Origin of the sequence: Bacillus sp. NP157 (assembly GCA_018889975.1) — a bacterium.
Classification (GTDB): domain Bacteria; phylum Pseudomonadota; class Gammaproteobacteria; order Xanthomonadales; family Rhodanobacteraceae; genus Luteibacter.
Window position 1 is genome coordinate 3,092,181 of the sequence record CP076546.1, and the last position, 915,783, is coordinate 4,007,963.

Here is a 915,783-nt window from a genome sequence, read left to right on the forward strand (position 1 = left end):
AGGGCGAGAGCCGGGTGTCGACCTGGATCATGGGCATCGCCTACCGCTGCGGCCTGAAATCGCTGCGCCAGCACGGCAGCGAGCCGGTCGACGAAGACAGCGTGCCGGAAGACCGGATGCCGTCGCACGACCCTGGCGACGACCGCGAACTGCGCGACTGGCTGGGCCGCGGGATGGAACGCCTCTCGGCCGACCAGCGCGTGGTGGTCGAGCTGGTCTACGGCATCGGCCATTCGCTCGACGACGTCGCCGCGATCATGCAGTGCCCGGTAGGCACGGTGAAAGCACGCCTGTTCCACGCGCGGGTGAAACTGCGCAACGTACTATCGGGCCTGGCCGGCGAAACGGCCCCGTCCAAGGAGAACCTGACATGACCCGCCCGACCCCAGCCGGCAGGGATTGTGCCCGCGCCTGGGAAGCGATGCCCTGGATCCTCCAGGCCAGCGCTAGCCACGAACAGGAAGCCTGGCTCGAAGGCCACCTTGCCACCTGCGACGACTGTCGCATCGAATTCGAACAGCAACGCCGGCTGATGCAGGCCATGCGCCTGCCCGCCGAAACGAAGCTCGACCCGGAGCACGGGCTGCAGCGCCTGTTCGGCCGCCTCGACGTGGACGACCCGCAGGTCGAACCCGCGCCGCGCGCGGCTGGCGGCGGCTGGCTGCTGCGCACGCTCGCCGCGGCCGTGGTCCTGCAGGCCGTTGGCCTGGGTGCACTCGGCCTGCGCCTGTGGTCGGAAGAGCCCGCCGCCGGTGCCTATCGCACGCTGAGCGATGCTGCACCGGCCGTGCCGCACGGCGCCATCCACGTCGTGCCCGACAAGGGCCTGAGCATGTCGGCGTGGAACAGCGTGCTGCAGGCCCAGCACCTGCGCGTGGTCGGCGGCCCGAATGGCGTCGGCGCCTATACGGTGCTGCCCGACGATACGGCGGGTGATGCGAAGCAGGCCGCGGATCGCCTGCGCAGCACGCCCGGCATCCGCTTCGCGGAGCCGGTCGCCGGGACGCCATGACCGTTCGCGCACTCCTGCTGGCCACGGCGCTGGGCGGCCTCGCGGCCTGCGCCGGCACGTCGCCCGGCACCACCGCGACGGGCACGACCACGGCCGTCGCAGCCACGGCCAGCCCGGCGGCGAGCATGGACAGCTCGCGCGACATCGTCCTGGCCGTCGCCAATCCGCTGGAGCCGGCAGCGACCCATGCCGGTTCCAGCCTGCTCGGCTATGCCCCCGCGCCGAACTACAGCGCCGGGCAGCGTGCACGCTCGCTGCTTGCCACGTTGCAGAAACAGTACGGCTGGAACGAAGTGGGTGGCTGGCCGATCCGGGCGCTGGGGGTGTACTGCATCGTGTTGCGTCCGGCACCGGGCGTCGATCGCGATGCGCTGGTCGCCACCCTGTCGCGCGACCAGCGCGTCGAACTGGCCCAGCCGCTGCAGGAATACGCAGTGTATTCGTCGCAGGACGAAACGCATTACAACGATCCGTACACCGACTTGCAGCGTGGTTTCGTCGAAACCCATGCCGCGCTCGCGCACACCATGAGCCAGGGCGAAGGCGTGCACGTCGCCGTCGTGGATACCGGCGTCGATACCGCGCACCCGGACCTGAAAGGCCACCTGGGTGACACCCGCGACGAAGTGGCGAACCGCGATGCCGCGTTCGAGCGTGACCAGCACGGCACCGAGGTCGCCGGCATCATCGCCGCGGTCGGCAACAACCATGAAGGCATGGTCGGGATCGCACCGAAGGCATCGGTCAGTGTGTACAAGGCATGCTGGTATGCCGACGGCAAGAACGGCGCACGCTGCAATTCGTTCACCCTGGCCAAGGCGCTCGCCGCGGTGAACGACACCGATGCACGCATCGTCAACCTGAGCCTGGGTGGCCCCGCCGACCCACTGCTTGGTCGCCTGCTCGCCCAGTTGCTATCCCAGGGCCGGATCGTCATCGCCGCATTGCCCCCCGACGGCAATGCGGGTGGCTTCCCGGACAGCGCGCCCGGGGTGATCGTGGTGCGGACCAGCGCCAGCAGCCCGGCACCGCCCGGCGTGGTCAGCGCACCCGGCAACGACATCCTCACCACCCAGCCCGGTGGCGGCTATGACTTCAGCTCGGGCTCGTCGATGGCCTCCGCGCACGTCAGCGGCATCGTCGCCCTGCTCCTGTCGGTCGCCCCGGGCCTCGACGCCCGCTCTGTCCACGACATCCTGCTGCGTACGAGCGGCACGACAGGCGGATTGGTACAGGTGGATGCGGCGGCCGCCGTGAATGCGGTGCCGAAGAAGGACATCGCCAAGCGTTGAGGCTTGCTGGTCGATAGCAGCATCCTGAAATACCTGGCTACCTGCGCGTCCCGTGGCAGAGCTCTCACGCCGGACGGAAGATCGAATTTTTCAGAATCCTTCCATATACGGGCACCCCGGGCGTAGGGAACGATGGGCTACCTTAGCAACTGACCACGGCCCAATGAAGTATCTCTTGCCTGTCGCCATCTGCCTCATGGCGGTGTCAATGCAGGTCAACGCATCTGAGTCGATCAAGGTATCGCTCCATCATCCAACGGCGCCGGGAGCGCCCGGTACGTTGAAGGTCGAGGTCGAATTTACGAATGTGGGCGACGAGCCAGCCTATATCTACAGGCCCGAATCTCCGTTCGGCAGAAACGACGACACCCCATCCTCGGACTTCCTGCAGGTGTTCGACTCCTCGGGAAACGCCCGAAGGTATATCGGCTCGCGTGATCACTGGGGGCGCCCCGAGCCCTCCCACTTCCTTCCGGTCGCCCCCGGAGAATCGATCCGCAAGGAAGTCGACATTGCCCACGCATATGACTTCGGATCGGGTGGAATGTTCACCGTTCGATACGCAACGATCTACCGCGGCGGGAGGAAAGCGACCGCAGCCCACGCAACCGCATCGCCCCATGAGACGGAGATGCTTAGCTCGGATGACCTGGTCGTCTTTGCATATCCACCGCGTCAGCAAGCGAGGCAGCAACATACAACTGACCTCCAATGCACCGCCGAACAAAGCGAAACGATCGACAAGGCCGTGGCCAAGGCTAAGAGCAGGGCTTTCGCCGCCGGACAAATCCAGAACGCGATGTACATAAGCAAAGGATCGATTGACGACCCGTGGTACGAGTACCGTCCGAATAAGCGCTTTGATCGATGGTTCGGAAAGCCTCAAGCCGCAGACCCCCTACCGCATGAAACGGGCTGGTACGACAGCCTGAACTACCTGGCCATCAGGGGTGTTGATGCAACGTACGGCCGATTGTTTGATATCACCTATTTTGATCCCTTGAAGAAAGCATGCGGCTGCCCTGGTCGGCCGCCTGAAGCCGTGGCAGCAGCTGAGGACCACAACCTATATGCAATGACGTTCTGTCCGCGATTCTTCACGCTGCCCGAGGACGATCCTGTATCGTCACGCACGGGAACTGTCGTCCATGAAATGAGCCATTTTTACGACCACGTTTCCCCTGGTCTTTCCGACTTCGGTTACGGAAAAGCATGCGCCCAGGACCTCGCCTTGCAGGATAGGGCCACTGCCGTCAAAAACGCAGACAACGTCGAATTCTTTGTCATGGACACGACTCCATACGATGAAGTCGACGCAACGATAGATGCGATGGGCTCGCACACGGTCCTGCCACCGAGTTGCCAGTTGCCAGGCCTGCCCTGAAGTTACGGGGCCAGACTTACGGTAAAATGTGGCTCATGCGCATCGGCCCCCACACCATTGCGCCTTCCGTGGTCCTCGCGCCCATGGCCGGCGTCACCGACAAGCCCTTCCGACTCCTCTGCAAGCGCATGGGGGCCGGTCTCGCCGTGTCTGAGATGACAACCGCCGACCCGCGCCTGTGGAACACCCGCAAGTCGCTGCGGCGGATGGACCACGACGGCGAACCCGAGCCGGTCAGCGTGCAGATCGCCGGCTACGACCCGGGCATGCTCGCCGAGGCCGCGCGTTACAACGCGGACAACGGCGCGCAGATCGTCGACATCAACATGGGGTGCCCGGCGAAGAAGGTCTGCAACGTGTGGTCGGGCTCGGCCCTGCTGCAGGACGAACCGCTGGTCGCGCGCATCCTCGATGCCGTGGTCAAGGCGGTGGACATCCCGGTGACGCTGAAGATCCGCACGGGCTGGGACCGCGATAACCGTAACGCGCTCACCATCGCGCGCATCGCCGAGGACGCCGGCATCGCCGCGCTGGCCGTGCACGGGCGCACGCGTGCCGACAAATACGAAGGCGATGCGGAATACGCGACCATCGCCGCAGTGAAGGCTAGCGTGTCGATCCCGGTGTTGGCCAACGGCGACATCACCACGCCCGACAAGGCACGCCAAGTGCTCGCCGCCACCGGTGCCGACGCGGTGATGGTCGGCCGTGGCGCGCAGGGCCGTCCGTGGATCTTCCGCGAGATCGCCCATCACCTGGCAACCGGCGGCTACCTGGCCGAGCCCACGCCCGCCGAAGTGCGCGACATCCTGGTCGGCCATCTCGAGCACCTGTACGCGTTCTATGGCGAGGTCATGGGCGTGCGCATCGCGCGCAAGCACCTGGGCTGGTACGCGAAGGATCGCCCGGAAAACGCGGCGTTTCGCCATGTCGTCAACCGCGCCGAAGATGCTGTTACGCAGCTTCGGCTCACGCGGGATTATTTCGATGCGCTGGCTGCGGGTACGCCGCTGGCCGCCTGATCCTACGTTTATGTAGGAGCGCGCCTGCGCGCGATGGCCTTTTGCGGAACGGTGATCCCAGATAGGGTCACGGGAAGATGTCGCGCGCAGGCGCGCTCCTACAGGGAATCGAGGAAGGTGGCGGAGGGGACGAAGAACAGGCAGCCGGTGACGGCCTTGCTGAAATCGAGCAGGCGGTCGTAGTTCCCGACCGGGTCGCCGATGAACATGTTTTCCAGCATCCGCTCGATCCGCGCCGGCGCTTTCGCGTAACCGATGAAGTAGGTACCGAATTCGCCCTTGCCGACCTCGCCGAATGGCATGTTGTCGCGCACGATCTGCAGTTGCTCGCCGTTCTCTTCGATGTTGGTGAGCACGTTGTGCGAGTACGGCGCTTTCTCGCTGTCGCGCAGTTCCACGTCGGATAGCTTGCGGCGGCCGATGATCTGCTCCTGGCGTTCGACCGGCAGGGCGTTCCACGCCTTCAGGTCATGCAGGTATTTTTGCACCACGACGTAGCTGCCGCCCTTGAACGCAGGGTCCTCGTCGCCGACCAGCGTAGCCGCCTCGGCGACCCGGTCCACGGGATTCTCGGTGCCATCGACGAATCCCAGCAGGTCGCGCTCGTCGAAATACTTGAAGCCATGCACCTCGTCGGCCGTGCTGACGTAGGCACCGATCCGCGACATCACCACGCTGGCCAGTTCGAAGCACAGGTCCATGTGCGTCGCCCGGATGTGGAAGAGGATATCGCCCGGTGTCGACGGCGCATGGTGCGCGCCGGTCAGTTCGCGGAACGGATGGAGCCCCGCAGGTCGCGGCGCGCCGAACAGGCGATCCCACGCCGACGCGCCGAAGCCCATGACGCAGGAGAGTTGCCGCTGCGGATGGCGAAAGCCGATCCCGCGCAGCAGCGAGGACATGTCCGCGCAGAGGTCCTTCACCTCGCCCACCACCCGGTCGTCGTCGCCCAGCGTGACGACCAGGAAGATCGCCGCATGGGTGAGTTTGGCGGTAACAGGCTGCGGCAAGATATCGGTGGCCACGGCAGGATCCTTCAGGCGACGCCGGCGGGGTGCCGGACTTTCCGTCGAGGATACTGCCGGACCGGGGCGGCGTGCTTTCGCGCGCAGGCGCGCTCCTACATGGGCTGGCCGTCAGGCGTTCTTTAGCGTGGCGTCGAGCTTGCTGCGGTCCAGTTCCTTCTCCCACGCGCAGACCACGATGGCGGCCACGCCGTTGCCGACCAGGTTGGTCATGGCGAGGCCGGTGCCGAGGAAGCGGTGGATGCCGAGGATCAGGACCATGCCGGCCACGGGAACCACGGGGACGACGCTGAGGGTGGAGGCGAGCATGACCAGGGCGGCACCGGCGACGCCGGAGGCACCCTTCGAGGTCAGCATGCCGACGATGGCCACGGTGATCTGCTGCTCGATGCTCAGGTCGATGTTCAGCGCCTGGGCGATGAACAGGATCGACATGGTCAGGTAGATGTTGGTGCCGTCGAGGTTGAACGAGTAACCGGTGGGCACGACCAGGCCGACCGTCTCCTTCGGGCAACCCAGTTGCTCCATCTTGCGCATCAGCGGGGCGAGCACGACTTCCGACGAACTGGTGCCGAGCACGATCAACAGCTCGTCCTTGATGTACGCGCAGAAGCGCAGGATGCTGAAGCCGCACAGCCGGCCGACGATGCCGAGTATCAACACCACGAAGATGATGCAGACCAGGTAGAAGCTGCCGATCAGCTCCATCAGCGGCACCAGGGCCACGACGCCATACTTGCCGATGGTGAAGGCGATGGCGCCGAACGCACCGATCGACGACACCGCAGTGATGTAGTGCACGATCTTGAAGAACACCTGCGCACCGGCTTCGACCACGTCATAGACCGGCTTGCCACGCTCGCCGATGGCCGCGAGCGCGCAACCGAACAGCACCGAGATCAGCAGGATCGACAGCACGTCGCCCTTCGCGAACGCGTTGACGAAGGTGGTCGGGATGATCGAGAGCAGGAAGTCGATCGACTCGATGTTGTGGCCCTGGGCCACGAACGAGGCAACTTCGTTGGCCTTCAGCGTCGACGGGTCGACGTTGAAGCCACTGCCCGGATGGAAGATATGCCCGGCGACGAGGCCGAAGAACAGCGCCACGGTCGAGATGACCTCGAAATACAGCAGCGCCTTTCCGCCGACCCGGCCCACCTTGCGCATGTCGCGCATGCCGGCGATGCCGGTGACCACCGTGCAGAAGATGATCGGGCCGATCACCATCCGGATCAGCGCGATGAACGCATCGCCGAACGGCTTCATCGCCACTGCGTAGCGCGGCGACAGGTAGCCCAGGATGACGCCGAGGATCACCGCCACCAGCACCTGCACGTAGAGCTGGCGATAGAAGGGCTTGCGCGGGCGCGCTGGCGGAAGGGTGGCGGTGTTCTCGGGCATGGTCAGGCTCTTCAGGCGAAGTCGTACAGGCGCGCGGGGTTGTCGACGAGCAGGCGGTGGCGCAGGGCCTCGTCCGGGCAGAACCGGAACATCAGGTCCACCAGGCCGCCGTCGTTCGGCATGTCCTTGGAGATATTCGGGTGCGGGAAGTCCGTCCCCCACAGCACCCGGTCGGGCGCTGCTTCGATCAGCGCCTGCGCGAACGGGATCGCATCGTCGAACGGGCGCTTGCCGACCGAGACGCGCTCGGCACCGCAGACTTTCACCCACGCCAGCGGATTGTCGCGCATCAGCGCCAGCAGCAGGCGGAACGGTTCCTGTTCCACGCCCTTGGCGGCCTGGACGCGACCCATGTGGTCGATGACGAAGGGCACGCGGATCTTCGCCAGCGTGTCCTGCAGCTCCACGATGTCTTCAGCGTCCAGGTGCAGCACCACGTGCCAGCCCATCTCGGCGACGCGGTCGAGCACGCGCCAGAACACCTGCATGTCCGGACGGCCGCCCAGGTGCTGGACGAAGTTGAAGCGCACGGCACGCACGCCGCCCTGGTTGAGCTCGTCCAGCCCGGCATCGTCGATGCCGTCGTCCACGATGGCGACACCGCGATAGCGGCCCTTGCCGCGGGCGATGGCGTCGAGCATCGCGGTGTTGTCGGTGCCGTGGCAGCTGGCCTGGACGATGACGCCGCGATCGAAGCCGAGGAAATCATGCAGCGCGACGAGATGCTCGTACGGCGCGTCCGGCGGGGTGTAGCTGCGGTCCGGCGCGTACGGGAACACGCTGGCCGGGCCGAAGACGTGGCAGTGTGCATCGCAGGCGTTGGTCGGCATGGCCTGCAGCGGCTTGGTGGGGTTCGGATCCGGCGGCAGGCAGCTCTTGAGCGGGTTATTCATTCGGCAGGTCGTCCACATAGCGCAGGCCGGCTTCTGCCAGGCGCGGGCGCATATCGTAAATATCCAGGCCAAGCTCGCCCGCGGCGAGGCGTTCGCGCTTGGATTCTTCGTTGAGGGTGCGCTTGCGCGACGCGGCGATGGCGCTGTCCACGCTGGCGTGCGGCACGACGACCACGCCGTCGTCGTCGGCCACGATGGCATCGCCCGGCCTGACCAGCTGGCCGCCGATCACCACCGGGACGTTCACCGAACCCAGGGTCGCCTTGACCGTGCCGCGCGCGTGCACGGCGCGCGACCACACGGGGAAGCCCATGCGGCGCAGCTCCGCGCTGTCGCGCACGCCGGCATCGATGACCAGGCCGACCACGCCACGCGACACCAGCGACGTGGCCAGCAGGTCGCCGAACATGCCGTCGGTGTTCTCGGTGGTGCAGGCGACGACGAGGATGTCGCCCGGCTTGCACTGCTCGACGGCGACGTGGAGCATCCAGTTGTCGCCCGGCTGGGCCAGCACGGTAACCGCCGAACCGGCGATCGACACGTCTTGCTGGATCGCGCGGATCGGCGGCTGGAACAGGCCGACCCTGCCCTGCGCCTCGTGCACGGTCGCCACGCCCATCGACGAGAGCGAATCGGCCTGTTCGGCGCTGATCGAGGGACGGTTGCGAACCACGACGCCGATCATGCCAGCGTTCCCTGGGTCACGTGCGGGAAGACCCGCTGAAAGGCCTCGGCGTACTTGATCTTAAAGTCCGAGTTACGCGATGCCTGCGCGCCACGCTGCAGGCCGACGCGGGTGTAGTACTCCCACAGGTGTTCCTGCGCGGCCATGGTTTCGAACGCGGCCTGCTTTTTCTCCCACACCGAGCTGATGTCGAGGAACAGTTCCGGCTTCCACTCGCACTGTTCCGGCTGGTGCGGTTCGAACAGGAACACCGGTGGCGCGCCGATCACCGGCACCGAGGGCTCATGGCCATGGGCCTGCGCGACCACGCGGGCTTCCTGCGCGACGTGCGTAGCCAGCGGGTGGTCGAAGTTATACGGATCTTTCAGCGAATGGCTGAGCACGAACGACGGACGCAGCTCGCGATAGACCCTGGCGAGGTGGAAGACGACGTCGAGGTCGGCGCGCATCGGGTAGTCGCCGATGTCGAGGAATTCGACGCTAGCACCGAGGATGCCCGCGGCCGCCTCGGCCTCGCGGCGGCGGTCGGTCTTCACCTTGTCCATGGTCATGCCGGGCTGGCGCCACAGCTTGGCCGATTCGCCACGTTCGCCGAACGACAGGCAGACGATGTGGACCTTCCAGCCCTTCTCGGCGTGCAGGGCGATGGCACCGCCGGCGCGCCAGACGAAGTCGGCGGAGTGGGCGCTGACGATCAGCGCGGTCTTGTTCTCGGTCATCGGGAAATCTCCGTGGGTAGGGATCAGGCGGCGGGGCCGGCCCAGATAGAAGGGGACACCGGCACGCTGCCGCGCATCAGCAGGCGGGCGGTCCGCAGCAACGCGGCGCGGACGACGCGGCCCTCGACAAGGCCGAGCTCCACGCTGAATTCGCCGCTGGGGTGTTCGATCGACAGCGTGCGGGTGTCGCCCTCGCCCGGGTCGGCAAGGTCGTGGGCGACGGTGCCGGGCATCACGGCCGCCGTGGCGACGGTGACGGCACCGAGCACGCCGATCGACGTGTGGCAGTCGTGCGGAATGAAGGTACGCGTGCCGAGGGCGCCGCCCTGGCGTGGGCGAGAGACCAGGGTGATCTTCGGCACCGGCTTGCCGGAAACGTCGCCGAGGTTCATCAGCGGACCGGCCTTGAGTCGCAGCGCCTCGATGCGCGCCTTGAGCGCCGAGTCGGCGTCCAGCGCCTCGGGGCGCTCGTCGCCCGATACGCCGAGGTCGGCGGCGGCGATCAGCATCACCGGCATGCCGTTGTCGATCAGCGTCACGGCGACGCCATCGATGGTGTCGCGCAGGTTGCCCGTGGGCAGCAGCGCGCCGCACAGCGCGCCCTCCGTGTCGAGGAAGCCGCAGGGCACCGGCGCGGCGGGGCGCGGCACGCCGTCGATGCGCGCGTCGCCGTCGTACAGCGGCTTGCGTCCCGGCGTCTGCACGGTGATCTCGGCGACGACGCCGGTGTTGACCGTGCGCACGCGGCGGGTGGTGGTGCCTTCGTCGGCCTCGATCAGCCCCGCTTCGATGGCGGCGGGCAGCGCGGCGGCGAGCATGTTGCCGCAGTTCGGCGTCGTGTCGACCTTCGCTTCGGCGATGCCGACCTGGCCGAACAGGAAGTCGAGGTCGGCGGCACCGTCGCTGGGCACGGAAAGCACGCCGGCCTTGCTGGTCAACGGCTTCGCCCCGCCGAGGCCGTCGATCTGGCGCTCATCCGGCGAGCCCATGGCGGCCAGGATCACGGCATCGCGGGTCGCCACGTCGTCGGGCAGGTCGCGGGCCAGGAAAAACGGGCCCTTCGAGGTGCCGCCACGCATGTACCAGCAGGGGATTTCGTACGACATTGGTGTTTGGCATCACGGCAGGAGCGTCCACCACGATGGTCCTCACCCCTGCCCGCCCGAACAACGCCCTGTGCCGCTTATCTGCTATGCACGAATTGCATGCCACGGCTTACGGCATGCAGATGTTGCATCGCACAACTCACCGGTTGGGATTGAGCCGCCCTTCGCCGATCAGCTCCTCGACCAGCTCCAGCGCCTTTTCCGTGATGGCGCTGGTCGGCCGCTGGGTGGGCGTGGCCACGACGAGCCGGGTGGTGATGTTCGGCATGACAATCGGCGACGCCTGCAGTTTCGACTCGCCGCGGCGCGAATGCAGGGCGTTGCGCGAGAGCACGCCATAACCGACACCGCGTTCGACCAGGTCAAGCAACGAGCGCACCGAATCGATCTCCAGGCGGATATCCAGCGCCACGCCGTAGCGCGCGGCATCGGCCTCGATCAGCTGGCGCACGGAGTGCAACGGCGACGGGATGATCAGCGGGTATTGCCCCAGCGTGCCGAGCGGCACCGTTTCGGGCAGCACGCGCCCATCGCGGGTATCGCCGATGAGGTAGAGCTCTTCCGAATGCACGTGGCGGAAACGCATGTTGGCGTTCACCGCGGGGTTGTACAGCAAGGCGCAGTCGAGCCGGCCCAGTTGCAGCCATTCGAGCAGGCTGGCGCTGAGCGCTTCGACCACGCTGATTTGCGCGTTGGGATAACGCTCGCGGAAACGCATCACCAGTTCGACGGTGAGCGCCGAACCGACGCTAGGCGGCAGGCCGATGGCGAGCTTGCCGCCGTACATGCCGCGCGCCTGGCCCAGCGACAGCCTGGCAACTTCGACCTGGCGCAGGATGCCGCGGCCGTGTTCGACCAGCTCGCGCCCGGCATCGGTGGGGACGACGCCGCGCCCGTTGCGTTCCAGCAGGTGCGTGCCCAGTTCGATCTCGAGCTGGCGTACCTGTCGGCTGAGCAGGGATTGGGAGACGTCGAGCGTCGCCGCGGCGCGGGTGAGGCTGCCGAATTCGACGATGCGGATGAAGCTTTGCAGGTGTTTCAGGTCCAAGGTCACGGCGCGCGGTTGCCTGGGGTCGCTGGAGTATGGGGCTTTTGGGTGGGGATGGGCGTTGGAACCGTTGGAAGCGTTGGGGGGCGTTGACGGGATGGGAGAGCGGTCGCGCGCGGGCGCGCTCCTACTGGGGGTGGGGCATCGTTATTGGCTGCCGGGGCCGCCCATGTTCACCATCACGCGCAGGCCGATGACGATGGCGTTGGCGGGTACGCGGCGCACGCCGACGGTGTTGCCGAGTACGTCGGGATGGACGATGTACTGCAGGTTGGGCACGAGGCTGACCACCGGGAACAGCTTGTAGCTGTAGTTAAGCTCGGTCATCAGTTCGTCGCGCTTGAAGTGGCCGTCGCCCTTGTTCTTCGTGATCAGGTCGTCTTCGTAGCCGACCGCCTTCCTGCTGAAGCGGAACCACGTGGCCTGCAGGCCAAGCGAGTCGGTGGGACGGGCGCGCGACAGGCCGGTCCAGAGGAAGCCGGAGGTCGCCTGCAGCGTGTAGTTTTCCGCGTTATCCATCGGACCCGTCGCCGAGGCGAACACCGCGAGGTTGCGGGTGTTGCTGTTCGGATCGGGCTTCCACACCACCTTGTCGGCAAGCACGTAGAGGCCGTAGCGACCACCGTCGTAGCTGCGCGCCGTGCCGCCGGAGAGGCCGCGATGCAGGCCCTTCGTGTTGAGCTCCGGATCGGTGAAGGGCGCGGAGTTGTACCAGCCGCCGATCTTCAGGTGCTTCGGATACGGGTCGGTGGCGAAGCTGGTTTCATAGCCGACTTCCACGGGGATCATCACGCCGGTGGAGTCGTTGAGGCCGAAATTCAGGCCGTTGTTGTTGCGACGCTCCGGGTTGATCTCGAAGGCGCCGATCGACACGTAGCGCGCATCCGGCTGGTATTTCACGCGCGCGCCCCAGTTCACGTACGGGAAGCCGCTGAAACCACCGGAGGTGTTGGTGAGCTGGTAAGGACAGTCCGGTGCGCTGACGAAGCGGCAACCGTAGGTCGAGCGGGCGAACTGCCACGTGGCGTTGAGCCGTCCGGCCAGCACGTTGATGTGGCTGTCGTTGAACTGCTGCTCCCAGGTGAGCTGGGCCAGTTCCCACTGCCGCTTCGGATACCAGTAGCCCTGGATCTTCTGCAGCACGCCGATGTCGTCGGCCGCGACGCTGTGGCCGTAATAGCGCGAGAAGGTGATGTGGATCTTGCCGCCTTCGATGCCGGCGAGCTTGCCCATGTCCAGGTCGGCGCCACCGACGGCACCGCCGCCGTTGGTCGCGCCGAGGCGCTCGCCGCCGCGCACGCTGGCCGCCCAGTCATTGGCCCACACGAAGCGCAGCGAAATGCCGTCATCGCGCAACTTGTCCACCGGGCCACCATCGTCCTTCGGCTTCGCCGGCGTGGTCTGGCGCGGCTCCTGTGCATCGGGCGTGGTCTGCGCAAAGACTGCGCTCGTGGCGAAGGCGGCAAGGAGGCCGATAAGACAGGTGCAGCGTAGCGTCATGAACAGGGTCCCCGGGGCCGATGTCATATCGGCGAAAGCGGGGGCGATGCTGGCCGCCACCGGGGTATCGAACAATGGGATGGGGCGCTTTTCAGGTATGCGGTTTATGCATGTCTTGGGTTACGCCATGCGTTTTGTGCATTGCAGCATGCAGCGGACGGCGGCCATACTTAGACGATCTGGGGGACCGTGGATCGGGGCTATCGCGCGCGGGCGCGCTCCTACAGGGCGGTGGCGAGGTCGGGGGGCGGGGTGTCGAAGGCCTGGCGGATGTCGTCGGGGAGGCCTTGCGTGCCGTAGCGCAGCACGTAGCTTTCCAGGGTCTTCACGAAGCGTTCGTCAAACGACCAGCGGCCGTGCGAGCCCTGCAGGCCGTGCTGGTAGACCTGCGCCAGCAACAAGGCGGACTCGCCGCGATAGCCGAGGGAGAGGAAGGCCGCCGAGGCGCGCGCGGCCTCGACCATCGGCGCACGGGCGAACCCGGCGCCGGGTGCTTCGACCAGCAGGCCGCCATCGCCGCAGCCGAGCTTGAGGGTCAGCGCTTCGCGCAGGCGCGCATCGAAATCGTCGCCCTTGTAGCGGCAGCGATCGCTCCACCAGGTCCAGTAGTGGATCGTGTCGCCAAGTGCATGCAGGGCTTCGGCGACCAGGCCGGGGCCGCCCTGCACCGGCGCGTCGGACAGGACGAACGCGACGCTCTCGCCCGCGGCGAGGCGTACATGGGTCGCGGCCACCTCGGCGCCGGTGCCCAGCGGGCGCGAGCAGGCGAGGTGCCAGCCGTCTTCCGCACGGGCCTCGGTCTTGCCGGCCTGCGACAGGTTGGCCGCGCAAGCCACGCGGAACGACGCTTCGCCTTCCGTGCAGCTGATGATCCGGATGAACCGGCCAGCAGCGACCGCCTCGGGCTGGCCCGGGCGGCCTTCGGCCACGGCCATGAAGTCCGCCACGCGCAACTCGGCGCCGTCGGCCTGGCCGACCGTCTCCAGCACATTGGTGCCGGGCACGTAGGCCGCGGTCCACGCCACGTCACCGTCCATGTGCAGGCTCAGCAAGGGGCGCTCGGGATGCGACGGGCGCAGCATGCCCACGTCGCGATCCAGGGCGAGCACATCGAGCGCCGCGTCGGCACCGACCCGGCCAAAACCGCGCATGTCGCCGATCGGAAGGCCGCGCGAAGGCTGGCCATCGCCGTCGACGGCCGCAAGCTGGTGCTGGTGCATAAGGTCTTCCTGGCGCCTGGGGAGGGACGCCGAGCGGCGCGGAGGTTGGGGCAGCGGACGGCAAATCGACGTGAATCTTTTGTTCCGCGAGCGTAGGGCTGTTCATTCCGTTTACGTTGCGAGGGCTAGAATGCGAACCACTCTCCGAAAGGTCTTGCGAAGCACGCCATGAGCGACGAGAAAGTCCCCGGCATCGACGAGTACGACAGCCCGGCAGGCGGCTGGGGCGCCCTGGGCGCCGTGGCCCGCGCGCTCAGCGGCCAGATGGCGATCGCGCGCGAATCCATCGCGCTGCACCGGGTGAACCAACCCAAGGGTTTCGACTGCCCCGGCTGCGCCTGGCCGGATCCCAAGGAAACCTCGTCGTTCGAGTTCTGCGAGAACGGCGCCAAGGCGGTGTCGTGGGAAGCAACCGCGAAGCGGGTACGCCCCGAGTTCTTCGCAAAAAATACGGTCGCCGACCTGTGGAAGCTGAGCGACTATGCGCTCGAGGGCCTGGGCCGCATCACCCATCCGATGGCCTACGACGCCGCGAGCGACACGTTCCAGCCCGTGTCCTGGGAGGATGCGTTCACGCGGATCGGCGCCGCCTTGCGCGCCCTGCCCGACCCGGACATGGCCGAGTTCTACACCTCGGGGAGGGCCTCGAACGAAGCGGCCTTCCTATACCAGCTGTTCGTCCGCGAATACGGCACCAACAACTTCCCCGACTGCTCCAACATGTGCCACGAAGCCACCAGCGTGGGCCTGCCCAAGTCGCTGGGCTCGGGAAAGGGCACCGTGCTGCTGGAAGATTTCGATCATTGCGATGCGATCTTCTGCATCGGCCACAACCCTGGCACCAACCATCCGCGCATGCTCTCCACCCTGCGCGAAGCGTCGCTGCGCGGCGTGCCCATCGTGGTGATGAACCCGATGCCCGAACGCGGCCTGGAGCGCTTCACCTCGCCCCAGCACCCCACCGAAATGCTCACGGGCAAGTCGGTGCGGATCGCTTCCACCTATTACAAGGTGAAGATCGGTGGCGACGTCGCCGTGCTCAAGGGGATGATGAAGTACCTCGTGGCACAGGACGTGCTGGCGCGCGACGCCGGCCAGCCCGCAGTGATCGACCATGACTTCATCGCGGCGAACACGCTCGGCTTCGACGCGCTCGTGGACGATGTCGTGAACACATCGTGGGACGACATCGAGCGCAAAAGCGGGCTCAGCCGCGAAGAAGTCGAGCACGCGGCTTCGATCTACGCGAAGGCGAAGGCGGTCATCGTCTGCTACGGCATGGGCATCACCCAGCACCAGCACGGCACCGAGAACGTCCAGCAGATCGCCAACCTGCTGCTCATGCGCGGCAATATCGGCCGCCAGGGTGCGGGCATCTGCCCGCTGCGCGGCCATAGCAACGTCCAGGGCGATCGCACGGTAGGCATCACCGAAAAGCCCAACGACGAGCTCAACGAAGGCATCCGCCGCACCTACGGTTTCGAGCCGCCCGTGGCGCATGGACATGACGCCGTGGCCGCCCTGCTCGCCATCCGCGACGGACGTTCCAAAGCGATGGTCGCGCTCGGCGGCAACCTCGCCGTCGCGATGCCCGATACGGAGGAGACGTTCGCCGCGATGCGCAAGCTTGACCTTGCCGTGCACGTCGCGACCAAGCTCAACCGCTCGCACCTGCTGCTGGCGAAGGAGTCGTTCATCCTGCCCTGCCTCGGCCGCACCGAACTCGACGAGCAGGCCACCGGCGTGCAGTCGGTGACGGTGGAAGATTCGATGTCGATGGTGCATGCCTCCACCGGCACGCTGAAGCCGGCGTCGGAGCACCTGCGCTCCGAGCCGTGGATCGTGGCGGGCATCGCCCGCGCGACGTTGCCTGCGTCGAAGGTGGATTGGGAGCGGCTGGTCGGCGATTACGACCTGATCCGCAACGACATCGAGAGCGTGTTCCCGATTTTCTTCGACTTCAACGAGCGCCTCGCCGTGCCGGGTGGTTTTCGCCTTCGCGTGGCGGCCAGCGAGCGCGACTGGGCGACACCGGAAAAGCGGGCGCACTTCCTCCTCGCACGTGGCCTCGACGAAGACGACGCGGTCGAGCACGACGGACTGATGCTCACCACGATCCGGTCGCACGACCAGTACAACACCACCATCTATGGCCTCAATGATCGCTACCGTGGCGTCACCGGCCGTCGCGATGTCGTCTTCATGCATGCCAGAGACCTGGCGGCGCGCGGCCTGAAGCACGGCGACCGGATCGACATCCTCGCCACCGGGCGCAACATCGCCGATGGTCGCCATCGCGCCGTGCGTGGCTTCACCGCGATCGCCTACGACATCGCCGAAGGCTCGGTGGCGATGTACTACCCGGAAGGCAACGCGCTCATCTCGCTGGAAAACCACGACAGCAAGTCGGGGACGCCGACCTACAAGTCCGTGCCCGTGCGCATCGTCGCCAGCACGCAGCCGGGCACCAAACCGAAACGGAAGGCGGTCCATGCAGCCTGAACGCACGACGCCGACGGGCACCGCGACACGCCCGGTCACCCGCTACGAGCGGGGCCAGGCGACACAGGACGACGATCGCCTCGCCGAAGAGGTGCCGGTCGCCATCCACTTCGATGGCGCGCCGTTCGCGGTGATGATGGCCTCGCCGGTCGACCTGGAGGATTTCGCCCGCGGCTTCGCGCTGACCGAAGGCAAGGTCGGCGATGTGCGCGACATCGCCGGGATCGAGGTCAACGAGGTGCTCGAAGGCATCACGGTGGATGTCGCCATCGCCCCCGGTGCCGCCCTGCCCGCCCGCGTCGACACCGGGCCGCCCGCCACGCGCGAGCTTCCCGGACGCAGCGGCTGTGGCATCTGCGGCACGCGCGAACTGGAAGACGTGATCCGGCGGCCGCGGCCCGTGGCCGCCGGGCCGACCGTCGCGCCGGACGCGATCGAACGCGCGCTGGAGGCCTTGCGCGCCGAGCAGCCGATCAATGCGTTCACCGGCTCGGTGCATGCGGCGGCATGGGCGCGCGCCGACGGTTCGCTCATGGTCGTACGCGAGGACGTCGGTCGGCACAACGCCCTGGACAAGCTCATCGGCGCGATGACCCGGCGCGGGATCGATCCACGCGAAGGCTTCGCGGTGATTACCAGCCGGGCGAGCTACGAGATGGTGACCAAGGCCGCCGTGGCCGGCATCACCATCGTGGTCGCCATCTCGGCACCGACCGCACTGGCCGTGCACCTTGCGGCGGATTGCGGCGTCACCCTCGCCGGCTTCGCCCGGCCCGGCCGGTTCAACCTCTACAGCCGGCCCGAACGCATCCAGGCCCTCTAGGCCGGCGGCTCAACGGCGCCGGCGCAGGCTGTCCTTGACGTCGACGTCGAACAGCACCGTGGTCGCCACGGCGTCGTGGCCGGGGATGTCGAAGACCAGGCCGTCCTTGCTGGGCAGGCGGGCCTTCAGCGCGACCAGGTCCGCACGTGGGACGGCGAGGCGCCATTCGTGGGCGTTGCCTTCGAGCGAGCCGCCGGCCGCATCGGTCGCGTCGATTGCGTAGCGCATGATGAAGGCGCGACCGAAGGCGGTGGAGCCGAGCAGGGCCACGTTGTCGAGCAGCTCGGCCAGCTCGTCTTCGTCGATCCGGACCCGCACCGTGTCGTTTTCCAGTTGCACCCTCATGGGTTCGCCTCGCGCCATTCGTCGGGAGTGTTGCAGTTCGCCAGCGTACGCGTATCGGCGCCGTCGAGCGAGAGCGTGGCGACGCCGACGCGGCCTTGCAGCGCCGACACGGAACAGGCCCGCCCACCCTGCTCGACCAGGTCGGCCAGCGCGGCGCGGGTCGCGGTGTCGAGGGTGAGGCGCATCGGCAACGGATGGCCGGCCCAGCGCGTGGCGTGCATCCGTCGTTCGGCGCACAACGGGGCCAGCAGCACGCTGTCCAGGCGCGGCATGTCGACGGGGACGATCAGCAGTTCGCCATCGTCCAGGCCGGCTGCCACGCTCGCGATGCCGCCCACCGGCCCCTTCCCGGGCCAGCGGTCGGCCACGCCGCCGTGGCGTTCCCCGCTGACGACGATGTCGCTGGCACCCGCCGCGATGAGCACCGCGCGCGTACGTTCCAGCAGGGTACGCCCGTCGATGCGGAGCAGTGCCTTGTCTTCGCCCATCCGCGAAGACAATCCGCCGGCGAGGATCACGCCGATCATGCGGCCGCGGCCGGATCGAGCGGCCACGCATCGACGACATCGCCGAAGGTGCCGTCCGCCGTCAGCCATGCGTTGGCTTCGGCGAAGGGAAGGATCTTGTAGGCCGCCTGGTTCGGATGCGCACGCGCGACCTGGTAACCCGATGCATCGATCTCGAGCGTGCCGAGCGCGAAATGCTGGAGCCCCGGCCGAACGTCGTGGCCTGTTGCCATCCGCACGCGGGTGGGCGTTTCCGGCCCGAGGCCGGCCATCGCACGCAGCACCGGCGCGACGAAAAAGCGCTGGCCGACGGCGACGGCGATGGGATTGCCGGGAAGAGCGAGGACGAGGGGGCCCGGGTCGAAGCGTGCAGCGAGGATCGGCTTGCCGGGACGTATGGCGACCTTGTGGAAGAGTTCGCGCGCCTTGCGCGACGCGAGAGCGCTGGGGACGAAATCGAAGCGCCCCGCGGAGACGGCGCCGGTGGTGACGATGAGGTCCGCGCCGCCCGCGCACGCGCGGTCCAGCGCGTCGAGGAAGCCGTTGCCGACATCGGGGACGCGTTCGCGCAGCACGAGTTCGATGCCCCACGCGGCGAGGCTTGCCTCGAGGAAGGGCCCATTGGAGTCATGGATGCCCGCTTCGGGGAGCGTGCCGCTGCCATGCAATTCGCTACCGGTGTTGATGATGGCGACGCGTGGCCGGCGGATGACGGCGACCTCGTCGATGCCGAGCGCGGCGAGCAACATGACCGCCGCGGCGTCGATGCGCCGCCCGGCCTTCAGTACCGCGCCGCCCGCTGCAACGTCGCTGCCGGCGCGACGGATGTTCTGTCCGCGCCGTTCGTCGTGGAGCAGCGTGACGATGTCGCCATCGCGCTGGCAGCGTTCGACCGCGACGACGGTGTCGAAGCCATCCGGCACCAGGGCGCCGGTGGCGATTTCGCAGGCGTGCGTTGCGGGATAGTCCTTCGTGCCGTCGCCTGCGGCTTGCATGCCGGTGACGGTGAACGTGGTTCCCCTGGCGATGTCGCCCGTGCCGTTGCGGAGGGCGAAGCCGTCCATCGCGGCGTTGTCGAAGGTCGGCAGGGCAAGCGGGCTGGCGATATCGGTGGCGAGGATGCGCTGGCGTGCCTCGGCGAGGGCCACCCGCTCGGTGTCGAGCGGATGGGTTTCCTCCAGGAGTAGGGACAGGGCTTCGGGGTAGGTGAGCATGGGGGGAGCGTACCTTGTGGGGGCGTCGCCTGCGTGGGGCGCGTGCAGGCGGCGCCGTCACAGGGGGTATGTGCGCCTGCGCGGGTGGGGACATCGCGCGCAGGCGCGCTCCTACAAGGGCGGGACGGGGTTACGCGGTTTTGCGGGCTTCCTGGACGCTGGCGGGGCGGTAGGCCTGGAACGCGACCGTGGCAGACGCGCGGCCCTGGCTGAGGCTGCGCAGTGCCGTGCTGTACCCGTCGAGCTGGGCGAGCGGCACGTCGGCTTCGATCTCGGTGCGTTCCTGCGCATCCGTCAGGTTCACGATCTGGCCGCCACGGCGCTGCAGGTCGCCCAGCAGGTCGCCCACCGCCGAACCCGGCGCGGTGACCGAGACCCGCATCACCGGCTCGAGCAACACGGTACCCGTTGCTTCCAGCGCCGCCCGTACCGCCATCTGCGCGGCACGATGGAACGCGGCTTCGTTGGAATCCACGGCGTGCGCCTGGCCGTCGAGCACGAGCACTTCCGTACCCACCACCGGGTAGCCGCGCGGGCCTTCCAGCAAGGCCTGCTCGGCACCCTTCTGCACCGCAGCCTGGAACTGCTTCGGGATCACGCCACCGGTCGTGCGGTCCGCGTAGCGATTCGCATCGCCCTCGACCGGCGACACCGACAACACCACGCGTGCGTACTGGCCGCTACCACCGGTCTGCTTGGCCACCTTGCCTTCGATCGGGCCCGACGGCTTCGCCGGCGTTTCCTGGTAGGCCACGCGCGGCGAACCGGTGCGTACCTGCACGCCCCACTCGCGACGCAGCCGCTCCACCATCACGTCCAGGTGCAGCTCGCCCATGCCCCAGACCAGTGTCTCGCCGGTTTCCGGGTCGGTGCTGACGCGGAAGGACGGATCCTCCTGCGCCAGGCGCGCCAGCCCGTTGCCGAGCTTGAGCAGGTCGGCCGAACGCTCGGGCGAAAGCCGCCACGACAACACCGCGGGCTGGGCCTGGATGGCTTCCAGGCGCAACTCATGGTGGGGCGCGGCCAGCGTTTCGCCGGTGGCGACGTCCTTCCAGCCCGCGATTGCGACGATGTCGCCCGCCTCCGCCGATTCGACGGCTTCCGTATCGTCGGCACGCACGACCGCGAGGCGGCCGACGCGCTGGGTGCGATCGGTGCCGCTACGCCACACCGCGTCGCCCACGTGCAGGCGGCCCGAGTAGACGCGCAGGAACGCGAGCGGACCATGCGACTGGTTCACCACCTTGAAGACGAGCGCGGCCAGCGGCGCATCCGCATCCGGCGCCACCTGCACGTCGCCGTGCTCGGTGTGCGCGACGACGGACGGACGATCGAGCGGCGACGGCAGGTACGCCACGAACGCGTCGAGCAGCGGCTCGATGCCGACGTTGCGGAACGCCGAGCCCGGCAACACCGGCTGGCCAAGGCCGGCCAGCGTGCCACGGCGCAGCGCCGCGGTGAGCGCGGCGGCGTCCACGGGCTGTTCCGCCAGCCACAGTTCGGCCAGCGCCTCATCCTTGTCGGCGACGGCGGCGACCAGTTCGGCACGGGCATTCGCGTATTGCGCCTGCTCGTCGGCCGTCCACGGCGTGATCGCCGGCGTCCCGCTGTCGTCGAAGCGCCAGGTGCGCTCGGCCACGAGGTCGACCAGGCCCACGATGTGTTCGTCTTCCACGACGGGCAACGCCACGACCCACGGGTTCGCGCCGAGCTTCTCGCGCATCTGCACGAGCGTCGCGTCGAAGTCCGCGCCGGGACGATCCATCTTGTTGACGAAGGCCATCAGCGGCACGCCATGCCAGCGCGCCTGGCGCCAGACGGTTTCCGATTGCGGCTGCACGCCGGCGACGCCGGAGAACACCACGACCGCACCATCGAGCACGCGCAGCGAGCGCTCTACTTCGATCGCAAAGTCGATGTGTCCGGGCGTATCGATCAGGGTCAGCCGATGCGGCAGGCCACCTTCGGGCGTCCAGCTCGCGCGCACGGCGGCGGCGCCGATCGTGATGCCACGCTCGCGCTCCAGTTCCATGTGGTCGGTCGTCGTCGCACCGTCGTGCACCTCACCGGTGCGATGGATCGTGCCGGTCTTGTACAGCAGGCGCTCGGTCAGCGTGGTCTTGCCAGCGTCGACGTGCGCGATGATGCCGAGGTTGCGCCAACGGCCGACGGGGATGGTGGTTTCGCGGGTACTCATGGTTGAACAGTTCCATTCAGGGCGCCAGGGGCTCGATGCGTCTTCGAGCGAGGCATTCCCCGAGGCTTTCCCGTCGCCCCTGGCGTGGAAGGGACGGGTCAGGATCGGGGATCGCGGCAGTTCTTCATGGCACGGTGCTCCGGCTAAGGGCTTGGTAAAAAGGGGAGTCAGGAAAATCGAGGCAAAAAAAAGCACCCTTGCGGGTGCTTTTGGTATTGCTGCGAGGCCCGGCGCCTTACGGCGTATGGCCTGCCATGGCGCGCGCGCACCCGCGACGCGCCCATGGGGCGATCGTTTGCAGGTGGATCAATGCGTGCTTGCAGGCAGACATGGCGGGTTGCTCTCTGGATTGGGGGCGGATCCTACGCCTGGCCCCGACAGCGGACAAGTGCGTGGCACCCAACGTAAGGCCACCCCGCCCCCTTTCAACCCCCACCCCCGCCATGCCAACTACATCCCCCCTCCACGACGTTTCAGCGATGATGGTGATTTCCCCCACGGAGTTCCCCATGCACTACGTGAAGCTCGGCAAGACCGGCCTCGAGATCTCCCCGGTCATCCTCGGCTGCATGACCTACGGCGTCCCCGAACGTGGCAACCATGCGTGGACGCTGGACGAAGCGCAGAGCCGCCCATTCATTCGCAAGGCGCTGGACCTGGGCATCAACACCTTCGACACGGCGAACGCGTATTCCGACGGCACGTCGGAGGAAATCGTCGGCCGCGCGCTGAAGGATTTCGCGCGGCGCGACGAGGTCGTCATCGCCACCAAGACCTTCTTCCGCTGGCACAAGGGTCCGAACGGTGGCGGCCTGTCGCGCAAGGCCATCTTCCACTCCGTCGACGATTCGCTGGCCCGCCTCGGCACCGACTACATCGACCTGCTGCAGATCCATCGTTTCGACGAGACCACTTTGATCGAGGAAACGCTGGAAGCGCTGCACGACGTGGTCAAGTCAGGCAAGGCACGCTACATCGGCGCGTCGTCAATGCACGCATGGCAGTTCGCCAAGATGATCTACACGTCGCGCGCCCACGGCTGGACGGAGTTCGCCAGCATGCAAGACCACTACAACCTCATCCAGCGCGAGGAAGAGCGCGAGATGATCCCGTTCTGCCAGGACCAGGGCATCGCCGTGATTCCGTGGAGCCCACTGGCCCGCGGCCGCCTCACGCGTGACTGGGAAGAAAGCAGCGCCCGGCAGGAGAAGGACGTCTTCGGCGGCACGCTGTACAACGCGACGGAAGACGCCGATCGTGCGGTGGTGGCCGCGGTGAAGACGATCGCCGAAGCGCGTGGCGTGCCACGCGCCCAGGTCGCCCTGGCGTGGGTCGCGCAGCGACCGGGCATCACGGCACCCATCGTCGGCGCCTCCAAGCCCCACCACCTCGACGACGCCGTGGCCGCGCTCGCACTGAAGCTCTCCGACGAGGAAATGAAGGCGCTGGAACAGGCCTACACGCCGCGAGCGGCGGCTGGCTTCGACTGAGCCGCGCGGGCTGGATCGCCGGGAACGGACGATCCACGCCTTGACAGTGTGCATATGCACGTCCATAGTCGCTCCATGGCTACCCGAAACGACCTCTGTAACTGCGCCGCGGCCCGACGGGCCGCGCGCGCACTGACGCGGTCCTACGAACGCCACCTGGCCCCGGCCGGGCTGACCAGCTCTCAATTCTCGATCCTCGTCGTCATCGAGGACCTGCCCGGGCTGGGCATGCGCGAACTCGCCGACGAGCTGGTGATGGATCGCACGAGCCTTGTGCGCGCGCTGCAGCCGTTGCAGCGCGATGGCCTCGTCGCGGTGGCGGTGTCGCCGCACGATGCCCGGCAGAAGGTCTACGTACTCACCCCCGCCGGCCACGCGAAAGCCGCCGAGGCCAGCCCGCTCTGGCAAGAGGCACAGCGCGAATTCACCCGCCGCTTCGGCGGGGAGGCCGCCGCCACCGAGGCACGCGAGGCCTTCGAGAAAATGAGCCGTTTCGAGTAAGCGTTTTTTGACTGCGTATGTGCATACGCACACCACTAAAGGAACCGAAGCCATGAACCACAAGCATCCCGGCACTGCCCTCGTCACCGGTGCCTCCAGCGGCATCGGCGCCGTCTACGCCGATCGCCTCGCCCGGCGTGGCTTCGACCTGGTGCTGGTCGCGCGCAGCCACGACAAACTCGATGCACTCGCCAGGCACCTGTCCGCCACGACGGGGCGCACGGTACGCGTGGTGACGGCCGACCTCACGGTCGATGCGGATCTCGCCCGGGTCGAGCAGGTGATTGCCGAGACACCGAACCTCACCCTGCTCGTCAACAACGCAGGTGTCGGTTCGACCGCGCCGATGCTCGACGCTGACCTCGGCAAGATGACCGACATGATCACGCTCAATGTCACGGCCCCCACCCGCCTCGCTTACACCGCCGTGCCGGGGTTCGTCGCGCGCGGCGGTGGCGCCGTGATCAACATCGCGTCGATCGTTGCCATCGCGCCCGAGCTGCTCAACGGTGTCTATGGCGGCAGCAAGGCCTTCGTGCTCGCGCTCACCCAGTCGATGCACCACGAGCTGGCCGACAAGGGCATCAAGGTCCAGGCCGTGCTTCCCGGGGCGACCGAGACCGACTTCTGGCCCGTCGCCGGCATCTCATCGTCGCAGCTCCCGGCCGAGTGGCTGATGAGCGCCGAAGACATGGTCGATGCATCGCTCGCCGGTTTCGACGCGGGTGAACTGGTGACGTTGCCCGCCGTCGAAGACAAAACGCTGGTCGACAACCTTGAGCAGGCGCGACGCGCGTTGTTCGGCGAAATGTCGAAGTCCGCGCCGGCATCCCGCTACGGTGTCAAAGCGGTCGCCTGACCCAGGCGTTGGTCGCAGCGATGGCGCGGCGACTCAGGCTCGCCGCGCCATCGCCTGTTCGATCAGGTCGGCCGCTCGCGGCGCACCGTCTTCAGCGACAATGGCAGCCGCCGCATCCCGTGCGCGCTCCCTGCATGCCACGTTGGGAAGTAGCGCGCGCAAATGCTCCGCGGCGCGTGCGGTGGTGTAGTGGCTCGCGCCAAGCACATCGCCGACGCCGAGGCGCACGATGCGCGCCGCGTTATCCGGCTGGTCGAATCCGTGCGGTACGACCAGCTGCGGATGCCCCGCACGCAATGCTTCCTGGGTCGTGCCGATGCCGCCGTGGTGGATGACCGCCGCCGCACGCGCGAACAGCGCACCGTGCGGGGCGTAGTCGGCGAGGAACACATCGTCGCCGGCCAGTGCAAGCTGATCACGCAATACCGCCGAGCCGGTCAGCAGCACGGCGCGCTGGCCAAGCTGGCGCGCTGCCTCGGCGCTGGCTCGCAGAAAACCCGCCCCGGCATGCACCGCCGCCGAGCCCAGCGTGAAGACCAGCGGCGCGGGGCCGGCATCCAGCCACGCACTGAGTGTGTCGTCGAGCGCGTCGTCGAACGGAAGGTAGCGGCAGGGACCGGTCAGCGTGGCCTGGGCAGGTGCGTCGGGCGGGAGCGGGCCGAACAGGCGTGTGTACATCGCCAGCGCCCCATCGCGGCCATGCTGCCCGCGATGGAACGGGTCGCCGGCCGCGGCGACGGGTGGCAGGCCAAGCTCCTGCCGGAACGCGCGCACGCGTGCCGTCCACGGCCGGGTGACGGCTTCCACCAGGCGAACCAGCCAACGCGCGCGTGCCGGCGACCGGCGCAACGCGGCGTCGACGAAAGCCACGCCCGTCGCCGGGGGATCGAACGGCGAGAGGAACACCGAGGGCGAGAAGATGGCCGACAGCCATGCCAGCGGCAGCGTCTCGCCCAGCACCTGGCCGGCGAACGCGAGCGTCGTGGTCACGATCGCATCCGCGTCTTCGCACACGGGGCGCAGCGCCGCGTAGCTCGCCGCGATATCCGCCGCAGCCAGGTCGCGCACCACGAAGCGCGGCCCCCGCCACGGGTGGAAGGCGCGCGCGGCGAAGGCCGCCTTGTCCTCGGGCTCGGCGATGCCACTGGCCAGCACGAAGGCGAGGCCGGCGTCGCGTACCGCGTCGCGGTGGATCGCATGCGCGCCCACGGTCACCCGGTGGCCACGGGCGGCCAGTTCGCGACCCACCGCCAGCAAGGGGAACAGGTCACCCTGCGAACCCACGGTCGCGAACACGATGTGCCGTCCAGCCATGCGTAGCCTCCAATCCCGGGACGCCCATGGTGGCGCATTTGACTTCGGACGTCCGGACGGCTAATTTCGCCGACGCCAACGGTCTTTATCTCTTTATTCGAATATAGAGATAAAGCTAAGAGGGAAGCCGGTGCGAATCCGGCGCTGCCCCGCAGCGGTATGTGGAGACGACGTCCGTCAGACGCACTGGGCCAGGCCGGCCCGGGAAGCGACGGCGAAGGCGGCATGCGCAGGCGTGCCACATCCACGAGCCCGAAGACCTGCCGCCAGCCTGGGCGCATGCATCGTCATGGATGCGCGTGCCCTGCCGACCTGGCCTGCCGCCTTTCCGGTGGCGTGCCGGTTCGCCCGCGGGGGCGAAGGTCGACGGCCAGCCCGCATGACACGCCCTCGCGCCGCCCCTTCGCGGCGTGGCCGGCGTGCCCGCGTGCGCCGCCCTTCCCTCCTCTTTTTTCCTAAAGAGGAATCGATCCATGCCACACGTTACCTACCTCGGTTTTCCCCGCATCGGCCGCCGCCGCGAACTCAAGCGCCTGCTCGAGGCGCACTGGAAAGGCGAAGCTACCGCCGCCGACCTGCAGGCGACCGCAGCCACCCTGCGCCAGCGCCATTGGCGACTGGCCCGCGACGCGGGCGCCGACAGCGTCCCCGTGAATGACTTCTCGCTCTACGACCACGTGCTCGACGCCGCGGTAGCCGTGGACGCGCTGCCCGACCGCTATCGCGCGCTGCAAGGGCGCGATCCACTGGCCGCCTATTTCGCGATGGCGCGTGGACACCAGGACAAGGACTTCGACCTGCGTGCGCTGGAGATGACCAAGTGGTTCGACACGAACTACCACTACATCGTCCCCGAGCTCCACGCCGGCCAGGCCTTCCATCCGAGGCCCGATAAAGCCGTCGGCGAATATCGCGAAGCGGTGGCCGCCGGGCACGATGCGCGCCCTGTCCTGCTCGGGCCGGTGACGTTCCTCCTGCTGTCGAAAACCGTCGATGGCAGCGACCCGCTCGCTCTGCTCGAAGCGCTGTTGCCGGCATGGCTCGGCGTGGTCGACGCCCTCGTCGCCGCGGGTGCCACCTGGATCCAGGTCGACGAGCCGGCGCTGGTGCTCGACCTGTCCGACGCGGCGCGCGACGCCTTCCGCCGCGCGTACGCCGTGCTTGCGCAACGCTCGGCGGCAAAGGTCATCCTCGCGACCTATTTCGGCGCGCTCGGCGCCAACCTCGACCTCGCAGCCGCGCTGCCGGTGGCCGGCCTGCACGTCGACCTCGCCCGCGCGCCGGAGCAGCTGGACGCCGTCGCCGCCGCGCTGCCCGTGGATCGCGTGTTGTCGGCCGGCCTGCTCGACGGTCGCAACGTGTGGCTCAGCGATCCGTCGGTGATGGCCCCGCGTCTCGAGCGCCTGCGCGAACGAATCGCCGACGGCCGCCTGTGGCTGGCACCCTCCTGCTCCCTGCTGCACGTGCCGATCGACGCCACCGAGGAGAAACAGCTGCCTGGCGACACCGGCCACTGGCTGTCGTTCGCGAAGCAGAAGATCGAAGAGCTGCGCCGCTATGCCGACGCGGCGCTCGGCTCGACGGCCGCCGCGGATGCGCTGGCGCGACAGCGCGACATCGTCGCGGCGCGCCACACGGCACCCACCGTGGTTCGTGCCGACGTGCGCGCCCGCGTCCGTGCGCTCACCCCGCAGTCCAGCCAGCGGCGTTCCGGCTTCGCCCACCGCGCCGCCGTCCAGCAGGAACGCTTCGGCCTGCCGCCGCTTCCTACAACCACGATCGGCTCGTTCCCGCAGACCAGCGACCTGCGCCTCGCTCGGGCGGCGTTCAAGTCGGGCAAGCTCGACGCCGGGGCGTACCACGGCCTGCTCGAGGATGAAGTGCGTCGCGCGGTGCGCTTCCAGGAGGATGCCGGCCTGGACGTGCTCGTCCACGGCGAGCCCGAGCGCAACGACATGGTCGAATACTTCGGCGAGCAACTGGACGGCTACGCGTTCACGAAGAACGGCTGGGTGCAAAGCTACGGATCGCGCTGCGTCAAGCCGCCGATCATCTACGGCGACGTCGCCCGCCCGGCACCGATGACCGTCGGCTGGTCGTCGTTCGCCCAGTCGCTCACGTCGCGCCCGATGAAGGGGATGCTGACCGGTCCGGTGACGATGCTGCAGTGGTCCTTCGTACGCGACGACCTGCCGCGCGCCGACGTCTGCCGACAGCTGGCGCTTGCCCTGCGCGACGAAGTGCATGACCTGGAGCGCGCCGGCATCGGCATCGTCCAGATCGACGAACCCGCGCTTCGCGAAGGCTTGCCGCTGCGTCGCGCCGACTGGAAGGCCTACCTCGCGTGGGCGGTCGAGGCCTTCCGGATCACCGCCGGCGGCACCAGCGATGCCACCCAGGTGCACACCCACATGTGCTATTCGGAGTTCAACGACATCATCGAGGCGGTCGCCGCCATGGACGCCGACGTCATCTCCATCGAAACCAGCCGCTCGCGGATGGAACTGCTGGATGCCTTCACCCGCTTCCGCTATCCCAACGGGATCGGCCCGGGCGTCTACGACATCCACTCCCCCCGGGTGCCGGCGGAGGCCGAAATGGCCGACCTGCTCGCCCGGGCCCTGCAGGTCCTCGCCCCCGGGCAGCTGTGGGTCAACCCCGATTGCGGGCTGAAGACCCGCGGCTGGAAGGAGGTAGGCGAAGCCCTGCGCGGCATGGTGGCCGTGGCCCGCCAGGCCCGCGAACGCCTGTAGGAGCGCGCTCGCGCGCGATTGGGGTGCCCAGGTGGCCCCAATCGCGCGCAGGCGCGGCCCAACAAGGGGACGGCCGGATAATCCCGGGCTGAACATCCATGCAATCGTCACCCCCGGGGGGTACCCTTGGCGCTGCAATCCGTCGCAGGGCCGTGTATCATGGCGCGCCCTTTTATCTCTTTATCCGTAAAGAAGGATATATCCCCTCGATGAGCAGCTATCTCTTCACCTCCGAGTCGGTCTCCGAAGGCCATCCGGACAAAATCGCCGACCAGATCTCCGACGCCGTCCTCGATGCCATCCTGGCTCAGGATCCCCGTGCGCGCGTGGCCTGCGAAACGCTGGTGAAGACCGGCGTGGCCATCGTCGCGGGTGAAATCACCACCAGCGCCTGGATCGACCTCGAGGCGCTCACCCGCAAGGTCATCCTCGACATCGGCTACGACTCCTCGGAAGTCGGCTTCGACGGCGAGACCTGCGGCGTCCTGAACCTGATCGGCAAGCAGTCGCCGGACATCAACCAGGGCGTGGACCGCAAGAAGCCCGAAGAACAGGGCGCCGGCGACCAGGGCCTGATGTTCGGTTACGCCACCAACGAAACCACCGAGTTCATGCCGGCGGCGATCCACTACGCCCATCGCCTGGTCGAGCAGCAGACCAAGGTCCGCAAGAAGAAGAACTCGCCGCTGCCGTGGCTGCGTCCGGACGCGAAGAGCCAGGTCACCCTGCGCTACAACGAAGCCGGCGAAGCCATCGCGATCGACGCCGTGGTGCTCTCCACCCAGCACGATCCGGGCGTGAAGCAGAAGGACCTGGTCGAAGGCGTGCGCGAGCTGATCCTCAAGCCCGTGCTGCCGGCCAAGCTCCTGCACAAGGACACCAAGTTCCACATCAACCCGACCGGCAAGTTCGTCATCGGTGGCCCGGTGGGCGACTGCGGCCTCACCGGCCGCAAGATCATCGTCGACACCTACGGCGGCTGGGCTCGCCACGGTGGTGGTGCGTTCTCGGGCAAGGATCCGTCCAAGGTCGACCGTTCGGCTGCCTACGCCGCACGCTACGTCGCCAAGAACATCGTCGCGGCCGGCCTCGCCGACCGTTGCGAAATCCAGGTCAGCTACGCCATCGGCGTGGCCGAGCCGACCTCGATCTCGGTCACCACCTTCGGCACCGGCAAGATCCCCGACGAGAAGATCGAGAAGCTGATCCGCAAGCATTTCGACCTGCGCCCGTACGGCATCATCCAGATGCTCGACCTGGTGCACCCGATGTACCAGCCGACCGCGTCGAACGGCCACTTCGGCCGCAAGCCGTACGAGATCACCGACAAGAACGGCAACACGTTCACGGCGTTCTCGTGGGAAAAGACCGACAAGGCCGAGATCCTGCGCGACGCCGCCGGTCTGGGCGCCAAGGTTTCCCGCAAGTAAGCGGAACGCTTCAGGTCATACCGGAACGGGCGCCCCAGGGCGCCCGTTTTTTTTGCCTCGCGATGGCCGGCCGCTGGCGACGGGTCATGCGAACGGCAACGCCACCAGCGTGGTACCTGCTTACCCGCGAGGGTCACGGCGACTTCATGGCCGGGGTGAGACACCTTGGCATCGTTAAAGGAGAAGCCCCATGTCGAACGCCCTGCCCCGCATCCTCGCCACTGCCTTCCTGGCCGCCGCCATGCCCATGGCCGCCTTCGCCCAGCACACGGACTCGAAGGGCGGCACGCCCACCGACGCGGGCTTCGTGTCGAACGCCAGTGGCGCCGGGCTCGCCGAGATCGAAGCGTCGAAGCTCGCCGCGACCAACGCCGGCTCGGACAAGGTGAAGACCTTCGCGCAGAAGATCATCGCCGACCACACCAAGGCAGGCGATGAACTGAAGACGCTCGCCGCAGGCGATCGCGGTTATGCAACCGCCGACTCCCCGCCGCCGGCGGACCAGAAGGACATCGACGCGCTGAAGACGCTCACCGGCGCGGCCTTCGACAAGGAATACGCGAAGGTGATGGTCGCCGACCACGAGAAGGCCGTCGCGATTTTCGAGGTGGAAGTCGAGAAGGGTTCGAACAAGGACCTGCAGGCCTTCGCGAAGAAGACCCTACCGACCCTGAAGGATCACCTGAAGATGGCCCGCGCGCTCCCCACCAAATAACCAACCCTGTAGGAGCGCGCCTGCGCGCGATGTAGGAGCGGCAATGTAGTGGTCAAGTCCTCGTGGACCACGCCGTAGGCGTTTTATGCCGCCAGCCACTCGAAGGTGGCTGGCGGCACGTCGTTTAGCCGCGAGTGCGGCCGCTGCTGGTCGTAATAGATCAGGAAGCTGGAGAAGTCCTTCGTGGCCTCGTCGAACGTCGCGTAGCCACTGGTCGGCATCCATTCGTGTTTCAGGGTGTGGAAGAAGCGTTCGACGACAGCGTTATCCCAGCAGTTTCCGCGGCGACTCATGCTCTGCCGGATGGATCGCCGGGCGAGGAAGTCGACGAATCGTTGCGCGCTGTACTGGCAGCCCTGGTCGGAGTGGAACAGCAGTGGCCCCTGCGGTTGCCGGTGCGCCAGTGCCAGCTCCAGAGCCTGCTCGGCCAGGTAGGCATCGGCCATCGAGCCGGTTGCCCAGCCCACGATGCGCCGGGAAAACAGGTCCATCACGATGGCGATATACAGCCATCGCCGCCCCACCCGAACCTGCGTGATGTCACCGGCCCAGGCCACATCCGGCGCGGCAGGATCAAACTCGCGATTGAGGTCGTTGTCGGCCACGATGGCTGGCTTGGTCGCTCGTCGATAGTGGGCGTACGGGCGGCGCCGACGCTTCAGGCCCAGCTGTTTGATCAGGGTCCGGGCCCTGTAGCGACCAACGTCATGGCCCTGATTACGCAAGCTCGCCGACAGCCGGCGCGACCCCAGGCTGCATCGCCCCTGCTCGTGTAACGTCCGCGCAGCCTTGGCTAGCACCGGCCCGATCGTCCGCTCGCGTCGCTCGCGCCGCCCGGCGTAGTAGCTGCTGCGGGACACGCCCGCCACCGCGCAAGCCCGCCTTACCGGGATCGTGCCCCTCGCCGCATCTACCGCTTGCGTGACCAGCCAGGCGGCGGATTTTGGAGAAGGGCATCGAATTTTTTTAGGAATTCGACCTCGCCCTCCAACTGGGCAACGCGTTTGCGAAGCGCGGCCATTTCCTTGTCCTGCTCGGCCTTGCCAGGCGGATGGCTCCGACGCTCGCGCTCGGCAGCCACCCAGCGCCTAAGCGCAGTGGGACCCAGCCCAAACATCTTGCACACAGCCAACACCGGCTGCCCCTGGTCCACCACCAGGCGTACGGCTTCCTTCTGCACAGAAGGGTCTACAACTCGATATCCCATGGATCACCTCGGTAGAAAGTTTGCTCCTACCTCGTGGTCCATGGGAATTAGGCCACTACACAACTATCCTCCCGAACCGCGATCCTCAGCCGTTGCGGTTCGAGCCCGAGAGCACGTCGACCCACACGGCTAGCACGAGGATGACGCCCTTGATGATCATCTGCCAGGAGTTGTCGACGTCCATCAGCTGCATGCCGCTGTCGAGGCTGGCCATCACGAGGGCACCGATGAGGGCGCCGTAGACCGTGCCCGAGCCGCCGCGCATGGAGGTCCCGCCGATGAAGCAGGCCGAGATGGCGTCCAGCTCGCCGCCGGTGCCGGCCGAGGGCGAACCCGAGCCGGTGCGCGCGACGGTGATGATGCCGGCGAACGCGCACATCAGGCCCATCAGGGCAAACACCACCAGCTTGACCCGGGCCACGTTCACGCCGGAGAGGCGCGTGGCTTCCATGTTGCCGCCCACCGCGTAGATGTGGCGGCCGAACACCGTCTGCGTCGAGACGTAGGTGAACACCGCCAGCAGGCCGAGCAGGATCATCACCGGGATGGGGATGCCGTTGGCGTCGTTGAGCATGCGCACGAAGCCGAAGATGAAGGCGCCGATGGCGACCAGCTTCGCGACGTCGATCCACAGTGCACCCTGCTGCAGGCCCAGCTTGCCGCGCCGCACGCGACGGCGCGCGGTGAGCGCGACCATGGCGAGGAAGATCACGCCGCCGATCCACACCGACACGCTCGGCGGCACGAAGCCCTGGCCCAGCGCGATGAGGTTGTCCGGCGCCGGCGCGATCGTGGAACTGCCGGTGATGTAAAGCACGATGCCGCGGAAGGCGAGCATGCCGCCCAGGCCGACGATGAACGACGGCACGCGCATCTTGGTGACGACGTAGCCGTTGAACGCGCCGATGGCCAGGCCGAGCAGGAGCACGGCGCCGATGGCCGGCCACGTACCCCAGCCCTGGTTCACCGTGAGGATGGCGACGACGCCACCGAGCAGGCCGAGCTGTGAGCCGATCGACAGGTCGATCTCGCCCGCGATGATGATGAACACCATGCCGCAGGCCAGCATGCCGGTGATCGCCATCTGGCGGAACAGGTTCGAGAGGTTGCCCGGCGTGATGAAGGCCTGGTCGGTCTTCACGTGGAAGAACACCCAGATCAGCGCGACCGCGATGAGCAGCGCAAGGATCTTGTAGCGGACGAACAGTTGCTGGATTTGCTGGGCCTGCATGGAGAAGCCTTCCTATGACGCGTCAATGGTTCGGGTGGATCAGGCCGCGTGGGCGGGCCCTTCGGCGGCATGTGAGATCGCCGCGGCGAGCACCTGCTCCTGGGTCAGGCCAACGTTCTTGAAGTCGCCGCGCAACTTGCCTTCGCCGACGACGAGGACGCGGTCGCTGACGCCCAGCACTTCAGGCATCTCGGACGAGACCATGATGATGGCCACGCCCTTCGCCGCCAGTTCGAACATCAGCTTGTAGATGTCGTACTTGGAGCCGACGTCGACGCCACGGGTGGGCTCGTCGAGGATCAGCACCTTGGGACCCGGCAGCAGCATCTTGGTCAGCACGGCCTTTTGCTGGTTGCCGCCGGAAAGACCGACGATGGCCAGCTCCGGGCTTGCCGTCTTCACGCGCAGGCGCTTGATCTCGGCATCGACGACCTGGAGTTCGGCCTGGCGGTCGATCTGGCCGGCGTGGGCGTAGTGCGAGAGCGTGGCGAGCGTGATGTTGTCGCCGACGCCGAGCAACGGGACGATGCCCTGGCGCTTGCGATCCTCCGGCACGAGCGACAGCCCGGCCTTGATCGCCTGCTCGGGCGACTTGATCCTGATCGGCTTGCCTTCGAGCACCAGCTCGGCTTCCGAACGGCCTGGGTAGGCGCCAAAGATCGCCGAGACCAGCTCGGTACGGCCCGCGCCCACCAGGCCGGCGATGCCGAGGATCTCGCCGCGACGCACCGCGAACGAAATGTCGTCGACGCGCTTGCGGTTCGGGTTCGCGAGGTCCCAGCAGGTGACATGGTTCGCCTCGAAGATCACCTCGCCGATCTCGTGCTCGACCTTCGGGAACAGGTTCTCGATGTCGCGACCGACCATGGCGGTGATGATCGAATGCGTCGTCATCTCGCTCATCGGCTTGGTGACGATGTGCTTGCCGTCGCGGATCACGGTGACCGTGTCGCAGACGCGCGCGACTTCCTCGAGCTTGTGCGAGATGTAGACGCAGGCGACCCCGTCGCGCTTCAGGTCTTCGATGATCGACAGCAGGGTATCGGTCTCGGACGAGGTCAGCGAGGACGACGGTTCGTCGAGGATCAGCAGGCGGGCATTCTTCACCAGCGCCTTGGCGATCTCGAACAGCTGCTGGTAGCCACCGCCGTAGTTCATCACCGGCGCCGCGACGTTGACGTCCTTCAGCTTGAGCCGCGCCAGCAGGGCCTCGGCTTTCGCATACATGGCGTCGTAATCCATCACGCCGCCGAACTTGCGGATCTCGTTACCGAGGAAGATGTTCTCCGCGACGGAGAGCTGCGGCACCAGCATCAGTTCCTGGTGGATGATGACGATGCCCGCGTTTTCACTGTCACGCACGGAGTAAGCCTTGAGCGGCTTGTCGTCGAACAGGATCTCGCCTTCCCAGGTTCCATACGGGTAGACGCCGGACAGCACCTTCATCAGCGTGGACTTGCCCGCACCGTTTTCGCCGCACAGGCCGACGCACTCGCCCGGCCGTACGGCCAGGTTGATGCCATTGAGCGCGCGCACGCCGGAGAATTCCTTGACGATGTCGCGCATCTCGAACAGGTATTCGCTCACCTTCAAACCTTCCTCGACCTGGATACCGGCCATCAACGTGTAGGAGCGCGCCTGCGCGCGATGGGTGCTGCGCGGGGTATCCACCCATCCATCCGTCCATCCACCCATCCATCCATCAAGTGACTTTCGGATATCGAGCGATGGATGGATATCGAGCGATGGGTGGATATCCCACCATCGTTGGATATCCCACGCAGCCCCCATCGCGCGCAGGCGCGCTCCTACAACATCAGTTGCTTAGTTGCCGACCTGGGCCTGCGTGTAGAAGCCGTCCTTCACCACCAGGTCCACGTTCTGCCTGGTCAGCAGCGTCGGGGTCAGCAGGATGGTGTCGACCTTCTTCGAACCGTTGTCCATCTGCGAGGTGAACTTCGGCGTCTCGCCCTTGGCGAACTGCACGGCCAGGTCGGCGGCGTCGGTGGCGATGGTCTTGATCGGCTTGTACACCGTCATCGCCTGCGTGCCGGCCTTGATCCGCTTCACCGCGGCCAGGTCGGCGTCCTGGCCGGACACGGCGACCTTGCCGGCCAGCTTCTGGCCGTTCAGCGCGGCGATGGCGCCACCCGCGGTGCCATCGTTGGAAGCGACGATACCCTGGATGTTGTTCTTGTTCGCGGTCAGCGCGTTCTCGATGATCGACTGCGCCTTGGCGGCCAGCCACTCGTCGGTCCACTGCTGGCCAACGATCTTGATCGCGCCGCTCTTCACCAGCGGATCGAGCACGACCATCTGGCCCTGGCGCAGGATCTTGGCGTTGTTATCGGTCGGCGCGCCGCCGAGCAGGAAGAAGTTGCCCTTGCCGCCGGTGGCATCCACCACGCCCTTGGCCTGCATCTCGCCGACCTTCTCGTTATCGAACGAGATGTAGGCATCGACGTCGGCATTGAGGATCAGGCGATCGTAGGAAATCACCTTGATGCCGGCCTTCTTCGCTTCGGCCACAACGGTGGTCAGCGTCTTCGCGTTGAACGGCACGATGACGATGACGTCGACCTTGCGCGCGATGAGGTTTTCGATCTGCTGGATCTGCTTCTGCTCGTTCGCATCGGCGGACTGCACCGACACGGTGCCGCCCTTCGCTTCCACGGCGGCCTTGAAGTAGTCGCGGTCGCGGGTCCAGCGCTCGACGCGCAGATCGTCGATGGAGAAGCCGATGACCGGCTTGTCCTTGCTTGCGTGGGCCTGCGGGGCAAAGACGCCCGCGGCCACCATCGATACGGCCAGCAACGTGTGTAGGGCCTTCTGCTTCATGCTGTTCTCCATCGTTATGGACTCGCCCCTTCAGGACGGGCGGTAATCGTCGCCGCGTGCGGCGTCGGCATAGAGCGGTTTGAGTTGCTCGTAGGAGCGGCGGAACAAAGGGTGGCGCGTTTGCAGGAAATAAGCATGACGCGCTGCATCGGGCTCGCGGACCGCGGTCACCGCGGGCATCGGGCAGACCTCGTCGAGCGAGGCACCGGGCTGCACGGCAAGGCGGCCGAGCCGGGCCGCGCCCAGCGCCGGACCCACCTCCCCGCCAGCGCGCAGGATCAGCCGCTTGCCGAGGATGTCGGCGAGCATCTGCGTCCAGTAGGCACTGCGCGAGCCGCCGCCGATCACCGTGATCTCATCGGCGACCACGCCCGTGCCCTCGACTGCGAGCAAGCCATCCAGCAGGCCCAGGCCCACGCCTTCCAGCGTGGCATTGGCGAGGGCCGCGCGATCGGTGTCGGGGCCCAGCTGCGTGAACGAGCCGCGGGCGTGGGCATCGTTGTGTGGCGTGCGCTCGCCGGTGAGGTAAGGCAGGAACAGCGGACCGTGCTTCTTCAGCCCCGCCTGCTCCGCGTCGGCCAGCAAGGCGGCCACGTCGGCATAGCCGGTGAGGCGCGCCGTGAAATCCAGGCAGCTTGCCGCATTGAGCATCACCGACATGAGGTGCCAGGTATCCGGCAACGCATGGCAGAAGCTATGGACGGCGGTTTCCGGGCTGGCCTTGAAGCCATCGGACACCGCGAAGTAAACCCCCGAGGTACCCAGGGACAGCATGGCCTGGCCGTTGTGGACGATGCCGACGCCGACGGCGCCCGCGGCGTTGTCGCCACCACCGGCGGCCACCGGCACGCTGTCCATGCCCCAGCGCTCGGCGAGCTCCTTGCGCAGCCGACCCGCCGACTGGCTGCCTTCGCGGACCTCGGGCATGTGCGAACGATCCAGCCCCGTGGCGGCAAGCATGGCGTCGCTCCACTGGCGCTTGCGCACGTCCAGCCAGAGCGTGCCCGCCGCATCGGAGGCGTCCGTCAGGTACTCGCCGGTGAGTTTCAGGCGCAGGTAATCCTTCGGCAGCAACACCCGCGCCACCTTCGCGAAGACCTCGGGCTCGTGCCGGCGGACCCACGCCAGCTTGGGCGCGGTGAAGCCCGGCATGGCAAGGTTGCCGGTGATCTCGCGGAAACCCGGGACCTTTTCCAGTTCCGCGCACTCGACGTCCGAACGACCGTCGTTCCAGAGGATGGCCGGGCGAAGGACCGTGTCGGATGCATCCAGCAGGGTGGCGCCGTGCATCTGGCCGGAAAGCCCGATCGCCGCCACGCGGCGGGCATCCACGCCCTTGAGCACGTCGCCCACCGCCGCTTCGGTCGCGGCCCACCATGCCGCGGGATCCTGCTCGGACCAGCGCGGGTGCGGATGCGACACCTGCAGCGGGCTCGACGCGCTGGCGCGTACGTCGCCCGCATCGTCGATGAGCACGGCCTTGACCGAGGACGTGCCCAGGTCGATGCCGAGGTAAAGATGCGCCGGTGCGTCCATGTCGGGTCTCATATCACCCATAGATATAGCGGTTGACGATGTTCTCCAGCAACTCCTGGTGGCCAGAAGCATGCTTCGGGTGCAGGTCGCGGGCGAGCGCTTCGTCGGATAGCGAAGCGAGCGTGAAGCCACCGTTGAGGATCTTCGCACCCAGCTCGGCATCCCAGCCCGCGTAGCGCTTTGCTTTCAGCTCGGCCAGGGTGTCTTTCTCGATCATCTTCACAGCCCGCTCAAGGCCAAGCGCCAGGGTGTCGATGGCACCGATGTGGCCATGGAACAGGTCTTCGGCGGCGTGGCTCTGGCGACGCACCTTGGTGTCGAAGTTGAAGCCGCCCGTGGTGAAACCACCAGCCTTGAGGACCTCGTAGGTGACCAGGGTCATTTCCTCGACACTGTTCGGGAACTGGTCGGTGTCCCAGCCGTTCTGCGGATCGCCGCGGTTGGCATCGATCGAGCCGAACAGGCCCAGGGCGATCGACGTCGCCACTTCGTGCTGGAACGAGTGACCTGCCAGCGTCGCGTGGTTGGCTTCGAGGTTGGTCTTCACTTCGTGCTCGAGGCCGAAGTCCTTGAGGAAGCCGTAGACCGTAGCGCTGTCGTAGTCGTACTGGTGCTTGGTCGGCTCCTGCGGCTTCGGCTCGATCAGGATCGTGCCCTTGAAGCCCAGCTTGTGCTTGTGCTCCACCACCATCTGGAAGAAGCGGCCGAGCTGCGCGCGCTCACGCTTGAGGTCCGTATTGAGCAGGGTTTCGTAGCCTTCGCGACCGCCCCAGAGCACGTAGTTCTCGCCGCCGAGGCGATGCGTGGCTTCCATCGCATGGCGCACCTGGGTAGCCGCATACGCAAACACTTCCGGCTGCGGATTCGTCGCGGCACCGGCGGCGTAGCGCGGATTGCTGAAGACGTTGGCGGTACCCCAGAGCAGCTTCACGCCGGTCTCGGCCTGCTTCTTCTCGAGCACGTCGACCATCGCCGCGAAGTTTTCGCGGTACTCGGCGAGGCTGTTGCCCTCGGGCGCCACGTCGGTGTCGTGGAAGGTGTAGAACGGCGTGCCAAGGCGGGTGAAGAAATCGAACGCCGCATCGGCTTTTTCGCGGGCCTTGCCCATCGGATCGCCGGCGCTTTGCCACGGACGGTCGAAGGTGCCGGCGCCGAACACGTCCGAACCCGGCCAGACAAACGTATGCCAGTAGCAGACGGCCAGGCGCAGATGCTCGGCCATGGTCTTGCCCAGCAGCTTGCGCCCGGCGTCGTAATGGTGGAACGCGAGCGGGTTGTCCGAGCCGGGGCCTTCGAAGACGACCCTGGGGATGGCCGAAAAGTACGACATAACGATTCCTTGACGATCGAGGGGACGAATCCCATCGATGCTCGTGATGCGCGGCCACAAGCGCAATTGCGATTTCCCGCGCGGCTTCCTGCGTTTTTCCTGCCGCGACGCGTCATGGCCTGTAAGCGCGTTCCCTGCTAGTTTTGTCGACCATGGCACCGCATCGCATCGCACTGCTGTTCAACGCCAACAAGGTCTATGACCGCCAGGTCATCGCAGGCATTGGGCATTACCTCAACAGCACCCGCGTCGAGTGGGATCTCTTCCTTGAAGAAGATTTCCGCAGCCGGATGCGCGATATCCATCAATTCAAGGGTGATGGCGTCATCGCGGACTTCGACGACCCGGAAGCCGCGTCCGCGCTGCACGAGCTGCATATCCCGGTGGTCGCCGTCGGCAGCTCCTACCACGACCCAAAGGCCTACCCCAGCGGCGTGCCATACATCGCCACCGATAACGATCGACTGGTCCGCCTTGCCTACGACCACCTGATCGAACAGGGCCTGTCGCGCTTCGCCTTCTACAGCATCCCACCGGCGCCAGGCAGCCGCTGGGCGCAGGAGCGCGAGCACGCGTTCCGCCAGATCGTCACGGCGGAGAACGTCGAGGGCCTCGTTTACGAGGGCTCGCCGACCAGCGCAGGCGGCTGGGGCGAGGCCGTCGAACACCTGGTGGAATGGCTGGGCGGTCTGCCCAAGCCGATCGGTGTCATCGCCGTGACCGACGCACGGGCGCGCCAGCTGCTGCAGGCCTGCGTGATCGGCGGGATCGCGGTGCCCGAACAGGTCGCGATCGTCGGCATCGACAACGATCCCATGGCGCAGTTGCTCAACCGCATTCCGTTGACCTCGGTGATCCAGGGTGCCGAAGAAATGGGTCGCACCGCGGCGCACGTGCTGCACCAGATGCTGCGCGGCATGGACTGCTCGACCACCCGCGTCGTGGTGCCCCCGGTGGGCATCAACGTGCAGGTATCCAGTCGCTTCCAGCCCATGCGCAGCCCGCACGTGATGCGCGCCAGCCACTACATCCGGCAATACGGCCTGCTCGGGATCAAGACCGAACAGGTCGCCGACTATGTCGGGGTTTCGCGCACGGTGCTGGAAGAACACTTCAAGCGCGAGCTGAAGCAGACCGTCCACCAGGCGATCCTGAAATACAAGCTCGACACGGCCTGCGACCTGATCGTCAACGGCGACACCACGCTGGCCGACATTGCCATCCGCTGCGGCTTCACCTCGCTGCAGTACATGTATGCGGTGTTCCGTCGCGAATACGACTGCACGCCGCGCCAATACCTTGAAACCCATCGAAAGGCCGCCGCGACCTGATCGCTGCCGGCACGGACCGCTTGCCCCCATGCCCATTTCCGAACCCACCGCCTGGGGCGCCCTGCCCGACGGACGCCCCCTGCATCGCTGGACCCTGCGCAACGCGCGTGGCGCGCAGGTCGACATCAGTGACCTGGGCGGCACCCTGCTCGCCTGGCAGGCCCCGGATCGCCAGGGCCGGCTCGGCGAGGTGCTGCTCGGCCACGCCGAGGCCAGCCAATATCTCGCCTCGGACGCCTTCATGGGTGGGATCGTCGGCCGCTGGGCGAACCGCATCCGCGACGGTCGCTTCCAGCTCGACGGAATCGACTACAAAGTCGACCGTAACGACGGCCCGAACCACCTGCATGGTGGCCATGACGGGTTCCATCGCCAGCGATGGGACGTCGAGGCGGAGGGGGAAACGCTGGTGCTCCGGCTGGTGTCCCCAGAGGGCGACGGCGGCTTCCCCGGCGAGGTGAGCGTCGAGCTTCGTGCGAGCCTCGGCGACGACGGCACGCTGGACCTGCAGTACGAGGCCGGCACGGATGCGCCGACCCCGCTCAATCTCACCGCCCACCCGTATTTCAACCTGAACGACCGCCGCGCGGATATCCGCGACCACCTGATCCGGATCGACGCGGACGCGTTCCTCGCCACCGACGCCGGGGCGATTCCGCAGGGCCGCCAGCCGGTCGCGGGCACGGCGTTCGATTTCCGCGAACCGGCCCCGATCGGCTCCCGCCTGCACTGGCCCGACCCGCAATTGCAGATGGCGGGGGGATTCGACCACTGCTACATCCCGCGCGCCGCGCCGGGCCAGGACCTGCGCGCGGTAGCGGTGGTGACGGAGCCCTCCAGCGGCCGCCGTCTCACGGTGGAGACGGACCGGCCAGGCCTCCAGTTCTACAGCGGCCAGAAACTGGCCGGCCAGCCGAACCGGTGCGGCGGCGTCTACGCGGCGTTCGCGGGCTTCGCCCTGGAGGCCCAGGCCTTCCCCGACCAGGTCAATGGCCCGGCCGCCAGCGAGGTGATCCTGCGGCCCGGCGAGGTCTATCGGCAGCGAACCCGCTACCGCATCGACGTCGCCTGACCCGCCCCGGGCGGGTTAAACTGGGCGGATGTCCCTAATCCAGATCCTCGGCCTCGACTTCAGTGTCGGCGGCCCCCTGTTGCTTGAACAGGTCGACCTCTCCCTCGACCTGGGTGAGCGCGTGTGCATTGTCGGCCGCAACGGCGCCGGCAAGTCCACCCTGATGAAGCTGATCGCCGGGGAGCTCAAGCCCGACGACGGCGAGATCCGCCTGCAGGGTGGTACCCGCGTGGCGCGGCTCACCCAGGAGGTGCCGCAAGACACCTCGGGCAGCGTATTCGACGTGGTCGCCGATGGCCTCGGCGAGCTCGGCCACCTGCTGGCCCGCTACCACCACCTGCTCGAAGAAGGCGACATGGACGCGCTCGGCGACGTCCAGTCCGAGATCGAAGCACACAACGCGTGGGACCTCGACACCCGCGTGCAGAACGTGATCGAGCGCCTCGAGCTGCCCGAGCATGCGGATTTCGCCGACCTCTCCGGCGGCATGAAGCGTCGCGTGCTGCTCGGCCAGGCGCTGGTCCGCGATCCGAACCTGCTGCTGCTCGACGAGCCGACCAACCACCTCGACATCGAAGCGATCGCCTGGCTCGAAGGCTTCCTGAAGAATTTCAGCGGCGCCATCGTGTTCATCACGCATGACCGTAGCTTCCTGCGCTCGCTTGCCACGCGCATCGTCGAGATCGATCGCGGTTCGGTCAGCAGCTGGCCGGGCGACTACGACAATTACCTGCGCCGCCGCGAAGAACGCCTGCACGCCGAAGCGCAGGCCAATGCGCACTTCGATCGCCGGCTGGCCCAGGAAGAAGTCTGGATCCGCCAGGGCATCAAGGCGCGCCGCACCCGCAACGAAGGCCGCGTACGCGCGCTGAAGGCGATGCGCAACGAGCGCCAGGAGCGTCGCGAGAAGTCCGGCAACGCGAAGATGACCATGGCCAACGCGCAGGCGTCCGGCCGCAAGGTGATCGACGCGAAGAACGTCACCCAGGCCTACGACGGCCGCACGCTGATCCGCGACTTCTCCGGCACCATCATGCGCGGCGACCGCGTCGGCATCATGGGTCCGAACGGCGCGGGCAAGTCCACGCTGCTGAAGATCCTGCTCGGCCAGCTGGCGCCGCAGGAAGGCACCGTGGTGCTCGGCACCGGGCTGGAAGTGGCTTACTTCGACCAGCATCGCATCGCGCTCGACGACCGCATGAACGCGCTGGACAACGTTGCCGAAGGCCGCGAGTACATCGAGCTCAACGGCCAGCGCAAGCACATCATCGGCTACCTGCAGGACTTCCTGTTCTCGCCGGAACGCGCACGCGCGCCGATCACCCGGCTGTCGGGCGGCGAGCGCAACCGCCTGCTGCTGGCAAAGCTGTTCGCGCAGCCGTCCAACCTGCTGGTGATGGACGAACCGACCAATGACCTCGACGTGGAAACGCTCGAGTTGCTCGAAGAGCTGCTTGGCGACTACACCGGCACGTTGCTGCTGGTCTCGCATGACCGTGACTTCATCGACAACGTGGTGACCAGCACCCTGGTGCTCGAAGGCGATGGCGAGATCGGCGAATACATCGGCGGCTACAGCGACTGGCTGCGCCAGAAGCCGATCGTGGCCGCGGCGAAGGCGGCGGCGAAGGCCGTCGCTGCACCGGCGCCTGCGCCCGCCCCGGCACCGGCCGTTGCGAAGAAGAAACTCTCGTTCAAGGAACAGCGCGAGCTCGACCTCCTGCCCGCGAAGCTCGAGCAGCTGGAAGCCGACATCGCCCGGCGCACCGAAGCGATGAACGACCCGAAGTACTTCCAGCAGGACGCGGCGACCATCTCGCGGGCCAACGACGAGCTGGCCCGGGTGCAGGCCGAGCTGGAAGCCGCGTTTGCCCGCTGGGAAGAGCTGGAAGGGTAAGCGCCACCGTTAGCCGGTGTTCTGCAGGCCCTGGGAGACGCCGTTCACGCAGGCAACCAGGGCATTGAGCAGGGCGTCGTCCTTGCCACCGGTGGCGCGCCAGCGCTTCAACAGGTCGACCTGGAGCAGGCTCATCGGGTCGACGTAGGGGTTGCGCAGGCGGATGGAGTTGGCGAGGCGCGGTTCGCGCTGGAGCAGCTCGCTCGCGCCCTTCAGCTTGAGCACCCAGCCCACCGTGCGCTCGAACTCTTCGCGCACCTTGGGGAAGAAGCGCTCGTGCAGCGGCCCGGCGAGCTCCGAGAAGGCCTCGGCGATGTCGATGTCGGCCTTGGCCAGCACCATTTCCACGTCGTCGAGCATGGTCGCGAAGAACGCCCATTCCTGGGCCATCCGGGCGAGGGTTTCCTCGCCGTGCTCGCGAGCGACCACGTCCAGCGCGCTGCCCAATCCATACCAGCCGGTGAGCACGGCGCGGCACTGCGTCCAGGAGAACACCCACGGGATCGCGCGCAGGTCTTCGACGCCCTTCATGCTGCGCCGGCGTGCCGGGCGCGAGCCGAGGGTCATGCGCTCGATGACGTCGATCGGCGTGGCGCCACGGAAATAATCCACGAAGCCATCCATGTCGACGAAGGCGCGGTAGGCCTTGCGGCTTTCGTCGGACAGCCGGGCCATGACGTCCTTCCAGCCCGACTCGCGCACTTCAGCGACGCGCGGCCGCAGCGATGCGCGCATGACCGCGCCGAGGGTCTGTTCGAGGTTGCGCACCGCGAGCGCGCGGATGCCGTACTTGCGGTGGATCACCTCACCCTGCTCGGTCACGCGCAATACGCCGGCGACCGAACCACGCGGCGACGCCATCAGCGCGGGCGTGATCCGCGAACCGCCACGGCTTGCCGAGCCACCGCGGCCATGGAAGAAGGCGATGCGGATGCCGGCTTTCGCCGCGACCTCCAGCAGTTCGACCTGGGCGCGCTGCAGGCTCCACTTCGAGGCCACCGTGCCGCCATCCTTGCCACTGTCGGAATAGCCGAGCATCACCCACTGGCGATCGCCACGCGCCTTCAGGTGCGCGCGGTAGACGGGGTCATCGATCAGGGCCTGCAGGGTTGCCGGGCCGCCCTTCAGGTCGTCGATGGTCTCGAACAGCGGCGCTACGTCGAGCGGCACGCGCCCCTCTTCCAGCAAGCCACCGCGGCGCGCGAGCGCCAGCACGGCAAGCACGTCGGCGGCGGTCTCGGCCATGCTGATGATGTAGAGCCCGGTTGCCTGGTGGCCGTAACGCTTGCGTGCGTCGGCCAGCGTCGCGAACACCTCGCGCAACGAGGTCGCTGCCTCGTTCGCGTCGCCGGCGACGAAGCTGCGTTCGCCCGCGGCGTAGGGACGCAGCGTCTTCGCACGCGCGTCGGCTTCGCGATCGGCCCAGCCACTGTCGTCCAGCAGGGCACCCAGTGCTTCGTCGTGCACGCGGGCATCCTGGCGCACGTCCAGCCGCGCGAGGTGGAAGCCGAACGTGCGGGCGCGCCAGAGCAGGCGACCCACGGCATACGCACCAGCGTGCTGCCCGCCGTTTTCCAGCAGGCTCTTCTCGACCAGCGCGATGTCGTCGACGAACTCGTCGGCCGACGCGTAGCCGTCGCCATCTTCCGCGAGCGTCGCCTCGAGGCGGGCCGCGACGAAGGCGAGGAACGAGCGGTATGGCATGTCGGCATGGCGCGGGCGGATCCGCGCCGCCGCTTCCGGCAGGCGGTCGCGATAGTGTTCGAGCCGGCGTTCGAGCTTGTCGTTGAGCTCGACCCGGTCGATGGTCTGGCTAAGCAGCCGACCGAGTTCGCCCAGCCCCTCGATGTAACGCTCGAGCACCAGCGACCGCTGTGCGGAAAGCGTGGCCGCGATGGTCTGCGCATTGACGTTGGGATTGCCGTCCATGTCGCCGCCGACCCAGGTAGCGAAGCGCAGCAGGCGTGGAATCGCCACGCCTTCGCCGTAATGCTCGACGATGGCCTGTTCCAGCGCTTCGTAAAGTGCCGGCAACACGCGGTAGATCGGCCGGGACACGTAGAAGCCGACGTGGTCGAACTCGTCCGACACGCTGGGCCGCACGGGCGAGGCTTCGGCGGTCTGCCAGCCAGCGGACAACGCCATCAGGATGCGCGCATCGTCGTCGCGCAATTCCTGCGGCGTCCGCGTCGGATCGAACTCGTCGACGAGGGCACGGACGATTTCCTGTTCCTTCTCGAGCAGCGAGCGGCGTACGGCCTCCGTCGGATGCGCGGTAAAGACCGGCTCGACATCCAGCTTGCCGAGCAACGCGCCCAGCTCCTCGCGCGTCACGCCTTCCGCCTTCAACTGGCCCAGCACCGCGGCCAGCGACTCCGGCTGCGCGCCCTTGCCCTCGCGCTGGTAATCGCGGCGACGACGGATCCGATGCACCCGCTCGGCGGTGTTCACCGCCTGGAAGTACGTCGCGAACGCGCGGGCCAGCGCCTCCGCGTCGGCCGCATCCAGCCCCGTGAGGCTCTCGGCGAGCGCATCCACCGCGGCCCCGCTACGGCGCCGATGGATCGCCGTGGTGCGCACCTGCTCCACCCGCTCGAAAAAGGCCTGTCCGCCCTGCTCGGCCAGCATCTGGCCCACCAGGGCACCAAGCCGCCGGACGTCCTCGCGCAGGGGGCCGTCGTGGGGAAGGAATTCGGGATCGCGCGTGGGTTGCATGAGGTCGCTCGCGTGCAGTGAGACTTCGAAGATAGCGAAAAAGGGTGAAGGAGCGGAGATGGGGGATGGGAAACGGGGGCGCGAGGGCCGACGATCGCCTGAGGTACGACCGCCGCTGTACTGGCGTTAACGCATCCGTGGGCTACCGGCGCCGTCAGTCGCTCGCCGGATAATCGCCCCCACTTCCCGCCTCCCGCCCCCATTCATCGCCCCATCGCAATTCCGCGATATAATCCCCGACTGTTCCGCCCGCCGAGGGGCGCTGCGACCGTAGGGGCTCCCCCGATGGCCAGGCTCGGCGCGGCTTCCCGCACAACGGCGCCCCCGTAACCATCCGGAGCTACGCCACCATGAACGCCGTCACCAAAGACACCGCGACGCAGGACTTCAAGGTCCGCGACATCTCCCTCGCCGCCCTCGGCCGCCGCCGCATCCGCATGGCGGAAGAAGAAATGCCGGGCCTGATGCAGATCCGCGCCCGTTATTCGAAGGAAAAGCCGCTCAAGGGCGTGCGCCTTTCCGGCTCGCTGCATGTCACCAAGGAAACCGCCGTGCTCGCCGAGACCCTGCGCGAGCTGGGTGCCTCGGTGCGTTGGGCGTCCTGCAACATCTTCTCCACCCAGGACGACGTGGCCGCGGCGCTTGCCGCTGGCGACCTGCCGGTGTTCGCCTGGAAGGGCGAGTCGCTGGAAGAGTACTGGGACTGCACGCTCGACATGCTGACCCATCCGGGTGAACTCGGCCCGCAGCTGATCGTGGACGACGGTGGCGACGCCACCCTGTTCATCCACAAGGGCGTGGAGCTCGAAGACGGCAGCGACTGGGTTAATACCCCGAGCGGCAACCACGAAGAGCAGGTCATCAAGGACCTGGTCAAGAAGACCGCCGCCGCGCGCCCGGGCTGGTTCAAGAAGATCGCCGCCGAATGGAGGGGCGTGTCGGAAGAGACCACCACCGGCGTCCATCGCCTGTACCAGCTCGCCGAAGCCGGCAAGCTGCTGGTCCCGGCCATCAACGTCAACGACTCGGTCACCAAGTCGAAGTTCGACAACCTCTACGGCTGCCGCGAATCGCTCGCCGACGGCATCAAGCGCGCGACCGACCTGATGGTCGCGGGCAAGGTCGCCGTCGTCTGCGGTTATGGCGACGTGGGCAAGGGCTGCGCGCATTCGCTGAAGGGCTTCGGTGCCCGCGTGATCGTCACGGAAATCGATCCGATCAACGCCCTGCAGGCGGCGATGGAAGGCTTCCAGGTCACCACGATCGAAGACACACTCGGCCTCGGCGACATCTATGTGACCACCACGGGCAACAAGGACATCATCACGCTGGAACACATGGCGAAGATGAAGAACAACGCCCTGGTCTGCAACATCGGCCACTTCGACAACGAGATCCAGATGGACCGCCTGAACGGCGCGAAGGATGTCACCCGCGAGAACATCAAGCCGCAGGTCGATCGCTACACCTTCGCCACCGGCAACAGCATCTACATGCTGGCCGAAGGCCGCCTGGTCAATCTCGGCTGCGCCCATGGCCATCCGAGCTTCGTCATGTCGAACAGCTTCTCGAACCAGACCCTCGCCCAGCTCGACCTGTGGGCGAACAAGGACAAGTACGAGAACACGGTGTACCGCCTGCCGAAGAAGCTCGACGAAGAAGTCGCCCGCCTGCACCTCGAGCAGATCGGCGTGAAGCTGACCGTGCTCACCAAGGACCAGGCCGACTACATCGGCGTGCCGGTGGAAGGCCCGTACAAGCCGGATCATTACCGCTACTAAGCAGCGGCTTCGCTGACTGTGTAGGTCGCGCGCAGGCGCGCTCCTACAGGGAACCAAGGCGCCACCCTCACGGGTGGCGCTTTTTTTATGGCGCCTTGTTAGCCTGGGATGCACCAGGCTCGCGACGACTCAGGGTCATCGTGTCGACGCCCTGCACTTCGGTGGAGTTGATGTTGAATTGCGAGAGGACGTTGACGCCCAGCAGCAGTGCGCAATCCCGGCATGCGAGTGCCTTCACGTTCTCAAGATCGAAAGCACCGACGTGCAGATGCTCGATGACCACTTCGCGGGCGACGGTGCTGTGTCCATCGGCCAGGCGGATGGTTACCTGGCCGCGGGTCACGCGGTAAGGCACCTTGGAATCGGCGAGGAAAATGTCGTCCACGGCCGTGGTCGTTGCGCCGGTGTCGACGACGAAGGCTTCGGTCGGACCTTTCCCGGCCTGCACCGGTGCGTAGTACGTGTTGTCCAGCTTCACGAGGCGGAGCTGTACAAGCTCGCCCTGCGTCGCCGCGCCGTCGTCGGGTAGCGATTCGATGGCGACGCGCTGGCCGGTGAAGTACGCATCGTGCCCGAGCGCATCCAGGTGCTGGTCGAATTCGGTGAGCAGGGCCAGCGCTTCGTGGCGACGATGCTGCCGAACCAGGAGCTTGGCGAGATTGCCGCGCACGTCGACCAGCGATGGCACGAGCTTCAGCGTCTTGTACGACCAGTCGATCGCTTCGTCGGTGCGGCCGACCTTTGCCAGGCTGTCCGCGTAGCCAGCGAACACATCGTAGGTGCCCACGCCATCGGCGAGCACCTGTTGGTACACCGCGATGGCCTCCTTGTCCTTGCCTTCCTGGTTGAGCACGAACGCCAGCGTTCCAAGCCCCTTGTCGTCGGTCGGGCGCAGTTTCACGTAGGCCTGCACCGCAGCTTCGGCGCACGGAAGGTCGGCTTTCCGCGCACAGTCGATGTACCGCTGCATGAGTTCGGGCGCCGTGGTCGGCAACGGCGCGCTCGTGGCGACCGTCGTCTCGCCGCCTTCCTTCGAACACGCGCACGCCAGCGCGACCGCGAGGCACAGTGCCCCGGCACGGATCTTCGTCAACACCACATTGCCCCCTGTCCCTTGTATGCCGGCCGCCGCGTGGCGCCTGGCGGGCCCTGTCTGGCCCGCGCACAGGATGCTACGGGGCGGGGCTTACTTCAACGTCAGCGCACGCTGGTAAGCGTCGACTGTTCGAAGTCGATCGGCTTGCCGTCTTCGCCACACAGGTGGCCGGCGAGGTCGGCGCGCAGCACCTGGTCGCCGAAGCGGACTTCAACGCGCGCGGGGTCGACGCAGCGGCTCTTGTCGAAGACCTCCCCCGACACCCAGCGCAGGGAAGCCTGCGCGCTGGCACCGGGTTCCAGCCGCACCGGCACGACGGCCGGGCCAGGATGCATGCCGACCGGCGCCTTGCGTGCCGCCGGCAGCACCGCGCCCTGGGCGTCCTTCAACGACACCATCGGCAGGCCGGGCACGGTGCACGCTTTGCCGGCCTTGTTCGTCACGACCAGATAGCTGCCGCCGTGGGACATGCCGTCTAGGTCGCCATCGCGCCCGTCCGTGGCCAGCGACAACATCCCGGCGGTACAGGGCGCGACGACAGGGGTGAATACGGGCATCGGAAGCTCCAGGGGAAACGGTCGGTGACGACTCATTTTGCAGGGTGATGCTGAACGAGACGGCGTGGCGCCGACGGCCTCTCGCACCATGAATAGCCATCTTTCCATCTGGATGGAAAGATATATACTCGGCACATCGCTCTACGGTGTCGACCCATGCCCGCCATCAGCTTCGAATTCTTCCCGCCCAAGACCGACGAACAGCGCGACCAGCTGGACAAGGCGGTCGACCGGCTGAAAAACCATGCGCCCGACTACGTCTCGGTGACCTTCGGTGCCGGCGGTTCGACCCTGAGCTACACCGGCGACACGGTGAAGCGGCTGCGCAGCCAGCACGGCCTGTCGGTGGCGCCCCACCTGTCCTGCATGGGCGGCACCCGGGCCGAGATCCGCGCCCTGCTCGACGAGTACAAGGAGCGCGGCTGCCGCCGCATCGTCGCGCTGCGCGGCGACCTGCCCTCGGGCATGGCCACGCCGGGCGACTTTCGCTACGCCGCGGAACTGGTCGGCTTCATCCGCGAGCACAGCGGCGACCATTTCCACATCGAGGTGGCGGCCTATCCGGAAACGCATCCCCAGGCCGACAACGCCCTGGTCGACCTGCGCCACTTCAAGGCGAAGTGCGACGCCGGCGCGAACGGCGCCATCACCCAGTACTTCTTCAACTCGGACGCGTATTTCCGCTTCGTGGACGACGTCAGCCGGCTCGGCGTGAACATCCCGATCGTTCCGGGAATCATGCCCATCGCCAACTTCAGCCAGTTGCGCCGGTTTTCAGAGCAATGCGGTGCCGAAATACCGCGCTGGATCGTCAAGCGGATGCAGGCGCATGGCGACGACGCCGCGGCCGTCCGCGACCTCGGGGCCGACGTGGTGGCCGAGCTTTGCCGGCGCCTGCTCGACGGCGGCGCGCCTGGCCTGCATTTCTATACGATCAACAGGGCCCGGGCGACCACGGCCGTGCTCGAACGGCTTGGGTGACGGCAAACGTGCTCGCCGTCATGGCGTAATCCCCGGCGGTCGCGGATGATGGCGCCTTATGCCCCCAGCCGCCCTTCCCGTGATCCGTGCCGTCTTCCTGCTCATCCTGTTGCTCGCGACCCTTCCGGTCGCCGCGCAGACGACGATCCACCGCTGCATCGGCAAGGACGGCCGGCCGGTCTTTTCCGACCAGCCGTGCAATCTCGTCGGGGCCACGTCGGTGATGCCGCCCGCCCCGGCCAGCTCCAGCGCGGCCGCGCCGGGCGCCTCGCCCAGCACGGGCCTGCTCTGCGCCAAGGACATGGCGACCCTGCGCATCGCGGTGGCCACCGCCTTCACCACCCGCGACGCGAACCGCATCGGCGGGCTCACCCTCTGGACCGGCTACGGCAGCGGGGGTGCGGTGGAGAACATTCGCACGCTCGAGGGCGTGGTCAGGCAAACCCTGCTCTCCCTGGAAGGCGACGAAACGGACGGGATCGACGCGGTCACCCGACCGACCGGAGATGGCTCGACCCGGCACGTGCACTTCGGCGTGGTGAAGGACTCGGGCTGCCTGTGGTTGCGGCCGCCGACGTAAGGCGCATGGCCGCGGGCCTGGGATGGCGCGGCGCGCCATGTGGCGGGCAGGCTTAGCCGTTATGATGAGCGGTCCCCTCCGGAGCGCTCCCATGTCGCAGAACTACCCCGAATGGATCTGGCAGAACGGCCAGGTGAAGGCCTGGCGCGATGCCACGGCACATGTCATGTCGCATGCCCTGCATTACGGCTCGTCCGTTTTCGAAGGCATCCGCAGCTATGAGACGCCGGATGGCGCCGCGATCTTCCGCCTGACCGATCATCTCAAGCGCCTGTACCTGTCCGCAAAGATTTACGACATGGTGCTGCCGTACACGATCGACGAGCTGGCCGACGCCTGCCGCACCGTGATCAGTAAAAACGAGCAGAGCGCCGCTTACCTGCGCCCGGTCGCCTATCGTGGCCTCGGCGGCTTCGGTCTCTCGGCCGAGACACCGATCGACGTGGCCGTGGCCAGCTGGCCGATGGGTCCGTACCTCGGGCCCGAGGCGCTGGAAAACGGCATCGACGCCTGCGTGTCGAGCTGGCAGCGGTTCGCCCCGAATACGATCCCGGCCGGTGCGAAGGCCGGCGGTAACTACCTTTCCGGCCAGCTGATCGCGCGTGAAGCGCGCCGTCTCGGCTTCGGCGAGGGCATTGCGCTGGCCTCCACCGGCCTGCTCAGCGAAGGCGCGGGCGAGAACCTGTTCCTCGTTTTCGATGGCGCCCTGCATACCACCCCGGCGAGCGCGTCCATCCTCACCGGCATCACCCGCCATACCCTGATCACGCTGGCGCGCGAGGAAGGCATCGAGGTCATCGAACGCGACCTGCCGCGCGAGTACCTATACCTCGCCGACGAGATCCTGATGTGCGGCACTGCCGCCGAGGTCACCCCGATCCGCTCGGTCGACAGCAAGCAGGTCGGCACCGGCAAGGCCGGCCCGATCACCCGTCGCCTGCAGGACCTGTACTTCGGCCTGTTCAGCGGCAAGACGCAGGATCGCTGGGGCTGGCTCGAGCCGGTCTAAGCCATACGCATAAGCGGTAAGGCCAGCCCGGGCCCTGTTGCACGCCCGGGCTGGCGCGCTACGATGCGTCCGCGCAGGCGAATGGATCGCCCGCGCATTCCTACAGGGGGAAGCAACCAATGATTCGCAAGCACTTCGCCGCCACCGCGGCGTTGGCGATCGCGTTCACGCTCGCCGGCTGCGCGCCGGTCCATCGCGTCGATCGCGCCACCAGCGACAAGGCCAAGGTCTTCGTACCGCTCACCGACAAGGCGGTCGTCTACATCTACCGCAACACCATCCTCGGCGCTGCCATTAGCCTCGGCATCGACGTGGACCAGACCACCGTCGGCTCCACCGGCCCGGACAGCTTCTTCAAACTGGCCCTCGCGCCGGGCAAGCACACCATCACCTCGCGCGGCGAGAACACCGCCACGCTCGACATCGACGTGAAGGCCGGCCAGCGCTATTACGTGTGGCAGGACGTGAAGATCGGTTTCTTCATCGCGCGCACCGGGCTGCACCAGGTGAGCGACGCCGAAGGCGAGAAGGAAGTTCGTTCGCTCAAACTGCTGCGCACGGACGTTGCTGCGTTCCGCATGCCGGAAGACAACGCGGGTGATGCGCACACGCCCGTGCCGGCGCCTGCCGCTGATTCGATCGCGGCCGTGCCGGCGGCACCGACCGCTGCCGTGGCTGCCGCTGCCACGCCTGCGCCCGCGGACGACGCGACAGCCGCGCCTGCCGCCACTGCCGTGCCGGCGACGTCTGCTGCGACGGCAGCGGAGCCGACGCTTGCACCTGCACCGGGCGGGATCGCCGCGCTGGACGATCGCGTCAGCAAGCCAATGTTCGTCGCGGCGCAGGACATCGCCTCGAAGCACCAGTGCGAGCGGCTGCTGCATGTGCGTAGCGTCGGCGGCACGGATGCACGCTTCTACAGCGCCTGCCCGGGTACCAGCACGCCGATCGAGATTGCGTGCCATGGTGCGGCGTGTAGCGAGGCTGCGCCGAAGGGGTGATGGGGAGGAGTGTAGGAGCGACCCTGGTCGCGACCGCCAAGAGCCGTCGCGACCAGGGTCGCTCCTACAAAACGGGTTCTGGTGGGTTACTGGCAGAAGCCGTTGGGGTAGGCGGGGGACTTGTAGGCGTAGAGCCAGCTGGTCTTGCCGCCGTCGTTGGCAACGTTCCAGCCGTTGCCGATCGAACCGATGGCCTGGTTGAGCAGCTGAGAGCGCTGTAGCACCGGCGTGGTGAAGTATTTATCGGCATCCGCTTCAACGCGGAACGACAGTTCCGCCAGCGTGGGCGTGGCCGCACCGTCCACGTACCACAGGGTCAGCGCGAACTCCGCCTGCGACTGGCCGAGGTCGGACACCGGGCCGTCGTATTCCTGCTGGGTGACCGTCACGCCGGCAACCTTCGACAGCGAGGAGCTGTTGATGGCCGACAACGCGGACGCACCCGGGAACTGTTTGGCCAGGTCGGCGACCGTGGCCGGCGTCGTCATCGCGTCCTGCTTGGTCGAGTGCGCGAGCACCAGTCCGCCCGGCGTCACGTCGGTTTCCAGCTTCGTATCCTTGTTCTTCCCGGCGCCCGAGACATCGGTCCAGTAAGACAGCTCTTCGTCCGGATGGCGGAACTTGAACTGGATGTCGTTATGGTCGCCCGTGCGCGTGCGCACCGAATAGCCACGGCTCATCAGCTGGCAGGTATGTGGCGTATCGATGTAGGTGAGCGTGTCGCGATCGCCCGCGCTGAAGCTGCCGGTGACGGTCTTGTCGAAGCCGAGCACGGAAAGGCGTGCCGAAAGGTTCTGCAGCAAGGTCGCGGCGGCGCTCGACGGATTCGACGCGAAGCGCGACGGATCGATCAAAGCCTTGTATTCCTTGCTATCCACGTAGGCGGGGGAATTGGCGTGGACGGTAGCCGTGCCCAGCAGCAGCGCGGCGGCGATCAGCGGTGACAGCGTACGTTTCATCATGCGCGGGACCCTTTCAATGGTGGGGAGCGGTGCTGGAACGCATGCCCGGCAAGGTCAGCCGGTACACGAGGATGCGGTTGTCGTTGTCGATCGGCGAATCACACGCCTGGCCTTCCATCACGCAGTGCTTCGCGATGAAGTCGTTGTCGTTGCCCACGAGCAGGAACCAGTCATCCGGATGCGCCGGGTCGAGCACCGGCAGCAGGTCCATCGCTTCCCACTTCTCGGAGAGCTGGGCGAGCCCGGCGTGCCCCGCTTCGAGCGACAGTCCGGCCCGGGCGAGGTCGGCAGGATCGAGCAGGTTTACCAGCGGCTTCCACGTCGCCGGATGGATCGTGTCGCGCAACGCACCGCCCTGCCCCACGACCGATTCGGTACCGGTTTCGTACGGCGTGCCGGCGAGGTTGGTCGCGCCCTGCGTATCGACCACCACGATGCTCTTGAACACGATGGGCTTGCCACCGTCCGCACCCCAGCCGCTGCCGTCGCGGGTCAGCATCAGGAAGCGATGGTTATCGAGCACGCGGATTTCGCTTTGCGCCGCCGTGCGGTTCGGCGCGCCACCGGCACCGCGATCGTCATAGACCGGCAAGGTGACCACGTAGTGGCCGATGGGCCTGGCGGGCGTCCTGTCGTGCGAGACGTCATAGACGAACACGCGCGTGTTGGCGCGGGACGATCCCTCCGTGCCCGCCGAGTCCTGCAATACGGCGCTCTGCAACATCACGAACAGGCGCGTGCCATCCGGCGACAGGGCCATGCCTTCGACGCCCTGGTTGTTGCGACGGCCACTCACCGGCGGCTTCAAAGAGGTGAAATACGGCTTGCCGTCGGTGCCTACCGGACGTGCAGCCTTCGGCGGCACGAGGATGCCGACCAGCTTGCCCTTCGCATCGAAGCGATAGACGTTGGCGGCGTATTCGTCACCGATGTAGAAGCCACCGCCAGGGATGAACTGCAGCGATTCGGCGTCCAGCGAGATCTTGCCTGCGCCGATGCCGCTGGCCGGCGACGGCAGCACGACACCGTGCTGGTTGAGCGTGCCCGCCGCCGGCTCGGCGCCCGTGAACGGCTTGCCGGCGAAATCCTTCAGCTCGATCCCACCATCCGGCACCAGCCCAACCCGCGCGACCGCATCCTGCGAAACCGTCATCGAAAACCGAATCCGATTCACCCGCCCCGCATAATCGAAGAACACATTGTGCTCCGGATCGTTACGGCCACGATCCGGCAACGTCCACAACACGCCGGTATACGTGTCGCCTTCGCGCTTCCACGAGCCCGGCTCGATCGCCAATGACGAGAACGACCCCAAGGTGTCGCCGAGGAAATCAATCGTCCCTGCCGGCAACACGCCGGCGGCGACGAGGCCCTGGTCGACATACGTCGTACCACCCACCACGACGCTGCGCGGCAACGGCGTGGTGGCGATGTCGGGCTGGCGCACCTCGAGGGACTGCGCCGCGGCGCTCCCTGCCAGGCACGTCGCGATGAGTCCCCCGAGCAGCGCGCGCATCAGAAGCGGACGTCGAGGTTGGCGAAGTACTGGCGCGGCGCCGACGCATGGAATACGTAGATCGTGCCGGTCGGATCGCTCGGTGCGAACACGCTGGAATCGAAGTTGCTGGCGTAGCGCTTGTCGCCCAGGTTGGTGACGTTGACCGACAGGCGGATATCCCTGGCGAACCAGGCCGGACCGAAGTCGTAACCGCCGCTCACGTCCCACAGGGTGAAGCCGCCGAAGCCGCGATCGTTGGTGTAGGTGTAGTAGCGCTTGCCGGTGTACTTGCCGCGCAGCGAGGCGAACCACGGGCCCTGGTTCCAGTCGATCTGCGTCGCGAACATCTTGGTCGGCGTGTCGGTCTGGATCTTACCCTTGGTGTGCTGGACCACGCCGGCCTGGGTGTAGTCGCTGGCATAGGTCGAGCGGTTGTAGGAGGCCGAGTTGAACCAGCGCACGCTGTCCACCGGCGTCCAGACGAAGGTCAGTTCCACGCCATGGCTGTCGACGCCGCCGACGTTGTAGAAGCGGTTACCGCAGTTCGGGCCCACCGGGCTGCGCGAGTCGCAGGGGTTGTACTGCAGCAGGCGATTGTCGAAGCGCACGGTGTAGGCAGCCGCGGACGCGGCGATCGAACCGGTCTCGATGCGATAGCCGGCTTCCAGACTGCGCGACTTCTCGGGCTTGAGCGAACCCTGCGAGTCCCACGTCGCCTGGCTGACGGCCTGCGGACCAAGCTTGAAGCCACCCTGGAACATCGCGATGTTCTTGGAGAAGCTGGCGAATACCTCCTGTGTATCGTCGAGCTTGTAGCGCACGCCGGCCTGCGGCAGCAAGGCCTTGCTGGCACTGAGCTTGCCGGTCGCGAACTGGTTGTTCGAGTTTGCCGGGATCGGCTTCACCGCATCGCCCGGAAGCGCGGTCGCGTCCGACGTCACGTGGGGGCTCTTCACGCCCACGTCGACGGTGAGGCGCTCATCCAGGAAGTGCATCGTGTCCTGCAGGAAAGCCTGGCGCGTGTTCCACACCGTGCGCTGGTCGAACACGCCAAGGTCGGGCGTGGCGTCGATCGGCGCGCTTAGGTCGCGCGGGCCGGTCACGTAGCTGCTGTAGCGCGATGCGGACGAGATGTTGTGCTCGTACCAGACGCCGCCTTCGATGTGCTGGTTGGCGATGTCCCACCCGGCCGACAGCAACGCGCCGCTACGGTTGATGGTGTACAGAGTGTTGCGGAAGATAATCGGCAGCTGCTGTGGCGTACCCGGGTACGAGTAGGTGCCGCTGTTCCAGTTGTGGCCTTCGCCCGCGTCTTCGTGGTGGTAGGCCATCGCGTGGATGGTCACCGTGTCGCTAGGGAAGAAATCGCCGGCGAGATAGTAGAGGTCATCGTTACGCAGGATCTGGCCGGCGGTGAACGCGCCATCCGCGTCGGTGTCGGCACCGCTGCGGTCGCAACGCGCCGCGTTGAAGGTCGCCGCGTTGCAGTAGGCCTTGCCGATCGCCTTGTTCCAGTCCGGGGCCGAGCCGCCCCAGTCCCAACCAAGGCCGCGCGCCATCTCGCTCTTCGACAGGTAGAAATAGTCGGCCTGCGAGGTGCGCGAGGTGTCGGCGAAGCCGGTGATGCGAGCCCAGTCGAAGTCCCACACGGCCTTGCCGTTGAACTGCTTGGTGGTGGACTTGTTGTACGCCGACTGGTGGTTCCACAGGTCGGATTCGGTGCGTGCGCCCGAGAGGTACATCGAGAAGCCGTTGTACTCGCCCGTATCGAAGCGGGCGAAGGTGCGCCGGTTCTGGTCGCTGCCGAAGGTCTGCACCACGCGGCCACCCATTTTTTTCAACGGGTCGCCCGAGCTGTAGGCAATCGTACCGCCGAGGTTGCTGGTGGACGGCGTACCGAGGTTGCCGATGCCTTCGGAGAGTTCCGCGCCCGCGAAGTTTTCCGAGATCAGCGCGCGATTGATCGAAAGGCCGTTGTAGTTGTTGTAAGCGCTGTCGCCGAGCGGCATGCCGTCGAGCGTGTAGCCAAGGCGCGTGCCGCTGAAGCCGCGCAGGCTCAGCGTCATGGACTGTTCGTTCGAACCCAGTGCATCGACCGACTGTGCGTTCACGCCAGGCAGCGTGTTGAGCACTTTTTGCAGGCTGGTGCCGGGCGGCAGCGACTTCTGGTCCTGCGGACGCGAGCGCTGCACCTGGCGCGATTCGCCGGTGCCGATCACGGAAACCGCGTCGAGATCCTGCGCTTTTTCACGCTTGCCTGCGGCCGTCGTGCTGGTCGTATCGGTGGCGGTGGTATCGGGTTCGGCCGCCACGGCGACGGAAGACAGGGCCATGGCGAGCGCCACGGCCAGGACAGTCTGCTTGAACAAGGGCCTGCATCCTTTCATCGCAGGCGCGTCGCGGCCAGCCTCCCCTGAGGCGACCCATCACGCGCCGTAAGAACTCGCGATGATCGGACGTCTGAATGAAATCTTGATGACAGGTGAGACGCGACGGGGATTTCGGTCGCGCGCAGGCGCGCTCCTACATCGCCGTTATCGGAAATCGATGGTGGAAATGGCGCCGGCCATTTCCGGACGCGGCCGCAGCGACACGTCCCATCCGTACAGTTCGCACAGGCGGCGCACGATCGCCAGGCCCAGGCCTGCACCGCCGCCTGTCGCGCTTTCCCCGCGGATGCCACGCTGGAACAGCTTCTCGGCGTCTTCCGGCTTGATGCCCGGGCCGGTGTCGATCACGTCGATGCGACCATCCAACACGCGCACGGTGACCATGCCTTCCATCGTGTACTTGATGGCATTGCCGATCAGGTTGGTGAGTGCCACCGACAGCACCGACGCGGGTGCATTGACCGTCACCGAGCCATCCGAGATCAACTCGATGTCGATCGGCTTGCCGCCCATCTGCGGACGCTGGCTCTCGATCACGTCGCTGGCGACCCTGGCGACGTCGGTCACCTCGCCGCGCGTGGGACCACGACGTTCCGCACGCGACAGCAGCAACAGCGCTTCGATCAGCTCGGTCGCCTGGCGCGACGCGCGCTCGATGCGCTTGAGTCGCTCACGCAGCTTGTCGGTGAGGTCGGGCGACCCTTGCAGCAATTCGGTCGTGCTCGCGATCACCGCCAACGGCGTGCGCAGCTCGTGGCTGACGTCGGAGTTGAATTCGCGATCGCGCTCGACCACGGCGGTGAGGCGCGTGGCGTACTCGTCGAGCGCAACGGCCAGCTCGCCGATTTCGTCGTCGGCGAAGTGTGGCGCCAGCGCTTCGGCCTTGCCGGCACGACGGAAATCGCGCAGGCGGCGGGCCAGGTCGGTCACCGGACGCAGTACGCGCGACGACAGCCACACACCCAGCACCAGCGACAGCAGGCCAAACAGGAACACGGCCGCGATCACGCTGGTCAGCAGCTGGCGCTTGCCAAGCTCGTCGCGCGATACATCGAACTGCAGGAAGCTGATGATGCCGTCCTGCCGCCGCACCGCCACCTTGTAATGGTGGCGCTTGCCGTCCTTGTCGTCTTCGAAGATGTCATGGACGCCCGTGTCCAGGTTCTGCCAGGACAACGGGGCCTTGTAGATCGTGCGGTCGCTGAGCGTCGCGCCCTTGAGGATCTCGAACGAGATCGGCTGGTTGTTGCGCACCTTCTGGTTGAGCGAATCCACCTCGTCCTGCAAGGCCGAGTTGATCAGTTGCTCTTCGACGCGCGTGCGGATGTTGAGCGCGGCGAATGCGAAAAGCGCACTCAGGCCGAACCCAAACAGCGTGAACGTGACGACCAGGCGGAAGCGGAGCTTACGTCGGGACCGCATCCGGATCGACCATGCGATATCCGATGCCGTGGCGCGTATGGATCAACGGCTTCTCGAAGGGTTTGTCGATGGCGGCGCGCAGGCCATGGATATGCACGCGCAGCGAATCGGAATCCGGCAGTTCTTCGCCCCACACGCGCTGTTCGAGGTCCTGCCGCGTCACCACGGACGGGCTGGCCTCCATCAGCGCCTGGAGCAGTTTCAGGCCGATCGGGTTGAGCTGGATCGACTTGCCCTCGCGGGTGACGGTCAGCGTATCCAGGTTGTAGGTCAGGCCATCGACCTTGAGCACGCGGCTCTGCGGGCCCTTGCCACGGCGCGCCAGCACTTCGAGGCGGGCGGCCAGTTCCTGCAGGGCGAACGGCTTGGTCATGTAGTCGTCCGCGCCGGACTCGAAGCCGGTGAGCTTGTGCTCCAGCGAGTCGCGGGCGGTGAGCATGAGCACCGGGGTCTGCTTGTGGGCCTCGTGGCGCAGCTTCTTTGCCACGTCGAGCCCGTCCATCCCCGGCAGGGTGAGGTCGAGCACGATCACGTCGAAATCGTGGACGACGGCCAGGTGCAGGCCAGTGACACCGTCACCGGCGAAATCGACTACGTGGCCACGGTCTTCGAGGTAGTCCCCGATGTTGGTGGCGATGTCGGTGTTGTCTTCGATGACCAGGACGCGCATGCGGCACTCCGTTGTGCTGTCGCAAGAGTATTGCGACCGCAAGCTTAACGGGGAATTCGTGAAGCGGACAGCAGCAAAAGAGAGGCCCGGGCGGAAAGCCGCCCGGGCCGAAAGAACTACTGCCCCGATACCGTCACTCCGGCTGGCGGAATCACAGTGGGTTCTTTATAGGGGGTCGGCGTTTAAATCGCTGTTAACCCCTTGGGGGACCGGGGCCGGCGGACCTTGGGCGTGGCCGGGCGGGCGGCCAGGCGAGCCTCGCAGTGGGCGATGATCGCCCCGGCGACGTCCACCCCGGTGCTGCCCTCGATGCCTTCCAGGCCCGGTGAGGCGTTCACTTCCAGCAGCAAGGGGCCGCGCGACGAGCGCAGCAGGTCCACGCCGGCGACCTCCAGGCCCAGGGCGGAGGCGGCCTCGATGGCCACCCGGCGCTCCTCGTCGGACAGCTCGACCGAGGCGGCCAAGCCACCGCGGTGGAGGTTGGCGCGGAATTCGCCCGGCGCGGACGAACGCTGCATGGCGGCCACCACTTCGTTGCCGACCACGAAGCAGCGCAGGTCGCTGCCGTTGGCTTCGCGGATGAATTCCTGGACCAGGAAGTTGGCGTACAGGCCGCGGAACGCCTCGATGACGCTCTGCGAGGCGGAGCGCTTTTCGGCCAGCACCACGCCGGCGCCCTGGGTCCCCTCGTTCAGCTTGATGATGTGCGGCGGATCGCCAAGCATCGCCAGCAGGTCGGAGGTGTCGTCCGGGTTATCGCCGAAGGCCGTCACCGGCATGCCGATGCCGCGGGCCGCCAGCAACTGCAGGCTGCGCAGCTTGTCGCGGGCGCGCAGCACGGCATCGGAGGGATTTGGCGTCATCACGCCCATCAGTTCCAGCTGGCGCAGCACGGCCGTGCCGTAGAAGGTGCTCGAGGCACCGATGCGCGGGATGACGCAATCCAGCGGGCCCAACGGCTTGCCCTTGAAGTGGATGGCGAACGCGTGCGGGCCGATGCTCATGTAGCAGCGCAGCGGATCGAGCACCTTGACGGTGTGCTTGCGCTTGCGCGCGGCCTCGACCAGGCGCTGGGTGGAATACAGCCGCGCGTTGCGCGACAGGATGGCAATCTTCATTGGGGTTCCCGGACGGCGCGGCGCGGCGTCTGCGAGTAGGAAAGCGAGGGGTCGACGCTAAACCGGCCAAGAAGCGCGGTGCGGCCGAGAAGAAGCGGAAAGAGCATGTGCCGGCGATCGGTCAGGTTCACCTCGGCCATGAAACGCTGGCCGGCGAGCTCGATCTCCGCCTCGATGAACCAGCGCTGGGTCGTGTGCCCGCCGGAGTCGGTCACCGACCGGCGCCCCACGGCGCGCGCTTCGCACGGCGCGGAGACGCCACCACGGCGCGTCGTGCGCACCTGGAAACGCAGCCACGTGCCGTCGGCGCGTTCGTCGACCTCCAGCCATTCGACATGCAGCGACGACGAGCGCGCGCCCGTATCGAGTTTTGCCTTGAGGACGGGAACGCCGAGCGACGGAAGGGCAAGCCGTTCGCGCCAGCCGAGGGTGATGACGTCAGTCATGGGTCTGGAGCGACAGGTGGGTTTACGAACGGCATGGCCGTTGGGGAACCGGCCGGGTAGGAAGAAAGCATGCCCAAGGCCGGGGGCCGAAGCAACTGGAGCATGCCTACCCCGTCACCCGCATGAACGGGTCGTGAAAATCAGCGCTGGAAGAAGGCTCGCTTCGTCACCAGCAGATAGATGGCGCAGCCCACGCCAACCAGGGAAACCGCGCCGACGTAGTGTGCCGGGCCCATGCCCCCGGCGGTCCTGGCAAGGAACCCGACCAGGAGCGGTGTCGCCGCCCCACAGATGGCGTAGGCGATGTTGTAGGACAGCGAGATGCCGGAGAAGCGGATCGCCGGCGGGAAGGCCGCGACCAGGATCGCCGGGATCACGCCCGTCACGCCGGCAAACAGCCCGGCCAACGGGTACAGCGACATCAGGTGCGCGCCGCCGGCCTGCAGGTCGAAGTACAGCACGTACGTCGTCACCGCCAGGCCGATCGAACCGATCAACAGGGCCAGGCCACGGCCAACCTTGTCCACCAGCAAGCCACCGAAGAAACAGCCGAAGCACAGCGCCAGCGCGGCGAGGCTGCCGCCGGTGAAGGCACGCGACTGTTCGATTTTGAACGCGGTTTGCATCAGCGTCGGGGTCATGAGGATGTCGACCACGATGGCGGCGGTCAGCACCCACGTCACCAGCATCGAGAGGATCGTGCCGGCCTTGTGGTCACGCAGCACCACCCACGCGGGAAGCTCGCTGGAAAGCTCCTTCCGCTCGCGCATCCGTGCGAACACGGGCGTTTCGCTTAGCCAGCGGCGCACGTACACCGCGAAAAAGCCGAAGATGCCACCGAGGATGAAGGCGATGCGCCAGCCGTAGGCCAGCATGTCGGCGTCGCCAAGGTGCGCGCTGAGCCCAGCGGCGACGAGCGAACCGATGAGGATGCCGGCGGTGAGTCCCGAAGTGAGGCTCGCGCAGGCAAGCCCGACGCGCCGGGTCGGCACGTGCTCGGCGACGAACACCCACGCGCCGGGGATTTCACCGCCGATGGCCAGGCCCTGCACCACGCGGAACAACGTCAGCAGGATCGGGGCGAACACGCCGATGCTCGCGTAGGTCGGCAGCAGGCCGATCAGCAGCGTGGGCACCGCCATGAGGAAGACGCTGAGCGTAAACATGCGCTTGCGCCCGACCCGGTCGCCGAAGTGGGCCATCACGATGCCACCCAGCGGGCGGGCGAGGTAAGCCACCGCGAACAGCCCGAAGCCCTGCAGCTGCGCGAGGAAGTCCGATGCGCCAGCGGGGAAGAAAAGATGGCCGATGGTCTTCGCGAAGTAGACGAAGATCACGAAATCATAGAATTCCAGGGCGCCGCCAAGGGCTGCGAGGACCAGCGTTTTAGCGTCGCTACGCCCCAGCGGGCGATGGTCGACGAGTTCGGTTTCGAGGGTTGCGCTCATGGATGGGAATGAAAGACCTGCATGGGATCGATCGGCAATGCGACCAAAGTTTTAGTGTTCGGACGTCCAGACGGCCTTGCGTCGAATATACCTGCCATGGCTAGAATTGGGTCAAGTCGTGAATGGAACCACTGATGCATCCTTGTTGTCGCCTGTTTGCCATGGTGTCGTTCGCGGCGCTCGCCTCCCCCGCCCTGCATGCCACCGACTTTACGCTTGCAGACGGCGAGGTCAAAGGAACGCTGAAAACCCGCGTGGTCGCCGGCACCGGCGTGCGCCTGAACGATCCGTCGAAACACCTGGTGGGCAAGGGTTTTCGTTCCGACGGCAAGCCCAAGGGCGGCGATGGCGCCGACACGGCCGACGACGGCAACCTGAACTACGGCAAGGGCGATGTCTACTCGAGCCTGTTCAAGGTCGTCAGCTCGGTCGACCTGCAGTACAGGAACTTCGGGATCGCGGCCAGCGCCCGCACCTGGTACGACAACACGCTGGAAAACAAGGATGTACCACAAGGCAGTGGCGCCAGTGCCTTCGCCGCCAACCAGCCGCTCGACGACCACGGGCTGTCGAAGTCCAATCACTTTTCCGGTTTCATGTGGCTCAATGCCTATGCGTACGGCCACTTCGCCATGGGCGACGACAGCGCGCTGGACCTGCGCGTGGGCAAGCAGACGGTGAAGTGGGGCGAAGGCCTGTTCATGCAGGGCATCAACCAGGTCAATCCCACCGACTACACCACGCTGCACCGGCCCGGCACCGATCCGCTCACCGAGGCCCAGCTACCCGTCGAAATGCTTTGGGGCAAGGTCACGTTCAACGAACACTGGAGCGCCGAAGCGTTCTGGCAATGGAAGTGGCGTCCTTCCGAGCTCGATCCCTGCGGCACGTTCTTCTCCGGCACCGACCTGGGCATCGACCCGGGCTGCGGCGGCATCGAGAGCAATGCGTACTACCCGATCAATGCCTACAGCCCCGGCGCCGGCCAGTGGCTGAGCGACGGTTACCAGTACTCGGTGGGCGGCGTCCTGCCACGCTACGACAGCATCAAGGGCAAGAACAGCGGCCAGTACGGCGCCACGCTGCGGTACACGTTCGACCGTCCCGCGACGTACCTCGCGGCGTACTACCTGCGCTACAACTCGCGCAACCCGATCCTCGACGCCACCACCATCGATCCGGCACTGCAGGACAACAGCCTGGTGCCGATCCTCGTGGCGGCGGGTGCGCCGCTCAGCGATGCGCAGCTGTCGGCGCGCCTGTCGTCGATCCACGTTCTTTGGGAATACCCGAACGACATCCGCCTGTGGGGCATCTCCGGCAGCACCATGCTGGGCGGATGGAAGGTCGGCGGCGAACTGAGCTACACCCAGGACCTGCCCGTCCAGATCAATACGGCGGACATGTTCGCGGCCTTGACCCGCAGCGGCGGACCGATCGGCGTGCGCAACACGCTGATCGCACCCGGTGGCGTGCTCTACGGTTTCGATCGCTACGACCGCACCCAGCTCCTGCTGAATACCACGCACGCGTTCAAGGACGTGCTCGGTGCGCAAACGGCGACGCTGGCGGCCGAGGCGGTGTACAGCCATACCGACCTGCCCAGCCTGGGTGACGTGCGCTACGGCCGCGGCTTCCACTGGGGCTTCTCCACGGAGCTCAACGGCGGCGGCTGCCCCGCGGTGCAGAACCCGGCGGGGTGCCGCAATGGCGGCTTCTACACCCGTTCCGCATGGGGCTGGCGCGCCAAGGGAGCCCTTGCCTACAACGTCGGCCGCTGGACGCTCAGCCCGTCGCTCGGCCTGGGCCAGGACGTGCACGGCTACTCCGTCGACGGCCAGCTGGTCGGCGGTCGCAAGCAGGCCACCGCCGGCTTCAACGCCACCCTGGACAAGACCTGGTTCGCCAACCTCACCTACACCAACTACCTCGGCCACCAGACCTACGACAACCTCGCCGACCACGACTTCGCAACGCTTTCGTTCGGGGCGAATTTCTAGGCGATCCCGACGGACGTGCCGACGTCAACGCCTGGATGGTGCGCGGCTCGACACGTCGCTGCGGTTCAAGAACCAGACCGCGCCGATCGCCAGTGCGGCGCACACCAGTCGCAAGATATTGCTGGCAAGGCTCCAGCCGTCGGCTTCCTCGAAGACGCCCCACGCGAGATTGAGCGAGACGTGGAACACCAGTCCGCACCAGATCGTGTAGCGGTTAAATGCGTCCAACACAGCGAAGACGACGGCGCCGAGGAACGTCATGCCGAAGACCATGACGGCCTGGTCGCTACCCTGCTCGTGCATCGACAGCCAGTGGATCCAGCCGAAGGCGATGGCCTGGACCAGGCATGCGATCCAGGCGGGCCAGCCGAGGCCGAGCCTCGGGAAGACGAAGCCGAATCCGCGATAGACGAACTCTTCGGCGAAGGGAAACAGCAGCGCGGTGAAGAGCAGCGCCTGCACATCGATGTCTTTCGCCACGCTGCCGGTCAGCGCACTGCACAGCCAGAACGGCAGCGTGCATGCCGCCACGGCCAGCGGCGCCTTCCACCCGGGCGAAGCCACGCCGAGCAGGCGCAGCGCCGTCCCCGAACCACGCTTGCGAACCAGCAGGAACGCCAGCAAGGCGACCCCGATGGCCAGCAGGTTATCCATGCTGGACCCGCCGAACGCGGGTAGCGGAAGCCCCGGGATATGCACCCCGATGTCATCGGCCAGCCCGCGAACGCAAAGGGCAACGAACAGCGCGGCGGTGACAGTGAGTGCGGGTAGCGCATCCCTACGCAGTGCGTGCATCAGGGATCCAGCAATTCGGCCACCGAACCCAGGATCTCGGCGGGGCGGAACGGGTAGCGTTCGACCTCTTCCCGCGTGGCGATGCCGCTCAGCACCAGCACCGTATGCAGGCCGGCTTCGATGCCCGCGACGACGTCGGTATCCATGCGGTCGCCGATCATCGCCGTGTTGTGCGAGTGCGCGCCCAGCTTGTTCATCGCCGAGCGGAACATCATCGGGTTGGGCTTGCCCACCACGTAGGGCTCGCGTCCCGTGCACTTGCTGATCAGGGCCGCCACGGCGCCGGTGGCCGGCAGCGGGCCTTCCGCGCTGGGGCTGGTGGCGTCGGGGTTGGTGCAGATGAAGCGCGCGCCGTTGCCGATCAGGCGGATGGCCTTGGTGATGGCCGCAAAAGAATACGTACGGGTTTCGCCCAGCACCACGTAGTCGGGCGCGGTGTCGGTCATGATGAAGCCCGCCTCGTGCATGGCCGTGGTCAGGCCCGCCTCGCCCATGACGAAGGCCGACCCACCAGGGGACTGGTCCTTCAGGAAGGACGCGGTCGCCAGCGCGGAGGTCCAGAGCTGCTCTTCCGGCACCTCGAGGCCCGAGGTGCGCAGGCGGGCGCTAAGGTCGCGCGGGGTGAAGATCGAGTTGTTCGTCAGCACGAGGAACGGCTTGCCCTGATCGCGCCACTGGCGGATCAGCTCGGGAGCGCCCGGCAATGCCTTGTTCTCGTGGACGAGCACGCCGTCCATGTCGGTGAGCCAGCATTCGATGTCAGTACGATCGACCACGGTCGCTCCTTGGGGAATAGATAGGCCAGGCGACCAAGCATAGCGCCATCGCCGTGCAGGGCATGGGCCTGGTGCGCCTTTTCCACGCGAAACGATGGCTGGTGTGGTAAACGTGGCGCACGCGGAGCATGAGGTATCCGCCGGGATGGCCCGCTCGACGTGGGTCGAGCAGGGGTGTCATGGCAGAGGTCGCTTCACGCCAGTCCGTTCGCCTGATCCGCACGGCTGGCATCATCGTGGGTATCGCCCTGGGGCTGGTGCTGGCCGCGGCGCTGGTACATGACCACACCCGCCGGACGGCGGCATCGCGCAGCCAGGGCCACGCCCTGGCCAGCGGCGCACAGCGCCTGCTCACTGCCCGCCTGCGCAACCTGCAGCGCGCGCTGCAGGGCGTCGCAAGGGATGTGGCGGACATCGATCGCAGTGCGCCCGATCAAGCCGCGGCGATGATCGCGCAGAACATCGCCGGCGTCAGCGCGCGCCAGGGCGAGCTCACCGACCTGATGCTGGTCGATGCCCAGGGTCACGCCCTGACCGCCGGCACGCCCGACCCGCATATCGCCGCGTGGGCGACCACCCACGCCAGCGACCAGACCCCCATGGCCATCGGCCCGATCGCGCGGGGAAGCGACGGCCGCTGGGCCACGCCGCTGGCCGTGCCGGTCCCCTCAGGCGGGTGGGTCTTCGCCCGGCTTCGCCAGTCCGAATTCCAGGACGTCGTGGACCATGTGGACGCGGGCCGCCACGGTGTCACCGCGATCACCGACCGCTACGGCGTGATCGTCGCTCGCACCGGCGGCGCCGAAGGCGTGGTCGGCAAGCCGCTGGCGATCCTGTTCGCCCCGGCGGCGCCCGATTCGGACGTCGGCATGAGCAAGCTAGACGGCGTGCTCCGGCTGGTCGCCTCGGCCTCATGGGACGAGTTCCCCTTTGGCGTCGGCGTGGGCATCGCGACCCGCGACTACATGGGGCCCTGGTACAACCTGTTCGGCATCTGCGTCACCGTGCTCGTGCTGTATTGGGCGGGGTTTGGCTTCCTCTACCGCCGGGTGGTCCGCGCCGAGGCCGCGGAGCGACGCCACGTCGCCGACCTCACCGACGCCACGGAGCGCTGGCGCCAGGCCCAGCAACTCGGGCACACCGGCACCTGGCGCGCTTACGCGCGACGCAACCGGCTGGTCTGGGACGCGCAGGTCGAAGCCATGCTCGGCCTCTCGGCTCGCGGCGATGGCGTCGACGACACCACGTTCTACCGGCACATCCACCGCGAAGACGTCGACCGCGCCCGCGAGGCCTTCGTCCGCGCATGGCGCAACGGCGAAACGCTCAACCTCGATTTCCGCTGGCGGCATCCCGACGGCAAGGAGCGCTGGATCTCCACCACCGGCGCCATCGTCGAAAGCAACGGCGAGAAGGCCATGACCGGCACCGTGGTCGATGCCACCGACCGCATCGAGACGCATCGCCAACTGGCCGAGGCCGAACAACGATTCCGCCTGATGTTCGAGCGCACACCCCTGCCCTCCTGGGTGTTCGACACCGAGAGCCTGGAGTTCCTGGAAGTGAACGCGGCGGCGGTGCGCAACTACGGCTACTCGCGCGCGGAGTTCCTGCGCATGGCCGTCATCGACATCCGCCCCGAATCCGAGGTCGCCCCTTTGCAGGCGGCATTGGCGACGCACGACACCGCGATGATGATGGGCCGCACCTGGATCCATCGCCGCCGCGACGGCAGCCTCATCGACGTGCGCATCCACACCACCACGCTGGAATTCATGGGCCACCATGCGCGACTGGTGCTGGCCGAAGACGTGACCGAACGCAGCCGGGTCGAGCGCGACCTGGCCTGGCGTGCGACGCACGACATGCTCACCGGCCTGGCCAACACCGAGGCACTGAGTGACTTCCTCGACCGCCGCTTCGGTACCCGGCGCTGGTACGAAGTGATCTACGTGCACCTGCGCGGACTGGACCTGATCGCCGATACCTACGGCCTGGAAGCGGGTCGCACGGTACTCCAGCAGATCGGTCGCCGCTTCGAGAAGCTGGGCACCGACTTCGGCATGGCCGCGCATCGCCCCAGCGAGCGCTTCCTGCTCGCGATCATGCATCCCGAAAAACGCGACGAGGCCGTCGCCGCGCTCACGGCGGCGGTGGGTGAGCCGGTCCTGCTCGATGGCACCTGGCATGCGCTCGACGCGGAAATCGGCGTCGCAACGCATCCGGCCGACGGCGGGAGTGCCGAACAGATCATCGCCAGCGCCTCGATGGCCGCGCACTTCCACGGTGAAAGCACCAGCCAGCTGCGCCCGTTCAACGCGTCCATGGCCGAGCGTTCCATCGAGCGTCTGCGGATGGCCTCGCGCATCCGCCAGGCGATCGAACAGAACGAATTCATGCTGCATTTCCAGCCGATCGTCGACACGAAGACGGGCAAGGTCGAGAAACTCGAGGCGCTGCTGCGCTGGCCGATCGCCGCCGACGCATTCGTTGCTCCCGAGGACTTCATCCCGCTGACCGAAGAGACCGGCCTGATCGTGGACATCGGCCAATGGGTGTTCGAAGAGGCCGCGCGCACCCACGTCGCGCTCGCTCGCGCGGGCCACGAGAGCCTGCCGATCGCGGTCAACGTGTCGGCCGTGCAGTTCCATCGCACCGACGTGGCGGCCGAGTTGGGCAACGCGATCCGCCGTTTCGGCCTGCCACCGGGTGCGCTCGCCATCGAGCTGACCGAGAGCAGCCTGATGGCCAATCGCCGCTCCGCCATGGCCGCGATGCATCGACTGAGCGCGCTTGGCACGCACGTATCGCTCGACGACTTCGGCACGGGCTTCTCGAGCATGTCCTACCTGCGCGACCTGCCGATCGATGCGTTGAAGATCGATCGCGTGTTCGTCAGCGACGTCTGCACCAACGAGCGTTCCGCATCGATATGTCGCGCGATCATCACGCTGGCGCACACGCTGGGCATGGTCGTGGTGGCCGAAGGCGTGGAGACCGCCGCGCAATTCGGCTGGTTGACCGGTGCAGGATGCGACTTCGTCCAGGGCTACCAGATCGCCCGGCCGATGGGCTTCGACGACCTGCTGGTGTTCCTGCACCCGTCCGACACCGGCGACGTGCACGCGCACTGAGCCTTGCCCGGTCAGGCCATCACCCGGTTGCGGCCCGCGCGCTTGGCGCGATAGAGCGCAACATCGGCATCGGCCAGCAGCCGTTCCAGCCGATGGCCGCTGGCCAGCGTCGAAGCCATGCCGACGCTGGCCGAATAGCGAACGAGTTGGCCATCCATGGCCAGGGGCGTGGCATCGACGGCGGCGCGAACGCGATGCGCGATCAGCAGGGCCTGTTCGGGCAGGCACCCGGGCAGCAGCACGCCGAACTCTTCGCCGCCCAACCGGCCGAAGACGTCTTCCGTGCGCAACTCCACCTGTATGGCCGCCACGGCACGTTGCAGGACCGCGTCGCCGACCGCGTGGCCGAAGGTGTCGTTCAGACGCTTGAAGTGGTCCAGGTCGAGCAACAGCACGCTGGCTGGCAGCTTCTGCCGTTCCAGCGCATCGACGACGGCGCTGGCCCGCTCCATGAAATGCTGGTGGTTGAAGATACCGGTGAGGCCGTCGTGATACGACAGGTGGCGGTAGCGCTTCTGCGAACGGCGCACGCGCAGGAGCCAGGCGACGACCGATAGCAGGATGACCCCGAGCAGGGCCATGTAGAGGCGACTGCTTTCCACGGCGTTGTTGGCCAGGGCCTGCTCGAGCTCAAGGGTCGCCTTCTGCCGACCGAGCTTGTCGGCCTGCAGGCCCTGTAGCAACAGGCGCTGTTGCACCGCCTCGTAAGCCAGCGTACGCGCGGCCTCGTCGTCGAGGTAGGCACGATCCTGCGCCTCGAACAGCTGGTAATACTTCAGCGCGGCATCGGCATGCCCCGCGCGCTTCTCTACGTGGTAGAGCACTTCGTAGGCATCGCGCAGGAACCGATCCATGGCACCCGCATCGAACATGGCAACGACGGCCAGCGCCTGCCTGCGCGCCTCGCCGTCGTTGTGCAGGGCTTCTTGGCATTGCGCCCGCACCGCACCCAGCGAGATGCGTGCCGCGAAGTAGCCCGTCGCCTCGATCGACGGAGCGATCTGGTCCAGCAAGGCCAGGGACCTGGTTGGCTGCTGCTCTTCGAACAGCAGCGTGCTGCGGATCAACTGCACCATGTTATGCAGCACGGTGTCGGCGGGGCCGCTGCAGGCATCGATCGCGTGCAGGAGGCCGGGGCTGTCGGAGCGCAATGTCTTCGTGCTGTACAGCGCGGCCATTTCCAGCGCCTGCGGGCGGCAATGCGTCTCGCCCGGCGGCACCTCGGTAATCATCCGTGCGTACTGCACGGCAAGCTCCGGATGGTCGGCGAAATTCAGCGTCTGCGAGAGATTCGACAACAGGGAATAGCGCGCCTTGACGTCGTGCAGGAGCGGCAGGCCAGCGGCCGCGCGATTGGCCAGCGCGAACGCATCCTGGTAACGCCGCGTAATGGAATAGTTGGAGAGCAGCATGCCGGTGGCCCTTGCCGCCAGGACCGGATCACCGGCGTGCTCGATGATGTCGTGCAAGGTCTTCTCAGCTTCGGGGTACTTGCCTTCGAACTGGGCTTCCCATGCGTCCATGTAACGCATGCGCCAGCGCTGGCTCGTGCTCAGCAAGGACTCCGACGCGTGGATTTCCTTCAGTAATCCGAGGAACGTCGCGTGGTCGGCAAGACAGGCGGCCTCGGCCCGGGTGATCAGGGTATCCATGCCCTCGGCCGGCCAAGCTATCGACGACATGGGGACGAGGCACAGAAGCGCCACGCAGGCCAGGCCAAGCCAACGGCGAACGAACGACCTCACGCGCCGACGAGCCCGTCGCCCTGCAGGTCGGCAACGACCCGGTTGCGCCCGCCCCGCTTCGCCCGATAGAGCGCCGCATCGGCGTCTCGACGCAGTCGCTGCACGCCGTGGCCCGAGATCCGCGTGCTCGCCATGCCCACGCTGGTGGAGTAATGCACCGTGTGGCCGTCGACTTCGACCGGCGAGGCCTCGATCGCGGCACGCACGCAATTGGCAACCACGAGGCCATGCTCGGGTGAGCAGTTGGCGATCAGGACACCGAATTCTTCGCCACCCAGGCGGCCGAACATGTCGCCCTGGCGCAGCTGCTGCCTGCACGTGGCGACGGCACGCCGCAATACCGCGTCGCCGACCGCGTGGCCATGCGTGTCGTTCACCACCTTGAAGTGATCCAGATCCAGCAGGATGAGGCAGGCATGCTGCCCACGCTTCTCCAGCAGGTGCAGGACACGCTCGGCTTCGGTCATGAAGTGCTGGTGGTTGAAGATCCCGGTGAGGCCATCGTGGTGCGACAGCTGCTTGAAGCGCAGCTGCGAGCGCTTGATCCGATAGAGCCAGAACGCGATCGAGGCGATGATCACGACAAGCAGCACGATGTAGAGGCGGCTGGTCTCCACGGCCTTCACGCTCAGCGCCTTCTCCAGCTGCAACACGGAGTTCTGCCGGGCGAGTTTGTCGGTCTCGAGCTTCTGCAGCAGCGTGCGCTGCTGCACGGCCTCGTAGGCCATCGTGCGCGCACTGACATCGCTCAGGTAGCCACGATCCTGGTTGACGTATTCCTGGTAGTACGCGAGCGCCGCCGTCGTGTTGCCCGCGCGCTTTTCGACTTCGTAAAGCACCTGGTAGACGCCGCTGAGGAGCAGGTCGACATCGCCCTTCTGGAACATCGCGCGGGCCTGCAGCGCGAGTTGCCTGGCTTCGTTGTCGCGCCCGAGCGCGGCGAGGGCCTGCGCACGCTGGAATCGCCACGAAATCAGCGCCGGATAATAGGCCACGCGCTCCACCGAGGCGCCCAGGCTATCGAGCAGGCGCAGCGCTTCGGCCGGCTTTTTCTCTTCGATGAGCAGCGTGGTGCGATTCAACATCAATGCGTTGATCAGCACCGGCATGTTCGCGGCCGTGCATGCCTGGATGGCGCGATCGAGTTCGGGGCTGTTCGAGTGCAGCTCTTTGGCGACGTAGCGAATCGCCATTTCGGTATTCAATGGCCGGCACAGGGAAGTACCCGCGGGAGCCTCGTCGACCATCATCCGCGCGTACTGGATGGCGATTTCCGGATGGCCACCCAGGTTGAGCGTCTGCGCCAGGTTCGACAGCAGCGTCGTGCGCGCGTCTGGATCCTGCACTTCGGGCAGCGAGTCGACGGCGACGTTGGCCAGCGAGAACGCTTCGTCGTAACGGCGATTGATCGCCAGGTTCGACAGCAGCAATCCCCTGGCCTTCGCCACCAGGCCCATGTGCCCGGAGTGCTTGATGATGTCGCGAAGGCCGACCTCGGCATTGACGTAGTCGCCGCCGAACTGGGCCTGCCATGCATCGAGCCAACGCAGGCGCCAGTGTTGTGGCGGGGTGAGGCTGCCGCCGTCGGCGTGCACCTGCGCCAGCATCTGCACGAAGCGAGCATGATCCGATGCGCGGATCGCTTCGGCCTTGTCCAGGAACGCATCGAGGTTTTCGATGCGCCCGGGCTCGGCATGCACCGACGCGCACGCGACCATGGCCCAGGCGAGCCAACGACGTGCGTGCCGGCGCAGCCAGGCCATGGCGTCCCCGTCAGTGCAGCTTGGAGCCAGCCGGACCGACCTTGCCATCTTCCCTGGCCGGCTCGCCTTCTTCGTCTTCCTCTTCCTCGCGGAACGGTTCCTGCGAGTACTGCGGCTGCTGCTGCACGAGGATGGTGAGTTCCTGGGCCAGGATGTCGCGGTCGCGCAGGGCGGCGGCCTGGGCAAGGACGTCCGAAGCACCGGCTTCGGTCAGCTTGCGTGCGAGTTCATTCGGCGGGAGGCGGCGCAGGGACGCATCGCGGCCCACGGCTTCCAGCAAGTCGATCGCGTCGGACATTGGTTTTCCCCCTGTGGGCGCTGGCGGCTGTCCGCCAGTGAGCGCCGGGCCCGATTATGTCACGGCAACGTGACGGACTTCGCCATCTGGTCGAGGGCGTCCAGCTGGGCCCTCACGACCGGATCCGGGCGGGCGACCCGGGCCGGGGGATCACGACGGTTTCTTCCGCGGTCATGGCCACGCCGGGCAGGTCGCGCAGGGCAACGCGGTCGATCCGCGGGGCCTGGATCGGCAGCGTGGCGCAGCGATAGATGATGATCTCGTGGTCGAGGGGGTAGTCCCGGGCCAGTCGGTCGACCAGCACCTGCTTGTAGGCCGGGCCGGTGGTAAACCGCTTCAGGGTCAGGTCGCCGACCAGCCCCACCTGCCACAGCACGAGGTAGCCCGCCGTATCGAGCACCCGCTCGTAAAAAAGCATCTGGCTCGCCTCGAAGTGCTGGCAGCCGTGCTGGCCCGGATCGATGCCCAGGTCGGCGTAGAGGCAGTCCTCGGCCGAGATGCCCGGCTCCATGTGGGCCTGGAAGCCCTCGGCCCGCGCCGTCTCCACGACCTTATGCGGCGACCAGGCGAAGATGCCCGGATGCCCGTAGAACACGGCGCATACCCGGCGGCCGGCGCGCACCTCGGCCATGATCACCTCGACCCACTCGCGGTAGGTCTTCATCCGCGATTTTCCTTCCGCGTAGTGCGATTGCAGGCTGCGGACGTCCGGATTCATCCGCTGCAGCCACTGCTCCACCACGTTGTCCGAGAGCCCGGCGAACACCACGTCGGCCTGCTCGATGTGGCTACGCGACAGGGGCGTCAGGTGGGAACCGAGGGTCATGCCCATGCCGACGACGGCGAGGCTCCCGGTCGGGGTGTCGTTGTGTGTCGCTGGGGTCTGGGTCATGGCTCGGCGCTTGGCGGTGGAAGGATAGAGCGTTGAGGGTTGCGAGTTTCGGGTTGAGAGTAGGGGTAGGAGGGGTCTCGTGCACGGTGCGGTCGATACATCTCGTCTCGCCTCGCTCGTTTGCCTTCGGCTTGTAACCCGAAACTCTTAACTCTCGACTCGCTACGCTCCTGCTCCACCGGAGCCCGGCCGATAGGCCCTGCCTCTCGCCGTCATCGTTTCAATCAATTTCTGCAATATCCGGTAGCCTCCTATAGTCCATTGAGTTGCGGTAGTCAGGGGCGTCGATCTTCATCCACGCCTCCCAGCCAACCAGAGGAGAAGTGCGAATGTCGAACGAATCGAAATGTCCTTTCAACCATGCCGCGGGTGGTGGCCAGACCAACAGGGATTGGTGGCCCAACCGGCTACGGGTCGACCTGCTCAACCAGCACTCGTCGCGGTCCAATCCGCTGGAAAAGGACTTCGATTACGCCGAAGCCTTCAACAAGCTCGACTACAACGCGCTGAAGAAAGACCTCGAAGCGCTGATGACCGATTCGCAGCCCTGGTGGCCGGCGGACTTCGGCCACTACGGCGGCCTGTTCATCCGCATGGCCTGGCATAGCGCCGGCACCTACCGCATCGGCGATGGCCGTGGCGGCGGTGGCCGCGGCCAGCAACGCTTCGCCCCGCTCAACAGCTGGCCCGACAACGTCAGCCTGGACAAGGCCCGCCGCCTGCTCTGGCCGATCAAGCAGAAATACGGCAACGCCATCTCCTGGGCCGACCTGCTGATCCTCACCGGCAATGTCGCCCTGGAAAGCATGGGCTTCAAGACCTTCGGCTTCGCCGGTGGCCGCGAAGACACCTGGGAACCCGACCAGGACGTGTACTGGGGTACCGAGACCGAATGGCTGGGCGGCGATAACCGCTACGGCAAGGTCACCCCGAAGGACGACGGCGTGCTCGTCGCCGACCCGCACCTGCATGGCAAGGAAGAAGACCGCACGGAAGGTGGCCGGATCCTCGAGAACCCGCTGGCTGCCGTGCAGATGGGCCTGATCTACGTGAACCCGGAAGGCCCCGAGGGCAACCCGGACCCGATCGCCGCCGCCCATGACATCCGCGAGACCTTCGCGCGCATGGCCATGAACGACGAAGAGACCGTCGCCCTTATCGCCGGTGGACACAGCTTCGGCAAGACCCATGGCGCGGGCGATGCGAAGAACGTGCAGGCCGAACCCGAAGCGGGCTACCTCGAGCAACAGGGCTTCGGCTGGAACAACGAATTGCGCAGCGGCGTCGGCGCCGATGCGATCACTTCCGGCCTGGAAGTGACCTGGACGCAGACCCCGACGAAGTGGAGCAACCTGTTCTTCGAGAACCTGTTCGGCCACGAGTGGGAGCTGACCAAGAGCCCGGCGGGCGCGAACCAGTGGGTAGCGAAGGACGCCGAGGCCGACGTGCCGCACGCGTTCGACAAGGACAAGAAGCAGCGTCCTGCGATGCTGACGACCGACCTTTCGCTGCGCATGGATCCGGCCTACGAGAAGATCTCGCGCCGTTTCCTCGAAAACCCCGACCAGTTCGCCGACGCCTTCGCTCGTGCATGGTTCAAGCTGACCCATCGCGACATGGGCCCGCGTGCGCGCTACCTCGGCCCGGAAGTACCCGCCGAGGTGCTGATCTGGCAGGACCCGCTGCCCGAGGCCGGGCATGGCCCGGTCGGCGATACCGACATCAAGGCATTGAAGGAGAAAGTGCTCGCGTCCGGGCTCTCGGTAGCCGAGCTGGTTTCCACCGCATGGGCGTCCGCATCCACGTTCCGTGGCGGCGACAAGCGCGGCGGAGCCAACGGTGCCCGCATCCGGCTGGCACCGCAGAAGGACTGGCGCGCGAACAACCCCGCCCAGCTGAAGAAGGTGCTCGACACCCTCGAAGGCATCCGTGGCGAGTTCAAGGGTGGCAAGGGCATCTCGCTGGCCGACCTCATCGTGCTGGCGGGCAGCGCCGCGGTGGAGAAAGCGGCGAAGGATGCCGGCCATGAGGTGAGCGTGCCGTTCGCGGCCGGCCGCACCGACGCGACGCAGGAACAGACCGACGTCGAGTCGTTCGAAGCCATGGAACCGATGGCCGACGGCTTCCGCAACTACGTGCGCGGTCGGTTCAATGTCCCGGCCGAGCACCTGCTGATCGACAAGGCACAACTGTTGACCCTCACCGCGCCGGAGATGACCGCCCTGGTCGGTGGCCTGCGCGTGCTGGGCGCCAACTTCGACGGCAGCAAGACCGGTGTCCTCACCGAGCGTCCTGGCAAGCTCACCAACGACTTCTTCCGCCACCTGCTCGACATGGGCACGGAGTGGAAGCCGACGTCGCCGGCGCGCGAGTCGTTCGAGGGCGTGGCACGTGGTGGCGGCAGCGCACGCTGGACGGCCAGCCGGGTCGACCTCGTGTTCGGCTCGAACTCGGTGCTGCGCGCACTCGCCGAGGTGTATGCCCAGGACGACGCGGAGAAGAAGTTCGTGCATGACTTCGTCGCCGCCTGGACCAAGGTGATGAACCTCGATCGCTACGACCTCAAGACAAGGTAAGCTGCACGGCCGGACGCCGCCCCGTCAGCCACGGGGCGGCGTTCTTTTAAGGGTGGGTTTGTGACGCGCGGCACAATGTCGACGCGTAATCGGCAAGGCATCGGCGAAACCGCGACGACGTCGCAGGAACGCGAGGTTTTCCGCGCCGTAACATGGCACCCTTGGGAAACACTCGGACCAAAGGCTGGGGAGAAGGCGTGAACGGAAGCACGGCTCATGGGAAGGATTGGGGAAAGTTCTTCGCGATCGCGGGGGCTTATGCGGCGTGCTACGAGCTGGCGCGGCACGTATCGTTTTCGCACTGGATGCTCACTGCGGGCCTGCGCCTCGCCTGCCTCCTGCTCGTTCCCCGGCGCTACTGGCCTGCCCTGCTCCTGGGTGAGACCCTGCCGGTCGTGGAGAGCGCCCTGCTCGACGGCCCCCGGTTCGGCATGGCCTGGGCCATCGCCGCCGCCATACCGATGATCGCGCTATGGATGCCCTTCGTACGCTGGCTGCGCCGCGGCTGGCCGATACGTGACGACGCCGGCACCCTGGACATGCGCGTACTACTCAAGGCAGCGCTGGGCTGCGCGGTGATCACCGCCGTGGCGACCACGCTCGAACTGATGATGGCCCTGTATGCCAATCCCGGCACATGGCCAGAGATCTCGCTCTACACCTATTTCTGGGCCTACCTGCTCGGCGCCTACCTCGGTGCGCTGACACTGACGCCGAGCATCCTTGCCCTGCAGGAACGCTTCGCACGCCAGGGTCACTTCACCTGGACGGCCGTCGCACGCAGCCGCCTGTTCCGCGACGTGGCAGGCTGGGCGATCCCCACCTGCGCCGCCCTGGCCTGGCTGGCCATGGGCAGCGATGTCGCCTGGGTTAGCCAGGCATCGCGCCTGGGCATGCTCGTGCCGGTGCTCGCGCTGGCATGGCGCCATGGCTGGCATGGCAGCGCCATCGGCGGCATGTTCGCCAGCGTGGCGCTGGCCGTGACGAGCACGGTCTTGCTCGATGGCGCCATGGTCCGCACCCAGGTCGTGCTGGCACTGGTTATCTCGGCCACCCTGCTGGTCGGCACCCGCGTTGCGCGGCGCACCGACCAGCCAGCCGTCATCCTCCGGACAAACCGGTAAGCCTTCCTATCGGGACCTGTACCGACCCTGCGGGCTTACGGGCCCTTGACGCTGCACTCCGCCGGGTTGCGGCAATCCACGGGCACGCTCGACAGACGTGACGTACCGTCCGCATGCGGTGCAGCAAACGCCGGACCAAAGCCAAGCGAGAGTGCGATGACGGCGAATGCGACGGCGGAACGGACGAGGCTGCGCATGGGAAAACTCCGGACATGGGTTAGGAGTCTTTAGCGTAGCGCCGCCGCTTACCCAAAAGAGTACGTTGTCGGCCGCTCAGGATGAGCGGAATCGGCAGGCACCAGCCTTAATCGGCGGGTGCGCTGCAGAAAACGTTTGCGGCAGGTGCCTTCGGCGCCGGGCGTCCCTCAGAAGAACCTGTAGTTGAACGACACCGTCCAGGTCGCACCGGGTGCGTAGTAGAGGTCGCTCGCGTCGTCGAGGACGTAGTACTTGCGGTTGAGCAGGTTGTCGCCGTTGAACTGCACCGATGCGCGGTCGTTGATCGCGTAGCGTGCCATCGCGTTCACCAGCGTTTGCGAGGACTGGTACAGGCGGACCACGCCGTAACCGTTGTCGATGTCGGCCTTGGACGGGCCCTGCCAGTTCACGCCACCGCCGACGGTCAGGCCGCTCCATGCACCCGGCAGGGTGTAGGTGGTGAAGACGCGCACCAGCGTACGCGGCAGCGATGGACGGAGCGCACCGCCATCCGGTGATTTCACGTTGAAGTGCGACCAGCCCAGGGTCCCGTTCCAGTTCGCCGACAGGGAACCCGACGCCTCGAACTCGTAGCCGCGCGAGGTGGTGCCGTCGACCGAGCGGTAGGCCTGGGTGATGCCATCGGGGAGGTACACGCCGGGCAACGCGTCGGCCACGTGGTCCTGCTTCGTCTCGAAGAACACCAGCGAGGTGTTCAGGGCGCCATCGAAGTGGCGACCCTTGATGCCCACTTCCCGACTGGTGCCGAGCACGGGCTCGAGGTAGCTGCCATCTTCCTTGCGATTGTTTTGCGGATCGAAGATCTGCGTGTAGCTCGCGAAGGCAGAATAATGCGGAGTGATGTCGTAGATCAGGCCGGCGTACGGAATCGTCTTGCTCGCGGTCTCGTGGTAGATGCCGGCGGTGCTGTCGTTGGTGTCGTTCTTCCAGCGCGTGTAGCGAGCGCCGACGACGAGCTTCAACGGATCGGCCAGTTGCAATCGCGCGGCGGCGTACGCACCGCTCTGCTCGGTGCGGGCAATCGAGACACGATCGGCCGTCGAGGCAAAATCCGGATAGGGGTAGTTACCCGTCCACTGCAGGAAGTTACCGATGTCGGGCAGGTCTTCGCCGTGCGGGTACTCGAAGTAGTCGGTGCGGTAGTGCGAGTCGGTAAGACCCACCACCAGCTCGTGCTCGCGACCGAACGCCTGGAACGGTCCCGACGCATACAGGTCGAGGTTGTTCTGGCTACCGCGCTGGAAGCTCTTGTACGCGTAAGGGACCAGGCCTTCGCCCGTCTCGCGGTCGGGCGCACCGTAGACGTAGAACAGCGCCGAATCCGCATCCGTCTTGCGGTGGCTGGCCATTGCGTGCAGTTGCCAGCCATTGTCGAAGCTGTGCCTGAGGTCGGCGAATGCGGTCTGCGTGGTGTTGTTCCAGTGCGTCCAGTCAGCGGCGGAGGAGAAGCCACGCGGCCACTTGATGATTCCACCGTCCTGGTACAACACCGGATACGAGCCCCAGGTGACGCCCGTGGGCCGGGTCTTCTGCCAGTCGTAGCCCACGCTTAGCGTCGTGTCGTCATCGAGGTCGGCATCGATCACGCCGTACGCGACATTCTTCTGGTTGTGGTAACGGTCGATATACGAATCGCCGTCTTCGTGCGCGGCGACGAAGCGTCCACGCACGCTACCCGAGGCATTCAGCGGTGCCTGCGCATCGACCGTCTCGCGCTGGGTGTTCCACGAGCCGTAGCTCACCGACACGTCGGCTTCCGCCGTGCGGCTGTCGGCATGCTTGCGCACGAAGTTGATGTTGGCGGACGGGCTGCCCGCGCCACTGAGCAGGCCGGTGGCGCCGCGGATGACTTCGATCCGCTCGTAGATCGACGGATCCAGCGACGAATCGGCCGAGCTCACGTTGAGGCTCGAGGCGATCGGCACGCCGTCGTACGACATGTTCTCGATCTGGAAACCGCGCGACCAGAACACCACGCGCTCGGAGTCGTATGCCGTCGACGACACACCCGTGGTGTTGTCGAGCACGGCACGCAGGCTGGTGAGGTCCTGGTCCTTGATGCGCTGGTCGGTGATCACGCTGATCGACTGCGGCGTGTCCTGCAGGGTCAGCGGCAGGCGCGTCGTCGACGTGGACTGGTCGGTCGTATAGGTCGACACGGCCTGTCCCTGGACCTTCACCGCGTCCAGCGTCGTGGCCTTCTTCGGCTTGTTTTCGCTGTCTTCCGCGTTGCTGGCGGACTGGGCGTTGGCCATGGCCGGCAGTGCGGCGGCGAGGGCAAGGCAGAGAAGCGAAAGGCGCGGACGCCCGTGCATACGATGAGTCATGCTGGAAAACCCCAAGGCAAGAGAAAGCCGGGGGCGCCCCGTGGAGGCGCCCGAATCGGTGTTACGACTGGGGCTTGCCTGGGGGCTGGCTCATCGTTTGGACGGCCATCTTAACACGCTGAGAACATCCTGAGACAGCACTGATGTTCCTTCGCGAGCGCGGGACGTGCAGGAACCTAGCTTCGGATGGATGCGGCACCGAGGAATGCAACGGGTTCAGAACCGGATGCCGTGACGAAGCACGAGTTGGAAGACCGCCAGGGTCAACGCAAGCAAAACAGCGGGAAAGTACCAGCGTGCGCCACCCGGCCGAGCCTCGAGGGGCGCGGAGGCGCGCGGCGAGATGCCGAGCACGAACCAACCTGCGCCGACCAGGTTCACGATCGCTGGAATCATCACGACCTCGATCAGGTCGCGCGGCTCGCGGAAGGGAATGCTGATGATCACGCAGGCGACGGCGGAGACAAGCATGGCGTAGGCGAGCCTGCGGCTACCGTAGGCTTCCGTCTGCGCCAGGCCCGCCGGCGCGAAGCGCGCCAGCAGGATGCCTGCGCATCGCATGGCGATGATCGCCGCCGCCAGGACGAGCGCCTTCAGGGGAACGCCGGCGCCAAGGAAAGCCAGTGCACGCCCGACATCGTTGCCCGGGATGATCGCGCCGATCGCGCATTGGGACAACGACTGGAACAACCCCTGGAACGCCATCCAGAACAGGAACAGTTGCCATCCCCGCGCAAGGCGGCGATGGACCGACAGCCACGCAAGGCAGGCGATGCCGCTGGCCAGCGTCGCGAGTGCACCCGTGCCCTGCAGCAGTTCGGCGATGCGTGCCTCGCCCGACCAGTCGTGGTTGTTGTGATAGAGCACCGGCGACAGGCCCGGCGTCAGCGCCTTGGGAATGAAGAGCCACAGCTCCTGCCAGAAGAAGGTCAGGTTGAAGGCGAACGCACACCACAGCGTCGAGGCAAGCCCAGGCAACGACGAAGCCGCCGTGACGCCGCGATCGAGCCTCACCAGGCCGACGATGAGTGGCACCACGCCGATGGCGGCCACGAGAAGGAGGAGCTGGTTCATCGCCGCATCCCACGTCAAAGCGTGGGCGGATTCTGCCACGGCTGTTACCCTCCCGGGGTCCCGACGTGGGATGCCCAGGGTGCCTCGACCAGGATGTCACTTCTCAACCTTTTCAAGAAGAAATCGCCTGCCCTGCTTACCGTGCGGGTGAACGACACCGACGTCTGCACGATCACGGAGGGCGAACTGCCCTGCGAGAAGACGCCGTCGGTACAGGTCGCCCCAGGCTCATCGGTGTCCTTCATTGACGAGGAGGGCACGGTCCACCGACACGACCTGGGCCAGGCCAGCGGATGGATGCATCTGTCAATACGCGTGCATGAAAGCAAGGCATGCCAGGCCGATGGCGTGGTCAGCGACTCGCCGATGTTCGATCGTGAAGCCGTGACGCGCGGCGAAGCCACGGGAATCCGCTTCCAGCCGTTCTTCCTGCCGGGTGCGCCGATGTCCAATGCGGACATGGCGGGCAAGGGTCTGTTCGGACGCGGCATGCATTTCAGCGGCAGCGTTACGCCGGGCTACATCCTGCTGTCGTGTGAATGCGATGCCTGCCACCGGAGCTTCCTGATTCGCTCGTACCACGCAGGCTTCAGCAACCTTGGCTACTTCTACTCGGCTTCGGGACGCTTCACGCTGACCGTGGGCACGATGGTGCCGGGCAGCCCCGCGCCGCTGGCCGCGCCGGAAGCCGATGCGCTGGCGGCGCTGGAACGCGCCCTGCCCGCGGCCCCGGACGGCTCGCGTTTCGGTTACCTCAATCCCTTCCGCTGTCCGCACTGCCGCGCGCCGTACATCGACTTCGCGGCCCATCCCGGCCTGCGCGAGCAGGAGTACTACGGCAACTATTTCGACGGCAGCGAACTGTTGCGCTACGAAGCACCGACCGAGCCCGCGGCCTGACCGCCGGGAGCATGGTTTCAGCAAAATCTAAGGCGCTTCCGTTCTATAACGGCGTGGCACGAGCCTTAAGAATGGCCTCGGATCATCCCGAGGAAGCCTGCCATGAGCGACACCCAAGACCCCGTTCCCGCTGACCCGTCCCACGACGCCCGTCGGCGCAACTTCGTCGTCAACGCCGGTGTCCTGGCCGCGGGCTCGCTCCTGCTCGGTGGCAATGCGTTTGCCGCCCCTGCCCCGGCACGCGATCCCGCGCCTGCTGGAAACAACCCCTCTTCGTCCCATAAGGAAGGCAACATGTCCCGTATCACCGTAAGCGACGGCACCGAGATCTATTACAAGGACTGGGGTACCGGCCAGCCCATCGTCTTCCACCACGGCTGGCCGCTGTCGTCGGACGACTGGGATGCGCAGATGACGTTCTTCCTGCTGCACGGTTACCGCGTGATCGCGCACGACCGTCGTGGCCACGGTCGCTCCACGCAGACCTCCAGGGGCAACGACATGGACACGTACGTGGCCGATGCCGCCGCCCTGTACGAACACCTCAACCTGAAGAACGCCGTGCACATCGGCCACTCGACCGGTGGCGGTGAAGTCGCGCGCTACGTCGCCAAGTACGGCAAGGCACACAATGTCGCGAAGGCAGTGCTGGTGAGCGCGGTGCCGCCGATCATGCTGAAGACGGCAGCCAATCCGGGTGGCCTGGACATCTCGGTGTTCGACGGTTTCCGCAAGGCACTGGCCGACAACCGCGCCCAGTTCTATCGCGAGGTTCCGATTCCTTTTTATGGCTTCAACCGCCCGGGCGTGAAGACGCTGGACGGCGTAGTGGACAACTGGTGGCGCCAGGGCATGATCGGCGGCGCGGTGAACCACTACGAAGGCATCAAGGCTTTCTCGGAAACCGACTTCACCGAAGACCTCAAGAAGATCGAGGTGCCGACCCTGGTGCTGCATGGCGACGATGACCAGATCGTGCCGTACAAGGACGCTGGCGTGCTGTCGGCCAAGCTGATCAAGGGCGCCGAGCTGAAGATCTATCCGGGGTACCCGCATGGCATGTTGACGACGCATGCGGACGTGATCAATCCGGACCTGCTGGCCTTCGTGAAGAAGTAACCGGGCGGGGTCAGGTGATGATGGAGCGGCTGGCATTTCCTTTTGGGGTGCTGGCCGCTTTGTTATCCGGGCAATGGCCGTGCGCCACGGCAAATCGCGGCAGGGGATGGCGCCACTCACCCACCCGGGGGAGGGAAACGCATCGCAGACCGTGATCTCCTAGGGGATTATGATCGTCCCCCACGGTTGGTCCGCGAACGTCGCTGGGCAGGCCCGATCCCCAAGACCACGCCTGGCGCACCTGCATGACCACGATGCCTTTCCTCGACTGGGACCTCCGCGCCGCACGCCGGGGCAATCTCGACGGCACCCTTCTGCTCGGCACGACCGAGCCTTACGACTACCACTTGCCGTCCTGCCCGCTCATCACCGGTCGCAAGTCGGCCTACATGACCTTCGCCTCGGAGGCCCTTGCCAGGGCGGCGGGACTGAAGCCATGCCGCACGTGCAAGCCGCATCGCTTCCACGCCGCGCGCGGCGACGGCCTCGCGGTGTTCGAGGCTTTGGGCGAACTGCTCGACAAGGATCCGGCGAAAATCTGGTCGGCCGCCGCGCTCGCCGAACACGCCGGGATTCCTGACGAGGCACTTGCCGTCATCCTGGGCGACCATGCGCACGCTACCGCGGACGAATGGCTGCTGCGCAAGCGCGTCGAATTCGCGGCACGCCAGCTACTCACGGAGAAGGTCGGCACCACCGAAGCGGGCTATGCCGCCGGATTCCTCGGCGGGAAGGCATTTGAGCAAGCCTTCGCCATGCTGATGGGCATGTCGCCGGACAGCTACCGGCGCCTCGGCGAGCAGCCCGCTTTCGAGATCCAGCTCCCCGCGCGCTACCGCAAGGACCTGGTGCTGTCGTACCAGGGCCGCGATCCGGAAGGGCTTGCCGAACGCAGCGATGCGTCGCGGGTCTGGAAGGCGCTCGATACGCCCGATGGCCCGGTCGTCGTCACCATCGAGTTCGTTCGCCGGGTGGCGCGGGTGTCGATCACGGCGCGCAAGGCGCTCAGCCGGGCTAGCTACGCGGGCCTGCATCGCGACGTGTTGAAGATCCTCGGGCTGCGCCACGAAATCCGCGAGTTCGAGGCGGCACATCCCGACTTCATCGCGCCGCACCGTGGCCTGCGCATCCCGCTCATCCCCCGTGTGTTCGACGCCCTGAGCTGGGCCATCATTGGCCAGCAGATCAATCTGTCCTTCGCGGGCAGCCTGCGCCGCGAACTGATCCTGCTCGTGGGCGAGCGCGTCGGCGACATGATCGTGCACCCGACACCTGCCGCGGTCGCCAATCTCGATCCAGCGGACCTGACCACCCGGCGTTTCTCGCGCGCCAAGACGAAGTACCTGATCGAGACGGCGCGCACGATCGTCAACGGCGACCTTGCCGTCGAAGCGCTACCCGAAGGCTCGGCCGTGCAGGCCGAGGCGAAACTCACGGCGCTGAACGGCATCGGCACATGGACGGCGCGCTATGTGATGATGCGAACCGGCTTTGCCGATGCAGCGCCCGTCGGGGACTCGGGGATCGCGACGGCCCTCGAGCGGCTCTATCAGTTGGACGGGCGGCCCGACACGATCGCCACGGCGCGCCTCATGGCCGCGTTCGCCCCCTGGCGCAGCCTGGCCAGCATGCATCTGTGGGCGTCGCTCTGAGCGATCGCTAGCGGCGCGGGATGCGTGCCGTGCGGAAGGTGAGGTTGTAGCGATAGGGGCCCGTGAGCGGGTCATTGCCCGCGACCACCGGCGCCACGCCGTGGCGGTTCATCCGTGACGGGCCGCCCCACACGGCCACGTCACCGTGCACCACGGGGACATCGAGCACGGGCATGTCGCGGCCCTGTCCACCGAAGCGAAAGATCGCGGGCAAGCCCAGCGAGACAGACACTACTGGCTGTCGGTCACCGGTATCGTCGCGATCCTGGTGCATCTGCAGGCCGGCGCCCACGGCATAGCGATTGACGATACACACCGCGGGATCGAAGCCGTCGTAGCCTGCTGCGGCGGCTGCCATGGTGGCAACGTCGCGGAACGCTGTCGGCATCGGTGGCCATGGATGCCCGGTATCCGGATCCACCCTGCTATAGCGATAGGCGCGACCCGCGTTGATCCAGCCGACCGGCCCGCAGTTGGTCATCTCGATCGCCATGGGTTTGCCATTGGGCATCACCAGGTGCCGTAGCGGAGACACGGCGGTGACCATGGCGATGCCCCCGACCAGATCCCGTGCGAGCGAAAGCGCGAACGCGCGCAACATCACCGCCCCCGGGCCGAGTTCGATGACACCCTCGATGCTCATCCGTCGCTATCCAACAATCGCACCTCGTGATTCGCCGACGATGGATTATCGCCAATGCACGCCAGTTCGGGGCGCAGCAGGGCGACCGGCAGGTCGGCGTATGCCGCGTAGCGCGCCGCGCCGTATTGTTATGTTATAACGCCTTGAGGCACGTTCTTCTCGAACAACCATTCCACCCGGAACCCCTTCATGCGCTCCGCATCCACCGCATTCGGCGCTTGCGCCGCCCTCTTCGTCGCGGCCACCGTGAGCGTCGCCGCACCACGCGCGCCCGTATCCACGACGACGCCCCAGCGCTTCGCATGGGTCGAGAGCGTTCCCGAGGGCACGCAGTACGGGCTGCCGGATACCGCGCGCACGGCGCCGACCTGGCTGGACATGGTGCGCGGCGCGACCGACCACATCGACATTGCCGCGTTCTACGTCAGCAACCCGCCGAACGGCGCGCTGTCACCCGTCGTCGATGCGCTGGTCGAACGCGCGCGCAAGGGCGTCAAGGTCAACCTGCTCGTCGACAGCAGCTTCATGCATGAGAGCAAGCCTGCGCTCGATGCCCTGGCCAACCTCCCGGGCATCACGATCAGGCAGCTACCCGTGAAGGACATCACCGGCGGCGTGCTCCACGTGAAGTTCATGGAGATCGACGGCCGCGATGTGTTCGTCGGTAGCCAGAACTGGGACTGGCGTGCCATCCAGCATATCCACGAAGTGGGCGTGCGCCTGACCGATGCGCGCATCGGGGCGACGTTCCAGGCCGAGTTCGACCACCTCTGGCAGCTCGCCGACAAGCCTGGCGATGCACGCATGGCGTCGCCGCGCGTGCCGGCACCTTCGTTCGAGCCCGTGACCGAACTGGCGCCTGTCGTGATCAATGGACCCGACGGCCCCAGCACGGTGTTCCCGGCATTCAGCCCTGCCGCCATGCAACCGACCTGGCTGACGCCGGAAGCATCGACGCTGACCCGACTACTGGACCAGGCGCGCACCGCCATCCGCATCCAGGTGATGACGCTGTCGGCCTTCAAGGATTTCGGGCCGAAGGGTTACTGGCCCGTGCTGGATACCGCCATGCGCGACGCCGCCGCACGCGGCGTGTCCGTGCACATCATCGTCGCCGACTGGGCGTTGCGTAGCCAGGACCTCGCTTACCTGCAGAGCCTCGCTGCCGTGCCTGGTATCGAGGTGCGTTATTCGACCGTGCCACCCGCCGCGTCCGGGCCGATCCCCTATGCGCGGGTCGACCATGCGAAATTCGCCGTGGTGGACGAGGACGCAGGCTTCGTCGGCACCGGCAACTGGAGCTGGAGCTACTTCGAAAGCGCGGTGGACGCATCGCTGTTCATCCACGGCCCGCTGGCCCGTCCGCTCGGAAAGATGTTCGATGCGAGTTGGAATGGGCCCTATGTGAAACCACTTAAGGACTTCGTCCCCAAGCCGTAACCTTGCCCCATGGCTTCTCGAATCATCGTTCCAGGTACCCCCGACCTGTTCGACACGCCGGCGGCGCCCGAAGGGTTCCGCTACCTGCCCGACGTGCTGGGCAAGGCGGAGGAGCGGGACATCGTGCGCCGTTTCGAACAGTTGGCGCTGCAGCCCTACGAATTCCGCGGGTTCCCCGCCAACCGGCGCATCTTCACCTTCGGCCCCGGCTATCTGTTCGCCGGGCAGAAGGCACGCCCGGATTCGACCGTCCCCGCGTACCTGCACCCACTGATGGAGCTGGCGGCGCGCATCAGCGGCAAGCCGGCCAGTGCCTTCGCCCAGCTGATGGTGACCGAATACGCTCCCGGCGCGGGGATCGGCTGGCATCTGGATCGACCCAACTACGAAGACATCGCCTCCGTGTCATTCCTTGCGCCATGCGCGCTTCGACTTCGACGAAAGACGGCGCAAGGCTGGGATCGCCTCAGCATCCCGATCGAACCACGCTCGATCTACCTCCTGCAAGGTGACGCCCGCACCGCGTGGCAACACAGCATCGCGCCAATGGATGCACTGCGTTACTCGGTCACGTTGCGTACGTTACGGACTGCTGCCGGAACGACGGCAAGAACCGGATAGTAAGCGAGGGCTCCGGACCGCTAAAAAGTGCGTCCACGAACCAAGGAGCCTGACCATGCACGTCGTCGCCCATCCGTCGATCCTGTACTGCGGAACACCTGTCGCCATTCTCTCCACGCTCAACGAAGACGGAACCGCTAACCTCGCCCCGATGTCGTCGGTGTTCTGGATCGGCTATCGCTGCTTCATGGGCCTGCAAGGCATCTCGAAGACACCGGAGAACCTTCGGCGTACGCGGGAAGTCGTCATCAACCTGCCTTCGCCCGACCAGGTAGCCGCGGTGGATCGACTCGCACGCACCACCGGCACCTACCCCGTCCCAGACGACAAGATCGGCCGCGGCTACCGCCATGAAAAGGACAAGTTCGGCATCTCCGGCTTGACCCCGGTGGCATCCGAAACGGTGCGGCCGCCACGTGTCCATGAGTGCCCGATTCAGATGGAAGCCGTACTCGAACACGTGCACGACTACGACCAGGACGGTCCGCTTGCCGGCTACATCGATATCCTCGAAGTGCGGATCACCCGGGTCCACGTCGACGAATCGATCCTGATGGATGGCCACGCCCATCGCATCGATCCGGACAAGTGGCGCCCCTTGATTATGAGCTTCCAGGAATTCTATGGGCTCGGCCCGAAGCTGCATCCGTCACGTCTCGGCGAAATCGCCGAGCACCTTTACCGGACGCCGGACTTCGAACGTGCCGCCGAGAACATCGCATTGGAAGCGATATGATCCACGCAGGCTGGCACGCCGTTCCCTTCCCTGTGATGCCCCCTCGCCGACGCGTTGCGCGCGGCGTATGGCGCAGGAAACTACGGGATCGCTGCCGGGTCGGCAAGCGGGAAGCGTGACCGTGCCGCTGGATTTTGCCCGCCGCCGGCGGCAAGCTCGGCGGGCTGGCCAGCTCCGCGGCCGCAAGACAGGCGAGACAGGGCGTGGCGAACGTGAAACCCGGGCACGATGGCGAAGGGCGTCCCATGCGGCTGGTGCTGCTGGACGACGACGAGATGCTGCGCGACCGGATCCTCGCCCCCAAGCTGCGCCAGTACGGGTTCGAGGTCGACACCGTGGGCAGCGCCGGCGAACTGCAGGCGCTGGTCGCCCACGGTGCGCCGGATATCTTCCTGCTCGACATCGGCCTGCCGGATGGCGAAGGGTTCGACGTCGCGCGCTCGTTGCGCGCACGCCTTCCGCGTGCGGGCATCATCATGCTGACCGGCCGCGCGGACAACGTCGACCGCGTGCGCGGCCTGTTCGAAGGCGCCGACGCCTACCTGACCAAGCCGGTGGAAATCGACGTCCTCGTGGCCACACTGCATAGCCTCGCCCGGCGCCTCGGCGCCTCGGCCGCGCCCGCGCCACACGGCCGCTGGTCGCTCAGCCACGACGAGTGGTTCCTCATCTCGCCGGCGGGTGGCCGGGTGATGCTGAGCAAGGGCGAGCGCCGCCTGCTCGACGTGATGCTACCGCGCGCCAACGAGGTGGTGTCTCGCAACACGCTCATCGCCGCGCTAGCCGACGATGTCCATGCGTTCGACCCACACCGGCTGGACTCCATGGTCCATCGGCTACGCCGCAAAGTGCTGGCCGCCCTGGGCGAGCCCCTGCCACTGAATGCCGTCCACGGCACCGGCTACGTCCTGGACACCTGACACATCGGCTTCCGCTTCGGCCACCGGCAACAGCAGCCGGATCGTGGTCCCACGACCCGGCGCGCTTTCCACGAGGGTTTCGCCACCGGCTTGCATCACCAGGTCGTGCACGACGCTCAGCCCCAGCCCGGTGCCCTGCCCCATCGGCTTGGTCGTGAAGAACGGTTCGAAGACCTGGCTACGCGTGGCGTCGTCCATGCCGGTGCCCGTGTCGCGCACCGACAACGCCAGCCCTCCCGGACCATCGTCCAGCGTGATGGTGCAGACGCCGCCCGTGGGCATCGCATCGCGCGCGTTGGTCACCAGGTTGATGATCGCCATCTCGAACTGGCTTCGATCAAAACGGATCCGGCGCGGCCCGACCAGTAGCACGAGATGCAGCTCGCAATGGGGCGGTAGCGATTGCTGCGCAAGCGGCAGCACTTCGCGCAAGGCCACCGCCACGTCGAACTGCTCGGCGAGCGTCACGTCGTTGCGACTGAAATTCAGCAATTGCCGGCACACCGCCATGCCGCGACGCGCCGCCAGTTCAATGCCGTCCAGCGCATCGGCCACGGCACGCGTGTCCTCGTCCTGCGGCTCGTCTTCCGCAGGCAGGCGGTCGCGCTCGGTGGAAAACCCAAGGATGATGTCGAAGACGTTGTTGACGTCGTGGGCGACGCCACTGGCAAGCTTGCCCACGGCATCCATCTTCTGCGCATGCAGCAGTTGCTGTTGCGTGCGCTCGCGCTCCGCGATCTCCAGCGCCAGCTCGTGTCGCCGCCGGTCGACCTCCAGCAGGCTTTCACGCAGCGCGTAGATGCTTCGGTCGACGATCAACGCGATCAGCAGGTAACTGGTCAGCGCGCGCATGGGCAGCAGGTTGTACAGCGCGACCACGGCATCAGGCAGGTGGGCCGCGCCGGAGGCCTTGAGCGGATCCACGCTCATCACGAGGATCGCCGCTTCCGCGGCGAAGGTAAGCCACAACGCCTTGCGCCCGAGCATCAGGCCGCTCAACGCCAGGATCATCATCAGCGTGAGATTGCCATCGGTAGCGTGGTAGCCGAATGCGGCATAGGCCACGGCGCCCGATGCCAGCATCGTGGCCACGAACTGGCCCACGGACAGCGGGAACCGACCCACCCTGATCAGATAAAAACCGAGCCACGCCGACAGCGTCATCGCCAGGTCGGTGCCCACGTCGATGGCCAGCGCCGCGGGCGCACCGATCCGCGCCCGCGCGTAGAAGTGTTCCTGCAGGTACGACCAGTGCAGTCCGAACAGGTAGGCCTTCGTCGCGGGAATGCGCAGGCCTTCGAAGACCAGCAGCAACTGCATGAAGGTCGCATTGCGCCGATCCACCGGATCGTCGATCGGTGTGTTGGCGAGCCAATGGCGCACACGCAAGGACATGTTCATGGCAGTGAGAACTCGGTGAGAACTCGGCCACTTGAGCGTGTGTGACTTTGCGACGGATGTAAAGCTATCGTCGAGCGTCCGCATGAACCTGCATCACGCGGACACGTGCCGAAGGGGCAGCTTGTTACGAGCTGGGCACAAGAACTTACGAGGCTAAACGGGCTCTTTCCTTCGGGGGTTTTATGTCAGCAAATACGTTCAGGCCCTGGCTTGTCGGAGGCGCGCTGTTGCTCGCCGCCGGCACCGCTTGCGATGCAAGCGCCGCCACGGCGTCCACCACGGTAGGTAGCACCTCCACGACACCGCTGATCACCAGGGCGGTCGACAAGAGCCAGATGACGACCATCCCCGGCAGCGTACCGGCAAGGGTCCGCAGCAGCGCCGACGCCGGGCCGATGGCCACGACCGAGGTCATCCCGTCGATGACCCTTGTCCTCAAGCGCAGCCCGGACCAGCAGAAGCGCTTCGACGCGTACCTCGCGTCGCTCGACAATGCCTCGTCACCGAACTACCACCACTGGCTGACCGCCCGCCAGGTCGGCGAGCAGTTCGGCCCGAACCAGAAAGACATCGCGGCCGTGAAGTCCTGGCTCGGTAGCCAGGGCCTCGGCGTGAAGAACGTTTCCGCGGACGGCATGCTGATTCGCTTCACCGGTTCGGTGTCCGCCGTGCAACAGGCGTTCGGCACGTCGATGCACCACTACGTGGCGGCCGACGGCAAGAAGCACTTCGCCAACAGCGCCGAACAGAAGCTGCCGACCGCGCTCGTGCCGGTGGTCCGCGGCGTGGCCTCGATGACCGACTTCTTCCCGCAGCCGCAGGTGAAGAATGCGCAGCCGGTCAAGCGCAACAAGCAAGGCCAGTGGGTGACCGCCGGCGCGCCCTCGTCCGACTTCAACTTCGTCTACCAGGGTGACGTGCAGTACGACGTCGTCCCGGCCGACTTCGGCACGATCTACGACGTCGCCCCGCTGTGGAACCAGAAGACGCCGGTACGCGGTGCCGGGCAGACCGTCGCCGTGCTCGAGCGCACGGATGTGCTGGACGCGGATATCGCCACGTTCCGCCACACCTTCCTTCCGGCGAACGCGGCGGGTGTCTTCACCCAGGTCCATCCCGCGGCCTTTGCTGGGGACACCAGCTGTGGCGATCCGGGCACGAACGCCGACGAAGGCGAAGCGGCGCTCGACGCCGAATGGGCTGGTGCGGCCGCACCGGATGCGAACGTCACGCTGGCCTCCTGTGCGGATACCGGCGCGGACTTCGGGGCCTTCCTCGCCGCACAGAACCTGCTCGAGCAGGATGCCCCGCCGCCGATCATGAGCCTCAGCTACGGCGAGTGCGAGGCAGTCAGCGCCGCCATCGGCGACGTCGACGAAGCCGCGGCCCTGTGGTCGACGGCCGCTGCCGAAGGCGTCTCGGTGTTCGTCTCCACGGGCGACGCGGGCTCGGCCGGTTGCGACCAGAACCAGGCCGCCGCCAGCTTCGGCATCGCCGTGAACGGGCTGGGCAGCACGCCGTACAACATCGCGGTGGGCGGCACCGACTTCGACGACTTCAAGAAGACGCAGAAGTACTGGCTCGCCGGCAACGGTGCGCTGGGTGCCAGCGCGATCGGTTACATCCCGGAGCAGACCTGGAACGATTCGTGCGCCAGCGCCCAGCTGGACAAGGTGTTGGGCATCGCCAACCCGAACAACGCATGCAACGCCGCCGCGGGGCAAAACTTCCTCAACACCGCCGGTGGTAGTGGCGGCCCTAGCTACGTCTGGTCGCAGCCGACCTGGCAGCAGGGCATCGCGGGCATGGACCAGAACGTCACGCGTGCATTGCCCGACGTGTCGCTGTTCGCCGCGAACGGCCTGTATGGCCATGCGCTGATCTTCTGCATGTCCGATAGCAGCGAAGGCGGCGTGCCGTGTAACTACCTCGATCCGACCGACTCGCTGTTCAACAGCGCGGGTGGCACGTCGTTCGCCGCGCCCGCCATGGCCGGTGTGCAGGCCCTCGTCGACCAGGCCAGCGCCGCTCGACTGGGCAATGTCGGCCCGACCCTGTATGGGCTGGCCCGCGCGCAATACGGCACGGTCGCTTCGCCCGCCGCAGGTTGCAAGGCGAAGGACACCACCTGCGTGTTCCACGACGTCGCTACCGGTGACATCGACGTGCCCTGCTACGCGGGCACGGGCGATTGCTTCGTCAAGAAAGGCCAGCAGTATGGCGTCGTCAGCGATGGCGGCCGTGCCTCGCTGGTTACCGCATGGAAGGCCGCCAAGGGCTATGACTACGCCACCGGCCTGGGTTCGATCGACGTGGCCAACCTCGCCAATGCGATCGCGGCGAAGCAGGCCCGCGAAGCGACCATCCCGCGCACATGGGATCTCGCCGGCTTCGACGACAGCGGCAATCCGGGCGTGGGCCTGAACTCGATCCTCGACGGCAAGAGCACCTTGCTGCTGGTCGGTCCGAAGACGGGCAACGCGACGCTGGTGCGGATGAACGGCAGCACCGTGCTCGACAGCGACACGTGGACGCCGGTGCAGCAGGGCGACCAGATCGCGGACGGCTTCCAGCCGGGCGACCAGGTGAAGGCCATTCCGTTCGATATCTTCGACGGCGCGCTGACCAACCAGACGATCATGGAAAGCGACAACCCGACCACCCACACGATGAACCTCGCGGTCTACAGCTACGGTTGGGAGAACTTCCGCTTCCCGTATGCGGCTGGCTGGAGCATGGTCGGTGCGGGCCTGGTGGATGCCACGGCAAAGTCGAAGCAGGTGTGGTTCAACGCCAGCGCCAGCTCGCTGTCGTTCTGGACGATCGGCTGCACGGGCACGCTAAAGTTCGGTCGCTTCGACACGATGGACTGCGAGCAGTCCGTGGCGAGCACAGTCGCCGCACCGGCCGGCTTCACGCCGAGCCTCGCCGACCTCAACGGTGACGGCATCCTCGACATCGTCTGGACCGGCCCGAAGAACGCGGTGAAGTTCTGGATCAACGACGGCAAGGGCGGCTTCGCCAAGAGCGACGGCACCAATGCACCGGCCGGCTTCACCCTGGTGGGCGTCGGCGAGATCGCCGGTAGCGGCAAGACCGACCTGATCTGGTCGAACGCGAGCACCGGCAAGCTGCGCTGGTGGGAAATGAACGGCACGACGATCGCCAGCCAGCAGACGATGGATGCGCCGTCGGGCTACAGCGTCGCCACCATCGAAGACTTCGACGGCGACGGCCTGGCAGACCTGTTCTGGACCAACGCGAAGGGCAAGGCGATCCTCTGGCTCGGCGTCGGCGACGGCTTCGTCTCGCAGCAGGTCGCCGATGGCGAAGGCATCGCCTACGTCATCCCCGCTGGCTACAGCGTGCAGATGAATCGCGTGCAGGGCGTAGTGAATGCGGCAGCGGCAACGCAAGTGGCTGCGACGAACCACTGATTCGGGTTAGTGCACGACGAAGGGGCGGACGGGTAACCGTTCGCCCTTTCTTTTATGGGAGGCATCTTCAACGACAAGCGTCAAACGGCCCGGCGATAGTCGACCAGATCGGGATTGTCCTTGACGAACATGGCCTCGAGCGCTGACCACCCCTGGGTGTGATACAGGTGGTACTCGTCGTCCAGGATCGGAATGAGCCAGGCGAACACCACGTCCCCCGATTCCTCGGTGGTCGCTACCGCGAACTCAGTCGGGAAGTACACGGGTATCGCGACGTACAGTGCCTTGGGCTGGCATCCCTCGAACATCGGCCCGCGCGGCCCGATGACCTCGCCACGTAGGTAAGCCTGCTCCCGCTCGATCGCCTCCATGCCGACCTGCTGCAGAAGGCTAATCACGTTGAACGGGATCGCATCTTCGGGAACGACAAGGATGAGCTCGTGCCGAATGTGTTTGTGGCCCCTTTCCGGGCCACTGGGAAGCTGGAACCGGCTCAGGCCCAGGGTAGAAAAAGTGACGGTGCCTGCGTGAGGTCCGCCCTTGGTTCTAACGACCTGGAAGGGCCGTTCCGTTCCGTCGGAGCCGACCTTCCATCCATCGACGATTTCGCCGGCGAACGCCTCCAAGTGCTCAAATACAGTGGTCATGGTCCGATCCCTGGAATTCGCCTTCCACTTTATCCGCTTGCCGCATGCACTGCCAACGGCAGCGCATGCGGCTTTCATCCGCGTCAGAACTTCTTCTCAACCCCCAGCAGGATCGACTGATTGTCCTTACTCGTGTTGTCCAGGTAGTTCTGGTACTCCATCCGCAGCAGCCAGCCCTTCAGGGTCTGCAGTGCGACACCGACGCCCAGCATGGTGTGGTTGCGCGACTGGTCCATCAGGGTGGCCTGGTAGAGCGGGCCGCTGAGCGTGTCCGCGTAACGCATGGTCGCGCGGCTTGAGCCCTGCATGTCGTGGCCAAATTCAGCCCGCAGCTGCGGCGACCAGGTGCCGTAGTCGCGCTTGGCCGTCCACTGCACCAGAAGGCCCAGCGTACCGGTGGCGGTTTTTACCGTCTGGCCCCGATAGGCCAGCGCATACACGTCGTCACCCGACTCGGTATAGCCCTCCAGCTGCGCGCGAGCCACGTCCAGTCGACCGTACGGCGTCAGCAACATGCCCTGGGCCTGGTGCTGGTAACCCACCGACAGCGAGCCGAACCATTGCTTGCCGTCGCGGTTGCCGTGCACGGTGTTGCCGTTGTCGGTCACGTAGCGTCGCGCATCGTAATCCAGCCACTGGTAACCCAGCAGGCCATCGACGTACACCGAGTCCGCCGGGTGGTAGCTGCCATACAGCACGGCGTTGTACGCATCCACCGAACTGCGGCTGTCGTGCTGGCCCACGTCCGAACGATCGTGCCCATAGCCGACGCCGAGACCCGCGGCAAAGTTGCTGCCGAATGCCCTGTCGATGCCCATGCTCACGCCCGAGGTCGTGAAGTCGATACCGTTATCGCTGGAACCCGCCTGCATCTTGCCGAAGTTGATCGCACCGCCGGTCCACACGGAGACGTCGCCCGGCAAACTGCCTCCCGCCGGCGTGCCTTGTGCCGCCGGTGCAGGGCTCGCATCGGGCTGGACCAGGAATCGCGCGTTGCCGGTCGCATCGGTGCGGCCCAGCTCGTTCAGACCGCTCAAGCCACCGGGGCCATTCATGCCGTTGAGCTGGCGGGTGTTGCTAGCCGACGCGACGGTCAGCCCGTTGCTGAACCCGCTGGCCCCACCGCCGCTGTGGAGGGTTTCCAGGCGGCGCTGGAAGTTGCTGATCTGGCCGGTCGCCATGCGCCGCGCCGCTTCCGCCTGGGCATCGAGCACGCCGAGCACTTCCGGATCCTTCGACGGATCGCTGCGCGGCGTCACGACGATCGTGACCGTGCCGGGCGCGGATTCCGCATACGCATTGCTGAGCGTAAACATCACCTGCGCCGAACCGCCGAACGCCGGGGCCGCGGTGAACGAGAGCAGATACCCGTCCGCACTGGGCTGGATGCTGGCCGCACCCGCATTGGCCGGCGAGACCGAAACCAGCTTCGCGCCCGTGAAGGGGCCGCCGTGGGCGAGTGCCGTCAGGTTCACCTGCACGCTGCTGCCAGCGACCACGGTACCGGTGAGCGCCGGCGCCACGGGCAACGGGTTGACCGTCAGCGTGACGTGCGCGGGTTGCGACGCACCGAACGCGTTGCTCACGGTGTAGTCGAAGCCGAGCGTGCCCGATGCATCGGCGGACGCCGTGTAGACGATGTCCGTGCCCTGCACCACGGCCGTGCCCGACGTGGGCGGCGTCACCACCGCCGCAGCGGTGAACGGCCCGTTGGTCGCGTTGGCCGCGGCATGGATCGTCACCGCCTTGCCAGCCAGCAACGTGGCCGCCTGGGCGCTGACGGTGGGTACGGCGCCCGGCGTCACCGTGATCGTCGCGGTCGCGGGCGCCGACGTGCCGCCCGGCCCCGTCGCCGTGTACTGGAACGTGTCGGTGCCGAAGTAATCGTGCGCCGGGGTGTAGACGATGTTGAGGCCGTTCACCGCGGCATTGCCGTGGGCGGGTGCCTGGCTGACCGTCGCCGACGTCACCGGGCCGCCCTGGCTCGTCATCGGCACGGTGACGGAACCGTTGGCCGGCACGGATGCCGTGCTGTTGACGATCACGGGCGTGGCCTGGTCCACGGCCACCGTATAGGCCTGGCTGGCCTGGAAGCCGTTGCGGTCCGTGGCCGTGATGGTCACCGGGAACGACCCCGCGGCCGTCGGCGTGCCGGAAACCGCGCCCGCCGGACTCAGCGTGAGGCCGGCCGGCAGCGAACCGGCGATGATGGCATAGGTGTACGGCGCCGTGCCGCCCGATGCCGCCAGGGTCGTCGACGGATACGCCGTGGCTACCTTGCCCTGCGGCAAGGTGCCCGGCGCGATTGCGATGCCCGGCGCGTTCACCACGAGCTGGTAGTTCTTGTCCGCTGTCTGCGCAGCGGCATCGGTGACACGCAGCGTGACGTTATAGGTGCCAGCCGCCACGGGCGTGCCCGACAGCGTGCCCGACGGACTGAACGTGACACCCGGGGGCAAGACGCCACCGGTCATCGCAAACGCGTAGGGCGCCGCGCCGCCATTCGCCACGATGGTGACCGAATACGCCACGCCACCGGTCGCCGTCGGCAGCGGATTCGGCGTCGCGAACGACACCGCACCACCCGGCACCACGATGTTGAATGACTGGGAGACCTGCGCCGCCGGATGGAATGCGCCATTGCCGGCCTGGTCGGCGTGGATGGTGCACGCGCCCGGCGCCAGCGTGGTCAGCAAGCCACCCGAGGTGATCGTGCACACGTTGGTGGTGGCCGAGGTAAAGCTTACCGGCAAGCCCGACGACGCCGTCGCCGTCAACGTCGGCGACGTGCCGAAGTTCTGGTTGCCCGGGTTGGTGAAGGTGATCGTTTGATTGCCTTCCGGCGTCACGGCGTTGGAGGCCGCCGAGGCGGATCCGGTCCCACTGCCGTTGGTGGCGGTCACCGTGAAGATGTAGGCCGTGCCGTTGGTCAGGCCGGTGACCGTGACCGGGCTGCCCGACCCCGTTCCGGTGAGACCACCAGGGCTGGATGTAACGGTGTATTGCGTGATCGCCGAGCCGCCGGTCGTTGCCGGGGCGGTGAAGCTGACCGTGGCTTGCTGGTCACCTGCCGTGGCCGAACCGATCGTTGGAGCACCGGGCGCGATCGCGGCGACAGTGAAGCTCTGCTGCACCTGGGGCGCCGGGCCGAACGCCGCGTTGCCTGCCTGGTTGGCATCCACGGTACAGGTGCCGGCACTCACGAACGTCAGCGCACCGCCAGATGTAACCGTGCACACGCCGGTGCTTTCCGACGAGAACGCCACCGGCAGGCCCGACGATGCGGTGGCCGTCAGGGTCGGCGTCGTTCCATAGTTCTGCGTGCCAGGGTTGGTGAACGTGATCGTTTGCCCGGCGCTCGGCGTCACGGCGTTCGAATCGGCCGAACTGCTTCCGAAGCCAGCGCTGTTACGCGCCCTGACAGTGAAGGTGTAAGCCGTGCCGTTGGTGAGCCCGGTGATCGTGGCCGGACTCGTGGTTGCGGTCGCGGTCAGGCCACCCGGACTCGAGGTCACTTCGTACTGCGTGATCGTTGCACCGCCCGCCGAGGCGGGTGCAGAGAAGGACACCGACGCTTGCTGGTTGCCCGCGGTCGCCGTGCCGATGGTCGGAGCACCCGGCACCACGGCATTCACCGTGAAGGTCTGTTGCACCTGCGTCGCCGCGGCGAAGGTCGCGTTGCCGGGCTGGTTGGCGTCGATGCTGCAGGAGCCTGCGCTGACGAAGGTGAGCGCGCCACCGGTGGTGATTGTGCAGATGCCCGTCGTTTCGGAGCTGAATACCACGGACAGCCCCGACGACGACGATGCGGTCAGGGTCGGTGCCGTGCCGTAATTCTGCGCACCAGGATTGTTGAAGGTGATGCTCTGCGTCGCTTGCGTGCCGACGCTGTTGGAGGCCGCCGACTCGGGGCTGTCGCCCTGCGCATTGGTCGCCCTCACCGTGAAGGTATAGGGCGTGCCGGCGATCAGGCCGGTCACGGTCAGCGGGCTTGCGGAGCCGGTGGCGGTCAGCCCACCCGGCGTCGAGGTGGCCGTATAGCTCGTGATGGGCGACCCGCCGTTGTCGCTCGGCGCGGTAAACGTCACGGCCGCGGCATTGCTGCCTGATGCACCGGCCGTAGCTGCGCCGATCGTCGGCGCCAGCGGTTTGGTCGCGGCAACCGTCAGCGTGTAGGGCCGGGCGCCCGTGAATCCGCCATTGTCGGTGGCGGTCACCGTGAAGTTGAACGTGCCGCTCGCCGTCGGCGTACCCGACAGCGTGCCGTTATTTGCGAGTGTCAGGCCGGATGGCAAGGCGCCCGTATTGGTGAAGGTGTACGGCGCCGTGCCGCCGGATGCGGTGAAGGTGGTGCTGTAAGCGCTGCGCACCGTCGCGTTCGGCACGGAGGGAGGTGCGACCGTGATGGTCGGCCCGCTCACCGTGACGGTATAGGACCGGGTCTGCATGTACGGACCCGTGCCGGTCGAGGAATCGGTCGCGCGGATGGTGAAGGCGAAGGTGCCGGGTGTCGTCGGCGTGCCGCTGAGGACGCCGCCGCTCGAGAGGGTGACACCCAGGGGCAAGGTGCCGGTCAAGCTGAAGGTATACGGGGCCGTGCCGCCGGAGGCCGTCACCGCGGCCGAATACGCTGAGCCGACGGTGCCCCCAGGCAACGTGGTCGGAACAATGGCGAGGGTCGGTGCGGCGACGGTCAGCGTGAAGGTGTGCGGGGCGGACGCAAACGGTCCCGTACCCGTCGAGCTATCCGTGGCTTTAGCCTGGAAGCTGAAGGTGCCGCCCGCCGTGGGCGTGCCAGTGAGCGAGCCGCTCGGTGCGAGTGTGACACCGGCGGGCAACGCACCGCCAGTCACGGTGTAGGTGTAAGGCGCCGCGCCACCGGATGCACCCGCGACGCTGCCGTTGTACGGCGCACCCACGGTGGCATTGGCCGGGTTCGCGGGCGCGTAGGTGATCGTCGGGGGACTGACCGTGACGGTGACCGTGGCTGGGCTCGAGGTGCCTGCGCCGTTCGTCGCGGTGTAGGTGAAGACATCCGTTCCAGCATACCCGGTGACGGGCGTGTAGGTGATCGCGGTGCCACTGGCCGTCGCCGTGCCATGCGCTGCCGCCGTGGCGACGGCCACCGAGGTGGGCGAGCCGGTCGTGTTGAGGGTGATCGGGTTGGCCGAGCTGTTGTAGGGCACCGTGGCGGACACGGGGCCGGCTGTCGGGGCGCCCCCGCCGGTGATGGTGACCCGGAACGTGATGGGCGTGCTGTTGTCGTCCTGGACCACGAAGGTATCGACGGTGCCCGCGCCGCCGGTGTTGCGATAGATCAGCAGCGGGTCTTGCGAGTAGTCGAGCGTGCCGTGCGCCGGCGGCTGGTCAGGCGGCGAGACGAAGCCGAAATCCGAGCACGAGAAGGTCGCCGTGCCGCCCGGTGCGATGGTCGCGGTTTGTGGCGACGTGCACGCGGCCGACGCGGCTTGCGCAACGCCAAGGAACAACAGGCACACCACTGCGAATCGCAGCCAGAACCCACCCAAGCCGCGCAGCAACCGCCGGCGATCGTCCACACTCGTTTCCATCGTCGTTCCCTGGAAGCCGACCGGCCGCAAACCGCCCGCACGCGAAAAGCATGCGAGCGCGAAGGCGCTACCGTGAAAGCCCTGTTCCCCTAGCCATGGCGCGCGGCGAAGCCTGCGCCCGACGAATCCGTTGCGCTTTCCGCAATCGACCAATCCGTCCCCGGCGCTATTGAATCAGCAAACTTTCGGTTGCGCAGCAGGAAGGCTTAAGTCTTGCCGGAAGCGCGCATCATCGTCGCTGTGCAAGCGAAGCGTTCTCCGACACAGTGCGACGCACCCTCAGGGAGGTCCACGCAATGACTGACGTTTACCTCGGCCAGATCATGATGGCCGGATTCGGATTCGCGCAGCGCTACTTCGCCCAATGCAACGGGCAGATCCTGCCCATCAGTCAGAACACTGCGCTGTTTTCACTGCTTGGCGTGCAATACGGTGGCAATGGCAGCGTCACCTTTGGGCTGCCCGACCTGCGTGGCCGCGTTCCCGTGGGCGCCGGCGCGTCGCAGGACCAGGCATGGCAACCGGCGGCCTATGCACAGGGCGCATTGGCGGGCACGGAGACAGTCACCCTCACGACCTCGGAAATGCCCGCGCATGGCCACCAGGTAAGCGCGACCACCGCCGCCGGCGCAGGCCGTAGCCCGTCGAACCAGATCTACGCATCCACGACAGGCCAGGAGGCGTTGTACGCCTCGCCCGGTGCGCAGGTGGTGCTCAACCCGGCATGCGTGAGCCCAGCGGGTGGCTCGCAACCGCATGAAAACATGCAGCCCTACCTGGCGATCAATTTCGTCATCGCCCTGAACGGCATCTACCCCTCGCGCGGCTGAATCCCCGGACCGGATTAGGAGTTTCGACGATGAGTGATCAATACGTCGGGGAAATGCGCCTGTTCGCGTTTTCGCGCATCCCGAATGGCTGGCTGGCCTGCAACGGCGCCCTCCTGGCCATCAATCAATACGAAGTGCTTTATGCCCTGATCGGCACGACGTACGGCGGTGACGGCGTCACCACCTTCGCGGTCCCGGACCTGCGCGGTCGAGTGCCGATGCACCAGGGCCAGGGCAATGGCTTGTCGCCCCACCCGATCGGCATGGTCTCGGGCACGGAATCGGTCACGCTGTTGACCAGTCAGTTGCCCATGCACACCCATCCGCTGACGGTGACCTCCGCGAATGCCACGCAGTTTTCCCCCGCTGGGGTCCAGCTGGGTGCGTTGGGATCGGATACGACTTATGCCACCGACGCGACCGGAGCAGGCACGTTCCCCATGGCGCCGTTGATGGTCCAGCCCGCGGGTAGCAACCAACCCCACGACAACATGATGCCCACGCTGGTTGCCTCGATGTGCATCGCATATGTCGGTGTCTATCCCAGCCAGGGCTGATTCCCGCACCGTGGATTCCGCGAGTGCCTCTCATACAAGGTGTGCAGCATGACGACCCCCTACCTCGGTGAAATCCAGCTGTTCGGCTTCAACTATGCGCCCCAGGGTTGGGCGCAATGCGAGGGACAGACCTTACCGCTTTCCCAGTTCTCGGCGCTCTACACGCTGCTTGGCGTGCAATACGGCGGAAATGGCACCAGCAACTTCATGCTACCGAACTTCAGCAATCGCACGCCGGCCTCGCAAGGACGGGGGCCAGGGCTGACACCACGGTCGGTAGGCGACACCGTCGGCGAGAACAGCGTGACGTTGCTGGCGACCGAGATGCCGGCACACGGGCATGGCGTGCTTATCTATAACCAGAGTGACAACAGCAAGCGCACAGGCACGCCCGTGAACGGGGCTTACCTGTCGAACCCGCATAGCTCGAGCACCAAACCGTATGCGCCGCTGCCGGGCAATACCCTGCTCGCGCCGCAGACGCTGGGCGTCTCAGGTGGGAACCAGCCGCATGAAAACCGGCAGCCGTTCCTCGCGCTGAATTTCTGCATTGCGCTCGAAGGCGTCTATCCCAGCTTCGGGTGACACGCATGGTCGCCCTCGCATTCGCTCCGATGACGAGGGCGATCGCCAGTGCGCCGCCGGGTTGGGCCGCGCAGCGCCTGGCGTTGCGTCCGGCCGTGACGTCCGACATGCCGTTCCTGCGGCGCCTCTACGCACAGACCCGTGCCGTGGAGCTGGCTGGCGTGCCGTGGCCTGCGGCCATGCGCGAACAGTTCCTCGATGACCAGTTCGCGCTGCAGCACCGCCATTACACCCAGCAGTTCGGCAGCGCCGAGTTCCTGATCGTGGAAGCCGAGGGTGAGCCGATCGGTCGGCTCTATCTCGACCATGCGTCGGACGCTTGCCATGTCATCGACATCAGCATCGAACAGGCGTGGCAAGGCAAAGGGCTGGGTACGGCCTTGCTTGGACAGGTCCAGCACGATGCGGGCAGCGCCTCGCGTGCGGTCACCCTCAACGTAAACCGGCATAACCCACGGGCGCGTCGTTTGTACGAAGCGCTCGGTTTCGTCACCGTGGCCGATGAAGGCGTCTACACCAGCATGCGCTGGCCTGCGCCTAGTTGAAGACCGCCTGGTAGAGGAACCCGTCTTTGTCCCGCGCGACTGGCACGAGGAATATGCCGAATTCCGCCATGCGTTCGCTGCCCATGGCATAGGTGCGCTGCGGGAACAGCACCGGCGATGCATTGCGGAACAGGAGCGAGAACGGCTCCCTCATCAGCCCTGGCATCGGGCGATGCTGCAGCGGACGGGCTTCCACGAGCACGAACGGAACGCGCGCCTGGTCGATGTCGACGTAGAACGTCTCGTTCATCTGGCCGGCGAAGTGATCGAGTCGAAGCAGATGCATGCTATGCCTCCGTGGCGTTGCGACGAGCATGCCTAAATCGCATCCGGCGATGCAACTGCTTTTTTTCTCGTCGGGTGCGCTCGACGAAAGCTGCTGAACGACGACGACTAACGGTCGCGCGTCGCGCCCGGTGCCTGGCGGTTGTCGTTCACGGCGAAGGCGCCGGCCTCAGCCTTCCGTTCCAGGTCGCACGTGGCGTGTCGAATGTAATCGTCATGGCGCGCTCGGTTGTAGCGGGCGTTACCCGAAGGTCGCGACTCATCACACCGTCGCAAAATCGGCCGCCATTCATCGATGGACCGAAGCGATAGAACAGCGTGTCGCCATCCGCCCTTAGGAAGCGGGCCGTGACGTCGCACGAGAATGGCTCGTCGAAGTGCGCCCGGACTGACGTGGAAGCAAAGGACAGGCGCATTACAACGTCGCTATTGGCCTGCTGAATGAGGCCTTGCCACATGCCCTGGGGTTGCGCCGGCGAGTCGGCAGCGGCGCCTGTCACAGGAAGAAAGCCGATCAGCGCGGCGCAATATCCGTACACGGCCAGTCTCGAAAACATCGCGGGTCTCCCGACGGAAAGGGTTGTCGGGACGCTATCAGAGGCACGCGTGTCGGCTAGCTGCAAACTCGGCAAGGTGCACGGCAGGCTTGAACGCATCACGGCCTGGCGCGGCGATTCTTGACAAAGGCAAGCAGCACCCAAACCTGGGCGATCACACCAAAGAAGATGGCAAGACGAAAATAGGACACGGTCAGCGGGCTGTATATCAGCTCAATGATCCCGCTCATGCCGAGCGCCCAAAGCAACCCGAGCATTTCCCTAAGCAGTATTCGCTTCAACATGACGTCCTCACCCTGACGGCAAGCGGTGCATTGCATCTTTCAAGTCTAGCCGCAGCATGCCATCGAAGTGGCCAGGGCAACGCAGCGTTGCTAACACAGGTCACGCTGAGTCAGCAAGATGACATCGGCTCTTCCCTGATGCATGCGCCTACTCGTCCGGGATGAAGAATCCCGTGGTGGAATGGTCGGTATCGACTTCGATGTCGGAAACATAGAAGCCGTCGGGCCACCCTGCGAAACGATGTCGACTCTTCACGACCTCTATCGCGTCCCTGGCTTTCTTCTCGGAGGAAAACACGCCAATGAAAACGGTGTCCGTGATGTATTCGTCGAGCTCGCGGAACCATTCCAACTGATAGACGATCATAGCCGGATCCTGTTGCGATCGATTTCGTTGCCCGCTGCCGCCTTAGGCCAGTACGCCTGACTCAATCTTCGTCCTCGTCGGCTTGCTTGCCATCGTCGCCTTCGTCATAGATCTCATCGACCTCCAACTCCCAAATCACAAATGCCGTCGGGAAGTCGCAGAAGCCTGGAAGCGGCGCCGAACGTGCAATGGCTGCCTCCGCATTCGCGCGCGTGGAGTACCACCCGATAAACCAGGTGCTGAAGACGTCGTCATGGAGAAGCCTTCGATGCTTCACCAGATAGAGAACCTTCATGCGAATACTCCAGGTATATGTCCAACGCGGTCGTTGACGGCTAATCGCAAACGTCTGGTAGTCGCAATTTTGCTCCGGAGTGAACCTCATGCATCTTCTTGTCATGACCGTATTGGTAACACGACACTCCATACACCTGGATCACGTTGCCGTTCGATTTATCAATCTGAAGGAACGCCGCTACTCGACTCCCTCCCACCCACTCGTCCCATAACAGGTCCATGCTATAGAAATCCGGTGATAGCTCGCCTTCCAGCTCAGGCTCAAGGTGCGATCGTAGAAACACGGTTTGTGTTAGCTCTTTCGCTTTCGCTCTCGCCTCGTCTACCGAAATCCCTTTGGCTCGGTTGGCTGCGCTGGCGTTCGCAAATCCGCAAGCCATCACCAACAGCATCTTCATAGCGGTGAAACGAGATTTCATTGCCATCCCTCCCGAATGACCTACTGCACCCCGCTGATCGCTCTAGTCACTTCCGGCTGGAACTTTGGATCCGGTGTTGCCGGTTGCTCTAAGGCATGGATGCGCTTCTTGAATTCGTCCTGCGATCGCGCGCAGGCGCGCTCCTGCAAGGGTTCCCTTCACTACCTACGGCTCAGATAAGAACATCTGCGCCAACACACTCCGCACCTAACTCCGAGACTTCCGCGTCATTCAGGACGAGTAGGTGCCTGTCGTCATCGAGGCGGATGAATCTGTCTTCCTGCAGGCCGGCCACACTTCGCAGGCATTTCGCCTGTTGCGCGTTCAAGACATTGATCGGATACACCCCGCGGATCTTGTCACGATGGAAGGCGCGGTTGTCTCGAAGCTTGCGCGTTCTCTCGAAGAAGAATCGACCGAGTTCTTTCGCGGGCATCTGTTCGTAGTGCGTCCCGTAGACGCGCCGCGATCGCCCTGAGCTGCGCAAAGATCTTGCGCGTATCGGCTCCCCTGGGCCGGTCGTAGCTAACCAGGTGCCGGGCCGCTATCACGTCGTCCATGTGACCTTGTCTTGCAAGGAGGGCCGCTAGCGCGATGATCGCGCGACGTGGAGCGGGTGAAGGGAATCGAACCCTCGTCAGTAGCTTGGGAAGCTACAGCTCTACCATTGAGCTACACCCGCATCGCCCCGGGATGTTAAACGACAAGGCTCCCGGGGGAAAGGTGGCGACATCCTGAACAGCCCTGAGACCCTGCATTTCCCCGGTCGGGCTCCGGCGCATAATCGGGTCGGGGAATGCCCAGAGGACCGCCGCCATGCGCTTGCTCGCCGTATCGATCACTGCCCTGTTGGTGTTTGGCGCCAGCCAGGCGTCGGCACAGTCGCGGACGGTGTCCACGGCCAATATGCCGAAGCCTGGAGTGAGCTACATCTCAGGCCCCTCGGTCCCCGAACGCCGCGAGACGGTCAGCACCGGCACCCTGCCCACCCCGGCACGGCTCTATGTCCGCGGCCAGCTGGTGACCGGTTCCTACCAGTCCACCACCGAAGTCGGTGGATCCACGTATGGCGACGGCGGCTACGTCGACGGCGGCTATTCGAGCAACAACGGCTACTACGGCGGCTATTACGGCGGCTACCCGGGGAATGGCTACCCGGGTAACGGCTACCCAGGCAACGGTTACCCCGGCCACGGCGGCTACCCCGGTGGCGGCCGCCCCGGCAATGGCCACGACCACGACCACGGCCGTCCCGGCGACAACCGCCAGGACAACACGGTCACCGTTGGCGTGAAGCCCCGCCCTTCCGACGGCAAGCCCGGTTACAACGTCGCCCCGGTCCGCGACGACAACCACCGCGACGGCCGCGGCAACAACAACGGCTGGAACGGCAACGGCAACGGCTGGAATAACAACGCCGGCTGGAACAACGGCCCGCAGCCCACGATCAACGAACCGCCGCCGCGCCCCTACACCCCCGGCAGCGGCCAGACTTTCGGCCCGCAGATGATCCCGGTCAACGGCTCGCGCGTCGCGCCGGGCAGCGGCGGCCCACCGCCGGTCCGCGGGCGCTGAAGCAAAGCCGCCCACCCGCTAGAATGGGCCGCTTTGACCCGACCGACTGACCATGGCCCACGACGACGACACGCAGGGCGAAGGCCCCTTCCAGCGCCGCATCCGTAGCTTCGTGCTGCGCGAAGGCCGGATGACCCCGGCCCAGCAGCGCGCCTTCGACGACCACTGGGCACGCTTCGGCCTGGATTACACCGGCGGCACCCGCGACCTCCCGGCCACCTTCGGTCGCGAAGCCCCGCGCGTGCTCGAGATCGGTTTCGGCAATGGCGAGGCCCTGGCCTGGGCGTCCGAGCACGACCTCGCCCGCGACTACGTCGGCGTGGAAGTCCACGGCCCGGGCGTCGGCCGCCTGATGAACGCGCTGGCCGCCCGCGACGCCAGCAACGTGCGCCTGTACAAGCACGACGCGGTGGAAGTCCTCGAAAACGAGATCGCCCCGGGCAGCCTGTCCGAAGTGCGCATCTGGTTCCCGGACCCCTGGCACAAGAAGCGCCACAACAAGCGCCGCCTCGTCCAGCCGGCTTTCATCGCTCTGCTCGCGTCACGCATGGCGCCGGGCGGCCTGCTCCACCTCGCCACCGACTGGGAGGCCTATGCCGAGCACATGCGCGAGGTGATGGAAGCCGCGCCGGGCTGGCAGAATCGCGTGGGCCCGGGCGCCACCGCCGAGCGTCCGGAGTGGCGCATCGAAACCCATTTCGAACGCCGCGGCATGCGTCTTGGCCATGGCGTCTGGGATTTCCTCTACGAATGGCACGGTTCGACAAGCCCTTGATGGATTAAGGCCCATAGTGGGTCTTCGCGTCCCTCACGGAGCCCCGCATGTCTATTTCCACCCTGGCCGACCTGTTCGCCGAGACCCTCGAAGAAGCCGGTGTCCGCCGCATCTATGGCGTGGTGGGCGACAGCCTCAACGCCATCACCGAATCCCTGCGCGAGCGCAACCGCATCGACTGGGTGCATGTTCGCCACGAAGAAGCCGCGGCCTTCGCCGCCGGCGGTGAAGCCCAGGTCACCGGGGAACTCGCGGTCTGCGCGGGTAGCTGCGGCCCTGGCAACCTGCACCTGATCAACGGCCTTTTCGACTGCCATCGCACCCGCACGCCGGTGCTGGCGATCGCCGCGCACATCCCCAGCGCCGAGATCGGCAGCGGCTACTTCCAGGAAACCCATCCGACCGAACTGTTCCGCGAATGCAGCGTGTTCTGCGAGATGGTCTCGGACCCGGCGCAGATGCCCCGCGTGCTCGACTCGGCGATCCGTGCCGCGGTGGGCCAGCGTGGCGTGGCCGTGGTGGTGATTCCCGGCGACGTGGCGATGAAGAAGGCCGTGGTGAAGAAGGTCACGCCGAAGGCCGGCCTGCTTCCGCCCGCGCCCAAGGTGGTCCCGGCCGAGCGTGAGCTCGATGCCCTGGCGGCCCTGCTCAACGCCGGCAAGCGCGTCACCCTGCTTTGCGGCCGCGGCACCGCCGGTGCCCACGACGAGTTGCTGGCCCTCGCCGAGGCGCTGAAGTCGCCGATCGTGCATGCACTCGGCGGCAAGGAATTCGTGGAGTACGACAACCCCTACGACGTGGGCATGACCGGCCTCATCGGCTTCAGCTCCGGCTACCACGCCATGGAAGACTGCGACACGCTGTTGATGCTCGGCACGGACTTCCCCTATCGGCAGTTCTACCCGGAAGACGCGAAGATCGCCCAGGTCGACATCCGTCCCGGCAACATCGGCCGGCGCTGCCAGGTCGACCTCGGCGTGGTCGGCGACGTCGGCGAAACGCTGCGCGCCCTGCTGCCGCGGATCGAGCCGAAGCGGGTTCGTGGCCACCTCGACCGCTGCCTGGCCCACTACGCGCGGACCCGCGAAGACCTCGACGAACTCGCCGCCATCCGTGCCGGCCACGAGCTGATCCATCCGCAGCAGGTCACCCACCTGGTTAGCGAGCTGGCCGAAGAGGATGCGGTGTTCACCTGCGACGTCGGCACGCCGACGATCTGGGCGGCCCGCTACCTCAGGATGAATGGCAAGCGCCGGTTGGTCGGCTCCTTCGTCCACGGCTCGATGGCCAACGCCATGCCCCAGGCCATCGGCATCCAGGCCGCGTATCCCGATCGCCAGGTGATCTCGCTCTCCGGCGACGGCGGCTTCGCCATGCTGATGGGCGACTTCATCACACTGGCCCAGGAGAAGCTGCCGGTGAAGATCATCGTGCTCAACAACGGCACGCTGGGCTTCGTCGAGATGGAAATGAAGGCCGCGGGCCTGCAGGAAACCGGCGTGGAGCTGCAGAACCCGGATTTCGCCGCCATGGCCAATGCCATGGGCATCCACGGCCGCCGGGTGGCGCGTGCCTCCGACCTGCCGGCCGCGATCGCCGAGGTGCTCTCGCACGAAGGGCCGGCCCTGCTCGATGTCGTCAGCAACCGCCTGGAACTGTCGATCCCGCCGAAGATCAGCGGGGAACAGGTCAAGGGCTTCAGCCTCTATGCGCTGAAGGCGGTGATGAGCGGGCGTGGCGACAGCATCGTCGACCTAGCGGTGTCCAACCTCAGCCGCTGACCACCCCAGCCATGTACCTGTCTTCAGCCCGGAGCCACCCCTAGCGCGTATACTTCTGCGCCATCGACAGCAGCCTGGCGAAGCGATGCCACCGCATGCCCCCATCGACCGGAACGGGACTGCCGGCTAGTGGCACTTACACTCACGCCTGAAATGATCCTCGTGCTGGGCCTGGTGGGCTTCACCATGCTCATGCTCGTGCTGGAGTGGATCCGCGCCGACATGGTGGCGCTGCTGGTGGTGGTCACCATCGGCCTCACCGGGCTGATCCCCGGTGAGCAGGTGTTCAACGGCTTCGCCGGTAACGCCGTCATCGCGATCATCGCGATCATGATCATGGGCGCCGGCCTCGACCGCGCCGGCGTGCTCAACCTCACCGCCTCGTTCGTGATGCGCATGGCGCGTGGCGTGGAGTCGCGGCTAGGCGTGGTGGTCAACAGCGTCACCAGCCTGTTCAGCGCCGTGATCCCCAGCCAGGCCCTGGCCGCGCTGATGATCCCGGTCACCTCACGCCTGTCCGCGCGCACGGGCGTGCCGATGTCGCGGCTGCTGCTGCCGATGGCGTTCTGCATCCTGACGGCGACCAACACCACGCTGATCGCCAACTCGCCGCTGATCGTCCTCAACGACCTGATCGCCAGCGCCAACAGCAACCTGCCCCCCGGCGCGCACACCATCCCGAAGTTCGGCCTGTTCAGCGTCACGCCCGTGGGCCTGGTGCTGGCCGGCCTCGGCGTGGCCTTCTTCTGGCTGTTCTCGCGCAAGCTGCTGCCCGAGCGCGAAGACGAGCGGCTGAAGGTGACCCCGGGCCGAACCGAGAGCTACTTCGCCGACACCTATGGCATCGCCGGCGAAACGGCCGAGCTCACCGTCACCGCCGAGAGCCCGCTGGTGGGCATGAGCATCGGCGAGGTGGAACAGCTGCACGGCGCCCCGCTGATCCTCGCCATCAAGAATGGCAACGAAAGCCGTGTGGCCCCGCCGTCGGACCAGATGATCTGGGTGGGTACGGTGCTCGGCGTGCTGGCCCCGAAGGACGCGATCAACGCCTTCGCCAATAACCAGCTGTGCCGCGTGTCGATGCGCATGCGCCAGCTCGGCGAGCAGTTCAACACCACCCGTGCCGGTATTTCCGAGGCGGTGATCCCGCCCAGCTCGCGCTTCATCAAGCAGACCGTGGGTGAGCTGCGCCTGCGCAAGCGTTTCGGCATCTCCGTGCTGGCGGTGAACCGCGGCGACGAGGTCTACCGCGAAGACGTGCGTGCGGTGAGCCTGCGCGCCGGCGATACCCTGGTGCTGCACAGCAAGTGGCGCGACCTGATGCTGGCCGAGGAAGACCGCGACTTCGTCGTGGTCACCGACGTGCCGAAGGAAGAGCAGCGTCCCGGCAAGATCTGGCAGGCCGTCGGCTTCTTCGTGCTGGCCAAGTGCCTGGCCCTGTTCACCCACCTCGACCTGTCGGTGGCGATGATGACCGGCGCCGTGGGCATGCTGCTCACCGGCGTGCTGAACATGGACGAGGCGTACAAGGCGATCAACTGGAAGACCATCTTCGTCACCGCCTGCCTGATTCCGCTGGGATGGTCGATGGATTCCACCGGCACCGCGAGCTGGATCGCGCAGGAAGTCCTGGCCGTGCTCGGCCACGCCCCGCAGTGGACCCTGCAGCTGTCGATCGCCGTGCTGACCCTGATCTTTTCGCAGGTGATGTCGAACGTGGGCGCCACCGTGATGATGGTGCCGATCGCGATCAGCGTGGCCGTGTCCACGGGTGGCAACCCGTCCGCCTACGCGCTGATCGTGGCGGTATCGTCGTCGAACACCTTCCTGCTGCCGTCGGGCCACCCGGCCCTGATGATGGTCGCCGGCCCCGGTGGCTACCGGGCGAAGGACTTCCTGCGGGTAGGCCTGCCGCTGACCGTCCTGGTGCTGGTGGTGACGCTGGTCTGCGTCAACCTCATGTACCGCTGACGGTCGTGTGTAGGAGCGCGCCTGCGCGCGATGGGGGTTGCCGCGATTCCATCGCGCGCAGGCGCGCTCCTACACGCACATCCACACGCACACAGAAATATCTCAGGCGAGCTGGACGGTGCCGTTGCTGACTGTGACGGGCACGGCGCGCAGGCGGTCGCCCTTGCAGGGGCCGGTCTGGCAGTGGCCGTCGCCGGCGGTGAAGGTGGCGCCGTGGGCGGCGCAGATGATCAGGCCGTTGCGGACGAGGAAGCGGCCGGGCGCGTAGTCGAGCCGCCGGCCCGCATGCGGGCACACGTTATAGAAGGCACTGACCGCCTCGCCGTCGCGATAGACCAGCAGGGATTCGGCTTCGCCGGCCACCAGGGCTTCGACTTCGATGGCATTGCCGTCGGGGATGTCTTCGAGGAGACAGAGGGGGGCGCTATCGGGGTTGGTCGTCATGGCACTTGTCTGGGGGGAGGGGATGCCCCAAGGTAAAGAGGCTCGCACGCATGTCATTGTGCCATACGGATTTTTAACCAATGCGCTTCGTCTTCCCGCCCATCCGCCGTTCACGCAACCCGCTCGCCCGCGCCCTGTCGCTCGTGGCCGGCCTGGCCGTGCTCGGGGTATTGCTGGTCTTCGGCGTGGTCGTGCTTGGCGTGCTGGTGGCCGGTGGCCTGGTCTTCCTGGCAGTCCGCCAGTGGAAGCTGGCCCGTGGTCGCACGGCGGGTGCCACGGGGCCTGTCGGCGCGGCGCCGCAGACGGCTGCGCGCGCCAAGGAGCCGGACGTGCTCGAAGGCGAATTCGTGGTCATCAGCCGCCAGGGCCGTCCCGTCCACCATTGATCGCCTGTGGGCGCGGGATCGCAAGACGCGGATATCTCTCGCGCTGCCCTCCGCTTACGCTGGTCTCCCATGAAGGAGGCCACCATGAACCGTCCCGCCCTCGCCATGCCGAATCCGACCGACGATGCCCTGGAACGCGTGCGTCTTGCCCTCGAGCAGGACGATGCCAGCGCGGACCTGGCTAGCCTGGCCGCGCTCGCCGGATTGAGCCCGACCCACCTGCAGCGGATCTTCCGCAAGCGCTATGGCGTGAGCCCCGCCGAGTACGCACGCTCGCGGCGCTTCGGCCAGCTCCGCCAGGCCCTGCGCGACGGCGCGGCGGTGACCGATGCCGTCTACGACTCCGGGTTCGGCTCAGGCAGCCGCGTCTACGAAGAGAGCGACCGCCGCCTCGGCATGACCCCGGCGAGCTATCGCGCGGGTGGCGCCGGCGCTTCGATCCGCTACACCACCACCTCGACGCCGCTGGGCCAGCTGCTGGTCGCGACGACGGCGCGCGGTATCTGTTCGGTGACCCTGGGTGCCGACGACGCCGGGCTTCAAACGCGCCTGGCCGACGAATTCCCGCTCGCCACGCGCGAACGCGTCGACGAGGGCCGCGAGGAATGGCTCGATGCGGTGATCGCGCGGGTCGCCCACGAACTGGGCTGGAGCGACCGCGATGCGCCGGCCATGCCGCCGCTCGATGTGGCCGCCACGGCCTTCCAGTGGCGGGTGTGGGACGCGCTGATCCGCATCCCGCGCGGGGAAACGCTGAGCTACGGCGAGCTTGCCGCGAAGATCGGCGTGCCCAAGGCCGCGCGTGCCATCGGCCGCGCCTGCGGCAGCAACAAGCTCGCCTTGCTGGTGCCCTGCCACCGCATCATCCGCGAAGACGGCAGCCTCGGCGGCTGGCGTTGGGGCATGGAGATCAAGCGCCAGCTGCTGGCCAGCGAGCGCGCCATGAGCGCCGCTCAAGGCTGACCCGCGAAGCTTTCGCTACCGCGCCGCGCGCGTCGGCGATATCGTGCAAGACCTGCGCCGTCGCTGGCGGCGCGCTCCACGCACTGGCTCTTCCCCACCATGACCGACACCGCCTGCCCCGCCACCCCCATGCCTGTCCCGAACGAATCGCGCTGGTTGGTCCCGCTTTCGCTGTTTGCGCTGTACGTGATCTGGGGTTCCACCTACCTCGGCATCCGCTATGCGCTGGTGAGCTATCCGCCGTTCCTGCTGGCGGCGCTGCGCTTCGCCATCGCCGGAGTGTTGCTGATGGCGGTGCTCTGCGTCCGCGGCGCCACCCTGCCCACGGCACGCCAGTGGCGCAACGCGGCCATCGTCGGCACGCTGCTGCTGGCCGGTGGCAACGGCCTGGTCTGTTTCGCCGAACAGTCGGTGAGCTCGGGCATCGCCGCCGTGGCGGTGGCAAGCATGCCACTGTTCGCGGCGCTGTTCGGCGGCATGTACGGCGAGTGGCCGTCGCGCGGTGAGTCGGCCGGGCTCGTTCTCGGCTTCATCGGCGTGGTGGTGCTGAACCTGGGGGCGGGCCTGTCCGGCGCACCGCTGGGTGCCATCGCGCTGATCGTCGCGGCGATGTGCTGGGCGTTCGGCTCCGTGTGGTCCAAGCGCCAGGACATGCCGAAGGGGCCGATGAACACGGCCGCGCAGATGCTCTGTGCGAGCGTCTCGCTGGCCATCCTCGCGTTGCTGCACGGCGAGCGCTTCCCCGCGCATCCCGTCGCATCGGCGACCGCCGCGCTGGCCTACCTCGTGGTGTTCGGCTCGCTGATCGCCTTCAGCGCCTACCTCTATGTCCTGAAGACCGTGCGCCCGGCGCTGGCGACCAGCTACGCCTACGTGAACCCGCCGGTGGCGGTGCTGTTCGGCGTCGCCCTGGCCGGCGAGCACGTCGGCCCGTTCGACCTCGCCGGCATGGCGATCATCCTGGTCGGCGTGGGCATCATCACCATGATGCGCACGCGCAAGGCCTGAGCCACGGCGTGATCCGTGTCACGTGCGCGGCACGCCGGCTGATTTTTCAGATTAATCGGATGGGCCCCGCGCCGCGGGCGATCTAGGCTGCGCTCCCGCTTTTGCAGGAGACCGCCCTGGACGCCCGTGCCCCTCGTTCGCCCGCGCGGCGACGCCATCCCTGTAGCGCGCGCCTCGCCATGCTGCTGTGCCTCGGCATCGCGGCGCTGGCCTGCTGCCAGCCCTATCGCGCCGACGATACCGCCTGCTTCGCGCCGGCGGCCACGACGGCCGCCGACGATCCCTGCCCGCTGCCTACAGCTCGCGCAACGCCGTGGTGACCGGCACCCGCGCCGCGCGCAACGCGGGGAACAGGCCGCCGATGAAGCCGATCGCGAGCGCCCACTTCAGCCCGGTCCAGAGCAACTCGCCACTGACCTGGAAGCGGAATACCACCTGGCTGAAGTTCGCCCCCAGCGTCGAGGCACTGTAGTTGTGGAAGATGAGCCAGACGATGCCGGCCCCTATCACGCCGCCGAGCAGTGCGAGCAACATCGTCTCCAGCAACACCGACACCACCACCGGCAGGCCACGGAAGCCGATCGCGCGCAATGTCGCGATCTCGCGGGCGCGGGCCTGGATCGCCGCGAACATCGTGTTCAACGCACCGAACACCGCACCGATCGCCATGATGATGCCGACCGTGATGCCGACGATGCGCAGCGTCTTGGTCAGCGCTTCGGACTGCTTGCTGAAGTAGGCCTGCGTGGTGCTCACGTCCACCTTCAGGCGCGGATCGGCGGCGAGGTTCGCCTTGAACGCATCGAACGCTTTCGGCGAATCGAGCAGGACCGTCACCGACTGCACGCTGCTGCCACGCCGATAGGCCGAGGCCACGCTCTGGGTATCGCCCCACAGCTCGGAATCCAGCGCATCGTTCGACGCGAAGGTGCCGACCACCGTCCAGGTCTGTCCGGCGAGCCGGATCGTCTTGCCGACGTCAAGGCCAGCGAACTGGCCCTTCGCGCCCTTGCCGACGATCAGCTCGCGCAGGCCCGGCTTGAACCTGCGACCTTCGACGATCTTCACCTGGTCGCGCAGCGCCCAGACGTCGTCGCTGACCCCGCGGATGGGTACGTTGGCGTCGCTGTTCGGATCGCCCTTCACCGGCAGGTTGGCGACGACGACGATCTCGCCGGACGCGATCGGCCGGCCCTCGGGGCCCTTCTTCACGCCCGGTGCCTGCATGACCACATTCGCGCTGTCGCGACCGAGGATCGAGTTGAGCTCGGCCTGCGAGCCGCCGCGCAAGACGATCGCGGTGCGGTCACTGCCGGTGGCACGCAGGGTAGTCGCAAAGCCTTCGCTCATCGCCAGCATGGCGACGAGAACACCGACCACGCCGGCGATGCCGACGACCACGACCGACGACGAACCGAGCCGCTGGCCAAGCGTGGACAGCCCGACGCGGGTGACCTGCCAGGTCTGGCGGCCGCGGCGCGTCGTCGCCATCCACACGGCGAGAAGCACACCCAGCAGCACCACGCCCTGCCAGGGCACGGCGGTCCACGCCATGAGGAACACGACGACGATGGCGAGCATCATCAGGCCGAAGAGGAACTTCTTGAAGGTTTTCATGGGAGTTCCTCAGCGCCCGGCGAGCGCATCGACGATATTGAGGCGCATGGCTCGCATCGCGGGCAACGCGCCGACGATGGCGCCGATGACCAGCATCAGCGCCGCGCCCAGGATCCAGGTCTGCATGCCGACCGGCGGCAGGTTCAACATGCCGCCACTGCCCTTGGCAACGATCGGCACGATGATGCCGGCGAGGCCGAGGCCGAGGATGCCGCCAATCAGCAGTAGCAGTACGCTTTCGGCCAGCACCATGCACAGCACGCTGCGGCTGCTGAAGCCGATGGTCTTGAGCACGGCCAGCTCGCTGGTGCGTTCACGCACCGCCTGCGCCATGGTGTTGCCGGTGAGCAGGATCAGCGTAAAGAACACCGCACCCATGATCGCGCTGACGATCAGGCCAATGTCGCCAATCTGTTTCACGAACGAGGCATTGAACGCCTGCTCGGTCTGCGTCTTGGTTTCATGGTCGGAGTTGGCCGAGATCGCATCGACGGCCTTCGCCACGCGGTCGGCATCGTTCTGCGAGTTGAGCCGGAGCACGTACCAGCCCACCGTGGTGCCGATGCTCTGGAACGCATTGGCGTCTTCGAAATATTTGTGGTGGAAGAAGAACTGCTGGTCCGTGCCGTTCGCCGCACCGGGGGCCGCGGTGTAGATGCCGACGATGTCGAACGGCCAGGTCTTGTCGCCGTTGCGCTGCGGGAAGATGGTCGATTGCAGTGGCACCTTGTCGCCGACCTTCCAGCCGTAGCGCCTGGCCAGCGCCGCGCCGACCACCGCACCCGTGCGTGTGTTCGCGAACGCCTTGCGTTGCTCGGGCGACAGCTGGATCTCGTGGTAGATGTCGAGGAAGTTGTCGCTGACGGCGAAGCTCAACACGAAGTTCTTCGGGTCCTGGTAGATGCCGCCAAACCAGTTCGAATAGCCCACGTCGCGCACGCCGGGCACCGCCTTCATCTGTACCGCGAGGCTGGCGGGCAACGACTGGATGATCGAATAACGCGAGGTCGTCAGCAGGCGGTCGACGCCGATCACGCTACCGCCCGAGTTGAAGGCGCTGCGCGTGGCATCGAGCATGCCGAACAACAGGAAGGCTGCGAGGATGGAGACCAGCGTGAAGAACGTGCGCGTCTTGCGCCGGAACAACGCGGCCCAGATCAGATGGAAGTATTTCATGGCGGCGTCCCCGGGCTCAGGCCGCGGCCTGCTCGACGAGGGTGCCCTTGTCGAGATGCAGCGTGTGGTTGGCGTATTCGGCGGCCTTCGGGTCATGCGTCACCATGACGATGGTCTTGCCGTGTTCGCGATTGAGTTCGCGCAGCAGGCCGAGGATGTCTTCGGCCGACTGGCGATCGAGGTCACCGGTGGGCTCGTCGCACACCAGCAGGGTGGGATCGGAAACGATCGCGCGGGCAATCGCCACGCGCTGTTGCTGCCCGCCGGACAGTTCGGCCGGTTTGTGCGTTGCGCGGTCGGCCAGGCCAACCAGTTGCAGGGCGATGGCGGCGTTCTGCGCGCGCTGCTTGCCCGACAGTTTGGTCAGCAACAGCGGCAGCTCGACGTTGCGCTGCGCGCTGAGCATGGGCATCAGGTTGTAGAACTGGAAAACGAAGCCCACGTGCGCGGCGCGCCAGCGGGCCAGTGCGCCGGCACCGAGCGTATCGATGCGTTCGCCGGCCACCGTGAGGCTGCCGCTGGTCGGTGAATCGAGTCCGCCGATCAGGTTGAGCAAGGTGGTCTTGCCCGAGCCCGACGGGCCCATCAGGGCGAGGAAGTCGCCCTCTTCAATCTTCAGGTCCACGCCGTGCAGCACTTCGACCTTCTGCCGGCCGCGCTCGTACACCTTGGAAAGGTCCTGGATGTCGATCAGGGTTGCCATGCGGGTATCTCCGTGCGTTGGTCAGGGCGTGGGCTGGGTGACGCGGACGGCGGCGCCGTCGGCGAGGGTGTCGGGCGGGGTGGTGACGACGCTGTCTCCGGCGGCGAGGCCCTGGGTCACCAGGCGCAGGTCGCCATTGCTCGCGGCAGCCGCGGTGATGGCGTGGCGATGGGCCTTGTCGTCGGCGACCACGAAGGCGACCTCGTGGCCGTCGCGCTGGACGATGGCGTTGGCCGGGACCATCACGCCCTTCGGCGGTTCGTTGCGTGTTTCCACGCGATGTTCGAGGAACGACACGCGCACGCCCATGTCGGGAACGATGCGGCCATCCTTGTTTTCGAGGGCGACGCGCACCTTCACCGTGGCCTTGCCGCGGTCGGCGGCCGGCACGATCGCGATGACGTGCGCGGGAATGCGCCAGTCGGGATAGGCGTCCAGCACGGCTTCGGCGGCCATCGCCGGCTGCACGCGGCCGATGTAGGCCTCGTTGACGTCGACGTCGATCTCCAGCGAATCCATGTCGACGATGGTGCCGACGCCCGTGCGAGTGAAGCCGCCGCCCGCGGACAGCGGCGAAACGATTTCGCCAACCTGTGCGGCCTTGTCGGTTATCACGCCGTCGAACGGCGCGCGGACCACGGTGTAATCGAGGTTGACCTGGGCGACGCCGACCTGCGAATCGGCCGCCTGGGCCTGCCGGCGTGCCGTGTTGAGCTGGGCCCGGTAGGTATTGGCCTGGGTGCGGGTCTGCTCGGCGATCTGCCTGGATACCAGTCCGCGGCCGACCAGCGCTTCCTGGCGGGTGGCATCGCGCAGGGCCTGGTCGAGCTGGGCCTCGCTCTGGGCGACGGCGGCGTGCGCGGCGGCGGCGCTGGCCTGGGTCGACTGCAGCCCGGCCCGCAAGGCGCTGTCTTCAAGCCGGGCCAGCACCTGGCCCTTCTTTACCCGGTCGCCTTCTTCGATCAGCACCTCGGTGAGGCTGCCGGTGATCTGCGCCGAGACCGTGGCCTGGCGGCGTGCGGTGACGTAGCCGGTGGCCTGCAGCACGGCGCCGGCGTCCCCGGCGGAGGCCGGTGCCACCGCGGTTGCCACCTGCACCTCGATGGGGCGGCGGGCGAACAGCGCCCACGCCCCCACGCCGATGGCGAGCAACACGGCGACGATGCCGGCGATGGCAGCGACGCGGCCCCACGGCGGGCCGCGGCCCGGCGCTTCCTTGTGCGATTTGTCGATCTTCAGCTGCTTAAGCAGCTCGGCATTGGCGTTCATGGCCCCTCGCATCCCCATGCGTTGTTCAACCAGGATCATGCGAACCTGGCAGGCGCCGCGCCATTCCGCGCCATCAGCCATCGGCCGTGACAGGTGTCACCTGCTAGGCTTGGCCGCATGAATACCGTCATCCCCTCGCCGGCCCAGCCGAGCCTCCCCGTCGTCGGCCAGTCGGGCCGATTCCCCGTCCGCCGCATCTTCTGCATCGGCCGCAACTACGCTGACCACGCCAAAGAAATGGGCGCCAGCGTGGACAAGGCGAACCCGATGTTCTTCACCAAGCCCGCCGATGCCGTCGTCACCGATGGCGCCGACGTGCCCTACCCCTCCGCCACCAGCGACCTGCACCACGAAGTGGAAATGGTCGTCGCGCTCGGCGCGGGTGGCACCGACCTGTCGCCCGCCGAGGCGGCGAAGCTGGTCTGGGGCTACGGCGTGGGGCTCGACCTGACCCGCCGCGACCTGCAGGCACAGGCCAAGGCCAAGGGTGCGCCGTGGGACGTGGCCAAGGGCTTCGACCATTCGGCCCCGGTGTCGGCGCTGGTGCCGGCCAGCGAGGCCACGCCCGGCGCGGCCACCCGCATCACCCTCGAAGTCAACGGCCAGGTACGCCAGCAGGCGACGCTGGGCGAGATGGTGCTCGACGTGGGCGAGATCCTCGCGGCACTATCCACCCTGTTCGAGCTGAAAGCAGGCGACCTCGTGTTCACGGGTACGCCCGCCGGTGTTTCAGCTTTGCAACGCGGGGACCGGTTCCACGCCACGCTGGAAGGCATCGCGGCATTCGAAGGCCGCGTAGTGTGAATTCGCGCGATCCTTACATAAGGATCGTTAGGTTCGGACGTCCGACACGAAGCAACGAGGAGTCTATTCGATGAGCATGGTCGAAGAATTCAAGAAATTTGCCCTGCGTGGCAACGTGATCGACCTGGCCGTGGGTGTGGTCATCGGCGCGGCCTTTGGCAAGATCGTTACCTCACTGGTCGACAACATCATCATGCCGCCCATCGGCATGCTGATCGGCGGCATCGATTTCTCCGACTGGAAGTGGGTGTTGAAGCCGGCGGACGCCGCGACGAAGACGGCCGAAGTGGCCATCCAGTACGGCGTCTTCATCAACGTGCTCATCCAGTTCGTCATCATCGCCTTCGCGATCTTCCTCGTGGTCAAGGCGATCAACCGGGTCACCCGCCACGAAGACAAGCCGGCCGCCACCCCGGCCGACGTGGTGCTCCTGCAGGAGATCCGCGACCTGCTCAAGCAGCAGAACCACACGCCCTGATCCAGGCAAAAAAATGGCCGCCGGAGGGGAATATCCGGCGGCCTATCTGGGGAGATCTGGCGCCCGGGAGGTGAGCCTCACGGCTCGGGCGCCTTATTGTTGGTATGTGGATACGTTGCTACGCGTGACGCCGGGTATCAGAAGTCGTAGGTGATACCGAAGCGGACGTAACGCGGGGTGCTGTAGTACGTGACGCGACCGTAGTTCGTGTTCGGTGCCGCGGTGGTGCCGTACAGGACGTAGCTTGCGGTCGCCTTCGACTCGTTCAGTACGTTGTAGACCATCACGTTGAACGCAAGTTTCTGGTCGGCCCACATCGGGCGGTATTCACCCGACAGCGAGATGATGTGCTGCCACGGCTGGCGACCGGCGGCACCCGGAGGCGACGGCTGGCCTGCGCAGTAGTGGTAGTAGCTGCCGTAACCGACCGGATTGGTTTCGTCCGAGCCGTAGTAACCCAGGCAGGTCTTCGGCGTGCCCGACATCAGCAGGATGTTGCCCGAGAGCATCCATTCCTTCGCCACCTGCCAGGAACCGTAAGCCTTGAGCTGGTGCTTGCGATCGTTCGAGAGCAGGCCGTTGGAGTACTCCATCAGCTTGCCGTAGTCCCAGTCCACCGTCGCCGAAACGTCGGTCTGGCCGATGTCCGAACGCACCTGGCCTTCGGTGTTGCCGTAGCTCTTCGAGTACAGGTAGTCGATCTTGCCGGTCCAGGTGCCGTCGAACGGATGCTCGAGGTAGGTTTCCAGCGAGTAGTAGCTGCGCTTGGCCTTCGGCATGCCGAAGTCGACCGCCGAGACGTTGACGCTGTCGTAGCCACCGCTGCCATCCGGGATGCGATACGTGTTGGTGCGGCCCGGGTTGGACAGGTAGCAGCCGTTCATGTTGCTTTCGTCGACGGTGTAGCCGAGCGATGCCGCCTTGTCGGCGATCGTGTCGAGGTCGCAGATGTCGTCGAGGATGTTACGCAGCTTGCGCACCTGGCCCTTCATGCCCCAGACCCAGTCGCTGTTGATCTGGTGATCGAAGCCGAGCTGGTACTCGTCCTGGTATTCGGACTTGATGTTGCTCGCGGCCACCGTCTTCGCATCCGGCGACTGGCCGTACTCGTTGTTGGCGGACACGGCGCCGCCGGTCGACGAGGCGAGCTGGGTGAGGCCGGTCGGGTAACCGTTCGAGTCGATGCCCGTGTAGGTGTAGTACTCGTTGGTGTACAGCGAACCCGCGGCGGCACGCAGCGCCACCGAGGCCGGCATGGCGAGATAGTAACGGCCCGCGTTGGCGTAGACCTTGAGCGACGAATCGCCGTTGACGTCCCACGCGGCGCCGAGGCGCGGCGCCCACTGCGGCTTGGTCAGGCGCAGGAACGCTTCACCGCTGGGGTTGTAGTTGGTGAACTGGTCGTTGCGGATACCGATCTTCAGCAGTAGGCGATCGTCGACCTGCCAGCTGTCTTCGAGGTACTGGGCGCGCTGCTTCACGCGCACCGACGCGGCGGTGCTGTAGAGGTACTTCGACACGTAGTAGCCGGTCTCGCCGCCGGCACCGGTATTCGGCGCGGCCACGAAGGGGGCGTCGCTGATGTTGGTGTCCGGCGTGCCGTAACCATACTGCCAGGCCACCGCGTCTTCGCCGTCGTCGACGTCGTGCGAGTCGAGGTTATCGATACCGCCAGTGATCGTGTGGTCACCCAGCTTCCACGACAGGTCCAGGCGCAGGTTGCGCGTGGTCGCCGAGTGGTCCGGGTTGGCGATGGTGAGCGCCGACTGGCCATTGTTGATCTGCCCGCCACCGGTCACGTCCGGGTTCTCGAGTTCCGGATGCAGGATGTACGTGACCGACGGGTCGTAGCCCGGGGTCTCGCTGTAGTACGTCATCTTCTGCTTGCCGTACATCGCCGTCAGCGTGATGTCGTCGGTGATGTAGCTGGTGTACTTGGCGATGTAGACGCGGGCGTCGTTCTTGGTCGACGTGTCCTGGCTATTCAACGCACCGGTCTGGGCGGTGTCGTAGTCATAGTCGTAGTAGTTGCCCTTGTACTGCGTCTTGCTGCCGGCACCGGTCAGTTCGAGGATGTTGGTGTCGTTGATGTTCCAGTCGATCTTCGCGTACCACTTCGGATCGTGGTACTCGTACTTGTCGTTCAGCGAGGTGGTCACCGGCTGCACGGAGTTGGACGACTGCTTTTCCTGCTCCACCGCGGCGAAGAAGAACAGCTTGTCCTTGATCAGCGGGCCGCCGACGTAGGCGCTCTCGGTGGCCGACCACGAGTCGTTCTGCGAGTTGCGGCGATAGATCTGGCCGTCCTTCGAACCGGTGGTGTAATACGTGTTCGGGCTGTCACCGCGGGCGAACGCCGGCTGCCACAGCACCTGGGCGCCGAAGTGCCACTCGTTGGTGCCGCGCTTGCCGCTCTGGCTGATCACGCCGCCGTCGGAACGACCGTAGGCCGCTCCGTAACCGCCGCTCAGGATTTCCTGCTGGTCGATCGCGCCGTACGGCAGGGTGATGCCGCCGAAACCGCTCAGCGGGTCGGTGGTGTTGAAGCCGTTGAGGTAGTAAGCGTTCTCGGTCACCGACGAACCGCCGATCGAGACCAGCGAGTTGCTGTTGGTGGTGCCGCTGAAGCCGGCGTAGCCCGGGACGACGCCCGGTGCGAGCAGCGCGATGGCTTCGGCACTGCGTGCCAGCGGCAGCTTGGCGAGCTGTTCGGAAGTGATGACGGTGCGCGAGTCGACGCTGGAGACGTCCACCGGCGGCAGCGTGTTGGCCGAGACGGTAACCGAGCCCAGGCTGGTGGCTTCACCGGCAGCGGCAGCAGCGGCGAACGACACTTCGGTACCCGAGCCGACACGCAGGCTGACGTTTTCGCGGGCATCGAGCGCCTTGCCACCCTGCATCAGGCTGACCGAGTACGAGCCCAGCGGCAGTGCGCCGATCGTGTAGCGGCCGTCGTTGCCGACGGTAACCTCGCGGACCACGCCGGTGGCGCTGCGGGCAACGACGGTCTCGCCCTCGGCGACGGGCGCCTGGCCGAAGATGCTACCTGTGGTGGACTGCGCGAGCGCGGCACCGGCCCCGAGGGCCAGGGCGAGCGCGAGACTGATCCGGCTCAGCCGGACCATGGGCGAAGGATTCTTGGACACTACGGGACTCCCCAAAGATGAAATGAATGACCTTCCCGGGACGGACGCCTGGCATGCGCCATCCCCACCGCATCCCTGGAAGGTTCGCGTGTGCCGTCCTCGGAGGACGGCTACCGCAAAATCAATGTAGTGTTAAATCCGCGTGGCCACGTGGCGTGAAAATCCACCATCGCTCGGCGATTCCTTGGCCGCATGGACGTCCAAACGCGACGAGGTACGCCACGCGCGCGGCGACATGCCGAACGCCTCGCGGAAACTGCGGCCGAAATGCGTCATGTCGCCGAAGCCCCATGCCTGCGCGATATGCGCGATGCTGCGGTATCGCAACGCCGGATCCGCAAGTTCTCGCCGGCAACGCGCCAGGCGCTCCGTACGAACCCAGCGCATCAGCGTCATCTCTTCGTCGGCGAACAGTTCGAAGAGATAACTTGCTGACAGGCCCACGCCCCTTGCGATCACCTCGGCGCACAGGCCCGGATCCGCAAGATGTTCGCGCACGTAGCGACGCACCTGGTCTTTGTGGTGTTGGCGCAGTTGCGAGGGCGGCGGCGTGGGATCGTCCACCGACGAGGCGGCCACCGCAAGGACATGCGGTATCGCATCGACCAGGCGATCGGCCATCGGCTCGGTCAGTTCCTCGGCGCGCTCGAACAGGTCACGGTAGAGGCCGCGGAGGAAGCCGACTTCGGTGAGGTGGCCATGCAGGCCCACCGCGGCAACCTGTTCCAGCCGCGGCAGCGCATCACGCAGCACGGCCAGGGGCAGGTAGGCCACCTGGACCAGCGAGCGACCGGTTTCGACACGGAACGGCCGGGAGAGGTCGACCAGGCAGAAGTCCCCGGGACGGATCAGCGAGCGTCGCCCGTGTTGTTCGACACTGCTCTCGCCTTCCAGTTGCAGGACCAGCAGTGCCGCGTGGCGGTGATGCCGTGCCAGGTGGTCGCTGCTCAGCACGTGCGGCTGGTGGCTGAAGGTGCCGATGCGCAGGCGGTCGCCCGCATAGCCGTCGAGCAGGACGCTCATGCCGGGCTGGCGCGTGGCCGCATGGCCGAACTCACCCCAGAAGCGCTGGGCGGCGGCGAGCGGCTCGCGCACGCGGGGCAGCACCGGGGTCGGGGTCGAGAGGTAGGACATCGCCGTGGCTCCCATGCTCATGGCCCCGCCACGATGTTGTCGAAGTCATCGTCGTCGTCTTCGTCGCCCGGGGGCGGCGGAGGCGGCGGCCCGTGGCGCGGCCGCGGCGGCGGGGTGAAGCCCTTGTCGGCCATGCACTGGGCCATCATTTCGGGCGGCACGGGATCATCCTGTTCGCGGCCGTATTCCACCCAGCAGTCGTCCAGGGCCGCTTCCACCCGCGGATCGTGCGGTGGCGGACGGGGCGGGTCGCGATCCTGCGCCTGCACGGCGGCGGCAAGTGCCAGCCCGAAGGCGAGCCATGCGGTGAACCAGCGGGACGAAAACAACATGGGGCGCAGCCTGCAGTGAAACGGTAGGCTGCAGGCTATCGGCCGCGCGTCACCCGCCGTTGTCGCCGTGTGTCCGCTTTGTGTCGCCCCGGTGTCGCCGTGGACACGCGCGATCCGCGATTTTTTGCTATCAAACGCCCATGGCCATGGACCCTAACGCCCTTATCCTCGTCGTCGACGACGACCCCGACCTGCGCGAACTGATCGCCGGCTTCCTTGGTGGCCACGGCTATCGCGTGCAGGCGGCCGAGAACGTCGCCCAGATGGACCTCGCGATCGCGCGTGAACGGCCCGACCTGGTCGTGCTCGACGTCATGATGCCGGGCGAGGACGGCCTCTCGGCCGCGCGCCGGCTCACGGCCGACAAGGGGCCGCCGGTGATCATCCTCAGCGCCCTCGGCGGCGATACGGACCGGATCATCGGCCTGGAAGTGGGCGCGGACGACTACCTGGCCAAGCCGTGCAACCCACGCGAGCTGCTCGCCCGCGTGCGCGCGGTCCTGCGCCGCACCGTCGGCGCCGAATCAAGCGCGGTCGACGAGGTCCGCCCGTATACGTTCGCCGGATGGCGCCTCGACATCGCCCGTCGGGACCTGCGCGATCCCACCGGCATCTTCATCAACCTGTCCGACGGCGAGTTCGCCCTGCTGCGTGGCTTCGTCGACCACCCGCAGCGGATCCTCAGCCGCGACCAGTTGCTGGACCTGGTCCATGGTGGCCGCACCGAGGTGTTCGACCGCGCCATCGACACGCAGATCAGCCGCCTGCGGCGTAAGCTCAACGATCGCGCGGCGATGGAGATGATCCGCACCGTGCGCAACGAAGGCTACATGCTCGTGCCCAAGGTCAGCCGCCTGTGATGCCGATGCCGCGCCTGTCGATCTTCGCCCGCAGCTTCCTGATGGTGGTCTGCGCCCTGCTGGTCGCGGAGGCGATCGGCTTCCTCGTGTTCACGCTGAAGCCGCCCCGGCCCACCGCGTCTGCCGGGCTGTTCGACATCGTCGCGGTGCTGCGCCCGGACCTGCAGTCGTTTGGCCATCCGTTCGAAGACGGCGCGCCGCCGGGCCCGGGCATGCATGGCGGTTTCATGCCGCCACGCGCACCCGACCTTGAACTGACCACGCGCGCGGAAGCACCGAAGGCGCCGGCCACGTACGACGTCATGGCCTCGCAGCACCTGGCCGGGCGCCTGGCCGAGATGCTCGCCACGGACGCCACCCGGCTACGCGTGTTCGTCACGATCGATAGCCATGGCCCCATGGCCGGCCCGATGCGTGCGGCGGTCGGCGCCGGCTCGGTGATCGGCTATCGCGCCGACGACGGCCAGTGGCACGTCGCCACCGTGCCCGAGACACCGTTCGCCGACACCGTCATCGCGCGGCTGTCGTGGATGCTCGGCATCGGCGTGCTGGTCATGCTGCCGCTCGCCATCCTGTTCGCACGGACCCTGTCGGCACCGATCCAGCGCTTCGCCGAAGCCGCGCAACGGCTGGGCACCGACACCGGCGCACCGCCGGTGCCACGCGAAGGCCCGCGCGAGGTACGCCAGGCCGTGGATGCGTTCAACGCCATGCAGGCCCGGCTCAACCGGATGATGCAGGAACGCACCAACATGATCGCGGCCATCGCGCATGACCTGCGTACGCCGCTGACCCGACTCACCTTCCGCCTCGACGGCTTGCCCGAACCGCTCGGCAGCAAGGTCGATGCCGACATCGTCGAGATGAAGACGATGATCTCGGCGGCGCTGGATTTCATCCGCGATCGCGCCTCGGGCCCGCATCGGCAACCGCTGGATTTCCGCCTGTTGGTGGAAAGCGTGGCCGACGACCTGGTCGACATCGGCAACGATGTCTCCCTGCAGGGCGGCGATGCCGTGACCGTCGATGGCGATCCGGTCGCGCTGCGCCGGGCCGTGATCAACCTTGTCGAGAACGGCCTGAAATACGGCGATCGCGTGCGCATGCGCCTGCGCTTCCACGGCGAGGCCTGCGTGCTCGAGATCGACGACGACGGCCCGGGCATCCCCGAGGCCATGCAACGGCAGGTGTTCGAGCCGTTCTTCCGGCTGGAGGCGTCGCGCAACCGCGACACCGGCGGCATCGGCCTGGGCCTCGCAAGCGTGCAGGCGATCCTCTCCGAGCACGGTGGCCAGGTGCAGCTGCGCAATCGCCGCGAAGGCGGCCTGCGTGCGTCGGTCACCTTGCCGGCGCGTCGCCATGCATGACTTCCGACCTACGCGCCGGGCCGGGGCGTCGGGTCCATAATCGGGGTTTCCGTCCCCGGGGGTCCCCATGCGTCCTGTGTACCGTTTCCACGCGCTTGCCGCGTGCATCGCCCTTGCCTGCTCCGCCCACGCCGCCGACAAGGCCACCACGATCCCGGCGAAAGCCGTCGATGCCGCGACCGCGTTGCGCGACAAGGCGATGGCCGACGACACCGGCTATGCCTTCGTCTCCGCCCTCACCACCGAAGTCGGCCCGCGCCTGGCGGGTAGCGCCGCCGACAAGCGCGGCGTCGAGTGGACCGTGGCGAAGTTCAAGGCGATGGGCTTCGACAAGGTCTATACCGAGAAGGTGAGCTACCCGCTGTGGGAGCGCCGCAGCGAGCATGCCGCCATCGTGGCGCCGTTCCCGCAGCCGCTGCTGGTCACCGCGCTGGGCTACTCGGCCGGCACGCCCGCCGGCGGCCTCACCGCCGAGGTCGTCGGCTTCGACACCCTGGACGCGCTGAAGGCTGCCAGTCCGGACAGCGTGAAGGGCAAGATCGTCTACGTCAGCACGCACATGACCCAGCAGAAGGATGGCCACGACTACGGCATGGGTTCGGCGACCCGCACGCGTGGTCCGGTCCTCGCGGCGAAGATGGGCGCCGCCGCCTTCCTGCTGCGCTCGGCCGGCACGGATCCGCACAGCCGCACGCCGCATACCGGCGTCACCGGGTTTACCGATCCGAAGGATGCGATTCCAGCCGCGGCCCTGTCGCTGCCGGATGCCGACCAGCTCGAGCGCGTGCTGAAGGAAGGCAAGCCGGTCACGCTGAAGCTCGACCTCGACGTGGGCTTCAAGGGCACCTACGAAGGCGCGAACGTCATCGCCGAAGTGACCGGCCGGAAGAAGCCGAACGAGGTTGTCGCCATCGGCGGACACCTGGATTCGTGGGACCTGGGCACGGGCGCGATCGACGACGGCGCGGGCGTGGCGATTGCCGCCGCCGCGGCGAAGCTGATCAAGGACATGCCGCAGCGTCCCGACCGCACCATCCGCGTCATCGCCTTCGCCAACGAAGAGATGGGCCTGTGGGGCGGCCGTGCGTACGCCGAGGCCCACGCCAGGGACGTATCGAAGTTCCAGCTGGGCACCGAGTCTGACTTCGGCGCAGGCCGGATCTGGCGGATGACGGCGTCGGTGAAGCCGTCGGCACGCGGTGCCATCGAGCAGATCGCGAAGGTGATCGAGCCGATCGGCGTCGCCTACGACCCGGAAAAGCCCGGCGGCGGCGGTTCCGACCTCTCGCAGATGCATGGCAAGGGCATGGCCGCGCTGTCGCTGACCCAGGATGGCACCGACTACTTCGACTACCACCACAACGCCAACGACACGCTGGACAAGATCGATCCGCGGGCGCTGGCGCAGAACGTGGCTGTGTATGCGACGTTCGCGTACCTCGCCGCACAGGCCGACGGCAACTTCGGTTCGGCGCCGGATGCGTTCAAGAACGACGGCGCGCACGACTGAGGGAACGGGCGATCGCGCGCAGGCGCGCTCCTACACGATCGCGGGGTCTGCGACCTGCTTTGGTGCGACGCGCTCCTGCAGGCGGTTCATGTAGAGGTAGATCACTGGCGTGAGGTAGAGCGTCAGGATCTGCGAGACCACGAGGCCTCCGACCACGGCGAGGCCGAGTGGTCGGCGGGTCTCCGCGCCGGCGCCGATGCCGAGCGCGATCGGCAAAGTGCCGGCGAATGCCGCCATCGTCGTCATCATGATCGGGCGGAAACGCACGCGGCAGGCTTCGAAGATCGCGTCGAACGGGGTCACCGTGCCATCGCGCTGATGCTCAAGCGCGAAGTCGATCATCATGATCGCGTTCTTCTTCACGATGCCGACCAGCATCACGATGCCGACGAACGCGAACAGGTCCAGCGAGGCGTGGAAGATCACCAGCGTGAGCAACGCGCCCACCGCCGCCGCCGGCAAGCCGGAGAGGATCGTCAGCGGATGGATGAAGCTCTCATAGAGGATGCCCAGCACCAGGTAGATCACGAACACGGCCAGCAGCAACAGCAGGCCCATGCCCTTGATCGAATCCTGGAACGCCTGTGCCGTGCCCTGCACACTGCCGCTCAAGGTCGCCGGCAACTTCAGCTCGGTCGTCGCCCGATCGATGCTGGCGACCGCGTCGCTTAGCGAAACACCCGGGGCGAGGTTGAACGACACCGTCACGGCCGGCAGCTGGCCCTGGTGGTTCACCGTCAGCACTTGCGGCTTGCGTTCGAAGCGCGCCACGGTGCTCAACGGCACCAGCTTGCCGGTGTCCGAGGTGACATAGAGTTTGGACAGCACGGCGGGATCGTCCTGCAGGCTGCGATCCACTTGCAGGATCACCCAGTACTGCGTCGCCGATGCGTAGATGGTCGAGATCTGGTTTTCGCCGAACGCGGTGCCAAGCGCCGTCTGCACCTGGTCCATGGTCAGGCCCATCGGCGCCAGCTTGTCGCGGTTGACCTGCACGACCATCGACGGACTGTTGAGATCGAGGTCGGTGGTGACGTCCTGGAAGCCGGGCAGCTTCTGGAAGGCCGTGACCAGCTTGCCGGACCAGTCGTACAACGCCTGCAGGTCGGTCGACTGCACCGTGTACTGGTACTGCGCCTTCGACTGGCGACCGCCGACCTGGATCGCCGGCGGGTTCTGGATGTAGGTGCGGATGCCCGGCACCTGGGCGAACTTGCGCCGCAGCGACTGGATGATTTCATCCGGCGTGGTGTGGTTGCGCTCCGACGGCGCACGCAGCGTCAGCAGGATCGAACCCGAGTTGATCGTCGCGCGCGCACCGCCGGCACCGACGCTGGACATGTAACCGCCGATGCTCGGATCCTTGCCGGCGATCTCGGCGAGTGCCTGCTGGCGTGCCGACATCGCCGCGAACGAGATATCGGTCGGCCCTTCGGTGGTGACGCGCAGCTGGCCGCTGTCACCGGCCGGGATGAAGTCCTTCGGCGTGATGGCGAAGAGCAGGCCCGTCGCGCCCAGGCTGAGCGCGAACACCACCAGCACGACGCGTGGATGGCGCATGCACCACCCCAGCGTACTCGTGTAACCGTTGGTGACCGCGCTGAAACCCTTGTCGAACCACACGACGATGAAGCTGCGCTTCTCGTGGTCGTGCGCCTTGACGAAGCGGCTGCACAGCATCGGCGTGAGCGTGATCGAGACGAAACCGGAGATCAGGATCGACACGCTGATGACCACGGCGAATTCGTGGAACAGCCGGCCGACGATGCCACCCATGAACATCACCGGGATGAACACGGCGACCAGCGAAAGCGTCATCGAGAAGATGGTGAAGCCGATCTCGTTCGCGCCCTTCACCGCCGCGTCGAAGGGCCGTTCACCCAGTTCGATGTGGCGCATGATGTTCTCGAGCATCACGATCGCATCGTCGACGACGAAGCCCACCGCGAGGGTCAGCGCCAGCAACGAGAGGTTATCCAGGCTGTAGCCGAGCGCGAACATGGCGCCGAAGGTGCCGAGCACCGAGATCGGCAGGGCCACGGCCGGGATCAGCGTCGCCGAGGCATTGCCGAGGAACAGGTAGATCACCAGCACCACGAGGATGCCGGCGAGCACGAGGGTGAACTGCACATCGTGGACCGAATCGCGGATCGACACCGAACGGTCGTACATCACGTCCAGCTTCACCGACGGCGGCAGCGTCGCTTCAAACCCCGGCAGCAGCGTGAGGATGCGATCGACGGTCTCGACAGTGTTCGCGCCCGGCTGCCGCTGGATCGCCAGGGTGATCGCGCGCTTGCCGTTGAACCAGCTCGCCTTCTGGTCGTCCTGGACGCTGTCGCGAGGCGTCGCGATATCCGATAGCCGGATCGGTGCGCCGTTGCGATAGGCCAGTACCACCTGATTGTAGTCGGCGGCGCGCATCAGCTGGCCGTCCGAACGGATCGACAACAGCTGGCGGCTGCCGTTGAGCGAGCCGGTCGCCTTATTGACGTTCGCGGCGGCGATCGCACTGGCCATCTGGTCCACGCCGATGCCCGTCGCCGCGAGGCGGTCCGGGTTCACGGCGATCCGCACGGCGTACTTCTGCGAGCCGTAGACGTTGACCTGGGCCACGCCCTCGACCATCGACAGGCGCTGGGCCAGTTCGGTCTCGGCGTAATCGTCCACGGTCGACAGCGGCAGCGTCGCCGACTGCATGGTGAGGAACAGGATCGGTGCGTCCGCCGGATTCACCTTGCGATAGGTCGGCGGCGTGGGCATGTCCTGCGGCAACTGGCGCTGCGCGGCAGAGATGGCGGCCTGTACGTCCTGCGCGGCGCCGTCGATGCTGCGGTCGAGGGCGAAGGTGACGGTGATCGTCGTCGAGCCCAGCGAACTGGACGAGGTGAGCGAGTCGATGCCGGCGATGGTCGACAGCTGCGCTTCCAGCGGTGTCGCCACCGAGGAGGCCATGGTTTCCGGCGAGGCGCCCGGCAGGCTCGCGCTGATGTTGATCGTAGGGAAGTCGACGTTGGGCAGCTCGTTGACCGGCAGCTTCGGGTACGCCGCGAGGCCGAAGATCACCAGCGCCGCCATCAGCAGCGTGGTCATCACCGGGCGGCGAATGCACAGCTCAGGCAGGTTCACGCCGCGCCCTCCTCAGCCCTTGTCGACGCGCACGCGCGCGCCGTCGACAAGCAGCATCTGGCCTTCGGTGACGACGCGTTCGCCTTCGGCAAGGCCCTTGTCGATCACCACGCGCGCGGCGGTGCTCGCGCCGGTGGTGACGCTGCGCTGTTCCACGGTGTGGTCGGCCTTGACCACGAACACGAAGGTGCCCGAGGTGGAGCTCTGCAAGGCGATGACCGGGACGCTTACCGCGTCGACCAGCCGCGTGGTAGGGAGGGTGACCTCGGCGAACTGCCCGGCCGTGAGCCGGCCATCGGCGTTGGCGAAACGCCCCTTCAGTACGATGGTGCCGGTGGTGACATCCACCGCGTTGTCGACGAATTCCAGCTCGCCGTTCAACGGGCCGCCCGTATCGCCGGGGATCTTCGCCTCGACCGGCAACGCGCCACGACGCTGGCTGGCGCGCACGGCCGACAGGCTGTCCTCGGGGATCGCAAAGGCCACGCGGATCGGATCGACCTCGTTGAGCACCACGATGTCGGTGGTGTCCGCGGTCAGCGTCGCGCCCGGGTACGCCAGCGGCGCGCCGGTGATGCCGTCGAACGGGGCGCTGATGGTGGTGAAGTCCAGCTGCACCTGGGCGGCACGCGCCGCGGCGCGATCGCTTTCCAGCGCCGCGCGGGCCACGCCGAGGTTGGCTTTGTACAGGTCGAAGTCGGCCCGGCTGACGAAGCCCTTGCCGAGCATGTTCTGGTAACGCGACAGGTCGGCCTCGGCCTTGGTCAGCTGCGCCTGGTCGCTGGCGACCTTGCCCTGGGCTTCGTCCAGTGCCGCCTTCAGCGGGCGCGGATCGACGCGCGCGAGCAGGTCGCCCTTCTTCACGTGCGCGCCGGGGGTGAACGCCAGCATTTCGAGCTGGCCGTTCACGCGGGAACGGATGTTCACGGTCGAATAGGCCTCGGCGCGGCCGATGATCTTCAACGAGAGATCGATCTCGCCGCGCGTCGCGACGGCGGTGGTCACCGGCGTGCCCGCGGCCGCCGCAGCGCCCTTCGCGGGTTTTTCGGCGTCCTTTCCATCGGCGGCGTGGCGCCAGATGCCGACGGCGAGCACGGCGACGGCCAACAGGCCGGCGATGAGGAGAAGTTTCTTCCCTGGGGAACGTTGCATGGCTACTCCGGCCGAAACCGTGGGGTTCGGTCGCCGCGCCGGGGGCTGCGCGGACATGGGTTCAGTCGAGACATCCGTGTAGTAAACGCAGACCCCGCGACTGCGTTGACACCGGTTCAGCCTTCTTCGGCGGGCTCGTCCAGCGCCTGGAGGTTGTCCTTGATCCGTTCCAGCACGACGAGCATCTTCTCGAGGTCGTCGAAAGCGATGCCCTGGGTCGAGTCGCGGCGCAGGCCGCGCGAGATATCTTCCATGTCGTCGATGACACTACGCGCCTGTTCGGTGTCGTGCAGGCGCCATGCGCGGCGGTCCTTCGGATCCGGACGGCGCTCGACGAAGCCGGCGGCCTGCAGGCGGTCGATGACGCGGCCCACGGCGATCGGCTCCATGTCGAGTTGCTCAGCCAGTTCGTTCTGGCGCATGCCAGGCCGGCGATGCAGCCACTTCAGGGCGCGCCACTGGGCGCGGGTGAGCCCGAACTTCACCGCACGACGGTCAAAATGCTTCCGGAAAAGCAGGGTGACGTCGTTGAGGAGGTATCCGAACGAGATATCTTCGACTTTGGGCTGGTCGGCCATGGTGGCTTGCTGGTCGGCACTTTTGCGTTGGTGCGGGCATCGTATCGGGCTGTCCCACCCCTCACAAGCGAGGATGCAACATGCCCCTGGAAGTGATCGAGGCTGACCTGACGACCCTGGCCCTGGACGCCGTGGTGAACGCGGCCGCGGAACCGCTGCTCGGCGGTGGCGGCGTGGATGGCGCGATCCACCGCGCGGCGGGCCCGGCCCTGCTCGCGGCCTGCCGTGCGCTTCCCGAAGTACGCCCCGGCGTGCGTTGTCCCACCGGCGAAGCCCGTCTGACGCCGGGCTTTGCACTGCCTGCGCGCTACGTGATCCACACGGTCGGACCGGTGTGGCATGGCGGCAGCCGGGGCGAGCCCGCGCTACTCGCCGCCTGCTATCGCAACAGCATCGCGCTGGCCCGCGCGCAGCACCTGTCCAGCATCGCCTTTCCTGCCATTAGCGCGGGCGTTTACGGCTATCCGCCTGCACTGGCGGCGGCCGTCGCGGTGCAGGCGCTACGCGACGAGGCGTGGCTCCCAGCCCGCGTTGTCCTCTGCGCCTTCAGCGCCGGGATGGCCGCGCACTACGAGGCCGCCCTGCAGCGTTAGCGTGGATAGAGCGGTGGCAGGCCCGGGCCGGCGCCCTCGGCATCCGTGGCTAGCCACTCGAAGCCGTCGGCGAAGACGCCGCGCAGGTCGGGCTTCGCCGACGCACCGTTGGCGAAGCGCGCGCGCTGCAGGGCGGCGATGGCGTCCCGCTGGCGGCCCGGCCTGAGTGCCAGCGCGAGCTCGCCCAGGCTGCGCACCCCCGGCCGCTGTGCGCGTGCCCAATCGAGCAGGGCGCGGCCGCTCGCGACGAGGTCGTCGCCCGCGGCCACCCTGAGGAATTGCTCACGCGCGGGCGCCGAGCGGGGCGTCCCCCCAGGCGTCGATGGCGCGACGGCGGCTTGCCCACGGCGCCGGCGCGCCCAACCGAACCAGGCGAGGAGGGTGAGGATCCAGAGGACGCCCAGGCCGGCGGCGATGGCGCGCCACGGGCCTGCGTCCACCCCGGCGGACGGCATGGACGCAGGCGCGGCGGCCGACGTGGGCGTGGTCGAAGCTGTCTGCGTCGTCGCGCCGCTGCCCGGTGCGACGACGATGTCGCGCGCAGGCAAGGTAGCGACCTCCGCCTTGTCGGTCACCACGTTCCACCAGTGCAGCGTGGTCTCCGGGATATGCAGCGTGCCGGGACGCGAGGGCACCACGGCGAACGCCTGCTCGCGGCGGCCGACGATCCATGGACCGCTAAGGCGATCACCCTTCACCGGTTTATCCGGATAGACGTCCGCGCCGTCGATCTTCGGCATCGACAGCGCGGGCAACGCGTCGAACGACAGGCCGGTGGCTTCGAGGTGCATCGTGAGGGTCAGGGCGCGACCGACGGTGGCCTTGCCATCCGCTGGAACGCCTTCCAACCAGAGCTTCAGTCCGTGTGCCGGCAGCCACGTGTCGTTGCCGACGGCGGCCGGCCTGTCGCGCACCTCCAGGCGAAGCGTCTGCGCGGTGGCACTCAACGGCTGGCCATCTGCGTAGACCAGCTGCCCCTGCGCGTAGAACGAGTTCACGTCGGTCGGGTCGATGCCCAGGCCCTGGAACAGAGGCGGATGGATTTCAATGACGCCGGCTTGCTGTGGCACGACCGCGTAATGGCGCTCGGTGACGTGCACGACGTGGCCGTTGCGCGTCACGTCGTAGCGCGCTTCCTGGCCGACCATCACCATGTCGGCACCATCGGCGACGGGGTGCGGCAGCGAGCCGTCGGAAAGCCCCAGGGTAAGGTAAAGGCGCAGGGTGTAATCGAACTGCTGCCCGACATAGCCCTGCGCGCGATCAAGGGTGGCCTCGAGCATGGCGGGACGATCGCCCGCATCCGCCGCGACCGTCGACGCCGGATCCGCTGCCGACGTAGCGGGATCGGCATGGGTGGGATCCTGTTGTGCGACCGCTGCGCTGGCCTGCGCGTGCGATGACAGCGAGACAATGAACAGGATCGGGGCAAGCCAGGGTCGGCGCATCGTCATTCCTCCGGGATCGCGCCCTGGCGGCGCTGGTATTCCAACATGAACTTCCGGCGCAGGAGCGCGCCCGGATCATCGGGTACGCGCATGATCTGCCGTCGTGTCGCGGGCGAAAGCTTTCCCATGCCGTCTTCGACGGGAACATTGCCCAGGTCGTGAGCGTCCTCGTTCGTCGGCCTGCCCTGGCTGGACGCGCCGCCGAGGGCGCTGTCCATCTTCTGCTTCAGCGCCTGCTGGGCCTTCGCCGCATCGTCGCGCTGCGCTTCGGTCTTTGCGTCCGCATTGCCCTTGGGCGCCTCGCCCTTGCCTTGGTCCTTGCCTGCCTCCTTGCCGCTATCGTTGCCCTTGCCTTCGCCCGATTCACCCGACTTACCCTGCGCGTCCTGGCCCGACTGGCCCGACTGGCCTTGCGCACCCTGGTTGCCCTGCTGGCCTTTCTGCTGATCGTCCTGCTTGCCCTGGCCACCCTGCCCGCCCTGGTCCTTGCCGGGCTGCTGATCGCCTTGCTTACCGTCCTGCTGGCCCTTGGCGCCGTCGTCGTCTTTCTTGTCCTGTTTCTGCCGCTGGGCCATGAAGGCCTGCACCGCGGCGCGATTGGCTGCCGCATCGGCATTGCCCGGATTGGCCTTCAGCGCGCGATCGTACGCGGCGATCGCGTCTTCGTAGCGCTGCTGCTTCGCCAGCGCGTTGCCGAGGTTGTACTGGCTGTCGCTGTCGGCGTGGGTGGTGAGTGCCGCCTCCGCTGCCGCGTAGTCGCCCGCGCGATACGCCGCGGCACCGCGTAGCCGCTGGTCCCGTGCCAGGGCCTGCGCCGCCTTCGCATTGCCGTGCGCAAGCGCGTCGGCGGCCTGCTGGTCGCGCGTGCGGAACGCATCGACGGCGCTGGCCGCATGCGCGGGCCCGACCGGCAGGATCGCCAGCGCCAGCAGCAACAACCAGCCACGGCGAAAACCCAGGCCGACCAGCGGCAGCAACGGCAGCAGTAGCCACGCGCCCATGTCTTGCCATTGGCTGGATGTCGCCACGTCGTCGGCGCGCGCTTCGCCGCGTGCGTGCAGCCCTGCCGTCAGCGCAGCGACATCCGAGCCATCGTCCGCGGCCACTGCAAAAGCCCCGCCACCGGCCGATGCCAGTGCGCCGAGCGATGCGTCGTTGCGCTGGGCCATGACGATCGCGCCCTGGTCGTCCTTGACGAAGCCACCTTCGCCTTCGGTGATCGGGCCGCCGCGCAATGTGCCGATGCCGAGCACGGACACATGGATACCGCTCGCCGCGACGCGCCGGGCCACGGCCTGCGAAGCTGCATCCGCGCGATCGGTCACCACGACGATCGAACCGCCGCCGACGTTGGCGTGCCTGATCAGTGCCGCGGCCTGCTCGATCGCCTTGCCGGGTGAATCGCCCTGCACGGGCATGGCATCGGGTGCGAGTGCGGACAACAGGTCATCGACGCTGTGAGCGTCGGTGGTCAGCGGCGTCACGGTGAACGCCTCGCCCGTGTACGCCACCAGCCCGTTCAGGCCGTCGGCGTTGGCCGCGAACAACGCGCGCACCTTGTAGCGCGCACGTGCCAGGCGATCGGGCGCAACGTCGCGCGCGAGCATGTGCGGCGACATCGAGATCGCGACCACCTGTGCCGCGCGGCGTGCAAACAGCGGTTCGGTACTGCGATTCCACGCCGGGCCTGCCAGCGCGAGCACGGCCAGCGTCGCCGCCAAAGCCACGCTCCACGCCGCCGAACGCGATGCGCGCGGCTGGCCGTCGAGCAGGTAAGGCAACAATCCGGGATCGGCCAGGCGCGCGAGCACGCGGACTTCGGGCGCATGCCGGGCGACGGCCCAGGCCAGCGGCGCCACGCCCAGCAGCAGCCACAGCCAATAGGGATGCAGGAAGCGGAAGCTTTCGAGCAAGGTACTCATGGCTTTGCCCGTGCGGGGAGCACGCGAGGTGCGAGGCCGATGCCGAGCAGAAGCAGTGCCGCGACCAGCGGCCAGCGGAACAACTCGATGCGCGGGCGCAGGTCGTTGCCCTGCCGCGGCACGGGCTCGAGTTCGTCGATCTTGCGGTAGGCCTCGGCCAGCGAACCGGTGTCGTTGGCGCGGAAGAACTGCCCGCCGGTTTGCCGGGCGATGTCGGTCAGCATCGCCACGTCGAGCTCCGCCGACGGGTTCACCACGTGCGAACCGAAGAGATCCCGCACGAGGTATGCAGTGGCGCCGACACCGATGGTGTAAATACGCACGCCCGATTCCCTGGCCGCGCGCGCCGCATCGCGCGGCACGATCGAGCCTGCGTTATTCACGCCATCGGTCAGCAGCACCAGCACGCGGGCCTGCTCTGGCATGCCGGCGAGGCGCTTCACCGCCACGGCGATCGCGTCACCGATGGCGGTCTCGCTGCCGGGCAGGCCGACGACGGCATCGTGCAACTGCGCACGCACGGCCTGCAGGTCGAAGGTCAGCGGGGTGACCAGGAAGGCTTGCGTACCGAACAGCACGAGGCCCACCTCGTCGCCGGCGCGGCGGTCGATGAAGTCGCCCGCGATCGCCTCGACCGCGGTGAAACGGGTGACGCTGCGTCCGGCCAGCACCATGTCGTCGGTATTCATGCTTTCTGACAGGTCGACCGCGAGCATGGTCGCTCGCCCGCTACGCTTCTGCGGCTCCGGTGGGCCGAGCGTCTGCGGGCGCGCCGCGGCACCGACGAGGCAGACCCACGCGAGCGTGAGCAGTGCCGTTGCCGCGAACGAGCTGCGATTCATCGCGGCCGGCGTCAGCACGATGCCAGGTTGCGGCAGGTCCATCGCCTGTGCCGGGCGTACCGGGCGCAACATGCGACGGAGTAGCCACGGCAGCGGGAGCGCGAGGAACAACCACGGCCATGCGAAGTCAGGCAGGTTCATGCAGCCTCTCCCCGCCCCAACCGGTGGCGGCGCGCGAGCACGTCACGAACCCAGCCTTCGACATCGGCACCCACGACGGGCACATCGAGCACCGCGCCGGGCCGGTACATCGCATCGCCCAGCATCACCAGGCGCGATACATCGCGGCCCGGCGCCATCGACGCGAGTGCTGCGTGCCACTGGGCGGAAGAAAGCGTCACGCTGCGCGGATCGCGCGAACGCGCCACGCGACGCAACAACTGGTGCGCACTCGCGGCAAACGCGGCGGCGTCGCCATCCGCGGCGTGGCGCGTGCGCGCCGCATCGAGGTCGGCGAGCACGGCCTCGACATACCGGCGCTGGCGTGTGCGATGGCGCCACCAGAGGATGGCGCCGACGATCGCGACGGCGAACAGCGCGAGCAGGACCCACCAGCCGAACGCCAGCGGCCACCACGATACCTGTGGCACGTGGACGTTACGCAGCTCGGGACTCTTCGGCGGCATCAGCGCGACCTCCCGGTGCCGAGCAGGTCGACGATGGCATCGAGCGGATCAGCCGCCGTGTCGATCGCGCGATGATGCAGGCCGAGCTGGCCGACCAGCGTGGCCAGTCGCTGCCGCCCCTCGCCGAGCGATCGCGCGAACTCCGCGCGCTGGCGATCGCCGTGCAGGGCGATGTCGTAATGCACGCCAAGATGCGCGAACGGATACCGGCCGGCCGGCGGCTCGGCAAGTTCCAGTGGATCGGCCACGGTAAGCACCCGCACCTCGGCCTTGCCGACCAGTCCGAGCATGCGCGCGCGTGCCGCCGGATCGACGGCGAATCCATCGCTGACCAGCAAGACCCGTGACGCACCGTGCATCAGCCGGCCCGCACGCTGGAGTGCGCCTGAGAGTGTTTCATCGGCTTCCGCCGGCAAGGCGTCCCACGCGGCGAGCGCGCCGCAGACGGCCAAGGCGCCACGCGGCCCGGCCTGCGGACGCACGAGCTGGCGCTGGCCGCCGAATGCCAGCACGCCGACCCGATCGCCGCTGCGCATCGCGTACCAGGCCGCCATTGCCGCGGCCCGCGCGGCCTGGACGGACTTGAAGCGAACGCGGGTGCCGAAGCGCATGCTGGCGTTGGTGTCGAGCAGCACGAGCAGCCGCCCTTCCCGCTCCTCTTCGAAGAGCTTGGTATGCGCGACGCCGCTGCGTGCGGTGAGGCGCCAGTCCATGCGGCGCACGTCGTCCCCAGCCTGGTAGACGCGCGATTCCGCGTAGTCCATGCCGCGTCCGTGCAGGCGACCGGGACGCTGTCCGCTACGCGGCGCCCGCGAGACCGCGCCGGGTGCCCGCGCATGCATGACGTGCGAGCGCAGGGCCAGGAGTTCCGGCAGCGTGACGTGGACGCGCGGGTCCGCAGCGGAGGGCACGACGCTCACGGCAGCGGCACGAGGTCCAGCAGGCGGTCGATGATGGCGTCGGCGCGGACGCCTTCCGCCTCGGCTTCGTAGCTGGGCAGGACGCGATGGCGAAGCACTTCATGGGCCACCGCATGCACGTCTTCGGGCAGCACGTAGTCGCGGCCGGCAAGCCAGGCGTGGGCGCGAGAGCAGCGGTCCAGCGCGATCGTGGCACGTGGGCTGGCGCCCCAGGCGATCCAGCGCGCCAGCTCGGGACCATAACGCCCCGCATCGCGCGTGGCGACGACCAGCTGGGTGATGTAGAGCTCCAGCGGCGCGGCCATGTGCACGTCCAGCACGGCGTCGCGCGCAGCGAACACGTCCGCCGGGCGCAGGACATGGGCCGGCGGCGGCGCCGGGTGCATTGATTCGCGGGCCTGCTCGCGAGCCAGCCGGAGGATGGCCAGCTCGGCGTCGGCATCGGGGTAGCCGATGGTCACGTGCATCAGGAAGCGGTCGAGCTGGGCTTCGGGCAGCGCGAAGGTGCCCTCCTGTTCGATCGGGTTCTGCGTCGCCATCACCATGAACAGATCGGGCAGCGGCCACGTGCGGCGTCCGATGGTGATCTGTCGCTCGGCCATCGCCTCGAGCAGCGCCGACTGCACCTTGGCGGGCGCGCGGTTGATCTCGTCCGCCAGGACGATGTTATGGAACAGCGGGCCGCGCTCGAACTCGAAGGTGCCGGTTTGAGGACGGAATATGTCCGTACCGGTCAGGTCGGCCGGCAGCAGGTCAGGGGTGAACTGGATGCGGTGGAAGTCGGCTTCGACCCGGGTCGCCAACGCCTTGATCGCCGTGGTCTTGGCCAGGCCCGGCGCACCCTCCACCAGCAGGTGGCCATCGGCAAGCAGCGCCACCAGGAGGCATTCCACCAGGTGCGGCTGGCCAATGATGCCGCGGGACAGCTCTTCGCGGAGCCTGACGAAGGCCTCCTGGAGCGGCGTCGCGACGACGGTCGGCGTATCAGGCATGGGGGTGGCTCATGAAACGGGGACAGGCCCGATAAGACCACAAAGCACGCCGGAAGTTTAAAAAAAAGGCGGCCCGAAGGCCGCCTTTTCCAATCATGACCCGCAGACCCGCTTACTGCAGCGTATCGCTCAGGATGCGCGGCGTGACAAAGATCAGCAGCTCGGCCTTGTCGTTCTGCCGCGACGTATTGCGGAACAGGACGCCGATGCCCGGGATGTCGCCAAGGCCCGGCACCTTGCTCACGGTATTGGCCTTGGTGATCTCGTAGATGCCACCCAGGACGACCGTCTGGCCGTTGTCGACCAGCACCGACGTGTTGATCTCACGCGTGTCGATCGACGGGACGAAGCCACCACCCGGCGACGGCGTGTTGCCGGCGAGGGCGTCCTTCTTCACGTTGATCTTCAGGTAGACGCGGCTGTCGGCGGTGATCGTCGGGGTGACGCGCAGCTCGAGCACGGCGTCCTTGAACTGGACGGTCGCGTTCGATGCACCACCACCCGAGCTCGAGGCCTGGTAGGTGACGTAGCCGATTTCCGTACCCTGCTTGATGACGGCTTCCTGCTGGTTGGCCGTGATCACGCGCGGGCTCGAGATGACTTCGCTGCGGCCTTCGGTCTGCGCCGCGGAGAGCTCCAGGTCGACCAGGTAGTTCGAACCGAGGATCGCCAGGCCGAGACTACCGGCCGGGTTGGAAACCGGCAGGTTGACGTTGTAACCACCCGGGTAAGTGATCGTGTTCGTCGTGTTCGCGCCATGGTTTGTATTCCAGACCTGGGTCGCGAGGCCGGCCGTGCCCTGGTTCGGCGCGGTGCCGCTGCTCAGGTCGGGCGTGGTGCCGATGACCTGGCCGCTCGAATTGGTCTGGGTAGCCTGCACGCCCCAACGGACGCCGAGGGCGCGGGTGAACGTATCGGTCGCCACGACGATGCGCGACTCGATCAGCACCTGCTGCACCGGGCGATCGAGGGTGCCGATCAGCTCGCGCAGGTCACGGATCTTGTCCGGCGTGTCGTTGATCAGCAGCGTGTTGGTGCGCTCGTCGAACGACACGCTGCCGCGCGCGGAAAGGAAGCCGCGGGTCGAGTTACCAGAGCTGGAACCGCCGCTGGACAGGCTGCCCTGGGTCAGCAGCTTGGCGATGTCTTCGGCCTTGCCGTAGCTGATCGGAATGTAGTCAGCCACCAGCTCCGCGTTGTCTTCGGCTTTCTGGCGTGCGTCGGCAAGGCTCTGCTCGTAGGTCGCCAGCTCAGCCTGCGGCGCGATCCAGATCACGTTGCCGTTGCGGCGCTTGTCCAGGCCCTTGGCGCGCAGGATCACGTCGAGCGCCTGATCCCACGGCGTGTTGACGAGCCGCAGGGTGACGCTGCCACCGACACTGTCGGAAGCGACCAGGTTGAGCTTGGCTTCGTCAGCGATGAGCTGCAGGGCCGAGCGGACCGGGATGTCCTGGAAATTGAAGGTGAGGCGCGAACCCGAGTAGACCGGGTCCTGGCCCTTCGCGGCCTTGGCGTTGGCCGGCGAGGCCTTCTTGGCAGCGACTTCGACGACGTATTCGGTGCCGCTCTGGTAAGCCGACACGTCCACGTCGCCCTTGGTGCGGATTTCCATCCGCGTACCACCCGGCACGGCGCTGGACTGGACCGACTGCACCGGCGTGGCGAAGTCGAGGACGTCGAGGCGCTGGGCGAGCTTCGGCGGCAGGCTGGCCCCGGTGAGGCTGACCACGACGCGGTCGTTCTCGCGGTGCATCTCCGGCGTGGCCGATTCGCTGCCGAGGGTGACGATGACCCGGCCTTCGCCGTTCTGGCCGCGACGGAAGTCGATGTTCGACAGCGGCGTGCCAGCGCTCGACGGCAGTGCCTTGGTCGGGTCGGAGGCGATCGCCGTGGTCGTGGTCGCACCGGTCGGGCCGTTGTTCACGGTCACGATGAGGTTGTTGCCGTCGACACGGGTCTTGTAGGCCGAGTCGCGGAACAGCTCGACGGTGACGCGGGTACGCCCCCCCGCCGACACCACCGATACGCCCGAGGTCGAACCCTTGCCCACGTCGAGGTGGCGCGAGGAGAACTCGTTGGTCGTGTCAGGCAGGTCGATGGCGATGCGTGGCGGATTCGAGGTCGTGAAGACCTTGGGATCCGGCGCGGCGCCCGAGAAGGCCAGGGTCAGCTCGACGCGGCCGCCAGGCTGCGCGTCATAGCTGACGTTCTTCAGCGCGGTCGCTGCGGCGGCCGTGCCGGCGAACCCGCCGGCCACGGCCAGCGCGACGCCGAGGATCCAGCGCCGCGTGCGATGACTCGCGCTACCCGGCAGATGAGTGGAATTGGTCGTCATGTGCTTCATCCCCGAGTTCTTATTTGTCGCCGACCGCGATGCTTGCCGGACGCTCCATCCAGCCGCCGGTGCCATTGGGCACCAGTTCGACCAGATCGATGCGGTCTTCCCCCACGGCCGTGATGCGGCCGTACGACTGCCCCATGTACTCATTGCGATGCACCCGATGGATGACCCCGCCAGGGTCCTTCACGAGTGCCTCAAGGCTGGCACCTGCACCGACCGTGCCAACCATCTTCAGGGTATCCAGGGAGAACATTTCCAGCGGTTCCTTGGCCCGGTTTTCATCCGGTCGCGGGCCGCTGGTCGACGTGTTGTCCATTTCTGCCGTGCTCGGGCTGAAAGGGTCACGCGCGCTCTGGTCCTGGTAAGCGAACGTTTCAAAGGTGCGGATCACCGGCAACGGCGGGATCGGTTCGCCCTTCTTGTGCTTTTCGGCGTCGACCCACTCGCGCAGGTCGGACTGGCCGCGCGTGCAGCCGGCCAGCGCCACGAGGGCGAGGCTGGCCGCGGCGAGGCGGTAACGGATGTGCCGCTGGCTGATCACTGGGCACCCCCTGCATTGGTGGCCGGCTGCTGCTGGGCCGCCGCCTCATCGTCTTCGAGGTAGCGATAGGTCTTCACGGTGCCCTGCAGCACGAGCTGGCCACTGCCGGTACCGTTCTTGTCCGCTTCCCTCGGCTTCAGGGAAACGTCGTGGAGCGTCAGGATCACGACGCGCGGCAGCGAGGCCACGCCACTGATGAACGTACCGAACTGATGGTAGGTGCCCACCATGCGCAGCGTGATCGGCTTCTCGGCGTAGAAGTCCTTGGGCGTTTCCGGACCCGGCTGGAACAGGTCGGACTCCAGGCCCGCGGCGAGCGCGGTCTGTGAGATATCGACGAGCAGTTCGGGCATCTCGGTCTTGCTGGGCAGCTGGCGGAGCAACTGGCGCAACATGTCCTGCATCTCTGCCAACTGCTGCTCGAGCGCTTCCAGATTGGCCGACTTGGCCTGCTTCTGGGAGAACTCGACCTTCAGCGAGTCTTCCTTCGACTCGGAGGTAGCCAGGTCATCCTGCTGGGAGCTGATCTCGAAGTACCAGCCGCCCGCGACGACGATGACGAAGAGCAGGCCGGTGAAGAACATCTTGACCGACTTCGGCCAGCCGCCGACGTTGTTGCGGTCGAGGTTGCGCAGATCGTCAAGGAAGCTCATGGCTTGGCTCCTGCCGGGGCGGAGGCGGCGGTGGCCGGCTTCGCCGCAGTCATGGCAGGCGCGGCCGGCTGCGCGGTGCCCGCCGGGGCGCCGGTCACGGCGGTGGCGGCCTGGGCGAGCGGAGCCGGGACGGCGGCAGGCGCGGCCGGGGCGGCAGCGGTCGACGACGACGGCGGCGCATCGGTGGGCGTATTCAGCTTCACGTCGAGGCCAAACGCGTACGGCATGCGGGTGTTGTCGTGCGTGTTTTCCGTCTTGCGCAGGTCGGCGTGGCCCATCCAGGGTGACGCTTCGATGTTGCGCATGTAATCGGCCACGCTGGAATTCGACTGGGCCACGCCATCCAGCGACATCGAGTCGCCGGACTGCTTCATGGACGCCAGGCGGGCGCTACCCGGGATGGTCTTCACCAGTTCGTCGAACAGGTGGACCATCTGCGAGCGGTTGGCCTGCAGCTGTTCGATGATCTGCTTGCGCTGGAGCAGGCCCGCGCGAACCTTTTCCAGGTCCTTGATCTTGGCGATACGATCGTCGAGCTGCTTGATCTCGCCCTGCAGGTAGGTGTTGCGCTCGTTCTGGTTATCGATGCGCGCACCCATCCAGTACGACCAGCCGATGAGCACGACCAGGGCCGCCGCGAAGGCGACGCCCAGCTGCATGTAGAACTCGCGTTCGCGCTGCTTGCGGCGCTCGGCACGCCAGGGAAGTAGGTTGATCCGTGCCATCAGTCGAAGCTCCGCAGGGCCAGGCCGACGGCAATCATCAGCGCGGGCGCATCCTGGGCCAGGGTCTGGGCCTGGACCTTGCTGGACAGGGCCATGCGCGCCAGCGGGTTGGCCACGACGCAGGGGACGCCGAGCTGCTGCTCAAGGATGTCGGTGATGCCATCGATCGAGGCGCAACCGCCGGCGAGGACCACCTGGTCGACGCGGCTGTACTCGCTGCCGGCGAAGAAGAACTGGAGCAGGCGGCTGACCTGCTGGACCAGCGATTCCTTGAACGGCTCCAGGGCTTCCATCTCGTAGGACTCGGGCAGGCCACCCTTGCGCTTGGCCCGGCCAGCTTCCTCGTAGGACAGCCCGTACCGGCGCATGATTTCGTCGGTGAGCTGCTTGCCCCCGAAGACCTGCTCGCGGCTGTAGATGGTGCGCTGGTTCTTCAGCACCGCCAGGGTGGTCATCGTGGCGCCGATGTCGACCACCGCCACCAGCGCATCGCGCGAGACGGCCAGCTGGTCGGCCACCATGGCGAACGCGTTCTCCATGGCGAAGGCCTCGACGTCGACCACCTTGGCGGTCAGGCCGCCCAGGTCCAGCGCGGCGATGCGCATGTCGACGTTCTCGGTCCGCGAGGCCGCGAGGAGCACGTTGCTCATCTCGGGATTGTCGCGGACGGGGCCCAGGACCTCGAAATCGAGGCTAACTTCCTCGATCGGGTAGGGAATGTACTGGTTGGCCTCGACCTGGATCTGCCCCTCGAGATCGTCCTCGGAGAGGTCGGCCGACATGGGAATGATCCGGGTGATGACCGCCGACCCCGCGACGGCCGCGGCGGCGTGTTTCGCCTTCGCGCCAGAGCGGGCCAGGGCGCGGCGAATGGCTTCGCCCACCGCCTCGACCTCGACGATGTTCTTTTCCACGACGGCGTTGGGCGGCAACGGCTCCACGGCATAGTGCTCGACGCGATAGCGTCCGCCTGCCTCACTGAGCTGTAACAGCTTTACCGCGGTCGAACTGATGTCGACACCGATCAACGGCGCCGCTTTGGGTGTAAAGAGCCCCACGATGTCCCCCTTCCCCGCGCCTTGTCGGAATTGGTCTTCGGCGCGAAGGCATTAGATCGAAAACTTAACGGATAAGCAACGGCCCGCCAAAGTCCTTATCGGCACTAATTCACAAACCCTGACGATGGGTTAGCGAAAGCCCTTCAGACCGGGTCGAACCTGCCTGCCCCCTCCCCGGGGGTGGCGAGGCTCTATACTCCGCCACGACCTAGACGGCGGTGACCCCTCCCCCTCCATGCGAATCCTCAAGCGTCTGTTGCGTTACGCGCTGTACCTGACCCTCGCCGGCATCCTCTTTGTCGTCGGCGCCGTGGGCGTCGCCTACTGGCTGCTGGCCCCGCGCCTGCCCTCGGTGGCGGTCCTGCGCGACTATCACATGCAGGTCCCCCTACGTGTACTGAGCTCGGACGGCCGCCTCGTCGCATCGTTCGGCGAAACCCGACGGATCCCCGTCCGCATCGCCGACGTGCCGGCACGCCTCAAGAATGCTGTTCTATCGGCAGAAGATGGCGATTTCTATAGCCACCCCGGCGTCGACTGGCACGGTATCGCGCGCGCAGGCATCCACGTGATCGTTTCCGGCGGCGACAAGGGGCCCGGCGGCTCCACCATCACGCAGCAGGTGGCGCGCAACTTCTTCCTCAGCCCGGAAAAGCTGTATTCGCGCAAACTGACGGAAATGTTCATCGCCCTGCGGATGGAGAACGAGCTCAGCAAGGACCAGATCCTCGAGCTGTATCTCAACAAGATGTTCCTTGGCCATCGCGCGTACGGTGTCGCCGCGGCGGCTTCGTACTATTACGGCAAGACGCTCGACCAGCTCACGGTGGCCCAGGCGGCCACGATCGCATCGACGTTCCAGCTGCCGTCGGTGGTCAACCCGCTGAACAACCCCAAGCGGATGATCGCCCGGCGTGACTGGGTGCTCGGCCAGATGCTGTCGAATCGCTTCATCACGCAGGCGGAATACGACGCCGCGATCAAGGAACCGAACGACGCGTTCCCGCACGAACAACAGATCGAAGTCGACGCGCCCTACCTCGCCGAAATGGTCCGCCAGCAGGTGCTGGAGAAGCTCGGTAACGATGCGCTGACCGAAGGCTACGTGGTGCACACCACGGTGCCGAGCGACAGCCAGGCCGCCGCCAACGACGCGCTTCGTGGCCGCCTCTCTGCCTATGACCGCCGCCACGGCTACCGCGGCCCGGAAGGCCACGAGGAACTGCCGGCCGCCGCCGGTCCCGAAGATTTCGATCGCATTCTCGCCGGCTACACGCCGGTGGCGGGCATGATGCCTGCCATCGTCACGGCAACGGGTGCGAAGGAGGCCACGGTGTACCTCTCCGCGAAGGAGTCGGCGACGCTGAGCCTGGAGTCGATCACCTGGGCGCGCCCCTATGTCAACGAGGGGCGCGCGGGTGCCGCGCCGACGCGTGTCGATACGGTGCTCAAGCGTGGCGACGTCGTTCGGCTGATCCGCAGCGAGAAGGACGACATCTCCGAGGATGCGAAGGCATCCGACACCGCGGCGACCACCACCGAAGCCAAGCCGGAATCGAACAAGGGCCCATGGCGCCTCACCCAGATCCCGGCCGTGCAGGCCGCGCTGGTCTCGATCGATCCGGAAGACGGTGCCGTGCGCGCCCTGGTCGGCGGCTTCAGCTTCGCCCGTTCGAAGTTCAATCGCGCCGTGATGGCCGCGCGCCAGCCGGGCTCGAGCTTCAAGCCCTACCTCTACTCGGCGGCATTCGAGCGCGGCTTCACGCCGGCGTCGATCGTCAACGATGCCCCCGTCGCGTTCCCGGACCCGAGCCGTCCCGACGGCGTCTGGACGCCGGCCAACGACGACAACAAGTTCAGCGGCCCGATGCGCCTGCGCGAAGCGCTCGTGCAGTCGAAGAACCTGGTGTCGGTGCGCCTGCTCGATGCGATCGGCGTGCGCTTCGTCCGCGATTACGCAACGCGCTTCGGCTTCACCCCCGATGCATTGCCGCAGAACCTGTCGCTGGCACTGGGCACGGCCTCGGTGTCGCCGATGAGCATGGCGCGCGGCTATGCCGTCTTCGCCAACGGCGGCTACCTGGTCACCCCGTACTTCATCTCGCGCATCGACGATCGCGACGGCAACCCGGTGTACCTGGCCAATCCGGAACGCGCCTGCGCCGATTGCCAGGAGCGGATGCTCAACCCGACCCCGCCCGGCCCGCCGACGCAGCCAAGCACGGCATTGATCCCGGCCAAGCCGGCGGCGGCGAGCAGTGCTGGCGCCGCGGGCACCGGCGATGCCGTCCTGCCTGCCGACGCGCATGACAATGCCTCCCAGGCACCGAAGCTCGCGCCGCACGTCATCGATGTCCGCAACGACTACCTCGTGACCTCGCTGATGCAGGACGTGGTCAAGCGCGGTACCGGTTCGGCGGCGCGCGCGCTGGGTCGAGACGACATCGCAGGCAAGACCGGCTCGACCAACGACCACCGCGATGCCTGGTTCGTCGGCTTCAATGGCGACGTATCGACGGCCGTGTGGGTCGGCTTCGACGATTTCAGCTCGCTGGGTCGCGGCGAATTCGGCGCGAAGGCCGCCCTGCCGATCTGGATGGACTACATGGGCGCCGTCCTCAAGGACAAGCCCTCGCATACGCTGGCCATGCCGCCCGGTATCGCCACCGTGCAGATCGATCCGGGCTCCGGCCTGCCCTCACCGGGCGGCATGAACGAGATCATGAAGGTGGAGGACGTCGACCGCCTCCGCGAACAGGCGCAGCAGAAGCAGCAGGAGGAGCAGCAGGACCACGCCTACGACATCTTCTGACGCGCGGCACGGCATGCGCCGTGCGTCCATTGGCAACCTTTCACACCGGACGGGGGTGAGTCATGGCACGAGGCGAACACCACAGGATCCATGCCCAGGACAGGACGCAGCGTAACCGCGTCCTGGTCGCCCAGGAGGCGGCCCGCCTGATGAGCGAACACGGGATCCGCGACTTCCACCACGCGAAGCTCAAGGCCGCGGAGCGGCTCGGCATCGTCGACACCCAGGCGTTGCCACGCAACCAGGAAATCGAGGACGCGCTGCGCGAACACCAGCGAATCTTCCACGGCGACACGCAGCCGCACGTGCTGCGCGCGCGGCGCGAAGCCGCCATCGAGGCGATGCGGTTCCTGCGTGCCTTCGATTCGCGCCTGGTCGGCGCGGTGCTGGAAGGCACCGCCGACGAACATTCCGCCGTGTGCCTGCACGTCTACTGCGACGACCCGGAAGCACCCGTGCTGTTCCTGCAGGAACAGGGCATTCCCCTGGAAACGCAGACACGCCGGCTGCGCTGGCCGGGTGCCGAGCAGAGCGAACATACCGTGCTGCTGTTCGGTGCCGACGGCATCCCGTTCGACATCACGGTGCTACCGCTGGATGCGCTTCGCCAGGCACCGCTTGACCGCGTGGACGAACGGCCGATGCGCCGGGCGACCCGCGCGATGGTGCAGGAGTTGCTGGCCGAAGAAGACATCGCCACCTTCAACGGCTAACCCCGTGTAGGAGCGCGCCTGCGCGCGATTGGATTGCCTGCAACGCCCACCGCACACGCGCCACACATCCACGGAAACAAAAAAAAGCCCGCTTCCGCGGGCTTTTTTTCTTAGCGCTTGTCGCTCGGTGTGTAATCGCGAACGTCGGAGCCGGTGTAGATCTGGCGCGGGCGGCCGATGCGCGACCCCGGGGTTTCGTGCTGCTCGATCCAGTGCGAGATCCAGCCGGAGGTGCGCGCGATGGCGAACATCACGGTGAACATCTCGGTCGGGATGCCCAGGGCCTTGTAGATGATGCCCGAGTAGAAGTCGACGTTCGGGTAGAGCTTGCGCTCCACGAAGTAGTCGTCCTTCAGCGCGGCTTCTTCAAGCTTCATGGCCACTTCGAGCAGCGGGTCGTTCACGCCGAGCTCGTTGAGCACGTTGTGGCACGCCTCGCGGATGATCTTGGCGCGCGGGTCGAAGTTCTTGTACACGCGGTGGCCGAAGCCCATGAGACGGAACGAATCGTTCTTGTCCTTCGCGCGCTTGACGGCGCTCTCCACCTTGTCGGCGGTGCCGATCTCTTCAAGCTGCAGCAGCACGGCTTCGTTCGCGCCACCGTGGGCCGGGCCCCAGAGCGCGGTGATGCCGGCGGCCACGGACGCATACGGGTTGGCACCGGTGGAGCCCACCAGGCGAACCGTCGACGTCGAGGCGTTCTGCTCGTGGTCGGCGTGCAGGATGAACAGCAGGTCGAGCGCCTTCGCGACGACCGGGTTCACGTGGTACGCCTCGCTCGGCACTTCGAACATGGTGTGCAGGAAGCGGGTGACGTACTCGAGGTTGTTGCGCGGGTAGCGGTTCGGCCAGCCAATGGAGTGGCGATAGATGGCCGAAGCGATGGTCGGCATCTTCGCGATGAGGCGGATGGCGGCCAGCTGGCGGTGCTCCGGGTTCTCGACGTTGAGATCGTCGTGGTAGAACGCCGACAGCGACGCCACCGAGGCGGCCAGCATGGCCATCGGATGCGCGTTGTGGTGGAAGCCCTTCAGGAAGTCCTTCAGGTTCTCATGCATCATCGAGTGATGCGTGATGTCGTTCGAGAACTTCTCGAACTGCGGCTTGGACGGCAGCTCGCCGTTGAGCAGCAGGTAGGAGGTTTCGAGGAAGGTGGACTTCTCGGCCAGCTGCTCGATCGGGTAGCCGCGATAAAGCAAAACGCCCTTGTCGCCGTCGATGTAGGTGATCGCGCTCTTCGTGCTGGCGGTGCTGCCGTAGCCCGGGTCGTACGTGAAGTAACCGGTGTCCTTGTACAGCGTGCCGATATCGACGCACTCGGCGCCGAGCGTGCCGCCGATGACCGGCAGTTCGCTCACGGGCTTGTTGGATTCATCGACCAATTTGACGGTTTTGGCGTCGGACACGGCGAGCTCCTCTTTCACTCTGTTCGGACACGTCGACCCACTGGGGGAGCGACGCTGGGGATGTGGATGAAACGACGGCCTGGGGAAGCCACCGTACCGGCCGCACGCGGCGACCGAAGTTCCCCATTATCGCACATCGCCCAGTCAAACGTCCGTTCGACGAAGGTGGAAAACGCGCACGCAAAAAGACACGGGGCAAGCCATGGGCTCGCCCCGTGTCCTTCTATCCTCGCGAAACGCCACCCCGCAGGCGGCGCGCGGATGCCTTGCTAAGGCTCACTTCTTGCCGTAGCGCTGGCGGAACTTGTCGACGCGGCCGCCCACGTCCAGCGACTTCTGCTTACCCGTGTAGAACGGGTGCGAGTGGCTGGAGATATCGAGCTTGATGACCGGGTACTCGTTGCCGTCTTCCCACTTGACCGTTTCCTTCGAGGACATGGTCGAACGGGTCAGGAACGAAAAATCGGAGGAGAGGTCCTGGAAGACCACCGACTGGTACTTCGGATGAATGTTTTCTTTCATGGTCGTGACTTCTTGAATAGCGGGGTGAAAAGAGCGGCATTGTAACGACGGACTCGCCACTGGTCAACGAGCGACCAGCCACGCGCGCACAGGGGCCCATCGCGCGCAGGCGCGCTCCTACGGGGTGGCGCCGAGGGCGCCGGCGATCAGGACATCGAACCGGCCCTGGTCGACCTCGAGGACGACCCGGGCGTTGGCCTTGCCGCCCAGGCGGCGGTGCCAGTCGACCACGGTGGCGCCGCGGGTCAGGCGGCCGTCGAGCTCGATGGCCACGTGGCGGGTTTCCGCGCGGGTGACCATGCCCGGGTCGAGCGCCACGGCCATGGCCAGGGCGTCGGCGGCGATGAACCCGGTGCGCTCATGCTCCGCATTGAAGCGGCGGGCGGTGCCGAAAACGTCGTGGAAGAAGCTCGCACGCTTGTCGCCACGGGCGATCCAGCCCTCGTAGACATCGTCCGGGAAGGCGTGGCGGACCGTCGCCTCCCAGTCGACCAGGTCGAACATCTCGAACGCCTCGAAGACGACATGCGCCGCTTCCGGGTCGAAGCCGATGTTGAATTCGGCAGGAACCTTGCCGGTGTTGCCGTGGCCGGTGACCGCGCCGCCCATGACGACCAGCCGCTTCACCCGCGCCGGGAAGCCCGGGTCGAGGCGCACGGCCAGCGCGAGGTTGGTCAGGGGCCCGAGGGCGACCAGGGTCAGCTCGCCCGGACGCTCCTGGGTGAGCCGGATCAGCGCCAGCGCGGCATGTTCGGCCGAAGCCGCATGCGCCGGCTCCGGGAAGCCCACGTCGCCAAAGCCGTCTTCACCATGGACGAAAGCCGCATCCTCTTCGGGTGCCCGCACCAGCGGCGACGGGCAGCCCGCGAACACAGGGGTGCTGGCGCCGACCAGGTCGACCAGCGTGCGGGCGTTGCGCACCGTGTGTTTCAGCCCGACGTTACCCGCGGCGACGGTCAGCGCGACGACGTCGGTATGCGCGTGGGCCATCAGGATGGCGAGGGCGTCGTCTACGCCGGGGTCGGTGTCGATCAGGAGCGGCAATCGTGTCATCTTGCGCATCGTTCCGTGGACGGTCGGACAGCATAGCGCCGCCGCGCGCGTTCAGACAGCCTTGGCGTCCGCCGCGGCCCGCTCAGAAAAATCGAAGCCCAGTTCCGTCGTCACCCGCTCCACCGCCGCGCACAGGGCATCCAGTGCCGCGGTACGCGCGGCCACCCGGGGACGCAGGTCCAGCGTGCAGGTCAATCCCATCTGCAAGAGATCGGCATGGGCGACGTGCAGGGTGTCGGCCTGGGCCTGGGTGAACAACCCGGCCACGCGCAATTCGTCGATCAGCACGCCGCTGGCGGTGGTGGCGAGGATCGCCGGATGCCCGGCGGCGTGCGCCAGCACCATGCCCTGCAGGGCGAATTCGATGTCGATCAGCCCGCCGCGACCCTGCTTGAGATCCACCTGGGCCGCATCGGAACGGTCGCGCTCGGCACGCCAGCGCGCACGCATGGCGCCGACCTCGGCCAACACCCGCGCCTTGTCGCGCGGCGTGGCCAGGATGTCCCTGCGCACCGCGTCGAGCATGGCGCCGACCGCGGCGTCGCCGGCCACGAAGCGGGCGCGTTGCAGGGCCTGGTGTTCCCAGGTCCACGCGCGATCGCGCTGATAAGCCTCGAACGCGTCCACGCTGGCGACCAGCAAGCCCTTGGAGCCATCCGGACGCAGGCGGGTATCCACGTCGTACAACATGCCGGCATGGGTCTGCGCACCCAGCCAGTGCATCACCCGCTGGGCCATCCGCTGGTACCAGCGCGTCCCGTCGACCGGGCGCGCACCGTCGCTCATCGCGTTCGCGCGGCGGCCGTCGTAGACGAACACCAGGTCGAGATCGGAGGCGAAGCCAAGCTCCTCGCCGCCGAGACTGCCGTAGCCGAGCACGGCGAAACCCAGGCCGTCGCCGGGCAGGCGCCCGTGCTGCGTCGTCATCTCGCGCACGGCCAGCGCCAACACGGCCGCCACCACCGCTTCGGCGAGGCCAGCCAGCCGGCGTGCCGTCGCCGGCGCATCGGCACGCCCGTCACTGAAGGCAAGCCCGAGGCGAAACGCGATGCTCGAGCGGAATTCGTTGATCCGTTCGAGCTCCCGCTCCGCATCGCGCTCGTCCAGCGTACCCAGGGTGCGAGCCATGTCCGCGGCGATTTCCGCACGTTTCAGCGGCAATTGATCGATGCGCGGGTCCAGCACGTCGTCGAGCAACAGCGGCTGCGCGATCACGCGCTCGGCGAGGAACGCGCTCTCGGCGAACACGCTGGCGACGCGGCGACGCGCACTGGGCTGTTCATCGAGCAAGGCCAGGTACGACGAACGCCGCGCGACGGCCTGGACCAGCCGGATCATCCGCAGCAGGCTGGCAACCGGCGATGCACTCGCACGCGCTGCCGCGATGAGTTGCGGCATCAGGCGTTCCAGCCGCTCACCCGATCGCGCGGACATCGAACGCACCGACCCCGCGCGCGGCAGCTTGCCCAGCTCGTCGGCCACCGCGGCGCCCGGCACGAAGCCCGACGCCTCCATCGTTTCCGCGGTCAGCGTTTCATGCCGCGCGGCCTGCCACAGTTCGACGTCCGCGGCCGGCATGGCGGCGGTCGGACCGGCTTCCGGCACCAGCACGGCGGCGAACTCCGACGACACCGCGGCGCGATGGGTGGCAAGCACGTCGGCCAGCTCGTCCCACGACGCGTGGCCAAGGCCAAGCGCCAGCCGCTCGCGCGACAGGGCGTCCTCGGGGATGTCGTGGGTCTGTGCGTCGCGCAACATCTGCACGCGATTCTCCAGCCGACGCAGGAACACATAGGCTTCGCGCAACAGTTTCGCCCGCGCCTTCGGGATGTAGCCGCGCGACTCGCACGCACGCAGCGCTGGCAACAGCCCGCGCACGCGCAGGGCCGGATCGCGGCCGCCGCGGATCATCTGGGTCAGCTGCACCACGAACTCGATCTCGCGGATACCGCCCGGACCGAGCTTGAGGTTACCGGCCAGGTCCTTGCGCGCGACCTCGGCATCGATCAGCGACTTCATTTCGCGCAGCCCGGCGAACGCGGTGTAGTCGAGGTAACGGCGATAGACGAACGGGCGCAGCATGTCCTGCAATTCCCGACCCGCCGTGCGATCGCCCGCCACCGGGCGCGCCTTGATCCACGCGTAACGTTCCCAGTCGCGGCCTTCGCGCTGGTAGTACTGCTCCATCGCCGCGAACGGCAGGGCCAGCCGGCCGGCGTTGCCGAACGGACGCAGGCGCAGGTCCACGCGGGCACAGATGCCGTCCACCGTCGGCTCGGCCAGCAGGCGCACCAGCTGGCGTCCTTCGCGCACGAAGTATTCGCCGTTATCCAGCGGTCGCGCGCCATCGGTGTCGCCGCCGGACGAATAGGCGAGCACCAGGTCGATGTCGGAGGAGAAATTCAGTTCGTTGCCGCCGAGCTTGCCGAAGCCCAGCACCACCATCCGCTGCTCCTTGCCGGCCGCATCGCGCGGCACGCCGTGGCGGGCACGCAGGGCGTTCTCCGCCCAGCGCAGGGCGAGCGCCAGCAGGGTTTCGTAAAGCACGCTGGTGGACGACAGGGTTTCGTCGATGTCGTCCAGGCCGTTGACGTCGCGGAAGACGATGCGCACCGCCTCCGCATGGCGGAACCTGCGCAGCACGGCGAGGCATCGCTCTTCGTCCGCCGGCAGGTCGAGCGTCGCACCGCGCGTCGATGCGTCGGTGTTGGCCCGCAACCGCTCCAGCCCCGCCGGTGCCAGCAGCTCGGGCTGGCGCCGCAGGATGTCGTAGGCGAAGTCGGAGGCGAGCAAGGTGCGCCTGACGCGCTCGGCCACCCCCGCATCGTCGTGCAGGGGAATGCGTGCCGCGCGGCAGGCGGCCATCACGTCGGCGTAACGCTGGTCGATCAGCGCACGCAGTTCGGCGCTCTCGCGCGGGGCAACGGAAGAATCGTTCATGAGGCAGTCATTGTGCCTGAGCGGACCGCAATGGCGCTGCGACGCCGTTAGCGGGTTTTTTCGGCAGAACCATACGAAAAATCGTGTAGGAACACGGGCTTCCCTCTGACAACCGGTTCATGTCCGCCACGTTACAGTTTCCGTCCCCTCACGACAGGGGCGTGACACGAGGGATTTTATGAAAGGTAATTCAACGGGTTGGCGCGACGCCTTCGGCCGGATCACCCTTGTGGTGTGCCTGGCGCTGGCCTTCGTCCTCTACACCGGTTTCCTTGACGGCAACCCCGGCGTGGCTACGTCGCAGTGGGCCGATCGTCCGTGGCACCTGTTCGCCAATGCGATCCCCGGCCTGCTCGGCGCCACCTTGCTGATGGTGCTTACGCGTCGGCCGATCCTGTCGTTCGCGCTGGCCTTCCTCGCCCAGGGCATCGTCCTGGCAGTCAGCGCGATCAAGATGAAGAATCTCGGCTCGCCGCTCCTGCCGGCCGATTTCCGCATGGTGGGCCAGCTGAAGAACGGCGGGCTCCACCTGCTGGGCGGTTACCTGCCCGCCACGCCGTGGCCCTACCTGGCGATCCTTGCCACGATCGCCGTCGTGGTCGTGCTCGCACGCCTCGAACGCCCGCTGTTCGCTCGCCGCACCCATGGCCTGCGTCTTGTCAGCGGCGTGGCCCTGCTCTGCCTCATGGGTACGTTGTTCGCCGGCTTCCCGGCCTGGTCGCACGTGTACGACAAGGAGCGTCTGGGCATGCAGCCGTGGTCGGCCGCCTCGAACGCCGGCTACAACGGCGTGGTCACCACCTTGATGCAGTTTCGCCTGCAAGACGCGGGCAAGAAGCAGAAGGCCGACCCGGCGGCGGCGCAACAGTTCATCGCCGCGACCGACGCGGGCCTGCGCCAACACATGGCGGAAGCGGCCGCCAACGGTCGCCAGACGCCCGATATCGTCATCATCCAGAGTGAGTCGTTCTTCGACCCCAGCGTGATCCGCGGGATGGAGCACGAAGACCTCGCGCCGAACCTGCATCGCCTGGCCGAACATGCCAGCAGCGGCCAGTTGCACGTGCCGACCTTCGGCGGCGGCACCATCCGCACCGAATTCGAAGTGCTGACCGGCCTGTCGCTGCGCTATTTCCCGAACATGCAGTTCCCGTACCTGCAAATGCAGGCCGGCGTGATGCCGGGCATGGTCCGCACGCTGCGCTCGCATGGCTACGAAACCATCGCCGTGCACGGCAACGATGCAGGCTTCTGGAACCGCACCGCCGCGTTCAAGTCGATCGGCTTCGACCGCTTCGTCTCGCAACCGGATTTCCCCAAGGACTTCCGTCGCGACGGCGAATACATGGCCGACAGCGCGATGACCGACGAGATCATGGGCCAGCTCAAGGATGCCGGCCCGCCGCGCCTCGTGTTCGCCATCAGCATGGAAGCGCACGGCCCGTACGACAAGACGGTGAACATCGACACGAAGGAACGCGACGCGATCCCCGTGCCCGGTGGCATCAGCGACGATGCGAAGCTGCAGCTGCGCAACTACATCTACCACATGCGCCACGCCGACGCGGAGCTTGGCCGCCTGGCCGGGCTGCTGCGCCAGCGCGAACGCCCGACCCTGCTGCTGTTCTACGGCGACCACCTGCCGGCGCTGATCGAAACCTATGACAAGGCCGGCTTCGCCAACGGCGCGAACATGCTGTCGCAGACCGTGCCTTACATCCTGATCGATGCGCACGGCGATGGCCCCGCGCCAAAGAAGGAAGACCTCGCCGCCTGGATGCTGCCGGGCCGCGTGCTCGAAACGGCAGGCATCCATGACGATCCGTACTTCGCGCTGACCCAGGTCATCGGTCCGCGCCTCGCCGCGCTCACCCACGCGCCGGATGCACCGGAAGCCGCCGAAGACAATGCGGAGAAGTACACCGATGCATCGATGGGCAACGTCGCCCTGCTGCGGATGAAGCGCAAGCTGGATCCGTTGGTGGCGCAGTTCGCCGTGCCGGATCCGGGCCTCGTCGCGCGCCAGAACGGCGCTACCGAGGAAGATGCCGCCGCGGGCGCCGGCCAGTAACGGAATGCGCGTCACAAAACCCGTCGCGACACACCGCTAGCCTGCACCTTCGTCATGCGAATGGCGAAGGTGCAGGGGTAGCAACGGCCAGCAGGCCGGTGCTTCACGGACGACATCCTTCCTTACGCAGGAGTCGTACGCATGAAGAGGTTTGCACGAACGGGCATCATTGCGACGCTTTTCCTCCTCGCTTCCGCGGCCTTCGCCACGGACTCGCCACAGGCACGGCAGGCCACGCCGACGGAGCGCCAGCTCACGCGGGTCGCCACCCTCCCAAACGGCCTCAAACCCTCGGGCATACCCGACGATTACGTCGTGACACCCAACGGTTATTTCTCTCCCGACTGCGTCGCGACGGTGCACGCGGGCGACCAGTTGCAGAAGGGCGGATTGATCCGCCGAGCAAGCGGCACGACGGAGAAGGCGCCGGCGTGCACCAAGCCGAACTTCACGTTGAATGGTGACCGCATCGAGCCCAACGGCAAGCTGACCGCACGCGCGGCCAGCACGCCACCGCCGGAACAGACCGGCTGGGTCGAAGCCGCCAACTACACCAGCGGCACGCCGATCGGCCGCATCGTCGCGACGTGGACGGTGCCGAGCGCGCCGACGACGCAGGATGACCAGACGATTTATTTCTTCCCCGGCCTCGAGCAACTGCCGGACGTGCAATCGATCCTGCAACCCGTGCTTGGCTGGAACGGCTACGGCGACAAGGCGTGGACGCTGGCCAGCTGGAACTGCTGCGTCGACGGCACGACGTTCCACAGCGATCCGGTGCCGGCGAACGCGGGCGACAACGTCGTCGGCGATACCTACTCCACCTGCGCTGCAGGCGTGGCTTGCGATACGTGGAAGATCGACTCGCGCAACACCACCACCGGACAGACCAGCTCACTCACCACCAATCCGTACGCCGACCTGACCTGGGTCTTCGGTGGCGTGCTCGAGGTCTACAACGTCAGCACCTGCGGCGAGTACCCGGGCGGCCCCACCACTTTCCACGACATCGAGGTCTACGACCGCAACAACAACCGCGTGGCGAGCCCGCCGTGGCAGGGTAGCGACACCTCGTCGATCAACCCGCAATGCAACTACGGGCAAAACACGACCGCGAGCTCGGCCACCCTTTCCTATTAAAGGCACGCCGAAGGCACAAAAAAAAGCCCCGCTTGTGCGGGGCTTTTCCGTATAGCGAAGCGCCTGGAAGGCAGGGACTTAGAAGTCCATGCCGCCCATGCCGCCCATGCCACCCGGGGCACCGTGGCCAGCGCCGTCATCCTTCTTCGGCAGCTCGGTAACGGCTGCTTCGGTGGTGATGATCGAGCCGGCGACCGAGGCAGCGAACTGCAGGGCCGAACGGGTCACCTTGGTCGGGTCCAGGATGCCGAAGGCGATCATGTCGCCGAATTCGCCATTGGCGGCGTTGTAACCGAAGTTACCGCTGCCTTCCTTCACCTTGTTCACGATGACCGACGCTTCTTCACCGGCGTTGGTGACGATGGCGCGCAGCGGGGCTTCCAGCGTGCGACGGGTGATCGCGATGCCGAGGTCCTGGTCCGGGTTCTTGCCCTTCAGGCCGTCGAGGGCCTTCAGTGCACGGATCAGGGCGACGCCGCCGCCCGGGACCACGCCTTCTTCGACGGCTGCACGGGTAGCGTGCAGGGCGTCTTCGACGCGGGCCTTCTTTTCCTTCATCTCGACTTCGGTCGCAGCGCCGACCTTGATGACGGCAACGCCGCCGGCAAGCTTGGCAACGCGCTCCTGCAGCTTCTCGCGGTCGTAGTCCGAAGAGGTCTCTTCGATCTGCGCCTTGATCTGGCCGATGCGCGACTGGATGCGCTCGGCTTCGCCGGCGCCGTCGATGATCGTGGTGTTTTCCTTGGTGATCACGACGCGCTTGGCGCGGCCGAGGTCATTGATGGTCGCCTTGTCGAGCTGCAGGCCCACTTCCTCGGAGATCACGACGCCATTGGTGAGGATGGCGATGTCTTCCAGGATGGCCTTGCGACGATCGCCGAAGCCCGGCGCCTTGACGGCGGCGACCTTGACGATGCCACGGATGGTGTTGACGACGAGGGTCGCCAGGGCTTCGCCCTCGACTTCCTCGGCAACGATCAGCAGCGGCTTGGCAGCCTTCGCGACCGCCTCGAGCACCGGCAGGAGCTCGCGCACGTTCGAGATCTTCTTGTCGTGGATCAGGATGAACGGGTCGTCCAGTTCAACCTGCTGCGACTGCTGGTTGTTGATGAAGTACGGCGACAGGTAGCCGCGGTCGAACTGCATGCCTTCGACGACGTCGAGCTCGTTCTCGAGGCCCGAACCTTCTTCGACCGTGATCACGCCTTCCTTGCCGACCTTGCTCATGGCGGTGGCGATGATGTCGCCGATGTCCGCGTCCGAGTTGGCCGAGATGGTGCCGACCTGGGCAATCGCCTTGTCGTCAGCCGTCGGGTTGGAGAGGCTCTTCAGCTCGGCGACGGCGGCCACGACGGCCTGGTCGATACCGCGCTTGAGGTCCATCGGGTTGATGCCGGCGGCAACGGCCTTGAGGCCTTCCTGGATGAATGCCTGGGCGAGGACGGTCGCCGTCGTGGTGCCGTCACCGGCCACGTCGGAGGTCTTCGAGGCGGCTTCCTTCACGATCTGGGCGCCGATGTTCTCGTACTTGTCGGCGAGTTCGATTTCCTTCGCGACCGACACGCCGTCCTTGGTGACGGTGGGGGCGCCGAAGCTCTTCTCGAGCACGACATTGCGGCCCTTCGGGCCCAGGGTGACCTTGACGGCATTGGCGAGGGTGTTGACACCCTTCAGCATGCGGGCACGTACGTCTTCGCCGAAGCGGACTTCTTTGGCAGCCATGGAAATTCCTTAAGAAAAAAGCGTTGAGGGTTTCGAGTTGGGAGTAGCGGGTGAAAGCAGGAGCGGGGCTGGGGCGGGATCGGCGCGCTGTTACTCGCTACTCGATACCCTCAACCCGTTGCGCTCTTAGCCTTCCAGGATCGCCACGATGTCGTCTTCCTTCATGAAGACCAGCTCTTCGCCGTCGATCTTGATTTCCTGGCCGGCGTACTTGCCGAACAGGACGACGTCGCCTTCCTTCACGCCCATGGCGCGGACGGTGCCGTTGGCCAGGGTCAGGCCGGTGCCGGCGGCGATGACCTTGCCGCGGGTGGGCTTCTCGGTGGCGCTGTCCGGAATGACGATGCCACCGGCGGAGACGCGCTCTTCTTCGAGGCGCTTGACGATGACGCGATCGTGCAACGGCTTCAGCTTGCTCATGGCAACTCCAGGCATGTGGTTGATAGGTAAAGAAAATGGTTCACGCCGTTAGCACTTGGCCAGGGTGAGTGCCAGAATTCTAGCCAAAGCGCCCCTCGGATCGAAAGGGCTTTGGATGGCCGAGACATGGCGGCGTTACCCGGGGGTTCAAGGGGCGGCGAGGTAATTGCCGTGTCGGCGGGCACCCCGGCGAAGCGTCGGCAACGCCGATGCAAGCCATTCGGCACTCACCCGGTCATAATCATCGACGCCCTTTGCGGTTCGTCGCCGCACCGATCCATGGAGTCACCATGCCGTCGTTCTCCCGCATGCTGCGGAACCTGGCCGTCCTGGCCACGCTCAGCCTGTTCGCCCTGCCCGCCCTGGCCCAGGACGAAGACAACCTGTTGCCGGTGACCGAGGCCTTCCACCTCACCACCGACGCCAGCCAGCCCGGCATGGTGAAGCTGCACTGGCGCATCGCGCCGGACTATTACCTCTATCGCGGCCGGATCAAGATCAAGGCGGCCGACGCCAACGCGGTGAAGCTGGGCGAGCCCAAGCTGCCCGACGGCATCAAGAAGCACGATGAATACCTTGGCGACGTGGAGATCTACCACGGCGACATCGAGGCGACCCTGCCGTACACGCTGGCCGACGCGGGCAACAAGACCCTCGCGCTGGACGTCCAGTACCAGGGCTGCCACGAGGTCGAGCCGAAGATCTGCTATCCACCGAACACCGAGCACCTGAAGCTCACCGTTGGCGCGGCGTCGACGATCCCGAGCGGCCCGGCCCCGGGCGCGGACGCGGGCGCACCGGCAGCGAAGGCCAGTGGCGCCGCCCTGCTCGGCGCCCCGGCGGCCACGCCCGGCACCGATGCCCAGGCCCTGCCCGCCGACCAGGCCTTCCGCTTCGAAGCGCTGGCAAAGGATGGCAAGAGCCTGCTCCTGCGCTGGACGATGCCGAAGGATTACTACCTCTACCGCGACAAGACCGAGATCAAGGTGACCTCGCCCAGCGGGGTCAGCGCGGGCGAGCCCGACTGGCCGAGCGGCATCGCCCACCACGACGAGCACTTCGGCGACACCATCGTCTATTTCGACCAGGTGGAAGTCCCCGTGCCGCTGGCCGGGGCGGACGCCTCGAAGAAGGTGGAGCTGGATGTCGCCTACCAGGGCTGCCTCGAGAACGGCATCTGCTATCCGGTGATGACCCGCCACCTGAGCGCCGACCTCGCCTCGGGCGCCGTCACGGTCGGCAGCGCGTCGAACGCCGCGGCTGGCGCTGGCGCGCCGGCGGCAGCCAATGGCGGCACGGCAGCGGCCGAAGTCGCCCCGACCCCGCCCCCGGCCGACCTGATGCCGGGCGGCGAAGCGAAAGTCGGCTTCATCGCGGCCATCGGCCTGGCCCTGCTCGGCGGCCTGATCCTTAACCTGATGCCCTGCGTGCTGCCGGTGCTGTCGCTGAAGGCGATCACCGTGCTGGAAAGCGGCGAAAGCCCGGCCGCGGCCCGCCGCCATGCGCTTTGGTACACGGCGGGCGTCATGCTGGCCTTCATCGCCCTGGGCCTGGTGGTCGTTGGGATCCGTGCGGCTGGCCACGGCCTGCAGTGGGGCGCCCAGTTCCAGCAGCCGGTGATCGTCGGCGCGCTGGTCTACGTCATGCTCGGCATCGGCCTGTCGATGTCCGGGGTGTTCGAGATCGGCGGCTCGCTCGGCAACGTGGGCAGCGACCTTGCCTCGCGCTCGGGCCCCATGGGCGACTTCTTCACCGGCGTGCTCGCCGTGGTCGTGGCCAGCCCCTGCACCGCGCCGTTCATGGGTTCGGCGATCGCCTTCGCGTTCGCCGCGCCGGTCTGGGTCGCCTTCCTTATCTTCGTCGCGCTTGGCCTCGGCCTGGCCCTGCCGTTCCTGTTGATGGGCTTCGTGCCTGCCGTGGCGCGCATGCTGCCGCGGCCGGGTCGCTGGATGGAAACGCTGAAGCAGGCGCTGGCCTTCCCGATGTACCTCACTGCGGTGTGGCTGCTGTGGGTGCTGGCCAAGCAGCGCGGTGCGGACGCCGCGGCACTGGTCCTCGGCGGCGGCGTGCTGCTGGCCATGGCCCTGTGGTGGTATGGACGCAGCCGCGGCGCGCGCCTTTCGTGGGTCTTCACCGCCGTGCTCGCGGTGGGCGCGGTCGCCGCGTTGTGGACCGTGCACGGCCTGCCGGCGGTGTCGGCCAATGCGGTCGCTACCGACGGGTCCGTGCCTTACTCCCCGCAGAAGCTCGCCGAACTGCGCGCGGCCGGCACCCCCGTGCTGGTCGACATGACCGCCGACTGGTGCATCACCTGCAAGGCGAACGAACGCGCCGTGCTCGACACCGACGCGTTCCGCGACCTGCTCAAGCGCACCGGCACCGTGTACATGAAGGGCGACTGGACCGACGTCAACACCACCATCGCCGCCTACCTTGAGCAGTACCACTCGGTGGGCGTGCCGCTCTACGTGGTGTATCCGAAGGGCGGCGGCGACGGCCACAAGCTGTCGACCGTGCTGACCCAGGACAACGTCCGCCAGGCCCTCGAGACGGCCGCGGGCACGTGAACCGGGGCCCCACCTTCTGGATCGTGGTGCTGGCCGTAGCGGCCGCGTCGCTGGGCCTGTGGGTGGAGCACCGGCGCCAGCACCCGACCGAGGTGGACGGCGTGGCTATCGCTTCGGTGGGCGACCTGGCGCCCGCGGCGACCTGGCTGAGCATCGACGGCAAGCCGCGGCCCCTTAAGGACTGGCGCGGCAAGCGCGTGCTGGTCAACTTCTGGGCCACCTGGTGCGGGCCCTGCCAGCGCGAGATGCCGATGCTGAGCGCCTACGCCCGGGCGCATCCGGGCGTGACGATCATCGGCGTGGCCGAGGACACGGCACCGGCCGTGCGTGCCCGGCTCGCCGCCGGGCCGCTAGCCTACCCGGTGGCGCTGGCCGCCAGCGACGGCCCGGGCGGCTCGCTGGCGTTCGGCAATACCCTGCGCGCGCTGCCATATAGCGTCCTGATCGGCGGCGATGGGCGTATCCTGCGGCGCAAGATGGGCACGTTCAGCGAGCAGGAGCTCGCCGAATGGCTCGCGCCCTGAGTCTTTAGGATCTTTATGGAAAGCATGCCCTCGCACGACGAGGCGATCGACGCGACCCGGCTGTGGCTGGAACGCGCCGTGATCGGCCTGAACCTCTGCCCGTTCGCCAAGGCGGTGCACAAGAAAGACCAGGTCCGCTACGTGGTCAGCGACGCCACCCAGCCGCTGCAACTGCTCGAAGACCTCAACCGCGAGTTGGCGTTCCTCCGCGATACCAGCCCGGACAGCGTGGACACGACCCTGTTGATCCATCCGGGCGTGCTGGAGGATTTCGAGGATTTCAACGAGTTCCTCGAGGTGGCCGACGCCGCCGTGGGCGACCTCGACCTCGAGGGCGAGATCCAGGTAGCCAGCTTCCACCCCGATTTCCAGTTCGACGGCACGGCGCCGGGCGACATCACCAATTACACGAACCGCTCGCCGTTCCCGACGCTGCACCTGCTGCGCGAGGCCAGCATCGACCGGGCGGTGGCCGCCTTCCCCGACGCCTCGAAGATCTTCGAGGCCAACATGGAAACGCTGGACAAGCTCGGCCTCGACGGCTGGCAAAAACTGTTCGCCTGACCCGGGACCCCGCCGCCGCGCCGGGGGTGGGACCATACGGCGGCGTCTGGAAAGTCGTGAACTACGGCGAACTGCGCCGATCTCCACCGAACTGGACATGGGCCCACGACAGGCGCACACTGCGCGGCGTTCCGGCTTTCCGGACCTCAGGCACAGGTGAACAGTGGCCAGGATCCTCGTCCTGCACGGACCCAACCTCAATCTCCTCGGCGTTCGCGAGCCGGCGGTTTATGGACGCGAGACCCTCGCCGACATCAACGCCACGCTGCAGGCCCGGGCCCAGGCGGCCGGGCATGACCTCAGCTGGTTCCAGTCCAACGCCGAGCACGAGCTGATCGCCCGGATCCACCAGGCGCGCGACGAAGGCGTCGCGTGGATCCTGTTCAACCCGGCGGCGTTCACCCACACCTCGGTCGCCCTGCGCGATGCGCTGGCCGGCGTGGCCATCCCGTTCGTCGAAGTGCACCTGTCCAACCCGCACGCCCGCGAGCCGTTCCGCCACCACTCGTATCTGTCGGACATCGCCTCGGGCGTGATCTGCGGCTTCGGTGGCGACAGCTACCGGCTGGCGCTGGAAGCCGTCCTGCTTCGCGTCGCCGTCCCGGCGGCCTGATTCCCTTTTCGCGGCGCGTCGCGCGCCCGTCCCACCACCAGAAGGTTTGTCCCATGGACCTGCGCAAGATCAAGAAGCTCATCGACCTGCTCGAGGAATCGAACCTCGCCGAGCTGGAAATCAAGGAAGGCGAAGAAGTGGTTCGCCTGTCCCGCGTGCCGAAGGGTGGCGTCGCCGTCGCCCAGCCGATGTACGCCGCCCCGGCTCCCGTCGCCGCCCCGGCCCCGGTGGCCGCCGCTGCACCGGCCGCGCCCGCCGTCGTCGAATCCGGCCTGCCGGCTGGCCACGTGGTGAAGGCGCCGATGGTCGGCACCTTCTACGCCGCTTCCACACCGGGGGCTCCGGCCTTCGCCACCGTTGGCCAGCAGGTCAAGGCCGGCGAGACACTGGGCATCATCGAAGCGATGAAGATGTTCAACCAGATCGAATCCGATATCGCGGGCACGGTCGTCGCCATCCTGGTCGAAAACGGCCAGCCGGTGGAATTCGACGAACCGATGTTCGTCGTCGCCTGAGGCCCTCGCCATGCTCGAGAAGGTCGTCATTGCCAATCGCGGTGAAATCGCGCTGCGGGTGCTGCGCGCGTGCCACGCGCTCGGCATCAAGACGGTCGCGGTGCACTCCACCGTCGATCGCAACCTCAAGCACGTCGGCCTGGCCGACGAATCGGTGTGCATCGGTCCGGGTCCCTCGGTCGACAGCTACCTCAACATCCCGCGCATCATCGCCGCCGCCGAGATCACCGACGCCGGCGCGATCCATCCGGGGTACGGCTTCCTCTCGGAGAACGCGAACTTCGCCGAACAGGTGGAGCAGTCGGGCTTCGTATTCATCGGCCCCACCGCCGACGTGATCCGCCTGATGGGCGACAAGGTCGAAGCCATCCGCGCCATGAAGGCGGCGGGCGTGCCGTGCGTGCCCGGCTCGGGCGGCCCGCTCGGCGACGACGTGGATGAAAACATCCGCATCGCACGCGAGATCGGCTACCCGGTGATCATCAAGGCCGCCGGTGGCGGCGGTGGCCGCGGCATGCGCGTCGTGCGCACCGAAGCCCACCTCGCCAACTCCATCGTGATGACCAAGCAGGAAGCGAAGGCCGCTTTCAGCAACGATCAGGTCTACATGGAGAAGTTCCTGGAGAATCCGCGCCACGTGGAAATCCAGGTGCTCGCCGACGGCCAGGGCAACGCCATCCACCTGGGCGAGCGCGACTGCTCGATGCAGCGTCGCCACCAGAAGGTGGTTGAGGAAGCGCCGGCGCCGGGCATCACCCCGGAAATGCGCGCGGAGATCGGCAAGGTCTGCGTCGATGCCTGCCTGCGCATCGGCTACCGCGGCGCGGGTACGTTCGAGTTCCTGTTCGAGAACGGCCGCTTCTACTTCATCGAGATGAACACCCGTATCCAGGTGGAACATCCGGTGACGGAACTGGTGACCGGCATCGACCTGGTCCGCGAGCAGTTGCTGATCGCCGGCGGCGAGAAGCTGTCCATCCGCCAGGAAGACATCGTGCTCAATGGCCATGCCATCGAGTGCCGCGTCAACGCCGAGGATCCGGACACCTTCATGCCGAGCCCCGGCACGGTGAAGCGCTTCGAGGCCCCGGGTGGCCCGGGCGTGCGCGTCGACACGCACCTGTACGACGGCTACCGCATCCCGCCGAACTACGACTCGATGATCGGCAAGATCATCGTGCACGGCCCGGACCGTGCCACCGCCATCGCACGCATGCGCATGGCGCTGAACGAGACGGTGATCGAAGGCGTGAAGTGCAACATCCCGCTACAGCAGCGGATCATGGCCGACGTCGGCTTCCAGCAGGGTGGGCAGAACATCCACTACCTGGAAAAGCGGATGGCGGAGCAGAAAGAAAAAGAAGCACCGCACGCCGAGTAAGAAAAAATCCCGCCAGATGGCGGGATTTTTTTGTCACGCGCGCTTCCTGCGGCCGCTGATCCGCACCCAGTCCTCGAGCTGGCGCACCTCAAGCTCTTCGAACCACTCGGCATAACGCACCAGCAACTCCTCGTGCTGCCCGAACAGGATGCCCGACAGCGCGAACTGCGCGCCCGGTTTCACCGCCGCGGCGAAGGTCGGCGCAAGTTCGCCGAGCGGCCCGGCGAGGATGTTCGCGACGAGCACGTCGGCCAGCTCCACCGGCGCTTCGCCCGGCAGGTAAACCTCCAGCGCATCGTTGACGCCATTGCGTTCGGCGTTGTCATGCGAGGCGATCAGCGCCTGCGGGTCGTTGTCGATGCCGACGGCACGCGCCGCGCCGCACTTCAGCGCAGCGATGGCGAGGATGCCGGAGCCGCAGCCGTAGTCGAGCACCATCTGGCCGGCCATCTGCTGGCCGTCGAGCCACTCCAGGCACATCGCCGTGGTCGGGTGGGTGCCGGTACCGAAGGCCAGGCCCGGATCGAGGCGCACGACGACGATGCCACCGTCTTCCGGCGGGTCGATGTTCCACGGGTAGACCCACAGCCGGCGGCCGAACGGCATCGGCTTGAACTGGTCCATCCACGCACGCTCCCAGTCCTGGTCTTCCACTTCGCGCCAGGCGATCTGCGCCGGCTCGATGAAGGGCAGGTCGTCGGCGATGGCGGCGGTCAGGCCACGACGGTCGGCCTCGATGTCAAACAGCGCGTTCAGGACGATCTGGTTCCACAGCGGGAGCTCGCCCACGCCGGGCTCGAAGATGGCCTCTTCGTCGGGCGTCTCCGCGTCGGCGTCCTGCAGGGTGATGGACAGCGCGCCCAGGTCTTCGAGCGCGGCTTCGACGCGTGGCTGTTCGGCGGCGCGGATCGTCAGGGATAGTTCGAGCCAGGGCATGGGCGGTCCATGGGGGAAGCGTGGGAGCGACGATTCTAGCGGGCGCGCACGTTATGATCGAACGATGTACACCCAGTGCCCAGACTGCCTCACCGTCTACAAGCTCGAAGCGGAGCTGTTGGTCCCGGCGTGCGGCTGCCTGCGCTGCAGCCATTGCGACGCGGTCTTCAACGCGCTTGGCACGCTTGCCGCCCACCTGCCGCCCGAGCCGTTCACGCGCCTGCCCGAGCATGCGCTGGACCGCGACCCGCCCGTCGCCGACGTCGCGGTGTTCCGCCCACGCTCGCCGGCGGCTGGGCCGGACCCGGCCGTCGAGCCTGTCGACGAAGCCGACGCAGCGATGCCGGCGCCCGACGATTTCTCCCAGCTGACCTTCACGCCGAAATTCGCGCGCACGAAGAAACAGCGCTCGTGGCGCACGGCCGGCTGGATCACGGTCTGCCTCGTGCTGCTCCTTGGCCTCGGCGCACAGCTGGCCTGGGCGAAGCGCGACACGCTGGTGGGCGACCCGACCTTCGGACCGATCCTTTCGACCACGTGCAACGTGATCGGCTGCCAGCTGCCGCTGGTCGCCGCGCCTGCACAACTGCGCCTGCTCGCACGCGATGTCGAGCAGCACCCGTCCGTTCAGGACGGCCTGCTGATCACCGCCAGCGTGCACAACGATGCGTCCTTCGCGCAGCCGTATCCGGTCGTCACCATCGTGCTCTCCGATGCCGACGGCCAGCGCCTGGCGATGCGTCGATTCCAGCCGGAAGACTACGTCGGCGACGCCAGCCTGCGCGCCCACGGCCTGGCCGGCGGCGCGACCACGGCGATGGTGTTCGAGGTGCAAGACCCGGGCCAGCGGGCGGTCGCTTTCGCATTCAGCTTCGAGTGACCATTCGAAAAAATTTCTTTTTGCAAGCCTGCACTTCCACCCCGTGGGCGAGTACACTCGGTTCCCTTCGCGACTCCCGGCCAGCCTTGCGCGGCGTCCGTGTCGCACCTGCGAGCATTTCGAACAAGAACCCACCGGGACAGGCGTTCCGGTGTGCGAGAGGGACATGCCTTGAACGCTGTGAGACTTACTGCCGCCGAGGCCGCCAACGAAACCTCCATGCAGAGTGCTCTCAGCGAATGCGTCAGCCGTACCGTGCGCCGCTATCTCGCGGACATTGGTGACACCGAAGGCGGTGAAGGCCTGCATGCCCTGGTGATCCGCGAGGTCGAAGGCCCCCTGTTGCGTGAAGTGCTCGCGTTCCACGACGGCAACCAGAGCCGCGCCGCCGCGGCCCTCGGCATCAACCGTGCCACCCTGCGCAAAAAGCTGGCTGCCCACGGTATTTCTTGAGCAATCCGGCCGCCCGGCGTTTGGGCGGCTATAATGGCGCGCTTTCCCCTGCCGGAAAGTGCCCATGCCCTCCCCCGACCTCGTCCCCGTCCGCCGTGCGCTCGTCAGCGTCTCTGACAAGCAGGGCCTGACCGACCTCGCCCGCCGCCTCGTCGCGGCCAACGTCGAGATCCTTTCCACGGGTGGCTCGGCCAAAGCGCTGCGCGACGCCGGCATCCCCGTTCGCGACGTGGGCGACCTGACCGGGTTCCCGGAAATCATGGACGGTCGCGTGAAGACGCTGCACCCGAAGGTGCATGGCGGCCTGCTCGGCCGACGCGGTACCGACGACGCGGTGATGGCCGAACACGGCATCGTTCCGATCGACCTGCTCGTGCTGAACCTGTATCCCTTCGAGCGTACCGTCGCGAATCCGTCGTGCTCGCTGGAAGACGCCATCGAGAACATCGACATCGGTGGCCCGGCCATGCTCCGCGCCGCGGCGAAGAACTGGAACGACGTCGGCGTGCTGACCGACCCGTCGCAGTACGACGGCGCGCTCGGCGAGATCGAAGGCAACGGTGGCCTGTCCCGCGCCACCCGTTTCCAGCTGTCGGTCGCCGCGTTCAACCGCGTGTCGAACTACGACGCCGCGATCAGCGATTACCTCTCCGCTGTCACGCTGGACGAGACCCACACCGCCGTCGCCGGACACGCCGAATTCCCGGCGCAGTCGAACGGCCGCTTCGTGAAGGTGATGGACCTGCGCTACGGCGAAAACCCGCACCAGGCCGGCGCGTTCTACCGCGACCTCTATCCGGCCGAAGGCACGCTGGCCACGTTCCGCCAGCTGCAGGGCAAGGAACTGTCGTTCAACAACATCGCCGACGCCGATGCCGCGTGGGAATGCGTGCGCCAGTTCGACGCGCCGGCCTGCGTCATCGTCAAGCATGCCAACCCGTGCGGCGTGGCGGTGGCGGCCGATCCGCTCGCGGCGTACGAACTCGCCTATGCCACCGACCCGACCTCGGCCTTCGGCGGCATCATCGCGTTCAACCGCCCGCTGGATGCGGAAACGGCGAAGGTGATCCTCAAGCGCCAGTTCGTCGAAGTGCTGATCGCCCCCGTCGTCGAAGCCGGCGCCGTCGACGAAGCCACGAAGAAGGCCAACGTGCGCGTGCTGGAGATCCCGCTGGGCGACGGTCGCAACACCCACGACATCAAGCGCGTCGGCTCGGGCCTGCTCGTGCAGACCGCCGACCATCGCCAGGTCACGCGCGACGAACTGAAGGTGGTCAGCAAGGTGCAGCCGACGGCGACCCAGCTCGACGACCTGCTGTTCGCCTGGCGCGTCGCCAAGATGGTGAAGTCGAACGCGATCGTCTACGCGAAGGACCAGCGCACCATCGGCGTCGGTGCCGGCCAGATGAGTCGCGTGGTCAGCGCGAAGATCGCTGGCCTGAAGGCCGAGGAAGCCGGCCTGGTCGTACCGGGCAGCGTGATGGCCTCCGACGCGTTCTTCCCGTTCCGCGACGGCATCGACGCTGCCGCCGCCGCCGGCATCGCCGCCGTGATCCAGCCGGGTGGTTCGATGCGCGACAGCGAAGTGATCGCCGCCGCCGACGAACACGGCATGGCGATGGTGTTTACGGGCGTCCGCCATTTCCGGCATTGATCGGCATGCGGTGCGGCGTCTCGCGCCGCACCGCGTATCGCCGTGCCAGCACCGCGCAGGTCATCAGCTGGATCTGGTGGAAGAGCATGATCGGCAGCACGATCAGGCCCAGCGGATGGCCGGCGAACAGCACCTTGGCCATCGGCACGCCGGAGGCGAGGCTCTTCTTCGAGCCGCAGAACACGATGGTGATTTCGTCTTCGGTCTCGAAGCCCAGCGCGCGGGCGCCGTAGCGCGTCGCCAGCAACGCCAGCGCCAGCAGCACGATGTTCACCACCACCAGGCCACCCAGCACCGGCAACGGTAGCTGGTGCCACAGGCCTTGCAACACAGCGGCGCTGAAGGCGGTGTACACCACCAGCAGGATCGAGCCGCGGTCGACGAAGGTGAGCATCGTCGCGTGTTTGCGCACCCAGCCACCGATCCAGCGTTGCGCCACCTGCCCGGCCACGAACGGGATGAAAAGCTGCACGACGATCGCGCCGATCGCATGCCACGACATCGCGCCCTGCCCCGACCCCGCGATCATCAGGCCGACCAGCAGCGGCGTGATGAAGATGCCGAGCAGGCTCGATGCCGACGCAGAGACGATCGCGGCGGGCACGTTGCCGCGCGCGATCGAGGTGAATGCGATCGACGACTGCACCGTGGACGGCAGGGTGCACAGGAACAGGATGCCGAGGTAGAGATCGGGCGACACCAGCGGCGACAGCACCGGCTTCAGCAACAGGCCGAGCAGCGGGAACAGCACGAACGTGCTGGCGAGCACGGTCAGGTGCAGGCGCCAGTTGGTCATGCCCGCGACCACCGCCTCACGCGAGAGCTTCGCGCCGTGCAGGAAGAACAGCAGCGCGATGGCGATGTCGGTCAGCACCTCGAAGCCCTGGGCGGCGATGCCGCGGCATGGCAGGAAGCTGGCCAGCAGGACGGTGGCGATCAGCGAAAGGGTGAAGCCGTCGGGGAGGAAGCGGCGCATGGCGGTCGGCCGGGAATAAGGATGACGCCTATTGCACCGCGCGGGCTTTGATAAGGCAATTCGTTTTATCTTATCCAGTGATACGATAAATGCATGAATGTGTCGATGCGCCAGCTCCGTGCCTTCCTCGCCGTGGCGGGCCACCGGCATTTCCGCCGCGCCGCCGAGGCCCTGCACCTGACCCAGCCCGCGGTAAGCCGGCTGATCGCCGACCTGGAAGGCGAACTCGACGTGCGCCTGTTCGACCGCAGTACGCGCGAAGTCGTCCCGACCGAGGCCGGCCGTTACCTCGAGCAGGCCCTGGGCCGGGTCCTCGACGAACTGGATGGCGTGCTCGCCCACGCGCGTACCCAGGCCGATCCGCTACGCGGACGCGTGCGCATCGCCGCCGTGCCGACGCTGTCCGCCGGGCTGGTCCCGCTGGCCATCGCACGCTGCGCGGCCGACCACCCGGCGCTCGAGATCATCCTGCGCGACCAGAGCCAGGCCCAGGTGCTGGATGCCGTGCGCGGTGGCGAAGTGGATTTTGGCCTGACCGTGGAACCGGCCACCCGCGAGGAATTCGACGCCGAAACGATCCTGCGCGACCCCTTCCGCGTGGTCTGTCGCGAGGACCACCCGTTCGCGCGGCGCAAGGCGGTCGCGTGGGCCGGGCTAGGCACGGAGCCGCTGGTGCTGCTGGACCACGCCTCCGGCAGCCGTCGCCTGATCGATGCCGCGCTGTCCACTCACGGCGTCGCCGCCCAGGTCGCGATCGAGGTCGGCCACCCGCACACGGCCTTCCGCATGGTCGAGGCCGGTCTCGGCGTTACGGTCACCCCCGCCCTGTCGCTCGACGCGCTCCGCCCGGGCCTCGTTGCCTGTCGGCTGACGCCCGAGGTGCATCGCGAAGTGACCCTGCTGCGGCGCCGGGCCCGTTCGCTGTCACCGCCCGCGCAGACGGCGTGGGACGTGGTCCGCGACATGGCGCTCACGCTGGCTTGAACGCACGACCGCGATGCTCGGTCGCTTAACGGCAGGAGATGTCCATGAGTTACCAGCTGTTCTACTGGAGCGGTATCCAGGGTCGCGGCGAGTTCGTCCGGCTCGCCCTGGAAGAGGCGAACGCCGACTATGTCGACGTGGCCCGCACGGACGGCGACGAGGCGATGACGGCCTGGCTCGACGGCGGCCACGAAGGCGCGCTGCCCTATGCGCCGCCCTTCCTGAAAAGCGGGCGGCTGGTCATCGCCCAGGTCGCCAACATCCTGCAATACCTCGGCCCGCGCCACGGCCTCGTCCCGGAAAGCGAGTCCAAACGGCTCTACGCGAACCAGCTGCAGCTCACGATCACCGACCTCGTCGCCGAGGCGCACGACGTGCACCATCCGGTCGGCGCCGGCCTGTATTACGAAGACCAGAAAGAGGAAGCACGGCGCCGCGCGAAGGAATTCCGCGAGTCGCGCATCCCCAAGTTCCTGCATTACTTCGAAAAGGCCCTGGAGCGCGGCGGCGGCGACCACCCGTTGCGCGAGTTCAGCTACGTCGACCTGTCGCTGTTCCAGGTGATGTCCGGCCTGGGCTACGCGTTCCCGAAGGCGATGGCCCGGCAAAAGCTACCGCTGCTGCGCGAGCTGGCCCGCCGGGTGGGCGAGCGGCCGAATATCGCGGCCTATGTCGCGTCCGATCGCCGGGTGCCACACAGCGAGGACGGCATCTTCCGCCATTACGCCGAGCTGGACGGGTAAGCCCGCCCAGCCGGCGCCAGGCAGGTTCAGTCGGAGCCGGCCGGCTTCGGCGCCGCGCCCCACTCGTACACCTTGTAATAGACCGGGCTGACGTTGATCGTGCCCGAGTCGCGGACCAGCTTGCCGTCGTTGTTGGCCATGACCTGGTAGGGAACGCCATTCTTCGGCGTCACGCGGATCATGGTGAGGCGGCCGGCCGTGCGGTATTCCTCAACGGTGTCCGTACCCTCGGTGTGCACGGTGACCTCGGGGGCCGGATTGCCACGGCCGTCCACGCTGCCGTCGTCGCGCATCGCCGGCAGGTTCGCCGCCGAGACCTTGCTGCCCTGCGCATCCGAGGTGGCCGGGGTGGAGCGGGTGTCCTGGGCCTGGTCGTACGGCACCGGGCGCTCGACCGTCTTCTGCCCCGAGCGGTCCGGCTCGCCCTCTTTCACGCCCGGGTCGTTCAGGCCCGGCGGCGGCAAGGCCTTCAGCTTCGTCGGGTCCGGGGTGGTCTGTGCGGCGGCCGGCAGGGCCAGGCCAAGGGCCAACGCGGCGACAAGGGCGTGCATGCGGTTCATGGGGGAATCTCCGTGCGGGGTGACGAGGATAGCAAGGCGGGCGCCCCACGCCACGTGAACGAACACCCCGCGCCAGCCCATGCGAGAATCCACGGATGCCTACGCTCACGCTTATCGACGGGTCTTCGTACCTGTATCGCGCGTTCCACGCGCTGCCGCCCCTGACCAACGCGCACGGCGAACCGACCGGCGCGCTGTTCGGTATCGTCAACATGCTGCGCACCACGATGAAGGCCGGCTCCGACTACGTCGCCTTCGTCTGCGATGCGCCAGGGCGCACGTTCCGCGACGACCTGTACCCCGAGTACAAGGCCAACCGCCCGTCCATGCCGGACGACCTGCGCGCACAGGTCGAGCCCATGATGAAGATCGTCGGCGCCCTGGGCTTCCCGATCCTCTGCGTTCCCGGCGTGGAAGCCGACGACGTCATCGGCACCCTGGCCCGCCAGGCCAGCGCCGCCGGCATCCATACGGTGATTTCCACGGGCGACAAGGATTTCGCGCAGCTGGTGGGCACGGACATCATCCTGATCAACACGATGACCAACACCACGCTGGATATCGAAGGTGTCATCGGCAAGTTCGGCGTGCGCCCCGGGCAGATCGTGGATTACCTCACCCTGGTCGGCGACTCGATCGACAACGTGCCAGGCGTGGAAAAGTGCGGCCCGAAGACGGCCGCGAAGTGGCTGGCCGAGTACCCCGACCTCGATGCGCTGATCGCCAACGCGGCGAAGATCGGCGGCAAGATCGGCGAGAACCTGCGCGCGGCCATTCCGCGCCTGCCGCTGTCGCGCGAGCTGGTCACCATCCGTGTCGACGTGCCGCTCGACCAGGCGCCGACCGACCTGGCCATGCGTCCCCGCGATGTCGAGGCACTGCGCGAGCTGTATGCGCGCTATGACTTCAAGGCCGCACTGAAGGAACTCGAAGCCGGTGGCGATTCGTTCGCCGCGGCGGCCGCCTCCGCCACGGCGGCGCCTGCGCCCGCGCCTGCACCAGTGGTCGCCACCGACGTCTACAGCGGGCCGGGCGAATACGAACTGGTGACCACGGAAGACCGCCTGGCGGCGTGGCTGGAAAAGCTCGAGACGGCGCCGCTCATCGCCTTCGATACCGAAACCACCAGCATCGACGCGATGCGCGCCGAAGTGGTGGGCGTCTCCCTCGCCGTCGAGCCCGGCAAGGCCTGCTACATCCCGGTGGGCCACGATTACCCGGGCGCGCCCGCGCAGCTGTCGCGCGAGCACGTGCTCGGCGCGCTGAAGCCCATCCTCGAAGATGCGACGCGCCCGAAGGTGGGCCAGCACGGCAAGTACGACATCAACGTGCTGTCGCACTACGGCATCGAGGTGCGCGGCCTCGCGCACGACACCATGCTGGAGTCGTACATCCTCAATGCCACCGCCACGCGCCACGACATGGATTCGCTGGCGCAGCGCTACCTCGGCTACACCACGGTGAAGTACGAGGAAATCTGCGGCAAGGGCGCGAAACAGATTTCTTTCTCGCAGGTGGATATCGATACGGCGGGCAAGTACGCGGCCGAAGATGCGGACATCACCCTGCGCCTGCACCACGCGCTGTGGCCGCGCCTGGAAGCCGAGCCGTCGCTGCGTTCGGTGTATCTCGAGATCGAGATCCCGGTGGTTCCGGTGCTGGCCAGCATGGAACGCACCGGCGTGCTCATCGACGCCAACGAGCTGCGCATGCAGAGCCAGCAACTCGGCAAGCGCATGGTCGAGCTCCAGCAGAAGGCGTATGCGGCGGCGGGCCACGAGTTCAACCTGGATTCGCCCAAGCAACTGCAGGCCGTGCTGTTCGACGAACTCGGCCTCCCGGCCAAGGTGAAGACTCCCACGGGCCAGCCCTCGACGAACGAAGAAGCACTCGAAGCGCTGGCCGACTCGCACGAGCTGCCGCGGCTGATCCTCGATTACCGTGGACTGGCCAAGCTGCGCTCCACCTACACGGACAAGCTGGCCGGCATCGTGAACCCGCGCACCGGGCGCGTGCACACCAGCTACCACCAGGGTGCCGTGGCCACGGGCCGCATCAGTTCATCCGACCCGAACCTGCAGAACATCCCGGTGCGCACCGAAGAAGGCCGGCGCATTCGCCAGGCCTTCGTGGCACCGCCGGGCTGGCGCATCGTCGCGGCCGACTACTCGCAGATCGAGCTGCGGATCATGGCCCACCTGTCCGGTGACGAGGGCCTGGTGCGTGCCTTCGCCGAAGGCGGCGACGTGCATCGGGCGACGGCCGCCGAAGTGTTCGGCGTGGCGCCCGATGACGTGACGACCAACCAGCGCCGCGCAGCGAAGGCCATCAACTTCGGCCTGATGTACGGCATGAGCGCCTTCGGCCTGGCGCGCCAGCTGGGCGTCGACCGCGGGGAGGCCTCCGACTACATGGCGCGCTATTTCTCGCGCTTCGCCGGCGTCCGGGCCTTCATGGACGCGACGCGTGAGCAGGCGCACCAGCGCGGCTACGTGGAGACGCTGTTTGGTCGCCGCCTGTACCTGGAGAACCTGACATCGCGCAACCAGGCCCTGCGTGCGGGCGCCGAGCGCGCGGCGATCAACGCCCCGATGCAGGGCACGGCCGCCGACATCATCAAGCGCGCCATGATCAGCGTCGCCGCCTGGATCGCCCCGCGTGACGACGTGCGCCTGCTCATGCAGGTCCACGATGAACTCGTCCTCGAAGTACGCGAAGACGCCGTGGACGCCGTGAAGGCCGGCATCGAGGCGCATATGAGCGGCGCCGCCACCCTCAGCGTGCCGCTGCAGGTGTCGGTTGGCGTCGGCGCGAACTGGGACGAGGCTCACTGAGTGGCGATTTGGCCGTCTAAATCGTAAACATTTCGTTGGAACCTGCTTTTCAGGCCGCTTCAAGCCATTGATTTCCATGGCCATGAACGCGGCCTGACTTTTTTCTGCGTTTCGTTGCAACTTCCGCCGCTATCGGACGTCTATATCTGTGGACGCACGCAACGGCGTCCTCATCGGTGGGCCCCACCTCCCTGGGGCCACCTCGCGGATGGCAGGTCTTCCCCTGGGCCAGCCATCCCACCCCGCCCCGGCAGCTCCCCTGGCTGCCGGGGTTTTTTTTGTGCCGAATCAGGGGTCCAGCCGCACCCAGCGCTTATCCACCTTCGCGCACACATGCTCGCCACCGCCCGGGCACACGCTGAGCCGGCCCGCCGCCTGCGCCGCATTGATCTGGCGAACCCAACGCGTCTCCGCCAGGCTACGCTGCGCCTCCCATATTGCGTATCCCGCCGTGCCGACGACGGCGATGGAGCCGATCGCCGACGCGATGAAGGCCTTCCACGCGAACGCCGACTGCAGCCGCCCGCCCGACACCATCCGCGATTCCAACCGGGCAGCAGCGTTCTCCAGGCGGATTTCGGAGGCACGGACCACTTCGCCGAAGCGCTGGATGGCACTCGCCGTTCCGCCATCGAGGGCTTCATTCGCAGCCGCTCGGAGCTCGGCTGAGATCCTGGCCGAGGCTGACAGCGCTTGTTGTGCCTGGTGGCCCATCGTCTGGCTTGCCTTTAGCGTCTCCCGCGCCACCGTATCCAGCCTCCGCTCGATCCGATCCGTCACCGCCGCCAGCTTCACCGCCAGCGACTTCACATCGTGCTCGTCCATGGTTTTCTCACTCCCTTACATCGACATGCTCATGACCGGGGCCTGCTGTTGCGCTTGCTGCTGCGCCTGCTCCATCGACTGCTGCAGCGCCAGCTCCTGCTGACGGTTGAAATCGCGGCCCGACTCAAGGAAGTCCTGCCCTTCGGTGGATTGCAGATAGTCTTGCGCAACCTCATTCATGCTTTTGTCGTCGTTCGCCGCGGTGGCCGCGTAGAGACGCTCGAACGGGTCGTCATGACTCACTGCCGCCTCGCGTTGAAACGAACCGAAGGGTGCCTGGGACCATTCACGCGCGGGCGGATCGCGCGTCACTTCGTTATTGAGGTCGCTTCCCGGCACAGGGTCCGGAATGGTGCGGAAGTCATTCGGAGCGAGGATCGGCAGATAGCTCAGCTTGCCATCGACGCCATGCTGTTCGAGATGACCAAGATGCCCGTGCGTACGCTGGATGCCGGCGTGATTCAACGCGGCCCATGTGTAGTCGACGCAGTTATTGCGGATGTCCTTGTACATGAGGTCGAAGCCGTAGCGGCTCGGGTCTTCGCCGAATGCATTGAGCTTTTCGTACTGGTCCCTCGATATCTCCATCGTTCGTTCGTACATCGGGTCCACGTACTGATTCGCATCGTCTTTCTGCGGCTCACCCATTCCGTAGACACTGCCATGTTCAATCGGGGCGAAACCCCAGCTGTGCCGGTCAACGCCGTTACTCGTCTCGTAGTACACGTGACCTGGAACCGAGCGACCGACATGGTCGACGCCGTCAGGACCTCTAGCATGGATCCGCGTACCAGGCGCAGCGGCGAAAAGAGTAACGGTATATCGACTGCCATCCATGTCTTTACCTTATTTGAAATGGTTGTATTCACGCTCAACCGTGAGCCACGAGACGATCGGCTCGAAGATCGGCGTATCGCCGATCGTTTCAACAACAAAGCGGTAATTTCCGTGCCTTGGGGCATTGAAATGGACCACTTCCATGTAAGCGATATCGCCTCGCACGCTATGCATATCGACGTTAACGACGTTCGCCTGTCGCGCCGTGATTACTCGCGCAATCTCGTCGTCGCAGTAGTGACCCGCACGTGGAATCTCTTCTTCTTGACCTGACGGATGCACGAACACCAGCCGCACTCTCAGGAACAGATGCTCTCTCTGCGGTCGACTCCAAAAGTTCATAAGTGGATCGTCCACGCCTGGCCGCTTGTACTTAAACGCGAGCATGTAGCTGTAGCCCAGGTCGGCCGTGGGCGGCACCGTAAAGGGAACGCTCAGCACATTCCCTCTTCGCGCCACGGAGAATGGCGCGCTCGCAAATGGCGGCACCGGCTTGTCGGCGCAACTCGCCGTCGCGATGCACAGGGCCATCATGGCCAACACCTTCACCCGCATTCCGTTCTCCGTGGTCGAAGCGCGGAGCATGCGGGTCCTTGCGGGCGATGTAAACATCCAACCTGTTGCTTTTTTATACCAATTAAGACGGTTCTCATGAGAATCTCCCCCATTCCGCAGGCTGTTGCGGCGTGACTTGACACCGGTGTCAGTCCGTTACACCCTGATGACGAATCCGGTGCGGGGGCACCTGGATGGGGTGATTCACCCTTGGGGTTAAAGCGGTGGGGACAACGGGGATGCTTTTTCTCGCGGGCGATATTGGCGGCACGAATGGCCACGTTGCGCTTGTGCGCGCGGCCGACGATCGGCCGGGCCACATCGAAACGCTGGCTTACCGCGTCTATCAGTGCGCGGCCTTCCCGTCGCTTGCCGATTTGCTCAGGACCTTCATCGACGACGAGGTGCGTGTCCCGGTATCGCACTGCGTGCTCGCGTGCGCCGGACAGGTGATGGGCGACGAAGTCGCCAACGACAATCTCGCCTGGCCGATCCTGCCCGACACGCTGCGCGCCACGCTTGGCCTGGCCGACGTCGCGGTCCTCAATGATTTCGAAGCTCTGGCTTACGCCATCGAGGGACCGCTCGCGGCGAGTGGCCGGCACCTGTGTGGCCCGTCCGTGCGCGGGCCGGGGCCGTCCCTGGTCGTCGGCCCCGGTACGGGGCTGGGCGCGGCCGTGTATGTGCCGCACGCCGCAGGCGGCATCGTGCTGACGACGGAAGCCGGGCAGATGGACTTCGCGCCCCACTCCGTGCGCGAACGCGAGGTGCTCGCGTGGCTGGCGCCGGACGGCGGCTACGTCCCCGTTGAACACATCGTCTCCGGCCCAGGCTTGCTGACTGCTTATGAAGCACTGTGCGCGCTGGATGGCGTGGCGCCGGCACTGACGACGCCGAAGGCCGTGACGGCAGCCGCCGCGACACGAGGCAACCGCCAGGCGGTAGACGCCGTGGCGCTGTTCTGCGAGGCGCTGGGCAGCTTCACCGGCAACCTGGCCATGACCTACCTGCCCACCGGCGGCGTCTTCCTCGCCGGCGGCTTCCTCTCCTCGATCTTCGACATGCTCAGGCAGAGCGCCTTCGAAGATCGCTTCCTGCACGGTCGCAGCGTCCGCGGCATGCTGGCCGAGGTGCCGGTGTGGGTGACCGAGCACGGCTGCCACGGCGTACAGGGTGCGGCACGCTGGTACCTGTACCACCGCACGACGGCCAGCGCGGCCACGCCTGAGGGCGCTGCCGCATGACGCCGCGTCCGCCCCGCATGCTGGTCCGCACGCTGCTCGTGGCAGGCATTGCTGCTGCCACGGGCATAGGCGCGTCCGTCGCGGTCGCGGCGGACGCGACACCGGCGGCGTGGTCGTTGTTGCCTGCACCGGTCGTGGCAAAGCCCACGGGCGCCGGCGCGGTCGACATCGCTGCGGGCGCCACCGTCGCCCTGCGCGGCACACCGACGCCGGCGCTGAAAGCCGTCATCGACAACTTCATGCAACGCGTCGACCGTGTGCGCGGGATCCCGCTGCGCATGGCCGCCAGCGGCACCGGCGAGGCGGAGATCACCTTTGATATCCGTTCCGACGCGGCCGTCGAGGGCGACGAAGGCTATGCCATCACGATCGACAAGGGCGGCATCGTCATCACCGCGCGCACCGTCAGTGGCGCCTTCAATGGCAGCGTGACGGCATGGCAGCTGCTCACTCCCGCCGGATGGACGCGCGGCGCCGTGGCCCAGGTGCCTTACGGCACCATCGAAGACCACCCGCGGTTCGCATGGCGTGCGCTGTTGCTTGATTCGAGCCGGCATTACCAGAGCGCCGACGAGATCAAACAAGTCATCGACTGGATGTCGCTCGACAAGCTCAACGTCCTGGTCTGGCATATCACCGACGACCAGGGCTGGCGCCTGCCGGTACCGAAGTACCCGGACCTGACCACCACGGGCGCATGTCGCGAGGCCGTCGGCAACGACAGCGAGGTCTCGGGCGGGCGTGACAAGCCTTACTGCAAGGCCTATACGGCGACGGAAATTGCCGACATCGTCCGCTACGCGGCCGAACGCAACGTGGACATCGTCCCGGAGATCGACCTTCCCGGGCACTCGCAGGCCGCCATCGCCGCCTATCCGTGGCTGGGCGTGACGGGCAAGCGTCCACCCGTATGGACCGACTGGGGCGTGAGCCCGTGGCTGCTCAATCCGAACGAAAAGAGCCTGCGTTTCGTCACCGACGTGATGGACGAGGTGATGCGCCTGTTCCCGTCGCGCTACGTCTCCATCGGCGGCGACGAAGCGGACAAGCAGCAGTGGAACGCCTCGCCCGAGGTCAACGCGCAGATGAAGGCGTTGAAGCTCGCCAACATGGACGAGCTCCAGGCCTGGTTCATGCAACAGGTCGCCACCTATCTGGTCGACCACAAGCGCACGCCCGTCGGCTGGGATGACGAAGTGGCGGCGGGCGTGACGCTGCCGCGCGCGCAGGTGGTGATGTCATGGCACGGCGACCACAACGAACGCGTCGCCCTTGCCGCCCTGCGCCAGGGCCACGACGTCGTCATGACGCCGCAGGAAACCCTGTACTTCGACCACCTGCAGTCCACGCATGCGGACGAATGGGCGGGGCCGCCGCCCGCCGTGACGCTGCGCGACGCTTACGACACGAAGGTCATCCCCCGGGGGCGACCGCGGCCGAAGCGAAGCACGTCATCGGCGTGCAGGCTGGCCTGTGGGCCGAGCAGTTGCTGACGTTCGCCAACCACCAGCACGCGACCTTCCCGCGCACGGCCGCCCTGGCCGAGCTGGGCTGGTCGGCGCCGGCTACCCACGACTGGAACGGGTTCCTGGCACGCCTTCCTGCCGAGCTGGCGCGCTACCGCGCCGTGGGCATCGTCCCTGCGGATACCGCCTTCGCGCCGTCGTTCGACGTGTCGCGGGCAGCCAGCGGCAGCTTCCGTGTCGCGCTGGCCAACCAGGTCAAGAGCGGCCGGATGCGCTACACCACCGACGGCAGCGCGCCCGGCGCCCAGTCCACGCTGTACACCCAGCCATTCACGCAACCCGCGGGCACGACCGTCCGGGTGGCGACGTTCGCCGCCGACGGCACCCTGCTGGCCGCCGCGCGATCGCAGGTGCTTGACGACGCCACGCTGCTGAGCCGCGACGGCGGCGCGCTGCAAAGTTGTTCGGGCGAGCCACCCTCGCGACTGCAGGGTGCGAAGCCGGCGCAGGGTGCCAGCCCCGTTTACGCGGTCGAGATCGGCAATGCCTGCTGGAAGTGGCCGAACGCGAATGTGCAGGGCGCCACGCACGTCACCGTGACGGCGGAACGGCTGCCCTGGCGCTACGGCGACGAGGCTCGCGGTGCGGTCGTCCGTGATCGCCACGGCGCCGCCGAAGCCATCGAGATTCACGCGAATGATTGCGAGGGGCCGCGGCTTGCCACGGTTCCGCTGGGCCCTGCCACGCCGTCGGGCGGGCAAGTCCGTCGCGAGGCCAGCCTCGCCTCGCCGGTGCCCGCGAATGCACACGCACTCTGCATCTTTGTCACGGGCGACCCACGCGAGGGGCAGTGGGCGCTGGGGCAGATCGCTTTCCAAAAGTAGGGCGCCGCGCAAGGGCACGACAGGCTCCCGGGTTCCGACAGGCAACAGTCACGAGGTCACGGCTCATGTCCACAGCACTTCGCAAGCATCCCTTGTCGTTCGCCATCGCGGTGACCCTGCTGGCTGTCGTTTCGGCACCGGCCGGCGCGTCGACCTTCTTCGACGTGCAGCAGGACGGCCAGCCCGCCGCCCGGGCCACGACCACGCAAGCCACGCCGCCCGCGGCGCCTGCGCAACAGGACGATGGCCAGGCCACCGACGGCACCACGAAGAAGAACGCCGTCGACCTTTCCGGCGTCACCGTGACCGGTGTACGCGCTTCGCAGATGAAAGCCATCGACGTGAAGCGCGACGCCGACAAGATCCAGGACAGCATCACGGCCGAGAACATCGGCGCCCTGCCCGACACGACGATCACCGACTCGCTCCAGCGCATCACCGGCGTGCAGATCAACCGCGACGCGGGCGTAGGCACCTCGGTGGACGTACGCGGCCTGCCGCAGGTCGGCACCATGTTGAACGGCGAGGTATTCATCACCGCCGACCAGATCGACTCGCAGCAACCGGACTTCAGCATGCTGCCGTCCACGCTGTTCCACGGCGCGGATGTCGTCAAATCGGCCACCGCCGACGAAACGGACGCGGGCATCAGCGGCGCGATCGACCTGCATACCTACCGGCCCTGGGACCTGCCCTCCGGCTTCACGTACAGCTACTCGGCCAATGGCGAGCGCGGCTCGACGACCAAGCACACCGGCCCCGAGGCCAACGGCCTGTTCTCGTACAACGACAACGGGCGCTGGGGCTTCCTGCTTTCCGGTGATTATTCCGATACCCGGCGGATGAACTCCACCGAGGGCCTGGACCAGTACGGCGTGGTGCTCAATGGCGAGAACGCCGCCAGCGCTGGCGGGTACAACGGCTTCCTTACTCCATGGAATGGCGCACCGATCCCCTCGCAGATCGTCCAGAACGCGGACGGCAGCGTCGACGTGAACGGCGATGGCAAGTCCAACGGTGTGTTCATGGGCAGCCAGAACTTCGGCATCAACCAGATCATCACCGAGCGCAAGCGCAAGTCGGGCAATGCGTCGTTCCAGTTCGACATCGGCAATGGTTTCAGCCTCACCAGCGACTACTTCTACTCGCAGCAGCACGAGTTCGACCGGAACGTCGGCGTCCAGTTCAACTCGACCAACTGGCAGGGTGCCACCTACGTGCCCCTGCAATCGCAGGACACGGGCAAGCCGGCGCTGGGCTCGTACGGCACGCCCGAGCCGGGCTGGGAAGGCTCGAACATCTACACCACGCAGGTCTACCAGAAGTGGCCGGGCGACGTGGAGTCGTACTCGCAGATGATCCGCAAGTTCTCCCAGGCCAAGAACCTCAACCTGCAGCTGGACTACGACGACGGCGGCCCGTTCACCGCATCGGTGCGCGGCATCCACGACACGGCATCGCAGTCGCTGCAGGAAACCGACGTCAATATTTCCGACTCGGACGGCGCGCTGTGGCCCAACGTGCTGGCCGACGGCGTGCCCGATGACGCCGTGCCACCAGGCACCTTCGTCTACCCGGCTGAGCTGGGCGGCAACCGCGTGTTCAACCCGACGGGCATCCCGCAGAACACGATTCCCATCACCGCCGACTTCCGGGGCCGCTACCTGAAGATCGGCACGCCGGCCGAGCTGGCGGCTGCCTTCGCGGACCCCAACGCATGGACGTTCAAGACGCTTGAATCCTCCGGCAACTACGACCGCAAGGTCGCCCTCAACGCCCTGCGCTTCGATGGCAAGTTCGATTTCAGCGACGGGTTCAAGCTGAAGTTCGGCGTGCGTAACAGCATCCGCACGGCAGACAACAAGGGCTACACGTTTGAAACCCCGGTCTATGCGGGCATGGGCGCCTCCGACCCGGGTGGCTGCCTGGTGCGGTATGTCGGCGCCGACGTGGTGTTGAACAGCGGCTCCTGTACGGCCGGCAATGAGCAGGGCTACTTCCGCGCGGGCCCCTTGTCGGCCATCTCGATGCCGAACACGGCAGCGCCGCTGGCGGACAACTTCAAGGCCTATAACAACCTGCTCGGTTCCGGCATCAATTTCTGGGCGATCGACCCCAATGCGATGAAGAACCCCGAGGACTACTGGAAGTCCCTGTACCCCGATACGGTCTCCGTGGGCGAGCCCGGTACCACCTGGGGCGTGCGGCTGAAGGAACTCACGGGATACCTGCAGGGCGATTTCAACGGCACCATCGGCGACATGCCCTACAGCGGCAACATCGGCGTGCGCCTGATCCGCAGCCACCTCGACGTCACCCAGCACCTCAGCGGCGACCCGGGTGCGTACGGCGACGAGCCGGAGGATGTGGGCACCGAGGTCACGAAGCGGCGCTACCAGGACATCCTGCCTTCGGCGAACTTCGCCCTGGACGTGACCGACACCGTGAAGGTTCGCCTCGCGTACTCGAAGAACATGATGCCGCTGGACCTGAGTACCTGGGCGGGTGGCCTGCAGCTGAACTATTCGCTCTCGGAGACGCCCGACGGCCCGATCTTCCGTGTCTCCAACGGCACGTCCTCGGGTAACCCGAACCTGGATCCGTGGCGCTCGACCAACTTCGGCGCGTCGGCCGAGTGGTACATCAACCCGTCGAGCATGGTCAGCCTCGCGCTGTTCCGCATCAACGTGGATAGCTTCATCAAGAACGGCAGCGTGACCAACTGCACCCTGCCCGACGAAGACGGCGTGGTCCGCGATCATTGCATCGTCATCACCCAGCCGGTCCAGGGCACGGGCAATAGCATCAAGGGTGCGGAATTCGACTACCGCCAGGGCTTCACCTTCCTGCCGGGCATCCTGTCGAAGACCGGCATGGAGGTGAATGCCACCTACGCGCCGAGCAATTCCGGTGAGAAGGACCTGGCGGGCAAGAAGATCCCGTTCCAGGACAACTCCACGAAGTCGGGCAACTTCATCCTCTGGTACCAGGATGACCGCTTCCAGGCCCGCGTGGCGTACAACTACCGTTCGCGTCGCGCGGTGATGGACAGCGTCGGCGGCATCACCGGCCTGGAAATGTACGAGGCCCCGCAGAAGTACATCGATGCCTCGGTCTCGTACAAGTTCGCCAAGCAGCTGGAAGTGTTCCTCAACGCCACCAACCTGACCAACGAGTACCAGAAGTACTACCTGGTGTTCCCGAACCAGCCCGGGCACTCGACCTTCTCCGAGCGCATGTTTATGTTCGGTATTCGTGGCCAGTGGTAGGGGAACCCATGCGCGAGCGTAACTTCCATCGATCCATCGGGGTGTTCTCCGGCACCGCCATCAACATGACCCAGATGTGCGGCATCGGGCCCTTCATCACCATCCCGCTGATGGTGGCGGCGATGGGTGGCCCCCAGGCCATCGTCGGGTGGATCGTGGGCGCGCTGCTGGCGATGGCCGACGGGCTGGTCTGGGCTGAGCTCGGTGCGGCGATGCCGGGCTCCGGCGGTACCTATGTATACCTGCGCGAAGCGTTCCAGAAACGTACCGGCAAGCTGATGCCGTTCCTGTTCATCTGGACGATGCTGCTTGCCATCCCCCTGCTGATGTCCACCGGCATCATCGGCATGGTGGAGTACCTGCAGTTCTTCTTCCCGGCGATGGGCTGGTGGACGACCCACCTGGTGGGCATCGCGGCGACGGGGCTGGTCACCTGGCTGCTCTATCGCCGCATCGAGTCGGTCCGCCTGATCACGGTGGCCCTGTGGGTGATCATGCTGGTCTCGATCATCGGCGTGGCGGCCGCCGGCTTTTCGCACTTCGACGCCCACCTCGCGTTCGACTTCCCGCCGGATGCCTTCGGGCCACGCTTCTTCGGCGGCCTGGGCGCGGGCCTCATCATCGGCGTGTACGACTACCTCGGCTACAACACCACGGCGTACATCGGCGACGAGCTGCGCGATCCGGGGCACACCATGCCCCGCTCCATCATCATCTCGATCATGGCGATGATGGTGATCTACCTGCTGCTCAACATCAGCGTGCTGGGCGTGGCGCCCTGGCAGGAGATCGCCGGCTCCAAATCCATCGCCTCCCTGGTGGTCGAGCGCAGCTGGGGCCACACGGCGGCCGCCGTGATGACCACGCTCATCATCATCACCGCGCTGGCTTCCGTGTTCACCGGCCTGCTCGGGGGTTCGCGCGTGCCGTTCGAAGCGGCGCGGGACAAGGTCTTCCTCTCGGCGTTCGGCCGCCTGCACGCGAAGGATGGCTTCCCGCATGTCGCCCTGCTCACGATGGGCGTCGTCACCGCCATCGGTACGTTCTTCGACCTGACCGAAGTCATCAACATGCTGCTGACGGCGACCATCCTGGTGCAGTCGCTTGCCCAGGTGGTCGCGCTGATCGTGCTGCGCCGGCGCGAGCCCGACCTCGACCGGCCGTACCGTCAATGGCTGTACCCGGTGCCGTGCATCATCGCGCTGGTGGGCTGGGTCTACGTCTACGTCTCTGCGTCCACCTTGTCCCTGCTGCTGTCGGGCGCGTGGATCCTCGCGGGCCTGGTGGTGTTCGTGCTCTGGGCACGGGTTAACGCGGCGTGGCCGTTCGCACCCCTTGAATCGCACCCTTCCGCTGTCCGGGAATCGTAACGCCATGCAGATCACAACCCGGTCCGCCCTGGTGGCGGCTATCGCGGTGAGCCTCGCCAGCAGCCCGATGGCGATGGCCGGCACCACCTATACCGATACGCGCGTGGCGGCCGATGCCGCGACGGTGACGCCCATCGCCCGCTGGCAGATCCAGGACACGGCAAAGGCCCACGAGGCCGGCGCCGCGATATCCGCGACCGGTTTCGCCACGAAGGAGTGGATCCCCGCCACCGGCCGCGCCACCGTGATGGCCGGCCTGCTTGAGAACGGTGTGCTCGAGAAGGGTGTGTTCAAGGGCGATGTGTTCTACAGCGACAACCTGCGTGCCGTGCAGGTGCCCGATGCCAGCGGCAACCTCTTCGTGACGCCGTGGTGGTATCGCGCGGGGTTCTCGCTGGCGAAGGCGCCGGCATCGCGGCATACGCTGCTGCGCACGCACGGCATCATCGCCAGTGCCGATGTCTGGGTGAACGGGCAACAGGTGGCCGACCACGCCGACATCGCCGGTGCGTACCCGGTGAGGGACATCGATGTAACCCGCCAGGTCCACGCCGGTGCCAATGCCGTGGCGTTGAAGATCCATCCCGGCGATCCGCGGATGAGCCTGTCGATCGGCTGGGTCGACTGGAACCCCACGCCGCCGGACAACAACATGGGGCCCTGGCGCGGCGTCGACATCATCCAGACCGGGCCGGTGGCGCTGAGCGCCCCGCACGTGCTCACCACCCTCTCCGACGATCTGAAGCAGGCGACGCTGGCGGTCAAGGTCACCGCGACGAACCTGGATACGGTGGCGCGTGACGCGACGCTCGCGGGCACCGTGGCCGGCAAGCCGCTGCAGGCGACGGTCCATCTCGCTCCCGGCGAGGCGAAAGTGGTGTCGTTCGCGTCGGGCGACGCACCGGCCGCCACGCTGGAAAATCCCAAGGTCTGGTGGCCCATCGCCATGGGTGACCACCCGCTCTACGACATGGCAGTGACCGCCACCGTCGATGGCGAACTCTCCGACCGCGCCGCCACCTCGTTCGGCGTACGCCGGGTCGAGTCGAAGCTGACCCCGAAGGGCTATCGCCAGTTCATCGTCAACGGCAAACCGTTGCTCATTCGCGGTGGCGGCTGGGCGCCGGACATGTTCCTGCGCGACGACCCCGCGCGGATGGAGGCCGAGTTCCGCTACGTGGTGAACCTGGGCCTCAATACCATCCGCAGCGAAGGCAAGCTGGAGAACGACCGCTTCTACGACCTCGCCGACCGCAACGGCATCCTCGTGCTGGCCGGCTGGGAGTGTTGCGACAAGTGGGAAGCGGCGGCCAAGACCGGCGGCCAGCCGTGGAACGATGCGGACATGCGCGTGGCGCAGGCATCGATGGCCAGCGAGGCACGCCTGCTGCGCAACCATCCCTCGGTGATCGGCTTCTTCATCGGCAGCGACCATGCGCCGCCGCCGGCGCTTTCGAAGATGTACACCGACACCCTGCGCGCCGAGGAATGGTCCTTGCCGATCATCTCGGCCGCCGTGCCCGAAGGAACACCCGAGGCGGGCCCGTCCGGCATGAAGATGGCAGGTCCCTACGACTGGATCCCGCCGTCGTACTGGTACGCGGACAAGCTGGGTGGGGCGTTCGGCTTCGACTCGGAAGTCAGCGCAGGCGCGGTGATCCCCCGGCTTGAGGATGTCCAGCGCATGCTGTCGCCGCAGGAGCAGGAAGCGCTGTGGAAGTACCCGGAGACGCGGCAGTTCCACGCCTCGGCGGACTGGTCGACCTTCGCCGTGCTCACGCCCTTCGACACGGCCCTGGCCCGCCGCTACGGCGCACCCACCGGCCTTGCCGACTACGTGGCCAAGGCCCAGCTGGACAACTACGACAACGTGCGCGCGCAGTTCGAAGCCTTCAATGCCCACATGGACTCGACGAATCCATCCACCGGCGTCATCTACTGGATGCTCAACAACGCGTGGCCGTCGCTGCACTGGCACCTCTACGACTACTACCTGAACCCGGCCGGCGCGTACTACGGCGCCATGAAGGCGAACGAGCCGCTGCACATCCAGTACGCCTACGATTCGCGCGCGATCATGGTCGTGAACCACACGCTGCAGGCGCAGCACGCGCTACAGGCTACGGTGAAGGTCCGCAACCTCGATGGCAGCGTCCGTTTCCAGAAGCAGGTACCGGGCATCGACCTGGCCGGCAACCATACGCAGTCGGTGCTCGACCTGCCCACGATCGCGAACCTTTCCACCGTGTACTTCATCGAGCTGGAGCTCGCGACGGCCGACGGCAAGACGGCAAGCCGCAACGTGTACTGGCTCTCCACGCGCCCCGACGAGCTCGACTGGGCAAAGTCGAACTGGTACCTCACGCCGCTGACGCAGTACGGCGACTTTACGGCACTGGCCTCCCTGCCGAAGGCGACCCGCGAGGTCCACGTCGCCACTGCGCGCGATGGCGATGACGAAGTCACGACGGTCACGCTTTCCGTGCCCGCATCGTCCCCGGCCGCTGCCGTGCAGGAACACCTCTCGATCCTTCGCGGGGCGAAGGGCGAGCTTGCGCTGCCCGTGAGGTGGTCTGACAATGACGTCACGCTGTGGCCCGGTGAATCCATCGTGCTGACCGCACGCTATCCGGCACGCGGCAACGCCGGCACCTTGGTGCAGGTCGAAGGCTGGAACGCTCCGGCAGCGCAGTTCACGGCGGGTGGTACCCAGGGAACGAAGCATTGAAGAGGTCGTCATGTCGCGCGTGACCATTAACGATGTGGCCCGTGCCTCCGATACGTCGAAGAAGACCGTCTCCCGCGTGCTCAACCAGGAGCCGGGTGTGCGCAAGGAAGTGCGCGAGCGGGTGATGGCGGCCGTCGCCGAACTCAACTACCGGCCACTCGCCTCGGCGCGCAGCCTCGCTTCCAATCGCTCCTTCATGATCGGGCTGCTGTACGACAACCTGTCGCCCAGCTATGTCATGGAAGTACAGGCCGGCGTGCAGGAAGCCTGCGAGGCGCACCAGTACAGCATGATGGTGCAGCCGCTGGACTCCACCGCGCCGGATTTCATGGAGCGCGTCGAGGGCATCCTGTGGCGGCACCGCCCCGATGGCCTGATCCTCACGCCACCGATCACCGACCACCCGGCCCTGCTCGCCCACCTGCGCGCGGCCGGGCTGCCGTTCGCGTCCATCGCACCGCGCAAGCCCAAGGGCATCGCCGGCGTGATCCTGCGCGAACGCGAGGCCGCGGCGGCAATGGTCGCCCACCTCGTCGCACTGGGGCACCGGCGCATCGCCCATATCATCGGCGACCCGAAGCATGGCGCGGGTGTGTGGCGCCTCGCCGGCTTCCGCGACGGCCTCAAGCGCGCGGGGCTGGACGAACGCGCCGATTACATGGTCCAGGGCCGGTTTTCGTTCGAATCCGGGGTGCATGCCGCCCGCCAGTTGCTGGGACTGAAGGAGCGGCCCACGGCCATCTTCGCCGCCGATGACGACATGGCGGTGGGTGCCATCTGGGCCGCGGCGGAAGCCGGTGTCTCGGTGCCCGGCGACGTCTCCATCTGCGGCTTCGACGACACGACCATCGCCACGCAGGTATGGCCTATGCTGACCACCGTGCACCAGCCAGTCCGCGACATGGGCAAGCGCGCCACCGAGGAGCTCCTCCTGGGACTCCAGGGCAAGGGCGAGCCGCGCATGGTCGAAGTCGAGTACCAGATGCGCCTGCGCGCATCGACGGCGCCCGCGCGCTGATTCGTGGCCCCATCACCGTCCCAAGGAAGCCCTGCATGACCGCGACGCCCGATGCCCTCCCGACCCAGCGCCGGTTCCACTTCATCTCCGGGCTGCCGCGCGCGGGCACCACGTTGCTGGCCGCCATCCTCAACCAGAATCCGCGCTTCCGCGCCGGCATGACCAGCCCCGTCGCGGACATCATGGGCGTGGTGATAGCCGAGGCCAGCAGCCGCAACGACTTCGCGTTCGATGTCTCGGACGAGCAGCGCGTGGCACTGCTGCGCGGCCTGGTGGAAAACTTCTATTCCGTCGATGCCCGCCCCGAGGCGATCTTCGACATGAGCCGCCTTTGGTGCAGCCGCATGGGCCTGCTCAACACGCTGTTCCCTGGCGTGAAGGTGGTCGCGTGCGTGCGCCAGCTGGCCTGGGTGCTCGACAGCATGGAGCGGCTGGTGCTCAGGCAGCCGGTGAGCGTCAGCAAGGTGTTCCGCTACGACACCAATACCACGGTGTATTCGCGCGTGGAGGCACTGACCGATCCGCGCGGCATGGTCGGCTTTGCCTATCAGGCGGTGAAAGAAGCCTTCTACGGCGAGCACGCCCGTGACCACCTCCTACTGCTCACCTACGAAAACCTGGTACGCGAGCCCGAGGCGGCGCTGCGTGCGGTCTATGCGTTCCTGGGCGAACCCTGGTTCGACCACGACTTCGACAACATCGAGTACAGTGCGGACGAGTTCGACGCGCGCGTCGGCATGCCCGGCCTGCATTCGGTGCGTGCCCGCGTGGAGGCCGTGGAGCGCACGCCGGTCCTGCCGCGCGAGGTTTTCGGGCGGTTTGCCAACGAGGCGTTCTGGGCCGACCCGAAGAACAATATTCACGGGGTCACCATCGTCTGACGCCCGTCGCGGCCCTTACGTTCTTCTCACATTCGTCAACGCATGCTCCTGCCACCGATCCATACAGGGGTATACACATGCGCGCAGGTCTCATCGTTGTTGGCATCATCCTGATTGGCCTGGGTATCTGGGTGGTCATGGGTAACGGCAGTTACCAGAAGACCGATACGGTCGCCTCGCTGGGCCCCGCCAAGATCGAAGCAACCCACGACAAGTCGATTCCGCAGTGGGCTGGCATCGCCGGCATCGTGATCGGCGGCATCGTCGCCGTCGCCGGCATCGCCCGCAAGCGCTAAGCCGCTTGCCCAGGGGCCGCCCGGCCGGTCCGGGCGGCCCTCCTCCGGTACAATGGGGGATGGACGTATCCCATCTTCTCGACGGCCTGAACGACGCACAGCGCGAGGCCGTCAGTGCCCCACCCGGGCACTACCTGATCCTCGCGGGCGCCGGCTCCGGCAAGACCCGCGTCCTCACCAATCGCATCGGCTGGCTCAACCAGGTGGAGCGGGTTCCGCCGTGGGCGATCCTGGCGGTGACGTTCACCAACAAGGCGGCCGGCGAGATGCGTTCGCGCGTCGACGGGATCATCCCGGGCGGCACGCAGGGGCTCACGGTCGGCACCTTCCACGGCATCGCCCACCGGCTGCTGCGCCGCCACTGGCGTGAAGCAGGCCTGGTCGAGGGCTTCCAGATTCTCGATTCGGACGACCAGCAACGGCTGATCAAGCGGATCATCGCCGGCATGGGCCTGGACGAGGCGCGCTACCCGCCACGCCAGGCCGCCTGGCAGATCAACAACTGGAAGGACGAGGGCAAGCGCCCGGATGGCATCGAGCACCGCGACCACCCGGTGACCAGGACCTGGGTCGAGGTCTACAAGGCCTATGAACAGCAGTGCCAGCGTGCCGGCCTCGTCGACTTCGCCGAGCTGCTGCTGCGCGCCCACGAGTTGTGGCTGAAGGATCCGCAGGTGCTCAAGCACTACCAGGATCGCTGGCGCTTCCTGCTGATCGATGAATTCCAGGACACCAACACCCTGCAGTACGCGTGGATCCGCGTGCTCGCCGGCAGCACGGGCCAGGTGTTCGTGGTCGGCGACGACGACCAGGCCATCTACGGCTGGCGTGGCGCGAAGGTGGAGAACGTGCAGCAGTTCCTGCGCGACTTCCCCGGCGCGAAAACCATCCGGCTGGAACAGAACTACCGCTCGACCTCGACGATCCTGAAGGCGGCGAACGCCGTCATCGCGCGCAACGGTGGCCGCCTCGGCAAGCAGTTGTGGACCGACGGCGACGAAGGCGACCGGATCGCGCTGTACGCCGCGTACAACGAGCAGGACGAAGCGCGCTTCGTCATCGAACGCATCCGCGAGCACATCGCCGAACATGGCAACGCGCGTGACTGCGCGATCCTCTATCGTTCCAACGCCCAGTCGCGCAACTTCGAAGAACAGCTGATCCAGCGCGACCTGCCCTATCGCGTCTACGGCGGCCTGCGCTTCTTCGAGCGCGCCGAGATCAAGGATGCGCTGGCCTATCTCCGGCTGGCTTCGAACCGCCACGACGACGCGGCCTTCGAGCGCGCCGTGAATACGCCTCCGCGTGGCATCGGCGACCGCACGCTGGATGAACTGCGTCGCCGCGCGCGCCTGGACGGCAGTTCGATGTGGGAGTCCGCATTGAACGAGGTGGCCACCGGCGGCCTCGCCGGCCGCGCCAAGAACGCCATCCGCGCGTTCCTCAGCCTGATCGACGAGATGCACCGCACCTTCCGCGGCGGCGACACGGTCAACGACGAGGCCAGCACCGGCCTCGACCTGGCCGAGCAGATCGAGCATGCCATCGTCCACACCGGCCTGCGCGACTTCTACGAGAACGACAAGCGTGGCAACGGCGAAGCGCGGGTGGAGAACCTCGACGAGTTGGTCAACGTGGCCAGCCGTTTCGAGATGACCCCGGAAGACACCGACGCCGGGCTCAACGAGTTGTCGGCCTTCCTCTCGCACGCGGCGCTGGAAGCCGGCGAAGGCCAGGGCGAAGCATGGGACGACTGCGTCCAGCTGATGACCCTGCATTCGGCGAAGGGCCTGGAATTCCCGGTGGTGTTCCTCGTCGGCATGGAGGAAGGCCTGTTCCCGAGCCAGCGCTCCACCGAGGAGGACAACCGCCTGGAGGAAGAACGCCGGCTGGCCTACGTCGGCATCACCCGTGCCCGCGAAAAGCTGTTCGTGTCGCATGCCGAGTCGCGACGCATGCACGGCACCGAGATGCTGGCGCGGCCCTCGCGCTTCCTCGGCGAGATCCCGCCGGAATTGCTCGATGAACTGCGCCCCCGCGTGCAGGTCTCGCGCCCGGCCTACGCGGATCGATTCGGCGGCGGCAGCTCGCTGGAAGAGCCGATGCCGGTGAAGCTTGGCCAGCGCGTGACCCACCCGAAGTTCGGCGAGGGCACCATCGTCAGCGCCGAGGGTGCCGGGGCGCACATGCGGGTGCAGGTGAACTTCCAGGATGAAGGTTCGAAGTGGCTGGTTTACGCTTACGCTAACCTGACGGCGGTCTAGGCATGGGGCATGCCGGTTGAAGGGGCGCCGCGGGAATTCGGGTCGCGCACGGGTGCGCTCCTACAGTGGGCGCGGCGGCTGCCGCTAAACAAGGGATCGTGCGCCGCGTGGCGCACCGAGGGATAGCAGGGATTTTATGATCGTCGGTATCGATCTGGGCACGACCAACAGCCTGATCGCCGTCTGGAAGGACGGCGGCGCACAGCTCATTCCCAATGCATTGGGGAATGTCCTCACGCCGTCCTGCGTCGGCATCGACAAAGACGGACAGGTGCTGGTGGGCGAGGCGGCGCGCGAGCGCCTGCAAACCCATCCGCAGCAGACCGCCGCGCTGTTCAAGCGCTACATGGGCAGCCCGCGCACGGTGCGCCTGGGCGACCGCGACTACCGGCCGGAAGAACTGTCGGCGCTGGTGTTGCGTTCGCTGAAAGCCGACGCCGAGGCGTGGCTGGGCCACCCGGTGACCGAAGCGGTCATCACCGTGCCGGCGTACTTCTCCGATGCCCAGCGCAAGGCGACCCGCGTCGCCGGCCAGCTGGCCGGCCTGAAGGTCGAGCGCCTGCTCAACGAACCCACCGCCGCGGCACTGGCCTACGGCCTGCACGAAAAGCACGGCGAAACCCAGTTCCTCGTCTTCGACCTTGGCGGCGGCACGTTCGACGTCTCGATCCTGGAGATGTTCGAAGGGGTGATGGAGGTGCGCGCCAGCGCCGGCGATAACATGCTCGGCGGCGAAGACTTCGCCACGCTGCTGGCCGACGAGGTCTTCGCCAACGGCATCCCCGAAGCGGCACGTGCCGACCCGATCTTCATGCAGCGGCTTGCCGCGCGTGCCGAGACCGCGAAGCGTGAACTCGGTGCCAGCGGCAAGGCCACCCTGGAGGCGACCTGGAAGCAGCATGCGGCGAGCGTCGAACTGAACGCCGAGAGCTTCGAAAAGCTCGCCCAGCCCTTGCTCAACCGCCTGTGGCGCCCGATCGAACGTGCCCTGCGCGACGCGCGCATCCGCGCCGCCGATCTCGACAACGTGGTGCTCGCCGGTGGCGCGACGCGCATGCCGATGATCCGCGCGCTGGCTACGCGGATGTTCGGGCGCTTCCCGGCCGTCGGCCTCAACCCCGACGAAGTGGTCGCGCTGGGCGCTGCCGTGCAGGCCGGCCTGAAGATGAAGGACCAGGCGCTCAACGAAACCGTCATGACCGACGTGTGCCCGTACACGCTGGGCACCGAGGTCGCGCGCCGGCTGGATAACGGCAACCATGCGGAAGGTTTCTATGCGCCGATCATCCAGCGCAACACCGTGGTGCCGGTGAGCCGGGTCGAGCGCTTCACCCCGGTGTCGGCCAACCAGACGCAGATCCGCATCGGCGTCTACCAGGGCGAATCGCGCATGGTCCGCGACAACATTCCGCTCGGCGAGGTCGTCGTGCCCCTGCCCAAGGGCAGCGGCCATGCCGAGGGCGTCGATGTGCGTTTCACCTACGACGTGAACGGCCTGCTCGAAGTCGAAGTGACAGTGGTGGCCACCAACGAAACCCGCCGTCTGGTGATCGAGGGTGGCGACGCGCACATGTCCCCCGAGGAGGTCGCGCAGCGGCTCGCGGCGCTGTCCACGCTGAAGATCCATCCGCGCGACACGCTGGAAAATCGCACCCTGCTGGCGCGCGCCGAGCGGCTGTACGAACAACTGCTCGGCGACGCCCGCGATCGCGTGGGCCAGTTCATCCTGCAGTTCGAGCAGACGCTGGCCAGCCAGGATCAAAGGCAGATCGCCCGCGAGGCGGTGCTTTTCCGCGAGGCCCTGCAGCACGTCGAAGCCGACAACCGCTTCGCGCCCGATCCGGTGGAATGACATGGCGTACTGGTTCCTGCGTGAGCTTGGCCTGGATGCCAGCGCCGACGAACGCGGCGTAAAGCGCGCCTACGCGCTGCGCCTCAAGGCCAGCGATCCCGCCGCCGATCCGGACGGTTTCGCGCGCTTGCGCAGCGCGTTTGAAGCGGCGCGCAGCTGGGCCGAGCGCAAGGCCGAGCATGAGGCTGCGTCCGTGCAGGGAACGGAGGATGTGCACGATGAGCAGGACATCGCGGCCACCGTGGACGCCATCCACGCGGAAGTGCCCGCCGTTGACGTCAACGAGCACGCCGTCCGCGCCAGCCGCGTGGAAGGTAACGACATCGCGGTGGATCGCGTAGACGCCACCGGCGACGAAGCGCCTGCCGCAGCGCCTCCCATGGCACGCGGACCGTCCGCCGGGCAGGTTGCCTACGACACGCTCCGTCGTTTCGCGCAGGCGGTCGACACGCAGCGCGACACGGCGGTGGCGGACCTGCTCACGGCGACGACCGCCGAGCTGCGCCAGCAACATGTCGACGCCCTGGCGGTGTTCGAAGCGATGCTGATCGATGCCATCGCGGAACAGCAGCTGGCGCGTCGCCCGCACCTGGTAAACGCTGCCGCCGAGCAGTTTGCCTGGGGCGATGCGGACGTCCATGGTCGCGGTACGGAACGCGACGCCTGGATCGATCGCGTGCTTGCCTCGCGCGCGAACTGGCTTCGCTTCCCGGAGAAGCGGCGCAAGCAGCTGCTCGGCCTCTGCGAAGCCGCGACGAAGGAGAGCCCCGCGTTCACCTCGAAGCATGTCGAAGCATGGCCCCGGATCGCCGCCGTGCAGCCCTACGTGGGTGAATTCCTGCGCCTGCACGTCGCCGATGCCGTGCTGCATGCTTGGAAAGAGGCATTCAACGCGCTACCGGCGAAGCAGCGCGGCATCGCGCGCCGATCCGCCTGGGATCCGACCGAGCCCAGCGTGCCGAAATGGCGCCGCGCCCTCGGCTACGTGGGCGGACGCTGGTGGTGGTGGTTCATCGGCGGGAAGATCCTGTTGCTTATCGCGCACGCGCTGCGCGGCTCGCCCTGAGCGTGGCCACGCCCTCGTTCTTCGACCAGCTTGGCTTGCCGGCGCACGCCGACGAGGTGATGGTCCGTCGCGCCTACGCGTCCCTGCTGCGCGGCATCGATCCGGAAACGGACCCCGCCGCCTTCGAGCGCCTGCGAACGGCGTACGAAGAAGCACGGGCGTGGCTGTTCGAGCATCCGGCGGATGCTGCGCCGGATGTCCCGCGCGAGCCCGCCGTCGCCGCGGCGACGTCCTCGTCGCCGGCGGAGTTCGCCGTGGGCGCGGTCGAGACGGTTGTCACACCCCCGGAAAACATACTGCCGGCCGATACCGGTGGTGATCCCGCCGACGTCGTCCCGCGTCCCGAGGACATCGCCGACGACCTGGCGCGTCGCTTCCAGGCCGACGTCGCCGCGCAGCCGGCCAGTGCCGTGCACGGCCTGCTCGACACCGCCCTCGCGTCCCTGCGCATGCGCTACGTGGATGCGCCGGGCCAGCTCGAAGACCGCATCGTCGAGCAGCTGATGGCGTGCAGCATCCGCCACCGTCCCGAGGTGTTCGATGCCGCCGCGATCCTGTTCCACTGGCATGAAATCGGCCACCTGCGACGCAGCGATCCGCGCCAGCTCTGGATCGATCGGGTGCTGGGCCAGCGCGAAACCTGGCGCAGCTTCGAGCCGCGCTGGCAGGCGAAATGGCTCGAGCTGCTACGGCGTTCGGAAGCCGGCGTGGATGACTGGCTGGCGCGCCGCTGGCCCGACGTCGAGCGGCTGCAGCGCAACCTGCCGGACTGGATCACGCTGCATGCCACGCCGCGCAGGCTGGCGGCATGGCGCGACGCCTACGCCGCGCTGCCTGGACCGGTGCGTGAGGAGTCGCGCGCACGCGCCATGCCGGCGGCGTCGATGCTGATGCGCACGTCGAAGCCCGTGCCGTGGTATCGGACGCGCTGGCGCTTCCGTATCGCCTCGTGGGCGTTCGCCGCGATCGGCATCGCCGTGCTCGCCCAGCGTTACGGTCCCGACCTGTCCTCCGTGCCGTCGCTGACGGACACGATGACGCCCGTGGAATGCGCCGCGCTATACGACCGGCTCGACCAGCCCGGTGCGTTCGACCACGTGGCCCTGACCGAGATGGGCTACCTGAAAGACCGGGCCCATCGCTGCGTGGCGCAGGGCCTCTGGCATCCGTCCAGCCACTTGCGACAACGCTAGGCGATCACGGCGAAAGCCGCGGCACGCCGTGCTGATCGCGCTCTTCGATCGCCGTCACCCGCGTGTCGATCCGGCCACTGCGATTCTCGGGCAGGGGTTCGGTAGCCTCCCCGCGCGCCAGCGCGAACGCATTGCGATAGCAGCGCTGGGCCAGCTCGGGCAGGTTCTCGCCAAGATAGACGTCGCCCAGGGCCTCCCACGCCGCCGCGCTCGGCTCGATCGCCAGCGCCCGCTCGAGGTACGGCTTCGCCTTGCCCCACAGGTGCGCACGGACACACATCCGGCCCACGGCGGTGAGCAACGCGGGATCGTTCGGGTGCGTATCGATCCACGCCTCGGCACGGCGCAACCGCTGGTCGAGGTCTTCCGCACCCAGCGAGCCGTACGTGGCGACCAGCTGCGGCGACCACTCCCGACGCAGCGCCGATTCGATCTCGTCCATCGCGGCCATGCCCTGGCCATAACGCATGGCCTGGCGTGCGTAGGCATCGATCACGCCGGGAAGGCGGCGCTGGCCCTTCGGCAACTGCGACCACAGCGCGGTGAGCGACGCACCATCCGGCGCGGCGAGCACGCTGGCGGCGACGATGCGCGACTCCAGTTCGTTGAACGCAGCGGCACCCAGTTCGCCCGACTTGCGCAGCGGCTCCAACGCACGCATGGCGTTGCGCGGGTCACCCGCCGCCAGCGAGGCTTCCGCGTATTCGCTCCAGCCGGCCGGGGTCAGCGCGTTGCTGCTGGCTTCCGGGGCAAGCAATGCCGCCGCATCCACCGCCCGACCGGTACGCCGCATCAGCCGTGCACGCATCACGCGTGCGGCCCGCGGAGTTTCCTGCGCAGCGAGGTCGAGCGTTTCGATGGCGCGGGTGGATTCGCCGTGGCGCTCGGCGGCTTCGGCCGCGGCGAGCAAGGCCGGTCCACGCACGGACGGGTAGCGCGCGGCACGATTCAGGTCACGCTCGGCTTCACCGTGGCGCCCTTCGATCAGGGCGACCAGGCCGTCGGCAAGGCGACGGCGGCTGAGCCGACGGTGACGCCGGTTCATGGCGCCGAACGGCCAGCGAATCAGCGCGACGAGGAAGGCGATGGCGGCCCATGCCACCAGCAGCAACACGATGGCGGTGACCAGGGTCATCTGCAGCGTGGTGCCACGGATATGCACAAGCACGTAGCCCGGATCGTCCGCGACCCAATGCCACGCGAATGCGGCGATCACCGCGACAAGGATAAGGCCGACTACCCAGCGCCACGGCTTCATGGCGTGGCCTTCGCGGCGGTCGACGCCGTGGCGGGCGCGGCGGCGGGCGTCGTGCCGGCGGCCGACGCAGGCGTCGCTGCAGGGGCAGCGCTCTTCAACGCATGCACCGAGCGCAGGCTACGCAGCTCTTCCAGTGCGGCGCCGAGCTTCGGTTCGGTGCCGCTGGCCTGACTGGCCAGTAGCGCGGCGATGCGCTGCCGCGCGGTCTGCACCGACGGCGCCTGGCCGTTGAAGTGTGCAACGAGGGTGGCGTCGACACGCTTGAGCGCGGCGTTGCGGCTACGGTCGTCGTACGCAAGCACGGCGGCTTCCGCGTGGGCGACGTCCAGCGCCGCCAGTTCGCGCGCCAGGCGATCGTCGGCGAGGCCCAGCGGCGTGCCTTCGTCGTGGCTGATCCGGACGATGCTACCCAGCGCATTCGTGGTCCGCTGCCAGAAGGTGCGCTCTTCATCCGCGCCGGCCTGGGTGTCGAGGTCCTTCAGCGGCAGCGTCGGAAGCTGCGCACGAAGGTCGGCGAGCACGTTGAGATCGTTCGCGCGAGCCTTGGGCTGCACGGCCTGCAAGGCCTCGCGCTCGGCGGCGAGGTTCTGCCGCACCGGCGCGAAGGCGGCATCGTTCACCGCGGCCAGGCTCTGGTCGGCCAGCTCGTAGGCCGAGAGCGCACCGCTGGCGTCGCCGAACAGGGCGAAACGTTCGCGCGCCATGCGCAGCAGCGATTCGGCCTCGTCGAGCAACATCGCATCGTGGCCACCGAGGCTGCGCTCGGAAAGGTTGGCGACGGCATCTTCGAGATTCTTCGTGCGCTCGGCCATGCCGAGCACTTCCTCGCGGGCCGAGCGGTTCACGCCATCGGCGTCGCTGAGGCGACGGCGCAGGTTGGCGTTGTCGTCGCGAAGGCCATCCACCGCCGACTGCAAGGTGTCGACCTGGCCCTTGAGGCCGTTGGCCGCGCCAAGGTCGGCGCGCATGGTCCAGACCGTCCATGCGGTGTAGCCGGCGGCACCTGCCGCGGCCAGCGATAGCAGGATGGCCAGCGCCAGGGCGCCACCACCACGCCGGGGCGCGGGGTCGGGAGCCCTGCGCGGGCTGGCGGTCGAGGGCGCGGCGGCCGGGGCCGGCGTGGCCGGGCTCGTATCGGTCGGAGGGGTCTCGGTCGTCATGCAGGGCATGCTAGCAGGCCATACGCGAACGAACGGAGTAGATCGCTCAACCGCGGGTGAACGAGACCTCGGAGGCGGCGGCGAGCAGGTCGGTCGGCAAGGCGGACCGCGCCACCACCACCCGCTCGAAGCCCATCCCCATCGCCACGGCGCGCAGGCGCTCGCTGCTGACCACCGCCACGGCCTGCACCAGCCGCCGCCAGGCGGGCGCGATCAAGGCGCGGTGTAGGTGGTCCAGCGCCTCGGCGCTGGACAGCAACACCGCCGAGCGTCGGGTGAGTTTGAGCAAGGGATCAATATGTCGCCGGTCGATCCGCGGCGCCACCCGATGGTAGACATGCACCTCGTCGAGCAGGGCACCGCGCGCGGCCAGTTGCTCGCGCAGCACGCCGCGCCCACCCGGGGCACCCACCAGCGCAACGCGCTTGCCGGCAAGTTCGGCCAGTTCGGGCATGCCGAGCACGCCTTCGCTGTCCTGCGAGGACTCCGGGAAAAGCACGTTGGCCACGTCGGCGGTCTTCAGCGCGCGCGCCGTGCCGCGTCCGACGGCGATCACCGTGGCCCGCGTGGCCAGCGGCAACACATCGGCGGCGAAGCGCACGGCGGCCGGGCTGGTGAACACGAGCACGTCGCCGTCCAGCGCGCGGCGCAACGCGGCATCCACGGCACTGGCGTCTTCGGTGGCCCGCAGCGACAGCCCGGGCACGCTGACCGGGATCCCGCCGAGCTTGCGCACGCGGCGGGCGAGTGGGCCCGCCGTTCCGGCGGGGCGGGTAATGACGACGGTCACGTTGCGTAGCGGTTGTGAACGACTCACGGGAGCATCCTGCTGTAGACACCCGAGGATAGGAAGGATGAACGCTTGCCACCAATGCCGAAGGTTGGGGCACGCCGTACGGGTGCGAACGGATGGGGGCGTTCCGTAGACTCGGCGGTCCATGAACGATCACACCCACGACATCGCCGCACTCGAGCGCTTTATCCTCGACGGCATCCCCCTGGCCCGTGCCATGGATATCCACATCGTGTCGCACGATGGGCACCGGCTGGTGATGACGGCGCCCCTGCCGCCCAACATCAACGACAAGGGCTGCGCGTTCGGCGGCAGCCTGGTCACGCTGATGACGCTGGCCTGCTGGGCACTGGTCGAAGCCTCGCTGCGCCAGCGCGGGTACGACTGCGACCTGTTCGTCGCCGATTCCACCGTGCGCTACCTGGATCCGGTCTGGGGCGACCTGCGCGCCGAGGCCAGCATGGCGCCGGACAGCGACTGGGAGCCGTTCTTCGCGACCCTGGCCGCGCGTGGCCGGGCCCGCGCCGACCTTGCCTGCGTGATCCCGGGCACCGACGCAAAGCCCGCCGCCACGCTGGTCGCGCGCTTCGTGGCCAAACGCCGGGCATAATGCCGGCCGACGCCATCCTGGAAGCCACCATGCGCCGTTTCGTCCTGCCCGCCCTCGTGCTCGCTTCGGCCGCTGCCCTTTCCGGCTGCGCCGCCGACATCCGCAACGACTCGCTCAACCGCACCCTGATGGCCTATGCCTCGGCGATCCGCTGGGGCGATTACGGCACCGCGCAATCGTTCGTGGACAAGGACTACGCCGAGGCCCACCCGGTCAGCTCGGTCGAGCAGAGCCGGCTGGCCCAGCTCCGCGTCACCGGGTACGACGACGGTGCCGGCCCGCGCCCCGATGGCGACGACGAGGTGGTGCAGACCGTGCAGATCACCGTGGTGAATATCAACACGCAGGCGGAGCGCGGCCTGGTCGACCACCAGCGCTGGCACTACGACAAGCAAAAGAACCACTGGGTGCTGATGACCGGCCTGCCGGATTTCTCGCCGCACTGATCCCTATATAATCGCGGGTTTACCCCCCAAGGGACGAGCAAGCACCCGATGAACGACGTACTCCACAAGCTCCCCGAGTTCGCGAGCAACCACCTCGCGCTGGTCGCCCTGTTCGTGGCCATCCTCGTGGCGCTGCTTGCCACGGAAGTCACCCGCCTCTTCCAGAAGTGGACGAGCCTGACCCCGGCCGCCCTTACCCAGCTGATCAACCGCGACACGCCGCTGATCATCGACCTGTCGGCGAGCGCGGACTTCGAGAAGGCCCACGTGCCGGGCGCGAAGAACGTGGCGATGAGCCAGTTCGATCCGGAAACCCAGAAGGACCTCTCGCGGGCGAAGGACCTGCCGGTGGTGCTGGTCGACAAGGACGGGCGCAACCTGTCCAAGGCGGCGGGCCGGCTGATCAAGGCGGGCTTCACCCGCGTCTATGTGCTGGATGGTGGCACCGCCAGCTGGCAGAACGCCCAGTTGCCGACGGCCAAGGGCAAGAAGTAAGCCGGCCAGGGCCGGGCTAGAGGCCGTGGATGCCGGCCCGGTTGCGCAGGATCGATGCCAGCACGTCCGGCGCCACGTCGAACGAATCGTAGAACAGCCGGTCTTCCGGCAGTCCGGCATCCAGGAAGAGCTCACGGCCGGCCGCGATCATCGCGGGCGGCCCGCTCATGTAGAGGTCGTAACCTGACAGCACCGGGTGGTCGGCCAGCAGGGCCTCGTGCACGAGGCCCTCGCGCAGCCCCGCCTCGCGGGCGGCGTCGGGATCCGAGAGCACCGGCGTGAAGGTAATCGTCGACGACTGCGCCGCCCAGCCACGGGCCAGCTCGGCCAGGTAGAGGTCGTCCGCGTTGCGCACGCCCCAGTACAGGTGCATCGGACGGCGCGTGCCCAGCGCGATGAAGTGCTCGACCACGGCCTTCACCGGGGCGAACCCGGTGCCACCGGCCATGAACAGCATCGGCCGCTCGGAATCCTCGCGCGGCACGAAGGTGCCCAGCGGCGCCTCGATCGACAGCCGGTCGCCCACCTTCAGCGACTCGTACACCCAGGATGTAAAACCACCGCCCGGCACGTGGCGCACGTGCAGTTCGACCAGGCCATGGTCGCGCGGGCCGCTGGCGATCGAGAACGGCCGGTGCTTGCCGTCGGGTAGCACCACGTCCAGGTATTGCCCCGGCAGCCAGCGCAGCGTGTCGCCATCGAGCGGCCGCAGCCACAGGCCGACTACGTCGGGCGCCAGCATGCGTCGTTCGGCTACCTCGGTTTCGACCCGGCGGTGCGGGATATCCTCGACCGACGCGATCTCGCGGGCCTGGATGGCGATGTCGCCGCAGGGCACGGCCTGGCACATCAGGATGCCGTGGTGCTCGCGCGCCGAGGCCGACAGGCCCACGGGCGGGTTGTAGGGGTATTCGCAGGTGCCCGCCACCAGGGTGGCCTTGCAGCTGCCACACACGCCGCCCCGGCACGAGTACGGCAGGGCGATGCCCGCGCGCTGGGCGGCTTCAAGGACGGTTTCGCCGTCAGCGGCATCGAACTGCTTGCCGGAGGCGCTCAAGGTTACGGTAGGCACGAGCCCATTGTAGGACAATGACGGCTTTCCCATGGGACGAAACCGACGATGGCCATCTGGAAGCACCCTATCGACCTCGACCGCATCAACGGCTGGAGCCGGAACACGATGATGGAGACGCTCGATATCCGCTTCACGGAGGCCGGCGACGACTGGCTGCGCGGCACCATGCCGGTCGACCACCGCACCCAGCAGCCGTTCGGCCTGCTCCACGGCGGCGCCTCGGTGGTGCTGGCGGAAACCCTCGGCAGCTCGGCCGCCTTGCTCACGCTCGACGTGGAGAAGGAGATCGCGGTCGGCCTGGACATCAACGCCAACCATATCCGCGGCGTGCGCGGTGGCCTGGTCACCGGAACGGCCCGGGCGATCCACCTGGGTCGCACCACCCAGGTGTGGGAAATCCGCATCGAAGACGAGGGCGGCAAGCTGGCCTGCCTGTCGCGCCTGACCATGGCGGTGATCCCCTCGCCGGGCGGTGCACCGGGGAACCTGCGCACGTGAGCCACGCGGCGCCGTACGAAGCCCTCTCTCCCGATGTCGTGCTCGGCGCCGTGGACGCCACGGGCGCATGGAGCGACGGCCGCCTGCTGACCCTGAACAGCTACGAGAACCGCGTGTTCCAGGTCGGCCTCGAGGATGGCGGCTTCGTCGTGGCGAAGTTCTACCGTCCGGGTCGCTGGTCGGATGCCGCCATCGAAGAAGAGCACGCGTTCGCGCTGGAACTGGCCGCGGCGGAAATCCCGATGGTGGCGCCGCTCGCGTTCGACGGCCAAACCCTGCTGCGCCACGCCGGCTTTCGCTACGCGGTGTACCCGCGCCGTGGCGGCCGCGCACCGTCGCTGGAATCGGCCGACCAGCTGGCCTGGCTGGGCCGCCTGCTCGGGCGCATGCATGCGCTGGGTGCCCGCGAGCCGTTCCACCACCGGGCCACGCTGGACCGCGCGACCATGATCGACGGCCCAGCGCGCGCCGCGCTCGGCTCGGACCTGCTGCCGGCCCATCTCTTCGATGCCTATCGCGGCGCGGTGATGCGCGTCGACGATGCGGTGTCGAATCGTTTCGAAGCCGTCGGGCCGGTACGGCGGCTGCGCCTGCACGGTGACTGCCATCCGGGCAACGTGCTGTGGACCGACGATGGCCCCCACTTCGTCGACCTCGACGACGCACGCATGGGCCCGGCGGTGCAGGACCTTTGGATGCTTGCCTCGGACGACGTCCTGCTCGATGCGCTGCTGGAAGGCTACGGCCAGTTCCGCGATTTCGACCCGGCCGAGCTGGCGCTCATCCCCGCGCTGCGGGCGATGCGCCAGGTGCACTACGCCGGCTGGATCGCCGAGCGCTGGCACGACCCGGCTTTCCCTGCCGCGTTCCCGTTCGCCGCCGAAGGGCGCTGGTGGGAGCAACACATCGCCGACCTGCACGAAGCCGCCGAAGCACTCTGAACCACCGTTCCGGCAAGCGCCGCCGCGCATCGCCATAATTGCCCGTCCGCCTTACCTGGGTTCCCGCATGCATTCGTTTTTCACCCGCGTCATCGCCGTGTTCGAAATCGCCGGTGGCCTCTATGGCCTGGTCCGCCAGCTGGAACACCTGTTCGGCTCGCGCATGGCCGGCCTCGACGCGGTGGTGACCGTGCTCGGTGCGTTGCTGTTCGGCTTCATCCTCGTCGCCGGCGTGCTGCTCGCCGCCAACGATGCCCGCGGCACCCAGATGTCGGTGTGGGCCCAGTTCCTGCAGGCCCCGCTGGTGGCCACTTCGTTCTTCAGCTACGCGCTTTCCTCGGGCGCCTACGCCAACGTCTCCATGACGATCCAGCGCTCGCCGCGCCTCGGCTTCGACTGGGCCATCGCCGAACACGGCTGGCTGCTCGCCCTTGGCGGTCCGTCCTCGCCACACATCGGCATCAACGTGCTGGCGCTGGTGGCGTGGGCGATCCTGCGCTTCGGGCGGTGACGATCGCCCCACCCCCTTCCAGTATCATGCCGGGATGAACACCGCCTCCCTCCCCCAGATCCACCTCAAATCCGACCGCGTCCCGGGCCATCCGTGGGTCTGGTCGGCCCAGATCGTCAAGCCGGCGGAGCGCATCCCGCCCGGTAGCGTGGTGGACGTGCTGGATGCGAAGGGGCGCTTCGTGGGCCGTGGTTTCTGGAATGGGCATGCGCGCGTCGCCTTGCGCCTGCTGACCACCTCGCCGGACGAGGCCATCGACGAGGGCTGGATCGCCGAGCGGCTGGATCGCGCCGTGGCGCTGCGTCGCGAGCTGCTCCGCCTGGACGAGGTGAGCGACGCGTGGCGCGTGGTCCATAGCGAAGGCGATGGCCTCTCCGGCCTGGTCGTGGATCGCTATGCGAACCACCTCGTCGTCGAGTATTTCGCCGCTGGCATGTGGCGCTTCCGCGATGCCATCCACGCGCAGCTGGAAAAGCACTTCCCGGGCGCCTCGCTGTACTGGTTCGCCGAACAGCACGTGCAGCGCCAGGAATCCTTCGACGTGCGCTCGAACGACGCGCCGGCCGCGGTCGACGTGCACGAGCACGGGCTGGCCTTCCATGCCGCGCCCGGCCTCGGCCACAAGACCGGCTTCTTCGCCGACCAGCGCGACAATCGCCGCCGCTTCGCCGGGCTGGCCCGTGGCCGCCGGGTGCTCGACCTGTGCTGCAACGCCGGCGGTTTCGCCGTGCATGCGATGAAGGCCGGTGCGCTGTCGGCGACCGGCGTCGATGCCGATGCGGCCATCCTCGAAGTCGCCCGCGAGAACGCACGGCTGAACGACGTGGAAGCAACCTTCGAGCAGGGCGATGTGTTCGAGTGGCTGCGCGCCGCGATCGCCCGTGGCGAGACCTGGGACGCCGTGGTGCTCGATCCGCCCAAGCTCACCCGCGACCGCAACCAGGTGGTCAACGCGCTGAAGAAGTACTTCGCGATGAACCGCACGGCGATGGACGTGATCGCACCGGGCGGCATCCTGCTCACCTGTTCCTGCACCGGCCTGGTCGGCGAGGACGATTTCCTCGAGATGATCCGTCGCGTGGCGCTCAACGCCGGCCGCGACATCCAGATCCTCCACGTCGATGGCGCGGGCGCGGATCACCCGGTGGCGAGCAACGTCCCCGAGAACCGTTACCTGAAAGCGGCGTTCTGCCGGGTAGGCTGACGGCACGTTCACCGTGCCTTGATCGCGGGGCAGCCCACACTTCCGGGCATGTCCCGCAAACCGCCCACCGAAGCCCTCGAGCTTGCCAGCGAAGAACGCGCCCACGCGAAGGCGGCCGGGCTGGTCTACGTGTGCGACACCGATAGCGGGATCACCCGCTGCAAGCGCGGGCGCCACTTCAGCTACCTCGGCAGCGACGGAAAAACCGTTGCCGACGAAGACGTGCTGGCGCGGATCCGCGCCCTGGCGATTCCGCCCGCCTATACCCAGGTATGGATCTGCGCCAACCCGCGCGGCCACCTGCAGGCGACCGGCCGCGATGCGCGGGCGCGCAAGCAGTACCGCTACCACGCGCGCTGGCGCAGCGAACGCGACCGCGGCAAGTTCACCCGCATCCTGGAGTTCGGCGCTGCCTTGCCCGCGTTGCGCCGGCGTCTGCGCAAGGACCTCGCCCTGCCCGGCCTGCCGCGCGACAAGGTGCTGGCGCTGGTGGTGAGCCTGCTGGAAGAAACCATGATCCGCGTCGGCAACGACACCTATGCGCGGCAGAACAACTCGTTTGGCCTGACCACGCTGCGATCTCGCCACGTCGCCGTCCGCCGCGGCCGGATCGAATTCCATTTCCGCGGCAAGAGCGGCCAGTGGCGCGACGTCGACCTCGACGATCGCCGCCTGGTGAAAGCCGTGCGCCGCGTCCAGGAATTGCCCGGCCAGCGCCTGTTCCAGTACCTGGACGACGACGGCCATCGCCAGCCGGTGGACTCGGGCATGGTCAACGACTACCTGCGCGAGGTCACCGGTGGCGAATTCACCGCGAAGGATTTCCGCACCTGGGGCGGCACCGTGCATGCGGTCGCCGTGCTCGCCGGGACGGCCATGCCCGAGGAAGGCGGCGAGCGGGCGGTCAAGGCCGCGCTGGCCCAGGCGGTGAAAGACGTGGCCGCCGTGCTCGGGAATACGCCGGCGGTCTGCCGCGCGTCGTACATCCACCCGGAGGTGTTCGCGGGCTGGAGCGACGGCGAACTGCACAGGCGCGTGCCCGACGCGAGCCTGCGCCATCCGCGAAAATTGGAAACGTTGACCCTGGCTTTCCTGCGCAAACGTTTGCGTGCGACGAAGCGCTCCCCTTGACTCATATGGACGGCTATAGTGCGCGTACGGGGTTCGCGTTCGGGCTTGCAGGGGTGTGCGTAACGATGTGGCGGTGGAGTGTGATTCCCGTAGGCGTGGCCGTGTTCGTGGCCTGGCTTGCCGTGGCCGATCGTGCGGTGGCTGGCGACGCCGTGCCGCCGCTGGTTGGGGTCGATGCGCAGACGCATCGCGGCGTGGTCGACGACACCTGGATCATCGCGCCGAAGAAGCTGAGCGACGCCACCCTGGCGGCGGTGAAGAACTATGCCGACGAAGGCGACATCGCGGCGGGCGTATCGCTGCGCTACGCAATCGACGACGCCCAGTGGATCGTCGCGGACGTGTTCATCTACCCCGCCGGCCAGGGCGAAGAGCCGAAGATGCTCGCGCAGGCGGTGCAGGATTTCCGCGAGTCGGTGGCCTTCGCCGAGCGCCAGGAAATCTACCGGAACGTCTGGTGGGGCGATGAAACCCCCTACGTAGCGAAGCTTCCCGGTGGGCGCCGCCAGTCGGGCCGCTTCCTGCCGATCGTTTTCGACGCCCAGCACGACATGCTCACCTCCCGCACGTACCTGTTCTACCGGAAGATGTATTTCGTGAAGGTGCGGCTGACCACGACGGTGGACGCGGTCGATTCGCTGTCCGAGGATGCCGACACGTTCATCGCCAGCCTGCTCGACGGGATCGACATCGTCAGCGTCGGCGGCTGCGGCCGCACGTTCGACGTCGCGACACTGGAGCCGGGTCAGTCGCCGCCACCCGAGCTGGCCGACGGCGTCAGCGCCGACGGTTTCCGGGTGGCGCTGAAAGCGAGCAAGGCCGGCACGCCCGCGTACGGCGCACAGACGACGAAGACGATGGCGCTCGCGCTGAAACGACAGGTCGCCGGTGGCTGCACCACCCTGCAGTACAACCCACCGCTGGAAGACGACAACCGCACGGTGCTGCACCTGCAGTTCGGTGCGGACGACTGGGGCTCCGGCGCACGGCCGTGACATCCATAGCGGCCGGGGCGCGTCCCACGCCCCGGCCGCTGCCGGACAAACACCGGCGGCACGCCCTTGTCCCTGGGTGCGCCGCGCGGGCTGCGACGACACGCGAATGATGAAGTCCCGGGCCGCCGGTGGCTATGGAAGATTTCTGAAAATTCGCAGGAATTACGGCCGCGTCAGGAAGTCGGCCATGACCAGCCTCACCTTGTGGCCGTCCGCCATGCCGAGCACCACGCTGTCGCCCGTCCGCGCACGCTGGAACCGGTTGCGCAGGCCCCAGTTGCCCAGCTTCGCGGCAGGCACGCCGTCCACGCTGAGGATGGCATCGCCGACGCGCACGCCCGCCCTGGACGCGGGACCGTCCTGGAGCACCGCCACCACGGCGAATCGATCCGGCTGGCCCGGCTTGCGCGCCGCGCGCATCCCGGGGTCGTTCGCCTGCACGGGCGACGGCAGCGCGCGTGGCGCGAGATACATCGCCCCGCGCTGGTAGTCGAAGCCCACGAGGAAGTGTGAGAGCACATCCTGGCCGATGTTGCCTGCTTCGGAGACGTTCGCCGTGGCACCCGCGTTGGGCGGGGTGAGCTGCGCGACGGGGCCGGCCACGGACACCATGCCGATGTCGAGCTGGCGGCTGCGCGAGAGGCGCGATGCGAAGGCGCCGCCGACACCGCCACCATCGAGCACCGCCACGCCGTTGCGATAACGGTCGACCAGCCCCTGCCTCGTTGCCCATTGCGGGAACAGCAACAGATAGCCGCTGTTTCCCGTATCGATGCCGAACGCACCTTGCCTGCCGTCCAGGGCGCCATCGACCACCGGCATGTCGAAGGTGAATTGCAGGGGCACCGACGATCCCTTGCCTGCCGGTGGCGTCGCCCCCGGGCCGAACGGCGCGAGAGTCAGTTCCCCGCGGTCGTAGTCGAACGTGGCCGCGAAGCGTTCGAACACTTCCAGCCCGAGGATGCCTGCCACGGGCGCGCGCTCGCCACGGTCGGAGAAGCCGGCGCCGAAGGGCATGACCAGGAAGGTCTGGTCGCGAATGTCCGCCTCGCCAAGCGACAGCGACTTCACCTTCGCATAGGTGATGCTCATGGAGCCCGGGCCCGAGCCGGTGCTGACGCCCTTGCCCTGCCCCACGATACCGAGCGCCTTCGCCGTGGCCTCGGTGAGGATGGCGTGGCCGCCGGTGTCCAGGATGAAGGGCATCGGTTTCGAGCCGTTGATCGATGCCTGCACCAGCAGTGCGCCGCCCTCCAGGAACATCGGTACGTGGGCGGCGGTCGCGCCGTCGCGCATCGCCACGTCGCCGGGCAACGGCGCCGGACGCGCGGTCGTCGGCGACGTCGCGGTGTCGTAGCCGCTGACGCGGACCGTCTCGCGGCTGTCTTCCGTGCCGCTGTCGGTCTTCGCCACCGCATCCATCCGGAACGGCAACGCCACGCCGCCGACGTCGCGGTAGTCCGCGTAATCGCGAGTCACCGTGAGGAACGACCAGCGCCAGCTCGCACGGACGAGGTTGCCGCTGGTCTGGTCGAACCACAGGGTGACCTCGCGGCCACCGGGCGGCGTGGCCACGGTGCGGCGCAGGTCCATGCCACGCTCGCGCGTCACCACCGTGGGTCCCAGGGCCGCGCCGTCGGCGTCCATCCAGCCGAAGCGCTGCAGCCACGCCTCGGTGACGGCGACGGCTTTCGCCTCTGCCGAGTCGTACGGATGCACGCCACCGGAGATGTCCTGGTGCCAGCGGCCGCCGCCGTCGGCGCCATCGGAATACGACCGCGCGGGATGGCTGACGTCGATGCGCCATGTGCCTGCCGGGCCATCGACGCTTTCACGCCACTGGCTGTCGAGGCCTTCGCTGGAAAGGGTGCCGGTCGCGTGGAAGCGCGCTGGCGGCACGTGCTCGTCGGCCAGCGCGACCAGGGTGCCGCTACACAGGACGAAACCCAAGAACAGTCGGTGCATCGGCGTGCGCTCCCACGTGGGTCCCCTGGCCCGATTGTAGGGCGGGCTTCGCCCTAAGGCGCGTGGCCTGCCTCGGGGGCCAGCGGATTCACCTGCTGCCATGCCCGCCAGCCGATCACCGCCAGCACGACGAAGCCGGCGTACAACACGGCCGTGATCGGCAGCGCCTTGTAGACGTATTCGCCCACGTAGATCACGTCCACCGCGATCCACAGCGGCCACGCCGCGGCATGCCTGCGCGCCTGCCACCATTGCGCGACCAGGCTGAAGGCGGTCAGCGCGGCATCGAGCCATGGCAGCGAGGCATCGGTCCAGCGATGCATGGCGTAACCGAGCGCCAGGGCGGCGGCCGTGCCGATGGCGAGGTGCCAGGTGGCGCTGCGCGCATCCAGCGACGCGACGCGCACATGGCCGGTGGCATCCAGGTTGCGCGACCAGCGCTGCCATCCGTAGAGGATGAGCAGGGCGAAGACGACCTGCAGCAGCGTGTCCGAGTACAGCTTCGCGTCGACGAAGACCCACGCGTAGGCGACCACGGAGACCAGGCCCACGGGCCAGCACCACGGACTGCGCCGCGCCGTCAGCCAGACGGCCGCGGCACTGACCACGGCGGCGGCGAGTTCGAACAGGGAGAAGTCAAAGGTCATAGGTCATCGACAGGCGGGCCAGCCGCGGCATGCCGGGGAACAGGTAGCTGTCGCCGCCCGAGGTGCCCGTGTCGCGCCAGTAGAAGTGGTTGAACACATTATCCACGCTCAGCCGCCATGTCATCGCATGGCCGCCCAGCGTGGTGGCCAGGCGCAGCCCCGCGTCGAACACGTGATAGGCCGGTACGCGGGTCGCACCGTCCGGCGTGGCGACGTTGCTGCTCGCGTAACGCCAGCCACCCAACACGGCGAGGCGCGGCGCGAACGGGAGCGTGTAATCGGCATACACGGCCGTGCGATAGCGCGGCACGTTGACCACCTGGTGGTCTTCGTAGCTGGGCGTGCCGGTGTTTTCGGCGCGCGCGCGGATCACGTTGGCGCTGGCGGTGAGGCGCAGGTTATCGCTGACCTGGCCGGCGAGGTTGAGCTCGACGCCGGTGTGCACTTCCTGGCCACGCTGGACGAAGGTGAAGCCTTCGGCGCTGTCGTCGGGCTGGGCGTACTGGTACGGCTGGCGAATGCGGTAGACCGCGGCCTGCAGGTCGAGCGCGTCGTTCACGGCGTACTTCACGCCGGCCTCGGCCTGGCGGGAGTGCAGCGGCGGCAGGTTGGTGCCGCCGTTGGCGGTCCAGTACGGCGCTTCACGCCCCAGCGAAATGCCTTCGCCGTAGCTCACGTACGTCGTCAGCGCCGTGGCCGGCTGCCACAGCACGGCGGCCTGCGGCAGGGTCTTGGTCATCCGCGTGTCGCGCTCCAGCGCGCCGCTGTCGTCATACGCACGCTCGTCGAGCTTCACCAGGCGGGCACCCGCCAGCACCTGCCAGGTGTCCGAGAGATGCACGCGATCGATCGCGAACAGCGTGCGCTGCCAGCTGGTCAGGCGGCGCACTTCGGGGCCCGGTTCGTTGGGCGAGGGCGCGAACACCGGCACCACCGGGTCGCCGATGTTGGCCGTGCCGACGTAATCGTAGACATCCGCACGCTGGTCGACCGTGCGGCGGAAGGCGGAGGCGCCGACGTTGAGTTCGTGGTCGATCGTGCCCGTGCTGAAGGCACCGGTGAGCGACGCGCGCACTTCGTCGTTCTGCCGCGTGTCGTCGGGGCTGCGATAGTCGTAGACGTCGTAGTCGCCGTTCGGTGCGAAGAAATAGCCGGGCGTCGCGCCGCTCGCGCACGAGGCGGCGTAGAAGCATCCGTAGGCAAAGGCGACGTTGTCGTCGATCACCGTATGGCTGTGCCCCGCCGACACCTGCGCGTTCCACTGGTCGCTGAAGCGATAGTTGAAGCGCAGCGACGTGTTGCTGGAATCGATGCCGACGGGGCGCTGCCACGGCTGGTAGCCGAGCAGGCGCGTCCGGCTGGCATGCTCGGGGATCACCGTGCCGCCCAGCAGCTGGTAGCCGGACACCGAGCGGCCACCGCTGGTCTGGTAGTCCGTATCCAGCAGCAGCGTGGCGTTCTCCGTGACCTTCCAGTCCGCCGCGATGGAGAGGAAGGTACGGCGGCTGTCGGTATGTTCGACGGCGCCATGCGTTTCTTCATGGGCCGCGTTGACGCGCATGCCGAAGGTCGGCGTGAACCACGTGCCGAGGTCGACCGCTTCGTAGGCCGAGCCATGCGAGTCCGTGCCCAGGGTCACGGTGTGGACCTCGGCGGCGCGCTTGCTCACATAGTTGACCAGCCCACCGGGCTCGACGACGCCGGCCTCCAGCCCGCCGAGGCCCTTGAGCACTTCCACGCGCTGCTTGCCTTCCAGCGCCAGCAACTGTTCGGCCGACATGATCATGCCGTTGAAGCGGAAGCCGGTGGCGAGGTCCAGCGGGAAGCCGCGGATCGAGACGTCCTGGTAGTAACCCGCCGGCGCGTAGTTGTCGTTGATCGCCGCGTCGCCGCGGACCAGTTCGCTGAGCGAGCGTGGCTGGCGGTCGTCGATCTGCGCGCGGGTGATCACCGTGATCGCCGCGGGCGTATCGTGCAGCGGTGCGCTGCCGAAGCTGCCGAAGGTGTCCAGCTGCGTATCGGCGGCGCGATAGCCGTCCGTCGTGCTGGCGTGCACGTCGATGGAAGGCAGCGTGCGTGCCTGCTGGGGCGCGTCGTCGGTGGCGTGCGCCACGCCGGCGAACGACAGGATCAGGGCAAGGGCGATCGGGGTACGGGTCGGGGTCATCGTCGTCTTCATTGGCATGCGGACGAAGCGACGGCGCGGCCACGCGCCGCCTTTCCCAGGCGGACTCCATGGCTCTGCAAGCTCCCTACGCCGGTCCTAACCGGGTCAGGTTCCAAGGGACTCTCTCAGCCTGGCAAACGCCAGGCACCCCCGCTTCAAGCGTCTATTGAAGCACGAAATCGCGCCCTGCGTCGCGGATCGCGTCGAGCAGGCGCTGGCCGGGGGCGCTGGCGAACCAGGCGGCATGGCCGTGGAGGAAGGTGTGCCAGGCCACCCCGGCATGGTCGCGACGGCCGGTGACGCCTTCGAAATACTCCACCTCGGACAGGGCGAAATCCACGTGGACCAGCGGCAGCACGGCAGCGAGCGCGGCGAGGTCGGCGGAGGTGAACGGACTCACCGAGTGATAACCCGCCAGCATGGCGACGGCGAGGTCGTCGCGACCGATGTCGCCGCGTTCGATCTCCAGCCACGCGATCGCGTTGCGTTCGATGGCGGTCGCCACGTCGAACAGGGCGAAGGTCGACGCACTGAGGCCCATGTCGAGCACGTCGGTGATCGTTGCATCGTCACCCTCGCCACTCCAGCACAGGTTCGAGACGTGCCAGTCGCCGTGCGTCCACAGGCGCGGCTGCGCGGCCACGGCGTCGCATGCCGCGGCATGCCAGGGCGCCATCGTCGCGCGCAACTCGTCGCGCCAGTCGCGCGTGGCGAGGAAGCGTGCGAGCGCGGGACGTTCGCCGAGCTGGGCTTCGAGCGCGCACACCGGGTCGTTCGCCTCCAGCAGGTCGGCGCGTGCGACCAGGATATGCGTGCTGCGTTGCGGCGCCTCGTAGCCACGCGACGCAAGGTGCACGCGTGCGAGCATCGCGCCAGCCGTGCGGGCCTGGGCGACACTGCCTACGGGCGACCAGGAATAGGCGTCGCGATAGATGTCGCGGCCACGCGCGGGCGTGTGCACCTCGAAGGTCCAGTCGCCCATCGCGATGGCCGTCGCGCCATTGATGTCCGCGTGGAGCGCAGGAACGGGAAGGCCCTGCGTGCGCAGGTGCGTCGCGAAGCGATGCTCTTCCGCTAGCGTTTTTGCCGTGCGGACGCTGGCGTGGTGGCGCTTGATGAAAAACCTGCCGCCTTCGACATCGACGAGCGCGGCGGCCGAGAGCGGACGCGGCGAGCGCCATGCGATCGCTTTCAGCATGCCGGCGGCTGGGATGCGTTCCAGCAACGAGGCGACTTCCGCCTCGGCCAGCGGCGGCCAGTCCGGTGGAAGTTCGTCCCCCGCAAGGCCGTGGGTCAGGTGGGCGGTGTGGGTCATGCCCCTAGTGTAGCGGGCGCGGTCAACCGCCCTGGAGGGAGAGCACGATCCCGTCGTCGACCCAGCTGCGCAGGAGCGCACCGGCCTGGCGGGCGGCGGTATCGGGCTCGTGCAGGCGGGTCAGGGCTTCGCACAGCTCACCGAAGCTGGCGCCGGCCAGGGCGAGGTCGAGGCACGCGCATTCGGGCGCCAGCATGCTGGTGAAGCGCGGCGAGTAGTCGCGACGCCAGACGCGTACGCCGGCGTCCACGTCGAAAACCTCCGAGGCCGGCGGCATCGATTCACTGGCCAGCGCGTGCCAGATCGCCGTCGCATTGCTGCGCGTCCAGCGGAACTTGAGCGTGGGCACGAAGCGGAACTCGGTCGCGTCCCAATCCACCGAGACGAGATCGTTCACGCTGATCGGCTCGGCATCGGCGCCGGAGAACGCCCGCCGCAGGTGCCAGTCCAGCCATGCCAGCTCGGCGATCTCGATGTCTTCGGGGTAGTGCTTGTCCAGCCAATCGATGAAGGATTCGCCGTAGGCATCGAGCGTCCACGACGCGGGCGGTGTCGATGCGACGTACGACTCGGCCATCTCGTCGAACTGGCCGTCGCCGATCCACAGCCGGGTCTTCGCGTAGGTGTCGCGCAGCGAGGCGACCAGCTGCGAGCGATAGTTGTTGGTGTAGATGGCCATGCCGCGGCCGTCCAGGCCATCCACGGCCGGGGCTCCGCGTAGCACGGAAGCGAACTGGGATTGCATGTCGCGCAGGTTCATGCAGCCTCCTGGTGTGTCGCGGCCACGATGGCACGGGCCTGCCCCAGTTCGGCGAGCAGTTCGGCCAGTGGCGGGATATGGTCATCGCGTTCGATCATCACCGCGACATCGCCGAGCCGTTCGGCGAAGCGCGCAAACAGTGCCCAGACCGGGTCCGGCACGGGCGCGTCATGCGTATCGATGAGCATGTCGCGGCCCTGGCTGTGCCCGGCGAGATGCACCTGGCGCACGCGGTCGAGGGGAAGCCGCTCCAGCCATGTGGCAGGATCGAGCCCGTGGTTCGTGGCGCTGACGAAGATATTGTTCACGTCGAGCAGAAGGTAACACCCGGTTCGTCTACAAAGCGCGTCCATGAACGCCGCCTCGCCATACGGGCTGTCGGCAAAGGCGATGTAGGTCGACGGGTTCTCCAGCACGAGCGGCCGGCCGAGGACGTCCTGCGCGGCGAGCACGTTGGCGGCCACGACATCCAGGGCTTCTTCGGTGTACGGCAACGGCAACAGGTCGTGTGACTGGAAGCCGCCCGTGGCGGTCCAGCAGAGATGGTCGGAGACCCACAGGGGATCCACGCGGTCGGCGAGGCGACGCAGCCGGCGCAGGTAGTCGAGGTCCACGCCGTCGGTCGTGCCGATGTTCATCGACACGCCGTGCAGCGCCACCGGATAGCGCTCACGCACGCGCGCCAGGATGTCCAGCGGGCGGCCGCCGTCCACCATGAAGTTTTCCGAGATCACTTCGACGAAGTCGACCGGCTGCGCGGCCGAGGTGAAATCCGCGTAGTGGGGCACGCGCAGGCCCAGCCCAAAACCCCGGAATGTCGGCAACGTGGCCAGGTTCATCGTGACGCTCCGCCAAGTCGTGCCCGGCCGCCTCTGCGCGGCCGGGCGATGCCATCAGTGTCGCTTAGTTTGCCGGCGGCGTGGTGCTGCCGCCCTGGGCCTTGCACTCGGCGACGGACACGGCCTTGAAGCCCTGGCCCTTGCAGTCGTTCTGGCCCTTGCAGGCGTGGTTGCCCGACTTACAGTCCGACGTGCCCTTGCAGCTGTTGATGCCGAAGCAATGCACGGTCTTGCCGGCAGCCTGCTCGGCGGCCTGGGCAGGGGCCGTGATGGCGGCGGCGGAAACGGCGAACAGGGCGGCAGCGGCGGCGATGCTGTGGGTTGCGGTGTTCATGGTGATTCTCCGTGGCGATGGGGGTATGCCGGATCGGCATCAGGTCATTCGTGCTGCGGGTCGTACCGGTTACAGATACGTAGGCCAGGCATCAACGGATGCGCAGGGCGTGGTCGAGCGACAGCCTGCCACCACCGCGGGCGACGAGATAGAGCAGGATCGCTGCCCAGGACAGGTGCGTGGGCCATGCGTCCGGGTAGACGAAGATCTCGATGATCGTGGTCATGCCCAGCAGCACGGTCGCCGACAGGCGCGTGGCCAGGCCAAGCACCAGCAACATGGGCACGAAGGTCTCGGTGTAGGCCGCCATGTGCGCGGCGATGTCCGGCGGCACCAGCGGCAACCGGTACTCATCCTGGAAGAGCTGGTAGGTGCTGTCGGTGAGGGTCAGGAAACCCGTGACCTTGGTCCGGCCGGACTGGAAGAAGATCGCAGCGATGGAGAAGCGCGCAAGCAGGGCGAGGAGGTCGTGGCCGATCCATCCGTCGAGGCGGTCGGCGAATGCGTTCCAGCGTGTGCGAAGACGCGGGCCATCGGTGCGGGCAACGGTGGTAGACATGGGTAGGTGTCCTTTCGGCAGTGCGAGTCAGGCAAGGGCAAGGGCACCGGCGCGCAGGACGCCGGCGAGCATACGGTCGAGTTCGGCTTCGGGGCAGGCATCGCCGGCCTGCTGCGTCGCATCCGCCAGCGATGCGCCGGCCGTGCACGCCGCAAGGAAGATCGTCGTAGCACGATCGACGACGAGGACGTCGACATGGAGGCGTGGGCGAACCACCAGGACGCTTTGCGCTTTCCATGCGATCACGCCCGGTGCGATGCCATCGCGGCTCGGCCGCCAGATGTCGCCGGCCGGGTGCGCCGAATCAAGCCAGCGTGCAGAGGGATGCACGCGCCAGGCGAGACGCCCTTCCCATGCATCGAGGAACCGCGCGGCATCGAGCGGCTCGGCATCCGCCGCATCGTGGCTTTCGCTCCACGCGCGGTCGATCCGCGCGACGTCGGCGAGGTAAGGCAACGCATCGGCCGTTTCGATGCCTGCAAGGAATTCGGGAAAGACATCGCCGTACCGGGCCATGCGCGCATCGCGAGGCGGATGCGCCGTGGCATACGCCGCCGCGGCCGCGCGGAACCAAGCCTCGCCGACCAGGCAGGCAACGGCGGGGAAGTTCGCCGCGAGCGTGTCGATGCAACCACGCAGCACAGTGTTTCGATAGACGAGGAACGCCGGGCCGGGAGCGGCGACATCGTCGAACAACGCATCGCCGAAGGCATCCTGGAAGCGACTCAGGCCGTGCATGCGGCCACCTCGTCGAGCATCGCCTGGGCCCGCGCGCGTTCGGCGTGCAGGACCTCGAACGCGGGCACCGCGCCGTCGCGTTCGATCAGTGTCGGCCGCGGCCCCGTCCGTGCCAGGACGTAGGCGTAGAGGTTCCAGGCGTCGGCACCCACCGGTTGGTCGTGCGAGTCGATGAGCAGGCCGCTGTCGTCGACCGAATGACCGGCGAGGTGGATCTCGTGTACCGCATGCAGCGGCAAGGCATCGATCCACTCGTGCGCATCCATGCCAAGGTTACGTGCGCTGACGTGGACATTGTTGACGTCGAGCAGGAGTCCGCAACCGCTGCGCTTGACGAGTTCACCGATGAAATCGCCTTCGCTGTACGTGCTCCCGTCGATCGGCATGTAGTGGCTGGGGTTCTCCACGGCGATGGCACGCCCGAGCGCGTCCTGCGTCCGGCCCACGTTGTCGGCCACGCGCTGCAGGGCTTCATGCGTGCGCGGGAAAGGCAGCAGGTCGGGCAGGTAGCGGCCGCCGCGGGTCGACCACGCGAGGTGCTCGGAAACGAGCACGGGTTCGACCCGGTCGACCATGTCGCGCAGGCGCTGGAGTTGGCGCGGATCCGGCGGGGCGTCCGCGGCCAGGGACAGCGACACCCCATGCAGCGACAGCGGATAGGCCGCGGCGAGCGCATCCAGCAGCGCCAGTCGCGGACCGCCGTCGACCATGTAGTTCTCCGGATGGATCTCCAGCCACAGGCCGGGCCAGCGCCGGTCCAGCACGGCATCGGCGTGCTGGGGCTTGAAGCCGAGGCCGGCGCTGGATGCGTGCATGGTGGCTCAGCCGACCTTGGTCAGCGTGCCGTGGCCGTTCGGCGTGGCGATGGTCGTGCAGGTACCGGTCGGCACGTTCTTCCACGCGTTTTTCTGGAAGTCGGCCTTGGCGGTGCCCGCACAGGTGGTGCCCGGGCCGGCCGCGCAATCGTTCTGGCCAGCCTTCGCTACGCCCCAGCATTTCTCGACGGCGGGCTTCTTCGCGTCCTTCGCGCCATCGGCGTGGGCGACGTTGCCGACCAGGGCAACCACGGCAAGGGCGATCGATGCGGCGTGACGGTTCATGGCGTTTCCTCGGGGTGCGGGCGGTTGCCCGGTTCAGGGGGGAGTTCGCGGTGGCGCCCGGCGTGGTTACAGTGGAAAAAGATTCCGATCGCCTGTAACCATTCGCCTCGCGCGAGCGAACTACCGTCCATGCCACCGTCCGACGTCGAACCCCAGCTCCGCTCTCGCTTCGTCGCGGGGCTCGGTGGGGATGCCCAGGCTTACCGCCAGTTCCTCGAAGAGCTGGCGGGGTACCTGCGTGGATGGCTGCGGCGGCGCCTTCCGCGCGCGCAGGCGGACGTGGAGGACATCCTCCAGGAGACCCTGCTCGCCGTGCACAACGCCCGGCACACGTATCGCGAAGACCAGCCGCTGACCGCCTGGGTGCATGCGATCGCCCGCTACAAGCTGATGGATTTCTTCCGCGCCCACGCCCGCCGGGAGGCCCTGCACGATCCGATCGACGAACGCGACGTCTTCGTTGCCTCCGACGTCGAGCCCGCCGATGCGCGCCGCGACGTCGGCCGCCTGCTCGAAGCCTTGCCCGACCGGCACCGATTGCCGATCGTGTTCGTGAAGCTGCAGGGGCTGTCCGTCGCCGAGGCCGCGCTGCGCTGTGGCATCTCCGAGTCCGCCGTGAAGGTCGGCGTCCATCGTGGCCTGAAGGCGCTCGCCGCCAGCATCCGGGGTGCCTCATGAAAACCGACGACCTGATTGCCCTGCTCGCTACCGAAACGCCGGCCGTCGATCGCAACGCGCCGCGGCGCCGGTTCGCCCTGGCGGCCCTGGTCGGGCTGGCCGGCGCGTTGTTGCTGATGGCGGTGACGCTGGGCCTGCGCCCGGATCTCGCCGTGGCAGCACGCACGGCGATGTTCTGGCTGCGCCTGGCCTATCCCCTGGCCATCGCCAGCGCCGCCCTCGCCGTCGTGCTGCGCCTGTCGCGGCCCGGCGCAGCGGTCGGCGTGCGCTGGGCCGCGCTGGGCGTGCCCCCGCTGGTCGCCTTCGCCGCGTTGGCGGTCGCCCTGGCTGGCGCCCCGGAAGGTGCCCGCATGGCGCTGTGGCTGGGCAGCACGTGGAAGGTGTGCCCGGTGCTGATCGCCATCCTCTCTACCCCGGCCGCCATCGCGATGTTCTGGGCCGTGCGTGGCATGGCGCCGGTGCGGCCCCGGCTCGCCGGCGCCGCGACCGGCCTGTTCGCGGGTGCGACGGCCACGGCGGCCTACTGCCTGCACTGCCCTGAAATGGCCCCGCCGTTCTGGGCGTTCTGGTACCTGCTGGGCATGCTGGTGCCGGCGGCGATCGGCGCCCTGGCGGGTCGCAAATTCCTGCGCTGGTAGTCGACGAACGACCCGAACGCTATTTCGGCAAATGTTCGTGAGCGCTATGTATTCCGACGTGCCCCTGCCGCTATATCATTCAGCACGAAAGCGTCAGCTGTAACGGGCCTCGCCAGGCCCCGGCCACGCTTCATCGGAACAGCCGCGACGGCGGCATTGAGGGGCGCAAGGTGCGTAGAGCCATTCGGGATCCGCTGGCGTGGGGCCGCTACATCGCGGTCGCGGGCGCGTATGCCGCCTGCTACGAGCTCACCCGCAATGTGTCGTTCTCGCACTGGATGCTGCCCGCGGGCCTGCGCCTGGCCTGCCTGCTGCTCGTCCCGCGCCGGTACTGGATCGCGCTGGCCGTGGGCGAAGCCCTGCCGATCGCCGAGATGGCCGCCCTGCACGCGCAGGCGTTCGGCGTCCTCTGGGCTTGCGTAGTCTCCATCCCGCCCATCGCGCTGTGCATGCCAGCGATGGCCTGGCTGCACAGGCGTTACCAGCTGCTCCGGGACGATGGCCAGCTCAACATGGGCTTCATCCTCACGGCCACCCTGGTCTGCGCAGCGATAAACACGACCGCGAACGCCGCTGCCCTGGCGACGGTACAGATGGGCGACGGTTCCGGCGCACCCGCCGTGACCTTGCCGATCCTGCTGGCCTGGGTGCTGGGTGCCTACCTGGGCGCGTTGACGCTTACCCCCCTGATCCTGGCCGTTCGCGAACGCATCGCCGCGCTTCCGGGCGGCGTGGCGACATGGCACGCCTTCCGGCAGAGCGACCTCGTGCGCGATGCGCTGATGTTCGCCGTGCCCTGCCTTGCCCTGCTCCTGCTGGTCGCCAACGGCGCGGGCGACGACGATGGCTTGCTGACCTGGGTCCGCCTCGGCATGGCGATCCCGGTGGTTGCGCTGACCCTCCGGCATGGCTGGCATGGCGCCGCCATGGGCGGGATGCTGGCCAGCGTGGCGCAGGCGAGCACGTCGCTGCATCTGCAGGATCCGGCCATGATCCGCGCGCAGGCCGTGCTGGCTTTCGCCGCGTCGACGGCGCTGATCTTCGGCGTTCGCATCGCACGGCGCATGGCCGCTGCACGGGCCACCGCGTTGCGGATCGGCGGGGCGGCTCCCGCCCCCGCACCTCGCCGCTGAGGCGGCGCATCGCCGGGCCACGCAGGCCCGGCGATATCAAGCACGCGGATTACGGGCCGCGCGACGAGCACTCCACCGGGTTCTTGCACTCGGCATTGACCGCCATCACGCGCATCGTGCCGTTGGGCTGCGGGGCGACGAACACCTGGGTGCTGGAATCCTTGTAGACCGTCTCACCGGTCGTGCTGGCCGGCGCGGCCATGGGCTCGTCCGGGGTGGCCACGTTGCTGGCGTCGACGCCCACCGGTGTACCGAGCAGGCTGGTCGGCGTCCTGGCGATGGCGGCGCGCACGGTGCCATTGGCATCGTTCACCTGGATGTAGCGCATGCTGCCGCGGGTGAAGACATACACGTGGTAGTTCGGGCTGCTGCTGACGTCGGTGGCATTCGGCCACGCCTGGCCGAGGCCACTGAGGGCGGTCTGCGCGTGGGCGGCGCCCATGCCCAGGGCGGCGACGGACAGCGAAACGACGAGCGTACGGAACGAGAAAGACATGGTGGAATCCCCATAGGTTATGTGCCGGCCTGCCGCCCCATGCGGCAGGTACCGGCTGATCGACGGTTGGGGGATTGCCACGGGCAACACCCCATGGTCGATTTCGTGACTTTCCCGCAACGGCATGAGCATAGCGGGCCACCGTGCCGATTCCGCGCAGCGATGGGGGTGCGGCGGTTCAGGGCGCCAGCGGCTCCGCCCGCTGGTGGTGCAGGCGGTAGGCCCAGCGCACCAGCAGGGCGGCGACGCCCACGTCCACCAGCACTTCGCTGGGCCAGACATCGCCGTAGAAAAAGCCGTCCACGTTCGCGAGCATGCCGTAGATGCCTATGCTGTTGACGCATGCACCGGCGCCGATCGCCGCACAGCACAGGCGCGCCGGACGGGAAAGGAGGCGGTCGGTCAGCAGCCAACCGGCCATCGCGGTAGCGACGCTGGTGGCGACCAGGTCGATGGAGAGCAGGCTGAAGATCACTTGCCACCTCCCGTCACCCGTTCGATCACCCGCTCCGCGACACCCTCGCCGTGCCGGTCGAGCAGGCGCTGGGCGATAACGGTGACTTTCAGTCCGAAACAGCCGACCAGGAACGCCACGCCGGCCTGGACTTCCGCGGCCGCTTCCGGAAGGAAGTAGCGCTGGAAGGCCGGCGCCAGGAACACGGCGACCAGTGTGCCGCAGATGACCTGGACGACGGCGCGGCTGCGTGAGCCGCTGCTGTTCAATGCGACGGGCATGAGCGCGCCGCCGACGGCAGCGAGCAGCAACCAGAATCGTGCAAGCAGGATGGAGTCCATGGCACGCCCTCCTCATGGCTCGGCAATGACGGTGAGGATCCCGGTCCAGGGATGAGCGGCGCGGGCGAACACCAGGCGCACGCCGTCGCCTTCATCGGAAAGCCGTAGCTCGCCGGGATAGAGCGAGTCGCAGTAGCGTCCACCATTCGACGAAGGGCCGAAGCGAAATCGTGCTGCCTCGTTCTCTTCGCCGAGAAGCTGTGCCGGGATCCGGCAGTTATGCGGCTCGCCGAAATGGATGTCGAGCCGGTCGCCCTTGCGCACGAGCGTCGCACGCACGAGGCCTGTGTCCGATCGGACGACGCCCCGCCATTCGCCGACACCGGCGACGCCCGCGGCGCGTGAAACAGGCAGGGCCATGGTGGCCACGACAAACAGCGCCGTGGCCGTTAGCGACGTCAACTTTCCATGTGACATGACTGACTCCTTTCAGGGGTGGGGATCGTTCCCCGGGGAACCGACGGCGACGCCGTCGATGAAAAGCCGCGATTGCCAGCCTTCCGCGGCAAGGCATGTCAACCGGACATGCTGCAACGGGCTACGCAGCAGCCGCGCAAACCAGTGCCGGCCCGGCATCACTTCCAGCACGCCCGCGCGGGTCCCGTGCAGTCGCCCGTCGAACTCCAGGCTGAGGCTGGCGTTTGCGGAACGCGCCATCGCCTCGACGCGCGCACGCAGCCTGTCGAGCGACACCGCCTGCGTGGCCACGTCAGTCCACCATCCAGGCTGGCTTGCGCGGAAAGCCGATGTGGTAGCAGATCCACTGCAGGACGACCTGGTGCTCGCCCACCTGGAGGATCTTGAAGCTCTTCTCCATCGCCAGCACGTGGCCCTTGGGCGATTCGTTGAGGCAACGGTTGATCAACTCACGCGCTTCCTCGATGTGTGCCTCGGAAGCCATCTGGGAAGGGTTATTGCTACCAAGCACGACCCGCTTGATGAAGCGGACATCGGTAAGGTCGAACATCTGGCGCTCCTTGGAAAGTCGTGGCGCCCACGGCGCCACGACCGGTCATGCACGGATCAGGGAACCGCGACGGCAGGCTTCGTCTTCGGAACGCAAGCGGTCTGCAGGATGTCCATCACGCTCGCCAGGCCTTCCGGCATGCCCTCGTCGCGCGCCTGCACCGACACGTGGTACTTCGCGGAATTGTCCGATGTGCGGGTGTTCTCCTTGTGCGTCGCCACGGAGCCGGAGACATTCACCTTGGCCGAAAAGAAGCCCCAGCCGAACGATGCGGTGGCATCGTAGTTCGTGGTGTTGTCGACCTTGCTCACTTCGGTCGCCGACGACTTCACCTCCATGTCGAACGTGATGTCCACGCTGTTCACCGAGAGCGTCGGGATCTTCACGATGGAAAGCAGGGGCACTTCCATCTCGACTTCTTCTTCGAACGGGCCATTCGGATCGGGGTTCGCGATCGGCCGCTTGAACTTGAACACCGAGGTGCGCGTTTCGCCCACGGCACCGCTGGCATCGGGCATGAAGCCCACGACCTTGATGAAGTCCGAGGTCGCCTGGGCCAGTCGCACCTGGGCTTCGCTGGCGGCCTGCAGTGGCGCGCCGATGAGATCGCCCATGGGCAAGCCGCGGAACTGATCGGACATCTGGATGATCGACATGTGTCATTCCTTGTGTATCGATGTGGCGCCCGTGCTTCGTGCACGGTGCGGTTCGGCCAGGCGGAGGGAGGGGTTAATCGTCCGGCCGGAACGTCTGGAAGACCCCCTGGGTCATCGCGAGATGGTTGACGAGGCGCGCCGTGCCCTCGCTCGGTTCGACGCCTTCCACGCGAAGCACCACCCGCACGGCACCGGCGCGATCCGCGCTGCGTCGCGAGGCCGTGTCCAGGCCGACGGAGCGCTTCGGCTTGCGTGGAAGGAAACGCCAGCGTGATTCGCCCAGGTCGCCGGCCGGCGCCTCGGCGTCCTGTCGGTCGACCAGGCTGCCCAGGTCGGCATCGAAGCTGATTTCGACGTCCTTGATGCGCAACGAAGCGGTCGGGACCAGCGGAAGCAACGGGGCGCGGTAAAGGTCTTCATCGCCGGCCTCCGCGCCAGCCTTCATCGAGGGCATGCGAATCACCACGCTTTTCGGCCGGTTGTCTTCGTCGAAGTAGTCGCCGAGGTGGGCTACCTGGGCTTGTTCGATGCGACCCTGGGCTTCCACCACGGCACTCGCCATGGCTTCGATCAGGCCCTCGAGGGGAGCGGCGCTGGTCATGGTGCGCGCTGTTCGGCGTGGCGTGGGTCGTGGTGTGTGTGCATGGTCGTGGTCCTTTGTAAAGCGCGTTCGTGGCGTGGGGATAGATTGCGGGTTGGCGCCCAGGGTGGGTATCGGGGGAAAGCTGAGATGGGCATGGTGTTGGGGCGGATTTGTGGTCGGCATTCCGATGGGGTGATATCGGTCGCGCGCGGGCGCGCTCCTACAGGAGGGCGAGGGAGATCAGGCCGGTGCGCAGGGCGTAGCGGGTGAGGTCGGCGATGCCTTCGAGGCCGAGCTTTGCCTGCAGGTGTTCGCGATGCGTGCCGACGGTCTTCATGCTGATGTGCAGGCGCCCGGCGATCTGCCGTGTCGACAGCCCTTCGGCATAGAGCTGGGCGACCTCTTTCTCGCGTGGCGTAAGCAGGGCATGGGGATCGTCGTTCCGGCAGAACGCGTCGACCAGCACATGCGCGAGCTCAGGGCTGACGTGGTACCGCGACGACAGCACGCTATCGATACCTTCGATGAGGTGGGCGAAAGTGCAACGCTTGAGCACGTAGCCGTGCGCGCCCGCATCGAATGCCGCACGCACGCAGGGACTATCGCCAGTCTCGGACAGGCACAGCATGCGCGTGGCGGGGCAGCGCGAGGCCACGCGCCGCGCAGCCTCGATGCCATTGAGCCCGGGCATGTATTCGTTGAAGACAAGCAGATCGGGCTTGCGGTCCACGCACAGCCGCAGGCAATCCCGGCCATCGCCCGTCGTGCCAACAACATCGAAACGGGCCTGCGCCTGCAGCAGCGCCGCGAGCCCCTCGCGCAACAGCTCTTGCTCTTCCGCCAGCACGATGCGGACGGATGCGTGGCGTCGCTGTGACAGAATGCGCTCCGCCTGGTGGCCAGCAACATGGTTCCCTTGCATGTACCCACTCCTGTTTGGTCAGGAGCGCAGACTTGGCGCGAGAACAATCTCACGTCCTTCCGGGAATCTTACGGACCGCCTTTCTTCTGCAACCTCAATTAGTTGCAAATCCCGGCACCGATCGCTGGCCGAATGCAGAGCCCCGCCGCACCTTCTCCGTTTCTCATTGGCGAGTGGACCATCCATCCGAAGCGCCGGGTGATCGAGCGCCATGGCGAAGTGCGCGTGCTCGAGCCGCGGCACGCTGACGTGCTGTGCTACCTGGCCGCGCGCCCGGGCGACGTCGTCAGCGCGACCGACCTGCTCGACGCGTGCTGGCAAGGTGGCTTCTTCGGCGACAACCCCGTGCACAAGGCGGTGGCGATGCTGCGTCGGGCGCTGGACGACGATGCGCGCGCGCCGCGCTACATCGCCACGGTACGCAAGCGTGGGTATCGCCTGGTCACGCCGGTCAGGCCGCAGCGCTCGCTCGAAGACCGGTTGGTACGCGCCGTGCGCCGCTGGGGCCGCCATCCCGCGTTCCAGCGGCGCATGCGGGCATTGGGTCCGCGCGACGACCGTGGCTGGCAGGTCCTCACCAGCGTCCTGCTGCGTGTCGCCGCCTCGCTGGTCCATGAAGGCACCCTGCCCCATGCCCTGGTCACCGTCGACGCGGCACGCGGTTGGCTGGCGACGCGCACGCACGATTCGCCACCACGCCCTTAACCCCGGCGCTGCTGCCACCCATCCCAGAACGGCGGCTCACCGACCTGCTCGCCGAGGAATTGCAGGAAGGCCTGGGTCTTGCGTGAGCGCTGCCGGTTCGCCGGATACACCGCATGGATACCGAGCGCCGCGGGTTCCAGCGCCCATCCATAGGCCTCCAGCAAGGGCACCAGTTCGCCGCGCTCGAGGTAGCGGCTGGCGAGCCACGTGGGGAAACAGACGATGCCCTTGCCGCCGCGCGCCATCTCCAGCAGGTATTCGATGTAATTGCTGCGGACATTGCCGTCGACATCCGCCACGGCATACGCGTCGTGCCCGCTGCGGTAGTGCCATTTCTGCGGGCCATACGGTGCCTGGTAGACCAGGCAGTTGTGCGTGGCCAGCTCATCCGGCGTACGCGGCGTGCCATGCCTTGCGAGGTACGACGGCGCCGCGCACAGGACGAAGTGCTGCACGGCAAGCAGGCGCGCCAGCATGCGTGAGTCATTCAGTTCGCCGATGCGAATCGACACGTCGATGCCGGCCTCGACAGGATCGGAGAAGGTATCGGTCAGCCACAGGTCAAGCTCGACACCGGGATGGCGTTCCTGGAAACGCATGAGGATGGGTGCGAGGTGCCGGCGTGCGAATGCAGGGGGCGCACTGACTTTCAGCCGGCCGCGCGGCTCGTCTTCTTCCGCGATGTGCTCGCCGGCCTGGTCGATCTGTTCGATCGCCTCGCGCACGGATTCGTAATAGCGCTGGCCGGCGTCGGTCAGGCGCACGGCGCGCGAGTGGCGGGTAAACAGCGCCTGGCCGAGCGCGTGCTCGAGCGCCGCGATGTGGCGTGACGCAGACGATGGCAGCAGGTTCAGCTCGGCCGCGGCCTGCGAAAAGCTGCCGTGCGTGGCGACGCGCACGAACAGGCGCAGGGCGAGGAGGTTGACGTGCTTGTACATGGCGTTGGCGGACCCGGGCAGCTTGCTCGCGTGGCAAGGTTACTTTGTCGAAATAACAATTGTATGCCTGACATGGCAAGCGTAGATTGTCGTTCCAGCAAAGCAGACGGGCCCATAGCCGTCAAAACGGCATAAGGTCGCACCCAGGCCTTCCCGGCCCGCCCTCCCCCACGCGGGACCCGGCACGACGCTGACACCCGCCTCCTTTGCCTGCCAACCGGCAAGCACCGCTCCCCCCGGCCACCCCGCGTGTGCCGGACGGTGGCGCGTGCGCCGCAGAACGCCAGGTGAGGTTTATGCAGATCCGTTCGACATCCAGCCACCGAACACGTCGCCGTCGGTCCGCGCTGTGGAGCGCGGGCGTGTTCATGGCCGTGGCCACGCTGGGCGGCAAGGCCGTCGCGGACGACGCCGATGTACAGCGGGACGACTGGACCAGCGTGCGCAGCCGCTGGGAACGGCATGGCGTGAGCGTGCGCGGCGACTACGTCTCGGAAACGTTTCGCGTCGCCAGCGGCGGCCTGCGCCAGGGCACGCGCTACGCGCAGCAGCTGCGTGCGGGCGTCGACATCGACATGCACAAGGCCGCGGGCTGGGAGCAGGGCACCTTCCACGTCACCCTGAACGACCGTGCCGGGCGCGGCGCGACGACGGACCTGGCCGGCAACCGCATGCCGATCCAGGAGGTCTACAGCAGCCAGTTCCTGAAACTGACCGAGCTCAGCTACGACCAGGACATCGCCAGCCACCATGCGAACGTGAAGCTCGGGCTGTGGGCCATGGGCAACGACTTCGGCGGCTTGCCGATCCTGTGCGAGCTGGTCAACGCGGCCTTCTGCGCGCACCCGTTGGCCATGTCCTCGGGCAGCGGCTGGGGCAACTATCCGAATGCGCGACTCGGCGTCCGCGTGAACTGGCACCTCGCACCCACGGCCGACCTGCGCATCGGCGCCTTCCAGGTCAACCCGGCTTACAGCAGCGAAGACCATGGGTTCTCGCTGCATCCGCGCGGCACCACCGGCGCCATGTTCCCCGTCGAGCTCGACCTGCATGCGCGCGATCCCAACGCGGCCCGCGCCAGCGAACTGAAGCTCGGCGCGTATTACGACAACAGCCATGTCGACCGCCAGGGCGATGCCGGCCACCAGGCCAGTGGCCGCTACGGCTACTACGCCCTGGGCACGCAACGCGTCTACCAGTCGCGATCGGATCCGCGCCGCGGCCTCGTGCTCGCCGGCGAAGTGATGAAGACCGATCCGCGCACGGCGCAGATGAGCGGCTGGTACTCCGTCGATGCGATCTGGCAAGGCACGTTCGCATCGCGCGCGCAGGACACCATCGCGGTCGGTTACGTACGCGCCGTCATCAATCCGTCGATCACGCGCGCGTGGCGCGACAGCCGCACCGACAGCGTGCACGACGCGTTCCTCGACACGCTACCCGATGCGGAAAGCGTGGTCGAGCTGAGCTACGGCTGGCGCGTGAACCACGCATTCCTTGTTCGCCCCGACGTGCAATACGTCATGGATCCCGGCGCGTTCTCGCAGCGGCGCACGAAAAACGTACTTGCCTTCGGCTTGCAGCTGAAGGCAACGCTTTAAACCAGAGGTAGAGACGATGAGCAAGAACAACGGCGCGGCCGCGCTTCCGGCATGGCTCGCACGGATCCTCGGCGTGGTGATCGTCGCGATGGGCGCAGGCCTGCTGTGGGGCGGCGTGATGCTGGTGCGCCTCGGCGGCAGCGCGTACTTCATCGCCATGGGCATCGCGCTCGTCGCCTCGGGCGCGCTGCTGTTCGCCCTGCGCCCGCTGGGCGTGAAGGTCTACGCCGCGGCGCTCGCGGCCACCGTGGCCTGGGCGCTGCATGACGTTGGCCTCGACTACTGGGGACTGATATCGCGACTGCTGACGTTCGCAGGCGTCGGCGTCCTGGTGGGCGCGCTTTACCCCGCGCTCAAGCGTGGCCGTGGCGGTTCGCCGAGCCGGCGCGCACCGCTGGCCACGATCCTTCTCGCGGTCGCCGTCGCCGGCGCGATGGGCTCGATGTTCGTGCGCCACGGCGTCACGCTGGACCCGTCGCAGGTACCCGCGACGGCGACCACGCCCGTCGCAGGCGTACCCGACTGGACGGCGTGGGCCGGCACGCCCGCGGGCACGCATTACAGCGCACACACGGCGATCACCCGCGACAACGTGAAGGACCTGCAGCTGGCCTGGACCTTCCGCACCGGCGACCTGCCCAGGAGCAATGGCTTCGGCGCCGAAGACCAGGACACGCCGCTGCAAGTGGGCGACAGTGTGTTCGTCTGCACGCCGCATAACGAGGTGTTCGCGCTCGACGCCGACACCGGCAGGAAGCGCTGGAGCTTCGATCCGAAAGCCGTCGCGCCGAACTGGCAGCGTTGCCGCGGCCTCGGTTACCACGCCGATGGCGACGTCGCCGCCGCGCCTGCCGACACCGGCGCCGCCGCCGACTGTCGCCGCCGCATCATCGAAACCACCATCGACGCACGGCTGATCGCGCTCGACGCTGCCACTGGCCAGCGCTGCGACGGCTTTGGCGACCACGGCGAAGTGAACCTGCGCGAAGGCCTCGGCCTGGTGAAGCCGGGCTTCTACACGATCACCTCGGCACCGCTGGTCGCCGGCGACCTCGTCATCGTCGGCGGTCGCGTCGCCGACAACATCGAGACCGATGAGCCCACCGGTGTCATCCGCGCCTTCGACGTTCACACGGGCAAGCTGGCGTGGGCATGGAACCCCGGCGACGAAGACGCGAAGGCAGCCCCGCATCCGGATGGCACCTACACGCGTGCCACGCCGAACGTCTGGACGGCCATGGCCTACGACCCGAAGCTCAACCTGGTGTACCTGCCCACCGGCAACACCACGCCGGACCAGTGGGGCGGTGAACGCACCCCGGCCGACGACAAGTACAGCTCATCCGTCGTGGCGCTCGACGCGTCGACCGGCAAGGTGCGCTGGCATTTCCAGACCACCCACCACGACCTGTGGGATTACGACCTCCCCGCGCAGCCTGCGCTGTACGACGTGCCCGACGGCAAGGGCGGCACGCTGCCCGCGCTGGTTCAGGTCACCAAGCAGGGCCAGATCTTCATGCTCAACCGCGAGACCGGCCAGCCGATCGCCGACGTCGTGGAAAAACCGGTAGCCCCGTGGCATGCGAAGGGCGAACGCTATTCGCCGACCCAGCCGTTCTCCGTCGGCATGCCGACCATCGGCACGCAGCACCTCACCGAGTCGGACATGTGGGGCGCGACGCCGTTCGACCAGCTGTTCTGCCGGATCCAGTTCAAGCGCATGCGTTACCAGGGACCGTTCACGGCGCCGGGTGAAGACGTGTCGCTGCAGTGGCCCGGCTCGCTCGGCGGCATGAACTGGGGCGGCGTATCGATCGACGAAGCGAACGGCCTGATGTTCGTCAACGACATGCGCATCGGCCTGTGGACCCGGTTGATCCCGCGCGATGCCGTGAAGGGCAGCGGCGGCGGCGTCGAGATGGGCCTGGCGTCCATGTTCGGCACGCCGTACTGGTCCGACCGCAACCGCTTCATGTCGCCCGCCGGCATTCCGTGCCAGGCGCCGCCGTTCGGCACGATGACCGCCATCAACCTCGCCACCCGCAAGATCGCCTGGCAGGTGCCGGTGGGCACGGTGCGCGACACCGGCCCGATGGGCGTGAAGCTGCACCTGCCGATGCCGATTGGCATGCCGACGCTCGGCGCATCGCTGGCCACGCGCTCCGGCCTCGTGTTCTTCGCCGGCACGCAGGATTACTACCTGCGCGCGTTCGACGAATCCACCGGCAAGGAAATCTGGAAGGCGCGCCTGCCCGTCGGCAGCCAGGGCGGCCCGATGAGCTACGTGTCGCCGAAGACCGGTCGCCAGTACGTGGTCCTCACCGTCGGCGGTGCCCGGCAGTCGCCGGACCGTGGCGATTACGTCATGGCCTGGAGGCTGCCGGACTGAGGCCGGGATTCACCATGTGTATTCGGCAACGGCCGGCTGGGTAGTAGAAATTCGCAGAGAAATTGCGACCCGGAACGTGGCATGCTCTGCGAACACGACGGACCTCATCCATCTAAGGAACGCAGGGGCGTGAACGGAGGCTCGACCAAGCACTGGGCGACCCACGCAACCTACTGGCAACGGTGGGGGCGGCACCTTGCGGTCGCGGCGGCCTACGGCGCGACCTACGAGCTGGCCCGGTACGTCTCGTTCCCGCAATGGATGCTCACCGCCGGCCTTCGCCTGGCCGCCCTGCTCCTGCTTCCCGTCCGTTACTGGCCTGCGCTGGCACTCGGCGAAGCCCTGCCGCTGCTCGAGTCGGCCGCGATCCACGAGCCTGACCTCGGCCTGCCCTGGGCGGTCTCGGCATCGGTGCCGATGGTCGTGCTGTGGATGGCGCTGCTCAAGCCTTTGACCAGGCGCTGGTCGCTCCACGACGAGCGCGGCCAGGTCCGGATGCCGCTGATCCTCGGCGCTGCGCTGGGCTCGGCCTTCATCACCTCGGCGGCGACTTTGCTGACGGCCTTCTCGGCCATCCTCAACACCCCGACCGGCGCGTGGCCGGATCCGAGTACCGGCCCCGCCGGTTACTTCCTTGCTTACACCCTGGGTGCCTTCCTTGGTGCCCTGACCCTGACACCCGTCGTGCTGGCGATGCACGAGCGCTTCCGCGCCCTGGGTGGCAAGCCGCTTTCCTGGCGCGTGATCTGGCGTAGCCCCCTGCTCCGCGACCTGCTCGGCTGGGCCCTTCCCGCCGCCGCTGCACTGACCCTTATCGCGGTCACGACGCACGACGACGGCGTGCGCCAGGCTGCACGCCTGTTCCTGATCGCGCCTACACTTGGCCTGGCCTGGCGGCACGGCTGGCACGGCACCGCCGTCGGCGGCATGGCCGCGAGCATCGCCCTGGCCCTCACCGCTTCCGGGCTGCTGGTCGATCCGGCCACGCTGCAGGCCCAGTCGATCCTGGCCCTGGCGGTTTCCGGCGCCCTGCTCACGCGCGCAAAGGCACGCACCATGGCCACGCCGGCCACCGCACGGGTTCCTCGTCACTGACCAGGACCCGGGCGAGGGCGATCGTCGCCCCCGCCCGATGTGTGCCCCTGGCTCCTAGCGAGCCTTCACCGAGCAGATCAGCGGGTTGCACGGCTCGACGACGACTTTCTGCACGCCAGCCTGCTGGTGTGCCGTCGGCACGGTGGCGGAAGCGGCGGCCGAAGCAACGACGAGGGCGAGGACGAGGGCGGCACGATTGACGATACGCATGGCGGAACTCCTGACGGTTGGTGGAGTCGCCAGCGTATCCGAGCCGCGCAAGGAAACGCCTGTGCTTTCGGCAGAAGCCGATAGGCACGTTTCCGGCATTTTCGGTAATCGCTTACTGCGGCATAGGGACTGCGTCGATCGTGACCGCTGCCGCCTTTATCGCCTGAAAATCGACGTGGCTGGAGGGAACGAACTCCAACCGAAGCGTTGTGTTGTCCAACCACACGACCTTCACTGGCCCATTGATGACCTCTGCCATCTGGCTGTGCGAGAGGTCGAGAATGTCGTCACCCTCGTCGTCATCTCGCTGACTCAGCTTCACCCGCGTAGACAGCGCCGCGTTGCCGGGGCCACTCTGTTGAATGGTCTGAGCGTTGACCCGGTAGTGTCCGTCTGGCGCCTTGACGTGAGCCTCCCACACCACCGCCCGGTCGTCGCCACAACCGACCATGGCCGAACATGTCGCCATGACGAGTAGAAAGATGAGGTGTCTCGACATTTGAATCATCCTCCGACGATTCGGCGATCAGGATGGGCGAGACACGCGGCGCTAAGGCGTCGCATGATCCGGCGTGTTGGCAGCTGCTTTCGCTGCTCGATAGGTGTCCCCAGCGTGACCTAAGGGTGCGGAGTTGCCGCACCGATCCACCACATCCTCCATAGGCTTGTGATGGACGAACAGGATGTGAGGCACGCCGACCGTCATCGGATACTCGGCCGTCGTGGGCGAGTAGAGCCAGAAGCTCTTGGAGGCAGTTCCATGTATGGCCTCGTCCACATGGACCACGTAGATCGTATAGGCATACCCGCTCGTCCAGCTCGGAACCTTGTGCGCCTCCGTAGCCGTGCCCACGACCACCATCGAGCTGGAGCGCAGTTCTTGCTCAACTGACGGTTTGACGCCCGGACATACCTCCGCGGATGCGGTGCCCCCAAGGAACAAGATCGCCCCTATAACGCCCGCAAGGAACGGCCAGTGTCGATGCGTCATGGCATGGTCCTCGACAAATTTGCCCCTGCGTGCCCGGCATCCTTCGCGTCACCGTTGGCAGGGTGAGACGAGCGTGCGGCAGGCTCGGGACTGTTCGACACCAACTTTTTTACCGTGCGGTAAACCTTGCCGCGCTCTTCCATGGGCCCTGAGTTGCCGCAACTGCTGACGTAGTTGTTATCGGGGAGTGTTTCAACAAAGAGCAGATTCGGTACCCCTAAATCCATCGGGTAGCGTGCCGTTGTGTTTTCCGAATAGAGCCAGAAGGTATCGACCTTGGGGCCCTTCAGGACCTCACTGACATGGATGACATAGATGGTGAAGATGTAGCCCTCGGGATCGTCCGGATCCGGCACCACATGCTCCTCCGTGGCCGTGCCGACCACGATCATCTGGCTATCCTTCAGCTCGGACCGGACGCTGGGGTGACCGTCCATACAGGCGGCTTTCGCTGATGACATGGAAGCGAGCATCAAGCCAGCCACGCCGAAAAATATGAACCGCTTCGACTTGATCACTGAAGGCCCTCCAGACACTTCCAGTTATCGGGAATGGATATCTTCACACGAACGACCCCGGGGTCACGCTGCCGTCCCGGCCCTAGCGGTCGTGCCCTCATCCATTCATTGCGCAGGAATATCCCCACATGACCCGCTGGATTGTCGGACCCGGACTCTTCCTCATGGCCTTCACGGCCGCGCGCGGCCAAGACGCGTCCGCCGCCGATACGCCGTTGCAGCCGAGCTACTACACCTGCGTCAAAGCCGCCCGCGGCGTGACGCTGGCGCTAAACAACTGCATCGGCAATGAGCACGATTACCAGGACAAGCGGTTGAACTCCGCGTATCAACGCCTGCGCAAGAGTGTGGGCCCTGCCCAGCGTATGGCACTGCGCGACGAAGAACGTGCGTGGATAGCGGCGCGCGACAAGACCTGCGTTCCCGACGTCGGTGGCGGGACAGTCAGTCTGCTGGATAGCAACCAATGCCGACTCGACCAGACGGCGGCCCGCGCTGCGGTCCTGGAGGGTCGTCTCAAGTAATCCCCCTCATTCCCCACGAGCACCACAGGAGTGGATCCCACTTCAGCTCCTGACGCACAAAGAAAAAGGGCCCTGATTTCTCAGGGCCCTTTCCGGTTTGGCTGGGAGACTAGGATTCGAACCTAGATAAACGGAGTCAGAGTCCGTTGTCCTACCGTTAGACGATCTCCCAATAACCTGGGAATCGACGCGCTCTGACCGTGAACCGTCGATTTTTGAAACGTAAACCCGAAAGGGTTTAGCGCTTCGAGAACTGCGTTGCGCGGCGAGCCTTGTGGAGACCGACCTTCTTACGCTCGACTTCGCGGGCGTCGCGGGTCATGAAACCAGCCTTGCGCAGCGGCGACTTCAGCGCTTCGTCGTATTCGACGAGGGCGCGGGCGATGCCGAGGCGGATGGCGCCGGCCTGGCCGGTGATACCACCGCCAGCAACCGTGACCATGATATCAAACTTCTCGCTGTTCTCGGTCAGCTCAAGCGGCTGACGGACGATCATGCGCGAGGTTTCGCGGCCGAAGAAGATGTCGAGCGGCTTGCCGTTGACGACGATGCCACCGGTGCCCTTACGAAGGAACACGCGGGCGGACGAGGTCTTGCGACGACCGGTACCGTAATTCTGCTGGGTAGCCATGGCGATTCCTTAGATATCCAGCTGCTGCGGCTGCTGGGCAGTGTGCGGGTGCTCGGCACCGCCGTACACCTTGAGCTTGCGGTACATGGCGCGACCCAGCGGGTTCTTCGGCAGCATGCCCTTGACGGCGATCTCGATCACGCGCTCCGGGTGCGACGCGAGCAGGTCCTTCAGACTGGTGGTCTTCAGGTTGCCGACGTAGCCGGTGAAGCGGTGGTACATCTTGTCGTCCAGCTTCGCACCGGTGACAGCCACCTTCTCAGCGTTGATCACGACGATGTAATCGCCGGTGTCGACGTGCGGGGTGAACTCGGGCTTATGCTTGCCGCGGAGACGGCGGGCGACTTCGGTCGACAGACGACCGAGCGTCTTGTTCGTGGCATCAATCACGAACCAATCGCGCTTGACGGTCTCCGGCTTGGCGCTGAACGTTTTCATTTCGAAAATACCTGGTTTGCCGCCCGGCAAAGGGACGGAACACGGAATCGGTGAAAGCAAAGACGCGAGAGAATATCGATTTATCCTGCATCGCGCAAGCCCACCTGACAGGTGAGCTTCGGGCCGACAATCATAGCAGAATGACGCCGTCTTTACACAAGCCCTGCCAGTGACAGGCGCGCGCTGCGCGACAAGCGGCCGCAGTGCATGCGCCCCGTCGAGGGGGTCCGGCATTGTAACGTGTATGGGTCCCCCTCTTCAAAGGAGCCGCCTGTGTCCATCCGCACCCTCACCCCCCTCGACCGCCTGCTGGCGGGCGTGGAACGCGCCATGGAGGCCGTTGCCGGGTCGCCCGAGGCCCTGCGCCGGTCACCCGGCGATGCCGTCGCCGATGCCCCGATGGACGAGGCCGAGCGCCGCCACGCGGCCGGCCTGATGCGGATCAACCACGTGGGCGAGGTCTGCGCGCAGGCGCTCTACGTGGGCCAGGCGGCCCTCGCCCGCACCGACGAGACCCGCCAGCACCTGCTCCACGCGGCCCAGGAAGAAACCGACCACCTGGCCTGGTGCGCCGAGCGCCTGAAGCAACTGGATAGCCGCCCCAGCCTGCTCAACCCCCTGTGGTACGCCGGCAGCTACGCCATCGGCGTGGTCGCGGCCGCCGTGGGCGATCCGATCAGCCTGGGTTTCGTGGTCGAGACCGAGCGCCAGGTGGAGGTCCACCTTGCCGAGCACCTGGAGCGACTCCCGGCCCAGGACGACCGCTCGCGCGCCATCCTTCGCCAGATGCAGGAAGACGAGATCCGCCACGCCGACGCCGCACAAGCGCGCGGCGGCATCGACCTGCCCTTCCCCATCCCGCGCCTGATGCATGCCGCGTCGGCGGTGATGAAGGCCGTCGCTTATCGGTTCTGACGCAAGCCCGATCGCCTGGCCAAAAAAAACCCCGCTTTCGCGGGGCTTTTCGTCACATCAGGTTGCGGCCGTGGAAGAGCTCTTCGATCTCGCGGCGGAGCAGCGATTCGATGCGCTGGCGCTCCTTGAACGACAGATCGTCGGCCTGGGCCTCGAACAGATACGTGTCGAGGTCGAAGTCCTTGATGTGCATCTTCGTGTGGAAGATGTTTTCCTGGTAGACGTTCACGTCGAACATTTCGTACTTCTGGCGGATGTGCTTGGCCAGGTAGTCCTGCACGGAATTGATCTTGTGGTCGATGAAGTGCTTCTTGCCCTTCACGTCGCGGGTGAAACCGCGCACGCGGTAATCGGCGATGACAATGTCGGACTCGAAGCTGTCGATCAGGTAGTTCAGGGCCTTCAGCGGCGAGATCACGCCGCAGGTCGCCACGTCGATATCGGCGCGGAAGGTCGCGATGCCGTTGTGCGGATGCGTTTCCGGATACGTGTGGACGGTGATGTGGCTCTTGTCCATGTGCGCGACGACGGCACCGGAAATGGTGTCGCGGCCGAGCTTCTCGACCACCGGCTCCTCGGAAATGAGGATGGTGACCGACGCGCCCTGCGGGTCATAGTCCTGGCGCGCGATGTTCAGGATGTTCGCGCCGATGATCTCGGCCACGTCCGTCAGGATCTGGGTCAGGCGGTCAGCGTCGTACTGTTCATCGATGTATTCGATGTAGTTCTGGCGCTGCTGCTCCGAGACGGCGTAGCAGATGTCATAGATGTTGAAGCTCAGCGCCTTGGTGAGGTTATTGAAACCCTGGAGGCGAAGGCGGGGAAGCGGTTTGACCACAGCGACTCTCCGAGGCCGGTTGACGGCCAGCAGCAGACACGGGTTAGCAGCAAGGGTCCCCGCAACAAAAGATTGAGTTGGATTACAGCCAGACGACCAGTCTGCCTCTCGTTTATGTACGGCCTGAGACAAGGGGCCCGCACCGAGGGGGTAAAATTATGGGGCAAAGTGGCGAGGATTTGAACAACTTGGGGCAGATCGTCATTTATGGTGGATTTTGCCCGCCGTTTGTCTGCAATAATCCGCCGGGGACATGGCAAGTCGGCGACGCCTGACGGAAAACCGTCGGAAGGCTGCTGAAGGGGACGCCATGCCATTGAGGCTCAACGGAATCTGCAGTGGCTCAACTCAAATATCTGTTGCAACAGGCGTTCGAACGGTCGCAGGCTCCGCTGAGCTTCGCGCCGGATCCCACCGCCATGGGCCGTTTCCTGGACGCATGCCACCGTCGCCGGTATCCCGGCAAGACGGCGATCATCCGCCCCGGCGATCCGGCGAACACCCTCTACTACGTGGTCGAAGGCTCGCTTGCCGTCTGCACGGAAGACGAAGAGGGCCGTGAGCTGATCCTTGCCTACATCAACCGTGGCCAGTTCATCGGGGAAATGGGGCTATTCGTCGAGCAGGCACAGCGCGAATCGCTGGTCCGCACGCGCACGGCCGTGGAAATGGCCGAAATCAGCTACGAGCGCCTGTTCCAGCTGCTGGAAGGCCCGCTCGCCGCGGAATGCCCCAAGTTGTTGTTTGCCATAGGGTCGCAACTGACCCATCGACTCCTGCGCACCTCGCGCCAGGTCAGCCGCATGGCCTTCATGGACGTCACCAACCGGGTTTCGCGCACCCTCCTGGACCTGTGCCAGGAGCCGGACGCCATGACCCACCCCGATGGCACGCAGATCCGCATCTCCCGGCAGGAAGTCAGCCGGATCGTGGGCTGCTCGCGAGAAATGGTCGGCCGCGTGCTCAAGCAGCTCGAGGAAGAGCGCATGATCGACGTCGCCGGCAAGACGATCGTCGTCCGCGGCACCCGCTGACGACGACGACGCGGCCCAACGGGGCCGCTCAGGGGCCTTCGAAGACCATGTAAACGTCCGCCCGCTCGTAATGCGAGCCCGGGCGGATCGCGGGTTGGCGCCGGAAGCCGGCCCGCTCATACATGCCCAGCGCCCGGCCGAGGCGGCTGTTCGATTCCAGGAACAGATGCTTGCCCCCGCGCTCGCGCCAGGCGCCGATCGCCGCGTCGAGCAGCTTCCGGCCCGCGCCAAGCCCGCGGAAATTCTCGTCCACGCCCATCTTCGACAGCTCGTAGGTACCGTCGCCCTCGTGCAGCAAGGCACAGGTGCCGATGATCTCGCCCGCGTACGACGCAAAGAAAATCGCCCCGCCGGGGGCAATCACATGGCCCTCGGGGTCGGCGAACAGGGCGCGATCCACGTCTTCCACGCGGAAATGCCGTTCGAGCCACTGCTGGTTCAAGCGACGGAAATGGTCGGCATGCGCCGCCTCCCAGGGCACGACCTCGACGCCGGCGCGGTCCAGCGCGGCGCGTTGCCCCAGCACGGCGTCGACCAGCGGACGCGAGGCCAGGGCCTGTTCGCAACCGTCGATGGCATCGAGCAGGTCGAGCATGCGCGGCCCCAGCGACTCGGCCATGCCACGACGCAAGGCCAGCCACACCGGGCCCAGCGCACCCAGGGCGCGCTCACCCGCATCGGTAAGCGCGAGCACGCTGCGGCGGCCGTCGGCCGGGTCGCGCTGGCGCACCACCATGCCGGCATCGACCAGCCGATCGGCCAGCTGGCTCACCGCCGAATGGGTCTGGCCGATCGCCGAGGCCACCTCGGTCACCGTGGTCGGGCCGACGTCGCGCAGGAAGCGCAGCACGGGGAACCAGCGTGATTCGATACCCGCCCCGCTCGCCCGGTAGACCTCGTCGACCGCCTGGTAGAAATAGTCGCTCAGGGCCTTGAGGCGGCTGCCAATGGCCAGCTCGCGCAGGGAAGACAGGTACATCGTGTATCCAGTCGGTGGGGGGCGGGGAAACCTCAGGTTACCTCAGTACCACCCCAGCACCTCAAGCTTCTCGCCCAGGGGCTTGCGCATCTTCTTCAGCGTGCGCGCACTGGGGTTGACCAGCTTCGCCGCATCGGCCGCCTTGAGCATGGCCAGGTCGGACGTGGAGTCGCCATAGGCCACGGCCCACGGCCGTGCGATGCCCGCACGCTCCACCGTCCGCACTTTCACGCCTTCGACGTTATGGCGGACGAAGTGCACGCCGAACAGCCCACCGCGGACTTCCGAGGCGAGCAGCTCGGCACCGGTGAGGCCCACCTCGTCGAGGATCGCCTGGACCAGGGTGCCATCGTTGCCGGTCACGATCAGGACACGGTCGCCCGCCTCGATGTGCCGGCGCAGGGTGGCCACGCCGTCGCGCACGAAGACACCCGGCCGGCGCGCATACGTGCGCCCGAAGGCCGTGACCAAGCGCCTGTAGTTGGCTTCCGTCCGGCCGAAGGTGACGACACGAAGGAAGACCCGCCCAAGGATCCGGGTGCCGGCCATGGAGCGCAGCATGAACGGAATGAACGGCAGGTACGGGAGCGCGAGCAGCAGGCGCCAGCGGCCGAAGCCGGCCAGGCGTTCGCGGTAATACAGCTCCAGTGTCTGGTGGCGCACGATCACGCCATCGAAATCGAACAACGCGACGCGCCGTGCGTCGACGGCGGTATCGGTCACCGCCGCCTCGTTCCCCTGTGCCATGCGCTACTCAGTGCCGTTGGTGCGGGGCATGCACCCCGAACAGTTTCTGCAGCTCGGCACCGGGGTCGGCCGCGCGCATGAACGCTTCGCCGACCAGGAAGGTGTGGATGCCCTTTTCGCGCAGGGTGCGCACGTCTTCCGGCGTGTGGATGCCGGATTCGGCCACGATGGCGGTGTCCGGGCCCACCCGGTCCTTCAGCTTCAGCGAGGTGCCGAGCGAGGTCTCGAAGGTGCGCAGGTTGCGGTTGTTCACGCCGATCAGCGGGGCGGGCATGCCCAGCGCGACTTCCAGCTCGTCTTCGTTGTGCACTTCCACCAGCACGTCGAGGTCGAGCTCGGCGGCCAGCATCGACAGCTCGGTAAGGCGGCCTTCGTCGTAGACCATGTCACCGTCGCTGCCCTTGGAGCCGAAGGCGGACACGATCAGCAGGATGCAGTCGGCACCGATCACGCGCGCTTCGTACACCTGGTATTCGTCGATGATGAAATCCTTGCGCAGGATCGGCAGGTTGCATGCCTCGCGCGCCTGGCGGAGGTAGTCCTCGTGGCCCTGGAAGAAATCGGCATCGGTGAGCACGGACAGGCAGGTGGCGCCGCCGGCCTCATAGCTGCGGGCGATCTGCGCCGGATCGAAATCGGCACGGATCAGCCCCTTGCTGGGACTGGCCTTCTTCACCTCGGCGATCACCGCGGGCTTGCCTTCGTAAAGGCGCGCGTCGATGGCAGCGACGAAGCCACGGGTTTCCTCGAGGTCGGCCACCTGTGCGGCGAGGTCGTCCATCGAGTGCTTGCGGCTGCGCTCGGCGATCTCTTCCAGCTTGCGGTCGAGGATGCGGTGGAGGATGTCGGGCATCGCTATCGTTCCTAGGGTAAGGCCGGGGTGGGGAATAACCCGACGATATCAGGCACCGAGCCGCTGCGTCGCGGCCACGAAGGCGTCCAATTTTACACGAGCGGCGCCGCTTGCAATGGTCGACCGGGCCAGGTCGATGCCGGCCTGGATGCTCGGCGCCACGTCGGCAGTGTAAAGGGCCGCGCCGGCGTTGAGGCAGACGATGTCGTGCGGCACGCCGGGCACGCCGGAGATCGCATCGAGCAACATGGCCCGGGACTCGTCGGCATTTTCGACCCGCAGGTTGCGGCTGGAGGCCATCGCCAGGCCGAAATCCTCCGGTTCCACCGAGTATTCGCTGACCTTGCCGTCACGCAGCTCGCCGACCAGCGTGGCCGCGCCAAGGGAGATTTCGTCCATGCCGTCCCGGCCCCAGACCACCAGGGCATGCTTCGCCCCGAGGGCCTGCAGGGCACGCACCTGGATACCGACGAGGTCCGGATGGAACACGCCCATGAGGATGTTCTGCGCGCCCGCGGGATTGGTCAGCGGGCCGAGGATGTTGAAGATGGTGCGCACGCCCATCTCGCGACGCACCGGCGCCACGACCTTCATCGCGGGATGGTGGTTCGGCGCGAACATGAAACCGATATCCACCTCTTCCATGCACACGGCCACCTGGGCCGGCAGCAGTTCGATGCGCGCACCGAGCGCCTCGAGCACGTCCGCACTGCCGGACTTGGACGACACGCTGCGACCGCCGTGCTTCGCCACGCGCGCACCGGCGGCGGCGGCGACGAACATGGAGGCCGTGGAAATGTTGAACGACGACGCGCCGTCACCGCCGGTGCCGACGATGTCGATGAAATGCGGATGTGGCTGCACATCGACCTTCGCCGACAGGTCGCGCATCACGCGGGCCGCGCCGGTGATCTCGCCCACCGTTTCCTTCTTCACGCGCAGGCCGGTGAGGATCGCCGCCGTCATCAGCGGGCTGACATCGCCACGCATGATCTGGTGCATCAGCTCGATCATCTCGTCGTGGAAGATCTCGCGGTGTTCGATGGTGCGCTGTAGCGCCTCGGATGCGGTAATCGGCATGGAACGTCCCAAGGCGGTGGATCAGGCAGCGAGCGGCAGCGGCATGCCGAGGAAGTTACGCAGCAGGTCGTGGCCGTGCTGGGTAAGGATCGATTCGGGGTGGAACTGCACGCCTTCGATATCCAGCGTGCGGTGGCGCAGGCCCATGATCTCGTCGATCGAGCCGTCCTCGCGTTCGGTCCATGCGGTGACTTCGAGGCAATCCGGCACCGAACCCTTTTCCACCACCAGCGAGTGGTAGCGCGTGGCTTCGAACGGGTTGGGCAAGCCGGCGAAGACACCCTTGCCCAGGTGTTTCACCGGAGAGGTCTTGCCGTGCATGATTTCGCGGGCCCGGATCACCTTGCCGCCGAAGACCTGGCCGATGGCCTGGTGGCCGAGGCAGACGCCGAAGATCGGCAACTCGCCGGCCAGCTCCCTGAGGATGTCGATCGACACGCCCGAGTCGTCGGGCGTGCCCGGCCCCGGCGAAATCATGATCCGCGACGGCTTCAGCGCGCGGATATCGGCGACGGTCAGCGCATCGTTGCGCACCACCTTGACCTCCTGCCCCAGCTCGCCCAGGTACTGGACGAGGTTGAAGGTGAACGAGTCATAGTTGTCGATCATCAGGAGCATGGCGTGGCCTGCCGGGTCGAACGGGGGTCGGGGTCGACCATTCTAGCTCACATCGCCATGAGCCCCGATCCGTACGATGAGCCGACGATCCCAAGGACGAACCCATGCGCAACCTCGACTTCAGCTCCTGGCAGGGCCTCCTGTCGACCCTGGTCGGCCTGGCGATCATCACCCTCATCGGCGTGGGCATCCGCCTGCTGGCGATGCAGACGGTGCAGCAGCGGCGCGAGCGGGCCAACCGGCAGATCAACGAGCGGCTGCGCACGCTGATCGCCGCCTACAAGACGCTGGGCGGGTCGTTCACCGGCAACCTCGCGGTCGATCCGACCCACCTGCGGGAACTGCGCGACCGCGTCGCCAGCGATCCGGCCGCGGCACTCGCACTGCCCGCGGCGGCAGGCAACGACCGGGCACGCCGGATCCGCGATGCCGTGGAAGCCGCGTTGTCGGACATCGTGTTGCTGGGCACGGAGCGCCAGGTGGAACTCGCCGCGCGCGCGGCGAACGAGCTGGTCGCCGGCCGGCCGATCCACACCGACGAGCTGGTGATCTCCCTGCGCGACTTCATCCGCGAAGTGCTCGACCTGGATCCGATCCCGGCCAGCGTGCCGATTCCGAAGCAGGGACCGGCACGCACGGCAGGCCAGGGCGGCAAGGGCGGCGGTTCTGGCGAAGGCGGCGGCAAGGGCGGTGGTGGCGGTGGCGGCGGTGGGGGTGGGGGTGGGGGCGGCGGCGGCATGGGCGGCGGTATGGCCGCGGGCGCCGGTGCAGGGCTCGGCATCGGCCACGGCCTGTCGGCCGACGATGACGACGCCGCGCACCGGTGACGCCGGCTGGCGCCACCGGTGCGCCGGTGGCTTGGATCAGCCGATCTTTGCGAGCAGCTCGGCGGTCGTGGTGGTCTCGCCCAGGCGCGGGAAGATTCGGGTGACGCTGTTGTGGTGGGCGTCGGCGCTGAGGTCGGTCATCGCATCGGTGACGAGCACGACGTTGTAGCCAAGCTCACTCGCGTAGCGCGCGGTGGATTCCACGCCGATGCTGGTGGCGATGCCGAGGATCACCACCTGCTCGACGCCCTTGCCGCGGAGGTGCGCGTCGAGGTCGGTGGTCTGGAACGCGCCCCAGCGCTTCTTCGTGACGAGATGATCCGACGACGCCTGCTCGAGTTCCGGCACGATCGCCTTGAAGTCCGGGCCCTGCGGGATCTGCGGCACGCCCGTGTCGGTACGGCCCGGGGCGCCGGCATCGACATTGACGAGCACGACCGGACGGTTGCTCTTGCGGAACGCACGGGCGACCGACGCGGAACGTTCCACGATCGGGCCCGCGGCTTCGGCGACCGGGAGGCTGACGATGCCCTGCTGCAGGTCGATGACGATCAGCGCGGCATTCGCGTCGAGTTGGGTAAGTGCCATGGTGAGGCTCCTTCAGGGGTGGGGTTGGGAGAGGTTTTCCGCCCGCGGCAGCGTGCGGTCGAACAGGGTGGCGACGAACAGGAGCACGGCGAGGCCCGCCATCACATAGGCCAGCATGTGCAGTCCGTGGTCGGTGGGGCGATGGCCGTACGACACGCCGATGACCGCCGTGGCGGCGATGGCACCGATATAGGTCGCCGTGCGTTGCAGGCCGGAGGCGGCGCCCATCTGTTCGGCCGGTGCCTGGACGAACACGGCCGCCTGCGTCGTGACCGAGACCAGGCCCTGCGGCACGCCGAACAACGCGACGGCGGCGGCCATCACCCACAACGGCGACGATGCATCGATGAAGGCCACGGCGACGCAGCCCACGATCGCGCAGCCGAAGCCCAACAGGAAGGGTCCGCGCAGGCCGCGGGTGCGCGCACCCAGGATCGACGAGGCGCCGGCAAGCACGGACAGCGGCACCGTGGCGAGCCCCGCCTGCGCGGCGGAGTAGCCACCGGCGCTCTCCACCCACTGCGCGAAGCCGTAGAAGATGCAGTAGACGAAGGTGAACGCGAGCGCGGCGCGCAGGTAGGTCACGCTGAGTGGCACGTGGTTCGCCAGCATGCGCAGGTCGATGAACGGGTTGCTCCGGCGCAACGAGTGCCATGCAAGCACACCACCGAGCACGGCGGCGATCGGCAAGGCAAGCCAGCGCGGATGGTCCACGTCGAGCAGGAACACCATCAGCGCGAGCAGCGCACCCGAGAACAGGACGATGCCGGGTAGGTCCAGCTCACGCCACAGCGAGCGGCGCTCGCGCCGCGGTGGATCGGCGGGCACCCATGCCAGCACGAGCACCAGGGTCAGCAGCGCCAGCGGGATGTTTACCGTGAAGATCGCATGCCAACCGAAGGCACCGGTCAATACGCCGCCGAGCACCGGGCCGACGGCGGCGGTGGCCACGCCCATCAGCGAGAGCACGCCCATCGCGGTGCGCGGGGGTGGGCTGCCGGTCGCGTCGGCGCGTTCGCGAAACAGGCGCATGGCCGATGGATACGCACCGGACGTGCCGATGCCAAGCAGGACGCGCACGCCCACCAGCCAGCCCAGCGAAGGCGCGACGCGTCCCGCGAATCCCGCGATCATCACCAGCACCAGCGAGACGATGTACACACGCCGGGCACCCACGAGGTCGGCCACGCGGCCAAGCGTTGGTTGCGCGACCGCGCAGCACAGATAAAGCGCCGCAATCAGCCAGCCGGTCTGCGCGACCGACGCGTGGAACGCCGTCGCGAGCGGCACCAGCGCCGTCGCGATCATCGTGGAATTGATCGGGTTAAGGCACGACCCCAGCGCCAGCGGCACGATGAATCGGAAGCCGAACGGCTTCGCGCCGCCGGCCTGCGTACCCGCCTGGATGCTCACGCCGGATCCTGCGTACTCGTTTCCGCGAGGTTGCGGATCACCCGCGCCGCGACCGCGAGGTCATCCCGGTCGTGCGGAGAAAGCCGTGCGATGGCCTCGGTCAGCCATGCATGTTTCGCCTCGCGCGTGCGCCGCCGCGCGTCCTTGCCTTCCGTCGTCAGGGCGAACAGGAACTGGCGGCCATCGGTCGGATGCGGCTCGCGTGCCACCAGGCCATCCTGTTCCATCGTCGCCAGCGTGACGCCCATCGACTGCGGTTTCACCGCTTCGGCGCGGGCGAGGTCGGCCGTCGACGTCGGGCCACCCATTTCCAGTCGTGCAAGCACCGCAGCCTGCGACCAGGTCAGGCCAAGGTTGTTCGACTCGGCACGCACGCGGCGCACCAGCAGGCCACAGGCCGTGAGCAGGTCACTGGCGGCGATATCGACGGGGGACGGCGGTTTCTTGGGCATGCGGACACGCTACGCCGCCCTTGCCGTATTAGCAAGCTAAACTTCCAAGTTTGCCTTCGCAATTTCATGCGATGACCACGATGCGAGTCCTCGGACAGGTCCAACCCACGCGGCGGTGGGCGGGGTCCTGACATGCGTTACGCTCTCGCCACCACGGAAGGAGACGCCATGAAGCTCCATCATCTGCCGTTCGTCGCACTGGCGTTGTATGCCAGCCTCGTCCATGCCGACGGACGCGCGCTTCAGGCGATACCGCTCAGCGCGTACACCCGCGCGCACTGGCTCGTCGACATCGATCACGGCCGCCGTCTCAATGTGTTCTGCATGGGCAGCGGCTCGCCGACCGTTATCTTCGAAGCCGGTGGTGGCGATGACAGTGCCAGCTTCCGCTCGGTGCAGCCCGCCGTGGCGGCCACGACGCGGACTTGCACGTACGACCGCGCCGGCATCGGCTTCAGCGATCCGTCGAACCGGCCGGCCACCGCGATGAACGTCGTCGCCGACCTTCATCGGCTGGTCCAGGCCATCAGCCCGCACGGCGCCGTCGTCCTCGTCGGTCACTCCGACGGCGGCCTGTATGTGCCGCTGTATGCATCGACGTATCCCAGGGACGTTGCCGGCATCGTCCTGATCGACCCATTCACCGTGGGCGCGGACAAGATGGCCGCCGCACTGCTGTCACCGGTGCAGCGCAAGGCCTGGTACGCATCGGATGACCGTGACGTGGAAAACGCGAGGCATTGCCTCGAGGAAGCGCGGGCGGGCCGGCTGACGCAGCCTTCCGCGAAGGACGAAGCGTCCTGCCTGGACAGCCCACCGAGTCCCGATGCCGGAAGACACGCGGTACTGAACGCCCAGCTTGCCCGTCCCACGGAGCAGGAAGCCCTGCTGACAGCGATGCTCGACACATACCCGACGAAGGAGCACGGCATGTCGGGCGGCGAGCTTGCGCTCCAGCAAGCGAATCCGGGCTTTGGTGACATGCCCCTGATCGTGCTCTCCGCTGGCTTGAGCGAACAGACCGCCTTACCCGGCCCCGTCCAGGCAAAGATCTCGGCGGCGTGGAAACAGAGCAACGACGAACTCGCCGCGCGCACCACGCGCGGCAGCGACGTCCTTGTTCCCGATAGCCACCACTACATCCAGAACGAACATCCCACGGCCGTCATCGATGCGATACGCGATGTGGTCTCACAGGCGAGAGCGGTCAAGTCAACGCCACCCAGCTAGATCGTAGCCGGGCATGCTAGCTTTGCGCCCAGTTTCCCTCGCCAGACCAGGATGCCCCATGCGTGGATGCGCGGCTCATGACGCGGTAGTGCTCGCCGCCGATGGCAGCGGCTCGCTCCCGTTCCCGAAACAGCGGCTGACCATCGCCGGCGAGACGCTCCTGCAGCGCACCGTCCGGTTGGCCAAGGCCACGGGGCCGACGCGGCTGCTGGTCGTGCTGGGGGCACATGCCGACGAGCTCGCGCCACTGGTCACCGGGACCACGATCCTGTTCAACCCGACCTGGGAAGAGGGCCTGGCATCGTCGCTGCGTCGCGCCGCCGCTGCGCTCGCTGGACGCACGTATCCGGTGCTGCTCACCGTCGTCGACCAGCCGTGCCTCACCCAGGAACACCTCGAAAAGCTCTTCGTTGCCTACGACGGCAGTTGCGATGTCGTTTCCGCGTTCGGCGACGACGTGGGACCGCCCGCGCTACTGCGCCCGACGACGCTGGCCAGCGCGTCCGAGCTTGCCGCGAATGCTCCGCTACGCCGGCTGTGGCTCGGCGCGCACCCGGCGGCCGTGCGCCGCGACGCCCTCGGCCGGAAGCTCGATACGCCGCGCGACGTCGAAGACGCGGTGGCGGCAGGGCTGCTGGACGGCTGAGTTAGCCATATCGGCGCGGCGATCGCAGATGCTTGCGAAGTGCCGGCGAGGTGGGCCATAAACAGGCACCCACGCCTGCCAAGGACTTCAGGATGAAAACGCTCCCCGCGCTCGCCCTTGCTGCAACACTCGCCATCGCCGCGCCGATCCACGCCGCACCGAAATCGCCGGCCACCGCGCCGCTGGCGACCCCGTTCGGCGAATGGTCGCTCGACACCTCGCGCCTGCCCATCCCGCCGGAGGCCCGGCCGAAACACGTCACCATCATTTTCAAGGACGCCGGGGCCAACCGCGTCACGACCGACGTCGACATCGTCTACAGCGACGGCAAGGAAGTGCATTCGATCAACACGACGCCCGTCGACGGCACGCCGACCGCCATCACGGGTAGCCCTGAAGCGGACCTCGCGTCACTCGGCCGACCCGAGGCCAACGTGATCGTGATGGTGCTGGCGATGGGCGGCCAGCCCGGATCCACCCGCATCTTCACGGCGCTTGCCGACGGCAAGACGATGACCGAAACGGTCGCGGCGTACGACAAGGACAACCGCCCCGCCCTGCGCACGCGTTACTTCACCCGCGTGCACTGACCGGCGCGGTCAGACCCGGTCCCAGTACGGCGGACTGCCGATGCGTTCAAGCAGGTAGTCCGTCACTACCCGCACTTTCTTCGAGCGCGACCGGTTCTCCGGCGACACCAGGTGGATGGCGGGAGGCTCAGCCTCCACCGAGGCTTCCCACGCGGGCAACAACTTCACCAGCTTCCCCTTGCGGAAACTCGACGACTGGAACAGCCATGTAGGGAACAGCACGACGCCTAGCGACGCCTCGGCAGCGGCCACCAGGGCCTCGGCGTTGTTGCTCTGGAAGCTGCCGCTCACACTGAATCCCTCGTACGCCGCGTCGGGCGACGAGCGGAAATACCAACGTTGCGCACCTCGATGCCCGCGATACACGAGGCAGTTATGCCGGGCGAGGTCGGCCGGCGCGGCCGGCGCGCCGTGGCGATCGAGGTATCGCTGGCTCGCACAGACCAGGTAGTGCTGCGCCCCCACCGTTCTCGCGACGAGCCCGGAATCTTCCAGCCGCCCCACCCTCACCGTGATGTCCGAGCCCTCCTGCACGGGATCGGTGAACGCATCGGTCAGGGTGAGCTGCACGCCGAGGCCGGGGAACGCCTCCTGCAAGCCGACGAGGATCGGCGCGATATGCAGGCGGCCCAGGGCCACCGGGGCATTGACCCGGACGAGGCCCTTCGGCGGCGCATCCCTGTCCGCCGCCTGCTCGCCCGCCATGTCCAGCAGGTCGAGCGCCTCGCGCACCGTCAGGTAATAGCGCTGGCCGGCCTCGGTCAGGCGCACGGCCCGCGTATGCCGGTACAGCAACTGCTGCCCCACCTCTTTCTCCAGAGCGGCGATGTGCCGCGACACCGAGGACGCCGGGACGCGGAAGTGCCGCGCCGTCGCGATGAAGCTACCGCTGGCGGCGACCATGGCGAAGTAGCGTAAGGCATTGAGCTGCATTGAGTTGCTCCAGAAGCAACGATGTATTCCAGATTGGACCGATTGTTCGCCGGATCGCAGCACTCTACCTTCCCCGATCCCGCATCGGAACGTCTCCCATGAAACACGCCTGGCTCATCCCCCTGATCGTCGCCGCCGGCATGGGGTTATCGATCGAAGCAGGGCTGCTCGGTCCGCTCGGTGAAGAGATCGGCCACGGATGGGCCGTCCTCGGCATCTTCGGCCTGGGTTCGCTCCTGCTGACGTTCGGCCTGGTGTTCGGCCGCCCACGGCTCGCCCTGATGTTTTCGCAACCACGCTGGTTGCTCACCGGCGGCATCCTCGGCCCGGTTTACGTCGCGGCCCTGACCATCGCCACGCCCTTCGTCGGTGTCGGGCTGACGATGGTCGGCATCCTGTTCGGGCAGGTGGCGGCCAGCCTCGTCATCGACCACTTCGGCTGGCTCGGCAGTGCCCGGCGGGAGGTCGACGGCTACCGCGCGTCCGCCCTCGTCGCCATCCTCGCCGCCCTCTGGCTCATCCACTAAGGAGCACGCCATGCTCATCCTCATGATCGTCCTCGTCGTCGTCAGTGGTGCCGTGTTGTGCGCGCAGTCGGCGATCAACGGCCGCCTCGGCGCCCAGGTCGGCGTACTCGAAAGCGCATGGCTGACCTTCACCGTCGGCACGCTCGTCAGCTTCCTCTACGGTTTCCTGTTCGAGCAGCAACACGCGCTCACCTTGTTCAGCGCGCCCCGCTGGCAGGTCATCGGCGCTTTCTTCGGCGTGGTCTACATGCTGGTCATCGTGTTCGCGATGCCGCGCGTGGGAACGGCCGCCGCGACGGTGTCGGTGATCAGCGGCCAGCTCCTGATGAGCTTGCTGATCGACCACTTCGGCTGGCTGGAAAATCCGGTTCGCCCGCTGGACGCTGCGCGCTATGCCGCCATGGCCCTGCTCGCCGTGGCCCTCGCCCTGATCTACCGCAGCAATGCACGCCAGGCCGCCGCGGGCACGGCGGCATCGTCCCCACGCGCCAGCGAAGCGCATACTTAAGGGTATCCCCGTCCCCAAGGATCACCCGCATGCCCTCCCTCGGCGCCATCACGTTCCTCGTCCACGACTACGACGAAGCCATCGCCTTCTTCACCCAGGCGCTGCGCTTCGAACTGATCGAGGACAGCCCGCAGGGCGACGGCAAGCGCTGGGTGACGGTCGCGCCGCGTGGCTCGCAAGGTACGCGGCTGTTGCTGGCGCGCGCCGTCGACGATGCGCAGCGTGCGCATGTCGGCAAGCAGGGCGGCGGCCGTGTCTTCCTATTCCTCGAAACCGACGACTTCGCCGGCGACCATGCACACATGCTGGCCAACGGCGTGCACTTTCGCGAACAGCCGCGCCACGAGCCCTACGGTTCCGTCGTGGTCTTCGACGACCTGTACGGCAATGGCTGGGACCTGATCCAACCCAAACGCTGAGGACCTCGCCATGAACGAACGTATCCGTGTCGCCGTCCTCGACGACTACCAGCACGTCGCGCGCACCAGCGCGGACTGGGGTCCTCTGGATGCCATCGCCGATGTCAGCGTGTTCCACGACCACGTGGCGGACGAAGCCGCGCTCGCACGCAGGCTGTCGCCTTACGACGTCGTCTGCGTGATGCGCGAGCGCACGCCGATGACGGCAACGCTGCTTGCCGCGTTGCCACGCCTGAAGCTCATCGCGTCGACCGGCCGTGCGAACGCGTCGATCGACCTGGACGCCGCCGCCAGCCACGGCGTCGACGTCGTCCATACCAACTACGCGTCCACGCCGACCATCGAGTTCACCTGGGCGGCGATCCTGGGGCTGGTACGCAACCTCGCCAACGAAACCGCGTCGGTCCGTGCCGGGGGCTGGCAGGTGGGCATCGGCAGCGAGCTGTCGGGCAAGACCCTGGGCCTGCTCGGCCTGGGCCGGATCGGCACGGCGGTGGCGAAAATCGGCCAGGCCTTCGGCATGCAGGTCATCGCGTGGAGCCAGAACCTGACGACGGAGGCGGCGGCGGCCGTCGGCGTGGAACGCGTGGAGAAACTCGCGTTGTTCCAGCGTGCCGACGTGCTCAGCATCCACACGCGGCTGAGCGAGCGCACGCTGGGCATCGTCGGCGTGGACGAGCTGGCGGTGATGAAGCCGACGGCGCGCCTTGTCAACACGTCGCGCGGCCCCATCGTCGATGAAGCCGCGCTGGTCGACGCGCTCGTGCATGGGCGCCTCGCCGGTGCGGCGGTCGACGTGTTCGATCCCGAGCCGCTCGCCGCCGACCATCCGTTCCGCCGGCTGCCCAACGTGCTGTCGACGCCGCATATCGGCTATGTCAGCGAGGAAATGTATCGCGTGTTCTACGGCGACTCGGTGCGCAACATCGTCGAGTGGATCGGCAAGCTCAGAACATGACGACTTTCTTGCCGTCCTCGTCGTCGTCCTTGTCGTCCTTGCTGTCCTTGGGCTTGATCGTCATCAATTCCAGCGGCTTGCCCTCCGCCGTACGCACCTTCCAGGCCATCTGAAGATCGGCAAGCTCGTTCAGGCGCGGACAGATACCGTTGGCGCGCGCCTCGAGGTCTTTCGAGCGCTTGTTCATTTCGCGATTGATCGAGGTATCCAGCGCGTTCGCGCGGGCGGTCAGCGCGGCCACCTGGGTGGAGTCGCCGGACAGCGCCGCGGAGACGGCGCTGGACGTCACCGAACCGACCAGCTCGCCCACGGAATCGGACACCGAGCCCGCGACGGTCTCGGTCATGCGATCGGAAGACCAGTGGCCCGCGCCGACGCCTTCGTCGATCTCGCGCAGGGCCTGGGCCTGCTTGCGCTTCAGCTTGGCCAGCATGGCGTCGCGCTGGCCAGGCTCGGCGAAGGTCATCGTGACCGTGGTCATGGCGTCGAAGCCCATCTGCACGCCGGCCCGCGACACGGCGGCGACTTCGGGAAGCAGCTTGCGCACCCCTTCCTCGTAGCGGCGCAGGGAAGCGGCGTCGGCCGGCGAGACGGCGACGTCGCGGCCGTCCACCTTCAGGGCGCCATCGTGCAGGAAGACCTTCGACGGCGTGCCGTTGGTGCGGTGGAAGGCGAGGCCTGCCGCGGTGACGTCGACGTCGTAGGGCGTGGAGTAATCGTGGTTGCAGCTGTCCGTGCTGAAGCGGAAGTTTTCCGCGAGGGCAGATCCCGCGCTGAGCGCGAGGGCGGCGGCAAGGCCGGCGGCGGCATACGGATGGCGCATGGTGCATCTCCCCAGGTGGTCACCCGCTCTGATGCGGCTGGCATGCACATGGTTTAAGCCCCTGGGGGCGGGAAATCATGGGCGGTTGGTCACCCCATGACTTCCGGCAGGGTCAGTTGGCCATGCCGCGCTCGCGCGCGTATTCCGACAGGCGGCTGTCATGGTCGATGCCCAGCTTGCGCATCGCGTCGCGTTTTTGCCGGCTGACCGTCTTGACGCTGCGGCTGAGCCGTTCGGCGATCTGGGTGATCGACATCCCACCGACATACAGGCGAACCACCTCGATCTCCCGCGCCGAGAGCCTTACGTCTTCTACCGGCCCCTGCACCGCGCTCTGTTCGAACTGCTGGCGGATGGTGTCGCTGACGAAGCTCCTGCCGGCCGCGGCCAAACGCACCGCCACGGCCACTTCGCGCAGCGGTGCCCGCTTGTCGCAGAGGCATGCCGCGCCGCGCGTGCGCATCGCCTGCAACACGCCCGTGTTGTTCACCATGGTCAGCACCACGATGGGCAGGCGCGGATAGCGTCGGCGAATCGTGTCGAGCAACAGCAGGCCGTCGCCGTGCCGACCGCCGGGCATGGAGAAGTCGGTGACGATGACATCGCAGGGCCGCGACGCGAGCTGGTCGAGCAACTGGTCACCATTGGCTGCTTCGCCGACGACGATGATGTCGCTTGTTTCCAGCGCAGCGCGCATGCCCATCAGCACCACGGGATGATCGTCGGCAATGATCGTTCTAAGAAGCATGTATGCGGCCGCCCTCCGTGTGCCTGTGCCTCGACGAGCGCGGAGAGTAGCGCAATGTCTTCGTGCCGGGTGGAAACATGCCAGGAATGCGTTGCGCTGTGCTTTTGCGCTACGAAACGCCTCAAAAATCGCGCGGCATTTTCAGACTAGTCTGATGTACGCACGTATCCGCATCGGCCACGCTACATCGTGTAACAACGGAGCATGGCCATGGCCGAACAGCGTTTCATCGATTACCACATCGCGTGGACGGACGACGTCTGGGCTGTTTATCGCGACGACCTGCAGATGGCGACGCGACGCGATGCCGCCGATGCGATCGCGCTGGCGAATTTCTTCGCGGACCGCGAGGCGCTCTTGCGCCGGGCACGCGTGCGCGTGTCGGCTGACAAACATCTGCATAGGGCATTGCGGGAACTGCGCCTGGCAGCGTGACGGATCACGGTGACTACGGCGGTGGCGTGCGACGCACGGCGCGGTCAACGGCCGGTCGCACCGCCGAGGTTGGTCATGTCCAGGTGCAGCAGGCGCAGGCGGGCGATGTGCCGGCCGAGCACGGCACGGTCGGAAGACGACGCCTCCAGGCGAAGGAACGCGTCCAGCAGGCGGCGCTCCATCTGTTCGAGCGTGCGGATGTAGGTAACGTCCGGGTCGCTCGAAAGCTTCACCGACGCCTCCATCATCGTACGTCGGACGCCGGCCATGGGGCCACTGGCGGTGGCGGGCTTGCCGCCCGTCGCTTCGACGGCGCCTTGCAGGTCGCCGGCAATGGAGGCGAGCGAATCGGCGGATTCGTTGAGGATGGCCTTCAGGCCAGGCTCCCGGACCCCCTTGGCGGCCTGTTCATACAGGTCGCGATCCGCAATGACGCGGCGGATGAGGCCATTCACGACACGGATCGAGCTGCGTTCCATGGGGGAAACGTTAGCGCCGCCGGACTTAGCCGGCCCTAAACGGCGCGGGCGCCAGTTATCCGCGGGTCATCCACCGGCCTCGAGAAGTTGTAGGGGCCTGCCGGAAGCGTCTCGGAGCCCCGACTGCAATTCGCCCAGCTGGCGGACCTGCGGACACAGGGCCTGGACCCGGGGTTTGAGCGCGGCGGTGACCTTGGCGGCCACGCGGGCCTGGGCGCCCGTGGATACCGACGACACCCGGTCACGCAGGTCGGCCGCGCCTTGCAGGTCGCCGCTCATGGCCAGCTGCATGGCCTCACTGCCCACGTCCTGGGTCAACAGCGGCATGATGTCCTGGACGATTTCCTGGGCGTATTCGCGCATGGCGTCTTCCTGCCAGTCTTTCGTGCTCTGGCTGGCGGCGATGCGGCGCTTGATGTCGGCGACGCGGGCATTCAGCACCCGATCCAGTTCGCCGCTGGCCGCCGCGCCCGGGGCCGCCGTCGCCGCCTCCTCGCGCACGGCGCGGGCCGCGATATCCACGCCGTCGCTGGCGATGGCCTTGACCTTGGGCAGCAGGGTGCGGACGTTGCCTTCGAACAGCGCGACGCGGTCCTGCTCATCGGGGCGGAGCGAGACGGCACGCCCGTCGGTGCTGAGGCTGCCGTCGTGCATGCGGACATTGCGCGGCGCCACGTCGGCGCGGTCGAAGGTAAGCGCATCCGGCCGGACCGTAAGGTCGTAAGAGCTGGCTAACTGGCAGGTGGTGCCCAGGTCCTGGGCGGCCGCACCGCCTGCGAAACAGGCGGTGAGCACAAGGGCAAGCAGGCGAGCGCTCATGGAGTGTCCGTGTCGAAAGACCCTCGATAGCGCCGCGTGGGCGAATGCTTGCTGAACCGCTTACAAGGCGAGCGCGCCGAACTGCTCGCGGACACGCGGCCTGCCGAGGATCCAGGCCAGCCAGGCGAGCACCGGCACGGACACCGCCTTGAGCACGACGCCAACCAGCAGGATGTTGCGGTGCTTGATGCCGGCCATCAGCAGGTCCGGCGGCAGCCCGGCCTGGCCGAGCACCACGCCGAGTTGCTGCCACTGGCCGAATGCGATCCAGGCCGTCCATGCCGCCCAGAGGGCGAGCGGCACGGCGATGACACGCATGGCCTGGCGAGCGCGATCGCGCCAGCGCAGGGTGGCGAGGGCGATCGCCATGGTGGCGAAAGCCGCCACGGCGTAGCCGATCGACCACGCCAGCGCGACGCCCGGCCGGGCGTCCGCGGCGGCCGCGTCGGTCATCGCGAACAGGGCCTGGCCGATGATGACCGAGGCATAGCCGTTGATGACGAAGCCCATGGCGGCCAGCAACATCACCAGCCAGACGACGATGCGCCACGCCGCGAAAGGCCGGGCGTGGACAGGGTTCTTGCGCGCTTCGAACACGCTCAGGCGCCCTTATCCTTCAGCGTCGCCAGGTCGGACAGCACCTGGCCGGAGTTCTTTTCCGGATCGACGTCCTTGTAGATCTTGACGATCTTGCCGTTCGGATCGATCAGGAAGGTCTCGCGACGGGCGTACTTCATGCCCATCTTGTTGTTGAGCACGTCGTACTTCGTGGCGACGGCGCCGTCGGCATCGGACAGCAGCGGGAACGGCACGTGGTACTTCTCGGCGAATTCGCTATGCGACTTCACGTCGTCGAGGCTGACGCCCAGCACGAAGGCACCGGCCTTGTGCAGCTTGGCGATGTCGTCGCGGAAGGTGCAGACCTCGGTGGTGCAACCCGCGGTGAAGTCCTTCGGATAGAAGTAGACGACCAGCCACTGGCCCTTGTGGGTGTCCAGCGTGTGCCACTCGCCCTTCTGGTCCTGCAGGCGGAAATCGGGCGCCTTGTCGCCGACGGCGGGCGCGGCGGCCCAGGCCGAGGCCGTGACCAGGCAAAGGGCGATGAGAGAGAGGAGACGACGCATGGGGACAACCTCTTGGGTGGGATCGCGTGAGTGTACTCGCGGCCACGCAAAGGTTGCGCGCTTTGAGAGGACGCCTGCCCGTGTTGGCATGCGTTGGCCCTGGTCGCGCGCAGGCGCGCTCCTACAGAAGCCGTGCGCAAAAAAAGGGCGCCCCTTGGGGACGCCCTTTAAAGCCACACCCATGCAGGCCTTACTTGCCGAGGCGCTCGATCTCGAAGTTGCTCAGGTCGACGCCGAGGTTGAAGCCGCGGCCGGTGCCGGTGACGGCCAGGGACACTTCGCCCTTGGTCATCGCGGCGCTTTCGGCGCTCTTCACGACGCCAGCGTTGGCACCACCGCTCGCGTACGAGCCGTAGATCTCGCTGATGCCCTTGACGTTGGTGAACTCACCCTTGCCGCCTTCGATGCTGAACTTGCCGGCGGTGAGGCCGCCACCGCGGACGTGGATGATGACCTCGGCGCTCTGGCCGTTGTCGCAGCGCACGTGGCCGCGGCCGTCGGCCTTCTTGTAGATCGCCGCCCAGCCCGTGGTGCTGAAGGTCATGTGGCACTTGGTTGCCGCTTCTGCCGCCTGGGCCGGCTGGGCTGCGAAAGCCCCGGCCGCGGAAAGGGCGAGGACAGCCAGACCGGTAATGCGCTTGATCATGTGGGTTCTCCGTGTGTGAGGTGGCAGGGACTGCGGTGGGAGGATTCTCTACTCACGAATGTGAAGAAACCCGGAGGCCCCTCCGGCCTGTTCAGCCATGAAACGGTTTGGTGGAATCCGCGTGAATCCACTCGCCGCAGACGCGGCGCGGGCCTACCATCATCCCAGGCACTTCAACCGGGGAATCCACCATGCCCAAGCACATCCTGGTCGGTTACGACGGGTCCGAGACCGCCCGCCGGGCCTTCCTTTTCGCCGTCGAACTGGCTTCCTGCGCCAGGGCGAAGATTTCGGTCGTCTCGGTCTACCAGCTCGAAAACGGCGCCGATACGGCGGGCCTGGTCATGGCCGACAACGGCGGCGGCGACCGGCTGGCCGGCCTCCGGCAGGAACTGGCCGGGCTCGCCCCTGCGCCTGGCGTCGACGTCGACGTGCAACTGGTCCATGGCAGCCCGGGCGACGCCCTGCTGTCCCATGTCGCCCGGCAGGGGGCGGACCACATCGTGATCGGCCATACCGAACGCGGCGCCCTGGCTCGCTGGCTGGTCGGATCCACCTCCACGGACGTCCTGGCCAAGGCGCGGGTCCCGGTCACCGTGGTCCGCTGAACGGGCGGCGGCAAACCACCAATAGCCACGCTGCCGTGGCTTTGTCACAATTCGGTCAGACGCCCCCAAGAGGGCGACCCGGTTAAGCGATCGAGGAACACCAGCAGTGAGCTACGTTGCCACCTTGCCATGGACGCTCGAGTCATTGGACTTTTCGCAGATCGACGTCGCGAAAGTCCGGGAAAACGAAGATCTTTTCTTTCTTCTTTGCAGCTCTTCCTTCGTCGAAAGCGGTTCGGACCTGTACACGCACAACCTCGTCGACCATTTCGCGGGCGACGACGAACTGCAGGGCTGGTTGCGTGACCACTGGGAACACGAAGAGCTGCAGCACGGCCGTGCGCTGGCCGCCTACGTGCGCCATGTGTGGCCGGAGTTCGACTGGGACGCGGGCTTCAAGGCGTTCTTCGCGCACTACGGATCGGTCTGCACGTCCGAAGAACTCGAGCCCAACCGGGGCCTCGAACTCGCCGCGCGTTGCGTCGTCGAAACGGGCACCGCCAGCCTCTATCGCGCGTTGAACGACGTCACCGACGAGCCCGTGCTGCGAGACCTGACCAATCGCATCAAGGGCGACGAAGTGCGGCACTACAAGCACTTCTACCAGGCCTTCCGCCTGTATCGGGTGCGCGACCGGATCGGCCGGATCAGCACGCTGCGCACGATGCTCAAGCGCCTGAGCGAGATCAAGAGCGAAGACAGCGACATCGCGCTGCGCCATGTCTTCAACACGCGCTACCCGGAAAAGGCACGCGACGACGCGGAATTCCGCCGCGTCACGACCAAGGCCGAGGGCATGCTCAAGCGGCACATCCCCGTGGAAATGACGGTCAAGATGCTGCTCCGGCCGCTCGACCTGCCGCCGCGCGTCAACAACTTCCTGGAAAAGCCGCTCGCACGCATTACCGAGAAGCTATTCCTGCATTGACCAAAACGCATCGCCCCCGCACGTTCCTACGCCCCTCACCCCCCTTGTAGGAGCGCGCCCGCGCGCGATGCTTTTTTTCCCCGGGCCCGATACTTTCCCCCGAGCCCGGCGCTTTTGTTACTTTTTCTTCTTAGGCACATCCTGCCACTTGGAACCATCAAACCCACCCGTATCGAACGTCAGCGTCGTCTCCCCGCGCGACACGGTAACCACGTCGATCGTCAGGCGCTTGGTCCCGGCCAGGTCTTTCAGGAACTGCGCATCGTTGCGGAACAGCAGCGCCGGTTCGCCCGTCGGCGGACGGAACGCCTTGATCACCTTCGCCTTGCCGTCGAACGTTGCTTTCAGCGAGCAGTCGCCCTTGCAGACGAAGCCCTTGCCGGCCACCGCGTAGAGGAAAACGCTCTGGCCCCAGTCGCTGTGCCGGCGCAGGATCAGGCGCACCTGCTCCTCGCCCGTGGGATGCGAGGACTGGATGGTGGCGGTGCTCTGCGTGCCGCCCTGCATGGGCGAGACCTGGTAGAGCCATAGCGACGCGAGCCGATTCTTCTCCGTCGTCGCCTTGTAGTTCTGTTCCAGCGGGTCGAGGGTCTTCTTCACCTCGGCGGCGGCCGGCGAATCCGGGTACTTGTCGACGATCTCGTGGCCGATCTGCACGGCCGGGCCGTCGTTATGCAGCTTCAGCAGCTGCTGGTAGATCTCCAGCTTCTTGGCCGCATCGGCATTGGCATCGTTCGCGGCGGCCTGGGGCTGCTGGTCGGGTGCCTGGCCCTGCTGCTGCGAGCAGGCCGTGGCGAGGGCGGAGAGGGCAACGAGGGCGGCGATACGGCGCATGATTTTGCGAATCCCGGCGATGAAGGCCGTAGCTTGGCGCGCGGACGCGGCGGCTGGCAAGGCGCGCTGCGAAACGGGCGTAAAATCGGCGTACGCCCCAAGGACACCCCATGTCGCCGACGTCCCCCGAAGCATCGCTGTTTCGCTATCCCGCCTTCCTGCAGTTCTGGTTCGCGAAAAACGCGTCCAGCTTCGGCTTCCAGATGATGTCCGTGGCCGTTGGCTGGCAGATCTATTCGATCACCGGACGCGCCTTCGACCTGGGCCTCATCGGCCTGGTCCAGTTCATCCCGTCGGTCCTGCTCGCGCTGCCCGCGGGCCACGTCGCCGACCAGTTCGACCGCCGCCGCATCGTGCGCGTGTGCCAGGCCATCGAATGGGTGGCCATCGCCCTGCTCGCCGGCTTCACCTTCGCCGGCCACATCAACGAAGTCGGGATCCTGTCCCTGGTCTTCGTCATCGGCGTGGGCAAGGCGTTCGAGTTCCCGGCGATGCAGTCGATGCTTCCCGCGCTGGTGCCCCTGTCGATCCTGCCGCGGGCCACGGCAGCCAGCGCGGCGGCAGGCCAGGCGGCGATGATCGCCGGCCCCGCCCTCGGTGGCCTGCTCTACGTCGCGGGTCCGGCGACGGTGTACGGGGTGTCCGCCGTGCTCTATCTCGGCGCCTTCGTGTTCATGTCGCGCCTGCGCTACGACCATGCGCCGCCGCGGCGCGAGCCCGCCACGCTGAAATCGTTGTTCGCCGGCGTGCACTTCATCCGCGCGCGCCCGGCCGTGCTCGGCGTCATCTCGCTCGACCTGTTCGCGGTGCTGCTTGGCGGCGCCACCGCACTGCTGCCGATCTTCGCCAAGGACATCCTGCACACGGGTCCGTGGGGCCTGGGCCTGCTGCGCGCCGCGCCGGCCGTGGGCGCCCTGCTGATGTCGATCTGGCTGTCGTCGCACAGCCTGAAGCGACGGGTCGGCCCGATCATGTTCGCGTCGGTGGGCGGCTTTGGCGTCGCCACGCTGGTATTCGCGCTGTCCACGTCGTTGTGGCTGTCGATGGGGGCGCTATTCGCACTGGGTGCCTTCGACATGGTCAGCATGGTGATCCGCGGCGCGCTGGTCCAGCTGGAGACACCGGACGACATGCGTGGCCGGGTCAGCGCGGTCAACGCGATCTTCATCAACACGTCCAACCAGCTTGGTGAATTCGAGTCGGGCCTGCTCGCCGCGGCACTGGGCGCGGTGAACGCCACGCTGATCGGCGGCATTGGCACGCTGGTGGTGGTCGGGCTGTGGACGTGGTGGTTCCCCTCCCTGCGCCGGCGCCAGGCCCTGGTCGAGGAACCCGAGCCCGTGGAAGGCGCTACCGGTACGATCTGACGCCCCGGCGAAAATCGTGCTATTAGTTGGACGTCTATACCGCCAAGGGGATCTCCACCATGAAGCGCCTGCTCGCCGCCACGCTCCTCGTCGCCGCCCTGCCCGCCTGGGCCGCGCACGAAGGCCCCGCCAGCCTCGATGCCGCGCTCGCCCAGGGCAAGCGCGAGCACAAGCCGGTACTGGTCGATTTCCAGGCGGTCTGGTGTTACTCCTGCTACTTCATGGCCAGCCACGTGCTCAACGGCAAGGAGTGGGACGACCTCAGCAAGAAGGTCGTGTTCTACGAAGCCGATGCGGACAAGCCCGCCGACCAGGCGTACATGAAGAAGTGGACAGTGCACTTCCTGCCAACCTACGTGGCCATCGGCCCGGACGGCGAAGAGCTTGGCCGCATCCTCGCCGAACGTCCGCGCGAGACGTTCTATCCCGAGATCAACGGCATCCTTTCCGGCGATGCGAAGCTTTCCAAGCTGAAGGCGGATGCCGCGAAGGGGTCCATGGCGTCGGTGGCCGAGGTGCTGGACACGTATAACGCCCGCTATGCGGGCACGGAAGGCATGGCCTGGTTCGATACGCTGCCATCCATGGTCCGCAACGTATCGGACAAGGACAAGCGCGTTGCGTTCGCGAAGCAGCGACTGCTGCTTTTGCAGGCGAAGGACAAGAAGGACAACGCAGGGATCACCGATGCGGCCACGAAGTTGCTCGCCGGCGATCTCGGTTGCGATCGCCCGTACGTACTCGACGACCTGCTCGGCGCAACCGAAGCGCAGGCCGCGGACGCACGCGCGGCCACGCTGAAGCCGCAGAAGGCGGCGTACGACCAGTTCCTCGCAAGCCAGGTCTTCACCGCCACGCCGACGTGCGCCGACCAGCGCAGTGCCGTGCTGGCCGGCGCCGATCTCGATGCGGGGCTGCAGGACACCGCGGGCGAACAGGCCGTGCTGCGCCAGGGCATCGAGTCCAGCCGGTCGAAGCTGCATGGGGACCTGAAGAGCGACCGTAACGCGGCCGATAACCTGCGTGTGTACCTTGTGCGTGCGAAAGCGGGGGACGAGCTCGACACGCTGGAGAAGCAGCTGATCGCTGCGTATCCCGATGACTACGTTTACAACTATCGCTACGGCCGCCGCCTGGTGGAATCGGGCAAGGCCGCCGATGGCCTGCCGTACCTAGAAGCGGCTGCGAAGAAGGCGTATGGCGCGAATACGATCTCGGTCGCGACGTATCGGGTCAAGGCATTGCGTGCGCTGAAGCGCGACGACGAAGCGAAGAAGCTGGTGTCACAGGTGGTAGCCGCGCAGGGCAAGGCCTTCCCGGAACAGGCGAAGAAGCTGCAGGACACGCTGAATTCGTGAAGCGTAACGCTCATGTAGGAGCGCGCCTGCGCGCGATGAATGGTGATCGTATAAATTGATGGGATCGCACCATCCCAATCGCGCGCAGGCGCGCTCCTACAAGATCATGGGCTAGGTTTGCGAGGTGCCGTAGGCCACGCTGTCGAGGTGTTCCACTCGCGCGATGGTGTCGAGCGTCACGGTGGCGGACCACTCGGGCCGCTCGTTGTCGATCAGCTTCACCACGCCGTTGGCCCCCTCGACGCCATCCGCGTCGACGAAGGACTGCACGCCAGGCACCACGGCGACGATTCCAACGATAGTCGACCCATCGCGCAGGTGGATGCGTACCTTCGCGTTGTCGCGCAGCTCGCCGATCAAGGCCTGCAGGCGCTGGATGGAACCCTGGTCGGTATGTACGGTGTCGGCTTCGCGGGCCATGGGTGTTCTCCTGTGAAGGTCTGGCCCCGACGCTACTCCCGCCGCGTCGATGGAATGTCGACGTTGTGCACTGGTACCCTGCGCGCTCCCTCGCCGTCGAGCACGCCATGATCGTTGTCCATCACCTGAACAACTCCCGCTCGCAGCGCGTGCTCTGGCTGCTCGAGGAACTGGGCCTGCCCTACGAGATCGTCCGCTACGAGCGCGATCCGAAGACGATGCTGGCGCCGAAGGCCCTGCGTGAGGTCCACCCGCTGGGCAAATCGCCGGTGCTCGTGGACGACGGGATGACCGTGGCGGAATCCGGTGCGATCGTCGAGTACCTCGTTGGCCGCTACGGCCAGGGGCGGCTCAAGCCGCCGGCAGACAGCCCGGATAGCCTGCGCTACACCTACTTCCTGCATTACGCGGAAGGCTCGGCCATGCCGCCCCTCCTGCTCAAGCTGGTCTTCACCCGGATGGAGACCGCCCCGGTGCCGTTCTTCGCCAAGCCGGTCGCCCGCCTGCTGGCCAAGGGTGGGCAGAAGGCGTTCATCGACCCCCAGATCAAGACACACCTCGACTACCTCGAAGGCGAAATCGGCAAGACCGGCTGGTTCGCCGGCGACGACTTCACCGCCGCCGATATCCAGATGAGCTTCCCGATGGAGGCTGCCTCCGCCCGGGGCGGACTCGACGGCACCTATCCGAAGCTGCTGGCGTGGCTTGGGAAGATCCATGCGCGCCCGGCTTACCAGGCCGCACTGGCGCGAGGCGGCGAGTACGCCTTCGCATCCGCTCGATAACGCTGAATCGTTGCTCACCGGGGGCTGGCCTGTTTACACCGCGATCACAGGCCCGCCCGCACAGTCGTTTCCCACGAGCACACGTAGAGGAAGCCATCCGATGAGCAGGAACCGCGAATTCGCGCGTCAGGTCGAGAGCGCCGTCAACGGTGTATCGGGTCGCGTCCGTCACTATGGTGACGAGGCTGTTGACTCGGGCCGCGACCTACTGGAGCGCACCCGTCGCGTCACCAACAAGTTCGCCAGCAAGAGCAATGGCAAGAAGGTCCGTTACATGGCCGAAGACCTGGCCGATGAAGCGACCTACCAGTACCGCCGCCTGCGCAAGCAGGTGCGCCGCAATCCCACGCTTACGATCGGCATCGCCGCCGCGGCTATCGGCACTTTCTTGCTGATCCGCCACGCGCTGCGCGACGACGATTAAGCCTGTCGCTAGGGACAGGAAAGGCCGGGAGCGATCCCGGCCTTTTTTTATGCCTTTTTTTTGGTCGCGCGCAGGCGCGCTCCTACAGGGTTGTTACAGCGGTACGGACGATGGGGGGTTGTCGGCCGGATGCTGCTCGACGATCTTGTCGACGCGCCAGCGTACGCGCGAGGCATCCGCCGGCGGGTCCTTCACCTCGATTTCGGTGACCTTGACCAGGTATTCGTTGCCGGCCCTCCACTCGAAGTTATCGACCGGCGCATAGTTCAGCTGCCACGGCTGGTTCGGCTGCTCGCGGTACTGCAGGCATTCGCCCTTCATGGCGCCCATGCTGCAGGGCACCTTCTGGGCGGCGATATAGACCAGCTTCTCGCGGGAGCCGTGCTGGTCGCCGGTGCTCGCGCAGGAGGCGAGCGCAAAGGCGGCGAGGGGAATGAGGGCGAAGCGCATGGCGGTGTGTCCCTGGAACGATTGCCCACAGGAATACCAGCAAAGCGTTTGCGAGACCATGCACGGGATGTGACGCCGCAAAAAAAGGGGCGCCGAGGCGCCCCTTTTTTCGTCAAACCGTCATCGGTGTCAAACCGTCATCGGGTTCGGCTTGTCCACGTCCAGCTTGTATTCCTTGATGGCGCGGCTGACGTCCTTCGCGTTGACCTTGCCGTCCTTTGCGAGGGCGGCGAGCGCGGCGTGGGCGATCCAGTAGCGATCCACTTCGAAATGGCTGCGCAGGTGTGCGCGGGTATCGCTGCGGCCGTAGCCGTCGGTACCCAGCACCGTGTAACGCATGCCGTCCGGCATGAACGCGCGCACCTGGTCGGCGAACTCACGCACGTAGTCGGTCGCGGCAACCGCCGGGCCCTGGCGATCGCCGAGCAGGCCGGTGATGTACGGCACGCGCTGCGGCGATTCCGGATGCAGGCGGTTCCAGCGCTCGGCATCGAAGCCTTCGCGACGGACTTCCGAGAAGCTCGGCACCGACCAGATATCGGCGCTGACGCCGAAATCCTTCTCGAGCAGTTCGGCGGCGGCAATCACTTCGCGCAGGATCGTGCCCGAGCCAAGCAGCTGCACGCGCGGCTCGTTCTTCTTCGCCTTGCCCGCGTCCTTGAACAGGTACATGCCCTTGATGATGCCTTCCTCGCTGCCCTTCGGCATGTCGGGGTGGGCGTAGTTCTCGTTCATCACGGTGATGTAGTAGTAGACGTCTTCCTGCTCCTGCATCATGCGGCGCGTGCCATCCTGCATGATCACGGCCAGCTCGTAGGAGAAGGTCGGGTCGTAGGACACCACGTTCGGGATCGCGCCGGAAAGCAGGTGCGAGTGGCCGTCTTCGTGCTGCAGGCCTTCACCGTTGAGCGTCGTGCGGCCCGAGGTGCCGCCGATGAGGAAGCCGCGTGCGCGCATGTCGCCCGCCGCCCAGCACAGGTCACCGATGCGCTGGAAGCCGAACATCGAGTAGTAGATGAAGAACGGCAGCATCGGCACGTTGCTGATGCTGTAGCTCGTCGCGGCCGCCAGCCAGGCGCTCATGCCACCGGCTTCGCTGATGCCTTCCTGCAGGACCTGGCCCTTCTGGTCTTCGCGGTAGTACAGCAGCTGGTCGGCGTCCTGCGGGCGATACTTCTGGCCGAACGGCGCGTAGATGCCGATCTGGCGGAACATGCCCTCCATGCCGAAGGTGCGGGCTTCGTCGGCGACGATCGGCACCAGGCGCGGGCCAAGCTCCTTGTCGCGCAGCATGAGGTTCATGCCACGGACCAGGGCCATCGTGGTCGAGATCTCGCGATCGCCGGTGCCCTTGGTGATCTGCTCGAAGGCGTCCAGCGACGGCGCCTTGAACGACTGGTCCGACTTGCGACGACGCTGCGGCAGCGAACCGCCGAGCGCGCGGCGACGCTCGAGCATGTACTGCACTTCCTCCGAGTCCTTGCCCGGGTGGTAGTACGGCACTTCGTCGAGCTTGTCGTCGGGGATGGGGATGTTGAAACGATCGCGGAAGGCGCGGATCGCGTCGGTATCCATCTTCTTCTGGTTGTGCGCCGGGTTCTGCGATTCACCCGCGGTGCCCATGCCGTAGCCCTTCACCGTCTTGGCGAGGACGACGGTCGGCATGCCCTTGGTGTTCACGGCCGCGTGGTAGGCCGCGTAGACCTTGTGCGGATCGTGGCCACCACGGTTCAGGCGCCAGATGTCGTCGTCGGACATATTGGCGACCAGCGCTGCGGTTTCCGGGTACTTGCCGAAGAACTTCTCGCGCGTGTACGCGCCGCCGAAGGCCTTGCATGCCTGGTATTCGCCGTCGACGGTTTCCATCATCAGCTGGCGCAGCTTGCCCGAGGTGTCGCGGGCGAGGAGCGGATCCCAGTAGCTGCCCCATGCCACCTTGATGGCATTCCAGCCGGCGCCACGGAACACGCCTTCCAGTTCCTGGATGATCTTGCCGTTACCGCGCACCGGGCCGTCGAGGCGCTGCAGGTTGCAGTTGATGACGAAGATCAGGTTGTCCAGGCCTTCGCGGCCGGCCAGCGAGATCGCGCCGAGCGATTCCGGCTCGTCCGATTCACCGTCGCCCATGAAGCACCAGATCTTCCGATCGGACTTCGGGATCAGGCCACGGTGCTCGAGGTACTTCCAGAACTGTGCCTGGTAGATGGCCTGGATCGGGCCGAGGCCCATCGAGACCGTCGGCACCTGCCAGTAGTCCGGCATCAGCCACGGATGCGGGTACGACGACAGGCCGCGGCCCTTGCCTTCGACTTCCATGCGGAAGAGGTCGAGCTGCTCTTCGCTGATCCGGCCTTCGAGGAAGGAACGGGCGTAGACGCCTGGCGCGGAATGGCCCTGGTGGAACACCAGGTCGCCCGGGTGCTCCGCGCTGGGTGCGCGCCAGAAGTGGTTGAAGCCCACGTCGTACAGCGTGGCCGACGAGGCGAAGCTGGAGATGTGGCCGCCGAGGTCGCCCGGCTTGCGGTTGGCGCGGACCACGGTGGCCAGCGCGTTCCAGCGGATCAGCGAGCGGATGCGCCACTCGATGGCGGCATCGCCAGGGCTACGCGCTTCCATGTGCGGCGGGATGGTGTTGACGTATTCCGTGGTCGGGTCGAACGGCAGGTAGCCGCCCGCGCGACGGGTGGAGTCGACCATCTTCTCCAGGAGGTAATGGGCGCGCTCCGTGCCATCGTGGTTGATGACAGCGTTAAGCGACTCGACCCATTCCCGGGTTTCGGTGGGGTCGAGGTCCTGGTTCAGCACATCGTCGATCTGGTCCATGGAAGCTCCGGCTGCGCCCTTGGCGCGCACATGGGGACTTAAAGAGCCGCTAGGGTGCGGGAAAACCTGTTGATAATAACGCATCGATCCGGCATACGTGGCCGTATGGCCCACCTGAATCGATCAAAATCCGCATAACTGCCTTGTAGGAGCGCGCCTGCGCGCGATGGGGATGGCGATGATCCCGCCCCGCGCCCAAACGCCCCCAAACGCACTCCCACAACATTTACAAAGACTTACGCCTGCCGCCCCTTCACCCCCGCGCGGATCTGCGCCTCGACGCAGGCCACCGAGGTCATGTTCACCACCCGGCGGACCGTGGCCTGCGGGGTGAGGATGTGGGCCGGCTTGGCTACGCCCATCAGGATCGGGCCGATGACCACGCCATCGCACAGCACGCGGACCATGTTGTAGGCCGTGTTGGCGGCGTCCAGGTTCGGGAACACGAACACGTTGGCCTTACCTTCCAGGCGCGAGTTCGGGAAGATCCGCTCGCGCAGCTCGGGGGTGAGGGCCACGTCGGCCTGCATCTCGCCTTCGACTTCCAGCTTGGGCACCCGGTCGCGGATGAGCTTGAGTGCTTCGCGCATCTTCCGCGAGTTGCGCGTTTCGCGGCTGCCGAAATTGGAATTGGACAGCAGGGCGATCTTTGGCTGGATGCCGAACAGCTTCAGGCGCAGCGACGCCTGCAGGGTCGCCTCGGCGATCTGCTCCGCCGTCGGGTCTTCCTGCACGTAGGTGTCGAGGAAGAAGAAGGTGCCCTTCTCCGTCGCCACGGCGGCCATGGCCGAGGCCTCGCACACGCTGTCGTCCAGGCCGATGATGTCGCGGATGTAATCCAGCTTGCTCTGGTAGGTGCCGACCAGGCCGCAGATCATGGCGTCGGCTTCGCCCCGCTCCACCATCAGCGCAGCGATCACCGTCGGGCGGGAACGCACCACGGCCTTGGCCGATGCCGGCGTGACGCCGCGGCGCTCCATGATCGAGTGGTAGAGCTTCCAGTAGTCTTCGAAGCGCGGATCGGAGTGGATGTTGCACATCTCGAAATCCACGCCCGGCTTCAGGCGCAGGCCGGCTCGCGCGATGCGCTTCTCGATCACATCCGGGCGGCCGACCAGGATCGGACGGGCCAGGCCCTCATCGACCACGGTCTGCACGGCGCGCAGCACGGTTTCTTCTTCGCCCTCGGCGTAGACCACGCGCTTGGGGTCGGCCTTCGCGCGATCGAACACCGGCTTCATCAGCAGGCCGGTACGGAACACGAAGCTGGTGAGCTTCTCGACGTAGGCCGGGAAATCCTCGATCGGACGCTCGGCGACACCGGAATCCATCGCCGCCTGGGCAATCGCCGGCGGCAGCTGGATCAGCAGGCGCGGGTCGAACGGCTGCGGGATGAGGTATTCGGGACCGAAGCTCGGCGGCTTGCCACCGTAGGCACGCGCGCTCACGTCGGAGGCCTCGCGACGCGCCAGTTCGGCGATGGCCTTCACGCAGGCCACCTTCATCTGCTCGTTGATCACCGACGCGCCGACATCCAGCGCGCCACGGAACAGGTACGGGAAGCACAACGCGTTGTTGACCTGGTTCGGGTAATCCGAACGGCCGGTCGCCATGATGCAATCCGGGCGCACGGCCTTGGCGTCTTCCGGCAGGATTTCCGGGTTCGGGTTGGCCAGCGCGAAGATGATCGGGCGATCGGCCATCGTGGCGACCATCTCCGGCTTCAGGATGCCGCCGGCGGACAGGCCCAGGAAGATGTCCGCGCCTTCCACGATCTCGGCCAGCGTGCGCTTGTCGGTGTCGCGCGCATAGCGCTGCTTGTCCGGGTCGAGGTCGGTGCGGCCGCTGTGCAACACGCCGTCGCGGTCGAACGCGAGGATGTTCTCCCGCTTCAGGCCCAGGGTCACCAGCATGTCGACGCACGAGATGCCGGCCGCGCCCATGCCGGTGGTCGCGAGCTTCACGTCTTCGATCTTCTTGCCGGTGACCAGCAAGGCGTTGATGACCGCCGCACCGACGATGATCGCCGTGCCGTGCTGGTCGTCATGGAACACCGGGATCTTCATCCGCTCGCGCAGCTTGCGCTCCACGACGAAGCATTCCGGCGCCTTGATGTCTTCGAGGTTGATGCCGCCGAAGGTGGGTTCGAGGCTGGCGATAATGTCGACCAGCTTGTCGGGATCGGTCTCGTTGATCTCGATGTCGAACACGTCGATGCCGGCGAACTTCTGGAACAGCACGCCCTTGCCTTCCATCACCGGCTTGCTGGCCAGCGCGCCGATGTTGCCGAGGCCAAGCACCGCCGTGCCGTTGGTGATCACGGCCACCAGGTTCGAGCGCGCGGTCAGCTCGGCCGCTTCACGCGGGTCGGCGACGATCGCATCGCAGGCCGCCGCGACGCCCGGCGAATACGCCAGCGACAGGTCGCGCTGGGTCAGCAGCGAAGTGGTCGGCGTGACCTTGATCTTGCCCGGGCGGGGAAGGCGGTGGTATTCGAGGGCGGCTTGCCTCAGTTCCTCGGAGATGGCCATGGGATCCTGTGGGACGTAGCGGGTAATGAGGGAGGCGCGCCCGTCGCGGGCTGCGCGGCAAGCCCCGATGTTAACACCGCGCCGGGCCCGGCCTTGGCGGGCTGTGTGTCGCTTTGCGACAAGCTGTGATACCCGACGCTTACGCATCACCGCGGTGCATACCTGCATTGCACGACCGTGCGGCTGCGTACGCTGCCTCTTCCCTGGTCCATCGAGAGGCATGCATGCGTTTTCCTGCTACGTTGACGCTGGCCGTCACTGGTTTTATTACTGCTTCCCCCGTGCATTCGGCCGAGCTCGCCGACGCGCACGCAGCACTGGCGGCATCGACGGCGGACGGCCGTGGCGAGACCTCCGTGACCCTCCCTTTACGCGGCGGTGCAGCATCCACCTTCCGCATGGTCGATTCCGGCGTACTCCCCCGCGCCCTGGTGCGGCGCCATCCCTCGATGCGCAGTTATCGTGGCGAGGATGCGCAGGGTCGGACGGCGCGGCTGGACTACGCAGGCAACGTCGGCCGGCTCAGCGTGTCCGGCGATGACGACGACACGCGGCCGTGGGAGCACGTCGAGACACTGCCGTCGCTACCCATGGATTTGCTCCCCACGAACCCGCGGGCGTCGCAAGCGGCAGCCGGGCTGCATGGACCCGCGCCGGATGGACGTGGCGGCGGCTCTCCCACGTCGATCGCCCAAACGCCTTTCGGAGGCGACCTGGGCAAGGCGGGCGCCAGCCATGGCAACGTGCGCTACGACTTCCGCCTGGCCCTCGCGGCCGACAGCCGTTTCGTCGCCGCCAACGGCGGTACGGTGGCCTCAGCGCTGGGCGCCGCGGCACACATGGTCAATCGTGCCAACGAGCGGATGGAAAACGACCTGGGCGTCCATCTCGTGCTCGCGGCGCAGAGCGACCGACTCATGATGGCCAGCGCCGCAAGCGATCCGCTGCGCCACGGCGAGCCACGTACGGCCGCCGCCATGCTTATCCAGCGTCGCCTTGCCGCCAGCTCGTACGACATCGGCCATGCCTTGCTCGGCTTGAATGGCGGCGAAACCGCGACCGGCACGTCATGCAGCGATGCGCGCGACGCGGACTACCTCGCCACCCACAAGGCCGCTGCGTGGAGCGGCGGCGAGGATGACGACGCCGCGCTCGAAGCCTTCATCCTCGTGCTCGGCAACCAGCTCGGCGCACCGTTTCGCAAGCCGCGTTGTCCATCGTGCCATGCGTTCGATGGCGCGAGCATCGAGCGCGTGCGCGTGTCACTCGGCTCGCGTGGTGGCCGCTGTGCGCGCAAGCACGTCAGCGACGCGACGGCGGCATGGATCGACCCGGAATCGTTGGCGGAGCCGATCGTCATCCCGGCCCACACGCCGTTCTGGCTGGATGCGACGATCGAGCCGACCATGCCTGGCCGCCGGCTGAGCTTCGCGTGGGATGAGCTCGGGGAATCGCCACGGTCCGAGCGCGTTGCTCCGTCGAGGCGATCGCGCCGCGAGTTCGTCGACGACCTGCCCGACGCAGCTGGCAGCAGGTATTTTCGCCTTACCGTGCGTGACCAAGGCGGCCTGACCGCTACTGTGGCGAGCGAAGACACGCGTGTGCAGGTGGTGGACACCGGCGGCGCTTTCGCCCTGCACCCCACGGCGGATGCACGGCGCGGCGAGGCGCTGGATGTCCGCTGGGATGTCGCAGGCACGACCACCAGGCCGATCTCCTGCCATTTCCTCGACCTGGGCTTGTCGATCGATGATGGCGCAAGCTGGACGACGCTCGCCCGCGACGTACCGAACAGCGGCAGCGCGGCGATCAACCTGCCGCCGGACGCTGCCACCGACAAGGCACGCCTGCGCATCGCCTGTGACTGGCGGCCGTTCTTCGCGGTATCGCCGAAGCCCTTCCGGATCCTTTGATCCGGTTGCCGGCTACAGGCCGAGCGAGATCTCTTCGGCCTGCACGCCCGCCATGTGGATGTGGTTGACGAACAGCGAAAAAGCCAGTTTTCCGGCCAGTCCGTGCACGTGCTGCATCCACGGCGGGAGATAGCGCGGCGAGGCGATGTCACCGCTCGCGAAATGCGCCTCCAGCGTCATCACGTCGTGCAGCGCCAGCTTGCCGGCGAACAGGTTGCGCAGCAGGTCGAGGCGGCGCTGGCGCAGCGCCCAGCGGAAGAACGTATGCACGGCCAGCAGGCCGGTGAGGTACACGTTGTCTTTCGCGAACGCCGAGCCACCCGTCAGGGGCACGCCGCGGAACACCCGTTGGGCGGAATGGAAACTGTCGGGGACGGACTGGCCGCAGACCCGGAAATAGCGAAACACCTCGACGAAATCTGCCCCGTTCATGGCCATGTCGATGGCCAGGATGCGCAGGCTGATCCGCTTCAGGCGGGGAATATCGATCGCGCCGGACATCAGCTCGGCGAATACCGCGAGGCCTTCCTGGGTCGCCGTCACGCGAGGCGAAGTGCGCGCCAGCGACGCGAGCACGGGCTGCTCGCGTCCGTTCAACGCGGTCAGCGAGTGCACGAAGGCTTCGTGTGCGAGCAGCTGGTGGCGATCGTATTCGGTGAAACGCGCGCCGCCGCGCAGGCGGATCCGGGTCGCGCCGGCCGCGGCCTTGGCCGTCAGTTCCGGATCGACCTCGACGGCGATGGTCCCGGGCGCGAAGAAGGCATCCAGCTTCGCCGTCATGTCCTGGCGCAGCTGCTCGGCCGTGATGTTGCCGGCGGCATCTTCGGTCTCGAGGTCCGCGCCGAGCTCGTCGGCGAGGTTGACGAAATAGGCCGCCGCGTCGAGGTTGCTGCGATTGCTGCCGGGGATCGCGTCGCCGGGCCGGCCGTAGAGCAGCACGGACGCCTCCGTGACCCCATCGGTGCCCGCGGCGTCGAGCATCTGCGTGGCGATGCGCCAGGACTCGGCCGTCCGCCGCAGGTAATCGGCGATCGGGGTGTCCTCGCAGGCCTCGGCTTCGATCGCCTCCAGCTCGCGGCGCGTCTCACCGAGTTCTGGACGCTGGTAGCGGATCTCCGGGATCGACAGCCGGCCCGCACTGAATTCCTCGATCAGCCGCTCTTCGACGGAGGCCGGCCAGGACACCGTGGGCAGGATCCGGACGTTGCGCACCGCCAGCAGGAGACGCTGGTCCAGCTCAGCGTAGCGGCGCATCTCGGGGGAAAGCGGGGCGGTATCAGCCTTGGCGTGCATGGGCCGGAGTATAGGCATCAACGCGACGAGATGTACTTCTCGCGGCGAATGTGTTGCACGGCCAGGCCGTGTTCCTTGAGCGCCGAAAACGCCGCATCGACCATGTTCGGGTTACCGCACAGATAGGCGATGTCCTGGTCGGCGGTCGGCTCCAGCTCGGCGAGCATCTCCTGCACATAGCCCAGCCGGTCGTGCGGACGCGGGTTCGGACGGGCGCCGCGGCTAAAGCAGGCGTGGAAATCGAACCCCTCGTGCTTGCGGGCGAAGGCTTCGAATTCCTCGCCATAAAGGAGCTCGGTCTCGTTGCGGGCGCCGTAGAGCAGAACGAAACGGCAGCCGCGCGAGGCGATCAGGGCTTCGATCTGGGGCAGCATGGCCCGGTACGGGGTCACCCCGGTGCCGGTGGCGATCAGGATGTAGCGGGTGTTCTGGTCGCCATCCATCAGGCAGAAACGGCCGTACGGGCCGCTGGCATGGATCACGCCACCGGCCTCCAGGCCGCTCAGCAGCTGGGTCGCGGCCCCGCCTTCGACGTAGGAAACGGCGATCTCGACCTGCTGGACCGGGCCGGAGCCATCGCCCACGGTACCGACCGAGTAGCTGCGCTTGGTCGCCTTGCCGTCGTCGTAGTGGAAGTGGACCTGGAGGAACTGGCCCGGGACGAACGCCAGGGGCTGGCCGTCCACCCGCTCGAATGCCAGGTGCCGCACCGCGGGGGCGAGCATGAAGCTGTCGGCGAGGCGGAGCTGGAATTGTTCGGCCATGGAAAGTCTCTGTTGACGCCAGGGAACATGGTCGCCCGGCAAAGCCCGGTATAATAGGCGGCTTGTCATCCCGGCGCAGCCCATGACCACTCCTGCCTTACACGTCAAAGATTTACGCAAGACCTACGGCAACGGCGTCGAGGCCCTGAAAGGGGTTTCGCTGACCGTCCAGCCGGGGGACTTCTTCGCCCTGCTCGGCCCGAACGGTGCCGGCAAGTCCACCCTGATCGGCATCCTGTCCTCGCTGGTCAACGCCAGCTCGGGCGATGCCGAGGTGTTCGGCGTATCGATCCACAAGCGGCGCAGCGATGCGATGCGCCTGATCGGCCTGGTCCCCCAGGAGATCAACTTCAACCAGTTCGAGAAGCCGTTCGACATCTGCGTGAACCAGGCCGGCTTCTACGGCATCGGTCGCGCCGAAGCGGCGGTGCGCGCCGAGAAATACCTGCGCGAGCTGCGCCTGTGGGAGAAAGCCCACGAGCAGGCCCGCACCCTGTCGGGCGGCATGAAGCGGCGCCTGATGATCGCCCGCGCCATGATGAACGAGCCGAAGCTGCTGATCCTCGACGAGCCCACCGCGGGCGTCGACATCGAGATCCGCCGTTCGATGTGGCAGTTCGTCAGCGGCATCAACGCCGCGGGCACCACCGTGATCCTCACCACGCATTACCTCGAGGAAGCGGAGCAGCTCTGCCGCAACATCGCCATCATCGACCAGGGCCGCATCGTCAAGAACACCACGATGAAGAGCCTGCTGTCGACGCTGGACGTGGAAACCTTCGTGCTCGACGTGAACCGCAGCGGCGGCGACCTGCCTTCCCTGCCCGGCGTCACCCTGCGCGTGGTCGACGACCACACGCTGGAAGCCGAGATGTCGCGCGCGCACGACCTGAACTCGTTGTTCGCCGCGCTTTCCGCGCACGGCATCACCGTCACGTCGATGCGCAACAAAGCCAACCGCCTTGAGGAACTGTTCGTCCGCCTGGTCGAGCACGGCCGGGAGAACGCCGCATGAGCAACCATCTCATCGCCCTGGGCACGATCGTCCGTCGCGAGATCGTGCGCATCATGCGCATCTGGACGCAGACGCTGATCCCGCCGGCCATCACGATGACGCTCTACTTCGTCATCTTCGGCAAGCTGATCGGCAGCCGCATCGGCACCATGCATGGCTTCACCTACATGCAGTACATCGTGCCGGGCCTGGTCATGATGTCGATCATCACCAACAGCTACGGCAACATCTCCTCGTCCTTCTTCGGTGCCAAGTTCGGCCGTTTCGTCGAAGAGATGCTGGTGTCGCCGATGCCGAACTGGGTGATCCTGCTCGGCTACGTCACCGGCGCGGTGACCCGCGGCCTGGTCGTCGGCATCCTGGTGCTGATCATCGCGCTGTTCTTCACCGACCTGCACGTGGCGCATCCGCTGACGACGTTCTTCTCGGTCCTGCTCGGCGCGACCGTGTTCTCGCTGGCCGGCTTCGTCAACGCGGTGTACGCCAAGAAGTTCGACGACATCGCCCTGGTGCCGACCTTCGTGCTCACCCCGCTGACCTACCTCGGCGGCGTGTTCTATTCGGTCGACCTGCTCAGCGAGCCGTGGCACAGCATTTCGCTGGTCAACCCGATCCTGTACATGGTCAACGCGTTCCGCTTCGGCGTGCTCGGCGTCAGCGACGTGCCGATCGTCACCGCGTTTGCCGTGATGCTGGTCTTCGTCGTCGGCCTTGCGGCCGTGGCCCTTCGCCTGCTCTCGCGCGGCGTCGGCCTTCGCTCCTAAGCCGATGCGCGTCAACAAGTACATTGCCGAGTCCGGCCTGTGCTCGCGCCGCGAAGCGGACGAGTTGCTGCAGGCCGGCCGGGTCATGATCAACGATGAAGTCGTCGGCATGGGCGCCAAGGCGCTCGACGGCGACGTGGTGAAGGTCGATGGCGATGTCGTCGTCGCCCGCACCGTCGCGCCCGAGTCGACCAAGAACCGCGGCGTGTATATCGCGCTGAACAAGCCGGTCGGGATCACCTGCACGACGGACACCACGGTCGAAGGCAACATCGTCGACTTCGTCGACCACCAGCAACGGATCTTCCCGATCGGGCGGCTGGACAAGGATTCGGAAGGCCTGATCCTGCTGACCAGCAACGGCGACATCGTCAACGAGATCCTCCGTTCGGAGAACAACCACGAGAAGGAATACCTCGTGGGCGTGAACAAGGCGGTCACCGATGAGTTTCTCGCCGGGATGGCCAGGGGCGTGCGCATCCATGGCCAGATGACCCGGCCGTGCAAGGTGCGCCGGATCGCGAAGTTCGGCTTCGCCATCATCCTCACCCAGGGGCTGAATCGCCAGATCCGCCTGATGGCTGCCGAGTTCGGCTATCGCGTCACCCAGCTGCGCCGCGTACGCATCATCAACGTGAAGCTGGGCCACCTCAAGGTGGGCCAGTGGCGCAACCTGACGGAAGCCGAGTTGAAGGGCTTGTTGCCCGGGCGGACACGCTGGTAACGCCGTGCCGGTGGCGCTGCGATCCCTGCAATCCTTGCGATCGCGGCATCTGACGACAACTACGTAGGCAGTCGCCTACGTCACGCATCGGCTGAACGCCGGTCGCTGTGGGGCATCGCCTGATCCTTCGCCGCGACGCGTTCGGGGAAACTCAGTGACACCTGGTTGCCAGGTTCACCTCCAAAGGAGTTTCCCCCGACATGATGTCACTGCGTACCTGCGCGATGCTCGCGTGCCTCGCTCCGCTACCCGTCACAGCGGCCATCGCGCCGTCCATCCAAACGGATGTCTATCGCGAACTGTTGAAGTATCGCGTCGACGGCCCGCACGACGACCGGGTTACCTTTTCCGACGCCGCCCTCGGCACGCCGGCATTGCTACGCATGCTCCTGGTCGATGCCCGTTCGCCCTACAGCGAGCTGGTGGCGATGCCCGACATGCTCAACGAGCTCTGGTGGGAAGATTTCAGTTCTCGCATAGCCCCCGGCCAGCCACCGGGTTCCGTGCTCGAGGCCCTTCAGTGGCAGCTTGGGCTTACCAAGGCTCGGCCGGGACGCGAGGTCGATGTCTCCCGCGTGGATGCCGCCGCCTTTCGGGGCGTTGAAGCAGCCGCCGGTGCGATCAAGGCAGGCATCCCCTACGACGTCTTCATGAAAGCGTGGGATATGAATCCGTCGGGCGTGACGCTCGCGGCCCATGATGCCGTCGCCCTTCAGTTGCTCCGCGAACAGATGGCCCGCACCCCGCGATCCATGTGGCCCGCGCTGGGAATCGAGTCGTCGGTACTGGACCGCTACATGGCGGCTCGTAGTGGCGACGACATATCGCATGACGATGCCGAGTATCTCGTCGGCATCGTCACGATGGCCCTGCGCAGCAGGGACCCTGGCACCGGCACGGACGGAAAGCCCCGGCTCCCGGCCGCCTACCGGATCGCGCGCACGGCAGCGGCATACAAGGATATCAGGGGATATTTTCGCGGCAGCCCGCTCTGCGTAAACCACGACCCCAATGACGACCTTCCAAGGGACGCCAGTGCCTACGACGACAACAGCCCGCTGTGTTTCGTCGGAGCGACCGATCGCGCGGTGCTCGCCTGGTACCGCTCGGAATGGCGGCTGGAGCGACAGAGGATACCAATCCATGAAAATGCCCATCCAACATGGCACCGCGCCATGCTGATCTTCGGCCTCGCCATGCCGCTCATGGACATCGCCGCACTCGTTGAATTCTCGGAGGCATCGGTCGCCGGCGACATGGCCGAGACGTCCGGGCTCGAAGACGCCGAAGCCGAGGCAGCCGACGCGCGGGCCAGCTCGCTCAGCTGCGGAGTGCGAAGCGCATGAACGCATTGAACCTGGCCACGACCACCGCGCTCGCCCTCGCCTGCCTGTCCCCGTCGACCCGTGCTGCTCCCGGCGACGACCAGGTTGTGCCCTACGAAATCAAGCTCATGAAAGGCGCTGGCAACGTCGCTGTCTTCCTCGCCCACGATGCGGAGGTCCATGTAGAAGCACTGAGGAAGGGCGTTGCCGTGACGCAGGCGACGACGTCGTACGCGAACACCCCCGTACCCGTCAGGGGTAACCATAACTTCCGGAAGCAGCTGGCTGCCAAGGCCAGGGGTGCAACCCTCGCGCGGCTCGACTACCGCTCGGCCGCGACCGGCGAAACGATCAGGGTCCATGCACGCAGTGGCGCGTCGATTGAGCGAACGATCCAGCAAGTGGCAGGAAGGAGAAGCCAGGGTGCGACCAGTGGCTCCGAATCCGAGGCCGGCGCCCAGATCAGTCCCGCCGAGGCGCTCGCCGACGCCAGGGATGTGCAGTTTTATCCGCCGTCGGACATTCGAGCGACCAACATGCGACAGCGTGACAACTGGGTCGTCGAGCCTTCGGCTGAAACCGAGGGTCCTCGAAAGGGTGAGATCATCCATGGCACCGATGCGGAACTCAAGGCACTCCGGCAGCTTGAGTTTGAGTTTGAGAAAAACCCCGGGCTCAGCGTGGCGGGAGGCGAGGTCACGGGCTATGTCAGCAAGACGGTCTGCCATTCCTGTGACGCCGCCTTCAAGGCATTCGCCAGGAAATACAAGGTCAGCGGGACAATCTACTATCTCGATGAGACGAGCGTGAAGGACTCCGCTACGTTGGCCGACACCGTTGGCGACGACATCACCGCGGCGAGCCGGGCGTCGTCCGCTGTGCTCAGCCGGATACGTAAAGACCTTGGCTGGCAGCGTCTGGTCGAAAGCGAGGTGGATCCCGACGCGGCTTCGTGGTCCGGCCCCTACGACGTGGAGCGCCTTGCCGCCGCGGAAGCGGGCGAGCTCACGGCCAGCGAGCGCTGCCTTTCCGATTGACGGCTTCGTACGATCACCCGACAGGAACCCCCGATGCGAAAGCCATCACCCCGAGCGATGCTATTGCTTTGCCTCACTGCCTCGCCCGGGGCAATGGCTTCGTCGATCCTTGGGCAAATGCAGGCTGAGCGGATCGCTCAGCTCGGCATCGAGCAAGCCACGGACCATGACGACGCGTGGTTCGCGCAACAGCTTCTCGTGCAACCCGCCTCTCCCTACAGCGATGTGGTGCGTACACCGTCGCTCATGAACGAACTCTGGTGGCGCGAAGTCGTCGACGCCAGCGCAGCCGACGACGACCAGGTGCTCGATGCACTTCGCCGCGAACTGGGCATGACACGCGCGAGGCCAGGCGTCGATGTCATGCCGGCGGGCGGATTTCGCGATCCGTTCGTCGCAGCCAATGCAACGAAGGCGGGGCTGGAGCCGGATGTTTTCTGGCATGTGCTGGACCTGTTCGGCTACGAGCACGCGCCTCGCTTCGCAAGCCACGCTGTCGGACTACAGATCCTGCGCGAACAGATCGGTTCGACGCCGCCAGCTCGCCGCGCCGCCGTAGGGGTGTTCGACGACGTCGCGTCCCGGGTCATGCGGGCGAGGCACCCGGACGAGTTGTCGACGCATGATCTGCGCTACCTCGACACGATCGTCCAGCACCGGCTGCTGCATCCGTCGGCCAACGCCGGTCTGCCGATCGCCTGGCGGATCGCACGCGCGGCTGCCGCCTTTCGCGATGCGCAGGGCTATGTCACGTCACCGCCATGTCGACCGGATGGCACGGCGCATCCCCAGAACGCCGGGGGCGGAGCACCCGGCGATGCACGCATACCCTGCTTCGTCGCAGCGCATGACCGTGCCGTGCACCGTTGGTACGTCGATGACATGCGTCGCACGCCGCTTCGGCCCGAGCCGCGGCACGATGGGCTCGCACGGTTGGGCCTGCTGGTCGGCGCGCTCATGCCCCTGCTCGACATGCTGGCCATGGCGGAAATCGTCGAGGCGGCCGTTGCCGACGACATGGTGTCTGCCGATGCGCTGTCCAGCTCCGACGCCGAGGCCTTGTCCGAACGCGCCAGCCGCCTGGCCTGCCCCGCAATGGAATAACCATGATCATGAGCGTACGTTCAATCCCACCCGTCGTAGCCATCGCCGTCGCGTACGCCTTGCCTGGCTACGCCGCCGCCGGCAGCGTCACCACAACCCGTGCGGATCTCGACGAAGGCAACCTCGTCGCGCTGCTCGAAGCCAGCAGCCAGCGCCATGTCGATGCCATGCGCAGTATCATCGTCGCGAGGTATCCCGGGGACTATCGGGCGCGGCGTTGGGAGCTCGTCGAGAGCCATATGCGCAGCACGCCCATCGCACGGCTGGAGTACACCTACACGTCGAATGGGATCTCCCACGTGCGCACGTACCACGCGATGGCCGGCGAGCCCCTGGGCCGTGTCGCCGTGCGCGCGTTCGCCGGACCGACGCCACCAGGAACGCCGAGCACGCCATCGTCGCCGGAGCTGGCAACGTCGGCGTCCGAGGCGGAAGAAGACGCCGCCGGTAGCCAGGCGGCGGTAAGCGACGAGGCACTCGCCGCGGCGGAAACCGCAGACGAACCCTTCTACGTCGCGTCGGACGCGACCGACGTCCGTGCGCCTTTTCGCATGGGCGGTCGCTCGATCATGAAGCCCTACTGGCACGATGGCCGTTATCATGCCCTGGATGCCGAACAGAAGGCGTTGCGCGCGTTGGAGGACGACATCCTCGGCGGCGTCGTGCCACGCAGCGGCACGGTACGCGGGATGCTCAGCGGCGTTGTCTGCCACACCTGCCGCTGGTCCATCGGGACCTTCGCCGACGCCTACGACCTCGACATCCAGCTTACCGAAATGTCTCCCACCATCCCGTCGGCGCTCAAGAAGGAGCTGATCGCCTCTGGCCGGGCACGCCTCAGGGGACTCAAGCTCATCGACGCGGGCACGGAACGGCCGATGGTGGCCTTCGATGCATTGGCCGGTGCACGCGCCGCACAAGTCCGTGACAATATCAGCCCCGCCGCCATGGAACGTACGGCAAGCGGCAAGCCATGGCCACAGCGTTCGTTTCGACTGGGTCAACCGCGGCCACGGCGGATCACCGAAGCATCGGCAAGCCCGTCGGAAGGCTCCGACCGTACGTCGTCACCCGAGCGCGAACCGCCGGATTGCTGAGCGTGGAATCGCTCAGGTGCCGCGCGGCTTTGCCCGGTGGGTCGCCGTCGCCGTCCACGGATCGTCCGGCCAGGGATGCCGTGGATAGCGACCCTTCAATTCCTTCTTCACTTCGGGATACGTGCGATCCCAGAACCCGGCGAGGTCCTGGGTCACCTGGATCGGTCGGCCCGCAGGCGACAGCAGGTGCAACATCACCGGGACGCGCCCATCGCCTACCCGCGGGGTGTCGGCCAGGCCAAACAGCTCCTGCAGCTTCACCGCCAACACCGGCGGCGCGCCGGGCTCGTCGTCGCGTGCGCCGTACTCCAGCCGCCGCGTCATGCCGCTCGGCACGACCAGCTCCTCGGGCGCGTGCGCATCGAGCGCACGCCGCTGCTCATAGTCGAACATCGAGGCCAGGGCTTCGGACAATTCGGCAGGCTGCAGCGCATCGAGCCGCCGCTTGCCGGAGAGGAACGGCGACAGCCACGTGTCGAGCGTGCGCGCGAGCGCGTCATCGCTGACATCGGGCAAGCCGAGCTCGGGACGCCACGCGCGCAAGGCACCCATGCGGGCGCGCAGTCGCCGGGCGTTGTCCGTCCAGGGAAGTGCAGGGATGCCGCGGGAACGAATCGCCGCCAGCAACGCCGGCAACGCATCGTCGCCGCTGACCGGTACGGACTTGCGCGAGACCACCAGGGCATCGAAGCGACGCTCCTCGAAGGCCTCTGCGATCTGCCGCGCATCGTCCCAACGCAGTACGCGCGTCGTGGTGAAGCGCTCGGCGTGCTCGCGCTCGAGGGTGTCCGGATCGAGTGGCGCGGCCGCGAACACGAGGCTATCGCGCGCATCCAGGCGAAGGTCGACGATCAATAACCACGGTTCGCCATGCAGTGCGCTCTGCTCGTGCAGGCGCGCGCCGCGGCCATTGGCCAGTTGGTAGCGCAGCGGCTGCGTATCGTCACGGCGCGCCACGCGATCGGGGAACGCATGCGCAAGCAGGTCGCCGACGGCATGCGAGTCGGGGACGCCGCTTGCCGCCGTCCTGGCGTCCATCCGTCGACGCCAGCCCGCGGCAGCCTTGTCGATCGCCGCAAGTGCACCCGCGTCCGCGGAACCGATCCGGGCGCCACGGCCGCGGCCGTCACGCCAGAGGTGCAAGGCATGCAACCGCTGGCGGAAGTCGTCGTTACGCGCCGCTTCGCCGCGCAGTGGGGAGCGTGCTTCAGCAAGTGCCAGCAGGTCGGCCACCAGCGCGCGTTGCTCGGGGCGTGCTCGCATCGCGGCCGCCGCCAGCCGCGCCGCGGCCCCCAGCGCAAGCATCTTCCGGCCGAGGCCGGTGATCGCCGACGCGCTATCCAGTGCACCGAGCCGGCGCAGAAGGTCGCGGGCCTGGCTCATCGCCCCGGCCGGCGGCGGATCCAGCCAGGGCAGGGATTCGCTGCCCCAGCCGGCGAGTTCCAGCGCAAGGCCGGACAGTTCGGCCTGCTCGATCTCCGCGCTGCGCGACGGCTCGAGGCGACGGCTCTGCGGCCACAGGCGATAGGCGCGCCCCTCGGCGACGCGCCCAGCGCGGCCCGCGCGCTGGTCGGCCGACGCCTGCGAGATGAGCACGGTCTCCAGCCGGGTGAAGCCCGAGGGCGGATCGAACCGCGGCTCGCGCGCCTGGCCGCTGTCGACCACCGCGCGAATGCCCGGCAGGGTCACGCTCGATTCGGCGACGTTGGTGGCAAGGACGACGCGCCGCGTGCCCGCGTCCGCCGGCGCGAGCGCCAGCTGCTGCTCCGCGAGCGACAGCTCGCCGTGCAGCGCAACGACTTCGACATCGCCCTCAAGGCGCTCCAGCATCGTCCGCACGCGTTCGATCTCGCGACGCCCGGGCAGGAACGCGAGCACGTCGCCGTCGTTCTCGCGCAGGGCCTGCTGCACGGTCCGCGCCATGTGCTGCTCGACCGTTTCCTGCGTCCGCGCCGGCGGGTGCACGATGTCGACCGGGAAGCTGCGTCCCGGACTGCTCAGGCGCGGGGCGTCCAGCCAGCGAGCGATGCGTTCGCCGTCCAGCGTCGCGGACATCACCACGAGGCGCAGGTCGGGTCGCAGGCTCGCCTGTACGTCGAGCGCAAGCGCCGCGCCGAGGTCGCCGGCCAGGTGCCGCTCATGGAATTCGTCGAACAGGATCGCGCCGACGCCATCCAGTGAGGGATCGTCCTGGATCAGCCGACTGAGGATGCCTTCGGTGACCACTTCGATCCGCGTCCGCGGCCCGATCCGCGACTCGAAGCGGATGCGATAGCCGACCGTGCCGCCGACCTCTTCGGCCAGCTGCGCCGCCATGAACGTTGCGGCGGCCCGTGCCGCGACGCGGCGCGGTTCCAGCATCAGGATGCGCTGGCCGGCGAGCCAGGGCGCATCGAGCAGGGCGAGGGGGACCTGGGTCGTCTTGCCCGCGCCGGGCGGCGCTTCCAGCACGAGGCGCGGCCGCTCCGCGAGCGAGGCGAGGATGTCGGGCAGCAGCGGGGTGATAGGGAAGACGGGAGTCATGCGCTGCGTATGGTACGCAGGATCGCGCTCGCCCGCCTCCCGACGCGCGGATCACTCGACGGCCGGCTTCGGCGTGAACGGCTCCAGCGAGCGGAAACGTCGACGGTAGTCGTCAGCGACGCGACGTGCGTCGCCCGCGCTGCCGATCACCCTCGGCGTGATCAGCACGAGGGTTTCGGTGCGCTGGTTGTTATCCCAGCGATTGCCGAACAGCTTGCCGAAGACGGGGATGCGCGACAGGCCAGGCACGCCACTGCGGCCGTGCGCGCCGATCTCACGAATCAGGCCGCCGAGCAGCACCGTCTGACCACTCTGCACGGCCACTTCGGTTTTCAGCTTGCGCTTCTCGATCGGTGCGTTACCCGACGCATTGGCCGCTTCGCCCACCTTGCTCACTTCCTGCTCCACGTCCAGGTAGACCAGGCCACCGGGGTTCACCCGAGGACGCACCTTCAGCATGACGCCCGTTTTCTTGTAGGCGACCTGGCCTACCTCGCTGCTCGCACCGACCTGCGTGTTCACGTAGGTCTGCGTGACCGGCACTTCATCGCCGACGACGATCTCCGCGCGACGGTTGTTCACCACGACCAGCGAAGGCGCCGACAACGTGCGTGCATGGGTGTCTTCCTCCAGCGCACGCACGATCGCCTGCAGGTCCTTGTTGACGAAGGAGTAGAAGAACGTGTCGGCACCGCCACGGGTGATCGGCAGCCGGCCCAGGCCCCATCCCTGGCGGTTGCCGGGCTGCGCCGGCTTGCCGCTTCCGCCGCTGCCTGCGAGTCCCTCGAGGTACCACTGCACGCCGAACCGGAAGTTATCCTGCAAGGCGACCTCGAGGATTCGCGTTTCGATCTGCACCTGCAGTGGCACGGCATCGAGCCGTTCGATGGCCGCGCGGATCGCCACCCACTGCGACGGACGCGCGTGGACCAGCACCTGGTTGTTCGCATCCACCGCGGTGACCCGCAGGGCATGCTCGCCGCCGCTGCTGACGCTGCCGCTGCCGGCTGGCGACGTGGCCGGCTGGTAGAACGCGGGATCGCGCTCGCCGTCGAACACCTCGGTCTCGTCGCCAGCGGACGGGCCGGCTCCCGACTCGTACGTTGCGCTGGCCAGGCCCGGGACGACCTCACCCGCGTGATCGGCGCCGCCCACGAAACCGCCGTATATCTGGCCGATGTGCCGGGCGACGTCCGCCGCGGGAAGATTGCGTACGTCGTACACGTACAGGCGCGGCTCGTTGCCGCCGCCACGATCGATCCGGTCGATCCATTCGCCAACGCGATCCACGATCTCGCCGCGCGTTGCAATTGCGACGATCGCGTTGCTTCGCTCGATCGGCAGGAAGCGAACCATCCCCGCGCCCGGTGACCGCGCTTTTTCGCCGAACACCGACTCGAGGCCTTGCAACAATTCCTTCGTGCTCGCGTGTTTGAGCGGGAAGACGCCGACCGACATGCCACCGACCCAGTCGACATCGAAGGTGTCGATGCTTGCCGCGTAGTTGTCCAGTTCCTCCGGCGTGCCAGCCAACACCAGCAGGTTGCGGACAGGGTCGACCAGTAGCAGGCCATCGGGAGTGACGAACGGCGTGAGCAGCTTCTCCATCTCGTTGGCGGCGACGAAGCGCAGCGGGAACAATCGCGCCGCGTGGCCCGAGCGGGGTGCCGATGCGGCGAGCCGCGGCACCAGCGCGCCGGCGACCGCCTGCCGTCGCGGCACGACGTCGTAGCGACCGTGTCGATGGACCAGCGCGTTACCCGTCCACGACAGCAATGTCTCGAGGATCGGCAATGCCTCGTCGCGGGATACGGGGCGCGCCGTCGAGAACGACACCGTGCCGCCGACGCCGGGCATGATCGCGTAATTCACATCCAGCACGTCGGCAAGGATGGCGCGCACCACGGCTTCCACCGGCTGGTCTTCGAAGTTGAACGTCAATGCACCCTCACCCGCCGCCCCAGGTCGTGGTGTTGCCAGCGCGCGCGGCGTGACGGCCGGGCGCGTCGTCGACGGTGGCCGCGACTTCAATGGATCGCCAGCGCCGTGCGTGATCGACGCTGCTACGCGATCCGCCGGGCCGGCGCTCGCATCCGCAGGCAGTGGCAGTGGCAGCGGTAGCGGCACGGGCCGGGCCAGGTCGGCCAGCGCTTCCCGCTCGAGATTACCCGCGAGGCGGGACGACTGCGTGGCGCAGCCCGTGGCAAGGCTGGCCATCAGGATGGCCATGCCTGTCTTGTATCGTTGCATCGATGTGTCCTCTGTCCTTGAGGGGCGCGTGCGCGCCGGTGACTCGTATCCTGCTGTCGTTACTGCACGTCCTGCTGTCGCTGCTGTTGCTGCTGTTCGAGGCGACGCTTCTGCACCGCGGCCTTCAAGGCTTCGATCCGCGCACGCTGCAGGTCGGCATCGTCCTGTCGCGGCGGCGCGTTACGCGCGCCATCCGCCTGCGGTCGTGGCAGGTTGGGGCCGGTCATGCCGCCACCCGGCTGCTGGATGACGCGGACGCCATCGTCGGCACTGGCCTGCGGCGGTCGTGGCGGCTGCCCACCCTGCGGCGGCTGGCCCGGGGTGCCAGGCTTCTGGTTCGCCAGCGGATCGGGCGCCGCCACTTTCAGCGTGAGCTCGCGCCGCTGTCCGCCGTTCTCGAACATGGCGCTGCGCGGCGTCAGCGAGGCGAGCGTCCAGTGGCCTTCCTGCATGGAAGCGCCCTCCTTCACCCGCACCGTCGTGTTCTTGCCGGTGTCGCGCAGCAAGGCCATGTGCAGGCCCGGCGTCATGATGATGCCGGTAAGCTCGAGGTCGCCGATGTTGCTCGACGAATCATCGCCGTCACTTGTCGCGACCGGCTTTCGGTCGGCCATGAACAGCGGGCGCTGCCAGACTTCCGTGAAATCTCCGAGCGGCTTCGATGCCGGCATCGCGGCCGCGCGTATCGGTGGCAACGGCTCCGGCGCGACCGGTTCATCCCAGTGCACGCCGCGGCCGACGCCAAGCGCGAAGGCGCCGGTCGCGAACGCCAGGGCGAGGGCGACGCCGGCAAGGATGGGGGTGAGGCGACGCTGGCCCGCGGCGTTCATGTCGCCGCCTTGGCCGCACGCGCGGCGTGGATGTATCCCGAAACGGTGAACTGGATCTCCAGCGGCGCATTGCCGCCGTTACGCGCGGCGACCGGATTGCGGTAGATGCTGAAGTCCTCGATGAAGAGATACGGCGCTTCTTCCTCGATGTCGTGCAACACGGCGGCCATGGGCTGCACCTGGCAACGCAGGCTGATGTTCACCGTCACCTTGCGGTACGGGTCGCCGGTCTTTTCCTGGCTTGGGACGGGCATCTTCTGCACCACGTCGCAGGAACCGTCTTCCTTGTGCGCGGCGGCCACGTCGACGATGCGCTGCATGAGGCCGGCGGCAGCGGCATTGGTGTCGTCGCCGGCGAGGAAGGCGTCGCTGCGGGTCTGGCCCTGCTCGAGTTGGGCGAGCCGCTTTTCCAGCTGCGGGCGCTCGGCGATGGCCGCGGCGTAGCGGCGCTGCGTATCGCGCAGGTCGTCCATTTCATCCGCCATCGCCAGCTGCGGCGCGACGAACCACCAGTGGATGAGTACGAAGTAGGCGATGACCACCGCGACGACAAGCAGCAGGATCGCGGCGATGCGCGACTCGGCGGGTTTCATCTTGCTGAAGGCGATCACGGCGCGTCTCCCGCACTGGATGCACCGCTGGCCGGCTTGACCGGCGTGGCCGGCTTCGCGGGCGCCGATGCCTTGGGTACAACGACCTTGGCCTGCATGTAGAAGCGCTCCTTGCCCGACGTCGGATCCGCCTGGATCGTGCCCTGGAAGCTGGGCTCGGTCAGTGTCTTCGCACCCTTGAGTGCGTCGATCAGCCGGGCGGCCTGTGGGCTCTGGCCCTGGAAGCCGATCTGCCCCGAGGCGTTCAGCGTGAAACGTTCCAGCCATGTGTCGTCGGCGAGCCGCGCACTGAGTTCCTGTAGCACGGGGAGGATGGCCGGTGATTCGATCTTGCGGCGAGCCAGGAAGCCGGACGCCCCGGCGCTTTCGGTCAGGCGCTGGCGCAACGCGCCGACGCGATGGGCATCGTCCTGCATGGCGTCCACTTCCGCGCGCATGGCCTCCAGCGCCGTCGAGCGGTTGTGCAGCCACGCGCCCATCGCGGCCAGGGCGAGCGCCACGATGGCCACGGTCAGCGCGAGGTTCAGCCGGCGCCTCCGGTCGACGCGACGCGGCACGCGCTGCGGCGGCAGGAGGTTGACCCCGGCCAGGGCGGCGCCTTCCGCGACGTCGACACGATCGGGCGTGAGGCCGAGGCTGGCGAGCTCATCGAGCAGCGGGTCGAGCATGGCGCGCGGCGTCGCGGCGAGTTCGGCGACGAACCGCCCTTCACCGGCGGGCTCGCCAAGGTCGCGCACGCCAAAGTGCACGTCGTCGGCGCGGAACGGGGTCTGCCGGTCGAGATCGAAACCGACCACCTGGCGCAGGTTGTCGCGCGCGGCCACGGGCATGACCAGGCGTCGGCGTAGCACCTGGGCAACGGGCAGGACCAGCGCGACGCGACGATCCGCCGGGTCCGCTTCGGCGAGCGCGCGGGTGAACGCACCGGTGCGATGGTCCAGTGCATCGACGTCGCTCGCGCTGGCCAGCGGAAGCGTTTCGCCCGACCGGCGAAGCACCCACGCATCGGGCCGGCGTTCGACGATGAACCAGCGCTGCCCACCGGCAAACGCGTAGCGCAGGCGCGGTGGCACGAGGGCGGCGAGTTCGCCGCCCCACCAGCGCAGGAAACCCGGCAGCGCGCTGCCGCGCCAGGCGCGGCGCAAGCGGTCGAGCTGAAGCTGGGAGGCGTCCTGCACGGCGGTCATTCAGTGTCTCCTTCGCGCCAACGCAAGATTGCGTAGGGCTGGCTGCCAGATCTTATCCCACGAAGTCGGATCGTCGATGTAAGGGAACTCCTCGTTCCATCGTCAAGGATCGCCTCGGCGTGGATCGTATGGGTGACCCCGTTGCCACCGCCCAACGCGGTGCCACCACCCTGGGCGCGCGCCGCCAGGATCGCTGCCGCGCCCGCGCTGTCCAGCCCGGGGATGGCGGCGAGCGCCAGCGGCTGCGCGTGTTCGGTATTCGGCCGTTCGCGGCCCGACCAGATGGTGATCGCGGGGGCAATCGTGGTCCACAGCCGGGTGTCCATGCCGAGCACCATGCGCGCTTCCTCGACCGTCGCGAACGGACCGTTGCGCGGGCCGTAGTCCAGGCCGGCCGCTTCGTATTGCGGCCGCTTGGCACCGTTCACCAGCGCGGCATCGCCGGGGCGACGCCAGTCCTGCACGGCGGCCGACAGCTTCGCCGCCAGATCGTCTTCCGCGCCGGCCGCCTTGAACAGGCCGGTCAGGACGTCGGCCGACGCGGCATTGAGGTCCACCTTGCCGTCCTCGTCGACGATGGTGATGTTGACCTTCGCCTTGTCGAATTCGAAGGTGTACAGACGCCCGTCGGCGACCCAGCGCGCCTGTGGATCGGCGGTCTGCAAGCCCTCGATGGCACGCATCACGCCGGCCTCGGCCGCATAGTGCGCCTGGGTCTGCGCGAACTGGTAACGCGCCTGCAGGCCCTCGGTCCGCGCCAGCGCGGCGAATCCACCCAGCATGATCGCCAGCAGGGTGCAGCCCCACAACACGATCAACAGCGCGATGCCGCGCTGGCTGCGCCGGCGGATCACTGCAACACCTGCCCGCGCATGCCACGCATCGGCGAGAACCCGTTGCGCGACGCCGACGGATCGATCCGCAGCGGCGCCACCAGGGTCGGGAACACCGTATTGCCGTCGACCTCCACGGCAAGCCGCACCAGCGAGGGCGTCCGCCGTGCGTCGGGCCACGCGTCCTGCCAGTCCGTCGCCTTGTTCTGGTCATCCATGCCGCGATAACTGAAGCTGGCCTTGCGGATGCCGCGCAGCAGCACCTGCGGTTCGCCGAGTGGCTTCGGCTCGCTGCCGTCGGGCGGCAGCATGAACAGGCTCGCTTCCAGCCGGTAACCTTCGCGCCCGTCACGTACGATGGCCACGGTCTGCAACTGGGGACCCATGTGCGACAGGTAGCCGGGCATCGGCGCCACGAAGCTGACTTTTTCCGCGCTGCCCTGGAACACGATCGGGTCGCCGTCGTCGGTTTCGCCGAAGGGGATGACCAGGGCCTGGGCCAGCTCGCTGCGCAGGTAGCCCTGTGCGGAACGTACCTCGTCCATCCGCTCGATGGCCCGGTCGCCACTGCGCACGATGCGACCCGCCGTGCTGATGCCGGAATACACGCCGAGCAATACGATGGTGAGCAGCGCGAGCGCCGCCAACACTTCCATCAGGCTGAAGCCGCGTGCGTGCCTCATGGCGGCGCGCCCTGGCCGCCGGCCAGCCGCAGCGTGGCGAAACGGGCGTGCCGTTCGTGGTCGGCGTCGCCCCACAGCACGTCGAGGTCGAGCCGGTACATCCGGCTACCACCATTCGGATCCGGCGCGGCACCATCCAGGTAGGGCGACACGTTCAGGCGCCATCGATAGGTGTCGTCGAATCGCCCTTCCGAACTGCCTTCCTGCACGGGGTCCACGATGAACGCGCTATCGAGCAGGCTGCGCGCACGCAGGGCTGCCTGGGTCCGCTCGTTCGCACGCGCGGTCAGGCTCATCGCGCTGCCCGCCACCTGCATCAACGCCGCGAACGCGATGGCAAGCACGGCGATGGCCGCGATGACTTCGAGCAGGCTGAAGCCGCCCGCATGGCCACGGCGTGGCAGGCGCGCATGCTTCATTTCGGCACCACGATGCTCACGCCGCCGGTCAGCCAGCCGACGTTGACGTGCCACTCGCGCTGGTCACGCTTCAACGTGATCCGACCACCGGTGGAGCTACCGTCGGGAAAGAAGCGGATGCGCCCCGTCGTGGCGTTGGCCTGGTCCTCGCGCGCACTGGTGATCGACACCCGCATGTCGCGCGGCAGGCGCACGTCGGGCTTGCCCGGCACGCGGTAGGTGGCGGTGGCGATGTTCACTTCCAGCGCTTCGCTTTCGCCTTTGACGATCGCTTGCGTACGCGTATAGCGCAGCGCCGCGGCGAGCTCGCCGCTCGCCGCATTGACCCGCGCGCTCGCAAGCCCCTGGGTGACGGGAATCGACACGGCCACTGCGGCCAGGCCGATCAGCACGATCACGGCAAGCATCTCGAATAGCGTGAAGCCGCGCGCGCGCATGGCGTCGATTCCGTCCTGCCTGGGTTACTGCCAGTTGCCGTAATCGGCCGAGTAGCCGTCGCCACCGGCCTTGCCGTCCTGGCCGTAGAACACCAAATCGTACTGGCCGTGCTCGCCCGGGAAGCGGTAGCCGAACGGGTGGCCCCAGGGATCCTTCAGGTCCGACGGCTTCGCGTACGGTCCCTGCCAGTTCTGCGCGTCGGCCGGCTTGGTCACCAGCGCATCCAGCGATGCCGGCGGCGAACCGTTGTCGAGCGAATAGTTGTCGATCTTCTGGGTCAGCGTGGTGACCTGGGCCTTGCCCGCGCCGTATTTGCCCTTGTCGACGTTCTTGCCGACCTGGGTGACGACGATGGCACCGATGATGCCGATCAGCACGATCACCGCGAGCATTTCCAGCAGCGTGAAGCCGCGGACGTGGCTGTGTCGGAGGGTACGGGTCGAGCGCATGGCAAAGCTCCTGTAAAGCGGGTCGGTCAGTTGATGTTGCTGGTGAGGCTGAGCAGTGGCAGGAGGATCGCGGCCATGATGAAGGCCACGAGCACGGTCATGACGATGGTGAGGGTCGGCACCAGCGCGGCCAGCAGGCGATCGATGGCGCGTTTTGCTTCGATATCGAACGTATCGGCGACCTTGAGCAACATGGTGTCGAGCGCGCCGGCCTCCTCGCCCACCTGGATCATCTGCAGCGCCAGGCGGGGAAAGCGTTCGGTCTGGGCCAGTGCGCTGCCCAGGCCGCTGCCGCCCTTCACCCGTTCGGCCGCCTGTTCCAGCGCGAGGTCCAGGGCGCGATTGCCGGTGACCTGGCGTGCGATCGACAGCGCCGCCAGCAGCGGTACGCCGTTTTTCAACAACGTGCCCAGGGTGCGCGCGATGCGTGCGGTTTCCACCTTGAGCAGCAAGGGGCCGGCCACGCGCATCACCAGCAGGCGCGCATGGAAACGTAGCCTGGCCTCGGGATCGCCAAGGCGGATGCGTAGCAGCACGACGCCGACCACCAGGGCCAGGCCGATCGCCCACCACCAGTCGCCGATCACCGTGCCGAGGGCGAGCACCACCTTGGTGATCAGCGGGATCGGCACCTGCATGTCGGCGAAGATCGGCACGAACTGCGGCACGACGTAGGCCAGCAGCAGGACCAGCGACCCCAGCACGCCGACCATCAGGAAGGCGGGATAGATCAGCGCATTGATGATGCTGCCGCGAAGTGCTTGCGCGCGTTCGAGGTAATCGGCCAGGCGGCGCAGCGTTTCATCGAGTGAACCACCGGCTTCGCCGGCACGGACCAGGCTCACGTAAAGGCGCGGGAACACGCCGTTTTCTTCGTCGAGCGCGGATGACAGGGTGGTGCCGCCGCGCACGCGATCGCGGATGCGTTCGACCATGCGCTTCGCGCGTTCGCCTTCGGGAAGGTCGAGCAGGATCCCCAGCGCGCGGTCGAGCGGCTGGCCCGCACCGAGCAGCGTCGCCAGCTGGTGGGTGAACTGCGCCAGCTGGTCGCCGGTGAGGGGTCCCTTGCGGAACAGCCCGGACAGGCCACTGCCGGGTGCATCACCCTCCGCAGCGGCCGCTTCCAGTGGCGTATGGCCCTGGTCCTGCAGGCGAGCGACGACGTCTTCGACGGAGCTGGCTTCCATGCGGCCGGCGAGGACTTCGCCTGCGGCGCTGATGGCTCGGTAACGAAACTGGCTCATGGGCGCGTAATCACGATTCCTGCGTCACGCGCAGGACTTCCTCGATGGTGGTGATGCCCGCCACGGCCTTGGCCAGGCCATCTTCGTACATGGTGCGCATGCCTTCGGCGCGAGCCTGGCGTTCGATTTCACCGGCATCGGCACGTTGCATCACCAGCCGACGGATGGGATCGCTCATCACCAGGAATTCCATGATGGCCCGGCGACCGCGATAGCCCGTGGGGTTGACGGCGCTGGTGCCTGGCTTCCACAGCCGGATCGGCCGTTCGTCGGTGTATTTGTGCAGCTGGAACTGTTCGATGACTTCGGGCATCGCCTCGTACGACGTCGCCGTGGCCGGATCGAGCCGGCGCACCAGGCGCTGCGCGAGGATGCCGTTGACGGTCGAGCCCAGCAGGTAGTCCTCCACGCCCATGTCGAGCATGCGGGTCACGCCGCCCGCCGCGCTGTTGGTATGCAGCGTGGACAACACCAGGTGGCCGGTAAGCGCGGACTGGATCGCGATGCGGCAGGTTTCCAGGTCGCGCATTTCGCCGATCATGATGACGTCCGGATCCTGGCGGACGATGGAACGCAGGGCGCCGGCGAAGTCGAGGCCGATCTGCGGTTTCACCTGGATCTGGTTGATGCCTTCGATCTGGTATTCGACCGGGTCTTCGACGGTGATGATCTTCACGTCCGGCGTGTTGACCTGCGACAGCGCCGTGTACAGCGTGGTGGTCTTGCCGGAACCGGTCGGGCCGGTCACCAGCAGGATGCCGTGCGGACGATCGAGCACCTCGACGAAACGGTCGCGGAAATGATCGGTGAAGCCCAGCGACGCGAAATCGAACACGACCGACTCGCGGTCGAGGATACGCATCACCACCGACTCGCCGAAGCTGGTCGGCACGGTGGACACACGCAGGTCCAGCTCCTTGCCCTGCACGCGCAACTGGATGCGGCCATCCTGCGGCAGGCGGCGCTCGGCGATGTTCAGGCGGGCCATGATCTTCACGCGCGAGATCACGGCGGCGGTGGAACTGGACGGCGGGGCTTCCACTTCGTGGAGCACGCCGTCGATGCGGTAGCGCACCTTCAGTCGGTTTTCGAACGGCTCGATATGCACGTCGGAGGCGCGCTGCTCGACCGCGCGCTGCAGGATCAGGTTGACCAGGCGGATGACCGGCGCCTCGGACGCCAGGTCGCGCAGGTGCTCGACGTCGTCTTCCGCGGCGGCGCTGCCATCGAGGCTCTCGACGATGCTACCCATCGCCGAACGGCCCTGGCCGTAATAACGTTCGATCAGGTCGTCGATTTCCGAGCGCAGGCCGACGCGCAGCTGCACCTCGCGGCCGGTGGCCAGGCGCACCGCCTGCAGGGGATAGGGATCGGCGGGATCGGCGACCAGCAGGGCGACGCCATCGTCGCCCTCGCGCACGGGTACCACGTGATATTGCTTGAGAAAGCGCGCAGACAACTCGACGTCGACCGGCGGCATCTCGGGCGCGTCCTTGGCGGCCAGCAGTGGCAGGCCCAGCAGGGCGGCCCATGCGTCGGCGAGGTCGCGTTCGGAAACCAGGCCGAGACGGGCCATCAGGGCCGTCAGGGTGCCCTCGGGCGTCTCATCGTGCAGGCGACGCGCCCGGACGAGGTCGGCATCCTTCAGGCGGCCGTGCGCGACAAGGTGCGCGCAGACCTGGGTCTCACCCGGTTCGCCGGTCAGCATGTCCTTATGCTCGGTCATCGCAGACATGCTTTCTCATGCTCCGTTCGTTGACGTTTCGATGCCCCCGTTCCTGGGGCCATGGGCCGCTATTGGTAGCACAGACCACGCGTCCGCGGCGACCACGCCACGCGCATCCTGCGACGCGCTGCAACAAAGCAAAGGCCGGCGTCGCCGCCGGCCTTGCCTCGATCGGACGACCCCGTGTAGGCGGTCGCCTAGCTGATTACCAGCCGATACCTACGCCAACACCGCCGGAAGTCTCACCTCCGCTGACGGCGGCACCGAAGGTCAGGGCAGCCCGCGGGGAAATCGACCGCGAGTAACCGACCGACAGTGCGCCCTGCCCCTTGTAGCCACCCGCACCGACGCCGAGCTTGTTGTCGCCGCTGACGGACTGGGCGCTGAACGCCATCTGCGACATCGCCGCACCCATGGCGCCGACCTTGTTCAGGCGGTCGTTGAGGTTTTCGAAGCGATGGTCGACCTGGCGCTTGTAGTCATCGAAGGCACCGCCGCTGACCACGTCGCCAAACTTCTGGTCCGTGTAAGCCTTGGCGCTGTTCAGGGTGGTTGCATCGCCCTGGTCGGCATAAGACTTCGCGGTGGTCAGGGCCTGGTCGACCTGGCTCACGTTCGCGGCATCGGTCGGCGAGGTGCCGGCCGCCACGTTGGTGATCCGGCGCTCGTTGCCGGCCGAGCCGATCGACACCGTGCCGGCCTGGTCGGCGACCGAGTTCGCACCCAGGGCGACACTGCCCTGCGCCGCGGCGGTCACCGTTGCACCGGTACCGACCGCTGTGCTGTCGGCGGCGTCGATGTGAGCGCCGGTGCCGATCGCCAGGTCGGTCGGGTCCTTCGCGTGGCTGCTGGCGCCGATCGCCGTGCCGTTGCCGGTGCCGCGCGGGACGCCCGTCGAGGTATCCACGGTGGTCTGCAACGAGTCGACCCGGGTGTTCAGCGCCGAGATCGCCCCGTCGAGGGCGCCGACGGCGCCACCGACGTTGTTATAGGACGAGCCCTGCACGCTGTACGACGGCCCGACGAAGCCGTTGACGCCCATCGTCGCGCCGCCGCCGAGCGCCATCGCCAGGCTGTTGCCCATGGCATTACTGCCGGCCGAGAGCGAATTGGTCACCATGCTGTTCAACTGGCTCAGGTTCACCGCGTCGTTGGCCTGGGTGCCGTCGGCCACGTTGGTGACCTGGCGCATGTTGCCCGCCGAGCCCACCGAGACCGTGTTGGCGCGGGTCGCGGTCGAGCCGCTGCCCAGTGCCACCGAGTTCACCGCGGTGGCACGCGCGCTGTCGCCGATGGCCGTGGCGCTGGCGGCGGCCGCATTCGCGGATGCACCCAGGGCCGTGCCGGATTCCTTGCTCGCGGTCGAGAAGGCACCGATCGCCGTGGACAGGTCGCCGCTGGCGGTGGCGTTCGAACCGACGGCCGTGCCGTTTGCCTTGTTGGCGAGCGAATGGGCACCGACGGCGATCGTGTTGTCGCCATGCGTCTCGGCGTAGTCACCCACCGCCACGCTGCTGGCGCCGGCGGCCCACGTATTGATGCCGAGGGCTGTCGCATTCTCGGCAGGGGCATACGCGAAGTAGCCCACGGCCGTGCTGCCGACACCGGCCGCGGCGGTCATGCCGCCGAGCGCGGTGGCGAAGTCCTCGGTTGCCTGGGCACCGGCACCGAGTGCGGCGGCGCTGTCGCCGGTCGCACCGGTGTAGACCAGGCCGAAGTCACCGAGGTTGGCCGGGCCACCGACGGCCACGGCGCCGCTGCGCGTGGCCGCGGCACCCATGCCGATGGCCGTCGCGTTCTCGCCCGAGGCGCTTGCCACCGCGCCGAGGGCGGTGGCCTGGGCGCCGGATGCACTGGCACCCACGCCATACGCCGACGAGGCGAAGCCTTCGGCGCTGGCGCTGGCGCCAACGGCCGTGGCCGCCGTGCCGGCGCTGGTGGCACCGAGGTCGACCGGGTTGCCCTGCGCATCGCCGATCAGCGGCGTACCGTCTTCGTCCACGGCCACGCCACCGACGGCGACGCTGGCCGCGCCGTTCGCACTGGCGCTGGCACCGAAGGCCGAGCTGTTCTGGCCGCTGGCGAACGCACCATTACCGACGGCCGTGGCATTGACGCCATAGGCCGATGCAACCGTACCCAGGGCCGTCGCCCCATCGGCCAGCGCGGCCGCGCCGGAACCCGCGGCGGTGGCGAAGTTGCCGGCCGCCGTGGCGTCGTCGCTGCCGTCACCTGCACCGTTGGCCTTGAAGTAATGGCCGGCATCGCTGGTGGAGGACGCGATGGCATCGAGCTGGGCCTTGTTCACCGCATCGGTGGCCTGCGTACCGGCCGCGACGTTGGTGACCTGGCGCTCCGCGCCCGTGGCCCCGACGGAGACAGTGTTGGCGCGCGAAGCGACGGAGCCCGAGCCGAGTGCGACTGCATTGGCTGCACTGGAGGTTGCGCCGGCACCCAGGGCCGTCGAGTTGGCAGCGCTCGCCACCGAGCTCACGCCCAGGGCGGTCGCGTTGTTGCCGGCGGCCGCCGCGTTGTAGCCCACGGCGGTCGACAGGGTGCCACCCGCGAGGCTGTACGAACCCAATGCCGTCGAACCCGGGCCAACCGCGTCGGAGAGGAAACCGGCCGCCAGCGACTGCTCGCCTTCGGCGAAGGCCGCCGTGCCGAGTGCGGTCGACAGGTCGCCCGTGGCCTGCGCGCTGGCGCCCACCGCGGTGGCAGCGAGGCCGGACGCCGTGGTCACGCCAACGCTATCGCCGCTGGCGTTGGTCACCAGCGGGTTGCCGTCTTCGTCGACAGCCTCCCCGCCGATCGCCGTGGCGCTGTTTGCCGTGGCCTGCGAACCGCTGCCGTAGGCCGCGCTGTTCACGCCCGAAGCGAACGACGACGAACCCGTCGCCGTGGCGTTGGCGCCGGTGGCGAACGATCCCGAACCGAACGCGCTGGCGCCCTCGGCACCGGCGAATGCACCCGAGCCGGATGCCGTGGCGAAGTTACCCACCGCCGTCGCGTCGTCGCTGCCGTCGCCGGCACCGTTAGCCTTGAAGTAATGGCCGGCGTCGCTGGTGGCGGACGCGATGGCATCGAGCTGGCCCTTGTTCACCGCATCGGTAGCCTGCGTGCCCGCCGCCACGTTGGTGACCTGGCGTTCCGCGCCGGCACTGCCCACCGAGACGGTGTTGGTGCGCGTGCTGACCGAGTTGGCTCCGAGCGCGACCGAATTCGCCGCGTTGGCCGTGGCACCGACACCGAGCGCCACCGAGTTGCTGGCGTTCGCGGTGGCCGAGTAACCGGCGGCGAGCGACAGCGTGCCCGGCGCGTAGCTGTAGGAACCAAGTGCCGTGGAACCGGCACCCGATGCTTCGGAAAGGAAGCCAACTGCAAGGGCCTGCTCGCCTTCGGCGAACGCCGCCGTGCCCACCGCCGTGGACAGGTCGCCCGTGGCCTGCGCGCTGGAACCGAGCGCCGTGGCCGCCAGGCCGGAAGCCGTGGCCGGACCGACGCCGTCACCGCTGGCAAGGGTCACCAGCGGCGCGCCATCTTCGTCCACCGCCTGGCCACCGATCGCCGTGGCGCTGGCGCCGGATGCCTGCGAACCGCTGCCGTAGGCGGCGCTGTTGATGCCCGAAGCGAACGACGACGAACCTGTCGCCGTCGAATTCACGCCTGTGGCAAACGAACCCGAACCGAAGGCGCTGGCGCCATCGGCACCGGCGAACGCACCCGAACCCGACGCCGTGGCGAAGTTACCCACCGCCGTCGCGTCGTCGCTGCCGTCGCTCGCGCCCGTGGCCTTGAAGTAATGCGCGGCATCGCTGGTGCTCGCCGACACGGCGTCGAGCTGGTTCTTGTTCACCGCATCGGTACCTTCGGTTCCGGCGGCGACGTTGGTGACCTGGCGTTCGGACCCGACATCGCCGACGGAGACGACGTTATCGCGTTCCGCGTTCGAGCCCTGGCCAAGCGCGACGGAGTTGCTGCCGAACACCGTGGTGTTCGCGCCGATCGCCGTGCTGTTGTCGCCGACGGCCCATGCGTTTGCACCGATCGCCACGGCATTGGGCACTTCCAGGCCGAACAAGGCGAAGCCCGTCTCGGCGTAATTACCGATCGCGATGCTGCCTTCGCCTGCGGCGCTCGCGCCGCCACCGAGTGCGACCGCGCCATTGCTGTAGGCCGTCGCACCGCCGCCCGCGGCGAGCGAGAGATCACCCGCGGCATACGACTGGGCACCGAGCGCCACCGCGTACTGGCCGTCGGCCTCGGAAAGGAAACCGCTCGACAGCGACTGCTCGCCCTGCGCGAACGCGGCCGTGCCGACCGCCGTGGCGAACTGCCCCGAGGCCTGTGCGCTCGAACCCAGCGCGGTGGCGGCGAGGCCCGAGGCCGTCGCCGGTCCGACCGCTTCGCCGGTTGCGTTGTAGGTGATCAGCGGGTCGCCGTTCTCGTCCACGGCCTGTCCACCGATCGCCGTCGCGCTGTTGGCCGTGGCCTGTGCGCCACCGCCGTACGCGGCGCTGTTCTTGCCCTGGGCCGTCGAGCCGTAGCCACTGGCCGTGGCGCTATCGCCCTGGGCGAAGGCACCCGCGCCCAGCGACGATGCACCGACACCGTTGGCGCTGGCGCCGTTGCCGATCGCCGTCGCGTAGTCGCTGTCGGCGACGCTGCTGGCACCGAAGCTCGATGCGCCCGCGCCGTCCGCGATGCTGCTGTAGCCATTGGCCGTGGCGTCGTCACCGAATGCCGCGCTGGCTGCACCGGTCGCCGTCGACCGCGCGCCGGAAGCCTCGCTGTTGGCGCCCACGGCCGTGCTGTCCGCCGTGGCGGCATTGGCCAGTGCGCCGACCGCCGTGGCGTTGCTGTCGCCGGCGTAGCTGTTGCCACCCACCGCCGTGGCGTTGTCGCCGTTGGTGGTGGAGACCGCACCTACGGCCGTGGAAAATTCGCCTACGGCAATCGCCTCGGCACCGAGTGCGCTCGCACCGAGCGACTGCGCGGCCGCGGCTTCACCGAGTGCCGTCGCCGAATCGGCCGCGGCATAGCTGTTCCAGCCCACCGCCGTCGCGTAATCGGCGACCGCCCAGGCGCCCGCACCCAGTGCCGTCGAGGCATAGCCGGTGGCCTGCGCCGTGAAGATGCCGAACGCACTGCCGCCAACGGCGACGCTTTCGTCACCCTCGGCCGTCGCGCTCTCGCCGACCGCGACGCTGCTCACGCCACTGGCCGTGCTCTGTGTACCCACGGCCGTGGAGTAATCGCCGAGCGCATTGGCGACCGCACCGAGCGCGGTCGACTGCGAGCCGCTGGCATAGGCGCCCACGCCGAACGACGACGCGGCGAAACCGCCCGCCTGCGCGCTCGCGCCCACCGCGGTGCCACCGACATCGGCGCTCGTCGCACCGACCTCGACGGAGACGCCGCCGTTGGTGATCAGCGGATTGCCATCCGCATCCACCGCCACGCCGCCGACGGCGACGCTACCCGGACCGTTGGCCTGGGCCTGTGCGCCATAGGCGGCACTGTTCTGACCGGTGGCGACCGCGCCGTAGCCCGTCGCGGTGGAGTTGCCGCCCGAGGCGAATGCGCCGCTACCGAAGGCGCTGTCGCCCGTGCTACCGGCAAACGCGCCGGAACCGGCGGCCGTGGCGTAGTTACCGATGGCCATGGCGTCGTCGCTGCCGTCTTTCAGGCCATTGGCCTTGAAGTAATGCTGTGCGTCGGCCGTCGCATCGGACAGCGCATCGAGCTGGCGCTTGTTCACGGCGTCCGTCGCCTGCGTGCCATCGGCGACGTTGACGACCTGGCGCTCGGCACCGTTGCGACCCACCGAGACGGTGTCCGCGCGGTTGGCGATCGAATTCGCACCGAGCGCGACGCTGTTGTTGGCCACGGCGCGTGCGCCCGTGCCGATCGCCGAGCTGGACACGTTCGCTGCGTTGGCGCCCTGGCCGAACGCGACGCTATCGTCGCCCGCGGCACGCGAGCCCTGGCCGAACGCCGAAGAGAAGTCACCCGCGGAGCGCGCGTCCTGGCCGACCGCCGTGCTGTAAAGCCCGCGCGAGCGGGCGCCATCGCCGAGGGCGACGCTGAAATCACCCATCGCGCGTGCATCCGGCCCGCAGGCAAACGCCTGGGTACCATTCGCCACCGGCGCGAGGCCGCTGGCCATGCTGCAAACCGAGCCTGCCTCGGCCGAAGGGCTGGCAAGCGCAAGCGCTGCGCCCGCCACCAGCGGCAGGGCGGCCATCGCGGCACGGAGGCGTCGGGAGGCGCCACCCTTGCCGTTCGCGCTTGCATGCTCCGAGGCAACCACCAGGATGCCGAGCGACTTGTTCCAGACCTTGCTGTAAATCGTGTTCACGTAAACGTCTCCCCGTAGGTACCGCGAATGCGGACATGGAACGGGCGCGCGATGCGCTGCCTCGATGCCTGCCCGATGAATCCCCCAAAGCGAACCCGGGCCGCGCGAGGCGGCCCGGGCTGTTTCCCCTTACTGCGTGTAAACCGCCTGCACCGTGACGCCCGAATAGGCCTTCACGCCGGTGACCTGGAGGTACCAGGTGCCGGTAGCCGGGGTGGCCTTGGTGTAGACCTCGGCGTTGCCCGTGCGGTTGGCGACGGCGGTGAACGCGGTCGCGCCCGGTGCCTGCACCGCGATCGACACGTCACCCGAACCACCCGCGGTGCGGAACGTGAGCGTCTTGGCGCCGGCCGGAACCGACAACGCATACACCCGCGTGCTGCCTGCGGCGCCGGCCTGGTTGGCGAGGCCAACGTTGTTGCCCAGGGCGATGGCGTCCGGGATGGCTGCGTGCCACGCCGTGTACTGCGCCTGCGTCTGCGCGTCGTTGAAGCACGCGTTGAGGCTGGTCAGCTGGGTCGGGGTGATCAGGCCGGAGTTACCGAGCGTGGTCGCGTAGGCACGGATCGCCGTGCGGTAGGCAGCCAGCGTGGCGGCGTCGCCCGCGATGATCTTCGCGTTGGAGACCACGTTGGCACCGACGATCACGCCACCCGGAACGACGGTGGCGATGCCGGTGTCGCAGGTGAGCAGCTTCTGCGTGCCCGAAGCGAGCAGCCAGCCTTCATCCTTGAACAGCGCCGGGGTCAGGTCCACGTCGATCTGGCCCATCAGGTCCTGGTTGATCGCGTATTCCATGATCGCGTTCGGGGTGAGGCGGGTGTCGTAATGCGAGAACGACGAGCCCTGCGCCAGCACGGTCGGTGCATAGAGCTGCACGTTGCCCTGTGCATCGGCACCGGCCAGGCCCGTGCCCTTGCCCACGGCACCGGTCAGGCCGGCGAGGTTGGCCTTGAGCTTGTTGCCATCGACCTGGCTCACGGCGATCGTCGGGATGTTGATCGTCGTGGTCGGCGTACCACCCGGGGTGATCGCGCCTGCCTGGTTGTTGGCAACGAGCACCGCCTTGGCGCCCGCGGTCTGTGCAGCGGCCACCTTGTCGGTGAAGTTGCAGGTACCACGGTCGATCAGGGCGATCTTGCCGGCGATGGCCGAGGCATTGGTGATCGCGGAGCAGGCATCGGCCGGAGCCGCCTGGACCACGGCACCGCTGAAGTTCGATGCCGTGGCGAGCGGACCGAAGGCACCCTGCGAGTAGGTGTAGTCGCCGACGGCGGCGGCCGGGGCCGACACGTGGAAGACATCCGGCTGGCCGAGGGCGAGCGGCGCTTCCGCCTTCACGGTGGGGCCGGTGAAGACGAGGTTGCCGTCATCCAGCGCGGCCGTGACGCGCTCGGCGTTGGTCAGGTCGTACCACTTCTTCTGCTTCGTGTCGTTGTAGACGAAGCTCGAATAGATGTCGGGACGCGCCACGCCATCGCTGCCCACGTACGGCGAGCCGGTGGTCAGGCTGTTGAAGCCCGAGAAGCCCAGGCCGTGGGCCATTTCGTGCAGCACCACGTTGAGGAAGTTGATCGAACCGGCCGGCGTATTGCCGTCCAGGCCGTAGTACCACTTCGACCCCTCGAGGCAGCCGGTGGAACCCAGCGCACCGTTGAACTGGCTCTGGATGTCGGCTTCGCCCGGTGCGCCGTCTTCACCGCTGAGGGCGTCGAACAGGGCCGAGTGATACCAGGTGTTGCGGACGGCGCGTGCCGGCAGCGTGCTGGTGTTGTCGAAGTAGAAGATGTACGTCGTGCCCGACGAGCCGAGCACGCCCGAGGTGGCGTCGCAGGACAGCTTTTCGAACGTGGCGTTATTGGTGATGGTGACGTCGCTCTGCAGCACGGCACCCCAGACATCGGCGGCGAACTGGAACACGTTCAACGCCTGCTTGCCGACCGTGGTGCCGGGGTTGCCGCCCACCGGCGTCGCCGGCGTGGGGTCGTCGAGGCCCTTGCCGGTGCCCACGTCCTGGTTGACGATCTTGATCTCGGCCGCGCTGGCGCCCATCGCGCAGAACAGGCCAGCCGCGGCGAGCGCGGTGAACAGCATGTTGCGGCGGATCATTTCACCACCTCCGGCGCCTTCGGCGCAGCCTGTACGCCGTGGTCGTCGTGATGCACGTTGAGGCTGCCATCCGGCATGCGTTCGGCGACGACGCTGCTCATCAGTTCCTGCGGCACGCGGACGGCCTGGGCACGCACGCCATTACCCAGCGAGACGGTGCGGAAGGTGCTGCGCGCGTCGGCTGCCGTGCGCGGCTGTGCGCCCATCAGCGAAGCCTTGCTGCCATCGACCGCAAACGCCCGGGCCAGCGCCGAACGCTCTTCGGCGGTCGGCTCGCGCAGGCGGCCGGTGGACGGGTCGATCGCAACCTGCACGCCCTGGACCATGACGGTCTGCGGCGGGGCGGCCGTCGGTGCATCGGCGGCGTGTACGGCCCCCGCGAGGGCGAAGACGCCCGTTAGCACCAGGCCCGCGGCCTGTGCCAGTGTTCGTGAATACATTGCCCTTACCTCCCTAAAACGGCGGCGGGGACCCCTCCCCGTACGCCACGCCAGCGAAGACCCCCTCGCTGGCGGCTAACGAAAAGCCATCGGTGCGCCCCCTGGCGCTGGCTTTCCAGAACCTGCCGGCACGTGGCCGGCAGGCAGTCATGCGTTATGGCGAAACGAAACGGGCGAGCACGCTGACGTTGGCGTAGCTCGCCGGGCTGGTCACCGTGAGGTACCAGGTGCCGGCGGCCGGACGTGCAACGGTGACCGTCTCGTTGTTGGTGCCTTTCTTCGCCGACACCGTCTCGGTGCCGGCCGTGCCGTTCTTCACCGCAATGGATACGTCGCCGGTGCCGCCGGACGTGGTGAAGACCAGCGTGCGTGCACCGGCCGGGACGTCGATCGCGTAGACCTTCGCCGAGCCGTCGCCGGACTGGCCGGTCGCCGCCACGCCGTTGGCGAGCGTCGTCGTGCCATCGCCCGGCGTGCCACCGTCGTCGTTGCCCAGTGCCTTGTTCACCGCGGCGTAGGCGTCGACGATGCCGGCACCGATCACCTTGTCCGGCGAGGACGGGAACGGATGCGCCGTCGAGGTAAGCAGTGTCTTGATGGCGGCAGGCGTCGGCGTCGGCAGGTTGGCTGCCTTCACCGCGGAAAGGATCAGCGCCACCGTGCCGGTGACGTGCGGCGTGGCCTGCGAGGTGCCGGCCATGCCGCCGTACGACGGCGTGGTCGGCTCGTGCGTGCCGGCATTGATCGCCGACCACGAGAAGCCTGCGTCGACGGTCGTCGTCGCGCTGCCTGCGTCGTTGGGATAGATGCCGCCGCCCGGCGCCGAAAGGGCCACCTTCGTGCCGTAGTTCGAGTAGTAGGCGCGCTTGCCGGTGATGCCGTTGGAGGCCACGGTGATGACCCCCGGGCAGCTCGACGGCGTGTAGTTCGCCGCATCGCCATTCGAGTTGCCGGCGGCAACCACGACGGTCGTGCCACGCGCGATCGCCGCGGTGATGGCGTCGGCGGTCACGGCGTCGTCGGCGCAGGAACCCGAGCCACCGAGGCTCATGTTGATGACCTGCGCCGGATGCGTGTTGTCGGGGACGCCGTCGACGTGGCCGCCGGATGCCCAGGTGATGCCATCGGCGATGTCGGACGTGTAGCCACCGCAATGGCCGAGCACGCGCACCGGGAGCAGCTTCGCGTTGTAGGCGATGCCTGCCATGCCGGTCGTGTTGTTGGTCAGCTCGGCGATGTTTCCCGACACGTGCGTGCCATGCCAGCTGGAATCTTCCTGGCGATCGCCCTGCGACGGATCGATGCAGCCGCCGTTGGCGACGAGGTACTTGGCCTCGGTGGTCCAGTCGCCGGTATCCCAGCCGCCGGCTGCGCGGTCATCGGTCGCGCGACCGGAGACGAAACCATCCGAGATGAAATCGTAACCAGCGTCAGCGAGCGAGAGGTCGATGTCCGGATGGCTGGTGATGCCCGTGTCGAGCACGGCCACGGTGATGCCGGTGCCGTCGGCCAGGTTCCACGCGTTGGCGACGTTGCTGCCGCCCTTGTTCGCGTAGCTGCTGGTGTCGCTGCCGATCTTCTCCGCGGTGCCATCCGGTGCGCGGAAGTGCCACTGGTAGCGCGCGTAGTACGCGTCGTTGACGACCACCGGCGAGACCGCGGCCGCGGGCGTCGCGGGAATGTCACGAACCGCCTGCATCATCACGTCCGCTTCGACGTGCGCGACCGCGGGGTTGGCTGCGATCTGGCGGATCAGTGCATCGGCTTCCGTGCGCGACAGCTTGCGCGTGGTGCGCACGAGGTCGGCGCCGGTGCCCAGCTTGCGGCCGTAGATCGCGACCGGCGCGGCGGCCTTGCCGGCGCGCAGGGAACTGGTGGTGTTGGCGGCGCCTGCCAGCGCGGCACTGACGGCCTGCGTGGCGGCGGCATGGTTGCTGCGTTCCGTGCTGCCGTCACGATATTTGACGATGAAGCGGTCGTAGGTGCCGGAAGCACGCAAGGTGCCTACAGTGAACGTCGCCTTGGGTGCCATGGCGCCCGCTGCGAAAATGCCCGGCGTAAAGCCGAGGACCAGCGAGGCGACGAACGCACTCGCAGTGATGCGATTTCCCATCTGCACTACCCCTTGCCCGTGGTACTGCTGAGGCGGCCGGTTGCCGGCTGCCATCCCTTTCTGACACCTGTGACAGGCGTCCCCTGCGCGAAAAGCGTGAGATCCTTCTGAACTGCCTCCGTGGCGGCGTGGAATCGACGATTCGTGATGCCCGTCACACGAACCTAGCAGCATGAAAATACGAACGTCAATAATTCGACGCATGAAACTGTGTCAGCCAAACGGACTAGCCCAATTTCTTGCGGCAAACTGCGTTCGGACGGCCATACATGTTTTAATTCATGGCTTTGCGTGGCGATAACGCATCACCCATCGCCGCTTCCAATTATTTCAATGCGAAAGAAATCATGGACTTGATCGACATCGGTGCGAACCTCACGCACGAATCTTTTCGAACTGACTTCGATGACGTGATGGCCCGTGCGCAGGCGCATGGCGTGGGTCGAATGATCGTCACCGGGGCCTCGCGCGAAGGCAGCGAGCACGCACTGGCGCTTGCCCAGGCAAGCAACGGGCGGCTTTTTGCCACGGCTGGCGTGCATCCCCACCATGCCGTCGACTACGACGATGCCACCGACGCGCTATTGCGTCGCCTCGCGGCCGAGCCCGAGGTGCGTGCCGTGGGCGAGACTGGGCTCGACTACAACAGAAATTACTCACCCCGCGACGTCCAGCGCGTCGTCTTCGAGCGCCAGCTGGCGATTGCCGCCGAGTTCGGCATGCCGCTGTTTTTGCACCAACGCGATGCACACCACGACTTCGTTGCGCTATTACGGCGCTATCGCGACCGCGTACCGGCCGCCGTCGTCCACTGCTTCACCGACACGAGCGAGGCCCTGCGCGACTACCTCGACCTGGATTGCCATATCGGCATCACCGGATGGATCTGCGACGAACGCCGCGGTGCGCACCTGCGTGAACTGGTGAAACTGATCCCGGCGAACCGCTTGATGCTCGAGACCGATGCCCCGTACCTGCTCCCGCGCACGCTGCGGCCGATGCCGAAAGATCGCCGCAACGAGCCGATGTACCTGGCGCACATCCGCGACGAAGTGGCGAAAGACCGTGGCGAAACGCGCGACGCGGTCACCGAGGCATCGACGCGCACCGCCGAAGCCTTCTTCGGCCTAACCCCCGTGTAGGAGCGCACCTGTGCGCGACAGCTTTTTTGCAGAGTCATAGCCTGGGAGCGATGGTTTTTCGCGAAACCATCGCGCGCAGGCGCGCTCCTACAAAAGCGGCATCGTGTCAGCCCGAGTGCAGCCCGGTCAACGCAGCCTCGGCCAGGTCGAGCTCGCGCACCAGCGTGCGCAGGGTCTCGTCGTTGATGCTGTGGTCGCGGCGCATGTCGTACAGCTGCCTGCGCTCGGCGCGTAACGCGGCAAGCCGCATCACCCTCTCCGTGCCCGCTTCCGCGCGCGCCTTCTCGGGGATGTCGCCTTCCTCGCCCGCGGCCTCCATGCGCTGCTGGTAATCGGACATCACCCGAGCGGCCACGCGCGAGGCGAGCGCGATGGCGTCGGCATCGCCGCCGTCCTCCACCTTCTGCTGCTCGGCGGCGATGCCACGCAATGCAGCTTCCGCCGCCAGCGCACGCGCCATGCGCTCTTCGCGCACGCGTGGATCCTCACCGGGCAGCTTCAGCCCCTTGACCGACAGCGGCAGGCCCACCGAGCCAAGCAACAACGTGCAGAGGATCACGCCGGTGGCCAGGAAAATCATCAGGTCACGGACCGGAAACGGTACGTCGGCGGATTTCATCAGCGGCAGCGAGAGCACACCCGCCATGGTGATGGCACCGCGCACGCCGGCCAGCGCCGTCGTCCACATCAGGCGCGTGCCGACCTTCGGTCGTTGCTTGCCATGGGCCAGCGCCCGCATCAGCACGAAGCGCAGCGACACCCACACCCAGATGAAGCGCAGGATGACCAGCGCCAGCGTGATGGCGACGATGTAGCCGGCGAGATACCACATCTCGCCGCCACCCGCCTGCGCAAGATCCAGCTTCGCGCCATCCACGATGCCGGGCAGCTGCATGCCGAGCAGCAGGAAGATCAGGCCGTTGAACACGAACTCGATCATCGACCACACCGCGCTGTTCTGCATGCGCGTGGCGACATAGCCACCCTTGAGCACGTCGGTGTAGTTCATCATCATGCCGGCGACGACGGCGGCAAGGATGCCCGACACCTCGAAGTGCTCGGCGAGCAGGTAGGCGGCGAACGGCAGCAACAGCAGCAACGCGACCTGGCTGGCCGGATCGACTTCGCCACTCCAGCGCACGAGGCGACGGCGGAACATCCCGAAGACATACGCCACCAGCGCGCCGGCCGCGACGCCACCCAGCGCCATGACGGCAAACTGCCCGGAGGCCCGCGCAAGCGAGAACGTCCCGGTCAATTCCGCCGCCACGGCGAACTGCAGCGCGACGAGGCCGGACGCATCGTTCAACAAGGCTTCGCCCGAAAGGATATGCATCAGGCGAGGCGGCATCCGCGTCCCACCCGTCACCGCGGAGGTCGCCACCGCATCGGTCGGCGACAACACGGCCGCGAGGGCGAAGGCGACCGCCAGCGGCACGGTCGGGATCATCCAGTGCACGAAGTAACCGACGCCGACGATGGTGAAGAACACCAGGCCCACGGCCAGCGCGAGGATCGGTCCGCGCATCAGGAACAGTTCGCGCTTGGGAATGCGCCAGCCGTCGGCAAACAGTAAGGGCGGAATGAACAACAGGAAGAACAGGTCGGGGTCGAATTCGACATGCACGCCGAACGGACGTGCGAGCAAGGCGCCCAGCACGATCTGTACGACAGGCAGTGGAAGGCGCACGGGAAGGAGGCGGACGACGGCGCCGGAAAGCGACACGACGAGCAGGAGGACGAGGATAGTGATGACGATGGACATAGGGTCGAACGCTACCGAGCGAGGGGGTCGAAGGGCAAGCCGAAAGCCCGGTGAAAGCGTGTTTTCTTGCGTCTTTTTCGTAAGTTCCTGCGTAGGATTTATTCCTATTGTTCCCTTACGGGACGGGGGTTTACGTTGTTTTTACGCGCCGGTTTCCGGTGCTGTCGACAGCGCGCCCCAGGGGATCCAAAAAAGGGCCGCCGCGGCTTTAACGGCAAAACCATCTGTCGTCTCTTTGGGGAATCCAACATGCCAGCCAAGCTCAGGTTTGTACTCCCTTCCAAAGGCGTGCGTGTCAGCCCGCCTTGACCGCGTGATGCCGTCAGCCCGCCAGAAGGCAGGCGGCACCGCGTAATCGTGTCCTTTCGATCAGCCCGCCGCACTCGCGGCGAACATCCACGTGCCGCGTGGATGCGGGCCCGTTCGTTCCGCCATTTGTCACAAGCGTCCTTTAGGAGGGTAGGTCAAATGCAGTCCGTCTCACGCAACGCGGCCCCGCCGCGCCGCAAGCTCACCCTGGCCGTGGCGTTCGCCGTCGCGGCTGCCGCCAGCGGTAGCGCGTTCGCCCAGAGCAACGCCACCGGCTCCATCTTCGGTTCCGCCAATCCCGGCGACGTCATCCACATCGAGAACACCGACACCGGCCTGCGCCGTGACATCACGGTGGACAGCAACGGCCGTTACCGCGCCAACTCGCTGCCCATTGGTACGTACAACGTGACGCTGATGCACGACGGCACGGCGGTCGATACGCACAAGGCCGTCCAGACCCAGATCAGCCAGGGTACCGACGTGTCGTTCGCCGCCACGGCGACCGCCGCGAACGCCACCGATCTCGGCAGCGTCCAGGTCACCGCCAACAGCCTGCCTAGCATCGACGTCAGCTCGGTCGACTCACGCACCGTGCTCAGCTCCGACCAGCTGTCCAAGCTGCCGATCGCCCGCACCTCGATCAGCTCCATCGCACTGCTGGCCCCGGGTACCACCTCGGCCGTCCGCGGCTACGGCAACGCGCTGTCCTTCGGCGGCTCCTCCGCGTCGGAAAACGCTTACTACATCAACGGCTTCCAGGTCACCAACCCGCTCACGGGCGTCAGCTCGCGCCAGCTCCCGTACGACGCGATCGACCAGGAACAGGTGCTGATCGGCGGCTACGGCGCGGAATATGGCCGCTCCACGGGTGGCGTCATCAACGTGGTGACCAAGCGCGGTTCGAACGAATGGAAGGGTGACGTCCAGGTCCTGTGGTCGCCGGATGCGCTCGCCCAGGCGCCGCGCAATATCTACCTGCGCAACGGAACCCTGTTCGAGCGCGGCAATCCTTATGCCCAGCGTGACCCCGAGAACCTGCAGTACTCGGCTTCGATCGGCGGTGCGCTGATCAAGGACAAGCTGTTCATCTTCGGCGCCGCCGACTGGATTCGTCAGACCGGTAATTACACCGGCCCGAACACGGTCAGCGATGACGAGCACGACACCGCCAAGACCAAGCGCTGGTTGACCAAGATCGACTGGAACATCACCGACAACAATATCCTCGAGCTGACCGGCATCGGCGATAGCGAAACCACCGATGCATCGATCTTCGGCTACAACTACCAGACCGGCCGTGGCGCGTATCTCGGCCACCAGTACACGAAGAACTACAACGGCACCCAGACCAACGCCACCCCCGGCGGCGATACCTATATCGCCCACTACACCGGTTACATCACCGACGACCTGACGGTCAATGCGATGTACGGTCGTGCCCATTCGGACCACGAGCAGGATGTGAACGGCGCCTCCGGCGTCTCCTGCCCGTCGATCACCGATAACCGCGTGGAGTTCTCCAACAACCGCCAGACCGGTTGTACCGTCGGCGCCACCACCACCCTGCTCCCGGGCGCGAAAGACAGCACGAAGGGCTGGAGCGCGAACATCGAATACCGCCTGGGTGACCACGACCTTCGCGCCGGTGTCGATAACTACGTGCTGCGCGCTACCTCGGGCGCCATCCCGGTGGGCGGCACCACGTATACGTACGAAGACGTGGGCAACGGCGATGTCATCCGCCAGCGCCTGATCAACCTCGGCCTCGACCCGGGCCTGTACAACCCGGCGAATTTCCCGAACGGTTACTACGTCAACTCGTCGGCCCTGACCACCGGTACGTCGGCACGCACGAACCAGCGTTCGCAGTTCGCGGAAGACAACTGGCAGATCAGCGATCGCTGGCATTCGTACATCGGCCTGCGTAACGAGCAGTTCTCGAACTACAACGGCGTCGGCGAAGCCTATGCCCGCTCGCGCCACCAGCTCGATCCGCGCCTGGGCGTGTCGTGGGACGTGTACGGCGACAGCTCGCTGAAGGTGTACGCCAACGCGGGCCGCTACCACCTCGGCCTGCCCACCTCGGTGGCTATCCGCGGTGCGGGCCCGTCGAGCTATCCGTCGCAGTTCCTCGGCTTCACCGGCATCGATCCCGCCACCGGTGTTCCCACCGGCCTGATCGAAGGTACGGCGTCCGGCACGTACTACCTCAACGGTGCGAACGGCGTGCCGCCGGATGCGAAGACCGTGTCGGCGAAGCAGCTGCACTCGTACTACCAGGACGAGTACATCCTCGGCTTCGACAAGCAGTTGCAGGACAACTGGGTGGTCGGCGCGAAGGCCATGTACCGCAAGCTGCGCAGCCTGATCGACGATACCTGCGATCCGGCGCCGATCCAGGCCTGGGGCGATGCGAACGGCCTGAGCGACGAAGTGAAGGCCGGCATCGGCCGAAGCACGGGCTGCTGGTTGTTCAACCCGGGCCGCGCTAACACCATCGTGCTGTCGCCGGCCGATGGCCAGTACCTCGACGTGCCGCTCAGCGCCAAGGACATGGGCTTCCCGAAGCCGAAGCGTGCGTACTATATGCTCGACCTGTACGCCGAACACCAGTTCAGCGACAAGTGGTACGGCAAGATCGACTACACGTATTCGCGTAGCTTCGGTAACTCGGAAGGCCAGCTCGATTCGAACATCGTCCAGGCCGACGTGTCGACCACTGAAAGCTGGGATTTCCCGGCGATCATGGAAAACACCAATGGCGACCTGCCGAACGACCACAAGCACCAGCTTCGCGTCTACGGTACGTATGCACCGACGGACGAGTGGCAGTTCTCCACCGTCACCCGCATCACCTCGGGCGCACCGGTCAGCTGCCTTGGCACGCGTCCGCTGTCGGCGGGTGGCGATCCGTACGGCTACGGCAACAACTACTTCTGGTGCAACGGCGAGCCTGCCCAGCGTGGCAGCTTCGGCCGCACGCCCTGGACGTACACGCTGGACATGAGCGCCGCCTGGAAGCCGCTGTTCGCCGACCACAAACTGTCGTTCACGGTCGACGTGTTCAACCTGCTGGGCAAGCAGGAAGTCACCCAGTACTACGAAACCGGCGAGCTCGCATCCGGCCTGGCCAACCCGCAGTACAAGCGTGCCCGCTCGTTCCAGGACCCGCGTTACGTTCGCCTTGGCGCGCGTTACGACTTCACCCTCTGATGTTGCTTAGCGCATAACAAAAACAGCTGCATTTCCCCGGATCTTGGCCGCTCTCTTGGAAGGGAGCGGCCATTTTTTTGCCCGTCTTTCGGCGCGCTTTCGTTCATAAAGCCTGTTTTTGTACGTAAAATTGCTGTGTAGCAGCCTGCGAATGATGAAACTTGTTTTATGTTCGCCCGCACCATTCACGCAAGTTTTTACTTCCGTTTTTGCACCTTTCTCCCAACGGCGCGCGCTCGCGCCGACAGGGCATCGCGTTGAACCTTGCGAATGCGCGATGCGCAAGCCATCCAAATCCCTACGTTCATGAATCAGGCATTGAGTGCGCCCTGCGCACGGCATAGGTTTCGCCTGCTTGTTGCAGTTTCGTTAATGCGACGGCGGCGAATCGATTTGGAGGAGTCGACGCCATAAGGGGCCCGGATAGCCACCCACCACTCCGGCCGCTCGCCTTGCCATGGCGTGCGGCGCGGTTTGCACCATTTGGCCATTGGCCGGGGAGATTTGATGGAAACGCGTCACACCTACAGGCAAGCCACTCGTCGCGCGCTCGCGCTCGCCGTGGCGATCGGACTCGGCGTCGCCAGCACGGCCACGCTCGCACAGAGCACCGCAGGCAGCATCTTCGGTACCGCCCAGCCGGGCAGCACGATCACCGCAACCAACAGCGGCAGCGGCGTCAGCCGTTCGGCAACGGTCGGCAACGACGGTCGCTTCAACATCGTCTCGCTGCCGCCGGGTAGCTATAAGGTCACCACCAGCGGTGGCGCGGCATCGACCACGCGCGACGTGCAGGTCGTGGCCGGCCAGGGCTTCAACGTGAACCTGACCGCGCCGGCCGGCAGTGCGACGGCGGCGAACGCCGAAGACCTCGGCGCCGTGTCGGTCAGCGCGAATGCGCTGCCGCCGATCGACGTCGCTTCGGCACAGACCAGCACCGTGATGACTGCGGAGCAGATCAAGCAGCTGCCGCTGGCACGCAACCAGACCGCCGTGGCCCTGCTCGCACCGGGTGCGACGAAGGGTGACAGCGCGTTCGGCAACCTTGCCTCGTTCGGTGGCGCGTCGGTGGCTGAAAACAGCTACTACGTGAACGGCTTCAACGTCACCAACTTCTTCCAGAGCCTGACCTACTCGCAGGTTCCGTTCGAAGCGATCGACTCGGAAGACATCCAGGACGGTGGCTACGGCGCCGAGTACGGCAACTCGACCGGCGGCGTGATCTCGGTCAATACCAAGCGCGGCACGAACACCTGGCAGGGTGGCATCGACTTCACCTGGAACCCGTACCAGCTGCAGGCCAACCAGCCGAACATTTACCTGAAGAACGGTTCGCTGCTGCAGAACAACCGTCACAACAGCAACTACGTGGTCGGTAACAACGGCTCCGGTAACGCGACCGACTTCGGCCAGCGCTGGAACGCCTGGCTGGGCGGCCCGCTGATCAAGGACAAGCTGTTCATGTTCGCCCTGGTCGGCGGCACGCGCACGGCTGACGAGCATTACGGCGACACCACGGGTGGCGGCAACTACAACAAGACCACCATCAAGGATCCGCGTTACCTGGTGAAGCTGGACTGGAACATCAACGAGAGCAACATCCTCGAGTACACCGGCTTCAGCGATACCACCACGCAGCAGCAGAGCGTCTACGGCTACGAGTACGACGATAACGGCCAGCCGCATCGCGACGACTACCTGGGCCAGGTCTACAACAAGGGTGGTGGCATGACCAACATCCTGAAGTACACCAACTACATCACCGACGACCTGACCCTGACCGGCCAGTTCGGCAAGAGCACCAACAAGCGCGTCAGCACGGCCACGGCCGCCAACGGCATCGTCGAGACGTACGACGGCAACATCTTCGACGCCGCCAACTCGCCGGGTTGCCCGTCGATCACCGACTCGCGCACCCCGGTCAACAACGGTGCCGCCGGTTACCCGCACTGCTCGTTCGCCGGTTCGCTGAACACGCCGAACGGTGAAGACAAGCGCGAAGCAGGCCGCATCGACCTCGAGTACCACATCGGCGACCACGAAATTAAGGGTGGCTGGGCACGCGACCACTTCCAGACCGATACCGGCACTGCCTATGAAGGCGGTGCGCTGTACACCTACAGCTCGATCCCGGCGTCGATCCTGGGCCATGATCCGGGCCTCGATCCGGCCGACAGCGTCGTCCGCCAGACGATCTTCGCCACCGGCGCCAAGGTCGGCATCACGCAGAAGTCCTACTACCTGCAGGACAACTGGCACATCACCGACAACTTCATGGCGCGCCTGGGCGTTCGCAACGATGCGTTCGAGAACACGAACAGCCTCGGCCAGACGTACGTGAAGCAGGTGCACAGCTGGCAGCCGCGCCTCGGCTTCTCGTGGGATGTCCACGGTGATTCCACGCTGAAGATCTACGGCAGCGCCGGCGACTACTCGCTGCCGCTGGATGGCAACGTGGCCCTGCGTGGTGCATCGGCTTCGCTGTACCAGCTCAAGTACTTCAGCTACACGGGCGTGGATCCGCTTACCGGCGCCCCGCTGGGCCTGGGGCCGCTCACCGACGCCTACGCCAACGCCTTCCCGGCACGCACGGGCACGACCTATGCGAACGGCGAAGCGGGCGTGGTGCCGAACCCGACCGCCGTGGCGACCCAGGACCTCAAGCCGTTCAAGCAGCGTGAGTTCATCCTCGGTGCGCAGCAGCAGGTCGAGGACTGGACCCTCGGCGTGAAGGCGGTCTACCGTCGCATCCTCACCGGCATCGATGACTCGTGCGACTTCCGTCCGATCGCCAAGGCCGCGAATGCGCAGTACGGCCTGAACCTCGATACCACCAGCCTGACCCCGGAAGCGTCGAACGTGCCGGGCTGCTACATCTTCAACCCGGGTAGCGCGGTGACCCTGCGTACGCCGGTGGATGCCACGAACACGCTGTACAACATCCACCTCACCGGTGACGACGTCGGCGAGCCGAAGTACAAGCGCGCGTATGAAGCCCTGCAGCTGACGGCCGAGCGTAACTTCGACAACACCTGGTACCTGAAGACGTCGTACGTGTGGTCGCACCTGCGCGGCAACTCGGAAGGCGGCGTGGATTCGAGCAACGGCCAGGCCGATACCGGCACGACCGAACTGTTCGACTATCCGGAAATCATGGCTGGTTCGAATGGCTACCTGCCGAACGATCGCAAGCACACGTTCAAGGTCTACGGTGCGTGGCAGATCACCGACCAGTGGCTGGTGGGCGCGAATGGCGTGTTCCAGACCGGTCGTCCGGAGAACTGCTATGGCCTGAACCCGATCGATGCCGTGGTTAACGGTGGTTACGGCTCGGGTGCGTACCTGTACTGCGATGGCATGATCGTGAAGCGTGGTTCGGTGGGTCGTACGCCGTCGTACTGGAACATCGACCTGAATGCGTCGTACAAGCCGGTCTGGGCGCGTGGCGTGACGCTTTCGGCTAGCGTGTTCAACGTGTTCAACAAGCAGCACACGACGACGATCAACGAAGTGGGCGAAGACCCGAACGGCGCGCCGCTGACCGATAGCACGTACAAGGTTCCGACGAGCTTCCAGTCTCCGCGTTACGTGCAGGTTTCTGCCGAGTATGACTTCTCGCTCTGATTGATCCATCACAAGAAGACAAGGCGCGCGGGACTCCCTCCCGCGCCGCTTTGCAAATCTCCCCCAGATCGCCGCTCGCTCCCACGGGCGGCTTTTTTTATGCGGTTGCCGCGTCGCGACCATGCCTGACGGCCTCCGGCCGAACCTCGGCCCTGTAGGAGCGCGCCTGCGCGCGATGGCCTCCCGCGCGGCGCTCATGCGTGGTCGCAGGACAGCCCTCGGTGCCTACCCTCGCTGCTCAGACAGGTCCTCCGCGCTCGACAGGGTTGGCCGCAGCCGCGGCCCATGTATTTGATTAGCCTTCGGCTGCTCGCTTGTGCGGAACTCGCCTCGAGGGTAGGCACCGAGGGCTCTCTTCAGCATTGCCGCGAGCTGGGTGGGACAGCCGGGTACGCGGCGGCGCTTTTGTAGATACTCTCTTCCCGGTCAACCCTGCCTAAGGTGCTCTGGGCTAAAAAGCTTGGTGACGTCGAAGTTTTCGTTGTCGCGCAGGCAAGCCCAGAGCCCGGTGAGGTATTTGCGCATGACTGCCGCGAGGGCCTGGCGCTTGGCCTTTCCGCGACGAAGCAGCTGTTCGTAGAAGGCTTTGACCAAGGGGTCGTAGCGCACGGCAACCAGCGCAGGCATGTACATGCCTGCGCGCAGGTAGGTGTTTCCGCCCTTGCTTAGCCGCGGCCGTCCGTGGACGCTCGTGCCCGATTGGGTGTGACAAACGTCCAGGCCCGCATGGCGGCTGACCTGCGGCGCTTTCATAGTGCTGGGAAGCATGGCCAGTTCAGCGAGTACCGCCATCGCCGAGACCTCGGCGATGCCCGGGGCTGCGGTCATGTGGCGAAGCTGGGCTTGGCGCACCGGATCGGTGTCGATCTGCTGGCGCATCGCACCGCGCAGGCGTTCGATGCGCCGATCGAGGGTGGCGACGGCCTCGGTTTCGTCCTCGAGCAGCAGCACATGCGTGCCCTTCTTGGCAGTCAGGGCGTGCAGGCGGTTCTTCGCGCGGACCCGCTCCCCCAACAGCCGGTTCACCTGCCGTCCCAGGTCCCGCAGGGCCAGGTCCGCCTGCTCCGGTGCGATCCAGCGTGCCGGCTTGAGCGCCTCGCCATACTCGGCAAGCAACCCCGCATCGATCGTGTCGGTCTTGGTGCCCTTGAGCTTGAGCTGGGCGAACCGCTTGGCACTGCGCGGGTTGATGACCGAGACCGGCAATCCAGCCCGATCCAGCGCGATGGCCAGGTCCAGGTGATAGATCCCGGTCGCTTCCATCACCACCCAGGAAGGCCGTAAATCCAGAAGCTTCCTGGCCAGCCGTGCATGTCCTGCCGGGGTTTGCTCGAACTTCCCCAGCGCAACACCCTTGCCGTTGTCATACGAGGCCACGGCGCAGTCGCGCGCGCTGACGTCCAATCCGATCGACATGACCATCCCTTACATCCTCCGCGAGTTAGCGTGAGAATGGATCCGGCTCCCCGACCCCGCATTTTTTGCCCCTGCAACCTTGTATGCGAAGTCCCTCGCGGGCTTCTGGATACTCTCCGCAGTTGGCAATGGGGCGGGGGGCCACTCTACAGGCGAAGTCAGGAACATCCTGCTTCAAGGAGCGCGCGGCCTCCCCGGAATCCTTCGCACACCCCCCGGATGGGAGGCACCGCCAAGATACAAGGAGCGCGCCTGCGCGCGAACCAGAAACATGGCGGCGCAGCCGCAACATGCGTGCACCCTCACCACGAGACCTCAAACGTTTCGCGCGCAAACGGCGCTTTGTTCCAACGCAGGACCGATAGACCTCACGCAGCCCTACGCCTCGCCGCGATCCCCGGCCCCACGACGAACACGCCGATTCCCATCAGGATCAGTGCCGCGCCGATCCACACGACCGATGGAAACGTTTCGCCAAAAACCAGCCGTGCGGTTGCCATGCCTGATACGGGGACCAGTAGCGACAGCGGTGCGACGGAGGCTGCGGGGTAGGTTTTCATCAGGTAGTTCCAGACCGCATAGCCGTAGACGGTCGTGATGTATGCCTGGAACAGGACGGATCCCATGGCGGGCCAGGTGATCGTCGTTGGCAGTGCTTCGAAGCCGGAGGGCCCTCGGGCGACGAGGGTGAGCACGACAAGTGCCGGCGTGGCGAAGGCGCTGGTCCACACGATGAAGGCGAGCATGTCGGCGGGGCGGTAGCGTTTGACGATGAGGTTGCACAGGCTCCAGTTGAGCGCGGCGAGCAGGACCAGTGCTGTGCCGGTGGTGGGTGCGTTGCCGGGTGCCGCGTGGATCACGATGACGAGGCCGGCGATGCCGAGCAGCATGCCGATCAGTTGGGGTGCCCGGATGGCTTCGCGGAAGACGAGCGCACTGAACACGACGGTGAGGAAGGCGGTGAACTGGAGCACCAGCGAGGACAGGCCGGGCGACATGCCGAGGGACATGGCGATGTTGACGGTGCCCCACAGTCCGGCGCCGAACAGCACGCCGTAGAGCGCCAGCGCGAGGATGGGTACTTCGCGGGGGCGGCGGAGGAAGCAGGCCAGGGGCAAGGCGGTGAAGGCGAAGCGCAGCGTCGTCAGCACGAAGGGATCGAGTGCGCGCAGGCCGAGTTCGATCACCGAGAAGTTACTGCCCCAGATGAGCGTCACGAGGACGCCCAGCATCAGGTGAACAGGCCGCATGCAAACTCCCTGCGCGTGGAAAGGCACCAGCGTAAGCGTTGCAGGGTGTGCGGCCAATCGGAACTTTCTGAAAAACCGGCTGGCCGGCTCAGGCGAACCGGCGCGATACCCCGACGTACAGGAGGTGGCCCAGGCCCGTGGTGGCGACCAGCACGGCCACCGCGGCGGCATTCATTTCCTGCCAGCCCGCGATCTGCACGATGGCGAAGCCGATCGCCACGAGCACCAGCACGCTGCCCCAGCGGAGCGAGGACTGCCGGCGCTGGTTGATCTCGGTGTCGAACCACTGGCGTTGCAGGTCACCGGTGAGGCCTGCCTGGATCATCTTGTGGCGGAAGCGGGCGTCGATGATCCATTTGATCGGCAGGACGATCGCGGCGAAGAAGGCGATGGCGGTAAAGTCGATATCCATGGGGCGGGCTCCGGGAGATGGGCTGGTCTTGGATTCATGGATACGGTGGGTGGCGATCCGGTTGCAGTGCAACCGTCCGGCGCCGGGCCGTATCCCTATTCCCATGGACGATGCCGTGACATGACCGAGGACCGCGCGCTGGTGGATGCCGTGCTGGCCAATGAGCCGGGGGCGTTCGCGCGCCTCGTGCGGGCGTACCAGGGCCTGTGCTGGCACATCGTCCAGCGCATGGTCCGCCAGCCCGAGGATGCGGCCGAGCTTTGCCAGGAAGTGTTCCTGCGCGTGCACCAGACCCTGCATCAGTTCCGCCATGAAAGTCCGCTGCGTGCATGGATCGGTCGCGTGGCCTATCACGTGGCCCTGCGCCACCTCGAACGCAAGCGGATCCCGATCGCCGACCTGGGCGAGGACGAAGACGGCGCGTCGCCGCTGGACAACCTGGGCGACGGCAGCGACCTGGAGGGCGATATCGGCCAGGCGCAGCTGGACACCCTGCTGCACGCGGCCATCGACAGGCTGCCACCGACACAACGTACCGTGCTGACGCTTTACCACCTGGATGAACTGTCCGTCGCCGAGATCGCCGTGGTCACCGGCATGGCGACGGGTACGATCAAGAGCCACCTGTTCCGCGCGCGGTTGCGCCTGCGCGGAGCACTGGCCCCGCCCATGGGAGTCACGCCATGAAAGACATCGATTTTCGCAACGACCCCGCCGCCGAGCGCGAGTGGCAGGCCCAGGAGCGCGGCGAAGGCCGCTACGCCGCCGTGCTGCGCGCCGCGGGCACCGACGTGGGGCCGACGCTGCCGGCGGGGTTCGCCGGGCGCGTCGCCGACGTCGCTGAGGCCCGCCGGCGTGCCGCCGGGCAGCCGGCGCGGCTCGAGGCCTGGCTGATCGGCGTGTTGCTGGCCATCCTGCTGGCCAGCGCCGTGCCGCTGGTGTTCACCAACGAGCACGCGCTGGAGACCCTGCGCCAGCCCTGGCTGCTGGGCCTGGCCGGCTGCCTGGCGCTGAGCCAGGCGCTGGCCCTGCTCAGGCCTCTTCGGACTCGAAGCGAAGATGCTTGACGCTGCGGCCGTGGCGGCGCACCAGCTTGAGCGCCTCGACGCCGACCTTGATGTGCTTCTCGACGAAGTTGGCGGTCACCGTGGCATCGCTGGCTTCGGTCTTCACACCCTCGGGGATCATCGGCTGGTCGGAGACCAGTAGCAGCGCGCCACAGGGGATGTGGTTGGCGAAGCCGGCCGCGAAGATCGTGGCGGTTTCCATGTCGATTGCCATGCTGCGGGTCTTTCTGAGGTATTCCTTAAAGGCCTCGTCGTGCTCCCAGACGCGGCGGTTGGTGGTGTACACCGTGCCCGTCCAGTAGTCGTGGCCCAGGTCGCGGACCATGGTCGACACCGCGCGCTGCAACTGGAAGGCAGGCAAGGCCGGCACTTCCGGCGGCATGTAGTCGTTGGACGTGCCTTCGCCGCGGATGGCGGCGATTGGCAGGATCAGGTCGCCGATCGCGTTCTTCCGCTTCAGGCCGCCGCACTTGCCGAGGAACAGCGCCGCCTTCGGCTGGATGACGCTGAGCAGGTCCATCACCGTCGCGGCATTGGGGCTGCCCATGCCGAAGTTGATGAGGGTGATGCCGTCGGCCGTGGCATTGGGCATGGGCCGGTCGCGGCCGTGCACTTCCACGCCGTTTTCCTCGGCGAAGCGCTCGACGTAATGGCCGAAGTTGGTGAGCAGGATGTGCTCGCCAAAGCCGTCCAGTGGCGTGCCCGTGTAGCGCGGCAGCCAGTTGGAGGTGATCTCGTTCTTGGTTTTCATGGGGAGCCCGGTGCGCGTGCGCCGACGGCAAAGGTGGCCCCGTGGGGGCCATGGCCGGCGCGGTTACCGGCGACGCCACGCCGGCAAGATGCCAAATTCATCGCCGCGAGTGTAGCATCCGGCGCAGCGGAGTGAGTGGAGCGCAGTGGGCGCGCCGGGCGCCGCAGGGTCCGTCCGGGCCCACAGGAATGGGGGTAGGACCGATGCGGATCGGTGTAGCGATTGATGCGGCCGTCGACGTGCCGCAGGACTTCGTGGAACGCAATGGCATCGCGGTGATGCCGATCGCGATCCGGGTCGATGGGCAGAAGTTCAAGGACGACCGCGACCCGTCCGAAATCCTGCGCTTCCGCGAGCAGAAGCTCGGCAGCCGCAGCCACTCGGCCGAAACCGAGCCGAGCAGCGTGGAAGACGTGCAGAACCTCTTCCTGGACCGGATGGTGAAGGAGTTCGACTGCGTCGTCTGCCTCACGATCATGGCCACGCGCAGCCCGATCCACGACAACGTGATCAAGGCCAGCTTCGCCATCCTGAAGAACTACCGGCCGATCCGTGAAGCCGCTGGCATCACCGGGCCGTTCCTGATGCGCGTGGTGGATACCCGCAACATCTTCGCTGGCGCGGCGCCCGCCGTGGCCGAAGCCGTGCGCATGATCCAGGCCGGCAAGTCGCCCGCCGAAGTGCGCGAACGCGCCGCGCACATCGCCGATTGCTCGTACGGCTACATGCTGCCGCGCGACCTGAACTACCTGCGCTCGCGCGCCCGCAGCAAGGGCGACCGCAGCGTCAGCTTCCTCAGTTCCATGCTGGGTACGGCGCTGGACATCAAGCCGATCCTGCGTGCACACCGCGGCGAGACCGGCCCGGTCGGCAAGGTGCGCGGCTTCGAACACGGTGCGCAGGTGCTGTTCGAATACGCCTCCAAGCGCGTGCAGGCCGGCCTGCTCGTGCCGTCGCTGTCGCTGAGCTACGGCGGCGAGCTCGACGAGATGCGCAACCTGCCCGGCTATACCGGCCTGGTCCGCATCTGCGGCGATGCCGGTGTCGAGATCCTCGAATGCCCGATGAGCATCACCGGCATGGTCAACGTCGGCGAAGGCGCCATGACCCTCGGCTTCGCCTCTGAAGAGCACGTCGTCGAGTTCTGACGTGCCCACCCCCCGCCCCCACCCTTCTCCTGTAGGAGCGCGCCCGCGCGCGAAAGCATCCCCCTCAGCGCCCGAGCGCCCGAAAAGCCTGCCAATCCTGCTAGCCATAACCCTCCCAGCCATCCTCGCACTCACCCCGCTCCACGCCACCACAGTCTACAAATGCGTGGTTAACGGCCAGCCGACTTACCAGCAGACCCCCTGCGCGAAGCAGCAAAAGCAGGAAGTGATCCAGCTGGTCGATTCCGCGCCGGCCGACGGCCGTGTCGCCCCGATGCCGTCGGCGCCACCCAGGGACGATGACAACGCTGCGGACGCCCCCGAGCCCACCCGCCCGGCGCCGCCCATACCCATGCTGTACCTGTGCACCCGCGCCACCGACGGGGCGACCTACACCAGCAGCAACGGCCACCCCGAGCCCTACACCGCACCGTTCGGCGTGCTCGGCGTCGCGAACAACCCGCTCGCCTCGACCTACGGCAGCCCGAACGCCGCCGTCTCGTCGTTCCCCGAACTGAATCGCGGCAAGGGCAACGCGGCGGCGGTCGCCACCAGCAACTACGTCTGGGTACAGGACCAGTGCCGGGCCATGTCGCCGGCGGAAACCTGCCAGGCCCTGCGCGGCGAGTCCGACGCCAACCAGAAAGCCATCCGCAATGCGTTCAAGAGCGAACGCGCGCCGCTCGATGCTAAGGATGCGGCGTTGCGGGGGCAGCTGCAGGGATGTGGCTAGCATCGAGCTGCGGTAGCGATGCCGAGAACGACGGCACGGCGTAGATGTAGTCGTAACCCTGCCACTGGTCCGGCCTGGAAGCGTCCACGGCCAGGAGTTTGCCGGGTTCGAGCGATGCGACGCCATGCAACGGGTGCACGCCGCACGGCCCGAGGCACGCCCATGTCGTGCCGTCGTGCGCCGGGGCGACCATGATGTGCCGCATGGTGTCGGCGACATAGGCGCCCGACGGCTTCACGTCCGCGCCCATGTGCTGCGACTTCTGGGCGTGAGCACTTCCCGTATAGGCGATCACCAGCCCCCTGGCGACCAGCGGCGCAAGATCTTCGCCCATGTACTGGTCCCGCTTGTCCTGCGAGGCAGGAAGGTCATTCGTCGCACGGTCGAGCAACCAGGCGATCGTCAGCTTCCCGGCTTTCTCCTGGCCATCGAGCCAGCCGATCAACCCAGCCATCGCTTTCGACGCACGGCCATCGGGCTGGGACCATCCCGGCCAGTGCAGGTCACGTGCAGGTGACAGCTGCTCAAGCGCGACCGTCGGATGCATGCCCTTTGCGATGTCATGTTCAACCACGCATCGCACGAACGCAGGCGTTTCGTTCGTGCCGTGCATTTCGCCGATGTACACGCTGCCCATCTTCGCGATGGCGTCGAGCGTCTTCGGATCGGGGCAGGCCGCGGCGTGTGCCGCATGGGCGCCGAGGCTGGCGAGCAGGAACAGAACCCATCGTGTTGCGCGCATGACGATCCTTATCATCGTTGGCCAGGGTGGATCAGAAACCGTAACGGAGGAACCCGCCGTCCACGCCGACGATTTCGCCGGTGACGTAGCTCGATGCTGGCAGGCAGAGGAAGGCCACGGCGCCAGCGACTTCCTCGGGTTCGCCGATGCGGCCCATCGGCGTGTGGTCGAGCACCTCGTCGAGGTATTCGGAATCGGCCAGGGCCGAGTCCGTGCGCTGGGTGCGGATGTACCACGGTGCGACGGCGTTGACGCGGATGCCGTCTTCGCCCCATTCGCAGGCGAGGTTGCGGGTGAGCTGGTGGATCGCGGCCTTGGTCATGCCGTAGGGCGAACCGGTACGTACATGGCGGATGCCGGACACCGAGCCGACGTTCACGATCGCCGCGTGCGTGTGCTCGACAAGGTGCGGGTACGCGAGGCGGCACATCTCGTAGGCCGAGAACACATTGAGTTCGAAGATGCCGTGGTATTCCGCCGCCGTGTATTCCAGCGTCGGCTTGACGATGTTGCCGCCGACGTTGTTGACCAGGATCGAAAGGTCGACGTCGAGGTCGGTGATCCAGTCGAACACGGCGAGCCGATCCTCGTGATCGGTGAGGTCGGCAGCCATCGCCAGGATCTCTACGTCCGGGCATTCCTCGGCAAGCTCTTCGCAGGCTTCGTCGAGGGCGTCCTCGTCGCGGGCGACCATCAGGATGTCGGCGCCGAGGGCGGCGAGCTCACGGGCGCAGGCGTAGCCGATGCCTTTGCTCGCGCCCGTGACGAGGGCGGTGCGGCCATCGAGGCGCCATGCAGCGAGGCGGGGGTGCAGGGATTCGTTCATGGGTGGATCGTAGCGCGGCCCGCATGTGGCTGGGTATGCTCGGTAGATGGATGCTTCGACGCCCCTACTTTCGATCGACCGTGCCACCGTGGTGCGCGAGGGGCGCACGCTGCTCGACCGGCTCACCCTCGACATCGCCGCGGGCCAGCACACCGCCATCCTCGGGCCGAACGGCTCGGGCAAGTCCACCTTGGTGAAGCTGGTCGAACGACGGTTGTATCCCCTGGTGCACGACGACGGCACGCCGGTGGTGCGCGTCTTCGGGCGTGACCGCTGGAGTGTCAGCGAGCTGCGATCATTGCTTGGCGTGGTGTCGTCGGACCTGCGCCGGGAATTCGAGGCTACGCACGAACGCGCCATCGATACGGTGCTCTCGGGCTTCTTCGCATCGATGACGCTCGGTCTGGACCACGTGGTCGACGCGGGGATGCGCGAGCGGGCCACGCAGGCCCTGGAGCGCGTGGGTGCGGCGCACCTGTCCGAACGCGACGTCTCGACCCTTTCCACCGGCGAAGCACGCCGCGTGCTGATCGCTCGCGCATTGGTCCATCGCCCGCGTGCGCTGTTGCTCGATGAGCCCTGTGCGGGCCTGGATCCGGGCACCCGGCGGCGTTTCCTCGACCTGCTCCGGCAGTTGGCCCGGGAGGGCACGACGCTGCTGCTGGTGACCCATCACGTGGAGGAGATCGTGCCGGAAATCGGCCACGTGGTGATGCTGCGCGACGGGCGCTTGCATGCCGAAGGGCCCAAGGAACGACTGCTCGCGGATGGTGAGCTTAGTGTGCTGTTTGGGTGGGATATCGAGGTGGCGCGGCACGAGGGTTTTTTTGGGGTGCGGACGCTGTAGGGTGGTCGCGGGCACGGGCGGGGTCGCGGGCATGGTCGCGCACGGGTGCGCTCCTACAGGGGGCGGGCTAGACTCGGGGTGTCCTGGGGAGAACGTCGCATGATCCGCCTTGCCTTGCCGCTTGCCTTGCTTGCCCTTTGCGTTGGCTGCTCGAAGCCGCCGCAGCCTGCCGAACCGCCGGCGCCGCAGGCCCGCGCCGCCACGCCGTGGGACGACATGGAGGCGCAGAAAAAGAAGGCGCAGGACGTGCAGAAGGTCGTGGACAAGCAGGCCGCCGACCAGCGCAAGGCGATCGAGGCCCAGGAGCAGTAGGCGCGAGTTACGTCAGCGAGGCGAGCAGAAGCAGTAGGCGTAGATGTGCGGCTTGCCGGCTTCGGCGCCGCGGAACAGCGCGAACTCGGGCGCGAGCTTCGGCAACGCGGCCACCCACGACGGCATCTGCATGCCCCAGGACATCGCCACGCGTGCCTCGGGGCTGTCGCCGACGCTGGTGAGGAAGCGCTCGAAGGCGCCCATCGGCTTCTCCGCGTAGCGCACGTGGTAGTCGCTGCCCAGCTTCGCTTCCTGCGCGGCGTCGCGGATGGCGTCGTCGAGGTTGCCGAGCTTGTCGACGAGGCCACGCTGCATAGCCTGTTCGCCCGTCCACACCCGACCCTGCGCGATGCTGTCGATGGCGGCGAAATCCTTGCCGCGCGCCTTGGCGACGTTGCCGACGAAGTCGCGGTAACCCTTGTCGATGATGCTCTGGATCAGCACCCCGACCTTCGGGTCGAGCGGACGAGTCATGTCGAAGGCGCCGGCCAGCGGGCCGGTGCCTACGCCGTCGCTTTTCACGCCGATCTTCGACAGCGTATCCGGCACGCTGAAGAACATGCCGAAGATGCCGATCGAACCGGTGATGGTGTTCGGCTCGGCATAGATCCGGTTGGCATTCATGGAGATCCAGTAGCCGCCGCTGGCGGCCACGTCACCCATCGAAACGACCACCGGAATACCTGCTTCGCGAGTCAGCTCCACTTCGCGCCGGATCTGCTCCGCCGCGAACACTTCGCCGCCCGGCGAGTTCACGCGCAGGACGAGGGCGCGCGTGCGCTGGTCCTGGCGGACCGACCGGATGAGTGCGGCGGTGGAATCCCCGCCAATGGTGCCCTGTGCCTGCTTGCCGCCAGTGATCTCGCCTTCGGCGACGACCACGGTCACGCCGGGCGAGGTCTGCAACATGTCGACCGTGTTGAGGCCGCGGTCGGCGAGGTAGCCACCCATTTCCACATGGCGGAAACCGACGTCCTTGCGCCCGGCCGGGACGCCCTGCTTGCGCAGCATCTCGACCAGCTGTTCGTCGGTGGCGATACCGTCGACAAGCTTTTCGTCCACGGCGAGCTGGGCGAGGCTGCCCTTCGCGTCACGCACGCGCTCGGCCAGGCCGTCGACATCCGCGCGCAGCGCATCCGGCTGCAGATGGCGCATCTTCGCCACTTCATCGATCCACGTCGTCCACAGGCCGCCCAGCCAGTAGGCATCGGCTTCCTTCGACTCGGGGGAGGCATGGTCGAGGATGAACGGCTCGGCCGCGCTCTTGAACTGGCCGACACGGAACAGGTGCACCTGCACGCCGAGCTTGTCGAGCAGGTCCTTGTAGAACAGACGGTAGTTGGCCAGGCCGGTGGCCATGACGCCGCCCTGCGGGTCGATGTAGATCTTGTCGGCATGGGCGGCCAGGTAGTACTGGCCCTGCTCCATGCTCACGCCCCAGGCGACCACCGGCTTGCCCGCCGCACGGAAGCGGTCCAGCGCGGAACCGACTTCGCGCAACGCGGCGAAGCCGCCAGCCTGCAGCTTGTCGGTGCGCAGGACGATGCGGCTGATCCGGCTGTCTTTCGCGGCACTGTCGATGGCGCGGACCAGGTCACGCACCTGGACCTGCTTCGTGCCGTCGCCCGACGTCCGCGAGATGGCGCGCGACAGCGGATCGGCGCTGTACTGCTCCACCAGCGCGCCGTCCGGCGCAAGGACCAGCACCGTGTGGTCGTCGACCTGGCTGGAGCGCTTGCCGACGAACACCAGCAGGAAGAACACCGCCAGCACGCCGAAGAACAGCACGTTGAGAATCACCAGCCGCGTGATGTTCAGGCCACGGCCAAGCCCGCGCAGGAACCGGCCGAAGCCGTTACGGCGGGGTGGCGGCACCGGCGGCACCGGCGACGGGCGTCCGGGCAGGGGCGGCGGCGTGCTGTTCAGGGGGTCCGACATCGCGGTTTTTCCTTCCTAGTTGGGCGCAGCGTAGCGCGTCGGCCCGTTGGCATCACGTGTGGAAAGGCACGGGCTCGTCGCCCGCGTCGACCGGCCAGGTGGGCCGGCCGCTGCTACGCCAGAAACGTCCGAAAAGGAGCACGGCGGCCATGCTCAGGCCAGCCACCAGGCCCATCCACATGCCGCGCGCGCCGAGCCCGTGCGGGAAGGCGAGATACCAGCCCACCGGCATGCCCACGCCCCAGTACGCCAACATGGTCAGGCCCATCGGCACGCGGGTGTCCTTCAGGCCGCGCAGGGCACCGTTGGAGGCGACCTGGATACCGTCGGCGAACTGGAAGACGCCGGCCAGCAACATCAGCTGCGCCGCCATGGTGATGACGCCCACGTCGTTGGTGTAGAGCCGGGCGATCGACGTCGGCAGCAGGATCATGATGCCGGACGAGATCAACTGGGTGACCAGCACCAGGCCCAGTCCCGACATCCCCGCGTAGCGCACGCCGATGGCGTCGCGACGGCCCGCCGCGTTGCCGACCCGCACCGTGATCGCCATCGACACGCCCAGCGGCACCATGAAGGCGACCTGTGCGACGTTGAGCGCCACGTGGTGTGCCGCGGACACCGTCTCGCCGAGGCGGCCGATCAGCAACGCCACGGCGACGAACAGGCCCGCTTCCATCAGCAGGGTGATCGCCATGGGCACGCCGACGTGGAGCAACTGGCGGATCTTTTCCCAGTCCGGCGGCGCCATCCGCGAACGCAGGTTGAGATCACGGTAATTGCGGTGGTGGAGCACGTAGGTGGCGAAGCCGATCAGCTCCAGCCACAGCACGGTGCCGGTGGCGATGCCGCTGCCACGCGCGCCCATCACCGGGAAGCCGAGCTTGCCGTACATAAGCACGTAGCCCAGCGGGGCGAGGATGACCGTACCGGCGAGGCTGAAGTACAGCGACGGGCGCGGCATTGATAGCCCCTCGGACAACCCGCGCACGGTGAAATACAGGGTCAACGCGGGCGCGGCGAAGGCGATGGCATGGAGGAAGGCCTCCACGTCCGGGCGCATCGAGGGCACCACGTCGAACAGCACCATCAGCGGCGAGGCGTTCCACACCGCCACGCCAAGCAGCACGCCGAGCACCAGGGCGATGTACAACGCCTGGTGGAACACCGCGCCGATCTCGCCGCGACGGTTCGCGCCGTCCAGCTGGGCGACGGTCGGCGGGACGGCCATCATCGTGCCGATGCCGGTGACGATGGCCAGCACCCAGATATTGACCCCGGTGACCACCGAGGCCTGCGTGTGCGCGCCCTGATGCCCAGCCAGCACCGCGTCGACCACGTTCGGGCCAACGGAAGAAAGTTGCGCTGCGACGATCGGCAGGGCCAGCCGGGTGGTGGCGCCGATCTCGCGACGCGCGCGGGCGCGGTCGATAGCCATCGGGAAAAGTGCGTTGGGGGGCCGCCCATTGTAACCGGGCCCATGCCATCATCCGCAGCCGGGAAGGGGAAAACACAGGGGAGCCCAGCGGATGAACGAAGTCACGCCGTCGCCCGGCTTGCTATGCGCCAATTGCACGGTGCCACTGCAGGGCGAGTTCTGCCATGGATGCGGCCAGTCGATCCACAGCGTCCTGCGGCCCATGTCGCACATGCTCGAGGATGCCGGCGACATCTTTTTCCATATGGACGAACGCATCGTCCATACCGTCCCGCCGCTTTACACCCGGCCCGGCTTCCTCACGCTGGAGTATTTCTCCGGCCGCCGGGTGCGCTATATCGCTCCGTTCCGGCTCATGTTCGTCTTCTGCCTGCTGTGCTTCTTCTTCATGCACCTGGCCCTGAGCGGGCTGAAGCTGGGCAAGCATGCGGGCGAGGGTGATTCCATTTCGGCGTTCGCCGAGGCGAAGACCGCGGACGACGTCCATGAGCTTTACGACGACCAGACCCGTGAGCTGGTCGCCCTGGAGAAAGATCCCAAGCTGAACTCGGTGGCGCGCACCGGGCTGCAGGCGACGCGCACCCTGGTCCGCGAATCGGCCAACCGGCGGCTGGCGGAGCTGCAGTCCGCCCCTATCCCGGCCGTGACCACCGATCCGGACAAGGACGACGACGGCTACGGGCATACCAGCGTGCTGTCGGGGTTCGACAAGATCGACATCCGATGGCTGCCGGACGCCGTGAATGCCCGGCTGACGGCCGGGTTGCAGCGGCTGAAACTCAACGTGATGCAGTCGCTGAATGGCGGCCCGCAACAGGAAGAGGCGACCCACCGGATCATCGAAGGCGTATTCGGCGTGCTCCCGCAGACCATGTTCATCATGATCCCGGTGTTCGCCCTGGTGCTGAAGGTGTTCTACCTTTTCCGCCGCCGGCTCTACATGGAGCACCTGATCGTGGCCCTGCAAAGCCACGCCTTCCTGTTCCTGTCGCTGATGCTGCTGACCCTGCTCGGCTTCGCCAAGGGCTTCGTCACGCCCTACCTGGGGTTCGCGGGCGGCCTGATCGGCCTGGTCTCGTTCGCGATGTGGATCTGGATACCGGTTTACCTGCTGCTAATGCAGAAGCGGGTCTACGCCCAGGGATGGGGGATGACTATCCTTAAGTATTGGTTGATAGGCAGCATCTATTTCTGGCTGCTGATGGCCGCCCTCTTCATCGCCGTCGTCATCGGCAGTTCCCACTAAGATTTTTTCCTACCCGGCAGGGGGTTGTACACAGGCGGCGGGATCCCTTCGCCTTTGTCAAGGATTTGCAGAGGTCAAGTGAACACTCCCGGCGATGCATTTATAACTTGTTGATTTAATGCTATATTTCAGCTTGGTTAAAATGTGTTCAAGATAAGACGCGCGGCCTAGCAGGGCGCCTGGAAGGCCTCCATCCGAAGCTCATCCACAGACTTATCCACAGCGCTTGTGGATAACATGGAAAGCTCCCGGCGGACGGGCACTTAGCCCGGATTCCTCTTTCGGGGGATGCCATTGCAGTCCAACCCCATGTGGCCGTGGTCAATCATTGACCAGCAAAATCGCTCGACCCCGTTAAACTAGGCCTCGCATGACCGCCGTCCTCCGCGTCGCCCTGCCAGTTCCCCTGCTCACCCTGTTCGACTACCTGCCGCCCACGGTGGGTGTCGCGGGTGCGGGATCGCGCGTGCGCGTGCCCTTCGGCCGGGGTGAGATGGTCGGCATCGTGATCGACCCGGCCGCCGAACCGGCGGTGGGGGCCAAACGCCTTAAGAGGGTCAGCGAGGTCCTCGACGAGACGCCGCTGCTCGACGCCGAGCTGCTGGCCACGCTGGCCTGGGCGGCCGATTACTGGGCGGGTGCGCCCGGCGAAGCGGTCGCCAACGCCCTGCCACTGGCGCTGCGCGAACCACGCCCCCTGCCGCCCACGGGTCGCGAGGTCTGGGGACTGACCGCGCAGGGCCAGAGCGCCAGGGACGCGCGTAGCCGCAAGGGTGGTTCGGCAGCCCTGCTCGAGGCGCTGCATGCCGGGCCACGGGCCGCGGATGAGCTGGCCGAGGCGCTGCCGGACTGGCGCGCCGCGGCGCGCCGCCTGGTCGACGCCGGGCTGGTCGAGAAGCTGGAGCTGCGCGACGCCGTGCTGCCCGCCCCGTCGGCGCCCGGCCCCGCCCTCAGTGAAGAGCAGTCCCAGGCCGTGGCGGCGGTGATCGAGGGCTTCGGTGGCTTCCAGCCGTACCTGCTGGATGGTGTCACCGGCAGCGGCAAGACCGAGGTCTACCTCGCCCTGATCGAACGGGCGCTGGCCGAGGGCAAGCAGACCCTCCTGCTCGTCCCCGAGATCGGCCTGGCCCCGCAGACGGTGCGCCGGCTACGCGAGCGGCTGGGCGTCACCATCGAGGTGCTGCACTCCAACCTCGCCGAGGGCGATCGTGCGCGGGCGTGGCTTCGTGCCCGAGAGGGGACGGCCAAGGTCGTCATCGGCACGCGTTCGGCCGTGTTCACCCCGCTGCCGTCGGCGGGCCTGATCATCGTCGACGAGGAGCACGATCCTTCTTATAAGCAGCAGGAGGGTTTCCGCTACCACGCGCGCGACCTGGCCCTGGTCCGGGCCCGCGCGCATGGCGTGCCCGTGGTGCTGGGTTCGGCCACGCCGTCGCTGGAAAGCCTCGCCAACGTGGAGGCCGGCCGTTACAAACGCCTCGTCTTGCGGGCGCGGCCTGGCGCGTCGCAGCCCACCCGGGTGCAGATCGTCGACATGCGCGCCCAGCGCCTCGACCACGGCCTATCGCCCACACTGGTGCATGCCGTGGCGGCCTGCGTCGGCCGCGGCGAGCAGGCGCTGGTGTTCCGCAACCGGCGTGGCTACGCCCCCGTGCTGCTCTGCCATGACTGTGGCTGGCACGCGGACTGCCCACGCTGCGAACGGCCGATGACCCTGCACGCCGGACGGCGCCGGCTGATCTGCCACCACTGCGAGAACACCGAGGCCCAGCCCACCGCCTGCCCCGCCTGCGGCTCGGCCAACCTGAGCCCGCAAGGCCAGGGCACCGAGCGACTGGAAGAAGCACTGACCGAACGCTTCCCCGACGTGCCGGTGGTGCGCATCGATCGCGAGACCACGCGTCGGCGCGACGCGTTCGGCGAGATCCTCGACGGGCTGCGCGAGGACAAGCCGGCGATCCTCGTCGGCACGCAGATGCTCGCCAAGGGCCACGACCTGCCCAACCTCACCCTGGTCGCTATCGTCGGCGTGGACGAGGGCCTGCACAGCGTCGATTTCCGCGCGAGCGAGCGGCTGGCCCAGCTCGTCGTCCAGGTGGCCGGGCGCGCGGGCCGTGCCAGCCGTCCTGGCAGCGTCCTGCTGCAGACTCACCATCCGGACCACCCGATGCTGCACGCGTTGCTCCGCGGCGGCTACGCGGCCGTGGCGAGCGAGCTGCTGGCCGAACGTCGCCTGCTCGAACTGCCGCCGTTTTCGCACCAGGTGCTGCTGCGCGCGGATGCGCACGGCCGCGCCGACGTGGACGCCTTCCTGCACGAAGCGCACGTGGCGATCGGCGACCCGGGCGACCTGCGCCTCGCTGGGCCGATGCCCGCGCCAATGCCACTGCGTGCCGGACGCCATCGCGGCCAGCTGGTGGTGGAAGCCGCGTCGCGCGCCCGCCTGCATGCGTTCCTGCGGCCCTGGCAGCACGTCCTGGGCACCCTGCCATCGGCCCGCAAGGTCCGCTGGTCTCTTGATGTGGACCCCATCGACCTATATTGAACAAGCAACCCGATACCATCGGATGCTATCCCCCGTCGCCGCCATGGCGCGACAATCCCTTTCCCCACAGGTAACGGAAGCTGCAAACGTGACCAGCCAACTCGAACAACTGCGCAAAGTAACCAAGGTCGTCGCCGACACCGGCGACATGTCGGCCATGAAGACCTTCAAGCCGGAGGACGCGACCACCAACCCGTCCCTGCTGCTGAAGGCCGCTGGCATCCCCGAGTACTCCCAGTACATCGACGAGGCCGTGCAGTGGGCCAAGGGCCAGAGCAACGACCGCGCCCAACAGCTCATCGACGCGGGTGACCGCCTGGCCGTGCTGGTCGGCCGCGAAATCCTGAAGATCGTCCCGGGCTTCGTCTCCACCGAGGTGGACGCACGCCTGTCGTTCGACGAAGAAGCCTCCATCGCCAAGGCCAAGCGCCTGCTCGGCATGTACAAGGAGCTGGGCGTCGACCCGAAGCGTGTGCTGATCAAGCTCGCCTCGACGTGGGAAGGCATCAAGGCCGCGGAAAAGCTGCAGAAGGAAGGCATCAACTGCAACATGACGCTGCTCTTCAGCTTCGAACAGGCCGTGGCCTGCGCCGAAGCCGGTGCATTCCTGATCTCGCCGTTCGTCGGTCGCATCTTTGACTGGTACGTCAAGAACACGGATACCAAGACGTATGCGCCGGCCGAAGACCCGGGCGTGAAGTCGGTCCAGCGCATCTACAAGTACTACAAGGACCACGGCTACAAGACCATCGTGATGGGCGCCAGCTTCCGCAACATCGGCCAGATCCAGGCCCTTGCCGGTTGCGATCGCTTAACCATCTCGCCCGACCTGCTGAAGGCCCTGGACGAGACCGATGCCGACCTGCCGCTGGCCCTGAAGGACACCGGCAAGAAGGACGATGCACCGTCCAGCAAGATGTCCGAAGCCCAGTTCCGCTGGGGCCACAACGAAGACGCGATGGCCACGGACAAGCTCGCCGAAGGCATCCGCAACTTCGCCAAGGACCAGCGCAAGCTTGAAGAGCTGCTCGGCGCGAAGCTGTAAGCCACGTCGTACACACCCCCTTGTAGGAGCGCGCCTGCGCGCGAAAACGGTTTGCCGCATGGCTATGGTTTTTCGCATGGCCATGGTTTATCCGACGGCCATGGTTTTTCGCACGGCCATGGTTTTTCGTGCGGCCAATCGCGCGCAGGCGCGCTCCTACACGGTTCTTGTCAGCGTTTCAGCTTGAGGGCCAGCACGCGCCTGATCGCGTCGCCGTATGGCGGTCGCAGCATCGCGGTGACATCGAAACGCGACTGCCGGTAGACACCGCGTGCATGGCTGAACGTCCGAAAGCCGTCGAAGCCGTGATACCCCCCCATCCCTGACGGTCCGATGCCGCCAAACGGCAGGTTGTCCTGGGTGAGATGCACGACGGTGTCGTTGATCGTGACGCCGCCAGCCACCGTCTTTTCGAGCACGCGCTCCTGCGCGGCGCGGTCGTTGCCGAAGTAGTACAGGGCCAGCGGCCGCGCACCTGCGTTGACGTAATCGATCGCATCGTCGAGACGGCCATAGGAGACGATCGGCAGGATCGGTCCGAAGATCTCCTCGCGCAGGACAGCCATGTCCCTGCTGCCACCGAGCACGACGGTCGGCGGCATGTCCCGGCGCCCGGCTTCGCCACCCGACGCAACCAGTGGGCGCACCGTCGCGCCTTTCTCGCGCGCATCGCGCAGGTAGCCGTCGAGGCGATCCTTGTGCCGGTCATTGACGATCGACGTGTAGTCGGCGTTGCCACGCGCCGTGGGGAACATCGCGCCGACATGCCGTGCGAGTGCGTCGACGAAGGCATCGACCGCATCGGCCGGCACCAGTGCATAGTCGGGGGCGACGCAGACCTGGCCGGCGTTGAGCGTCTTGCCGAACAGCAGCCGTTTTGCCGCCAGGTCGAGATCGGCGTCGCGACCGACGATGGCCGGTGACTTCCCGCCGAGCTCCAGGGTCAACGGCACGAGGTGTTCCGCCGCGGCGCGCATCACGTGCTTCGCCACCGAGGTGGCGCCGGTGAACAGGAGATGGTCGAAGGGCAGCCTCGAGAATGCTTCGGCCACGGACTGGTCGCCGGTGACCACCGCGACCTCGCTGGGGTCGAATGCCTTCGCGACCATCGCCTGCATCAGCGCCGACGAGCGCGGGGTGAATTCCGAGGGCTTGATCATCGCCCGGTTCCCCGCGGCGAGGATGCCGGCGAGCGGGGCGAAGGTGAGGTTGAACGGGAAGTTCCACGGGGCGATGACGCCGACCACGCCCTTGGGCTGGTAATCCACCCAGGCGCGCGCGCCAAGCCATGCAAGGGGTGCCGGCGACACGCCGCGACGGTCGCGGCGCATCCAGCGGCGGACATGCCGCTTCGCATGTTTCAGCGCATCGATCGACGAGACCACGTCGCTGATCAGCGTGCCTTCGCGCGAACGGTGGCCGAAGTCGTCGCTCAGCGCACCGGCGATGTCGTCCGCGTGGTCGACGAGCAGGCCGATGGCACGGTCGAGGCGATCGATGCGGATCGCCGCGGCCGGGGTGCCGTCACGGCGCTGGGCGGATTGCTGGGTCGCGAGGATGTCGTCCATCGGCCGATCATAGGCGACAACCCCGCGCTCCGCGCGAAGCCACGATCAGCTTTGCGCGGGCGCCTGCCAGCCGCCGCCGAGGGCGCGGATCAGTGCCACGCTGGCTCGGAGCTGGCGGGTCTCCAGGTCGATGACGCTGCGGCGCGCATCGAGGGCGGAGGTCTGCGCCTGGACGACGTCGAGGTAGCCCACCGCGCCTTCGCGATAGCGGTTGAGCGACAGGTCGACGGAACGCTGTGCCGCGTCGGCCGCCGCACGCTGGTCGGTCAGTGCCGAACCGAGGTCACGCAGCAGGGTGAGGTTGTCTTCCACCTGGGCGAACGCATTCAGCACCACGTCGCGGTATTTCGCACCCGCCTCGTCGGTCGCCGCCTTCGCCGATTCGACCGCGGCCTTGCGCCGGCCACCGTCGAACACATTCAGCAGCACGGTCGGGCCGATCGCCCAGAACCGGTTCGGTGCGGACGCGATCCCGCCCCACTGGTCGCTCTGCCAGCCACCCTGCCCGTCCAGCGTGATCTGCGGGAAGAAGGCGGAGCGGGCGACGCCGACCCGTGCATTGGCAGCCGCGGTGCGCCGCTCCGCCGCGGCGACGTCGGGGCGACGTTGCAGCAGGGCCGACGGCACCTCGAGCGGAATGGTCGGCACCTTCATGGCGTCGTCCTTCGTCTCGAGGGTGAAGCTCGATGCACTGTCACCGACCAGCACGGCGATGGCGTGCAACACGACGGCACGCTGTGCCTGCGCCTGGGTCAGCTGCGATTTCGCGTTCGAGACCTGGGTCTGCGCACGCGCCACGTCCAGCCCCGAGGCGATGCCGCCTTCGTGGCGCGACTGGGTGAGCTGCAGGGCCTTCGAGAAGGCATCGATGCTTTCGCTCAGCACCTTGATCTGCCGATCCTGCCCGTTGAGCTGCAGGTAGCTGTCGGCGAGCTGCGCCTGCAGGCTCAGCTGGGCCTGTGCGAGGTCGCCCTGCGCCGCGGCCTGCTCGGCGGTACCGGCGGTGACGGTGTCACGCACGCGTCCCCACAGGTCCACTTCGTAGTCGAGCTGGCCACCGATGGTGTACGAGTTGTAGTACGCCGGCGAAGTTGCGCCACGCAGCGGCTTCGTATCCGACTCGCGGTTACGCGCCGCGTTGGCGTTGAGGCCAAACGTCGGGAACAGTCCGGCGCGCACCTGCTTGGTGAAGGCTTCCGCCTCCTGGTAGTGCGCGTACGCAGCCGCCAGCGTGGCGTTGTTCTTCAGCAGCCGGCCTTGCAGGTCGTCCAGGCGCGGATCGCTGTACAGCGTCCACCACGAAGCACGGTCGAGATGGTCGGCGGGCTTCGCTTCCACCCACGGCGAATCGGTGTTCGCGAACTGCGGTGCCACCGGCACCTCGGGTGCCTTGTACGTCGGCGCCAACGAGCATGCCGCGAGGCCCATCGAGAGCACGAGACCCGCGATGAATCGCAAGGAATCAGGCCTTGCCATGATCGGCGCCTTCCTTCTTCGGCGTGCTCACGCGCACGGTGTCGCCGGTGGCCAGGCCATCGGGCGGGCTTTCGATCAGGCGGTCGCCTTCGGCGACACCGGAAGCAAGCTGCACCGTCTTGCCGAAGTCCTGCGCGATGGTGACGTCGCGGAAGGTGACCTTGTTCTGCGCGTCGACCACCGCGATGCGCAGGCCATTGCCGTCGTAGACCAGCGCACTGGCCGGGACGCGGAACAGCGCTGCATTCGCAGGAAGATCGAAGGTCACGCTGGCGTAGCCACCGGGCAGGAGCTTGCCATCTTCGTTGTCGACGGCAACCTGGACGAGGGTCGTGCCGCTGGCAGCGTTGATCGCCGACGAGGTCGATTCGACCTTGCCCTCGAACGTCTTGCCCGGGTATTCCGGCACCGAAAGCTTCACCGTCGCACCCTGCTTGATCGAGGGCGCGTAGTTCTGCGGCACGTTCACGTACATGCGCAGCTTGTGCGTGTCGGAGACGACGAACAGTTCCTGGCCGCCGCCGCCGGCGTTGATCAACGCGCCGGTGTCGGTCTCGCGGGCAGTGACCACGCCATCGAACGGAGCGACGAGCTTCGCGAAGCCCTTGGTGGCCTGGATCCGTTCGAGGTTCGCCTGCGCCGCCTGGGCGAGCGCACGCTTGGCATCGTAGTCACCGGTCTTCTCGTCGACTTCCTGCTTGGAAACCGAGTCCGAGTCGCGCATCGACTGCCAGCGCTTCGACGTGGTCTGGGCGAGCGCTTCGTTGGCACGGGCGCTGGCCAGGTCGGCCTTCGCCTGCAACAGCTGCTGGTCGAGGTCGGGCGTCTCGATCTCGCCGAGGATGTCGCCCGCCTTCACCTTCTGCCCGATGTCGTACTTCCACGACTTCAGGTAACCGCTGGTGCGTGCGTAGATCGGTGCACGCGCATAGGCCTGCAGGCGGCCAGGCAGGTTGAGGTCACCACCGCCCTGCCCGCCTTCCGGCTTGACCAGGGTGACGGTCGGGGTGGCCTGCTCGTCCGTCCAGTCGCGCAGCTTGCGCGAATCGTTGGCGCGCGTGGCCACGCCGGCCACGACGATGGCGAGCACGACGATGGCGGCGATGATGCCGGCGACGCGGAGGCGGCGCGGCGAGGGAGTGTTCAAGGTATCAGGCGACATGGACGGGCTCTCCGGAAGCGTTCGCCGGGGTGTGGGACGAATGGCCGCGACGGCCGTGGATCATGCTGAAAACCACCGGCACGAACAGCAGCGTGGCCGTGGTGGCGAAAATGAGGCCGCCGATGACGGCGCGACCGAGCGGTGCGTTCTGCTCGCCGCCTTCACCCATGCCCAGGGCCATCGGCAGCATGCCGATGATCATGGCCAGCGCGGTCATCAGGACCGGGCGGAAGCGGACGAAGCCACCTTCCGACGCGGCCAGGAAGGCGTCACCCGTGTCGGCGAGGCGCTCGCGGCAGAAGCTGACCACCAGGATGGAGTTCGCCGTAGCGACGCCCATGCACATGATCGCGCCGGTGAGCGCAGGCACCGAGAGCGTGGTGTGCGTCGCGAACAGGATCCAGATGATGCCGGCGATCGCCGCCGGCAACGCGGTCACGATCACGAACGGATCGGCCCACGACTGGAAGTTCACCACGATGAGCAGGTAGATCAGCACGATGGCACCGACGAGGCCGAGGATCAGGCCGGTGAAGGCGCTGTTCATCGTCTGCACCTGGCCAAGCAGGGCGGTGCTCGATGCCTTCGGCAGTTCCTTCTGGTGCGCGTCGAGGATCTTCTGGATATCGCCCGCCACCGCGCCAAGGTCACGATCCTGCGTAGTGGCGAAGATCTCCACCATCGACTGGATGTTGTACTGGCTGGCCACCGTGCTGCTGGTGGTGCGCGTAAACGAGGCCAGGCCGCCGAGGATCTGCGCGCCGGACGAACCGGTGCTTGGGCTGATCGGCACGTTGGCCAGGTCCGGCAGCGTGTCGATCGCGTACTGCGGCGTCTGCATCACGATCGGGTAAGACACGCCGTTCTGCGGGTTGAGCCAGAACGTCGGCGCGATCTGGCTGGAACCGGCCAGGTTCACGCCGAGGCTGTTGGTAACGTCACGCTCGGTGATGCCGACCTGCTGCGCACGGCTGCGATCCACGTCCACGTTGAAGGTGGGGCTGGCCGCCGACTGCTGGATGCGTGCATCGACCACGCCCGGCACGCGGCGGATGTCGCGCAGCAGCGTATTGGCGTACTTGAAGTTCGCGGCGACGTTCGGGCCACGGATCTGCAGGTCGATCGGCGCAGGCGAACCGAAGTTCAGGATCTGGCTGATGATGTCCGCCGGCGGGAACGAGAAGGTCGCGGTCGGGAACAGGCGCGGCAGTTTCTCGCGCAGTTCGCGCACGTAGTCGGCCGTCGGCTTGTGGTCTTCCTTCAGCGAAATCTGCAGGTCGCCGTCGGCCGAGCTCACCGTGCCGGTGTTGTTGTAGGTGTTGTTGATGCCCGAGGACGACAGGCCGATGTTGTCCACCACCGTGCCGAGCTCATCGGCCGGGATGATCCGGCGGACCTCCTTCGTCACCGCAGCGAACAGGTTCGCCGACTCTTCCACGCGGGTGCCGACCGGTGCACGCACGTGCATCAGGATCTGGCCCGAATCGACCGACGGGAAGAAGTTGCGGCCAAGCATCGGCACCAGCAGGAACGACAACAGCACGAAGGCCATGAAGCCGATGGTGAACACCTTGCTGTGATGCAAGGCCATCTCCAGCAGGCCGTGGTAGCCAGTGCGCAGGGCCTCGAAGCGCTTCTCGAAACCGCGCTGGAAACGGACCAGCGGGTTACGCGACACCTTGCCGTGCTCGCCGTGCGGATCGTCGACCGAGTGCGGGTGCAGCAGGTACTTCGCCATCGTCGGCACCAGCGTGCGCGAGAGGATGAACGAGCAAATCATCGCGAACATCACCGATTCGGCCATGGGCACGAACAGGAAGCGTGCTACGCCGTTGAGGAAGAACATCGGCACGAACACGATGCAGATGCACAGCAGCGAGACGAAGGCCGGCGTCACGATCTGCGCGGCGCCATCCAGGATCGCGGTCTCCACGTCCTTGCCGTGCTCGAGGTGCCAGTTGATGTTCTCGATGGTCACCGTGGCGTCGTCCACCAGGATGCCGACCGCGAGGGCCAGGCCGCCCAGCGTCATGATGTTGAGCGTTTCGCCGAACGCCGACAGCATCGCGATGGCGCCAAGGATCGCCAGCGGGATGGACGTGGCGATGATGACGGTCGAGCGCCAGCTGCCGAGGAACAGCAGGATCATCAGGCTGGTCAGCGCCGCGGCGATCACGCCTTCGCGGGCCACGCCGGAGATCGCGCCGCTGACGAACAGCGACTGGTCGCCGATCGGGCTGATCTTGAGGTTCGGCGGCAGGGCGTCCTTCATGGCGCCGACGCGATCCTTGATGCCCTGGATGATCGCGAGCGTCGAGGCGGAGCCGTTCTTCAGCACGGTCATCAGCACCGAACGGTTGCCGTCCACGTGCACGATGTTGGTCTGCGGCGGTGAACCGTCGCGGACGTGGGCCACGTCGCGGATGAACACCGTGGCACCGTTGACGACCTTCACCGGCAGGTTGCCCAGCTCGTCGACCACCGAAGGCGAGTTGTTGAGCTGCAACGTGTACTCGAAGTCGCCGATCTTCTGCGTACCGACCGGCGTGATCAGGTTCTGCGCCGCCAGTGCGTTGGCCACGTCCTGCGCGGACAGGCCTCGCGCCTGCAAGGCACCCGGGTCGATATCGATCTGCACCTGGCGCGTCTTGCCGCCGAACGGGTACGGGATCGCCGCGCCAGCCACCGAGGTCAGCTGCGGACGGATGATATTCAGGCCAAGGTCGGCGAGGTTCTGTTCGGTGAGGCCATCACCGGACAGCGCCAGCTGGATGATCGGCACCGTCGACGCGTTGTAGTTCAGGATCAGCGGCGGCGTGGTGCCGGCAGGCAACTGCTTCAGCAGCGTCTGCGCCACGGCCGTGACCTGCGCGTTGGCGGTGCGGATGTCGACGGTCGGCTGGAAGAAGATCTTCACGATGCCGAAGCCGGAGATCGAGTTCGCCTCGATGTGCTCCACGTCGTTCACCGTCGTGGTGAGCACGCGCTCGAACGGCGACGACACGCGGCCCACCATCTGGTCGGGCGGGAGGCCGGTGTACTGCCACACCACCGCGATCACGGGGATCTTGATGTCGGGAAAGATGTCGGTCGGCGTACGCATCGCCGATAGCGGACCCACGATCAGGATCAACAGGGCGAGGACGACGAAGGTATACGGCCGCGAGAGAGCGATCCGGACGATGCCAATCATGTGGGACGGTTTCCGAGCGCGAATGTTGCGTCGCGGCGAATTTTGCGCCCGCCCGTATCCCCGGCGTAGTTAAGATTTATTTATGCGTGGTTTAAACGCCCACGCCCGGACGGCTAGGCGGCCGGGCAATTCACCGAGAATACGGCGCCACGCTCGTTGCCGCCCACCGCGAGCGAGTAGCCGTGCAGGCGCACGATGGCGCTGACGATGGCCAGGCCGAGGCCGCAGCCGGGCTTGGTCCGCGTCTCATCGCCGCGGTAGAAGCGACGAAACACCGCATCGCGTTCGCCCACGGGGATGCCAGGGCCGGTGTCAGCGATGTCCACGCGCGCATCGCCGGTGGGATCGGTCAGCGCCACCATGCGGATGGCGCCCCCGTCCGGGGTGAACTTGATGGCGTTGCCGACGAGGTTGGCGAACGCCTCGAACATCAGTTGCGGGTCACCGCGCAGGGCCGGCAGGTTGCCGATGTCGAGTTCGAAAACCTGGCGACGGTCCTCCGCCAGCGGCGCGTAGAACTCATGGACGTCCTTCAGCACATGGCCGAGGTCCATGTCCTCGAAGCAGGCGCTGCGCTGGCGATCTTCCAGCTCGGACACGCGCAGCAGCGCGCGGAAGCGGGCCAGCACGGTATCGATCTCAGCCACGGCCGCTTCGAGCTGGTCGCCCTCCGGGCGCCCCTCGAACTGCTGCTGCACGCGATACAGCCGGGTACGCATGCGGGTCAGCGGCGTGCGCAGGTCATGCGCGATGTTGTCGGTGACGCCCTTCACTTCGCCGAGCAGGCGCTCGACCTCGTTCAGCGAGCTGTTCACCGTGCCGGCGAGCAGGTCCACCTCGTCGCCGGCGCCACTCACCGGCAGGCGCACGCTGAGGTCGCCTTCGCGGATCGGCTCCATCGCCTGCTGGATCTGGCGCACGCGGCGGGCCGGGCGACGCGCGATGAGGATGCCGCCGAGCAGGCCGGGCAGCAGGGTGAGCGAAAGGCCCCACAGGGCTCCACGACGGATGATGGCGCCGAGGCCGTCGATCGTCGCGCTTTCCTTCACTACGACCAGGCGCTCGCCGTTCGGCAGCGTGCTGGACAGGCCACGCGCACGCCGTCCGGATTCGCCGGGGCGGTCGTCGACCTGGGCGGTGACCGCGCGGACCACGCCGTCTTCTTCCAGGCCCACGGGGATCTTCGCGACGTTACCGGCGAGGCGCTTGCCGCTGGCGTCGAACAGGCCGGCCGCCATGAAGCCGGTGGCATCGATGGCGCTGGCCGCATCCACCGTGTCGGTGAGGCGACGCGGCTCGGTGCGCTCCAGGTAATGGATGCGCGCGGCGAGCATGCCGTCGACGACATTGGTGAGGTAGCGCGACGACTCCCACTGCACGACGCCGAGCAGCACCACGCACCAGATGGCGAACAGCGCCCCGTAAATGAGGATCAGGCGCGCGGTGGCGGAGCGCCAGGCGTCAGTCAGCGGGCGCAAGGACATACCCCGAGCCGCGCACCGTACGGATGAGCGGCACCTGGCCGGCGCCGTCGATCTTGCGACGGAGGCGGCCGATATGGACGTCGATCACGTTGGTACCGGGATCGAAATGGAAGCCCCACACGTGCTCGAAGATCATTTGCCGGGTGACGACCTGGCCCGCGTTGCGCATCAGGAACTCGAGCAGGCGGAACTCAGTGGGGAGCAGCGTGAGCGGCTGGCCGTTGCGCAGCGCGTTGTGCCGGACCAGGTCCAGTTCGAGGTCCTCGACGCGCAGGCGCGTTTCATGCGCCGTCGGGCGCCGCCGGCGCAGCAGGACCTCGGCGCGCGCGGCCAGTTCGTCGGGCGAGAAGGGCTTGGTGAGGTAGTCGTCGCCGCCGGCACGCAAGCCGCGGACGCGTTCGTCGACGTCCGACAGGGCGCTGATCATCAGCACCGGTGTCTCGATCGCGCGCTTGCGCAGCTCGGAAACCACGTCGATGCCGTCCATGCCGGGCAGCATGCGGTCGAGGGTGATGATGTCGTAGCCGTCTTCCAGGGCACGGGCGAGGCCGTCGCGGCCGTTGGCGACCCAGTCGGCGTGGAGGCCGTGCGCGCCCAGCTCCGCGACGATGTCGCGTGCGGTGACTTCATCATCTTCGATGACGAGGGCCCTGGGCATCCTTCTCTACTCCACGTGGCGGGCAACGGAAAACGGCCCCGCGAGGGGCCGTTCCGGATCTTACGCCGTTCGCCAGCCTCAGGCGGCGATGGCGACGCGCATCTTCTTCATGGCATTCGCCTCGATCTGGCGGATGCGTTCGGCCGACACGCCGTACTCGTCCGCAAGGTCCTGCAGGGTGGCCTTGTTGTCTTCGGCCAGCCAGCGGCGCTGGATGATGTCGCGCGAACGATCGTCGAGCTTCGACAGGGCACTGCCCAGGGCGCTCATCTGATTGTTCGAGGCGTCTTCTTCCGCCAGGTTCTCGTACGGATCCGCACCGTCGTCGACCAGGAAGGCGGCCGGTGCCGGCTTCTCGTCTTCGTCGGCGTCGGCCGGGGCTTCGAAGCCCACGTCACGACCCGAAAGGCGCGATTCCATCTCACGGACCGTGGCTTCCGGCACGCCCAGGTCGTTCGCGACCACGCGAACTTCCTCGGCGTTCATCCAGCCCAGGCGCTTCTTGCTCTTGCGCAGGTTGAAGAACAGCTTGCGCTGGGCCTTGGTGGTGGCGACCTTCACGATGCGCCAGTTGCGCAGGATGAACTCGTGCATTTCGGCACGGATCCAGTGCACGGCGAAGCTGACAAGGCGCACGCCCTGGTCCGGATCGAAGCGCTTCACGGCCTTCATCAGGCCGATGTTGCCTTCCTGGATCAGGTCGGAGAGCTGCAGGCCGTAGCCGTTGTAGCCGCGGGCGACATGCACCACGAAGCGAAGGTGGGACATCACCAGCTGCTTGGCGGCGTCGAGGTCGGCGTCGTCGTGGAAGCGCCGCGCAAGCGTCTGCTCCTCGTCAAGGCTGAGCACCGGGATGCGATGGACGGCCGCGATGTAGGAATCCAGACTGCCAACGACGCTCGGTAGCCCGTAGTTACGGGTGGCGAGGGCTTGGGACATGTGTGGAACCTCCTGAAAGGTATCGGTGCAGGTTAGCAGTCCCGGTATGAGAGTGCTAACCCTTGCCAGGGTTCAATCTTCTTAGCTGTACTCAATGGTACAGAAATACCCCCGGGATGTCCAGCGGACTCCCGACGGTATTCAGGAGGCAGACGGCTGAGCGGAGGGCCCGGCAGCCTTGGACGGGCGTAGGTGCCCGTTCGTAAAGAGAAATGGTGCCTGAGAAAGTCGATCTCAAGTGCAACGCGAGCGTAGGCACCGACCGTAGTCAGAGCCTACCCGGCGCCATGGCCCCGGCCCACGCGCGCCTCAGCGGTGACCGACAGCGGCCATGCGGCAGCCCCGCCTAGTCTTCCCAGCATGTCTTTCCATTACGCCCCGCTCCCCGGCACGGTCCTGATTTGCCGCTTCCCGCCGCCGGGAGCGGTTCCCTCGGGCGAGATGGCCAAAACCCGCCCAGTGATCGTGGTGAGCCGAAGGCTGAGAGGCAGGCCGGGCCTGGTGAATATCGTCCCGATCAGCATGACTGCGCCGCTGCGCGAAGACCGCTGGCACGTTCGCATACCCGCCGAGGCGCTGCCTGCAGGATGGCGCGACCGTCCCGGTGAACGTTGGGCGAAGTGCGACATGGCGACCGTGGTAAGTCTCGAGCGGCTGTCGCAGGCTCGCGTACCTACGCACCGCAACGGCATGCAAACACCGCTGTCGCGCATCAGTGAGGAAACGCTCAGGGAAATCCGCAAGGCGTTGGCTTACGTCTTCCATATTTCCCCGGTATTAGAAGGAGTTCTTGCGTACCCGGAGGCAACGCAGTAGCTTCCAACGTGTCCGTCGACGGCAACGTCGATTTGAAGACCTCGATGCGCGATCCATGGTGGCACTCGAGGCGGGCCGGAATACGATGACAAGTGATCCGGTTGCTAACTAGCCCGCGTGCTTCGGCCGCGGGCTTTTGTCTTTTCGGGTCCGGTCGCGCGCAGGCGCGCTCCTTGTATCTTGGCGGTGCCTCCCATCCGGGGGGTGTGCGAAGGATTCCGGGGAGGCCGCGCGCTCCTTGAAGCAGGATGTTCCTGACTTCGCCTGTAGAGTGGCCCCCCGCCCCATTGCCAACTGCGGAGAGTATCCAGAAGCCCGCGAGGGACTTCGCATACAAGGTTGCAGGGGCAAAAAATGCGGGGTCGGGGAGCCGGATCCATTCTCACGCTAACTCGCGGAGGATGTAAGGGATGGTCATGTCGATCGGATTGGACGTCAGCGCGCGCGACTGCGCCGTGGCCTCGTATGACAACGGCAAGGGTGTTGCGCTGGGGAAGTTCGAGCAAACCCCGGCAGGACATGCACGGCTGGCCAGGAAGCTTCTGGATTTACGGCCTTCCTGGGTGGTGATGGAAGCGACCGGGATCTATCACCTGGACCTGGCCATCGCGCTGGATCGGGCTGGATTGCCGGTCTCGGTCATCAACCCGCGCAGTGCCAAGCGGTTCGCCCAGCTCAAGCTCAAGGGCACCAAGACCGACACGATCGATGCGGGGTTGCTTGCCGAGTATGGCGAGGCGCTCAAGCCGGCACGCTGGATCGCACCGGAGCAGGCGGACCTGGCCCTGCGGGACCTGGGACGGCAGGTGAACCGGCTGTTGGGGGAGCGGGTCCGCGCGAAGAACCGCCTGCACGCCCTGACTGCCAAGAAGGGCACGCATGTGCTGCTGCTCGAGGACGAAACCGAGGCCGTCGCCACCCTCGATCGGCGCATCGAACGCCTGCGCGGTGCGATGCGCCAGCAGATCGACACCGATCCGGTGCGCCAAGCCCAGCTTCGCCACATGACCGCAGCCCCGGGCATCGCCGAGGTCTCGGCGATGGCGGTACTCGCTGAACTGGCCATGCTTCCCAGCACTATGAAAGCGCCGCAGGTCAGCCGCCATGCGGGCCTGGACGTTTGTCACACCCAATCGGGCACGAGCGTCCACGGACGGCCGCGGCTAAGCAAGGGCGGAAACACCTACCTGCGCGCAGGCATGTACATGCCTGCGCTGGTTGCCGTGCGCTACGACCCCTTGGTCAAAGCCTTCTACGAACAGCTGCTTCGTCGCGGAAAGGCCAAGCGCCAGGCCCTCGCGGCAGTCATGCGCAAATACCTCACCGGGCTCTGGGCTTGCCTGCGCGACAACGAAAACTTCGACGTCACCAAGCTTTTTAGCCCAGAGCACCTTAGGCAGGGTTGACCGGGAAGAGAGTATCTACAGAGTGGCGCGGGGCGGGAGGGACCAGTCGATGGCGGGTTCGCCGCGGGCTTCGAGGTAGGCGTTGGCCTTGGCGAAGTGGCCGCAGCCCATGAAGCCGCGATGCGCGGACAGCGGTGAGGGGTGCACGCTGCGCAGGATGCAGTGGCGCTTGCCGTCGATCAGCTGGCCCTTCTTCTGCGCGTGGCTGCCCCAGAGCATGAAGACCAGGCCTTCGCGCTCGCGGTTGAGAACATCGATCGCCGCGTCGGTGAAGCCTTCCCAGCCACGGCCCTGGTGCGAGGCCGCCTGCCCGGCTTCCACGGTAAGCACCGCGTTGAGCAGCAGCACGCCACGATCGGCCCAGGGCGTGAGGCAGCCGTGGTCGGGACGCGGGATGCCGAGGCTGGCCTCGATTTCCTTGAACATGTTCTGCAGGGACGGCGGCACGCGTACGCCCGGCTGCACGGAGAAGCTCAAGCCATGCGCCTGGCCCGGACCGTGGTAAGGATCCTGCCCCAGGATCACGACGCGCACCTTGTCGAATGGCGTGTGCGCGAACGCGTTGAAGATCTCAGGCCCCGGCGGGTAGATTTCCTTGCCCTGGGCTTTCTCGTTGCGCAGGAATTCGGAGAGCGCGAGCATCTCCGGACGATCGAGGTAATCGCCGATCCGCACCTTCCACGACGCCTCGAGCCGCACGCGATCGTTCAAGCGTCGACCTTCGTGCGCAGGTGCAAGGCCACGCGCAGCTGGAACAGCAGCTTCGTGATCAGCAACTTTTCTTCCACGGGTTTCTCGACGAGGTCGTTCGCACCGGCGCGCAGCAACGCGGCCTGGTTCGCGGGATTCTCGTCGCCCGTCATGATCAGCGTAGGCAGCCTGCCCTTGCCGTAGCCGAATTCGTTGCGGATGCGCTCGACGAGGTCGCCGCCGGTCAGCTCGCCCTTCAGGCTCACGTCGGTCAACACTATGTCGGCACCGACCTGGCCGCGGGCGTGGGCCGCGCGCAGGAATTCGATCGCATCCTCGGCACTGATCACGTGATGCACGGTGAGGCCGTACTTCTCCATCATGCGGCGCGTGGCGAGCGCGACGACGCGGCTGTCTTCGACGTAAAGCACCTCGCCCTCCGCGCCGCCCTCGGGCCGCACGTAGCCGCGGATGAACTCGGCCAGCGCCTCGAAGCCCAGCGACTTGTCGAAATAGTCGGTGACGAACTCACCGAGTTCACGACGGTGCAGGCGCTGTTCGACATCGCCGGATACGACCACGATGGGCATGTAGATCTGCGGCGCGGACTCGCGCACGAAGCGCGCGAATTCCAGGCCATCCATGTCGGGCAGGCGAAGGGCCACGGTGACGAAATCGAACACGCCACGCTGCAGCTCGGCCTGCGCTTCGCTACCCGTGCCCACCGCGACGATCTCCACGCCGGGAACCTCCGCGGCGACGACACGCGAAATCAGCGAGCGCACGACCCGGGAGCCGTCCACGAGGAGGATGCGCGGCGTGGCGCCTGCGACACCGGAACCGATATGCGAAGCCACCCCCGCGCCCTCCCCTCAGGCCGCCGACGCGCGGCGGATCTGCCGGGCGCTGACCAGCCGTGCCCCGAGCCAGCCGAGCAAGGCCGACGCAAGGGGCACCGAAAGCAGCAGCCACGCAGGCAAGCCACCGAACTGCACGCTGCCGTCGTAGGCCGCCGCCAACCGACCGACCGGGCCGGCCATCGACAGCTCGATCGCCACGGCGAGCACCACCGCGAGGATCCCGGCGAACAGGCCGAGCCAGATGCCGGCATAAAGATAGGGGCGGCGCACGAACGGCCGGCTCGCGCCGATCAGCAGCAGGACGCCGATCTCCTCGGCACGGCTCTGGATATCGACGCGAATCGTGTTGCCGACGACCAGCAGCGCGGCGATGCCAAGCAGCAAGGCCAGGACGCTGGTGGCACGCGCACCCACGCCGACCACGGCATCCAGGCGCTGGCGCCATGCGCCGGTCTCCTGGACCATGTCCACGCCGGGCAAGGCCTTCATCGACTCGACGAGACGGTCGACCTCGGGCGCGGTGAGGTTGCCCTTCGGCTGCACGGTGAGCACGTAGGGCAGCGGATTGTCGTCGAGCGACTGCAGCGCGCCGGAGAAGCCCTGCACTTCCGCCAGCTCGGCGAGGCCATCCTTCGGCGTGCGCACGGTGATGTCCTGCACCTCGGGGCGCCCGCGCAACGCGGAGGCGGCCGTCTCGGCCATGGCCGCGTTCTGGCCAGGCTTCATGAAGGCACTGATCGTCTGGTTGCGGCCCAGCGCATCGCCCATGCGCTCGACGTTACCCAGCAGCAGGTAGAAGGCGAGCGGCAAGGCCAGCGCCACGCCCATCACCGCGACCGTCATCAGCGTGGCCAGCGGGCGCGCGGCCAGCCGGCGCCAGCTGATCGACAGGCTCCACGCGTGGTGCTCGCGCCAGGCGCCGATGTGGCGCGGCGCGGTGCGGCGGGTCTTTTCCGGCTCGACCGGCCGGCGCGGTTCGCGGACGGTGTTCATACCACCTCCGTCGCGGGCACGTCGGCAACCAGCTTGCCGTGATCGAGGACAACGACGCGTTTCTTCATGCGCTTGATCAGCATCAGGTCGTGGCTGGCGACAAGGACGGCGGTGCCGACGGCCTGGAATTCGGCGAACAGGCCCATGATCTCCATGGCCAGCTGCGGATCGAGGTTGCCGGTGGGCTCGTCCGCGATGAGCACCGCGGGCTTGGCGACGATGGCGCGGGCGATGCCCACGCGCTGCTGTTCGCCGGTCGACAGGGTGCCGGGCAACTGCTTCTCATAGCTGAGCAAGCCGACCTTTTCCAGCGCGGCACGCACGCGGCGGGCCCGCTCGGTGGCCGTGACGCCGGCAATCACCAGCGGCAGCTCGACGTTGCCGAAAACGCTGCGATCCAGCAGCAGGCGATGGTCCTGGAAGACCATGCCCAGCTTGCGGCGGATGCGCGGGATGTCCGACGGACGGACGGTGTTGAGCTTCTGGCCGTCGAGCGTCACGACGCCATTGGTCGGCCGCTCGATCATGGCCAACAACTTGAGCAGGGTGCTCTTGCCGGCGCCGGAGTGTCCGGTGACGAAGGCCATTTCGCCCGCGTCGACCTGGAAGGAGACATCCGTCAGGGCCTGGTGGTCGCCCTCGTACCGTTTGCTCACCAGATCGAAACCGATCACCGCGTTACCCGTTGGCCCGTGAAGCCTAGAGGATAAGGTATGCGGCCCCGCTTTTGGCTGGCCTGTGTCGCGCTTCCGACGCGCCCCCTGCAGGAGCGCGCCAGCGCGCGACCCAGCCAGGCCTCAACGCCCGCTAAAAAGCCGCCCCAACCGACGGAAGAACCCGTCCTTCGGCTTGGAAGGGGTCGCGGCGACGGGCGCCGGCGAACCGGCCGGACGCGCCGCGGCCACGTGGCGCGACGGACGGCGGTTGCCGGTGCCGGTGCCGGTGCCCTCGGCAGCCGCGCGCGGCGCCGCCGAGCTGGCGTTGTCCTGGATAGCCACCGGTGCCGTGCCGTCGGCCGCACCCTCGCGGGCGCCACGGCCACGGCCGCCACGACGGCGACGGCGCTTCTTCGTCGCCGATTCGGCAGCCATCGCCTCGGCCGCCGCCGGCAGCTCGGCGACGGTCTCGGCCACGACGACCGTCTTCACCGGGACCTCGGTCGAGACCGCGTCCGGCTTCTCGGTGCGCGGACGACGCTCACCCGAGCGCTCGCCGGAACGCGACCGCTCGCCGGAGCGCTCCCCCGAACGGGAGCGAGAGCCAGGACCACCCGAACGCGAACCGCCGCGACCACCCTTCTCCGGCGGCGCGCCGCGGGTCGGGATATGGCCACCGGTGTCGTTCGGATCGTCCACTTCATCCTGCACGCCGTCGGCACGCGGGCGCGGAGCCGGCATCACCAGCATGCGCGCGTCGATCGACGCCGCCGGGATCTTCTGGTTGATGTAGGTCTCGATGTCCGGCAGGCCCATGGCGTACAGGTCGCAGGCGAAGCTGATCGCGTCGCCCTCGGCGCCCAGGCGCGCGGTGCGGCCGATGCGGTGCACGTAGTCTTCCGCGTCCTGCGGCAGGTCGTAGTTGAAGACGTGGCTGACGGCCGGGATGTGCAGGCCGCGCGCGGCGACGTCGGTCGCCACCAGCAGGTCGATCTGGCCCTCCTGGAAGCGCTGCAGCAGCTTCTGGCGCTTCACCTGCGGCACGTCGCCGGAGATGGCGCCGACCCGGAAGTTGTGGCGCTTCAGGCGATCGGTGATGCGCTCGGCCGCGGCCTTGGTGTTCACGAAGATGATGCTGCGCTCGGCCTTGCTCTCTTCCAGCAGGTTGAGCAGCAGAGGCATCTTCTCTTCCTTGGACGGGAAGTAGACGACCTGGCGGACGCGGTCGGCCGTGACGTTCTCGGTCTCGACCACGAGCTTCTCGGCTTCGTGCATGTGCTCGTAGGCCAGCTCGAGCACGCGATGGCTCAGGGTGGCCGAGAACAGCAGCACCTGGCGCTTCTCGCGCGACGGCAGGCGGCGGAAGATGAAGCGGACGTCCTTGATGAAGCCAAGGTCGAACATGCGGTCGGCTTCGTCGATGACCATGACTTCGACGCTGCCGAAGCCGAACACGTCCTGCTTGTAGTAGTCGAGCAGGCGGCCGGGGGTGGCGATGATGATGTCGCAACCGTCACGCAGCTGCTGGCGCTGCTTGTCGTAGTCGACGCCGCCATAGATCAGGGCGCTACGCAGGCCGGTGGCCTTGCCGATGGTCTGGAAATCCTTCTCGATCTGGATCGCCAGCTCGCGGGTGGGCGCGATGATCAGCGCGCGCGGATCGGAATCCTTGCGGCTGGGGTCGGCCGGGTTCTTCAGCAGGCGGTCCATCAGGGCCACGAGGAAGGCGAAGGTCTTGCCGGTGCCGGTCTGGGCCTGGCCGGCGACGTCGCGCCCGGTCAGGGCGACCGGCAGGGTCAGCGCCTGGATCGGCGTGCAGCGGGTGATGCCGGCCGTGGCAAGGCCCTGGTGCAGCAGCGGATGGAGGTCGAGGTTTTCGTAGAAGACGTCGGTTAGTACGGTCTGGGACATGGATGGGCCTGGAAGCTTGCGCCGCGGATACGCGGCGCCGTCCCTGCGGCAAGGAATGCACCACGGGACGGGTGGTTGATCCGGCCGGCGCCACGGGAGGGTCGGGGGCCGCCGGATGTCAGCCCGGTGGCATGTCGACGCGCCCGGCGCACGGTGGCCGGAGGCGGAGGGCCGGACCGACGGTTCCCGCTGGCATAGCTGAACCGGCTGCGTGAACCGGTTTACCTATGTCAACGGAAACCATCCGTCGGCACCTTGAATCGCTTGAATCGCGCCCCTAGTTGGGTTGGAATGAGGGCCAACGGCTGCAATGGCCAAGACCTTCGGTTCCGGTTGGACCCGCGACATGGGGCTCCTAAGTGTAGCCGATGCCAGCGTCACGGTCGTCAACCCCCTTCAACCCCTCATTCTGGAGACCACGGTGAGCGACAAGATCACCCATACCAGCGACGCTGCCTTTTCCAAGGACGTCCTCGAATCCGACACCCCCGTCCTGCTCGACTTCTGGGCGGAATGGTGCGGCCCATGCAAGGCGATCGCCCCGTCGCTTGACCAGCTCGCCACTGAGTACGGCGACAAGATCAAGATCGTGAAGATCAACATCGACGACAACCAGCAGACCCCGCGCCAGTTCGGCGTGCGCGGCATCCCCACCCTGATGGTGTTCAAGGACGGCAAGGTTGCCGCCACCCAGATCGGTGCCGTGAGCAAGGGCCAGCTGGCCCAGATGATCGATAAGGCCATCTAAGGCCCGTTCCATCCTCGAGCCACCGCGTGGGGCGCTTTACCTTGCGCCTCACGCGATGCTAGGCTCTAGGCGTTCGCCCCGGGACACCCCGCTGTCCCCCATGCCGCGAACCCTCTCCCTTTTTTCTTCCAACGGCGCCCCGTGAGGTTTGCCCGTGTCCGATATCGAAACGAAAGATTCCAACGACGCCAAGGGCGCCGGCGACCAGCCTGCGACCGAGCCGCGTCCGCGTTCGCGCCGCAAGGCGCCCGCCGCCGGTGCCCCCGCGGTCGAGTCCAGCGCCCCGGCGCCGGCTCCTGCGCCGGCCCCCGCGCCGTCGCCCGCTCCCACTCCTGCTCCAGCCCCACAGGCCGAGATGCAGCTCAACAACAACCCGCCGCCATCCGCCGAGGCCCGCCAGCCGCAGGAGGCCCGCGAAGGTGGGCAGCCGTCGCAGGGCCAGGCCCCGCAGGGCGGCGGCCAGGGCAACAACCCGCAGGGCGGTGGCAACGGTGACCGTCGCGAGCGCGAAGGCCGTGGCCGTCGCCGCCGCAATGACCGTAACGACCGCAACGACCGTGGCCCGCAGCGCCCGGGTGGCGGCGGCAACAACGGCAACGGCGGCGGCAATGGTGGTGGCAACTACCAGCAGCGCAATAACAACAATGGTTACCCGGTCGACGACGACGAGAATGCCGATGCCGGCAGCAACGATCGCCTGATCAACCTGACCGAGCTCAAGCGCAAGAACTCGATCCAGCTCCTGGAGTTCGCCGAGTCGCTGGGCGTCCGCGAGGGCGTCGCCCGCCAGCGCAAGCAGGACGTGGTCTTCAACATCCTCAAGGCACATGCCCGCTCCGGCGGCGGCATCTGGGCCGAGGGCGTGCTGGAAATCCTGCAGGACGGCTTCGGCTTCCTCCGCTCGGCGGACGAGTCCTACCTCGCCGGCCCGGACGACATCTACGTGTCGCCCAGCCAGATCCGCCGCTTCAACCTGCGCACCGGCGACTACATCACCGGACGCGTGCGCCACCCGAAGGAAGGCGAGCGTTACTTCGCCATGCTCAAGGTGGACGACATCAACGGCGATCCGCCGGAGGCGTCGAAGAACAAGCTGCTGTTCGAAAACCTTACGCCGCTGTTCCCGCGCAAGGCTTTCAAGCTCGAGCGTGGCAACGGGTCCACCGAGGACATCACCGGTCGCATCCTCGACCTGGTGGCGCCGATCGGCCGTGGCCAGCGCGGCCTCATCGTCTCCCAGCCCAAGTCGGGTAAGACGATGATGCTGCAGAACATCGCCCAGGCCATCCAGTACAACCACCCCGACGTCCACCTGATCATGCTGCTGATCGACGAGCGTCCGGAAGAAGTGACTGAAATCGCCCGCACGGTCCGCGCCGAGGTCATCAGCTCGACGTTCGACGAGCCGGCCGTGCGCCACGTGCAGGTCGCCGAGATGGTGATCGAGCGCGCCAAGCGCCTGGTCGAGCACAAGCGCGACGTGGTGATCCTGCTCGACTCGATCACCCGCCTCGCCCGTGCCTACAACACCGTGGTGCCCAGCTCCGGCAAGGTCCTCACCGGTGGTGTCGACGCCAACGCCCTGCAGCGCCCGAAGCGCTTCTTCGGTGCGGCGCGCAACGTCGAGGAAGGCGGCAGCCTGACCATCATCGCCACGGCGCTGACGGACACCGGCTCCAAGATGGACGAGGTGATCTACGAGGAGTTCAAGGGCACCGGCAACATGGAAGTGCACCTGTCCCGCCGCATCTCGGAGAAGCGCGTCTACCCGGCCATCGACATCAATCGTTCCGGCACCCGCCGCGAAGACCTGCTGATCGACCCGGACATGCTCGCCAAGATCTGGATCCTGCGCAAACTGCTCCACCCGATGGATGAACTGGCCGCGATGGAGTTCATGCTCGACAAGATGAAGAACACCAAGTCGAACGACGAGTTCTTCAACTCGATGAAGCGCTAAGCGGAGCCTCGGCGGCTCTGCCACGCCATCGACAGCCTTTAGCGGCACCTGCTTGAACTTTCGATCAGGTGCCGCTACTGTGCCGATCAAGTGGACTGGGAGAACCCGGTCGGCGTCATGGCCTCGGTGAGATCACCGGGGCTTTTCGCTTTCTGGAGCCGGAAAAACCTTGTGGCCCCAGCCCTCAAAGTCGACGCCGACCTTCTGGCGACCTCCTTTACAGAAGAACTTTCGTCGAAGGACGTCGAACGCCCGGTTCTGGCGCATAGGATGCAACGTTGCCAGGCCGATGGGCCTCGCTACAAGATCCGCCAACTGTAGCCCCCGACGAATTCGTCTTCTTGTCAGCGAACGTGATGACAAACGGAAGCTGCCTTCCCCATCGATTCGCGCCGGCGCAAATGCGACGAAACTCAAGCTCGAGGTCGCGGTCCTCTTTCTTTCCCCGACACTCGACAACAACGTGAGTGGACAGTCCCTCTTGCCGTTTCTCCTGAAGGAACTCGGCAAGTGTCTCGAGGCAGAACCCAAGGGCGATATGGTACGGATTGCCTCCCAGGAGCTCTGGCTGTTCCAATCTCGCTTTATCGATCACACAGCTAATGAGGATGAAGTTGCTTTCCTCGATGATGCCAGTGAGCTCAGTGACGAAGCCCTCTTTCTGTTTGCGATCTGCGAAGCGGAAGCTGCCCTTCTCCTTCCTGATTTCGTTCTCGTGCAAAACCAGGATGTCGTGGCCGAAGTGCCGGAACTTCAGGCGCTCTATGGCCGGGACGACGCGCTCCGCATAGTGCCCCTTGTGGAAAACGCAAAACGCCAGAACGAAGACGGGATAATTGGGATCCACCGTCTCAAGGCCATGATCGCCGCTTTCATCAACGTAGACGATGAAGTTGCTGAACTTTGCCGGTCCCGGTGCCTGCTTCATCGGCGTCTCCATCGCCCCGCCTATCGGCTGTTCCATGGGCTGCACGTACTGCTCGCCCGAATCGTCGGGCGCGTTGCCCTCAAGCCATGCATTCCGTGGTGTCATCATCCCTCGCATGTCCTCTGGTAACGCCATCATCCGGGTGCCGATGAAAGTATAAAGAGGATCAAGGACGAGCCCAGAGGTTAGCTCCCGTAATGCCACCTCCCCAGCCGCCAACACGACCTGATACCCTCCGCCGCGGGCATGGCACCTTTTCCCGGGCGGCATGCGCCCCCATCTGGGGCAGCTAACGGCCCCGCCGAATCATTGCCAAGGAAGTTCCGTGTCCATTCCCAGCGCCGCCAAGAGCACGCCCATCGGTGATCGCGATGACCTCGTCGCCTACCTCGCCGAGGGCGAAAAGCCGCGGGAACGCTGGCGGATCGGCACCGAGCACGAGAAGTTCGGCTTCTACACCGATGACCTCACCCCGCCGCCGTTCACCGGTGAGCGTCCGGGTATCCGCGCCATCCTCGAAGGCCTTGCCGGGCGCTATGGCTGGGACATCGCCCGCGAAGGCGAAACGCCAGTGGCCCTCACCAAGGGCATGGCCAACATCACGCTGGAGCCGGCCGGCCAGCTGGAGCTCTCCGGTGCGCCACTGGAATCGATCCACCAGACCTGCGACGAAGTCAGCACCCACCTGCAGGAAGTGCGCTCGGTGGCTGACGAATTTGGCATCGGCTTCCTCGGCATGGGCTTCCAGCCGAAGTGGCGCCGTGACCAGATGCCGTGGATGCCGAAGGGTCGCTACAAGATCATGCGCGAGTACATGCCCAAGGTCGGCTCGCTCGGCCTGGACATGATGACGCGCACCTGCACCGTGCAGGTGAACCTCGACTACGCGACCGAAGCCGACATGGTGAAGAAATTCCGTGTCGCGCTGGCCCTGCAGCCGATCGCCACCGCGCTGTTCGCCAACTCGCCGTTCACCGAAGGCAAGCCGAACGGCTTCAAGTCGTTCCGTTCGCAGGTGTGGACCGACACCGATGCGGACCGCACGGGCATGCTCGACTTCGTCTTCGAAGAGGGCTTTGGCTACGAGCGTTACGTCGACTACATCCTCGGCGTGCCGATGTACTTCAGCTATCGCGACAGCAAGTACATCGACCTGTCCGGCCAGGACTTCCGCAGGTTCATGCGCGGCGAGCTCGCTGCGCTGCCGGGCGTGAAGCCCACCATGAAGGACTGGGCCGACCATCTCACCACCGCCTTCCCGGAAGTGCGCCTGAAGCAGTACCTGGAAATGCGCGGCGCGGACGCCAGCCCGTGGAACCAGCTCTGCGCACTGCCGGCGTTCTGGGTCGGCCTGCTGTACGACGACGTGGCGCTGGATGCGGCGTGGGACCTGGTGAAGGATTTCAGCAAGGCCGAGCGCCACGCATTGCGCGACGGCGTGCCGAAGCACGCGCTGGACCTCGAGTTCCGCAACCACACCGTGCGCGAACTGTCGCTCGAGGCGCTCAAGATCGCGGACCACGGATTGAAGCGTCGCAACGTGCGCGGCACGCGTGGCGCCGACGAGTCGATCTACCTGGAGCCGCTGCTGGAGATCGCATTGTCGGGCAAGACCCAGGCCGATACGAAGCTGGAGCAGTTCCACGGCAAGTGGAACGGCAGCGTCGATCCCGTGTTCACGGAATACGCCTACTAAAGCCCCCCCACCCCCCTGTAGGAGCGCGCCTGCGCGCGACAATCCCTAGGGCGAGACTCCCAACAGGCAAAAAAAAACCTCCCCATCACCGGGGAGGTTTTTTTATCAGTGCCTGTTCGCCGAAGCGATCAGAACTGGTACTTGGCCGACAGGCTGAGCAGGTTGCCCTTGTCGTCGTTCTCGCCGACGAGGGTGTCACCGGTCGCGCTGGCGACGCCGTTCATGTGCGCCTTGTTCACGAAGATGTGGGCGTAGCCGGCGTTGATCTCGAACTTGTCCGACACCTTGTAGCCCATGCCGAAGGCAAGCCACTTGCGGGTCGAATCCGGCACGCGCGGGGAGCGGGTGTCGGCGTAGGTCGGGGTCGTGTCGATCGCGATACCGCCACGCACGGTCAGCTTGTCGTTGACGTAGTACTCGCCACCGACCGATGCGAACCAGGTGTTACGCCACTCATAAGCTTCCGAGGTCGGCGGCTGGTTCGGGTTGGCGTAGGTCACCGTGAGGTTCTTGAACGAATCCCACTTGGTCCACGACAGGTCCATGCCCAGGCCGAACTTCTCTTCCTGGTGCCAGTAGCTCGCGGTGGCCACGGCCGGCGTTTCGAAACCGGCGTTGCCGTCGGTGTGCGTGAACGGCGGCTGGCCCTGGAACAGGCTGGAGATGGCCGGGTTTGACAGCAGCGCGCTGACGTTGGCCGGCACGGTGAAGTTACCAGTGCCTTCCAGGTGGTGCTTGATCGAGCTGCGGTAGTTCAGCGCGAAGCGATCCTGCGCGGTGAGCTTCCACAGGGCGCCCAGCTGCCAGCCGTAGGCCCAGTCGTCGCCCTTGATCTTGGCGACGCCGTCGGTGCCGGCCGGCACCAGCGCGTTGATCGTGCGGATGAAGGTCGGGGCAGCGGCGGCCGGGATCGCGCCAGCGGCGACGCCCTGCTGCAGCACGCCGAGGGCGGCGCTGTTGTAGTTGATGGCGCTGGTCAGCTCGGCGGTCGTCTTCTGCGCGATGAAGCTGGCGCCGAGGGCGAAGTCGTCGGTGACGTCGAACGAGGCCGACAGCGTGGCGTCATACGAGCGGAAATCGGACTTGATGGCGTTGTAGCGGCCCTTCCAGTCGGAGTCGTATTCGGTCTTGAAGCCGAACGGCGCGGTCAGGCCGAGGCCGATGTGCACGCGGTCGCTGACCTTGGTCGCGAAGTACAGGGCCGGGACCGGGATGGTGGTGCCGGCGTCGCCGCCGTTGCCACCCGAGATCGGACGACCCTGGGCATCCGTGGAGGTGCCATGGAACTTGGTGCTGAAGTTGATGCCGGTGACGTCGGCCTGGAAGGTGTTGCCTTCCAGCATCGACATGGCGGCCGGGTTGTTCACGATCACCGAGGCATCGTCACCCGCGGCAGCCGAGCCGGCGAAAGCGCGGCCGAGTGCCTTGGCGCTGTTTTCCTTCAGCTGGAACGCACTGGCGTGCGCGGCCTGCGGAGCCACGATCGCGCCAGCAATGGCCAGCGAGAGGGCCGCGAAGGCCAGCGGGCGGGTTTGGAATTTCATCTGCATGCGGAGCGGCTCCTGCTTATTGTTCTGACGAGGTCTTGCGAGGCGGAAAACGTAAAAGTTAGCCGTTTTCATACGCGCGTTTAACATTCTGGGGTGGAACTCTGGCCGACTTGACGAAGATTTTGCAAGTGCAGGTGCAACAAACCTGAAACAGCCCACAAAATTGCGCCTGCGGGACGGCGGTGGATTTGCTAGATTGGACAGCCGAGCCGCCGCGAGACCTGCCGTCATGCACTGCTTCGTCTACGCCAGCCTGCGCAAGCCCGATACCTACGTCTGGCTCGCCCAACGGGACGCCTTCGACCGGCTTCCCGAACCGCTCGTGCTCCTCCTGGGCGAGCTCCGCTTCGTGCTTGAGGTGCAGCTCACGGCGAACCGCAAGCTGCCGCAGGAGGACACCGAGAAAGTCCTCGCGAACCTCAACGAACTGGGGTGGCACCTGCAGGCGCCTTCGAACGAGACGCTGAGCGTCTGCAACCAGCCGAACCACCACCAGGAAATCGACCCCGACACGATCCTCGTCCGGGCCTGACCTGGCCGGGACCGTGCATGCGCGGGATGTGCATCCGGGGTTAACGCCGCGTTACCGCGCAGGGCGGAAACGCTCCGTATACTCCTGCGCATGGCCAATCCCAAACGTCGACGACCGCCGCTGATCAAGGCGCTGCCCTGGTTCCTGCCCGCCCTTGCCGCTGTTGCGTGCGCCGGCCTTAGCGCCTCGCCCCTCGCGCTTATTCCGCTCCTGCTGGCCAACGCCCTGGCCATGGCCGCGGTGTGCCACGCCATCGGCTTCGACCCGGAGTCGAGCTACCTGCGCACGGCCCTGCGCCGTGGCTCGTCGTACGTGGTGATGTTCACGGCGTATACGTTCGTGGTGTTCGTGCTGGTGGCGTGGCCCCTGCTGAAGCTGACCCAGGCACCGAGCCTGGGCGCCGCGCTGTTGCTGGCCGCGACCCTGGTCGTCGCACTGGGCGCGCTGTGGCGCGTCTGGCCGGCGTTCGGCCTGGTCTACCTCTGGGACGATGCCTACCCGGAAGAAAGCGGCAACGGCTCCTGGATATTCACCGCCGTCGCCCGGTCGATCAGTTTTGGTCGCCACCTGTCGGCCGAAGAACGCTTCTTCACCCATTTCGTGCCGGCCGCGCTTGGCCTGCTCGTACTGGCGTTCTGCGCGGTCGCCCTGTCGGGCCTGTATGGCGTGTTCCCGGCCGAGATGCGCATCGCAGCGCTCGCCGTCTACGGTGTCGTCCTGCTGCCAGCCTGCTCGTTGCTGATCGCCAACCGCACCCTGCGCGCCCTGCTGTGCGACCGTCGCGGCCATATCCGCACCGCTCGCGCCGACACCCGGCGCGAACCCGCGGTCGTCTCCGATGCCCACGTGGTGCCTGCGCCGACGCCGATTCCCGAACTCTCCACCGAAGAGCGCCAGCCGGAGATCCGCGACGGCGCCTTGCTGGCGGCCATCCGCGCGGGTGACGTCGCGCGGGCCGTCGCCCTGGTCGAAGCGGGTGCGAACCCGAATACCGAGGCCGAGGCGGGCGATCGCGACCAGCGCCCGGTGCTGACCCTTGCCGCGTTGAGCCCGGATACCCGGCTGCTGCGCGCGCTGATTGCACGCGGCGCCCAGGTCGACCGCCCCCACCACGGCGTCACGGCCCTGCTCGCCGCCTCGCGGGATAGCTGGCATGGCCGTCCGGATGCGGTGATGACCCTGCTGGCCAATGGCGCCAGCGCGGCGATGACCGATGCCGAAGGCAACACGGCCCTGCACGGTGCCGTGCTCAGCGCCGAGCCCACCGTCGCCGCGATGCTGCTGGATGCCGGCGCGACGGTCGACGCGGTGAACGCGGCCGGCGAAACACCGCTGGCCATCGCGTGCCGCGCCGCCAACTGGGCGCTGGCGCGCTTCCTCCTCGAACACGGCGCCAAGCCGGCGCCGGTGGGGGCCGAGCCTGCCCTGGTCGCGGCCGCCAGCATCCCGGACGACGATACCGAGGGCGTGAAGGTCCTGCTCCGCCACAAGGCACCCGTGAACGGCGCCGACGAGCGCGGCCGCACGGCCCTGCTCGCGGCCGCCGCCGAAGGCCACGAGCAGATCGCGCGCGTCCTGCTGCAAGCGCATGCGAACCCGAACCTCGCCGATCGGCACGGCACCACGGCGTTGATGGAAGCCGCCCGCTCGGGCGCGACCGGCATCGTACAGCTGCTTGCCGAAGGCAACGCCGACGCCAAGCCGCGTGACAGCCATGGGCGCGACGCGCTTACGCTGGCCAGTCAGTCGCCACGCGCCCAGCCGGCGACGGTGCGCGCACTGCTCGCCATGGGGGCGCAGCCGAAGGAAGCCGGTGCGGACGGACGCAGCGCGCTGGATCACGCCGCTGCCGGTGGCCGCTGGGATTTCGTTGCGCTGCTCGATCCGGAAACACCGTTGCCGACCTCGTTGAGCGAGTCGGTGCTGCCCGAGGCGGGCGCCGATTCCCCGCTGCACCTGCATGATGCGCTGCGCTTCGGCCACTGGGCCGTCGCATCGACCTTTTCAGCCCGGGTGCGCCAGTGGCCGACCAGCGAACTGGCGTCGCTGTACGTCGACCTCGCCGGCCCCGGCTTCGACGCCGCGCGAGCGTGGCTGTTCGACCACGGCCTCCCCGCGGAAGCGCGGCTCGCGGCGCCCGCCGACGAAGCCGACACCGCCCTGGGCCGCCGCCTTTTCGACACCCTGCTGCCGCAGCTGCCGCAATCGGCCGACGCCGTGCTGCAACTCATGCGCGCAGGCGCGTCGCCGGCCGGTGCGGGCCTGCTCGGACAGGCCATCTGCCGTCTGGACGGCAACGACGAGCGCGTCGCCCTCGCGATGCTGGAGGCCGGTGCCGACCCGTTCGGCGCCGATGTCCGCGGGCGCACGCCGGTGCACATGGCCGCTGCCAGCGGTGCCGCGCGACTGCTGGGCGCCCTGCTGGCACGCGGCGTCGATCCCAACGCGCGCGATGCCGGCGGTCGCACGCCGCTGCATGCCGCGCTGGAACACGACGGCGACGCCCTGCCGCTGGTCCGCCTGCTCGTCGCGCACGGCGCGGATCCGGAAGCCGCGGACGTCAACGGCGAGACGCCTTATGGCCTGGGCATCGGCCATGGCGGCGTCGAGCGCTGGTTGAGCTGGCCGCAGTGGCCGCTGCCGCTGCGACCGCTGCGCGCATCCGACCTCCCCTCCGCCGCCTCCGCCGGTGACGCGGCCGCCGTCGACCGCTTGCTCGAGCTTGGCTTCAACGTCGACACGCGCGACGCCCAGGGCGCGACCGCGCTCCTCCGTGCCGCGGGCGCGGGCCAGGCCGAGATGGTCGAGCACCTGATCAACGCCGGCGCCGATCCGGCCGCCAGCGCCACGTCCGGGGTCACCCCAATGGCCGCCGCGGTGAACGCCCGCCGCGACGCGGTCGTGGAACGCCTGCTCGCCCGTGGCGTGGCCGTCGACCAGCGCCTCCCCGGTGACACCACGGCGTTGATGATCGCTGCCGCGCTTGGTTATCCCGAGATCGTCGAACGCCTGCTTGGTGCCGGCGCCGATGCAAGCGCCGAGGATGCGCATGGCCACACGCCGCTGCATGCCGCCGCGCAGTACTGCTTCGGCAGCAGCGACAGCCTGCGCGCACGCCGCCTGCTCGACAGCCTGATCGGCAAGGGCGCCGACGTGAACAAGGCGGACAAGGACGGCGCCACGCCATTGCTGCTGTTGCTCGGTTCGCACATGCGCCCGGGCAGCCAGGCCGATGCGACCCATCTCGGCGCGCTGGTCCCCGTGCTGCTCGACGCCGGCGCGAAGATGGATCACGCGGACCATCGCGGGGTGAGCGCACTGCACGCCTGCGCGATGCATGCGCTGCTGCCGCCTGCGCGCGTGTTGCTCAGCCGCGGCATGAACCGGCAGGCGGCCGATGCGTTCGGCCGCACCGCGGGCGACGTCGCACGGCACCTCGGCTACGTCGACATCGCGCACGAACTGGGCGTCCGCGCCCAGGCGATCCCGAGCGTGCGTCAGACCTTGCGCCAGCCAGCCCAGCCGGACTAAACGCTACTTTTCCTCGGCGCGCTCGCGCTCTTCGGTCGCGTCGGCTTCGAACAGCTTCTGCAGGTCGTCGAGCGCGTCCTTCGCGCTCTGCACGAGGGCGGCATCGTCGTCATACACCAGGTACTGCGAGCGCAGTACCTGCTCGTCCAGCTTGCGGAAGCGCGCGATCCGCGCCTCGACGACTTCCGGCGCCATGTCCAGCGCCTCGAGCACGTGCCGGGTCATCATCAGGCTGGAATAGAACGTCTCGCGCACGGGGTCTTCCACGCCGATGTCCATCAGCCGGAACACGTGCTGGCGGTTACGCGCGCGGGCGACGATCTTCAGGTGCGGGAACTGCCGGCGTACCAGGCGCGCCGTGCGCAGGTTCGCTTCCGGATCGTCCGTGGCCAGCACGAACACCTGCGCCTTGTCGGCCTGTGCCGCGCGCAGCATTTCCGGACGACCCGGGTCGCCGAAGAACAACGACGTGCCGCCGAAGCGACGCGAGGTTTCCACCTGCTCCACCGAGCTTTCCAGGGCGACGAACTGGATGCCCTGCGCGCGAAGCACGCGAGCCACGATCTGACCCATGCGGCCAAAGCCCGCGATGATCACCCGCGGCGCGTCGGTCTCGATCTGGTCGAATTCGCGCACCGGCTTCTTCACCTGCTCGTGGACGAGGCGCGCGGCGAGCAGGACCAGCAACGGGGTCAACGCCATCGACAGGGAGATGGTCATCACCATCAGGTTGCGCTGCGAGTCGGTGATGATGTGTTGCTGCTGGGCCAGGTTGAGCACCACGAAGGCGAATTCACCGCCGCTGGCGAGCACCGCGGCAAGCCGTATCGAATCCGCGCGACTGAGCGTGCCCACGAAGCGCCCCAGCGGCACGATCAGTGCGGCCTTCACCGCCAGCAGGAGCGCGATCAGGCCGAGCACCACGAGCGGCTGCGCCACGAGCAGGCGCAGGTCGACCGACATGCCCACGCTGATGAAGAACAGGCCAAGCAGCAAACCCTTGAACGGTTCGATGTTGGATTCGAGTTCGTGCCGGTATTCCGAGTCGGCGAGCAGGAGGCCGGCCAGGAACGCGCCCAGCGTGCTGGAAATGCCGGCCAGTTCCATCAGCCATGCGGTGCCCATCACCACGAGCAAGGCGGTGGCGGTCGACACTTCCGCGCTCTTCGCACGCGCCACGAAACGGAAGACGTGGCGCAGCACCAGCCGGCCACCGATGATCACGCCGAGGATCGCGCCGACGACGCGGGCCACGCTCATCAGGTCCGGTGCGTGCGCATCGCGCGCCAGCGCACCGCCAAGCAGCGGCACCGCCGCGATCAGCGGGATCGCGGCGAGGTCCTGGAACAGCAGGATGGCGAAGGCCTGGCGCCCGTACGCCGAGCCGGCTTCCTTGCGTTCGGCGAGGATCTGCAAGCCGAAGGCCGTGGACGACAGGGCAAGGCTGCCACCGACGATGACGGCGGCCTTCCAGGTCAGCCCGAACAGGTAGTAGCCCATGGCGCCCAGCGCCAGTGCGCAGGCGACCACTTGCAGGCTGCCGCTGCCGAAGACCGCGCGCCGCATCACCCACAGGCGCGATGGCGACAATTCGAGGCCGATGACGAAGAGCATCAGCACCACGCCGAAATCGGAGATGGTGGCGACGCCCTCGGTGTCGTTGACCAGGCCGAGCAGCGACGGGCCGATGACCACGCCCGCCAGCAGGAAGCCGAGCACCGCGCCAAGGCGGAAGCGCTTCGTCAGGGGGACGGCGATGACCGTCGCCAGCAGGAAGACGACAGCCGTCTCGAGAAAGTGATGTCCGTCCATCCTGCAACTCCCGGCAAACCAGCCGGGATTATGTCACGCGCCCGCTTGCGCGGTTTGCACGAATCGCCTGTGCGTCAGCCCTTGAGCCAGCGCGCGACGTCCAGTGCGAAGTAGGTGAGGATCGCGTCGGCGCCGGCGCGCTTCATCGCCACGAGCGACTCCAGCACAACGGCCTTCTCGTCCAGCCAGCCATTCTGCGCGGCGGCCTTGATCATCGCGTACTCGCCGCTGACCTGGTAGACGAAGGTCGGCGCGCCGAAGGTCTCTTTCACCCGGCGGACGATGTCGAGGTAGGGCAGGCCCGGCTTCACCATCACCACGTCGGCGCCTTCGGCCAGGTCCAGCTCGACTTCGCGCAGGGCTTCGTCGCTGTTGCCAACGTCCATCTGGTAGGTGTGCTTGTTGCCTTTGCCAAGGTTGGCCGCCGAGCCCACCGCGTCGCGGAACGGGCCATAGAAGCTGGACGCGTACTTCGCCGAGTAGGCGAGGATGCGCGTGTGGATATGGCCTTCGGCTTCCAGCGCGTCGCGAATGGCACCGATGCGGCCGTCCATCATGTCCGACGGGGCGATGAAGTCCATGCCGGCGTCGGCCTGGGCGAGCGACATCTTGATGAGGGCTTCGACGGTGGGCTCGTTCATCACGTAGCCCTCGTCGTCGATCAGGCCGTCCTGGCCGTGCGTGGTGTACGGATCGAGCGCCACGTCGCCGATCAGCCCCAGCTCGGGGAACTGCTTCTTCAGCGCACGGGTGGCACGCTGGAACAGGGCATCGGGATTCCAGGCCTCGCGGGCGTCTTCGGTCTTCACCGACGTGCCCACCGAAGGGAACAGCGCCAGCGCCGGGATACCGAGTGCGACGCATTCGCCACCGAGCTTCAGCAGTTCGTCGATCGACAGGCGCTCCACGCCCGGCATCGAGGGCACCGGCTCACGCACGCCTTCGCCATCGACGACGAAGGCGACCATGATCAGGTCGGCGGCGGTGAGCACCGTTTCGCGCATGAGTGCGCGGGAGAAGGCGTCGCGACGCATGCGGCGCATGCGAACGGCAGGAAAGGTCATGGGACGTGCCTGTGCGGATGGCGATCCCGCCATTTTACGCCCCGGCCGGGCCGCGGCGGGGCGTCAGGTCGTCGCAGCCCGCCGGGCCGGGCCCGGGCGTGGGTCAGGCCGCATCGATGCCGAACGAGCGGCCCAGCGGAATCCCATAGATTTCCGAGAGTAAGGCCGTGTCGAGGGCCTCGGCGGGTGGCCCGTGGCGGAGCAGCGCACCCGCCGCCAGGACGGCCACTTCGTCGGCATAGCGCGCGGCCAGGTTGAGGTCGTGCAAGACCGCGACCACGCCGAAGCCTGCCTCGGCGCAGGCCCGCGCCCGGCGCAGGATGAAATGCTGGTGGGCGATGTCGAGGCCAGCCTCGGGCTCGTCCAGCAACAGCCACGCACCCGTGCGGCCGCCGTCCCAGACCTGGGCCAGCACGCGGGCCAGCTGGACGCGCTGCTGTTCACCGCCGGACAGCGCCGTGTAGCGACGGTCGCGCAACGTCCATGCATGCGCCGCGCGCAGCGCGGCGGCGACAATCGCGTCATCGCGGTCGCCACCCCCGGGATGCGGGCTACGGCCGAGCAGGACCACTTCGCGCGCGGTGAAACCGAAACCCAGGTCGACCCGCTGCGAGAGCATCGCGCGACGCCGGGCGAGTGCACGGGGGTCCCACGCTGGCAAGGGCATGCCATCGAGTTCGGCGTGGCCAGCCACCGGCGCGACCCGGCCGGCCAGGCAACCGAGCAGCGTGCTTTTGCCGGCCCCGTTCGGGCCTACCAACACCAGTAGCCGGCCGCGGGTGGCGGTCAGCGACACATCGCGCAGGATGGCACGCCCTTGCCGAACCACGGAGATATCCGCGGCACGAAGCTGTCCGTCCATGGCCGCGCTCACGATGCCTGCTCCCCAATCCGCCGGCTCAACAGCAACCAGAGGAAGAAGGGCCCACCCACCAGTGCCGTCAGCACGCCGATGGGCAGCTCGCCCGGCGCGACGACGGTCCTGGCCAGTGCATCCGCCGCCACCAAAAGGATCGCACCGCCCAGCGCGGACGCAGGCAGGAGGAAGCGATGGTCGGGGCCGAAACCCATGCGCAGCACGTGCGGCACCACCAGCCCGACGAAACCGATCACCCCGGTGAACGCCACCGATGCGCCGACGGAGAGCGCGACGAGGCCGACCAGCAGCGGCTGCAGGCGCTCGGGGCGAAAGCCGAGCAGCGCCGCTTCGCCATCGCCCAGCAGCAACGCATTCAACGCCGCCGCGGCGCGTGGCAGGCACAGCAGCGGAAGCATGATCCACGGCGCGACGATCGCCAGCCGCGACCAGCTCGCGCCGCCCAGGCTGCCGAGCGACCAGAAGGTCAGGTCGCGCAACTGGTTTTCGTTGGCGAGGTAAGTCATCAGGCCCACGCCGGCCATGGCGATGGCGTTGATCGCGACGCCGGCGAGCAGCAGGCTGGCAACGCCGGGGCGACGACGGCCGATCAGGAAGACCAGGGTCGTCGCCACGAGGCCGCCGACGAACGCGCAAAGCGCCACCCGCCACGAGCCGGACTGGCCGCCGAGGACGATCGCCGCGACGGCACCAACGGCCGCCCCCGCCGACACGCCGATGAGCCCCGGATCCGCCAGCGGATTGCGGAACAGCCCCTGCATCGTCGTGCCGCCAGCCGCCAGCGCCGATCCGACCATCACGGCGAGCAGCAGGCGAGGCAGGCGCAGGGAGAGCACCACGTTGTCGTCGCCGCGCAGGGCGTCGCCGGATAGCCAGCGCCACAGGGCACCGGCGATATCGGCGGACGTGATCGCCATGGCTCCGCGGGTCAGGCTCCACGTGGCCGTGGCGAGCAGCAGCAACGCCAGCGCGCCGAGCATCGCCCGGCGCCCGGCGCGTCGCCGCGTCAGCGGCGCGGCGACGCTGTTCACGGACGTGACCAGCTGGCTTGCAACGCCGCGGCTTTTTCGGCCGTGCGCGGGCCGAAGCCGAGCAGCGCCTGGCCTTCGACGAAGTAGATCCGCTTCGCCTTGCCCGCGGGCGTGTCGGCCACGCCCGGCATCTTCAGCACGCCGTCGATCCCACCCACCGCGTCCTCGCGCTCTTTCATCAGGAGGATGGCGTCCGGCTTCATGGCGACCAGTGCCTCGGGCGACACCGCCTTGTAGCCCGGCACGCCGGCGGCCACGTTGATGCCACCGGCCAGGGCGATCGCGCGATCGGCGGCGGTGTCGTTCCCCGCCGCCATCGGACTGCCCTCGCCCGTCGACATCAGGAACACCGCACGCGGATGCGTCGGCATCACCGCCACGGCCTTTGCCAGCGCGGCGAAACGGCTTGCCACGTCGTCGGCCAGCTTGCTGGCTTCGTTTGCATGGCCAGTGAGTTCGCCGATGCGACGGATCTTCACTTCGATGTCCGCCGGCGAGCGCGAGACCGGCAAGGTTTCGATCCGCACGCCGGCACTCCGGATCTGCTCGATCGCGGTGGCCGGCCCGGCATCGTGCGTCGCCAGGATCAGGTCCGGCCGGAGTGCCAGCACGCCTTCCGCACTGAGCTGGCGGACATAGCCGACGTCGGGCAGCGCGTGCGCCGCGTCGGGGTACGTGCTGGTGCTGTCGACGCCGGCGAGCTGTGCCTGCGCATGGATGGCATAGATCGTCTCGGTGACGTCGCCGCCGAGCGACACGATGCGCGTCGCCGCGTGCGACAGGCCCGACGACGCGACCAGCGCCAGCGCGAGAACCACGTGCCGCGCCGTCATGCCGCCATCCCCACCGTGGAAAGCAACGCACGCCAGTCGTCACGCTCGGGGATCCCCGGCTTGCGCTTGCCGAAGAGCTGCACGATCTGGGTCCCATCCGCGGCATAGAGCTCGAGCGACGTGACCATGCCTTCGGGCACGGGCTTGCGCACGATCCAGCTGCTCGCGATGGCATCCGTGCGCAGGTGCAGGTTGAAGCCGGGATCCATCACGTTGATCCACGGGCCCGCCATGACCACCTTTTCCACGGGCCCGGTGTGGATCTGCACGACACCGGGTGAGCCGACGAACACCATCAGTGGCTCGCCACCCGCGGCCGCGCCTTCGAGCACCGTGCGGATCGCGTCGTCGTTCACCCGCGTGGCGAACTCGTCGCCGACGAGGCGCAGTGCCTGGGTCCGGGTGACATCGTGCTTCTTCAGCATCGCGAAGAAGTCATGCGGGTCACGCAGGGCACGCCAGTGATCGCGTAGCGAGGCGAGGTCCACGGCGGCGTCGGCGAGGCGCTCGGGCAACGGCTCGTCGACGGGGGCGATGTCGATCAGCGGCGACTGCACGGCCGCGGTGTAACGATGCAGCAGCGCACGCCATCCCGCGCGGTCGGTGTCGTCGGTGGCATACACCTTGTGCACCGCCTTGCCGTCGCCGTCGAAGAACTGCAGGCTTTCCAGCTCGCGGCCGCGCGAGCTTTCGCGCACGGCGAAGCCATATCGCCAGTGCTTCAGGAACAGGCGCAGGTCGATGTCTTCGGCCAGGACGATGCCCATCGCCCCGCCGATGTCGATCTGGTCGTACTGTCCCTTCTTCTCGTGCACGCAGTATTCGTTGCGGGTCAGTGCCATCACGCGGCCGAGCGAAGGCAGGTCGCGGATCAGCCGGGGCAACTCGCCTTCCAGCCGGGTTACGCCGTCACCCACGCGGCTGGCGACAAGGGCGCCCTCGCTGACGCCAAGCCGCTGGGCGGCGTCGCGGGCACGCAGGCCCGGTTCGCTCTCGCGCAGCTGTCGATAGCCGTTTAGCAGCGCAGGGATGTCGATGCGCGGCGCAGTAGCGGTTTGCATGTCCTGCATGGCGTCTTCTCCGTCAGAAGGTGTAGCGGGCCGAGACCACGAGTGCGCGGCCGGGCATGGTCAGGCGTTCGATCTGCGCGTTGCGTGCCTGGGTGTCGTCGACACCGCCGCCCGTGGCGACGTTGGCCAGCACGCCCCCGTGCAGCGAACCCCAGTCCCAGTACTTGCGATCGGCGATGTTGGTCACGCCGGCCATCAGCTCGAGTGGCTGCCACGGCTTCCAGTGGGCATACAGGTCGAGCGTGGCGTAGCCCGGCGCGCGGAACGCGGTGTCGTCGTCCAGCCGCGACTTGCGCTGCACGCCCTTGCCGATCAACTCGGCACCCCAGGTCTTCGCGTCGTAGGCCACGCCGAGCGTCGCCGTCAGCGGATCGACGCTGTCGAGCGGCGACCAGCCACCCTCGTAGGTCGTCTTGTCGCCACGCGACGCGGCCAGGTTGCCTTCGATGCGCCAGCCCTGCAGCGATGCATCGAGCGCGCCGAGCATGAGCCCGCCCGAGGCTTCCACGCCTTTGATCGTCGCCTTCGGGAAGTTCACCGCCTGCATCACGATCAGCAGGTTCTGGTTGATCGCCCACTGCGGCCATTCGCTGCGAGGCAGGGTGAAGCCGCCATAGATGAAGTTGCGGTAGCGGTTGTAGTACGCGCTGGCGCTGAAGTAACCGAGCTCGCCATTGCCGCGCACGCCGATCTCGATGCCCTTGCTGGTTTCGGGCTTGAGGTTCGGATTCGGCACGATGCCATACAGGCGTGCCGTACCCCAGGCGACGGCCAGCTCGTTGTACAGCGGCGGACGAAAACCCTGGCTGTAATTGCCGAACAGTTCGACGTTGTCGGTCACCGACCAGGTGACGCCGAGCTTGGGCGAGAAGCGATTCTTCTTCACGTCATCGAGCCCCTCCTGCACGAACGAACTCTGGTAGTAGGGATCGTCCTGGTCCGGCTTGAACGCGTAGTGGTCCCAGCGCACGCCGGGCGTGACGCGGAGGCGGCCGTCGAGGAAGGCGAACTCGTCCTGCGCGAACACCGCATATCGGTCCGTGTCGTTGCGCGGGAAGAAACGCAGCGGGTAGTTCTCGGGCATGTACGGCGAGCTGCTCGACGTCACCCCCGTGGCGAGGTTGGTGCCCTGCCCGCCCAGCTGGCCGGTGGGCGTGGTGCGCGAGGCTTCGATGCCATAGGCGATGTGCTGCTGCATGCCGCCGGCGTCGATCGTCTTGCCGAAGACCAGGTGGCCGCCATAGACGCGTTCCTGCAGGTCGCTGAGGTAGAGGCGGTCGTACGTCGCGGCGCGCGACGGTACGTTGGCCAGCGTGCGCGTCTGCGACTCGGTCTCGGACTTCTGCCAGTACACGTCCCATGCGAGCGAGTCGGCGATTCCCATGTCGATGGTCGGGAAGCGCTGGCCGACGGAGACACGCTGGCGGGTGGCGCGGTCGTTGGCGTTGTCGGTGAGCAGGCGCGTCGTGCCGGCCTGGCCGACGGCGCTGAGTACGTTGGTGTCGACGTTGTTGCGATAGAAGTCGGCGGTGACCCGGTCTTCGCGACCGCTGTCGGCCACGTGCACGTATTTCGCCAGGAGGCTCGTGGTGTCCTGGGTCAGCGGGTCCGGTCGCGTACGGGTGTAGTCCTGCGTCGCGACGTCGCCCTTGTTGCCGAGGTCGTGGCCTTCGATGTGGTTGGCTACGATCACCAGCCCGTTGTCCGGGCGGCCGCCAGCCAGCGTAAGCGACGTGCCCAGCGAACGGTCCGCGCTGTCGTAGCGCTCGCGCACCGAGACGTACGTGTCCTTGCCGTCCTTCAGGTAATCGGCCGGGTCCTTCGTGGTGTAGCGCACGGTGCCACCGAGCGAGTCGGACGGGTTCAGCGCGGAGGCGGGGCCGCGGGTGATTTCCACCGCCTTGAGCGTGTCCGGATCGACGAAGCTGCGACCGGCGCGCATGCCGGTGGTCGAGAAGCCGAACGAACTCGACGCCGGGACGCCGTCGGTCAGGATCGACACGCGGTTACCGTCGAGACCACGGATGGTGTAGCTGTCCAGGCCCCAGCGGCCGGCGGTGCCCACCACCGACACGCCCGGCTCGTATTTCACGAGGTCGCGGATGTTGGCGACGAGGTGGCGATCCATCTTCTGGCGGTCGATGACGGTGACCGTGGCCGGCGCGTCGAAGCGTAGCGACGAGCCGATCGCCGTGACCGTGATGCGCGGCAACTCGTCCGCCGTGGTGGCGGCGATGGGTGCGGCGGGCGCGTCGGCGGCCTGTACGGCATGGCCACAGAGCAGCGCCGCACCGACGGCGGCGGTGAGGAGGTTCTTCCTGGAGTGGAACACGTGGATCGTCCTTCGCTAGGGATGCAGCGCGCATGGCGCTGCATATCGGGAGCTTGCGAAGGAGGACGTGCCTCCGGGCTGGCGGCCGGGGTTATCGGGGAGTGGTTCGCCGCCTCTTCACGGGCGGTCAGCGCATAGCTTATTGCGAATGGATCGCATTCGCAATATTAGAGAAATCTCAACCGGCGCGGGCCCGCGCTGCCCGTCAGGCGTCGATGCGGGCCGTGCTCTCGGGGTCGAAGAAGTGCAGGCGTTCGGCATGGAAGCCGAGGCCGACATCCGTGCCGGGCTGGATCGTCGAGTGCGGGGGAACGCGCGAAACGAGTTCTTCGCCGGCGTGGCGCATGTTGAGGAACACTTCGTTGCCCACCGGCTCGACCACTTCCACGTGCGCGCGCAGGCGCTCGTCGATGCCCGCATGGTCGGCGACGGTGAGCAGGTCTTCCGGACGCAGGCCGACCACCAGTGGCTTGTCGATGTAAGCGGCAAGCCCGGGGCTGTCGACGCCGAGCGTGATGCTGCCTTCCTGCATGACCAGCCGCAGTCCGTCTTCGCGACGCAGCGTGCCGTGGAACAGGTTCATCGCCGGGCTACCGAGGAAGCCCGCGACGAACAGGTTGGCCGGCTTGTTGTACAGGTTCATCGGCGTGTCGAGCTGCTGCACGACGCCACCGTTGAGCACGACGATGCGCTGGCCGAGCGTCATCGCTTCGATCTGGTCGTGGGTGACGTACACCATCGTCGCGCCGACGCGGCGATGGATCCGCGCGATTTCCACGCGGGTCGACAGGCGCAGCTTCGCATCGAGGTTGGACAGCGGTTCGTCGAGCAGGAACACCGACGGATCGCGGACCAGCGCACGCCCCAACGCCACGCGCTGGCGCTGGCCACCGGAAAGCGCCGCGGGGCGGTGGTCGAGGCGCTCGTCCAGGCCGAGCATGTCGGAGGCCGTGGCGACGCGCTTGTCGATCTCGGCCTTGTCCACGCCGCGCAGGCGCAGGCCGAAGCCCAGGTTCTCGCGCACCGTCATGTGCGGATAGAGCGCGTAGTTCTGGAACACCATGGCGATGTCGCGATCCTTCGGCGCGACGTCGTTGACCACCCGGTCGCCGATCCGCATCGTGCCGCCGGAAATCGACTCCAGCCCCGCGATCATGCGCAGCAGCGTGGTCTTGCCGCAGCCGGAGGGCCCGACCAGCACCAGCAGTTCGCCGTCGGCGATCTCGAAGCTGGCTTCGTTCAGGGCCACATGGCCGTTGGGGTAAACCTTGCGCACCTTGTCGAGGGTGACCGCTGCCATCATGACTCTCCAATAGAAGCCCGGGCGGGCAGGCGAAGGCGTGCCATCGACCCGGACGATGGGGTATTCTGCCGACGTAATCGTTTACGTCAAAGTGTCGGACCCACGGCCCCCATTCAGGACTCCCCGGCTGTGTCAACGGAGTGAAGAGCAAACCGTCACTAGACGACAGCCCCCGCAAGAGGCAACCTTGCGGGCTTCCGTGACACGACAGGCTTCCCCATCATGGCTAACGTTAGCGCCGCGGCGCCGACCCTGCTCGCCGACCTCGGCGGCACGAACGTGCGGTTTGGCATCGCCCATCCGGAACAAGGGCAGCCCCTCGTCCAGGAAAGCATCCGGCGTTACCACGTGAAGGACTATGCCTCGCTGGCCGACGCCGCGAAGCAGTATTTCAAGGAAACCGGGCACGAAGCCCAGCGCGCCATCATCGCCGCGGCCGGCCGCATCGATAACGGCGAGACGGTCAAGGTCACCAACAACCCCTGGGCCATCTCGGCCAAGAAGCTCGCTGCCGACCTCGACCTCGAGTGGGTCCACCTGGTCAACGACTTCGCCGCCCAGTCCATGGCCGTGATGCTGATGAGCGCGGACAAGGTCGTCGACAAGGACGGCAACACCGAACTCACGCCGGTCGGCAAGGTCGCCGTGCCGCGCATCGGCGGAAAGGACGAGCAGACCTTCGTGGTCGTCGGTCCGGGCACCGGCCTCGGCGTCGGCGGCCTGCTGATCCGTGGCGACAAGGTCAGCGTGCTGCAGACCGAGGGCGGCCACGCCGGCTTCGCGGCCCATAGCGCCGAGGACATCGAGATCCTCAAGGTGCTCAACCTGCGCTACGGCCGTGTCTCCAACGAGCGCCTGATCAGCGGCGGCGGCCTGGTCAACCTGTACGACGCCATCTGCGAGATCTCCGGCCAGAAGCCGGACGAGGGCATCACCCCGGAAGTGGTGACCCAGCGTGCGCTGGATGGCTCCTGCCCGATGTGCCAGCGTGCCGTGGAAACCTTCGCCGGCATCTTCGGCAGCGTCGCCGGCGACCTCGTGCTGACGCTCGGTGCGTGGGACGGTGTTTACCTCACCGGCGGCATGACGCCGATCCTGCTGCCTTGGATCCAGAAGCACTTCCGCGAGCGCTTCGAAGCGAAGGGTCGTTTCCGCGACACGATGGAAAACGTGCCCACCCAGGCGATCATGAATCCCGAGCCGGGCCTGATCGGCGGCGCCGCGCTGGCGATCGTCGAGGCGGGTGGGTCGCCGCTGCGGCGGTAAGCGGTAGGCCTGCGGGGCGTCAATCGCGCGCAGGCGCGCTCCTACACGGTCGCGACACCCGTTGCGCGCTCCTACACGGTTGCGACACCCGCTGTAGGAGCGCGCCTGCGCGCGAGGCTCTTACGCCGAAGGCGCCAGCAACGCATCCAGGTCGCTCTCGTCGAATGACAGCCGCTCACGACTGCCACCGCCCTCGAGCACCGCATCGGCCAGCGCCGCCTTGCGCAACTTCAGCTCTTCGATACGCTCTTCCACCGTGCCCGCGGTGATCAACCGGTAAACGAACACCGGCTTGTCCTGCCCGATGCGATGCGCGCGATCGCTCGCCTGCGCCTCGGCGGCGGGGTTCCACCACGGGTCGTAATGGATGACGGTGTCGGCCGAGGTGAGGTTGAGGCCCACGCCACCCGCTTTCAGCGAGAGCAGGAACAGCGGCACTTCGCCATCCTGGAAACGCTGCACGGGCTCGGCGCGATCGCGGGTTTCGCCGGTGAGCGTGACGTAACTCAGGCGGCGGCGATCGAGCTCGTTGGCGATGAGCTTCAGCATCTCGGTGAACTGGCTGAACAACAACACGCGACGGCCTTCGGCCAATAGCGCGGGCAGCATGTCCATCAGCAGTTCGAACTTCGCCGACTCACGCACGCCACGCGCGGCCTCGAGTTTCACGAGGCGCGGATCGCAGCAGACCTGGCGCAGTTTCAACAGGGCGTCGAGCACCACGATGCCGCTGTGCGCGATGCCACGCTGTGCGATGACCTCGCGCAGTTCTTCGGCCAGCGAAAGCCGCAGGCTTTCGTAGAGATCGCGCTGGCGCGGCTCCATTACGACGCGTCGCGTGATCTCGGTCTTCGCGGGCAGCTCGGAGGCCACCTGTGCCTTCGTGCGGCGCAGGATGAAGGGGGCGATGCGCCGGTTGAGGCGCTCCTGCACGCTCACGTCCTGGTGCTTCTCGATGGGTGCGCGGTAGTGGCGACGGAACGCGCCCTCGTCGCCAAGCAGACCAGGCACCGCCAGGTCGATCTGCGACCACAACTCACCCAGGTGGTTTTCCAGCGGCGTGCCGGTGAGGCACAGGCAGCGCGGGATCTTCAACGCGAGCAGCGCCCGGCGTGCCTGCGTGCGCGGGTTTTTCACCTGCTGCGCTTCGTCCAGCACTACTAGCGAGAACGGCTGCTTCTTCAACGCCTCGACGTCGCGCGGCAACAGCGCGTACGTCGTCAGGATGACGTCGTTCGCGGCCATCCGGGTAAACGTCTCGGCGCGTTGCGGGCCGTGCAGCGCCAGCAGGCGCAGGCTCGGGGCGAAGCGCGCCACTTCGGAGGCCCAGTTCGGCACCAGGCTGGTCGGCACGACGACGAGCGCCGGCGCCTCGAGCTGGCCGGTCTCCTTCAGCGCCAGCAGGTGGGTGATCAGCTGCAGGGTCTTGCCCAGGCCCATGTCGTCGGCAAGCACGCCACCGGTGCCCGCTTCGGCCAGCGCGTTCATCCAGCGCAGGCCATCGCGCTGGTAACCACGCAGCTCGGCGTTCAGGCCCTCGGGCACGGCATCGCTGGCGCGCTCGGCGGCCTCGCGCAGGCGGCGGGTGAAGCCACGCAGGCGCTCGGGTGCCTCGAACGAACCGCCACTGGGCAGGGCCTGGGCGAGCTCTTCAAGGCGGCCCGCCTGCACGCGCGGCAGGTGCAACTGCTGGCGCGGCTTTTCCAGGTATTCGGCGAGCGGCGCGAGCAGGTCGCGCAGCTCTTTCAGGCGCACGGGCACGCGGCGGCGATCATCGACCGGGGCGTACCACACCGAATCTTCCGCTTCGCCCGGCGCGGGGCTGAGGCTCAGCTGGTGCTCGGCAAGCGCCTGGGCGACGGCAGGCAGCAGGTTCACCCGGCGGCCTTCCACCTCGATGCCGATCTCCAGGTCGAAGGCGCGGTCGGCATCGTCTTCGCGAGCCTGTCCGTACCAGTGCACGGGGCCCTCGAGCACTTCGAACGGGAAGCTGGGCGCGTACTCGAGCGCGAAGCCATCGGCTTCCAGCCTCGGTCGCAGCGCCAGCCAACGGGCCGGCGTATTCACCTCGAGCGCACCCGCATAGCCCTTGCCCGGGAAGAGCCAGGCATCTTCCGGCAGGGTGTCGGCCATGTCCCAGGGCAGGCCCTCGGTGTCCACCGCCGGGTTCAGGCCCACGGTCTCCAGGCTTTCCATGCTGGCCAGCTCTTCCGCGCGGCGACGCGCGATCTCGAGCAGCACGCCATTGCGAATGCGCCGGACCAGCGGCTCGCCGCCGCGCCCCGGAAGGCGCTCGCCGGCGTAGTCGAAGGACAGCCGGCCATAGGCCAGCGGCGGCGTGCCGGCGGCCAGGCGAGCGTGCCGGGTGAGCGCGTGCAGGGTCAGGATCGGGCGCGGGGATACCTCTGCGCGGCGCATCTCGCCAAAGACCTGCGGCGGCGGAACGCGGGGGCCCATGGCGGTGTCGCCCAGCCCCGCCACGAACACCGCGGTGCTCTCGGGCGGCAGCGTGGGCAGGTCGAGCCATGCGCTTTCGCCCTCGTCGCCTTCCAGCACGCCGACCTCGGCATGCTCGGCATCGAGGAACCAGAGCGAGCCCACGCGGAACAGCCGCTGGCTGGTGGCGACGTCGGGCAAAAGCTTCTGGCTTCCGTCTTTCTCAAGGCCCCAACGCCAGCGCAACGGCCGTGCCTCGCCCTGCGACAGGCGCAGGCCCGCGACGCCACCGAAGAAGCACGGCGCGGTGGCAAGGACGTCGGCCAGCAACTGGTCGCCGAGGGGCCCGGCAAAACGGGCGTAGCTGCGGCTCTTGCGCAAGGTCTGGGGCAAGCCCAGCACCGTCGCGGCAAGACGTTTCTCATCGACGCTCAGCGTGATGTCGGGCAGGTGACGGGCATCGAGGGGCAGCGGGCGCGTGTACCGGCCGTCCTCGCCCAGGGTGAGCAGGACCGGCGCCACGTCCAGCCGGGCGGCCGGTTCGTGGGCGTCGTTGATACCTTCCAGGAAAAAGCCCAGCACGGAGCGTTCCGCGACCGGCTTGGGCGCAACCCCGCCCAATGCCCGCTGCCATGCGACGGGAATGTCCCCCGCCGGGTCCGCTCGCCTGCGCTTGTCGTCCGGCTGATGCATCCGTATCGGTCCCGCCTGCGCGACCAAAACACGAAGCTTAGCAAAGGCCGCGTGGACTGCCCGTAGGACTTTTTACCCGGGACCGGCCCGGTTCAGCGAAGCGGGAGGTGGGCCGGCGCCGTCAGCCGCGCCGGCCGGCGAACAGGTCGACCGGGTATTCCGCCTTCTGCTCCCGGCCCATCAGGGTCCGGACGCCCTCTTCGGGGGTGACCTCGCCGTGCAACACGGCGCGGACAGCCGCGGAAATCGGCAGGTCCAGGCCGTGGAAGCCCGCCAGGCGCGCGACTTCGTCTGCCGTGACCACGCTTTCCACCACCTGGCCGATCTGCCGCACCGCCTCTTCCAGTGGAATCCCACGACCCAGGGCGAGCCCCAGCCGGCGATTACGCGACAGGTCGCCCGTGCAGGTCAGCACCAGGTCGCCCAGGCCGGCGAGGCCCATCAGGGTCTCGGCGCGTGCGCCCAGGGCGACGCCCAGGCGGAGCATCTCGTTCATGCCACGGGTGATCAGGCCGGCGCGGGCATTGAGGCCCAGCTCCATGCCATCGGCCACGCCGGTCGCCACGGCCAGCACGTTCTTCATCGCCCCGCCCAGCTCGGCGCCGAGGATGTCGTTACCGGTGTAGGCGCGGAAGTTCGGCGCGTGCAGCAGGACTGCCAGCTCCTTGCCGAACGCTTCGTCGGTCGCATGCACGGTGACGGCGCTGGGCAGGCCGGCGGTGACCTCGCGGGCGAACGACGGCCCGGTGACCACGGCCGCGGGACGGCCCGGGAGCTTCTGGTTGACCAGCTCGTGCAGGAACCGGCCAGTACCGGTCTCGAAGCCCTTGGTCGCCCAGGAAATCCGGGCGCCGGGGTCGAGCATCGGCACGATTTCGTCCAGCACCGACGCGAACGCGTGGCTGGGGACGACGATCAGGACGATGCCGGCACCGCGGACGGCGGCGGCCAGGTCGGCCTCGTAGGCCAGCTCGGGCGGCAGGTCCAGGTCGGGCAGGTAGCGCAGGTTGCGCCGGGCCGCGGCCATCTCGGCCAGGGCCACGGCGTCACGACCCCACAGGCGCGTGGGGACGTCGTTACGCGCCAGCAGGGCCGCCAGCGCGGTGCCCCAGGACCCGGCGCCGAGGACGGCGACGGTGGGTCGGGAGGGAGCGGTCACGATTTAGCTGTTGAGCGTGTGGGCACCGACGCCTTCGACCTGCTGGCGCTGCTGTTCGGCGTACAGGGCGTCGAAGTTGATCGGCTGCAGCAGGAACGGCGGGAAACCACCCTCCTGGATCATCGCCGAGACCATCTGGCGGCCGTAGGGGAACAGCAGGTTCGGGCAGTAGGAGCCGAGGATGCCGTCGCGGTCTTCGTCGGTGAAGCCGGCGATGCCGAAAATGCCGGCCTGGTGCACTTCGGCCAGGTAAGCCGTGCGGTCGCCCAGGGCGCAGGTCAGGGTCAGCGACAGGACCACTTCGAACTGGTCGTTGCCCAGGTCGACGGCCTTGTGGCCGAGGTTGAGCTGGACCTGCGGCTGCGCCTCGGTCTCGCCCATTTCCTGGAAGATCTGCGGCGCATTGGGCGCCTCGAACGAAGCGTCCTTGACGTAGATCTTCTGCAGCACGAGCTGCGGCTGGCCGGCCTGGCCGTTGGCGTTAAAGTCTGCCATGGGTCTGTTCCTCGGAAATGGGGCGTCGTGGTTGGGGAGCCGCGCCAGGGGCGCGAAAGCCGGGATTGTTTCACACAACCCACCCGGCCGCACATACCGGCTTGCGTGAAGGTGTAGGAATCTGGGAGAATGCCCGGCTTCCTTATGCCATCCCGCTTTGTCGGGCAGGTCCGTCATGCGATGCGGGCTTCGAAGTGGCGGAAGCGCTCCATTTCCAGCCATCGCTTGGCGTCCCCTACGAAGGGGTAGCCGCTGGGCCGTTGCCGTCCTGGCCAAAGGACGGTCAAAACGAATCTAAAGGAGGCCCACATGGCCCGTAGATGCCAAGTCACCAATAAGGGTGTGCAGACCGGTAACAACGTCTCGCACGCGAACAACAAGACCCGTCGCCGCTGGTTGCCGAACCTGCATGAGCGTCGCTTCTGGGTCGCCAGCGAGAACCGTTGGGTCAAGCTGCGCGTTTCGAACCATGCCCTGCGCACCATCGACAAGAACGGCATCGAAGCCGTGCTGGCCGACCTCCGTGCCCGTGGCGAGAAGATCTAAGGAGTCCGACTATGGCTGGCAAGCGCGACAAGATTCGCCTGATCTCCTCTGCGGGTACCGGGCACTTCTACACCACGGACAAGAACAAGAAGAACACGCCGGAAAAGATGGAGATCAAGAAGTACGATCCCGTCGTCCGTAAGCACGTGATCTACAAGGAAGGCAAGATCAAATAATTGATCTTCGAAAAACCCGCCGGAAGGCGGGTTTTTTTCTCCCGGATACGCGACGGATGCCTTCAGGATGAAACCCTACAGAACAGCCCTGGCGGCGACCTCGCTCGCCGCCGCCTCGATGCTGGCCCACGGCCAGCCCGCGCACCCGCGGTCGATCTGCGACATCGCCGATGCCGATGCGAATGGTGCCCTGACAATCCGGGCACACGTGACGCCGACCATGCACGCCGGCCTGCAGCTCACCGACACAAAGTGTCCGGGAAAGCTTCTCGAGCTGCGGGACAAGGCAGGCGATCCGGCGCAAAAGGACGCGCTGTCCAGGGCCTTCGCGGCGCGCCTTTACGAGCGCCCCTACGCGCTGGTCATCTCGGGACAGGTGCAAACCCTCGATGGACGCCGGGTATTCGTCGCCACCGGGATGGCCTACGAAGCGGGCAACCCATAAAAAAACGCTGCCGGATGGCAGCGTTTCTTCAATCGCAGCGCGGGACGATCACGCCCCGACGGCGGAGTATCCCTTCAGGCGCTGCGCGAACTGCTGCAACGAACGGATGCCGCTTTCTTCGGCTTCGCGGATCCACTGCTGCAAGGCGGTCAGGGCCTTGTCGGCGCCACGCTCTTCCATCAAGGCCACGAGGCGGGCGCGGAAATCGCAGACCGTCTGCAGGGCCGGGCGATTCGCCAGCGCGGCATGCATGCGCTCGCGGGCATCATTGTCGAGCCAGCGGCCACCGTCAGCCAGCGAACGACGCAGGCGGCGCGGGATGGCCTTCATGCGATCGCCCGCCGAACCCATCTCTTCGCGCATGGTCGGCAGGATCACGTTGCGGTAGTAATCCGTCGTCGCCTGGAAGCGCAGGGTCAGCACGCCCTTCAGCGTCTCGGCATCCGGCAGGTGCACGTTCGGGCGGATGTTCAGCGTCGGCGCGACGCGCAACACCTTGGCGAGGCGAACCGCACGCAGGGTGCAGATCGCGGCCCAGCCGATATCGAACTCCCACTTGCGCAGCGCGAACTTCGCCGAGCTGGGGAAGGCGTGGTGGTTGTTGTGCAGCTCTTCACCGCCGATCCAGAAGCCCCACGGCGAGATGTTCGTGGCCGTGTCGCTGCTCTCGAAATTGCGGTAGCCCCACCAGTGGCCGATGCCGTTGACGAAGCCGGCGGCCCAGAACGGAATCCAGAGCATCTGGATCGCCCACAGGGCCATGCCCACCACGCCGAACAGCGAGACATTGATGATGGCCATCAGCACGGGGCCCCAGTACGGGTGCTTGCCGAACAGGCGGCGCTCGAAGAAGTCGTCCGGGGTACCGCGACCGTACTTCTCCATGTCGGCCTTGTTGTAGCTGGCCTCACGGTAGAGCGACACGCCGTCGAGGAAGACCTTCCTGATGCCGAAGACCTGCGGGCTGTGCGGATCTTCCTCGGTCTCGACCTTGGCGTGGTGCTTGCGATGGATCGCGACCCACTCCTTCACGACCATGCCGGTGGTGAGCCAGCCCCAGAAGCGGAAGAAGCCATTGAGCGTCCAATGGAAATCGACGCCGCGGTGGGTGGCGCTACGGTGGTAGTACAGCGTCACCGTGAAGATGGTGAGCTGGGTGACCACGAGCATATAGACCACCATCTCGCCCCACGAAGCGCGGGTGAGGCCGTTGGCCAGGAAGTCGAGCACCGTGTCGAACATCGAGTCGTTACCACCGGGGTAGTGAAGGGAATATACAGGTGTGCAGTCTATATCCGGGATGCCATACCCACCAGCATGGAGTCCGGCAAATTGTGAAGCCCATGGTTGTGGGCCACGTGCCCCTTTCCGCACAATCGCCGGATGAAGACCCCTTACCCCGTTCAGCGATGTGAAATGCGCCGTGCACGATGCCCGCAGGTTCCTGCGCATTGCGCGCCATTCGGCGACATAACCGCATGATCAGGACCGCGTTGCTGAACGTTAAGGGGATTTCCCGACGCCGCGCAGGCCGTCCCGCTGTCACGGACGTCTCTTTTTCCCTGAACCGTGGTGAAGTCCTCGGCCTGCTCGGCGTCAATGGGGCGGGCAAATCCACCACCTTGCAGATGCTCGCGGGCGCCCTGCGTACCGATGCCGGCACGATCTCGCTGGATGGCCAGGACTTCGTGGCGCAACCCGGGATCGCCCGGGGGCTGGTCGGATGGCTGCCCGAGAGCGCACCGCACTGGCCGGAACTCTCGGTCGAGGAACACCTGAAGGCCTTCGCGACGCTTCGTGGGATGTCGCGCGCCGCGGCCCGCGACGCGGCAAGCCGCATCATCGAGCGCCTGCAGCTGGGCGACCTGCGTCGCCGTCTCGCCGGCGTGCTGTCCCAGGGCCAGCGGCAACGGCTTGGCCTGGCCTGCGCACTGGTCCACGAGCCGGCGCTCGTGATCCTCGACGAACCCGCCAACGCGCTGGATCCGGTCCAGGTCGGCGAACTGCGCAAACTGATTCGCGAGCGCGCGGCGGCTGGCAGCGCCGTGATCCTGTCCACCCATGTGCTGGCCGAAGTGGTGGCCGTGTGCGATCGCGTGGCCATCCTGCACGAGGGGCGCCTGCGTCACGACGCCCCGCTGGGTGGCGACGGCGGCAAGGCACTGGATGCCAGCTTCTTCGCGATCGCCACGGGAGCGAGCGCATGAGCCTGGCCGCCATGACCCGTCTCGAACTGCGCCGGCTCGCGGTGCGCCCGCTCGCCTGGGCACTGGCCGCCCTGACCATTGCGTGGCTGGCCTGGACCTTCGTCCTCGGCCTGGGCCAGTTCGTCGGCTTGCAGGTAAAACTCGCCGCCTCGGCCGACGCGCCGGGCTTCACCGACTTCGTCGCGATCCCCCTGCTCGCCGAACTGGTCAAGCTCTCATTCCTTGTCGTGCCGCTGATGACCATGTCGCTGCTGGCCGGCGAACGTCGCACCGGCACCCTATCGCTGCTGGCGTCCACCGGCCTGCCGGCGTGGCGCATCGTGCTGGGCAAATACCTGGCCGTGCTCGCGTGGCTCGGCCTGTGGCTGCTGGCGACCCTGGCCATGCCGCTCATCGTCGGCGGCAGCAGTACGGCGGACTGGGGCAAGCTGGCCGCCGCGACGCTGGGCACCGCATTGATGCTGGCGACGCTGGCCGCGATCGGCCTGGCCTGCTCCGCCGCGACGGCGTTCCCGGCGATCGCCGCTGCGATGGCACTGATCATCACCCTCGCCCTGTGGACCATCGATCGCGGCGCACAGGCCGCCGGCGTCAGTGGCGGCTTCCTCGAATGGCTGACCATGGCCACGCACCTGCAGAACCTGTTGCGCGGGCTGGTCACCTCGGAAGACGTCATCTGGTTCGTCCTCGCCATCGCGCTTGCCCTGGCCCTTGCCATCCGCCGCCTCGGCGGCGAACGGGAGCGCCAGTGATGCGCCGCCTCGACCGCTGGTTCATCGTCATTGGGCTGTTCGTGGCCGCAGGCTGCATCGGCTTCCTCAGCTCCCGCCACGTGTGGACATCCGACTGGACAAGCGGCGCCCGCGCGAGCCTCGCGCCGGAAAGCGTGGCCGTGCTGGCGAAGCTGCCGGGCAAGGTCGACGTCGTCGGCCATCTGTCACCGACGGGCCCGCTGCGCGAGCAGACGGCCGCGATCATCGAGCGCTACAGCCGCGAAAAGAGCGACCTGAAACTGTCCTTCGTCGACCCCGACAAAGACCCGGCGGCATCACGCCAGCTCGGCATCAGTGGCGCGGGCGCCCTCCTGCTTCGCTACCGGGGCCGCGAAGAGCGCGTCGAAAGCCCGATCAACGAGCGCAATCTTTCCAATGCGCTTGAACGACTGGCGCGTGGCGGCGAGCGCGTCGTCGCCTTCGTCACCGGCGACGGCGAACGCCAGGCCGATGGCATCGCCAACGCGGACTACGGCGTATTCATGCGGCAGATGGAACGCCGCGGCATGCGCGCGGTGCCGCTGAATTTCAGCCAGACCCAGGGCGTACCCGAGCACACCGACCTCGTGGTGCTGGCCAGCCCCGTGGCTGGACTGCCCGCGGCGGCCGTCGCCGCACTGGTCGACTACGTGCACGGCGGTGGCAACCTGCTGTGGCTTACCGAGCCTGGCAACAACGACCTGGGCACCGGTGCGCTCGCCGACGTGCTCGGCGTACGCGTCCTGCCTGGCGTACTCGTCGACGGCCAGGGCAGCACGCTCAGCGTGCAGGACCCGCGCATCGTCGTGGTGGCCGACTACCCGTTCCACGCCATTACCCGCGGCTTCCGCGATACGACGCTGTTCCCGCAGGCCTCGGCGCTGGCCCAGGTTTCCGACCACGACTGGGCCGTGGTGCCGTTCCTGCGCTCCGGCGAACGTAGCTGGACCGCCTTTGGTGGCATCGACAACGACAAGCCGTCGACCATCGCATTCCATCCCGAGGCGGGCGAGCTGAAGGGCCCGCTCGACTTCGGCTTCGCGCTGAACCGGTTGTCGCCCAGCCCGGCGAAGGCCGAGCAACGCGCAGTGGTGATCGGCGATGGCGACTTCCTGTCGAACACCTACGTCGGCAACGGTGGCAACCGCGCGCTCGGTGAGCGGATCTTCAACTGGCTGCTGGGCGACGACGTGCTGGTCAACCTGCCTGCGCGCGGCGCACCCGATCGGGTGATCGCACTGTCGCAGGACGGCCTCAGCGCGCTGACCTTCGGTTTCCTCATCGCGCTGCCCGCCCTGCTGCTCGCGACGGGCGGCTTCATCGCCTGGCGCCGCCGGAGGCGCTGAGCATGCGCGCGCGGCTCATCGGCATCGTCGTCGTGCTCGCGCTGGTCGGTGCGGTCGCTTGGCAGATCTTTGCCGACCAGGCCGACGCGCAGGCGCATACGCTCACCGCGCTCGATCCGGCCGCGGTCAGCCGCGTCGCCATCGACATGAAAGGGCTGCCCCCGCAGCAGTTCCAGCGCCAGGGCGACGGCTGGAGCGGCAACGACCAGGGCCGCCCGGCCGAACTCGCGCAACTGGCGGCGACGCCGGTGGCCGAATGGAAGCCCGCCCGCGATTTCGATCTCGCGAAGCTGGGCCTGTCGCCACCCATCGCCGTCCTCACCCTGGACAACGTCCGCATCGAATACGGCGACATGGCCGCGCTGGGCCGGCAGCGCTACGCACGCGTCGGCGACCGCATCGCCTTCATCCCCGCCGAAGCCCTGCCCCGCGCGCCCCGCACCCAATCCCTGCCCACCCAGCTAAAACCCACCTCCGCCTCCCCCCTGTAGGAGCGCGCCCGCGCGCGACCGAGACACCAAATCCCTCCACCCATCGCTGCCAACCAACCCCACCCCGGCTTGCCCCAGCCCACCCAACCCCCACATTTACCCCATGCCCGAACTCCCCGAAGTCGAAACCACCCGCCGTGGCATCGCCCCGCACATCGAAGGGCGTCGCATCACGGGCGTGGTGCTGCGCCGGCCCGACCTGCGCTGGCCGATTCCGCCGGAAGTGCAGGCACTGCTACCGGGCCAGGTCGTCGAAAGCGTCGACCGGCGGGCGAAATACCTGCTGCTGAACACCAGCGTCGGCACCGCGCTGCTGCACCTGGGCATGTCGGGAATGCTGCGCGTGCTGCCGTCGGACACGCCGATCGCGACGCACGACCATGTCGACATCGCGTTCGAAAACGACCGCGTGCTGCGCTTCACCGATCCGCGCCGCTTCGGCGCGCTGCTCTGGCAGATGCCCGGTGAAACCCACGAACTGCTCAAGGGCATCGGCCCGGAACCGCTGACCGACGCGTTCGACGGCGAGCGCCTGTTCCAGCTTTCGCGCGGGCGATCCGCAGCGGTGAAGACCTTCATCATGGACAACGCGGTGGTGGTCGGCGTCGGCAACATCTACGCCAGCGAGGCGCTGTTCGCCGCTGGCATCGACCCGCGACGGGCGGCCGGCAAGGTATCGCGCGAACGCTACGTACGGCTCGCGCAGGAGATCAAGCGGATCCTCGCCTACGCGATTACCCGCGGTGGCACGACCCTGCGTGACTTCCTCGCGCCCGACGGTGCGCCGGGGTATTTCTTCCAGGAGTTGTCGGCCTATGGCCGCGCGGGCGAACCGTGCAAGGTGTGCGGTACGCCGATCCGCGTGGTCACGCTGGGACAGCGGGCATCCTTCTGGTGCCCGCACTGCCAGCGCTGAGGGACGTCAGTCCGCCCAGCGCATCGCCGCGTGGGAATTGTTGAAGCGCGGATCGCTCTCGTCGCCGGCGAGCGATACGGCCAGGCCATTGGTGAGGCCATCGACATCGATCACCTGCCCGTCGACGAAGTGCGAACCGAGCGCACCGAGTTCGACGAACTGTTCCGCCAGCGCACCCATGCGGTCGATCTCGCGATCGGGCACGTTGGTGATGCTGACATCCGGGCGGCCGAACTTGCGCATGCCGCGCGTGCGGATCCACGAGCGACCCTTGGTCTCTTCCGGGCTGCACAGGATCAGCACGTGGTGGCGCGGCGGCGCACCGCCGGCCACAAGGTAGTGATCGCGCCAGCTGGCGGCGTCGAAGAGGGTGAGGATCTGCGGATCCACCACCACCTTGCCGCCGACATCGGTGAGGCCGGCGACCACGGCCAGCGTGTCGCGCAGGTAGTCGAGCTTCTCGCGGTCCGGGAAACGGCCGCGGATCACCATCACGTGCGGGGCGTCCTTCGCCGCCTTGAACGCTTCGGGGTTGTCTTCCTGCAGCAGCTCACCCAGCGCACCGGTCAGCGGGTAGCCCTCCCAGCGCGCCAGCACGGCGTTCTGCATGCTCTGCATCTCGACGCCATCGGGCAGGCCGGGGCTGCCGTACTTCGCGGCGGGAATGGCGACATCCGTGGGGAAGCTACCGAAGACGAAGAACAGCAGCACGCCCTGCTCGTCGCTGGGCTGCCAGTAGGGGCGCGGCCATTCGGCGGCAGGGGTCGTCGTATTGATCACGCGTCGTGTCCTTCGGTGGGTTCGCTTTCGCCAAGGGGCAGCACCGGCTGTTGCAGCTCGATGCGGCCGTCGCCCGCGGTGATCGTCTTGAACTCCGCGCGGCTCACCGAGACATAGCGGTCGTTGCCGCCGATCTCAACCTGCGGGCCCTGGGTCACGGCCCGGCCGTGTTCATCCACGCGGACCACCATGGTGGCCTTCTTGCCCGAATGGCAGATCGTCTTGATTTCGTCGAGGTTGTCGGCCCAGGCCAACAGGTAACGGCTGCCCTCGAACAATTCGCCGCGGAAATCGGTGCGCAGCCCATAGGCCAACACGGGAATGCCCAGGCGGTCGACCACGTCGGTGAGCTGCCAGACCTGGTTCTTCGTCATGAACTGGGCCTCGTCGACCAGCACGCAATGCAGCGGCCCGCGCGATGCGATGTCGCGCTCGACGATGCCAAAGATGTCTTCGTCGCCCGCGAAACGCATGGCCCGCGCCTGCAAGCCGATCCGCGACGCCACCACGCCCTCGCCATAGCGATTGTCCAGCGCCGGCGTGAGGATCAGCGTCCGCATGCCGCGCTCATGGTAGTTGTGGGCGCTCTGCAGCAGGGTCGTGGTCTTGCCGGCGTTCATCGCCGAATAGTAGAAATACAGCTTGGCCATGCGGGTTTCCGGTTGCGACCGGGCATTTTAGCGAATCCGGGCAGGGCCGGGTGGGGCCCGGGCGACCCCGTCGCCCGCCCGCGCCGCACCCGCCAGCCCAGCCTGCTACCATCGCCCCCTTCGTTCGCCCGCCCTTCCCGGCCGATCCCGATGCTGAATCCGCAACAACACGCGGCTGTCGAGTACTGCGACGGCCCCCTCCTCGTGCTCGCTGGCGCCGGCTCCGGCAAGACCCGCGTCATCACCGAGAAAATCTCGCACCTCATCTCGCACCGGCACCTCGCCGCCGAGAAGATCGCCGCCATCACCTTCACCAACAAGGCGGCGAAGGAGATGCGTGAGCGCGTGGGCAAGCTGATCTCGGACGAGTCGGCGCGGGCGCTCACGGTGTGCACGTTCCATGCGCTGGGCCTGAAGTTCCTGCAGATCGAGCACGAGCGCGCGCAGCTGCGCCGTGGCTTCTCCGTGCTGGATGCCGACGATAGCGCCAACATGATCAAGGAGCTCTCGCCCAAGGGCGTGAAGCCCGACGTCATCCAGGGCATTCGCAACCTCGTGGGCAAGGCGAAGAACGCTGGCCTCACCCCCGACGAAGCCATGGCGGCGGCGCGCACGGCGCGCGAGATGGAAGCGGCGACGATCTACCACCTCTACCAGCAGCGGCTGGCCGCCTTCAACGCGGTGGATTTCGACGACCTCATCCGCCTGCCGCTGACGATCCTGGAAGCCGACGACGACGCGCGTGCGATCTGGCAGGAGCGCCTGCGCTACTTGCTGGTGGACGAATACCAGGACACCAACGACGCGCAGTATCGCTTGCTCAAAGCCATCGCCGGGCCCAAGGCCCGGTTTACCTGCGTCGGCGACGACGACCAGAGCATCTACGCGTGGCGTGGCGCGAATCCCGAGAACATCGACCAGCTCGGCCGCGACTATCCGCACCTGCGCGTTATCAAGCTCGAACAGAACTACCGCTGCGCGAAGCGGATCCTGCGCGCGGCGAACAAGCTCATCGCCAACAACCCGCACGTGCACGAGAAGAAGCTGTGGAGCGACCACGTGGAAGGTCCGCCGATCCGCGTCATCGAGTGCAAGGACAGCGACCACGAGGCCGAAAAGATCGCGGGCATCGCGGCGAGCCTGCATGAGAAATACAAGGACAAGGGCTGCCGCTGGGATGATTTCTGCATCCTCTACCGCGGCAACTTCCAGGCCCGCCCGATCGAAAAGGCGCTACGCCTGGCGCGCGTGCCGTACCACCTGAGTGGCGCCCTGTCCTTCCTGGACCGCGCGGAAGTGAAGGACATCCTCAGCTACCTGCGCCTGCTGACCAACCCCACCGACGACGCGGCGTTCCTGCGCATCGTCAACGTACCCCGGCGCGAGATCGGCAGCACGTCGCTGGAGAAGCTCGGCGAGATGGCCCAGCAGCGCAACGCCTCGTTGCTGGATGCCGCGCGCAGCGACAGCGCGCTGAAGAACATCTCCGCGCGCCCTGCTTCCGCACTGGCCAGCTTCGCGCGTCTCATGGATGAACTGCGCAGCCACGCCGTGCATGAAAGCGCGGCCGACCTGGTCTCCACCGTGGTGGAGAAGACCGGTTACGGCGCGCACATCGCCGCCACGACCACCGACGAGGCCCTGCGCGAACGTCGCCTGGCCAACCTGCGGGAGTTGATCGACTGGTTTCGTGCCATGGGCCGCGACGGGGGCCGCACTGGTGACATTGCCCAGCAGCTGGCCTTGCTCAGCCATGCCGATCGTGACGATCCGGGCAATGCGCTGCGGATGATGACCCTGCATTCCGCGAAGGGGCTGGAATTCCGTTTTGTGTTCATCGTCGGCTGCGAAGACGGCACGCTGCCGCACGAGGGCGCGATCGACGAGGGTCGCCTCGACGAGGAGCGCCGGCTGATGTACGTGGGGATCACCCGCGCCAAGGAAATGCTGACGATGTCGTTCTCGGCGAAGTCGCGCAAATACGGCGAGATCCTCAATAACGACCCGAGCCGCTTCCTCGACGAACTGCCGCAGGACGACCTGCACTGGGCCGGGCAGAATCCCGAGGCGGATGCCGAGGTGAAGAAGGAAACCGCCGAGTCGCACATGGCGCGGATCCGCGCCATGCTCGCCGGCCAGGGCTAGGCGCTAGACCAGCCGCTCGGCCTCGAGTTCGCTCTTCAGGTAGGCATAGTAGATTGGGCCGGCCACCAGGCCGGCGATGCCGAACGCCGCTTCGAAAACCAGCATCGCGGTCAGCAGTTCCCAGGTGCGCGCACGGATCTGTCCACCGACGATCCGCGCATTGAGGAAGTACTCGAGCTTGTGCACCACGATCAGGAAGCCCAGCGCCGCCACGCCTACCCAGAGGCCGACGGACAGCGCGGCGATGGTCACCAGCGTGTTCGAGATCAGGTTGCCGACGACGGGAAGCAGGCCGACCAGGAAGGTCAACACCACCAGGGTCTTCGCCAGCGGCACGTGGATGCCGCACAAGGGCAGCGCCACGAGCAGGAACGCCGCGGCCAGCGTGGTGTTGATCGCGGAGATCTTCAGCTGGGCGAAGATGATGTTGTGGAAGGCCTCGGCCAGGCGCGAGGCACGGACCGACAGCTCGAATGCGAGCGGGCGGCTGGGCCGGCCACCGCTGCCGTGCGACACCGCCACGATGGCACCGAGCACCAGGCCGATGAGGATGTGGGCGAACACGCGTGCCGCGGTGGTGCCGACCAGTTGCAGGTCACCCGCGTGCTCGTGTGCCCAGCCCATGCCCTGCGAACGGAAGTCGGCGAAGCTGTCGGGCAGGTGCGTGGTGATCCACGCCGGGAGCTGCTCGTGCGCCTTGGTCAGCAACGGCAACAGCTTGTCGTCCCACAGCGCCTGCGGGTCGCCGAGGTCATGCCGGTAGAACTCCAGGGTGGCGACGACCAGCAGCACGATCGCCCCCACCACGACGACGGTCACCACGCCCACGGCGATAAGCCTTGCCCGCTCGCCGGGAATGGCGCGGCGGATGAACGGGGTCATGCCCTCCACCACCTCGTAGACCAGCAGGCCGGCCAGCAGGGCCGATACGAGGTGAAGCATCAGCACGCCCCAGAGGGCGAGCGCGGCGAGCACGTAGCTGGCAAGGCGGACGGCGCGCGCACTGAACGGCGTGCTGACCATGGCGGAGCTCCTGAAGGCGTGGGCGGATTCCAGCAGCCGGGCGATGAACGCTAGATCAAGCGCTCGGCTTCCAGTTCAGCCTTGACGTAGGCGTAGAAGATGGGGGCCGCCACGAGGCCGGGCAAGCCGAAGGCCGCTTCGAACACCAGCATCGCCACCAGCAGCTCCCAGGCCCGGGCACGGATCTGGCCGCCGACGATGCGGGCGTTGAGGAAGTATTCGAGCTTGTGGATCAGGATCAGGAAGGCCAGCGCACCCAGGCCGACGTAGAGGCCAACCGACAGGCCGACGATGGTGATCGCCGTGTTCGACAGCAGGTTGCCGATCACCGGCAGCAGGCCGACGATGAAGGTGATCACGATCAGGGTCTTGGTCAGCGGCAGGTGCTGGCCGAACAGCGGCAGCACCACCAGCAGGAAGATCGCGGTGAAGAACGTGTTGACCAGCGAGATCTTGATCTGGGCGAAGACGATGTTGTGGAAGGCGTCGGCAAGGCGCGCGCAACGCAGGCCAAGCTCCGATGCGAACGGGCCGATCTGGTGGGTCGGGCGGGCCCGGCTGAGCGCGACGAACGCGCCGAGGATGAGCCCGAGGACGATGTGCACGAGCACGCGCGCCGCTTCCTTGCCAGCCAACTGCAGGCCCACCGCATGCGTGCGGATCCAGTCGAGCGCGGTGATGCGCAGCGAGTCGACGCTGTCGGGCAACATCCCGACGATGGTGGGCGGCAACTGCTGGCGAGCACGCTCGACCATGGGCATCAGCTTGTTCTGCCAAAGATCGGTCGGGTTGCCGATCTCGTTGCGGAAGAAGCTCACCGCGCCCAGGATCAGCAGCGTCAACAGGCCGACCACGACGACGCCGACCAGCGCGACGGCGAGGATCCGCGCACGCTCGCCCGAGATGCGGCGGCCCATGAGCGGTGCGACCGAGACCACGACTTCGTAGACCAATAGCCCGGCGAGCAGGGCTGGCAGCAAACGAAGGAGCATCACCAGCAACAGGGCAGCGCCCGCGAGGATGTAGCTGGCAATGCGCACCGCGCGGGTCCGGTTTTCTGCGTCCATGGACGGGCTCGTCGTGGGTGAGGCCGCAGTCTGTCAGTACACGGGGTAGAAGTGCCATAGGCGTGCCGCCGTCGTCACCCTGTCGTAAACTGCGGCCACAATCGCCGGCCCTCGGGCACAGGCGCCCGATATTCCAGGGGAATCCATGATCAAGTTCGCTCCGGCAGCCCTCGCGGCCGCCCTCGTCCTCGCCGGCTGCGCGTCGGCCCCGAAGGCCCCGGTGGCTTCGGCACCCGTCGCCACGACCGCCGCGACCGCGGCTGCCGCACCGGCCAGCGGCCCGGCTGCCGACGACAACCTGAATGCCGTGCTCTGGTCGCAGACGTCCAACGAGCACGACTTCATCTACATCCAGGCCTATCGCGACGCGCAGGAGAAACTTCTCAAGGCGAAGGCTGACCCCACGTGGGACGCGCTGGCGAAGGACGACCGCGCCGCGCACGCATCGCTGAAGGGCCTCAAGCCCGCCGTGGTGCTCGATGTGGACGAGACCGCGCTGGACAACTCGCCCTACCAGGCGCGCCTGATCCGCTCGGGTGGTGAATTCAACGAGGCCGACTGGGCCGCGTGGTGCCAGGAAGGGATCGCCAAGGCGATGCCGGGCGCCGTCGAATTCACGAAGTTCGCCGCCGAGCACGGCATCGCGGTGATCTACGTCTCCAACCGCGCGAAGGACCTCAACGACGTCACGCTGGAAAACCTGCGCAAGGCCGGCTTCCCGGTCGCCGGCAAGGAAAGCTTCCTCGGCCTGGGAACATTCGTCGAAGGCTGCGAGCAGGCGGGCAGCGAGAAAGGCTGCCGTCGCCAGCTGATCGCGGGCAAATACCGCGTGCTGATGCAGTTCGGCGACCAGATCGGCGATTTCGCCAACGTCTACGGCAACACCGCCGAGGGTCGCGCCAAGGCCATGGCGCCCTACACCGCGTGGATCGGCGAGCGCTGGTTCGTCCTGCCGAACGCCACTTACGGCAGCTGGGAACCCGCGCTGTTCGATAACGACTACACTCTGCCGCGCGAGGAACGCCGCCAGAAGAAGATCGACGCGCTGCGTACCAAGTAAAAACATACACTTAGGCATGGTTTTGTGACGTATTGCTTTAGCAATGTCGTCCAACTATCATTGCCTCGCCGAAACCCGCGGTGCCGAAAGCAAAGCGGGCAAGGCCATTTCCCTTACCGGCTTCGGGCCGGATAACCCCGTGAGACGGTTCGTCTCCGGGGTTTTTCTTTATCCAGCGCCCTGATACATGGGCCGCTACCCCTTGCCCACCAACGGCCGCCCCCGTACGCTCCCCTCCCCAGTTGCGCCCGGATGACGTCCATGCCCCGCATTCCATCCAAGGCCTGCCTGCTCTTCCTCGGCATCGCATTGCTCGCTGGCTGCAACCGGCACAAGGAAGTCACGGGTACGCCCGGCGGCGGTTCGCCCGAAGACGCGACGCGCGATTCGCTTGAGCTGATCCACCAGGGCAAGTTCGACCTGTTCTGGCAGCACGCGCTGCCACCGGCGGACTTCGCGGCGCTGAAGGCCGACTGGCCGAAGCGCAACGCGGCGGAGGAGCCGATCAACGACGACGACCGGGCAAAGTTCGCCAACGGCGTGAAACGCCTGACCGAGCCCGACGCCGAGAAAAAACTGTTCGTCGACCTGCGCCCCACGCTCGTCCGCTTCGATCGCGATTACAAAGACCAGATGCCGTTGATCTCGGGCATGGCCCAGTCGATGGCGCTGACGGCGATCGAGCAGTCGAAAGACCTGAGCATCCCGCAAAAGCGGCAATTGCGTGAGGCGGTCAACGTCATCGCGCCCTGGACGCAAACCGTCGCCTGGGGCGACCAGGACAAGGCGCGGCGCGCCGTGGCCATCGTGGTCGACAGCGCACGCAACGCCCACCTGTCGACGCCCGAGGCCATGCACACGATGGACTTCAACCAGTCCATGGCGTCGTATACGGCGATGTGGGACGGCCTGAAGAAGCTGCTCGACGTCTACGGCCTGTCGCTGGACAAGACCTTCGACTCGATCAGCATCGACACCCTGGAAAACACCGGCGGCACGGCGCACGTCAAGATCACCTACACGATCCTGGACAAGCCGATCCAGACCGACGCGACGCTGGTGATGCTCGATGGGCGCTGGTACGACAGCGACCTGCTGCAAAGCGTGCGCAACCAGCACGTCAAGCTCAATCCACCGCCCCCGGCGAGCAGCGCGCCTGCGCCCGCCGCGAGCAATGCCGCACCGCCGCATGACCCCGTCGCGCCCGTCGCAGCCGCCAAGACCCGCTAACGCCGTACAATCCCACGATGTCCGATATCCCGATGAGTGCGGATCCGCACGTCCACGTCGCCCGCTCCCCCTGGTGGTTCAAGCTGCTGGGGCGCGTGCTCGAGCCCTGGGTGCGCATCAAGCGCGAACCCGCGGAGCCCGCCACGTTGCTGAAAAGCGGCGCCGCGGTCTGCTACGCCATTGAACGTAACGGCACCTCCGATGCCCTGATCCTCGAGCGCGCCTGCCGCGAGGCTGGCCTGCCCAGCCCGATGCAGCTGCTGGACCTGCCCGGGCGCCGGCGCCGCTCGGTGTTTTCGCTGAGCCGCCGCCATGGCTGGCTGTTCGGGCGTACCGATTCGCGTGGACCCAAGGAGCCGATCGGCCAGCTCATCCGTGCGCTGGAAGACGACCCGGAGCGCGACATCCAGGTCATCCCCGTGTCGATCTATGTCGGCCGCGCGCCGAACCGCGAAACCGGCTGGTTCAGCGTGCTATTCGCGGAAAACTGGATCGTCGTCGGTCGCTTCCGGCGCATGCTGGCACTGCTGCTCAACGGCCGTGACACGGTCGTGCACTTCTCCGAGCCGGTGTCGCTGCGCAAGGTGCTGTCCGACTCGCAAGGCCTGGCCAGCGAGCGCCTCACGCGCAAGATCGCACGCGTGCTGCGAACCCATTTCCATCGCATCCGCGCCGCCGTGATCGGCCCCGACCTGTCGCACCGTCGCACGGTGGTGGACTCGGTGCTCAACGCGCAGCCCGTGCGCGATGCGATCGCCGCCACGGCGAAGAAGGAAAACCTCTCGCAGGGCAAGGCGGAGCGTCGCGCCCGCGACTTCGCCCTGGAGATCTCGGCGGACTATTCGCACCCTGTCGTGCGCTCGACTTCGTTCCTGCTCTCCAACTTCTGGAACAAGCTGTACGACGGCATCGCGATGCACCACTTCGACAAGGCACGCGCCGCGGCGCCGGGCCACGAAGTGATCTATGTGCCATGCCACCGCAGCCATACCGACTACTTGCTGCTGAGCTACCAGCTGCATCATTCGGGCGTGGTGCCGCCGCACATCGCTGCGGGCGTCAACCTCAACCTGCCCGTGGTCGGGCCGATCCTGCGGCGTGGCGGCGCGTTTTTCCTGCGGCGCAGCTTCAAGGGCAATGCGCTGTATTCGGTGGTGTTCAACGAATACCTCGCGCAGCTGGTCGATCGCGGCGTGCCGCTGGAATACTTCATCGAAGGCGGTCGCTCGCGTACCGGCCGCCTGCTCGCGCCGCGTGCCGGCATGCTGGTGATGACCGTGCGCGCCTTCCTGCGCGCGCCGCGTCGCCCGGTGCTGTTCCAGCCCGTGTACATCGGCTACGAGAAGCTGATGGAAGGCAACTCCTATGTCGGCGAGCTGTCCGGCAAGCCGAAGGAGAAGGAATCGCTGATCGGCCTCATCCGCGGCCTTAAGGTCCTGCGCCAGCGCTACGGCCACGTCACGTTGAACTTCGGCGAGCCGATCGCGCTGACGCCGATGCTTGACGAAGTCGCGCCCAGCTGGCGCGAGACGACGACCGATGCCGACGTCAAGCCCGAGTGGCTGAACGGCATGGTCGACGACCTGGCCGAGAAGATCCAGGTCAATATCAACCGCGCCGCGGACGTCAATCCGATCAACCTGCTGGCACTCGCGCTGTTGGCGACGCCCAAGCATGCGATGGCCGAGAACGACCTGCTCGCACAGCTCGAGCTCACCAAGGCGATGTTCCACGAGCTGCCCTATTCCGACCGGGTGACCATCACCGCGATGAATCCGCAGGGCATCGTCGCCTATGGCGAGCAGATGGGCTGGATTCGCCGCGTGCGCCATCCGCTGGGCGACGTCCTCGTCACCGAGGGCGAGCAGGCGGTGCTGCTGTCCTACTTCCGCAACAACGTGCTGCACCTGAATGCGGCGGCGGCGTGGGTCGCGGCCTGCTTCCTCAACAACCGGCGGATGTCGCGCTCGTCGGTCATGCGCCTGGGCAAGATCATCTACCCGTTCATCCAGGGCGAGCTGTTCCTTGCCTGGGACGACGATGGGTTCGCACGCCAGGTGCAGGAGACCATCGAGTTCTTCGTGCGCCGCGGCATCCTCGAATCCTCGTCGGAAGGTCGTGTGCTGGAGCGTGGCCCGGGACAGGACGACGGCGCCTACCAGCTGCGCGTCATCGCCCGGAGCATGTTGCAGGCGTTCGAGCGTTATTACATCGCCATCGCGGCGCTGGTGAAGAACGGTCCGCACACGATGTCGTCGGGCGAGCTGGAGACAGCGTGCACCCTGACTGCGCAGCGGCTGGGCATGCTCAACGAACTGTCGGCGCCGGAGTTCTTCGACAAGGCGCTGTTCCGCGGCTTCATCCAGAAACTGCGCGAAGCGAAGGTCGTCTGGACCGACGAGAACGGCAAGCTGGATTTCAGCGATGCGCTGGAAGACATGGTGCGCGATGCCCGCGTCATCCTCGCCCGCGAGGTGCGTCACTCGATCCTGAAGATCACGCCGGGTGGCGACAACGAACGCGATCTCGATGCGCGTCCGCCCAGCGACCCGGGCGAGACTACCGCCGAATCACTGCATGACCGCCACGTGGCGAACGAGAAGCACCGCCACCACGACGAACACCAAGGTAACTGAGCGCCATGGAAAACAAGACCACCCATTTCGGCTTCCGCGACGTGCCCGTCGGTGACAAGCAGAAGCTCGTCGGCGAAGTGTTCACCTCGGTGGCACGCAATTACGACCTCATGAACGACCTGATGTCGTTCGGCGTGCACCGCCTGTGGAAACGCCACTTCGTGGCCGTCAGCGGCGTGCGCCGTGGCGATCGCGTGCTCGACCTCGCCGGTGGCACCGGCGATATCGCCGCCCTGCTCAAGCCCGTGGTAGGCGAGGAAGGCGAGGTGGTGGTCGGCGACATCAACGCCGCGATGCTCGGCGTCGGCCGTGACCGCCTCACCGATCGCGGCCTGGTGGCCGGCCTGCGCTGGGCGCAGATGAATGCCGAGGCCCTGCCGTTCCCCGACAACAGCTTCGATGCCGTCACCATCGCGTTCGGCCTGCGCAATGTTACCGACAAGGACAAGGCGCTGGCCGACATGCAGCGCATCCTCAAGCCGGGTGGCCGCCTGCTGGTGCTTGAGTTCTCGAAGGTGCAGAGCCCGCTGCTGTCGAAGCTGTACGACGTGCATTCGTTCAAGATCCTGCCGCGCCTGGGCAAGCTGTTCGCCAATGATGGCGACAGCTACCGCTACCTGGCCGAATCGATCCGCAAGCATCCCGACCAGGGCACGCTCAAGGACATGATGCTGGCCGCTGGCTTTGGGCACGTCGAGGTGCGCAACCTTACCAATGGCATTGTCGCCATCCATCGCGGCTACAAGCTTTAAGTTTCCTCGGACATCGATGTAGGCCTGGGCTTACCCATAGTCAGGCCGACATCCCCATCCGGGCGGGGAAAAGCCGGGCATACCCCATCTGCGCTTGTCCGTACCTTGGCGGCTCCTCAACCGCCAAAGGATGGCCACTTGGATATGCTCCCGCCGCAGGCACCGCCTGCCCATGTTTCCACACAGGAAGCTGCCGCCGTCGCGGCACTTCGCCGCCTCACCGATGCACAGGGTTGGCTGCTCGCCCAGCGCGAGGCCATGCCGCTGCCTCCCGACACGCCCCTCGCCGGAGGCGAAGCCGGTTACCTTGCCGCCTTCGATGCCAGCATGTCGGCGCCGGTCAGCACGGCCCCCGGCAGCGCGCCACTCCCGCTGGGCGAGGCCGTGGCGCGCACGCTTGCTAACGTGATGAGCGACGAAGCCACGCTGCGCGGCCTCGATCGCACGCTCGATGCCGAGGCAGTCCGAGCCATCCGTGCCTGGCTCGCACAACCATCGGCTGACACCGGCGCCGCGCGAGCATCGTGGATCCATTTCGGTGCGACCCGCTACGCCGGTGCGATCATGCTTGAGTTCGTGGCGCAACCCGGGACCTGCTGGCTCTTCATGCCCGATGCCGGCTGGGAATCCTTCGAGTCGCGCGATCGCCTGCATGCGGTACTCGCCGCACGCTTCCGCGAGCGCCTCGCCCAGGTCGATACGCTCCCCGGCATGGCCGACGAGGCGATGCGCCGCGCGGTCGAAACGGGCACGGTGGGCACCGTGCCGGCCAGCGGTGACGTCCTGGGCACCATGGCGGCGGATATCGTCCGCGTGCAGCGCGACAAGGCCGCAGCCGCCTGGCAGCACTACAACGCGGGTTTGCTTTCCTCCAGGGGGCTGGCCGATGCGCTGAACGCCGCCCGGGCGTTGCAGCACGTGCTCGATATCGACCAGATCCTCGCCCGTCGCGAGCGGCTGCTGTTCGCCGCTGCCCAGCAGGAACGGATGGCACGGGTACCACAGGCGGTCGCACAGGCCTGGCAGGATGCCTTCCAGGGCTACCGCTCCGCCATGCAGCGCGCCGAACACGCCGTGCTGGAGGGTAACGAACCGATCCCGCCATCGCTCGGCGACTACGCCCGTAGCCAGTTGCGCTCGCGCCTGCGGGCCGCGAGCCTGGCCGAGGAGCCCGACGATATCGAGGTGGAGGTTCGCGAGACGCTTCCACCCTCGTCGGTGCTGGCTTATGTGATGCGCCTTGCAGCGCCCACCGAAAGCCAGCACATGGGTCTGCTGCAGGCAGCGTATGGCAATGTGCAGGATATCGTCGGGGTGCGGCGCAAGGATGGCTCGCCACTGTCGGGCACGCTCAGCGCAGGTGCCGTCACCGCCATGGTTCGCGGGATCGATCTTTACGAGCAATACCCCGCCTATCTGCATGCACGCACCCATGGCGGCCTGCCGTACGACATCGCCCGGAATGCCCTGCGTTTCGCTGCCGCCGATGCACGGACTGCCTACTACATCGCCGGCGAGCCGCCTTCGTACATCGACGATCGCGAGCAACGTGGTTACCACATGGTGGACGCCGTGGTCGCCTCGCCTTCGCCCACGGGTCGCCGGCTCGTCGGTGGCCACGCCATCGTGGCGCACCAGCTCACGTATCGCGATGCGGTGCTGGCCGACGTGGTCGTGTTTGGCGTAGCCGATCCGCGTTCGGCACCGCGCATCGTCGCCTGGACGCCTGGCGCACCCGATGGCAAGGAGCTGCGCGAGTTCGAAAGCCGTGCGCAGATGGCGTCGGATTTCCTGCATGCGCCGCAGTTCGAGCGGTACCTGCTGGAACGCCTGCCGCTGGATATCGCCGTGACCGACGGCCACGGCGCGCCACGCTTCGATACCAGCGGAACACGGCTATCCAGCTGGGTGTTCGGCCAGGGTGGCACGCAGGGCACGCGCACCGAAGAGCCGTTCGGCGAGCGCGTAGTCACCGGCGACGTCTTCACCACGCTTGGAGAGACATCCACCTACCAGCTCGCCCGCGACGCACGCTGGCTCACCCGCTCCACCGCCGCGGCCGATCGCGAGCGCGCGGTAGCCCTGGCTCGCTCGGTGCTGGGCACGCTCCAGCCGGCCGGCGGCGTGGCCGAAGAACTCGCCACGGATATCGTACAAGCCGTACCACGCATGCTCGGCAATGCCTGGCGCTTCTACGACGCGGTGAAGGCAGGCGACGACACCGAAGCCTTCCTCGCCTTCGTCGATGGCTACAAGGCGTTCCTCGCGATCGCACCCGTGCCGCGCGGCGCATCGCCGGTCAGCCAGGCCTGGGTTCGCGCCACGCGCGGTCCCTCGCGGCTGGTCGCAGCGGGCGTGCCGCTGCGCCCTGCCGATACGCTGTTCGAGCAGCGCTTCGCGGCGCGCGGCGTGCGTGCGAGCCAGGCTTCCCGCGTCGAAGAAGGTATCCACCTCATCGACGGCAAGCGATACATCGAGCAGGGCGGCCAGTTCTATCGCGTGCACTACGATGAAGCCATCGCGGGTTGGCGGCTGCTTCGCGAGGGCGCGCTCGACAGCACGTTCACCGGGCCTGCCATCGATCGCCTGCCTGGGGGAACATGGGGTTACCGGCAAGACGTCGGCCTGCTGGGGGGCAGCGGGCGTGGGCGTAGCCGTGGGCGTGGCCGCGGCCTCCGGCCGGAAATTCGCCCTGCGCCGGAAGCGCACGCGACCGTCACGACGACGAGCCGCCAGCCGCCTGGCGCTCCACCCGAGCTCATCAGCGTGCTGCAAGATCCGCTCAGCATCCATCCCGATGTAACGGCGCTTTCCTCAGGGCAATTGGACACACTCTGGTACGAACTCCGCGTGCGCACTCCCGACGACGCCGAAGCCGTGCTTCGAGCAATGGCGAACCGGGACCCGGCGGCTGCCGCGACGATTTCCTCCGCCAACCGGGCCCACTGGCATGACTCGGTCCGCGTTGCCCGTTCGCGCCCCGCCATTCCCGTCTCCACGGGCGCCCCGGGCCTGCCGGTCGACCTCTCCGTGCCACGCATGGAAGGGATGGAACGACTGCGTCCGGAACAGTGGCCCGCGGAGCTCTGGTACTACTCGGATAACTTCGACCCCGCGTTACCGGTGCACCCTTACCTGGATATTGGCCAGCAGCGCCTGGCCGCACAGATCACGGGCGTGCCGCTCATCACCTTCGCCCCGAACACGCCCGTGGAGCTTGCGCACCCGGCGTGGCGCGGCGCCGTGGCGCGAAGCGTCCAGCTCAACCATCGGCTCACCAACGTTCGCATCGACATGCACCGCCTGCGCGCTCGCCTGACCGCAGCCGGCCGCCCGGCGTTCGATCTCTACCGGATCGTCGGCGGCGATGGCAGTGCCATGGTGCTTCGCCCCGCGGTCACCGTGCTCGATCCCCTCGGGTCACGCGCGGTGCCGCTGGGGCCAGGCGATTTCACCCTGAACCTGCCCACTGCCCCGTGAGGGGGGCGCCAGGGAGTGCCACCACGGCACCCCCTGGCGCCGCGGCGGCATGCTGCCCCTCTAAAAGCAGCGTAAGCGCAACCCTACGAACGCCTACGGCCGTTGCTGACGTCGCATGGCGACATGATCGGCTTATTGTCATGGGGCGCCGCCCGTATCTTGTCCAGACCATCAACCACACGGACAAGAGACGCATATGGAAATGCAACCGCCGCAGGCGCCGCCTGCGTACGTTGATACGCAAGGACCCCAGGCTACGGCCATCGCCACCCGCCTGCGCGCCGTCGAAACCTGGCTCAACGCGCAACAACAGCAACAGCCGCTGCCCGTGATCGCGCCGGGTGACGCCGCACGCGATACCTTCCTGGCCGCGCTGGAAGCCTTCTGGCAGCAGCCCGTTCCCACAGCCCCTGGCGCCGACTTCCGACCGCGCATCGCGGTACTCGCACGCCACCTTGCCGCCATCCTTCGCGACGACGCACTGTTGCGCCAACAGCAAGGCACGCTCGCCGACGATGCCGCCCGGCTCGCTGCCCAGGTGGCCCGCAGCGCAGACGCGCCCCTGCCCACCGGCATTCGCGTGCGTGAACTGTTGCTGGGCGACAGCGTGCTCGCTGGCGCCCTGGTCGCCGAGGGGCCCGGCGGCCCGCTGGCCTTCCTGCCAGAGCGCGGGTGGCGGCAGTACACCTCCATGGATCACCTGCACGCCGACACCGAGGATTGGCTGCGCCATGTGCTGGCCCTGCGCGCCACGCTTCCTGGTGCACGCGACAGCGCGGTGGAACAGGCGGTCACCGAAGAAACCATGATCGCGTCGCGCGACATCGGCGTCGAAGGCACGTTCACGACACTGGCGCAGGGCCTGGTCGCCATGCAACGCCAGCAGGTCATCGATGCCTGGAGCGATCCTTCCCACGGCACCACGCCGGTGTCGATCGGCGATGCCGTCTCGGCAGCGCTCGACCTACACGCCAAACTGGGCCTGCCCTACCAGCAGCAGGATCGCGATGCCCTGCACGGCCATGCCCAGCAAGAGGCAAGGCTTGCAAAGGTACCGCGCGACGTGGCCGAGGCGTGGCGCGTGGCCGCCAACGAATTCCGCATGACGCTCGACCAGGGCATCACCGACGTGGGTTCGCAGGGCACGCCTGATCTCCCTGCCGTTCCGGACGACAGCCGCTCGCCCGAATCCGTAAGCCGCTATCGCGATGAACTGATCGCGCTGCTCGACCCTGCTGGCGATGCAAAACCGCGACGCGATGCCTCCGCGCGACTGAGGCGCGCGCAACCGCGCTTGAACGCCGTCGACGCGCGCCTGTCCAACTACATCAGCGACGAGCCGGCGGCGTTTATCAGCGACCACGCCGAGCGCGGATACCGCTGGCTCGAGGCGGTGGTCGACAGCCCCGAGGCCGCCCATCGTCGCAAGGTCGAGGGCCACGATATCGTCGCGCGCCAGCTCACATACCGTGGCGCCGTGGTCGGCGACGTGCTCGTCGTCGGTGCGCGTGACCGCCGCAGCGTGCCGCGCGTGGTGTTCTATACACCGGGCGCACCGGATGGACGCTTCGTGCGTGAATTCGACGATGCCGCGCATGCGGCACGCGAGTTCCTCTACAACCCGCGCTTCGAGAGTTACCTGCTCGATCGCCTGCCGGCATCGCTCGCCACGGCCGATGCGAACGGCGGCATGCATTTCGAGATACCCGAAGGTACACGCAAGCTGGCGTGGATCCTGGGCCAGCCGGGGAGGCAAGGCCAGACACCCACCGCAGAGCCTTTCGACGAGCGCGATGTCACCGGCGATGTGTTCGCGGTCCTGCACGATACCGATATCTCGCGCATGGTGAAGGATATGAGCGACCTCGAGGACTCGCTGCGCGCGAACCGCGACGCGCCGTTGTGGCAAGGCGTGGCACGCGTGCGCGACGCACTGACACCCGGAAACGTCCTCGTGCGTGAAACCATCGCAGGGGCTGATCGCGGATTGCGCGCGATGTGGCGCCTGGGCGATTCGATCCGCGCAGGCGACTACAGCCAGGCGGCTATCGACGGTGCCGAGGCGTATACCGGCTTGCTCAATCTCATGCCTGTCGCCCAGGGCGCCAGCCGGCCCGCATCTTTTGCCCGGATGTTCCTGGGAGGCGCGACACGGGTGTCGCCGGCATCCGCGACCACGACTAACGCGCGGCTTTTCGACAATCGCTATGCCGCCACAGGCGTCGATCTGGCAAACGCACGCATCGATGCGCGCGGCCTGCATCGCGTCAACGGGCGGGCCTTTATCCGGCAGGAAGACCGGGTGTGGGAAGTGCGTTTCGATTCGGCAAACGACACCTGGCGGCTGGTACGCCAGGGCGCCGCTGACGCCCAGTGGAGTGGCCCGGCCATTCAGTGGCGCGGTGAGGCGTGGCGACTGCGCAGGGATGTCGGCTTGCGTGGCGGCTGGAACGAAGCGAACCGCCTGCCTCCCGAGGGCCCAGGCACCCATGTGATCAGGTCATCGGATATGCCCGACGCCTTCACGATGAACCAGCGCCTCGAATTCCGGCGCACCCTGCGTGAACGCCTGGGCGCGTTGGGAGCGGAGGAGCTCCTGTTCGATGTTGCCTCGGCGGGCGGTGTCCGCCCCGTGGGCGCCGCCCGCGCCCAGGCGTGGCGCGACGCCCTCGCCGCCGGGGCGCGTGCGCCGCTTGTCGGGCCGCCCGTCGCGCCCGCCTATCGGCTTGTCCTGGAGTCACCCTGGCGCGAGGTGCCACTACACGAATGGCCGGATTCGGTCTGGTACTACGGGCCGGGATGGTCAGGCCCCTCGCTGGAAAACGGCCACACCCTTTTCGCGCCGGTAGTCCGCGCGCGGGGCGCAGGGGCAAGGGGCGTGGTCACCACCAGCGTGGATCCCGCGGTGTATGCCAGCCGGGGCGGCAGGGTACCCACCCACGGGGCCATCGAGATCCACCTGGACACGCTTCGCGGACAGCGCCAGCCGAATGGCTACGCCCGCTTCCGGCTCTTCGTGAACAACGGGCGCGGCACGCCCAGCTACATCCTGCGTCCTAACGCCGCCGACCCAGGCGTCGCCATGGTCCTTCGAGGCAACGAATTCACCGTCATCCGCTAGACCGGCCCGGGTGGCAGGGGGACGCCCCTGCCACCCGGTGGCATACTTCAGCTTTCCCCCCCACGGAAACGCTCCATGCGCCTGCTCAGCTTCGCGGCCCTCACGGTGGCCTTCCCTGTCGTGGCCTTTGCCGCCGACCCGCATTCCTACGCCCAGCCCGACGTGGTCAAGGTCACCCACCTCGATCTCGACCTGAAGGTGGATTTCGCCAAGCGCGAACTGGCGGGCAACGCCCTGCTCAAGCTCGACTGGAAAGCCGGCAAGGCCGGCGACCTGGTGCTCGATACGCGCGACCTGAAGATCGCCAGCGTCGACGCCGTCGATGCGTCGGGCAAGGCCTCGCCGCTGAAGTTCAACCTGGCCGCGCGCGACAAGGAACTGGGTTCGAAGCTCACCATCAAGGCCCCGGCCCACCCGGGCAGCGTGCGCATCACCTACACGACGGTGCCCGAAGCCTCCGGCCTGCAGTGGCTCACCCCGGAACAGACCGCGGACAAGAAGCAGCCCTTCATGTTCTCGCAGTCCGAGTCGATCCACGCGCGCTCGTGGGTGCCGTTGCAGGATTCGCCCGCCATCCGCTTCACCTACGATGCGCACGTCACCGCGCCGAAGGACGTACGCGTGGTGATGAGCGCGATCAACGACGCGAAGCATCCGCTGGATGGCGATTTCAGGTTCGACCAGCCGCACCCCATCCCGTCGTACCTGCTCGCGATCGCCGCGGGCGACATCGCCGTGAAGGAAACCGGTCCGCGCAGCGCCGTGTACGCCGAACCCAGCGTGGTCGGCAAGGCCGCGCATGAGTTCGAAGACACCGAGAAGCTGATCGCCACCACCGAGAAGCTCTACGGCCCGTACGCCTGGGGTCGTTACGACATCCTCGTGCTACCGCCGTCGTTCCCGTTCGGTGGGATGGAAAACCCGAACATGACGTTCGCGACGCCGACCGTGCTGGTCGGCGACAAGAGCCTGGTCTCGCTCGTCTCCCATGAGCTGGCCCATTCGTGGTCGGGCAACCTCGTCACCAGCGCCGCATGGCGCGACATCTGGCTGAACGAAGGTTTCACTACCTACGTCCAGGGCCGCATCACCGAGGCCGTGTACGGAAAGTCGCAGGCCGACGAAGAGGCCCTGCTCTCCGCCCGCGAGCTGGAGAAGACGATCGGCGAGATGCCGGCCAACACGCAGAAGCTGACGCCGGATCCGCGCGGCGTCGGTGCCGATGACTCGCTGTCGTCGGTCGCCTACGACAAGGGTTCGTGGTTCCTGCGCACGCTGGAACAGCGTTTCGGTCGCGATACGTTCGATGCCTACCTGAAGGGTTACTTCGCCCACTTCGCATTCCAGAGCATCGACACCGACACGATGTTCGCTTACCTCAAGGCCAACCTGCTCGATAAGTACCCGGGCAAGATGAGCGAAGCGGAAGCGCGCGCGTGGATCTGGCAGCCAGGCATCCCGAAGGATGCGCCGCTGCCCACGTCCGCACGTTTCGACAGCATCGACCAGCAGCGCACGGATTTCCTTGCCGGCAAGCTCGATGCCGCAACGCTGGATGCGAAGGGCTGGAACACGCAGGAGTGGATGTACTTCCTGGACCGCATGCCGGACGTGCCGCCGCTCGACAAGATGAAGGCGCTCGATGCCGCGTGGCACCTCACGGGCACGCCCAATGCCGAGATCGGCATGCGCTGGTATGCGCACGCGATCGCCGCCGGCGACAAGGACGTGTGGACCGCGGCCGCCGAGCACATGACCCGCATCGGCCGGCTCTATCTCACCACGCCGGTGTACAAGGCCTTCGCACGCACGCCGGAAGGCCTCGCGTTCGCGAAGAAGACCTACGCCACGGCGAAGGCCGGTTATCACCCGATGACCCAGCAGGCTGTCGAAGGCATCCTGGCCGGCAAGTCGAAGAAGAAGTGACATGGCTGCCAAGACCCCTGCTCCCGTGAAGCCGTCCGACAGCCGCCCGCTCTGGCAGCGGCTGCTGCTTCGCCGGCTGAAATTCCTGATCGTCGTCGTCCTCGTCCTGGGTGGCAGCGCAGGCATCGTCTACCTGTTCGCGCCGCAGCTGCTGGTCAAGGCCGACGCGGCACGCATGGCGATGCAGGCACACGTCGACAAGCGAACGGTCGTCGTGGGCGACACCACCTGGTCGTATTACGAAGGCGGCCAGGGGCCGACGATCGTGTTGCTGCACGGCTTCGACGCGAACAAGGAAACCTGGCTGGAGATGGCCAAGGGCCTGACCGACCACTTCCACGTCGTGATCCCGGACCTGCCGGGCTGGGGTGAGTCGTCACGCAACGACACGGCCGACTACGGCATCCCCGCGCAGGCTAATCGCCTGGAGGACTTTGCGAAGGCAGCAGGCCTGCAGCACTTCCTGCTGGTCGGCCATTCGATGGGCGGTGCCATCGCCGGCGTCTATGCCGGCGATCACCCCGAGCGCGTCGCTGCGCTCGCACTGGTGGACTCGCTGGGCCTGACGTTCAAGGACAACGACTTCACCCGCGATGTCAAGGCGGGCAAGAACCCGTTCGTCGTCAGCGATCGCGCCAGCCTCGAAGCCTTGATGGCACGCATCTTCGTCACCCCGCCGCGCTTGCCCGGCCGGGTCGAGGACGCACTGGTCAATCGCCACGAGAAGGATCGTGCGTTCATCGAGCGGACCTTCGCCGAGCTGAAGCAGCCCGAACAGGCGTTCGCACTCGATCCGGTGATCGGCAAGCTATCGATGCCGGTGCTTGGCCTGTGGTGCCACGGTGACAAGATCATCGATGTGTCGGCCCTGGACACGCTGCGTGCGGGCCTGAAGAGCAGCCCGTCGATCGGTGCGACCGTGCTGAACGGTTGCAACCACATGCCGATGCTCGAGAAGCCGGACGAAACCGCGCGGATCATCACGGGCTTCGCGCTGGCGCACTGAATGCGGTGCACCGCTCCCGCCGCTGGCGATGAAGGAAATCGCCTACAGCGGGAGCGGTAGTTTCCCGTCACGACTCGGCCTGCCGACCGACAGACGGCGCGGGTGACCATCGATACGGTAGGCGATCCTCTACAGCAGCAAGGATCGCCGATGGATTTCACCCCCGATACATCCACGTCCAGCGTGGCCCTGTCCGACGAACAGCGTGCGGCCGATGCGATGGCACGCGTCATCGCGCTGGAACGATGGCTCTTCGATCAGAACGAGGCCATGCCCGACGTGCCCGGCACGTTCTCCTCAGATTCGCCAGGGCAGATCATCGCGGGCGTGGATGCGTTCTGGGATGATCCCGCCGCAGGTCGGCGAGGTGAGCTGAGCCGCCGCCTGTCATCCGCCATGACGGACCTGGCCGAGTTACAGGTCATCGATGGCACGCTCGACGGTGCGTCCGCACGACTTGCCCGGCGGGTCACGACCCTGGGTGCGCTCGCCGCGCCGGCGGAGCTGCGGGAAGTGCTGATCAACGGCACGGTGTATGGCGGCGCACTTCTCATCGTGGATCCTGCCGCGCCCTCCCTCGTCGTGTCGTTCCTTCCCACCCGCGGCTGGGACGGCCATACGAGCCTCGACGACGCCCACGCGGCAATCGAGCGCGAAGCACGCCGCCAGTTCGCCGCGTCGCCCGCGGCGCGTCTCCTCGGCCGCATCGACCAGACCGCCACATCGCGCACCATCGCGGGCGTCCCGTTCGTAGCACTGGTGGAACGGTTCATCGCGATGCAACGCGATCAACTGATCGATGCCGGCATCGCCTTCTCGCTTGCCCCGTCCCATCCGGCCGCCACGCAGCTCCTTGCGGACGACCTGCACGATATCCTGGATCTTGACAACCTCATCGATATCGATGCCATCCTCAGGGTCCGCGAAGGCCGATTGCAGAAGCAAGCCAGCGATGAGCGGCTGGCGTCCGTCTCCGCATCGCTCGCCAATGCATGGCGGCGCACGCGAGCCGAGTGGCATGGCGCCACCGTCGTCGCTGCCCAGCGGCTGGCCGAAGCGGATGCGCAGGCCGTTCCCGAACTTGTCCCCTACACCCTGCAGGCACTCGGCAAGGCCTTGGGTGCGATCGGCGTGGTCGAGGAACCCGAATCCATCACGCTTACCCTCGACCGTACCAACAATCCCATCGCGTGGACCGAGTCGCTGGGCTCCGCCACCGCCGGGCCGCCCCAGGTGCATACGACCCTTCTCGAAGCGGCACTGCGCAACGTGCCGCTGCTCGACGGCGGCCGGCTGAGCGCTTCAGGTTCCGACGGCACTTCCATCCCCGCGCTGGACGATTCGACGATCCGCGGGATGCTTACCGCACTGGATGTCCCTACGCGCTACACGGCGTTGCTCACGCAATCTATGCGTGATGGCCGCCAAGCGCCGCTGCGCCGACAGGCTGCCGCCATGGTGCAGGCGGCCCACATGCGCCATGCGTTGCTGGAGTCCCGCGTGGCTTCGGGGCTTACCGAGATCGCCGCCCGCTGGGTCGATGTCGTACTGGATGAAGCAACAGGCGTGGCGCCACGACGGGGCCATCGCGGCGATATCGTAGCGCGCGAGGTCACCTACCTTGGCGTGGCCGTGCGCGATGTCGTCGCATTCGCCCCACGCTCGTCACGCCGCGCCCGAGGTGAGCCATGGTCCGTTTTCCACACACCCGATGCACCCGACAACGTGTCATATCGCGCCTTTTCCAGTCAGGAAGAGGCGGAACGGCTCTTCCTTCGTGCGCCGGCGTTCCGTGAGTACCTCCTCGACAGACTGCCCGCCGAGTTCGCCGAGCCGATCGGCGACCATGGCACGCGGCAGTTCAAGGCAAACCGCGGTGCGCACTTCATTTTCAATTCGGGATATCCGCAGGGGCAGACCGTCACCGACGGGCCATTCGTCTTGCGGGACATCACCGGCCCGCTGTTCGATGTGCTGTTCGATACGGGGCTCGCGCAATCGCTTCGCGATGTAGCAACGCTGACGCGTAACGCCGTCGATGCGAGCATCTCGTTGCGTATCGACTTGTGGCGAAGCAGCCCTGTTCAGACGCTTCCCGCGGCCATCGTCGGTAGCGCAGCCACGGCCCCGTTCCGGATCCTTCCACCGGCGGTTCGCGCCTATGACGCGGCGCGGATCGGTGACTACGCACAGGCGCTGGTCGACCTGACAGAAAGTTACGTGGCCGCACTGGGGGCTCACCCGGCCGGTGTATCGGTGCGCAAGGGCGCCGTGCATCTTGTCCGCTACCGCGCGGGTAATGGAAAACTTGTAGAGCGGATACTTGATCGACCCCATCGGCGTTTCGGCGCCACCGCGGTGGCGGAGGCCGGCAAATCAAGAGGCGCAGCAGACAGGCATGGCCTCTATCGCATCGACGGCGAGCAGTTCGCGGTGATTGATGGTGCTTTTTATCGTGCTCACTACGACACGCGCAGCCAGGTTACCCGTATCAACACACGTCCCCTTGAGGGCAAGGCCGCAGGCAGGGCCATCCGGTTGGTTGACGGCTTCTGGCGGGCCGCACGTCCCTCGTCGCGACACCTCGCCGGCAGTAGCTCGGCCCATGCAAGTGCATCGGGCGTCTATTCGGACTTTGCACGACGCATGGAAGAGGCGTTTCCAGAGGTGGCCCAGCGTGAGCGCGTGTGCCGTGCGATGTACCTGGATCGCTGGCGTATTCCAGGGCGCCGCCTGATTTCCACGGCGGAGCGCGAGCGTTTCCAAACCACCCTTGCTCAGTTCGAGGCATCGATTCGCACACCGCTTGGCGTGACGGAGCCCCTTTCGCACCGCCTCAAGAAAGTTCCGAACCCGGAGATTCCCGAACGCCTTTACTTCTATCAGCCGCTTCCCATCGGCCAGAGTGAGTTCCTGCGAACCTCATCCGACGATGGCACGGCGTGGGGCGCGCTCGATGTGTTCGAACAGGCAGACAGTGTTTTTGGCGTGCGCCTTACGTCGGTGGAACCCACCCGACCGGTGCATGCGATCGCCGCGGGTATCGGCATCACGCCGGTCGACCGTTCATCGCTTTTCGCCGTGGAACTTCGTCCTCGGGACATCATGGCGGCAAGCGCCTCGCGCAACGCACCGCTCGAACTGCTTTCCGTCGCAGGAAGCCAGGGCACGAAATATATCCTGCGCACAGCCCGGCGGCGCCCGATCATCCTCGAGCCCCGGCAGTTCGAACTCATCGATTTCCTGCCGGCGGCGCGCCGTGACTAGTCGGCCACGTCAGCGATCAGCCGGTCCAGCTGCGCTTTCAACGCGCTGCCATGCGAACGCAACCACGTGCGCTGTTCCTTGTGTTCCGGGAGGATGCCCTCCACCCAGTTCCAGAATCGCGGCGAATGGTTGCGCACTTTCAGGTGGCACAGCTCGTGCACCAACACGTAGCGCAATGCTGCGGGCGGCGCGAGTGCGAGCGCGAGATCGAGATTGATGCGATCTCGCGTATCCAGGCTGCCCCACAGGCTCTTCAACGGGCGGATGCGCAATGCGGTAGGCGCCGCATTGATCTGCGGGATGTAACCCGGCAGCCAACGCGACACGTCGCGGCGGATCTGCGCCTCGAAGAACGTCGCCAGCAAACCGCGTGCGACAAGCAACGCGCGGTGGTGCGGGCCCGGGATGACGAGGGTGATGCTGCCCTCGTCGTGCTGCACGCGGGGATAGGGCCCTTCCGCCCAGTACAGGGTGGTTTCCTCGCCACGGAAGGGAAACGTGGTGGGCACGCCGACGCGCAACGCGGGCAGCGGCTCGGCATCGAGGTGGAACTCGTCGAGCTTCTGTTCCAGCCAATCGGCGTGATGGCGCAGGAACGCGGTCATCTGCGCGACGTGCGTACCGTTGGGATACGTGAGGCGCGCGCCCTTCGGCGTCACCGTCAGGCGCAGGCGACGCGCACGGGGATGAGCCGACTTGAGCACGCGGATGGTGCCCCCGGTCGGGGTCGACAGTTCCAGCCAGTCGCCTTCTTCTGATGCCATGTCGCGAGTCTCTTATCGATCCCGACGAACATCCCATCCCGCGGTATCACGTGATGCGACCGGCCCGGATCATTCCGGGCGAGGAAGCTTGAACCATTCTTCGAGCTTGCCCAGCAGGCGCTCGTATTCCAGGGCCATCAGGGTGAACGTGGCATCCATCTCGGCAGCCGCACTTTCGTGGCTGTCAGCCTGTTCATCCAGGACGACGTCCGTGAACTTGATTTTACGCAGGATGAGGTCTTCGCCTAGTACGAAAGAAATGCGGTCGTCGAAGACCAAACCAAGCTGGAAGACCTGCTTTCCGGTGCGCAGGTGCTCACGAATCTCATCGGTGTCGAGATCTTGGCGGCGGCAACGGGCGATGGCGCCCGACGCGGTAGCCGGATCGCGCAGCTCGCACTCGTCGCCCAGCGCCAGGCCGCCGGGAAGTTCGCCCGTGGCGACCCAGTGGGTCATGAGGATCCGCGGCGACTCTTCCGGCGCGAGCGGCACCGCCGGGAAGCTGCCCAGCGCCTCACGGACCTGGCTCAGCGTGTTCTCAGCCGATTTGCGACTGGACGTATCGAGGATGAACCAGCCGTTCTTCTTGTCGGCGTAGGCGCGCATCTTCGAGCTGCGCACGAAGGCGCGCGGCACCAGCTCGTTGAGCACGTCGTCCTTGATCTTCTTGCGCTCGCGCCCGCCGACCTTGCGGCCCTCTTCCTCGGCGATCTTCTGCACGCGATTGGCCACTTCGTCGTTGATCACGGAGGACGGCAGGAGCTTATCTTCGCTACCGACGGTGACCATCGCGTTGCGGGCCACCACGTGGGTCAGCGCTTCTTCGTTACGCCCCAGCGGCGAGACAAAGCCGCGCGCCGACAGCTCCATCGGCCCAACCGGGCGCAGGCGGTGTTCGGGAAGCACGTCGTCCAGGCGATCCAGGTCGGTCGCGACGGTGTCGGAGAAGCGGAACAGCGTCAGGTTACGAAAGAACATGTATCGATGATTCTCTTGCGAAGGGATAGCCATGGCGGGCGCGATGCGCCCACCGGCGAAAGGATCGTGGCGTGGCTCAGACGACCCGGGCGATGGCGTCGGCCACCCGGTCGATGTTCGCGTCGTTGAGCGCGGCGACGCAGATGCGGCCGGTGCCCACGGCGTAGATGCCGAACTCCTCGCGCAGGCGATCGACCTGTGCGCTGCCCAGGCCCGAGTACGAGAACATGCCGCGCTGGCGTTCGATGAAGCCGAAGTCGCCGGCCTTCGCCAGGCGCTCCACCAGGCCACGGCGCATCGCGCGGATGCGCTCGCGCATCTCGCCCAGCTCGGCCTCCCACGTGGCGCGCAGGTCGGCGTGGTTCAGCACCGCCGACACCACGGCCGCGCCGTGCGTGGGCGGATTGGAGTAGTTGGTGCGGATGACGCGCTTGAGCTGCGACTGCACGCGCACGGCTTCGTCGTGCGAGCCGGTGACGATCGACAGTGCGCCGACGCGTTCGCCGTAAAGCGAGAACGACTTCGAGAACGAACTGGCGATGAAGAACGGCAGGCCGGCGTCGGCGAACAGGCGCACGGCCACCGCATCCGCTTCGATGCCGTCACCGAAGCCCTGGTAGGCGATGTCGAGGAACGGCACGAGGCCATGCGCGCGCACGGCGTCGATCACGCGCGCCCAGTCGGCGTCGGTGAGATCCACGCCCGTGGGGTTGTGGCAGCACGCATGCAGCACGACCACGGCGCCCTTGGGCAGCTTCGCCAGGCCGCCGAGCATGCCCTCGACGTCCACGCCATGCGAGGCCGCGTCGTAGTACGGATATTCCACGACGTTGAAGCCCGCGCCTTCGAACAGCGCCCGGTGGTTTTCCCAGCTCGGGTTGCTGATGGCGACCGGCACGTCCGGATTGAGGCGCTTGAGGAAGTCGGCACCGACCTTCAGCGCACCGGTGCCGCCCAGTGCCTGCGCGGTGACGACGCGGCGCTCGGCCAGCAGCGGCGACCCTTCGCCGAACAGCAGCTTCTGCACCGCGCTGTCGTACAGCGCGATGCCGTCGATCGGCAGGTAACCACGCGGCAGCTGCGCTTCGACGCGCACCTTCTCGGCTTCGCGAACCGCGCGCAGCAGGGGCACGTGGCCCTTCGCGTCGTAATACACGCCGACGCCGAGGTTGACCTTGTCGGTACGGGTATCGGCACCGAACGCTTCGTTCAGGCCGAGGATCGGATCGCGCGGGGCGAGTTCGACAGCAGAAAACAGGGACATGGTCGGAAGGCCTTGAAGCGGTGAAGGGAAAGTTTTAATCGTTGTCGTCGGCGGTGTCGCTACCGCCAAGCCAGGCATGCGTGTCGGCGCGCGCCGCGCCTTCGCGAGCGCCAAGGCCCGCGAAGTCGACCAGGCTGCGATCCATCAGCTGGGTCGGCGCGATGTTGCCAAGCGCACGGAACATCGTTTCGCTGCGGCCTGGATGGGACTTTTCCCAGTCCTCCAGCATGCGCTTGACCACCTTGCGCTGCATGTTCTCCTGCGAGCCGCACAGGTTGCAGGGGATGATCGGGAACGCCCGTGCGTCGGCATACGCGGCGATGTCGTCTTCGCGGCAATAGGCCAGCGGACGAATAACGACGTGCTTGCCGTCGTCGGACTGCAGCTTCGGCGGCATCGCCTTCAGGCTGCCCTGGTAGAACATGTTCAGGAAGAACGTGCCGAGGATGTCGTCGCGGTGATGACCCAGCGCGATCTTCGTCACCCCGTTGTTCGCGGCCCACTGGTATAGCGCGCCGCGACGCATCCGCGAGCACAGACTGCACATCGTCTTGCCCTGCGGGATGACCCGGGTGACGACGCTGTAGGTGTCCTGCTCGATGATGTGGAACGGGACGCTGCGCTCGGTGAGGTATTCCGGAAGGATGTGCGCGGGGAAATCCGGCTGCTTCTGGTCGAGGTTCACCGCGATCAGCTCGAAGCGAACCGGCGCCTTCGCCTGCAGCGACAACAGCACGTCCAGCATCGTGTACGAGTCCTTGCCCCCGGACAGGCAGACCATCACCTTGTCGCCGTCTTCGATCATGCCGAAATCCGCGATGGCCTGGCCCACCTGGCGGCGCAGGCGCTTGGCCAGCTTGCCGGCTTCGTAGGTGTGCTTACGGGTGGCGTCGGGATGGGCGGACATGCGGCGAGGGACTTCGGAGGGGGCGAGCTGCCTATTGTAGCTGCTGCGGCGCGACACGCCGGGGGGTAAACTTGCGGCTTCCCCCAGCCGCCGGCCGCCGCCATGCAGGTTCAGGATCCGACCCAGCTGTCCCAACGCCTCGCGGAGCTCAAGGTGGAGCACCGCGACCTCGATGACGCCATCGAGCACCTGGCCAAGGCCATCAGCCGGGACGAACTCCAGCTCACCCGCCTGAAGAAGCGTAAGTTGCTGCTGAAGGACACGATTTCCCGGATCGAAAGCCGCCTGATCCCCGACCTGGACGCCTGAAGGAGCCCGACCGATGGCCGATCGCCTCGAAAATGCCTGGGTCACCCTGGAACCCATGGCCCTGGACCACGTTCCCGAACTGGAGCAGGCCGCGGCCGATGGCAACCTCTGGGACCTTTGGTTCACCACCGTCCCGGCACCCGGCCAGATGACCGCCTACGTCGAGAAGGCCCTGCGCGGCCAGGTCGAGGGCCGCATGACGCCTTACGTGGTTCGCGAGAACGGCACGGGCGCGATCGCCGGCACCACCCGCTACTACGACATCACGCCCGACCCCTACCGCGTCGCCATTGGTTACACCTGGTACGCGAAGCGCTGGCAGCGCAGTCACCTGAATTCGGCGTGCAAGCACCTGCTGCTGGATAACGCGTTCGAAAACCTGGGCGTGGTCGCCGTGGAGTTCCACACGGATGCCTACAACCAGGATTCGCAGAAGGCCATCGAGCGGCTGGGCGCGAAACGCGAAGGCGTGCTCCGCGCCCACAAGCGCCGCGAGGACGGTTCCCTGCGCGACACCGTCTGCTACAGCATCCTCGCCACCGAATGGCCCGACGTGGACAAGTGGCTCCAGCTACGGCTGAAGCGGCTTACTGCCTGACGGAAGGCCGCACCACCAGCGTCGCCGTCATGCCCGCCGCGAGCACCACGCCCTGCGGCAGGTGATCGGCGTCGATGCGCACGCGCACCGGCACGCGCTGGGCAAGGCGCACCCAGTTGAAGGTCGGGTTCACGTCGGCGAGCAGGTCGCTGCCGGTCGGGTTGTCCGCGTCGGTGATGCCGCGGGCGATGCTCTCCACGTGGCCGTGCAACTGCGCGCCGCCCGCCATCAGGCGGATATCCACCGGGTCGCCGACGCGCAGGCCGGGGAGCTTGGTCTCTTCGAAGTAGCCGTACACCCAGTACGAGTGGCTGTCGATCAGCGCCAGCCGCGCGCTGCCTGCGCTGGCGTAGTCGCCTACGCGCACGTCGAGGTTGGTGACGAAGCCATCGACCGGGGCACGCACCTCGGTGCGATCGAGGTTTAGCTGCGCTGCGGCCACTTCCACTTCGGCCTGCGCGACCGCGGCGAGGGTCTGCTCCTGCGCCGCGGAGGCCTGCTTCGTGCTGGCCTGCGCCGCCTGCCAGCCCGCCTTGGCCGCATTGGCCGCCGCCAGGGCATTCGCCTTGTCCTCGGCCGAGATCACGTTGTTGATCAACTTCTGCCGGCGTTCGGACTGCGCTTCGTACATCTCGAAGTTCGAACGGCTCTGCTGGGCACTGGCCGAGGCGGCATTGATGTTCGCGCCCGACGCCCGCGCGGCAGCCTGCGCCGCATGCAGGTTGGCCTGGGCCTGGTTCACCGCGTTGACGTAACGCGCCTTGTCGACGACGAAGAGCAGGTCGCCCTTCTTCACCGTCTGGTTGTCGATGACACGCACGTCCGTGACGATGCCGGCGACGTCGGGCGCGATGCGTACGATCTCCGCGCGCACGCGGCCGTCGCGGGTCCAGGGCGAATACATGTAGTGCTTCCACAACGCATGGCCGACGAACGCCGCGACCACGACGATGGCGGCGGTGATGGCGAAGCGGATCACGGTGGTGAGTTTCATGGCAGGGTCACTCAGATAAGGAACAACGCAAACGCGCCGAAGACACAGACGAACACGCCGAGGCGGAACAGCGGCGGGTGCCAGACCAGGCGATAGAGGCCGAAACGGCCGGCCAGCCAGTCGAGCAGCCAGAGCGCCGCCAGCGCCAGGACGAAGAGGACGAGCAGCCCGGGAACCAGGGCGTCGCCGAGTGCGATCTCACGGGGCATGGACGATCTCCTTGGCCAGGGGGGCGGAGGGCATGTACGCGGCGAGGACGGACTCGCCATCCAGCAGCGCCATGCGGACGAGGTGGAGGTGTTCGAGCAGGTGCGCGTACCCGTCGTGTTCGCCGACGCCAGCGATCGCCGTCGCGACGGCATCGCGCGCCAGCAGGTAACCCGCCGGGTCGGGCTTCTCGTAGAAACGGGCCAGCGTGTGCAGCGCGGCATCGAGGTACGGACGCAGCGTGGACGGCACCTCGCGGCGCGCCACGTCGTGACGCAGTTCGATCAGCGCACGGCCGGTTTCGTGGACGGCCAGCGCCCACGCGATCAACGCGCGTGAATCCGCGCTGCCCGGCTGGGTCTGCGCCACCACCTGGCTGACCAGGTCGTGGTTGACGCTCTCGAAGCGGTGCCGCAGGCCGGGCAACGGTGCCTCGGCCGCAAGGGCGACCTGGCCGCGCAGGCGTGCCAGCTGGCGCCGGCGCAGCCAGGCGCTGCCGATCGCCGGCGGGATGACCACGAACGACACCGCGGCGGCACCGAGCCCGACCACCTGCGCGATCGCATCGTTGATGAAGTGCGCGGGGTCGTACACCTGCACGTTCTTCAGCGACAGGATGTAGGCCAGGCCCATCGACCAGCCCAGCCCGAACGAGCCGAGCGTCCGGCTCATCATCATCACCAGCCCGACCGCGAGGAACGGCGCGATCCCGGCGATGAGCAGCGCATACCCGTCCATCTGGGTGAGCACGAAGAACTCACAGACGAACCCGGCGACCATGCCGGCGAGGTAACCCAGCATCACGATCCATGTCACCCGGGTCGGATTCGGCGCCGTCGCGAACAGGCCGGCGAAGATCGTCGCCAGCAGCATCGCGCTGGAGCCCATCGGCCACGCGCTATAGATCCAGAACAAGCCAAGCACGAGCATCGTCAGTGTGGTGCGGAACGTGGCGAGGCCGGCGCCGAGCCAGTCGTTGCCACGGTCGAAGCGCACGCGCTCGGCCGTACCGCCGATGACCCGCGGCGCCTGCAGGGATGCGGCGGCATCGACATAGGCATGCAACTCGTCGACGAAGCGCATCAACAGGGCGGCACCAGTGTCGAAGTCGCGGAGGTCCTGCGGATCGGCCAGGGTGGCGCGCAGCGTGCCAAGGTTGTTGCGCATGGCATCGCGTGCTGCCGAGAGGCGCGGCAACAGGGTACGCGCGCCGCTACCGGCTTCGATCGGCACGTGCAGCGCCTCGCCGATCGGCGCGTACAGGCGAACCAGCGTGCTCGCCGCCAGCTCGCGCTTTGCGCGATTCAGCCGGTTCACCAGGTGGTGTAGCGACTGGAAGCTGGTGGAGGCGGCCATGAAGCGCTGGTTGAACAGGCGCAGGTGGTTGCTGCGCGCACGCGCCTCGGCATCCTCGAAGATCACCGAGCTGCGCAGGTCTTCCAGCGTCACGGCGTCGCGGACGAAGCGCAGGTGTGCGGTTTCCATCGCCTCGCGCGGGATCGAACCCTGGGTCGCGCCACGGACGAAGTCGATGAAGTGCGCGAACTGCTCGCGCGCCGAGCGCCGCAGCACGTCGCGCATGCGGCTGGGAAAAACGACGTCGTTGACCACGCCGCTGACCAGGAGGCCGAGCAGCACTTCCGAAAGGCGTGCGACGGCGGAATCGAACACGCCGGGCGGGTTGTCGATCACCGGGATGGCGACGATGGCGGCGGTGTAGCCACCCAGCACGAAGGCGTACGACTTGAAGTTGCGATACAGCGTGGCACCGCCAGCGCAGATGCCGATCCACAACGACAGCGCCAGCAGGAACAGGTCGCGCTCCTGCGGGAACGCCGCGACGATGCCGATTGCCATCGTGGCGCCACCGACCGTGCCGATGGCGCGGTAGAAGCTTTTCGCAAGCACCATGCCCGACTGTCGGTTGGCCACGATGATCGTGGTGAGCATCGCGGTCGACGGTGCCGGCAGGTCGAAGCGCATCGCCAGCCAGCCGGCGAGGAAGAACGCGACCAGCGTCTTCACGACGAACAGCCAGATGGCCGCTTCCTCGCGCAGGGTCTCGACCACGACGTGGCGTGTGTCGGGAGTGGCAACGGTGGCGTTGACGGCAGGCATGGTGGTCTCGCTCAGCCTTCGAACCCGGCCAGCATCTTCTTCAGCAGAGCCTCGAGGAGAGCCTGCTCCGTCGGATTGAGGTTACTTGTCTGCCGGTGCAGAAGCGTGACGATATCCGGCAGGAAACTCTCGATCAGGGCGAGGCCCGCCGGCGTCAGGGTCAGCTCGATCTTCCGACGGTCGTCCTCGCTCGCGGCGCGGGCGATGTAGCCCATGTCGCAGAGGCGGGTGGACAGGCGCGTGACATTGGCCAGCTTCTCGCCCGCCGCGTCGGCGAGCTGGGTCGGGTTGAGGGCGTTGTCCGGGGCGCCGTACAACATCATCAGGATGTTGTATTCGGGATGGTTCAGCCCGTAGGGCTTCATCACCGCATTGGCTTCGTCGTGCACCTCTTTGTAGAGGTGCTTGACCAGGCGCACCAGCACCGCCGGCTCGCGAGGGAACGCCGGGTACTTCTGGATCGTGACGTCCAGGCGGGCTTCGGTGGGGGCGAAATCACTCATGGGGCAGGGCCAGTAGCTGGTTACCCCATAAGTATATAGTTCAGTTGTGTATATTCAATAGACGGATATTATCTTTTCACAAGATTAGCGGGACAGGGGCTGCCTCAGACGATGCCGCCGTTGGCGCGCAACACCTGGCCGTTGATCCACGCACCGTCCGGACCGGCCAGGAAGGCCACGGCCGCGGCGATATCCTCCGGGGTGCCGAGGCGTTCGAGCGGGGCCAGCTTTGCGAGCTTGTCGACCAACTCGTCGGACTTGCCGTTGAGGAACAGGTCGGTGGCGGTCGGGCCGGGGGCGATGGCGTTCACCGTGATGTTGCGGCCGCGCAGCTCGCGCGCCAGCACCATCGTCGTGGCCTCGATGGCGGCCTTGGTCGCGGCGTAAGGTGCGTAGCCCGGTTGCAGGAGGCCGACTACGCTGGAGGAGAAATTGACGATGCTGCCGCCGTCGCGCAGGCGCTTCGCCGCCTCACGCATGGTGTTGTAGCTGCCCTTCACGTTCACCGCGAACAGGCGGTCGAAGTCTTCGTCGGTAAGGTCCGCAACGTTGGCCAGCGCCATGACGCCCGCGTTGTTCACCAGCACGTCGACGCCGCCGTAGACCTCGACAGCCTGGTCGAACAGGCGCCGGGCCTCCGCGGGCTTCGACACGTCGGCCTGCGCCGAGATGGCCTTGCCGCCCGCCGCGACGATGGCGTTGACCACCTCTTCGGCCGCCCTGGCGCTTCCCGCATAGTTGATCACCACGGTGAAGCCATCCTTCGCCAGGCGCTTTGCCACGGCGGCGCCGATACCCCGCGAGGCACCCGTGACGATCGCAACCTTGCTGATGTGCTTGTTCATCTCGTTTCTCCGGAACCGGCAGGATGGCCGGACAGGGACAGGATGGACGTTCTTGGCGTGCGGATAATCCCGCTAGAATGGCCTTCACTATTCGTCCCAGTGGAACAACACGATGTCTATGGACCGTTTCGACACGATGCGGCTCTTCGTGCGGATCGTGGAGCGCCGCAGCTTCACGGCCGCCGCGGCCGACCTCGACCTGCCACGCTCCACGGTGACCCAGGCGATCAAGCGGCTCGAAACCCGGCTTGGCGTACGCCTGCTCCAGCGCACCACGCGCTCGGTCACGCCGACGCTCGATGGCGAGGCCTACCACCGGCGGTGTGTCGCCATCCTCGCGGACATCGAAGATGCGGAAGCCGCGTTCACCGATGCGCGACCGACCGGCCTGCTGCGCGTGGACATGCATGGCATCCTGGCGCGCACCTTTGTGTTGCCCGCCCTGCCCGACTTCCTCGCCCGCTACCCGGGGCTGCGGGTGCACATCGGCGAAGGGGATCGCTGGGTGGACCTGGTGCGCGAAGGGGTCGACTGCGTGCTGCGAGCAGGTGACCTGTCGGACAGCAGCATGGCCGGGCGGCGGATCGCGATGCTGCGCGAGGTGACCCTGGCCAGCCCCGCTTACCTGGAGCGCCACGGCGTGCCGCGCACGCCCGACGACCTCGACGGCCACCAGGCCATCGGGTTCTTTTCCACCGCAACCGGCGGCACGCTGCCGCTGGAGTTCATCGAAGACGGGAAGGTTCGCACGGTGGCACTGCCGTCGGTCGTCACCGTCACCGGTGCGGACACGAACAAGGCGCTCGCGCTGATGGGCCTGGGGCTGATCCAGGTGCCGTACTACAACGTGGTGGCCGACCTGGCCGAGGGACGGCTGGTCGAAGTATTGCCCGGCTATCCGCCGACGGAGACCCCGGTGTCGTTGCTGTATCCGCACAACCGGCAGCTCTCGCCGCGGGTGCGCGTCTTCATCGACTGGGTGGCGAGCACCTTCGCCGCGCATGCGGGCGAAGGCGTGCGCATGCTTTGAATCAGTTCTTCAACGGCACGGTTTCGAAGCCACCCTGCGGCGCGCTGTTGGACGGCGGCGGAGGCGGCGGGTTGTTGCCCTGCGGGCCGACGACGCGACCGCCACAGGTGTAGGCACCCCAGTCCTGCGAACCGTCGCGCGGCTCGCCCAGCGGCTTGACCGTATCCGCGCCCAGCTTGGCCGCTTCGTTGCGTGCGAGTACTTCGAGTTCGTCGCGCACCTTCAGGTCGCTGCGGTCGACCGGGCCGACCCGGCTGGTGACCGAGACGCTGACCTTGCCCTGGTCCTTGCAGCTGCCGACATCGCCGTTCCAGGCGGTGCGCACGTTGCGCGCCCGGTCGTCGAGCTTGATGCCCCAGTCACAGGCGGAGAGCGCGAGCGTGGCGAGGGGGATGAGGAGGAACAGGGCTTTACGCATGGATGGCTCCGGAGATGACGCGTTCGGTGGCAATGCTAGCCCGACAAAGGCGAAGGCGCGATGAGAATCCTCACCGCGCCTTCGCGATCAGTCACTTTGCAGCCGGTTTCGCCACGGTGTGTGCGGCCTTTGCGGGCGACTTCACCGGCGACTTCGCCGGGTTGCCATCCGCATCCACCACCTCGACCACGCCCAGGTTGAGGGCACGCACCGGCGCTTCGATCTTGCGCAGGTCGCCCACGATCACCCAGGTGATCGCATCGGGCTTCATCACCTGCGAGATCGCGGCTTCGGCACCCTTCTGGTTGACCGCTTCGATGCGCGGCTTGAGCGTCTGCACGTAGTCGTCCGGGCGGTTGTAGATGACGATGCCGTTCATCGCACCGAGCACCGCGCCGGTGGTCTCGAAGCTGCCCGGGAGGGCACGCACGCGCTGCGCACGGATCTTCTCGACTTCTTCGTCGGTCAACGGCTTCGCGCCGATGACGTCGCGCGACTCCTTGAGGATCTCCGCAGCGGACTCGGCCGTCTTGTCGGTCTGCACCGACGCGTACATGAGCACGGGACGCTGGCCCTGGGCATCGGTGAGGATGCTGTGCGCACCGTAGGCCCAACGCTTGTCCTCGCGCAGGTTCATGTTGAGGCGCGAGGTGAAGCTGCCGCCGAAGGCACCGTTGGCGATGCCGAGGTCGATCGCGTCCTTTGCCTTGGTCGACGGCGCCAGCAGGCCGGCAAGGACCAGCGACTGCGGAGCATCCGGACGGTCGATCAGGAACACGCGCGGCTTCGGCTGGGCGGCAACCTCACCGATGTTCTTCTTCGGGATGGCGGACGACGGTGCCGTCCAGTCGCCGAAGACGGCATCCAGCTGGGGCAGGATCTGCGCCAGCGTGGTGTCGCCAGCGACCAGGATCCGGACGTTGTCCGGGCGCAGGTAGTCGTGCTGGAACGTTGAGAGGTCCGCCGCGGTGAGCGAGGCGATGCCTTCTTCCGAACCGCTGCCGGTGAACGGAATGCCGTAGGCGTGGTGCTTGCCATACAGCAGCGGCGGCATGGAGCGCAGCGCCAGGCCGTCGGAGTCGGTCTTCTCCTGCGCGATGCCGGCGATCCACTGCCCACGGATGCGCTCGATGTCTTCCGACTTGAAGGCGGGATTCCGCGCGATGTCGGCGAACAGTTCTAGCGACGGACGAAGCTCGCTGTTCAGGGCGTTGAGGCCGACGCTGCAGGTATCCAGCGAGCAGCTCGAACCGATGATCGCGCCCAGCCGTTCCTTGCGTTCGGCCACGGCCACCGAGTCCAGCGACTTCGTGCTTTCGTCGAGCAGCTGTGCGGTGAACGCCGCGGTGCCGAGCTTGCGGCCCTGGTCGGCGGCGTAGCCCGCATCGAACAGCAGTTGCACCTGGGTGACCGGCACGGTGTGGCGCTCGGCCAGCACCACTTCGATGCCGTTCTTGAGCTTGCCGCGCTGCAGGTTCGGGAACGACAGGTTCGGGAACGTCGACACGGTGGGTACGCCACCGCTGCGATCGATGCCCGCCTTGGCCACCGTATAGGTCTTCGCCGCCGGCATGACGGCCGTCGGACGGCCCGGTGCATCCGACAGGCTGCTGACGGCCTTGTCTTCGGCGGCGGGATCGAAGCCCTTCGGCGCCGGCAGCACGGTCAGCGTGTAGCTGCCCTTGCCGAGCCAGTTCTTCGAGGCACCGAGGACCGACGCGACCGTCGCGGCCTGCGCACGCGAAAGGTCTTTCTTGTAGGCCTCCGGATCGTTCCGGTAGACCTGGCCTTCGGCGAGGATGACCGCCTTGCCACCGAAGCCACCGACCTTCTCCAGCCCGCGCACGAAGCCGGCACGGTTGACCACCTTGGCACGGGCCAGTTCGTCGTCGGTCGGCCCCTTGGCGAGGAATTCGTTCCACACGTCGGCCACGGCGGCCTCGACCTTCGCGGGGTCGACGCCCTTCTTCACGTCCACCGACAGCTGCACCTGGCTGGACAAGGCGAACGGCGAGATGCCGACGCTGACGTCATCGGCCAGGTTGTCCTTGTAGACGAGGCGCTGGTAGAGGCGGGACGTCTTGCCGCCACCAAGCACCGTGGTGGCGAGGTCGAGGTTGATCGCGTCGTCGGTGCCCAGCTGCGGGGCGATCCACGTGCGCACGATGCGGGTCTGCGCGACCTGGTCGTGCTGGATGCCCCGGGTGGATTTCTCCAGCGGCGTGATCCACGCCTGCTGGCGCGGCACCGGCGGGCCGGCAGGGATGTCGCCGAAGTACTTCTCGGCCTTTTCCTTCGCCTGCGCCTCGGTGATGTCACCGGCCAGCACCAGCGTGGTGTTGGCGGCGCCGTAGTAATCGTGGAACCACTGCTTCACGTCGCCGAGCGAGGCAGCGTCGAGGTCGACCATCGAGCCGACCGTTTCGTGGTGATAGGGGTGGTTGGCGGGATAGGTGTTGAGCAGCACGTTCTCGTCCACGCGGCCATAGGGGCGATTCTCGCCCTGGCGCTTTTCGTTCTGGACGACACCGCGCTGGGTATCCAGCTCCTTCTGGCCGATGGCACCGAGGAGATGGCCCATGCGATCGGATTCCATCCACAGGGCCATGTCGACCGCGGTGGTCGGCACGGTCTCGAAGTAGTTGGTGCGATCGAACCAGGTCGTGCCGTTCAGATCCGTGGCGCCAGCCACTTCGAACGGTTTGAAATACGTGCCCTGGTGGTTCTCGGAGCCCGAGAACATCAGGTGCTCGAACAGATGGGCGAAGCCGGTCTTGCCCTTCGGCTCGTCGGCCGAACCGACGTGGTACCAGATGCTGACCGCGACCACGGGGGCCTTGTGGTCTTCGTGCACGACCACGGTCAGGCCATTCGGCAGCTGGAAGCGCTTGTAAGGGATGTCGGGGATGCCGTCGGCGGAGGGAGTAGCCGCTGAGGCGGCACCGGCGACGGACATCAGCCCTGCGGCCAGCAGGGCGAGGCGTTTCTTCATGCACGGCTCCTGGGGCCCTCATGGCCCGTTGATCCCCCGAGGCTATCCGGTGCGAACCTTCCGACGCAATCGGCGGCACGTCATGGCCGCGGACGGTGTCCGCTTACCGGGTGCCGGTGTCCGCGGACAGGGGCACAAGAAAGCACCTACCTGACAAATCTCATACGAATCAGCTGATTGGCGCCTCTGAAAAGATGGCACGGCGTTTGCGTTACTAAGCGTGCCCCGGGGACATCGCCCCGACCCAACGCCCTATCAAGAGAACGCCATGAAATACGAACTGCCGATCCTCGCCAGCCTGCTCGCCACCACGATGGTCATCTGCGTCCTTGCCCTCGGCGGCATGGTCTGACCCCGGCCCCTTCTTCAAGGAACCCTGCCATGAACCACGAACTTTTGATGCTCCGTAGCCTGCTCGTCGCCTCGCTGCTGGTGTGCGGTCTCATCCTCGGCAACATGCTGACCTACCAGGGCAACCCGGTGCAGCTGGCCAGCAAGGGCACGGTCGGTGCCGTCGCCAACCGCTGCGCCCTGCCCCCGGATGGCATCGTTTGCCCGCGCGCGGCGGCATAATGGGGGCATGCCCCACGTCATCCTGTTCCGACCCGAGATTCCGCCCAACACGGGCAATGTGATTCGCCTCTGCGCCAACACGGGCGCGACGCTGCACCTGGTACGTCCGTTGGGCTTCGAGCTGGACGACACGCGCCTGCGCCGCGCAGGGCTGGACTACCACGAGTTCGCCCCGGTCGCCGTCCACGACGACCTCGACGCCTGCCTCGCCGCCATTGGCCACCCCCGGGTATTCGCCTTCTCCACCCGCGGCAAGCACCTGCACACCGACGTGGCGTACGCCGAGGGCGATGCCCTGCTGTTTGGCTGCGAAACCGCCGGCCTGCCCGACGATGTCCTCGATGCGATTCCGGAAGCCCAGCGCATCCGACTGCCCATGCGCCCGGGCAATCGCAGCCTGAACCTGTCCAACGCGGTCGCGGTGGCCGTGTTTGAAACCTGGCGCCAGGCGGGCTTCGACGGCGCGGGCTGACCGCGACAACACGGATAGGTCGCCACGGGAGCCACGGGCTACAATCGCTGCATGACTCCCGAGCGCTCCCCGGCCGACGCTGGCCCGAACCGTTTCCTGCCCCGTCCCCTTCGCGTCCTCGCCGGACGCGCCATGGAAGCCGCGCTCAATCGCGCCGTGGACCTGGATCCGGATACCCGCACGCGACTGGACGTGCTCGATGGCCGCAGCGTGCAGGTGCACCTGAGCGGACCCGAGCTGGCCCTGCGCATCCGCGTGGAAAAAGGCCGGTTGCGCGTCGGGCCGCCGGAAGATGGCGGCAGCCTGCGCGTCACCGCGTCGCCCGGCAGCCTGCTGGCCATGGCGCTGCGCCGTGACGACGACGGCGTGGCCCCCGGCAAGGTGGACATCGCCGGCGATGCCGAACTTGCCCGCCGGCTGGAACGGCTCGCCCGCCAGTACGCACCCGATGTCGAAGAGGCCTTCGCGAAAACCTTTGGCGACACGCTGGGCGTGGCGCTGGCGAAGGCACTGCGCGAAGGCCTCGCGCATGCCCGGGAAACCGGCAAGCACCTCGTCGAGGACGGCGCGGACTGGCTGCGCGACGAAGGCCGCGTGGCCGTGGCACCGGGCGAAGTCGATGCCTTCCTCGATGGCGTGGACACGGTGCGCGAGCGCACCGAACGACTGGAGGCGCGCATCGCCCGCCTGCAGCGCTCGCTGAAGGGGACCGGCGCATGACGCCGCTGCGCCTTGCCCCGCGCCTGCTGCGCGTCGCTGCCGTCCTCCTCAGATACCAGCTCGACGACCTCGTCGATGGCGCCCACCTGTTCCGTCCGCTGAAGCTGGTCCGCCCGTTCTTTCCCAAGCCGACCGCCGACGTGCGCAACCTGCCGCGCGGTGCCCGGCTGCGCCTCGCGCTGACCGACCTTGGCCCGATCTTCGTCAAGGCGGGCCAGGTGCTATCCACCCGCCGCGACCTGGTGCCTGCGGACGTCGCCGATGAACTGGCCCTGCTGCAGGACCAGGTGCCGCCGTTCCCGGGCGCGGAAGCACGTGCCATCGTCGAGCGCGAGCTGAAGGGTCCGGTCGCGTCGCTGTATGCACGGTTCGACGAAACGCCGCTCGCCTCCGCATCGATCGCGCAGGTGCATGCCGCAACCCTGCACGATGGCCGCGAGGTGGTGGTCAAGGTGCTGCGTCCCGGCATCGACAAGCGCATCGCCCGTGACGTCGACCTGCTGCGCTCGCTGGGCGAGCTGGCCCAGCGCTGGCATCCCAACGCCGACAAGATCCGTCCGCTCGAGGTCGTGGCGGAAGTGGAGAAGATGCTCGACAACGAGCTGGACCTGCAACGCGAAGGCGCCAGCGCGAGCCTGCTGCGGCGCAATTTCGCCAGCGGCATCGACCTCTACGTGCCCGAAGTGCACTGGGATTTCAGCACCGAGCGCGTGTTGACCCTGGAGCGCGTGCGTGGCGTCAGCGCCGACGACATCGTCGCCATCGACCTTGCCGGGCTGGATCGCAAGCGCCTCGCCGAGAAGGGCGTGCGCCTGTTCTACGAACAGGTGTTCCGCGACAACTTCTTCCACGCCGACGCCCACCCCGGCAACATCTGGGTCGATACCTCGCGCGTGGACGAGCCGCGTTTCATCGCACTCGATTTCGGCATCATGGGATCGCTGCCGGAGGCCGACCAGTACTGGCTTGCCGAGAACTTCATCGCCCTGTTCGAGCGCGACTATGCACGCATCGCGCAGCTGCATGTCGCCGCGGGCTGGATGCCGTCGACCGTCCGGCTGGACGAACTCGAAGCCGCGGTGCGCACCGTCTGCGAACCCTACTTCACCCGGCCGCTGGCGCAGATCTCAATCGCCGAGCTGGTCGTGAAGCTGTTCCAGACCGCGCGCCGTTTCGAGCTCACCTTGCAGCCGCAGCTGATCCTCCTGCAGAAGACCCTGCTGAACATCGAAGGCGTCGGCCGCATGCTCGACCCGGAGATCGACATCTGGGCCGTCGCGCATCCCGTCCTGCGCCGGATCCTGCGCGAGCGTTACAGCCTGCGCTCGACCCTGCGCGACGTACGCCGACGCCTGCCCGAGTGGATCCATACCGCACCGCGCGTGCCGGAAATGGTCCGCGACGCGCTACGCCAGGTGGCCAGCGGCGAACGCCGCGAGATTGCCGATCCGGTGGCGCTGGCGATGGCCCGCGACGACGCGCGGCGCACCCGGCGCTTGCTGGCTTGCGGCATGCTGGGTTCGTCGCTGCTGATCTGCGCCGTGCTCGTGGGCACGCTCGCGCCGCGCGGCATGTGGCCGGCCATCGTCGCGGGCGTGGCAGGCGTGCTGGCCTTCGCGACTGGCTGGCCGCGCCGCAACGCCTGAGGTCGCCGTGCTCGAGATTCTTTACCAGGACGACGACCTCGTCGCCGTCAACAAGCCTGCGAACCTTGCCGTCCACCGATCGAAGTTCGTCGGGCCCGACGATGCGTTCCTGATCGACCTGCTGCGCGAGCAGGTCGAAGGCCGGTTGCACCTGGCCCACCGGCTGGACCGTGCGACTTCCGGCGTCCTGCTCGTTGCCCGGTCGCCCGAGATCGCCGGCCAGATGGGCGAGCAATTCATGTCGCGCACGGTCAGCAAGCGCTATCTCGCCATCGTTCGCGGCTGGCCGGAACCGGCCGAAGGCACCATCGACTATCCCCTGCCGGGCTCTCGCGAGACCGGCCCGCGCAAGGACGCGACGACCGACTACCGTCGACTGGCCACCATCGAGGTGGACATCCCGCTCGGTCGCTACGACAAGCAGCGCTACGCGCTCGTGGTCGCCGAACCGCGCACCGGCCGCTTCCGCCAGATCCGCAAGCATTTCGCCCACGTCCACCATCCAATCGTCGGCGACAGCCAGCACGGCCGGGGCGACCATAACCGGCTGTACAAGCAGCATTTCAGCTCGCATCGCTTGCTGTTGCACGCACAGCGGCTGAGTTTCGTGCATCCCCGCTCTGGCGAACCGCTCGCTATCTCGGCCCCGATCGATGACACGATGACACGGCTGGTCGAACGGTTCGGCTGGAACTCAGCGCTGGAAGCCGAAGGGCTGACACTGCCGGGTTAACTGGCGACCAGGCGGCCGGGGCTTTCCCGCAACGATTGCATTGCGTCATGACCGCCAGCGCGACGCTGGTAGAATCGCCAGCGTCATGCTCATCGTCACCCCGACCATCGCCATTGCCGAATCCGAACTCATCGAGCGCTTCACGCGTGCCGATGGCCCGGGCGGTCAGCACGTCAATCGCACCGAGAGTGCGGTTGAATTGCGCTTCGATGTCGCCAGTTCGCCATCGTTGCCCGACGACGTGCGCGAACGGTTGCTGGCGCGGAGCGACAGCCGCCTGACCGGTGCCGGCGTCCTCGTCATCCAGGCCCGCCGGTTCCGCGACCAGGCGCGCAATCGCGACGATGCCCGCGAGCGGCTTGCCGAGATCATCCTCGCCGCGACCCGCGTGCCGAAGAAGCGCGTGGCGACCAAGCCGACGCGCGCTTCCAAGGAGCGGCGCCTGACGGGCAAGTCCCAGCGCAGCGACACCAAGCGGTCGCGGTCGCGCGACTGGAGCCGCGAATGAGCGGTGTGCCGGTGGAGATGGCGCCGAATGTCCCGCGTTTACCCGAAACCTGGTTCCGTCGACTGTGCCGATGGGCGATCAAGCGGACAGGGTGGCGCATCGTGGGCGACATGCCCAACGAGAAGAAGCTCATCCTGATCGGCGCACCCCACTCGTCGAACTGGGATGGTGTGTATGGGCTGCTCATGCTGCAGGCCATCCGCCTCGACCTCGGCGTGATGATCAAGCGCGAAGCCTTCGATGGCCCATTCGGCCCCATCGTCCGCTTGCTGCGGCTGATCCCGATCGACCGCAAGGCAGCCACCAACATCGTCGACCAGATGGTCCAGCGCTTCGCCGACAGCGACAAGCTATGGCTGGGCATCACCCCTGAAGGCACGCGCAAGCCCGTCAAGCAGTGGAAGTCCGGCTTCCTGCGCATCGCACGCGCAGCCAACGTGCCGATCCAGACGGTCTTCATCGACTACCCGACGAAGACCTTCACGCTGGGACCCATCGTGCGCGCGACAGACGACCCTGACGCAGACCTGGTCCGCATCCGCGCAATGTTCGTCGGCTATCACGGCAAGCATCACGACGCTTAGCCGTTGCTGCTAGCCGCCCGAGATCCGGAATCGCGCACGGTAAGCGATCGGGATAGCCGTGGTGTTCTCGACAACCAGGCGGTATCGGCCGGGCCCGAGCTGCGGTACATGCAACGAAATGCCCTGGGCCACCGTGACCCAGTCGTTGGCGACAGCGCGCTGCAAGACCAGGCGACCAGCCGACGTTGCCCCTGTCAGCAGGCCCGTACAGCCGGCACTCCACTCACTCAATGCCGCAGAGGTCCCGCTGACGAGCCTCCCGCTCATGTGTCGCTCGGGAAACGTTGTGAAACATTTCCTTGGTGATGCGATCTGTGGCGTAGCTGATACGCACACGAATGCAGCGGAAAGAACCAGGGCAGTGACACAGAGCAGTCGCGATCGCATATCTGTCTCCTTCGGTTGTGGAGAACCGACACTAGACACTCTTCATCGACGAACTGCCGTGCCTTACACACCACAAGCGCGCGACCTACAGCAACTGTGGATTTCGCCTTCATCCGATGCGTCGCGGGTCTCCGATAGTTCTCGTCACAGGAGGCGACATGAACATCGTGGTCACGAATCCAGCAACACCTGTCATGCAACTGGACCAGTTTGGTTCAGGCTCGACTACCAAAGACCTTGTGCGTCGCGCCGCTGACGGCATGTCGAACGAAACGATCGATGCGCTTGGTCGACTCGATCTGAGCAACGTCAGGCCCAGCCAACTCCGCGGGATCGTTGTCCGGCTGAAGGAGGAAGGGAAAATGACCGAAGACATGGCATCGGTCATCTTGCTCGAGCGCAGCCGCGGGACCGACAAGTTGTCCAGTGATACGCCGTTCAACCTCGTTGATCGGCTGGACCGTCTTCATCGCATCGTGCAGTCGCTATCGCCAACGGATCCAGCATTCAGTTTTCGAAGCGTGTATGAGGAAACGCTCTACTGCGCACGCGGCATGCAAAGACTTGCAAGCGTCCTGAAGACCGGGGAACTCTTTCATGTCATCGCCTGACCATCACCGCTCGGAATGCCCCGACTCGTCGTAATCGCGATGGGTCAGCAGGCCCGGCCGGATGAGGTCGATGAAGGCGCGTGCTTCCGGCGTGAGGAACTTGCCTTTGCGCATGACCACGCCATAACTGCGCTGCGGGAAGAACTGGCGCAGGTTACGGATCGCGAGGCGGTCGCGGTCCGCGTCGGTGATGCAGATGCCCGTGACGATGGAGATGCCCAGGCCCATGGCCACGTACTGCTTGATGACGTCCCAGCCACCGACTTCGATCGCCACGGTGTACGGCACGTGCCGCTGCTGGAAGACCATGTCGACCAGCTTGTAGGTGGTAAGGCGCTTGGGCGGAAGGATCAGCCCATAGGGTGCGATGTCCTCGAGGCGGATGTCGGCCTTCGCCGCGAGCGGATGATCCGGCGGCATGATCAGCATCGGATCGTAGTGGTAGACCGGCGCCCAGGCGATGTCATGCGGAACGTCGATCATCGAGCCCACCGCGATGTCGACCTCGTCGCTGCGAAGCAATGCAATGCCGTCGCGGTTGGTCACGTTCGACAGCGCGAGGTGCACGTGAGGGAACCGTTCCCGATAGGTCCTGACCAGTTCGGGCAGCAGGTACTGGATCGTCGACGAGCCGGCCGCGATCGTGAGCCGTCCCGCCTCGGCCCCTTGCACCTTCGAGCGGAACTCCCGATCCAGCCCCTCCAGTCCTTCGACCAGCGGGCGGGCCAGTTCATAAAGCACCTCACCCGCATCGGTGAGGGTGATCCGTCGGCGGGTGCGTTCGACCAGCGACACGCCCATCTCACGCTCGAGCGCCTGGAGCTGCAGGCTCACGGACGGCTGGGACAGGAAGAGCGCCTCGGCCGCACGGCTCAGGGTCCCGAGCCGCACGATGTACACGAAGGCCCGCAGCTGCTTTAGGCGATTACCCTTGTAGTAGTACCGGCCGACGGCGTCTTCCCCAGCCTTCACCACGGCACCGGGCGCGGATACACGCCGTCTTGGCGGCTTGGCCGGCGCTTTTCCGACGGGATTCAGCTTGCGAGGCATGAAGTATCCACAGTAGAAACGGAAGCTTACGGGCTACATTAACAATCTTAATGCGTTTGATTGAAACATATGCTTTGTCAACTAATGTAGCGGGCGCGTAGCTTGAACTCCAGACCCCGAGCTGGAGGCAACACCCATGGCAGTCCCCAAAAGCGTGATGGACCCCCTCGGCGGCGTCCGCCTGCACGACGCCGACGGCCGCTTCGATGACGTCCTGACGCCACAGGCTCTGGCCTTCGTCGCCGACCTGCATCGTCGCTTCGACGGTCGCCGGCTTGCCCTGCTCGCCGAGCGTTCGGCACGGCAACTGCGCTACGACGCCGGCGAGCTGCCGGACTTCCGCAACGACACCCTGGCGATCCGCCACGGCGACTGGCGGGTCGCCGAAATCCCCACCGCCCTGCAGGACCGTCGCGTGGAGATCACCGGCCCGGTCGAACGCAAGATGATCATCAACGCCCTGAACTCCGGCGCGAAGGTGTTCATGGCCGACTTCGAGGATTCGAGCGCCCCCACCTGGGCCAACCAGGTCGACGGCCAGCGCAACCTGCGCGACGCCGTGGCGGGAACGATCGATTTCACCAGCGCGGAAGGCAAGCACTACGCGCTCTCGCCGTCGCCCGCCGTCCTCGTGGTCCGTCCGCGCGGCTGGCACCTGCCCGAGCGCCATGTCGAAGTTGACGGCAGCGTGCTTGCCGGCGCCCTGTTCGACTTCGGCCTGTTTGCGTTCCACAACGCCGCCTCGCTGCACGAGCGCGATCGCGGCCCCTACTTCTACCTGCCCAAGCTGCAGTCGATGGAAGAAGCCGCCCTGTGGGACGACGTGATGGCCCATGCCGAGAACTCACTTGGCCTGCCAGCCGGCTGCATGAAAGCAACGGTGTTGATCGAAACCCTGCCAGCCGTCTTCCAGATGGACGAGATCCTGCACGCGCTTCGTTCGCGCGTCGTCGGCCTCAACTGCGGGCGCTGGGATTACATCTTCTCGTACCTGAAGACGTTTCGCGCCCATCCCGACCGGCTGCTACCCGAGCGCGGCCAGGTGGTGATGACGGTGCCCTTCCTGAAGGCGTATTCGGAGCTGCTCATCCGCACCTGCCATCGCCGCGGCGCATTCGCCATGGGTGGCATGGCCGCGCAGATCCCGATTCGTGGCGACGACGCCGCCAACGATGCCGCCATGGCCAAGGTCCGCGCCGACAAGCTGCGCGAAGTTACCGCCGGCCACGATGGCACCTGGGTGGCCCACCCCGCGCTCGTACCCGTGGCCCAGGCCATCTTCGACGCGCACATGCCGACACCGAACCAACTGCATGTGAAGCGAAACGACGTCGTCGCATCGCGCAACGCACTGATCGCACCGGCCATGGGCACGGTGACCCGCCCGGGCTTCGACAACAACGTGGAAGTCTGCCTGCGCTACACCGCGGCATGGCTGGACGGCCAGGGTTGCGTACCGATCCACCACCTGATGGAAGACGCCGCCACCGCCGAGATCGCACGCGCCCAGCTCTGGCAATGGCTGCACCACGGGCCGATCGAGTTCAGCGACCACGCACAGGTCAACTTCGCGCTGTTCGATCACGCCCTGGCGGCGCATACCCATCGCCTGCGCGAGTCGACGCTGCCGGGTGCGGCTCGCGCCGACGAGGCAGCCGCCTTGATCAGCGCCCTCACCCATGCCGACACGTTGCGCGACTTCCTCACCCTGCCCGCCTACGAACACCTCGCCTGATCCTGGCCATCCAAGGAGCCTTTCGATGAAGACGCATACCGCTGAACAGATCACGCTGGACTGGAAGAACAACGACCGCTGGAACAGCGTCGAGCGTCCGTACACCGCCGAGGACGTCGTGCGCCTGCGCGGCACGGTGCAGGTGGAATACACGCTCGCGCGCCGCGGTGCCGAACGCCTGTGGCGTTCGATCCACGACCGCCCCTACGTCAATGCGCTGGGCGCGCTGACCGGCAACCAGGCCATGCAGCAGGTGAAGGCCGGCTTGCAGGCGATTTACCTGTCTGGCTGGCAGGTCGCCGCCGATGCGAACACCGCCGGCACCATGTACCCGGACCAGTCGCTGTACCCGGTCGACTCCGTGCCCAACGTGGTGCGCAAGATCAACAAGACGCTGCTGCGCGCGGACCAGATCCATCACGCCGAGGGCAAGGATGGCCTGGACTGGCTGGTGCCGATCGTCGCGGACGCGGAAGCCGGTTTCGGCGGCGTGCTGAACGCCTATGAGCTGATGATGCACATGATCGAATCCGGCGCCGCCGGCGTGCATTTCGAAGACCAGCTGGCCAGCGCGAAGAAGTGCGGCCACATGGGCGGCAAGGTGCTCGTGCCGACCCAGGAAGCGGTGCAGAAGCTGGTCGCCGCCCGTCTCGCCGCTGACGTCGCCGGCGTGCCCACGCTGATCGTTGCCCGCACCGATGCCATGGGCGCGGGCCTGGTCACCTCGGACATCGACGACAACGACAAGCCGTTCCTTACCGGCCAGCGCACGGTGGAAGGCTTCTACGAAACCGAACAGGGCATCGACCAGGCGATCAGCCGCGGCCTCGCCTATGCGCCCTACGCCGACCTGATCTGGTGCGAGACCTCGACGCCGAGCATGGACGAGGCACGCCGTTTCGCCGAAGCCATCCACGCGAAGTTCCCGGGCAAGAAGCTGGCCTACAACTGCTCGCCCAGCTTCAACTGGAAGAAGAACCTCGATGAGAAAACCATCGCCAGCTTCCAGGACGACCTCGGCAAGCTGGGCTACGCCTTCCAGTTCATCACCCTTGCCGGCTTCCATGCGTTGAACTACTCGATGTTCCAGCTCGCCCGCGGTTATCGCGACCACCAGATGGAAGCCTACGTGGCGCTCCAGGAGGCCGAGTTCGCCGCGGAGAAGGACGGCTACACCGCCGCCAAGCACCAGCGCGAAGTCGGCACCGGCTACTTCGACAAGGTGAACCAGGTGATCGCCGGCTCGCTCAGCTCGCTGTCGGCGCTGTCGGGCTCCACGGAAGAAAGCCAGTTCCATCCCGCGTCGGCGGCGTAACCCGCGAACGAGGAGTCATCGCGCTGGCGGCACCAGCGCGATGACGTTCCAGCCCGGTCGCGGCTCCAGCGGCCGCAGACCGGTCGCGATCCGCAGGTCGCCGCGTTCGTCAACGCCGAACAGAGGCACGGTGCGCGAACCATACTGTTCGATGAAGTGCGGCCAGTCGAAGGTTTCGCTCAGGCGTGTCGTCTTGATCCGCCATCCTTCGCCCAGGAGATCGTCGAAGCGCGCGTGGGTCATGTCCTCGGTGAACAATGCCGGCGCAAGGAGGCTGCCTGCGAGGGAGACGCGGCCCTTGGCTTCTTCCGGTGCGAGGTTGCGCAAACGGTAGACCTTGTCGCGTCCGAACTCTTCGCGATAGTGCACGCTCACCAGCGAATTCAGCTCGCGATGGGTCGACATCGCCAGCAAGTGGCCGATGCCGGCGAGATCCAGGTCGCGATCGGCTGCCTGCGATGCGGGATTGCCGAAGAACGTCGCCAGGCCGGCCATGCGTGCACGACGGATACCGTGCCAGTCATCGTCGGCGACGACGACGCGCAGGCCTTCGACGGCGTGCAGCGCCTGCGCGACATCCAGCGCCACCGTGTTTGCACCGTAGATCAGCACGCCACGCGGTTCGGGATCGGCGACGCGCAGCCAGCGGGCGAGCGGCCGCGCCGTCGCGCTCTGGAACACGACGGTGCCGATGATCATCAGGAACACCAGCGGCACGAGCTTGTCGGCGCCCACCACGCCGACTTTTTCCAGGCGGATGGCGAACAGCGCCGAGACGGAAGCGGCGACGATGCCGCGCGGTGCCACCCACGCGACCAGTGCGCGCTCGCGCCAGCTCAGCCCGCTACCCAGGCTCGACAGCAACACCGAGAGCGGACGCACGACAAGCTGGGCCACGCCGAAGATCGCAAGGCCAGCCAGCAGCGCGCCGTCGGGGAGCGGCCAGTCGAGGCGTGCCGCGAGCAGGATGAACAGCGTCGACACCAGCAACGTGGTGAGGTGTTCCTTGAAATCCATGATGTCGTCGATGTGCACGTCGCGCATGTTGCCCAGCGCGATGCCCATGATCGTCACGGCCAGCAGGCCCGACTCGTGCGCGATGGCGTTCGACAGGCTGAAGCTCATCAGCACCGCGGCGAGCGTACCGAAGTTCTGCAGGTATTCCGGGATCCAGTGGCGACGCAACAGGTTGCCGTGGATGAAAGCGGCGACCGCACCCACCGCCGCGCCACACGCCACCGTGCCGAGGAACACGCTGAGCGAATGGCCTTCGCGATGCGAGGCGATGGCCTCGTAGACGAGCACGGCGAACAGCGCACCGATGGGATCGATGACGATGCCTTCCCAGCGCAGCACGTTGGCGATGCGCGCGTTGGGGCGGACCGTCCGCAGCATGGGTGCGATCACGGTCGGCCCGGTGACGCAGGTCAGGGCGCCGAACAGGAAGGAAAGCTCCCAGCTGAGGCCGCCGATGTAGTGGCCCGCCACCGCGAGCAACAGCAACGCCAGCACGGCGCCATAGGTGACCAGGCCGCGGACGGCATGACCGATGCCCTTCAACTCGTGGAAGCGCAGGGTGAGGCTGCCTTCGAACAGGATGACCGCCACGGCCAGCGACACGACCGGGAACAGCAGGTCGCCCATGACCTTGTCCGGCCGCAACAGGCCGGTCACCGGCCCGGCCAGGATGCCGGCCAGCAGGAGGAAGAGGATCGCTGGCAGGCGTACCCGCCACGCCACCCACTGGCAGAGGAACCCGATGCCAAGCATCAGGGTCAGCAGCATTCCGAGTTCGATGCCCATGTAAGCCCTTGTCCAAAAAAAGAATCGGCCTGCACCGAAACGGTGGGCCGACTAAAGGAAGAGCCTAACGAAGGGGATGTGAATTAAAAGGCCGGGTCCCGGTGCTGACGCGGGGGAGGGAGGGGTAGCCAGCACCGGGACGGGGCGGGCGGCCATTAGCGAACCGCCTGGTACAGAATTCTCCGCTCCCGCCACCCCATTTGTCAACTGGGGAGTACATGAAATAAGTATTAACTCTTACGAGGGGTGTTGGGCGTCGCCGATACTCGGCATGGACGCATGTTGTAACCATGGAATGCCCGAACGGCGGAGTCGCGCATGCCAGAGCTTTCCAGTGAACTCGTTGCCTTACTTCAATACCTGGCACCCGGGTTCCTGGTCGCGTGGATTTATCACGGCATCACTGCGCACTCGCGACCGTCGCACTTCGAGCGCGTCGTACAAGCGCTGCTCTATACGGTGATCGTGCAGGCCGTGGTTTCTGGTGAGCGACAAGCCGCATTCGCCCTGGGTCGCCTGGTCACGCTGGGGAGCTGGTCACAAACATCGGACATGGTCGCTGGACTGGCCACCGCGGTACTAGCCGGCTTGATATTTGGTGCCGCCTCGAACCGCGACATGCCGCACGCCGTGCTGCGACGATTCGGACTCACGACACAGACTGCCCACCCCGACGAGTGGGCGTGGGTCTTCTCCAGGAATCCACGATTCGTTACGCTTTATCTTTGTGATGGGACGATCATCTTCGGATGGCCTTCCATATGGCCATCTGACGCAACACATGGCCATTTTTTCGTGACTGGTGCCGTGTGGCGATCGAATCCAGACACCAGTGAATCCGTAGAAACTGAGGGAATCCTCATCAATGTCTCCGACGTGAAGTACGTCGAGTTTCTCTAACGGGAGTAGTTGCGTGAAGAAAGAAAAAGATCCGCTTGCACCTTTGCCTTTCGGCCCTAGGGTTAACTACAACCCACCACCCGACTTTCCGCCGCCCGCCTGGGCGCGTCCGTTTATGTTGCGCTTCTTGAAGGAGCGACCAAGCCCTGACCTGCGGCAAGAGCCAGAGAAATAGCTGCGCCATTCCGCCGGCTTGTGGATATCCGTCGCCGACCTGTCCTCGCGCCGAGCCGCCTACGCCGCCACAGCGTCACTTCGACGCGCACCTCAGGGTTTCAGACCTTCCAGAAACCTAAGCATCAGCTGCGCGATCTCATCCACCTTCTCATCCAGTGCGAAGTGACCAGCGTTCAGCTGGTGGATTTCCGCCGCGGGGATGTCACGTTTGAACGCATCGCCGCCGACGGCGATGAACGAGGGATCGTATCGCCCCCAGACGACGAGCGTAGGCGGCGTGTGTTTGCGGAAATACGCCTGCCACGTCGGATATGAAGCGACATTGGTTCGATAGTCGTAAAGCAGGGCGCGCTGGATGTCGCTCTCCCCGGGGCGATTGAGGAAAGCGAACTCATCGACCCAGGTGTCGGGGTTATAGCGCTCGGGATGCGGGCTTCCGGCGACGTGGCGCTGGTGCGTGCCTTCGAACGAGGTGAACGCTTCGAACACCTCGGGATGCGCCTTGGGATCCTCCCAGTATTTCGCGATGTTGACCCACTTCGCGCCGAGGCCTTCCTTGTAGGCATTGGCGTTCTGCAACACCAGGCCGCGAACGCGCTCGGGATGTTTCGCCGCGATGCGAAAACCGATCGGACCACCATAGTCCTGCAGGTACATCACGTAGCGCCCGATGCCCAGCTTCTCGAGCAGGGCATCGGTCGTTTCGGCGAGGTGGTCGAACGTGTAGGTGTATTGCGATGGCGTCGGGGCATCGCTGTTGCCGAAGCCGGGATAGTCCGGCGCGATGAGGTGGTATTTCGGCGCCAGCAAGGGGAGCAGCGTATCGAACATCCGCGACGACGACGGAAAGCCGTGCAACAGCACGATCGTCGGCGCGTCCCGCGGGCCGGCCTCGCGGTAGAACACGCCGACACCATCGACATCGACGCGGTGGTAGGTGATGGAGCTGGAGCTGGATGGCAACGCGGGCGGCACGGCGGCAGCCGCGGGCTCGGCGACCATGGCGAGGGCGAGGAACAGGGAAAGCATCATCGCGAGACTCCACGAGCAGGCAGGCCAAGAGCGTGCGCCCGGAACGCTGCCCTTTCCATCCCTTGATGGTGGGACCCCGGCGTCGCGCGCCAGGCGACACCGGCCGGGTCAGCCGACGGCAGCCTCGCTGGCGTGGGCGGCCGCATCGGCGTCGTAGCGACTGCGCGCAGCGTCCACCTCAGCCAGGTGCTGGTGCATCCACATATAGAGATCCTTGAACGGCTTATGCAGCGAGCGGCCGAGGTCGGTGAGCGCGTATTCGACGCCGATCGGCGCGGCCGGAACGATCCGGCGGGTGAGCAGGCCATTGCGCTCGAGGCGGCGCAGGCACTGGGTCAACGCCTTCTGCGTGACCCCTTCCAGCAGCCGGCGGATGGCATTGAAGCGCAGGGGGCCGCGGTGCAGGACGGTGAGCACCATCATCGACCACTTATCGGCGACCTGCTCGAAAAGCACGCGGCTGGGGCAGCCGGCGGAAAAGCGGTCGGGGGTGCAAATAGGGGCGCAGGTGGTTTCCATGGGGATACCTGAGGGCGTTCAAGTGCCTTATTGACGCCAAGTATATCCTGTATACCATCGGACGCATCCCTTATCGGTTGCGATCTTTCTCATGACCCAAGCCAACGTCGACACCCTGTTCCGCCCGTTCACGATCAAGGGCGTGACCCTGCCCAACCGCATCGTGATGGCGCCGATGACCCGTCTGTTCGCCCCGAACGGCGTCCCCGGCGAGGCAAACGCCGCCTATTACCGCCGCCGCGCGGCCGCTGGCGTGGGCCTGATCCTGTCCGAAGGCACGGTGATCGACCGCCCGTCGTCGCGCAACGAAGTCAACATTCCCTCGTTCTTCGGCGACGCCGCCCTGGCCGGCTGGCGCCACGTCATCGACGAAGTGCACGCAGCGGGTGGCCGCATGGGCCCGCAGATCTGGCACACCGGCGGCACGCGCGGCCGCTATGGATGGGTTCCGCCCAAGCCGGCCGAGAGCCCGTCCGGATTCAACGGCCCGGACGACGCCCATGGCGTGGCCATGACCGACGAGGACATCGCCGACACGATCGCCGCCTTCGCCAGTGCCGCGGCGAGCGCGAAGGCCCTCGGTTTCGACGTCGTCGAACTGCACGGTGCCCATGGCTACCTGATCGACCAGTTCTTCTGGAACGGCTCCAACCAGCGTGATGACCGTTTTGGCGGTGCGACGCTCGCGCAGCGCTCTCGCTTCGCCGCCGACGTCATCGCCGCCGCCCGCCAGGCGATCGGGCCAGGCATGCCGCTCATCCTGCGCGTCAGCCAGTGGAAGCAGCAGGACTACAAGACCCGCCTCGCCCACACCCCGGCCGAGATGGAAGCATGGCTCGCACCGCTCGTGGCTGCGGGCGTCGATATCCTGCACTGCTCGCAGCGCCGTTTCTGGGAACCGGAATTCCCCGGGATCGACGGTGAGGAAGGCCTGAACTTCGCCGGCTGGGCGAAGAAGATCACCGGTGCCGCGACCATCTCGGTCGGTTCGGTGGGCCTGTCCGGTGAATTCCTCGCATCCTTCGGTGGCGAGAGCTCGGCGCCCGAAGGCCTCGATCGTCTCGTGCAGCGCCTGGATCGCAACGAGTTCGACCTCATCGCCGTCGGCCGCGCCTTGCTCGGCGACCCGGAGTGGGTGACGAAGGTGCGCAACGGCGACACGCACAACCTCAAGGCGTTCAACCCGGCGTCGATGGCTGAGCTGGTCTGACCTGACGCCTCGACGTGAAGCTCGCTCGACGTCGTTCCGTTCCTACCGCCAACGCCGAAGAAGGTCTTCAAAGATGGTGGATGCATGCGACGACGGCGTTCCGGTTGCGCCATCGAGACGGAAGTCGGGGCTCGCCGGAACTTCGTAAGGATCACTGATGCCTGTGAACTCCTTGACGATGCCTGCTCGCGCCTGGGCATAGAGGCCTTTGGTGTCTCGCTGCTCACACACGTCGAGGCTCGTGCTGACGTGTACCTCGACGAAGTCGCCATATGCCTCGACCAGCCGGCGCGCTTCCGCGCGATCGTCCGCATAGGGCGCAATCGGGGCGCAGATCACCACGCCACCATGGCGGACCACTTCGGCGGCGACGAAGGCAATGCGTCGAACGTTGGCGGATCGGTGTTCCCTCGAAAAGCCAAGTCCGGCGGAAAGCGTCCGCCGGACTTCGTCGCCATCCAGCATCGTGACCTGCCGCCCGGTCGCTTCCAGGATGTGAGCCATGAGCGCCTGGGCGATCGCGGACTTCCCCGCGCCCGACAGCCCCGTGAAAAAGATGGCGGACCCTCGCTTCGCGCCAGCCGGGAAACGCTCACGCAGGACGGTTTCCACTTCGGGAAACGTGAACCAGGCGGGGATGGACGTCCCTGCGCGAAGGTGCTGCCGGAGTTCAGTGCCCGACACATCAGCCGCATCCTCACCGTCGGCCAGCTGGTCGCTCGGTACGAACTGTCGGCGAGCCTTCGAGAACACCATCGGCGGGAACGCCATGATCGTTATGCCCAATTCGCCCTTGTGTTCCTCCAGCAAATCCTGGGCCTGGCACGGCCCGTAGTACGGTCGTCCGGATCGATCACGACCGGGACCTGCGTGGTCGCGCCCAACGATGAAATGACTGACGCCATGGTTCTTGCGTATCAGCGCGTGCCACATCGCTTCGCGAGGCCCAGCCATGCGCATCGCCAGGGGCAGGACGCTGAGCTTTACCTGCCCTTCTGCGTAGTGAGGAAGGAGCGCTCGATAGCAGCGTACCCGGGTGTGCGCGTCGACGTCGCCTTCCTTGGTACGCCCCACCACAGGGTGCAATAGCAGGCGTGCGTCGATGGATTCGCAAGCCCGTCGCGTGAGTTCGAAATGTGCGCGATGAATGGGATTCCGTGTCTGGAACCCGACAATGCGGTCCCAACCATGCTGGATGAACCAGTGGCGAAGCTGACGAGGCGTCGATCTCAAGTCAAGGAAGTCGGCGTGTGCCGGCTCCCGTAAGCCACGCAGCGGTCCGCCCAGATAAACGGCGCCGCGAGCGAACAGTTCTTCGACACCTGGATGATTTCGGTCAGTGGTACCAAAGACGTGGTGCGCTTCGGCATGCTTGTCTGGGCGGTATATATCGTCCAGCCGCAACTCAGCCAAGGGAGTGCCCTGGCTATCCGTAAGCACGATCACCTGCCCGATCGATAGGCCCGCCGCGGTCGCTTCGGACACATCCAGCACGATGGGCATGGGCCAAAGCAGCCCATTGCCAAGACGCAGGTCGTGGACGACTCGATGGTAGTCGTCTGACGCCATGAATCCCGTCAGCGGGGAAAACGCGCCATTGAGCAAGAGTTCCAGATCACACAGATGACGATGATCCAGGGTAATCCTGGGGCTTCGGTCATCCGGACGTTCATCGAAGAGGCTGGCTGGCGATGTCGAATAGAGATCGGTCAGGACACCCCCGTGCGGCGTTACGAGAGCCGAGGTGCGGGCCGACGGCAGGGTCTCAATGGACATGTAGCTTTGACTCCAGGCTTCTAAGACTGGTGATTCACGTCATGGCGGGACGTGACGCTGGCCAAAGATACAACGTCTCATGGGTAGGTTCCGCACCGTCGGCGCGTCAGAACCGACGGTAATGCATCGCTTCCGCGAGGTGATGCTGTTCGACGCAACCGCTGCCGCCTTCGAGATCCGCGATGGTGCGGGCGACGCGAAGAATACGGTGGTAAGCACGTGCCGAGGCACCGAGCTTGTCCAGCGTGCCTTCGAGCCATTCACGCTCGGCCTGGGGTAGCGCGCAGTCGCGTTCGAGGTTGACGACGCTGAGTTCCGCGTTGGGCTGGCCGGCGCGCAACAAGGCTTTGCCACGCGCGGCGATGACACGCTGGCGCACGGTGGCGCTGTCGTCGTCGTTGGGGCCGCGTGTCGTGCCGAGGTCGGCGATGGCGACGCGCGGCACCTCCACGCAGAGGTCGATGCGATCGAGCAGCGGGCCGGAGATCTTCGAGCGATAGCGTGCGACCTGGTCCGGCGTGCAGCGGCACTCGTGCAGGGGGTCGCCGGCATACCCGCACGGGCACGGGTTCATCGCCGCGACCAGCTGGAACTCGGCCGGGAACGTGGACTGGCGCAGGGCGCGCGAGATAACGATCTGCCCGGATTCGAGCGGCTCGCGCAGCACTTCGAGGACGTGTCGGCTGAACTCGGGAAGCTCGTCGAGGAACAGGATGCCGTTATGGGCGAGCGAGATTTCGCCGGGACGCGGCGAGGAACCGCCGCCAACCAGCGCCGGCCCGGAGGCGGTGTGGTGGGGTGCGCGGAACGGCCGGCGGCGCCAGCTTTCCGGATCGATCGCTTCGCCGGCGAGTGAGCGGATCGCGCAGCTCTCCAGCGCTTCGGATTCGGTCATCGCCGGCAGGATGCCCGGCAGGCGTTCCGCGAGCATCGTCTTGCCGGTGCCGGGAGGGCCAATCAGCAGCAGGTGATGGCGGCCGGCGGCGGCGATCTCCATGGCCCGACGCGCCAGGTACTGGCCACGCACGTCGCGCATGTCCGGCCCACTGGTCGCCTGTTCGTCGAAGACCGGGTTGCTCGCACTGGCCAGGTCGGCATGGCCACCCAGCCAGGCGCACACTTCGGCGAGGCTGTCGGCAAGGAGGATGTCGCCCTCCCCCACCAGCGCCGCTTCGGCGGCGTTGCCGCGCGGCACGACGATCCGACGGCCGCAACGGCGCGCGCGGATCAGCGCGGGAAGGATGCCGGGAACGGGACGCAGCTCGCCGGAAAGCGCCAGCTCACCCAGGAATTCGCAATCGTCGAGGCGTTCGCGTGGCACCTGCGACCCCGCGGCGAGGATGCCCAGGGCAATGGCGAGGTCGAAACGGCCACCATCCTTGGGCAGCTCCGCGGGCGCCAGGTTCACCGTGACGCGGCGGTTGGGGTATTCGAAGGCGGTGTTCTGGATCGCGACGCGGACACGGTCACGCGCTTCGCGCACCGCCGAGTCCGGCAGGCCGACGATGGATGTGGAAGGCAGGCCACCGGAGAGGTGGACCTCGACGACGACCTGGGGCGCGGCGACACCTTCCTGCGCGCGCGAAAGGGTGACGGCGAGGCTCATGGCAGTCGGAATCGTAACTGCTTACGGAATTTGGGTGGTAGCGACCAGGGTCGATCCATGGTGGATCCGGCTCGCATGACGCACTCCTTTGCGTAGGCCTGGGGAAAATAACCGCCCCCGACCGCTCTCGGGGTGAGGGTGACGGATCGGGGGCGGTCCCGGGACCTGACGGCCGTCCTTGGTTACTGGCCGTTAGGCGTGGCGCCAGCCTCAAGGCTGGCGACCCGCTTTTCCAAACTTTCGAGCCTTTCGCGGGTCCGTGCGAGTACCTGGCTCTGAACGTCGAATTCCTCTCGCGTTACGAGATCGAGGCGGCGTAATCCTTGCGCCAGGATATCTTTGAAGTTGGCGTGCATATCCTCACGCGCTTGCGCCAACCCTGGCGGAACCAACGATGCCAACCGCTCTGCGAGTTGGTCGATACCCTGCATGTCCATCTTGCGACCCCGACGTCGTGGAATAAATTCTAAGTGATGAGAATGTAGGCGCTATCAGCGAACACCCCTACGTAGTGTAGGGTTTTTCCTACAAAGCACCCAGGAAGCGGCGACGCAGGCCTATGGCACAATGGCCGTCCGCGCGCCGCAGCCGGTGCGCCCCAAGGAGTTCTTACATGAAGCTGGTGGTCGCCATCATCAAGCCGTTCAAACTCGACGATGTCCGCGAGGCCCTCGCCGATGTAGGCGTCCAGGGCGTGACGGTGACGGAAGTGAAGGGCTTCGGCCGGCAGAAGGGCCACACCGAGCTCTACCGTGGGGCCGAGTACGTGGTCGACTTCCTGCCCAAGATCAAGCTGGAAGTGGCCGTGGCCGACGACCAGCTGGAGCGCGTGGTCGAGGTCATCCAGCAGGCCGCCCGCACGGGCAAGATCGGCGACGGCAAGATCTTCGTCACCCCGCTCGAGCAGGTGGTCCGGATCCGCACCGGCGAACTGGACAACGACGCGCTCTGACCCGCCTCAGGCCGCCTGGGCCAGCGCGGCCCGCTTGAAGCGGCGGTGGTGGACCAGGATGCCCGCGTAGTAGGCCAGGTAATAACCCAGGGTCAGGCCGACGACGGCCATCGTGAGCGGGCTGTCGCCGGGGCCCGGGCCATGGGCCGGCGCGGTGCCCGCATGCATGGCGCCACCCAGGATGATGAAGCGGTAGGCCATGCGCCCAACCAGCAAGGCCGTCAGGGCGGCGCCCAGCCAGGGGTTGGGGAAATAGCAGTCCGCGTTGTCCGTGCCCAGCTCGAACCGGGTTAGCTTCAGCCCCAGCATCGCCAGGGCGCCGCCTGCCACCAGGCCCGCCAGCGCGCCCTCGGCGAGGTTGATGCTGACGAAGCCGATCGTCATCAGGAGGCACGCCACCAGGGCAAAGATCCCGACGCGGATCGCCATCTTGCGCGTATGGATCGGCTGCCGGCCAAAGTTGCGCCGGACGCGCCGGTACACGATGAAGATCATCAGGCCGGCCATGGCGACCGGGACAAGGGCGGACGTGGACTGGGCGGCGGCCTGGGCAAGCATCATCGGTCTCGCGTGATTGGGTGTGGGCTTACCTTACGACCCCTGGCGCGCTCGCGGCAGGGACGGGAGCCATCCCGATCGGGTGACGACTGTCACGGCAGACCGGGATGGCGCCGGGCGGGCCGGTCAGGGCTTCGCCTTGCCCTGGTTGGCGACGGCCGCCATCTTGGCGGCGATTTCGGCTTCGTCACCCAGGTAGTAGTGCTTCACCGGGTTGAGCTCGGCGTCGAACTCATACACCAGCGGGATGCCGTTGGGGATGTTCAGTTCGGCGATGTCGTCGTCGGAGATGTTGTCGAAGTACTTCACCAGCGCGCGCATCGAGTTGCCGTGGGCGGCCATGAGCACGTTGTTGCCCGCCTTGATCGCCGGCGCCAGCACGTCGTGCCAGTACGGCAACACGCGGGCCACGGTGTCCTTCAGGCACTCGGTGAGCGGGACATCGGCGATGCCTTCGTAGCGTGCGTCGTCGGCGAAGGACATCTCGCCCGGCTTGAGGGCCGGTGGCGGGGTGTCGTAGCTGCGGCGCCAGATCTTGACCTGGTCTTCGCCGTATTTGGCCGCCGTCTCGGACTTGTTCAGGCCGGTCAGGGCGCCGTAATGGCGTTCGTTGAGGCGCCAGTCGGTCACCACGGGGATCCACATCAGGTCCATCGCATCCTGCACGTGCCACAGGGTGCGCACGGCGCGCTTGAGGTACGAGGTATGGGCCAGGTTGAAGCTGAAGCCGGCGTCCTTGAGCAGGCGGCCGGCCTCGCGGGCCTCGGCCACGCCCTGCTCGGTCAGGTCGACATCGGCCCAGCCGCTGAAGCGGTTTTCGAGGTTCCAGGCCGACTGGCCGTGGCGGATCATCACGAGCTTGTACATGGCATCCAACGATGGGAGGGGGAAAATCCGATGGTGGAACGGTGGCCGGGGGCCGTCAACACCGCACCCCTGCCGCAAGTCACGCTAAACCTTGCGCCGGCATGGCGCATCCTACGAACCCAGACCACTCGCGGAGCCACCCACCATGCGCCTTACCCTGATCTCGGCCCTGATTGCCCTCGCGTTTGCCGGCGCCAGCGTTGCCGCCGACGATGTCCATAAGGTCAACGGCACGGCGAGCGTCGAAGCCGGCCAGCACGCCGGTGACGTGAGCACCGTCAACGGCTCGGTCCGCGTCGGCGACAAGGCCACCGTCGAGAAGGCCAGCACCGTGAACGGTTCGGTCGAACTCGGCGACGGCGCCACCGCCACCCAGGTGCACACCGTGAACGGTGGCGTGAACCTCGGCGAGCGTGCCCAGGTGACCGGCGAGCTCGAGAACGTCAACGGCCGGGTGAAGCTCGAAAAGGGCGCCGACGTCAAAGGCCACCTGACCAACGTCAATGGCGACATCACCCTGGAGCAGGCGCACGTCGGCGGCGGCATCGAAACGGTCAACGCCAACATCACCGTGGGCGAAGGCTCGAAGGTGGAAGGCGGCATCCTGGTGAAGAAGCCGAAGATGGGCTGGAATTCCAGCGACAGCCGTCCGCCGACCATCGTCATCGGGCCGCATGCCGTGGTGACGGGCACGATGACCTTTGAGCGCGAAGTGCAGCTTTACGTGAGCGATTCGGCCACGGTGGGGAAGATCGAGGGGGCTACTGCCAAGAAGTTCAGTGGTAGTGCGCCTTAAGGTTGGTGGGAGCGTTCCTAAGGTGCTGGGAGCGTTCCTTGAGGTTGGTGGGAGCGCTTCGCATGGATGGTTCTTTCGCGCGCATGCGCGCTCCTACGGGAGCCAGTCGCGGGGTTTGAGGTATTCGGCGAGGCGGGCCTCGGCGCTTTCGGGCGCCGGGGTGTAGGCATATTCGAAGCGCACGCGCGGCGGCAGGCTCATCAGGATCGATTCGGTGCGACCGCCGGACTGCAGGCCGAACAGCGTGCCGCGGTCGTAGACCAGGTTGAATTCGACGTAACGCCCGCGTCGATACAGCTGGAATTCCGTTTCGCGCTCGCCGTACGGGGTGTCCTTGCGCCGCTCGACGATCGGCAGGAAGGCATCGAGGAAGCCCTGCCCCACGTCGCGGGTGAAGTCCATGCAGCGATCGAAACCGCCTTCGTTCATGTCGTCGTAGAACAGCCCACCCACGCCGCGCGTCTCGCCACGGTGCTTCAGGTAGAAGTACTCGTCGCACCACTTCTTGTAGCGATCGTAGACGTCCTCGCCATACGGGGCGCACAGGTCGCGCGCGACGCCATGCCAGTGCCGCACGTCTTCGTCGAAGGGGTAGTACGGCGTGAGGTCGAAGCCGCCGCCGAACCACCAGACCGGTTCCGCGCCATCGCGCGACGCTTCGAAATAGCGCACGTTCGCGTGCGTGGTGGGGATGTACGGGTTGCGCGGATGGATCACCAGCGACACGCCGGTGGCGATGAAGCTGCCGCCGACGAGGTCAGGCCGATGCGCGGTGGCGCTTGGCGGCAGCGGCGAGCCGGCCACCCGTGAAAAGTTGACCCCCGCCTGCTCGAACAGCTTGCCATCGCGTAGTACGCGCGTGCGTCCGCCACCACCAGCCGGCCGCGTCCACGCATCCTCCACGAAGGTCGCGCCGCCATCGGCCTGCTCGAGGGCCTGGCAGATGCGGTCCTGTAGCCCGCGCAGGAAGGATTCGGCGATGTCGGCTTGTTCGGACATGATGGCGCGTGGCCTCGATGGGAATGCCGCAAGCTTAGCAAGGCGTCGCCTGGCGGTTGCTGTGGCAGGCGGCCGCGCATGGCTGATGCGGCTCAGGCGATCCGCGCCAGCACCCGCTGGTTGCCGGTGAGCGCGGCCCAGCGCATGCCGGTGTCGATCCACATGAGGTAACCGGCCTCCAGGGCCATGCGCTTGACGTAGCGCGGCGTGAGCGTGAACACCGGCTCGGCCGCCACCGGCGTCGCCTCGAACGCCAGCCGACGCGCGAGGTACAGGCAGCGCGCCAGGTGATAACGATTGGTGACTAGCCCGACCGTCGGCAGCGTGCCGGCACGACGCAGGATCTCGCGAGCGTGGCGCAGGTTCTCCAGCGAGTCGACCGACTGTTGTTCCAGCAGCAGCGGCACGCCGGCGGGCCAGCCCGCTGCTACCAGCCAGCGTTGCCCGGCCTCCGCCTCGCTGATCTCGCCACCGCCGCTGAGGCCACCGAGCACCAGTACGCGCTCGGCCAGGCCGTCGCTCGCGTTCGCCTGTGCACAGGCCAGTCGTTCGATGAAGTCGTGCTCCGGCTCGCCCCTGACGAGGCGCCGCCCGAATACCAGCAAGGTCTGGCGGGCATCTATCCTGGGCAGGCTGCGCCGTGCGATATGCCAGACGCGAACGAGGTGGGCCACGTAGAGAAGCCCGGCGCTGGCGATGAGCAGCAGCAGCGTGACCGCGGCGGCCTGCAGGATGTCGCGGTCGCCGAGGTAACGCCAGACGCCGCGGTGCATGGATTTGGGCAAACCGGTCATGGCCGGGCAAGTCTTGCGGATGCGGCGATGGCATGCAATCGGCTGAATCACGGTGTTGCGTTCACGCGACGATGGGCCTCAAAAAGGATAGGCTCGCGGCATGCCTCATCCCATGCCTCCCCTAGCCATAAGCGCGTTCACGGCCACCTCGGCCCTGGGTCGCGGCCTCGAAGCCCACGCCCGCGCGATCGCTGCCTCCGAAGGCGGCCTGACGCCCAACGCGTTCTCCAGCGAACCGCTGCCGTGCTGGATCGGACGCGTGTCCGGCGTGGAAGACGAACCGCTCGAGCGCGAACACGCGCAGTGGGAATGCCGGAACAATCGGCTGGCGTGGCTGGCGTTGCGCCAGGACGGATTCATCGACGCCGTGCGCAGCGCGCGCGAACGCTATGGCGCCGCCCGCGTGGCGGTCCTGCTCGGCACGTCGACCGCCAGCATCGGCGCCACCGAAGAGGGTTACCGCCGGCTGGACCACGGTGTGATGCCGGCCGACCTGCATCGTCCGGCCATCCATACCCCGCACTCGCTGGCCGGCTTCGTCGCCAGCGTCTTCGACCTGGAAGGCCCCTGCCTCACCGTCGCCACCGCCTGTTCGTCCAGCGCGAAGGTGTTCGCCAACGCCGAGCGGATGATCCGCCTGGGCCTGGTCGATGCGGCGATCGTCGGTGGCGTGGATTCCCTCTGCGACAGCGTGCTGTTCGGCTTCAACTCGCTCGAGCTGGTCTCGGCCGAACCGTGCCGCCCGTTCGATGCGGATCGTGCCGGCATTTCCATCGGCGAAGCCGCCGGCTTCGCCCTGCTCGAACGGGTGACCGAAGGCAGTGCCACGCCGCTGTTCATCGGCTATGGCGAAGCCAGCGACGCCCACCACATGTCCACGCCCCATCCGGAAGGCCTCGGCGCCGAGCTTGCCCTGCGCGATGCGCTGGAACGCGCCGGCATCGAAGCGCGTGACGTCGACTACATCAACCTGCACGGCACGGCCAGCCAGAAGAACGACGAAGTGGAAGCCGCGCTGGTCGCGCGGAGCTTCCCGCAAACCACCCGCGCGAGTTCGACCAAGGGTTTCACCGGCCACACGCTGGGCGCCGCCGGGATCCTCGAAGCCGTGCTGACCCTGCTTGCGATGCGCGACGGCGTGGTCCCCGCGAATCTCGGTGCGACGACGCCCGATCCGCTATGTGGGCCGCAGATGGCCTGGCAGGCCGAGCGCGGCACGCTGCGCATCGCGTTGAGTAATTCCTTCGGCTTCGGCGGCAACAACGCCTGCCTGGCGTTCGCACGACAAGGGGTGCCGGCATGAGCGCGGCGCTTACCGTGTGGGTCAAGGGCATCGGCGCTTGGGCGCCGGGCGCATCGACGTGGCAGGCTTTTCGCGAAATCGCTGCCGGTGACGCTTCGCCCGGTGCCGCCGAGCGACCGGTGGCCGACGTGCTGCCTGCGAACGAACGTCGCCGCGCACCGGAAAGCGTGCTGCTGGCTGCCGCGGCGGCCGGGCAAGCCGTGTCGATGAGTGGGCTGGATGCCGCCACCCTGCCCTGCGTGTTCGCATCGGCGCATGGCGACCAGGTCATCACGGACTACATGTGCTCGACGCTGGCCACCGCGCCGGCCGAACTCTCGCCGACCAAATTCCATAACTCGGTGCACAACGCGCCGGCCGGCTACTGGACCATCGCCACGCATTGCCACGCGGCATCGAGCGCGGTGTCCGGCGGCGAGGAAACCTTCGGCGCGGGCTTGTTCGAGGCGGCGTCCCAGGCCGTCGCCGACGACCGTCCGGTCTTGCTCGCCAGCTACGACATCGCCGGTACCGGCCCGATCGGCGGCATGACCAGCACGCGCGGGCCGTTCGCCGTGGCGCTCGTCCTCTCACCCCACGCCGACGGCGCGTCGATCCGCCTCGATATCTCGCCCGAGCCGGGCAACAGCGGCCACGAGCCCAGCGGCGATGCGTGGCTGGACGACCTGGCCACCAGCAACCCGTCCGCACGCGCGGTACCGCTGCTGCGCGCGCTCGCCGCGGCACGGCCCGCCGCCTTGCGCGTCGCGGCCGCACAAGGCCTGGACCTGCACATCGACCTGTCGATCGCGCCATGACCCACGACGGCAACCGCTACTGCGTCCTCATCCCCTGCCTCAACGAGGCGCAGGCGATCAGGACCGTGGTCAGTGGCGCGTTGCAACTCGGCATGCCCGTGATCGTCGTCGACGACGGCTCGGACGACCGCACGCCGGAGATCGTCGGCGAGCTTCCCGTCACCCTGCTGCGCCACGCCGGGCGTCGCGGCAAGGGCGAGGCGTTGCGCACCGGCTTCCGCGAAGCGATGCGGCAAGGCTACGACGGCGTATTCACCATGGATGGCGACGGACAGCACCTGGCCGGCGACATCCCCGCCATGCTCGATGCGGTGACGACCTATCCCGGCGCCATCGTGATCGGCGCGCGACTGCTCGAGCGTGAACAGCAACCGCCCGGCCGCCGGCGCGCGAATGCGGTGGCCGACTGGGGCATCTCCTGGGCCTGCGGCCGGCCGATCGCCGATACCCAGAGTGGCCAGCGCTTCTATCCGCGCGCCGCACTGGAACTGGTCGACCTGCCCGCGGAGAATTTCGTGTTCGAGGCCGCTGTGTTGATCACGGCCTGCCGCGAGCGCGGCATCGGCGTCGTCTCGGTGCCGATCGCATCGCGTTACCAGGGTGATTTCCGCATCAGCCACTTCAGCCCGGTGCGCGATGTCACCCGGATCACCACCTATACGATCGGACGCCTGCTGCACTACGGGCACATCGTCGACAGTTACCGGCGCTCGCGCGCCACGCCGACGATCATCGGCGAACAACCCATGGGCACGACCGCAACGCACTGAGCGAGGCAACGGATGGAAGGGACGAAGCACACGATGCATGACGCGGTGATCCTCGGCGGGGGCCTTGCCGGCCTGACCCTGGCCATGCAGTTGAAGGGGGAATACCCCGACATGGACATCGTGGTGCTCGAACGGCAGGCGCGCCCGCTGCCGGAAGCCGCCTTCAAGGTCGGCGAGTCGACGGTGGAGATCGCCGCGCACTATCTCGCCGATACGCTTGGCTTGCGTGACCACCTGGAAGCCGAGCAGATCCGCAAGTTCGGTTTCCGCTTCTTCTTCTCCGATGGCCGCGACGACCTGGCCGACGTCACCGAACTCGGTGTCAGTGCCGTGCTGCCGACACCGAGTTACCAGATCGATCGCGGAATCCTCGAAAACTTCCTCGGCGACGAGGCGCGCCGGCGCGGCATCGATTTCCGCGAAGGCGCCACCGTGCGTGGCTTCGACATCGGCAGCGGCGACGATCCCCATCGCGTGCGCTTCAGCCACGACGGCAGCGACGGCGAGTTGCAGTCGCGCTGGTTGCTCGACGCCAGTGGCCGTGCCGGGCTGGTGCGCCGCAAGCTCGACCTTACCCGTGACAACGGCCACCACGCGAACGCCGTGTGGTTCCGCATCGACGAGCGCCTCGCCATCGACGGCTGGTGTGACGACGCGGAGTGGAAAGATCGCTGCCACCCGCCGGAGCGCTGGCGTTCGACCAACCACCTGGTAGGCCCGGGTTATTGGGTCTGGCTGATCCCGTTGTCGTCGGGTGCGCACTCGGTCGGCATCGTCGCCGACGCGACCATGCATCCGCTCGAATCGATGAAGAGCTTCGACCTCGCGCTCGAGTGGCTGTGGAAGCACCAGCCGGTGGTCGCCCGCCAGGTGGAGGCACGCAAGGACAAGCTGCTCGACTTCGCCTTCTTCCGGCACTTTTCCTACGGTTGCTCGCGGATGTTCTCGTCGGATCGCTGGGCACTCACCGGCGAGGCAGGAGCGTTCCTCGACCCGTTCTATTCACCGGGCAGCGACTTCATCGCGATCACCAATACGTACATCACCCAGCTGGTCGGGATCGACCGTCGCGGCGAGCACCTGGCACCGCACGCGCGACTGTTCGAGCGCCTGTTCTTCTCCTTCTATGACGGCACGCTGCGCATGTACCGCGGGCAGTACAACCTGTTCGGCGATCCGGAAGTCCTGCCGATCAAGGTGATCTGGGATTACGCGTATTACTGGGGCGTGTTGTGCCAGCTAGTTTTCCAGAAACGCCTCGCCGATGCACCGTTCATCGCACGGATGGGCCCGGAGCTGCTTGCGGGCGCCGAGCTGAATACGCAGATGCAGGCATTCTTCCAGCGCTGGCACGCCGTATCGGAAAAGCGCAATCGCAAGATGATGCTCGACCAGCGTGACCTGACCTGGTTCGCCGACATGAACCGGACGCTGCACGACGCGCTGGACGACGAAACGCTGGCCACGCGCCTGCGCGACAACGTGCAGATGATGCGCCTGCTCGCCGCCGGCATCGTCGAGCGCGCGGCGGCCGACCAGCCGTCGCTGCTGGAGGGCGCGGAAGGCCTGGTCGACGTGGAAGGCGTGCGCACGCGGCTGTTCGCCCGCGTCGCCTGAGCGCGCGAAGCCGAAGCTAGGGTTGCGCCGCCGGGTGGATGACCGCGGCGCGCCCCGAGGCGATCTCGCGCCCGGCGTGCTCGATCCGGAAGGTGTACTGGGCGCCGCTGTCGTCGGCGAGCAGGCATTCAGCGAAGACGTCGAGCGGGCCATCGAGGTCGTCGATACGATCCACGGCCAGCTTCAGGCCACGCAGGCTCACCAGCATGCCTGGGCGAGGCTCGGTGGCACCGTTGGCCTTCGCCCGCAGCGCGCCGTGCACGGCCGTGGCCTGTGCGCCGTATTCGGCCAGGTGCACGGCATGCAACCCGTGCGCGCCGCGCAGGGGATGATCCGCCGCGCGGTGGCCGTTGCTGGTCGCATGGATCGTCTGGTCGTCGAACGAAGCCACGCTGTCGAGCAGGCACATGTCGCCCGCGTGCGGCACGAGGTCGATGAAGTCGGCGCGGGGAATCATGCGTGGCCGCTCATGCGTCGACATGCTGGCTGGGCAACGGCTCGGCGGGCACGGCGGCATGCACGCCATCGGCCTCCTGCCAGAAGTCGTAGAAGTTGAACCAGTTGAAGGGATAGAGGCGGCAGTAATGCTCGATGCGCGCCGCGTAGTGGCCGATCACTTCATCCAGCGCTTCCGCGCGGCGGCCGCGTGGGATGTCGATGCCGTCGGAGAACGCCTCGAAGATCAGCTTGTAGCGATTGCCGCCCAGGTAGATGCCGAAGCACAGCACGACCGGGATCTTCAGCGCCGAGGCCAGCAGCCAGGGACCAACCGGGAACGAAGCCGGCGTGCCGATGAAGGGCACGCTGCGCGCCGCCTCCAGCCGGTGCCCACGGTCGGCGAGCAAGGCGACCATCGCGCCATCCGCCGCACCTTCGGCCATCGCCAGCGCGACGGACGCGCCACCGCGCGACGCGTCGATCACGGCCGCGCCGACGTCCGGTGCCAGTGCTTCAAGCAGGGTCGTCAGTGCCGGGGTCTTCTGTTTATCGAGGACCACGCGCAGCGGCACGTCGGGGCGACGCTGGCCGAGCGCACGCAAGGCCTCGAAGCTGCCCTGGTGCGAGCCGAGCAGGAGCACGCCCTGGCGCACGTTGATCCAGCGATCGAGCGCGGGCAGTCCTTCCACTTCGACTCGGAAATCGCGCTCGCCGCGGGCAAGGAAGAACATGCGGTCGAGCAAGGTCGCCGCGAACATGTAGATATGGTGGAACACATCGCGCTGGGTCACGGCGCGGTCGAGCACGCGGGCGAGGTAGAGCCGCGACACGGCGCGTTCGACCGGACGGCGCAGGAAGAAATACAGGGCGATGGGCCACAACAGCACGCGCGCCACGCGGCGGCCGAGGCCGAGGCCGATGGTGCGAATCAGCCAGATGGCGAAGAAGCCGCCGCCTTCCCGTTGCTGCCAGTGGCTCATGCGCTGCCCTCCAGGGTGCCACGCAGCAGGATGTCGTCGCCGCGACGCACGATCAGTCGATAGCGACGCTCACCGGCCTCCGAAAGTTCGAGGCTGGCGTCCTGTCCAGGCAGCAACGGCGCGACGAACTTGGCGTCGATCACCTGGCGCAACCCGGCCGCGCGCCAGGCGCGCAATGCCAGTGCCGCCTGCTCGAGGATAAGCACGCCCGCCACGATCGGCCGACCGGGGAAATGCCCGGCAAAGCTCGGGTGATCCGCCGCGAAGCGGAAGCGATGGACGTGGCTGGCGGTCGTTTCGGTCATCGTCGTATGTCGGGTTTGCCCGGAAGCAAACCACGGCAAGGGTCAGTGCGACCTGAACGAAAGATCAGGCGGCCGCGCGGTGCTGTTCGATGTGCTCGGACAGGGTGCGCAGGCTGGTGAAAATGGTGCGGTTGTCGGGGTTGTCCGACTTCAGCTGGAAGCCATAGCGCTTGGACACCGCAAGGGCGATCTCGAGCGCGTCGATGGAATCCAGGCCCAGGTCGCCGCCGAACAGCGGGGCTTCCGGGTCGATCTCGGCCGGCTTCACCGTCTCCAGGTTCAGGCTGGTGACGATCAGTTCTGCCAGTTCTTTTTGTGCTTCGGTCTGCGTTGCCATGGTGCCTTCGTGTCCCCGGATAGTGCCTGCCTCCCCCCGGAATGGCAGCGGCGGCGGAGTGTAACACACGTGTTTTCAGTGCCCTGCGAGCCTACGTTCAGCGACGTGAAGGCGCGGCCACGACGCTGCGCCGACGCCCCCACGATATGATTGGGCCCAGCGTCTCCACGGAAGTTCCGATGCGTCCAGTCAGTGAAATGCGCGAGCCGTCGCCGCGCACGGCCCGCCCCGCCCCGAAGGTGGTTTATCTCAACGCCACGGGCGATCGCCTGCCGCCGGGTACGCTGGCCGCGTTCGGCTTCGGCGCGCGTGCCGTTGCCGTGGACGACCCACGCTGGCTGCGCGTGGCGCTGGAACCGCTGGGCGATGCCTGCGTGGAAACCTGGACCGTAGACGCCGATGTCGAGCACGGTGCGGACGGCGACCTGCGCTGGTCGCGCGGTGGCGGCTGGCTGTATGCGGCCGTCGAATGCCACGAGGACGACCACGGCGGGCCCGAAGCCGCCGCGGCGCATGCCTACCGGCGCCTGTCGGCACTGGTCGCCGCTTCGCCGGAAAGCCACGTCCAGCGCATCTGGAATTACCTGGGCGCGATCAATGCGGGTGCCGGCGACGACGAGCGCTACAAACAGTTCTGCACCGGCCGGATCGACGGCATGGGCGATGCGTTCGCGCAGGGCTTCCCGGCCGCCTCGGCGATCGGCCACCACGCGTCGCAGGGCCTCCTGCAGGTCTACCTGCTGGCCACCGACCGGCCCGGCACCCGGGTGGAAAATCCGCGCCAGGTCAGTGCGTGGCGCTATCCCCGCCAGTACGGCCGCACGCCGCCGAGCTTCGCGCGCGGCACGCTGCTTCCGGCGGACGACGTCCTGGCGATCTCGGGGACGGCTGCCGTGGTCGGGCATGCCTCTGCGCATGCAGGCGACGTGGTGGCGCAGCTGGACGAGACGCGGCGCAACCTGGATGCGTTACTGGCGAGCGGCGGGCTGCCGCCCGGCTTCGATGGGCAGGCGTCGCTGAAGGCTTACGTGCGCCATCCGGACGATGCGGCTGCCATGCGGGCGTTTGCCGAAGCGCATTGGCCGGCGGCACCGTTGCTGATGCTGCACGGGGATATCTGCCGGGAGGAGCTGCTGGTGGAGATCGATGGGTGGCGGTATCGGTGATGGGGGCGCCGGTCGTGTGACGGCGCCGCATGAGTTGGTCGCGCGCGGGCGCGCTCCTACAATTTGGTGGGGCGGTGCCAGCCTTCGAGGGTGGCCTGGCGGGCGCGAGCCAGCGTGAGCTTGTCGGCCGGGGCATCGCGTGTGACCACCGAGCCTGCGCCGATCGTGGCGCCCTTGCCCAGCGTTACCGGTGCCACCAGCGAGCTGTTCGAGCCGACGAATACGCCGTCTTCGATGGTGGTGCGGCTCTTGTTCACGCCGTCGTAGTTGCAGGTGATGGTGCCGGCGCCGATGTTGACCTTGCTGCCGATCACGGTGTCGCCGAGATAGCTCAGGTGATTGGCCTTGGAGCCCGCCGCGATCACGGCGTTCTTGGTTTCCACGAAGTTGCCGATGTGCACGCCCTCGGCGAGGTCGGTGCCCGGGCGTAGCCGAGCGAACGGACCGATGGTGCACGGACCGTGGGTCACCACGCCGTCGAGATCGCAATGGGCGAGCACGACCGTGCCCGCGGCCAGCTTCGCGTTGCGGATGCGGGTGAACGGCCCGATCCGTACGTCGTCGCCGAATTGCACGTCGCCTTCGAGGATCACGTTGACGTCGATCTCCACGTCGCGGCCGGCGATGACCTTGCCGCGCACGTCGATGCGCGACGGGTCGGCAAGGCGGACGCCCGCCACGGCAAGCTCGCGCGCCATGCGCTCGCGGTACATGGCCTCAAGCCCAGCGAGCTGCCACGGATCGTTGGCGCCCGAGGCTTCGACCGGGTCGCAATCCACGCATGCCGCCGGCGTGCCTTCGGCCGCGGCCATCTCGAAGACGTCGGTCAGGTAGTACTCGCCCTGCGCGTTGTCGTTGCCGAGCCGTTGCGTCCAGGCGAGCAGGCGCGCGGCGTCGCCAGCGACGATGCCGGTGTTGACGATATCGATGGCGCGTTGTGCCGCGCTGGCGTCCTTTTCCTCGACGATCTGGCGAACCTTGCCGTTGGCGTCGAGCACGACGCGGCCGTAGCCGGCCGGGTTGGCCAGGCGCGTGGCGAGCATCGCCAGGCCTTCGTCGCCAGCCACCATGGCGGCCAGCGTTTCGCTGCGGATAAGCGGCACGTCGCCGTACAGCACGAGCACGCGGCCCTCCAGCTGGCCCTTGGCCTGCAACGCTTCGAGTGCCGTGCGCACGGCGTGGCCGGTGCCGAGGCGCTCGCGCTGCTCGATCCAGCCCAGCGACGCATCGCTGGCGAAGGCGTGCCGGACCTGGTCGCCGTTGTGACCGTAGACCACGTGCACGCCGGCCGGCCCGAGGGCACGCGCGGCATCGATCACGTGGGTGAGCAGGGGGCGGCCGGCCAGCGGCATCAGGACCTTGGCCGAGGCGGATTTCATCCGCTTGCCCTCGCCAGCGGCGAGGATCAGGACGTGCAACGGGTGGGACATGGGCTTACCTGCCGAATTACCAGGGGCGCACTGTCGCGCGTTTGGGGCCGTCGTGCCAAGTCTGACCTCTGGACTAACCGTCCTTGCCAGCCGCCTTGTCGTCGTCCGGCCGCGGCACGAGGTGCTCGAGATTGGGCTTGTAGGCCTGCACGAACGCGTTGCGCAGGATGCCGATGATCGCCTCGCCCATCGAGGTGCTCTTGTCGTCGATCGTGCCGGAGATGGGCACGCGCGTCGCGAACTGGTCCTTCGACTGGTTCTTGAACACCTTCGCCACGCCTTCGGCGACGGCCTCGTAAGCCAGCTTCAGCGGACCCTTCTTGTCCTGCTCGACGTCCTGCTTCCAGCTGAAGATCTTCAAGCCATGGAACAGCGGCTTGGCGTAACCGTTGAGCTTGCGATCCTTGGCCTGCAACTCCATCACGAAGTCGCCTTCGCCACCGGCGAAATCCAGGCCGGAATAGGCACGGACGAGGTCGTTCGCACGGACCAGTTGGATGTTCTTCACGGTGAGCTCGTAGCTGAAATCACCGGCCTTCTCGAGCGGGTCAAACTCGGCCTTCGTCTGCAGCGGTGCATCGCCGAGGATATGCGCGGTGGCCTGCATGTGCGCCACGCGCGAGCCGCCGACGCGCTGCACGTTGGTGAGGTTGGTCACCGTGCCGTTCACGTCGGTCATCTTCAGGTCCACCCTTGGGCTGGACACGAAGTTGTGGAAGGTGACCGTGCCGTTCATGACGTTCAGCTCATCGATCTGGGTCGGCACGATCGCGCGCAGCTGTGCGCGCCAGTCGACGCCTTTGCCGGTCTGCGTATCGCCCTCGCCGCGGCCATCGACGAAGTTCAGCACCGGTTGGTAGAAATCGACCTTGCCACGCAGGTGGCCGCGGCTCAGCGCGCCCCAGCTCAGCGAGATGTCGGTGCGCGCCGCGTCGAACAGGGGCACCGGCACCTTGCCGTCAACCTTGGTGATGCGCAGGTTGTCGAGCGAGTACGAGCTGCGCCACAGGTGGACATCGATGTCTTCGATATGGCCCGAGTAGCTGCCCATGTGCGCCAGCCGCGCATTGAGCTGGTTGAGAACGATGAAGGGCAACGCGATGCGCAGCGCCACCAGGACGACCACGAGGGCGAGGAGGATCCAGAGACTGCGTCGGTAACGTACGTGCATAACCGGCAGTCTGCCGTTGGCGAAGTCTTCGCAGGATGAAGACAAGGCACAAAAAACCCCGCCGGTGGCGGGGTTTCCATGGGATTGGCCCCGCGAGGGCCAACCCGCGACAGGCGCCCCTGCGGGCGCCGGGTGTCGCTTAGTGCTTCAGCGTCTTGCGCATGCGCTCGAGCGCCTGCAGCTGGGCCAGGGCCTCGGCCAGCTTGGCCTGGGCCTCCGCCACGTCGAGCTGCTCGCCACGGTTGGCCAGTGCGGCCTCGGCTTCTTCCTTCGCCTTCAGGGCCGCGGCCTCGTCCAGGTCGGCCGCGCGGGCGGCCGTGTCGGCGAGGATCGTGACGACCTGCGGCTGCACTTCGAGGATGCCGCCCGAGACGTAGAACTGCTGGCGGTCGCCGTTGGTGCCAACGACGTCCACATGGCCCGGCTTCAGGCGAGTGATCAGCGGAGCATGACGCGGCGCGATGCCCAGCTCGCCAAGCTCACCGGTGGCGACCACGAGCGTGGCTTCGCCGGAGAAGATCTCGGCTTCGGCGCTGACGATGTCGACGCGGATGGTGTGGGGCATGGGAGGGATCCGTCTGCTTTTAAGAGTGGAGCGTTAAGAGTTCAGGGTTGAGAGTAGCGAGTGAGGGCTGGAGCCCGGGCGAAGCGTTGTTGCGTGCTTTTACCCTGAACCCTCAACTCGATACCCGCTACGCTCTTGAAGGCTTAGGCGGCCTTCTTCGCACCCATGTCCTCGCCCTTCTTGATGGCTTCGTCGATGCTGCCGACCATGTAGAACGCCTGCTCCGGCAGGTGGTCGAGGTCGCCATCGAGGATCATCTTGAAGCCGCGGATGGTTTCCTTCAGCGGGACGTACTTGCCCGGCGAGCCGGTGAACACTTCGGCGACGTGGAACGGCTGCGAGAAGAAGCGCTCGATCTTGCGGGCGCGCGACACCGAAGCCTTGTCTTCCGGGGACAGCTCGTCCATGCCGAGGATGGCGATGATGTCCTTCAGCTCCTTGTAGCGCTGCAGGGTGCCCTGCACGCGACGGGCGATGTCGTAGTGTTCCTGGCCGATCACCGACGCGTCGAGCTGGCGGCTGCTGGAAGCCAGCGGGTCCACGGCCGGGTAGATACCCAGCGAGGCGATGTCGCGGCTCAGGGTCACGGTGGCGTCGAGATGCGCGAAGGTGGTGGCCGGCGACGGATCGGTAAGGTCATCCGCGGGCACGTACACGGCCTGGATCGAGGTGATCGAACCGGTCTTGGTCGAGGTGATGCGTTCCTGCAGGACGCCCATTTCCTCGGCCAGCGTCGGCTGGTAGCCCACGGCCGACGGCATGCGGCCGAGCAGTGCGGACACTTCGGTACCGGCCAGCGTGTAGCGGTAGATGTTGTCGACGAAGAGCAGCACGTCCTTGCCCTTGCCCGACTCGTCCTTCTCGTCGCGGAAGTATTCGGCCATGGTCAGGCCGGTCAGCGCGACGCGCAGGCGGTTGCCCGGCGGCTCGTTCATCTGGCCGTAGACCATCGCGACCTTATCGAGGACGTTGGAGTCCTTCATCTCGTGATAGAAGTCGTTGCCTTCGCGGGTGCGCTCACCGACGCCTGCGAACACGGAAAGACCCGAGTGCGCCTTGGCGATGTTGTTGATGAGCTCCATCATGTTGACCGTCTTGCCGACGCCGGCGCCGCCGAACAGGCCGACCTTGCCGCCCTTGGCGAACGGGCACATCAGGTCGATGACCTTGATGCCGGTTTCCAGCAGTTCGTTCGCGGCAGCCTGCTCGTCGTACGACGGGGCTTCGCGGTGGATGACCCACTGTTCCTTCTCGCCGATCGGGCCGGCTTCGTCGATCGGGTTGCCGAGCACGTCCATGATGCGGCCGAGCGTGGCCGAACCGACCGGCACCTTGATGCCTTCGCCGGTGTTGCGGGCGATCAGGTTGCGGCGCAGGCCGTCGGTCGAGCCGAGCGCGATGGTGCGCACGATGCCGTCACCGAGCTGCTGCTGCACTTCGAGGGTGATCTCGGTGCCGTCGATCTTCAGTGCGTCGTAAATCTCTGGCACCTGGTCGCGCGGGAATTCGACGTCGACGACCGCGCCGATGATCTGAACAACTTTGCCCTGGCTCATGGAATGCTCCGGATGAATCTAAAGTAAGGTTCTGTTCGGGCGCCGCATGCTGCGTCGCCATCGCGTGTAGCTGTGTCGTCAGACGGCGGCGGCGCCGCCAACGATCTCCGAGATTTCCTGGGTGATCGCGGCCTGGCGAGCCTTGTTGTAGATCAGCGTCAGTTCGCCGATGACCTTGTTCGCGTTGTCCGACGCGGCCTTCATGGCGACCATGCGCGCGGCATGCTCGCTGGCCAGGTTTTCCAGCGCGGACTGGTACACCACCGACTCGATGTAACGCGTCATCAGGTGCTCGAGCACCGTGCGCGCATCGGGTTCGTAGATGTAGTCCCAGTCGTGGGTCTGCTCGACCTTGACGCCTTCGGCCGTCGAGCCTTCGGCGTTTTCCAGTTCCTTCGCCACCAGCGTCAACGGGAGCAACGCTTCGATCGTCGGCTTCTGCACGATCGTGTTCACGAAGTTGTTGTAGACCAGGAAAACGCGGTCGAGCTTGTTGTCGGCGTAGGCGTCGAGAACGACCTTGATGACGCCGACGAGGTCTTCCAGCTTCGGCTTCTCACCGAGGTGCGTCGCGCTGCCGATCAGGTTCACGCCCTTGATGCGGCGGAAGAACTGCACGGCCTTCTGGCCGACGGCAACGACATCGATCTGCGCGCCCTTGTCCTGCCACTCGCGGATGCTGGTCAGCGTGCGACGGAACAGGTTCGAGTTCAGGCCGCCCGCGAGGCCGCGGTCGGTCGACACCACGATGAACCCGACGCGCGCGACGTTCTCGCGCTCGGTCAGGAACGGATGCGTGAAGTCGGTGCTGGCCTGGGCGACGTGGGCGATGACCTTGCGCATCAGGCGCGCATACGGACGCGACGCCTTCATCAGGTCCTGCGCCTTGCGGATCTTCGACGCCGAGACCATTTCGAGCGCACGCGTCACCTTGCGCATGTTCTGCGTGCTCTTGATCTTGGTTTTGATTTCGCGGCCGCTAGCCATGGCTTACTCGTCTAAGTGGTGCGGGAGGCGCAAGCGCCTCCGGTTAAGAGTCAAGAGTTGAGAGTTCAGGGGAAAAGCAGGAGCGGCGCTTTCGCACTCGCCCTTACTCGCCACTCTTAACTCCCTACTCTCAACGCTCCATCCTTCTTACCAGCTACCGGTCTTCTTGAACTCGTCGGTGCCCGCCTTGAAGGTGGCCTCGATGTCCTTGTCCCAGTCGCCGGTCTCGTCGATCTTCGCCATCAGCTCGCCATTGTTCTGGCGGAAGAAAGCGTGCAGGCCCTTCTCGAACGGCAGCACCTTGTTGATCGGCAGGTCGTCGAGGTAGCCCTTCTCGGCGGCGAACACGGACAGGCCGAGTTCGGCGATCGACAGCGGGGTGTACTGCGGCTGCTTCATCAGCTCGGTCACGCGCTGGCCGCGGTCCAGCTGGGCGCGGGTAGCGGCGTCGAGGTCCGAAGCGAACTGCGCGAACGCAGCCAGCTCGCGGTACTGGGCGAGGGCGAGCTTCACGCCACCGGACAGCTTCTTGATGATCTTGGTCTGGGCGGCGCCACCGACGCGCGACACCGAGATACCGGCGTTCACCGGCGGACGGATGCCCGCGTTGAAGAGGTCGGTTTCCAGGAAGATCTGGCCGTCGGTGATCGAAATCACGTTGGTCGGGACGAAGGCCGAAACGTCACCCGCCTGGGTTTCGATGATGGGCAGCGCGGTCAGCGAACCGGTCTTGCCCTTCACTTCGCCGTTGGTCATCTTTTCGACGTACTCGGCGCTGACGCGCGATGCACGCTCGAGCAGGCGCGAGTGCAGGTAGAACACGTCGCCCGGGTAGGCTTCGCGACCCGGCGGGCGCTTGAGCAGCAGCGAGATCTGGCGGTAGGCGACGGCCTGCTTGGAGAGGTCGTCGTACACGATCAGCGCGTCTTCGCCGCGGTCACGGAAGTATTCGCCCATGGCGCAGCCGGAGTACGGCGCGACGTACTGCAGGGCAGCCGCTTCGGAAGCCGACGCCACGACGACAATGGTGTTGGCCAGCGCGCCGTTCTCTTCGAGCTTGCGCACCACGTTCGCGATCGAGCTGCGCTTCTGGCCGATGGCCACGTAGATGCACTTAATGCCGGAATGCTTCTGGTTGATGATCGCGTCGATCGCCACGGCGGTCTTGCCGGTCTGGCGGTCGCCGATGATCAGCTCGCGCTGGCCACGGCCGATCGGGATCATCGAGTCGATGGACTTGTAGCCCGTCTGCATCGGCTGGTCGACCGACTGGCGCCAGATCACGCCCGGCGCGACCTTTTCGATCGGCGAGGTGCCGGCGGCGTCGATCGGGCCCTTGCCGTCGATCGGGTTGCCCAGCGCGTCCACGACGCGGCCGAGCAGGCCCGGGCCGACCGGCACTTCGAGGATGCGGCCGGTGGTCTTGGCGGTGTCGCCTTCGCGCAGGTGCTGGTATTCACCGAGCACCACGGCGCCGACCGAGTCGCGCTCGAGGTTCAGCGCGAGGGCATAGGTGTCGTTCGGCAGTTCGATCATTTCGCCCTGCATCACGTCGGCCAGGCCGTGGATGCGCACGATGCCGTCGGACACGCTGATGATCGTGCCTTCGTTGCGTGCCTCGGCACCGAGCTTGAACTGCTCGATGCGGGACTTGATCAGCTCGCTGATCTCGGACGGATTCAGAGTGGTGCTGGACATGGTCGGTTCCTTGGGTTGCGCCGCTCTCACGGCACCCGGTGGTATGAGAAGCTCGTAATCAGTGCGTCAGCACGCTGGCCAGCCGCTGCAGGCGGCCGCGCGCCGAACCGTCGATGACCTGCTCGCCCGTGTCGATGACGACACCACCGAGTAACGCCGCGTCGACGTGCGTTTCCAGTTCGATCTCGCGCTTGAAGCGGCGCTTCAGCGAAGCGCGCAGCACTTCGGCCTGGGCGGTGTCGAGATCCAGCGCGCTCGTGACCTTGACCTTCAGGGTCGACTCCGACTCCAGCTTGTACTGGTCGTAGAGCGTGGCGATTTCCGGAAGCAGGCCCATGCGGCCGTTTTCCGCCAGCTCCTCGAGGAAGCGTGCGAACGGCGCATCGGCAGGCATGCCCTGCGGAAGATGGATCGCGACGAGCTGCTTCGGCAGCACGCGCGGGTCGGAACCGAGGCCGGCGACCTGCGGGTCGACAGCCACGGCACCGGCGAAATTCAGCGCCGCCGACCAGTCGGCGAGCGCACCGGACGCGTGCGCTACCTCGAAGGCAGCGCGCGCGTACGGTCGGGCGAGGGTGAGCGCCTGTGCCATGGTCAGATCTCGGCAGCGAGCTGGTCGAGCAGCGCCTTGTGGGCCGCCGGATCGATTTCACGCTGGACGATCTTCTCTGCACCCTGGATAGCGAGCGCACCCACCTGCTCACGCAGCTGTTCGCGTGCACGCTGTGCCATCGACGCGATCTCCTCCTGGGCCTGGGCCTTCAGACGGTTGATTTCGTCGGTAGCTTCGACGCGAGCCTTCTCGATGATGGCGTTGGCCTGGGCCTGTGCCTTGTCGATGATCTCGGTCGACTGCAGGCGAGCCTGCTTGATCTCGGCCGCGACCTTGACGTCGGCGTCCTTGAGCTCGGCGCGCGCACGCTCAGCCGCGGCCAAACCCTCTGCCACCTTCTTCTGGCGCTCTTCGATGGCACCGTTGAGCTGGGGCCAGATGAACTTGGTGGTGAACCAGACCAGGATCGCAAAAGAGATCATCTGGCCCAGGAAGGTCATGTTGATTTCCATGATCTCTCCGAAAGACTCCGAACGCTTGTGTACTGACAATCGCCGTGACGTAGGCCGTCACGGCGACAAGACCAACGAACGGCTTCTTAGCCGCCGACCGCAGTGCGGACGACGTTGACCAGCGGGTTCGAGAACGCGAAGAGCAGCGCCACGGCGAGGCCGATGATGAACGCCGCGTCGATCAGGCCGGCGAGCAGGAACATGCGGCCCTGCAGCAGCGGGACGAGTTCCGGCTGGCGGGCGGCCGACTCGAGGAACTTCGAACCCATCAGGGCGATACCGAGGCAGGCGCCAAGCGCGCCAAGACCGATGATGACGCCGATGGCGATGGCGGTCATGCCCTGCACGTGGGCGAGAAGCGAGGCGAGTTCCATGGTGTTCTCCTGGATAACGGATAGCTAAAGGTTGAAAAAAGATGAAACGAAAAAGGGTGGAACGTCGGTGCGGTGAGTTAGTGGTGTTCCCGCGCCGTGGCGATGTAGACGATCGTCAGCATCATGAAGATGAACGCCTGCAGGGCGATGATCAGGATGTGGAAGATCGCCCAGGCCGTGTTGAACACGACGCCAGGCACGAAGCTGATCCAGCTCACCATCAGACCGGCAATCAGCATGAACACCAGTTCGCCGCCGTACATGTTGCCGAACAGTCGCATGGCGAGCGACACGGGCTTCGACAGGGTTTCGACGACGTTGAGAAGAAGGTTCGGGATCACCAGGATCGCCTTGGCGACCGGGCTCTCCGCGTGGAACGGGGCCGTCAGCAGTTCCTTGCCGAAGCCGAAGCCGCCCTTGGCCTTGATGCCGTGGCCGATGACGATGAACAGCACGGCGACCGACAGGCCGACGGTGGTGTTGATGTCGGCGGTGGGGACCTGGCGACCAAAGGTGTGGTGGGCCGCTTCCGGACCGGCAACGTGGGTCACGATCCAGCTGAACAGGTCGACCGGCAGGAGATCCATCGCATTCATGAGGAACACCCACATGAAGATCGACAGTGCCAGCGGCGTCACCGTGCGGCGGTCACCGTGGAAGGTGTCCTTCACCTGGGTGTCGACGAACTCGATGATGATTTCGACGAACGCCTGGCCCTTCGACGGCACGCCCGACGTCGCCTTGCGGGCGAACAGCCAGAACCACAGGCAGAAGATCACGCCAAGGCCGAAGGCGATGACGATCGAGTCAGCACGCAGGTTCCAGAACCAGAAATGATCGGCGCTGAAATTCACCGTCATGTGGTTCAGGTGGTGCTGGATGTATTCGGTCAGACCGCCCTGCGGTTCGCTAGCCATGCCTCAACCCTTGAATCTGAATGCAAATACGTTAACCACGTAAGCCGCCACGAGGCCGACCAATGTCGGCAAGGGTGGCAGCTTCCACTGAACCAGGATGAGCAGCAGTCCACCAATGAGGATGATCCAGCGAAGGATCATGCCCACGAGGAACCGCATGAACGTTGCCCCTGCCCCGCCCAGCGCGCTGAACGCTCGCGCAGCAAGCAGCGCGGTGGCGAGAGCGACGATCAGGGCACCCGTGAAAGCGGCCAGTCCAGCGGCACGCCCCTGCAGGCAAAAAGCGAGTCCCGCGACCACGGCCACCGCCAGCTGCGTGAAGACCACGCGCATAGCTAGGTGACGACCGGCTGCAAGACTATTGAGCAACGCGAGGCTCCCGTGGTTTCGCTCGAAGGCGGCACCAGCTGGTTCAACGGGCCACGGTTTAATCTGGAAAAGTATACCAGTGGGTCAAAGGACCGGACAAGCGACGAAAGTGCATAACCGACCGCCGGCGCGACGATCCGTCGCGTCGTTGGCGTCGAGCGGCGATGGATCAGGCCCTGGCGGGCTGGCCCACCAGTGCACCCAGCGATGTAGCCGTCTGCACGGCCACACCCACGATGTCGCCCGCGGCCGTTGCGGCCCGCTCGGCACCTTCCCGCTGGAGTTCGCCGCCACGCGCGAGCACCGCGCGCATGGCATCGGCATCCTGCACGAGCATCGCGTCGGCCATCAGGCCGGACGCCGCGCGGGCATGGCCCTCTAGCGCCTGCAGGTGCAGGTCCGCGACGCGCTCCATGCCACGCCAGGCTACGGCTTGCGCGGCGGTCGCCTGTTCGACGAACCGGGTCAGATCGGCGTAAGCGTTTACGTGGGGCATCGGGAACCGTCGGGGAAACGGGAAGGTGCCGGAGTGTAGTCCCGCCTGCTGCAGGGCAGCAACCACAATTTGTTGCGTAGACAGGTTTTGTCTTGCCGAATAGGCGCCTGCGTCAGTCAGGCGAAGCCCGCAAGCGGTGATCAACCGACGTATTCGGCGCCCGAGGTGCAGGTCTCATGCACCACGACCTTGCACAGCAAGGGCACTTCGGCCCGAAGGTTCTCGAAAATCCAGCGCGCGAGGTTCTCGCTCGTGGGGTTTTCGAGGCCGGGGATGTCATTGAGGTAGTTATGGTCGAGCCGCTCGTACAGCGGCTTGAAGCGCGCCTTCAGGTCGCCAAAGTCCATCACCCAGCCGAATACGGGGTCGATCGGACCCTCCACGTGGAGCTCGACATGGAAGGAGTGGCCGTGCAGGCGCGAGCACTTATGGCCCTCCGGCACGTTCGGCAGGCGGTGGGCCGCCTCGATGTTGAAACGTTTGAAGATGCGCATGGAGAATCGTCTGAAGGGTTGGCTGCCGCCTAGTGTAGCGGAGGGCCGGAACCTGACCGGGCGCAAGGAACCTTCACGACGCGGGTCACGCTTTGCCGTATCCGCGGCCGCGGTTCATGGACATTTCATCGCGCAACGGTTGCAGTGGTAACTACACCGGCGGGGCACGGGGGCCCGCCCACATCCTGTATTGGTTCACTTCAAGGAGGCATCCATGTGCCTTGGCCGTGAGTCCATCGACCAGCCGCAGCCCTGCGTCCTGGCCGAGGGAGTGTTTTCTGCATTGCCCTGGCCCTGCGTGGTCTGGCGCGACGACGGCGGCCGGGCCGTCATGGTCAATGCCGCGTTCCAGCGTGAGTTCGGCGTAGGCCGCGGACGGGTCGGACCCGCGTGGCTTGCCGCCCACCTGGTGGAAACCGACCAGCCCGATGAATTCCTCTTCGTGGACCGGCACGCCCGCACCCGGCGTTATCGGGTGACCCGGGAAAGCCTGGACGTGGCATCCGTGAGCTTCCAGGCCGTTTTCCTGATGCCCCTGGGCGAGGAAGCGGTCGCAACGACTGCGCCCAGCCCCGCCACCTGCCTGCCTCCGGGGGTGACCCTGACCCCGCGCGAATCGCAGGTCCTCGACGGCATCATGCTTGGCAAGCTCAACAAGATCATCGCCAGCGAGCTGCGGATCAGCCCGAAGACAGTAGAGCTGCACCGCTCGAACCTCATGGCCAAACTGCGAGTGCATAACGTCGTCGAACTGGCGCGCGTGGTGCTCGATACGCCACCCGACATCGCCCTGGCTCAGCCGTCTCGCGTCGCCTCGTAAGGCTCGCCGGCGGCAGCACCCAGGGGCAGCGGATAGGACAAGAAAAAAGCCGCCCCGTGACCGGAGCGGCTTTTTCTTCGTTCGATGGTGGCTAGAGGCGGGCTCGAACCGCCGACCTCAGCATTATGAGTGCCGCGCTCTGACCAGCTGAGCTACCTAGCCATGGAACCTGGTCTTCCGCGGGCTTGGCCGCGAAGGCCGGGCAGTTTAAACGGCACCGGGCTGGCGATCAAGTGGCGCCTTGTAGCGACTTCTCGCGCTGTGGTTGAATCGGGCTAACGCGAAAGGTTCGCGGAGGGCGAATGATCGACGCAGATGGCTATCGACCAAACGTGGGGATTGTCCTCCTCAACGGCGACGGCCGCCTGTTCTGGGCGCGCCGGGTGAATCGTGACGGCTGGCAGTTCCCTCAGGGCGGCATGCGCAGCGATGAAACCCCGCTGGAAGCGATGTACCGCGAGCTGGAGGAAGAAACCGGCCTGCATGCGGAACACGTGGAAGTGCTGGCCGAAACCCGCGGCTGGCTGCGCTATCGCCTGCCGAACCGGTTCGTCCGCCACCACCAGCGTCCCACCTGCATCGGCCAGAAGCAGGTCTGGTTCCTGCTGCGACTCACCGGAGGCGAAGACGCTCTTCGCCTCGACGCCTGTGAAAAGCCGGAGTTCGACCTCTGGCGCTGGGTGGATTTCTGGTACCCGGCCAACCACGTGGTGAACTTCAAGCGCCAGGTCTACGAGCGGGCCCTGCGCCAGTTCGCGCCGATGGTCGAAACGCTCTGCCGGGTCGAGGTGGGCACCTGCCCGCAACAGGCTGAACTGCTCCGCCTGGCCCGCGAGGCCGCAGGCCAGGGCTGAGCCTGAACGACTTTCACATTTGTGCTGTTGACAATCGTTCGCATTCGCGTTCGAATTCGCACCCATGTACATCTGCATGTGCAATGCCGTCACCGACCACGCCATCCGCCGCCTTGCGGCCGAGGGCGTCGACTCGTTTGCCGAGCTGCAGTCCCGCACGGGCTGCTCGGACTGCTGCGGCGCTTGCGAGCCCGAGGCGCGGGCTTGCCTGAGGGAAGCGGTGGATGCGACGGCGAATGCCTCGCGGCCGGCGATTCTTACGTTCTTGCCGGCTTCGGCTTGACGGGGGTTTGCTGGGCACACGCCGGCGGGCGGGCTTAGCGCAGACGCAAACCGTCTTCATTCTCGTTACGTCATGCCGCTTTGCAGCGACGTATAGTCGTGCCCTGAATCCCAGGGAGACGCCACATGAAGGGCGACGCGAAAGTCATCGAATTCCTCAACAAGGTCCTCTACAACGAGCTGGCCGCCATCAATCAGTACTTCCTGCATTACAGGATGTTCAAGGATTGGGGTTACAACGAGCTGGCCAAGCACGAGTACGAGGAATCGATCGAGGAGATGAAGCACGCGGACAAGCTCATCGAGCGGATCCTGTTCCTCGATGGCCTGCCGAACCTGCAGCACCTGGGCAAGCTGCGCATCGGCGAAAACGTTGTCGAAGCCCTGCAGGGCGACCTCGACCTCGAGATGATCGCCACGAAGGACCTGCGCGAAGCCATCGCCTATAGCGAAGGCATCCATGACTTCGTCAGTCGCGACCTGTTCAAGTTCATCCTCGGCCAGGAAGAAGAGCATATCGACTGGCTGGAAACCCAGTTCAGCCTGATCTCGGACATCGGCGCCGAGCGCTACATGCTCAGCAAGGTCGGATCGCTCGACAAGCACTGATCCCTCCGAAGGCCGCCGCAAGGCGGCCTTCTCCGTTCCGTGGCCCGGTTCCTTGACGCTTTTGAACCGCAGGGGCTATACCATCGCCCTTTCACGCTTTCTGCACGGACCCGACCATGGCGCCACGCCACCCGCCACGCTTCGTCGTGCGCACGCACGACGCAGTCCGCGAGCGGCGCCAGAAGGTGCTGCTCGGCGCCGGCTGGTTGGCCAGCATCCTGCTCGCGGCCTTGCTGGGCTGGGCTTTCGCGCCTCGCCACGCCGCGAAGGCGGCCCCCGCGGTGGCGGGCACGGCGGCCGAAGCGGACGGCTCGGAAGACCTTCGCCAGCAGGTGGCGAATCTCCAGCGCGCCGGCCAGGTCGCCGACGTGGCGGCGAAAGAACTCAAAAAGAACCTCGCCGAACGGGATGAGGAAATCAGCGGCCTGCGCACCGACCTCGCGTTTTACGGACGCCTCGTTGGTAGCAACGGCCAGCGTGACGGGCTGAAGATCCAGGGAGCCCGGGTTACCAGCGTGGCGGGGTCGCCCAACGCGTGGAACCTCGTGGTCACCCTCACCCAGAACGCCCGCCGCGGTGACCTGGTGAAGGGCTCGCTGACCGTCTCGGTCGAAGGGATCCAGGGCAACAAGGTGGCGACCCTCGAGGGCGCCGGCCTTGGCCAGGCCACGACCCATGGCGGCCTTCCGTTCGCGTTCAAATACTTCCAGCAGATCCAGGGCAGCTTCATCGTGCCCGCCGGCTTCAAACCGACCCGCCTGCGCTTCAGCGCCGGCGCCGACGGCGGAGATGCCGCCACCGCGACGGTCGCATGGACCGACGCCATCCGAAACGACGAGGTCAGCGATGTTCAGCAGCAACCGTAAGAACCAGGGCCCCGCCGTCGGCACGGCCGCCACCAGCCTGATCGCCCGCGGCGTGACCTTGCGCGGCGACGTGCACTTCTCCGGCGCCCTCCATCTGGACGGGACCGTCGAAGGCTCGATCCACGCCGATCCGTCCAGCGATGGTGTTCTCACCATCAGCGAGACCGGCCGCGTAGTCGGCCGCATCGAGGTGCCGCACGCCGTGATCAATGGCGGCGTCACCGGCGACATCGACGTGGCCGAACGCCTTGAGCTGGCGTCCCTGGCGCGGATCGACGGCGACGTGCACTACCAGGTGCTGGAGATGGCGGCGGGCGCCCAGGTCAACGGCAAGATGATCCATCGGGCCCCGGTCACGGTGCGGCAGCTGGCCCAGGCGGCGATCGAGGCAGCGCCCGCGCTCTCCTAAAGGCTTGACCTGACACGGATCGGCGCCATTATGGTGGCTATGAACAACCCATTCCCCATGGCTCCGACCGGCGCACCGGACTACCGGTCGGCCGGTACGCCGCTGAACTTCACCGAGGCCGCGGCCCGCAAGGTCCACGAGCTGATCGAAGAAGAAGGCAATCCCGGCCTGAAGCTGCGCGTGTACATCAGCGGCGGCGGCTGCTCGGGCTTCCAGTACGGCTTCACCTTCGACGAAGACCAGGCCGAGGATGACCTCGCCGTGTCGCGCGAGGGCGTCACCCTGCTGGTCGATCCGCTTTCGCTGCAATACCTGACCGGCGCCGAGATCGATTACGCCGAGTCGTTCAGCGGCTCGCAGTTCGTCATCCGCAACCCCAACGCGAAGACGACCTGCGGTTGCGGTTCGTCCTTCAGCGCCTGACCGGCCCGGCCGCGTGAGCGTCGAGCAGGAGCGCGACAAAGCCGCGGCGACCCGCGCCCGGGAAAATGTCTTCGCCGGGATCGACATCGACCGCATGGCGGAGCGGCGCGAAGACCGGCTCTGGATCGAAGAGACCGAGCGCGCGGCCAGCACGCAATTCCTCGTGCTCGACACCGAAGGCCAGGCCTTCGTCACCGCCGACGCCGACGCGCCGCACTGGATGACTCCGGCGATGCGCAGCGAGCGCTTCGGCGACGTAGTGTCGACCTTCCTCGGCCTGTCCGCGGGCAAGGCGTGGTTTGCGCTGGTCCTCGATGAAGCCCACGGCGAGCTGTTCAGCGCGCTGACCGGTGCGCGCCGGATGTCCCTGCGCGAAGCCGGCCTGCTGTTCGATGCGTTCGAGGCGGGTCTGTTCGCCTATGCCAAGGGCGTGACCCACTGGCAGCGGCAGACGCGTTTCTGCACGCTATGCGGCTCGCCCACCGTGGTGGTCGCCGCCGGCCATCGCGTGCAGTGCACGAATCCCGATGGCGCACACCTGCACTTTCCACGGACCGACGCCGCGATCATCGTGATCGTGGAGCACGGCGACGCCTGCCTGCTCGGCCGCCAGCGCGGCTGGCCCGCGGGGCGTTACTCGACGCTTGCCGGCTTCATCGAACCGGGCGAGTCGCTGGAAGACGCGGTGCGCCGCGAAGTCCGCGAAGAATCCGGGGTCGAAGTGCAGCACGTGACGTACCACTCGTCGCAGCCGTGGCCGCTGCCGGCGTCGTTGATGGTGGGCTTCACGGCCACGGCCCGCACGCGCGAGATCCACCTGCGCGACGACGAGCTGGAGGACGCGCGCTGGTTCACCGTCGACGACATCGTCCAGGGCATGGCCTCGGGCAGCCTCGGCGTGCCGCCCCCGCTGTCGGTGTCCTACCGGCTGATCGAGCACTGGCTGGGCCTGCGCGGCGTTAGCCTCGGCGAACTGATCGCCCGTGCACCGAAGCGGCCCGTGGCGTAAACGCCGGGCGATCGCTCGCTAGCTTGCGCCCACATTCGCCTACAATCGGGGTAACACTCCCCTGATTGCGTGCCCATGGCCTTACGACTGCTTGCTGTCCTCATCGCCCTCGTCATTGCCTGGAGCGTGCCGCAACTCGCCCGCTGGCGCGACGAGCGCTGGTTCCGCGGCTGGGTAGGCCGGCTCGCCGACACCTCGGGTCCGGGCCGCGTCGCCATCGTCCTGCTGGTACCGGTCGTGGCCTGCGCCATCATTGGCGGCATCCTGCGCGCCCTGCCCTTCTTCGACATCGCCTGGTTGCTGTTCGCCGTGCTGGTGCTGGTCTACTCGCTGGGGCCGCGCGAAATCGAGAGCGACATCGACGCCGTGGTCCGCGCGCCGGACACGCTACGCCGCGACGAAGCCGTCGCTGCGCTGCGGATCGATGCCGAACCGCTGGCGTGGTTTGCTCCCGCGCTGGTGGAGGCGAGCTTCTACGCCGCGCTGCGCCGTCGCTTCGGCGTGCTGCTGTGGTTCTTCCTGCTTGGGCCGGCGGGTGCGCTGGGCTATCGCCTTGCCCAGACCCTCGCGCGCGACGCTGCGCTGGCGCTGGACGCCGCCACGCGTGGCGCGGCACGTCGCCTGGCCGATGCGCTGGACTGGATGCCGGCGCACCTGATGGTGTTCGCCATGGCGCTGGTGTCCGATTTCGACGCGGTGATGAACGCCTGGAAGGAGTGGCATCGCCAGTCAGGCAGCCCACGTTCGCGGCTGGAGCCGGACTTCCTTGGCGCCGTGGCCCGCGCCGGCGTCGATGCGGATGTCGAGGCCGGCGATGGGTATGCCCACGATGTCAGCGACCCGGTGGCGGCGCTGGAAGATGCGCGACGGGTGATCCGTCGGGTGCTGGTGGTGTGGCTGGCCGTGGTGGCGTTGCTGGTGCTGGCGGCGCTGGTGGCTTGAGGTTGCGGCTTGAGGCTGGCGGCTTGAGGTTGGCGGATTACGGGTTGGTCTCGGCCGGGGCTGGAGGTACGAGTCCGGGGATAGAGGTACGACTCCGGGGATAGTGGTCGCGGGATCCGTCGCGCGCGGGCGCGCTCCTACAGGTGGGGGCCGCGGAGTTCGTTGACGCGGGCTTCGAGGACGGCGGCGGTGGCGGTGCCGACCGGTAGCGGCGCACCGCCGACCAGTTCGATGCGGGACCAGAAGCGGCGCGGCAGGCGTGCCCGGCGCAATGCGCCGTCGCGGCGGCTGAAGATGCTGCCCCACATGCCGCGCAGCGCGAGCGGCACGACCGGCACGGGCCGTCGCTCGAGGATGCGTTCCACGCCAGGGCGGAAGGTATCGATCGCGCCGTCTTTGGTCAGGCCACCCTCGGGGAAGATGCAGACCACCTCGCCCTCGGCGAGCGCCTCGTCGATGAGTTCGAACGCGCGCTCCATCAGCGCCGGATCTTCGTTGCGGCCGGCGATCGGGATGGCCTTCGCCGTGCGGAAGATGAAATTCAGCACGGGGATGTTGAAGATCTTGTAATACATGACGAAGCGCATCGGCCGACGTACGCAGGCCATCAGGATCAGAGGATCCATGAAGCTCACGTGGTTGCACACCACCACGGCCGCGCCCTCGTCCGGCACGTTCTTCAAGCCATCCACGCGAACCCGGTACAAGGTGTTGACCAGCACCCAGGTGATGAAGCGCATCATGAATTCAGGCACGAGCGTGAAGATGTACACCGCGACGGCGATGTTAACCACGCCCGTGATCAGGAAGATCGTCGGCGTATCCAGGCCCATCGCCGTGAGCCCGATGCCGAAGCCCGAGGCGATGCAGATCAGCAGCGCATTGACGATGTTGTTGCCGGCGATGATCCGCGACAGGCGTTCGCGCGGCGCGCGGCTCTGCACGAAGGCGAACAGCGGCACCACGTAGAAGCCGGCGAACGCGCCGATCAGGGTGAGGTCGAGCGCGGCGCGCCACGCACCGTGGACGCCGAGGAACGCGGTCCACGACAGCGAGGCGCCAGCAGCGACTTCGGGCCGGGCGAAATACAGGTCGATGGCGAACACGGTCAGGCCGAACGCGCCCATCGGCACCAGGCCGATTTCCACGCGCTTGCGCGACATCTTTTCGCACAACAGCGAGCCGATGCCGGTGCCCAGCGAGAACAGCGTCAGCACCAGCGTGTTGACCGAGCCGTCGCCGCCGAGCACATGGCGGGTGTAGTTCGGCAACTGCGCGATCATCACCGTGCCGAAGAACCAGAACCACGAGATGCCCAGCACCGCGTTGAACACCGCGCGATCTTCGTGGGTGAGCTTCAGCACGCGCCAGGTTTCGGAAAGGGGATTCCAGTTGAAGCGCAGGTCGGGGGCCGTGGCCGGCGCGGCCGGGATGGCGCGTGAAACGAGGTATCCGGTGGCGGCGATGCCGATCGTCGTCAGCGACGCGGCCAGGGTGCCGTAGCCCGCGATGAGCATCAGCGAGTTGCCGACGATCATGCCGACCAGCATCGCCAGCTGCGTCCCCGTCTCGACCAGCGCATTGCCGCCGACCAGTTCGCTGCGTTCGAGTGCCTGCGGCAGGATTGAATACTTGATCGGGCCGAACACCGTCGAATGCACGCCCATCAGGAACAGCACCACCAGCAGCAGCGATATGTGATGCGTGTGGAAGCCGATCGCCGCGATCACCATGGCGGCGATCTCGAACAGCTTTACGTAACGGATGATCCGGGTTTTCTCGAACTTCTCGGCGACCTGGCCGGCCGTGGCCGAGAACAGGAAGTACGGCAGGATGAACAACGCCGGGGCGAGGTTGGTGTAAAGCGACACCTCGCTGTCGGGCAAGGCCATCTGGAACGCGACCAGCATGACCATCGCATTGCGGAATGCGTTGTCGTTGAACGCGCCGAGCGCCTGCGTCCAGAAGAACGGGGCGAAACGGCGCTTGCCGAGCAAGGAGAACTGGGACATCCGTGGTCAATCCTGTCGTTTCGGCGGAGTGTAGCCGAACCGGCGGGATCGACCGTCACGTCCCGCGTGCGAAGGCGCGATGGGCGATGTCCGTGCGATGGAACGCGTCGGCGAAGTGGATGCGATCGACGGCGGCGTAGGCTTTCGACCGCGCATCGGCGAGATCCGTGCCGACCGCGCAAACCGTCAGCACGCGGCCGCCGGCGGTGACCGGCCGGCCCTCGGCACCCGTCGCCGTACCTGCGTGGAACACCTTCACGTCGGCGCCGAAGTCGACATCGGCACCCGTGATGACGTCGCCCGCGCGGACCTTGCCCGGGTAATTCCCCGCCGCCAGCACGACGCCCAGCGACGGCCGCGGATCCCATTCGGCCTGCACCCGACCCACGTCGCCATCCAGCGCCGCCTCGACCAGGTCGACGAGGTCGGAACGCAGGCGCAGCATGATCGGCTGCGTTTCCGGATCGCCGAAGCGGACATTGAATTCGATCACCTTCGCGGCGCCGCCCTTGTCGATCATCAGGCCGGCGTAGAGGAACCCGGTGAACGGCGCGCCGTCGGCGGCCATGCCGGCGAGCGTCGGTTCGATGATCTCACGCATCACCCGGGCGGACACCTCGTCGGTGACCACCGGCGCGGGCGAGTAAGCACCCATGCCGCCCGTGTTGGGGCCCTTGTCGCCGTCGTCGCGGCGCTTGTGGTCCTGGCTGGTGGCCATCGGCAGGGCACGCGCGCCGTCGGCGATGACGATGAAGCTGGCTTCTTCACCGTCGAGGAATTCCTCGATCACCACGCGCGACGAAGCGTCGCCGAAGGCCTTGTCACCGAGCATGTCGCGAAGCGCCGCCTCGGCTTCCGGCAGGGTCATCGCCACGACGACACCCTTGCCCGCGGCCAGGCCGTCGGCCTTGATCACGATGGGTGCGCCGGTGCCGCGCACGTGCGCCAGCGCGGGCTCGAGGTCGGTGAACACGGCGTAGTGCGCCGTCGGGATCCGGTGGCGGGCGAGGAAATTCTTGGCGAAGGCCTTGCTGCCCTCAAGCTGCGCGGCGGCGGCGCGCGGACCGAAGCAGCGCAGGCCCTCGGCGGTGAATCGATCGACCACGCCGGCGACCAGCGGCACTTCGGGGCCGACCACGGTGAGCGCCACGCCCTCGGCCTTTGCCAGCGCGAGCAGGCCGTCGATGTCGGTCACGGTGACGTTCGCGTTGCGCAGGCCCGGCTCGATCGCCGTGCCCGCATTGCCCGGAGCCACGATCACCTCGTCGACGCGCGGCGACTGGCCGAGCTTCCAGGCCAGGGCGTGCTCGCGGCCGCCACTACCGATGACGAGGACTTTCATGGGGAATCTCCGGTTCGATGACCGGCGATTGTAACCCGCCCTAGTGCCGGACCAGCGCCAGCAGGGCGCCGCGTGGCAGCTTGCCGGTCTCGTTGCGCGGCAGCGCGTCGACCAGGCGCAGCGGACGCGGCAGGAACACCGGATCCATCGCGTCGCGCAGGGCGGCGAGCACGGCCTGCTCGGTCAGTCCCGGCGCGACCACCAGGGCCGCGATGCGCCGCACGCCCGCGGCGTCCGCCTCGTCGAGCTGGAACAGGACACCGTCCTGCACGCCGTCGATGGCGAGCAGGCGGCGGTTGAGGTCGCCCAGCGACGCACGCTTGCCGGCGATCTCGAGCAGGTCGGTGTTGCGGCCACACAGGCGGAAGCGGCGGCCGTTCGCGTGCAGGGTGACGATGTCGGCCAGCGCGATCGGCTCGGCCAGTTGCGGGGCGTCGACGAGGGTGCCGTCGGGCTGCGAGTGCAGGGTGACGCCGTCGTAGAGCAGCCAGTCGTCTTCGCGGGCCGTGCGTCGGCTGGCGAACACGCAGGTTTCGGTGGAGCCGAAGACTTCGTGCAGCGGTGCGCCGAAACGCGCCTCGGCGGCCGCGGCCAGCTCCACCGGCATCGGCGCGGTCGCCGACACGAAGGCGGCCAGGGACGGCAGGGCGATGCCCGATTCGACCAGCGCACGCAGGTGCACCGGGGTGATCACCAGCACGCGGGGCTCGGGCATGGACGCGAGGGCGCTGGCGACGTCGGCCGGGAAAAACGGACGCCCGGCATGCACGCTGACATCAGACATCAGCGGCATCACCACGGACATCTCCATCCCGTACATGTGTTGGGGCGGTACGGTGGCGACCACGTCGAACGGACCGCCGATGGCGGCCTGGAGCATGCCGATGTTGCCGGCGTTGCTCGCGTGGAAGCTGCCCCACGTCTTGATGTTGGGCTTGGGCTTGCCGGTCGAGCCGGACGTGTAACCGATCGCCACCACGGCGTCGGCGGGGATCGAAGGCATGTCGCCATGGACGGGTGACGCATCCTCCAGAGGCGGCATGCGGACGTAGCCGGCAGGCGCCGGATCCAGCGCCAGCTCGCCGATCGCGTAGCAACCGGGGTGGTTGTCCATGACCTCGTCGACCGCGTGCGGTGCGCGCGACGGCGGTAGCAGGTTGACCTGGCCACGCAGCACTAGCGCCGCGAAGGCGACCAGGAACGCGTAGCGGTCTTCGCAGAGGTTCACCGCGGCATCCGCGTCGGGCAGCAGCGCCGCCACCTGGCGGACATGGCCGAGGAAGATCGCCGCCGAGACGGGCTGCCCATCGCGCCATGCGATGGCGCGGGATGGTGCGCCAGCCAGCAGCGGCAACGCTGGCGCGGCATCGCGCCCACTCGCTTCGTACACAGTGACCAACGGAATCCCCCTGCCCTAGGCGCGGATGATAGCGCCGCTCAAGGCGTCGCGGATCACGGTGGGGCGGTCGAGGCCGCCCAGCGGCGCGTCGAGCGCGGCCTCGAGGCGTTTGCCGAAATACGCCACCAGCGTGTCGACATCGCGCGCGGGGGGCTGGCCGTGGGGATTGGCGCTGGTCGACACCAGCGGGGCACCGAACGCGCGACACAGGGCCGCAGCAGGTTCGTGGGCGGTGACTCGCAGGGCGATGCCCGCGTGGCCGCCGGCCACCCATTCGGGAACGAGCGGGCTGCGCGGGAACACCCAGGTGTTCGGCCCCGGCCAGGAGGCCCGGACCTGCGCCAGCACGCCATTGGGCACGGCGCCAGCATCGATGTAAGGCTCGACCTGGGCGAAATCCGCCGCGATCAGGAGCACGCCCTGCGTGGCCGGGCGCTCCTTCAGGGCGAACAGTCGTTCAAAGGCGGCGCGATCGTGCGGGTCGCAACCCAGGCCGAACACCGCTTCGGTGGGATAGGCCAGGACACCGCCGTCGCGCAGGAGCGCGGCGGCGGCATGCACGTTTTCCAGGCCGAAACGGCGCACGTCAGGCCGCCGGCGTAGTCTTCGCGGCGGCCTTGGTCGTGGCGGCCTTCTTCACGGCGGTCTTGGCGGCAGTCTTCTTCGCAGCCGCTTTCTTCGCCGTCGACTTCTTCGCCGTCGCCTTCTTCGCCGCCGTCTTCTTCACCGCGGCCTTCTTAGCCGCCGGTGCCTTGGTCGTCGCGGCCTTCTTGCTGGCGGCTTTCTTCGTCGCCGTCTTTTTCGCCGCCTTGCCACCACGCGGCTTCTTCAACGGCGCGGCGGCCAGCAGTTCGGCGCACTCGGCTTCGGTCAGCGTCTTCGGCTCGCGATCCTTCGGGATGCGCGCGTTCTTCTCGCCGTCGGTGATGTACGGCCCGTAGCGGCCGTTCAACACCTGCACGCCGTTGCCGAAGTCGAGGATGGTCCGGTTCGCGATGGCTTCGAGCTTTTCCTGCACGAGCTGCAGCGCGCGCGGCAGTTCGATGGTGTACGGGTCGTCTTCCGGCTTGAGCGAGGCATAGGTGCTGCCCTGCTTCACGAACGGCCCGAAACGGCCGATCCCGACGGTGACGTCGTCGCCCTCTTCGGAGGTACCGAGGTTACGCGGCAGCTTGAACAGCTCCATCGCCTCTTCGAGGGTGATGGTATGCATGCTCTGGCCGGGGCGCAGGCTTGCGTAGGTCGGCTTGGCTTCGTCGTCCTTGGTGCCGATCTGGGCGTAGGCACCGTAGCGACCCAAGCGCACCGACACCGGCTTGCCGGATTTAGGATCCTCGCCCAACTCGCGCGCGCCAGTGGCTTCGCTGCGATCGACGCTTTCCGTCTTGTCGTCCACGAGGGTCTTGAACGGCTGCCAGAAGCGCTCGAGCAAGGGCACCCATTGCTCTTCGCCGCGGCTCACCGCATCCAGCTCGTCTTCCAGCTTGGCGGTGAAGTCGTAGTCCACGTACTGGGCGAAGTGGCCGGACAGGAACTGACTGACCGCGCGGCCGACGTCGGTCGGGCGGAAACGGCGACTGTCGAGGAGGACGTACTCGCGGCTGATCAGCACCTGGATGATGCTCGCGTAGGTCGACGGCCGGCCGATGCCGTATTCCTCCAGCGCCTTCACCAGGCTGGCTTCGGAATAACGCGGCGGCGGCTCGGTGAAGTGCTGGTCGGCGACGATGGCGGTGACCGGGACGCGGTCGCCCGTCGCCAGTCGCGGCAGGCGGCGGTTGTCTTCGTCGTCCTCGTTCTTCTGGTCGCGGCCTTCTTCGTAGACGGCAAGGAAGCCGGGGTCGATGACCGTGGTACCCGTGGAACGGAACCCGGAATCGCCCACCGGGAATTCCACCGACACGGTGTTCATCGTGGCGTGGAGCATCTGGCAGGCGACGGTGCGCTTCCAGATCAGCTCGTAAAGCTTGCGCTGGTCGTCGTTGAGGAAGGAGGCGACGGTGCGCGGGATGCGCATCGCCGAGGTCGGGCGCACGGCTTCATGCGCTTCCTGTGCGTTCTTCGCTTTGGACTTGTAGACCTGGACGGCGTCAGGGAGCGCGCCCTTGCCGTATTCGCGCGTAATCAGGTCGCGCAGTTCGGCGACGGCGTCTTCCGACAGGGCCACCGAGTCGGTACGCATGTAGGTGATCAGGCCGACGTTGCCCTCGCTGCCGAGCGCGACGCCTTCGTAAAGGCCCTGTGCCACGCGCATCGTGCGGCTGGTGGAGAAGCCGAGCTTGCGGGCGGCTTCCTGCTGCAGCGTGGACGTGGTGAACGGCGGTGCCGGGCGGCGCTTGCGCTCGCGGCTGGTGACGTCGCCCACCGTGAATTCGCCGGCCGCCGCCTTTTCCAGCGCAGCCCGCGCCTTCATGGCGTCGGTTTCGTTGTTCAGGTCGAACTGTTCGAACTTCTTGCCGTCGAGCCGGACCAGGCGAGCGTCGAAGGCACCGTCGGCGTGGGCGAGGTTGGCCTGCACCGTCCAGTATTCGCGGGCCTTGAACGCTTCGATCTCCAGCTCACGCTCGACGATCATGCGCAGCGCCGGCGACTGCACGCGGCCCGCCGACAGGCCACGCTGGACCTTGCGCCAGAGGACCGGCGAGAGGTTGAATCCGACCAGGTAGTCCAGCGCACGCCGGGCCTGCTGGGCATCGACGAGGTCGTGCGACAGCTTGCGGGGGTTGGCCACCGCCTCCTTGATCGCCTTGGGGGTGATCTCGCTGAAGACGACGCGCTGGACGTCCTTGCCCTCGAGCAGGCCGCGCTCCCTCAAAATCTCGCTGATGTGCCAGGAGATCGCCTCGCCTTCGCGATCCAAGTCGGTCGCGAGGAAGATGCTGCGGGCCTTGCTGGCCGCCTTGGCGATCGCATCGACGTGTTTCTCGTTGCGGTCGATCACCTCGTAAGCCATGGCGAACCCGTGCTCCGGATCCACGGCACCCTCCTTCGGCCGCAGGTCACGGACGTGACCGTACGAGGCCAGCACCTGGAAATCGGCGCCCAGGTACTTATTGATCGTCTTGGCCTTGGCCGGCGATTCGACGATGAGGAGGTTCTTTGCCATGCGTTAGCGATTCCGGAGACCGCAGGGGCGAGTGGACCCGAGCGTATGTATATATTTAGTTGGAAACACACCGCGAGGACGACTGTCAAGCGGCGCTTAGCGAACGACCCTCTGGTAACGGTTCCCGGGAAGGGGGGCAATCTCGCCCTCCAACTCCAACATAAGCAGCATCGATGACAGCGCGCCAGGGGAGAGGGCGGTCGTGCCGACCAGGGTGTCCAAAAGGACGGGATCGTAACCCATGGCGTCGAGAAGGCGGCGATATTCCTCATCTTCACGCCAGTCGAAGGGCCGCCGATCGCGCCGGGGCGCGGCCGTGGCGGCCCCGCCACCTTCCAGCCGGGCCCTGAGTTCGGCGCCCAGTTCGACCGCTGCGGGGGCGAGCGCCGCAAGGATCTCATCGCTACGCTGGACAAGCCGTGCCCCATCGGAAATCAGGGCGTGGCAGCCCTCGCTGAGGGGGTTGTTGATCGAGCCCGGCAGGGCGAAGACCTCGCGCCCCAGTTCCCCAGCATAGCGCGCGGTGATGAGCGATCCCGACCGGGTGCCCGCCTCCACGACCAGCACGCCAAGGCTAAGGCCCGCGATGATCCGGTTGCGCAGCGGGAAGTGGTGGGCAAGCGCATGCACGCCGGGTGGGAATTCGCTGACGATCGCACCGTTTTCGGCGATCCTTCGTGCCAAAGCATGATGTTTGCTCGGGTAGACGCGGTCCGGGCCGGTGCCGATCACGGCGACGGTCGGTTCGCCCTCGTCGAGCGCACCCGCATGGGCGACGCCGTCGATGCCATCGGCCAGGCCGCTGGTGACGAGCAGCCCTCCCGTCGCCAGTTCCGCGGCGAAACGCCGCGCCGTGGCCAGTCCCGGGGCCTGGGCACGACGGGCGCCGACGATGCCCACCTGCGGACGCAGCAGGAGCGTCGGGTCGCCCTTGACGAACAAAGCGGCGGGCGCGTCCTGCATCGGCTCCAGCTGGGGCGGAAAGTCCTCGTCCGTGCAACGCAGGAGGCGGTGGTTCGCGCCGTCGAGCCAGGCGAGGTCGCCGTCCAGCGTGGCCTCGTCCGGATGGGCCAGCCATGCCGCGCCCTCCTCGCCGATCGCCTGTGGATGGCGCTGCAGCCACTCCAGCAGGCCGGCCGCGCCGCCGCGCAACACCAGGCCCTCGCGGAGCCTGCGAGCGCCAAGGCCGGGCGTACGGATGAGCAGGAGCCAGTGTCGAAGGTCGCGATCAGTCATGCACACAGTGTAGGGGTGGCCCGTGGAACGGTTGCCCACGGGCGGCGGTAGGCCACGAACGAAAAAGGGAGGCCGAAGCCTCCCTTTTCCGGGTAGGCCCGGGCGAAACCCGGGCCAGGTATTTCCTACAGACCGGTTCCGGATTACTCCGGCATCACCAGCTTGTCGCCGCGGCGGACCGGGCGCAAGGCATCCATCACCAGCGCATAGCTCACGTGGTCGAAGGTGCGGAACACCATCAGGTGGCCCGCGTATTCGTCCGGCAGCTGCGCCTTGCGCGAGGTGCTGCGGCGGTTGTAGTTGCCACTGACTTCGTCGGCGATGGTCTCGCCCTGGCTCATGACCTGGAAGGTCGTGCCGTTGTCGACACCCTCGGACTTGCCCGCCGAGATCGAGACGACCTGGTGGGCGCCTACGCCGAACGAGGCTTCCGTCAGGCCGGTGATGCGGCCGTCAGCCGGCAGCGACTTCGGTGCGTGCGGGTAGAAGTAAGGGTCGTAGGGTTTGTCGTCGACCGGCATGAAGCGGTCGCCCTTGCGGATTTCCAGGGTCGAATCGACGATCACCAGGCTGGTGATATCGCCGTTGGTCTTGAGCACCTCGGCGTTGCCGATGACCGTGACCTCGACACCGGCATCGTCGCCCTTGCCGTTGTGCGTGTCGTGGATGGTGTCCTCGCGCCAGGGACTCGGGTTCATCGACACGTCGCTGTCCAGGTCGTCGGCGACGAACGAGCCGTGCGACGGGTTGTTCACGATGTCGAGGTGGCCGGTGTCTTCGCCGTGGTCGCGGAAGCGATGGGTCGGGCGAACGATGGCCCAGCGCTGGCCCGGGGCTGCGCTGTCGAGGTCGCGGGCATAGACCTTGTTGCCCGGGGTCCCGCGCAGCATGGCTTCCTCGAAGCCCACGACGTAGGGCGCCTGCTCGACGTCATCCGCGTCCATGACCCGCATTTCCTTCAGGAAGGTGCGCATCTCGGAGAGGGGAATGGCCGTGATCGGCTCGCCTTCGGAACGGACCCGCGGCTGCAGGCCAACCCGTGCGCTGCCGCCGAACATGCTCAGGTTGAGCACGTCGCCGGGGTAAATGAGGTGCGGATTGCGGACCTGCGGGTTCGCCTGCCAGATCTCAGGCCACAGCCAGGGCTTGCTCAGGAACTTGGCCGAAATGTCCCACAACGTGTCGCCCTTGCGCACGGTATAGGTGTCCGGCGCGTTCGGACGGAGCTGTGCGGCCGCGGCATAGACAGCCACGGTGAAAAACATGCCGCCCAGCAGCATGGCGAACTTCTTGAACATGGCGGGTTTTCCCCCTTCCCCGGTGCTGTCGCGAGTGTAACCGAAACGTTAATGGGCACAATATGTCAGCACGCTCGCCGGGCCCTCGGCGTCAGCGTAGAATGTGAAGGCATCCTACAGGGTCGAAGCGCTTGGTTTTCGCCTACTTGCCCGCAATTTTCGGGGCATGGCGCGCCCTCCCCGGCCCGCAACCGTTCAAGGTGACACCGTGTCCACGCTTACCATCCTCGAATTCCCCGATCCCCGCCTGCGTACCGTCGCGGCGCCCGTGACCGTCTTCGACGCCGAACTCAAGCAGTTCGTGGCCGACATGTACGAGACCATGTACGCCGCCAATGGCGTCGGCCTGGCCGCCACCCAGGTCAACGTACACCAGCGCGTACTGGTGGCCGACATGAGCGAAGGCCGCGACGAGCCGCTGGCGCTGATCAACGCCGAAATAATCGAAAAGGACGGCCAGCAGGTCTACCAGGAGGGCTGCCTGTCCTTCCCGGGGATCTATGCCGACGTCACCCGCGCCCTGAGGGTGAAGGTGAAGGCCAACGATGTGGACGGCAACGAGATCATCGTCGATGCCGAAGGCCCCCTGGCCGTGTGCATCCAGCATGAGATGGACCACCTGGCCGGCAAGGTCTTCGTCGACTATCTCTCGACGCTCAAGCGCAGCATGCTGCTCAAGCGCATGGAAAAGCAGCGCAAGGCCAGCGCCTGACCGATGACCGGACGTCCCTTGCGCGTGGTGTTCGCGGGAACGCCTGACTTCTCCGTCCCTTGCCTCGAGGCCTGCCGTACCGCGGGCGTCGAGGTCGTGGCCGTTTATACGCAGCCGGATCGTCCTGCCGGCCGTGGCCGCAAGCTGGCTGCCAGCCCGGTGAAGGAAGCCGCGCTCGCGGCCGGCATCCCGGTCGAGCAGCCCGAGTCGTTCAAGGCCGAGGCCGACCGCCAGCGCCTGGCCGCCTACGCGCCGGACCTGATGGTGGTCGTGGCCTACGGGCTCATCCTGCCGCGCAAGGTGCTGGCCATCCCGAGCCTGGGATGCTGGAACGTGCATGCGTCGCTGCTGCCGCGCTGGCGTGGCGCCGCGCCGATCCAGCGCGCGATCCTCGCCGGCGATGCCGAAAGCGGCGTCGACCTGATGCAGATGGAAGCGGGGCTGGACACCGGCCCCGTGCTGGTTGAACGGCGCACGCCCATCGCCGCCGACGAAACCGGCGGCAGCCTGCACGACCGGCTGTCGTCGCTGGGCGCCGATGCGCTCGGCGAGGGACTTCGCCGCGTGCTCGCTGGCGAGACCATCGCCCCGCGCGTCCAGGCGAGCGAGGGCGTCGAGTACGCCCACAAGCTGGACAAGGCCGAGGCGAAACTGGATTTCGACCTGCCCGCCACGGCCGTCGAACGCAAGGTTCGCGCCTTCGATCCCTGGCCGGTCGCCGAGGGCGACATCGCCGGTGAACGCCTGCGGATCTGGGCGGCGCACGCCGTGGCCGGCCGCCCGGGAGCCACGCCTGGCAGCGTGCTCGGCGCCACGCGAGACGGCATTGATATCGCCTGTGGCGAGGGCGCGTTGCGCCTGACCGCCGTGCAGCGTGCCGGCGGTCGCCGGATCAGCGCCGCCGACTACCTCAATGCCCGCCCGGAGCTGAAGCAGGCCGCCTCGTGAGCAAGGCGCCGTCGGTTCGCGCGCTCGCCGCCGAAGCCCTGGCCAGCATCGCGCTCTCCGGCCACTCGCTGCGCGAAGTGGCCGATCGCGCGCTGCCGAAACTGCCCGATTCGCGCGATCGCGCGTTGCTTACCGCCCTGTTGAACGACGGCGCCCGCTGGTGGCCGCGCTTCGACGCGGCACTCGATCGCCTGCTCGACAAGCCGATCCGCCGCAGCGACCCGGTCATCCATGCCTTGCTCGTGACCGGGCTGGTCCAGTTGGAAACGCTGGAGCTACCCGGCTACGCCGCCGTGGCCGCCACGGTGGAAGCCGCGCGCGAATTGCGCCGGCCGCGCCTGGCCGGCCTGGTCAATGCCGTGCTGCGCCGCTGGCAGCGCGAGCGCGAGGCGTTGAACGCGGCGCTCGATGCCGTCCCGGCGACGCGCCATGCGCATCCGGCATGGCTGGCCAGCGCCATCGCACACGACTGGCCGGCCCAGGCCGAGGCGGTGCTGGCCGCCGCCAACGTCGAGCCACCGCTGATGTTGCGGGTGAATCGCCGGCGCGCGGCGCGCGACGCCGTGGCGGCGGCACTCATCGAAGCGGGCCGGGAAGCGAGCTTGCATCCCTGGCTCGCCGATGGCCTCGTCCTGCCGCACAGCACCGACGTGACCCGGCTCCCCGGCTTCGCCGAAGGCCACTTCGCCGTGCAGGACGGTGCCGCCCAGGTCCCCGCGGACCTTCTCGACGGACAGGCCGGACAGCGCGTGCTGGATGCCTGCGCCGCGCCGGGTGGCAAGGCGTGCCACGTGCTCGAGCGGGCGGACGTCGCGCTACTGGCGGTGGAATACGAAGCCCCGCGGGCGCGCAGGATCCAGCAAAACTTCGATCGCCTGGGCCTGCGTGCCGAGGTGGCCGTAGCCGACGCCGGCGACACCGCCGCATGGTGGGACGGCACCCCGTTCGACCGGATCATGATCGATGCACCGTGCTCGGCCACCGGCGTCATCCGCCGCCGGCCCGACGTCCGCCTGCACCGTCGCGCGACCGATATCGACGCGCTGGTCGCGCAGCAAGGCCGCATCCTGGCGGCGTGCTGGGATACCCTCGCAGCGGGCGGTCGACTGCTTTACGTGACGTGTTCGATCCTGCGCAGGGAGAACGAAGGCGTGGTCGGCGCCTTCCTTGAAGGCCATCCGGACGCACGGGTCGTGCCCATCACCCTGCCCGTCGGCCAGGCCGCGGCCATCGGCTGGCAGATACTGCCCGGCGACGGCGACCTCGACGGGATGTACTACGCCCTGCTCGAAAGAAGCGCCTGATACGCGCGCTCGGTCTCGTCCACGAAGTGTTCGAGGCCGAAGCGCGCTTCGGCATGCGCCCGCGCCGCATCCCCCATCGACGCCAGCCCGGCACGCCTCTCCCACAACCCACGCAGGGCACCGGCGATCGCCTCGCGATCACGCACGGGGACCACCCAGCCGTCGATGCCGGGCCGGATGTTTTCCGGCAACCCCGCGTAGTCGCTGACCAGCACGGGCTTGCCCATCGCCATCATTTCGCGACAGGCAAAGGAAATCGTTTCGACATCCCACGAGAGGACGAAACCGGCGTCCAGGCCGGCCACCATCGGCCGCACGTCGTCGAGCCGGCCGGTGAACGTCACCAGATGCGACAGCCCGAGTTCCTGGATCCGGGCAAGCTCTTCCCCGCCCGGAAGGCCGCCAGCCAGCACCACGCGGAAACGCTCGCACTCGCCGGGCGCCAGCAGGGCCAGCCCTTCGAGCAGGTCCATCCAGCCCTTGTAACGTGCCGTGCCCGCATTGCTGCCGATGACCAGCGCCTCGCCCTCCCCAGTCGGGGCCAGCCAACCGGCCCGCTCGCCGGCAGGCGGATCGACCGGGACAAACCTGTGGATATCCACGCCGTTGAACACGGTGGCAACGCGACAGCGCGCGTAGGGGGACGCCTCGAGCTGGTGTCGGACGAACTCGCACACGGCAATGACCATGTCGGTACCGAAACGGGCACGCCAACGGTGCCCGATGCCGGTCATCGGCTTGGAATTGTGCTTGGTCAGGACGATGGCAGGGCGCCGCGGCAGTCCGCGCACGGCCGCCATCACCAGCCGGTGGTCGGCCGACCCGTTCACGTGGACGATGTCGAACGCCTGCTCGCGCAGGTAACGCTTCAGCTGATGGAGGGCGCGCCGGCGCGCGGCCCACTTGCCGAGGCCATTCGGAAACGGCTGGTCGAGCACCGCCACGCTTCCCAGGTCGCGTGCCTCGCGGTTGAGGCGGCTGCCGGGCGGCGCGGCCACGTGCACGTCGTGCCGCGCCGCGAGCCCGCGGGCCAGCGCTACTACGTACGTCGTATGGCCACCGCCGTCGCCAGCGTGGAAATTCGTGAACAGGAGCTTCATGCCCAGGCCTTCGATTAGCTGAATTGAGGCCGGACCACGGAGCACCCACGGAGCGGCATCCGCGATCCGTTAAAGTACCATGCCTCGCGCGGCTCCCCCTCGTCGCGCGACGCCACGAGGGCCCCTGGGGTTGCTCACTGAACAAGGTGCCGAGTGCTAGAAAAATCGAAAGCGTGGCGCCCCTGGATCCTGTCGCTGCTGATCGCCCTCATGCCGCTGTCGTTCGCGGTGCCGGTGAAAGCGAAGGCGCTGCCAGCGGCTGTCCTGCTGCTTACGGGCATCTGGATGCTGGCGACGAGCCCGGACGCCCGCCGCGCTTACCGTCGCGCCGTGCCCGTGCTCGGCCCGGCCGCGCTGGCCTTCGTGTTCTGGTTCGGCAACGCCCTGGCGCACGGCGTGTCGCTGAAGGAATTCGACGTCATGTCGCATGTCCTGGCCTTCCTGCTCATCGCGGCCAGCTTCGCGGCGCCCCTGCGCGCCGTCGTGCTGCGGCTTGGCTTCAGCGCGTCGGCCGGCATCCTTGGCCTGGTCTGCATCGAGCAGCACTACGTCGAGGGGATCGACCGGGTCTACGGGATCAATAACGGCCTGTGGGGCGCGATCGAGTTCGGCATGTTCATCCTCGTGCTCTCGCTCACCGGGGTGATCCAGGCCCTGCGCATCGAACTGCGCCGCCGCGAACGAGTCCTGCATGGGCTGTTCGCCGCCCTCGGCATCTACGGGGCGCTGCTGACCCAGAGCCGTGGGCCGCTGCTCGCCTGCATCCCGGTCTTCGTCGTGCTGGTCTTCCTGCAGGCCCGCCGTACCGGCCGCTGGCGCCAGGCCGTATCGGTGCTGGTGCTTGGCATCGCCGTTGCCGCGGTCGCCGCCACCACGCTGCACGGCGAGGTAGCCGAGCGCTTCGCCGCCGTGTCGCAGGAGATGTCGACCTACAAGGACCAGGACGCCACCGGCGCGGTTCGCGAACGGATCGAGATGTGGCGCAACGCCGGCACGGCCATCGAGGCGCATCCGCTGGCGGGCGTCGGGATCAACCAGTTCGGCGCGTACGCGCGCAGCCGCATCGCCGAGGGCAAGGCCTCGGATTCGATCGAGCGCTACGACCATCCGCACAGCGAATACCTGGAGTGGGCATCCACCGGCGGCCTGCCCGGCCTCGCCCTGCTCCTGCTGATGTTCGGCAGCACCCTGGTCTACTTCGCCCGGCATGCGACCCACCGCGACAACGGCGTGGCCATGCCCGCCTGTGCCGGCCTGGCCGTCACGGCGATGTACGCGCTGTGCGGCCTGACCGACAACGTGTTCTACCGCGCCATGCCGCATTCGCTGTACTTCTTCCTGACCCTCGGCCTGGCGGTCTACGTCGCGCGCATGGCCGATGAACGCATGCGGGCGAAGGCCCGCTGATCCGTGGCGTCGATCCATCTCATCGCCTGGAACAACGGTCGCGGGCTCAGCCATGACATCGTGCTGCTGCGCGATGCGCTGCGCGAGCTCGGCCACGACGTCGCGGTGACCGACGTGCCGCGGAAAAGTCGCGGCCTGCCGTGGCGTGCATGGTGGCAGCGGCTGCGCATGCATGCGAACTGGCTGCGGGGCCGCGGGCCGCGTCGCTTCGATCTCGGCATCACCCTGGAACACGTGCACCCGGCGTACCTCGGTCTGGCCCGGCGCAATGCGTTGGTGCCAAATCCCGAGTGGCTTTCGCGCCGCGACCGCAAGCAGCTTGGCCGGTTCGATGCGATCTTCTGCAAGACCGAGGTGGCGCGTGAGACCTTCGCCGCCCAGGGCCTGCCGGTGCGCGTGATCGGCTTCCAGAGCATCGACTGCCATCGCGACGGCGTGTCGCGCGACCGCGCCTTCCTCCATCTCGCCGGCGCCAGCCGGATGAAGGGCACGCAGCAGCTGCTCGAGGTCTGGCGCAGGCATCCGGAATGGCCGGTGCTGCATGTGCTGCAGGCGCCTTCCACGGCCACGCCTAGCGAGTCCACCCACGCCAACCTCGATCATCGCGTCGGCTACGTCGACGACATCGAAGTGATCCGGCACCTGCAGAACGCCCACGCGTTCCATGTCTGCCTGTCGGAAGCCGAAGGCTGGGGGCATTACATCGTGGAAGCGATGAGCTGCGGCGCGGTGGTCCTTGCCACCGATGCGGCGCCGATGAACGAGCTGGTCACGCCGGCGCGAGGCATCGTGGTCGCGGCGCATGAAAGCGGCACGCTGAACGCGTCGAAGCTGTGGCGCTTCGATGAAGCTGCCCTCGAGGCTGCCGTCGGGCGGGCGATGCGCATGGGCGATGCCGAAATCGATGCCCTCGGTGGTGCAGCGCGGCATTGGTATGCGACCAACCAAGCCGGGTTCGGCACGCGCCTGGGCAAGGCCCTCGCTGGCCTGCTCTGAGTCTCGACGGTTCCGCGACAGGGGGCGCGGTACACCGGGAGTCAGCGAACATACCGCCCATGCGTTTAGAATTCATGATCCTTTAACGGTGACGACGCCCTTGTCCAACAGCGCCTATACCCGATCGGAACATCTGCGAGCCCTGTGGCCATGGCTGCCGCTATGGGCGGCGATGGCGTTCCTGGCGATTTTCTCGCATGGTCCGATGCCGATGTTTTCCACGCGTACGCTCGCAGTCGCCTGGGAAATGTGGGCCCACCACGCCTGGCTGGTGCCGCACATCAACGGTGAGGCGTACAGCGAGAAAGTCCCGCTCCTGTTCTGGATGATCCACGCCGGCTGGGCGGTTTTCGGCGTCAACGACGTGTGGCCGCGCATCCTCGAAGTGATCTTCGGCGGGGCCCAGCTGGTGCTCGCCTCGGTGCTGGCCAGCCGGCTGTTCCCGGCGCGCCCGTGGGTAGCGAAGGCCACCCCGTGGCTACTGATGGGGTTTGCCTATGCCTTCCTGTTCGGCCTGCAGATCATGTACGAGGTGCTGCTGTGCGTGTGGGTGCTGGCCGCGCTGCTGTGCCTGACACCGACCGCCCGGCGCCCGGCGCCACGCTGGTGGCTGTTCGGCCTGCTGGTGGGTGCCGGCCTGCTGACCAAGGGCCCGGTGATGCTGCTGCACGTGGCCTTCCCGCTCGCCTTCGGCCCGCTGTGGAACGACTGGGCCCGGCAGAACAAGGCCCGCTGGTACGGACTGGGCGTGCTTGGCATCCTCATTGGCCTGCTGATCCTGCTGGCCTGGGCGATCCCGGCGGGCGAAGCCGGAGGCGAGGCCTATCGCCAGCGCCTGTTCTTCACCCAGACCGCAGGACGCGTCGTCGACACCCATGCGGCAGACCTGCAGAACCATGCACGGCCGGCCTGGTATTACCTGCTCTTCCTGCCGGTGATCGTGTTCCCGCTTAGCGGCTGGCTGCGCGGCATCGTCGCGCTGCCGACCACCCTGTTCCGCAAGCCGCTGGCGCCGAACAGCGTGGCGCCGCTGGCCTGCGCCGCCGTGGGCCTCGTCGTCACCTTGCTGGCGGCCGCGTTGCACCTGGGTCCGGGCATCGACAAGGTCGGCGTCATCCTGCTGATCCTGCCGCTGTTCGTCGCCGTGCTGCGGCAGCCGATCGAACCCGGCCTGCGCTTCCTGGCCTGCTGGCTGCTGCCGACCTTCCTGGTGTTCTCGCTGATTACCGGCAAGCAGCTGTATTACGTCCTGCCTGAGTTGGGCGGCGTCACGATGCTGGTCGCGGCCTGCGTCGCCGACCTGCGCGAGCGCCACCCGAAACTGGCCAACCACTGGGCGCTGGGTACGTGGCCGCTGTCGCTCGGTGCCTTCCTGCTTGCGATCGTGCTGTTCGCGATGCCGGCCGTGGTGCCGACGCGCTTTCCGGACAACATCTGGCTGACCGGCATGGCGCCCTATGCGCGCTTCTTCGGCGTGGTCTTCGTTGTGCTCGGCGCCCTGTTGCTGCTGCGCGGGCGCGGCGAGATGCGCCGGCTGGCCTTCGCCGGCCTGATCGGCACCGTCGCGCTCAATGCGCTGTTCACCCTCGGCCTCTGGTACCGCTACGACCTGACCCCGGCGTCGCTTTACCTCGCCCAAGCGGACGCCGCGGGCCGGCCGATCGGCAATCTCGGCGTCTCCTACAACGGCCAGTACCACTTCGCCGGACGGCTCATGCATCCGATCGCCAAGATCAAGCTGCAGCCGGGCATGGCCGCGCCGAGCGACGATGACGACGACGATGTGGTGCATGACGGCGACAGCCTGGCGGATTTCGCGGGCCACCATCCGGACGGCCTGATCATTTCGTACGCGAAGCATCCCCCGGCCGACGCCTACCGCTTCGCCCGCCTGATCCAGCCGTCCCGCACTGGCTGGCTGATGATCTGGGACGCCGACACGCTGAATGCCTTGCAGACGGGCCGCGTGCCCGCCGAGCCGAGCGTTCCCACCCAGCTCTATCCGCTGGACTACTGGCGCACTCGCGCGGCCGTCCGATGACCGACCCGCTGGTCGAGCGCCTGCGCGCCCAGGTCGGCGGCGTCCGCGATGGCGCACTGCTGCGCTTCTCGATCGGTAATGCGCTGCTCTCCGACGGCCAGTACGCGGAAGCGGCCCACGCCTTCCGCGAAGCCCTGGTCTTCGACCCGAACTACTCGGCGGCGTGGAAACTGCTCGGCAAGGCGCTGCTGGCGGTGGACGACGAGGACGGCGCGGCCAGGGCCTGGAGCGAGGGCGTCGCGACCGCCACGGCGCGTGGCGACATCCAGGCCAGCAAGGAAATGACCGTCTTCCTCAACCGGCTGAAGCGGCAGGGCTAGCCTTGTAGGGGTCCGGCCGGTCGTGCGCGGTGAAGCGCTTGTAGTGCCATTGGTACTGCGGGAACGCGATCTCCACGCATTGCTGCACGCCACGATTCAGCGCCGCACACGCGACCTTCAGGTCGGCATCGCGGATGCCTTCAGGGGCCGGCAGGACATGGATGCGGAAACCCGCGCCGTCCGCCAGTCGCTCGGCAAAACTGAACAACACGGTCGCCCCCGTGCGCGCCGCGAGCCGCGGCAGCAGCACCATGGTCAGCGCATCCACGCCGAAGAACGGGGCGAACTCACCCTCCCCTTCGCGTGGCTTCTGGTCCGGCAGGATGCCGACGGTGCCACCCGCCGCCAGGCGCTTGAACAGCGTGCGTACGCCGGCACCCTCGGCGCGTACCTGCTCGGGCGCCAGCTTGCCGCGGACCTTGCGCAGGAGGGCTTCGATCGCATGGATCCGTGGCGGCCGGTAAAGGATCGCCATGGGCGTCTTGCTGCACAGCCAGTAGTTCAGCAGCTCCCAGCAGCCGAGGTGGGGCGCGGCGACGATCACGCCCTTGCCGGACGCCAGCGCGGCCTCGAACAACTCGCCGCCCACCACCTCGCGGACGAGGCCGAGCGACTTTTCCGCACCGCCGCCCCAGATAGCGGCGACCTCGGTCACCGACTTGCCTGACTCCTCCATCGTGCGGCGGAGCAGCTCCTCGCGCTCGGCGACGCCAAGCTGCGGCCGGGTAAGCCGCAGGTTGGTCGCGCTGTAGCGTGCGCTACGCGAGTTCGAACGCAGGGAGCGACGGCCGATCCAGGCGCCGAGGGCATGCACCGTGCGTAGCGGCAGCAGGCTGACGAGGCGCAGGAGGAGGTAGAGGAGGTAGATGTCGGGGCGCATCCGGGGAAGTTTAGGAGATGGGGGGCGGGAGTGGGGCGTGGCCTCGGCCATGGCGCCCCCATTTCCCACCTCCCGCCCCCGCTCTTCGCTTAAGCTACGCCCACCCCAGCCGCTACCTTTCCCATGATCGCATTGCTCCAGCGCGTCGAATCCGCGCGCGTCGACGTCGAGGGAGAAACGGTGGGCGCCATTGGCGCCGGCCTGCTCGCGCTCGTGGCCGTGGAACCGGGTGACGGCGAGGCGCAGTGCCGCCGGATGCTGGAACGCCTGCTCGGCTACCGGGTGTTCGGTGACGCCGAGGGCAAGATGAACCTCAGCCTGGCCGACACGGGCGGTGGGCTGCTCCTGGTCAGCCAGTTCACGCTGGCGGCCGATACGCGCAAAGGCATGCGCCCCAGCTTCACCAGTGCGGCACCGCCCGACGAAGGGCGCCGCTGGTTCGACTGCCTGGTGGCCATGGCCCGCGAGGCCCACCCGCAGGGGGTGGAAACCGGGCGCTTCGGTGCCCATATGAAGGTTCACCTGATCAACGATGGCCCGGTCACCTTCCGTCTGGAGGTGCGCTGAGGCGTATCCACGGGGCCCGAGCGCCCCATCCCATCTCCCATCGCGACGCAAACGCCCGGCCAGCAAGGCAATCTGGCGCGATTCTTGCGTTCCCCCGATGGAGCCAATCCACTTGAAAACTGGTCAAAAAATCATCAAATGACTATACTGATCGGTTCCTGTAACCCGCGGCGGTCGGCATGACTAACAAAGCTCACGAGCAACAGTCTGAAATCAAGCAGCTCATCTCCAAGGGTTTGGAGCAGGGCTACCTGACCTACGCGGAAATCAACGATCACCTGCCCGACGACATCGTCGATCCGGAGCAGATCGAAGACATCATGGCGGTGCTCAAGGGCGTCGGCATCGAAGTCCATGATTCCGCGCCCGATACCGACACCATCAGCGATGGCGGTGCCCCCGGCTCCGGCACGGACGACGAGTCCGCGGCCGAAGAAGCCGTGGCCCTGCTTTCCGCCGTGGACTCCGAGGTGGGCCGCACCACCGACCCGGTCCGCATGTACATGCGCGAGATGGGTACGGTCGAGCTGCTGACCCGCGAAGGCGAAATCGCCATCGCCAAGCGCATCGAAGAGGGCCTGAACCAGGTCCAGACCGCGCTGTCCTCGTTCCCGCTCACCATCCAGCTGCTGCTCGAGGAATACGACCAGCACCTGGAAGGCAAGCGCCGCCTGAGCGAAATCCTGGCCGGCTTCGCCGACCTGGAAGCTGCCGCCGATGAAGCACAGGCCGCCGCGGCCGATGCGGCCGACGAAGCGGGCGACGCCGACAGCGAAGACGAGACCGAAGAAGCCGACGGCACCGCCACGGACGAGGACGAGGGCCCGACCGGTCCGGATCCGGAAGAAGTGAAGCGCCGCATGGAAGAGCTGCGCTCGCTGCACGGCAAGTTCCAGAAGGCTGCGCCGAAGGCTGAGATCAACGATAAGAAGGTCCTTAAGATCCGCGAGCAGATGTCTGAGGCGTTCCTCAACCTCAAGCTGCCGTCGGCGCTTATCGATAGCTTCGTGCGCAAGCTGCGCGAAGTGGTGAACGACATCCGTCACCACGAGCGCGTGCTGATGGACATCTTCGTCAAGCAGGTGAAGATGCCGCGCGCCGAGTTCCTGAAGAGCTTCCCGTCCAACGAGGGCAACCTCGAGTGGGCCGCCGACCTGTCGCGCAAGCGCCAGAAGTGGTCGCCGAACATCAAGAACTTCCGCGAGGCCATCGATGGCGAGCAGGAGAAGCTGGCGCAGATCGAGCGCACGCTGTACCTGCCGCTCACCGACATCAAGGAAATCAACCGCGCCATGTCCGTCGGCGAAGCGAAGGCTCGCCGCGCGAAGAAGGAAATGGTCGAGGCCAACCTGCGCCTCGTGATCTCCATCGCGAAGAAGTACACGAACCGCGGCCTGCAGTTCCTCGACCTGATCCAGGAAGGCAACATCGGCCTGATGAAGGCCGTGGATAAGTTCGAATACCGTCGCGGCTACAAGTTCTCCACGTACGCCACGTGGTGGATCCGCCAGGCCATCACCCGTTCGATCGCCGACCAGGCACGCACCATCCGTATCCCGGTGCACATGATCGAAACGATCAACAAGCTCAACCGCATCTCCCGCCAGATGCTCCAGCAGTTCGGCCGTGAGCCGACGCCGGAAGAACTGGCCAAGGAAATGGAGATGCCGGAAGACAAGATCCGCAAGGTCCTGAAGATCGCGAAGGAACCGATCTCCATGGAAACGCCGATCGGTGACGATGAAGATTCGCACCTTGGCGATTTCATCGAGGACACCAACGCCAGCTCGCCGATCGAGTCGGCGACGGAAACGGGCCTCATGGAAACCGTGCGCGACGTGCTGGCCGGCCTCACCCCGCGTGAAGCCAAGGTCCTGCGCATGCGCTTCGGCATCGACATGAACACGGATCACACGCTGGAAGAAGTCGGCAAGCAGTTCGACGTCACCCGCGAGCGCATCCGCCAGATCGAAGCCAAGGCCCTTCGCAAGCTGCGTCACCCGAGCCGCTCGGAAACGCTGCGCTCGTTCCTCGACATCGATTGATGTCGCGGCGTTAGATCGTGATGTGGAAACGCCCGCGCAAGCGGGCGTTTTCTTTTGTAGGGTTTCGCTGATTGACGACATGGAGCCTCGAGGGCATCATCGCTTCAACCCCCCCGTCGGTTTCGGTCGCCGGGTGCCACGCCACCACTTCGCTGGTGGCGTTGCTTTTTCCAAGGATAGGAAATGCGCACGGCTGTATACGTGGATGGATTCAACCTGTTTCACCGGCTCCTGCAAGGTCGCCCCGAATTCAAGTGGCTCGACCTGATTTCCCTCGCAAGCACGGCGCTGAAGCAAGAAAATGATGTTGTCTTGCTTCGCTACTTCACCGCAAGGGTAGCCGACACCGCTAGCGACCCAGACAAGGCTACCCGTCAAGACGTTTACTTGCGTGCCTTAGCTTCCAGCGGCGTCCATATCCACCTTGGTGCGTTTCGGCTGCGCGAGAAGCGAGCCAAGTTGGTCACCGCGCCTACCAACGGGTCGAGTCCGTATGTGACGGTCTGGGCGCGCGAAGAAAAGGGGTCGGACGTCAACCTTGCAGTTCACATGACGAACGATGCCTGGAAGAACGCCTACGACTGCGCCGTCATCGTCTCAAACGACTCCGATCTCGCCGAGGCGGCACGCGTTGTCAGGGACATGGGCAAAGTAGTTGGGATTCTCAGTCCCGTAGCTTCCCCCACATCGGCGCTACGCGAGCATGCGGACTTCGTCCGGAACATCCGGGCAGCTCACCTCAGTAGCGCACAGTTCCCGCCTGCTATTCCGCTTGTAGATGGCGGGATGATTCATCGACCGAATGCATGGGCAGCGAGTGCGGTAGCCACCCAGGACGCGCCCACACCAGGTTTGAGCGGAGCACTACTTAAAAGCGCGGACCCTCTGCCGAATGCATTTACGCCGACATACTGATGATCAAGTTCTGAAAACAGAAGGCCCGCCTTTCGGCGGGCCTCTACTGCTCTTACCTAGCGTCATCACCAGTAAAAGTCGCTGGGAGAGGACGTCCTAGGGCGGCACGGCGAGTATATCCAGCTACATTGCGGGCGCAATGCCGCGCCGCGAACGTAGCTTGATCAAGCACCAGCTGGCGGCGGAGCCGGCACCAACTTCTTCTTGCGCGGCTTCGGTTTCGCCTTCGCCTTTGGCTTGGGCGACGCAGCCCCCCTGGGCTTTTTCGTACCAATTGGCGCTGGCTGCTGCGTGGCGGGTCCGGGTGCTGGTGCGGTGGCGGCGCTCATGCGTTCCATCCACGACAGGTCGTCGACGTACGAGAGGAAGTGCTGGAGATAGCCGGGCGAGAGATCGCGCATCAGTTCCATCGCGCGATGGACCAGCGCGGCGGAGTTGAGTGGGCCCGTGCTTTCCATCTCGGGCATGTGTAGCTCCGCTTGTTGCAGCTGGCTGCGCGTGCGCACACCGCTCCACAGCTTGCGCACGGCGGCGAGCTCCGCCGCGATGTCGACGGTGGCGGCGTGCTGCTTCGACATATGGTCGAGCAGATCGCCTAGCGGACGTGTCGGCTTAGGGGCCATGCGCCTTCGCATCGGTTGCCGAGGGACGTGGGATCGGGGCGATTTCCACGCGGCGGTTCTTCGCCCTGCCCTCTTCGTCGGTGTTGGCGCTGACGGGCTGCTCGGAACCGAACGCGGCCGAGAAGATCGACGAAGCCGGCACGCCTTCGCTGACCAATGCGCGCGTTACCGTCAGCGAGCGTTCTGCGGATAGCTCCCAGTTATCCGCGAATCGGCGGTTGCCTTCGTGCACGGCCTGGTCGTCGGTGAAGCCACTCACCATCAGGATCTCATCGCGCGACTTCAGGTAATTGGTCAGCGGACCGGCCAGCGCCTTCATCAGGTCACGGCCTTCCGGCTGCAGCTGGTCCGAGTTCAGTGCAAATAGCACGTTGCCACGGATACCGATGCGTCCGTTGACCAGCGTGACCCGCCCGGCTGCCAGCGGTGCCGCCAGCGCCTGTTCGAGCGTGATGCGCCGCTGCTGCTCGGCCTGGCGTTGCTTCGTTTCCTGCTCGAGCTTGCTAGTCAGCTGCAGCTGCATGCCGATCACGCCAACCAGGATCAGGACGAACGCGCCGAGCAGCACCGACATCAGGTCGCCGAAGGCCGCCCAGATCGGGGTGCCCGAGTCGCCGTCGACGTCGATGTCGCTCATGCCTTGCCACCACGCTTCGTGGCCAGCTGCTGCATGTCTTCGAGGATCTGCTTCTGCGACAGCACGCTGAGGTCGACTACTTCACGCGCCTGGGCCACGTAGTACGCGAGCTGTTCGTCGCTGCGCACGAGCGAACGGTCCAGCGCCTCGCCGATCTCCTGCAGGCGCGTCAGCAAGGCGTCGTTGGCCTGGCCGAAGGCCTGCACCGCGGTACCGAACGCTTCGCCCAGGCCCGCCACGTGGTCGGCACTGCCGGTGATGCGCTCGGCGACGCCTTCCAGCTTTCCGGTCTCGCCCTGCACGTGCTCGATGAAGCGCGTGCCCACCCGATCGAGCAGGTCGGCCGATGTGGTGACCAGGCCATCGATGGCGGCACGTTGTTCGGTCGACGCGTGGTTGACGGCCCCGAGCAGGGTCTCAAGCGTTTCGAGCAGGCGGCTGCGCTCTTCCAGCATCGCGGTATCGCGCACCATGCTGTCGGACAGCTTCTGGCGAAGCTCCGCGACCACGTCGGCGGCGGCCTTCGGCGCTTCGGAAGCCGCATCGACCAGCCGGGAAATTTCCGCGATGGTCGCGCTGGCATGCGCCTGCGACTGCGTGGTGATGTCGTTGGCCAGGCTCGCCAGAGTCTCGCTGGTGGCCTGGTGCTGGGCGACCGCGCGGTCGCCGGCCTCGGTCCACTGTGTCGCGAGCTGGTCCGCGGTGCGGTTGAGCGACGTGGTCCAGGCGTCGAGGCGCGCGGCATCGCGCGATTCCAGCGTCGCCTGCAGCTCGCCCTGCGCCGCCTTCATCGCTTCGATGAGCGCGAGGGCTTGGCCTTCGAATGCCGCGAGCACGCTGGCGGCGGTGGATGCCTGCGCCTCGCGCTGCGCGACCAGCGTATCGCTCCAGCGCGCGCCGACCGTATCGGTGGTGGCAGCGAAGCTGGCGGAAGCCTCGGTGAGGCTGGTGGCCAGCGAGGCAGCCATCTGCTCCAGCCGCTCGTTCAGGGCGGTGGTGACGTCCTGCCACTGGCTGCCGAGCGCCGTGCCCAGCGCACGCTGTTCCTGGGACACCGACGCCACGAGGGCAGCCTGTGCTTCGGCAAGTGCGTGCAGGATCGTGTCGTGGCGTTCTGTGACATGGCCGAGCAAGTCCGCCTGGCGCGCCGTGAGCGTCGCCACCAACGTGCCCTGCTGCTCCGTCAGCGTCGTAAGCAACGCGGCCTGCCGTGCGGACGCGCTGGCGGCCGCCGTCGCCTGCTGCTCGTGCAGGCCGCTGACCATGCTGGTCGAGCGCTCGTCGAAGGAGACGTTGAAAGCCTGCAGCGAATCGCGCAGGTCGGCGGCCAGTTGGGCACCGCTCGTGCGCTGCTCGGCGATGGCGTCGTGCCACGCCACGGCCATCTTCTCGGTGGTCGCATCGAAGCCGGTCGCCAGCGAGGTCACCTGGCGATCGACCGCATCGGTGACGCTGGCGTGCAGCGCCGCGGTGTCGCGGGCGATGCCTTGCATCGTGGCATCGACCACGGGCTGCAACGCGGTGCTGGCGGCGCGCGCGCCATCAGCCACGCCATCCTTCAGGGATTTTTCCACGGAAGCCGCGAGGCGCTCGAAGGTGGCTTCGATGCGGGTGTGGAAGGTGTCCTGGCTGGAGGCGTGGCGTTCGCTGGCGGCGGTGCCCTGCTGTTCCAGCGCCGACATCATGCCTTGCAGGCGCTCGACCAGTGCCGGCATCAGCTCGGTCTGCTGCTGCAGGAGGCGGAACGAGGCTTCGCGCTGATGGGCCTGCGAGAACTCGCGCAACGTCGACGAAGCCTTCGCGTCCAGCAACTGCACCGCCTCGGCGCGCTCACGGCGTGCAAGCGCGACCAGCAAGCCCAGCATGGCGGAGGTCGCGACACCGGCGATCGACGTACCGAAGGCGAAGCCGAGGCCCTTCACCGGCGCGGCGAGCGAGCTGCGGATGGCACCGAGGTCGGTCGCGCTTTCCAGCGCGATGCCGGTGCCACGCAACGTCGCCATCATGCCAAGCAGCGTGCCGAGCATGCCGAGCAGGACGAGCAAGCCCACGAGGTAGGGCGCCAGCGTCGGTGCCGGCAGTGCCACGCGCTCGCCCTCCACGCGCAGGCGCACGGCGTTGCGCAGGCTCGGGTTCACGCGGTCGAGCCACGTACCCAGGCTGGCAGGCGGTGCGCTGAGTTCGTCCACGGCCTGGAACAGCGAGACGGTGGCCATCCGGTAGCGCTGCAGTTCCAGCGCGCCGACGCAGTAGCCGATGGCGATCATCGCCGCGATGAACGAGCCCAGCGGATTGGTGCCGAGGTAGCCGATGCCAACCCAGCACACGGCGACGAAGCCAGCGAGGAAGACGACGAGATGGATGAAGTGTCTAGGCATGGTTGACCAGTCAATGGCTACGGAGGGCGGCGATCAGCCCTTCGAGCGGTTGGAAACGTACGTCCAGTTCGGCGAGCAGGACATCCTGCATCTCCTGGATGAACACATCGAGCCAGGCGGCGGTGGCGCCAGCGTTTGCTTCGGCCACCTTCTTCGCCTTGTCGAAACGGGATTCGAGCATGCTGGCGACGCCGCCGAGCAGGCGCTGCTCGCGCGGGCTCAGCGCCCCTTCCATCACGGCATCCACCTCGGCCAGGCGCGCGAGCTCGGGGGAGCTGGCGGCCAGGTGGTCGCGCAGCTGGCCGCGCAACTTGCCGGTGGTGCCCTGGATGGAGCGCTGCATCAGCAGGTAGCGCTCGCGCAGGGCGGAGTAGTCCACCCGGGTCACGGCGTCGCCTTCGACGGCACCGGCGCGGGCGATGGCGCGGCTGCGGGCGCGCGCCCAGCTGGCTTCGTCGTTGACGGCCTCGAGGAGGGCGGACCGGGCGCCCTCGAGCAGGGCCTCCGACGGCGTCTCACCCAGGGCGATATCGTCGTCCAGCGGCGCGGGCTGCCCGTCCAGGGCCGACGACAGGGCAAGCGACTGCGTCCAGCTGAGCCAGTGGCTCAGGCGGTCTGGCAGGGAACCGCTTGGCTGTGCCGCGTCGACCTCCCCCATGCGCGCCAGCAGGCGCACGAAGGTCGATCCCCGGACAGCGGGTCGTGGATGGGCTTGCGCCATGCTAAGTCGCTAAAAAGCGGACAGTTTACCCTATCGGCGTTGCACGCTGGCCGGCGCGGGCATGGCGGGTGCGCACGGCGTGCCCCGCACGGCCGAGTTTCCTCCGGCGAGCGATTGGGTACACTCCCGTTCCCGCGAGGGGCCTATAGCTCAACGGTTAGAGCAGGGGACTCATAATCCCTTGGTTCCAGGTTCGAATCCTGGTGGGCCCACCACGTTTCAGCGGTGACCGACGACTGCGAACCACTCGGCGCACCCGATACGCCGAATCAATCCTGCGGACTGGTGCAGGCAGCGTAACGGGTACCTTCCACGTGGGTGATCTCGCCGCGACCCTCGACCGTGACGCTGCCCGTGTAGTGCTTGGCGCTATCGAAATCCACGTGGGCCGAAGCCGTCGATGTTCCCTTGCAGGTGAGCTTCCATGCCAGCGAGGTGCTGCGGCGTTGCTGGTCCGTGGCGGTGCACTCGCCTTCGGCCGGCGTCCACGCTGCGAAAGTGGTCCACGGGTCGGCACCTTCATCGACGCAGTGCCAGTGCACTTCCGCCGCACCCGCCTTGCCGTTGACCACGTGCCTGACCAGGATCTTCCATAGCCCCGGCATGGCGCCGAAGTCGCCGGGATCCGCACGAACGGGCAAGGTCGCCGTCATGGCAAGTGCACACGCGGCGGCCGCAACGGTGAGCTGCAAAAACTTGTGCATCATCTGACTCCTTTGCAACACGAAAACCCTGCCCGCTTTCGCGGGCAAGGTCGGTATCGAGTGAACCGTGGGCGATCAGTCGACGATCGCTGCGGTATCGCGGACATCCTTCCTGGCGAAGTTGAACATGTCCATGAGGTTGCCGATGGCCGGGGCATTCACCGGCACGTACGGACGCTCCTTGAACGAGACCGGGTTAGGCAGGTTGTCGCGGCTGCGGGCGGAGATCTGGTCCTTCAGGTTCCAGTTGGCCTCGACGAATTTATCGAACGAGACATGGTCGTAGTACGTGTGCACGACCTTGCCGCCCTGCGAGTACTTCGACACCACCAGCAGCGGGATGCGCGTACCGTCGCCGAAGAAGTCGATCGGCTGGATGTAGCCGGAATCGTAGTAGCCACCGCCTTCGTCGAAGGTCACCATGATCACGGTGTCATCCCAGACCTTCGGGTTGGCCTGGGCCATCTCGACGATCTTGCGCACATAACCTTCGAACAGGTCCAGCTTCGACGAGGCCGGATGACCATCCAGGATGCCGTCCGGCTTGGCGATGGACACCGCCGGCAGCGTGTTGTTCTGGATGTCGTCGTACAGGTCGTTGATGTCCTGGTTCTTGGCGCGCAGGGCGGGATCGGTCATGACCTGGGTGGAGTACAGGAAGGGATCGCAGATGTTGCAGAAGGTGCCGGCCTCACCGTCTTCCTTGCCGCCGCCGAAGCCTTCGCCGTAGTACTTCCAGGAAACCTTGTGCTTCTCCAGCAGCAGCGCCAGGTTCTCCTGCGTGGTCGGCGGGATGGTGAACTGGTCGGGGCCCAGCGGTGCCGGCGTGCCGTCACCCATGTAGCCCGGGTTGTAGTTGTTCACCAGGTAGTAGGCCTTGGGCTTGCAGTCCGTGCCCTTGAACGAGAGGTACGGCAGCGAGCGCAGGTAGTTCCTGACCTGCTTCACGCCCGGCTGGCTTTCGTCGGCGCACTCGACGTACGAACCGCCGCCGTAACCGTCCTGCACCCACCAGTTGTTGGTACCGAACTGCGCGTCCGGGTTCTCGATCTGGTTTTGCGGCGGGGTGGCCGGGTTGCCATTGGCGTCGGCGTAGTAGATCAGGGTGCCGAAGCCCAGCATGATGTGGTTGGCACCCGTGCCGCCCATCACCGACTGGTGGAAGTTGTCGCTCAGCGCATACTTCTGGGCCAGTTCCTTGAAGTAGGGCGCATCGCCCTGGGCCATGTTCAGGAACTGCATGGCGGTGGAGCCTTCACCGGTGCTCTGGTCGTTGAAGTTCGCCGGCAGCGGCGCGCCGTTGTTGCCTGCGCCCATGGTCGTTTCGACCCAGGGAAACAGGTCGTTGCGGCAACCGCTGGGATTGGCGGCGGTGGCCGCCTTGGTGTCGCAATCGAGCTGCTGCCACATCTGGAAGAAGCGATGCACGGGGCTGTTGGCGTAGGCGTCGTAGCTGATCGACGCATGCATATCCACCGGCGCGTTGACGAGTTTGGCCGGGAAGCGGGTATCGACGACGCCGTTGGGCAGGCCCGTGCCGCCGGCAGCAAGCATGTCGTAGGTGCCATCGGGAAGAGCCGGTTCGATCGCCTCGGCCTGCGCCGCGGAAGCGAACGGTGCCGCGGTGGGTGCACCACCGGTGTTCATCTGCGGAAGCGTCTTGTACTTGCCGGCCTTCTTCGGCGACATGTCGTACTTGCCGGTGCTCGAGGCCATGAACTGCGTGGCGAGGTCCACGTTCGGACCCGGCGTGCCGTCGGCATTGACGATGCCCTTGGACAGCAGGTTGTCCACCGACTGACCCTTCGGTGCGGTGTAGGTGCCATAAACGTGGTCGAACGTGCGGTTCTCGCCGATCAGCAGGATCACGTGCTTGATCGGGGTGGCGGTGTTGTCGCTGTTGTCCTGGCCGTGGGGCGGCTTGTGCAATACGACGATGCCGCCGGGAGGGCCAGCCTGGGGCTTGAAGGGAGCCACGGGCACATTCTGGCGGAACTGCGCATCATGGTCGGGTGGAGTGGTGTCCTGCGCGCTGACGACGCCACCGAGGCCGACGGAAAGCGCACCAATCAACAGCGGCGAAAGCCGCGTGCGGCGCAACCAAGTAACCATTTGCGATTCTCCCTACGGAAGCCTTCCCCCTGATGCGTATCGACTGCGGTTGTGTGTGACCCGTCGATCGCAAGGAGCTTCTGCTTCGCATGTGACGAATCGTTGGCATGGCGGCGACAATGCGCGAGGACGTGATGACATTCACGTGTCAACGCAAGATATTGCGAACAATCGTGTTTTCAGACGAGTTCGTAGGGACGCATCATTTCGTTGTCTTCGTGCTCCAGGTAATGGCAGTGCCAGACGTATTTGCCGGGCTCGCCGTCGAAGCGCGTGATGATGCGGGTGACCATCCCGGGGTCGCAACGCACGGTGTCTTTCCAGCCGGCTTCGTGCGCGGCCGGTGGGATCGATGGTCCGGTGAATTTCAGTTCCTTGCGGGCGTTCCACGCGAAGAGATCGAACGGACGGCGCTCCAAGACCTGGAATCGCACGAGATGCAGGTGGATGGGATGCGCGTCACCCGTGACATTGACGAACGCCCAGGTTTCCACCGTGCCTTTCCTGGGTTTTTCACTGATGGGATCGCTCCACATCTTTCCATCGAGCAGCATCGTCATGGGATTGCCGCCGGAATCGTCCTGCTCGCCCAGTGCAAGCACGCGATCCTGCACCGCCGTGGAGGGATCGATGCGCTGGACCGGCCTCAGCGCGGCCGGTACCACCGACGTATCGCGGCGTCCTCTGGCGCGAACGCGGAACTCGACGATGCCGTCGGCCTGGTGGCGTAGCTGCACCGACTGGCCCGCGTATGCGCTGAAATCGACGATCACCTCGGCGCGTTCGGCCGGGTAGAGCTCGATGTTCAGTCGATCCGTGGGCGCTGCCAACAGCCCCTGGTCGCTGCCGATCTGCTGGAATGGCTTGCCGTGCGACAGCGACAGGTTGAAGAAGCTGGTGTTGGCCACGTTGGTCAGCCGGAAGCGGTAACGGCGCGGCTCCACTTCAAGATACGGATACAGCTTGCCGTTGCACAGCACCGCGTCCCCGCGGCATTCGGACACCCAGGGGGCCTCGGGATCGTCCGACACCGGGTAATAAAGCGCGCCGCTCCTGGCGAGCAGGCGGTCGTAGAGCATCAACGGGATATCGAATTCGCCCGAGGGCAGGCCCAGGGCCTGCTCATCGTCGTCGTGCACATGGAAGCTGCCGAACAGGCCTGCGTAGATGTTCAGCCGCGTGATGCCCATGGCGTGATCGTGGTACCACAGGGTGGTGGCATCCTGGTCGCCCGGGTAAAGGGCGGTCAGCGATTTGCCCGGCACGTACCAGTCTTCGGGCCAGCCGTCGTTTGGTGCGGAAACGCGCGCACCGTGTACATGGGTGATGGTGCGGACGTCGGGTTTCGATTTCTCCGCGCCATGGATAGCGTGATCGATAGGCAGGAAATGCCGCGTGGGAAGTTCGTTGGCCCATTCCACCAGCACAGGCTCGCCACGGCGCGTCACGATCGTGGGGCCCGGTGTTGACCCTGCGTAGCCCCATTGCGGTGTCGGTGGAAGATCCCGGTGCACCCTGGCACTGAATGCCTGCATCGGCATGCGGTAGAACGGCAACAGCCGGCTACCGAACGCGGCGTGGGCACGCGTTCCCGTGGGCAGGGCAATCTTCGGCACCGGCAGTGCGTCGACGAACCTTGCCATGGTCACCGGGTTCACCAACGGCACGTTCGGCGCGGCCAGGCCCGGCATGACCATCCGTTGCTTCATCGGCATGGCCATCGGCGCATCCATCGCCCGTGCCACGCGCAAGGTATCGACGAAGACGCATGCACCGGCAAAGCCGCCGGCGACGCCCAGGAAACGGCGTCGGGAATTATCCATGGGATTGATCGCTCGTTGCCTGTCGAGCAATCGAACGTAGGTCGGCTGGATGACAAAACCATGTCAAGCCAGGTGGCTACCGACCAGGGATCGGGTTAGCCTTATCAAAGCTATAGGGGGAGAGCGGAATGAATCCAGGCGATGTTCTCGTTGGCCTTGGGGATGATGACTTATGGACCACCGTGAAAATCCTTGCGATCGACCCGTGGCCAGACGGCAGTGCGGTCTTTCACTGCCTGTTTTATGAGAAGTCGTCCCGACGCCCCACCCCCGAGACCGTCGAGTCCCTGAAAGTGGTGGCATGGCATTCGCCGATCGCTGCACAAGCCTATCAATCAGGCTGGGACGTGCTCTGCTCGACGCCGGTGCGCGATGCCGAACTCGTAGGATTTCACGAATACCTGAGGCTGACGGATTTCCCGCGGTACGTTGACGTGACGGGACGGGATGCGCGCGCCCTGGTATCACAAGCCAGCGAGCTGTATCGGCGCGCGTGCGCACTCGGCGAAGCGGGAGATCGGCACGGCGCCATCGGCCTCTACACCGACGCAATCGACATCTTCCCCTTGTTCTACGAAGCAATCGATAACCGGGCTTTCACCTACATGGAGCTTGGCGACTACGCGTCCGCACTGAACGGATTTGAAGCTTCGCTTCAGGTCAAACCCACGGGACACGCGGCATTCTTTTCCCGGGGAGAATGCCTGATGAAGCTAGGTTTGCTGGACAAGGCCGTGGCTGTCTTCGAGGATGGCATGGTGCGTTTCCCCGAGCACAAGGATATCTATGAGCGCTTCCTCACCGAAGCAAGAACGAAGGCGCAGGAAGCGCGCTCTGGCGACGACGTGCCGGTTACAGAAGTGACAGACTCGACAAACAACATCCGTCGCCGAGCCAAACCATGGTGGCAATTCTGGCGAAGCTAACTGTTATCACTTGCGCGATTTCACGACGAGCATCTTACTGTCCAATGGAATTTCGCGGACGTCGTCAAACGTCTTTGTCACGCTAATTGTTCCCGACAACACGGCGGGTCCATCGGATTCTCCGGGCGGATCCCGGAACATCCAACCGTGCTCGACTTCTGACGGCGAAAGTGCGGCCGCGCCTACTATGATCGCTCCAGAAATCTCTGTGTTTCCCGCGGGATCCGTTTCAATCTTGAAACTCCAGCCGTTGGGGAAATGCACGACCTGGTCCAGGATCAGATTGGCCCCCTTGATGTCGAACCCCACCACCCGATCTCCAGGGTGAACATCCATTCCCTTGAACGACAATTCATAGTTCTTGGCAGACGCGGTGGCAGTCGCGCCGAGTACGGCCAACAAAGCGACAGCATGAAGAGCGTTGCGCATCATTTATCGGTCCCCGGAGCACAGTGACGGTGACATCGTAGAAGCGACCCCGCTTCGTGTCGCCGACGAGTGCGCCTAAAGCGTCTCGCCCAGTTGAAAACTTGCGGCGAGCCTACAGCCTGTCCTATGTCAGTTTCAGCTGAAAGCGGTGTAGGGTTTCTCTGACACGACTGGCGCACACAGCGGAGCCGCAGACGCGCCCACCAGCCCGAATGATGTATTCCAACAGGATTCGGATTAACCTGACCGAAGCTGCGGAGAGAGCTGACCGTTGGGCAAGGTCTGGCATTGGAGCCATTGCTAACGGCTGGGTTGAACATGGGAGCGAGCGAGGCCCAATTCAGAGGCTACCCACCGCATGGGTGGCGACGTATCGCAAAGGAGTTTCAGATGCCCCATGTCGTCGCCTGGATGTCGATCGCACTGGTAATCGCCACGGGTACCACCTTGCTAGTCCTGCAGTTGCGGGCCTATCGGCTGACACGGCATCGAAGCTTGCTCGTCGCCGCCGCAAGCCAGGTCGCAGGGCTTGGTTACGCCGGCATGGTCGCCGTGCTGGACCTGAGGCAGGCGACGGCCGCGACGCAATGGACGATCTACTACAGCGCACACGCCCTGCTGCTTGTGCAGTGCGTTGTCGGCGTCATCGGCGCGGCATGGCTATTCCGGGCGTTCGTATCGCTGAGCGCGCGTTGACGCGCTGGTGCCAGGCCTTACTTCCATAGAATGAGTGACGCCATGAGCCGTGCGGATTACCAGACGTCCACCCAGCAAGCCCTCCCACATCACCTGGGGGAAGAACCTCCCTTGCTTCCGTCGCGCATGCCGCATCCGAATGACGATTATCCTTGGGGCTTGCGCATCTTTCGCACCGAAGTGGAACATGCTGAACTGAGCCACCTCACCCTGCCGCGAACGTTCATCAGTCGATCCCTCGTTGCCAAGTCGCGCCTGGACGACACCGATCTCTCCGAGTCGTTCCTCTGCTGGAACGATTTTGAACGCGTGTCCTTCCGCGCCGCCGTGTTGGCCAGATGCGATCTCCGCGCGTCCCACTTTATTTCCGTCGACTTCACCGACGCCGATCTTTCGGAATCCGACCTTCGGCACTCTGGTTTCGCCGGCTGCACGTTTGAAGGTGCCAACTTGTCCGGAGCCATCCTGTGCGAAGCACAGGCTCCAATGCTCGCGCTATCCACGTTACAGCGCGACTCCATTTGCTGGACCAAAGACGATGGCGCCGAGCCGGACGGGGGCTAACGGACTGCCTAAGCTGGCCTCGGCAACGCGTACTCGGGTGGGTTCTGGACAGCTTGTGAGAGCCTCTACCCTGCTTAAGCAAGATCAGTCATCGCCATGCCAGGAGGTCGAAGCACCTCCGGCAAAACTCCATCAATCAAGCGTCTTCAGATTCCACTTCATCGCCTTGAGCCACGGTTTCAACCGCTTGATGTCGTCGAAGACCCGCAGGTCGTCCTCAAAGGCCTGGATGAGCGCGCGAAGGTCGGCGGTGTACTCGCTGAGCCTGCGCTTGATGATCTTCGGCGAGGTCGGGCCAACGGGGTACATCCCGCAACGCATCTGGAAATCCGAGTCCACTTCGACCAGCTCGAGGTCGAGCCCGTGCAGCTGTTCTTTCAGCACCGCGTTCCAGTGCTTGAGGCGTTCGGCCCCCGTGCTATTGAGCGCGGCCTGGTCGATGTGCTCCAGTTCGAGCTGGAGCTCGAGTAGCTCCAGCAGGCTGCGGTTGGCGTAAGCCTTGTTGACCCGCTGCATCAGCACCGCCTTGCGCTCGCGTTCGACCGGGTCGGCCTCGCGATCGGGATGCAGTGCACTCACCAGCTTGCGGTAGATCTCGCGAAGGGGCATGTGGATCTTCGCTTCTTCGGCGCGCGCACGTTCTTCGGCCTTCGCCTGCTCGGCCGCTCGCTTGCGCCGAGCCTGGTGCTGCTCGCCCGCCTTGCCGTGTTGCTCGTCGCGTTGCTCCTGTGCGTCGAGCTGGGCCTGGATGAAGCGCATGAGCTCGTCGGGCGAGCTCATGTCGATCCCCTCGGGGATGTCGAAGGCGAATTCCTCGCGCAGCGTATTCTTTATCTCCTCCCGCACCGCCGCTTCCGCCTCGGGGTCCGCAGGGTTGTAGCGTTCATGGATTTCCGCCACGACGGGATCGGGGCCGGACATCAACACCTGGTCGGCGATATGCACGATGAGGTCCGCGACGATGCCGCGCTCGGCCTTGGTCAGCCCTTTCTGGTCATGCGACTGGTCGAGGCTGACGAGCAATTGCGTGCGGACTTCGTCCAGCTTGCGACGCAACGGGACGAACTCGCCGCTGTACTTCCGGTTGAACTCTTCGCCGTACGCCTCCCACTCGGCCAGCTTCGCGCGACGCGCCTTGATCTTCTCGACCAGCGCATGGAAGGTCTTCTGGCCGCGCGGTATCGGTGCCCGGGCTTCGGCAGGCAGCGAGTCAGTCGCAGTGAGGCTCTTGTCGACCATGGAACAGACGCACCGGGTGTGAGGCATTGCCCTCGATTCTACACGGCGCCCCTGGGGTTCCATTCACCAGACCCGGGTCACATTTGTTGAATCCGGCGGCGATCTACGATAAGAACTCGACCTTCCTTCCTGGACCCGGGGCCTTCGTCCCGACCGCTTCCTGATCGCTCACCGGAGATCGCAGCGCGCATGTCGGACGAACCCAAGATCACCCGCCGTAACTTCCTTGCCGGCTCGGCCATCGCCGCGACCGGACTGATGATCGTCCCTCGCCACGTGCTCGGCGGCGTCGGCCATACCGCCCCCAGCGATCGCCTGAACATCGCCGGCATCGGCGTTGGCGGCATGGGCGCGCAGAACATCCGCGCCCTGGCCAGCGAAAACATCGTCGCCCTGTGCGACGTCGATTGGGCCTACACAGACAAGGGCTTCCACAAGATGTTCGCCGAGCTCGGCCAGGCCCAGGCCAGGCTCGACAAGGCACCCAACGCGGCGAAGCGCCGGGAAATGCAGGACAAGATCGAGCAGGTGAAGCTGCTCTCGCGCAAGTACGACTCGATCAAGCGCTACACCGATTTCCGCCGGATGCTCGATGAGCGCAAGGACATCGACGCGGTGGTCATCGCCACGCCCGACCACCTGCACGCGACGATCGCCAGCGCGGCCATGGCCCATGGCAAGCATGTCTACGTACAGAAACCGCTGAGCTGGTCGATCTTCGAAGCGCGCGAAATGGCGCGCAAGGCCCGGGAAAACCCGAAGATCGTCACCCAGATGGGCAACCAGGGCCATTCCACGGACGACACCCGCCTGATCCATGAGTACATCGATGCCGGTGCGATCGGTGAGGTGCGCGAGGTGCACGCGTGGACCAATCGCCCGCTTGGCTACTGGCCGCAAGGCATCCCGCGCCCGCAATCGCGACCGGCGCCGTCGGACGCCAGCTGGGACATGGATGCCGTGATGGACCGGCTGGCCAACGCCATGGCCGGCAATTATCCCAAGCCGCAAGGCCTGGAATGGGACCTCTTCCTCGGCCCCGGCCCCGTCGTCGAGTACCACCCGCTCTATCACCCGTTCAACTGGCGCGGCTGGGTGGACTGGGGCGTCGGCGCCATCGGCGACATGGGCGCGCACCTGATCGATTCGCCGTTCTGGTCGCTCGACCTCGGCTTCCCGACCTCCGTGGAAACGGTCTCGACGCCGTTCAACAAGGAGTCGTACCCCACGGCGACGATGACGTATTACGACTTCCCGGCCCGCGGCAGCAAGCCGCCGGTGCGCCTGACCTGGTACGACGGTGCGTTGCTGCCGCCCGGCCTGGAAGCATTGGGTGCCGGCCAGATGCGGGACGGTGGCGTCCTCTACGTCGGCGACAAGGGCAAGCTGGTCCACGAGACCTACGGCGACAATCCGCGCCTGCTGCCGGAATCCTTGCATGAGTCGGTCGGCACGCCGGCGCAGAAGTTCGCGCGCATCAAGACCTCGCACGAGATGAACTGGGTCGATGCCTGCAAGGGCAAGGGCGAAACCACCTCGCCGTTCTCGTATGCCGCGCGGCTGACCGAGGTGATGCTGCTGGGCGTCGTGTCGCTGCGTGCCGGTGGCCGCATCGACTACGACGCGCAGAACATGCGCATCACCAACCTGCCCGATGCCAACCAATTCCTGCGCCGCGAATACCGGCAGGGCTGGACGCTCTGAACCCCGAGGACCTGCAGCGCCTGGTGACGGTTGCCATGCCCTACGGCAAGTACAAAGGCCGCCTTATCGCCGACCTTCCGGGTGCCTACCTTGCCTGGTACGCCCGGAAGGGCTTTCCGCCGGGGCAATTGGGCACCCTGCTCGCCTTGTCGCTCGAGCTCGACCACAACGGCCTGAAGGGACTTCTCGACCCATTGCGGAGCGGACGCTTGCCCGCCCGCTGAAGCAGGCGGCCCCGGTCAGCGCGCTTGCGCTGGCCCGGTCGACCCGCGCACCACCAGCTCGGCCGACAGTACCCGCTTGCGCGGCGGCACCTCGGGGTCGTTGAGGATCTCGATCAGCATCGTCATCGCTTCGCGGCCCAGCGCGGTCTTCGGCTGGGAGACGGTGGTCAACGGCGGCGAGGTGTAGCGAGAGAAACGAATGTCGTCGAAGCCGACGACGGAGACATCCTCCGGGATGCGCCGTCCGTGCGAGGCCAGCGCGCGCATCGCACCGATGGCCATCTCGTCGTTGGAGCAGAACACCGCGCTGAACGCCTTGCCCTGCATCAGCAGCATCTCGATCGCGCGTTCGCCCGCCTCGATGGAGAAGTCGCCGACGGCGGTGAGTGCCGGGTCGAGGGCGATCTTGGCGCGCCGTAGCGCCAGGTGGTAACCCTGCTCGCGGTCGACGCAGATCGGACTCGACGAAGGCCCGGCGATGAAGGCGATCTCGCGGTGTCCCAGGGTAACGAGGTAGTCCACCGCCGACGCTGCCGCGGCGACGTTGTCGACATAGACGCTGGAGATCGCGCTGTCCTTGACGTATTCGCAGGCGTTGACCACGGGCAGCCGGCCCTGGAGGGGGATCGCCGGCACTCGGTGCGACATGGTGATGATGCCGTCGGCCTGGCGCGCCGCGACCATGTCGGCGTACGCCTGCTCACGCACGAGGTTGCTCTGCGTTTCGCCGAGCAACACCGAATAGCCCTTCTCGTAAGCGACCTGCTCGATGCCACGGATCACTTCGGAGAAGAACGGGTTGGCGATGTCGGGCAGCAGCGCGACGATCAGCCGGGTCCGCGCCGTGCGCAGGTTGCGCGCCAGCGCGTTGGGCGTGTAGCCGAGGCGCTTGACCACCTCGTGGATGCGCAGGCGGGTTTCCTCGCTGACGATCTCCGGACGCTGCAGCGCACGCGAAACAGTTGCCACTGAAACTTTTGCGATGGCGGCAATCTCTTTCACCGTGTGTACGCGCGAAGGCTGCGGCGCAACATCGGCGCGCGCGCCCTTGCCGCCTTTTCGCTTTCGTCCTGATTCCTCGGTACTCACGTGTTTTCCATCCCTTTGCCTGCCCGTGGCGCCCTGGGCGATGCCCGCTGGCGACGCCCTCCGAATGATGCACTGCAATGTAATGGATTACATAAAATCGTTGCAGGTCTCTTCACCCATCTGATACATATCTTGGCATGTTCAGGGCGCCCTACCCGCAGGCCGCCCGGGGAAACTGCCCATTCCACGCACATGGAAGGCCCTCCGGCCGATCCAGCGCGCGGATGTAATCGAATACATTTTCGGTGGCATCGACGCCTCCGGGGGAAGACATGGCTAGCCAGTCGATATCGACAAGCGCCAGGATCGCCGACCGATGAGGCTCGGCATGGGACTCGTGGGCCCGGGCTTCATCGCCGCGCATCACCTGGATGCCGTGCGCCGGCTCGGCAACGTCGACATCGTCGGCATCGCCGGCTCCAGCCTCGAGTCCGCGACCCGGCGGGCCCGTGAGCTGAACGTCGACAAGGCCTACGCAGGCTACCGCGACCTCCTCGCCGACCCCGCGGTGCACGTCGTGCACAACACCACCCCGAACCACCTGCATCGCGAAGTGACCCTCGCGGCGCTGCGTGCCGGCAAGCACGTCATCTCCGACAAGCCGCTGGCGGCCACGATGGAGGAAGCGCGCGAACTCTACGAGGCCGCGCGCGAAGCGAACCTGGCCCATGTCGTGACCTTCAACTACCGCGGCTATCCGCTCGTGCAACAGGCACGCGCGATGATCGCGAAGGGGAAGATCGGCAAGGGCGTGTTCGTGCACGGCTGTTACCTGCAGGACTGGCTCACCGACGAGCACGCCTACACCTGGCGTCTCGACCCGGCGAAGGGCGGCGCCAGCTCCGCGCTCGGCGACATCGGCTCGCACTGGTGCGACCTGGCCGAACACGTGACCGGCGCGCGGATCACCGAAGTGCTGGCCGACCTGCATACCGTGGTGCCCGTGCGCGAAGCGGCCGACACCTCGGCGAAGGCCTTCGCCGGCAAGGGCAAGGGCGCCGGCAAGAAGCACAGGATCACCAGCGAAGACCTCGCCAGCGTGCTGCTTCGTTTCGACAATGGTGCGCGCGGCTGCGTCACCGTCGGCCAGGTGCTCCCCGGCCACAAGAACGACCTCCGGCTGGAGGTCAACGGGCGCGAAGGGTCGCTGGCATGGCGCCAGGAACAGCCCAACGAGCTCTGGCTGGGCCGCCACGACAAGGCGAACACGGTGATCACCCGTGACCCCGCCCAGCTGGATCCGTCCGCGCAGCCGTATGCCCACCTGCCCGCTGGCCATCCCGAAGCCTGGGCCGACGCCTTCCGCAACGTGATCGCCGACGCCTACGCGTGGATCCACGCGGGCGCGAAGCCGAAGGCGAAACCCATCGCACTACCCACGTTCGCCGACGGCTACCGGAACAGCCTGCTGGTCGACGCGATGCTCAAGAGCCATGCCGCCGGTGGCGCATGGCAGACGGTCGAGGATCCTCTCGAACCCACCCGAACCAAGAGGAAACGCGGATGAAATGGCGCCTTAGAGTGATGATGCTGTTTGAGTTCGGGATCTGGGGCGCGTGGTACGTCACGGTCGGCACCTGGCTCGGCAAGACGCTGCATTTCACCGGCACCGAGATCGGTGCCGTCGCCGGCACCACCGCGATCGGCGCGATCATCTCGCCACTATTCGTGGGCCTGCTCGCCGATCGCCTGTTCGACACGCGCCGCGTGTTGACGCTGTTGCACCTGCTTGGCGCCGTCCTGCTGGCGGTCGCCGCGCAACAGACCACCTTCGCGATGGTCTATGCACCGCTGCTGGCTTACAGCCTCTGCTACATGCCGACCCTGGCGCTTACGGCCTCGCTCGCCATGCGCCACATCAAGGATCCGCAGGAAGAATTCGGCGCCATCCGCGTGTTCGGCAGCATCGGCTGGATCCTCGTCGGCCTGGTGGTCGGCGCGTGGGGCGTGGAAGCCTCTGCGTCGCCGCTGCTGCTGGCGGCCGGCCTGTCGGTCGTGATGGCCGGCTACTGCTTCACCCTGCCGCCGACGCCGCCGCTGGCGCGCAACACGCGCTTCGAGCTGCGCCATGCACTGCCGCTGGAATCGCTGCACCTGCTCCGTGAGCGCTCGATGGCCGTGTTCGCGCTGGCCTCGTTCCTGATCTGCATCCCGTTGCAGTTCTACTACGCGTTCACCAACCTGTTCCTCAACGAGGTGGGCGTGGTCAATGCCGCCGGCAAGATGACCGGCGGGCAAATGTCCGAGCTGTTCTTCATGCTGCTCATCCCCTGGTTCTTCCGCCGCCTCGGCGTGAAGTGGATGCTCGCCGTCGGCATGCTCGCCTGGGTGGTCCGCTACGGCATGTTCGCCTTCGGCGGCAGCACCGACCTGATGTGGATGCTCTGGCTCGGCATCGTGTTGCATGGCGTCTGCTTCGACTTCTTCTTCGTGGTGGGCCAGATCTACATCGACCGCGAGGCGCCGCCCGCGTTGCGCGCGGCCACGCAGGGGCTCATCACCTTCCTCACCTATGGCCTGGGCATGTTCGTTGGCTCGTGGCTCTCCGGCGTGGTGGTCGAGACCTATACGCGCAGCGACGGCACGCACGACTGGCACGGCATCTGGACCGTCGCCGGGGCCTTCGCCGCCTTCGTCTTCGTCCTCTTCGTCGTCCTGTTCAAGGATCGCAGGGCCGCTGCCGCCACTGCCGTCGCCGGCACCCACTGATTTACGGAACCACTGTCCATGATGAATCGCAGGCAATTCCTCGCGCGCTCCGCGCTGTGTGGCACCGCGCTGGGGCTCGGCCTCGGCGCGCCGGGCAAGCTGCTGGCCGCCGCCACGAAGGGCAAGGGCATGGGCATCCAGCTCTACATGGTGCTCGACGCGTACAACGCCGATCCGAAGGGCACGCTCAAGACACTCAAGTCGATCGGTTATACGGAGATCGAGGCGATCATCACGAGTACGGCGGAGACCCTGCGCGATCAACTGAAGGAAGCCGGCCTGGCCTGCCCGAGCATGCACTTCGACAGCCTTGGCTTCGACGCCGGCATCGGTGCCGCGCACACGCTGGGCGCGAAGTACATCGTCAGCAGCATGCTGCCGGGGATCATGCAGAAGGAAGTGCACGGCTCGGGCGAGGTCACCTACACGCTCGACGACGCGAAGCGCACGGCCGCCTACGCCAACCGCCTCGGTGAGAAGGCCAGCAAGGCCGGCCTGCAGTACGCGTACCACAACCACCATGCCGAGTTCACCGACGTGGGTGGCGGCAAGACCTTCTACGACGTGCTGCTCGCGGAAACCGACCACAAGCTCGTGCAGTTCGAGCTCGACTGCGGCTGGGTCCACGCCGGCGGCAAGAACCCGGTCGACTACTTCAAGGCCAACCCGGGCCGCATCCCGCTGATGCATGCGAAGGATTTCCTGCCCGGCAACGCCGCGGATTATCCCGGCGCCGAACTCGGCCGCGGCACGCTCGACTACAAACCGATCATGGCGGCTGCCGATAGCTCCGGACTGAAGCACTGCTTCGTGGAGCAGGAAGGCCCGTACGCCCGCATGAGCCCGCTTGACGCCGCGCGCGTCGACTTCGACTACCTGCGCCCGCTGCGCTGAAGGGATAGGCATGGAAACGAACACATACGATGCGATCGTCGTCGGCACCGGCGTCAGCGGTGGCTGGGCGGCCAAGGAACTCACCGAGAAGGGGCTGAAGACCCTCGTGCTGGACCGCGGCCCGATGGTCAAGCACCTGGACTACCCCACCGCCATGAAGGCACCTTGGGAGCTTCCCTACGGCGATGCGCCCACCCAGGCCGACATCGCCCGCTGGCCGAAGCACACGCGCCCGTCGTTCTATGGCATCACCCAGTCGACCAAGCACTGGTTCGCCGACGACATCGACAATCCCTACGAAGAAACCAAGCCCTTCGACTGGTTCCGCGGTTACCACGTCGGTGGCCGTTCGCTGATGTGGGGCCGGCAGAGCTATCGCCTGAGCGAGATGGATTTCGAAGCGAACGGCAAGGAAGGCGTCGGCGTGGACTGGCCGATCCGCTACGCGGACATCGCGCCGTGGTACGACAAGGTCGAGCATTTCATCGGTGTCAGCGGCAATAACGATCACCTGGCCCAGTTGCCGGACGGCAACTACCTGCCGCCCATGGATCTGAACTGCGTCGAGAAGGACTTCCAGGGCAAGCTGGACAGCAAGTTCAACCGCAAGCTGATCATCGGCCGCACCGCCAATCTCTCGGCGCCGCTCAAGCACGACCAGAGCCCGCAGCGCGGCACCTGCCAGTATCGCAACCTGTGCATGCGCGGCTGTCCGTTCGGCGGCTACTTCAGCAGCAACTCGTCCACCCTGCCCTCGGCCGAGCGCACGGGCAACATGACGATGGTGACCAATGCCATCGTGTACGAACTGATCTATGACAACGACAAAGGCAAGGCCACCGGCGTTCGTGTGCTGGATGCCGAGACCGGCCACCAGACCGAGTACTTCGCCAAGGTGATCTTCATGTGCGCGTCGACCTTCGGCACTGCGCACATCCTGATGAACTCCACCTCGACGCGCTTCCCGAACGGCTTCGGCAACGACAGCGGCGAGCTCGGCCACAACATCATGGACCATACGTTCGGCACGGGCGCGCGCGCCATGGTCGAAGGCCACCTGGACCGTTACTACTCCGGCCGACGCCCCACCGGCTTCTATATCCCGCGTTACCGCAACGTCGGCACCGACAAGCAGAAGTACCTGCGCGGCTTCGGTTTCCAGGGTGGCGCAGGCCGCCAGGACTGGACCCGCCTGGTCGAACAGCATGCCCTCGGCGCGGAACTGAAGGAAGCGGCGCAGGAGCCGGGCCCCTGGTATGTCTCGATGATGGGCTTCGGCGAGATGCTACCCTCGCACAAGAACTTCGTGAGCCTGGACCGCAACCACAAGGACAAGTACGGCATGCCCGTGCTGAACTTCGATGCCGCGCACCAGGAAAACGAAAAGATGATCGGCAAGGCGATCATCGAGGACGCCATGGAGATGCTGTCGGGCGCGGGCTATAGCGACGTCAGCTCCTTCACGATGAATGCCAACGTCGGCGCCGGCATCCATGAAATGGGTACCGCGCGCATGGGCCGCGACCCGAAGACCTCGGTGCTCAATGGCTTCAACCAGATGCATGCCTGCAAGAACGTCTTCGTGACCGACGGTTCGGCCATGGCATCGTCCGGCTGCCAGAACCCGTCCCTCACTTACATGGCACTGACCGCACGCGCGGCCAGCTACGCCGTGGAAGAACTCAAGCGCGGCAATATCTGAGGATCGAAGCCATGAATCGTCGCGAATGGTTGAAAAGCATGTCCGTGCTGGCCGTCGGTGCCCTCGCGGGCCCCTCGCTGCTGGCGGTGTTCGACGCGCACGCCGCCTCGCAGGCGCCGCAGGCCAAACCGGAATTCTTCCAGCCTGCGCAATACAGCCTGGTCGGCGCCGTATCGGACATCGTGATCCCGCGCACGGATACGCCGGGCGCGGTCGATGCGGGCGTTCCCCTGTTCATCGACCAGCTGTTCAAGGCCGCCTACACGAAGGAAGAGCAGACCCGTTACCTCACCGCCATGGCCGCGTTCGACAAGGCGGGCGGCAAGCCGTTCCTGCAGCTCGACAGTGCCCAGCAGAAAGCGCTGGTCGGCCGGCTGCATGCCGAGGCACTCGCCGTGCCCCATGGCGGCACCATGCCGCCGGCCGCCGACTTCGTGCTCATGAGCAAGAAGCTGACGATGCTGGGCTTCTTCCTGTCGCAGCCAGGCTGTACGCAGGTGCTGCAGTACGACCCCGTGCCCGCCGGATGGAAGGCCGATATCCCGCTGTCCAAGGCTGGCAATGGCCGTGCCTGGGCCGAAGAGGCTTCGCTGAAGATCTGACATGAAGACACTCAAGGGTCCAGGCATCTTCCTCGCCCAGTTCGCATCGGACGAGGCGCCGTTCAACTCGCTGCCGGCCATCGCCCGCTGGGCATCGTCGCTCGGCTTCGTCGGCATACAGATCCCGTCCAACGACCGTCGCCTGTTCGACCTCGAGCAGGCCGCGGCGAGCAAGGCGTATTGCGACGACATCGCCGGCATGCTCGCCGAACACGGGCTGGCCGTGACCGAGCTGTCCACCCACTTGCAGGGACAGCTGGTCGCATCGCATCCCGCCTACGACCGGCTGTTCGATGGCTTCGCACCGGAAGCCCTGCGCGGTCGTCCGCAGGAGCGCCAGGCCTGGGCGGTGGAGCAAGTCAAGCTGGGTGCGAAGGCGAGCCAGAACCTCGGCCTGTCGGCACACGCGACCTTCTCCGGCGCACTGGCCTGGCAACTGTTCTATCCGTGGCCGCAGCGCCCGGCAGGCCTGGTCGACGAAGCGTTCGCGGAACTCGGCCGGCGCTGGAAGCCGATCCTCGACGCGTTCGACGACGCCGGCGTGGACCTCTGCTACGAGTTGCACCCAGGCGAAGACCTGCACGACGGCGCCACTTTCGAGCGCTTCCTCGATGCGGTCGACCACCATCCGCGCGCGAACATCCTGTTCGATCCGAGCCACATGGTGTTGCAGCAGATGGACTACCTGCAGTTCATCGACAACTACCACCAGCGCATCCGCGCCTTCCACGTGAAGGACGCCGAGTTCCGGCCCAATGGGCGTTCCGGCGTCTACGGCGGTTACCAGGACTGGATCGACCGCCCCGGCCGGTTCCGTTCGCTGGGCGACGGACAGATCGACTTCGGCGCGATCTTCAGCAAGCTTGCCCAGTACGACTACCCAGGCTGGGCCGTGCTCGAATGGGAGTGCTGCATCAAGGATGCGCAACAGGGCGCTGCGGAAGGCGCGCCCTTCATCCGCGACCACATCATCAAGGTCACTGGCCGTGCGTTCGACGATTTCGCGTCGACCGGCAGCGATCGCACGTTCAACCGCCAGGTACTGGGCCTCGAATGAGTAAACCGGACGATACGACCGACACCGGCCGCCGCCGCATGCTGGGCGGCCTCGCCGCCGCCGCGGCGATGGCCGGGGCTTCACCCTTGCTCGCCTCGGCCAGCACTGTCGCGGGGACGGCGACCGCCCCGGCCACGCCGCCGGCCACCGGTGGACGGCTCAGGCAATCGCTGAGCCGCTGGACCTCGAAAGCGCCGCTTCCCGAGCTGTGCAAACGGCTGAAGGCGATCGGTTTCGCCGGTGTCGACCTGCTCTATACGGACGAGTGGTCGATCGTGCAGGACCAGGGCCTCGCGGTATCGATGGGCTATCCGTCGAAGCGCGACAACTTCATCGAAATGGGTTTCAACGACCCGGCCAACCACGCCACGCTGATCAAGGAGATCGAAGCGACGATCCCGCTGGCGAAGCGCGCCGGCGTGACCAACATCATCACGATGTTCGGCAATCGCAAGGCCGGCATCGACGACCAGCGTGCCATCGCCAACTGCATCGCGGGCCTTTCGAAGATCGCACCGTACGCGGCGGAGAACGGCGTCACGCTGTGCCTTGAGCTGCTCAACAGCAAGGTGGACCACCACGGCTACCAGGGTGACCACACCGCGTTCGGCGTGGCGGTGACCAAGGGCCTCGGCTCGCCCAACGTCAAGCTGCTCTACGACATCTATCACATGCAGATCATGGAAGGCGACGTGATCCGCACCATCCGCGACAACATCCAGTGGATCGGCCATTTCCATACCGGCGGCGTCCCCGGTCGCCACGAGATCGACGGCAGCCAGGAACTGAACTACCGCGCTGTTGCCACGGCGATCGCCGACCTGAATTACAAGGGCTTCCTCGCGCATGAGTTCATGCCGACACGCGCGGATCCGTTCGATTCGTTCGCCGAAGCCTTCAGGACGTGCGTTGTCTGACCCCTATCCAGGAATCCCCATGAAGCACCTGACCTCCGCAGCCCTGCTCACCCTTGCGATCATCGGCCCGTCCTGCGCGTCGGCACAGGACGACCCGAAGGCGACCGAACAATGGGAGCCCGTACCGAAAATCGTCACGCCCGCGGCGAAGGACGGCGCACCGCCGTCCGATGCGGTCGTGCTTTTCGACGGTCGCGACCTGGCTGGATGGGAAGCGTCCAAGGATCATTCGCCCGCGTTGTGGAAAGTGCACGACGGCGTGGTCACGGTCGAGAAGACCGCGGGCAACATCCAGACCCGCCAGCACTTCCGTAATTACCAGCTGCACCTGGAGTGGCAGATCCCGAAGGACATCACCGGCGAAGGCCAGGCGCGCGGCAACAGCGGCCTTTTCCTTGCATCCACCGGTCCCGGCGACGAAGGCTACGAAATCCAGATCATGGACTCGTTCGAGAACAAGACCTACGTCAATGGCCAGGCCGCCAGCATCTACAAGCAGGCGGCGCCGCTGGTGAATGCCGCGCGGCATCCGGGCGAATGGCAAACCTACGACGTCATCTGGACCGCACCGGTCTTTGCTGCCGATGGCTCGGTGAAGACCCCGGCCTATGTCACGCTGTTCCACAACGGCGTGCTCGTGCAGAACCACACCGAACTCACCGGCGAAACCTTCTACATCGGCAAGCCGAAGTACAAGGCCTACACCGATGCCCCGATCAAGCTGCAGGCGCACGGCGACCATTCGCAGCCGATTAGCTTCCGCAATATCTGGGTCCGGCCGCTGGGCTGATCATCTACTAAAGATGTAGTTGACAAGCGTGGCACCCCGGCCTATATCTACTACATCTCTAGTAGATAGAAGCCGGGGTCCACCTATGAAGATCTCGCTCACCGACCGCGAGGCGGACATCATGCAGGTGCTGTGGGAACACGGCCCTTCGCTTGTCTCCGACGTCCGCGAACGCCTCACCGACAAGCTCGCGTACACGACCGTGCTTACCGTGCTGCGTACCCTGCAAGCGAAGGGCTACGTCGGCTACGAGGAAGAAGGGCGCGGGCATCGCTATTTCGCCAGCGTGAAGCAACAGGTGGCGCGCAAGAACGCCCTCCAGCACCTGACGGACAAGCTTTTCAAGGGTTCCACCGAGCTGCTGCTCACCCACCTGGTGTCGGAGCAGAAGCTCAGCAAAGAGCAGATCGCGCGCATGCGCAGGTTGCTTTCCGAGGGGACCGGCAAGGAGAAGCCGTGATGCTCGCCTGGATGATCTACGCCTTGCTGGTCGCGCTCGCGATCAGTGCGGCGGCCCTCCTCGCCGAGCAGGCGGCCAAGGCCGGCCAGCGGCCCACGCGCTGGCCGTGGCTGGTGGCCAGCGCAGCCTCCCTGCTCCTTCCGGTGGTCATGGCCACGGTGTCGATCGCGATTCCCGGACCGCACGGCTCCACGGCACCCAGCGCGCCACTCGCGTTGCGTGAGACGACCTCGATACCCCTCGCCTCGCGCGTGATCGACTGGAGCGGCACGAAGGCGTACACGTCATCCACGACGGTCGACGCGATCCTCGCGGATACGTGGATGGCGAGTTCGTTCACCCTGCTGTTGTTCGTGGGCATGGGCACCGCGTTGTTCCAACGACGCAAGCGGCAGTGGACCCACGGGCAGCTGTGCGATGTCCCCGTACTGGTCTCCGATCGGGTGGGCCCGGCCGTCGTCGGCCTGATCCATTCGCGGATCGTCGTCCCGGCGTGGGTCATGCAGGAGTCGCCCGCCCAGCAACGCTACGTCATGGCGCACGAGCAGTCGCACCTGCAGGCACGGGATCCACTACTCGTCGTCGCGGCCCTGGCCTTGCTGGTGGCCATGCCATGGAATCCCTTGCTGTGGTGGCAGTTCCATCGCCTTCGCCGGGCGATCGAGGTGGACTGCGACGCCCGGGTGCTCAAAGGCGGCGGCGACCTGGGCGAATACTGCGAGACGCTGATCCAGGTCGGGCAAAACCAGTCCGAGTTCATCGGGTCGGTCACCGCCATGTCGGAGTCGAAGTCTTTTCTCGAACAGAGGATAAGGATCATGCTGATGAAACCGAAGAAGTTGGCTGGTGCGTTCGCTTTCGTCCTGGTCAGCGTCGCGCTCGGCATGGCGGTGTTCGCCGCGCAGGTCACGCCACCCGCCCGCGCTACCGCGGCGGCGAACGGCACGATGGCGATCGATCCTGCGCTGCTCGATGCCTACGCCGGCGAATACCAGCTCAGCGATTACTCGCTGGTGACCGTCGCACGAAAGGGCGATGGGCTGACCGTCACGCCGATCGGCCAGTTCATGGCCCAGGGCACGATCGATGCGCCCACGCTCAGCGATAGCGAGTTCGCGATTCCGAGCCTCGACGCCCGGCTGAAGTTCAGCAAAGGCGCCAGTGGCCAGGGCAGCACCATGGACGTGTACATCCACAACTGGCCCGCGGCGACGGCACATCGCGTGGATGACGCGACCGCATCCCAGGTTCGCCGCGACCTGGCGGCAAGGGTCAAGGCCCAGGCCGCGTACCCCGATAGCGAACGTGCACTCCGCCAGGTCCTGTCCAATACCGACGACCCGTCGCTGACGTCGCCCTACTCGACGAGCCCGCCCGTCGACCATGCGTCGCTGCGCGGCTACTACGCCCAGCTTGGTCCGGTGGAGTCGTATCGCTTCGAGGGTGTCACGAACTATGGCTGGGACATCTACGACGTGCAGCACGCGCACGGCGCGGAACAGGTGTTCATCCAGCTCGACAAGAAGGGCCTGATCGTCAGCTCGATCATGCGTCGCCAGTAGCGCGGGCAAGCCATCAACCAGAGGGAACGACCGATGCGAAGGATCAAACGATTCATTTTGCAGGGCACCGCCGTGCTCGTTGCCGGCGCGACCATGCCGGTTTTCGCGCAGAAGGCGGGTTGCCCTGCGCCGGCCGAAACGGCAGGTGGCCCGAGCAATGCGCACACGCGCTATGTCGAGTCACATATGCTGCCGGCCGTGCTGGGCCACGGTGAGAAGCCGTCGACGCTGGCCGACCACATGCAGCGATACGGCGTGCCCGGCATCAGCGTGGCAGTGATCCACAAGGGCAAGCTGGATTGGGCCCGGGGATGGGGCGTGCGCGACGTCGCGACGTGTGCGCCGGTGACACCGGATACCGCGTTCCAGGCGGCATCGATCAGCAAGACCGTGACGGCGCTGCTCGCCCTGCGGCTGGTCGAACAGGGCACGATCGGCCTGGACAAAGACATCAACGATGCGTTGCGCTCGTGGCAGCTGCCGAAGGATCCGAAGCTGGCACCCAACGGGGTCACCCTGCGCCAGCTGCTGAGCCACACCGCTGGGCTGGGCGTACATGGCTTCAACGGGTACCTGCCGGGTGTCCCGCTTCCTACCACCGTGCAGATCCTCGATGGCGTGCCGCCGAGTACCAGCGGCCCCGTACGCAGCATCCTGCCGGCTGGCGCCCAGTTCGAATACTCCGGCGGCGGCTACGTGGTGGCGCAACTAGCGCTCGCCGATGCGAGCGGCCAGCCGTTCGAGGCACTGGCCCAGCGCGAGGTGCTCGGCCCGCTCGGCATGACCCGCAGCGCGTTCGCCCAACCGCCGTCACCCGCCATCCTCGCCAACATGGCGTTCGGTTATGAAAACGGCGCCGCGATCCCGGGCAACTACGAAGTCGACCCCGAACTCGCGCCGGCGGGCTTATGGACCACCGCCAGCGACCTAGCCCGCGTGGTGATCGATATCCAGGCCGCGGCCGCGGGCGCGGCCGGGCATCGTATCTCGCCCGCCATGGCGCGGCAGATGCTGACCCCGGTGAAGGACAACTGGGGCCTGGGCGTCGCCCTGTACCCGGATGCGCCGACGCGCTTTACCCACGACGGCATCAACCGCGGGTTCCGCACCCTGATGATCGGCTACGCGGGCAAGGGCGAAGGCATCGTCGTGCTGAGCAACACCAGCCAGGGCCGTGGACTGATGGATGAAGTGGTGCGGGCCGTCGCCACCGACTACGGCTGGACGGGCATGGCGGTACCGGCGGTCGAGCCGCAACACCTGTCGCTCGCCGAGCTTTCCAGGGCTGCCGGGCGCTTCGTGGGTGGCGGCCTGGACGTGACGATCGAGGCGCGCCCGGACGGCCTCTACGCCAGCGCCGGGGGCCCGTCCCCCGAGCACCTGGTCGCCCTGTCACCCAGGCGCTTCCGTTCCGATTCCCTGGGCGTCACGGCGGAGTTCGCCCCTGATTTCTCGAGCATCGTCTTCGTCGAAGGCGGCCCGCCGATGAAGCTGGTCCGCGTCGCACCGGCGCCGCCTCAGCCGAAGGCAAGCTCGCCGCCGTAGCCACAACTCACGCGACGACCATCACACAGCTCGGCAACATCGGTCACGAAGTTGCCGAGCACGTGCTCGTTGCGCAACACCATCGACGGGATGTGCCAGAGACGCAGCGCATTGTCCTCGCCACACGTGGCCAGGCTTCCATCGCGCATGAAGCGAACCCGCCGCACGGCGGCGGAGTGGGCCTTGAACGCCCCCGCCAGCGACATCGCGCCGCCTTCCATGCGCCAGAGCGTCACGCCGCCGCTTTCGTCGCCGACGGCGACATCGTAATCGCCCGGTTTGCCCGGCTTCGGAACGGCGTGCACCGTCCGCAACGGATTTCCAAGTGTTCGCTGCGCGATGCACTCGCCGCTATCCAGGTCCCAGAGACGCAGCGAGCCATCCTCCGATGCGCTCGCCACCGCGTGGTCACCGAGGCTTGCCACGCCCCAGACCCATCCCTGGTGTCCAGCGAGCGTTCGCAAGCGATCGCCGGCAACGGACCAGAGCTGGACCCGGTGATCCGCCCCGCCCGTCGCCAACACCTGCGGCGTCACCCGCGCGATCGACAGCGCGGCGGCCTCGTGCGCCACTTCCGTCCGGAGGCACCGGCCCGACTCGACATCCCATACGCGTAGCCTGCGATCGCGAGACACGGAAGCAAGCACGCCTGGCTGGGCCTCGCAGAGACCCAGCACGGACTGGTCGTGCCCAGCGAGCGTCGCCGAATGGGATCCGTCGCCATGCCACAGGCGAATACGCCCGTCGCGGCCGCCGCTGGCCAGCCGGCCGTCTTGGAGCGCGGCGAGCGTCCAGATGTAGCCCAGGTGGTGTGGTGTCACGCCCGGGCATTCGCCACTCGCCCCGGCCCGCTCGAAGAGCAGGTCGCTGCGCAGCACATGCTTCACGCCGCGCGTCAGTGCCTCACCCGCGTGCCAGATGCCATGGTCGAACAGGATCAGGCTGCCGATCCGCGGACGAAGGCGCGCGACGACGTCCTGGCCGTTCGAGGGTCCGGCCGCATAGAACAGCGTATCGCCGCCCTCGAAGGCGTCGCCGTCCGTGAGGTAGACCATGAACGTGAGCATGGAGCGACAGCCGTGGCCACGGTGATGGACCCCGTCCTGATGGATCCGGAACTGCTGCCCGGGCCGGTACCGGCACAGGCGGAGCCTCTCGTTGATGCCCTTCAATCGCCAATTGTCCCGTATATCCTGCGGCAGCATCGGTTCGATCGCCCCGTCGGCCAGCTCAGCAAGCCGACGCATCAGCCATGCCGCCAGCTCGGGATCGTCGATGACCTGGCGGTCGTTGTTCCGGTAGGACGGTGGGTAATCACGCTCGGCCGATTCGAACCCGCGCGCTTCGGCCCTGGCGACCAGCGCGTCGCATTCGGCAGGCGAAAGAAACCCGTGGATGACCGCGCAGGCGCCCAGCGACCGGGGCAGCGGGTGCTCAATGGCACGCCGGGCTTCCTCGCGCGGCGTGTGCCCGAACGTCGGGATCGATGTTTCGCAACCTTCGTCCATGCCGCCTCCTATTATTGGTCGACCATCCAATTAATAGCGAACCTACGCCTCTCCGGGCTGGCGAGCAAGCGTTATTTGGGTGTATAACCAATTTAAAGGAGGGCCAGCCATGCCGCGTAAACCGAACACCGAGCTTCGCCGCCAGCAGATCGTCGACGGGCTGCTCAAGGCGATGGCCGCGCAGGGTTACACCGGCGCCACGATCCAGGCGATCGCGAAAGCCGCCGGGCTCGCGCCGGGGCTGGTCCACTACCACTTCCACGACAAGCGGGAGATCCTCGTCGCGCTGGTCGAGCAGCTGACCGCTTATGCGTCGACCCGCTTCCAGTCGCGCGCGATAACGGCGGCCACCGCGCATGACCGCCTGCGCGCCTACATCGACGCCCGCCTTGCCTACGGTGCCGACGCCAACCCCGACGCCGTGGCAGCGTGGGTGATGATCGGCGCGGAAGCCGTGCGCGACCCGGATGTGCGCGAGGTTTACCAGCGCGTCGCCACCGCCGAGCTTTCACTTATCCGCAAGTTGCTCAGGGCATGCCTCGTGGAACGCGCAAAGCGCGTGCGCAAGCTGGATGCATTCGCCGCGGCGTTGCTCGCCTTCATCGAAGGCGCGTTCGTCCTGGCGAGCAATGCCCGATCCGTCGTTCCCGCTGGATTCGCCGCCGACATGGCCAACGAACTGGTCGAGCGCTACATCGCTGGCGAAGCATCGACGGCTACCTTGCGCAAATCCCAGGAGAGCAGGCCATGACCCATCCGGATGGCGCGGTACGCGCGAACATCGCCTGGTCGCCAAGGGCAGCTCCGCGCACGGCGAATACGTGGCTTGCGACGATCCCCGGCCGCACCTAGAGTGCGCTGGTGCCGTGCCATCGGCCGGCCTTTCATTCGAGGGGAATCCCATGAAGCATTCGTTCGCGTCGACGTGCCTTGCGGCCAGCCTGCTCCTGCTCACATCGGCCCTGCCGGCGCAGGCCCTTCCCGCAGCCGACGCACCGGCGAAGGCTGGCCTGCTCGCGCCGCCTGCGACGGCGAAGGCATCGATGGAGAGCATGCAGATTCCCAGCCACGGCTCGCTGGTCAACGGCCTGGTCTACGTTGCCGCCGGCACGGGTCCGCACCCGACCGTGGTGCTGCTGCACGGCTTCCCCGGTAACGAACGCAACCTCGACCTTGCGCAGGACATGCGCCGGGCCGGGTGGAACGTCATGTACTTCAACTACCGCGGCTCATGGGGCTCGCCGGGTGCCTTCTCATTTGCCAACAGCATCGACGACGTCGCCGCGGCGGTGGCATACCTGCGCCAGCCGGACAATGCGAAGCGCCTGCGCGTGGACACCTCGCGCATCGTCCTCGTCGGCCACAGCATGGGTGGCTTCATGGCCGTGCAGGGCGCCGCGGCGGATCCGGCGATCAAGGGCATCGCGATGATCTCGGCCGCCGACTTCGGCGGTATGTATGCGGCGATGCAGGCGAAGGGTTCGCGGACGGACGCGATCGGCAAGATGGCCGCGGGCCTGGCCAATGAAGGCATGGCACCCCTGGCCGGATGCACGCCGGCCAGCCTGGCGACGGAGCTCGCCGACCACGGCGCCGCGTGGGCCTTTCCCATGAAGGTGGCCGCGCTGAAGGATCGGCCGGCCTTCGTGATCACTTCCGACGACGGGCTTGGCGCCGCGGACGACGCGTTTGCAGATGCGCTGCGCAAGGCGGGTGACCGCCAGGTCACGACCCTGCACCTGCCCACCGATCACGCCTATTCCGACCAGCGCACCGAGCTGTCCCAGGCCCTGCTGCGCTGGCTGGCGACGTTCAAATAGCCGGGCGCCGGCTGTCCAGCCAGTGCAGCGCACGGCGGATCCATGCCGCGGCCAGCGCGTCGTTCCAGACGAAGGTCGCCACGCTTTCCGGCGGCATGGTGTAGGTGAAACGGCGCGTGCCTTCCGCGACGGACACGTCGCGCGGCTCGGTGCGGATGTTCACCATCACCAGCACGACCGAGCCATCGATCGCGTTTTCGAAGGCGACGTTGGCGATGCCCTTGTCGGCATCCGTGTCCGTCGACTTGAGGCGATACGAACCGGGCGGGACGAAGCGGCTGAAATGGCCGAGCGCGTAATACTCATCGTTGCGGGTGACCTCGCCCGTCTGCGAGTCGATGGTGACCACGCCCTTGCATAGCGCACAGCCACCGAAATGCGGGCCGTGGTTCTCATCGAGCGCAACGTTCCAGTAGACGACGCCGCGCGCCCACTGGCGGATGCCGGTCACCAGCAGGTTGCGCGAGAACCAGAGCAACTCGCCATTCATGCTGATCGGCCAGTCGCCTCCCGAGCACTCGGTGATGTACGTATCCTTCTGCGGATAGGCGCGATGCACGCGCCCCTGCTCGTACTGGCTGCCCTCGTAGCAATGCCAGGCGATGCCGTCGACGTAGGGCTCCGCCTTCGGGTCCGCCAGCACGTGCAACGGTTCCTCGGGATGGCTCCAGTTGTGGTCCCATTCGAGGATCTGCACGCGTGGCGTACGCTTCGCGAGGCGCGGGCCGAGGTAGCGGCCGATCACGCGGGCACGCGTCTCCGCCGTCATGATCATCGCCGGGTAGCTGATCGGCGTGAACCTCGGCTCGTTCTGCAGGGTCAGCGCGAACACCGGGATCCCGTGCTTCGCGTACACATCGACGAACCGGATCAGGTAGTCCGCGTAGGCACTCTCGAAATCCTCCAGCAGCTGGCCACCGATGAAGTTCTCGCTGTCCTTCATCCATGCCGGTGCGCTCCACGGGGAGGCGATCACCAGCATGTCCGGATGGATCGCCATCACCTGGCGCATCATCGGGATGACGTCGCGCAGGGCGACGCTCATGTTGAAGCGTTTCAGCGGCAGGTCGGTCTGGCCGAACGGGATGTCGTCCAGCGTGTAGAGGTTCAACGAGAAGTCCGATGCGCCGATCGTCACCCGGGTCATGTTGAAATCGAGGTTCGGCGGCGGCCCGTACAGTTCCTGCAACAGGGCTTGGCGTTGCCCGGCATCGAGCTTGTTGTGCAGCAGCCAGGCCGACGAGTCGGTCATGGCCGCACCGAAGCCCGTCATGGTCTGGTAGCGCGTATCGGTGTCGATGACGATGTCGGCGGGAGCCCCATCGTTTTCCGCCATGGCCACGTCCGGCTGCGCGGCCAGCTTCAGCCGATGGTCCGCCGTGCTCAGCCAGAGCTCCACGCCGGGGACGAACGGTTGCACGACCGGGCGCCCGACCGCCGCCTGGATCTGATCGGTATAGCGCGGGATAAGCAGCGCGACGATGGTCAGCAGGCCGATCACCGTCGCGAAAACGGCCAGGATCTTCCGTGATGGCGAACGTGGTTCATCCATGCAACCGGCGGCTCCTCGCGATCCTGCGGCCGGTGGTGGGGGGTGCGTGACGGTGCATGGCCTTATCTTCGCCGATGGGGCGGCTTGTGTCTCCCGTCGCCTCGCGAACTCTTGCGATGCGTGGCTGGGCCGGGGAAATGCGCGAAGATGTGCCGGGCCCGTCGCCACTCACGCGGCCGTGCACCCAGCCACGCCACCATCGGCAGCCAGCATGGATACCCAAGCCCACAAGCCCGCGCGCATCCCCACGACCTGGATGGTGGTGGCAGCCATCCTGCTCGGCGTGGTCGTGCTCGCGGCGGCCGTGCGCGCGGCGCTGGTGTGGCAAGCCGAGCGCAAGCCGCCGATCTTCCACGTGAAGCTCGATGAGCCGGCGACGCGTCCCGTGTCCGGCCGCCTGCTCGTGTTCGTGACGCCCGCCGGCCAGGCCCGGGCGGAGGCGAAGGGCCGACGCGTGACCAGCGTCGATGCCGATGCGTGGCATCCCAGCAAGGGCGGCGTCGCGGCCCGCGAGATCTCGCGCCTTGCGCCGGGTGCGCAGGTGGAGATCGACACCGATGCCCTCGCCTTCCCGACTGGCTTCTCGCACCTGCCGCCGGGCAAATACCTCGTCCAGGCCGTGCTCGACCAGGATCACAACTACAACTACAGCGGGCGCGACAGCGGCGACCTGGTCAGCAAGGTCACCGAGGTGACGCTGCCGGCCATCACGCCGCCCGTGCTGAAGCTCACCAGCGTGCAGGCGGACAAGAGCCCCTGGGTGCTCGACTGGGAAAGCGACGAGGTGCAGGCGGATGCCAGGCTCGCGCAACGCGACAGCATGAAACTCGAACGCCCCAGTGAAGCCCTGACCGACTTCTGGGGCCGGCCGATCAGCATGCGCGGATGGGTGTTGCTGCCACCGGGCTACCGCGACCATCCGGACGACTCCTATCCCACCGTGTACTTCACGCACATGTACGGCGGCGACGAAGATTCGCTGGTGGATGACCTGGTCAACGTGCACCTGGCCATGCAGCAGGGCAGCATGCCACCGATGATCTGGGTCTTCCTCGACCAGTCCAGCCCCGCCGGCACGCATGAGTTCGCCGATTCGGTGAACAACGGACCGTGGGGCGAGGCGCTGACCACCGAGCTGATTCCGTGGCTGGAGGCGCACTACCGGATGGATGGGCGCGCCAGCGGCCGCTTCCTGACCGGCCATTCGTCCGGTGGCTGGGCCACGCTGTGGCTACAGACCCACTACGCCGAAATGTTCGGCGGCACCTGGTCGACCTCGCCGGATCCGGTCGACTTCCACGACTTTTCCGGCGTGAACCTCTACGCGCCCAGCGTGAACATGTATCGCCGTCCCGACGGCACGCCGTGGCCGATTGATCGCGTGCATTTCGAAGAAGAGGGCTCGTTCGCCGATGCCGCGCGCCTCGAAGCCGTGCTTGGCCCGTACGGTGGCCAGCTCTCTTCCTACGAGTGGGTTTTCTCGCCACGCGGTCCGAATGGGTCGCCGATGCCGTTGTTCGATCGCTCCACCGGCGAGGTCAATCCGGTGGTACGCGACTACTGGGTGGACAACTATGACATCGCCAGCTACGTCGCCTCGCACTGGGACCGGCTGAAACCGGTCCTCGACGGCAAGATCCACATCGCCGTCGGCACGGACGACACGTGGTACCTCGACGGTGCCGTGCATCGTTTCAAGGACACGCTCGACCGCCTGCAGGCGCACGCGGACGTGCGCTTCCTGCCGGGCAAGGCGCACATGGACCTCTATACCGAAGGCGACGACCCGCATGCGCTGGCCAAGGCGATGGCTTGGCAGATGTACGCCGTTGCGCGACCGGGCAGCAAGAAAGAGCATTGAAACACCGGGGCCGTCGCCACGCCGGGACCGGCCTGGCGACGACGTCCGGCATGGATCAATGCGCGACGCCGCCGGATGGGGCGACCTGCAACGGCCCAACGGTCACGTGGCCGGTCCAGTCCTCGAACACGTTATTCGCCTGCTTGTCGACGAACTGCACCACCTGCTCCGTCGGCGGGCACGACGCAGGCATACGGCCTTCGGCCAGGTCGCGGAAGTCCTGCGATCCTGCCATGCAATAGCTTGCGCCGGCCTTGTCCTTCAGCGTGGCCATGCCGTCGCGGTAACGCATTTCGGCACGCGGCGCCGCCACGGCGTCCGCGTAGGTGCGCTTGAGCTGGTCGAGGTACGCTTCGGCGCGGCGTTGCTCTTCCGGCTTCAGCGTCGCCTTGAGTGCATCGTTCGGGCCGGTGAAACGCGGCGTGTGGCGTTCCGCGGCGAGGCTGAACCATGCAGCCGCCAGCGGTCGGTTCATCGGCTGGTGATCGCCGTTCAATGCCATCACGCCGAGGATGTACTGGGCGGGCTTGCTCGCCCAGCCCGCCGCCTGCTCGAAGAAACGCTGCGCGTCCTTGAACCGGTTGAGGCCGTAGCTCTGCGCGCCAAGGCAATAGAAGTAATCGCCCGGCAGGAACTTCTCCATGCCGATGGCGCATTTCGCATCGGCAAGCTGCTTGTCGGTCACGTGGTCGGTGGTGTCATCGGCATGCGCGGCCGTGCCCACGAAGATCAGCGCGACCAGCATCGTCGCCTTCGCCACTCGCATCAGGTAGTGCATGGATCGTCTCGTTCCTTAAGTGATGCTGGCTCCCGGACCAGCGTCCCCCTCGTGCATAGATGTAGCACTTAGCGCACGCGGGCGAAACGACAATATCTTGCGACACCCTCAGCCATGCGCTTGCCAGCCGCCACCAAGGGCGAAGAACAGGCGGATGCGCGCATCGGACGCCGTGGACTCCGCATCGGTAAGCGCGGCCTCGGCCGCCACGCGCGTACGCTCCGCATCGAGCGCACTGAGGTAAGGCGTGCGGCCTGCATGGTAGAGGTCGGCCGCCTGCTTCGAAGCCACGCTGGCTTCCTGCAAGGCCTGGCGCAAGGTCTCTTCGCGGTCCAGCGCGTGCGCGTAGTCACTCAGTGCCGTCTGGGTTTCCTTCAACGCCGTGACCACCGCCTGGTCGAAGGCGGCGAGCGCCACGTCCGCACCCGCCTTCTCCACCTCGACGCGCTCGCGCGCCGAGCGCGTGGGCAGCGTCCAGCTGATCAGCGGACCGATCGACCAGTAACGCGCCGGAGCCTGTCCATAGTCGCCCAGCAGGCCATTGGTTCCCGCGCTCGCACCGAGCGAAACGCTCGGATAGAGCGCCGCGGTGGCGACGCCGATGCGCGCGGTCGCGGCGGCCAGCTTGCGTTCCGCCTCGCGGATATCCGGTCGGCGACGCAGCAGTGCCATGCCGTCGCCGACCGGAATGGGGGCGCCTGGCCGCGGCGCGGCCGTGCAGCCTTTCGCGGCCTCGGGGATATCGCCGGGCACACGGCCAAGCAGCGCGGCCAGTGCGTACTGCGACGCGTCGTGCCTGCGCTGCAAGGGCGGCAGCGCTGCACGGGCGAGGTCGACCTGCGCAGCGGCGCGGGTGACGTCCACGCGGTTGCCGAGCCCTGCATCGAACAGCCGGGTTGCCACGTCCGCCGCGCGTTGCTGCACCGCGACCGTGCGGCTGGCGATGTCGATGTCGTGCGCGGATTCGCAGATGCCGACGTAACTGGCCGCCACCTGCGCGGCGACCGTAACGCGCACCACGTCGCGCGCGGCCTGGGCCGCCTCGGCATCGGCCGTGGCGGCTTCCACGCCGCGGCGTAGCTTGCCGAACAGGTCGAAGTCGTACGAGGCTTCGATGCCGGTCGTCGCCACGTTGAAGGTCGGCAGCTTTTCTTCCTGCAGGTAGGACTCCGCGGAGATGAGCGCACGATCGGCCGATGCCGACGCCTTCGCTTCCACCTCGTGCTCCGCTTCCGCCGCAGCAAGCATCGCCCCGGCACGACGCAGGTTCGCGTCGGCCGCCCGCAGGCCGATGTTGGCCTTCAGCGCCTGCGTTTCCAGTGCGTCCAGCGTCGGGTCGTCGTAGAGCTTCCACCAATCGTCGCGGAGCGGCGCGTTCGCGTCGACGGCGGCGCCCGGGCTGCTTAGGAACGCTCCTTGCGCACGCTTGTCGTTGGCCATGGCATCGCTGGGCATCCTGTAATCCGGCCCCACGGAAGCACAACCAGCAAGCGCCAGCGCGGTGAGGAGCACGGGAAGCGCGCGGTAGCGGTTCACGAGCGCACCACCGGCCTGGCCTTCGTCGCGGCATCGGTGCGAATGGTCACCGTCGCGGTGCGTCCGGCAACCAGCAACAGGTCGGGCGCCGCCTCGTCGATGCTGATGCGCACGGGGATGCGCTGTGCAAGCCGGACCCAGTTGAAGGTCGGGTTGATGTCCGGCAGCCCTTGCGTGCTCGCCGCGCGCTCGCGATCGGCGATGCCGGCGGCGACGCTTTGCACCGTCCCGTGCAATATACCCTTCTCACCCATCACCTGGATCGTCACCGGCAGGCCGGGCTTCACCCCGTGCAGGCGGGTTTCCTCGAAGTAGCCGTCGACATGGAACGAATGCGCATCCACCATCGCGAACGGTGCGTGGCCCGCGCTCACGTAATCGCCGACCCGCACGATGCGGTCGGTGAGTACACCATCGGCCGGGGCCTTGACCACCGTGCGGTCCAGGTCCAGCCGCGCGGTGTCGGCCGCGGTTTCGTCGGCATGCAGGCGGGCCTCGGCGGCGGCGAGCTTCGACGTCACCTGCTCGGCGGCCTCGCGCGCGACCAGGTCGCTGACGGCCTTGTTGCGCGCCGCTTCGCTGCGCAGCTCCGCCACGATGGCGCGCTGTTCCTCCACGGCGGCCGCCGCACGGCGCACGGAAAGCTCGAAGCGTGCGCGATCCACCACGAACAGGGGCTGGCCCTGCTTCACCGCGTCGTTGTCATGCACGTACACCGCGGTGACCAGGCCCGACACATCGGGCGATACCTGCACGGCATCGGCACGGATGTGCGCGTCGCGCGTCCACGGCAGGTCGTCGTAGGCGTGCCAGGCGTGCACGCCGGCGCCGATCGCGACGGCGACGACGGCAAGGGTCACCACCCCGGGAAGCATCTTGCGGAGGAAGTCAGCCACGGGTTGCTCCCGGCAGAAGCGCGAGTACGCTGGCGAAGGCCAGCACGAAGACGGCGAGGTTGAACAGCGCCGGATGCCAGATCCATGCGTAGAAGTGGGTCTTGCCGAGGGCGAAGCGCACGACGCTCTTGATCAGGTAAGCCGCGGCCATCACGGCCAGCAGCGTCGGAATGTAGACGCCGTAGAGGCTGAACTCGCCGTAGAGAGGGATGTTCACTGGAATAGGGCTGGCTTGGATGAAGGGGCTGGGAGGGGTTCGCTGGACGCCGCCGGCGGCAGCGCAAGCAAGGCGAGGCGGTAGCGCAGCAAGGCCGCGGCGGCCGTGCCGGGCGTGGCAGCCAGCGCCGCCATGCCCGCGTCGATCGCCGCAAGCAGGTCGGCCGACGGCGGCAACGATGTGCGCGCAGCAAGGCAGCGCGAGAAATACGCAAGGCTCGCGTCGAGCACCGGGTCGAGCGCCGTTGCGTGGGCAGCACGCTGCCGGCGCAGGTCGATCAGCGCCACGCACACGCGCAGGTCACGCGCGGCATCCATCGGTGCCAGGGGCTCACCCGAGGTGAGCGCGAGCCGCGGCATCCACTGCGCCGTGCGGTCGACGATCCGCGACAGCGACGCATGGCGATCGCTGCGCCGGTCGCGCCGTGACAGCGCCACCTGCTCGCGCCAGTTCGCGACGGCAAGCCGACTTGCGGCGATCTGCGCACCGAACGGGCGCGTGACCGCGCTCCATGCGGTGGCGAAGACCAGGCCCGCCAGCGCGGCGAGGCTGCCGTTTGCATAGTCATCGAAGCTCGCCGCCGAACTGTTGTGGAAGCCGGCGCCCGAGATCGTCTGCGAGGTCAGCAACAGCACGCCCATGTTGAAGGCAGGGCGGCCGGTCAGCGTGCCCACCAGGATCAGTGGTGGCGCCAGCGACAGCGCCGCGGCGGCGAAGGTCGTCACGTGCGGGAACACATAGAACAGGTAAACCAGCCCGGTGGCCACCGCGATGACCTGCCAGAGCAGGAACCGTCCTACGAGCGCGGCGGGCGCATCCGACGCGGCGAAGAAGGCGGTCGACACCGCGACCAGTACGACGCCCGACGCGCCACCGGGCCAGCCGCTATAGAGCCACGCCACGGCGGACACGACGAAGGCCAGCGCGGGCGACAGCGCCGCATGCAGCATCGTCACGTGATCGTAGTAACGGCGCCCGTCGTCCGGTATCCCGTCGCGATACAGCAGCGTCGGCGTGGTGGCCGCCCGGTCCGCGAACGAACGATGCAGCACGAGGCAGTCCTGCCACAGGTCAACGAGGTCACGCAGTCGCTCGGTGGCATGGGCGACCGGCAGCGTGGCGAGGGCGGGCGCACCCAGCGCGTCGTGCAACGCGGCGATCTCCGTGCGTAGCGCATCACCGCGGGCCGCCGCGCCGTCCGCGCCCTGCTGCAGCCAGGCGATGACCTCGGCGAGGATGGCATCGCAACGCCGGTCCGCCCCCGCCAGGGCATCGGCCAGCGAGGCCACCTGCGGGATCAGCATCGTCATCCGGTAGCGAACCTGGCGCGCTTCGACGGCTTCGTTGCGCCGGGTGGCGTCGTGCCCGAGGTGCGTGATCAGTGCATCGAGGGCGGCGATGTCGGTGAGCAGGTTGAAGCGGAGCGGCGGCGTCGCTCGCCGTGCCGGATCCGTGAGCCGGCGGACGGCCCAGGCCGAGGCATCCTTCATCAACACGGCGACGCGCTCGTGGAATACCGGGGCCACGCGTGCCGGGAACAGCACGGTGCTGACCACGCTCGCGCAGACGATGCCGAGCAGGATTTCTTCGGTGCGTGCCACCGCCGTGTCGAAGATCGCACCCGGCACGATGATCGCCGACACCGCGACCAGCGGCGTCGTATACGAGGCGAGCAGGAAACCGTAGGCGCTCGGCGTGTTGTCGCGCAACGACAGGTACAGTGCCACGAGGATCCAGCCGCCCATGGCGAACACCAGGGTCAGCGGACTCTCGGCGAAACAGGCCACCAGCAGCACCGCCATCGCTGCGCCGAGCACGGTGCCGAACACGCGATAGGCCGCCTTCGACCGGGTCGCGCCCGAGAGTGGATGCGAGACGATGTAGACACTTGCGAATGCCCAATACGGATTGGGCAACGGGATCTCGACCGCGATGTAGAACGCGAGGATCGCGGCAAGGAAGGCCTTCCCCGAATAGATCCATTCAGAGGCCGTGGGCAGGGCGATGCGCATGGCTCAGGCTTCCGCGTCGTCCTGGCCGTCGAATGCCATGGCCTGGGTCAGCGCCTCGTTCACCCGCAGCGCGGCGCGGATGTCGTCTTCGGAAACACCCGCGAAGATGGCCCGACGCATCTGCACCATGCGCGCCTCGACCTGCACGGCCAGGGCCTGGCCGGCATCGGTGAGCCAGAGCGTCTTCGCCCGGCGATCGACCTCGTCGGCTTCGCGCCGGACCAGCCCCAGCGACACCAGCTTGTCCAGCGTGCGGACCAGCGAGGGACCGACCACGCCGACCTGTTCGGCCAGCGTGACCTGATTGATCCCGCCGCCGGAGCGGCCGATCAGCAGCATCGGGACGACGGTCGCCGAGGTGACCTCGAACTCCGCCAGGCGCACGTCCAGCATCCGCAGGAAGCGGCGGCTGGTGGCGAGCGAAAGGGTGGTCATCTGCATGTGCAGACGGTCGAGGGGCGTCATGGGATAAAGATAGCATGCTAATTATTGTGGCGACAACAAGGCCTGCGCCGGGCGCACCCAACTGAGCGCCGGCGCGCGCCCGGCCCGCCGAATTCCTTTATCCTGCCGAGTTGTTTCGCGGCCCCGCCGCCAGCCAGGAGCGCCGCCGGGTGCGAAGCGCAGCGACAACACGGATCCCGCGCATGGCCACCTTCGGGGCGGCCGTGCGGCTGTGGTCGGCGCTGGTCGTGCTTTCCGCCCTCGTCGTCCTGGCCTCGGTGCTGGTCGGGGGCGAAGGATCGACGCTGGCCGGGTCATGGCGCGGCCTCATGCATGCTGCCGACACGCCGATGCACTCCATCGTCCACGAGCTGCGCATCCCGCGCGCCCTGGCAGCCTACGGTGTGGGTGGCCTGCTCGCGCTGTCGGGCTGCCTGATGCAGGTGCTGGTGCGTAATCCGCTGGCCGACCCATACACGCTGGGCCTGTCCGGCGGTGCCGCAGTGGGCGCCCTGGGCGCCATGCTGGCCGGTGCCGGGGCGGTGGCTACGGCGGCAGGTGCGGCGATCGGTGCCCTGTTCGCCTGCGTGGCGGTCTTCGTCCTCGCCCACCGCGACCTGATCGCCCGGCGCCGCGGCGCCCATCGCGACGACGCCACCGACCTGATCCTGATCGGCGTGATGCTGGCCTCGGGCTTTGGCGCCATCGTCAGCATGATGCTGGTGCTGGCTCCCGACCGTAACCTGCGCGGCATGCTGTTCTGGATGATGGGCGACCTGAGCGGCGTCAGCACGCCGTGGCCGCCGCTCGTGGCCATGCTCGCGGGCCTGCTGCCGCTGATCCCGCTCGGCCGGCAGCTCAACCTGCTCGCCCGTGGCGAGGAATCGGCCAGTGCGCTGGGCGTCCGACCCCAGGCCGTGAAGTCGGCGATCTTCGCCATCGCCTCGCTGGCCACCGCCGTGGCGGTGACGACGGCCGGCACCGTGGGCTTCGTCGGCCTGGTGGTGCCGCACGCGCTGCGCCGCGTGGTCGGCAACGACCAACGCGTGCTGATACCGGCCAGCGCGTTGTGCGGCGGCATGCTGGTGGTGGTCGCCGATACGATTTCACGGATCGTGGCCGATCCGATCCAGCTTCCCGTGGGCGCGGTGATGGCGATCATCGGCGTGCCGACCTTCCTGTTCCTGCTGGTGAAGCGTCGTTGAGTGCGCCCCTCGCCACCGAGCGCCTGCGCCTCGCGGTGCGCGACCGGCAGCTGGTCCAGAGCCTGGACCTGCGCGTCGAGCCCGGCCAGGTCTGGTGCGTGCTGGGGCCCAACGGCGCCGGCAAGTCCACCCTGCTGCGCACGCTGGCCGGCCTGCGCGATGCGGACGGCGGCCGCGTACTGCTGCAGGGGCGCGACGTCGCCGATTGGAAACCGATCGACCTGGCCCGCCAGCGCGGCTTCCTGCCGCAATCGGTCGTCGATGCGTTCAGCCTCTCGGTGCTCGAAGCGGTCGTGGCGGCGCGGCACCCACGCCTGCCGTTCTGGGCCTGGGGCGACGCCTCGATGGAGGCCGTGCGCGATGCGCTGGCCCGCTTCGAGCTGGATGAACTCGCCGAGCGCGACATCACCACGCTTTCCGGTGGCGAGCGCCAGCGGGTCAACATCGCGGCACTGTTCGCCCAGGACGTCGACGTGATGCTGCTCGACGAACCGCTGTCGTCGCTGGACCTGCACCACCAGATGAAGACGCTGCACGAGCTCGTACTCGCGGCGCGTGCGGGGCGCTCGATCGTCTTCACCGTGCACGACATCAACCTCGCCATGCAGCATGCGACGCATGCGGTGCTGCTCGACGGCCACGGCAGCGCGCTGGCCGGCCCGAAGGATGCCGTGGTCACCAGCGAGCACCTCTCGGCCGCGTTCCACCACCCCATCCACGGCACGACCATCGACGGCGAGATTTTCTTCCGCGCCGAACGCCTCACGGACCGACGCCCATGATTCGCCCGCTCGCTTTGCTCTTCGCCCTTGTCATGGTCGCACCCGCGGCCATGGCCGCCGTCAGCGTCACCGACGATGCGGGCCGCAGCGTCACCCTGCCCGGCCCCGCCCGGCGCATCGTCAGCCTCGCACCGAACATCACCGACACGCTCTACGCCGCCGGTGCGGGCAGCCACGTGGTGGGTACCTCGCGCTTCACCGAGCATCCCGAGGCAGCACGCAACGTGCCCGTCGTCGGCGATGCCACGATGCTGGACCTGGAACGCATCGTCGCGTTGAAGCCGGACCTGATCATGGTCTGGAAAAGCGGAACGCCTGCCGCCCAGGTCGAGAAACTGGCACGGCTCGGCATCCCGATTTATTACGCCGAGACGACCCGACTCGCGGATATCCCCGCGGCCGTGCGCCGATTCGGCCAGCTCGCCGGCACGGAAGCAGCGGCGACCACGAATGCCGACGCGTTCACCCATGCGCTGGACGGCCTGCGTCGCACCTACGCGGGGCGCAAGCGCATGAAGGTGTTTTTCCAGATCTGGGATCGCCCCCTGATGACCGTCGGGCGCGCGCAGATCATCAGCGACGCCCTGGACACCTGCGGCGGCGACAACCTGTTCGACGACCTGGCCCAGGCGGCACCGACCGTGAATCGCGAAGCCGTGCTTTCACGCAACCCGGACGTCGTCATGACGGCAGGCGGCGAAGGCGATTCGCTTGCCGCGTGGAAGACCACGAGCGCCCTGCCCGCGGCCGCGCACGGTAACGTTTTCGTCGTCGACGCACCGACGCTCGCCCTGCCTTCCCCCTCGATCCTGCCCAGCGTCCGTGCCCTGTGCGTCGCACTGGACGAGGCCCGCCAACGCGTTCACTGAACCGCATGCGTTGCCGCGTGCGATGTTGCGAATGTCGTCACGCAAGCCGTGTTTACACTTTGGTCGTCACCCCACCGGTGCCCTAGATGACGGATCGTTCCACGCCGCAGACCACCACCGCTCCGTCCTGGCTACAGGGCGGTGGCGAAGTCGGCGCGCTCATACGCGCGTTCGACTGGGAAAGCACCGACCTGGGTCCGCTCGAACGCTGGCCGCAGAGCCTGCGCACGGCGACCAGCCTGCTGTTGCTGTCGCCGGTGCCGATCGTCCTGCTCTGGGGCGAGAAGGGCTTCATGATCTACAACGACGCCTACTCGGTGTTCGCCGGTGGCCGCCATCCGCAGCTGCTGGGCTCGGAGGTTCGCAAAGGCTGGGACGAGATCGCGGACTTCAACGACAACGTCATGCGCGTCGGCCTGGCCGGCGGCACCCTCGCCTACAAGGACCAGCAGCTGACCCTGCAACGCCGCGGCGTGCCCGAGCCCGTGTGGATGAACCTGGATTATTCGCCGGTGCTGGACGAGAGCGGCCGCCCCGGCGGCGTGATCGCCATCGTGGTCGAGACCACAGAGCGCGTCCGCGCCGAGGCGAGCGTGCGTGAAAGCGAAGGCCGTTTCCGCGCACTGGTGAACGCGACATCGGACATCGTCTATCGCATGGATCCCACGTGGTCGCGCATGGAACAACTCGCCGGGCGCGGCTTCATCGCGGACACCACCTCGCCTTCCGTGGACTGGCTCGCGGAATACGTACCGCCGACGGATCGGGAGCGCGTGCGCGAAGCCATCGACGACGCGGTGAGCGCCAAAGGCGTGTTCGAACTGGAACATCGCGTCATCCAGGTCGATGGCTCGACCGGCTGGGTGCAATCGCGCGCCGTGCCGGTGCTGGATGAGCACGGCGAACTGATCGAGTGGTTCGGCGCCGCGGCCAACATCAGCGTCCGCAAGTCGGCCGAACACTCGCTGCGCGAGAACGAAGCCCGCCTGCGTTTCCTGGATGCGCTGAATGAGCAGACGGCGAAGCAAGCGAGCGCCGACGAGATCCTCTCGACCACCACGCGCATGGTCGGTGAATTCCTCGGTGTCGCCATCTGCGCGTATGCCGACATGGACGACGACGAAGACGGCTTCACCATCCGTGGTGACTGGACGCTGCCTGGCTATGCCAGCATCGTCGGCAGGTACCAGCTGCGCGACTTCGGTGAGCTGGCCGTCGAACGACTTCGCGACGGCAAGCCGCTGATCATCGAAGACAACCGGGTGGAGCTCACGGCCGATGCGTCGGCGACGTTCCAGGCGATGGGTATCACCGCGACCATTTGCGTACCGATGGTCAAGGGCCAGCGGCTTACGGCCCTGATGGCGATCCATGATGGCGCACCGCGCCAGTGGCAGCTGCGCGAGCTCATGCTGATCGGCGAAGTGATGGAACGTTCCTGGGCGCATATCGCGCGCCTGCGCGCCGAGGCAGCCGTGCGCGAAAGCGAACGCCGCTTCCGCGAGGAACTGGAGCAGAAAGTCGTCGAGCGCACCGCCGCGCTCGAACGTAGCGAGGCCAACATCCGCAAGACAGAGCAGGCACTGATGCAGGTGCAGAAGATGGAGGCGCTGGGCAACCTCACCGGTGGCATCGCGCATGACTTCAATAACCTGCTGATGGCGATCCAGGGCAGCCTGGAACTGCTGCGTGAACGGCTTCCACAGGATTCGCTGCTACTACGCCTCGTCGACAACGCGCGCACGGGTGCGGATCGCGGCAGTGCGCTGACCCGGCGCATGCTGGCTTTCGCGCGGCGCCAGGAACTCCGCTCCGACCGCATCGACCTGCGCATGCTGGTCGATGGCATGACCGAATTGCTCGAGCGCTCGCTCGGCCCTACGGTGACGGTGACGACACGGTTCGCCGACGACCTGCCCGCCGTGGAGGCGGACACCAATCAGCTCGAAGTCGCGCTGCTGAACCTCGCCGTGAATGCGCGCGATGCGATGGACGGCGTCGGCGCCATCGTGATCAGCACGAGCGTGGCCCACGTCATCGATCGCAACGCGAAGCTGGTGATGGGGGAATACGTGCTGCTATCCCTCGAAGACTCGGGCAGCGGCATGGATGACGCGACGCTCAAGCGCGCGACCGAGCCGTTCTTCACCACCAAGGGCGTCGGCAAGGGCACCGGCCTGGGTCTGTCGATGGTGCATGGCCTCGCCGAGCAGCTGGGTGGCGAACTCGTGCTGCGCAGCATGCCGGATCGCGGCACCACTGCGGAAATATGGTTGCCTGCCGCGGCAGCGATGCCGGCCAGCCGGCCCGAACCCGTCCGCGAGCCCGCGTCGACGCCCGACTGCCGCAACGCCCGTAGCCTCCGCATCATGACGGTGGACGACGACGACCTCGTCCGCGATACCACGGTGGAAATGCTCGAAGACCTCGGCCATGCCGTGGTCGCCGCGCGCTCCGGCGCCGAAGCCCTGCGCATGCTGGAAAACCACGCCGTCGACCTGGTCGTGACCGACCACGCGATGCCGCTGATGACTGGCGCACAGCTGGCGATGCAGCTGCGCGAGCGCTGGCCCACGCTGCCCGTGATCATGGCCACCGGATACGCCGAGCTCGCGCCGGGCGTGCAGCTGGACCTGCCGCGGCTGGCGAAACCTTACTCCCAGGCCTCTCTCGCCGACGCGATCGCACGCGCCCTGCCCTGCGACGGCTGACCCTCAGGCCTTCGCGACGATCAGCCAGGCGGGCGCCCAGGCGTAGTCGTGCAACAACGATGCGGAAGCGACGCGGTAGCCGGCCAGCGCAAGCTCGTCCTGCCACGCGGCGATCGGCTGTTCCCAGTTCGATGGCGTCGAGGCATTCAACTGGCCAAGCAACATCGGCGCAAGGAACCCGCCCGCCACCAGCGGCGCAGCGTCGCCATACTCCCGCGCAATCCTTTCGTAGCGCTGCGCCAGCGAGGCAAAGCGCTCGCGCGCATCGTTGAACACCGGCACGTCGAATTCCACGATCGCCAGGCGCGTCGCGTGGCGACGCAGCCTGCGCAGCGCATCCAGCCGCTCACCCGGCGGAATCGACTGCAAGGCAAACGTCGACTGCACCAGGTCCCAGCGACGCTCCGGCGCCAGCTGCGCAAGGAACGCCTGCAAGGTCAGCTGCCAAGCCTTGCCCGCCGGCAGCCGCGGACGCAACGCATCCAGCAACGGCCCCGACGGCTCCACGACGTCGACTGTATTCGGCACGCGACGCGCCTGGCCCAACGCCGGCAACAGCGCCAGGCCATCGCCCGCCCCGACATCCAGCACGCAACGCGTCCCCAGCTGGTCATACAACCGCGCCAGCGCCGCGCTCACCGCGGCATACAACGACGGATTACCACCCGCGCGAATGAACAGCTCGAACGCCCGTGGCGCATCGTAAGCACCCTGCTCCTCATCCAACGCGACAAGCCGCACCAGCGCCGCCGCCATCCCCGACCCCTCACCCGCCGCCCGCTCCAGCCAGGGCACGGCATTACCCCGTTCGGCTAGGAGACGCAGGGCATGGGCCAGGGTGTCGGTCATGCCCCCATTCTAGGGAGAGCCACCGTGCCACGCACCCCGGGACGCCATGCTGGCGCCAGCACTGCCCATAGCCGCCGCAATCCGGGTCGCGTGTCCGTTACCGATGTCGCCGCGCGGCGCCGTCACCTGGTCGCGACCAAGCCCGGGCAAGGGACGGCCGTTGCGTGTGCTGTCGATAAGGCGACCAAGACACGTACCGTCGGTCGCGCGCAGGCGCGCTCCTACAAGAGCCGCCGCTGCGCCAGGCGGTCCAACCCAGCTTGCGGGAACGTGGAGGAAGAGCCCTCGGCGCCTACCCTCGAGGCGAGTTCGTGGCGGCGAGGGGGCCGGGCGGAAGAAGCCCGAAGGGGGCCGGCCACGATGGCCGGCCGTTCTTGCCGAGGCAGGATGCCGAGTCAAGAACCTCCGCCCGGCACCCGGTGCGCGGCCGTAGGCCCATAGATAAACGGGCTGCGGAGCAGCCCCTCCTTCTCGCACGCCAGAACGCTGTCTGAGCAGCGAGGGTAGGCGCCGAGGGCTCTTCCCGCGACCACGTACGAACGCCGCGCGGAGATTGGATTTGACGGCACATCCAATCGCGCGCAGGCGCGCTCCTACGGGGACGGTCGCCTCAGGGCTTCGGGGCGAGGCGGTAGCGCTGGTGGCTGTAGGCCCAGCTTGGCCACAGCGCGTGGGCCAGCACCACCTTCTCCAGCTGCGGATCCACCGCCTCCGGATCCAGCTTCTCGCCATCCACCGTGTAGTGGTATTGCGTAGGCTCCTGGTTCGGCCGCAACACCATCAGCGTGTCACCCTTCAGGTAACCGTAGTTATCCCCGTACTGCATGATCGCGCGATCCGGATAACGCTGGGTCAGGTCGGCACCGACCATCGGATGCTCGCTGCTGATGCCGATCAGCGACAGCAGGGTCGGCGCAAGGTCGACCTGGCTGACGATGTGCTCGTCCTTCTTCACCGGCACGCCGGCACCGAGGATCAGCGCCGGAATGTGGAAGTGGCGCACCGGCACCAGGCTCGCGCCGAACACGCGCGCATCGTGGTCGGCCACGATGAGGAACACGGTGTGGTTCCAGTACGGCGAGGTCTTCGCCTTGGCGAAGAACTGGCCGATCGACCAGTCGGCGTAACGCACGGCATTGGCATTGCTCGCCGCTTCGCCCTCGGCCTTGATCCGGCCGGCCGGGTATTCCCACGGCGTGTGGTTGGACACCGAGAACGCCACGGTCAGCGTGGGCTTGTCGCCGTCGTCCAGCAGCCGCTGGTGCAGCTCCTTGAACATGTCCTCGTCCGACGCGCCCCACGAACCGACGAAGCCCGGCTTGGTCTCGAAGTTGGCGCTGTCGACCACTTCGTTGAAGCCATTGCCGAAGAAGAACGAGCGCATGTTGTCGAAGTGCGCTTCGCCGCCGTAAACGAAGCGGGTGTGATAACCGAACGTGTCGAGCAGGGCGCCCAGCGTGAAGAAGTCGCGCTGGCTGCGCGGCAGCTTCAGCACGGCTTCCGCCGGGGTCGGCAGGAATCCGGTGGTGACCGCCTCGAGGCCACGCGCGCTACGCGTACCCGTCGCATAAGTGCGTTCCAGCCACCAGCCCTCGTTCGACAGCTTGTCCAGCTCGGGCGTGTAACCGGCACCGCCGAGGCTGCCGACGAACTGCGCGCCGAGGCTTTCCTCGAGGATGATCACCAGGTTCAGCGGCTTGTCGCCCTGCCGCGTGGCGACCTGCCTGTGCAACGACGGATAGTCCGCGTTGAGCGGTGCACCGCTGAAGCCCGCCGTTTCGCGGACGATGCCATTCATCTCGTCGTCGGCCATCTTGCCGTACACCGCCGACGCCGAACGCTCGTTGCCCAGCGCCAGCGCGGCGTTGAGCACGTTGTAGAGCGAGTTCAGCGGCAGCGTGTTGACCATCGCATCGTTGGTGAAGGCCACCTGCGAGGCGTTGAGCGGGCGATGCTGCAAGGTGCCGCGGCCGGCCAGGAACAGCACGCAGAACACCAGCACCGTCGCGACCGGGCGCATCCAGCCGCGCACGGCGCGGGCATCGGGGCGACGGGTGGGCAGCAGGCGGAAGCCCAGCCAGCCCAGCAGGATGAACACCACCAGGCCGATGCCCACCGACAGCTTGTAGCCCTGCCACAGCATCGAGGCGACTTCGTGCGGACTGGTCAGGTATTCGAAGTACAGGCGGTTCGGCCGGGTGTCGTACTCGACGATGAACTGCGGGGTCGAGACCTCCAGCAGCACGTAGAGCAACCACCACAGGCGCAGCCACCAGGCCGCGATCCGCGTCGGCCACGCGCGGTGGCCCAGCCACGGCGAGAGCAGCGCCGGCCAGGCCACGACCATGGCGAGCAGGGACAGGTCGATGCGCCAGCCGCCCAGCAGCACGGGCCACAGGCCGCCGGCATCATGGACGCGGCTCCACTGCCAGCCAGACAGCGCCAGGCGGGAGACGGTGAGGAAGACGAGGACGGCGACGATGAAACGCCAGGTAAGCTTGCGCACTTGGTTGGTCCGGGCTGGGCGCGGCACGGCCACGCAGTGACGGGCATGTTACAGCTGGCTCACTTTACACTGTGCGCCCTGGCCGCATCTTACGGCGGCCTTTCAGGTTAGCGAGGATCCACGATGTTCAGACTGGCTGATGCCACGCCGATCGCCACCGGCCATGTCCGCGAGGTGTACCAGCACCCGGATGACGAAACCCTGCTGGTCAAGGTCATCGCCAGCGCCTCCATCGAAGAGCGCTGGAACAAGGCCCCGTGGTACCGGCGCACGGCGCGCAGCGGCCCGTACAAGGATTTCGTGCGCGAGTTCCGCGAGTACGTCACCAGCATCTACACCGGCGGCTACGCCACCTCCCCGATCGCGCGGGTGGTCGGCCTGGAGATGACCGACATCGGCCTGGGCCAGGTGGTGGAGAAGGTCCGCACCGCCGACGGCCGGCTCGCCCCTACCCTGCACGACTGGGTCAAGGCCGAGGGTTTCACCGAACGCACCCGCGCCGAGCTCGAAGCGTTCCATGCCCGCCTGCTCAGCCACAACACCATCGCCGCCGACCTGCATGCATGGAACGTGGTGTACGGCGAAGATTCCCGCGGTGGGCAGCGTCTGGTGATGATCGACGGCTTCGGCGAAAAGAACATCATCCCGCACTGCTCGATGAACCGCGCGCACAACGCCTCGCGCACGAACAAGAAATACCAGCGCATGCTGAAGCGGACGATCGCCGAAGCCCCGCAGCGCTAGGCTTCGCGCGAGGCGGGCGCTACGTCGGCCCCGGCGTGCATCCCGGCTTGGTCGCATCCGCCGGCAGCAGTACGAAGGTCACCCGATTGGCGGTGCCCAGCGGCCGCACCTTGTCGGGCAGGACGCATTCGTCCAGCGCATCGTCGTTCGCGAAGATGAAGCGATGCGCGGGATCCGCCGCCTGCCACGCGCGCGCCGAGGCCATCTGTTCGGCGCCGCTACGTGCGAAACCGAACTCGGCCACGGGGCGCTTCGCCTGCAACAGGTTTTCTTCGCGCCATGCGACGAAACCGAGCTGCCCCTGCGAACCGATCGCCGCATCGGCATCGGCCATCACCGCCCGGGTGGACTGGTTGGCATTGAGCAAGGGATAGGTGCCGATGGGCCAGATCATCCAGCCCAGCGCCATCCCGCAGAGCAAGGCGCCGATGCCACGCCGCGGCCGGAACAGCGCCGCCGCGACGAAGAACGCCACGCCAACGGCGATCACCCAGACCCACAACGCTTCGCCGTGGCCGGCCAGCTCGTAACCTTCGGCGATGCGCCGGGCGGCCTTGGGGGCGGACTTCAATGCCCAGGTGCCTGCCGCCGTGAAGACGACACCGCAGGCCACGGTGAACCAGAACCCCACGCGCTGCAGCCAGCGCGTCTTCAGCAACTCGGCGACGTACGGTGCCATCGCCAGCGCCAGCATCGGCAACATCGGCAGGATGTAGACCTCGCGCTTGCCACGCGGGATCGAAAAGAACAGCAGCGTCAGCACGCACCACGCCAGCGGCATCCACACGCGCGCATCGCGCAGGCGCAGCGCGTCACGCCAGCGCGGCACCAGCAGCGGGATCAGCAGCCACGTCGGCAACCACGAACGCACGATCACCACCAGGAAGAACCACGGCGCTTCCTCGTGCTGCCATGAGTTGGCGTAGCGCTCGGCGGTCTGGCGGAACAGGATGTCGTTGACGTAGGCGAGGTATTCCGGGGTGCGCAGCCCATAGGCGGTGCCGAGCATCGGCACGAGCCACAGGGCGATGGCCACCAGGAAGGCCAGCGCACCCGCCGCCCAACGCCAGCCGTCGCGCTCGGTGCGAACCACGCCCGGCCAGCCACGCATGCGGCAGGCGACATAGGGGACCAGCATCAGCAGGGCGATCACGCCGACGCCCTTGGTGATCACGCCGAGACCGGCGGCGAAGCAGCCGATCCAGTACCAGCGCCAGTCGGGTCCACGCAGGCAATGCAGCAGGATGCCGGCGTTGCCCACGGTGATGAAAAACAGGCTGAGCGGGTCGATCTGCGCGTGGCGGATGACGTCCACGAACGGCATCGTGGCGAGCACGATGGTCGCGGCGACCAGGCCCGTCCGCGGGTCCCACAGCCGGCGACCCACGTGCCAGGTCACCGCGAGCGTACCGAGCCCCGCGAACAGGGAGGTCAGCAGGAAGGCACCGCGCCATCCACCGGTAAGCCACATCCATGCGGCCTCGGTCCACATCAGCATCGGCGGCTTGTCCGAGTACAGCTCGGCACCACGGTGCGGGAACAGCCACTGGCCGGATTCGAGCATCTGCCGGGCCACCAGCGCGAAGCGTGGCTCGTCGGGCGGCCACGGATCGCGCAGGCCGATGCCCGCGGCCAGGACCAACAGGGCTATCAACATGAACCAGGCGAACGCGCGCCAGGATGTTCGGTCGTCGGTGACGTGCATACAGCGGCCGGACAAAGAGTCGTAGCCGCATGCTAGCCGACGAATGCTGTGTAGGTCCTTACGGTTTTGTGACGCTCAGGCGCAGGTGGTCACGCGGCTTCGGTGCGGAAAAATGCGACGCTATCGACCAGTGCGGCCGCGCGCGATTTCACGGCATCCGCCGCGGCCGCCGCTTCTTCCACCAGCGCCGAGTTGCTCTGGGTGACCTCGTCGATCTGCCGGACGGCCTCGTTCACCTGCAGGATGCCGCTGGCCTGGGTGTCGCTCAGGGTCGCGATCGTTCGCACGGCGTGGGTCACCCGATCGACGTCGCCGACCAGCATTGCCATGCGATCGCCGGCACGGCTGACCTGGCGCGAACCATCGTCGATCGTCTCGGACGACTCCTGCAGCAGGGCACGGATCTGCCCGGCCGCGGTCTTCGAATGCGACGCCAGCACGCGCACTTCGCCGGCGACGATGTTGAAGCCCTTGCCGGCGTCGCCGGCGCGCGCCGCTTCCACGGCAGCGTTCAGGGCAAGGATGTGGGTCTGCGACGCAATGCGTTCGATGGCTTCGGTGATCTCGGTGATGCGACCGGAGACGTTGGCGATGCGCTCCATCGCCACGACGGCATCGCGCATCGCCTGCTCACCTTCACGGGCACCGGCAAGCGACTGTTCCGCCGCCACGCGCGCTTCGCGCGCATTCGCCGCGTTCGCATGTACGCCGCTGGTGAATTCCTGCATGGACGATGCGGTTTCTTCCAACGCAGCAGCCTGTTCACTGGTACGCGAAGACAGATCGAGGTTGCCTTCGGCGATCTCGCCCGTGGACTGCGAGATTTCTTCCGCGCCCTGGCGGATGCTTGCGACGACCTCGCGCAGCTTCGTATTCATCCGCGCCAGCGCGCGCAACAACTGGGCGGTCTCGTCGCGGCCTTCGGCCTCGACCACGCTCGACAGGTCGCCATCGGCGACCGCTCCCGCCACGGCCACGGCGTGGCCGATGGGACGCGTGATGCTCCGGGCGAGCAGAACCGTCACGATCGCGCCGAGTACGAGGGCGCCCAGGACGACCCCCGCAAGCAACATCAGCACCTGCCGGTAGACCGCGGCGCTGGCTTCTTCGATCTGCCGCGCCGAGGCGGCCGATGCGGCGCGCACGTGCTCGACGATGCCATCGATGGCGGCGGTCGGCGGCCGGTCGATGCCCTTGACCAGGCCGTCCACCACGTGGGCGCTGGTGACGTCGCTGGCCTTGTAGTGCTCCAACGCGGCGAGGTAGGTGGTGCGCAAGCCGGCGTGGGTGGCCATCGCCGTGTCCACTTCGGCCACGGGCAGGCCCAGCGCCTGGACCTGGCCGCGCAGGCGGACGAGGTCGCCGCGGACGGTGTCAGCCATGTGCACGAAGCCATCCCGGTGTTTGGCCAGCGCGGCGGGATCCGAGCCGCGCAGGAGCAGGTCCTTCCACTCCTGGACCTGGCGCTTGAAGTCGACCTGCGCCACGCGCGCGGTGTCGGCCGCGGCGGCATAGGCCTGGGAGGTTTGGGTCGAGCGGGCCTGGAACGCGTGCATCCGGTCCAGCCCGCGCCAGCCCTCGGCGCCGACGATCAGGGTGGCGGCGAGCAGGAGCAGGCCGAGAGCCGCCAGGCGGGTGGCGATACGAAAACGGGAGAGGTACTTCACGATGCGACGGACCAAATGATTGACGCAGTCCGGTTGCATCGAAACGAAGGGGTGGGGAATACCCGTTATCGGCATCTTCGCCCTCTCCTTTACCTCCGTCGGTCCCGGGCCATTTCAATTTTCCGGCTCCCGCACGTCTAGGGTGTTCGCCGGTGCGGAAACTGGCGTGCGTCCCTGCCCGTACGCATGTCGGTTCCGCACCGTGCGACCCTATACCGGACACTTCCATGAATGCGGTACCCCAGACGATGGACCCAACCGAGGCGACAGGCGCGCCCCGCGGACGCCGTGCCGACCAGGTGGTCGCCCTGTTCCGTGAGCACAATGCCGCCCTGGTCGCGTTCCTGCGCGCCCGGCTGAATTCGCTCGCCGATGCCCAGGAGGTCGCCCAGGAGGTGTACCTCAAGCTGCTGTCGCTGGACGACGCCACGAAAATCGACTCGCCGCGCGCCTTCCTGTTCCGCGCCGCGTCCAACCTCGCCGTGGACCGTCTGCGCATGCGCAACGTCCGCGCGGCCGCCCCGGTGGACCCGGACCAGGACGACTGGCACGTGACGCCGCTGCCCGAGCAGCACGCCGCCGCCCTGCAGCAGTGGCGTGGCATGCGCGAGGCACTGGACGAACTGCCGGCGAAAACCAGCCGGGCGTTCGTGATGCACGTGATCGATGGCCGGGAGTTTTCCGCCATCGCCAAGGATATGAACCTGAGCGAGCGCATGGTGCGCTACCACGTCGGTAATGCCCTGGCGCATTGCCGCGAACGCCGAGACCGAGCGGAGACACTTCGATGAGCCTTTCGACCTTCGCCCCCGGCAAACGCATCGATCACGACGCCGCCGAATGGTGGGTGCGCCTGCGCGATCCCGCCCTGCCCGAGCAGGCCCTGGCCCAGTGGACCGACTGGCTGGAAGCCGATCCGCGGCATGCGGCCGCCTTTGAGCAGGCCTGCGTGCTGGCTGAACAGGCCGCGGCGCTGGGCAACGAACAGCGCGCCGACCTGCTCCGTCGCTTTGCGCCGGCGGCTGCCCCCGCCCGCCGCGCCCCGTCGCGCTTCGGCATGGCCCTGGCCGCCGGCCTGGCCGCCCTGATGGTGCTGAGCGGTGGGCTCTACCTTGGCCTGCACCGCGCCGCGGACGCGCCGAAGGCCTACGCAAGCGAGCGTGCCGGCCATCGTGACATCGACCTGCCGGACGGCTCGAGCATCGAGCTGGGCGGCTCCACCTCGATCGTGGCCCGCTACGGCCACGACGTCCGCGCCGTCGACCTCGACGCGGGCGAGGCGTTCTTCCGCGTGGCCCACGCCGAGCGGCCGTTCGTGGTCAATGCCGGCCCGTTGCGCATCCGCGACCTGGGCACCGCCTTCAACGTGCGTCGCACCGGCGACCGCGTCACCGTGGCGGTGACCGAGGGGCGCGTCCGTGTGTCCCCGTCCAGCAACGACAGCGATGCCGGCACCGTCGAACTGGGCGCCGGGCGCGAAGTCTCATTCGATCCCGAGACGCAGGCGATGCGCATCCTCGACATCGATCCCGCCGCGGCGACGGCCTGGCGCGGCCGCCGGCTGGAGTTCGTGAACGAGCCGCTGGCCTCGGTGGTGGAGAACGTGAACCGCTACAGCGCCCGCCCGATCCGCCTGTCCGACCCGGCGCTGGGCCGGATGACGTTTACCGGCACGGTCCAGGTCGATACCATCGACAGCTGGGTGGCGGCCCTGCCGCGCGTGTTCCCCCTCCGGGTGGATACCTTTGCCGACCACCTCGAGCTAGCGCGACAGACGTCCATGGCGCGGAGCCCAAAACCGCGCTGACCCAATCCGACCCCTGGGGCCGCAGGTCTTGCAGTACTCCCTTCGCGGGCGCCGGCGCGTATCCACCGGCGCGCTCGCGTTTGCGCTGATGATGGCGCTGCGACCGGCGTGGGCCGGCGAAGGCTCCCCCGTCGGTGAAGCAGGCTCGCTGGTCGCGTTCACCATCGCGCCGCAGCCGTTGTCCACGGCGCTGCTGGCGTGGGGCAAGCAAGCCAACGTGCAGGTGCTCACCGCCTCGGGCAGCATCGCCAGCTGGCGGTCGTCAGGCGCACAGGGCATGTTGACCCCGGACGCGGCGCTGGATGAGCTGCTGCAGGGCACCGACCTCGAGAAGGAAGCCTACGACGCGCATACCGTCGTGGTTCGCCAGCGCCAGCGCCTCGGCAATGCCACGCCGGCGCCGGTGGATCCGCTGGTCGATTTCGATCCGCACAGCGTCACCCCGCTGGCCACCGTCGACGTGCGCGGCATCCTTGCCGACGATACCTTCAAGGCGGACTCGTCGCGCACGGCCACGCGGACCGAAACCAGCCTGAGCGACGTGCCGCAGTCGGTCAGCGTGGTGACGCGTGAAGTCATCGCCTCGCAGCAGGCGGTGAGCATCGGCGATGTCGCCCGCTATGTCGCCGGCGTCCAGTATGTCGACGGCTACGGCGCGTCGCCGCTGTTCCTGATCCGCGGCTTCGATGCCGGCAACGGCATGACCGACGGCATGCCCAACGGCATCGCCCGCACGGACGACCTGCCGCCGCTGATCGGCATCGAGCGCGTGGAAGTGTTGCGCGGCCCGGAGGCGATCCTCGGCGACGCATCGCAGAACAACAATTTCGGCGGCTCCATCAACGTGGTGATGAAGCGCCCACAGGCCGAGCAGGTGCGGACGCTCACGTGGTCGGCGGGCCAGTACGACGGTGCGCGCCTCGGCCTGGACATGGCCGGCACCGCGTCGAAAGACGGCGCATGGACCTACCGGCTGGTCGCCGCCGGGCAAGGAGCGCAAAGCACGCCGCAAGGCCACGGCAACGGTCGGGGCGCCTACCTTGCGCCGTCGATCGCCTGGCAGGATGGCGATACGCGCGTCATGGGCGGACTGGAATACGTGGACAACCGCGTGCCCGGCCCGGAGCACACCGTGTTGCTCGGCGCGTCGCTTTCGAGCGCCTCGCCCTACCGCGACCTGCCCGACGCGCCGGCCGACTACTCGACCTACCGCACCACGCGCGCCGTCTTCGAGTTCGACCATGACTTCGGCAACGACTGGAGCTTCCATAGCCAGGGCCAGTACGTGCGCCAGCGCAGCGACGGCCGCAACTGGTCGTACGTGGCGGGCGGCTATGGCGGCTACCTCACGCCGGTGGCGCGTAGCTTCCGCTACAAGGGCAGCTACTGGACCTGGCAGAACGACCTGCGCACGACGTTCGAGCAGGGAGACAGCGTGCACACCGTGCTGCTCGGCTTCGATGTCGCGCGCACGCATGCCGGCGACAGCGGCGTGGGCAGTGTCGAGGAAACCTTCAACACCAGCCTCGATCGCGGCGCGCAGATCGTGACGACGCCGATCGCCTTCGACCTGGCCACCGGCACGCGGATGTCCGAAAAGCTCGGTGCGCTGGTCACGCCGATCACCACTGTGCAGGACCTGGGCGGCTCGTGGCAGACCAATGCAGGCCTTTACCTGCAGGACCAGGTCGCGATCGGCGAGCAGTGGAACGTGCTGGCCGCCGTGCGCCGCACCACCTACCAGCTGGACACGCATTTCGAAGATGGCCTGCCACGCCGCCAGCGCAAGTCACGCTGGGTGCCGAAGCTCGGCGTGGTCTACAAGGTAAGCCCCGGCGTTGCGCTCTACGCCGACACGGCGGTCGGCTTCCAGCCCGACCCACTGCTCGGCAAGGATGGCCAGCCGCTACCGGCGGTCACCTCACGCCAGATCGAACTGGGCGGCAAGTTCGACCTGTTCGACCAGCGCGCGCGCCTGACCGCGGCGCTGTATCGCATCCGCGTCGACCACAGCGTGGATCTGGTCTCGCCGGAACCGCCGTTCTTCGCGACGCCCGGCCCGGGGCAAACCAACCGCGGCTTCGAGATGGAGTTCACCGGCAACGTCGCCCCCGGCTTCGATGTGCTGGCCAGCCTGACCGAAACGCGCATCCATAACGAAGACGACACGCGCGCCACGGGTACGCCCAAGCACCAGGCCGCGATCTGGGCCAGCTATCGGCTCGGCAACGGCACGCTGCCATGGGGCATCGCCGCGGGCGTGATCGGGCGCAGCCGCAGCTACGGTCGCACCAGCACCGACGGCCAGTACTTCGGCATCCCCGGCCAGGCCAGCGTGGAAACGAACGTTACTCGCTATGGCGACCACTGGCGGGTTACCCTTGGCGTAAAAAACCTTTTCGCCCGCACGCTGTACGCCGTGAATTTCGACGACACCTTCGTGCCGATCCGGCAGGGCCGGACCGTGCTGCTGACCGGCTCTTACGACTTCTGAAAAGCCTTGAGCACCACGTCGCAGGCCTCGCGACGGAACGCGTCGCGCGCCGGCTTGCCGGTGGGCAGTTCCAGCACCGGCACGTCGTAGCAGCCACCCACGCCGGGCATGCCGCCATGCCGGCGCCAGAAGCGGTCATACGCCGTGACGCTGACGCCAGCGCGGCGATCTAGCGGGTGATCCGCGGCAGCGACGCCCCGGATCCGGTCGATGCCATAGTGGCCAGCCAGCGTGCGGACCACGGCGAGCAACAGCTCGCGCGGATGCAGGCCACCGGTCGCGCGGTTGAAGGCGGCGATGGCACCGCGGCCGAGATAGGCCCACGAGCCACGCATCGCCCCGAGCAGGATGCCCTCCGCACCGGCGAAGGTCACCGCGCAGGACGAAATCACTTCCTTGTCGGCGTTGAGCAAGAAAAGACCGAGCTCTCCGCACTGCTCGCTCTCGGGCGCGCGCGCATGCAGGTAAGCCACCTCGCCACTGCCGAGGGGTAGCGTGGCCAGGCGCACGTCATGGCCCTTGAGCAGGCGCAGGCGGAGTCGCTCGGGAAACTCGCGGGTGACGAAGCGGTAGTGCGACTCGATGATCCGCGCCCGCGTGTCGAGGTCGAAACGCCGGGAGATGTAGTGCGGCTGCCAGCGCTCGTACAGCCGCGGATTGACCTCGGCGGCGGCGCGCATGTCGCGGGAGGTGCCGACGAGGCGTAGCCAGGCCGCCTGGCGCGACAGGCCACGCACGCTGCGCAGCAGGTAGCGCAGGCGACCTTCGGGCAAGGGAATCTGGTGGCGCTGCGCGGCGCGCCGGCGGAAGTGCTCGAACACCAGCCGGAGGCCGCCACTGGCGGGAGCCGGGGAGGCCCAGCCGAGGGGCAGGTCCGGGAGGGCGCGCGTGGCGTGGTAGCGGGACGACATATCCCTAAGACGTGTCGGCCACCGAAAATTGAAATAGCGGCTGCCCGGACCACCCGGGCGCGGTTATTTGCGCTTGCGCTGGTCGCGCCAGACGACCCAGGCGCCGACCAGGGTCAGCAGCGCCAGCGCGTACCAGGTCAGGGCGTACTGCAGGTGGTTGTCGGGGAAGGCAATCACGGTCAGGCCGCCGACCGGGCCCTGGCTGCCATCGGCACCGGGGCCGCCCGCCGTACCGGCATCCGCGTCGGCATCGACGAAGTAAGGCGCCGCATCCTGCAGCCCCTTGTCCCGGGCGATGGCCGCCACGTCGCGCGAAAACCAGCGGTCGGCCGCGGGATCGTTATCCTGCAGGAAGGCGCCCTTCGGTTCGCTGATGCGCAGCAGGCCGGCCACGCTGGCCGGGCCCGCGGTACCGACCGCGCAGGTCGCCTTGCCAGCGCACCACGAGGGCAGCACGAAGCCGCGATTGACCAGCACGACTTCGCCGTTGTCCTGGCGCAGCGGCGTCATCAGCCAGGAACCCAGCCCGAGCTCGGTGCTGGCACGCACGCGCACGCTCTTGTCCTGCAGGAAGGTGCCGCTGAGCTTCACCCGACGGTATTCGTCGTCCGCCGCGCTGATCGCCGGCCACTGCGCGCGACCGGGCGGATCCACCGCGGGCGCGTGCACGCGGGCATCCACGCGCGCGATGAGTTCATGCTTCCACGCACGGCGATGCACCTGCCAGGTACCCAACGCCACGAACGCGGCGAAAAGACCCACCCCGCACAGTGCGAGCAGGCCCATTACGAAGACGCCGCGCGGAGGGCGCGGCGTCTCGTGGTCCCGGTGCGGCGACGTGCTCAAGGCAGGTTCTTGACCTGCTGGCTCATGTCATGCGACATGCCAGGCATCATGTTGGCATTCATGTGGAACATGACCCAGATGGAACCGGTGAGCGTGATCACCACCAGCACCAGCGTGAAGATCAGCGCCAGCATGTTCCAGCCACCCTGCGACTTGGTATCCATGTGCAGGAAGTAAATCATGTGCACCACGATCTGGATGGCGGCGAAGGCCAGCAGCACCACCGACAGCGTGCGCGTATCCGGGATGACCTTGCCCATCACCAGCCAGAACGGAATCGCCGTCAGGATCACCGCGAGGAAAAACCCCATCGCGTAACCCTTGAGCGTGCTGTGGCTGACGACTTCGTCGTCGTGGTGGTCGTGATCGTGGTGATCGTGCGATTCAGCGTGCGCGCTCACGGCAGCACTCCCATCAGGTAAACGAAGGTGAAGACGCCGATCCAGACCACGTCCAGGAAGTGCCAGAACATCGACAGGCACATGATGCGGCGCTTGTTGGCTGCCGTCAGGCCGTGCTTGCCGACCTGGAACAACAGCGTGGTCAGCCACACGATGCCGAAGGTCACGTGCAGGCCGTGGGTGCCGACCAGGGTGAAGAAGGACGAAAGGAACGCGCTGCGCTGCGGGCCGGCACCTTCATGGATCAGGTTGGCGAACTCGTACAGCTCGATGCCGAGGAACGTGGCGCCGAACAGGCCGGTGACGATGAGCCAGGCCATCATCGTGCCGCGGCGGTTCTTCTGCATCTCCAGCACGGCGAAGCCGTAGGTGATCGAAGACAGCAGCAGCATGGTGGTGTTGATCGCCACCAGCGGCAGTTCGAACAGGTCGGCGCCGGACGGACCGCCCGCGTAGCTCCGCCCCAGCACGCCGTAGCAGGCGAACAGGCAGGCGAAGATCAGGCAGTCGCTCATCAGGTAGATCCAGAACCCCAGCAGGGTTCCGTTCTCCGGATGGTGATCCTTGGTCATCCAGAACTGGTTTTCGGTCCCGGCCACGGCCGCGGACGGGTTGGCTTGGATATCAGACATGGGCGGCAAGCTCTTCCGTGCGGGCGGTCTCGGTGCGCTCGACCACGTCGGCGGGGATGTAGTAATCGCGCTTGTAGTTGAACGTGTGCGTGATGGCGCTGACCAGGATGCCGAGGAACGACAGGCCAGCCACCAGGAACATGTGCCAGATCATCGCGAAACCGAACACGAAGGCGAACGCGGCGATGATGAAGCCGGCCGCGGTGTTCTTCGGCATGTGGATCGGCAGGTAACCTTCGGTGCGACGCGTCGCGTTGCGCTCCTTCATGTCCCACCACGCATCGTTGTCGTGGATCAGCGGGGTGAACGCGAAGTTGTATTCCGGCGGCGGCGACGAGGTGGCCCACTCCAGGGTACGGCCGTGCCACGGATCGCCGGTGACGTCGCGCAGCTTTTCCTTGTTCTTGATCGAAACGAAGATCTGGATCAGGAACGAGCCGATGCCCAGCGCGACCAGGCCGGCGCCGACGGCGGCGATCTGGAACCAGATCTGCAGCGACGGGTCCTCGAAGTGGTTCATGCGGCGGGTGACGCCCATGAAGCCGAGCACGTACAGCGGCATGAAGGCGACCCAGAAGCCGACCAGCCAGAACCAGAAGGAGCACTTGCCCCAGAACGGATCGAGGCGGAAGCCGAAGGCCTTCGGGAACCAGTAGTTGATGCCGGCGAACAGGCCGAAGATGACGCCGCCGATGATCACGTTATGGAAATGCGCGATCAGGAACAGGCTGTTGTGCAGCAGGAAGTCGGCCGGCGGCACCGCGAGCATCACGCCGGTCATGCCACCGATGGTGAAGGTGACCATGAAGCCGACCGTCCACAGCATGGGCACGTCGAACTTGATGCGGCCGCGGTACATCGTGAACAACCAGTTGAACAGCTTCGCACCGGTCGGGATCGAGATGATCATCGTGGTGATGCCGAAGAACGAGTTGACGCTGGCACCCGAACCCATGGTGAAGAAGTGGTGCAGCCACACCAGGTACGACAGCACGGTGATGACCACGGTGGCGTAGACCATCGAGGCGTAGCCGAACAGGCGCTTCTGGCTGAAGGTGGACACCACTTCCGAGAAGATGCCGAACACCGGCAGCACCAGGATGTAGACCTCGGGGTGGCCCCAGATCCAGATCAGGTTCACGTACATCATGGCGTTGCCGCCGAAGTCGTTCGTGAAGAAGTTGGTGCCGACGTAACGGTCGAGCGCCAGCAGCACCAGCACGGCCGTGAGGACCGGGAAGGCGGCGACGATCAGCACGTTGGTGCAGAGCGAGGTCCAGGTGAAGACGGGCATCTTCATCATGGTCATGCCCGGCGCGCGCATCTTGACGATGGTGGCGATCAGGTTGATGCCGGAGAGGGTCGTTCCCACGCCGGCCACCTGTAGCGACCATATGTAGTAGTCGACACCCACGTCTGGACTCGCCGCCAGGCCGGACAGCGGCGGATAGGCCAGCCAGCCGGTGCGGGCGAACTCACCGACGAACAGCGACGCCATCACCAGCAGCGCGCCGGAGACGGTCATCCAGAAGCTGAAGTTGTTGAGGAACGGGAAGGCCACGTCGCGCGCGCCGATCTGCAGCGGCACCACGTAGTTCATCAGGCCCGTGACCAGCGGCATCGCCACGAAGAAGATCATGATCACGCCGTGGGCGGTGAAGATCTGGTCGTAGTGGTGCGGTGGCAGGAAGCCCGGGTTGCCGTTGAAGGCGATGGCCTGCTGGAGGCGCATCATCAGGGCGTCGGCGAAGCCGCGCAGCAGCATCACGATGCCGAGCACCATGTACATGATGCCGATCTTCTTGTGATCGATGCTGGTGAACCACTCTTTCCAGAGGTAGCCCCACAGCTTGTACTTGAAGAGCAGGCCCAGCACGACCGCGCCGCCGAGGGCGACGCCCGCGAACGTGGCGAGCAGGATGGGCTCGTGATAAGGGATGGCCTCTATGGTGAGGCGTCCGAAGATCAGTTTTACTAGATCGGGCGTATTCATACCGGACTCGGCAAGCGAAATTCGTTTGGGGGCGACCGCTTAGAGCGGGCGTCCGGCGGGCGTCATGGCTTCACCGGCGGTGCCGCGAGCGGCGCACAGGGCGCCTACGTAGCGGCGGCCGTCGTCGGGCAGGCCATTGCGCGAGCGGGTCGCGGCATCGAGCGAGGTCACGTTGTACGTGCCCACGATGCCCTGGCCGCCGGCCTTGTCCAGCGCCATCATGTCGCTGGAGCACATGCGGTTGGCTTCGACGCAGCGGTTGAGGATCTTGTTGTAGAGACCCTCCGCCACGGTGCCGTAGTAATGCACCGGTTCGCGCTCGCTGGGCTGCTCGAGCTTGAGGTAATCGTCGCGGTCGAGGGCGTCGCCGCTGGCCTTGGCCTTGGCCACCCACGCGTCGAAGTCACCCTCGGACAGGCTGTGGAAGCGGAAGCGCATGTCGGAGAACCCGGCGCCGCTGTAGTTGGCCGAGATGCCCTCGAAGTCGCCGGTCTTGTTCATCACGGCGTTGAGCTTGGTCTCCATGCCCGGCATGGCATAGATCATGCCCGCCATGGACGGCACGAAGAAGGCGTTCATCACGCTGGAGGCGGTGATGTGGAATTCGATCGGACGGTCCACCGGGGCGGCCATCTCGTTGACCGTGGCGATGCCCTGTTCCGGGTAGAGGAACAGCCACTTCCAGTCCAGCGCCACGACCTCGACCACCAGCGGCTTGACGCCAGCCGGGACGGGCCGGTTCTGCGCGACTTGGTCGAGCGGACGGTAGGGGTCCAGCTTGTGGGTGCTGGTCCAGGTGATGGCACCCAGTGCGATGATGATCATCAGCGGGGCCGACCAGACGATCAGCTCCAGCACGGTGGAGTGGTTCCAGTCCGGGGCGTAGTCTTCCTGGGCAGCCTTGCTGCCGGCCCGGTACTTCCAGGCGAACAGCAGGATCAGGAAGATCACCGGGATGATGATGATGAGCATCAGCACCACGGAAATGAAGATCAGGTCCCGTTGTTGGCGGGCGATGTCGCCGGAAGGCGAAAACAGTACGGCGTCGCAGCCCGACAAAAGCAGGGCCAGGGCGGGGATCATTAATCCGCGCAACATCTTCATGGACATTCGCATGGTGGGAGCAACCTGGGGACTCAAAAAAATACGCTGAAATTCACGTCACGACCATAGGACACTTTGTCCCATGGGATGCAAGCCAGAAGCCCTGGCAATGGTTATGCTGTACCCAAGCACAGGAAGGGAGCCGTACGATGTCGAGCATTTCACACGTCCCTCACAACGCCGCCGAGGTCGCCGAACGCGACGTCCGCCGGCAGCACCAGGAGAGCCACGCCGCCGTCGCGCCGAACGAGATCGCGGTGGGCGTCGTCATCGGCCGGGCCTCCGAATACTTTGATTTCTTTACGTATGGCATCGCTTCGGTCCTGGTCTTCCCGTCGGTGTTCTTCCCGTTCCTGAACCAGACTGACGGCATCCTGCTTGCCTTCACGATCTTCTCGTTCGCCTTCATCGCCCGGCCTATCGGTACCACGCTGTTCATGGCGATCCAGCGCCATTTCGGCCGGAGCACCAAGCTCACCGCCTCGCTGTTCCTGCTGGGCACCTCCACGGTGTGCATCGCCTTCCTGCCGGCGAACACCTCCGGGGGCTACACGGTCATCGTGATCCTGTCGCTACTACGGTTCTTGCAGGGCATTGCGCTGGGTGGCTCGTGGGATGGCCTGCCCTCCCTGCTGGCCCTTAACGCGCCCAAGGGCCGCCGCGGCTGGTTCGCCATGCTCGGCCAGCTGGGCGCGCCGGTGGGCTTCCTGATTGCCGGCTCGCTGTTCCTGTTCCTCAATACCCAGCTGTCCCACGAGGACTTCATGGGCTGGGGCTGGCGTTATCCGTTCTTCGTCGCCTTCGCCATCAACGTCGTGGCCCTGTTCGCCCGCCTCCGCCTGGTGGTGACCGAGGAATACACCCAGGCGATGGAGGAATCCCTGCTCGAGCCGATCGGCACCATCGAGATGGTGCGGGCGCAGGGTTACAACCTGTTTATCGGCGCCTTCGCCGCCCTGGCCAGCTACGCCCTGTTCCACATCGTGACCGTGTTCCCGCTCAGCTGGATCGCCATCAACCGCTCGCAGGCCATCAATAACGTCTTGATCGTGCAGATTATTGGCGCCTTCGTCGCGGTCCTGGCCACGGTGGCGTCGGGCGTCATCGCCGATAAGTTCGGTCGCCGGAACACGCTGGGCACCATGGCGGTGCTGATCGGCCTGTTCGCGATCGCCGCGCCGTTCCTGCTCGATGGCGGCAAGGTCGCCCAGGACACCTTCCTGATCGTCGGCTTCGGCCTGCTCGGCCTGTCCTACGGCCAGGCGGCCGGCACGGTCACGTCGAACTTCGAAAAGCGCTTCCGCTACACCGGCGCGGCATTGACCACCGACTTCGCGTGGCTGGTCGGCGCGGCCTTCGCCCCGCTGGTGGCGCTGGGCCTGTCCACCCGCTTCGGCCTGGTCGCGGTGAGTGCCTACCTGCTCTCGGGCGTGGTCTGCACCCTGATCGCGCTGCGCATCAACAAATCGCTGGAAGCACCGCGAGCCAAGGCCGCGGCCTGAGCAAAGGCGAAGTGACGAACGAAGGGGCCCCGTCTCGCGACGGGGCCCTTTTTTATGCGTCAGCTAGGCGACCGGGTAGGGGCCGTCCGCGAAGACCTCGTCGTGATACCCCTTCCTGCCGACCGCCAGGGCCGCCGGGCTGCGGAAGTCTTCGCCCCGGCGCAGGCACGCGAGGACGTAGGCGAAGTCGCGCCGGGGGACCCAGCCGAGCTCGCGCATCGCCTTGTGGCTGTCGTAGACACGGTCCAGGCTCGGTAGCAGCTTCCAGCCTTTTTCGGCGTACAGGCTTGCAACGTCAGGGAAAAGACGCGCAACGACCGCAAGCGCGTCTTTGCGGAGCTCGGCGACATCGGCCCGGGTGAAGGGGGTCGGTGCCGATACGATGTACCGGCCGAAGCCGATCGACGGCGCTCTCTCCAGCGCAAGCAGGTGGGCGCCGACGATGTCCTCGATGTCGGCCCGCCGGTACAGCAGCTCGTTGGCCTGCATGTTTTCCGTGCCGTATTCCGCACGAACACCTGCGTTGTCATCATCTTCCGGGAAGAAGCGCGACGTTCGCAGCACGACCACCGGAAGATGGTCCTTGCGGGCGACCAGCTCGCACATCCCTTCCGCCGCGATCTTGGTCGCGCCGTAGATGTTCTTCGGCACCGGGACCACGTCCTCATCGATCCAGGCGGCCGGCTGCCCGGCCGCCGGCGACAACGCGGCGCCAAACGCGCTGGTCGTGCTGGTGAAGACAAAGCCGCGAACCCCCTCCGCGACGGCCGCCTCGAGCAGGGCGACCGTGCCGGCCACGTTCGTATCGACGAACTGGCGCTTCGAATGGGTCGCCACGTGCGGCTTGTGTAGCGTCGCGGCGTGGACCACCCCGGTCGCGCCCGCCATCGCCCGGCGGACGAAGGCTTCGTCGGCGATCGAGCCGACTTCGTCGGTGAACGGCGACGGTTTGATGTCGATGCCGCGCACCTCGCGGCCCTGGGCGCGGAGTTCGCGCACGAGCGCTTCGCCCAGGTGGCCCGCGCTGCCGGTAACCAGGATCGTCACGGCGGGAGCCTTACCAGACCAGGTCGTCCGGCACGACGAACTGCTTGTAGAAGTCGTCCTCGTCGTCGGGCGGCAGCGGATCGCCATCCTTGCGGCCGTGGTCGAGCACGATGAGCTCGGGCACACGGACATGGACCTGGTCGGCCGCCGCGCGCGGCAGCAGTTCAAAGCCCTCGCCATGGCGGACGATCGCCAGGGCGCCGGCGGCAAGCTGGCCGCGTTGCGCCTCGCTCACCAGCACGCTGGTGATCCGCTCGCCATCGTTGAAGCGGTACGGATCCTCGCCTTCGCGCTTCACCTTCTTGGCCTCGACGATCTGTCGCACCTGCGCGCGCAGTTCCTTCGCCCTCGCCTCCGCGTTGCGCTCGGCAGCAATGGCGCGATCGCGCTCCGCCCGCTCGGCCTGCAGCTGGCGGGCATCGACCTTGTCCTCGTCCGCGGCCACCGGGGCCTTGCCCTGGCGCTGCTTCGCCTGGTCACGGACGATCTTGGCGGCCTTGTCCTTCTTGACGAGGCCGGCCTTGAGGAGCTGTTCCTGGAGGGGGTTGCGCATGGTGCTACCACGGTGTCTCTGGAAAGACCCCTGATGATAGCCGCGTCAGAGGTATTCGACCTCAACCCGGATCGGCCGGCTGAAGGTGCCGCCCCGCACGGTCGCCCGGGTTTCCCGCAGGCGGACGTGGAAGTCGTAGCGGTCGCCCGTGCCGAGCGCGCTGAGGTCGATGGGGATGCCCGGACTGATGTTCCGTCGCTCCTTCGTGCCGAGCTCCAGGGCAACGTTCGGCGGCCCGCCCGCTGATAGGGAAAACCACTCAGGATGGCCGGGTTCGGCGTCGCCCGCGGTGCCGAAGGTAAAGCGTGCGATGAGGCCCGCCGGGTCCGAGCAGTTCTCGACATGCAGGGCGAACGCTACACATAGCGCGTCGCGTTCATCACGACGCTGGCCGACGCGACCTGCGCGAACGGAACCACCGCGGCCAGCAGGGCCGCGCGGAGAATAAGGGGGCGAATCATGGGCGTCCTTTCGGATCGACCGCCGGCGCGCCGGCGGTCGACTCCTTGCCTTACGGTGCTTCGTAGTTGATGGTGTACTTGACCTGGCCGTTGGCCGTGCCCGCCACCATGTCATCGGTGCGCTCGAACGCTGCCGCGTGGAAAATCATCGCCATGTTGCCCTCGACGACCTTCGTCACGACCTTCTGGTCGGCCGACCAGGCGTTGATCTTGTCGCCGGTTTCGTTGAACAGGCGGATCTGCACACCCTTGGCGGTGCCGTTCACGCGCACCATGCCGGTGTTCGGGTCGACCAGGGCGCCGTCGGCATCGAAGGTCGCGTACACCCTCGTGCCGTTGGTGCACGAGTTCTCGCCGGTCTTGCCGATCTGGATGCGGAAACCGTGCATGCCCTGGTTGTCGCCGGGAGCCGCGAAGTCACCCGCGCTGACGCTGCCCAGGTCGACTTCGAAGTTCGGGCCGCCGCTACCTTCGCCGTCCACCGTGCAGGTGACGTTGCTGATAGCACCCTTGAAGGTGATGGTGCCGGTTTCGGCAAATGCCGACGGCGCGGCGAGGCCTGCGATAAGCAGGGCGGAGCTGAAAAGCTTGAGGTTCATCCGATTAACCTTTCTCTGAATGACGTAGTTCAACGGCCCACCATGGGCCGCCGGCCTATGGGGCGGCACGGGCCACCCCGCGCAGCAGCAGCCGGGCCCGACTACACGAGCGCTAGAGAAAGTTTGTGGGATTAGCCCTACAGAGGGATATGGAAGTTTCCTCAAAAATCCGACTAATTTCGCGGACGCCTCCGGCTACCCCTCGCCAGCCACCCCACCACCACCGGCATCAGCACGAGCGGCAGGTTGCTCGGCCCGGGGATCCACAGGGCGAGCAGCAGCGACACCGTCGACATCGCCGGCAGGGCCAGGGTCCGCCGCCGCATCATGGCCACGTCGTCGGCCGTGATGTCCTCGCGCAGATAGGGCGCCTGAAGCACGGTGCGGACCAGTCGCCACTGCAACAGGCCGGCGACCAGCAGGTTCAGCGCGTAGAAGACCTCGGGTACGCGCTCGGTCGAATGGGCGCTCATCAGGGCCGAGGAGAACGGCATGAAGGCCACCGACATCAGCAGGGCGAGGTTTCGCCAGACGAGCGCCGGGTCGTAGCCGCGGACCATGCCGAAGACGCGGTGGTGGGCTGCCCATAGCGCGCCCACGACGATGAAGCTGAGCAGGAAGCCGAAGAAGTTCGGCAACAGGTTGGCCAGGGCCTGCAGCCAGGCCATGTCGCCCGCCCCCTCGGGATGCGGCACGTGGATCTCGATGACCAGCAAGGTGATCGCGATGGCGAACACGGCGTCCGAAAAAAACGTCAGCCGCTCCAGCTGCTGATCCTGCCCCTGCGACATGCGCGATCCCCCGATCGTGGTTGTTCCCCGATCATCGCCTTGCCGGCGGTGCCGAAGCAACCGCCGGCGGGGCTAAGGCCTTGTTTAGCGGCCGATCTCGCGCAGCTTCTTGCCAGCCATCAGGTTGCGCTCGATCTGCTCGAGGGTCACGCCCTTCGTCTCGGGGATCAGCCAGAAGGTCAGGCCGATGAAGACCGCGTTGAGCGCAGCGTAGAGCCAGAAGGTCTGCGCATTGCCGATGCCCGACATCAGGCTGAGGAAGGTCACGCCGACCACGAAGTTGGTCGACCAGTTCATGCAGGTGGACGCGGCGATACCGAAATCACGGCCCTTCAGCGGCTGCACTTCCGAGCACAGGGTCCAGATCAGCGGACCGGCCGACATCGCGAAGCCGACGATGAAGAACAGCAACATGCCGACGGTGAACAGCTGTTCGGTGCGGCCATGGATGCCGAGGAACATCATCGTGCCGACGACGCCGAGACCGATCGCCATCATGCTGAAACCCGCATAAAGGATCGGCTTGCGACCCAGCCGGTCGACCAGGCCGAACGCGATCAGGGTGGCGAGGACGTTGGTGAGGCCGACTGCCGCGGTGAACCACATCTGTGCTTTCGGGTCGTAACCCATTTCCTGGAAGATGCGCGGCGCGTAGTACATCACCACGTTCATGCCGGTGAACTGCTGCATCGCCTGCAGCAGCATGCCGAGGCCCACGGAACGACGGAAGTTGCGGTTCTCGCGGAACATGCTCCAGCCGTGCTGCTTGGTCTTAAGCGACTCTTCGATGTCGGCGATTTCCTTGTCGACCAGCTTCTCGTCGCCACGCAGCCTGGCCAGGACGATCTGCGCGTCCTCGCGGCGACCGCGCAGCAGGAGCCAGCGCGGGCTATCGGGCAGGAAGAACAGGCCGACGAGGAACAGGGCACCCGGGATGGCGATGATGCCGAGCATCCAGCGCCAGTTGCCGCTGCTGCTGAACGCCGTATCGGAGAGGAAGGCGACCAGGATGCCCGTGGTGATCATCAACTGGTAGGTCGAGATCATGGCGCCACGGATACGCTCCGGCGCGACTTCGGCGAGGTACAGCGGTGCGGTAAAGGTGGCCACGCCGATGGCCAGGCCGAGCACGAAGCGGGCGGCGACGAGGCTGCCGGTGCTCCACGCCATGGCGCAGAACAGCGAGCCGATCACGAACAGCACGCCGCCGAGCATCAGCGAGCGCTTGCGGCCGAGGGTGGCGGACATCCAGCCGGCGCCGAGCGCGCCAGCCGCGGCACCGAGGGTCATGACGCTGACGATCCATTCGATCGTCTTGTCCGTGGCCTGGAATTCCTTCTGGATGAACTGCTGGGCACCCGAAATGACGCCGATGTCCAGGCCGAACATCAGGCCCGCGAGCGCGGCGAGGATACAGGTGGTGACGATGGCTGCCTTGGGATGGGCAGCCTCTATCTCTTGTTTGACGGCAACGTCCATGGGTAAGCCTTCCTGCACGAATACGGTAATGACCGGCATTGGATGCCGTGACATGTATGCGTGCTGTCAGCCATGTGTCTGCCGCGCGTGACGCTGGGGTGACCCGTTCAGGCCCAGCCACCGTCGACGAGGAAGTTCTGCCCGGTGCACATCTTGCTGTCGTCGGCGGCAAGGAACAGCGCGGCGCGGGCCAGGTCGTCGGCCATCAGGTGCCCCGGCATGCATTGCACCCGGCGGATCTGCGCCTCGCCCTCCTCGTCCAGCCACAGCTCCCGCTGCTTCTCGGTGATCACCCAGCCGGGCACGAGGCAGTTGATGCGGATGTTGTGCTGGCCGAGCTCCCGCGCCATGCCATAGACGAAACCCTGCACGGCCGCTTTCGCGGTCGCGTACATGGGGTAGCCGGCGTTCCTCAACATCCACCCGGTGGAGCCCAGGCAGATGACCGAGCCGCCGCCCAGGTTACGCATATCCGGCAAAATGGCCTGCGTCGCGAAGTAGTGGTGGCGCAGGTTGGTCGCCAGGCTGGCGTCGAATGCCTCCTGCGTCGTCTCTTCGAAAGCGTGGCGGACGTCGTTCGCGGCATTGTTGATCAGCACGCTGACCGGCCCGAACATGGCGCGGGCCTGGTCGATCGCCCGGTGCAGCGCATCCACGTCGGACAGATCGCAATGGACGAAGAGGGGCCGGTGCCGGGCCCCGGAAAGACCAGCCGCCAGCGAGCTCCCGGCTTCGTCGTTGATGTCGAAAAAGGCCACTTTTGCGCCCTGTGCCGCGAAATGTTCGACGAAGGCCTCGCCGATGCCACTGGCGCCGCCGGTGATGATCACGGTGCGGTCGACGAGGCTTGGGTACGTTGCGAATGCGGTCACGGGCGGACTCCGTCAGGCGAAATGGCGAGGCCGTTCGTATACCAGACGCAGGGCGGGCGCAGTGTAGTGGGCGCCGCAACAGGGAAGATCGAAAGCCCCGCCACCGAAAAGCGTAAGCCTCGCCAAGCGCTTCGCGGGGACGGCTGTGGTAGCGTCCGACGGCTCACTTTCGTTTACTTTCCATTCGCGTCGTACACCGCCTTGATCAACGAGTTCGTTCCCCCTCCCACCGATGACCCCACGCTGACGACGCGCGATGCCGCGCGCCTTCTCGGTATCTCCGTGAGCACGGCCCAGAAATGGATTGAGAGCGGGGCCCTGGAGTCGTGGAAAACCCCCGGTGGCCATCGGCGCATGCGCCGTAGCGCGGTGATCGCCCTGCTGGAAGAGCGCACCGCGCTTGCCGCGGATCCCTTGCACGCGATGTCGCCCGAGCTGCGTGCCGAGCGCAACCCGGCTTACCTGGTTCCCGAGAACGAAGCCGCGCGTCTGCGCGCCGTGGCCCGCACGGGCTTGCTCGACTCGCCCCCCGAGGCGACGTTCGACCGCCTGACCTGGCTCGCCTGCCTGGTCACCGGCACGCCGGTCTCGCTGATCTCCCTGTTGACGTCGCGCCGGCAGTGGTTCAAGTCGCGCCGCGGCACCGAAACCGCGGAAACCCCGCGCGAGTGGGCCTTCTGCGGCCACGCCATCCTCGGCGGCGATTTCATGATGGTGGAAGACGCGCGCATCGACGAACGCTTCCGCGACAATCCGCTGGTAACGGGCGACGAGCACATCGTCTTCTACGCGGGCTGCCCCTTGCGCAGTCCCGACGGCCAGCCGCTGGGCACGCTGTGCGTGATCGACTCCGTGCCGCGCCAGCTCGACGAGCTGCAGAAACAGGGGCTGCGCGCGCTGGCGGACATCGTCGAAGACGAAATCCGCCTGTACATGGCCGAACACGGCCGCCGCTGGACCTGATCGCCTCCCGGGGCGGCTCGCGCCGCTAGCCCGGCGTCGCCCAGGGGTCGTAGTCGCCGAAGTACCAGAGCCGTCCTTCCAGGTCGCGTGCCGAGTAGCCGGCACCGCCGTAGTCCTTCTCTTCGTACTCGTCGATGATGGTCGCGCCGGCGGCTTTCGCGTGCGTGTAGTGGGCGCGCAGGTCGGCCACGACGACATACGGGCACTGCGTCTCACGGCCGCCGATCTGGTCGGGCTGGACGATGTGCTCGGCGAAGCCTTCCGCCGGGCGTACCGAGCCAAGCATCACCATGCCCTCGCCATAGGTCAGCTGGGCGTGGAGGACGATGTTGGGGTCGGTGTCGTCGCGATGGACGGCGTGTTCGCGGAAGCCGAAGGCCTCGCAGAGGAAGCGGATGGCGGCTGGGGCGTCCCGGTAACGCAGGCCGGGGATGATGGTGCTGGGCATGGCGCACCTCCTGGTGGGAGGAACTACGTTAGCGCGTCTGCGGGGTGGTCAGGCAAGTTCGGCGACGGCGCGGCGGACGTTGTCGATGCCGCCAGCCTGGGTGTGGGTCGCCTGGGCCACGTCGGAGACACGGTCCAGCAGGGTCGAGACCGAGCCGAGGATGTTGCGCATGGCTTCGCCCGCTTCGCCGCTGCGCTCGCTACCTTCGCGGACCCGCTCCAGCGTGCTTTCGATCAGGTTGCGGATGTCACGCGCGGAATGCGCGCTGCGCTGGGAGAGGCTACGCACCTCCTGGGCGACCACGGCGAAGCCCTTGCCATGCACGCCAGAGCGCGCGGCCTCGATCGAGGCGTTGAGGGCGAGGATGTTGGTCTGGAAGGCGATGGAATCGATCAGGCTGACGATCTCGGCAATGTCGCGGGCACCGTCCTGAATCGCACTCATGGTCGCGATCACGGCGTCGACCATGGCACCGCCGTCGGCGGCGGAACGGCTGGCCTGGGTGGCCAGCGCGTTGGTGACACGTGCCTGTTCGGCAATCGCCGGCACGGTGTCGGCAAGCTCGGTGAGCGATGCATGCAGCGTCCGCGCCGCGCGGGTCTGGCAGGTGACGTCGGTCGCGTACTTGACGACCTTGAACGGTCGCCCGGCCATGTCGAGGATCGGGTTGTAGCTGCCCTGGATCCACACTTCGCGGCCGCGCCGGTCCACCCGGTGGTACAGGCCCGAGTCGTATTCGCCCCGGCCGAGCTTTTGCCAGAACGCGCAGTACTCGGGACCCTCGCGTTCGGCGCGGTCGACGAACATGCGGTGGTGTTGCCCGACCACTTCGTCGCGCGAGTACCCCATGGTGTCGAGGAAATTGTCGTTGGCGTCGAGGATGTGGCCATCCAGGGTGAAGCTGATCACGGCCTGTGCCTTGTCGATGGCGGCCAGGCGGCCTTCCATGTCGGCGGCGCGCAGCCGCTGCTCGGTCACGTCGGTGGCGAACTTCACCACGCGCACGGGGCGGCCGCGGCGGTCGAGCACAGGGTTGTAGCTGGCCTGGATCCAGACCTCGCGACCGCCGGCGCCGAGGCGTCGATACAGGCCGACGTCGGGTTCACCCGCGCCAAGGCGTTGCCAGAACGCGGCGTACTCGGCGGATTCGGCATCGGCCGGGTCGACGAAAAGGCGGTGGTGCTTGCCGGCGATGTCGCGCAGCGAGTAACCCATGGCGTCGAGGAAGTTCTGGTTCGCCGAAAGGATGGTGCCGTCGAGGGCGAACTCGATCACGGCCTGGGTCCGGTTGAGGGCGTCCATCCTGCCGCGCACATCCGAACGCCCTGCGCCGGCCAGGGTGCGCAGCCCAGCGAAAATGTCGAATGCCATGGTTGTCCCCTCGATTGGATCCTCAGGGGATATTTATCGTCGCGGATGCGGGGCGCTGAATGGTGGGTGCCGAATACGCCCAGCGATGGGCGCGTGGGGGCGTGGATTTGCCTAAATTGTGGGAGGGGTTTGGGAGGTGGGAGTTGGGGGTGATCGCGCGCGGGCGCGCTCCTACAGGGGTAGGGGGATGGTGGGTCGGGCGGGATTTTACGGGAGTGGGGCGATGGCGAGCGGGCGGGCGTCTGAGGCGCCGCGGTCGTCGACGACGCGGACGAGCACGCGGCCGGCGCGCTCGGGTTTCCACATCAGCGGCTGGCCGGCGGCCACGTTGCCGACGTAGGCGTCGTCGACGAACCAGTACAGCGTGTGCACGCTGGCATCGGTGGTGGCGGTGAAGGCGATCTGCTCGGTGCCCAGCCGGGCGACGCGCACCTGGTAGGTGCTGCCCTTCAGTGGCGAGGTGATCTGCGGTGCATCCCCGGCCGGCTGGCCACCGCCCTGGCAGTCAGGCAACGGCGGCGGCGCGCGCCGTGGCATGCCTGCCTGGGCAAACACCCGCGCGAGGTCGGACGGCCAGTACTCGTACACCTGCACGTGCGTCGTCGCGCTGTCGTAGGGCGGACACGCCGGCTTGCCGCTGCGGTTGTCGATCACCACCGGCCGGTGCACGGTGCTGACCCGGATCGGCGACTTGCCGGGGATGAACCACGTGCGACCGACCTGGGGGCACCACGCGTTGGGCAGGTCGCCGCTGGCCAGGCAGATCGGCACCCGGCGCAGGTTCGGCGGGTTGCGGTGGATCGGCTCGACCATGCCCGGCCGCTCCGCGCGCAAGGCGTCGGCGATGCGGAAGAACAGCGGTGCCGCCGCGTCGACGCCGACGAACGCCGGGTTGCCTGCGCCGTCGAAATTACCGATCCAGACGACCAGCACGTACGGGCCGAACGCACCAGCCGTCCACGCATCGCGGAAACCCCACGACGTTCCCGTCTTCCAGTACACCGGCAGCCGCGAGGGCTGCGCCGCGACAACATCGTCCGGGCGTGGGTTCTGCCGCAGCATGTCCATCACCATGAAGCTGGCTTCTTCGCTTAGCAGGCGCGTGCCCTGCGTGCGTGGCTGCGTTGCCAGCGTGCGCAGGGGGCGCAGTTCGCCACGGTTCGCCAGCATGGCGTAGAGCCCGGCCAGCTCCTGCATCGTGACTTCACCCCCGCCCAGCACGAGGGCCAGGCCGTAGTGTTGCTCGGTCTGCATGCGCGAAATGCCGGCATCGCGCAGGAACTGGTAGAGGCTTGGGCTGGACAGGCGCGAGGCCACCTGCACGGCGGGGATGTTGCGGCTGCGCACGAGCGCCTGCGTCGCCGTCACCGGCCCAAGGAAGCGACCGTCGAAGTTCTCCGGCGTGTACGGGCCGAACGCCGATGGCACGTCGCGCAGCACGGTCTCGGGATGCAGCACGCCCTGGTCGAAGCCGAGCGCGTAGATGAAGGGCTTCAGGGTCGAGCCCGGCGATCGTTTGGCCTGGGTACCGTTGACCTGGCCAAGGATCGACGCGTCGAAATAGTCGGCGGAGCCCACCATCGCCTTGACGCCCATGTCGCGGGTATCGATCAACACGGCGGCGGCGTTGCGAATGCCGCGGGCGCTGGCATGGGTGATGTACCGGCGCACCTGTCGCTCGAGGCTATGCTGCAGACCGAGGTCGAGCGTCGTGGTGACGCGCATCTCGTCATTGCCGTCCAGCCGCCTCTCGGCGAGCACCTGTTCGACGAAGTGCGGCGCTTCGAACGGCAGGCGCGATAGCGGGCGCAGCCGCAGCGGAAGGTCGAACAGTGCATGCGAGGCGCTGTCCGCCGGATGCCGTGCCACCCAACGTTCGTACAGGCGGTCGCGCGACGCCTTCAGCGCCTTGTCGATCACGCCCACGCCGTTCGCATTGCCCGGCAGGCCGCGCGCCGGCTCCTGCGGGATCACTGCAAGGGTCAATGCCTCGGGCAGGCTGAGCCGCGCGGGTGGCTTGCCGAAGTAGGCGAGGCTCGCCGCACCGGCGCCCTCCACGTTGCGGCCATATGGCGCCGCGTTGAGGTAGGCCTCGAGGATGTCGTGCTTGGAGTACTGCAACTCGAGCTGGACGGCGCGCAGCACCTGGACAACCTTGCCACGCGGGCTACGCGTGTCCAGGTGCCAGAGCAGGCGCGCGAGCTGCATGGTCAGCGTGGAACCACCCTGCGGGTTGCCGCCGCGCACGTAGGTCACCCACGCGCCACGCGCCAGTCCCCATGCCGAGACACCCGGGTGCCAGCGGAACCAGCGGTCTTCGTGGAGCAGCACGCCATCGACCAGCGCGGGCGAAATGTCTTCCAGCGGCACCCACAGGCGGTAGCGGTCGTCGCTGGCCAGGGTCAGCCGGAGCAGTTGCCCGCGCGCGTCGTACACGGCGGTCGACGACGGCAACGACGCACGCAGCGGATCATGCGGCCACCACCGGCAAGCCACCGGCACGGCCGCGACCAGCAACAACGCCACAAGGGCGTTGTGCCAGCGCGGCCAGCGGAGACGCGCAAGCCATCGCCTCACGTCACGGCTTCGCTTCCACCGTGATGGAACCGCCACCCGGTGCGGTGGCCTGCTTGCCACGGTCGTACAGCGACTCCACCTGCGCCGGCGGGATCATGAACTTGCCGGCGTTGGTGGCCTTGATCCGGTAGATGAATTCCTGCACGTCGCTGGAGGCGAAGCCGTAGACGACCACGCGATCCTCGCGAACGTCGGCGTACTCAGGCTTCCAGGTCGACTCGGGGTTACCGATCGGCGAGTGCCAGGCCGGCGTAGCGTCGGCATCGGCGTCCCCGTCAGCAGCGTCGGCACCGTCGCCGTTCGCGTCGCCTTCCGTGCCTTCGTCCGACTCGTTCGCGTCGGAATCCGAGGTTGCTTCGTCCGTCGAGGCGGCGGCCTGGTCGTCTGGCGTAGCCGGTGCCGAGGTATCCAGCGCGGGTTCGAAGCCACCCGGCAGCAGGTCGGTGATGGCAATGTCCGGCACGCCGTCGCCCGTCGTCGCGCGGATGCGTACATGGACGTCCACCTCGTCGCCCACGCCGACCGTCGTGACCGGGTTGCCCTTGGTGTCGGTGTAGCTGCGAGTGATTTCCAGTCCATCCTTGCGCACCTGCGCGGAAGGCACGCGGTCGAAGCCGGCCTGGGCCACGCCATACCAGGCGGTGGCGTCACTGTCGTTGACCAGGCGCAGGCGCTGCGCGGTGGCCGGGAAGGTCGCCGACAGCAGCACGCCGTGCGCGGCACCGATCGATGTCACCGCACCGTCCTTCGCCACCGAACCGATCGAAAGCTTCGACGGGGTGCCGCCGTCCTTCGCCCACGCATCCAGCGCAAGGATGACCATGCTGGACGACAGGGTGTTGTAGTGGCCCTTGCCCAGCGGGCGCACCAGGGTATCGACTACCGACGGGGGCAGGTCCTTCGCCATCTCCGGGAAGTGCTTCGCCAACAGGTACAGCACGGTGGCATCGCGGATGCCCGGATCGTAGTAGTCCGCGTACTCGTACGCCTCGTCCGCCGGCTTGCGCGTCAGCAGCTTGCGCGGGCCGGCCATCAGGTCGCTGGCGACCTTGTCCTGGTGCAGCAGGCGATACGACGATGCCAGCCACGCCGCGGCGACGTCGTTCTTCCACGTGGTCGCGTAGGTGTCCTGCAGGCGACGCTGCAGCGAGGCCAGGTCGTTGGTGGTGACGGTGCCCTGGCGGGTCAGCAGGTAGATCGCGTAGGCGCGCTCGCGCATGTCGGCGATGCCGTCACCGCTGTCGTCCGCGGCGATCTGGCGCAACGCCTTGTTCGCCGCGTCGAGCATGTCGCGTGGCACGGCCACCCCGCGGTCGCCCGCTTCGAGCAGGTAATGCACGGCATAGTCGGTGGCGAACGCACTGGTATCCGGCGTCGCCGTCCACAGGCCGAAACCGCCCTGCCCGTTCTGCCGGGCGCGCAGCGTGTCGAACAGCGCGGCCACCGGATCCGCCGGCGCCGCGGCGTCGCCCGGCATGCGTGCGGGCTTCACGTCGCCGAACTCCGGGCGCGAGCCAAGGATCAGCGCCGGCATCGCGGCACTGATCACCTGCTCGGTGCAGTAGTGCGGGAAATCCACCAGGTAGGCGGCAAGGCCACGCGCCAGCACGACCGGCACGCTGGAGAACGCGGCATCCCGGCGCGCGTAGGCGTCGTGCATGTCGCGCAGGCCCTGCACGTCGCTGCGTGCGTGTGCGTCAACATGGCCGAACGCGAGCTCGGTGCGGAACGGCGAGGCCGGGCGGACGGAGAGATCCAGGCCCTGCTTCGCCGACTTGCCGTTCGCCCCCGCGCTGAAGGCAAGATGGGCCGAGCCCAGCTTGTCGGTGGCGCGCACGCGGAAGGTCACGGCACCTTCGCGCATCTCGCCGAGGTCGAGCGTCTTCGTCGCCTCGCCGACCACCTGCAGCTGCGGCCCCACCTTCAGGGTCACCGCGACCGGCACGGTCTTGCCACCGAGACCGGTGAGGTTGTTGGCGACGCCCACGCTCACCTCGGCCTCGTCACCCGGCGCCAGCGTGGTCGGCACGTTCGGCGACAGCACGAAGTCACCACGGACGGTGGTCGCGCCTTCGTAGGTACCGACGCGCTCGGACGATACCGCGACCGCCATCACCCGCAGCTTGCCGTTGAAGTAGTCCGGTACCTTCCAGCTGAGATCGCGCGAGCCGTCGATGTCGACGATGCCCGACCAGTAGGCCACGGGCTTGTCCTGCTTGCGCCGGAACGGATTCAGCTGCCGACCGATCGCACCTTCCGCATCGCCGCCCGGCGCCGACAGCGCCGTCAGCTTGGTGAAGTCGGGAATGATCAGGTCGAGGATCTGCGCCGTGGAGACCTCCAGCATGCGCTTGCGGAAGAAGTACTCGAGTGGATCGCCCAGTTTGTAGCGGGCGACCTGCAGGATGCCTTCGTCCACCGCGAACACCACCGCACGCGTCGGTGCGGTCGAGGTGACATGGAACGTGACCTCGTCGCCCGGCTTGACCAGCGCAGGCGCCTCGACCTTCAGGCTGGCACGGCGCGCGTCCATGTTCACCGAGAACGGCACGACGCCGAACGACAGCGGGCTCATGAAGATCTCGTCCGACGACGGATCGCGTACGTATTGCACGTTGATGTAGCCGTTGCCTTCGAAGCCCGCCGGCACGGTGATGTGCTGCACGGAGCTGGTGGTGTCGGCATGGAACCAGGCGTGCGCGTATACCTTGTCACGCTCGATGGTGATGAGGCCGCTACCGGCGTAGGGCGCGCGGATCGCGATGTCGACGGCCTCGCCCGGGGCGTAGTCCTTCTTCGACAGGGTCAGCTGCAGCTCGGCATTGCGCTCCAGCGAGCGCGACACGTTGCCTTCGCCGGCAACGGACCAGGCTACGCGGTTCACTTCCTTGCCATCCGCGTTCTTCACCACGAGGGCGAAGTTACCCGGCTTGTCCGTGGGCAGCGCCACGTCGACGCCAGCCGCCGGGATCGTCAGCGGCGTTTCGGACAGGGTCGTCTCGCGCGCCTTGGATTCGTATTTGTAGACGCCTGAGTCCTGTTTGGTCAGGACCGAGACATAGCGCGTCTCGACGACCGCCTGCTTCAGGCCGGGCAGGTCGATGCGCTTCGCTTCGGGGTTGATGGCGACCAGGTTGACCTTGCGCTCGGCGTCGCGCGACACGTAGTCGAGGTTATCCGGCGCCCGGTAGCCGACCAGCCAGTCGTTCGACGAGACCATGCCCTGCGTCGCGGCGGCGACGCTGCGGCCACCTTCGGCCTCATAGGCCTTGGCCAGGAAATACAGCTGGTAGGTCGCATCGGCATAACGCGACAGGTCGAGCGCGAACTCGGCGTGGCCCTTGTCGTCGGTCTTGCCGTCGGCGAGCTTCTCTTCGAACCCGTCCTTGGCGCGGCGGATGTCGTAGAAGTGGTAGTCCTTGTAACTGGGGAACGACGGGAAGGCCGGGCGAAGGGTCAAAGAGCCCTCCACGCGGCGACCGGCGGCCGGCGTGCCGAACAGGTTCTGCACGTCGACGACGGCCTTCAGCTGCGCGGGCTTCACCCAGCCTTCCGCCACCGCGGTCGACAGCTTCGCCGATACCTTCATGCGGTCGGGCTGGAATTCCTTGACCTGCACCGTGGTGTCGCCAATCTGCGAGTACGGCTTGCCGTCCTTCGCGATGTACAGGTTCACCGTCCAGTTGCCGGTGGGCGATGTCTCCGCCGTGGTGTAGTCCAGCTCGGCGAACCCGGCCGCATCCATCGATACCGCTTGCTGGCGAACCGTCGTGCCGCGCGGATCGACGATCTGTGCGACCAGCGGTATGCCGGCCACGCTGCGCGTCCAGCTGCTGGCGCGCACGATGATGCCGATGTGGAACAGGTCGCCGGGACGGTAGATGCCACGGTCGGAGAACAGGTAGCCGGACAGCCGGCCTTCGCTCTGCGGATTGGCATCGCCGCCGACGTCGAAGCGGGAGAAGTCCAGCTCGCGGTCGTGCGCCGCCACGGGCAGGAACGAGAGGTCGTCACCCTGCCGGACGACGAACATCGCTGGCTGCTTGTCCTGGGTAAAGCCATCCAGGCCCGCGAAATGCGCGCGACCGTCCGCGCCCGTGGCCTGCGTGAGCAGGGTCGTGCCGTTCTTCGCGATCACCGCGACCGACGCGCCGGATACCGGCTGGCCGCCATGGATCGACTGCACGAAGACGTCGCGACTGCCATCCGCCGAGCGCTTCGAGATGACGCCCAGGTCGGTGATGACGACCAGGCGCTCGTCGCTGGGCCAGTCGTACGGCAAGGACGGCGTGCTGCGGTCGAAACGCTCACCCGCCTGCGCGGCGGCCGCATCCGGGTCGCCGCCGGCCTCGCGCTGCGCCGCTTCGCGAGCGGCCTGCATCGCCTGCTCGCGCAGTTCCTTCTCGTGTTGCGGATCGTAGCCGGCCAGCTTGAGCAGGAACACGCCGCGCTTGCCGCTGGCGAGGTACTGGCCAAGGTCGAAGCCTTCGTAGTGGGCCTTGCCCGGGCCTTCGTCGGCGATCGGCAGCTTCTTCACGAAGCGCTCGGCGATGTCGTCGGTCGACAGGCCATACATCTGCGGCTTCGCGAACGTGCCTTCGTTCATCGACACCAGGTGCTGCAGCTGTTCCGGCAGCACGCGGCCGACTTCGACGCGCATGCCCGGCATGTTGCGCGAGACCACCGACACGCGGCGGTCACCGGTCAGCGACAGCAGCGAGCCTTCCGACATGAAGCGAAGCAGGCGCGGGTAGTCAGGCACGGTCAACAGGTCGGCACGCGCGGTCGGCATGACGTAACCGCCGAACGACGCCATGCCCTTGTCGACGCGAACGTACAGGCGGTCGCCCGGCTGCGCGTGGTACTTGAAGCTTTGCGACTCGGCCCAGTCGTTTTCCGTCGGCACCACCTCGGGCTTGATCGCCTTCAGCGTGCGCAGCTCGGCGTCGCCGATCTGGTCCACCGCATCCAGTTTCGAATCCTTCGGCACCACCCAGACGTGCACGCGCTTCGCCAGGTCGTTGTCGCTGACCGCGCCGCTGAACTGCATCACCACGACCTGCTCGGGCTCGAAGCGTGCGTTGTCGACGAGCGTCGCCTGCACGTCGTCGAGCTTGAGGCTGTAGAGGCCCGGCACGCGCACCGTGGTTTCCAACGCCTTGTCGGTGCCGTCGCCACCGCGGCTGCTGTGCACGCCGTCGGCCAGCTTCAGGCCTACCGAGCCATCGTCGCGCGGCAATTGCAGCGGCTGCGAATGGACGAAGGCATTCAGGCGGTGCTCGTCGTAGGTCACGCTGAACTTCAGGTCGTCGCCATGCTTCGCATCGCGTTCGCGCAGGTCCAGCGCGATGCGCTTTTCGAAGTCCGCCGCATCGACCGGATAATTGAAACCGACCTGGATGATGGTCTTCTTGCGGGTCGGATCCTGCGGGTCCTGGTAGAACTCGCCATTGACGACGCGCGCCGTGAACGGCGCCGTCTCGAAGGCGACATGGTCGTCGGCGAGCCGCGCCTGCGGCGCGAACACCTTCGCCTTGTCGAAGCGCACGTCGACCTTGCGCCCGACCGGCCAGTCCGAGGCTGGCGTAAACACCAGGGTGTGGTCGCCGCTCCACTTCCACTGGCCACCCAGCTTCGGTTCCATCGCGATGCCGTCGGTCACCGGCTTGCCCAGCGCTTCGATCCGCGCGGCCGACCCCGAGAAACGGACGAGCAGCGGATGGATCTCGGCCGGCACCGTTGTGTAATCGGTTACGGAAGGCGCGACCACCGACAGGGTGATCAGGTTGGGCTCCACGGCCTTCGGTCGATTCACCCACCAGTGCCAGCCGAACCAGCCTGCGGCGACCAGCGCGAGCGCGCCAGCGATGCTGCCGGTGAACTTCAGCGGATGCTGGCGTGCCGCCCGGCCCGTGGCGGGAACCCACGCCGGAGCCGACCAGGCTACGTTGCCGAACAGCGGGCGCAGCAGGAAGCCGAGCAACCAGCCCAGGCCGCGCAGCAGGCGCACGGGAAGCATCGCGATGAAGCGCAGGAGATCCATGTTCCGTTCCGTTCCTTTGCCAGGGTGGCGGTGGCCGCCGGGATCCGTGGGCGCACGCTGGCTCCGCGCAGGAAGCGCGGCGTGGCTAGCGGATGGCCCCGGACATAGCCTGCGCGCGACCCCTGTCGCGCTGGCGGCTGGATTCTGACATATCCGCGACCGATGTCGGGCGGCCTGCAGGCAGATGGCGGAATCAATACGAAGAATCTGAAAACGCTTACGTCATGACCGACTCGTGACGGGCCTCACGACCCGGCGCGATGGCATGCCGTGGCGCCGTGGGTTGGGGTATCGTGAGCCGGCTTCTTGCAGGGTGACCAACGATGAGCGAACACGCCGCGAGTCCTTTTGAACGGGCCGTCGCCACGTCCGACCGCGAGTTCCGCGAACTGGCGGAGTTCGCGCCGGCCATGATCTGGCGCGCCGGCACGGACAAGCGCAGCGACTGGTTCAACCCGGCGTGGCTGGCCTTCACCGGGCGTGGCATGCAGGAAGAAGTCGACGAGGGCTGGGTCAGTGGCGTCCACCGCGAAGATCGCGAGGCCTGCGTGGCTGTCTGGCTCGACGCCTTCGAAGCGCGCAAGCCCTATTCGATGGAGTATCGCCTGCGCCGCCACGACGGCGAATATCGCTGGATCCTCGAGCAGGGCACGCCGTTCCACCGCGAGGGCAGGTTCGCCGGCTACTGGGGCAGTTGCGTCGACGTCACCATCCATCGCGATGCCCAGCGCGCCCAGCGGATCCTGATCAACGAGCTGAACCACCGGGTGAAAAACACCCTGGCGGTGGTCCAGGCCATGGCGGTGCAGAGCTTCCGCGAGGAGCGACCGGCGTCGGAATCGCTGGCCCTGTTCCAGAGCCGGCTGGTTGCGCTCGGTGGCGCCCACGATCTGTTGCTGGGCCGCGGCTGGGAAGACGTGCCGCTGCGCAGCGTCGTCGATACCACGGTCGCACCCCACGATCCCGATGGCAGCCGGGTCAGCCTCGCCGGCCCCGCCCTGATGCTCACGCCGGAAAGCGCCGTGTCGGTGGCCATGGCCCTGCACGAGCTGCTGACCAATGCGATCAAGTACGGCGCCTTGTCCGTTCCCGCGGGCCGCGTGCGCCTGCACTGGTCATACGTGGCCACGCGCAAGGCGCTGCGGATCGAATGGAAGGAGACCGGGGGACCGGCCGTGGCCACGCCCGCGGTGCGTGGCTTCGGTACCCGCTTCATCGAGCGCGTGCTGGCCACCCAGGCCGGCGGCACCGCACAGGTGGTTTTTGCCGAAGACGGCGTCTTCTGCTTCTTCGAGGCGGCAGCCCGTCCGATTCCGCAAACCGACCGTGTCGATTTCCGCGAACGCCATTCGACGTCCCCCTGAAAGCCGGGAATCGTCCCGGCCACCTGCGAGGAGACGAGACATGCGATTCATGGTGATGGTCAGGGCGACCGCGGCCTCCGAGGCCGGCGAGATGCCCTCCGAGGCCCTGCTGACGGCGATGGGCAACTACAACGAAGAGCTGGTCAGGGCGGGCGTCATGCTCGCCGGCGAGGGCTTGCATCCGAGCCGCAACGGCGCGAGGGTGCGCTTCTCGGGCGACCGCCGCGAAGTCATCGATGGCCCCTTCACGGAAACCCGCGAACTGATCGCCGGCTTCTGGCTTTTCCAGGTGCGCTCGCTGGACGAGGCCATCGAATGGGTGAAGCGGGCACCCAATCCGTTCGAGGGCGGCACCTCGGAGATCGAGATCCGCCAGGTCTTCGACATGGAAGACTTCGGTGCCGAGCTGACGCCCGAAGCCCGTGAGCAGGAAGAACGCCTTCGCGCCGACATGGCCAGCCGAGCCTGAGCGCCTCGCTCCATCCCGGAAAGCGATCACCCACCCCATCCGCAACGAAGGACGCCACGATGAAGATCCAGCCCTACCTGCATTTCAAGGACAACTGCGAAGAAGCCTTCAATTTCTATGCGAAGGCGCTCGGCGGCAAGATCATCATGATCAGCCGCTACAAGGACATGCCGCCGCAGCCCGAGGGCAGCGCGCCGCCGGAAGGTTGCGAGAGCCCGACGCCGGCCGATATGGTCGCGCTGGCCGACAAGATCATGCACGCCCGCCTCGACGTGAACGGCGAGATCCTGATGGGCTCGGACACGCCGCCCAGCTTCGCTCACCCCGGCATGCACGGCTTTTCGGTGGCGCTGGGCTTCGACACCGGCGCGGAAGCCGAGAAGGCGTTCCATGCCCTGGCCGAAGGCGCCCGGGAAATCGGCATGCCGATCGGCGAGACCTTCTGGGCCGAGCGCTTCGGCATGCTGGTCGACAGGTATGGCGTGAACTGGATGTTCAACGGCGGCGAAAAAAAGGGCCCGTGAGGAGGCACGCATGCGATTCCTGATCGTCCGCAAGGCGGATAGCGACACCGAGGCCGGCGCACCGGTCACCCGCGAACTGGTCGACGCCATGGCCGAGTACTGCGACGAACTGGCCGCGGAGGGCCGGTTCCTCGCGGGCGAAGGTCTCAAGCCGAGCCGCGACGGCGTGCGGGTGAGTTTCACGGCGGGACGCGAGCCGGTGGTGGTCGACGGTCCGTTTGCCGAGGCGAAAGAGCTGGTAGCCGGCTTCAGCATCATCGAAGCCGAATCGATGGACGATGCGGTCGACTGGGTAAAGCGCTGGCCAGCCATCGATGCCGATGGGCATGCGGAGATCGAAATCCGCCCGATCGGTTGCCCGGGTGGACTGACCAACTTCGGCGACCCGGCCGAGGACGACTCGCAACGCCCGCGCTACATCGTGATGCTGAAGGCCAATGCACGCAGCGAAACGGACTGGAATCCCGGCCCGGACATCCTCGGCAGGATGGCCGAGGCCAACCGTGCCGGGCACGAGGCGGGCTACCTCATCGCGGGCAATGGCCTGTCCTCCAGCCAGCACGCACGGCGGGTGCGTTTTACCAGGGGCCATCCCCATGTGTTCGACGGACCGTTCGCCGAGATCAAAGAGATGGTCGCCGGATTCTGGGTGCTGCGCGTGGACAGCATCGCGGACGTGATCGCGTGGGCGCGTACCTATCCCTTCCCGGATGGCGACGAGGCGCGGCTCGAAATCCGTCCGCTGTACGGCATGCAGGAACTGCTCACGCCGCTGGGCTGATGCGGCGGCGCGCCTTGCACGGCATGGTGGCGGATGCTGTCATCCGTCACCATGACCGACCCCACCCATCGCGCCATCGATGCGATCTGGAAGATCGAATCGCCCCGGATCATCGCGACCATCGCGCGCATGGTCCGCGACCTCGACCTTGCCGAAGAGCTCGCCCAGGACGCACTCGTCTCGGCACTGGAGCAGTGGCCCGCCGAAGGCGTACCGCGTAACCCAGGGGCCTGGCTGACCCAGGCGGCGAAGCACCGGGCGGTGGATCGCATCCGCCGGGAACGCATGGCCGGACGCAAGCTGGAAGCGCTGGGCAAGGACATGGAAGGCCTGCTCGAATCCGCCGACGACGCCCTGGTCGACCTGCTCGACGACGATATCGGCGACGACGTGCTCCGCCTGATCTTCACCGCCTGCCATCCGGCGCTCTCGGTCGAAGCCCAGGTGGCGCTGACCCTGCGCCTGCTCGGCGGCCTGTCGACGGACGAGATCGCCCGCGCCTTCCTCGTGCCCGAGGCCACCGTTGCCCAACGCATCGTCCGTGCGAAACGTACGCTGGCGGCCGAGACGGTGGTTTACGAGGTGCCGCGCGGCGATGCCCTCAGGGAGCGCCTCGCGGCGGTGCTGCGCGTGGTCTACCTGGTCTTCAACGAAGGCTATGCCGCCACCGCCGGCACCGACTGGATGCGTCCCGCGCTGTGCGACGAAGCCTTGCGGCTGGGCCGCATCCTCGCCGAGCTGATGCCGCGCGAGGCCGAAGTCCACGGCCTGGTCGCCCTGATGGAAATCCAGGCATCGCGGGCCGGCGCGCGCACACGGCCGGATGGCGAACCGATCCTGCTGATGGACCAGGACCGCGGCCGCTGGGACCGCCTGCTGATCGGGCGTGGGCTGAAGGCGCTGGAGCGTGCCGGGCGGCTGGGCGGAACGCACGGCCCCTATGCGCTGCAAGCCGCCATCGCCGCCTGCCACGCCCGCGCGCCACGCGGTGCGGAAACCGACTGGGCACGTATCGCGGCCCTGTACGCCGAGCTGGTGGAAGTGATGCCGTCGCCGGTGGTCGAGCTCAATCGCGCCGTGGCGGTATCGATGGCCGAAGGGCCGGCGCCCGCCCTTGCCATCGTCGATGCGCTGGCCGACGAGCCGACGCTGAAGGATTACCACCTGCTACCCAGCGTGCGCGGCGACCTGCTGTTCCGCCTGGGCCGCATGGAACCCGCGCGCGCAGCCTTCCTGCTGGCCGCCGGGATGACCCGCAATGAACGGGAGCGTGTCCTGCTCCAGGCACGGGCGGCGGCCTGCACGCCCTGAGCCTGGCAGGGCTCAGTGGGTGATGTCGATGTTGACGTTGGTGCCGTCGGGCAGGTCCTGCAATTGCTGCAGCATCGCGCCGGTGAGCTCGAAGTGTTCGCGCGCGGGCACCGGGTTGAAGTTCTCGACGGTGTATTCGCCTTCGGCGAACACCGGCAGCGTGACGTAGGTGTAGCACTCGCCCGCGCGGCATACCTTTCCCGCGTCGACCAGCGCTTCGACCAGCGGCGGCAGCAGCCACTCGTCGGCGATCTCTTCGCGCAACAGCTGGTTGAAGCCCTCGACGTTGTCGGCCACGCGCTCCACTTCGCCCGTGCCGGTGTTCAGCCAGAACACGCCGCCTTCGTCGGCCTCGTAGAACATGTCGCCCAGCGCGGTGAACAACAGCGGCGTGAACGCGTCGCCGATGCACCAGCGCCACGATTCGGCGAGTGCATCGATGGCTTCTTGGTCAGGCGTGCAGGTCAGTTCGTTCCAGGATAAGGGCATGGCGGGGAAGCCGGAGGTGGGGGTGGCCAAATTCTAGCGCCATCGGCGCGCAGGCGCGCTCGCCCCACGAGCGCCTCACGGCGTTTCGTCCACCGCCCGTTCCACGGCGCGCACGAAGTCGCCGCGGGCCTTCGCCTGCGCATCGTCCGTCGCCACCGGCCAGGCCGCGAGCTGCACGATGACCAGGTGCCGTTTCGGATCGACGTGCAGCAACTGGCCGAAGATGCCCAGCCCGGCGTAGGAGCCGTCGGCCCACGTCCACCACTGGTAGCCGTAACCGCGTCCCGGCACGCCGATGTCGGCCTGCGTGCGCGTCGCTTCCGCGAGCCATCCATCGGCCAGCACCGGCTTGCCACCAGCGATGCCGCCGTCGAGCAGGAACTGGCCCAGCCGGGCGTAGTCGCCCAGCGTGGCGGACACGCCCGAGCCACCGGCCTCGGTGCCATCGACCTCGTCCTTCAGCCACAGCGCATCATCCGCCATGCCGTAGGGCCGCCAGATTTTCTCGGACAGATAGGCGGCCAGCGTCTTGCCCGTCGCCCGCGTGACGAGGATGCCGATCAGGTCGGTTTCGCCGGTCTTGTAGACCCAGCGTTCGCCCGGCGGGAACTCGCGCGGCAAGGGCGCCATGTAGGTCACCAGCAGGGGCACGCCCGCTTCGCGACGGCCCTCGTACATCCGTGCGACATCCGATCGTGGATCGACGTAGTCCTCGTTCCAGCGCACGCCCGAGGTCATCGACAGCAGCTGTCGCACGGTGACGTCGCGGTACGCTCCCGCCGCCAGTTCCGGGATGTAGCGCGTGACCCTGTCGTCCAGCGAGTGGATCGCGCCGTCGCGCAGCGCCGCGCCCACCAGCGTCGACGTGAACGACTTGGCTACCGAGAACGACGTCCAGCGCGTGTGTGCATCGGTGCCCAGGCCATGCCGTTCCAGGCGCAGCTTGCCATCCTGCAGCACCATGATCCCCGCCACGTGGTGTGCGGCCATGTAGGCGTCGAGCGTGCTCCCATCGGCGAAGCGCGGCTCCAGCGGCGCGCCCTGCGGCAGCGCATGGGCCACGCCATGGCGCACGACGTTGCTCGCGTACTGCGCATCCATGTGGCGGAAATTCACTTCGCGCTGCGCCTGGTTCCAGAACAGCACGTCGGTGCGACGCGCATGCGGGGACGCACAGCCCGCGATGGCCACGACGGCCACTGCGACGAAACAGAAGAGGCGCGGCCTCATCGTGCCACCTTGCGTACGCGATGGCGGATCTCGAAGATGCCCAGCGCGATCGACGCGAGGATGAACGGCCCGAAGCCGTAGATGACCCGGTAGGCGAGCAGCGCCGCAAGCACCTGCGCTCGTTGTTCCTGCGGAAACGCGGCGAGGGTGAGCGCTTCGAAGGCGCCGATGCCACCGGGAGTGTTGCTGACGATGCCGGCGAGGATCGCACCGACGTAGATCGGCGCAAAGTCGAGGAAGCTCCCGGCGATGTCGGTGGGCAACAGCAGGTACATCGTTGCGATCGCGGCGATCATCTCGACGATGCCGATGGCAATCTGCGCGCCGGCCGAGCGTGCCGAGGGCACCGGCGTCGTGAACTTCCACACCTTCAGCTCATCGTGTTTGCCCGCGAGCCAGCGCAGCAGCAGGACAAAGGCCACCACCAGCGCAGCACCGACCCAGCGGCCCCAGCCGTTGGCGATCGATGGCTCGAGCATAAGCGCGATGGCGGTGACCGCGGCAAAACCCATCGCCACGGCAAAGCCGACCAGGCCGACCACGCGCGCCACGTCGGGCGCGCCCACGCCCTGCCGCGACAGCATGCGGTAACGGATCGCCGTGCCGGTGATGGCGTGGAAACCGAGGGCATTGCAGATGGCGTGCGTCGTGGCACCGGAGAAGATCTTCATCTTCATCGACACCTTGCCGGGTACGACAGTCTCCACCGCGAACACGTCGTACGCCGTGAGGCATGCCCAGCTGACCATCGCGGCACCGATCGAGCCGATGACATGCCAGTGCGGAATGCGGCCAAGCGCATCGCGCACGTCGTGCCACGCCATCTTCGCGATATAGCGATGCAACAGGAACGCCGCCGCGCCGATGATGGCCAGCGTGATGGCGTATTTCAGGGCGCGGATGGCCAGGGCCTTGCCCTTGCCGGTCGGGCGGGTGTCGCGCAAGGGAACGTCCGTGCGGTCTCGGGGGGAGGTGGATGATAGCGGACGACCGGGCCGGGTTCGTTGCACGCTCATGCCACCACGCGCCCGTCGCGAATCTCGATGGTGTGGCCTTGCAGGGCGTCGACGTCGGCGGGGTCGTGGGTGATCAGGAGCAGTTGCAGGTCCAGGCGTTGCTGCAGGGCCAGCAGTTCCGCGCGCATGCGCGTGCGCAGGGCCGGGTCCAGCGCGGCGAAGGGCTCGTCGAGCAGGAGCAGGCGCGGCTCCGCGACCAGGGCGCGGGCCAGTGCCACGCGCTGGCGCTGCCCACCGGAAATGCGCGCGGGATAACTGTCGGCGACGCCACCCAGCTCGAACAGGTCCAGCCACTGCGAAACGCGCGAGTCGCGCTGGCGGCGGCGCGGGTTGAGCCAGCCGCGGGCCAGGCCGAAGCCGACGTTCTGCGCGACCGTGAGGTGCGGGAACAGCGCGTAGTCCTGGAAGACGTAGGCGACGCCACGCTCGCGCGGTGGCAAGGCCACGCCGGCCGCCGAGTCGTAAAGCCGATCGCCATCGACGCGGACATGACCCGCGTCGGGCACGAGCAACCCGGCCATCGCGCGCAGGGTGAGGCTCTTGCCGGCACCCGAGGCGCCGAACAGGACGATCCGCCGCGCGTCGGAGGCGAACGCCACGTCGAGCTCGAACTGGCGCTGGTCGTCGCGCAGCGATTTGCGGATGGCGACGTCGACGCTCACGGGCGACTCCGGCGCAGGTGGTCCGGCGCCAGCCAGCCGGCGAGCAGCAGGGCGAGCACGCAGGTCACCGAGACGACCCCGACCATCACGGCGGCAGTGCGGTCATCGCCGGCCTGGACCGCGGCGTAGATCGCGACGGAAAGGGTCTGGGTGCGCCCGGGCAGGTTGCCCGCGATCATCAGCGTGGCGCCGAACTCACCCATCGCCCGGGCGAAGGCGAGCAACGCCCCTGCCGTGATGCCGCGTGCGGCCAGCGGCAACGAGACGCGGAAGAACACGGCCGCCTCGCGCAGGCCGAGCACGCGCGCCGCGGATTCATAGTGCGGGTCGACCGCCTCGAAGGCCGCACGCGCCGCCTTCTGCACCAGCGGGAAGGCGACCAGGGTGGAAGCGATCACCGCGCCCTGCCAGGTGAAGACCAGCTCGATGCCGAGCCGGTCCAGCCACCCGCCGAAGACGCCGCGACGGCCCAGCAGGACCAGCAGGTAGTAACCGAGCACGGTGGGTGGCAGCACCAGCGGCAGGGTCAGGATCGAGTCGACCACCTCGCGGGCATGCGAGCGCCAGCGCGACAGCCCGTAGGCCACGGCCACGCCCAGCACGAGGTTGATCGCGGTCGCCCACAGGGCAACCTTCAGCGTAAGCAGCAGCGGGATCCAGGCAGCATCCACGCGGCGCTCAGGGTGCTTCGAAACCGAAACCGGCGAGGATCGCGCGCCCTTCGCCCGACTGCACGAATGCCTCGAACGCGGCGGCCTCGGCGGGCTGCTTCGAGCCCGCCACCACGGCCATCGGGTAGGTGATCGGTTTCGGCGTCGCGACGGTGGCGGCGACCTTCACCTTGTCCTTCATCACCGCGGCGTCGGTGGCGAATACGAAGCCGGCATCGACCTCGCCCCGCGCGACGTAATCGAGGCCCTGGCGCACGTTCTGCGCCAGCACGCCCTTGGCCGACACGGCGTCCCACAGGCCCTGCTGTTCCAGTGCGGCTTTCGTGTAGCGGCCGACCGGCACCGAGGCCGGATCGCCGTAGGCGACGCGCTTCACGCTGGCCGCCTTCAGGTCGGCGGCGCTGGCGATGGCGGCCTTGCTGTCCGCCGGCACCACCAGCACCAGCCGGTTTGCCGCGAAATCCCTGCGCGTGGCCGGATCGATCGCCTTAGCCGCGACCGCCTTGTCCATGGCCGTTTCGTCGGCGGACGCGAACACATCGGCGGGTGCGCCGCTTGCGATCTGGCGCAGCAAAACGTCCGAAGCGGCGAAGTTCAGCACGACATGGGTACCGGGGTGTTTCGCTTCGTAAGCCTTGCCCACGGCCTGGAAGGCATCGGTCAGGCTGGAGGCTGCCGAAACCACCAGGTCGGCGGCCGAGGCACCGGTGGCGCCGGCGAGCAGCAGCGTCGCGACGAGCAGGCGAAAGCGCATGGGGGTCGTTTCCGGCAGGAGGGTCGAAAGCGACTATACGCGGCGGCGACAGGGCACGGAAACCGCGGCGTGGATGCGGTCAAGGATCGCCAATCCAGCCCACCCCGGCAGTGGCAGCTTGGCCGGACCGAACCTGGGACAGCTTCCATGAAACACGCCTTGCGCATCATCGGCGGCCTGCTGGTCCTGGGCACCCTGGCGGTGTTGCTGTTCGCCTGGCTCGACCGCACCGAGGTGACCACCGACGCCTATGTCACCGGACGCATCCATCCCGTGGCGCCGCGCGTCACCGGCACCGTGGTCGCCCTGTACGTCAACGACAACCAGCACGTGAAGGCCGGCGAGGTGCTGCTGGAGCTCGACACCCGCGATTTCGACGTGCGCGTGGAACAGGCGAAGGCGGAGATCGATCGCGCACAGAGCCAGGTCGCCAGCGCGAAGGCCTCGATCGCCGAGGCGAACGCGGCGATCGTCGCCGCCGACGCGAACGTAAGGAAGACCGGGTTCGACCTCACCCGCGCCAGCGAGCTGGTCAACGAAACCCCGCGCGGCATCTCGAAGCAGGAATACGACGCCGCCCGGGCCGCCTCGGATTCCGCGAAGGCGAACAAGGCCAGCGCGGAGGCGCGCAAGGTCGCGGCGGAGTCGTCCGTGGTGGCGGCCGAGGCCCAGGTGGCTACCGGCCAGGCGGCGCTGCACGATGCGCAACTGGCGTACGGCTACACCAAAGTGCTGGCGCCGGTCGGTGGCTACGTGGGCCGGCGTACGGTGGAAGTGGGCGCAAGGGTCACCGCCGGGCAGACCCTGCTCTCGGTCGTGTCCGACGAGGTCTGGGTGGTGGCCAACTTCAAGGAGACCCAACTGCACGGGATGACCCGCGGCACGCGTGCACGGCTCACCGTCGATGCGCTTCCCGACATCACCTTCATCGGCCACGTCGACAGCATTTCGCCGGCCTCCGGTTCGCAGTTCGCCCTGCTGCCGCCCGACAACGCCACGGGTAACTTCACCAAGGTGGTCCAGCGGGTGCCGGTGAAGATCCTGTTCGACGCCGACGACCTGCATCGCTATCGCGATCGCTTGCCGCCGGGCCTGTCGACGATCGTGAAGATCCGTGCGGAGCCAGGCAAGTGAGCCTTGCGCGCGCCGCTGTCGCGCTCGGCCTGCTCGCAGCTACCGCGCTGGCGCTGGGCGGCTGCGTGCTCGGGGCCGACTACCAGCGCCCTGCCCGACCGGCGCCACCGGCCTGGCAGCACGCCGACGCGGGCACGGGCACCGGCACTACGACCCTTCCCGACGCGTGGTGGACGCTGTTCGGCGACGATGAACTCGACCGGCATGTGCAGGCCACGCTCGCCGCGAACCAGGACCTTGCCGGGGCCCTTGCCCGCTACGACCAGAGTCGCGCGCTGCTTGGCGTGGCGCGCGCCGCCGAATTCCCCCAGGTGTCGCTCGACCCGGCGTACGCGCGTGCGCGCACTCCCGGCACCGTGTCGAACGCGTTGCCGGTGCTCGAGACCACGCTCTACAACGTGCCGGTGGACGTGGCATACGAAGTCGACCTGTGGGGTCGCGTACGACGCAGCGTGGAGGCCGCCCGTGCCGACGTGGAAAGCAATGCGGACACGATCGCGGCACTGCGCCTGAGCCTCGCGGCTGCGACGGCATCGACCTACCTGTCGTTGCGCAGCACCGACCGCGACATCGACGTACTGGCACGCACCGTCGCGCTGCGCGAAGACGCGCTATCGCTGGCCGACCGCCGCGCCCATGCGGGCGTCGTCGGTGACCTCGACGTGCTGCGCGCCCGCGCCGACCTTGCCCAGACCCGCGCCGATCTCGCCGATGCGCACCGCCACCGCGACAACCTGGAAAATGCACTGGCCGTGCTCGAGGCGCGCGACGCACCCGACTTCCATATTGCCGCGGAGGCGTGGGCACCGACCGTGCCCGAGGTACCGCCGGGCCTTCCTTCCAGCCTGCTCACCCGGCGCCCGGACGTCGCCGCCGACGAGCGCGCGCTGGCGGCGGCGAGCGCACGCATCGGCGTCGCCCGCACCGCGTTCTTCCCGTCCGTGCAGCTGACCGCGGCCGGCGGCTTCGCCAGCAACGGGCTGGGCGACCTCACCTCCCGTAACAGCCGGCTCTGGTCGATCGGCCCGTCGGTCCACCTGCCGATCTTCGAAGGCGGTCGCAACCAGGCCAACCTGGAGGCGGCGCAGGCGGCCTATCGCGGCGCCGAGGCACGCTGGCGCCAGGACGGCATCGTCGCGTTCCGCGAAGTGCAGGACGCGCTCGGCGACGGCGCATGGCTGCGCGAACGCGGCGCGGCGCTGGATGCCACGGTCGATGCGGCCACGGCGGCGGCAAAGGTTTCCCGCTCACGATACGACCGCGGCCTTGCCGGCTATTTCGAAGTCGTCGACTCGGACCGCCAGGCGCTCGCGAGCCAGCGTGCGGCGATCGCCAACGACCAGCAACGCCTGCTCACCGCGATTTCGTTGATCAAGACGCTGGGTGGCGGCTGGAAAGAAGGCGACCCGGTTCCACGCCCGGTCGGTACGAACGCATCGGTGGGTCCATGAACGCGGTGGCCAGCCCAGCCGCAACGGCCGCGCCAGCGCCGCCTGCCAGCCTGCCGTGGCTGGGCATCGTCGCCGTGCTGGTCGGTGCCGTCGCCACCACCCTCACCTCGCGGCTCACCTCCATCGGGCTGGCCGACGTGCGTGGCGCGGTCAGCGCAGGCTTTGACGAGGGGGCATGGATCCCCACGGCGTTCTCGGCGTCGCAGATGTTCATCGGGCCCCTCGCGATCTTCCTCGGCCGGGCATTCAGCCCGCGCCGCGTGCTGCTGGTGGGTTGCGTCGTCTACGGCCTGGCCGAGCTGCTCATCCCCTTCGCGCCGGACCTGCGTTCGCTGGTCGTGCTGCAGTGCCTGGCCGGCCTCGGCTCGGGGACGTTCATCCCACTCACCGCATCGTTCATCCTGCTCAGCCTGCCGCGCAACCTCTGGCCATGGGGCCTGGGGGCGTACGCGATGAACATCATCCTCGGCCTCAACGTCGCCAGTTCGCTCGAAGGCTGGTACGTCGAGCACGCGACATGGCACTGGATCTTCTGGCAGAACACGCTGGTGGCGATGCCGTTGTTCGTCCTCTACTGGTTCGGCCTGCGGCGTATCCCGATCGACCACGAATACCTGCGTGGCGGCGATTTCCGCGGCATGCTGGTCGGCGGCATCGCCTTTACCCTGGTCTTCGTCGCGCTGGACCAGGGCGACCGGCTCGACTGGTTCTCGTCGCACCTGGTCATCGGCCTGCTCGCCGCCGGCTTCATCCTGCTGGGCCTGTTCCTGCTGCATGAAACGACGCTGCCCGCACCCAGCGTGGATTTCGGCCTGTTGATCCGGCGCAATGTGTTCCTGTGCATCGTGCTGATCACCGCCACGCGCTTCCTGGTGACATCGAGCAACACGCTGGTCGCCAATTTCCTGATCCAGGTACGTGGGCTGCGCCCGCTCGACGTCGGCAACGCCTTGCTCTGGGTGGCGCTGCCGCAGCTGGTCATCGCACCGACCGTGGCGTGGTTGCTCAACCGGATCGATGCGCGGTTTGCGATCGGGGTGGGCTTCGCCGTCGCATCGGCGGGATTCCTGCTTTCCACCGGGATCACCTCGGAGTGGGCGGAGGGCGACTTCCGCTTCGCCCTGCTGCTGCAGGCCATTGGCGAAACACTGGAGCTGACAGCGGTGATTTATTTTTTCGCCCACCACGTAGGCCCGGCCGACGGCATCACCTTCGGTGCGCTGATCCAGACCGCGCGACTGTTCGGCGGCGAGCTGGGCACCTCGTTGCTGATCATGTTCACGCGCAAGGCCGAGCAATGGCATTCCAACCTGATCGGCCAGCACGTACAGGCCGGCTCGCCGGAGACGAGTGCGCGCATCGCCGACTATGCCGGCGTGGTCGGTAACCTCAGCCAGGGCGCCGGCACCGCCGAGGCGCGTGGCGCGGGGCTGCTGACCGCGGCCGTCCGCGGCCAGGCGTACACGCTGTCGATCCTCGATGGGTTCCTGCTGGCCGCCTGCATCGGCACGGCCGCGGTGCTGGTCGTGCTCTGCCTGCGCGAGCCGCCCGTGCTCGACAACCCGGCCGCCGTGCCGCCGCTTCCCGACCCGGTCCGCGCCGAGCGGGCGTGAGCGCGCAGGCCGGGGCGACACCGTGCCGCATCCCGCCCGGCGCACGTCGTGCCATGATGTCTGGACCCGGGTCCGGGGTTTTCATCAAGGGGACGCGCGCGTGCGTCGTGGGCTGGTTTCACAGCGGTGGTTGGGATGGATGGCGCTGGTCGCCGTCTGGCTCGCCGTGCTTGCGCCGACGGTCTCGCGCGTCACCGCCTTCGCCTTCCCCGACCTCGGTGCATGGTGCGCTCCCGCCGAAGGCCATCCCCATGGCACGGCGATGCAGGGCGACGACGATGCCTGCGGCTACTGCACGCTGTACGCCCAGCTGCCCGGCCTCGCCGCCAGCTTCCATGTGGGCCACGTGCCCTGGCCCGGCGATGCCCTCGCCTCTCGGCCGGCCGGCGATCGCACCTTCGTCCCGGGCACCACGATCCACGTCCATCCCCGAGGTCCACCGGTCCTGGCAGACGCCTGATCGCCCGTCGAATACGACGCAAGACCATGACCTCCGGAATCCTGCCCATGCCTTTCCTTGCCATCGAGGGACGCGTGCTCGCGCGCGCCATCGCCTGCACCCTGGCCGCATGCGCGTGCCGCGCGCATGCCGACGACCAGCCGCCGCCGCGCACCACCGACCTGCGCGAAGTGCGCGTCTCCGCCACCAGCCACGGCACCGCCGTCGACCCGGACATGCCCGCCGCCGTGGAAACGATCACCCCGGCGAAGCTCGCCCGTCTCAACATCGTCAATACCGAGGATGCGCTGAAGTACCTGCCAGCCTTCGGCATCCGCAAGCGATTCGTCGGCGACGAAAACGCCACCTTCTCCGTGCGTGGCACCAGCAACCAGCAAAGCGCGCGCGGGCTGGTCTACCTCGATGGCCTGCTGCTCTCCAACCTGCTCGGCAACAACTGGGCCAACCCGCCGCGCTGGTCCATGGCCTTCGCCGACAACCTGGATCGCATCGACGTCGTCTACGGCGCCTATTCCGCGCTCTACCCGGGCAACAGCATTGGCGCCACGGTGCTCATGACCACGCGGATGCCGGACAAGCTCGAAGCCACGGCCGACGTGCAAGCGTTCACCCAGCACGTGCATACCTACGGCGTGGATCGCGATTACGGTGGCAGCAAGCAGACCGCGACCTTGGGCGACCGCCGCGGCAGGTTCGCCTTCCTCATCGGGATCTCGCACCTGCAATCGAATGGGCAGCCGCTGGTCTACGGGGTGCAGAATCGCTCGGCCACGCCGGGTGTTAACCGGCCCGTGACCGGGGCGATCGGCGATACCGGCACCACCGGCCTGCCGCGAGAGGTGCTGGGCATCAACAGCGAAGGCCAGGAGGCGACCCGCCAGGACGAGGCGCACGCGCGCTTCACCTATGACTTCACGCCCGAACTCACGGCCGCGGCCACCATCGGTTACTGGAAGCAGGACCTGGTCCATCGCACCGACACTTTCCTGCGCGACGCCGGCGGTAACCCGATATGGTCCGGCCCCGTCAGCATCGAAGGTCGCCAGTACACCTTGCCCGCCAACTTCTTCGCACCCAGCAGCCGACAGAGCCGCAACTATCTCTACGGCCTTTCGCTCGGCACGCATCGCGCCAGCGGATGGAACGTCGAAGGCAATGTGTCGTACTTCGACATGGACAGGAACCGCGACCGCACCGCCAACGCGGTGAGCTACGACGGCCCCGGCCTGCTTACCGCAGGCGACGGCAGCCGCTGGCGCACGTTCGACCTGCGCGCCAGCCACACGCCCGAGGTGACGGCGGCCGGTACGCATGCGCTCAGCCTTGGCTACCACTACGACGGCTACCGCCTCGATAACGCGTCCTACGCGCTGGCGGGATGGCGTAACGGCGACGCCGGCGCGCTCACGGCGGCCAATGGCGGCAGCACCCAGACCCAGGCCGTGTACGTGCAGGATGCGTGGCAGCTCGACGACCGCTGGCGGTTGACCACGGGCGCGCGTTACGAGCAGTGGCGTGCGTTCAATGGCTCGCGCGCGACGGCGACGGCCACCACCGGTTACGCCGAGCGCGAGGAAACCCACACGTCGCCGAAAGCGTCGCTGTCCTACGCCGCGTCGGATTCACTGCTGCTGCGCCTGTCCGCGGCGCGAGCCTACCGGTTCCCGACCGTCAACGAACTGTTCCAGGGCACCTTCAACGGGATCAGCCTGGTCAACAACGATCCGAACCTGAAACCGGAAAACGACCTCTCGCGCGAGCTCTCCGCGGAGTGGTATCGGGACAACGGGGTCACCCGGTTCACCGTGTTTCGCAGCGACACGCGCAACACGCTGTTCAGCCAGACCGATACCACCGTGTTCCCCAACGTGACCAACGTGCAGAACGTCGACCTGGTGCGCACGCGCGGCGCGGAGGCCAGTTATGACGGCGCGGGCGTTTTCTCGCCCTGGCTCGACCTGTCGGCCAACCTCGCCTACACGCAGGCGACGACGGTGCATAACCATCGCAACCCGTCGTCCGAGGGCAAGCAGTTCTACCGGATCCCGCGCTGGCGGACGAACGTCGTCGCTACCGCGCACGCCAGCGACCGGCTCGCCTTCACGCTCGCCGGTCGCTACTCGGGCCGCCAGTACAACACCCTCGACCACAGCGACATCGATCCGGATACCTTCGGCGGTGCGAGCGACTTCGTGGTGTTCGATGCAAAGGTGGGCTGGGAATGGAACGAGCACGTCACGCTGAGCGTCGGCGTCGACAACCTCACCAATCGCCGCTACTACGTGTACTACCCCTATCCCTCGCGCACGTGGCTGGCCGAGGCGAAGTTCCGGCTATAGCCACTAGGCCACCGCCACGCAGCGTCGTTGCGTGGCGGCGGGCAACGCTTCGTCGAGCATGAACGAAGCGCGTCCGCCCTGGGTGAGCCGTTCCAGGAACATGCCGACACCGGCGTTCCCCGTGGCGAGGTCGCAACTGATCCGGACCAGCTCGGTACCAGGCACGGCCAGGCAGTCGTCGCGGGGCAGCAGGAACAACTCGACGCCGGACGCGACCCGCATCGCGTGGTCGCGATACAGCGCGGCGCGGTCGGGCAGGAAGGTGGCGAGGTCGAGCAGGGTTTCGCCGATGCCGGCGAGGCCGTCGAACAGGCCGGGGCTGATCGCATGCCGGCGGAAGAGGTCGCTTTCCGAGGCCAGGATCGCATCGCGGAAACGGGCGTATCCGGACACCGCGTGTACCCGCGCGGCCACGGCGAGGACGCCCGCCGTGCCCTGGCGCAGGTACGGCAACAGGGTCGGCGCGCCGACATATGCGGGCCACGATGGCGAACCGTGCGGATCGGCGACCGCACGGGACAGGTCGAAATCGAGAGCGCTGCACGCCGCGTCAAGATAGCGCGCTGCATGCGTAGCCAGGTGCAGGTGCAACAGGAAAAGCGCCACGCCGCTGGCACCCTGCGCGAGGCCGAGCGGCTGGCGCGCGACATCGGGCCAGCACAGCGTCCCATCGACGGCCATGGCGTTCGCCAACAACCGGTCGCCCGCCAGCGAGGCGGCCAATAGGAATGCGTCGTCCGCTGTCGCGTGCCAGGCCTTCAGCCGCGCGAGGCCCCAGCCAGCGATGCCTTCGTGCAGGCCGGCGCGCTCCTGCACGGCACCCTCGAGTGGCGTGGCCTGCAGCAGGGCGCGTGCATGCGCGTCATCGCCCGCGTCGAACAAGGTCCAGGCGATGCCTGCGTCGCCGCCGACCAGGCCCGCTCCACGCTCGCGGCTCCTGTCCAGGCCTTCGCAGAGCCACGGCAGCAGGTTCGACGGGGGCTTGCGCTGGCTGCGCAGGTAGGCGTGCAGGATACCGGCCGCGCCGTGTGCCACGCCGTAGGGATGCGACTCGAAGGCAGGCGGCCCGGCGGGTACATAGCGGTCGTCGCGTGGCTGGCGCGCATGGCGATCGATGTAACCGAACAATCGCTCGGCGGTGCCCGTCGACGGCTCCAGCCTGGCACGACGATGCGGCACGGGCTCGGCGTCACGCGGCATGCCATCGATGGCCCGGCGCAGGCCTGCCATCGCCACCAGGGGATCGGGACGCGCGGAAGGGTCGTCGGCCATCAGGCTTGCCACGGTGTCGGCATACGCCCTCGGGTAACCCATCTCGTCGACGAAGCGCCGCACGATCCGCGGCATCACAGCCGGATCGAGCGGCAACAGGGCATTGGCCGGCAGGCAGGCGGCGAACAGGTTGGCGCCAAAGGCGTAACGATCCGCGGCAACGGCCTCCCGATGCGAGCCACGCGACGCCGTCGGGCTCGCGAAGCCGGGCGTCCAGGCATCGGCCACGTGGTCCAGGCCGTCCTCGACCGCGGTTTCCAGGTCAACCAGCCGCACCTGGCCGGAAGGGTCGACGATGCAATTGTGGAACGAGAGGTCGCCCACCGAGATGCCCGCCGCGTGCACGCGTTGCAGCGTATGCGCGAACGAGGTGAATACCGTGCACGCCTCATCGAAGTATTCCGCGACATCGGCGCGCGTCGCTCTCGGGCGCAGCCATGGATAGCGCCGGGCCAGCCAGCCGCGCAAGGTATCGCCTTCGAGCCATTCCTCGGCGAGAAACCGGTGCTCCCACTCGGCGAAGAAGGCGACCGGCCGCGGCGCCACCATGAGCGGCGCCAGCCGGCCAAGCAGGCGGAATTCCTTGCGCAGGCTGTCGGTAGCCAGCTCCGCGGCGCCGATGCATGGCCGCGCTTCCTTGATCACCACGCGGCGTCCTTCCAACAGGTCGTCCGCCAGGTACACGCCACCGGCCGCGGAAAAGGCCAGCGCCCTGGTGGGGCGAAAACGCCCGGCACAGAGCAGCGGCGGTTCATCCACGACGGGCGTCTGTTCGCCCAGCGGATCGTTGAGCCACGCGGGCACGGCGTAGCGCGGCTGGCGGTCGTCCGGCTGCACCCCGCCATCGGGCCGGCGCAACAGCCATTCACGGTGCCCGCTCGCGTCGACGCGATAGTCGCTGAGGATGCCGCCGTAGCGATACGACACGATGGCGCAGTCCGGATGCCGGCGATCGGTGAGGATGTGCGGCCCGTGGTATCCGGCGAGTGCCGCGGCGAGGTCGTCGAGCACGCGACGGAACACACGCAGGTCTTCCGGGTACACGGTGATGAACTTGCCGGAGCCCCCGCGCGACCAGCGCTTGCCGTTGATGGCCGCCAGCAGGCGAAGATCCCCGGCGAATTTGAACGCCACGCCGCTGGCCACGAAGATCGCGCTGGCGATGGCAAGTACGATCCGGGCACTCGATGCGATCGACGACACGTGGATTTTCCATCCTTGAATGGGCAGGCGTGCCCTGGGTGGCCTGGCATGCAGCCACACGCCCGAGCGATGCAGCGCCCAGTCGGCCGGTAGTTGCCGACGCACCACCGACTCGAAATGGCTCGGGTCGATCACGTGGCGAGCGAAGGGTTCGAAGAATTCACGATCCACTGCGGTATACGGCAACAGTTCCCGGTATCGCTCCATGCCCCAGCTCCGTGGACGGTTATGCAGGCCCGGTCTCCTCGCCAACCCGGACGTTGGCCAGGAGACCTTCGCCTCCCTTTGTTTCCACACCGTTAGCGGTGCGCGTGCGCCGCGTGCTTCATGCGTCGCCGATATCGGCGAGCTGGTCGATGCAGCCGGTGTAGCTGGCCGAACTCTGGCTCAGCGTGGTCTCGGTTTCCGGCCCGTGTTGCAGTTCGGGCTGTAGGTTCTGAAGTGCGAGGATCGGATGCATGGCGGCGTTCTCCCTGAACGGTGGGTGCGCCCCGCGGGAAGTGCGAAGGCGCGTCGCGAATCTAGGTTCGCGGCTGCGACGCACACAAGCATGGAAGGCGCCTTCAGTCGCCCCATGTGCGTTGATTTGAGGTTTCCGTGGCCGCGTGCCCGGATTCGGCCGCGACGGATGTCCGGAATCGGACATGGCGCCCTATTTCGTACGCGCCACCCGACCACCCGTGAGGCGCACCGTCGCTATCGCGCCCATGCCATCGGTGCGATCCGCCAGTGCGACTGATCCGCCATGTGCCTCGACGATGAGCCGCGCCAGCCCCAGGCCGATACCCGAGCCGTCCGGCTTGGTGGTGAAAAACGGGACGAACAGCGAGTCGGAGCTGGGCAGCCCTACGCCTTCGTCGACGATGCGCACACATGCCTCGCCGTGTTCGACGCTCCAGTCGATGCGCACGCCCCCGCCAGTGAGCAACGCGGACTCCGCGGCGTTGCGCAGCAGATTTACGAAAACCTGGCCGAGCTGGTCCTCGTCGCCGTCGATCATCAGCGCCAGCGTGCCGTCAACCTGCACGGGTACTCGCTGTTCCAGCGCGGACACGCGCGCCAGCAGGCGATCCAGGCGAAGCGGCTGGACCGCCAGCGGCGGCAGGTGCGCAAGCCGTCCGTAGCCACCGATGAAGCGTGCCAGCGAAGCCGAGCGCCTTGCGATCGCTTCGAGGCCAATCCGCAATTCGTCCTGCGGCGTGGCGGCGCCGTGCCGTGAGAGCAACCGGCCGAGCGTATCGGCCAGCGAGCCGATCGGGGTGAGCGAATTATTCAGCTCGTGGCCGAGCACGCGGATCAGTCGTTGCCAGGCCCGGCGCTCTTCCTCACTCAGGGCGGCGCTCAGGTCATGCAGCATCACCATCGTGTTGCCACGTCCTTCGCTGTACCAGACCGCGCGACGTACCGCCCAGCGACCGCCCGCGCAGGCGAACCGGTGGGTAAGGATGCTGCCATCGGGCACGTCCAGCGCTTCGGCGAGGCCCACCTGTGCCGGCGTGCGGCCAACCACGGGCTGCCGCTCCGCGCCGACCAGGCGACGGGCAGCCGGGTTGATCAGCCGGATCGCACCCGCTTCGTCGACCACGATCACCGGGCTATGCAGGGCGACAAGGGTCTTGCCGAGGAAACGCGAGGCCTCCACCCGCGTACGCCGCACGGTGCGCAGTTCATCCGAGAGCTGGTTGACCCCGTCGATCAGGCCCTGCAGGGGATCGTGCCCCGGCCGCACGTGCCCGCGCATGCCGTAGTCACCTTCACGCAGGGCTGCGAGCAGGTCGGACACGGTGCGGAGGGAGGAAAGGATCCGACGCCCCCCGATCGCGCCAATGAGCGTCGAACCGGCGAGGCCGGCCGCGAGCAGGGCGAGTCGATGCGCCAGCGACGCGACCTCACCCAGCGCCAGCATGCTGGCCGCCGCGGCCAGTGGTGCCACGAACCCGGCACTCCACAGAAGCGCGCCAACGGCCGGAGAATCCGTGGCTCGCCACGACCAGCCTGGGCGCATGCCCGCCACGGTGTCAGTCGACCGGCTCGGCGGTGGCGCGGCCCCGTTGTTTCTCCAGGCGGCGATACAGCGCTTGCCGCGAGATGCCGAGGGTGTCCGCCGCACGCTGCAGATGGTTTTCGCTGCGTTCCATGGCGTGGCGGATCAGCAGTTGCTCGGCCTCGGGCAGGGTCAGGGAGTCCAGCACCAGTGGCGCGTCCATCGCGCGACGCAGGGCCAGTGCGTCGGTATCGATCTCGCTGCCGGTGTTCGTCAACACGGCACGTTCGATCGCGTGCTCCAGTTCGCGCACGTTGCCTGGCCAGTCATGCGCGCGCAGCGCGCGTTCGGCCGATGGCGAGAACCGCGGCAGGGCGCGACCGAGCCGCCGGCATTCGCGCAACAGGAAATGGCGTGCCAACGGCATGACGTCTTCACTACGGTCACGCAACGCCGGCAGGCGCACCTGCATGGCGTTGAGCCGATACAGCAGGTCGGGACGGAAACGGCTCGCCCGCGTCGCGGCTTCCACATCGGCGTTGCTGGTGGAGATGACGCGCACGTCGACGCGACGTGTCTGGCGCGAGCCGGCGCGTTCGAGCTCGCCGTGCTCGAGCACGCGCAACAGCTTGGCCTGGTGCGGCAGGGGAATGCTCGATACTTCTTCAAGGACCAGGCTGCCCCGGTGGGCAAGTTCGAAACGCCCGGGTGCACCCGCAGCTTCCTCGCCGAACATGTCATCCACGAATCGCGCCTCGGGCAGGCTACCCATGTCGGCACGGATCAACGGGAACGCGGCGCGGGACGAGCGCACGTGGACATCCCTGGCCAGCAGCGATTTGCCGGTGCCGTTTTCACCGAGCACCAGCACGTTCGCGTCGCCTTGCGCGATCCGTTCGACCAGCTCGTTCACCCGTCGCATGGCCGAGGATTCGGTGGCGCATAGTGCACCGGCCACTTCGCGATTCAACGCGCTCTCCGCGCGCAGGCGGCGATTTTCTTCGCGCATGCCATGCAGCGCTACCTGGTTGCGCAGGCTGTTGAGAAGGCGCGTGCGATTCCAAGGCTTCTCGATGAAGTCCTCCGCCCCACGCCGCATCGCCTCCACGGCAAGCTCCACGCTGCCCCACGCGGTGATCACCAGGATCGGCATGTCGGGCGCAAGCTCGCGCAGGCGACTCACCAGCTGTAGTCCTTCGCGTCCGGAGGTGGTATCCGTGGCGTAGTTGAGATCGACCACGGCGCATGCAATCACCTGGCGCGCGACGACGTCGCATGCTGCCTGGGGCGACGCTGCCTCGATGGCGTCCATGCCCTCGCTGCGCACTAGCATGCACAGGGCCAGGCGAATGTCGACGTTGTCGTCCACGACAAGCACGGGCGGGATGTTCGACGGATGGGTATTCATCGCGGTCACTCCTTCAGTCATGGCGCAGCACCAGTCGAGGGTCGACGGCCGCGCCGCGTAGTGCGGGAGGCAGGGCCACCGCGCCGGCCAGCAACAGCATGGCCACCGTGGCAATGAGTACCGCCTGCAGGTCGAAGATCCCGCCGTCGCCGAACGTGCCCGGCAGCCACCGGCGCCAGGCGAAGGCGACGAGCAGGCCAAGCCCAATGCCAGCAGACGAACGTGACAACCCGCTGGCAAGCGACGCTCCCGCAAGATCCAGGGGCGTCGCACCGAGCGCGGCGCGTAGCGCAAGGTCACGGCGGCGCGACGCCACCTCGACGCGCTGGGACGAGTAGAGCCCGACCAGCCCCACCCCGAGTCCCATCACGGCGAAGGCCGCCGATAGCGAGGTGTCCCGCGCGAGGTCGGCCTGTACGCCGTGCCATGCCTCCACCAGCGCGCGCGTTCGATCCATCGCCATCCACGGCGTCGCGTCACGCACGGCCATGGCGAGGTCTACGCCCGCCAGTGGCCTGCCACCGGTGCGACGCGCGACCAGGAAATAGGAAAGCAATGGTTGGTAGCTGGCGTACTCGGCGGACGGCAGTTGCGCGAACGGCACGAAGGCAAAGGGCAACGGGTCCCGCCCCGGACCCTCGCTACGCGTATCGGCGACTACGCCGACGATGCGCAGGTCGCGGTCGCCCAGGCTGCGCGAGGTTTTGCGCACCAGCGTGCCCACGCCCGCACCGGGCATGGCGGCGAGAAAGGCCTGGTTGACCACCACGACGGCGGGCGCAGACGCCGTGTCGGCGGCGGCGAGATCGCGCCCTGCGACCAGGCGAAGTCCCAGGGCCGCTCGCGCGCGCGGCGTATGCAAGGCGAACCCGACCTCGACCGGGGTGCCGCGTGGCCCGCGAAAGCCGACGACGAAGCGCGTCCCTGCAGGCAACTGGGTGGCTACCCCGGCATCCGCCACGCGATCGATGCGTTCCGCCCTGTCGGCCAGTGCCTGCATCGTGCTCGTGACTGGATTCTCGCCTGTACCGGGACCGGCATAAGGCCTGAACGGCGCGTACACCGCGCCCTGTGTGTCGAAACCGGGTGGGACGCCGGCAAGTTTCCAGGCCCGGACCACCTGCACGACGCAGAAAGCCACGAGTACCGTCGCGAGTGCGAGCTGGAGCTGCACGGTGATGACCCGCATGCGTTGTGCCACGGGCGCTGCAGGCGTGGGGTGGCCTGCGCCCATGTGCTCGCGCAGAAGGGCGTCGCCGTGCTCGTGCAGGGTTCCCCCGAACTCGGCGGCGAGGGTGGCGGCAGCAGCGACGACGGCTGTCGCGGCATACACATGCCAGCCGATCGCCAGCGGCCCGGCGTTCACCAGCCAGCGGGCCGGCAGCGTCCCCGTAGCCAGTGATACCCCTCCGCGACCGATCAGGACTCCGGCCACGAACGCGACGATCCCGACCACGGCGGCGTCCACCGTAGAAGGTGTCCAGGTGTGCCGGGCGCCGCCGCCAAGGACCATGCGCAAGGCCGTTTCACGACCGCGAGCCAGCGCGCGGGCGAGCATGAGGTTGGCGAGGTTGGCACATGCGGTGGCCAGCACGAGGGCGGAGCAGCCGAGGAAGAACCATAGGGTCGGTGCGGCGGTCGAGGTCATCGCCGTGTCGACAGGGGTTATGCCGAGCCAGTCCACGGCGCCTGCTGGCCGGCCGGCGTCGCGCAGGCCTGCCGCCGCGCTGCGCATGCGCGCCTCCAGCGATGTGGGCGGCATGCCAGGGGTGAGTCGCGCCACCGCCATATGGTTCGCCATGCGCGCGGATGGCCCCGCAACGGCTTTCATCGGCAACCAGACGTCGACATCGTCAAACAGGCGATAGGCCTCCGGCAGGACGCCGGCCACTGGTAACGCATCGCCGTCGACCCGGACGCGGCGGCCGACGATGTCGGGCGCGCCGCCGTACCAGTCCCTCCACAGGCGCCAGGAAATCAACGCGGCCGGGTGGCCGGCGAGCTCAGTCCTGACGTGGCCTGCGACGGGATGTACGCCGAGCGTCGGCAGGAATCCGGCATCGATCTGCTGGGTCCGCAGCAACGCCGTCCGCCCCATGGCTTCGACACCCAGGCGTTCCGGAGCCAGTGCGAGACCCCGCGAGAGCACGCCGGGGGGCAGGCCGACGGCGTCGTAGAGTTGCGTCGAGATGCCGCGCGCGGCCGCGGGGCGCGGCATCTCCCCGTACAGCACCACGTCGGCGTGGTGGTCGAAGGCGGGTGCGGTGAAACGCAGGGCGTCGAGCATCGCGAACGTGGCGAAGAACGTCGCCACGCCAAGGGCAAGCGTGCCCGCGCCCAGCAGGAGGAACAGCGGCTTGTGCAGGACACCGCGCAGGAGGCGCATCGATGCTGGCCATCTGCTCCTCATGGAAACGCCTCCAGCGTACGCGTAGCATCCAGTCCGCTTTCGGCTTCGCTTTGCAGCTGCCGGTAGGTCGCTTCGTCGACGATTCGCCCGTCCAGCAGCCGTACCGTGCGGTCGACGGCGGCGCCAAAGCGATCGTCGTGCGTGACCATGCAGATGGTCGTGCCGGCCGCATGCAGCCGGCTGAGCAGGGCCATGACCTGCTCGCCGTTGCGCAGGTCGAGGTTGCCCGTGGGCTCATCGGCAAGAAGGATCGCCGGCTTGCCGACCACCGCCCTGGCCACGGCCACGCGCTGTTGCTGGCCGCCGGACAACTGGCCCGGGTAATGACGCATGCGGTGGGCCATGCCGACGCTGGCGAGCGCCTCGGCGGCGCGTTCGATGCGCTCGCGGCGGCCGATGCCGGGTCGGAAGGTCAGCGGCAACGCCACGTTTTCGGCGACGGTGAGCTCGCCGATGAGGTTGAACGCCTGGAAGACGAAGCCGACGTGCGCATTGCGCAGCAGCGCACGCTGGCGCCGACTGGCCTGTTCGACGGGCTCGCCAAGGAAATGCATCGCGCCGGCACTGGGCAGGTCGAGCAGGCCCATCAGGGACAGCAGGGTGGTCTTACCGCACCCCGAGGGGCCCGCGATCGCAATGAATTCGCCGCGGCCCACGCCCAGGTGGATATCGGCCAGCACGTGGTTCTCGATCGCCCCGGCCACGAAGACCTTGGCGACACCGCGCATCTCGATGACGGGAGGGGCCGTAGGGGAGCGCATGCGTGACCTCGACGCAACGCGACCGGGGAGGTCAGCCTAGCGCCGGATACCGTGCATGTCGTCGATCCGCGAAGGCATGGCGAACGTCATCGCGATCTTTTGCCGATTCCACACAGCGAAACTGCAAACAGGCGTTTTAATTGAAGAAATTGATCGTCCGGCATGACCACCGCTCGCTGATGCGCCGCAACGGGTACCATCGCGGCTCCGTCCCGCGTTCCACAGGCTTGCCGCATGAGTGACCCGTTCGATAGCGCCTGGTTTCTTCCCAGCGAAAGCGGCATGGCGCGGAAGATCCGTGGCTTCGACTGGTCCGCGACCACCCTCGGGCCGATCGACGGATGGGACCGGACCCTGCGCCACGCGCTGGCTACCATCCTCCGCTCGCCGGCGCCGATGGGCCTGTTCCATGGCGCCGAGGGCGTGCTCCTCTACAACGACGCCTATGTCGAGATCGCCGGAGAACGCCATCCCCGCGTGCTCGGCCTGCCGGTGCTGGAGGCCTGGCCGGAAGTCGCGGAGTTCAACCGCAACGTCCTCGCCGTGGTCGGCGCGGGTGGCGTGCTGAGCTATCGCGATGTGCAGGTGACCCTCGATCGCGCCGGTGCGCCCGCAGAGGCGTGGCTGCACCTGGACTTCAGCCCGCTCGCGAATGAACAGGGCGCGGTGGCGGGCGTACTGTTCGTCATCCAGGACAGCACCCGACGCATGCAGGCCGAAGAGGCTGCACGCGCCAGCGAGCAGCGCTGGCGCGGCATGGCCGAGCAGATGCAGGTGGCCGAGGCCGCGCTGGCCCACCAGGCGGCGACGCTGCAGGAACGGGTCACCCAGCGAACGGCCGAGCTGGTCCGCGCGCAGGACGCGTTGCGGCAGAGCCAGAAAATGGAAGCGATCGGCAACCTCACCGGCGGCGTCGCGCATGACTTCAACAATTTGCTGCAAGTGATTAGTGGCAACCTGCAGCTGCTGGTCGAGGATGTCGACGGCAACGAACGCGGCGAACGACGGGTGCGCAACGCGATGGCGGGTGTCGCCCGCGGCTCCAAGCTGGCGACGCAGTTGCTGGCGTTCGGCCGGCGCCAGCCGCTCGCGCCAAAGGTGGTGAACGTGGGCCGCTTCGTGCGCAACATGGACGACCTGCTGCGCCGGACGCTCGGCGAAGGCATCGAAGTGGAAACGGTGATCGCCGGCGGCCTGTGGAATACGCTGATCGACCCGGCCAACGTGGAAAACGCCCTGCTGAACCTCGCGCTGAATGCGCGCGATGCGATGGACGGCCAGGGCCGGCTGACCATCGAAGCCGGCAATGCCTACCTCGATGCCAGCTATGTCGACACGCTCGACGACGTGGCTGCGGGCCAATACGTGCTGCTCGCCGTGACCGATACCGGCCACGGCATCGACGCGAAGGTGCTGGAAAAGGTGTTCGAGCCGTTCTTCACCACCAAGGCCGAGGGTCGCGGCACCGGGCTGGGCCTGTCCATGGTCTACGGTTTCGTGAAGCAGTCCGGTGGACATATCAAGCTTTACAGCGAGCCCGGCCACGGCACGACCGTGAAGCTCTACCTGCCGCGGACCACGCAGTCGGAAGACCTCGTGGTGGAAGTCGATGCGGGCCCGGTCGCCGGCGGCAGCGAAACCATCCTGGTCGCCGAAGACGACGAAGCCGTGCGCGACACGGTGGTCGCGCTGCTCGCCGGGCTGGGTTATCGCGTGCTCAAGGCCCGCGACGCACAGAGCGCGCTGTCGATCATCGACAGCGGGATCCCGATCGACCTGCTGTTTACCGACGTGGTGATGCCCGGCCCGCTGAAGAGCCCGGAGCTCGCGCGCAAGGCACGCGAACGCGTGCCCGGCATCGCCGTGCTGTTCACCTCGGGCTATACGGAAAACTCCATCGTGCACGGCGGCCGCCTCGACGAAGGCGTCGACCTGCTGAGCAAGCCGTATACGCGCGAAACCCTCGGCCGCAAGCTGCGCCAGCTGCTGGCCGGCCCCGCGCAGCCGAACCCCGGCACGCGGATGACGCCACAGGCACCGGCCACGCCGACGCCGCCGGCCATCCGCGTGCTGCGCATCCTGGTCGTGGAAGACGACTGGCTCGTGCGCACCACGGTCGTCGAGATGCTCCAGCTGCGTGGGCACGAGGTGTTCGAAGCCGGCGACGGTATGCGCGCACTGGAAATCCTCGACGCCGAGACGGTCGACGTACTGGTTACCGATGTCAGCCTGCCCGGGATGAGTGGCGTGGAACTGGTCGCCGCCGTTCGCGTCCGGTTCCCGGGTCTCGCCGCCGTCTACGCCACCGGCCACGCCGGCGCCGTCGAGGCCGACCCACGCACGCAGGTGCTGGTGAAGCCGTATGGGTCCGACGCGCTGATCGAGGCACTCGGCACCCTGTTCCCGCCGCCGCGCACCGCTGGCAGGGGAACGGCCGGCTAACCCCGGCCGGCCCCGCCCGCACACCGCCGGATTTCACATCCGTGAAGCCATTGGGCGCCAAGGACGTAATCGTTTACACGTAACGTCATTTACGTGCCCACGTCCAGCCCGGATGCCAGTATCCTTCGTCGCCGTGGCATCCGCTCGATGCCAGACATCCCCCGCAAGGCAAGCCCATGACCGCTGATTCCCGCATCGAAGACCTGATTGCCCGCATGACCGTGGAGGAGAAGGTAGGCCAGCTCGGCATCTTTGCCGACGCCGTCCGCCCCTTCGCGCCGGACATCAATCCCGAAGCCAACGCCCGCGACGCCGCCGAAGTGCTGGCGCAGGTGCGCGCGGGGCGGGTGGGCTCACTGTTCAACGGCGTGGGTGCCGCGGAGGGCCGCGAGGCGCAGCGCGTCGCCGTCGAGGAAAGCCGGTTGGGCATCCCGCTGATCTTCGGTTCCGACGTCATCCACGGCATGCGCACCGTGTTCCCGATCCCGCTGGGCGAAGCATCGACGTTCGAACCCAGCCTGGCCGAGCGCACCGCGCGCGCGACCGCCGTGGAAGCGACCGCCGCCGGCATCCACTGGACGTTCGCCCCCGCCGTGGACATCGCCCGCGACCAGCGCTGGGGCCGCGTGGCCGAAGGCGCCGGCGAGGACGTCGTGCTTGGCGCGGCGTTCGCCGCCGCCCGCGTGCGTGGCTTCCAGGGTAGCGATCTCACCGCCGCCGACTCGCTGCTCGCGACGCCGAAGCACTTCGCCGCCTACGGCGCCGTGCTCGGCGGCATGGAATACAACCAGGTGGACATGGCGCCGCAGACCCTGCGCGACGTGCACCTGCCGCCGTTCAAGGCGGCGCTGGACGCGGGCGCGCTCACCTTCATGAGCGCGTTCAACGACATCAACGGCGTGCCGGCATCGGCCAACCACGAACTGATGACCGACATCCTGCGCGGCGAGTGGGGCTTCAAGGGCTTCGTCGTCTCCGACTACACCGCCGACATGGAACTCATCGCCCACGGCTTTGCCGAGGACGAGCGCGATGCCACCCGCCTGGCCTTCACCGCGGGCGTGGACATGAGCATGCAAAGCGGCTTCTACGCCACCAGCCTGCCGTCGCTCGTCGAGAGCGGCGAAGTGTCGATGGCCGTGCTCGACGAAGGCGTGCGCCGCGTGCTCTCGGTGAAGCAGGCGATCGGCCTGTTCGATAACCCGTACCGTTCGCTCGACGCGGCCGCCGAGGCCGATACGTCGAAGAACGCCGAGCACGCCGAGCTGGCCCGCGACGCGGCACGCCGCTCCATCGTGCTGCTGAAGAACGACGGCGTGCTGCCGCTGAAGAAGGCTGGCCAGAAGATCGCACTGATCGGCCCGTTCGGCGCCGACGTCGACAACCTCGAAGGCTGCTGGACGCTGTTCGGCGACAAGACCCGCCACGTCAACATCGAAACCGGCCTGCGCGATGCACTTGCCGATGCGTCGGCGCTGGAAGTCGTCGCCGGCAGCGGTTTCGAAGACGCCATCGACGGCGGCATCGAAGCGGCCGTGGCCGCGGCGAAGCGCGCCGACGTCGTGCTGCTGGCGATCGGTGAACCGCAGAACTATTCCGGCGAAGCGCAGGCCCGCACGCAGATCATCGTGCCGCCGGCGCAGCAGGCGCTTGCCGAAGCCGTCGCGGCGGCGGGCACGCCGGTCGTCGTGCTGCTGAAGAACGGCCGTGCGCTTGCGCTGAGCGGTGCCGTGCGCGAAGCGAACGCCATCCTGGTGACGTGGTTCCTCGGCAGCCAGACCGGCCCGGCGATCGCCGACGTGGCGTTCGGCGACTACAACCCGGCCGGGCGCCTGCCGGTCAGCTTCCCGCAGGACAGCGGCCAGGAGCCGCTGTTCTACAACCACCCGCGCACCGGCCGTCCGGAACTGGCGGACCAGCCGCCGGCGTTCAAGGCGCGCTACCGCGAAGTGACCTTCGAAGCGCTGTATCCGTTCGGCCACGGCCTCAGCTACACGACGTTCGGCTACACCGCGCCGTCGGTGAAGGCGAACGTTGGCTGGGACGAAACGATCGTGGTCAGCGCCACGGTGACCAACACCGGTGCGCTCGCGGGCGAAGAAGTGGTGCAGCTGTACATCCACGACCGTGTCGCCAGCCGCGTGCGCCCCGTGCGCGAACTGAAGGCCTTCCGCAAGATCCTCCTCGCGCCCGGTGCGTCCGAAGAGGTGGCGTTCGAACTGACCCGCAGCGACCTCGCCTTCACCCATCGCGATGGCGTGACCTTCGAGGCGGAGCCGGGCACGTTCGATGTCTGGATCACGGGCTCGTCGAGCCAGGGCGAAGCGGCTTCGTTCGTGCTCGCGAAGGGCTGAGCCTCGTACCTTCGTGCAGTGCCGCCGCCCCGCGTGGCGGCGCATACTTCCCGCTTGTCCATCGCGGAGTATTTCCATGCACGATCTGACAGGCAAAGTGGCGCTGGTAACCGGCGCCGCCAGTGGCATCGGGCGCGCCATCGCCGAGGCCTATGCAAAGGCAGGCGCGAAGGTCGCGGTGGCCGACATCGCCGCCGACAAGGCGGCGGACGCGGCGCGTGGCATGGGCCCGCATGCGATCGGCCTGGCCATGGACGTCACCGACGAGGCGCAGGTCGACGAGGGCTTCGCGCGTACGCAGCGCGACCTCGGCCCGGTCGACATCCTCGTGAGCAACGCCGGTGTGCAGATCATCTCGCCGCTGGTCGATTTTTCCTTCGCCGACTGGAAGCGCATGCTGGCCATCCACATGGACGGCGCGTTCCTGACCTCGCGGGCCGCCATGCGGCAGATGATCGCCAGCGGCCGGGGCGGCTCGGTGATCCTCATGGGCTCCGCGCATTCGCATGTCGCCTCGAAGTTCAAGGCGCCCTACGTCGCCGCGAAGCATGGCCTGCTCGGCCTGGCCCGGGTCATCGCCAAGGAAGGCGCCGCCGACGGCATCCGTGCCAACGTCATCTGCCCGGGGTTCGTGCGCACCCCGCTGGTTGAAAAGCAGATTCCCGAGCAGGCGAAGGAACTGGGCATCAGCGACGAAGAGGTCATCCGCAACGTGATGCTGAAGGATACCGTCGACGGCGAGTTCACCACGCTGGAAGACATCGCCGACACAGCGCTGTTCCTCGCCGGCTTTGGATCGAATGCACTGACGGGGCAGTCGCTGCTCGTAAGCCATGGCTGGCACATGCAGTAAGCGCCGCATACTGCAGGGAAAACACTACACGGAGGCGCGGCGAACCTGACGCCGCGCCGCGTCCCCTGCCGATACATCCCGCTGACGCGCGTTCGTAACCTGCTGGTCCCTTGCCTCGCATGAAGGACCACGCGCCATGCCATCGTTCCGACACCTCGCCTGCTCCGCAGGTTTCCTCGCCGCCGCACTCGCCGCACCCGCCGCCGCGGCACAAGCGACCCGTCCCTATGTCGTACCCTCCGTGGCGGTGCGCGGCATCACCTGGGGGCCGTGCACCACCCAGAGCGTGAAAGTCTATGCCCCCGTGCTCGGCGAACGCCTGCGCTGCGGCACGTTGCTCGCCCCGCGCGACCATCACCAGCCAGCGGATGGCGACATCACGGTTTCCGTCGTGCGTGTCGCCGCGCGCCTGCCCGATCGCCGCCGTGGCGTGCTGTTCGTCAATCCGGGCGGGCCGGGGGGCGATGCCGGTTTCTTTGCAGGCATGCTGGCGGCGATCTGGGCGAACGCGAAACCCGACGATGCGGTCCACGGGGAAAAGAAACGCCTCGCCGACGAGTTCGACCTGGTGGCGGTGATCCCCCGCGGCATGTCGGGCAGCGTGCCCCTGCAGTGTCCACTCACGCTCAAGGCCACGACGCAGCCGATCCTCATCGATCGCAGCCCGCGCAACATCGCCGCGTGGGATCGCATGGCGCGCGGTTACGCGCAGGCCTGCCGCGACGATCCGTTGTATCCGTACGTCACGACCGCGCAGACCGTGTACGACCACGACCTGGTCCGGCGCGCCCTCGGCGAGGCCACGTTCAACTTCTACGGTGTGTCCTACGGTACGTGGCTCGGTGCGTGGTATGGCGCGACTTATCCCGGCGTGGTGGGTCGCATGGTGTTCGATTCGTCCATGGATTACACCCGCTCGATCGAAGCGAACTACCTGCAATCGCTTCCCGCCGCACAGGAGTCCTTCGTCCGCCTCGTGGCACGTCCCGCCGCCAACCGTCCCGCGGTGTACGGGCTTGGCTCCGATCCGGCGGCCGTCGTGGAGGTGCTGCGTGGGCTCGAGCCACGCGTCCGCGACGCCTGGACGGGCAATTTCAGCGGGCCGGAGCACCTCATGGCCGCCAGGATCGTGTCGGACTGGTTGCTTGCCGACCCTGCGCTTGAGAAGTCCGCATTGAGCAATCGCATCGGCGCACACGCCTTCAGCGACGATGCGGGCATCAACCAGCTCGCGCGCGATGCCGCCCTCAACGCCATTGAGGAGATCTACGCACCGCCGGTCGTGCGACAGGCACGCCTCTCCGCCATGGCCGCGATGATCGTCACCATCGGCTGCAACGACACGGCGGCCACGGCCGATGCCGGCGCGTGGCATCGAACCATCGCCGATGCGGCTCGCGACTACCCGGCGGGACACAGTGGCGACCTCATGAACCCGTGCGTGTTCTCCCACGGCCCCAATGCCGTCAAACCTCCCATCGAGCGGCTGGCACGGGCCGGTCGAATCATGATGATCCAGTCCGAGTTCGATCGCCTCACCCCGGTCACGGGTGCGCTGCGCACGCTCAACGAGCTACCCAACGCGAAGATGCTTATCCTGCGGGGATCGGATGCGCATACGGTTTTTACCGTTACCGACGAGCCCTGCATCGAGCGGACCGGTGCGCGCTTCCTTCTCGATGGCCGCGCACCGAGCAGCCAGCTGACCGAGTGCATGGTCAGCCTGCCCTCGGGGCCGTCACCCGAGCACTTCACGCAGCCCGTGCAGGTTCGCGCCTGGCGATCGCAGATGGCACGGCAAGCCACCGATGGAGGCCGGCGCGCGCTGCTGGCCGCGTCCGCCACCGTCGAAGCGGAGGACGCACCATGACGCATCGTTGGCCTTCCATCGCCTTGCTCGCCATCCTGTGTTCGATTACCACGCGCGAAGGCAGTGCGTCGACAACGCCCGACGTCATCTGGACGACCTGTCCTGAAACATGGGTTGGCACGAGTTCGGGCGTGCTCGGCGATCGCCTCCAGTGCGCCAGCGTGCGCATGCCGCTCGACCATGCCGCGCCCGGGCACCGTGGCATCCATGTCGGTGTCGTCCGTATCCGTGCGGCGGTGCCTTCGGCGCGCGAGGGCGCCATCTTCTTCAACAAGGGTGGACCCGGTGGGCACCCCGGCCGGCTGCTGCGCTCCATGGCCGAAGGCTGGACGCGCACCGATCCAGCCGATGCCCGCGACGGTGACAAACGCAGGCTGGCCGAGCGCTTCGACCTCGTCGCCGTGATCCCGCGTGGCCTGGTCGGCAGCGAGCGCATCCACTGCATGACCGGCATGCCACCGCGGTATCCCTTCCTCCCGACACACCTCGATGACGATACCTGGCAACTTGCGATCGATGAAGCGCAGTCCATCGTCGACGCGTGTGCCGCGCATGGCAACGCGCGTTTCGTGAACACAGAGCAGCACGTGCACGACATGGATGCCATCCGGCGTGCGCTCGGCGATGAGCGCCTGAATTTCTACGGCATCTCGTACGGCGGCACGGTCGGCGCCTGGTATGCCGCGATGTATCCCGGCCACGCCGGCCGCCTTCTGCTCGATTCCAGCATGGATTTCAGCCACGACTACCGCACGGCGTTGCGGCTGGCGATGTCGGCACGGCAAGCGGCGTTCACCCGCGATGTCGCGGGGCCGGTACTTCAGGCGCCCGGCCGCTATGGGCTGGGCGACGATGCGCGGGCTGTAAGCGATCGCATCGGTGGCATGCCGGCGCCGGCACGCGAGGCATGGGGTACGCGACTGGACAGCCCGGCGCGGCTTGCCGCTGCGCTACACCTCGCCAGCTGGCTCGGCACGGACGGCCCGCGGAACCTCGCCGCCATGCGTCGGCGTATTCGCGAGGCGACGTTCTCGACGGACGCGACCGTCGACGGGCAGATCCGCTGGCACGCCGGTAGCCTGGCCAGCGAGTTCTATGCCACTACTCAGAGCGAGCCCGTCTTCGCCATTGGCCCGGATGGCGATTCGGTACGCATCCTCACGTCGTGCAACGACTCGCCGTGGACCCGCACGGATGCGCAAATCCGCGAGAGCATGCTGGCTGATGCCCGTCAGAACATCGCGTTCACCGGCGATGAAACCCTCGAGGAGTTGACCTGCTCCCGGTGGGGCGGCCCGAGCGCACGCCCGCCCGATCTGTCGCTGCTGGAACGCGCTTCACCGTTTCTGTTGATCCAGTCGGAAAAGGATACGAGCACACCGCTCATGGGCGGCCAGTTCATCGTTGCGCGCTTCCCGAATGCCCGCATGCTGCTGGTGCGGGATTCGAACGTGCATGGCGTCTTCAACTTCACCAACACGGGCTGCGTGGAGCGCACGGCATCGCGCTACCTGCTCACCGGCGCCCTCCCGGACTCGCGCTCGCGCGTGCTCGCTTGCGACGCCGTGACCGGTGCACCGGGCGATGAACTCCCCGGCACCCCGCGGCCGCCACCCCCCGAACCGCTACCTGTCGATCTTCCGGTGCCGCCAGCCGGGCACGACGAGTTCTGAGGCATCGCCAGCAGCTGGCCTGACACAGGTACTGGCACTTCCCCTACATCGTTTGTCGAAACGGATGCCACGCCGGCGGCCGATTCCCCGATAGGGGACCACGCCGCGGATGTCTAACGTATGCGTCCCTTCATTGCACGGACGCAGTCATGCACCCCATCTGCCGCCTTGCCCGCGCCACGGGCCGGTTCGCCTCACGTTGTCTTCCGTTCGCCGTTGTCGGAGCCATCGCCGTGCCTCCCGGCACCGTAGCCGCTGCCAACGCCCGGCCACCCCTGATCCGTTGGGGGGATTGCGACCCCGCACTCGTCGGTGGGGCCTACCCCGATCTCGGCTACCGTCTGCACTGCGGCCGGGCGCATATGCCGCTGGATCATCTCAAGCCCGACGGGCGCACCATCGAGGTCGGCATCGTGCGGATCGCCGCGGCGGATTCGATGCAGCGCGAGGGGGCCATCTTCGTCAATGTTGGCGGACCGGGCGGCCAGCCGGCGGCCTACGTCGCAGCGCTCGCATCGTATTTCGACTCGGTCGACCCGACCGATCCCGTGCATGGCGACAAGCGCCGCCTGGCCGAGCGCTTCGACTTCATCGCCGTGATCCCGCGCGGCCTGAAAGGCGGCTGGACCTACGATTGCGACCCACCGCCACTCACCCATCAGTTCCTCCCCGCGCACCGCGACGATGCCAATTGGGCGAAGGTGCTCAGCGACACCCGTGCGCGCGCAAATGCCTGCTCCCGACCGGTGGAAGCGCCGTATCTCAGCACCGAACAGCATGTGCGCGACATGGACGCCGTGCGCGCGTCGCTCGGCGATCCGCTGATTCACTTCTACGGCATCTCCTACGGCGGACGCGTGGGCGCCACCTACGCGGCATTCTTCCCACACCGCCTCGGGCGCATGCTGCTGGACTCGACGCTGGCTTTCCCGGGCAGTTATCGCAACGGCATGTACCTGACCAGCGATGCCGAGCGCGCGGTATTCGAACGCGACGTGCTGGGCCCGGTGCAGCACGAAGCACGGCGCTTCGGCCAACCCGAGGGCGACGGGGCACTGGCGTGGGCCGTGCGCAATCTTTCGGATGTGGTGCGGCCCGCATGGCATGACGCCATGCTGGACCCGGTGTACCTCGCGGCGGTGCTCACGATGGATCGTTGGGTGAAGACCGGTGGCTGGCACGGTTGGGATGCGCTAGCCCGGAAGGTGTCGACGCAGCGTTTCAGCCCCGATCCCGATGGCGATGTCGCCATCCGCGCCGTCGCGGAAGAACTGGTCGAACACGGCCAGCGCGTGACCACCGAGGCTGGCTGGCGCACCCGACGCGGCATGCGGACGCAGGAGTCGCTGATCGACCAGCATGGCGAGTGGCTGAACCTTGCCGTGATGTGCAACGACGAAACCTGGGAGCCGATCGAGCAGAAGATCCGCGCGCGCGCCGACCGCGACGCTTTCGACTATCCCCTGCTCGATGGCACGCAGATCGTCGACCAGCTCACCTGTTCCGCATGGCCGCGGCGTGTTGCACGCAGCCCCGACTTCGACCTGTTGACGACGCGCGCACCGTTCCTGCTGCTGCAATCGGAGGATGACGTGGCGACGCCCCTGGCTGGCGCACGGACCGTGCTCAAGCGTTTTCCGACGAGTCGCCTGATCGTCGCCCGCGGCGTGGGAAGGCATGGCTTGCTGGGCCGTTCGTCGACGCCGTGCATCGAACAAGGTGCAATCGCCTATCTGCTGCGTGGCGAGCTTCCGGCTGGCACGCAGCGCGAAAGCTCATGCCCGTTCGTTCCGTTCCACGAAGGCGATCCGCGCGATGCGTATGCCCCTGAAGGTCAGTGAGCGGCCGGCAGCTTCGCCTCCAGCGTGTAGTCACCCGACCCGACCGTGCGATGGCTGCCATCCGGCAAGGTCACCTCGGCGGTCGTGCCGACCGGGACGGTCAGGGCGAGCGAAAAGCGCTCGCCCTTGACGGTCCACGCTGTCTGGATGCGCCCATACGCGGAGTCGAAATGGCCACCGCCGTAGGTCAGGCCACCACCGGGCACGGGCGCCACGGCGAAGCGGCGATAGCCGGCCTCGAGCGGTGCGATGCCGACGATATGCCGGTACATCCAGTCACCGACGGCACCATACGCGTAGTGGTTGAAGGAGTTCATCACGACATCGCCGAACGTGCCGTCCGGCTTGAGCGAATTCCAGCGCTCCCACATCGTGGTCGCGCCTGCCCCCACTTCGTAGCCCCACGACGGATAGTCACGGTTGAGCAGCAGGCGGTAGGCGAGATCGTTGCGCCCGATCGCCGACAGGGCGGGTAGCAGCCATGGCGTGCCGAGGAAGCCGGTGGAGAGGTGATCGTGCTTCGCCTCGATGCTCCGCACGAACGCGGCTGCGACACGCTTCGGTTCAACCAGGCCCATGCCGATGGCCATCGCATAGCCGGTCTGGCTGCCGCTGCCGAGCGTTCCATCCGCGTGCACGTAGCGGGCGTTGAATGCATCGGTGGCACGCGTCGCCAGCGACGCATAGCGCGTGGCGTCGTCGGCATGTCCCGTCGCGGCGGCCATCTCGCTCATCAGGCGCGCATCGTAGGCCAGGTAAGCCGTTCCGAGCAGGTCGGCCGGCGTGGGATCGTCCAGGTGCAGCCAGTCGGCCCAGGGCCCATGCACGCGGCGCAGCTCGGGGCCGGCACGGCGCTCGATCAACGCCATGAAGCGTTGCATCGAGTCATAACCATCATCGATGACGCGCGTGTCGCCGTAGGTGTGCCACAAGGTGTACGCGACGGTGATCCCGGCATCCGACCAGCCCGCACCGCTCTCGATGCCGACCGGGTTGGGCGCGACGCCCGGGTAATCGCCTTCGGGTGTCTGTGCGTCGCGCAGGTCGCGCAGCCACTTCGACAGGAACGCGTACGTGTCCTGGTTGAAGCTCGCCGTCGGTGCGAAGACGTTGATATCGCCCGCCCAACCCAGCCGCTCGTCGCGCGCCGGCGTGTCGGTCGGGATCGAGAAGAAGTTGCCGCGCTGCCCCCAGGTGATATTGCTCTGCAGCTGCGTGAGCATCGGGTCGCTGACCTGCATCGCACCGGTCCAGGCGAGATCGCTGCCTTCGACCAACCCGGTCACTTTGAGCGCGTCGGCCGGCGCGTCGAGGCCGGTGACCTCGACGTAGCGGAAGCCGTGGTAGGTGAACGTTGGCGTATAGGATTGTTCGCCATCCTTGGCCGCGATGTAGCGATCCGTCGCTTTCGCGCTACGCAGGTTGGCGGTGTACAGGGAGCCGTCCGGGTTGAGCATCTCGCCATAGCGCAGCTGCACCTGCTGGCCCGCGCGCGCCTTCATTTGCAGCGTGACGACACCCACCATGTTCTGGCCCAGGTCGAACAGCCGCGCACCCCTGGTAGGCTGTCGTGCCAGCACCGTGGACTCACGCTGCCCCGTCACGCGCACGGGGGCGTCGTCCTGAGGACGCAGCAGCGCGTTGCGTGCTTCGGGGGCCGGCAGCACCGGCGCCGCCTTCCATCCCTCCGTCGATGCGCCGTCGCGCAGCCAGTCGCCCGGCAACGCGCGCGCATCGAAGGTCTCGCCCATGATGATGTCCGCTTCGCGGAATGGCCCTGCCGAGGTGCTCCAGCTGCCATCGCTACGCACCCAGGCCTGCCTGCCATCGGCGAACTGCAGGCGCAGCTGCGCGGAGAGCGCCGGGGTCTTGCCGTATTTCGCCGGACCGAAGCTCGCGATGTGCCCCGCATACCAGCCGGGCGCGAGCATCGCGGCGATCACGTTGTTGCCGGCATGCAGCTGCGAGGTGACATCGTAGGCCTGGTAAGGAATGCGTTTGCCGTAATCGGTCCAGCCCGGCGCAAGCACGTCGCCGTCGGTGCGTTCCCCGTTGAGGAACATGCGATACGTGCCCAGCGCGGTGACATACAGGCGTGCACGCACCGGCGCCTCGGGCAGGGTGAAGCGCTTGCGGAAGACGGCACTGGTGGCGCTGGGGTCCGCCGGCCCGATCCAGTCGGCCTTCCAGTCGCCGGCGATGTCGAGGCCGGTCTCGAACCGCGCCGGCGCACTCCATGCGGAGACACGCCCGTGGTTGTCGCGGACGCGCACCTGCCACGCATACGCTGCGCCAGGGGCCAGTGCGCCCCCCTGGTAGGCCACGCCGACCTGCCTGGCGTCGCCGGTCCAGCCGGAGTCCCACAGGGGATTCGCTTCGCCATCCTTGCCCAGCCGGACCTCCCATGCCGTCTGCACGCTATCGCGCGCGCCTGCATCGATCTTCCATGAGAAGCGCGGCGCGGTCGTCGTCGACAGGGCCAGCGGGTGTTCGAGTGCGTTGGTGTGCAACCCCGTCACCGCGAGCATGGCGACTTGCGTGGTGTCCTTATCCGGCGCGGCTGCAAGCGCAAGCGGCGGGAGGAGGGTGAGGGCCAGGGCGCATGCCAGGCCGGGCCGAACCATTGAACTCTTCAAGGCGCATCACCGAAAGGGGCATCGTCGCCTACCCTCGGGAATGTGCCGGTCGTTGTCAACGAGAACCGTCGTGCTTCGGGACCCGGTTCTCGCGGATAAAAAAAGGGGAGCCCTGAGGCTCCCCCTTCCTTCCTCACCCCGAGAGGAATGTCCTCAGAGCGCGTAGTACATCTGGAACTCGAGCGGATGGGTGCTCGCGCGGTAGCGGGTCACTTCCTGCATCTTCAGCGCGATGTAGCCGTCGATGAAGTCATCGGTGAACACGCCACCGGCCTTCAGGAATTCGCGGTCCTTGTCGAGCGAGGACAGCGCTTCGTCGAGGCTGGCACACACCTGCGGGATGTTCTTCTCTTCTTCCGGCGGCAGGTCGTAGAGATCCTTGTCGGCCGGCGCACCCGGGTCGATCTTGTTCAGGATGCCGTCGAGGCCGGCCATCATCAGCACGGTGAAGGTCAGGTAGCCCGACTGCATCGGATCCGGGAAGCGGATTTCGATGCGACGGCCCTTCGGGCTCGACACGTACGGGATGCGGCACGAGGCCGAACGGTTGCGTGCCGAGTAGGCGAGCATCACCGGGGCTTCGTAACCCGGGACCAGGCGCTTGTAGCTGTTGGTCGTCGAGTTGGCGAACGCGTTGATCGCCTTGGCGTGCTTGAAGATGCCGCCGATGTACCACAGCGCCGTCTGCGACAGGCCACCGTAGAGGTCGCCCGCGAACAGGTTCTCGCCGTTCTTCGACAGCGACTGGTGCACGTGCATGCCCGAGCCGTTGTCGCCGACGATCGGCTTCGGCATGAAGGTCACCGTCTTGCCCTGCTGGTGGGCGACGTTCTTGATGACGTACTTCATCGTCATCAGTTCGTCGGCCTTCTTCACCAGGGTGTTGAAGCGGGTGCCGATCTCGCACTGGCCAGCGTTGGCGACTTCGTGGTGGTGCACTTCGACCACCTGGCCGAGCGACTCCAGCACCTTGCACATGTCGGCGCGCAGGTCGCCGAGGCTATCCACCGGGCTGACCGGGAAATAGCCGCCCTTCACGCCCGGGCGGTGGCCGGTGTTGGTGCCTTCGTACTTGTAGCGCGACGACCAGGCAGCTTCTTCGGAGTTGATCTCGTAGAACACGCGGCCCATGTCGTTCTGCCAGCGGATCGAGTCGAAGATGAAGAACTCGGGTTCCGGGCCGAAGAACGCCGTGTCGGCGATGCCGGTCGACTTCAGGAAGGCTTCGGCGCGCTTGGCGATCGAGCGCGGGTCACGGCCATAGGCCTGCATGGTGCTCGGCTCGAGCACGTCGCAATGCAGGATCAGCTGCTTGTGGGCGCTAAACGGATCCAGGTGCGCGGTTTCCGGGTCCGGCATCAACACCATGTCGGACTCGTTGATGCCCTTCCAGCCGGCGATCGACGAACCGTCGAACATCTTGCCGTCTTCGAAGGTGCCTTCGTCGATGGCGTGGGCCGGGAAGGTCACATGGTGGTGCTTGCCGAGCATGTCGGCGAAGCGCAGGTCGACGAACTCAATTTCCTCGTCCTGGATCAGGTTCAGCACTTTGGAAGCGGCGGACATGGGCAAACCTCGGAATAGGTATGGGGCGCAGGGCTTTTAGCAATCGCTATGCCAGCGGCTCCGCGGCGGCGGAACGGCCAGAAGCAAGCCCCGGCATCATAGAACGCCCAGATGACGCCTGCCCACTTGCACCATATTGGTGCATCACCATCCCGATTGCACTGTAGGAGCGCGCCTGCGCGCGACCACCCACCGTCACCCAACCTCCCATTGGCTATCCTCTACCCCCAAGAGCCCAAAGATCGCCCCCGCATGGAAGCCCAACCACTCACCATCCACCCAAGGCCCCTAACCTTCCGCGAACTCCTGCGCGGCGCCATCGGCATCTACCGCTGGTCCCCCTTCGACGTGCTGATCATCCCCTCGGCCATCTTCATCCTGGCCACCCACGTACAGCGATCCGGTGGCGCGTTGAGCCTCGAGTGGCGCAGGCCCCTGCTCTACGTCGCCATCGGCATGGCCTGCCTGATCGCACTCCAGCTCTGGGCCTTGCACAGCCAGTTCAAGCGCCAGGCGAAAGAGGCCACGGTGTTTACCTTCACGCCCCACGGGCTGACCCACGCCACCGCCAGCGAGACGAATACCGTCGCCTGGCACAAGGTGCGCAGCGTCTGCGTGTCCACGCAAATGACCTACATCTTCACCAGCCGCTGGAAGGCGTATTACCTGCCACGCAACGCAGACGACGCCCGCCTGCTGGCCATGGCGCGCGAGGCTGGCGTGACGCTTCGCGGGAGCGGCGTGGCATAGGCGAATTCGGCGCCGCACGCCGGGATGGCTGACGGACCGGTGCAGACATCGCTATGCTGCCGTCCGGACACCAGGGAAGGGGAAGCGGCATGTTCACACGGACGATCACGCGGCTCGCGCTGGCGGGCGGCATCGCATTCGCGACATCGCACGCAGAAGCGGCCCGGCTGACGCCACCGGACGACTTGAAGGCGTTCATGGCCCAGGTCGAGACGGCATCGGCCATCGCAGACCCTTACCAGCGCTGCCTGCACATGCCCGACCCCCCAGGCTCGCACTGGCACGCCGACTCGGTCGAGGCTTATTGCCGATTCGGTAACGAAAACACGCTGGACGCAAGACAGTTCCGCGCGCTGATCGCTGCCGGCCAGGGCGCAAGGGTCGACAAGGCCTTTGCCTCCTACACCCACGCCCAGCTGCATGATCCTGCGCATCCCGCCCGGCTCGATGCCGCGATACGCCGTACCGGCCTACGCAACGCAAGCAAGGCAACGCGAAGCGTCATTGACGAGTGGATGCGACAGCGGCCGGACAGCGCATTCGCTGTCGCCGCCAGCGCGATCCAGTATGGGACGGCGTCGCTGGAAGCAAGGGGTTCGAACGCCTCCAGCCAGACCAGCCAGCGCCAGTTCGACGCCATGCACGCGATCTCCCTGCAAGCACGGGAAGCGTTCGATCGCGCTGCAGCGATGAACCCGCGCATCCCCACGCTGTATGCCTACATGTATGCGACGGGCGTGATCCTCGACGATCCTTCCTACGCCAATGCAGCACTTGCCAAGGGGCTGGCGTTGCAACCGAATGGCTTCGTCCTTCGCCTGGTCCACGAAAACATGGGCGGGGCCAAGTGGGGAGGCAGCACGGCGGACGAGGTCAGGCAGGGCACCGAGGCCCAGGATCTCGCCAGCAAGACACCGTTGCTCCGCGTCGTCGCCAGCCGGGCCCTGCTTGCCGCCCTCACCGACGAGATGACCCATCCACCCGCGCACGACGAAATCAGCGTCGTTCCCGAGGTGACCCACTCGGACGACCTGAGCAACCTGGCCGAGTTCGCATGGCGCGCCGGGCACTACGATCGCGCCCTGATCCTTGCCGTCGAGGCGCTTCGCTTCGAAAGCAGCAACGACCAGGCGCTTTACCAGGTCGCGAAGATCGCCCCCTCGTATGGCTATACCCGCTGGATGCGCACGACGCTTGCCGCCGCCGCCAACGATCATCCCGAATCCGTCGACGTCGCGCGCATCGCCGGCGGGATGCTTTCGTTGTACGGCGACGTGGCAACCAGCGAGCCTTTGCTGAAATCGGTGCTGGTGGAGCGCCCCTACGACGTCTGGGCCACGGACCAGCTCGCCGCTCTTTACGCGCACGAAGGCAAGCGCCCGGATGAAGCCCTGCGCCTGGTCGACGACCTGATCGATTATCATCCCGAGGATGGGTGGCCCCAGGTGATCCGGGCCCGGCTGCTGATCGCGGCCAATGATCCGCGCCGCTACGATGCGATCAAGCACTTCATCATCCAGTTCGCCCAGGACGAAGCGTTCCGCACCGAAGTCAACGAGCTGGCGACGTACCTCAACGAGCATCCCGCCACGCCGCGTGCCACGGGATGATCACCCACGGGGGCGTCGATGCGTAAGGCACCCCCATCCCGATTCACGGAAACGGATGATGCAGGATAAGTCGCCTCCGGTTCGTGCGACCCTCGACCAGGGCGTCATCGACGCATGGCAGCGCGCGCTTGCGGACTACAGTCGCAAGGGCGGCTGGGTGTACGCCATCGCGATGCTGCTGGTGCTGGTATGCGGCCGCGGCATGGCCAGCGAAGCGTCCGACGATGCGGTCCGGCGTTTCCAGGCATTGCCGTCGCCGACGTCTGCCGACCTCTACGGCATCGCGCGCCTGGGCGAGGCTGCGCACGACGCCGGTCCCGCCGTGATGCGCCTGCTCGATAGCGACGACCGCCGGACCCGCGCCACCGCCGCGTTCACGCTCGGCATCATCCACTACCTCCCCGCCGAACCACGCCTGGTCCAGGCGCTCCGTGATCCGCTCGATCCGTGGCTGAACAGCAAGGCCGCCGTGGCGCTGGGAAGGCTCGGCGATCCGCGGGCGCTGGAAGCCCTCCGCGACATCAGCGCCACGCACTGGCGCTCGAGCGTGCGGGTCGACGCCACGCAGGCGATCCGGCATATCCGCGATCGCAGTCCCTACCCGGCCATGGACCTGGACGATGTCCTGGATCGAGGCGCCATGGGCAATTCGTTGACCGAGTGCACGGATGACCCCTACGAGTACGACCGCGGACGACCCGAGGAGGTGCGCCTGGCGGTTCCGGGCGGCCATCTGGTCGGCTTCGACCATGGCGAGTTCGGCGGCAACCTCCGTTTCGATGCGAGCAGCGGCGCCGTCGATCCGATCCTGCAAAAGAACATCATCAAGCTGACGTCGCTGGGAACGCGCACGATCGCGCTTACCGGCCTGATGCACATGGGCATCGCCGAGGGCGCGGTATACGACGTGTCGCGCGACGCCGCCGGCCACTGGCAGGCAACGCTCTGGCGTGGGCTCGATGGTCCGCCGACGTGGTCCGAAAAGGACAAGGCAGGCAACCTGCACATCGGTCTTCCGACGTACACGGTGCTGCTCTCCGTCGACGGCACGATGAAGGAACTTGGCTGCGAGACGCCGGCAAGCGTTGCCGCGTCGCGCAAGCAGGGTAACTAGGCGGGTTCGAGCCCAGCGACGAATCGGGTGATGTGCCGGGCGCACATCGCGGGATTCGCCTGCAGGATGCCGTGCGGGCCCGCCACCGTTTCGAACAGGCCATCAGGCCGTGCCGTGCGCAAGGCCGCCTCGGCCCCTGGCGGCACGAGCAGATCGCGCGAGGCACGCAGGCACAGCAGTGGCACGTCGACGCTGCGCAGCGCTGCCGTTTCGTCGACGGCCAGCAGGGCGTCCAGTCGTGCCCGCAGCGTCGCGTTATCGAGGCGAGAGACGCTGTCGCGATAGGCCTCGCGCAGCGCAGGGTCGGCACGACGGCCGATAAGCCACGGTGCACTCCACCGGGCGAATAACCCATTCATCCGGACGAGCGGCAGCAACCCGCGTGCATGGCGTGCCCAGGGTCGCGGGCAAGCGGCGAACGTCGCGGCCAGGACCAGTCCACGCATGCCTGCTGGCCGTTGCGCCGCGAGCAGGATGGCCAGCGGCCCACCGAACGATTCGCCCAGCAGCACGTACGGCGTGGTCGGCAGGCTCGCACGCATGCGCTGCGCCAGCTCGGCGTAGCTGCAGGCTCCATGCTCCGCGTACGGGATGACGTGCGTCCGGAAGCCCGCCGGCAACGCCGCGCGCAACGGATCGAACAAACGTCCGGTGCCATCCATGCCGGGGATCATCACCAGCTCGACCATCGTCAGCTTGCCGCCCCCATCCCTCGACTCGATGCCATCCCTGCAAGCTCCATGGTAGATACGCCGAGTCTAAGCGATCCGCCCATGCCCGGTCGGGTCACGATTGCTATGCTCCGGGAAGCGTATCCATCGTGCCTGGCGTCCGGAGTCTACCCATGCGTATCCGCCATCTCGCGGTCGCCGTCGTGTCCTTGCTCGGTGCCGTCCATGCCCATGCGCAGACGCGCACCTTCGCCAACCCCGTCGACCTCGACTACCGCTACAACTTCGAGGTCATGAACCGGGGCATCTCGTATCGCACAGGCGCCGACCCAGCGATCGTGCGCTACGGCGACGCGTTCTACCTGTTCCAGACCATGGCCGACGGTTACTGGATGTCGAAGGACCTGGTGCACTGGGATTTCGTCAAACCCGACCACTGGCCGTTCGATAGCGAGGTGGCTCCCGCGACGCTGGTCGCGGACGGCAAGCTGTTCCTGATGCAGTCGGCGTTCCTGCCACGGCCGCTGATGGTGTCGACGGATCCCGCGCACGGCAAATGGTCGTTCTGGACACGGCAGCTTCCATCCGTGCCGGGCGCGATCGAGTACGACGAAGCCGGCAAGCCGCAGGCGACGGGTCCACTGCCGCCCGGTCCCTGGGATCCCGGCCTGTTCCAGGACGACGATGGCAAGGTGTACCTGTACTGGGGTTCGTCGGAGACCTATCCCCTGTATGGCGCGCAGCTGGACATGAAGCTCGGTTCCCGCGAAGGCGAAGGCAAGCGGCTCGCATTCGCCACGCCGCCGAAGGCTTTCCTCCGCCTGGATCCCGCCGACCATGGATGGGAACGTTTTGGTCCCGACCACAGCATGGGCGACAAGCCGGCGTACATCGAAGGCTCGTGGATGAACAAGCACGACGGCCGCTACTACTTCCAGTACGGCGCGCCGGGCACCGAGTACAACGTGTACGCCACCGGCGTCTACACCGGCACGTCGCCGCTCGGGCCGTTTGAATACGCACCGTACAACCCCGTCGGCTACAAGCCCGGTGGTTTCGCGACGGGTGCCGGACATGGGTCGACCTTCGAAGACGCGCACGGCAACGCCTGGAACACGGGCACGACGTGGATCGGGATCAACTGGACCTTCGAGCGTCGCATCGCCATGTTCCCCGCAGGCTGGCACGACGATGGCCAGATGTGGATCGACACCCGCTTCGGCGATTTCCCGCAGCGCATGCCGGATCACAAACTCGCCGACGGCGAAAGCGCGTTCACCGGCTGGATGCTGCTGTCGTACCGGAAGAAGGCCACGGTGTCCTCCACGCTCGGCGATCATCCGGCATCGACGTTGACCGATGAAAACCCGCGCACCTTCTGGGTTGCCGCGAAGAACGAGCCGGGACAGACCGTCACGCTCGATCTCGGCGGCACGCCCACCGTCCGCGCGGTGCAGGTCAACTATGCGGATTACCAGTCGGACCGCTATGGCGACGCACCCGACCTGGTCACGCAATTCGTGTTGCAGGGCTCCACGGATGGCAAGCAGTGGACCACGCTGGCGGATCTCTCCGCCTCGGACCGCGATCGGCCCAATGCGTACATCGAACTCGAACGGCCCGCGAAGCTGCGCTGGATCCGCTACGTGCACAAACATGTCGGGGCGAAGCATCTTGCGATCTCGGACATCCGCGTGTTCGGCAACGCCGACGGCCCCGCGCCGCGCACGCCGGCCGGCCTCGGCGCAAAGCGTGGCGCGGACACGCGCGAGGCGGTGATCAACTGGCAGCCCGTGCCTGGCGCCGTTGGCTACAACGTGCGCTGGGGCCTCGCGCCCGATCGCCTGCACTCGACCTACCAGCGGTTTGCCGACCAGCCCACATCGTTTACCCTGAGGAGCTTGAACAGGGGCGTTCGCTACGTCGTGGCCATCGAGGCCTTCGACGAGCACGGCGTCTCCGAACTTTCTCAAACCGTGGAGCTGTCCCCCTAAGGGCTCCACCGCACGGCGCCCGACATGACCAAGAAGCACGACAACGACACGCCCGATGAAGGGCGTCGCCGCCTCCTCGGTGGCATGGCCACCACGGGCGCCATGCTGGCCCTGGCCGGTGGCGTGAAGGATGCCAGTGCGGCCGCCGCGAAAGCCGGCGCCGCCGCACCGACGGGCGCCGCGCTGGATGCCTTGCTCGAGAAGCACATCCAGAATGTCGTGGTGATCTACGCCGAGAACCGCAGCTTCAACAATCTTTTCGGTAATTTCCCCGGGGTGCTCGACCCGCTGAAGGACGTGCCGGCGGAACGCAGCCTGCAGCGTGACCGCGACGGCACGCCGCTGAAAACCCTGCCGCCGATCTGGGGTGGCATGGTGCCGCACGAACAGACGGTCGACCACCGCACCTACAAGATCGCCGAGAAGGACATCGCCGGCTTGCCGAACGCGCCGTGGGCGCTGCATACCGGTGACGGCACGCCGCTGCCCCACGGCGTGGTAACGCGCGACCTCGTCCACGCGTTCTACAACAACCAGCTACAGATCAACGGCGGCAAGAACGATGGCTTCGTGGCGTGGGGCGATAACGGCGCACTGACCATGGGTCACTACGCCGAGACGCCGGTGCACCTGCGCATCTGGCGCCTCGCCGAACAGTTCACGTTGTGCGACCGCTTCTTCATGGGCGCCTTCGGTGGCTCGTTCCTCAACCACCAGTACCTGGTGGCAGCGCAGCCGCCGTTCTATCCGGATGCGGACAAGAGTCCGGCGCAGTTCGGCATCGCCGTCACTGAAAGCGGCAGCGCCACGGATTACCGCCTGAAGATGGATGCTGCCTCGCCGAAGAGTGCGATGGACGGCAAGCCGAAGTTCGCGCACCACAACCAGCTCACGCCGGACTTCTACGCGGTGAACACGATCGGCCCGCCGTATTCGCCGGGTTTCAACGTCGATCGCAAGAATCCGCTACTGGCCGATGCGAGCAGCGCGAACACGCTGGTGCCGCAGAAGCACAAGCAGATCGGCGACGTGCTCTCGGACAAGGGTATCGACTGGGCGTGGTATGGCGGCGGCTTCCAGGCCGCGCTCGATGGCAAGGGTGACAGCGACGACGGCACCTATCCGTCGACGCCGAACTTCCAGCCGCACCACCAGCCGCTGAATTACTTCGTCAGCCTGGCCCCTGGCACGGACGCGCGGGCGAAGCATCTCCGCGACGGTGGTGTAGGTGAATCACCGAAGACCAACAAGTTCCTCGCCGACGTCGCCGCCGGCAAGCTGCCTGCCGTGGCGTACTACAAGCCGCAGGGTGACCTGAACATGCACGCCGGTTATTCCGACGTGGAAGCGGGCGACCGGCATATCGGTGCGATCGTGCATGCGCTGCGACAGAGCCCGCAGTGGAAGAACATGCTGGTCGTGATCACCTTCGACGAGAACGGCGGCTGGTGGGATCACGTCGCACCGCCCAAGGGCGATCGCTGGGGTCCGGGTACGCGCATCCCGGCTCTCGTCGTGTCGCCCTTTGCGAAGAAGGGGCATGTCGAGCATACGATCTACGATACCGGCTCTATCTCGCGCTTCCTTACCCGGCGCTTCAAGCTGGAGAAGCTGCCCGGGCTGCAGATGCGCGAGGATGCGATGGTGAAGGCAGGCGGGCCTGCGCCGGGGGATTTGACCGAGACCCTGCAATTCACCCAGGCCTGACCTGTAGGAGCGCGCCTGCGCGCGAATGGGTGCTTGCGGTGATGGGTGATCTTGCTGATGGGTGATCTTGCTGATGGGTGATCTTGATGTTGGACGATCGCGAAGATGGATATCCTCGCGATCCCATTCGCGCGCAGGCGCGCTCCTACATGCATTGGTGGCTAATGGCCCGGGGCGCCGCCTGACTTGAAGGGCGGCCTGGCGAACCAGATCGAGATCATCGCCAGCACGAAGATCAACCCGAAGATCCAGAACACGTCGTTCACAGCCAGCGTCGCGGCCTGCATGTCGACGATGCGGTTCAGCGCCGCGTTCGCCGTCGGTCCCTGCACCCCCAGCGTCTGCAGCCGATCCAGGTATTCACCGGTGGTGCGGCTACCCTCGACGACGTTCTCCGACAGCACCGCGTGGTGATACGTCGTTCGATGCGAATACATCGTCGTACTCACCGCCGTGGCGATGCTGCCCGCCAGCGTTCGGAAGAAGTTCGACAGCCCCGACGCACTCGCGACCTCCTCGTCGGGTAGCCCGGACAGGATGATCTGGTTCACCGGCACGAAGAACAGCGCGATGCCCGCGCCCATGCACAATCGGGGTATCGCCAGCTCGCTGTACGGGGCATTGGTGCTCAACGTCGACATGTAGAACGACGCCCCGGCGAACACCGCGAAACCGATCGTGTTCAACAGGCGCAGGTCGAACTTGCTCTGGAACACGCCGACGATCGGCGATAACACGATCGCCAGGATGCCGATGGGCGCGACGACGAACCCTGCCCAGGTGGCGGTATAGCCGAGGACCTCCTGCACCCACATCGGCATCACCACGGTACCGCCGAAAAACGCGAACATGCCCAGCGACAGGCAGAGCACGCCGACGAAGAAGTTGCGCTTGCCCAGCAATCGCAGTTCGACCACCGGATGCTTGTGCATCAGCTCCCATGCAACCAGGAAGGTCAGGCAGACCAGCGAGACGATGGCCAGCACGGTGATCGTCTTCGAGGTGAACCAGTCGTCGTCGTTGCCGTTGTCGAGCATGAACTGCAGGCAGCCGACGCCGACCGCCAGCAGGAACAGGCCAACCGCATCGATCGGCAGCTTCGACACCTTCGATTCGCGATCGCGCAGCAGCGCGTAGGTCACCACCACGGCGAAGATGCCGACCGGGATGTTGATGAAGAAGATCCACGACCAGTGGTAGTTGTCGGTAATCCAGCCACCGAGGATCGGACCGAACACCGGTGCGACCACCACCGTCATCGCCCACAACGCCAGGGCGATCGGCCGTTTCGCCACCGGGTAGTTGTTGAGCAGGAGCGTCTGCGACAGCGGCACCATCGGACCCGACACCGCGCCCTGCAACAGGCGGAACACGATCAGCATCGGCATCGACGTCGACAGTCCGCAGAGTGCGGAAAAGACGACGAACAGCATCACCGAAATCATGAACGTGCGCACTTCGCCGAACTGCCGCGCCACCCAGCCGGTCAGCGGCTGCATCACCGCGCTGGCCATCGAATAGGCGCTGATCGCCATCGTGCCTTCGTTGCTGCTCACGCCGACGTTGCCGGCGATGGTGCGCACCGACACGTTGACGATGGAGATGTCGAGCACCTCCATGAACGTGGCCAGCGCCACGCCAGCGGTCAGCAGGACCAGCGCGCCACCCGTAAGCGGCGGCCGGGCACCGCCCTTACCGTTCTTGCCGTTCTCGCCGGCCATCGATCAGCCGCCGCGCTTGGCCGGGACCGGCGTGGGCGTGGTGTCCACGGTGTTCTGGCGGATGATTTCCTCGGCGTGCTGGTCGGCCTCGCCCATTTCCTGCTCGTAGACATTGGTCGTGGCGAGCGGCTTGCTACGCGGCGTGTCCGACAGCACGCGGCCGTCGCGGTCGTGGGTATCCACGTTCACGTCAGTCGACAGGCCGATCCGCAGCGGGTGCTTGCGCAGGTCCTCGGCATCGATGGCGATCCGCACCGGCAGGCGCTGCACCACCTTGATCCAGTTACCGGTCGCGTTTTCCGCCGGCAGCAGCGAGAACGCGCTGCCGGTACCCGCGTTCAGGCCGACGATCTTGCCGTGGTAGTCGATGTCCGAATACATGTCGGTGGAGATCTTCACCGGCTGGCCGATGCGGATGTGTTCGAGCTGGGTTTCCTTGAAGTTCGCGTCGATCCACAGATCCTGCAACGGCACGACGGTGAGCAGGTCCTGCCCAGCCTGGATGCGCTGGCCGACCTGCACCTGGCGGCGTGCGGCATAGCCTTCGATCGGCGAGACGATCGCGTTGCGACCGTTGTTGACCCACGCGTTGCGGAACTGCGAGCGCGCCTGGACCACGGCCGGGTAGTTCTCCACCGTGGTGCCGTCGACCTGCGCGTGTGCCGCGGCAGCTTCGCGTTCGGCGGCGTCCAGCGCGGCCTTGGCCTGCTGCATCTGGCGCTTGCCGGTGTCGACTTCTTCGGCCGATACGGCACGGCGTTCGAGCAGCGGGTGGCGCCGGTTGTACTCGTCGCGTGCCTGCTCGTACTGGGCGCGGCGCTGCGGAATCGCGGCATCGGCCTGGTTCGCCTGCTGCATCTTCGCCTGCGCTTCGCGCACGGCCTGGGCCAGCTGGCCCTCGGCGTTCATCAGCGCGACGTTGGCGTCGACCGGGTCCAGCTTGATCAACACCTGGCCCTGGTGCACGCGGTCGGTTTCCTCCACGCCCACCTCGATCACCGTGCCGGCGACGCGCGACGAGATCGTCACCATGTCGCCCTTCACATAGGCGTCGTCGGTCGTCTCGCGCTGCGAGAAGACGAAGATGTACATCAAAAGCCACGCCAGGCCCGCGAGGATGAACACCGCGGCGATGATCGAAAGGATGATGACTTTCTTGCGTTTGGCCTTCGGGTCTTCCTTCTTTTCTTCCTTGCCGTCCTTGTCCTTGCCGTCCTTATCCTTGCTTTCCTTGTCGCCGCTGTCCTTCGCGTCGCCGTCCTTGTCCTTCGCCTTGTCTTCGCCGTCGTCGGCGCCGTCCTTGCCATCCTTGTCTTCGTCATCGTCGCGACGCTCGCCGCGCGGCGATTCGTCGCCGTACTTGTGCAGGTATTTGTAGCGGTACTTGTACGGCTGCGGCGGCGTGGCGCCTTCCGCACCCTCGGCGCCTTCGCGCGGGTCGTCGTTTTCGGGCGTCATCGCGGGGAGTCCTTACCGGCGGCCGTGGCCGGAAGCGCGGGCACGTCGTCGGCGTGGTAACCGCCGCCCAGTGCGTGGATGAGTGAGAGGTTGGCCGAGAGCATCTGGCTGGTGATCTGCAGGCGCGCGTCCTGCTGCTGGTCGAGCTGCATGTCGGCATTGAGCCAGTTGCGATCGTCGATCAGCCCTTTCGAGCGACGGTCGGCCGCCTTGCTCTTCTGCGCCGCGCTGGCGTCGTACTGGCGCTCGACCTGAACGCGCTGGTTGTCCAGCATCTGCAGGGTGGCGATGCCCTGGGCGATGTCGCCCGCGGCCTGCACCACCGCGCCGTCGTACTGGGCGACGGCCGAATCGAGCTGGGCCTGGGCGCTTTCGAACTGGGCGCGCAGGCGGCCACCGCTGAAGATCGGCAACTGCACCGACGCACCGAGGTTGCCCAGGGTCAGGTCCGTGCGGCTGCCGGAGCCAAGGTCCGGGTAGGTGCGCAGGAACGCGCCCAGGGCCATGAGGCTGACGTCCGGGTAGTACGCCTTGCGCGCCTGGTCGATACCCTTCGCCGATGCTTCGATCTGCCAGCGGGCGGCGACGATGTCCGGGCGGCGTGCGAGCAGGCCGAGTCGCGCATCGTCGGGCAGGCGCACGTCCGGGCTGGGCAGCGGCGCGGGCTTCAGGTCGCCGAGGTCTTTCGGCGAGACGCCGGCCAGCGCGGCGAGCTGGGCCAGGTCGAGGCTGGCCGCCCCTTCCAGTTGCGCGACGTTCTGCCGGGTCTGGGCGAGCTGGGCGTCGGCCTGGTCGAGGTTGGTTGGATCGTCCAGGCCGCCATGCACGCGCAGTTCCACCAGCTCGCGGTACTGCGCCGAGAGATCGGCGGCGTGCCGGGCCACGGCGAGCCGGGCCTGCTGGGCCTGCCAGTCGAAGTAGGTGTTGACGACGTTGTATTGCAGCGAGGTCGCCGCCGACGCGCGTTCCGCTTCCGCCGCGCGCGCCTGGCCGACCGACGCTTCCACGGCCGCCTTCTGCTTGCCCCACAGATCCAGGTCCCACGTGGCCAGCGCGCCGGCCACGCCGCTGTTGCTCCAGCTCGAGCCGGGATTGAGCTGGAAGCCCTGGGCGCTGCCCGTGCCGCCGGGCACCTGGCCCTTCAGCGAGACATCGTTGTAACCATGCCCGCCGTTGAGCAGGCCACGCACCTGCGGATTGAGCTCGGCCTTCGCCGAATCCACCGCGCGCAGGGCAGCGCGGTAGCGCGCTTCGGCCTGCTCCATGTTCGGCGAACCACGCATGGCGGTATCCACGAGGCGATCCAGCTGCGCGTCGGCGTAGCGCTTCCACCACTCCGGCTGGGGCCAGCCCGCCTGCTCGGTCGGCAGGCCGGCGATCGGCACTTCGTCGCGCGGCACGAAGGCCGGCGGACGCACGGGCGGCGCGCAGCCCGCCACGAGCGCCGCGACGGCGACGGCGCCGACGAGCAGGCCGCCGGTCAGACGGCTTGGCCGATGGGGAATGGGCATGTCGAATCCGTGTGAAAGTTCTTGCGAGACGTGTGCACGGTCTTGCTGCGTCGCCGAAAAGTAGCAATGCACGGCGTAGGCGGGGCGTGACGGTTCACCGACTGAACTAAGTGGCGTGGCATCGGCCGGCGCTGCGGCTAAGCTACGCGGGTTTGTTTCGCCACCGGACGCCCTACCCGTGAATGACCTGCTCAGCGCCATCCTCCTCGGCATCGTCGAGGGGATCACCGAGTTCCTGCCCATCTCCAGCACCGGCCACCTGCTGATCGCCGAACGCTGGCTGGGCGCGCGCTCCGACCTGTTCAACGTGGCGATCCAGGCCGGCGCGATCCTCGCGGTGACCTTCATCTACTGGCGGACGCTGTGGAGCTTCGTGCAGAACTGGCGCCGCCCCGAGACGCGTGCCTACATCGCCAAGCTGGCCGTGGCCTTCCTGATCACCGCTGTGCTCGGCCTGATCGTCACCAAGATGGGCTTCAAGCTGCCCGAGAACATCACGCCGATCGCCTGGGCGCTGATCATCGGTGGCGTGTGGATGCTGGCGGCCGAACAGGTCGCGGCGAAACGGCCGGACCAGGCCGCCATCACCTGGCGTGTCGCGATCCTGGTCGGCCTGGCGCAGATGGTCGCCGGCATCTTCCCCGGCACCTCGCGCTCGGCCGCGACCATCTTCGTGGCGATGCTGGCGGGCACGAGCAATCGCGCGGCAGCCACCGAGTTCGCCTTCCTTGTCGGTATCCCGACGATGTATGCGGCGACGGGCTATGAATTGCTGAAGACGTTCCAGCACGGCGGTGCGGCCGGTGAGGACTGGAGTGGGCTCGGCATCGCCTTCGTGGTCTCGACGATCGTGGCCTTCGCCGCGGTGAAGTGGCTGCTGGGATATATCCGCTCGCACCGGTTCACGCCGTTCGCGGTTTACCGGATCGTGGTGGGTATCGCGCTGCTGGTGTTCTTGCCGGCGGGTGGTTGAAGGAAAGCATCGCGCGCGGGCGCGCTGCTACAGGGGTGCCGCGACCTTGTAGGAGCGCGCCTGCGCGCGAATAAAAACATGGCGGCGCAGCCGCACCCGCTGCAAACGCGCCCGCCCGACCGCCCGTCGCTCAGGCCACGGCCGCCATCGCCGGAATCTTCTTCCGCACGGCTTCCAGCTCGGCCTGCTGTTGCTGGACCAGCCGGCACTGCGGATCACTGGTGCGCTGGAACAGCTCGCTGGTCCACTCGATGAAGGCCTGCACGCGCGCCGACAGGTGGCGCTTCTGCGGGTAGACGATCCATAGGTTGGAACCGGTGGAGATCGTGTCGGTCATGATGATCTCGAGCATACCCTTGGAAAGCGCGCATGCGGCGAGACAGTGCGGCGCCTGGATGATGCCGAGGCCGGCGATGGCCGCCTGGATCACCGACTCACCGTCGTTGATCATCATGTGGGCGTCGACATCGACGGCCACGCGCCCGCTGGGCGAATCGAACTGCCACTGCGAGGGCTTGCCGGTGGCCGGGTGGACGAAGTTCACCGCGCGGTGGCTCTTCAGGTCTTCGATCGAGCGGGGGGTGCCGTGGCGGGCAAGGTACGCCGGCGACGCACACAGCACATTGCTGAAGTGACCGATCTTGCGGGCGATCAGGCTGGAATCGGCCAGTTCGCCCATGCGAATCGCGCAGTCGAAGCCTTCCTCGTTCAAGTCGAACGGGAAGTCGCACATGGTCAGTTCGAGCCGGATATCGGGGTAGCGCTGTTCGAATTCCGCCAGGTTGGGAATCAGCGCCGCCCGTCCCACGGACGATGACGCCGCCACCCTCAGCTTGCCCGCCGGCTTGGTCTTGGCGTAGCCCAGGGCCTCCGTCGCCTCGCTCAGGTCTGCAAGGATCTCCTTGCATCGTGAGTAGAATGCGCTCCCATCGTCGGTTAATCGCAGCGAACGTGTCGAGCGGAAGAACAGCCGGGCACCCAGGCTTTCCTCCAGCCGGGAAATGGCGCGGCTGACGCCGGACGGGGTCATTTCGAGATGGGTCGCGGCAGCCGAGAAGCTCTTCGCTTCCACCACCCGCACAAACACGCTGATCGCCGAGAAGTCTTCCATCGCCAACTCCGGTTCGGATTGATTCGTGACTACGCGTCACAGCCGAAGTGATTGTAGACCCATTTTTGGCTTGACGCGCAAGACCTAAGTTACGCAGCCAGAGCAAGAGCGGCGGTGGGAGAGGGGAAGTGGGCGCGGTCTTCGGGAGCACTCGAGGCCGGGCGGCATCGCTCCCCATCCCAACCACCGCCCCGCGCGCCCATTCTTCGCCCCCACTTCCCACCTCCCATCTCCGCTTCCCAGGCCTTCCCTCATGAAGAAGAAAATCCTGTTCGGTTCATCGGCCCTGGCCGTGGCGGTCGCTTCCGCCATCTGGCTCGGCTCCCCGTCCACGCGTGCCGCGGAGCCCGCGGCCGCGCTGCCCGCCCCCGAGGTCACGGTCGCCCAGGTGCTGCTGCGCCCGGTCAGCGACAGCAACACCTTCACCGGCCGGATCCAGGCCGTGGACACCATCCAGATCCGTCCGCGGGTCAACGGCTATGTCGACACCGTGCACTTCCGCGAAGGCGCGCTGGTGAAGAAGGGCGACCTGCTCTTCACCATCGACCCGCGTCCGTACCGCGCCGAAAGCGACCGCCTTGCCGCCAACCTCGCCCAGGCCCGCGCCGAAGCGAAGAACGCCGACGCCAACGCCGCGCGCGGCAGCAAGCTCGTGCAGCAGCACGCCGTGTCGCAGGAAGAAGCCGATCGCCTCGATACCGCCGCGGCCAGTGCACGCGCGCAGGTGGCTTCGGTGCAGGCGGCGCTCGACAACGCCCGGCTCAACCTCTCGTTCACCGAAGTGCGCGCACCGGTCGATGGCAGGGTCAGCAACGCGCAGATCACCGCGGGCAACCTGGTCACGCCGAGCGACACCCTCACCAGCGTCGTCACCACCGACCCGATGTACGTGTACTTCGACGTCGACGAGCAGAGCTTCCTGAAGCTGGATCGCCTGCGCCGCCAGAACGGCCACGCGCCGGAAGTCGACATGGGCCTCGCCGACGAGCAGGGCTATCCGCACGAAGGCAAGATCGATTTCGTCGACAACCAGGTCAAGGCCGGCGCCGGCACCATCCGCCTGCGCGCCGTGTTCCCGAACGGCGATGGCAGCTTCACCCCCGGCCTGTTCGCACGCGTGGAACTGCGCAGCGGCACCGCACAGCCGCGCGCGCTGATCGACGACAAGGCCGTCGGCACCGACCTCGGCAACAAGTTCGTCTACGTGCTCGGCAAGGACAAGAAGGTGGAATACCGCCGCGTGTCCACCGGTGCCCTCGTCGATGGCCTGCGCGTCGTCGATAGCGGCCTGAATGCCGAAGACGTCGTTATCGTGAATGGCCTGCAGCGTGTCCGCCCCGGCGTGGAAGTGAACGCCAAGCGGGTCGCCATGGCTTCGCTTGTTCCCGACAGCGCACGCAATGTCGCCAGCCGCCCCGCCGGTGTCGACAGCGTGGCGCAGACGCAGGACTGATCCACCATGAAAATCGCCCAATTCTTCGTCGAACGCCCGATCCTCGCGGGCGTGCTGTCGGTGTTGTTCCTGATCGCGGGCAGTATCGCCGTGTTCAAGCTGCCGATCAGCGAATATCCCGAAGTGGTGCCGCCGACCGTCGTGGTGAAGGCGACCTACCCCGGCGCCAATCCCAAGACCATCGCCGAAACCGTCGCCACGCCGCTGGAAGAACAGATCAACGGCGTGGAAGGCATGCTCTACACCTCGTCGCAGTCCACCAGCGACGGCGCGATGACGCTGACCGTGACCTTCGCCCTGGGCACCGACCTGGATAACGCGCAGGTGCAGGTGCAGAACCGCGTGGCCCAGGCGCAGCCGCGCCTGCCCGAGGAAGTGCAGCGCCTCGGCGTCACGACGACCAAGAGCTCGCCCGACCTGACCATGGTCGTGCATCTGACGTCGCCGGATAACCGCTACGACATGCTCTACCTGTCGAACTATGCACGCACGCACATCAAGGACCAACTCGCCCGCCTGGATGGTGTCGGCGACGTGCAACTGTTCGGTGCCGGCGAATACAGCATGCGGATCTGGATGAATCCGGAGAAGCTGGCCATTCGCAACCTGACCACGGGCGACGTGGTCAAGGCGATCCGCGAGCAGAACATCGAGGTCGCCGCCGGTGCGTTGAATGCACCGCCCGGCCCGAACAGCAACGCGTTCCAGGTCAACATCAACACGCGCGGCCGCCTGATCAGCGAAGACGACTTCAGCAACATCATCGTGCGTAGCGACGGCGGGTCGGTTACCCACCTGCGCGACGTGGCGCGGGTGGAGCTGGGCTCGAACAACTACGCGCTGCGCAGCCTGCTCAACAACAAGGAAGCCGTGGCGATCCCCATCTTCCAGCGCCCGGGTTCGAACGCGATCGCGATTTCGGACGAAGTGCGCGCCGAGATGGCCACGCTGAAGAAGGAATTCCCGCAGGGCGTCGACTACTCCATCGTCTATGATCCCACCGTGTTCGTACGCGGCTCGATCGAGGCGGTGGTGCACACGCTGTTCGAAGCCATCATCCTCGTGGTGCTGGTGGTGATCCTGTTCCTGCAGACCTGGCGTGCCTCGATCATCCCGCTGGTGGCGGTGCCGGTTTCGCTGGTGGGCACGTTCGCCATCATGTACCTCGCCGGCTTCTCGCTGAATGCGCTGTCGCTGTTCGGCCTGGTGCTGGCGATCGGCATCGTGGTCGATGACGCCATCGTGGTGGTCGAGAACGTCGAGCGCCACATCGAGCATGGCCTCGAGCCGAAGATGGCGACCCGCCAGGCGATGACCGAAGTGACTGGCCCGATCGTGGCAACGGCGCTCGTGCTGTGCGCCGTGTTCGTGCCCGCCGCCTTCATCAGCGGCCTGACCGGCCAGTTCTACCGCCAGTTCGCGCTGACCATCGCCATCTCCACGGTGATCTCGGCCTTCAACTCGCTGACGCTGTCGCCCGCCCTCGCCGCGATCCTGCTGAAGGGCCGCGACGAACCGAAGGATAAGCTCACGGTGTGGATGGATCGCAGCCTTGGCTGGCTGTTCCGTCCGTTCAACCGCACCTTCGAACGCGCCTCGCACGGTTACGTCGGTGGCGTGCAGAAGATCCTGCGCTTCTCCGCCGTGGTGCTGGTGTTGTACGCGGGCCTCGTCGGCCTGGGCGTGCTCGGCTTCGCCAGGACCCCGACCGGCTTCGTGCCGACCCAGGACAAGCAGTACCTGGTGTCGTTCGCGCAGCTTCCCGACGCCGCCTCGCTGGATCGTACCGAAGGCGTGATCCGCCGCATGGGCGACATCGCGCTGAAGGACCCGGGCGTGGAGAGCGCCGTGCAGTTCCCCGGCCTTTCGATCAACGGCTTCACCAACAGCACCAATGCCGGCATCGTGTTCGTCACGCTGAAGCCGTTCGAAGAGCGTCGCGCCAAGGACCTCTCGGCGGAAGCGATCGCCGCACGCCTCAATGGCAAGTTCGCCTCGATCCAGGATGCGTACATCGCGATCTTCCCGCCGCCGCCGGTAAACGGCCTCGGCACGATCGGCGGTTTCCGCATGCAGATCGAAGACCACGGCGACCTTGGTTTCGAGGAGCTGTACAAGCAGACCCAGAACGTCATCGGGCAGAGCCAGAAGACGAAGGAGCTCGCGCACCTGTTCACCAGCTACCAGGTCAGCGTGCCGCAGTTCGACGCCGACATCGATCGCGAAAAGGCGAAGTCGGAAGGCATCGACCTGGGCGATGTGTTCCAGACCATGGCCGCGTACCTCGGCTCGCTCTACGTCAACGACTTCAATCGCTTCGGCCGCACCTACCAGGTGAACGTCTCCGCGGAGCCGGGCTTCCGCCATGAGCCGTCCGACGTGGCTGACCTGAAGACGCGCAATGCCGCGGGCGACCTCGTGCCGCTGGGCTCGTTCCTCACCGTGCGCCAGAGCAACGGCCCGGACCGCGTGCAGCACTACAACGGCTACCCGACCGCCGAGATCAACGGCAGCGCGGCGCCGGGCTTCAGCACGGGCCAGGCCCAGGAAGCGATGGAGAAGCTGGTCAAGGCCAACCTGCCCAACGGCATGACCTACGAATGGACCGAGCTCACCTACCAGCAGATCCTCGCCGGCAACACGGCCGTGCTGGTGTTCCCGCTGTCGGTGCTGCTGGTGTTCCTGGTGCTGGCCTCGTTGTATGAAAGCCTGAGCCTGCCGCTGGCGGTGATCCTGATCGTGCCGATGGTCCTGTTGTCGGCGATCACCGGCATCATCCTCACCGGTGGCGACAACAACATCTTTACCCAGATCGGCCTGATCGTGCTCGTCGGTCTCGCCTGCAAGAACGCGATCCTGATCGTCGAGTTCGCCCGCGAAGCCGAGATCGAAGGCATGAACCGCGTCGACGCCGTGCTCGAGGCTGCCCGCCTCCGACTGCGCCCGATCCTTATGACGTCGTTCGCTTTCATCATGGGCGTGGTGCCGCTGGTGACCTCGCACGGTGCCGGTGCGGAGATGCGCCATGCCATGGGCGTGGCGGTGTTCGCCGGCATGCTCGGCGTCACCTTCTTCGGCCTGATCTTTACCCCGCTGTTCTACGTGCTGATCCGCGGTTGGAACGAGCGTACCGAGGCACGCCGCCAGGCGCGCCGCGAGCGCCGTCTTCTCGAACACGCGGCTCGTGAGGTCTGATCCATGAAAACGTTCATTCGTTCCACGGCGCTGTTCACCGCCCTCGTCCTCGCCGGTTGCGCGAGCGTGGGCCCGGACTACCACGCGCCGAAGGAAGCCCCGGTCACGCTGCAGGGTGTCGACACCACGCAGCAGACCACGGCCAACTTCCAGGCCCAGTGGTGGAAGCAGTTCGGTGACCCGACGCTGGATGCACTCATCCAGCGCGCGGCCACCAACGCGCCCGACCTGAAGATCGCCCTCGCCCGTTTGAACCAGGCGCGTGCCGCGCTGGGTACCGCGAAGTCGCAGCAAATCCCTGACGTGGAAACGGGTGTCTCGTACACCCGTAGCCGCGAGCAGCAGCCCGGCTTCACCGACCAGCGCGTCACCACCACGGCGTACCAGGCCGGCTTCGATGCCTCCTGGGAGCTCGACCTGTTCGGTGGCGTGCGCCGCTCGGTGGAAGCCGCGCGTGCCGACGCCGCCGCGGGCGAGGCCTCGGTGCAGGATGCGCAGGTCACGCTGTTCGCCGAGGTCGCGCGTAACTACTTCGACCTGCGCGGCACCCAGCTGCGCATCGACGTGGCGAAGCGCGACATCGCCAACCAGCAGGATTCGCTGAAGGTGATCCAGGCCCGCGTGGATGTCGGCACCGGTGCCGAGCAGGACCTGGCCAGCGCGAAGGCACGGCTGGCGTCGGTCGAAGCGCAGCTTCCGGTCCTCGAGACGCAGGCGTCGGCGGACCAGTTCCGCCTCGCCGTGCTGCTCGGCGAGCGCCCGGGCGAGCTGGGCATCGACCTTTCGCCGGCGACGTTCAAGCCGATCGACGTCAGCCTCGCCATCGGCGGCGCCGACGACGTGCTGTCGCGTCGTCCGGACATCCGCATCGCCGAGCGCGAGCTGGCCGCGGCGAACGCACGCATCGGCGTGGCCAAGGCCGACTGGTTCCCGCACGTGTCGCTCGGTGGGTTCATCGGCTTCCTCGCCGGCCGTAGCAACGACTTCGGCGGCGCCGATTCGCGCGCGTTCTCGCTGGCCCCGAGCATTTCGTGGCAGGGCCTGAACGTGCAGCGCGTCGCCTCCGGAGTGAAGGGTGCGAAGGCACGGGCGGAAGAAGCGCATGCGAACTACGACCGCACCGTGCTCACGGCGCTGGAAGATGTCGACAACTCACTGGTCGGCTTCAACCAGCAGCGCGTGCGCGTGGAGAAGCTGCTGGTACAGGCGAAGGAAAGCCAGCGCGCCGCCGAACTGGCGAAGCTGCGTTACGACGCCGGCCGCACCGACTACCTGGAACTGCTCGATGCGGAGCGCACCCAGCTCTCCGCCGAAGACCAGCTCGCGGAAGCCGAAGCGGCGATCAACGTGCGCGCCGTGCAGCTGTACAAGGCACTCGGCGGTGGCTGGGAAGCCTGCGGCAACACCGCGTGCAGCGAGGTTGCAAAGGTGCCATGAGCAGCGCGAAGGTTCATCGCCTGCCCGTGCGGGCGAAGCGGCCGTCTTCCATCGCGACCGAACCGCCGCTCAGCCAGCGCATCGCGCTGGTGAGCGGCGCCAACCGTGGCATTGGCCTGGAAGTGGCGAAACAACTCGCCTCGCTGGGCGTCACCGTCTTCATGGGCATGCGCCACCCGTCCAGGGGCGAGGCCTCGCTGAAGGCGGTGCGCGACCTTGGCGGCGATGTGTATGCGCTGAAGCTCGATGTGACGAAGCAGAAGGACATCGATGCCGCCATCGCGCATATCGAGGGACGCTTCGGCCGGCTCGATATCGTGGTGAACAACGCGGGCGGCCATTTCGACCACGCGGGCAAATCCGCGGAAGGCGACCTCACCAATATCCGTGGGGCGCTGGACGTGAACCTGCTCGGCGCATGGGCGCTCACTGCCGCGGCGCTCCCGCTGATGCGCCGGCACGGCTACGGCCGCATCGTCAACGTATCCAGCGAGTGCGCCGTGCATGCCATGTGCGGCGAGAAGGCGCCTGCCTATCGGATTTCGAAGGCGGCGCTGAATGCGTATACCCAGGTGATCGCCAAAGAGATGCAGGGCAGCGGCATCCTGATCAACGCCGTATGCCCAGGCTGGACGGCCACCGATCTTGGCGGCGCCGGCGGCAGGCCGGTGGCCGAGAGCGCGGAAGGCGTGGTCTGGGCTGCGCTGGTCAGCGAGCAGGAAGCCGGCACCGGCGATTTTTATCGCGATCGTGCGCGTATCGCGTGGTGATCGTCGCTAGCGCGAGATGATGTGGGCGAACCATTCCCAGCCGCGGAGTTTCGCGGTGATCAGCTTGACACAGGTGAGCATGGGCACCGCGAGGATCGCGCCGGGAATGCCCCAGATCCAGCCCCAGATCAGCAGCCACAGCAGGATGGCCACGGGGCTGAGCCGCGACCGGCGGCCCTGCAGCATCGGCGTCAGAAGGTTGCCTTCCACGGCGGTGATGCCGGCGAAGGTGCACGCCGGTAGCAGGGCGGGACCGAGCTCCTGGAAGTGCAGCGCGCCGACGACGGCCAGGACGGTAGTCGTGGAGATGGCGCCCACGTAGGGGATGAAGTTCGCCACGGTGGCGAAGCAACCCCACAGCAACGGATCGGGTACGCCGTACAGATAGAGCATGGCCGCCGTGACCAGTCCCAGCGTGACGTTGATCGCGGCGGTGAGCAGCAGGTAGCTGGACACCTCGACCTGGATACTGCGGACGATGCTGACCGTATGTCGCTTGTAGGCGAATGTCGGCGAGATCTCCACGGCTCGCCGCAGGATCTCGTCACCGTAGACGAGGAAGAAGAACACCAGCAGCGCGACCGTCAGCACGCTGGCGATGATCTTCGGCGCGGTGGACACGATATCCCACGCGTTGAAGGCGAAGCTGCTCGGCTGCTGCGCGTTGCGCACTACCGTGCCACCGACCAGCGTCTGCGTCGCCCGGCTCGCCGCTTCGATCTGCTGGGTCATCGGCTTGATCTTCGGCGCGAACGCACGCATCGCCGCCGGTGCTTCATGGAACCAGTTGAGCGCGGGCTGCGACAGGGTCGCCACCGCCGTGACCAGGCCGACACCTAGCAACAGCATCACCGTGACGGCGGCAAGCCAGCGCGGGATGCGCCAGCGCGCGGCGGCCGCCACGATCGGATTCAGCGCCAGGCCGATGAAACCCGCCAGCACCAGCGGCACCAGCAGCGACTTGGTGATCGCGATGGTGTACAGCAGCGCCAGCATGATGAGGATGGTGAGGCCGATCCGCACCGCACGCAGGTGACGCGAGATCCGCCGGGTGTTGCGGCTACTGCCAGGCTTGCGCTTCGACAGCGTTGCCAGCGTCGCGACGGCGACGCCCGGTGCACGGACCGGGAGCTGCGCAGGAAGAGGGGGCGATGGATCGCTCACGCGGCATCGTCGGCGGCATCGGCCGCGTCGCCCGCCATCTCGCCGAGGAAGCTACCCGCGGCGATCGATACGATCTTGCCGACGATGTCGGCGGTGCCACCCGCGACGAGGCTGCTGACACCGGGCACGGCGAGTGGGTTGATCTTGATGTTGCTGAGCAGGAAGCCCGCGCCAGCGGACATGCCGACGACGGTGAGCGGGTGCTCGTAACCGCGGGCGATCAGGGCAGCCGCCGGCTCGACCGTTTCGGCGCGTGCAGCGACGACTTGCGCCCGCGCCGCGGTGACCTTTGCCAGACTGCTGAAAATGCCCATCGTCGTTTAATCCTTCTGCCTCAGCACGCCTTCGGCCTTGCCCTGCGCCGCCGCCTGTTTCGCCAGCGTCGCCAGCTCGGCACGGGTGGCCGGCAGGGTAAGCCAGCGCATGCCGTGGCGGAAGACCAGGATCGCAAGGAGCAGCAGGATAACCTGCAGGCCGGCCAGCGCGGCCAGTGCCCACGCCCATGAACCGAACCACTGGGCGAGGCCCCAGCCGGCGAGCGCCAGCAAGGTGAAACCGAGCCCGACCGCGAAGGTGATCGCCGCCAGGCCCATGAACAGCATCATGACGATGCCGCTGCGCGCCAGCCCGACTTCTGCCGCCGCCAGCTTCAGCTGCGCGGCGAACAGGTTCTTCAGGCCGACGCCGAGGCGGCGGACGTCGTCGACCCATGCCGGCATCGACAGCGACGGGCCCGTCGGGGCCTCGTCACCGGGTGCCGGGTCGTCCTGCCTGTCCCGCCCGGGGGAACCGTCTTCCAGCATGCAATGGCCCCTGGGTCGTTGGATCAGTTACGCAGGATACGGCCCGCGAGCCAGCCGGCGGCGACCGCCATGGCGATCGACTGTACCGGCTTCTCGCGCACGTATTCACGGGCGACATCGAGCCAGTCGTTCGCCTTGTCGACGGCGTCGTCATAGGCTTCCTTGCTGCGCAGCTTGGCTTCTTCCGCCTTCTCGGCCGCGCGGGTCGCGCCATAGGCAGCGCGGTCGGTCGCACCATGCAGCTTGGTTTCCACCGAATCCGCGGCGCGGTCGACGGCTTCCTTCGTGCGGTCGGCGGCGCGGTCCACCGCGTCCCGGGTCCGGTCGACGGCATCCGAGGTCGCCTGCTTCACCCGCTCGGCGCGCTCTTCGATGCGTGCCGCAGCCGATACGGTGTTCGCGGCGGCATTGGCGACGTTGGCGACGTGGTCGTCGGGCTTGTTCATGGCGGTCTCCGTGGATGCTGGGATGGGGAGCTTAGGGAAGCGTAGGTGACGTCGAGGTGGTCAGACCCTGGGGCCGCGGCCACGGAAGAACGAAACGATGGCAAGGATCAGGAAGATGATGAACAGGACTTTGGCGATGCCTGCCGCCGTACCCGCGATGCCGCCGAAACCGAAGATGGCCGCGATGATCGCGATGACCAGGAATACAAGGGCGTAGTGCAGCATGGTGGGTCTCCTCCCGGGATAGGTGCGGCCTCATTTAGGCTCGCTGGCCGCGCAGGGTATGTGAAACCGGGGAAGTAGCCGTTCAGTCTGCGCTTTGCAGGAGCGCGCCTGCGCGCGAATGGGGTGCCGGTGCCGACCCTTTGGAGGTTGCCTTGCCCGGCCATCGCGCGCAGGCGCGCTCCTACATGGGTGCGTTCACCTGATGATCACGCTTTTACTTTGGGGTTCAGCGAATAGGTGCCGGTGATTACCGCCTCGTCGACCACGTGGCCCTTGATCACGTCGCGGAACTCCGCGAGCGAATAACCGTTTTCCAGCTCAAGGCTGGCGACGTCCAGGGCGTACACGTGGAAGTGGTAGTGGTGCGGGGTGCTGTCGTTCCACGGCGGGCACGGGCCGTCGTAGCCGTGGTAGTGCCCTTCCATGTGCGGGTCGCCCTTGAACCAGCCGGTGTAATCGTTGATGCCCTGCACCGAGCCCGGCGGCCCGACGAGGTCTTCCTTCAGCTTGCCGTTGCCCTTGCCGCGAGGAACGATGCCTTCGCCGCAGGCACCCTCGGCCAGCTCGCGGCATTCGAGCGGGATGTTCGCCATCAGCCAGTGGACGAACTCCACGCGCGGCAGGTTGCGCGGCACCTCGCGGCCTTCGACGTTGACGTCGTCGGGCTTCGACGGCACGTCGGTGTCGATCACCGCGATGGCGAAGGATTTTGCCGTGGCCGGCACTTCGGTCCAGGCCAGGTGTGGCGTGACGTTGCCCGCAGGCTTCACCGGCTCGCCCGGTTCCATGAAGGCGAACGTCGCCGGGATCGGCTTGCCGTTTTCGATGCTGTCGCTTTTCAGTCGCATGCTGTTCTCCTGATCACGTCCGGCCTGGCTGCCTGCGCAGCGCGCCGGGAAAAAAACCAGCATGGCATCGCCGGTGCGAAGGCGAAGTCAGCGGGCGATGGCGTCGAAGCGGGCGGCGATGTAGTCGTCGGTGAAGCTGGTCATGCCGAAGTCACGGATGAAGCCGCAGTGCCCGCCATAGTTGGCGATGTCGAGCTCGACGTTCGGCGGCAGGTCGAGCTGGTCGAACGCGGCGATGGGGATCACCGGATCGTCGCGCGAGGTAATGATCGTGGCCGGGATGTGCAGGCCCTTCAGCCGGCTGCCGGCCACCGAGTAACCGTCGAGGTAGCCCTCGAGTGAATCGAAATCCGTATGCCGCAGCACCAGCGAACGGGTGAGGTCGCGCATGTTCTGGTTGAGCTCGTCCAGCTCGAAGTAGGTCTGCTGCGGGAAGGCCATCTGCTTCTGGCGCAGCGAGCGGCGCCACTTGCGCATGAAATACGCCTGGTAGATCCACGGCGCGTCGCTTTCCAGCGAGAACAGCCCTTCGGCCGGATCGATGATCGGGCAGACGGCCAGCACGTAGTCGAGCGGCACGGCTTCGCGGGTGGCCATCATGGCGGCGCGCAGCGCGAAATTGCCGCCCAGCGAGAAGCCGGCCACGCCCACCGCCTTCGCGGGGAACATCCGGCAGACCTCGCCCAGCGCCACCACCACCTCGTCGATGCGGCAGGAGTGGAACAGCGCCTCGTTGAGGCCATGGCTGTCGCCGTGGTCGCGGAAGTTCAGCCGGAACACATCCCAGCCGTCTTCGAGCAGCCGGCTGCCGGTCTGCAGCACGTAGGTGGAATCGACGCTGCCTTCCCAGCCGTGGAACAGGATGGCCAGGCCACGCGATTCGCGCCCGGTTTCCTGCGCGGTGTAGCGGCCACTCAGGCGATCGCCGTGGCCGACGTCGATCAACACCTCGCGTGCATTTTCCTGCACCTTGCGCGCCCGCCTGGGCAGCAGCTGGCGACGCACGCCGCTGGACGAGAGCATGGTCTGGATATGGCCGCTACGCAGCGGCCAGGGCGGGATGAAATCAGCGCCGCGTGGCAGGCTCATGCCGGCGTGTCGGTATCCAGCGCCAGCGCAATGCGCTCGCGGGCCGTTTCGGCCATGCGCCGGCGGCCATCGGCCGAGACGGACACGGGTTCAAGGAAATGCACTTCCACGTCCAGCGGCGGGTCGCCGAGCAGGCGCAGGAAATTGCCCATGAAGCTCTCGCCTTCGCGGAACCCGGCGTCGACGACGCGGCGACCGTCGCGGGCGAAGCGCAGCGCGACCGGCTGCACGGGAACCTCGGCATCCAGGGCGGCCTGGAAGATGCGCGCATGGAAAACGCGAAGCACGCCGTTATGGCCGGTGCCGCCTTCGGGGAACACCGCCACCGAGCGCCCGGCGCGCAGGCGTTCGACCATCACCGCCATCACCGATGCCAGCGAATGGTTGTTGCCGCGGCGATGGAAGATGGTGCCGCCCTGGGCGGCCATCCAGCCGACCAGCGGCCAGCGGGCGATTTCGGCCTTGGCCACGAAGCAGGCCGCGCGCTGCGAATGCAGCAGCACGATGTCCAGCCAGGAGGTGTGGTTGGCGACGAACAGCACGGCGTCCGGCAGCGGCGTGCCCTTGCGATGCACGTGGAAGCCGAACACCTTCAGCAGGATGTTCGACCACAGGCGAATGGTGCGGTGGCCAAACGGCTCGCGACCGTCCTTCATCACCCCGCGCGCCCAGCTCAGGATGCAGGCACAGATGAAGACGCCGAACAGGATGTGCAGCAACAGCAACGGCACCCGCCACAGGTAACGCAGCGGGCGCACGCGGTCGCGTGGGGCGGGATTGGCGGTGGCGGCTTCCATGGAGCGGACAAGATTAACGACGCGGCGATCCCGCGGCTAGAGGAATCTTAATTTCTCCTTAAACGACCGCAGGTTGCTCTAGCCCCTTGCGTTGCCCAGCGGCAGTGCCGTGCTCGCCTTGACCGTCCGCAGCACGAAGCTGGTGTTGACGTCGGCCACGCCCGAGGCGTTCAGCAGGCGATCGAGCAGGAAGCGGGAGAAGCCTTCAAGGTCGGCCACGTAGACCTGCAACAGGTAGTCCATGTCGCCGGTGAGGGCGTGGCAGGCGACCACCTCGTCCCACCCATGCACCGTGGCGGTGAACGCCTCGATGGCCTCGCTCTCGTGCCGCGACAACTGCACGCGGACGAAGGCCTGCAAGCCGAGGCCGATGGCCCGCGGCTCCAGCCGCGCACCGTAACCGGCGATCACCCCGTCGGCTTCGAGCTTCTGCACCCGGCGCAGGCAGGCCGACGGCGACAGGCTGACCTCGCTAGCCAGCTCGGCGTTGCTGATCCGGCCCTGGGCCTGGAGTACGGAAAGAATGCGCAGGTCGGTGCGATCGAGGGTACCTTGCATGATGATTTCGCCAAATCGATCCAAGACGCAAGATCATTGCACATCGGGCGGGTTAGCGCGCAACAACACAAGCCTATTGCGCGGTACAACGCCTATGCTGGTGCCCTGATCCCACGCCCTGCCCGAGGAGGCACCCATGGAAACGCCCCGCCGCGTCGAACACCAGCAGACCGACCGCGGATACGTGCCCGTCTATGCGACCGGCATCGTGGAGCAGCCGTGGGCCAGTTATTCGAAGACCGACCACGAGGTGTGGGACACCCTGTACCGCCGGCAGAAGGCGCTGTTGCCGGCCTACGCCTGCAAGGAATTCCTTGAAGGCGTGGAGCGCTTCGGCTTCGGCGAAGGCGGCATCCCGCGCTTCGACGACCTGAACGCCGTGCTGGGCAAGGCCACCGGCTGGCAGATCGTGGCAGTTGAAGGCCTGCTGCCCGACGAGGTGTTCTTCGACCACCTGGCCAACCGCCGTTTTCCGGTCAGCTGGTGGATCCGCCGGCCCGACCAGCTCGATTACCTGTCCGAGCCCGACCTGTTCCACGACCTGTTCGGCCACGTGCCGCTGCTGCTCAACCCGGTGTTCGCCGACTACATGCAGGCATACGGCAAGGGCGGCATGAAGGCGCACGCCATCGGTCCCGAGGCGCTGATGAACCTGACGCGCCTGTACTGGTACACGGTGGAGTTCGGCCTGATCAACACCCCCGAGGGCCTGCGCATCTATGGTGCCGGCATCGTCAGCTCGAAGGGCGAGTCGATCTATTCCATTGATTCCAAAGCACCGAACCGGATCGGCTTCGACCTGGAGCGGGTGATGAATACGAAGTACCGGATCGACACCTACCAGCAGACCTACTTCGTGATCGACGACTTCGCGCAGCTGTTCGAAGCCACCGGCCCGGACTTCACCCCGATCTACGCAAGGCTGGCCAGCGGCACCCCGGTGGCCGCGGCCGAGGTGATCGAGGGCGACAAGGTGTTCAACGAGGGCACCCGGGAAGGCTTCGCTTCCGGCGCAGACAACTGAAACTCAACGTAGCCCTAACGAACATCCACTTAGGATGGAACTATCAAGGTCGAACAGGGTGGGTCCAACGTGGTTGTCTTCGATATTCCTTTTGAGTCGGTCGGTCCTGGCCTTTGGCTGCTGCAGAAGAACGAGTCGGAATACGGCGAGTTCTGTTCGCGCGACGATGCCCTGGAATGCGCCATCACCGAAGCGCGTCGCCTGGAGGCCGTCAAGGCCTGTGCGGACATCGTGCTGAACATCGAAGGCAACGACGGCGTGTGGCGTGCGTTCGACACGTCCATCCGTCCGTATGCAGGCCGCATGAACGGTTAAGCCGTTCGGAAAACATGGAGCAAGCGACGACGGGTCGGCGAAAGCCGGCCCGTTATTTTTTTGTTCGAGGAAAAACGCGGGCAAAATAAAACCCCGGCAGCAGGGGAGGAGCTGCCGGGGTCGCGTCGGGTCCAGGCTATCAGGGGAAATAGCGGGACCCGGGACAATCGGTCGGAAGGAACACCGCCGGTTGCCAACAGGTCGCCTCTCGGCGATCGAATACTTAGATAAGGGCTGAGCCGTGAAGTTCCCGTACTACTTACCGGGGTCGTTTGGGCTCTGTTTAACTTGGGCCGCCATCGCGTGGTCGGCGAGCCACGGACGCACCTGCGCGACCCAGAGCGCGTAGCCCTTCGGGTTCATGTGCAGGCCGTCTTCGATGAACAGATCCGGCTTGGGCTGGCCGTTGGCGTCGACCATGGCGGGCGCCACGTCGAGGAAGGCCACGCCCTTTTCCTTCATGGCCTGGTCGCGCACCAGCTGGTTCGCGCGATCGATCTGCGAAAGCAGGCTGATCCGGGCGATGCTGGGCTTGATCGAGATGAAAGCGATGGGCACGTCCGGCTGGTACGAGCGCACCCTGGCCACGAACGCGGTGAAGTCGTCGCGCACCTGTTCCGGCGTATCGCCGTTCTGCAGGTCGTTGTCGCCGGCGTAAAGCACGATGGCAGCCGGGTGGTACGGCTTGACGATGCGATCGGCGAAGGCGGTCGAGTCGTCCAGGTCGGAGCCGCCGAAGCCGCGATTGATCACTTTGTAACCAGCGAAGTCGGTGTCGAGCGACTTCCAGAAGCGGATCGACGAGCTACCGATGAACAACACGGCGTTCTGCGGCGGCGGCGAGGCCTTGTCGGCCACTTCGAAGGCCTGGATATCCGGTTCCCACTTGGCGTGGTCGTTGTCCTTCGCCAGCGCGCCGAAGGAGAGAAACAGCAGGGTAAGGACGAGCGTGAGGCGTTTCATGCCCCGACCGTAACCAATTACGCTCCGCGGGACAAACCCTGTCGCTCCACCGGCGTGACCTTGAGCACCGCTTCGATCCGCGTGCCGTTCCAGCGGTAGATGAAGTGCTCAGCCTGGACGCAGGGCGCCACCACGTCGGGATAGAAGGCCGCCACGCACTCCCCGCCGGCATGCCGGGCGCTGTCGTAGACGATGCCATTGGAGCCCGCGTCGCGCAGTTCGCGGCCCAGCCGGACGCTGGCGACATAGGAATCCGGGTCGTGCTCGCTGGCCCAGCCACCGCGGATGTCGTGGAAGCGGCCGTTGATGGCGGTGCGGTAGCAACGCACCTGCACGTCGGTGGGCGGCTCCTTCGTGGCGGCGAGGAAGGCTTCGCGGTGGAACACGGTTTCCTCGATCGCCGTGGCGATGCTGTGTGCCGCGTAGAACACGCCCCAGTGGCCGTCGGAGAAGCGGCTGCCGTCCGGTGGGATGTGCGCGAAGGCGGCCATCACCGGCGTGGTGCCCGGACCGGAGATGCGGCGCTCGGGCGGGACCAGGCTCAGGGCGCCGATTTCCGCGCGCAGGCGTGGATTGGTCATCGATTCGATCGCCATCACGGCATCGATGTCCTTGGGATCCGCGATGCGGTCGAACAACCCGACCGGCGGGAAGCGGCTGGGCACGATGCGGTAGGCGTGGCTCCAGCGCACCCGGTGGAGCGGCGGCAGGGCGCTCATCCGTTCCAGCCGCGCTGGGCGTCCAGGTACTGGCGGACGACGTAGAGGTCGGCGACGTTGCCGGAGAGCATGCGGTCCAGCGCCGGGCGGCCGCCAAACAAGGGCGCGGTGTTCGGTTTACGCACCCAGGCGTCGGCCTGGGCCGGATCGGGGAACAGGATCTGCAGGTCTTTCCAGATGCCGAGCAGGTAACTGATCCGCTCGATCACGTCGCGCGACGGCGAACCGTCCTGCTGTTTCTTCCACTTGAAGTAGGTGGATTCCGGCGGGTCGCCGAGCAGGGTGCGCTGCTCGGCAGCCTTCAGTTTCCAGCGATCGGCCAGGCCGAAGAAGGCGCGGAGGGCGGGGCCGCCGAGATCGCTGGCGGGGGCCGGGTCGGTGTGGATGGCTGGGCGCATCGTTACTTCACCTGTGGAGTTTGATCATATCATACTCCATAAGTGGACTTTTTTTCACCCCGCTATCCTGTAGGAGCGCGCCTGCGCGCGATAGCCCGGCTGCGACGCCATTCACGTGCAGGATGGCTATCGCGTTCATCGCGGCTATCGCATGCATGGGGGCCGTTCGCGCGCAGGCGCGCTCCTACACGGGGGGATGGTCAGCTGCCCTTGCGCGTGGCGATCCATTCGTCCACGTGCTTTTCCAGCACGGGCATGGGCACGCTGCCCAGCGCCAGCACCATGTCGTGGAATGCGCGCAGGTCGAACTTTTCGCCGAGCTGCTTCTCGGCCCGTTCGCGCAGCTCGCGGATCTTCAGGTAACCCAGCTCGTACGACAGCGCCTGGCCGGGCCAGCTGATGTAGCGGTCGACTTCGTTGGCGATCTCGCGCTGGCTCAGCGCGGTGTTCTGGGTGAGGTAGTCGATCGCCTGCTGGCGGGTCCAGCCGAGGTGGTGGATGCCGGTGTCGACCACCAGCCGGCACGCACGCCACATCTGATAGGTGAGGTAACCGAAGCGCTCGTAGGGCGTGTGGTAGATGCCCATCTCTTCGCCGAGGTATTCCGAATACAGCGCCCAGCCCTCGCCATACGCCGAGATGTAACCCTCGCGACGGAACGCGGGCAAGCCCTGCTGCTCGGCGGACAACGCCAGCTGCAGCGCGTGGCCGGGCATCGACTCATGCAGGGTCAGCGCCGGCATGTTGAACAGCGGGCGCGACGGCAGGTCGTAGGTGTTGACCAGGTACACATCCGCGCCGCCGCGACCGGACGTGTAATACGGCGCGATGTCCGCGGGCACCGGCTTGATCGCGAACCGCTGGCGCGGCAGCAAGCCGAAATACTTCGCCAGCTGGCCGTCTACCTGCTTGGCCACCCAGGCGGTGCGCATCAGCAGTTCATCGGGGGTCTTCGCGTAGAACTGCGGATCGGTGCGCAGGAAGGTGAGGAACGCGGGGAAATCGCCCTTGAAGCCGGTCTCCTTCATGACCTCGAGCATGCGCTCATGCAGGCTCGCCACCTCGCGCAGGCCGATCGCGTGGATCTCGTCCGGGGTCAGTTCCAGCGTGGTGTATTCGCGGATCTGCTGCAGGTAATACGCCTTGCCGTCCGGCATCGATTCGGCAGCCAGCGTCGTGCGTGCCCTGGGCATGTAGTCCTGGCGGAAGAACGTCAGCAGCTTCTTATAGGCCGGCACCACGCCGTTGGCGATGGCGGCGCGCGCCTGCGCACGCAGGGCGTCGGCATCCTTCGCCGGCAGCGATGCGGGCATGTGTTTGAACGGCTCGTAGAGGGCGCTGTCCTCGGGGTTCTTCAGGTCGGCGACGGCGGCGATCGAGACGTCGCGGCCGTCGAGCACGGCGCGCGGCACGGTGAACCCGCGTGCCAGCCCCAGGCGCATGTTCGCGATTTCCTGGTCCATCCACGACGGGATCTGCTTCAGCCGCGCGATATAGGCGTTGTAGTCGTCGCGGCTGCGCAGGTCGTCGCCGTGCATGACATAGCCGACATCGGACCAGAACGCCGAGTCGCTGTTGAACGGCATCTGCCACTGGCCGAAACGTTGCGCGGCGGCAAGGTCGTAGACCTGTTCGCGGTAGACCTCGTAGTCGACCCGCGCGTCGGGGCCGAGCTGGTTGCGGTCGATCCGGTCGAGCTGGGCCAGCACGTCGTTCCAGTAAGCGAGCCGCTTTGCCTGGCTTGCCGCATCCACGGTGTCCAGCCGGCCATCGCCCGGCTGCGCTTCGCCCGAGGTGAGGATGCCGGCCTGGCCGTTACGCCACGACCATTCCTTCTGGTAGATGGCCTTGAACGCGTCGTCGGTCGCCTGGTTGGCGTGGGCGGCACCGGCAAAAAAGCCGGCGAAGGCGATGGCGCGGATCCAGGGGCTCATTCGGGTACCAATGCAGGCGTGGAAAGCCCCGATGATCGCATTTGCGGGCAGCCGGTGGTGTGCGAGTGCCAGTTATTCGAGGCCGCCGTAATAGCCGCGGACGGTTTCCAGGAAGGTCTTCAGGTCGCGCCCGGGCACGTCCTCGAAGGTCTCGCCCGATTCGCGGCACGACTCGATCCGGTCGGGACGGAAGTTGCGGAAGGCCTCGCGGTGCCGGCACCAGGCCGTCAGCGTCCACGCGCCGCCCCAGAACGACAGGCACAAGGGTTCGACCTCGCGGGTGCTGGCGTTGCCCACCGCGTCGCGGTATTCGAGGCAGAGCACGCAACGGCGCAGCACGGCTTCGTGCAGGCGGTCGAGCAGGCGGGCGATGCGGCTCTGCTCCGGATCGCGCCAGATCGGCGCGAAGATCTTCGCCTGGGCGGCACGCTCGCGCAGCTCCGGCGGCAGCACGGCTTCGATCTTGATCAGGGCGGCCTGGGCCTGGCGCGCCAGCCGCTCGCCGGCGAACGCACGAACGAAGCGGGTACCCGCCACCAGGGCTTCGAGTTCGTCGGCGGAGAACATCAGCGGCGGGATGTCCGAGCCCTTGCGCAGCAGGTAACCGACGCCGGCCTCGCCTTCGATCGGCACGCCGGAGACCTGCAGGTCGGCGACGTCACGGTAGACCGTGCGTAGCGAGACCTCGAGCATGTCGGCGATCTGCCGTGCGGGCAGCGCCGTGCGTCGCCCGCGCAGGGCGTTGATGATGAGGAACAGGCGGTCGGCGCGGCGCATGGGCCCATCATCGCTTTCCGCGCCATGCGCGGGAAGCGACGGAGGTCACGCGTGGGCACCGAACCACCCTCACGCCGCCACGCGCTGCTGGGCACGCGCCAGCGCGGCGTCCTGCTCGGCGGCACGGAGGATCGCCGGGCGCACCTTCAGCCGGCTGACATAGGCCTCGAACACCGGGCGCCTCTCGATCAGGCCGAACGACATCGTGTAATCCAGCGCGTTCGCCCAGAGGATGTCCGCGGCGGTGAAGCGATCGCCGAGCAACCACTCGCCACTGGCCAGCTGGGCTTCGACCAGGCCGAGCACGCTGGCGTAATCGCCGTACGGACACGTGGTCGGGTTGGCCACCGCGTTCTTCATGTGGTGATCCATCACCGCGGGCTCGAAGCACGAGCCGTAGAACGCGAGCCAGCGCAGGTACGGCCCACGCAACGGGTCGCCCAGGCCGGGAGCGAGCCCGGCATCCGGGAACAGGTCGGCGAGGTAGGTGAACACCGCCGGCCGCTCGGTCACCAGCTGGCCGTGGTGCGACACCGCCGGGACCTTGCCCATGGGATTGATCTTCAGGTACGCCGGCTGGCGCTGTTCGCCGGCGACGAGGTTGACGATGTGCATGTCGTACTGCGCACCCAGCTCCTCCAGCAACATCAGCGTGCTGGTGGAACGGCTCTGCGGCCCATGGTGGAAAACGATGCGGCTCGAATTCATTCCTTCCCTCCCTCAGGATGTCGTCGTGTGGTTACGTGTGCGCGGGCTTCCGGGCCAGGCCCTTCAGCCCGTGGCCCGTCTTGGTGCGCGCCTTCCTGCCCTTCGCGGGCACGCGGTCCGGCGCAAAGCGGTAATGCCCGTCCATCAACAGCCCGCGCTGGCCCAGCGGGGCATACAGCTCGGCGATCCGATCGAGTAAGCGATTCATGGCGCGACCCCTCCGGTGCTTCGGCAGGAAGACAGTCTGCGCGGGGGCTGCTGACAGCGTGGTGGCAGTAGGGGTAAGAGAGGAGCGTTGTGGGTTGAGAGTTGAGAGTTGAGAGTTGAGCGTTAGAGCGTGTGAGCCCCGGCGTTTCGCCCTGGCTCGTCCTCTCAACTCTGAACTCTGAACCCGAAACGCTCTTCACGCTCCCCAGCTACTGGCGTCGCGACGGCTTGGCCCCGACAATGCCCCATTCAGCGCCCGAGCCTCCCCCCAATGAAACCGATTTCACTGATCCAGTTCCTGATCGAAGAGAAGCGTGCCGGCCATGTGTATAGCGAGCTGAGCTTGCTGATCGAGGTGGTGGCGCGTGCTTGCAAGCGGATTTCGGTGGCTACCGGCAAGGGCGCCCTCGGTGGCGTGCTGGGTAACGCCGGGTCGGACAACGTGCAGGGCGAGGCGCAGAAGAAGCTGGACGTGATCTCCAACGAGATCCTGCTCGAGGCGAATGCGTGGGGTGGCCATCTCGCGGCCTGCGCGTCGGAGGAGATGGAAGATCCGCAGCCGATCCCCGATGCCTATCCGAAGGGTCACCACCTGCTGCTGTTCGATCCGCTGGATGGTTCGTCGAACATCGACGTGAACGTGTCGGTCGGCACGATCTTCTCCGTGCTGCGCTGCCCGGATGGCGTGACCGAGCCGACCACCGAGGACTTCCTGCAGCCGGGTACGGCGCAGGTGGCGGCCGGCTACGTGGTCTACGGCCCGAGCACCGTGCTGGTGCTGACCTTTGGCCACGGCGTGCACGAGTTCACCCTGGATCGCGAGCACGGCAGCTTCGTGCTGACCCGTCGCGGGATCACCATCCCGGCCGAAACGGGCGAATTTGCCATCAATATGTCCAACCAGCGCCATTGGGAAGCCCCGATGCAGCGCTATGTTGGCGAACTGCTGGCTGGCACCACCGGTCCGCGCGGTCGCGACTTCAACATGCGTTGGGTCGCGTCGATGGTGGCCGACGTGCACCGCATCCTTACCCGGGGCGGCGTGTTCTTCTATCCGCTGGACGCGAAGATCACCGCCAAGGGCGGCACCGGCAAGCTGCGCCTGATGTACGAAGCCAATCCGATGGCTTTCATCATCGAGCAGGCGGGCGGCGCGGCGACCACCGGACGCGAGTCGATCATGGACATCCAGCCGACCGGGCTGCACCAGCGCGTCCCGGTGTTCCTCGGCTCGAAGCACGAGATCGAGATTGCCACCCGTTACCACCTCGAAGCCGACCAGACCCGCGGCTAAGCCCGCACGAGACCCGAACGACATGATGTCCGCCCGCCTCCGCCCCCTGCTGCCGTTGTTGATGGCCACCCTGCTCGCCGGCTGCTTCGGCGGTGGCGGGACGACCAAGCCCGACCAGCGCCCGGACAACGCGGTGCCCGTGCTCGCCGCCAAGCCACGCATCGGCCTGGCGCTGGGCGGTGGCGCGGCGAAGGGCTTCGCGCATATCGGCGTGATCAAGATGCTGGAGGCCAGCGGCATCCATCCGGACGTGGTGTCGGGTACCAGCGCGGGTAGCGTGGTCGGCGCGCTCTACGCCAGCGGCATGGACGCATTCCAGCTGCAGGAAACGGCCTTCTCGCTCGACGAGGGCCGTATCCGCGACGTCCGCTTCTTTTCCGGCGGCATGGTCCAGGGCCAGAAGCTGCAGGACTACGTCAACGAACTGGTGAAGCAGCAGCCGATCGAGAAGCTGCATACGCCGTTCGCCGCCGTGGCCACCGTGCTGGAAACCGGCGAGCGTGCCGTGTTCGTCAAGGGCAACACCGGCCAGGCGGTGCGCGCGTCGAGCAGCATCCCCGGCGTGTTCGAGCCGGTGGAGATCGCCGGCAAGCACTTCGTCGACGGTGGCGTGGTCAGCCCCGTGCCGGTGGATGCCGCGCGCCAGCTGGGCGCCGACATCGTCATCGCGGTGGACATCTCGGCGCGGCCGGACGGCAGCAACCCGGCCAACATGGTCGGCATCGTCGGCCAGTCGATCACCATCATGGGTCGCCGGCTGGCCGAGCAGGAGCTGGGCCGTGCGGACGTGGTGATCCGGCCGAAGGTGGGCCAGATCGGCCCGACCGATTTCGACCAGAAGAACATCGCGATCCTGGAAGGCGAGCGTGCCGCGCTGGCGGCGATCCCGGCCATCCGCGCGAAGCTTGCCGAGAAGGCCGCCGCGATGGGCAAGCCGCCGGTGCCGGCGAAGTAAGCCGGCGGGACGCCGCTTAGCCGGCGTCGATCAGGGCCAGGGCGGACTGCCGGCCCACGGCCAGCATCTCATCCGAGGTGGCCTCGTCGGCCACCGCTCGCGATAGCGCCATCGAACCGACCATGGAGGCCAGCACGGCCGTGGCCAGCTGGCGCCGGCGCTTGCCGCGCACCGAGGCGGGCAGCGTGGAGGCGATCAGGTCGACCAGCCCTTCCATGCCTTCGGTGAACACCGCGCGGGTTTCTTCCGGGCGGCGTGCCAGTTCACCGGCCAGCGAAGCGGCGACACAACCGCTGGCCGGATTGTCGCGGTGGTCGGCGGAGAGGTAGGCGTTGACCAGCGAGCGATAGCCGTCGCCGCGTGATCCGGCCACGCGCTCGGCCATGCGCTGGGTGGCCGCGGCAGCGCCGCTGGCGACGCATTCGCGGACCAGGTCTTCCTTCGAGGGGAAGTGGTTGTAGAAGCCGCCCTGGGTCAGGCCGACGTCGCCCATCAGGCTGACCACGCCCACCGCATCGATGCCGTCCGAACGAAACCGCTCCGACGCCGCTTCGACGATGCGCTGACGTGTCAGCTCCTTGTGACCCTTCTCGTACCGCATGCCCGTGGCCCTGTCGCGAGTGCTTGCCCCACCCTGCGGGGATTGTAACTAATCCTTGCGTGTTGAAATGTCTTTGCGACGGCGTCGCCCCCTGTAGGAGCGCGCCCGCGCGCGATCGGGGGTACCAGGCATCCCCCGCCGGTAGCGACTAACGAAGGGTCTTGGGCGTGACGCCTTCGAAGGTCATCTTCACCGGCAGGATCTTGCCGTCCTTGTCGAACTCGAGCTTGTCGATGCAGGTGACGCGGTCGTTGCCCTTGTCGTCGCCGAGCGGGTGGCGGTGGTAGACGATGTACCAGCTGTCGTCTTTGGCAACGTGGAAGACCGAGTTGTGCCCGGCGCCCGTGGCGATCTTCGGATCGGTCTTCAGGATGGTGCCGATGCGCTTGAACGGGCCCATCGGCGAATCACCGATGGCATAGGCGACCGAGTAATCCGGGCCGGTCCAGCCGCCTTCGGACCACATGAAATAGTACTTGCCGTTGCGCTTGAACATCAGCGGGCCTTCGACGTACTTCTCCGGGGTGATTTCCTTGTACACCGTGCCGTCGGCCATCGGCTCGACGCCGGTGAAGTCACTCTTCAGCTTGACGATGTTGGCGTGCTTCCAGCCACCGTAGATCATGTACCAGGTGCCGTCTTCGTCGTGGAAGGCGAACTGGTCGATCGGCTGGGCACCGTTGTGGAACGCGCCGATCAGCGGCTTGCCGAGCAGGTCCTTGTACGGGCCGTCGGGCTTGTCGGCCACGGCGACGCCGATGCCGCCCAGTTCCTTGTCGCTCTGGATGTCGTTGGCGCCGAAGAAGAAGTAGTACTTGCCGTTGTTCTTCACCACCGAGGGGGCCCACAGCGCCTTCTTCGCCCAGGGGATGTCGGCCATCGCCAGCACGTTGGGGTGCTTCGTCCAGTGCACGAGGTCCGGCGAGGAGAACGCATCGAAGCCGGTCTGCTTGGCGTATTCCAGCGAGGTGGTCGGGTAGATCCAGTAGGTATCGTCGAAGATCGCGGCTTCCGGGTCGGCATACCAGCCCGGGAACACGGGGTTACCCGAATGCCCCGGCGGCGGCGCGGCCAGCGCCGCGGTGGAAGCGAGCGCGCCGAGTAGCGCGAAGGCGAGCGTCTTGCGAATCCCCATGCCGATCTCCCGTTCGTTCAGGCAAACCTCGATCGTAACGCATGGGGAAACGTTGCGCGTTGGCGTGTGATGGTTGATCGGCGCGATCCGGGCCATCGCGCGCAGGCGCGCTCCTACAGGGGCGTGGTGGAACCGTTCGCGCGAACGCGGTCCGGTGGTCAGAAGCGGTAGGTGGCGCTGCCGACGACGCTGCGGCGGGGGCCGTAGAAGCAGTCGCCGCGGGCGAGGCAGCTGGCGTTGTAGGCCTGGTCGGTGAGGTTGGCCACGTTGAGGGCGAAGCGCCACGGGCCCTGGTTCCAGCCGACCATGGCGTCGACGAGGGTTTTCCGCGGCACGTCCAGCGTGCCGGTCTCGTCGTGGTTCACCCCGATGTAGCGCACGCCGGCGCCGAAGCTCAGCCCGTCGCCGTCCGCATCGTTGACGTGATACACGGCCCACGCCGAGGCCTGGTTCTCCGGCAGGCCGGCGACCAGCGAACCGTCGCTCGGGCGCGCCCGGGTCCATGTATAGGTACCGATCACGTCGACGTGGTTACCGACCCGGGTCGAGGCCTCGAGCTCCACGCCGCGGGTACGTGCCCGGCCCGCCTGGATCTGGTTCAACGGATTGGACGGATCCGGGGCGAGGCGGTTTTCCTCGCGCAGGTCGTAGTACGTCGCCGTGACCATGGTCGGGCTGCCGTTCGGCTGATACTTCACGCCAGCCTCGTACTGCTTGCCGCGCAGCGGTTCATAAGGTCGGTTGTAGAAGTCCAGGCTATCCAGCGGCTGGAACGATTCGGTATAGCTCACGTATGGCACGAAGCCGCTGTCGAAGCGATACATCACGCCATAGCGTGCGGTCGTCGCATTGTCCACGGAGCGGTCGTCGCCCGTGGTGAGCGTGGCGCGGTCATGGCGGAAGCCGACCGTACCCACCCAGTGCTCGCCCCAGTTGACCTGGTCCTGCACATAGGCGCCGACCTGGCGCGTCGTGCTGCTGGCGATCGGTGCAATCGCCGGTGGGACGAAGCCATTGCCGTACACGGGTGCGTAGAGGTCGAACGGCGTCGCGTCGTAACCATTGCCCTGGCGGCTATCGGTGCGCGAGCGCGCGATGTCCAGCCCGATCAGCACGCGGTGCTGCATCCCGGCGAGGTCGAAGTCGGCTTCCGCATGGCTGTCGGTGACCAGCCGCTTGTGCCGGTCCTGCGATACGTAGCTGTAGCGGGCCACCGTGCGTGCGTCGTCGTCGAGGAAGGGATACGACGGCTGCGAGTACACGTCGGGATACAGCGTGCGGTAATCGACGTCGTCGTGCGAGTAACGCATGTTGACGTCGAACTTCCAGGTGTCGTTGAAGCGGTGTTCGAAGAAGGAACTGACCGAGCGCTGCTGCGTGTCGTACCGGTCGAATCCCGGTTCACTGACGAAACGGTGCGTGGGGATACGACCGTTCGGATTCGGCAGCAGGGTGCCTTCGTGCGGCAAGAAGTTCAGCGACGATCCGTTGTGGTCGAACTGCAGGTTGGCCAGCAGCGTCCAGCGCGTGTCGTTGTCGGGTGCCCAGGTGATCGACGGCGCGATGCCCTTGCGATCGTCGGCCACGTGGTCGATCTGCGAGTCCGCGTCCCGGTACACGCCGACCAGGCGATACGCCCAGTGGCCGGCCTGGTCGAGGGGCCCGGTGAAGTCGAAGGCAACCTGCTTGCGCGCGTTGTTGCCGACCTGCAGCTGCACCTCGTGCGACGCGTCGAATTGCGGGCGTTTCGAGGCCAGCGCGATCAGGCCACCCGTGGTGCCCTGGCCGTAGAGCACCGAGGACGGACCGCGGACGATCTCGAGGTGATCGAGGAAATACGGCTCGGTGCGCGCGTAGCTGTAGCCCATGCTCTGGCGCAGGCCGTCGAGGTACTGCACGAACGAGGTGCCGCGCAGGAACGCGTCGTCGCCGCGGCTGTCGACGCCGTAGGCATCGGCGCGCACGCCGGCGGAATAGCGCAGCGCGTCCTGCACCGTGAGCACGCCCTGGTCGAGCATCTGGGTGTTGGAGATGACCGAGATCGCCTGCGGCGTTTCGATGATCGGCGTGTCGGTCTTGGTCGCCGACGAGGCGTCGGCACGGGCGTAGCCCTTCTCCAGCGCGGTGCCCTGCACGGACACGGCGTCCAGTTGCACGGCCTTGTCGCGCTTCGTCCGCGCCTGGTCCGCGTCGGTGTCGTCGCTGGCCATGGCAAACGTGGGCAAAAGGGCGCCAGCCACCAGCATGGGCAGCAGTTTCTTCTTCGAAATCATCGGTTTTTCCTGCGCTGGCCGAGTGCCGGTGGGGTGGTCGGCTCGTATTTGCGAATGAATCTCATTAATATAATGGCCGATACGCCGCGATCGCACAATATTGCGAAGGGCTCCATCCGGCAGTGCCGCGCGGCCACCGCCTTCGTTCGAGAACCGCCATGTCCCGTTCCACCTCCGCTTGCGACGCGCCGTCGCGCCTTGCCACCGCCTTCGATGTCGCGTCACGCACCCTGCTCGCGGCCCTCGGCGGCTACGTCGCGTCCGCGCTGACCGACGCCGCGCTGGCGCGCTGGTTGCCGATGGCGCGGGTCGACGCCGTGACGACCGGCATGCTCGCGTCGTTCGCCGTCTTCGCGCTGGTCGCGACCTGCGCCTTCGCCACGGCGCGCGCTGGCCGCGCATGGTTCTGGACCAGCGTCTATTGCGTGCCGCTGGGCCTCGCCCTGTACCTGTCGCTGCACGGTGGCGCGGCATGAAGGGCGGCCTGCGCCAGTCGATGGCCTGGCTGCATACGTGGGTGGGCCTGCTGCTGGGATGGTTGCTGTTCCTGGTGTTCGCCACCGGGACGGCCGCTTATTTCCAGGACGAGATCACTCGCTGGATGCAGCCGGAAGTCCACGGCCAGCGCCAGCTCGAGGCCGGTGCCGAAGGCGCGGTGGCGTACATGCGCGAGCACGCGGCAGATGCCGAGGGCTGGACGATACAGCTGCCGGGCAACCGCGCGGTGGCCACCTCTGCGTACTGGAAGGTCAAGGGCGAAAGCTTCAAGCAGTGGCGCGACCACCAGTTCCTGGTCGATGGCGCCGGGCACAAGGTGGATGCGCGCGACACGCTGGGTGGCTGGCGCCTCTACCGCATGCACTTCGACCTGTACTACGTGCCGGTGCTGTGGGCGCGCTGGGCGGTGGGCCTCGCGGCGATGTTCATGCTGGTGGCGATCATCAGTGGCGTGATCACCCACAAGAAGATTTTCGCGGACTTCTTCACGCTGCGCTTCGGCAAGGGCCAGCGCTCGTGGCTGGACGGGCATAACCTGAGCGCCGTGCTGGCGCTGCCGTTCCACTTCATGATCACCTACACCGGACTGGTCACGCTGGGTGCGCAATACATGCCCTGGGGCGCCGCCGCGGCCTACGACAACCCGGCGCAGTACTACGCCGATGCCTTCAGCGCGGAACCCGATCCGCAGCGCTCGGGTCACGCCGTGCCGATGGCCTCGATCGCGGCGATGATGCGGCAGGCACGCGCCAGCTGGCATGGCGCCGATCCGGGCTACATCTACGTCGCCATCCCCGGCGATGCGAACTCGGTGGTGAAGATCACCCGCGCCACCGATGCATCGATGGCCACCCGTGGCGAGACCCTCACCTTTGACGCGGCGACCGGCGCGATGCACGCGCCGCCAGGTGCACGCGGTGGCGCGGCGCAGACCGAGAGCGTGATGGTCGGCCTGCATGCCGGCCGCTATGCGCCCTTGTTGCTGCGCTGGTTCTATTTCCTGTGCGGGCTCACCGGCACGGCCATGGTCGGTACCGGCCTGGTGCTATGGACGGCCAAGCGCCGGCTGCAGCTGGCCGACCCCGAACACCCCTACTTCGGCTTCCGCCTGGTCGAGCGCCTCAACATCGCCACCATCGCCGGCCTGCCCTTCGGCATCGCCTGCTACTTCCTCGCCAACCGCCTGCTTCCCGTCGAGCTGGCGAGACGCGCGGACTGGGAGGCGAACTGGCTGTTCATCGGCTGGGGCGTGCTGGCGCTGATCGCGATCGTGCGCCCGGTGAAACGGGCCTGGGTGGAGACCCTCGCCGTAGGCGCCGTGGGTTTCTTCGCCGTGCCGCTGGTCGACATGGCCACGACCGATCGCGGCCTGCTGGCCAGCGCGATGTCGGGTGACATCCTGTTCGTGAGCTTCGACGGGGTGATGCTGGTGTTCGCCGCGCTGCTCGGCTTCTGCGCGTGGAAGGTGCACAAGCGCAAGGAGCCCGTCCGCGCGCGGCGCAAGAAGGAAGCCATCGCATGATGCTGCTCTGCCTCCTCGCGGCCCTGGCCGGGTTCGCCGCGCTGTCGCTGGGCATGTCGCGACACCAGCGCGACGTCCTCGGCAGGGCCTTGCCCGCACGCACCACGCGTGCCGTGAAGTGGTCGGGCTGGGTCCTGCTCGCGCTTGCCTGGGCCGCGGCCATCGCCAGCGACGGTGCGGCGCTCGGCTCGGTCTACTGGATCGGCGCGCTGACCTTCGCCGCGCTCGTCGTCGCCTTCTCGGTCACCCGTCTTTCGCGTTGAGCGGCTGGCGTTTGCCGGGCAGCGCCCAGACGATGCCGCGGGTGATGATCGTAGGGAATACGGTGAGGTGGTCTTCGCCGGGGACGGTCTGCAGTTCCACGTGCAAACCGGGATAGTGCTTCGCTTGCAGTTCCGCGACGAAGCGCTTGTTGTCGCCGACCATATCCACGCCGGTGTTGAAGCGATGGTCCGACTTGTCCCTGGATAGCGTTTCGAACCCACCGAGGACGACGAGGACGTTGGCAGGGAGATCCTTCCGGGCCGCCAGCGCCTCGTGCATGCGCGCGAACTCGACGCCACGATCGAACTGTAACGACGGACTGCCGAGGATGTAGCGGCTGAACATGCCCGGATCGTGGATGAGGATGTCCCAGCCGAGCAGGCCACCGTACGAATGGCCGACGTAGATGGCACGCGACATGTCGGCGCGATATGCCCCGGCGACCAGGGGGAACACATCGTCCTTGATGAACTCGCGATAGCCCTCGGCCTGGCCGTGCACGACCGGCCGCCCGGGCATGTCGGATGTCAAGCCATTCGGGCCGCGATCGGTCGGCGTGTAGTCGCGACGCCGGCTGTACACCGGCGTGTCGCCGACGGCATACGAAAGGCCGACCAGGATGAAGTCCTCGGTGCCATCGCCATGCTCGCCCAGCCGCCGCGCGATGCTACGGATCAACGGAAACGCATAGTTCGCGTCGGTGACGAACATCACCGGGTACTTGCGGTCGGGATGCTCGTTGTAATCCGGTGGCAGGCTCACGAACACCTGGTAATCGCGACCCAGCTTCCCCGCATGCACCGAGCGCACCTCGGTGTCCTCAAGCGAATACCGCTCCACCACCCCCGTGTCCGTGTAGGAGCGCGCCTGCGCGCGACCCCCAACCGCGACACCATCGGTGCCGTCCACACCGTCCTCAAATTTCCCCGTACACCCCGACGCGGAAACAGCGACAACCACAAGCCCGAAAACCCACCGCCAACCCATACCCATCATCCCCACCCTTCCCTGCACTCAAGCCATCCCCATTGACGCACACCCAGCCCAACCCGTCACGCCATCAAAAGGTCTTCGTAAAAAGCCCCGATCGCCAGCGTCGGATGCGCAATCTGGATCTCCAGGATCCACAACCCCGGCACCGGCTCCGCATCGAGATCGCCAAGGTTGCCTGCCTTGTGCACCGCATGTGGGTAGTCGCCCACCCGGTGTCCCTTGGTCGCATGGTTCAAACGCCAGCCCATGGCCTCGGCTTCCGCGGACACGTAGTCGTACAACGCCACGCCGGTGACGCCTCCGCGCCAGCGCACCTCGCCACGACGAAACAGTTCGCGTGCGGCGTCGGCACAGGCGTGCATGGTGGCGTCGCTGCCGACGACGAAGGTGTCGCCGACATCGCCTTCGTGGCCGTCGAACACGGGACCGAGGTCGACGAAGAACAGGTCGTTCCCGGCCAGCACCGTATCGGGGGCCGACTTCTGCCGGAACGTCTTCAGCGTGTTCGCGCCGAACCGGATGATGCTGGGATGCCAGATCCGCTGCATGCCGGCGGCAGCCAGGCGCTTGCCCGCGATGACGATCGCTTCCGGCTCGGTCATGCCGGGCGTGATGTGCGCAGCGATGTCGCGCAAGGCGAGCCAGGAGCGCTCGCGGGCGGCGAGCATGCTATCCAGGGAGAAGGCTTTGCCGACGTTTTGGGCTGTGGTGGCTGGCATGGGGTGTTTCTCGGCTGACCTGGGGTGAGATTGGTGGTTTCGCGCGCGGGCGCGCTCCTACAAGGGCGTGTCGCCAGGGAGCAGCGCCGGCAGGTCGCGCATCGCCTTGTAGCGGCGGACGAGGTTGAGCGGCTTGCGCTTCATCGTGCCGAAGTCGCTGTGGCGGAAGGCGGCGACGGCGTCGAGCACGCGTTCACTCGCGTGGCCGTCGTGCGATGGGTGGATCTGGTCGGCGTGTGCCTTGATCGCCGCCATCAGTTCGGGGGGATGCGTGAGTGCGCGGTCGATCGCGGCGTCCACGTCGTCGGGCGTTGGCACGTCGAGCATGAACGGATGCGGCACGCGGTTCGCGATCGTCACCACCGGCTTGTGCATCACCGCAAACTCGTGGATCACCGACGAGGTGTCGCACACCAGCACATCGGCCGCGCGCTCCAGTTCGATCAGCCTATCCGAGGTGTAGAAGCGTGCGTTCGCGGCTTCGAGCCCGCGATACGCGGCGAACAGATCCTGGGGGCATTTCGGATGCAGCGTCAGCAGCCACTGGCGGTCGCCGCGCGCGATCATCTTGCGCAGTGGCTCGACCATGCCGGGTGCCGCGCTGAGGCGGTGGCTGAACGTCGATGCGTACATCACCACCGGGCGTCCGTCCGGCACCAGCAACGCGGGGTCGCGCGGCGGTGCGGGTTCGACGAACAGCGGATCGAGCTTTGGCCAGCCCGTCTCGCGTACGGCGAAGTAGCCGTGCTCCTTAGCCAGCGCCTCGAACGGCTGCGTGGTCGCGGGGCCCTGGGTCACGTACAGGTCGAAGAAGCCGCGGATGGCGAAGTGGCCACGGCCCGGTTCGCGCTTCTCGGCATTGAAGCCGTGGAACACCTGCACCTTTACGCCGGGCAGGCGCGGCGAGACCCAGTTGGCGGCGCAGTACACCGCTTCGGGCTGCAAGGCTTTCGCCGCCTTCAGGCTGGTGACGCGCGGTTCGCCGGCACCCAGGTGCGAGGCCACCGCGTCGGGCACGATCCAGTGCACGTCCTGGCCGCGCGCCTTCGCCGCCGCGGCCAGCGGACGCAGGATGGGCAACGCGTACTCTTCGGTGGCGAACATCAGGCAGGCAGCCACGGGCGGACCTCGATCGGGAGCAACGTGGCATTATGGCCCGCCAGCCCCATCCAGCCCATGTTTCCATGACCCAGCGGCCCATTTCCCTCTGCGTGATCACCCAGGACGAGGCCGACCGCATCCGCGATTGCCTCGCTTCCGCGAGCTTCTGCGATGACCTGGTGGTCGTCGATGGTGGATCGCGCGACGACACCCAGGCCATCGCCCGCGAGATGGGTGCACGGGTTTTCGAACGGGCCTTCGATGGCTTCCGCAGCCAGAAGGCGTTTGCCGTCGCCCAGGCGAAGAACGAGTGGGTGCTCTGCCTGGACGCCGACGAGCGCGTGGGCGACGACCTGCGCGAGGCCATCGACCAGGCCTTCGCGGGTGGCTTCGCCGGGGCGGCCGGCTACCGGTTCTATCGACGCAACGATTTCTTCGGCCGCTTCATGCGCCATGGCAACGCCGGCGCCGACAAGGTGCTGCGCCTGTTCGACCGCCGCCAGGGTGGCTGGCGTGGTCCCCGCGAGATCCACGAATCGGTAAGCGTCGACGGCACGGTGAAGATGCTCGATGGCTTCCTCGACCATTACCCGTATCGCTCGCTGTCCGAACTGATGGGCAAGCAGGAACGCTACGCGCACATGATGGCCGTGGAGGAGTTCGCGAAGGGCAAGCGTGCCACGCTTGCACAGATCATCGTCAGCCCGATGTGGCGGTTCTTCCGCGGGTATGTCCTGCGCGCCGGGTTCCTCGATGGGTGGCGCGGGATCGTCTACGCGCTGCTGCGGGTGGAGTACGTGCGGCGGAAGTATGTGAAGTTGTACCTGCTGGGCCACGGGCAGAAGCCGTAGCGCCGCCCCTGTACTGTAGGAGCGCGCCTGCGCGCGAAGGTCCTCGCGACGACGCTTTCGATGGCGCAAAACGCTTTCGATGAGGCAAAGCGCTTTCGACGACGCAAAGCGCTTTCGATGAGGCCGAACCCTTTCAATGACGCAAAAACGCTTCCGATGACGCAACCTTGCCGCCTGCCGGCGGATCGCGCGCGGGCGCGCTCCTACAGGCGGTGCAGCAGGTGCGAGGCCTGGTCGAGGATGCGGCGGGTGATGGTTTCGGCGGGTTCTTCGCGTGCCAGCGCGCCGGCCTGGCCGCTCCATAGTGGCTGGAAGTCGCCCTTGCCGAGCTTTTCCGTCGCGGCGCGCATCGGCGCCAGCGGGCCGCCGGCGAGCGGGAACGGCAGGGCATCGGGCGACAGCGGGCCGACCTCGCGCATGATCCGGTTGATGACCCCGCGGGCGGGACGGCCGGTGAGGACGTTGGTCACCGCGGTGTTGTCGTCGCGGGCCTGCTTCAGGGCGGCCTTGTGCACCGGCACGCTCGTCGATTCATCGGACAGCAGGTAGGCCGTACCGACCTGGACGCCCGCGGCGCCGAGCATCAGCGCGGCGGCCATCCCGCGTCCGTCGGCGACGGCCCCCGCGGCGATCACCGGGATCTCCAGCGCATCGACCATCTGCGGCAACAAGGCGAACAGGCCCGGCTGGGTCGCCATGTCGTCGGTGAGGAAGTTGCCGCGATGGCCGCCGGCCTCGTTGCCCTGGGCGATCACCGCATCGACGCCGTGCTCGGCCAGCCATCGGCCTTCGGCCACCGTGGTCGCCGAGCCGAGGATCTTCGCGCCGGTCGCCCGGACCCGCTCGAGCAGCTCACGCGCGGGCAGGCCAAAGTGGAAGCTCACCACCTCCGGCTTCAGCGATTCCACCATCCGGCACATCGCGTCATCGAACGGCGCGCGGCCACCGGCTGCCGGGAGGCCGGCGGGGTCGACCGCGAACTCGCCGAAGTACGGCGCCAGCCGGTCGAGCCATCGGGCGTTCTCCGCCTCGCTCGGCGTCCGTCGCTCGTGGGCGAAGAAGTTCAGGTTGAGCGGCGCCGCCACCGCGCCACGGAAGTCTGCGACATCCGACGTGGCCTTCTCCACCGTGATCGACGAACACGGGATCGAACCCAGCCCACCTGCCTTCGCGACGGCGATCGCCAGCGCGGCGCCACCGGAGCCGGCCATGGGCGCCAGCAACAGCGGGTGGTCGATGCGGAACAGGTCGGACAGGCGGCGGTCGGTCCAGGTCGGCATGGGGGGTGCTCTGGTCGGGGGAAACGCCATTTTGCGCGTCGTGGCAGGGAGACCCAACCCCTGGGGTCCACCATTCGTCCCAAACCCCTCGCCATTCCTCCCTACGCCGGCGACACGGCGCCCACCAGCGGCGCAGCATCGACCCCAGCCGACAAGGAGATGCCCCATGGACCGCCGCACCCTGCTCAAGACCGCCCTCATCCTCCCGCTGCTGCCGCTGGTCGCGAAGGTCGATGCCTTCGTCACCGGCGATGGCCGCTGGCTCAAGCCCGGTGCCGCCGGCTGGCCGACCGACGCCGACTGGGACGCGCTCAACCGCCAGGTCGGCGGGCGTCTCTCCATCCCGAGGAACCCGCTGCTCGACCCGGCCACCCGCGACGAGGCCCTGGCCCAGATCGGCAACCCGTTCTATGTTGGCGAGCATCCCGCGCTCACCCAGACCAGCGGCTGGTACCAGGGCTGGACCTCGTCGCCGAGCGCCTGGGTCCTCGCCGCCGAGAGCGCGCAGGACGTGGCCACCGCCGTCGCATGGGCGGTGAAGCATCGCGTGCGCCTCGTCATCCGCGGCGGCGGGCACAGCTACCTCGGCGCATCGAACGCACCGGACTCCCTGCTGATCTGGACGCGGCGGATGAACACGGTGGAGATGGCCACGTCGTTCGTCCCCAGGGGCGCAAAGGCCGGCACGGCCGGCATGCCGGTGGTCCACGTCGGCGCGGGCGCGATGTGGATCGACGCCTACCACGCGGTCACCACCATGGGCGGCCGTTACGTACAGGGCGGTGGTTGCACCACCGTCGGCTGCGCCGGTTTCGCCGGCGGTGGTGGCTTCGGCAGTCTCTCCAAGGCCTTCGGCACCGGCGCGTCGAACATGGTCGAGGCCGAGGTGGTCACCGCCGACGGCAAGATCCGCGTGGTGAATGCCTACCAGGACCCGGAGCTGTTCTGGGCGCTGAAGGGCGGTGGCGGTGGCAACTTCGGCGTGGTTACCCGGCTGACCTTCCGCACGCATGACCTGCCGGAGAACTTCGGCGGCGTGTTCGGCCGCCTCATCGCCGACAGCGACGCGTCGTTCCAGGCGCTCGTCGCCCAGCTGCTCCGGCACTTCCGTGACCACCTGTGCAACCCGCACTGGGGCGAGCAGGTCGGCTTCGACGGCGACCGCCACATGCGCATCTCGATGGTGTTCCAGGACCTCAACAAGTACCAGGCCACCGAGGCGTGGCAGCCATTCCTCGACTGGGTCGCGGCCCGCCCAGCCTATAAGTGGCTGTCTCCGCTGGAAGTGTTCGCCATCCCTGCCCGGCATTTCTGGGACATCGGCTTCTACCAGAAGGCCGGCGTCGACTTCGCGACTCCCGACAAGCGGGCCGGTACACCGAACTATCACATGGTCTGGAGCGGCGACCTGGAACAGGTCGGCTGGTACATCCACGCCTACACCTCGGCCTGGTTGCCCTCGCGGCTGCTCCGCGACGACAGCGTCGAGGCCATGGCCAGCGCCATCGTCGAGGCGGCGAAGGACATGGACGTGGGCCTGCATTTCAACAAGGGCCTGTTCGGCGGCTCGCCAGATGCCCTGGCCGCGGCGCGCGACACGGCGACCAATCCCGAGCTGCTCGATGCGTTCGCCCTGGCGATCATCGCGAATGGCGGCGACCCGGTGTTCGAGGGGCTACCGGGAGCGAAGGTCGACGCGGTGAAGGCGCAGCGCGGGGAAGCACGCGTGCGCAAGGCGTACGCGCGACTGATGCAGGTCAGTCCGGGAGCGGGGGCGTATTTCTCGGAGAGCGACTACTTCCAGAAGGATTTCAGGAAGGCGTATTGGGGGACGAACGTGGGGCGGTTGGCGGCGGCCAAGAAGCGGTATGACCCTGAGGGGGTGTTTGCGGTGCGGAATGGGGTGGCGTAAGGGGGTGGAGGGTTATTGAGAAGTGGTGCCAGGAGATGTCGCGCGCGGGCGCGCTCCTACAGGAGCGGGTGGGGTAAAGCGTTGGGAGGCGGGGGTTTGGGGCGGGGTGTTGCTTTGCAACAGGCGTGTAATGCGGCATACTTGAGACCTATTCTCATTTCCATTCGCATTGCCGGGCACCGCCCACAGGATCCGCCATGTACGCCACTCTCCCGCGCCGTCGCCTGACGTCTTCCGTCCGCTTCGCGCTCGCCACTCTCCTGTTGGCGTCCGCCGCGGCCCATGCCGCCGATGCCGACACCGCCGAGGACCAGCGCAAGGCGCAGGAGAACGCCACCACCCTGTCCGGTGTGCAGGTGAGCGCCGACATGGCGGCACCGACCTCGGCCTACGCCGGTGGCCAGGTCGCCAAGGGTGGCCGCTTCGGCGTGCTGGGCAACCAGGACGCGATGAATGTCCCGTTCGCGCTGACCAGCTACACCGACACCCTGATCCGCGCCCAGCAGGCACGCTCCCTCGGCGAGGTGGTCAACAACGATCCGGCCGTGCGCTACGGCTTCGGCTACGGCAACTACTCGCAGCAGTTCACCATCCGCGGCTTCCAGCTCTACAGCGACGACATCGGCTTCGATGGCCTGTACGGCCTGCTGCCGCGCCAGCTGCTCGCGCCGGAACTGATGAGCCGCGTGGAGATCTTCAAGGGCGCGAACGCGTTCCTCAACGGCATCAGCATCGGCGGCAGCGGCATCGGCGGCGGCATCAACATCGCGCCCAAGCGCGCGGAGGCCGAGCCGATCACCCGCGTCGGCGTGGACTACGGCAGCGACAGCCAGATCGGTGAGTCGATCGACATCGGCCGCCGCTGGGGCGCGAACAAGGAGTTCGGCCTGCGCGTCAACGCCGTGCATCGCGAAGGCGGGACCGGCGTGGACGGCGAGAAGAGCCGCCTGACAGCGGCCTCGGTGGCGTTCGACTACCAGGGCGAGCGCCTGCGCGTCACCACCGACGTCGGCTACCAGAAGCAGGACATCATCGGCGGCCGCTCGGTCGTGTTCATCGGCACCGCCACGGAAGTGCCGCGCGCACCGTCGGCCCGTACCAACTACTCGCAGCCGTGGTCGGGTTCGTCGCTGGAAGATACCTTCGGCGTGGTCCGTGCGGAGTACGACTTCGCCCCCTGGCTGACCGGCTACGTCGCGGCCGGCGCGCACCATGGCAACGAGTTTGGCGACTACGTGAGCCCGACGCTGTCCGACAACCGCGGCAACGGCGGCGAGTACCGCTTCACCGTGCCGTACATCGCCGACACCGGCACCGGCGAAGCCGGCTTCAATGCCCACTTCGACACCGGTGAAGTCACCCATCGCGTGACGCTCGGCTTCAGCGCGCTCTCGACGAACAAGAAGGCCGCCTACGCGGGCGGTGGTTTCTGGTCGACCAACATCTACAGCCCGACCTACGTGGCGGTGCCGGACTACAGCTACAACGTCGGCCCGATCAGCGATCCGAACTTCACCGGCCGCACGCAGCTGCGCAGCCTCGCCCTGTCCGACACGCTCGGCTTCATGGACGATCGCCTGCAGGTGACCGTCGGCGCACGCCGCCAGAAGCTGCACGTGCTCAGCTACGACTACGGCCAGCCGGGCGCGAAGAATTCGGAATACGAGCAGTACACCACCAGCCCGGTGTTCGGCGCGAACTGCCGCATCAGCGACGAATGGGCCGTGTACGCGAACCATATCGAAGCACTGACCCAGGGCGGCGAAGCCCCGGTGAATTTCAACGGTGCGCCGGTGACCAACGCTGGCCAGGTGTTCGCACCGTACAAGGCCAAGCAGAACGAAGTGGGCGTGAAGTGGGATGCCGGCACGATCGGCAGCAGCCTCGCGCTGTACCAGATCAAGCAGCCCAGCGCCTACGTCGACGCCAGCAACACCTACGTCGTGGACGGCGACCAGCGCAATCGCGGCGTGGAGTGGAACTTCTACGGCGAGCCGGTGAAGGGCGTGCGCATCCTCGGCGGCGCAAACTACATCAAGCCGGAGCTGGTGAGCACGGCCGGCGGTACGGATGACGGCCACGACGCCATCGGCGTGCCGCGCTTCCAGGCCAATGCCGGCGTCGAATGGGTCGTCCCGAACACGCCGGAGCTGACCTTCAGCGCGCGCGCCGTGCGTACCGGCAAGCAGTACCTCGACGCCGCCAATTCGCTGCGCGTGCCGGCATGGACCACCTACGACATCGGCGCGCGCGTCACGCCGACGCTGGAAGGCAAGCCGGTCACCTTCAACGTCACCGTCGCGAACCTCACCAACAAGGGGTATTGGGCATCCGCGACGGGCGGTTACCTGACCCAGGGTGCGCCGCGGACGGTGATGGTGTCGGCGCAGTTCGACCTTTGATGTAGAGCGTCGCGCGCAGGCGCGCTCCTACAAGGGTGTCGCATCCTTGTAGGAGCGCGCCTGCGCGCGATGCCTTATCAAAGCGTCATATACGTAATGATGAAACACACCGTAGTCAGCATCACCATCGCCAGGATAAAGAACACGTCCGCGATCCGCTCCAGCCGATGCAACCGCGCCTCCGTGCTCACGCGCAACGCGAAATAGGCACTCAGCGTCGCCACCAGGAACAGGATCGCGTCGAAGGCCAGTAGGTCGTCCGCGATCGTCCCGGACTTGCTCATCGTGTTGGACACGCGCAGCAGGCCGATGCCGGTCAGGCACACGCCGACCATGCCCGCCGAGATACTGCAGACCATCCGACTGCTGCCTTCGGCCAGCGGTGTCAGCGTGGGACGGGGCATGGGGCGTGGCCTGGCAAGGGACGATGGCAACATCCTAGCGTCAAGCGCGCGCTGCACAAAACTGCAAGCCGTGCCACGTGCGCGGTTGATACGTTCGCCAGGCAGCCTTTCCTGGAATCGCGATGCGCATCGGAGTCGTAGGCGGATCACTCGGCGGCCTGTTCTGCGCAGCCCTGCTGCAGGCGGACGGCCACGAAGTGCACGTGTTCGAGCGCATGGAAGGTGGCCTGGCCGGGCGCGGCGCCGGCCTCGTCGCCCAGCATGAGGTGTTCTCCGTGCTGCGCCGGCTTGGCGGCGAGGCCGTGGCGCGCACGGGCGTGGTCGCATATGAGCGCATCGTGCTGGCACGCGACGGCAGCATCGTCAGCACCCAGCCGACACCGCAGATGCAGGTGTCCTGGGATGGTCTCTACGGATCGCTGCGCGCCTGCGTCGCCAGTGGCCGTTACCACGCCGGCGACCCGGTGGCCGGGCTGGAACAGTCACCCACCATGGCGACCCTTACCCTCGCATCGGGCAAGCGGCATGCCTTCGAGTGCGTGATCGGTGCCGACGGCCTCGGCTCGCTGGTGCGCAGCATCGTCACCCCGACCCGCCGTGAAAACCATTACGCCGGTTACGTGGCGTGGCGTGGACTTTTGCCGGAAGCCGAGGTGCCTGCCGTTGCATCGTCGGCGCTGTTCGATCGCTTCGCGCTTTATTTCGCACCTGGCGAGCAGGCGCTCGGCTACCTTGTTCCCGGTCCGGACGGCGACATCGCGCCTGGCAAGCGGCGTTACAACTGGGTCTGGTACCGACAGGCGCCCGGTATCGATGGACTGCGCCGCACGCTCACCGACGCCGACGGGCGGATCCATCCGTGGTCGCTGGCGCGTGGCGAGGTGTCGCCGGCGGATCGCGAGGCGCTACGCAGTGCGGCGCGCAACAGCCTGCCACCGCCGTTTCGGGCACTCGTGGAGGCCGAACCCACACCGTTCGTCCAGGCCATCTTCGACCACGAAAGCGCGCGCATGGCGTCGGGCCGTGTCGCCCTGCTCGGCGATGCCGCCTTCGTCGTGCGGCCGCATACCGCCATGGGTGCCGCCAAGGCCGCGGGCGATGCGATGACCCTCGCCGCAGCCTTGCGCCGTCTTCCCGTGCGTGAAGCGCTGGTTGCTTACGAAGCCGAGCGCTTGCCGGTCGGCCGCCGTATCGCTGCCTACGGGCGTGAGCTGGGCGCGTCGCTACAGCCTGCCTGAGCAGGCGCGATGCCTCACGTCTCGCGACGCTTGCGGAACTGGCTCACCTTATGGCGGTTGCCGCACATGGCCATGCTGCACCAACGGCGCCGGTGCGACTTCGTGCGGTCGTAGAACCAGAGCGAACAGTCGTCGTGCTCGCACTCGCGCACCAGGCTGAAGTCGCCTTCGGCCAGCAGGGTGAGCGCGGCTTCGCCCAGCGGCGCCAGCGCGCGCCACGAGGCATCGCCTTCATAGCGGCGTTCGGTCCGCAGGCTGTCGCCATGCGCCACGAGCTCGAGGTGGCTGCTCATCTGCCGGGTCAGGGCGTTGAGGTGCCCCACGTCGACGGCGACCCCGCGCTTGCGTGCCAGCACCGCCTGGCGGATCACTTCGCGCAACTCGACGGCACGCGCACCGAGGCCCGCCGATGCCTCGACCGGGCCTCCGGTCATCCGCGACAGCCAGGCGGCCGTCGCCGCGTCGGATACGAGGTGATCCACCGATTCGCCGTTTTCCATGACCACGGTGTTGATCAGGTCCAGCGCAGGCTGGTCGGCCAGGATCGGGGGCATTTCGAGCGAGGTGACCGGGTTCATGTCCCCATGGTAACCACTAAAAGACATGTTGACAAGTTACATGGTTGCTGCGTAGCCTGTGTGTAACCGCATTACCTGACTTATTCAGGTTACAAAGGAGAACTGCCGTGACCGCTTCCGCCCATGCCACCGTCCACCACCGCTACGTCGATGCCGACGGCGTCCGCGTTTTCTATCGCGAAGCCGGCGATCCCAGCGCGCCCACCCTGCTCATGGTCCACGGTTTCCCGACCAGCTCGCTGCAATACCGCGAGCTGTTCAACGAGCTGGCCGACCGCTTCCACCTCGTGGCGCCCGACCTGCCCGGCTTCGGCTTCACCGAGGTGCCGGAGAGCCGCCACTATCAGTACACCTTCGACAGCCTCGGCAAGACGCTGGAAGCCTTCGTCGATGCCCTCGACCTGCAGAAGTACATCCTCTACGTGTTCGACTACGGCGCCCCCTCGGCGCTGCGCCTTGCCCTGGCCAGGCCCGAGCGCTTCGCCGGCCTCATCAGCCAGAACGGCAACGCCTACCTCGAAGGCCTCGGCGATAGCTGGGCGCCCATCCAGGCCTACTGGGCCGATCCTTCGCAGGCGAACCGCGACGCCATCCGCGACGTGCTCTCGCTGGACGGCATCGCCTGGCAGTACACCCATGGCGTGCCCGACCAGAGCCTGCTCGATCCGATGATGTGGCACCTGGACTACCTGCTGATGCAGCGCCCGGGCAACAACGAGATCCAGCTCGACCTGTTCCTCGACTACCGCAACAACCTCACGAAGTACCCGGACTTCCAGCGCCTGTTCCGCGAACGCCAGGTGCCCACGCTGGTGATCTGGGGCAAGAACGACCCGTTCTTCATCCCGCCGGGCGCCGAGGCGTATCGCCGCGACAACCCGGCTGCCGTGATCGAGATGCTGGACACGGGCCACTTCGCGCTGGAGACGCACGGCAAGCACATTGCCGCGCGCATCCGCGAGGTGTTCGCCGGCGTCAGCCGTTAAACCACGCGACTGCGTCTTCACCCGCGGGCGTCCGCATGGGTGAGGCCGGATCCGTCGCCACGCGCCAGACGGCCGTGGCGACGTCTTCGGAACGCGTTTCCGGCTGGTTAGCGTCGCGCAGGCCTTCGAAGATCTTCTCGGCGAACGCCGCGTAGGCCGGCGGGAACTGGCCGATGCGTTCGCGGGCGTTCTGGCCAAAGCTGGTCGACGGCGCGCGGCCGGGCAAGACGATCGCGACTCGGATGCCGAGCGGTGCCAGCTCGTTGGCAACCGATTCGGTGAACGCATTCACGGCGGCCTTGCTGGCGGTGTAGACCGACAGCAGCGGCAGCGGACGCAGGGTCACCGTCGAGGTGACGTTGATCACGACACCCGCCTTGCGCTCGCGGAACTGTGGGAGCACGGCCTGGGTCATCGCGATCGTACCCAGCGTGTTGGTCTCGAACACATCGCGCGCCACCTGCATGGGCGTGCCTTCCAGCGCGTTGAACATGCCGATGCCGGCGTTGTTCACCAGCACGTCGATCGGGCCCGCCGCGGCGATGGCCGCCTGGATGCTCAGTGGATCGGTCACGTCCAGCGGCAGGATCCGCAGATGCTCCGACGCAGGCAGCAGCGCCGCATCTGGCTTGCGCATGGTGGCGACCACCCGCCAGCCCTGGTCGAGGAAGTGGCGGGCGATCTCCAGGCCAAAGCCGGACGAACAGCCGGTGATGAGGACGGTTTGCATGGCAACTCCTTGGGGTGGGGTATGCCACTCACGATAGGCGCCATAGGCCGTACTCTCTATAATCGAAAGTCTTTAGTTAGTTATCCGGAGTCCGGCCATGACCGACCCGTTCGCCGAAGTGGTCACGTTGCTGCAGCCGGTGGCGCGGTTTTCGAAGGTCGTCAGCGCCGGTGGCCGCTGGCGCGTCCGCCGCACGGACGTCGACGAGCCGTTCTACTGCGCGGTGCTGGAAGGCACGTCGGTGCTGGTCGTCGACGGCCAGCCGCCCGTCACGCTGCAGGCCGGCGACTTCGTGTTGATTCCTGCCGCCGACGACTTCATGACAACCAGTGTCGAACCGCCGGAAGGCGACGAAAACTCAGCGGTGGTCGCGGGCGATGGACGTGCCCGCGTGGGCGATCCCGATGTCCCCGCCGACTATCGGGCACTGATCGGCCACTGCAGCTTTCGCTCCCCGGACGCCGCGTTGCTGGTGTCCTTGCTGCCGCGCGTGCTGCTCGTACGCGGCGAGCCGCGCCTGGCGACACTGGTGCAGCTGGTTGGCGCCGAATCCAGGGATACGCGGCCGGCACGCGACGTCGTGCTGGAACGCCTGCTGGAGGTGCTGTTCATCGACGCCCTGCGCTCGGCCGGCACGTCGGCACCGACGGGCCTGGTGAAGGGCCTTGCCGATACGCGCCTCGCGCAGGCGCTGCGTCGTATCCACGAAGCCCCGGCCGAAGGCTGGACCGTGGCGCGCATGGCCAGCGAAGCAGCACTGTCACGCTCGGCCTTCTTCGAACGCTTCAACCGCATCGTCGGCGTCGCGCCCATGGCCTACCTGCTCACGTGGCGCATGGCCCTCGCCCGCCAGCTGTTGCGCCGCGACCAGGCCAGCATCACGACCGTGGCGGAGCGCGTCGGCTACGGATCCGCGAGCGCGTTCAGCACCGCGTTCACCCGCCACGTCGGCCAGACACCCGCACGCTACGCCGCTGCGCCTCGCTAAAACAATTCGGACTGCTGATTCGTGAGTGCGGCGAGCGACTCGCCGGAGGGGGCGAGGATGGCGTCGGCGATGGGTTCGAGTTGATTGGTGAGGTAATGCTCATGGTCGACGGCGGCGACGCGTACTTCGACGGGTTCCGGGCCCGCCAGTGTCATCACGTAGCTGATCCATCCACCGTTTTGATACTGCAGCGGTCGACCTTGCCGCGCGTTGTATTCGTCGGCGAGTCGCGCCGCGCGTACCTGCGGCGGGGTCGTGCGGTCGTACGAATCCAGCTTGCCACGCAGGCGCTTGCGATAGACCAGCAGATCGTCGAGTTCGCCGGCCTGGAGCTGGCGCACGTATTCGACGATGTAATCGACGTACGGCTCGCGGCGGAAGATGCGGCCGTACAGCTCGCGCTGGAAGCGCTGGGCAAGCGGCGTCCAGTCGCTGCGCACGGTTTCCAGGCCGCGGAATACCAGCTCGTCGCTGCCGTCGTCGGCTTCGACCAGCCCTGCGTAACGTTTCTTGCTACCCAGCTCGCTGCCACGGATGGTCGGCATGAAGAAGCGCTTGTAGTGCGTATCGAATTCGATCTCGAGGAAACTGTCGACGCCATAGTCGCGGGCGAGCGTATCCTTCCACCACTGGTTGATCAGGCCGACCAGCCGCGCGCCGACGGCCGTTGCCTCGGCCTCGCTGTGTGCCTCGCCGAGCCAGATGAAGATCGAATCGGTGTCGCCGTAGATCGCTTCGTAGCCTTCCGCTTCGACCAGCGCGCGCGTGCTTCGCATCATCTCGTGGCCGCGCAGGGTCACGGCCGCGGCGAGGCGTGGATCGAAGAAGCGTCCGCCGGATGCACCGAGCACGCCAACGAAGGCGTTCATCAACAGCTTGAACGCTTGCGAGAGCGCCTGGTTGCCATCGCGCTTGGCCTGGTCGCGACGTTCCCACAAGTGCGTGATGATGCCGGGCAAACAATGTTTCGTACGTGAGAAGCGCGTGTCGTTCGGGCCCGGCACGGTATCGGCGAGGTCGCTCGCACGCATGCCTTCGGCGAGCCCGATCGGGTCGACGAGGAAGGTACGGATGATCGATGGATACAGGCTCTTGTAGTCGAGCACCAGCACGGAGTCGTAGATGCCGGGACGCGACTCCATGACGAATCCGCCCGGATACGACTCGCCGTGGCTCAGCCCGATGTTCGGCGCCACGTAGCCTTCGCGATGCATGCGCGGCAGGTAGTGATGGCTGAAGGCGGCGATCGATCCGCCGGACTGGTCGGCCGGCAAGCCGGTGGCGTTGGCGCGCTCGAGGACGAAATCCAGCAACTTCACCTTGTCGAAGATCCGCGTCACCAGTTCGCAGTCAACCAGGTTGTAGCGTGCGAGGGCCGGCTTGTCCTCGCGGAAGCGCCGTTCGATTTCGTCCATGCGGTGGTACGGATCGTCGACGTCCTTGCCTTCGCCCAACAGCGCCTGCGCGACGCTTTCCAGGCTGAACGAGGGGAACGACCACATCGCCGAGCGCATCGCTTCGATGCCGTCGATGGCGAGGCGACCGGGAATGGAGGCGAACACATAGCCCTCGCGCCGGCCATGCGCGCGCCAGTCGATCGCGCGCCCGCCACGCCCCAGTGCCAGCACCAGCCCGTGCTGGTCGGCACAGGCCTGCAGCAGGCGCAGGTCGAACTGCACGAGGTTCCAGCCGATGATGGCGTCGGGGTCGTGCTCGCGGAACCACGCGTTCAGCGCGAGGATCATCGCCGGGCGGTCGGCACAATAGGCCAGGTCGAAGTCGACCATCGTCGCATCGCCTTCCGGCCTGGCGCCGAGCATGTACACCTGGCGTTGCCCGCACCCTTCCAGGGCGACCGAGTACAGCTCGCCCATCGCGCTGGTTTCGATGTCGAGCGAGACCACCCGCAACGACGGGCGGTAGGCATCGCTGGGCTTGATCCGTGGATTCACCAGCACGGCGTGATCGTCGCTTTCGGTGGCTTCCACCGTCACCGACGCCGTGATGAACCGCTCCATCAGGTAGCGATCGGTGGGACGGATATCCGCCTCGAGCAAGGTGATGCCGCGCTCCGAAAGCCGTTTCTCCAGACGGAGCATCGCCCGGTAACCCTGCGCGTAGAGGCCGCTGACCGGCTCCTGCGCGAGTGTCTTCAGCGGCAGCGGCTTCAGCTCGAAGGCACCATCGTTCCTGATCGCCGCTTCGACGTCGGCGCGTTGCGCCTCGCGCACGAAGGCGACCGCCGACTGCCCGGTCACCAGCACGTTACGCGGGCCGGCCTCGGTGGCAAGCCAGAACTCGAGGCTCACCCCATCGCGGGTATCGCGCCAGTGTCGGGTGAGGATGAAGCCACGAGGGTCAGGCGCATGCATCGACCGATTTTACAGGGCCTGCTGACAGCATGGTGTCAGCAGGCGACGGGATTGATCTCCACGCTGACGTGGACGAGCTCGTCGTGGATCGACAACGCCTTGCGGTAGTACGCCGCGTCCACCGGCGCATCCGTGGCCAGGCTAAGCACCACGGCGAACTTGCCCTTGCCCACCCGCCACACATGCAGGTCGGTGATGACCGCGGGTCGTGGATCGGTGGCGATGACTTCGCGGATCTCGTCGACGACGGGCGCGTCCATCTCGGCATCGAGCAGGACGCGGCCGGTGTCGCGCAACAGGCCCACGCCCCAGACGGTGACCAGGACCGCCCCGAGCAGACCCATCACCGGGTCCATCCAGCGCACGCCCCAGAGCATGCCGGCGATGAGCGCGGCGATGGCCAGCACCGAGGTGGCGGCGTCCGCCACGACGTGTAGGTAGGCCGAGCGCAGGTTCAGGTCGTGCGCGTGGCCCTGTGCATGGTCGTGCGGGGGATGCGCGTGGCCTCCGTGCGAGTGGTGATCGTGCCTATGGCTATGGCCGTGGCTATGGCCGTGGCCGTGACTATGGCCGTGGCCATGTTCGTGGTCGTGCTGGTCGCGCAGCCACCAGGCGCAGATGAGATTCACCGCGAGCCCCACCACCGCGATGCCGATCGCCTGCGGATAGTGGATGGGCAGCGGGTCGAGCAGGCGCTCGAACGACTGGAAGGCCATCAGTCCGGCCACGCCCAACAACAGGATCGCCGAGGTGTACCCGCCGAGGATCTCGATCTTCCACGTGCCGAAGGCGAAGCGCGGATCCCGGGCAAAGCGACGTGAACAGGCGTAGGCAAAGGCGGAGAGGCCCAGCGCCAGCGCATGCGAACTCATGTGCCATCCGTCCGCCAGCAGCGCCATGGAGTTGTAGTACCAGCCGCCGGCAATCTCGACCACCATCATGGCCGCGGTGAGATACACGGCCCGGCGCGTGCTTCGCTCAGCGAGCGGATTGCCTTCATTGAAGGCGTGCGAATGGACGAGGCCTTGGGCGGCCGCTTCGATGGACATGGAATGGCTCACTGGGCTAACGTGGCTACATCCTAGTCCATATACCCCCAGGGGGTATACATCGATGTCTCACGTTTCCCAGAACAAGAGCCGCCTGGTCACCCGCATCCGCCGCCTGCGCGGCCAGCTCGACGCCCTGGAGCGCGCGCTGGAAGGCGATGCCGAGTGCCTCGACGTCCTCACCCAGGCCGCGGCCATCCGCGGTGCGTCGCAAGGCCTGATGGTGGAGCTGCTCGGCGACCACCTGCGCCAGCACGTCGTCGCGCCCGAAGATGTCGAGGAACGCGAGGCCGAGGCCGAACAGGTGCTGCAGCTGGTGAGACGCTACCTGGGCTGACGCGGTCGTCGCGGGATGCTGCCGTATGATCCGGGGCAACGCTGCCTTCGGATGAGCCCCAAGCCATGGCTAACAGCAAGACCTTCGATGCCGACGTCGTCATCATTGGCGGCGGTGCGGCAGGTGTCGGCGCGGCGCGCCGGCTTTCCGGCCGTGGCCTGACGGTTTGGCTGCTGGAAGCCACCCAGCGGATCGGCGGCCGCGGCTACACGCTTGACCTGGAAGGCTTGCCGCTGGACATGGGCTGCGGCTGGTTGCATTCGGCGGAGCACAACGGATGGCGCCAGCTCGCCGAAAACGAAGGCTGGACGATCGACCGGCGCCCGGCGGCCTGGAGCAAGCCGCAACCGCATCCGCATTTTCCCGACGCCGACCAGGCCGCCGCGCATGCGGCATACGACGCCTGGCACGAACGACTGATGACGTCGCCGCCGGCATCGGACCGGGCATCCGATGCACTGGATCCGGAAAGCCGCTGGAACGGCTACCTGCAGGCCATGAGTGGCTATATCAGCGGCGCGCCGCTGGAACGCATCTCGGCCATCGACTACAACGCCTACGAACGTGCCGCCACCGATAGCAACTGGCGCCTGCCGCGTGGCTACGGCACCCTGATCGCCGCGCACCTGCCGCACGACACCGGCTGCCACCTGGCAACCCCGGTTCAGTCCATCGACCTGGATGGCCCCGGGGTGAGGCTCGACACGCCGACCGGCACGATCCACTGCCGCGCGGCGATCCTCACGGTGTCGACCAACGTGCTGGCCAGCGACGTGATCCGGCTGCCCGAAGCGCTCGATGCATGGCGACACGCTGCCTCCTGCCTGCCCCTCGGCTGCGACGAGAAGCTCTTCCTGCACATCGACGGCGAGCTGGACCTGCCTGCCGAGCGCGTGCTGATCGCCGACCCGCATGACCCGGACAGCCCGGTGTTCTACCTGCGCCCGCTCGACCGGCCCGTGATCGAGACCTTCCTCGGCGGAAGCAGCGCCCACCGGGTCAGTGTCGAGGGGCCGGCAGCCGCCTTCGGCCACCTGATGGACCTGCTCGGCGGCCTGCTCGGCACGGCCGCCGCGCGGCGGATTCGTCCGCTGGCCTCGTCGGCCTGGAGCGGGACCACGTTCGTACGTGGCTCCTACAGCCATGCCCTGCCCGGCTATGCGGCGCAGCGCCAGATCCTTGCCAGCGCCTTCCGCGAACGCCTGTTCTTTGCCGGCGAAGCGACCCATCCGAATGCCTTCTCCACGGCCCACGGCGCGCTCGCAAGCGGCACCCGCGCGGCCGACGAAGTCCTGGCTTGCCTGTCGTCCGGCACCGGTGGATGATGCACCCCGACTGGCGGGATCGCCGGGCTAACAGGGGACAGGGGACAACATGGCACCGAAGGCATTCGACAGCGCGGCGTGCCCGCGTTGCGGCACGGCATACGCTTCCGACGGCGCGGCATGCGCCCACTGTCCACCGCCGCTTCAACCGCCGCCCCTGTTCACCGGACCATCCCAGTTCGCACCGCGCAGTCGGGCGGCGGCTCAAGAGCGTGCGAACGACCTCGGCACGACCGCTTTCGGAATCTGGATGGCCGTGCTGGCCACCATCATCGTGGTGGGCGGCTTTTACTTCGTCCCGGCCGACCAGCGCGACACTTCGGAAAAGATCGGCGCGATGTTCTGGCCATTCTTCCTCGGTGGCCTGGTCGGCGGTTGCATGAAACTATTTGGGGTCAAACGTTTCCGCTGGATCATGGCCAGCACGGCGACGCTCGCCTGCCTTCTGACGGTAGCCATGCATACGCGCCAGGACCATGAGCGCCAGGAAGTGCACGACGCTATCGTCCAGGTCAACGAACTCGCCGAAGCCAACGCCAACGGTAAGGCCGCGCCGACGCCCTCGGCAGGCGTCTTGCCGGAAAGCCCGATCGCGCAAGCAGTGCTAAAGATCCGCGATCGCGCGGCACAGCTTTCCCACCAGGTGGATGGGCGCATCGCCGCTATCGCCGTGCTGCAGATCGAAACAGTGCTGCAACCCGCAAGCCTTGCGAGCACCTCGGTCATAGCGGACAGCCGCGTGCGCATGGCGAACTATACGAAGCTGCAGCATGCGGTGAAGGACGACTACGTGGCTTATATCCACGATGTCCGCGCCCTGATCGACGGCGTCCCGCTCTCACAGCGCGCGGTCATCCTCAATGGCTTCGACGGAGCGGCGGCACGCCTTACCAGCGCACTCGACCAGTTGCTCGGGGTGGAAGACGAGTTGACCCGCGACGTCATCGGTATCCTCGACTTCGCCGAGAAGAATCACGCACGCATCCTGCTGAAGGATGGCCACCTGCTCATGGCAACCAACACCCTCGCCGAAGATTACAACGCCCGGATCCATGCCATCCAGGCGCTGGTCCCGCGCGAGAAAGCGGCGCAGGACCAGCTCATCCAGATCGACCGCGATGCGCGTAGCAAACTCGCCGAGGCAGAGAAGGCTACACGCTAAGGGGAGCTACGCGGCGTGCTTAGCGGCGCCAGCCGTCGTGGCAGCGGTCACCGTCGTGGTCGCAGCGGTAGCCGTCGTGATGGTACGGACGGTCGTCATGGATGATGCAACCACTCAGGGAAGAGGCGGCCATCGCTACGGCGAGCATGAGAAGGATGCGTTTCATGGAGGGTTCCTCGTGCATGCGCAGTAGTGCGCCACGATGACAGCGTGGACCGGCGCACGCGAGGGATCCATCGAAAACACGTCACGGTGGCGCGACGACAAAGCGTCCGTTCAGGGTTATTAACGAAACCTGATTCCATGCGATGCTTCCCGCTGGCAAACCCAGGGAGTCAGCAAGCATGCCGTTACCCGACATCATCGCGCCGGGGCTCGACGTGCTTTTCTGCGGGATCAATCCCGGGTTGGTCGCGGCGGCCAGCGGCGAGCACTTCGCCGGTCGCTCGAATCGGTTCTGGCGGGTCATACACCTCGCCGGTTTCACCGACGAGCAACTCACGCCAGCGCAAGCCCGATTGATCCTCGACTACGGTTACGGCCTGACGACGTTCGTGCAACGGCCAACGGCTGGTGCAGACGAAGTCACCCGGGAGGAGTTCGAAGCGGCCGGCGACGCCTTCCGCAAACGAGTCGCCCGATACAAGCCAAGGGTCGTCGCCTTCCTCGGCAAAGCCGCATACGCATCCCTATCGAACCAACGCATCCTGCCGTGGGGACGGCAGTCAACACCGATCGCGCAATCGATCGCGTGGGTATTGCCCAACACAAGCGGTCGGAATCGTGCGTTCACCCTCGACCAGCTCGTGGAGGCGTACAGCGCGCTGCGCGAGGCCATCGGGCCAGCCAGGGATTGAGCTTGAAACCGGCGCGTCGTGATCGTATATTCGACCTCGATCCGACCAACCCGCACTCGTCGACAAGAGCCCCTGGGCGCTTCCTCGGATAGACGATGATGTGGGTTGGTCATTTTTTTTAGTAATAGTGCACGTCGCTTCGTGCGTAGAGATCGTGGCAGCTGACGACGTTGTGAGCGATCTGAGATAGCCGGCGATCGTCGCCCCGCTCATACGCGCGCTGGATTGCCCAGGCGCAGTAGTCAGCCACCTGCAAGCATGGGTCGCTGCTCGCTGACCAGAACGTCGTTTCCCAGCGCACATCCGGCAGGACTTGCTGGGCGACATCGTTGATGGCCGCACGAAAAGCGGATCGTTCCTTCTTGGTGCCGATGGACGCTGCCTGGATGAGGAGTTCGTCTCCCGGCCGCGCAATCTGGCGTCCGCAATGCCTGAAGTGGAAATACCACGCGTGCCGGTAGAAATCGAAGCGATCGCTTCGCACGCTCGGGTACGCCTTGGACTTTTCGAGCAGGGTTGCATCCACACGGAATGGCTTGCCGGCCAGAAGCTCGAAGACGGCGCTCCTGACGGCCTCGGGATCCTTCGTCGCATGGAACTGTTTTGCATCGACGTTGATTCCTTTCCAGGCCAGCTCTCGGCGAAGTTCGAGCATGTCCGTCCCGATGGAGCAGTCCTCGGTGTTGACCGTGCAGATGAGGAAATACTTAGACACGTGGGGCTTCCTTGCGAACTCCATGCAGCCTGCCTCATCGGCGAACAGATAACGCACCATCTCTCCTTCGTCGTCCTCTGGCGGCGATGAAAGCACGGAGCGTAAAGATGTCGAAACCGAAGGCGGCTTAACCGCGGTAGCGCTACCCGTTCGTCCAACGTCTTCGGATGTCAGGTGGCGAAATTACGCAGAGTGAGGCGAGTAGTGGTCTAGCGACGTGCGTGTCGCGCAACAGCGCGATGTGCGTAGAGTTCGTCGTCGGCGCGTGCGATGACGTCGTCGACGGTGTCGCCCGAGCGCGACACCGCGCTGCCAAGGCTAAGCGACCAGTCCATGCCGCGCATACCTTCTTCGACCCGCGCAAGCACCTTGCCGAGATCGCCTGCGTGCTCGACCACCAGCAGGAATTCGTCGCCACCCATCCGGACCACGACATCGTCCGGGCCGCTGCTGTCGCGCAGGTGCTGCGCGACAGCCACGAGGATCTCGTCGCCACGGGCATGCCCGTGGGTATCGTTGATCGTCTTGAAATGATCGAGGTCGGCGACGATGCAGCCCCATGCGGCACGGTCGCGCGCCCGTTCGTCCATGCGCGCGAGGTAGCGCCGGTTCATCGCATGGGTGAGTGGATCGCGGGTCGACCATTCGAGCAGGGTGCTTTCATACCGACGCTGTTCCGTGACGTCCTGCGCGTGTCCGAGGATGTAGGGATCGTCGGCGTCTTCGTCCAGGACGTTCTGGTAGCGCCAGTAGCGCAGCGAACCATCCGCCGCGACCAGCTCGAGCACGCCCATGTCGATACGGACAGCCTGGATGCGTTCGAGGTATGCATCCAGCAATGCATGCCGCGAAGGCAACATGAAATGCTTGAAGTTGCGGCCGAGCATCTCGCCGATGTCGTAGCCGAGCGAAGCGGCAGCGGCGGGGTTTACCGACAGCACGTCGCCATGCAGGTCATGCGTGCAGATCAGGCCGAGTGAATACTGGAAGAGTTTGCGATAACGCCGTTCGCTGGCTTCCAGCGCCAGCGTCGCCGTCTTGCGCTCGGTGACATCCTGCACGGCGCCAGCCAGCCGGACCGCTTCGCCGTTCTCCCGCTCCACCTCGCCCACGGCGCGCATCCAGATAGGCCGGCCGGTGGCCGTCGTCATCGGGATGGTCATGTCCCACGGCGTGCCTTCGGACTGCGCGAGGCCCATGGCATCCGCGAGCGCAAGCTGCACTTCCGGCGTGAAGAATTGCAGCGCCTCGTCGAGCGACGGCTCGAAGCCGGGCGGCAGGTCGTGGATGCGACAGGTCTGTTCAGTCCAGCGCAGCTTCTGGCTCTTCAGGTCGAATTCCCAACCACCCACGCCGGCGACGCGACTGGTCCGCTGCAGGAACTGCTGGCGTTCGTCGAGTGCTCGCTCCAGTTGCTTCGCGCGCCGGGCTTCGGCCCGGGCCACTTCGCGCTGGTGGATCAACGCGCCGCGCTGCTCCAGCGCCATCGACGCCGCGGCGGCGAGGTTGCGCAGCACGCGCATCTGGTCGGGCCGCAGCTCGTGCGGCTCGCGGTCGATGACGCAGAGGGAGCCGAGGTGCGTGCCATCGCTGAGGGTCAATGGCACGCCGGTGTAGGCACGGATGTTGGGATCGCCGGTGACGAACGGGTTCTCGGCAAACCGTGGATCCAGCCTGGCGTCGTGCACTTCCATGGCGGCGCCGGAGCGAACCACGTGGTCGCAGAAGGCGTATTCGCGAGGCGTTTCCCTGACGCCTTCGAGGCCGACGTTGGCCTTGAACCATTGCCTGTTGCGGTCGACGAGGCTGATAAGCGAAATCGGCATACCAGCCACTTCGGCGGCGACCCGCACCAGGGCGTCGAAAAAGTCTTCGGCGTCCGAGTCGAGCACGGCCAGGTTGTGCAAGCGCTCCAGGCGCTCAACCTCGCTAACGGGCATGTCAGGCCTTCCGGTTTCCGCGACAGGCTAGCCCATCATCGACCGGCCGCGTGAAACCTGCGTCGCAAACCGGAAGGTCGTTTAGCGAGACGCGCCGTCGGGGATCCGGGCGATCACCTTGATCTCGAAATCAAAGCCGTACAGCCAGGTGACGCCGACGGCCGTCCAGTTCGAATACGGCGGCTCACCGATCATCCGGCTGCGCACGGCGTCCATCACGGGCCACTGGTTTGCCGGATCCGTGTGGAAGGTGGTGACGTCGACGACGTCATCGAAGGTGCAGCCTGCCGCGGCGAGCACGGCGTTGAGGTTGTCGAAGGCAAGCTGGACCTGCTTGCCGAAATCGGGCTCGGCCGAGCCATCCTCGCGGCTGCCGACCTGTCCGGAGACGAACAGGAAGTCGCCGGAGCGGATGGCGGCGGAATACTTGTTGGTGTCGTAGAGGGCCTGGCGGCCGGCGGGGAAAACGGCGTCACGCTTGGACATGGGATATCTCCGAACAGTGGGATATAGCCGGCCATGGCTGCGCGCATGCGCACGGCCGGCTAGGGGTTTCGTTGATATACGCAGCGTATGTGGGCATAGTACGACATACGCACCGTATGTCAAGTTCGCGTACGCCGTGTATGTGAATCGAGGAAGCCATGCCCACCAAACGCCAGGCGCAGATGGAAGAAACCCGCACCAAGCTCATCCAGGCCGCCCGCAAGGCGTTCGCCACCAAGGGCTACGCCGCATCGTCGATGGACGATTTCACCGCCGAGGCCGGCCTCACCCGTGGCGCGCTGTACCACAACTTCGGCGACAAGAAGGGCGTGCTACAGGCGGTGATCGGGCAGATCGACGGTGAGCTCGCCGAGCGCCTGCGCCTGGCGCGAGACCCTGCCCGCTCCGATTGGGAAGCGCTGCTCGACGAGGGCGTGGGTTACATCGGCATGGCACTGGAACCGGAAGTGCAGCGGATCATGCTGCTCGACGGCCCCTCCGTCCTCGGCGACCCGTCGCAGTGGCCAAGCCAGAACGCCTGCCTGCAGACGACCACGCAGATCCTGCGAACCTTGATCGCCGAAGGCGTGGTGAAACCCGTCGACGCCGAAGCCGCGGCGCGGCTGATCAATGGCGCGGCCATGAACGCGGCGCTGTGGATCGCGGCGGCGGACGAACCGAAGCGTGTGTACGACGCGGCGGTGGAAGCTTTCATCGCCCTTGCGTCCGGCTTGTTGCAGGTGCCGGGGCACGGCGAAGGAGCGGGCGCATGAAACGCTGGTTCGCCGCTGCGATGTTCGCGTTTGGCGTGGCGATGACTGGCATGTCGTCGGCAAGCGCCGCGGACGGTCCGGCGTTCGAGCTCGTCGCACTCGGCGTCGGTGGCGGCGTCGGCACCGACGATCTCTCGGCCTACCTGCTACGCGCCCATGGCGACACGCACTTCCTCGCACTGGATGCGGGGACGCTGGTTACCGGCATCGACAAGGCGCGCGCCCAGGGATCGCTGGCGGGTAGCACCGGCGGGATCCTGCACGACAGCATCAGTGCCTACTTCATCAGCCATGGCCACCTGGACCACGTCGCGGGCCTGCTCATCGCGTCGCCCGAAGACCATGGCAACAAGCCGATCTATGGCCTGGCCTCCACGCTCGACGTGCTCAGCCGCGACTATTTCAACTGGGAGACGTGGCCCAACCTCGCCGACCGCGGCAAGCCACCCGCGCTCGGCTGGTACCACCTCGTCGACGAAGCGCCCGGGCAGTGGTTTCCCGTGCAGGGCACCTTGATGACGGCGCAGGTCTGGCCGCTGAGCCACGATAGCGTGGTCTCGTCGATGCTCCTTCTCCGTGCCGGCGATGTCTACTACGCGTACTTCGGCGATACCGGTCCGGATGCGCTGTCGAAGGGCAAGCACGACCTGGCCGACGCCTGGAGCACACTTGCACCGCTGGTCCGTCGCCACGCGCTGAAGGGCATCCAGATCGAAACGTCGTTTCCGAACGACGTTGCCGACGCAAAGCTGTTCGGTCACCTGACGCCGGCGTGGCTCCAGCGTGAGTTGCAGGTGCTGGCCAATGCCAGCGGCGGCCGTGACGCACTGCGCGGCCTGCCCGTGGTCGTCGATCACATCAAGCCCAGTCTGGAACCGGGCCGCGACACCCGCGCCCTGGTCGGCGCACAACTCGCCACCGGCAACACGCTGGGTGTCCATTTCATCCTGCCCAGCCAGGGAGAACGGATCGCCCTGCCATGAGCGTTCAGGCGGCGGCGCGCGGTGCCCGCGACACCTTGAAGGTGATCCACAGGGCCGAGAGCAGGAAGTAGAACCCGCCGAAGGCGGCATACGGGGCGAGCTCGACGAGCCCCGGCGCCTGGCCGAACGCCTTCATCGAGAAGATGACGCCGGCGAGGGCCGACTGCGCGCCGCTGATCATCATGAACACCTGGCCGCCGAGCTTGCGGCGACGGATGCCTACCGCGAGCTGGAATACCCCAGCCGCCAAAGCCCACAGGCCGAACACCAGGACACCGCCGGCATTGCCGTTGTTGGCGACGCCGATGGCCATGGCAACGGCGGCGATCGCGCTGGTGATGGCGTTGACCCGCTGGCCGGGGTTGGCCGCGAGGCCGCCGCTGCGGCGGGCGTCGATCAGGTTGGCGAGGGCATCCCAAGCGGGATAGAGGACCAGCAGGGTGCCGGCCAGGAGGGGTGCGGCGGGCGCGTTCAGGACGACGATCGCGACCCAGGCGAAGGCGACGAGGGCGCGGAGGAAGTAGTAGTTCTTCAGGGAGGACATGGGGTTGGCCTTGGGGTGAGTGGTGTCACCCTACTAGTTGGTAGGCTAGCGGTCAAGGGCTTTGGATCTGGTTTCGTTGGGTGGGTGGATGGGCTGGAAGGGTGAGGGGTGCCATCGCGCGCGGGCGCGCTCCTACCTATTGGGTGGTAGGATTTGGGGATGAGCACGCAGCAGAAACTGATCGATTCGGCCCGCTTCCTGATCCAGACCCGCGGATATAACGGCTTCAGCTATGCCGACGTGGCCGAGGAAGTCCAGGTCCGCAAGGCGAGCATCCATCACCACTTCCCGGCCAAGGCGGACCTCGCCAGGGCGGTGGTGGAGGAATCGCGGATGGGCATCGTCGAGCACACCAGGGGGCTCGCCGACGGCAGCTTCGACCCGACCGAACAGCTGCGCTTCTACATCGGTTATTGGGAGAAGTGCATCGCCGACGACACGGCGCCGTTCTGCGTCGCCGGCATGCTGGCGACGGAACTCCCCACCCTGCCCGCCGACCTCGCCGGGCACGTGCGCGCGCACTTCCGCGACCTCTCGGCGTGGCTCGAGATCGTGATGACCCGTGGCGCGGCGCTCGGCCAGTTCCACGTGCATGGCTCACCGCGCGAGGAAGCGGAAGCCTTCATGTCGACCATCTATGGCGCGATGCTGACGGCCCGCGCGTTCGGCGATGCAGGTCGGTTCGCGACGATCGCCGAAGGCGCGCTGGCGAAACTGGTCCGCCAGCCGCGCTGATCCCGGCTGCCGCGCGTTACGCGAGATGCCGGCTTAGCCCGGCATCATGTTCGCGTCCATGTGGTACATCACCCAGACCGACCCGACGATGGTGATCACCACGATGATCGCCGTGAACAGGAACGAGAGCAGCGTCCAGCCGTCTTCGCTTTTTGCATCCACGTGCAGGAAGCACGCCACGTGGACCACGATCTGGGCGAGCGCGAAGGCGAAGATCGTTGCGATCGTCGCACTGGGGCTGTGCAGCACGCCGGCCATGACCAGCCAGAACGGGATGGCCGTCAGCACGATGGACAGCGTCGAACCGACCGCGAGGCTGCGTGCGCTGCCGTGGCGCTTGATTGTCGTGGCGGAAGCGGTCACCGGATGACTCCCAGCAGGTAGACGAAGGTAAAGACGCCGATCCATACGATGTCGAGGAAGTGCCAGAACATCGACAGGCACATCAGCCGGCGACGGTTGTCTTCGACGAGTCCGCGTTTGCCCACCTGCACCAGCAACACCACCAGCCAGAGCAAGCCGAAGGCGACGTGCGCCCCGTGCGTGCCGACCAGGGTGAAGAAGCTGGAGAGGAAGGCGCTGCGATCCGGGCCCGCGCCTTCGGCGAGCAGGCTGGCGAACTCGTGCAACTCAACGCCGAGGAACACCGCACCGAGCACGCCGGTAACGGCCAGCCACGCCATCGTCGCGCGCTGCCGTCCCGCATCCATCGCCAGCATCGCGATGCCGAAGGTGATCGACGAGGCCAGCAACAGCCCGGTATTGACCGCGACGAGGGTGAGGTCGAACAACTGCTTCGGGCCTGGGCCGCCGGCATAGTTGCGACTCAACACGCCGTACACCGCGAAGAGCGAGGCGAAGATGAGCGCGTCGCTCATCAGGTAGATCCAGAAGCCGATCGATGTCGCGCCGCCGGCGGCGTGCTCGTCGGCCTGGCCATGCCAGGTGCGTACCGGCGCCGGTGCGGTGGTAGATAGCGTCATGTCAGGCTCCTGCCAGCGCGCGGGTCCGCTCGCCTTCGGTCGCTGCGACCTCGGCGGCGGTGAGGGTGAAATCACGGTGGTAGTTGAAGCTGTGCACGATCGAGACGAGCACCACGCCGGCGAACGATGCCGCGGCTAGCCACCACATGTACCAGACCATCGCGAAGCCGAGCACGGTGCAGAGCGCGGCGACGATCACGCCCACCCCGGTGTTCTTCGGCATGTGCACCGGCTGGAAGCCCGTGGTAGGCCGGGTGTAGCCGTGCTCCTTCATGTCCTGCCACGCATCCAGCTCGTACACCGTCGGGGTCAGTGCGAAGTTGTATGCGGGCGGCGGCGACGCCGTGCTCCACTCCAGCGTGCGGCCCTGCCAGGGATCGCCGGTGTGGTCGCGCAGCGCCTTGCGGCGGACGATGCCCATCACGATGCTCATCACGAAGCCGAGGATGCCGACGAGGATGATCACGGCACCGACGGCGGCGACGATGAAGTACGGCCGCAGCGACACGTCGTCGAGGTGATGGATGCGCCGTGGCACGCCCATCAGGCCGACCACGTAGATCGGCGTCCACGCCACCCAGTAGCCGACGACCCAGCCCCAGAAGGCGACCTTGCCCCAGAATTCATCGAGCTTGAAACCGAACGCCTTGGGGAACCAGTAGGTCATGCCGGCGAACAGGCCAAACACCACGCCACCGATGATCGTGTTGTGGAAGTGCGCGACGAGGAACAGGGAATTGTGCAGGACGAAGTCCGCGGCCGGCACCGCCAGCAGCACGCCGGTCATGCCGCCGACCACGAAGGTCAGCATGAAGGCCACCACCCACATCATCGGCAGCTCGAAGCGGATTTCGCCGCGGAACATCGTGAACAGCCAGTTGAACACCTTCGCCCCGGTGGGGATGGCGATCACCATCGTTGCGATGCCGAAGAACGAGTTCACCGAGGCGCCCGAGCCCATGGTGAAAAAGTGGTGCAACCAGACCAGGTACGACAGCAGGGTGATCACCACCGTGGCGTAAACCATCGAGCTGTAGCCGAACAGGCGCTTGCCGGTGAACGTGGAGGTGATCTCCGAGTAGATGCCGAACGCCGGTAGCACCAGTACGTACACCTCCGGGTGGCCCCAGATCCACACCATGTTCCAGTACATCATCGGGCTTCCGCCCAGGTCGTTGGTGAAGAAGTGCGTGCCCGCGTAACGATCGAGGATCAACAGGAAGAACGCGGCGGTGAGCGCGGGGAAGATCGCGATGGCGAGGATGTTGCTGCACAGCGCCGTCCACGTGAACACCGGCATCTTCATCATGGTCATGCCAGGGGCACGCATCCTGATGATGGTCGCCACCATGTTGATCGCCGAGAGCGTCGTACCCACGCCTGCGATTTCCAGCGACCACAGGTAGTAGTCCACGCCGGAGTCGGGGCTGTATTGCAAGCCCGCGAGCGGCGCGTACGAGAGCCAACCCGTCCGGGCGAACTCGCCGACGAACAGCGACACCATCGTCAACACGGCACCGGATGCGGTGAGCCAGAAACTCAGGTTGTTGAGGTACGGGAAGGCGACATCGCGCGCACCGATCTGCAGCGGCATGACGAAGTTCACCAGGCCAACCACCAGCGGGATCGCCACGAAGAAGATCATGATCGTGCCGTGCGCGGTGAAGATCTGGTCGTAGTGGTGCGCGGCGAGGTAGCCCTGGTTGGCGCCGAAGGCGACCGCCTGCTGTGCGCGCATCATCAGTGCGTCGGAGAAGCCACGCAGCAGCATGATGATCGCCAGCACCACGTACATGATGCCGATCTTCTTGTGGTCGACGCTCGTCAGCCATTCGCGCCACAGCCAGCCCCAGCGCTTCAGCCAGGTCAGCGCGACGACCACGGCGAGGCCGAGCACGGCGACCGTGATGAAGGTACCGACGAGGATCGGCTCGTGGAGTGGGATGGCGTCGAGCGTGAGTCGCCCGAGCAGCCCGTTGGGAGAGCTTGCAGCTTGCATGGTCTGTCCGTGGTCAGGGGCCGCGGGCGCGCGCGGCGCCAGCGCTGGGAAAGGGAAGAGGGCGTGGCATCAGTGGGCCGCGTGCGCGGCGTCACCCATCGGCGCGTCCGCCATCGGCATGGGCATAGGCATCGGCATCGCCGCATGCCCGGCGCCATCCTTCGTCGCGTCGAGGCGCATCAGCTCGTTCTTGCATGGCGTGCCGGGGGCGACGCAGAGATTCAGTGCACGCTGGAACAGATCGGTGGAGACCTGGCCAAAGTGCATCACCGGGACCTTTTCGCTCGGCGCGTCCAGCGCGAGGTAGCGTTCGGTCGACAGCGCGTCCGGCGATGCCTTGACGCGGGCGATCCACTGGTCGAAGCCGGCCTGGTCCATGCCGTGCAGCCGGAAACGCATGTCCGTATAGCCCGCACCGGTGTAGTTGCCGGAGTAGCCCCAGCTGTCGCCGGGCTGGTTCAACACCGCGTGCAACATCGACTGCATGCCGGGCATCGCGTAGATCATGCCGGCCAGGGTTGGCGCGTAGAACGTGTTCATCTGGCTGGTCGAGGTGATCGTGAAGCGCACCGGGACGTCGACCGGCAGGGCCAGCTCATTGACCGTCGCGACGCCCTGGCCGGGATAGATGAACAGCCACTTCCAGTCCATCGCGACGACCTGGATATCCAGCGGCTTCGTACCGGCCGGGATCGGCCGGCCTTCGCTGATGCGATCCAGCGGCCTGAACGGATCCAGCGTATGCGTCGTAACCCAGGTGATCGCGCCGAGGATGCCGATGATCACCAGCGGGATCGTCCACACGACCAACTCGATGCGGGTCGAATGAGTGAAGCCCGGATCGTAGGCGCTTGGGTTGCGACCCTTGCGATAGCGCAGGGCGAAGGCCACCGTCATCGCCAGCACCGGCACGATGACCAGGAGCATCAAGCCCGTGGCGACGAGGATGAGGTTGCGTTCGCGGAGGGCGATGTCCCCGGTGGGATTCATCACCACCATGTCGCAACCCGCGAGGAAGGGGAGCACGGCCGCCGCAGCAGCGCGTCTTGCCCATTTTGTGGCGAAAGATTGACCGGTCATGAGGGGCAAGGCTAGGCCCATGCCCCCCAAGCGGTTTTGATCCTGCGCAGGATTCGACGCGTGCTCGCCGCCTGCGTCGTCCTGTCACGTCATTACTGCAACAACCGATTGATGTCCTCCACATCCTTCAACTGCGCCGTACCCACCGTCCGCTTCAGCAACAACTTGTTGAGGATGAACTGGTGCCTCAGCGCCGTGTACTGGTTACGCACCTCGGCAAGGATCTGGATCGCAACCACCACGTTGGTCAGGCTCTGCGTGCCGATGTCGTAACCGGCGCGCAGCGACGCCAGCGACTTCTTCGCCGCATCCACCGCATCACGCGCATCGCTCACCTGCCCGACACCAGCGGTGACCAGGTTGAAGTAGTTGACCGCGTTGCGCGCCGTCTGCCGGCGCAGCGTTTCCAGGTCGCTCTGGTCTTCGTCACGCTGGTGCAGCGCCTGGCGTACCTGCGACTGGGTCAGGCCACCGCTGAACAACGGCACCGACAACACCAGGCCGACGGTGGTACTGCCCGGGCCGTAACCGGCACCGCCGCGATACGCGTTCGACCACGCACCGAGTTTGTCGTAGCCCACGGAGAGGTTGATCGTCGGCAGGTGGCCGCTGCGTGCCGCGTTCACCGAGTGTTCGTCGGCGCTCACCAGGTGCGTGGCAGCGACGACATCGGGATTCGTGTGCATCGCCTCCTCCACCCATGCGTTCGCATCGTTGGGCGAAGGCGGATCGAGTGGCATGTCGTCGCGCAGTGTCTTCAGCGTGCCGGGTTCCTTGCCGGTCAGCTGCTGCAGCGCGCGGCGCGCGTCCTTCAATGCGTTCTCCGCATCCACGCGCGACGACTTGATGAACAGGTAATACGCGCGTGACTGGGTCAGGTCGGCCTGCGGGGCGAGGCCCTTGTCGTTCAACACCGTCGCCTGGTCGTACTGCTGCTTGTACGCGTCTTCATAGGATTTGAAGACTTCGAGCTGGTCCTGCGCCACCAGTACGTTGAAGTAGGCCGTGGCGGAACGGACATAGAGATCCTGCAGCTCGCCTTCGTAGGTCGCGTCCTGCGACGCGGCCGTCTGCTTCGCCTGGCGTTCGCGCGCGAACTTCGACAGGTCGACCACGGTCTGGTCGAGGTTGAGGGTCAGGTCGCGCTGGCGGCTGTGCCCATCGGTCGTGTTCGTGTTCGGCGTGCCGTCGCTGTTCGTCGCGCCCGAGTAAGCCGGGTGGAACTGCTGCAGGCTGAGGCCGGCGTTCAACTGCGGCAGCAAGGCGGCCCGAGCCTGCGGCACGCCTTCGGCCACCACCAGCCGCCGCGCATCCGCGCTGGCCAGCACCGGGTCGTTGGCGACTGCTTCGCGATAGATGTCCATCAGGTCTTCGGCGCTCGCCACGGCGGGAAGGCCGCCGGCCAGGGCCAGCAAACCGGAGAGACAGGCCGAGAGGGTTTTCGTTTGCATGGGTGTTCCCTGGACGCACGGAGGCTTCCCGGCGGGGAGCAACTCCCGTGCCACGTCGAGGGGCGCGGCGTAGGCCGCTGTTTCTTAGAGTGTTTATCGGCAGGCCCTGGACCGGGCCAGCGGTGCTGGGCGTGTCCGCGGACAGGCCGGGGCGGACAACGGCGGTCACCGCCCGTTCGGGCCCGCCGCCATCGACGCCTGCAGGCGGGCCCCGCGGGAGCGGATCCCGCGAGGCCGGCCGTGGGCTGTTACCAGGGCAGGGTCTTGCCCAGGTAGGTGAACGTGCCCGAAGGGCCGTTCGCGTCGAGCAGCGCCATCTGCACGCTCGACTTCGCACCGGTCGGCACGTCGATCTCGCCGTGACCGCCGTTCATTTCGGTCTGCACGTAGCCCGGGTGGATCGCATTGACCTTCACCGGCGTATCGCGCAGCTCATAGGCGAGGTGGATGGTCCACGCATTCACCGCGGTCTTCGACACGTTATAGGCCGGGATCTTGAAGCCGTAGATCGACGAGGACGGATCCAGGTGCATCGCGATCGAGCCGAGCTGGCTGGACACGTTGACGATGCGGCCGGCCGGCGAGGCCTTGATCAGCGGCAGGAAGGCCTGGGTGACTTCGACCACCGCGAACAGGTTGGTGTCGAACGTGGTGCGCCAGGTTTCGATCGACTGCTCGGACGGCTTCTTGTCCAGCGCGTCGACGAGGATGCCCGCGTTGTTCACCAGGATGTCGAGGCGGCCATAGGTGTCGGCGACCGTCTTCGCCGCCGCGGCGATCGATGCCGGGTCGGTCACGTCCAGCACGATCGGCTCGACCGGCAGGCCTTCGTCCTGCAGCTTCTTCGCCGCTTCCTTCGTGCGCGCGGCATCGCGGCCGGCAAGCAGGGTCTTGATGCCGGTGGCGGCCAGCTGGCGGACGGTTTCCAGGCCGATACCACGGGTCGCGCCGGTGACCAGGGCCACCTTCTGTGCGTCGTTCATTGCTGTGTATCTCCCAAGCAGTGGTGAGCGGATCGAATCGTTGCCTTCGACCTGAGGGCATCGCTGGTGCATCACAACCGTCGCGATGGCATTCGCTGTCCACCGCGGCGGGGGCATGGCCGTTAGCAGCGTGGCAGCGGCCCCCGCGCCGCGCCGCATCCCTTCGTCGACCACCGCCAGAACCCACCCCATGCCACGCATCCCCCAGCGCGCCCTTACCCACGCCGCCATCTATGTCGGCCTGCTCGTCGCGGGCTGCGCCAGCAACCGCATGCTGCCGCTGAAGCCGGCACCGGATACGCCCGTCGACCTCAGCGGCCAGTGGCAGCTCGACCCCTCGCGCAGCCAGGATCCGTCGACCGCCGGGAACACCTCCGCTGGCGGTGTCGGTGGCGGCCATCACGGGCATGGGGGCCACGGCGGCGGCGGGATGGGCGGTGGCGGGTTCGGCGGCGGTGGTGGTGGCGGAATGGCGGGTGGCGGTGGCATGGGCGGCGGTGGCGGTGGCCAGCACGGCCATGGTGGTGGCGGTCCCGACGGCAGCACGCGCCAGCTCGCATGGCCGGTCAGCATGACGATCAGCCAGGACGCCACGACCCTGCACATGGTCAACGACGGCGTCCACCGCGACCTGCCGCTGGTATCGCAGCCCGCGAAGGATGCGCACGGCATCGCCACCGGTTGGTACGACAGCGAGTTCGTCGTCGAGTCCGGCGGCGACGGCCGCATGCAGGTCACCCAGCGTTACTCGCTGTCGCCGGATCGGCACCAGCTTTCCGTACGGACCGAGATTGGTTCGAAGCAGCGTTCCGAACCGGTCACGGTGTGGCGGGTGTTCAACCGGGTGACGCCGGACGCCCACTGACGCCGCGCCCGCGGGCGCTGCACGCACTCGCTAGCGCCGGCCTACCAGTGCGCCGATGGCCTCGTCGACTGAGGTCGTGCCCTTCGTCGTCCCTGCGCCGAAGGCGATCCAGCCTTCGTTGAAGCCATCGACCATGCGCATCCGCGGCGTCGGGTTGTGCATGCCTTCCGCCCTGAAGCGCGCTTCCCATGCGTCGCGCGGCACGATGCGTGCCTTTACGTCGTGTCCCAGCACCCGGGCCAGCGCGGCGGCGAGGTCGTCGGGGCTGGTCCTTTGCGGGCCTTCCAGTTCGACGATGCGCACGCCTTCGCTGGGCTCGCCGAGCAAGCGCGCCGCCGTTTCGCCGACGTCCTTCGTCGCGACCATCGCGATCTTCCGGTCGAGCGGGGCGAGGAAGCTGTCGATGACCCCGTGCTTACGCGCGGCGTCGAGGTCCCACTGGGTGTTCTCGATGAACCAGCCGGCGCGCAGGAAGGTCACCGGCATCGGCAACGTGGCCAGGACGTTTTCCATCCGGCCCAGCCGCGAGAGCAGGTTCGGCTCGGCGGCCTGGGCACCGATGGTCGACAGGACGACCACGCGGCCCGGCTGGGCGGCGAGGAGCGCGGCATGGATGCTGTCGATGACCGGGTCGGCGGCCGTGAGGAAGTCCACGGCGGGGTCGAACGCCGGCGGCAACAGGATGAAGACCGCTTCGGCGCCTTCGAAGGCACGGGTCAGTGCCGGCGTGTCGTCGAGCGCGGCGACGGCGACCTCCGCACCGCGGTCGAAGAAGCGTTCCGCACGGGCCGCGTCGCGGACGACGGCGCGGAATGGCTTGCCTGCGGCGAGCAGCGCATCGGCGAGCGCACCGCCGACCTGGCCGGTGATACCGGTAATGGCGTACATGGTCTTTCTCCTCGGTTCGTGGGGACGGAGGGAAAGATAGGCCCGTGGCTTTCGTGACTGAAGCGACGAACGGGCAGTTCTTTAGTGATCTTTTGTCACGACTGGACGTGGTAGAACCATGCCATCACCGCCCATCGACGACCGCCCATGACCACCGACACCCGCCTGCTCGGCAACCTTTCCATCCTCGTCTCGGTGGTGGATACAGGAAACTTCGCCCGCGCCGCGGAGGCCCTCGGCCTGACCCCGTCGGGCGTGAGCCGCGCGGTCGGCCGGCTCGAGGCGCGGCTGGGCGTGCGCCTGCTGCACCGGACCACGCGCTCGGTGACGCTGACCGACGAGGGGCAACGGCTGTATGCGCAGGTCGGCCCGCTGTTGTCCGGCCTGGAAGATGCCGCGCTATCCGCCGCCGGCGACGCCCAGGGCATTCGCGGCCGGCTGCGGGTAAGCCTGGACCCGATGTTTTCCTGGCAGGTGATCGCGCCGCGCCTCGGTGAGTTCCTCAGCCGCTATCCGGACCTGCAAATCGAGATCATCACGCGCGACGAACTGGGCGACCTCGTCGCCGATGGCATCGACGTGTCGGTGCGTTTCTGCGAGCCGCCGTCGTCGTCGCTGGTCGCGCGCAAGCTGCTCGACACGCGGGTGCTCACTGTCGCCGCACCGTCGTACATCGCCGCGTTCGGCAAGCCAAAGGCGCCCGCGGACCTCGCGTCGCATCGCTGTATCCAGTTCCGCGATCCGGTCACGCGGCGGCCGTTCGACTGGGAGTTCCACCGGCGCGGCAAGGTACTCGCAGTACGCACCGAAGGCCCGTTGCTGGTCAACGACTCCGGCACGATGTATTCGGTCTGCCTCGGTGGCGCCGGCATCGCGCAGGTGCTCGCGGTGAGCGTGCGCGATGCGCTGGCCGACGGACGCCTGGTCGAGTTGTTTCCCGAGTGGACGGGTGAGACGTTCCCGCTCTACGCGTTCTATCCGTCGCGCCGCCATGCATCGCCCAAGGTGCGCGCGTTCGTGGATTTCTGCGTGGAGCTGGCGGGCGCCGGGCACGCCTGACGGCCCGGCGCCCGCCGCACGGTGCGCTAAGGCTCGATGCCGCGCTTCTCGCCTTCGAGGAAGTGGCCGAAGGCCGCCAGCGGACGGATGCGATCGCAGACGATCTTGGTGATGGCCAGCATCGGCACGGCGAGGATCGCGCCGGGCACGCCCCACATCCAGTCCCAGAACAACAGCGAGATGATCACCAGCACCGGGTTGAGCGTGAAGCGGCGCGCCAGCAGCATCGGCGTGATCGTCTCGCCTTCGATCACGTGGATCGCACCGTAGAGGATCATCGGCATGAAGGCTTTCCACAGCGGATCGAGGCTGAGCATGCCCACGCCGAGGAAGGTGACCAGGCCGACCAGCGGACCGAGGATCGGCACGTAGTTGAGCAGGAAGGCCACCGCACCCCACAGCACGGCGTCGGGCAGGCCGAGCGCCCACATGGCCAGGCCGGTCACCACGCCCACGGCGGCATTCATCACGGTGATGGTGACGAGGTAGGACGACACATCCGACTCGACCTGCTGCGAGATGTCGATGACCTGGCGCTTGTCCTTGAAGCGCGGCATCACTTCGACCAGCCGTCGCAGGAAGGTGTCGCCGGAGTTGAGCAGGAAGAACAGGACGAGGAAGGTGGTCAGGAATTCGGAGGCGAAGGTCTGCACGCCGGCGAGGATGGTCGACTGGATATCGGTCGCGCTGGCCGGCGCCGCGCTCGCTGCGGCCGGTGCCGCATGGCCCGCGTCACCCGCGCCGACCATGCCCTTGGCGTGGTCGATCATGCCCTTCAGGCTATCCAGCGGGCCGCTGACCACTTTCACCCGCTCCTGCAGGCGCGGCAGGCCTTCGGGCAGGCGCTTCGCCCAGTTCGCCGCCGGGCCGCTGAGCGCGCTGCCCAGTCCACCAAGGATGCCGAACAAGGCGACGATCATCAGCAACGAGGCCAACACGCGCGGTACCCGCATCCGCTCGAACAGCCGCATCACCGGCTGCAGCAACAGCTTCAGGATGAAGGCCAGCACCACCGGCAGGATCACCTCGCGGGCGACGAACGAGGCCGCCAGCATGGCAAGCACGAACAGCCCACCCAGGAAGACCGTCTTCGGGTCGCTGGGCAGGGGCATCTCGGCATCGTCGACCGCTGCGTCGAGCGCGTCGGAGACCTTGGGTTCGACGGTAGGCGCCGTGTCGGGTGTTGGGCTGTGCATGGATTCCCCCGGATCGTGCGGTAAGCGATGCGGAGTGGAACATGCAGGGTGAGCGAATCGCGTGAAGGCGATGCCATCGCGCGGATGATCCCGTATGGGTACGATCCAGCCTATCCAATGCCTCGACAAGGACACTCCGGCATGAAGTCTGTTTTCCTGCTCCTCGGCGGCATCGTGCTCGGCGCCATCGCCATGGGCGCCCTCGACCGCCACGCCTCGCGCGTCTATGCCGAGGCCACCACCATGCAATCCGCGCAGGTCCTGACCGATAACGCCGTCCATGCCTACGGCGAGGGAAAGCTGGAGCAGGCCGCGGCGTTCGCTAAAGCGTCCAACGCCATCGCCTTGCTGGACCGTGACGCGTGGGACCTGGCATGGCCGTTCCAGGTCGCGTGGTGGAGCGTCGATGGCCGCGACAAGACGCGGCTCGACGCCAACTACAACGCCTACCTGGCGGCTTACCTGTCCGCCCGCATCGGCGATGCCCAGACGGCCGACACCTACTACAAGCTGTTCGACCAGACCGACTGGACGCGCGAGCGACTGGATGCGTCCGCCGCGCGTTACCTGGACACGGCGTCGCAAGCCATGCGCGAAACCGATGCGCGAACCGGGTCGCCGTGACTCAGTGCAAGCCGGCGATCCACCGTTCCAGCGCCGCGGTGTCGGCGAGGTCGCCTTCGTACGGATAGCGCGGCACCCACGGCACGTTGCTTCCGCGCGGGCGGCCGCGATAGACCTTCATGGCGACGGCCAGTGCGACATGGCCGCTGGGTAACGTGCGCTGGCGGATATCCATGTAGGCCGTGTCGGCACTGGTTTCCTGGCCGACATGGATCGCGCCGAGGGCGAGGAACAGATCGGCGGCGTCCAGGCAGGCCGAGGCACATCCACTGTCGGTGACCATGTAGATGCGCGCGTGCGTGGCGGGCGGCTTCGGTGTCGGCGGCGCGGGATCGCTCACTTCGCTGTAGAACGGCTGCCCATTCGCCATCGCCGTTTGCATGCCGGCGATGGTCGTCTTTGCCCAGGTGATGTTCCCGGCGGGGGAGTCGGGATGCGCCGACCACATGGCCAGGTAGGTTTTGATCTGGGTGATGTTGTCTTTCGAGGCACGCCAGTCGACGCGCTTCGGACTGAGGTTGACCGCACGCGCCGCCGGCGTTCCCCAGAGCGCCGCCGCGATGCCATCGCCCCAACGGGAATCGCCACCGTCATTGCCACGCAGGTCGAGCACCACGCGTGGAGCGGCAAGGATCGTCGCGCGCTGCGCCTGCACCCGTGCGATCAGTGGCTCCAGCGCTTTGGCCGCCGCGTGCTCGAGGTTACCGTCGAAGTCGCTGAGGGCGATCCACACCGTGCCGTCCGGCAGCGTGCGCATGCCGATCGGTTCGGCCTTGCGTTGATAGGCTGCGGCAAGGCGCCTGCCCAGTTCGCCCTGGTCGATCGGATGCCACGCGAGGTCGACTTCGTGCTGTTCGCCGTCGTAGGCGAAAGTGCAATGCGTGGGACGCTGGATCCACGGGTTACCGATATCGGTGAACAGACGCCGCCCGCGTACCACGCGCGACGCATGCAGGCTCCATCGACCGCCTACGGAACCGATGTTGTCGGCGGCAAGGGTGGCCGCGTCCTTGCCGTCGCAACCGACAAGCAACGCACCGAGCGGCACGGGTGCATCGTCGGCGCGCGTCACCACGCGTTGTTCGTCCTTCGCGTTGAACGCGGTGAGGAAGCCCGGCCAACGGGTTTCAACAGGTGGCTCCTTGATGCCTTCCGGGACGAACACGCCGAGGTGGCCGTCGTTGAACACCGCCGAGTAGGCCGCCAGCGCGTAGAAGTAACCCGTGTAGTCGGTCGTCTGCTCCGCGCGTTGCAGCGCGAGCGCCAGCCCCTGGTCGTTCTTCGCGGCGAAACCGGGGTTTTCCGGATCGACCGGGCCCGGGTGGTTCACGGCGATATCGTCGTGCATGGCCTGGGCATCCATGCGCAGGCTGGCGGCCCAGTCCTGTGCCGAGGCGGCGGGCAGCGCGAGCAGCAACGCGGCGGCGAGCAGACACTTCATACCGGATCCCTTTGGTCGTGGCTTGGGCCATCGCGTTGTCGTGTGACTGCGCAGAGCATTACCGACAACCCAAGTTTCGATTTTGTCGCGAAAGTGTCCGCGCTTGTCAAAACACGGGGTCACTTTTTTGCTCTCCTGATCGAATTTGCTACTGCCGCGCAAACATCGGCTGTTTGATTAAACGTGAGTTCGCCCAATGCGCCAACCATCCACGAAAGCGCACCTTGCTGTCGTCGCGCGTTGATCCGCTCTTCCATCGCGCGCCTTTCTAGGAGCGCCAATGCATTGAGATCAAGCCCTCTAACCGTTCGCCTTCCTTTGGCAGTACGCCACCGATAAATCCAGCCTTTTAGAATCGTTATATGTTGACTGTATCGGTCGTGATGAGGGTGCAGCCACCGATAGTCACTTTCCGATACCGGAAGCGATGAGGGCGAAGGCGAGATATTCTTCAATACCTGGCTGATTCTGCTTCCAGGATCAGGAAACACGTGCTTCGATACCTTCGCTTTGATCAACGATTGAAAATGACGATACGCGCGATATTTCTGTGTGTTGCATGTCGCGCAGCTCAAGCCAAGGTTTAGAATTTCGAAGCGATATTCTGGAAAAGACGCCTTCTCCAGTACATGTTCAAGGTGGGTCACGTTGTCATCCGAAAGATGCCGCCTACAGTAGCAACATCGACCGTGCTGTGCTCTGCGCAGATCGGCTTTCAAATTCACCTTGAAGGCGCGCACGACGGTGGCATTGCTGTCCCAATCGAAGCGAAGCAAACGCGCCATAGTGACATTGCCCGTCATTGTCGGAGAAGGAGAAATATGTTCGAAGCCTGGACGAATAGTCATACTTCACCCAGACTGATTAGTGCATCAATCACCTCAACGAGCGGATCGCCCTCGTCCAGTCTGATTCGAATGCTTGAAAGCTCCTTCTGCAGAGCTTCAAACTCCGACGATTGATGCTCGTTACGCTCTACGAGCCCTACCGCCTTTTGAACAACGTCGACGATAGCTTTGTTTCTACTTGAAGCAATGCCAAATTGTTCGAAAAGGATCTGGTCAGAAGACTTACCATAGGCTGCTTCGCCGGGCTCGCTCGCCTCGGGGGCGTCCATATCTACTACTGCCGCATCTTCAGGCGCATTCGAAACAATAAGCGGCGAGTGCGTGGCTGCAATCAAATGGCAGTCTCGGTGATCTTGAACAAGTGAAGAGAGCAAATCCATCAATTGAAGTTGCCATTGTGGATGCAAGCTTCCCTCGGGCTCATCGATCAAGAGGACGGCGTCATCTGCCACCGCAAACAGCGCGCCCATCGCAACTGTGAAGTAGTGGAACTCGCCTGAGCTCAGTTCAAAAATCGATATTGATTTCGAGGTCTCAAATTTATTCGCGTTATGAAGCGGACGAACCTCAATATCAAGAATGCGAAGATAGTCATTCATTAGACCGAGCCTGATCGCACCCGGAGAGATCGCTACCTTGCCACTGTTTACCAAGGGATCTTCTCCTCCGAGGCTCAGCACGCTATGACGCCCTCCGGCGCGCACAAACTCGTCGAGGTTTTCAAAATCGTCGTAATGAGTTGTTGAGAGGATGTACGCGGCGCGTTCTTTCGAAACTCGCGGTCCTTTCACCCCTTCATCCGCTTGAGATCGAGTCCCACTAGCAAGCCGCTGCATGTATCGGAGTGTGTACTGATCTCTAATAAGCTTGCGATTGAGATGGGTCGATGTTTCGACCCTGGCGCTTAGTACAGCAGAGAGACCTATCGTCTTCAGTGATTCTGAGAACACCGGGTGAGAGAAACGCGCCCAATTCTCCTCAGCAAGCATGAGGGGAAGAAGGGCCTCCATGGGCTCCCTTCTACTCAGGAGATTCGCGCCAACTAGCTGTCCGAAATATAGATAGTTTGGCTTGTCAAAATCCGTGGGCCTGCCGCCCTTCGACTTTGCCGGAAATCGATCCACAGCGGAGCCGGAGAAACATATAACCCGCGTACTACCGGTATCGACCGAAGGCTTTACAAGCTCCACGGAATCCAAATGGTCCGATGAAATCAGAGAAGAGACGATTGTCTTGAGTAAGGTGCTTTTCCCCGAGCCATTTCTCCCCGTAACAATCGTCACCGCGGATTCGCTACCCTGGGTTGGCAATAGGAGAATATTCGTTTCTGGCCCGTTCTTCGGTCGCAGCCATACCGACTCAATCCTTGGCATTTTTTCCCTTTGTTCGCGTGTGATCGCTTGGTGGGAGCGGCCCGACAATGTTGCTACGAAATGCAACACGAGCCTTTGAGCTTCTGACTTGTGATGTCTTGACGTGTTCAGCCGTAGGCGCCTCTCTCTTTGTTCGAATGGGAGGCGTCTCCGACTGGCTAGCGAGGGCTCCGAAAGGCTGACACGAACTCTCGCTGTTGCCGTAGTTCATCGTCAAGGTTTTACCGTCCCATATCCATACGGCGGATTGAGGCACCGTCGTTCTGCGTCGTCTGGGCATCCATGCGCTGGCGGGTTGCTAAGTGCTGTGCCGAGGCGCTAGGCAACGCTAGGAACAGCCCAGCAGCGAGGAAAGACTTCATACCGGATCCCTGTGGTAATGGCGTGTGCCATCGTCGTTATGGCGGGTGTGTGCGTCAAGGGCCCAAGGTCGTTGCGGCCCCTTGTCTGTCGGCGCATGATCCACCAAGCGAACGGCCCAGCCACGACGACTGCCTACCGGACATCACGACCAGCGTAGCGAAGGAGGAAGGGATGCGCACGACCCGATCGATGTGTGTCGCTGCACTTGTGTCATTTCTCAGCACATTTTCCGCCATGGCCGCGGATACCTATCCGCGCATGGCCCCGATCGATGCCTATCTGATGAGCCGTGCCGACGAGATCGCGCTGGCGAAGAGCGCCGCGCCACCGTCGGTCTCCGATCACGCCACGGTGCTCGTCATGACGCGCACGGGTTACGAGACGGCGTCGACCGGCACCAACGGATTCGTCTGCCTGGTCGAGCGCGGTTTCGCGGGCGCGCCGGACTGGAACGAGCGCTGGAATCCGAAGATCCGCGCGCCGGCCTGCCTCAACCCACAAGCCGTGCAGTCGATCCTGCCGATCGACACGCTGCGCACCCAGATGACCCTGGCCGGCAAGTCCGATGCCGAGATCTGGACCAGCATCAAGGCGAAACTGCACGGCAAGGCGATCCCCTCGCTGGCGTCGGGCGCGATGTGTTTCATGATGTCCAGGGGCGCCTATCTCACCGACATGGGCGAACACCACATGGCGCATGTGATGTTCTACATGCCGTTCAAGGAGGGTGCCGAGTGGGGCGCCAACCTGGACGGTTCGCCGGTGATGGGCGGCAATTACTGGTTCTTCGCACCCGAACACGCGAAGGATGCCGCGGCCCTGCCGCCGGTCTCCGTGCTGCTGGTGGGCACCAGCACCTGGTCGGACGGGACGCCCGCACCGCCGCCCGCCATGCCGCAATAAGGCGCGCCGGGCGGCCTGCAAGCTTGATAATTGCTGCAATGCACTAATATTCAGGGCATCCCCTACGTGATGCCCCTGATGATCGATCTCATTGCCATCGACATGGACGGAACGCTCCTCGATTCCGCCCATACCATCCCCACCCGGGTAAAGGACGCCATCGCGGCTGCCCGTGCCCGGGGCGTGCGCATCGTGCTGGCGACGGGCCGACCGTTCTCGGGTATCGAGCTTTACCTCGAAGAGCTGGGCCTCGCCGGCGATGCGGACTACTGCATCACCTTCAACGGTGCCGTGATCCAGAACGCCTCGGGCAGCAAGGTCATCGCCGAGACGACGCTCGGCTACGACGACTACATCTACTGCGAGAAGGTGGCACGCGAGCTCGGCGTGCATTTCCACGTGCTCTACGAACGCAGCATGATGACGCCGAACGCGGACATCAGCTCGCACACGGTCCGCGACGCCTACATCTCGCGCACGCCGCTGATCTATCGCTCGGTCGAGCAGGTGCAGCCGGCGTGGCGCTTCCGCAAGTTCATGATGGTCGACGACGCCGCCGTGCTCGATCGCGCCATCGCCCACCTACCGCCGGAAATGACCGAGCGCTACACGGTGGTGAAAAGCGCCGCGGACTTCCTCGAGATCCTGCATCCGGAAGCCGGCAAGGGCCGTGCCCTCCAGACGCTGGCCGCGCAGCTGGGCGTTCCGGCGGAACGGATCATGGCGATCGGCGACCAGGAGAACGACCTGGTCATGCTCGAGTTCGCCGGCGTCAGTGTGGCGATGGGCAACGCGATCGACAGCGTCAAGGCCGTCGCCGACCACGTGACCGCCACGAACAATGAAGCAGGTGTCGCGCTCGCCATCGAGCACTACGTGCTGTCGGACGATGCCGACCGGTCAGCGGCTCGGCGGAAGGCTGTCGGCCAGTGACGCGCACCGCGTGCGGAGGAAGTCACGCAATTGCGTGATGGCGGGCGTGAGCCGCGAGCGATGCGCGCAGACGAGGTTCAGTGGCGAGGGCTCGCAATGGGCGTTCGGAAACACTTCCCGTAGCCGGCCCGCGGCGAGGTCGCGGATCAGGTCCAGTCGCGACTTGTAGATCAGGCCTTCGCCCGCCACCGCCCAGCGACGCACCGCATCGGCATCGTCGCTCACGCGATTGCCCGAGACGGTGACCGTCTTGTCGCCGCCGGGCAGCGTGAAGCGCCAGCGTTCATGCACCTGTTCGCTCCAGACGAAGCGCAGGCAGTTGTGGCGACGCAGGTCGTCCACGCTCGTCGGCACGCCATGCTGTTCCAGGTAGGCCGGCGCGGCGCACAGCGAACGCCGGTTGTCCTCGATCAGCGACATGGCCACCAGCGACGAATCCGACAGGGGCCCATAGCGCACGGCGGCGTCGACGGGATGCCGGACAAGATCGGTCGCGCGATCGCTCAGGCGCAGATGGATCGACAGACCCGGGTGGCGGTGCTGGAACTCGTCCAGCCAGCCCAGCAACACGTTGCGGCCGAAATCGGAGGAGACGGACAGGCGCAGCGGGCCGGTCAATGCTTCCTGGGTCTCGGCCAGCGCCTGCCTGCCCTGGATCTGGGCGTCCAGCATCGCGCGGGCATGCGGCAGGTAGCGTTCGCCATCTTCGGACAGCTGCATGTGCCGGGTGGACCGGGTGAACAACCGCGCGCCGACCGCCTTCTCGAGCCGCTGCACGGCCACGCTGGCCAGGCCGGGCGCGACATTCAGCTGCCTGGCGGCCTCCGAAAAGCTCCCTGCTTCAACGGTCTGCACGAACATCTGGACGTCGTCGAGCCGGATCATTTTCCCGATTCCGCAGAAAGTGTTAACGATGCAGGCCGATTTTTACTCGATTCCGATAAAGACACAATGAAGCCTTTCCTGCCCAAAGGATCTCCATGAAAGCGATCGGATTCTCCAGCAACGAGCGCGTCGACCACCCGGATGCGCTGCGCGACTTCGACCTCCCCGAGCCGACCCTGCGCGAGCACGACATCCTCGTCGAGGTGCGGGCCGTGTCGGTCAATCCCGTCGACACCAAGGTTCGCCGGAATGGCGATATCCCCGCCGACGGCCCGCGCATCCTCGGTTGGGACGCCGCCGGCATCGTCCGTGCCACGGGTCCTCTGGCGACGCGCTTCAAGCCGGGCGACCGCGTCTGGTACGCCGGCGACATCACCCGGCCGGGTAGCAATAGCGAGCTGCACGCCGTCGACGAACGCATCGTCGGGCCGATGCCGCGGTCGCTGGATTTCGCCGAGGCGGCGTCGCTGCCACTTACCGCGATCACCGCGTGGGAACTGCTGTTCGATCGCCTCCGCGTGCACGAAGCCGACCCGACCGACAACGGCGTGCTGCTGGTCACCGGTGCAGCGGGTGGCGTGGGCTCGATCCTGACCCAACTTGCCCGTCGACTCACCGGACTGACGGTCATCGGCACGGCATCGCGACCGGAAACCCGCGAGTGGGTGCTGGAGCACGGTGCGCACCACGTGATCGATCATCGCAAGCCGTGGGCTGCGCAGCTGGAAGCGCTGGGTATCGAGCACGTCGATTACGTCGCCGGCCTCAACGAAAGCGCGGGCTACGTGCCGCAGATCGCCGAGGTGCTTCGCCCCGAAGGCCAGTTCGCGCTCATCGACGATCCGAAGAACCTCGACATCGGGCCGTTCAAGACGAAGTCGATCTCGATCCACTGGGAGCTGATGTACACCCGCCCGATCTTCACGACCCGCAGCATCGCGCGCCAGCATGCCTTGCTGCGTCGCGTGGCGGAGCTCGTCGATCGCGGCGACCTGGTGCATACGCTCACGCGTCGCATCGATGGCTTCGATGCCGCCGGCTTGAAGGCAGCGCATGCGCTGGTCGAGGCTGGCAGCATGATCGGCAAGGTCGTCGTCGTTCGCTGATCGGTTACAGGACACTCTCCGATGAATGCACCAGTGAACGTGAAGACCGTCGCTACCCATGGGCTTAGCCTGGAAGCGGCTTACGCCCTGCTGGCCGAGGCACGCCGTGCCTGCGAAGCACGCGGCTTTGCACCGACGATCGCGATCACCGACGCGGGAGGCCATCTGCGTGTGCTTGAGCGCGCCGACTCGGCGCCATTCCTCACCGCCGAGGTCGCGGCCGACAAGGCATGGACGTCGGCGTCGTTCGGGCTATCGACGCATGACTGGAACCGCTACATGGGCGAACCCACGGTCGCCCCGCTGGCACACCACCCACGGCTGATGCCCGTGGGCGGTGGCTTGCCGATCTATGTCGACGGTGCGCTGACCGGTGGTATCGGCATTTCCGGCGGGACGTCGGTGCAGGATCACGAGGCGGGGGAAGACGCGCTTCGTGCGCTGGGGCTGCTGGCCTGATTCGTCTTTCCGGGAAGGCGATGCCAGGGAAGGCTGCTGACAATTCCAGGTAGTGGGGGGTGGTATTCCTTGGCGGGAACGTTCTTCCCACACTGCCTTCAAAGGAAACCCCATGGTTGCCCTGTCGCCCACCGCCCTCGACGCCTTCCTCACCCAGCAAGACGACGCGCCCATCGTCATGCTGAACCTGATCCGCTTCGAGCCCGATGGCGGGCGCGAACGGTACCTGCAGTATCTCCAGATGGCCCGGCCGATCCTGGCGCGGTTCGGCGCGAGGATCGTGTTCGGCGGCGATGGGCTTGCCGTGCTTACCGAGGGGGATACGCAGGGCTGGGATGCCGTCGTGCTGGTCGAGTATCCGAACCGGACCGCGTTCAAGACGATGGTGGCCGATGCGGAGTATCAGGTGGCTTTCAAGGTCGGTGTTTCGGCGATTGCGGATATTGTTTTGCAGCCGACCAAACCCTTTGGAGATGTCGTCTCGACTGGCCAGTAGTTGACGTGCAGCCAGCGTGCCGCTCGTGGCGCCGGAAAAGCTACTTCTTCGATACTTTCTTTTTCGGCACGGGCAGCTCGCTGGCGGTAACGATCATGAGCTTCGATAGCCAGTCACGGTCGTCCCACTTGTCGCCCGGGACGAGAATGCACGGCTTCGCGCCTGGATAAGGAAGGCCTTCTTCCCACTTACCGAGGAAGGCCTTGCCTCCATCGGTCGGCTTGACGAAAAGCTGGTCATCCGCGATCAAGGCAATCACCTTTTCGCCGTGATAGATCGCATATTCACCGAACATCTTTTTCGCCGAGACTTTGCCGAGCGATGAAAGCTGGTCGAGGATGAAGTCTGCCGTGCGTTGCTGTGAGCCCATGTGTTTCCCCCTCGTCGCCCTGCGCAGTGTCGGTGATAAACGGTATCGCGATGCGCGATGTCAGAACAGCTCCCCTTGCGGCGAAACAATCCGCGGCGCCACGAACCGCGACGTATCCAGCACCGTATCCCACGCCTTGTGCAGCTCCGCCGTCCGCGTGGCCATCTGCACCTGCTTGCGAATGACGTCTGCGAATACCAACACCACGTTGCGTTCGGCCATCGGCGCGAGGATGCCCAGGGCGCGTTCACTAAGCGTGTTCTTGGTAACGTTGGTGAACTTATGCTTGCATTCGTTGAGCGGCGCCAGCGCCCCACGCGTGAACCGCCATTGCTTCTCGACCGGCCGATACGGATCGGTTCTCCTGCCGATTCTGACCGGTTTGCGAATGTAGTTCATCTTCGCCGGATCGCCGCGCAGAAGCTCAACGAGGTTGGTCTTGGTGAACAGCTTGGCCTCGAAGTCTAGGCCGGTCGTCAGGTTGAGTCAGCCGTGCGAGGGGCGGGCGTAGCAGTGGATTCAGCGATGCAGCGATGCCGCGATGCCGTAGCGTGTTCAAACCTTTTCTGAAGTGCCCATTTCTGAACAAGCTATTGGTTCGAGATCGACACACTCTAGGACCGGGATGCTCGAATCGCCCTCGATGTTCGGCAGGATCGCAGACGATAGCCTCCTCACCCCTTACCACGTTGAATCCCAGCTCTTCTATCATCACGCGCGTTGAGTTCATCGGAGAGCCGCTGAATAATGCACGACGGCTTGCGCGATGAGGCATCAGGACCAGACTTGTGGCACTTAGCCTCAAGATCGAGGACGATTATCAGCTTGAGAAAGAGGCGCGAACTGACCCGTGGAGAGCCTAATTCGTGGATGCTAAAGAAATCACAAGGCGAATCTGTGCTGGCGTACTAAATGCTCTGGATACTAAGCGACTACTTTTTGGCATCGAGGGCGACAGCACCAATAATCCGGAGCTTCGTCCAGAGTACATTACGACAATCGAAGTAGCCAAGTCGCTCACAGATATCGATCATGATGTCTGTGTCGAGGCTCCTATGAAGGATCTGCGTGCGATTGCTCTTATCTTCTCGATGTTGAACGAGCAACCCGGCGAGGTACGAGAAGAAATACGGGCGAAGTATCTTTTCGGAAAGAAAGATAGTAAGCGCTTGGATGTCTTGGTAATGCCGGGGGGTGTGACCGGCCTTCCGTTGCTTATGGTCGAAGCTAAGCTGAGTGTTGGCAATTTCTCTGGCATCAAGAAAGACATAGATCGACTGATCAGGATATTCGATATGTTCAGCGAAGTCGGCGCGTTTAAACCTGGAAGGACGCTATACGCTGCGGCGGTATTTCACGAATGGATCGAGGGTAGTGATGGCGGACGCGCAAGCGAGGCTGGTGCGCGAACGGTAGCAGACATTAAGTCGTACTTATGCACCGTCCAGCACGGCCGTCCATGGCTTTACACAAACGCCGCCCTGCTTGACACAGCAGCACTGATTGTCCCGGCCGTCACTTACGTGGAGTCGTATCCGGACGACACGTACGAAGAAGTTCTCACGAGGAAAAGCCTTACCTTTCTCCCAGGCCTCGTGTTGATGGGTATCAGCCCAGACGTTTCCGACGCGTTCTAGCGGTAGTCTCCATCGAACTTAATCGCTGTGTGGATTCCTGAGTGGGCGCGGCGATGCGGAATCCGGCAGCTGCGCTAGGTACATTTCCATTCGGTTCGCTACGCATCGGTGCAGACGTAAACTGGTCGTTGTCCAAAGCTTCAGGCGAGTAATATCCTTGCCTCAATTCGCAATGCTGTCTTCAACCGACGGCATTAAATTCCCCAGCTCTTGCATGGCTGGCTCGACCGGGGCCTCCTTTCTTGGAAGCCTTTTCAGTTCATTTTGACTCACGCGCTTTAACGTATAGACCTGTTCAAGCATGTGGTCGATCACTGAGAAGGCCGCAGTCACCTGTTTCGGCGTCGCCTTCTCTGCGCTGTGAGTCGCGCTGTTGCCTAGCTCTCTGATGGCATGCAGGCACTGCTCGCCATCCTCGGTGATGAGTGATCGCTCGCGGAGCTTGGTTATCTTCTTGTCAAGGTCGCGACCTTTAACGTTTAGGACTCTACAGAAAGTTTCGACGATATTCCTGATGCCTTGACCCGTCAGGACCATGAGCCCTCCATCGAAGGCCTTGATCGTTTCGCGATAAATCTCAGCAAGCTCGAAAGGCAGTTGCCATATCTCCGCGCGCGGTGTGTAAACATTGCGATGAGGATACTGCTCGCGCGTCGTCAAATATTCTTCTGAACGAGGATCGTAGTCCTCAGAGTTTGTCGAAAGGCGCTGAAAGGACAGCTGATCGCAGCCCTGACACTGGACAATCATGTTTTCCTCTGTCCAGTGGTAGACGTAGCCTGGGGAGTGTTCGCTTCCATGCTCCGTCACACCGGTTATCCTTCGATGCCATGTTTCAACGCGGCAGCGATTGCATGAGTGTTTAAATCGTTCACCTTCACCCGTAGCCTCATATCGTGTTGTTGCGCTCATAATCTCATCCTTCCCTGTGCAGCCTTGTGTCTGGCAACGGCGCTATCATCGACTGTCTCATGACTTCGTGGTCTCTGCCTTATACGTGATCACTACATCACCGCTTGACCCAAGGTGTCTCTGAGAATCTGCACAACTATCTGCTCCTCGTTTCCAAATCCTTGGACGGAGGCGACTGCATCTCGCGCGAGTATGACGGCTCCGCGCCTATCGGACGTACGACGTGCCTTTATCTTATCGATCGTATGGGGTTTCCGCCCGACAAGATCAGATACCGAATCGACGACGTTACCAGTACCGGAAAGCACCGCCTTGGCTGATATGCTTGGCGTGATTCTGATTCCTGATAGCTGAAGTGATTCAACGCGCCATGCCTCGCCAGAATTTCGTTCAAGCAGGCGCAGCCACTGCAATGCGTCGACGCGTGATTGTTCCACGGTCAATCGAAAACCACAGACCTCAGATAGCGAGGAGATGAGTACGTTCGACGATCTAGGCTCGTTCACCATTTCCAGGATGGACTCGCCCGTATTCGCAACGAATGCGTACTGCTTATACTGAATCTGATGAGTGGTGAACTCTTCACCGAAAGGATCAATGTCAGTTATATCGAACTCTAGGCGCTCAACGTACCTGGCTTCGACGTACGTCTTTCTTACGCGGTCGACGACAAATCCTGATGCTCGTTCGGGGTCGAATGGGTTTGTACGTAGTCCTTTTGCTAGCTTCGAGGCGTCCATGGGCCAAGAGGCTGCCATCCAGCGGTGACGAGTCATGCTATTCGTCGCTCCCTATCGGCGTCACGTCCAATGCCTCTGCCTTCGCAAGGCTGCTTTCGGCTGCAGCTTCCAACAATAAAAGTAGCTGCTTTCTCTCTCCATCTTGCGGCGGTCGCTGCGATTTATTGTAGCTGCCATTAGCAAAAGCTGTTACGCCAGTGACACCGTATTTGAACCCCGTACCATCGGCCTTGCCTTCGAATGCTGCTTCAAGGGACAGAATGTGGGGAGGTTTTTCGTTCCGTACGGCCCGCCAGGAGATGGATGTCACGAAAAAACCCTTCGCAATTAGGTCCTGAAACATGCTCGACGCGACCAGATTGTCCCCACTCAGTGCCACATGCTTCACGATACCCAGCATTTCCTGTTCGGCAGCTTTGTTTTCTTCGATTGCTACGTCGAGATCATCCGCGTGAGCGGTGCCAGCTTGCAAAGTTGCGACACGAACTCTCGTGACCGTTTGAAGCTTATGTCCAGCGATGCTCACGATGAGGCTGGTGAAAAACGCCGTCCTGGCTTCGGGAGTTCCGAGGTGGGACACGCGGATTTCTGATGTTGAGATCTTCGGTCTAGAAGTTTCACTTAAGATTCGATTGATTTGAGCGACAATCGTCCGTGACTTTTCCGTGGCGGGAATGCGGACTACCGTCTTTCCTCCTTCGTTGGAGAAAGATAGCTCGGCATCACGCAGGGTCTTCTGTAGAAGACGAGTTCTCGAATACTCCGTCTCCTCGTAACCGACGGCCATGATCAACTCAGTGGTTCCGCGTTTTCGCGCAGCCACATCGTCGCGGGGGTTCAGCCCGTGGTACTTGGCTATGGCGTCTCGTAGTTCGCTCTGCGAAACCTCTTCCGAAAGGGTTACGGTAGCCATACGCTCACCTCGACGTGACGGCTCCCCACGTTTTATCATGCCAGCGACATCGTGGAAGTCATGTTGCAGGAGCGACAAGCGGTCCGCTAACGTCTCGCGAGACTCTCGGTGCGAGTAGAAGATTCCGCGATCTCTCCCTAATTCATGGAGAACGCTCGGAGTCAGACGCTGCTTGGATGCCTGCAAGAGATCGTATATGTCCTTGTCGGTGGCGAACGGGATTGATGGCGGCTTAGACATAATCCATTCCTACCGTGACCTCAGAAAATACGGCTTGGACCTGATTCAGATTGTCGATCTTGATTGCTTCGACCTGTAGCCGGAATTCGCTCTTTTTCTGAGATAGATTAGCGCCGTCACTGGACCCTGATTCCGCCGGCTCGTAATTTGCCACGTAGCGCTGACAAGCTCGTTGGAATACGGCCTTAGTGTGCTGCGCGGCGTTCAGCGTTCGAATACGGATTTCCGCTGATCCGATCAGTTGATAGTGGCGAAGATAGTCGAGAAGGTACAGAAACTCTTCTTCGGAATCACCTGCACGCCGGTAGTAGATTAGGATGCCTTCAACCGCCGTCAGTGGGCGGCGGTACTGCATGATGATCCATGGGCCGGTTAGCATCTCGAGTGTTGCGGCCTTGGCCTGATCTCTCTGCACGTTCGCGTGCCTGTCGAGATCCGGGTAATAGAACCTGCAGTGCTCGTACATAGGCACGCTGTCGTCGCCTTTACGCCCGCGCAGCTGGCGAATATCCATAGCCACGTTGTTTATCCAGAATACGTCTTCTGGCCCGAATACCGCGATAGAAGTGCCTTCGGCTAGGTCTAACTTTTCGTTGCGGTAGCCTGCTAGGTGCGTTCCGAAATCCTTATCGTATTGCCCGTCGTGGTTGTAGATGAAAAGGAGGCCTCGGACGTTTGGTGTGTGTCCTTCGTGTAAGTAGTTTTCTTGCCACGATTCGCTTGTCTCGGCGCACATGGCCTGTCGGGCAAGGCTACGCAAGGCTCCTTGGACAGATGCGCTAGTTATCGTTTTTTTTCCGTAGCTCTTGAGGTCGCAATGCACGTAGGTACGGCTTCTCGAGTACGGCTCGTCGTAGTAAAAGACAACGTCCGCTGGATGCGTCTCTGTGCCATGCAGCTCTGGCACACTGCAAGCCCAGTTGATGTTTTTCGGACCTACTCGCTCCCACATGAATTCGCCAAAGATGTCGTCGGCTAGGCGCTCAGCCATCTTGGCCTTGTTTTCGTTTTCCCCTGCCATCCTCGCTATCCCCATCCATTAGATGTACAGCTATTTGCCGATTTTTCACCTTCCTTTCCGCTGATGGTCTCAGCGCACGTCGGAACGTTTCTGGAAGGTGATATCGCCCCTACCGCTCATACGAGCCCACATCAAGACGGGCAAGTGCCGTCTCCCCCTGTCCAATCCTACTGCTTATCGATTCAATTTTTCCCGAGCGCCCTTCGGTACGCAAATGTAGATTTGCGACATCCCACGGACGGTATGGATGCGTCGCGTGCGCGCGCATGGGACAAACCCGAGCTATGTCCCATCGACTGCGCGGTAGCAATCATCTGGTCCTGGGGCCGTCCGCCGGCGGCCCGGATTTCGAATGTATCGGTATATACCAGAAACCAAACTACGATCTCATCGGGGCGCTTAGCTAGAAATGCTGCTTTCGGATCTGCTTACTCAACATGGTCAAAACAGCTCTCCCTGCGGCGAAACAATCCGCGGCGCCACGAACCGCGACGTATCCAGCACCGTATCCCACGCCTTGTGCAGCCCCACCTTGCGGGTAGCCACCTGCACCCGCTTGCGGATGATGTCCGCGAACACGCCCTGCCCGCGCATGCGGGTCGCGAAATTACTGTCGTAGTCCTTACCGCCATTCATCTGCTGGATCAGGCTGATGATGTGCGCGGCGCGATCGGGGTAGTGCAGTTCCAGCCACTCGCGGAAGAGCTGCTTCAGTTCATGCGGTAGGCGCACGCAGGTGTAGCCAATCGAGTTGGCGCCGTTTTCCGCGGCACGCTCGATGATGCCTTCCACGTCCTTCTCGTTAAGCGCCGGGATGATCGGCGCGACCAGCACGCCCACGGGCACGCCGGCGTCGCGTAGCGACTTCACCGCCTGCAGGCGACGATGCGGAGCCGATGCACGTGGCTCGAGCTTCGACGCGAGCTTGTTGTCGAGCGAGTTAACCGATACGAACACCTGGACGAGGTTGCGTTCGGCCATCGGCGCGAGGATGTCGAGGTCGCGCTCGATCAGCGCGTTCTTCGTCACGATGGTGCACGGATGGTTGCACTCGTTGAGCAGCGCCAGCGCCGCACGGGTCAACCGCCATTGCTTCTCGATCGGCTGGTACGGATCGGTGTTGCTGCCGATATTGATCGGCTTGCAGGTGTAGTTCTTCTTCGCCAGCTCACCGCGCAGGATCTCGGCGAGGTTGGTCTTGGCGAAGAGCTTGGTCTCGAAGTCGAGGCCGGCCGACAGGTTGAGGTAACCGTGCGAGGGGCGGGCGTAGCAGTAGATGCAGCCGTGCTCGCAACCGCGATAGGGATTCAACGCCTGGTCGAAGCCGATGTCCGGTGAGTCGTTGCGCGAGATGACGCTGCGCGCGAATTCCTCGCGGACGCTGGTGGCGGGGCGGCGGTCGTCTTCCTCGCGGTGCCAGCCGTCGTCCTCGGCCTGGTAACGCGTGGATTCGAAGCGGCCCTCCGGATTGGAGGCGGCACCGCGGCCCTTGTGCAGGCGGGTCATGGGGATGGGCTCTGACATGTGTACAAATGTACGTCATGTCAGTCTCACTGGCTACGACACGGCCTGTTTGGCTAAGCTCGGGTGGGAGGGCACAAGGAGATGCCATGTTACGACCACTAACGCTCTGCTTTACAACGATTTTCCTCATCGGATCGCTGCCCGCCCACGCCCAGCTCAATCCGTCGCAGAAGGCCCAGGCCCAGCAGGACATCGACCGTCAGCTGAAGGCGTTCAAGCACGATCCGAGCGCGACGACACCGCCGCCGAAGCTGAAGGCGTCGATCCACAACGCCACGCCGGAACAGTACGACGAGTACAAGAAGCTGAAGAAGGACGCGCAGGGGCGGTACGTCAACGATCCCAACGACCCGCGTAGCCCGCTCTACCAGCTGGGCCCCAAGCAGGAGGCCAGCGGGCGGTACAACCCCGCGGATGGCGGGGTGAACCATCGGTCGGATTGTGCCCAGCGGCCGCATCCGGAACTGGATCCGTGGTGCCGGACGTTGTCGCCGTCGTTGGGGCGGTGAGTGGAACGGTCGCGCCGGGGCGCGCCCCAATGTAGGAGCGCGCCTGCGCGCGATGCCCCTATCGATCAATGCTCCAGCGGCGCGTCCTTCGTCTCCCGCACAAAGAACAACCCCACCACGAACGTCATCAGCGCAACGATCACCGGATACCAGAGCCCGTAATAAATGTCGCCCTTCCACGCCACCAGCATGAAGCCGATGGTCGGGACGAAGCCGCCGAACCAGCCGTTGCCGATGTGGTACGGCAGGCTCATCGAGGTGTAGCGGATGCGGGTGGGGAACATCTCCACCAGCCAGGCGGCGATCGGGCCGTAGACCATGGTCACGTAGATAACCAGCACAGCCAGCAGCAGCACCAGCATCGGGTAGTTGCTCTGCGCCGGGTCGGCCTTGGCCGGGTAGCCTGCAGCCTTCAGCTGGTCGTCCACCTTGCCGGTGAACGCCTTCTGCTGCGCGGTGAACGCCGCCTTGTCGACGCCCGCGCCTTCGAACGACTCGATCACCTCGTCGCCGATCTTCACCGTCGCCAGCGTGCCCGACGGCGCCGCCGCGTTGCTGTACGGGATGCCCTTCTTCGCCAGCACGCTCTTGGCCACGTCGCAGGAGCTGGTGAAGGTGTGCTTGCCGACCGGGTCGAACTGGAAGCTGCACGCATTCGGGTCGGCCGTGACCACCACCGGTGCCGTGGCGGCAGCGGCTTCGATCGCGGGGTTACCGAAGTGGGTGAGGCCCTTGAAAATCGGGAACATGGTCAGCGCCGCGATCAGGCAACCGGCCAGCACGATCGTCTTGCGTCCGATCCGGTCCGACAGCCAGCCGAAGAACACGAAGAACGGCGTGCCGATGAACAGCGCGCCCGCGATCAGCAGGTTCGCCGTGGTCGGGTCGATCTTCAGGCTCTGGGTCAGGAAGTACAGCGAGTAGAACTGGCCCGTGTACCAGACGACGGCCTGGCCGGCGGTGGCGCCGAGCAGGGCGAGGATCACCAGCTTGAGGTTCTTCCACTGGCCGAACGCTTCGGTCAGCGGCGCCTTGGACTGCTTGCCCTCGGCCTTCATCTGCTGGAACACCGGTGACTCGTGCAGCTGCATGCGGATGTAAACCGACACGCCGACCAGCAGGGCCGAGATCAGGAACGGGATGCGCCAGCCCCAGGCATCGAACGTGTCGGCGCCGAGGCCAAGGCGCGTGCCGAGGATCACCAGCAACGACAGGAACAGGCCGAAGGTGGCGGTGATCTGGATGAAGCTGGTGTACAGGCCACGCTTGCCGTTCGGTGCGTGCTCGGCCACGTAAGTCGCCGCGCCACCGTATTCGCCGCCGAGCGCGAGGCCCTGCAGCAGGCGTAGCAGGATCAGCAACACCGGTGCGGCCACGCCGATCGTGTTGTAGCCAGGCAAGGCACCCACCAGGAAGGTGGACGTACCCATGATGATGATGGTGACGAGGAAGGTGTACTTGCGGCCGATGAGGTCGCCGATACGACCGAACACGATGGCGCCGAACGGGCGCACCGCGAAGCCCGCCGCGAACGCCAGCAGCGCGAAGATGAACTGGCTGGTGTCGTTCAGTGCGGTGAAGAATTGCTTGCCGATGGTCGCGGCGAGCGAGCCATACAGATAGAAGTCATACCATTCGAAGACGGTGCCCAGGCTGGACGCGAAGATCACGCGTTTGTGGCTGGTACCGATGCTGCCGTCGGCACGCATGCCGGATGCGGTGGTTGCCATGGGGACTCTCCGTCAGAACTTGTACATCGCGTTGAGGGTGTACTCGTTGCCGGTGTCCGTCTGGCGGCCGAGGCCATTGGTCGTCGTCGAGTTGAGTTTGGAATGGATCAGTTCGCCGCTGAAGTCGAACGGCCCCGTGCTGTACTGCAGGCTCAGCGCCTGCTGGCGGTTCTTCAGCAGGCCCGCGGTGTTCGCCGCGCGCCAGGCCAGCACGTCGCCTTCGTTCGGCTTGCTCTCGGAAGCGAACGCGTAAAGCGTCCAGTGCTTGTCGAACTTGTAGCCGACCTGGGCCCAGTAGCCCTTGTCCTTGATGTCGCCGAACTGAGAGAGGTCGCCGAACAGCTGGCCGATCGCGTTGCCGGTGTAGAGGGCGCCCTTGACGATGAAGTTGCCGGGCATCCACATGCCGCCCAGTTCCACGGCGGTGCTCTTGATGTTGCCCTTGATCGGCGTGACGGTGTTGCCGTCGACACCATGCAGGTCCACGCGGCTGTAGTGGCCGGCGAGGAAGACCTGCCAGTCCTTGCCCTTCGCCGTGAGGCGTGCCTGGATCTGTGGCTTGAAGCCCGCGTTGCCGGCGGTGAGGTAGTTGGTGGTCGCACCCGGGCCGTTCCAGCTGCCCTCGTAGGCACCCAGGTCGAAGCGCCACTTCACGCTGCTCTCGGAGCCCTTGTTGAGGTCCTGCATCCAGGTGATGCCCGGGTAGCGCCAGCCGATCAGGCCGGTGCCGTAACCCAGCGGGAAGGCGATGTGCGACAGCGACTGCGGTACGTAATCGAGCGGGAACAGCAGCTGCCACATCTGGCCGATGCGGAAGGTGGTGCCCGAGTCGACGTTGCTGATGTCCATGTAGGCCTGGCGCAGGCGCTGTTCCGGCTGCGAGCCCGCGTAGGCGCCGGTGCCGTTGAAGCCGCCGAAGAAGTCCATCTCGAGGCGACCGGAGCCGGTCCAGTTCTCGTTGAACCTCGCCCCGGTGAAGTCCAGCCAGAAGCGCGTGTTACGCACGTCCACGCCGGTGATCGAATTGGCCTTGCCGGCCGAGCCGGGCAACGGGTATTCCGCATTCTGGCCGTTGCCGTACTGGTAGTTGCCGTCCTGCTTGAAGCCGCTGACGTTGATGAACCCGTGCAGGGCAAGCGATACGCCCGGCGTGGTGCCGGTGGTGAAGCTCGGCTTGGCCGGCACGGCGGCCACGGTCTTCTCGACCTTGGTGACCTTCTCGTCGGTGGCCTGGGCCTGGGTCTGCGCGGCCTGGGCCGTGCTCGCCGCCTCGGTGGTCGCGGTCTTCTGCTCCTGGATCATCGCTTTCAGTTCGGCCAGCTGTTCTTCCAGCTGGTTCACCCGTTGCTCGAGCTGCGCCTCGCGACTCGTGGTCTTTTTCGACTTGGCCGACTGCGCGTGTGCGAGGTCCGGCATCGCTGCCATCGGCAGCATGAGCGCGCAGGCAACGCTGAAGGCGATGGCCTTGCGGCCACCGGAATGCGTGGTCTTCATCAGTGGTCTCCCCAACCCTTGGCACGCCGAGCATGTGACAGGGGCGTCAGCGCATCCATTCGCCAAAGGTCGAACCTCGACCAAAGTCGTAAAGGGTTCGCATCCGCGTGTTGCGCTGCGACGTTACACTCAGTGCCCACGCCCCACGAACGTATCGACGCAGGAGCCAGCATGTCCGAGATCCACCCGGTTGATCCCGCCTTTGCCGCCAGGGCGCGTATCCGCAAGGACGACTACGAGCGCATGTACGCGCAGTCCGTCCAGGATCCGGAGGGCTTCTGGAAGGGCATGAGCGAGCGCCTCGACTGGATCGTGCCGCCGACGAAGATCAAGGACGTCTCCTTCGACCCCAACGACCTGCACATCCGCTGGTTCGAGGACGGCCAGCTCAACGTGGCCGCCAACTGCCTGGACCGGCACCTGGCGACGCGTGGCGACAAGACCGCCATCATCTTCGAGGGCGACGACCCCAACGAGTCGCGCAGCCTGACCTATCGCCAGCTGCACGCCGAGGTCTGCCAGTTCTCCAACACGCTGAAGAACCTGGGCGTGGTCAAGGGCGACCGCGTGGTGATCTACCTGCCGATGATCCCCGAGGCTGCCGTGGCCATGCTGGCCTGCGCCCGCATCGGTGCGATCCATTCGGTGGTGTTCGGCGGCTTCTCGCCGGATTCGCTGGCCAGCCGCATCGCCGATTCGAAGGCCAAGCTCGTGGTCACCGCGGACGAAGGCTGCCGCGGCGGCAAGAAGATCCCGCTGAAGGCCAACGTCGACGAGTCGCTGACCCGGCCGAACACCAACAGCGTGGAGACCGTGATCGTGGTCCGCCGCACCGGCGGCGCCATCGCCTTCCAGTCGCCACGCGACCGCTGGTACCACACGCTGATGGAAGGGCAGTCCAGCGAGTGCCCGGCCGAGCCGATGAACGCGGAAGACCCGCTGTTCACCCTGTACACCTCCGGCTCCACCGGCTTGCCCAAGGGCGTGCTGCACACCAGTGGCGGCTACCTGGTCTACACCAGCCTCACCCATGAACTGGCCTTCGACCTGCGCGAAGACGACATCTACTGGTGCACGGCCGACGTGGGCTGGATCACCGGCCACAGCTACGTGGTGTACGGGCCGCTGGCGAACGGCTCCACCGTGGTGATGTTCGACGGTGTGCCGAACTATCCCGATTTCAGCCGCTTCTGGCAGGTCGTCGACAAGCACAAGGTGACCCTGTTCTACACCGCGCCCACGGCGATCCGCGCCCTGATGCGCGAGGGCGACGCGCCGGTGCAGAAGACCTCCCGCAAGAGCTTGCGGATCCTCGGCACGGTCGGCGAGCCGATCAATCCCGAAGCCTGGAACTGGTATTACCGGGTGGTGGGCGAAGAGCGCTGCCCGATCGTCGACACCTGGTGGCAGACCGAAACCGGCGGCTTCCTTATCACGCCGTTGCCTGGCGCGATCGACCTGAAGCCCGGCTCGGCGACGCTGCCGTTCTTCGGCATCAAGCCGGCCATCGTCGATGCCGAAGGCAAGGTCCAGGACGGTGCGTGCAGCGGCAACCTGGTCATCACCGATTCGTGGCCGGGCCAGATGCGCACGGTGTACGGCGACCACCAGCGCTTCGTCGATACCTATTTCAAGGCGTACCCGGGCAACTACTTCACCGGCGACGGCGCGCGCCGCGACGAAGACGGTTACTACTGGATCACCGGCCGCGTGGACGACGTGATCAACGTCTCCGGCCACCGCATCGGCACGGCGGAAGTGGAGAGCGCGCTGGTGGCGCATCCCAAGGTCGCCGAGGCCGCCGTGGTCGGCTGCCACCACGACATCAAGGGACAGGGCATCTATGCCTTCGTGACGCTCAATGCGGGCGAAACGGGTAGCGACGAGCTGAAGAAAGAGCTGATCGCCGGCGTGCGCAAGGAGATCGGGCCGATCGCCGCACCGGATTACCTGCAGTGGGCGCCGGGCCTGCCGAAGACGCGTTCGGGCAAGATCATGCGCCGCATCCTGCGCAAGATCGCCGAGAACGCACCCGACCAGCTCGGTGACGTGTCCACGCTGGCCGATCCGGGCGTGGTGAAGAACCTGGTGGAAGAAAGACTGATCAAGTGAGCGATGTACTGATCGCCGATGACCATCCGCTATTCCGCGACGCCTTGCAGCGTGCGGTTCTGGCGGCGCTTCCGGATGCCACTGTGCATACGGCCGACAGCGTGCCGGCGTTGTTCTCGCTTATCGAGTCGCTGCCGGACGCCGACCTGCTGTTGATGGACCTGCACATGCCGGGCGCGCGCGGCTATTCCGCGCTCGCCCACATCCGCGGGCAGTACCCGGGTTTGCCGACCATCGTGGTCTCCGGGCATGAAGAAGCGCAGGTGGCACGCCGCGCGCTCGCGCACGGTGCGTCGGCGTACATCCCGAAGTCGGCCGCCGTGGACGACATCGTCCAGGCCGTGCGTACCGTGCTCGATGGCGACGTGTGGCTACCGCACCAGCTGATGGGCGGGACGGTGGAGCTGAAGCCGGACGAAGCCGATGTCGCCGCGCGCGTCGCCTCGCTCACGCCGCAGCAGTTCCGCGTGCTGAACATGATCGCCGAAGGGTTGCTCAACAAGCAGATCGCTTACGACCTTGGGGTTTCCGAGGCCACGGTGAAGGCGCATATGACGGCGATCATGCGCAAGCTGGGAGTGTCGAACCGCACGCAGGTTGCGCTCGCGGCGTCGCATCTGGATGTCGAGAAAGAAGCGTTCCCCGGCACCACCGAGTAGGAGCGCGCCTGCGCGCGAATGCTTCTTGCGCGCCGGTTCAACCTTGTAATCTTTTTCCACAATCACGCAATAAATAAACGTCCCTACAAGAACCCTTCGCGCGCAGGCGCGCTCCTACAGGGAGCCGGCGTGGTATCAGGCGGCGTGGGTACCGGTGCGTTTCGCCAACGCGACAAGCATCGCGCGTAGCGCTGCCGGCTTCACCGGCTTATGCAACAGCGGATAGCCCATCTCGCGTGCCCGCTGTTTCAGCTCCGTGCTGCCGTCCGCGGTAACCATCGCCGCCGGCGGCATCGGTGACACCTGCTCGCCGATCATCTGCAGCGCGGCGAGTCCGTCCAGGCTTTCACCGAGGTGGTAGTCGGCAAGGATCAGGTCGACATGCGTTTCGCGCAGGATAGCCAGCGCCGCGTCGACATCGAGCGCGACACGACAGTCCACGCCCCATCGACCTAGCAAGGCCTTCATCCCGTCGAGGATGCTCTCGTCGTTATCCAGGCAAAGCACCGTCAACGGCAGTTGTTCACCGCCGGGCCTGGCGACGGTCGCCGTGCGTTTGCGTGCCGTCGGTTCGGCACGCGGTACGGTGATGCTGAACGCGCTGCCATGGCCAACCCGCGAGCGTAGCCCGAGCCGGTGGCCAAGGATGCCGGAAAGTCGATCGCAGATGGAGAGGCCCAGGCCGAGGCCTTTTTCACCCCACGGCGAAGGCCGGTCGATTCGCTGGAACTCGCCGAAGATCCGCGCCTGTTGTTCGGCCGCGATGCCGGGGCCGCTATCCCACACTTCGATGCGCACATCCTTGCCATCGCGACGCACGCCGAGCACGACGCCGCCCGAGCGGGTGTATCGCAATGCATTGGACAGGAAGTTGGCGACGATGCGACGCATCAGCTGCGCATCCGAGCGTACGGCAAGCGTCGTGGGAATGACGCGCAACGTGAGGCCACGCTGTTCGGCGACGACCGCGAACTGTTGACGCAACGAGTCGAACAGATCCGCAAGCGCGAACGGTGCGATCTCGGGTCGATAGCTACCCGCATCCAGTCGCGATACATCGAGCAGTGCATCGAGCAAGTCTTCCGCGGCACGGAACGACGCGTCGATACGCTCGGCAAGCTGCGCCGCTTCGCCATCGAGGCCAGGATGCTGTCGCAGCGCGGAGGTGAACAGGCGTGCCGCATTCAGCGGCTGCAACAAGTCATGGCTCGCCGCCGCAAGGAAGCGCGTCTTCGATGCGTTGGCGGCCTCCGCTTCGCGGCGTGCGATCGCCGTCGCATCGAGTGCTTCGGACAGCTCCGCCGTGCGATCGGTGACGCGTTGTTCGAGCGTTTCGTTCGCATCGATCAACGCGAGCTCCGCGTGCTTGTAAGCCGTGACGTCGGTGAACGTCGTCACGAAGCCACCGCCCGGCAGCGCGCGACCGCGCATTTCAATTACCGTGCCATCGGGACGCACGCGCTGGAACAGATGCGGCGAACCCGCGCGCATGTAGCGAATGCGTTTCGCGACGTGCTCGTCGACCTCGCCGGGACCACACTCGCCATGCTCGGCGTTCCAGCGGATCAGGTCCGCCACCGGCAAGCCGACGTAAACCATGCCTTCCGGATAATCGAACAGCTCGAGGTAGCGTCGATTCCAAGCGACGAGGCGCATGTCGCCATCGACCACGCTGATGCCTTGCGACACGTTCTCCAGGGTCGTGGAGAGCAGCTCGCGATTGAAGCGAAGTTCCTGCGACGCTTCGTCCATCAACGCCATGGCTTCGGCGATATCCAGGCCCGTGCCGGAGAGGGCTCCCATCAACATGCGCCGCGCGCTGGCGGCACCGACCGCGCTGGCCAACAGGCGCTCGGTGAACTGGATCAGCGGACGATCGGCCGCGTCGGTCGGCGACAGCGTGATGCCGTGGCGCTGGCCGTACTCGTGGAACGCGCGCTGGGTGACCCGGTCGCCGACGATGCGCCCGGCGATGGTACCGAGGTCGCGCACGGTGACGCGGCCACGCCAGTCACCCGCACCGCTGACGCTGCGTACGAAGGGGTCGACGAACAGCGCCGCATGCAGGCGTTCGGCAACACTGGGACGAAAGCGCAGCGATATGAAGACCAGGCAGCCGACGTTCGCGAGCAAGGACCAGAAGGTGCCGTGCGTGACCGCTTCCCAGCCGGAAAGATGGAACAGTTCGGTCGGTCGCAACCAGGCGAAGCCGAACGGGCCATCCTGCATGATCGCGCTCGACAACCAGCCGGCGCGAATCATCGCGGGAAGCAGCAAGGTGTATGCCCACGTGGCGAAGCCGGCGAGCAGGCCGACATACACACCGACGCGACTCGCGCCACGCCAGTACAGCGCGGACACAATCGCGGGTGCGAACTGTGCCACGGCGGCGAACGAGAGCAGGCCGGTCGCAGCAAGGTTTTCCGCGCCGGCGATGATCCGGTAATACACGTAGGCCATCGCGGCGAGGCCGACGATCGCGATGCGGCGGATCAGCAACACCATGTGCGAGAGGTCGCCGCGCTGCTCGAGGCGCAGGCTGCGGATGCGTAGCAACGCCGGCATCACCAGGTCGTTGCTGATCATCGTCGCCAGCGCGACGGCGGCGACGATGACCATGCCGGTGGCGGCGGAGAATCCACCCACGAAGGCGAGCAGGGCCATGCCCTTGCTGCCGAGTGCGAGGGGAAGATTGAGCACCCAGGCGTCGACATGTCCCTGGGTTACCGAGGGCAGGCCCAGGCCGGCACTGACGATCGGCAGGACGCCGAGCGAGATCACCACCATGTAGGCCGGGAACAGCCAGCGCGCACGACGCAGGTCGCGTGGGTCTTCGCATTCCACGACGCCGATCTGGAACTGGCGCGGCAGGCAGAACATGGCGCAGAACGCGAGCAGGGTTTGCGCGACGAAGCCTGGCGGCATGCTGCCTTGTTCGACCTGCATCACCGGCGCGCGCAGTGTCTCGACCAGCCCCGGTCCGTGCAGGTAGGCGTAAAGCGCAATGCCGACGAAGGCGAGCAGCTTGACCAGCGATTCGACGGCGATCGCCAGCATCATGCCGTGGTGATGTTCCGTCGCGTCGATGTTGCGCGTGCCGAACAGGATCGCGAACACGGCGAGGAGGGCGGCACACCACAGCGCGGTGTCGCCGAACCACCAGTTCGATCCCTCGCCGAGCACGTTGAACGACATCGCCACCGCTTTGAACTGCAGGGCGATGTACGGAATGATCGCGACGACGGCGATGATCGCCACCAGCGCGGCGAGGCCATGCGACTTGCCGAAGCGCGCGGCGATGAAGTCGGCGATGGAGGTGATGTTGCGCTCGCGCGCGACGAGGACCAGCCGCTGCAGCAAGCCGAAACCGAAGACGAACAGCAGCAGCGGGCCCAGGTAGATCGGCAGGTAGGCAAGGCCCGAGCGCGCGGCCGTGCCGACGGCGCCGTAGAAGGTCCACGACGAGCAGTAGACCGCCAGCGCGAGGCTGTAGACCACCGGGCGCAGGCGCGGCTGGCGGGGGTAGAGCGGCCGGCGGTCGCCGAGGTACGCGATCCCGAACAACAGGCCGACGTACAGCAGCGCTACCAGCAACAGAAGCCAGCCTGCGATCACGGATGTGGGTCCCTGGATGTCACCGGGCCATTCTACCCAGCGCGCGTGCGACCGCGGGCCCGGATGGGGCCATTCGGGCTAGCATGGGCGGATGGCCTTTAACGTTCCCGCGCTGACCGATACCGAGATCCACGTCTGGCAGTTGCCGTGGGCCACGGATGCCGCGAGTGCGCCGATGATCCACGACTTGCTCGCGGGCTATGCCGGGCCGGATGCGCCTGCGGTGGCGCGTGGGGAGCACGGCAAGCCGCATTTCCCGGGCGATGCCGGGAGCCTGGGTTTCAGCTGGACGCACAGCCAGGACACGGCGCTGTTTGCCGTGGGCCGGGGCACACCGGCCTTCCAGGTTGGCGTCGACGTGGAGCGGGTGCGCCCGCGTGCCCGCGCGCTGGAACTGGCGTCGCGATTCTTCGCGCCCGGTGAGACCGCATGGCTACGCAGCCTCGCAGGGGACGACGTGCTGGCCGGATTCCTGAGCCTGTGGACGGTGAAGGAAGCCGTGCTGAAGGCCCATGGCGGCGGCCTGTCGTACGGTCTGCACCGGGTTGAGTTCGCCCCCACGGCGGCGGGCGGCCTGGCAGCGTCCGCCTTCGACGGGGACGTCGGGCCGGCCAGTGCCTGGCAGATCCACCGCCTCGGCCTGGGCGAGGGCCTGGTCGCTTCGGTGGCCTGGCGGGGTGCGTCGCGCAGCGTCCGCGTCTTCACATATCCGCTTTGAACCTTTCCCCTCCGGGGCGTGTCTTACTTGGCGTGTGTGTGTGAGCCGTGGAGTGCGCCACAGGGATGTGGCGCGTTATGCTGGGACGACAGTCATTGCGCACGTCGCGTTTTGCGGCGTGCGTTTTTTTACGGACAGTCGATGACCCTACTAAGCGTCAACCTCAACAAGATCGCCGTGCTGCGCAACTCGCGTGGCGGCACCGAACCCGATATCGCGACCGCGGCCAATACCTGCATCGATGCAGGCTGTGGCGGCCTGACCGTGCATCCGCGCCCGGACATGCGCCACGTGACGCCGGCCGACGTGCGGACCCTCGCCGGACTCCTGCGTGGACGGGTCGAATACAACATCGAAGGCAACCCCTTCGCAGGCGCCCGCGGCGCGTATCCCAGCCTGATCGAACTGTGTCGCGAGGTAAAGCCGACCCAGGTCACCCTGGTGCCGGATGGCGACGGGCAGATCACCTCGGACCACGGTTTCGACCTCACCAAGGACATCGAGACGCTGAAGCCCGTGGTTGCCGCGTTTCGCGAGATCGGCTGCCGGGTGAGCGTGTTCGTCGATGCCGGCGCGGAAGGTTTTGCCGACGCGGTGGCGATCGGGATCCAGCGCATCGAGCTTTATACCGGGCCGTATGCGCAGGCATTCCATGATGGCGATGCGCGGGTCGAGCTGGCTTCGTTCGCGGAGACGGCGCGGCGTGCGCAGAAGGCCGGGCTCGCGGTGAACGCGGGGCATGATCTTAGCCAGGCGAACCTGGGGACGTTCAAGTCGGCGATTCCTGGGTTAGCCGAGGTGTCGATTGGGCATGCGTTGATTGGGGAGGCGCTTTACCAGGGGTTGGCGAATACGGTGCGGGGGTATCTGGAGATTCTGTCGTGATCTGGGATCGCGCGCAGGCGCGCTCCTACAGGGGTGCGGCTGCCTTGTAGGAGCGCGCCTGCGCGCGACCCCAAAACACGGCGGCGCAGCCGCACCATCGCCCATAAAAAAACCCCGCCAATCGGCGGGGTTTTTGGTTTTACCGGACAGACCGATCGGTTACTGCGCGTTGACGAAACCGATCTTGGTCAGGCCCTGGCCCTTCGCGTCGGAAAGCACGCGAGCCACGACCTCGTACTGAACCGCGTCATCCGCGTCGATCTGCAGTTCCGGCTGGTTGCTCTGCTGGGCGATCACCGCGATCTGGGCGCGGAGGCCCAACTCGTCAACCGGCGTATCGTTCCAGTACAGCGAACCATCCTGGCGGATCTGCAGCCGGACGGGATCCGGCGGCGTTTCTGGCTGGACGATGTTCGGATTCGGCTGCGGAAGATCGATCTTGATCTTATGCGACAGCATCGGAGCCGTGATCATGAAGATGATCAGGAGCACCAGCATCACGTCGACGAGCGGCGTGACGTTGATGTCCGACATCGGGCCACCGGAATTACCTGAGCTGAATGCCATCGTCCTTACTCCTTACCAGTCGACATGAAGCCGACGTGGACCATGCCGGCGTCCTTGGCATCGCCAAGGATCTTCTTCACCACCTTGTACTCGGTGGTGCGATCGGCACGGATCTGGAGTTCCGGCTGCGGCGACTTGGCCGCCGCAACCGCAAACTGGGCCTTCAGTTCAGCCTCGCTGACTTCGCCGTCATTGAGGAAGTACGTACCGTCCGGCTTGACCGCGAGATCCATCGGTTCCACCGGGGTGTCATCCTTAACGTTCGGATTAGCCTTCGGCAGATCGATCTGGACCTTATGGGACATCAGCGGTGCCGTGATCATGAAGATGATCAGCAGAACCAGCATCACGTCGACGAGCGGCGTGACGTTGATTTCTGACATCGGCCCACCGGAGTTGCCCCCGCTGCTCATAGCCATGGGTCAATTCCTCTAGCGATTACTTCGTGCCTTCGACACGGGCGCCGGTGGCGAAGAAGTCGTGCAGGTCATGCGCGAATTCGTCGAACTGGGCGTAGGTCAGGCGGTTCGAGCGCATGAAGAAGTTGTACGCAAGCACGGCCGGGATAGCGGTGAACAGACCGAACGCGGTCATGATCAGAGCTTCACCCACCGGGCCAGCGACCTTATCCATCGAAGCCGAACCCGACGCTGCGATACCGATCAGGGCGTGGTAGATGCCCCACACGGTACCAAGCAGACCGATGAACGGTGCCGACGAACCGACCGTGGCGAGCAGGGTCAGGCCACCTTCCAGACGCAGGCTCTCGCGAGCCACGGCCTGGCGCAGTGCGCGGTCGATGAATTCCGAACGCGACAGCGACTCGGCGAGACGACCACCAGCAGCCTGCTGGTGATGCGCAACGGCCGAAGCGGCATCGAGCGCGATCTTCGAGAACGGTTCGCCCTTCGGCTGCTCTTCGAGCATGCGAATGGCTTCCTGGGTCGACGCGGTGTTCCAGAAGCCCTGCATCACCTTGTCGGCGCGCGAACGCACCATGCTGTTACGGATGAAGTTGGCGACGATGAAGTACCACGAGAGCACGGACATCGCGACCAGCACCACGAACACGATCCAACCGAGTGCATCGAAGTTGTGGATAAGGTGGTCGAAGCCCATCTGCTTGAGGGCGTCGGCATTGGAGTTACCTGCCGGAGCAGGCTGAGCGGAGGTGTCTTGCAACATAACGCTACCCTTGGGAAGTCAAGCGTGAACTTAAAAAGTTATAAGCCGTGGGGGCTTACAGCTGGTTTAGGTTGAACGTAACGGGGACACGTGCATAGCCTTCGACGGCCGCACCGCCTCGCTTGCCCGGGTTGAATCGCCAGTTCCTGGCCGCATCCTGCGCTGCCTTGTCCAGTTCGCGGAAACCGCTCGACTGGTCGATCTGGATGTCTTTCGGTGTGCCGTCGACAGCCACGAGGACCAGAAGTACCACCGTACCTTCATGCCGTTGGCGAACCGCCTGCGGCGGGTACTTTGGCGGGTTGCGCTGACGGTACGACAGATTTTCGCTCGGCGCGATATCCGACGGCGGTGCAGGCGGCGCGGGAGGCGCCGGCGGCGGAGCCGGGACAGGATTCGAGCTCGCTTCCTCGACAGCCGGCGGCGGCGGTGCCGGCGGCGGAGGTGTCGGAGGCGGCTTCACCTGCTGGATGATCTTCGGCGGCGGTTGCTTTGGGGGCTCCGGCGGCGGCGGCGGGGGAGGGGGCGGGGGCGGCGGCGGCTCGATGAAGTCGACCTGCACGACCTTATCTTTCTGCTTTTCCGCAGTCTTCGGCGGCGCCATGGGCGCGACCAAGACGAGGAATGCGAACGAGTGCAGCGCAATGGCTACTGCCAATGCACTGGTGCGCCCCCAACTGAACGGCGCTTGGCCGGTTGATTCGTTACTTGAGGCCATCAGTCACTATCAAGAGCTAATCAAGCGGAAGTGAGCCCGCTGCTTCCCGACGCCCGGCAAATGACACTGCCTGAACGTACGTTTCTGCAAGCGGAAAAGAAGCAAGTTACACCAGCATATAGCGTTTGTATAGCACCTGAAGGGAAGTTCGCGGGCATGCCTGCAAGCCCCCTTCTGGCACTTTACAAGGCTTACTGGTTACCTGCGGTTTTCAACCAGGCATTGGCCTTGGCAGACGTCTCAGGGTCTTGTGCTGCGAGCTTCATGTCCGCAACGGCACCCTGCTTGTTCTTCTGACCACGCTTGGCTTCCGCGCGCACCATATAGGCCTGGCCCTTATGCTGCACGCCCTTGCTGATGGCGTCCGTCGCCAGCTTTTCAGCGGCGGCGTATTTGTTTTCCTGGAGCTGCACGCGTGCTGCCTTGAGCGCCGGCTCGCCATTGGTGGCGAGGCCCGCGGCCTTGGAGTACGCATCGGCCGCGGCCGACATGTTGTCCGCGGTGATCGCCGCGTCGCCCATGAGCATGTACGTTTCGGCGCTGGGCTTGACCACGCCCTTGGTCATGCCGTCCTGGAGGACCGCGGTCGCCTTCTGGGCGTTGGTCTTCTGGCGGGCTTCGTTGTCCTGGCCGTCGATCAGGTAGACCTTGGCGAAATTGATGTACTGCTTTTCGTCCTTGATCGCGCCGGCCGCCTGGGCCTTCTCGAGAAGCGCGATGGCTTCCGGATACTTCTGCGCCTGGATCAGGGCGGACGTCGCGTTGTTCAGCGCCGTCGCGTCGTTCGGGTTCTTCTGCAGTTCGTCAGCCGCCATCGAGGCCGCCTTGTCGCCCTGGCCGGTTTCCGAATAGCTGGCCATGAGGATCTGGTCCCACGACGCCTGCGGCTTCGCGTCCGGCATCGACTTCGCCTTGGTCAGCGCAGCGATGGCTTCCGGGTACTTCTCGAGGCGGTAATCGATGTTGCCTTCGAGGCCGTACGAATCGGCGGTTTCCTTCTTGCCTTCCGCGCGCCACGACTGCAGCGTCTGCAGGGCCGGGGCGTACTGCTCATCGGCAACCTGGAACTGGGCAAGCATGTACTGCAGCTGGAAGTAGGTGTCGTTCGGCAGCACGCCGATGTCCAGCGCCTGCTTGAGCTGCACGATGGCGCCCTTCACGTCGCCGTCGTTGTACTTCATGTTGGCCAGGCCCTGGAGGGCGAGCGCCTGCGCGTACTTGCTGCTCGTGCCCGAACCATCGGCCAGCGGGGTCAGCAGCTGGGTCGCCTTGTCCTTGTCGCCGTTATTCGCAGCGTCGAGGCCGTCGTTGATGGCCTTCTGGTCCTTCTCACTCTTCAGGTCGAGCTTGGGTTCCTGGCGAGTGGCGTTCGGGTACAGCGCTTCTTTCTTGTCCTTGGGAGCGGTGTCACGCGCGATGACGGCGCCGCTGGCAAGAGAAAGTGCGATCGCGGTAGCGAGCGCCATCTTGATGAAGGAACCCTGTTTCATTGACTGACCTCGGTTTAAGGAGTCGTCGCACACGGAGGTGCTCCGGGGGACTACAGAGGTTACCCTGATTCGATTCCTAAGAACAAGTCGCAGTGCGATAAAAAAGAATAACCAAAACAATGACTTGTTAGAAGAATGTTTGTACTGACCGATTTAGGGTGATTTCTGGCCCTTGAAATCGGCTTTTACATCCACCCTACGGCGGCGAACGGTGGGTAAAAAAAACGCCCGGCCATCTTGCGACAGTCGGGCGTGTGAGCCGCGTGATCCTGCGAGGCTGACGACGATCGTCAGATATCGAGGTTGGCGACCTTCAGCGCGTTGGACTCGATGAAGTCGCGGCGCGGCTCCACGGCCTCGCCCATCAGCATCGAGAACATCTGGTCGGCGGCCACCGCATCTTCGATGCCGACCTGGAGCATGCGCCGCGTTTCCGGGTTCACCGTGGTTTCCCACAGCTGCTCCGGGTTCATTTCGCCCAGGCCCTTGAAGCGCTGGATCGTGCGGCCCTTCTTCGCTTCGTCGAGCAGCCAGTTGCGCACTTCCGCGAAGCTCACGACGCCACGCGAGCCATTGCCGCGACGGACGACCGCACCCGGCTTGAGGCTGAGCTCGGCGATCTGCGTCGCGATGCCGTTGATCGCGCGGTAATCGACGCCGTTGAAGAACGCCTGCGGCATGATCCAGGTGTGGCTGAGGCCGTGCTGCATGCGCTCGACTTCGACGGCAGCGCCCTGCTCGTTCAGCGCCGGGCGGAAGCGCAGCGCGTAGGTCGGCTTGCCCAGGCCACTGGCGCTGAGGCGACGGGCCAGGCCATCCAGCCAGCCCTGCATCGACGCGGCGTCGGCCCAGAAGCCTTCCTGCAGCGGGGTGTGCTCGATCATCGCGTTGAGCACCGCAGTGTCGAAGCGGTGGGTCATGCGATCGATCTGGTCCAGCGCGGCCTGGTAGTCGCGCAGCAGCTTCTCGAGCGCTTCGCCGCCGATACCGGGGGCGCCGTCTTCGGGCTGCAGCGACGCGTTGTCCACGGCGCTGGAGATCAGGAAGTCGTTCAGGACGCCGTCGTCCTTGATGTAGAGCTCCTGCTTGCCCTGCTTCACCTTGTACAGCGGCGGCAGGCCGATGTAGACGTGGCCACGCTCGATCAGCTCGGGCATCTGGCGGTAGAAGAAGGTCAGCAGCAGCGTGCGGATGTGGGATCCGTCCACGTCCGCATCGGTCATGATGATGATGCGGTGGTAGCGGAGCTTGTCCGGGTTGTACTCGTCCTTACCGATGCCCGTGCCCAGCGCGGTGATCAGCGTGCCGACTTCGGCGGAGGCGATCATCTTGTCGAAGCGCGCCTTCTCCACGTTGAGGATCTTACCCTTCAACGGCAGCACGGCCTGCGTCCGGCGATTGCGGCCCTGCTTGGCCGAGCCACCTGCGGAGTCACCCTCGACCAGGAACAGTTCGGACAGGGCCGGATCCTTCTCCTGGCAGTCGGCCAGCTTGCCCGGCAGGCCGGCGATATCCAGCGCGCCCTTGCGACGGGTCATTTCACGGGCTTTGCGGGCGGCCTCGCGGGCACGCGCGGCATCCACCGCCTTGGAAGCGATGGCCTTGGCCTCGGCCGGATGCTCGAGCAGGAACTCGGCCAGCTTGTCGTTCACGACCTGCTCGACCGCGGTCTTCACTTCGCTGGAAACCAGCTTGTCCTTGGTCTGCGACGAAAACTTCGGATCGGGCACCTTCACCGAGAGCACGGCGATCATGCCTTCACGCATGTCATCGCCGGACAGGCCGACCTTCGCGTTCTTGGCGATGCCTTCCTTCTCGACGTAGTTCTGCAGCGTACGCGTCAGCGCGGCGCGGAAGCCGGTGAGGTGGGTACCGCCGTCACGCTGGGGGATGTTGTTGGTGAAGCAGAACATCGTCTCCTGGTAGGCGTCGGTCCACTGCATGGCCACTTCGACCGTGATGCCATCGCCGGTTTCGGCGCTGAAGCTCACGACATTGGGGTGCAGCGCGGTCTTCAGCTGGGCCAGGTGCTGGACGAAGGACTTGATGCCGCCCTCGTACGCGAAGATGTCCTTGCGATCGTTGCGCTCATCGACCAGCTCGATGGTGACGCCCGAGTTCAGGAACGCCAGCTCGCGCAGACGCTTCGCGAGGATGTCGTAGTGGAACTCGATGTTGTTGGTGAACGTCGCGGGGCTGGGCAGGAAGCGAACCATCGTGCCGCGACGGGTGCTGTCGGCAAAGGCTTCGATGGGAGCCTGCGGCTCGCCGTGGGCGTAGGTCTGGCGGTATTCCTTGCCATCGCGCCAGATGGTCAGCCAGAGCTTCTCGCTGAGCGCGTTGACCACGGAAACGCCAACGCCGTGCAGGCCGCCCGAGACTTTGTAGGAGTTCGCATCGAACTTGCCGCCCGCGTGGAGCACGGTCATGACCACCTCGGCGGTCGAGATGCCCTCCTCCGGGTGAACCTCGACCGGGATGCCGCGGCCGTTGTCGGCCACGCTGACCGAACCGTCTTGTTGGATGACTACGGTGACGTAGTCGCAGTAGCCGGCCAGCGCTTCATCGATCGCGTTGTCGACGACCTCGAAAACCATGTGATGCAGGCCGGTGCCATCGTCCGTGTCACCGATGTACATGCCAGGGCGCTTGCGCACGGCGTCCAGGCCCTTGAGGACCTTGATGCTGCCGGAGTCGTAGGCGTTCGAGTTGGTCGGATCGAGAGGTTCGTTCATGCGAGGCCTGGTGATAACGCAGGTGGCAGCCCCGGCCCGCAAGCGCGGCGCCAGGTCAGTCGGTCGATTATAGCAAAGCTGTCACCCCACCCTGTTCCACGTGGAACACAGTGGCTGGTTGGGAGGAAAGGGCTTGCGGAACCTCGGTACCGGTCACCAGTACCTGGACATCGCGACCCAGAAGCTGGGCGACTACCCACTCTTGATGGGTGCGATCCAGCTCCGATGCAAGGTCGTCCAGGCAGACCACGGGCCACTCGCCGCGGATTTCCGCGTGCAGGGCAGCTTGGCCCAGGAGGCAGGCGAGTGCGCAGAGCTTTTCCTGTCCGCGGGACAGGTGTTCCCGCAGCGGTGCCTGTTCGAACGCAATCGTGAAGTCCGCCCGGTGGGGGCCAGCCGTGGTGTGTCCACGCCCCAGGTCGCGACCCCGCCGTTCGACGAGGGTCGTTGCCAGGTCGGTGGATTCGTCCCAACCCGGCTTGTAGCGCAGGGCGAAGGTGCCGAGTTCCGGCAGCATATTGGCCATGAAGGCCTGGATATGTGGCACGAGTCGGTCGAGGTAGCCCGCCCGGTAGGCGGAAAGCGCCTCGCCTGAGCTGGCCAGTTCCGATTCCCAGGGCTCAATGAGACCAGGATCCAGCGGTGGTCCGCCTCTTAGTAAGGCGTTCCGCTGTTTCAGGGCGCGCTGGTAGCGCCGCCACTGATTCACGAAACCATGTTCCACGTGGAACAAACCCCAATCGAGGAACTGGCGACGTTCTTCGGACGCACCGGCGATCAGGTCGTGCGAACCCGGTTCGAAGCAGACGACGGCGCACTCCTGAACCAGGGCACCCAGCGATACGGCGTCGCCATCCACCCTCGCCTGCCAACGACTGCCTTCGCGTCCCAGTCCAAGCCGGCGGGTCTGGTCATGGCCGGAATTCACTTCGGCGAACACCGACAGGCTGTTCGAGCCGCGCTTGAGCAGCACGTCTCGCGAGCCGGCGCGGAATGAGCGGCCGTGGGAAAGCAGAAACGCGGCTTCCAGGATGCTGGTCTTACCCGCCCCGTTGTCACCCACGAATACGTTGATGCCTGGCGCAGGCACCAGGGATACCGCTTCAAGGCAACGCAAACCGGCGATCCGCAACGACTCGAACTTCATTCCCGCCCTTACCCGTGCCAAAACGAACAACGCCGGGGTGTCGAAGACATCCCCGGCGTCGTGGGCCGAACTTTACCTTGTCACCCGGTCAGAGGCGAAGCGGCATCACCACGTGGCGCGCTTCGTCGTTGCCCTCTTCCTGCAACAGGCAGCTGGACTGGGCATCGCGCAGGTTGAGGCGGACCTTCTCACCGCGCAGCGCACCGAGTGCGTCCAGCAGGTAGCCCACGTTGAAACCCACCGCGAGGTCGCTGACCGAGGTCTCGGCTTCGACTTCTTCCTGGGCTTCTTCCTGCTCCGGGTTGTGCGCCACGATCTTGATGTGGCCCGGCTGCAGCTCGAGCTTCACGCCGCGGTATTTCTCGTTCGACAGAATGGCCGCGCGTTGCAGGGCACTGCGCAGCACATCGCGCTCGATCGTGGCGGTCTTGTCGGCGCCGAGCGGGATCACCGCTTCGTAATCCGGGAAACGGCCATCGATCAGCTTCGACGTGAACTGCACGCCGCCACGGCGGACACGCAGGTGGTTGCGACCGAATTCGAGCTCGACGGTGCCCTCGCCCGATTCGAACAGGCCGATCAGCTCATTCACGCCCTTGCGGGGAATGATGATCTGGCGACGTGCGGAGACGGAGCTTTCCAGGCGCGTTTCCTTCAGGGCCAGGCGATGGCCGTCGGTCGCCACGCAGCGCAGCGTGTGTTCCTGCAGGTCCAGCAGCATGCCGTTGAGGTAGTAGCGCACATCCTGGTTCGCCATCGCGAAGGCCGTGCGCTCCATCAGGTCGCGCAGAACATCTTCCGGCAGCGTTACCCGCTCGACCAGCTCGATTTCATCGATGGTCGGGAACTCACCCGCCGGCAGCGTCGCCAGCGTGAAACGGCTGCGACCGGCATTCAGCGCGATGCGATCGCTGTTGAGCTTGACGTCGATCTTCGCACCGTCGGGCAGTGCGCGAACGATGTCGAACAGCTTGCGCGCCGGAATGGTGATTTCGCCTTCCTGCACGGCATCGGCGGCGGTGGTCGCCACCATCTCGACTTCGAGGTCCGTGCCGGTGAACGAAACTTCGCTACCGGAGGCACGCACGAGGAGGTTGGCCAGCACCGGCAGCGTCTGGCGGCGTTCGACAACGCCCACGACTTGCTGCAGGGGTTTTAGCAGTACTTCCCTCTGGATGCTGAATTGCATGCGTCCCCTACTCCTGCTTTTAATGTTTTTAAGATTTATATAGTGGTTGTTGTTAGGCCTGTTGATATCTTGAAAAGTCCGATTTCATCTTACTTTTCAGCATGTTATTGCTTGATATCGACTGACTTCCAACGACGGTTTCGTGTGGGTGATCTGTGGATAACTTCGAGGGTCAAAACCGTCCTCAGTTCATCCACCTATTATCCACAGGTTCTCAGCCCGTCAAGATACGAATCAACTGTTCCCAGTCCTGGCGCATACGCACGTCCTTTTCGCAGAAACCGCGGATGGTCCGGCACGCATGGAGCACCGTCGTGTGGTCGCGGCCACCGAACGCCTCACCGATCTCCGGCAGGCTGTGCTCGGTCAATTCCTTGGACAGGGCCATGGCGACCTGCCGCGGGCGCGCCAGGGAGCGCACACGGCGCTTGGAGAGCAGGTCGGACAGGCGAACCTGGTAGTAGTCGGCCACCGTCTTCTGGATGTTCGGCACCGTGACCGCCTGCGCATGCGTATTAAGCAGGTCGCGCAGGGTTTCCTCGGCGAAGTCCGTGGTGATCGAACGCCGGTAGAAGTTAGCTCGCGCCGCCAGCGTATTGAGCGCGCCTTCCAGGTCGCGCACGTTGGAACGGATCCGCTTGGCCAGCAGCATGGCCACGTCCTCGGACAATCCCATGTCCTTGTCCGCCGCCTTGGACAGCAGGATGGCCGCGCGCGTCTCGAAGTCCGGCGGCTCGATGGCCACGGAAAGACCCCAGCCCAGGCGCGACTTCAGCCGCGGCTCGAGCTTGTCCAGCTCCTTCGGATAGCGGTCGCAGGTCAGGATGATCTGCTGCTTGGCTTCGAACAGCGCATTGAAGGTGTGGAAGAACTCCTCCTGCGTGGTGTCCTTGCCGGCGAAGAACTGGATGTCGTCGATCAGCAGCGCATCCACCGAACGGAAGCGACGCTTGAAGTCATCCATGTTCTTTTGCTGCAGGGCCTTGACCATGCCGCTGACGAACTGCTCCGAACGCAGGTAAAGCACCTTCGCTTCGGGATTGTTCTGCAACAGCAGGTTTCCGGCCGCATGCATGAGATGGGTCTTGCCCAGGCCGGTGCCGCCGTAAAGCAGCAGCGGGTTATAGGCGCGGCCGGGATTCATCGCCACCTGCATGGCCGCGGCCTTGCCGAGCTGGTTGGACTTGCCTTCGACGAACGTTTCGAAGGTGTAGTGCGGATCCAGGTTATGGACGTGCACGGGCTCGGGCGTGGGCTCGTACGTGCGGGCCGGTGCCGTGGACGGAGCAGGAGCGGGCGCGCTCGCAGCGATCGACGACGCCGGGCGTGCCGGTGCCGGGCGCGCGCCATGCGAACCCACTTCGAGGCGGACGGGCAGGGGATGCCCGGCCAGGTGCTCGATGATGGCTTCGATCCGCACCAGGAACTGCTGCCGCACCGTGTCGAGCGAATAAGGGTTTGGCGCATACAGGTACAAGCCCGTGCCGTCTTCCCTGGCCTGCAAGGGCATGAGCCAGGTATGGACGTCTTCGGAGCTCAATTCGCCATCAAGACGCTCGAGACAGCGCCTCCAGAGATCACTCATCGGGTATTCTTTGCCACAGCGTGAAGGGGCGCTTGCGCGCGGGGTGGACGATGAAGTCTACCAGCGTTCCGCCCCACCCTCCGGACCGGTGCCGCCCGGCACGCCGCGTAGTCCCCTGCCCAACCGGTTGACATCCTTCGGGAATGTCCCGCATACTTCTGGGCCTTTTTCTATCTTCACCCGGATGTAAGCGCCATGAAGCGTACTTTCCAGCCCAGCAAGCTCAAGCGCGCCCGTACGCACGGCTTCCGCGCCCGGATGGCCACGGCCGACGGCCGCAAGATCCTGAACGCGCGCCGCGCGAAGGGTCGCAAGCGCCTGATCCCGTAAGCGGTTCGACGGTCGTGCGAGCCGCAGCCCTGCCGCGCGATGCGCGGCTACGCCGCGCCGCCGACTTCGCAGCCCTGCGAACTGTCAGCGGTCGCCTCGGCGGCCGCTGTTTTCTTTTGCGTTTCGGAAACAACGACGAAAGTACCGCCCGGCTCGGCCTGGCGATCTCGAAGCGGTGTTCCAAGCGCGCGGTCGATCGCAACCGGATCAAGCGCCTCGCGCGTGAGGCGTTTCGTCGCGCCCGTCCCGACCTGCCGCCCGTCGACATCCTCGTCATGGCCCGCGATAGCGCGGTCCAGGTCGACGGTGCCGACCTGCTGGCCGAACTCGACGCCCTGCTCCGCCGCATCAAGCCGTTGAAGCGAGAGGGTGCCGACGGCACAATCGCGCGTTGACTTCTTTACCGCCCGCCTGCCCGGCCAACCGCCGCGGCGCCTAACGGATCTGGCTCAAGCTGATGAATCAAACGCGCACGCTCCTCTTCTTCGCGCTCATGTTCGTGGCGTATGTGCTGTGGACGCAGTGGGAGCAGGACTACGGTCCCAAGCCGCCTGCCCAGGCCACACCGGCAGCCCAGGTCGACGGCAAGCCCGCCGCCGACGGCAGTGTCCCCGGTGCCACCGGCCCGGCGAACGTCCCGTCCGATTCCGCGGCCGCTCCTGCCGGCAAGGCCGAGCTGGTCACCCTGCAGAACGACGTACTGCGCCTGACCATCGATACGCGCGGTGGCAGCGTCGTCCGTTCGGAACTCCTTTATTACCCGAACCAGCCGGTGACCCGGAACAATCCGACGCCGCCGCCGGCGCGCCTCCTCGACGACGACGCGAAGACCTTCTTCGCCGCGCAGGACGGCCTGGTCAGCAATAACGGCGCGGCGCCGGACCATCGCGCGCTGTTCCACGCCGAGAAGACCCAGGTGGTGATGGCCAACGGCGAGAAGTCGGTCAGCCTCGACCTCACCTGGTCCGACCCGTCGGGCGTGAAGGTGACCAAGCGCTACACGCTCAAGCGCATGGACTACGTGGTCGACCTCGACCAGCGCATCGAAAACGGTTCGCAGGCCACCTGGACCGGCAACGCCTACCAGCAGCTGCAGCGCGCACCGGCCGAGAAGGCCAGCTGGTTCAAGTCGTACACCGACCCGGCCCAGCACAGCTTCCTCGGCGCCGGCTGGTACAGCCCGGATTCCAAGTTCGAAACGCTGAACTTCGCCGACTTCCAGAAGAAGCCGCTCAACCGCCCGATCACCGGCGGCTGGGCGAGCATGCTGCAGCACTACTTCCTGGTCGCGTGGATTCCGCCGGCCGACCAGGCCGTGACCTACAGCACCAACATCGTCGATCCGAATTCGGCCACGCCGCGCTATCTCGTGCGCGCCTTCGGGCCGGCGATCCCGGTCGCCCCGGGCCAGGCCGCCGACAGTGTCGCCCGCCTTTATGTCGGTCCGCGCCTGCAGGGCACGCTCGACGCGATCGCGCCGGGCCTCGACCTGACCGCGAACTACGGCTGGCTGACCATCATCGCCACCCCGCTCCACTGGCTGCTGTCGCAGCTGCACGCCATCAGCGGTAACTGGGGCGTGGCCATCATCCTGCTGGTGCTGCTGATCAAGGCCGCCCTGTTCAAGTTGACCGACGCCCAGTTCCGTTCGGGTGCCCGCATGCGCAAGCTCCAGCCGCGCGTCCAGGCCCTGAAGGAGCGTTACGGCGACGACCGCATGAAGATGCAGCAGGCGATGATGGAGCTGTACAAGAAGGAGAAGGTGAATCCGATGGCGGGTTGCCTGCCCATCCTGATCACCTTCCCGATCTTCATCGGCCTGCTCCGCGTGCTGTCGGAATCCATCGAACTGCGCCACGCGCCGTTCTTCGGCTGGATCCATGACCTCTCGGCGCCGGATCCCTTCTATGTGCTGCCGGTGCTCTACTTCCTGGTCACCCTGCTCACCCAGCGGATGATGCCGACGGCGGGCATGGATCCGACCCAGGCCAAGATGATGAAGGTGATGCCGCTGATCTTCGGCGTGTTCTTCGCCTTCTTCCCGTCTGGCCTCGTGCTGTACTGGACCGTCAACGGTGCGACCAGCCTGCTCCAGCAGTGGTGGATCAATCGCAGTGTCGACCAGCAGCACGAAAAGGCTCGCACGGCATAACCCCGTGAGCCACGGCACCGACACCATCGCGGCCATCGCCACCGGCGCCGGCGCGGCCGGTGTCGGTGCCGTTCGCATTTCTGGCCCGCTGGCACCGGCGATCGCCGAAACGATGCTCGGCCGCACGCCGAAGCCACGCCACGCACACTTCGCTGCCTTCCGCGATGCGCATGGCGACCTGATCGATCGCGGCCTGCTGTTGTTCTTTCCCGGGCCGGCCTCTTTCACCGGCGAGCACACCCTGGAACTCCAGGGCCACGGCAGCGCGGTGTTGCTCGACGCCCTGCTTCGCCGCTGCATCGACCTGGGTGCACGGCTTGCCCGACCCGGCGAATTCACCGAGCGCGCATTCCTCAACGGCAAGCTCGACCTCGCCCAGGCGGAGGCCGTGGCCGACGTCGTCAGCGCTACGTCCGAAGCAAGTGCCCGGGCCGCGCTGCGTTCGATGGAAGGCGTGTTCTCGGCGCGCGTGGATGACCTGCTCGCGGAGATGATCGCGTTGCGCGTGCACATCGAAGCCGCCATCGACTTCCCCGAAGAAGAAATCGATTTCCTCGCCGATCCAGTCATCGGTGAGCAGCTCGCGTCGCTGCGCACGAACCTCGATGCCTTGCTGGTGGAAACGCGCCGCGGCGTGCGTCTCAATGACGGCATCACTGTTGCGATCGTCGGGCGGCCCAACGCTGGCAAGTCGAGCCTGCTGAATGCGCTGGCCGGCGCCGAGCGCGCCATCGTCACCGACATCGCCGGCACGACACGCGATGTCCTGCGCGAGGCGATTCGCATCGACGGCGTATCACTCGAACTTGCCGACACGGCAGGCTTGCGCGAATCGGACGACATCGTCGAACGCGAAGGCATCCGTCGCGCGCGTGCGCAGCTCGAGCGTTGCGATGTCGCGATCCTGGTCACCGACGAACAGCATGCGTCGCAGGACCTCGGCTTCTTCGAAGGAACGCCCGCCCATGCGGCGCGTATCGTCGTGGTCAACAAGATCGACCTGGGCGCAACGCCCGCGCATCGTGAAGCCGCGGTCGGTCACGAGACACTGTGGTTGTCTGCACGCACGGGCGATGGTCTCGATGCACTGCGAACCATGCTTCGCGACCTGGCCACCGCCGGTGCGGGTGATGGCGCATTCAGTGCACGTCGCCGTCATGTCGTCGCACTCGAACAAGTGCAGGCGCACCTGGCGACCACCGCGGATGCATTGCATGGATCACACGCGGGTGAACTGGCTGCGGAAGAACTCCGGCACGCACAGCAGGCGCTTGGGGAAATCACGGGCGCTTATTCGTCCGACGATTTGCTAGGGGCTATTTTTAGTTCGTTCTGTATTGGGAAGTGACCGTCGAGCACTGTTCGTCGATGCGACGAAAGCCTCGATAGCAATATCGTTGCACTGGCTCGGAAACGGTTCGTCTCCACGTACCTGAGAGATCGAACGGGTTGATGAGATCAAGCCCGCATCCATCGAAATCCCTGACGTCGCGGGTTGCAAGCGCAGCACCCCGAGAGCGCGCAATGGCCGCGATCATCGCGTCGCATGGATGTATCGGCCGGCCCCTCACCTTACGTTCGGCAAGGATCATTGCGTAATGGTGAGCGGACCATTGGTCGAATACCAACGTCTTCGCACCGAAGGTCTCGTCGAGCAGCTTGAACGTCGACGCTTCCAACTCACGTCGTCGGCTTCCGTCCGGCAAGCAGAAGAGACCCACAAGAGCTTCAGCCCTGGTGATTGACGTAAGGAAAACATCGTCGTCAGTTAATCCGCCGAACCACGTCGCCACGGCGCGATCGGGCGATTGTTTGCCCAGTTCGGAGATGATGTTCGTATCGAGGATAATCATATCGCGACCACTCAGTCCTTCCTGGTACCGGTGAGGCGCTTCTGCACCTTGTCGAAGTGGTCGTTGAGCCGCTGCTCCGCCTCTTCGTCGCTTAGGTCATCGAGGTAGCTGAAGTCGTTCCACAGATCGAGCAACCAGGTCTGGTCGCGATCGCCAAAGGCACCCTGGCATTCCGTTCTGACCACGCTGGTTGTCAGGTTGTAAATAACCGACTGCAAGATGTAGAGCGCTTCTACGTCGGCAGTTCGCCCATGCTCAGCGGCGCGAGTTTCGAGCTCGGCGATGACATGCTTGTCTTTGATCGTGATAGTCATGGTCAGCATATTGACTCGGCAAAGCGTCGTCGCCTACGCGGCGTAGTACGCCAATCTGAGTAGGCTTTGGCTGACAAAGCGATACGGCTTGTAAGGTTTTGGTTGCACCAACGGATGACCGATGCGTCCGAAGTGCTGAGTGCCTAGAGTGGCCTTTGACGGCATTCATGGAGAGCCATCGTGAGAAAATGTGTCGCCACCATCCTGGCAACCGCGCTGTGTTTGATATCGGGCATTGTCTCTGCTGATGGAAATCAGTTCCGTTTTCTCGACGAACCGGGCCCGCTACCCGTAGGCCTGCGAATAGAGAACAAGACCGACCCCTCGCGTCCTTTCCGTCCCAACGACGCATCTGCCCACACGGTACCCAGGCCCTATCAGATCCTTGTCTGGTATCCGGCCGCAGCCGTTAGCGGCACGCCCCTGACCGTCGGCGACTATGCCGCGCTATTCGATACCGAGCTCGATGCCAGCGCGCCAGGTAATACGGGTAGCCGGTGGCGCAGGCAATTGGCGTCGACGTCGGCGGTTCGCCTGCGGGCAGCGAAAAACGCCGCGCCTGCGATGCGCCGCTTCCCGGTCGTGGTCTACACACCGAGCGATTCGTCTGTGTCGTGGGAAAGCGCGGACGTGTGCGAGTACCTCGCCAGCCACGGCTATGTCGTCGTGGCGAGTCCATCCATGGGCGAGGCATCGCGCGACATGACGGACGACCTGCCGGGGATCCGGGCACAAGCGCGGGATGTGTCATTCCTCATCGATTACGCGACGTCGTTGAGAAACACCGACGCGTCGCGCGTCGCCGCGATGGGATTCAGTTGGGGCGGCCTCGCCAACCTCTTCGCCGCGGTACGCGATCCAAGGATCAAGGCGCTCGTCAGCATGGAGGGTAGCGAGCGCTATTTCCCGGGGCTGGTGAAGCACTCGGGCGACGTCGATCCGGCGCGGATGCGGATCCCGCTGCTGTACTTCACCGAGAGCGACGCGAACCTTCTGGAGCGCCTGGACAAGTACGACGACAGCCCGGCTACCGATCGCACTGGGCCAAACGTGCTGAACGCGTGGACCCAAGGTGACCTGGTGACGGCGACGATGCTAGGCATGTCCCATGGCGAATTCAGCGCCATGTTCCAGCGCCGGAAAAGCGATGCGGATTTCGCCGAAGACCAGGTTGCCGACTACGGACGCGAAGACGTCAACACGAGCTACGCCCTCGTCGCACGCTACGCATTGGCCTTCCTGGACGCCTCACTGAAGGGCAAAGGTGATCGGGCGGAGCTCGGCAAGACGCGTGCTCCGCCTGCCCACTTCCTCGGGATGACGTTTCGAAAGGCCACGGCGCCCGAGGGCGTGACGGACCGATAGGACGTTCCTGCCTAGCAAGCCGCCGTAGCCGCCGCTTCGCTGGTCTTCCGATCCACTGCGACCGATACCGCCCAGAGCAACAGACCACCCAGTGCGAGCGCGCTGCCGACCCAGCCCGGTGAGGTCCAGCCGTAGCCGCCCGCGATGGCGAGGCCGCCGAGGAACGGACCGAGGGCATTCGCCGTGTTGAACGCGGAGTGGTTCAACGCCGCGGCCAGGGCCTGGGCGTCGCCGGCGACGTCCATCAGGCGAGTCTGCAGGACCGTGCCGAGCGCACCGCTGATGCCGATGAAGAACACGGCGATGCCAAGCGTCCACACGTTGCCGGCCGTGAACGGAAAAATCGCGAGGATCACCAGCGCCCACAGCAGCAGGGCACCCGCCGTGCGCATCAGCGCGCGATCGGCGAACACAGGGATCACCATGTTGCCGAGGGTCATGCCGATGCCGAACACGCCCATGATCCACGGCACCGTGCTGAGCGGCATGTGGGTGACGCTGAGCAGGATGTCGGCGAGATACGTGTAGACGGCGAACATGCCGCCGAAGCCGATCGCACCGATCCCCAGGGTTATCCACACCTGCGGACGCTTGAGCGCGCTGAGTTCGCGCAACGGGCTGGCCTTCGGATCCGCCGGCGTATTCGGCGCGAACGCGAGCACCGCGCTCATCGTGGCGATGCCGAGCAGCGCGACGAGGGCAAAACTCCAGCGCCAACCCACCGCCTGGCCAAGCCAGCTGGCGAGCGGCACACCGGCGATGGTGGCGACGGTCAGGCCGAGGAACATCTGCCCCACCGCGCGCGTACGCCGGTTGGGCGGGACCAGCGAGCTGGCGACCAATGCAGCCACGCCGAAGTAGGCCCCGTGCGGCAGGCCGGCGAGGAAGCGAAACAGCAGCATCCAGTGATAGCTGGGCGACAGGCCGGTCAGGCCGTTGAACAGGGTGAACATCGCCATGAGCAGCAGCAGGAGCCTGCGCCGCGCCATCCGGGCGCCGAGCACCGTGATGATCGGCGCGCCTACCACCACGCCGAGCGCGTAGGCGCTGATCGCGTGGCCGGCGGTCGGTGCGTCGATGCCGAGGCCTTCCGCGAACAGCGGCAGCATGCTCATCGAGGCGAACTCGGTGGTGCCGATCGCGAAACCGCCCACGGCCAGGGCGAGGATGACGAGGCCCACGTGGGGCGCGCGGACGGGCGGGGTGCCCGGATCGAGTGCGGGGGCTGCGGAAGTCATGGGGGACAGGCCTGGGACGGGGGCGGGCGCCGTGGTGCAGCGCAACATGGGGATAGTTTACGCCTGCGTGCCGGGGGCGGCCAGTTCGATTGGGTTTACGGTGTGTTGGCGGGGGGCGACGGGGGCGACGGGGGATCGCGGAGATATTCGATGAGAGCGCGCAGGGCTGAAGTGACGCGGCGCTGGCGGGGGTAATAGAGCATGAAGCCCGGGTATGGCGGGCACCAGTCTTCGAGCACGCGGACCAGGCGTCCGTCGCGGACGTAGTCTTCGACCTGCTCGTCCAGCACCAGGGTGAGGCCAACGCCGGCCACGGCGGCGTCAATCGACACGCAGAAGTCGCCGAAGGTGCAGCGACCGCGGACATCCAGCTCGAGTTTGGTGTCGCCCTGCTCGAATTCCCACTTGTAGAGCCGCCCGCTGGGGAAGCGGAAGCGGATGCAGTCGTGCTGGAGCAGGTCGTAGGGGTGCTGGGGCACGCCGCGCCGGGCCAGGTATGCCGGCGACGCCACGCAGGCGCCCCTTTGCAGGCCGCCGAACGGCACCGCGATCATGTCCTCGGGCACCGCCTCGTGGAAGCGGATGCCGGCGTCATAGCCGGAGGCGACGATGTCGATCATCCCGTCGTCGTCCACGGCTTCGAAGTGGATATCCGGATAGGTGGCCAGGAAACCCGGCAGGAGCGGTGGCAACAAGAGTTGTCCGGCCACCCGTGGCATGTTCACGCGGAGCGTCCCGGCGGGATGGGCGCGGAAGTCATTCATCTCCTCCAGGGCGTCGCCGACATCGCGCAGCGCCGGCTGGAGCCGTTCGAGCAGGCGCTGCCCTGCTTCGGTCAGCGACACGCTGCGGGTCGTCCGGTGGAACAGGGTGACGCCCAGCCGTTCTTCGAGCCCACGGATGGCGTAGCTGATGGCCGACGTCGACAGGGTCAGCTCCGCGCCGGCCTTGCGGAAGCTGGCGTGGCGGGCGACCGCTGCGAAGGCGGCGAGGTGCGAAAGATTATCGGGACGCATGATTATCAAGAATACCTCAACGATACGTCCAAATAATCCCGTTGGCGCGCCAGATTGTTGAGGGTTATTGTTCCCCGCTTTCCACGATCCCCACGCAGAGGATGACACCCATGTTTGAAGTCCACGGTTTTGCCGCCAAAGACGCCACGTCCGACCTCGTGCCGTTCACCTTCAACCGCCGTGACGTCGGTCCTCACGACGTCCACATCGACATCCTCTTCAGTGGCGTGTGCCACTCGGACCTGCACCAGGCCAAGGGCGACTGGGGTAATTCGACCTTCCCGATGGTGCCGGGCCATGAAATCGTCGGCCGCGTGAAGGCGGTTGGCTCGGAAGTGAAGAAGCTGAAGGTCGGCGACTACGCCGGCGTCGGCTGCATGGTCGATTCCTGCCGTACCTGTGAGTCGTGCAAGAAGGACCTCGAGCAGTACTGCCAGGTCCACACCAGCTTTACCTACAACGGTACCGAGCAGGACAAGAAGACCCCGACCTACGGCGGCTACTCGACCGACATCGTCACCGAAGAGCGTTTCGTGGTGAAGATCTCGGAGAAGCTCGACCTCAAGGCGACCGCACCGCTGCTGTGCGCCGGCATCACCACTTACTCCCCGCTGCGCCACTGGAAGGTGGGCCCGGGCCAGAAGGTCGGCGTGATCGGCCTCGGTGGCCTCGGCCACATGGGCGTGAAGTTCGCCAAGGCGATGGGTGCCCACGTCACGATGATCACCACCTCGGAATCGAAGGGTGCGGATGCCAAGCGCCTCGGCGCCGACGCCGTGCTGGTGTCGAAGGACGAGAAGGCGATGCAGGCCGCGGCCTCGCAGTTCGACTTCCTGCTCAACACCGTGCCGGTCAGCCACGACATCCTGCCGTACCTCATGCTGCTCAAGCTCGACGGCACGATGGTGCTCGTCGGCGCCCTCACCCCGCTCGATGCATTCCCGGGTGGTGCGCTCATGCTGCCGCGTCGCACCGTCGCCGGTTCGGCCATCGGTGGCATGGCTGAAACGCAGGAGATGATGGATTTCTGCGCCGAGCACAACATCGTGTCCGACATCGAAGTGGTCGACATGGCCTCGATCAACGAGACCTACGTGCGCCTCGCCAAGAACGACGTGCGCTACCGTTTCGTGATCGACATGGCGACGATGCCCAAGGGCTAAACCCCCGCAAAAAACGACCGAACGTAGGAGCGCACCTGTGCGCGAACCCTCGAACGGTTGAGGGCGAATGAGGCCATGCACCACATCTAGCCAGCTGTGGTGCATGGCCTCATCCATATCCATCCCCTATATCCCAAACGCCAATCCCAATCACCGATCCCAATCACCGATCCAACGCCGGGCGATCGCGCGCAGTCGCGCAGTCGGATGTGGCCGTGGTGCTAAGGTAGCGACGTCACCAGGGAGCCCACGGATTGAAACGGTTCTTTCGTTACCTCGGCTACGTTGCCGTCCTGCTCGTCGTGTTCCTCGCCATCGTTGCGATCAGCGCGTGGCCCAATATCGGTACGTTGCCCAAGGGTGAGTTCCTCACCCGCGACGAGCAGTCGCCGGAATGGCATGGCCAGCAGTTCGAGAACCCGCAGCCGATGTTCTCCAACCTGCGCGGTGGCATCTGGCAGATCTTCAGGTCACGGCCCGGCGAAGAACCGGATGCACCGGTGCCGACCGTCGACTCATCGGCCGCCTACAAGACGCCGCCCGCGAGCGGATTGCGCGTCACCTGGTTCGGCCATTCCTCCATGTTGCTGGAGATCGACGGCACCAATGTCGTGGTCGATCCGTTCTGGAGCGAGCGCACATCCCCGTTCCCCTGGCTCGGCCCGAAACGCTGGTACCCGCCACCGGTGGCGATCGATCACCTGCCGCGCGTGGACGTGGTGGTGATCTCGCACGATCACTACGACCACCTGGACCGTGCTTCCGTGCAGGCGCTCTACGAGCGCGGCGCGCGTTTCATCGTGCCGCTGGGAATCGCCTCGCACCTGGTCGGCTGGGGCATTCCCTCGGAGCGCATCACCCAGCTCGACTGGTGGCAGGAGGCGCGTGTCGGCGGACTGACCATCGCGTCCGTGCCTTCGCGCCACGCGTCCGGCCGGCTGAGTGCGCGCAGCGACCAGACGTTATGGACCGGCTATGCGCTGGTCGGGCCACGCCACCGCGTCTTCTATTCCGGCGACACCGGCATGAACGACAGCTTCCCCGAGGTCGGCGAACGCTATGGCCCGTTCGATGTCGGGCTGATCGAGGCCGGCCAGTACGACGCGCAGTGGCCCGACTGGCACCTTGGCCCGGAGCAGGCGATGCTCGTGGGCCAGGAGGTCCGCGCGCGCACCCTGATTCCCGTGCACTGGGGCCTGGTCAAGCTCGCCCACCACGCGTGGACCGAGCCGCCGGAACGCTTCCTCGCCGCGGCGAAGTGCAGCCATGCGGACGTGCTGATCCCCGAACCGGGGCAGGCCGTGGAACCGACGACTCATCCGGTGGTCCCACGCTGGTGGCCATCGCAGCCATGGTCGACCCGGACGCAAACGCCGATCGTTGCCTCGAAGCACGGCAGCCCGGACGACACCTACGCCATACCGGCATGCCCCTAGGCACGCCACCCGAAGGGAGGGATACCACCATGCATCACCTGTTCGTACGTCGCGCCGCCCTGGCCGCCCTGTGCCTGGCCGCGTCCGGTGCCGCTTTCGCCGACGCAAAGGACGATGCCGTCAAGGCACGCTGCCCCGCCGTCGAAGCCTGGGGCGAGAAGATGGCCAAGGCCCATCCGGCGTTATCCGAAGAAGGCCTCGCCCGCGACGACAGTGCTGGCGGGCTCACCGATCCGGACATGCGCAAGGAACTCGACAAGCGCGCCGCGGCCGACCAGTCGACCCGGAATGCATGGATCGCCTCGCCGCAGGACAAGTCGCGCTTCGAGGCGATGGACAAGGTCGACAAGGACAACCTCGCCTGGATGAAGACGAACTTCGCAAAGAACGGATTCCCGCACGCGAACGCGGTTGGCCTGCGTGGCGTCGCCGACGCCTTCATCCTCGTGCAGCACGCCGTGGGCGACGTACCGTTCATGGCGGCGATGCTTCCGCAGGTGCAGGCACGCGGCGAAGCGGGTGAACTGAAGAAGAGCGACGTCGCGATGCTCATCGACCGCGTGCTGCGCAAGCAGGGCAAGCCACAGCGTTACGGCACCCAGTACATGAGCACCAACATGTCGAACATGGCCGACATGAAGATGGATCCCACCGAAGACATGGCGAAACTCGACGAACGCCGCGCGAGCATGGACCTCATGCCGCACGCCGACTACGAGTGCGCACTGAAGATCTTCTACGCCCCGGATGCTCCGGCGACGCCGGCACCCTCCCCGGCGCCGCAGACACCGCCTTCGGACGCTGGCGCGCGTCCGCCAGGGCACTAGCCCGCCGCAGCCACGGCCTCCCAGTTGAGGCCATAGCGCGCGAGGTATTTGCGCAGGCGATCCGCGTCGTTGGTGCTCGCGCGTTTCGCCCGCGATGCCGCGAATAGCTGCCGGCCTGCGTCGGAAACGCTGCGGCAACGCCGGCAAACCCGGATGACCTGAACCAGCTGCAGGCGGTCGAACAGGTCGATGTCGTCCGCCGCGTCGCCGAGCAGCTCGCGCAGCACGTCGCCCTCGCCTTCCTGGCGCCAGAGCCGGCGCAGCCGGGCGATCTCTTCGTCGACGCAGGCCTCGTTGATGCGGCCGGCAGGTGCCAGCGTGGCCATGCGCATGACCGAGGCACCGAGGTCGCGGAAGTTGCCCGTCCACGTGGCGTCGCCCGACACGGCGAAGGCGAGATAGCGCGTCCTCGCCTCCTTGTTGAACGTCACGCGGCGGTTCTCGTCCCGTGCAAACCGGTCTAGTTCGTAATCGAGGTTCGGCTCGATGTCTTCCATGCGCTCGGCGAGGCCGGGCAGATGGAACGACCAGATGTTGAGTCGCGCATACAGATCGTCGCGGAAGCGGCCCTCCGCCACGCGCTTGCCGAGGTCGCGATTGGTGCCGGCGATCAACTGGAAGTCGCTGGACACTTCGCGATCGCCACCGACCGGCAGGAAGCGCTTGTCTTCCAGTGCGCGTAGCAACATCGCCTGCTCGTCGGCACCGAGTTCGCCGATCTCGTCGAGGAACAGCAGGCCCTTGTCCGCGCTGCGCAGCAAGCCGGCGCGTTCGCCCGCGGCACCGGTGTAGGCACCCTTCACATGGCCGAACAGCGCGCTCATCGCGCCGTCGCCGCGCAACGTCGCGCAATTGACCTCGACGAAACGGCCGGTGCGTTCGCGCCGCGACTGCCTGAGTTCGAACAGGCGCCGCGCGAGCTGGCTCTTGCCGGCACCGGTCGGGCCCATCAACAGGATCGGCGCGGACGAGCGGCTGCCCACGGTTTCGATCTGGTCGATCATCCGGTTGAACGCGGGGTTGCGCGTGGCGATGCCGCTCTTCAGGTGGCTGCGGTCTTCCAGCTGTTCGCCCTGGAAGCGCTGGGCGAGGCGATCGTAGCGGGACAGGTCGAGGTCGATGACGCTCAGCTCGCCGACGCTGGCACTGACGCTTTCGTTGCGCGGAGGCGACGCCTGCAGCAGGCGGCCGGGCAGGTGCCGGCTTTCGGTGAGCAGGAACAGGCAGATCTGCACCACGTGGGTGCCGGTGGTGATGTGGAAGTAGTAATCCTCGGCCTCGAGGTCGAACGGGTAGGCCCGCGCGAACGCGTACAGCGTCTCGTAGACCGACTCGAAGTCCCAGGGATTGTCGATGTAGGTGTCATGCACCCGCACCTCGGTCTCCGGCGAGACCTGCGCCAGGTCGTCGACCACCCGGTGCAGGGTGCGTGAGGCACGTCGCGCATCCGCGAGGAGCTCGATCCGCCCGACGAGGAAGTCTTCGTGCATGCCCAACGAGACGGTCGGCCGCCAGCGCTCCCAGCGTTCCGGGCGCTCGCCGGCGTCGAGCTGGGTGCCGAGGAACCCGATCACGACCTTGGTCTTCATCGATCCATCCGTCTAGAGAACGATATCCACATATCGTAAACGAAGAAATGCACCGATGCGCGCGGCAGGCCGTCAGGACAATAGGTTAAGCAAATACAGTCGGTTAGGATTTTCTGGCCGCGGTTGGCATGGCTCCTGCTCTATCCCAATCATCGAGGCCAGCGATGAGCGTCTTTCTACTCCCGGTGGGAATGGGCCCACCGGGAGGGCAGGCGGATCACATGACGGGGCCATCGCAACTACCATCCGTGTCCGCAGGAGCAGACCATGACCACCACCGCCTACGAAGTCATCAACGAGCCGGGCGCCGCGCCGATCAAGCTCTGGACCCGCGGCGTGCCGCTGGAGGACGAAGCCCGCCAGCAGCTCGTCAACATCGCGAAGCTGCCGTTCGTGCACGGCTGGCTTGCCGTGATGCCCGACGTCCACCTGGGCAAGGGCGCCACGGTCGGATCGGTGGTGCCGACGGTCGGCGCGATCGTGCCGGCAGCGGTTGGCGTCGATATCGGCTGCGGCATGATCGCGACCCGTACGACGCTCACCGCATCGGACTTGCCCGAGAACCTGCGTGGCCTGCGCCATGCGATCGAGGCCGCCGTGCCGCACGGGCGCACCGTGGGCCGTCGCGACAAGGGCGCGTGGGAGACGCCGCCCGAGGCCACCAGGGAAGGTTGGGGCGAGTTGCTCGCCGATTTCCGCCTGATCACCGACAAGTACCCGAAGCTGGCGCGGACCAACAACCTGCACCACCTCGGCACGCTCGGCACGGGCAACCACTTCGTCGAGGTCTGCCTGGATGAGGACGACCGCGTATGGTTCATGCTGCACTCGGGTTCGCGTGGCGTCGGCAATGCGATCGGCACGCACTTCATCGAGCTGGCGAAGCAGGACATGCGTCGCTGGATGATCAACCTGCCGGACCAGGACCTCGCGTACCTGCCGGAAGGAAGCGAGCACTTCGGCAACTACGTGTTCGCCGTGGATTGGGCGCAGCGCTATGCACGCACCAACCGCGCGATCATGATGGCGCACGTGATCGAGGCGGCACGCAAGGTCATCGGCAAGCCGTTCGAGGCATGGGCGGAAGCGGTGAACTGCCACCACAACTACGTGAGCCGCGAGACCCACCTTGGCAAGGAAGTGCTGTTGACCCGCAAGGGTGCGGTCAGCGCGCGCAAGGGCGAGCTCGGCATCATCCCCGGCAGCATGGGGGCGAAGAGCTTCATCGTGCGCGGCCTCGGTAACGAGGAAAGCTTCAACAGCTGTAGCCACGGCGCGGGCCGCGTGATGAGCCGCACCCAGGCAAGGAAGGAGATCACGCTGGACGAGCACCGCAAGGCGACCGAACACGTGGAGTGCCGCAAGGACCGCGACGTCATCGATGAGTCGCCGGCGGCGTACAAGCCGATCGAAGCGGTGATGAAGGCCCAGGAAGACCTGGTCGAAATCGTCCACACGCTGCGCCAGGTGGTGTGCGTCAAGGGATAGGAAACGGCCCCGCCACCTGGCGGGGCCATGATGGAAAGGAACAGAGGACATGATCGAGATCGATGGCCAGGCCGGCGGCGGACAGTTGCTGCGCACGGCGCTGGCGCTGAGCTTATGCACGGGCGAGCCGTTCGCCATGGAGCGCATCCGTGGAAAACGCGAGCGCCCCGGCCTGTTGCGCCAGCACCTGACCGCGGTGGAAGCCGCCGCGCAGGTCGGCGATGCCAGCGTCGACGGTGCCACGCCGGGTTCCACTTCGCTGAGTTTCACGCCGCGTGGCGTGCGCGGCGGCGCCCATCGCTGGACCATCGGCACCGCCGGCTCGACGACGCTGGTGCTGCAGACGGTCTTGCCCGCGCTGTGGATGCATGGCGTCGAGGCCAGCCTGTCGATCGTCGGTGGCACGCATAACCCGCAGGCGCCGTCGGCGGACTTCATCGCGCACGCCTTCCTGCCGGCCATGCAGCGGATGGGACTGGACGCGTCGTTCGTGCTGGACAGCCACGGCTTCTACCCGGCCGGTGGCGGTGAAATCCGCATGGCCCTGCGTGCAAGCGGCAAACCCCGGGAAACGCATTTCGGTGCGCGCGGTGCCGTGCTCGAGCGTCACGCCCAGGCGATCGTCTCGGCCATCCCGGCGAAGATCGGCGAGCGCGAACTCGCGGTCGTTCGTGCGCGCCTGGACCTGGCCGATGACGAAGCGTCGTTGCACGACGTGCGTCGGGCGATGGGCCCGGGCAACGCGCTGTCGATCCGCTTCCGGACCGAACACGCCTCGGCGGTGTTCACCGGCTTCGGCATGAAGCGCGTCACGGCGGAATCGGTGGCGGAACGTGCCTGCGCGGAAGCCAGGGCATGGCTGGCGGCGGATGTCGTGGCGGATACCTATCTCGCCGATCAGTTGCTGCTACCGATGGCCCTGGCCGGCGCCGGCAGCTTCACCACGCTGTCGCCGTCCGAGCACACGCGCAGCAACGCCGCGCTGATCGAAAAATTCCTTCCCGTTGAGTTCGCCTTCAACGACGAAGGCCGTGGCCGCTGGTCGGTGTCGGTCACCCGCTAGGCGGGCATTTCCAGCCGCATGTTCATCGCACTGAGCGGGATGCCCGTGTCGCGATCGACCACCACCGCTTCCACCCGCTGGCCCGTCTCCGGGTTCACCAGCTGGCTGATCGCGCCGCCGCCGTTGTAGCGGCGGCCCCACTCGCCCATGGCCGCGAGGATCGGCAAGAACGCCGTGCCCGCCTCGGTGAGGATGTATTCGTCCCGCGGCGGGCGTTCGCTATAGCGGCGCCGTTCCAGCACGCCACCTTCGGTAAGCGACTTCAGCCGCCGCGACAGGATGTTCGGGGCGATGCCCAGGCTCGTCCGGAACTGGTCGAACTGGGTCATGCCGCGCCCGGCATCCCTGAGGATCAACGCGCTCCAGGCGTCGCCCACCAGGGCGAGGCCGCGGGAGATGGGGCAGGTGCCTGAAGAAAGTTTTTCGATGTCCATTGCAAAATGATAGTTCAGTCACTATCGTATGGCAACCTAGTTACTATCACTATGCAACTAACCCATCCGGAGAGACGTCATGAGCACTGAATCCAAAGGTACTGCCCTCGTTACTGGCGCGTCGTCGGGCATCGGCGAGGTTTACGCGCAGCGCCTGGCCGACCGTGGCTACGACCTGATCCTGGTCGCCCGTCGCCTGGACCGCCTGCAGGCGCTGGGCCAGAAGATCACCGAGCGCACCGGCCGCAAGGTCGAAGCCCTGCAGGCTGACCTCACCGACCGCGCCGACCTGGCGAAGATCGAAGCACGCCTGTTGTCCGACGCGTCGATCACCCTGCTGGTGAACAACGCCGGCATTTCGCTGGAAGGCAGCACGCTCGAAAACGATGCCGCCGCCATCGAGCGGATCATCGCGATCAACGTCACCACTCCGACCGTGCTCACCGCCGCCGCCGCGAAGCAGTTCGTCGGACGGAACAAGGGCGGGATCGTCAACATCGCCTCCGTGCTCGCCTTCGCGCCGGAAATGATGGATGGCATCTACAGCGGCACCAAGGCCCACCTGCTCAACGTGACCCTTGGCCTCGCTCCGCGCCTGCAGGGCACCAACGTGCGCGTCCAGGCCGTCCTGCCGGGTGCCACCAAGTCGGAAATCTGGGAGAAGTCGGGCAAGGATCCGGAAGCCCTGCTCCCGGGCATGGTCATGGAAACCGCCGACCTCGTCGACGCCGCCCTGCTCGGCTACGACCGCGGCGAAGTGGTCACCATCCCGCCCCTCCACGACGAAGCGCAGTACACCGCGTACGAGGCAGCCCGCGTCGCAATGGGCCCGAACCTCTCCCGCAAAGAAGTGGCGCCGCGCTATCGCGCGTGAAGAGTTAGCGCGTGAAGCGTAAAGCGTGAATAGTGAGCTGCCGCCGCCAGCCGGCGGCTCTTACTCACTATTTACGCTTCACTACTTACCGCCCACCTACTGCTTCGGCTCATACGACCCGAGCCACAACATGCACTTAGCCACCTTTCCACACACCTGACGCACCCATGCGCGCTAAACTGGCGCACTCGCTCAGTAATTTCGGTCTGGCATGCTTTCGTTCGTGTTCGGCGCTTTCGGGCTTTCCACTCTCTGGTTGCTTCCCCTGGTCTGGCGTGTCGCTGCTGCCCTCGTGCGGCGGCGGCGTCCGCCGACCGTGGGATCCGGCGCCATCCGCTTCTGGTCGGGCTTTGTCCTGGTGTTGCTTGCGAGCAGCCTGCTGGAAGGGCTGGTCATCGCGCACTACACGGACGATCCGTCCGTGGGTGGCGCGGCCTGCCGCTGGCTGGCAGGGACCGTGGGCGTGATGGGGCCGCCGGCCGCGCTCGTCGCCGTCATGGCAATCGTCGTCGCCCTGCCCTGGTATGTCGGCGTGCCGTGGTCGCAGGCGCTGGCGAGGCTCACCGGCATCCTCGAACCGATGGGTGCCCTTGCCATCGAGGGAACCAGTCGGCTGCTTCGTCGCGGCGCGTCCCGCGCGACGGGTCGTAAGCCGTCGGCCGCCGTGCGCCGCACCGATCGCGTGCCGGCACGTCGGCGTGCGACACCGAAACCGGCGGCTACAGCGAGCAGGAACAAACCTGCCCGCACGGCGACCACGACCTCCACGCGCCCGGAGCCGGTGCGGCCCGACCTCGTCCGGCCGTCGGTGACTACGCCGGTGCCTCCACGGCACCGGACCCGGCCGGACACGGTGATTCGCGAGCCCTGGCTGGCGCCGCGTGGAATGCAGGCGGCGGATGTGGGTGATACGGAAGCATTGGCCGATGCGGGCGGCGACGCGGCTGCCCTGCCGGTGACGGCGACCACGCTCGCGGCGGAGCCGGTGGCTGTGGATAACTCTCCGGTGATCGTGTCGATGCCGCGGCCGCCGGTGGTTGCGCGTGGGGTGCGCGAGGCGGAAGACGTCCTTGAGGGGGATGCGTCGGTGAAGGTGGGGTATCGCGCGCAGGCGCGCTCCTACATGGTGATCGAGCCGGCCGACCCTCGGCCTGAGTCTGTAGTCGATGCGCCGGACGTGGCGACGCGTGTGGCGGCGCCGGAGACGACGTTAGCGGCCGGGACGCCGCCGCCGGTGAAGCCGGTCTCGCGCTTTGCCATCGCGGCGAACGACGCGTCGCCGACCGAGCCGGCGCCGATAACCCACATGCCCGCGCCGCGTCCGCTGCGTACGGTCAACCACGGTGCGATCAGCTTGCCGCCGCTTACGTTGCTGGCGGCCGCCACGCAGCACACGCTCGCCGTCAGCGAACACGAACTGCGCGAAGCCGGCGAGCTGATCGAGCAACGCCTCGCCGAGTTCAAGGTACCGGTGCAGGTGGTCGGCGCCTCCGCGGGTCCGGTGATCACCCGCTACGAAATCGAGCCCGCCACCGGCGTGCGTGGCAACCAGATCGTCGCGTTGATGAAGGACCTCGCCCGTGGCCTCGGCCGCAGTTCCATCCGCGTGGTCGAAACCATTCCCGGCAAGACCTGCATGGGCCTGGAGTTGCCGAACGAGCAGCGCCAGATGATCGCGTTGTCCGAGATCCTCGATTCGGCCGAGTACCGCGACTCCGATTCACTGCTCACCCTGGCCATGGGCAAGGGCATCACCGGTGAACCGGTGGTCGCCGACCTGGCGAAGGCACCGCACATGCTGGTCGCCGGCACCACCGGCTCGGGTAAGTCGGTGGCGGTGAACGCCATGATCCTGTCGATGCTGTACAAGGCCACGCCGGAAGACGTGCGCATGATCATGATCGACCCGAAGATGCTGGAGCTGTCGGTCTACGAAGGCATCCCGCACCTGCTGGCGCCGGTGGTCACCGACATGAAGCTCGCCGCCAACGCGCTGAACTGGTGCGTGGCGGAAATGGAGAACCGCTACAAGGTCATGTCCGACCTGCGCGTGCGCAACCTGGCCGGCTACAACCAGAAGGTTCGCGAAGCACGGGCGATCGGCAAGCCGCTGTTCAATCCGTTCCCCGCGCATCCGGAAGTACCCGAGCACCTCGATACGCTGCCGATGATCGTCGTGGTGATCGACGAGCTCGCCGACCTGATGATGGTGGCCGGCAAAAAGATCGAGGAACTGATCGCGCGGCTGGCGCAGAAGGCGCGCGCCGCCGGCATCCACCTGATCCTCGCCACGCAGCGTCCGTCGGTCGACGTCATCACCGGCCTGATCAAGGCGAACATCCCGACCCGCGTCGCCTTCCAGGTGTCGTCGAAGATCGACTCACGCACCATCCTCGACCAGATGGGCGCGGAAAGCCTGCTCGGCCAGGGCGACATGTTGTTCCTGCCGCCAGGCACGGGTTATCCACAGCGCATCCACGGCGCGTTCGTCGGCGACGAAGAAGTGCATCGCATCGTGGCGTGGCTGAAGCAGTTCGGCGAGCCGGACTACAAGGACGAGATCCTGGCCGGCCCGATGAGCGACGCGAGCGAGGTCGACGGTGGCGAAGACGCCGGCGATGCCGAGCTGGATCCGCTCTACGACGAAGCCGCCGCGTTCGTGCTGAAGACGCGCCGCGCATCGATCTCGTTCGTGCAACGCCAGTTCCGCATCGGCTACAACCGCGCGGCGCGCCTGGTCGAAGCGATGGAACACGCGGGCATCGTCTCGGCGATGGGGATCAACGGGCAACGCGACGTCATCGCACCCGGCCCGCAGGAATAGAAGAGCGGAGGCGGGAGGTGGGAGATGGGGGCGACACGACCGGTGTTGCGCGCCCACTTCCCTTCTCCCACCTCCAACGCTTTATTCCTTCGTCAGGAGCTTCAGCGGCACGGCGATGGACTTATCCACCGGCTGCTTGTCGACCAGCTTCTTAGCTGTCTCCACGCCAAGGCGGCCGATCTCTTCCGGCTGCTGTGCGACGGTGGCGGCCATGTTGCCGTCCTGCACGGCCTTCTTGCCGTCGGGCGTGCCGTCGAAGCCGACGACCAGCACCTTCTTGTTCTTGCCGGCCAGCGCCTGCACCGCACCGAGGGCCATCTCGTCGTTCTGCGCGAAGATCGCCTGCACGTCGCTGTTACCCTGCAGCAGGTTTTCCGAGACCGACAGGCCCTGCGCGCGATCGAAGTTCGCCGGCTGCTGCGCGACCACCTTCATGCCCGTGGTGGCGACTTCGTCGTCGAAGCCCTTGCCGCGCTCGCGTGCGGCGGAGGTACCGGCCACGCCCTGCAGCTCGATGATGTTGCCCTTGCCACCCAGTGCCTTCGACAGGTAATCGGCCGCCATCTTGCCGCCAGCGATGTTGTCCGAGGCGATGTGCGAGGCGACTTCGGCACCGTCGACGCCACGATCGAGCGTGATCACCGGGATGTTCGCGCGCTGTGCGGACTGCACCGCGCCGGCCAGGGCCGAGGAATCGGTCGGGTTGAGCAGGATCACCGAGACGTGCTTCTGGATCAGGTCTTCGACGCTGGAGATCTGGCGGGCCGGATCGTCCTGCGCATCGACCACCACCAGCTGCACGCCCGCGGCGTCGGCGGCCTTCTGCGCGCCGTCCTTCAGTTCGACGAAGAACGGATTGTTCTGCGTGGACAGCGCGAGGCCGACCACGGCCTTGCCCGACGCGGGCGCACCGCCCGTGGAAGCCGCGGCGGGCGCGGCTTCACCCGGACCCTGCTGCGAGCAGGCGGCGGCGAGGAGGCTGGCCGCGGCGGCGGCGAGGAAAGTGAGTTTGCGCATGGTGTGTTCCCTCGTGTTTTTACTGCCGCCTGTCGAGCAGGACGGCGATCAGGATGACGATGCCCTTGACGACCTGCTGGTAGAACGAGCTTACGCCCAGCAGGTTCAGGCCGTTGTTCAGGAATCCGATGAGCAGCGCGCCGATCAGCGTGCCGAACAGCCAGCCGCGGCCGCCGGCCAGGCTGGTGCCGCCAAGCACCACGGCAGCGATCGCGTCGAGCTCGTAGCCTGCGCCGGCGGTTGCCTGCGCAGAGTAAAGACGCGAGGTAAGCACGATGCCCGCGAATGCGGAGAGAAGGCCGGACAGGCCGTAGATCGCCACCTTCATCGGCGAGATGCGCACGCCGGAAAGACGCGCCGCTTCTTCGTTGCCGCCGATCGCCACCACGTGGCGGCCGAACACCGTGCCGCGCAGCAGGAAGCCGCAGACGACGAAGGCGATGAACATCCAGATCACCGGCAGGGGCACCAGGTTGGCCACGTAGCCGCCGCCGACCAGCGCGAAGCCCTGGTTGGTCACGGGGATCGGGCTACCGCCGGTGTACGACAGGGTCAGGCCGCGCAACAGCGTGAGCGTGCCCAGCGTGGCGATGAAGGGCGCGACCTTGCCCCACGAAACCAGCACGCCGTTCACCATACCCAGCAACAGGCCGAGGCCGAGGCCGGCAAAGATGCTCAACAGCATGCCGTGGCCGGCGGCCATCAGGCCCGCGGTGACCGCGCCGGTCAGCGCGAGGATGGCGCCCACCGACAGGTCGATGCCGCCGGCGAGGATCACGAAGGTCATGCCGAAGGCGATCAACGCGTTGATCGACACCTGGCGCAACACCGTCAGCAGGTTGCCCGTGGTGAGGAAGTCGGGACTCATCACCGAAAGCACGATGAACAGCAGGATCAGGCCGATCACCGAGCCAAGCCGCTGGAGCAACGTGGTTGCCCGGCCCCAGTTCATTTGCAGCGTCATGTCACTTGCCTCCGGTCGCGGCGGTCATCACGGCTTCCTGGGTGGCGCCGTGGGCATCGAGCAGGGCCGTCGCATGGCCCTCGTGCATCACCAGGATGCGGTCGCTCATCGCGAGCACCTCCGGTAGTTCCGAGGAAATCATGAGGATGGCCACGCCCTGCTCCGCGAGTTGATTGATGATGTGGTAGATCTCGGCCTTGCCGCCGACGTCGACGCCGCGGGTGGGTTCATCGAGGATGAGCACGCGTGGCTTGAGCGCCAGCCACTTGGCCAGCACGACCTTCTGCTGGTTGCCGCCCGACAGGGCGCGCACATCCAGTTCCATGTCGCGGGTGCGGATCTTCAGCGCGTCGATCAGGCCGAGGGTCTGTTTCTTTTCGCCGCCGCGATCGACCAGGCCGGCGTGCGCAGGCACGCGCGGCAGGCTGACGTTCTCACGCAGGCTCATGTCGAGCACGAGGCCCTGCGCCTTGCGATCTTCGGTGACGAAACCGAAGCCGGCATGGATCGCTTCGGTCGGTGTCTTCGGCGTCACCAGCGTGCCGTCCAGCGTGACCTTGCCGGTTTCCAGCTTGTCCAGGCCGAATAGCAGGCGCGCCAGTTCCGTGCGGCCCGCGCCGAGCAGGCCGGCCACGCCGAGCACCTCACCCGCGTGCAGGTCGAAGCTGACGTCCTTCACCATGCCCCCGCCGACGTGCTCCACCTTCAGACGGATGTCGCCGATGCGTGGCGTGCGGGTGGGATAGCGCGCGTCGAGCGTGCGCCCGACCATCATCTTCACCACTTCGTCGAAGGCCAGGCCCGGCACGTCGCGCGTGCCGACGAATTTGCCGTCGCGCAGCACCGAGATGCGATCGCACAGCGCGAAGATTTCTTCCATGCGATGCGACACGTAGACGATGCCGGTGCCCTGCTCGCGCAGTTCGCGGATCAGCTTGAACAGCGTGGTGGTTTCGCTTTCGGTGAGCGCGGCGGTGGGCTCGTCCATGATCAGCACGCGAGCCTTCTGGCCCAGCGCGCGGGCGATCTCCACCATCTGCTGCTGGCCGACCGAGAGTCGCTCGATGCGCGTGTCCGGATCGAGCCGGCTCATGCCGACGGCCGCCAGCCACTCCATCGCCTGCTTCGCCATCGCCTTGCGATTGAGCAGGCCGAAGCGATGCACTTCGCGCCCGAGGAACAGGTTGTCCGCGATGCTCAGCGCCGGGATCAGGTTCAGTTCCTGGTGGATGATGGCGATGCCGTGCTTTTCGGCGTCGGCCGGCGAGCTGATCGACACGGGCTGGCCATCCACTTCGATGCTGCCCGCATCGGGCGCGTAAATGCCCGTGAGGATCTTCATCAGCGTGGACTTGCCGGCGCCGTTCTCGCCCATCAGGGCATGCACTTCGCCGGGCAGCAGCTCGAAGTCGACGCCTTCGAGCACCTTCACCGGACCGAACGCCTTGTGGATGCCTTGCATGCGGACAAGCGGCGTGGCCATCAGAAGGTCACGCCCGCATGCAGGATGATGTTCGCGTAGGGCGAGGTCTCGCCGGTGCGCACCACGGCCACGGCACGTGCGCTGGCGGCCTTGAAGTCCTCGTGGGCCAGCTCGTGCACCGGCACGCCGGCGTCTTCGAGGCGCGCCTTCAGCGCGACCATGGCCGGGTTGTGCGTACGCGTTTCGCTGGCGACGGTGGCGTATTCCACCGCGAGCTCGGCGTAGATCGCTTCGAACACCGCGGCGAAGCCCGGCAAGCCCGGCAGGATCGCCAGGTCGATGCACGGCACGCCGGGCGGTACGGGCAGGCCGACGTCGCCGATGACCAGCGTATCGGTGTGGCCCATCGCGGCGATGACGCGGTTCAGTTCGGCATGCAGCAGGCCGCTACGTCTCATGGATGGCTCCGGAGGAAGGCCGCCACTTCGTCGGCGGTCGGCATGCCGCCCTGCGCACCCAGCCGCGACACGGCGATGGCGGCGGTCGCGCATGCCTTGCGCACCGCCACGTCGAGGCCCTCGGCGAGGTACACCGCGAGGGCGGCGTTGAAGGTGTCACCGGCGCCCGTGCTGTCCACGGCGTCGACCTTGAAACCGGCCTGGTGGCGCGGCTCGTCGTCCTTGTCGCGGAACCACGCGCCGTCCTCGCCACGGGTCAGCACGACCGGGCAGGGAGCACGCCGCATCAGTTCGCGGAAATCGGTATCGCCGTCGGCGCCGAGCACCATCGCCAGCTCGTGCTGGTTGGGGGTGAGGAAGCGCACGCGCTGCAGCCATTCCAGCGGAAGGCGCTGCGCGGGGGCCGGGTTGAGGATGACCGGCACGCCCTCTTCCTGCGCGATGCGCAGCGTCGCGTCGACGGCATCGAGCGGGATTTCCAGTTGCACGAGCAGCGCATCGGCGCCGCGGATCACCTCGCGGGCGGCCTCGACCTGCGCGGGGGTGACCCGGCCGTTCGCCGCGGGCACCACGATGATCTGGTTTTCGCCACCGGCGACGGTGATCGATGCGGTGCCGCTGCCGATGCCGTCGATGCGGGTGACGTGGCTGACATCGATGCCTTCGGCTTCCAGCCCGTCGTAGAGCGACTGGCCGAAGGCGTCGTCACCGATGTTGCCGACCATCGCCACCTGCGCACCGAGGCGAGCCGCGGCCACGGCCTGGTTGGCGCCCTTGCCGCCGGGGATGGTGAGGAAGCGGTCGCCCGTGATCGTCTCGCCCGGCCCGACGAAGCGGGGCGAGAGTGTCACGAGGTCCATGTTGATGCTGCCGACGACAACGATACGCGTCATGCCACGTGGCTCCTGTGGGGGGATCGCGGAACGTCCGACGTCCGCCGGGGGGATGGGGATGGCGCGCAAATATACGCCCTGGCCGCGCATGTTGCTTTCATGCGCGTGCTTCCATCAGCGGGAAAGGTCCTTCGCTGCCAGCTCGGCGAGGTAGGCCGGCCATGCGGTGTCGTAGGCACGGCCGAGGTCGTGCAGCGTGTCCCAGCCGAAGATGCCGCTGGCATGGCCATCGTCGAAGCGGATGAGGATGCCGTAGTGGCCGGTGGGCTCGACGGCGCTGATGCCGACGTGCTGCTTGCCAGCGACGAGGACCTTCTGGCCCGGGCCGTGGCCCTGCACTTCCGCGCTGGGGGAATTCACCCGCAGGTATTCGTAGGGAAGCCGGAACTGCTCGCCGTTGTCGAAGCTGACCTCGAGGACGCGCGATGCCTGGTGCAGGGTGATATCGATGGGGCGCGGGCGGGTCATCGGAGCCTGGAGCAGATGTAGGAGCGCGCCTGCGCGCGAACGGGTGGCCTCGGGGGTGGGGCCCTGGATGGGCCTTTCCTCTATGGACCTTCCTTTGATGATCTGCCCCCCCGTGGAAAAACCATCTGAGGATGGAAAAACCATCTGAGGGGCAGGTCGCGCGCAGGCGCGCTCCTACAGGGAGTTGGTGGGGGTTAGCTCAGCGGGGCGTGGCCGAAGCCGCCGCCGGTGCCTTGCTCGAGCGGCGGCGGATCGCCCGCCACGGCCAGCAGCGAGGTGGCGTAGGCGTCTTCCATGCTCACCGTGGAAACCTCGTCCCAGGAGAAGAACGACGGCTCGCGCAGCCATTCCGCATCGGGGGTGATTTCCTGCATGTTGAAGCCATCGTCTTCCACGCTGACCAGCCGGCCGATGTAGCAGACCTCGGACTCGTCTTCGCTGTCGACGTGCACGCCGATCACCGGCGCATGCGCGGCGGCCGCCTTGATCACGGCGTTGATGTCGTCGAGCGGGAAGTCCGCCGGCGGGGTCGGGGCGATGCCCTTCAGCGCCAGCGCCTTCTCGAGGAACACGGCGTGCTTGTCCGGCGCCTCGAATTCGGAGATGTCGCGGTGCCGCATGATGTACATGCCGTCGTACGACACGCCATCACCGATGACCCACAAAAGGAAGTACTCGCGGCCGACTCCGCCCACGTAGCCACAGAAGCTGCCGTGTTCGAGTTCGCCGCGCCAGATACGAACGAGCTGGCCGCTTTCCTGCGCTTCACGCAGGGACGCCCGCTGGCCGTTCGTTTTGAGTTGGATAACCTTGCCCATAGTGGTCAATAGTTTACCGGAAGGAGGGCCACTCGATGTTCAGAGGACGTAAGTTCACAGGATGTAACGGCTGAGGTCCTCGTCCTTCACGAGCGAAGCAAGGTTTTTATCGACATAATCGGCGTCGATCACATACTTTTCGCCGGATTTATCAGCCGCTTCGAACGAGATCCGCTCCAGCAGGCGCTCCATCACCGTATGCAGGCGGCGCGCACCGATGTTTTCGGTCCGCTCGTTGACCTGGAAGGCCACGTCGGCCAGGCGGTCGATGCCGGTGTCGGTGAAGTCCAGGGTCACGCCCTCGGTATGCAGCAGCGCAACATATTGCTTGGTCAGGGCGTTGTTCGGCTCGCGCAGGATCCGCTTGAAATCGTCGACCGAGAGAGCCTGCAACTCCACGCGGATCGGCAGGCGGCCCTGCAGCTCGGGGATCAGGTCGGAAGGCTTGGCCAGCGAGAAAGCACCCGAGGCGATGAACAGCACGTGGTCGGTCTTGATCGCGCCGTACTTGGTCGACACGGTGGAGCCTTCGACCAGCGGCAGCAGGTCGCGCTGCACGCCTTCGCGGCTCACGCCCGCGCCGCCCCACTCGGAGCGCTGGGCGACCTTGTCGATCTCGTCGATAAAGACGATGCCGTTCTGCTCGGCGCTATCCACCGCGCGGGCGCGCAATTCGTCGTCGTTCATCAGCTTGCCAGCCTCTTCCTCGACGAGGAGCGGGCGGGCCTGGCGGATCGTGGTCTTGCGCTTCTGCGACTTCTGGCCGCCGAGGTTCTGGAACATCTTGCCCAGCTGCTGGCTCATTTCCTCCATGCCGGGCGGGGTCATGATCTCCACGCCCACGTTGGTGGCGAAGTCCAGCTCGATCTCGCGGTCGTCCAGCGCACCTTCGCGCAGCTGCTTGCGCAGCTTCTGGCGGGTGTCGTTGTCGATCGCCGGCACGCTGCTGCCGGTGTCGTCCCAACCGGTGGCCGGCTGGCGGCGCGGCAACAGGGCATCGAGCAGGCGGTCTTCCGCGGCGTCCTCGGCCTGGCTCTTCACCCGGGCCTTGGCCTGCTCGCGGACCAGCTTGTACGACACGTCGGCCAGGTCGCGGACGATGGATTCGACGTCCTTGCCGACATAGCCCACCTCGGTGAACTTGGTCGCTTCCACCTTCACGAACGGCGCATTGGCCAGCGTGGCCAGGCGCCGGGCGATCTCGGTCTTGCCCACGCCGGTGGGACCGATCATGAGGATGTTCTTCGGCGTCACTTCTTCGCGCATGCCCGGTTCCAGCTGCATGCGGCGCCAGCGGTTACGCAGGGCGATGGCCACGGCGCGCTTGGCGTCCTGCTGGCCGACGATGAAACGGTCGAGTTCGTTGACGATCTCGCGGGGGGTCAGTTCGGACATCGGCTCAGAGCTCTTCGATCGAGACGTTGTGATTGGTGTAGATGCAGATATCGCCAGCGATCTTGAGCGCTTTTTCGGCGATCGTGCGTGCATCCATCTCGGTGTTCTCCAGCAGCGCAAGCGCGGCGGACTGGGCGTAGGGGCCGCCCGAACCGATCGCGATCAGGCCGTGCTCGGGTTCGAGCACGTCACCGTTGCCGGAGAGGATCAGCGACGCCTCCTTATCGGCCACGGCGAGCATGGCTTCCAGGCGGCCCAGGCGGCGATCGGTACGCCATTCCTTGGCCATCTCCACCGCGGCGCGGGTGAGGTTGTAGCCGTGCTTCACCAGCTTCTCTTCGAACAGCTCGAACAGGGTGAAGGCATCGGCGGTGGCGCCCGCGAAGCCGGCGAGCACGTCGCCGCGGCCCAGCCGACGCACCTTGCGGGCGTTGGCCTTCATCACCGTGTTGCCGAGGGTGACCTGGCCGTCGCTGGCGATGACGACCTTGTCGCCGCGCCGAACGCAGACGATGGTCGTGGCATGCATCGATTCCATGGAGTCTTCGTTTTGGTATGGGGAACGAAGAAGGTGGGGCGCGACGGCACGGGAAGCAAGAGAGCGGGAGATGGGGGATGGGAAGTGGGGGCGCTACAACCCACTGCTGCGCGTATTCGTGCGCCCCCACTCCCCACCCCCCCACCCCCTCTTTCAGCCCTTCCGCTTCGCCCGCGGATGAGCCGCGTCGTAGACCCGGGCCAGGTGCTGGAAGTCCAGGTGGGTGTAGATCTGGGTCGTTGCGATGTCGGCGTGGCCGAGCAGCTCCTGCACCGAGCGCAGGTCGCCGGAGGATTCGAGCATGTGGCTGGCGAAGGTGTGCCGGAGCATGTGCGGGTGGACGCGCTTGGCCTGGCCGCTGGAGAGTTTGGCCAGCCTGGCCTGCACGGTGCGCGGGCTGATCGGGCCGTCGCCGCGGCCCTTGAACACGGCCTGGCCAGGACCGACGCCCCCCAGGGCGGCCAGCGCGCGCAGGGCCGCGATGGCGAACCGGCCCACTGGCAGGATCCGCGTCTTGTTGCCCTTGCCGAGCACGCGGACCATGCCCTCTTCCATGTCCAGGTCGTCCCAGCGCAGGCCGCAGAGTTCGGACAGGCGCAGGCCGCTGGAATAGAACAGTTCCATCATGGCGGTGTCGCGCGGGGCCAGCGATCCGCCCAGGTTGGTCTCGACCAGTTCCTTGGCCTCGTCGGCATCCAGCACCTGGGGCAACTTGCGGCGCACTTTGGGACCGCGCACGCCGGCGGCCGGGTCATGCGCCAGCTGGCCTTCGCGGGTGAGGTAGCGGAACAGGCTGCGGCAGGCGGAGAGCAGCCGCTGCAGGCTGGCCGGCTCCAGGCCGTCGTCGTGGCCCTTGCCACTGCCACGATGCTCGCGCGCCACCATGCTGCGTAGTCGCTCGGGCGACAGCGCATCGAATGAGCCAATGCCTTCGTGCTCCATGAAGCGGAGCAGTTTCTCCAGGTCGCGCCGGTAGGCGGCTAGGGTGTGGACAGACGGCGCGCGCTCGGCGGCGAAGTGGCGCAGGAAGGCCTCGACGGCCTCGCGCGGGATCACGCGGCCTTCCGGGCCCGGTCGATCGCGGAGCCGACCGTGGTCGAGATCATGTCCAGGAACAGCGTGCCCATGCCCGGGTGGAACCGGTCGGCATCGGCGCTGCCGATGGCGAGCAGGGCATCGGGGCCGATCCGCATCAGCGCGGCCGAGCGCACGTCGGGCGCGGCGTCGCCGAACAGGCGATGCAGCTTGTCGGGCGCGAGGCGCCCGGCGACCGGGTCGCCGTGCTCGAGGAACGAAGCGAACTCTGGCAGGCCGGCCGGGCCACGGGCTTCGCGCAGCAGCCAGGGTTCGTCGGGCAGGCCGGCCAGGTCGCCGAAGAAGACCAGGCGAACGCGCTCGGACTTGAAGTCGTCGGTCAGGCGGCGGACCACGTGGCGCACCGTCTCTTCGATATCGCTGGCGCCCAACAGGGCGAGCATCAGCCCATGGACGCGGCGCATGAGGGCTTCGTTGTCGCCGGCGATGCCGGAGAGGTCGCGCAGGCGCCCTTCCAGCTCGGCGTTCTTTTCCCGCAACACGCGCAGCTGGTGCACCGACAAGGCTGCCGCCGGCCCATTGGCACTGGGCATCACCAGCGCGTTGGCCAGGTCCGGGTAATCGATCAGGAAGTCCGGATGCCGGCGCAGGTACGACGCCACGGTGGCTGGCTTGATGTCGCCGTCGATCGCGGTGTCGGTCATGGTGTGCTGTCCTTCGTCATGCTTCTTGCTGGCGTCGAGTGTGCACGCTTTAGCGTGTGTTCGTCACACTTCGCCTTCGAAAACGAACGCGGCCGGCCCGGTCATCCACAGCGAATGACCCGGTCCGTGCCATTCGATGCGCAGCGTGCCGCCGGGCAGTTCCACGGCGACCACCGGTGCGGCGAGGCCCAGGGCCTGGGATACGGCGGCGGCCGCACAGGCCCCCGTGCCGCATGCGCGGGTCCAGCCACTGCCGCGTTCGTGCACGCGCAGGCGCAGCTGGTCGACCGCCACCCGCTGGACGAAGCCGATGTTGGCTCCCTGCGGGAAGATCGGATCGGCAGTGAGCAAGGGCCCAAGCCGGTCGATCCGCGGGTCGGCCAGGTCGTCGACGAAGACGACGCCGTGCGGGTTACCCATGGATACGGCGCCAAAGCTCACGTCCTCGCCGTCCACGTGGACGGTGTAGGTCGCGTGCGCCGCGTGGTCGAGTGGCACGTGGCCCGGATCGAAATCGGGCTCGCCCATGTCGACGGTCACCGTGTGTTCGTCGACGACCTTGACGGTGACCGGGCCGGACGGGCTTTCCAGCCGCACCGGCGTGTCGCGTTCGATCACGCCATCGCGATACAGCCAGGCGGCTACGCAGCGAACGCCGTTACCGCACTGCCCCGAGGCCGAACCATCGGCATTCCAGATGCCGTAGTAGAACTCGCAGGACGGGTCGCGCGGTGGCTCGATGCTGATCAGCTGGTCGAAACCGACCCCGGTGTGGCGATCGGCCAGCGCCGCGATGCGCGCCGCGTTGGGCACGCGCCCGGCGTCCTCGCGCCAGTCCACGATGACGAAATCGTTGCCGATCCCATGCATCTTGGTAAAGCGGGACGGCATGGCGGCGTTACTGATGGATGATCGGGTTGAACGGCATCATCGTGGTGCTGGCGGGCGCCGGCGAATCCACGGTGGATGCACGGGCCGGCTGCACGGCGGGGCTGGTCGCCTGCTGCAGCGTCTGTCCCTGGTGGCCCTGCGGCGGTGCAGCCGCGGGCTTCGCCGTGGTACCCGGCGCGGGCGGCGGCGGCAGGTAAAGATCACCCTTGTTGCCGCAGCCCTGGAGGCTGGCGGCGGCGCAGGCGATGGCGACGAGGGGCAGGATCAGTCGGCGCATGGGCGTCTTCCCGGAAACGGCGGCCAGTATAGCCCCCGGTCGGCTCAAAGCGCCTTTTCCAGGCGCAGGGCATCGGCGCCGTCGCCGTAGTACTTCACGTACTCGCCGATGCGACGGTAACCAAGGCGCTCGTACAGGCGGATGGCGACGGCGTTGTCCTTGCGTACTTCCAGGCGAAGCGCCCGGCAGCCGCGCAGGCGGGCGGCATCTTCGGCGGCTTCGATCAGCGCCGAGCCGACGCCCTTGCCGCGGGCCTCTGGCTTGGTCGCGATCGAATACAGACGCGCCACGGTGGTGGCCCTGCGGAAGAACACCACGGCGGTGCCAAGGAAGCGGCGATGGTTCGCGCTGGCGACGAGCACCTGCGCGGTTTCGCTATCGAGGTGCTTGCGGTACTGGGCGCGGCTCAGGCGATCCGTGTCGAAGGTCGCCTCTTCGAGGGCGACCAGGTCGTCAAGGTCACTGACCTCGGCACGACGAACGCGTACCGCGGCGGTTACCGGGGGTGGACGCATGCGCTTTGCTGACTCCGGCGCGAAGTGGGGGGGGGCGGGGCAAGCGCGGCACTGTAGACCCGGCAGGCTGACGGATCAATGACTTTTTCCTAAATTCGTCGTCATGCCGTCCGGCGCTGCCGCCTTGTGCCTTGTTGCAACCCGGCACACACTGCGCCACCGGCGAACGATCGGCCCCGGGCGGGGTCGATGCAAGGTATACGCCGTGGAATCGAGGTCACATGAGCCGGCTTGTCATCGTCGTGGAGAAAGCCTCGGACTGGGGCTCGTATTACCCGTCCGTCGATGTCGTCAGCGCCATGGACTACCTGCGCGAGCCGGTTGGCGGCGACGACGAACGCACCCACGTCATCAACCTGTGCCGCAGCTACAAGTACCTGGGCACCGGCTACTACGTGTCCTTGCTGGCCGAAGCCCGCGGGCACAAGGTGATCCCGTCGGTGCGCACGGTGAACGACCTGCGCCGCCGTTCGCTGTATGGCCTGCAGATCGACGACCTCAACGAAAAGCTGGAAAACTTCCTGCCGGCCGGCGGTCGCGACACCACCGACTTCGGCGTGCTGGTGTACTTCGGCGAAACCGCCTACCCCGACCTGCAAGATCTTGCGCGGCAGATCTTCGACCACTTCCCCTGCCCGCTCATGCGCATCGAGTTCGAGCGCGAGCGCTTCTGGCAGATCTCGTCGGTGAAGGCGGTGGGCCTGCATACTTTGGACGATGCGCAGGAAGACGCCTTCGCCGCGGCACTGGAGAAGTTCTCGCGGAAGATCTGGCGCCGGCCGCGTGCACGCCGCCAGTATCGCTACGACATCGCCATGCTGGTCGATCCGAACGAGGCGATGCCGCCGTCGAACAAGAAGGCGTTGAAGCACTTCATTGAAGCGGGAAAGCACCTCGGCATCGAGGTCGACCCGATCGGCAAGAACGACTTCCAGCGCCTCGCCGAGTACGACGGCTTGTTCATCCGCGAAACGACGGCCATCGCCAACCATACGTATCGCTTTGCCCACCGTGCCGAGCGCGAAGGCATGGTGGTGATGGACGATCCGACGTCGATCCTGCGTTGCACGAACAAGATCTTCCTCAACGACTTGATGGTCGCGCGCAAGCTGGCCACGCCGAAGACGGAGATCCTTTACCGCGACGACGCGAAGCGCCTGCGTGACCTGCCCGAACGCCTGGGCATGCCCATCGTGCTGAAGATTCCCGATGGTTCGTTCTCGCGAGGCGTGGTGAAGGTGGAGACGCCCGAGGCGCTGGAAAAGGCAGCCTCCGAGTTGTTCTCGCATAGCGCGCTGGTGATTGCGCAGGAGTTCCTCTACACGGAGTTCGACTGGCGCATCGGCGTGCTGAACCACGAGCCGCTGTATGCCTGCCAGTACTTCATGTCGCGCGGCCACTGGCAGATCTACAACCACGGCGCGAAGGGCACGGCGAAGTCGGGTGGCTTCCGCACGGTGCCGGTGCGCGAGGCACCATCGGATGTGGTGAAGCTGGCGCTGAAGGCGACGCAGACCATCGGCGATGGCCTATACGGCGTGGACCTGAAGCAGGTCGGCGACCGCGCGGTGGTGATCGAGGTGAACGACAATCCGTCGATCGATGCCGGTGTCGAGGATGCCTACCTGGGCGAGGACCTTTACCTGCGGATCATGCAGGAGTTCCTGCGGCGGCTGGAGATGAAGCGGTTGGGGATTCAGTTGTGATGCTGGTTCATCCGCGATGCCGGCTGATCGGGTGATTCCGGTTACTCGTGATGACGGCTGAATCCGCGATGCCGGCTGATTCTGGGGTATCGGTCGCGCGCGGGCGCGCTCCTACAGTTTGAGGAGGGTGCGGAGGAGGTCGAGGGGGAGCCTTGGCTTCATGGCCAGCAGGATGCTGATCGGTGCGAGCAGAAGCCAGAAGGTGGGCGTCCAGCCCAGGGTCTCGCTGCGGGCGGATAGCGGGGTGAGCAGGAGCAGGAGGGTGCCGGCGGCCAGCCAGGCCATGGCGATGAGGGCGGTGAGGCGGCGCGGGGTCAGGCTGTCGTGCATGGCGGGCTCCTGGCGGGTGTCGTTGGAGCGATCGTGTGCGCCGGCTGTCTCACGGATCGCGACCCGTTGACCCGGCGTTGACCCCAGAGGTCGCAGCCTCGGTCCATGAACCGTCTCCCTGCTGCCTTGCTTGTGATGGCCGGCGTCGCCGCCGCCAGTTGTGCGGCCAATGCGCCGCTGAAGACGGTCGATCACGTCGACCTGCCCCGTTACATGGGTACCTGGTACGTGATCGGGAACATCCCGAACATGTTCGAGAAGGGCAAGGTGGAGACGGCCGACGAGTACCGGCTGCGCCCCGACGGGACCATCGACAACTGGTTCCATTACCGGAAGGGTTTCGACCAGCCGGCGAAGAGCTGGCATGGCAAGGCGTGGCTGCCGGACGAAAAGGATGCCAGCCGCTGGAAGGTCCAGTTGCTTTGGCCGTTCCGCGCCGACTACGCGATCCTCGCCCTGTCGGACGACTATCGGGTGAGCCTGGTAGGCCTGCCCTCGCGGAAGATGCTCTGGGTGCTGTCGAAGGACAAGGCGATCGACGACGCGGTCTACCAGCGCCTGCTCGGGGTCGCCCGGGCCCAGGGCTATCCGGTGGAACAGATGCGCAAGGTGCCGCAACGGCCCGACGACCAGGGCAAGCCGGGATTCCAGTAGGGCTTGCTAGAATCGCCCCACCGGGCATGCCGTCCGGCGTCGAGCCAGGAGAGTCCATGAGCGCTGAAGCGCATCGTTTCGCCGTCTTTGGCCACCCCATCGCCCATTCGCTGTCGCCCCGCATCCATGCGGCGTTCGCCGGACAGCTGGGCCTGCGGCTGAGCTACGAGGCCATCGACGCCGAACCCGCGGCCTTCGAAGCCACGGTGCGTCGCTTCTTCGCGGAGGGTGGCCTCGGCGCCAACGTCACGTTGCCGCACAAGCACGCGGCCTTCGGCCTGGCCGGTGAGCGCAGCGAGGCGGCGCTGCGCACGGGCGTCGCCAACACGCTGACGCCGCTGGTCGACGGCCGCATCGCCGCGCATAACACCGATGGCAGCGGCTTCGTCCGCGACATCACCGAACGGCACGGCTTCGACCTGCGTGGCCACGATGCCCTGCTACTGGGTGCCGGCGGCGCGGCCAAGGCCGTGGCATGGGCATTGATGGACGCGGGCGTGCAGACGCTCACCATCGTCAACCGCACGCCCGACCGTGCCGACGAGATCGCCGATGCCATCGGCGATCCCGCACGCTGCCACACGCGTTACTGGGACGGCCTGGAAGGCGAATGCTTCGACCTGATCGTCAACGCCACCTCGATCGGCGTGGTCGGTGGCAGCTTCGACCTGCCGATGTCGATCGTCCAGGATCACTCCACGGCTTACGATCTTTGCTACGGCGCCGCCGCGGCCGGATTCAAGGGCTGGGCCCTGGCCGCCGGCGTCCGCCCGGACTGGTTCCGCGACGGCCTGGGCATGCTGGTGGAACAGGCGGCCGACGCGTTCGAACGCTGGCATGGCCAGCGCCCGGATACCGATCCCGTCTATCGCGAATTGCGCCAGCAGTATTGATCGCGCTCGCTCGCCGCTACGGCGGCGGCATCAATGCGGTGCGACGAGCGCTCCGTGGACCGGGGGGCAGGTGTACGTGGCCTGGTACTTGAAGGCGGCCTTGTCGCCTTCCGGCTGGCGCAGCACCAGGTGGATCGTTTCGACCGAGGGCCGCGGGCAGTCGCGGCGGGCTGCGCCGAGGCATGGCGCATCGCTGATCGCGTCCTCGGTGCACGACACCGAGATCGTTCCCGTGGTGGGTGCGGCGGCGACGGCGGGCGCGACGGGTGCGGCGGCACAGCCGGCGAGCGTGGCCAGCATGAGGGTGGGGCAAAGGACACGGAGCGGATGACGCATCGGACACCTCCATGGGCCGAAGGCTAGGCTCGCCGGATGACGCAAACGTTTCAGCGAACCAGTTGGCGAATCCCGAGAGCCACGATCACCGAGCCGCACACGCGATCGATCGCCTTCTTCCATTGCCGGTAGCGCGCGGCAACCCGGGGCGCGGCGAAGAACACGGCGACCAGCGAATACCAGGTGGACGAGACGGCGGCGACGGTGCCGAGCATGGCCAGGAAGGTCGCGGGGTTCACGTGCGGCGGCGCGGCCGCGGCGAACACGGCGGCGAAGAACGCCATGGACTTGGGATTGGCGATGTTGGTGGCGACGCCCGCGCGGAACGACTGCCATACGGTCGGGCCGCCCTCGGCCACCCGCGCCGCGTTGCCCGTGCCGGCCTTCACGATCAGCCGGCCACCGAACCAGACGAGGTAGGCGGCGCCGGCGATTTTCACGGCCAGCGCGATCCACGGGAACGTGGCAAACACGATGCCGACGCCGAGGATCGAGCAGGTTGCCCAGAACAGGTTCACCACCACGATGCCGCCGACCATGGCCAGCGCATCGGCCGTGTTCGTCGACGCGGCCTTGTGCGCCACGGCGACGAAATTCGGGCCAGGGATGACCACGCCTACGACATAGACGGAGAGGACGACGGCAATGGCATGCAGGTCGAGCATGCCGCCCATCCTACGTCAGGTCGAAACCGTCGTGGCCGTCACGTTTGTCGCCGATCTGCAACACGCGCCGGGGAAGATGTCACGCCCGCCGGGGCCGCGCCGACAGGGGGCCGGTCTGGTCGCGGGCTGTGCCACGGAATTCCCCCATGATCTCCGCTACCCGATTCGCCGCGGTTCCCCGCCGCGCGATCATCGTCATTGCCGTCACCGTCGTGTTGCTGGTGGCCGCCGTCGTGCTGTCCATGCGCCAGCGCTCCGAGCTGGCCGAGGCCGACGCCCCGGCGCAGTTGCCGGAGCCCAAGGTCACCAAGGGCAGCTCGCCGGAAATCGACATCCTCCTCGGCCTCGCCCGCGATGCCACGAAGGAAGGCCGGCTGGTCGCGCCCCAGGGCAACAACGCGTACGAGTACTACCTGTCGATCCTCCAGCTCGATGCGGCCAACGCCACCGCCCAGGATGCCCTGCGCGAAACGCTCCCGTTCGCCTCCAAGGACATCGAGCGCCAGATCAACCGCCGCGAACTGGAAGAGTCGCGCCGCGAGATCGCCCTGCTGCGCGACTTCGACCCGACCAACTACACGCTGATCATCCTCGGCGCCAAGCTCGACGCCCAGCAGCAGGTCGTCACGGCCGAGGACGAGGCGAAGGCTGACGCGATCCGTCGGCGCAACGGCTGAACGACACCGCGCGGAAGGGGCATCCCCTTCCGCGACCCGGTTCATGGTCCGTCAGTTCTTGCGGTCGCATAATCCACGCTCCCCCAAGGCAAGGAGCCTGCCCCATGTCCCGCATCGGAACGTTGTTCTTCATGGCCGTCCTCGGCGGCGCCGCACTCAGCGCCTGCCAGACCGCGCCCGCGACCTCCAAGGCCGCCACCCCGGCCCCGGTCCACGGTTTCGTGACCGACACGAAGGCGTTCGACGCCTTCATCGCCACCCACCCCACCGCCGACCAGTTCCACGCGGCCTACCCCGACGTCACCCTGGTCACGCCCGACATGATGACCACCCGGGAAATGCGGATGAACAACAGCCGGTATTTCCCGCAGCTGGATGGGGATGGGCGGATCGTGGGCGGGAAGTTTCAGTAGGGTAAAGCGGTAAGCGTAAATCGCCGGCTGCCGCCGGGCGCGGGTGCCGGGCGGCAATGATCGGGGCGATGGCTTACGCTTGGCGCTTTACTACTGACGCTCCGCGCCCCCATGCCCATTCGTCCTTTCAACGGCATCTTGCCCACCCTCGGCGCCCGCGTTTACGTGGATCCTGCCGCCACGCTTATCGGCGCGGTGGAGCTGGGCGACGACGCCTCGGTCTGGCCGGGTGCGGTGGCGCGCGGCGACGTGCACCACATCCGGATCGGTGCGCGCAGCAACCTGCAGGATGGCGCGATCATCCATGTCACCCACGACGGTCCGTATAGCCCGGGTGGGTTCCCGACGATCATTGGCGACGACGTGACCATCGGCCATGGCGCGGTCATCCACGCTTGCACCATCGAGGACGCCTGCCTGATCGGCATGCATGCCACCGTGCTCGACGGGGCCGTGGTGAAGAAGCATGCCTTCGTGGCCGCGGGTGCGCTGGTGCCGCCGGGCAAGGTGGTCGGCGAGCGGGAGCTGTGGGTGGGTAACCCGGCAAAGATGGTGAGGGTGCTGAGCGATGCGCAGGTGGAGCAGCTTTATTACTCGGCGGCTAATTATGTGCGGTTGAAGGATTCGTATTTGCGGGAGGGGTGAGGGAAAACAGGGGCTTAGCGGGGTGGTGCGGGGCGGCTTGATTTGGGCTCGCGAGAGCACCACGCTGGGTGTCCAAAGGAGACACCCATGGATAGCACTACCAACCCGCTTCTCGATCCCAGCGGCGACCTGCCTGCCTTCTCGGCCATCCGCCCGGAACACGTCGAGCCTGCCGTCGATCGCCTGATCGCCACCCAGCGCGCCGGCATCGACCAGATCACCGCGGGCGGCGCCGAGCGCGATTTCGAGCACGTGATCCTCGCCCAGGAGCGCCTCGACCAGGCCCTGTCGCGTGCGTGGGCGCCGGTCAGCCACCTGCATTCGGTGGCCGATTCCGAAGCGCTGCGCAAGGTCCACGGCGCCGCCGAGGAAAAGCTGACCGACCACGGCATCGAGGTCGGCCAGAACCGTGAGCTTTACGCCGCCACCCAGGCGGTTGCCGATCGCGAGGATTTCGCCGGCCTGCCCGTGGCCGCGCGTGCCGCGGTCGAGCACGCGTTGCGCGATTTCCGTCTCTCCGGCGTGGCGCTGGAAGAGCCGGCGCGTACACGGTTCCGCGAGATCGGCGTCGAGCTGTCGCGCCTGACCACCGAGTTCTCCAATGCCGTGCTCGATGCCACCGAGGCCTGGCACAAGCACATCACCGACGAGCGCGACCTCGCCGGCATCCCTGCTTCCGGCCGTGCCGTGCTGCGCGAGTACGCCCGCGAGCAGGAGCTCGACGGCTACCTGGTGACGCTCAAGCAGCCGAGCGTGCAGGCCGTGCTGACCTACGCCGAGAATCGCGACCTGCGCTTCGACGTGTACTACGCCTACCAGACGCGTGCCTCGGATCAGGGTCCGAACAAGGGCAAGTTCGACAATTCCGAACGGATCGAGAAGATCGTCGCGCTTCGCCACGAAGCCGCGCAGTTGCTCGGTTTCGCCAACGCCGCCGAGGAATCGCTCGCGACGAAGATGGCGACGTCGCCGCAGGAAGTGCTCGATTTCCTGCGCAACCTCGCCGCCAAGGCCCGTCCGCGCGCCCGCGAGGAACTCGCCGAACTGCGCCGCTTCGCCACCGAGACCCTGAAGATCGACAACCTCGAGCCGTGGGACGTGGCCTTCGCCGCCGAGCGCCTGCGCCAGGAACGCTACGCGCTGGACGAGGAACAGCTGAAGCCGTATTTCCCCGCGCAGCAGGTGGTCGATGGCCTGTTTGCCGTAGTCCAGCGCCTGTACGGCGTGACCTTCAATCCGCGCGACGACGTCGACACCTGGAACAAGGACGTCCGCTATTACGATCTCTGCAACGCCGACGGCAGCGTGTTCGCTGGCGCGTACGTCGACCTCTATGCCCGCTCGGGCAAGCGTGGCGGCGCGTGGATGGACGTGTGCGAGGCGCGCTTCCGCGACGGCGACCGCATGCAGCTCCCGGTTGCCTTCCTCACCTGCAACTTCCCACCGCCGACCGACGGCGCACCGGCCTTGCTGACGCACGACGACGTGCTCACGCTGTTCCACGAATTCGGCCACGGCCTCCATCACATGCTGACCGAAGTGGACATCCCGTCCGTCGGTGGCATCGACGGCGTGGAATGGGACGCGGTGGAACTGCCCAGCCAGTTCATGGAGAACTTCGCCTGGGACCTGGAAGCCCTGCGGCTGTTCGCGAAGCACTACCAGACCGGGGAGCCGCTGCCGGACGACCTGTACGAGCGGATGCTCAAGGCACGCTACTTCCAGACCGGCATGTTCCTGGTCCGCCAGCTGGAATTCGGCCTGTTCGACTTCCGCCTGCACCTGGAATACGACCCGGCGCGCGGTGCGCGTCCGATGGAGGTGCTTGAGGAAGTGCGCAAGGAAGTCTCCGTCCTGCACCCGCCCGTGTGGCAGCGTTTCCCCCATGCCTTCACCCACATCTTCGCTGGCGGCTATTCGGCCGGTTACTACAGCTACCTGTGGGCCGAGGTGCTCTCGGCCGACGCCTTCGAGCCGTTCGAGCAGGCCGGCGTGCTGGATCGCGCCACGGGCGACCGCTTCCGCCGCGAGATCCTCGCCGTGGGCGCGACCCGCCCCGCCCTGGCCTCGTTCACGGCCTTCCGTGGCCGCGCGCCGGAACCCGATGCGCTGTTGAAGAGCTACGGGCTGGCCTGACCGCCCCCGGAAACCCGCGTGACGCCCAGCCGTCACGCGGGTTTCCATTACAATGGCGCCATGAAGATCGCTTCGTGGAACGTCAATTCGCTCAAGGTCCGCCTGCCGCATCTCCAGCAGTGGCTGGCAGAAGCGCAGCCGGACATCGTCGCGCTGCAGGAAACCAAGCTCACCGACGACAAGTTCCCGGTCGATGAGATCGCAGCCATGGGCTATCGCTCGGTGTTCTCCGGGCAGAAGACCTACAACGGCGTCGCCATCCTCGCGAAAGACGAACTGCGCGACGTCGTCACCGACATCGCGGGCCTCGACGATCCGCAGCGCCGTATCCTCGCGGCGACCGTGGGCGACATCCGCGTCATCGACCTTTATGTGGTGAACGGCAAGGCGCTCGGCGACGAGAAGTACACCTATAAATTGCACTGGCTGGAGAAGGTGCGCGACTTCGTGGCGCAGGAAATGGCGAAGCACCCGAAGCTGGTGGTGCTGGGCGATTTCAACATCTGCCGCGACGACCGCGACGTCTACGATCCGGTCGCCTGGGGCGAGGACATTTTCTGCTCACCGCCGGAACGCGCGGCCTTGCAGGCGATCTTCGACACGGGGCTTCACGACAGTTTCCGCCTGTTCACCGAAGATGCCGGGATTTTCAGCTGGTGGGACTACCGCCAGGCCGCGTTCCGGCGCAACATGGGGCTGCGGATCGACCTCATCCTGATCAGCGATGCACTCAAGGCCGTCGCCACTTCGTCGATCATCGACAAGGGGCCGCGGAAATGGGAGCAACCGTCCGACCATGCGCCCGTCGCGCTGGAGTTGAACCTTTGAACGTACCCAAGTCCGAATGGCCCAGTTCCCTCGACGATAAGGAACTGGAGGAACTCGACACCTACCTGCGCGTGCACGGTAGTGACGGCGACCTCATGCTCGACGGCGTGCACGGGCTGCTCTCGGCCGTGGCCGTGGGCCCGCTCGAAGTGAAGCCGGAAGAATGGCTGCACGAAGTGCTGCACGATGCCTTCGACGACGAGAACGAGGGCAACCGCGTGCTGGCGCTGCTGGCCAAGCTCAACGACTCGGTCAGTGCCGAACTCGACGTCGATGCCTACGAACCGATCCTCGGCGAAATCGACACCGAAGAAGGCCCGCTGCTTTCGGCGGCCGGCTGGTGCGAAGGCTTCAGCCGCGGCATCGACATGCGCGCCCAGCTGTGGGAATCGCGCCTGGCCGAAGACCCGGAGCTGATGCAGTTGCTCGGCCCGGTCATGGCCCTCGCCGTGGACGAAGGCGTGCTGCAGGCCGATGCCGAATTCGAAAAGCTCACCGACGACGAATACGACGAATGCCTGGGCCAGTTGCCCGAGGTCCTCGCCGCCGTCGGCGACTACTGGCGCCAGCGTCCGCCCACCGACGAAGAACTCCGCGCGATGACCCACCCGCGCCGCGACGGCGAGGAATATCCGCCGCGCCAGCGTTCGGGGCATTGGGTGCATTGAGGTAACGCGGCAACGCCGTCACCGTGTCGTGGGATGTTCGCGCGCAGGCTGTAGTGGCCTAATTCCCATGGACCACGAGGTAGGAGCAAACTTTCTACCGAGGTGATCCATGGGATATCGAGTTGTAGACCCTTCTGTGCAGAAGGAAGCCGTACGCCTGGTGGTGGACCAGGGGCAGCCGGTGTTGGCTGTGTGCAAGATGTTTGGGCTGGGTCCCACTGCGCTTAGGCGCTGGGTGGCTGCCGAGCGCGAGCGTCGGAGCCATCCGCCTGGCAAGGCCGAGCAGGACAAGGAAATGGCCGCGCTTCGCAAACGCGTTGCCCAGTTGGAGGGCGAGGTCGAATTCCTAAAAAAATTCGATGCCCTTCTCCAAAATCCGCCGCCTGGCTGGTCACGCAAGCGGTAGATGCGGCGAGGGGCACGATCCCGGTAAGGCGGGCTTGCGCGGTGGCGGGCGTGTCCCGCAGCAGCTACTACGCCGGGCGGCGCGAGCGACGCGAGCGGACGATCGGGCCGGTGCTAGCCAAGGCTGCGCGGACGTTACACGAGCAGGGGCGATGCAGCCTGGGGTCGCGCCGGCTGTCGGCGAGCTTGCGTAATCAGGGCCATGACGTTGGTCGCTACAGGGCCCGGACCCTGATCAAACAGCTGGGCCTGAAGCGTCGGCGCCGCCCGTACGCCCACTATCGACGAGCGACCAAGCCAGCCATCGTGGCCGACAACGACCTCAATCGCGAGTTTGATCCTGCCGCGCCGGATGTGGCCTGGGCCGGTGACATCACGCAGGTTCGGGTGGGGCGGCGATGGCTGTATATCGCCATCGTGATGGACCTGTTTTCCCGGCGCATCGTGGGCTGGGCAACCGGCTCGATGGCCGATGCCTACCTGGCCGAGCAGGCTCTGGAGCTGGCACTGGCGCACCGGCAACCGCAGGGGCCACTGCTGTTCCACTCCGACCAGGGCTGCCAGTACAGCGCGCAACGATTCGTCGACTTCCTCGCCCGGCGATCCATCCGGCAGAGCATGAGTCGCCGCGGAAACTGCTGGGATAACGCTGTCGTCGAACGCTTCTTCCACACCCTGAAACACGAATGGATGCCGACCAGTGGCTACGCGACGTTCGACGAGGCCACGAAGGACTTCTCCAGCTTCCTGATCTATTACGACCAGCAGCGGCCGCACTCGCGGCTAAACGACGTGCCGCCAGCCACCTTCGAGTGGCTGGCGGCATAAAACGCCTACGGCGTGGTCCACGAGGACTTGACCACTACAGGCGCGCTCCTACACGGGCATGCAGGCTGATGTAGGAGCGCGCCCGCGCGCGATCCCACACCCTCAACATTCCCCCAGAAACACATCGTTCACCCCAGGCCCCTACCCCTAGCGTTCCCCAAGCGTCATCTTGACGGGCATTCCCGAACCCTCCAGGAGCCCACCATGACCCACCGCAGCATCGTCCGCCGCGTCCGCGGCATGGACACCTCCGACGGCGCCGGCGTGAAGCTGAAGCGCGTCATCGGCCAGCCGGCGCTCGACATGGTCGATCCGTTCCTGATGCTGGACGAATTCCGTTCGGACCAGGCCGGCGACTACATCGAAGGCTTCCCCGACCATCCGCATCGCGGCTTCGAAACGGTGACCTACATGCTCGCCGGGCGCATGCGCCACGGCGACAACAAGGGCAACACCGGCGACCTCGGCCCGGGCAGCGTGCAGTGGATGACGGCCGGCAGCGGACTGGTCCACTCGGAGATGCCGCAGCAGGAAGAAGGCCTGATGTGGGGCTTCCAGCTGTGGGTGAACCTGCCCGCGACGGACAAGATGACCGCGCCGCGCTACCAGGACATCCCGCCGTCGGAGATCCCCGTGGTCGAGCCGGCACCGGGCGTCACCGTGAAGGTCGTCGCCGGCGAGCTGGCGGGCGCACGCGGTCCGGTCTCCGGTATCGCCACCGAGCCGGTCTACCTGGACATCTCGCTGGCCGCGGGCGCCGGGTTCGAGCTGGACCTGCCCGAGGGCCACAGCGCGTTCGCCTATGTCTTCGATGGCCCGGCGGCCACGGTGGCCGGGCAGTCGCTGGCGCGTAGCGAACTGGCGGTCCTGTCGAAGGGCGACAAGGTTGCCTTCGCCGCCGCCGAGCCCGCACGGATCCTGCTGGTGGCCGGTCGGCCGCTGGCGGAACCCGTGGCCCGCTATGGCCCGTTCGTGATGAACACGCCGGCGCAGATCCACGAGGCGATCGCCGACTTCCGAGCCGGCAAGTTCTGACGGCAGTACGCGGGCGGGTGGCTTCCGAAACTGAACGAACCCCGGAAGTTCCCTGCCCCGTTTAAGTCCCGGAAGGGCATGGGTTTGTAGGCTTACGGCCATTCGCACTCGCGAGGCCTTCATTGCCCATGCGCTTCCTGCTCACAGTCGTACCGCTAACCGCCGCGATGATCATCGCGGCCTGCTCCCCGCCCGACGCGCCGACCCCGGCCGCCAGCGGCCGCGCGACCGCCAGCACGGCGGCATCGCCGGCACCCGGCCGCACCGCGCCAGCCACCGCTGCCCTCGGCACCCCGGAATGGTACGACTGGGTCGACAAGACCCTCGCCATCAGCGATGACGGCCACGGCCCCAAGACCAACACCCCCGCGTGGGACCAGGCGGTCAACGCCAAGCTGGGCCAGGAAGCCCCGCAGGCGGAACCGGGCTCGGCAGAGTGGCAGCAAGCCGTCGACGCGCTGCTGCGCACCCGCGTCGCTACCCACTAAGCCCGCTTTTGGATCGCTCGTTGGATCGCTGGGGATCGATGGCTTCATCGCTCCGTAGGCTTTCGCGCGCGGGCGCGCTCCTACAGGGGGGCGGTCAGGGTCTTCTTGCCTTTGGGTAGCTGGATGTCGCCGCTGGGTAGCGACAGCACCAAACCACCCGGTGGATCGATCGGCTGGGTGATGGTGAGCACGGCCTTGCCGCCCTTCGCCTTCAGCGTGTAGCCGAGTCGGCCGTAGGGCGTGCGCAGGTCGCGCACCGCGATGCCGTCGCCGTCGAGCCACGTGGGTTGTACGCCGGCGGCGAGGACCATGGCCTGGTCTTCGTCGCGGTCGTAGGCGAACAGGTCGAGCGCCGAGCGCACGTAGTCCGATGCGATCCACGCGTGCGGCATGTCGCCGACGAAGCGCGGCTTGCGCGGGTCGTGGCCGACCACTTCGGCCCACTGGTTCCAGGCGGCCGGGCGGCGATCGGCGAAGAAGAAGGCGATCAGGCCGTTCACCCGGTCACGCCAGCCGAGGCGGACGAAGGTCGCTATCGTGCGCAATTCGTAGGGCGTGTAGTCCTCCCACGCGAGCTTGCCGTCGCGGCGGTCCACGAAGGCCTGCCAGTATTTCTCGAACGTGCCTTCGACCAGCGCCTTTGGCAGGCGCGAGCCTTCGCCACCCGGCGATAGTGCGATGGTGGTCGACGTCGCATCGAAGTCGCCCAGTTCGGCAGAACCCGGGATGAAGTCCAGGCCCTTCGCCTTCACTGCCGCGTCGATCGACGCATGCAGGTCGGTGCGGAACGCATCGCGTGAGGCGCCGTACTTCGTGGCGTCGTCCGCATGCCCGAGCGCGGTGGCCAGGTCGGCGGCGTCTTCGTAACCCTTCAGTGCCCAGAAGTCGTCCCAATATGAATGCATCGGCTTGGCCGAATAGCCTTCGTGGCTGATCGATGCGGGCATCAGGCCGTACAGTGCGCGATCGGCGCCTTGCAGGCGCGCCGGCTGGCGCTCGCTCTCGCGCAGCGTGTCCATGTAATCGGCCGCCTTGCGTACGTGCGGATACAGCGCCTCGACCGTCGCGCGGTCATGCGTGTAACGCCACAGCTCGGCCACGCTGAAGACCAGCTCACCATGGCTGTCGTTTTCCGGCACGGGATCCGAACCACGCGCATCCACGCAGCAAGGCACCTTGCCGTTGCTGAACTGGTGTGGCGCATACCAGGTGATGAATTCGCGCGCGACATCGTCATGGCCCGTGCGCAGCAGGCCCTCGAGCATCATCGCGCCATCGCGTACCCACGTCCGCGAATACGAACGCGTGCCCGGCTGCAAGGCCGGACCATCGCGTGAAATCAGGATCTGCGCGACGCCACTCTTCATCGTGTCGACGATCGGTTGCGCGACCGACGGCACGCGCACATCGACGCGATTGAGCTTCTCGCGCCACAGCGCGGCGACGGCATCCGCATGCTCACCCAGCCACGCCGAAGCGTCCGCCGGCATCGCGACGGCATCGTCCTGCTTCACCGGCACGACGAGGCCGAGGTCCACGTGCCCATGCGCCGGCACATGCACCGTGTAAACCAACGCCCCCTGCGCAAACCCCGATTCATCCACCAATCCAGCCGCCGCACCCGCACCCCCTGTAGGAGCGGGCCCGCCCGCGACATCTTTTAGCGAAAGCACGCCAATCCCCTCACCCCCCTCAACCCGCTCCACCAACATCTTCGGCAGGTTAGCCGACCCAATCACCCCGTCGGTCTTCTGCAGGGGAACGATCTTCCGATCCCCGTTCACCACCAGCGCCTTGCCATCCCACGCCAGCTTGCGGATCGAAGCGATCCCACCCGGTGCATTGAGGAACTGCGTCGGCGGATTCACCTGGAACGGCCGTGCCGCCAGCATCAGGGTGACGTCACGCGCTGCCGCGCCGTCATTGCCCACCCGGTACGACAAAACGAGCTCCGATGAGCCGGGCTCCCCTTGCGCGAAGGCCGTGGTCGTCAACGACAGCTCGCCCTTCTGCCACGCCACCGACGGCATCGGCAGGTAACGATCGCGCAGCGACTGCGTCGTGGTGACATCGGCCCACGTGACCAGCTTGCCGCCATCGAGCAGGAAGGGTTCGATGGAAAAACCGCCCCGAACGACTTCGACGGCGCCATCTTCGGAAATCAGCGCCGAATCACGGCTGCCGCCGTCCACGCCGACGATGGTCCAGTACGACTGCTCGCCGGAGAAGCCGCGCGGATACAGGCCGCGACGGACCGCCTTCGCGCGCTGCTCGAACACGGCGTTCGGCGTCGGCGGCGGCACGGGCACGGCTTCGGGCTTGCGTGGCACCAGGCGGAGGTTGTCGAAGCAGACCTCACCCTTGTCCGGGCCCATGCCTGGCTGCGCTTCCTTGTAGACCATGAACTCGACCTCGCGCGTGTGGCGCAGGGTGCGGTCCTTGATCGGGCCCCAGGCAAACTCGACCTGGCGGCTGCTTGCGTCGATCGACTGCCATTGCGCCGACGGTACGAAGCCGGGCTTCTGGTACCACCACACGTTGTCACCGCTGTCGTCGATCAGTTTCAGCTGCAGCGTGTTCGCCGGCATGTCGCCGCGCACGTCGAAGCTCAGCGCGAAGCCATCGGGGAAATCGATCGGCAGCGTCTTGCGGATCGACGCGGCACCGGAGACACCGTTGAAATTGAACGCCAGGCAGACCGACTGGCCGTTCTTGCCGGGCGCGGCATGCAGCGACGCGGAGACATCGTCGGTGTGGGTGGCTTGCCAGCCGGTGGTGGTGTCCAGGCCGTCGAGGGTCGCGGCGTGGGTCGCGCCACCCATGAGAAGCAACGCAATGCCCAGGAACAATGCACAGCTCTGGGACAACGCAAACCCGTGTAGGAGCGCGCCTGCGCGCGAACGATTTTCGCGCTGTACAGCAGGCCGTGAAGCGCCCTTCAAAAAGATGTCGCGCGCAGGCGCGCTCCTACGGGGGGTGTACGGCATGGGATCAACCTTTGACGCTGCCCAGCAGCAGGCCTTCGAGGTAGTAACGTTGCAGCGCGAGGAACAGCACCAGCACGGGCAGGATGGTGACGACCGAACCGGCCATCATCAACTCACTGTCCTGCACGTGTTCGCGTGACAGCGAGGCCAGTGCGATGGGCAGGGTGTAATGCTCCTGCCCGGTCAACGCGATCAGCGGCCACATGAAGTCGTTCCACGCGGCAAGGAAGGTGAAGATCGCCAGCGTCACCATGATCGGCTTCAGCAGCGGCATCACGATGGTGGCGAAGATGCGGAACTCGCCCGCGCCGTCGATCCGCGCGGCTTCCATCAGGTCGTCCGGGATGCCGCTGGCATACTGGCGCACGAGGAAGATGCCGAAGATCGTCGCCAGCGCCGGCACGATGATCGCGCCGTAGGTGTTGACCAGGCCCATGTACTTCAGCAGCAGGAACAACGGCAGCATCGCCACCTGCGCGGGGATGACCAGCGCGCCGAGCAGCACCTGGAAAAGCCGTGCGCGCCCCTTGAACTCGAGCTTCGCGAACGCGTAGCCCGCCATCAGGTTGAACGCCAGCGAGACCAGCGTGATCACGGTGGAGATCAGCAGGCTGTTAAACAGGTAGCGGCCCATGCCCGCGTTCATGAACAGCTCGCGGTAGTTCGCCAGCGTCGCGTGCGTCGGCAGCACGGGCGGCGGCAGCGCGCTCGCCTCGCCCTGGGTCATGAACGATACGGAGACCATGTACAGCAGCGGCGCGATCGCGATGATCGACGCGGCGATGAGCAGGCCGTTGATGACGGCCTTGGCGATGCGCGGGCTCATGCCGGCTCTCCCCGCTTCGACAGGCGAAGCATCGTGGCGGTGACGGCGAACATGATGACGAACAGGATGAAGGCGACGGCGGAGGCCGAGCCGAGGTTCCACCACTTGAAGCCTTCCTCGTACATCAGGTACAGCACCGACGTCGTGCTCTGCAGCGGGCCGCCCTCGGTCATGACGTAGGGTTCGGCGAACAGCTGGAAGTAACCCGACACCGTGAGGATGCTCACCATCAGCATCGTCGGCCGGAGCATGGGCAGGGTGATATGGCGGAACTGCGCCCACGAGGACGCGCCATCGATGCGCGCCGCCTCGTAAAGGTCGGCGGGAATCGCCTGCAGGCCAGCCATGAAGATGATCATGTTGTAGCCGAAGTTCTTCCACACCGCGAACAGGATGATCGTCGGCATCGCCCAATGCGGATCGCCGAGCCAGTCCACCGTGGGCAGGCCGAGCGAACCCAGCGAATAGTTGACCAGGCCGTACTTGGTGTTGAACAGGTAACGCCAGATCACCGCAACGGCGACGACCGTGGTCACCACCGGGGCGAACAACGCCGTGCGGAAGAAGGGCTTGAACCGCGCCAGCGGCGAATTCAGCAGCATGGCCGCGCCCAGCGAGGCCATCAGCGACAGCGGCACGCCGACGACGACGAAGTACACGGTGTGGCCGAGCGCCGACCAGAACAGCGGACGCTGCAGCAGCGCCCAGTAGTTCTGCAGCGCGACGAAACGCAGGTTGCGGATGTCGGCCAGCGCGTAGAGGTCATAGTCGGTGACCGACAGCACCAGCGCGGCGACCACCGGCAGCAGGAAGAACAGGCCGAGGATGATCATCGCGGGGGTGATGAACAGCCACGCGGCGCGGGATGTGTTCATGGCGTTGCCTTGTGGCCGTGGTCGAGCATCCAGCGGCGCTTTTCGAGGAGGCGGTCGGCGCGGCGGTCGATCTCTTCCGCGGCCTGGTCGATCGTGAGGTCGCCGTGCGCGGCTTGCGCGGCGACCAGCTGCATCTCGGTGACGATGCGTTCCCACTCCGCCACCGGCGGCGTCGGCTTCACCCGCTCGAGCTGGTCACGGAACGCCAGCGCCTTGTCGTCGTCGCGCAGCGCCGGGGCCTGCCACGAGGAACGACGCGGCGGCATGTCGCCGAGGATCTGGTAGAAACGGTCCTGGATCTCGGGACGCGAGAGGAATTCGATCAGCGCCCACGCATCGTCCTTGTGCTTCGACGCGCGGTAGATCACCAGGCTGGAGCCGCCCGCATTCGACGCACCGGGACCATCGGGGCCCGGCAGCGGCGTGGTGCCCCAGTCGCCCTGCTGTTCCGGCGGCAGGCGCTTGCGGAATTCGCCGATGTTCCACGGCCCGGACAGGTAGAACCCGTAGAAGCCCTGGCCGAACGCCGCCCACGGATTGCCGATGCCGACGTTGGTCATCATCGGCGCCTGCTGGTCCTTGAACAGCGAGACGTAGAACGCCAGCGCCTTCTTGAAGCCGGCGCTGCGGAAATTGCCGTAGCGGCCGTCGTCGCGCAGCAAGGGGTCCGGCTGCTGCAGGGCCAGCGCGAGCAGCTGTTCGAACTCGTTGGTCGGCAAGAGAACGCCATAGGCCTTGCCCCGCGGCTGGGCCATCTTCGCCATCATCGCCTGCCACTCCGCCCAGTCCTTCGGCGGGTGGTCGTAGCCGAGCTTCGCCAGCATGTCCTTGCGATAGAACAGCAGGCGCGTGTCGACGTACCAGGGCACGCCATACAGCGTGCCGTCGATGACGTTGGTCGACCAGATCGCCGGGAAGTAGTCCTTGCGGTCGACCACCTTCGACGCATTCACCCGTGAATCCAGCGGTTCCAGCGCGCCGAGCGCCACCATCTCCGGGATCCACGTATTACCCAGCTGGGTGATGTCCGGCGTGGAATCGCCGGCGTAGGCGGTCAGCAGCTTCTGGTGCGCCGCCGTCAGCGGCAGCTGCTGCACCACCACGTGCACGCCCGGGTGCTCGCGTTCGAACTCGGGCAGCAGCTTCTGCACGGCTTCGCCTTCGCGGCCGATCGTCCACAGCTGCAGTTCGCGCGAACCGTTCTCCGGTTGCGCGCACGAGGCCAGCGCCGCGCCGGCGAAGGCCAGCGCGACGGCAACGCGAATACGACGGGCGGCGCGCATCACCACAGGGTGGAAGCCGTCTCGGCGTCGAGCCAGCCACCAGTGAAGCCGGCGCGCTGCAGGCCCTTGCGGACATACGGGTTCTTCTTCATCACGTTCCAGACGAACTCGCTGCGGTAGTTCTCGATCATCAGCACGATCGGGCCCTGGTCGATGCCCAGGTGCACGGTATCGGCCCAACCGAAGCCCGGCACCAGCTGGCCGGTACGCAGGTCGGTGCGCGTATCGAAGCTGAGGTTGAACGCGTCGACGAAGCCGTACTTGGTGAAGATGTACTTGCCGTACTTCTTCTTCATCTCTTCCAGCGCCGGGATCACGATTTCCGGGGCGAAGGCGATCGAACCACCGGCCGCGGTCGGCACGATGGTGCCGTCGTCGGAGATGTAGTCCAGGCCGGCGCCGCGCGCCGTATAGCCCTGGAACGTGCGTTCCTTGTCGCCCTGCTTGATGATCAGGCCGCCGGGGCCGTTGCTGGCGGTGAGGCCCCATGTGTTCTTGTCGTAACCCTTCCAGCCGCCGGGGTTAGCGATGGCATAGGCCTGCTGCGAATACGTGGCGCGACGGCTGTTCTCGAAATAGTCCAGGCCCTTCTCGCGGTTCCACGCATCCTTGATGCCGCGGAAATCGACCCACGCATGGCTGTACTGGTGGCCGAACATCGGCGCGAAGTTCAGGAAGGTCTGCCCGTGGAATTCGCCCCAGGTCCTGTCGTAGGTCTTCGTCCAGGCCTGCCATGCATCGTCGCCCAACGGGTGGGTCGGCGAGCCCAGCGCGAGGATGTAGACCAGCATGCCTTCGTTGTAGCCCTGCCAGTCGTGCGGGATGGCCTTGCCACCCGGCGTCCAGCCCATGCTGATCAGCGGCGCGTTGTGCTGCAGCCAGGTCCAGTCGACGCGACGGTAGATCTGGTCGGCGAGGTCGCGGATTTCCTTTTCCTTCGCCGTGTCGTGGTCGTAGTAGCTCTGCGCGAACAGCACGCCGCCGAGCAGCAGCGTCGTATCCACCGACGACACTTCGACCCAGCGCGCGAAGCGCTTGCCGGTCTTCATGTCGAGGAAGTGGTAGTAGAAGCCATGGAAGCCGGTGGCATCGTCTTCCGAATCGTTCTGCGCCGACTCATTGAAGAACTTCAGCGTGGCCAGCGTTCGATCCACCGCCTGCTCGCGGGTGACGTACCCACGCTCGACGCCGACGCCGTAAGCGGTGAGGCCGAAGCCCACCGACGCGATCGAAGCAAACGAGTTGGTCGGGTAATGGTCGGGGATCAGGCCGTTGTCGGGGTTGGCGCTGTCCCAGAACCACTGGAAGGTGCGCTTCTCGAGGTCAGCGATCATCGGCGATACCGGGTGCAGGTCCTTGCCGATCGCGGCCGCCGGGGTATGTCCCTTCGCGGCTTTCTGCGCGTCGCGGGCCATGGCCATCGGTGCGGTGCAGGCCAGCAGGGCGGCCAGGGCGAGGGTCAGGCGCTTGGTGGTCGAAGCTTTCATGGGGGGAGGTCCTTGGAACTGTTTCGAGGCTAACGCGAACCGCGTGGGGACGGTGTTCGCGTAAACGTTTACGTCGCGAGGCCAGAAGAAGGCCCCGAAGGGCCCTGGTCGAAGCCAAAACCATACGGGGCGCCACCCCCGGTGTCCATGGCCGGGACAGCTTTCATGCGGCCACCGGCGGCGCCGCGCACTCGCGGGCGATGAATTGCTCGTGGGTCGGCATCAGGTCGACGTTTTTGGAGACGATATCGCGCACGCTGGCGAGGAAGCGGGGCAGGTCCGCGTCCGGCATCTGGTCCACCAGCGGGTGGTAGCCGGTGGGCATGATCCCCTGGCCGACCATCACCTGGACCCAGCTTGTCAGGGCGAACATTTCCTCAGCATTACGGAAGAAGCGGCCGCTGTGCCGGAACAGGTCGATGTTCGCCTGCAACGACTCCGGGATCGGCATCGTGCGGCAGTGGTTCCAGAACGCGCTGTCGTCGCGCTCGGTGGCCTTGTAATGCAGCACGAGGAAGTCGCGGATCCGCTCGGCTTCGAAGCGGGCCTGCTCGTTGTAGCGGTCGACCAGCACCGGATCGATGTCACCCGTGGCCGGGAACAGCTGCAGCAGCCGCGAGATGCCCGACTGGATCATGTGGATCGAGGTGGATTCCAGCGGCTCCATGAAGCCGCTCGACAGGCCCAGCGCCACCACGTTGCGCATCCACGCCTTGCGCCGGATACCGGTGGTGAAGCGCAACGGACGCGGATCGGCCAGTGCCTCGCCATCGAGGTTGGCCAGCAGCGTGGCGGCCGCCTCGTCGTCGCTGATGAACCGGCTGGAGTAGACGTAGCCGTTGCCGGTGCGATGCTGCAGCGGGATCCGCCACTGCCAGCCGGCGCTGCGCGCGGTGCTACGCGTATACGGCGTCGGCGGGCCCACCTTGGCGCAGGGCACGGCCAGCGCGCGATCGCACGGCAGCCACTCGCTCCAGTCTTCGTAGCCGGCCTTGCAGGTGCCTTCGATCAACAGGCCGCGGAAGCCGCTGCAGTCGATGAACAGATCGCCTTCCACGCGCTCGCCGTTTTCAAGGCGCACCGCGGTGACATGGCCATTGTCCGGATTGGTCTCGACCTCGCGCACCTTGCCTTCGGTACGGCGCACGCCAAGCTGTTCGGCGTACTCGCGCAGGAACCGCGCATAGAGCGCCGCGTCGAAGTGATAGGCGTAGGCGATGCTACCGAGCGGGTTGCTCGCGGGTACGTCCACCGGCGCCGGCATGAACTTGCCGCGCATCGCGGCCACGGTGTTGACCGAGTAATCGAGCAGGTCGGCAGCCTGTCCACGCAGGCGGCCTTTGATCCAGTACTGGTGGAACGGCACCATGCCCACGTCGTGGCCCATCGTGCCAAAGCCGTGCACGTAACTGTCGCCGATGCGATTCCAGTCACGGAACTCGATGCCCATCTTGAAGGTGCCCTGCGTGCGCGCGACGAACTGCGCTTCATTCAGGCCCAACAGCTGGTTGAACGCCTTGATATGGGGAACGGTGGCTTCACCGACCCCGACGATGCCGATCTCGTCGGATTCGACCAGGCGGATCGTCGCCTGCCGGTTCAGTGTGCGCGCAAGGGCCGAAGCAGCCATCCAGCCGGCGGTACCGCCGCCGACGACAACGATATTCGTGATGCCAGTGCCCATCGCGTATGAACCGTCAGGTGGGAATAAGAAAGGCGCCCGCGGGGAGACTCGCGGGCGCGAAGGGGATGCATCCGGCTTTTGCCCACCGGATGCATCCGTACCACGTACGCTTTTCGAACCTTAGAACTTGAAGCCGGCGGTGAAGCGCGCTTCGCGGGGAACGCCCGTGATGTTGCCCTTCTTGTTGTACGCGACTTCGGTACCGGTACCGTTCGGGGTGTAGTCCGCGTAGTTCTTCCAGTTGAACACGTTGAGCACGTCGAAGCGGATGTAGAACTTGGTCTGGTCGTTCTCGCTGAGCAGGAAGTCCTTGGTCGCCTGGATGTCGATCTGGCGATAACCCCAGATCTTGCCGCCCAGCAGGAACTTCGAGCCGCCCGGCACGCCCGAGGTCGGGAACGAACCTTCGCCGTGTTCGAACGTGCAACCCGTGCCGCAGGTGAGGAAGCCGTTCCACGGCAGCGGGGTGGCGAGGATCAGCTTGCTCGAGAAGGTGAAGCCCCACGGACCGTCCAGCGAGCCAGTGGCGACGAAGCGATGCTTCGCGGCCGCGTTCGAGGTCACGAACGGATAGTCGAAGATCGTGGCTTCGTCGAACGAGTAATGCTCGTTGATGTCACGGTTCTGGCGCGAGTGGGTGTAGGTGTAGGCGAAGTTCGCGCTCCAGCCCGACTCATGCGTGTACGGCTTGTCAGCCGACAGCAGGACCTGGGTGGTGGCGGTGCGGATGCCGTTGTTGCCGACGATCATCGAACCGAAGCCCGGGATGCCGTTGTTCCACGGCTGCGAGCCTGCCTGGAAGAAGTCGCCGTTCGGGTAGCGGTTGCCGAGGGTGAAGGCGAAGCCGTCGTACGACAGCACGCGGGTCACCGTGGCGTCCGTGTTCCAGTCGCCGACCTTGTTCGACATGCCGATGCTGAACTGGTCCGAATACGGAGCCTTCAGGTTGTTGTTGAGCATGTCAACTTCCTGGCCCAGGTTCGTGCCGTTGACCAGGCCCTGGAGCACCGGGAGACCGTTGAGGAACGACGGATCCCACGCGAAGCAGCTGTTTGCGCCCACGGTGCAGGGGTGGCTGGCCGTGTTGATGTTGATCGTCTGGTACGGCAGCGCGGACTTGGTCTGCTCGAGCTGCAGGTAGTCGTACAGGTTACGGTCGTAGGAACGGCCGGCACCCGCATGGATCACGTGCGCTTCGTCGGCGAACAGGTCATACGACGCACCGAGGCGCGGGGCCCACTGGTTCTGCGCATGGCGGTTGCTGCCGTTGCTGATGTAGTCCTGGTAGTTGATGCCACCCTTCGCCAGCGTCTGCGCGTAGGTCTGGCCCGGGAACAGGCCCTGGGCGTTCGGGTCAAGCGAGTTGAACGCGTTGACCACGTTCTCCGGGGTCACCCAACCGAGGTACGACGGGGTCTTTTCCTTGTCCCAGCGCACGCCGATGTTCAGGGTCAGGTGGTCGTTGACCGACCAGTCGTCCTGCAGGTATGCGCCGTACTGCTTGTCCTTCGTCTCGGACACCGCGTTCAGGCCCGGCACCGGGTTGGAGAACTGCACCTTGTACGGGATAGCTTCGACGCCATTGGTATCGACGTTGTAGGTGTACTGCGGGTTGACCGACTGTGCGTCCTGCGCGTGCAGGGTCACTTCCTTCACCTTGAAGCCGGTCTTGATGACGTGGTCGCCCATCCATTCAAGATCGTTGAAGGTGAAGTCGTCCTGCAGCGACGGTCCTTCCTGGCCCTTGATCTGGGTAGCCAGCGGCGACGCGGCGCCGATGCCGATGAAGGTGGCGTCGTTCGACGGGTGCCAGCTGTAGTTGTAGCCGTTGCCGTAGTTGAGCGGGAGCGGATCGTTCGAGGAGTTCTCGTACGTCGCCTTCAGCTCGTTGAAGTACCAGTCACCACTGTGCTGCCAGCGGAACGCGCCACGGGTGTCGTGGTTCGCGGTGAGGATGGACTGCGACAGCGACTGGCCCGGGCCGATATTGTCGGACTGGGTTTCGCGGCGGACCTGGGTGCTGATCTCGATACGATCGCGGTCGCTGAATTCCCAGTCGATCTTGCCGAAGTACAGCTTCTCGTCGAACGGCAGCGAGGCCGGGCCGAACGCGCTCTGCACGTTGGCCGGCAGCGCGCTGACGGCGGCATCGGGTACGCCACCACCCGGGCTGACCGTGATCGGCGTATCGAACTTCTTCTGCTCGAAGGTCACGAAGAAGTGCATCTGGTCCTTGATGATCGGACCACCGAGGGCGAAGCCGTATTCCTTCTCGAACGAACGGGCCTTGTCGCCGTCCTCTTCGGCCGGGGTGCGGCTGCGGTACTTGTCCGAGGTGTAGGTATCGAACACTTCACCGTGGAACTCGTTCGTGCCCGACTTGGTCTCGGCGGTGATCGCCGCCGAGGATACCTGGTCGTACTCGGCCTTGTAGTTCGTGGTGATGACCTTGTACTCGCCGATGGCGAGCTGCGGGAACGGGTTGCCCTGGCTGTTGACCTGGCCCGACACGCCGCCTGCCTTCACGTAGCTCTTCTGGCCCACGCCGTCGATGAAGACGTTGACCGAGCTGTCGTTCTGCGCACCACCGCGCAGCGAGGTGTGGCCCTGCGCGTCCACGCTGAACACCATGCCCGGCACGGTATCGGCGAATTCGAGGAAGTTGCGCGACACCTGCGGGATGGTCTGGATCTGGCGCAGCGAAATCGTCTTCGAGACTTCCGGCGTCTTCACTTCGGTCAGCGTCGATGCGTTGACCGTCACGCCTTCCATCGAGGTGGCGTTGGCTGCAGTGGCAGCGGCCGGCGACGACGCGGCGAGGTTGAGCGAGGCGGTGGACGCCACGGTCAGCGTCACGTTCTGCTGCGTGCCCGGGCCGGCATCGACCTGGTAGGTCGCCGGCGGCAGGCCGTTGATGATGTAGTTACCGTCGGAGCCCGCGGTGGCCTTGCGGGTGAGGCCGGTCTGCGGGTTGAACGCAGTGACCTGCGCGCCCGGCGTGGCCTTGCCCTTCAGGGTGGCGGTGACGGTCTGGGCCATCGTGGCGGTCGGCGCAACGACCGCGGCGATGCTGGCGGCGATGACGCCGCACAGCAGTTTCTTCTTCATCTGCATCGGAGCTTTCATGGTACCCCTCTCTCCCAATCTTCTTCTGTGTGTATGACCCGGTCCGGCTGGGCGTGGGCACGGCGGGCAGCCTTGCGGCTGCGTCGCGGTGGTCATCGCCACCTCTTTGAAAGGCGATCTGTCCCCGTACCCCCGCCCGTTCCGCATCGCGGACCGAATGGTTTTCGCTATCCATCAATGACGCCGTCCTGGGTTACTGCCACGGCCCGGCAAGCCGCGTACTGCCAACGACGGCGTCAGCCGTGTCGTCGCGCCTTGTCGTTGGCGCCACACGAGGCGCGTACGACGAGTTCGGTGCCGACGACGACGCGCGGTTCGGGCGCGGCGTCCTCGGGTGCTTCGATCATGCGGGCCAGGCGATCCAGCGCGGCCTCGCCCAGTTCGGCGATACGCACGCGCACCGTGGTGAGCGGCGGCGAGACGTAACGCGACATCGGGATATCGTCAAAGCCGGTCACGGCGATGTCGTCGGGCGCCGGTACGCCCGCTTCGGCCAGCGCGGAAAGCGCGCCAATGGCCATCATGTCGTTGGCGGCGAAGATCGCATCCGGGCGCGGCGACATCGCCAGCACCTGCTTGGCCATGCGATAGCCGGACTCTTCGGTGAAGTCGCCCTGCAGGACCACGGCGGTGTCGCCCAGGCCAGCGGCCTCGAGGCCTTCGCGGTAACCGCGGCAGCGCTCCTGCACGTCGTGGTTCACTTCCGGGCCGGCGATGAACACGATGCGCTTGCGGCCGCTGCCGATCAGGTGATCGACCATCGCCTTCGCGCCGCCGAAATCGTCGACGTCGAGCGCGGCATGGCGTTCGCTGCGTACGTGGCTGTTGATCAGCACGGTCGGCAGGACGATCGGCAGGTTCTCGTCGAGGAAGGCAGCATCGGCGTGCGGCGACATCACCAGCAGGCCGTCCACGCGGCCCTGCATCGCACGCAGGGCGATCGCGGCTTCGGTGGCGTCGCCGTGCGAACTGGACACCAGCAGGTAGAGCCCACGTGCCCGGGCGGCCAGGTCGATGCCGCGGATCAGTTCGGAGAAGAACGCGCCATGCAGGTCGGGTAGCAGGGCGCCGATGGTCTGGGTGCGACGGGTGATCAGGCTACGCGCCGCGCTATGCGGCACGTAGCGCAGGCGGGTGGCGACCTCGCGAATGCGCTTCTGCGTTTCGGCCGTCACGCCACCGTGCCCATTCAGGGCACGCGATACGGAGGCCACCGACACGTTGGCCATCCTCGCGACGTCTTTGATCGTCACACTCACGTATGCCTGCCCCTACCCCTAGCCCATCCGGGCTTGATGGCGCGGAACGTAAACGTTTTCAGACAACGTGTAAAGCTTGTTAAATCAACGGCTTGTTGCACTGCACGAGTAAACGTTATTTCGGGCAATACCACTCGGGTGTCGCGTATAAAAATGCGATATGTGGCAGGCGTTTATGTGGTCTGCACCGGGTTATTGCGCTGCATCACGAGTCGTGACGTAACCTTCACGTTTTTGAATGGCTGTCGCGGCTATCAAACGGGCGTTTCGCCGTGCAGGTAAACGTCGTTTTCATGCGTGGCGGCGTCGGCGACACGCGCCTGGTAGAGCATCGAAACCTCCGCGAGGCGGAAGCCGAGGCGTTCGTACAGGCCGATGGCCGAACGGTTCTCGCCGAAGACATGCAGGAAGGCGGTGTCGCCGCGTCCTTCGATCCCGAGGCGGACGATATCCATGAGCCGACCGGCCAGGCCCTTGCCCCGGAAGGCGTCGTCGACACACACGGCGCTGACCTCGGTGTGGCCGTCGAAGCGCATGCGCTCGCCGGCCATGGCGATGAGCCGGCCATGGTCGCGCAGGCCGATGTAACGCCCCATGGCGATGGTCCGTCGCAGGAACGGGCCCGGCTTCGTCCGCTGGGTCAGCTCGATCATCTCGTCGACATCGGCCTCGCCCAGCTCGATCACTCCCCCGTCGTCAGGCACCGCGTCGACCCGACGGGTGGCAACCATCCGGTGCACGGCGCCGACGGGCGTGATGCGCAGGCCGTCGACATCCGTCGGCGCCTCGGGTGCCAGCAACGCGGCGACGTCACCGGGCCGCAGCAACGCGCGCAGCGCCGCGAACGCCTCCGGCGTCATCCCGGCAAGCGCGGCGAACGGCGCGACATCGCTTTGGTAGCGGTGCGCGAGTGCGTTGCCTTCACCGAGGCCGGCCTGGTGGCCGGTGAGTGCTTTCCAGATCGGCGACGCCGTGGCGTCGGAATACGTGTCCTGGTTCATGGCGTGCCGTGGTTCCCCGCCGATGGCGGGACGTACGACAGATCATGATGGTCGCCGCCGTCGATTCAAGGGTCCGCAGCTCTTCGTCGCGGTAGACTGGCGTCCGCGATACGTGCAGGGAATGATTGCCCATGCGAAAAATGAAGGTCATCGAGCGGATGTGGCTCCGCCTCGTTTTTATTTTTTTCCCCGTGCTAGCGATCCTGTTCGGTATATCATGGTGGCTGTCAACGTGGTTCGTCAGTCACGACTTCGGCAGGTGGCGCTTCCTCGCCGGATTGCCTCTCCTCTACGGAGGTTATTTTCTGGCGTTCAGGCTTTTTGCCGATGATCTCGAAACGTTGAAGCAAGAGCGTCTGCGCAAACGCGCAAGGACTGATTAGGACTGCGCGAATGAAAATGCCCCCGCTAGTCCTGCCCTTTTTACTGCTGTCGATGACCAGCGTCACTTTCGCAGCAGACGCCCCATTGGACATACAGGCGCTAAACGCCAACCGCGCAACCTATGACGGTAAGCAAGTCACCCTGCACGGCTTCCTGGTTATCGGGCCGGAGTCGATGTACCTGGTGAAACGTCCAGGTTACGACAAGGACTATTGGGCGAACGATTCCGGCTGCCTGAGCCTGCTGGATACCGGCGACCTTGGCAGTAAAGAAGAGTTATATAACGGCAAATATGTCGAGATCACGGGCGTGTTTCGTGCGAATAATCATTCGTATGGCATCAGCCTGGCCGAGTGCGGCTTGACCGGGCTGGACATCAACGGCGAGCCCGATAAGCACATCGTGATCGAGCATCGCCATCATGGTGAGCAGCATTAGCCGGCCGGGCCATTGCCCGTCATCCGCCTTACTGCGCAGGCGGCACCGTCTTAGGATCCTGGAAGGCCACCGGGATGTTCACGGCGGTGCCTTTCGCGGCGCCCGGCCGGAACGTCCACTGCTTCACCGCGGCGATGGCGGCGGCGTCGAGGTTCGCATCGCCGCTGCTCGTCTCGACGGTGGCGCTGGAGACGATGCCGCGGCTATCCATCGTGGTGTGCACGATCGTCTTGCCTGCGGGACGGCTGCCATCGGCCAGGCTCGGATACACCGGCGGCGGCGAATAGGTCGGGCCGTGGATGCGCCGGCGATCCTGCATCGCCATGCCGCTCTCATCGGCGGGCAGGAAGGGGTCGGAGATCTTGCCGGACGGCACCTCGACCAGCCATGCCGCGAAGAAGCGGCCGATGCTCGCCGGCGGCGCCGGCATCGGATGGCGGGCCACGGCGGCGCCGACGCATTGGGTGAACGGCGTGTCCGGCACGATGTTCGCGTCGCGCAGGCCACCGTCCGCACGAACCTGCGCGCTGACGACCAGGGCCTGGGTGTTCGCCGCCGAGTACACCTTGCTGCATTGCTCGACCACGGCCTGCATGCCGGAGTCGAGTTCGTCCTGCATCAGGGCAAGGTATGCGGGGGCCTGGGGATGTGAGCGCAGGGCCGCAGCCTGGGCCATGATGTCTTCCTGGCTGGCCTGCGCGGCGTTGGCGCCGTACGACAGCAGCGTGCCGAGCGCGAATGCGCCATAGCGAACCTTTCCTGCGATACCCATGCCCTGCTACCCCCACCGTCGACGACTGATCGAGGCGACTCTAGCAGGGCCCTTGCGTGGCGGACAGGCGAGCGCCAGAAGCACCTCGCGCCGTTCGCGCGATCACGCCGATGCGGTGGCCTGCGAGGCCGGCCGATGCGACCGGCCATACCACACGCTGCACGGGTCGCCGTCGATCGCGCGCTTGCGCGTGGCCACGCCGAGCCACGCGAAGCCCGCGCCCATCGCCATCGCGACGAGGTCGACGCCGAGCACGTCGTAACGGCCTTCGGCCAGCGTGCGGGCGAGGCGGTCGCCATGTAGCGCGATGTCGAGCACGCCCACCGCGACGGATGCCACGGCGGTGACGAACAACAGGTCCACCGCGGCGCGTGCGGGTCGGCGCCAGAACGTCCACGCGATGGCGGCGAAGAAGGTGACGAAGCACACCGGCTGCACCACATGCGTGGGCGCGAGGCCGACATACGGGGCGAGGTGGTTGGCGATGAACATCACCGAGATGGCGAAGCAGCTGCCGAGGCACACACCCACCGTCGCCGTCGCCATCGCGCGTACCTTCAGGGGCTGCTCGGCGGCGCGACGCTTGCGCCGCGATTCGATGTAAAGCAGGTTGCCCGAATAGAACAGGAAGGCACCGGCGAGGCCGAGCAGGAAATACAGCCAGCGTAGCGACAGGCTGCCGAAGGTGCCGAAATGCAGGCCGAAGATCGCCGAGTACGTGGCATGGTTCGCGTCGCGCACGCCGGTCAGCTGCATGTTCAGCACCCGCCCGGTGGTGGCATCGAGCGCGACCATGCCGTACTCACCCAGCGTCTTCGTCGACGTGCCACGCACTTCCGCCGCCGCGCCGGGCTGGCCGTAATGCACGTAGCGCATGTAGTCCGGCTCGAAGCTCGCCGCACCGGCGGCAAGCGCCGCCTGGCGTGCACGCGCACCCAGCTCCACCGGCGACAGCATCGTGGCCACGCCCGGGGTCGCCTTCGTTTCGGGCAACGCGCTGGTCATGCGGTCGAAGGCACCCATCAGCTTCCCGTCGAACGACAGCGTGTTGAAGGCGAACAGCGTGACCATGGTCAGGCAGAGCAACGCGCCGGTGACGGCGAAGATGATGTGGAAGGGCAGGCTGAGGATGCCGATGACGTTGTGCGCGTCCTGCCACAGGCGCTTGAGGTTGTGCCCCGGGCGCAACGCGAACATCTCGCGGGCGAGGTTCGGCAGGTGGATCAGCACGCCGGTCAGCAGGGCCAGGCCGTAGATGATGCTGACGATGCCCATCAGGTAGATGCCGATCTCGGGGATGCCGAGGTCGTAGTGCAGTTCGTAGACGAAGTCCGCGAGGCCGTGTTCGTGGTCTTCGGCGTCATGCGCGGCCGGGTCGTCCAGCGACTGGCTCAACCAGGTGCCGTCGGCTTCCATCCAGTACGCCGCCACTTCATGCGAGCGATGGCCCGCGGCGTAGGTGACGCCCACCGATTCCTTCGCCGCGGGATGCTTTGCCACGATGTCGGCGAGCATCGGCCCGGTGCGCTCCATCAGGCGGGCGTCGGCCAGCTCCGCCTTCGGCAGCGCCCAGGTGTCGATCGGGTCGTGGAACATGGTGATCGCGCCGGCATAGAACGCGATGAACAGCGCGAAGCCCGCGAGCAGTCCGGTCCAGGTGTGCACGGTGGTGAAGGTGCGGATGGTGGAGGACTTCATCGCTCAAAGGCCGGGCAGGGTGTGTCGGGCAAGGAACAGCGCGGCGAACGCGCCCACGTTGGCCACGGCAAGCCACGCCCAGGCACGGGCGCCGCTGCGATACATGAAGGTGGCGGCCATCACCACGACCCAGATCGGGAAGAAGGCCACCAGCCAGGGGATGACCACCGCCTCGCCGCCGCCCGGCCACAGGTAGATCGCCAGGCTGACGATGGCCATGGACAGCGGGCAACCCAGCAGGATGCCGGCGAACGTCCTGGCGAGCATCAGCGGGCCTTCCGTTCGGCCGCCGGCTTGAACAGCCAGGCCACGTAGGGGAAGACCACGGCGCCGAACATCACCGCCGTCAGCGTTGAGAAAATTCCGGGAAGGGTCGTCTCACCGACCATCCAGCAGGCCAGCGCCAGCACCGTCAGGATCCCCGCCACGAGCTTGCCGCCACGGCCCAGGGGCCGCGCCAGCGCTCGCTGGTTGCGGGAAGAAAGGTAGGCGAGCGCCATGGCGGCGAACGCCAGCAGGCAGCCAAGGACGTTCATGGGCACGACCGGCGAAGAAGTTATTGATAATTGTTATCACTTACGGTGAGTCGGTCAATTGTAGGAGCGCGCCTGCGCGCGATTGGGGTTTCCCCAGGTATTCATCGGATGCAGGCAGGTTTCAGATGCAGGCAGGTTTTCGCCAGGATCCATCGCGCGCAGGCGCGCTCCTACACGGTCGTCCTGCCCCGTGGTCAAGAAATGAGCGCCGCCACGGCCGCCCTGTCGGCTGGTCAGAAAGTGACCAGCGCTTAAGTTTTGACCAACCCGACCGCTAACTGAACATGGGGGTTTGGTAAAACTAGCGTTAACCCGCCTGTTAAATTAGAATTAACTCCCCGATCCATCAGGGTGGTGCCGCATCTCGCTGCACCACGAGACAGGAAAAGAACCCAAGTCTTTGATGTAGCAGCCATGTTGACTATCGCCCTCCTCGCCAGTGTCCTTGCAGCCAGCGTCCTCGCGGTCGCTTCGTTCCGGCGTGTTCCCGAGGGGCAGGTTTACAGCGTGCGTCGCTTCGGCCGGGCCCCGGCCCTGCTCACCGCCGGCACCCACGTGCTGCTGCCGGTATTCGACCGGATCGCCCACAAGATCGACCTCGGCGGCCAGGTCCTGCGTTTCGAGGGCGGCACCGTCTACTGGCAGGTGCTCGAGCCCGAAGCCGCCGACCCGGTGATCGACGAAGCGCCGGAACTGATCCGCAGCAACGTCGTCGCCGCCCTGCGCGACAGCGCCACCGCCCACGCGGCCGATCGCCGCGCCGTCGGCACCCAGCTTAAGCACGCCGTGAACGGTTCGCTCCGCGCCCGCGGCATGCTCGTCACCCGCGTCGAGCTCGACGCGGCATAACTCGAAGAAGTTCGTGTGCGTATTAAAAGCGGCGGAAACGTCGCTTTTTTTTCGTTCGAATTTTCCGGTACCTCAAAAGTCCCTCATATCTTTGAGGTGCCGGTGATAATCCATACGAGGCAATTTGCTGTTTTTGTTGGCTTATTGGGGGCATGTGCACCGCGCAAGAGCACGCAACAAACCGCATAACTCCCCAAATCTCGCACCGCGACGAGATCAGCCGGCCTGGCCGAGCGAGTAGTAAGCCCCTCGACGCGTCCCGTGCTGGATGAGTTTCTCCTCCAGCGTGAGTTTCTTCAGAAGCGACCTCGCCTGTTCCGCAGTCAGTCGGCAAAGCTCTGTCACATCCGACCGACGGATCCGGCCATGCTGGCGAACGAAGTTAAGAATCATCTGCTCGTTTTGGATGGCCCCGAAGCCAACTTGACGAGTAAACGCGGCATGGTCGCCAGACGCTCGGTAGATCCGGGCTGAAAGGGTGTAGCTGCGAGTTCGGGGTGTACCCCCATGTGCCTCGACGATGCCAGTCTCGACGAGCGCTTCGACTGTACGTTTAACCTGAGCGACGTCGCGGTTCAGGGTCCTCGCAAGCTCGTCCGTCGCGACACGCTTTGCTTCCTTGAGCACAGAAAGGACGAGAAGGCTGTCGAGTGGCAGGGGCCGTCTCAGTCGGCTCTCCTCCTCCACGATCATCCTCAAAAACGATCTGTCGGCAGCGCCAACAGAGAGGCGAAGGACAACACTTCTTCTGTCGGTCGACCCGTAGTCCGGAACGGACCTTCCGAAACGGAGCATTCCTCGATAGATCGCGTCGACCCCTCGACCAGCCCGCTCGACGATACCAATCCGCTTCATGATGTCAGCCAGCCGCGGATTTCGGGGGCGGGGCTCGGTGGTGAGAAGGCTAGCTACGGTAACGCCGTCAACCAGACCTCCAGGATTGCTTATGGTCAGGGAATGTTCTTCGAGCCGTACATGGATGGCACCGATGGCCATGTAGTCGCGGTGGACCAAAGCGTTCGCTACAGCTTCGCGGAACGCCCTTTCGTCCACACGAGGTACCTTGACGCGGAAAAGGTCGATTTGAAGTTCGTCTTCGTCCGGGTTGTGTGGGTGAAAACTGGACTCCAGCCAGCTCAGTGCTTTGAGAAGCGGAATGTGCTGAAAATCGTTGAACCGGACCGATTCGTCGGAAAGCACCTGAAAGGCAATCTCATGTGTTGGAACGAGGCGCCGCAATGACTCTTCGCGCCCGATAAGAAGCAGTCCGGCGAGTGTTGGTACGCGTCTGCCGTCGGGCAGCCGGGTGGATAAACCCATCGCTCCCTCAAGCTTTTCATCATTTAGGTCGATCAGCGAGCTATCCCCGCCGTATCTTTCGATGCTCTGTCTGAGGCGTTCGCGTTCGAGGGGATCGAAATCCGAAAGATCCGCGCCAGTGACAGGCTGAGCGGAAAGGTCTGTCAGGCCGAACGATGTGGATCTGCTCGCCCTATCGTGAGGGTGCATCGGCGCGCTTTCCGGCGAACCGTCACTTTTCAGCTTTCGCCACAGATACTTGCCGCTGGTGGTGCAGACATCGCCAGGCATCTGGGGGACGATGATTTGGGCCACCAGCACGCCATTGGCCTGAATCTGGCTAACCCCCACTCGCACAGACGGGGAGGTGCGAGCTGCCACCAGACCAGCGAGCCCGTCCAGATTGAGATGATCACGATGGAGCCCTGTTGGTCTGCCGTCATCCTCAACGCCTAGCCATAGTTCACCGCCGTCGGTATTGGCCAGGGCGACGATCGCTTCGGCCAAGTCGTTGTCCGACAGCTTCGCGCGGTCGCTCTTGAATTCAACCGTCAAGGATTCCGAGGTGGGCAGGGTTCTGGCCATGGCGCCTTACGTGCAGAAGTAGGTTCGCCGATGGTCCACATCTTAACGACGTCACGCAATTCCAAGAATGGCGAGATGGTGTGGCCTGGGCGATAATTAGCACCTTGTTTGACGACTTTGGCCGCTGATGACCAACCGCGACGACCTCAAATCCGTGCTCGAACGCGGCATCGACCAGCTGGATGTCGACCTGCCCGAGGGCGCTGTCGATCGCCTGCTCGACTACCGCGAGCTGCTGGAGCGCTGGAACGCCGCCTACAACCTCACGGCCATCCGCGACGATCGCTCGCAGATCACCCTCCACCTGCTCGATTCGCTGGCCATCCTGCCTTACGTGCACGGCCGCTCGCTGGCCGACCTGGGCACCGGGCCGGGGCTGCCGGGTATTCCGCTGGCCATTGCCGAGCCCGCGCGCGAAGTGCTCATGGTCGATTCGAACGGGAAAAAGGTGCGCTTCCTCCGCGAGGCCATCCGCTCGCTGAAGCTGGGCAACGCCAAAGCGCTGCAGAGCCGGGTCGAAGAGGTCGAAGGCACCTTCGAATGCATCACCGCCCGCGCCTTCGCCTCGCTAGCGGACATGCTCGGCTGGGGAGGCCACCTGCTGGCACCCGGCGGCACCTGGCTGGCCATGAAGGGCAAGCACCCGGCAGACGAACTGGCCGGTGTCCCGGCAGGCTTCACCGTCGAGGCGATCCACTCACTGGCCGTGCCCGGGGTGGAGGGCGAGCGCCACCTGGTGGTGGTACGCCGCAGTGGGGCGGTCAGCGATTAACAAAGCTCTGCTTCAGCGCCTGGCCCTGGGCGTCGAAGATATAGGTGATGGCACGCCCCCGTGCGCCGATCGGCGCGGGGCTCAAGGTGACCGCGACACCGTCGCCCGCCATCCCCAGCACCGCCGAGAAGTCCTTTGCTGCCAGGGGATCGCGACGATAAAGGGCCGAGGCATTGGCTAGCGCGCGCACCTGCGCCGCGCCCACGGCGCAATCGATCGCCGTGCACAGCTCCATGCGCTTGCCATCGTCCTGGAGGGAAGACGGGGGGAGTGGCGGAAGCGTGGGGACGGCCTGGGCCAGCGCTGCGCAAGAGAACACCGACAAAAGCGTGGCGGCGAGCCACGGCACGCCCGGCAGAGCTGGCTTCTCCCGCATAACCTCTCCCCTGAGTCATCCGTGTGCGCGCCGTGCTGGCACGGGGCATCGTTTTCGATGGTGTCGCGCTGGCGGAGTACGCGCAAGAGGGACGGTAAAAGCGTTGGCCTGCAGCCGCCGGCCCCTAGATGCTACGCTAGCGCCCCTTCCGTGCACGGTAGCTAGCGACTTTCCATGGCCCGCATCCTCGCAGTCGCCAACCAGAAAGGCGGCGTCGGCAAGACCACCACTTCCGTGAACCTCGCCGCGGCCCTCGCCGCCGCGAAGCGCAAGGTGCTGCTTGTCGACCTCGATCCGCAGGGCAACGCCACCATGGCGTCGGGCGTGGATAAGCACGAGGCCAAGCCGAACGGCTGCGAAGTGTTGCTGGGCGAAGTCGGCATCGACGACGTGCTCAGGCGCACCGAGGCCGGCTTCGACCTGATGCCCGGCAACGGCGACCTCACCGCCGCCGAGCTCAAGCTGATGGACGGCATGGCCCGCGAGCATCGCCTGAAAGAGCAGCTTGCCCGGGTCTCCGACCGCTACCACACGATCCTGATCGACTGCCCGCCCTCGCTGCACCTGCTCACGCTCAACGCGTTGACGGCGGCCGACGGCGTGCTCATCCCCGTCCAGTGCGAGTATTTCGCGCTGGAAGGCCTGTCGAGCCTGCTCGACACGATTTCGGCGGTACGCCAGCGGCTGAACCCGAACCTGGAAGTCGAAGGCCTGCTGCGCACCATGTACGACGTGCGCAACAACCTCGGCAACGAAGTCTCGGCCCAGCTCACCACCCATTTCGGCGACAAGGTGCTGCGCTCGATCATCCCGCGCAACGTTCGCCTGGCCGAAGCGCCCAGCCATGGCCAGCCGATCCACCTGTACGACCGCGGTTCGCGCGGTGCCATCGCCTACATCGGCCTGGCCGGCGAGATCATCCGCCGCGAGCGCCAGATGAAGGGCGCCGAGGCCGCGGCGGAAGCCGAGGACGCGCCAGGCACCACCGACGCCGCCCCGACGACGCCTTAAGGAATCCCCATGGCAGCAGCGAAGAAACGTGGACTTGGCCGCGGCCTGGACGCCCTCCTCGGGGGTGGCGCCGGCCCGGACGCCGCACCCTCGGTGATCGAGCAGGAAGGCGAGCTGCGTACGCTGCCCATCCACCACATCCAGGCCGGCAAGTACCAGCCGCGCCGCCACTGGAACGACGAGGCGCTGGACGAACTGGCCGCGTCGATCAAGGCCCAGGGCCTGATCCAGCCGGTGGTCGTGCGTGCGATCGGCAAGAACAGCTACGAACTCATCGCCGGCGAACGTCGCTGGCGCGCCGCCCAGCGTGCGCAGATGAGCGAGATCCCGGCGCTGGTCAAGGACGTGCCCGAGCAGTCCGTGCTGGCCATGGCGCTGATCGAAAACATCCAGCGCCAGGAACTGACCCCGCTGGAAGAGGCCCAGGCCCTGCAGCGCCTGGTCGACGAGTTCGACCTGACCCACCAGCAGGCCGCCGACGCGGTGGGCCGCTCCCGTGCCTCGGTGTCCAACCTGTTGCGCCTTAACGAGCTGCCTGCATCGATCAAGCAGCTGCTGGACGAAAGCAAGCTGGAAATGGGCCACGCCCGCGCCCTGCTCACCCTGCCGGCGAATGTCGCCGAACCGCTGGCGCTGGAAGCCGCCCGCCACGGCTGGACCGTGCGCGAGCTGGAAGAAGCCGCACGCAAGGCGCAGTTGGCCCCCAAGGGCAAGGCGAAGAGCGCCACGGCGCAGGACCCGAACGTCGCCAACCTCGAGCGCGAGCTGGCCGAACGCTTCGCCACCCGCGTCGAACTGGCCCAGGGCCGGGGCGGCAAGGGCAAGCTCGTCATCCATTACCACAGCAATGACGAGCTCGACGGCATCCTCAGCAAGATCCGCTGACCGCGCCCCGGTGTAAGGAAATGGCCAAGGCTCCGGTCAAAGGGGATGTGAACCCGAAGCAGCGCCAGTACGAAGCGATGGTGCGCGCCCTCTCGGCCGACCTTTACCGGTTTGCCTGGTGGCTGACGCGCTCCGAGACCGTGGCCCAGGACCTGGTCCAGGAAACCTTCCTGCGCGCCTGGAAAAACCTCGACGCCCTGCGCGACGCCGAATCGGCCAAGCCGTGGCTATTCACCATCCTGCGCCGGGAACACGCCCGCCTCTACGAGCGCAAGCGCCTGGACACCGTGGAGCTCGACGACGACATCGCCGAAGACACCGTGTTCGCCAGCCCCGAGCGCAGTGGCGACGCCGCCCAGGTGCGCGACGCGATGCAGAAGCTGCCGCTGAAGTACCGCGAGCCGCTGGCAATGCAGGTCCTCGGCGGCATGAGTTCCGACGAGATCGCCGCCAGCACGGGCCAAAAGCCCGGTGCGGTGATGACCCAGTTATTCCGTGCCCGCCAGCAGCTGAAGCGCCTGCTGGGTGGGCGCGCCGCGGCCGAAGGGGGCCGGACATGAATTGCCTCGACTTCCGCCGCCGGATCGGTGCCGAACCGCGCTCGCGCGACCCCGAACTGCTGGCCCACCGCGACAGCTGCCGCGAAGGCTGCGCCGCGTTCTGGCAGCGTGCGCAACGCTTCGACGACGACCTCGAAGCGGCGATGGCGGTGCCCGTGCCCGACGGCCTGGCCGAACGCATCCTGCTGGCCCACGCCACCGGCGAGCGCCAGGTGCAGCGCGGCCACCGTCGCGCGTGGATGGCCATGGCGGCGTCGGTGCTGCTCGCCTTCACCGGTTTGGGCATGTTCTGGCGCTACACCGACAGCCATTCGCTGCAGGCGCTGGCCGTGGCGCACATGCCGGTCGAAATCGACGCGCTGGCGCTCACCCGGCCGATGACCGATGCCGAAGTGGAAGCGGGTTTCGTCGGCCGCGCAACCCACCTGAAGGGCCCGGCCCCAGGCATGGTGACCTACGTGCACGACTGCGTGGTTGGCCAATATCCGGTGGTGCATGCGGTGACCCGGATGGACGACGAGCCGGTGGTGGCCTTGTACATGCCCGGGAAGATGGACGGCACGCCCGGCACCTTCCATCGCGACGGCTGGGACGGTCGCGAGGTGAAGTTGCGCGACGGCACCCTGCTGCTGCTCGCCCAGGGCGCCAGCCACAAGGCCATGGACCTGGCCGAGCGCGACTGGCGCGCGGCCATCGAAGGCTCCAGCGGCGTCACGGTCGGCCAGATCTAGCCTGTCTGAACGGCGGCGAGATCCACGACCCCATGCGGCGCTTGTTGGGCGATAATGCCGCCCGACCCCCGCTGACCGTCCCGGAAACACGATGACCGACCTCGCCGTGGTCGTGCCCGTCTTCAACGAGCGCGACAACATCCCGCCCCTCCTCGCCGAGATCGCCGCGGCCCTGCGTGGACGGATCGACTTCGAGATCATCTACGTCGACGACGACAGCAGCGACGACAGCGTCGCCGTGCTGAAGGCGGCGCAGAAGGACTACCCCGAGCTGCGCATCATCCACCACGTGACCCGCAGCGGGCAGAGCACCGCGGTGTGGAACGGCGTCCGCGCCGCGCGCGCGCCGTGGATCGCGACCCTGGACGGCGACGGCCAGAACGACCCGGCCGACATCCCGAAGCTGCTTGAGGCCCGTGCGGGCGCCGGCGCTGACCTGAAGCTGTTCGCCGGCTGGCGCGTCACCCGCCGCGACAGCTTCAACAAGCGCATCTCGTCGAAGGTCGCCAACGCCGTGCGTTCGCGCATGCTCCAGGACAGCACCCCGGACACGGGCTGCGGCCTGAAGCTGTTCGAGCGCGAGACCTTCATGCGCCTGCCCTACTTCGACCACATGCACCGCTACCTGCCGGCCCTGGTCAAGCGCGCCGGTTATGCCAGCCAGAGCGTGCCGGTCGGCCATCGCCCGCGCACCGCCGGCACGTCGAAGTACGGCATGCTCGACCGCCTGTGGGTGGGCCTCGCCGACCTGCGCGGCGTGGCATGGCTGATGCGCCGCGCCAAGGTCACCCGCACCGAAGAGCTCTAAGTGGCACCTACCGCCCCGGGATAACCCGCGGCACCCACTTGTCCAGCATTTCCTCGGTCCGCACGCGCCCCAGCTCGATCAACTCACGCGCACGATAGAACTCGTACACGGCCGACACATTTCGCGGCATCTCGATCAACAGGTCGGGCTGGTAGGCGGCAAGGCGCAGGCGCGACAGGTTGGCCTGCATCAGGTCCATCGCCTGGGTCATCAGTTCGAACGCACCCGGATCGCGCAGCTTGCCCTCGGAGTGTGGCAACACCCGGCCAAGCAGGCGGCCAAGCTTCGCCGCATAGCCCTGGTCGGGCACGACGGCGACGTCTTTTTCCGGGGCTTTCTGCAGTTCCGCCGCGCCATCGACGCTCACCGCCACCAGGTAATCCGCGTCTTCGCGCATCAACGGCAACACCGGCAGCGGATTGAGCAGCGCGCCATCGACGAGGCGGCGGCCTTCGTGGGTGTATGGACGGAACAGGGTGGGGATCGCGATCGACGCACGGATCGCATCGAACAGCGGCCCACGGGTCAGCCACACTTCGCGCTCGCGGTCGATGTCGGTGGCCACCGCGGTGTAGGCGATGTCCAGCTCCTCGATATTTACCTCGCCGATGAGTTCGCGCAGCGCGGCCATGATCCGGTCGCCCTTGATGAAGCCACCGCCGGAGAAACTCCAGTCGACCAGGCGCAGCACGTCGAAGCGCGCCAGCGTGGACACCCAGTCGCGGTACACGTCGAGCTTGCCCATGGCGTACACGCCGCCGACCAGCGCCCCCATCGAGGTGCCGGCGATCGCGACGATCTCGAAGCCGCGTGCTTCCAGCGCTTCGATGGCGCCGATGTGGGCAAGGCCTTTCGCCGCACCCGCGCCGAGGGCGAGTGCAACGCGGGGCTTGCGCGGGTAACCGCTGGTGGCGGGAACGGCGCCGGGATCGGCAATATCGAGGTCGCTCATGGAACCTGGCGCATGTTCAATGGTGGTTGCCGTTACCGTTCTGATAGCCGGACAGGGCGAGCTGCAGCAGGATCTTCATCTCTTCGCGCAGTGGCAGGGGCGAGACGATTTCCGCATCGGGGCCGTACTTGAGCACGTCCATCAGCAGTTCGCGCGAATTCGAATAGGGCAGGCGCAATTCGTAACGGCCGTCCGCCAGCCACTCGCCCTTTTGCTGCGAATGCCAGTGTTCGTCCGCGACCCAGCGCGCCGCGTGTGAGGTGAAGCGGATGGTCGCCCAGGCCTTCGGCTTGCCGGCGAAGATGCCGTAGCTGGAGGCGAGCAGGTCGTTGAGCTCGGCCTCTTCCACGTCCTTCGCCTTCGCATCCAGCGCCTGCGGTTCGGCGATGCGATCCACGGCGAAGCTGCGCAGCGCTTCGCGATCATGGTCCCACACGTCGAGATACCAGTTATCGCGGTAGTGGGTCAGGCGCTGCGGTGACACGGTGCGCCGCGTATCGGAATTGGTCGTGCGGGCGCGGTAACGGAAGGTCACCTGGCGACGCTCGAGCACGGCGCCGGCGACGATCCGGAACACCTGCTGGTCGAGCTTGCGCGCGCCCCAGGAGATCACCCGGATGCGGTCGACCGGCAGGGCCTTGCCGCTGCCGTGGTCGGAGAGCAGGCGCTCGATGCGAGCCTTGAACGGCGCCAGCGCCCCGGCGAGCACGCCAGGGTCGGAGCGACCGATCAGCTCGTTCAGCGCCATCAGCGCGGCCAGCTCGTCGCTGGTCAGCCACAGGCCGGGGAGTTCGAAGCTGTCGCCTTCGCCGGCCTCGTAGCGGAACGACGCCTGGTCGCCGGCCACGCTCTGCACGGGCGCCCCGAGGGCGTCGCGCAGGAAGGCCACGTCGCGGTAGAGCGTCGCGCGCGAGCACTCGAGCTCGTCCATCAGCCGCGACAGCGGGACCGGATAGTGCGCAGACTTCAACAGTCGGTGCAGGGTGAGAATGCGCTCGTAGCGGTCCATGGGTCTCGCCGGCAGGTGGAGCTGTGCAAAGTGTGTCTGCGCGGGCGTGACGCCCGTATCTACGCGGGTAAAGCATGGCGTTGGGCGGGGCCGTCCGCAAGGGTAGGCGCACTACGCCAGATGGCCGGGTTTGCGCCGGGGAGCCGAACAGGGCGAAAATGGCGTTTTGCCATTGCCGAAACCCCGACCATGGCGGAATCCGACGACGCGCCGTCCGTCGCGCTGGGCCCCGATGGCCAGCCCGATGCCCGGTCGCGTGCGCACAAGCTGTTCTCCGTTCCCGGCGTGATCGTCCAGGTCGCCACGGCGACCGGTTACGGCCTGTGGATGGTGCTGGGCACCGCGGTGGCCCTCGGTACCTACCCTGACGGGCGTGGCGACGTGCTGGTACCGCTGTCCTTCGGGCTGGTGCTGGTCAGCCTCGGCCTGGTCGCGACCTGCCTGCGCCTGCGCTTTGCGCGCGAATGGCATGGTTGGGACCCATTGCGGCGCATGTTGCCGACCATCGAGGGCATGGTGGCGATGGCCAATTACCTGCCGATGCTGGCCTTGGGCGGCCTGGCGCGCGGCGACAACGATTTCTGGGCGACCCGGCTGGCCGGCGCCGCCCTGATGCTGTGCAGCCTGGCCACCCTGATCTACACGGCGCGCAGCACGGCCCGCGACATGCCTCCCGCGCTCGCCGCGGTGGCGAATGCGCAGCCGATGGGGCGGACGGTGTCGGCGGTGTTCGCTGGCGGCCTGTGGTTCTGGCTCTGCGTCGCATTGCAGAGTGAGACCGACGTGGCGCCGCTGAACCCGTGGCGGCTGTCGATGCTGGCCGTGGGACTGGTGCTCGGCGTGATCGAAGGCATGCGCTGGCGCGCGCTGCGCCAGCTGGCCGGGGATCGTGGCGATGGCGCCGCCCTCGGCGAAGGCCGCGAGGCGGCGACCTTGCTGGCCTGGTGCTTCGGCATCGCGGTGTTGTCGGTCGGTTTGCCGTGCGTTTTGCTGGTGTCCCATCCGACCGGACCCCTGGTCGCCGTGGCCGCCGGTTTGGCCGCGTTAAGCTGCGTTATCGGTCAATGCCTCGAGCAGCGGTTGTATGGGCGCGCATGGGCGCAGCTCTTCAACGGCTGAACGTTGCAGTCCCCCGGCGCGTGGGCGCGCCATCGGCCGTCCAGGCGGCCATACGAATACACACTTTTCCCTCCACATCCGGGTAGACGATGAAAAAGATCCTTCTCGCCTCGCTCGTCCTCGCCGCGCTGCCGTTTGCCGCGCAGGCCCAGGACGCCACCGCCGCTCCGAACACGACGCCGAGCTCCGACGCCTCGAAGAATGGCGGCTGGACCGGCACCGGCGAATTCGGCTTCGCCTCCTCGCGTGGTAACTCGCGCACCGAGAACGCCAACGCCAAGCTCGGCCTGTCGCAGGAAAACGAGGTGTGGAAGAACAACTTCTACCTCAACGGCCTGCGTTCGAAGGGCGACGTCGACGTGGACGACGGCGCCGGTAACACGGTCGACAAGTTCAGCACCACGGCCAACCGCTACGACAGCGGCGCCTCGGTCGGCTACAAGTTCGATCCGCGCAGCTACGTGGTGACCGCCGCGCGTTACGAGCACGACGATTTCGGCGCCAACCTGTGGCAGGGCATCGTCTCGGTCGGCTACGGCTACATCGCGCTGAAGAACGAACGCGCCGAGCTGTCCTTCGAAATCGGTCCCGGTTTCAAGCGCTACCAGCCGGCCAAGACCACGGTTGAAGTCGACCAGGGCAATGGCACCACGCTCCCGGTGACCACGACGCCGAGCGCGGAAAGCGAAGTCGTCGGCCGTGGCCTGGTCAACGCGAAGTACCGCATCACCGATAACACCGCGCTGGAAGATACGTTCCTGGTGGAAGCGGGTTCGAAGAACCAGTACTACCAGAACGACATCGGCCTGTCGGTGAGCATGACGAAGAAGATGGCGCTGAAGCTGGGCTACCAGATCCGCTACAACAGCGACACGCAGCCGGGCACGGTGAGCACCGACAAGCTCATGACCACCAACCTCGTCTACAACTTCTAACCTCGCCGCCTCGTCGCGGCGCTCGGGCGTGGTCGCAGGACCAGGCCTCGACGCGTCTTCGCGGCGCTCGGGCGTGGTCGCAGGAAGAGCCCTCGGCGCCTACCCTCGCTGCTCAGACAGCGTTCTGGCGTGCGATAGGGAGGGGCTGCTCCGCAGCCCATCTTCTTATTGGCCTACGGCCGCGCACCGGGTGCCGGGCGGAGGTTCTTGATTCGGCATCCTGCCTCAACAAGAACGGCCGGCCATCGTGGCCGGCCCCCTGCGGGCTTCTTCCGCCCGGCCCCCTCGCCGCCACGAACTCGCCTCGAGGGTAGGCGCCGAGGGCTCTTCTTCCACGTTCCCGCAATCCGGTTTGGACGGCCCGACGCAACGGCGGCTCGTGTAGGAGCGCGCCTGCGCGCGAATGGGATTGCCTAAACACAGCAGGTACCAGCGCCCAAAATCACCACGTCGATATGAGTCGAAGGCGTTTGTACGGGTCTGCGAATCGAGTTCCATCATCTACGCACTGTTGGCCAATCGCGCGCGGGCGCGCTCCTACAACACCAGGCAGCGTCGGGTCAGGCCCCAGGCCGGTTTCCCGCACGTCGCGCGCGGGCTGCAAGAACAGACCTCGGCGCCCACCCTCGAGGCGAGTTCCGCACAAGAGAGCGCCCGTAGGGCAATAGGTACACGGGCCGCGGCTGCGGCCAACCTTGTCGAGCGCGGAGGACCTGTCTGAGCAGCGAGGGTGGGCGCCGAGGTCTGGTCCTGCGACCACGCCCGAGCGCCGCGCGCCGTGCGAGGGTCTAGCGTTGCGGTTTGAGGAGTTCGGCGGCGCCCTGGCCGAGCAGCATCGCGGCCACTTCGTGACCCAGCTCCACCGGCTTGTCGCCGTGGATATCCGCCTGCGCCACGATCAGCTCGCCACTCGACGCATCGCCGACCAGGCCGTGCAAGGTCAGGCCAAACTCCGTCACCACGCAGGCCGCCCCGATCGCCACCGCACAGCTGCCACCGAGTTGCTCGTTCAACGCACGCTCCGCATCCGTCGCCAGGCGCGTGTCCGCGTCATCGATCGCGCCGACCAGCTCGGCCACGCGGGTGTCGCCCTCGCGGCTTTCCACGGCGATGGCGCCCTGCCCGGGGGCCGGCAGCCACTGCGGGCTGGCCAGGCGCGTGCGCACGCGGCCGCCGAGGCCGAGGCGGTCGACGCCGGCGCAGGCCAGGATGATCGCCTCGTAATGGCCTTCGTCGAGCTTTGCCAGGCGCGTGTTGACGTTGCCGCGCAGGTCGAGCAACTGCAGGTCCGGGCGCAGCGCACGCAACTGGGCCTGCCGACGCAGCGACGAGGTGCCGACGCGGGCTCCGTTCGGCAGCTCGGCGATGGTGGTGTAGTCGTTACTGATGAAGCCATCCGCCGCATCCGCGCGCGGCAGGATCGCCGACAACACGAAGCCCGGCTCCAGCGTCGCCGGCACGTCCTTCAGCGAATGCACCGCGATATCCGCGCGGCCATCCTCCATCGCCAGCTCCAGCTCCTTCAGGAACAGGCCCTTGCCGCCGATGGTGGCCAGCGAGCGGTCGAGGATCTCGTCGCCACGGGTGGACAGGGGCACCAGCTCGACCACCAGGCCGGGATGGGCCTGGCGCAGCTGGGCCGCCACGTGTTCGGCCTGCCAGAGGGCCAGCGCACTCTTGCGGGTGGCGATGCGGAGCGTAGCGATCATGGGGTATCCGGTGGCGCGGGCAATCGAGGCGGCGATTGTCCCGTAAACCGGCCTCGCGCGCAGCGCCCGATGGTCGCAGGCCGGGTCAGGCGTCCGTGCGCAGCAGCTGGCGCACCGCCGGCAGGTTGCGCCGGCTGACCTCGGGCGCGGTCTCGGTGCCGGCAAGGCGCGCCAGTACCCGCCCGTCGGCCAGCGTACGCAGGCCGACCAGGCGGTCGCGCGGCACCAGGCAATTGCGATGCAGGCGGATCAGCCGATCACCCAGCGACACCTCGAGCTGGCGCAGCGAATCGTCGATCAGGCGCGAACCGCCGACGTGCTCCACGGTCACGTACTTTTCGCCGGCGGTGAGCAGCAGCACGTCGGCCAGCGGGATGCGCACTTCGTCGGCACCGCTACGTGCGCGCAGCCAGGTGCCGCGCGCCGCGGGCCTGGCCACCAGCCGTGCCGCCACGCGCTGCAAGGCTTCTTCCAGCCGTTCGGCACGCACCGGCTTGAGCAGGTAGTCGGTGGCGCCCAGGTCGAACGCGCTCAGCGCGTGTTGCTCGTAGGCGGTGCAGAACACCACCTGCGGCCGCAACGGCAGCACGGCGAGCCTTGCCGCCACCGCCGTGCCGGACAGTCCCGGCATCTCGATGTCGAGCAGGATCAGCTCGGGCGGTCGTGCCGACGCGCAGGCGGCCAGCACCGCTTCACCGTCGCCGACGCTGCCGACGATCTCCACGTCGGCGTGTCGCTCGAGCAGGCTGGCCAGCCGGGCGCGTGCCAGCGGTTCGTCATCGGCGACGAGGACGCGCATCCACCACCTCCGGCAGGAACAGGGTGACCACGAAGCGGCCTTCGCGGGCTTCGGCATGCACGCGCGCGCGCTCGCCAAAATGCAGGCGGACGCGCTCGCGCACGCTGCGCAAGCCATGCCCGGTACCCGGCACGGCGGGTGCATCGGACACGGGATTGTCCACGGTAAGCGAGACGCCGCCGGCGACGCGCTGGCCGGCCAGGCGCAACACACCACCCTCCAGCGAGGGCTGGATGCCGTGGCGGATCGCGTTTTCCACCAGCGGCTGCAACAGCAGGCGCGGCATCGGCAAGCTGTCGGGCACATCGATGTCGCGTTCGACGCGGAGGCGTCCACCGAGGCGTAGCGATTCGATCTCCAGGTACTGGTCCACGAGGCGAAACTCTTCGCCCAGCGTGCCCTGGGCCGCGCCTTCGCTGCCCAGCGCGGCGCGGAACAACTCGGCGAGGTTCTCCACCGTGCGCTCGGCGGCATCGGGGTCCACGCGGATCAGCGCCGCCACGGCGTTCATGCTGTTGAAGAGGAAATGCGGGCGGATCCGTGCCTGCAGCGCCGCGACCTGGGCCTGCGCCGCGGCGGCGAGGCGGGCCTGCCACTGCGCCACCACGTAGAAATAGCGCAGCAGGGCTGCGCCAAGCAGTCCGGTCGCCAGCAGGGTGTCGCGGACGAAACGCGACACCGAGACCGGCGTAAGCCCTGAGCGCAGGTCGTGGTCGAGCCAGGCCAGGGTGGCGCTGGATGCGCCGACGATCGCCAGCAGGAGCAGCCATACCGCCGCATACGGCCAGACGCCCGGCAGGCGTTGCAGCAGCGGCTGGCTCTTGCACAGCACCACGGTGAGCAGGATGGACAGCCAAGCGGTGTAGAGCACGCCGACCGACAGCGCGCCCACGTCCAGCGTGCCACCCGGTGCCAGCCACATCAGGCACGCGGTGATCGCGCCGACCAGCAGCAGCGCGAACAGCGTCGGCAGGCTGCAGAAGTCAGGCAACGGTGCCGACGCGACAGGCGTGGCGGAGTTGTCAGTAGGCGCGGCGGGCATGGGCGGAGTATGCCGGAATGCCCGCCGACCGCATCGCGGCGGGGGTCACGCGCCGGCGAAGACCCCGCCGAGCCAGGCGCGGATGTCGCCGATCTCCGGCATGCTGACCTGGTGGCCCATCGGGTAGGTGTGCCACTCGATGCGGTGGCCAAGCGACTCCAGCAGCTGGCGCGACTGCTCACCCAGCGCGAGCGGCACGATCGGGTCGGCCACGCCGTGGCCCCAGAACATCGGGGTGGCATGGTTGGCACCGCTGCGCTCGGCCTCGATGGTGTCGTGCAACGGCAGGTAAGCCGAGAGGACCAGCAGGCCAGCCAGCGTTTCACGGTGGCGCAGGCCTGCGGACAAAGCCATGGCGCCGCCTTGCGAGAAGCCGGCCAGGATGATCCGCGCGGCCGGCACGCCGCGTTCTTCCTCGCGGGCGATCAGCTGCTCCACTTCGCCGATCGACAGGCGGATGCCCTCGGCGTCCTGCTTGTCGGCGATGGCCAGGCCCTTGATGTCGTACCACGCGCGCATCGGCACGCCGTTGTTCACCGTGACCGGGCGCACCGGCGCATGCGGGAACACGAAGCGGATCGACGGCCACGCCGGGTCGACCAGTTCGGGCACGATCGGCGCGAAGTCGTTGCCGTCGGCACCCAGGCCGTGCAGCCAGATCACCGACCACTCGGGCGACGGGCGGGTTTCGTGTTCGACGGTGGCGAGGGGCATGGGCTAGATCCGGCGGGGGAAACGGCGGGCATCGTAGCGTATCGGGATGCTAGACTGCCCCCACGGAGATGGCATGCCTCCGCGAACCGCCTTCGGGCTGATGATGCCTACGTAACCTGGATTCCGGGTGCGTAGGCATTTGTGTTTATGCGCCGGGATCCGGGTGTCCCAACCACACCGCCGACAGGATCCGCATGCGACATCTCCGTTCACTCGAGCAATGGGAGCTGCTGCCCAGCATGGGCAAGTGGCTGCTCATCGGCTCGCTGGCCGCCGTGATGGCCGGCAGCGCCTCGGCCTTCTTCCTGCTGGCGCTCGAATGGGCCACGGCGACACGGGAGGTGCAGCCCTGGCTGATCGCCCTGCTTCCGCTGGCGGGCTTCGTCGTCGGCTGGGCGTACGACCGCGTCGGCAAGCCCGTTGAAGCCGGCAACAACCTGCTCATCGACGAGATCCACGATCCGAAGAAAACCATCCCGCGACGGATGGTGCCACTCGTCTTCATCGGCACCATTGCCTCGCATCTGTTCGGTGCGTCGGTCGGTCGCGAAGGCACCGCCGTGCAGATGGGCGGGGCGCTGGCCGACCAGCTCACCGGCGTGTTTCGCCTGCGCGCCGAAGAGCGCCGCATCCTGCTGATGGCCGGCATGAGCGCGGGCTTCGCCGCCGTGTTCGGCACGCCGCTGGCCGGCGCGCTGTTCGGCATGGAAGTGCTGGCGATCGGGCGCATGCGCTACGACGCGCTGTTTCCCTGCGTGATCGCCGCCATCGTGGCGGACCGCGTCTGCCTGGCCTGGGGCGTGCACCACACCGTGTACGTGGTCGACCATGTCACCGCGGTGACCTTCGCCAGTGTGCTTGGCGTCATCGTGGCCGGCATCGCCTTCGGCCTGGTCGGCATGCTGTTCGCGGGGGCGACCCACGCCGTCGGTGGCTGGATGAAGCGCCGCATCGGCTACGCGCCGCTGCGTCCGTTCATTGGCGGCATCGCGATCGCCGCGTCGGTCACGCTGCTGCACACCGAGCGCTACATCGGCCTGGGCATTCCCACCATCGTCGCCGCGTTCCAGCATCCGCTCGCGCCGTGGGACTTCGCCGGCAAGTTCGGCTACACCGTCGCGTCGCTCGCCTCGGGATTCAAGGGCGGTGAAGTCACCCCGCTGTTCTATATCGGCGCGACGCTCGGCAACGCCCTCGCGCCGCTGTTGCACCTGCCGTTCGCGATGCTGGCGGGCCTGGGTTTCGTCGCGGTGTTCGCCGGCGCGGCCAACGTGCCGCTGGCCTGCACGGTGATGGCGATCGAACTGTTCGGGCCATCGATCGCACCATTCGCCGCCATCGCCTGCGTGGCGAGCTACCTGTTCTCCGGGCACACCGGGATCTACCACGCGCAACGGCTAGGTGGGACGAAGCATGCGCGAACGCTGCCGGAAGGCATGCGTGTCGGCGAGTTCAAGGCGTATCGGCAACGGCAGCGGGAGCTCGCGCAGTCCGACGAGAGCCGGTGAACGCCGCCTAGCGAAACAGGTGCGGTACGAAGCAGCTGGTGTTGCGGGTGATCCGGTCGGCATCCTCGCGAATGCCGATGCCAGCCGCTTCGTCGCCGATCACCCAAGAACCGACCAGCGCATGCCGCCCTTCGAAGACAGGGAGCGGTGCGAGTTGCTGGTACACGTGGAAGGGCTTGCCCTCGCCGCGTTCGCCCGCGCCGAGCACACTGATGCCCTCCCCTTCGCGACCCCAGAACGGCTTGGCGACGGCGGCGCCATCGACGCCTTCGCGCCGCAGGCTCGCCGGCAGCAGGTTCGGATGACGCGGGAAGTACTCCCACAGGATCGGCAGGATCGCCTTGTTCGAGAGCAGCATCTTCCACGGTGGCTCCAGCCAGCGTGTTCCGCTTTGCGCGATGTGCGCGGAGAACGGCTCGCTCATCAGCCACTCCCACGGGTAGAGCTTGAACAGTCGATCGATCGGGCGGTCGGCGAGGTCGATGAAGGCCTTGCCACTCCAGCCGATCGCCTCGATGTCCAGCGCCTGTACATCGAAGCCGGCCTGGCTGCAGGTGTCGAGCAGGTAGTCGGTCGTCGTGGCGTCTTCGGGGTTGTCGTAGCACGCGGCGAAGTGCACGCGCGGGCCACCGCCGACCATGCGCCATCGCGCGATCAGTTTCTCGTGGATCGAGTTGAACTGGTCGGCATCCGGCGCGGTGTCTTCCAGCCAGTACCACTGCACGACGGAGGCTTCGAACAGCGACGTCGGCGTATCGGCGTTGTATTCGAGCAGCTTCGGTGGGCCGTGACCGTCGAACGAAAGATCCATTCGTCCGTACAGCGCGGGATCGCGATCGAACCAGCTGCGTTCGACGAGTCGTGCCGCACGATCGTCCAGGCCGAGGTCGGCGTAACGCCCAGCGCGGACGATGCGGTCGACGGCTTCCAGGCACAGCGCGTGCAGTTCCGCCGTGGCCGCTTCGAGCACATCGATCGCGGCGGCGTCGAACAGGTAATACGCGTCCTCGCGCCAATAGGCCTGGCCGTCGATCGTGTGGAAGCCGAAGCCGATCTCCTCGACCCGCTTCTGCCAGTCCTCGCGTGGTGCGATGCGCTGGCGTTGCATCAGCCGCCTCGCGCCGATACGCGACCGGAGGAGCCGAACCCGCCGCGGCTACCGAAGTCGAACCCGGTCGGGCCGTGGCCGCTCGGGCCCGCGCCGCTGGCATAGGTGCGGCCGGGGCCCGGGTCGCCCTTGAACGAGCCCGTGCGCCAGTCGCTGCGATACCACGGGCCGTAGTAGTGGTAGCCGCCGGCATAACCATTGGACACGGAGTTTTCTCGCGTGCACTGGCCGGTAGCGTAGTCGTGCTCGCAGTCTTCCACCGAGTTGTAGCTGTTGCGCTGGACGTCCTTGCCACCGAAGGCCGTGAAGCCGACGGCGGCCACGCCGAGCGCACCTAGCGTGATCGCCACCGTGCGCTTGCGTGCCAGCGGCTCCTTCGGCGGATAGAACGAGGGATGGCGATAGCCGCTGGAGGGCTTGAACGTGGCATCGCCCGGCTTGCGCAGCGACTTGCCCTTGTCGTCGTCTTCCATGGGAACGCCCTCAGTAAGACATCGCGGCAGCGTTGAGCGTGCCGACGCAGGCGGCCACGATGGCCACGAACAGGGCGACCGAGCGGGAGTCGGCTTCGATCTGCGCGCGCAGGTCGCGCACCACCAGGCGCAGCACGAAGTGGGTCAGCAACTGCACCACCCATGCGACCAGCCCCCACAGGGCGAGGTCGACGAGGCTGACGCTATGCGCTATGGCGCTGGCGAGGGGCTGGACGAAGCCGATGGCGGCACCGCCCAGGCTGATCGCGGCGGCCACGTTGCCGTCGCGGATCAGGGCCATCTCGCGCTGCGGCGTGATCCAGATGTAGGTCACCAGGAAGGCGACGAAATAGAACGCGCCCAGGGCCAGGTAGGCCACGAAGGCGGGCAGGGTAAACAGGTCCGACACGATCACGAACGCTTCCTTGTACGGCGCGGCCTGCCGTGGCCGCGCCGCAAGGATAGGCCAAACGCCTGCCGCTTACTCGCCCAGGCCCAGCTCGTTGGCGAAGAAGGTCATCGACAGCGCGGCGTTGCCGACGCGCTGGCTGAAGGGTGCGCCGATGCCGTGGCCGGCGTTCATCCGGGTCAGCAGCAGCACCGGGTAACCCGACGTGGAGGCGTCCTGCAGGGTCGCGGCGAACTTGCGCGACTGCCACGGGGCGACGCGCGGATCGTTGGCACCCGTGGTCAGCAGCACGGCGGGATAGGCCGTGCCCTTCTTCACGTTGTACAGCGGCGCATAGGCACGCATGGCCTTCGCGACCGCCGGGTCCTTCACCGTGCCGTATTCGCTGACGTTGTACGGACCGTTGGCGAACACCGTCTCGTGGCGGCCGATGTCATAGATGCCGACCATGGCGACGACGGCGCGGTACTGCTCCGGATGCTGGGTCAGTGCCGCACCCATCAGCAGGCCGCCGTTGCTGCCGCCGAGGATGCCGAGGTGCTTCGCATCGGTCCATTTCGTGTCGACCAGTGCGCGCGATGCGGCGTAGAAGTCGTCGAACACGTTCTGCTTGCGGGTCTTCTGGCCCTGCTCGTGCCACTGCTCGCCGAACTCGTTGCCGCCGCGGATGTTCGCGTACGCCAGCACGCCACCGCGTTCCAGCCAGGCGAGGTTCGCGCCGATGAAGCCCGGGGTGACCGGGATGCCGAAGCCGCCATAGCTGTACAGGATGGTCGGGCGCTTGCCGTTCGGGGTGATGCCGTCCATCGAGATCACCGTGACCGGGATCTTCGTGCCGTCCTTCGAAGTGCCGTCGACGCGGGTCACCCGCACCTTCGAGTAATCCGCCGCCGCCTTCACTTCGAACACGGTTTTCAGCGTGCCGCTGGCGCCGTCGTATTCCGCCCAGCGGGTCGGCGTGGTCCAACCGCCGTAGGTGATCAGCGCCTTGTCCTGGCCCTTCTCGGCGGCCACGCCACCGATGGTGATGCCGGTGGCCGGCAGCGGCACGCGGCGGACGAAGGTGGCCTTCGCGTCGTACTGGTCGGCCCACCAGTCGGGACCGGCGCTGCGCACGACGAGGAAGCCGGTGCCGATCGGGGTGACGCGCTGGATCGCGCCCTCGCCTTCGGGCAATACGTCGGCCTGCTTGCCGCTGGCATCCAGCGCCACGACCTTGCCGCGCGGGGCGCCGGCGAAGGTCACCACGTAGAGGCGGTCGCCCACCCAGTGCGCCGAACGCACGTCGGCCTCGTGGCCGAGCACCTTCCTGAACGGGCCATTGCCGTCACGCAGGAACACCTCGGCCGGACCGCCGTCGCCTTCGTTGGCGAGCAGCGCGGTGGTCTTGCCCGCGTTGCCTTCGAGCAGGATGTATTCGGCCACCGGCGAATAGCCCTTGCCGAACACCACGGTGTCCTTCTCCTGCGCCGTGCCGATCACGTGGTGGGCGAGGTAGGCGTCGAATTCGTGCAGCGGCTTCGTCTTGGTCGGCGCATCGAAACGCGCATAGGTGACGCCCTTCTCGTCCGCGTCCCAGGCCAGCGCCTGCGGCGTGGTGCCACCGCCCGCCCAGGGCAGCGCGTCGGCCAGCGCCTTGCCGGTGGTGGTATCGAGAATGTGCACCGTGGTCAGCTCGCTGCCGCCTTCGGCGGTGCCGTAGGCGAGGTAACGGCCGCTCGGCGACGGCCAGTACTCGGTGATCGCGGTGTTGCCGTCGCCCTTGTTGAGGTCGACCAGGGTGCGCACCGGGCCATCCGGCCAGGCCTTGGCGACCAGCAGCGGCTGCGCCTGTGGCGGCGTGTTCTCGAAGTAGAACAGGGTGCCACCGGCGAGCTCGGGCGAGGAACGGGTGGTCGAGGTGATCGCCAGTTCGCGGATCCGCGCGGTCAGGTCCTTGCCCAGCGGCACCTTGCCGATGGTGGCCTCGGTGTAGGCGTTCTGCGCCTCGACCCACTTCTGCACGCCCTCGCCGTCCGGGTTTTCCAGCCAGCGGTACGCATCGGTGACCGGCTGGCCGCCGAGGTTGTCCTGGACGTCGTGCTTCGCGGTGGGCGGCGGCGTGGGCGCGGCGGCATGGGCGGAGCAGGCGGCGAACAGGCTAAGGGCAAGCAGGCGGGGGACGACGGTTCGCATGGGAAACCTCGGAGGCAAGGGGGTCCGAGCGTAGCAAACCCATGACGCCTGGCACCCCTGCCGCCAGTTGGGTAGCGCCTGCGGTTATCCTCGCGGGATTTGCCGTCACCTGGATCCTCGCCGATGCGTGTACTCGCCGCCGCCCTCCTCACCGCCCTGGCCGCCGCGCCGGCGCTCGCGCTCGCCGCGCCGCCGCCGCTGGACATGGAAACCATCATGGCCGACCCCGACTGGATCGGCCAGGCGGTGGAAGACCCGTACTGGAGCGTGGACGGCAGCCAGGTCTATTACTCGCTGAAGCGCGATGGCAGCCCGGTGCGCGACCTGTACCGCGTGCCCGCCACCGGTGGCGCGGCGGTGAAGCTCGACCCGGCCGCCGCCGCCACGGCGGACGGCACGAAGCTGGTGTTCGACCGCGACCATCGCCATGCCGCGTTTGTCCGCCACGGCGATATCTTCCTGCGCGACCTCGCCGCAGGTACCACCGTGCAGGTGACGCGCAGCCCGCGTGCCGAATCCGCGCCACGCCTGTCGGCCGATGGCCGCCTGCTGACCTGGCGTGCCGGTGACGACTGGTTCGCCTACGCCACCTCGGGCGGCCCGGCGTACCCGGCCGCCGTGGTCCAGGCCAAGGACGATCCGAAGAAGGAAAAGTCCACCGACCTGACCGACCAGCAGCAGGCCCTGTTCTCCACGCTGCGTGGCCTGAAGGCCGACGAGAAGGCGTTGAAGGCGGACGCGGATGCGCTGGCCGCCGCGGACCCGGGCCGCGCACCGCAGCCGTTCTACCTTGGCAAGGACGTCGCCATCGTCGATACCTCGCTGTCGCCGGACGGCCGCTGGATGGTCGTGGTGACCAAGGCGAAGGACGCCGATGACGGCAAGGTCGCCGACCTGACCCACTACGTGACCGACTCCGGTTACGCCGAAGCCGAGGCTACCCGCCCGTATGTCGGCCGCAACGATCCCGCGCCGCAGGCGCTGAAACTGCTCGACCTGCGCAGCCATGCGATGTTCGACCTCGACACGGACACGCTGCCCGGCATCCACGACGACCCGCTGGCCGACATCCGCGCGAAGACCATCGCCGCCCTGCGCAAGGACGGCAAGGGCGACCGTGCGGACGCGCTGGCCGCACCCAAGACCCGGCCCGTGATCGTCAACGCCGAATACAGCCCCGGCATCGCCTGGAGCAACGATGGCCACGCCGTCGCCCTGCAGTTGCGCGCGGTGGACAACAAGGATCGCTGGATCGCGACCGTCGACTTCGCCAGCCACGCACTCGCCTCGCAGCATCGGCTGAGCGACAAGGCGTGGATCAACTGGGACAACAACGATTTCGGCTGGCTGCCCGATGGCCGCACGCTGTGGTACCTGAGTGAAGAAAGCGGCTACTCGCACCTCTATACGCGCACGATCGGCGGCAAGGCCTCCGCGCTGACCTCGGGCCGCTTCGAAGTCGACCACCCGGTGCTCAGCGCGGACGGCAAGACTTTCTACGTGCGTACCAACCAGGTCGCGCCGTATAGCTACGACGTCTACAAGCTGCCCGCTGGCGGTGGTGCACTCTCGCGGGTGACCCATTACGAAGGCATGGACGACTTCGCCCTGTCGCCCGATGGCCGCTCGCTGGCGGTGCTGCACTCCGCGCCCTATGTCCCGTCGCAGCTCGCCACGGTGTCGACCGACGGCGGCACGCCGCGTGAGCTGACCAACACGGTGAAGCCTGGCTTCGCCCAGCACGCATGGATCGCGCCGAAGATCGTCGAGGTGCCGTCGGCGCATGGCGCGGGCACGATCTACGCGAAGTTCTACGGTCCCGCCGATGCCACGCAGGCGGCTGGCCGGCCCGCGGTGATCTTCGTCCATGGCGCAGGCTACCTGCAGAACGTGCACCTGTCGTACCCGTCGTATTTCCGCGAGCAGATGTTCCATAACCTGCTGGTGCAGCGTGGCTACGTGGTGCTGGACATGGATTACCGCGCATCGAAGGGCTACGGCCGCGACTGGCGCACGGCGATCTACCGCAACATGGGCCACCCCGAGCTGGACGACCTGCTGGATGGCAAGGCGTGGCTGGTGAAGAACCAGGCCGTGGATCCGAAGCGCGTGGGTATCTACGGCGGCAGCTACGGTGGTTTCATGACGCTGATGGCGTTGCTGCGTGCGCCGGGTGAGTTCGCGGCGGGTGCGGCGCTGCGTCCGGTGACGGACTGGACGTCGTACAACCATGACTACACCGCCAACATCCTCAACGATCCGCAGCTGGATCCGGAGGCGTATGCGGCCAGCTCGCCGATCATGTATGCGGACAAGCTGCAGGATCCGTTGCTGATCGAGCATGGCCTGATCGACGATAACGTGCTGGCGAGCGATTCGATCCGGCTGTACCAGCGTTTCATCGAGCTGCACAAGAAGAATTTCTGGATGTCGCTGTATCCGATGGAGCGGCACGGTTTCGTTCATCCGGATTCGTGGCACGACGAGTATCGGCGCATCGACGAACTCTTCCGCGATAACCTCCACCAGTAACCCCTACGCCGCCATGCCGGGCGCTCCGCGGCGCTCGGGCGGGGTCGCGGGAACCGCCCTCGGCGCCTACCCTCGCTGCTCAGACAGCGTTCTGGCGTGCGAGAAGGAGGGGCTGCTCCGCAGCCCGTTTCCTTATCTGGCCTACGGCCGCGCACCGGGTGCCGGGCGGAGGTTCTTGATTCGGCATCGTGCCTCAACAAGAACGGCCGGCCATCGTGGCCGGCCCCCTGCGGGCTTTTCCCGCCCGCCACCCTCGCCGCCACGAACTCGCCTCGAGGGTAGGCGCCGAGGGCGGCTCTTGCAGCCCCCCGCAAGCCTTGTGTAGGAGCGCGCCTGCGCGCGATTGGTGACGTGGCGACACGGCCGTAAAAAATTTACGCAAACGTTACGCCGGGCTTGTTGCCCCTTACCCGCTGATTATCCACCGCCGCGAAGAATACGCACTGTTTCTCCTGACGGATTGCGTGCCGTGGAATTTGTGTACGTCCTGCTGGTCGTCGTGCTTACGGCGATGTCGATGGGTTTCCTCATGATCTGCGATCGCCTTGGTCGTCGGTGAGGGGGCGTTATGTCGATGACTTATGGGATCGCGGCTGTGTTGGCGGTGGCGTTGTGTGGCTACCTTTGCGTCGCCTTGCTGAAGCCGGAGTGGTTTGAATGACCACGAACGATTTCCTGCAGGTGGGTGTGTTCCTTGTCGTGTTGCTGGCGCTGGTGAAGCCGGTGGGTGGGTACATGGCGTTGGTGTTCGCGGATGTGCCGAATCGGGTGCATCGTGTGGGCGGGCCGGTGGAGCGGTTGCTTTATCGGCTGGCGGGTGTGCGTGCGGATGAGGACATGGGGTGGAGGCGGTATGCCGTCGCCATGCTGGTCTTCAACGTCGCGGGCCTGGCCGTGGTCTACCTGTTGCAGCGGACGCAGCAGTGGTTGCCGTTGAATCCGCAGCACCTCGCGGCGATTTCGCCGGATTCGGCGATGAATACCGCGGTGAGCTTTGCCACGAACACGAACTGGCAGGGTTATGCCGGTGAGTCGTCGATGAGTTACCTGACCCAGGCGCTTGGCCTTGCGGTGCAGAACTTCCTTTCCGCGGCGACGGGTATCGCGGTGCTGGTGGCTGTGGTGCGGGGTTTTGCCCGGCGTGGTGCTGGCGCGATCGGTAACTTCTGGGTCGACCTGACCCGGGCGACGCTTTACGTGTTGTTGCCGTTCTCGATCGTCATCGCCCTGTTGCTCGTGTCGCAGGGCGTGGTGCAGAACGCGGCGTCGTATGTCGATGTGACCACCTTGCAGCACGCGTCGCAGACGCTGCCGATGGGTCCGGTGGCCTCGCAGGAGGCGATCAAGATGCTGGGTACGAACGGCGGCGGCTTCTTTAATGCCAACTCCGCGCATCCGTTTGAAAACCCCACGCCGTTCTCGAACTTCATCGAGATGCTGGCGATCCTGCTTATCCCGGCGGCGCTTTGCTACACCTTTGGCAGCATGGTCGGCGACCGCCGACAGGGCTGGGCGATCCTTGCGACCATGCTGCTCATTTTCGTGCCGCTGACCCTTGGCCTGGTCGCCGCCGAGCAGGCCGGTAATCCCGCCCTGCATGGCCTGGCGATCGATGCACAGGCTTCGGCGCAGCAGGCTGGCGGCAACATGGAAGGCAAGGAAACCCGCTTCGGCATCGCCGCGTCCGGGCTGTTCGCCGCGATTACCACGGCGGCGTCGTGCGGCGCCGTGAATGCGATGCACGACTCGCTGACGCCACTCGGTGGCCTGGTGCCGATGTGGCTGATGCAGCTGGGCGAGGTGATCTTCGGCGGCGTGGGCTCGGGGCTGTACGGCATGCTCGCCTTCGCCGTGGTCGCGGTGTTCATCGCAGGTCTCATGGTCGGCCGCACGCCGGAGTACCTGGGCAAGAAGATCGAGGCGCATGAAATGAAGATGGCCAGCCTCGCCGTGCTCATTCCCTGCGCGCTGGTTGTCGTCGGCACCGCCGTCGCGGTGATGGCGCCAGGGGGCAGGGCAGGCGTCGCCAACCCCGGTGCGCATGGCTTCAGCGAGATGCTTTACGCGGTGACCTCGGCGGCGAACAACAACGGCAGCGCGTTCGCCGGGCTTTCCGCGAACACGCCGTTCTGGAACGTGCTGCTCGCCATCTGCATGTTCCTCGCCCGCTTCCCGCTCGCGATCGCGATGCTGGCCATGGCCGGCTCGCTGGCCGCGAAGCGCCACGTACCGCCCTCGCCCGGCACCCTGCCGACGCATACGCCGCTGTTCGTCACCCTGCTGGCCTGCATCGTCATCGTGGTGGGCGCACTCACCTTCCTGCCGGCGCTGGCCCTCGGGCCGATCGTCGAACACCTTACGTCCGCCACGGGCCACTGATCCATGACTACCCACGCCCCTACCCCGCGCAGCTTCGACCGCGCGCTGGTGGCACGCGCCCTGCGCGACGCGTTCACCAAACTCGATCCGCGCCTGCAGTTCCGTAACCCGGTGATGTTCGTCGTCTACGTCTGCAGCGTGCTGACCACCGTGCTGTGGATCCAGGCCCTGGCCGGGCGCGGCGAAGCACCCGCCGGCTTCATCTTCCAGATCGGCCTGTGGCTGTGGTTCACCCTGTTGTTCGCGAACTTCGCCGAAGCGCTGGCCGAAGGCCGTGGCAAGGCGCAGGCCGAGGCCCTGCGCGGCTCGCGCCGCGACGTCGCAGCAAAGAAACTGGTGGCGGCGGCGCGCGACGCGCAGGTCGTGTTCACCCCGTCCAGCGAGCTGCGCACTGGCCATCACGTGCTGGTGGAAGCAGGCGATATCGTTCCCGGCGACGGCGAGATCGTCGAAGGCGCCGCCAGTGTCGACGAGAGTGCGATCACCGGTGAGTCCGCGCCGGTGATCCGGGAAGCAGGCGGTGATCGCAGCGCCGTGACCGGCGGTACCCGCGTGCTCTCCGACTGGCTGGTGGTGCGTATCACCAGCAACCCCGGCGAGAGCTTCCTCGACCGGATGATCGCGATGGTCGAAGGCGCGTCGCGCCGCAAGACGCCCAACGAGATCGCGCTGACCATCCTGCTGGCGAAGTTCACCCTGATCTTCCTGCTCGCCTGCGCTACCCTGCTGCCGTATTCGATATACAGCGTCGAGGCGGCCGGCAGCGGCAATCCGATCACGCTCACCGTGCTGGTCGCCCTGCTGGTCTGCCTGATCCCCACCACCATCGGCGCGCTGCTCTCGGCCATCGGTATCGCCGGCATGGACCGGATGATCCGGGCGAATGTCATCGCCACGTCCGGGCGTGCGGTGGAAGCCGCCGGCGACGTCGACGTGCTGCTGCTCGACAAGACCGGGACGATCACGCTCGGCAACCGCCAGGCCGTCGCCTTTCATCCGGCGCCGGGCATCGAGGAGCGCGAGCTGGCCGAAGCTGCCGACCTCGCCTCGCGGGCTGACGAAACGCCGGAAGGCCGCAGCATCGTCGTCCTCGCCGAATCGACGTATGGCATTGCGCCCCCGCGGCGCCGCGACGAAGCTCGCGCCGAGTTCGTTCCCTTCACCGCGCAGACCCGCATGAGCGGTGTCGACGTCGGCACCCGGCATATCCGCAAAGGCGCGATGGACGCCGTGGAACGTTACCTCGACAGCCAGGACAGCCACATGCCGCCGCTGGTCAGGCGCATGGCCGAGGACGTCGCCCGCCGTGGTGCCACCCCGCTGATCGTCGTCGATGGCGCGCTGACCCTCGGCGTCGTCGAGCTCAAGGACATCGTCAAGGACGGGATCAAGGAACGTTTCGCCGAGATGCGCCGGATGGGTATCCGCACCGTGATGATCACCGGCGATAACCCGCTCACGGCGGCCGCCATCGCTGCCGAGGCCGGTGTCGACGACTTCCTCGCCGAGGCCACGCCGGAAGCCAAGCTCAAGTACATCCGCGACATGCAGGCCGAGAACCGCCTGGTGGCGATGTGCGGCGACGGCACCAACGACGCACCGGCGTTGGCCCAGGCCGATGTCGCGGTGGCGATGAACAGCGGCACGCAGGCGGCGAAGGAGGCCGGCAACATGGTCGACCTCGATTCGAACCCGACCAAACTGATCGAGGTGGTGGCGATCGGCAAGCAGATGCTGATCACCCGCGGGGCGTTGACCACGTTCTCGATCAGCAACGACATCGCGAAGTATTTCGCGATCATCCCTGCCGCGTTCGCCACCACCTACCCCGCATTGAACGCGCTGAACGTCATGCGCCTGGCCACGCCGCAAAGCGCAATCCTTTCGGCGGTGATCTTCAACGCGCTGGTGATCATTTTCCTCATCCCGCTCGCGCTGAAGGGCGTGGCGTATCGCGCGCTGGGCGCCGCGGCGCTCCTGCGCCGCAACCTGCTGGTCTACGGTCTCGGCGGCGTGGTCGTCCCCTTCATCGGCATCAAGCTCATCGACATGTTGCTGGTCCTGCTCGGACTGGCCTGACTCACCGAGGTCGCCCCATGCACAGTGTCAAGCTCACCCTGCTCATCGAAGACCCGAACGACATCGACATGGAAGTCCGCGTCGTCGCGCCCGTCGCCAGCGTGATCCCCACGAACGAGCCGCCAGGCAGCGGTCGTCCGGTCTCACCCTTGCGCGCCCGTGCACAGGCCTCGCGCAGTGCCACCACCACCGACCTAGACGACTACGTGCTCGGCGGTTACGCCGGCATCTGAGCGGGCCACGCACACGTACGTCGGCATCACCACGCACCATCACCACACAAGGCGTTCCGAGAGGAACGGTTCTCCATGCACACTAGTCGTTATGCTCTGCTCGCCGCGCTGCTCGCCATCGCCCCTGTCTCCTGTGCGATGGCATCCGGCAGCGATGACTGTTCCCAGGGTTTCGCCTCGCGCCTCGTCGCGGCCTACCGCGAAGACGCCCAGCCTGCCGATCCCAACGCACCGGCGCCGGCACGCCGTGCCATGCCCTCGCCGTTCCCGTCGCCGCCGTTCCCCTCGGCGGAGTGGCAGCTTGGCGGCGTGGCGTATCCGATCGGCGTACCCAACCTGAATTCGCAATACCCGCTGGAAAAGGCACTGGCCTGCAATGCGTTCGGCAAGTGGATGAAGGACAACCGCATCGAGGTCTATGGCTGGATCAATCCGTCGATCAACGTGAGTAGCTCGGCGAACACGAACTATCCGCTCTCGTATGCCACGCGTCCGAACCGGCTGGAGTTCAACCAGGCGCTGCTGCGCATCGAGCGCATCCCCGACACCGTGCAGACCGACCACCTCGACTGGGGTTTCCACCTCGACAACCTGTACGGCTACGACTATCACTACACGACGATGAAGGGCGTCTTCAGCAACCAGTTGCTGAACAACCCGCGGGCGAGCCAGCCACTGAACGGCAAGACCTACGGTTACGATCCGATGCTGTTCTACGGGGATATCTACATCCCCTGGGTGGCCGAAGGCATGGTGGTGCGGATCGGTCGTTACCTGTCCCTGCCCGACATCGAAGCGCAGTTCTCGCCGAACAATTACCTGGTGACCCACTCGGTGCTGTACACGGCCGATCCGTATACGCAGATGGGCGTGATGACCACGACCCGGCTCAACGCGCAGTGGACGGTGCAGCTCGGCATCAACGGAAGCAACGACACCGCGGTGTGGAACCACGGTGCGCGGCCGACGCTGCAGGCGTGCGTCCGCTGGGTGTCTGCCGATAACAACGACATGATCTATCCGTGCGTGAACAACTGGAACACCTCGGACTACAACTACAACAACGTGCAGATGTACGTCGCGACCTGGGGCCACCGCTTCAGCGAGAGCGTGCATATCCTCACCGAGGGTTACTGGATGTACGGCCGCAACATCGCGGGCTTCGGCCCCGGCGGCGATCCCGGCGTGGTGGGCTCGTCGCCGCTGGCCGGCAAGGCCGCCGAGTATGGCGTCGTCAACTACATCAACGTCGAGCTCAACCCAGGCAACATGCTGTCGTTCCGCAACGAGTGGTACAACGACCAGAAAGGCCAGCGCACCGGCTATGCCACGCGCTACACCACGCACACGCTCGGCGTGACGCACTGGGTCAGTCCCGACCTGGAGATCCGCCCCGAGGTCCGCTACGAGCGCTCGTACGACGTCGACGCTTACGACCACGGCAACAAGGGTTACCAGCTCACCGCGCTGGTCGACGCGATCTGGCATTACTGAGGAATCACGGCCATGGCTACCCTGTTACGCAACGCGCTCGTGTCGCTCCTGTTGATGACCGCGATCACCGGCGTGGCCTATCCGGCCGTGGTCGGCGGCCTCGCCGCACTGGTGTTCCCCCGCCAGGCCACCGGCAGCCTGGTGCTGCGCGACGGCCACGTGGTGGGGTCCGCGTTGATCGGCCAGTCGTTCACCGCGCCGCGTTACTTCTGGGGCCGGCCGTCCGCGACCACGCCGGTACCGTACGACGGCGTGGCCTCCGGCGGTTCCAACCTGGGGCCGTCGAATCCCGCACTGGCCGATGCGGCACGCCAGCGGATCGCTGCCCTCCGTGCCGTGGACCCGGGCAACAATGCGCCGGTACCGGTGGAGCTGGTCACGGCCTCGGCGAGCGGGCTGGACCCGGAGATCAGCCCGGCCGCGGCGGCTTACCAGGTGGCCCGCGTGGCACGGGCGCGCGGGATGGTGCCCGCCACCGTCGTCGCGCTGGTCGCCGAGCATACCCAGGGACGGCAGTTCGGCCTGCTCGGCGAGCCACGGGTGAACGTGCTGGCCCTGAACATGGCGCTCGATGCGGCATCCCGGTAAGGCCATGGGCCCATCCCACGCTGTATCGTTCGCGCCATGACCGACGCCCGCGACGCCCGCGCTGATGCCCTGTTGAACACCGTGCAGGACGACGGTGGCCAGCGGCTGAAGATCTTCCTCGGCGCAGCGCCCGGCGTGGGCAAGACCTACGCCATGCTCTCCGCCGCGCGTGACCTGCGCCGGCAGGGCGTGGACGTGGTGGTGGGCTTCGTCGAGACGCACGGACGCAGCGACACGGCGGCCCTGCTCGAAGGCATGGAGGTGCTGCCGACGCGCCAGGTGGGCTATGCCGGTCGCGAGTTCCACGAGTTCGACCTCGACGCCGCGCTGGCCCGCAAGCCGGCGGTGCTGATCGTCGACGAACTGCCGCACACCAACCTCCCCGGCGGTCGGCATGCGCGGCGCTGGCAGGATATCGCCGACCTGCTCGACGCCGGCATCGAGGTCTATACCGCGCTCAACGTGCAGCACCTGGAGAGCCTCAACGACCAGGTCCGGAGGATCACCCGGGTGGCGGTACGCGAAACCGTGCCGGACGCGTTCCTCGATCGCGCCCGCGACATCGTCCTGGTCGACCTTCCGCCGCGCGAGCTGATCGCGCGCCTGAAGCAGGGCAAGGTCTATGTCCCGGAAACCGCGGCGGTGGCCCTGGATGCCTTCTTCTCGCCGACCAACCTTGCCGCACTGCGCGAACTGGCGGTGGAGACGGTCGCCCACCATGTCGACAGCGACCTGCGCGAGCACATGCTGGCCCGCGGCGACGCCATGCCGGTGCGCCGACGAACCATGGCGGCGATCGACGGCCACGCCCAGAGCGATTACCTGGTCCGCGTCACCCGGCGCATCGCCGAGCGTCGCGGTGGGCCATGGAGCGTGCTCTTCGTCGACACCGGTGGCGTCGACGGCGAACGTCGCGAGCGTGTCGACGCGGCCATGCGCCTGGCCCGGCGACTGGGTGGCGAGCCGGTGATCCTGCGTGGCCACGCCATCGCCGATGAACTGCTCGCGTGGGCGGACCGCGAAGGCGTGGGCCAGATCGTCGTCGGACGTACCCGTGAGCGTCCGATCGCGCGCCGGCTGGGTTTCTCGCTGACCCAGCAATTGCTTCGCCAGGGCGCGCATCTCGAGCTGACCATCGTCGCCACGCCCAGCGAGCGTGCACGCGCACGCCGCCGCTTGCATGCGCCCAACGGCGGCCCGGGCACGCGTCGCGAATATGCGTTCGCCACCGCAGCGACGGCGGTAGCGATGCTGTTGTCCTTCTTCGGCGACCGCGTGTTGTCGGTGGCCAACCTCTCGCTGATCTTCCTCACCGCGGTGTTGGTGGTGGCGGTACGGACGCGGATGGCCGTCGCGGTCTACACGGCGCTGCTCTGCTTCCTCGGCTACAACTTCTTCTTCGCGCCGCCCCGTTACACGCTGGCCATCGCCAACGCCGACGATGTGCTGGCGGTGACGCTGTTCCTGGTTGCCGCGCTGGTCTGTAGCCGGCTCGCCACCCGCCTCGCCGGCCAGGTGCAAACGCTGCGCGCCGGCCAGGTCCGCACGCGGGCGCTGCTCGCGCTGGGCCAGCAACTCGCCGCGAGTGCCGACGCCGACGGCATCCGCGTCGCCGGTGCGACGGCGCTGGGCCGCGCGCTGGGTGCCGAGGTGGCCGTGCTCGCCCGCGATGCCGCCGGCCAGTTGCAGGTGGCCGCGTCGCAGCCGGACGCGTTCGCCCTCTCGACCCAGGACCGTGCGGCGGCCGACTGGTGCGAACGCCATGCCGAGCCGGCGGGCCGCTTTACCGACACGTTGAATGGTGCGTCGTGCTGGATGCTGCCGCTGGGTGGCGATGGGCGTGCGGCGGGCGTCGCGGCCTTGCGCTTCCCCTTGCATGCCACGGAGCCGGACGCAGACCGCCGCGGCCTCGCCCTGGCGATGGCCGAAGACATCGCGCAGGCACTGGAACGTGCCCGCCTGGCCGCGGAACTGGAGAGCGCCCGCGTGCAGGGGGAGACCGAACGCCTGCGCAGTGCCCTGCTCTCGTCGGTCTCGCACGACCTGCGTTCGCCGCTGGCCTCGATGATCGGTTCGGCCGGCACCCTGCTCAGCTACGACGCGCAACTACCGGCCAGCGAGCGCCAGGAACTGTTGCAGGCGATCCTGGGCGAAGGCCAGCGGCTGGATCGCTACATCCAGAACCTGCTGGACATGACCCGGCTCGGCCACGGCACCTTGCAGCTCACCCGCGACTGGGTCGATGCCGGGGAGATCGTCGCTGCCGCCGTGGCGCGGCTGCGCAAGCTCTATCCGGATGTCCGCGTCGACGTGCACCTGCCGTCCGACACCGTGCTGCTGCACGTGCACCCCGCGCTGATCGAGCAGGCGCTGTTCAATATCCTCGAGAACGCGGCCAGCTTCTCGCCGCCGGGCGAACCGGTGCGGGTGATCGTGCGAACCGAAGCGGGCCGGCTGCTGGTCGACATCGCCGATGCCGGCCCCGGCATTCCCGAGGATGAGCGCGCGCGGATCTTCGACATGTTCTACTCGGTGTCGCGCGGCGACCGCGGCAAGCAAGGCACCGGGCTCGGCCTGGCCATCTGCCGTGGCATGATCGGCGCCCATGGCGGCAGCGTGGAAGCCTTGCCCCACCCCGGCCAGGGCACGACCATACGGGTCTCGCTGCCGTTGCCGCCACCGCCCGACGAGAACGCATGACGTCCACCGCACCCCGTGTCCTGGTCATCGACGACGAAGCGCAGATCCGCCGCTTCCTCGACATCGGCCTGCGCGCCGAGGGCTACCACGTGTTGCTCGCCGCGACCGGCGACGAAGGCCTGGGGCTGGCCGCCACGCAGTCGCCCGACGTGGTGGTGCTCGACATCGGCCTGCCCGATCGCGAAGGCCACGAGGTGCTGCGCGAACTGCGCACGTGGAGCCAGGTGCCGGTGCTGATGCTGTCGGTGCGGGATGCGGAAAGCGAAAAGGTGAAGGCGCTAGACAGCGGCGCCAACGACTACGTGACCAAGCCGTTCGGCATCCAGGAGTTGATGGCGCGGCTGCGCGTGCTGCTGCGCCAGGGTGCGAAGGCCGGCAACGCCGACGCACCCGTGCGCTTCGACGACGGCTCGCTCGTCGTCGACCTTGCCCGGCGTGAAGTGTCGCTGGACGGTGCGCTGCTCGCGCTAACCCGCAAGGAATTCGCCGTGCTGGCGATGTTGGTCCGCCACGCCGGGCGCGTCGTCACCCAGCAACAGATCCTGCGCGATACCTGGGGCCCGACCCACGTGATGGATACGCATTACCTGCGCATCGTCATGGGCAAGCTCCGGCAGAAACTCGGCGACGACGCCAGCGCCCCTCGCTGGCTGAAAACCGAACCCGGCGTGGGCTACCGCTTCCTCGCCTGACGCTGAAATCCGGGCACCCATCACGGCTTTCCCCATCGCCCGCATTTCTCAGACTTTTCTGATTCCATTCCCGGCGACCCAAACGCAGGCTCGGCGCTCCCCACACAGCGGAGTTGCCCATGCGCGTGTCCATCCTCGGCGTCCCCTTCCTTCTCCTTGCCGGCGTGCCCGCCGCATTTGCCGGCACCACGTGCAGCGCCGAGCGCTACACCTTTGGCAACCATGCCTTTCCCTCGCACGACGAGGCGATGGCGCTATGCCGCCAGGAAGAAGCGCAGATGACGGACGCGGCGACGGGGACCTACGAACACGCGGCGGGTTGCCATGACGTCGGCGAGCAAGGCACCCACGGCGACTGGCGTTACGGCCGTATCGCACTGGACGTGGTCGCGCGCGACAGCGGCGAGCCGTACACCTTCGAGGGCTTGTGGATGTGCAAGCCCGCGATGTGACTACGCGGCGGCGGCCTGCCGGGAGAGGTAACGCCCCGGCGTGTCGCCGAAGGCCTTGCGGAACATCGCGACGAAGGCGCTCGGCGTGGCGTAGCCCAGCGAGTCGGCGATGGTCGCCACCGGTTCGCCTTCCGCCAGCCGCTCCAGCGCGCGGGTCAGCCGCGCCGTCTGTCGCCACTGGGCCACGCTGCACTGGGTCTCCTCGCGGAACAGCCGGGTCAGCGTGCGCACGGAGAGCCCAGCCCAGTTCGCCCACTCGTCGATGCTGCGGGTGTCTTCGGGGTGCTCGATCATCGCCATGGCCACCCGGCGCAGGCGCCGGTCGGTAGGCATCGGCAGGTGCATGGCTTCGACCGGTGCATGGCGGATTTCATCCAGCAGCACGGCGAGCAGGCGTTCGCGCTCGGGCGTCATCGGCGCATCCTGCTCCCAGCTCGCCGCGCGCTTCACCACCGCGCGGAACACGTCGTCGACGCCCACGACGCAGGCGTGCTCCGGCAGTCCCCTGGACGCCTCGGGCGAAACGAACACGCCCCAGGCCCGGCTCGGCCCCGAAATGCTCACCGTGTGCATCAGGCCCGGTGGCATCCATCCGGCGCGGTGCGGTGGCAGCAGGTAGGTGCCGCGATCCGTCCGGGTTACGATAAGTCCCTGCTCGACATAGAAAAACTGGCCGCGCACATGCTGGTGCCAGTCGATCTCCAGCAACGTGCTGTCGCGCTCCGCGGCATAGGCGAGCAGGGGCGGACCGTCGGCCCGGTCGAACATCTCGTGGAAGTCGGATTTATCCATTTTGGCCTGATCTCGACATTAATTGGCCAGATAACGATATCAGGCCGATAGGGGACATGTATAACATTTGCAGCCCCAAGTAACTGTTCCCAGCGCGGCATCCGCCGACAGCCCGCGCAGCGAACCCGGACGCCGGAGACCCCCATGATCCGTCTCGTCACCACCGATTTGACTGACCTGCGCGAGGACACCGATGCCGGTGACGCCCTGGTCACGTTCGTTGCCTGCGCCCACGCCATGCTCGACGGCACCACCACGGAAGAGCAGCGGCGCCGCCTGGAGCCTCGGCTGCTGGCCCAGTTGCCGACCCTAAGGGCGCTCGGCGTGTTCGAGCTGTTCGCCGTACGCGACCCGGCGCTGGCCGCCCTGCTAGCCGACGAGGAGTAGGCCGTCACCAGCGAAATATATGACATCGGTATATTTGCCTTGACAATTAAACGCGAGGCAATAGAATGCACGTCCATGAACACCAACCTGTGCATTTCCCCTGACGGCCGGGACAGTCTCGGCGCCCTTATCGGCATGGTTCGCGGGGAGATCGTGCGGGCCATCGAGGCCGACCTGTCCGCCCAGGGCGCCGACCTCAAGTTCACCCAGTTCCACGTGCTCAAGCGCCTCGCCAACCAGGGCCCGATGACGGCCACTGAACTAGCCCGCGCGGTGGACCTGGACGGTGGCGCGATGACCCGGCAGCTGGACCAGCTGGAAGCCAAGGGCTACCTGCGCCGCCAGCCGCACGAGCAGGACCGTCGCGCGCTGCGCATCGAGCTCACCGAAGCGGGCGTGGCGCTGTGGCGCCACCTGCATGAGAGCAACGTGGCCACGCTGGATCGCGCGCAGAAGAGCCTGTCGACGGACGAGCGCGCAAAGCTCATCGATTACCTGCAGCGCGTCCTCGACGCGTTGCGCGAAAAAAACTGACCATCTGAGGCAAAACGCATGCGTCTGCACACCTTCGTGGCGGCCATCGGTGCCGCCTTCGTCCTTTCCGGCTGTGTCACCAGCCGCGGACTGGATCCGCAGGGCCACCTGACCGACCCGGCCACCCTCCACGCCGACAAGAGCCTGGCCAAGGGCGACGGCGCCACGGCGACGTGGCCGGCTGCCGACTGGTGGACGGGCCTGGGCGATGCCCGCCTGTCCGCGCTGATCGAAGAAGCCCTGAAGGACAACCCGAACCTGGCCGCCGCCGATGCACGCGTGCGCCAGGCCCAGGCCCAGGCCGGATCGGCCGACGCCAACCGTGCCCCGACCTTCAACGTCGGCGCCGGCGCGGCCGGCGCGCACCTGCCCGAAGGGCTGGTCGGCAATGAGCTCGGCCACTTCAGCTGGACCAAGTACGGTTACGGTAGCTTCAACTGGGACCTCGACCTGTGGGGCGGCAAGCGCGCCGAGTTCGAGGCCGCGGTGGGTTCGCAGCGTGCCGCCGAAGTCGACGCCCGCGCCGCGCGCATCGAGATCTCGACCAACGTCGCCCGCGCCTACGTGCAGCTCGGCTACGCGTTCGACCAGATGGACGTGGCCAAGGCGGAACTGGAGCGCAGCCGCAGCTCGCGCGACCTGACCCGCCAGCGCGTCGCCGCCGGCGTGGACAACCAGATCCAGGTCAAGCAGTCGGACAGCGAAGTCGCCTCCGCCGAACGCGAGATGGCTGTTGCGCAGCGTGCGATCGATTCCGCGCGCACCTCGCTCAGCATGCTGCTAGGCAAGGGCCCGGACCGCGGCCTCGACATCGATCGCCCGACGACCATGCAGCCGTCGACGGTGGCCGTGCCGGCCAACGTGCCGGCCGACATCCTCGGCCACCGCGCCGACCTGGTCGCTGCGCGCTGGCGCGTCGAAGCCGCCTCGAAGGACATCGATTCGGCGAAGACGAAGTTCCTGCCCAACGTCACGCTCGGCATCCTCGCCGCGCAGGCGGCCGGCGGTTCGGACAACCTGTTCTCCTCGGCCGCACGCTTCTGGCAGGTGCTGCCGGCCGTCAGCCTGCCGATCTTCGACGGTGGCCGCCTGCGCGCGAACCTCGCCGGCAAGGATGCGCAGTACGACCTCGCCGTGGCGCAGTACAACCAGACCCTGGTCGGTGCCGTGAACGAAGTGGCCGACGACCTGGCTGGCCTGGATGCGCTTAACGCGCAGCTGCAGGCCCAGCAGCGCGCACACGATGCCGCGCAGCAGGCGTATGACCTTTCGCAGCAGCGCTACAAGGCCGGCGTCGGCAGCTACCTCGATTCGCTCGTGGTGCGCCAGCAACTGCTCGAGGCCGAACAGCGACTGGTGTCGCTGCGTGCCGAGCAGGTCGACACCTCGGTCCAGCTCATCCAGGCGCTCGGCGGCGGTTTCCGCCCCGAAGCCGGCGACCAGCCCGTCGCCGACGCCGCCACCCATTAAGCACACACACCTCATTTCCGAAGGCACATGACGATGTCCCAAGACACCCTTGCCCCCACCGGCACGACCGTGGCGCCGCCGCCGAAAAGCCGCCGCGGCCTGTTCCTCAAGCTTCTCGTCCTGATCATCATCCTCGCCGCGATCGGCTGGACGGTGTGGTACTTCGTGGACGGCCGCTGGTACGAAGACACCGACGACGCCTACGTCAACGGCAACGTCGTGCAGATCACCCCGCAGATCGCCGGCACCGTGACCTCGATCGGCGCCGACGACGGCGACCTCGTCCACCAGGGCGACGTGCTGGTGAAGCTCGACCCGAGCGATGCCGAGGTGAACCTGGAAAGCGCCCGCGCCAACCTCGCCAACACCGTGCGTCGCGTGCGTGGCCTGTACAACAACGTGACCTCGGCCCAGGCCGATGTCTCGGTGCGCCAGACCGCCGTCGATCGTGCCCGCCAGGACTACAACCGCCGTCGCGACCTCGCCAAGAGCGGTGCGATCTCCGCGGAAGAACTGTCCCACGCACAGGACACGCTGACCTCGGCCGAAAGCAGCCTCGCTTCGGCGAAGCAGTCGTACAGCAGCAGCAAGGTGCTGGTCGACGACACCGTGGTCGCGTCGCATCCCGACGTGCGTGCCGCAGCCGCCAAGCTGCGCTCGGCTTACCTCGACTTCGTTCGCTCGACGATGGTCGCGCCGGTCGACGGTTACGTCGCCAAGCGCACCGTCCAGGTCGGCCAGCGCGTGCAGCCGGGTGCCGCCCTGATGGCCGTCGTGCCGCTCCACGAGGTGTGGATCGACGCCAACTTCAAGGAAACCCAGCTGACCCACATGCGCATCGGCCAGCCGGTCGACGTCACCGCCGACGTGTACGGCAACGACACCGTCTACAAGGCGAAGGTGCGCAGCCTGGGCGTCGGCAGCGGCAGCGCGTTCTCGATCCTGCCGGCGCAGAACGCCACCGGTAACTGGATCAAGATCGTCCAGCGCGTGCCGGTCCGCGTGGTCTTCACCGAGCCGAAGCAGCTCGAAGACAAGCCGCTGCGCCTGGGCCTGTCGACCAAGGTCACGGTCTCGCTGCACGACCAGAGCGGTGCGCTGCTGGCGAAGCAGGCGCCGACCAAGCCCGAGTTCTCGACCACCGTGTACGACAAGCAGCTTGCCGACGCTGACAAGGACATCACCCGCGTGATCCATGAAAACGCGTCGGCCGGCGACGGCGCCGAGCAGCAGCAGGCTCCGAAGTAAGGGACCGGCCCGCGGGTGCGTCGACGACGTCGACGCACCCGCGCCTCCCTCGCGGCTCCTCATCTAACGACCAGGCTTATCCATGAGCACCGAATTTCGACCGCCAAACCTGGCGCTGTCCACGGTCGGGTTATCGCTCGCGACCTTCATGCAGGTGCTGGACACCACGATCGCGAACGTGTCGCTGCCGACCATCGCGGGCAACCTTGGTGTCAGTTCCAACCAGAGCACCTGGGTGATCACCTCGTTCGCGGTGAGCAACGCCATCGCGTTGCCGCTCACCGGCTTCCTCACCCGTCGCTTCGGTGAAACCAAGCTGTTCGTGTGGGCGACGCTGTTGTTCTCGCTTGCCTCGTTCCTGTGTGGCATCGCGCAGAGCATGAGCATGCTGATCCTGTTCCGCGCCATCCAGGGGGCGGTGGCAGGCCCGATGTACCCGATCACCCAGTCGCTGCTGATCTCGATCTATCCACCAGCGAAACGCGGCATGGCGCTGGCCTTGCTGGCGATGGTGACCGTGGTCGCGCCCATCGCGGGCCCGATCCTCGGTGGCTGGATCACGGACAACTACACCTGGCCGTGGATCTTCTTCATCAACGTGCCGATCGGCATCTTCGCCAGCTTCGTCGTGGCGAACCAGATGAAGGGCCGTCCGGAAGTCACCGAGAAACCGAAGGTCGACTACGTGGGCCTGATCACGCTGATCATCGGCGTGGGCGCCTTGCAGGTGGTGCTCGACAAGGGCAACGACGAAGACTGGTTCTCGTCGCCGTTCATCGTGGTCACCGCGATCATCGCCGCCATCGGCCTCGCCGTGTTCCTGATCTGGGAACTCACGGACAAGGACCCGATCGTGAACCTGAAGCTATTCCGGCATCGGAACTTCGCGATGGGCACGTTGTGCCTGGTGCTGGCGTACGCGGCGTTCTTCGCGATCGGCCTGCTGGTGCCGCAGTGGTTGCAACGCAATGTCGGTTACACCTCGACATGGGCGGGCCTGGCCGCGGCGCCGCTGGGCATCATCCCGGTGATCCTCACCCCGTTCGTCGGCCGGTATGCGCACAAGTTCGACCTGCGCGTGCTCGCCTCGGGTGCCTTCATCGTGATGGGCGCAACCTGCTTCATGCGCTCGGACTTCTATCTCGACATCGACTTCTACAGTGTCGCGATGGTCCAGCTTATCCAGGGCCTGGGCGTGGCGTTGTTCTTCATGCCGGTGCTGTCGATCCTGCTTTCCGACCTGCAGCCGCGCGAGATCGCGGCGGGCTCGGGCCTGGCGACGTTCCTGCGTACGCTGGGCGGCAGCTTCGCCGCGTCGCTCACCACGTTCCTGTGGGACCACCGCGCCATCGTCCACCATGAGCGGCTGGCCGAGAACTTCACCCCGTTCAACCCGAACACCCAGCAGGCACTGACCCAGATCGGCCACGGTGATCCGCAATACGCCACGTCGTCGGTCAACGCGATGATCACCAACCAGGCGTACCAGATCTCGTTCAACGAGGTGTTCTACATGCTCGGGTTCATCTTCGTCGGGCTGATCTTCATCGTCTGGCTAGCCAAGCCGCCGTTCGCCGCCAAGGCCGGCCCCGCCGCCTCAGGCCACTAGTGTAGGAGCGCGCCTGCGCGCGATTCCCGGGTGCGATAACTCCGCGGGTGCGATAACCCCGCGGGTGCGATGAATCCCCCGGGGTGTGGCGAACCCCCCGGGGTGTGGCGAACCCCCCGGGGTGCGACGTAAAACGAAAGAGGCGTTGAACAACATCGTCCCGGATGTCGTTCAACGCCTCTTTCGTTATGGGGCATGGGTTTTTCAGGTCATGCCTTTTTCCAGGCCATGGATTTCGCGTCTGCAGGATTTCGGGTCTGCGGATTTGCCCGTTCGCGCGCAGGCGCGCTCCTACAGAGGCGGCGCCGCGGGGTTAGATACGAACAGGGCAGCGCCTGCGCCGGGGGTCAGATATCGAAGCCGATGCCGACCAGGGCCATGGTCTCGCCGCGGTTGGGTTCCTTGAAGCTGCCGTTGGAGATGTGGCGGACCTGGAAGCTCAGGTACTTCCACTGCCAGCCCAGGGTGCTGACGAACTCGTAGCCCGAGCTCAGCGCCTGGGTGCGGCCACCGGCGGTGCCGGCCACCTGGAAGCTGAAGAAGAACGGGTGGTACCAGTCGCCGTCCGTGCCGTAGTGCAGGCGCGCACCGGCGGCGCCGACCCACACGTTATTGGTCACGCCCGGATGGGAGTCGGCATAGCGGCCGATGTCGCGTCCCTTGATGTAGCCGATCGAGACGTCGGGCGACCAGGTGAACCGGCTGGCACCGATCGGGTAGGCGTTGAACACCGATTCGATGAAGAACGCATTCGTGGCGTGCGAATCCATGTAGCTGCGGCCACCCTGAAGCTCGATATGGGTGTCGGCGGCGGCGGGAAAGGCGGCGGCGGAAAGCGAGAGGGCGGCGAGAAGGCTGAGTGCGACGCGGGACGAGCGCATGTGGAGACTGGTCCTTATGGTGGGACGTTTGTGTGTGGCGCGATTTGTGAACTGAATCGTTCGGTAAATAGTGTTCAGCCAGCGTGAAAAAAGGGGGTAGGCACAGAATATTTCTGCCGGGAAAGTGCAGGATTGGCTACGCGTGCTTCACGGGCATCTCAAGAGCCAGCCTTTCTGGCCGATACAGTGCATGGGTTTGCCACGGCGCATGCCCTCACATGGCATGCGAGGCGACAGCAAAGGTGACAGGGGCGATGGACAAGGGGGCCACCAAGCTGCGCGCGCGTCGCATCCGCGTGGCGCTCTGGCTGGCTGCCGCCGCGCTCTCCGTCGGCGTCGTCGCCATCGTGGCGCACCTGCAGTTCGACGCCTACCGGCGCATGCTCGGCAGCAGCCAGCGCCAGGCAACCGGCGCCGCCTCCGGCCTGATCCGGATGCTCGACCAGAACATCAACGCCAGCCTCGGCCCCTTGCTGGCCCTGCGCAATGGCGTCACCAGCGCCGACCCGGGTCCATTGACCACGGCGCTCGAAGAAGTCCACGCGCGGCATCCGGAACTTGCGAATTTCGTCGCGATGGACCCGGCCGGCGAGGTGATCGCGTCCACCCGGCCTCCGCAGCGCGACGGCTGGCGCGGCGTGCGTGACGCGCCCCGCCTCAACGCGCTGGGCGCCAGCGTCCGGGTCAGCGTGGCGGATGCGCGGGACGGCCTGGGCCCGACCATCCGTGTCGTGGTCGATTCGCGTGTCGCCAACCCGGCCAGCTTCGGCACGCGAATCGGCAGCGCCGGCGCCACCGACGCGCTGCGCCACTCGATGCTCAGCCAGACGGCCGTGATCGGCATGTTCTCGTCGACAGGCCAGCTGTTCGCGACCAACCGCGCCGGCGTCAGCCAGCGTTGGGCGCCACCCGCCGCGGGCGCGGGCGCCACGGGCACCTACGAAGACGGCGACTATATGTACGCGTGGGCCGCCTCGTCGAACTATCCGCTGTTCGTCCGCGTCGGCGTCGACCGCAGTGCGATCCGCGACGACTGGCTGCGCCAGGCCCAGGCCACCGTGCTGGCCACTCTGGTGCTGCTGTTGATCCTCAACGGCCTGGCCGCGTGGCTCGGCCGCGCCTACCAGCGCCAGGGCACCCTGCTCGAAGCGCTGACGCGCAGTGCCCGGCACCTGGGCGACGTCCAGCGCAGCGGGCACATCGGCCTGTGGGAAGCCGACATGCGCTCGCGCAGCATCCTGTGGTCTGGGCACGTGCACGAGATCACCGGCCTGCCCGCCGAACGTACCGACGTCAGCCTCGGCACCTATTACCGGCTGGTCCATCGCGACGACCAGGCCGCGCTGACGGCGTGGCTCGAACGCTTCACCCACGGCGACGGCCCATACGAGATCGAACACCGGCTGTGCCGTCCCGATCGCCAGGAAGTGCGGGTAAACCTGCGCGCCGCACGGATCACCAACGAGGAAGGCGCGACGATCCTCGCCGGCACGATCAGCGAAATCACCGCGCTGCATGAAACCCGCCAGCGCCTGCGCGAGTCCGATCGCGACCTGGCCGCCAGCGAGGCGGCCCTGCGCAAGCTGCTGTCGCGCCTGCCGCTGCCCTTGCTGGTGGTCCGCGACGATCGCATCGATTACGCCAACCCGCTGGCCGAGGAACGCCTCGGCATGCCGGGCGAGGTGCTGAACGGGCGCGATGCCTCCGAGCTGATGGACAGCGACGCGCTGGCGGCGATCCGCACTGGCACCACCGAGGGCGCCGGTGTCACCGCATGGCTCGAGCCGATGCGCGGCATGCCGTTCGAAGCCGAGCTGGCGCTGTCCGATTACAAGGACTCACGCGGCCGCGGCACGCTGGTCATCGTCCGCGACGTGACCGAGCAGCGCCTCTACGAGGAACGCCTCAACCACCAGGCGACCCACGACGAGCTGACCGGCCTGCCGAACCGCCGCGCCCTGCGCGAGCAGCTGGATGCGCTGGTGCGCAACTGCGTGCGCGATCGCTCGGGCCTGATGGTGCTGTTCATCGACCTCGACCACTTCAAGTTCATCAACGATGCGCTCGGCCACGCACTGGGCGACCAGGTCCTGCACGACATCGCGATCAAGCTGGGCGACGTGCTCGACGGTGCGGGCCAGGTCGGCCGCTTCGGTGGCGATGAATTCCTGGCGATGCTGCCGTTCGACGGTCCGCCGGCGAAGGCGCTCGACGTGTTGCCGCGGATCCAGCGCGCCATCGAAGAGCCGCTGGAAGTCAGCGGCACGCTGCAGCGGCTGAAGTGCAGCATCGGCGTCGCCTTCGCCACGCGCGATGGCCTGGATGCCGACACGTTGATCCGCAACGCCGACACCGCGATGTACGACGCGAAGCGTTCCGGCCGCCACACGTGGAAGTGCTACTCGGCCGACATGCATACGACGGCGATGGCGCGGCTGACCGTGATCACCCGGCTGTCGCCGGCGAGCCTCGACCAGGAACTGTCGCTGGCGTGGCAGACCCAGCACGATGGCGTCACCGGCCGCCCGATCGGCGTCGAAGCGCTGCTGCGCTGGCCACTCGCGCCGGGTGACCTGGCTTACCCCGACCGGCTGATCCCGCTGCTGGAGGAAACCGGCGCCATCGTGCCGATCGGCCAGTGGGTGCTGCGCGAAGCGTGCCGCCAGCAACGCCGCGTGGTCGACCTGCTCGGCCCGGGCTGCCGCGTGGCGGTGAACATCTCGGCGCAGCAGCTGGCCCACTCCGACCTGGTCGCCGAAGTACGCCAGGCCCTGCGCGAAACCGGTGCCAGCGCATCGGCGCTGGAACTGGAGCTCACCGAAAGCGCGTTCATGAAGGAACCCGAGCGCGCCATCCGCACGCTGCACGAGCTGCGCGCGATGGGCGTCAGCATCGCGCTGGACGACTTCGGCACGGGCTACTCGAACCTCACCTACCTGTCGCGCCTGCCGCTGGACAAGATCAAGATCGACCGCCACTTCACCAGCGCCTTGCTGGAAGACGCGGTGGATGCCTCGATCTGTCGCTCGATCATCTTCCTCGCGCGCAGCCTCAACCTGCAGGTGGTGGCCGAGGGCGTCGAGACGCAAAGCCAGCGCGAATGGCTGGAAAAAGAGGGATGCACGGCGATGCAGGGCTTCCTGTTCGCGCGCCCGGTGCCGGTCGGCGAGCTGGGCCAGGCCCCCGCCACGGTCAGCTGAGCCAGCGTTCGTCCACGGCGCCAATCCGTTCGCCGCGCGGCGGTTTATCCGCGCCCACGCGATGCCTACATTGGACGGTGTCCCCACACCCCTCCCCAGGCTTTCGCCATGCAACGCGCACCCGCGATCTTCGTCTCCCACGGCGCCCCGACCTTCGCGCTGGAACCGGGCCTGCTCGGTAGCCGGCTGACGGCGCTGGGCGAGCAGCTTGCCGGCGCCACCGCGCTCGTCGTCGTCTCGCCGCACTGGCAGACCTGCGGCGTCCGCGTGGGCGGTGCCGCCCGTCCGTCAACGATCCACGACTTTGGTGGCTTCGCGCCGGAGCTCTACACGCTGTCCTACCCCGCGCCCGGCCTGCCGGCGCTGGCCGCGGAAACGGCCGCGCTGCTGATCGAGCACGGATTTTCGACGCTGGTCGACAGCGACCGCGGGCTCGACCACGGCGCGTGGGTGCCGCTGCGCTACCTGCGCCCCGAGGCCGATACCCCGGTGCTGCAGGTGTCGATGCCGCATAACCTCGATGTCGACTCGGCGCTGGCGTTGGGCAAGGCGCTGGCCCCGTTGCGCGAGCGCGGCGTGGCCGTGATCGGCTCGGGCAGCCTCACCCATAACCTGCGCGAAGCGCGGCCCAGCCGCGACACCGAGGACTACGCCCAGGCCTTCGCGGCGTGGGCGCGCGGGGCGGTGCTCGCCGGCGACACGGCGACGCTGCGCGACTACCGCCGGCGTGCCCCGTCCGCCCTGCGCGCCCACCCCAGCGAGGAGCACTACCTGCCCCTGCTGGTGGCCGCGGGCGCGGCCGGCAACGACGCCGCGATGGCGATCGATGGCGGGGTGACCTACGGGGTGCTGTCGATGGACTGCTTCGCGTGGGGCCTATGAATTTACCCGGGCACTATTGACGGGTAATTTATTCCGGGTAATATTTGCCGGGTGTTTCACGGAGAACCCCCATGACCACCCACTTCACCGCCTTCGACGGCCAGCGGCGCGTTGCCGCCGGCACGCTCGCCATCGTGGCCGAGCGCTGCAAGGCCCTGCTCGATGCCCAGCCCAACGCCAGCCCGATCGTCTACGACGACAGCACCGGGCGCCCGTTCGACCTCGACTATCGCGGCACCACGCACGACGTGCTCGCCCGCCTGCCCGGCGAAGCCCTGCCGCCGCGGCGTGGCCCCGGCCGGCCACGGCTGGGCGTGGTGGCGCGCGAAGTTACCCTGCTGCCGCGGCACTGGGAATGGCTGGCGGGCCAGCCCGGTGGTGCCTCGGTCGCGCTGCGCCGGCTGGTGGAGAACGCCAGCCGCGAGAACGCGGGCAGCGACCGCGTGCGCCAGGCCGCCGAAGCGCTCGACCGGGTGATGCTGGCGCTGGCCGGCGACCTGCCCGGTTACGAAGAGGCATCGCGCGCCTTCCATCGGCGCGACACCGAACGCTTCCGCGGCCTGACCGACGCGTGGCCGGCCGACGTGCGCGACTACGTGCGCTCGCTGGCCGCCGCCGCGGCGTACTGAGGCTTACGCCCCGCGCGCCTTGCGCAGTTTCTTCCACGCCCTGGCGCGCTGCTTCAGCACGCGGCGGTACTTCCGCCGCACCTTGCGCTCCTTGCGATCGTGGCTCCACAGGTAGATCGCCGGCGTGCTGAGCAGGGTCAGCAGCTGCGAGACCAGCAGGCCGCCGACGATCGCGATACCCAGCGGGCGGCGCATTTCCGAACCGACGCCGAAGCCGATCGCCAGCGGTAGCGCCGCACCCATGGCGACCAGCGTCGTCATCGTGATCGGCCGGAAGCGGACCAGGGCCGCCTGGCGAATCGCCTCCACCGGCGACATGCCTTTCTCGCGTTGTGCGGTGAGCGCGAAGTCCACCATCAGGATCGCGTTCTTCTTCACGATGCCGATCAGCAGCAACACCGAGATGATCGCCATCAGGGTGACCTGGGTCTGCGTCACCAGCATCGCGAGGAAGGCACCGGCACCGGCCGCGGGCAGCGTCGACAGGATGGTCAGCGGATGGCCGAGGCTCTCGTAGAGCACGCCCAGCACGATGTACACGGCGAGGATCGCGCCGATCAGCAGCACCATGCCGTTGGACTGCGCGTCGCGCAGGCGCTGGTTGGCGCCGGTGAAGTCCATGCGCACGCCTTCGGGCAGCTTCAGCCGCGCCACGGCCTGTTCGACCAGGTTGTTGCCCTTGTCCGGCGAGATCTTCGGGGCGAGGTTGTAGGTGACGTCGGCCGATTCGAGCTGGTTCTGGTGAGTGACCGCGCTGGGCGTGCTGATCGGCGCGATATGCGCGACGGCCGACAGCGGGATCATGTTGCCCGCGTTGTTCTTCACGTAAGTGTTGAGCAGCGACTGCGGCGACAGCGACTCCGCGGCCGCTGCGGTCAACACCACCCAGTACTGGTTGATGTCCGAATAGATCACCGAGACCTGGCGCTGGCCAAACGCGTTGTACAGCGCGGTGTCGATCATGCCCATGCCGACCTGCAGGCGGCTGGCCGCGTCGCGGTCCACCTGCAGCATCTGTTGCTTGCCGACCACGTCGAAGTCGCTGCCGACGTCGCGGAACTCCTTCATGCCACGCATGATCTGCACCAGCTTCAGCGTCCACGGTTCGAGGCTTTCGCCGCCGGTGCTGATCAGCTGGAACGAGTACTGCCCGCGGTTGCTGTTGCCACCGCCGCCGCCGAGGAACTGCACCGGGTTCATGAACACCTGGACGTCGGAGAGCTTGTCGTACTCCTTGCCCATGCGGTCCATGATTTCCTTGATGGATTCATGCCGCTCGTTCGGCCCGCTGCCCTTCGGCTTGAGGTCGATGAACATCATGCCCTGGTTGCCGACCGCGCCGCCGTTGTCGCCGCCGAGGATCGCGGTGACGTCCGCCACGGTGGAATCCTTCTGCATGATCTCGGCCACGCGATTCAGCCGGCGGGTCATCTCGTCCGGCGAGATGTTCGCATCGGCGGTGATCTGTGCCTGCATCATGCCGGTGTCTTCGTCGGGCATGAAGTTGCCGCCCGCCGTCTTCACCACGGCGATGGCGAGCACCACCGTGGCCACCAGCAGCGTGATCGGCTGCCAGCGCATGATCCGGCGGTGGCGCATCGACCAGTCCAGGCCGCGTTCGTACAGGCGAAGGAAGCCGCGATCAAAGCGTTCGAGTGCTTTTTCCAGCCGGCCCGGCACGCGGTCCGGCGCGTCGTGCTTGAGGTAACGCGCGCACAGCGCCGGGGTCAGGGTGAGCGAGACCACGGCCGAGATCAGCACCGCCGCCGCCAGCGTCACCGAGAACTCGCGCAGCAGCTTGGTGATCATGTTGTTGCCGAACAATAGCGGCGCGAACACGGCGACCAGCGAGATGGTGATCGAGATGACGGTGAAGCCGATCTCGCGCACGCCTTCCAGCGAGGCGGGCATCGGCGCGGAGCCGTTTTCCATGTGCCGGACGATGTTCTCGATCACCACGATCGCATCGTCGACGACGAAGCCGATGCACAGCACCAGCGCCATCAGCGACATGGTGTTGAGCGTGTAGCCCAGCGTCCACATCACCACGAACGCGCCCGCAAGCGATAGCGGCACGCTGAGCGTGGCGATCAGCGTGGGACCGAGCCGGCGCAGGAACACCAGCATCACCAGGCAGACCATCACCACCGAGATCATCAGTGCCAGCTTCACTTCGTGCAGTGCTGACTGGGTGGTCTGGGTGAGGTCGAAGATGGGGGTCACCTGCGCATCGGCAGGCAGCATCGCGCGGAAGCGTGGCAGCGCGGCGCGGATCGCATCGGCGGTGGCGATCGAGTTGGCTTCGGGTCGCTTGCTGATCTGCATGCTTACCGAGCGTTCGCCCTGGAACCACGCCTTCTGGTAGATGTCCTGCTGGCCGCTGGTGACCTTCGCGATGTCGGACAGGCGCACCGGCGTACCGTTGCGCATGGCGATGAGGATGTTGGCGAACTGGTCGGCGTCGCGCAGGCCGTCGTTCGCGATCACCGTCATCTGCGAGCGGCCGTCGGAGAGCAGGCCCTGCGGCGAATTCACGTTGGCCGCCTGCAGTGCGTTCGACACGTCGTTGGCGGTGAGGTTCTTGGTCGCCAGCGCGTTGGTATCCAGCTCCACGCGCACCGCGTGCGGCGTGCCACCGAACACCTGCACGCGGGCGACGCCGTCGATCTGCGACACCGCGGGGCGGATCAGCGTATCGACCACGTCGAACAGTTTGTCCGCCGGCATCGTCTTCGAAGTGAACGACACCAGCAGCACCGGGATCTGCCCGGTATCGAACTTGAAGTATTGCGGTGGGCTCGGCATGCCGGCCGGCATGTCGACCAGCGATGCGTTGATCGCGGCCTGCACGTCGCGCGCGGCGGCGTCGGTGGAGCGGTCCATGGTGAACTGCAGGCGGACGAAGCCAGCACCTTCCGTGCTGTTCGAGTACATCCGGTCCACGCCGGGGATCTGGCCGAGGTGGCGCTCCAGCGGCGCGATCACCGTGGACGCCATCACCTGCGCGTTGGCGCCCGGCATCTGCGCCTGGATGAACACGGCCGGCACTTCGATCGACGGCAACGCGGCCACGCCCAGCAACATGTAGGCGAGGATGCCAGCCAGGGTGAGGCCCGCTGCAAGCAGCGACGTACCCCGGGGCCGACGGATGAAGGGAGCAAAGAAGTTCACGACACATCCTGTGACAGCGGGAAACGCCCCCGCGCCGCGCACTTTATGCCGTCATGGGGGCCGCCGTCGCCTGTGCCGTCCGTCAGGCCCCTGCCATAAGGCAGGGGAAACCTGTTCCAACAGGTTTCCCCTCGGTCAGGACTTACGGATTCGGCGAGAAGCGCACCGTCACGTAGTAGGTCCGGCCCAGCTGGTTGTAATAGGCCACGGTCTCGTAGTGCTTGTCGGCGACGTTGGCGACGCGGCCCTGCACGCTCCAGGCGCTGTCCAGGTGCCAGGTGGCACGCAGGTCGGCGGTGGTGTAACCGCCCAGGCGGGTGCCGTTCGCGGCGTCGTCGTAGCTGTAGCCGGCGGCGTACACCGAGCCACCCACGGTGAACATGCCCAGGTCCTTGTCCAGGTCCACGCGACCGGTGCGACGCGGGCGGCGGGCGAGCAGGTTGTCCTCGTTCGGGCCGTTATCGCGGTTCAGCGGCTGCTGCAGGGTGGCGTAGGCGCGCAGGTGCCAGCCGTCGAGGTCGGCGCCAAGCTGGCCTTCGAGGCCGCGGATCCGCGCTTCGCTGACGTTGATCGGCAGGAAGTTGGCGTCGAACCCGATCAGGTCGTTGACCTTGGTCTGGTAGGCGTTGACCGCCCAGTTCCAGATGCCCGGGCGGCTGCTGAGGCCGATTTCGGCCGTGCGCGAGGTTTCCGGCTTCAGGTTCACCGGGGTGCCGTACGGGTAGTACTCGTCGTTGAAGGTCGGCGCGTGGAAGGCGCTGCCGTACGACGCGGTGATCCGCATGCCGTTATCGAAGCGGAAGCCGTAGGCGGCCGAGCCCGTGGTGTGGTTGCCGAACTGGGTGTTGTGGTCGTGGCGCGCCGAAAGCTGGATCTCGTGCGGGCCGAACACGCCCTGGTAGAGCGCGAAGACGCCGGTGTTGTTACGGGTGGTCTTGAGATAATCCGTATCGCTGTCCAGCTTCTCCTGCTGGTAGTCCACGCCCGCGCTCAGCACCTGGCCCGGGGCCAGGGTGATGTCGTTCTGCCACGCGGCCTGGTTGCGCTTCGAGTACAGGTAGCCGGTGCGCAGCTTGTCCGCGCCCAGCACCGGGTTGAAGTTGGCGTCGAACCAGGTCTTCTGCGAGCCGTTGAGGTAGTTGTCGGCGCGGTCCTGGTTCTGGCCCAGGCTGACCGACATGCGCCAGTCGGCCATGGCGTCGAAGCTGAGCTTGCCGCCGGCGACCTGCTGCGAGCGGCGGGTCAGGTTCTGGAAGTCACCGTCGTATTCGATGGTGCCCTTGCTGCGCAGCCAGCTGCCGGTGAGCTCGGTGCCGTCGTCCCAGCGGTAACCGCCGGAGAGCGCGCCGTTGTAGGTGCGGTAGGCATCGTGGTCCGGCTCGTCGGTGAAGCAGCCCTTGAAGGCCGAGCCCGCGCCGATCCGGCAGGCGTTGATGCCCGCGGTGTACTGGCCGCCGAGGCTGGCGTTGTACCAGCCGTGGGTGGTGCCGCCGGAGAGGCCGACCTGTTCGGCGTTGTAGCTGTGGCTGCCGCCGGTGACCGAAACGCTGGGCGTCGGCGCTTCGCCGGCCACGCCGTGACGGGTGAAGATCTGGATGACGCCGCCGATCGCGTCCGAGCCGTACAGGCTGGAGCGCGGGCCGCGGACCACTTCGATATGGTCGATCTGCTCCACCGGGAGCTGCTCGTAAGCCGGCAGGCCGGCACCGACGGTGCCGACGCGGACGCCGTCGATCAGCACCAGCGTGTGCGCCGAGTTGGTGCCGCGCATGAACATCGAGGTCTGCTGGCCGAGACCGCCGGAATTGGCCATCACCACGCCGGGCAGGCCGGTCAGCAGGTCCTGCACGCTGATCGGCTGCAGGCGCTCGATGTCGTCGCGGGTGATCACGGTGACCGGGGCGAGTACCTCGTCCAGCGGGGTCGCGGCGCGGTTGGCCGTGACGACCACCGACGGCAGGTTCTCGGGGGCGTCGGCGGCGTGCGCGACGGCGATGGACGACAGCAGGGCCGTCGCGAGCAGGGTCTTCTTCATGGTGTGGAGCGTCCTCGTGCCGCGCTTGCGGCATATCTGAAACCGGGGACGTGCACGGAGGGCAAGGTCGAACGGCGCGCGGGGACGGAAAGGCATCGCCACGGAGCTGTCCGGATCCGCCCGCCGCGAATCGTCCGAAACAGGTACACCCCCGCGACGGGTCGCGAGGGGCGTTTCGGGCCGGTCTCCGGACTCACACCCTCCCGTCTCCACGGGCCCTTGCTGGCGCCTTCCCGCTCCGAAAAGCAGTGGCGTTGGCCAGTCAGGCGGGGCGCAAGGCCCCGGGTGCCTACCGTTGCGGGGGCAGTGCCGGCCTTGCCGCATCGCGGCGCACCGGCTTCCCGTTTCATCCCGCCAGCCAGGAAGGCCGCGGGACACCCGAACCCCGACAGTCTAATCCCGAACGGGACCGAGGGCACGGTTTTCACACAAATTGTTAACCGGGACTTGACGTTCGTAAAAACTATCGATTACAACCGCAACTGATTGCTGCCGATCGTAGGGAATTACGCATTCGGGGGGATGGCAGGTCCGCAGGTGGCCAGGACGGCACGGCGGTACCGCATCGGCAGGGGTCGAGAACGGGCTCGGTCGCCACCTTTCGGCACCGGCCTTTGCAGTTCATTCGGGGAGACATCACATGCAGCGTTCCACCCTGCTCCACGGCGCCCTGCGCCGTTCCAGTCTTTGCACCGCACTTGCCCTCTGCCTCGCCAGCGGCGGCGCCCTCGCCCAGTCCAACGCCTCCGGCAACATCTTCGGCCGCGTCGCCCAGCCGGAAGGCGCCGTCGTCCACCTGCAGAACCTCGACACGGGCCTGACCCGCGACGTGAACGTCGAATCCGACGGCCGCTACCGCGCCAGTTCGCTGCCCACCGGCCGCTACAAGGTCAGCCTGGAGCGCAACGGCGCGATCGCCGAATCGCGCGACAACGTCTCGGTCGCCATCGGCGGCGTGGATGTCTCGTTCGCCGGCAACACCGCGGCCGCCAGCGCCACCAATGCGCAGAACCTGGAAGGCGTGCAGGTGATCGGCAACGCCCTGCCGGCGATCGACGTGTCCCAGGTCGACTCGCGCACCGTGCTCAGCTCGGAGCAGCTGCAGAAGCTGCCGCTGGCCCGCGACATCACGGCCGCCGCCCTGCTGGCGCCCGGCGTGATCGCCGGCGACAGCCGCTACGGCAACGTGGCCTCCTTCGGCGGTTCGTCCGCGTCGGAGAACCAGTACTACATCAACGGTTTCTCGGTCACCAACGCGCTGACCGGCCTGGGCTTCGTCAACCTGCCTTTCGACGCCATCGATTCGCAGCAGGTGCTCACCGGCGGCTACGGCGCGGAATACGGCCGTTCCACCGGCGGCGTGATCAACATCGTGACCAAGCGCGGCGGCAACACCTGGAAGGGTGGCCTCGGCATGTACATCCAGCCGAACGGCGCACGCCAGTCCGCGCGCAGCATCTACCGCACCAATGGCCAGCTGTTCCAGAACCGTCGCGACAACGATCGCAGCGACACCCAGTACACCGCGTATCTGAGCGGTCCGCTGATCAAGGACAAGCTGTTCTTCTACGGTGCCGGTGACTTCACCCGCACCGACCAGAAGAGCACCAGCAGCATCCTCGCGCCGCAGCGTACCAACCAGACGCAGAAGGCCACGAAGTGGATGGCCAAGATCGACTGGAACATCACCGACAGCCACCTGCTGGAAGTGACCGGCATCGGCGACAAGACCAACACCGAGCGCAGCATCTACAAGTACGACTACACCACGCGCAGCCGCGGCGATTACCTCGGTACCGATAACCTGAAGAACTTCGACGCGGGCCCGGGTTCCACCCCCGGCGGCGACGTCTACATCGGCAAGTACACCGGCTACCTCACCGACGACCTGACCGTGACCGCGCTGTACGGCCACAGCAAGACGGTGCACGAGCGCGACATCGGCTATTCCGGTAGCCCGAACTGCCCGTGGATCACCGACAGCCGCCGCGGCATCGCAAACCCGATCACCGGTTGCGGCCTGGTCAACGGCACCGTGCTCAATGCCGGCGCCAACGACAAGACCCACGGCTATCGCCTCGACGTCGAGTACCGCGCGGGCGACCATGACATCCGCGTGGGCGTGGATAACCAGACCCTGGAATCCACCTCGGGCCAGATCTACGAAGGCGGTTACCGCTGGGTGTACCGCAACGCCGGTACCGTGCCGGGCCGTCCGGACATCGTGCCGCCGCCGGGCACCACCTACTTCGTCGAGAAGCGTCTCTTCGAAACCGGTGCGAGCGTCAAGACCGAGCAGGAAGCGCAGTACATCGAAGACCACTGGCAGGCCACGGATCGCTTCATGGTCTACCTCGGCCTGCGTAACGAGCAGTTCAAGAACTTGAACGGCGCTGGCGACACCTACGTGAAGCAGCGCCACCAGCTCGCGCCGCGCCTCGGCGCCACCTGGGACGTGTTCGGCGACTCCAGCTTCAAGGTGTATGCCAACGCCGGTCGTTACCATCTCGCCATCCCGTCGAACGTCGCCATCCGCGGCGCCTCGGCGTCGACGTATTACAGCGAGTACTACTCGTATACCGGCGTCGGCCCGAACGGCGAGCCGACGGGCGTGGCCCAACTCGGCAGCCGCTCCTACCTCAACGGCGAAGACGGCACGACGCCGGACCCGAAGACCGTGGCCGCGAAGGACATCAAGGCCTACTTCCAGGATGAATACATCCTGGGCTTCGACAAGGCGATCAACGAGAACTGGAGCTTCGGCGCGAAGGCGACCTACCGCAAGCTGCGCAGCTCGATCGACGACTTCTGCGACTCGCGTCCCTTCGAGAACTACGCTGCCGCCCACAACATCGACATCACCAATGCGTCGTTGCCGGGTTGCTACCTGTTCAACCCGGGCTCGGCGAACACCTTCCTGGTTGATACGGGCGGCGGTAACTACGTGCCGTTCGACATCAGCAAGGCGGACTTCACCATCCCGGATTCGGGCATCGGTTTCCCGGACCTGAAGCGTTCGTACTACGCCCTCGACCTGTACCTCGAGCATCACTTCTCGGATGACTGGTACGGCCGCGTGGATTACACGTTCTCGCGCAGCTACGGCAACTCGGAAGGCCAGCTGAAGTCGGATATCGGCCAGCTCGATCCGTCGGTGACCCAGGACTGGGATGCGCCGGAAATCATGCAGTACACCAACGGCCCGCTGCCGAACGATCGCACGCACCAGCTGAAGGCGTACGGTTACTGGCAGGCGTCGCAGGAGTGGCTGCTCGGTGGCAACCTGACGGTGGCGACCGGTCGTCCGAAGAACTGCATCGGCCTGGATCCGACCGATGCGATCCAGTACGGCGCGTCGTACTTCGAGTGCGGCTTCCAGCCGTCGCCGCGTGGTTCGAAGGGTCGCCTGCCGTATACCTGGAACCTGGACCTGAACGCGGAATACAAGCCGATGTGGGCGGGTGAGAACCAGCCGCTGGCGTTTACCGCGACGGTGTTCAACGTGGTGGGTAGCCAGCGTCCGGTCGCGCAGATCGACGTGGGCGAGACGGGTTCGGTGGATGCGAATGGGCAGCCGGTGGTCAGCGATGATTATCGTCGTCCGATCGCGTTCCAGAATCCGCGTTACCTGCGCCTGGGCGTGCGTTACGACTTCAACCTGTAAGCGTGACAGGGTGCCCGCGGGCGATGTATCCGCGGGCACCACGCAAACTCCCCTGATCTGGCCGGCGCGGAGCGCCGGCCTTTTTTGTGCTGCGGTTCGCCGCGTTGCGGCGCATGCCTTCACGGCCTCCGGCCGAACCGCCGCCCTGTAGGAGCGCGCCTGCGCGCGATGGCCGTCCGCGCGGCGCTCATGCGTGGTCGCAGGACAGCCCTCGGTGCCTACCCTCGCTGCTCAGACAGGTCCTCCGCGCTCGACAACGTTGGCCGCAGCCGCGGCCCATGTATTTATCGGCCTTCGGCCGCTCGCTTGTGCGGAACTCGCCTCGAGGGTAGGCACCGAGGGCTCTCTTCATTCTTGCGGCGAGCTGGGTGGGAAAGCGTCGGCACCGGCATCCCCGACGCATCGGCAGCTCGTGTAGGAGCGCGCCTGCGCGCGAACCAGGGCATGGCGGCGTAGCCGCAGCGTGGTCGGCGCAATCGGTGCTGGGTCGGGATCAGGCGGTGTAGACGCGGTTGCCGTTGATCCAGGTTTCGACGACGGTGTAGGTGTCGTCCATGACGACGAAGTCGGCGCGGTAGCCGGCTGCGATGTGGCCGTGGGTGGCGCCGAGGCCGAGGAAGGCGGCGGGGTAGGTGGAGGCCATGCGGGCGGCTTCGTCGTACGGGACGCCGACCATTTCGATGGTGTTGCGTACGGCGCTGGCCATGTCGAGGGCGGAGCCGGCGAGGGTGCCGTCGGCGGTCTGGCAGACGCCGTCTTTGGCGGTGATGGTTTCGCCCTTGAGCACGAAGTGGGGGTCGTCGGAGCCGACGGGGGGCATCGCGTCGGTGACGAGCATCATCTTTTCGCGGGTTTTCGCGGCGATGGCGACGCGCAGGGAGGCGGGGTGGACGTGGTGGCCGTCGACGATCAGGCCGCACCAGCTGGCGTGGTCTTCGAGCGCGGCGCCGACGACGCCGGGTTCGCGGCTGGTGAACGGGGTCATGGCGTTGAACAGGTGGGTGAAGCCACGTACGCCCATCGACAGGGCGTGGCGCGTGGTTTCGTAGTCGGCGGCGGTGTGGCCGGCGCAGACGATGACGCCGTTGTCGACCAGCTGGCGCAGCACGTCGTCGCTGGCGCGTTCGGGGGCGAGGGTCAGCAGGGTGACGCCGCCGTGGCGGCGGGCGACCATGGCGATGTCGTCGGCGCCGGCGATGCGGAACTTCGCCGGGTCATGCACGCCCTTGCGTTCCGGTGCGATGAACGGGCCTTCGAGATGCACGCCGAGCACGCCCGGCACGCCCTGGGCCACGGCATCGTTGACGGCGTCGATCGCACGCGACATCACTTCGGCGTCGTCGCTGATCAGCGTCGGCAGGAAACCCGTGGTGCCGTATTTCGCGTGGGCGACACCGATCGCGCGGATCGCATCGACGGTCGGCTGGTCGTTGAACAACACGCCGCCACCGCCATTGACCTGGCAGTCGATGAACCCCGGCAACAGCGTCCGCCCACCCAGGTCATGCCGTTCCGCCGCACGCACCCGCGGATCCGAAGGCAAAGCCAACCCGGTGATCTTCCCGTCGTCCACCAGCACGGCGAAGCCAGTCTGGAAACCGTTGTCGGTGAGAACGCGGCCGTTGGTCAGGGTGATGGTCATGGCGAGGCTTCCGGGGTGTTGGGCGATGAGTCGGTGGGGATGGGAAATGGGAAGTGGGGGCGCGGGCATGTGGCGGGCGGCAAGCATGCAAGGGTGCGGGATGTGCTTCGTCGGCGCAGCTGCAGGTGCCCTCGCGCGCCACGACTATCCCCCCACTCCCCATCTCCCACCTCCGCTCTCACACCGTCTCCGTCACCTTGTTCAAATGCGGCGGCACGTCGGGATTGAACCCGCGCTTGATCGCCAGTGCGGCGGTGGCGCGGTAGAAGCTCTGCACGGTGACCAGCGGCGCGGCGACCGGTGCGGTGGCGACCAGCGGCAGCACGCCTTCGCCGGTGGCGCCGGGGGCGGCGATCCAGACCCTGGCGCCGCGTTTGCGGAACTCGGCGGCGACGTCGAGCACGCCGGGCAGGGTGTCGTCGTTCTGGGCGAAGAACAGTACCGGAAAATCCGGGCCGACCAGCGCCATCGGGCCGTGCTTCACTTCGGCGGCGCTGAAGGCTTCGGCGTGCAGGCCGCAGGTTTCCTTGAACTTCAGTGCGGCTTCCAGGGCGCCGGCAAAGCCGAAGCCGCGGCCGACGACGAACAGGTTGTGCGCGTCGACGAGGCCGTCGGTGAGCGAGGTCCAGTCGGCGTCCCAGCCCTGGCGAAGCTGTGCGGGCAGCGCGGCGATGGCGTCGGCGATCTCGGCCTTGCCGCTCCAGCGGGCGGCGATGTGCAGGATCGCGAAGAGTGCGCCGAGGTAGCTCTTGGTCGCGGCGACGCTGGTTTCCGGGCCGGCGTGCAAGGGCACGACCACGTCGGCGACGGCGGCCAGCGGGGAATCGACGACGTTGACCAGGGCGACCACGTACGCACCGGCGCGCTTGGCGGCTTCGGCGTTGCGGACCAGGTCGGGGCTCTTGCCCGACTGCGAGACGGCGACGTAGAGCGCGCCATCGAGGTGCTGCGAGGCGTGGTAGATCGAGGTCACCGACGGCGAGGCCGACGCGGTGACGACGCCGAGCTGGGTCTCGAAGACGTACTTGGCGTACATCGCCGCGTGGTCGGAGCTGCCGCGGGCGCAGGTGATCACCATCCGCGGCGGGTTCGCGCGCAGGCGCTCGGCCAGTGCGCTGACGACGGCTTCGTTCTGGGCCAGCTGGCGCTCGACGACCTCGGCGGTCTCGTGGGCTTCGCGGAACATCAGGGTGTCTTGCGGCTGCAGGGTCATCGTCGTTCGCTCGTCAATCGCTTTGCAGTTCCGCCACGAAATCGTAGATATCGCCGCGGTACCAGGAGTTGGTGAACTCGACGATGCGCCCGTCGTCGAGGAAGCTGCGCCGTTCGATGTTCAGGCCGGCGCTGCCGGCCGGCAGGCGCAGCAGGCGGATCTGCGCCGGACCCAGGACCACGGCGCGCAGACGCTGCAGGGCGCGGTTGGGACGGTGGCCGAGCTTGTCGAGGGCTTCGTAAAGCGAGTCCTCGACCAGGCCGGGGTCGGGCAGCAGCGCGAGGGGCACCGCGCTGCGCTCGATCGCCAGCGGCTCGTCGCCCGCGTAACGCAGGCGATGGAGGCGGCAGACCAGGGTGCCCGGCGACAGGTTCATCGCCATGGCTTCCTCGGGATTGACCTCGCCGATGGCTTTTTCGAAGAACTCCGAGCGCGGGTTCAGGCCGCGGGCGCGCAGGTCTTCGGTGAAGCTGGTCATGCGCGACAGCGGTTTGACGATGCGCTCGGACACGAAGGTGCCGGCGCCGTGCCGCTGGGTCAGCAGGCCGTCCTCGACCAGGCCACCGATGGCCTTGCGAACGGTGACCCGGGACAGGGTGAGGGCCCTGGCCAGGTCACGTTCGCTCGGCAAGGCGTGGCCCACCTGCACTTCGCCGTTCTCGATCACGTTGCGGATGGCCCGGCGCAGGCGCATGTACGCCAGCGGCAGCCGGGCAGCCGGATCGTGTTGCAAGCGCTGGTATTCAACGACGAGGGCGGATTCCATGCCGGGAAGATACCAATACCCGACCACTGCGGCAAGGCAGTTTTCGCCCCGGGGGCCGCCCCACTGGACCGAACGTTTGTTTGCACGATCTAAATCAGACGTGAAAACGTTTCCTTCGTGTGATCACAAGGTTACGTACAGGGGAAGGGCAAGCGGATTGGTACGGGGCTGGTACCTCGTGGTATGTCACTGGTACGATCCTTGGGCATACCTCCCAGAACTTATCGAGGCACCGTCGTGAGCGCTCCTTCCCTCCCGGTTGAACCCTTTGACCTGGTCATCTTTGGCGGCACCGGCGATCTCGCCATCCGCAAGCTTCTCCCCGCGCTGTACCACCGCTTCCTGGATGGCCAGCTGCAGCCCGGCAGCCGGATCATCGGCGTCGCCCGCGAAGGCCTCGACGACGCGGGTTACCGCGAGCAGGTGCGCAGCGCCGTCGAGAAGGCCGTCGCCCACGTGGCCCCGGCCCAGCTGGATGCCTTCATCGAGATGGTCGGCTATCGCTCGCTGGACGCCCGCAAGGCGGACGGCTGGGACGAGTTCGCGGCGCTCATGGGTGAACACGCCAGCCACATCCGCGTGTTCTACCTGTCGACCTCGCCGGAGATCTTCACCGACATCTGCCAGCGCCTCGGCGGCCTCGGCCTGAATGGCGAGCGTTCGCGCGTGGTGCTGGAGAAGCCGATCGGCCGCGACCTGAAGAGCGCCAACGCCATCAACGATGCCGTGGCCCAGGTCTTCAGCGAAGCGCAGACCTACCGCATCGACCATTACCTCGGTAAGGAAACGGTGCAGAACCTGCTGGCGCTGCGTTTCGGCAATGCGCTGTTCGAGCCGCTGTGGAACGCCCAGCACATCGACCACGTGCAGATCACCGTCGCCGAAACCGTCGGCGTCGGCCATCGCGCGGGTTACTACGACCGTGCCGGCGCGCTGCGCGACATGGTCCAGAACCACATCCTGCAGCTGCTGTGCATGCTCGCCATGGAGCCGCCGTCGTCGCTGGCGCCGGACGCCGTGCGCGACGAGAAACTCAAGGTGCTGCGCTCGCTGCGCCCGATCAACGCCAGCAACGCGGCCCAGCTCACCGTGCGTGGCCAGTACCGGGCGGGCGCGGCCGAAGGCCAGGGCGTGCCGGGTTACTTCGAGGAACTCGGCAGCGACCAGTCGAAGACCGAAACCTTCGTCGCCCTCAAGGCGGAGATCGGTAACTGGCGCTGGGCCGGCGTGCCGTTCTACCTGCGCACCGGCAAGCGCCTGCCGAACCGTGTGTCGGAGATCGTGGTGGTGTTCCGCGCCCTGCCGCATTCGATCTTCGATCCCGCCAGCGGTCCGCTGCTGCCCAACCGCCTGACGCTGCGCCTGCAGCCGGACGAGGGGGTGAAGCTGTGGCTGACCATCAAGCATCCGGGTCCGGGTGGCTTGCGCCTGCGCCACGTGCCGCTCGACATGAGCTTCGCGACGGCGTTCGGCGTGCAGCAGCCCGATGCCTACGAGCGGCTGATCCTCGATGTCGTGCGTGGTAACCCGACCCTGTTCATGCGTCGCGACGAAGTCGAGGCGGCATGGAACTGGGCCGGCCCCATCCTCGACGCGTGGGAAGCAAGCGGCGACACGCCGAAGCCGTATACCGCAGGTACCTGGGGTCCCAGCGCCGCCGTGGCGCTTATCGAACGCGATGGCCGCACCTGGGCCGAGGACGCTGCATGAACGCCAAGATCGAACGCCATGAATTCGCCGACAAACTGACCCTTGCCGACCAGCTCGCCCGCGATATCGCGGCGAAGCTGGACGCCGCCATCAAGGCGCGCGGCAAAGCCACCATCGCGGTCTCCGGCGGCGGCACGCCGAAGATGATGTTCGCCGTGCTCGCCGAGCAGGAGATCGACTGGTCGAAGGTGTCGATCACGCTGGTCGACGAGCGCTGGGTCGACACCGACAGCGACCGTTCCAACGCGCGCCTGGTCGCGCAGCACCTGCTGCACCATGAAGCGCACACGGCCACCTTCGTGCCGCTGTTCGACAGCGCACACAAGGACGATGTCGACGCCGCCCTGGGCGATGTCGGCAAGCGCATCGATGCGCTCGGCCAGCCGCTCGACGTGGTCGTGCTCGGCATGGGCCCGGACGGGCATACCGCCTCGTTCTTCCCGGGTGGCGACAACCTCGCCGCGGCGCTGGATCCGAACGGCACGCAGACCGTGATCTCGATGCGCGCCGGCGGTGCCGGCGAGCCGCGCATCACGCTGACGCTGCCGCGCGTGCTCGACGCGGGCACGCTGTACCTGCACATCGAAGGCGACGACAAGAAGGCGTTGCTGGCCCGGGCCGAGGCTGGCGAAGAGCTGCCGATCGGCGCCGTGCTCGGCCAGGATCGCGTTCCCGTCCACGTCTTCTGGGCGCCCTGAGCGGCGCCCGTTCCATCTGGTCAAAGCCCGAGAACACACGCCATGACCCTGCATCCCGTCCTCGCCGAGGTGACCCAGCGCATTGTCGAGCGTAGCCATGCCACGCGCGCGGCCTACCTCGCCAAGATCGACGCCGCTCGCGGCAAAGGTGCCCGTCGCCACCACCTGTCCTGCGGCAACATCGCGCACGGCTTCGCCGCCTCGTGCGAGTCCGACAAGGATGCGCTGCGCAACGGCCATGCTGCCAACATCGCGATCGTCACCGCGTACAACGACATGCTCTCGGCGCACCAGCCGTACGAGGGTTACCCGGAGCGCATCCGCACCGTCGCCCGTCGCCTTGGCGCCACGGCGCAGGTCGCCGGTGGCGTGCCGGCGATGTGCGACGGCGTCACCCAGGGGCGTCCGGGCATGGAGCTGTCGCTGTTCTCGCGCGACCTGATCGCCATGGCCACGGCGGTGTCGCTTTCGCACGACATGTACGAAGGCGCGCTCTACCTCGGCATCTGCGACAAGATCGTGCCCGGCATGCTGATCGGCGCGTTGTCGTTCGGCCACCTCGCCAGCGCCTTCGTGCCCTCGGGCCCGATGCCGTCGGGTATCCCGAACGAAGAGAAGTCCAAGGTCCGCCAGGCCTTCGCCGCCGGCAAGGCCTCGCGCGCGGAGCTGCTCGAAGCCGAGGCGCGTTCCTACCACGGCGCGGGCACCTGCACCTTCTACGGCACGGCCAACTCCAACCAGATGCTGATGGAGATCATGGGCGTGCACCTGCCCGGGTCGAGCTTCGAGCCGCCGGACACGCCGCTGCGCAACGCGTTGACCGACGCGACCGTGGAACGCGTGCTGGCGTCCGACTGCATCGGTGACCATTACATGCCGGTCGGCCGCATCATCGACGAACGCGCCATCGTCAATGGCGTGGTCGGCTTGCACGCCACTGGTGGTTCGACCAACCACCTGCTGCACCTGGTGGCGATCGCGCGCGCGGCGGGCATCGACCTGCGCTGGGACGATTTCGACGCGCTGTCGTCGGTCGTGCCGCTACTGGCGCGCGTGTATCCGAATGGCTACGCGGACGTGAACCACTTCCACGATGCCGGCGGCATGGGCTTCCTGATGGACCAGCTGCTCGACGCGGGCCTGCTGCACAACGACGTGAACACGATCATGGGCCACGGCCTCGAGGCCTATCGCCAGCTGCCCGTGCTTGACGACGGCCGCCTCGCGTGGAAGCCGGTGTCGAAGGAAAGCGGTAACCGTGGCGTGCTCCGCGCGATCAGCGAACCGTTCCGCCACGACGGTGGCCTGCGCATGCTCAAGGGCAACCTCGGCCGCAGCGTGATCAAGGTCTCATCGGTGCCCGACGACCGCATGGTGATCGAAGCGCCGGCGATCGTGTTCGACGAGCAGGACGACGTGAAGGCGGCCTTCGATCGCGGCGAACTCAATCGCGACTTCGTCGCCGTGGTGCGTTTCCAGGGCCCGCGTGCGCGTGGCATGCCCGAGCTGCACAAGCTGACGCCGACGCTCAGCCTGCTGCAGGACCGTGGCTATCGCGTGGCGCTGGTGACCGACGGCCGCATGTCCGGCGCCTCCGGACGCGTCCCGGCGGCGATCCACGTCACGCCCGAAGCGGAAGCCGGCGGCCCGATCGCACGCGTTCGCACCGGCGACATGGTCCGCGTCGACGCCAACACCGGTTCGCTGGAGGTGCTGGTGGCGGCGGACGAGTGGAACGCGCGCGTCCCCGACAACATCGACCTGGGTGTGCACCACACCGGCATGGGTCGCGAACTTTTTGCCATGTTCCGCCAGTCGGCCGTCGCGGCCGACCTCGGCGCGGGCGTGTTCTGAACTACCGGAGCAATGATGAGCAACGAAGCAAAGCAGGCCAAGGTCGCATCCACCCTCGCACTCGCACCGGTGGTTCCGGTGGTGATCATCGACGACGCGTCGAAGGCGGTGGGCATGGCTCGCGCCCTGGTCGCGGGTGGTATCCCGGCGATCGAGGTCACCCTGCGCACGCCGGCCGCGCTGGATGCGGTGCGTGCGATCGCGGCCGAAGTCGAAGGTGCGTTCATCGGCGTGGGCACCGTGCTTACCGCGAAAGACCTCGACGCCGCGCTGAAGGCCGGTGCGAAGTTCGCGGTGTCGCCGGGTAGCAGCCCGCGCCTGCTCGATGCGGCCGACGATTCCGAGCTGCCGTTGCTGCCGGGCGCGGCCACGTCGAGCGAAGCCATGGCCCTGCTCGAGCGTGGTTACCGCTTCCAGAAGTTCTTCCCGGCCGTGCCGGCGGGTGGCGCGAAGCTGATCGGCGCATGGGCGTCGCCGCTGCCGCAGATCACCTTCTGCCCGACCGGTGGCATCAGCCTCGCCAATGCCCCGGATTTCCTCTCGCTGCCCAACGTGGCCTGCGTGGGTGGATCGTGGCTGACCCCGGCCGACAAGCTCGCCGCCGGCGACTACGCCGCGATCGAAGCGCTGGCCCGCGAAGCCGCGCAGCTCAGGCGTCGCTGACCACGGCGGCGGGTAAACCGGGCCCGGGCGTGCGATCCTTCGCACTCCCGTATACCCAGTTCGTGGTCCCATGGTTTACATCCTTCTTGCCGTTCTCTTCAGCGTCGCGGTTTCCGTCCTGCTGAAGCTCGCCCGTCGCGCGGGCATCGACATCGTCCAGGCCGTCGCCACGAATTACGTGGTGGCGTCCCTGCTCGCCTGGCAGCTGCTCGGCGCCACGCCGCAGGCGGTGATCGAGGCGAAGCCGACGTGGCCGCCGCTGGTCGCGCTGGGCATCCTGCTGCCCGCGATCTTCGTCGTGCTGGCACGGTCGGTACGCACCGCCGGCATCGTTCGCACCGACGTGGCGCAGCGGCTGTCGCTGTTCGTCTCCCTGTTTGCCGCCTTCGTCTTCCTCGGCGACGTGCTGACCACGCAGAAGGCGCTCGGCATCGGCATCGCCCTGCTTGCCGTGGGCTGCGTCCTGTGGCGCAGGCAGCGCGGCACGACGGAGCCCGGTGCGTGGTGGGCGCCGCTGCTGGTGTTCGCGGGGTTCGGCGCGATCGACATCTGCTTCAAACTGGTGGCGAAGGCCGGCGCGTCGTTCGCCGCAGGCCTGCTGGGCGCGTTCCTGATCGCGATGCTGCTGTGCTGGATCGTCGTCGCGGTGCGCGCCGCCGCTGGCAAGGCGCCGCTCACCCTGCGCAGCATCGGTTCCGGCGTGCTGCTGGGCGCCTTCAACTTCGCCAACATCCTGTTCTACGTGAAGGGCCATGTCGCCCTGCCGAAGGATCCGTCCCTGGTCTTCGCATCGATGAACGTCGGCGTGGTGGTGCTGGGCACGCTGGTCGGCGCCGTGGGCTTCAGGGAGAAGCTGGCGCCGGTGAACTGGGTGGGCATCGCGTTGGCCATCGCGGCGATCGTCGTGATGACCGTCGCCGTGTAGGAGCGCGCCTGCGCGCGACAGCCTTTCGCGACGGACCTTTCGCGCTGGGCCTCCGTATTACCTGTCGCCTCGGTTACCACACCGGGCAATCGCGCGCAGGCGCGCTCCTACACGAGGCGGGGTTCGCTGGGGGTGTCTTCGGGCAGCGGCGGCAGGGTTTCGTCGACCGTCAGCGGCGCGTCGCTGGCGAGCAGTTCCTTCGCTTCGGCGTGGTCGGCGACGGCCGGCGGCGAACCGCGTAGCGGCAGGCCTGCCGTTTCGCGCACGAACAGCATGGTGATCACGCCGATCACCGCCGCACCCATCAGGTAATACGCCGGCACCAGCGGATCGCCCGTGCGTTCGACCAGCCACGCGGTGACCAGCGGCGTCGTGCCACCGAACAGCGACACCGACACGTTGAACGCGATCGACAGCGCGCTGTAGCGCACCGGCGTGTAGAACAGCGCGGGCAAGGTCGCCGGCATCGTGCTGGTGAAGCAGACCAGGGTGATGCCGAGCAGCATCAGGCCGGCGAAGATCAGCGCGTCGTTGCCGGTGCCGACCAGCAGCATGCACGGTACCGCGAGCAGGAACATCGCGGCGCATGCACCGATGATCATCGGGCGGCGGCCGATGCGGTCGCTGAAGCGGCCACCGACGACATTCAGCGGCATCATCACCAGCATCACGATCAGGATCAGCAGCAGGCCCTTGGCCTCGCTGTAGCCCAGCGTCACGGTGAGGTAGCTGGGCATGTAGGTCAGCAGCATGTAGTCGGTGACGTTGAACACCAGCACCAGGCCGATGCACTTCAACAGCTGCGGGCCGTGCACCGAGACCAGCTCGAGCAAGCCGATGCGCGGCGTATCGCCCGCGGCTTCCATCGCCTCGGCATGTGCCTTGAACGCCGGGGTTTCCTCCAGCTTCATGCGCATGTACAGGCCGAACAGGCCGAGCGGGCCGGCGACGAGGAACGGAACGCGCCAGCCCCAGGCCAGCATGTCCGCTTCGCCGAGCAGGGTGGTCAGGGCGGTGACCACGCCCGCGCCGGCGATGTATCCGCCCAGCGTCCCGAACTCCAGCCAGCTACCCATCTGCCCGCGCCGGGCATCGGTGGAATATTCGGCGATGAAGGTCGCCGCGCCGCCGTATTCGCCGCCGGTGGAGAAGCCCTGCAGCAGGCGCGCGAGCAACAGAAGCACCGGTGCCCACAGGCCGATGCGGTCGTAGCTGGGGATCAGGCCGATGGCGAAGGTGCCCATCGCCATCATGATCATGGTCGCGGCGAGCACGCGCTGGCGACCGAAGCGATCGCCTAGCGGACCGAACACCACGCCGCCGATCGGGCGAACGAGGAAGGCGACGGTGAACGTCGCGAAGGTGGCGATCACCTGCGCGGTCGGGCTGCTGCCCGGGAAGAACACATGGCCGAGGGTGACGGCGAGGTAGCCGTAGACGCCGAAGTCGAACCACTCCATGGCGTTGCCGAGCGCGGCGGCACCGACGGCACGCTTCAGCATGCCCTCGTCGACGATGGTCAGGTCGTCGGGCTTGAGGTGTTTGCGGCGGCGGGTGAACCAACCGAAATGGGCGTCGTGCCCGGCAGTGTCCTGCATCGTTCGTGCTCCTGTTCTCGCGGACGCGCAGGCACACGCAAGCGTGGCCGGGGCCAACCGTCCTGGGGATTAGGGGTGCGCAGCGCGAAACGCGCCACTCGACGAAGCCCGCTCAATAGGGGACTACGGGATATCCATGTAGGGCACACGCAGGCAGCGGTGCGATGGATATCCCGTAAAGCTTAACAAACGGGGCGTTAAAGCGATGTGGTCGGCGCGGCCATGTATGGGCGCACCTGTGCACGACGGGGCACATGGCCACGCGATTTTCGCGCGCGGGCGCACCCGTCGCGCGCAGGCGCGCTCCTACAGGCGGCGGGGGGCGGTGGAGCCGCGCACGACCAGGTCGGGGCTGAAGCCTTCGTTGTCGATTTCCGGCGCACCGCCATCGCGTTCGATCTCGGCGATGAGGCGTTGTGCCGCATGCCGGCCGATTTCTTCGGTGTTCTGCCGCGCGGTGGTCAGCGCGGGCCAGGACTGCTTGGAGAACGGGCTGTCTTCGAAGCCGGCGATCGACAGCTCCCACGGCACGTCGACGCCGCCGGAGCGTGCCGCCGCGAGGACGCCGGCGGCGATCTCGTCGTTCGAACCGAAGATGGCCGTGGGTGGGTTGCGCAGGCCAAGCAGCTTGCGCGCGCCACGGAATCCGTCGTCGAATGAATAGTCGCCTTCGACGACCAGCGCCGTGTCGACCTCGATGCCGTACTCGCGCAACGCGTCCGCGTAACCCTGGTAGCGCTCCGGGCTGGAGCGATGTTCCTTGCCGCCCCAGAGGAAACCGATCCGGTGATGGCCGAGCTGGATCAGGTGCTCGGTGATCGCGTACGCCGCGTCGCGGTCGTCGACGAACACGCACGGCCAGCCATCCTTCGGATCCTGCCGGGCGGAAATGATCCGCACGAACGGCACGCCCTGCTCGGTCAGCAGCGAGAGCAGGCCCGGCTGTTCCGACATCGGCGGGCACAGCACCAGGCCGGCCAGGCGGTTGCGCCGGACCAGGTCACCCAGCTGTTCGGCAAGGCGCGGCGCGGACGAATCGCAGGGGTGGATCTGCAGGCCGAAGCCACGCTCGCGGCAGACCGACAGCACGCCGTTCTGCATCGCGATGACGTAGTGGGCGTTGGGGTTGTCGTAGACCAGGCCCAGCGCATAGGTGCGCGCGCTGCGCAGGCTGCGTGCGGCCTGGTCAGGCTGGTAATCGAGTGCCTCGATGGCGCGCTGCACCTTGTCGCGGGTGCGGGCGTGGACCGACGGTTCGTGGTTGATGACGCGGGAGACGGTCTTCAGCGAAACGCCGGCCCGCTCGGCCACGTCCTTGATGGTGGGGCTACGCAATCTACGACCCTCGATAGCAAGACGGCCATCCTAGCGGATGGCCGTCGTCGAGCGAAGATGGGCCTTAGCCCTTCGCGTGCTGGCCGACTTTATGGCCCGCCGCCCCGTAATACAGGATGTACAGGTAGCACGGCACCATGATGGCCAGGAACACCAGCTGGAAGTCGTGGCCCTGCTTCAGGTGCGCGAACAGCTGCGGGACGATGGCGCCGCCCGCGATGCCCATGATCAGCAGTGCCGAGCCGAACTCGGTCAGCGAACCCAGGCCCTTGATCGCCAGCGGGAAGATTGCCGGCCACATCATCGCGTTGGCGAAGCCCAGCGCGGCGACGAAGCCGACCGAGGTATAGCCGGTGGTGACATACGTGCCGATCGAGAACAGCACGCCGAGCACCGCCGACAGGGCCAGGTACTTGTGCTGCGACACCACCTTCGGGATCAGCACTAGGCCGGCGACGTAACCGATCAGCATCGCGAACAGGGTGAACGAGGTGAAGTGCTTGGTGTCTTCCGGGGTCATGCCGAAGCCCTGGCCGTAGGTGCCGATGGCGTCGCCCGCCATCACTTCCACGCCCACGTAGACGAACAGGCAGAGCACGCCGAGCCACAGGTGCGGGAAGCTGAAGATGCTGCCCTTCGCGTGGCCGATGGCACGCTCGGAGTTATCGGTGGATGCGCGGATTTCCGGCAGCGACGAACGCACCACCCAGATCGCCAGCACCACCAGCAGGCCGGCCATGGCGAGGTACGGCATGTGCACCTTCGCGGCGAAGGCGTTGAGCAGCGCTTCCTTCTCCTCCTGCGACGCGGCCGCGGCGATCTGCTTGTCGAAGCCACCGATGTTGCTCATCACCACCCAGCCGAACACGAACGGGGCGAGTGCACCGGCGATCTTGTTGCAGATGCCCATGAAGGCGATGCGCTGGGCCGCGCTGTCGATCGGGCCGAGCACCGAGATGTACGGGTTGGACGCCGTCTGCAGCAGCGAAAGGCCTGCGCCGATGATGAAGAGGCCGGTGAGGGCACCCGGGTAGACGCGCATGGTGACGAACTGGCCGAAGGTGGCCGCGCCGATCGCCATCACGAACAGGCCCAGGCCCATGCCTTTCTTCATGCCGGTCTTCTTCAGGATGAAGGAGGCGGGCAGGGCGAGGAAGAAGTAGGAGAGATAGAAAGCGCTGGGGACCAGGAACGCGCCCACGTCGTCGAGGTTGAAGGCAAGCTTCACGAAGGTGATCAGCGGGCCGTTGAGCCAGGTGACGAAGCCGAAGATGAAAAACAGGATGCCGATGATGATCATCGGCCCGACGCTCGAATGGCGTGTCTCGCCGACGGCGGCCGTGGTTGACGACATTGGGTTGCTCCCCTTGCTTGTGTAATGGCCGGACTCCGGTCGCGGCACGACCCGGGGTAGCCCGCTTTTGTCCCTTTATTGACTCGTGCGCGCAACGTTGTCAATCGGCTTTGCGCGGGCTGCCGCCGGCGCCCGCCGCGCCACCACTTTCGATGCCGCGCCGCCGCAACCGGCTGATTGCCCTATCCAATCCGATGGCGCGGGCCATCCCCAGCCGCGTCTGCGGAAAATCGGGCGGCGCTCGTAAACGTTTCCTGTTGCGCTGCACGATGGAATGACCAGTGTCCTAGCCATTTGTCCTGTTGACAACGTTGTCATCCCGCTTACAGACTGAATTGCAACGGGGACGTCACGCACTTTTCATGTGGCGGTATCGAACGGACAAGGGGCAAGAACGTGGGTGAATCGGCTAAAAAGCGGGAAGCCGTGCATACGACCCGGGCGGAGGCGTTCATCGCCGCCGACGTGGGCGGCACGCATGCCCGCATTGGCCTCGTCCGCCAGGCCCTGGCCGGCGGTACGTTCGAAGTGCTGCGCTACGAGCGCTACGCCTGTGCCGAATGGCCGAGCCTGACCGCCGTGCTGCAGGATTTCCTGACCCACCTCGACGGCCAGTTCGCCGTGCGCCACTGCGCGGTGGCCAGCGCGGGCTACGTGCTCGGCGACGCCATCGTCAACGAGAACCTGCCCTGGCCGGTCTCGATCGGGCATATCCGCGACAGCCTGCATCTCACCGGCCTGCGCGTGGTCAACGACTTCGAAGCCGTGGCCTACGCCTGCCAGTTCCTGCGCGACCACGAAACCACCGCGATCATCCAGCCGGACACCGCGCCGGTGGCCGGGCCGATCCTCGTGATGGGCCCGGGCACCGGCCTGGGTTCCGCCGTGCTCTTGCCGGGCAAGCCGCACGCGACCGTCCTGCCGACCGAAGCGGGCCAGATCTCGCTGGCACCGGGCAACGCGCGCGAAGCGGCGATCCTCGCCGAGCTGGCGAAGGGCCGCGACTACGTACCGTACGAGACCGCGCTTTCGGGCCCGGGCCTCGTCAACCTCTACCAGGCTATTTCGACGCTGCGCGGCACGCCCGCGACGCTGGCCGAACCTGCAGGCGTCACCGCTGCCGCACTCGCCGGGAACGATCCCGCCGCGGTGGAGGCACTGGACGTGTTCTGCGGGCTGCTCGGCAGCTTCGTCGGCGATCTCGCGATGCTTTACGGCGCGCGTGGTGGCGTATTCCTCGCCGGCGGCATCCTGCCGCAAGTGCGTGAGTACCTCGCCGCCAGCAGCTTCGCCGACAGGTTTTTCAACAAGGGCGTTATGCGCGCCTTTCTCCAGCAAGTGCCGGTACGTCTGATGGACCACGGACAGTTGGGAGTGATCGGTGCCGCCGGTCTCTACCTGCACGGTTCGGCTGCTCATTGATGAGCGAGAAAGGAACGCAGGCTTAGTAAAAAACCGGGCCGAAAGGCCTCTCGATAGCAACGAAAGCCAGGCGCGGTCGCGAAACCCGCCGAAGCTACATCCTCTGAGGGGAGGACACCATGTCGCATCGTAGGAACCTGCTCGCGGCGAGCATCATCGCCGGACTCTGTTGCTTCACGGGTATTGCCGCCGCGCAGGACGCGTCGGCCCCGCCCGCCAAGCCGCAGACCGCCCAGGAAAAAGCTGACGCCGCCAAGGCCGCGCAGCTCGAGGGCATCACCGTCACCGGCATCCGCGCCAGCCTCGAGAAGTCGCTGGACACCAAGCGCAATGCCGACGCCATCGTCGAGGCCGTCACCGCCGAAGACATTGGCAAGTTCCCGAACACCAACGTCGCCGAAGCGATGACGCAGATCCCGGGCGTCACCATCGACCGTCAGTTCGGCCAGGGCGACCGCGTGTCCATCGACGGCACCGATCCCAGCCTGAACCTCACGTTCCTCAACGGCCAGCCGGTGTCGCAGACGCCGTGGCAGTACGGCGCACAGCCGAACCGCGGCTTCGACTTCACCATGCTGGCGCCGGAAATCGTCGGTCGCCTGGAAGTCTACAAGTCGCCCGAGGCGCGCCTCACCGAAGGCAGCCTGGGCGGTACCGTGCTGCTGCACACGCTCGAGCCGCTCGACCTGCCGGCCAACACCGTGCGCGGTTCGTTCGGCCTGAACTACAACGACCAGGGCACGCCGGGCGCACGCCCGAACGGCTCGGCGCTGTACAGCTGGAAGAACGACGCCAGCACGTTCGGCGTGATCACCTCGATCCAGCACTACGAGGAAAAGATCGACCGCCAGGGCTTCGAGATCTTCAGCTACAGCCCGGTCTCCAAGTGGGCTTCGAGCCCGGCCGTCGCCGCCGGCATCGCCAACGGTTCGCTCGATCCGAACGCCAAGGTGCCCGACGAAATCAACTCGGCGTGGTTCCAGCAGAAGCGCAAGCGCGATACCGCGACGCTGGGCTTCCAGCTGCGCCCGACCGACAACTGGTCGCTCGAGTTCAACAACCTGTTCGTCCGCGAGAACTTCGACAACTGGAACCAGTCGCTGTATCCGTTCACCGGCGCCACGCCGGGTAACGTCACCAGCTTCAACCAGGGCCCGAACGGCGTGGTCACCGGTGGCCATGTCTGCGGCAACGACGATCCGAACTGCCCGGCGATCGCGCAGGGCACGTTCGACAGCAACATCCGCAAGTCGGTGGTGCGTACGGTTGCCCACGACCTGAAGTCGACTTGGCAGGGCGACGGCTGGCAGCTCGCCAGCGCGGCCGGCTACAGCAAGGCGATCAACAACAACATCTCCCAGGCCGTGATGGAGCCGGTGTACGCCGGTGGCTACACCTGGGACATCAACAAGGGCTTCAACTTCGACAGCCCCGCAGCCGCGCGTGACCCGGCCAACTGGCACATGGGCGACGTCGACGGCCTCGGCGGCTGGCCCGGCAACTACGGCTCGTACTCGGCGCACTCGCGCGACACCTACGCCCAGCTGGACTTCTCGAAGTACTTCGATTCGTTCATCAACGAAATCGCCGTCGGCTACCGCTGGAACCGTCACGAAGAGGGCATGAACGCCCACGTCTACGGCGGCAACGCACCGACCAACCTGGCCGCGCTCGGCTTTGGCGGCTACACCGACACGCTCGATGCGCTCAACGGCCTCGACGGTTCGGCCAGCCACGTGATGCCCGACCGTGACGCCCAGTACGCCTGGGTGCGCAACACCAACGGCGGCAACGAAGACCCGGGTACCTACCTCAACGGTACGTACAAGCTGGTCGAGAAGACCAACGCGGCTTACGCCCAGGCCAACTTCGCGGGCGGTGGCTTCCACGGCAACTTCGGTATCCGCTACGTGGATACGAAGACCGACGGCACCGGCTTCAACTACAGCGGCGCCCCGGTGCTGCCGGCCCCGGCCGGCTCGTGGCAGACCTCGTCGCGCACGTCGAAGAACTGGCTGCCCAGCCTCAACGTGGCCTATGACCTGACCGACGACGTCGTGCTGCGTGCAGCCGCCGCCAAGGTGATCGCGCGTCCGCCGTACAACATGCAGGTGAACAACCTGTTCCTCAACGACTCGGTGCTGACCGGCTCGGGTGGCAACCCGAACCTGAAGGACTACAGCTCGAAGAACTACTCGGTGTCGGGTGAGTGGTACTTCGCACCGCAGTCGTACCTCGCGCTGACCGGCTTCTACAAGAAGATCGACAACTACACCGTCGTCGATTCGGCCAACGAACTGCAGTTCAACTCGGGCCTGCTCAACGACCCGACCACGTTCGCGCGCCAGGTGGCCCAGGGCCTCTGCACGCCGGACGGTTTCTGCGAGTACTCGATCAGCCGTCTGCGCAACACGGGTGCCGGCAAGGTCCGTGGCGGCAGCCTGAGCTACCAGCAGGCGTTCTGGGATACCGGCTTCGGCATGACCGCGAGCTACACGTATGCCAAGGGCACGCTCGATTCCGGTGGTTCGCTGCCGTACAACTCGAAGAACGCCTACTCGCTCAGCCCGTACTACGAGAACGGCCCATTCAGCGCCCGCGTCACGTACAACTGGCGCAGCAAGTACCTCGCCGGCGGTTACATCGCCGGTGCGCCGCCGGCCACCACGGCCGACTACGGCGACCTGGGCGCGACGATCGGCTGGAAGCTCAACAAGAACGTCTCGTTCACCCTCGCGGGCATGAACCTGACGAACGAAGAGTACAAGCAGTACCTCACCGTCACCTCGCTGCCGGTGGCCAAGTACACGACCGGCCGCCGCTACATGGCTTCGGTGCACTTCGACCTCTGACGTTAGCGTCATGGCATGGCGGCCACGGATGGCCGCACATAACCCTCGAAGCTCCAATTCCCCTCGGGCCCGCCGATCTCCTTGCCGGGCCCGCTTTTTTTTTAAAAGAGTGGAGCGTTTAGGGTTGAGAGTTAAGGGTTGCGGGTGTGGAGCGATTTCTTGCTTCGCGCTGTTACTCTCAACTCTTAACTCTGAACCCTTTACGCCCCACTCTCCCAAGCCGTAGGCTTCGGTCTCCTCGCCAACGACGACCCAGGGACTCCCCATGCGCCGTATCTTCCTCCTCGCCATGGCCGCGGGCCTTAGCGCCTGTGCCAGCCAGCCGAGGCATGACACCGGACCGGTCGATACGACGCCGCTCTCGCTCATTCCCATGCCTGCCCAGGTCAGCCGGGTGCCGGGCCAGTTCCATATCGATGGCACGACGCGGATCGCCACCGCGGCCGGGGATGTCCAGGCGAAGCGGGTCGCCATGCAGTTGCAGGGCTGGTTGCGCCAGGCGCGTGGGATCACCTTGCCGATCGTCGAAGGCAAGCCGGGCTCGGCGACCATCTGGTTGCACACCGAAGCGTCGGTGAAGGGCATCGAGGCGTACACGCTCGATATCGACGACCACGGCGTGCGCATCGCCGCCAACGACGAGACGGGCCTGTTCTACGGTGCGGTGACGTTGTGGCAGCTCGCCACCGATCCCACCGCGCAGAACGGCCTGCCGGGCGTGCGCATCGTCGACAAGCCGCGTTTCGAATGGCGTGGGCTGATGCTGGATTCCAGCCGCCACTTCCAGTCGGTCAGCGACATCGAGCACCTGCTCGACCAGATGGCGATGCACAAGCTCAACACCTTCCACTGGCATCTCACCGATGACCAGGGCTGGCGCCTGCAGATCGCCAAATACCCGAAGCTGACCGAGGTGGCTTCGTGCCGCCAGCCGGTCGGTCCCGACATCGCCATCACCGGCGGTGCGGACAAGCCCTATTGCGGCTTCTATACGAAGGACGACGCGAAGCAGATCGTGGCGTACGCCGCCGAGCGCCACATCACCGTGGTGCCCGAGATCGAGATGCCGGGCCACGCGCAGGCCGCGGTCGCCGCCTATCCGAAGCTCGGTTCGGGCAAGAAGCACGTCGTTTCCGCCGACTGGGGCGTCAACACGGCGCTGTTCAACGTCGACGATGGCACCTTCACCTTCCTGCAGGACGTGCTCGACGAAGTGATGGAGATCTTCCCGTCGACCTACATCCACGTGGGTGGCGACGAAGCGGCGAAGGACGAGTGGGAACACTCGCCCACCGTGCAGGCGAAGATGAAGTCGCTCGGCATCACCGACGAAGAGAAGATGCAGGGCTGGTTCGTCGCGCGCATCGGTGACTACCTGGAGCAGCATCGCCGGCGCCTGATCGGTTGGGACGAGATCCTCGACGGCAAGGTGCCAGCCAGCGCCACCGTGATGTCGTGGCGTGGCACGGCGGGTGCGATCAAGGCCGCCAACGCAGGCCACGATGTGGTCATGGCGCCCTCGCCGAACCTCTACATGGACTACCTGCAGTCCGACATGGCCGACGAGCCCGCCGGCCGGCCGAACATCCAGTCGCTCGAAAGCGTCTACAAGTTCGAGCCGGTTCCCGCGGGCATCCCGGCGGACAAGGCGAGCCACGTGCTCGGCGAGCAGATCACGCTGTTCACCGAATACCAGCCGAACTGGCAGCGCGTGCAGCACGCGATCTTCCCGCGCATCGCCGCGCTGGCCGAGCGCACGTGGACGCCCACGCCGGACTGGAACGGTTTCCTGGTCCGTCTCCCGGCGCAGTTCTCGCGCTATCGCGCCGCCGGCATCATGCCGGCCGACAGCGCGTTCGCCGTCTCCATCGACGCACAGCCGGCCGGCGACAAGGCGACGGTCACGCTGTCGAACCAGACCGGCTACGGCAAGATCCGCTACAGCACCGACGGCACGCCGCCCACCGCACAGTCGCCGGAATACACCGCGCCGTTCGAGGTGCCGCTGCCGAGCACGATCGAGGCGATCACGTTCGCCAATGGCTTCGGCGTCTCCGGCCCGCGTTCGGCGGTCATCGATGCGAAGTCGCTGCTGCGCCACGACAGCGACCAGCTCGGCCTGTGCAGCAGCAAGCTGCCGGTGCGCGTGGAATCGCCGACGCTGGTCGATGGCGTGCGCCCGGTGTACAAGGTCGACATCATGGACACCTGCTGGACCTGGAAGGGCGCGAAGCTCGATGGCCGCTACGGCGTCGCCATCAGCGTGAACAAACTGCCGTTCAACTACGCGCTGTGGAAGGACACCGCCGGCATCGTCTCGCGCAAGGCAAAGTCGCGCGACGGCGAGATCGAGATCCACCAGGACACCTGCGACGGCCCGAAGCTCGCGACGATCCCGCTGGCCAAGGCCAACGGCGGCCCGGCCACGCTCGACGGCATCCTGCCCAAGCGCGAAGGCACGCACGACCTGTGCTTCATCGTCACCGGCAAGCCCGGCCCGTCCACGTTCTGGGTGATCGGCGACGTCCAGCTTCGGTAGGAGCGCGCCTGCGCGCGATGGTTTTCCATCAAACCCGGGCGATCATGGTGGTGCAAACCCAGGCGATCATGGTGGCGCAAACCCGGGCGATCATGGTGGCGCAAACCCGGGCGGTCGTGGTGGTGGATGATGGTAGATGACGGTGCCTGCCGCGCATGGGCCCGTTGGCCGTTCGCGCGCAGGCGCGCTCCTACACGAGCGCCTTTACGCGGGCATGCGCAGGTCGGCGCGGCGTTGCAGGGCGCCGCGCGCCTCGCGCTCGTCGTCGCCGCTGAGTTCCCCCAGCACGACGAACTTGCCGGCCACCATCGCGGCGAGCGGGATGCCGTCGCGCAGGGCGATGCGGTTGCCGATCATCGCCGGGATCTTCGTGCCGGCGACGATGCCGCCAACCAGGTTCAGCGGATCGGTGGCGGCGATGCAGACGATCTCGCCATCGTGTTCGCGGTGGCGGATCTGGCGCAGCGCCGGCAGCGCTTCGGGCAAGGCGAACTGCTCGCCGACCAGTCCGTCGACGAAGCGGCCGCCACGGATCTCGCCGCGCGCTTCCAGGCGGTGGTAGACGCGGCGCAAGTCGCGCCATGCCGGCAGCCATGCCGCTTCGCGCTCGAGGATGCGCCAGCTGACCACGCCATAGCGGCGCAGCAGCGTACGCGCGATGTGTTCCAGCCCGTCGGCGTCGTTGCGATCCTCGCGGGTGCGGCGTGCCAGCGACCAGCGACCCGCATCCTCGATGCCGCTGAGCATGTGCCGGCGTGAACGTCGCGCGCGGCCACTGTTCCGCTTGGCCGAAGGCAGCAGAAGCGCGCGCAGGCCGGCGAAGCTGTCGGCGGTGGCGCGGCCCGCGGCGACGAGTTCGCCGAGCGCGTCTTCCAGTTCGGTGCGCAACAGGCGCGTGATCGTGGCCAGCTCGTCGAAGAACAATGCGCCTTCGTCGCGCAGGGCGTCTTCCACCGCTTGTGCACGCGAGGAGAGCTTCAGTTCGTCGGACGCCGCGGGTGCGGCGGCGGACCAGACCGGCAGTTGCCGGCGCGGCAGCAACACGATAGGCGTCGCGCGCACCGGCCCGCCCGTGCCCGTGCCCTGGCGCAACCGGCTCCAGACCACGCGGCCCGCGCGGCAGAGATCGTCGAGCCAGCCGATGCTGTAATCGTTCACTCGCGACGGCAGCAGTTCGGATTCCCACGCGCCGGCCGCGGCTTCGAAGCCCTCGAGCTGGCCGATGACGCCGGCCAGGGCATCCGGCCCGGCGACCTGGGTGCCGCGCGTCACGTGCTGCCAGTCGAGCAGGAAGCGCAGGAAGTCGCGCGGTGCCACCGGTTCGATCTCGCGGCGCAGCCGGCCGATCGTGTAACGGTGGATGCGCGCCAGCAGGTGCCGCTCGCACCACTCGGTATCCGTCGCACCCGGCGAGAACGGCCCACGCATCACGTAGCCCTCGCTCTCGAGCGACGCGAGCGCGATGGCGACGTCGGCCGGGTCGACCCCGAGCAGCGGGGCGATGTCGCATTCACGCACCACGCCCAGGCCGCCGAGGCGGCCGCGGACGATGTCGACCAGCGCGGACTCGGCTGTCCACGCCTGCGCCGCGTACTCCGCCGGCGCGGCGATCGCGGGTTGCATGGGCGCGCCGGGGTGCAACGCCTGCCAGGCCGGCAGGCGTTCGGCGGCAACCCACAGGGCGGCCGCACCGATCGACAGCTGCGTGGCGCGCGCATCCTTCGCCAGCGCCTGCAGGTGCCCGGTCCAGCCGTTCTCCCGTGCTTCGTCGATGGTGACGCCACCGAGCAGCATCAGCGCCTCGTGCATCTCGTCCGCGCTGCGGGCCTCGGGCCAGGCTTCCTCGCGTACCGAGGCGATCGCGTCCGGATCGAGGCGGCCCAGGTCGTCGGCGCTCTCGGCATCGTTCCAGCGCCGCGACTGCACGGCCTGGGTGCGTCGCTCTTCCAGCGGCGCATCGTCGAGGAAGGCGTACGGTGCGGCGCTCAGCACCTCGGCGGCGAGCGGCGATGGCGTGGCGAGGTCGCGCGCGAGCACGCGGATGCCGCCACTCTCCATGCCACGCAGCACCTCAAGCCAGCCTTCGCTGTCCATCGCCTCGTGCAGGCAATCGTCGAGCGTCTGGTTCACCAGCGGGTGGTCGGGGACTTCGCGCTCGCCGACGATGTTCTCCAGGCAGGCGACCTGGTCGGGGAACACCGAGGCCAGCAGGTCCTCGCTCTTCATCCGTTGCAACTGCGGCGCGACCTTCTTGCCACCGGTGAAGCGCGGCAGGGCCAGCGCGGTCGTCGCGTTCCAGCGCCAGCGAACGCCGAACAGCGGCGCATCCAGCAGCGCCTGCACCAGCACGTGTTCGGCGCTATTCGAATGCAGGTAGCGCGCCACCTCGTCCAGCGGAAAGCTGTGGCTGGTCGACAGCGACAACACGATGGCATCTTCGGTCGCCGCCGCCTGGAGTTCGAAGTTGAACTTGCGACAGAAACGCTTGCGCAGGGCCAGGCCCCACGCCTTGTTGATCCGGCTGCCAAACGGCGTGTGGATGATCAGCTGGGTGCCGCCGGATTCGTCGAAGAAACGTTCCATCACCAGCGTATCCCGGGTCGGCAACGCGCCCAGCGCCGCGCGGGCGCGGAACAGGTAGTCGACGATCTGTTCGGCCGCTGGCTTCGACAGGCCGAGTTCGCCGGCGAGCCACGCCATCGCCGCCTCGCGGCCGCCCTCGTCGAACTTCGCGGCGATCTCGCCACGCAGGCGCGCCACGCCGATCGACAATTCGTCGGTGCGGCCCGGGGCCTCGCCCAGCCAGAACGGAATGTTCGGCGGCTGGCCCTTCGCATCCTCGACGCGCAGGCGGCCCATCTCGACGCGCAGGATCCGGTACGAGCGATTGCCGAGCTGGAACACGTCGCCGGCCAGGCTCTCCACGGCGAAGTCTTCGTTGACCGTGCCGACGGTGGTCGACTGCGGCTCGAGCAACACGTTGTAGTCGCCCGTCTCCGGGATCGTGCCGCCCGAGGTCACCGCGGTGAGCCGAGCACCGCGACGTTCGCGCAGCCGTTTGTTCACCGCGTCGCGATGGATGTACGACCCACGCGGACCGACCCGGGTGGTGAAACCGTCGGCAAGCATCCGTACGACCTCGTCGAAGGTCTGCCGCTTCAGCTCGCGATAGGGATAGGCACGCCGGACCAGGTCATACAGCGCGTCTTCGTCCCACTCCTGCCCGGCCACCTCGGCCACGATGTGCTGCGCGAGCACGTCCAGCGGCTGGCGCGGCATCACCAGGGCATCGAGCTCGCCGCGGCGCACGCAGTCGAGCAGGGCCGTGCATTCGACCAGGTCGTCGCGCGAGGTCGGGAACAGGCGCGCCTTGGGCGTACCGCCGACCGCATGGCCGGCACGCCCCGCGCGCTGCAGGAAGGCCGCGATCGAGCGCGGCGAGGCGATCTGGCAGACCAGGTCGACATCGCCGATATCGATGCCAAGCTCCAGCGACGCCGTGGCGACCAGTGCGCGCAACGAGCCCGCCTTCAGCCGCTGCTCGGCGTCCAGCCGCTGTTCGCGCGACAGGCTGCCGTGGTGCGCGGTGACCGCGTCGTTGCCCAGCCGCTCGGAGAGATGCCGCGACAGGCGTTCAGCCATGCGCCGCGTGTTGACGAACACCAGGGTGGTGCGGTGTTGCTCGATCAGGTTGGCCAGGCGGTTGTAGACCAGCTCCCACATGTCGTTCGACATCACCGCTTCCAGCGGCACCGGCGGTACTTCCAGCGCGAGGTCGCGCTTGCGCACGTGGCCTATGTCGACGATGGCGCAGTCGTCGCCACCGGTCAGGAAGGCGGCGACTTTCTCGATCGGCTTCTGCGTGGCGGACAGGCCGATGCGGACGATGCGGCGCTGGGTGAGCGCTTCCAGCCGTTCCAGCGACAAGGCCATGTGGCTGCCGCGCTTGCTCGCGGCCACCGCATGGATTTCGTCCACGATCACTTCGCGCACGTCGCCCAACATGGCGCGGCCCGATTCGGAGCCGAGCATCACGTACAGCGACTCAGGGGTGGTCACCAGGATGTGCGGTGGGCGCTTGCGCATCCGCGTGCGATCGGCGGCAGGCGTATCGCCCGTGCGCACGGCGGTGCGGATCTCGATGTCGGGCAGGCCTTGCTTGCGCAGCTCTTCGCGGATGCCAGCGAGCGGTGCCTCGAGGTTGATCCGGATGTCGTTCGACAGCGCCTTCAGCGGCGACACGTAGAGGATGGTGGTGCGGTCGCGCAGGCCGCCTTCGTCCACGCCTTCGCGCACCAGCGCGTCGATCGCGGAGAGGAAGGCGGTGAGTGTTTTGCCCGAACCGGTCGGCGCGGCGACCAGCGTATGCCGGCCCGACCGGATGGCCGGCCACGCGGCGACCTGCGCATCGGTCGGCGCGGGAAACGTGGCTGCGAACCACGCGGAAACGGCAGGATGGAAGGCGTCGAGTGGCATTGATGTTTGTGAATTCATTCAACCACATAGATGGGGGCGCAGAGCGCCGCCGACAAGCAGTGACGGTACACCCGACGCGTCTCGCGGGTTGCGATGAAAGCGTTACTGCACCATCGTGGGCCGATTCGTTCACCTGGGAATCCCTGAGCATGGCCAGCACCGTCCGTCGCACCGCCCTCGCCTTCGCCATCACGACCGGCCTCGCCGGTGCGGCCACCGCCGCCACGCCGCCGGCGCAGCCCTGGATGGATCGTTCGCTGTCGCCGGACAAGCGCGCCGAACTGATGGTCGCGGCGATGACGGACGATGAGAAATTCCGCCTTATCCGTACCGACTTCGGCATGAAGAGCGATAAGCACCCGCAGCCCGAAGGCGCGCTGGGCAATGCGGGCTTCATCCCGGCGATGCCGCGCATCGGCCTGCCGGCGGTGCAGGAAACCGACGCGGGCCTCGGCGTGACCCGCCCGGGCGTGGACAATACCGGCGCCGTCTCGCTCCCGGCCGGCCTCGCCACCGCCGCCAGCTTCGATCCCGCCGTGGCCCATGCCGGCGGCCGGATGATCGGCGGCGAAGCGCGCGGCAAGGGCTACAACGTGTTGCTCTCCGGTGGCGTCAACCTCGTGCGCGATCCGCGCAACGGCCGCAATTTCGAATACGCCGGCGAAGACCCGGTGCTGGCCGGCCTCATCGTCGGCGCCACGGTGAAGGGCGTGCAGGAACAGCAGGTGGTCGCCACGGTGAAGCACTTCGCCGCGAACGACATCGAATCCGGCCGCAACACCATCAGCTCGCAGATCGATCCGGTGGCGCTGCGCGAGTCCGACCTGCTCGCCTTCCAGCTGGCCATCGCGCACGGCGACCCGGGCTCGGTCATGTCCGCCTACAACCGCGTCAACGGCACCTATTCGGGCGAGCACGAGTGGCTGCTCAACGAGGTGCTGAAGAAGGAGTGGGGCTTCAAGGGCTGGGTGATGTCGGACTGGGGCGGCGCGCACAGCGCGGCGAAGGCGGCCAATGCCGGCCTCGACCAGCAGTCGGCCGGCGAAGTGTTCGATGCCGAGGTGTTCTTCGACAAGCCGTTGCGCGACGCGGTGGCGAAGGGCGACGTGAGCAAGGCCCGCCTCGACGACATGGTCAAGCGCATCCTGCGCAGCTTCTTCATCCATGGCGTGCTCGACAACCCGGTGCCGGTGAAGGCCGGCAAGGTGCCGTACGACGCCGATCGCGGCGTGGCCCGCGCCACCCTCGAAGCTGGCGCCGTCCTTCTGCGTAACCAGGGCGGCCTGCTGCCGTTGGCGAAGGGCAAGTCGGTCGCAGTCATCGGCGGCCGCGCGGACAAGGGCGTGCTCGCCGGTGGTGGCTCGTCGGCGGTGAGCGACGTCGACGGCGATCCGGTGCCGGGCCTCGAGCCGACCGGCTGGCCGGGCCCGGTGAAGTACCACCCGTCCGCCCCGCTCACCTTCATCGGCAAGCGCGCCGGCAAGGTCAGCTTCGACCCGGGTACCGATGTCGCCGCGGCGGCGAAGGCGGCCGCGGCGGCCGACGTCGCGGTGGTGTTCGTCACCAAGTGGGCGGCCGAGTCGTACGACACCCCGGACCTCGCGCTGGGCGACAACCAGGATGCGCTGGTCGCCGCGGTGACGAAGGCCAACCCGAAGACGATCGTGGTGCTGGAGACCAATGGCCCCGTGAAGATGCCGTGGCTCGACCAGGCCGGTGCCGTGCTGCAGGCCTGGTATCCGGGCTCCGGCGGCGGCGAAGCGATCGCGCGCCTGCTCTATGGCGATGTCGCGCCGAGCGGCCGCCTGCCGCTGAGCTGGCCGGTCGACGAATCGCAGCTGCCGCGTGCCACCATCCAGGGCGCCGGGCTGGGTAGCAAGGAGAAGCCGGCCGACACCATCGACTACAACATCGAAGGCGCGGACGTCGGTTACCGCTGGTACGAGAAAACCAAACGCCAGCCGCTGTTCGCCTTCGGCTACGGCCTGACCTACACGACGTTCGACTACAGCGGCTTCGAAGTCGGCCAGGACAAGGACGGCCACGCCGTGGCCCACGTGGTGGTGAAAAACACCGGCAAGACCACCGGCGCCGACGTGCCGCAGGTCTACGCCAGCGGCCCTGCAGGCGGCACCCGCCGGCTCGCCGGCTGGACCAAGGTGACCCTGAAGCCCGGCGACAGCCGCCGCGTCGACATCCCGCTGGAGCCGCTGGCGCTCGCCCGCTGGGACGACACCGGCAAGCGCTGGCACATCGCCGCCGGTAGCTACCAGCTCAAGCTCGGCCGCTCCGCCCAGGACTTCGCCGCCGACGCCACGCTGCAGCTGCCGGAAAGCTTCCCGGTCCTCAAGGCCCCGTAAGCCCCTGTAGGAGCGCGCCCGCGCCGTGCGGTCGACGTCATACGGTCGCGCGCAGGCGCGCTCCTACAAGAAGTGTGTGGCGACTGACGCGCTGCTCACGCCCCGGCCCTCCACAATACCCGCATGAACCTGCGCCCTGCCCTCGCCGCCGCCCTCCTCTTCGCTCCCGCCGTCGCCTTCGCCGATCCGCCGGACTTCGATCGCCCCGGCGCCGGTTTCGCCACCAGCGTGCTGCCCGCCGGCACGTTCGCGCTGGAGCAAGGCATGCCGACCTACGAACGCGAACGCCAGGATGGCTTCCTCGATCGCACCTACACCGCCGACAGCCTGGTCCGGATCGGCACGGGTGGCCCGGTGGAGCTGCAGGTCGGCGCCTCGGCATGGAACCGCCTCGAGGAACGTGGCCAGGGCTCGCGCCGGCACGCCGTCGGCCACGGCGACACCAGCGTCGCGATGAAATACGCACCGGCCGGCACCGATGCCGATGGCAGCTTCAGCTGGGCGGCGCTGGGCCAGGTCACGTTCGCCAACGGCGACGAAGACTTCGGCAACGGCGCGCGGCAATACACGCTCGGCACCACCATGCAGTGGAAGCCCAGCGACACGACGCAGAACACGCTGTTCGCCAACGTCGATCGGCTCAAGGGCCGCAATACGTGGACGCTCGCGCCGACGTTCGGCCGCAAGTTCGGCGAGAACTGGATGGCCTACGTCGAAGCCGACGCGATCCACGATGCCGACGAAGGCAATGAACTACAGGCAGGCGGTGGCGTCGCCTACACCATCGGCGACCACGTCCAGCTCGATGCGTATGCGCTGCACCGGATTGGCGGCCACGGCCCCTCGATGCTCGGCGGCCTCGGTGTCTCGGTGTTCTTCGGCCACGCGCGGTAGCGATCGATCGGCTACGCGCGAATCCCGCTAAGGTTTGCCGCGACTCTCGCTAGCGATTGCCTCGCCGCATGGCGCGAAAGAGCAGGACAGTCAGCACCAGCCCAACCACCAGCCCCACGCCGGCACCGTATATGGCGCCCGACTTCTCCCCGGCGAACCAGCCAATGCCGCAGCCCAGCAGCATGAAAATCGGAAGCGGAAGACAGCCCATGATCTGATCCTGTGTGACGGCATTGCCTTGCATACGGCGACCACGATGATACCTATCGTGGTGGCCCGCCCGCGTTTGCCGGGTGAAGCCCGCAGGCAGGTCACGGATGAACGTTCAAGGATATCGCTGGCGCGATGCCGCGCGATGGGAGCGCTGGTCGCAACGCATGATCGATGGCGTCACGTACTCGTTCGAGCATTTGCGCGATTTCGACATGACGCTAAGCAGGCCCGCCCGTAACAACCTGCCGCCTTTTTGCGTCAGCATCCGCGTGGTTTTCGACTGCCATGTCGTGACCGAAGCAGCACAGCCCCATGCGATTCTCGAGCGAGAAAACCGTGCGCCGTGCTGGATCGACAGTGGTGGTCGCGAATGCCTTTTCAGCCGTGCGAGATATCTCCGATCGCTCGGCTTGCCTGCGCTGATTCGTGGTCTCTTGGACGGAGCGACGAGGTGTTATGTAGCGAGTTATCACAACTACATGATGTGCGAGCAGGTACGCATCGACGATCGACTGGCGTATTACCAGGTGTACTTCGATCTCTATCGCCCGGTCCCTGAGCCCCGCCTGGTGATGTACGTCCAGAGTGCTTACGTCAAAGACGTTCCAACAGCTGCCAGCCGTCGGCACGTCAAGCCGTTCGCGACGCTATGCGCGGAAAAGATGGGCGCCGTGCCGTCGGGCGACGCTGCGAGTCGCCCGTTGCCTGCGGATCGTCCCGGCGCACGCAAAAAAAGGCCCCGTTGAAGGGGCCTTTTCGTTCTCCACTAAAGCGGGTCCGATTCCTCTTACCCAGCGATTGCTGGACCAGCCCGAAGGCGGTGGGCGGTTCCTCCCATCGGCTAGGGAACCTCATGGAGGGCGATGCTACCGGCTGTGCAGACATAGTCAATCAGCCGATTCTCAGCGCACCTCAAGACATGGCCCTCGCGCTCACGCGGAGGGCCATGGTGACCGTCCCTGGGTCTGGTGGCATGCCACCGAGGACACGGCCCGGCATGGCCGGCGCGGCGTCACCGCCGATGAAGGGGGGATCGATCCTGGCGCTAGGGACGGACGGCTTCCTGCCGTCGGATCGGTCATCGGCGATCTGTTCGCCCGGCATCGCTGCCAGGCACCGACCTAAGGTACGGAGCGCGCCGGGCCAGGGATATAGGAGGATTCTTAAAATTAGGTCTGATCTGCTGCGTGGCACACGCGCAGCGGCTTTCCGTTCAGGCTACGGGGTCGAGACCGAGCGCTGGCGCTTCGGCTGCTGCCGTGCGGAAGGGCGCTGGGCGGGTCGGGCGGGCTGCTGCGGGGCCGCTTGCGGCACGTTGACGCCACGGCTGGCGAGGCTGCGCAAGGCTGCACAGTCGGAGGTGCCGTAATCGCGCTTTCCAGGTTCTCGTTGCATCGCTGGTCTCCTGCTTCCCGCCCGGACGACCAGCGTGTGCGAGCCACGCGAAAATTTCGGTGGCATCCCCGTGAATTTTCAGTGACAGCATTTCACGCGCGAATCCGACCGATCCGCGTTAAGGCGATGTGGAGGCCTTGGCTGGTGCCGCTTTCGCCGGCATCCGCGAAATCAGCTCGGTGGCCAGCTGCTCATAGTTTTCGTCGAAATGATGCGAGCCCGGCTTCTTGTACACGGTGACGAACGGCGGCAGGCCGGGATCGGTGCAGCCGCTGTCGTCCGCGTCTTCCTGGCCGTAATAGCAGGCCATCGGCGGCTTGCCGGCCAACAGGCGGATCGGCGGCATCGCGTCGTAATGCACGACCGGATTCATCCACTGCAGCAGGTTATGCGTGTGGGTCGTCCACCAGCCCTGCTGCATGTAGCCCTCGAGCTCGATTTCGAAGTTCACGTCGCGGCTGGCCGAGAGCAACACCAGCTGGCTGAGCCGGTCGCGATTGTCCGGGCGCAGCTTGCCGACCAGGGTCGGCAGCACGTCGGCGCCGAACGAATAACCGACCAGCAGGATCCGGGTCTTGCCCCACTGCCGGGTGTACTTGTCCAGCAACAGGTCGAGGTCGTGCGCGGATTCCTCCGGCGACCGGTAGCGCCAGAAGTACTTGAAGGTGCTGAGCCCGGCGACGGGGATGCCGCGCTGGGTGAACACGGCGCCGAGGCGCTGGTCCAGGTCCCACCAGCCGCCGTCCCCCGAATAGATCACCACCATGAGGTCTTCCTCGCCGGTGGGCGGCGCCTTGAGCGCAGGCAGCTCCACCGTCGACGCTTCCAGCGAAGCGCGCGTCCAGGGGTGCCAGGCCAGCATGCCGGCGGCCACGGCGACGACGATGCCGATGAGGATCCAGCGCATGATCTTCTTCACCGGCGCACCACCCCGCCGATGCCACCGGAAATCAGGGTGGCCACGTTGGCCAGCGCGAGCGGCAGGGCGATGCCGCCGGGCACGGCGATGTAGCGTGGCTCCCATTCGGGGTCGAACTTATCCTTGTAGCGATGCAGCCCGCGGAAATTGTAGAAACGCTCGCCACGGCCAAAGACCATCGCGCCGAAACGACTCCACAGCGGCGCGGTGCGGCGGTTCTGCAGGCCGGACAGCGGCGCCATGCCGAGGTTGAACCAGCGATAGCCCTGGGCCTTCGCCCACGACATCAGTTCGATGAACAGGAAATCCATGATGCCGGCAGGGCCTTCGGGCAGGTGGCGCATGAGGTCGACGGAGGCTTCTTCCATCGAGTCGGTGAGGAACATATTGGCAAAGGCGACCGGTTCGTCGCCCTGCCAGATCACGGCCATGGGCGTGCGCAACAGGTAATGCTCTTCCCACAGGCCGAGCGAGAAGCGCTTTTCGCGGACCTTCTTGTCGCGCATCCACGCATCGGAGATGACCTTCAGCCGCGGCAGCAAGGCCGCCACGCCTTCCACCGGCACGATCTCGAGGCGCAGGCCGTCGCGGGACAGCTTGTTCACCGCGTTGCGCAGCGTCTTCTTCGACTTGCCGTCGAGGTTGAACGTCTCCAGCCGCACGCGGGCTTCCTCGCCGATCTTCAGCAGGTTCATGCCCACTTCGAGATACAGGTCGAGGTCTTCCGGGCGCACCTGGTAGAACAGCGGCCAGCCACCGGCGCGCTCGCACTCTTCGCGGAAGCTCCAGACCAGTTCGCGGCGGGCGTCCTCGTCGTCGCCGACCGGGTCGCCCATCGCCACCCAACTGCGTCCTTCGATGTCGTACATGATGAAGGCGCGGTCTTCCGGCGCGAACATCAGGGTCTTGTCGCCGACCAGCGCGAGGTGCGCCTGGGCCGAACTGAACTGCTTGAGCAGCGGCATCGCACGGGCCAGCTCGGCGTCGTTCGGGCGGGAGCGACGCGGCCGGGCCGGGCGGATCAGGTTGGCCAGGGCGAACAGCATGACCACCGCCGCTGCGCCGACCAGCGCTCGCAACGCGCGCGGGGCCCCGCCATGGCGGAAGCTGAATTCCCACCACAGGTTGTTGCTGTATTCGACGTGCTTGAAGCTGAAGAACACCAGCCACGTGGCGCAGGCGAACACGGCGGCGATCGCGATCACCCAGCCGGGCGAGAACGACGCGCGGAACAGGGAGGCGCGGCGATAGAAGTGCCGGTGTGCCGGGGCCAGTGCGAGCGCCAGCAGGGTCAGCAGGGTGGCTTCTTCGTAGTCGATGCCCTTGAGCAGCGACAGCACCGCGCCGACGATGAGGAAGACCAGGCTGAGCCAGTACGCGGCGTCGAGGCGGCGCTGCAGGCCGCGCGCGAGGATCAGCAACAGCATGCCGACCACGCTGGAGAGGAAATGCGAGACCTCGACCAGCGGTAACGGGACGAAACCGCGCAGGATCTCCATGCGCCCCGGGATCGCCAGGGTGGCGCCGGAGAACAGCAGCACGGCGCCGCAGACCAGGGTGAGGCCGGCGAAGAACGGCGGCAGCAGGCTGGCGAACCAGGGCGTGATCAGCGTGGCGTGGCGCAGCGCGCGTACTTCGCGGGCGATGACCATCAGCGTGGCCGCGCACAGCGGTAGCAGGTAGTACACGGCGCGGTAGGCGGCCAGGCCACCGAGGATCGGCGCCTCCAGCCCGTGGTTGCCGGTCGCACCGAAGCCGGCCAGCATCACCGCCTCGAACACGCCCAGGCCGCCGGGCACGTGGCTGATCAGGCCAGCCATCTGGGCCAGCACGAAGATGGCCAGGAAGTGGCCGAAGCCGCCGACGATGTCTTCGGGCATCAGGACATAGAGCACGCCCGCGGCGAGGCCCCAATCCAGCGCGCCGACCAGGATCTGCCGCGCGGCCACCATCGGCGTCGGCGAGGAGATCGCCCAGCGCCACACGCGGATGGGGCGGCGCACGAACAGCGCGACGCCGAACCACGCCAGCGGCACGGCAGCCAGCACGATCGCCAGCGGAATGCGCAGGCCCGACAGGGGCACTTCAGGCGGAATCGGCACGAACAGCAGCGTTGCCCCGGTCAGCGCGGCCAGGCCGAGCCAGAAACTCAGGGTCGTGTAGAGCACCACGCGGGCGATTTCGCCGGTGGTCAGGCCGGCCTGCACATAGAAGCGATAGCGGATCGAGCCGGAAACGAGCAGGGACATGCCCAGCGCATTGGAGAACGCATAGCTGATGAAGGAGATCAGGCCGACCCGCTTCGCCGGCAACCGCTTGCCGACGCTGGCCAGGCCGAACCAGTCGTACAGGGTCATCACCGCGTAGCCGGCGCCGGTCAGCAGCACCGCCAGGCCGATATCGGTATTCGGCAGGCCGTGGACGTAAGCGCCGATTTGCCGATAAGTGACCTCGCTGGCCATGGCGCGCAACGCCCACAGCGCCAGGCACAGCAGTACGATGGACAACAGCGGCCCGCCCGCCCGGCGCAGCAGGGTGGCGTAGAACGCATGCTTGCCCACGGGGATCGGGTTCGTCGGGAGCTCCGTGCTCGTTTCGTGCTCCACCGCGCCGCGGCTCCAAGGATGGCTCGTAAGGTCGTGTAGGTTGCCACAGAGCGCGCCGGGGCGGCAGGCCGTACGTTCTTGCCTTGGGCTTCTGTTCCGTTGAAAGGTTGGCCTAAGGTTGGAGAAAGCGCCGTGTAAGCGCGTCTTCTTACGCTCTCGCGTCACGGGGGGCGACTGCCCAGGCCCGAATCGTCGCGAGGCACCATGCATTCCGTTCTCCCCGCGCTACGCCAGCGCTTCCGGCCCCTGGCCTGGTACGGCGCCCTTTTCCTCATCGTTGCGTTCGTCATCCGGCTGGTCCTGCTGATCAAAACCGGCAAGGACGTGCCCGCTTCGCCCGGCGCCTGGCTCTATGTGTTCGCCGTGGGCCTCGGCTACGACATCGTCACCTTCTTCTATATGGGCTGGCCGATGCTGCTGGTGCTGTGGCTCCTGCCACGGCGTGCGGCGCTGTCGACCTGGGGCCGGCGGATCTTCCTCGGCTTCGCCTGGGTGCTGGCCTTCGCCACCCTGTTCGTCGGCGTGGCCGAACTGGTGTTCTGGGGTGAGTTCAGCGCCCGCTTCAACTTCATCGCCGTGGACTACCTGGTCTACACCCACGAGGTGGTCGGCAATATCCGCGAGTCCTACCCGATCGGCACCTGGATCGCCCTGATCGCGCTGGGTGCCGCGGCCATCGTCTACTTCAGTCGCCGCATGGTGGTGCTGCGCGACGACGGCTCGCGCTTCGGCGGGCGTACCGCCTTCGTCGGCGCCTGGCTGCTCGCCACCGTGGCGGTCAGCTTCGCCGTCGACGGCTCGATGAAGGACCGTCCGGGCAACCAGTACGTCAACGAACTGGCCGGCGATGGCACCTACCAGTTCTTCGCCGCCTTCCGCGACAACGAGCTGGACTACGGGAAGTACTACCCGTCGCTGCCGCGCGAGGAAGCCTTCGGCGAACTGCGCACGCTGCTGAAGACGCCGGAATCGACCTTCACCGGCAACGATCCGATGGACATCACCCGGCAGATCGTGAACACCGGGCCGGAAAAGAAGCTCAACGTGGTGCTGATCAGCGTGGAGAGCCTGTCCGGCGATTACGTCGAAGGCCTGTCGGTGAGCAAGCACAAGCACCTGATGCCGAACCTCGACGCGCTGGCCGCGAAGAGCCTGTTCTTCACCGAGCTTTATGCCAACGGCACGCGCACGGTGCGCGGGCTCGAGGCGCTGGCGCTGTCGGTGCCGCCGACGCCGGGCGAGTCGATCGTGAAGCGCCCGGGCAACGAGCACCTCTGGTCGCTCGCCGACGTGTTCAACGACAAGGGCTACAAGTCGGAATTCGTCTACGGTGGCTACGGCTACTTCGACAACATGAACTACTTCTTCGCGAACAACGGCTACGACGCCGTGGATCGCAACGCCATCACCGACAAGAAGGACATCCACGCGGAGAACGTGTGGGGCGTGGCCGACGAAGACCTGTTCACGCTGGTGATGAAGCGGATGGACGATTCGTACGCGAAGGGCAAGCCGTATTTCGGCCACGTCATGACCACGTCGAACCATCGCCCGTTCACCTTCCCGGCCGGCCGCGTGTCGCTGCCGCAGGGCTCGCGTCGCGCCGCCGTGCAGTACACCGACTGGGCCATCGCCGACTTCCTCAAGCGCGCGGCGACCAAGCCGTGGTTCGACGACACCATCTTCGTCATCACCGCCGACCATTGCGCGACCAGCGCGGGCAAGACCAGCCTGCCGGTCGATCGTTACCACATCCCGCTTTACATCTATTCGCCCAAGCACGTCGCACCGGGCCGCATCGATCGGCTGATGAGCCAGATCGACATCCCGCCGACCCTGCTGGGCATGCTCAATTTCAGCTACACGTCGCGCTTCTACGGCTACGACCTGTTCAAGCTGGAACCCGGCCGCGAGCGCGCGTTCCTCAGCACCTACCAGGAACTCGGCTACCTGCATGGTGGCAAGCTGGCCTCGCTGATCCCGCGCCAGCCGGTGAAGGAAATGGTGCCGGAAGAAGCCTCCGGCGACGCGACCCCGGTCGCCGCGTCCAGCTACGACGCGAAGGACGCCAAAGACGCCATCACGTACTACCAGACGGCGGCGTACCTGTTCACCAATGGCTTGATGAAAAGGCATTGACGGCGGGGTGAAGCGTTGAGAGTCCAGGGTTCAGGGTAAGAGCGAGCTACCGCTCTTACTCGATACCCTGAACCCTCAACCCGGTACGCATTCCCTGCTTAGGCGGCGGTGTCGACGAGCACCAGCTCGGCGTCTTCCGTCGCGGTGATGCGCAGCACGCGTTCGTCGCGGACGGCGGCACCGTCGCCCTTGCCGAGGGCCTGGCCGTTGACCTGCACGGCACCGATGGCGGGCACCATGTAGGCGTGGCGGCCGTCGCCGAGCGTGTACTCGGTGGTCTCGCCGGCCTTCAGGCTGGCGCCGAGCACGCGGGCATCGGTACGGATCGGCAGGGCATCGCCGTCGCCTTCCATGCCGCTGGCCAGGGTCACGAAACGACCCGAGCGCTCACCCTTCGGGAACGGGCGGGTGCCCCACGACGGTGCCTTGCGCTCGCCGTCCGGGATGATCCAGATCTGGAAGATCTTCGTCGCCTCCGGTTCGGCGTTGTACTCGGCATGTCGGATGCCCGTGCCCGCGCTCATCACCTGGACGTCGCCCGCTTCGGTGCGGCCCTTGTTGCCCAGGCTGTCTTCGTGGGTGATCGCGCCTTCGCGGACATAGGTGATGATTTCCATGTCCGAGTGCGGGTGTGCCGGGAAGCCGGTGCCGGCGGCGATCGTGTCGTCGTTCCACACGCGCAGCGCGCCCCAGCCCATCCGCTTCGGGTCATGGTAGGAGGCGAACGAGAAATGATGCTTCGCGTCCAGCCAACCGTGGTTGGCGCCGCCCAGGCTAGAAAAACGGCGAATGTCGATCATGTCGTGCTCCCCCGGTGTTAGCCGGATTGGTTGAGTGGATGGGCGTATTTTCCGCTTCCACCTAGCGTCACAGAGCATCGACCCGCCGAACGGATTGTTTCCCGGGTGTTGCTAAACAATTCACGACGCCCGTCAGCGTCTGACTTCGCGAACGATCGTGACGACCGGGCACCACGCGCTGCCCTGCAGCTGGGCGCCGGCGCTGACCAGCTTCGCGACCGTGCCAGGCGCATGCGATGGGCAGCGCGCCACCAGGGTGTCGGTCGATACCAGGCGATGGCGTTCGGTATGGAAGGGCCACGCCGGGTTCCATGCGGCGGGCTGGCGCACCACGCGGGCAGCGAGGCGCACCGGCCTGCCCTCGGCGAGGGCGCGATCGAAGGCCTGGGCGCGGGTGGCCTCGGTCACCCTGACCACGAACTCCGTGGGATTGCCGCCGTGGAAGGCGCGTACGGCGAAGTAACGATCCGCCTGGACGCCGCTGGCGGCCGACGCGCCGGCGCCGAGGCTGAGGATGAAGGCAAGGCAGTGCCTGGCTCGCATGGGGGCTCCTTCCGTGGGGTTTGGACGCGAACCACGAGAGGACCACGCCGGCCCCGGGGCGTCCACCGGTGCGGGGCACGTCGGGGCATTCGCCTACATCTCCCCACGCGCTCCGCCTACACGGTTGCATTGGCCGCGATGCCGCCCATATGGGAGTGATCGGTGCCGTTCGCGCCACAAGGATTGCCTCCCATGATTCCCTTCTCCGTCCTCGACCTTGCCCCGGTACCGCGCGGCAGCACGCCGGGCGAATCGCTGCGTCATTCGCGCGACCTCGCCGTGCACGCCGAATCGCTGGGCTTCCATCGCTACTGGCTGGCCGAACACCACAACATGACCGGCATCGCCAGCGCCGCCACCGCCGTGGTGATCGGCTTCATCGCCGAGGCGACCAAAACGATCCGCGTCGGTTCCGGCGGCATCATGTTGCCGAACCACGCACCGCTGGTGATCGCCGAGCAGTTCGGCACGCTGGCATCGCTGTACCCGGGTCGCATCGACCTGGGCCTGGGCCGCGCGCCCGGCACGGACTACGCCACGGCGCGCGCACTGCGCCGCGCGATGGGCCCCAGCGACGATCGCTTCCCGGACGACGTGGTGGAGTTGCAGCATTACCTCGGCCCGCTGCAGCCGGGCCAGAGCGTCCGCGCCGTCCCCGGCATGGATACGCGCGTGCCGCTATGGCTGCTGGGGTCGAGCCTGTTCAGCGCGCGCCTTGCCGCCGAGCTTGGCCTGCCGTTCGCGTTTGCCTCGCACTTCGCGCCCGACCTGATGATGCAGGCGCTTGAGGTGTACCGGACCATGTTCCGCCCGTCCGAGGTGCTGGCGAAGCCTTACGCCATGCTCGGCATCAACGTGGTGGCCGCCGACACCGATGCGGAAGCGCAGCGCTTGTTCACCTCGCAGCAGCAGGCTTTCTGGAACCTGCGTCGCGGTGCACCGGGGCAGTTGCCGCCGCCGGTGAACAGCATGGAAGGTATCTGGACGCCGATGGAGAAAGCGCAGGTCGACCACGCGCTGTCGTGCGCCGTCGTCGGGTCCGCCGACGCGGTGGGCGATGGGCTGGCCGCCTTCATCGAGCGCACCGGTGCCGACGAGCTGATCATCACCGCGCAGGTGTATGACCACGCCGCGCGCAAACACTCCTACACGCTGGTGGCGCAGCAGCATGCGCGCCTGGCCCGCGGCGAGGCGGCCTGACCTTGCGGGTGGTGCTCGACACGAACGTGTGCCTCGACGCGTTCGTTTTTTCCGATCCGCGAGCCGCGGTGTTGCTTGCCGCCATCGAGCAGGGCGAAGTGGAAGCGGTGACCCGCGAGGATTGCCGCGACGAGTGGCTTGCCGTGCTCGACTATCCGGCGTTGAAGCTCGAGGAAGGCCAGCGCGTCGAAGCGATCTCGCGCTTCAACGCGCTGGTGCGCGTCCTGCCGAAGAAGGCGTGTGAAAAATCACCGCCGCGTTGCCGCGATCCGGACGACCAGAAATTCCTCGAGCTGGCCTCGTCGGCCGGCGCGTCGATCCTGTTCTCGCGCGACGCCGAAGTGCTGCGCCTGGCCAGCCGGACGAAGCGCGAAGGCCTGTTCGACATCATGCGCCCTGAAGAGTGGCCCGCCTTCCGCGACGCCGACTGATCGTCGCGATCCCATTCGCGCGCAGGCGCGCTGCTACAGGTACGGATCACCGCGATCCCATTCGCGCGCAGGCGCGCTCCTACAGGTACTGACACCGCAACCCGTGTAGGAGCGCGCCTGCGCGCGAATGGTGCATCGGCATCAGTCCATCGGCACCAGCGCGATGAAGTTGCGCAAGCTGTAGTAACGGTCGCGCTGCGGCCACTCGACCGAGGCGACGGCCTTGTGCCCGGCAGCCCAGGGTTCGTTGTCGAGCAGCACCTCGACCTGGGTCTTGCCGTCGCCGACGTTGCCGTAGAACACGCGGATCCAGTGCACGTCGGCAGTCAGCGGTGCCGTCGCGATGGCGGCATCCAGCGCGGAAAGCGCGTCTTCGGGAATCTCCAGCGTGTCGTCGTTGTCGCCGCGCAGCGTGAAGTCGCCAACGTAGGCGGTGAAGCGATGCGCGCCCGCAGTCAGCTCACGCACTGCCAGCCGTTCCTTGTTGACCACGTGCCAGCAGGCGGCGAGCACGACGTGGAAATCGTTGCGGGCGAAGCTGTCCAGCGCATCGCGGCAACCGGCCTTGCCGGCGCCGACGCCACCGAAGCTTTCCTCGATCGTGCGCTCTTCGTCCAGCACGATGTCCAGGTCGAGGCGGCCCATGCCACCGTCCTTGCCTTCGTGCCAGATGCCGCGAATGGCAGGGAAATCGTCGCCTTCGGTAAGCAGCCAGTCTTCGTCGGCTTCGAGGCCGACGCCATGGTCGGCGAAAAGGTCGGCGAGCGTGTTCTGGATAAGTCGGTCCATGGAATTCCCGTGCAGTATCGGAAGTGCGGAGTGCGGTGGTGCGTCTGGTTCGACGATGGCGATTATGCGGGCTTGACGAGCTTGCCGAGCGCCATGGCGGCCGCCGGGTTGCGTTCCTTGGCCGCCGAAATGAAAAACACGAACACATCCCGTGGCTTGCCACCGGCCAGGGGCTTGTCCACGTGAGGCAATGCCGCGGGGTCGTCGCCCGCCGCCCATGCGCTGGCCTGGGCCGCGATGTCCTGCAGCCCTTTCGCGGTATAGCCGTTCGTGCGGCTGGACTGGCTGCGCATCAGCCGGGCATAGGCAAACGGTCCGGTCAGGTCGGCCAGGTTGGGATGGTCGGGCGAATCGGTGTAGACGGTCGCCACGCCATGCTTGCGCGCCAGCGCGACCCAGCGCGGGTCGCGGAAACTCTCGTGGCGTACCTCCACGGCGTGGCGGAGCGCCACGCCACCCACCGATGCCGGCAACAGGTCGAGGAAGGCGGCGATGTCATCCGGGTCGAACACACGCGTGGGCAGGAACTGCCACAGCACGGGGCCAAGCCGGTCGCCGAGCGCCACCACGCCTTCGAGGAAGCGCCCGATCCGCTCGCCGGTGGTCCCGAGCAGCTTCGTCTGCACGATGTGCCGCGGCGCCTTCACCGAGAAGACGAAGCCATCCGGCACCGTCGCGGCCCACTGCCGGTAGATCGCCGCCGACGGCGCGCGGTAATAGGTGCCATTGATCTCGATGGCGCTGACCTTGCCGCTGGCGTATTCCAGCTCGCGCTTCTGCACGAGGCCGTCGGGATAGAACACCCCGCGCCAGGGCGCGAAGGTCCAACCCCCCATGCCGGTGCGGATGATGCCGTGGGCTTTGCGTCGTGGTGCCATGGTGTCCCTATGCTGGCAGGCGTGGGGTGGAGGGCATGTCGTTACATGCCGCCACGGCATGGATCGGCCATACTCGCGGCCCGTACCCTGCCATGCGCCATCCATGCCCACCATCCGGATCATGACCGTCGACGACCACCCGCTGCTGCGCGAAGGCATCGCGGCGGTGCTCGAAGGCCAGCCCGGCCTGGAACTGGTGGCTGAGGCGAGCACGGGCGAGGAAGCGGTGCTCCGCTATCGCGCGCTGCGCCCGGACCTGACCCTGATGGACCTGCAGATGCCCGGCATGGGCGGCATTGCCGCCATCGAAGCGATTCGTGCGGAATTCCCCGACGCGCGGATCCTCGTGCTCACCACGTATCGCGGCGACGTGCAGGCGCTGCGTGCGTTCCGCGCGGGCGCACAGGGCTACCTGCTGAAAAGCGAACTGCGCAAGGACATGCTCAACACCATCGCCCAGCTGATGGAGGGCAAGCGCCGCATCCCCGACGAAATCGCGCACGAGATGGCCGGGCATGCCAACGACGACGAGCTGACCCCGCGTGAGACCCAGGTGCTCATCCATGTCGCCACCGGCGCCGCCAACCGCGATGTCGCGCTGCTGCTCGGCATCGCCGAGGAAACCGTCAAGGCGCACATGAAAAGCATCCTCGCCAAGCTGCAGGCGAACGATCGCACCCATGCGGTCGCCATCGCGCTACGCCGCGGCATCATCGACCTGTGAGGCGCACCCCGCGCACCGGCCTCAGCCGCGTGCGTGCGCGTAGCGCTTCCGATACTCCGCCGGCGTGACCCCCAGCTTGCGCATGAAGGCGCGGCGCAGCCCGTTCGCATCCGCGTAACCGAGCTTCGCCGCCACCCGCTTGGGCGTGTCCTGGCCTTCTTCCAGCCAGCGGCGGGCCGCCTCGACGCGCATGTTTTCGACGAACTCCGCGGGCGTCATGCCCACGTCGTGATGGAACACACGGGCGAAGTGCCGGGCGCTCATGCCCACGCGCTCGGCCATCGAGGCGACGCTGTGGCCTTCGCCGGGATGCGCGGCGACGTAGCGCTGCAGTTCCTGCAGGGCGCCGCGGCCGGCCGGCGCCGCCTGGCCGTGGCGACTGAACTGCATCTGCCCGCCGGGCCGGCGGTAGAACACCACCAGCTCGGCGGCGATCGCCATGGCGAGGTCACGGCCGAAGTCTTCTTCGACCAGATCGATGGCCAGGTCCATGCCGGCGGTGACCCCGGCGGCCGTGCACACGGGCCCATCGCGCATGACGAAGGCATCGGCTTCGACGGTGAGCGCCGGATGGCGCTGGGCAAGCAGTTCGGCGACCTTCCAGTGCGTGGTGACCCGGCGATCGTCGAGCAGGCCGGTCTGCGCGAACAGCAGGGCGCCGCTACAGATCGAGCCATAGCGTCGCGCACGGGCCGCATGCCGGCGCAGCCAGTCCAGCGTGCGTGGCTCGGACGCGGCGTTGGCCAGGTCGGGCGAGCCGGCGACCAGCAGCGTATCGAGCGCGTCGATGTCGTCGAGGATGCTGCGGTCGGGCAGGAAGCGCATGCCGGAGGAGGCCGCCACGGCAAGCGGCGCGGTGCCGACCGTGAGCACCTTGTAGGCCTCGCGGCCAAGCTGGCGGTTGGCCTCGGCGAACACGTCGGCGGGGCCGGACACGTCGAGCATCTGCACCCCCGGTGGGGCAAGCAGGGTGATGATCAGGGGCAGGGACGGCCGCATGGGGTGCAATCTGGCAGGTTTGGCTACTTCGTGTCAAATAAGGACGGTCCGGGCGTGGCGTGAAATAACCCTACCTTCCTGACAGGCACGGCCATGACCACCACGATCGCAGGTATCCCCGACAGCCAGCTGGCGCGCGAGATCACCGAGCTGGTCCGCGATAGCGAAACCGAGCTGCTGTTCCACCATTCCCGCCGCGTCTTCCTGTTCGGCGCGCTGACCGGCAAGGCGAAAGGCCTCGCGTTCGATCCGGAGCTGCTCTATGCCGGCGCCATGTTCCACGACATGGGCCTGGTCCCGGCGCATGCGAGCCCGGACAAGCGCTTCGAGGTCGACGGCGCCAACGTCGCCCAGGCCTTCCTGCGTGCCCGTGGCATCCCCGAAGCCGACGTCGACGTGGTCTGGGCATCGATCGCGCTGCACACCACGCCCGGCATCCCGGAATTCATGAAGCCGGAGATCGCTTTGGTCACCGCGGGCGTCGAGATGGACGTGCTGGGCCTCGGCTTCGGCAACGTGGCCACGCTGGACCGCGAGGCCGTCGCCGCGGCGCATCCGCGCGGCCCGGCGTTCAAGGAGGGGATCATCGACGCGTTCTACCAGGGCGTGCGCGGCAAGCCGGAAACGACCTTCGGCAACGTCAAGGCCGACGTCATGGCCTACAAGGAACCGCATTTCCATCGCGGCAATTTCTGCGAGTGCATCCTGGGCAATCGCTGGCCGACCTGAGCATTTCGTGCCGGACCGAGGGATGACGGATTTGATCTGATAATCAGTCGCATTTACGATAGGCGCCCCTCGCAGTTCCCCAAGGCGCCCGCATGTCCGTCCGTCCCACCGCCCTCGCCCTCGCGCTGGCCGGCGTCTTCGCCGCGCACGCCGCGTCCGGCCAGGACGCCACGCCGCCGCCGGCCTCCACCAACCTCGAAGGCGTGAAGGTCGTCGGTGACTGGCTCGGCGATGCGAAAGCCAACGTGGTCCAGGACCACCCGGGCGCGCGTACGGTGGTCCGCCGCGAAGAGCTGCGCGAAGCGGGTGCGACCAACCTGCGCGACGCCCTGCGCCGGATCCCCGGCGTCCAGGTCCAGGAAAGCAACGGCACCGGCGGCAGCGACGTGTCGCTCAACGTGGGCGTGCGTGGCCTGACCTCGCGCCTGTCGCCGCGCTCGACCATCCTGCTGGATGGCGTGCCGCTGGCGGTGGCCCCGTATGGCCAGCCGCAGGTATCGATGGCACCGGTCGGGCTGGGCAACCTGCAGGCGGTCGACGTCGTCCGCGGCGGCGGTTCGGTGCGCTATGGGCCGCAGAACGTCGGCGGCATCATCAACTTCGTCACCCGCGACATCCCGGAAACCTTCGGCGGCAGCGCCGGCGTGCAGTTCCAGGGCAGCGAGCACGGCGGGATTCGCACCAACACCACGGCCTTCGTCGGCGGCACCACCGACAAGGGCCTGGGCCTCGCGCTCCTCTACAACGGCCTGCACGGCCCGGGCTACCGCGAGCACGAAGACAACGAAAGCATCGACGACGTCATGCTGAAGGCGAAGTACGCCATCGGCAGCGACGACACGCTCACCGGCAGCATCCATCATTACGATGGCCAGGCCGGCATGCCAGGCGGCCTCACCCAGGCCGACTACGACGCCGACCCGTTCCAGGCGCGCCGTCCCTACGACGATTTCCACGGACGCCGCACCGACTACGTGGTGAAGTACAGCCACGTGGAAGACCGCCGTTCGTTCGAGGTGCAGTCGTATTACTCGGACAGTTTCCGCGGCAGCCATATCGAAACGATCACGCAGAACCCGAACGGCAGCTACACCCACCAGCTCAACGCGTATCCGCGCAACTACCACGTGTTCGCGATCGAGCCGCGCTATTCGCAGCTGTTCGACTGGGGCCAGGTGACGCACGAGATCGGCATCGGCTATCGCTACACCAACGAAGCGATGCACGAGCGCACCGACCGCAACAACAAGTTCACCTCGAACCTCTGGTACACGCCGTTCACCGGCGATCCGTACAACGGTCCGTACGTGCTGTCGGGCAACAACACCGGCAGCAACGAAGCGCACGCGCTGTACATCGACGACGCGATCAACGCGGGCAACTGGACGATCACGCCCGGCCTGCGTTACGAGCGCATCCGCAGCCAGTGGGAAGCGCACCCGAGCAGCACGGTGATCGTGAAGGGGCCGACCGCGCGCCGCGAGGATTACTCCAGGCCGCTGCCGTCGCTCAACGTCATGTATCACCTGAGCGACGCGTGGAAGCTCTACGCCAACGCGGAAACCTCGTTCGGTTCCTTGCAGTATTTCCAGATCGGGCAGAAGGATTCGACCGGGCAGTTCGCCCAGGGCCTCGAGCCGGAACTCGCGCGCACCTATGAAATCGGCACGCGCTACGACACGAAGGCGTGGGGCGGCGAAGTCAGCCTGTTCCGGATCAACTTCGACCACGAGCTGCAGCTGGTCGGCAAGCTGCCCAACGTGCCGGATTCGTACGAAGGCTGGACCAGCCTGGGCGCGACCACGCACAAGGGCGTGGAAACCTCGGCGCACGTCGACCTCGGCTCCTTCGCCGATGCACTGGACGGCCTGACCCTGTGGGGCACGGCGACGTACACGCACGCGATCTACAAGCACGGTTCGTTCGAAGGCAAGGACCTGCCCTTCTATTCGCGACGCACGGCCAACCTCGGCCTGCGCTATGCCGTGGCGGCGTGGACGTTCAACCTCGATGCGTTCTCGCAGTCGCGCCAGCATTCGCCGGGCTCGCCCAGTTTCGATCCGGCTAATCCGACCGCGTACATCACCGCGCCTTCGGCCAACGGCGACCTCGGCAACATCCCCGGCTGGACGACCTGGAACACGCGCGCCGAGTACGCCTTCGGCCCCTCGCTGGCGAACCTGCGCGTCGGCGCCGGCGTGAAGAACGTCTTCGACCGTCGCTACTTCACGCGTTCCACCGACAATAACGACGGCCTTTACGTCGGCATGCCACGCACGTACTTTGTCCAGGCCTCGGTGGACTTCTGATGAGCCCTCGCCCGCGTCGCTTCCGCACCACCCTCAAGACCCTGCACCTGTGGCTGGGCCTTTCGCTTGGCCTGTTGCTGGCGCTGGTTACCCTGTCCGGCAGCGTGCTGCTGTGGGAGCAACCGTTGCTGCGCGCGGGGCACCCGGAGCTTGCCGAACGACCCCTGCCGGATCTCGCCACCCAGGCTCATTCGCTGCAGGCGATCCTTGCCTCGCCGCAGGCCAGGGGCATGCGCGGCCTGTCGCTTCCCGATGCGGAACTACCGGTGTGGGAAGCGCAGGCGCGCGGTGGTGACCGGGTCTACTTCGATGCCAGCACGGGTAAAGCACTGCTCACCCGGCACAAGAGCGGCGATGGCCTGCTGACCCTGCTCGACTGGCATACCCACCTGCTCACCGGCGAGATCGGCGAAACGGTGCTCGGCGTCGTCGCGATCACCGGCCTGTTCATGCTGTTCTCCGGCGCATGGCTGTATTGGCCAGGGCGCCAGCGCGCACTAAAACACCTGAAGCCACACGCGAATCCACCCGTGCTGCGCTGGGCCAGCTTCCACCGCGCGGTCGGTGTCGTCGCCCTGCCCTTGCTGATCGTCATGATCGGCACCGGTACCACCATGGCGTACCGCGGCGCGGTGCGGAACGGTCTCACCGCAGCCTTTGGCGAACGCCCGCCGGCCAAGCCACCGAAGACCGATGCGCTGGAAGGGCCGGTCGACTGGGCCGCCGTGCTGGCCAACGCGCAGGCCGCCGCACCCGATGCGGAGCTGACCCGCGTGATGTTGCCCGGCAAGGATGCCGGCACGATCGTGATGCGCGTTCGCCGCGCTGGCGAGTGGAACCTGGCCGGCCGCAGCACGCTGTTCATCGACGGCCACGACGCCCGCGTCATCGGCGGCGAGGACGCGACGAAACTGGGGACGGGTGGCCGCCTGTCGAACGCGCTGTTCCCGATCCATTCCGCCGCGGTGGGTGGCCTGGCCTGGCGCATCGTCGCCACGATCACGGGTTTGCTGCCGAGCTTCCTGCTGGTCACCGGCTTCCTGTTCTGGCGTGCGCGCACGCGTCGCCGTTCCAACGCCTGACGGCCATCCCCACGCCACATTCGTGGCCGGGCTTGCCCGTACCCTGTGCGTCCCCCTTCGTGGAACGCCGACCATGCGCCGCACCCTGCCCCTGCTTCTTGCGTCAGCCGCCCTGCCCGCGTTTGCCCACGCGCCCACCGCGCCGGTGCCCGCGTGGAGCGAACCCAGCCCGCCGCACGCGATCTACGGGAACAGTTACCAGGTCGGCAGCAAGGGCTTGTCGGCGATCCTTGTCACGTCGCCGCAAGGCCACATCCTGATCGACGGGACGTGGACCGGCAACGCGCCGCTGATCGAAGCCAACATCCGCAAGCTTGGCTTCCGCGTGGAGGACATCAGGCTCATCCTCAACTCGCATGCACACCACGACCATGCCGGTGCGATCGCACGGATCGCGAAGGACAGCGGCGCCAGCGTGCGCGCGACGCCGGCCGGTGCCAAAGCCATGCGCCTGGGCGGCAAGGATCCGGACGATCCGCAGTACGTCAACGACGGCAAGGACGTCTATCCCGCGATCGATGCGACGGGCGACATCGCGGACGGCACCGTCGTCACCGTCGGCCCGCTGAAGCTCACCGCGCACATCACGCCGGGCCATACGCCGGGCGGCACGGCGTGGACCTGGGATGCCTGCGAAGGCGCGGTGTGCAAACACATCGCCTATGTCGACAGCCTTTACGCGTTCTCGTCGGCGACGTATCGCTACAGCGACCATCCCGCGTACGTGGCGGCGTACCGCAAGACCTTCGACCGGGTGGCGACGCTGCCCTGCGACATCCTCGTGACGCCGCATCCGGAGCAGGGTGAAGGCGAAACCTGCGCGAGCTACGCGCAGGCGGGCCGCGACCGTCTTGAGGAGAAACTCAAGGAAGAAGCGGCCACGGGGCAGCCGCGCAAGTAAGCGCGCTGGCCTGGGCGGGACGGCGTCTGGCCACGACGCCCGACGCTGCGCTCGTCAGGCCGGCGTGGCCAGCGATGCCGCGATGCGCGCGTCCTTCTCGGCCCACAGCTCGTTGATCCAGGCCTGGAAGCGCTCGCGATATGCGCTGTCGTTCTCGTAGTCGCCGCGCATGGCATCGAGGATCGGCAGCTGGCGCACGTGGATGCGGATCTCGCGGATCCGGCCGGCGATCATGTCCATCATGCTGCCGGCCCCGTCGGGGTAGACGATCGTGACGTCGAGGATGTGCCGGATCGCATCACCCATCGCGTCGACGACGAAGGCCACGCCGCCCGCCTTCGGCCGCAGCAGGTGGCGGTACGGCGAGCCCTGGGCGTCATGCTTGGCCTGGGTGAACCGGGTGCCTTCGGTGAAGTTCATGATCGCAACGGGCACGTGGCGGAACTTCGCACAGGCGCGCCGGGTGGCATCGCGATCCTTGGATTTCAGCTCCGGATGCCGCTCCAGCTCTTCGCGCGAATGGCGCTTCATGAAGGGGAAGTCGAGCGCCCACCATGCCGGCCCCAGCAAGGGCACCCAGATCAGCTGGCTCTTCAGGAAGAAGCGCATGAACGGGATGCGCCGGTTGAAGATCTTCTGCAGCGCGGGGATGTCGATCCAGCTCTGGTGGTTGCACACCACCAGGTAGTTCTCGCGCACGGACAGCCCATCCACGCCTTCCACGGTCCAGCGCGTGCGGGTGAACGCGCCCCACAGCCAGCCATTGAAGCTCAGCCAGCTTTCCGCGATGTGCACCAGCGCCAGGCCGCACGCATCGCGCCATGGGCGCACCGGCAGCAGAAGCCGGACCAGGGTCAACAGGAGCAGCGGCGTCACGTGCAGCACCGTGTTGCCCAGCAGGAACAGGCAGGCAAGCGTGACGCGCAGGAAGGTGGGCAGCGTAGCGAACATGGGCTCGGAGGGCTGGGGCGGAATGCCCGAGTTTACAGGCCCAGCCGCTCGATCACGTCATCCAGGTCCTGGCGCAGGCTGTCGATGCCCTCCCAGGGGTCTTTCTTCTGCCGGGCCAGTCGTTTGGGCACGCTGTGGATGGTGAAGTCGGCGCCGGACCTGAGCTTGCCCAGGTCTTCCCAGCGCAGCGGCACGGCCACCGGCGCCCCCGCGCGGGCGCGCAGCGAATACGAGGCGACCGCCGTGGCTCCGCGCCCGTTGCGCAGGTAGTCGAGGTAGATCTTGCCGCCGCGCACCTTCTTCGTCGCGGTGGCAACGAACTCCAGCGGGTGCGCCTCGGCCATGGCTTCGGCGAAACCACGCGCGAAGGTCCGCACCGTGTCCCATCCGGCGGCGGGCGACAGCGGCACGACCACGTGCAGGCCCTTGCCGCCGGTGGTGCGGACGAACGACTCCAGGCCGAGCTGCCTGAGGAAGGCACGGACCATGCGCGCCGCGTCGACCACACGCTTCCACGCCACGTTGTCGCCCGGGTCCAGGTCGAAGATCACCCGGTCGGCCTTGTCCGGGGTCTTCACGTGCGAGCCCCACGGATGGAACTCGATGGCGCCGAACTGGACCAGCTCGAGCACGCCGTCGGCGTCCTTCGGATAGAGGTACACGGCCTGTGCGCCGGTTTCTTCCTTCAGCTTCGCCGTGCCCACGTGGTGCAGCCCGGACATCAGGTGCTTCTGGAAGAAGCAGTGCTCGCCGACGCCGCCCGGGCAGCGCAGCAGCGGCGTCGGCCGGTCGGCGATCGGCGGCAGGAACCAGGGCATCACGGCCTTGTAGTAGTCGGCGACGTCCTGCTTGGTGATGCCGTCGTCGGGGAACACCACGCGGTCAGGATGGGTGATGGTGATGGTGTCGCCAGCCATGGGTTTCGTCCTCGCGGCCTTCGCCGCAGGCTTGCGCGCCGGTGCCGGCGCGCGATCACTGTCACGGAGGTCCTTCGGTGCCTTGTCCACGCGCAGTGCCTTCAGGCTCGGCTGGCGCAGCAAGTGCTTGTTACCGATGCCACGGAAGTACACCTCGGCCACCGCGGTTGGTTCGACCCACAGCGCGCCACGCAGCATCGGATCGATGCCATCGAGTCTGACCGGCGGCGTCTTCGCCCCGCCCTTCGCCAGTGTCTTGCTCAACGTACGCAACATCTCGTCGGTGAAGCCGGTGCCCACGCGGCCGACGTACGTCCAATGTCCCTTCGCACCCGGACGGGCGAGCAGCAACGAGCCGAACGCGAGGCGCGAGCCCTTCGCCGGCGTGTAGCCGACGACGGCGAATTCGTCGCTTTCCAGTCGCTTGATCTTCTGCCAGTCGTCGTTGCGGCCGCCGTGATAGGCACCATCCACCCGCTTGGAGATGATCCCTTCGAGCTTCTGCTCCATGGCCATCGCGAACACCGCGTCGCCATCGCCGAGGTTATGCCCGCTGTAACCGAGGTGGCCGGGCGCATGCGCAAGCAGCTTCTCCAGTAGCGCCTTGCGTTCGACGAGCGCGACCTTCGACAGGTCGAAGCCCTGCAGGAACGGCAGGTCGAACAGCATGTAGACCAGCGGCGCCTGCGCCTCGCCCGACAGCGTTTTCTGCAAGGCGTTGAAGTCGCTGCGACCCTGCGCGTCGAGTGCGATCAGTTCGCCGTCGAGCCGTGCACTGTCCAGCCCGAGCGCTTCGACGGCCTGGACGATCTCCGGCAAGCGCTCGTTCCACGGCAGCGCATTGCGCGACCACAGTTCGACCTTGCCGCCGGCCACGCCGGCGAGCATCCGGTAGCCATCCCACTTCACCTCATGCAGCCAGCCATCGCCCTGCGGCGGTGTTTCGCGCAGGCGGGCCAGCTGGGGGGCGAAAAAGGCCGTGCCAGGCTTGCCCTTGCGCGCGCCATCGAGCGCGGCCGCCGCCTTTGCCAGCGCCGCCGGCGACGCGCGCCGCGTCTTCGGGGCTGCTTTCTTCCGCGCCGTGCTCTTCTTCGCCGCCGCCCGGGTGGCGGGAGTCTTCGCGGCGCGCTGGGTGCTCTTGCGCATGGTGGCATCCATCAGGTCGTCGGCTTCGACGTCGCTGGCATAGGCGTCGTCGACCTTGATCAGGAACCACGCCGGCTGGCGTTCCTTCCTGCCGCTGCGCACGAGATGCCATGCGCCCTTCAGCCGTTCGCCGAACAGTTCGAAGGCGAGGTGGCCCTTCTGCAGCTGCGCTTCCGCGTCGCCCTGCGTGGCCCATACGCCAAGATCGAACGTATCGACATGGCCCTTGCCATAGCCTTCTTCGATCTCGCCCTGGAAATCGGCGTACGACACCGGATGGTCTTCGACCTCCACGGCGAGCCGCTTCACCTTCGGATCGTAGCTGGGGCCTTTCGGCACGGCCCAGCTGCGCAACACGTCGCCCACCTGCAGGCGGAAGTCGAAATGGCGGCGCGAGGCATGGTGCAACTGGACCACGAAGATCGCCCGTCCCGCACGGCTGGAGCCTTCGGGCGCGGGCTCGCGGGTGCGGGCGAAGTTTCGCTTCTTCCGGTAGTCCTGCAGGCTCATGCCCGGATCATTGGAGCGCCGCGGTGAACGGGCCGTGCAGCCCGCGCGGAGCCTGATCCAGAGTTGTCGGGCGAGGCGTGGCGTCGCTACCCTCGACGGCCACGCTCGTTACCGGAACACTGCACGGCATGCCTGGCCCACGCTCCCTCCCGTTCGACCGCTCGCGACGCCGCTTCGTCCAGGGCCTGGCCGTGGCCGGCGTGGGCCTTGCCACCGGCGTCGTGCGCCCGGCACGCGCGGAGGCCAACATGCCCCGTGCGGCTGTCCTGCAGGGCCCGGCGCTGCGGCTTGCCGTGCACGAGGCCAGCGTGGACTTCACCGGCCGTGCGCGCCGCGCGGTCACCGTGGACGGCAGCGTGCCGGGCTCCACGCTGCGCTGGCGCGAGGGCGATGCGGTGAGCATCCAGGTCGACAACCGGATGGACACGGCGACCTCGCTGCACTGGCATGGCCTGGTCGTGCCGGCCGACCAGGATGGCGTGCCGGGGCTGAGTTTCGACGGCATCCCCGCGCGGTCGAGCTTCACCTATCGTTTCCAGGCACGACAGGCCGGGACGTACTGGTACCACGCGCACAGTCGCTTCCAGGAACAATCCGGCCTCTATGGCGCCATCGTCGTCGAACCTGCCGGCGGCGAACGCTATCCCGCGGATCGCGAGCACGTGATCCTCATCAGCGACTGGACCGACGAAGACCCCGAGCGGGTCTACGCGAAGTTGCGCACCCGCCCGGATATCTACAACCGTGGCCAGCCGACGCTGGTCGACTTCCTCCGCGATGCGCGCGCGAAAGGCTTCCACGACGCCGTGGCCATGCGCCGCATGTGGAACCAGATGCGGATGAATCCCACCGACCTCGCCGACGTCTCCGCGGCGACGTATACCTACCTGGTCAACGGCACGGCACCGGCCGGCAACTGGACCGGCCAGTTCACGCCGGGCGAGCGCGTGCGGCTGCGCCTGGTCAATGGCTCGTCGAATTCGATCTTCGACCTGCGCATCCCCGGCCTGCGCATGCAGGTGGTCGCAGCCGACGGGCAGGACGTGGTGCCGGTCGACGTCGACGAGATCCGCCTGTCGGCGGCCGAAACCTACGACGTGATCGTCATGCCCGGCGAAGACCGCGCCTACACCCTGTTCGCGCAGTCGATCGACCGCTCCGGGTACGCCCGTGCGACCCTCGCGCCGCGGGTCGGCATGCAGGCCGACGTGCCGGCGCTGGATCCGCGGCCACGGCTGGCGATGCGCGACATGATGGGCGCGATGGCCGACGACGCAGGCGATGGCGCAGGCATGGCGATGGCGAACCATGCACGCAGCGAATACGGTGCTAGCGTCGACATGCGCGTCGACATGCCGCGGACGAATCTCGACGATCCCGGCGTGGGCCTGCGCGAGCGGACGCATCGCGTGCTGACCTACGCCGACCTGCACACGGTGGGCGGCGCCCTGGATACCCGCGAGCCCTCGCGAACGATCGAACTGCACCTCACCGGCAACATGGAGCGTTTCAGCTGGTCGTTCGATGGGCTGAAGTATTCGCAGGCGAAGCCCGTGCACTTCCGCAAGGGCGAACGCCTGCGCGTCACCCTCGTCAACGACACGATGATGAACCACCCGATCCACCTGCATGGCATGTGGAGCGAAGTGGAAAATGCGGATGGCGAGTTCCAGGTGCGCAAGCACACCGTCAATGTGCAGCCCGCGCAGCAGGTGAGTTACGCGGTGAACGCCGACAATCCCGGCCGCTGGGCGTTCCACTGCCACATGCTCTACCACATGGAAGCGGGCATGTTCCGCGAAGTGGTGGTGTCGTGAGGCGCTACATCCTGGCGCTCGTCGTCCTGCTTCCGCTGGCGTCCACGGCGCAGGAGATGCAGGGCATGGACCATGCGGCCATGCATCACGATGCGCCGGCCGCTGCCGACCCGCCGCCGGCTTCCGGACACGACATGCACGACATGACGATGGGTCCGATGCAGGGCGGTAGCGCGCCTGCGGATGCGCGCAGCCCCGACTGGTCCGATGGCGTGGCGCCGTCGTCGATGCACGGCATGGACATGATGGACATGGACGACACCGCACCGAACGCGCAGCTGCTGGTCGACCGGCTGGAAAGCTTCGCCGGGCAGGGTGGCCAAGGCCAGTCCTGGGAGGTGGAAGGCGGCTACGGCAACGACACCGACAAACTGTGGTTCCGCAGCGAAGGCGAGCGCGAGGGCGGCCGGCCGCACGAGGGCGACGCGGAGCTGTTCTGGAACCATGCGATCGCGACCTTCTGGGATACCCAGCTGGGCGTGCGCAGCGACTTTGGCGAGGGGCCGAAACGCCAGTGGGCGGCCTTCGGCGTGCAGGGACTGGCACCGTACTGGTTCGAGCTGGAAGCCACTGCCTACGTAGGCCAGTCCGGCCGCACGGCAGCACGCGTTCGCGCCGAGTACGAGCTACGGATCACCCAGCGGCTGATCCTGCAGCCCGAGCTCGAGGCCAATGCTTACGGCAAGGATGATGAAAACCGTGCGCTGCGCGCCGGGTTGTCCTCGCTCGAGGGAGGCCTGCGCCTGCGCTATGAATTCACCCGCTCGTTCGCGCCCTATGTCGGCGTGGCGTGGGAACACCTCACGGCAGGCACCGCCGACCTCGCCCGCGAGCAGGGCCGGCGGATCACCGAGCGGCGCTGGGTGGCGGGCGTCCGTCTCTGGTTCTAGGCCAGTGGACAGGGCGTTGACGCCCGCGGTGGTCTGCTCAGGGACCCGTCACCAGGGAGCGCCGCCATGCCGCCTCGCGATACCTACGACGATCCGACCACCGGGTCGGGCGACCCCAGCCACGGCCAGCCACCCGGCCCGACGGAGCCCGTGACCACCGGCTCCGGCGATCCCCAGCACAAGCGCGATGGCGATGCCGGCGACGGGGATGTCGAAAACGCCGCTGGCGGATCGACGCCCAGGTAGACCCCCACGCAGGAGCCGCCCATGGCCGCCACCTTCCACCGCATCACGCCCTTCCTCTGGTTCGATACCCAGGCCGAGGAGGCCGCGGCGTTCTATGTCTCGATCTTCCCGAACTCGAAGATCACTTCGGTGACGCGTTACTCAGAGGAAGTGTCCGCGGCCTCGGGGCGTCCGCCGGGTTCGGTGATGACGGTCGCCTTCGAACTGGATGGCCAGCCGATCACGGCGCTGAACGGCGGCCCGACCTTCACCTTCAACCAGGCGCTCTCGCTGGTCGTGCATTGCCACGACCAGCGAGAGATCGACCATTACTGGGAGGAGCTGTCCGCCGGCGGCGATCCCGCCACCCAGGCCTGTGGCTGGCTCAACGACAGGTACGGCCTGTCGTGGCAGATCGTGCCGGCGGACATCGAACGGCTGGTGCAGAACCCGGGCTCGGTCGCGGCTTTGATGCACATGACCCGGCTCGACATCGCGGCGCTGGAAGCCGCCGCGACCTGAGTTCAGCGCGCCGCGGTTTCCTTGACGAAGGCGGCGTAGGTCCGCGGCTCGCGGCCGAGCAGCGTGCGCAGGGTGCCGCGTGCGGCTGGCTTGCCGCGCATGCCGTCGCGGTGGAACCGGGCCAGCATCAGGCGCAGGTCGTAGGCCTGCCAGGCGGGCAGGTTCTGGCCAATGGCCGCCTCAGCGGCGTCCAGGTCGCTGCCGCCGTAGACGACGTCGCGGCCCAGCTCGTTCGCCCAGGTCGCCGCGGCCGAGGTACCGGTGATCGCCTCCGGCCCGGTGATCTCGATCACTTCGCGCGGCAGCGGGCCGGCGGCGCGGGCACGGCGGAGCAGGGCGGCCGTGGCCACGTCGGCGATGTCGCGGATGTCGACCATCTCGATGCCAGCGTCGCCCAGGGCCATCGGATACACGCCGTGCTGGGCGGCGACGTCCTTCAGCGCCGTGTCGTTCTGCATGAAGTAGGACGGACGCAGCACCGTGGCGGGCAGGTCGAACTGCTCGATCATCCGTTCGATCGTGTACTTCACCGTGAAGTGCGGCACGTCGGTGAAGTGCTCGGCGTTGAGCACCGACAGGTAGACGAAGCGCTGGATACCGGCGTCGCGGGCCAGGGTCAGGACGGTCAGGCCCTGGTTGAGTTCTTCGACGGCGACGGGGCTGAGCAGGAACAGCGTGTCGACCCCCTGCAGCGCGGCACGCAGCGAGGCCGGGTCGTTGGCGTCGCCAGCGACGGCGCGTACGCCGGCGGGACCCTGGTACGACGCCGGGTTGCGCGTCATCGCGCGGACATCGGCGCCGGCGGCGGCGAGGCGTTCAACGACGGCCGAGCCGACCTGGCCGGTGGCACCGATAACGAGAATGCTCATGGCGAAACTCCTTTGCGTTGGGAATGGGCAAAGGATGAGCGTCTCGGATGCGGTACGATAGCCACTGAAACGAGACGTCTCGTCCCACTGGTGGAACACCCATGGACCTGCTGGCCCTGACCGACTTCATCGCCGTCGCCACCCACGGAGGCTTTGGTGCCGCCAGCCGGGCGACGGCGCGCCCCAAGGCGACGCTGTCGCGGCGGGTGCGCGAGCTGGAAGACACGCTGGGCGTTCGCCTGGTCGAGCGCGGGGCCCGCCCGTTCCGCCTCACCGAAGAGGGCGCGCTGCTGCATGGCGAAACCGCGGGCATGCTCGGCCGGATCGATGCGGTGGCCGCGGACCTTGCCGCCGGCGCCGGCGGGCCACGCGGCCGCCTGCGGATCAGCGTGCCCGTGTTGTTCGCCCAGCGTGGCCTTGGCCGGCTCGCCGCGCGTTTCGCCGCGGCGTATCCCGCGGTGGAGGTCGAGATCGTCGCCGACGATCGCTTCGTCGATCCCCTGGCCGAAGGCTTCGACCTGATCGTGCGCGCGAACCCGAAGCCGACCACCGAACTGGCCGGGCGTTGCTTCCTGCGCGACCGCTACGTGGTCGCCGCGGTGCCGGCGTTGGCGAAGCCGAAGCAAGGTGCGAGCTTTCCTGCGATCGTGCTGCCCGCGGTCGCCGAAGGCGGCACGTGGCAACTGATCGATGGGAAGAAGCGCCTCGCGGTGACGCCGACGACGATCCTGCGCCTGTCGTCGATGGCGATGGTGCACGACGCGGTGCTCGAGGGCACCGGCGCAGGCATGCTGCCGTCGTCGCTGATCGCGCGCGACCTCGCCAGCGGTGCGCTGGTCTCGTGGGGCGCGGTGGAAGGACGCAACATCGAAGTGTGGGCGTTGTACGCACCGCAGCGGCATGTGGCGCCGAAGGTGTCGGCGTTCGTGAACCTGTTGGTGGAGCATTTCAGGGATGCGTCGCCGTTGCATTTTGGTGCGTTGGGGTTTGTTTGAGAGAGGCGGGTAAGAGCATCGCGCGCGGGCGCGCTCCTACGGGGGGCGTCGACATGCGGGGATGCGTTGGAAACACGGGGGTGCGTTGACAGCGGGATGCGGGGCGGGTGAAAGTCGGGCGTCATACCATCGCGGGGAGAGGGTGTTGAATCGTCGGGAATTCGCGAAAGCGCTGGCGCTTGCCAGCGTCGTGGGGAAGGGACTGTTGCCGGCGACGAACGCCTTCGCGCAGGCACCAAAGATGCAACGTGGCGTGGCGGTGGATCCAGCGAAACTGCGCGACCTGCAGCAAGCCTTCCTCGAACTGCGCTTCGGCATGTTCATCCACCTCAACATGGCGACGTTCGAAGAGCGCGAATGGGGCGATCCCACGCTGTCGCCGACGTTGTTCAATCCCCGGCACCTCGATCCCGCGCAGTGGGCGAAGGCGGCGAAGTCGGCGGGCATGGGCTATGCGTGCCTGACCACCAAGCACCACGATGGCTTCTGCCTGTGGCCGACGAAGACCGGTAGCGCGAACGTGATGCAGTCGTCGTATCCACGCGACGTGGTGCGAGCGTACGTGGATGCCTTCCGCAAGGCGGGGCTGAAGGTCTGCCTGTATTTCTCGATCCTCGACCTGCGCCAGGACATTCGCGCGCGCACCGTCACTCCTGCGAAGATCGCGCTGATCAAGGCGCAGATCACCGAGCTGCTGACCCACTACGGACCGCTGACGGCGCTGATCCTCGACGGGTGGAACGCATCGTGGTCGCGCATCTCGTACGCCGAGTTGCCCTATCGCGAGATCTACGACCTGGTCAAATCGCTGCAGCCCGACTGCCTGCTCACCGACCACAACGCCGGCAGCTATCCGGGCACGGCGCTCTACTACACCGACATCAAGCAATACGAACAACACGCCGGGCAGAAGATCCCGCCCGACAGTCCCGTGCCCTCGCAGTCCGGCACCACGCTGCAAAGCGACTGGTTCTGGAAGTCCACCTATCCGACCTCCGAACTCGCCGCGGCGCGGACCATCGTCGACGAGTGGCTGGTGCCGTTCAACGCGAACCACTGCAACCTGATCCTCAATGTCGCGCCGAACCGCGACGGCCGCTTCGACGACAACGCCGTGGCCCGGCTCGCCGAGATCGGCCGGCTGTGGAAGCCCGGCCCGGTGGCGCCGATCGCACGTCAGGTGACGATCACCACGCCCGACCTCGCGGCCGGCAAGCCGGCATGGGCCAGCGCAAGCGACGAAGCGGTCGGGCCCGACCTCGCCTTCGACGACAACTTCCGCACCTACTGGCTCGCCGACCGTGGCAAGGCCGAAGGCTGGATCGAAGT

At 66.8% G+C, this 915,783-nt stretch carries 805 protein-coding genes, 4 tRNA genes and 4 riboswitches (2 of these 813 running past the window's edge); of the genes, 372 read left to right on the plus strand and 437 right to left on the minus strand.

All coding sequences use genetic code 11. From position 1 onward, the window contains the following. The 5 genes from KPL74_14250 to dusB form a co-directional block, all read left to right on the plus strand. On the plus strand, positions 1-374 hold the 3' portion of the coding sequence (locus tag KPL74_14250) for a sigma-70 family RNA polymerase sigma factor (protein ID QWT18903.1). Its footprint begins 205 nt before the window's first position; only the last 374 of its 579 coding nucleotides appear in the window; its start codon lies beyond the left edge, outside the window; the stop codon is at positions 372-374. Further along, positions 371-1,012 (plus strand): hypothetical protein, encoded by a 642-nt coding sequence (locus tag KPL74_14255; protein ID QWT18904.1) that lies wholly within the window; start codon positions 371-373, stop codon positions 1,010-1,012. The genes KPL74_14250 and KPL74_14255 overlap by 4 nt, the downstream gene beginning before the upstream one ends. Further along, positions 1,009-2,304 carry a S8 family serine peptidase gene (locus KPL74_14260; protein ID QWT18905.1) on the plus strand — a complete coding sequence of 432 codons (1,296 nt, stop codon included), beginning with the start codon at positions 1,009-1,011 and terminating at the stop codon, positions 2,302-2,304. The genes KPL74_14255 and KPL74_14260 overlap by 4 nt, the downstream gene beginning before the upstream one ends. A 163-nt stretch (positions 2,305-2,467) precedes the next feature. Next, positions 2,468-3,688, plus strand: a complete 1,221-nt coding sequence (locus tag KPL74_14265) for a hypothetical protein (GenBank protein ID QWT18906.1) — start codon at positions 2,468-2,470, stop codon at positions 3,686-3,688. A gap of 35 nt (positions 3,689-3,723) precedes the next feature. Further along, on the plus strand, positions 3,724-4,710 hold the full coding sequence (gene dusB / locus KPL74_14270; protein ID QWT18907.1) for a tRNA dihydrouridine synthase DusB: 987 nt from the start codon (positions 3,724-3,726) through the stop codon (positions 4,708-4,710). A gap of 98 nt (positions 4,711-4,808) precedes the next feature. Here the strand turns inward: dusB and KPL74_14275 are convergent, their stop codons facing one another. The 9 genes from KPL74_14275 to KPL74_14315 form a co-directional block, all read right to left on the minus strand. Further along, positions 4,809-5,735 carry a Dyp-type peroxidase gene (locus tag KPL74_14275; protein ID QWT18908.1) on the minus strand — a complete coding sequence of 309 codons (927 nt, stop codon included), beginning with the start codon at positions 5,733-5,735 and terminating at the stop codon, positions 4,809-4,811. Positions 5,736-5,846: 111 nt separating this feature from the next. Further along, positions 5,847-7,136, minus strand: a complete 1,290-nt coding sequence (locus KPL74_14280; GenBank protein ID QWT18909.1) for a dicarboxylate/amino acid:cation symporter — start codon at positions 7,134-7,136, stop codon at positions 5,847-5,849. 11 nt (positions 7,137-7,147) lie between these two features. Next, on the minus strand, positions 7,148-8,029 hold the full coding sequence (locus KPL74_14285) for an amidohydrolase family protein (GenBank protein QWT18910.1): 882 nt from the start codon (positions 8,027-8,029) through the stop codon (positions 7,148-7,150). Then, positions 8,022-8,714: a 4-carboxy-4-hydroxy-2-oxoadipate aldolase/oxaloacetate decarboxylase gene (locus tag KPL74_14290; protein QWT18911.1), complete on the minus strand. Its 693-nt coding sequence runs from the start codon at positions 8,712-8,714 to the stop codon at positions 8,022-8,024. Before KPL74_14290 ends, KPL74_14285 begins: the two co-directional genes overlap by 8 nt. After that, entirely contained in the window at positions 8,711-9,433 is a 723-nt protein-coding gene (locus KPL74_14295) for a PIG-L family deacetylase (GenBank protein ID QWT18912.1), read from the minus strand. Before KPL74_14295 ends, KPL74_14290 begins: the two co-directional genes overlap by 4 nt. A gap of 23 nt (positions 9,434-9,456) precedes the next feature. Continuing rightward, positions 9,457-10,539 (minus strand): 4-oxalomesaconate tautomerase, encoded by a 1,083-nt coding sequence (locus tag KPL74_14300; protein ID QWT18913.1) that lies wholly within the window; start codon positions 10,537-10,539, stop codon positions 9,457-9,459. A 139-nt stretch (positions 10,540-10,678) separates the two neighbouring features. Further along, a complete protein-coding gene (locus KPL74_14305; protein ID QWT18914.1) occupies positions 10,679-11,593 on the minus strand; it encodes a LysR family transcriptional regulator in 915 nt (304 codons plus the stop codon). A gap of 141 nt (positions 11,594-11,734) precedes the next feature. Continuing rightward, positions 11,735-13,087 carry a carbohydrate porin gene (locus tag KPL74_14310; protein ID QWT18915.1) on the minus strand — a complete coding sequence of 451 codons (1,353 nt, stop codon included), beginning with the start codon at positions 13,085-13,087 and terminating at the stop codon, positions 11,735-11,737. A gap of 221 nt (positions 13,088-13,308) precedes the next feature. Then, the gene (locus tag KPL74_14315; protein QWT18916.1) at positions 13,309-14,307 is read right to left on the minus strand and encodes a hypothetical protein; all 999 of its coding nucleotides are present in this window, start codon (positions 14,305-14,307) and stop codon (positions 13,309-13,311) included. 168 nt (positions 14,308-14,475) lie between these two features. Here KPL74_14315 and KPL74_14320 point away from each other — a divergent pair, with 168 nt between their 5' ends. Then, positions 14,476-16,809, plus strand: a complete 2,334-nt coding sequence (locus KPL74_14320; GenBank protein ID QWT18917.1) for an FdhF/YdeP family oxidoreductase — start codon at positions 14,476-14,478, stop codon at positions 16,807-16,809. Further along, a complete protein-coding gene (gene fdhD / locus KPL74_14325) occupies positions 16,799-17,632 on the plus strand; it encodes a formate dehydrogenase accessory sulfurtransferase FdhD (GenBank protein QWT18918.1) in 834 nt (277 codons plus the stop codon). Before KPL74_14320 ends, fdhD begins: the two co-directional genes overlap by 11 nt. 9 nt (positions 17,633-17,641) lie before the next feature. Here the strand turns inward: fdhD and KPL74_14330 are convergent, their stop codons facing one another. The 4 genes from KPL74_14330 to fusA form a co-directional block, all read right to left on the minus strand. Continuing rightward, positions 17,642-17,977 carry a hypothetical protein gene (locus tag KPL74_14330; GenBank protein QWT18919.1) on the minus strand — a complete coding sequence of 112 codons (336 nt, stop codon included), beginning with the start codon at positions 17,975-17,977 and terminating at the stop codon, positions 17,642-17,644. Further along, positions 17,974-18,531, minus strand: a complete 558-nt coding sequence (locus KPL74_14335; GenBank protein ID QWT18920.1) for a molybdenum cofactor guanylyltransferase — start codon at positions 18,529-18,531, stop codon at positions 17,974-17,976. The genes KPL74_14330 and KPL74_14335 overlap by 4 nt, the downstream gene beginning before the upstream one ends. Further along, positions 18,501-19,697: a molybdopterin molybdotransferase MoeA gene (locus KPL74_14340; protein QWT18921.1), complete on the minus strand. Its 1,197-nt coding sequence runs from the start codon at positions 19,695-19,697 to the stop codon at positions 18,501-18,503. The genes KPL74_14335 and KPL74_14340 overlap by 31 nt, the downstream gene beginning before the upstream one ends. A gap of 130 nt (positions 19,698-19,827) precedes the next feature. Continuing rightward, a complete protein-coding gene (gene fusA / locus KPL74_14345) occupies positions 19,828-21,894 on the minus strand; it encodes an elongation factor G (protein ID QWT18922.1) in 2,067 nt (688 codons plus the stop codon). A 509-nt stretch (positions 21,895-22,403) separates the two neighbouring features. On the opposite strand from fusA, the gene KPL74_14350 reads away from it, so the two are divergent. The 3 genes from KPL74_14350 (at position 22,404) to KPL74_14360 (ending at position 24,744) form a co-directional block, all read left to right on the plus strand. Next, positions 22,404-23,384: an aldo/keto reductase gene (locus KPL74_14350; protein QWT18923.1), complete on the plus strand. Its 981-nt coding sequence runs from the start codon at positions 22,404-22,406 to the stop codon at positions 23,382-23,384. Between the two features lie 75 nt (positions 23,385-23,459). Beyond that, positions 23,460-23,885 (plus strand): MarR family winged helix-turn-helix transcriptional regulator, encoded by a 426-nt coding sequence (locus KPL74_14355; GenBank protein QWT18924.1) that lies wholly within the window; start codon positions 23,460-23,462, stop codon positions 23,883-23,885. A 52-nt stretch (positions 23,886-23,937) separates the two neighbouring features. Further along, positions 23,938-24,744 (plus strand): SDR family oxidoreductase, encoded by an 807-nt coding sequence (locus KPL74_14360; GenBank protein ID QWT18925.1) that lies wholly within the window; start codon positions 23,938-23,940, stop codon positions 24,742-24,744. 33 nt (positions 24,745-24,777) lie between these two features. Here the strand turns inward: KPL74_14360 and KPL74_14365 are convergent, their stop codons facing one another. Next, positions 24,778-26,058 (minus strand): glycosyltransferase, encoded by a 1,281-nt coding sequence (locus KPL74_14365; GenBank protein QWT18926.1) that lies wholly within the window; start codon positions 26,056-26,058, stop codon positions 24,778-24,780. Positions 26,059-26,120: 62 nt separating this feature from the next. Further along, positions 26,121-26,341, plus strand: a riboswitch (cobalamin riboswitch). A gap of 190 nt (positions 26,342-26,531) precedes the next feature. Here KPL74_14365 and metE point away from each other — a divergent pair. From metE to KPL74_14380, 3 genes are all read left to right on the plus strand, one after another. Beyond that, positions 26,532-28,811, plus strand: a complete 2,280-nt coding sequence (gene metE, locus KPL74_14370; GenBank protein QWT18927.1) for a 5-methyltetrahydropteroyltriglutamate--homocysteine S-methyltransferase — start codon at positions 26,532-26,534, stop codon at positions 28,809-28,811. Between the two features lie 209 nt (positions 28,812-29,020). After that, on the plus strand, positions 29,021-30,241 hold the full coding sequence (gene metK, locus KPL74_14375) for a methionine adenosyltransferase (GenBank protein ID QWT18928.1): 1,221 nt from the start codon (positions 29,021-29,023) through the stop codon (positions 30,239-30,241). A gap of 190 nt (positions 30,242-30,431) precedes the next feature. Further along, positions 30,432-30,956: a DUF4142 domain-containing protein gene (locus KPL74_14380; GenBank protein ID QWT18929.1), complete on the plus strand. Its 525-nt coding sequence runs from the start codon at positions 30,432-30,434 to the stop codon at positions 30,954-30,956. A gap of 83 nt (positions 30,957-31,039) precedes the next feature. Here the strand turns inward: KPL74_14380 and KPL74_14385 are convergent, their stop codons facing one another. The 7 genes from KPL74_14385 to xylA form a co-directional block, all read right to left on the minus strand. Then, positions 31,040-31,816 carry an IS3 family transposase gene (locus KPL74_14385; GenBank protein QWT18930.1) on the minus strand — a complete coding sequence of 259 codons (777 nt, stop codon included), beginning with the start codon at positions 31,814-31,816 and terminating at the stop codon, positions 31,040-31,042. Between the two features lie 50 nt (positions 31,817-31,866). Continuing rightward, positions 31,867-32,136: a transposase gene (locus tag KPL74_14390; GenBank protein ID QWT18931.1), complete on the minus strand. Its 270-nt coding sequence runs from the start codon at positions 32,134-32,136 to the stop codon at positions 31,867-31,869. A 112-nt stretch (positions 32,137-32,248) separates the two neighbouring features. Further along, positions 32,249-33,394 carry a sugar ABC transporter permease gene (locus KPL74_14395; GenBank protein QWT18932.1) on the minus strand — a complete coding sequence of 382 codons (1,146 nt, stop codon included), beginning with the start codon at positions 33,392-33,394 and terminating at the stop codon, positions 32,249-32,251. A gap of 39 nt (positions 33,395-33,433) precedes the next feature. Next, on the minus strand, positions 33,434-35,014 hold the full coding sequence (locus KPL74_14400; protein QWT22618.1) for a xylose ABC transporter ATP-binding protein: 1,581 nt from the start codon (positions 35,012-35,014) through the stop codon (positions 33,434-33,436). 204 nt (positions 35,015-35,218) lie between these two features. Beyond that, positions 35,219-36,244 (minus strand): D-xylose ABC transporter substrate-binding protein, encoded by a 1,026-nt coding sequence (xylF, locus tag KPL74_14405; GenBank protein ID QWT18933.1) that lies wholly within the window; start codon positions 36,242-36,244, stop codon positions 35,219-35,221. A gap of 18 nt (positions 36,245-36,262) precedes the next feature. After that, positions 36,263-37,768: a xylulokinase gene (gene xylB, locus KPL74_14410; GenBank protein ID QWT18934.1), complete on the minus strand. Its 1,506-nt coding sequence runs from the start codon at positions 37,766-37,768 to the stop codon at positions 36,263-36,265. A gap of 13 nt (positions 37,769-37,781) precedes the next feature. After that, entirely contained in the window at positions 37,782-39,098 is a 1,317-nt protein-coding gene (xylA, locus tag KPL74_14415; protein ID QWT18935.1) for a xylose isomerase, read from the minus strand. A 152-nt stretch (positions 39,099-39,250) separates the two neighbouring features. Here xylA and KPL74_14420 point away from each other — a divergent pair, with 152 nt between their 5' ends. The 3 genes from KPL74_14420 to KPL74_14430 are packed head-to-tail and all read left to right on the plus strand — an operon-like array spanning position 39,251 to position 43,398. Continuing rightward, positions 39,251-40,429: a DNA-binding transcriptional regulator gene (locus KPL74_14420; protein QWT18936.1), complete on the plus strand. Its 1,179-nt coding sequence runs from the start codon at positions 39,251-39,253 to the stop codon at positions 40,427-40,429. A gap of 28 nt (positions 40,430-40,457) precedes the next feature. Continuing rightward, a complete protein-coding gene (locus KPL74_14425) occupies positions 40,458-41,501 on the plus strand; it encodes a galactose mutarotase (protein QWT18937.1) in 1,044 nt (347 codons plus the stop codon). Positions 41,502-41,529: 28 nt separating this feature from the next. After that, a complete protein-coding gene (locus KPL74_14430) occupies positions 41,530-43,398 on the plus strand; it encodes an ATP-binding cassette domain-containing protein (GenBank protein QWT18938.1) in 1,869 nt (622 codons plus the stop codon). 9 nt (positions 43,399-43,407) lie between these two features. Here the strand turns inward: KPL74_14430 and ppc are convergent, their stop codons facing one another. Then, positions 43,408-46,113 (minus strand): phosphoenolpyruvate carboxylase, encoded by a 2,706-nt coding sequence (ppc, locus tag KPL74_14435; protein ID QWT18939.1) that lies wholly within the window; start codon positions 46,111-46,113, stop codon positions 43,408-43,410. Between the two features lie 248 nt (positions 46,114-46,361). Beyond that, positions 46,362-46,444, plus strand: a riboswitch (S-adenosyl-L-homocysteine riboswitch). A gap of 19 nt (positions 46,445-46,463) precedes the next feature. Here ppc and ahcY point away from each other — a divergent pair. Then, the gene (gene ahcY, locus KPL74_14440) at positions 46,464-47,894 is read left to right on the plus strand and encodes an adenosylhomocysteinase (GenBank protein QWT18940.1); all 1,431 of its coding nucleotides are present in this window, start codon (positions 46,464-46,466) and stop codon (positions 47,892-47,894) included. Positions 47,895-47,979: 85 nt separating this feature from the next. Here ahcY and KPL74_14445 read toward each other — a convergent pair whose 3' ends face one another. Together KPL74_14445 and KPL74_14450 are read right to left on the minus strand one after the other, a co-directional pair. Next, positions 47,980-48,990 carry a retroviral-like aspartic protease family protein gene (locus KPL74_14445; GenBank protein ID QWT18941.1) on the minus strand — a complete coding sequence of 337 codons (1,011 nt, stop codon included), beginning with the start codon at positions 48,988-48,990 and terminating at the stop codon, positions 47,980-47,982. A 101-nt stretch (positions 48,991-49,091) separates the two neighbouring features. Then, complete coding sequence (locus KPL74_14450; GenBank protein QWT18942.1) at positions 49,092-49,547, minus strand: DUF4232 domain-containing protein; 456 nt, start codon at positions 49,545-49,547, stop codon at positions 49,092-49,094. Positions 49,548-49,703: 156 nt separating this feature from the next. Here KPL74_14450 and metF point away from each other — a divergent pair, with 156 nt between their 5' ends. From metF to KPL74_14470, 4 genes are all read left to right on the plus strand, one after another. Then, positions 49,704-50,528 carry a methylenetetrahydrofolate reductase [NAD(P)H] gene (gene metF, locus KPL74_14455; protein ID QWT18943.1) on the plus strand — a complete coding sequence of 275 codons (825 nt, stop codon included), beginning with the start codon at positions 49,704-49,706 and terminating at the stop codon, positions 50,526-50,528. Between the two features lie 58 nt (positions 50,529-50,586). Continuing rightward, entirely contained in the window at positions 50,587-51,108 is a 522-nt protein-coding gene (locus tag KPL74_14460; protein ID QWT18944.1) for a DUF4124 domain-containing protein, read from the plus strand. A gap of 91 nt (positions 51,109-51,199) precedes the next feature. Next, on the plus strand, positions 51,200-52,117 hold the full coding sequence (locus tag KPL74_14465) for a branched-chain amino acid transaminase (protein ID QWT18945.1): 918 nt from the start codon (positions 51,200-51,202) through the stop codon (positions 52,115-52,117). 119 nt (positions 52,118-52,236) lie between these two features. Next, positions 52,237-53,118 carry a DUF2846 domain-containing protein gene (locus KPL74_14470; GenBank protein QWT18946.1) on the plus strand — a complete coding sequence of 294 codons (882 nt, stop codon included), beginning with the start codon at positions 52,237-52,239 and terminating at the stop codon, positions 53,116-53,118. Positions 53,119-53,204: 86 nt separating this feature from the next. On the opposite strand, the gene KPL74_14475 is transcribed toward KPL74_14470, so the two are convergent. The 8 genes from KPL74_14475 to KPL74_14510 all read right to left on the minus strand — a co-directional run bounded on the left by KPL74_14475 (position 53,205) and on the right by KPL74_14510 (position 63,072). After that, positions 53,205-54,080 carry a hypothetical protein gene (locus KPL74_14475; GenBank protein ID QWT18947.1) on the minus strand — a complete coding sequence of 292 codons (876 nt, stop codon included), beginning with the start codon at positions 54,078-54,080 and terminating at the stop codon, positions 53,205-53,207. 13 nt (positions 54,081-54,093) lie between these two features. Then, entirely contained in the window at positions 54,094-55,596 is a 1,503-nt protein-coding gene (locus tag KPL74_14480) for an esterase-like activity of phytase family protein (GenBank protein QWT18948.1), read from the minus strand. Then, positions 55,596-57,947: a TonB-dependent receptor gene (locus KPL74_14485; protein ID QWT18949.1), complete on the minus strand. Its 2,352-nt coding sequence runs from the start codon at positions 57,945-57,947 to the stop codon at positions 55,596-55,598. The genes KPL74_14480 and KPL74_14485 overlap by 1 nt, the downstream gene beginning before the upstream one ends. Before the next feature lie 165 nt (positions 57,948-58,112). Further along, complete coding sequence (locus tag KPL74_14490) at positions 58,113-59,390, minus strand: HAMP domain-containing histidine kinase (GenBank protein ID QWT18950.1); 1,278 nt, start codon at positions 59,388-59,390, stop codon at positions 58,113-58,115. Continuing rightward, on the minus strand, positions 59,374-60,060 hold the full coding sequence (locus KPL74_14495) for a response regulator transcription factor (protein ID QWT18951.1): 687 nt from the start codon (positions 60,058-60,060) through the stop codon (positions 59,374-59,376). The genes KPL74_14490 and KPL74_14495 overlap by 17 nt, the downstream gene beginning before the upstream one ends. 182 nt (positions 60,061-60,242) lie before the next feature. Then, complete coding sequence (rimK, locus tag KPL74_14500; protein QWT18952.1) at positions 60,243-61,178, minus strand: 30S ribosomal protein S6--L-glutamate ligase; 936 nt, start codon at positions 61,176-61,178, stop codon at positions 60,243-60,245. After that, positions 61,175-61,624, minus strand: coding sequence for a RimK/LysX family protein (locus KPL74_14505; protein QWT18953.1), 450 nt, complete (start codon positions 61,622-61,624; stop codon positions 61,175-61,177). The genes rimK and KPL74_14505 overlap by 4 nt, the downstream gene beginning before the upstream one ends. Before the next feature lie 140 nt (positions 61,625-61,764). After that, on the minus strand, positions 61,765-63,072 hold the full coding sequence (locus tag KPL74_14510) for an MFS transporter (protein ID QWT18954.1): 1,308 nt from the start codon (positions 63,070-63,072) through the stop codon (positions 61,765-61,767). A 134-nt stretch (positions 63,073-63,206) separates the two neighbouring features. Here KPL74_14510 and KPL74_14515 point away from each other — a divergent pair, with 134 nt between their 5' ends. Then, positions 63,207-65,072, plus strand: a complete 1,866-nt coding sequence (locus KPL74_14515; protein QWT18955.1) for a DUF1302 domain-containing protein — start codon at positions 63,207-63,209, stop codon at positions 65,070-65,072. Between the two features lie 24 nt (positions 65,073-65,096). On the opposite strand, the gene KPL74_14520 is transcribed toward KPL74_14515, so the two are convergent. Both KPL74_14520 and KPL74_14525 read right to left on the minus strand, forming a co-directional pair. Further along, entirely contained in the window at positions 65,097-65,867 is a 771-nt protein-coding gene (locus KPL74_14520) for a CPBP family intramembrane metalloprotease (GenBank protein QWT18956.1), read from the minus strand. Further along, a complete protein-coding gene (locus tag KPL74_14525; protein ID QWT22619.1) occupies positions 65,867-66,604 on the minus strand; it encodes an HAD-IIA family hydrolase in 738 nt (245 codons plus the stop codon). The genes KPL74_14520 and KPL74_14525 overlap by 1 nt, the downstream gene beginning before the upstream one ends. A 218-nt stretch (positions 66,605-66,822) precedes the next feature. On the opposite strand from KPL74_14525, the gene KPL74_14530 reads away from it, so the two are divergent. Beyond that, the gene (locus tag KPL74_14530) at positions 66,823-69,777 is read left to right on the plus strand and encodes an EAL domain-containing protein (protein ID QWT18957.1); all 2,955 of its coding nucleotides are present in this window, start codon (positions 66,823-66,825) and stop codon (positions 69,775-69,777) included. Positions 69,778-69,788: 11 nt separating this feature from the next. On the opposite strand, the gene KPL74_14535 is transcribed toward KPL74_14530, so the two are convergent. The 4 genes from KPL74_14535 to KPL74_14550 form a co-directional block, all read right to left on the minus strand. Next, complete coding sequence (locus KPL74_14535; protein QWT18958.1) at positions 69,789-71,429, minus strand: GGDEF domain-containing protein; 1,641 nt, start codon at positions 71,427-71,429, stop codon at positions 69,789-69,791. An 89-nt stretch (positions 71,430-71,518) separates the two neighbouring features. Then, entirely contained in the window at positions 71,519-73,285 is a 1,767-nt protein-coding gene (locus tag KPL74_14540; GenBank protein ID QWT18959.1) for a GGDEF domain-containing protein, read from the minus strand. A 10-nt stretch (positions 73,286-73,295) separates the two neighbouring features. Beyond that, the gene (locus KPL74_14545; GenBank protein ID QWT18960.1) at positions 73,296-73,583 is read right to left on the minus strand and encodes a hypothetical protein; all 288 of its coding nucleotides are present in this window, start codon (positions 73,581-73,583) and stop codon (positions 73,296-73,298) included. A 112-nt stretch (positions 73,584-73,695) separates the two neighbouring features. After that, positions 73,696-74,475, minus strand: coding sequence for a hypothetical protein (locus KPL74_14550; protein QWT18961.1), 780 nt, complete (start codon positions 74,473-74,475; stop codon positions 73,696-73,698). 329 nt (positions 74,476-74,804) lie between these two features. On the opposite strand from KPL74_14550, the gene katG reads away from it, so the two are divergent. Together katG and KPL74_14560 are read left to right on the plus strand one after the other, a co-directional pair. Beyond that, positions 74,805-77,051, plus strand: coding sequence for a catalase/peroxidase HPI (gene katG / locus KPL74_14555; protein ID QWT18962.1), 2,247 nt, complete (start codon positions 74,805-74,807; stop codon positions 77,049-77,051). Positions 77,052-77,248: 197 nt separating this feature from the next. Then, a complete protein-coding gene (locus KPL74_14560; GenBank protein ID QWT18963.1) occupies positions 77,249-78,175 on the plus strand; it encodes an MASE1 domain-containing protein in 927 nt (308 codons plus the stop codon). Positions 78,176-78,210: 35 nt separating this feature from the next. Here KPL74_14560 and KPL74_14565 read toward each other — a convergent pair whose 3' ends face one another. The 3 genes from KPL74_14565 to KPL74_14575 form a co-directional block, all read right to left on the minus strand. Beyond that, positions 78,211-78,372: a hypothetical protein gene (locus tag KPL74_14565; protein QWT18964.1), complete on the minus strand. Its 162-nt coding sequence runs from the start codon at positions 78,370-78,372 to the stop codon at positions 78,211-78,213. 168 nt (positions 78,373-78,540) lie between these two features. Beyond that, positions 78,541-80,721 carry a TonB-dependent siderophore receptor gene (locus KPL74_14570; protein ID QWT18965.1) on the minus strand — a complete coding sequence of 727 codons (2,181 nt, stop codon included), beginning with the start codon at positions 80,719-80,721 and terminating at the stop codon, positions 78,541-78,543. Positions 80,722-80,937: 216 nt separating this feature from the next. Next, positions 80,938-81,795 (minus strand): hypothetical protein, encoded by an 858-nt coding sequence (locus KPL74_14575; GenBank protein ID QWT18966.1) that lies wholly within the window; start codon positions 81,793-81,795, stop codon positions 80,938-80,940. Positions 81,796-81,888: 93 nt separating this feature from the next. Here KPL74_14575 and KPL74_14580 point away from each other — a divergent pair, with 93 nt between their 5' ends. From KPL74_14580 to KPL74_14590, 3 genes are all read left to right on the plus strand, one after another. Next, positions 81,889-82,695 carry a hypothetical protein gene (locus KPL74_14580; protein QWT18967.1) on the plus strand — a complete coding sequence of 269 codons (807 nt, stop codon included), beginning with the start codon at positions 81,889-81,891 and terminating at the stop codon, positions 82,693-82,695. Positions 82,696-82,797: 102 nt separating this feature from the next. Further along, positions 82,798-83,814 carry an alpha/beta hydrolase gene (locus KPL74_14585; protein ID QWT18968.1) on the plus strand — a complete coding sequence of 339 codons (1,017 nt, stop codon included), beginning with the start codon at positions 82,798-82,800 and terminating at the stop codon, positions 83,812-83,814. A 245-nt stretch (positions 83,815-84,059) separates the two neighbouring features. Next, a complete protein-coding gene (locus KPL74_14590; GenBank protein QWT18969.1) occupies positions 84,060-85,466 on the plus strand; it encodes a helix-turn-helix domain-containing protein in 1,407 nt (468 codons plus the stop codon). 7 nt (positions 85,467-85,473) lie between these two features. Here the strand turns inward: KPL74_14590 and KPL74_14595 are convergent, their stop codons facing one another. Then, a complete protein-coding gene (locus tag KPL74_14595; GenBank protein QWT18970.1) occupies positions 85,474-86,109 on the minus strand; it encodes an alpha-ketoglutarate-dependent dioxygenase AlkB in 636 nt (211 codons plus the stop codon). Positions 86,110-86,298: 189 nt separating this feature from the next. Between KPL74_14595 and KPL74_14600 the strand changes: the two genes are divergently transcribed. From KPL74_14600 to KPL74_14615, 4 genes are all read left to right on the plus strand, one after another. Then, positions 86,299-87,549 carry a hypothetical protein gene (locus KPL74_14600; GenBank protein ID QWT18971.1) on the plus strand — a complete coding sequence of 417 codons (1,251 nt, stop codon included), beginning with the start codon at positions 86,299-86,301 and terminating at the stop codon, positions 87,547-87,549. A 9-nt stretch (positions 87,550-87,558) separates the two neighbouring features. Beyond that, positions 87,559-88,170, plus strand: coding sequence for an alpha-ketoglutarate-dependent dioxygenase AlkB (locus tag KPL74_14605; GenBank protein ID QWT18972.1), 612 nt, complete (start codon positions 87,559-87,561; stop codon positions 88,168-88,170). 55 nt (positions 88,171-88,225) lie between these two features. Then, positions 88,226-88,906: a flavin reductase family protein gene (locus KPL74_14610; GenBank protein ID QWT18973.1), complete on the plus strand. Its 681-nt coding sequence runs from the start codon at positions 88,226-88,228 to the stop codon at positions 88,904-88,906. A 203-nt stretch (positions 88,907-89,109) separates the two neighbouring features. After that, entirely contained in the window at positions 89,110-89,826 is a 717-nt protein-coding gene (locus tag KPL74_14615) for a response regulator transcription factor (GenBank protein ID QWT18974.1), read from the plus strand. Here the strand turns inward: KPL74_14615 and KPL74_14620 are convergent. Further along, a complete protein-coding gene (locus KPL74_14620; protein ID QWT18975.1) occupies positions 89,743-91,227 on the minus strand; it encodes a hypothetical protein in 1,485 nt (494 codons plus the stop codon). The two genes, KPL74_14615 and KPL74_14620, sit on opposite strands and share 84 nt — an antisense overlap. Before the next feature lie 182 nt (positions 91,228-91,409). On the opposite strand from KPL74_14620, the gene KPL74_14625 reads away from it, so the two are divergent. Further along, complete coding sequence (locus KPL74_14625) at positions 91,410-94,664, plus strand: VCBS repeat-containing protein (GenBank protein QWT18976.1); 3,255 nt, start codon at positions 91,410-91,412, stop codon at positions 94,662-94,664. An 80-nt stretch (positions 94,665-94,744) separates the two neighbouring features. On the opposite strand, the gene KPL74_14630 is transcribed toward KPL74_14625, so the two are convergent. Together KPL74_14630 and KPL74_14635 are read right to left on the minus strand one after the other, a co-directional pair. Next, a complete protein-coding gene (locus KPL74_14630) occupies positions 94,745-95,311 on the minus strand; it encodes a suppressor of fused domain protein (GenBank protein ID QWT18977.1) in 567 nt (188 codons plus the stop codon). A gap of 83 nt (positions 95,312-95,394) precedes the next feature. Beyond that, positions 95,395-100,881, minus strand: coding sequence for an autotransporter domain-containing protein (locus KPL74_14635; GenBank protein QWT18978.1), 5,487 nt, complete (start codon positions 100,879-100,881; stop codon positions 95,395-95,397). A 296-nt stretch (positions 100,882-101,177) separates the two neighbouring features. On the opposite strand from KPL74_14635, the gene KPL74_14640 reads away from it, so the two are divergent. Genes KPL74_14640 through KPL74_14655 form a run of 4 tightly spaced genes read left to right on the plus strand, consistent with a single transcriptional unit; the run spans position 101,178 to position 103,398 of the window. Beyond that, complete coding sequence (locus KPL74_14640; protein ID QWT18979.1) at positions 101,178-101,711, plus strand: tail fiber protein; 534 nt, start codon at positions 101,178-101,180, stop codon at positions 101,709-101,711. Between the two features lie 29 nt (positions 101,712-101,740). Next, the gene (locus KPL74_14645; protein QWT18980.1) at positions 101,741-102,268 is read left to right on the plus strand and encodes a tail fiber protein; all 528 of its coding nucleotides are present in this window, start codon (positions 101,741-101,743) and stop codon (positions 102,266-102,268) included. Between the two features lie 48 nt (positions 102,269-102,316). Next, positions 102,317-102,853, plus strand: a complete 537-nt coding sequence (locus tag KPL74_14650; protein ID QWT18981.1) for a tail fiber protein — start codon at positions 102,317-102,319, stop codon at positions 102,851-102,853. 5 nt (positions 102,854-102,858) lie between these two features. Then, the gene (locus KPL74_14655) at positions 102,859-103,398 is read left to right on the plus strand and encodes a GNAT family N-acetyltransferase (GenBank protein ID QWT18982.1); all 540 of its coding nucleotides are present in this window, start codon (positions 102,859-102,861) and stop codon (positions 103,396-103,398) included. On the opposite strand, the gene KPL74_14660 is transcribed toward KPL74_14655, so the two are convergent. From KPL74_14660 to KPL74_14685, 6 genes are all read right to left on the minus strand, one after another. Continuing rightward, the gene (locus KPL74_14660) at positions 103,391-103,684 is read right to left on the minus strand and encodes a hypothetical protein (protein ID QWT18983.1); all 294 of its coding nucleotides are present in this window, start codon (positions 103,682-103,684) and stop codon (positions 103,391-103,393) included. The two genes, KPL74_14655 and KPL74_14660, sit on opposite strands and share 8 nt — an antisense overlap. 148 nt (positions 103,685-103,832) lie before the next feature. Further along, the gene (locus KPL74_14665; protein ID QWT18984.1) at positions 103,833-104,240 is read right to left on the minus strand and encodes a hypothetical protein; all 408 of its coding nucleotides are present in this window, start codon (positions 104,238-104,240) and stop codon (positions 103,833-103,835) included. Positions 104,241-104,338: 98 nt separating this feature from the next. Beyond that, positions 104,339-104,524 (minus strand): hypothetical protein, encoded by a 186-nt coding sequence (locus KPL74_14670; protein QWT18985.1) that lies wholly within the window; start codon positions 104,522-104,524, stop codon positions 104,339-104,341. A gap of 148 nt (positions 104,525-104,672) precedes the next feature. After that, on the minus strand, positions 104,673-104,891 hold the full coding sequence (locus KPL74_14675) for a hypothetical protein (protein ID QWT18986.1): 219 nt from the start codon (positions 104,889-104,891) through the stop codon (positions 104,673-104,675). Between the two features lie 61 nt (positions 104,892-104,952). Beyond that, positions 104,953-105,186, minus strand: coding sequence for a hypothetical protein (locus KPL74_14680; GenBank protein ID QWT18987.1), 234 nt, complete (start codon positions 105,184-105,186; stop codon positions 104,953-104,955). A gap of 40 nt (positions 105,187-105,226) precedes the next feature. Beyond that, positions 105,227-105,607, minus strand: a complete 381-nt coding sequence (locus KPL74_14685) for a hypothetical protein (GenBank protein ID QWT18988.1) — start codon at positions 105,605-105,607, stop codon at positions 105,227-105,229. A 244-nt stretch (positions 105,608-105,851) separates the two neighbouring features. Between KPL74_14685 and KPL74_14690 the strand changes: the two genes are divergently transcribed. After that, complete coding sequence (locus KPL74_14690) at positions 105,852-106,085, plus strand: hypothetical protein (GenBank protein QWT18989.1); 234 nt, start codon at positions 105,852-105,854, stop codon at positions 106,083-106,085. Between the two features lie 130 nt (positions 106,086-106,215). Here KPL74_14690 and KPL74_14695 read toward each other — a convergent pair. Further along, positions 106,216-106,289 (minus strand) — tRNA-Gly (locus KPL74_14695). A gap of 134 nt (positions 106,290-106,423) precedes the next feature. On the opposite strand from KPL74_14695, the gene KPL74_14700 reads away from it, so the two are divergent. The 4 genes from KPL74_14700 (at position 106,424) to KPL74_14715 (ending at position 111,709) form a co-directional block, all read left to right on the plus strand. After that, the gene (locus KPL74_14700; protein QWT18990.1) at positions 106,424-107,182 is read left to right on the plus strand and encodes a hypothetical protein; all 759 of its coding nucleotides are present in this window, start codon (positions 106,424-106,426) and stop codon (positions 107,180-107,182) included. Positions 107,183-107,234: 52 nt separating this feature from the next. Continuing rightward, positions 107,235-107,957 carry a tRNA (guanosine(46)-N7)-methyltransferase TrmB gene (gene trmB, locus KPL74_14705; protein ID QWT18991.1) on the plus strand — a complete coding sequence of 241 codons (723 nt, stop codon included), beginning with the start codon at positions 107,235-107,237 and terminating at the stop codon, positions 107,955-107,957. 47 nt (positions 107,958-108,004) lie between these two features. Continuing rightward, positions 108,005-109,738 (plus strand): ubiquinone-dependent pyruvate dehydrogenase, encoded by a 1,734-nt coding sequence (gene poxB / locus KPL74_14710; GenBank protein QWT18992.1) that lies wholly within the window; start codon positions 108,005-108,007, stop codon positions 109,736-109,738. Positions 109,739-109,867: 129 nt separating this feature from the next. Then, positions 109,868-111,709 (plus strand): SLC13 family permease, encoded by a 1,842-nt coding sequence (locus KPL74_14715; protein ID QWT18993.1) that lies wholly within the window; start codon positions 109,868-109,870, stop codon positions 111,707-111,709. 102 nt (positions 111,710-111,811) lie between these two features. Here KPL74_14715 and KPL74_14720 read toward each other — a convergent pair whose 3' ends face one another. Then, on the minus strand, positions 111,812-112,153 hold the full coding sequence (locus KPL74_14720) for a Rieske (2Fe-2S) protein (protein ID QWT18994.1): 342 nt from the start codon (positions 112,151-112,153) through the stop codon (positions 111,812-111,814). Between the two features lie 80 nt (positions 112,154-112,233). On the opposite strand from KPL74_14720, the gene KPL74_14725 reads away from it, so the two are divergent. The 3 genes from KPL74_14725 (at position 112,234) to yedA (ending at position 114,510) form a co-directional block, all read left to right on the plus strand. Then, positions 112,234-112,539: a hypothetical protein gene (locus KPL74_14725; GenBank protein ID QWT18995.1), complete on the plus strand. Its 306-nt coding sequence runs from the start codon at positions 112,234-112,236 to the stop codon at positions 112,537-112,539. Positions 112,540-112,623: 84 nt separating this feature from the next. Further along, a complete protein-coding gene (locus KPL74_14730; protein ID QWT18996.1) occupies positions 112,624-113,502 on the plus strand; it encodes a methylated-DNA--[protein]-cysteine S-methyltransferase in 879 nt (292 codons plus the stop codon). Positions 113,503-113,601: 99 nt separating this feature from the next. Continuing rightward, positions 113,602-114,510 (plus strand): drug/metabolite exporter YedA, encoded by a 909-nt coding sequence (yedA, locus tag KPL74_14735; GenBank protein QWT18997.1) that lies wholly within the window; start codon positions 113,602-113,604, stop codon positions 114,508-114,510. Positions 114,511-114,804: 294 nt separating this feature from the next. Here the strand turns inward: yedA and KPL74_14740 are convergent, their stop codons facing one another. From KPL74_14740 to KPL74_14755, 4 genes are read right to left on the minus strand one after another with little or no spacing between them, the layout of a single operon-like run. Then, positions 114,805-116,127, minus strand: a complete 1,323-nt coding sequence (locus KPL74_14740; GenBank protein QWT18998.1) for an ABC transporter permease — start codon at positions 116,125-116,127, stop codon at positions 114,805-114,807. 9 nt (positions 116,128-116,136) lie between these two features. Then, positions 116,137-117,303 (minus strand): ABC transporter permease, encoded by a 1,167-nt coding sequence (locus KPL74_14745; GenBank protein ID QWT18999.1) that lies wholly within the window; start codon positions 117,301-117,303, stop codon positions 116,137-116,139. Positions 117,304-117,319: 16 nt separating this feature from the next. Beyond that, complete coding sequence (locus KPL74_14750) at positions 117,320-117,997, minus strand: ABC transporter ATP-binding protein (GenBank protein ID QWT22620.1); 678 nt, start codon at positions 117,995-117,997, stop codon at positions 117,320-117,322. A 30-nt stretch (positions 117,998-118,027) separates the two neighbouring features. Next, positions 118,028-119,275, minus strand: a complete 1,248-nt coding sequence (locus tag KPL74_14755; protein ID QWT19000.1) for an efflux RND transporter periplasmic adaptor subunit — start codon at positions 119,273-119,275, stop codon at positions 118,028-118,030. 117 nt (positions 119,276-119,392) lie between these two features. Here KPL74_14755 and KPL74_14760 point away from each other — a divergent pair, with 117 nt between their 5' ends. Both KPL74_14760 and mscL read left to right on the plus strand, forming a co-directional pair. Next, complete coding sequence (locus KPL74_14760; protein ID QWT19001.1) at positions 119,393-120,079, plus strand: fumarylacetoacetate hydrolase family protein; 687 nt, start codon at positions 119,393-119,395, stop codon at positions 120,077-120,079. A gap of 70 nt (positions 120,080-120,149) precedes the next feature. Then, complete coding sequence (gene mscL / locus KPL74_14765) at positions 120,150-120,557, plus strand: large-conductance mechanosensitive channel protein MscL (protein ID QWT19002.1); 408 nt, start codon at positions 120,150-120,152, stop codon at positions 120,555-120,557. Between the two features lie 137 nt (positions 120,558-120,694). Here mscL and KPL74_14770 read toward each other — a convergent pair whose 3' ends face one another. The 3 genes from KPL74_14770 to KPL74_14780 form a co-directional block, all read right to left on the minus strand. Further along, a complete protein-coding gene (locus KPL74_14770; protein QWT19003.1) occupies positions 120,695-123,703 on the minus strand; it encodes a TonB-dependent receptor in 3,009 nt (1,002 codons plus the stop codon). A gap of 132 nt (positions 123,704-123,835) precedes the next feature. Then, on the minus strand, positions 123,836-124,858 hold the full coding sequence (locus KPL74_14775) for a helix-turn-helix domain-containing protein (protein ID QWT19004.1): 1,023 nt from the start codon (positions 124,856-124,858) through the stop codon (positions 123,836-123,838). After that, positions 124,855-125,169, minus strand: a complete 315-nt coding sequence (locus tag KPL74_14780; GenBank protein QWT19005.1) for a hypothetical protein — start codon at positions 125,167-125,169, stop codon at positions 124,855-124,857. Before KPL74_14780 ends, KPL74_14775 begins: the two co-directional genes overlap by 4 nt. Positions 125,170-125,309: 140 nt before the next feature. Here KPL74_14780 and KPL74_14785 point away from each other — a divergent pair, with 140 nt between their 5' ends. The 3 genes from KPL74_14785 (at position 125,310) to KPL74_14795 (ending at position 128,906) form a co-directional block, all read left to right on the plus strand. Then, entirely contained in the window at positions 125,310-126,029 is a 720-nt protein-coding gene (locus KPL74_14785; protein QWT19006.1) for a response regulator, read from the plus strand. After that, entirely contained in the window at positions 126,029-127,396 is a 1,368-nt protein-coding gene (locus KPL74_14790) for a HAMP domain-containing protein (protein QWT19007.1), read from the plus strand. Before KPL74_14785 ends, KPL74_14790 begins: the two co-directional genes overlap by 1 nt. Before the next feature lie 67 nt (positions 127,397-127,463). Next, entirely contained in the window at positions 127,464-128,906 is a 1,443-nt protein-coding gene (locus KPL74_14795; GenBank protein QWT19008.1) for a M20/M25/M40 family metallo-hydrolase, read from the plus strand. Between the two features lie 30 nt (positions 128,907-128,936). On the opposite strand, the gene KPL74_14800 is transcribed toward KPL74_14795, so the two are convergent. From KPL74_14800 to KPL74_14810, 3 genes are all read right to left on the minus strand, one after another. Beyond that, a complete protein-coding gene (locus tag KPL74_14800; protein QWT19009.1) occupies positions 128,937-132,035 on the minus strand; it encodes an efflux RND transporter permease subunit in 3,099 nt (1,032 codons plus the stop codon). A 12-nt stretch (positions 132,036-132,047) separates the two neighbouring features. After that, on the minus strand, positions 132,048-133,187 hold the full coding sequence (locus KPL74_14805; protein QWT19010.1) for an efflux RND transporter periplasmic adaptor subunit: 1,140 nt from the start codon (positions 133,185-133,187) through the stop codon (positions 132,048-132,050). A gap of 116 nt (positions 133,188-133,303) precedes the next feature. After that, on the minus strand, positions 133,304-133,765 hold the full coding sequence (locus KPL74_14810) for a MarR family transcriptional regulator (protein QWT19011.1): 462 nt from the start codon (positions 133,763-133,765) through the stop codon (positions 133,304-133,306). 80 nt (positions 133,766-133,845) lie between these two features. On the opposite strand from KPL74_14810, the gene KPL74_14815 reads away from it, so the two are divergent. Then, positions 133,846-134,358: an O-acetyl-ADP-ribose deacetylase gene (locus KPL74_14815; protein ID QWT19012.1), complete on the plus strand. Its 513-nt coding sequence runs from the start codon at positions 133,846-133,848 to the stop codon at positions 134,356-134,358. Here KPL74_14815 and KPL74_14820 read toward each other — a convergent pair. The 11 genes from KPL74_14820 to KPL74_14870 all read right to left on the minus strand — a co-directional run bounded on the left by KPL74_14820 (position 134,355) and on the right by KPL74_14870 (position 146,429). Continuing rightward, positions 134,355-135,806, minus strand: a complete 1,452-nt coding sequence (locus KPL74_14820) for a BatD family protein (GenBank protein ID QWT19013.1) — start codon at positions 135,804-135,806, stop codon at positions 134,355-134,357. The genes KPL74_14815 and KPL74_14820 overlap by 4 nt on opposite strands. Before the next feature lie 2 nt (positions 135,807-135,808). Continuing rightward, positions 135,809-137,728, minus strand: coding sequence for a tetratricopeptide repeat protein (locus KPL74_14825; GenBank protein QWT19014.1), 1,920 nt, complete (start codon positions 137,726-137,728; stop codon positions 135,809-135,811). Beyond that, a complete protein-coding gene (locus KPL74_14830) occupies positions 137,725-138,711 on the minus strand; it encodes a VWA domain-containing protein (GenBank protein QWT19015.1) in 987 nt (328 codons plus the stop codon). The genes KPL74_14825 and KPL74_14830 overlap by 4 nt, the downstream gene beginning before the upstream one ends. Beyond that, a complete protein-coding gene (locus KPL74_14835) occupies positions 138,708-139,196 on the minus strand; it encodes a DUF4381 domain-containing protein (GenBank protein QWT19016.1) in 489 nt (162 codons plus the stop codon). The genes KPL74_14830 and KPL74_14835 overlap by 4 nt, the downstream gene beginning before the upstream one ends. Then, complete coding sequence (locus KPL74_14840; GenBank protein QWT19017.1) at positions 139,196-140,116, minus strand: DUF58 domain-containing protein; 921 nt, start codon at positions 140,114-140,116, stop codon at positions 139,196-139,198. Before KPL74_14840 ends, KPL74_14835 begins: the two co-directional genes overlap by 1 nt. Then, on the minus strand, positions 140,113-141,108 hold the full coding sequence (locus KPL74_14845; GenBank protein ID QWT19018.1) for a MoxR family ATPase: 996 nt from the start codon (positions 141,106-141,108) through the stop codon (positions 140,113-140,115). Before KPL74_14845 ends, KPL74_14840 begins: the two co-directional genes overlap by 4 nt. A gap of 112 nt (positions 141,109-141,220) precedes the next feature. Next, positions 141,221-143,443: a type IV pilus secretin PilQ gene (locus KPL74_14850; GenBank protein QWT19019.1), complete on the minus strand. Its 2,223-nt coding sequence runs from the start codon at positions 143,441-143,443 to the stop codon at positions 141,221-141,223. Between the two features lie 19 nt (positions 143,444-143,462). Next, on the minus strand, positions 143,463-143,990 hold the full coding sequence (locus KPL74_14855; GenBank protein ID QWT19020.1) for a pilus assembly protein PilP: 528 nt from the start codon (positions 143,988-143,990) through the stop codon (positions 143,463-143,465). Continuing rightward, a complete protein-coding gene (gene pilO, locus KPL74_14860) occupies positions 143,987-144,643 on the minus strand; it encodes a type 4a pilus biogenesis protein PilO (GenBank protein ID QWT19021.1) in 657 nt (218 codons plus the stop codon). The genes KPL74_14855 and pilO overlap by 4 nt, the downstream gene beginning before the upstream one ends. Further along, positions 144,640-145,368, minus strand: coding sequence for a PilN domain-containing protein (locus tag KPL74_14865; protein QWT19022.1), 729 nt, complete (start codon positions 145,366-145,368; stop codon positions 144,640-144,642). Before KPL74_14865 ends, pilO begins: the two co-directional genes overlap by 4 nt. After that, a complete protein-coding gene (locus KPL74_14870) occupies positions 145,368-146,429 on the minus strand; it encodes a pilus assembly protein PilM (protein QWT22621.1) in 1,062 nt (353 codons plus the stop codon). The genes KPL74_14865 and KPL74_14870 overlap by 1 nt, the downstream gene beginning before the upstream one ends. Positions 146,430-146,661: 232 nt before the next feature. On the opposite strand from KPL74_14870, the gene KPL74_14875 reads away from it, so the two are divergent. Together KPL74_14875 and KPL74_14880 are read left to right on the plus strand one after the other, a co-directional pair. Further along, positions 146,662-149,238 (plus strand): penicillin-binding protein 1A, encoded by a 2,577-nt coding sequence (locus KPL74_14875; GenBank protein QWT19023.1) that lies wholly within the window; start codon positions 146,662-146,664, stop codon positions 149,236-149,238. Between the two features lie 62 nt (positions 149,239-149,300). Next, positions 149,301-149,951 (plus strand): hypothetical protein, encoded by a 651-nt coding sequence (locus KPL74_14880; protein QWT19024.1) that lies wholly within the window; start codon positions 149,301-149,303, stop codon positions 149,949-149,951. Positions 149,952-150,061: 110 nt separating this feature from the next. Here the strand turns inward: KPL74_14880 and KPL74_14885 are convergent, their stop codons facing one another. The 4 genes from KPL74_14885 to glnE all read right to left on the minus strand — a co-directional run bounded on the left by KPL74_14885 (position 150,062) and on the right by glnE (position 155,872). After that, positions 150,062-151,333 (minus strand): citrate synthase, encoded by a 1,272-nt coding sequence (locus KPL74_14885; GenBank protein ID QWT22622.1) that lies wholly within the window; start codon positions 151,331-151,333, stop codon positions 150,062-150,064. A 300-nt stretch (positions 151,334-151,633) separates the two neighbouring features. Next, the gene (locus KPL74_14890; protein ID QWT19025.1) at positions 151,634-151,879 is read right to left on the minus strand and encodes a type B 50S ribosomal protein L31; all 246 of its coding nucleotides are present in this window, start codon (positions 151,877-151,879) and stop codon (positions 151,634-151,636) included. A gap of 117 nt (positions 151,880-151,996) precedes the next feature. Continuing rightward, positions 151,997-152,932 (minus strand): nucleoside hydrolase, encoded by a 936-nt coding sequence (locus KPL74_14895; GenBank protein ID QWT19026.1) that lies wholly within the window; start codon positions 152,930-152,932, stop codon positions 151,997-151,999. A gap of 51 nt (positions 152,933-152,983) precedes the next feature. After that, positions 152,984-155,872 (minus strand): bifunctional [glutamate--ammonia ligase]-adenylyl-L-tyrosine phosphorylase/[glutamate--ammonia-ligase] adenylyltransferase, encoded by a 2,889-nt coding sequence (gene glnE, locus KPL74_14900; protein QWT19027.1) that lies wholly within the window; start codon positions 155,870-155,872, stop codon positions 152,984-152,986. Between the two features lie 178 nt (positions 155,873-156,050). Here glnE and KPL74_14905 point away from each other — a divergent pair, with 178 nt between their 5' ends. Together KPL74_14905 and KPL74_14910 are read left to right on the plus strand one after the other, a co-directional pair. Continuing rightward, complete coding sequence (locus tag KPL74_14905) at positions 156,051-157,943, plus strand: LTA synthase family protein (protein ID QWT19028.1); 1,893 nt, start codon at positions 156,051-156,053, stop codon at positions 157,941-157,943. Positions 157,944-158,084: 141 nt separating this feature from the next. Continuing rightward, positions 158,085-159,083, plus strand: a complete 999-nt coding sequence (locus tag KPL74_14910; GenBank protein ID QWT19029.1) for a hypothetical protein — start codon at positions 158,085-158,087, stop codon at positions 159,081-159,083. Between the two features lie 78 nt (positions 159,084-159,161). Here the strand turns inward: KPL74_14910 and groL are convergent, their stop codons facing one another. Together groL and KPL74_14920 are read right to left on the minus strand one after the other, a co-directional pair. Continuing rightward, positions 159,162-160,805, minus strand: a complete 1,644-nt coding sequence (groL, locus tag KPL74_14915; GenBank protein ID QWT19030.1) for a chaperonin GroEL — start codon at positions 160,803-160,805, stop codon at positions 159,162-159,164. Between the two features lie 126 nt (positions 160,806-160,931). After that, a complete protein-coding gene (locus tag KPL74_14920) occupies positions 160,932-161,225 on the minus strand; it encodes a co-chaperone GroES (protein QWT19031.1) in 294 nt (97 codons plus the stop codon). 290 nt (positions 161,226-161,515) lie between these two features. On the opposite strand from KPL74_14920, the gene KPL74_14925 reads away from it, so the two are divergent. The 6 genes from KPL74_14925 to accC all read left to right on the plus strand — a co-directional run bounded on the left by KPL74_14925 (position 161,516) and on the right by accC (position 167,389). Beyond that, complete coding sequence (locus KPL74_14925) at positions 161,516-163,792, plus strand: protein-disulfide reductase DsbD (GenBank protein QWT19032.1); 2,277 nt, start codon at positions 161,516-161,518, stop codon at positions 163,790-163,792. Further along, positions 163,789-164,316, plus strand: a complete 528-nt coding sequence (locus KPL74_14930) for a TlpA family protein disulfide reductase (GenBank protein ID QWT19033.1) — start codon at positions 163,789-163,791, stop codon at positions 164,314-164,316. Before KPL74_14925 ends, KPL74_14930 begins: the two co-directional genes overlap by 4 nt. Positions 164,317-164,331: 15 nt before the next feature. Continuing rightward, the gene (locus KPL74_14935; GenBank protein QWT19034.1) at positions 164,332-164,880 is read left to right on the plus strand and encodes a DUF1415 domain-containing protein; all 549 of its coding nucleotides are present in this window, start codon (positions 164,332-164,334) and stop codon (positions 164,878-164,880) included. Between the two features lie 163 nt (positions 164,881-165,043). Next, positions 165,044-165,493, plus strand: coding sequence for a type II 3-dehydroquinate dehydratase (aroQ, locus tag KPL74_14940; GenBank protein QWT19035.1), 450 nt, complete (start codon positions 165,044-165,046; stop codon positions 165,491-165,493). 53 nt (positions 165,494-165,546) lie between these two features. Next, positions 165,547-166,008 (plus strand): acetyl-CoA carboxylase biotin carboxyl carrier protein, encoded by a 462-nt coding sequence (locus tag KPL74_14945; GenBank protein ID QWT19036.1) that lies wholly within the window; start codon positions 165,547-165,549, stop codon positions 166,006-166,008. A gap of 10 nt (positions 166,009-166,018) precedes the next feature. Continuing rightward, positions 166,019-167,389, plus strand: coding sequence for an acetyl-CoA carboxylase biotin carboxylase subunit (accC, locus tag KPL74_14950; GenBank protein QWT19037.1), 1,371 nt, complete (start codon positions 166,019-166,021; stop codon positions 167,387-167,389). Positions 167,390-167,422: 33 nt separating this feature from the next. Here the strand turns inward: accC and prmA are convergent, their stop codons facing one another. Further along, positions 167,423-168,325, minus strand: a complete 903-nt coding sequence (gene prmA, locus KPL74_14955; GenBank protein QWT19038.1) for a 50S ribosomal protein L11 methyltransferase — start codon at positions 168,323-168,325, stop codon at positions 167,423-167,425. Between the two features lie 64 nt (positions 168,326-168,389). Between prmA and KPL74_14960 the strand changes: the two genes are divergently transcribed. From KPL74_14960 to purH, 3 genes are all read left to right on the plus strand, one after another. Next, positions 168,390-169,205, plus strand: a complete 816-nt coding sequence (locus tag KPL74_14960; GenBank protein QWT19039.1) for a zinc-ribbon domain-containing protein — start codon at positions 168,390-168,392, stop codon at positions 169,203-169,205. Positions 169,206-169,424: 219 nt separating this feature from the next. Next, a complete protein-coding gene (locus KPL74_14965) occupies positions 169,425-169,658 on the plus strand; it encodes a Fis family transcriptional regulator (GenBank protein ID QWT19040.1) in 234 nt (77 codons plus the stop codon). A gap of 64 nt (positions 169,659-169,722) precedes the next feature. Then, positions 169,723-171,312 carry a bifunctional phosphoribosylaminoimidazolecarboxamide formyltransferase/IMP cyclohydrolase gene (gene purH / locus KPL74_14970; GenBank protein QWT19041.1) on the plus strand — a complete coding sequence of 530 codons (1,590 nt, stop codon included), beginning with the start codon at positions 169,723-169,725 and terminating at the stop codon, positions 171,310-171,312. Here purH and KPL74_14975 read toward each other — a convergent pair. Beyond that, the gene (locus tag KPL74_14975) at positions 171,284-172,288 is read right to left on the minus strand and encodes a bile acid:sodium symporter (GenBank protein QWT19042.1); all 1,005 of its coding nucleotides are present in this window, start codon (positions 172,286-172,288) and stop codon (positions 171,284-171,286) included. The two genes, purH and KPL74_14975, sit on opposite strands and share 29 nt — an antisense overlap. Before the next feature lie 93 nt (positions 172,289-172,381). Here KPL74_14975 and KPL74_14980 point away from each other — a divergent pair, with 93 nt between their 5' ends. Both KPL74_14980 and KPL74_14985 read left to right on the plus strand, forming a co-directional pair. After that, on the plus strand, positions 172,382-173,272 hold the full coding sequence (locus KPL74_14980) for a LysR family transcriptional regulator (protein ID QWT19043.1): 891 nt from the start codon (positions 172,382-172,384) through the stop codon (positions 173,270-173,272). 44 nt (positions 173,273-173,316) lie between these two features. Then, positions 173,317-174,015, plus strand: a complete 699-nt coding sequence (locus KPL74_14985; GenBank protein QWT19044.1) for a glutathione S-transferase — start codon at positions 173,317-173,319, stop codon at positions 174,013-174,015. Between the two features lie 26 nt (positions 174,016-174,041). Here KPL74_14985 and KPL74_14990 read toward each other — a convergent pair whose 3' ends face one another. After that, positions 174,042-174,575, minus strand: a complete 534-nt coding sequence (locus tag KPL74_14990; GenBank protein ID QWT19045.1) for a DUF2782 domain-containing protein — start codon at positions 174,573-174,575, stop codon at positions 174,042-174,044. Between the two features lie 95 nt (positions 174,576-174,670). Between KPL74_14990 and polA the strand changes: the two genes are divergently transcribed. Next, on the plus strand, positions 174,671-177,409 hold the full coding sequence (gene polA, locus KPL74_14995; GenBank protein ID QWT19046.1) for a DNA polymerase I: 2,739 nt from the start codon (positions 174,671-174,673) through the stop codon (positions 177,407-177,409). Between the two features lie 288 nt (positions 177,410-177,697). Here polA and KPL74_15000 read toward each other — a convergent pair whose 3' ends face one another. From KPL74_15000 to KPL74_15010, 3 genes are all read right to left on the minus strand, one after another. After that, the gene (locus tag KPL74_15000) at positions 177,698-178,234 is read right to left on the minus strand and encodes a hypothetical protein (GenBank protein QWT19047.1); all 537 of its coding nucleotides are present in this window, start codon (positions 178,232-178,234) and stop codon (positions 177,698-177,700) included. 15 nt (positions 178,235-178,249) lie between these two features. Continuing rightward, positions 178,250-178,960 carry a hypothetical protein gene (locus tag KPL74_15005; protein QWT19048.1) on the minus strand — a complete coding sequence of 237 codons (711 nt, stop codon included), beginning with the start codon at positions 178,958-178,960 and terminating at the stop codon, positions 178,250-178,252. A 120-nt stretch (positions 178,961-179,080) separates the two neighbouring features. After that, on the minus strand, positions 179,081-179,656 hold the full coding sequence (locus tag KPL74_15010) for a hypothetical protein (protein ID QWT19049.1): 576 nt from the start codon (positions 179,654-179,656) through the stop codon (positions 179,081-179,083). A 209-nt stretch (positions 179,657-179,865) separates the two neighbouring features. Between KPL74_15010 and KPL74_15015 the strand changes: the two genes are divergently transcribed. The 13 genes from KPL74_15015 to KPL74_15075 all read left to right on the plus strand — a co-directional run bounded on the left by KPL74_15015 (position 179,866) and on the right by KPL74_15075 (position 199,157). Beyond that, entirely contained in the window at positions 179,866-180,870 is a 1,005-nt protein-coding gene (locus tag KPL74_15015) for a glucokinase (GenBank protein QWT19050.1), read from the plus strand. Then, positions 180,867-182,363 (plus strand): beta-N-acetylhexosaminidase, encoded by a 1,497-nt coding sequence (locus KPL74_15020; protein ID QWT19051.1) that lies wholly within the window; start codon positions 180,867-180,869, stop codon positions 182,361-182,363. Before KPL74_15015 ends, KPL74_15020 begins: the two co-directional genes overlap by 4 nt. Beyond that, positions 182,330-183,220, plus strand: a complete 891-nt coding sequence (locus tag KPL74_15025) for a chitobiase/beta-hexosaminidase C-terminal domain-containing protein (protein QWT19052.1) — start codon at positions 182,330-182,332, stop codon at positions 183,218-183,220. The genes KPL74_15020 and KPL74_15025 overlap by 34 nt, the downstream gene beginning before the upstream one ends. Before the next feature lie 65 nt (positions 183,221-183,285). After that, positions 183,286-186,489 (plus strand): TonB-dependent receptor, encoded by a 3,204-nt coding sequence (locus KPL74_15030; GenBank protein QWT19053.1) that lies wholly within the window; start codon positions 183,286-183,288, stop codon positions 186,487-186,489. Positions 186,490-186,497: 8 nt separating this feature from the next. Next, entirely contained in the window at positions 186,498-187,859 is a 1,362-nt protein-coding gene (locus tag KPL74_15035) for an APC family permease (GenBank protein ID QWT19054.1), read from the plus strand. Positions 187,860-187,863: 4 nt separating this feature from the next. Next, entirely contained in the window at positions 187,864-190,587 is a 2,724-nt protein-coding gene (locus KPL74_15040) for a hypothetical protein (protein ID QWT19055.1), read from the plus strand. Positions 190,588-190,606: 19 nt separating this feature from the next. Beyond that, on the plus strand, positions 190,607-191,605 hold the full coding sequence (locus tag KPL74_15045) for a LacI family DNA-binding transcriptional regulator (protein ID QWT19056.1): 999 nt from the start codon (positions 190,607-190,609) through the stop codon (positions 191,603-191,605). Between the two features lie 35 nt (positions 191,606-191,640). Further along, positions 191,641-192,486 (plus strand): sulfotransferase, encoded by an 846-nt coding sequence (locus KPL74_15050; GenBank protein ID QWT19057.1) that lies wholly within the window; start codon positions 191,641-191,643, stop codon positions 192,484-192,486. A gap of 77 nt (positions 192,487-192,563) precedes the next feature. Next, positions 192,564-192,782, plus strand: a complete 219-nt coding sequence (locus KPL74_15055; GenBank protein QWT19058.1) for a hypothetical protein — start codon at positions 192,564-192,566, stop codon at positions 192,780-192,782. 59 nt (positions 192,783-192,841) lie between these two features. Next, positions 192,842-195,046 (plus strand): DNA helicase II, encoded by a 2,205-nt coding sequence (gene uvrD, locus KPL74_15060; GenBank protein QWT19059.1) that lies wholly within the window; start codon positions 192,842-192,844, stop codon positions 195,044-195,046. A gap of 136 nt (positions 195,047-195,182) precedes the next feature. After that, entirely contained in the window at positions 195,183-196,898 is a 1,716-nt protein-coding gene (locus KPL74_15065) for a molecular chaperone HscC (GenBank protein ID QWT19060.1), read from the plus strand. A 1-nt stretch (position 196,899) separates the two neighbouring features. Further along, entirely contained in the window at positions 196,900-197,964 is a 1,065-nt protein-coding gene (locus KPL74_15070; protein QWT19061.1) for a hypothetical protein, read from the plus strand. A 2-nt stretch (positions 197,965-197,966) separates the two neighbouring features. Further along, the gene (locus KPL74_15075) at positions 197,967-199,157 is read left to right on the plus strand and encodes a hypothetical protein (GenBank protein QWT19062.1); all 1,191 of its coding nucleotides are present in this window, start codon (positions 197,967-197,969) and stop codon (positions 199,155-199,157) included. A gap of 4 nt (positions 199,158-199,161) precedes the next feature. On the opposite strand, the gene KPL74_15080 is transcribed toward KPL74_15075, so the two are convergent. The 3 genes from KPL74_15080 to KPL74_15090 are packed head-to-tail and all read right to left on the minus strand — an operon-like array spanning position 199,162 to position 202,392. Beyond that, a complete protein-coding gene (locus KPL74_15080) occupies positions 199,162-200,415 on the minus strand; it encodes a hypothetical protein (GenBank protein QWT19063.1) in 1,254 nt (417 codons plus the stop codon). Continuing rightward, complete coding sequence (locus KPL74_15085; protein ID QWT19064.1) at positions 200,412-201,575, minus strand: uroporphyrinogen-III C-methyltransferase; 1,164 nt, start codon at positions 201,573-201,575, stop codon at positions 200,412-200,414. The genes KPL74_15080 and KPL74_15085 overlap by 4 nt, the downstream gene beginning before the upstream one ends. Before the next feature lie 46 nt (positions 201,576-201,621). After that, positions 201,622-202,392 carry a uroporphyrinogen-III synthase gene (locus KPL74_15090; protein QWT19065.1) on the minus strand — a complete coding sequence of 257 codons (771 nt, stop codon included), beginning with the start codon at positions 202,390-202,392 and terminating at the stop codon, positions 201,622-201,624. A 121-nt stretch (positions 202,393-202,513) separates the two neighbouring features. Here KPL74_15090 and KPL74_15095 point away from each other — a divergent pair, with 121 nt between their 5' ends. Genes KPL74_15095 through KPL74_15105 form a run of 3 tightly spaced genes read left to right on the plus strand, consistent with a single transcriptional unit; the run spans position 202,514 to position 203,919 of the window. Next, positions 202,514-202,978, plus strand: coding sequence for a thioesterase domain-containing protein (locus KPL74_15095; GenBank protein QWT19066.1), 465 nt, complete (start codon positions 202,514-202,516; stop codon positions 202,976-202,978). A 29-nt stretch (positions 202,979-203,007) separates the two neighbouring features. After that, on the plus strand, positions 203,008-203,424 hold the full coding sequence (locus tag KPL74_15100) for a hypothetical protein (GenBank protein QWT19067.1): 417 nt from the start codon (positions 203,008-203,010) through the stop codon (positions 203,422-203,424). Between the two features lie 48 nt (positions 203,425-203,472). Then, a complete protein-coding gene (locus tag KPL74_15105) occupies positions 203,473-203,919 on the plus strand; it encodes a rhodanese-like domain-containing protein (GenBank protein QWT19068.1) in 447 nt (148 codons plus the stop codon). A gap of 16 nt (positions 203,920-203,935) precedes the next feature. Here the strand turns inward: KPL74_15105 and KPL74_15110 are convergent, their stop codons facing one another. Next, positions 203,936-204,991, minus strand: coding sequence for a 2Fe-2S iron-sulfur cluster binding domain-containing protein (locus tag KPL74_15110; GenBank protein QWT19069.1), 1,056 nt, complete (start codon positions 204,989-204,991; stop codon positions 203,936-203,938). A 48-nt stretch (positions 204,992-205,039) separates the two neighbouring features. Between KPL74_15110 and KPL74_15115 the strand changes: the two genes are divergently transcribed. From KPL74_15115 to KPL74_15140, 6 genes are all read left to right on the plus strand, one after another. Then, positions 205,040-205,492: a hotdog fold thioesterase gene (locus KPL74_15115; GenBank protein ID QWT19070.1), complete on the plus strand. Its 453-nt coding sequence runs from the start codon at positions 205,040-205,042 to the stop codon at positions 205,490-205,492. After that, the gene (locus KPL74_15120) at positions 205,489-206,433 is read left to right on the plus strand and encodes a serine/threonine protein kinase (protein QWT19071.1); all 945 of its coding nucleotides are present in this window, start codon (positions 205,489-205,491) and stop codon (positions 206,431-206,433) included. Before KPL74_15115 ends, KPL74_15120 begins: the two co-directional genes overlap by 4 nt. Positions 206,434-206,500: 67 nt before the next feature. Further along, positions 206,501-206,944: a hypothetical protein gene (locus KPL74_15125; protein QWT19072.1), complete on the plus strand. Its 444-nt coding sequence runs from the start codon at positions 206,501-206,503 to the stop codon at positions 206,942-206,944. A gap of 34 nt (positions 206,945-206,978) precedes the next feature. After that, the gene (locus tag KPL74_15130) at positions 206,979-208,148 is read left to right on the plus strand and encodes a class I SAM-dependent rRNA methyltransferase (GenBank protein ID QWT19073.1); all 1,170 of its coding nucleotides are present in this window, start codon (positions 206,979-206,981) and stop codon (positions 208,146-208,148) included. A 48-nt stretch (positions 208,149-208,196) separates the two neighbouring features. Further along, a complete protein-coding gene (locus KPL74_15135; GenBank protein QWT19074.1) occupies positions 208,197-209,279 on the plus strand; it encodes a DNA topoisomerase IB in 1,083 nt (360 codons plus the stop codon). 80 nt (positions 209,280-209,359) lie between these two features. Next, a complete protein-coding gene (locus KPL74_15140; protein QWT19075.1) occupies positions 209,360-210,274 on the plus strand; it encodes a hypothetical protein in 915 nt (304 codons plus the stop codon). 162 nt (positions 210,275-210,436) lie between these two features. On the opposite strand, the gene KPL74_15145 is transcribed toward KPL74_15140, so the two are convergent. The 11 genes from KPL74_15145 to KPL74_15195 all read right to left on the minus strand — a co-directional run bounded on the left by KPL74_15145 (position 210,437) and on the right by KPL74_15195 (position 220,698). After that, positions 210,437-212,239 carry an aspartyl protease family protein gene (locus KPL74_15145; protein ID QWT19076.1) on the minus strand — a complete coding sequence of 601 codons (1,803 nt, stop codon included), beginning with the start codon at positions 212,237-212,239 and terminating at the stop codon, positions 210,437-210,439. 53 nt (positions 212,240-212,292) lie between these two features. Continuing rightward, positions 212,293-212,886, minus strand: coding sequence for a nicotinamide riboside transporter PnuC (gene pnuC / locus KPL74_15150; protein QWT19077.1), 594 nt, complete (start codon positions 212,884-212,886; stop codon positions 212,293-212,295). After that, positions 212,876-215,053, minus strand: coding sequence for a TonB-dependent siderophore receptor (locus KPL74_15155; GenBank protein ID QWT19078.1), 2,178 nt, complete (start codon positions 215,051-215,053; stop codon positions 212,876-212,878). The genes pnuC and KPL74_15155 overlap by 11 nt, the downstream gene beginning before the upstream one ends. 65 nt (positions 215,054-215,118) lie before the next feature. Next, positions 215,119-215,215: riboswitch (TPP riboswitch) on the minus strand. Between the two features lies 1 nt (position 215,216). Further along, positions 215,217-216,368 carry a phosphotransferase gene (locus tag KPL74_15160; GenBank protein ID QWT19079.1) on the minus strand — a complete coding sequence of 384 codons (1,152 nt, stop codon included), beginning with the start codon at positions 216,366-216,368 and terminating at the stop codon, positions 215,217-215,219. A 22-nt stretch (positions 216,369-216,390) separates the two neighbouring features. Then, the gene (locus KPL74_15165; protein ID QWT19080.1) at positions 216,391-217,128 is read right to left on the minus strand and encodes a DNA-binding domain-containing protein; all 738 of its coding nucleotides are present in this window, start codon (positions 217,126-217,128) and stop codon (positions 216,391-216,393) included. Next, a complete protein-coding gene (locus KPL74_15170; GenBank protein QWT19081.1) occupies positions 217,125-217,967 on the minus strand; it encodes a DUF692 domain-containing protein in 843 nt (280 codons plus the stop codon). The genes KPL74_15165 and KPL74_15170 overlap by 4 nt, the downstream gene beginning before the upstream one ends. Before the next feature lie 64 nt (positions 217,968-218,031). Then, positions 218,032-218,301: a hypothetical protein gene (locus tag KPL74_15175; GenBank protein ID QWT19082.1), complete on the minus strand. Its 270-nt coding sequence runs from the start codon at positions 218,299-218,301 to the stop codon at positions 218,032-218,034. Between the two features lie 91 nt (positions 218,302-218,392). Beyond that, positions 218,393-218,860 carry a DoxX family protein gene (locus KPL74_15180; GenBank protein QWT19083.1) on the minus strand — a complete coding sequence of 156 codons (468 nt, stop codon included), beginning with the start codon at positions 218,858-218,860 and terminating at the stop codon, positions 218,393-218,395. Between the two features lie 27 nt (positions 218,861-218,887). After that, positions 218,888-219,598, minus strand: coding sequence for a DNA-binding domain-containing protein (locus tag KPL74_15185; GenBank protein ID QWT19084.1), 711 nt, complete (start codon positions 219,596-219,598; stop codon positions 218,888-218,890). Next, on the minus strand, positions 219,586-220,413 hold the full coding sequence (locus KPL74_15190; GenBank protein ID QWT19085.1) for a DUF692 domain-containing protein: 828 nt from the start codon (positions 220,411-220,413) through the stop codon (positions 219,586-219,588). Before KPL74_15190 ends, KPL74_15185 begins: the two co-directional genes overlap by 13 nt. Before the next feature lie 6 nt (positions 220,414-220,419). Then, on the minus strand, positions 220,420-220,698 hold the full coding sequence (locus KPL74_15195) for a DUF2282 domain-containing protein (GenBank protein ID QWT19086.1): 279 nt from the start codon (positions 220,696-220,698) through the stop codon (positions 220,420-220,422). A 129-nt stretch (positions 220,699-220,827) separates the two neighbouring features. Here KPL74_15195 and KPL74_15200 point away from each other — a divergent pair, with 129 nt between their 5' ends. The 3 genes from KPL74_15200 (at position 220,828) to KPL74_15210 (ending at position 223,147) form a co-directional block, all read left to right on the plus strand. Beyond that, entirely contained in the window at positions 220,828-221,376 is a 549-nt protein-coding gene (locus KPL74_15200) for a sigma-70 family RNA polymerase sigma factor (GenBank protein QWT19087.1), read from the plus strand. After that, entirely contained in the window at positions 221,373-222,014 is a 642-nt protein-coding gene (locus KPL74_15205) for a DUF1109 domain-containing protein (GenBank protein QWT19088.1), read from the plus strand. The genes KPL74_15200 and KPL74_15205 overlap by 4 nt, the downstream gene beginning before the upstream one ends. Positions 222,015-222,184: 170 nt before the next feature. Then, a complete protein-coding gene (locus tag KPL74_15210) occupies positions 222,185-223,147 on the plus strand; it encodes an MASE1 domain-containing protein (protein ID QWT19089.1) in 963 nt (320 codons plus the stop codon). A gap of 49 nt (positions 223,148-223,196) precedes the next feature. Here the strand turns inward: KPL74_15210 and KPL74_15215 are convergent, their stop codons facing one another. The 9 genes from KPL74_15215 to KPL74_15255 form a co-directional block, all read right to left on the minus strand. After that, a complete protein-coding gene (locus KPL74_15215) occupies positions 223,197-223,643 on the minus strand; it encodes a hypothetical protein (protein QWT19090.1) in 447 nt (148 codons plus the stop codon). Positions 223,644-223,821: 178 nt separating this feature from the next. After that, complete coding sequence (locus KPL74_15220; protein ID QWT19091.1) at positions 223,822-224,118, minus strand: hypothetical protein; 297 nt, start codon at positions 224,116-224,118, stop codon at positions 223,822-223,824. Next, a complete protein-coding gene (locus tag KPL74_15225) occupies positions 224,115-224,438 on the minus strand; it encodes a hypothetical protein (GenBank protein QWT19092.1) in 324 nt (107 codons plus the stop codon). The genes KPL74_15220 and KPL74_15225 overlap by 4 nt, the downstream gene beginning before the upstream one ends. A gap of 12 nt (positions 224,439-224,450) precedes the next feature. Continuing rightward, positions 224,451-224,855, minus strand: a complete 405-nt coding sequence (locus tag KPL74_15230) for a hypothetical protein (protein ID QWT19093.1) — start codon at positions 224,853-224,855, stop codon at positions 224,451-224,453. A gap of 12 nt (positions 224,856-224,867) precedes the next feature. Beyond that, positions 224,868-225,146, minus strand: coding sequence for a hypothetical protein (locus KPL74_15235; GenBank protein QWT19094.1), 279 nt, complete (start codon positions 225,144-225,146; stop codon positions 224,868-224,870). A gap of 1 nt (position 225,147) precedes the next feature. Then, complete coding sequence (locus KPL74_15240) at positions 225,148-225,405, minus strand: hypothetical protein (GenBank protein QWT19095.1); 258 nt, start codon at positions 225,403-225,405, stop codon at positions 225,148-225,150. 56 nt (positions 225,406-225,461) lie between these two features. Beyond that, positions 225,462-226,061: a DUF2589 domain-containing protein gene (locus tag KPL74_15245; GenBank protein QWT19096.1), complete on the minus strand. Its 600-nt coding sequence runs from the start codon at positions 226,059-226,061 to the stop codon at positions 225,462-225,464. 73 nt (positions 226,062-226,134) lie between these two features. Then, complete coding sequence (locus KPL74_15250; protein ID QWT19097.1) at positions 226,135-226,662, minus strand: DUF2589 domain-containing protein; 528 nt, start codon at positions 226,660-226,662, stop codon at positions 226,135-226,137. Positions 226,663-226,864: 202 nt separating this feature from the next. After that, positions 226,865-227,566 carry a response regulator transcription factor gene (locus tag KPL74_15255; protein QWT19098.1) on the minus strand — a complete coding sequence of 234 codons (702 nt, stop codon included), beginning with the start codon at positions 227,564-227,566 and terminating at the stop codon, positions 226,865-226,867. A 132-nt stretch (positions 227,567-227,698) separates the two neighbouring features. Between KPL74_15255 and KPL74_15260 the strand changes: the two genes are divergently transcribed. Then, complete coding sequence (locus KPL74_15260) at positions 227,699-228,271, plus strand: winged helix-turn-helix domain-containing protein (GenBank protein QWT19099.1); 573 nt, start codon at positions 227,699-227,701, stop codon at positions 228,269-228,271. Here KPL74_15260 and KPL74_15265 read toward each other — a convergent pair. Next, the gene (locus KPL74_15265; GenBank protein ID QWT19100.1) at positions 228,268-229,209 is read right to left on the minus strand and encodes a LysR family transcriptional regulator; all 942 of its coding nucleotides are present in this window, start codon (positions 229,207-229,209) and stop codon (positions 228,268-228,270) included. The two genes, KPL74_15260 and KPL74_15265, sit on opposite strands and share 4 nt — an antisense overlap. Positions 229,210-229,505: 296 nt before the next feature. Here KPL74_15265 and KPL74_15270 point away from each other — a divergent pair, with 296 nt between their 5' ends. From KPL74_15270 to KPL74_15280, 3 genes are all read left to right on the plus strand, one after another. After that, on the plus strand, positions 229,506-230,810 hold the full coding sequence (locus KPL74_15270; GenBank protein QWT19101.1) for a carbohydrate porin: 1,305 nt from the start codon (positions 229,506-229,508) through the stop codon (positions 230,808-230,810). 16 nt (positions 230,811-230,826) lie between these two features. Next, on the plus strand, positions 230,827-233,199 hold the full coding sequence (locus KPL74_15275) for a membrane-bound PQQ-dependent dehydrogenase, glucose/quinate/shikimate family (protein ID QWT19102.1): 2,373 nt from the start codon (positions 230,827-230,829) through the stop codon (positions 233,197-233,199). A gap of 129 nt (positions 233,200-233,328) precedes the next feature. Continuing rightward, positions 233,329-234,294, plus strand: a complete 966-nt coding sequence (locus KPL74_15280; GenBank protein QWT19103.1) for an MASE1 domain-containing protein — start codon at positions 233,329-233,331, stop codon at positions 234,292-234,294. A gap of 54 nt (positions 234,295-234,348) precedes the next feature. On the opposite strand, the gene KPL74_15285 is transcribed toward KPL74_15280, so the two are convergent. The 4 genes from KPL74_15285 to KPL74_15300 form a co-directional block, all read right to left on the minus strand. Beyond that, positions 234,349-234,504 carry a hypothetical protein gene (locus KPL74_15285; protein ID QWT19104.1) on the minus strand — a complete coding sequence of 52 codons (156 nt, stop codon included), beginning with the start codon at positions 234,502-234,504 and terminating at the stop codon, positions 234,349-234,351. 112 nt (positions 234,505-234,616) lie between these two features. Beyond that, positions 234,617-235,003 (minus strand): hypothetical protein, encoded by a 387-nt coding sequence (locus tag KPL74_15290; GenBank protein ID QWT19105.1) that lies wholly within the window; start codon positions 235,001-235,003, stop codon positions 234,617-234,619. A gap of 51 nt (positions 235,004-235,054) precedes the next feature. Further along, positions 235,055-235,495, minus strand: a complete 441-nt coding sequence (locus KPL74_15295) for a hypothetical protein (protein ID QWT19106.1) — start codon at positions 235,493-235,495, stop codon at positions 235,055-235,057. Next, positions 235,492-236,013 (minus strand): hypothetical protein, encoded by a 522-nt coding sequence (locus tag KPL74_15300; GenBank protein QWT19107.1) that lies wholly within the window; start codon positions 236,011-236,013, stop codon positions 235,492-235,494. The genes KPL74_15295 and KPL74_15300 overlap by 4 nt, the downstream gene beginning before the upstream one ends. A 128-nt stretch (positions 236,014-236,141) precedes the next feature. On the opposite strand from KPL74_15300, the gene KPL74_15305 reads away from it, so the two are divergent. Further along, positions 236,142-236,537, plus strand: a complete 396-nt coding sequence (locus tag KPL74_15305; GenBank protein ID QWT19108.1) for a DUF1311 domain-containing protein — start codon at positions 236,142-236,144, stop codon at positions 236,535-236,537. A gap of 98 nt (positions 236,538-236,635) precedes the next feature. On the opposite strand, the gene KPL74_15310 is transcribed toward KPL74_15305, so the two are convergent. The 3 genes from KPL74_15310 to rplM all read right to left on the minus strand — a co-directional run bounded on the left by KPL74_15310 (position 236,636) and on the right by rplM (position 237,606). Continuing rightward, positions 236,636-236,709, minus strand: a tRNA-Gln gene (locus tag KPL74_15310). A gap of 66 nt (positions 236,710-236,775) precedes the next feature. Further along, on the minus strand, positions 236,776-237,168 hold the full coding sequence (rpsI, locus tag KPL74_15315; protein ID QWT19109.1) for a 30S ribosomal protein S9: 393 nt from the start codon (positions 237,166-237,168) through the stop codon (positions 236,776-236,778). Positions 237,169-237,177: 9 nt separating this feature from the next. Then, the gene (gene rplM / locus KPL74_15320; protein QWT19110.1) at positions 237,178-237,606 is read right to left on the minus strand and encodes a 50S ribosomal protein L13; all 429 of its coding nucleotides are present in this window, start codon (positions 237,604-237,606) and stop codon (positions 237,178-237,180) included. Positions 237,607-237,879: 273 nt separating this feature from the next. On the opposite strand from rplM, the gene coq7 reads away from it, so the two are divergent. Beyond that, positions 237,880-238,521 (plus strand): 2-polyprenyl-3-methyl-6-methoxy-1,4-benzoquinone monooxygenase, encoded by a 642-nt coding sequence (gene coq7, locus KPL74_15325; protein QWT19111.1) that lies wholly within the window; start codon positions 237,880-237,882, stop codon positions 238,519-238,521. Between the two features lie 52 nt (positions 238,522-238,573). Here coq7 and speD read toward each other — a convergent pair whose 3' ends face one another. Beyond that, positions 238,574-239,359, minus strand: coding sequence for an adenosylmethionine decarboxylase (speD, locus tag KPL74_15330; protein QWT19112.1), 786 nt, complete (start codon positions 239,357-239,359; stop codon positions 238,574-238,576). Positions 239,360-239,778: 419 nt separating this feature from the next. Here speD and crp point away from each other — a divergent pair, with 419 nt between their 5' ends. After that, entirely contained in the window at positions 239,779-240,393 is a 615-nt protein-coding gene (gene crp / locus KPL74_15335) for a cAMP-activated global transcriptional regulator CRP (GenBank protein QWT22623.1), read from the plus strand. Between the two features lie 28 nt (positions 240,394-240,421). Here the strand turns inward: crp and KPL74_15340 are convergent, their stop codons facing one another. The 5 genes from KPL74_15340 to KPL74_15360 are packed head-to-tail and all read right to left on the minus strand — an operon-like array spanning position 240,422 to position 244,670. Further along, positions 240,422-241,372, minus strand: a complete 951-nt coding sequence (locus KPL74_15340) for a bifunctional helix-turn-helix transcriptional regulator/GNAT family N-acetyltransferase (GenBank protein QWT19113.1) — start codon at positions 241,370-241,372, stop codon at positions 240,422-240,424. 42 nt (positions 241,373-241,414) lie between these two features. Beyond that, positions 241,415-242,119, minus strand: coding sequence for a haloacid dehalogenase-like hydrolase (locus tag KPL74_15345; protein ID QWT19114.1), 705 nt, complete (start codon positions 242,117-242,119; stop codon positions 241,415-241,417). Between the two features lie 7 nt (positions 242,120-242,126). Next, positions 242,127-242,972, minus strand: a complete 846-nt coding sequence (gene trpC, locus KPL74_15350) for an indole-3-glycerol phosphate synthase TrpC (protein QWT19115.1) — start codon at positions 242,970-242,972, stop codon at positions 242,127-242,129. Positions 242,973-243,020: 48 nt separating this feature from the next. Beyond that, positions 243,021-244,052: an anthranilate phosphoribosyltransferase gene (gene trpD, locus KPL74_15355; protein QWT19116.1), complete on the minus strand. Its 1,032-nt coding sequence runs from the start codon at positions 244,050-244,052 to the stop codon at positions 243,021-243,023. Positions 244,053-244,073: 21 nt separating this feature from the next. After that, positions 244,074-244,670 carry an aminodeoxychorismate/anthranilate synthase component II gene (locus KPL74_15360; GenBank protein QWT19117.1) on the minus strand — a complete coding sequence of 199 codons (597 nt, stop codon included), beginning with the start codon at positions 244,668-244,670 and terminating at the stop codon, positions 244,074-244,076. A gap of 104 nt (positions 244,671-244,774) precedes the next feature. Between KPL74_15360 and KPL74_15365 the strand changes: the two genes are divergently transcribed. Next, entirely contained in the window at positions 244,775-245,497 is a 723-nt protein-coding gene (locus tag KPL74_15365; protein ID QWT19118.1) for a hypothetical protein, read from the plus strand. Positions 245,498-245,533: 36 nt separating this feature from the next. On the opposite strand, the gene KPL74_15370 is transcribed toward KPL74_15365, so the two are convergent. From KPL74_15370 to KPL74_15380, 3 genes are read right to left on the minus strand one after another with little or no spacing between them, the layout of a single operon-like run. Next, entirely contained in the window at positions 245,534-246,085 is a 552-nt protein-coding gene (locus KPL74_15370) for an isochorismatase family protein (protein ID QWT19119.1), read from the minus strand. A 12-nt stretch (positions 246,086-246,097) separates the two neighbouring features. Then, entirely contained in the window at positions 246,098-247,498 is a 1,401-nt protein-coding gene (locus KPL74_15375; GenBank protein ID QWT19120.1) for an MFS transporter, read from the minus strand. Continuing rightward, the gene (locus tag KPL74_15380; GenBank protein ID QWT19121.1) at positions 247,495-247,950 is read right to left on the minus strand and encodes a MarR family transcriptional regulator; all 456 of its coding nucleotides are present in this window, start codon (positions 247,948-247,950) and stop codon (positions 247,495-247,497) included. The genes KPL74_15375 and KPL74_15380 overlap by 4 nt, the downstream gene beginning before the upstream one ends. 168 nt (positions 247,951-248,118) lie before the next feature. On the opposite strand from KPL74_15380, the gene KPL74_15385 reads away from it, so the two are divergent. The 3 genes from KPL74_15385 to KPL74_15395 all read left to right on the plus strand — a co-directional run bounded on the left by KPL74_15385 (position 248,119) and on the right by KPL74_15395 (position 250,416). Then, positions 248,119-249,180, plus strand: a complete 1,062-nt coding sequence (locus KPL74_15385; protein ID QWT19122.1) for an alpha/beta hydrolase — start codon at positions 248,119-248,121, stop codon at positions 249,178-249,180. A gap of 58 nt (positions 249,181-249,238) precedes the next feature. Further along, the gene (locus KPL74_15390; GenBank protein ID QWT19123.1) at positions 249,239-249,826 is read left to right on the plus strand and encodes an NTP transferase domain-containing protein; all 588 of its coding nucleotides are present in this window, start codon (positions 249,239-249,241) and stop codon (positions 249,824-249,826) included. A gap of 92 nt (positions 249,827-249,918) precedes the next feature. Next, positions 249,919-250,416, plus strand: coding sequence for a hypothetical protein (locus tag KPL74_15395; GenBank protein QWT19124.1), 498 nt, complete (start codon positions 249,919-249,921; stop codon positions 250,414-250,416). Positions 250,417-250,425: 9 nt separating this feature from the next. On the opposite strand, the gene KPL74_15400 is transcribed toward KPL74_15395, so the two are convergent. Further along, the gene (locus KPL74_15400; protein QWT19125.1) at positions 250,426-251,349 is read right to left on the minus strand and encodes a LysR family transcriptional regulator; all 924 of its coding nucleotides are present in this window, start codon (positions 251,347-251,349) and stop codon (positions 250,426-250,428) included. A gap of 98 nt (positions 251,350-251,447) precedes the next feature. On the opposite strand from KPL74_15400, the gene KPL74_15405 reads away from it, so the two are divergent. Genes KPL74_15405 through KPL74_15420 form a run of 4 tightly spaced genes read left to right on the plus strand, consistent with a single transcriptional unit; the run spans position 251,448 to position 253,761 of the window. Continuing rightward, positions 251,448-251,876, plus strand: coding sequence for a DMT family transporter (locus KPL74_15405; GenBank protein ID QWT19126.1), 429 nt, complete (start codon positions 251,448-251,450; stop codon positions 251,874-251,876). A gap of 10 nt (positions 251,877-251,886) precedes the next feature. Beyond that, the gene (locus KPL74_15410; protein QWT19127.1) at positions 251,887-252,384 is read left to right on the plus strand and encodes a DMT family transporter; all 498 of its coding nucleotides are present in this window, start codon (positions 251,887-251,889) and stop codon (positions 252,382-252,384) included. Between the two features lie 29 nt (positions 252,385-252,413). Continuing rightward, positions 252,414-252,803, plus strand: a complete 390-nt coding sequence (locus tag KPL74_15415; protein ID QWT19128.1) for a VOC family protein — start codon at positions 252,414-252,416, stop codon at positions 252,801-252,803. A 10-nt stretch (positions 252,804-252,813) separates the two neighbouring features. Beyond that, positions 252,814-253,761, plus strand: a complete 948-nt coding sequence (locus KPL74_15420; GenBank protein QWT19129.1) for a D-2-hydroxyacid dehydrogenase family protein — start codon at positions 252,814-252,816, stop codon at positions 253,759-253,761. Here the strand turns inward: KPL74_15420 and KPL74_15425 are convergent. Beyond that, positions 253,751-254,584 carry a YggN family protein gene (locus KPL74_15425; protein QWT19130.1) on the minus strand — a complete coding sequence of 278 codons (834 nt, stop codon included), beginning with the start codon at positions 254,582-254,584 and terminating at the stop codon, positions 253,751-253,753. The two genes, KPL74_15420 and KPL74_15425, sit on opposite strands and share 11 nt — an antisense overlap. A 112-nt stretch (positions 254,585-254,696) precedes the next feature. Next, on the minus strand, positions 254,697-255,332 hold the full coding sequence (locus tag KPL74_15430; GenBank protein QWT19131.1) for a response regulator: 636 nt from the start codon (positions 255,330-255,332) through the stop codon (positions 254,697-254,699). Between the two features lie 210 nt (positions 255,333-255,542). On the opposite strand from KPL74_15430, the gene KPL74_15435 reads away from it, so the two are divergent. Beyond that, on the plus strand, positions 255,543-255,767 hold the full coding sequence (locus KPL74_15435; protein QWT19132.1) for a hypothetical protein: 225 nt from the start codon (positions 255,543-255,545) through the stop codon (positions 255,765-255,767). A 44-nt stretch (positions 255,768-255,811) separates the two neighbouring features. On the opposite strand, the gene KPL74_15440 is transcribed toward KPL74_15435, so the two are convergent. The 5 genes from KPL74_15440 to KPL74_15460 all read right to left on the minus strand — a co-directional run bounded on the left by KPL74_15440 (position 255,812) and on the right by KPL74_15460 (position 258,835). Beyond that, positions 255,812-256,246: a PA2169 family four-helix-bundle protein gene (locus tag KPL74_15440; protein ID QWT19133.1), complete on the minus strand. Its 435-nt coding sequence runs from the start codon at positions 256,244-256,246 to the stop codon at positions 255,812-255,814. A gap of 66 nt (positions 256,247-256,312) precedes the next feature. Further along, a complete protein-coding gene (locus KPL74_15445; protein QWT19134.1) occupies positions 256,313-257,065 on the minus strand; it encodes a YggN family protein in 753 nt (250 codons plus the stop codon). Positions 257,066-257,125: 60 nt separating this feature from the next. Continuing rightward, positions 257,126-257,662, minus strand: coding sequence for a hypothetical protein (locus KPL74_15450; GenBank protein ID QWT19135.1), 537 nt, complete (start codon positions 257,660-257,662; stop codon positions 257,126-257,128). A gap of 2 nt (positions 257,663-257,664) precedes the next feature. Next, positions 257,665-258,189 (minus strand): peroxiredoxin, encoded by a 525-nt coding sequence (locus KPL74_15455; protein ID QWT19136.1) that lies wholly within the window; start codon positions 258,187-258,189, stop codon positions 257,665-257,667. Between the two features lie 190 nt (positions 258,190-258,379). Continuing rightward, entirely contained in the window at positions 258,380-258,835 is a 456-nt protein-coding gene (locus KPL74_15460; protein QWT19137.1) for a hypothetical protein, read from the minus strand. Positions 258,836-259,026: 191 nt separating this feature from the next. Here KPL74_15460 and KPL74_15465 point away from each other — a divergent pair, with 191 nt between their 5' ends. Continuing rightward, entirely contained in the window at positions 259,027-259,443 is a 417-nt protein-coding gene (locus KPL74_15465; protein ID QWT19138.1) for a universal stress protein, read from the plus strand. A gap of 106 nt (positions 259,444-259,549) precedes the next feature. Next, on the plus strand, positions 259,550-260,371 hold the full coding sequence (locus tag KPL74_15470; GenBank protein ID QWT19139.1) for a ferritin-like domain-containing protein: 822 nt from the start codon (positions 259,550-259,552) through the stop codon (positions 260,369-260,371). A 117-nt stretch (positions 260,372-260,488) separates the two neighbouring features. On the opposite strand, the gene KPL74_15475 is transcribed toward KPL74_15470, so the two are convergent. Further along, on the minus strand, positions 260,489-261,205 hold the full coding sequence (locus tag KPL74_15475; protein ID QWT19140.1) for a hypothetical protein: 717 nt from the start codon (positions 261,203-261,205) through the stop codon (positions 260,489-260,491). A 110-nt stretch (positions 261,206-261,315) separates the two neighbouring features. Between KPL74_15475 and KPL74_15480 the strand changes: the two genes are divergently transcribed. Together KPL74_15480 and KPL74_15485 are read left to right on the plus strand one after the other, a co-directional pair. After that, a complete protein-coding gene (locus tag KPL74_15480) occupies positions 261,316-262,572 on the plus strand; it encodes an MFS transporter (GenBank protein ID QWT19141.1) in 1,257 nt (418 codons plus the stop codon). A 59-nt stretch (positions 262,573-262,631) separates the two neighbouring features. Beyond that, entirely contained in the window at positions 262,632-263,930 is a 1,299-nt protein-coding gene (locus tag KPL74_15485; GenBank protein ID QWT19142.1) for a thioredoxin family protein, read from the plus strand. 111 nt (positions 263,931-264,041) lie between these two features. On the opposite strand, the gene KPL74_15490 is transcribed toward KPL74_15485, so the two are convergent. Then, on the minus strand, positions 264,042-264,350 hold the full coding sequence (locus tag KPL74_15490) for a DUF3247 family protein (protein QWT19143.1): 309 nt from the start codon (positions 264,348-264,350) through the stop codon (positions 264,042-264,044). A gap of 107 nt (positions 264,351-264,457) precedes the next feature. Here KPL74_15490 and KPL74_15495 point away from each other — a divergent pair, with 107 nt between their 5' ends. Together KPL74_15495 and KPL74_15500 are read left to right on the plus strand one after the other, a co-directional pair. Further along, positions 264,458-265,135, plus strand: a complete 678-nt coding sequence (locus KPL74_15495; GenBank protein ID QWT19144.1) for a glutathione S-transferase — start codon at positions 264,458-264,460, stop codon at positions 265,133-265,135. A 100-nt stretch (positions 265,136-265,235) separates the two neighbouring features. Beyond that, complete coding sequence (locus tag KPL74_15500) at positions 265,236-265,559, plus strand: hypothetical protein (GenBank protein QWT19145.1); 324 nt, start codon at positions 265,236-265,238, stop codon at positions 265,557-265,559. Positions 265,560-265,652: 93 nt separating this feature from the next. Here the strand turns inward: KPL74_15500 and KPL74_15505 are convergent, their stop codons facing one another. The 3 genes from KPL74_15505 to KPL74_15515 form a co-directional block, all read right to left on the minus strand. Beyond that, complete coding sequence (locus KPL74_15505; GenBank protein QWT19146.1) at positions 265,653-266,009, minus strand: DUF4377 domain-containing protein; 357 nt, start codon at positions 266,007-266,009, stop codon at positions 265,653-265,655. Positions 266,010-266,138: 129 nt separating this feature from the next. Then, on the minus strand, positions 266,139-268,832 hold the full coding sequence (gene aceE, locus KPL74_15510) for a pyruvate dehydrogenase (acetyl-transferring), homodimeric type (protein QWT19147.1): 2,694 nt from the start codon (positions 268,830-268,832) through the stop codon (positions 266,139-266,141). Between the two features lie 236 nt (positions 268,833-269,068). Then, complete coding sequence (locus KPL74_15515) at positions 269,069-271,357, minus strand: NADP-dependent malic enzyme (protein QWT22624.1); 2,289 nt, start codon at positions 271,355-271,357, stop codon at positions 269,069-269,071. A 230-nt stretch (positions 271,358-271,587) separates the two neighbouring features. On the opposite strand from KPL74_15515, the gene KPL74_15520 reads away from it, so the two are divergent. After that, positions 271,588-273,276 carry a hypothetical protein gene (locus KPL74_15520; GenBank protein ID QWT19148.1) on the plus strand — a complete coding sequence of 563 codons (1,689 nt, stop codon included), beginning with the start codon at positions 271,588-271,590 and terminating at the stop codon, positions 273,274-273,276. A 12-nt stretch (positions 273,277-273,288) separates the two neighbouring features. Here the strand turns inward: KPL74_15520 and KPL74_15525 are convergent, their stop codons facing one another. Continuing rightward, positions 273,289-274,569, minus strand: a complete 1,281-nt coding sequence (locus tag KPL74_15525) for a flavohemoglobin expression-modulating QEGLA motif protein (protein ID QWT19149.1) — start codon at positions 274,567-274,569, stop codon at positions 273,289-273,291. Positions 274,570-274,586: 17 nt separating this feature from the next. Then, complete coding sequence (locus KPL74_15530) at positions 274,587-275,333, minus strand: hypothetical protein (GenBank protein QWT19150.1); 747 nt, start codon at positions 275,331-275,333, stop codon at positions 274,587-274,589. Between the two features lie 82 nt (positions 275,334-275,415). Here KPL74_15530 and KPL74_15535 point away from each other — a divergent pair, with 82 nt between their 5' ends. The 7 genes from KPL74_15535 (at position 275,416) to KPL74_15565 (ending at position 282,399) form a co-directional block, all read left to right on the plus strand. Continuing rightward, a complete protein-coding gene (locus tag KPL74_15535) occupies positions 275,416-276,348 on the plus strand; it encodes an ABC transporter ATP-binding protein (protein ID QWT19151.1) in 933 nt (310 codons plus the stop codon). Then, positions 276,345-277,112 (plus strand): ABC transporter permease, encoded by a 768-nt coding sequence (locus tag KPL74_15540; protein QWT19152.1) that lies wholly within the window; start codon positions 276,345-276,347, stop codon positions 277,110-277,112. Before KPL74_15535 ends, KPL74_15540 begins: the two co-directional genes overlap by 4 nt. A 4-nt stretch (positions 277,113-277,116) precedes the next feature. Beyond that, positions 277,117-277,836 carry a pseudouridine synthase gene (locus KPL74_15545; GenBank protein QWT19153.1) on the plus strand — a complete coding sequence of 240 codons (720 nt, stop codon included), beginning with the start codon at positions 277,117-277,119 and terminating at the stop codon, positions 277,834-277,836. A 200-nt stretch (positions 277,837-278,036) separates the two neighbouring features. Beyond that, positions 278,037-279,182 (plus strand): hypothetical protein, encoded by a 1,146-nt coding sequence (locus tag KPL74_15550; protein QWT19154.1) that lies wholly within the window; start codon positions 278,037-278,039, stop codon positions 279,180-279,182. After that, the gene (locus KPL74_15555; protein ID QWT19155.1) at positions 279,179-280,198 is read left to right on the plus strand and encodes a hypothetical protein; all 1,020 of its coding nucleotides are present in this window, start codon (positions 279,179-279,181) and stop codon (positions 280,196-280,198) included. Before KPL74_15550 ends, KPL74_15555 begins: the two co-directional genes overlap by 4 nt. A gap of 93 nt (positions 280,199-280,291) precedes the next feature. Continuing rightward, positions 280,292-281,302, plus strand: a complete 1,011-nt coding sequence (locus KPL74_15560) for a hypothetical protein (protein QWT19156.1) — start codon at positions 280,292-280,294, stop codon at positions 281,300-281,302. Positions 281,303-281,310: 8 nt separating this feature from the next. Further along, positions 281,311-282,399, plus strand: a complete 1,089-nt coding sequence (locus KPL74_15565) for a hypothetical protein (protein ID QWT19157.1) — start codon at positions 281,311-281,313, stop codon at positions 282,397-282,399. Between the two features lie 12 nt (positions 282,400-282,411). On the opposite strand, the gene hrpB is transcribed toward KPL74_15565, so the two are convergent. The 16 genes from hrpB to KPL74_15645 all read right to left on the minus strand — a co-directional run bounded on the left by hrpB (position 282,412) and on the right by KPL74_15645 (position 306,615). Next, positions 282,412-284,922 carry an ATP-dependent helicase HrpB gene (gene hrpB, locus KPL74_15570; GenBank protein QWT19158.1) on the minus strand — a complete coding sequence of 837 codons (2,511 nt, stop codon included), beginning with the start codon at positions 284,920-284,922 and terminating at the stop codon, positions 282,412-282,414. A gap of 51 nt (positions 284,923-284,973) precedes the next feature. Next, positions 284,974-287,172: a type II secretion system secretin GspD gene (gspD, locus tag KPL74_15575; GenBank protein ID QWT19159.1), complete on the minus strand. Its 2,199-nt coding sequence runs from the start codon at positions 287,170-287,172 to the stop codon at positions 284,974-284,976. Between the two features lie 59 nt (positions 287,173-287,231). After that, positions 287,232-288,002: a hypothetical protein gene (locus KPL74_15580; GenBank protein QWT19160.1), complete on the minus strand. Its 771-nt coding sequence runs from the start codon at positions 288,000-288,002 to the stop codon at positions 287,232-287,234. Then, a complete protein-coding gene (locus KPL74_15585; GenBank protein ID QWT19161.1) occupies positions 287,999-288,613 on the minus strand; it encodes a type II secretion system protein M in 615 nt (204 codons plus the stop codon). Before KPL74_15585 ends, KPL74_15580 begins: the two co-directional genes overlap by 4 nt. Beyond that, positions 288,610-289,800, minus strand: coding sequence for a hypothetical protein (locus KPL74_15590; protein QWT19162.1), 1,191 nt, complete (start codon positions 289,798-289,800; stop codon positions 288,610-288,612). Before KPL74_15590 ends, KPL74_15585 begins: the two co-directional genes overlap by 4 nt. Beyond that, on the minus strand, positions 289,797-290,654 hold the full coding sequence (locus KPL74_15595) for a general secretion pathway protein GspK (protein QWT19163.1): 858 nt from the start codon (positions 290,652-290,654) through the stop codon (positions 289,797-289,799). The genes KPL74_15590 and KPL74_15595 overlap by 4 nt, the downstream gene beginning before the upstream one ends. Continuing rightward, positions 290,651-291,316 (minus strand): prepilin-type N-terminal cleavage/methylation domain-containing protein, encoded by a 666-nt coding sequence (locus tag KPL74_15600; protein ID QWT19164.1) that lies wholly within the window; start codon positions 291,314-291,316, stop codon positions 290,651-290,653. Before KPL74_15600 ends, KPL74_15595 begins: the two co-directional genes overlap by 4 nt. After that, complete coding sequence (locus tag KPL74_15605) at positions 291,313-291,735, minus strand: prepilin-type N-terminal cleavage/methylation domain-containing protein (GenBank protein QWT19165.1); 423 nt, start codon at positions 291,733-291,735, stop codon at positions 291,313-291,315. The genes KPL74_15600 and KPL74_15605 overlap by 4 nt, the downstream gene beginning before the upstream one ends. Beyond that, positions 291,732-292,172, minus strand: a complete 441-nt coding sequence (locus tag KPL74_15610) for a GspH/FimT family pseudopilin (GenBank protein QWT22625.1) — start codon at positions 292,170-292,172, stop codon at positions 291,732-291,734. The genes KPL74_15605 and KPL74_15610 overlap by 4 nt, the downstream gene beginning before the upstream one ends. Positions 292,173-292,196: 24 nt before the next feature. Next, positions 292,197-292,622, minus strand: coding sequence for a type II secretion system major pseudopilin GspG (gene gspG, locus KPL74_15615; protein ID QWT19166.1), 426 nt, complete (start codon positions 292,620-292,622; stop codon positions 292,197-292,199). 26 nt (positions 292,623-292,648) lie between these two features. After that, entirely contained in the window at positions 292,649-293,866 is a 1,218-nt protein-coding gene (gene gspF, locus KPL74_15620; protein ID QWT19167.1) for a type II secretion system inner membrane protein GspF, read from the minus strand. A 10-nt stretch (positions 293,867-293,876) separates the two neighbouring features. Next, positions 293,877-295,592, minus strand: a complete 1,716-nt coding sequence (gspE, locus tag KPL74_15625; protein ID QWT19168.1) for a type II secretion system ATPase GspE — start codon at positions 295,590-295,592, stop codon at positions 293,877-293,879. A 205-nt stretch (positions 295,593-295,797) separates the two neighbouring features. Continuing rightward, a complete protein-coding gene (locus tag KPL74_15630; protein ID QWT19169.1) occupies positions 295,798-301,953 on the minus strand; it encodes a YadA-like family protein in 6,156 nt (2,051 codons plus the stop codon). Positions 301,954-302,082: 129 nt separating this feature from the next. Further along, positions 302,083-304,062, minus strand: a complete 1,980-nt coding sequence (locus KPL74_15635; GenBank protein ID QWT19170.1) for a pre-peptidase C-terminal domain-containing protein — start codon at positions 304,060-304,062, stop codon at positions 302,083-302,085. Then, positions 304,059-304,502: a hypothetical protein gene (locus KPL74_15640; protein ID QWT19171.1), complete on the minus strand. Its 444-nt coding sequence runs from the start codon at positions 304,500-304,502 to the stop codon at positions 304,059-304,061. The genes KPL74_15635 and KPL74_15640 overlap by 4 nt, the downstream gene beginning before the upstream one ends. A gap of 154 nt (positions 304,503-304,656) precedes the next feature. Further along, positions 304,657-306,615: a S8 family serine peptidase gene (locus KPL74_15645; GenBank protein QWT19172.1), complete on the minus strand. Its 1,959-nt coding sequence runs from the start codon at positions 306,613-306,615 to the stop codon at positions 304,657-304,659. Positions 306,616-306,962: 347 nt separating this feature from the next. On the opposite strand from KPL74_15645, the gene KPL74_15650 reads away from it, so the two are divergent. Next, the gene (locus KPL74_15650; GenBank protein ID QWT19173.1) at positions 306,963-307,757 is read left to right on the plus strand and encodes a TatD family hydrolase; all 795 of its coding nucleotides are present in this window, start codon (positions 306,963-306,965) and stop codon (positions 307,755-307,757) included. Positions 307,758-307,863: 106 nt separating this feature from the next. Here KPL74_15650 and KPL74_15655 read toward each other — a convergent pair whose 3' ends face one another. Then, positions 307,864-309,522, minus strand: a complete 1,659-nt coding sequence (locus KPL74_15655) for a Na+/H+ antiporter (protein QWT19174.1) — start codon at positions 309,520-309,522, stop codon at positions 307,864-307,866. Between the two features lie 468 nt (positions 309,523-309,990). Between KPL74_15655 and KPL74_15660 the strand changes: the two genes are divergently transcribed. Both KPL74_15660 and KPL74_15665 read left to right on the plus strand, forming a co-directional pair. Continuing rightward, a complete protein-coding gene (locus tag KPL74_15660) occupies positions 309,991-313,047 on the plus strand; it encodes a TonB-dependent receptor (protein QWT19175.1) in 3,057 nt (1,018 codons plus the stop codon). A gap of 507 nt (positions 313,048-313,554) precedes the next feature. Beyond that, complete coding sequence (locus KPL74_15665; protein QWT19176.1) at positions 313,555-316,671, plus strand: TonB-dependent receptor; 3,117 nt, start codon at positions 313,555-313,557, stop codon at positions 316,669-316,671. Positions 316,672-317,097: 426 nt separating this feature from the next. Here the strand turns inward: KPL74_15665 and KPL74_15670 are convergent, their stop codons facing one another. The 3 genes from KPL74_15670 to KPL74_15680 form a co-directional block, all read right to left on the minus strand. Beyond that, entirely contained in the window at positions 317,098-318,087 is a 990-nt protein-coding gene (locus KPL74_15670) for an IS110 family transposase (GenBank protein QWT19177.1), read from the minus strand. A 368-nt stretch (positions 318,088-318,455) separates the two neighbouring features. Beyond that, positions 318,456-319,337, minus strand: coding sequence for an EamA family transporter (locus KPL74_15675; GenBank protein ID QWT19178.1), 882 nt, complete (start codon positions 319,335-319,337; stop codon positions 318,456-318,458). Between the two features lie 88 nt (positions 319,338-319,425). Further along, positions 319,426-319,749 carry a hypothetical protein gene (locus KPL74_15680; protein ID QWT19179.1) on the minus strand — a complete coding sequence of 108 codons (324 nt, stop codon included), beginning with the start codon at positions 319,747-319,749 and terminating at the stop codon, positions 319,426-319,428. 120 nt (positions 319,750-319,869) lie between these two features. Between KPL74_15680 and KPL74_15685 the strand changes: the two genes are divergently transcribed. Beyond that, the gene (locus KPL74_15685) at positions 319,870-320,436 is read left to right on the plus strand and encodes a sigma-70 family RNA polymerase sigma factor (protein QWT19180.1); all 567 of its coding nucleotides are present in this window, start codon (positions 319,870-319,872) and stop codon (positions 320,434-320,436) included. Further along, positions 320,433-320,816: a hypothetical protein gene (locus KPL74_15690; GenBank protein QWT19181.1), complete on the plus strand. Its 384-nt coding sequence runs from the start codon at positions 320,433-320,435 to the stop codon at positions 320,814-320,816. The genes KPL74_15685 and KPL74_15690 overlap by 4 nt, the downstream gene beginning before the upstream one ends. Here KPL74_15690 and KPL74_15695 read toward each other — a convergent pair. Then, a complete protein-coding gene (locus KPL74_15695) occupies positions 320,782-321,567 on the minus strand; it encodes an AMP nucleosidase (GenBank protein ID QWT19182.1) in 786 nt (261 codons plus the stop codon). The genes KPL74_15690 and KPL74_15695 overlap by 35 nt on opposite strands. 203 nt (positions 321,568-321,770) lie before the next feature. Between KPL74_15695 and KPL74_15700 the strand changes: the two genes are divergently transcribed. Beyond that, positions 321,771-322,715: a DegV family protein gene (locus KPL74_15700; GenBank protein QWT19183.1), complete on the plus strand. Its 945-nt coding sequence runs from the start codon at positions 321,771-321,773 to the stop codon at positions 322,713-322,715. Between the two features lies 1 nt (position 322,716). Next, positions 322,717-323,448, plus strand: a complete 732-nt coding sequence (locus tag KPL74_15705) for a DUF4124 domain-containing protein (protein ID QWT19184.1) — start codon at positions 322,717-322,719, stop codon at positions 323,446-323,448. On the opposite strand, the gene KPL74_15710 is transcribed toward KPL74_15705, so the two are convergent. Next, positions 323,405-324,190, minus strand: a complete 786-nt coding sequence (locus KPL74_15710) for a hypothetical protein (GenBank protein QWT19185.1) — start codon at positions 324,188-324,190, stop codon at positions 323,405-323,407. The two genes, KPL74_15705 and KPL74_15710, sit on opposite strands and share 44 nt — an antisense overlap. Before the next feature lie 31 nt (positions 324,191-324,221). After that, positions 324,222-325,016 carry an SDR family oxidoreductase gene (locus tag KPL74_15715; GenBank protein QWT19186.1) on the minus strand — a complete coding sequence of 265 codons (795 nt, stop codon included), beginning with the start codon at positions 325,014-325,016 and terminating at the stop codon, positions 324,222-324,224. 46 nt (positions 325,017-325,062) lie between these two features. On the opposite strand from KPL74_15715, the gene KPL74_15720 reads away from it, so the two are divergent. Next, positions 325,063-325,863, plus strand: coding sequence for an ATP-binding cassette domain-containing protein (locus KPL74_15720; protein ID QWT19187.1), 801 nt, complete (start codon positions 325,063-325,065; stop codon positions 325,861-325,863). Between the two features lie 99 nt (positions 325,864-325,962). Then, positions 325,963-326,175 (plus strand): hypothetical protein, encoded by a 213-nt coding sequence (locus tag KPL74_15725; protein QWT19188.1) that lies wholly within the window; start codon positions 325,963-325,965, stop codon positions 326,173-326,175. Between the two features lie 12 nt (positions 326,176-326,187). Here KPL74_15725 and sppA read toward each other — a convergent pair whose 3' ends face one another. Together sppA and KPL74_15735 are read right to left on the minus strand one after the other, a co-directional pair. Beyond that, positions 326,188-328,113, minus strand: a complete 1,926-nt coding sequence (gene sppA / locus KPL74_15730) for a signal peptide peptidase SppA (GenBank protein QWT19189.1) — start codon at positions 328,111-328,113, stop codon at positions 326,188-326,190. Between the two features lie 52 nt (positions 328,114-328,165). After that, a complete protein-coding gene (locus KPL74_15735) occupies positions 328,166-329,551 on the minus strand; it encodes an MATE family efflux transporter (GenBank protein QWT19190.1) in 1,386 nt (461 codons plus the stop codon). A gap of 91 nt (positions 329,552-329,642) precedes the next feature. Between KPL74_15735 and KPL74_15740 the strand changes: the two genes are divergently transcribed. From KPL74_15740 to tal, 3 genes are all read left to right on the plus strand, one after another. Beyond that, positions 329,643-330,797, plus strand: a complete 1,155-nt coding sequence (locus tag KPL74_15740; GenBank protein ID QWT19191.1) for a DUF3667 domain-containing protein — start codon at positions 329,643-329,645, stop codon at positions 330,795-330,797. Between the two features lie 370 nt (positions 330,798-331,167). After that, positions 331,168-333,342: a primosomal protein N' gene (locus KPL74_15745; protein ID QWT19192.1), complete on the plus strand. Its 2,175-nt coding sequence runs from the start codon at positions 331,168-331,170 to the stop codon at positions 333,340-333,342. An 88-nt stretch (positions 333,343-333,430) separates the two neighbouring features. Further along, a complete protein-coding gene (tal, locus tag KPL74_15750; GenBank protein ID QWT19193.1) occupies positions 333,431-334,387 on the plus strand; it encodes a transaldolase in 957 nt (318 codons plus the stop codon). Positions 334,388-334,557: 170 nt separating this feature from the next. Here tal and KPL74_15755 read toward each other — a convergent pair whose 3' ends face one another. The 7 genes from KPL74_15755 to rpoH form a co-directional block, all read right to left on the minus strand. Next, complete coding sequence (locus tag KPL74_15755; GenBank protein ID QWT19194.1) at positions 334,558-335,955, minus strand: coniferyl aldehyde dehydrogenase; 1,398 nt, start codon at positions 335,953-335,955, stop codon at positions 334,558-334,560. Positions 335,956-336,000: 45 nt separating this feature from the next. Beyond that, positions 336,001-337,431, minus strand: a complete 1,431-nt coding sequence (locus KPL74_15760; GenBank protein QWT19195.1) for an efflux transporter outer membrane subunit — start codon at positions 337,429-337,431, stop codon at positions 336,001-336,003. After that, positions 337,418-338,593, minus strand: a complete 1,176-nt coding sequence (locus KPL74_15765) for an efflux RND transporter periplasmic adaptor subunit (protein QWT19196.1) — start codon at positions 338,591-338,593, stop codon at positions 337,418-337,420. The genes KPL74_15760 and KPL74_15765 overlap by 14 nt, the downstream gene beginning before the upstream one ends. Continuing rightward, on the minus strand, positions 338,583-341,786 hold the full coding sequence (locus tag KPL74_15770) for an efflux RND transporter permease subunit (GenBank protein ID QWT19197.1): 3,204 nt from the start codon (positions 341,784-341,786) through the stop codon (positions 338,583-338,585). The genes KPL74_15765 and KPL74_15770 overlap by 11 nt, the downstream gene beginning before the upstream one ends. Before the next feature lie 113 nt (positions 341,787-341,899). Then, the gene (locus tag KPL74_15775) at positions 341,900-343,264 is read right to left on the minus strand and encodes a HAMP domain-containing histidine kinase (protein QWT19198.1); all 1,365 of its coding nucleotides are present in this window, start codon (positions 343,262-343,264) and stop codon (positions 341,900-341,902) included. Continuing rightward, positions 343,248-343,928, minus strand: coding sequence for a response regulator transcription factor (locus KPL74_15780; protein QWT19199.1), 681 nt, complete (start codon positions 343,926-343,928; stop codon positions 343,248-343,250). Before KPL74_15780 ends, KPL74_15775 begins: the two co-directional genes overlap by 17 nt. A 78-nt stretch (positions 343,929-344,006) precedes the next feature. Then, complete coding sequence (gene rpoH / locus KPL74_15785) at positions 344,007-344,867, minus strand: RNA polymerase sigma factor RpoH (GenBank protein ID QWT19200.1); 861 nt, start codon at positions 344,865-344,867, stop codon at positions 344,007-344,009. A 360-nt stretch (positions 344,868-345,227) separates the two neighbouring features. On the opposite strand from rpoH, the gene KPL74_15790 reads away from it, so the two are divergent. Together KPL74_15790 and KPL74_15795 are read left to right on the plus strand one after the other, a co-directional pair. Continuing rightward, positions 345,228-345,683, plus strand: a complete 456-nt coding sequence (locus KPL74_15790) for a type II toxin-antitoxin system PemK/MazF family toxin (protein ID QWT19201.1) — start codon at positions 345,228-345,230, stop codon at positions 345,681-345,683. Positions 345,684-346,099: 416 nt separating this feature from the next. After that, on the plus strand, positions 346,100-347,089 hold the full coding sequence (locus tag KPL74_15795) for an IS110 family transposase (protein QWT19202.1): 990 nt from the start codon (positions 346,100-346,102) through the stop codon (positions 347,087-347,089). Between the two features lie 15 nt (positions 347,090-347,104). On the opposite strand, the gene ung is transcribed toward KPL74_15795, so the two are convergent. The 5 genes from ung to rhlB all read right to left on the minus strand — a co-directional run bounded on the left by ung (position 347,105) and on the right by rhlB (position 352,199). Beyond that, entirely contained in the window at positions 347,105-347,788 is a 684-nt protein-coding gene (ung, locus tag KPL74_15800; GenBank protein ID QWT22626.1) for a uracil-DNA glycosylase, read from the minus strand. Between the two features lie 8 nt (positions 347,789-347,796). Continuing rightward, positions 347,797-348,636: a response regulator gene (locus tag KPL74_15805; protein ID QWT19203.1), complete on the minus strand. Its 840-nt coding sequence runs from the start codon at positions 348,634-348,636 to the stop codon at positions 347,797-347,799. A 15-nt stretch (positions 348,637-348,651) separates the two neighbouring features. Continuing rightward, positions 348,652-349,632: a permease-like cell division protein FtsX gene (ftsX, locus tag KPL74_15810; GenBank protein QWT19204.1), complete on the minus strand. Its 981-nt coding sequence runs from the start codon at positions 349,630-349,632 to the stop codon at positions 348,652-348,654. Next, on the minus strand, positions 349,629-350,306 hold the full coding sequence (gene ftsE / locus KPL74_15815; GenBank protein ID QWT19205.1) for a cell division ATP-binding protein FtsE: 678 nt from the start codon (positions 350,304-350,306) through the stop codon (positions 349,629-349,631). The genes ftsX and ftsE overlap by 4 nt, the downstream gene beginning before the upstream one ends. Positions 350,307-350,429: 123 nt before the next feature. Then, entirely contained in the window at positions 350,430-352,199 is a 1,770-nt protein-coding gene (rhlB, locus tag KPL74_15820) for an ATP-dependent RNA helicase RhlB (protein ID QWT19206.1), read from the minus strand. A 421-nt stretch (positions 352,200-352,620) separates the two neighbouring features. On the opposite strand from rhlB, the gene trxA reads away from it, so the two are divergent. Beyond that, positions 352,621-352,947, plus strand: coding sequence for a thioredoxin TrxA (gene trxA / locus KPL74_15825; protein ID QWT19207.1), 327 nt, complete (start codon positions 352,621-352,623; stop codon positions 352,945-352,947). A 700-nt stretch (positions 352,948-353,647) separates the two neighbouring features. Beyond that, the gene (gene rho / locus KPL74_15830; GenBank protein QWT22627.1) at positions 353,648-354,907 is read left to right on the plus strand and encodes a transcription termination factor Rho; all 1,260 of its coding nucleotides are present in this window, start codon (positions 353,648-353,650) and stop codon (positions 354,905-354,907) included. Positions 354,908-355,124: 217 nt separating this feature from the next. Here rho and KPL74_15835 read toward each other — a convergent pair whose 3' ends face one another. Then, positions 355,125-356,105 (minus strand): DUF3800 domain-containing protein, encoded by a 981-nt coding sequence (locus KPL74_15835; GenBank protein ID QWT19208.1) that lies wholly within the window; start codon positions 356,103-356,105, stop codon positions 355,125-355,127. A 55-nt stretch (positions 356,106-356,160) separates the two neighbouring features. Here KPL74_15835 and KPL74_15840 point away from each other — a divergent pair, with 55 nt between their 5' ends. Further along, the gene (locus KPL74_15840) at positions 356,161-357,531 is read left to right on the plus strand and encodes a glutamate--cysteine ligase (protein QWT19209.1); all 1,371 of its coding nucleotides are present in this window, start codon (positions 356,161-356,163) and stop codon (positions 357,529-357,531) included. Positions 357,532-357,659: 128 nt separating this feature from the next. Here the strand turns inward: KPL74_15840 and KPL74_15845 are convergent, their stop codons facing one another. Then, positions 357,660-359,081, minus strand: coding sequence for an outer membrane protein transport protein (locus KPL74_15845; protein ID QWT19210.1), 1,422 nt, complete (start codon positions 359,079-359,081; stop codon positions 357,660-357,662). A 229-nt stretch (positions 359,082-359,310) separates the two neighbouring features. On the opposite strand from KPL74_15845, the gene KPL74_15850 reads away from it, so the two are divergent. After that, positions 359,311-359,613, plus strand: coding sequence for a YcgL domain-containing protein (locus KPL74_15850; protein QWT19211.1), 303 nt, complete (start codon positions 359,311-359,313; stop codon positions 359,611-359,613). A 90-nt stretch (positions 359,614-359,703) separates the two neighbouring features. Continuing rightward, positions 359,704-363,144, plus strand: coding sequence for an ankyrin repeat domain-containing protein (locus tag KPL74_15855; GenBank protein QWT19212.1), 3,441 nt, complete (start codon positions 359,704-359,706; stop codon positions 363,142-363,144). A gap of 3 nt (positions 363,145-363,147) precedes the next feature. On the opposite strand, the gene KPL74_15860 is transcribed toward KPL74_15855, so the two are convergent. From KPL74_15860 to ugpC, 8 genes are all read right to left on the minus strand, one after another. After that, a complete protein-coding gene (locus KPL74_15860) occupies positions 363,148-364,956 on the minus strand; it encodes a monovalent cation:proton antiporter-2 (CPA2) family protein (protein QWT19213.1) in 1,809 nt (602 codons plus the stop codon). Positions 364,957-365,030: 74 nt separating this feature from the next. Continuing rightward, positions 365,031-366,020, minus strand: coding sequence for a porphobilinogen synthase (gene hemB, locus KPL74_15865; protein QWT19214.1), 990 nt, complete (start codon positions 366,018-366,020; stop codon positions 365,031-365,033). A 103-nt stretch (positions 366,021-366,123) separates the two neighbouring features. Continuing rightward, complete coding sequence (locus tag KPL74_15870; protein ID QWT19215.1) at positions 366,124-366,882, minus strand: heme ABC transporter ATP-binding protein; 759 nt, start codon at positions 366,880-366,882, stop codon at positions 366,124-366,126. Positions 366,883-366,890: 8 nt separating this feature from the next. Then, a complete protein-coding gene (locus KPL74_15875; protein ID QWT22628.1) occupies positions 366,891-367,877 on the minus strand; it encodes an iron ABC transporter permease in 987 nt (328 codons plus the stop codon). 47 nt (positions 367,878-367,924) lie between these two features. After that, positions 367,925-368,761 carry an ABC transporter substrate-binding protein gene (locus KPL74_15880; protein QWT19216.1) on the minus strand — a complete coding sequence of 279 codons (837 nt, stop codon included), beginning with the start codon at positions 368,759-368,761 and terminating at the stop codon, positions 367,925-367,927. Further along, entirely contained in the window at positions 368,758-369,831 is a 1,074-nt protein-coding gene (locus KPL74_15885; GenBank protein QWT19217.1) for a hypothetical protein, read from the minus strand. The genes KPL74_15880 and KPL74_15885 overlap by 4 nt, the downstream gene beginning before the upstream one ends. A 13-nt stretch (positions 369,832-369,844) precedes the next feature. Continuing rightward, the gene (locus tag KPL74_15890) at positions 369,845-372,163 is read right to left on the minus strand and encodes a TonB-dependent hemoglobin/transferrin/lactoferrin family receptor (GenBank protein QWT19218.1); all 2,319 of its coding nucleotides are present in this window, start codon (positions 372,161-372,163) and stop codon (positions 369,845-369,847) included. A gap of 205 nt (positions 372,164-372,368) precedes the next feature. Further along, the gene (ugpC, locus tag KPL74_15895; GenBank protein ID QWT19219.1) at positions 372,369-373,463 is read right to left on the minus strand and encodes a sn-glycerol-3-phosphate ABC transporter ATP-binding protein UgpC; all 1,095 of its coding nucleotides are present in this window, start codon (positions 373,461-373,463) and stop codon (positions 372,369-372,371) included. A gap of 225 nt (positions 373,464-373,688) precedes the next feature. Here ugpC and glk point away from each other — a divergent pair, with 225 nt between their 5' ends. Next, positions 373,689-374,732, plus strand: a complete 1,044-nt coding sequence (gene glk, locus KPL74_15900; protein ID QWT19220.1) for a glucokinase — start codon at positions 373,689-373,691, stop codon at positions 374,730-374,732. A gap of 120 nt (positions 374,733-374,852) precedes the next feature. On the opposite strand, the gene KPL74_15905 is transcribed toward glk, so the two are convergent. From KPL74_15905 to secB, 3 genes are all read right to left on the minus strand, one after another. Then, positions 374,853-377,750, minus strand: coding sequence for a DEAD/DEAH box helicase (locus tag KPL74_15905; GenBank protein QWT19221.1), 2,898 nt, complete (start codon positions 377,748-377,750; stop codon positions 374,853-374,855). A gap of 232 nt (positions 377,751-377,982) precedes the next feature. Next, entirely contained in the window at positions 377,983-379,020 is a 1,038-nt protein-coding gene (locus KPL74_15910; GenBank protein QWT19222.1) for an NAD(P)-dependent glycerol-3-phosphate dehydrogenase, read from the minus strand. Between the two features lie 3 nt (positions 379,021-379,023). After that, entirely contained in the window at positions 379,024-379,515 is a 492-nt protein-coding gene (gene secB / locus KPL74_15915) for a protein-export chaperone SecB (protein ID QWT19223.1), read from the minus strand. Positions 379,516-379,824: 309 nt separating this feature from the next. Between secB and rpmB the strand changes: the two genes are divergently transcribed. From rpmB to KPL74_15930, 3 genes are all read left to right on the plus strand, one after another. Beyond that, positions 379,825-380,061 carry a 50S ribosomal protein L28 gene (gene rpmB / locus KPL74_15920; protein ID QWT19224.1) on the plus strand — a complete coding sequence of 79 codons (237 nt, stop codon included), beginning with the start codon at positions 379,825-379,827 and terminating at the stop codon, positions 380,059-380,061. An 11-nt stretch (positions 380,062-380,072) separates the two neighbouring features. Continuing rightward, complete coding sequence (gene rpmG, locus KPL74_15925) at positions 380,073-380,237, plus strand: 50S ribosomal protein L33 (GenBank protein ID QWT19225.1); 165 nt, start codon at positions 380,073-380,075, stop codon at positions 380,235-380,237. Positions 380,238-380,304: 67 nt separating this feature from the next. Further along, a complete protein-coding gene (locus tag KPL74_15930; protein ID QWT19226.1) occupies positions 380,305-380,682 on the plus strand; it encodes a hypothetical protein in 378 nt (125 codons plus the stop codon). A gap of 48 nt (positions 380,683-380,730) precedes the next feature. Here the strand turns inward: KPL74_15930 and KPL74_15935 are convergent, their stop codons facing one another. Continuing rightward, a complete protein-coding gene (locus tag KPL74_15935; protein QWT19227.1) occupies positions 380,731-381,924 on the minus strand; it encodes a fatty acid desaturase in 1,194 nt (397 codons plus the stop codon). A 251-nt stretch (positions 381,925-382,175) separates the two neighbouring features. Here KPL74_15935 and KPL74_15940 point away from each other — a divergent pair, with 251 nt between their 5' ends. The 5 genes from KPL74_15940 (at position 382,176) to mutM (ending at position 386,394) form a co-directional block, all read left to right on the plus strand. Beyond that, the gene (locus tag KPL74_15940; GenBank protein ID QWT19228.1) at positions 382,176-382,889 is read left to right on the plus strand and encodes an ABC transporter ATP-binding protein; all 714 of its coding nucleotides are present in this window, start codon (positions 382,176-382,178) and stop codon (positions 382,887-382,889) included. Further along, positions 382,886-383,641, plus strand: a complete 756-nt coding sequence (locus tag KPL74_15945) for an ABC transporter permease (protein QWT19229.1) — start codon at positions 382,886-382,888, stop codon at positions 383,639-383,641. Before KPL74_15940 ends, KPL74_15945 begins: the two co-directional genes overlap by 4 nt. After that, a complete protein-coding gene (locus KPL74_15950) occupies positions 383,641-384,987 on the plus strand; it encodes a Gldg family protein (GenBank protein QWT19230.1) in 1,347 nt (448 codons plus the stop codon). The genes KPL74_15945 and KPL74_15950 overlap by 1 nt, the downstream gene beginning before the upstream one ends. Before the next feature lie 2 nt (positions 384,988-384,989). Beyond that, a complete protein-coding gene (locus KPL74_15955) occupies positions 384,990-385,478 on the plus strand; it encodes a DUF4340 domain-containing protein (protein ID QWT19231.1) in 489 nt (162 codons plus the stop codon). 103 nt (positions 385,479-385,581) lie between these two features. Next, a complete protein-coding gene (gene mutM, locus KPL74_15960; protein QWT19232.1) occupies positions 385,582-386,394 on the plus strand; it encodes a bifunctional DNA-formamidopyrimidine glycosylase/DNA-(apurinic or apyrimidinic site) lyase in 813 nt (270 codons plus the stop codon). A 6-nt stretch (positions 386,395-386,400) separates the two neighbouring features. On the opposite strand, the gene KPL74_15965 is transcribed toward mutM, so the two are convergent. Both KPL74_15965 and KPL74_15970 read right to left on the minus strand, forming a co-directional pair. Beyond that, a complete protein-coding gene (locus tag KPL74_15965; protein QWT19233.1) occupies positions 386,401-387,174 on the minus strand; it encodes a hypothetical protein in 774 nt (257 codons plus the stop codon). Continuing rightward, positions 387,171-387,824, minus strand: coding sequence for a thymidine kinase (locus KPL74_15970; GenBank protein QWT19234.1), 654 nt, complete (start codon positions 387,822-387,824; stop codon positions 387,171-387,173). The genes KPL74_15965 and KPL74_15970 overlap by 4 nt, the downstream gene beginning before the upstream one ends. Positions 387,825-387,974: 150 nt before the next feature. Between KPL74_15970 and KPL74_15975 the strand changes: the two genes are divergently transcribed. Then, complete coding sequence (locus tag KPL74_15975; GenBank protein ID QWT19235.1) at positions 387,975-389,969, plus strand: UvrD-helicase domain-containing protein; 1,995 nt, start codon at positions 387,975-387,977, stop codon at positions 389,967-389,969. A gap of 3 nt (positions 389,970-389,972) precedes the next feature. On the opposite strand, the gene KPL74_15980 is transcribed toward KPL74_15975, so the two are convergent. Both KPL74_15980 and KPL74_15985 read right to left on the minus strand, forming a co-directional pair. Further along, positions 389,973-390,992: an AI-2E family transporter gene (locus tag KPL74_15980; GenBank protein ID QWT19236.1), complete on the minus strand. Its 1,020-nt coding sequence runs from the start codon at positions 390,990-390,992 to the stop codon at positions 389,973-389,975. 50 nt (positions 390,993-391,042) lie between these two features. Then, positions 391,043-392,059 (minus strand): hypothetical protein, encoded by a 1,017-nt coding sequence (locus tag KPL74_15985; protein ID QWT19237.1) that lies wholly within the window; start codon positions 392,057-392,059, stop codon positions 391,043-391,045. A gap of 145 nt (positions 392,060-392,204) precedes the next feature. Between KPL74_15985 and KPL74_15990 the strand changes: the two genes are divergently transcribed. From KPL74_15990 to KPL74_16030, 9 genes are all read left to right on the plus strand, one after another. Continuing rightward, a complete protein-coding gene (locus KPL74_15990) occupies positions 392,205-393,119 on the plus strand; it encodes a hypothetical protein (GenBank protein QWT19238.1) in 915 nt (304 codons plus the stop codon). A 261-nt stretch (positions 393,120-393,380) separates the two neighbouring features. After that, positions 393,381-394,349, plus strand: a complete 969-nt coding sequence (locus KPL74_15995) for a hypothetical protein (GenBank protein ID QWT19239.1) — start codon at positions 393,381-393,383, stop codon at positions 394,347-394,349. Between the two features lie 17 nt (positions 394,350-394,366). Further along, a complete protein-coding gene (plsB, locus tag KPL74_16000) occupies positions 394,367-396,985 on the plus strand; it encodes a glycerol-3-phosphate 1-O-acyltransferase PlsB (protein QWT19240.1) in 2,619 nt (872 codons plus the stop codon). Positions 396,986-396,990: 5 nt separating this feature from the next. Next, on the plus strand, positions 396,991-397,737 hold the full coding sequence (gene ubiE, locus KPL74_16005) for a bifunctional demethylmenaquinone methyltransferase/2-methoxy-6-polyprenyl-1,4-benzoquinol methylase UbiE (GenBank protein QWT19241.1): 747 nt from the start codon (positions 396,991-396,993) through the stop codon (positions 397,735-397,737). 138 nt (positions 397,738-397,875) lie between these two features. Then, positions 397,876-401,217 carry a hypothetical protein gene (locus KPL74_16010; protein QWT19242.1) on the plus strand — a complete coding sequence of 1,114 codons (3,342 nt, stop codon included), beginning with the start codon at positions 397,876-397,878 and terminating at the stop codon, positions 401,215-401,217. Between the two features lie 196 nt (positions 401,218-401,413). Continuing rightward, positions 401,414-404,338, plus strand: a complete 2,925-nt coding sequence (locus KPL74_16015; protein QWT19243.1) for a hypothetical protein — start codon at positions 401,414-401,416, stop codon at positions 404,336-404,338. Between the two features lie 75 nt (positions 404,339-404,413). Further along, entirely contained in the window at positions 404,414-406,264 is a 1,851-nt protein-coding gene (locus tag KPL74_16020) for a M1 family metallopeptidase (protein ID QWT19244.1), read from the plus strand. A 1-nt stretch (position 406,265) separates the two neighbouring features. Continuing rightward, positions 406,266-407,270 (plus strand): alpha/beta fold hydrolase, encoded by a 1,005-nt coding sequence (locus tag KPL74_16025; GenBank protein QWT19245.1) that lies wholly within the window; start codon positions 406,266-406,268, stop codon positions 407,268-407,270. 150 nt (positions 407,271-407,420) lie between these two features. Further along, positions 407,421-410,537: a hypothetical protein gene (locus tag KPL74_16030; protein QWT19246.1), complete on the plus strand. Its 3,117-nt coding sequence runs from the start codon at positions 407,421-407,423 to the stop codon at positions 410,535-410,537. Here the strand turns inward: KPL74_16030 and KPL74_16035 are convergent. The 4 genes from KPL74_16035 to ttcA form a co-directional block, all read right to left on the minus strand. Beyond that, complete coding sequence (locus KPL74_16035; protein QWT19247.1) at positions 410,534-411,301, minus strand: M48 family metallopeptidase; 768 nt, start codon at positions 411,299-411,301, stop codon at positions 410,534-410,536. The two genes, KPL74_16030 and KPL74_16035, sit on opposite strands and share 4 nt — an antisense overlap. Positions 411,302-411,370: 69 nt before the next feature. After that, a complete protein-coding gene (locus KPL74_16040; GenBank protein ID QWT19248.1) occupies positions 411,371-412,279 on the minus strand; it encodes a recombination-associated protein RdgC in 909 nt (302 codons plus the stop codon). 76 nt (positions 412,280-412,355) lie between these two features. Beyond that, positions 412,356-413,543 (minus strand): aspartate/tyrosine/aromatic aminotransferase, encoded by a 1,188-nt coding sequence (locus KPL74_16045; GenBank protein ID QWT19249.1) that lies wholly within the window; start codon positions 413,541-413,543, stop codon positions 412,356-412,358. A gap of 34 nt (positions 413,544-413,577) precedes the next feature. Next, on the minus strand, positions 413,578-414,450 hold the full coding sequence (gene ttcA / locus KPL74_16050; protein ID QWT19250.1) for a tRNA 2-thiocytidine(32) synthetase TtcA: 873 nt from the start codon (positions 414,448-414,450) through the stop codon (positions 413,578-413,580). Between the two features lie 102 nt (positions 414,451-414,552). Here ttcA and KPL74_16055 point away from each other — a divergent pair, with 102 nt between their 5' ends. Both KPL74_16055 and KPL74_16060 read left to right on the plus strand, forming a co-directional pair. After that, entirely contained in the window at positions 414,553-414,759 is a 207-nt protein-coding gene (locus tag KPL74_16055) for a DUF465 domain-containing protein (protein QWT19251.1), read from the plus strand. 13 nt (positions 414,760-414,772) lie between these two features. Further along, positions 414,773-415,357 (plus strand): GNAT family N-acetyltransferase, encoded by a 585-nt coding sequence (locus KPL74_16060; protein ID QWT19252.1) that lies wholly within the window; start codon positions 414,773-414,775, stop codon positions 415,355-415,357. Here the strand turns inward: KPL74_16060 and KPL74_16065 are convergent. The 5 genes from KPL74_16065 to KPL74_16085 form a co-directional block, all read right to left on the minus strand. Next, the gene (locus tag KPL74_16065; protein ID QWT19253.1) at positions 415,347-416,351 is read right to left on the minus strand and encodes an HlyD family secretion protein; all 1,005 of its coding nucleotides are present in this window, start codon (positions 416,349-416,351) and stop codon (positions 415,347-415,349) included. The genes KPL74_16060 and KPL74_16065 overlap by 11 nt on opposite strands. 11 nt (positions 416,352-416,362) lie before the next feature. Further along, entirely contained in the window at positions 416,363-416,560 is a 198-nt protein-coding gene (locus KPL74_16070) for a DUF1656 domain-containing protein (protein ID QWT19254.1), read from the minus strand. After that, complete coding sequence (locus KPL74_16075; protein QWT19255.1) at positions 416,550-418,676, minus strand: FUSC family protein; 2,127 nt, start codon at positions 418,674-418,676, stop codon at positions 416,550-416,552. The genes KPL74_16070 and KPL74_16075 overlap by 11 nt, the downstream gene beginning before the upstream one ends. Before the next feature lie 11 nt (positions 418,677-418,687). Further along, the gene (locus tag KPL74_16080) at positions 418,688-419,179 is read right to left on the minus strand and encodes a MarR family transcriptional regulator (GenBank protein QWT19256.1); all 492 of its coding nucleotides are present in this window, start codon (positions 419,177-419,179) and stop codon (positions 418,688-418,690) included. A 104-nt stretch (positions 419,180-419,283) separates the two neighbouring features. Beyond that, entirely contained in the window at positions 419,284-420,024 is a 741-nt protein-coding gene (locus KPL74_16085; GenBank protein ID QWT19257.1) for an SDR family oxidoreductase, read from the minus strand. A 112-nt stretch (positions 420,025-420,136) separates the two neighbouring features. Between KPL74_16085 and KPL74_16090 the strand changes: the two genes are divergently transcribed. Continuing rightward, complete coding sequence (locus tag KPL74_16090; protein QWT19258.1) at positions 420,137-421,054, plus strand: LysR family transcriptional regulator; 918 nt, start codon at positions 420,137-420,139, stop codon at positions 421,052-421,054. A 1-nt stretch (position 421,055) separates the two neighbouring features. On the opposite strand, the gene KPL74_16095 is transcribed toward KPL74_16090, so the two are convergent. After that, positions 421,056-421,472 (minus strand): DUF4156 domain-containing protein, encoded by a 417-nt coding sequence (locus KPL74_16095; protein QWT19259.1) that lies wholly within the window; start codon positions 421,470-421,472, stop codon positions 421,056-421,058. Positions 421,473-421,563: 91 nt separating this feature from the next. Next, a complete protein-coding gene (locus KPL74_16100; protein QWT19260.1) occupies positions 421,564-424,464 on the minus strand; it encodes an insulinase family protein in 2,901 nt (966 codons plus the stop codon). A gap of 381 nt (positions 424,465-424,845) precedes the next feature. Between KPL74_16100 and KPL74_16105 the strand changes: the two genes are divergently transcribed. The 8 genes from KPL74_16105 (at position 424,846) to KPL74_16140 (ending at position 430,698) form a co-directional block, all read left to right on the plus strand. After that, positions 424,846-425,037: a hypothetical protein gene (locus KPL74_16105; protein ID QWT19261.1), complete on the plus strand. Its 192-nt coding sequence runs from the start codon at positions 424,846-424,848 to the stop codon at positions 425,035-425,037. A gap of 7 nt (positions 425,038-425,044) precedes the next feature. After that, positions 425,045-425,509 (plus strand): tRNA (cytidine(34)-2'-O)-methyltransferase, encoded by a 465-nt coding sequence (locus KPL74_16110; protein QWT19262.1) that lies wholly within the window; start codon positions 425,045-425,047, stop codon positions 425,507-425,509. Positions 425,510-425,560: 51 nt separating this feature from the next. Continuing rightward, entirely contained in the window at positions 425,561-426,229 is a 669-nt protein-coding gene (locus tag KPL74_16115; GenBank protein ID QWT19263.1) for an SCP2 sterol-binding domain-containing protein, read from the plus strand. Beyond that, complete coding sequence (gene ubiB / locus KPL74_16120) at positions 426,226-427,875, plus strand: ubiquinone biosynthesis regulatory protein kinase UbiB (GenBank protein QWT19264.1); 1,650 nt, start codon at positions 426,226-426,228, stop codon at positions 427,873-427,875. The genes KPL74_16115 and ubiB overlap by 4 nt, the downstream gene beginning before the upstream one ends. Positions 427,876-427,882: 7 nt before the next feature. After that, positions 427,883-428,608, plus strand: a complete 726-nt coding sequence (locus tag KPL74_16125; protein ID QWT19265.1) for a tRNA pseudouridine(65) synthase TruC — start codon at positions 427,883-427,885, stop codon at positions 428,606-428,608. Positions 428,609-428,693: 85 nt separating this feature from the next. After that, entirely contained in the window at positions 428,694-429,116 is a 423-nt protein-coding gene (gene arfB, locus KPL74_16130; protein ID QWT19266.1) for an aminoacyl-tRNA hydrolase, read from the plus strand. Positions 429,117-429,217: 101 nt separating this feature from the next. Further along, positions 429,218-429,700, plus strand: coding sequence for a 1-acyl-sn-glycerol-3-phosphate acyltransferase (locus KPL74_16135; protein ID QWT19267.1), 483 nt, complete (start codon positions 429,218-429,220; stop codon positions 429,698-429,700). 545 nt (positions 429,701-430,245) lie between these two features. Continuing rightward, complete coding sequence (locus tag KPL74_16140) at positions 430,246-430,698, plus strand: hypothetical protein (protein QWT19268.1); 453 nt, start codon at positions 430,246-430,248, stop codon at positions 430,696-430,698. A 3-nt stretch (positions 430,699-430,701) separates the two neighbouring features. Here the strand turns inward: KPL74_16140 and KPL74_16145 are convergent, their stop codons facing one another. Next, positions 430,702-431,748, minus strand: coding sequence for a LysR family transcriptional regulator (locus tag KPL74_16145; protein QWT19269.1), 1,047 nt, complete (start codon positions 431,746-431,748; stop codon positions 430,702-430,704). Positions 431,749-431,905: 157 nt separating this feature from the next. On the opposite strand from KPL74_16145, the gene aceB reads away from it, so the two are divergent. Both aceB and aceA read left to right on the plus strand, forming a co-directional pair. Continuing rightward, positions 431,906-433,483: a malate synthase A gene (gene aceB, locus KPL74_16150; protein QWT22629.1), complete on the plus strand. Its 1,578-nt coding sequence runs from the start codon at positions 431,906-431,908 to the stop codon at positions 433,481-433,483. A gap of 25 nt (positions 433,484-433,508) precedes the next feature. Then, on the plus strand, positions 433,509-434,798 hold the full coding sequence (gene aceA / locus KPL74_16155) for an isocitrate lyase (protein ID QWT19270.1): 1,290 nt from the start codon (positions 433,509-433,511) through the stop codon (positions 434,796-434,798). A gap of 15 nt (positions 434,799-434,813) precedes the next feature. Here aceA and KPL74_16160 read toward each other — a convergent pair whose 3' ends face one another. Further along, entirely contained in the window at positions 434,814-436,601 is a 1,788-nt protein-coding gene (locus KPL74_16160) for a cation:proton antiporter (GenBank protein ID QWT19271.1), read from the minus strand. 318 nt (positions 436,602-436,919) lie between these two features. Here KPL74_16160 and KPL74_16165 point away from each other — a divergent pair, with 318 nt between their 5' ends. Beyond that, the gene (locus KPL74_16165) at positions 436,920-437,501 is read left to right on the plus strand and encodes a hypothetical protein (protein ID QWT19272.1); all 582 of its coding nucleotides are present in this window, start codon (positions 436,920-436,922) and stop codon (positions 437,499-437,501) included. Positions 437,502-437,768: 267 nt separating this feature from the next. Here the strand turns inward: KPL74_16165 and KPL74_16170 are convergent, their stop codons facing one another. Then, positions 437,769-438,680 (minus strand): alpha/beta hydrolase, encoded by a 912-nt coding sequence (locus KPL74_16170; GenBank protein QWT22630.1) that lies wholly within the window; start codon positions 438,678-438,680, stop codon positions 437,769-437,771. Between the two features lie 138 nt (positions 438,681-438,818). Next, complete coding sequence (locus KPL74_16175; GenBank protein ID QWT19273.1) at positions 438,819-439,229, minus strand: helix-turn-helix transcriptional regulator; 411 nt, start codon at positions 439,227-439,229, stop codon at positions 438,819-438,821. Between the two features lie 91 nt (positions 439,230-439,320). Between KPL74_16175 and KPL74_16180 the strand changes: the two genes are divergently transcribed. After that, positions 439,321-440,439 carry an NADH:flavin oxidoreductase gene (locus tag KPL74_16180; GenBank protein ID QWT19274.1) on the plus strand — a complete coding sequence of 373 codons (1,119 nt, stop codon included), beginning with the start codon at positions 439,321-439,323 and terminating at the stop codon, positions 440,437-440,439. A 42-nt stretch (positions 440,440-440,481) separates the two neighbouring features. Here the strand turns inward: KPL74_16180 and KPL74_16185 are convergent, their stop codons facing one another. The 3 genes from KPL74_16185 to KPL74_16195 form a co-directional block, all read right to left on the minus strand. Continuing rightward, on the minus strand, positions 440,482-442,215 hold the full coding sequence (locus KPL74_16185) for a bifunctional sulfate adenylyltransferase/adenylylsulfate kinase (GenBank protein QWT19275.1): 1,734 nt from the start codon (positions 442,213-442,215) through the stop codon (positions 440,482-440,484). Between the two features lie 106 nt (positions 442,216-442,321). Further along, entirely contained in the window at positions 442,322-443,821 is a 1,500-nt protein-coding gene (locus KPL74_16190) for a YifB family Mg chelatase-like AAA ATPase (protein ID QWT19276.1), read from the minus strand. Between the two features lie 182 nt (positions 443,822-444,003). Then, positions 444,004-444,252 (minus strand): accessory factor UbiK family protein, encoded by a 249-nt coding sequence (locus KPL74_16195; GenBank protein QWT19277.1) that lies wholly within the window; start codon positions 444,250-444,252, stop codon positions 444,004-444,006. A gap of 182 nt (positions 444,253-444,434) precedes the next feature. Between KPL74_16195 and glnK the strand changes: the two genes are divergently transcribed. After that, entirely contained in the window at positions 444,435-444,773 is a 339-nt protein-coding gene (glnK, locus tag KPL74_16200; GenBank protein ID QWT19278.1) for a P-II family nitrogen regulator, read from the plus strand. Positions 444,774-444,779: 6 nt separating this feature from the next. Here the strand turns inward: glnK and KPL74_16205 are convergent, their stop codons facing one another. Both KPL74_16205 and gpmA read right to left on the minus strand, forming a co-directional pair. Next, positions 444,780-445,334: a hypothetical protein gene (locus KPL74_16205; GenBank protein QWT19279.1), complete on the minus strand. Its 555-nt coding sequence runs from the start codon at positions 445,332-445,334 to the stop codon at positions 444,780-444,782. Between the two features lie 123 nt (positions 445,335-445,457). Then, entirely contained in the window at positions 445,458-446,198 is a 741-nt protein-coding gene (gene gpmA, locus KPL74_16210) for a 2,3-diphosphoglycerate-dependent phosphoglycerate mutase (protein ID QWT19280.1), read from the minus strand. A 145-nt stretch (positions 446,199-446,343) separates the two neighbouring features. On the opposite strand from gpmA, the gene KPL74_16215 reads away from it, so the two are divergent. Beyond that, positions 446,344-446,994 carry a hypothetical protein gene (locus KPL74_16215; GenBank protein ID QWT19281.1) on the plus strand — a complete coding sequence of 217 codons (651 nt, stop codon included), beginning with the start codon at positions 446,344-446,346 and terminating at the stop codon, positions 446,992-446,994. 93 nt (positions 446,995-447,087) lie between these two features. Here KPL74_16215 and hemF read toward each other — a convergent pair whose 3' ends face one another. After that, a complete protein-coding gene (gene hemF, locus KPL74_16220) occupies positions 447,088-447,960 on the minus strand; it encodes an oxygen-dependent coproporphyrinogen oxidase (GenBank protein QWT22631.1) in 873 nt (290 codons plus the stop codon). A gap of 125 nt (positions 447,961-448,085) precedes the next feature. Next, the gene (locus KPL74_16225; protein QWT19282.1) at positions 448,086-448,787 is read right to left on the minus strand and encodes a YdcF family protein; all 702 of its coding nucleotides are present in this window, start codon (positions 448,785-448,787) and stop codon (positions 448,086-448,088) included. 100 nt (positions 448,788-448,887) lie between these two features. Between KPL74_16225 and KPL74_16230 the strand changes: the two genes are divergently transcribed. The 4 genes from KPL74_16230 to KPL74_16245 are packed head-to-tail and all read left to right on the plus strand — an operon-like array spanning position 448,888 to position 453,274. Next, entirely contained in the window at positions 448,888-450,090 is a 1,203-nt protein-coding gene (locus KPL74_16230; protein QWT19283.1) for a beta-ketoacyl-[acyl-carrier-protein] synthase family protein, read from the plus strand. Continuing rightward, a complete protein-coding gene (locus KPL74_16235) occupies positions 450,087-450,887 on the plus strand; it encodes a beta-ketoacyl synthase chain length factor (protein ID QWT19284.1) in 801 nt (266 codons plus the stop codon). Before KPL74_16230 ends, KPL74_16235 begins: the two co-directional genes overlap by 4 nt. Continuing rightward, complete coding sequence (locus KPL74_16240) at positions 450,884-451,657, plus strand: glycosyltransferase family 2 protein (GenBank protein QWT19285.1); 774 nt, start codon at positions 450,884-450,886, stop codon at positions 451,655-451,657. Before KPL74_16235 ends, KPL74_16240 begins: the two co-directional genes overlap by 4 nt. Positions 451,658-451,669: 12 nt before the next feature. Next, entirely contained in the window at positions 451,670-453,274 is a 1,605-nt protein-coding gene (locus tag KPL74_16245; GenBank protein ID QWT19286.1) for a tryptophan 7-halogenase, read from the plus strand. A 16-nt stretch (positions 453,275-453,290) separates the two neighbouring features. Here KPL74_16245 and KPL74_16250 read toward each other — a convergent pair whose 3' ends face one another. The 4 genes from KPL74_16250 to KPL74_16265 form a co-directional block, all read right to left on the minus strand. Further along, entirely contained in the window at positions 453,291-453,731 is a 441-nt protein-coding gene (locus tag KPL74_16250; protein QWT19287.1) for a hypothetical protein, read from the minus strand. Between the two features lie 10 nt (positions 453,732-453,741). Beyond that, positions 453,742-454,692: a hypothetical protein gene (locus KPL74_16255; GenBank protein ID QWT19288.1), complete on the minus strand. Its 951-nt coding sequence runs from the start codon at positions 454,690-454,692 to the stop codon at positions 453,742-453,744. Then, positions 454,689-454,997, minus strand: a complete 309-nt coding sequence (locus KPL74_16260; GenBank protein ID QWT19289.1) for a hypothetical protein — start codon at positions 454,995-454,997, stop codon at positions 454,689-454,691. Before KPL74_16260 ends, KPL74_16255 begins: the two co-directional genes overlap by 4 nt. A 64-nt stretch (positions 454,998-455,061) precedes the next feature. Next, positions 455,062-455,334 (minus strand): acyl carrier protein, encoded by a 273-nt coding sequence (locus KPL74_16265; protein QWT19290.1) that lies wholly within the window; start codon positions 455,332-455,334, stop codon positions 455,062-455,064. Between the two features lie 179 nt (positions 455,335-455,513). On the opposite strand from KPL74_16265, the gene KPL74_16270 reads away from it, so the two are divergent. Then, a complete protein-coding gene (locus KPL74_16270; GenBank protein ID QWT19291.1) occupies positions 455,514-456,500 on the plus strand; it encodes a hypothetical protein in 987 nt (328 codons plus the stop codon). 56 nt (positions 456,501-456,556) lie between these two features. On the opposite strand, the gene glmU is transcribed toward KPL74_16270, so the two are convergent. The 13 genes from glmU to queD all read right to left on the minus strand — a co-directional run bounded on the left by glmU (position 456,557) and on the right by queD (position 467,622). Further along, entirely contained in the window at positions 456,557-457,930 is a 1,374-nt protein-coding gene (glmU, locus tag KPL74_16275; GenBank protein QWT19292.1) for a bifunctional UDP-N-acetylglucosamine diphosphorylase/glucosamine-1-phosphate N-acetyltransferase GlmU, read from the minus strand. 73 nt (positions 457,931-458,003) lie between these two features. Continuing rightward, a complete protein-coding gene (locus tag KPL74_16280; protein QWT19293.1) occupies positions 458,004-459,101 on the minus strand; it encodes a DUF748 domain-containing protein in 1,098 nt (365 codons plus the stop codon). Positions 459,102-459,240: 139 nt separating this feature from the next. Further along, on the minus strand, positions 459,241-459,666 hold the full coding sequence (locus KPL74_16285; GenBank protein ID QWT19294.1) for a F0F1 ATP synthase subunit epsilon: 426 nt from the start codon (positions 459,664-459,666) through the stop codon (positions 459,241-459,243). Positions 459,667-459,809: 143 nt separating this feature from the next. After that, positions 459,810-461,222: a F0F1 ATP synthase subunit beta gene (atpD, locus tag KPL74_16290; protein ID QWT19295.1), complete on the minus strand. Its 1,413-nt coding sequence runs from the start codon at positions 461,220-461,222 to the stop codon at positions 459,810-459,812. Between the two features lie 78 nt (positions 461,223-461,300). Then, the gene (atpG, locus tag KPL74_16295) at positions 461,301-462,209 is read right to left on the minus strand and encodes a F0F1 ATP synthase subunit gamma (GenBank protein ID QWT19296.1); all 909 of its coding nucleotides are present in this window, start codon (positions 462,207-462,209) and stop codon (positions 461,301-461,303) included. A 147-nt stretch (positions 462,210-462,356) separates the two neighbouring features. Next, on the minus strand, positions 462,357-463,907 hold the full coding sequence (atpA, locus tag KPL74_16300) for a F0F1 ATP synthase subunit alpha (protein QWT19297.1): 1,551 nt from the start codon (positions 463,905-463,907) through the stop codon (positions 462,357-462,359). 58 nt (positions 463,908-463,965) lie between these two features. Then, entirely contained in the window at positions 463,966-464,499 is a 534-nt protein-coding gene (locus KPL74_16305) for a F0F1 ATP synthase subunit delta (protein QWT19298.1), read from the minus strand. Between the two features lie 2 nt (positions 464,500-464,501). Further along, a complete protein-coding gene (locus KPL74_16310) occupies positions 464,502-464,972 on the minus strand; it encodes a F0F1 ATP synthase subunit B (protein QWT19299.1) in 471 nt (156 codons plus the stop codon). Positions 464,973-465,058: 86 nt separating this feature from the next. Then, on the minus strand, positions 465,059-465,346 hold the full coding sequence (gene atpE, locus KPL74_16315) for a F0F1 ATP synthase subunit C (protein ID QWT19300.1): 288 nt from the start codon (positions 465,344-465,346) through the stop codon (positions 465,059-465,061). A gap of 77 nt (positions 465,347-465,423) precedes the next feature. Further along, positions 465,424-466,263, minus strand: coding sequence for a F0F1 ATP synthase subunit A (atpB, locus tag KPL74_16320; protein ID QWT19301.1), 840 nt, complete (start codon positions 466,261-466,263; stop codon positions 465,424-465,426). 3 nt (positions 466,264-466,266) lie between these two features. After that, on the minus strand, positions 466,267-466,596 hold the full coding sequence (locus KPL74_16325; GenBank protein ID QWT19302.1) for an ATP synthase subunit I: 330 nt from the start codon (positions 466,594-466,596) through the stop codon (positions 466,267-466,269). Positions 466,597-466,801: 205 nt separating this feature from the next. Further along, complete coding sequence (locus KPL74_16330) at positions 466,802-467,128, minus strand: phasin family protein (GenBank protein ID QWT19303.1); 327 nt, start codon at positions 467,126-467,128, stop codon at positions 466,802-466,804. Between the two features lie 140 nt (positions 467,129-467,268). Continuing rightward, the gene (queD, locus tag KPL74_16335; protein QWT19304.1) at positions 467,269-467,622 is read right to left on the minus strand and encodes a 6-carboxytetrahydropterin synthase QueD; all 354 of its coding nucleotides are present in this window, start codon (positions 467,620-467,622) and stop codon (positions 467,269-467,271) included. 214 nt (positions 467,623-467,836) lie between these two features. Between queD and KPL74_16340 the strand changes: the two genes are divergently transcribed. Beyond that, on the plus strand, positions 467,837-468,442 hold the full coding sequence (locus KPL74_16340) for a LuxR family transcriptional regulator (GenBank protein QWT19305.1): 606 nt from the start codon (positions 467,837-467,839) through the stop codon (positions 468,440-468,442). A gap of 85 nt (positions 468,443-468,527) precedes the next feature. Here KPL74_16340 and KPL74_16345 read toward each other — a convergent pair. Next, a tRNA-Met gene (locus KPL74_16345) sits at positions 468,528-468,604 on the minus strand. Between the two features lie 140 nt (positions 468,605-468,744). Here KPL74_16345 and KPL74_16350 point away from each other — a divergent pair. From KPL74_16350 to KPL74_16385, 8 genes are all read left to right on the plus strand, one after another. Further along, entirely contained in the window at positions 468,745-469,296 is a 552-nt protein-coding gene (locus KPL74_16350; GenBank protein QWT19306.1) for an RNA pyrophosphohydrolase, read from the plus strand. A gap of 64 nt (positions 469,297-469,360) precedes the next feature. Continuing rightward, positions 469,361-469,579, plus strand: a complete 219-nt coding sequence (locus KPL74_16355) for a (2Fe-2S)-binding protein (protein QWT19307.1) — start codon at positions 469,361-469,363, stop codon at positions 469,577-469,579. 125 nt (positions 469,580-469,704) lie between these two features. Beyond that, a complete protein-coding gene (bfr, locus tag KPL74_16360) occupies positions 469,705-470,187 on the plus strand; it encodes a bacterioferritin (GenBank protein QWT19308.1) in 483 nt (160 codons plus the stop codon). Between the two features lie 116 nt (positions 470,188-470,303). After that, positions 470,304-471,053, plus strand: coding sequence for a hypothetical protein (locus KPL74_16365; protein ID QWT19309.1), 750 nt, complete (start codon positions 470,304-470,306; stop codon positions 471,051-471,053). After that, positions 471,034-471,462 (plus strand): polymer-forming cytoskeletal protein, encoded by a 429-nt coding sequence (locus KPL74_16370; protein QWT19310.1) that lies wholly within the window; start codon positions 471,034-471,036, stop codon positions 471,460-471,462. The genes KPL74_16365 and KPL74_16370 overlap by 20 nt, the downstream gene beginning before the upstream one ends. A 57-nt stretch (positions 471,463-471,519) precedes the next feature. Beyond that, entirely contained in the window at positions 471,520-471,885 is a 366-nt protein-coding gene (gene erpA / locus KPL74_16375) for an iron-sulfur cluster insertion protein ErpA (protein ID QWT19311.1), read from the plus strand. Positions 471,886-471,898: 13 nt separating this feature from the next. Beyond that, positions 471,899-472,894 (plus strand): NAD(+) diphosphatase, encoded by a 996-nt coding sequence (nudC, locus tag KPL74_16380; protein QWT19312.1) that lies wholly within the window; start codon positions 471,899-471,901, stop codon positions 472,892-472,894. Positions 472,895-472,969: 75 nt separating this feature from the next. Next, complete coding sequence (locus tag KPL74_16385; protein ID QWT19313.1) at positions 472,970-473,836, plus strand: hypothetical protein; 867 nt, start codon at positions 472,970-472,972, stop codon at positions 473,834-473,836. Positions 473,837-473,973: 137 nt separating this feature from the next. Here the strand turns inward: KPL74_16385 and KPL74_16390 are convergent, their stop codons facing one another. From KPL74_16390 to KPL74_16420, 7 genes are all read right to left on the minus strand, one after another. Further along, positions 473,974-475,848, minus strand: coding sequence for an MFS transporter (locus KPL74_16390; protein ID QWT19314.1), 1,875 nt, complete (start codon positions 475,846-475,848; stop codon positions 473,974-473,976). Positions 475,849-475,903: 55 nt separating this feature from the next. Further along, the gene (gene purD, locus KPL74_16395) at positions 475,904-477,190 is read right to left on the minus strand and encodes a phosphoribosylamine--glycine ligase (GenBank protein ID QWT19315.1); all 1,287 of its coding nucleotides are present in this window, start codon (positions 477,188-477,190) and stop codon (positions 475,904-475,906) included. A gap of 40 nt (positions 477,191-477,230) precedes the next feature. Further along, positions 477,231-478,589 carry an AMP-binding protein gene (locus KPL74_16400; protein QWT19316.1) on the minus strand — a complete coding sequence of 453 codons (1,359 nt, stop codon included), beginning with the start codon at positions 478,587-478,589 and terminating at the stop codon, positions 477,231-477,233. A gap of 15 nt (positions 478,590-478,604) precedes the next feature. Beyond that, on the minus strand, positions 478,605-479,174 hold the full coding sequence (locus KPL74_16405) for a Sua5/YciO/YrdC/YwlC family protein (protein ID QWT19317.1): 570 nt from the start codon (positions 479,172-479,174) through the stop codon (positions 478,605-478,607). A gap of 1 nt (position 479,175) precedes the next feature. Beyond that, complete coding sequence (locus KPL74_16410; GenBank protein ID QWT19318.1) at positions 479,176-481,695, minus strand: DNA topoisomerase I; 2,520 nt, start codon at positions 481,693-481,695, stop codon at positions 479,176-479,178. Positions 481,696-481,791: 96 nt separating this feature from the next. After that, the gene (dprA, locus tag KPL74_16415) at positions 481,792-482,931 is read right to left on the minus strand and encodes a DNA-processing protein DprA (GenBank protein ID QWT19319.1); all 1,140 of its coding nucleotides are present in this window, start codon (positions 482,929-482,931) and stop codon (positions 481,792-481,794) included. Between the two features lie 143 nt (positions 482,932-483,074). Then, positions 483,075-484,196, minus strand: a complete 1,122-nt coding sequence (locus KPL74_16420; protein QWT22632.1) for a LysM peptidoglycan-binding domain-containing protein — start codon at positions 484,194-484,196, stop codon at positions 483,075-483,077. Between the two features lie 241 nt (positions 484,197-484,437). Between KPL74_16420 and def the strand changes: the two genes are divergently transcribed. From def to rsmB, 3 genes are read left to right on the plus strand one after another with little or no spacing between them, the layout of a single operon-like run. Further along, entirely contained in the window at positions 484,438-484,941 is a 504-nt protein-coding gene (gene def, locus KPL74_16425; GenBank protein QWT19320.1) for a peptide deformylase, read from the plus strand. A gap of 3 nt (positions 484,942-484,944) precedes the next feature. Next, positions 484,945-485,889 (plus strand): methionyl-tRNA formyltransferase, encoded by a 945-nt coding sequence (gene fmt, locus KPL74_16430; GenBank protein QWT19321.1) that lies wholly within the window; start codon positions 484,945-484,947, stop codon positions 485,887-485,889. Continuing rightward, on the plus strand, positions 485,886-487,193 hold the full coding sequence (gene rsmB / locus KPL74_16435) for a 16S rRNA (cytosine(967)-C(5))-methyltransferase RsmB (GenBank protein ID QWT19322.1): 1,308 nt from the start codon (positions 485,886-485,888) through the stop codon (positions 487,191-487,193). The genes fmt and rsmB overlap by 4 nt, the downstream gene beginning before the upstream one ends. Here the strand turns inward: rsmB and KPL74_16440 are convergent. Then, the gene (locus tag KPL74_16440; protein ID QWT19323.1) at positions 487,166-488,293 is read right to left on the minus strand and encodes a glycosyltransferase family 4 protein; all 1,128 of its coding nucleotides are present in this window, start codon (positions 488,291-488,293) and stop codon (positions 487,166-487,168) included. The genes rsmB and KPL74_16440 overlap by 28 nt on opposite strands. Before the next feature lie 210 nt (positions 488,294-488,503). Here KPL74_16440 and KPL74_16445 point away from each other — a divergent pair, with 210 nt between their 5' ends. The 4 genes from KPL74_16445 (at position 488,504) to KPL74_16460 (ending at position 493,057) form a co-directional block, all read left to right on the plus strand. Then, positions 488,504-489,700, plus strand: coding sequence for an O-antigen ligase family protein (locus KPL74_16445; protein ID QWT19324.1), 1,197 nt, complete (start codon positions 488,504-488,506; stop codon positions 489,698-489,700). A 3-nt stretch (positions 489,701-489,703) separates the two neighbouring features. After that, positions 489,704-490,696 (plus strand): glycosyltransferase, encoded by a 993-nt coding sequence (locus KPL74_16450; GenBank protein QWT19325.1) that lies wholly within the window; start codon positions 489,704-489,706, stop codon positions 490,694-490,696. 211 nt (positions 490,697-490,907) lie between these two features. Continuing rightward, positions 490,908-492,737 (plus strand): glycosyltransferase family 39 protein, encoded by a 1,830-nt coding sequence (locus tag KPL74_16455; GenBank protein ID QWT19326.1) that lies wholly within the window; start codon positions 490,908-490,910, stop codon positions 492,735-492,737. Then, the gene (locus tag KPL74_16460; GenBank protein ID QWT19327.1) at positions 492,734-493,057 is read left to right on the plus strand and encodes a tetratricopeptide repeat protein; all 324 of its coding nucleotides are present in this window, start codon (positions 492,734-492,736) and stop codon (positions 493,055-493,057) included. Before KPL74_16455 ends, KPL74_16460 begins: the two co-directional genes overlap by 4 nt. Here the strand turns inward: KPL74_16460 and KPL74_16465 are convergent. Beyond that, the gene (locus tag KPL74_16465; GenBank protein QWT19328.1) at positions 493,032-493,937 is read right to left on the minus strand and encodes a hypothetical protein; all 906 of its coding nucleotides are present in this window, start codon (positions 493,935-493,937) and stop codon (positions 493,032-493,034) included. The two genes, KPL74_16460 and KPL74_16465, sit on opposite strands and share 26 nt — an antisense overlap. Positions 493,938-494,060: 123 nt before the next feature. Here KPL74_16465 and dtd point away from each other — a divergent pair, with 123 nt between their 5' ends. From dtd to KPL74_16480, 3 genes are all read left to right on the plus strand, one after another. Continuing rightward, complete coding sequence (dtd, locus tag KPL74_16470) at positions 494,061-494,504, plus strand: D-tyrosyl-tRNA(Tyr) deacylase (GenBank protein QWT19329.1); 444 nt, start codon at positions 494,061-494,063, stop codon at positions 494,502-494,504. Between the two features lie 179 nt (positions 494,505-494,683). Then, positions 494,684-496,549 carry an RNA polymerase sigma factor RpoD gene (gene rpoD, locus KPL74_16475; GenBank protein QWT19330.1) on the plus strand — a complete coding sequence of 622 codons (1,866 nt, stop codon included), beginning with the start codon at positions 494,684-494,686 and terminating at the stop codon, positions 496,547-496,549. Positions 496,550-496,732: 183 nt separating this feature from the next. Continuing rightward, positions 496,733-497,464, plus strand: coding sequence for an NYN domain-containing protein (locus tag KPL74_16480; protein QWT19331.1), 732 nt, complete (start codon positions 496,733-496,735; stop codon positions 497,462-497,464). A gap of 164 nt (positions 497,465-497,628) precedes the next feature. Here the strand turns inward: KPL74_16480 and KPL74_16485 are convergent, their stop codons facing one another. From KPL74_16485 to KPL74_16500, 4 genes are read right to left on the minus strand one after another with little or no spacing between them, the layout of a single operon-like run. After that, a complete protein-coding gene (locus KPL74_16485) occupies positions 497,629-498,087 on the minus strand; it encodes a DUF2894 domain-containing protein (GenBank protein ID QWT19332.1) in 459 nt (152 codons plus the stop codon). Continuing rightward, a complete protein-coding gene (locus KPL74_16490) occupies positions 498,077-498,724 on the minus strand; it encodes an OmpA family protein (GenBank protein ID QWT19333.1) in 648 nt (215 codons plus the stop codon). The genes KPL74_16485 and KPL74_16490 overlap by 11 nt, the downstream gene beginning before the upstream one ends. Beyond that, a complete protein-coding gene (locus KPL74_16495) occupies positions 498,721-501,102 on the minus strand; it encodes a DUF802 domain-containing protein (protein QWT19334.1) in 2,382 nt (793 codons plus the stop codon). The genes KPL74_16490 and KPL74_16495 overlap by 4 nt, the downstream gene beginning before the upstream one ends. Positions 501,103-501,112: 10 nt before the next feature. Continuing rightward, complete coding sequence (locus tag KPL74_16500; GenBank protein QWT19335.1) at positions 501,113-501,823, minus strand: DUF3348 domain-containing protein; 711 nt, start codon at positions 501,821-501,823, stop codon at positions 501,113-501,115. 139 nt (positions 501,824-501,962) lie between these two features. Here KPL74_16500 and KPL74_16505 point away from each other — a divergent pair. Beyond that, positions 501,963-502,038, plus strand: a tRNA-Ile gene (locus KPL74_16505). 54 nt (positions 502,039-502,092) lie between these two features. Here the strand turns inward: KPL74_16505 and KPL74_16510 are convergent. The 3 genes from KPL74_16510 to KPL74_16520 form a co-directional block, all read right to left on the minus strand. After that, positions 502,093-502,527: a DUF3617 family protein gene (locus KPL74_16510; protein ID QWT19336.1), complete on the minus strand. Its 435-nt coding sequence runs from the start codon at positions 502,525-502,527 to the stop codon at positions 502,093-502,095. A 75-nt stretch (positions 502,528-502,602) separates the two neighbouring features. Then, positions 502,603-504,639: a hypothetical protein gene (locus KPL74_16515; protein ID QWT19337.1), complete on the minus strand. Its 2,037-nt coding sequence runs from the start codon at positions 504,637-504,639 to the stop codon at positions 502,603-502,605. Between the two features lie 179 nt (positions 504,640-504,818). Then, complete coding sequence (locus tag KPL74_16520) at positions 504,819-506,288, minus strand: multicopper oxidase domain-containing protein (GenBank protein ID QWT22633.1); 1,470 nt, start codon at positions 506,286-506,288, stop codon at positions 504,819-504,821. Between the two features lie 302 nt (positions 506,289-506,590). Between KPL74_16520 and KPL74_16525 the strand changes: the two genes are divergently transcribed. Beyond that, positions 506,591-507,388 (plus strand): tetratricopeptide repeat protein, encoded by a 798-nt coding sequence (locus tag KPL74_16525; GenBank protein ID QWT19338.1) that lies wholly within the window; start codon positions 506,591-506,593, stop codon positions 507,386-507,388. Positions 507,389-507,394: 6 nt separating this feature from the next. On the opposite strand, the gene KPL74_16530 is transcribed toward KPL74_16525, so the two are convergent. After that, complete coding sequence (locus tag KPL74_16530; protein ID QWT19339.1) at positions 507,395-507,820, minus strand: hypothetical protein; 426 nt, start codon at positions 507,818-507,820, stop codon at positions 507,395-507,397. Between the two features lie 387 nt (positions 507,821-508,207). On the opposite strand from KPL74_16530, the gene KPL74_16535 reads away from it, so the two are divergent. Beyond that, complete coding sequence (locus KPL74_16535; protein QWT19340.1) at positions 508,208-508,513, plus strand: hypothetical protein; 306 nt, start codon at positions 508,208-508,210, stop codon at positions 508,511-508,513. 42 nt (positions 508,514-508,555) lie between these two features. Next, positions 508,556-509,077 carry a pentapeptide repeat-containing protein gene (locus KPL74_16540; protein ID QWT19341.1) on the plus strand — a complete coding sequence of 174 codons (522 nt, stop codon included), beginning with the start codon at positions 508,556-508,558 and terminating at the stop codon, positions 509,075-509,077. Positions 509,078-509,209: 132 nt separating this feature from the next. On the opposite strand, the gene KPL74_16545 is transcribed toward KPL74_16540, so the two are convergent. After that, positions 509,210-510,316 (minus strand): hypothetical protein, encoded by a 1,107-nt coding sequence (locus KPL74_16545; protein QWT19342.1) that lies wholly within the window; start codon positions 510,314-510,316, stop codon positions 509,210-509,212. Positions 510,317-510,505: 189 nt separating this feature from the next. Between KPL74_16545 and KPL74_16550 the strand changes: the two genes are divergently transcribed. Then, positions 510,506-512,020 (plus strand): Gfo/Idh/MocA family oxidoreductase, encoded by a 1,515-nt coding sequence (locus KPL74_16550; protein QWT19343.1) that lies wholly within the window; start codon positions 510,506-510,508, stop codon positions 512,018-512,020. 35 nt (positions 512,021-512,055) lie between these two features. Next, entirely contained in the window at positions 512,056-512,244 is a 189-nt protein-coding gene (locus KPL74_16555) for a DUF3820 family protein (protein ID QWT19344.1), read from the plus strand. Between the two features lie 15 nt (positions 512,245-512,259). Here KPL74_16555 and KPL74_16560 read toward each other — a convergent pair whose 3' ends face one another. Then, positions 512,260-513,213, minus strand: coding sequence for a LacI family DNA-binding transcriptional regulator (locus KPL74_16560; GenBank protein QWT19345.1), 954 nt, complete (start codon positions 513,211-513,213; stop codon positions 512,260-512,262). A gap of 448 nt (positions 513,214-513,661) precedes the next feature. Between KPL74_16560 and KPL74_16565 the strand changes: the two genes are divergently transcribed. From KPL74_16565 to KPL74_16615, 11 genes are all read left to right on the plus strand, one after another. Beyond that, positions 513,662-514,840 carry a Gfo/Idh/MocA family oxidoreductase gene (locus KPL74_16565; GenBank protein ID QWT19346.1) on the plus strand — a complete coding sequence of 393 codons (1,179 nt, stop codon included), beginning with the start codon at positions 513,662-513,664 and terminating at the stop codon, positions 514,838-514,840. A 14-nt stretch (positions 514,841-514,854) separates the two neighbouring features. Beyond that, positions 514,855-516,042, plus strand: coding sequence for a nucleoside permease (locus KPL74_16570; protein ID QWT19347.1), 1,188 nt, complete (start codon positions 514,855-514,857; stop codon positions 516,040-516,042). An 18-nt stretch (positions 516,043-516,060) separates the two neighbouring features. Then, a complete protein-coding gene (locus KPL74_16575; protein ID QWT19348.1) occupies positions 516,061-516,936 on the plus strand; it encodes a sugar phosphate isomerase/epimerase in 876 nt (291 codons plus the stop codon). A gap of 10 nt (positions 516,937-516,946) precedes the next feature. Next, positions 516,947-518,638, plus strand: coding sequence for a GMC family oxidoreductase (locus KPL74_16580; GenBank protein ID QWT19349.1), 1,692 nt, complete (start codon positions 516,947-516,949; stop codon positions 518,636-518,638). Positions 518,639-518,649: 11 nt separating this feature from the next. After that, positions 518,650-519,240 carry a gluconate 2-dehydrogenase subunit 3 family protein gene (locus KPL74_16585; protein ID QWT19350.1) on the plus strand — a complete coding sequence of 197 codons (591 nt, stop codon included), beginning with the start codon at positions 518,650-518,652 and terminating at the stop codon, positions 519,238-519,240. 1 nt (position 519,241) lies between these two features. Beyond that, positions 519,242-520,297: a sugar phosphate isomerase/epimerase gene (locus KPL74_16590; GenBank protein QWT19351.1), complete on the plus strand. Its 1,056-nt coding sequence runs from the start codon at positions 519,242-519,244 to the stop codon at positions 520,295-520,297. After that, complete coding sequence (locus tag KPL74_16595; GenBank protein QWT19352.1) at positions 520,294-521,214, plus strand: TIM barrel protein; 921 nt, start codon at positions 520,294-520,296, stop codon at positions 521,212-521,214. Before KPL74_16590 ends, KPL74_16595 begins: the two co-directional genes overlap by 4 nt. Positions 521,215-521,233: 19 nt before the next feature. Beyond that, positions 521,234-522,004: a DUF1080 domain-containing protein gene (locus KPL74_16600; protein QWT19353.1), complete on the plus strand. Its 771-nt coding sequence runs from the start codon at positions 521,234-521,236 to the stop codon at positions 522,002-522,004. 85 nt (positions 522,005-522,089) lie between these two features. Next, positions 522,090-522,464: a BlaI/MecI/CopY family transcriptional regulator gene (locus tag KPL74_16605; GenBank protein ID QWT19354.1), complete on the plus strand. Its 375-nt coding sequence runs from the start codon at positions 522,090-522,092 to the stop codon at positions 522,462-522,464. Continuing rightward, complete coding sequence (locus tag KPL74_16610) at positions 522,461-524,026, plus strand: hypothetical protein (GenBank protein QWT19355.1); 1,566 nt, start codon at positions 522,461-522,463, stop codon at positions 524,024-524,026. The genes KPL74_16605 and KPL74_16610 overlap by 4 nt, the downstream gene beginning before the upstream one ends. A 33-nt stretch (positions 524,027-524,059) precedes the next feature. Further along, complete coding sequence (locus KPL74_16615; GenBank protein ID QWT19356.1) at positions 524,060-525,571, plus strand: beta-lactamase family protein; 1,512 nt, start codon at positions 524,060-524,062, stop codon at positions 525,569-525,571. Here the strand turns inward: KPL74_16615 and KPL74_16620 are convergent. After that, entirely contained in the window at positions 525,544-527,079 is a 1,536-nt protein-coding gene (locus KPL74_16620; protein ID QWT19357.1) for a 2OG-Fe(II) oxygenase, read from the minus strand. The genes KPL74_16615 and KPL74_16620 overlap by 28 nt on opposite strands. Positions 527,080-527,188: 109 nt before the next feature. On the opposite strand from KPL74_16620, the gene KPL74_16625 reads away from it, so the two are divergent. Next, positions 527,189-527,830, plus strand: a complete 642-nt coding sequence (locus KPL74_16625) for a TetR family transcriptional regulator C-terminal domain-containing protein (protein QWT19358.1) — start codon at positions 527,189-527,191, stop codon at positions 527,828-527,830. Positions 527,831-527,981: 151 nt separating this feature from the next. Continuing rightward, positions 527,982-528,899 carry an alpha/beta fold hydrolase gene (locus KPL74_16630; GenBank protein ID QWT19359.1) on the plus strand — a complete coding sequence of 306 codons (918 nt, stop codon included), beginning with the start codon at positions 527,982-527,984 and terminating at the stop codon, positions 528,897-528,899. On the opposite strand, the gene KPL74_16635 is transcribed toward KPL74_16630, so the two are convergent. After that, positions 528,892-530,451: a glycosyl hydrolase gene (locus KPL74_16635; protein QWT19360.1), complete on the minus strand. Its 1,560-nt coding sequence runs from the start codon at positions 530,449-530,451 to the stop codon at positions 528,892-528,894. The genes KPL74_16630 and KPL74_16635 overlap by 8 nt on opposite strands. Before the next feature lie 211 nt (positions 530,452-530,662). On the opposite strand from KPL74_16635, the gene KPL74_16640 reads away from it, so the two are divergent. Beyond that, complete coding sequence (locus KPL74_16640) at positions 530,663-532,312, plus strand: esterase family protein (protein ID QWT19361.1); 1,650 nt, start codon at positions 530,663-530,665, stop codon at positions 532,310-532,312. A gap of 55 nt (positions 532,313-532,367) precedes the next feature. Here KPL74_16640 and KPL74_16645 read toward each other — a convergent pair whose 3' ends face one another. The 6 genes from KPL74_16645 to KPL74_16670 all read right to left on the minus strand — a co-directional run bounded on the left by KPL74_16645 (position 532,368) and on the right by KPL74_16670 (position 538,216). Next, positions 532,368-533,090 (minus strand): SEL1-like repeat protein, encoded by a 723-nt coding sequence (locus KPL74_16645; protein QWT19362.1) that lies wholly within the window; start codon positions 533,088-533,090, stop codon positions 532,368-532,370. A 108-nt stretch (positions 533,091-533,198) separates the two neighbouring features. Then, a complete protein-coding gene (locus KPL74_16650) occupies positions 533,199-534,626 on the minus strand; it encodes an efflux transporter outer membrane subunit (protein ID QWT19363.1) in 1,428 nt (475 codons plus the stop codon). Continuing rightward, positions 534,623-535,522: an efflux RND transporter periplasmic adaptor subunit gene (locus KPL74_16655; GenBank protein QWT19364.1), complete on the minus strand. Its 900-nt coding sequence runs from the start codon at positions 535,520-535,522 to the stop codon at positions 534,623-534,625. Before KPL74_16655 ends, KPL74_16650 begins: the two co-directional genes overlap by 4 nt. Beyond that, a complete protein-coding gene (locus KPL74_16660; protein QWT19365.1) occupies positions 535,515-535,739 on the minus strand; it encodes a DUF1656 domain-containing protein in 225 nt (74 codons plus the stop codon). The genes KPL74_16655 and KPL74_16660 overlap by 8 nt, the downstream gene beginning before the upstream one ends. Next, positions 535,736-537,751, minus strand: a complete 2,016-nt coding sequence (locus KPL74_16665; GenBank protein ID QWT19366.1) for an FUSC family protein — start codon at positions 537,749-537,751, stop codon at positions 535,736-535,738. The genes KPL74_16660 and KPL74_16665 overlap by 4 nt, the downstream gene beginning before the upstream one ends. Positions 537,752-537,754: 3 nt before the next feature. Then, positions 537,755-538,216, minus strand: a complete 462-nt coding sequence (locus KPL74_16670) for a MarR family transcriptional regulator (protein QWT19367.1) — start codon at positions 538,214-538,216, stop codon at positions 537,755-537,757. A gap of 182 nt (positions 538,217-538,398) precedes the next feature. On the opposite strand from KPL74_16670, the gene KPL74_16675 reads away from it, so the two are divergent. The 4 genes from KPL74_16675 (at position 538,399) to KPL74_16690 (ending at position 543,762) form a co-directional block, all read left to right on the plus strand. Beyond that, positions 538,399-539,400, plus strand: a complete 1,002-nt coding sequence (locus KPL74_16675) for an iron ABC transporter permease (protein ID QWT19368.1) — start codon at positions 538,399-538,401, stop codon at positions 539,398-539,400. Then, positions 539,397-540,182, plus strand: a complete 786-nt coding sequence (locus tag KPL74_16680) for an ABC transporter ATP-binding protein (protein ID QWT19369.1) — start codon at positions 539,397-539,399, stop codon at positions 540,180-540,182. The genes KPL74_16675 and KPL74_16680 overlap by 4 nt, the downstream gene beginning before the upstream one ends. Further along, the gene (locus tag KPL74_16685; protein QWT19370.1) at positions 540,179-541,051 is read left to right on the plus strand and encodes a cobalamin-binding protein; all 873 of its coding nucleotides are present in this window, start codon (positions 540,179-540,181) and stop codon (positions 541,049-541,051) included. Before KPL74_16680 ends, KPL74_16685 begins: the two co-directional genes overlap by 4 nt. A gap of 86 nt (positions 541,052-541,137) precedes the next feature. After that, positions 541,138-543,762 carry a response regulator gene (locus KPL74_16690; GenBank protein ID QWT19371.1) on the plus strand — a complete coding sequence of 875 codons (2,625 nt, stop codon included), beginning with the start codon at positions 541,138-541,140 and terminating at the stop codon, positions 543,760-543,762. Between the two features lie 3 nt (positions 543,763-543,765). On the opposite strand, the gene KPL74_16695 is transcribed toward KPL74_16690, so the two are convergent. Further along, positions 543,766-544,611 (minus strand): hypothetical protein, encoded by an 846-nt coding sequence (locus KPL74_16695; GenBank protein ID QWT19372.1) that lies wholly within the window; start codon positions 544,609-544,611, stop codon positions 543,766-543,768. Between the two features lie 610 nt (positions 544,612-545,221). Beyond that, positions 545,222-547,117 (minus strand): LTA synthase family protein, encoded by a 1,896-nt coding sequence (locus KPL74_16700; protein QWT19373.1) that lies wholly within the window; start codon positions 547,115-547,117, stop codon positions 545,222-545,224. Between the two features lie 123 nt (positions 547,118-547,240). On the opposite strand from KPL74_16700, the gene KPL74_16705 reads away from it, so the two are divergent. Next, positions 547,241-547,861 (plus strand): PhoP regulatory network YrbL family protein, encoded by a 621-nt coding sequence (locus tag KPL74_16705; GenBank protein ID QWT19374.1) that lies wholly within the window; start codon positions 547,241-547,243, stop codon positions 547,859-547,861. Positions 547,862-547,880: 19 nt separating this feature from the next. Here the strand turns inward: KPL74_16705 and KPL74_16710 are convergent, their stop codons facing one another. Both KPL74_16710 and KPL74_16715 read right to left on the minus strand, forming a co-directional pair. Then, positions 547,881-549,566 (minus strand): glycosyltransferase family 39 protein, encoded by a 1,686-nt coding sequence (locus tag KPL74_16710; protein ID QWT19375.1) that lies wholly within the window; start codon positions 549,564-549,566, stop codon positions 547,881-547,883. Between the two features lie 89 nt (positions 549,567-549,655). Then, complete coding sequence (locus KPL74_16715; protein QWT19376.1) at positions 549,656-551,233, minus strand: HAMP domain-containing protein; 1,578 nt, start codon at positions 551,231-551,233, stop codon at positions 549,656-549,658. 227 nt (positions 551,234-551,460) lie between these two features. Here KPL74_16715 and KPL74_16720 point away from each other — a divergent pair, with 227 nt between their 5' ends. From KPL74_16720 to KPL74_16730, 3 genes are read left to right on the plus strand one after another with little or no spacing between them, the layout of a single operon-like run. After that, positions 551,461-552,024: a sigma-70 family RNA polymerase sigma factor gene (locus KPL74_16720; GenBank protein QWT19377.1), complete on the plus strand. Its 564-nt coding sequence runs from the start codon at positions 551,461-551,463 to the stop codon at positions 552,022-552,024. Then, complete coding sequence (locus KPL74_16725; protein QWT19378.1) at positions 552,021-553,040, plus strand: FecR domain-containing protein; 1,020 nt, start codon at positions 552,021-552,023, stop codon at positions 553,038-553,040. Before KPL74_16720 ends, KPL74_16725 begins: the two co-directional genes overlap by 4 nt. Before the next feature lie 28 nt (positions 553,041-553,068). Continuing rightward, positions 553,069-555,534 (plus strand): TonB-dependent receptor, encoded by a 2,466-nt coding sequence (locus tag KPL74_16730; GenBank protein ID QWT19379.1) that lies wholly within the window; start codon positions 553,069-553,071, stop codon positions 555,532-555,534. On the opposite strand, the gene KPL74_16735 is transcribed toward KPL74_16730, so the two are convergent. The 6 genes from KPL74_16735 to cyoA (KPL74_16760) form a co-directional block, all read right to left on the minus strand. Then, the gene (locus KPL74_16735) at positions 555,522-556,445 is read right to left on the minus strand and encodes a VirK/YbjX family protein (GenBank protein ID QWT19380.1); all 924 of its coding nucleotides are present in this window, start codon (positions 556,443-556,445) and stop codon (positions 555,522-555,524) included. The two genes, KPL74_16730 and KPL74_16735, sit on opposite strands and share 13 nt — an antisense overlap. 63 nt (positions 556,446-556,508) lie before the next feature. Then, on the minus strand, positions 556,509-557,291 hold the full coding sequence (locus tag KPL74_16740) for an SURF1 family protein (GenBank protein ID QWT19381.1): 783 nt from the start codon (positions 557,289-557,291) through the stop codon (positions 556,509-556,511). Then, positions 557,288-557,692 (minus strand): cytochrome o ubiquinol oxidase subunit IV, encoded by a 405-nt coding sequence (cyoD, locus tag KPL74_16745; GenBank protein ID QWT19382.1) that lies wholly within the window; start codon positions 557,690-557,692, stop codon positions 557,288-557,290. The genes KPL74_16740 and cyoD (KPL74_16745) overlap by 4 nt, the downstream gene beginning before the upstream one ends. Continuing rightward, on the minus strand, positions 557,689-558,264 hold the full coding sequence (cyoC, locus tag KPL74_16750) for a cytochrome o ubiquinol oxidase subunit III (GenBank protein ID QWT22634.1): 576 nt from the start codon (positions 558,262-558,264) through the stop codon (positions 557,689-557,691). The genes cyoD (KPL74_16745) and cyoC (KPL74_16750) overlap by 4 nt, the downstream gene beginning before the upstream one ends. 52 nt (positions 558,265-558,316) lie before the next feature. Beyond that, the gene (cyoB, locus tag KPL74_16755; GenBank protein QWT19383.1) at positions 558,317-560,317 is read right to left on the minus strand and encodes a cytochrome o ubiquinol oxidase subunit I; all 2,001 of its coding nucleotides are present in this window, start codon (positions 560,315-560,317) and stop codon (positions 558,317-558,319) included. Positions 560,318-560,356: 39 nt separating this feature from the next. Next, complete coding sequence (cyoA, locus tag KPL74_16760; protein QWT19384.1) at positions 560,357-561,421, minus strand: ubiquinol oxidase subunit II; 1,065 nt, start codon at positions 561,419-561,421, stop codon at positions 560,357-560,359. Positions 561,422-561,570: 149 nt separating this feature from the next. Between cyoA (KPL74_16760) and KPL74_16765 the strand changes: the two genes are divergently transcribed. Then, complete coding sequence (locus KPL74_16765; GenBank protein QWT19385.1) at positions 561,571-562,923, plus strand: MFS transporter; 1,353 nt, start codon at positions 561,571-561,573, stop codon at positions 562,921-562,923. Between the two features lie 63 nt (positions 562,924-562,986). Here the strand turns inward: KPL74_16765 and KPL74_16770 are convergent, their stop codons facing one another. The 6 genes from KPL74_16770 to KPL74_16795 all read right to left on the minus strand — a co-directional run bounded on the left by KPL74_16770 (position 562,987) and on the right by KPL74_16795 (position 568,725). Continuing rightward, positions 562,987-563,970 (minus strand): NAD(P)-dependent oxidoreductase, encoded by a 984-nt coding sequence (locus tag KPL74_16770; GenBank protein ID QWT19386.1) that lies wholly within the window; start codon positions 563,968-563,970, stop codon positions 562,987-562,989. A 10-nt stretch (positions 563,971-563,980) separates the two neighbouring features. Next, positions 563,981-564,523: a DUF2058 domain-containing protein gene (locus KPL74_16775; GenBank protein ID QWT19387.1), complete on the minus strand. Its 543-nt coding sequence runs from the start codon at positions 564,521-564,523 to the stop codon at positions 563,981-563,983. 511 nt (positions 564,524-565,034) lie between these two features. Continuing rightward, positions 565,035-565,583, minus strand: coding sequence for a type 1 fimbrial protein (locus KPL74_16780; protein ID QWT19388.1), 549 nt, complete (start codon positions 565,581-565,583; stop codon positions 565,035-565,037). Between the two features lie 173 nt (positions 565,584-565,756). After that, the gene (locus KPL74_16785) at positions 565,757-566,374 is read right to left on the minus strand and encodes a DUF1211 domain-containing protein (protein ID QWT19389.1); all 618 of its coding nucleotides are present in this window, start codon (positions 566,372-566,374) and stop codon (positions 565,757-565,759) included. A gap of 84 nt (positions 566,375-566,458) precedes the next feature. Continuing rightward, complete coding sequence (locus KPL74_16790) at positions 566,459-567,853, minus strand: sugar porter family MFS transporter (protein QWT19390.1); 1,395 nt, start codon at positions 567,851-567,853, stop codon at positions 566,459-566,461. A 107-nt stretch (positions 567,854-567,960) separates the two neighbouring features. Further along, on the minus strand, positions 567,961-568,725 hold the full coding sequence (locus tag KPL74_16795; GenBank protein QWT19391.1) for an SDR family oxidoreductase: 765 nt from the start codon (positions 568,723-568,725) through the stop codon (positions 567,961-567,963). Positions 568,726-569,007: 282 nt separating this feature from the next. Here KPL74_16795 and KPL74_16800 point away from each other — a divergent pair, with 282 nt between their 5' ends. Further along, entirely contained in the window at positions 569,008-569,688 is a 681-nt protein-coding gene (locus tag KPL74_16800; GenBank protein ID QWT19392.1) for a GAF domain-containing protein, read from the plus strand. A 25-nt stretch (positions 569,689-569,713) separates the two neighbouring features. Here KPL74_16800 and KPL74_16805 read toward each other — a convergent pair whose 3' ends face one another. From KPL74_16805 to KPL74_16820, 4 genes are all read right to left on the minus strand, one after another. Further along, positions 569,714-570,136, minus strand: coding sequence for a VOC family protein (locus KPL74_16805; GenBank protein QWT19393.1), 423 nt, complete (start codon positions 570,134-570,136; stop codon positions 569,714-569,716). Between the two features lie 48 nt (positions 570,137-570,184). Further along, the gene (locus KPL74_16810; protein ID QWT19394.1) at positions 570,185-571,507 is read right to left on the minus strand and encodes a PAS domain S-box protein; all 1,323 of its coding nucleotides are present in this window, start codon (positions 571,505-571,507) and stop codon (positions 570,185-570,187) included. Between the two features lie 207 nt (positions 571,508-571,714). Continuing rightward, positions 571,715-574,084 (minus strand): penicillin-binding protein 1C, encoded by a 2,370-nt coding sequence (gene pbpC, locus KPL74_16815; GenBank protein QWT19395.1) that lies wholly within the window; start codon positions 574,082-574,084, stop codon positions 571,715-571,717. Between the two features lies 1 nt (position 574,085). Next, positions 574,086-580,127, minus strand: coding sequence for an alpha-2-macroglobulin family protein (locus tag KPL74_16820; GenBank protein QWT19396.1), 6,042 nt, complete (start codon positions 580,125-580,127; stop codon positions 574,086-574,088). Between the two features lie 323 nt (positions 580,128-580,450). Between KPL74_16820 and KPL74_16825 the strand changes: the two genes are divergently transcribed. The 5 genes from KPL74_16825 to KPL74_16845 are packed head-to-tail and all read left to right on the plus strand — an operon-like array spanning position 580,451 to position 584,576. After that, positions 580,451-581,491, plus strand: a complete 1,041-nt coding sequence (locus tag KPL74_16825) for a PAS domain-containing protein (protein ID QWT19397.1) — start codon at positions 580,451-580,453, stop codon at positions 581,489-581,491. A gap of 40 nt (positions 581,492-581,531) precedes the next feature. Beyond that, complete coding sequence (locus tag KPL74_16830) at positions 581,532-581,960, plus strand: YciI family protein (GenBank protein ID QWT19398.1); 429 nt, start codon at positions 581,532-581,534, stop codon at positions 581,958-581,960. A gap of 59 nt (positions 581,961-582,019) precedes the next feature. After that, the gene (locus tag KPL74_16835) at positions 582,020-582,484 is read left to right on the plus strand and encodes a VOC family protein (GenBank protein QWT19399.1); all 465 of its coding nucleotides are present in this window, start codon (positions 582,020-582,022) and stop codon (positions 582,482-582,484) included. 10 nt (positions 582,485-582,494) lie between these two features. Beyond that, entirely contained in the window at positions 582,495-583,265 is a 771-nt protein-coding gene (locus tag KPL74_16840; protein ID QWT19400.1) for a hypothetical protein, read from the plus strand. Positions 583,266-583,316: 51 nt separating this feature from the next. Beyond that, on the plus strand, positions 583,317-584,576 hold the full coding sequence (locus KPL74_16845; protein ID QWT22635.1) for an RNA polymerase sigma factor: 1,260 nt from the start codon (positions 583,317-583,319) through the stop codon (positions 584,574-584,576). Positions 584,577-584,588: 12 nt separating this feature from the next. Here KPL74_16845 and KPL74_16850 read toward each other — a convergent pair whose 3' ends face one another. From KPL74_16850 to modA, 6 genes are all read right to left on the minus strand, one after another. Next, positions 584,589-585,065, minus strand: a complete 477-nt coding sequence (locus tag KPL74_16850; protein ID QWT19401.1) for a DUF1851 domain-containing protein — start codon at positions 585,063-585,065, stop codon at positions 584,589-584,591. Positions 585,066-585,140: 75 nt separating this feature from the next. Further along, positions 585,141-586,295: a beta-lactamase family protein gene (locus tag KPL74_16855; protein ID QWT19402.1), complete on the minus strand. Its 1,155-nt coding sequence runs from the start codon at positions 586,293-586,295 to the stop codon at positions 585,141-585,143. Further along, a complete protein-coding gene (locus KPL74_16860; GenBank protein QWT19403.1) occupies positions 586,292-587,239 on the minus strand; it encodes a flippase-like domain-containing protein in 948 nt (315 codons plus the stop codon). Before KPL74_16860 ends, KPL74_16855 begins: the two co-directional genes overlap by 4 nt. Positions 587,240-587,307: 68 nt before the next feature. Beyond that, complete coding sequence (locus KPL74_16865; protein QWT19404.1) at positions 587,308-587,973, minus strand: ATP-binding cassette domain-containing protein; 666 nt, start codon at positions 587,971-587,973, stop codon at positions 587,308-587,310. Further along, the gene (gene modB, locus KPL74_16870) at positions 587,970-588,644 is read right to left on the minus strand and encodes a molybdate ABC transporter permease subunit (GenBank protein ID QWT19405.1); all 675 of its coding nucleotides are present in this window, start codon (positions 588,642-588,644) and stop codon (positions 587,970-587,972) included. Before modB ends, KPL74_16865 begins: the two co-directional genes overlap by 4 nt. A gap of 7 nt (positions 588,645-588,651) precedes the next feature. Then, a complete protein-coding gene (gene modA, locus KPL74_16875; protein QWT19406.1) occupies positions 588,652-589,398 on the minus strand; it encodes a molybdate ABC transporter substrate-binding protein in 747 nt (248 codons plus the stop codon). A gap of 147 nt (positions 589,399-589,545) precedes the next feature. Here modA and KPL74_16880 point away from each other — a divergent pair, with 147 nt between their 5' ends. The 5 genes from KPL74_16880 to KPL74_16900 all read left to right on the plus strand — a co-directional run bounded on the left by KPL74_16880 (position 589,546) and on the right by KPL74_16900 (position 596,395). Next, complete coding sequence (locus KPL74_16880; GenBank protein ID QWT19407.1) at positions 589,546-590,532, plus strand: HlyD family secretion protein; 987 nt, start codon at positions 589,546-589,548, stop codon at positions 590,530-590,532. Continuing rightward, entirely contained in the window at positions 590,529-591,983 is a 1,455-nt protein-coding gene (locus tag KPL74_16885; GenBank protein QWT19408.1) for an efflux transporter outer membrane subunit, read from the plus strand. Before KPL74_16880 ends, KPL74_16885 begins: the two co-directional genes overlap by 4 nt. After that, a complete protein-coding gene (locus KPL74_16890) occupies positions 591,980-593,596 on the plus strand; it encodes an MFS transporter (protein ID QWT19409.1) in 1,617 nt (538 codons plus the stop codon). The genes KPL74_16885 and KPL74_16890 overlap by 4 nt, the downstream gene beginning before the upstream one ends. 139 nt (positions 593,597-593,735) lie before the next feature. Further along, positions 593,736-594,056 (plus strand): DUF2946 family protein, encoded by a 321-nt coding sequence (locus tag KPL74_16895; protein QWT19410.1) that lies wholly within the window; start codon positions 593,736-593,738, stop codon positions 594,054-594,056. 47 nt (positions 594,057-594,103) lie between these two features. Next, positions 594,104-596,395 carry a TonB-dependent receptor gene (locus tag KPL74_16900; GenBank protein QWT19411.1) on the plus strand — a complete coding sequence of 764 codons (2,292 nt, stop codon included), beginning with the start codon at positions 594,104-594,106 and terminating at the stop codon, positions 596,393-596,395. Positions 596,396-596,398: 3 nt separating this feature from the next. Here KPL74_16900 and lanKC read toward each other — a convergent pair whose 3' ends face one another. From lanKC to KPL74_16925, 5 genes are all read right to left on the minus strand, one after another. Then, the gene (lanKC, locus tag KPL74_16905) at positions 596,399-599,077 is read right to left on the minus strand and encodes a class III lanthionine synthetase LanKC (GenBank protein ID QWT19412.1); all 2,679 of its coding nucleotides are present in this window, start codon (positions 599,075-599,077) and stop codon (positions 596,399-596,401) included. A 445-nt stretch (positions 599,078-599,522) separates the two neighbouring features. Then, positions 599,523-600,803 (minus strand): PAS domain-containing protein, encoded by a 1,281-nt coding sequence (locus KPL74_16910; protein ID QWT19413.1) that lies wholly within the window; start codon positions 600,801-600,803, stop codon positions 599,523-599,525. Positions 600,804-600,888: 85 nt separating this feature from the next. Continuing rightward, positions 600,889-602,283 carry a sigma-54 dependent transcriptional regulator gene (locus KPL74_16915; protein QWT19414.1) on the minus strand — a complete coding sequence of 465 codons (1,395 nt, stop codon included), beginning with the start codon at positions 602,281-602,283 and terminating at the stop codon, positions 600,889-600,891. Then, positions 602,276-604,648, minus strand: a complete 2,373-nt coding sequence (locus KPL74_16920) for an ABC transporter permease (protein ID QWT19415.1) — start codon at positions 604,646-604,648, stop codon at positions 602,276-602,278. The genes KPL74_16915 and KPL74_16920 overlap by 8 nt, the downstream gene beginning before the upstream one ends. A 20-nt stretch (positions 604,649-604,668) precedes the next feature. After that, positions 604,669-605,433: an ABC transporter ATP-binding protein gene (locus tag KPL74_16925; protein QWT19416.1), complete on the minus strand. Its 765-nt coding sequence runs from the start codon at positions 605,431-605,433 to the stop codon at positions 604,669-604,671. A gap of 234 nt (positions 605,434-605,667) precedes the next feature. Here KPL74_16925 and KPL74_16930 point away from each other — a divergent pair, with 234 nt between their 5' ends. The 6 genes from KPL74_16930 to KPL74_16955 all read left to right on the plus strand — a co-directional run bounded on the left by KPL74_16930 (position 605,668) and on the right by KPL74_16955 (position 616,466). After that, on the plus strand, positions 605,668-607,875 hold the full coding sequence (locus KPL74_16930) for a response regulator (GenBank protein QWT19417.1): 2,208 nt from the start codon (positions 605,668-605,670) through the stop codon (positions 607,873-607,875). Between the two features lie 176 nt (positions 607,876-608,051). After that, on the plus strand, positions 608,052-610,229 hold the full coding sequence (bglX, locus tag KPL74_16935) for a beta-glucosidase BglX (GenBank protein QWT19418.1): 2,178 nt from the start codon (positions 608,052-608,054) through the stop codon (positions 610,227-610,229). Positions 610,230-610,305: 76 nt separating this feature from the next. Then, a complete protein-coding gene (locus KPL74_16940) occupies positions 610,306-611,082 on the plus strand; it encodes a 3-hydroxybutyrate dehydrogenase (GenBank protein ID QWT19419.1) in 777 nt (258 codons plus the stop codon). Positions 611,083-611,218: 136 nt separating this feature from the next. Beyond that, positions 611,219-612,952, plus strand: a complete 1,734-nt coding sequence (locus KPL74_16945; GenBank protein ID QWT19420.1) for an alpha/beta hydrolase — start codon at positions 611,219-611,221, stop codon at positions 612,950-612,952. Continuing rightward, positions 612,949-614,625 carry an alpha/beta hydrolase gene (locus KPL74_16950; protein ID QWT19421.1) on the plus strand — a complete coding sequence of 559 codons (1,677 nt, stop codon included), beginning with the start codon at positions 612,949-612,951 and terminating at the stop codon, positions 614,623-614,625. The genes KPL74_16945 and KPL74_16950 overlap by 4 nt, the downstream gene beginning before the upstream one ends. A 149-nt stretch (positions 614,626-614,774) precedes the next feature. Beyond that, on the plus strand, positions 614,775-616,466 hold the full coding sequence (locus KPL74_16955) for an alpha/beta hydrolase (protein ID QWT19422.1): 1,692 nt from the start codon (positions 614,775-614,777) through the stop codon (positions 616,464-616,466). Here the strand turns inward: KPL74_16955 and KPL74_16960 are convergent. Both KPL74_16960 and glnA read right to left on the minus strand, forming a co-directional pair. After that, on the minus strand, positions 616,460-619,090 hold the full coding sequence (locus tag KPL74_16960) for a glycoside hydrolase family 78 protein (protein QWT19423.1): 2,631 nt from the start codon (positions 619,088-619,090) through the stop codon (positions 616,460-616,462). The two genes, KPL74_16955 and KPL74_16960, sit on opposite strands and share 7 nt — an antisense overlap. Before the next feature lie 165 nt (positions 619,091-619,255). Next, positions 619,256-620,668: a type I glutamate--ammonia ligase gene (gene glnA / locus KPL74_16965; protein QWT19424.1), complete on the minus strand. Its 1,413-nt coding sequence runs from the start codon at positions 620,666-620,668 to the stop codon at positions 619,256-619,258. A 252-nt stretch (positions 620,669-620,920) separates the two neighbouring features. Between glnA and KPL74_16970 the strand changes: the two genes are divergently transcribed. The 3 genes from KPL74_16970 (at position 620,921) to KPL74_16980 (ending at position 624,142) form a co-directional block, all read left to right on the plus strand. Then, a complete protein-coding gene (locus tag KPL74_16970; GenBank protein QWT19425.1) occupies positions 620,921-621,418 on the plus strand; it encodes a YcxB family protein in 498 nt (165 codons plus the stop codon). Between the two features lie 89 nt (positions 621,419-621,507). Then, a complete protein-coding gene (locus KPL74_16975; GenBank protein ID QWT19426.1) occupies positions 621,508-623,028 on the plus strand; it encodes a DUF4034 domain-containing protein in 1,521 nt (506 codons plus the stop codon). A 55-nt stretch (positions 623,029-623,083) separates the two neighbouring features. Further along, the gene (locus KPL74_16980) at positions 623,084-624,142 is read left to right on the plus strand and encodes a HEAT repeat domain-containing protein (protein QWT19427.1); all 1,059 of its coding nucleotides are present in this window, start codon (positions 623,084-623,086) and stop codon (positions 624,140-624,142) included. Here the strand turns inward: KPL74_16980 and KPL74_16985 are convergent. Beyond that, the gene (locus KPL74_16985; protein ID QWT19428.1) at positions 624,139-624,831 is read right to left on the minus strand and encodes a lysophospholipase; all 693 of its coding nucleotides are present in this window, start codon (positions 624,829-624,831) and stop codon (positions 624,139-624,141) included. The genes KPL74_16980 and KPL74_16985 overlap by 4 nt on opposite strands. Before the next feature lie 155 nt (positions 624,832-624,986). Between KPL74_16985 and KPL74_16990 the strand changes: the two genes are divergently transcribed. Together KPL74_16990 and acpA are read left to right on the plus strand one after the other, a co-directional pair. Further along, a complete protein-coding gene (locus KPL74_16990) occupies positions 624,987-626,807 on the plus strand; it encodes a family 43 glycosylhydrolase (GenBank protein ID QWT19429.1) in 1,821 nt (606 codons plus the stop codon). A gap of 24 nt (positions 626,808-626,831) precedes the next feature. After that, on the plus strand, positions 626,832-628,514 hold the full coding sequence (acpA, locus tag KPL74_16995; GenBank protein QWT19430.1) for an acid phosphatase: 1,683 nt from the start codon (positions 626,832-626,834) through the stop codon (positions 628,512-628,514). Between the two features lie 161 nt (positions 628,515-628,675). On the opposite strand, the gene KPL74_17000 is transcribed toward acpA, so the two are convergent. The 3 genes from KPL74_17000 to KPL74_17010 are packed head-to-tail and all read right to left on the minus strand — an operon-like array spanning position 628,676 to position 633,204. After that, on the minus strand, positions 628,676-630,235 hold the full coding sequence (locus KPL74_17000) for a DHA2 family efflux MFS transporter permease subunit (GenBank protein ID QWT19431.1): 1,560 nt from the start codon (positions 630,233-630,235) through the stop codon (positions 628,676-628,678). Between the two features lie 3 nt (positions 630,236-630,238). Continuing rightward, positions 630,239-631,693: an efflux RND transporter periplasmic adaptor subunit gene (locus KPL74_17005; protein ID QWT19432.1), complete on the minus strand. Its 1,455-nt coding sequence runs from the start codon at positions 631,691-631,693 to the stop codon at positions 630,239-630,241. Then, positions 631,690-633,204 (minus strand): efflux transporter outer membrane subunit, encoded by a 1,515-nt coding sequence (locus KPL74_17010; protein QWT19433.1) that lies wholly within the window; start codon positions 633,202-633,204, stop codon positions 631,690-631,692. Before KPL74_17010 ends, KPL74_17005 begins: the two co-directional genes overlap by 4 nt. 178 nt (positions 633,205-633,382) lie before the next feature. Here KPL74_17010 and KPL74_17015 point away from each other — a divergent pair, with 178 nt between their 5' ends. Then, the gene (locus KPL74_17015) at positions 633,383-634,177 is read left to right on the plus strand and encodes an undecaprenyl-diphosphate phosphatase (protein QWT19434.1); all 795 of its coding nucleotides are present in this window, start codon (positions 633,383-633,385) and stop codon (positions 634,175-634,177) included. Between the two features lie 130 nt (positions 634,178-634,307). Here the strand turns inward: KPL74_17015 and KPL74_17020 are convergent, their stop codons facing one another. Then, positions 634,308-635,288, minus strand: a complete 981-nt coding sequence (locus tag KPL74_17020; GenBank protein QWT19435.1) for a LysR family transcriptional regulator — start codon at positions 635,286-635,288, stop codon at positions 634,308-634,310. 253 nt (positions 635,289-635,541) lie between these two features. Between KPL74_17020 and KPL74_17025 the strand changes: the two genes are divergently transcribed. From KPL74_17025 to KPL74_17040, 4 genes are read left to right on the plus strand one after another with little or no spacing between them, the layout of a single operon-like run. Continuing rightward, complete coding sequence (locus KPL74_17025; GenBank protein ID QWT19436.1) at positions 635,542-636,741, plus strand: efflux RND transporter periplasmic adaptor subunit; 1,200 nt, start codon at positions 635,542-635,544, stop codon at positions 636,739-636,741. Positions 636,742-636,747: 6 nt separating this feature from the next. Further along, positions 636,748-639,936 carry an efflux RND transporter permease subunit gene (locus KPL74_17030; protein ID QWT19437.1) on the plus strand — a complete coding sequence of 1,063 codons (3,189 nt, stop codon included), beginning with the start codon at positions 636,748-636,750 and terminating at the stop codon, positions 639,934-639,936. A 3-nt stretch (positions 639,937-639,939) separates the two neighbouring features. After that, positions 639,940-641,373, plus strand: coding sequence for a TolC family protein (locus KPL74_17035; protein ID QWT19438.1), 1,434 nt, complete (start codon positions 639,940-639,942; stop codon positions 641,371-641,373). Continuing rightward, positions 641,370-642,143 (plus strand): SDR family NAD(P)-dependent oxidoreductase, encoded by a 774-nt coding sequence (locus KPL74_17040; GenBank protein ID QWT19439.1) that lies wholly within the window; start codon positions 641,370-641,372, stop codon positions 642,141-642,143. Before KPL74_17035 ends, KPL74_17040 begins: the two co-directional genes overlap by 4 nt. 6 nt (positions 642,144-642,149) lie before the next feature. On the opposite strand, the gene KPL74_17045 is transcribed toward KPL74_17040, so the two are convergent. The 9 genes from KPL74_17045 to KPL74_17085 form a co-directional block, all read right to left on the minus strand. After that, positions 642,150-643,307, minus strand: coding sequence for an AI-2E family transporter (locus KPL74_17045; GenBank protein QWT19440.1), 1,158 nt, complete (start codon positions 643,305-643,307; stop codon positions 642,150-642,152). Beyond that, on the minus strand, positions 643,304-643,621 hold the full coding sequence (locus KPL74_17050; GenBank protein ID QWT19441.1) for a hypothetical protein: 318 nt from the start codon (positions 643,619-643,621) through the stop codon (positions 643,304-643,306). The genes KPL74_17045 and KPL74_17050 overlap by 4 nt, the downstream gene beginning before the upstream one ends. 6 nt (positions 643,622-643,627) lie before the next feature. After that, positions 643,628-644,110 carry a hypothetical protein gene (locus tag KPL74_17055; GenBank protein ID QWT19442.1) on the minus strand — a complete coding sequence of 161 codons (483 nt, stop codon included), beginning with the start codon at positions 644,108-644,110 and terminating at the stop codon, positions 643,628-643,630. A 23-nt stretch (positions 644,111-644,133) separates the two neighbouring features. Further along, positions 644,134-644,556 carry a DUF883 family protein gene (locus tag KPL74_17060; protein QWT19443.1) on the minus strand — a complete coding sequence of 141 codons (423 nt, stop codon included), beginning with the start codon at positions 644,554-644,556 and terminating at the stop codon, positions 644,134-644,136. 60 nt (positions 644,557-644,616) lie between these two features. Continuing rightward, positions 644,617-644,781, minus strand: a complete 165-nt coding sequence (locus KPL74_17065) for a DUF1328 domain-containing protein (GenBank protein ID QWT19444.1) — start codon at positions 644,779-644,781, stop codon at positions 644,617-644,619. 206 nt (positions 644,782-644,987) lie between these two features. Next, on the minus strand, positions 644,988-645,629 hold the full coding sequence (locus KPL74_17070) for a YbhB/YbcL family Raf kinase inhibitor-like protein (protein ID QWT19445.1): 642 nt from the start codon (positions 645,627-645,629) through the stop codon (positions 644,988-644,990). 87 nt (positions 645,630-645,716) lie between these two features. Continuing rightward, positions 645,717-646,718 carry an alpha/beta fold hydrolase gene (locus tag KPL74_17075; GenBank protein QWT19446.1) on the minus strand — a complete coding sequence of 334 codons (1,002 nt, stop codon included), beginning with the start codon at positions 646,716-646,718 and terminating at the stop codon, positions 645,717-645,719. Then, positions 646,715-647,515 carry a 1-acyl-sn-glycerol-3-phosphate acyltransferase gene (locus KPL74_17080; GenBank protein ID QWT19447.1) on the minus strand — a complete coding sequence of 267 codons (801 nt, stop codon included), beginning with the start codon at positions 647,513-647,515 and terminating at the stop codon, positions 646,715-646,717. Before KPL74_17080 ends, KPL74_17075 begins: the two co-directional genes overlap by 4 nt. Before the next feature lie 78 nt (positions 647,516-647,593). Next, entirely contained in the window at positions 647,594-648,073 is a 480-nt protein-coding gene (locus KPL74_17085; protein QWT19448.1) for an Lrp/AsnC family transcriptional regulator, read from the minus strand. A gap of 136 nt (positions 648,074-648,209) precedes the next feature. Between KPL74_17085 and KPL74_17090 the strand changes: the two genes are divergently transcribed. Beyond that, the gene (locus tag KPL74_17090; protein QWT19449.1) at positions 648,210-649,097 is read left to right on the plus strand and encodes a phenylalanine 4-monooxygenase; all 888 of its coding nucleotides are present in this window, start codon (positions 648,210-648,212) and stop codon (positions 649,095-649,097) included. A 69-nt stretch (positions 649,098-649,166) separates the two neighbouring features. Beyond that, entirely contained in the window at positions 649,167-649,412 is a 246-nt protein-coding gene (locus KPL74_17095) for a hypothetical protein (protein ID QWT19450.1), read from the plus strand. 255 nt (positions 649,413-649,667) lie between these two features. Here KPL74_17095 and KPL74_17100 read toward each other — a convergent pair whose 3' ends face one another. From KPL74_17100 to KPL74_17130, 7 genes are all read right to left on the minus strand, one after another. After that, positions 649,668-650,375, minus strand: a complete 708-nt coding sequence (locus tag KPL74_17100; GenBank protein ID QWT19451.1) for a hypothetical protein — start codon at positions 650,373-650,375, stop codon at positions 649,668-649,670. A gap of 17 nt (positions 650,376-650,392) precedes the next feature. Further along, positions 650,393-651,094, minus strand: coding sequence for an RES family NAD+ phosphorylase (locus KPL74_17105; GenBank protein QWT19452.1), 702 nt, complete (start codon positions 651,092-651,094; stop codon positions 650,393-650,395). Beyond that, positions 651,091-651,492 carry an MbcA/ParS/Xre antitoxin family protein gene (locus KPL74_17110; protein ID QWT19453.1) on the minus strand — a complete coding sequence of 134 codons (402 nt, stop codon included), beginning with the start codon at positions 651,490-651,492 and terminating at the stop codon, positions 651,091-651,093. Before KPL74_17110 ends, KPL74_17105 begins: the two co-directional genes overlap by 4 nt. 200 nt (positions 651,493-651,692) lie before the next feature. Next, the gene (locus KPL74_17115) at positions 651,693-653,426 is read right to left on the minus strand and encodes a DUF885 family protein (protein QWT19454.1); all 1,734 of its coding nucleotides are present in this window, start codon (positions 653,424-653,426) and stop codon (positions 651,693-651,695) included. A gap of 72 nt (positions 653,427-653,498) precedes the next feature. After that, positions 653,499-654,203 (minus strand): YafY family transcriptional regulator, encoded by a 705-nt coding sequence (locus KPL74_17120; GenBank protein ID QWT19455.1) that lies wholly within the window; start codon positions 654,201-654,203, stop codon positions 653,499-653,501. A 69-nt stretch (positions 654,204-654,272) separates the two neighbouring features. After that, a complete protein-coding gene (locus KPL74_17125) occupies positions 654,273-654,911 on the minus strand; it encodes a glutathione S-transferase family protein (GenBank protein ID QWT19456.1) in 639 nt (212 codons plus the stop codon). A gap of 31 nt (positions 654,912-654,942) precedes the next feature. Then, the gene (locus KPL74_17130; GenBank protein ID QWT19457.1) at positions 654,943-655,119 is read right to left on the minus strand and encodes a hypothetical protein; all 177 of its coding nucleotides are present in this window, start codon (positions 655,117-655,119) and stop codon (positions 654,943-654,945) included. A gap of 270 nt (positions 655,120-655,389) precedes the next feature. On the opposite strand from KPL74_17130, the gene KPL74_17135 reads away from it, so the two are divergent. Together KPL74_17135 and KPL74_17140 are read left to right on the plus strand one after the other, a co-directional pair. Further along, positions 655,390-656,412: a class 1 fructose-bisphosphatase gene (locus KPL74_17135; protein ID QWT19458.1), complete on the plus strand. Its 1,023-nt coding sequence runs from the start codon at positions 655,390-655,392 to the stop codon at positions 656,410-656,412. A gap of 25 nt (positions 656,413-656,437) precedes the next feature. After that, entirely contained in the window at positions 656,438-657,367 is a 930-nt protein-coding gene (locus KPL74_17140; GenBank protein ID QWT19459.1) for a patatin-like phospholipase family protein, read from the plus strand. A gap of 16 nt (positions 657,368-657,383) precedes the next feature. Here KPL74_17140 and KPL74_17145 read toward each other — a convergent pair whose 3' ends face one another. From KPL74_17145 to KPL74_17155, 3 genes are all read right to left on the minus strand, one after another. Continuing rightward, on the minus strand, positions 657,384-657,968 hold the full coding sequence (locus KPL74_17145; protein QWT19460.1) for a TetR/AcrR family transcriptional regulator: 585 nt from the start codon (positions 657,966-657,968) through the stop codon (positions 657,384-657,386). Between the two features lie 148 nt (positions 657,969-658,116). After that, positions 658,117-659,103, minus strand: a complete 987-nt coding sequence (locus KPL74_17150) for a glycoside hydrolase family 43 protein (GenBank protein ID QWT19461.1) — start codon at positions 659,101-659,103, stop codon at positions 658,117-658,119. Between the two features lie 158 nt (positions 659,104-659,261). After that, positions 659,262-661,376, minus strand: a complete 2,115-nt coding sequence (locus tag KPL74_17155) for a TonB-dependent siderophore receptor (GenBank protein QWT19462.1) — start codon at positions 661,374-661,376, stop codon at positions 659,262-659,264. 158 nt (positions 661,377-661,534) lie between these two features. Between KPL74_17155 and KPL74_17160 the strand changes: the two genes are divergently transcribed. From KPL74_17160 to KPL74_17170, 3 genes are read left to right on the plus strand one after another with little or no spacing between them, the layout of a single operon-like run. After that, positions 661,535-661,852 carry a hypothetical protein gene (locus tag KPL74_17160; GenBank protein ID QWT19463.1) on the plus strand — a complete coding sequence of 106 codons (318 nt, stop codon included), beginning with the start codon at positions 661,535-661,537 and terminating at the stop codon, positions 661,850-661,852. After that, positions 661,849-663,396 (plus strand): PepSY domain-containing protein, encoded by a 1,548-nt coding sequence (locus tag KPL74_17165; GenBank protein QWT19464.1) that lies wholly within the window; start codon positions 661,849-661,851, stop codon positions 663,394-663,396. Before KPL74_17160 ends, KPL74_17165 begins: the two co-directional genes overlap by 4 nt. Continuing rightward, on the plus strand, positions 663,393-663,659 hold the full coding sequence (locus KPL74_17170) for a DUF3325 domain-containing protein (GenBank protein QWT19465.1): 267 nt from the start codon (positions 663,393-663,395) through the stop codon (positions 663,657-663,659). Before KPL74_17165 ends, KPL74_17170 begins: the two co-directional genes overlap by 4 nt. On the opposite strand, the gene KPL74_17175 is transcribed toward KPL74_17170, so the two are convergent. The 3 genes from KPL74_17175 to KPL74_17185 all read right to left on the minus strand — a co-directional run bounded on the left by KPL74_17175 (position 663,640) and on the right by KPL74_17185 (position 666,491). Continuing rightward, positions 663,640-664,569, minus strand: a complete 930-nt coding sequence (locus KPL74_17175; GenBank protein ID QWT19466.1) for a hypothetical protein — start codon at positions 664,567-664,569, stop codon at positions 663,640-663,642. The genes KPL74_17170 and KPL74_17175 overlap by 20 nt on opposite strands. A gap of 143 nt (positions 664,570-664,712) precedes the next feature. Continuing rightward, on the minus strand, positions 664,713-665,372 hold the full coding sequence (locus KPL74_17180; protein QWT19467.1) for an aminopeptidase P family protein: 660 nt from the start codon (positions 665,370-665,372) through the stop codon (positions 664,713-664,715). Between the two features lie 57 nt (positions 665,373-665,429). Then, entirely contained in the window at positions 665,430-666,491 is a 1,062-nt protein-coding gene (locus tag KPL74_17185; GenBank protein ID QWT19468.1) for a CDP-glycerol glycerophosphotransferase family protein, read from the minus strand. Positions 666,492-666,556: 65 nt separating this feature from the next. Here KPL74_17185 and KPL74_17190 point away from each other — a divergent pair, with 65 nt between their 5' ends. Continuing rightward, complete coding sequence (locus KPL74_17190; protein QWT19469.1) at positions 666,557-667,324, plus strand: glycosyltransferase family 2 protein; 768 nt, start codon at positions 666,557-666,559, stop codon at positions 667,322-667,324. Between the two features lie 203 nt (positions 667,325-667,527). Here KPL74_17190 and KPL74_17195 read toward each other — a convergent pair whose 3' ends face one another. Further along, positions 667,528-668,604, minus strand: a complete 1,077-nt coding sequence (locus KPL74_17195) for a nitronate monooxygenase family protein (GenBank protein ID QWT19470.1) — start codon at positions 668,602-668,604, stop codon at positions 667,528-667,530. A gap of 166 nt (positions 668,605-668,770) precedes the next feature. Between KPL74_17195 and KPL74_17200 the strand changes: the two genes are divergently transcribed. Both KPL74_17200 and KPL74_17205 read left to right on the plus strand, forming a co-directional pair. Continuing rightward, positions 668,771-670,516, plus strand: a complete 1,746-nt coding sequence (locus KPL74_17200; GenBank protein QWT19471.1) for an FAD-binding protein — start codon at positions 668,771-668,773, stop codon at positions 670,514-670,516. A gap of 197 nt (positions 670,517-670,713) precedes the next feature. After that, entirely contained in the window at positions 670,714-672,918 is a 2,205-nt protein-coding gene (locus KPL74_17205) for a TonB-dependent receptor (protein ID QWT19472.1), read from the plus strand. A 77-nt stretch (positions 672,919-672,995) separates the two neighbouring features. On the opposite strand, the gene KPL74_17210 is transcribed toward KPL74_17205, so the two are convergent. Further along, positions 672,996-673,322, minus strand: coding sequence for a hypothetical protein (locus KPL74_17210; protein ID QWT19473.1), 327 nt, complete (start codon positions 673,320-673,322; stop codon positions 672,996-672,998). 122 nt (positions 673,323-673,444) lie between these two features. Here KPL74_17210 and KPL74_17215 point away from each other — a divergent pair, with 122 nt between their 5' ends. After that, entirely contained in the window at positions 673,445-674,560 is a 1,116-nt protein-coding gene (locus KPL74_17215; protein ID QWT19474.1) for an FAD-dependent monooxygenase, read from the plus strand. 14 nt (positions 674,561-674,574) lie between these two features. Here the strand turns inward: KPL74_17215 and KPL74_17220 are convergent, their stop codons facing one another. Then, positions 674,575-675,138, minus strand: a complete 564-nt coding sequence (locus KPL74_17220; GenBank protein QWT19475.1) for a CGNR zinc finger domain-containing protein — start codon at positions 675,136-675,138, stop codon at positions 674,575-674,577. Positions 675,139-675,350: 212 nt separating this feature from the next. On the opposite strand from KPL74_17220, the gene KPL74_17225 reads away from it, so the two are divergent. Beyond that, positions 675,351-676,124: an alpha/beta hydrolase gene (locus tag KPL74_17225; protein QWT22636.1), complete on the plus strand. Its 774-nt coding sequence runs from the start codon at positions 675,351-675,353 to the stop codon at positions 676,122-676,124. On the opposite strand, the gene KPL74_17230 is transcribed toward KPL74_17225, so the two are convergent. Continuing rightward, positions 676,114-676,854 carry an SDR family oxidoreductase gene (locus KPL74_17230; protein ID QWT19476.1) on the minus strand — a complete coding sequence of 247 codons (741 nt, stop codon included), beginning with the start codon at positions 676,852-676,854 and terminating at the stop codon, positions 676,114-676,116. The two genes, KPL74_17225 and KPL74_17230, sit on opposite strands and share 11 nt — an antisense overlap. Before the next feature lie 97 nt (positions 676,855-676,951). Here KPL74_17230 and KPL74_17235 point away from each other — a divergent pair, with 97 nt between their 5' ends. Continuing rightward, a complete protein-coding gene (locus KPL74_17235) occupies positions 676,952-677,842 on the plus strand; it encodes an AraC family transcriptional regulator (protein ID QWT19477.1) in 891 nt (296 codons plus the stop codon). On the opposite strand, the gene KPL74_17240 is transcribed toward KPL74_17235, so the two are convergent. Both KPL74_17240 and dmeF read right to left on the minus strand, forming a co-directional pair. Beyond that, positions 677,839-680,214 carry a DNA polymerase II gene (locus tag KPL74_17240; GenBank protein ID QWT19478.1) on the minus strand — a complete coding sequence of 792 codons (2,376 nt, stop codon included), beginning with the start codon at positions 680,212-680,214 and terminating at the stop codon, positions 677,839-677,841. The genes KPL74_17235 and KPL74_17240 overlap by 4 nt on opposite strands. 35 nt (positions 680,215-680,249) lie before the next feature. Further along, entirely contained in the window at positions 680,250-681,263 is a 1,014-nt protein-coding gene (dmeF, locus tag KPL74_17245) for a CDF family Co(II)/Ni(II) efflux transporter DmeF (protein ID QWT19479.1), read from the minus strand. A gap of 64 nt (positions 681,264-681,327) precedes the next feature. On the opposite strand from dmeF, the gene KPL74_17250 reads away from it, so the two are divergent. The 3 genes from KPL74_17250 (at position 681,328) to KPL74_17260 (ending at position 684,087) form a co-directional block, all read left to right on the plus strand. Next, positions 681,328-681,600 carry a metal/formaldehyde-sensitive transcriptional repressor gene (locus tag KPL74_17250; GenBank protein ID QWT19480.1) on the plus strand — a complete coding sequence of 91 codons (273 nt, stop codon included), beginning with the start codon at positions 681,328-681,330 and terminating at the stop codon, positions 681,598-681,600. A gap of 65 nt (positions 681,601-681,665) precedes the next feature. Then, positions 681,666-682,925 carry an FAD-dependent oxidoreductase gene (locus KPL74_17255; GenBank protein QWT19481.1) on the plus strand — a complete coding sequence of 420 codons (1,260 nt, stop codon included), beginning with the start codon at positions 681,666-681,668 and terminating at the stop codon, positions 682,923-682,925. 250 nt (positions 682,926-683,175) lie between these two features. Further along, the gene (locus tag KPL74_17260) at positions 683,176-684,087 is read left to right on the plus strand and encodes a hypothetical protein (GenBank protein ID QWT19482.1); all 912 of its coding nucleotides are present in this window, start codon (positions 683,176-683,178) and stop codon (positions 684,085-684,087) included. Positions 684,088-684,106: 19 nt separating this feature from the next. Here KPL74_17260 and KPL74_17265 read toward each other — a convergent pair whose 3' ends face one another. Continuing rightward, entirely contained in the window at positions 684,107-684,253 is a 147-nt protein-coding gene (locus KPL74_17265) for a hypothetical protein (GenBank protein QWT19483.1), read from the minus strand. Between the two features lie 178 nt (positions 684,254-684,431). Between KPL74_17265 and mug the strand changes: the two genes are divergently transcribed. After that, the gene (mug, locus tag KPL74_17270; protein QWT19484.1) at positions 684,432-684,944 is read left to right on the plus strand and encodes a G/U mismatch-specific DNA glycosylase; all 513 of its coding nucleotides are present in this window, start codon (positions 684,432-684,434) and stop codon (positions 684,942-684,944) included. 118 nt (positions 684,945-685,062) lie between these two features. Here mug and KPL74_17275 read toward each other — a convergent pair whose 3' ends face one another. The 3 genes from KPL74_17275 to KPL74_17285 all read right to left on the minus strand — a co-directional run bounded on the left by KPL74_17275 (position 685,063) and on the right by KPL74_17285 (position 688,085). After that, positions 685,063-685,716, minus strand: coding sequence for a DUF3800 domain-containing protein (locus KPL74_17275; GenBank protein QWT19485.1), 654 nt, complete (start codon positions 685,714-685,716; stop codon positions 685,063-685,065). 152 nt (positions 685,717-685,868) lie between these two features. Beyond that, positions 685,869-687,599: a diguanylate cyclase gene (locus tag KPL74_17280; protein ID QWT19486.1), complete on the minus strand. Its 1,731-nt coding sequence runs from the start codon at positions 687,597-687,599 to the stop codon at positions 685,869-685,871. Positions 687,600-687,680: 81 nt separating this feature from the next. Continuing rightward, positions 687,681-688,085 carry a RidA family protein gene (locus KPL74_17285; GenBank protein ID QWT19487.1) on the minus strand — a complete coding sequence of 135 codons (405 nt, stop codon included), beginning with the start codon at positions 688,083-688,085 and terminating at the stop codon, positions 687,681-687,683. A 158-nt stretch (positions 688,086-688,243) separates the two neighbouring features. Here KPL74_17285 and KPL74_17290 point away from each other — a divergent pair, with 158 nt between their 5' ends. Beyond that, positions 688,244-688,858, plus strand: coding sequence for a TetR/AcrR family transcriptional regulator (locus KPL74_17290; protein ID QWT19488.1), 615 nt, complete (start codon positions 688,244-688,246; stop codon positions 688,856-688,858). Then, positions 688,855-689,841 carry a 3',5'-cyclic-nucleotide phosphodiesterase gene (locus KPL74_17295; protein ID QWT19489.1) on the plus strand — a complete coding sequence of 329 codons (987 nt, stop codon included), beginning with the start codon at positions 688,855-688,857 and terminating at the stop codon, positions 689,839-689,841. Before KPL74_17290 ends, KPL74_17295 begins: the two co-directional genes overlap by 4 nt. Before the next feature lie 4 nt (positions 689,842-689,845). Here the strand turns inward: KPL74_17295 and KPL74_17300 are convergent, their stop codons facing one another. Further along, complete coding sequence (locus KPL74_17300) at positions 689,846-690,385, minus strand: hypothetical protein (GenBank protein ID QWT19490.1); 540 nt, start codon at positions 690,383-690,385, stop codon at positions 689,846-689,848. A gap of 159 nt (positions 690,386-690,544) precedes the next feature. On the opposite strand from KPL74_17300, the gene KPL74_17305 reads away from it, so the two are divergent. Beyond that, on the plus strand, positions 690,545-691,120 hold the full coding sequence (locus KPL74_17305; protein QWT19491.1) for a TetR/AcrR family transcriptional regulator: 576 nt from the start codon (positions 690,545-690,547) through the stop codon (positions 691,118-691,120). A gap of 33 nt (positions 691,121-691,153) precedes the next feature. On the opposite strand, the gene cyoD (KPL74_17310) is transcribed toward KPL74_17305, so the two are convergent. The 6 genes from cyoD (KPL74_17310) to KPL74_17335 form a co-directional block, all read right to left on the minus strand. Next, entirely contained in the window at positions 691,154-691,483 is a 330-nt protein-coding gene (gene cyoD, locus KPL74_17310; protein ID QWT19492.1) for a cytochrome o ubiquinol oxidase subunit IV, read from the minus strand. Next, complete coding sequence (cyoC, locus tag KPL74_17315; protein ID QWT19493.1) at positions 691,480-692,103, minus strand: cytochrome o ubiquinol oxidase subunit III; 624 nt, start codon at positions 692,101-692,103, stop codon at positions 691,480-691,482. The genes cyoD (KPL74_17310) and cyoC (KPL74_17315) overlap by 4 nt, the downstream gene beginning before the upstream one ends. Position 692,104: 1 nt before the next feature. Then, positions 692,105-694,102: a cytochrome o ubiquinol oxidase subunit I gene (cyoB, locus tag KPL74_17320; protein QWT19494.1), complete on the minus strand. Its 1,998-nt coding sequence runs from the start codon at positions 694,100-694,102 to the stop codon at positions 692,105-692,107. A gap of 69 nt (positions 694,103-694,171) precedes the next feature. Next, complete coding sequence (gene cyoA, locus KPL74_17325; GenBank protein QWT19495.1) at positions 694,172-695,128, minus strand: ubiquinol oxidase subunit II; 957 nt, start codon at positions 695,126-695,128, stop codon at positions 694,172-694,174. 146 nt (positions 695,129-695,274) lie between these two features. Next, entirely contained in the window at positions 695,275-696,633 is a 1,359-nt protein-coding gene (locus KPL74_17330) for a TolC family outer membrane protein (protein ID QWT19496.1), read from the minus strand. A gap of 248 nt (positions 696,634-696,881) precedes the next feature. Next, positions 696,882-697,616 carry an SDR family oxidoreductase gene (locus KPL74_17335; GenBank protein QWT19497.1) on the minus strand — a complete coding sequence of 245 codons (735 nt, stop codon included), beginning with the start codon at positions 697,614-697,616 and terminating at the stop codon, positions 696,882-696,884. Between the two features lie 190 nt (positions 697,617-697,806). On the opposite strand from KPL74_17335, the gene KPL74_17340 reads away from it, so the two are divergent. Then, positions 697,807-698,481: a hypothetical protein gene (locus KPL74_17340; GenBank protein ID QWT19498.1), complete on the plus strand. Its 675-nt coding sequence runs from the start codon at positions 697,807-697,809 to the stop codon at positions 698,479-698,481. Positions 698,482-698,511: 30 nt separating this feature from the next. Here the strand turns inward: KPL74_17340 and KPL74_17345 are convergent, their stop codons facing one another. Then, complete coding sequence (locus KPL74_17345; GenBank protein QWT19499.1) at positions 698,512-699,369, minus strand: NAD(P)H-binding protein; 858 nt, start codon at positions 699,367-699,369, stop codon at positions 698,512-698,514. Positions 699,370-699,516: 147 nt separating this feature from the next. Here KPL74_17345 and KPL74_17350 point away from each other — a divergent pair, with 147 nt between their 5' ends. After that, positions 699,517-700,428 carry a LysR family transcriptional regulator gene (locus KPL74_17350; GenBank protein QWT19500.1) on the plus strand — a complete coding sequence of 304 codons (912 nt, stop codon included), beginning with the start codon at positions 699,517-699,519 and terminating at the stop codon, positions 700,426-700,428. Between the two features lie 26 nt (positions 700,429-700,454). Here the strand turns inward: KPL74_17350 and KPL74_17355 are convergent, their stop codons facing one another. After that, positions 700,455-701,624 (minus strand): AI-2E family transporter, encoded by a 1,170-nt coding sequence (locus KPL74_17355; protein QWT19501.1) that lies wholly within the window; start codon positions 701,622-701,624, stop codon positions 700,455-700,457. Between the two features lie 141 nt (positions 701,625-701,765). On the opposite strand from KPL74_17355, the gene KPL74_17360 reads away from it, so the two are divergent. Beyond that, positions 701,766-702,248 carry a hypothetical protein gene (locus KPL74_17360; protein ID QWT19502.1) on the plus strand — a complete coding sequence of 161 codons (483 nt, stop codon included), beginning with the start codon at positions 701,766-701,768 and terminating at the stop codon, positions 702,246-702,248. A gap of 1 nt (position 702,249) precedes the next feature. On the opposite strand, the gene KPL74_17365 is transcribed toward KPL74_17360, so the two are convergent. The 3 genes from KPL74_17365 to KPL74_17375 all read right to left on the minus strand — a co-directional run bounded on the left by KPL74_17365 (position 702,250) and on the right by KPL74_17375 (position 705,547). Next, complete coding sequence (locus tag KPL74_17365) at positions 702,250-703,689, minus strand: hypothetical protein (protein ID QWT19503.1); 1,440 nt, start codon at positions 703,687-703,689, stop codon at positions 702,250-702,252. 119 nt (positions 703,690-703,808) lie between these two features. Continuing rightward, a complete protein-coding gene (locus KPL74_17370; GenBank protein QWT19504.1) occupies positions 703,809-704,537 on the minus strand; it encodes a hypothetical protein in 729 nt (242 codons plus the stop codon). Next, positions 704,534-705,547: an ATP-binding protein gene (locus KPL74_17375; protein QWT19505.1), complete on the minus strand. Its 1,014-nt coding sequence runs from the start codon at positions 705,545-705,547 to the stop codon at positions 704,534-704,536. The genes KPL74_17370 and KPL74_17375 overlap by 4 nt, the downstream gene beginning before the upstream one ends. Before the next feature lie 960 nt (positions 705,548-706,507). Between KPL74_17375 and KPL74_17380 the strand changes: the two genes are divergently transcribed. Next, complete coding sequence (locus tag KPL74_17380; protein QWT19506.1) at positions 706,508-707,176, plus strand: hypothetical protein; 669 nt, start codon at positions 706,508-706,510, stop codon at positions 707,174-707,176. Between the two features lie 78 nt (positions 707,177-707,254). Continuing rightward, positions 707,255-708,109: a sugar-phosphatase gene (yidA, locus tag KPL74_17385; GenBank protein QWT19507.1), complete on the plus strand. Its 855-nt coding sequence runs from the start codon at positions 707,255-707,257 to the stop codon at positions 708,107-708,109. On the opposite strand, the gene KPL74_17390 is transcribed toward yidA, so the two are convergent. After that, on the minus strand, positions 708,077-708,994 hold the full coding sequence (locus KPL74_17390; protein ID QWT19508.1) for a LysR family transcriptional regulator: 918 nt from the start codon (positions 708,992-708,994) through the stop codon (positions 708,077-708,079). The two genes, yidA and KPL74_17390, sit on opposite strands and share 33 nt — an antisense overlap. 95 nt (positions 708,995-709,089) lie before the next feature. Here KPL74_17390 and KPL74_17395 point away from each other — a divergent pair, with 95 nt between their 5' ends. The 3 genes from KPL74_17395 to KPL74_17405 all read left to right on the plus strand — a co-directional run bounded on the left by KPL74_17395 (position 709,090) and on the right by KPL74_17405 (position 711,055). Beyond that, positions 709,090-710,100, plus strand: a complete 1,011-nt coding sequence (locus KPL74_17395) for a zinc-binding alcohol dehydrogenase family protein (GenBank protein ID QWT19509.1) — start codon at positions 709,090-709,092, stop codon at positions 710,098-710,100. A 21-nt stretch (positions 710,101-710,121) separates the two neighbouring features. Continuing rightward, on the plus strand, positions 710,122-710,559 hold the full coding sequence (locus KPL74_17400) for a heme-binding protein (GenBank protein ID QWT19510.1): 438 nt from the start codon (positions 710,122-710,124) through the stop codon (positions 710,557-710,559). Positions 710,560-710,671: 112 nt separating this feature from the next. After that, the gene (locus KPL74_17405; GenBank protein ID QWT19511.1) at positions 710,672-711,055 is read left to right on the plus strand and encodes a DUF1330 domain-containing protein; all 384 of its coding nucleotides are present in this window, start codon (positions 710,672-710,674) and stop codon (positions 711,053-711,055) included. A gap of 40 nt (positions 711,056-711,095) precedes the next feature. On the opposite strand, the gene KPL74_17410 is transcribed toward KPL74_17405, so the two are convergent. Together KPL74_17410 and KPL74_17415 are read right to left on the minus strand one after the other, a co-directional pair. Continuing rightward, a complete protein-coding gene (locus KPL74_17410) occupies positions 711,096-711,425 on the minus strand; it encodes a TfoX/Sxy family protein (protein QWT19512.1) in 330 nt (109 codons plus the stop codon). A gap of 60 nt (positions 711,426-711,485) precedes the next feature. Further along, on the minus strand, positions 711,486-711,824 hold the full coding sequence (locus tag KPL74_17415; protein QWT19513.1) for a hypothetical protein: 339 nt from the start codon (positions 711,822-711,824) through the stop codon (positions 711,486-711,488). Between the two features lie 467 nt (positions 711,825-712,291). On the opposite strand from KPL74_17415, the gene KPL74_17420 reads away from it, so the two are divergent. Then, the gene (locus tag KPL74_17420; protein QWT19514.1) at positions 712,292-713,062 is read left to right on the plus strand and encodes a hypothetical protein; all 771 of its coding nucleotides are present in this window, start codon (positions 712,292-712,294) and stop codon (positions 713,060-713,062) included. A gap of 162 nt (positions 713,063-713,224) precedes the next feature. On the opposite strand, the gene KPL74_17425 is transcribed toward KPL74_17420, so the two are convergent. The 5 genes from KPL74_17425 to KPL74_17445 form a co-directional block, all read right to left on the minus strand. After that, entirely contained in the window at positions 713,225-713,974 is a 750-nt protein-coding gene (locus KPL74_17425; GenBank protein ID QWT19515.1) for a DUF4145 domain-containing protein, read from the minus strand. A 92-nt stretch (positions 713,975-714,066) separates the two neighbouring features. Next, positions 714,067-714,750 carry a hypothetical protein gene (locus KPL74_17430; protein QWT19516.1) on the minus strand — a complete coding sequence of 228 codons (684 nt, stop codon included), beginning with the start codon at positions 714,748-714,750 and terminating at the stop codon, positions 714,067-714,069. Position 714,751: 1 nt separating this feature from the next. Beyond that, a complete protein-coding gene (locus KPL74_17435; protein QWT19517.1) occupies positions 714,752-715,627 on the minus strand; it encodes a hypothetical protein in 876 nt (291 codons plus the stop codon). Positions 715,628-715,859: 232 nt separating this feature from the next. After that, positions 715,860-716,888, minus strand: a complete 1,029-nt coding sequence (locus tag KPL74_17440) for a hypothetical protein (GenBank protein ID QWT19518.1) — start codon at positions 716,886-716,888, stop codon at positions 715,860-715,862. 441 nt (positions 716,889-717,329) lie between these two features. Next, positions 717,330-718,394 carry a PA0069 family radical SAM protein gene (locus KPL74_17445; GenBank protein QWT19519.1) on the minus strand — a complete coding sequence of 355 codons (1,065 nt, stop codon included), beginning with the start codon at positions 718,392-718,394 and terminating at the stop codon, positions 717,330-717,332. Between the two features lie 104 nt (positions 718,395-718,498). Here KPL74_17445 and KPL74_17450 point away from each other — a divergent pair, with 104 nt between their 5' ends. After that, positions 718,499-718,921, plus strand: coding sequence for a hypothetical protein (locus KPL74_17450; protein ID QWT19520.1), 423 nt, complete (start codon positions 718,499-718,501; stop codon positions 718,919-718,921). 65 nt (positions 718,922-718,986) lie between these two features. On the opposite strand, the gene KPL74_17455 is transcribed toward KPL74_17450, so the two are convergent. Further along, entirely contained in the window at positions 718,987-720,651 is a 1,665-nt protein-coding gene (locus KPL74_17455; GenBank protein ID QWT19521.1) for an MFS transporter, read from the minus strand. A 12-nt stretch (positions 720,652-720,663) separates the two neighbouring features. After that, the gene (locus tag KPL74_17460; protein ID QWT19522.1) at positions 720,664-722,145 is read right to left on the minus strand and encodes a hypothetical protein; all 1,482 of its coding nucleotides are present in this window, start codon (positions 722,143-722,145) and stop codon (positions 720,664-720,666) included. Positions 722,146-722,316: 171 nt separating this feature from the next. Here KPL74_17460 and acs point away from each other — a divergent pair, with 171 nt between their 5' ends. Beyond that, positions 722,317-724,257 (plus strand): acetate--CoA ligase, encoded by a 1,941-nt coding sequence (gene acs / locus KPL74_17465; GenBank protein ID QWT19523.1) that lies wholly within the window; start codon positions 722,317-722,319, stop codon positions 724,255-724,257. Beyond that, positions 724,254-724,916 (plus strand): response regulator transcription factor, encoded by a 663-nt coding sequence (locus KPL74_17470; protein ID QWT19524.1) that lies wholly within the window; start codon positions 724,254-724,256, stop codon positions 724,914-724,916. The genes acs and KPL74_17470 overlap by 4 nt, the downstream gene beginning before the upstream one ends. A gap of 135 nt (positions 724,917-725,051) precedes the next feature. Here the strand turns inward: KPL74_17470 and KPL74_17475 are convergent, their stop codons facing one another. After that, complete coding sequence (locus KPL74_17475) at positions 725,052-728,531, minus strand: hybrid sensor histidine kinase/response regulator (protein QWT19525.1); 3,480 nt, start codon at positions 728,529-728,531, stop codon at positions 725,052-725,054. Between the two features lie 91 nt (positions 728,532-728,622). Here KPL74_17475 and KPL74_17480 point away from each other — a divergent pair, with 91 nt between their 5' ends. Further along, the gene (locus KPL74_17480; GenBank protein QWT19526.1) at positions 728,623-729,249 is read left to right on the plus strand and encodes a 4'-phosphopantetheinyl transferase superfamily protein; all 627 of its coding nucleotides are present in this window, start codon (positions 728,623-728,625) and stop codon (positions 729,247-729,249) included. A gap of 177 nt (positions 729,250-729,426) precedes the next feature. Beyond that, entirely contained in the window at positions 729,427-730,134 is a 708-nt protein-coding gene (locus KPL74_17485) for a pyridoxine 5'-phosphate synthase (GenBank protein QWT19527.1), read from the plus strand. A gap of 159 nt (positions 730,135-730,293) precedes the next feature. Here the strand turns inward: KPL74_17485 and KPL74_17490 are convergent, their stop codons facing one another. The 9 genes from KPL74_17490 to dnaA form a co-directional block, all read right to left on the minus strand. Continuing rightward, positions 730,294-730,701, minus strand: a complete 408-nt coding sequence (locus KPL74_17490; protein ID QWT19528.1) for a biopolymer transporter ExbD — start codon at positions 730,699-730,701, stop codon at positions 730,294-730,296. Between the two features lie 5 nt (positions 730,702-730,706). Further along, on the minus strand, positions 730,707-731,120 hold the full coding sequence (locus tag KPL74_17495) for a biopolymer transporter ExbD (GenBank protein QWT19529.1): 414 nt from the start codon (positions 731,118-731,120) through the stop codon (positions 730,707-730,709). A 19-nt stretch (positions 731,121-731,139) separates the two neighbouring features. Continuing rightward, a complete protein-coding gene (locus KPL74_17500) occupies positions 731,140-731,886 on the minus strand; it encodes a MotA/TolQ/ExbB proton channel family protein (GenBank protein QWT19530.1) in 747 nt (248 codons plus the stop codon). A gap of 55 nt (positions 731,887-731,941) precedes the next feature. Beyond that, on the minus strand, positions 731,942-732,604 hold the full coding sequence (locus tag KPL74_17505; protein ID QWT19531.1) for an energy transducer TonB: 663 nt from the start codon (positions 732,602-732,604) through the stop codon (positions 731,942-731,944). Positions 732,605-732,795: 191 nt separating this feature from the next. Further along, positions 732,796-734,094, minus strand: a complete 1,299-nt coding sequence (locus KPL74_17510; GenBank protein QWT19532.1) for a hypothetical protein — start codon at positions 734,092-734,094, stop codon at positions 732,796-732,798. A gap of 290 nt (positions 734,095-734,384) precedes the next feature. Beyond that, on the minus strand, positions 734,385-736,829 hold the full coding sequence (gene gyrB, locus KPL74_17515) for a DNA topoisomerase (ATP-hydrolyzing) subunit B (protein QWT19533.1): 2,445 nt from the start codon (positions 736,827-736,829) through the stop codon (positions 734,385-734,387). A 67-nt stretch (positions 736,830-736,896) separates the two neighbouring features. After that, positions 736,897-737,961, minus strand: coding sequence for a DNA replication/repair protein RecF (gene recF / locus KPL74_17520; protein QWT19534.1), 1,065 nt, complete (start codon positions 737,959-737,961; stop codon positions 736,897-736,899). A 103-nt stretch (positions 737,962-738,064) separates the two neighbouring features. Beyond that, entirely contained in the window at positions 738,065-739,165 is a 1,101-nt protein-coding gene (gene dnaN, locus KPL74_17525) for a DNA polymerase III subunit beta (GenBank protein QWT19535.1), read from the minus strand. A 214-nt stretch (positions 739,166-739,379) separates the two neighbouring features. Continuing rightward, complete coding sequence (gene dnaA / locus KPL74_17530) at positions 739,380-740,750, minus strand: chromosomal replication initiator protein DnaA (protein QWT19536.1); 1,371 nt, start codon at positions 740,748-740,750, stop codon at positions 739,380-739,382. A gap of 195 nt (positions 740,751-740,945) precedes the next feature. On the opposite strand from dnaA, the gene rpmH reads away from it, so the two are divergent. From rpmH to mnmE, 4 genes are all read left to right on the plus strand, one after another. Further along, positions 740,946-741,080: a 50S ribosomal protein L34 gene (gene rpmH / locus KPL74_17535; protein QWT19537.1), complete on the plus strand. Its 135-nt coding sequence runs from the start codon at positions 740,946-740,948 to the stop codon at positions 741,078-741,080. Positions 741,081-741,094: 14 nt separating this feature from the next. Continuing rightward, positions 741,095-741,475, plus strand: coding sequence for a ribonuclease P protein component (rnpA, locus tag KPL74_17540; GenBank protein QWT19538.1), 381 nt, complete (start codon positions 741,095-741,097; stop codon positions 741,473-741,475). Between the two features lie 62 nt (positions 741,476-741,537). Continuing rightward, on the plus strand, positions 741,538-743,232 hold the full coding sequence (gene yidC, locus KPL74_17545; GenBank protein QWT19539.1) for a membrane protein insertase YidC: 1,695 nt from the start codon (positions 741,538-741,540) through the stop codon (positions 743,230-743,232). A gap of 25 nt (positions 743,233-743,257) precedes the next feature. After that, positions 743,258-744,580, plus strand: a complete 1,323-nt coding sequence (mnmE, locus tag KPL74_17550; GenBank protein QWT22637.1) for a tRNA uridine-5-carboxymethylaminomethyl(34) synthesis GTPase MnmE — start codon at positions 743,258-743,260, stop codon at positions 744,578-744,580. Here mnmE and KPL74_17555 read toward each other — a convergent pair. Further along, entirely contained in the window at positions 744,555-745,085 is a 531-nt protein-coding gene (locus KPL74_17555; protein ID QWT19540.1) for a type II toxin-antitoxin system VapC family toxin, read from the minus strand. The genes mnmE and KPL74_17555 overlap by 26 nt on opposite strands. A gap of 11 nt (positions 745,086-745,096) precedes the next feature. Further along, entirely contained in the window at positions 745,097-745,399 is a 303-nt protein-coding gene (locus tag KPL74_17560; protein ID QWT19541.1) for a hypothetical protein, read from the minus strand. 180 nt (positions 745,400-745,579) lie between these two features. On the opposite strand from KPL74_17560, the gene KPL74_17565 reads away from it, so the two are divergent. Then, complete coding sequence (locus KPL74_17565) at positions 745,580-746,764, plus strand: dienelactone hydrolase family protein (GenBank protein ID QWT19542.1); 1,185 nt, start codon at positions 745,580-745,582, stop codon at positions 746,762-746,764. 11 nt (positions 746,765-746,775) lie between these two features. On the opposite strand, the gene KPL74_17570 is transcribed toward KPL74_17565, so the two are convergent. Both KPL74_17570 and KPL74_17575 read right to left on the minus strand, forming a co-directional pair. Then, positions 746,776-748,002, minus strand: coding sequence for an MFS transporter (locus KPL74_17570; protein QWT19543.1), 1,227 nt, complete (start codon positions 748,000-748,002; stop codon positions 746,776-746,778). A 95-nt stretch (positions 748,003-748,097) separates the two neighbouring features. Then, positions 748,098-749,018, minus strand: a complete 921-nt coding sequence (locus tag KPL74_17575; protein ID QWT19544.1) for a LysR family transcriptional regulator — start codon at positions 749,016-749,018, stop codon at positions 748,098-748,100. Between the two features lie 110 nt (positions 749,019-749,128). Here KPL74_17575 and KPL74_17580 point away from each other — a divergent pair, with 110 nt between their 5' ends. The 3 genes from KPL74_17580 (at position 749,129) to KPL74_17590 (ending at position 752,444) form a co-directional block, all read left to right on the plus strand. Continuing rightward, the gene (locus KPL74_17580; GenBank protein ID QWT19545.1) at positions 749,129-750,181 is read left to right on the plus strand and encodes an NAD(P)-dependent alcohol dehydrogenase; all 1,053 of its coding nucleotides are present in this window, start codon (positions 749,129-749,131) and stop codon (positions 750,179-750,181) included. A 254-nt stretch (positions 750,182-750,435) separates the two neighbouring features. After that, a complete protein-coding gene (locus tag KPL74_17585) occupies positions 750,436-751,617 on the plus strand; it encodes an MBL fold metallo-hydrolase (GenBank protein QWT19546.1) in 1,182 nt (393 codons plus the stop codon). Positions 751,618-751,646: 29 nt separating this feature from the next. Then, the gene (locus KPL74_17590) at positions 751,647-752,444 is read left to right on the plus strand and encodes a hypothetical protein (protein ID QWT19547.1); all 798 of its coding nucleotides are present in this window, start codon (positions 751,647-751,649) and stop codon (positions 752,442-752,444) included. Here KPL74_17590 and rtcR read toward each other — a convergent pair. Next, positions 752,441-754,033, minus strand: a complete 1,593-nt coding sequence (gene rtcR, locus KPL74_17595; GenBank protein ID QWT19548.1) for an RNA repair transcriptional activator RtcR — start codon at positions 754,031-754,033, stop codon at positions 752,441-752,443. The two genes, KPL74_17590 and rtcR, sit on opposite strands and share 4 nt — an antisense overlap. A 267-nt stretch (positions 754,034-754,300) precedes the next feature. Here rtcR and KPL74_17600 point away from each other — a divergent pair, with 267 nt between their 5' ends. Together KPL74_17600 and rtcA are read left to right on the plus strand one after the other, a co-directional pair. After that, the gene (locus KPL74_17600; GenBank protein QWT19549.1) at positions 754,301-755,521 is read left to right on the plus strand and encodes an RtcB family protein; all 1,221 of its coding nucleotides are present in this window, start codon (positions 754,301-754,303) and stop codon (positions 755,519-755,521) included. A gap of 49 nt (positions 755,522-755,570) precedes the next feature. After that, complete coding sequence (gene rtcA / locus KPL74_17605) at positions 755,571-756,584, plus strand: RNA 3'-terminal phosphate cyclase (GenBank protein ID QWT19550.1); 1,014 nt, start codon at positions 755,571-755,573, stop codon at positions 756,582-756,584. On the opposite strand, the gene KPL74_17610 is transcribed toward rtcA, so the two are convergent. After that, entirely contained in the window at positions 756,581-757,018 is a 438-nt protein-coding gene (locus KPL74_17610; protein QWT19551.1) for a helix-turn-helix transcriptional regulator, read from the minus strand. The genes rtcA and KPL74_17610 overlap by 4 nt on opposite strands. A gap of 79 nt (positions 757,019-757,097) precedes the next feature. On the opposite strand from KPL74_17610, the gene KPL74_17615 reads away from it, so the two are divergent. Then, complete coding sequence (locus KPL74_17615) at positions 757,098-757,892, plus strand: SDR family NAD(P)-dependent oxidoreductase (protein QWT19552.1); 795 nt, start codon at positions 757,098-757,100, stop codon at positions 757,890-757,892. A 466-nt stretch (positions 757,893-758,358) separates the two neighbouring features. Beyond that, entirely contained in the window at positions 758,359-760,716 is a 2,358-nt protein-coding gene (locus KPL74_17620; protein QWT22638.1) for a hypothetical protein, read from the plus strand. 81 nt (positions 760,717-760,797) lie between these two features. On the opposite strand, the gene rbsB is transcribed toward KPL74_17620, so the two are convergent. The 14 genes from rbsB to KPL74_17690 all read right to left on the minus strand — a co-directional run bounded on the left by rbsB (position 760,798) and on the right by KPL74_17690 (position 772,112). Then, positions 760,798-761,733: a ribose ABC transporter substrate-binding protein RbsB gene (gene rbsB, locus KPL74_17625; GenBank protein ID QWT19553.1), complete on the minus strand. Its 936-nt coding sequence runs from the start codon at positions 761,731-761,733 to the stop codon at positions 760,798-760,800. A gap of 19 nt (positions 761,734-761,752) precedes the next feature. Further along, positions 761,753-762,697 (minus strand): ribose ABC transporter permease, encoded by a 945-nt coding sequence (gene rbsC, locus KPL74_17630; GenBank protein ID QWT19554.1) that lies wholly within the window; start codon positions 762,695-762,697, stop codon positions 761,753-761,755. A gap of 1 nt (position 762,698) precedes the next feature. Continuing rightward, positions 762,699-764,180: a sugar ABC transporter ATP-binding protein gene (locus KPL74_17635; protein ID QWT19555.1), complete on the minus strand. Its 1,482-nt coding sequence runs from the start codon at positions 764,178-764,180 to the stop codon at positions 762,699-762,701. Further along, the gene (gene rbsD, locus KPL74_17640) at positions 764,180-764,578 is read right to left on the minus strand and encodes a D-ribose pyranase (protein ID QWT19556.1); all 399 of its coding nucleotides are present in this window, start codon (positions 764,576-764,578) and stop codon (positions 764,180-764,182) included. The genes KPL74_17635 and rbsD overlap by 1 nt, the downstream gene beginning before the upstream one ends. Further along, positions 764,575-765,471, minus strand: coding sequence for a ribokinase (gene rbsK, locus KPL74_17645; protein QWT19557.1), 897 nt, complete (start codon positions 765,469-765,471; stop codon positions 764,575-764,577). The genes rbsD and rbsK overlap by 4 nt, the downstream gene beginning before the upstream one ends. A 114-nt stretch (positions 765,472-765,585) precedes the next feature. After that, a complete protein-coding gene (locus KPL74_17650) occupies positions 765,586-765,939 on the minus strand; it encodes a DUF971 domain-containing protein (GenBank protein QWT19558.1) in 354 nt (117 codons plus the stop codon). A gap of 194 nt (positions 765,940-766,133) precedes the next feature. Next, positions 766,134-766,757 carry a hypothetical protein gene (locus KPL74_17655; protein ID QWT19559.1) on the minus strand — a complete coding sequence of 208 codons (624 nt, stop codon included), beginning with the start codon at positions 766,755-766,757 and terminating at the stop codon, positions 766,134-766,136. A 54-nt stretch (positions 766,758-766,811) separates the two neighbouring features. Beyond that, complete coding sequence (hslU, locus tag KPL74_17660; GenBank protein ID QWT19560.1) at positions 766,812-768,152, minus strand: ATP-dependent protease ATPase subunit HslU; 1,341 nt, start codon at positions 768,150-768,152, stop codon at positions 766,812-766,814. Between the two features lie 4 nt (positions 768,153-768,156). Then, a complete protein-coding gene (gene hslV / locus KPL74_17665; GenBank protein QWT19561.1) occupies positions 768,157-768,690 on the minus strand; it encodes an ATP-dependent protease subunit HslV in 534 nt (177 codons plus the stop codon). A 153-nt stretch (positions 768,691-768,843) separates the two neighbouring features. Further along, positions 768,844-769,746: a tyrosine recombinase XerC gene (locus tag KPL74_17670; protein QWT19562.1), complete on the minus strand. Its 903-nt coding sequence runs from the start codon at positions 769,744-769,746 to the stop codon at positions 768,844-768,846. Next, positions 769,743-770,429, minus strand: coding sequence for a DUF484 family protein (locus KPL74_17675; GenBank protein ID QWT19563.1), 687 nt, complete (start codon positions 770,427-770,429; stop codon positions 769,743-769,745). Before KPL74_17675 ends, KPL74_17670 begins: the two co-directional genes overlap by 4 nt. 63 nt (positions 770,430-770,492) lie before the next feature. Next, positions 770,493-771,320: a diaminopimelate epimerase gene (dapF, locus tag KPL74_17680; protein ID QWT19564.1), complete on the minus strand. Its 828-nt coding sequence runs from the start codon at positions 771,318-771,320 to the stop codon at positions 770,493-770,495. Positions 771,321-771,327: 7 nt separating this feature from the next. Further along, positions 771,328-771,597, minus strand: coding sequence for a lipoprotein (locus tag KPL74_17685; GenBank protein QWT19565.1), 270 nt, complete (start codon positions 771,595-771,597; stop codon positions 771,328-771,330). Between the two features lie 44 nt (positions 771,598-771,641). Continuing rightward, positions 771,642-772,112 (minus strand): GNAT family N-acetyltransferase, encoded by a 471-nt coding sequence (locus tag KPL74_17690; protein ID QWT19566.1) that lies wholly within the window; start codon positions 772,110-772,112, stop codon positions 771,642-771,644. Between the two features lie 221 nt (positions 772,113-772,333). Here KPL74_17690 and KPL74_17695 point away from each other — a divergent pair, with 221 nt between their 5' ends. Next, a complete protein-coding gene (locus KPL74_17695; protein QWT19567.1) occupies positions 772,334-773,818 on the plus strand; it encodes a RimK family protein in 1,485 nt (494 codons plus the stop codon). Between the two features lie 111 nt (positions 773,819-773,929). On the opposite strand, the gene KPL74_17700 is transcribed toward KPL74_17695, so the two are convergent. Next, the gene (locus KPL74_17700; protein ID QWT19568.1) at positions 773,930-774,148 is read right to left on the minus strand and encodes a hypothetical protein; all 219 of its coding nucleotides are present in this window, start codon (positions 774,146-774,148) and stop codon (positions 773,930-773,932) included. 105 nt (positions 774,149-774,253) lie between these two features. Between KPL74_17700 and KPL74_17705 the strand changes: the two genes are divergently transcribed. Together KPL74_17705 and aroE are read left to right on the plus strand one after the other, a co-directional pair. Then, positions 774,254-774,802 (plus strand): lipocalin family protein, encoded by a 549-nt coding sequence (locus KPL74_17705; GenBank protein QWT19569.1) that lies wholly within the window; start codon positions 774,254-774,256, stop codon positions 774,800-774,802. A 56-nt stretch (positions 774,803-774,858) separates the two neighbouring features. After that, on the plus strand, positions 774,859-775,695 hold the full coding sequence (gene aroE / locus KPL74_17710; protein QWT19570.1) for a shikimate dehydrogenase: 837 nt from the start codon (positions 774,859-774,861) through the stop codon (positions 775,693-775,695). Between the two features lie 30 nt (positions 775,696-775,725). Here aroE and KPL74_17715 read toward each other — a convergent pair whose 3' ends face one another. After that, positions 775,726-776,031: a hypothetical protein gene (locus KPL74_17715; protein ID QWT19571.1), complete on the minus strand. Its 306-nt coding sequence runs from the start codon at positions 776,029-776,031 to the stop codon at positions 775,726-775,728. Between the two features lie 50 nt (positions 776,032-776,081). Beyond that, on the minus strand, positions 776,082-776,696 hold the full coding sequence (locus KPL74_17720) for a LysE family translocator (protein QWT19572.1): 615 nt from the start codon (positions 776,694-776,696) through the stop codon (positions 776,082-776,084). Positions 776,697-776,842: 146 nt separating this feature from the next. On the opposite strand from KPL74_17720, the gene KPL74_17725 reads away from it, so the two are divergent. The 10 genes from KPL74_17725 (at position 776,843) to KPL74_17770 (ending at position 784,819) form a co-directional block, all read left to right on the plus strand. After that, entirely contained in the window at positions 776,843-777,373 is a 531-nt protein-coding gene (locus tag KPL74_17725; protein ID QWT19573.1) for a hypothetical protein, read from the plus strand. A 104-nt stretch (positions 777,374-777,477) separates the two neighbouring features. Then, positions 777,478-777,786: a hypothetical protein gene (locus KPL74_17730; protein ID QWT19574.1), complete on the plus strand. Its 309-nt coding sequence runs from the start codon at positions 777,478-777,480 to the stop codon at positions 777,784-777,786. A gap of 111 nt (positions 777,787-777,897) precedes the next feature. Next, positions 777,898-778,431 carry a gamma carbonic anhydrase family protein gene (locus KPL74_17735; GenBank protein QWT19575.1) on the plus strand — a complete coding sequence of 178 codons (534 nt, stop codon included), beginning with the start codon at positions 777,898-777,900 and terminating at the stop codon, positions 778,429-778,431. Between the two features lie 87 nt (positions 778,432-778,518). Then, on the plus strand, positions 778,519-780,567 hold the full coding sequence (locus KPL74_17740; protein ID QWT19576.1) for a M3 family metallopeptidase: 2,049 nt from the start codon (positions 778,519-778,521) through the stop codon (positions 780,565-780,567). Between the two features lie 60 nt (positions 780,568-780,627). Continuing rightward, positions 780,628-781,395: an exodeoxyribonuclease III gene (xth, locus tag KPL74_17745; protein ID QWT19577.1), complete on the plus strand. Its 768-nt coding sequence runs from the start codon at positions 780,628-780,630 to the stop codon at positions 781,393-781,395. Next, positions 781,392-782,063, plus strand: coding sequence for a YecA family protein (locus KPL74_17750; protein ID QWT19578.1), 672 nt, complete (start codon positions 781,392-781,394; stop codon positions 782,061-782,063). The genes xth and KPL74_17750 overlap by 4 nt, the downstream gene beginning before the upstream one ends. A gap of 136 nt (positions 782,064-782,199) precedes the next feature. Then, on the plus strand, positions 782,200-782,469 hold the full coding sequence (locus KPL74_17755; protein QWT19579.1) for a transposase: 270 nt from the start codon (positions 782,200-782,202) through the stop codon (positions 782,467-782,469). Between the two features lie 50 nt (positions 782,470-782,519). Further along, positions 782,520-783,296, plus strand: coding sequence for an IS3 family transposase (locus tag KPL74_17760; GenBank protein QWT19580.1), 777 nt, complete (start codon positions 782,520-782,522; stop codon positions 783,294-783,296). Positions 783,297-783,500: 204 nt separating this feature from the next. Then, positions 783,501-784,331 (plus strand): pirin family protein, encoded by an 831-nt coding sequence (locus KPL74_17765; GenBank protein ID QWT19581.1) that lies wholly within the window; start codon positions 783,501-783,503, stop codon positions 784,329-784,331. A gap of 122 nt (positions 784,332-784,453) precedes the next feature. Next, positions 784,454-784,819 carry a hypothetical protein gene (locus tag KPL74_17770; GenBank protein ID QWT19582.1) on the plus strand — a complete coding sequence of 122 codons (366 nt, stop codon included), beginning with the start codon at positions 784,454-784,456 and terminating at the stop codon, positions 784,817-784,819. An 80-nt stretch (positions 784,820-784,899) separates the two neighbouring features. On the opposite strand, the gene KPL74_17775 is transcribed toward KPL74_17770, so the two are convergent. From KPL74_17775 to KPL74_17815, 9 genes are all read right to left on the minus strand, one after another. Further along, positions 784,900-787,668: a hypothetical protein gene (locus KPL74_17775; GenBank protein QWT19583.1), complete on the minus strand. Its 2,769-nt coding sequence runs from the start codon at positions 787,666-787,668 to the stop codon at positions 784,900-784,902. Between the two features lie 142 nt (positions 787,669-787,810). Then, positions 787,811-788,632 (minus strand): carbohydrate ABC transporter permease, encoded by an 822-nt coding sequence (locus KPL74_17780; GenBank protein QWT19584.1) that lies wholly within the window; start codon positions 788,630-788,632, stop codon positions 787,811-787,813. Further along, a complete protein-coding gene (locus tag KPL74_17785) occupies positions 788,629-789,507 on the minus strand; it encodes a sugar ABC transporter permease (protein ID QWT19585.1) in 879 nt (292 codons plus the stop codon). Before KPL74_17785 ends, KPL74_17780 begins: the two co-directional genes overlap by 4 nt. Further along, positions 789,504-790,793, minus strand: coding sequence for a sugar ABC transporter substrate-binding protein (locus KPL74_17790; GenBank protein ID QWT19586.1), 1,290 nt, complete (start codon positions 790,791-790,793; stop codon positions 789,504-789,506). Before KPL74_17790 ends, KPL74_17785 begins: the two co-directional genes overlap by 4 nt. Next, positions 790,790-792,277, minus strand: coding sequence for a hypothetical protein (locus tag KPL74_17795; protein QWT19587.1), 1,488 nt, complete (start codon positions 792,275-792,277; stop codon positions 790,790-790,792). Before KPL74_17795 ends, KPL74_17790 begins: the two co-directional genes overlap by 4 nt. Before the next feature lie 163 nt (positions 792,278-792,440). Continuing rightward, positions 792,441-793,961: a tryptophan 7-halogenase gene (locus tag KPL74_17800; protein QWT19588.1), complete on the minus strand. Its 1,521-nt coding sequence runs from the start codon at positions 793,959-793,961 to the stop codon at positions 792,441-792,443. 120 nt (positions 793,962-794,081) lie between these two features. Next, a complete protein-coding gene (locus KPL74_17805; protein QWT19589.1) occupies positions 794,082-797,087 on the minus strand; it encodes a TonB-dependent receptor in 3,006 nt (1,001 codons plus the stop codon). 236 nt (positions 797,088-797,323) lie between these two features. Beyond that, entirely contained in the window at positions 797,324-798,340 is a 1,017-nt protein-coding gene (locus KPL74_17810) for a LacI family transcriptional regulator (GenBank protein QWT19590.1), read from the minus strand. A gap of 260 nt (positions 798,341-798,600) precedes the next feature. Beyond that, entirely contained in the window at positions 798,601-799,347 is a 747-nt protein-coding gene (locus tag KPL74_17815) for a GNAT family N-acetyltransferase (GenBank protein QWT19591.1), read from the minus strand. Between the two features lie 131 nt (positions 799,348-799,478). On the opposite strand from KPL74_17815, the gene KPL74_17820 reads away from it, so the two are divergent. Together KPL74_17820 and KPL74_17825 are read left to right on the plus strand one after the other, a co-directional pair. Then, positions 799,479-799,730, plus strand: a complete 252-nt coding sequence (locus KPL74_17820) for a hypothetical protein (GenBank protein QWT19592.1) — start codon at positions 799,479-799,481, stop codon at positions 799,728-799,730. A gap of 10 nt (positions 799,731-799,740) precedes the next feature. Then, complete coding sequence (locus KPL74_17825; GenBank protein ID QWT19593.1) at positions 799,741-800,169, plus strand: hypothetical protein; 429 nt, start codon at positions 799,741-799,743, stop codon at positions 800,167-800,169. Between the two features lie 28 nt (positions 800,170-800,197). Here the strand turns inward: KPL74_17825 and KPL74_17830 are convergent, their stop codons facing one another. The 4 genes from KPL74_17830 to KPL74_17845 form a co-directional block, all read right to left on the minus strand. After that, positions 800,198-800,941: an energy transducer TonB gene (locus KPL74_17830; protein ID QWT19594.1), complete on the minus strand. Its 744-nt coding sequence runs from the start codon at positions 800,939-800,941 to the stop codon at positions 800,198-800,200. A 102-nt stretch (positions 800,942-801,043) separates the two neighbouring features. Further along, positions 801,044-802,639 (minus strand): PepSY domain-containing protein, encoded by a 1,596-nt coding sequence (locus tag KPL74_17835; protein QWT19595.1) that lies wholly within the window; start codon positions 802,637-802,639, stop codon positions 801,044-801,046. Positions 802,640-802,642: 3 nt separating this feature from the next. Beyond that, positions 802,643-802,906: a hypothetical protein gene (locus tag KPL74_17840; GenBank protein ID QWT19596.1), complete on the minus strand. Its 264-nt coding sequence runs from the start codon at positions 802,904-802,906 to the stop codon at positions 802,643-802,645. After that, entirely contained in the window at positions 802,906-803,175 is a 270-nt protein-coding gene (locus KPL74_17845; GenBank protein QWT19597.1) for a hypothetical protein, read from the minus strand. The genes KPL74_17840 and KPL74_17845 overlap by 1 nt, the downstream gene beginning before the upstream one ends. Before the next feature lie 414 nt (positions 803,176-803,589). Between KPL74_17845 and KPL74_17850 the strand changes: the two genes are divergently transcribed. Further along, positions 803,590-804,024 carry a hypothetical protein gene (locus KPL74_17850; GenBank protein ID QWT19598.1) on the plus strand — a complete coding sequence of 145 codons (435 nt, stop codon included), beginning with the start codon at positions 803,590-803,592 and terminating at the stop codon, positions 804,022-804,024. Between the two features lie 216 nt (positions 804,025-804,240). Here the strand turns inward: KPL74_17850 and KPL74_17855 are convergent, their stop codons facing one another. Beyond that, the gene (locus KPL74_17855; GenBank protein QWT19599.1) at positions 804,241-805,908 is read right to left on the minus strand and encodes a putative DNA binding domain-containing protein; all 1,668 of its coding nucleotides are present in this window, start codon (positions 805,906-805,908) and stop codon (positions 804,241-804,243) included. A 127-nt stretch (positions 805,909-806,035) separates the two neighbouring features. Here KPL74_17855 and rsmG point away from each other — a divergent pair, with 127 nt between their 5' ends. Then, entirely contained in the window at positions 806,036-806,680 is a 645-nt protein-coding gene (rsmG, locus tag KPL74_17860; protein QWT19600.1) for a 16S rRNA (guanine(527)-N(7))-methyltransferase RsmG, read from the plus strand. Here the strand turns inward: rsmG and KPL74_17865 are convergent. Continuing rightward, positions 806,670-807,056, minus strand: coding sequence for a hypothetical protein (locus KPL74_17865; GenBank protein QWT19601.1), 387 nt, complete (start codon positions 807,054-807,056; stop codon positions 806,670-806,672). The genes rsmG and KPL74_17865 overlap by 11 nt on opposite strands. Positions 807,057-807,230: 174 nt before the next feature. Here KPL74_17865 and KPL74_17870 point away from each other — a divergent pair, with 174 nt between their 5' ends. From KPL74_17870 to KPL74_17890, 5 genes are all read left to right on the plus strand, one after another. Beyond that, positions 807,231-808,067, plus strand: coding sequence for a ParA family protein (locus tag KPL74_17870; protein ID QWT19602.1), 837 nt, complete (start codon positions 807,231-807,233; stop codon positions 808,065-808,067). Positions 808,068-808,076: 9 nt separating this feature from the next. Then, positions 808,077-808,952 (plus strand): ParB/RepB/Spo0J family partition protein, encoded by an 876-nt coding sequence (locus KPL74_17875; GenBank protein ID QWT19603.1) that lies wholly within the window; start codon positions 808,077-808,079, stop codon positions 808,950-808,952. A 20-nt stretch (positions 808,953-808,972) separates the two neighbouring features. After that, a complete protein-coding gene (locus tag KPL74_17880; GenBank protein QWT19604.1) occupies positions 808,973-809,512 on the plus strand; it encodes a sigma-70 family RNA polymerase sigma factor in 540 nt (179 codons plus the stop codon). Continuing rightward, positions 809,509-810,243 (plus strand): DUF3379 domain-containing protein, encoded by a 735-nt coding sequence (locus tag KPL74_17885; GenBank protein QWT19605.1) that lies wholly within the window; start codon positions 809,509-809,511, stop codon positions 810,241-810,243. Before KPL74_17880 ends, KPL74_17885 begins: the two co-directional genes overlap by 4 nt. A 91-nt stretch (positions 810,244-810,334) precedes the next feature. Beyond that, on the plus strand, positions 810,335-811,051 hold the full coding sequence (locus tag KPL74_17890; protein QWT19606.1) for a glycosyltransferase family 2 protein: 717 nt from the start codon (positions 810,335-810,337) through the stop codon (positions 811,049-811,051). A 7-nt stretch (positions 811,052-811,058) separates the two neighbouring features. Here KPL74_17890 and KPL74_17895 read toward each other — a convergent pair whose 3' ends face one another. After that, entirely contained in the window at positions 811,059-812,003 is a 945-nt protein-coding gene (locus tag KPL74_17895; GenBank protein QWT19607.1) for a patatin-like phospholipase family protein, read from the minus strand. Between the two features lie 16 nt (positions 812,004-812,019). Then, positions 812,020-813,012 carry a YafY family transcriptional regulator gene (locus KPL74_17900; GenBank protein QWT19608.1) on the minus strand — a complete coding sequence of 331 codons (993 nt, stop codon included), beginning with the start codon at positions 813,010-813,012 and terminating at the stop codon, positions 812,020-812,022. 189 nt (positions 813,013-813,201) lie between these two features. Between KPL74_17900 and KPL74_17905 the strand changes: the two genes are divergently transcribed. Continuing rightward, complete coding sequence (locus tag KPL74_17905; protein QWT19609.1) at positions 813,202-814,131, plus strand: hypothetical protein; 930 nt, start codon at positions 813,202-813,204, stop codon at positions 814,129-814,131. Between the two features lie 89 nt (positions 814,132-814,220). Continuing rightward, positions 814,221-815,066 (plus strand): DUF481 domain-containing protein, encoded by an 846-nt coding sequence (locus KPL74_17910; GenBank protein QWT19610.1) that lies wholly within the window; start codon positions 814,221-814,223, stop codon positions 815,064-815,066. 788 nt (positions 815,067-815,854) lie between these two features. On the opposite strand, the gene hemC is transcribed toward KPL74_17910, so the two are convergent. From hemC to KPL74_17930, 4 genes are all read right to left on the minus strand, one after another. Continuing rightward, positions 815,855-816,775, minus strand: a complete 921-nt coding sequence (hemC, locus tag KPL74_17915) for a hydroxymethylbilane synthase (protein ID QWT19611.1) — start codon at positions 816,773-816,775, stop codon at positions 815,855-815,857. An 85-nt stretch (positions 816,776-816,860) separates the two neighbouring features. Then, positions 816,861-817,574 (minus strand): LytTR family DNA-binding domain-containing protein, encoded by a 714-nt coding sequence (locus KPL74_17920; GenBank protein ID QWT19612.1) that lies wholly within the window; start codon positions 817,572-817,574, stop codon positions 816,861-816,863. Then, positions 817,552-818,616, minus strand: coding sequence for a histidine kinase (locus tag KPL74_17925; GenBank protein QWT19613.1), 1,065 nt, complete (start codon positions 818,614-818,616; stop codon positions 817,552-817,554). The genes KPL74_17920 and KPL74_17925 overlap by 23 nt, the downstream gene beginning before the upstream one ends. Positions 818,617-818,661: 45 nt before the next feature. Continuing rightward, entirely contained in the window at positions 818,662-819,330 is a 669-nt protein-coding gene (locus tag KPL74_17930) for an alpha/beta hydrolase (protein QWT19614.1), read from the minus strand. 194 nt (positions 819,331-819,524) lie between these two features. Here KPL74_17930 and KPL74_17935 point away from each other — a divergent pair, with 194 nt between their 5' ends. Beyond that, on the plus strand, positions 819,525-820,838 hold the full coding sequence (locus tag KPL74_17935; protein QWT19615.1) for a voltage-gated chloride channel family protein: 1,314 nt from the start codon (positions 819,525-819,527) through the stop codon (positions 820,836-820,838). A 7-nt stretch (positions 820,839-820,845) separates the two neighbouring features. On the opposite strand, the gene KPL74_17940 is transcribed toward KPL74_17935, so the two are convergent. The 4 genes from KPL74_17940 to KPL74_17955 all read right to left on the minus strand — a co-directional run bounded on the left by KPL74_17940 (position 820,846) and on the right by KPL74_17955 (position 825,003). Continuing rightward, a complete protein-coding gene (locus KPL74_17940) occupies positions 820,846-821,946 on the minus strand; it encodes a glutathionylspermidine synthase family protein (GenBank protein ID QWT19616.1) in 1,101 nt (366 codons plus the stop codon). Beyond that, complete coding sequence (locus KPL74_17945; GenBank protein QWT19617.1) at positions 821,946-822,419, minus strand: hypothetical protein; 474 nt, start codon at positions 822,417-822,419, stop codon at positions 821,946-821,948. Before KPL74_17945 ends, KPL74_17940 begins: the two co-directional genes overlap by 1 nt. 10 nt (positions 822,420-822,429) lie before the next feature. Then, entirely contained in the window at positions 822,430-822,834 is a 405-nt protein-coding gene (locus tag KPL74_17950) for a DUF350 domain-containing protein (GenBank protein ID QWT19618.1), read from the minus strand. Between the two features lie 66 nt (positions 822,835-822,900). After that, positions 822,901-825,003 (minus strand): prolyl oligopeptidase family serine peptidase, encoded by a 2,103-nt coding sequence (locus tag KPL74_17955; GenBank protein QWT19619.1) that lies wholly within the window; start codon positions 825,001-825,003, stop codon positions 822,901-822,903. Positions 825,004-825,126: 123 nt separating this feature from the next. On the opposite strand from KPL74_17955, the gene KPL74_17960 reads away from it, so the two are divergent. The 10 genes from KPL74_17960 (at position 825,127) to KPL74_18005 (ending at position 838,152) form a co-directional block, all read left to right on the plus strand. After that, positions 825,127-827,535 (plus strand): prolyl oligopeptidase family serine peptidase, encoded by a 2,409-nt coding sequence (locus tag KPL74_17960; GenBank protein ID QWT19620.1) that lies wholly within the window; start codon positions 825,127-825,129, stop codon positions 827,533-827,535. Between the two features lie 568 nt (positions 827,536-828,103). Then, entirely contained in the window at positions 828,104-828,196 is a 93-nt protein-coding gene (kdpF, locus tag KPL74_17965) for a K(+)-transporting ATPase subunit F (protein QWT19621.1), read from the plus strand. Next, a complete protein-coding gene (gene kdpA / locus KPL74_17970) occupies positions 828,193-829,914 on the plus strand; it encodes a potassium-transporting ATPase subunit KdpA (protein QWT19622.1) in 1,722 nt (573 codons plus the stop codon). The genes kdpF and kdpA overlap by 4 nt, the downstream gene beginning before the upstream one ends. Positions 829,915-829,917: 3 nt before the next feature. Beyond that, complete coding sequence (gene kdpB / locus KPL74_17975) at positions 829,918-831,993, plus strand: potassium-transporting ATPase subunit KdpB (GenBank protein QWT19623.1); 2,076 nt, start codon at positions 829,918-829,920, stop codon at positions 831,991-831,993. A 17-nt stretch (positions 831,994-832,010) separates the two neighbouring features. Further along, positions 832,011-832,226 carry a hypothetical protein gene (locus tag KPL74_17980; GenBank protein QWT19624.1) on the plus strand — a complete coding sequence of 72 codons (216 nt, stop codon included), beginning with the start codon at positions 832,011-832,013 and terminating at the stop codon, positions 832,224-832,226. Positions 832,227-832,301: 75 nt separating this feature from the next. Continuing rightward, on the plus strand, positions 832,302-833,720 hold the full coding sequence (locus tag KPL74_17985) for a porin (GenBank protein QWT19625.1): 1,419 nt from the start codon (positions 832,302-832,304) through the stop codon (positions 833,718-833,720). 12 nt (positions 833,721-833,732) lie between these two features. Next, the gene (gene kdpC / locus KPL74_17990) at positions 833,733-834,308 is read left to right on the plus strand and encodes a potassium-transporting ATPase subunit KdpC (GenBank protein QWT19626.1); all 576 of its coding nucleotides are present in this window, start codon (positions 833,733-833,735) and stop codon (positions 834,306-834,308) included. 36 nt (positions 834,309-834,344) lie between these two features. Then, positions 834,345-837,008 (plus strand): sensor histidine kinase KdpD, encoded by a 2,664-nt coding sequence (locus tag KPL74_17995; GenBank protein ID QWT19627.1) that lies wholly within the window; start codon positions 834,345-834,347, stop codon positions 837,006-837,008. Further along, positions 837,005-837,700, plus strand: coding sequence for a response regulator (locus tag KPL74_18000; GenBank protein QWT19628.1), 696 nt, complete (start codon positions 837,005-837,007; stop codon positions 837,698-837,700). Before KPL74_17995 ends, KPL74_18000 begins: the two co-directional genes overlap by 4 nt. A gap of 119 nt (positions 837,701-837,819) precedes the next feature. After that, positions 837,820-838,152 (plus strand): hypothetical protein, encoded by a 333-nt coding sequence (locus KPL74_18005; protein QWT19629.1) that lies wholly within the window; start codon positions 837,820-837,822, stop codon positions 838,150-838,152. Here the strand turns inward: KPL74_18005 and KPL74_18010 are convergent, their stop codons facing one another. Further along, the gene (locus tag KPL74_18010) at positions 838,153-838,944 is read right to left on the minus strand and encodes a helix-turn-helix transcriptional regulator (protein QWT19630.1); all 792 of its coding nucleotides are present in this window, start codon (positions 838,942-838,944) and stop codon (positions 838,153-838,155) included. A gap of 144 nt (positions 838,945-839,088) precedes the next feature. Between KPL74_18010 and KPL74_18015 the strand changes: the two genes are divergently transcribed. The 5 genes from KPL74_18015 (at position 839,089) to KPL74_18035 (ending at position 844,192) form a co-directional block, all read left to right on the plus strand. After that, a complete protein-coding gene (locus KPL74_18015) occupies positions 839,089-839,331 on the plus strand; it encodes a hypothetical protein (GenBank protein ID QWT19631.1) in 243 nt (80 codons plus the stop codon). Between the two features lie 75 nt (positions 839,332-839,406). Further along, a complete protein-coding gene (locus KPL74_18020; protein ID QWT19632.1) occupies positions 839,407-839,865 on the plus strand; it encodes a MarR family transcriptional regulator in 459 nt (152 codons plus the stop codon). An 18-nt stretch (positions 839,866-839,883) separates the two neighbouring features. Continuing rightward, complete coding sequence (locus tag KPL74_18025) at positions 839,884-841,335, plus strand: efflux transporter outer membrane subunit (protein ID QWT19633.1); 1,452 nt, start codon at positions 839,884-839,886, stop codon at positions 841,333-841,335. Between the two features lie 33 nt (positions 841,336-841,368). Continuing rightward, entirely contained in the window at positions 841,369-842,583 is a 1,215-nt protein-coding gene (locus KPL74_18030; GenBank protein ID QWT19634.1) for an efflux RND transporter periplasmic adaptor subunit, read from the plus strand. Positions 842,584-842,665: 82 nt separating this feature from the next. Next, positions 842,666-844,192, plus strand: a complete 1,527-nt coding sequence (locus KPL74_18035; protein QWT19635.1) for a DHA2 family efflux MFS transporter permease subunit — start codon at positions 842,666-842,668, stop codon at positions 844,190-844,192. 347 nt (positions 844,193-844,539) lie between these two features. Here the strand turns inward: KPL74_18035 and KPL74_18040 are convergent, their stop codons facing one another. Next, entirely contained in the window at positions 844,540-845,073 is a 534-nt protein-coding gene (locus KPL74_18040; protein QWT19636.1) for an acyloxyacyl hydrolase, read from the minus strand. A gap of 254 nt (positions 845,074-845,327) precedes the next feature. Here KPL74_18040 and KPL74_18045 point away from each other — a divergent pair, with 254 nt between their 5' ends. The 3 genes from KPL74_18045 (at position 845,328) to KPL74_18055 (ending at position 849,784) form a co-directional block, all read left to right on the plus strand. Continuing rightward, entirely contained in the window at positions 845,328-848,273 is a 2,946-nt protein-coding gene (locus tag KPL74_18045) for an EAL domain-containing protein (protein QWT19637.1), read from the plus strand. Between the two features lie 108 nt (positions 848,274-848,381). Further along, complete coding sequence (locus KPL74_18050; protein ID QWT19638.1) at positions 848,382-849,155, plus strand: dioxygenase; 774 nt, start codon at positions 848,382-848,384, stop codon at positions 849,153-849,155. Positions 849,156-849,226: 71 nt separating this feature from the next. Next, positions 849,227-849,784 (plus strand): DUF2239 family protein, encoded by a 558-nt coding sequence (locus KPL74_18055; protein ID QWT19639.1) that lies wholly within the window; start codon positions 849,227-849,229, stop codon positions 849,782-849,784. 3 nt (positions 849,785-849,787) lie between these two features. Here the strand turns inward: KPL74_18055 and KPL74_18060 are convergent, their stop codons facing one another. Continuing rightward, positions 849,788-852,955, minus strand: a complete 3,168-nt coding sequence (locus KPL74_18060) for an efflux RND transporter permease subunit (protein QWT19640.1) — start codon at positions 852,953-852,955, stop codon at positions 849,788-849,790. A 142-nt stretch (positions 852,956-853,097) separates the two neighbouring features. Beyond that, a complete protein-coding gene (locus tag KPL74_18065; GenBank protein QWT19641.1) occupies positions 853,098-854,990 on the minus strand; it encodes a TonB-dependent receptor in 1,893 nt (630 codons plus the stop codon). Between the two features lie 160 nt (positions 854,991-855,150). Continuing rightward, positions 855,151-855,387, minus strand: a riboswitch (cobalamin riboswitch). 243 nt (positions 855,388-855,630) lie between these two features. Between KPL74_18065 and KPL74_18070 the strand changes: the two genes are divergently transcribed. After that, complete coding sequence (locus KPL74_18070) at positions 855,631-858,654, plus strand: TonB-dependent receptor (protein ID QWT19642.1); 3,024 nt, start codon at positions 855,631-855,633, stop codon at positions 858,652-858,654. Between the two features lie 493 nt (positions 858,655-859,147). On the opposite strand, the gene nagA is transcribed toward KPL74_18070, so the two are convergent. The 3 genes from nagA to KPL74_18085 all read right to left on the minus strand — a co-directional run bounded on the left by nagA (position 859,148) and on the right by KPL74_18085 (position 862,275). Continuing rightward, positions 859,148-860,296: an N-acetylglucosamine-6-phosphate deacetylase gene (gene nagA / locus KPL74_18075; protein QWT19643.1), complete on the minus strand. Its 1,149-nt coding sequence runs from the start codon at positions 860,294-860,296 to the stop codon at positions 859,148-859,150. 178 nt (positions 860,297-860,474) lie between these two features. After that, positions 860,475-861,509 carry an SIS domain-containing protein gene (locus tag KPL74_18080; protein ID QWT19644.1) on the minus strand — a complete coding sequence of 345 codons (1,035 nt, stop codon included), beginning with the start codon at positions 861,507-861,509 and terminating at the stop codon, positions 860,475-860,477. A gap of 13 nt (positions 861,510-861,522) precedes the next feature. Beyond that, positions 861,523-862,275 carry a GntR family transcriptional regulator gene (locus KPL74_18085; GenBank protein QWT19645.1) on the minus strand — a complete coding sequence of 251 codons (753 nt, stop codon included), beginning with the start codon at positions 862,273-862,275 and terminating at the stop codon, positions 861,523-861,525. A 237-nt stretch (positions 862,276-862,512) separates the two neighbouring features. On the opposite strand from KPL74_18085, the gene zwf reads away from it, so the two are divergent. The 5 genes from zwf (at position 862,513) to KPL74_18110 (ending at position 868,125) form a co-directional block, all read left to right on the plus strand. Further along, a complete protein-coding gene (zwf, locus tag KPL74_18090; GenBank protein ID QWT19646.1) occupies positions 862,513-863,985 on the plus strand; it encodes a glucose-6-phosphate dehydrogenase in 1,473 nt (490 codons plus the stop codon). After that, positions 863,982-864,683 carry a 6-phosphogluconolactonase gene (pgl, locus tag KPL74_18095; GenBank protein ID QWT19647.1) on the plus strand — a complete coding sequence of 234 codons (702 nt, stop codon included), beginning with the start codon at positions 863,982-863,984 and terminating at the stop codon, positions 864,681-864,683. The genes zwf and pgl overlap by 4 nt, the downstream gene beginning before the upstream one ends. Positions 864,684-864,725: 42 nt before the next feature. Beyond that, positions 864,726-866,537, plus strand: coding sequence for a phosphogluconate dehydratase (gene edd, locus KPL74_18100; protein QWT19648.1), 1,812 nt, complete (start codon positions 864,726-864,728; stop codon positions 866,535-866,537). Between the two features lie 15 nt (positions 866,538-866,552). Further along, a complete protein-coding gene (gene eda, locus KPL74_18105; protein ID QWT19649.1) occupies positions 866,553-867,200 on the plus strand; it encodes a bifunctional 4-hydroxy-2-oxoglutarate aldolase/2-dehydro-3-deoxy-phosphogluconate aldolase in 648 nt (215 codons plus the stop codon). Between the two features lie 70 nt (positions 867,201-867,270). Further along, positions 867,271-868,125 (plus strand): DMT family transporter, encoded by an 855-nt coding sequence (locus tag KPL74_18110; GenBank protein ID QWT19650.1) that lies wholly within the window; start codon positions 867,271-867,273, stop codon positions 868,123-868,125. Positions 868,126-868,232: 107 nt separating this feature from the next. Here KPL74_18110 and proP read toward each other — a convergent pair whose 3' ends face one another. From proP to KPL74_18125, 3 genes are all read right to left on the minus strand, one after another. Then, positions 868,233-869,723, minus strand: a complete 1,491-nt coding sequence (proP, locus tag KPL74_18115) for a glycine betaine/L-proline transporter ProP (GenBank protein ID QWT19651.1) — start codon at positions 869,721-869,723, stop codon at positions 868,233-868,235. Positions 869,724-870,029: 306 nt separating this feature from the next. Next, positions 870,030-871,058 (minus strand): LacI family DNA-binding transcriptional regulator, encoded by a 1,029-nt coding sequence (locus KPL74_18120; GenBank protein QWT19652.1) that lies wholly within the window; start codon positions 871,056-871,058, stop codon positions 870,030-870,032. Between the two features lie 64 nt (positions 871,059-871,122). Continuing rightward, the gene (locus KPL74_18125) at positions 871,123-872,412 is read right to left on the minus strand and encodes a sugar MFS transporter (GenBank protein QWT19653.1); all 1,290 of its coding nucleotides are present in this window, start codon (positions 872,410-872,412) and stop codon (positions 871,123-871,125) included. A 426-nt stretch (positions 872,413-872,838) separates the two neighbouring features. On the opposite strand from KPL74_18125, the gene KPL74_18130 reads away from it, so the two are divergent. The 3 genes from KPL74_18130 to KPL74_18140 all read left to right on the plus strand — a co-directional run bounded on the left by KPL74_18130 (position 872,839) and on the right by KPL74_18140 (position 879,225). Beyond that, positions 872,839-873,834, plus strand: coding sequence for a glucokinase (locus KPL74_18130; protein ID QWT19654.1), 996 nt, complete (start codon positions 872,839-872,841; stop codon positions 873,832-873,834). A 119-nt stretch (positions 873,835-873,953) separates the two neighbouring features. Then, positions 873,954-876,686, plus strand: a complete 2,733-nt coding sequence (locus tag KPL74_18135) for a TonB-dependent receptor (GenBank protein QWT19655.1) — start codon at positions 873,954-873,956, stop codon at positions 876,684-876,686. Positions 876,687-876,951: 265 nt separating this feature from the next. Beyond that, a complete protein-coding gene (locus tag KPL74_18140; protein ID QWT19656.1) occupies positions 876,952-879,225 on the plus strand; it encodes a family 20 glycosylhydrolase in 2,274 nt (757 codons plus the stop codon). A 204-nt stretch (positions 879,226-879,429) separates the two neighbouring features. Here the strand turns inward: KPL74_18140 and KPL74_18145 are convergent, their stop codons facing one another. Further along, positions 879,430-883,701: a DEAD/DEAH box helicase gene (locus KPL74_18145; protein ID QWT19657.1), complete on the minus strand. Its 4,272-nt coding sequence runs from the start codon at positions 883,699-883,701 to the stop codon at positions 879,430-879,432. 149 nt (positions 883,702-883,850) lie between these two features. Here KPL74_18145 and KPL74_18150 point away from each other — a divergent pair, with 149 nt between their 5' ends. Together KPL74_18150 and KPL74_18155 are read left to right on the plus strand one after the other, a co-directional pair. Continuing rightward, positions 883,851-886,061, plus strand: a complete 2,211-nt coding sequence (locus KPL74_18150; GenBank protein ID QWT19658.1) for a glycoside hydrolase family 3 C-terminal domain-containing protein — start codon at positions 883,851-883,853, stop codon at positions 886,059-886,061. 123 nt (positions 886,062-886,184) lie between these two features. Beyond that, complete coding sequence (locus tag KPL74_18155) at positions 886,185-886,955, plus strand: transporter (protein QWT19659.1); 771 nt, start codon at positions 886,185-886,187, stop codon at positions 886,953-886,955. A 49-nt stretch (positions 886,956-887,004) separates the two neighbouring features. Here the strand turns inward: KPL74_18155 and KPL74_18160 are convergent, their stop codons facing one another. Continuing rightward, positions 887,005-887,199, minus strand: coding sequence for a hypothetical protein (locus KPL74_18160; protein QWT19660.1), 195 nt, complete (start codon positions 887,197-887,199; stop codon positions 887,005-887,007). 73 nt (positions 887,200-887,272) lie between these two features. Between KPL74_18160 and KPL74_18165 the strand changes: the two genes are divergently transcribed. Next, positions 887,273-887,914, plus strand: coding sequence for a hypothetical protein (locus KPL74_18165; protein QWT19661.1), 642 nt, complete (start codon positions 887,273-887,275; stop codon positions 887,912-887,914). A 472-nt stretch (positions 887,915-888,386) separates the two neighbouring features. Here the strand turns inward: KPL74_18165 and KPL74_18170 are convergent, their stop codons facing one another. The 3 genes from KPL74_18170 to mprF form a co-directional block, all read right to left on the minus strand. Further along, positions 888,387-888,563: a hypothetical protein gene (locus tag KPL74_18170; protein QWT19662.1), complete on the minus strand. Its 177-nt coding sequence runs from the start codon at positions 888,561-888,563 to the stop codon at positions 888,387-888,389. 118 nt (positions 888,564-888,681) lie between these two features. After that, entirely contained in the window at positions 888,682-889,482 is an 801-nt protein-coding gene (locus tag KPL74_18175; GenBank protein QWT19663.1) for a virulence factor, read from the minus strand. Further along, complete coding sequence (gene mprF / locus KPL74_18180; protein ID QWT19664.1) at positions 889,479-892,088, minus strand: bifunctional lysylphosphatidylglycerol flippase/synthetase MprF; 2,610 nt, start codon at positions 892,086-892,088, stop codon at positions 889,479-889,481. The genes KPL74_18175 and mprF overlap by 4 nt, the downstream gene beginning before the upstream one ends. A gap of 204 nt (positions 892,089-892,292) precedes the next feature. Between mprF and KPL74_18185 the strand changes: the two genes are divergently transcribed. Beyond that, complete coding sequence (locus KPL74_18185; GenBank protein ID QWT19665.1) at positions 892,293-894,227, plus strand: LTA synthase family protein; 1,935 nt, start codon at positions 892,293-892,295, stop codon at positions 894,225-894,227. 98 nt (positions 894,228-894,325) lie between these two features. Here the strand turns inward: KPL74_18185 and KPL74_18190 are convergent, their stop codons facing one another. Next, on the minus strand, positions 894,326-895,027 hold the full coding sequence (locus tag KPL74_18190; protein ID QWT19666.1) for a pirin family protein: 702 nt from the start codon (positions 895,025-895,027) through the stop codon (positions 894,326-894,328). 132 nt (positions 895,028-895,159) lie between these two features. Then, positions 895,160-895,570 (minus strand): hypothetical protein, encoded by a 411-nt coding sequence (locus tag KPL74_18195; protein ID QWT19667.1) that lies wholly within the window; start codon positions 895,568-895,570, stop codon positions 895,160-895,162. A gap of 192 nt (positions 895,571-895,762) precedes the next feature. Between KPL74_18195 and KPL74_18200 the strand changes: the two genes are divergently transcribed. After that, positions 895,763-896,770, plus strand: coding sequence for an LLM class flavin-dependent oxidoreductase (locus KPL74_18200; protein QWT19668.1), 1,008 nt, complete (start codon positions 895,763-895,765; stop codon positions 896,768-896,770). Between the two features lie 2 nt (positions 896,771-896,772). Beyond that, positions 896,773-897,201: a putative toxin-antitoxin system toxin component, PIN family gene (locus tag KPL74_18205; protein QWT19669.1), complete on the plus strand. Its 429-nt coding sequence runs from the start codon at positions 896,773-896,775 to the stop codon at positions 897,199-897,201. 141 nt (positions 897,202-897,342) lie between these two features. On the opposite strand, the gene KPL74_18210 is transcribed toward KPL74_18205, so the two are convergent. Both KPL74_18210 and KPL74_18215 read right to left on the minus strand, forming a co-directional pair. Next, a complete protein-coding gene (locus tag KPL74_18210; protein ID QWT19670.1) occupies positions 897,343-897,990 on the minus strand; it encodes a hypothetical protein in 648 nt (215 codons plus the stop codon). Positions 897,991-898,052: 62 nt separating this feature from the next. Then, positions 898,053-898,868 (minus strand): DUF72 domain-containing protein, encoded by an 816-nt coding sequence (locus tag KPL74_18215; GenBank protein QWT19671.1) that lies wholly within the window; start codon positions 898,866-898,868, stop codon positions 898,053-898,055. Between the two features lie 103 nt (positions 898,869-898,971). Between KPL74_18215 and KPL74_18220 the strand changes: the two genes are divergently transcribed. Beyond that, entirely contained in the window at positions 898,972-899,592 is a 621-nt protein-coding gene (locus KPL74_18220; protein QWT19672.1) for a response regulator transcription factor, read from the plus strand. A 21-nt stretch (positions 899,593-899,613) separates the two neighbouring features. Here the strand turns inward: KPL74_18220 and KPL74_18225 are convergent, their stop codons facing one another. Further along, entirely contained in the window at positions 899,614-900,591 is a 978-nt protein-coding gene (locus KPL74_18225) for a DJ-1/PfpI family protein (protein QWT19673.1), read from the minus strand. 93 nt (positions 900,592-900,684) lie between these two features. Between KPL74_18225 and KPL74_18230 the strand changes: the two genes are divergently transcribed. The 4 genes from KPL74_18230 to bla all read left to right on the plus strand — a co-directional run bounded on the left by KPL74_18230 (position 900,685) and on the right by bla (position 905,612). Next, the gene (locus KPL74_18230) at positions 900,685-901,320 is read left to right on the plus strand and encodes an HD domain-containing protein (GenBank protein QWT19674.1); all 636 of its coding nucleotides are present in this window, start codon (positions 900,685-900,687) and stop codon (positions 901,318-901,320) included. A 92-nt stretch (positions 901,321-901,412) separates the two neighbouring features. Next, positions 901,413-903,629, plus strand: coding sequence for a TonB-dependent siderophore receptor (locus tag KPL74_18235; GenBank protein QWT19675.1), 2,217 nt, complete (start codon positions 901,413-901,415; stop codon positions 903,627-903,629). Next, entirely contained in the window at positions 903,629-904,711 is a 1,083-nt protein-coding gene (locus KPL74_18240; GenBank protein ID QWT19676.1) for a PepSY domain-containing protein, read from the plus strand. Before KPL74_18235 ends, KPL74_18240 begins: the two co-directional genes overlap by 1 nt. A gap of 73 nt (positions 904,712-904,784) precedes the next feature. Then, positions 904,785-905,612, plus strand: a complete 828-nt coding sequence (bla, locus tag KPL74_18245; protein QWT19677.1) for a subclass B3 metallo-beta-lactamase — start codon at positions 904,785-904,787, stop codon at positions 905,610-905,612. A gap of 54 nt (positions 905,613-905,666) precedes the next feature. Here bla and KPL74_18250 read toward each other — a convergent pair whose 3' ends face one another. Continuing rightward, positions 905,667-906,563 carry an acyltransferase gene (locus KPL74_18250; GenBank protein ID QWT19678.1) on the minus strand — a complete coding sequence of 299 codons (897 nt, stop codon included), beginning with the start codon at positions 906,561-906,563 and terminating at the stop codon, positions 905,667-905,669. A gap of 32 nt (positions 906,564-906,595) precedes the next feature. Next, positions 906,596-909,136, minus strand: a complete 2,541-nt coding sequence (gene ligD, locus KPL74_18255; GenBank protein QWT19679.1) for a DNA ligase D — start codon at positions 909,134-909,136, stop codon at positions 906,596-906,598. Between the two features lie 128 nt (positions 909,137-909,264). Between ligD and KPL74_18260 the strand changes: the two genes are divergently transcribed. The 4 genes from KPL74_18260 (at position 909,265) to KPL74_18275 (ending at position 912,590) form a co-directional block, all read left to right on the plus strand. After that, positions 909,265-910,953, plus strand: a complete 1,689-nt coding sequence (locus KPL74_18260) for a copper resistance system multicopper oxidase (protein QWT19680.1) — start codon at positions 909,265-909,267, stop codon at positions 910,951-910,953. Then, positions 910,950-911,843 carry a copper resistance protein B gene (locus KPL74_18265; GenBank protein QWT19681.1) on the plus strand — a complete coding sequence of 298 codons (894 nt, stop codon included), beginning with the start codon at positions 910,950-910,952 and terminating at the stop codon, positions 911,841-911,843. Before KPL74_18260 ends, KPL74_18265 begins: the two co-directional genes overlap by 4 nt. 66 nt (positions 911,844-911,909) lie before the next feature. Then, a complete protein-coding gene (locus KPL74_18270) occupies positions 911,910-912,089 on the plus strand; it encodes a hypothetical protein (GenBank protein ID QWT19682.1) in 180 nt (59 codons plus the stop codon). A gap of 21 nt (positions 912,090-912,110) precedes the next feature. Continuing rightward, positions 912,111-912,590, plus strand: coding sequence for a VOC family protein (locus tag KPL74_18275; protein QWT19683.1), 480 nt, complete (start codon positions 912,111-912,113; stop codon positions 912,588-912,590). A gap of 2 nt (positions 912,591-912,592) precedes the next feature. Here KPL74_18275 and KPL74_18280 read toward each other — a convergent pair whose 3' ends face one another. Next, the gene (locus KPL74_18280) at positions 912,593-913,459 is read right to left on the minus strand and encodes an NmrA family NAD(P)-binding protein (protein QWT19684.1); all 867 of its coding nucleotides are present in this window, start codon (positions 913,457-913,459) and stop codon (positions 912,593-912,595) included. 101 nt (positions 913,460-913,560) lie between these two features. Between KPL74_18280 and KPL74_18285 the strand changes: the two genes are divergently transcribed. Both KPL74_18285 and KPL74_18290 read left to right on the plus strand, forming a co-directional pair. Beyond that, entirely contained in the window at positions 913,561-914,454 is an 894-nt protein-coding gene (locus tag KPL74_18285; GenBank protein QWT19685.1) for a LysR family transcriptional regulator, read from the plus strand. Positions 914,455-914,599: 145 nt separating this feature from the next. After that, a protein-coding gene (locus KPL74_18290) for an alpha-L-fucosidase (GenBank protein QWT19686.1) crosses the window boundary here: on the plus strand, positions 914,600-915,783 show its 5' portion. The gene runs 277 nt beyond the window's last position; only the first 1,184 of its 1,461 coding nucleotides appear in the window; its start codon is at positions 914,600-914,602; the stop codon falls past the right edge of the window.

What these genes read in the sequence shown, in the direction of transcription:
- KPL74_14255 (QWT18904.1), top strand. Translation starts at nt 371, where the DNA reads ATGACCCGCCCGACCCCAGCCGGCAGGGATTGTGCCCGCGCCTGGGAA.
- KPL74_14260 (QWT18905.1), top strand. Translation starts at nt 1,009, where the DNA reads ATGACCGTTCGCGCACTCCTGCTGGCCACGGCGCTGGGCGGCCTCGCG.
- KPL74_14265 (QWT18906.1), top strand. Translation starts at nt 2,468, where the DNA reads ATGAAGTATCTCTTGCCTGTCGCCATCTGCCTCATGGCGGTGTCAATG.
- dusB (QWT18907.1), top strand. Translation starts at nt 3,724, where the DNA reads ATGCGCATCGGCCCCCACACCATTGCGCCTTCCGTGGTCCTCGCGCCC.
- KPL74_14280 (QWT18909.1), bottom strand. Translation starts at nt 7,136, where the DNA reads ATGCCCGAGAACACCGCCACCCTTCCGCCAGCGCGCCCGCGCAAGCCC.
- KPL74_14285 (QWT18910.1), bottom strand. Translation starts at nt 8,029, where the DNA reads ATGAATAACCCGCTCAAGAGCTGCCTGCCGCCGGATCCGAACCCCACC.
- KPL74_14290 (QWT18911.1), bottom strand. Translation starts at nt 8,714, where the DNA reads ATGATCGGCGTCGTGGTTCGCAACCGTCCCTCGATCAGCGCCGAACAG.
- KPL74_14295 (QWT18912.1), bottom strand. Translation starts at nt 9,433, where the DNA reads ATGACCGAGAACAAGACCGCGCTGATCGTCAGCGCCCACTCCGCCGAC.
- KPL74_14300 (QWT18913.1), bottom strand. Translation starts at nt 10,539, where the DNA reads ATGTCGTACGAAATCCCCTGCTGGTACATGCGTGGCGGCACCTCGAAG.
- KPL74_14310 (QWT18915.1), bottom strand. Translation starts at nt 13,087, where the DNA reads ATGACGCTACGCTGCACCTGTCTTATCGGCCTCCTTGCCGCCTTCGCC.
- KPL74_14315 (QWT18916.1), bottom strand. Translation starts at nt 14,307, where the DNA reads ATGCACCAGCACCAGCTTGCGGCCGTCGACGGCGATGGCCAGCCTTCG.
- KPL74_14320 (QWT18917.1), top strand. Translation starts at nt 14,476, where the DNA reads ATGAGCGACGAGAAAGTCCCCGGCATCGACGAGTACGACAGCCCGGCA.
- fdhD (QWT18918.1), top strand. Translation starts at nt 16,799, where the DNA reads ATGCAGCCTGAACGCACGACGCCGACGGGCACCGCGACACGCCCGGTC.
- KPL74_14330 (QWT18919.1), bottom strand. Translation starts at nt 17,977, where the DNA reads ATGAGGGTGCAACTGGAAAACGACACGGTGCGGGTCCGGATCGACGAA.
- KPL74_14340 (QWT18921.1), bottom strand. Translation starts at nt 19,697, where the DNA reads ATGCTCACCTACCCCGAAGCCCTGTCCCTACTCCTGGAGGAAACCCAT.
- fusA (QWT18922.1), bottom strand. Translation starts at nt 21,894, where the DNA reads ATGAGTACCCGCGAAACCACCATCCCCGTCGGCCGTTGGCGCAACCTC.
- KPL74_14350 (QWT18923.1), top strand. Translation starts at nt 22,404, where the DNA reads ATGCACTACGTGAAGCTCGGCAAGACCGGCCTCGAGATCTCCCCGGTC.
- KPL74_14355 (QWT18924.1), top strand. Translation starts at nt 23,460, where the DNA reads ATGGCTACCCGAAACGACCTCTGTAACTGCGCCGCGGCCCGACGGGCC.
- KPL74_14360 (QWT18925.1), top strand. Translation starts at nt 23,938, where the DNA reads ATGAACCACAAGCATCCCGGCACTGCCCTCGTCACCGGTGCCTCCAGC.
- KPL74_14365 (QWT18926.1), bottom strand. Translation starts at nt 26,058, where the DNA reads ATGGCTGGACGGCACATCGTGTTCGCGACCGTGGGTTCGCAGGGTGAC.
- metE (QWT18927.1), top strand. Translation starts at nt 26,532, where the DNA reads ATGCCACACGTTACCTACCTCGGTTTTCCCCGCATCGGCCGCCGCCGC.
- metK (QWT18928.1), top strand. Translation starts at nt 29,021, where the DNA reads ATGAGCAGCTATCTCTTCACCTCCGAGTCGGTCTCCGAAGGCCATCCG.
- KPL74_14380 (QWT18929.1), top strand. Translation starts at nt 30,432, where the DNA reads ATGTCGAACGCCCTGCCCCGCATCCTCGCCACTGCCTTCCTGGCCGCC.
- KPL74_14395 (QWT18932.1), bottom strand. Translation starts at nt 33,394, where the DNA reads ATGCAGGCCCAGCAAATCCAGCAACTGTTCGTCCGCTACAAGATCCTT.
- KPL74_14400 (QWT22618.1), bottom strand. Translation starts at nt 35,014, where the DNA reads ATGGCCGGTATCCAGGTCGAGGAAGGTTTGAAGGTGAGCGAATACCTG.
- xylF (QWT18933.1), bottom strand. Translation starts at nt 36,244, where the DNA reads ATGGAGAACAGCATGAAGCAGAAGGCCCTACACACGTTGCTGGCCGTA.
- xylB (QWT18934.1), bottom strand. Translation starts at nt 37,768, where the DNA reads ATGGACGCACCGGCGCATCTTTACCTCGGCATCGACCTGGGCACGTCC.
- xylA (QWT18935.1), bottom strand. Translation starts at nt 39,098, where the DNA reads ATGTCGTACTTTTCGGCCATCCCCAGGGTCGTCTTCGAAGGCCCCGGC.
- KPL74_14420 (QWT18936.1), top strand. Translation starts at nt 39,251, where the DNA reads ATGGCACCGCATCGCATCGCACTGCTGTTCAACGCCAACAAGGTCTAT.
- KPL74_14425 (QWT18937.1), top strand. Translation starts at nt 40,458, where the DNA reads ATGCCCATTTCCGAACCCACCGCCTGGGGCGCCCTGCCCGACGGACGC.
- KPL74_14430 (QWT18938.1), top strand. Translation starts at nt 41,530, where the DNA reads ATGTCCCTAATCCAGATCCTCGGCCTCGACTTCAGTGTCGGCGGCCCC.
- ppc (QWT18939.1), bottom strand. Translation starts at nt 46,113, where the DNA reads ATGCAACCCACGCGCGATCCCGAATTCCTTCCCCACGACGGCCCCCTG.
- ahcY (QWT18940.1), top strand. Translation starts at nt 46,464, where the DNA reads ATGAACGCCGTCACCAAAGACACCGCGACGCAGGACTTCAAGGTCCGC.
- KPL74_14450 (QWT18942.1), bottom strand. Translation starts at nt 49,547, where the DNA reads ATGCCCGTATTCACCCCTGTCGTCGCGCCCTGTACCGCCGGGATGTTG.
- metF (QWT18943.1), top strand. Translation starts at nt 49,704, where the DNA reads ATGCCCGCCATCAGCTTCGAATTCTTCCCGCCCAAGACCGACGAACAG.
- KPL74_14460 (QWT18944.1), top strand. Translation starts at nt 50,587, where the DNA reads ATGCCCCCAGCCGCCCTTCCCGTGATCCGTGCCGTCTTCCTGCTCATC.
- KPL74_14465 (QWT18945.1), top strand. Translation starts at nt 51,200, where the DNA reads ATGTCGCAGAACTACCCCGAATGGATCTGGCAGAACGGCCAGGTGAAG.
- KPL74_14470 (QWT18946.1), top strand. Translation starts at nt 52,237, where the DNA reads ATGATTCGCAAGCACTTCGCCGCCACCGCGGCGTTGGCGATCGCGTTC.
- KPL74_14475 (QWT18947.1), bottom strand. Translation starts at nt 54,080, where the DNA reads ATGATGAAACGTACGCTGTCACCGCTGATCGCCGCCGCGCTGCTGCTG.
- KPL74_14480 (QWT18948.1), bottom strand. Translation starts at nt 55,596, where the DNA reads ATGCGCGCGCTGCTCGGGGGACTCATCGCGACGTGCCTGGCAGGGAGC.
- KPL74_14490 (QWT18950.1), bottom strand. Translation starts at nt 59,390, where the DNA reads ATGCGGTCCCGACGTAAGCTCCGCTTCCGCCTGGTCGTCACGTTCACG.
- KPL74_14495 (QWT18951.1), bottom strand. Translation starts at nt 60,060, where the DNA reads ATGCGCGTCCTGGTCATCGAAGACAACACCGACATCGCCACCAACATC.
- rimK (QWT18952.1), bottom strand. Translation starts at nt 61,178, where the DNA reads ATGAAGATTGCCATCCTGTCGCGCAACGCGCGGCTGTATTCCACCCAG.
- KPL74_14505 (QWT18953.1), bottom strand. Translation starts at nt 61,624, where the DNA reads ATGACTGACGTCATCACCCTCGGCTGGCGCGAACGGCTTGCCCTTCCG.
- KPL74_14510 (QWT18954.1), bottom strand. Translation starts at nt 63,072, where the DNA reads ATGAGCGCAACCCTCGAAACCGAACTCGTCGACCATCGCCCGCTGGGG.
- KPL74_14515 (QWT18955.1), top strand. Translation starts at nt 63,207, where the DNA reads ATGCATCCTTGTTGTCGCCTGTTTGCCATGGTGTCGTTCGCGGCGCTC.
- KPL74_14520 (QWT18956.1), bottom strand. Translation starts at nt 65,867, where the DNA reads ATGCACGCACTGCGTAGGGATGCGCTACCCGCACTCACTGTCACCGCC.
- KPL74_14525 (QWT22619.1), bottom strand. Translation starts at nt 66,604, where the DNA reads ATGGACGGCGTGCTCGTCCACGAGAACAAGGCATTGCCGGGCGCTCCC.
- KPL74_14530 (QWT18957.1), top strand. Translation starts at nt 66,823, where the DNA reads ATGGCAGAGGTCGCTTCACGCCAGTCCGTTCGCCTGATCCGCACGGCT.
- KPL74_14535 (QWT18958.1), bottom strand. Translation starts at nt 71,429, where the DNA reads ATGGATACCCTGATCACCCGGGCCGAGGCCGCCTGTCTTGCCGACCAC.
- KPL74_14540 (QWT18959.1), bottom strand. Translation starts at nt 73,285, where the DNA reads ATGGCCTGGCTGCGCCGGCACGCACGTCGTTGGCTCGCCTGGGCCATG.
- KPL74_14545 (QWT18960.1), bottom strand. Translation starts at nt 73,583, where the DNA reads ATGTCCGACGCGATCGACTTGCTGGAAGCCGTGGGCCGCGATGCGTCC.
- KPL74_14550 (QWT18961.1), bottom strand. Translation starts at nt 74,475, where the DNA reads ATGACCCAGACCCCAGCGACACACAACGACACCCCGACCGGGAGCCTC.
- katG (QWT18962.1), top strand. Translation starts at nt 74,805, where the DNA reads ATGTCGAACGAATCGAAATGTCCTTTCAACCATGCCGCGGGTGGTGGC.
- KPL74_14565 (QWT18964.1), bottom strand. Translation starts at nt 78,372, where the DNA reads ATGCGCAGCCTCGTCCGTTCCGCCGTCGCATTCGCCGTCATCGCACTC.
- KPL74_14570 (QWT18965.1), bottom strand. Translation starts at nt 80,721, where the DNA reads ATGACTCATCGTATGCACGGGCGTCCGCGCCTTTCGCTTCTCTGCCTT.
- KPL74_14575 (QWT18966.1), bottom strand. Translation starts at nt 81,795, where the DNA reads ATGAACCAGCTCCTCCTTCTCGTGGCCGCCATCGGCGTGGTGCCACTC.
- KPL74_14580 (QWT18967.1), top strand. Translation starts at nt 81,889, where the DNA reads ATGTCACTTCTCAACCTTTTCAAGAAGAAATCGCCTGCCCTGCTTACC.
- KPL74_14585 (QWT18968.1), top strand. Translation starts at nt 82,798, where the DNA reads ATGAGCGACACCCAAGACCCCGTTCCCGCTGACCCGTCCCACGACGCC.
- KPL74_14590 (QWT18969.1), top strand. Translation starts at nt 84,060, where the DNA reads ATGACCACGATGCCTTTCCTCGACTGGGACCTCCGCGCCGCACGCCGG.
- KPL74_14595 (QWT18970.1), bottom strand. Translation starts at nt 86,109, where the DNA reads ATGAGCATCGAGGGTGTCATCGAACTCGGCCCGGGGGCGGTGATGTTG.
- KPL74_14600 (QWT18971.1), top strand. Translation starts at nt 86,299, where the DNA reads ATGCGCTCCGCATCCACCGCATTCGGCGCTTGCGCCGCCCTCTTCGTC.
- KPL74_14605 (QWT18972.1), top strand. Translation starts at nt 87,559, where the DNA reads ATGGCTTCTCGAATCATCGTTCCAGGTACCCCCGACCTGTTCGACACG.
- KPL74_14610 (QWT18973.1), top strand. Translation starts at nt 88,226, where the DNA reads ATGCACGTCGTCGCCCATCCGTCGATCCTGTACTGCGGAACACCTGTC.
- KPL74_14620 (QWT18975.1), bottom strand. Translation starts at nt 91,227, where the DNA reads ATGAACATGTCCTTGCGTGTGCGCCATTGGCTCGCCAACACACCGATC.
- KPL74_14625 (QWT18976.1), top strand. Translation starts at nt 91,410, where the DNA reads ATGTCAGCAAATACGTTCAGGCCCTGGCTTGTCGGAGGCGCGCTGTTG.
- KPL74_14630 (QWT18977.1), bottom strand. Translation starts at nt 95,311, where the DNA reads ATGACCACTGTATTTGAGCACTTGGAGGCGTTCGCCGGCGAAATCGTC.
- KPL74_14635 (QWT18978.1), bottom strand. Translation starts at nt 100,881, where the DNA reads ATGGAAACGAGTGTGGACGATCGCCGGCGGTTGCTGCGCGGCTTGGGT.
- KPL74_14640 (QWT18979.1), top strand. Translation starts at nt 101,178, where the DNA reads ATGACTGACGTTTACCTCGGCCAGATCATGATGGCCGGATTCGGATTC.
- KPL74_14645 (QWT18980.1), top strand. Translation starts at nt 101,741, where the DNA reads ATGAGTGATCAATACGTCGGGGAAATGCGCCTGTTCGCGTTTTCGCGC.
- KPL74_14650 (QWT18981.1), top strand. Translation starts at nt 102,317, where the DNA reads ATGACGACCCCCTACCTCGGTGAAATCCAGCTGTTCGGCTTCAACTAT.
- KPL74_14655 (QWT18982.1), top strand. Translation starts at nt 102,859, where the DNA reads ATGGTCGCCCTCGCATTCGCTCCGATGACGAGGGCGATCGCCAGTGCG.
- KPL74_14660 (QWT18983.1), bottom strand. Translation starts at nt 103,684, where the DNA reads ATGCATCTGCTTCGACTCGATCACTTCGCCGGCCAGATGAACGAGACG.
- KPL74_14665 (QWT18984.1), bottom strand. Translation starts at nt 104,240, where the DNA reads ATGTTTTCGAGACTGGCCGTGTACGGATATTGCGCCGCGCTGATCGGC.
- KPL74_14670 (QWT18985.1), bottom strand. Translation starts at nt 104,524, where the DNA reads ATGTTGAAGCGAATACTGCTTAGGGAAATGCTCGGGTTGCTTTGGGCG.
- KPL74_14675 (QWT18986.1), bottom strand. Translation starts at nt 104,891, where the DNA reads ATGATCGTCTATCAGTTGGAATGGTTCCGCGAGCTCGACGAATACATC.
- KPL74_14680 (QWT18987.1), bottom strand. Translation starts at nt 105,186, where the DNA reads ATGAAGGTTCTCTATCTGGTGAAGCATCGAAGGCTTCTCCATGACGAC.
- KPL74_14685 (QWT18988.1), bottom strand. Translation starts at nt 105,607, where the DNA reads ATGAAATCTCGTTTCACCGCTATGAAGATGCTGTTGGTGATGGCTTGC.
- KPL74_14700 (QWT18990.1), top strand. Translation starts at nt 106,424, where the DNA reads ATGCGCTTGCTCGCCGTATCGATCACTGCCCTGTTGGTGTTTGGCGCC.
- trmB (QWT18991.1), top strand. Translation starts at nt 107,235, where the DNA reads ATGGCCCACGACGACGACACGCAGGGCGAAGGCCCCTTCCAGCGCCGC.
- poxB (QWT18992.1), top strand. Translation starts at nt 108,005, where the DNA reads ATGTCTATTTCCACCCTGGCCGACCTGTTCGCCGAGACCCTCGAAGAA.
- KPL74_14720 (QWT18994.1), bottom strand. Translation starts at nt 112,153, where the DNA reads ATGACGACCAACCCCGATAGCGCCCCCCTCTGTCTCCTCGAAGACATC.
- KPL74_14725 (QWT18995.1), top strand. Translation starts at nt 112,234, where the DNA reads ATGCGCTTCGTCTTCCCGCCCATCCGCCGTTCACGCAACCCGCTCGCC.
- KPL74_14730 (QWT18996.1), top strand. Translation starts at nt 112,624, where the DNA reads ATGAACCGTCCCGCCCTCGCCATGCCGAATCCGACCGACGATGCCCTG.
- yedA (QWT18997.1), top strand. Translation starts at nt 113,602, where the DNA reads ATGACCGACACCGCCTGCCCCGCCACCCCCATGCCTGTCCCGAACGAA.
- KPL74_14740 (QWT18998.1), bottom strand. Translation starts at nt 116,127, where the DNA reads ATGAAAACCTTCAAGAAGTTCCTCTTCGGCCTGATGATGCTCGCCATC.
- KPL74_14745 (QWT18999.1), bottom strand. Translation starts at nt 117,303, where the DNA reads ATGAAATACTTCCATCTGATCTGGGCCGCGTTGTTCCGGCGCAAGACG.
- KPL74_14755 (QWT19000.1), bottom strand. Translation starts at nt 119,275, where the DNA reads ATGAACGCCAATGCCGAGCTGCTTAAGCAGCTGAAGATCGACAAATCG.
- KPL74_14760 (QWT19001.1), top strand. Translation starts at nt 119,393, where the DNA reads ATGAATACCGTCATCCCCTCGCCGGCCCAGCCGAGCCTCCCCGTCGTC.
- mscL (QWT19002.1), top strand. Translation starts at nt 120,150, where the DNA reads ATGAGCATGGTCGAAGAATTCAAGAAATTTGCCCTGCGTGGCAACGTG.
- KPL74_14775 (QWT19004.1), bottom strand. Translation starts at nt 124,858, where the DNA reads ATGAGCATGGGAGCCACGGCGATGTCCTACCTCTCGACCCCGACCCCG.
- KPL74_14780 (QWT19005.1), bottom strand. Translation starts at nt 125,169, where the DNA reads ATGTTGTTTTCGTCCCGCTGGTTCACCGCATGGCTCGCCTTCGGGCTG.
- KPL74_14785 (QWT19006.1), top strand. Translation starts at nt 125,310, where the DNA reads ATGGCCATGGACCCTAACGCCCTTATCCTCGTCGTCGACGACGACCCC.
- KPL74_14790 (QWT19007.1), top strand. Translation starts at nt 126,029, where the DNA reads ATGCCGATGCCGCGCCTGTCGATCTTCGCCCGCAGCTTCCTGATGGTG.
- KPL74_14795 (QWT19008.1), top strand. Translation starts at nt 127,464, where the DNA reads ATGCGTCCTGTGTACCGTTTCCACGCGCTTGCCGCGTGCATCGCCCTT.
- KPL74_14805 (QWT19010.1), bottom strand. Translation starts at nt 133,187, where the DNA reads ATGCAACGTTCCCCAGGGAAGAAACTTCTCCTCATCGCCGGCCTGTTG.
- KPL74_14810 (QWT19011.1), bottom strand. Translation starts at nt 133,765, where the DNA reads ATGGCCGACCAGCCCAAAGTCGAAGATATCTCGTTCGGATACCTCCTC.
- KPL74_14815 (QWT19012.1), top strand. Translation starts at nt 133,846, where the DNA reads ATGCCCCTGGAAGTGATCGAGGCTGACCTGACGACCCTGGCCCTGGAC.
- KPL74_14820 (QWT19013.1), bottom strand. Translation starts at nt 135,806, where the DNA reads ATGCGCCGACCCTGGCTTGCCCCGATCCTGTTCATTGTCTCGCTGTCA.
- KPL74_14825 (QWT19014.1), bottom strand. Translation starts at nt 137,728, where the DNA reads ATGAGTACCTTGCTCGAAAGCTTCCGCTTCCTGCATCCCTATTGGCTG.
- KPL74_14830 (QWT19015.1), bottom strand. Translation starts at nt 138,711, where the DNA reads ATGAACCTGCCTGACTTCGCATGGCCGTGGTTGTTCCTCGCGCTCCCG.
- KPL74_14835 (QWT19016.1), bottom strand. Translation starts at nt 139,196, where the DNA reads ATGCCGCCGAAGAGTCCCGAGCTGCGTAACGTCCACGTGCCACAGGTA.
- KPL74_14845 (QWT19018.1), bottom strand. Translation starts at nt 141,108, where the DNA reads ATGCCTGATACGCCGACCGTCGTCGCGACGCCGCTCCAGGAGGCCTTC.
- KPL74_14850 (QWT19019.1), bottom strand. Translation starts at nt 143,443, where the DNA reads ATGACGACCAATTCCACTCATCTGCCGGGTAGCGCGAGTCATCGCACG.
- pilO (QWT19021.1), bottom strand. Translation starts at nt 144,643, where the DNA reads ATGAGCTTCCTTGACGATCTGCGCAACCTCGACCGCAACAACGTCGGC.
- KPL74_14865 (QWT19022.1), bottom strand. Translation starts at nt 145,368, where the DNA reads ATGGCACGGATCAACCTACTTCCCTGGCGTGCCGAGCGCCGCAAGCAG.
- KPL74_14875 (QWT19023.1), top strand. Translation starts at nt 146,662, where the DNA reads ATGCGAATCCTCAAGCGTCTGTTGCGTTACGCGCTGTACCTGACCCTC.
- KPL74_14880 (QWT19024.1), top strand. Translation starts at nt 149,301, where the DNA reads ATGGCACGAGGCGAACACCACAGGATCCATGCCCAGGACAGGACGCAG.
- KPL74_14890 (QWT19025.1), bottom strand. Translation starts at nt 151,879, where the DNA reads ATGAAAGAAAACATTCATCCGAAGTACCAGTCGGTGGTCTTCCAGGAC.
- KPL74_14895 (QWT19026.1), bottom strand. Translation starts at nt 152,932, where the DNA reads ATGACACGATTGCCGCTCCTGATCGACACCGACCCCGGCGTAGACGAC.
- glnE (QWT19027.1), bottom strand. Translation starts at nt 155,872, where the DNA reads ATGAACGATTCTTCCGTTGCCCCGCGCGAGAGCGCCGAACTGCGTGCG.
- KPL74_14905 (QWT19028.1), top strand. Translation starts at nt 156,051, where the DNA reads ATGAAAGGTAATTCAACGGGTTGGCGCGACGCCTTCGGCCGGATCACC.
- KPL74_14910 (QWT19029.1), top strand. Translation starts at nt 158,085, where the DNA reads ATGAAGAGGTTTGCACGAACGGGCATCATTGCGACGCTTTTCCTCCTC.
- groL (QWT19030.1), bottom strand. Translation starts at nt 160,805, where the DNA reads ATGGCTGCCAAAGAAGTCCGCTTCGGCGAAGACGTACGTGCCCGCATG.
- KPL74_14920 (QWT19031.1), bottom strand. Translation starts at nt 161,225, where the DNA reads ATGAGCAAGCTGAAGCCGTTGCACGATCGCGTCATCGTCAAGCGCCTC.
- KPL74_14925 (QWT19032.1), top strand. Translation starts at nt 161,516, where the DNA reads ATGCCGTCGTTCTCCCGCATGCTGCGGAACCTGGCCGTCCTGGCCACG.
- KPL74_14935 (QWT19034.1), top strand. Translation starts at nt 164,332, where the DNA reads ATGGAAAGCATGCCCTCGCACGACGAGGCGATCGACGCGACCCGGCTG.
- KPL74_14945 (QWT19036.1), top strand. Translation starts at nt 165,547, where the DNA reads ATGGACCTGCGCAAGATCAAGAAGCTCATCGACCTGCTCGAGGAATCG.
- accC (QWT19037.1), top strand. Translation starts at nt 166,019, where the DNA reads ATGCTCGAGAAGGTCGTCATTGCCAATCGCGGTGAAATCGCGCTGCGG.
- prmA (QWT19038.1), bottom strand. Translation starts at nt 168,325, where the DNA reads ATGCCCTGGCTCGAACTATCCCTGACGATCCGCGCCGCCGAACAGCCA.
- KPL74_14960 (QWT19039.1), top strand. Translation starts at nt 168,390, where the DNA reads ATGTACACCCAGTGCCCAGACTGCCTCACCGTCTACAAGCTCGAAGCG.
- KPL74_14965 (QWT19040.1), top strand. Translation starts at nt 169,425, where the DNA reads ATGCAGAGTGCTCTCAGCGAATGCGTCAGCCGTACCGTGCGCCGCTAT.
- purH (QWT19041.1), top strand. Translation starts at nt 169,723, where the DNA reads ATGCCCTCCCCCGACCTCGTCCCCGTCCGCCGTGCGCTCGTCAGCGTC.
- KPL74_14975 (QWT19042.1), bottom strand. Translation starts at nt 172,288, where the DNA reads ATGCGCCGCTTCCTCCCCGACGGCTTCACCCTTTCGCTGATCGCCACC.
- KPL74_14980 (QWT19043.1), top strand. Translation starts at nt 172,382, where the DNA reads ATGAATGTGTCGATGCGCCAGCTCCGTGCCTTCCTCGCCGTGGCGGGC.
- KPL74_14985 (QWT19044.1), top strand. Translation starts at nt 173,317, where the DNA reads ATGAGTTACCAGCTGTTCTACTGGAGCGGTATCCAGGGTCGCGGCGAG.
- KPL74_14990 (QWT19045.1), bottom strand. Translation starts at nt 174,575, where the DNA reads ATGAACCGCATGCACGCCCTTGTCGCCGCGTTGGCCCTTGGCCTGGCC.
- polA (QWT19046.1), top strand. Translation starts at nt 174,671, where the DNA reads ATGCCTACGCTCACGCTTATCGACGGGTCTTCGTACCTGTATCGCGCG.
- KPL74_15000 (QWT19047.1), bottom strand. Translation starts at nt 178,234, where the DNA reads ATGGACGAGCACGATGTGAAGTCGCTGGCGGTGAAGCTGGCGGCGGTG.
- KPL74_15010 (QWT19049.1), bottom strand. Translation starts at nt 179,656, where the DNA reads ATGCTCCGCGCTTCGACCACGGAGAACGGAATGCGGGTGAAGGTGTTG.
- KPL74_15015 (QWT19050.1), top strand. Translation starts at nt 179,866, where the DNA reads ATGCTTTTTCTCGCGGGCGATATTGGCGGCACGAATGGCCACGTTGCG.
- KPL74_15020 (QWT19051.1), top strand. Translation starts at nt 180,867, where the DNA reads ATGACGCCGCGTCCGCCCCGCATGCTGGTCCGCACGCTGCTCGTGGCA.
- KPL74_15030 (QWT19053.1), top strand. Translation starts at nt 183,286, where the DNA reads ATGTCCACAGCACTTCGCAAGCATCCCTTGTCGTTCGCCATCGCGGTG.
- KPL74_15035 (QWT19054.1), top strand. Translation starts at nt 186,498, where the DNA reads ATGCGCGAGCGTAACTTCCATCGATCCATCGGGGTGTTCTCCGGCACC.
- KPL74_15040 (QWT19055.1), top strand. Translation starts at nt 187,864, where the DNA reads ATGCAGATCACAACCCGGTCCGCCCTGGTGGCGGCTATCGCGGTGAGC.
- KPL74_15050 (QWT19057.1), top strand. Translation starts at nt 191,641, where the DNA reads ATGACCGCGACGCCCGATGCCCTCCCGACCCAGCGCCGGTTCCACTTC.
- KPL74_15055 (QWT19058.1), top strand. Translation starts at nt 192,564, where the DNA reads ATGCGCGCAGGTCTCATCGTTGTTGGCATCATCCTGATTGGCCTGGGT.
- uvrD (QWT19059.1), top strand. Translation starts at nt 192,842, where the DNA reads ATGGACGTATCCCATCTTCTCGACGGCCTGAACGACGCACAGCGCGAG.
- KPL74_15065 (QWT19060.1), top strand. Translation starts at nt 195,183, where the DNA reads ATGATCGTCGGTATCGATCTGGGCACGACCAACAGCCTGATCGCCGTC.
- KPL74_15070 (QWT19061.1), top strand. Translation starts at nt 196,900, where the DNA reads ATGGCGTACTGGTTCCTGCGTGAGCTTGGCCTGGATGCCAGCGCCGAC.
- KPL74_15080 (QWT19063.1), bottom strand. Translation starts at nt 200,415, where the DNA reads ATGAAGCCGTGGCGCTGGGTAGTCGGCCTTATCCTTGTCGCGGTGATC.
- KPL74_15085 (QWT19064.1), bottom strand. Translation starts at nt 201,575, where the DNA reads ATGACGACCGAGACCCCTCCGACCGATACGAGCCCGGCCACGCCGGCC.
- KPL74_15095 (QWT19066.1), top strand. Translation starts at nt 202,514, where the DNA reads ATGAACGATCACACCCACGACATCGCCGCACTCGAGCGCTTTATCCTC.
- KPL74_15100 (QWT19067.1), top strand. Translation starts at nt 203,008, where the DNA reads ATGCGCCGTTTCGTCCTGCCCGCCCTCGTGCTCGCTTCGGCCGCTGCC.
- KPL74_15105 (QWT19068.1), top strand. Translation starts at nt 203,473, where the DNA reads ATGAACGACGTACTCCACAAGCTCCCCGAGTTCGCGAGCAACCACCTC.
- KPL74_15115 (QWT19070.1), top strand. Translation starts at nt 205,040, where the DNA reads ATGGCCATCTGGAAGCACCCTATCGACCTCGACCGCATCAACGGCTGG.
- KPL74_15125 (QWT19072.1), top strand. Translation starts at nt 206,501, where the DNA reads ATGCATTCGTTTTTCACCCGCGTCATCGCCGTGTTCGAAATCGCCGGT.
- KPL74_15130 (QWT19073.1), top strand. Translation starts at nt 206,979, where the DNA reads ATGAACACCGCCTCCCTCCCCCAGATCCACCTCAAATCCGACCGCGTC.
- KPL74_15135 (QWT19074.1), top strand. Translation starts at nt 208,197, where the DNA reads ATGTCCCGCAAACCGCCCACCGAAGCCCTCGAGCTTGCCAGCGAAGAA.
- KPL74_15145 (QWT19076.1), bottom strand. Translation starts at nt 212,239, where the DNA reads ATGCACCGACTGTTCTTGGGTTTCGTCCTGTGTAGCGGCACCCTGGTC.
- pnuC (QWT19077.1), bottom strand. Translation starts at nt 212,886, where the DNA reads ATGACCTTTGACTTCTCCCTGTTCGAACTCGCCGCCGCCGTGGTCAGT.
- KPL74_15155 (QWT19078.1), bottom strand. Translation starts at nt 215,053, where the DNA reads ATGACCCCGACCCGTACCCCGATCGCCCTTGCCCTGATCCTGTCGTTC.
- KPL74_15160 (QWT19079.1), bottom strand. Translation starts at nt 216,368, where the DNA reads ATGACCCACACCGCCCACCTGACCCACGGCCTTGCGGGGGACGAACTT.
- KPL74_15165 (QWT19080.1), bottom strand. Translation starts at nt 217,128, where the DNA reads ATGAACCTGCGCGACATGCAATCCCAGTTCGCTTCCGTGCTACGCGGA.
- KPL74_15170 (QWT19081.1), bottom strand. Translation starts at nt 217,967, where the DNA reads ATGAACCTGGCCACGTTGCCGACATTCCGGGGTTTTGGGCTGGGCCTG.
- KPL74_15175 (QWT19082.1), bottom strand. Translation starts at nt 218,301, where the DNA reads ATGAACACCGCAACCCACAGCATCGCCGCCGCTGCCGCCCTGTTCGCC.
- KPL74_15180 (QWT19083.1), bottom strand. Translation starts at nt 218,860, where the DNA reads ATGTCTACCACCGTTGCCCGCACCGATGGCCCGCGTCTTCGCACACGC.
- KPL74_15185 (QWT19084.1), bottom strand. Translation starts at nt 219,598, where the DNA reads ATGCACGGCCTGAGTCGCTTCCAGGATGCCTTCGGCGATGCGTTGTTC.
- KPL74_15190 (QWT19085.1), bottom strand. Translation starts at nt 220,413, where the DNA reads ATGCACGCATCCAGCGCCGGCCTCGGCTTCAAGCCCCAGCACGCCGAT.
- KPL74_15195 (QWT19086.1), bottom strand. Translation starts at nt 220,698, where the DNA reads ATGAACCGTCACGCCGCATCGATCGCCCTTGCCGTGGTTGCCCTGGTC.
- KPL74_15200 (QWT19087.1), top strand. Translation starts at nt 220,828, where the DNA reads ATGCCACCGTCCGACGTCGAACCCCAGCTCCGCTCTCGCTTCGTCGCG.
- KPL74_15205 (QWT19088.1), top strand. Translation starts at nt 221,373, where the DNA reads ATGAAAACCGACGACCTGATTGCCCTGCTCGCTACCGAAACGCCGGCC.
- KPL74_15215 (QWT19090.1), bottom strand. Translation starts at nt 223,643, where the DNA reads ATGTCTTTCTCGTTCCGTACGCTCGTCGTTTCGCTGTCCGTCGCCGCC.
- KPL74_15225 (QWT19092.1), bottom strand. Translation starts at nt 224,438, where the DNA reads ATGGACTCCATCCTGCTTGCACGATTCTGGTTGCTGCTCGCTGCCGTC.
- KPL74_15230 (QWT19093.1), bottom strand. Translation starts at nt 224,855, where the DNA reads ATGTCACATGGAAAGTTGACGTCGCTAACGGCCACGGCGCTGTTTGTC.
- KPL74_15240 (QWT19095.1), bottom strand. Translation starts at nt 225,405, where the DNA reads ATGTTCGACCTTACCGATGTCCGCTTCATCAAGCGGGTCGTGCTTGGT.
- KPL74_15245 (QWT19096.1), bottom strand. Translation starts at nt 226,061, where the DNA reads ATGTCGATCATCCAGATGTCCGATCAGTTCCGCGGCTTGCCCATGGGC.
- KPL74_15250 (QWT19097.1), bottom strand. Translation starts at nt 226,662, where the DNA reads ATGACCAGCGCCGCTCCCCTCGAGGGCCTGATCGAAGCCATGGCGAGT.
- KPL74_15255 (QWT19098.1), bottom strand. Translation starts at nt 227,566, where the DNA reads ATGCAAGGGAACCATGTTGCTGGCCACCAGGCGGAGCGCATTCTGTCA.
- KPL74_15260 (QWT19099.1), top strand. Translation starts at nt 227,699, where the DNA reads ATGCAGAGCCCCGCCGCACCTTCTCCGTTTCTCATTGGCGAGTGGACC.
- KPL74_15265 (QWT19100.1), bottom strand. Translation starts at nt 229,209, where the DNA reads ATGTACAAGCACGTCAACCTCCTCGCCCTGCGCCTGTTCGTGCGCGTC.
- KPL74_15270 (QWT19101.1), top strand. Translation starts at nt 229,506, where the DNA reads ATGCAGATCCGTTCGACATCCAGCCACCGAACACGTCGCCGTCGGTCC.
- KPL74_15275 (QWT19102.1), top strand. Translation starts at nt 230,827, where the DNA reads ATGAGCAAGAACAACGGCGCGGCCGCGCTTCCGGCATGGCTCGCACGG.
- KPL74_15285 (QWT19104.1), bottom strand. Translation starts at nt 234,504, where the DNA reads ATGCGTATCGTCAATCGTGCCGCCCTCGTCCTCGCCCTCGTCGTTGCT.
- KPL74_15290 (QWT19105.1), bottom strand. Translation starts at nt 235,003, where the DNA reads ATGTCGAGACACCTCATCTTTCTACTCGTCATGGCGACATGTTCGGCC.
- KPL74_15295 (QWT19106.1), bottom strand. Translation starts at nt 235,495, where the DNA reads ATGACGCATCGACACTGGCCGTTCCTTGCGGGCGTTATAGGGGCGATC.
- KPL74_15305 (QWT19108.1), top strand. Translation starts at nt 236,142, where the DNA reads ATGACCCGCTGGATTGTCGGACCCGGACTCTTCCTCATGGCCTTCACG.
- rpsI (QWT19109.1), bottom strand. Translation starts at nt 237,168, where the DNA reads ATGGCTACCCAGCAGAATTACGGTACCGGTCGTCGCAAGACCTCGTCC.
- rplM (QWT19110.1), bottom strand. Translation starts at nt 237,606, where the DNA reads ATGAAAACGTTCAGCGCCAAGCCGGAGACCGTCAAGCGCGATTGGTTC.
- crp (QWT22623.1), top strand. Translation starts at nt 239,779, where the DNA reads ATGGGCCGTTTCCTGGACGCATGCCACCGTCGCCGGTATCCCGGCAAG.
- KPL74_15340 (QWT19113.1), bottom strand. Translation starts at nt 241,372, where the DNA reads ATGTACCTGTCTTCCCTGCGCGAGCTGGCCATTGGCAGCCGCCTCAAG.
- KPL74_15345 (QWT19114.1), bottom strand. Translation starts at nt 242,119, where the DNA reads ATGGCACAGGGGAACGAGGCGGCGGTGACCGATACCGCCGTCGACGCA.
- trpC (QWT19115.1), bottom strand. Translation starts at nt 242,972, where the DNA reads ATGCCCGACATCCTCCACCGCATCCTCGACCGCAAGCTGGAAGAGATC.
- trpD (QWT19116.1), bottom strand. Translation starts at nt 244,052, where the DNA reads ATGCCGATTACCGCATCCGAGGCGCTACAGCGCACCATCGAACACCGC.
- KPL74_15360 (QWT19117.1), bottom strand. Translation starts at nt 244,670, where the DNA reads ATGCTCCTGATGATCGACAACTATGACTCGTTCACCTTCAACCTCGTC.
- KPL74_15365 (QWT19118.1), top strand. Translation starts at nt 244,775, where the DNA reads ATGCGCAACCTCGACTTCAGCTCCTGGCAGGGCCTCCTGTCGACCCTG.
- KPL74_15370 (QWT19119.1), bottom strand. Translation starts at nt 246,085, where the DNA reads ATGGCACTTACCCAACTCGACGCGAATGCCGCGCTGATCGTCATCGAC.
- KPL74_15380 (QWT19121.1), bottom strand. Translation starts at nt 247,950, where the DNA reads ATGCCCAAGAAACCGCCGTCCCCCGTCGATATCGCCGCCAGTGACCTG.
- KPL74_15385 (QWT19122.1), top strand. Translation starts at nt 248,119, where the DNA reads ATGAAGCTCCATCATCTGCCGTTCGTCGCACTGGCGTTGTATGCCAGC.
- KPL74_15390 (QWT19123.1), top strand. Translation starts at nt 249,239, where the DNA reads ATGCGTGGATGCGCGGCTCATGACGCGGTAGTGCTCGCCGCCGATGGC.
- KPL74_15395 (QWT19124.1), top strand. Translation starts at nt 249,919, where the DNA reads ATGAAAACGCTCCCCGCGCTCGCCCTTGCTGCAACACTCGCCATCGCC.
- KPL74_15400 (QWT19125.1), bottom strand. Translation starts at nt 251,349, where the DNA reads ATGCAGCTCAATGCCTTACGCTACTTCGCCATGGTCGCCGCCAGCGGT.
- KPL74_15405 (QWT19126.1), top strand. Translation starts at nt 251,448, where the DNA reads ATGAAACACGCCTGGCTCATCCCCCTGATCGTCGCCGCCGGCATGGGG.
- KPL74_15410 (QWT19127.1), top strand. Translation starts at nt 251,887, where the DNA reads ATGCTCATCCTCATGATCGTCCTCGTCGTCGTCAGTGGTGCCGTGTTG.
- KPL74_15415 (QWT19128.1), top strand. Translation starts at nt 252,414, where the DNA reads ATGCCCTCCCTCGGCGCCATCACGTTCCTCGTCCACGACTACGACGAA.
- KPL74_15420 (QWT19129.1), top strand. Translation starts at nt 252,814, where the DNA reads ATGAACGAACGTATCCGTGTCGCCGTCCTCGACGACTACCAGCACGTC.
- KPL74_15425 (QWT19130.1), bottom strand. Translation starts at nt 254,584, where the DNA reads ATGCGCCATCCGTATGCCGCCGCCGGCCTTGCCGCCGCCCTCGCGCTC.
- KPL74_15430 (QWT19131.1), bottom strand. Translation starts at nt 255,332, where the DNA reads ATGCTTCTTAGAACGATCATTGCCGACGATCATCCCGTGGTGCTGATG.
- KPL74_15435 (QWT19132.1), top strand. Translation starts at nt 255,543, where the DNA reads ATGGCCGAACAGCGTTTCATCGATTACCACATCGCGTGGACGGACGAC.
- KPL74_15440 (QWT19133.1), bottom strand. Translation starts at nt 256,246, where the DNA reads ATGGAACGCAGCTCGATCCGTGTCGTGAATGGCCTCATCCGCCGCGTC.
- KPL74_15445 (QWT19134.1), bottom strand. Translation starts at nt 257,065, where the DNA reads ATGAGCGCTCGCCTGCTTGCCCTTGTGCTCACCGCCTGTTTCGCAGGC.
- KPL74_15455 (QWT19136.1), bottom strand. Translation starts at nt 258,189, where the DNA reads ATGCGTCGTCTCCTCTCTCTCATCGCCCTTTGCCTGGTCACGGCCTCG.
- KPL74_15460 (QWT19137.1), bottom strand. Translation starts at nt 258,835, where the DNA reads ATGATCAAGCGCATTACCGGTCTGGCTGTCCTCGCCCTTTCCGCGGCC.
- KPL74_15465 (QWT19138.1), top strand. Translation starts at nt 259,027, where the DNA reads ATGCCCAAGCACATCCTGGTCGGTTACGACGGGTCCGAGACCGCCCGC.
- KPL74_15475 (QWT19140.1), bottom strand. Translation starts at nt 261,205, where the DNA reads ATGCGCCGTATCGCCGCCCTCGTTGCCCTCTCCGCCCTCGCCACGGCC.
- KPL74_15480 (QWT19141.1), top strand. Translation starts at nt 261,316, where the DNA reads ATGTCGCCGACGTCCCCCGAAGCATCGCTGTTTCGCTATCCCGCCTTC.
- KPL74_15485 (QWT19142.1), top strand. Translation starts at nt 262,632, where the DNA reads ATGAAGCGCCTGCTCGCCGCCACGCTCCTCGTCGCCGCCCTGCCCGCC.
- KPL74_15490 (QWT19143.1), bottom strand. Translation starts at nt 264,350, where the DNA reads ATGGCCCGCGAAGCCGACACCGTACATACCGACCAGGGTTCCATCCAG.
- KPL74_15495 (QWT19144.1), top strand. Translation starts at nt 264,458, where the DNA reads ATGATCGTTGTCCATCACCTGAACAACTCCCGCTCGCAGCGCGTGCTC.
- KPL74_15500 (QWT19145.1), top strand. Translation starts at nt 265,236, where the DNA reads ATGAGCAGGAACCGCGAATTCGCGCGTCAGGTCGAGAGCGCCGTCAAC.
- KPL74_15505 (QWT19146.1), bottom strand. Translation starts at nt 266,009, where the DNA reads ATGCGCTTCGCCCTCATTCCCCTCGCCGCCTTTGCGCTCGCCTCCTGC.
- aceE (QWT19147.1), bottom strand. Translation starts at nt 268,832, where the DNA reads ATGGACCAGATCGACGATGTGCTGAACCAGGACCTCGACCCCACCGAA.
- KPL74_15520 (QWT19148.1), top strand. Translation starts at nt 271,588, where the DNA reads ATGCGTTTTCCTGCTACGTTGACGCTGGCCGTCACTGGTTTTATTACT.
- KPL74_15525 (QWT19149.1), bottom strand. Translation starts at nt 274,569, where the DNA reads ATGCACGCCAAGGCTGATACCGCCCCGCTTTCCCCCGAGATGCGCCGC.
- KPL74_15530 (QWT19150.1), bottom strand. Translation starts at nt 275,333, where the DNA reads ATGGCCGAACAATTCCAGCTCCGCCTCGCCGACAGCTTCATGCTCGCC.
- KPL74_15535 (QWT19151.1), top strand. Translation starts at nt 275,416, where the DNA reads ATGACCACTCCTGCCTTACACGTCAAAGATTTACGCAAGACCTACGGC.
- KPL74_15540 (QWT19152.1), top strand. Translation starts at nt 276,345, where the DNA reads ATGAGCAACCATCTCATCGCCCTGGGCACGATCGTCCGTCGCGAGATC.
- KPL74_15545 (QWT19153.1), top strand. Translation starts at nt 277,117, where the DNA reads ATGCGCGTCAACAAGTACATTGCCGAGTCCGGCCTGTGCTCGCGCCGC.
- KPL74_15550 (QWT19154.1), top strand. Translation starts at nt 278,037, where the DNA reads ATGATGTCACTGCGTACCTGCGCGATGCTCGCGTGCCTCGCTCCGCTA.
- KPL74_15555 (QWT19155.1), top strand. Translation starts at nt 279,179, where the DNA reads ATGAACGCATTGAACCTGGCCACGACCACCGCGCTCGCCCTCGCCTGC.
- KPL74_15560 (QWT19156.1), top strand. Translation starts at nt 280,292, where the DNA reads ATGGCTTCGTCGATCCTTGGGCAAATGCAGGCTGAGCGGATCGCTCAG.
- KPL74_15565 (QWT19157.1), top strand. Translation starts at nt 281,311, where the DNA reads ATGAGCGTACGTTCAATCCCACCCGTCGTAGCCATCGCCGTCGCGTAC.
- hrpB (QWT19158.1), bottom strand. Translation starts at nt 284,922, where the DNA reads ATGACTCCCGTCTTCCCTATCACCCCGCTGCTGCCCGACATCCTCGCC.
- gspD (QWT19159.1), bottom strand. Translation starts at nt 287,172, where the DNA reads ATGCAACGATACAAGACAGGCATGGCCATCCTGATGGCCAGCCTTGCC.
- KPL74_15580 (QWT19160.1), bottom strand. Translation starts at nt 288,002, where the DNA reads ATGAACGCCGCGGGCCAGCGTCGCCTCACCCCCATCCTTGCCGGCGTC.
- KPL74_15590 (QWT19162.1), bottom strand. Translation starts at nt 289,800, where the DNA reads ATGACCGCCGTGCAGGACGCCTCCCAGCTTCAGCTCGACCGCTTGCGC.
- KPL74_15600 (QWT19164.1), bottom strand. Translation starts at nt 291,316, where the DNA reads ATGAGGCACGCACGCGGCTTCAGCCTGATGGAAGTGTTGGCGGCGCTC.
- KPL74_15605 (QWT19165.1), bottom strand. Translation starts at nt 291,735, where the DNA reads ATGAAGCATGCGCGCCTGCCACGCCGTGGCCATGCGGGCGGCTTCAGC.
- KPL74_15610 (QWT22625.1), bottom strand. Translation starts at nt 292,172, where the DNA reads ATGCGCGCGCGCGGCTTCACGCTATTCGAGATGCTTGCCGTGATCGTG.
- gspG (QWT19166.1), bottom strand. Translation starts at nt 292,622, where the DNA reads ATGCGCTCGACCCGTACCCTCCGACACAGCCACGTCCGCGGCTTCACG.
- gspF (QWT19167.1), bottom strand. Translation starts at nt 293,866, where the DNA reads ATGAGCCAGTTTCGTTACCGAGCCATCAGCGCCGCAGGCGAAGTCCTC.
- gspE (QWT19168.1), bottom strand. Translation starts at nt 295,592, where the DNA reads ATGACCGAGCATAAGGACATGCTGACCGGCGAACCGGGTGAGACCCAG.
- KPL74_15635 (QWT19170.1), bottom strand. Translation starts at nt 304,062, where the DNA reads ATGATCCGCCGCAACATGCTGTTCACCGCGCTCGCCGCGGCTGGCCTG.
- KPL74_15640 (QWT19171.1), bottom strand. Translation starts at nt 304,502, where the DNA reads ATGTATTCACGAACACTGGCACAGGCCGCGGGCCTGGTGCTAACGGGC.
- KPL74_15645 (QWT19172.1), bottom strand. Translation starts at nt 306,615, where the DNA reads ATGGGAAATCGCATCACTGCGAGTGCGTTCGTCGCCTCGCTGGTCCTC.
- KPL74_15650 (QWT19173.1), top strand. Translation starts at nt 306,963, where the DNA reads ATGGACTTGATCGACATCGGTGCGAACCTCACGCACGAATCTTTTCGA.
- KPL74_15655 (QWT19174.1), bottom strand. Translation starts at nt 309,522, where the DNA reads ATGTCCATCGTCATCACTATCCTCGTCCTCCTGCTCGTCGTGTCGCTT.
- KPL74_15660 (QWT19175.1), top strand. Translation starts at nt 309,991, where the DNA reads ATGCAGTCCGTCTCACGCAACGCGGCCCCGCCGCGCCGCAAGCTCACC.
- KPL74_15665 (QWT19176.1), top strand. Translation starts at nt 313,555, where the DNA reads ATGGAAACGCGTCACACCTACAGGCAAGCCACTCGTCGCGCGCTCGCG.
- KPL74_15670 (QWT19177.1), bottom strand. Translation starts at nt 318,087, where the DNA reads ATGTCGATCGGATTGGACGTCAGCGCGCGCGACTGCGCCGTGGCCTCG.
- KPL74_15675 (QWT19178.1), bottom strand. Translation starts at nt 319,337, where the DNA reads ATGCGGCCTGTTCACCTGATGCTGGGCGTCCTCGTGACGCTCATCTGG.
- KPL74_15680 (QWT19179.1), bottom strand. Translation starts at nt 319,749, where the DNA reads ATGGATATCGACTTTACCGCCATCGCCTTCTTCGCCGCGATCGTCCTG.
- KPL74_15685 (QWT19180.1), top strand. Translation starts at nt 319,870, where the DNA reads ATGACCGAGGACCGCGCGCTGGTGGATGCCGTGCTGGCCAATGAGCCG.
- KPL74_15690 (QWT19181.1), top strand. Translation starts at nt 320,433, where the DNA reads ATGAAAGACATCGATTTTCGCAACGACCCCGCCGCCGAGCGCGAGTGG.
- KPL74_15695 (QWT19182.1), bottom strand. Translation starts at nt 321,567, where the DNA reads ATGAAAACCAAGAACGAGATCACCTCCAACTGGCTGCCGCGCTACACG.
- KPL74_15700 (QWT19183.1), top strand. Translation starts at nt 321,771, where the DNA reads ATGCGGATCGGTGTAGCGATTGATGCGGCCGTCGACGTGCCGCAGGAC.
- KPL74_15710 (QWT19185.1), bottom strand. Translation starts at nt 324,190, where the DNA reads ATGCGCGCAACACGATGGGTTCTGTTCCTGCTCGCCAGCCTCGGCGCC.
- KPL74_15715 (QWT19186.1), bottom strand. Translation starts at nt 325,016, where the DNA reads ATGAACGAATCCCTGCACCCCCGCCTCGCTGCATGGCGCCTCGATGGC.
- KPL74_15720 (QWT19187.1), top strand. Translation starts at nt 325,063, where the DNA reads ATGGATGCTTCGACGCCCCTACTTTCGATCGACCGTGCCACCGTGGTG.
- KPL74_15725 (QWT19188.1), top strand. Translation starts at nt 325,963, where the DNA reads ATGATCCGCCTTGCCTTGCCGCTTGCCTTGCTTGCCCTTTGCGTTGGC.
- sppA (QWT19189.1), bottom strand. Translation starts at nt 328,113, where the DNA reads ATGTCGGACCCCCTGAACAGCACGCCGCCGCCCCTGCCCGGACGCCCG.
- KPL74_15735 (QWT19190.1), bottom strand. Translation starts at nt 329,551, where the DNA reads ATGGCTATCGACCGCGCCCGCGCGCGTCGCGAGATCGGCGCCACCACC.
- KPL74_15740 (QWT19191.1), top strand. Translation starts at nt 329,643, where the DNA reads ATGAACGAAGTCACGCCGTCGCCCGGCTTGCTATGCGCCAATTGCACG.
- KPL74_15745 (QWT19192.1), top strand. Translation starts at nt 331,168, where the DNA reads ATGACCGCCGTCCTCCGCGTCGCCCTGCCAGTTCCCCTGCTCACCCTG.
- KPL74_15755 (QWT19194.1), bottom strand. Translation starts at nt 335,955, where the DNA reads ATGGACGACATCCTCGCGACCCAGCAATCCGCCCAGCGCCGTGACGGC.
- KPL74_15760 (QWT19195.1), bottom strand. Translation starts at nt 337,431, where the DNA reads ATGGCAAGGCCTGATTCCTTGCGATTCATCGCGGGTCTCGTGCTCTCG.
- KPL74_15765 (QWT19196.1), bottom strand. Translation starts at nt 338,593, where the DNA reads ATGTCGCCTGATACCTTGAACACTCCCTCGCCGCGCCGCCTCCGCGTC.
- KPL74_15770 (QWT19197.1), bottom strand. Translation starts at nt 341,786, where the DNA reads ATGATTGGCATCGTCCGGATCGCTCTCTCGCGGCCGTATACCTTCGTC.
- KPL74_15780 (QWT19199.1), bottom strand. Translation starts at nt 343,928, where the DNA reads ATGCCCAGGGCCCTCGTCATCGAAGATGATGAAGTCACCGCACGCGAC.
- rpoH (QWT19200.1), bottom strand. Translation starts at nt 344,867, where the DNA reads ATGTCCCAAGCCCTCGCCACCCGTAACTACGGGCTACCGAGCGTCGTT.
- KPL74_15790 (QWT19201.1), top strand. Translation starts at nt 345,228, where the DNA reads ATGTCTTTCCATTACGCCCCGCTCCCCGGCACGGTCCTGATTTGCCGC.
- KPL74_15795 (QWT19202.1), top strand. Translation starts at nt 346,100, where the DNA reads ATGTCGATCGGATTGGACGTCAGCGCGCGCGACTGCGCCGTGGCCTCG.
- ftsX (QWT19204.1), bottom strand. Translation starts at nt 349,632, where the DNA reads ATGAACACCGTCCGCGAACCGCGCCGGCCGGTCGAGCCGGAAAAGACC.
- rhlB (QWT19206.1), bottom strand. Translation starts at nt 352,199, where the DNA reads ATGTCCCAGACCGTACTAACCGACGTCTTCTACGAAAACCTCGACCTC.
- KPL74_15835 (QWT19208.1), bottom strand. Translation starts at nt 356,105, where the DNA reads ATGCCGCCCGGGAAAAGGTGCCATGCCCGCGGCGGAGGGTATCAGGTC.
- KPL74_15845 (QWT19210.1), bottom strand. Translation starts at nt 359,081, where the DNA reads ATGCAGATGAAATTCCAAACCCGCCCGCTGGCCTTCGCGGCCCTCTCG.
- KPL74_15850 (QWT19211.1), top strand. Translation starts at nt 359,311, where the DNA reads ATGCACTGCTTCGTCTACGCCAGCCTGCGCAAGCCCGATACCTACGTC.
- KPL74_15855 (QWT19212.1), top strand. Translation starts at nt 359,704, where the DNA reads ATGGCCAATCCCAAACGTCGACGACCGCCGCTGATCAAGGCGCTGCCC.
- KPL74_15860 (QWT19213.1), bottom strand. Translation starts at nt 364,956, where the DNA reads ATGGACGGACATCACTTTCTCGAGACGGCTGTCGTCTTCCTGCTGGCG.
- hemB (QWT19214.1), bottom strand. Translation starts at nt 366,020, where the DNA reads ATGACCTTTCCTGCCGTTCGCATGCGCCGCATGCGTCGCGACGCCTTC.
- KPL74_15870 (QWT19215.1), bottom strand. Translation starts at nt 366,882, where the DNA reads ATGGACGGACAGCTTCGTGCCGCGGATATCTCCGTGGTTCGGCAAGGG.
- KPL74_15875 (QWT22628.1), bottom strand. Translation starts at nt 367,877, where the DNA reads ATGCTCGGCGCGCTGGCGTTGCTGCTGCTCGCCACGGCCACGTGGAGC.
- KPL74_15880 (QWT19216.1), bottom strand. Translation starts at nt 368,761, where the DNA reads ATGACGGCGCGGCACGTGGTTCTCGCGCTGGCGCTGGTCGCGTCGTCG.
- KPL74_15885 (QWT19217.1), bottom strand. Translation starts at nt 369,831, where the DNA reads ATGCAGGACATGCAAACCGCTACTGCGCCGCGCATCGACATCCCTGCG.
- ugpC (QWT19219.1), bottom strand. Translation starts at nt 373,463, where the DNA reads ATGGCAGCGGTCACCCTCGACAAGGTGCGCAAGGTTTACCCCAACGGC.
- glk (QWT19220.1), top strand. Translation starts at nt 373,689, where the DNA reads ATGGCTAACGTTAGCGCCGCGGCGCCGACCCTGCTCGCCGACCTCGGC.
- secB (QWT19223.1), bottom strand. Translation starts at nt 379,515, where the DNA reads ATGGCAGACTTTAACGCCAACGGCCAGGCCGGCCAGCCGCAGCTCGTG.
- rpmB (QWT19224.1), top strand. Translation starts at nt 379,825, where the DNA reads ATGGCCCGTAGATGCCAAGTCACCAATAAGGGTGTGCAGACCGGTAAC.
- rpmG (QWT19225.1), top strand. Translation starts at nt 380,073, where the DNA reads ATGGCTGGCAAGCGCGACAAGATTCGCCTGATCTCCTCTGCGGGTACC.
- KPL74_15930 (QWT19226.1), top strand. Translation starts at nt 380,305, where the DNA reads ATGAAACCCTACAGAACAGCCCTGGCGGCGACCTCGCTCGCCGCCGCC.
- KPL74_15935 (QWT19227.1), bottom strand. Translation starts at nt 381,924, where the DNA reads ATGTTCGACACGGTGCTCGACTTCCTGGCCAACGGCCTCACCCGCGCT.
- KPL74_15945 (QWT19229.1), top strand. Translation starts at nt 382,886, where the DNA reads ATGAGCCTGGCCGCCATGACCCGTCTCGAACTGCGCCGGCTCGCGGTG.
- KPL74_15950 (QWT19230.1), top strand. Translation starts at nt 383,641, where the DNA reads ATGCGCCGCCTCGACCGCTGGTTCATCGTCATTGGGCTGTTCGTGGCC.
- KPL74_15955 (QWT19231.1), top strand. Translation starts at nt 384,990, where the DNA reads ATGCGCGCGCGGCTCATCGGCATCGTCGTCGTGCTCGCGCTGGTCGGT.
- mutM (QWT19232.1), top strand. Translation starts at nt 385,582, where the DNA reads ATGCCCGAACTCCCCGAAGTCGAAACCACCCGCCGTGGCATCGCCCCG.
- KPL74_15970 (QWT19234.1), bottom strand. Translation starts at nt 387,824, where the DNA reads ATGGCCAAGCTGTATTTCTACTATTCGGCGATGAACGCCGGCAAGACC.
- KPL74_15975 (QWT19235.1), top strand. Translation starts at nt 387,975, where the DNA reads ATGCTGAATCCGCAACAACACGCGGCTGTCGAGTACTGCGACGGCCCC.
- KPL74_15980 (QWT19236.1), bottom strand. Translation starts at nt 390,992, where the DNA reads ATGGTCAGCACGCCGTTCAGTGCGCGCGCCGTCCGCCTTGCCAGCTAC.
- KPL74_15985 (QWT19237.1), bottom strand. Translation starts at nt 392,059, where the DNA reads ATGGACGCAGAAAACCGGACCCGCGCGGTGCGCATTGCCAGCTACATC.
- KPL74_15990 (QWT19238.1), top strand. Translation starts at nt 392,205, where the DNA reads ATGATCAAGTTCGCTCCGGCAGCCCTCGCGGCCGCCCTCGTCCTCGCC.
- KPL74_15995 (QWT19239.1), top strand. Translation starts at nt 393,381, where the DNA reads ATGCCCCGCATTCCATCCAAGGCCTGCCTGCTCTTCCTCGGCATCGCA.
- plsB (QWT19240.1), top strand. Translation starts at nt 394,367, where the DNA reads ATGTCCGATATCCCGATGAGTGCGGATCCGCACGTCCACGTCGCCCGC.
- ubiE (QWT19241.1), top strand. Translation starts at nt 396,991, where the DNA reads ATGGAAAACAAGACCACCCATTTCGGCTTCCGCGACGTGCCCGTCGGT.
- KPL74_16015 (QWT19243.1), top strand. Translation starts at nt 401,414, where the DNA reads ATGGAAATGCAACCGCCGCAGGCGCCGCCTGCGTACGTTGATACGCAA.
- KPL74_16020 (QWT19244.1), top strand. Translation starts at nt 404,414, where the DNA reads ATGCGCCTGCTCAGCTTCGCGGCCCTCACGGTGGCCTTCCCTGTCGTG.
- KPL74_16025 (QWT19245.1), top strand. Translation starts at nt 406,266, where the DNA reads ATGGCTGCCAAGACCCCTGCTCCCGTGAAGCCGTCCGACAGCCGCCCG.
- KPL74_16030 (QWT19246.1), top strand. Translation starts at nt 407,421, where the DNA reads ATGGATTTCACCCCCGATACATCCACGTCCAGCGTGGCCCTGTCCGAC.
- KPL74_16035 (QWT19247.1), bottom strand. Translation starts at nt 411,301, where the DNA reads ATGGCATCAGAAGAAGGCGACTGGCTGGAACTGTCGACCCCGACCGGG.
- KPL74_16040 (QWT19248.1), bottom strand. Translation starts at nt 412,279, where the DNA reads ATGTTCTTTCGTAACCTGACGCTGTTCCGCTTCTCCGACACCGTCGCG.
- KPL74_16045 (QWT19249.1), bottom strand. Translation starts at nt 413,543, where the DNA reads ATGTCCCTGTTTTCTGCTGTCGAACTCGCCCCGCGCGATCCGATCCTC.
- ttcA (QWT19250.1), bottom strand. Translation starts at nt 414,450, where the DNA reads ATGTCCGCCCATCCCGACGCCACCCGTAAGCACACCTACGAAGCCGGC.
- KPL74_16055 (QWT19251.1), top strand. Translation starts at nt 414,553, where the DNA reads ATGCAGGTTCAGGATCCGACCCAGCTGTCCCAACGCCTCGCGGAGCTC.
- KPL74_16060 (QWT19252.1), top strand. Translation starts at nt 414,773, where the DNA reads ATGGCCGATCGCCTCGAAAATGCCTGGGTCACCCTGGAACCCATGGCC.
- KPL74_16065 (QWT19253.1), bottom strand. Translation starts at nt 416,351, where the DNA reads ATGAAACTCACCACCGTGATCCGCTTCGCCATCACCGCCGCCATCGTC.
- KPL74_16070 (QWT19254.1), bottom strand. Translation starts at nt 416,560, where the DNA reads ATGCCCCGTGAGATCGCACTCGGCGACGCCCTGGTTCCCGGGCTGCTC.
- KPL74_16075 (QWT19255.1), bottom strand. Translation starts at nt 418,676, where the DNA reads ATGCCTGCCGTCAACGCCACCGTTGCCACTCCCGACACACGCCACGTC.
- KPL74_16080 (QWT19256.1), bottom strand. Translation starts at nt 419,179, where the DNA reads ATGAGTGATTTCGCCCCCACCGAAGCCCGCCTGGACGTCACGATCCAG.
- KPL74_16085 (QWT19257.1), bottom strand. Translation starts at nt 420,024, where the DNA reads ATGAACAAGCACATCAGCAAGGTTGCGATCGTCACGGGTGCCTCGCGG.
- KPL74_16090 (QWT19258.1), top strand. Translation starts at nt 420,137, where the DNA reads ATGTCTATGGACCGTTTCGACACGATGCGGCTCTTCGTGCGGATCGTG.
- KPL74_16095 (QWT19259.1), bottom strand. Translation starts at nt 421,472, where the DNA reads ATGCGTAAAGCCCTGTTCCTCCTCATCCCCCTCGCCACGCTCGCGCTC.
- KPL74_16100 (QWT19260.1), bottom strand. Translation starts at nt 424,464, where the DNA reads ATGAAGAAACGCCTCGCCCTGCTGGCCGCAGGGCTGATGTCCGTCGCC.
- KPL74_16105 (QWT19261.1), top strand. Translation starts at nt 424,846, where the DNA reads ATGAACCACGAACTTTTGATGCTCCGTAGCCTGCTCGTCGCCTCGCTG.
- KPL74_16110 (QWT19262.1), top strand. Translation starts at nt 425,045, where the DNA reads ATGCCCCACGTCATCCTGTTCCGACCCGAGATTCCGCCCAACACGGGC.
- KPL74_16115 (QWT19263.1), top strand. Translation starts at nt 425,561, where the DNA reads ATGACTCCCGAGCGCTCCCCGGCCGACGCTGGCCCGAACCGTTTCCTG.
- ubiB (QWT19264.1), top strand. Translation starts at nt 426,226, where the DNA reads ATGACGCCGCTGCGCCTTGCCCCGCGCCTGCTGCGCGTCGCTGCCGTC.
- arfB (QWT19266.1), top strand. Translation starts at nt 428,694, where the DNA reads ATGCTCATCGTCACCCCGACCATCGCCATTGCCGAATCCGAACTCATC.
- KPL74_16140 (QWT19268.1), top strand. Translation starts at nt 430,246, where the DNA reads ATGAACATCGTGGTCACGAATCCAGCAACACCTGTCATGCAACTGGAC.
- KPL74_16145 (QWT19269.1), bottom strand. Translation starts at nt 431,748, where the DNA reads ATGCCTCGCAAGCTGAATCCCGTCGGAAAAGCGCCGGCCAAGCCGCCA.
- aceB (QWT22629.1), top strand. Translation starts at nt 431,906, where the DNA reads ATGGACCCCCTCGGCGGCGTCCGCCTGCACGACGCCGACGGCCGCTTC.
- aceA (QWT19270.1), top strand. Translation starts at nt 433,509, where the DNA reads ATGAAGACGCATACCGCTGAACAGATCACGCTGGACTGGAAGAACAAC.
- KPL74_16160 (QWT19271.1), bottom strand. Translation starts at nt 436,601, where the DNA reads ATGGGCATCGAACTCGGAATGCTGCTGACCCTGATGCTTGGCATCGGG.
- KPL74_16165 (QWT19272.1), top strand. Translation starts at nt 436,920, where the DNA reads ATGCCAGAGCTTTCCAGTGAACTCGTTGCCTTACTTCAATACCTGGCA.
- KPL74_16170 (QWT22630.1), bottom strand. Translation starts at nt 438,680, where the DNA reads ATGGTCGCCGAGCCCGCGGCTGCCGCCGTGCCGCCCGCGTTGCCATCC.
- KPL74_16175 (QWT19273.1), bottom strand. Translation starts at nt 439,229, where the DNA reads ATGGAAACCACCTGCGCCCCTATTTGCACCCCCGACCGCTTTTCCGCC.
- KPL74_16180 (QWT19274.1), top strand. Translation starts at nt 439,321, where the DNA reads ATGACCCAAGCCAACGTCGACACCCTGTTCCGCCCGTTCACGATCAAG.
- KPL74_16185 (QWT19275.1), bottom strand. Translation starts at nt 442,215, where the DNA reads ATGTCCATTGAGACCCTGCCGTCGGCCCGCACCTCGGCTCTCGTAACG.
- KPL74_16190 (QWT19276.1), bottom strand. Translation starts at nt 443,821, where the DNA reads ATGAGCCTCGCCGTCACCCTTTCGCGCGCGCAGGAAGGTGTCGCCGCG.
- KPL74_16195 (QWT19277.1), bottom strand. Translation starts at nt 444,252, where the DNA reads ATGCAGGGTATCGACCAACTCGCAGAGCGGTTGGCATCGTTGGTTCCG.
- glnK (QWT19278.1), top strand. Translation starts at nt 444,435, where the DNA reads ATGAAGCTGGTGGTCGCCATCATCAAGCCGTTCAAACTCGACGATGTC.
- KPL74_16205 (QWT19279.1), bottom strand. Translation starts at nt 445,334, where the DNA reads ATGATGCTTGCCCAGGCCGCCGCCCAGTCCACGTCCGCCCTTGTCCCG.
- gpmA (QWT19280.1), bottom strand. Translation starts at nt 446,198, where the DNA reads ATGTACAAGCTCGTGATGATCCGCCACGGCCAGTCGGCCTGGAACCTC.
- KPL74_16215 (QWT19281.1), top strand. Translation starts at nt 446,344, where the DNA reads ATGCGCCTTACCCTGATCTCGGCCCTGATTGCCCTCGCGTTTGCCGGC.
- KPL74_16225 (QWT19282.1), bottom strand. Translation starts at nt 448,787, where the DNA reads ATGACCGGTTTGCCCAAATCCATGCACCGCGGCGTCTGGCGTTACCTC.
- KPL74_16230 (QWT19283.1), top strand. Translation starts at nt 448,888, where the DNA reads ATGCCTCATCCCATGCCTCCCCTAGCCATAAGCGCGTTCACGGCCACC.
- KPL74_16235 (QWT19284.1), top strand. Translation starts at nt 450,087, where the DNA reads ATGAGCGCGGCGCTTACCGTGTGGGTCAAGGGCATCGGCGCTTGGGCG.
- KPL74_16240 (QWT19285.1), top strand. Translation starts at nt 450,884, where the DNA reads ATGACCCACGACGGCAACCGCTACTGCGTCCTCATCCCCTGCCTCAAC.
- KPL74_16245 (QWT19286.1), top strand. Translation starts at nt 451,670, where the DNA reads ATGGAAGGGACGAAGCACACGATGCATGACGCGGTGATCCTCGGCGGG.
- KPL74_16250 (QWT19287.1), bottom strand. Translation starts at nt 453,731, where the DNA reads ATGATTCCCCGCGCCGACTTCATCGACCTCGTGCCGCACGCGGGCGAC.
- KPL74_16255 (QWT19288.1), bottom strand. Translation starts at nt 454,692, where the DNA reads ATGAGCCACTGGCAGCAACGGGAAGGCGGCGGCTTCTTCGCCATCTGG.
- KPL74_16260 (QWT19289.1), bottom strand. Translation starts at nt 454,997, where the DNA reads ATGACCGAAACGACCGCCAGCCACGTCCATCGCTTCCGCTTCGCGGCG.
- KPL74_16265 (QWT19290.1), bottom strand. Translation starts at nt 455,334, where the DNA reads ATGGCAACGCAGACCGAAGCACAAAAAGAACTGGCAGAACTGATCGTC.
- KPL74_16270 (QWT19291.1), top strand. Translation starts at nt 455,514, where the DNA reads ATGCGTCCAGTCAGTGAAATGCGCGAGCCGTCGCCGCGCACGGCCCGC.
- glmU (QWT19292.1), bottom strand. Translation starts at nt 457,930, where the DNA reads ATGTCCCACCCGTTGCACGTCCTGATCCTCGCCGCTGGCGAGGGCAAG.
- KPL74_16280 (QWT19293.1), bottom strand. Translation starts at nt 459,101, where the DNA reads ATGCACGTACGTTACCGACGCAGTCTCTGGATCCTCCTCGCCCTCGTG.
- KPL74_16285 (QWT19294.1), bottom strand. Translation starts at nt 459,666, where the DNA reads ATGCCCCACACCATCCGCGTCGACATCGTCAGCGCCGAAGCCGAGATC.
- atpD (QWT19295.1), bottom strand. Translation starts at nt 461,222, where the DNA reads ATGAGCCAGGGCAAAGTTGTTCAGATCATCGGCGCGGTCGTCGACGTC.
- atpG (QWT19296.1), bottom strand. Translation starts at nt 462,209, where the DNA reads ATGGCTAGCGGCCGCGAAATCAAAACCAAGATCAAGAGCACGCAGAAC.
- atpA (QWT19297.1), bottom strand. Translation starts at nt 463,907, where the DNA reads ATGTCCAGCACCACTCTGAATCCGTCCGAGATCAGCGAGCTGATCAAG.
- KPL74_16305 (QWT19298.1), bottom strand. Translation starts at nt 464,499, where the DNA reads ATGGCACAGGCGCTCACCCTCGCCCGACCGTACGCGCGCGCTGCCTTC.
- KPL74_16310 (QWT19299.1), bottom strand. Translation starts at nt 464,972, where the DNA reads ATGGAAATCAACATGACCTTCCTGGGCCAGATGATCTCTTTTGCGATC.
- atpE (QWT19300.1), bottom strand. Translation starts at nt 465,346, where the DNA reads ATGGAACTCGCCTCGCTTCTCGCCCACGTGCAGGGCATGACCGCCATC.
- atpB (QWT19301.1), bottom strand. Translation starts at nt 466,263, where the DNA reads ATGGCTAGCGAACCGCAGGGCGGTCTGACCGAATACATCCAGCACCAC.
- KPL74_16325 (QWT19302.1), bottom strand. Translation starts at nt 466,596, where the DNA reads ATGCGCGTGGTCTTCACGCAGCTGGCGGTGGCCGTGGTCGCGGGACTC.
- KPL74_16330 (QWT19303.1), bottom strand. Translation starts at nt 467,128, where the DNA reads ATGCCCCACGTAAACGCTTACGCCGATCTGACCCGGTTCGTCGAACAG.
- queD (QWT19304.1), bottom strand. Translation starts at nt 467,622, where the DNA reads ATGCGCATCTTCAAACGTTTCAACATCGAGGCGGCCCACCGCCTGCCG.
- KPL74_16340 (QWT19305.1), top strand. Translation starts at nt 467,837, where the DNA reads ATGTGCCTTGGCCGTGAGTCCATCGACCAGCCGCAGCCCTGCGTCCTG.
- KPL74_16350 (QWT19306.1), top strand. Translation starts at nt 468,745, where the DNA reads ATGATCGACGCAGATGGCTATCGACCAAACGTGGGGATTGTCCTCCTC.
- KPL74_16355 (QWT19307.1), top strand. Translation starts at nt 469,361, where the DNA reads ATGTACATCTGCATGTGCAATGCCGTCACCGACCACGCCATCCGCCGC.
- bfr (QWT19308.1), top strand. Translation starts at nt 469,705, where the DNA reads ATGAAGGGCGACGCGAAAGTCATCGAATTCCTCAACAAGGTCCTCTAC.
- KPL74_16365 (QWT19309.1), top strand. Translation starts at nt 470,304, where the DNA reads ATGGCGCCACGCCACCCGCCACGCTTCGTCGTGCGCACGCACGACGCA.
- KPL74_16370 (QWT19310.1), top strand. Translation starts at nt 471,034, where the DNA reads ATGTTCAGCAGCAACCGTAAGAACCAGGGCCCCGCCGTCGGCACGGCC.
- erpA (QWT19311.1), top strand. Translation starts at nt 471,520, where the DNA reads ATGGCTCCGACCGGCGCACCGGACTACCGGTCGGCCGGTACGCCGCTG.
- KPL74_16385 (QWT19313.1), top strand. Translation starts at nt 472,970, where the DNA reads ATGGCCTTACGACTGCTTGCTGTCCTCATCGCCCTCGTCATTGCCTGG.
- KPL74_16390 (QWT19314.1), bottom strand. Translation starts at nt 475,848, where the DNA reads ATGTCCCAGTTCTCCTTGCTCGGCAAGCGCCGTTTCGCCCCGTTCTTC.
- purD (QWT19315.1), bottom strand. Translation starts at nt 477,190, where the DNA reads ATGAAAGTCCTCGTCATCGGTAGTGGCGGCCGCGAGCACGCCCTGGCC.
- KPL74_16410 (QWT19318.1), bottom strand. Translation starts at nt 481,695, where the DNA reads ATGGCAAAGAACCTCCTCATCGTCGAATCGCCGGCCAAGGCCAAGACG.
- dprA (QWT19319.1), bottom strand. Translation starts at nt 482,931, where the DNA reads ATGACTGATCGCGACCTTCGACACTGGCTCCTGCTCATCCGTACGCCC.
- KPL74_16420 (QWT22632.1), bottom strand. Translation starts at nt 484,196, where the DNA reads ATGTTTTTCACCGTGGCTGTCTATGCCGCGGCCGCACAGCTCCGTCCG.
- fmt (QWT19321.1), top strand. Translation starts at nt 484,945, where the DNA reads ATGACCGGACGTCCCTTGCGCGTGGTGTTCGCGGGAACGCCTGACTTC.
- KPL74_16440 (QWT19323.1), bottom strand. Translation starts at nt 488,293, where the DNA reads ATGAAGCTCCTGTTCACGAATTTCCACGCTGGCGACGGCGGTGGCCAT.
- KPL74_16445 (QWT19324.1), top strand. Translation starts at nt 488,504, where the DNA reads ATGCCGCTGTCGTTCGCGGTGCCGGTGAAAGCGAAGGCGCTGCCAGCG.
- KPL74_16455 (QWT19326.1), top strand. Translation starts at nt 490,908, where the DNA reads ATGTTTTCCACGCGTACGCTCGCAGTCGCCTGGGAAATGTGGGCCCAC.
- KPL74_16460 (QWT19327.1), top strand. Translation starts at nt 492,734, where the DNA reads ATGACCGACCCGCTGGTCGAGCGCCTGCGCGCCCAGGTCGGCGGCGTC.
- KPL74_16465 (QWT19328.1), bottom strand. Translation starts at nt 493,937, where the DNA reads ATGCGCCCCGACATCTACCTCCTCTACCTCCTCCTGCGCCTCGTCAGC.
- dtd (QWT19329.1), top strand. Translation starts at nt 494,061, where the DNA reads ATGATCGCATTGCTCCAGCGCGTCGAATCCGCGCGCGTCGACGTCGAG.
- rpoD (QWT19330.1), top strand. Translation starts at nt 494,684, where the DNA reads ATGACTAACAAAGCTCACGAGCAACAGTCTGAAATCAAGCAGCTCATC.
- KPL74_16480 (QWT19331.1), top strand. Translation starts at nt 496,733, where the DNA reads ATGCGCACGGCTGTATACGTGGATGGATTCAACCTGTTTCACCGGCTC.
- KPL74_16485 (QWT19332.1), bottom strand. Translation starts at nt 498,087, where the DNA reads ATGGCCCCTAAGCCGACACGTCCGCTAGGCGATCTGCTCGACCATATG.
- KPL74_16490 (QWT19333.1), bottom strand. Translation starts at nt 498,724, where the DNA reads ATGAGCGACATCGACGTCGACGGCGACTCGGGCACCCCGATCTGGGCG.
- KPL74_16495 (QWT19334.1), bottom strand. Translation starts at nt 501,102, where the DNA reads ATGCCTAGACACTTCATCCATCTCGTCGTCTTCCTCGCTGGCTTCGTC.
- KPL74_16500 (QWT19335.1), bottom strand. Translation starts at nt 501,823, where the DNA reads ATGGCGCAAGCCCATCCACGACCCGCTGTCCGGGGATCGACCTTCGTG.
- KPL74_16510 (QWT19336.1), bottom strand. Translation starts at nt 502,527, where the DNA reads ATGCACAAGTTTTTGCAGCTCACCGTTGCGGCCGCCGCGTGTGCACTT.
- KPL74_16515 (QWT19337.1), bottom strand. Translation starts at nt 504,639, where the DNA reads ATGGTTACTTGGTTGCGCCGCACGCGGCTTTCGCCGCTGTTGATTGGT.
- KPL74_16525 (QWT19338.1), top strand. Translation starts at nt 506,591, where the DNA reads ATGAATCCAGGCGATGTTCTCGTTGGCCTTGGGGATGATGACTTATGG.
- KPL74_16530 (QWT19339.1), bottom strand. Translation starts at nt 507,820, where the DNA reads ATGATGCGCAACGCTCTTCATGCTGTCGCTTTGTTGGCCGTACTCGGC.
- KPL74_16535 (QWT19340.1), top strand. Translation starts at nt 508,208, where the DNA reads ATGCCCCATGTCGTCGCCTGGATGTCGATCGCACTGGTAATCGCCACG.
- KPL74_16540 (QWT19341.1), top strand. Translation starts at nt 508,556, where the DNA reads ATGAGCCGTGCGGATTACCAGACGTCCACCCAGCAAGCCCTCCCACAT.
- KPL74_16545 (QWT19342.1), bottom strand. Translation starts at nt 510,316, where the DNA reads ATGGTCGACAAGAGCCTCACTGCGACTGACTCGCTGCCTGCCGAAGCC.
- KPL74_16550 (QWT19343.1), top strand. Translation starts at nt 510,506, where the DNA reads ATGTCGGACGAACCCAAGATCACCCGCCGTAACTTCCTTGCCGGCTCG.
- KPL74_16555 (QWT19344.1), top strand. Translation starts at nt 512,056, where the DNA reads ATGCCCTACGGCAAGTACAAAGGCCGCCTTATCGCCGACCTTCCGGGT.
- KPL74_16565 (QWT19346.1), top strand. Translation starts at nt 513,662, where the DNA reads ATGGGACTCGTGGGCCCGGGCTTCATCGCCGCGCATCACCTGGATGCC.
- KPL74_16575 (QWT19348.1), top strand. Translation starts at nt 516,061, where the DNA reads ATGATGAATCGCAGGCAATTCCTCGCGCGCTCCGCGCTGTGTGGCACC.
- KPL74_16580 (QWT19349.1), top strand. Translation starts at nt 516,947, where the DNA reads ATGGAAACGAACACATACGATGCGATCGTCGTCGGCACCGGCGTCAGC.
- KPL74_16585 (QWT19350.1), top strand. Translation starts at nt 518,650, where the DNA reads ATGAATCGTCGCGAATGGTTGAAAAGCATGTCCGTGCTGGCCGTCGGT.
- KPL74_16590 (QWT19351.1), top strand. Translation starts at nt 519,242, where the DNA reads ATGAAGACACTCAAGGGTCCAGGCATCTTCCTCGCCCAGTTCGCATCG.
- KPL74_16595 (QWT19352.1), top strand. Translation starts at nt 520,294, where the DNA reads ATGAGTAAACCGGACGATACGACCGACACCGGCCGCCGCCGCATGCTG.
- KPL74_16600 (QWT19353.1), top strand. Translation starts at nt 521,234, where the DNA reads ATGAAGCACCTGACCTCCGCAGCCCTGCTCACCCTTGCGATCATCGGC.
- KPL74_16605 (QWT19354.1), top strand. Translation starts at nt 522,090, where the DNA reads ATGAAGATCTCGCTCACCGACCGCGAGGCGGACATCATGCAGGTGCTG.
- KPL74_16615 (QWT19356.1), top strand. Translation starts at nt 524,060, where the DNA reads ATGCGAAGGATCAAACGATTCATTTTGCAGGGCACCGCCGTGCTCGTT.
- KPL74_16620 (QWT19357.1), bottom strand. Translation starts at nt 527,079, where the DNA reads ATGGACGAAGGTTGCGAAACATCGATCCCGACGTTCGGGCACACGCCG.
- KPL74_16625 (QWT19358.1), top strand. Translation starts at nt 527,189, where the DNA reads ATGCCGCGTAAACCGAACACCGAGCTTCGCCGCCAGCAGATCGTCGAC.
- KPL74_16630 (QWT19359.1), top strand. Translation starts at nt 527,982, where the DNA reads ATGAAGCATTCGTTCGCGTCGACGTGCCTTGCGGCCAGCCTGCTCCTG.
- KPL74_16635 (QWT19360.1), bottom strand. Translation starts at nt 530,451, where the DNA reads ATGGATGAACCACGTTCGCCATCACGGAAGATCCTGGCCGTTTTCGCG.
- KPL74_16640 (QWT19361.1), top strand. Translation starts at nt 530,663, where the DNA reads ATGGATACCCAAGCCCACAAGCCCGCGCGCATCCCCACGACCTGGATG.
- KPL74_16645 (QWT19362.1), bottom strand. Translation starts at nt 533,090, where the DNA reads ATGCACTACCTGATGCGAGTGGCGAAGGCGACGATGCTGGTCGCGCTG.
- KPL74_16665 (QWT19366.1), bottom strand. Translation starts at nt 537,751, where the DNA reads ATGCGCATCGCCCTGCCCACGGCCTCTGAATGGATCTATTCGGGGAAG.
- KPL74_16670 (QWT19367.1), bottom strand. Translation starts at nt 538,216, where the DNA reads ATGACGCCCCTCGACCGTCTGCACATGCAGATGACCACCCTTTCGCTC.
- KPL74_16675 (QWT19368.1), top strand. Translation starts at nt 538,399, where the DNA reads ATGGCCACCTTCGGGGCGGCCGTGCGGCTGTGGTCGGCGCTGGTCGTG.
- KPL74_16685 (QWT19370.1), top strand. Translation starts at nt 540,179, where the DNA reads ATGATTCGCCCGCTCGCTTTGCTCTTCGCCCTTGTCATGGTCGCACCC.
- KPL74_16690 (QWT19371.1), top strand. Translation starts at nt 541,138, where the DNA reads ATGACGGATCGTTCCACGCCGCAGACCACCACCGCTCCGTCCTGGCTA.
- KPL74_16695 (QWT19372.1), bottom strand. Translation starts at nt 544,611, where the DNA reads ATGACCGACACCCTGGCCCATGCCCTGCGTCTCCTAGCCGAACGGGGT.
- KPL74_16705 (QWT19374.1), top strand. Translation starts at nt 547,241, where the DNA reads ATGTTCAGACTGGCTGATGCCACGCCGATCGCCACCGGCCATGTCCGC.
- KPL74_16710 (QWT19375.1), bottom strand. Translation starts at nt 549,566, where the DNA reads ATGCACGTCACCGACGACCGAACATCCTGGCGCGCGTTCGCCTGGTTC.
- KPL74_16720 (QWT19377.1), top strand. Translation starts at nt 551,461, where the DNA reads ATGAATGCGGTACCCCAGACGATGGACCCAACCGAGGCGACAGGCGCG.
- KPL74_16725 (QWT19378.1), top strand. Translation starts at nt 552,021, where the DNA reads ATGAGCCTTTCGACCTTCGCCCCCGGCAAACGCATCGATCACGACGCC.
- KPL74_16735 (QWT19380.1), bottom strand. Translation starts at nt 556,445, where the DNA reads ATGTCGTCCCGCTACCACGCCACGCGCGCCCTCCCGGACCTGCCCCTC.
- cyoC (QWT22634.1), bottom strand. Translation starts at nt 558,264, where the DNA reads ATGACCAAGGATCACCATCCGGAGAACGGAACCCTGCTGGGGTTCTGG.
- cyoB (QWT19383.1), bottom strand. Translation starts at nt 560,317, where the DNA reads ATGAATACGCCCGATCTAGTAAAACTGATCTTCGGACGCCTCACCATA.
- cyoA (QWT19384.1), bottom strand. Translation starts at nt 561,421, where the DNA reads ATGAAGATGTTGCGCGGATTAATGATCCCCGCCCTGGCCCTGCTTTTG.
- KPL74_16765 (QWT19385.1), top strand. Translation starts at nt 561,571, where the DNA reads ATGTCGAGCATTTCACACGTCCCTCACAACGCCGCCGAGGTCGCCGAA.
- KPL74_16775 (QWT19387.1), bottom strand. Translation starts at nt 564,523, where the DNA reads ATGCGCAACCCCCTCCAGGAACAGCTCCTCAAGGCCGGCCTCGTCAAG.
- KPL74_16780 (QWT19388.1), bottom strand. Translation starts at nt 565,583, where the DNA reads ATGAACCTCAAGCTTTTCAGCTCCGCCCTGCTTATCGCAGGCCTCGCC.
- KPL74_16785 (QWT19389.1), bottom strand. Translation starts at nt 566,374, where the DNA reads ATGTCGCAGGGGCAGGATCAGCAGCTGGAGCGGCTGACGTTTTTTTCG.
- KPL74_16790 (QWT19390.1), bottom strand. Translation starts at nt 567,853, where the DNA reads ATGGACGTTGCCGTCAAACAAGAGATAGAGGCTGCCCATCCCAAGGCA.
- KPL74_16805 (QWT19393.1), bottom strand. Translation starts at nt 570,136, where the DNA reads ATGCCCAGCACCATCATCCCCGGCCTGCGTTACCGGGACGCCCCAGCC.
- KPL74_16810 (QWT19394.1), bottom strand. Translation starts at nt 571,507, where the DNA reads ATGGCATTCGACATTTTCGCTGGGCTGCGCACCCTGGCCGGCGCAGGG.
- KPL74_16820 (QWT19396.1), bottom strand. Translation starts at nt 580,127, where the DNA reads ATGGATCTCCTGCGCTTCATCGCGATGCTTCCCGTGCGCCTGCTGCGC.
- KPL74_16825 (QWT19397.1), top strand. Translation starts at nt 580,451, where the DNA reads ATGAGCGAACACGCCGCGAGTCCTTTTGAACGGGCCGTCGCCACGTCC.
- KPL74_16830 (QWT19398.1), top strand. Translation starts at nt 581,532, where the DNA reads ATGCGATTCATGGTGATGGTCAGGGCGACCGCGGCCTCCGAGGCCGGC.
- KPL74_16835 (QWT19399.1), top strand. Translation starts at nt 582,020, where the DNA reads ATGAAGATCCAGCCCTACCTGCATTTCAAGGACAACTGCGAAGAAGCC.
- KPL74_16840 (QWT19400.1), top strand. Translation starts at nt 582,495, where the DNA reads ATGCGATTCCTGATCGTCCGCAAGGCGGATAGCGACACCGAGGCCGGC.
- KPL74_16845 (QWT22635.1), top strand. Translation starts at nt 583,317, where the DNA reads ATGACCGACCCCACCCATCGCGCCATCGATGCGATCTGGAAGATCGAA.
- KPL74_16850 (QWT19401.1), bottom strand. Translation starts at nt 585,065, where the DNA reads ATGCCCTTATCCTGGAACGAACTGACCTGCACGCCTGACCAAGAAGCC.
- KPL74_16855 (QWT19402.1), bottom strand. Translation starts at nt 586,295, where the DNA reads ATGAGGCCGCGCCTCTTCTGTTTCGTCGCAGTGGCCGTCGTGGCCATC.
- modA (QWT19406.1), bottom strand. Translation starts at nt 589,398, where the DNA reads ATGCGCTTTCGCCTGCTCGTCGCGACGCTGCTGCTCGCCGGCGCCACC.
- KPL74_16880 (QWT19407.1), top strand. Translation starts at nt 589,546, where the DNA reads ATGAAACACGCCTTGCGCATCATCGGCGGCCTGCTGGTCCTGGGCACC.
- KPL74_16890 (QWT19409.1), top strand. Translation starts at nt 591,980, where the DNA reads ATGAACGCGGTGGCCAGCCCAGCCGCAACGGCCGCGCCAGCGCCGCCT.
- KPL74_16895 (QWT19410.1), top strand. Translation starts at nt 593,736, where the DNA reads ATGGCGCTGGTCGCCGTCTGGCTCGCCGTGCTTGCGCCGACGGTCTCG.
- KPL74_16900 (QWT19411.1), top strand. Translation starts at nt 594,104, where the DNA reads ATGCCTTTCCTTGCCATCGAGGGACGCGTGCTCGCGCGCGCCATCGCC.
- lanKC (QWT19412.1), bottom strand. Translation starts at nt 599,077, where the DNA reads ATGGAGCGATACCGGGAACTGTTGCCGTATACCGCAGTGGATCGTGAA.
- KPL74_16915 (QWT19414.1), bottom strand. Translation starts at nt 602,283, where the DNA reads ATGACTGAAGGAGTGACCGCGATGAATACCCATCCGTCGAACATCCCG.
- KPL74_16920 (QWT19415.1), bottom strand. Translation starts at nt 604,648, where the DNA reads ATGCGCCTCCTGCGCGGTGTCCTGCACAAGCCGCTGTTCCTCCTGCTG.
- KPL74_16925 (QWT19416.1), bottom strand. Translation starts at nt 605,433, where the DNA reads ATGCGCTCCCCTACGGCCCCTCCCGTCATCGAGATGCGCGGTGTCGCC.
- KPL74_16930 (QWT19417.1), top strand. Translation starts at nt 605,668, where the DNA reads ATGAGTGACCCGTTCGATAGCGCCTGGTTTCTTCCCAGCGAAAGCGGC.
- bglX (QWT19418.1), top strand. Translation starts at nt 608,052, where the DNA reads ATGACCGCTGATTCCCGCATCGAAGACCTGATTGCCCGCATGACCGTG.
- KPL74_16940 (QWT19419.1), top strand. Translation starts at nt 610,306, where the DNA reads ATGCACGATCTGACAGGCAAAGTGGCGCTGGTAACCGGCGCCGCCAGT.
- KPL74_16945 (QWT19420.1), top strand. Translation starts at nt 611,219, where the DNA reads ATGCCATCGTTCCGACACCTCGCCTGCTCCGCAGGTTTCCTCGCCGCC.
- KPL74_16950 (QWT19421.1), top strand. Translation starts at nt 612,949, where the DNA reads ATGACGCATCGTTGGCCTTCCATCGCCTTGCTCGCCATCCTGTGTTCG.
- KPL74_16955 (QWT19422.1), top strand. Translation starts at nt 614,775, where the DNA reads ATGCACCCCATCTGCCGCCTTGCCCGCGCCACGGGCCGGTTCGCCTCA.
- KPL74_16960 (QWT19423.1), bottom strand. Translation starts at nt 619,090, where the DNA reads ATGGTTCGGCCCGGCCTGGCATGCGCCCTGGCCCTCACCCTCCTCCCG.
- glnA (QWT19424.1), bottom strand. Translation starts at nt 620,668, where the DNA reads ATGTCCGCCGCTTCCAAAGTGCTGAACCTGATCCAGGACGAGGAAATT.
- KPL74_16970 (QWT19425.1), top strand. Translation starts at nt 620,921, where the DNA reads ATGGAAGCCCAACCACTCACCATCCACCCAAGGCCCCTAACCTTCCGC.
- KPL74_16975 (QWT19426.1), top strand. Translation starts at nt 621,508, where the DNA reads ATGTTCACACGGACGATCACGCGGCTCGCGCTGGCGGGCGGCATCGCA.
- KPL74_16980 (QWT19427.1), top strand. Translation starts at nt 623,084, where the DNA reads ATGATGCAGGATAAGTCGCCTCCGGTTCGTGCGACCCTCGACCAGGGC.
- KPL74_16985 (QWT19428.1), bottom strand. Translation starts at nt 624,831, where the DNA reads ATGGTCGAGCTGGTGATGATCCCCGGCATGGATGGCACCGGACGTTTG.
- KPL74_16990 (QWT19429.1), top strand. Translation starts at nt 624,987, where the DNA reads ATGCGTATCCGCCATCTCGCGGTCGCCGTCGTGTCCTTGCTCGGTGCC.
- acpA (QWT19430.1), top strand. Translation starts at nt 626,832, where the DNA reads ATGACCAAGAAGCACGACAACGACACGCCCGATGAAGGGCGTCGCCGC.
- KPL74_17000 (QWT19431.1), bottom strand. Translation starts at nt 630,235, where the DNA reads ATGGCCGGCGAGAACGGCAAGAACGGTAAGGGCGGTGCCCGGCCGCCG.
- KPL74_17005 (QWT19432.1), bottom strand. Translation starts at nt 631,693, where the DNA reads ATGACGCCCGAAAACGACGACCCGCGCGAAGGCGCCGAGGGTGCGGAA.
- KPL74_17010 (QWT19433.1), bottom strand. Translation starts at nt 633,204, where the DNA reads ATGCCCATTCCCCATCGGCCAAGCCGTCTGACCGGCGGCCTGCTCGTC.
- KPL74_17020 (QWT19435.1), bottom strand. Translation starts at nt 635,288, where the DNA reads ATGGAAGACTTCTCGGCGATCAGCGTGTTTGTGCGGGTGGTGGAAGCG.
- KPL74_17025 (QWT19436.1), top strand. Translation starts at nt 635,542, where the DNA reads ATGAAGAAGAAAATCCTGTTCGGTTCATCGGCCCTGGCCGTGGCGGTC.
- KPL74_17030 (QWT19437.1), top strand. Translation starts at nt 636,748, where the DNA reads ATGAAAATCGCCCAATTCTTCGTCGAACGCCCGATCCTCGCGGGCGTG.
- KPL74_17035 (QWT19438.1), top strand. Translation starts at nt 639,940, where the DNA reads ATGAAAACGTTCATTCGTTCCACGGCGCTGTTCACCGCCCTCGTCCTC.
- KPL74_17040 (QWT19439.1), top strand. Translation starts at nt 641,370, where the DNA reads ATGAGCAGCGCGAAGGTTCATCGCCTGCCCGTGCGGGCGAAGCGGCCG.
- KPL74_17050 (QWT19441.1), bottom strand. Translation starts at nt 643,621, where the DNA reads ATGGGCATTTTCAGCAGTCTGGCAAAGGTCACCGCGGCGCGGGCGCAA.
- KPL74_17055 (QWT19442.1), bottom strand. Translation starts at nt 644,110, where the DNA reads ATGCTGGAAGACGGTTCCCCCGGGCGGGACAGGCAGGACGACCCGGCA.
- KPL74_17060 (QWT19443.1), bottom strand. Translation starts at nt 644,556, where the DNA reads ATGAACAAGCCCGACGACCACGTCGCCAACGTCGCCAATGCCGCCGCG.
- KPL74_17065 (QWT19444.1), bottom strand. Translation starts at nt 644,781, where the DNA reads ATGCTGCACTACGCCCTTGTATTCCTGGTCATCGCGATCATCGCGGCC.
- KPL74_17070 (QWT19445.1), bottom strand. Translation starts at nt 645,629, where the DNA reads ATGCGACTGAAAAGCGACAGCATCGAAAACGGCAAGCCGATCCCGGCG.
- KPL74_17075 (QWT19446.1), bottom strand. Translation starts at nt 646,718, where the DNA reads ATGAGCCTGCCACGCGGCGCTGATTTCATCCCGCCCTGGCCGCTGCGT.
- KPL74_17080 (QWT19447.1), bottom strand. Translation starts at nt 647,515, where the DNA reads ATGGAAGCCGCCACCGCCAATCCCGCCCCACGCGACCGCGTGCGCCCG.
- KPL74_17085 (QWT19448.1), bottom strand. Translation starts at nt 648,073, where the DNA reads ATGCAAGGTACCCTCGATCGCACCGACCTGCGCATTCTTTCCGTACTC.
- KPL74_17090 (QWT19449.1), top strand. Translation starts at nt 648,210, where the DNA reads ATGGAAACGCCCCGCCGCGTCGAACACCAGCAGACCGACCGCGGATAC.
- KPL74_17100 (QWT19451.1), bottom strand. Translation starts at nt 650,375, where the DNA reads ATGAAACGCCTCACGCTCGTCCTTACCCTGCTGTTTCTCTCCTTCGGC.
- KPL74_17105 (QWT19452.1), bottom strand. Translation starts at nt 651,094, where the DNA reads ATGAGCGCCCTGCCGCCGCTCCACCGGGTGCGCTGGAGCCACGCCTAC.
- KPL74_17110 (QWT19453.1), bottom strand. Translation starts at nt 651,492, where the DNA reads ATGCGCCCAGCCATCCACACCGACCCGGCCCCCGCCAGCGATCTCGGC.
- KPL74_17115 (QWT19454.1), bottom strand. Translation starts at nt 653,426, where the DNA reads ATGAGCCCCTGGATCCGCGCCATCGCCTTCGCCGGCTTTTTTGCCGGT.
- KPL74_17120 (QWT19455.1), bottom strand. Translation starts at nt 654,203, where the DNA reads ATGCGCCGCGCCGACCGCCTGTTCCTCATCATCAACGCCCTGCGCGGG.
- KPL74_17125 (QWT19456.1), bottom strand. Translation starts at nt 654,911, where the DNA reads ATGAATTCGAGCCGCATCGTTTTCCACCATGGGCCGCAGAGCCGTTCC.
- KPL74_17130 (QWT19457.1), bottom strand. Translation starts at nt 655,119, where the DNA reads ATGAATCGCTTACTCGATCGGATCGCCGAGCTGTATGCCCCGCTGGGC.
- KPL74_17135 (QWT19458.1), top strand. Translation starts at nt 655,390, where the DNA reads ATGAAACCGATTTCACTGATCCAGTTCCTGATCGAAGAGAAGCGTGCC.
- KPL74_17140 (QWT19459.1), top strand. Translation starts at nt 656,438, where the DNA reads ATGTCCGCCCGCCTCCGCCCCCTGCTGCCGTTGTTGATGGCCACCCTG.
- KPL74_17145 (QWT19460.1), bottom strand. Translation starts at nt 657,968, where the DNA reads ATGCGGTACGAGAAGGGTCACAAGGAGCTGACACGTCAGCGCATCGTC.
- KPL74_17150 (QWT19461.1), bottom strand. Translation starts at nt 659,103, where the DNA reads ATGGGGATTCGCAAGACGCTCGCCTTCGCGCTACTCGGCGCGCTCGCT.
- KPL74_17155 (QWT19462.1), bottom strand. Translation starts at nt 661,376, where the DNA reads ATGATTTCGAAGAAGAAACTGCTGCCCATGCTGGTGGCTGGCGCCCTT.
- KPL74_17160 (QWT19463.1), top strand. Translation starts at nt 661,535, where the DNA reads ATGTCCCGTTCCACCTCCGCTTGCGACGCGCCGTCGCGCCTTGCCACC.
- KPL74_17165 (QWT19464.1), top strand. Translation starts at nt 661,849, where the DNA reads ATGAAGGGCGGCCTGCGCCAGTCGATGGCCTGGCTGCATACGTGGGTG.
- KPL74_17170 (QWT19465.1), top strand. Translation starts at nt 663,393, where the DNA reads ATGATGCTGCTCTGCCTCCTCGCGGCCCTGGCCGGGTTCGCCGCGCTG.
- KPL74_17180 (QWT19467.1), bottom strand. Translation starts at nt 665,372, where the DNA reads ATGCCAGCCACCACAGCCCAAAACGTCGGCAAAGCCTTCTCCCTGGAT.
- KPL74_17190 (QWT19469.1), top strand. Translation starts at nt 666,557, where the DNA reads ATGACCCAGCGGCCCATTTCCCTCTGCGTGATCACCCAGGACGAGGCC.
- KPL74_17195 (QWT19470.1), bottom strand. Translation starts at nt 668,604, where the DNA reads ATGCCGACCTGGACCGACCGCCGCCTGTCCGACCTGTTCCGCATCGAC.
- KPL74_17200 (QWT19471.1), top strand. Translation starts at nt 668,771, where the DNA reads ATGGACCGCCGCACCCTGCTCAAGACCGCCCTCATCCTCCCGCTGCTG.
- KPL74_17205 (QWT19472.1), top strand. Translation starts at nt 670,714, where the DNA reads ATGTACGCCACTCTCCCGCGCCGTCGCCTGACGTCTTCCGTCCGCTTC.
- KPL74_17210 (QWT19473.1), bottom strand. Translation starts at nt 673,322, where the DNA reads ATGCCCCGTCCCACGCTGACACCGCTGGCCGAAGGCAGCAGTCGGATG.
- KPL74_17215 (QWT19474.1), top strand. Translation starts at nt 673,445, where the DNA reads ATGCGCATCGGAGTCGTAGGCGGATCACTCGGCGGCCTGTTCTGCGCA.
- KPL74_17220 (QWT19475.1), bottom strand. Translation starts at nt 675,138, where the DNA reads ATGAACCCGGTCACCTCGCTCGAAATGCCCCCGATCCTGGCCGACCAG.
- KPL74_17225 (QWT22636.1), top strand. Translation starts at nt 675,351, where the DNA reads ATGGTCCACGGTTTCCCGACCAGCTCGCTGCAATACCGCGAGCTGTTC.
- KPL74_17230 (QWT19476.1), bottom strand. Translation starts at nt 676,854, where the DNA reads ATGCAAACCGTCCTCATCACCGGCTGTTCGTCCGGCTTTGGCCTGGAG.
- KPL74_17235 (QWT19477.1), top strand. Translation starts at nt 676,952, where the DNA reads ATGACCGACCCGTTCGCCGAAGTGGTCACGTTGCTGCAGCCGGTGGCG.
- KPL74_17240 (QWT19478.1), bottom strand. Translation starts at nt 680,214, where the DNA reads ATGCATGCGCCTGACCCTCGTGGCTTCATCCTCACCCGACACTGGCGC.
- dmeF (QWT19479.1), bottom strand. Translation starts at nt 681,263, where the DNA reads ATGTCCATCGAAGCGGCCGCCCAAGGCCTCGTCCATTCGCACGCCTTC.
- KPL74_17250 (QWT19480.1), top strand. Translation starts at nt 681,328, where the DNA reads ATGTCTCACGTTTCCCAGAACAAGAGCCGCCTGGTCACCCGCATCCGC.
- KPL74_17255 (QWT19481.1), top strand. Translation starts at nt 681,666, where the DNA reads ATGGCTAACAGCAAGACCTTCGATGCCGACGTCGTCATCATTGGCGGC.
- KPL74_17260 (QWT19482.1), top strand. Translation starts at nt 683,176, where the DNA reads ATGGCCGTGCTGGCCACCATCATCGTGGTGGGCGGCTTTTACTTCGTC.
- KPL74_17265 (QWT19483.1), bottom strand. Translation starts at nt 684,253, where the DNA reads ATGAAACGCATCCTTCTCATGCTCGCCGTAGCGATGGCCGCCTCTTCC.
- mug (QWT19484.1), top strand. Translation starts at nt 684,432, where the DNA reads ATGCCGTTACCCGACATCATCGCGCCGGGGCTCGACGTGCTTTTCTGC.
- KPL74_17280 (QWT19486.1), bottom strand. Translation starts at nt 687,599, where the DNA reads ATGCCCGTTAGCGAGGTTGAGCGCCTGGAGCGCTTGCACAACCTGGCC.
- KPL74_17285 (QWT19487.1), bottom strand. Translation starts at nt 688,085, where the DNA reads ATGTCCAAGCGTGACGCCGTTTTCCCCGCCGGCCGCCAGGCCCTCTAC.
- KPL74_17290 (QWT19488.1), top strand. Translation starts at nt 688,244, where the DNA reads ATGCCCACCAAACGCCAGGCGCAGATGGAAGAAACCCGCACCAAGCTC.
- KPL74_17295 (QWT19489.1), top strand. Translation starts at nt 688,855, where the DNA reads ATGAAACGCTGGTTCGCCGCTGCGATGTTCGCGTTTGGCGTGGCGATG.
- KPL74_17300 (QWT19490.1), bottom strand. Translation starts at nt 690,385, where the DNA reads ATGTCCTCCCTGAAGAACTACTACTTCCTCCGCGCCCTCGTCGCCTTC.
- KPL74_17305 (QWT19491.1), top strand. Translation starts at nt 690,545, where the DNA reads ATGAGCACGCAGCAGAAACTGATCGATTCGGCCCGCTTCCTGATCCAG.
- cyoC (QWT19493.1), bottom strand. Translation starts at nt 692,103, where the DNA reads ATGACGCTATCTACCACCGCACCGGCGCCGGTACGCACCTGGCATGGC.
- cyoB (QWT19494.1), bottom strand. Translation starts at nt 694,102, where the DNA reads ATGCAAGCTGCAAGCTCTCCCAACGGGCTGCTCGGGCGACTCACGCTC.
- KPL74_17330 (QWT19496.1), bottom strand. Translation starts at nt 696,633, where the DNA reads ATGCAAACGAAAACCCTCTCGGCCTGTCTCTCCGGTTTGCTGGCCCTG.
- KPL74_17335 (QWT19497.1), bottom strand. Translation starts at nt 697,616, where the DNA reads ATGAACGACGCACAGAAGGTGGCCCTGGTCACCGGCGCGACCCGTGGT.
- KPL74_17340 (QWT19498.1), top strand. Translation starts at nt 697,807, where the DNA reads ATGCCACGCATCCCCCAGCGCGCCCTTACCCACGCCGCCATCTATGTC.
- KPL74_17345 (QWT19499.1), bottom strand. Translation starts at nt 699,369, where the DNA reads ATGTACGCCATTACCGGTATCACCGGCCAGGTCGGCGGTGCGCTCGCC.
- KPL74_17350 (QWT19500.1), top strand. Translation starts at nt 699,517, where the DNA reads ATGACCACCGACACCCGCCTGCTCGGCAACCTTTCCATCCTCGTCTCG.
- KPL74_17355 (QWT19501.1), bottom strand. Translation starts at nt 701,624, where the DNA reads ATGCACAGCCCAACACCCGACACGGCGCCTACCGTCGAACCCAAGGTC.
- KPL74_17360 (QWT19502.1), top strand. Translation starts at nt 701,766, where the DNA reads ATGAAGTCTGTTTTCCTGCTCCTCGGCGGCATCGTGCTCGGCGCCATC.
- KPL74_17365 (QWT19503.1), bottom strand. Translation starts at nt 703,689, where the DNA reads ATGAAGTGTCTGCTCGCCGCCGCGTTGCTGCTCGCGCTGCCCGCCGCC.
- KPL74_17370 (QWT19504.1), bottom strand. Translation starts at nt 704,537, where the DNA reads ATGACTATTCGTCCAGGCTTCGAACATATTTCTCCTTCTCCGACAATG.
- KPL74_17375 (QWT19505.1), bottom strand. Translation starts at nt 705,547, where the DNA reads ATGGAGGCCCTTCTTCCCCTCATGCTTGCTGAGGAGAATTGGGCGCGT.
- KPL74_17380 (QWT19506.1), top strand. Translation starts at nt 706,508, where the DNA reads ATGGCCGCGGATACCTATCCGCGCATGGCCCCGATCGATGCCTATCTG.
- yidA (QWT19507.1), top strand. Translation starts at nt 707,255, where the DNA reads ATGATCGATCTCATTGCCATCGACATGGACGGAACGCTCCTCGATTCC.
- KPL74_17390 (QWT19508.1), bottom strand. Translation starts at nt 708,994, where the DNA reads ATGATCCGGCTCGACGACGTCCAGATGTTCGTGCAGACCGTTGAAGCA.
- KPL74_17395 (QWT19509.1), top strand. Translation starts at nt 709,090, where the DNA reads ATGAAAGCGATCGGATTCTCCAGCAACGAGCGCGTCGACCACCCGGAT.
- KPL74_17400 (QWT19510.1), top strand. Translation starts at nt 710,122, where the DNA reads ATGAATGCACCAGTGAACGTGAAGACCGTCGCTACCCATGGGCTTAGC.
- KPL74_17405 (QWT19511.1), top strand. Translation starts at nt 710,672, where the DNA reads ATGGTTGCCCTGTCGCCCACCGCCCTCGACGCCTTCCTCACCCAGCAA.
- KPL74_17410 (QWT19512.1), bottom strand. Translation starts at nt 711,425, where the DNA reads ATGGGCTCACAGCAACGCACGGCAGACTTCATCCTCGACCAGCTTTCA.
- KPL74_17415 (QWT19513.1), bottom strand. Translation starts at nt 711,824, where the DNA reads ATGAACTACATTCGCAAACCGGTCAGAATCGGCAGGAGAACCGATCCG.
- KPL74_17425 (QWT19515.1), bottom strand. Translation starts at nt 713,974, where the DNA reads ATGAGCGCAACAACACGATATGAGGCTACGGGTGAAGGTGAACGATTT.
- KPL74_17430 (QWT19516.1), bottom strand. Translation starts at nt 714,750, where the DNA reads ATGACTCGTCACCGCTGGATGGCAGCCTCTTGGCCCATGGACGCCTCG.
- KPL74_17435 (QWT19517.1), bottom strand. Translation starts at nt 715,627, where the DNA reads ATGGCTACCGTAACCCTTTCGGAAGAGGTTTCGCAGAGCGAACTACGA.
- KPL74_17440 (QWT19518.1), bottom strand. Translation starts at nt 716,888, where the DNA reads ATGGCAGGGGAAAACGAAAACAAGGCCAAGATGGCTGAGCGCCTAGCC.
- KPL74_17445 (QWT19519.1), bottom strand. Translation starts at nt 718,394, where the DNA reads ATGACCCGCCTGCACAAGGGCCGCGGTGCCGCCTCCAATCCGGAGGGC.
- KPL74_17450 (QWT19520.1), top strand. Translation starts at nt 718,499, where the DNA reads ATGTTACGACCACTAACGCTCTGCTTTACAACGATTTTCCTCATCGGA.
- KPL74_17455 (QWT19521.1), bottom strand. Translation starts at nt 720,651, where the DNA reads ATGGCAACCACCGCATCCGGCATGCGTGCCGACGGCAGCATCGGTACC.
- KPL74_17460 (QWT19522.1), bottom strand. Translation starts at nt 722,145, where the DNA reads ATGAAGACCACGCATTCCGGTGGCCGCAAGGCCATCGCCTTCAGCGTT.
- acs (QWT19523.1), top strand. Translation starts at nt 722,317, where the DNA reads ATGTCCGAGATCCACCCGGTTGATCCCGCCTTTGCCGCCAGGGCGCGT.
- KPL74_17480 (QWT19526.1), top strand. Translation starts at nt 728,623, where the DNA reads ATGGCCTTTAACGTTCCCGCGCTGACCGATACCGAGATCCACGTCTGG.
- KPL74_17490 (QWT19528.1), bottom strand. Translation starts at nt 730,701, where the DNA reads ATGGCATTCAGCTCAGGTAATTCCGGTGGCCCGATGTCGGACATCAAC.
- KPL74_17495 (QWT19529.1), bottom strand. Translation starts at nt 731,120, where the DNA reads ATGGCTATGAGCAGCGGGGGCAACTCCGGTGGGCCGATGTCAGAAATC.
- KPL74_17500 (QWT19530.1), bottom strand. Translation starts at nt 731,886, where the DNA reads ATGTTGCAAGACACCTCCGCTCAGCCTGCTCCGGCAGGTAACTCCAAT.
- KPL74_17505 (QWT19531.1), bottom strand. Translation starts at nt 732,604, where the DNA reads ATGGCCTCAAGTAACGAATCAACCGGCCAAGCGCCGTTCAGTTGGGGG.
- KPL74_17510 (QWT19532.1), bottom strand. Translation starts at nt 734,094, where the DNA reads ATGAAACAGGGTTCCTTCATCAAGATGGCGCTCGCTACCGCGATCGCA.
- gyrB (QWT19533.1), bottom strand. Translation starts at nt 736,829, where the DNA reads ATGAACGAACCTCTCGATCCGACCAACTCGAACGCCTACGACTCCGGC.
- dnaN (QWT19535.1), bottom strand. Translation starts at nt 739,165, where the DNA reads ATGCAATTCAGCATCCAGAGGGAAGTACTGCTAAAACCCCTGCAGCAA.
- dnaA (QWT19536.1), bottom strand. Translation starts at nt 740,750, where the DNA reads ATGAGTGATCTCTGGAGGCGCTGTCTCGAGCGTCTTGATGGCGAATTG.
- rpmH (QWT19537.1), top strand. Translation starts at nt 740,946, where the DNA reads ATGAAGCGTACTTTCCAGCCCAGCAAGCTCAAGCGCGCCCGTACGCAC.
- yidC (QWT19539.1), top strand. Translation starts at nt 741,538, where the DNA reads ATGAATCAAACGCGCACGCTCCTCTTCTTCGCGCTCATGTTCGTGGCG.
- KPL74_17555 (QWT19540.1), bottom strand. Translation starts at nt 745,085, where the DNA reads ATGATTATCCTCGATACGAACATCATCTCCGAACTGGGCAAACAATCG.
- KPL74_17560 (QWT19541.1), bottom strand. Translation starts at nt 745,399, where the DNA reads ATGACTATCACGATCAAAGACAAGCATGTCATCGCCGAGCTCGAAACT.
- KPL74_17570 (QWT19543.1), bottom strand. Translation starts at nt 748,002, where the DNA reads ATGACTTCCGCAGCCCCCGCACTCGATCCGGGCACCCCGCCCGTCCGC.
- KPL74_17575 (QWT19544.1), bottom strand. Translation starts at nt 749,018, where the DNA reads ATGCGTCCCGATAATCTTTCGCACCTCGCCGCCTTCGCAGCGGTCGCC.
- KPL74_17580 (QWT19545.1), top strand. Translation starts at nt 749,129, where the DNA reads ATGTTTGAAGTCCACGGTTTTGCCGCCAAAGACGCCACGTCCGACCTC.
- KPL74_17590 (QWT19547.1), top strand. Translation starts at nt 751,647, where the DNA reads ATGCATCACCTGTTCGTACGTCGCGCCGCCCTGGCCGCCCTGTGCCTG.
- rtcR (QWT19548.1), bottom strand. Translation starts at nt 754,033, where the DNA reads ATGAAGACCAAGGTCGTGATCGGGTTCCTCGGCACCCAGCTCGACGCC.
- KPL74_17600 (QWT19549.1), top strand. Translation starts at nt 754,301, where the DNA reads ATGACCACCACCGCCTACGAAGTCATCAACGAGCCGGGCGCCGCGCCG.
- rtcA (QWT19550.1), top strand. Translation starts at nt 755,571, where the DNA reads ATGATCGAGATCGATGGCCAGGCCGGCGGCGGACAGTTGCTGCGCACG.
- KPL74_17610 (QWT19551.1), bottom strand. Translation starts at nt 757,018, where the DNA reads ATGGACATCGAAAAACTTTCTTCAGGCACCTGCCCCATCTCCCGCGGC.
- KPL74_17615 (QWT19552.1), top strand. Translation starts at nt 757,098, where the DNA reads ATGAGCACTGAATCCAAAGGTACTGCCCTCGTTACTGGCGCGTCGTCG.
- KPL74_17620 (QWT22638.1), top strand. Translation starts at nt 758,359, where the DNA reads ATGGGGCCGCCGGCCGCGCTCGTCGCCGTCATGGCAATCGTCGTCGCC.
- rbsB (QWT19553.1), bottom strand. Translation starts at nt 761,733, where the DNA reads ATGCGCAAACTCACTTTCCTCGCCGCCGCCGCGGCCAGCCTCCTCGCC.
- rbsC (QWT19554.1), bottom strand. Translation starts at nt 762,697, where the DNA reads ATGACGCTGCAAATGAACTGGGGCCGGGCAACCACGTTGCTCCAGCGG.
- KPL74_17635 (QWT19555.1), bottom strand. Translation starts at nt 764,180, where the DNA reads ATGGCCACGCCGCTTGTCCGCATGCAAGGCATCCACAAGGCGTTCGGT.
- rbsD (QWT19556.1), bottom strand. Translation starts at nt 764,578, where the DNA reads ATGAGACGTAGCGGCCTGCTGCATGCCGAACTGAACCGCGTCATCGCC.
- rbsK (QWT19557.1), bottom strand. Translation starts at nt 765,471, where the DNA reads ATGACGCGTATCGTTGTCGTCGGCAGCATCAACATGGACCTCGTGACA.
- KPL74_17650 (QWT19558.1), bottom strand. Translation starts at nt 765,939, where the DNA reads ATGACCCGCCCGCGCCCCATCGATATCACCCTGCACCAGGCATCGCGC.
- KPL74_17655 (QWT19559.1), bottom strand. Translation starts at nt 766,757, where the DNA reads ATGGGCAAGGTTATCCAACTCAAAACGAACGGCCAGCGGGCGTCCCTG.
- hslU (QWT19560.1), bottom strand. Translation starts at nt 768,152, where the DNA reads ATGTCCGAACTGACCCCCCGCGAGATCGTCAACGAACTCGACCGTTTC.
- hslV (QWT19561.1), bottom strand. Translation starts at nt 768,690, where the DNA reads ATGGAATCGATGCATGCCACGACCATCGTCTGCGTTCGGCGCGGCGAC.
- KPL74_17675 (QWT19563.1), bottom strand. Translation starts at nt 770,429, where the DNA reads ATGACCGACACCGCGATCGACGGCGACATCAAGCCAGCCACCGTGGCG.
- dapF (QWT19564.1), bottom strand. Translation starts at nt 771,320, where the DNA reads ATGCCGTCCCGCTTTACCAAGATGCATGGGATCGGCAACGATTTCGTC.
- KPL74_17685 (QWT19565.1), bottom strand. Translation starts at nt 771,597, where the DNA reads ATGCGCCGACTGATCCTGCCCCTCGTCGCCATCGCCTGCGCCGCCGCC.
- KPL74_17690 (QWT19566.1), bottom strand. Translation starts at nt 772,112, where the DNA reads ATGCGTCCACCCCCGGTAACCGCCGCGGTACGCGTTCGTCGTGCCGAG.
- KPL74_17695 (QWT19567.1), top strand. Translation starts at nt 772,334, where the DNA reads ATGAGCCGGCTTGTCATCGTCGTGGAGAAAGCCTCGGACTGGGGCTCG.
- KPL74_17700 (QWT19568.1), bottom strand. Translation starts at nt 774,148, where the DNA reads ATGCACGACAGCCTGACCCCGCGCCGCCTCACCGCCCTCATCGCCATG.
- KPL74_17705 (QWT19569.1), top strand. Translation starts at nt 774,254, where the DNA reads ATGAACCGTCTCCCTGCTGCCTTGCTTGTGATGGCCGGCGTCGCCGCC.
- aroE (QWT19570.1), top strand. Translation starts at nt 774,859, where the DNA reads ATGAGCGCTGAAGCGCATCGTTTCGCCGTCTTTGGCCACCCCATCGCC.
- KPL74_17715 (QWT19571.1), bottom strand. Translation starts at nt 776,031, where the DNA reads ATGCGTCATCCGCTCCGTGTCCTTTGCCCCACCCTCATGCTGGCCACG.
- KPL74_17720 (QWT19572.1), bottom strand. Translation starts at nt 776,696, where the DNA reads ATGCTCGACCTGCATGCCATTGCCGTCGTCCTCTCCGTCTATGTCGTA.
- KPL74_17725 (QWT19573.1), top strand. Translation starts at nt 776,843, where the DNA reads ATGATCTCCGCTACCCGATTCGCCGCGGTTCCCCGCCGCGCGATCATC.
- KPL74_17730 (QWT19574.1), top strand. Translation starts at nt 777,478, where the DNA reads ATGTCCCGCATCGGAACGTTGTTCTTCATGGCCGTCCTCGGCGGCGCC.
- KPL74_17735 (QWT19575.1), top strand. Translation starts at nt 777,898, where the DNA reads ATGCCCATTCGTCCTTTCAACGGCATCTTGCCCACCCTCGGCGCCCGC.
- KPL74_17740 (QWT19576.1), top strand. Translation starts at nt 778,519, where the DNA reads ATGGATAGCACTACCAACCCGCTTCTCGATCCCAGCGGCGACCTGCCT.
- xth (QWT19577.1), top strand. Translation starts at nt 780,628, where the DNA reads ATGAAGATCGCTTCGTGGAACGTCAATTCGCTCAAGGTCCGCCTGCCG.
- KPL74_17765 (QWT19581.1), top strand. Translation starts at nt 783,501, where the DNA reads ATGACCCACCGCAGCATCGTCCGCCGCGTCCGCGGCATGGACACCTCC.
- KPL74_17780 (QWT19584.1), bottom strand. Translation starts at nt 788,632, where the DNA reads ATGAGCCCGCGCATCGCCAAGGCCGTCATCAACGGCCTGCTCATCGCC.
- KPL74_17785 (QWT19585.1), bottom strand. Translation starts at nt 789,507, where the DNA reads ATGAACACATCCCGCGCCGCGTGGCTGTTCATCACCCCCGCGATGATC.
- KPL74_17795 (QWT19587.1), bottom strand. Translation starts at nt 792,277, where the DNA reads ATGAAAGCTTCGACCACCAAGCGCCTGACCCTCGCCCTGGCCGCCCTG.
- KPL74_17800 (QWT19588.1), bottom strand. Translation starts at nt 793,961, where the DNA reads ATGGGCACTGGCATCACGAATATCGTTGTCGTCGGCGGCGGTACCGCC.
- KPL74_17805 (QWT19589.1), bottom strand. Translation starts at nt 797,087, where the DNA reads ATGAAAGCTCCGATGCAGATGAAGAAGAAACTGCTGTGCGGCGTCATC.
- KPL74_17815 (QWT19591.1), bottom strand. Translation starts at nt 799,347, where the DNA reads ATGAACCAGGACACGTATTCCGACGCCACGGCGTCGCCGATCTGGAAA.
- KPL74_17820 (QWT19592.1), top strand. Translation starts at nt 799,479, where the DNA reads ATGCGAAAAATGAAGGTCATCGAGCGGATGTGGCTCCGCCTCGTTTTT.
- KPL74_17825 (QWT19593.1), top strand. Translation starts at nt 799,741, where the DNA reads ATGAAAATGCCCCCGCTAGTCCTGCCCTTTTTACTGCTGTCGATGACC.
- KPL74_17830 (QWT19594.1), bottom strand. Translation starts at nt 800,941, where the DNA reads ATGGGTATCGCAGGAAAGGTTCGCTATGGCGCATTCGCGCTCGGCACG.
- KPL74_17835 (QWT19595.1), bottom strand. Translation starts at nt 802,639, where the DNA reads ATGAAGTCCTCCACCATCCGCACCTTCACCACCGTGCACACCTGGACC.
- KPL74_17840 (QWT19596.1), bottom strand. Translation starts at nt 802,906, where the DNA reads ATGCTCGCCAGGACGTTCGCCGGCATCCTGCTGGGTTGCCCGCTGTCC.
- KPL74_17845 (QWT19597.1), bottom strand. Translation starts at nt 803,175, where the DNA reads ATGAACGTCCTTGGCTGCCTGCTGGCGTTCGCCGCCATGGCGCTCGCC.
- KPL74_17850 (QWT19598.1), top strand. Translation starts at nt 803,590, where the DNA reads ATGTTGACTATCGCCCTCCTCGCCAGTGTCCTTGCAGCCAGCGTCCTC.
- KPL74_17855 (QWT19599.1), bottom strand. Translation starts at nt 805,908, where the DNA reads ATGGCCAGAACCCTGCCCACCTCGGAATCCTTGACGGTTGAATTCAAG.
- rsmG (QWT19600.1), top strand. Translation starts at nt 806,036, where the DNA reads ATGACCAACCGCGACGACCTCAAATCCGTGCTCGAACGCGGCATCGAC.
- KPL74_17865 (QWT19601.1), bottom strand. Translation starts at nt 807,056, where the DNA reads ATGCGGGAGAAGCCAGCTCTGCCGGGCGTGCCGTGGCTCGCCGCCACG.
- KPL74_17870 (QWT19602.1), top strand. Translation starts at nt 807,231, where the DNA reads ATGGCCCGCATCCTCGCAGTCGCCAACCAGAAAGGCGGCGTCGGCAAG.
- KPL74_17875 (QWT19603.1), top strand. Translation starts at nt 808,077, where the DNA reads ATGGCAGCAGCGAAGAAACGTGGACTTGGCCGCGGCCTGGACGCCCTC.
- KPL74_17880 (QWT19604.1), top strand. Translation starts at nt 808,973, where the DNA reads ATGGCCAAGGCTCCGGTCAAAGGGGATGTGAACCCGAAGCAGCGCCAG.
- KPL74_17885 (QWT19605.1), top strand. Translation starts at nt 809,509, where the DNA reads ATGAATTGCCTCGACTTCCGCCGCCGGATCGGTGCCGAACCGCGCTCG.
- KPL74_17890 (QWT19606.1), top strand. Translation starts at nt 810,335, where the DNA reads ATGACCGACCTCGCCGTGGTCGTGCCCGTCTTCAACGAGCGCGACAAC.
- KPL74_17895 (QWT19607.1), bottom strand. Translation starts at nt 812,003, where the DNA reads ATGAGCGACCTCGATATTGCCGATCCCGGCGCCGTTCCCGCCACCAGC.
- KPL74_17900 (QWT19608.1), bottom strand. Translation starts at nt 813,012, where the DNA reads ATGGACCGCTACGAGCGCATTCTCACCCTGCACCGACTGTTGAAGTCT.
- KPL74_17905 (QWT19609.1), top strand. Translation starts at nt 813,202, where the DNA reads ATGGCGGAATCCGACGACGCGCCGTCCGTCGCGCTGGGCCCCGATGGC.
- KPL74_17910 (QWT19610.1), top strand. Translation starts at nt 814,221, where the DNA reads ATGAAAAAGATCCTTCTCGCCTCGCTCGTCCTCGCCGCGCTGCCGTTT.
- hemC (QWT19611.1), bottom strand. Translation starts at nt 816,775, where the DNA reads ATGATCGCTACGCTCCGCATCGCCACCCGCAAGAGTGCGCTGGCCCTC.
- KPL74_17920 (QWT19612.1), bottom strand. Translation starts at nt 817,574, where the DNA reads ATGCGCGTCCTCGTCGCCGATGACGAACCGCTGGCACGCGCCCGGCTG.
- KPL74_17925 (QWT19613.1), bottom strand. Translation starts at nt 818,616, where the DNA reads ATGCCCGCCGCGCCTACTGACAACTCCGCCACGCCTGTCGCGTCGGCA.
- KPL74_17930 (QWT19614.1), bottom strand. Translation starts at nt 819,330, where the DNA reads ATGCCCCTCGCCACCGTCGAACACGAAACCCGCCCGTCGCCCGAGTGG.
- KPL74_17935 (QWT19615.1), top strand. Translation starts at nt 819,525, where the DNA reads ATGCGACATCTCCGTTCACTCGAGCAATGGGAGCTGCTGCCCAGCATG.
- KPL74_17940 (QWT19616.1), bottom strand. Translation starts at nt 821,946, where the DNA reads ATGCAACGCCAGCGCATCGCACCACGCGAGGACTGGCAGAAGCGGGTC.
- KPL74_17945 (QWT19617.1), bottom strand. Translation starts at nt 822,419, where the DNA reads ATGGAAGACGACGACAAGGGCAAGTCGCTGCGCAAGCCGGGCGATGCC.
- KPL74_17955 (QWT19619.1), bottom strand. Translation starts at nt 825,003, where the DNA reads ATGCGAACCGTCGTCCCCCGCCTGCTTGCCCTTAGCCTGTTCGCCGCC.
- KPL74_17960 (QWT19620.1), top strand. Translation starts at nt 825,127, where the DNA reads ATGCGTGTACTCGCCGCCGCCCTCCTCACCGCCCTGGCCGCCGCGCCG.
- kdpF (QWT19621.1), top strand. Translation starts at nt 828,104, where the DNA reads ATGTCGATGACTTATGGGATCGCGGCTGTGTTGGCGGTGGCGTTGTGT.
- kdpA (QWT19622.1), top strand. Translation starts at nt 828,193, where the DNA reads ATGACCACGAACGATTTCCTGCAGGTGGGTGTGTTCCTTGTCGTGTTG.
- kdpB (QWT19623.1), top strand. Translation starts at nt 829,918, where the DNA reads ATGACTACCCACGCCCCTACCCCGCGCAGCTTCGACCGCGCGCTGGTG.
- KPL74_17980 (QWT19624.1), top strand. Translation starts at nt 832,011, where the DNA reads ATGCACAGTGTCAAGCTCACCCTGCTCATCGAAGACCCGAACGACATC.
- KPL74_17985 (QWT19625.1), top strand. Translation starts at nt 832,302, where the DNA reads ATGCACACTAGTCGTTATGCTCTGCTCGCCGCGCTGCTCGCCATCGCC.
- kdpC (QWT19626.1), top strand. Translation starts at nt 833,733, where the DNA reads ATGGCTACCCTGTTACGCAACGCGCTCGTGTCGCTCCTGTTGATGACC.
- KPL74_17995 (QWT19627.1), top strand. Translation starts at nt 834,345, where the DNA reads ATGACCGACGCCCGCGACGCCCGCGCTGATGCCCTGTTGAACACCGTG.
- KPL74_18000 (QWT19628.1), top strand. Translation starts at nt 837,005, where the DNA reads ATGACGTCCACCGCACCCCGTGTCCTGGTCATCGACGACGAAGCGCAG.
- KPL74_18005 (QWT19629.1), top strand. Translation starts at nt 837,820, where the DNA reads ATGCGCGTGTCCATCCTCGGCGTCCCCTTCCTTCTCCTTGCCGGCGTG.
- KPL74_18010 (QWT19630.1), bottom strand. Translation starts at nt 838,944, where the DNA reads ATGGATAAATCCGACTTCCACGAGATGTTCGACCGGGCCGACGGTCCG.
- KPL74_18015 (QWT19631.1), top strand. Translation starts at nt 839,089, where the DNA reads ATGATCCGTCTCGTCACCACCGATTTGACTGACCTGCGCGAGGACACC.
- KPL74_18020 (QWT19632.1), top strand. Translation starts at nt 839,407, where the DNA reads ATGAACACCAACCTGTGCATTTCCCCTGACGGCCGGGACAGTCTCGGC.
- KPL74_18025 (QWT19633.1), top strand. Translation starts at nt 839,884, where the DNA reads ATGCGTCTGCACACCTTCGTGGCGGCCATCGGTGCCGCCTTCGTCCTT.
- KPL74_18030 (QWT19634.1), top strand. Translation starts at nt 841,369, where the DNA reads ATGTCCCAAGACACCCTTGCCCCCACCGGCACGACCGTGGCGCCGCCG.
- KPL74_18035 (QWT19635.1), top strand. Translation starts at nt 842,666, where the DNA reads ATGAGCACCGAATTTCGACCGCCAAACCTGGCGCTGTCCACGGTCGGG.
- KPL74_18040 (QWT19636.1), bottom strand. Translation starts at nt 845,073, where the DNA reads ATGCGCTCGTCCCGCGTCGCACTCAGCCTTCTCGCCGCCCTCTCGCTT.
- KPL74_18045 (QWT19637.1), top strand. Translation starts at nt 845,328, where the DNA reads ATGGACAAGGGGGCCACCAAGCTGCGCGCGCGTCGCATCCGCGTGGCG.
- KPL74_18050 (QWT19638.1), top strand. Translation starts at nt 848,382, where the DNA reads ATGCAACGCGCACCCGCGATCTTCGTCTCCCACGGCGCCCCGACCTTC.
- KPL74_18055 (QWT19639.1), top strand. Translation starts at nt 849,227, where the DNA reads ATGACCACCCACTTCACCGCCTTCGACGGCCAGCGGCGCGTTGCCGCC.
- KPL74_18065 (QWT19641.1), bottom strand. Translation starts at nt 854,990, where the DNA reads ATGAAGAAGACCCTGCTCGCGACGGCCCTGCTGTCGTCCATCGCCGTC.
- KPL74_18070 (QWT19642.1), top strand. Translation starts at nt 855,631, where the DNA reads ATGCAGCGTTCCACCCTGCTCCACGGCGCCCTGCGCCGTTCCAGTCTT.
- nagA (QWT19643.1), bottom strand. Translation starts at nt 860,296, where the DNA reads ATGACCATCACCCTGACCAACGGCCGCGTTCTCACCGACAACGGTTTC.
- KPL74_18080 (QWT19644.1), bottom strand. Translation starts at nt 861,509, where the DNA reads ATGACCCTGCAGCCGCAAGACACCCTGATGTTCCGCGAAGCCCACGAG.
- KPL74_18085 (QWT19645.1), bottom strand. Translation starts at nt 862,275, where the DNA reads ATGGAATCCGCCCTCGTCGTTGAATACCAGCGCTTGCAACACGATCCG.
- pgl (QWT19647.1), top strand. Translation starts at nt 863,982, where the DNA reads ATGAACGCCAAGATCGAACGCCATGAATTCGCCGACAAACTGACCCTT.
- edd (QWT19648.1), top strand. Translation starts at nt 864,726, where the DNA reads ATGACCCTGCATCCCGTCCTCGCCGAGGTGACCCAGCGCATTGTCGAG.
- eda (QWT19649.1), top strand. Translation starts at nt 866,553, where the DNA reads ATGAGCAACGAAGCAAAGCAGGCCAAGGTCGCATCCACCCTCGCACTC.
- KPL74_18110 (QWT19650.1), top strand. Translation starts at nt 867,271, where the DNA reads ATGGTTTACATCCTTCTTGCCGTTCTCTTCAGCGTCGCGGTTTCCGTC.
- proP (QWT19651.1), bottom strand. Translation starts at nt 869,723, where the DNA reads ATGCAGGACACTGCCGGGCACGACGCCCATTTCGGTTGGTTCACCCGC.
- KPL74_18125 (QWT19653.1), bottom strand. Translation starts at nt 872,412, where the DNA reads ATGTCGTCAACCACGGCCGCCGTCGGCGAGACACGCCATTCGAGCGTC.
- KPL74_18135 (QWT19655.1), top strand. Translation starts at nt 873,954, where the DNA reads ATGTCGCATCGTAGGAACCTGCTCGCGGCGAGCATCATCGCCGGACTC.
- KPL74_18140 (QWT19656.1), top strand. Translation starts at nt 876,952, where the DNA reads ATGCGCCGTATCTTCCTCCTCGCCATGGCCGCGGGCCTTAGCGCCTGT.
- KPL74_18145 (QWT19657.1), bottom strand. Translation starts at nt 883,701, where the DNA reads ATGCCACTCGACGCCTTCCATCCTGCCGTTTCCGCGTGGTTCGCAGCC.
- KPL74_18150 (QWT19658.1), top strand. Translation starts at nt 883,851, where the DNA reads ATGGCCAGCACCGTCCGTCGCACCGCCCTCGCCTTCGCCATCACGACC.
- KPL74_18155 (QWT19659.1), top strand. Translation starts at nt 886,185, where the DNA reads ATGAACCTGCGCCCTGCCCTCGCCGCCGCCCTCCTCTTCGCTCCCGCC.
- KPL74_18160 (QWT19660.1), bottom strand. Translation starts at nt 887,199, where the DNA reads ATGCAAGGCAATGCCGTCACACAGGATCAGATCATGGGCTGTCTTCCG.
- KPL74_18165 (QWT19661.1), top strand. Translation starts at nt 887,273, where the DNA reads ATGAACGTTCAAGGATATCGCTGGCGCGATGCCGCGCGATGGGAGCGC.
- KPL74_18170 (QWT19662.1), bottom strand. Translation starts at nt 888,563, where the DNA reads ATGCAACGAGAACCTGGAAAGCGCGATTACGGCACCTCCGACTGTGCA.
- KPL74_18185 (QWT19665.1), top strand. Translation starts at nt 892,293, where the DNA reads ATGCATTCCGTTCTCCCCGCGCTACGCCAGCGCTTCCGGCCCCTGGCC.
- KPL74_18190 (QWT19666.1), bottom strand. Translation starts at nt 895,027, where the DNA reads ATGATCGACATTCGCCGTTTTTCTAGCCTGGGCGGCGCCAACCACGGT.
- KPL74_18195 (QWT19667.1), bottom strand. Translation starts at nt 895,570, where the DNA reads ATGCGAGCCAGGCACTGCCTTGCCTTCATCCTCAGCCTCGGCGCCGGC.
- KPL74_18200 (QWT19668.1), top strand. Translation starts at nt 895,763, where the DNA reads ATGATTCCCTTCTCCGTCCTCGACCTTGCCCCGGTACCGCGCGGCAGC.
- KPL74_18210 (QWT19670.1), bottom strand. Translation starts at nt 897,990, where the DNA reads ATGGACCGACTTATCCAGAACACGCTCGCCGACCTTTTCGCCGACCAT.
- KPL74_18215 (QWT19671.1), bottom strand. Translation starts at nt 898,868, where the DNA reads ATGGCACCACGACGCAAAGCCCACGGCATCATCCGCACCGGCATGGGG.
- KPL74_18220 (QWT19672.1), top strand. Translation starts at nt 898,972, where the DNA reads ATGCCCACCATCCGGATCATGACCGTCGACGACCACCCGCTGCTGCGC.
- KPL74_18225 (QWT19673.1), bottom strand. Translation starts at nt 900,591, where the DNA reads ATGCGGCCGTCCCTGCCCCTGATCATCACCCTGCTTGCCCCACCGGGG.
- KPL74_18230 (QWT19674.1), top strand. Translation starts at nt 900,685, where the DNA reads ATGACCACCACGATCGCAGGTATCCCCGACAGCCAGCTGGCGCGCGAG.
- KPL74_18235 (QWT19675.1), top strand. Translation starts at nt 901,413, where the DNA reads ATGTCCGTCCGTCCCACCGCCCTCGCCCTCGCGCTGGCCGGCGTCTTC.
- KPL74_18240 (QWT19676.1), top strand. Translation starts at nt 903,629, where the DNA reads ATGAGCCCTCGCCCGCGTCGCTTCCGCACCACCCTCAAGACCCTGCAC.
- bla (QWT19677.1), top strand. Translation starts at nt 904,785, where the DNA reads ATGCGCCGCACCCTGCCCCTGCTTCTTGCGTCAGCCGCCCTGCCCGCG.
- KPL74_18250 (QWT19678.1), bottom strand. Translation starts at nt 906,563, where the DNA reads ATGTTCGCTACGCTGCCCACCTTCCTGCGCGTCACGCTTGCCTGCCTG.
- ligD (QWT19679.1), bottom strand. Translation starts at nt 909,136, where the DNA reads ATGAGCCTGCAGGACTACCGGAAGAAGCGAAACTTCGCCCGCACCCGC.
- KPL74_18260 (QWT19680.1), top strand. Translation starts at nt 909,265, where the DNA reads ATGCCTGGCCCACGCTCCCTCCCGTTCGACCGCTCGCGACGCCGCTTC.
- KPL74_18270 (QWT19682.1), top strand. Translation starts at nt 911,910, where the DNA reads ATGCCGCCTCGCGATACCTACGACGATCCGACCACCGGGTCGGGCGAC.
- KPL74_18275 (QWT19683.1), top strand. Translation starts at nt 912,111, where the DNA reads ATGGCCGCCACCTTCCACCGCATCACGCCCTTCCTCTGGTTCGATACC.
- KPL74_18280 (QWT19684.1), bottom strand. Translation starts at nt 913,459, where the DNA reads ATGAGCATTCTCGTTATCGGTGCCACCGGCCAGGTCGGCTCGGCCGTC.
- KPL74_18285 (QWT19685.1), top strand. Translation starts at nt 913,561, where the DNA reads ATGGACCTGCTGGCCCTGACCGACTTCATCGCCGTCGCCACCCACGGA.